This is a genomic window from Pseudomonas nitroreducens (assembly GCF_010994165.1).
Lineage (GTDB): Bacteria > Pseudomonadota > Gammaproteobacteria > Pseudomonadales > Pseudomonadaceae > Pseudomonas > Pseudomonas nitroreducens.
This window is the reverse complement of record NZ_WMBX01000001.1, coordinates 897,981-1,669,081: the sequence shown is the minus strand read 5'-3', so window position 1 is coordinate 1,669,081 and position 771,101 is coordinate 897,981. Positions and strand designations below refer to the sequence as shown.

The following is a 771,101-nucleotide window of genomic DNA, read 5'->3' as shown; positions in this document are numbered from 1 at the left end:
ATCGAGGTCTTCTACAACCGAACCCGCCGTCACAGCCACTTGGGCGGTGTCAGTCCCGAGGCCTTTGAAAGCGCCTCGTTATGAGGCCGGGAAATGTCTATTGAAATGGGGGTAGTCCACTTGGCCGGAGATGCTCTTAAAACACTCATGTCGGATATTTCGCTTCCACCGCCGCTGACTCTCAGCGACTTCAGACTACTTTCAGATTCGCCGCTGATACTCCCCTCATCGAACGACCCCTGGGGGGATCACCATGACCCAGCACGAATGGAGCAGCCTGTTTCCATTCCACTTTGGCTCCGTCGCCGAGCGACAAGCTCGACTGACCTTGCGCCGCGAGGGCGACTCCGACCGCGAGGAGCTTGAAACCTTCATTCACGCGCGCTTCGAGTCCATCCACCACGCTGACGTCCACCACTATCTGCCGGAGCTGATCGGGCTGCAGGACAGCCACGGGCGCTTGATCGCAGCCGCAGGCATTCGTCCGGCCAGTCACGGGCCGCTGTTTCTTGAGCACTACCTGGACGAGCCGCTGGAGGGCGTTGTGTCGCGGCTTGCAGGTCGTGCCGTCGGGCGTGAGCAGTTGGTCGAAGTAGGCAACCTTGCTGCCCTGAGTGCAGGCAGTGCGCGCGTAATCATCACTGCCGTGACCTGGCTGCTGGCTGCGCGCGACCTGCAGTGGGTCGCCTTTACCGGCGCCTCCACCCTGGTCAACAGCTTCCACCGATTAGGATTGGAACCAACCGTCATCGCCGAAGCAGATCCGCGTCGTCTGAATGGCGAACTGGCCAGCTGGGGCAGCTATTACGCACAGCATCCTCTGGTCTACGCAGGAAACATCGGTTACGGCCATGAAGAGCTGGAGCGCGCGGGGGTGTACAAGCGCATGGGTTTCCCGATGCTGCTGCAGGAGGCCGGCCATGCCGCATGAACTGAATGCCTTTCGTGAGGTGCTGCAGGCGCACGCCACGGAGCATGCGTCGAAAGTGGCTGTACGCGGAATCACGGGCAACGTCACCTATGCCCAGCTACTGGCTGAGGTTGAACGTCGCGAAGCCTGGCTGCGAGAGCAACCCACAGGGCCGTTTGCCCTCGCATTGGAGAACGGCCCCGAAGCGCTCTTCTGGGATCTGGCCGCACTCTTCGCTGAGCGCCCCTGCGTCATCCTCCCGCCCTTTTTCAGTGCCGCACAGCGCCTGCATTGCTTGATTCAGACCCAGGCGACACTGGCCGTCGCCAACGACTCCTTCGCAGAAGATCTGCGAGCAGCCGGTTTCACACCAGGCGAGCGCTTCTGGGAGCGGCCGGCCGTTGTTGACGCCGATCTACCGGCAGGCACTGCCAAGATCACCTATACCTCCGGTAGCACCGGGTCGCCCAAGGGCGTATGCCTGAGCGCCTCTTCACTGCTGTGCGTCGCACAGGAGCTCGAAGCGGCGAGCCGTCCCACCGAGCCCACGAAGTACCTCGCAGTGCTTCCGCTGGCCGTCTTGCTGGAGAATCTCGGTATTTATGCAGCGCTGCTGGCGGGAGCCAGCATCACGCTCTATCCGCAAGCGCAGATGGGTATCGGTGGCGCCAGTCAGGTCGACTGGAAACGCTTCCTCGGCACCATTGCACTCAGCGGCGCCGAGAGCCTGATTCTGGTACCGCAACTCCTGCTTGGCCTGGTCACCGCCATCGAACGCGGCATGATGAAAGTCGGCCCCCTGCGATTCGTCGCAGTAGGTGGTGCCAAAGTCGCGAGCAGCTTGCTGGAGCGCGCCGAAGCAGTGGGGCTTCCGGTCTTCGAAGGCTACGGGCTCTCCGAATGCGCCTCCGTGGTTTGCCTGAACCGCCCTGGTAATCAGCATCCAGGCAGCGTGGGCCGCCCTCTGCCGCACGTCCAGGTGCGTATCGCTGATGACGGGGAAGTGCTGGTTCGCGGTTCTACCCTGCTGGGCTACTTGGGCGAACCTTCTTTCGACGGGGAATGGTGGCCAACCGGCGATCTCGGCCATTTCGACGCTGCTGGATTCCTCTACCTGGCTGGCCGCAAAAAAAACCAGTTCATCACCAGCTTCGGTCGCAACGTGAATCCTGAGTGGATCGAGGCCGAGCTTTCCCAGACAGGTGTAATCCTCCAGGCCTTCGTTCACGGCGAGGGGCTGCCGCGCAACTTCGCATTGCTCTGGCCCATCGACCCTGGCATCAGCGACGAAGTCATCGAACAGGCCGTGCAGCAATGCAACGCCGGCTTACCCGATTACGCACGGGTTCATGCCTGGAGACGCCTCCCCAGCCCCTTTAGCGGTGCTGACGGAACCCTTACCAGTAACGGCCGACCGCGCCGCCAGGAAATCCTCCGTCGCCACCAGCCCCTCATCACTGAACTCTCGCAACCCTGAGGTCTGCCATGAACTTCTTCGATACTCTCCAATCAGCCACCACTCAGGAACGCCAGGCACTTTTCAGCGTCCCTGTCATTCGTGATGCCCTGGGTGGCGTTGTCAGCCTGGAGGGTTACATCGCCTTCCTCACTCAGGCCTATCACCACGTTCGCCATACTGTGCCACTGATGATGGCGTGCGGCGCTCGTCTGCCTAGCCGACTTGAATGGTTGCGCGGTGCAGTCTGCGAATACATCGAGGAGGAGTACGGCCACGAGCAGTGGATTCTCAATGACATCGCAGCCTGCGGTGGCGACGCGGAGCAGGTGCGTAACAGCAGCCCCAGCCTGCCGATCGAGCTGATGGTGGCCTTCCTCTACGACTTGATCGCCCGCGACAATCCTGTCGGCCTGTTCGGCATGGTCAACGTCCTCGAAGGTACCAGTATCGCCCTCGCTACCCAGGCCGCCGGCAGCATCCAGCAAGGACTTGGTCTACCGCCGACGGCATTCAGCTACCTGAGCTCCCACGGCGCGCTCGACCAGGATCACATGGCAACCTATCGCGAGCTGATGAACCGCCTGGATCGTCCGGAAGATCAAGAGGCGGTGATTCATTCCGCCAAGGTCGTCTACCAGCTGTACACCGAGATGTTCCGAGGCCTGCCGCGAGCCCACCAGCCAGAGGTGCAGCATGCGCTTGCGTGAGTCGGTGGTGGTATTGACCGGTGCCAGCGGCGGCATTGGCCTGGAACTGGCCAGCCAGCTGTGTGCTGGCGGCGCCCGAGTGCTGGCCATCAGCCGACACCTTGGCGGTCTGGCGGTGCTCATGAACCGCTATCCCCATCAGTTGCGCTGGCACTCTGCCGACCTTCGTACCAGGAGTGGCCGGCAGGAGGTAGCCACCGCTGCCTGGGCCATGGGCGGTGTGAACGTGCTGATCAATGCCGCAGGTGTGAACCGCTTCGCCCTGCTTGAGCAGATCGACGAAGACACGCTGGACGACCTGCTGGATCTCAACATCAAGGCCCCCCTGCAGCTGACCCGCCTGCTGCTGCCATTGTTGCGCGAGCAGCCTCATGCGTTGGTGGCCAACGTCGGCTCCATCTACGGCTCCATCGGCTATCCCGGCTACGCGACCTATAGCGCCAGTAAGTTCGCCTTGCGCGGATTCTCCGAGGCGCTTCGACGCGAATTGGCTGATACCACGGTCGACGTACTCTACGCGGCACCACGTGCCACCCGTACATCGATGAACACTTCAGCCGCCACCGCGCTCAACCAAGCGCTGAAAGTAGGGATGGATGATCCGGTCGATGTCGCGCGGGCAGTGCTTGATGGGGTGCAACAGCAACGCAACGAGCTGTACCTGGGATGGCCTGAAAAACTCTTCGTGCGCCTCAACGGCATGCTGCCCGGCGTGGTTGACCGCGCGTTGCGCAAGCAGCTCCCACTGATCCGCCGTTACAGCGATGCCAACGCCAAGGAGCACAGCAAATGAAACGCCTGATACTCGCCAGCCTCATTGCCTTCTCCCCACTGACCTGGGCGCTCGATCAGACTGGCAACCAGCACCTCAGCGCGATCCAGCAACGTTGGGCGCAAATCCAGTACCAGATGCCTGAGGCGCAACGCGCAGCCGCTTTCGAAAAGCTGGCGGGCGACGCGGAGACCTTTACCCGCGAGCAGCCCCAGGCTGCGGAAGCTTGGATCTGGAATGGAATCGTGACTAGCAGTTGGGCCGGTGCCACGGGCGGGCTTGGTGCGCTTGGTAAGGTCAAGGCTGCCCGGGCCAGCCTGGAGAAGGCCCTGGCTCTCGACCCAAACGCTCTGCAGGGGTCGGCTTACACCAGCCTCGGCGCACTGTATGACCGAGTGCCTGGCTGGCCCATCGGATTCGGTGACTCGGACAAGGCAGATAAGCTGCTGCGCAAGGCGCTGCAGTTGAATCCGGAAGGCATCGACAGCAATTACTTCTGGGGTGACCATCTCTATCGCCAAGGGCATTACGTCGAAGCGCGTGCGGCTTTGCAGAAAGCACTGCAGGCGCAGCCACGGCCCGGCCGTGAGCTGGCCGACCAGGGCCGACGCGGCGAAATCGATGCTTTACTCAAGACGATCAAGGACAAGCAGGACTGAGCATGCGGTTGCTGGTAGTCGAAGACGATCCCGCTCTGGGGGAAGGTATCTGCAACGGATTGCGCCAGGAGGGTTACACCATCGACTGGCTGCAGGACGGGGTGAGTGCATTGCACGCCTTGCAGCAGGAGACCTTCGATCTGGTCGTGCTGGATCTGGGACTTCCGCGCCTGGATGGCATCGAGGTGCTGCGTCGGTTGCGTGCTGGGGGCGATGCGGTGCCCGTGCTGATCCTGACAGCCCGTGACGCGACCGATGATCGCATCGCCGGTCTCGATGCCGGCGCCGACGACTACCTGGTCAAACCGTTCGACCTCAACGAGCTGAAAGCTCGCCTGCGTGCGCTACTGCGTCGCAGCGCCGGTCGCGCCAAGGTGCTGATCGAGCATGCCGGGGTGACACTCGACCCGGCCACTCGGCAAGTCAGCTACCAGGGGCATCCAGTCGTGCTGACCCCGAAAGAGTACCGGTTGCTCCATGAACTGCTGTCCCAACCCGGCAAGGTCTTCACCCGCGAGCGGCTCACTCAGCTCCTTTACGGCTGGGATGAAGAGCCCGAGAGCAACACGCTGGAAGTGAATGTCTATCACCTGCGCAAGAAACTCTTCAACGATCTGATCCGCACCGTTCGCGGCATTGGCTACCTGGTGGAAGGCAAAGCATGAGTTCGTTGCGCCAACGCACGCTCTGGCGAGTAATGCTGCTATTGCTGGTCGGTACCAGCCTGCTTGCGCTCTACAACTATCACGACAGCAGTCACGAGATCGACGAGATCTACGACGCCCATCTGGCGCAGAACGCGCGCCTCCTGCAAGGCGTCATGAGCATGCCGCTAGACGACAAGGATCGCCATGCGTTGTACCTGGCATTCAATGAAGCATTGAGTCAGGCGGGCAAGCATCGCATCGGTCACCCCTACGAGAGCAAACTCGCCTTCCAGGTGTGGCGCATCAACGGTGAAGTCCTGGTACATACGGTCAGCGCCCCAAGCTTCACTCGTCCGCTGACCGAGCCCGGCTTTTCCAACATCATGGTGGGGGAGCAGCAATGGCGCAGCTTCGTGCTTCCCGTGCCAGAGCGCCAGTTGGTGATCTGGGTCGGTGAGCGCAACGATGTGCGCAACGATCTGATCGGCCGCATAGTCCGCCACACCTTATTTCCCTTCCTGATCGGTAGCCTCGCGTTAGCGTTGCTGGTATGGCTGGCCATCGGCTGGGGGCTGCAACCGTTGCAGAACATGGCACGCGTCATCCGAGCGCGGCATGCAGAGTCACTGGAGCCACTGCAGCTGGTACCCCTACCTCGAGAGCTCGAACCCATGCAGGCGGCGCTCAACCGGCTGCTGGGGCAGATTGATGAGCTGCTGCGCCGTGAACATCGATTTATCGCCGACGCCGCCCATGAGATGCGTACGCCCCTGGCAATCCTTCGGCTGCATGCGCAGAACGCGCTTGAGGCCAGGAGCGATGTCGAGCGAGATAAAGCCTTGGAGTTTCTGGTTGGTGGTGTGGATCGTCTCAGTCGAGTGGTAAACCAGCTACTGACCATGGCGAGAATCGAGCCGCGACTCGGGCAACGCAACTGGGTGACGGTCGATGTCGCTGCAGTGGCGACGGAGACATTGGCGGAGATGACACCCTGGATTTTGGATCAAGGCCAGGAACCGTCTCTGGAAATCACCGAGGGCGACTATCAGCTTCAAAGTGATGCAGGCGCTTTGGGCATTGCTCTGCAGAACCTGGTCGCAAACGCAGTAAATCACTCACCAGCTGGCGGTCGAGTCAACGTCACGCTACACCGTGAAGGCAACGCCATCGTACTGAACGTGGAAGATCAGGGGCCTGGCATCGACCAGGAAGACCTGGAGCGTGTCTTCGAACGCTTCTACAGCAAAGGTTCTGAGAACGGCGCCGGACTGGGCCTGTCCATTGTGGCGATGATCATGGAGCGGCTTGGAGGCAGCGTACAGTTGAGCAATCTCCCCTCCGGTGGACTTCGCGCAACGTTGAGGGTCATTCCTGCCTCCTGAGCGCTGATGTCCGCTACGGATCGGAATCGGGCAGTCTCGCTGTAGCGGCTTCTGCCTAGGCAGTTCACCTTCACTACCGACACTATTCTGAAGCCAAACCACCTCCGTTTGTCGAAGGCTGCGTGGTCACGAAGCGAAACGGCTAGAATGGCTAGAACGCCCGTATGCCGGGGCTTACGTGATGACTGACAGTCAACGCCCATCCCAGCTCTTCCAGGTCAGTTGCCTTGCCTGTTCGCTGAGCCGCCTTTGCCTTCCCGCCAGCCTGACCGAAGGTGAGGTTGCGGAGCTGGACCGCATAGTTCGCCGCAACCGGCCGCTGCACAAAGGGGAGTACCTATTTCGAGCCGGCGAACCGATGCGGCAGGTATTCGCCTTGCGTTCGGGAGCGCTGAAGACCTACCTGCTTGAGTCCAATGGTGATCAGCAGGTGACCGGCTTTGTCCTGCCCGGCGAAATGATTGGGCTGGATGCAATTGGGGCGCCGTCCTTCCGAGGGTTCGCGGTGGCTCTGGAGACTTCGCTGGTATGCGCCATCGACCTGGAGCAATTGGAGGACCTCTCCGGACGCATTCCCGGGCTGCGCCACCAATTACTGCATATCCTCAGTCAGGGTATCCACGGCGAGCACGAACACATTCGCTGCAACCGCGAGCGTGCCGAGCAGCGGCTGGCCCAGTTTCTGCTGAGCCTGTCGGCGCGCTACCAGCAGCGCGGACTGTGCCAGGACCGTTTCACGCTGTGCATGACGCGTGGTGATATCGGCAATTACCTCGATCTGACCCTGGAAACCATCAGCCGGTTGTTCACTCGCTTCGTGCAGACGGGCCTGATCGCATGCGAGGGTCGGGAGGTGCATTTGCTCAACCACCAAGAGCTTTGCCGATTGAGCGGGATCGAGGAGCAAGGTGCCGCAAGCGAAAATCGCTGAGTCTGCCCGCCTGGAGTTGCCCTCTTCAGCCGCCAGAACGCCTGTTTGATTCGCATCAAAGCGCCGCGGCCTTCCCCGGCGGAGGCTGCTCCGAGCGTGCCAGTTGGTGCTGGCGCCGCCGGAGGTCACCATGCGCCCAGACAGAGCGTTCCCCCTAGCACCATCCCGTATGCCAGCCAGCAGCACCGACTTTCTGATTGCCCGGCTCATCGGGTTGCAAGTGGATTATCTGTACACCGCACAATGCATCGAGAGCGCCAGTGACGGTGAGGCGCTGCACGACCTGCGCATCACGCTGCGAGGTGTGCGCAGTCTGCTGCGTCCACTGCGCCAGTGGCCGGAGCTGGCGGTCCTGGATCAGGCCGCCGCGGCACTGCTGACGAGCACCAGTGACTTACGGGATGCCCAGGTACTAGCTCAGGAATTGGAGCGACTGGGCTGGCAGGCAGAAGCCAGCAGACGCCGGGCGCATGTGGAACAGAACGTTCGGCTGTGTTTGCGCAAGCCAATTGCCAAACGAGTGCTCGGTGAGCTGGAGCGTTGGCCCGCCGCGTTTCGCAAGATCCGCTCCGGCAGCGATCTCAAGAACATTCGCAAGCTCGTCAGGCGACGGGCGAAGCGCGATCTGGTGCAGCTTCGCGAGGTGCTGGAAAAATCCCACGATAGTCCCCACGACTGGCACGCCATTCGTCTGCGCATCAAGCGCGTGCGCTACCTGTGCGAGAGCTATGCCAACTGGGTCAGGCCAGACGATGCACTGATGAACGACCTCAAGCGCGCCCAGTCAATTCTGGGCAATGAACATGACCTGAGCCTGTGGTGCACCAGCGGCGACAAGGACCAGTCGCTTCGTCCACTGATCAACGGGTGGCTCTCAGCCAGGACGGAAGCCCAGCACGAGGTGCAGACGGTTTTGGCGGCGCTGCTGGAACGGCTGACAACTTCCAGAAAGGAGAGAAAACACGTCCCACCGCTGAAGCCGGTGAAAGGTTGACGAGCCCTCTGCGGCGGCCGGTTGGCAGCCGGAGGCGATGAGATTACCGCCATTTGATCACGATCAAATTCACCCAACCTTCGCGGCGTACAAGTGAGTCAGCGGCTTACCCGCATATCGGCACTGCGCCAGGAGGTTTTCATGTCCAGCCACTCCCAAGCCAAAGACGATGGTCTCGATGAACACTGGGTCGAGGCCTTACCGGATGGAACCCACGTACTGATCCGCCCGTTGCGGCCGGAGGATCGCCAGCGTGAAGCGGATTTCATCGCGCACTTGTCGCCCGAAGCGCGTCACTTCCGTTTTCTCTGCACCATGAAAGAAGTCAGCCCCTCGTTTCTGAACCAATTGATGGCGGTGGATTTCAAGGATAGCGTCGCCTACGTGGCCCTGACGCACCAGGATGGGGAACTGGTAGAAATCGGCATCAGCCGGTACGCACGTTGCGCCGATTCCCACCAGTGCGAATGTGCGGTCACCGTGGCGGATGCCTGGCGTCATCGCGGGCTGGCCGTGGCGCTGATGCGCCATCTGATCGAAACGGCCAGGCAGCAAGGGCTACAGCAGATGTATTCGGTAGACGCAGCAGCCAACAGCGCGATGCACGAACTGGCGCACTTCCTGGGCTTCACCAGCCGCCAGGACCCAATGGATTCCACCCAGACCATTCACACCCTGCAACTGCAGCCGGCGCCGTGAGGCGGGGAGGCAACAATGCGCACGCAACTTCTCTGCACCAGCGACGGCCGCTGCTACGTCCAACTCGATCAATACTGGGTGCCTTTTGCCAATGAGCGTCAGGCCCGAGACTATCTGGAGCAACTGCATCAGCGCCTTACGGCGCCACATGCATGGCCCCAGGTGCAACGCTCGGACCCTGAACGCCGGCGCGCCGGCTGAGCCTGCTCACCGGGCCGCTGTCATGGACGCTGAGCCATGGGCCCGCCCTTTGCTGGGGATTCGACCCAGAGCGAGCGAAGGTCGCAGATGATGTGGGACGGTTCGCCGATCGATACCAGACACACTCGGTTTTCCCAGCGATCCCAGAGAAACACGTACTGACTGTCGCCACCGGCAGGCGTATAGCGCAACGCAATCCAGGCGACGCAAGCAATCGCCCAGACGGTGAACAGCGCGACGAGAAACGCCAGCACTTTCATGATCCAGCCTCAGGGTCGAACAGCCAGGATGCCGGAGTTCACCCGGTACAGCGCCTGCTCCGTGGTACTGCCGATGACTTTCGCCAGCCCGGCGTGATAGAGCGTGCCCATGACGACGACATCCATGTGCTGTTGCTCAGCGAACTCGGCGATCACCCGCGTGGCGCTGCCTTTTACGAAATGCTGGCATAGCCGCCCCACATTGAACTGGCTACCGATGCGCTCCATCTGCTGGCGCGAGCGTCCCGCGGCCAGCTCCGCGACCTCAGGCGTCCAGGCCACCGGTCCGGCGGCATAGGCCAGGAAGCCGGCGCTGACGTCGTAAGCCTGCAGCAAGTGAAGCTCGGCATCGCATTGACCTGCGAACTGTTGTGCCATTTCGACGATACGCTGGTTCAACTGGTCGACCTCCGGATCATCCTGGGAGAGATCAATGGCGGCGACCACCTTGCGCGGCAGAGGATGAGTGGCCTGGCTGACCAGGTGGAGCGGCACAGGCGACTGGCGCAGAAGCTGCCAATCCAGCGGATGAGTCAGCACACGGCTCAGCGCGGGCTCATAGCGCGTGTCCTTGAGCAGCAGATCGATGTGATGCCGCCGGACCAACGCAATGATGTCCTCCAGTGGGTCGTCACTCCAGACGGCCTCGGCGCTGGCATCGATCCCATGACCACGCAACAGCTCCAACTGATCGTCGAGCCAGATGCGCTGACGCTCCTGGATCTCTTCGCGAACTCTCTGCCGGGCGTTGTAATCGAGCACCGACAGACCAGTTGGCAGGCTTCCCAACACTACGATGTGCAGGCGCGCATCGAAGGCGCCCGCCAGTGCCTGAGCGCGGGCCAGCGCCGGGGAATAGTGGAGATCAGGGTCGCAGATCAGCAGCAGGCGAGCATAGGCGTTCATGAGGCCTCCGGCGCATGGCGGTTGGACGTGTCGCTATGAGCCTGTGCTTGCCCAGGATGTCGTACTTTGATGCCGATCAAATGCGTCCGCTCAAGCGATCGAAGCGCAGTACCGGGCCGTCTGCAGCTGACAGGGACGTGCTTCCCGCTCCCGGCAGCACGCACTCGGCCCGTACCCAGATTCGATACGCCGGGACGCCATGCCATAGACAAAGACGGGCGGCCTTCAGCGCCAGCGGCGCAGGCGCGGAGCAGTAGACCAGGTCGGGCAACTGCCGGCTCAGCTGCGCTCTCAACCGCTCCAGAGGGCAATCCTCGACTGGCGAGGTCAGCAACCCCAGCGAATGCAGCCAGCGGCGGCAATCGTCGGGCAGGCACGCCTGGCTGGATGCGTCCTCAACCAGCACCAGTTGTACCCAGGGCAACCAGCAGGCGAACTCGTCGATGGCGGCTGCCACGGCCAGGATTCCAGCATTGCAGGCAAAAACCAGCAGGCGGGAAACGCCAAACGGCAACGGCCAGCCCACCCCCAGTGGGCCGCGATAAAGCAACGGGCCATCCGTGCACAGCGGAACTCCGCGCCGGCTGGCCGCCAGGATGCAGAGACGATCACGCCCCGGCAGACTGACGTAGTTGAAGGCCCTGGCAGCTTGTACACGATCATCCAGCCAGCAGTACTGGCCAGGAATGATCGACTGTGTTTCGTCATCGTCCAGCTTCACACGCAGGCATTGCGTCGAGTCCGAGATGGACAGCTCCTCCAGCACCCGCGCGCGGCCAATCGTCTGCCATTCCATGCCGCGCCTCCACGGCAACCGCCGGCAGGGTACGCCGGCTTTGACTCAGGCTAAGAAGCCGCAGGCCAATCACCTTGATCGCCATCAAGTTACGTCCGGGAAAATCAATGTGATCGCCGGAGCGGCATTTGATCGGCATCAAAGTCGGACGGTATCAGGGTCGCAGAATCGAACGGCCTCGCCAGTGAGGCGATCCTTTTTCCTGCGGAGGAATTCATCATGTCCGAGCCCGCTAAAAAAGTACTTGTCAGCACCGTTCCCCAACAACCGACAAAGCCTTCGGAGTCGCCCGCCAACCCGTTCCACCCGTGGCGTCCTTTCGATAGTCTGCGCCGCCAGATCGACAGCCTCTTCGACGACTTCGGCCGCGCGCCGCTATGGCTCCCCTTCAGCCACAGTCCGTTCGATGCCGACCAGTTCTGGCGCCGCGAACCTTTCTCCCATGGCCTACCCGCAGTGGACGTCAGCGAGCAGGCGGATGAGTTCCGAATCAACGCCGAGTTGCCCGGCATGGACGAGAAGGACATCGAGGTCAAGCTGGCCAACGGCAGCCTGATCATCAAGGGCGAGAAGAAGGAAGAGAAGAACGAAACCCGCAAGGAATACCACCTCTCGGAACGCCGCTACGGAAGTTTCGAGCGAGTGTTCCGCCTCCCCCGCGAAGTGGACCCCGAGAAGATCCAGGCACGCTTCAGCAAGGGCGTATTGCAGGTTCAGTTGCCCAAGCGGGCAGAAGCAGTGCATCCGGAGAAGATCATTCCGGTCAAGACCGCCAAGTGATGCGTTGGCGCTCCCGCCGGGAGCGCCCTCTCCCTGACGGCATGAGAACCAGGGCGATACCACCCCATTCAGGGTGGGGCTGCGCAGCGACGGTGCTGGTCTCCGCCGCTCGATCCTGCCCGTTCATGCTTGCGAGGTGCACCATGAGCCAGATCCAGAAACTGCTGCTGATCGCCCATCCCGACCGTCACGATACCCCGGCTTTGCAGCGTGCCACCGCCCTGGCAGGGCAATGCGGGGCCAGCCTGCATGTCATTGCCTGCGTGGAGCCGTTCGCCACCTTCAGTCTGCTGGCCAGGCACGTACAGAACGATGCGCGCGAGAACATGCTGATAGCCCAGCGCGAGCGTTGGGAAAACGAATGCCGTTTACAACGTGGTCGCGGCGTGGGCGTGGAGATGACCTCGTCCGTCCTGTGGACGACCGATCTGCGTACCGATCTGCTACAGGCCATCGGCGAACTGCAGCCGGACCTGGTGATCAAGGACATCCAGCATGAGTCTGCTTTCAAGCGCTCCTTCGTTACTCCGCTGGACTGGTTCCTGTTACGCGAGTGCCAGCAACCGCTGCACCTGGTGCACAGCGCGCAGCATCCCCTGCCCCGGCGCATCGTTGCGGCGGTCGACCCGGCAGATCCACGAACCCTGATCAACGGTATCAACGATCGCATCATTGCGGCGGCCAATGGCCTGGCGCTGCAATGCAACGCACAACTGCACCTGCTGTACATCTATGACTGCATGCCCGCCTACATGGCCAACCGTGCGGAAGGCGCGGTGGCCTGGGTCGACCTGGTGGAGGACATGCGCGCCTCCCTGCACCAGGCCTTCGTCCACCTGGCGGACGATCATGGCGTGCCGCAGGAGCGACGCCACTTTCTGATGGGGACGCCACTGCGCGGAGTTTCACGCTTCGCCCAGGAGCACGAGATGGATGTGGTCGTGATGGGCCGAGTGCACCGCACCGGCGTAGAGCGATTGATTGGCAGCACCACGGAGCATGTCCTCGACCAGATTCCCGGCAGCGTACTCGCAGTGGGGGCATGACAAGACATCGAGGATGGAGTGGCAATCGCAGATTTTGATGGGCATCAAAGTCACGCAACGCACCCCGTTCCAGCCTGCACTTGAAGTGGGCCGCGCCAGAGGCGAAGACCATGGACCAGTATCATAAAGTGTTCTTCATCGCCGCCCCTCACTGGCGGCAATCGGCCGCCTATCGAAGAGCCTTGGCGATTGCCCGTAGAAGTCATGCCGCGTTGCATATCGGCATGTTCCTCGAACCACGCCTGGGCATGCCGTTTCTTTCCGATCATCTGCGCGACGAACTGCTTGAGCAATGCCGCGTCGACGTCGAGCGTGACGCGCACGAGCTACGCAGCACCGGGATGGATGTCACCTGCGAAACCCTCTGGAGCGCCGAGCCCTGCCGGGAGATTCTTGATCGCGTGGCGACGCTAAAGGCGGACTTGGTGATCAAGAACGTTCATCACGAGGCGGCATTACGCAGGGTCTTTGTCACACCGCTGGACTATCGCCTGCTCAGAGCCTGCCAGGTTCCATTGCATCTAGTGGCAGAAGCAATCAATCCGCTGCCGCTGAAGGTGGCCGCCGCACTGGATGTCGCCAGACCGGAGCTGCTAGCTAGCGGGCTGAATGAAGGGATCATCGAAGCCGCGCGCAATCTGGCAAGCCTGTGCGGCGCAGAACTGCATTTTCTCCACGCCTGCGACCTGCCGAGCGCCATCGACTACGACTCGGCCACGCTGAGCAGCAGCTGGGACTCCAGCTATGCCGAGCAGGTCCGCATCTCGCTCTACCGCACCTTCAACCATCTGGCCGACCGCTGGCACGTTCCCATGGAACACCGCCATTTCGTCCTCGGCCCTGCCACCCAGGGCATTGCCAACTTCATGGACGACCATCGGATCGATGTCGTGGTCATGGGCATGCAGAGCCGGCTGGGGCTGGACCGCATCCTGGGCAGTACCACCGAGCGCCTGCTGTACCGCATGTCAGGTGGTCTACTGGCCGTCAGTGCTGACACAACCGGCCATCCCAGGCGGCCACCTGACAGCACGGAACAATCATGACGCGCATCACCCATTCCCCGTCGGCACGAGGGCGCGCCGAGTAGTCGCTACGCAGTTCTGTAGGAAGACTCGACGATGCCACGCGGTCAACGAAGATGCTCGACCCGCTGAGTTTCACGCATGGTGCGGTGGCCCTGGGCATTGGCATGCTGGTGGGCCTGGTGCGCGAGCGCAGGAAAGGCCAAGGCAGGAGCGGCGCCACACATGGCCTGAGAAGCTTCGCGGCCGCGGCCCTGCTGGGATTCACCAGCATGGCATTGCTTGGCCCAGTACTGGTGGGCGTCATGGGCATCGCGCTTTGCCTGCTGTTGTGTGTTTCCTATCACGACCAGCCCTGGGGAACCGGTATCACCGGGGAAATCGCCATGCTGCTCGTGCTCTTGCTGGGGGCACTCAGTGCCACGCAACCCGAGCTGGCAGCGGCCGTCGGGGTGGTGATGACCATCCTGCTGGCCTTGCGCGACGAGCTTCACCGCTTCGTGCTGCAGCAGTTGAGCGAAACGGAAGTCCGCGATGGCTTGATCCTGCTGACGGTCGCACTGGTTGTACTGCCGCTGACGCCAAATCGATTCATTGGCCCCTTCGAGGCCCTCAATCCCCGCACCATCTGCACACTCACCCTGTTGTTGATGGGGGTGGAGGCCCTCGGGCACATAGCGTTGCGCATGACCAGTGCGCGTTACGGTATCGCGCTAGGAGCGATCGCCTCCGGATTCGCCTCCGGCGCTGCAACCATCGCAGTGATTGGCCGGCAGGCCAAGGCGGCGGGCAATTCGCACAGGGAGTACGCTGCGGCGGCGGTGCTATCCAACTTGGCGACCATCGTTCAGTTCGCGCTGGTACTGATCGCCATCGATGCACGGTTCCTGACGCTGGTCTGGCCATCGATGTTGCTTGGTGGGACGTCGGCCGCTGCCTTCGGATTAGGATTGATCGCCCCTTGGCGAGCCTCGAGCACCGACCAGCCCGCCCGTTCCAACAAACGGGTCTTCAACCTCAAGGGCGCGTTGGTCATTACGGTGGTACTGACCGGCATTTCGCTGTTGTCCTCCGCACTGCTGCACCTGGCGGGCGACAAGGGGGTCATTGCCATAGCCTTCGTCAGCGGACTGGGCGACGCCCACGCCGCCATCGCCTCGATTGCATCGCTGGTCGCATCAGGTCAAATGTCCATCACTCAACTCGCCCCCGCAGCCCTGACGGCACTGAGCGGTAACACCCTCAGCAAGTGCCTGCTCTCTTGGTGGAGCGGCGGTGCTGCTTATGGGAAGTACGTGACCGCCGGCCAGCTTCTGGTTCTTGCATCGTTCTGGTTAGGGCTGTTCGTCTGACTGAAGAGGGCCTAAAGCTCAATTAGGGCAGAAAACGGCCAGTAGCGGACTCTCATCTATGCTCAATGCCAGGCCCGCCGCTCAAGGATGAACAAAGATGCCTGCACCACGCGCTCTCGCTAGTCGCTTCTCGACTGCCACCACTATCTCGGCAGGGTTCGCCGGATACCGCTGCTCTTGGTCGCCACGCTACCTCTTTACTCGACAGCAGAACCGGCCATGGTTGATTACGCCAACGAAAGCTATCCAGCCTGGAAAAAGTCCAATGAGGATATGGATAAGAGATACAAACAACTCATGAAAGAAGCTGAACAGGAGCCAAAAAAAGACTCGGCCAGCCGGCTTGCATCGGCGAAAGACCATTGGGAACGGTTCCGCGCCGATTTCTGCCGCTCCGTGAGCGACACCTATGGTGGGGCTTGGTCCAGTACCCACGAGTCGGAATATCGAGTGAAGCTGGCAAATCAGTTCAAGAACATCATGGATGACTATGGATGGTGAGCGTCCCACGCTTTGCCAGGTTCACTGCTGCAAGCCCCCCACTGACTCGGTAACGGCTACACCCGGCCAGAAGAGGACGGCCGCCTCCGATCACCTCAAAGCTAAGCTTTACTCCATTCGCCCACTTGGAAATCGCGCACCTAGATATCAGATGGACTTCCTCGAAGACTTCATACTCAGCTATCTGGCGCACCGCATCGGTGTCCGCGTATTACGCTTTCTGAGCGGTGGCCGGTTCAGGGGAGAAAGCGGCTTCGCCTGGGGCTGGGCAGTCGTGGTCGGCGGCTTCGTTCTATTCGCTCCATTCGTAGCGTTCATTACCTGGATCATTTATCGAAGCGCCCATTGAGCGGGCGTCCGCTTTGGGTCGGCATCTGGTCATTAGTGGGGCCCACCGACCATGGTGTGCCATTCGCGGATCAAGTCGTCCCGAGCACGCAGGCCAGCATTGGGTTTGGTGGCCGACGCGTCCTGAACTAGGCTGGCGAACACTAGTTGGCGACCATCCCTACGTGCCCAGCCGACGAACCACCCGTATGCGTTGGCCGGCGTATAAACGCCGTTGTTGCCAGGGGAGCCTGTGCCGGTCTTCCCATAAAGACGCCAGCCACCGGCCTCACTAACCTCGAACAGATTCTCGACCAGGTCGTATGCCGCAGCTTTGACGGGCAATTTCCGGTTGACCACCTTGCGCAGGAAGGCCAGTTGTTCCACCGGAGAGATACGCAGCGACGAAATGATCCAAGCACCGTCAGTACCGTTGTTTTTTCCAGGTTCGCCCGAGACATCTTCGTTCCCATAGCCAAAGGCGGACGTGTAGTGCTGGAAGCGCTCTTGCCCGAGGCTCTTGGCGATCAACTGTGAGTACCAAACCACTGAATACTTGATCCATCGCTCAGGATCCGTGGACTGGCGCCAGGCGTCGCCACCCCAGTCTGGATAGCCAGATTGGTACTGCCAGACCGGCTCGTGCGGGCCCTTCAGAACACCAGCGTCGGCGCCCATCAGGGCGATGGGCAGTTTGAAGGTGGAGGCTGGCGTGTAGCGCGCGGCGCAAACCTGTTGCGCCCCCTGCTGGAACACGATTCTGCCATCGTCGGCGTCGGCCACTACAGTGCACAGAGTTGCCGCCTGGGCAGGGATACAGAACAGTGCGTATTGGGAAAATGCTGCGCTGAGGGCAAATAGAGAGAGTCGAAAAGTCATGATTGATCAAACGTCATGGAATAGGTGGCGTGGTCGTCGATCTGGATACGGATGTCCTGGCAGCGCCAGGCCTCATTCAAGTTGCTGGCGTCGCATAGGTATGCATCCTAGCCTTGCGTGTCGGCATGCGAATGGTGCTGAGATACGGAAGCAAGTTGCTCGTCGTACAAGCAGATTCGAAGAGCTGAAGGATGTTCGTTGTAGGTCGATAGAGACTTGGCGACTCAGCATTAATGCTACCTGGCGTAGTATTGGATGGCTCATCACGCTAGATAGCGCTTGGCCAGCAAAATCTCCTTGCGCAGACCTTGGGCGCGTTTCGTGATGCCTAGACGCCCTAGTTCCTCCGCCGCGCGCTCCCGTTCAGCAATGTCCATCATCAGCACCCGACGCACATCAGCCTCGCTCAGTAGAAGTCGCTCGACTTCCGCCGATCCGTCATGGAAAAGATGCTGGATTGTCGCAGCATGCTCAGTCTGGACAGGCGGTGCCTCAGCATTATCAATTGCCGCGATAAGCGTCCGAATGACCTTCGCCTCTAAGGCGCGCCTAAGCAGCATGGCAATCTGAAGATCGGCTCGCAGTCGATCCTTCATCTTCTTTGCAGCATCTACCTGGGTACCAACGCTCTCGGGACTGCGATTCATATTGCGAGACCTGAATTTGCTCCATATAGTTACCAATATTACACAGGAATGGTAATAATAGGGAGTATCCAGAGAGTGAACGCCAGCCTTGTTACCGTCGAGCAGGCCGCCGAGCATTTGAATCTGCACCCCAAGACAGTGCTGCGCTACATTCGCGACGGTCGCCTTCCAGCGACTCGCGTTGGAAAGTCTTACCGCATTGTCCGCTCCGAACTGGATGCCTTTGCTGGCGTCGCAAGCGACGAGTCCGGCACTGCGGCAGCATTGCTTCGGGCGACATGCATCGTTGACATCTCTGATATCTCCGTGGACGACGCAGCGCACTTAGCTACCTTCGTCCAATCCGCCGCCTTGGCCAGGCCTGCCGGCGCAGCACCACTGCAACTTCAAACTGCATTCGATCCACAGACCCGGAGCATGAAGGTCGTAGTCATTGGAGATCCTTCAAGCTCGGCAAAGCTCTTAGAGATGCTGCAGCTTCATATGGATAATCGCAAATGAACGACGTTGTTTATCGGAGCGCGGAAGCGGCCGCGGCGGTTGAGGCACAATACCGACGAGTCTTGAATCAGTGGCCGGTTCCGAAGACCGAGTTGCAAATATCTACTCGTCAGGGCTCAACCTTTGTTGTGGTCTGCGGGCCGGAAACCGCGCCCCCTGTCGTGCTGCTGCACGGATCAATGGCTAACTCGGCTGCATGGATAACCGATGTAGCGTTGTGGTCTACGAAGTTCAGATTGTTCGCAATCGACATGATCGGCGAAGCGGGCCTCAGCGCAAGAGTCCGCCCCGATCTTGCCAGCGACGCCCATGCGCTGTGGCTCGACGATGTGCTGCAGGGACTGGGCTTGGTGTCAGGGCACGAGCGCATCGCTCTCGTTGGTACATCGCTCGGCGGATGGTTAGCGCTCGACTATGCCAGCAGACGGCCGGCCACTGTTGGCTCGCTGGCACTGATGTGTCCCTCTGGAATCGGCCGACAGAAGAGTCTTCTTCTGACGATCTTGCCGCTTCTCCTGTTTGGCTCTTGGGGCAAACGGCGAATATGGGAACTGATTTTCGGGCCAGCGCCTAGGGTCTTGTCCCAAGAAATGCAGCCACTCGTGCAACTCATGGAAATCGTGGGACGGGCCGCCAAGCCTCGGTTGATCCGTATTCCACAGCTAACGGACGTTCAACTGAAAGAACTCGACATGCCAATCCTGACGATCATCGGCGGACGCGATGTGTTGCTGGACTCGCGAGAGACGAAAAGCAGGTTGCAGCGGACAGTTCCAAAGGCTGAAATCCGGTTCATCGAAGCGGGCCATCACTTCATCCCAGGCCAGGCGCCCAACATTCTGGAGTTTCTGGAAAGGAACGTGCTGCCATCTTAGGAGAAATGACTGATTGAAATGGTAGGTCAGCGACACTGTGCGGTATGGGTTGTTTTGTCAGAAGCCAAGGGACTCAGGGAGTAATCCTAGATTGGTGCTCTTGAGCAGCCTTACCCGACCGCCAAGTCCGCTATGGGTCGGTAGCTGCCTCTCGCCAGCGCCAGCAATCGGCCAGATAGCAGACCTCCGGCACGGCTCGATTTCGAGGTCCGGAGAGACCTACTGCAGCAGCAACTGCTCAATCCAGAGCGCATCGCCCCTGCAAAAGCGGATTTGCGTCTCAGCTGGGCGGCCAGCTTCACGCCGTCGGTAACTTGCCACCCGCCACATCGACGATGACGCCTTCGATGCCCAGTACTTCGCCGGTTTCGGCGTAAATGCCCGCCCCTTTCTCCCAGACATCCTTGATGGTCCCATTGGCGCAGCGAATGCGATACACCAGTTCGTAGGGCTCCCGGCGCAGCAGCGCCTGCTGTACCCCGGACCAGACATATTCGGCGTATTCCTCGAGGATCAGCGTGCTGTAGCTGTGCTCGTACGTGTCGGTGAGGTACGCGGCGGGGTAGCCCGTCAGTTGCAGGCATCCCGCGCTGACGAACTCCATGGTCCACTGACGGTTGTTGCGCCCTCGGTAGATCAGCCCCGGCAAGCCATCGAGCAGGCTGAGCGCGCCGCGCTGGCTGGCCTCGATACGGGCGTCGGCGCGACGTCGGCTGGTGGCGTCGTTGAGCGCCAGGTAGAAGGCCCCGGGTCCGGCGCTCACCTGCAGGTCGAACCAGCGCAGGCGGCCATTCGGATCGATGAAGCGCAAGCAGCAACTGACCGGATCCTTCCCTTCGACGGCCTGGCGCAGCGCCGCGCGCCAGGCCGCGGCGTCCTCACGGTGCACTTGGGCGAGCAGCTCCCGGCTGCCGCCGGGACGCCCCATCTGCCGCATCCAGGCTGCATTGGCGTGGACGATTCGGCCCTGGCGGTCGAGTCGCAGCAATGCGATCGGATAGCGGTCGGTCAGATCGGCAATTTCTGTCGGATGCGGGTCCATGTTTGCTCCGCTCACGGCTGGCGGCTGCCGCGATGGACACAAGCCGCCAGCTCCAGGCGCGAGTTCAGGTTGAACTTGCGCAGCAGGTTCTTCACGTAGATCTTCACCGTGCCGTCGCTGATGCCCAGCTCACGGGCGATCAGCTTGTTGCTCAGGCCATCGGCGATCAGCGCCAGGGTCTGCCCCTCACGCTCGGTCAGGCCGTCCGCGCCCGGCACCGGCAGCGTCGGCTCGGCCAGCAGCGCGATCAGGCTGTCGTCCAGTTGCACCGTCCCCCGGTTGCAGGCGCGAACCCGGGCGCGAACATAATCGAGCAGCGCCTCGGGCTCGGTGTCCTTGAGCAGGTAGCCCTCGGCACCCAGGCGCAGCGCGGCGACCAGTTCGGTGCGGTCGGCCTGGGCAGTCAGCACGATCACCTGGCTGTCCAGTTCCAGTTGGCGCAGCTCGTCGAGCACCTGCAGGCCACCGAGGCCCGGCATGTGCAGATCGAGGAGGATCAGCTCCGGGCTCAGCTGGCAGGCCAGGTTGATGCCCTCGCGGCCGCTGGAGGCCTGGCCGACCACGGTGAAGCCGCAGCACTCACCGAAAAGCTCGGCCAGGCCGCGGCGGAACAGCGGATGGTCATCGATCAGCAGCAAGGTGGCGCTGTGCATCGGCATTGTCCTCCGGGGTAATGGTCAGGCCGCACAGACGCAGGGCGACCTGCGTTCCACGCGGCTGGATGCTCTGCACGCTCAGACTGCCGCCGATGGCCAGGGCGCGTTCGCGCATGATCGAAAGGCCGAAATGCCCGTGGGCCGAGCCGCCCTGCAAGCCGATCCCATCGTCCTCCACCGCCACCTGCAACTCATCACGCAGCAGGCGCAGATCGATACGCGCGATGCGCGCATGGGAATGGCGGACGATATTGGCCAGCGCCTCGCGGACGATCTGCAACACCTGCAGGGCCTGCTCGTCATCGAGCAGTTCGTCGGGCAGGCGATTGTCCAGCTCGAAGACGATGTTGCTGCGCCGGCCGAACTCCTCTACCGAGTCCAGCAATGACTGACGCAGGCTGCGGCCGTCGAGGCTGAGCCGGGCATTGCCGATCAGCTCGCGAACCTGGCGCTGCAATCCCTGCAGGCCATGGCGCAGTTCGTCGAGCAGCGGCTCGGCCTTTTGCGGCTGGCGCAGCTGACCCTGCAGGCGATTCGCCTGGAACGCCAGGAAGCCGAGCTGCTGCGCCACCGAGTCGTGCAGCTCGCGGGCCAGCAGTGTGTCCTGGCCGTGCTGTTGCAGCCGCTGCCGGGCACGCTGGCGGGCTACACCGTGAACGCAGACCTCCAGAAGCGGCAGCCAGTCGGCCAGCCTCTGCCTCTCGCGCCCCCGAGTCACCAGGATGGCCTGGCTGTCATCCTGCAACGGCCAGAAGCGCCGCCGTTCACCGCGGTCCCGGCACGGCCCGCACATCCCGGGTTGCAGGGTTGAAAGGTGGCGCAGCGGGCAGTCCGCGCCGGCGCAAAAATCAGCCGGGCGCTGCAGCGGCGCCACCAGTCCGGCCTCGTCCAGCAGCAGGCAAGGCAGCGCAGCCGGATGCTCCAGCGTCAATTCGTCGAGCAGGCGCGCAAGCGGCGCCCAGCTTCCTGGTTCATCCAGCAGCCCCTGCAACAGGGCGACCTCCGCCCGTCGCGGCGCGCCCGCCCCGACACCAGTCCACCATCGTCGCCGCCAGTGCTCCAGCCAACCTCCTGCCTTCGCCATGCACGTTCCTCGTCTGCCTATCCTGCGGGCAGCAACTTTCATGCCCCGCAGCGTCCGTCACCGGTGCCGTTACCCCTTTGGAGATATCACCTCTTGCGGATTGAGCGGTTATTCGCATCAGGAAAATATCTTCCCCAGTACGAAACACGACCGGACACCCCCGCTTTCCCTGTCAATGCGCACCAACTCAAGGCTGCGCGCCTCAGGATCGGGCACGCCGTCGACTAACCCGCGAGGAAGCCATGACTGCGACCGCACTTCCCGACAGCGCTCTGCCGCTACCCAGCCTGCCCCGCTACGACGCGCCGCCGCGCCTGACCGGCAGTCAGGTGGTGCTATTGCAGCAGGTGGACGACCCCGTCGGGGCCGCGGCCCTCGCCGAACGCCTGGGCCTCGGTGGTGACGCCTTGCAGGTGCTGTTGGCGGATGCGCAACAGGCCGGGCCTGCCCTGCTGGAGGTCCTGGCTGGAGCCAGCGTGGGTCTGCAGCTCTTCCTCAGCGGCGACGAAGCCTACCTCTGGCCCCTGCATGCCCTGGCCCGTCAGGCCGGACTGCGCCCAGAGGAAATCCACCTGCTGCACCAGGGCGAAGCACGCCGCGCCATCTACTGCGTGCACTGCACTGCGCTGCAGAGCGGCGGTCCCGCCGAGCAGCACGACTGCCAGCAGTGCGGTGTGCGCCTGGAAGTGCGCCGCCATTTTTCCCGCCGCCTGGGAGCCTACCTGGGCGTCTGCGCCGATGCCGACCATCCCTACGCCGAGGGCCGCCCATGAGCGCCTGGTTCGATGTGCGGGTGAGCGCCGTGCGCGCCCTCACCCCGGTCATCCGTGAATTCACCCTCGAGGCCGTGGAAGGCTCGCTGCCGGGCTTTTCCGCCGGCAGTCACGTGCAACTGTGCCTGCCCAATGGCGTGCGCAATGCCTACTCGCTGCTCGGCGACCCCGCCGAGACCAGCCACTACCGCATCGCAGTGCGCCGCCAGGAGCAATCCAGGGGCGGCTCGCGCTACCTGCACGAGCAACTGCAGGTCGGCGAACAGCTGCGCCTGGGTACCCCAGCCAACCTGTTCGCCCTGCACGGCGAGGCGCGCCGGCACATCCTGGTGGCCGGCGGCATCGGCATCACACCCTTCATCGCCCATTGCCGCGAGCTGCTGCGGCGGGGCGCGGACTTCGAGCTGCACTACGCCTACCGCGCCGGCATCAGCGACGCGTACCGCGGCGAACTGCGCGAATTGCTCGGTGAGCTCCTGCACGAATACGACAGCGCGCAGCGCCCTCTGGATCTCAACCAGATCCTGCGTCAACGCCCGCTGGGCAGCCACGTCTACGCCTGCGGTCCGCAGCGCCTGCTGCTGCCCCTGCGTGAGCAAGCCGCCGCACTGGGCTGGTGCGACTCGCGGGTGCACTGGGAAGCCTTCGCCGCGCCCGAGCCAGGCCTGCCGTTCCGCGTCGAACTGGCACGCAGCGGCCGGCAGTTGGAGGTCGCGGCCGAGCAGAGCTTGCTCGAGGCCCTGGAAGCGGCCGACGTCGACGTCCCCAACCTGTGCCGCGGCGGCGTCTGCGGCCAATGCCAGACACGCTACCTCAAGGGCGAGGTGGAACACCGCGACCACTTCCTCGACGCCAGCGAACGCGCCAGCAGCCTGATGCCCTGCGTCTCGCGCGGCTGCGGGCCGATCCTGCTCGACCTCTAGGAGATCCGACGCCATGCCCACGACCCTCAAGCCGGTGGAGCGTTACCGCGAAGCCTTCACCTTCGCCAACAGCCCGGAGGCCATTCGCCGCTTTCCGTTCCCATTCCCGGAAGACCAGTACCAGTACTCGGTGAACATCGAGCCGGCGAAGCCACGCGATCCCGGTTCGGTGTTCGAGCACCTGTTCGACATCGACGAACACTATCGCTCCGAAGTGACCGAGCGCGGCCTGGTGCTGGAGCGCGACCCTGCGCGCTGCCTGGTCATGCCGCATATGGAGCCGGCCGCCTGGGACGCCCTGGCGCTGCTGATGGAAACCCTTGCGGCTGACTATCCGCAGTACTTCCAGCTGCACCGCGAGGGCGATCAGTGGGAGTGGTACAACCTGGTGCTGGGCATCCGCCAGCGCTTCACCTACGGCGACGCCGCCACCCTGCCCTACGAGCCACTGGAGTACATCACCCGCCAGGTGCAGGGCGACTTCGCTCTGCTCGACCAGCGCGATGGCGACCTGTACATGGACGCCGGCATGGTCACCGGGCCGGCCGACTGGTCGCTGGCCTTCGATGCCGGCATGAGCTTCAAGCAATGGCATTCGCCGGTGCCGATGGCACACCAGATGGGCGTGTTCGACCGCGCGCTGAAGTACCTGCTGAACCTCCAGGTCGGCCAGCCGGTGCGCCGGCTGAACTGGACCATGACCATCAACCCGCGCCTGGACACCTCGCCCGAGACCTACCACGAGTGGGGCGCCGATCGCGGCAAGGTTACCGCGCAGAACGCCGGCGAACTGGTGCACCTGCGCGTCGAACTGCAGACGATGGCGCGCCTGCCGCGCAGCCACGCCGTGATGTTCAGCATCCGCACCTACCTGATCAGCATGGCCGAGCTGGCCACCCAGCCGCACTGGGCGCAACGCCTGCACCGCGTACTGCGCGACCTGCCCGACCCGATCGCCGACTACAAGGGTCTGACCCGCTACCGCGCCGCCCTTCTCGACTGGCTGCGGCCCTACGACTCCCAAGCCTGAAACGCCCCCAACAAGAGGATTCCCACATGGCCAACTCCTGGCGCACCAGCGCCCTGCGCGACCGCCACCTGGCGCTCGGCTCGCAACTCGAAGACTGGAACGGCATGGGCACCGCCTGGACCTATGCCACCGACCTCGCCGACCACCACGAAGCAATCCGCACCCGCGCCGGGCTAATGGACGTCTCCGGCCTGAAGAAGGTGCACTACGTCGGCCCCCATGCCGAAAGCCTGCTCGACTGGGCCACCACCCGTGACATCTCCAAGCTCTATCCGGGCAAGTCGGTATACGCCTGCATGCTCGACGAGGACGGCAAGTTCGCCGACGACTGCATCGTCTACCGCACCGGCCCCAACGCCTTCATGGTGGTGCACGGCGCCGGCATCGGCCACGAGATGCTCATCCGCTCGGCCCAGGGCCGGCAGGTGGCGGTGTTGTTCGACGACGACCTGCACGACCTATCGCTGCAGGGCCCGCGCGCCGTTGACTTCCTCGCCGAGCACGTGCCAGGCATCCGCGAGCTGCCCTACTTCCACCACCTGCAGGGCAAGCTGTTCGACCGCCCGGTGATGATCTCGCGCACCGGCTACACCGGTGAGCGCGGCTACGAGATCTTCTGCAAGGCCGCCGACGCTCCGGTGATCTGGGACGGCATCCTGGCCAAGGGTGCGGACCTGGGCATCATCCCCTGTGCCTTCACCGCCCTGGACTGGCTGCGGGTCGAGAGCTACCTGCTGTTCTACCCCTACGACAACTCGCAGATGTACCCCTTCGCCGACGAGAAGGCCGGCGACAGCCTCTGGGAGCTGGGCCTGGACTTCACCGTGTCGCCTGGCAAACAGGACTTCCGCGGCGCCGGCGAGCACTACCGGCTCAAGGGCCAGGAGCGCTTCCGCATCTTCGGCGTGCTGCTCGACGGCGAACAGGCGGCCCAGGCCGGCGACACCCTCTGGCACGCCGGCCAGGAGGTCGGCCTGATCACCTGCGCCATGCACTCTCGCCTCACGGGCCGTTCCATGGCCATCGCCCGCATGACCACCGACTGCGCCGAACAGGGCATGCCGCTGCAGGTACGCGGCAGCCTGCAGGTGAACGCCATCGCCCACACCCTGCCCTTCGACGACCCCGAGAAGAAGAAGCGCACTGCCAAGGGCTGAGCCTTGCCCGCCCGGTGCGCCGGGCGGTTCCCCACACCGACGCGAGAACCCCCATGAGTCCCCACTACATCCTCACTATCGACTGCCCGGCGCGCTCCGGAATAGTCGCCGCCGTCAGCACCTACCTGGTCGGGCGGCAGTGCTACATCAGCGAACTGTCGCAGTTCGACGACGAGATCACCGGACGCTTCTTCATGCGCGCCGTGTTCCGCTTCGACACCGGCGCGCAGGGCGACATCCAGGCCCTGCGCGACGGCTTCGAGGACATCGCCGTGCCCTTCGACATGCACTGGCAGCTGCACGACGGCAACCAGCCGATGCGCGTGCTGCTGATGGTGAGCAAGTTCGACCACTGCCTGTCCGACCTGCTCTACCGCCACGCCAAGGGCGAGCTGGACATGCGGATCACCGCCATCGTTTCCAACCACCTTGACCTGCGCCCGATGGCCGAGCGCGAAGGCATCCGCTTCGTCTACCTGCCGGTGACCCGGGACACCAAGGCCGAGCAAGAAGCCGCACTGATGCGCATCGTCGACGAGACCGACACCGAGCTGGTGGTGCTCGCCCGCTACATGCAGATCCTCTCCGACGATCTCTGCAAGCAGCTCTCCGGCCGCGCGATCAACATCCACCACTCCTTCCTTCCCGGCTTCAAGGGCGCCAAGCCCTACCACCAGGCCTACGAGCGTGGCGTGAAGCTGATCGGCGCCACCGCCCACTACGTCACCTCCGACCTCGACGAGGGACCGATCATCGAGCAGGAAGTGCAGCGCGTGGACCATGCCTACAGCCCAGAGGCGCTCGTCGCCATCGGCCGCGACACCGAGACCGTGGCCCTCTCGCGGGCCCTGAGACTCCACCTGGAACACCGCGTGTTCATCAATCGCGACAAGACCGTGATCTTCTCCTGACCCCCCAAAAATCCCGAACCTGGAGTACCGGACATGAAGCAACGAGTCGCCATCATCGGCGCCGGCCCCAGCGGCCTGGCCCAGCTGCGAGCCTTCCAGTCGGCGCGGGACAAAGGCGCCGACATCCCCGAACTGGTCTGCTTCGAGAAGCAGGCGGACTGGGGCGGCATGTGGAACTACACCTGGCGCACCGGCCTGGACGAGCATGGCGAACCGGTGCACGGCAGCATGTACCGCTACCTCTGGTCCAACGGGCCGAAGGAATGCCTGGAGTTCGCCGACTACAGTTTCGACGAGCACTTCGGCCGGCCCATGGGCTCCTATCCCCCGCGCGAGGTGCTCTGGGACTACATCAAGGGCCGCGTGGTGAAAGCCGGCGTGCGCCCCTACATCCGCTTCAACACCACGGTGCGCGACGTCGCCTGGGATGCGGCCAGCAACACCTTCGAGGTGACCGCCCACAGTTACGACGACGACCGCACCTACAGCGAGCGGTTCGACTACGTGGTGGTCGCCAGCGGCCACTTCTCCACTCCCAATGTGCCGCACTTCCCCGGCTTCGAGAGCTTCGCCGGGCGCGTACTGCACGCCCACGACTTCCGCGATGCACTCGAATTCCGCGGCAAGGACGTGCTGATCGTCGGTGCCAGCTACTCGGCCGAGGACATCGGCTCGCAGTGCTACAAATACGGCGCGCGCTCCATCACCAGCTGCTACCGCAGTGCGCCGATGGGCTACCAGTGGCCGGAAAACTGGGAAGAGAAACCGCTGCTCACCCACGTCAAGGGCAGCACCGCGTTCTTCGCCGACGGCAGCAGCAAGCACATCGACGCGATCATCCTGTGTACCGGCTACAAACACCACTTCCCCTTCCTCCCCGAAGAGCTGCGGCTCAAGACCGGCAACCGTCTGTGGCCGCTGAACCTCTACAAGGGCGTGTTCTGGGAGCGCAATCCGAAGCTCATGTACCTGGGCATGCAGGACCAGTGGTACAGCTTCAACATGTTCGACGCCCAGGCCTGGTACGCCCGCGACGTCATCCTCGGGCGCATCGCCCTGCCCGGACTTGCCGCCATGCAGGCCGAGGACCTGGCCTGGCGCCAGGAAGAAGAGACCCTGGAGAACGCCCGCGAGATGTTCGAGTTCCAGGGCGAGTACATCCGCCAGCTGATCGAAGCCACCGACTACCCGAGCTTCGACATCGCCGAGGTGAACCGCACCTTCCTGCAGTGGAAGCACGACAAGTACGAGAACATCATGGGGTACCGCGACAAGTGCCACCGTTCGCTCATCACCGGAACCCTGGCTACGCCACATCACACGCCGTGGCTGGATGCCCTGGACGACTCGCTGGAGGCCTACCTGGCCGATGCTCCGACGCCGGCACTGAGCAAGGCGCTTTGAGTCCGCCGCGGGGCGGCCAGCCGCCCCGCCATCCTGTCCGGTACGGAGTCACCGCATGAACCTGCCCATCGTCAGCCGGCCCCATGAGCCGGCGCTTTTCGCTCGCGCACCCGCATTGGAACGGCACCGGGTCGCGCCCGGCGGCCTGACGGTAATCAGCCTGGAGGCCGGTGACCGGCTCCAGGTGATCGACCTCGAAGGCGACCAACCGGCCGAGCTGCTGGCCTTTGCCGCTGGCGGCCGCCCCGCCCTGGCGGAACTCGGCCTGTCACCCAGCCCAGGAGCGGCGTTCATCCACCAGTTGCTCCACGACGGCAGCCGCGAGGCCGATCACGTCTGTGCCGGGCTTGCCCGGCGCGGCGTCGATTGCCGCCATCTGCCCAGCCCCGCGCGACTCTGGCCGGCGGGCACCCCCGCCGGGTTCAGCCGCACCCTGGAAGGTGGCGCGCCGCTGCTGGTGCTGGTCGCAGCACCCGGCGGACGCACGTCGGTCAATGCCCAGGCGCGTGCCAGCGAACTGCGCCTGCTGGTGCATCGCGCCAACCCACAGCACCTGCTCGCTCCGCCGCTACCCGCGCCGTTGGGTGAGATGGTGGACGAGTTCACCATCCGTCCCGGGACGGCCAGCGCCTACACGGTCGCCGCCGGGCAGTTCATCCAGGTACTGGATGTCGCCGGCCGGCAATGCTCGGACTTTGTCGCCTTCGACCGCCGAGGCCTGGACAGCGGCCGCGAGATCGACCTCGATCCCACCGTCACCCGCACCCTGAACGGCAACGCCTACCCCGGCCCCGGCCTCTTCAGCCGCTTCTACGATCGCCACCTGCAACCCATGCTCGAGGTGGTGCGCGACACCGTCGGCCGCCACGACACCTTCGCCCTCGCCTGCACCGCGCGCTACTACGAGGCCCAGGGCTACTTCGGCCACGACAATTGCAGCGACAACCTCAGTCGAGTCCTTGCAGGCCATGGCGTGCAGGGCCGCGCCGGCTGGCCGGCGATCAACTTCTTCTTCAACACCGGGGTCGATGCGCATCAGCAACTCACCCTCGACGAGCCCTGGTCACGCCCAGGCGACTACGTCCTGCTGCGCGCACTCAGCGACCTGGTCTGCGCCAGCAGTTCCTGCCCGGACGACATCGACCCGGCCAACGGCTGGCAACCCACCGATATCCATATCCGCGTGTACAGCGAAAAGGAGCGTTTCAGCATCGCCATGGCCAATCGCAAGACTCCCGACGCCGACCCTCAGCTGACCCGCGAGAGCGGCTTCCACGCCGGCACTGCCGCCCTCACCCGCCAGTTCATCGACTACCGTGGCTTCTGGACGCCCACCCACTTCGACGGCTACGGCAGCATCGAGGAGTATCACGGCTGCCGCGAAAAAGTGGCGGTGATGGACCTCTCTGCCCTGCGCAAGTTCGAGGTGCTCGGACCGGATGCCGAGGCGCTGCTGGACTACTGCCTGACCCGCGACGTACGCAAGCTGGCGGTCGGCCAGGTGGTGTATTCGGCGATGTGCTACGAGCACGGCGGCATGCTCGACGACGGCACCCTGCTGCGCCTGGGGCCGGATGCCTTCCGCTGGATCGGCGGCGAGGATTACGCCGGCGACTGGCTGCGCGAACAGGCGCAGAAGCTGGGCATGAAAGTGTGGATCAAGAGCGCTTCGGAGCAGATCCACAATATCGCCGTCCAGGGGCCGCTGGCCCGCACGCTTCTCAAGGACATGGTCTGGACGCCGGGTACCCAGCCACGCTTGGAGGACCTGGGCTGGTTCCGTTTCCTCACCGGTCGTCTCGACGACTACAACGGGCCGCCGCTGATGGTCTCGCGTACCGGCTACACCGGCGAGCTGGGCTACGAGATCTGGTGCCATCCGGACGACGCCCTGCCCGTCTGGAAGCGCCTCTGGCAACTGGGCGAACCGCTGGGCCTGGTACCGCTGGGCCTGCACGCGCTGGACTCCCTGCGCATCGAGGCCGGGCTGATCTTCTCCGGCTACGAGTTCGACGACCAGACCGACCCCTTCGAAGCAGGCATCGGCTTCTGCGTTCCGCTCAAGAGCAAGCAGGCCGACTTCATCGGCAAGGATGCACTGCTACGGCGCAGCGCCACCCCGCAGCGCCGCCTGGTGGGCCTGGAACTGGACGGCAACGAGATCGCCGCACATGGTGATTGCGTGCATGTCGGCCGCGCCCAGGTCGGCGTGATCACCAGCGCCACGCGTTCACCGCTGCTGGGCCGCAACATCGCCCTGTGCCGTCTGGACGTGGGCTACTGCGAACCCGGCACCCTGGTGGAAGTCGGCAAGCTCGACGGCCAGCAGAAACGCATCCCCGCGCGGGTTACCGCCGGCACCGTCGCGTACGATCCGGACAAGTCCCGCGTGCGCAGCTGACGCACTTCTGGAGAGGGTTTTGCAAGGACCCTGGTGCACCGGCTCGCCGCGCGCGAGCCCTCCGCTTCCCCCTTCCAGGAGATTGGGCCGATGTGGTTCAGCAAGGCTTCCCGCAACCTGGCCGACGACCTCGGCCAGTGGCTCGACCAGCTTTCCAGCACCCCCGACGCAACCCCACCGCGCCACTGCGACCCACAGTTGCTCGGCCGTCTTGAGCGCCTGCAGCGCGACTGGCATGGTCTGGTGGACTTCCGGCGGCACGCCGAGCTGCAGTCGCCGCCGCCCTGCACCGCCGAGGAACACGCCGCTCTCACGCGACGTCTCGACGATGCCCGGGACGAGGGCCGCCGGCTGCGCGAGGAGCTCGAAGAACAACAGCGCCAGCTGCTCGAACTGGAAGCCGAACGCCGCCAGTGGCGGGAGGATCGCGATGTCTGGGCGCTGACCCAGCGCACCCTCACCGAGGGCTGCTGGGCGATGAACGTGGTCAACGGCGACCCCGACCATCCGCAGAATATGATCCGCTGGTCCGAGCAGTTCCGCGACCTGATCGGCTACCGTCGCGAGGAGTTCCCCGACGGCTGGGACAGCTACTTCGGCGTGGTCGACGCAGAAGACCTCAAAGGCGTGATGCAGGCGTTCGGCGCTGCAATGGCGGACAAGAACGGCGACGGGTCCTACGTGGTGGAGTACCGCATGCGCCACAAGAGCCGCGGCCCGCTGTGGTTCCGCGAGCGCGGTCGTTGTCTGCGCGATGAGCGCGGTCGCCTGCTATACGTCACCGGCGCGGTGCGCGAGATCAGCGACGAGAAGGCCGCCGCCAGCCTGCACGAGCGTGAACAGCAGAACATCCAGACCACCTACGGGCAGATCGCCCAGGTCGCCGGGGTCATCCGTGCCATCGCCGAGCAGACCAACCTGCTGGCACTCAACGCCGCCATCGAGGCGGCACGCGCCGGCGACCAGGGGCGCGGCTTCGCGGTGGTCGCCGACGAAGTGCGCAACCTCGCACGGCGTACCCAGGAATCGGTGCAGCAGATCCAGTCGATGCTCAAGCAGCAGGGTTGATTCACCCGGCCAGCCCCGGCACCTCACACCAGGAGTGGGCCATCCGCGCGATCGCGGCGTGGCCCGCGTACGGACATCGGCGTACTAAGCCACCTGCACACTCCCCACCAGCTTCAGCCCGACGATGCCAGCGACGATCATCACCAGGCACAGCGCCTTCAGCGCGCCCAGCGGCTCGCCAAGAAACAGCGTGCCGTAGGCCACTGTTCCCAGGGTGCCGATACCCACCCACACGGCATACGCCAGCCCCAGCGGCAGGTCACGCACGGACAGGCTCAGCAGGTAGATGCTCAGGGCCAGGAACACCCCGCAGTAGAGGCTCGGCCAGAGCCGGGTGAACCCGTCGGTGCGCGGGATGATCGAGGCATACAGCACCTCGCAAAGTCCCGCCAGGATCAGGTAACCCCATCCGTTCAACCACACCATCGACACAACCTCCTCGCCAAAAAAGAACGCCGACGCAAAGCGTCGGCGCAGGGTATGACGCAAAGGCTCAGACGGCGTCTTCGCCCAGCTCGCCAGTGCGAATGCGTACGACGCTTTCCAGGTCCTGGACGAACACCTTGCCGTCACCGATCTTGCCGGTGTGCGCGGCCTTCAGGATGGTGTCGATGGCGGTCTGGCAAAGCGCCTCGCCGATGACGATTTCCAGCTTCACCTTGGGCAGCAGCTCGACCACGTACTCGGCACCACGGTAGATCTCCGAATGCCCCTTCTGCCGGCCATAGCCCTTGACCTCGGTGGCGGTCACGCCGCTTACCCCGGCCTCGGTCAGCGCCTGGCGCACGTCGTCGAGCAGAAAGGGCTTGATGATCGCGGTAATCAGTTTCATTGCAGCGATCCTCAGTTGGAGTACTTGTAGCCGACTTCGCCGTGGGCAGAGAGATCCAGCCCGTCGACTTCCGCCTCTTCATCGACGCGCAGGCCGCCGCACAGCGCCGCCGCCACCTTGAAGGCGATGAGGCTGGTGATGCCGGAGAACACCACGCTGAAGAGGATCGCGCCGCCGTTGACCAGCAGTTGGCTGAACAGGTCGCGCCCTTCAGCAAAGCCCTGGCCGCCGATGGCCGCGAGGGCGAATACCGGAGTCAGCAGGCCGCCGAGGATGCCGGCGACACCGTGTACGCCGAACACGTCAAAGGCGTCGTCCAGGCCGATCATCGGCTTGAGCTTGTCCACCGACCAGACGCACACCGGGCCGGCGATCAGGCCGAGCAGGATGGCGCCCATCGGGCCGACATAGCCGCATGCCGGCGTGATCGCGACGAGCCCAGCGATCGCGCCGGAGACCGCGCCGAACAGGCTCGGCCGGCCACGGTGCTGCCACTCGACGAGCATCCAGGCCAGCGCGCCGGCACAGCTGGCGAGCATGGTGTTGACCATCACCAGCATGGCGAAGCCGTTGGCCGCCAGGGCGCAGCCGCCACAGAAGCCCAGCCAGCCGACCCACAGCAGCGAACCGCCGGTGAGGGTCATGGTCATGTTGTGCGGGGCCAGGGTCGGGGTGCCGAAGCCGCGACGGCGACCCAGCAGCCAGGCGCCCACCAGCGCGGCGATGCCGACGTTGAGGTGCACCACGTTGCCGCCGGCGAAGTCCTGCACGCCGAGGTTGAACACCCAGCCGCCGCCCCACGCCATGTGCGCCATGGGGATGTAGTTGATGGTCAACCAGACCGCCATGAACACCATGACCGCTGCGAACTTCATGCGCTCGGCGAAAGCGCCGACGATGATCGCCGGGGTGATCGCGGCGAACAGCAGCATGAACAGGAAGTACAGGTATTCGGGAATGGTGCCCACCACCGAATCCTTGGTGATGCCGAGCAGGAACAGCTTCTCCAGCCCGCCAATCACCGATTGCAGCGAGCCGCCGTCGGTGAAGGCCAGGCTGTAGCCGTAGACGGCGAACAGCACCGACATCAGCGAGGCGGTGCAGAACACCTGCATGAGGATCGACAGCACGTTCTTGGTCCGCGCCATGCCGCCATAGAACAGCGCCAGGCCCGGCAGGGTCATCAGCAGCACCACCAGCGAACAGAGCGCGACGAAGGCGGTGTCGCCACTATTGATCGCCGGCGGCGCATCGTCCGCCATGGCGGCGACGCTACCGAACAGCAGGGAAAGGCCCAACATACTGCGGCTCATAGGTGAAAACCGGATCATTGCCTGTTGCCTCCAACCGACGGGGACGGTTCCGGGCCGCTGTCGGCGGGCGGGCCGGTGTTCGGTGCCTTCGGGACGCGCTGGTCCGCGTTCCTGTGGGGCAATTTTATTTCCTCATAGGCATAGCAATAGGCCTGCCAAGGTCGCTGGACGGGCCGGTTCTTTCAGCTATCTCATTGAACGGAAATGGATTATTTTCTGACGCGAGGCGATGGTGATGCGCAGACCTATCGGCGCCGCGCATTTTCTTGGTGCGAATTTGTGTTTCCTGCCAGTCAATATGGCAGGGCAGATCGGCGGCTGCGGTAAGCTCGGCGTCTTATGGTCGCTGGCGGGCAGAGTCGGCGCCTGCAAGGGATTGCCGGGTGGAAAACAAGAAGGCCGGCGATCACTCGCCGGCCTTCTGCACTGACTCGTACGAGGATCAGTACTGCACCTGTCCCGGCACCCAGTTGGTGCCCGCCAGCGGCACACGGGCCATGGCGGCGGCTTCCACGGTAAGGGCTACCAGATCCTCGGGATCGAGGTTGTGCAGGTGCGACTTGCCGCAGGCGCGGGCCATGGTCTGTGCCTCCAGCACCAGCACGCGCAGGTAGTTGGCCAGGCGGCGGCCAGCTTCCACCGGTTCCAGGCGCTTGGACAACTCCGGGTCCTGGGTGGTGATGCCGGCCGGGTCGCGGCCGTTCTGCCAGTCGTCGTAGTAGCCGGCGGCGGAACCGATTTTCTTCAGTTCGTCGTCCAGGCGCGGATGGTTGTCACCCAGCGCCACCAGCGCGGCAGTGCCAATGGCCACCGCATCGGCGCCCAGGGCCATGGCCTTGGCTACGTCAGCGCCATTGCGGATGCCACCGGAGACGATCAGCTGCACCTGGCGGTGCATGCCCATTTCCTGCAGCGCCTGCACGGCCTGCGGAATGGCCGGCAGGATCGGGATGCCGACGTGCTCGATGAAGACTTCCTGGGTGGCCGCGGTGCCGCCCTGCATGCCGTCGAGGACGATGACATCGGCGCCGGCCTTCACCGCCAGCTTGACGTCGTAGTACGGGCGACTGGCACCGATCTTCACGTAGATGGGTTTTTCCCAGTCGGTGATCTCGCGCAGTTCGGCGATCTTGATCGCCAGGTCGTCCGGACCGGTCCAGTCGGGGTGGCGGCAGGCGCTGCGCTGGTCGACACCGATCGGCAGGGTACGCATCCCGGCGACGCGCTCGGTGACTTTCATGCCCAGCAGCATGCCGCCGCCGCCCGGCTTGGCGCCCTGCCCCAGGACGATCTCGATGGCGTCGGCCTTGCGCAGGTCGTCCGGGTTCATGCCGTAGCGCGACGGCAGGTATTGGTAGACGAGGTGCTGAGACTGGCCGCGTTCTTCCGGGGTCATGCCGCCGTCGCCGGTGGTGGTGCTGGTGCCGGCGATGGTCGCACCACGGCCCAGGGCCTCCTTGGCGTTGGCCGACAGTGCGCCGAAGCTCATGCCGGCGATGGTCACCGGGATCTTCAGGTGGATCGGCTTCTTGGCAAAGCGGGTGCCGAGCACCACGTCGGTGCCGCACTTCTCGCGGTAGCCTTCCAGCGGGTAGCGCGACACGCTGGCGCCGAGCAGCAGCAGGTCATCGAAGTGCGGCAGCTTGCGCTTGGTGCCGCCGCCACGGATGTCGTAGATGCCGGTCTCGGCGGCACGCTGGATTTCCTGGATGGTCAGGCGGTCGAAGGTGGCGGACTCGCGCAGCACCGGGGTGTTTTTCTCGCTCATGGGAATTCCTCGCTGCGGGTCAGTACGCGGATGCGTTGTCGACTTTGAAGTTGTACAGCTGGCGGGCCGAGCCGTAGCGTTTGAAGCTGGCTGGATTCTCGTCGAAGCCCGCGCGGTTGAGCAGCTCCTGCAGCTCCTCCAGGTGCTCGGCGCGCATTTCCTTCTCGATACAGTCCGAACCCAGCGACTTCACGTCACCCTTGACGTAGATGCGCACCTCGTAGAGCGAGTCGCCCAGCGCGTCGCCGGCGTCGCCGCAGACCACCAGGCGTCCGGCTTGGCCCATGAAGCAGCTCATGTGGCCGATGCTGCCGCCGACCACAATATCCACGCCCTTCATCGAGATACCGCAACGCGCGCCGGCATCACCCTCGATCACCAGCAGCCCGCCATGGGCGGTGGCACCGGCGGCCTGGGACGCACTGCCCTTCACCCGCACGCTGCCGGACATCATGTTCTCCGCCACACCCACGCCGACGTTGCCATGTACCGTGACGCTGGCCTTCTGGTTCATGCCTGCGCAGTAGTAGCCGGCATGGCCCTGGATATCCACGGTCACCGCCTGGTTGATGCCCACGGCGAGGTTGTGCTTGCCATCCGGGTGGCTGACCAGCCACTCGCGGTCCTGCACGTCGCCGTGCAGGGCCTGGTTCAGTTCGCGCACCGAGGCGCTGGAAAGGTCGATGGTTTTCATATGAGTCTCCAGAAAGTTCTGCTCGGTGCGGATCAGGCGCTCTCGCGCTCCCAGACATACAGGGTGGCCGGTTCGGGCTCCCAGACGCGCGCCTTGTCGATGCCCGGCAGGCTGGCCAGGGCCTGGTACTCCGAAGCCATGGCCACGTAGTCGTCGGTCTCGGCCAGCACAGCCGGCTTGCAGGCGATCGGGTCGCGGATCACGGCGAAACCGTTGCGGGTACCGATGGCGAAGGTGAAGAAGCCGTCCAGGTCGTTCAGCGCGCCGTCCAGGGCCTGGGCCAGGCTGTCGCCCTGGCGCAGGCGCCAGGTCAGGTAGCCGGCAGCCACCTCGCTGTCGTTGTCGGTCTCGAAGGCGATGCCTTCGCGCTTGAGTTCCTGGCGCAGGCGGAAGTGGTTGGAGAGCGAGCCGTTGTGTACCAGGCAGAGGTCGGCGCCGGTGGAGAACGGGTGGCTGCCCTCCATGGTCACCGCGCTCTCGGTGGCCATGCGGGTGTGGCCGATGATGTGGCTGCCCTTCATGCCGGCGAGGCCGAAGCGCTGGGATATTTCCTCCGGCAGGCCCATGCCCTTGAGGATTTCGATGCTCTGCCCGGCGCTCATGATGCGCACCGTCGGGGCCAGCTCGGCCAGGGCTTCACGCACGGCGGACTCCTCACAGTGGATCTTCAGCACGGCGGCGCTGGCATTCTGGAACCAGTCCAGCGAACAGCCCAGGCGGGCTTCCAGGGCGCCCATCAGTTCGGCCCAGGGGTAGCCGGCGTCAGTCGCCTGCAAGGTCAGCTTGACCCAGCCGTCGGCCACTTCGTCACCGTAGATGGCAAAGCCTGCGCTGTCCGGGCCGCGGTCGGTCATGGCCTGCAGCATGGGTTCGAAAAGCTTGCCCAGCTGGGCTTCGAGTTCGGGTTTCTTCAGGTAGAGGCCTACGATTCCGCACATGGTTCGTCTCCTTCGAGGCAGCAGGCGACCGCCGCTTGTGCTCACGGTCGCCCAGAGGGGTAAAGGGGGTGCGCCCGGCGGGCGCGGCGATCAGAAGAATTCGGTGTAGCGCTGGATCTCCCAGTCGGAGACGTGACGGCTGTACTCCACCCATTCCATGCGCTTGAGCTTGATGAACTCGTCGACGATTTCGGCGCCGAGCACCTCGCGGAACAGCGAATCGGCCTCCAGCGCGTCGGCGGCTTCCTTCAGCGACTGCGGCAGGGTCTTGATGCCGCGCGCGGCGATCTCGTCCAGGCTGAGGTTGTAGAGGTTCTCGTTGCACATCGGGCCCGGATCCAGTTGGCGGTCGATGCCGTCCAGACCCGCGGCGATGATCGCGGCGGTCACCAGGTAGGGGTTGCAGCCGGCATCCGGCAGGCGGAACTCCAGGCGGCCGTAGGGAATGCGCACCATCGCCGAGCGGTTGTTGGCGCCGTAGGCGATGAAGGCCGGAGCCCAGGTGGCACCAGACAGTGAGCGGCCCACCACCAGGCGCTTGTAGGAGTTCACCGTCGGCGCGGCGAAGGCGCAGAGCGCGGGGCCGTGGGCGAGCAGGCCGGCAGCGAAGTGATACGCCAGTTTCGACAGGCCCATGCCGCTGGAATCGGACGGGTCGTGGAAGAGGTTCTTGTTGGTGGCGCTGGCGATCGACAGGTGGAAGTGCATGCCGTTGCCCGCGCGCTTCGGGTCGGGCTTGGGCATGAAGGAGCAGATCATGCCCAGGTCGTTGGCGATCTCGCCGGCGGCCATGCGGAAGAAAGTGAAGCGGTCGGCCGACTCCATGGCATCGCTGTAGGTGTAGTTGATCTCGAACTGGCCGTTCGCGTCTTCGTGGTCGATCTGGTAGATGTCGAAGCCCACCGGCTGTAGGGCCTCGGTCAGGCGCTCGAGGAATTCGCGGGAGCGCGACAGGCCCTTGTAGTCGTAGCAGGGTTTGTCGAGGTTGTCGGAGGCGTCCACCAGTTGCAGGCGGCCTTCGCCGTCACGGCGGAACAGGCTGAACTCTGGCTCAAGCCCGGTATTGAGCACCCAGCCCTTGTCCGCCAGACGCTGCACCTGCTGCTGCAGGACGAAACGGCTGTCATAGGGGTGCGGCTTGCCGTCGACATGGCCGACGCAGACCACCCGGCCGTAGCCCGGCTGCCAAGGCACCGGGATCAGCGTGGAGAGGTCGCCACGCGCCATGAAGTCCGGGCCGTGAGGCTCCATACCCATGCCGCAGATGGCGAACCCGGCGAACCCGGCGCCCTCCTCGGCCACGGCCTTGAGGCCGGTCACCGGCACCGACTTGGTCTTCGCCGCACCATGGATATCGACGAACTGCGCCAGCACGTACTTGATGCCGTGCTGGTCGATGGTGCGCTGGGTTTCGCTTGGCAACATGGATGATCACTCCTAGTAAAGGGGCAAGGCGTTATCGGTGGCCCTGTTGGGTTCGAAACCGGTCGTTGGATACGACGTGGAATGCCTGCCGCTGGCTTCGAATTCCGCTCAGGAAACTTACTTTCCCGTTAGGAATGCAATGCCAGTGCCAAGTCAGGTGCGACCCCGTGGTCCGCAGCCACGGGGGCAAATCTTCTGTATATATGGGAAACTTGCTTTCACTGTGGGAAAGTGAAAGAGCCGACAAGGTCGCCTCGCACTTTCTCAGTGCGAAAATACTATTCTTGAACTTAAACCGTGCAGGAACCCTGAATGTCCACCGAGACCGAACCGCGCCTTCGCCTGGAGCAATACCTGGGCATGCAGATCAAGCGCCAGCGCCAGGCACAGGAGCTCAAGCTGGCGGACGTGGCGCGCATCGCCGGCATCAGCCAAGGGATGCTGAGCAAGATCGAGAACGCCCAGGTGTCCACCAGCCTCGACACCCTGAGCCGCCTGTGCGACGTGCTCGGCATGCCGATGTCCAAGCTGTTCAGCCAATACGACCAGCCCGACGGCAACGCTCTGCTGGTGAAGGCCGGTGACGGCCTGGAAGTGGTGCGCCGCGGCACCGAGAAGGGTCACACCTACCAGTTGCTGAACCACACCCGCGGGCCGAAGAAGAACTTCGAGGCCTACATGGTCAGCATGGATGACGCCAGCGAGGAGTTCCCGACCTTCTCCCACCCCGGCACCGAGTTCCTCCACCTGCTCGAAGGTGAGCTCATCTACCGCCACGGCAATCAGCTCTACCACCTGCAGGCCGGCGACAGCCTGACCTTTGACGGCGAGACACCTCACGGCCCGGAGAAGCTGGTGCAAGTACCGATCCGCCTGATGTCGATCATGAACTACGGCAACGACTGATCCCGCGCCCTTCCTCTTCAGGCGCATGACCACGCACGGTCATGCGCCCACCTTTCGCCACTCGGCATCTATCGCCCCATCTCCCCGCCAGTACCGCCTCGCCGTTCGGTCGAGAACTTTCCTGACAGGATAAAAATTTTCCCCAGGGTATGGACCCAAGGATTCGCTTCGCCTATAAAAGCGCAGAAGGAAATTAATATTCTCAGCAGTAAATAATCTTCACCGGCGAAATTCCGTCCCACCCCTGAATCTTCGCCTTGGACCTTTCGCCCTTGCGCGCCGAGCTGCCTCCCACTCCTATCGAGGACCCGACATGCAACACGTCCCCAGCCACTTCATCATCCGCATCAGTTGCCCGGCCGTGTCCGGGATAGTCGCGGCGGTGACCACCTACCTGGCCGAGCAGGGTTGCTACATCAGCGAGATGGCGCAGTTCGACGACGAGGGCAGCGGTCGCTTCTTCATGCGCGCCGTGTTCCGCTTCAACGAAGGCCTGGCCGGCGACATCGGCGCGATCGAAACCGGCTTCGCCGACGTGGCCGGCCGCTTCGACATGGACTGGAGCCTGCACAGCAACGCCCGGCCGATGCGCGTGCTGCTGATGGTGAGCAAGTTCGACCACTGCCTGTCCGACCTGCTCTACCGCCACGCCAAGGGCGAACTGGACATGCAGATCACCGCCATCGTTTCCAACCACCTTGACCTGCGCCCGATGGCCGAGCGCGAAGGCATCCGCTTCGTCTACCTGCCGGTGACGAAAGACACCAAGGCCCAGCAGGAAGCCGCGCTGATGCGCATCGTCGACGAAACCGACACGGAACTCGTGGTGCTCGCCCGCTACATGCAGATCCTCTCCGACGACCTCTGCAAGCAACTCTCCGGCCGGGCGATCAACATCCACCACTCCTTCCTCCCCGGCTTCAAGGGCGCCAAGCCCTATCACCAGGCTTACGAGCGTGGCGTGAAGCTGATCGGCGCCACCGCGCACTACGTCACCTCCGACCTCGACGAGGGCCCGATCATCGAGCAGGAAGTGCAGCGCGTGGACCACGCGTACGCTCCCGACGACCTTGTCGCCATCGGTCGCGACACCGAGACCATCGCGCTGTCCCGTGCGGTGAAGTACCACCTCGAACACCGCGTCTTCCTCAACCACGACCGCACGGTGATCTTCAAATGAATGCCATCCCCAGCGTCAAACTCATCGACGGCAAGGCCACCTCGGCACGGGTGCTCGCCGAGGTCCGCGAGGAAGTCCTGGTGCTGCGCGAGGACGGCATCCAGCCGGCCCTGGCCGTGGTGCTGGTGGGCAGCGACCCGGCCAGCCAGGTCTACGTGCGCAATAAAGTGCTGCGTGCCGAGGAAGTCGGCATCCGCTCGCTGGAACACAAGCTGCCGGCGGATACCGCCGAAGACGCCCTGCTCGACCTGATCGCACAACTCAATGACGACCCGACGGTGAACGGCATCCTCGTGCAACTGCCCCTGCCCCGGCACATCGACGAGAACCGCGTGCTGCAGGCGATCGACCCGATCAAGGATGTCGACGGCTTCCACAGCGAGAACGTCGGCGGGCTGAGCCAGGGCCGCGACGTGCTCACGCCCTGCACCCCGGCCGGCTGCATGCGCCTACTGCACGACACCTGCGGCGATATCGCCGGCAAACACGCGGTGGTGATCGGCCGCTCCAACATCGTCGGCAAGCCCATGGCTGCCCTGCTGCTCAAGGCGCATTGCACGGTGACCGTGGTGCATTCGCGCAGCGCCAACCTGCGCGAGCTGTGCCGCCAGGCCGACATCGTCGTCGCCGCCGTCGGCAAGCCGCGGCTGGTCGACGCCAGCTGGCTGAAGCCCGGCGCCGTGGTGATCGACGTGGGCATCAACCGCATCGACGAAGACGGCCGCAGCAAGCTGGTCGGCGACGTCGATTTCGACAGCGCCCTGTCCCAGGCCGCGGCCATCACCCCGGTGCCCGGCGGCGTCGGCCCGATGACCATCGCCTACCTGATGAAGAACACCCTGGTCGCCACGCGCCTGCAGCGCGCCAGCGCCACTGCGGAGTAAGCAGCATGCCTTTCGCCCTCCTGAAATACGGCCTGAGCGCCGACTATCCGGTGGAAGTGGACCTGCCGCCGCCCTGCGAACTCAAGCCGCGCTATGACGTGGTGATCATCGGTGGTGGCGGCCACGGGCTGGCCACTGCCTACTACCTCGCCAAGTACCACGGCGTGACCAACGTCGCCGTGCTGGAGAAGGCCTACCTCGGCGGTGGCAACACCGCGCGCAACACAGCGGTGATCCGCTCGAACTACCTCACCAGCGAAGGCGTGAAGTTCTACGCCGAGTCGGTGCGGATGTTCCAGGGACTGTCCAATGAGTTCGACTTCAACATCATGTACTCCGAGCGTGGCCAACTGACCCTGGCGCACACCGATGCCACGGTGCGCGCTTTCCGCCAGCGCGCCGAGGTGAACAAGCACTTCGGCGGGCGCACCGAGATGATCGACCGCCAGCAGATCCGCGAACTGGTGCCGAGCCTCAACCTCGACCCCGGTCACCTGCCGGTGATCGCCGGGCTCTGGCACATCGACGGCGCCACTGCCCGCCACGATGCCGTGGCCTGGGGCTACGCCAAGCAAGCCGCGAAACGCGGCGTGGAAATCCATCAGCTCACCGAAGTGCAGGACCTGGTGGTGCGCGACGGTCGCATCGAGGCGGTGAAGACCAACCGCGGCACCGTGCAGTGCGGCTGCGTGGTCCAGGCCATTGCCGGGGCCAGCTCGCTGCTGATGGCCAAGGCCGGCATTCGCGCACCGATCCACACCTACCCGCTGCAGGCCATGGTGACCCAGCCGTTCAAGCCGTTCCTCGATCCGCTGGTGAGCTCCTCGGCGCTGCACTGCTACGTGCAGCAGACCAGCCGTGGCGAGCTGGTCTTTGGCGGTGGTTCGGACCCCTACCCGCTGTACAACACGCGCTCGACCCTGGACCTGAAGGAAAGCCTGCTGGCCCACGCCATCGAGATGTTCCCCTTCATGGCCAACGCCAAGCTGATGCGCCAGTGGGCCGGGATCACCGACATGACGCCGGACTACAGCCCGATCATGGGCCTGTCGCCGGTGAAGAATTATTACCTCGACGCCGGCTGGGGCACCTGGGGCTTCAAGTCCACGCCCATCTGCGGCAAGACCATGGCGGAGCTCGTGGCCAGCGGCGGCAAGGTGCCGGAGCTGATCGCGCCCTTCGCGCTGGAGCGCTTCAGTCGTTTTCAGCAGGTCAACGAGATGGGCGCCACCGCGGCCAGCCACTGAGGAACCAGCCATGAAGATCCTGACTTGCCCGCTCAACGGGCCACGCAACATCAGCGAGTTCACCTACGGCGGCGAGTTCAAGCAGATGCCCGATCCCACCACCTGCAGCGACACCGAATGGGCCGACTACGTGTTCAACAGCGACAACGCCGCCGGCATCGTCCGCGAATGGTGGCTGCACAACGCGTCCAGCTACTGGTTCCTGGCGGAGCGCCACACGGTGACCGACCAGGTGATCCGCACCTTCGACCCCAGGGAAGTCTTCGACCGGCGCGTCGACTTCACCGTCGCTCAACCCGCCACAGCGCAGGAGTCCGCCCAATGAGCGCCCACCCCCGCCTCCCCGCTCCCATGGGCCTGCTGATCGACCGCGACAAGCCGCTGCGCTTCTCTTTCGACGGCAGCGACTACCAGGGCTACGAGGGCGACAGCGTCGCCAGCGCCCTGCTCGGCAATGGCCGCTGGCTGCTCTCGCGCTCGTTCAAGTATCACCGTCCGCGCGGCCCGCTGACCCTAGCCGGGCAGGACGCCAACACCCTGGTGCAACTGCCCGACGAGCCCAACGTGCTGGCCGACATGCACCCCGCCCGCGACGGCCTGGCCGTTCAAGGCCAGAACTACGCCGGCAGCCTCGACCACGACCGCGACGCCTACCTGGGCAGGTTCTCGCGCTTCATGCCGGTGGGCTTCTACTACCGCTCCTTCTACAAGCCCAAGGGCATGTGGAAGGTCTGGGAGCCGCTGATCCGCAAGAAGGCCGGGCTCGGCGTGCTCGACCTTAACTTCGAGCCGCAGTACTACGACAAGGCCTACTTGTTCGTTGACCTCGCCGTCATCGGCGCCGGCCCGGCTGGCCTACGCGCCGCGCTGGACGCCGCCAATGCCGGCGCCAGTGTCCTGCTGGTGGAACAGCTGCCGGTGCTCGGCGGCTCGCTGAACTACGCCCGCTTCGACCTATCAGGCAAGCGCGCCGCCGAGGTGCGCGACGTGCTGGTCAGCTCCGTGCAGGATCACCCCAACATCCAGGTGCTGACTCAGGCCACCTGCAACGCCTGGTTCGCCGATAACTACCTGCCGGTCATCCAGCACAAGCGCATGTACAAGGTTCGCGCCACTCGCTGCCTGGTGGCTGCCGGGTCCTTCGACCAACCGGTGGTATTCCGCAACAACGACCTGCCCGGCGTGCTACTGACCAGCGCCGTCCAGCGGCTGATGAAGCTGTACGCGGTGAAACCGGGCAACCGCGCCGTGGTGCTGACCGGCAACGACGACGGCTACCTGGCCGCCCTCGACCTGCAGGAACAGGGGGTCAGCGTGGCCGCGGTGGTGGACATGCGCGCCGCCCCCGCCGACGCCCGCCTCGCCGATGAGCTGAAGTACCGCCAGATCCCGCTGCACAACGCCAGCACCGTCTACGAAGCCCTGCATGAACCCGGCCTGCGCCATGTCAGCGGCGTGGATATCCGCCGCATCACCGGCCAGGGCCAGGTCGCCGAGCACGGCGAGCGCCTGGACTGCGACCTGCTGTGCATGTCCGCCGGCTACATGCCGGTCTACCAGCTCCTCTGCCAGGCCGGCGGCAAGCTGGCCTACGAGGAAGATCGCGCCGAATTCGCCATCAGCGGCCTGCCCGCCGGGCTGGATATCGCCGGCTCGGTCAACGGTCACCACAGTCTGGTCAACATCCTGGCCGACGGCGCCCGCGCAGCCAGTGTCGCCCTCGAGGCACTGGGCCTGGAAGCGCCAGCGCCGCGCACCTATATCGACGAGCCACGGGTCAACTTCGACTGGCCGATCTTCCCCCACCCCAAGGGCAAGGACTTCGTCGACTTCGACGAGGACCTGCAGGTGCGCGACATCGTCAACGCCACCCGCAGCGGCTACCGCGACGTGCAACTGGTCAAGCGTTTCTCCACCGTCGGCATGGGCCCGTCCCAGGGCCGTCATTCGGCGCTGCCCACGGCGCGCCTGGTGGCCCAGTCCACCGGCCGCAGTATCAGTGAAACCGGCGTGACCACCGCGCGCCCGCCTTTCGAGGCAGAGAAGCTCGCCCATGTCGCCGGCCGCGCCTTCGACCCGTACCGACAGACGCCCATGCACCGCCGCCACCTCGAAGCCGGCGCGAAGATGATGCCCGCCGGCATCTGGGAGCGCCCGGCGTACTACGGCAAGGCGCAGGATCGCGAACGCTGCATGCAGGAAGAAGCACGCCATGTGCGCGAGAAGGTCGGCCTGATCGACGTGTCCACCCTCGGCGGCCTGGACGTGCGCGGCCCGGACGCGGCGGAACTGCTGGAGCGCCTGTACACCTTCGGCTTCGCCAAGCTGCCCATCGGCCGCACCCGCTATGCGCTGATGACCAACGAGCACGGCGTGGTGATCGACGACGGTGTCTGCGCGCGGCTGGGCGGACGACATTTCTACGTCACCGCCACCACCAGCGGCGTGGACCGCATCTACCAGCAGATGCTCAAGTGGAACGCCCAGTGGCGACTCAACGTCGACATCACCAACGTCACCGCCGCCCTGGCCGCCGTGAACCTAGCCGGGCCCCTGTCGCGCTTGGTGCTGGCAAAGGTCTGCGAGGACATCGACCTGTCCGCGGAGGCCTTCCCCTACCTCGGCGTGCGCACCGGCAAGGTCGCCGACATTCCGGCCCGCGTTTTGCGCGTGGGCTTCGTCGGCGAACTGGGCTACGAGATCCACGTGCCGGCACGTTTCGCCGAACGCCTGTGGGACGTGCTGATGGAGGCCGGTGCCGAACAGGGCATCCGCCCCTTCGGCGTGGAGACCCAGCGTCTGCTGCGCCTGGAGAAAGGCCACGTGATCATCAGCCAGGACACTGACGGCATGACCCACCCGGGCGAGATCGACATGCAGTGGGCCATCGGCCGCAAGAAGCCGTTCTTCGTCGGCAAACGCTCTATCGAGATCCTCGAGGCGCAGCCGCTCAGGCGCAAGCTGGTGGGCTTCACCCTGCCCCGTGGCAGCGCACAGCCGCTGGAGGGCCACCTGGTGCTCGACGGCGCCGACATCAGCGGCAACGTCACCTCCTGCGAGTACTCGCAGACCCTCGGCCTGATCGTCGGCCTGGCCTACGCCGGCGCCCACCAGGCGGTACCGGGCATGCAGATCCCGATCCGCGTGGAAGGCGGCCAAGTGGTACGCGCCAACGTCGTCCAGTTGCCCTTCTACGATCCGCAGAACCTGCGCCAGGAGCTCTGAATCATGTCCAGCCTGAAAGCCGAAGACTTCATCGAACGCAGCCCACTCTACCCGCTGCACCACGGCGCCCGACTTGCCGCGCTGGGCAGTAGCGCCATCGTCGCCCGCTACGGCGAGCAGGAAGAACACGCACAGCTGCAGAGCTGCGCGCTGATCGACCTGAGCAACCTGCCTCGCGCGGGCTTCCGTGGCCTCGACGCCGCCGCCTATCTGCAGGCGCGCGGCTACGTGCTGCCGGGCGCGCCCAACCGGTCGCAGCGCCAGGACGACGGCACACTGGTCGCGCGTCTGTCGCAGACCGAGTACCTGCTGCTTGGCAGCCTGCACGACATGGGCGCGCGCATCGCTGCCGAGGAAGCGGCCTGGCAACTCGGTGACAGTGGCAACTACCTGCTGCCACGCCAGGACAGCCACGCCTGGCTGCAGCTCAGCGGCGCGCACTACGCCCAGGTGATGGCCAAGCTCTGCGGCGTCGACCTGCGTCCTCAGGCTTTTGGTCCCGGCGCGGTGGCGCAGACCTCAGCGGCGCGGATCAACGTCATCGTCATCAACTCTGGCAGTGCCGAATTACCCTGCCTGCAGATCCTCTGCGACCGCGCCTCGGTGGAGTATTTCTGGACCGCAATGCTAGACGCCATGGACGAGTTCGACGGCCGCCCGGTGGGCATCGACGCCCTGATCGACTGAGCAGCGGGCGGCGCCCATTACCGGGTGTCGCCCAAGGAGACAGCATGAGTGAAAGCGAATACCGCGTACCGGCGCTCGAACGCGGCCTCAACCTGCTCGGCCTGTTCAACGCCCGCGAGCGCAGCCTGGGCATGAACGAGATGGCCGAGCGGCTTGGAGTCAGCCCCTCGGCGCTCTACCGCATCGTCCAGACACTGCAGGACATGGGCTACCTGAAACGGCTCGAGCGCAACCAGTACGAACTGGGCGCGCGAGTGATCTCCGACGGCTTCGCCTACCTGTGCAGCCGGGACATCGTCGAAATCGCCTTGCCACACCTCAACGCTCTGCGCGACAGGACCTCGCTGTCCTGCCACCTCAGCATCCGCGAGCAGACCGAGAGCCTCTATATCTACCGCGCCTTCGCCCCGCAGCGGCTGACGGTGAACATCCCGGTGGGCACCCGCCTGCCCTGCCACGTGACCGCCCTGGGCCGCGTGCTGCTCACCGAACTGGACGCCGACGGCCTCGCGCAGCTCTACCAACAGGTTCGTCTGGACGACTACCCGGCCCCGGCACCGCGCACCCTGCTGGAACTGCAACACACCATCGCCGAAGACCGCGAGCGCGGCTGGGTGCTGCACCGCTCGGACTACTCCACGGCGATTGCCACCAGCATCCGCGACCGCGCCGGGAAAGTCGTCGCGGCCATCAACCTGTCCGGCCCCGAAGCCGTCCTCGCCACCAGCGGTGCCGAGCAACGCTACCTGGAGCTGCTGCTGAACACTGCCGACGGCATTTCTGCTGAGCTAGTAACCTGACCAGGCACGGCGGGGCTTCTATCGGCCAGTGGCCGCCACTCAGCAGGCACAAACCTGGTCGTTTCTTTCCAGCAGCGGCCCTCGGCTGTCCAGGCGCTGCACCGCTCCGGGGTCGATATCGGCATTGCCGTTGCGGGCACGCTCTTCGGCCAGGCGGGCGCCGTCAGCGGCGGTGAGCGTGAACAGCCGCTCCGGGATCGGTGCCCCGCAGGTACAGGACGAGCTTCTCGGTGCCTTCCGCCACTTCGATGCTGCGCTGACCGGCCGCTCGCCCATCGACGATGCGCCGCGCAGCTTCCTCGGCGGACATGCCATTGTCGATATTGACGTCGGAGCGGCCGCGGCGGGCACCGCGTACACCGAGCACATTGACTGCCACGCAGGTGCGCACCGAACCGGGCAGGATCACGCTGACACGGATGCCATGGGTGTGTTCAACCTCTGCGCACAAGGCTTCGAAGTAGCCGATCACGGCGTGCTTGGCGCCACGGTAGCCGGTGCACAGCGGAGCGCCGACCCTGCCGGCTGCCGAGCTGACGACCGCCAGTTGCCGTCTGCCCTGAGCGACCGGGCGCGCTCTCGAAAGGCAGTACCAGGGAGCGCTGCGGCGCCTGCTCGGCGACAGCCTGCAGCGCTGCCTCGCGCCGGCCGGAGAGGATGACGCGCGCGCCCTGTTGCAACAGCAGGCCGGCCAGGGCCTCGCCAATGCCGGAGGAAGCTCCGGTGATCCAGACCACTTGACGCTCGAAAGCCCTGTGCCACTTCTTCTGTTGAGTAGCCGCAGGCCCGCGCGCGATGTGCCGCTCGCCCCATCTCCGTGCCGGCCAAAGCGTTGGCCCTGCGGCCATGGAGAAGCTCGCCAGGCAGCAACTGCTTGCCGGGGCGCCCAACGAAGAGGCCGTGATCGGCATCAACGGCATCTTCGCGGCGGCAGTGCGCAGGCCAATCGGCGTCAGAACGCGCCTTGCAGGGTCACCATGAAGTTGCGCGGCTCGCCGTAGAAGTTGCCCCAGGAAACGGCACCGACGCTCTGGTAGTACTTCTTGTCGAACAGGTTGTTGCCGTTGAGCGCGACCGTCCAGTGATCGTCGATGCGATAGCCCAGGCGGCCGCTGTAGATGGCGTAGTCCGATTGCACCGAGGTGACCTTGCCGCTGTGCACGGAGGTGTCGCTCTGCGCCGTCACGCCCGCCCCCAGGCTCCAGCGGTCCAGCTCGCCGGCCAATTGATAGTCGGCCCAGGCGCGGAACAGGTGGCGCGGGAAGTAGGTGGTGGTGAAGGTCGGTTCCTGCGGATTTTCCGCGGCGCTCTTGAGGTACTTGGTCTGGGTGTAGGTGTAGCCGGCCAGCAGTTGCAGGCGATCGATGACCTCGCCGCTGATTTCCGCCTCGAAGCCCTGGGCGCGCACCTTGCCCACATCGGTGTAGCAGTAGCCGTCGGATGAGCCGGCACAGACCGTGTCGTAGTCCGCCTCGGCGCGGTGTTCCTCCACCGTACGGAACAGGTTGAAGGCGGTGTTGACCCGACCCTCCAGCAGCTCGCCCTTGATGCCCAGCTCGTAGCTGGCGCCGGTCTTGGGTTGCAGCGGGCTGCCGGATTCGTCGGTGTAGGTGCTCTGCGGCTGGAAGATATCCGCGTAGCTGGTGTAGACGGACCACTCATCGTTGAGGTCGTAGATCAGTGCCGCGAACGGCGTGACCTGGCCGTTCTCCTGGCTGCGGTCGTGCTGCCAGTAATCCCAGGCCTGAGTGTAGGAGTCTCGGCTGTTGCGGTACCAGCTGACGCGCGCCCCCAGGACCGCGGTCAAAGGCTCGGCCAGCTTCAGGCGAAGGGTGGCGTAGGTGCCGAATTGGCGGGTGTCCGAGTTGGTGGGTACCGGGCCGCCGCGGTAGGAGTTGGGCGCGTAGAAATCATCCGCCGGCTCGGGAATGTGCGAGTTGGGATGGAACGGGTCCTGCGAGGTACCCAGCAGGCTGGTCATGTTGATCAGCGCGTAGTGATCGTGGGTCCTGGCGCGGCTGGCGTTGGCGCCGACGGTCAGCTCATGCTGCAGGCCGAAGGCCTCGAATTTTCCGTCCAGGTAGGCATCGAAGCCGTAGTCGGTCTGGTCGTAGTCGAACAGCCCGGAATACACCGAGGAAGGCGCCGAGGTCGCGCCCGATGCAACACCGCCCGAGGTCTCGGACAGGGCGTACTTGATGTCCTGGTCGTTGTGGGTCCAGACGCCGGCGAACTTGAAGGCCCAGTCCTCGTTCAACTGCTGGGACAGGTCGGCGAATACCGTGGTGCGCTCGCTTTCCCAGTTGTTCCAGGTAGCGCCCAGGCAGGTCGAGCGGCTGAGCTTCAGGTCCTTGCCGTTGCTGTAGCGCGGCAGGCCGTGCCAGCACGGAGTCGCATCCAGCTTCTCGTAGGCAACGCCCAGGCCCACGGTGGTATCCGGGGTCACGTCGTAGTCCAGCGCGCCGTAGATAATCTGGTCATTGCGCTTGCCGACATCGTAAAAATACTGGCGATCCTGCAGCGCCACGACTGTCCGCCCGCGCAGCGTGCCGGACTCGTTGAGCGGGCCGCCGGTATCCACCTGGCCGCGGTAGTTGTCCCAGGAGCCGGCCGAGAGCGACAGCTTGGTCTCCGGCACGCTCTGGCCCCGCTTGCGGACGAAATTGACACCGCCGGTGGAGCTGCCCGAGCCCTTGAGCATGCCCGCCGCGCCCTTGAGCACCTCGACCCGGTCGTAGAAGGCCATATCGCCGGAGAAGCTGTTGGCCTGGACGTACTCGCCGCCGACATCCAGCGGCACGCCGTCGTACTGGTACTGGCCCTGCATCATGAAGCCGCGGGAGTAGAAGTACTTGCCGCCCATGGGCGACTCGTAGACGGCGATGCCCGGCGTCTTCTCCATCGCCTGTTCGATGGTAGTGACGTTCTGGTCGTCCATGTAGCGACGGGTCAGCACCGTCACCGACTGCGGGGTCTCGCGCAGGGAGTGCGCGCCCTTGCCGATGGTCACCGCGCGGGCCGAATAGGAATTGGTGCCCTCGGTGGTCGCGTCCAGCACCTGGCTGGACACCGTGGTGGAATCCATCTCCAGCACCGCATCCGACGGCGTCGGCACCAGGCCGTAGCCGCCGTTTTCCAGGCGGCGCACCGTCAGTTGCGTGCCAGACAGGATGCGGGCAAATCCGTCTTCGATGCTGTACTCGCCATTGAGCCCGACGCTGCGCTTGCCTTCAGTCAGGCCGGCGTTCACCGAGATGGGAATGCCGGCACTGCGGCCGAAATCGCCGAGCACCTGATCCAGCGGGCCGGCGGGAATGGCGTAGTGCTGGGTCCGCGTGACCGCGGATTCGGCCTGTGCCGGCGACATCGGCAGCAGGGCCAGCGTGGAACAGGACAGCAGGGCAAGGCCGAGCGACTGGCGCAGGGCGCGGGCGATGGGGTGAAGCGTCATGGGCAGAGGGTCCGTTTCTCGTTGTGGGCCCGCGTGAGCGAGCAGGGATTTCTCCCTAGGCCAAGCGAGAAACGAAAACCTGCCGACTTTTCGAGAATTATTTTCATTGGTGTTTTTCTGCGGCGCTCGTCTGCGATTTTCCGTAGCGCTGGGCTTCTTTCCCTAGCGCGAGCCCACTGTCACCCAGTAGCGGGTGCGCCGCTGGACCGTCACCGGCAGGCTGTCCTGCAGCATGGCCAGCACCCGGTCGGTATCGGCCAGCGGATAGGAGCCGCTCAAGCGAATACCGGCGACCGCCGGATCGCAGCGCAGCAGCCCTGAACGATAGCGGTCCAGCTCGGCGAGAAAATCCCCAAGGCGCATGCGCTCGGCCACCAGGTAGCCATCGACCCAGGCACCGCCATTCGCTTCCAGCACCTGCGGAGCGCCGACGCCAGCCGCGTCGATACGAGCTTGCGACCCCGCCTCGATCACCCTCGCCTCGCCGCCTGCCCGCGAACTGGCAGCGACCCGCCCCTGAGTGACGGCCAGCAAGGTGCCACGCCCGCCTTCGTCCCTGCGGACGCGGAAGCACGTGCCCAACGGCTGCAACACTGCATCGCCGCTGACAACCCGGAACGGCCGCCCCGCGCCATCGCGGGCGGTGAGAATCTCGATTTCGCCGTAGCGCAGGCGCAGTTCGCGAGCGCTGTCGGTGTAATGCAGGTCGACCGCGGTTGCGGTGTTGAGCCACAGGCGCGTGCCATCGGGCAGCGTGCGCGGCGTTCGCTCGCCGACGCCGGTGCGGTAGTCCGCCATGGCGCCCTGCACCCACTGCGTGTCGCGGCCCTGCCAGGCAAGCCCGCCGAGCAGGCCGAAACCGACCAGCACCTTGAGCGCCTTGCGCCGATCCATCTCGTTGTAGTGGCGGCGACCGGCCAGCTGCCGCGCCATCGGGTCGGCCAGTGCGCCGGCGTGACGCTGCAGGCCGAGCGGGATGCTGCTCAGGCGCTGCCAGGCGCGCTCGTGCTCGCTGCTGGCCTCGCGCCAGACCAGCAACTGGCGCTGCTCGGCATCGCTCATGCAGCCCGACTGGGCCAGGGTGAACCAGGCAATCGCCTGGTCGCGGATGCTGCTGGAGATGGGCCGGGAATCGCTCTCGCGGGACATGGCGTTCACTCGAACCGGCTCGCGTAGCAGGCCGCAAACGCCTTGCTCATCGCCTTCTGCACCTGGTTGACGCTCAATTCCAGGCGCAACGCGATCTGCGGGTAAGTCAGGCCGTCGAGCTGCGACAGCAGGAAGATTTCCCGCACCTGGGGCGCCAGGCCATGCAGGAGTTCATCGACCTCCACCAAAGCCTCGATCAGCAGCAGGCGTTCTTCCTCGGACGGCGCCACCGCTTCGGGACGCGCGGCCAGCGCTTCGAGGTAGGCGCGCTCGACCGCCTGGCGGCGCCAGCGGTTGATCAGCAGGCTGTTGGCGATGGTGGCGAGGTAGGCCAGCGGCTGGCGAAGGTCGGCGATGGCGCTGCGCGAGCGCATCACCCGCACAAAGGTGTCATGGGCCAGGTCTTCCGCATCGGCGTGCTCGCCCAGGCGGCGGCGCAGCCAGCCCTTCAGCCACCCGTGGTGGGCAAGGTAAAGCCGCTCAACATCCCGTTCGAATGCCCGCTCGCTGTCCATGAACGTCCAGTATTGTTAAACATGATAATCGTTCTCAACAATACTGGATTTGCCCTGCCCTGCGCAATTGGCCGGATCATTCGGGGCAATGACCTGCTGCGGACGGCATCAGGCCATTGCCTCCACCTCAGGGCTTGATGGCGATCTTCAGCACGCCGTCGCGCTGGTGGGCGAACAGGTCGTAGGCGTTGACGATGTCGTCGAGCGCATAGTGGTGCGTCACTAGCGAGCCGAAGTCGGCGCGGTTCGACTCGATGATGCTCATCAGGCGGCGCATGCGCTCCTTACCGCCAGGGCACAGGGCGGTATTGATGCGATGGTCACCCAGGCCGGCGGCAAACGCCGAGAGCGGGATGTGCACATCGCTGGAGTAGACCCCCAGACTCGACAGCGTCCCGCCCGGCTTGAGTACCTTCATCGCCTGCTCGAAGGTGCTCGGCAGCCCCAGGCATTCGATGGACGAATCGGCGCCGCGCCCACCGGTGAGCTTCATCACCTCCTCCACCACGTCGCACTTGGTGAAGTCCAGGGTGACGTCGGCCCCCATGTTGCGGGAGATGTCCAACCGGTGCGCGTTGCCATCCACCGCGATGATGGTCGAGGCACCCAGCAGGCGGGCGCCAGCGGTGGCGCACAGGCCGATCGGCCCCTGGGCGAAGACGACCACGGTGTCGCCGATACGGATATTGGCGTTCTCGGCGCCCTTGAAGCCAGTGGACATGATGTCGGGGCACATCAGCACCTGTTCGTCGGTGAGACTGTCCGGGATCGGCGCGAGGTTGCCTTCGGCATCGGGCACCAGGACGTACTCGGCCTGGGTACCGTCGATCAGGTTGCCGAAGCGCCAGCCGGCGGTGGCCTTGTAGCCGTGACAGGCGCAGCGACCGCTCTCGACGAGGTAGCTGCCATCCTGCGAGGGCACGCCATCCTGCGCGGCATAGGAATTGAAATTCGGGCAGATCGCACCGGCAATGACACGCTGGCCCTCGCGGTAGCCCTTGACCGCGCTGCCGAGCTTCTCGATGACGCCAACCGGTTCGTGCCCGACGGTCAGCCCCCTGGCCACCGGGTACTCGCCCTTGAGGATGTGCACGTCGGTGCCGCAGATGGTGGTCGTGGTGATGCGGATCAGCGCGTCGTTGGGGCCGACCTCGGGGATGGGTTTGTCCGCCAGCTCGATTCGCCCCGGTTCCACGAAGATCGCCGCTTTCATCATTGCCATCGTTGTTTCTCCTCGCTTGGAATGCGCCATGGATGCACAGGACCGGGGATCGCAGGGAACGAATGCCCGCGGCGCCTCGGCCGACCGGACCCAGTGTGCTTGGCCGGAGCGAAATCCCTTTGATGCATATCAAGCCAGGGGAAGCTCGCTCGGCAGCCTGCCTGCCGGGAACGCTGGCGGGCTGATAGAGCATTGACCGGAATCGCCAGAAAACAAGGCGCGCGGACAGTCCGGCGAGCATGTGCAACTCCACCGGCGGGAGGTCCAGCGCGATGCCCTGGTAGCGCGCGTGGAAGGTGCGCTACCAGCTCCAGCTCGACGCCTGGGTGCCGGAGCGCCGCCGCAGTGACCCTGTACAAGACCCTCGCGCGATAGCTGGGAAAGCTGCGCAGCGCCTGCCGCCCAGCGCCCACCGGAGGAATCGTTCGAGGCCCGCGGAGGTTACAATGGGCACCACGCCGATTCCCCCGGATCGGGCACGCCCGGAGCCAGCTTCAGATGTTCACCCTCGTAAACCTCGACACCTCGCCCCCCGAATCCCTGAAAAGCCAGGTGCTGCAGATGGTGGTGGACTATTTCAGCGACGTCAGCCCGGTGCCGCTGACGCCGAGCAACCCGCTGTTCCAGCTGTACCAGTACGTGATCGGCTTCGAGGTGCACCTGTACCTGCAGGCCATGAACGGCTCGCCGGACGGTCCCACGCGGCTAATCCTCGCCCTGGATGATGAAGACCCATCGCAGGTGCTGGGTTTCGCCCTCTACCTGCCGAGCCAGGATGCCCCCCAGGCCTGCACCCTGGCCTACCTCGCCGTCCAGGCCAGCCACCGCCGGCGCGGTATCGCCCGCGCCATGCTGCAGAAGATGCTCGAGCATCGCCCCCACGCGGAACTGGCCTGTGCGGCGGGCAAGGTGCCGGTCTTCGAGGCGATGGGCTTCCGTATCCTGGCGGCGCAGGGGCCGCACGTGCTGCTGAACACCCGCGACCGGCGTTCCGACGGCATGGTCGCGGTGCAGGATCTCGCGCCGATCTACCAGTCCAAGGAAGTGCGGCAGATCCACACCTATCTGGTGAAGCAGAAGGGCAGCAAGGCGATGCGCGAGGCCGAGCAGAAACGCGATCGCCTGCTGGACCAGATGACCTGGCAAGCCCGGGAACTGGTCAAGGCGCGCTTCCCGACGATTCACTGAGGGGCGGTTCGAGTCATCTGCCGCGTCCCCGGGCAGGAGATTCCGCGCGGTGCCTCAGCGTCCGGATTCGGGCATGTAGAACGCCACCAGATCGAGACAGGCACTGATGCCATGCTCAATGGCCTTCATGTTGCGCCGACGCTGCCAGTCCAGCCACAAGCCATCGAGCATGGCCATGATGGCGTCGGCCGACTTCTCGATACGCTCGGCGCCCACCTCGCGCTCCTCGGCGATCCTGCGCAGGATTTCCACCAGGCGTTCGCGGTAGATGGCGTAGAGCTTGCGCTCGGTGTCGGCGATGTCTTCCTGGAACAGCGAGGCGGACCACAGGTCGATGCGCACCGACAGGTAGCTGCGGTCGAGAAAGGTGCTGGTGAAGCCACTGCGCAGGAACACTTCCAGCTGCGCCATGGACGTGCGCGGCTCGGCCACCAGCCCCGCGCGGGTCGCTTCGTAGAGCTGGTGCGAGGCGTACTTGTAGGCCTCCACCAGCAGCTCGTTCATGTCCTTGAAGTGGTAGCTTATGTGCCCCAGCGCCATCTCGGCGCGCGCCGCCACCTTGCGCGCGGACAGCTTGGCGTAGCCCTCCTCGCTCAGACAGAGGAAGGCAGCCTTGATGATCTCCTCGCGGCGCAATTCAGGGTCGTAGACCTTTTTCGTTTTCTGTTGCGCCGCTTTCTGCTGCGCCACCTTCTGTTGTGACATGGCGTGCCGATTCCAAGGTTGGCAGTTGGGGCGGATTATTCCGCCCCGTGTCCGTCATGGTCAAAAGTTAGTTCATTCAGAGCCTGATCCAGGTCGCCTTGAGTTCGGTGTACTTGTCGAAGGCGTGCAGCGAACGGTCACGCCCGTTGCCGGACTGCTTGAAGCCGCCGAAGGGCGCGGTCATGTCGCCGCCCGAGTATTGGTTGACCCACACCGAGCCGGCCCGCAGCGCACGCGAAACCTGGTGCGCGCGGGACAGGTTGGACGTCCACAAGGCCGCCGCCAGGCCGTAGGGCGTGTCGTTGGCGATGGCCACCGCCTCCTCGGCATCCTTGAAGCTGATGACCGAGAGCACGGCGCCGAAGATTTCCTCGCGGGCGATACGCATGTCGTTGCGCACGCCATCGAAGACCACCGGCGCCAGGTAGCAACCCTCGCTTTCGCCGCTGCCGGCCACCAGCCGGGCGCCCTCCTCCAGGCCGCTGGCGATGTAGCCCTGCACCAACTGCAGATGCTGGGCGTCAACCAGTGCGCCATAGCAACTGGTCGGATCAAGGGCGTCGTTCGGCGTCCACGCGGCCAGTGCTTCACGCAGATGCTCGAGGAATTCTTCGCGCACCGACTCCTGCACCAGCAGGCGCGAACCGGCAGTGCAGACCTGGCCCTGGTTGTAGGCGATGGCGGCGGCGGCACTGATAGCCGCCGCGCGCAGGTCGGGCGCATCGGCGAAGACGATGTTCGGGCTCTTGCCACCGGCCTCGGTCCACACGCGCTTGAGGTTGGACTGCCCGGCGGCGACCATCAGGCGCTTGGCCACGCCGGTCGAGCCGGTGAAGGCGATGGCGTCGACGTCCATGTGCCGCGACAGGGCGTCACCGGCCTCGGCGCCATAGCCCGGCACCACGTTCAACACACCCACGGGGATGCCCGCCTCGCAGGCCAGCCGAGCGATACGGATGGCCGTCAGCGGCGAGCGCTCGGACGGCTTGAGCACCACGGAGTTGCCACACGCCAGCGCCGGGCCGAGCTTCCAGCTGGCCATCAGCAGCGGGAAGTTCCACGGCACTATCACGCCAACCACGCCCACGGCTTCGCGGGTGACCAGGCCCAGCTGGTCCTCGGCGGTGGCGGCGATCTCGCCGTAGACCTTGTCGATTGCCTCGGCGGACCAGCGAATGGCATTGGCCGCGCCGGGCACGTCGGTGGCCAGGGAGTGGGCGATGGGCTTGCCCATGTCGAGGGTTTCCAGCAGCGCCAGCTCCTCGGCGTGGCTTTCCAGCAGATCGGCGAAACGGATCAGGATGCGCTTGCGCTGCACCGGTGCCATGCGCGACCAGTGCCCGGCCTCGAATACCCGGCGCGCGCTGGCCACGGCACGCTCAATGTCAGCTGCGCCACCTCGTGCGATGGCCGCCAGGCGGCGCCCGTCGAGCGGGCTGGCCTTGTCGAAGGTGCGCAGGTCCTGCGCGCTGCAGTAGTCGCCGTCGATGAAGCAGCGACCTTCGATGGCGAGCGTTGCCGCGCGCTCGCTCCAGTCCTGCAGGGTTGTTGCGGTCATGGTTTGCTCCTTGAGCGGAAATGAGTTCAGGCAACGCCCCGTTGCGACAGGCCGTCGAGCCAGTCCGGGTCCATCTGCGGCATGCTGTCGAGCAGGCGCGTGACGTAGCTGTCGCACGGCGGCGTGAACACCCGCTGCTTGTCGCCGAAATCGACGACGCGGCCAGCCTTGAGCACCAGCACGTCGTCGGCGATGGACTTCACCACCGACAGGTCGTGGGTGATGAACAGGTAAGTGATGCCCAGGCGCTGCTTGAGGTCGTCGATCAGCCGCAGGATGCCCTCCGCGACAAGCTGGTCGAGGGCGCTGGTGATCTCGTCGCAGACGATCACCGCCGGGTCCGCCGCCAGGGCGCGGGCAATGCCCACCCGCTGTTTCTGCCCGCCGGACAGTTCGCCCGGCCGCCGGGCCATGAAGCGGCCGGGTTCCAGGCCCACGGCATCGAGCAATTCACGGGTTCGTTCTTCGCGCCGGGCAGCATCGAGGCCGCCATAGAACTGCAGTGGTCGCCCGACGATGTCACCGATGCGGTGGCGCGGGTTCAGCGCGGTGTCGGCCATCTGGTAGATCATCTGGATCGAACGCAGCTCGTCCCGGCTGCGCTTGGCGTAATGCCCCGCGAGCGGCCTGCCCTGGAACAGGATGCTGCCCTCGCGGCTGGGCAAGGCCCCGGTGATGCAGCGCCCCAGCGTCGACTTGCCCGAACCGGACTCGCCGACGATGGCCAGCGTGCGCCCCGGAAAGACCTTCAGCGACACGTCGTCGAGCACCTGCTTGTTGCCGTAGCCGGCGCGGATGCCGCGCAACTCCAGCAGCGGTTGCTGGTCGGCGGCCACCGGCGGACGCGCCTCACACGCGAGGTTGCGTACCGCCCACAGCGAGCGGGTGTAGTCCGCCTGCGGCTCGGCGATCACCCGGCGCTTGTCGCCGCGTTCGACCATGTGGCCATCCTTGAGCACCATCACCTCGTCGGCCATCTGCGCCACCACGGCGAGGTCGTGGGAGATGTAGATGGCCGCCACCTGGAACTCGCGGACCAGCTCGCGGATGGTCAGCAGGACGTCGATCTGCGTGGTGACGTCCAGTGCCGTGGTCGGTTCGTCGAAGATGATCAGGTCCGGCCGGCAGGACATCGCCATGGCCGTCATGATCCGCTGCAACTGGCCGCCTGACACCTGGTGCGGATAGCGCTCGCCGATCGACTCGGGCTCGGGCAGGGAAATCTTCCGGTACAGCGCCACCGCATCCCGGCGCGCCTGTTCACGGGGCGCCAGGCCGTGCTCCAGGGCGCTCTCGCAGTGCTGGTCGATCAACCGGTGCGCCGGGTTGAAGCTCGCCGCCGCGGACTGCGCCACATAGGCGATGCGCGCGCCGAGCAGCTCGCGATGCAGCGCTTCGGGCACCTGGCGCAGGTCGATGCCGTCGAAGAGAATCTCGCCGCCGCTGATGCGGCAGCCGTCGCGGGTGTAGCCCATGGCGGCGAGGCCGATGGTGGACTTGCCGGCGCCGGACTCGCCGACCAGGCCGAGTATCCTGCCGCGCTGCAATTGCAGGTCGATGCCGTGGACGATCTCGCTCCAGCCGTCCGCGCCGTCGGCCTCGATGCGCAGGCCGGTAATCTTCAGTAGGGGTTCGCTCATGCTGCGTGTCCTCGGACAATAGGTGGGCAGGACGGTCATCGCCGCTGGGCGAGGAACCAGTCGGCAACGAAGTTGACGGCGATCGCCAGCACGCCGATGGCGGCGGCAGGGATCAATGGCGTCAGGTCGCCAAAGGAAATCAGCGAGGCATTCTCGCGGACCATGCTGCCCCAGTCCGCCAGCGGCGGTTGCAACCCCAGGCCAAGGAACGACAGCGAGGAAATGGTCAGGAACACGAAGCAGAAGCGCAGGCCAAATTCCGCCACCAGCGGTGCCCGCACATTGGGCAGCAGTTCCACCGCCACCAGCCAGAACAGCCCTTCGCCGCGCAGCCGGGCCACCTCCATGTAGTCGGTCACCACCACGTTGAGCGACACCGAGCGCGCCAGGCGGAAGATACGCGTGGCGTCCACCAGGGCGATGACGAACACCAGGTTGGCGATGCTGGTGCCGAAGATGGTCAGCAGGAGCAGCGCGCAGATCAGCTGCGGCACCGCCATCAGCACGTCCACCAGGCGTGACAGTGCACTGTCCACCCAGCCGCCCATGGCAGCGGCGATCAGCCCCAGAGAACCGCCGATGAAGAAGGCCAGCGCGGTGGACAGCAGCGCGATGCCGATGGTGTTGCGCGCGGCGAAGATCACCCGCGAGAGCATGTCGCGCCCCAGGGCATCGGTGCCCAGCCAGTGCTGCGCGCTCCAGGGGTCGTATTCGCCGCCGACGATCTCGGTCTCGCCGAAGGGTGCCACCAGCGGGCCGAACAGCGCGAGGAAGGTGTAGAAAAGGATGATCAGCAGGCCGATGCGGGCGGTCCAGGTCATCTGCTTGAAGGTTGCGATCAAGGCATTCATCGGCTCGTTCTCACTGGCGATGCAGCAGGCGCGGATTGGTAACGATGGACAGCACGTCGGCGAGCAGATTGATGCCGATGTAGACCACCGCGAAGATGCAGCAACAGGCCTGGACCACCATGACGTCGCGCTTGATCACCGAGTCAACCATCAGTTGCCCGAGGCCGGGGTAGACGAACACCACCTCCACCACCACCACGCCGGTGATCAGGTACGCGAGGTTCACCGCGATGACATTGACGATGGGCGCCCAGGCGTTGGGCAACGCGTGGCGCAGGACGATCTTCAGCCGCGACAGGCCCTTGAGCCGGGCCATCTCGATGTATGGCAGCTGCAGCAGGTCGAGCACCGCGATGCGCGTCATGCGCATCATGTGGGCGGTGATCACCAGGGTCAGCGTGAGCGCCGGCAGGAAGGCCGCCTGCAGGTGCTCGAGCAGGCTTGCCGAGGCCGGTACGTCGGCGATGGAAGGAAACAGCGGGTGCTTCACCGCCAGCCAGAGGATCAGGATGTAGCCGATGAAGAACTCCGGCAGCGACACCGCCGCCAGGGAGACGATGTTCACCACCCGGTCATAGAACGAGTCCTTGTAGAGCGCCGCGAACAGCCCCAGCAGCAGCGCCAGCGGCACCGCGATCAGTGCCGTGTAGCCGGCCAGGAACAGCGTGTTCAGCAGGCGCTGGCCGATCAGTTCGGACACCGCCCGGCCGTTGGACAGCGAGGTGCCGAAGTCGCCCTGCAGGCTGCCCAGCAGCCAGTGCAGGTAGCGGCTCAGCGCGGGCTGGTCCAGCCCCAGCTCGTGGCGCAGGGCATGCAGCGCCTCGGGCGTGGCGGACTGGCCGAGCAGCTTCTGCGCCATGTCGCCGGGCAGCAGCTGCACCGCCGCGAAGATAAGTGCGGAGACGCCCAACAGGGTCAGGGCTCCGAGAAGAATGCGCCGCAAGAGAATGGGATAAATCAGAGCCATGGTATCGACCTGCTGATCGGTTGGGCAGTTGTTGTTCTTATGGTTCTGGGCGGTTACGGGGAGCGTTGGGCAGTGCCCACCCTCCTCCGGCGTATCGGCAGGCGTTAGTGCGAGGCCTTGTCCAGGAAGGCTTTCAGGTGGGGCACCACCTGGTCGCTCGCTTCGATCAGGATGGCGTGCTTGAGGTCCGGCAGTACCACCAGCTGCGAGTGCGGCAACGCCTCGGCGATCTGCCGGTTCAGGCCCGGATTGCAGCCGCCGTCGAACTCGCCGGTGAGCACCAGGCACGGTTGCTTCACTTCATGCAGCCAGGGCGCCATCTCGGTCTCCGCGTAGATGTGGAAGACGTTGAGGAACACCTCGGCCGGCGTGTCCATCACCTGCTGCTTGCGCCATTCGATGACCTCCGGATGCGCCGCGCAGAAGTTCTCGGTGAACCAGCGCTGGGTCAGGGTATCCAGCACCGGGCCGATGCCCTTTTCTTCCATGGCGCGGACCACCTTGCGCACATTCTCGCTGTCCTGCGGCGAGCGGAATGCCGCGGTGGACAGCAGCCCGACGCTCAGCACGTGCTGCGGATACTTGTGCGCATAGGCGGGGCCGATCATCCCGCCGAGGGAATGGCCGATGATGTGCATCTGCTCGATGCCCAGCCGCGCACGCAGCGCCTCCAGGTCCTCCACCAGCTCTTCCAGGCCGAAGCCCTCGGTCGGCAGCGGCGATTCGCCGTGGCCGCGCAGGTCGTAGCGGATGCAGGTGAAGCTGTCCTTCAGCGCCTCGGTAACCTTGTCCCAGCCGGTCTTGCGCGCGCCGATGCCGTGCACCATCACCAGGGCGGGGCCCTGCCCGTCCACCACATAGGCGCAATCGATTGCCTTGCTCATCACGCGCCTCCTCAGCCCTGGGCCTTTGCTTCTGCGATGATCTCTGCGTAGCTGCGGCCGCCTACGCCCCAGTCGGCCGGGTCCACCTCCTTGAGCAGGATGGTGACCGCCTGGGCCTTGCCGCCGCAGACCTGGAGGTAGGTGTCGGTCAGCGCCTGGATCAGCTCGCGCTTCTTTTCAGGGGTGCGTCCGGGGAAGAGTTCTACGGTAAGCAGGGGCATCAGCCGGTCCTCTTGTTCAGGTTGGGTTGGTTCGAGCGGGAACTGAAGTGCGGAATGACCTGCTCGCCGAAGCGCCGCATCATGTCCAGGCTGTCTTCCTGGGACTGGCCGAAGTTGGCGGTCATGATCACTTCGTCGATGCCCGCCTCGGCATAGGCGGAAAGCTGATCGATCATCTGCTCGCGGGTGCAGATGAGCAGGTTCCTGCCCAGCTCCTCGATGGACTGCTGGCGTGGCAGCGCCTCGATGCCACCGCCATGGACGATGCCCGGCCCGGTGAACACGTTGTCGAAACGCCGGTAGTACTCGTAGGCCAGTTGCAGCTTCTCGCGGGCGTCGGCTTCATCGCGGGCGAGATAGGTCGCGCGCTGCAGCGACAGCCGGGCGCGCCTGGCGGATTTCGCTTTCGCCTCGGCTTTGCCACGGCGGAAGGCGTTGACCTGGTCCAGCAGCATCCGGTGGTCGCCGCTCAGCGGCGTGGTCTGCACCGAGAAGCCCTGGCGCGCGCAGGCCTGGATGCCCTCGGGCGCCATGCTCGCCACCACCAGCGGAATTTCCCGCTCGGGGCGCGGCATCACGGTCAGCGGGCCGAACTGGTAGTACTTGCCGTCCCAGCTCACTTCCTTGCGCGTCAGCAGGGCCTGCAGCACGGCCAGGGATTCGTCGAAGCGCTCGCGGGTCTCGCTCATCGGCACGCCGAGCATCTCGATCTCGTACTTGAAGGCGCCGCGCCCCACGCCCAGCACCAGCCGGCCGTCGCACAGGGCATCGGCCTGCACCACTTCGCCGGCGAATACCCGCATGTCGCGGATCGGCAGCACGGCGATGGAGGTAGCCAGTTCGATGTGCCGGGTGACCGCGGCGATCTTCACCGCCATCTGCAGCGGCGAGGGCACCAGCAGGATGTTGATCAGGTGGTGCTCGGGGATGGAGATGCCGGCATAGCCGACCTCTTCCGCCACCACGGCCTGCTCGACCATGTGCACGTAGAGCTGTTTGCCGGAGGCATCCGGATCGGGCAGGTAGGAGCTGAGGAAATGGTTGAATTCCATGTTGTTGTCCACTCGGTGTGTCTTAGTGTTTCCAGTCCAGCCAATGCACGGGCTTGCCCGCGATGCCGGCAATTCGTCCGCCATCGGCGGTGTCGCAGTAGATGCCGAAGCTGTCGGCCTGCCGCTCGCTGAAGAAGCGGTGGAGCATGCTGATGCAGTAGTCGCCGCGGACCAGCAGCCAGGGCTCGTCCTCGGCACGGAAGACACGCACTTCCCGCCCGGCGTCGCTGGCCAGCGCCAGTTCGGCGCTGGCGTCCGCGCGAAAAATCAGGCGGGTGAAGTCGTCGCCCGCCTCCTCGAACATCGAGTAGATGAACGACACCTCGCCCACCAGGCCGACCCGGCGGAAGACCTCATCGATGACCGCCTTCTGGCTTACCCCGGCCCGCCAGAACACCTCCGGGATGCTCCAGTGCTCCTGGCCCGGCTCGCGCACCAGCAGCACACCGTTGTCGCGGGCGATCAGGCAGCCGACCTTGAGCGCACTGCCGCGCTCCACCTGGATGGCCTTGGCGCCTTCGGCGAAGTCGATGTAGCTGCCGCGGAAGTAGCCCAGCGGGCTGCCGACGCTGCTGCGGTAGCGCTGCACCTCGCCGATCAGGATCACGTGGTCACCCGCTTCCACCAGGCTGTGGCGCCGGCAGCTGAGCACGCTGAGGCTGTCGGCCAGGCACGGCACGTCGGCCTCGCAGGACAACAGCTCGACCCCGGCGAACTTGTCGGCCGAGCGCCCGGCGAAGCGGTTCGACAGGTCGCGCTGCCAGTCGCCGAGGATGTTGACGGCGAAGCGTTCGGCCGCACTGAAGACCGCCAGGCTGCCGGCGCTTTTCGCAATGCACACCAGCACCAGTGCCGGGCTCAGCGAGACCGACGTGAAGGAGTTCGCCGTGAAGCCGCGGGGCGTTCCGTCGGCCTCGCGGGTGGTGACGATGGTGACGCCGGTCATGAAGGTGCCGAAGACGTTGCGCAGGCTGCGCGTGTCGTCCGCGCTGACCGAATGCCAGTCGAGGTTGCTCATCCCGTTCTCCCGCTTCACGCCAGCGACCAGCGCTCGATGGCGCGCATGCCGTCCAGGGCCATGTCGCCGGCCACGGTCGGCGACGTCACCACGTCGTTGCCCATGCCCATGATGTGGTTCATGAACATCGGTACCACGGTGGCGCCCTCATCGTGCAGCATCGCCTGCATGTCCCAGTAGATGGCCTTGCGCCGGGCCTCGTCGAGCTCGGAGCGGGCCTGCAGCATCAGCTTGTCGAAGCGCTCGTTGTTCCACTGGGTGTCGCCCCAGGAAGCGCCGCTGGCGTAGATCTGGCTGAAGATCCAGTCCGGCGTGGCGCGGCCGGTCCAGTAGCACATGCACATCGGCTTCTTCGACCAGACGTTGATCCAGTAACCGTCGTTGGATTCGCGCACCACCTTGAGGTTGATGCCGGCCTTGCGCGCGCTTTCCTCGAACAGCACGCCGGCATCCACCGCCCCGGCGAAGGCCGCGTCGGCGGCACTGATGCTGATATCCAGGCTGTCCAGCCCGGCCTGCTTGAGGTAGAAGCGCGCCTTGTCGGGGTCGTACTGGCGCTGGGCGAGCTCGCTGTTGAAGTACTTCTGCTGGCGGCCGATGGGGTGGTCGTTGCCAACGCTGCCGTGGCCGCGCAGGATCGACTTCACCCACTGTTCGCGGTCCACTGCGTGCTTGAGCGCCAGGCGCACGTTGTTGTCCTGGAACGGGCTGACCTTGGCGATCATCGGCATGGTCGCGTGGTTCAGGCCGGTGACCTCGGCGATGCGTACCTTGTTGCTGCGCTGCAGCAGCGACAAGGTCTTGATCTCCACGCGGTTGATGACGTTGACCTTGCCGGTGAGCAGCGCGTTCTGGCGCGCCACGGAGTCGGCGATGGCGATCAGCTCTGCCTCCTCGACGTGCGCCCGGCCCGGCTTCCAGTAGTTGGGATTGCGCACTACGAAGGCACGGACACCGGGGTTGTACTCCTTGAGCATGTAGCCGCCGGTGCCCACGCCGGAGCGCCAGTCCACCTGGCCGTCAGCGCCACGCGGCAGGATGCTCAGGTGGTAGTCGCTCATCAGCACGGGAAAGTCGGCGTTGCCGCCCTTGAGGCTGACGCGCACCGTCGAGTCATCGACCGCCTTCACTTCGTCGATCTGCGAGACGATCGATTTGGACAGGGACTTGGAGCCGTCCTTGCGGTGGTAGTCGAGCGTGGCCACCACGTCATCGGCGACGAAGGGCTTGCCGTTGTGGAACTGCACGCCACTGCGCAGCTTGAAGGTCCAGACCCTGGCGTCCGGCGAGGACTCCCAGGACTCGGCCAGTTCGGGAATGGCGTTGCCGCTGCTGTCGATCTCCACCAGGTTGCCGCGCAGCGCCTGGCTCAGCAGCATCATGAAGTCGTCTTCGGCCAGGCCCGGATCCAGGCTGTCGGTGGTCGACGCGCCGGCGAGGCCGAATACCAGTCGCCCGCCCTTCTTCGGCTCGGCGAATGCCGGCAGCGGCAAGCCGCCCAGCAACACGCCGGCCCACAAAAGCCCCATCGTCCCTTTCACCAGGTCACGACGGGTTACGCCGGAGGATGACTCCCCAGGTTGCTTTTCCTTCATCCCACACCTCGCAAGACACTTGAGTTTTGTACGACCGTACAGGCATGAAGCGAAGTTTGGCCTGGGGTCTTCTGTTTGTTTTTATCCACTCAACGCGACTGCCCGGAGACTTCTATCGAATCACTTTTGGACAGTCGTACAGATTATTAGCAACAAGAAATCCGCCACGCAAGAATTTTCTGTACAGACGTACAAAAGAATCTCGCAGATCTTCAGTTTCAAGGGAGAGCAAAGCGCGGCCGAGGGTGGCCGCAGGGGAGGAAAAAGGCAGGAAGTACTGGCGCCCTGGAGGGCAGAGCTCCATGGAACCTGACAGCAACCTGCAGCAGGTTCAGGGCCGTGACGACGGCCCTGGTCTCACTGCCCTGCGGTTGGCTTCCAGTCCAGCAGGTGATGGGTGAAACCGTAGCTGGCCGACTGGTAATAGCTGATCGCACGCGCCACCAGCGGGTCGTCCGCCTGCGCCGTCACTTCCGTGCTCGCCCCCAGGGCCTGGTTGTGCCGGCGCAGTTCGCCGCGCGGGCTGAGGATCGCCAGGTCCTGGCCGTCGAACAGGCCCAGGTGCTGGTAGTTGCCAATCACCACGCGCGGTGGCAAGGCGTTCGGCACCATCAGGTTGCGGCCGTAGAAGGTCGAGGTGTAGCTCAGGTTGAGGATCGACAGCAGGCTCGGTGCGAGGTCCAGCTGGCTGGCCAGCTCCGGGCGTTCCCCGGCCGGCAGCAACTTGGGCGCGTAAATGAACAGCGGGATCTGGTAGTTCGCCACGGGCAGGTCTTCCTTGCCGGCGCTGCCCGCGGTGTGGTCGGCGACGAACACGAACAGGGTGTTGTCGAACCAAGGCTTGCCCTTCACCGCCTTGAGGAACTGGCCGATGGCGTAGTCGGTGTACTTCACCGCGCCGTCACGCCCCTCGCCCGAGGGGATGTCGATGCGATCGGCCGGGTAAGTGTAGGGGCGGTGGTTCGAGGTGGTCATCAGTTGCAGCAGGAAGGGCTGCTGGCGCGCGTGGTCTTCGTCCGCGACCTTGATCGCCTGGGCGTAGAGATCTTCGTCGCTCATGCCCCAGGCGTTCTTGAAGTGGATGTCCGACTCCTGGACGCTGGACTGGTCGACGATGCGATAACCATTACCGCCGAAGAAGGCGTTCATGTTGTCGAAATAGCCGCGACCGCCATACAGGAACACGGCGTCATAGCCGACGTTCTTCAACTGCTGACCGAGGCTGGCGAAACCGCTCTCGCGGCCGACACGCTTGACGATGGAGCGACCCGGGGTGGGCGGGATCGACAGGGTGATGGCTTCCAGGCCACGGTCGGTACGGGTGCCGGTGGCGTAGAAGTTGTTGAAGTAGAGGCTGTTGCGACGCAGCTCATCCAGGTTGGGCGTGAGGTCGCGCTCGTCGCCGTTGCTGCCCAGGTACTTGGCGCTCAGGCTCTCGATGGTCACCAGGACGATGTTGTAGCGCTTGGGCGCCCCTTCGCTGGCGATGCTCCGGCGGATGTCCATCGGCCCGGTGCCGGTGAAGCGCGCATTGGGCTCGGCCAGTTCCGAGCGGATGCGCTGCGTGACCTGCTCGGGCGGCAGGGTCGCGTAGAACTGCGGATAGTCCAGCTCGTTGTTTCGGAACGCAGCGAAGAACTGGTACGGCCCGTTGCTCGCCAGCTCGCGGGCATAGGTATTGCCATCCTGGCCGCGCGGGGCATCCTGGTCGACCAGGACACCGGCCGCCAGCGCCATCGCCACCAGGCCGGCGCAACCCAGCAGGCGGCGCGACAGCGGCGGCACCTCGGCGTCACGCAGGCGACCCAGGACCTTGAACAGCGCGAGGGTCACGCTCAGCGAAAGCAGCGCCAGGATGCTCAGCCACAGGCCGATGGGATAGGACTCGAGGATGTTGTTCAGCACCTCGTCGGAATACACCAGGTAGTCGACTGCGATGAAGTTGAAGCGCACCCCGAACTCGTCCCAGAACAGCCACTCGGCCACCGCCGTGAAGAGCATCACGTAGACGCTGGTGAACAGCATCGCCGCCAGCAGCCAGCGCCAACTGGCGCTGCGCCAGACCCGAGCGGGCATCAGCAGGAGGACCACACCCATCGGCAACAGGGCGTAGACCAGGAAGCTGAGGTCGTAGAGCAGGCCAATGGCGAAGACCGCCACATGGGCCGCGCCCACCTCGGGCAGATGGCCGACCAGGAGGGCCGATCGGGTCAGGAAGAAGACGATCAGCCAGAGCAAGGCGACCAGCGCCAGGAAGCGCGTCGGAGCCGAGCGGAAGAGTTGCATGGGGTGTCCTTGTAGAAGTCTTTCCTGCGCAGCACAACGCGGCGCAAGTCGGCGCCGGTGCCGGCATCCGGGCGGGACACTACAAGGGGGAAGGAAAAGAAATCGTCAAAATAAGCTGCGGGATTCGTGAATTGTCCAGGATCCGGAACCGCTCGCCTGAATGCCCGGGCAACAGCTCACGAAAAATCCTCCTCCACGTCTTTTTCACATGTCCTTGACGAGACCTTGATCGCTCGATTCGACAATGGACAGTAACTGACGAGTCCCTATCCATGAACGATCCCCAGCGCCTGTTCACCCCCTCCTCCCGACACCAGACCGATGCCCCCGCCCGCGGCTCGTCCGGCGGCGGACTTTGCCAGCGGATTCGCCAGTGGCGGGAGAAGCGTCTGCTGCGCCTGGCCCTGCGCATGGCCGAGGAGCCCATCCTGATGCTGGAAGTCTCGCAGTCGCCCGGCGCCTCCTGGCCCGTGCTGCTGGAACACAGCAACCGCATCATCGTCGCGACCTGCCCGTCGGGCGACTCGCTGGCCGACGCCCACCGCAAGCTGCCCGAAGCGATGAAACGGCGGATCCGCGACCTGCCGGCGCCGCTGGAGGGCGCAGAACTGCGCAAGGGCTCGGTCGATTGCCTGCTGCTGCCGGAAATCCCCCGGACCGCCTGCAACAGCCGCAACGTCCGCTTGCTGAACCAATGGATTCCGGTGACGCGCGACAGCGTGATCCTGTTCGCCCGCATCGGCCATTCGAATTCGCTCGACGACACACAGCCCTGCCCCTGCGGCTCGGACCCGCACCCCATCGGCCCCGACTTCGCCAATGCGCGCGCCCTGGAACGTGAATTCCAGCGCCTGGGTTTCTCCCAGATCCACCATTGCAACGTGATCCCCGGCGTGGATGGGGTACGCATCTACGTCCTGCGCAAGTAAGCCCTTTCGCCCTCCACGGGCAGACCTGCACTTCGCCGCGGCCCTGGTTCTCCGCTGGCAGGTCATTCCACGCTGACGACCGGCCCAGGCCGTGCCATCATCCGGATTTCGCTCCCACCTCCGGATTTCCCATGCCGCTGACCCTGCTGCTGCGCTGCCACGACCTGGAACTCACCCGCGAGCATTACCGCGACATGCTCGGCTTTGCCGTGACCGACTCCGCCGAGGGGACGCTCACCGTGCAGCTGGAAGACTGCCGCCTGCTGTTCACCGCGCAGGACCTGTGGGGCAGCGAGGCAGGTTGTTCCGGCACCCTCTACCTGCAACTGGCCGACATCCAGCGCTACTACGACGCGGTAAAGGAGCGGGCGCAGATCGCCTGGCCCCTGCAGGACATGCCCTACGGCTCGCGGGAGTTCGGCGTGCGCGACTGCAACGGCTACCACCTCGCCTTCGCCCAGCACAGCGCAGCCTGAACGGGGCCAGCCGACCGAGACAAGGCGCTGGTGTTCGATGCGCAGGCGCTGGGACGCCAAAACCAGCGGGGGGATGTGGCGGCGACACTGTTCGGGCCCCGTGGATCACCGCCAGCAAAATACCGGGCGCCCGCGGCCTTGCATCCCGCGTCACACCGTGACGACTATCTTGCCCACCTGCTGGTTGGCTTCCAGGAAGCGATGGGCGTCCTGGATCTGCTCCAGCGGGAAGGTCCGCGCGATCACCGGGCGCAGCGCACCGGACTCCAGCCCCTTGACGATGAATGCCTTGGCGCGCTGCAGCGCCGCCGGGTCGGCGACGATCTCGGCGTACAGGTAACCCTTCAGCGTCAGGCTCCTGCCCAGCACGGTGAACAGGGGGAACGGCGTCGGTTCAGGGCTCAGCGCACCGTATTCGAGGAGGATGCCGCCGCGGGCCATGGCCTGGGTGAGCACCTCGAAACCGGGACCACCGATAGGGTCGAACACCACGCGGGCGCCCTGCCCGTCGGTCAGCGCCATGACCTTCTCGACGATACTTTCATCGTCGCTGACGATCACGTGATCGGCACCCGCCTCCAGCAGCGCCTGTTTTTTCGCCTGGGTGCGGGTGACGGCAATGGAGGTGGCGCCCACCATGCGGGCGATCTGGAAAGCGGCGAGGCCGACACTGCTGGACGCGGCGGTGACCAGCACGAACTCGCCCTTCGACAGCTTCGCCTGCTCCACCAGCGCACCCCAGGCAGTGACGTACTGCATCCAGGACGCGGCGGCCTGTTCGAAGCTGAGGTTCTGCGGATGCTTCACCACCAGGTACGCCGGCACGTTGGCCACTTCGCCGTAGGTGCCCCAGCGGGCGATATCCAGCGGCGGGATCAGGCTCACCGCATCGACCACCTCGATATTCTTCACGGCACTCCCCACGGCGCTCACCACACCAGCGGCCTCGTAGCCCAGGCGGCTGGGGAACTCGGCTTCCTGCAGGTAAGCGTGGTTGCGGAACATCACTTCGGCGCGGTTCAGGCCGAAGGCCCTGACCGCGATCTGTACCTCGTCCGCCGCTGGCGCGGGCACGTCCACCGCCTCCAGTTTCAGGACGCTGGCGTCACCGTATTGGTGGATTCTGACAATGCGGGCCATGACAACCTCTCTTCAGTGGGCCGGGACAAAGGCGCCGGCCGGAATGGGAGTGTAGGAAATCCGTGCGGGGTCGCCCGACCATTCGGACCGGGCGCGTCATCCGGCTGGCCAAGGGCGAGCGAAAAGCCGCAGACTGCTCGTCCGCACACAGGACCTCGACATGGATAGCTTGCCCACCCTGCGTACCGAGCGTCTGCTGCTCACGCCCCTGCAACTGGCGGATGCCGACGCCATCCAGCACCTTTTCCCGCACTGGGAAGTGGTGCGTTATCTGGATAGCCGCGTGCCCTGGCCCTATCCCGATGACGGTGCCTTGACCTACGTGCGCGACCTGGCGCTGCCGGCAATGGCGCGCGGCGAGGAGTGGCACTGGATGATCCGCCTGGCCAGCGCACCCGGCGACGCCATCGGCAGCATTTCCCTCTTCGACCAACCCGGCAATCACCGGGGGTTCTGGCTCGCGCCGAGGTGGCAAGGCCGGGGTTACATGACCGAGGCCTGCGAAGCGGTCACCCGCTACTGGTTCCTGACCCTGGAGCGGCCGCTCATGCAGGTGCCCAAGGCCATCGTCAACCAGGGCTCGCGGCGCATTTCCGAACGCGAAGGCATGCGCTGCATCGACAGCAGCGAAGGCCGTTTCGTCAGCGGCGTGCTGCCGCGGGAAACCTGGGAGCTGACCCGCGAAGAATGGCTGGCACGCCATGCAGCCGACTGAACGGGCCTGGCAAGGCGAGCTGTGGCTGGGCGCGGACTTCTGCCTGGTCGCCGGCACCACCGGCCACGCCCGCCCACACGCGCACTACGCGCATCAGCTGCTGATGGCTCGCGCAGACGAGGTGCAGGCGCTGGTGGACGAGCAACCGCAGCGAGGGTCGCTGCTGGTCATTCCGTCGAACCGGCGCCATGCCATCCAGGCCAGCGAGCAGCCCGTCATCACCCTCTTCGCCGAACCGCTGGCTTTCGAGCTGACCGACCTGGAGCGCGTCTGCCGAGCCACCGGGCCGGACCTGCCAGCGCTCGCCGCGCAACTGCAAGCCCTGCCTCGCCGTGCACTCGACCCGCGCCTGGGCAAGGCCCTGCAACGCATCCGCGCCCTGGACGATGGTGCCCTGCCCGCCCAGGAGCTGGCCGAAGAAGCCGCGCTATCGTTGAGCCAACTGGAGCGGCTGTTCAGCGGCACACTGGGGCTATCGGTACGTCGCCTGGTGCTCTGGCAGCGGCTGCGCCAGGCGCTGCGTCTGGCCATGGCCGGCGACAGCCTGACCAGCGCCGCCATTGCGGCGGGCTTCGCCGACTCCGCGCACTTCTCCCGCAGCGTGCGCAGCCAGTTCGGCATTCGCGCCGACCTGACGCTGCGCCAACTGAAGCTGCGGCTACTCGACTAGCGCACGGCGCAGCTCTGCCGGCAATGGCGCCGGCGGGTGCGCTGCATCGGCGCGGCGGAACGGTTCGGCGAGCTGCGCGAAGTACGCCAGCGGGTAGTCCGGCCGGTCGCCGATGCCCACGTCGTCCTCTGCCAACTCATAGCCGGGCAGGTACAGCGCGGTACCCAGCAGGCGATCCCAGAAGCTGAAGAACAGCGCGAAGTTGACGTCGCCCGCAGTGCCGTACTTCAGGTGATGCAGGCGGTGCAACGGCGCCCAGGCGAACACATGGCGCAGCACACCGATACGCATGTCGACGTTGCTGTGCTGCAGCAGCAACTGGATGGCGATGGCGAAGGCCAGCAACGCCGCAACCTCCACGGGAACACCGAGCAACAGCAGCGGCAGCGTGCCGCCCAGGGCTTCGAGCATCTGGTGCAGCGGGTGCTTCATCAGGCCGTTGAAGCCGTACATGCGCGTCACGCTGTGGTGCACCGCGTGCAGACGCCAGAGCAGCGCGGAACGGTGGCTGGCGTAGTGCACCAGGGTGATGCCGAAGTCAGCCATCAGCAGCGCCGCCAGCAATTGCAGCACCAGCGGCCAATCGCTTGGCCACAACCCGAAATGCGGTAGCCACAGGGCCAGCAGAGGAATCGCGGCAATGCCCAACGCGTTCAGCGTCTCGTTGACCAGCGCATGGATCAGGTCGCGGGCGCCATCGCCGTGACTCTCGTTCCAGCCCGCTCGATGCGGCCAGAATCGCTCGGCAACAAAGGCCAGCAGGATCGCCAGCGGCAACAGCGCCGGCAGACAGAGCAGCGAAACGCCTTCACCGACCAGGTACAGGGCCAGGCCGATGAAGCCGAGGAAGAACGCGGGGGCGTAGAGGTGTCGCATGGGGCAGCTCCGGTACAAGTGGGAGTCACCAGTGTTCCCGTTGCCGCATCACCGGCGCTTGAACAATCCGCGCATCTCGTCGGCTCAACGCCGCCAGGCACACCCCAACGCACTGAGCGCCAGTATCAGCGCCGCTCCGGCGTAGGCCCAGATCGCCGGCACCTGCGGCAGCAGCACGCCGGCAAGGATCGGCCCGAGCCCGGCGCCGATATCTCGCCAGACCGCATTGCCGGCCAGCGCCTGGATGCGCGCCTGCGGGTTGCGCTGCGCCACCAGCGTCACCACCAGCGGCAGTTGCAGCGCGCGCAACACCAGCACGAAGAAGGCGCCGACGAACAGCCAGTAGCTGCCGAACATCAGCAGCGCCAGCGAGGTGGCCAGCGACAGGATCACCAGCATGCGTAGCGCGCCGAAGCGGTCCGCCAGTCGCCCGCCGAAGGGGCTGAAGAGCATCTCGCTGAGATAACGCACCGCCATCAGGATGCCCGCCACCAGCACGCCGGTGCCGCCCAGGTGGGTCTGTGCGTAGAGCGACAGGCCGAAGATGAACAGGCCGTCCAGCGTCACGCCTTCGATGAAGGACCAGGTGGCGATGCTGTCCGGCAGGCGCAGGCGGCGACCGCTGCTGACGGGAATCTCGTGCCCCGTGGCCGGCAGCGCGCGAGCGCGCCAGAGGCCGCACAGGGCTGCCACGCAAAGTACGAAGAACACGCTGCGCGGCCCGACGGCCTGGGCCATCACCGCCCCCAGCGGCAGGGCCAGCATCGGCCCGATGGACAAGGTTGCCCGCGAGCGCCCGGCGCGCCGCGCAGCGCCTTGAGCCTCAGCGGTGGCGAGGGTCTGGGTGCTGAGGTTGAAGGTGGCGAAACACAGGCCCCAGACCAGGCGAAACACCAGCAATGTGGCAAACCCGGAGAGCGTCGCCGAGGCCAGCGCGCAGGCTGCCGTCGCCAGCGCCGCCAGGCTGCAGGCGGCACGGTCGCCATGGCGAGCGTAGAAACGCACCACCCAGCCGTAGCCGACGATGCGCACCAGGCGATTGGCCGCCAGCAGGATGCCCGCTTCCACCAGGGTCACGCCGAAGTCCGCCGCGTACATCGGCAGCAACAGGTAGAGCAGCACGTCGGCGGGCAGGCACAGGCCGAGCACCTGGGCGGAGTTGCGCGAATCTCGATCGGCGCGGCGCAGCAGCGCCTGCTCGGCAGCGGACGACATGACAGTCTCGTGACGGCGACGGGGCCCGCAGGATAACCCGGCCCCCGCCCCGCAAGACAAGCCTTACGCCCGCCCCGGCGGCTGTGCTATCGCGCGAGTGTGCGCAGGAAGGAGGCGATCACCTGGCTGCTGCGGCGCTCGGCCAGGTAGTACAGGTAGGTCTCGGTGAACACCGGGTCGCCGATGATGCGGATGGCCTTCAGGCGAGGATCGGCGATGTATTCCGCCTCGGACACCACGCCGATGCCGATGCCACGGATCACCGCCTCGCGCAGCGCCTCGCGGCTGCCGATCTCCATGGCGATGCGCGGTGTGACATCCGCCGCTTCGAGCACCCGCTCCAGGGCGACGCGGGTGGTCGAGCCCTGCTCGCGACGCAGCAGCGGCTGGCCCTGCAGCGCCTGCACCGACACCGCGTCGTGGCGGGCAAAGGGGTGTTCGGCGTGGGCGAAGAGGATCACCGGGTGCCGCGCATACAACTCGGCGACGAAGGCGGGATCGTCATGCAGCCCGGCCAGCACGCCGACATCGGTCACGTAGTTCTCCAGGTCGGCGAGCACCGACGCCGAGTTGCCGATACGGATCGATACGTCGATCTGCGGATAGTCCCGGCGATAGCGGTCGACCATCTCGATCACATGGAACGGCCCCACCGCGCCGACCTTCAGCTGGCCGCGATTGAGCTGGCCGGAATCGCGCAGCAGGTTGGTCGCCTCGGATTCGAGCATCGACATCTGCTGGGCAATGGGCAGCAAGGCGCGGCCCACGGCGGTCAGCTCGATGCGACGGCCACGGCGGTGGAACAGCTCGACGTTGAACTCGCGCTCCAGGCCCTGGATCTGCGTGGTCGCCGTCGGCTGGCTGAGGCCGATGGCCCGTGCGCCGGCGCTGAAGCTGGCGTGGCGGGCGACGGCGAGGAAGGTACGCAGGCGGGCGGTGGACATCCATAGCTCCTATCAATGGATTTGCGTGCAAACCCATATTGATCTGATGGCGTGACTGTCACATGACAGCCCTAGCTTTGGCGCTACCGAACACAACCTCCGGGTAACGCCATGACTTCGCTGACCAGACTGTTCCGCTTCGCCGTGCTGCCGCTCGCCTTCGCCTCCGCCCTGCTCTCGACTGCCCAGGCGCAGGACGCCCTCACCGTCGGCCTGATCCCCTCCGAGGATTCCCAGGCGATGATCAAGAGCAGCCAACTGGTGCTCGACCAGCTGCAGGAACGCCTGGGCATGCCGGTGAAGCCTTTCGTGGCCACCGACTACAACGGCGTGATCGAAGCCCTGCGCGCCGGCAAGCTGGATGTCGCCTACCTCGGGCCGTTCTCCTACGTGCTGGCGAACCAGGTGGCCGGCGCCGACGCCTTCGCCGTGGCGGTGACCAAGAAGACCGGCAGCAGCGCCTACCACAGCCTGATCATCGCCCGTAAGGACAGCGGCATCCGCAGCCTGGACGACCTCAAGGGCCACACCTTCGCCTTCGTCGACCCCAGCTCGGCCTCCGGCCACCTGTTCCCCAAGGCCGGCCTGGAGCAATCCGGGCATGACCCGAAGGCGCTGTTCTCGCGGGTGATCTTCTCCGGCTCCCACGACGCCAGCATCCTCGCCGTGGAGAACCGCAAGGTGGATGCCGCCGCCGTGGCCGACCGCATCCTCGCCGGCGCGATCAGCGCCGGCCAGGTGCAGCAGGATGACTTCCAGGTCGTCTGGACATCCGACGACATCCCCGAGTCGCCCATGGTCTGGCGCAAGAACCTCGACCCGGAACTGCAGAAGAAACTGGTCGCCGCGTTCGCCTCGATCAAGGACGTGCCGTGGGGCGACCAGGGCCTACTCAACGGCTTCCAGCCCACCAACGACGCCGCCTACAACGTCGTGCGCGACACCGCCAAGGTGCTCGATCTCGACCTGCGGAGCCTGAAATGATCCGCGTCGCCCAACTGACCAAGGGCTACGGCGACAACCCGGTGCTGCGCGAGATCGACCTGCGCATCGAGGCCGGCGAGTTCGTGGTGATCCTCGGCCAGTCCGGCGCCGGCAAGTCCACCCTGCTGCGCTGCATGAACCGCCTGGCGCAGGCCGACAGCGGTACGCTGCAGGTCGCCGGGGTCGATGCGCTGCAGCCCCGCGACCAGCGCGAGCTGCGCCGCCGGGTGGCGATGATCTTCCAGCAGCACAACGTGGTGCCGCGCCTGTCGGTGCTGAAGAACGTGCTCACCGGGCGCCTGGGCTGCGTCGACACCCTCGCCTCGGTACTGCAACTGTTCAGCCGCGAAGACATCGCCCTGGCCCGCGAATGCCTGCGCCGGGTGGAGCTGGAACACAAGGCCGATGCGCGCACCGATTCGCTGTCCGGCGGGCAGATGCAGCGCGTCGGCATCGCCCGCGCGCTGGCCCAGCGGCCGCAGGTGATCCTCGCCGACGAACCGGTGGCGAGCCTCGACCCGAAGACCGCGCAGCTGGTCATGCACTACCTGCGCGAAGCCACCCGCACCCTGGGCATCACCGTGGTGTGCAACCTGCACCAGGTGGACCTGGCACGCGAGTTCGGCGACCGCATCGTCGGCCTGGCCAACGGCCGCGTGGTCTTCGACGGCAGCGCCGGGGAACTGGATGAATCGGCCCTGCAGCGGATCTACCAGCAACGCCCAAGCGGCGAGGCGACCGCCTACCAGGCGGCGGCTCGCGCGGTGTACACCAGCGGCACAGGAGTCGGCGCATGAACCTGCGAAGCCATCAGTGGATGGTCGAGACGCCACACAGCAAGCGCGGTTGGCTGACCACCGGCGCCGCCGTTCTGGCGGTGATCTACCTGCTGCACTGGAGCGCCGAGGGCGCGCAGCTGAGCTGGAGCGAACTGGCCAGCGGCCTGCCGCAGATCGGCGACTTCCTCAGTCGCTCGCTGCCGCCGGACCTGAGCATCCTCCCCAGCCTCTGGCGCCCGGCGCTGGAAACCCTGCAGATCGCCCTCTGGGGCACGCTGCTGGGCATCGTCCTGGCGGTGCCGCTGGGTTTCCTCGCCGCGCGCAACCTGCACGGCAACCGCTGGCTGTACCTGGGCACGCGGCAATTGCTCAACGTCATCCGCAGCATCAACGAGTTGATCCTCGCCCTGGTGTTCGTCTCGGCAGTCGGCCTCGGCCCCTTCCCCGGCGTACTGGCCCTGGCGCTGCACGGCGTGGGCATGCTCGGCAAGTTCTTCGCCGAGAGCATCGAGGAAATCGACCAGGGCCCTATCGAAGCCTTGCAGGCCACCGGCGCGCGGCCGTTGCAGGTGATCGCTTTCGGCGTGCTGCCGCAGGTGATCACCGCGTGGATCGCCGTGGTGCTCTACCGCTTCGAGGTCAACCTGCGCTCGGCCACCGTGCTCGGCATGGTCGGCGCCGGCGGCCTGGGCTTCGAACTGGTGAGCAGCCTGAAGCTGTTCAAGTACCAGGAGACCGCCACCTGCATCCTCGTCATCACCGTCATGGTGGTGCTCGCCGACCTGCTCTCCAACCGCCTGCGCCACGCCATCCAGGGCAACGGCCGGCACTGATCCACCCGCCCTCTTCAACCCTGCCGCGTGCGCCTTCCGGGCGCGCGCCGGGCAGGCTCATGCCTGGAGTTTGCGCCAGATGTCCGCACCCGCCGCTATCGGTCAGGCCGATGCCCACCTGCGATCAATCGATTGGAACGAAACCGACGAGGCCCGGAGCATGGCCGCACGTTCAAACAACAACAAGGAACTGCCCATGCCTGCCCGATTCCACAATCCGGTCGCCACCGTTTTCGGCGGCGGCAGCCTCGAGCGCATCGCCGACCTGTGCCAAGGCAAGGTCGCCCTGGTGACCTTCCCCGAAGCCGCGCAACTGGGGCTGATCGAACGCGTCCGCCACCTGCTGGGCGACCGCCTCGCCTACGTCATCGACGACGTGCAACCCAACCCCGACGTAGCCTGGCTGCGCGACGTGCACGAGCGCTTCTGGCGTGAAGCGGGCGACTGCACCACGGTGTTCGCCCTCGGCGGCGGCAGCGCCATCGACACCGCCAAGGCACTGGTCGTCGGCACCGGGTCCGGGCGCTTCGACGAACTGCTCGACCTGCTGGCCGCCGGCAAGCCCTTCGTCCCGGCACGACACAAGATACTGGTCGCCGCGCCGACCACCGCCGGCACCGGCAGCGAAGTGACGCCCTGGGCGACCATCTGGGACGCGCAGCAACAGAAGAAGTACTCCCTGCACCTGGATTGCACCTGGCCGCAGGTGGCGCTGATCGACCCGGACCTGATGCTCAGCGTGCCCGCCGGGGTCACCGTGTCCACCGGGCTGGACGCGTTGTCCCACGCACTGGAATCGATCTGGAACCACAACGCCAACCCGATCTCCGACACCTTCGCCATCTCTGCCATCGAAGACATCCTCGACTGCCTGCCGCGCCTGCAGCAGGACCTCGGCAACCGTGAACTGCGCTCGCGCATGGCGCTGGCCGCGCTGAAGGCCGGTATGGCCTTCTCCAACACCAAGACCGCGCTGGCCCACTCCATCTCCTACGAGATGACCCTGCGCCACGGCCTGCCCCATGGCATCGCCTGCTCGTTCACCCTGCCGCTGGTGCTGGGCCTGGCCTGGGGTCGCGACGCCGACCGCGACCGCGTGCTGCAGCGCGTCTTCGGCAGCGACCTGAAGGGCGCCCAAAAGCACCTGCGTGAATTCCTCCATCGCCTCGGGGTCAAGACCGAGTTCGGCGACTACGGGGTGACCGCAGCCGAAGCCGAAGCGATGATCGACTTCGCCATGCAGGGCGCCCGCGGCCGCAACTTCATCGGCTCGCAAGCCGCCTGAGGCCGTCCTTTACCGGGAGGCCCTGGCTGCCGCCTTTTCCTGTTGCACCGAAAACCTATTGCACCGAAGAAGAGTGCCGACACGCCGAGCCTTGCGCCGGCGCGAGCGAACAAGAAGGAAAACAACCATGAACCGTGCACAAACCCTGCCTGGCCTTGAGTCATCCGTGTCGCCCTTCCGCGTGGCGCAGTGGCGCATGCTGCTCGCCGCGATGTTCTGCTACCTGTTCTTCTATACCGGCCGCCAGACGTTCGGCTTTGCCATCCCCGGTATCCAGGCCGAGTTCGGCCTGAGCAAGGAAACCCTCGGCTGGGCCTCCAGCGCCATGCTCTGGATGTACGCCATCGGCCAGGCCATCAACGGCAACCTCGCCGACAAGTTCGGCGGCCGGCGCATCATGAGCCTGGGCGCGGTGCTGTCCTGCGGCGCCAACTGGGTCACCAGTTTCGCCGGCGGCTTCGCCAGCCTGATCCTGCCGTGGGGCATCAACGGCTACTTCCAGGCTCTGGGCTGGGCGCCGGGCAGCCGCCTGCTGTCGAACTGGTGGAGCGCCGCCGAGCGCGGCAAGGTCTACGGCTTCTACGTGTTCGCCGCCGGCTGCGCCTCGGTGCTGTCGTACATCACCTCGGTGGTGGTGATCGATGTGTTGCACCTGGAGTGGCGCTGGATCTTCCGCCTGCCGGTCCTGCTGATGCTCGCCGGCGGCATCGTGTTCTATCTGGTGGCACGGGAACGCCCGCAGGACATGGGCTTCGAGCCGCTGGCCGACACCGGCGTGGCGAATGCCGAGGACCGCTCCAGCGAAGCGACCCACGGTGAAGAGGAAAGCTCGACGCAGCGCTACCTGGCGGTGCTGAAGAACCCGCGCCTGCTGGTCGCTGCGCTGTCGCTGGGCTTCCAGAACGCTGCGCGCTATGGGCTGATCGTCTGGGTGCCGGTGCACTTCCTCGGCGCCGACTGGCAGAAGGGCCAGAGCTTCATCGACCCGAAGTGGATCACCATCGCCCTGCCGGTCGGCATGGCCGTCGGCGCACTGAGCAATGGCTGGGTGTCCGACCGCCTGTTCGGCAGCAAGCGCTACCGCGCGATCATGCTCTACATGGTGCTCGGCGCCCTCACCAGCCTGTGGATGTGGAGCCTGCCGGCGCACAGCAGCATCGGCCTGCTCGCGCTGTTCCTCTGCGGCTTCTTCGTCTACGGCCCGGCGTCGAGCTTCTGGGCGCTCTGCCCGGACCTGGTCGGCGCGCGCCGCGCCGGTACCGCCACCGGGATCATGAACTTCTCCTCCTACCTCTTCGCGGGTCTGGCCGAACCCCTGATCGGTCGCATGCTGGACACGACAGGCAATACTTCGCTGATCTTCATCGTGGTCACCACGGCCTGCGTGTGCAGCGCGGTGGTCGCCCTGTTCGTCCGGCGCTGAGGGCACGGCAATGAGCCAGGCCTTCCTCACAGAGAGACCTCATGTACCAGTACCACAAGTGGTTGCGCTCCTTTCACGCCGTGGCCCGCACCGGCAGCTTCACCCAGGCCGCGGCGCTGCTCAGCGTCGGCCAGCCGACCATCAGCGAGCAGGTCAGCGGCCTGGAGAAGCGCTTCAGCGTGGAGCTGTTCCATCGACGCGGGCGCTTCATCGAGCTGAGCCCGGCCGGCGAGCAGCTCTACGCGATCACCCAGGGCCTGTTCGGCCAGGAGGACGAAGCCTTGCAACTGCTGCAGAGCTTCCAGCAGCGCAAGCAGGGCATGTTGCGCATCGGCGCGGTGTCGCCGCCGATCGCCATGAGCCTGACCTACGCACTGATGCAGCGTTACCCGCACATCGAACTGGAGACCTCCTTCACCAGCGAGGCCGGCACCCTGGAGCGGCTGTACAACTTCGATATCGACGTGGCGATCCTCGCCCTCTCGGAGTTCGACCAGCGCCTGAGCACGCAGCTCTACCGCACCTGCCCGATCCTCGCGGTGGTACGCGACGACCACCCCTGGGCGCAGCAGGAATCGGTCAGCGTGCAGGAGATCGCCAGCCAGCGCGTGGTGTTGCGCGAGCCGGCCTCGCGCACCCGCCAGTTGGTCGAGGAAGGCTGCCGGCAACATGGCGTGGAGCTGGACTGCGCGATGCAGCTGAACAGCCGCGAGGCCATCGTCCATGCGGTGGTGCACGGCATCGGCGTGGGCTTCGTCTCGGCGGTGGAATACGCCGACCGGCCCGGCACGCGCTCCATCGCCTTCGCCGAGGACCCGTTCCACATCGACTACTACCTGTGCTGCCTGGGCATCCGCCGCAAGCGGCCGATCATCGCCGAGCTGTTCGACTCCACGGCCTGATTTTCCACCCGAACACCCCGTGACACCGCGAGCCTGCCATGACGCCGGGCGGGCCGCGCTCATCCTGCCTTTCACCAAGAATCCCCTCACAGGAGCACCGCCATGCACTACCAGCAACCCCAGCAACTGCAAGCCGCCATCCTCGACTGGGCCGGCACCGTGGTCGACTTCGGCTCCTTCGCGCCGACCCAGATCTTCGTCGAGGCCTTCGCCGAGTTCGGCGTGCAGGTCAGCCTGGAAGAAGCCCGCGGCCCGATGGGCATGGGCAAGTGGGACCACATCCGCACCCTGTGCGACATCCCCGCCATCGGCGAACGCTACCGTACGGCCTTCGGTCATCTGCCCACCGACGACGATGTCACCGCCATCTACGAACGCTTCATGCCGCTGCAGATCGAGAAGATCGCCGAGCATTCGGCGCTGATTCCCGGTGCGCTCGATGCCATCGCCGACCTGCGCAGGAACGGGCTGAAGATAGGTTCCTGTTCCGGCTACCCGGCGGTGGTGATGGAGAAGGTCGTGGCGTTGGCCAAGACCAACGGCTATGTCGCCGACCATGTGGTCGCCACCGACGAAGTGCCCAACGGCCGCCCGTACCCGGCCCAGGCGCTGGCCAACGTGATCGCCCTGGGGATCAACGATGTCGCGGCCTGCGTGAAGGTCGACGACACCTGGCCGGGCATCCTCGAAGGCCGCAGCGCCGGCATGTGGACCGTGGCGCTGACCTGCTCGGGCAACGCCCTGGGCCTGACCTACGAGCAGTACAAGGCGCTGCCGGCGGAAAAGCTTGAGCAGGAACGCCGCCGCATCGGCCAGATGTTCGAGGGCTCGCGGCCGCATTACCTGATCGACACCATCGCCGAACTGCCGGCGGTGATCGCCGATATCAATGCGCGCCTGGCGCGGGGCGAGATGCCGCAGAGCAGCTGATCCCGAGCGAGAACGAAGAAGGCCCGCCTGATGCGGGCCTTCTGCTTTCTGTAGGAGCGAGCTTGCTCGCGAACATCGCCGCGGGGAATCGGTTCGCCAGCAAGCTCGCTCCTATATAAGGATCGGCCATGCATCCCGTGATATCACGGCAATAGCACTTCAGACCGTTCGTCAGGCCTCTGTAAACATTCGGAACAAAATTTCCGTCCTTCATCTCGAACCGTCGGAGCTGTCATATCCGCGTTACACATCCGACAGCGGTGTATCAACGGATTTACAGCGATTAGAACGGATTCACGGTCGGATTCAGGACTTTTCGTCATAATTCGACGAGTTATTGCAAGATATTTCACAAGGATGCGAAATGGCTCTTCTCTCTTGCCGTAGAGCGCTTTCGGCAGATTCGTGCCGTGCTCCACGAGCCCCATGGATGGGTATCGCTCTTCCCCTTCGAACTGCCCTGCACCTGGCTGCCCTGGCCATGGGCGCGTGCAGTGGCGCCACCGCCCTGGCCGCCGACCCGCTCCCCGCCCAGCAGCTTCTGCAACAGCAGGAACGCGATCGCGCGCTGCGCGAGCAGATGGAACCCTCGCCAGATGTGCGCCTGAAGCTGCCACCCAGCGGCCTGGAAGGCAACCGCCTGCCGCGCAACGAGGCACCCTGCTTTGCGATCCGCCAGATAACCCTCACCGGCGATGCCGCCGAGCAATTCCAGTGGGCCCTGCGCGCCGCCGACCTGAAGGACGACCCGGCCACCGGCCAGTGCCTGGGCGCCAACGGCATCAACCTGACGATGAAGCGCATCCAGAACGCGATTATCGAACGCGGCTACGTCACCTCCCGCGTGCTGGCGCAGCCACAGGACCTGAAGAGCGGCACCCTCGAGCTGACACTGGTGCCGGGGCGCATCCGCTCGATCCGCTTCGCCGAGGGCACCTCGCACCGCGCCAACGCCTGGAACACCGTGCCCGCCAAGCCCGGCGACCTGCTCAACCTGCGCGACATCGAGCAGGCGCTGGAGAACTTCAAGCGGGTGCCCACCGCCGACGCCGACATCCAGATCACCGCCGCCGAAGGCGCCGGCGCGCAGCCCGGCGAAAGCGACCTGGTGATCGCCTGGCGGCAGAAATTCCCGATCCGCTTCAGCCTCTCGGTGGACGACTCGGGCACCGACGAGACCGGCAAGTACCTGGGCACCACCTCGGTGTCGTTCGACAACTTCCTGACCCTCAGCGACCTGTTCTACTTCAGCTACAACCACGACCTGGGCGGCGGCGACTCCGGCGATCGCGGCTCACGCGGCCACACCCTGCACTACTCGGTGCCCTTCGGTTACTGGCTGCTGGGGGTGACCTCCAGCGAGTACGACTACCACCAGACGATCTCCGGGGCGAACCAGGACTACAGCTACAGCGGCGAGAGCAAGAACGACGAGATCAGCCTCACCCGCATGCTCTACCGCGACGCCGTGCGCAAGACCACCGCCAGCATCGGCGGCTGGAGCCGGCGCTCGAAGAACTGGATCGACGACACCGAGATCGAGATCCAGCGCCGACGCATGGCCGGCTGGTCGTTCGGCCTGACCCATACCGAATACATCGGCGCCTCCACCCTCTACCTGAGCACCGGCTACCGCCGCGGCACCGGAGCGCGCAATGCCATGGCGGCGCCGGAGGAACCCTTCGACGAAGGCACCTCGCGCTCCAAGATCATCACCGCCGAAGCCCAACTCAGCGTGCCCTTCGCCCTGGGCGACCAGCGCCTGCGCTACAGCAACACCTGGCGCGCGCAATGGAACCGCACGCCGCTGGTACCCCAGGACCGCTTCACCATCGGCGGGCGCTACAGCGTGCGCGGCTTCGACGGCGAGCAGATCCTCTCCGCCGACCGGGGCTGGCTGACCCGCAACGACCTCGGCCTGGCGCTCGGCCAGACCGGCCAGGAAGCCTACGTGGGCGTGGACTACGGCGAAGTCGGCGGGCAGTCGAGCAAGTACCTGATCGGCACTCACCTGGCCGGTTACGTGCTGGGCCTGCGCGGCGGTTATCGCGGCGTGTCCTACGACGTTTTCGTCGGCCAGCCGATCAGCAAGCCCAAGGGCTTCGACACCGCCACCACCACCGGCGGCTTCAACCTGACCTGGTCCTTCTGAGGAGGCGCCCATGCATATCGACGGATTCGACATCACCGCGCCGGGCTTCTTCGACGAACCCTGGAGCGAAGCCGAGGCGCTGGGCTCGGCGGTCTGGCTGTGGCTGCACTCGGCGTCTCACCGCGACATCCCGCTGCACGCGCTCAACGCCCTGCTGCTGCCGGCGATCAGCCATCGGCAGTTCATCCTCGGCCGGCAGAACGGCCGCCCGGTGTTCTACGTCGCCTTCAGCAACCTGAGCCTGGAAGCCGAGGCGCGCTACCTGAGCCAGCCGGCCATCTGCATGCCGGCCGCCGACTGGAACAGCGGCGAGCGTATCTGGTTCAACGACTGGGTGGCGCCGTTCGGCCACTCCGTTCCGGTGTCGCGCGTCCTGCAGCGGCACTTCTTCGCCAACCGCTGCGGCCGGGCGCTGTACCACCGTGGCGAACAACGCGGCCTGAGGATCAAGAAGTTCCAGGGTGTCGCGGTCATGCCCGCCGAAGGGCGCGCATGGTTCTCCGACCACCCGCTGGCCATCCAGCTCTGAGCGCGCCCCGCGGCCTGCGCCCTGAACCGACAAAGGGATTTGTATGAACAAGCACCTCCACCGCATCGTCTTCAACAAGGCTCGCGGCCAACTCATGGTCGTTGCCGAGAACGTCACCAGCAACGGCAAGGCACCGGGCACCACGGAAGGCCCGCGGGGCGCTGTTGGCTCCGCGCTGCTGGTCAGCCTGCGCCCACTGCGTTTCGCCCTGATGGCGACGCTCGGGCTGATCAGCCTGGCCGTCCCGCTGGCCCAAGCCGACATCGTCGCCGACCATGGCGCCCCGCCCGGCCAGCAGCCGGGCGTGATCAACTCCGCCAACGGCGTGCCCCAGGTGAACATCCAGACGCCCAGCGCGGCGGGCGTCTCGCGCAACACCTACAGCCAGTTCGACGTGAACCAGCAGGGCGCGATCCTCAACAACTCGCGCAATAGTGTGCAGACCCAGCTCGGCGGCTGGATCGACGGCAACCAGAACCTGGCCAACGGCACCGCGCGGGTGATTCTCAACGAGGTCAACGGCAGCAACCCCAGCCAGCTGCGCGGCTACGTGGAAGTGGCCGGCGACCGCGCCCAGGTGGTGATCGCCAACCCGGCAGGCATCGCCTGCGACGGCTGCGGCTTCATCAACGCCAACCGCGCTACCCTCACCACCGGTACCGCGCAGATCGTCGACGGCCAGTTGCAGGGCTATGAAGTGCGCGGCGGCCGCATCGCCATCACCGGCAAGGGCCTGGACGCCAGCCAGACCGACTTCACCGACGTGATCGCGCGCTCCGTGGAGGTCAACGCCGGCGTCTGGGCGAACGACCTGCGCGTCACCGCCGGGGCCAACCAGGTCAACGCCGACAACAGCAGCGCACGGCCCATCGAAGGCAACGGCGAGAAGCCCTCGGTGGCCATCGACGTCGCCCAGCTCGGCGGCATGTATGCCGGCAAGATCATGCTGGTCGGCACCGAATCCGGCGTCGGCGTGCGCAACGCCGGGCAGATCGGCGCCAGCGCCGGCGACGTGGTGATCAGCGCCGACGGGCGCATTGGCAACAGCGGCCAGATCAACGCCACCGCCAACGTCCGCCTGGACAGCAACGGCGGCATCGACAACAGCGGCTCGGCCTACGCCAAGGGCGACACCGCCCTGAGCAGCCGCGGCGACATCCACAACAGCGGCATCGCCGCGGCGCAGCAGAACGTCAGCCTGAACGCCAATGGCATCGTCAACGACAGCCAGGCCACCCTGGCCGCCGGCGTGCAGGCGGACGGCAGCATCGGCACCAGCGGGCGGCTCGACATCACCGCCACCCGGCAGGTGAAAAGCCAGGGCGCCACCCTTGCCGGTGGCGATCTCGGGATCGGCGGCGCCGACCTTGACCTCAAACAGGGCCAGGCCAGCGCCCAGAACATTCGCCTGAGTGCCACCGCCAATGCCGACCTGAGCGGAGCAACGCTGGACGCCGGCAACCTCCTTGCAGCGAACATCGCGCAGAAGCTGACCTCCGATTCGGCCAAGCTGGCCGGCACCAGCGTGCAGTTGCAGGCCCACGACCTGTCCAACCGCAAGGGCGAGATCATCCAGACCGGCAGCGGCGACATGACCCTCGCCCTCCCCGGCACCCTGGACAACAGCGATGGCCGCATCGCCAGCAACGCTGCCAACCTGACCCTGGGCGCACTGAACCTGAACAACCGCCAGGGCAGGATCGAACACGCCGGCAGCGGCACCCTGAAGGTCACCGCGAACTCCGTCGATGGCCGCAGCGGCTCCATCGCCAGCAACGGCCAGTTGCAGGCCAGCCTGAACGACGCCCTGCTCGACGGCGCCAGCACAGTCGCGCGGCAGATCGGCATCGATGCCGCGTCGCTCTCCAACCGCCGGGGCGAAATCCTCCAGACGGGCGCCGGTACCCTGCGCGTCAGCACCAGCGGCCTGCTGGACAACAGCGGCGGCACCCTCGCCGGCAATGGCGGCGTGCAGCTGGACGCAGGCACCCTGATGAACCAGTCCGGCACCGTCCAGGCTGCCGGGGGCGACCTCCAGGCCAAGGTGAAGGACAAGCTGGACAATGCCTCCGGCACCCTCGCGGCGACCGGCAACTCGCGCGTGGAAGCCGGCGAGCTGGTCAATGCCAAAGGCAAGGTCACCGCCAGCGGCACGCTCGACGCCAGCGCCGGCAAGCTCAACAACGACACCGGCACCCTCGCCGCCAAAGGCGCACTGACGGCCCGTGGCGGCAGCATCAGCAACCAGGCTGGCACGCTCGGCTCGGTGGACGGCAGCGTGGCCGTCGACGCCACCCAGGGCAGCCTGGACAACCGCAACGGCCGCATCGAGGGCCAGCACCAGATCACCCTGTCGGGCCAGGGCGTGCTCAACGGCAACGGCCTGATCAGTGCCGGCAACCTCAAGCTGGACAGCAACCGCGCGACGCTCGACAACCAGAATGGCGTGCTGATCGCCAGCGACGGTGTTGAGCTGCAGACCGGCGCGCTGAACAACCAGGGCGGCCTGGTCCAGGCCGCCGGCCTGCTGCGCATCGACGCCCATGGCCAGGCCATCGGCAACACCGATTCCGGCGCCAGCGGCGGCCTGCTCGGCAAGGGCGGAGTGATCCTCGCCAGCGGCAACCTGGACAACAGCGCCGGCTTCATCGGCGGCAAGGGCGACCTCGACCTCACCACTGCGCAAATCAACAACGCCCGTGGCGGCCTGTTGACCAGCGAAGGCAACGTGCGCATCAAGGCCAGCGGCCTGGACAACCGTGGCGGGCAGCTGCAGACCCTGGGCGACGCCGTGCTCGACCTCGCCAGCGGCCGCCTGGACAACGCCGGCAGCCTGCTGCGCGCCGGCGGCAAACTGCTGGTCACGGCGGGTACCCTCGACAACCGCAACACCCTGGGTACCGACCAGGGCCTCGAAGGCCATTCGCTGACGCTCAGCGCCAGCCAGATCGACAACCAGTCCGGTGCGGTGCGCGCCGACGAAACCCTCACCCTGAACAGCAGCGGCCAGCTGGACAACAGCGGCGGGCTGGTCAGCTCCAGCAAGAACCTGAACATCCTCGACGGCGCGGCCAGCAAGTCCCTGGCCATCCTCAACCACAACGGCAAGCTGATCGCCGGGCAGAAGCTGAGCATCGACAGCAGGAGCCTGGGCGGCGACGGCCAGACCCTGAGCCTGGGCGACATCAGCCTGAAGCTGAGCGACAGCTACGTGCACAGCGGCCAGTTGCAGGCCAACGGCAGCATCGACCTGCAGACCGCCGGCAACCTCGACAACCAGGCACGCCTCGTCGCGGGCCAGGCGCTGAAGGTGACAGCCGGCAACCTGAACAACACCGCCACCGGCGAGCTGAGCGCCACCAACCTGACCCTCGACACCGGCGGCACCCTGACCAACCGCGGCCTGCTCGATGGCCAGACCACCCGTGTCAACGCAGGCACCCTGAACAACCTCGGCAGCGGGCGCATCTACGGCGACCAGCTGTCGGTATCCGCCGGCGCCCTGCGCAACGACGTCGAAGACGGCAAGGCCGCCGTGATCGCCGCGCGCAATCGCCTGGACATAGGCGTGGGCAGCCTGCTGAACCGCGAGCATGCCCTGCTCTTCAGCGCCGGCGACCTCTACATCGGCGGCGCCCTGGACGCCAACGGCCACGCCACCGGCAGCGCCGGCGAAATCCGCAACGCCAGCGCCACCATCGAGGCCCTGGGCGACATGGGCCTGGCCAGCGCCGTGCTGCGCAACACCAACGAACATTTCAGCACCCAGGAAGTGGAAGTCAGCCGCGAGAGCATCCTCGAGTACCAGCTCACCGGCTCCACCAACCGCTACCGGCCGGAGCAGATTTCCATCTACAACTCCGAGGTGGATTACCTGGTCACCCCGGAGGGCGAGCGCGAGGACTGGAACCTCTACAACTACACCCGCGTGACCCGCGAAACGCAGATTCTCAGCTCCGATCCGGCGCAGATCCTTGCCGGCGGCAACCTGCGCCTGGACGTCGCCGACGCGCTCAACGACAAGAGCCGGATCATCGCCGGCGGCACCATCGGCGGTAACCTGGGCCGTCTGGAAAACACCGAGGCCCCCGGCGAGCGTGTCACTACCGAGAGCGGCATCGTCACCCACTTCTACCGCATCCAGAAGAAGGGCCGGGACGAGCAGGGCGCCGATAACGCCGCCTACAACCCGGCGGCCAGCATCGTCGACATCTTCCTCAAGCCCGGCGCCTACCTGCAGAACACCGCCCACGTCGGCAGCGGCACCCAGGTCGGCGATCTCAACCTGGGCCGTGTCGACCAGCCGGCAAGCGGTGCCGGCGCCGCCCAGGTCAACGTCGGCAACGGCCGGGTGATCAGCCCGGTACTGGAAGTGACTGCCGTGCAGACCAAGAACGATGCCGGCGTCGCCGAGAGCATCCGCACCGGCGGCATCGACACCCGCGTGCCGGACAACAGCCTGTTCCAGGTCAACCCGCAGGCCACCAGCGGCTACCTGATCGAGAGCGACCCGCGCTTCACCAACTACCGCGCCTGGCTGTCCTCGGACTACATGCTCGACCGCCTGAAGCTGGACCCCGGCCTGACCCTGACGCGCCTGGGCGATGGCTTCTATGAGCAGAAGCTGATCCGCGAACAGATCGCCCAACTCACCGGGCGGCGCTTCCTCGATGGCTACGGCAATGACGAAACCCAGTACCGCGCGCTGCTCGACAACGGCCTGACCTATGCCCAGGCCTGGAACCTGGTGCCCGGCGTCGCCCTGACTCCCGAGCAGATGGCGCAGCTGACCAGCGACATCGTCTGGCTGGTGGCCAAGGACGTCACCCTGCCCGATGGCAGCGTGACCCGCGCGCTGGTGCCGCAGGTCTATGTGCGCGTACGCCAGGGCGACATCGACGGTTCCGGCGCGCTGATGGCCGGGCAGAACGTCGACCTGAACATCCAGAACGACCTGGTCAACAGCGGCACCCTTGCCGGGCGCAACGTGCTGTCGATCACCGCGCAGAACATCCAGAACCTCGGTGGCCGCCTGACCGGCACCGACGTGGGAGTGAAGGCCGCCGGCGACCTGAACAACCTCGGCGGCCTGATCGACGCCAGCCATAGCCTGACCGCCGTGGCCGGCCGCGACATCAACCTGACCTCCAGCACCCAGGACTCCCAGAGCGCCCAGGGCAGCGCCACGCGCCTGTCCCGGGTCGCCGGGCTGTTCGTCTCCGACCCGGCCGGCGAGCTGATCGCCACGGCCGGGCGTGACCTCAACCTGAACGCCGCCCAGGTGGTCAACAGCGGCGCAGGCGGCAAGACCACCCTGGGCGCCGGCAACGACATCAACCTCGGCACCGTGGCCGTCCAGGAACAGCAGAGCATGACCTGGAACAGCAGCAACTGGCGCAAGGAGTCCAGCGCCGGCGAAGTGGCCAGCAGCGTGCAGGGCCAGGGCGACGTGCGCCTGATCGCCGGCCACGACCTCAACTCCCGCGGTGCCAGCGTGACCAGCGAAAAGGGCGCGGTGCAGGCCTCCGCCGACCACGACGTCAACCTCACCGCCAGCCAGAACAACGCCATGGCCGACGAGGCGCACAAGGTCAAGAGCAAGACCGGCTGGTTCTCCTCCAAGACCATCGTCACCCGCGACACGGTCGACGAGAGCCTGTCCCAGGGCTCGACCTTCAGCGGCGAGACCACCTACGTCAGCGCCGGCAACGACATCAAGGTGGAAGGCAGCAACGTGGTGTCCAACGGCGACACCACCCTGGTGGCCGGCCGCAACGTCACCATCGCCTCCGCCACCGACCACCTGAACGAACAGCACAGCCGCGACGAGAAGAAGAGCGGCCTGTTCAGCGGCGGCGGCATCGGCTTCACCATCGGCAGCCAGCAGCAGTCGGTGAAGAACACCGACGATGGCGACAGCGCCGCCGCCAGCACCGTCGGCTCGATCAACGGCAACGTCAACATCAAGGCCGGCGAGGCCTACCGCCAGGTCGGCAGCAAGGTCAGCGCGCCCAGCGGTGATGTGAACATCGAAGGCCGCACCGTCGACATCGTCGAGGCGCAGAACGCCCACCTCAGCACCCAGGAAAGCAAGTTCAAGCAGAGCGGCCTTTCCGTCACCCTGACCAACCCGATCATCACCGCCGTGCAGACCGCGCAGCAGATGAAGAAGTCCGCCGAGCGCACCGACGACAACCGCATGAAGGCCCTGGCCGCGGCCAATGTCGCGCTGGAAGGTGCCGGCGCCGCCTCCGCCGTCATGGCCAATCCGGCCCAGGCCGGCGGCATCAACATCAGCATCTCCATCGGCGCGAGCAAGAACGAGAGCCGCAGCGAGCAGCGCGGCAGCACCGCCGCCGGCTCCAGCGTGAGCGCCGGGCGTGACGTGAACATCACCGCCAGCGGTGCCGGCAAGGACAGCGACCTCACCGTGCAGGGCAGCCAGATCAGCGCCGGGCGCGACGCCAATCTCAAGGCCGACGGCGACATCGCCCTGCTGGCCGCGAAGAACACCGTCGAGCAGCACAGCACCAGCAAGGGCAGCAGCGCCAGCATCGGCATCGGCTTCGCCGTGGGCGGCACGCAGAACGGCTTCACCATCAACGCCGGCGCCTCGCAGAACCGCGGCAACGCCGATGGCAAGGACCTGGTGTGGAGCAACACCCACGTCGACGGCGGGCGCCAGGTCAACCTGCAGTCCGGCGGCGACACCCAGCTGCATGGCGCGGTGGTCAGCGCGCCGCAGGTCACTGCCGACGTCGGCGGCAACCTGAGCATCGAGAGCCTGCAGGACACCAGCACTTACGACGCCAAGCAGTCGAGCAAGGGCGTGGGCGTCAGCCTGTGCATCCCGCCGTTCTGCTACGGCGCTTCCAGCGGCAGCGTCAGCAGCAACACGGCCAAGCAGAACTCCAACTACGCCAGCGTCACCGAACAATCGGGGATCAAGGCAGGCGACGGCGGCTTCGACATCCGCGTGAACGGCAACACCGACCTCAAGGGCGGCCTGATCGCCAGCAGCGACGCCGCCATCGAGGCCGGGCGCAACCGGCTCAGCACCGCCACCCTGACCCAGGCGGACATCCACAACGCAGCGGATGCCAAGGCCACCAGCAGCGGCGTCAACCTCAGTTCCGACATGGTCACCCAGGGCAAGTACGGCGTCGGCAAGGCCATCGTCGGCAACGCGCTGAACTCGGGCAAGGACTCCGGCTCGTCGTCCGGCGATACCCGCAGCGCCATCAGCGCCGGCACCGTGGTCATCACCGACGATGCCCTGCAACAGCAACTCACCGGGCAGAACGGCGCGGACACGGTCGCCGGCCTCAACCGCGACACCGCCAACGCCCATACCGCCGCCGAGCGCCAGGACGTCGACGAGATGCGCCGCACCGCCGAGGCGGAACAGGCGATCAAGAACGAAACCTACCGCCAGGCCGTGCAGTTCACCGACGACGCCTACCGCAAGATGTTCCTGGAAAAGGCGCGGATGTTCGTCATCCTCACCGACGACCAGGGCAACGTACTGCGCGACAAGGACGGCGTGCCGCTGCGCCGCGAACTCGACGACAGCGAGAAGGCCAACCTGCAGGCCGGTGGCGACGGCCGCGTGCACATCGCCAACAACGGCATCTTCAACGACGAGAACGGCGCGGCCCGCTACGCGGCGCAGCACAGCACCGCCGATGGCCCGCAGTACTTCATCTGGTTCCCCGACGCCAGCAACTCCGTCTCCGAGCTGCTCATCGCCGGCTACCAGAAGTACCTGGAGAACGACTTCTGGGGCCTGGCCAACGCCACCGTCGAGACCCGCGAAGCGCTGCTGCGCTATGGCGAGACCGGTCTGCACATCGACGGCCACAGCCGCGGCTCGATGACCACCGGCAACGCCATGGAGTCCATCGCACGGCTGCCCGATCCCAGCGGCAGCCTGAGCAACACCACCCTCAACTTCTACGGCCCGGCCTACAATGCCGCCAAGGCGGACGACTTGCTGGCCATGCTGCAGAATCGCGACGCGATGAGCGACGAGAAGAAGAACGAGATGGTCGTCCAGCTGCAGAACCACAAGACCGACCCGGTGGGCGGCTGGATCGGCTGGAACCCCGGCACCGGCGGCACCATCCCCGACGACAGCAATGCGCTCAAGGAGATCAAGAACGTGGCAGGCGGCAAGTACACGGTGCACAACTGCTACGGCAACGGCGACCCTGCCTGCCAGAAGTTCTGGCAGGACATGCCGGACAAGAAACCGGTACTCACCCCGGTGAAGACCTATCCGCCGACCCCATGAGCCCGCAGACATGCTGAAGCGCAACGGCGGCCTGGCCGCCCTTCTGCCCTGCCTGCTCCTGGCAGCCTGCAGCCAGGCGCGGCCGTTGCAGCCGCCACCGCCGCTGTACGAGCTGTGGGCCAAGTCCGGCGTGGACCGGCAGGGCGTGCGCAACGCCCTGCTCGGCTGCGGCTTCCCCAACTCGGCCTACGTCGACAGCACGACCATCACCACCAACGACTACGCGCGCGGCGAGCAGTGCATGCTCGGCCAGGGGTTCGCCTACCAGGATCGCTACACCCTCTGCGATACCAGCCCGCAGCTGCCCGCCTGCAAGGCCACCGGCGCCGCGCCGAAGGCCGGCCCGACGCAGCGCCCGCCCGCCTACACGCAATGGACGCAGGCCGGCGCCGACAGCCAGGGCGTGCAGCAGGCCATGAAAGCCTGCGGCTACACCACGGTCATCGAGCCCGTCGACCAGATGCTCCTCAACGACATCGCCGCCGCGCAACTGTGCATGCTCGATCGCGGCTTCCATTTCACCCGCCCGGCCAACAACCTGCTGTGCAAGAACCCGCCCATGCTGCCCGCGTGCCGCGGCAAGGTCATCGACACGCGCAACTGCTGCGCACCGCCCAAGGCCGCCGGGCAACGCTGATACCAGGAATCACCATGTACGCCACGCTGTTCCCCCGCACCGGCGCCCTGGCGCTGGCCACGCTGCTGCTCGCCGGCTGCGGCAACCTCGCCAACGTGCAGTCCTACTCCACGCCCTACTCCGCGCCGGCTGGCGGGGAAACGGCACGCTTGCGCGTGATCACCAACGGCATGGCCCGCGGCGTTCCCGCCAGTGCCTGCATCGACTGGCGCCGCGAAGGCGCCGGCGTGATCGCCGTGGCGCAATCCGGCTTCGCCAACCGCAACGGCCAGAGCCTGGGCATGCCGCCCAGCCGCCAGGCCGAACAACTCAGCCAGGGCGGCTTCGCCAGCAGCGAGGTGCGGATACCGGCAGGCCAGCCCTTCGCCTTCAACTTCCAGAGCCGGGGCATGGTCAGTAGCGGCTATTCGTACAGCTGCCAGCAATCCGTGACCTTCACCCCCGAAGCCGGGCAGGACTACGAACTGCTGCTGATGGAAAGCGGCCAGTGCCTGGCACGGCTGGTGCGCCTGGGCGATGGCCGCAACCTCAGCGGCAGCCTGCAGGACACCCGTTTGTGCAAGGCTTCCGACGCGCTCTGAGCGCCGCTTTCAGGGTTGCGAATAGGGTGGATAGCGGTCATCCGGCACACGCCGCTGGCTGCCGGGGTCCGGCTCGTCTTCGGGAACATGGGCCGGGTGTGGCGGGTCGACCTGCGGGTCGGCCAGGTCCGGCGAATCCGGATCGAACCCCAGGTCGGGGTCCACGTGGTGCGAGCCATCGCCGGGCGCCTGGCCCGACGCGAACAGCCAGCGCTCGCTGGCGGCCACGGGGTGCTCGCTGAGGGGGACATGGCGTTTCATGATCACCTCCTGCGTCTCTGGCAGTGACAAGGCAGTTTACGCGCAGCCATCCCCCTGGGTTTCCCCTGCACCGACAGCCGGCCGGTTTCGCTCGCCGCCGAAGGGAAACCCGCGATCTAGACCATGGTCGCAAAGACCCGACCGCCCATCTGTGACACCTTCGCGCGCTTTTTCAGTGCCCCCGGAGTCACCGTATGCCCTCGCCCCTCTCCTCCAGCCAGCTCACCCGCCTGAGCGCTCTCGCCCTGCTCGGAGGCATCGCCGCCCCGGCCAGTGCCGACTTCCTGGAGGACAGCAGCGCGCGCCTGGAATCGCGTACCTTCTACTTCAACCGCGACTTCCGCGACGGCAGCTCGTCCAACCCGCAGGGCGCCTCCAAACGCGAAGAGACCGCCCAGGGCTTCATCCTCAATCTGCAATCGGGTTACACCGAAGGCACCGTCGGCTTTGGCGTCGACGCCCTGGCCATGCTCGGCATCAAGCTCGACTCCAGCCCCGCCGACAGCAACAGCGGCCTGCTGCCTTCCAGCGGCCACGACCCGCGCCACTCCGCGGACCAGTACGCCAAGGCCGGCGTCACCGGCAAGCTGCGCGTGTCCCGCACCCGGCTGAAGTACGGCGCGATGCTGCCGGACATGCCGCTGCTCAAGTACAACGACGGCCGCCTGCTGCCCAACATGTTCCACGGCGCGCAGCTGACCAGCGAGGAAATCGCCCACCTCAAGCTCACCGCCACGCGGCTGGAGCGCTACACCGCGCGCGACTCCAGCGACGCCCAGGACGTGCGCCTGAACTGCAAGAACAAGCGCTACGCCTGCGACACCACCGGCAACCGCTTCGACGCCTACCAGGCCGACTACCAGGTCAATGACCAACTGCTGCTGCAATACGCCCAGGGCGGGCTGGAGAACGTCTACCGCCAGCGCTACGTCGGCATCGTCGGCAAGCAGGCGGTGGGCGCCGGCAAGGTCACCGCCGACCTGCGCTGGTTCGACAGCGACGACGACGGCTCGGCCCGCGCCGGCGAAATCGACAACCGCGCGCTGAGCCTGCTGCTGTCCTACGCCCAGGGCGGCCATATCCTCAGCGCCGGCTGGCAGCGCATGAACGGCGACAGCTCCATGCCCTACCTCGACGGCAGCAACCCCTACCTCGCCAACTACGTGCAGGTGAACGACTTCGCCAATGCCCGGGAGCGCTCCTGGCAACTGCGCTACGACTTCGACCTGCGCAGCGTCGGCGTGCCCGGCCTGAGCTTCATGACCCGCTACGTCAACGGCGACCACATCGCCCTGGCCAATGGCGACGAAGGCAAGGAATGGGAGCGCGACGTGGAGTTCAAGTACGTGATCCAGGCCGGCACCTTCAAGGACCTCAGCCTGCGCCTGCGCAACGCCACCTACCGCACCAACTACGAACAGTCGGCGCGGGACGTGGATGAGGTCCGGCTGATCGCGAGCTACAACTTCTCGATTCTCTGAGCCAGCCGAACGCCCCCTCTCACCGGGCGATGCCTGCCCACGCTTCGGTGACAGCGCCGGCCCGACGTTCCGTCGTGGCCGAGCCAGGGTCTGGGGCCCCAGGGTTCGGACGAAGAATGCCGAAGCCTTGTCCCAGCCTTCCCGACGGTGAACGTAGCCCAGCAACTCGGCAGTCATCTCCCGAGCCTTGGCGATGGCAGCGCTGTTGCTCTTGTACGCCCCGTCCTTTTCGCAGTGGGTCTTCCGGTTCTCGGCATCGTACGTATACAGATGCAGCAGCCTGCCGGTGCCATTCTCGCGTTGCGTGTGACTGGCGCTGTAACTGTCCTGGATCAGGTGGGCGATCGCCCCTGTGGCCAGTGATCTCAGGTTTTCCTCCTGATCGCCCTGGCGATACATGTGCTTCATGTCGAAAACATCGAGCACCGTGCAGTCACTGGGGTTGGCCAGTTGCGGATTGCGCGAGCAGCCGACCTTGCCGAAGAACTCGTGGTAGGGCGTTGTCTTGCGAATGGTGTTGGCCGGCACCTCCCCGATCGCGACCCGGTAGGTGTATTCCAGCCACCGATACATCTTCGCTCTGGCCTGCGCGTCGGACTCATCCGCAGCCCGCATCGCATGAAGGAATTGCAGATCACCATGGTGTACGCGGCGGGTCAGCGTACTGGGTCGACTGGCGTCTTCCTCATGGGCCTTGAACAGCCAGATATGCGCCGTGCCGTTGTAGTGCCAGGCCTTGCGCGTCAGCTCTTCCGGGTCATCGTTCCACTCCACGCCCCCCAGTAACGGCAGGAGCCAGGTCCTGCCGCGCAGGACTTTCGCGTATGCCGGCTGATAGGCCTGCCGAGTGATGATCTCGTGGATGGCCTGATTACGGCTGTCGAGGATGTAGGAACGCAGATGGCATTGCGCGGCGCTCGCATCGTCGCGGATTTCCAACTGCACCGCGCTGGAGCCGTAGTCATTCGCGCCACCTTTCCAACTGACTGGATGGATTTCGAACGCCATGGCCTGGCTGACCAGGAGGATGCCCAGAAAGCCCAATGGAATGCGCATGCTTTCTTCCTTGAAGTGAGGCGGGGGCTGCTGGCAGAGCCTGAACCACCCCAAAGCGCCGGTCATCATCGAAATGAATGATGACCGGGCAACCCGCCAACGGCACTCTGGATCAGGCGCGCACCTCCACCGAAAGACTTCTGCGCCGGGCCTGGGAGGCAATATGAAAAGGGAATTTCTGGTAACCGCCTGCCTGTTGATCGCGGGCTGCTCCAGCAACGCGCAGTTCCTCGTCGGCACAGATAGCGACCCGCAGGGACTGACGCTCGATCAACTCGAAGCGCAGAACACAGCAATCCGCCAGACCCTGGCCCCCTGCGACACCCTGTTCGGCGTGAAGACCGAGAAAGCCGAGCAGAAAGCTCGAACAGCCTGGTGGCTGAAGGTCATCGGCGTGACGTCGGCGTCCATCGTCGCCCCGGCCCTGACAGCGGCGAACGCCTCCGCCAACGCAGCCTGGATAGCCGGCGCCAGCGGGACCGGCGGCGCGGTGATCGCCGTGCTCGACAGCGCCGATGCGATGGGCATAAGCGGCGTCGCCGCATTACGCGGCCTGACCCAATTGGCCAAGGATATCGGGCCAGACATCGATATCGCCGAAGACATCGGCAAACCCTACAACGAACGCACAGCCGCCGCCGCAAGGGCCGCCCGCAAATGCCGGTTCCAGGTTCCCACTGTGGCGCCGGCTGCTGCTCCAGCACCAGCTCCGACTCCAGCTCCTGGCGCCGCGAAGGGTTGACCTCTTTGCTCTTGCGCCGTGCGGCGAAGCCGGCTCCGCATTCACCTCTCCCACCCCGATCGCTCCTACGTGTTTGGGGAAGGGACGAGACCCGCTTCATTCTGTCGGCAATGTCCTGCCACTGCATCGCAGCAACCAACCGAGAAGCCTCACCGGCCATTAGCCTTAGCGCCGCCCCTGGCCTCTGAACCGCCGCAGCGTCATCGCGGCCGGGCGTAGGAAACCCCAGCAGTATCTCTCAGGGCACGGCAGCTCCGTAGCCACGACTCGGGGACGTAATCCGTTTGCGGACTCCTGTTTCATGGTGCCCGCGCGGGAGGCCTTCGGGCCTAGCGGGTTCCTGAGACCGGCGCATCCTACCCTCGCACGGTTGCCTCTCTTCCCGCAGAAAGGGTTGATTGGCGGCCCTCATTCATTCTCGGGAAGAGCGAACAATCCCACCTCGCGGAGGATCGCCAAAAGCGAATTTCTCCCCGTCACCGTGACCGACCAGTCCGGCGAGGAAGTCCTCTTCATCAACGCACTGGCTCCGCTGCTCAGCGAAGCCCGACAATTCTACGAGCTTGCCCTAGAGCGCCCCGGCTACAGGGCAGGGCCGGCCCACCTGGCGCCGGCCCGGCAAGCGCCGCCTCACTTCTTGGCGGTGAGCGTGCTGTAGCTGGTGATCAGGTTGCGGTAGTCGGGGATGTGGTTGGAGAACAGCGCGGCAAGGCCTTCGATGTCGTTGCGCCAGTCGCGGTGCAGCTCACAGGCCACGCCGAACCAGGTCATCATCTGCGCGCCGGCGGCCTCCATGCGGCGCCAGGCGGCGTCACGGGTGACTTCGTTGAAAGTGCCCGAGGCATCGGCGACGACGAAGACATCGAAGCCCTCTTCCAGCGCCGACAGCGCGGGGAAGGCCACGCACACCTCGGTGACCACGCCGGCGATGATCAGTTGCTTCTTGCCGGTGGCCTTCACCGCCTTGACGAAGTCCTCGTTGTCCCAGGCGTTGATATTGCCCGGGCGGGCGATGTAGGGCGCGTCGGGGAACAGGTCCTTCAGCTCGGGCACCAGCGGGCCGTTGGGGCCGTTCTCGAAGCTGGTGGTGAGGATGGTCGGCAGCTTGAAGTACTTGGCCAGGTCGGCCAGAGCCAGGACGTTGTTCTTGAACTTGTCGGGCTCGATGTCACGCACCAGCGAAAGCAGGCCGGCCTGGTGATCGACCAGCAATACCGCGGCCTGGGACTTGTCGAGACGGACGTAGGGCTTGCTCATGGGATTTCCTCTGGATGAAGGTCGCCCGGTTCTGGGCGCCGGGCCGGTGATGAGTCAGCGGTACTGCGTGCTCGCTCAGTTCGTGCGCCGCCAGGCGCAGTGGCAGGTATCAAGCGTAGGCCATGAAGCCTGGCACGCCGGTGCAAAAAAGTTTGCACTTCGATTCCAGCCGCCGGTCCACGGTGAAGGAATTCTGAGAACGGATGATGACGACCGGGGCTTCAGACTTCCCTTACATATCTCACCCACGACAATTCCTTACCATTCGTCGACATTGTTGTTGTAAGCAGTTCTTCCCAATGGAAATATTCGCGAAATGTCTAAGCTGAAAACTGTAGGAAGCGTGTGGGGGAACTAGCGCCATGGCCAGGAACGTAAAAGAGCGCGCAACCGTGATTTGCCGGCTCGACGACAAGATTCTGTTCGTCCGCAAGGCCAAGTCGAAATGGAACCTTCCCGGCGGCCGTATCGAGGCCGACGAACGCCCAGGCCAGGCCGCCGTGCGCGAGCTGATTGAGGAAACCGGGCTGGCCATCGAGCAGATGAACTACGTGGCGCCGCTGGAGCTGTACCAGACGCTGCACTACGTGTTCGAAACGCCGGTCGACCCGGCGCAGCAGCCGACCCCGCTGAACGAGATCGCCGATTGCCGCTGGTTCACCCCCGAGGAAGCGAGCAAGCGCAACATCAACAAGTCGGTGCGGCGCCTGTTGCGTTCGTGTCTGAGCAAAGAGGCCGGCTGACGCCGGCCTTTTTCATCGCCCCCTCTCCAGCCCACGGCGGACAACGCAGGCGCGTTCGTCTCCCCTGTGCTGCTGACCACCGCTTCAGCTGCCCTGCCCTATTGCTCGATGATTCATGCACTCCAGCGCTTGCGCGCATTCAGATACGCCGCCAAGTCACCGTAGCCCAGGCGCTCGGCGATGCGCGTGCGACTTTCTCCCTGCAGTTCCAGGTGCTGCTCCAACTCCTTGCGCACCTGATCGAGCAACTCGCGAAATCCCAGATCCTGTTCCGCCAACCGCCTGCGCAGGGTGCGCGGACTCTGGTGCAGCTGGTCTGCGACGCTTTCCAGCGCCGGGACCTCGCCGCGTTCTAGCATCCGTCGGGCGATACCCGCTGCCCTGGCCGCCCACCCGCTGAGTTGGCGCAGCCGGGCGAGGCGGCGATCAAGCTCCATCGTGAGCAGCTCCACCAGACCGGCATGACGCCCCAGTAGCGGCAGGGACAGCGTCTGCGCGTCGAAATACAGTCGGTTGCAGGTGCTCCCGAACTCCACCCGCTGACCGAACCACTGCGTGTACTGCGCGTGGTACTCGGGCCGTGCGTGGGCAAAACAGGCACGCACCGGGACGACGGCGCTGCCGGTACCCCGACGCAGTTGAGTCACCGCCATCACGCAGTAATGCTCCAGCAGGTATCGGCTCAGCGGTTCGGGGGCATCGATGACCAGTTCGACGGCGACGCTGTCGCCCTCTTCGAGCAGCCGGAAGGTATCGGTGTCCGCGGCCAGCGGCGCATAGCGCACCCAGCAGAGCACAGCCTGCCGCACATCGGCGCAGAACTGCGCGAGGTGGGCGATCACATGCCAGTCCTGAGGGGTGAACAGGCCGAACAGCTGCAGGCCGATGGCCGGCTCCAGGCTCGCCGCTTCAAGCCAGAGCTGCTCCAGCTCGACCAGGCTGTAATCGCTGTGCCGGCGCGCACGGTGGCTGCTCAGGTAGCGCTCCAGCACCTGGCCGAGCGGCCCGCGGTGGTAGCGCTGCGCCGCCGGGTTGGCCAGTTCTCGGATGTTTCTGTCCTTTTCGCGCATGGGTCGCCGTTCGGTCATGGGTTCTGATGGGCACGCCTTGTCCCATTGGACCCGAACCGAGAGTGTCATGACTACAACAACAATGCTCCCAGACAATCCGACCGTGATCGTGGCGGGGATATTCTTCGCCTTCATCGCCCTGGAAATGGCCTGTGCCACCTTCCGCCAACCCCATGGCCAGCGTCGTGACGCGCTGATCGAGATTTTCGGCTCCAGCCTTCTGCTGGCGGTGACCTTCCCACTGGTGATGTGGGCCAGCGGCGCCCTGCTCGACCTCGCCATTCCCGCCGCCGCCGGTTCCCTCGCGGGCATCCCCTGGCTGGCCGGCTTCGCGCTGTTCCTGCTGTTCGACGACCTGACCCAGTACTGGTGGCATCGCCTGGCCCACCGCGTGCCGTTCCTCTACGCCCTGCACCGCGCGCACCATTCGGCGCCGTACATGAGCATCCGCATCGTCTACCGCAACAACAGCTTCTACTACCTGCTGATGCCGGGCCTGTGGTTCTCCGGGGCGCTGATCCACATGGGGTTGGCGAACGTCTACTACGTCTACCTGATCCTGAAGATGTGCGTGATCTTCGGCGCCCACAGCAACCTCGCCTGGGACGACAGGCTCTATCGCATCCGTGTCCTGCGCCCGCTGATGTGGCTGCTGGAGCGGACAATCTCGACGCCCGCCACCCATTCGGCCCACCACGGATTGAGTGCCGACGATGGCGTGACCTACTACAAGGGCAACTTCGGCAACCTGCTGTTCTTCTGGGACGTGCTCTTCGGTACGGCAAAGATCACCCGGCGCCGCCCACAGACCTACGGCATCGAGGACCTGGCGCCGGTCAGCTGGCAGGAGGAAGTGTTCTGGCCGCTGGTGCGCAGCCGCGCGCCGGACACCGAGAAGGACGTGGCAGCGGAGGTGGCCCGATGAGCCCGAATATCGTGCTGGTCGCCGGCTCCAGCCAGTTGGACAGCCAGTCGGCGAAGGTCGCTCGCTACCTTGCCGGCCGTCTGGAAAGCCTGGCGCTATGCGGCTGGGCGCAGGTCATCGACCTGGGCGCCACGCCACTGCCGCTGTGGCCGGCAGCGGGTACGCAAGGCCATTGGCCGCAGCACCGCGAGCTGCTGCACGAGGCCGATGCGCTGGTGGTGATCGCTCCGGAATGGCACGGCATGGCCTGCCCGGCGCTGAAGAATTTCTTCGTCTATGCCGGGCTGCGCGAACTGGGGCACAAGCCGGCGCTACCGGTCGGGGTTTCCGCCGGCCAGGGCGGCGCCTATCCGCTGGCCGAGCTGCGCGCCTCCAGCTACAAGAACAGCCGCATCGCCTACCTGCCGGAACAGCTGTTGGTCCGACAGGTGGAAAGCGTGCTCAACGAAGGCCCGCCAAGCGATGAAAACGACCAGCGCCTGCGCGAACGCGCCGACTGGGCGCTGCACATGCTTTGCCAGTACGCAGGCGCGCTGCGCGAGGTCCGCCAGCGGATCGACCTGCACAATCCGGCCTACGCCAACGGTATGTGAGGCGCCCAGGAGGATGCGTAGGAAGGCGCTTCAGGGTATCTTCTGCGCCTTCCTACAAAAACTTCGACAGGACTCGTCTCCCGATGCTTCGCACCGCCCTGCTCTGTGCCACCGCGCTGTGCTCCAGCCTGACCTTCGCCAAGGTCGAGGTGAAGCAGGTGCAGCATTCCAAGGTCGGCGAAGTACTGGCGGTACGGATCAGCGAGGACATCGCTCCGGGCGACTACGAACGTCTGTTCAAGGGGCTGCTGGCCAACCCCGGCAAGTTCGCCCGCAAGGTGGCCCTGCTGGACAGCATCGGTGGCAGCGCCGCCGAGTCGATCAAGATGGGCCGCCTGCTGCGTGAATCCGGCTTCGAGACCCTGGTGCCGACCAACAGCGTCTGCCAGGGCTCCTGCGTCTACCTGCTGGCCGCCGGCAAGCACCGTACCGTGCGCGGCTACGTGGGCCTGCATCGCCCCTACTACCCGGCCGGCGATTCGTCCCAGGCCGCGGGCAGCTACAACGCCCGCACCTATTTCCGCGACATGGATATTCCCCTGGAGCTGGCCGACGCCATGCAGAGCATCGACCCGCAACGCATGCGCGTGCTGACCGCGCAGGAATTGCAGCGCTACCGCCTGGGCGCCACGCCCAGCCAGATCAGCGCCCGCTGACGTTCAACGGCCACTGATCCGCGTCGAGGTAACCCAGCAGGCGCGGCGTCTGGTCCTTCTCGCTGAGCACGAAGAGCGTCGAGGCATAGTCCGGGGTCGCCGGGTCGTCCACGCTGACCGAGTGTTCCAGGTCTTCGATGCATTCGCTGTGGGTCACCAGGATCAGGTTGCGGTGCGCCACCTTGTGCTGCAGCGCCTGGTCCAGCATCGTTCCTTCGCACTTGTACAACCAGTTCTGCTCCACCGGCTGCCGGCCGAACATCGAGGAGGCAGTCTGGATGGCGCGCAACTGGTCGCTGCTGAGAATGTCGGCATTGGCCAGGCCGAGCGCGGCGAAATCCTGCCCGATCTCGTGGGCACTCTGCCCGCCCCTGACGGTGATGCCGCTGACGTCGGCCATGCACGGTGCGCTGGAGCGGTCGCAGCGTTCGGCATGGCGCACCAGCACGATCAGGTCGCCGTTCTGCCAATGCTCGCGCAATTCGGCCTGGCGCTGGGCGTCACCCACCAGCGGCGTAGGACGCGAGAAGTCCAGCGGCAGGAAGCCACTGAGCAGGGCAATCACCGGGAGCATTGCCAGTAATGCCAGCCAACCGCGGGACATTGATCTGAAGACTTTCGGGATGGGCATGATTGAGGCCGCGCTGCTGGAAAGAGGTCCGCATCCGTTCCCTCTTCGACGAGGGAGGCCCGACCCGTCCCTGGGGTGTCCATCGCACTGCGGGTTGTCAGATGGCGGGCGAACAAACCCTATCCCCGGATTCGTGAAGAACCCGTTATGAATTGCTGAAGAAACCGTCTCTGTCGGAAACGACCGTCTGTCGCCCCGCCGCCGTCGCGGCGCCAACCAGCGCAATCGGCCGCTTTTCGGTCATCGCGATGTGGTAGAACAAGGCACAGTGCCATCAGAGAGCCGCCGCCATGCCGTACGACGCCTCCCCGGAGAATCCCGTCTACCAGACCCTCCTCGAATCCACCCGCGCCATCCCGTGGAAGATCGACTGGAAATCCATGACCTTCGCCTACATCGGCCCGCAGATCGAAGAATTGCTGGGCTGGAGCCAGGCCAGTTGGGTCAGCGCCAACGACTGGGCAGAGCGCATGCACCCCGAAGACCGCGAGCGGGTGGTGAATTTCTGCATCTCGCAGTCCCGCGAGGGCACCGATCACGAGGCGGATTACCGCGCGCTGACCATCCAGGGTGATTACGTGTGGATTCGCGATGTGGTGCACGTGGTGCGCGACGACGACGGCGAGGTGGATTCGCTGGTCGGCTTCATGTTCGACATCAGCGAGCGCAAGCGCGCCGAAGAACAGCTGATCATGCTGCAGCGCCAGCTCGAGGAGTACTCGTACAAGGACGGCCTGACCGGTGTGGCCAACCGGCGCATGTTCGATTCGGTGCTGGACACCGAGTGGGGCAGCGCCCAGCGCAGCGGCCAGCCGATCTCCCTGGTACTGCTGGATATCGACTACTTCAAGCAGTTCAACGATCACTACGGGCATGTTCGCGGTGACGACTGCCTGCGCACGGTGGGCAAGGCACTGGCCGGTGCGCTGCATCGCCCGCGGGACTTCATCGCGCGCTTCGGCGGCGAGGAGTTCGTGCTGGTGCTGCCGGAGACCGACAGCGAGGCCGCGCGGCAGGTTGCCGAGCGCTGCCGCAGCGTGCTGCGCGAACAACAGATCAGTCACGAGAAGTCGAATGTGTCCTCGCTGCTGACCATCAGCCTGGGCGTCGGCACCGCCGTGCCCTCCTCCAGCGACCGCCCGCTGGACTTCGTCGCGGCGGTGGACCGGTTGCTCTACCAGGCCAAGCAGGCCGGGCGCGACCGGCTGGTGGCGGCCCAGTGGAAGCGCGGCGACGACCTGCGGCGCGACGCGGTGCTCTGAGGCCACTGCGACGACCTGACTCGACAATCAGGGCGGGCACTGGCGCCAGAGCTGTCTAAGCTCTATAGCCACACGCGCGTGCCGGCGGCAGCGCGGTGGCCTCACAAGGGCCGCCGACCGTTGCGCCAACCCCTTGGAACACCTGGCCCGGAGCCGGCATTGCGTAGAGCCGACCCCGTAACCAGGACCCCCTGACCATGCACGATATCGACCCCGTCGAAACCCAGGAATGGCTGGACGCGCTGGAATCCGTACTGGAAAAAGAAGGCGAAGAGCGCGCCCACTACCTGATGACTCGCCTCGGCGAGCTGGCCAGCCGCACCGGCACGCAACTGCCCTACGCCATCACCACGCCCTATCGCAACAGCATTCCGGTCGGCCATGAAGCACGCATGCCCGGCGACCTGTTCATGGAGCGGCGCATCCGCTCGCTGGTGCGCTGGAACGCGCTGGCAATGGTCATGCGCGCCAACCACAAGGACCCGTCACTGGGCGGGCACATCTCCACCTTCGCTTCCTCGGCGACCCTCTACGACATCGGCTTCAACTACTTCTTCAACGGCCCTACCGAGGAACACGCCGGCGACCTGATCTACTTCCAGGGTCACGCCTCCCCAGGCGTCTACGCCCGCGCCTACATCGAGGGGCTGCTCAGCGACGAGCAGTTGGAGAACTTCCGCCAGGAGGTGGATGGCAAGGGAGTCTCCTCCTACCCGCACCCCCGGCTGATGCCGCACTTCTGGCAGTTCCCCACGGTGTCCATGGGCCTGGGGCCGATCCAGGCGATCTACCAGGCGCGCTTCATGAAGTACCTGGAGAGCCGCGGCTTCATTCCCGCCGGCAAGCAGAAGGTCTGGTGCTTCCTCGGCGACGGCGAGACCGACGAACCCGAATCCCTCGGTGCGATCTCCCTGGCCGGGCGCGAGAAGCTCGACAACCTGATCTTCGTGGTGAACTGCAACCTGCAGCGCCTGGACGGCCCGGTGCGCGGCAACGGCAAGATCATCCAGGAGCTGGAAGGCGTGTTCCGCGGCGCCAACTGGAACGTGATCAAGGTGATCTGGGGGCGCCTGTGGGACCCGCTGTTCGCCAAGGACACCGCCGGCCTGCTGCAGGCGCGGATGGACGAAGCGGTGGACGGCGACTACCAGAACTACAAGGCCAAGGACGGCGCCTACGTCCGCGAGCACTTCTTCGGCAAGCGGCCCGAGTTGCTGGAGATGGTCAAGGACCTCTCCGACGAGGAGGTCTGGAAGCTCAACCGTGGCGGCCACGACCCGTACAAGGTCTATGCGGCCTACCACCAGGCGGTGAACCACAAGGGCCAGCCCAGCGTGGTCCTGGCCAAGACCATCAAGGGCTACGGCACCGGCACCGGGGAGGCGAAGAACATCGCCCACAACATCCACGAGATCGACGTGGACAGCCTGCGCGCCTTCCGCGACCGTTTCGACATCCCGATCAAGGATGCCGACCTGCCCAGGCTGCCCTTCTATCGCCCCGACGAGGGCAGCGCCGAGGCGCGCTACCTGAAGGAACGCCGGGCCGCCCTGGGCGGCTTCATGCCCCATCGCCATGGCAACAGCCAGGCCATCCCGGCGCCGCCGCTGGAAACGCTCAAGGCGCTGCTGGACGGTTCGGGCGACCGTGAAATCTCCACCACCATGGCCTTCGTGCGGATCATCTCGCAACTGGTGAAGGACAAGGAGCTGGGCCAGCGCATCGTGCCGATCATCCCGGACGAAGCCCGCACCTTCGGCATGGAGGGCATGTTCCGCCAGCTCGGCATCTACTCCTCGGTGGGCCAGCTCTACGAGCCGGTCGACAAGGAGCAGTTGATGTTCTATCGCGAGGACAAAAAGGGCCAGATCCTCGAGGAAGGCATCACCGAGGCCGGCGCCATGTCGTCGTTCATCGCCGCCGGCACCGCCTACAGCAACTACCGCCAGCCGATGCTGCCGTTCTACATCTTCTATTCGATGTTCGGCTTCCAGCGTATCGGCGACCTTGCCTGGGCGGCCGGCGACAGCCTGACCCGCGGCTTCCTCCTCGGCGGCACCGCCGGGCGCACCACGCTCAACGGCGAAGGCCTGCAGCACGAGGACGGCCACAGCCACGTGCTTGCCTCGGTCATCCCCAACTGCCGCACCTACGACCCGACCTACTCCTACGAGCTGGCGGTGATCATCAGGGAGGGCGTCCGGCAGATGATGGAGGAGCAGCAGGACGTCTTCTACTACATCACCGTGATGAACGAGAACTACCCGCACCCGCCCCTGCCCAAGGGCGCCGAGGAAGGGATCATCAAGGGCATGTACCTGCTCGACGAGGACAAGCGCGGCGCCGCGCACCACGTCCAGCTGCTCGGCTCGGGCACCATCCTGCGCGAGGTGGAAGCGGCCGCGAAAATCCTCCGCGAAGACTTCGGCATCGGCGCGGACATCTGGTCCGTCCCCAGCTTCAACGAGCTGCGCCGCGACGGCCTGGCGGTGGAGCGCTGGAATCGCCTGCATCCGGGGCAGAAACCGCGTGCGAGCTATGTCGAGCATTGCCTCGGCGGCCGGCGCGGGCCGGTGATCGCGTCCACCGACTACATGAAGGTCTACGCCGAACAGATTCGCCAGTGGGTGCCGACCAAGGAATTCAAGGTGCTGGGCACCGACGGCTTCGGCCGCAGCGACACCCGCGCCAGGCTCCGTCACTTCTTCGAGGTGGACCGCCACTGGGTGGTGCTCGCCGCGCTGGAGGCGCTGGCCGATCGCGGCGACATCGAGCCGAAAGTGGTGGCGGAAGCGATCGCCAAGTTCGGCCTCGACCCGGAAAAACCCAACCCGCTGGACTGCTGAGGAGAGGCACCGTGAGCGAGACCATCCGCGTACCCGACATCGGCAACGGCGAAGGCGAAGTCATCGAACTGCTGGTCAAGGTCGGCGATCGCATCGAGGCCGACCAGAGCCTGCTGACCCTGGAATCCGACAAGGCCAGCATGGAAATTCCTGCGCCGAAAGCCGGCGTGGTGAAGGCGATCAAGGTGAAGATCGGCGACACCCTCAAGGAAGGCGACGAGATCCTCGAACTGGAAGCCGAAAACAGCGCCACCGAGGCCAAGGCCGAAGAGCCCGCCAAACCGGCAGCCGAACAACCCAGGCCCGCCGCCGCACCGGACCCGCAATCCGCGCCTGCGGGAGGCGGTGGCGTGGAAACCATCAAGGTTCCGGACATCGGCAACGGCCAGGGCGAGATCATCGAACTGATGGTCAAGGTCGGCGATCGCATCGAGGCCGACCAGAGCCTGCTGACCCTGGAATCCGACAAGGCCAGCATGGAAATTCCTGCGCCGAAAGCCGGCGTGGTGAAGGCGATCAAGGTGAAGATCGGCGACACCCTCAAGGAAGGCGACGAGATCCTCGAACTGGAAGCCGAAAACAGCGCCACCGAGGCCAAGGCCGAGGAGCCCGCCAAACCGGCAGCCGAACAACCCAGGCCCGCCGCCGCACCGGACCCGCAATCCGCGCCTGCGGGAGGCGGTGGCGTGGAAACCATCAAGGTTCCGGACATCGGCAACGGCCAGGGCGAGATCATCGAACTGATGGTCAAGGTGGGTGACTCCATCGAGGCCGACCAGAGCCTGCTGACCCTGGAATCCGACAAGGCCAGCATGGAAATCCCCGCGCCCAGGGCCGGGGTGGTGAAAGCCATCAAGGTGAAGATCGGCGATACGCTCAAGGAAGGCGATGAGATCCTTGAACTGGAAGTTGCCGCTAGCGCCGCGCCGACTGCTGCGCAGGACACCGCGCAACCCGCTCCGGAGCCCAGCGCAAGAAACGAGCAGCCCAAGGCACCGGAAGCCGCGCCCGTCGGTGCGCCCAGCCGCGACGGCACCAAGGTCCACGCCGGGCCGGCGGTGCGCATGCTCGCCCGCGAATTCGGCGTCGACCTGGCGCAGGTTACCGGCACCGGGCCCAAGGGCCGCATCCTCAAGGAGGACGTGCAGTTGTTCGTGAAGGAGCAACTGCAACGGAGCAAGTCCGGCGCGGCGGCAGGAGCCGCTGGCGGCGCAGGGATTCCGCCGATTCCGGAAATCGACTTCAGCAAGTTCGGCGAAATCGAAGAAGTGGCCATGACCCGCCTGATGCAGGTCGGCGCCAGCAACCTGCACCGCAGTTGGCTGAACGTGCCCCACGTGACCCAGTTCGAGTCCGCCGACATCACCGAGGCGGAAGCCTTCCGCATCGCGCAGAAGGCGGCGGCGGAAAAGGCCGGGACCAAGCTGACCATCCTGCCGATCCTGCTCAAGGCCTGCGCCCACCTGCTGCGAGAGCTGCCGGACTTCAACAGCTCGCTGGCGCCCAGCGGCAAGGCGCTGATCCGCAAGCATTACGTGCACATCGGCTTCGCCGTGGACACGCCGGATGGCCTGCTGGTGCCGGTGATCCGCGACGTGGACAAGAAAGGGCTGCTGCAGCTTGCCCTGGAGGCCGCCGAACTGGCGGAGAAGGCGCGGACCAAGAAGCTCTCCGCCGACGCGATGCAGGGCGCGTGCTTCACCATCTCCAGCCTGGGACATATTGGCGGCACCGGCTTCACGCCCATCGTCAATGCGCCAGAAGTGGCGATCCTCGGCGTGAGCAAGGCGACCATGCAGCCGCTGTGGGACGGCAAGGCCTTCCAACCGCGGCTGATGCTGCCGTTGTCGCTGTCCTATGACCACCGGGTGATCAACGGTGCGGCGGCGGCGCGGTTCACTCGGCGGCTCGGCGAAGTGTTGGGGGATATTCGCAGTCTTTTGCTCTAAGGCCCCATGGCAGCGGGCTCCGACTGCGATGAGCCTCGCACCCGGGCGCTTCCCCTCACCCCGGCCCTCTCCCTGAGGGCCAGGGTGAGGGGAAGCAGTGGCTCGAATGTCCGGGAGCGCAGGAAGCGTTATCCGCCATCACGGCGGATAGCCCGCAGCGGTTCGCGAACCTGTTCACTCCGACAAGTTCGTAGCAGGTTCCATTGGCAGGAGCGAGTCTGCTCGCGAACCCGTTGCCTCACCCTACATACGATTCAGCGGAATCCGCAGATACCGCACGCCGTTGCCCTCGGCTTCCGGCAGAACCCCGCCACGCATGTTCACCTGGATCGACGGCCAGATCAGTGCCGGGGCGTTGAGCGTCGCATCGCGTTCGTTGCGCATCGCGACGAAGGCGTCCTCGCCCACCCCGTCATGCACATGGACGTTGGCCTCGCGCTCGCGCGCTACCGTGGTCTCGTGCTGGTGCTCCTCGCGCCCCTCCGTCAGGTAGTCGTGGCAGAGGAACAGCCGGGTCGAATCGGGCAGCGCGAACAGCCGCTGGATCGAACGGTACAACTGCCGCGCGTCGCCGCCGGGGAAATCGCAGCGGGCGGTGCCGTAGTCGGGCATGAAAAGCGTGTCGCCGACGAAGGCAGCGTCAGCGATGAGATAGGTCATGCAGGCCGGCGTATGGCCCGGCGTGTGCAGTGCCTGGGCCTGCAATTCGCCGATGCTGAAACGCTCGCCGTCCTCGAACAGGTGGTCGAACTGGCTGCCGTCGCAGGGAAAATCCTCGCCCAGGTTGAGCAGTCCTGCGAAGGTGCGCTGTACCTGGGCGATGCTGGCGCCGATGGCGAGCCGACCGCCGAGCTCGGCCTTGAGCCAGGCTGCGGCGGACAGGTGATCGGCATGCAGGTGGGTCTCCAGCAACCACTGCACCGTCAGCGCCTGTTCGCGCACATGGTCGAGGATGCGCCGGGCGCCGGCGTTGCTCACGCGGCCCGAGGCGGCATCGTAGTCCAGTACCGGATCGATGATGGCGCAGTACCCGGTGCTGTGATCCGCCACCACGTAGCTGTAGGTGGAGGTGGCCGGGTCGAAGAAATGCTGGATCGTGGCGCTCATGCGGGCCTCCCCAGGTTCTCGCGATGCCATTCGCAGGCGGCGTGGAGCGCCATCCCCACCAGCATGGCGAGGCAGAACAATGCGCCCTGCCAGTAGCCGGCGGAGAAGGTCACCAGTGCCGGTCCCGGACAGATGCCGGCAATGCCCCAGCCAACGCCAAACAGCAGGCTGCCGCCGATCAGCCGGCTGTCCAGGTCGCGGCGCTGCGGCAGTTGCATCAGGCCACCCAGCAGCGAACGATCGTGCCGCCGCGCCCACGTGAAGAACGGTAGTCCAACAGCGATGGCAGCCAGCATCACCAGCGCCAGCGAGGGGTCCCAGCGCCCAGCGAGATCGAGGAAGCCCAGCACCTTGGCCGGGTTGGCCATGCCTGCCAGCAACAGGCCGATGCCGAACAGCAGGCCGAGCAGCAAGGCGACGATCCTGCTCATGCTCCAATCCCCAGCCAGTGACGCAGAACGAACACGGTGGCGAAGCCGGTACCCATGAAGCACAACGTCGCCACCAGCGAGCGGCCAGACATCCGTGATAGCCCGCAGACACCATGCCCACTGGTACAGCCGGAGCCGAAACGACTGCCAACGCCGACCAGCAGGCCCGCCACCGCCAGCGTCATCCAGCCTGCCTCGAAACGGATCTCCGGCAATGGCAGCAACGCAGCCCACAACAGCGGCGCGGCCAGTATTCCGAGCAGGAAGAACAGCCCTTCTCCGCGCCAGCCGGCGCTTTTGAACAATCCGCCGAGCAGCCCGCTGATGCCGGCGACGCGACCATCGAGGACGGCGTAGAGCCCGGCCGACAGACCGATCAGCGCTCCACCGGCCAGGGCGCTCCAGGGGGTGAAATGAGTCCAGTCGATCATCTTGGTTGCTCCGCGCAGAACAGCCGGTACAGCGTTTCGATCACCGCCAGCGCCTGGTGGCTCGCAATGCGGTAATAGACCTGCTTGCCCTCGCGGCGGGTCTCCACCAGCTCTTCGCGGCGCAGCACCGCCAGTTGCTGGGACAGGGTCGGCTGGGAGATGCCCGTACGGGTTTCCAGCTCACCGACGTTCAGTTCACCCTCGGCCAGTTGGCAGAGCAGAATCAGGCGGTCGGTATTGGCCAGCGCCTTGAGCAACTGGCAGGCGGTTTCGGCGGACTGATGCAGACGCAGCGCGTCGGCGGGGTCGAGCGCAGGAGTGGTCATGGGTACGATCTACAAATAATCAATCTATGTTTTTATAGATTGTTTTTCACCTCCTGGCCAGTCCCCGATCTCTTCTTCAGATCAGCGGCTTCTCGTACCGCCAGGCATCGGCGCCGTCTTCGTAGAAACCCGCGGTCCGGCCAAACCGACGATAGTCGTGCCGCTCATAGAGACCGATGGCGATGCCATTATCGACGCGCACCTCGAGCCGCAGCGCCTTGCAGCCGCGCCCCGTGGCACTGCGCTCCACCTGCTCCAGCAGGCCACTGCCCAGCCCCCGACCACGCGCCTGGGGCGAGATCGCCAGCGAATACAACCGCGCCACCGTGGCGCCCCGGCGAAACAGCAGCAAGGCGTAGCCAAGCAGCTCGCCCCCCTCCTGCGCCACGAGGAGTTCAGCGCTCGGCGCGGCGATCAGATGACGGAAGCTGCGCGCGCTCAGGCGGTCCTCGTCGAAAGTGCCTTCCTCCAACGCGAGAAGAGCCGGCAAATCGGCCTGCGTGGCAAGGCGATATAACAGTGACATGGGTTCTCCATAAAACTTTCGTAATGAACCGGGACATTTCAGAAAGTTACTGCTTAATAGACACACGGCAACTTCCAGACAGGTCCGTTAACAATGTCTTCGTTACACACTAACTTCCATGAAAAGTTGAACGCAAGTTCTCTCCGGATAATCCCCGATGCCGCTGCAGAGCCTCCTTCAGCGCGGTCCAGCCGGGTTATGATCATCGTCGATCGCAAGGAAGACTGGGCCTCGTACCTCCCCAGCGAGGACATGCTGACGGCGCGGGAATATCTGGAAGCCTCCCGCCAGTTCGAAGCAGGGAAACGCTTCCAGGTCATCAACTTGTGCCGCCACTATAAATATCTCGGCCACGGTTATTATTGTTCGCTGCTCGCCGAAGCACGTGGCCACAAGGTCATTCCTTCCGTGCGCACCATCAGCGAATTGGCGAAGAAATCCCTCTACGGCCTGGCTCTGGACGGCCTGGAAAGATCCCTGGAAAAAGCCCTCGCCCAGCATCCCTGCGCCAGCACCGACGGCTTCACTCTGCGCCTGTATTTCGGCCGTACCGACCTCGAACCGCTGCAACCCATCGCCCGCCAACTGTTCGAGGTCTTCCCCTGCCCCATTCTGCTGGTGGACTTCCGCCGCACCGACGCCTGGCACATCGCGGGAATCCGCCCCGGCGCGCTGCACAAGCTGCGCGATAATCAGGAGGACCAGTTCGCCGATGCCCTGGACCGCTTCAGCCGCCGTGTCTGGCGCCAGCCCAACTCGCGGCGCCTGGCGCGTTACGACCTGGCCATCCTGCACAACCCGGCGGAAAGCCTGCCGCCTTCCAACGCCGGCGCACTGGAGAGTTTCGTCCGCGTCGGCCTGCAGTTGGGCATCGATGTGGAGCTGATCGAGAAGAAAGATTACCCGCGCCTCGCCGAGTACGACGCGTTGCTGATCCGCGAGACCACCAGCGTCGACGACCACACCTACTGCTTCGCCAAAAAGGCCGAGAGCGAGGGGTTGATCGTGATGGACGACCCAGCCTCGATTCTGCGCTGCACCAACAAGGTCTATCTCAGCGACCTGCTGCGCAGCCACGGCCTGGGCATGCCGGCCACGGAAATCCTCTACAAGGACGACCCGCAGGAACTGGAGCGCATCGGCGCGCGGCTGGGCTTCCCGCTGGTTCTGAAGATCCCCGACGGCTGCTTCTCCCGTGGCGTCTACAAGGTCGAGGACGCCCAGCAACTGCACAGCGTCAGCGCCGAGCTGTTCGAGCACTCGGTGCTGCTGCTCGCCCAGGAATACCTCTACACCGAGTTCGACTGGCGCATCGGCATCCTCAATCGCCAGCCGGTGTTCGCCTGCCAGTACTTCATGTCCCGCGGGCACTGGCAGATAGTCGAGCACAAGGCCGGCGGCGAGGCGATCGGCGAGTGCCGCACGCTGCCGGTGGAAAGCGCGCCGCCCGCCGTCGTGGAGCTGGCACTGAAGACTGCCAACCTGATCGGCGACGGCCTTTACGGCGTCGACCTGAAGGAGGTGGACGGCGAAGTGGTGGTCATCGAAGTGAATGACAACCCCAACCTCGACGCCGGTATCGAGGATGCCTGCCTCAAGGACGACCTTTACCGCCGGGTGCTGGAGGAGTTCATCCGCCGCCTGGAGCTCAAGCGCCACGGCCAGGCGCTCTGAGCGAACCGTCCAAGGAGAACCCTATGGAAGCCACGCATATCGGCCTGACCATCCTGATCGCCATCGTCGTGTTCGGCACCGCGATCAACTACTTCGACCACCGCATGAAGCCACGCGAGGTGCGCGAACAGGCCAGGCACAAGACTCAGCCAAAGCGCACGCAGTAGATCGGCGGCAGGTGGACGGACAGGCACTGCCAGTGGTCCCCGCCGTTCTCCGACAGCCACAGGCCACCGGTGGTGGACCCCATCGCCAGGCAGGCGCCGTCATCATCGATGGCCAGGCCGTGGCGATAGACCAGGTCGAAGGCGGCGCCCTCGGGCAGGCCACCGTCCAGTACTTCGAAGCTGGCGCCGCCGTCGCGCGTGCGGGTAACGACGAAGCGGGCATCCACCGGAATCCGGCACACATCCTTCACCGCCGGGACGAACCACGCCGTCTCCGGCCGTGTCGGGTGGACGGCGACGGCAAAACCGAAGCTCGAGGGTTGGACCGACACGTCGCTCCAGCGCGAGCCGCCGTCGATGGAGGTGAAGATGCCGTTGTGATGCTGCACCCAGAGGCGATCCGGCTGCGCCGGGCAATGCACCAGGCGGTGTGGATCCTGGATGGCGCCCTCTTCACGCAGCTCCGGCGGCATGTAGTCGGCGTACATGCCGGCGGTGCTCAGGCGCCAGCTGGCGCCGCCGTCAACGCTCTGCCAGACGCCGCCGCAGGACACCGCGACGGTCAGGTGCTGGCTGTCCCGCGGGTCGACGCTGACCGAGTGAATGCCCGGCCAGTCATAGCCGCCGCCCATCCAGCGCGAGCGCTCGGGCACATCCCAGAGCGGGCGGTTCAACTCCCAGCTGTCGCCGCCGTCGTTGCTGCGGAACAGGCCGCCGGGAATGGTGCCGGCCCAGAGCACGCCGGGCTCGGCAGCGCCACCGGTTTCCAGGCACCAGATCTGTTGCAGGGTCCAGGGCGCGGGCGGCGCTCCCCCTTCCGCGGGTTCGGGCAGCGGGTCGGGTTGCGGCGGATAGGTCGGCACGGCGACTTCCAGCCAATCCTCCCCTGCCCGCTGGCGCCAGAGCTTGCAGCCGAAATGGCCGAGGTTGAGGGCGGCATAGAGGCTGTCATCGCGCGGGTCGGCCAGCACGGTGCTCAGCGGCTCACCGATGAAGTCGCGACGTGTTTCCCGCCAGCCGCCCGCGCCACGCTGGAAGGTGAACAACCCCTTGCGGGTCGCCACCAGCAGTCGATCATCCATTGTGCTCTCCTGAATTACCGCCGGTTCTCATCCACCGCTCAAGGCCTGCACCACGTAGACCTCGCTGTCCTCCGCCAGCGCATCGCTGAGGCGGGCGCGGTCCCGCAGGCGCAGCCCATCGATAAAGATCGTCAGGTGCCGGCGCAATCCGCCCTGGTCATCCAGCAGGTAGCCGCGCAGCTTCGGCGCCTCGGCGAACACCGTTTCCAACGCGCCGGACAAGGTGTCCGCCGTCAGCTCGCGCTCAACGATGGGAACGTGACGCTGGATCGACGGGGCGAAGGCGATACGGCACATGGGCGAACTCGCAACGGGCGCTGACTGCACCAGTCTAGGGCAGGTGTGGCGGGTGTTCCGAGCGCTTCGACGGGATGCGCCATGGTCACCGGAGAGGCTCTGGAACGGCCTTCGTAGCGGTCCTTCCCCGGCATTCAGTTTCGATAAAACGAAACCAAACGTCGTGAAAATCACATTTAACAAACCCATCCGCCGTGCGAGTCTCCGGGAATCGTCAGCCATAACCTTCGACATGCATCTGCTCGTTTCGCCCGCATCGCTGGAACCCGTCGCCGCCCGCAAGGCCGGCAGCGCTGTCCGCCTGCCGCGCAAACATGCCCGCTGGCTCGAACTGCAACCGCTGACCCTGCCTCTCGAACTGGCCTTCTGGGCGCTCTGGCACTGCCGCCACGCCCGTCCACCGGACAGCACCTCTCGCTGATCGGGCGTCATCGCCCGTATTCATTCGACGGAACTACGCTCAGGACTGGCCATACGCCGTTCTCGAACAAGACGTAGCCCGTTGTATCGCTTGCCTGCCTTCAATCCTGCGCCCGTCGGCGCGGCCCTGGCCTGCAGGTCGTCAGCGCATCCGCGTGGATGCTAACGAGAGCCCCATGAATTTCGCCTCCGTGCAAGAAGCCCAGTATTTCCTGGCCCAGAACCCCGATATCGAGATGGTCGAGCTGTTCATCCTCGACGCCAACGGCGTGCCGCGCGGCAAGCTGCTGCACCGCGAGGAACTGCTCGCCGTGTACCAGTCCGGCCGGCCGCTGCCCAGCACCATCCTCGGTCTCACCGTGCACGGCGAGGACGTGGAGGATTCCGGGCTGGTCTGGGACGTGGGCGACATCGATTGCCGCGCCTACCCGTTGGCCGGCAGCCTGGTGCGCCTGCCCTGGCGGCAGATTCCCACGGCGGCGGTGCAGGTCAGCATGCACCCCGAGGAAGGCAAGCCGGCGGACATCGCCGATCCGCGCCACGTGCTGCTGCGCGTGATCGACGGCCTCAAGGCCGATGGCTTCCACCCGGTGATGGCCTGCGAGCTGGAGTTCTACCTGCTGGACGCCAAGCGCGATGCCAATGGCCGCCCGCAACCGGCGCTGGACGCCGACGGCGGTCGCCCGCGCACCACGCAGGTTTATGGCCTGCGTGAGCTGGAGCAGATCGAGCCGTTCCTCGCCGACCTCTATGCCGCGTGCAAGGCCCAGGGCATTCCGGCCCGCACGGCGATTTCCGAATACGCGCCGGGCCAGGTGGAGATCACCCTGGAGCACGGCGATGCGCTGCTCGCCATGGACCAGGCCGTGCGCTACAAGCGCCTGGTGAAAGGCGTGGCGCACAAGCACGGCATGCAGGCCTGCTTCATGGCCAAGCCGTTCGACGACCTCGCCGGCACCGGCATGCACATGCACGTGTCCCTGGCCGACGCCGAGGGCAACAACCTGTTCGCCAGCGAAGACCCCGCCGGCACTCCGCTGCTGCGCCAGTCCGTGGGCGGCATGCTGAAAAGCCTCCTCGACTCGCTGCTGCTGTTCTGCCCCAACGCCAACTCCTACCGCCGCTTCCAGGCCAACAGCTACGCGCCGCTGGCGCCGACCTGGGGCTGCGATAACCGCACCGTCAGCCTGCGCGTGCCCGGCGGCCCGGCCAATACCCGACACGTCGAGCACCGCATCTGCGGCGCCGACGCCAACCCGTACCTGGCTGCCGCCGCGATCCTCGCGGGTATTCACCGCGGCATTCGCGAGGCGATCGATCCGGGTGCGCCGGTGGAAGGCAACGGCTACGCCCAGGCCAAGGAACTGCTGCCCACCGACTGGCTCACCTCGCTGCGCGCGCTGGAACGCTCCAGCTGGGCGCGTGACGCGCTGGGGCACGAATTCCTCGGCGTCTACCTGAAGGTCAAGCAGGCCGAGTACCGCCAGTTCATGGGCGAGGTCGGCGAGCAGGACTGGCGCTGGTATCTGACGCAGGCGTGAAAGCATCGTGCAACTGCTTGCAAGCCCCTCTCCCCAGCCCTCTCCCTGAAGGGAGAGGGCTAGGAAGAGGGAAAGGAACAACAAGGGAAACACAAAAATGAACGCTGCACTGAACCCCGCCACTCCCGCCCCCGAGCGCGCGAAGTCCTATTATTCCGCGAGCCTCAACGAAGAGACCCGCTACCCCACGCTGCAGGGCGAGGTGAACGTCGACATCGCCATCATCGGCGGCGGCTTCACCGGTGTTGCTACTGCCGTGGAGCTGGCCGAGCGTGGCTACAAGGTCGCCATCGTCGAGACCAACAAGGTCGGCTGGGGCGCCAGCGGGCGCAACGGCGGGCAGGTCACCGGCAGCCTCTCCGGCGACTCCGCCATGGAAAAACAGATGCGCCAGTGGCTGGGCGACGACGTCGACGACTTCATCTGGCACCTGCGCTGGCGCGGCCACGAGATCATCAAGAGCCGCGTGGAGAAATACGGCATCCAGTGCGACCTGAAGTTCGGCCACCTGCACGCGGCGATGAAGCCGTCGCACATGGACGAACTGAAGGCCACCTTCGATGACGCCAAGCGCCGTGGCATGGGCGACGAGATCAGCCTGCTGGACGGCGCCGGTGTGCGCGCGCACCTGGAAAGCGATCTCTACTGCGGCGCCATCAAGAACACCCGCAACATGCACCTGCACCCGCTCAACCTGTGCATCGGCGAGGCCAAGGCCGCCGCCAGCCTGGGCGCGCTGATCTTCGAGCACTCCGAAGTGCTGGACATCATCCACGGCCCGCGCCCGGCGGTGGTCACCTCGGGCGGACGGATCAACGCCGCGCAGGTGATGCTGGCCGGCGACGTCTACCACAAGCTCGAGCGCAAGCAGCTCAAGGGCATGATCTTCCCGGCCATGGGCGGCATCGTCACCACCAAGCCGCTGGGCGAACTGGCCAAGCGCATCAACCCGCAGGACCTGGCCGTCTACGACTGCCGCTTCGTGCTCGACTACTACCGCATGACCGGCGACGGTCGCCTGCTGTTCGGCGGCGGCGCCAACTACTCGGGCCGCGACTCCCGCGACATCGCCGGCGAACTGCGCCCGTGCATCGAGCGCACCTTCCCGGCGCTCAAGGGCGTGGACATCGAGTTCCAGTGGAGCTGCGCCATGGGCATCGTGATGAACCGCATCCCGCAGTTGGGCAAGCTGTCGGAGAACGTCTGGTACTGCCAGGGCTACTCCGGCCACGGCGTGGCGACCACCCACATCATGGGCGAGATCATGGCCACGGCGATGACCGGCGACCTGGAGAAGTTCGACACCTTCGCCCAGTGCAAGCACATCCGCGTGCCCATGGGCGACGTGTTCGGCAACCCGATGCTGGCGGCGGGCATGTGGTACTACCAGATGATGGAGAAGCTGCGCTGATAGCCATCCGGCACGGAAGTTTGCGCAGGGCGCATGACGCGTCAGCGTTATGCGTCGCGTGAGCAGCGGCGGATAACCTGTTCCAGGTTATTCGCCCTACGGTCATTCGGATCGGCCTCGGCACGGCTTTTCGTAGGACCGAGGGGACGCCTAGTCTTGTTCGCAAACCCGCCCCCGCCGCGGAGCACATTCGCGAGCAAGCTCGCTCCTACAGGAAAGCAGTGCTCTGGCTCTTGAAGTCTTCCAGAGAAACACCCGCGCACTCCGAACCGCCCCGTTCAGGAGGCCTCGTTGAAGCGGAGTTTCAGGGGTTGAGCGACATGGATGTCGCGAGAGCGCTGTCGGGCCAAGGATGGCCCGTCAGCGCGTGCCCCTGAAACTGCGCTTCAACGAGGGTATTTTTCGCTCCAAGCGAAAAACCGGATGATTGGGGCAAGACCTTTGCCTACTTTGCGTCGTTTGGCAAAGTAGGTCGCCCGAGGGGGCGAAACAAGAAGTCCACGCGCACTCTGGCGCGACGCTGGAAACAAAGGTGCGAGGCAGACACATCGCGAACGGAGTCCGCTCCTACGCCAGCACAAGCGCCCGAGTTGACCTGAAAGCGCCCCGAAACACCCACCCTCTCCGCCCGTACCCGCAGCCACTCGACACCACCGCCCCGCTCAGGGATAAAGGCTCCACTTCGCGCACTTGGAGTGAGCCATGCGTTTCCCCTCGATGACCGCCCTGCGCGTGCTGGACGCCGTCGCCCGCCTGGGCAGCCTGTCCGGCGCGGCCAGCGAGCTGAGCCTGACCCGCAGCGCCGTCAGCCACCAGTTGCACAGCCTCGAAGACTGCCTGGGCATCCCGCTCACCGAACGGGTTGGCCGCGGCATTGCGCTGACCTACCACGGCGAATGCTTCGCCCGCGAAACCCAGCGCGCCCTGGCGATCCTCAACGAGGCGCGGCGCTTCGCCAACGCCGAGGAGGTCTCCGGCCGCCTGTGCGTGAGCTGCACGCCGGGCTTTGCCACCTACTGGCTGTGCCACCAGATCGGCAAGTTCCAGCGCGCCCACCCGCAGGTGGAGCTGAACCTGGTCTCGCCCCGCGTCCCCGACGATGTCAGCGACCGTGACGTCGACCTGTTCATCGCCTACGGCGTGGGCGACTGGCAGGACCTGCACGTGGACCTGATCGCCACCCTGGACACCTTCCCGGTGTGCAGCCCGTCGCTGATCAACTCCGTCGGCGGCCTCGACTCGCCGGAAGACCTGGCCAGCCTGCCGTTCCTGCACATGGTCGATCACTCCGACTGGCTGCTGTGGACCGCCGCCGCCGGGGTGAAGAACCTCAATGTGCGCAACGGCATCGTCTTCTCCGACGCGCACCTAGTGCAGTCGGCGGCCATCGCCGGGCAAGGCGTGGCCATGGGCGATGCGCTGGTCAGCGGCGACGCCATGGCCAAGGGGCAGTTGGTGCGCCTGTTCAACGTCGCCATCGAGCCGCCCAACCGCTACTACTTCGTCACCGACCCGGCCAAGTCCGAACGCCCCGACGTACGGGCCTTCAAGGCGTGGATGAAGGCCGAGCTGCGGATGTCCGAGCAGTTCCGCCAGAATGCGCGCCATGCGCTGATTGGTGAGTGATTTCGAACAATGAGGGCAAAAAAACGCGATTGAAGCGAAGAGAGATTTGACAATACTGCGTTAAAAAAAGGCCGCTGATTTTTACCTGATCCTCACCCGGCGGCTGCTCGAACAAGAACAAGAAATCGAGGTAAGTGCAGTGGAGCGACAGCCCCAACTCCGTGCCATCGGCATCGGCAAGAGCTACGGAAGTTTCAACGCGCTGGATGGCGTGAACATCGACGTCCAGCAGGGTGAGTTCCTCACTCTCCTCGGCCCGTCGGGCTCCGGCAAGACCACCTTCCTGATGATCCTCGCCGGCTTCCAGGACCCATCCCGCGGTCGTCTGGAGGAAGGCGGCGCCGACATCACCAAGCGCCCTGCCGAGAAGCGCAACTTCGGCATGGTGTTCCAGGGCTACGCCCTGTTCCCGCACATGAGCATCGAGGACAACGTCGCCTTCCCGCTGAAGATCCGCGGCGTGAAGGCCGAGGAACGCAACCGCCGCGTGCGCCACATGCTCGACGTGGTCGGCCTCGGCGAGCACATGGGCAAGCGCCCCGGCGAGCTTTCCGGCGGGCAGCAGCAACGCGTGGCGATTGCCCGCGCCCTGGTCTTCGAGCCGGACATGCTGCTGCTCGACGAACCGCTCTCCGCCCTCGACAAGAACCTGCGCGAGCAACTGCAGGCCGAACTGCAACGCATCCACCGGCAGGTCGGCACCACCTTCGTCTTCGTCACCCACGACCAGAACGAAGCTCTCGCGCTGTCCACCCGCATCGCCATCTTCAACCGTGGCCAACTGGCCCAGGTCGATGCTCCGGAAGTCATCTACAACCAGCCGAACAACCGCTTCGTCGCCGAGTTCCTCGGCAAGATGAACCTCTTCCCGCTCAGCCAGGTGGGCCGCGCCGGCGAGCTGGCCTGCGGACGCTTCGGCGAAGCCGAACTGCGCGCCAGCTATTCCAACGCCATACAGGCCGACGCACCGCTGCTGGCGGTGCGCCCGGAACACATGCAGTTGCACAGCGCCCCGCCGCAGGTGAACGGCCACAACGTGGTGCAGGCCGTGCTGACCGCCAAGACCTACCAGGGCGCCAGCACCGAGCTGTGCCTGGGTGCGGGCACCGAAGGCAAGTTGCCGATGAGCCTGGCCGTGCACGCCGACCATCAGGCCTCGCGCCTGGAGCACGGTTCGAAGGTCTGGCTGAGCTGGCCCATCGAGAAAAGCCTGCTGCTGGCCTGAGCCGCCGAACGCGTTAGTCCCCTTTTCGCCATCCCACCTGATCGGGAGCTGCACCCATGTTCAATCCGCACCAGCAAGACTGCATCGAAGTCCTCATCGAAAAGACCCGCCGCGGGCAGATCGACCGCCGCACCTTCCTCAAGGGCATGGGCCTGATGGCCGCCCTGCCGCTGGCCCTGCGCAGCGGCGTGAGCTTCGCCGCCGGCGACAAGCCGCTGGTGGTGGTGAACTGGGGCGGCGACGCGATCAAGGCATTCGGCAAGGCCTGGACCGAGGGCTTCTCCAAGGCCACCGGCATCCCCACCAAGATCGACGGCAGCGGCCCTACCGAGGGCGCCATCCGCACCCAGCTGTCCAGCGGCCGGGTGAGCTGGGACGTGGTCGACGCGGAGAGCTCGGTCCTGCAGATACTCGGCAAGGAAGGCCTGGTGCAGCCGATCGACTACAACGTCGTGTCCAAGGACAAGGTGCTGCCCGGCTTCGCCTACGAGTACGGCATCGCCGACTACATGCTCAGCTACGTGATCGCCTACGACAGCGAGCGTTTCGGCGACAAGGCACCCAAGACCTGGGCTGACTTCTGGGACGTGAAGACCTTCCCCGGCAAGCGCACCCTCTACAAGTGGATGAACGGCATGCTGGAGGCCGCGCTGCTGGCCGACGGCGTGACCCCGGACAAGCTCTACCCGCTGGACGTGCCGCGTGCCCTGAAGAAGATCGAGGAGCTCAAGCCCCATGTGCTGTCCTTCTGGGGCTCGGGGGCGGAAACCCAGCAGCTGCTGATCGAGGGCGAAGTGTCCATGGGCGCGATCTGGAACACCCGCGCTCAGGTCATCACCGACGACAGCGAAGGCCGCATCAAGTGGACCTTCGACAACGCCCTGCTGGGCTGCAGCAACTGGGGCGTGCTCAAGGGCAACCCGGCCGGCACCGAGGCGGCGATGAAGTTCATTGCCTACGCCCAGGACCCGCAGACCCAGGTCGAACTGTTCAAGATGTTCGGCAACGGCCCGGCCAACCCCGCCGCCGCCGCGTTGATCCCTGACGACCGCAAGCACCTCAACTGCACGGACCCGGCGAACCTGCCCAAGCAGATCATGCTCAGCCACGAGTGGTACACCGACCACTACGGGGCAACCCTGGAGCAGTACCTGACCCACATTTCCAAGTGACGCGGAGCGCAGGTCATGGCCGATAACGCCCCCTCGCGGCTCAAGCTGGGCGCCCTGCTGCTGCCGCTGCCGATCGTCCTGTTCGTGTTCTACGTACTGCCCTTCCTCGGCGTGCTCGGCTGGAGCGTGACCCTGCCGGAGCCCGGGATCGAGCAGTACCAGCGGATCATGACGGACCCGGCGATCCACGACGTGCTCTGGCGGACCTTCCGCCTGTGCACCACGGTCAGCGTGATCTCCCTGGTGATCGCCTACCTGATGGCCTACTGCTGGGTCTACAGCCCGCCGTTCTGGCAGCGCGTGGTGGAAATCTGCGTGTTCATCCCGTTCTGGCTGTCGGTGCTGGTGCGTGCCTTCGGCTGGCTGATTGCCCTGCGCAGCAACGGTTTGCTCAACGACTGGCTGCAATACCTGGGCATCACCAGCGAGCCCTTGCAACTCACGCGCAACGAGCTGGGCGTGGTGATCGGCATGGTCCACTTCATGGTGCCCTTCGCGCTGTTCCCGCTGGTCTCGACCATGCGCCGCCTCGACCCGCGCGTGCTGCTCGCCGCGCGCGGCCTGGGCGCCGGGCAGATGCGCACCTTCTGGAGCATCTTCGTGCCGCAGACCATTCCGGGCATCCTTGGCGCCTTCATCATCGTCTTCGTGTTCTGCCTGGGCTTCTTCATCACCCCGGCGATCCTCGGCGGTGGGCAGACGGTGATGGTGGCCGAGTACGTCTACCTGCAGATGTTCCAGACCAGCAACTGGGGCCTGGGCGCGGCGCTTTCGGTGGTGCTGCTGGCGCTGGTGAGCGGGATGATCTGGGCGCTGCTGCGCATGACCCGCGTCGACAAGCTGGTCGGCTGAGGAACGAGGGCCTGTGGTCGTTTCGCGACGACCGCGACGGAGGCCCATTTGGCGCAGGGCAAGGCGCGAGGAGAGAGGTGTGGTGATCCAAATGAACGACGAGCAACGCGGCACTGCGCCAAATGGGCCCCGTCCCTCCGGGTTGCGCGGCAAATCGCGCCATGCTGCGTTGCAGGACTTGCCAAGGGAATAACCATAACCTGCGTCCCGCGCCTTGCCTGGCGCAATTTGACGCGGCAACGCGGCTCGCCGCGAAACGACAACAGGCCCTCATGATGAACGCACACGAAACCAAAGCCCCCAGCCGCCTGCTGGCGACCATGGCGATGATCTTCATGATCTTCCCGCTGCTGGCGGTGATCCCGGTGTCCTTCACCAGCAAGCGTTTCCTGTCGATGCCCAACGGCAACTGGTCGCTGCGGCATTACCACGCGCTGCTGGACAGCCCGGAATGGCTCTCGGCGATCAGCCAGAGCCTGATCGTCGCCACCGCCACCTGCATCATTGCGACCGCGCTGGCGGTGAGCTTCAGCCTCGGCATCTGGTACCTGCGCTCGCGCCTGGCGACCCTGCTGATCGGCCTGGTGCTGCTGCCCATGGCGATCCCGCCGATGATCTCGGCGATGGTCCTGTACTTCATGGAGACCAAGGTCAGCCAGTTCGCCCCCGGCCTGGGCTACGACACCCTGTTCGGGCTGACCATCGCGCACATCGTGATGGTGGTGCCCTACGGCGTGGTGACCATGCTGGTGGCGCTCAGCCAGCTGGATCGGCGCATCGAGCTGGCCGCGCGCAACCTCGGCGCGAGCCTGGGCCAGACCACCTTCATGGTGGTGCTGCCGAACCTCAAGCTGGGCGTGGCGAGCACGGCGCTGCTGTGCTTTGCCCTGAGCTGGGAGGAGATCGCGGTGACCCTGTTCGTCACCAGTACCGAGGTGAACACGTTGCCGCGGCAGATCTGGTCCGGCCTGCGCGACAACATCGACCCGGCGGTAGCGGCGATTTCGGTGGTGCTGATCGCCCTCACCTTCGTCGCGCTGATCGGGCGGATGATCGCCCAGAAGATTGCCGCACGCCCGGTAGGAAGCTGAAGCCTTTCCCTGTGGGAGCGAGCTTGCTCGCGAACAAATCCCCTGGCAGCTCCGGCGCCGGGCGCTTCGCGAGCAAGCTCACTCCCACAGAAAAGCGCTATCGCCGGTGACTCTGCGGCTGAAATTCAACGTCGGGCGCAGCGGCCACTCCCTGCAACAACCGCGCGGCGTAAAGACATCGCGGACGAAGTCCGCTCCCATGCGCGTCCGGATATCGGCAGCGCGATCACTCCGCCTTCTTGCGAATCCAGTACAGGTAGGTCCCCGCCTCTTCCTGCTGCTCCACCAGCTCGTGGCCGAGGAAGACGCAGAACTTGGGAATGTCACGGCGCGTGGAAGGGTCGGTGGCAATCACCTTGAGCAGCCCGCCGGCCGGCAGGTCGCGCACCTTGTTGTGCAACATCATGACCGGCTCGGGGCAGTTCAGGCCGGTGGCGTCGAGAATCGCATCGACTGGCTGGGACATCGGGTAACTCCAGAAAAACCAATGGCGTATTGTCGCGCAAAGCGCACCGTGCGGTCACCTCGCGTCCGTCCGGGTCACCCAACCTTGGTTGGGGGTGGGCGCTACGGGCGCCGGGCATGCTGGCGCACCTGCCTGACCTGCCTGGAGTCCCGATGCGCGCCCTCCTCTGCCTGTGCCTCGCCCTGCTCGCCGGCTGCGCCGCCCGCGACCAGGTTCCGGACTTCAGCGCCAGCCGCGGCCAGGACCTGCCGGCCACCTGGTTCGAAGCGGTCATCGTCGCGCGCGACGGCACCCGGCTCTCCGCCACGGTCTTCCAGCCCGCGCTGAAGGCCGGCGAAACGGCCCCGCTGATCGTCCACACCCACGGCTGGGGCGGCTGGCGGGTGACCGGGCCGGAGGGTTACTACGGCAAGAACATGATGTCCGGCCGCGCCGCCTTGCGCGCCTGGAAGGCCGGTTTCTGGGTGGTCAGCTACGACCAGCGTGGCTGGGGCGGCAGCGACGGGCGCATCGAGATGATGAACCCGCAGTTCGAGGTCCAGGATGCCAGCGCAGTGATCGACTGGGCCGCCACGCACCTGGCACGACTGACCATGGACGGCCCTAACGACCCGCGCGTCGGCATGCTCGGCGAAAGCTATGGCGGCGCCGTGCAGTTGCTGGCCTCGGCGGAAGACCCGCGCATCGACGCCATCGTGCCCATCGCCACCTGGTACGACCTGGCCGACGCCCTGGCGCCGGACGGCCAGCTGAAGATCGGCTGGGGCGGCGTGCTGGTCAGCCTGGGCCTCGCTACCGGCTACGACCTGGGCAAGTTCGTCCAGGCCGACTACCTGCACACCACCGGCGGGCGCATGGCGGAGCCGGTAAAGGCCGAGCTGCACGCCAACAGCCTCGCCAGCTACTGCGCGGCCGGCCGCCTGCCCCACGCCGACGCCCTGCTGATCCAGGGTCTGCGCGACACCCTGTTCCCGCTGGACCAGGGCCTGCAGATCCGTCAGTGCCTGAAACAGGGCCCGGCGGACGTGCGCCTGCTCGGCATGCAGGGCGGCCACATCCTGCCGCCGCCCATGCAAGCCTGGAGCGGATTGCCGCCGTTCAACAACGAGCCGGTGATCCATTGCGGCTCGCGGGCGATCAATCTCTATACCGGCATCGTCGCCTGGTACGAGGAAAAGCTGCGCAAGCGCCCTGGCGCCGCCGACGGCGTGCCGGACCTGTGCATCAGCCTCGACCTGGACCAGGGAGTGGCACTGGACGACTTGCCTCCGCCGGGCGTAACCGTCGCGCTGCCGGCCACGGCGATCCGGCCGGCATTGAGTGGCCTGGTTCAGCCTTCGACGTTCATCCCCTTGCAGCGCGTAAGCGAAACCAGCGCCTTGCTGGGCAGCGCCGAAGTGCGCCTGGATCAACCGCTGGCGGAACGCCCGGACGCACAGGTTTTTGCGGCGCTGGCGATCCGCAGCGCCGATGGCCGCACGCAGCGCCTGGATGAACAGGTGAAACCCCTGGCGAACCAGGGCAGCACGCGCCTCAACGCCGTCAGCGCCAGCCTTGCGCCGGGGGACGAGGTCGGCCTGCTGGTGAGCGGTTTCAGCGACCAGTACCTGTTCAACAGTTCCTGGCGCATCGCACCGGTAGAGTTGCGGGGCGAGGTGCAGCTGCCGAGCTTGGTGCCGCTGCAACCTCGTATGGCTGGTTCCCCGTAGAAGCAACAGCCTCACGCCCCAACTCAATCCGTGCGCGCGTTTTCCCCTCACCCCAGCCCTCTCCCGGAGGGAGAGGGAGCCTCCCGTGCCGGCTGACGCAGAGTTTTCATCCTGCACCGAATGGTCCCCTCTCCCCCTGGAAGAGGGTTAGGGTGAGGGCCGGGCCAAGTGCAGAACTATCCGATCGGCGTTCGGTGGAGTCCACGATTCGCGAGCAAGCTCGCTCCTACAAAGAGCGAGTCAGAACCAACCTGCAGGGCCGAGGGGGACACCCAGTCCTTGCTCGCGAACAGAGCCACACCAACGCTTCCCGGCGAATCGCCTAACGCAACGGCCCGTCCGGCGCTTCGTCCAGTTGCGCCAGCAGCATCGGCTGGCCATCGCCTTCGGCGGGCAGCAACGCCCACTGCTCCTTCTTGCCGAGGCGGCGATAGACCTGCTTCACCTGGCAGCCCAGCGGCAGCGGCGCCTTGAAGTGTGCATCCAGGCGCACGTTCTCCGTCAGGCGGCGGCCGGTCAGGCTGCGCGCCAGGCCCCACATGCCGTGGGCGAAGGGTTTGCCGAAGCCGTAATGCGAGGCCATCAGGCGCGACAGGTGCAGCGGGTTGAAGTCACCACTCAGACCCGCGTAGCGCCAGCCGACGATCTTCGGCACGCGCCACTGCACGCCGGAGTGGACGGGCGCTTCCAGGGTGTGCCACTGGGCGCGCTCCGGCAGCGGGTCGGGTTCGGTCTGGGCATCGAGGAAATCGCCACGGCGCAGGTAGGTGGTGATCGACTGCCAATAGAGCATGTCGTGGTGCCAGGCCTCGGTGACCACATCCACTTCCAGCCCCAGCTCGCTACGCCGGCTGGTGAGGATGCGGCAGTCGAACTGCAGCGGTTCGTGCTCATCAAGCATGCGGTAGCGCTGGATATGGCTGCGCAGGTGGATCAGCCCCACGACCGACAGCGGCATGCGCGACCAGCTGAGCAGGCGCAGGTGCAGCGGCAGGCTGATGACCTGCGGATAGAGCAGCGGCACGCCCAGCGCCGGGTCGAGGCCGAAGTGCTGGCGATAGGCGCGCAGGTGGCGCAGGTCGAATTTCAGGGTACGGCTGTCCATTGCCAGGTAGGGCACGCGCTCATCGCGGCCCAGGCCGCGGCGCGGCAGCAGCATACGGCTGTAACTGCCCAGCAGGGAGGGCAACTTTCGCTTCACGAAGGTCTCCGCAAGGATTCGCGCCGCCTAGCATGGGCAATGCCGGGCGGCGCGACAAGCCACCGAAGGTCGGGTGGCGCTGCGGAGCCGTTCCGAGTCGCTAGCGCTCGCCCTTCTCGATGCGGCGCAGGTGGCAGGTCACTTCCTCACGATCGTGGTAGAGCTGCTTGCAGCCGATCTGCACGTTCAGCCCACGCTCGCGGAAGGACTCCTCCAGGCGGTCGAGGATGCGCCGCACCTCGGCATAACGCTGCTTCATCGGCAGCTTGAGGTTGACGATGGCCTCGCGGCACAGCCCCTCGCCGATCCAGGTCTCGATCATCGCTCCCGTGCGTGCGGGCTTCTCGACGATGTCACAGACCATCCAGTCCATGCGCTGGCGCGGGCGGAAGGCGTAACCGTCGACGCGCTGGTGCTCGACCAGCCCGGAGTACATCAGGTTCTCCGCCATCGGCCCGTTGTCCACGGCGACCACGCGCATCTCCCGGTTCACCAGTTGCCAGGTCCAGCCGCCGGGCGATGCGCCCAGGTCCACGGCGAGCATGTCCGGCGCCAGGCGGCGGTCCCAGTCGGCGCGGGGGATGAAGTGGTGCCAGGCTTCTTCCAGCTTGAGCGTCGAGCGGCTGGGCGCCTCGCGAGGGAACTTCAGGCGCGGAATGCCCATCGGCCACATGGCGCAGTTGCGTGCCTCGGCCACGCCGATAAAGGCCTCGCGGCCAGAGCGGAAGGTCAGCAGCAGGCGCGGCAGGCTGGGGTCTTCCACGAGCTTGCCGGCTTTCACCAGGGCCGCGCGCAGGGGCTTCTCGAACTTGCGGCAGAAGGTCGAAAGCTCCTTGCCGTCGTTGGTGTCGAACACCTCCAGCCAGAGGCTGCCGCACTGCGGGAAGCCGGCCAGGGCCTCGAGGATCGCGCCAATGCGGTCCTGCTCCGGCAGAGTGGTGAAGCCCGTGCCTCGCGCCCACTGGCGCGGGAAGATCAGCTCGGGGAAGCGCAGTTGGCGCATCAGGCGCTCGGCGCCATCGGCATCCATGCAGATAAATTCGGCGTAGGCTGTAGCCGGTTTGGCGCGAGCGTAGCCGGGAATGTCCAGGCGCGCAGCGTGCTCGGACAGCTCGGCGCAGACCTCATTCTCGAAGCCCGGCCGGCAGTGCAGTAACAGGGTATTCATCGGGGTGTCTCCTCGGCCGCGCACTATAGAGGCTGCCCACGAAGGTTTCATGCTGATTTACAGGAATGGTCCCACAGACAGAGCCATTTGTTCTGAACCCGTTCGCCAAGCGAACGGTCCAGAACAGATGGCAACACCCCGTCGGACGGTCTAGCTTGAGTGTTCTGGCCTAACCGCCCAGAAGACTGCCCGATGATTGCCCTGCATGGCGAAATTTGCCGCCAATCGCGCTTTTTCTGCGATGGATCAGCTCGGTTGAACGCACTTTCGCCAAGTATCGCTAGCGCACCCGACATCAGCCGTGCCTGACGATCACGAGCAGAATCCAAGCCTGAGGAGAATGTCATGCCCGCAGTGGATAGCCTGAACAGCCTGCGTACCCTGGAGGTCGCCGGCAAGACCTATCACTATTACAGCCTGCCTGAAGCGGCGAAGAGTCTCGGCGACCTGGGCAAACTGCCCATGTCCCTGAAAGTCCTGCTGGAAAACCTGTTGCGCTGGGAGGACGGCAATACCGTCACCGGCGATGACCTCAAAGCCCTGGCCGGCTGGCTGAAGACCCGCAGCTCCGAGCGCGAGATCCAGTACCGCCCCGCCCGCGTGCTGATGCAGGACTTCACCGGCGTGCCGGCGGTGGTCGACCTGGCCGCCATGCGCGACGCCATGGCCAAGGCCGGCGGTGATCCGCAGAAGATCAACCCGCTGTCGCCGGTCGACCTGGTCATCGACCACTCGGTGATGGTCGACAAGTTCGCCAGCCAGTCAGCCTTCGCGCAGAACGTCGAGATCGAGATGGAGCGCAACGGCGAGCGCTACGCCTTCCTGCGCTGGGGCCAGAACGCCTTCGACAACTTCCGCGTGGTGCCGCCGGGCACCGGCATCTGCCACCAGGTCAACCTGGAATACCTGGGACGCACGGTGTGGACCAAGGACGAGGACGGCCGCACCTACGCCTTCCCCGACACACTGGTCGGCACCGATTCGCACACCACCATGATCAACGGCCTCGGCGTGCTCGGCTGGGGCGTCGGCGGCATCGAGGCAGAAGCGGCCATGCTCGGCCAGCCAGTGTCGATGCTGATTCCCGAGGTGATCGGCTTCAAGCTCACCGGCAAGCTGAAGGAAGGCATCACCGCCACCGACCTGGTGCTGACCGTCACCCAGATGCTGCGCAAGAAAGGTGTTGTCGGAAAATTCGTCGAATTCTATGGCGACGGCCTCGCCGACCTGCCGCTGGCGGACCGCGCCACCATCGCCAACATGGCCCCGGAGTACGGCGCCACCTGCGGTTTCTTCCCGGTAGACGAGATCACCCTGGGCTACCTGCGCCTGTCCGGCCGCCCGGACGATGCCGTCAAGCTGGTGGAGGCCTACAGCAAGGCCCAGGGCCTGTGGCGCGAGAAAGGCCACGAGCCGGTCTTCACCGACAGCCTGCAACTGGACATGGGCGAAGTCGAAGCCAGCCTCGCCGGACCGAAGCGCCCGCAGGACCGCGTCGCCCTCGGCCATGTCGGCCAGGCCTTCGATGACTTCCTCGGCCTGCAGATCAAGCCCGTGCCCAGCGAAGAAGGTCGCCTGCTCAATGAAGGTGGCGGCGGTGCGGCCGTGGGCGCCTACATTGCGGCCGGCGAGACCGATTACCAGCACGACGGCCAGACCCATCGCCTGAAGAACGGCGCCGTGGTAATCGCCGCCATCACTTCCTGCACCAACACCTCCAATCCCAGCGTCATGATGGCCGCCGGCCTGCTGGCGAAGAAGGCGCTGGAGAAAGGCCTGCAGCGCAAGCCCTGGGTGAAGAGCTCGCTCGCACCCGGCTCGAAAGTGGTGACCGACTACTTCCGCGCCGCCGGCCTGACCCGCTACCTGGACGAACTGGGCTTCGACCTGGTGGGTTACGGCTGCACCACCTGCATCGGCAACTCGGGGCCGCTGCTGGAGCCCATCGAGAAGGCAGTACAGCAGGCCGACCTGACCGTCGCCTCGGTGCTTTCCGGCAACCGCAACTTCGAAGGCCGCGTCCATCCGCTGGTGAAAACCAACTGGCTGGCCTCGCCGCCGCTGGTGGTCGCCTACGCCCTGGCCGGTACCGTGCGCACCGACCTGACCAGGGACCCACTGGGCACCGGCAAGGACGGTCAGCCGGTCTATCTGAAGGACATCTGGCCAACCCAGCAGGAAATCGCTGACGCCGTACAGAAAGTCGATACGGCGATGTTCCACAAGGAATACGCCGAAGTCTTCCAGGGCGATGAGAAATGGCGCGCGATCCAGGTGCCGGACGCCAAGACCTACGTCTGGCAGAACGACTCCACCTACATCCAGCATCCGCCCTTCTTCGAGCACATCGCCGACGCGCCACCGAAAGTCGAGGACATCAAAGGCGCCAACATCCTTGCGGTGCTGGGCGACTCGGTAACCACCGACCACATCTCCCCCGCCGGCAACATCAAGAAGGACAGCCCGGCCGGGCGTTACCTCAGCGAGCACGGCGTGGCCTACGCCGATTTCAACTCCTACGGATCGCGCCGTGGGAACCATGAAGTGATGATGCGCGGCACCTTCGCCAATATCCGCATCAAGAACGAGATGCTCGGTGGCGAGGAAGGTGGCAACACCCTCTACGTACCCACCGGCGACAAGCTGGCGATCTACGATGCCGCCATGCGCTACCAGCAGGACGGCACGCCGCTGGTGATCGTCGCCGGCAAGGAATACGGCACCGGCTCCTCCCGTGACTGGGCAGCCAAGGGCACCAACCTGCTGGGGGTAAAGGCAGTGATCGCCGAAAGCTTCGAGCGTATCCACCGCTCCAACCTGGTGGGCATGGGCGTGTTGCCGCTGCAGTTCAAGGACGGCGAGGACCGCAAGGCGCTCAAGCTGACCGGCAAGGAAGTGCTGAGCATCAGCGGCCTGTCCGGCGAGCTGAAGCCGCACATGAACCTAAAGGTCGCGGTGCAGCGCGAGGACGGCAGCCAGGACAGCTTCGAGGTGCTCTGCCGGATCGATACCCAGAACGAAGTCGAGTACTTCAAGGCCGGCGGCATCCTTCACTACGTGCTGCGCAGCCTGATCTGAGGCATGGCGGCGGCCTGCAACAGGCCGCCGCCTCCTTCTTTGGTTTCATTTCGGTGACCAGTGGCGATAGGCTATCGTCCATATCCTGGCGTCACTCTTCTGACTTTTTTCTGTGACAGCCATCAAATTTTCGATCTGGCGGCCGATAAGCTGGACAGACGTACCATTTTCGACTTTGCCCGAGATCCCAGCCTGATGCGCAACAACCAGCCGATCACCCAGCGTGAATGCTCCTTCCCCGCCGAACAGCGGCTGATCTCCACCACCGATGCCCGCGGCGTGATCGGTTACGCCAATGAAGCTTTTACCGCCATCAGCGGATTCTCCCGCGAGGAACTGGTCGGCGCACCGCACAACCTGGTGCGCCACCCGGACGTTCCGTCCGCCGTGTTCGCGCACATGTGGACCACCCTGAAAAAGGGCCGCCCGTGGATGGGCATCGTCAAGAATCGCTGCAAGAACGGCGACCACTACTGGGTCAGCGCCTACGTCACGCCCATCTATGAGCGCAACGAGATCGTCGGTTACGAGTCGGTGCGGGTGAAACCCACCGCCGAACAGGTGCGCCGTGCCGAGGCGCTGTATGCACGGATCAATGCCGGAAAGTCGGCCATTCCCACCCGCGACCGCTGGCTGCCGGTGCTGCTGGACTGGCTGCCGTTCATCCTGATCGGCCAGATCGGCTTCCTCATCGGCGTCTGGCTGAATTCTCACTGGGGCTTCCTGCTGGCCGCCCTGCTGTCGATCCCGCTCGGCCTCATCGGCCTTGGCTGGCAGCAGCGCGGCCTCAAGCGCCTGCTGCGCCTGGCCGAGCAGACCACTTCCGACCCGCTGATCGCACAGATGTACACCGACAGCCGTGGCGCACAGGCGCGCCTGGAAATGTCCATTCTCAGCCAGGAAGCACGCCTGAAGACCTGTCTGACTCGTCTGCAGGACACCGCTGAAACCCTCACCGAGCAGGCCCGCGAAGCCGACTCACTGGCCCACCACAGTTCCGCCGGCCTCGACCGCCAGCGTCAGGAGACCGAGCAGGTGGCCACCGCCGTCAACCAGATGGCCGCTACCACCCAGGAAGTGGCCGACAACGTGCAGCGCACGGCCGATGCCACCCGCCAGGCCAACGACCTGACCACTGAGGGCCGGCAGATCGCCGCCGAGACCCGCGAGGCCATGCAGCGTCTCTCCAACTCCGTGGGTGAAACCGGTGAAGCGGTCAGTCAGCTGGCCCGCGACAGCGAGCAGATAGGCGGTGTGGTGGACGTGATCAAGGGCATCGCCGACCAGACGAACCTGCTGGCACTCAATGCCGCCATCGAGGCAGCCCGTGCTGGCGAGATGGGCCGCGGCTTTGCCGTGGTCGCCGACGAAGTCCGTTCGCTGGCCCAGCGCACCGCCGAGTCCACCGGGCAGATTCACAAGTTGATCGCCAACCTGCAGAACACCGCCACCGAAGCCGTGCGCGCCATGGAGTCCGGTCGCCGCCAGGCCGACGAAGGCGTGGACCGCGTGTTGCAGGCGGACAACGCGCTAGTGGGCATCAGCGATGCGGTGGCGAACATCACCGAGATGACTACCCAGATCGCCGCCGCCGCGGAAGAACAGAGCGCCGTGGCCGAGGAGATCAACCGCAACATCAGCACCATCGCCAACCTCGCCGACCAGACGTCCGGCGAAGCCCAGCGCACCGCCCTGCTCAGCGAGGAGCTGACGCAGACCGCACAACGCCAGTACTCGCTGGTGGAGCGGTTCAACCGCTGAGCCTTGACAGGCTCCCTGCCGGAGCGCGCCAGGCGCGAGATCGCTGGCGCGCCCGTTCCTGAAGAGGCATCTGTCAGCTACTTGAAGTCCCACTGCATCTGAGCCGGGATACTGACATCTCGCGAGGAATGCACGCACACGCCCACGTAGTCGGTGAAGCGCGGCGGCGCGGCGATGCCTTCGTCGAGCAGACGCTGGTTGTCGAACAGGTAGTTGAGGTCGGCGAAGCCGCTGTACAGGCGCAGCGCACGCAGCACAAGGCGCGGGTTGGCCTTGCCGATTCGACTCTCGAAGCTGCCGGCCAGCTCGCGCAGATCCTCCGAACTGACCTTCCGGTAGCGGTCCCCCACTGGGGTCTCGCCACGGGCGTCGGCGTAGGCCTGGTCGATTTCGCCGAAGGTGCAGGCAGAGCCGTGTCCGGCGGAGATGTGGTAGAGGTTGTGGCTCAGTTGCGGCTTGAGCGCCAGGGTGACCAGTGCCTCGGCGCAGTAGTCCACCGGGATCACATCGATCTGCTCGTCCAGGCCGCAGGTAAAACTCTCCAGGGCGAAGCCCATGCGGAACACCCAGAAGATGCTGCCCGAGGCGCGGCAGCCCAGTTCGCGATGCCCGACCACGATGGACGGCCGCGCCACCACCAGCGGTAACTGCGGCAGTTCTTCGCGCATGCGCCGTTCGATCTCGGCCTTGGAGGCGGTGTAGTCCACCAGTTGTTCTTCGCTGTCGGGGAAGTCCCAGGATTCGCGCACCGGCGACTCGCGCTGCGGCCCGCAGCACATGGCCGTCCCTACATGCAGGAAGCGCTTGAGGTTGCGGGACTGGCTGAGCAGTCTGGCGAAGGCGAAGGTGCCTTCGACATTCACCGGCCAGATGCTCGGGTTCTTCGAAAACGAGGCGACGGCAGCACAATTGATCACCTGCTCCACGCGCATCAGACGTGCGCGTTCGCCCTGCATCCAGGCGGTGTCGAGCAGGTCGCCGCAAAGGATCTGGTGGTCCTGCAGGCGCTCCAGGGCAGCCTCTGGCACGCAGTGCAGCCGCAGGTTGTCGCGCAGGCGCTCCAGGCCCTGGGCTGGGATTCTGGCACGCACCAGAAACAGCAGCGCCTCGCTCTGGCCGTCGGCAATCAGGTGCGCGGCAACGGAGCCGCCGAGGAAACCGGTGGCGCCAGTCAGCAGCAGACTGTGCGCGATACCTGGGGTGAAACGCGGGGCGTGGGTGGCAATGCGATCGGCAAATTCGGTGTTCATGGCAGCCTTCGGCCTGTCCTCTGGAAGCGGGTTGCCGGCTCCTGGAAGCCGGCGGAGGCGAGGATAGAAGGGATTGCCTTAAGGAGCGGTTACGACGCGAGGAACTCTGCTATCTGCTCGGCGGTAGTCTCCAGATGCTGGTCATGGGTCAGCCCGGAGACCTTGAGTGGCTTGAGATCATGGTCGGCCGCCGCCAGCCAGTGCAGCTGGATCGCCGGCGACAACGCGTAGCGTTCGACCGTGGCACGGTCGCCCAATGCATCGCGTTCGCCCTGGACGATCAGGGTCGGCGTCGTCAGTTCGGCGAGGTGGGCCACGCGCGGTTTTTCCGGCTTGCCGGCGGCATAGAACGGATAGCCCAGGCAGACCAGCGCGTCGGCGCCCAGTTCGTCCGCCAACAGGCTGGCCATGCGCCCGCCCATGGATTTGCCGCCAATCGCCAGCTTGCCTGCTGCTTCGGCGCGAACCTGCGCGTATACCCGCCGCCAGCAGTCCAGCAAGTGCTTCTGCGGATTGGGCGGACGCCGCCGGCCGTCCTCGCGGCGCATGGCCATATAGGGGAACTCGAAGCGCACGACAGAGATACCCCGTTCGGCCAGCCGCGCGGCGATGTCGCCCATGAACGGGCTGTCCATCGGCGCACCCGCGCCGTGGGCCAGAACCAGCGTAGCCGACAGTTCGCGCCGTGCCGGGTTCCGCAGCAGCGACAAAGGACCGCAGGCGCCCGCGACAGAGGTCTCAGGCGGCAATTGATCCGAATCAATATTCCTCGACGGGCCTTTATCCATCCTTCACTCCGCTAATTCCGAATTAGTACCTATCCCAAGGGGGAGGGGCGGCGTAAGCCGTAAAAAACCTGCCGGGATGGGCATAGCCCATAACCGTGGATGGAAGCCCATAAATGAGCACAACCAATCAGACCGCTTATAACTATAAGGTGGTCCGCCAGTTCGCCATTATGACAGTGGTGTGGGGGATCGTCGGCATGGCCGTCGGTGTCCTGATCGCCGCTCAACTGGTGTGGCCGGACCTTAACCTCGGCTTACCGTGGACGAGCTTCGGGCGCCTGCGCCCGCTGCATACCAATGCGGTGATCTTCGCCTTCGGCGGCTGCGCACTGTTCGCCACCAGCTACTACTCGGTGCAGCGCACCTGCCAGACCCGCCTGTTCGCAGGTCCGCTCGCTTCCTTCACCTTCTGGGGTTGGCAGCTGGTGATCCTGTTGGCGGCCATTACCCTGCCACTGGGTTACACCTCTTCCAAGGAGTACGCCGAGCTGGAGTGGCCGATCGACATTTTGATCACCATCGTCTGGGTGTCCTACGCGATCGTCTTCTTCGGCACGCTGATTAAGCGCAAGACCAAGCACATCTACGTGGGCAACTGGTTCTTCGGCGCCTTCATCCTGACCGTGGCGATCCTGCACGTAGTCAACAACCTGGAAATCCCGGTCAGCCTGACCAAGTCCTATTCCCTGTACTCGGGCGCCACCGACGCGATGATCCAGTGGTGGTACGGCCACAACGCCGTGGGCTTCTTCCTGACCGCGGGCTTCCTGGGGATGATGTACTACTTCGTTCCGAAGCAGGCCGAGCGTCCGGTCTATTCCTATCGCCTGTCCATCGTGCACTTCTGGGCGCTGATCGCCGTCTACATCTGGGCCGGCCCGCACCACCTGCACTACACCGCGCTGCCGGACTGGGCGCAGTCGCTGGGCATGGTGATGTCCCTGATCCTGCTGGCGCCGAGCTGGGGCGGCATGATCAACGGCATGATGACCCTCTCCGGCGCCTGGCATAAGCTGCGCACCGACCCGATCCTGCGCTTCCTGGTGGTTTCCCTGGCCTTCTACGGCATGTCCACCTTCGAAGGCCCGATGATGGCCATCAAGACCGTCAACGCCCTGTCGCACTACACCGACTGGACCATCGGCCACGTACACGCCGGCGCTCTGGGCTGGGTAGCGATGGTGTCCATCGGCTCGCTGTACCACCTGATTCCGAAAGTCTTCGGCCGCGAGCAGATGCACAGCGTGGGCCTGATCAACACCCACTTCTGGCTGGCCACCATCGGCACCGTTCTGTACATCGCCTCCATGTGGGTCAACGGCATCACCCAGGGCCTGATGTGGCGCGCGGTAAACGCCGACGGCACCCTCACCTACTCCTTCGTCGAAGCCCTGGCCGCCGGCCACCCCGGCTTCATCGTGCGGATGATCGGTGGTGCCATCTTCCTGCTGGGCATGCTGGTCATGGCCTACAACGTCTGGCGCACCGTAGCGGCCGCCAAACCGGCCGAAATGCAAGCCGCGGCGCAGATGGCCTGAGGAGTCCGACATGAAACACGAAGTACTCGAGAAAAACGTCGGCCTGCTGGCCCTGTGCATGGCCGTCGCCGTGAGCATCGGCGGCCTGACCCAGATCGTCCCGCTGTTCTTCCAGGACGTCACCAACACCCCGGTGGAAGGCATGAAGCCCTACACCGCCCTGCAACTGGAAGGCCGTGACGTCTACATCCGCGAAGGCTGCGTAGGCTGCCACTCGCAAATGATCCGTCCGTTCCGCGCCGAGACCGAGCGCTACGGCCACTACTCCGTCGCCGGTGAGAGCGTCTGGGATCACCCGTTCCTGTGGGGCTCCAAGCGTACCGGCCCGGACCTGGCCCGCGTCGGCGGCCGCTACTCCGACGACTGGCACCGCGCGCACCTGTACAACCCGCGCAACGTGGTCCCGGAGTCGAAGATGCCCGCCTACCCCTGGCTGGTCGAGAACAAGCTCGACGGCAAGGATACGGCGAAGAAACTGGAAGTGATGCGTGTCATGGGCGTGCCCTACACGGACGACGACATCGCTGGCGCCAGCGACGCCGTCAAAGGGAAGACCGAAATGGACGCGGTCGTCGCGTACCTGCAGGTCCTCGGCACCTCCATCAAGAACAAGCGGTGACAACCTTGGATATCGGGACCATTCGCGGCCTCGGCACCGTCATCGTGATGGTTGCCTTCGTCGGCGTACTGCTCTGGGCTTACGGCGGCAAACGCAAGGAGCGCTTCGACGAAGACGCGCTGCTGCCTTTCGCGGATGACCCGGTAGCCAAGCAGCACGCTGAGCAAGAGCAAGCTTCTAGGAGCAACAACGCATGACTACCTTCTGGAGTCTGTACATCACCGTTTTAACAGTCGGTTCGCTGATCGCCCTGCTGTGGCTGGTATTCGCCACCCGCAGCGGGCAGTCCTCGAACACCACCGACCAGACCATGGGCCACGCCTTCGACGGCATCGAGGAGTACGACAATCCGCTGCCCAAGTGGTGGTTCCTGCTGTTCGTCGGCACCATCGTCTTCGCCGCAGGCTACCTGGTGCTCTACCCGGGCCTGGGCAACTGGAAAGGCGTCCTGCCGGGCTACGACGGCGGCTGGACGCAGGACAAGCAATGGGAGCGCGAAGAAGCCCTGGCCAAGGAAAAATACGGCCCGATCTTCGCCAAATACGCGGCCATGTCGGTGGAAGAAGTCGCCAAGGATCCGCAAGCCATGAAAATGGGCGAGCGCCTCTTCGCCACCTACTGCGCCATCTGCCATGGCTCCGATGCGAAGGGCGCAGCAGGCTTCCCGAACCTGACCGACAGCGACTGGCGCTGGGGCGGCACCGCCCAGGACATCCAGACCACCATCCTCGGTGGCCGCCAGGCCGCCATGCCGGCCTGGGGTGAAGTGCTGGGCGACAAGGGTGTGCAGGACGTGGCGGCCTTCGTCACCGCCAAACTGGACGGCCGCAAGCTGCCCGAAGGCGTGACCGCGGAGAACGTCGACAACGGCGGCAAGCTGTTCGCCACCACCTGCGTCGCCTGCCACGGTCCGGAAGGCAAGGGCAACCCGCTGATGGGAGCGCCTGACCTGACCCACCCGGGTGCGTTCATCTACGGTTCCAGCTACGCACAACTGCAGCAGACCATCCGTCACGGCCGCCAGGGCCAGATGCCGGCGCAGGAGCAGTACCTGGGCAAAGACAAAGTGCACATTCTCGCCGGTTACATCTACAACATTTCCGGCCAGGCGAAGTAAACTCCGCGCCCCCCCAACTCGCGCCCGCTAAAACGGGCGCGGGTTTCTGACCTCTGCAATATCGCGACGAAGTGTCGCACCCTCTCTATCTCCTTTCTTCACACCCTTCCTGTTCACGTCTAAGCTGAATTCCATTCGCAAACCTGCAATACGACTAACCTGACCCACTTCCCAGGTTGGCACGGGCGAGCCGAAATGAGCGGCAAACAGCGGCGCAAAGCGCTCCGGAGCAGGCGTCAAACCGGCTTCGCGCCAAGGCCCGGCGCGTTGCAATGGCTACCTGCTTTCTCCATACTTGCCGCCGTTTTTTTGTCCATAAAATCCAAAAACCGTGGAACCTTAGAATGAGCACAGCAATCAGTCCGACTGCTTATAACTATAAGGTCGTCCGCCAGTTCGCCATCATGACGGTGGTCTGGGGGATACTTGGTATGGGGCTCGGTGTTTACATCGCCTCTCAGCTGGTTTGGCCCCAGTTGAACCTGGACCTGCCCTGGACCAGCTTCGGCCGCCTCCGTCCGCTGCACACCAACCTGGTGATCTTCGCCTTCGGCGGCTGTGCTCTCTTCGCAACTTCCTACTACGTCGTACAGCGCACCTGTCAGACCCGACTGGTGTCCGATAGCCTCGCAGCCTTCACCTTCTGGGGTTGGCAAGCGGTGATCGTGCTGGCCGGCATCACCTTGCCGCTGGGCTACACCTCCTCCAAGGAGTACGCCGAACTGGAATGGCCGATCGACATCCTGCTGGCCATCGTCTGGGTGACCTACGCACTGGTGTTCTTCGGCACGGTGATGAAGCGCAAGACCAAGCACATCTACGTGGGCAACTGGTTCTACGGCGCGTTCATCCTGGTGACCGCCATGCTGCACATCGTCAACAGCATGGAAATCCCGGTAACCGCCTTCAAGTCCTACTCGATCTACGCCGGCGCGACCGACGCGATGATCCAGTGGTGGTACGGCCACAACGCCGTGGGCTTCTTCCTGACCACCGGCTTCCTGGGGATGATGTACTACTTCGTACCCAAGCAGGCCGAGCGTCCGATCTACTCCTACCGCCTGTCCATCGTGCACTTCTGGGCGCTGATCACCCTGTACATCTGGGCCGGTCCGCACCACCTGCACTACACCGCTCTGCCGGACTGGGCGCAGTCCCTGGGCATGGTGATGTCCCTGATCCTGCTGGCTCCGAGCTGGGGCGGCATGATCAACGGCATGATGACCCTGTCGGGCGCCTGGCATAAGCTGCGCACCGACCCGATCCTGCGCTTCCTGGTGGTCTCCCTGGCCTTCTACGGCATGTCCACCTTCGAAGGCCCGATGATGGCGATCAAGACCGTCAACTCCCTGTCGCACTACACCGACTGGACCATCGGCCACGTACACGCCGGCGCCCTGGGCTGGGTTGCGATGATCTCCATCGGTTCCCTGTACCACCTGATTCCGAAGGTCTTCGGCCGCGAGCAGATGCACAGCGTGGGCCTGATCAACGCGCACTTCTGGCTGGCTACCATCGGCACCGTGCTGTACATCGCCTCCATGTGGGTCAACGGCATCACCCAGGGCCTGATGTGGCGTGCAATCAACGCCGACGGCACCCTCACCTACTCCTTCGTGGAAGCCCTGCAGGCCAGCCACCCGGGCTTCATCGTCCGTGCGCTGGGCGGCGCCTTCTTCGCCTCCGGCATGCTGCTGATGGCCTACAACACCTTCCGTACTGTGCGCGGTTTCAAACAGGCTGACGCCGATGCCGCTGCCCAGATCCCCGCTGTAGGAGCTCACTGATGAAGCACGAAGTAGTCGAGAAGAACATCGGCCTTCTGGCCTTCTTCATGGTCATTGCGGTGAGCATCGGCGGTCTGACCCAGATCGTTCCGCTGTTCTTCCAGGACGTCACCAACAAGCCGGTCGAAGGCATGAAGCCGCGCACCGCGCTGGAGCTCGAAGGCCGTGACATCTACATCCGCGAAGGCTGCGTAGGCTGCCACTCGCAGATGGTCCGTCCGTTCCGCGCCGAGACCGAGCGCTACGGCCACTACTCCGTCGCCGGCGAAAGCGTCTGGGACCACCCGTTCCTGTGGGGTTCCAAGCGCACCGGCCCGGACCTGGCCCGCGTCGGCGGCCGCTACTCCGACGACTGGCACCGCGCGCACCTGTACAACCCGCGCAACGTGGTCCCGGAATCGAAGATGCCCTCCTACCCCTGGCTGGTGGAGAACAAGCTCGACGGCAAGGACACCGCGAAGAAAATGGAAGCCCTGCGTACGCTGGGCGTGCCTTACACCGACGAAGACATCGCCGGTGCTCGTGATGCCGTCAAAGGCAAGACCGAGATGGACGCTGTGGTCGCCTACCTGCAAGGCCTCGGCACCATCATCAAGAGCAAACGGTGACAGTGATGGATATCGGGACCATTCGCGGTATCGGCACTGTAGTAGTGATGGTCGCCTTCGTCGGCGTCCTGCTCTGGGCCTACGGTGGCAAACGCAAGGAGCGCTTCGACGAAGACGCCCTGCTGCCCTTCGCGGATGACCCGGTCGCCAAAAAGCACGTCGAGCAAGAGCAAGCTTCTAGGAGCAACAAAGAATGACAACCTTCTGGAGTCTGTACGTCACCGTACTTACCCTGGGCACCATCTTCGCCCTGGCGTGGCTGCTGTTCGCCACCCGTCGCGGTCAGCGCAACGAAGCCACCGACGAGACCGTCGGCCATGCCTTCGACGGCATCGAGGAGTACGACAACCCGCTGCCGAAGTGGTGGTTCATGCTGTTCGTGGCCACCTTCATCTTCGCCCTCGCCTACCTGGCCCTGTACCCGGGCCTGGGCAACTGGAAGGGCCTGCTGCCGGGCTACCAGGACAAGGCCGAATTCGCCAACGGCGAACAGGGCTGGACCGGTGTGCACCAGTGGGAAAAGGAAATGGCCAAGGCCGATGAGAAGTACGGCCCGCTGTACGCCAAGTTCGGCGCCATGCCGATCGAGGATGTGGCCAAGGACGAGCAGGCCCTGAAAATGGGTAACCGCCTGTTCGCTTCCAACTGCTCCGTCTGCCACGGTTCCGACGCCAAGGGCGCCCACGGTTTCCCGAACCTGACCGATGCCGACTGGCGCTGGGGCGGCGAGCCGAAGGACATCATCGCCACCATCGAAGGCGGTCGCCACGCGGCCATGCCGGCCTGGGGCGAAGTCATCGGCGATGCCGGCGTTCATGATGTAGCAGCCTTCGTCACCACCAAGCTGGACGGCCGCAAGCTGCCCGAAGGCGTGACTGACGAGCAGGTCGCCAACGGCCAGAAGATCTTCGCCACCAACTGCGTGGCTTGCCACGGCGCTGAAGGCAAAGGCACTGCGGCCATGGGCGCGCCGAACCTGACCCACCCGGCCGCGTTCATCTACGGCTCGAGCTTCGCCCAGCTGCAGCAGACCATCCGCTACGGCCGCCAAGGCCAGATGCCGGCTCAGCTGGAGCGTCTGGGCAAAGACCAGGTCCACCTGCTGGCTGCCTACGTGTACAGCCTGTCCCATGGCGAAGGTGAGAAGAGCGCCGAATAAGCCTCCCTTTCCTACACCCATAGCGACACCCAGCGGCGCCGGTTTCTACACCGGCGCCGCTCTATTTCTGGGTCCATAATTCCTTGCGCGACCAACTGTCGCACCGTTGCAACACCCACCACGCCGTATCATTGTTAGGCGTGCAAGCATATTTCTGACCCTCTCGGCATGTATCGACAGGGCGCCCTCCCGCTGCCGTGGAATGCACTGATGAGCAAACAGATTCCGGTCCAGGACGTCACTCCGCCCACCAAGGGCAAGGGTGAAAGCGTCGACCTTTATGCCTCCCGGGAAAAGATCTACACCCGAGCCTTTACCGGGTTCTTCCGCAACCTCCGCTTGGCCGGGGGCGCCCTCCTCTTCCTTCTCTATTTCGGCACCGTATGGCTGACCTGGAACGGTCGCCAGGCGGTCCTCTGGGATCTGCCCGAGCGCAAGTTCTACATCTTCGGCGCGACCTTCTGGCCGCAGGACTTCATCCTTCTCTCCGGGCTGCTGATCATCAGTGCGTTCGGCCTGTTCTTCATCACCGTGTTCGCCGGCCGCGTCTGGTGCGGCTACACCTGCCCGCAGAGCGTGTGGACCTGGATCTTCATGTGGTGCGAAAAAGTCACCGAAGGTGACCGCAACCAGCGCATGAAGCTCGACAAGGCCGGCTTCAGCGGCAACAAGCTGCTGCGCAAGGTCGCCAAGCACAGCCTCTGGCTGCTGATCGGCCTGGTCACCGGCCTGACCTTCGTCGGCTACTTCGCCCCCATCCGCGAACTGCTGATGGAACTGGTCACTGGCGAAGCCGACGGCTGGGCCTACTTCTGGGTCGGTTTCTTCACCCTCGCCACCTACGGCAACGCCGGCTGGCTGCGCGAGCAGGTGTGCATCTACATGTGCCCGTATGCGCGCTTCCAGAGCGTGATGTTCGACAAGGACACCCTGATCGTCTCGTACGATCCGCGGCGTGGCGAGAGCCGTGGCCCGCGCAAGAAAGGCGCCGACTACAAGGCCCAGGGTCTGGGCGATTGCATCGACTGCACCATGTGCGTTCAGGTCTGCCCGACCGGCATCGACATCCGCGACGGCCTGCAGATCGAATGCATCGGCTGCGCGGCGTGCATCGACGCCTGCGACAGCATCATGGACAAGATGAACTACCCGCGTGGCCTGATCAGCTACACCACCGAGCACAACCTGTCCGGGCAGAAAACCCATCTGGTGCGCCCGCGCCTGATCGGCTACGCCATCGCCCTGTGCATCATGATCGGCCTGCTGATCACCGCCATCCTCCTGCGCCCGCTGGTGGGGTTCGACGTCAGCAAGGACCGCGTGCTCTACCGCGAGAACGCCGAAGGCCGCATCGAGAACGTGTACAGCCTCAAGGTCATGAACAAGGACCAGAAGGACCATACCTACGTACTCAGCGCCAAAGGCATGGATGGCCTGATCCTGGAAGGCAAGAAGGAAATCTCGGTCGCGGCCGGGGACATCTTCAGCATGCCGGTGGAACTCTCCATCGACCCGGAGAAGCTGCCCTCCACCACCAACGAGATCAGCTTTACCATCCAGTCGGTGGACGACCCGTCCATCAGTAAGGAATCCACCAGTCGCTTCATCGGTCCGCGCGTTCGTTGAACCAATGCTGAACGAATTGGCACCCCATGTTGCACATGGGGTGCCAGTAGCGATCCAAGGACGTAGAATTCGCCCGCCCCTTCACCGGGCGGCGTCCCGCAAGGCGCCGCCAGCGAGAGATCAAAGAGCATGCAATCGGCCATGAAGACACCCGTGGAACCCTGGTACAAGCACCTCTGGCCGTGGATCATCATCGCCATGCTGGCCACCTCGATCTTCCTCAGCCTGACGATGGTCAACATCGCCGTGAACAACCAGGACTCCCTGGTCAGCGACAACTATTACGAAGCCGGCAAGGGCATCAACCGCTCCCTTGACCGCGAGCACCTCGCCCAGCAACTCAAGCTGCGGGCGAAGATCAGCTTCGACGAGCTGACCGGCGAAGTGGACCTGCGCCTCACGGGCGACAGCCGTCCGGCCACGCTTACCCTGAACCTGCTCTCCCCCACCCTGGAATCCCAGGACAAGCACCTGGAACTGCGCGCCAGCCCCGCCGAGCCGGGCCGCTACACCGCCAGCCTGGATGCCGCCGTGAAGGGCCGCCGCTTCGTCGAGCTGCTCGGCGAGGAGAACGGCAAGACCTGGCGTCTGTTCGAGGAAGAAAAGGTCGCTCCCGGCGCTACCTTCGACCTCGGCGACGAGCCCCTCAGCGGAGATGAAGCCGAGCGCCCATGAGCGCCGCGCTGCTCTGTTACCACTGCGCGCTGCCGGTCCCGCCCGGCAGCCGCTTCACTGCGCCAGTACTCGGCGAAACCCGCGAATTCTGCTGCCCGGGTTGCCAGGCCGTGGCCGAGGCTATCGTTGCCGGCGGCCTGGAAGGCTATTACCGCCACCGCACCGAAGCCGCCCCCAACCCTGACGCCCTGCCCGAACAGCTCGTCGACGAGCTGAAGCTGTTCGACCGCCCCGACGTTCAGCAGCCCTTCGTCCAGCATCAGGGCGATCTCGCCGAGACCACCCTGATCATGGAAGGCATCAGCTGCGCCGCCTGCGGCTGGCTGATCGAGAAACACCTCAAGGGCCTGCCCGCCGTCGCCGAGGCTGGTCTCAACCTGTCCAACCACCGTCTGCATGTGCGCTGGTCCGACAGCGAGCTGCCGCTGAGCGAACTGCTCGCCGAGCTGCGCCGTATTGGTTACGCCGCGCACCCCTTCCAGCCGGACCGCGCCGCCGAACAGTTGCACCAGGAGAACCGCAAGTCCCTGCGCCAGCTGGGCGTCGCCGGCCTGCTGTGGTTCCAGGCAATGATGGCGACCATGGCCACCTGGCCGGAATTCAACATCGACCTGAGCCCCGAGCTGCACGAAATCCTGCGCTGGGTGGCGATGTTCCTCACCACACCCATCGTCTTCTACTCCTGCCAGCCGTTCTTCCGTGGCGCCGTGCGCGACCTGCGCACCCGCCACCTGACCATGGATGTCTCGGTGTCCCTGGCCATCGGCGGCGCCTACCTGGCCGGCATCTGGACCGCCGTCACCGGCCACGGCGACCTGTACTTCGACGCCGTCGGCATGTTCGCCCTGTTCCTGCTCGCCGGCCGCTACCTGGAACGCCGCGCCCGCGAGCGCACCGCCGCCGCGACCGCCCAGTTGGTCAATCTGCTGCCCGCCTCCTGCCTGCGCCTGGACGGCAGCGGCCAGAGCAGCCGCGTACTGCTCAGCGAACTGAACCTGGGCGACCGCGTGCTGGTCCAGCCCGGCTCGGTGATCCCCGCCGATGGCCTGATCCTCGACGGCCAGTCCAGCGTCGACGAATCCCTGCTCACCGGCGAATACCTGCCGCAGCCGCGCCAGAGCGGCGACAGCGTCACCGGCGGCACCCTCAACGTCGAAGGCCCGCTGACCGTACAGGTCAAGGCCCTGGGCGGGGACAGCCGGCTGTCAGCCATCGTCCGCCTGCTCGAACGCGCCCAGTCGGACAAGCCGCGCCTCGCCGAACTCGCCGACAAGGCCGCGCAGTGGTTCCTCATCGCCTTGCTGGTGCTGTCCGCCGTGGTCGGCCTGTTCTGGTGGCAGCACGATGCTTCCCGCGCCTTCTGGGTCGTCCTGGCGATGCTGGTGGCGACCTGTCCCTGCGCACTGTCGCTGGCCACACCGACGGCCCTGACTGCCGCCACCGGCAGCCTGCACAAGCTCGGCCTGCTGGTGACCCGCGGCCACGTGCTGGAAGGCCTGAACCACATCGACACGGTGATCTTCGACAAGACCGGCACGCTTACCGAGGGCCGCCTGACACTGCGCGCAGTCCGGCCGCTGGGTGCACTGGACAGCGACACCTGCCTGGCACTGGCTGCCGCGCTGGAGAACCGTTCCGAACACCCTATCGCCCGAGCTTTCGGCCGCGCACCGCAGCCCGCCGAGAATGTCGAGAGCCACCCCGGCCTGGGCCTGGAAGGCCAGGTTGGCGAGCGTCGCCTGCGCATCGGCGAGCCGTCCTTCGTCTGCGCCCTGAGCGGCAGCGACGCGCCCCAGCATCCGCAGGAACCCGGCCAGTGGCTGCTGCTGGGCGATGACAGCGGCGCCCTCGCCTGGCTGGTGCTGGACGATCGCATCCGCGAAGACGCCGCCGACCTGCTCGAAGCATGCCGCGCCCGCGGCTGGCGCACCCTGCTGCTCTCCGGCGACAGCTCACCCATGGTCGACCGGGTCGCCGCCGAACTGGGCATCGACGATTGCCGTGGCGGCCTTCGCCCGGATGACAAGCTCGAAGTCCTGCGTCAGCTGCACCAGCAAGGCCACCGCGTGCTGATGCTGGGCGATGGCGTGAACGACGTGCCGGTGCTGGCCGCTGCCGACATCAGCGTCGCCATGGGCTCGGCCACCGACCTGGCGAAGACCAGCGCCGATGCCGTGCTGTTGTCCAACCGCCTGGACAGCGTGGTGCAGGCCTTCGGCCTGGCTCGTCGCACCCGTCGGGTCATCATCGAGAATCTGGTCTGGGCGGGGCTGTACAATGGGCTGATGTTGCCCTTTGCCGCCCTCGGCTGGATCACGCCGGTGTGGGCTGCGGTGGGCATGTCGATCAGCTCGCTGACCGTGGTGCTCAACGCCCTGCGCCTGACCCGGCTGCCCAAGGGCGCCGGCGCCCCGACAGCGACCACCGCCCTGCCAGCCGCCCCACAAGCGGCGCAGGCGCTGCCACGGAGTTGAAATGCCCGCTCTCTACATAATGATTCCGGTTGCCGTGGTGATCGTCGGCATCTGCATCGCGATCTTCTTCTGGGCGGTGAACAGCGGCCAGTACGACGACATGGACGGGCCCGCCCACAGCATCCTGTTCGACGACGAGGATCCCAAGCACCAGGCCGGCATCGATGAAGCCGAGGGCGATGCCTCGCACAGCAGCCAGAAACAGGACAAGCGCGATGCCTGAACTGGCGCCGCTGCTGGCGTCCGCGCTGATTCTCGGCCTGCTCGGCGGCGGTCACTGCCTGGGCATGTGTGGCGGCCTGATGGGCGCGCTGACCATGGCCATCCCGCCGGAGCAACGCGGACGTCGCCTGCGCCTGCTGCTGGCCTACAACCTCGGACGCATCTTCAGCTACGCCTGCGCCGGCCTGCTGCTCGGCCTGGCCGGCTGGGCCGTGGCGCGCACGCCATTCGCCGCAGCGTTGCGGGTGATCGCCGGCCTGCTGCTGATCGCCATGGGCCTTTACCTGGCCGGCTGGTGGAGTGGCCTGACCCGCATCGAAGCGCTGGGTCGCGGCCTGTGGAAGCACATCCAGCCCTTCGCCAGCCGCCTGCTGCCTGTCGCCAGCGTCCCGCGCGCACTGCTGCTGGGCGCACTGTGGGGCTGGCTGCCCTGCGGGCTGGTCTACAGCACCCTGCTCTGGGCCACCAGCCAGGGCTCGGCCATCGACAGTGCGCTGCTGATGCTCGCCTTCGGCCTCGGCACCTGGCCGGTGCTGCTGGCGACAGGGCTCGCCGCCGAGCGCATCACCGCGCTGCTGCGCAAGCGCAGCGTGCGCATGGCCGGTGGCATCCTGGTGATCCTCTTCGGCCTGTGGACCCTGCCCGGCCCGCACCAGGCCTGGATCATGGGCCACGAAATGCACGCCAGCGCCGGTATTGCCCACCATAAAGCCGCTTGATACAGGTCAACAGGCCTCTATCGGACTCTCCCTAGACTGCGCAGGAAAAGCTCGCCACCGGGGAACATCGGCATGCTCGACAATATTCGCTGGGACGCAGATCTGATACGCCGATACGATCTGTCCGGCCCGCGCTACACCTCCTATCCCACAGCCGTGCAGTTCCACGAAGGAGTCGGACCCTTCGACCTGCTGCACGCGCTGCGCGATAGCCAGAAGGCGCAGCGCCCGCTCTCGCTCTACGTGCACGTCCCGTTCTGCGCGAACATCTGCTACTACTGCGCCTGCAACAAGGTCATCACCAAGGATCGTGGCCGCAGCGCCCCCTACCTCGCCCGTCTCATCCACGAAATCGAGATTGTCAGCCGTCACCTGGGCCGCCAGCAGCAAGTCGAGCAGCTGCACTTCGGCGGAGGCACCCCGACCTTCCTGAGCCCCGGCCAGTTGCGTGAACTGATGGCGCAACTGCGCACCCATTTCCACTTCGTCGAGGGTGACTTCGGCGACTACGGCATCGAGATCGACCCGCGCGAGGCCGACTGGTCGACCATGGGCCTGCTCCGCGAGCTGGGCTTCAACCGCGCCAGCATCGGCGTGCAGGACTTCAACCTGGATGTTCAACAGGCCATCAATCGCCTGCAGAGCCTGGACGAGACCCGCGCCATCATCGACGCAGCGCGTACTCTGCAATTCCGCTCGATCAACATCGACCTGATCTACGGCCTGCCCAGACAGACCCCGGACACCTTCGCCCACACCGTCGAGCAGGTCATTGCCCTGCAGCCCAACCGGTTGTCCGTGTTCAACTACGCGCACCTTCCCGAACGTTTCCCCCCACAACGCCGGATCCTGGCCGAAGACCTGCCCTCCCCTGGGCAGAAGCTGGAAATGCTGCAGCGCACCACCGAGCAGCTCGAAGCCGCCGGCTACCGCTATATCGGCATGGACCACTTCGCCCTGCCGGACGACGAACTGGCGATGGCCCAGGAAGACGGCACCCTGCAGCGCAACTTCCAGGGCTACACCACCCACGGTCACTGCGACCTCGTTGGCCTGGGGGTTTCCTCGATCAGCCAGATCGGCGATCTCTACTGCCAGAACAGCAATGACATCGCCGACTACCAGAACACCCTCGACCAGGGCCAACTCGCCACTCGCCGCGGATTGCACTGCAACAAGGACGACCTCATCCGCCGCGCCGTGATCCAGCAACTGATCTGCCATTTCCAGCTGGACTTCGAGGACATCGAGGACCTCTACAACATCGACTTCCGCGGCTACTTCGCGGAAATCTGGGACGATCTCGAGCGTTTCGCCCGCGATGGCCTGATCACCCTCGGCCCGCGCGGCATAGACGTCAGCGCTTCCGGCCGGTTGCTGGTGCGTTCGCTGTGCATGCTGTTCGACCGTTACCTGCCCATGCAGAACCTGCAGCGCTTCTCGCGGGTCATCTGACGCCCGAGTTCCGCGCAGACGACCGACGGTGCGAGACCAACTGTCGCACCCATTGATACAGGATATGTCGGTCGTCCGAGGGTGTAGGAACAGCCCTGCCCTAGTACTTTTCGAAAGGATTCAAGCCCCGATACCCCGCCGCACTTCCTCATCCCCGTCGCTGGAACCAGCGATTCAGACAGGTCGCCAACTGGCGCGCGACTTGCAGTCTGCGGTACCCTTGGTTTTTGTGTGCCATCCCATTCAAGGAACACTCATGGCCGAAACCATCAAAGTGCGCGCACTGCCACAGGCGCACTGCAAGGATTGCAGCCTGGCTCCCCTCTGCCTGCCCCTGTCGCTGAACCACAGCGACATGGACGCCCTCGATGAGATCGTCAAGCGCGGCCGCCCCCTGAAGAAAGGCGAGTTCCTGTTCCGCCAGGGCGATGCCTTCGGTTCCGTCTTCGCCGTGCGTTCCGGTGCGCTGAAAACCTTCAGCATCACCGACGGCGGCGAAGAGCAGATCACCGGCTTCCACCTGCCCAGCGAGCTGGTCGGCCTGTCCGGCATGGACACCGAGAGCTACCCGGTATCGGCCCAGGCCCTGGAAACCACCTCGGTGTGCGAAATCCCCTTCGAACGCCTGGACGAACTCTCCGAGCAGCTGCCGCAACTGCGCCGCCAGCTGCTGCGGGTGATGAGCCGGGAAATCCGCGATGACCAGCAGATGATGATGCTGCTGTCGAAGAAGACCGCCGACGAGCGCATCGCCACCTTCCTGGTGAACCTCTCCGCGCGCTTCCGCGCCCGTGGCTTCTCGGCCCAGCAGTTCCGCCTGGCCATGTCGCGCAACGAAATCGGCAACTACCTGGGCCTGGCGGTGGAAACCGTCTCCCGCGTGTTCACCCGCTTCCAGCAGAACGGCCTGATCGCCGCCGAAGGCAAGGAAGTGCACATCCTCGACTCCATCGAGCTGTGCGCACTGGCAGGTGGCCAACTGGAAAGCTGATCTACCTGAAAGCTGACCGTCCGGTTGACTTTCCGGTCATCGAAAACGGGCTCGCCACACGGCGGGCCCGTTATACTTTGGCCTCTGCAAAAACCGCATCAGGTGCACATCCAGCATGATCCTCAACCCACTCGACCTGAAGTCCGTGATCCGTGCCGTTCCCGACTTTCCCAAGCCCGGCGTCATGTTCCGCGACATCACCCCGCTGTTCCAGTCGCCGCGAGCCCTGCGCTTCGTCGCCGACAGCTTTATCCAGCGCTACGTCGAGGCCGACTTCACCCACATCGGCGCCATGGATGCGCGCGGCTTCCTGATCGGTTCGATCATCGCCTACGAACTGAACAAGCCTCTGGTGCTGTTCCGCAAGCGCGGCAAGCTGCCGGCCGACGTACTGGCCCAGGCCTACGAGACCGAGTACGGCGAGGCCCTGCTGGAAGTCCACGCCGACAGCCTGTGCGAAGGCGACAGCGTGCTGATCTTCGATGACCTGATCGCCACCGGCGGCACCCTGCTGGCCGCCGCGCAACTGGTACGCCGCATGGGCGCCAGCGTGTTCGAGGCCGCTGCGATCATCGACCTGCCGGAACTGGGCGGTTCGACCAAGCTCAACGACGCGCAGATTTCCACCTACAGCCTGACCGCCTTCGCCCTCGACGAAGCCTGATCGGCGCTGTTTCCGAGAGCGGGCGCTACGGCGCCCGTTTTCGTTTCCGGCCTTCGCACGGGCGCCCCATCCAATGGCTGGTGATGACCGCTTTGGCCTGATTCGACCCTGCCGCGGCCGGAAATGACCTGGCGATTGTCCGACAAGACTCCGAACATGACATCAACCGATGACACATTCGAAGGTGGCATCGCGAACTAACGACAGGGCTTGCCTGAGTGCCGTACCTGCCACGCACCTCGCTCCCGCCCGCACAACAACAAGGAGTTAGTCATGAACGCCAGTACCACGTCGATCCGCGCCAACTTCCCGGTCCGCCGCATGGATTTCACCTTCAGTGAAACCCCGAAGTACTGGTGGGACGGGCAGCCCTTCATGACCCACTTCATGAACAACCTGTCTTCGCTGTTCCCCTACGGCGAGAAGTTCTTCGTCGACAGCGTGCGTGCGGTGCGCGAGCGCATCCAGGACCCGCAGCTGCAGAAGGACGTCAGCGCCTTCATCGGCCAGGAGGCCATGCACTCCAAGGAGCACGCGGCCTACAACGAATACGCCGACGAGCACGGCATCGACCTGGAAACCCTGGAACTGCGCATCAAGGTGCTGCTCGAATCGATCAGCAAGATCACCACCAAGAAGCATCAGCTGGCGATCACCTGCGCCCTCGAACACTTCACCGCGACCATGGCCGAACAACTGCTCAAGCGCGAAGACCTGAGCGGCCAGATGAAGTCGGACAAGATGTACAAGCTGTGGATGTGGCATGCCGTCGAGGAGAATGAACACAAGGCGGTGGCCTACGATGTCTACCAGCAGGTCTACGGCGGCTACTTCACCCGCACCGCGGTGATGCTGCTGACCACCGTGATCTTCCTCAGCGTCATCGCCGGCTTCCAGATCAACCTGCTGCGCCGCGATGGCCAGCTGTTCAACTGGCGCAGCTGGAAGCATGGCCTGGGCGTGCTGCTGCACCCGCGCCGCGGCTACTTCGTCAACCTGATCCGCCCCTGGCTGGACTACTTCCGCCCCGGCTTCCACCCCTTCGACCACGATACCAAGGCGCTGGAAACCCGCTGGAAAGAGCAGCTGGACTTCGCCGGCTGATCACCGCCAAACCTCGCTCAACGTCGAAAAACGCCAGGCATCGCCTGGCGTTTTTCATTTTCACCGCGCACCGCGACAACCAGTCACTACACTGAGCAGGGTTTCCGGAGTCCAATGGAACGCGCAGCTCATGCAGAACCATGTCACGAATTGCGAGCCAAGGAGGTTAGATGCCCCACCAAGCCCCCTCCCCTTGGAAGGTTCCGCTCGTCCGTGAGCTGACCCTCATCCTGCTGATCAAGCTGACCCTGCTACTGGTCATCAAGGCCGTCTGGTTCGACCAGCCTACCGTCCCCGATGACGGCTCCCGCGTCACCAGCCAGCACCTGCTCGGCGACAGCCGCCCGAGCGACGCCGAGAAGGAGAGCGCCCGATGATTTCCGAAGCCGTCGTAGACCTGTCGCGCCTGCAGTTCGCGATGACCGCCATGTACCATTTCCTGTTCGTGCCGCTGACCCTCGGCCTGGCCTTCCTGCTGGCGATCATGGAGTCGGTCTACGTGATGACCGGCAAGCAGGTGTACAAGGACATGACCCAGTTCTGGGGCAAGCTGTTCGGCATCAACTTCGCCCTGGGGGTCACCACCGGGCTGACCATGGAGTTCCAGTTCGGCACCAACTGGGCCTACTACTCCCACTACGTCGGTGACATCTTCGGCGCGCCGCTGGCCATCGAAGGCCTGATGGCCTTCTTCCTCGAATCGACCTTCATCGGCCTGTTCTTCTTCGGCTGGGACCGCCTGTCGAAGGTCCAGCACCTGTCGGTGACCTGGCTGGTGGCGTTGGGCTCGAACCTTTCGGCGCTGTGGATCCTGATCGCCAATGGCTGGATGCAGAACCCGGTGGGCGCGGAGTTCAACTTCCAGACCATGCGCATGGAGCTCACCGACTTCGGTGCGCTGCTGTTCAACCCGGTGGCCCAGGTCAAGTTCGTCCATACCGTCGCCGCCGGCTACGTCACCGGGGCGATCTTCGTCCTCGCCATCTCCAGCTACTACCTGCTGAAAAAGCGCGACCAGGGCTTCGCCCGGCGCTCCTTCGCCATCGCCTCGGCCTTCGGCCTGGCCTCGATCCTCTCGGTGATCATCCTTGGCGACGAGTCGGGCTATGAGATCGGCGACGTGCAGAAGACCAAGCTGGCCGCCATCGAGGCGGAATGGGAAACCCATCCTGCCCCCGCCGGTTTCACGCTCATCGGCCTGCCCAACCAGGAGCAGCAGCGCACCGACTATGCGATCAAGATCCCCTATGTGCTCGGCCTGATCGCCACTCGCTCACTGGACAAGGAGGTCACCGGGATCAAGGACCTGCTGGCGCAGCACGAGGCGCGCATCCGTCACGGCATGACCGCCTATGCCCTGCTGCAGAAGCTGCGCGGCGGTGACAAATCCGAGGCTACCCTGGCGCAGTTCAATCAGGTGAAGAACGACCTCGGCTACGGTCTGCTGCTGAAGAAGTACACGCCCGAGGTGGTGGACGCGACCGAAGAGCAGATTCGCCTGGCCACCCTCGACACCATCCCCGATGTGTTCACCCTGTTCTTCAGCTTCCGCATCATGGTCGGCTGCGGGTTCCTCATGCTCGCTCTGTTCGCCTGTGCGTTCTATGCCTCGGCGCGCAAGAACGAGGAGCGCAAGCGCTGGCTGCTCAAATGGGCGCTGTGGAGCCTGCCACTGCCCTGGCTGGCCGCGCAGACCGGCTGGTATGTCGCCGAACACGGCCGCCAGCCCTGGTCCATCGGTGAGGTACTGCCGGTGCACCTGTCCGCTTCCAGCCTCAGCACCGGCGATGTCTGGGGCTCGCTGCTGGCGTTGATCGCCTTCTACAGCCTGCTGCTGGTGGTGGAGATGTACCTGATGATCAAGTTCGCCCGCCTCGGCCCATCGAGCCTGCACACCGGCCGTTACCACTTCGAGCAGGGCCATGCCGCCAGCGGCGCGGCCACGGCGTAAGGAGACGATCATGGACTACGAAACGCTGAAACTGACCTGGTGGGTGCTGATCGGTGTGCTGCTGATCGGTTTCGCCCTCACCGATGGCTTCGACATGGGCGCCATGGCACTGATGCCCTTCGTGGCGAAGACCGACAGCGAACGACGGGTGGCGATCAACACCATCGCCCCGCACTGGGACGGCAACCAGGTCTGGTTCATCACCGCCGGCGGCGCCCTGTTCGCCGCCTGGCCGATGGTCTATGCCACCGCGTTCTCCGGGTTGTACTGGGCGATGCTGCTGGTGCTCTTCGCCCTGTTCTGCCGCCCCGTCGGTTTCGACTACCGCAGCAAACTGGAAAACCAGCGCTGGCGTGCGGTCTGGGACTGGGCGCTGTTCGTCGGTGGCTTCGTCCCGGCGCTGGTGTTCGGCGTGGCCTTCGGCAACCTGTTCCAGGGCCTGCCTTTCAGCCTCGATGAGATGATGCGGCCGTCCTACCACGGCAGCTTCTTCGCCCTGCTCAACCCCTTTGCCCTGCTCGCCGGAGTGGTCAGCCTGAGCATGCTCTGCCTGCACGGCGGCGCCTGGCTGATGCTGCGCACCGACGGAGAACTGGCTGAGCGCTCCAGGCGGGCCGCGCAGTTGTGCGCACTGGTCTACCTGCTGAGCTTCATCGCTGCCGGTGCCTGGGTCAGCCTGGGCATGAACGGCTTCGCCCTGCTCTCGAGCATCGACGGCAATGCGGTACTGAACCCGTTGAACAAGGAAGTTGCGCTGTCCAACGCCGGCTGGCTGGCCAACTACCACGCCTACCCCGCAACCATCGCCGCCCCCATCGTCGGCATCCTCGGCGGCCTGCTGGCCCTGGCCGCGGCCAGCGGCGGGCGCGGCGGCCTGACCTTCCTGGGCAGCGCCCTGGCGATCATCGGCACCCTGTGCACGGCAGGCTTCGCGCTGTTCCCCTTCGTCTTCCCCTCCAGCGAGAACCCGGCGGCGAGCCTCACGATGTGGGACGCGGTTTCCAGCCACAAGACCCTGGGCATCATGTTCGTCGTGGCCTGCATCTTCGTGCCGCTGATCCTCTGCTACACGCTGTGGGGCTACGTGAAGATGTGGGGCCGTCTGAACCGCAAGCACATCGAAGCCAACTCCCACGGCCTCTACTGAAGGAGCAACCGCATGTGGTACTTCACCTGGATACTCGGCGTCCTGCTGGCCTGCAGCTTCGGCATCATCAATGCGCTGTGGCTGGAAACCACCCAGGATCTGGACAGTGACGACGACTGACGCAGCCTTCCTGCGCCACCCCGCCAGCCGCACCTTGTCACTGCTGCTGGCGATTCCCCTGGCGCTGGTCCTGCTGATCCATCCCGCCGCCATGCTCGACACCCAGGGCCGCTACAGCCATGGCCTGCTGATGCTGGCGATGCTCGGGGTCAGCGCCGGTTTCGTCCACGGGGTGGGCTTCGACCCACGCGGCCTGCCCTGGCGCTGGGTGTTCGGGCCGCTGTGCGGCTGGGCACTGATGGCGCTGGGCTACGCGCTCCTGCTCAAGGCGCAATTGGGTCTGTAGAACCACGACGGGCTCATTTCAGCCCTCGGAGCGCCGCGGCAAGTCATCGACCGTGTCGAACCAAGACAGTTGCGACGAACACCATACGTGGCACTGCGGCTCGATCCGCTCCGGCTCGTCCAGGGTGACGATGTTCAGCCCTACCGTTTCACCGTCACGCACGCGGAACTCCATGGGCGTACCGCACTTCACGCAGAAGCGCCGCTCGCCGTCTTCACTGGAGCGCCACAGGCCGAGTTCGCCGGCGGTGTAGGCAAACCCCGTCAGCGGAATCACCGCCCACGGAACAGCCGGCGCGGCATTGGCCTTCTGGCAGATGCGGCAGTGGCAATAGCCGGTTTCCTCCGGTTGCGCATCCACGCGGTAGCGCACCGCGCCGCAGGCGCAGCCGCCGAAGAGGGGAAAAGGCAACATGGTGAGGCTCCCGTGACAGTCTAAGCAGACTCAGAGCCTATCCAACATTCCCAGGGTCTGCAGGACCGCGACACCGGTGAAGAGCAACAGGATTTGTCGCTGGGCCAGGGCGCAGACCTCCTCGCGCAACTCCGGCGGACGCTCCAGGTAGTCCAGCGACTGCTGGAACAGCTGCCGGCTGATCAGCCGCGACAGCTGGTCCAGTTCACCCACCTCGACGTCCGGTAGCAGATGGAATTGGCGGATGTCCTCGGCCATGTCCTCGCCGAATTCGTCCATCACCCGCGCCAGTGCTTCACGCAGTACCGGCGACGGCCCGTGCAACTCGCGCACGCCGATGATGAAAGCCTGCGGGTTGCGCTCGACGAAATCAAAGAACAGCCGCACAGTCTCCCGGGTGACGCGCTGGCCGCGCTCCAGGTCCAGGCCGAACGGTACACTGGCCGCGCTCGCCCCCGATAGCGCGCGCTCGGCCGCCTCACGGCGCAGGTCGCGCAACGGCTGGCGCAACTGGGTAGCGATGTCGCGGATGATCGCCAGGCCCAGGTCGTCCACGTCGCTGAAATGCCGGTAGAAGGTGTTCGGGTTCAACCCCGCTTCCCGCGCCAGTTCCCGCAGCCCGAGGCTGCTCAGGCTGCGCCGGCTGGCCGCCAGGCGCAGCGCCGCGTCGATCAGTGCGCGCTTGCCGGCGGCCTGCGTTGGCCGTTCTTCCTGTTCGATTTCCATGTGTCTGGCGGCCGACCCCATCTAAGGTTGGTTGTTCCTGAAGTATACAGATGTCTACATTCCATCACGTAGACAGTTGTATACGCCAGCAATAATCATAACAGGAGCATGGCCATGAGTACGGTTGTGAGTACCCAACCAAAGACTGCCCCCAGACATTGCAAGGTCGCCATCATCGGCACCGGGTTTTCCGGGCTGGGCATGGCGATCCGCCTGAAGCAGGAAGGCGAGAACGATTTCCTGCTGTTCGAAAAGGATGCCGGCGTCGGCGGCACCTGGCGGGTCAACAACTACCCGGGCTGCGCCTGTGACGTGCAATCCCACGTCTACTCCTTCTCTTTCGAGCCGAACCCGGACTGGACGCGCATGTTCGCCCGCCAGCCGGAGATCCGCGCCTACCTGGAGAACTGCTGGAAGAAGTACCGACTGGAAGACAAGACGCTGCTCAACACCGAGATGGCGCGTTTCGAGTGGAGCGATGAGCAGCAGCTCTGGCACCTGTTCGACACCGCCGGCAACCACTACACCGCCAAGGCCGTGGTCTCGGGCATGGGCGCCCTGTCGATTCCCTCTATCCCGGCGCTCAAGGGCCTGGAGAATTTCCAGGGCAAGGCCTTCCACTCGCAGCAGTGGGACCATGACTACGACCTCAAGGGCAAGCGTGTGGCGGTGATCGGCACCGGCGCCTCAGCCATCCAGTTCGTCCCGGAAATCCAGCCGCTGGTGGCCAAGCTCGATCTCTACCAGCGCACCGCACCGTGGATCCTGCCCAAGCCGGACCGTGCCATCAGCGAGAAGGAGCGCGCGCGCTTCCGTCACTTCCCGGCGGTACAGAAGCTCTGGCGCGGCGCCCTCTACAGCATGCTAGAAGGCCGTGTGCTGGGCTTCACCTTCGCGCCCTGGGCGATGAAACTGGTGGGCAGGCTGGCCGAACGCTTCATCCGCCAGCAGGTCAAGGACCCGGACCTGCGCCGCAAGCTGACCCCGGACTACACCATCGGCTGCAAGCGCGTGCTCATGTCGCACAACTACTACCCGGCGCTGGCCGCCTCCAACTCCTCGGTGATCGTCGACGGCATCCGCGAGATCAAGGCCAGCAGCATCATCACCGCCGACGGACGCGAGCGGCAGGTGGACGCCATCATCTTCGGTACCGGCTTCACCGCCAACGATCCGATCCCGCGTGGCGTGGTATTCGGCAAGGACGGCGTGGACCTGCTCGATACCTGGAAGAACGGCCCGGAAGCCTACAAGGGCACCATGACCCGCGGCTTCCCCAACCTGTTCTTCCTCATGGGCCCGAACACCGGTCTGGGCCACAACTCCATGGTCTACATGATCGAGTCGCAGATCACCTACGTGCTGGGCGCCATCAAGCTGATGGACCGCCGCGAGCTGCAGAGCGTGGAGGTCAAGAGCGACGTCCAGGACCAGTGGAACGCCAAGCTGCAGCGCGGCCTCAACCACAGCGTGTGGAACACCGGCGGCTGCAAGAGCTGGTACCTGCACCCGGTGAGCGGGCGCAACTGCACCCTGTGGCCGGGCTTCACCTGGCGCTTCCGCGCGCTGACCAGCCAATTCGATCCCAGCGCCTATCATTTGAAGTCCAAGCCGCTGCCCAGCCCTGTCGTCCAACCCCAACGCCACGCAGAAGAGGTGCCGGCATGAAGAACTTCGAGAACAAGGTCGCCGCGATCACCGGCGCGGGTTCGGGCATCGGTCGCGCCCTGGCCATCGAACTGGCCTCCCGCGGCTGCCACCTGGCTCTGGCGGACGTGAATGCCGCAGGCCTCGAGGAAACCCGCCAGTTGCTCTCCTCCACCGGCGTGCGCGTGTCCATCGACACCGTGAACGTCGCCGACCGCGAGCAGGTGCATGCCTGGGCCGACAAGGCCGCCCGCGAGCACGGCAAGGTCAACCTGGTGTTCAACAACGCCGGCGTCGCCCACGCCGGCACCGTGGAAGCCAGCGACTATGAAGAGTACGAGTGGATCACCAACATCAACTTCTGGGGCGTGGTCTACGGCACCAAGGCCTTCCTGCCGCACCTGAAGGCATCCGGAGACGGCCACATCGTCAACGTTTCCAGCGTGTTCGGGCTGTTCTCCCAGCCGGGTATGAGCGCCTACAACGCCACCAAGTTCGCCGTACGCGGTTTCACCGAATCGCTGCGCCAGGAGCTGGACATGGAGCGCGCAGGCGTTTCGGCCAGCTGTGTTCACCCCGGCGGCATCAAGACCAATATCGCCAAGACCGCGCGGATGAACGACAGCATGGTCAAGGTCACCGGGCAGAACGCGGAAGCTGCGCGTACCCAGTTCAACGACCAGTTGCTGCGCACTACGCCGCAGAAAGCTGCGCAGGTGATCATTCGCGGCGTGGAGCGTGATTCGCGGCGCATCCTGATCGGCCCGGACGCCCACGCCATCGATGTGATGTTGCGCCTGCTGCCGGTCTGGTATCAGAAGGTGGTCACCGGCAGCATGAAGCTGGCCAAGCGCTTCGCTCCGAAACCCAAGCGCAAGTCAGCCGCCGAGGGCTACGAGGCCAAGTAAGGCTCTGCCGCAACGAATCCCTTTTCCCTGTCGGACCGGCGCCCATCCCCCTTACCCCCGGATGGGCGCCGTTTTTTTCAATTGTCGAGTCGGGCTGTCATCCACTAACCGCTGTTTATACTGGCTAGCCGCTGCCAGGCAATAACACCAGGGATGACGACCATGAGCCAGACACTGCCCACCTTCCGCTACCACCCCGAACCGCTTTCCACCGGCAGCGTGGTGGCCTCGGCAGAAACCTGCCGGTGTTGCGGCCAAAAGCGCGGCTACGTCTACACCGCCTCGGTGTACACCCGACACGACCTGCCGGAAAACTGCCTGTGTCCCTGGTGCATCGCCGACGGCAGCGCTGCAGAGCGTTTCGAGGCCAGTTTCGCCGATGACTACCCGCTGTTGGACGCCGGAGTACCCGATGCCGTGGTGCGCGAAGTCTGCGAACGCACGCCGGGGTTCGCCTCCTGGCAGCAAGAGCATTGGCTGAACTGCTGCGGCGACGCCTGCGCCTTCCACGGCGACGCCAGGCGGGAGGACATCATCGCCCTCGGCGCCGCCGAGCTGGCCGGGCACTTCGCCGACTTCGGCTGGCCGGAAAAAACCTGGCTACAGGTGATCGAGCACTACGAGCCAGCGGGCAACCCGGCGATCTATCACTTCCGCTGCCTGCATTGCGGCAAGACGCGCTACGGGATGGACTTCACCTGAACCCCAGGGCATCTCAAAGCCCCATCTGCTTGGCGATGATCTCGTTCATGATCTCCCGCGTGCCGCCACCGATGGAGAGGATGCGGTTGTCGCGGTACAGCCGCTCCACCAGGCTCTCGCGCATGTAGCCCATGCCGCCCAGCACCTGCACCGCGTCGTAGGTCACCCGGTCGGCGATGTCGGTGGCGAAGTTCTTGGCCATGGAGATTTCCTTGATCACGCTCTTGCCCACCGCCATCTTCGCCGCCTGCCGATAGGTGAACTCTCGGGACACTTCGACCTGAGTGGCCATTTCCGCCAAGCGATGCTTGAGCACCTGGAACTTGCCGATCGGCTTGCCGAACGCCTCGCGCTCGCGGCACCACGCCAGCGCTTCGTCCAGGGCGAGTTGCGCAGTCATGTTGGCCATGATCGCCAGCGCCAGGCGCTCGCTCTGGAAGTTCGCCATGATGCAGGCGAAGCCCATGTTCTCGGCGCCGATCAGGTTTTCCGCCGGCACCTTGCAGTCGTCGAAGAACAGTTCGGCGGTGTCCGATGCCCACCAACCCATTTTCTTCAGCTTGCGGCTGACCGTGAAGCCGGGAGCGCCCTTCTCCACCAGCAGCAGGCTGACGCCACCAAAGCCGTCGCCGCCAGTGCGGACGGCCACGGTGTAGTAGTCGGCACGCACGCCGCTGGTGATGAAGGTCTTGCTGCCGCTCACGCGGTAGTGGTCGCCATCACGCACGGCGCGGGTCTTCAGGCCGGCCACGTCGGAGCCGCCGGACGGCTCGGTGACCGCCAGCGCCATGATCTTCTCGCCGGCCAGCACCTGCGGCGCGATGCGTTCACGCAGCTCCGGGCGGCCCCACTTGATCAAGGGCGGCAGGCCGATATCCAGCGAGCCCAGCCCCGCCACCAGCCCACCGGAGCCGCAGCGCATCAGCTCTTCGCTGGCTGCCACCTTGGCGAACAGATCGCCCTCGTGGCTGCCGCCAAGCGCTTCCGGATAACCAATGCCAAGGATGCCCGCCTCGCCGGCCTTGCGGTACAGCTCGCGGGGAAACTCCTCGGCCTCCTCCCAGTCAGCGACATGGGGCAGGATTTCCCGCTCGACGAAGCGCCGTACGCTGTCGCGGACCAGGCGGTGGCTGTCATCGAAGTACTCGGTGAACACGGACATGGCAAGGCTCCAGACGGTTTGCGTGAAACTTACCTAGCGCTTGCTTGGTTTACAAGGCGAGACACCCGCCATCGGCTAGGACAGATACGCCGTCCCGAATCGCTCGCGGTAAATCGATGGTGCCACCCCGGCCGCGCCACGAAAGGCGTTGCGGAAGCTCTCCACGGTGCCGAAGCCGCATTGCTCGGCGATTCGCTCAACGCTGTCGGTGCTGCCTTCCAGCAGTTCACGGGCTCGCGCCATACGCTCGTGCTGCAACCACGCCTTGGGCGTCATACCGGTGGCTTCGCTGAAGCGGCGCAGGAAAGTGCGCTCGCTCATCGCCACGCGGCTGGCCAGTTCGCCCACCGAGATGGATCGGTCCAGACGCTGGCGGGCCCAATCCAGCAGCCCGGCGAGATCGTGGCGGGGCGCCTGGGCCACGGGCGCGGGGATGAACTGCGCCTGGCCGCCAGCGCGTTGTGGCGACATGACCAGCCGGCGAGCCACGTTATTGGCCACCTGTACGCCGAAATCCCGCGCCACCAGATGCAGGCAGGCATCGATGCCCGCTGCACTGCCAGCGGAGGTAATCACCTGTCCGGCATCGACATAGAGCACTTGCGCATCCACTTCGATGCCAGGGAAGCGTTCGGCCAGCTCCTCGGCATAGCGCCAGTGCGTGGTGGCACGCTGGCCGTCGAGCAAACCGGTGGCTGCCAGGACGAAGACGCCCGAGCAGATCGACAGCAGCCGTGCGCCCTGGTCGTGGGCCTTGCGCAGCGCCTGTACCAGCTCGGCGGACGGCGCCTCGGCGCGGTCCCGCCAGCCCGGCACGATAATAGTGCCAGCCGTTTCGAGCGCCTCCAGCCCGCCATCGGCCAGCACGTGGATGCCGCCCATGGCGCGCATCGGTCCGGCGTCGACGGCAACGGTGCGGTGGCGGTACCAGGCAAAGTCGAATTCCGGGCGCGGCAGGCCGAAGATCTCAACGGCGATGCCGAATTCGAAGGTGCACAGGCCGTCGTAAGCGAGAACGGCCACTGCGAGGGGATCACGCTGCATTTGGCGGAAAACTTCCGATCACTGTCCAGGCCGCCACTTTAGCCGGCTTTCGCGGCTGCATACAGTGGTCCCATCTTCCCCAGGAGCCTTGTCATGCCCAGCCTCGTCAGCCAATTCCCCGCCGCCCTGCCCGCCGACGCCCTTGTCCATTTCAGCCATCGGCTGGCCTTCGAGACCGACTGCTCGGACGTGAACGACGCCCTGCAGAATGGCGAGCAGGATTTCGTCCTGCTCGATGTGCGCAACGCCGCTGCCTTCGCCCATGGCCATGTACCCGGCGCGCTGAACCTGCCAACACGGGAGATCGACGCACGACGCATGGCGCAGTTTCCGGCGGGTACCCTGTTCGTCGTCTACTGCGCAGGCCCGCACTGCAACGGCGTGCACCGCGCTGCCGCCAAGCTCGCAGCGCTGGGCCTGCCGGTGAAGGAGATGATCGGTGGCGTGACTGGCTGGCTGGACGAGGGGCTGGCGCTGGTTGGCGCAGTGGAAGAATCGCGGCGTGCCGACAGTCAAGGCATCAGCTGCGCCTGCTGACCCCGAATGCAACAAGGCCGGAATCTCTCCGGCCTTGTTCGAATCTGTCAGTTGCTGATCGGCCGGCGTCCTGCCAGGGCGTGGGCCAGCGTGCCGCCGTCCACCAGTTCCAGTTCGCCACCCAGCGGCACACCGTGGGCGATGCGCGACAGCACCAGGTCACCGCCGCCCAGCAACTGGGCGATGTAGTGGGCGGTCGCCTCGCCTTCCACCGTGGGGTTGGTGGCGAGAATGATCTCGCTGAAACTGCCGGCCTTGATTCGCGCCTCAAGCTCAGGAATGCCGATGGCTTCCGGGCCCAGGCCATCCAGCGGCGACAGGTGTCCCTTGAGCACGAAGTAGCGGCCGCGATAACCGGTCTGCTCGACAGCAAACACGTCCAGCGGCCCTTCCACCACGCACAGCAGGCTGTCATCGCGGCGCGGGTCGGTGCACTGCGGGCAGAACTCGTCTTCCGACAGCGTACGGCACTGCTTGCAGTGGCCAACGCCTTCCATCGCCTGGGTCAGCGCCTGCGCCAGGCGCAGGCCGCCACTGCGATCACGCTCCAGCAGCTGCAGCGCCATGCGCTGGGCACTCTTCTGCCCCACTCCGGGCAGGGTGCGCAGGGCGTCGATCAGTTGGCGGATCAGCGGCGTGAAGCTCATGGGACGGTCTCGAATTTCCGGAGGTTAGAACGACTGTAGGAGCGAGCCTGCTCGCGAACCCTGCCAGGCCGAAGAGGCCGGAAGAGCGTTCGCGAGCAAGCTCGCTCCTACAGGGGCAGAGCCTGGATTAGAAAGGCATTTTGAAGCCGGGCGGCAATTGCATGCCAGCGGTCATGCCGGACATCTTCTCCTGGTTGTTCTGCTCGATCTTGCGCACGGCGTCGTTCACCGCGGCGGCGATCAGGTCCTCGAGGATTTCCTTGTCTTCCTGCATCAGGCTGTCATCCAGGGAGACGCGCTTGACGTCGTGGCGACCGGTCATCACCACGCTCACCAGGCCGGCGCCGGATTGACCGGTCACTTCGGCGTTGGCCAGCTCTTCCTGCATCTTCTGCATCTTTTCCTGCATCTGCTGGGCCTGCTTCATCAGGCCGGCCATGCCACCTTTCATCATGTCGAGTTCCTCGATTCGTTCAGTCGTCGACCCAGGCTCAAGCCTTGGCCTCCAGGGGTTCGATAGTACCGTCGCGGACGACCGCGGCGAACTGTTGCTTCATCTGTAGCACATAAGGGTCGGCGGCGATCGACGCCTCGGCCTGGCGCTGGCGCTCGGCACGCTTGCGCGCGGCGGCCTGGGCCGGGGTCTCCTGCTCAGGCTTCTGCTGGGTCACCTGCAGGGTCAGCGTACGACCGTGGAACTGGTTCAGCGCATCGTTCAGGCGACGCTGCTGGGTCGCGTTGAACAGCGCGCTCTGGCCCGGATCCAGGTGCAGGTGCCAGGTATCGCCCTCGACGGCGACCAGCGTGCAGTTGGCGCCGATGCTGGCCGTCAGGCCGGCCAGGCCCAGGCGCGGGAACAGGTCCAGCCACTCGGCAGCCAGACCGGTTGCCGGCATGGCGGCGGGCTCGGGTTCGGGCTCGGCCTGCTCCTGCGGCGCCTCGTTCTCGAGGTAGCCGTAGGACTCCATGTCGACTTCGTAGTAGTCCTCGGCGGGCGGCGGCTCGTCATCGCGGTCGTCGTCCTCGGCCGAAACTTCGGCGATTATCGGGGCCGGCTCTTCGACCTTGGGCGCAGGCGCTTCCACCGGTGCCGGCGTGGCAACTGCAGGTGCAGGTGCAGGTGCAGGTGCAGGTGCAGGTGCAGGTGCAGGTGCAGCAGTCTCGACTGGCGCTGGAGCCGCGGCAACCGGTGCGGCAGGTTCGTCCCACGGCAGATCGATCGGCGCCTCGGCGACGGCTTGTTCCGGCTCGGCAGCCGGCGCCGTCGGCTCGAGTTGCACGGCGGCTTCCGGCTCCACCGGAGCCGGCTCAGGCACAGGTTGGACAACCGGAGTCGGCGCAACGGCAGGTTCGGCTTGCGCAGCCGGAGCCGGAGCCGGAGCCGGAGCCGGAGCCGGCTGAGGCTGAGGCGCGACAACAGCAGGCACAACCGCAGCAACCGGCACTACCGGTGCAGGCGCAACAGCCGGAGCAGCACTGGATGCAACCGGCGCCGCAACGGCGGCGCCGGCCACTGGGTTCTGGTTGGAATCAGCCGTGGCCTTGCTGATCCCCAGGTCCTTTAGTGGTGACCTCGGTGCGCCGTCGGCATCCGCCGGGCGGAACGCCAGCATGCGCAACAGGGCCATCTCGAAGCCGCCGCGGGGATCGGGCGCCAGCGGCAGGTCGCGACGGCCGATCAGGCCCATCTGGTAGTAGAACTGCACGTCCTCGGCTGGCAAGGCCTGGGCCAGCGCCAGCACACGGTCGCGGTCGCCCTGGCCGTTGTCCACTGCCTCGGGCAGCGCCTGGGCAATGGCCACGCGGTGCAACACGTTGAGTATCTCGGCCAGCACGCCGCCCCAGTCCGGGCCCTGCTCGGCCAAGTGGCGTACCGCCTCCAGCAGCGCGCGGGCATCGCCTTCCAGCAGCGCATGAAGCACGCCGTAGACTTGTCCGTGATCCAGGGTGCCGAGCATGGCACGCACATCGGCGGCCAGCACCTTGCCTTCACCGAAGGCGATGGCCTGGTCGGTGAGGCTCATGGCGTCACGCATGGAGCCGTCGGCAGCGCGGCCGAGCAGCCATAGCGCATCGTCCTCGAACGGCACGTTCTCGGCGCCCAGCACGTGGGTCAGGTGTTCCACCACGCGCTCCGGCGGCATGTTCTTCAGGGAGAACTGCAAGCAGCGCGAGAGGATGGTGACCGGCAGCTTCTGCGGGTCGGTGGTGGCGAGCAGGAACTTCACATGGGGCGGCGGCTCCTCCAGGGTCTTCAACAGGGCGTTGAAGCTGTGGCTGGAGAGCATGTGCACTTCGTCGATCAGGTAGACCTTGTAGCGGCCGCGGCTCGGCGAGTACTGCACGTTGTCGAGCAGCTCGCGGGTATCCTCGACCTTGGTGCGGCTGGCGGCGTCGACTTCGATCAGGTCGACGAAACGGCCCTCATCGATCTCGCGGCACACCGAGCACTGTCCGCACGGAGTGGAGCTGACGCCGGTCTCGCAGTTCAGGCACTTGGCCAGGATGCGCGCGATGGTGGTCTTGCCCACGCCGCGGGTCCCGGTGAACAGGTAGGCGTGGTGCAGGCGCTGATTGTCCAGCGCGTTGATCAGGGCCTTGAGCACATGGGTCTGGCCGACCATTTCGCGGAACGAGCGCGGACGCCATTTGCGGGCAAGAACCTGATAACTCATTGAAATCCATCGCGACAGGTGAGCAGAAGTGCGCTAATCCTAGCGAAGCGGACCGTAAATTGCACTCGATGTCCGCACCGGACGTTGTCGCATCTTGGCAAGGGCCGGGCTACACGGCATTGTGTCGTCGTTCTGCCATCAACGGAGCCTTGATGCGCTTCCTCGCCACCGCCCTGCTGCTGACCGCCACCCTCGCCCAGGCCGACGACCGTCCCCTGCGCTTCTCGGTGGTCGACAGCTGGGCGATGCCGCTGGCGCAGATCGAAAATGGCGAACTGACCGGCGGCATCCTGTTCGAGCTGTTCAACGAGACGGCCCGCGAGCTTGGACGGACACCGGCGTTCCACATCGTGCCCCGCGCCCGCATCGAACAGGCGCTGCTCACTCACTCCGTGGACGTGCGCTGCTACGTCTCGCGCACCTGGATCGAGCACGAGTTCAAGGACTACCGCTGGACTGCACCACTGATGTTGCAGCGCGACCTGCTGGTGGTCCGCGACGCCCCTGCGGAAAACCTCGAAACCCTCCCCAGCCAGTCCATCGGCACGGTGCTGGGCTACCACTACCCCCGCCTGCAGCCGCTTTTGGACAGCCACTGGCTGATCCGCGACGACGCGCGCAACCAGGAGCTGGTGCTGAAGAAGCTGCGCATCGGACGCTATCAATATGCGATCAGCAGCGAGTTCGCGCTGAACTGGTTCAACCGTGATCTGCCCGAGGCGGAGCGCCTGAGAACCGCCAGCGTGATCGAGGAGACCCCGCTGTCGTGCATGGTGCTGGACGCGCCCGAAGTCCGCGCCGAAGAGGTGCTCTCGGTGCTGGCGAAGATCAAGGCGTCGGGGAAGATCGAGCAGATCCTGGATCACTACCGCTGAGACGGGCAGCGCTCGACAGGCCGCGAGGCGGGCCATTTTCCAGGCTCCGAAATGGAGGCGGCCCCGCCAGCCACACCCCGGCACACAATGTCCCCGCCTTGGCTGCTTCCTTCCGGACCTGACCAGGTAAGCGAGTAATCGTTGCGGGGGGACCGACAGGGCCACCATCGCGAGAGCTCGCCAGTCCGGCGAGCCGCGCCATTGTAGCGGCTTGAGCGCAAGTTACAAGCACTTCAAGCACTTACGTTCTTTCCTTTGATCCACATCGCAGCCCGGGGAGCTTTTCCGCCAGGCCACTCAAGCTTCCTCGCCACAGGCCGAAGCAATGGATGAGTCCGCCCGCTCGAGGCGTCCCCGTCCATGCAAGGAGTGTTCAAATGCGATTGATCGTGAACTCTACCGCGCTACTTGCCATTGCCCTCTGCGGCTCGCTGCAGGCAGCCAGCAGCGGCACCATCACCTTTCGCGGCGCCGTCGTCGAGCCTACCTGCCAGATCGGCGTGAGCGACATCACCGGCTCCAGCGGCCGGGTGACGGCCAGCCAGTGCAAACAGTCGGTGGACCTGTACCTGAACGAGCCCCGCGGCAATCAGCTAGCGGTGCATTACCGACTCACCGACAGCCAGGGTCGCACAGTGGAAAAACTCAGCACACCGAACGGCAACGTCGCGGGGATGATTCGCGCCAAGGACCCAGCAGGCACGCGTCACCTCGTGCTGGTAGCCGAGTACCTGTAACCGGTCTCACTGCGCCTGCAGCAGGCCCTCGGGCCGGGGCTGGGTAGAGACTTCCAGGTTCGGCCCGATGAACAGGTCCATCTTGCTGTAGCCCGGACGGGTGCTGAAGGTGGAGTAGCGCTCCGCGCCCTGGTGGAACTGGAAGGCCACGCGATATTCCCCGGAACGCCACAGGCGCAGCGGGAAGGTTCGCGCCTCACCAGGCTTGATCTCGCCCGCGAGGGTTTCCTCGCCGTTTTCCTTGTAGCTGTAGCTGACCGCCGGACCACCCTGCGCCTCGTAATGCAGGACGATCTGCGGGCGCTCGGTCCAGGCCACGTAAGCCCCGAACAACAGCACCAGTGCCCCTACGCCGAGCAGGCGCTGCTTTCTTGCCTTGTCCATCTCGCTCTCCGTCAACCAATGGAATGGCCCGCCCCGTCCTGCATCGCAACGCAGAGGCCGAACGGGCCTGCCGATCAGTTCAGGCTGTCGACCAGAGCCTTGGCGGGCACCAGACGCACGGCCTTCTTCGCGGCGATCTCGATGGTCTTGCCGGTCTGCGGATTGCGGCCGGTACGGGCGGCGCGCTCGCTGACCTTGAGCTTGCCGATACCCGGCAGGGTCAGCTCACCGTCGTTCTCCAGGGCGTCCTGGGCGATCTGCGCCAGTTGCTCGAACACGCCGCGCACGGCGGCCTGGGTCAGGTCGAGGGATTCGGCAATATCGCGAACCAGTTGGTCCTTGGTCATGGGCATGGAATGACTCCTTGATGCGTTGATCTTGATTCTTTGATTGGAAGGAAGGCGTGTCAGGCGCCGATGCCGTGGTTGGCCAGCAGCTTGATCAGCTGCTCTTCGTCCATTACGGCGACGCCAAGTTCCTGGGCCTTGGCCAACTTTGAACCTGCTCCCGGCCCGGCAACGACACAATGGGTCTTGGCGGAGACGGAGCCGGCCACCTTGGCGCCCAGGCTTTCCAGCTTTTCCTTGGCGACGTCGCGGCTCATGGCCTCCAGCGTGCCGGTGAGCACCCAGGTCTGGCCCGCCAGCGGCAGGCCTTCGACGACCTTGCGCTCGCTGCGCCAGTGCATGCCGAACTCCGCCAGCTGTGCCTCGACGGCCTTGGCACGCTCGACGCGGGCGGCATCGGCGAAGTACTCGCGCACCGACTGCCTGGCCTTCTCGTTCACTCCTTTCAGGGTGCTGAGGTCCAGCCAGTCCTGGCTGAGGGCAACCAGTGCGTCGAGGCTGCCGGTGCGGTCCGCGAGCTTCTCGGCGCCAGTGGCGGCGATGAAGGGAATGTTCAGCTTGTCGATGAAGCCTGCCAGGGTGGCGACGGCGGCGAACTCGGCCGACACCTCGCCCTCGTCCTGCAGCTCGACGCCACGCTCCAGCAGTTGCTGGATCACGCTGCGGTTGTGCTCGTCATCGAAGAAATTGTGGATCTCATAGGCCACTTCACCGCCCACATCGGGTAGGTAGGTCAGCACCTCCGGCAGCGCCTTCTGGATGCGCGCCAGCGAGCCCAGGGAGCGTGCCAGCAGCTTGGCCGTCTCCTCGCCCACGTCCGGGATACCCAGGGCGAAGACGAAGCGTGCCAGCGCCGGCTTGCGGCTGTCGGCAATGGCAGCGAGCAGATTGCGCGTGGAGACTTCAGCGAAACCCTCCAGCTCGATGACCTGCTCGAAGGTCAGGGTGTAGAGATCGGCCGGCGACTTCACCAGGCCCTTGTCCACCAGTTGCTCGACGATCTTGTCGCCGAGGCCGTCGATATCCATGGCGCGGCGAGAAACAAAGTGGATGATCGCCTGCTTGAGTTGCGCCTGGCAGAACAGTCGTCCGACGCAACGGTAGATGGCCCCCTCGCTGACCGACTCCTTGCCCTTGCTGCGCTTCACCAGCTGAGTACGTTCGACCTGCGAGCCGCATACCGGGCACTGGGTGGGGATTGCGACCGGGCGCGCGTCTGCCGGGCGGCGCTCGGTGACCACCTGCATGACCTGCGGAATCACGTCGCCGGCCCGGCGGATGATCACGGTGTCGCCGATCATCAGGCCCAGGCGCGCGACCTCGTCCATGTTGTGCAGCGTGGCATTGGAAACGGTCACACCGGCCACCTGGACCGGCTTCAGGCGCGCCACGGGCGTCACTGCGCCGGTGCGGCCGACCTGGAATTCCACGTCCAAGAGTTCGGTGAGCTCCTCCCGCGCCGGGAACTTGTGGGCGATGGCCCAGCGCGGCTCGCGGGCACGGAAGCCCAGCTCGCGCTGGAAATCGGTGCGGTTGACCTTGAACACCACGCCGTCGATTTCGTAGGCGAGACTGTCGCGGCGCGTCCCGATGTCTTCGTAATAGGCGCGGCAACCCTCCACCCCCTTGGCCAGCTTCAGCTCGCGGCTGATCGGGATACCCCAGCCCTTCAAGGCCTCAAGGATCTCCACCTGGGTGCCCGGCAGCGTGCCGCCCTCGACCCGGCCAAAGCCGTAGCAGCAGAATTCCAGCGGGCGGCTGGCGGTGATCTTCGAATCCAGCTGGCGCAGGCTACCGGCGGCAGCATTGCGCGGGTTGGCGAAGGTCTTGCCGCCGGCTTCCATCTGCCGTTCGTTGAGCGCCTCGAAGCCTGCCTTGGACATGAACACTTCACCACGCACTTCCAGTATCGCCGGCCAGCCCTCGCCCTTCAGGCGCAGCGGCACGTTGCGGATGGTGCGCACGTTGACGCTGATGTCTTCGCCGGTGGTGCCGTCGCCACGGGTGGCACCGCGGGTCAGCACGCCATTTTCGTACAGCAGGCTGACCGCCAGGCCATCGAGCTTGGGCTCGCAGCTGTATTCCACCTCGGCTCCGCCGCCGAACAGATCGGAGGAAGGCAGCTGATCGGCCAGGCCCTCGCGCACACGGCGATCGAAATCGATGAGATCCTGCTCCTCGAAGGCGTTGCCCAGGCTCAGCATCGGCACTTCGTGGCGTACTTCGCCGAAAGCCGAAGCGGCCGCGCCGCCGACGCGCTGGGTTGGCGACTCGGGAGTAATCAGTTGGGGATGCTCGGCTTCCAGCGCCTTCAGTTCGCGGAACAGGCGGTCGTACTCGGCGTCCGGCACGCTAGGCTCGTCGAGCACGTAATAGCGGTAGTTATGGTCGTCGAGTTCGCTGCGCAGCTGGGCGATGCGTTCGGCAGCGGTCTGGGAATCGGTCATGCGGGAATCTCGGCGGCTTTTTCTGCTTGAGGTAGAAATGCGAAGCCCCAAGGGTCGCTTGGGGCTTCTGTGCAGCGTGCTGAAAGCTTAGCGCTTCTGGGTCAGGGCGCGTCGTTCGAAATCGATGATGCGCTGACGGTAGTGCTCGATGGTCTGCGCAGTCATCACGCTGCGCTGCTCGTCCTTCAGCTCGCCATTGAGCTCCTGGGCCAGCTTGCGGGCGGCGGCGATCATCACGTCGAATGCCTGCTTGGGATGGCGCGGGCCCGGCAGGCCGAGGAAGAAGCTCACGGCACGAGTGCTGAACTGGTCGATGTTGTCCAGATCGAAGGTGCCCGGCTTGACCGCGTTGGCCATGGAGAACAGCACTTCACCGTTGCCAGCCATGCTCTCGTGGCGATGGAAGATGTCCATCTCGCCGTAGCGCAGGCCGCTTTCCAGGATGTTCTGCAGCAGCGCAGGCCCCTTGAAGCCACCCTCGTCGCGGCTGATGACGTTGATGATCAGCACTTCGTCGATCGGAGCCTGGGCCGCCGAAGAGGCGGCAGCCGGGGCAGCAGGAGCGCTACGCTCCTTGTCCTTCCTGCGCTCTTTCTTCGGCTTTTCCTGGGGCGCTTCGTCCAGCGGGTTCGGGAAATCTTCCTCGTCCAGCGGGCCGAGCAGGTTCGGTGCCGGGTCGTCCAGGTTCAGGTCGCCCTGGCGCGGTTCGCCACGGCGCTTGCCGCGCGACTCCTTGGCGCTGACCTTGGGCAGGTCTTCCTCGTCCAGTTCCGGCTCGCGGTGTTCGACCACCCGGGAAGGCCCGAGCAGTTCAGGAGTGCTTTCATCCCCGTCATCGGGCTGGTTGGCAAACTGGCGATCCAGTTTGAAGCGCAACTTGCCCTTGCCACCCCGCATGCGACGCCAGCCGTCAAACAGAATGCCGGCGATCACGATAAGCCCAATGACGATCAGCCATTCGCGCAGACCGATATCCATCTAATCCCGTAGCCCCTGAACAAAAAATGATGATGAAGAAAAGGACATCCTATCCCTTGAAAACGTGGAGCCAACTTCATGTTCTGACTGATGTTTTCCACGCGATACAAAAGTGGGCATTAAGCTAACACGCTCTCACATAACTTTACACTGTCTATGGCGACACTCCGCCGCGCACTTTGCAACTTTTCATAGCGCTTCCCACCTTCGCTTTGAGAATGCGACCTATCCCAATCAAATCAATACCTTAGACACACAACACGGCACCTTGCCAGCCTGCTGCAAGTTCTGCCGCGCGATCAGGCTTCGGCCAATGCCACCGCCTCTTCCACATCCACCGCCACCAGCCTCGAACAACCCGGTTCGTGCATGGTCACGCCCATCAACTGGTCGGCCATCTCCATGGCGATCTTGTTGTGGGTGATATAGATGAACTGCACTTTCTCCGACATCTCTTTCACCAGTCGCGCATAACGGCCGACGTTGGCATCGTCCAATGGCGCGTCGACCTCGTCGAGCATGCAGAACGGTGCCGGGTTCAGCTGGAAGATCGCAAATACCAGCGCCAGAGCGGTCAGGGCCTTCTCGCCACCGGACAGAAGATGGATGGTGCTGTTCTTCTTGCCCGGCGGTCTCGCCATGATCGCCACCCCGGTATCGAGTAGATCCTCGCCGGTAAGTTCCAGATAGGCGTGACCGCCGCCGAAAACCTTGGGGAACAATGCCTGAAGGCCAGCATTGATCTGGTCGAAGGTTTCCTTGAAGCGGTTGCGGGTTTCCTTGTCGATCTTGCGGATCACGTTTTCCAGGGTGTCCAGCGCTTCCACCAGGTCGTCGTTCTGGTCGTCGAGGTAGCGTTTGCGCTCGGATTGCTGCTGGTATTCCTCGATGGCCGCGAGGTTGATCGGCCCCAGGCGGCCGATGCGCGTGGCCAGTTCCTCCAAGCGGTTTTCCCAGATCTTCTCGGCGGCATCGTGAGGCAGCGTGCCCAGCACGCCGTGCAGGTCGTAACCGTCCTCGTGGAGCTGCTCCTGCAACGACTTGCGCCGCACGCTCAGGGCCTGCCACTCCATGCGCTGCTGTTCCAGCTGGCCGCGCAGCAATTGCGACTGCTGCTCGGCCTGGGTCCGGCGCTTCTCGGCGTCACGCAACTGGCGGTCGGCATCTTCCAGGGCGAGACGCGCGTGCTTGAGTTCGTCCTCCACTGCCATGCGCCGGTCGAGCAGCTCTTCCAGGCGCATGCGTAATTCTTCCAGCGGAGCGGCGCCTTCCTCCAGGTTGAGGTTGAGCTGCTCGCAGCGCTCGACCAGGCGCACCGCCTGACTGTCCAGGCGCTCCAGCGCCTGGCGGGTGGATTCGTGCTGGGCACGCAGGGAACCAACGCGCACAGCCAACTGATGGGCTTGGTCCTTGTGCTGGCGCGACTCCTGGCGGATGCGGTCGAGTTTCTCGCGCATGCCGTCGCGTTCGGCGAGCAGCGACTCGCGGCGCTCGGTATCCACCGCCATGGCGTCCAGTGCTTCCTGCAGGCTCAGCCGGGCTTCGCCCAGTTGCTCCTGCTCGATGGCGTGCTGCTCGGCCAGTTCGGCCAGTTCTTCGTCAAGACGGCGCCGACGCAACGTCAACTGCTCGACCTTGGCCTGCTGCGCGGACAGTTGCGCCTTCAATTCGCCCTGGCGGCGACCTTCGTCCTGCAGGCGGCGGCGCACCTGGTCACGACCTTCCTCGGCGTGACGCTGCTCGTCACGCAGGCGCACCAGTTGCTCGTCGATCTCGGCGAGGCGCTGTTCCAGCGTCTCCCGCTCGACATAGAGGCGCTCCAGCTCCTGCCCACGCGCCAGCACGCCACCATCGGCGGATTCGCCACGGCGCACACGCAGGAAGTTGCGGCCGACCCAGTAGCCATCGCGGCTGACCAGGCTCTCGCCGTCGCCCAGCGAAGCGCGCTGGACCAGCGCCTGATCCAGGGTTTCGACCGGGCGCACGCGGCCCAGCCAGTAGCTCAGGTCGACGTTCGTCTCGACCTTGTCCAGCAGGCTGCCGGGGCGGGAAACGGCGCCAGCGGCCAGATCGAGCAGGCGCAGCTCGCCCTTCTCCAGCGCGTCGAACGGCAGCCCCTTCAGATCATCCAGCAGCACGCCATGCAGGTCGGCGCCGAGTACGGTTTCCACCGCCAGCTCCCAGCCCGGCTGCACACGCAGCCCTTCGGCGAGGCGCGGGCGTTGTTCCAGGCCCTGTTGGCGCAGCCACTGCGCAGTGCCGTCGCCCGGATCGAGCGCGGCCTGCTGCAAGGCTTCCAGCGAGGCGATCCGGCCATTCAGGCGTTGCAGCTCGCCCTGCGCCTGGTGCTGCGCAGAGGTGCTTTCCTGCAGGGACTGGCGCACGCGCTCCAGGCGCTCGGCCAGTTCCTGCTCTTCGATCTGCGACTCTTCCAGCAGCAACTCGATGGCGGCAACCTGCTCGCCCAGTTCGAGGATCGCGGCGTCTTCCGGGTCAGCCGCCAGTTGTGTGCGTTCGTCGCTCAGCCGGCGCTGCCGCTCGGCCTGGCGCTCCAGGCTCTGCTCCAGGTGCTGGATGCGCGACTGCTGCACTTCGGCTTCGCGGCGCGGCTCGGCGCTCTGCTGGTTGAAGGCGTCCCAGCGCTGCTGCCAGTCATGCATGCGCTGCTCGGCCTCTTCCAGGCCAACGGTGGCCTCTTCGGCAGCGGCCGCGCTGATTTCCTGCTCCGGGGCCAGGCGCTCCAGCTCTTCGGCCAGGGTGGCCAGCAGCGTGCGGTCGTGGCCCAGGTGGGATTCGGTTTCCTGGCGGGTTTTCTCCGCCTCGCGCAGGTCATCCTGCAATTGCCGCAGGCGCTGCTGGCCGTGCTGGATGCTCTGCTCGACGCGGGCGATGTCGCCGCCCACGGAATAGAAGCGGCCCTGCACCTGGTTGAAGGTTTCCGACAGCTCGTGGTGGCCGTCGCGCAGGCGCTCGATGCTGGCGTCCGCGCTGCGCTGCTCGGCCACCAGCGCCTCGAAGGCCACTTCCTGGTCGCCGATCACCTTTTCCTTCTGCCCGACCTGCTCGTTCAGGTCGCGCCAGCGCAGGGCGCCGAGCTGGGCCTTGAGGGTACGTTCCTCGGCCTTGAACTCCTGGTACTTCTCCGCCGACTGGGCCTGGCGGTGCAGACGTTCGAGCTGGCGTTCCAGCTCTTCGCGCAGGTCGGTCAGGCGCGCGAGGTTTTCCTGGGTGCGGCGGATGCGGTTTTCGGTTTCGCGGCGGCGCTCCTTGTACTTGGAGATGCCGGCGGCTTCCTCGATGAAGTTGCGCAGGTCCTCGGGCTTGGCCTCGATCAGCTTGGAGATCATGCCCTGCTCGATGATCGAGTAGCTGCGCGGCCCGAGGCCGGTGCCGAGGAAGATGTCGGTGATGTCCCGGCGCCGGCACTTGGTGCCGTTGAGGAAGTAGGTGTTCTGGCCGTCGCGGGTCACGCGGCGGCGAATGGAAATCTCGGCGTAGCTGGCGTATTCGCCCAGCAGGGTCTGGTCGGAGTTGTCGAAGATCAGCTCGATGGACGCCTGGGTCACCGGCTTGCGGGTGTTGGAGCCATTGAAGATGACGTCGGTCATCGACTCGCCGCGGAGATTCTTCGCCGAACTCTCACCCATCACCCAGCGAACGGCGTCGATAATGTTGGATTTTCCGCAGCCGTTGGGGCCAACCACCGCCGCCATGTTGCTCGGAAAATTGACCGTCGTCGGATCGACGAAGGACTTGAAGCCCGCCAGCTTGATGCACTTGAGCCGCATGCGCCCTCCCCCCTTGTTCTTCTAGTAGCGAGCTTATCGTTCAGCCAGAGCGGCCAGGACCAGTTGGCTGTTGTGCCGACCGTAGTCGAGCAGCACCGCGCGGATGCCGGCTTCGTCGCGCCCGACCACCGCGCGCAGCAGGTCTTCGAAGCTGCCGATGAACTGACTCATCTCGCCTTTGCGGCGTTCCAGGGCCAGATGATAAGTGCGGCTGATGGCCGGCAGGAGATTTTCCACGGTTTCCTGCAGGTAGGGGTTGCCAGCGAACGGGAAGGCAGCGCGCATGATGTCGAAGCTGGATTCGACGAAGGCGTTGATGTCGCCGCGCTCGAGGTTGTCCAGCAGGCGCTGCTGGATCGCCATGAAGGGTGCCAGGTCGGCCTCTTCCCGCCAGGTCCGGGCCACGCTGCTGGCGAGCATGATGTACAGCTCGATGACCAGCGAGTAGAGGCTTTCGACGTGGGCGGGAGACAGCTCGGACACCTGGGCGCCGCGGCGCGGCAGGATTACCACCAGGTGGCGGCGCTCGAGGATCAGCAGCGCCTCGCGCACCGAGCCACGGCTGACATTGAGGGTCTGGGTGACCTTCTGTTCCTGGATGCGCTCGCGCTCCTTGAGTTCGCCCCGGATGATGCGCTCGGCAAGGTGATGCGCGATCTGCTCAGCCAGGCTGTCCGGGGCCTTGAACGTCATGGTTGTCCTTAAGAATCGGAGCGCTTTTCGAGGGGTAATGCGGACGCGTAGTGTAACACAGGGTGTTACCGCGCCATCCCCTGCCCTGGGGGGATGACAGAACAAAGGTTGGTGCGTCTGACAGGGGAATCAGGCGCAGGATTGTCAGACAATCCTACACAAGAGACGTATCGGGAGTCGTCCATGTTCGCCTTTTTCCTTTCCCCTGCCTGGATGTTGCGTCTCAAGAAAGCCGGCTACTGGATCTGGCTGGTGCCGGTGTTCGGTATCCCCGTCAGCTACTGGTGGTCCTACGGCAGCGAGTATCCCAATGCCTGGGCCTGGCTGGTGATCACCGTGGTGTTCGGGGTGATCCCGCTGCTGGACTTCGTGGTCGGCCGCGATCCGGCCAACCCGGATGAGATCGAGGAAGTCCCACCCATGGAGCGCGAGGGCTATTACCGCTTCCTCAGCCTGCTGACGGTGCCGCTGCTGCTGGGCATGCTGGTGTACGGCGGCTGGGTGCTGGCCACTTATGACGCCTGGAACTGGGTCGGGCAACTGGGCTGGATTCTTTCGGTGGGCACGGTGATGGGCGCCATCGGCATCACCGTCTCCCACGAACTGATCCACAAGGACCCGGAGCTGGAACAGAACGCCGGCGGCCTGCTGCTGGCGGCGGTGTGCTACGCGGGCTTCAAGGTCGAGCACGTACGCGGGCACCATGTGCACGTCTCAACGCCGGAGGACGCCTCGTCCTCGCGCTACGGCCAGAGCCTCTACGCCTTCCTGCCTCACGCCTACAAGCACAACTTCCTGAATGCCTGGAAGCTCGAGAAGGAGCGCCTCAAACGCAAGGGCCTGCCGGCGCTGCACTGGCGCAACGAGCTGATCTGGTGGTACGTCATCAGCGCGCTGTTCCTGGTCGGTTTCACGGTTGCCTTCGGCTGGATCGGCGCGGTCTACTTCATCGGCCAGTCGGTGATGGCCTTCACCCTGCTGGAGATCGTCAACTACGTCGAGCACTACGGGCTGCACCGGCGCCGCCTCGAAACCGGGCGCTACGAGCGAACCACCCACGAGCACTCCTGGAACAGCAACTTCCTGCTGACCAACCTGTTCCTCTTCCACCTGCAGCGCCATTCCGACCACCACGCCAACGCCAAGCGCCGCTATCAGGTCCTGCGGCACTTCGACGAGAGCCCGCAATTGCCCAATGGCTATGCCGGGATGATCGTCCTGGCGCTGTTCCCGCCGCTCTGGCGCGCGGTGATGGACCGCCGGGTGCGCGCCTATTACGCCGGTGAGGAATATCAGCTGAGCGCTACCCAGCAAGCCTGATCGACGAGTTCCACGCCTTGGCGGCAAGCCCTACCCCGGCTTGCCGCCTTTTTTCTTTCCGCTGACCTTGTAGGAGCGAGCTTGCTCGCGAAGCTCTTCGCCCCTTGAAAGCCAGTCGATCGGCACGGCGCACGTGTCTGCAACGGCGGTTCGCGAGCAAGCTCGCCACTGCGAGAAGCCACTCTCTCCCTACCACTTGTCATGCCGGAAAAACTTTCTGACTATTCGGACAGAAATTTTATTGACTCAAAAGTCAGCTTTCCATAAATTCGCCATCCAGTGCCCTACCAAAAACAAGAACCAGCCTGGAGGCAAGCCTTGATCAGGTTCCTGCTCAATCGCGAGCTGCGCGTCGAAGACCGCCTCGATCCCAATCTCACCGTGCTCAACTACCTGCGCCAGACCCTGGGCAAGACCGGCACCAAGGAGGGTTGCGCCTCCGGTGACTGCGGCGCCTGCACCGTGGTGGTCGGCGAGCTGGTCGGTGAAGAAGGTGCCGAGCGCATCCGCTACCGCACCCTCAACTCCTGTCTCACCTTCGTTTCCTCGCTGCACGGCAAGCAGCTGATCAGCGTCGACGACCTCAAGCACCGCGGCGAACTGCACGGCGTACAGCAGGCCATGGTCGACTGCCACGGCTCGCAGTGCGGCTTCTGCACCCCCGGCTTCGTCATGTCGCTGTTCGCCCTGCAGAAGAACAGCGCGGGCGAAACCGCCGACGAGCGCAAGGCCGAAGCCCATGAAGCGCTGGCCGGCAACCTGTGCCGCTGCACCGGCTACCGCCCGATCCTTGATACCGCCGAGCAGTCCTGCTGCCAGAAGCAGCCCGACCAGTTCGACGTCGCCCAGCCGGAAATCATCGCCCAGCTCAAGGCTATCGCGCCCAACGAAACCGCCGAGCTCAACAGCGGCGACAAGCGCTGCCTGCTGCCGCTGACCATCGCCGACCTGGCCGACCTCTACACCGCCAACCCGCAAGCACGGCTGCTGGCCGGCGGCACCGACCTGGCCCTGGAAGTCACCCAGTTCCACCGCGAACTGCCGGTGATGATCTACGTCGGCCATGTCGAGGAAATGAAGCGCGTCGAAGTCTTCGACGACCGTATCGAGATCGGCGCGGCGACTCCGCTGACCGACTGCTATGAAGCGCTTTCCCGCGACTACCCGGACTTCGGCGAGTTGCTGCACCGCTTCGCCTCGCTGCAGATCCGCAACCAGGGCACCCTGGGCGGCAACATCGGCAACGCATCCCCCATCGGCGACTCGCCGCCGCTGCTGATCGCCCTCGGCGCGCGCCTGGTGCTGCGCAAGGGCGTCGAACGCCGCGAACTGCCGATCGACGAATACTTCATCGACTACAAGGTCACCGCGCGCCAGGAAGGCGAGTTCATCGAACAGGTGATCATCCCCCGTCCGCAGGCCAACCAGGCGTTCCGTGCCTACAAGGTCTCCAAGCGCCTGGACGACGATATTTCCGCCGTGTGCGCTGCCTTCAGCGTCACCGTCGAGAACTGCAGGATCACCGCCGTACGCACCGGTTTCGGCGGCATGGCCGCGATTCCGAAGCGCGCCAAGGCCTGCGAGGCTGCGCTGCTCGGCCAGACTTTCAACAGCGCCACCTTCGAACGCGCCGCCCAGGCTCTGAGCGAAGATTTCGCGCCGCTCACCGACTTCCGTGCGAGCAAGGAATACCGCCTGCTCACCGCGCAGAACCTGCTGCGCAAGTGCTTCCTGGAGCTGGAAGCCCCTCAGGCCGTGACCCGGGTGACCCACTATGCATAAGCCGCAAAAAAGCCAGGAAGAACTCACCGCGCTGTTCCGCGCCGACCTCACCACCGGCGTCGGCCGCAGCGTCAAGCACGAAAGCGCGCCCAAGCACGTCAGCGGCGAAGCGCAGTACATCGATGACCGACTGGAATTCCCCAACCAGCTGCACGTCTACGCCCGCATGAGCGACCGCGCCCACGCGCGCATCACCAAACTGGACGTCAGCCCCTGCTACCAGTTCCCCGGCGTCGCCATCGCCATCACCAAGGATGACGTGCCCGGCCAGCTGGACATCGGCCCGGTGGTCGCCGGCGACCCGCTGCTGGCGGACGGCAAGGTCGAGTACGTCGGCCAGATGGTCATCGCCGTCGCCGCCGACAGCCTGGAAACCGCGCGCAAGGCGGCCATGGCCGCGATCATCGAGTACGAGGACCTGGAACCGGTGCTCGACGTGGTCGAAGCGCTGCGCAAGAAGCACTTCGTGCTCGACAGCCACCAGCACAAGATCGGCGACTCCGAGGCCAAGCTCGCCACCGCGCCGAACCGCATCCAGGGCACCCTGCACATCGGCGGCCAGGAGCACTTCTACCTGGAGACGCAGATTTCCTCGGTGATGCCCACCGAAGACGGCGGCGTGATCGTCTACACCTCCACGCAGAACCCCACCGAAGTGCAGAAGCTGGTGGCCGAAGTGCTGGGCATCTCCTTCAACAAGGTGGTCATCGACATGCGCCGCATGGGTGGCGGCTTCGGCGGCAAGGAAACCCAGGCGGCCGCTCCGGCCTGCCTGTGCGCCGTGATCGCGCGCCTGACCGGCCGCCCGACGAAGATGCGCCTGCCGCGCGTCGAAGACATGCAGATGACCGGCAAGCGCCACCCGTTCTATGTCGAGTACGACGTGGGCTTCGAGGACGACGGCCTGCTGCACGGCATCAACATCGAGCTGGCCGGCAACTGCGGCTACTCGCCGGACCTCTCCGGCTCCATCGTCGACCGCGCGATGTTCCACTCGGACAACGCCTACTTCCTCGGCAACGCCACCGTGAACGGTCACCGCTGCAAGACCAACACCGCGTCGAACACCGCCTACCGCGGCTTCGGCGGCCCGCAGGGCATGGTCGCCATCGAGGAGATCATGGACGCCGTCGCGCGCCATCTGGGCAAGGACCCGCTGGACGTGCGCAAGCGCAACTACTATGGCAAGGACGAGCGCAACGTCACCCACTACTACCAGCAGGTGGAACACAACCTGCTGCAGGAGATGACCGAGGAACTGGAAGCCAGCGCCGAGTACGCCAAGCGCCGCGCCGAGATCCGCGCCTTCAACGCCAGCAGCCCGGTACTGAAGAAAGGCCTGTCGCTGACCCCGGTGAAATTCGGCATCAGCTTCACTGCCACCTTCCTCAACCAGGCCGGCGCGCTGATCCACATCTACACCGATGGCAGCATCCACCTGAACCACGGCGGAACCGAGATGGGCCAGGGCCTGAACACCAAGGTTGCCCAGGTGGTCGCCGAGGTCTTCCAGGTCGACATCGACCGCGTGCAGATCACCGCGACCAACACCGACAAGGTCCCCAACACCTCGCCCACCGCCGCGTCCTCCGGTGCCGACCTGAACGGCAAGGCCGCGCAGAACGCCGCCGAAACCCTCAAGCAGCGCCTGGTGGAATTCGCCGCCAGGCACTGGAAGGTCACCGAGGATGACGTCGAGTTCCGCAATAACCAGGTGCGCGTGCGCGACCTGATCCTGCCCTTCGAGGAACTGGTACAGCAGGCCTACTTCGGCCAGGTATCGCTCTCCTCCACCGGCTTCTACCGCACGCCGAAGATCTACTACGACCGCAGCCAGGCGCGCGGCCGGCCGTTCTACTACTTCGCCTATGGGGTGTCCTGCTCGGAAGTGATCGTCGACACCCTCACCGGCGAGTACAAGATGCTGCGCAGCGACATCCTCCACGACGTCGGCGCCTCGCTGAACCCGGCCATCGACATCGGCCAGGTGGAAGGCGGCTTCGTCCAGGGCATGGGCTGGCTGACCATGGAAGAACTGGTCTGGAACGCCAAGGGCAAGCTGATGACCAACGGCCCGGCCAGCTACAAGATTCCGGCCATCGCCGACATGCCCATCGACCTGCGGGTGAAGCTGGTGGAGAACCGCAAGAACCCGGAGCAGACGGTGTTCCACTCCAAGGCTGTCGGCGAGCCGCCGTTCATGCTGGGCATCTCGGTGTTCTGCGCGATCAAGGACGCCGTGGCGAGCCTGGCGGACTACCGCGCCCAGCCGCAGATCGACGCCCCGGCCACCCCCGAGCGCGTGCTCTGGGGCGTGGAGCAGATGCGCAAGCTGAAGCTGGCCCAGGCCGAGAAAGCACCGGCTCAGGTCGAGCCGGCGTGATGTGACCATGGGGCACCGCTGGCAGGGAGAGACGTCCCCACTTCCGTCCTCCGCCCTGCCAGCGGCGCCCCACCCTAACTCCAAATTGTAGGAGCGAGCTTGCGCGCGAACCGCCAAGCCACAGAGCTGCCGGGAAACCCGTTCGCGAGCAAGCTCGCTCCTACAGAAAAGCCACCTCCGAGGTTCGATACGATGAACTGGATCAGTGCCCTCGCCGACCTGCAACAGCGCGCCGAAGCCAGCGTGCTGGTGACCATCATCGAAGAACGCGGCTCGACCCCGCGCAACGCCGGCTCGAAGATGGTCGTCAGCGCCGACAAGATCTACGACACCATCGGCGGCGGCCGCCTCGAATTCAAGGCCATGGCCATCGCCCGCGAGATGCTGCTGGCCCGTGAGCGCGAGCCGAAGCTGGAACGCTTCAGCCTCGGCGCCAGCCTCGGCCAGTGCTGCGGCGGCGCCACCGTGCTGCTGTTCGAACCCATGGGCCAGCCCCAGGCGCACATCGCCGTGTTCGGCGCCGGCCATGTCGGCCGCGCCCTGGTACCGCTGCTTGCCAGCCTGCCGTGCAAGGTGCGCTGGATCGACTCGCGAGAGGCCGAATTCCCCGGCCATATCCCCGAGGGTGTGACCCGTGTGATCAACGAGGATGTGATCGACGAGATCGACGAAATGCCTGCCGGCAGCTACTTCATCGTCATGACCCACAACCACGCCCTGGACCTGGAGCTGACCGCGAAGATCCTCGAGCGCAACGACTTCACCTACTTCGGCCTGATCGGCTCGGACACCAAGCGCGCCAAGTTCGAACATCGGCTGCGCGACCGCGGTTTCGCCGCCGACACCGTGCAGCGCATGCGCTGCCCCATGGGTATCGGCGAGGTGAAGGGCAAGCTGCCGATTGAGATCGCCGTGTCCATCGCCGGCGAAGTCATCGCCACCTACAACGCCACCTTCGGTCAGCAGACCAGCCAGGGCGAGAACACCGTGGCCAAACTGTTACCCACGAGCCGCCGTGCACGCACTGCCGAAAGCGGCGCCTGAAATTTCCGCCCCGGCGCCCGCACGCGCCCCGGCCCCGAAACACGACTGAAGAGAGATCGATGAGCACTCAAGCCAAAGCCTACCGCGCCAGTATCCTGCACAGCGTCGCCGACCCGGCCGAAGTCGGCGTGGAGCAGTCCTATCAGTATTTCGAGGACGGCATCCTGCTGGTGGAAGACGGCAAGGTCGCCCGCCTCGGCCACGCCGCCGAACTACTGCCGCAACTGGGCGGCGTGGAAGTGGTCGAGTACCGCGATGCGCTGATCACCCCCGGCTTCATCGACACCCACATCCACTACCCGCAGACCGGCATGATCGCCTCCTACGGCGAGCAACTGCTGGACTGGCTGAACACCTACACCTTCCCCACCGAGAAGCAGTTCGCCGACCCGGCCCACGCCGCCGACGTCGCCGGCATCTTCCTCAAGGAACTGCTGCGCGCCGGCACCACCACCGCGCTGGTGTTCGGCACCGTGCACCCGCAGTCGGTGGACGCGCTGTTCGGCGCTGCGGAAAAGCTCGACCTGCGTCTGATCGCCGGCAAGGTGATGATGGACCGCAATGCCCCGGACTACCTGACCGATACCGCCGAAAGCAGCTACACCGAGAGCAAGGCGCTGATCGAGCGCTGGCATGGCAAGGGCCGCCTGCTCTACGCCGTGACCCCGCGCTTCGCCCCCACCAGCACCCCGGAACAGCTCGACGCCGCCGGCCGACTGCTCAAGGAATTCCCGGGCGTGTACCTGCACACGCACCTGTCGGAAAACCTCAAGGAAATCGAGTGGGTCAAGGAGCTGTTCCCGGAGCGCAAGGGCTACCTGGACGTCTATGACCACCACGGCCTGCTCGGCCCGCGCTCGGTATTCGCCCACGGCGTGCACCTGTGCGACGGCGAATGCCAGCGCTTGGCGGAAACCGGCTCGGCCGTGGCCTTCTGCCCGACCTCCAACCTGTTCCTGGGCAGCGGCCTGTTCGACCTGGCGAAGCTGGAGAAGCACAAGGTGAAAGTCGGCCTGGGCACCGACGTCGGCGCCGGCACCAGCTTCTCCCAGCTGCAATCGCTGAACGAGGCCTACAAGGTCATGCAGCTGCAGGGCATCAAGCTCGACCCGTTCAAGTCGCTGTACCTGGCCACCCTCGGCGGCGCCCGCGCGCTGGAACTGGAAGACAAGGTCGGCAGCTTCGCCCAGGGCAACGAGGCCGACTTCGTGGTCCTCGACTACAAGGCCACCCCGCTGCTGGACTACCGCCTGCAGCAGGCGAAAACCCTGGAGGAGAAACTCTTCGCACTGGTCATCCTCGGCGACGACCGTACCGTGAAGGAAACCTTCGCGCACGGCCGCAACGTGCATCGCCGCGGTTGACCCCTTACGGCTTCGGCGCCGGGTCCTCGCTCAGGACCAACCCGGCGCCGGGGCCGCTTTTCTTTCTGTTTCGCACACCCCTCTCCCACAGGGGTGCCGCTCTCCCCGGCCAGCGCAGGAGCGGACTCTATCCGCGCTTGGCCTGTCGAGCGCTGCGTTGGGCGGGTTCGCACGGCTCAGAGCCAACAGGTACGCTACTCCCGCACCTCGACTAGCACCGGACACGGCGCCCGCTCGATCACCCGCTGCCCCACCGATGGATCGAGCAAGCGCTCGATGCGCCCCAGGTGACGATGGCCGATCACAATCAGGTCGCACTCCAGCCGCTCCGCCTCGCGCAGGATCGCCCGCGCCGGATCACCGGCCACCACCGCTCCCGTCGCCACGCACGGCTGCAACTGCACCACGGCATCATCCACCAGCGCCTGGGCCTCGTGCTGCTCCTGCTCCGCCGGCGGGTACTCCAGCGCATCCTGGCGCGGCATGGCGAAAGCGCGGTCCACGGCGCATACCACATGCACCACCGCATCACTGCACCGCGCCAGCTCGGCGGCGCTGGCAATGATCCGCGGCGACTGCGCCGCGCCGTCGATGGCCAGAAGAATCCGCTTGAACATGCCTTTCTCCTTCATGAAACGAAATCCGCCGCCATTCTTCGGGCCAGGGCGCGCACCGTAAAGGCACGCAAAACGTAATTAACCATTGCGTCAAACGCACGCTTGCCCATCAAGCCCGTCGCAATGGAACATGAATAGCAACGCGCCCATCCTTCGGAGTCACCATGGCCCTGCCCGATCTCAACCTGCTGGTCGCCCTCAACATCCTGCTCGAAGAAGGCAGCGTGGTCGGCGCCGCGCGGCGCATGCACCTCAGCCCGCCGGCGATGAGCCGCACCCTGTCGCGCATCCGCGAAGCGGTGGGCGACCCGATCATGGTTCGTGCCGGGCGCAACCTGGTGCCGACGCCTCGCGCACTGCAGTTGCGCGAGGAAGTCAGCGACCTGGTGGAACACGCCATGCGCCTGTTCAACGCCAAGGAAAACCTGCGCATGGACCAGTTGGAGCGCTGCTTCGTGCTGCGCTCCAACAACGTGCTGGTGGGCGGCTTTGCCTCGCGCATGCTGGCGGTGATGAAGGAAGAAGCGCCTCGCTGCAGCCTGCGCATTGCCCCGGAAGCGGACTTCGATGACGAAGCCCTGCGGCAGAACCGCATCGACCTCTATATCGGCGCCACCTCGACGCTGGAGCCGGAAATCCGCACGCAGACGCTGTTCACCACCAACTTCGTCGGCCTGGCGCGGCGCGACCACCCGATATTCGACGACGAGATCACCCCGGAACGCTTCGCTTCCTTTCCTCAGATCAGCGTGTCCCGCCGCGGCCGAGCCATCGGGCCGATAGACGAAGAACTGGCGAACCTCGGGCTGCGCCGCGAGATCCGCCTGACCGCGCCGACTTTCCACTCCTCGATCTTCGCCCTGCTGGAATCCGACCTGGTACTGCCCATCGCCGAGCATTCGCTGTGGCGCCTGGACCGCCTGGGCTTCGCCCTGCGCCAGTTCGACATCCCGCTGCCGCTCAAATCCGTGGTGATCCTCCAAGCCTGGCACCCGCGCTTCGACAACGACCCCGCACACAGCTGGCTGCGGCAGACGGTGAAGCGTGTGTGCATCGAATTGCGCGAGAGCTCCGGCCTGCTGAGCTGATTGCGCGACAAGTGCGCTAAACGCACTGATTAGCTGCAATCATTTCAATTTCCACAGCTATCGACCTTCCCTAGACTCGGTCGCAAATACCCGAGTTGATTCCTATGCCTTGCACCGAACCGCCTGCCGGCGGCGGCATCGGCCACCCCCGTGGAGGCCGGCCATGACCGCGCTCGCCCCGATTTCCGCTGCCCATCCGCAACCGGCCAAGCCCGCCACGCCAGCTGCTGCCCAGCCGTTCGGCCTGCGCATCGCGGTCGGCATGCTCGGCGTGCTGATCGCCTCCCTCAGCGCCGGGCTCAACGAGAAGGTCACGGACCTCGCCATGACCGACGTGCGCGGCGCACTGTCCATCGGCCATGACGAAGGCACCTGGCTGCTCGCCCTGTATTCGGCGGCGCAGGTCGCCGCCATGGCCTTTGCGCCCTGGTTCTCGGTCACCGTCTCGCTGCGCCGCTTCACCCTCGGCGCCATCGCCGCCTTTGCCCTGCTGGCACTGCTCTGCCCCTTTGCGCCGAACGTCGAGACGCTCTACCTGTTGCGCCTGCTGCAAGGCTTCGCCGGCGGCTGCATGCCGCCAATGCTGATGACCGTGGCGCTGCGCTTCCTGCCGCCGGGTATCAAGCTTTACGGCCTGGGTGCCTATGCGCTGACCGCCACCTTCGCGCCCAATCTCGGCATGCCCCTGGCGGCGCTGTGGACCGAATTCGTCGGCTGGCACTGGGTGTTCTGGCAGGTCATTCCACTCTGCGCCGTGGCGCTCGCTGCCGTCGCCTGGGGCATCCCGCAGGACCCGCTGCGCCTGGAACGCTTGCGTCAGTTCGACTACCTGGGCCTTTCACTTGGCTTGCCGGGCATCCTCATGCTGGTGATCGGCCTCTTGCAGGGCGAGCGCCTGGACTGGTTCGAGTCGGACCTGATCACCCTGCTGGTGATCGGCGGCGCCGGGCTGCTGGCGGCGTTCTTCGTCAACGAGTGGACGCATCCGCTGCCGTTCTTCCGCCTGGACATCCTCAAGCGGCGCAACTTCACCCACTCGCTGATCACCCTCGCCGGCGTGCTGGTGGTGCTCGGCGCGTGCTCCGGCGTGCCGGCGTCGTACCTGGCCTCGGCCCACGGTTATCGCCCGCTGCAATCGGCGCCAATGGCGCTGCTGGTGGCGCTGCCGCAGCTGATCTCCCTGCCGCTGGTGGCCGCGCTGTGCAATATCCCACGCGTGGATTGCCGCTGGGTGCTGGCCATCGGCATCAGCCTGTGCGGGCTCTCGGCCTTCGGCATGAGCCAGCTGACCAGCGAGTGGACGCGGGAGAACTTCTACGCCCTGCTGGCGCTGCAGATCATCGGCCAGCCGATGGCCGTGGTGCCGCTGCTGATGTCCGCCACCAGCGTCGTCGCGCCCATCGAAGGGCCGTTCGCCTCGGCCTGGTTCAACAGCGTGCGCGGCTTCTCCGCAGTGCTGGGCAGCGCCATCGTCTCGTTCCTCATGACCTGGCGCGAGCACTACCACTCAAACCGCCTGGTCGACCACCTGGGCAACGCCTCGCAAGCCCTCGACCTGCGCCTTGAACAACTGGGCGGCGCCGAGAACGTCAGCCGGCTGGCCGGGCAGGTGCGCGGTCAGGCCGGCGTGCTCGCCGCGTCCGACACCCTGCTGGCGATGTCCTGGCTGGCCGCCGCCCTGCTCGTCCTGATTCCCCTGATGCCGCTGCGGGTCTACCCGCCGCGCCCCGTCGTTCCTGCTCATTGAAAGGTCTGCCCATGTCGAAACTGAATTCCCGTCGCGGCAGTCTGGCCCTGGTTGCCGTGCTGCTGCTCGCCCTTGTCGTCTACCTGCTGCTGCGCCTGCTCGGCCCGAGCCGTGAGCAGAGCACGGACGATGCCTACGTCCACGCGGACTTCACCCTGGTGGCGCCGAAGGTCGCCGGATTCATCGAGGAAGTGCTGGTGGACGACAACCAGTCGGTGAAGGCGGGGCAGGTCCTGGCGCGCATCGACGCCCGCGACTACCGCACCGCGCTGGCCGCTGCCGAAGCCGACGTGCTGGCCGCCGAGGCGCGTCACCACCACGTCGCTGCCGACCTGGAACGCCAGCAGGCAGTGATTGCCCAGACCGCGGCCCAGGTACAAGCCGACCTGGCCGCGCTGACCTTCGCCTCGCAGGAACTCAACCGCTACCAGCACCTCGCCAGCCAAGGCGCCGGCACCTTGCAGAACGCCCAGCAGGCGCGCTCGCGTGTCGACTCGGCGAAAGCCGTGCTCGACAAGAACAAGGCCGCCGCCCTCGCCGCCCGCAAGCAACTCGACGTGCTGCTGGCCCAGCAGGCCGAAGCCCTCGGCGCGCTGAAACGCGGCCAGGCGCAGTTGCAGCAGGCGCAACTGAACCTGTCGTATACGGAAATCCGTGCGCCCTTCGACGGCATGGTCGGCCGCCGTGCCGTGCGCGTGGGCGCCTACACCACACCGGGTAATGCATTGCTGGCCGTGGTGCCGCTGCAGGATGCCTATGTGGTCGGCAATTTCCAGGAAACCCAGCTCACCGACGTGCAGCCCGGCCAGATGGTCGAGATCAGCATCGACACCTTCCCCGGCGAGAAACTGCGCGGCCACGTCGACGGCATCGCCCCGGCCACCGGCCTGAGCTTTGCGCCGATCGCGCCGGACAACGCCACCGGCAACTTCACCAAGATCGTCCAGCGCATCCCGGTGAAGATCGTTCTCGACGCCGACCAGCCGCTGCGCGACAAGCTGCGTGTGGGTATGTCGGTCATCGCGCGGATCGACACCGGCAAGCACGCCGACGGTGAGCAGAAGGTGGCCGTGCAATGATCGCCACACGCGCGCCTCTCTTTCTAACTCTGCTCGCACTCGGCGCCTGCAGCGTCGGCCCGGACTTCCAGCGCCCGGACGATGCCGACGCGGTGAGCTGGTCCGCCCGGCGTGGTGATGCACCGAGCCAGGCACTCAATGCGCCGCTGGAAGCGCGGTGGTGGACGCTGCTGGGCGACCCGCAGCTCAACGACCTGCAACGCCGAGTGGCGGATGCCAACCTCGACCTGCGCGAAGCCGATGCGCGCCTGCAGCAGAGCCGGGCGATCCGCCAGGCACTGGGCGGCGATGCCGTGCCCAACATCGGCGCAGACCTGGGCTACCAGCGCAAGCGCAACAGCGAGGTCGGCCTGAGCGACCCGTCCGGCAAAGCCGGCAAGGACAACTTCAACCAACTCGACGGTGGCTTCGACCTGTCGTGGGAACTGGACTTCTGGGGCCGCGTGCGCCGCGAGCTGGAGGCCGCCGACGCCAACGTGCAGGCCACCGAGGCAAGCCGCCGCGACGTACTGGTTTCGGTGCTCGCCGAGACCGCACGCAACTACCTGCAACTGCGCGCCGAGCAAGACCTGGAAGCCATCATCCGCAGCAACCTCGAGATCGCCCAGCGCAGCCTGGACCTCACCCGCCTGCGCCGCGCAGACGGCGTCGCCACCGGGCTGGACGTGGCCGAAGCGCTGACCCAGGTGGCCAGCATCGAGGCACGCCTGCCCGACAGCCAGAAGCGCCAGGCGCGACTGATCAACGCCCTGGGCTACCTGCTTGGCGAAGCGCCCGGCGCACTGCAAGCTGAGCTCGCCCAGGCCAAGCCGGTGCCGCAGCCACCGCGCAACGTGCCAGTCGGGCTGCCCTCGGAACTGGCCCAGCGCCGCCCGGACATCCGCCGTGCCGAGGCAACGTTGCACGCCGCTACCGCCAGCATCGGCGTGGCCAAGGCGGACTTCTACCCGCGCATCAGTCTCAATGGCAGCTTCGGTTTCCAGGCGTTGCAGCTGTCGAACTTCGGCGACTGGAACAGCCGCACCTTCGGCATTGGCCCGAGCCTGTCGCTGCCGATCTTCGAAGGCGGCCGACTGAAGGGCATGCTCGCCCTGCGCGAGGCGCAGCAGCAGGAATCGGCCATCGCCTACCGCCGCACCGTGCTCAACGCCTGGCGCGAAGTGGACGATGCGCTCACCGACTACGCCGCCGACCAACGCCGCCTGGCCAGCCTGGACAGCGCTGCCGAACACGGCCGCACCGCCCTGGCCAACGCCCGCGAACAATACAAGGCCGGTGCGGTGGACTTCCTCAACGTGCTCAGCGCCCAGCGCGAACTGCTGGCCACCGAGGAACAGCAGGTGCGCGGCCGCGAAGCCGTGGCGACCACCCTCGTGCTGCTCTACAAGTCACTGGGTGGCGGCTGGCAGCAGGCCGAGGACAGCGCCCAATCCCTGTAGCAGCGAGCTTGCTCGCGAACGCATCGCACCTTGAGACGCCGGCGTGCGTCGGATTGGCGAGCAAGCTCGCTCCTAGGAAAGCGCCCCGTGCAGAAACGAAAAAGCCCCGCAGATGCGGGGCTTCTTTCTGGCTCGGCGATCAGGCCGCCGAGTCGGCGTCCGCCTTGCTGCGGCGCGGCTTCTTCTTGCCGGCCAGCAGGTGCGAGAAAACCGCGTGCAGGTCGCCGGAGGCGCCGTCCACGTCCAGGTTCAGCTTGTCGTCGATGTGCGCCATGTGGTGCATCATCAGGGTCACGGCCTTTTCCTTGTCGCCCTTCTCGATGGCGTCGAGGATTTCGTTGTGCTCGTCGAACGAGCAGTGCGAGCGACCACCACTCTCGTATTGGGCAATGATCAGCGAGGTCTGCGAGACCAGGCTGCGCTGGAATACCACCAGCGGGGCGTTCTTCGCCATTTCGGCGAGCTTCAGATGGAATTCGCCGGAGAGACGGATACCGGCGCCACGGTCGCCACGGGCAAAGCTGGACTGCTCCTGCTTGACCATGTCGCGCAACTCGGCCAGAGCGTCACCGCTGGCGTTGTCCACGGCCAGTTCGGTGATCGCGCGCTCGACGGTGCGGCGGGCGAAGAGGATCTGCCGGGCTTCGTCGATGCTCGGGCTGGCCACCACCGCACCACGGTTCGGGCGCAGCAGCACGACCTGCTCGTGGGCCAGGCGCGACAGGGCGCGACGGATGATGGTGCGACTAACGCCGAAGATTTCACCCAGGGCTTCTTCGCTCAGCTTGGTACCGGGCGCCAGACGCTGCTCGAGGATGGCGTCGAAAATATGCGCGTAGACGATTTCGTCCTGAGTGCCGCTGCGCGCCTTGCCATTGCGCGGCTGCTTCCTGATCTGTTGCAACTGGTCGGTCATCGGAGTCGAACCCTGCTCAGCCGGTGCGAACCGGCGCGAAATCCGTGGGGGCTGGAGTGAAGCTGGCCGCGGGCCAGGCATGGCGCACAGTGTACACAAAGTGGCCACTATCGTGCAGCCGTCATGATCGACTCGCCGTCAACCCCAGAGCCCCGGGGCACAGGAGCTTGGCCAAGGCCAACCTGCGACCATTCCGACGCTTTGCTTGTAAAAATCTTTCAGCAAGACACTAAACATTATTTGAACTTTTTGTACACAACTGCATAATCGCGACGTGACTTCCTGACCCAAAGGTCAACATTCACACCCTCACAACTCTTTCCGTTAGCGCAAGGGACGCAGGTGAACCAGCCGACGGCAAGGGACCAACAACAAGAGCGTTGAGGAGTACCGCTGTGGAAAGCACCAAACAAGAACAACAAGTCTTTGCATCCAGTCCCCCCGCCACCGGCCTGCTCGAACGCCTGTTCAAGCTGAGCCAGCATGGCACCACCGTGAAGACCGAACTCGCCGCGGGTCTCACGACTTTCATCACCATGGCGTACATCATCTTCGTCAACCCCAACATCATGGCCGACGCGGGCATCGATCACGGCGCCGCCTTCGTGGCTACCTGCCTGGCCGCCGCGCTGGGCTGCTTCCTCATGGGCCTGTACGCCAACTGGCCGGTGGGCCTGGCGCCGGGCATGGGCCTCAACGCTTTCTTCACCTACACCGTGGTCAAGACCATGAACTACAGCTGGGAGATCGCACTGGGTGCAGTGTTCATCTCCGGTATCGCGTTCATGATCCTGACCTTCTCGCGCATTCGCGAGTGGCTGCTCAATAGCATCCCGGTCAGCCTGCGCTTCGCCATGGGCGCCGGCGTCGGCCTGTTCCTCGGCCTGATCGGCCTGAAAACCGCCGGCATCGTGGTTGCCAGCCCCGCCACCCTGGTTCACCTGGGTGACCTGACCAGCCCCGGCCCGCTGCTCGCCGCCATCTGCTTCCTGATGATCGCGGTGCTGGAATACCGCCGCGTGTTCGGCGGCATCCTGATCAGCATCCTCACTGTCACCGTGGCCGGCATCGCCTTAGGGATAGTCAAGTTCGGCGGCGTGTTCTCCATGCCGCCGAGCCTGGCGCCAACCTTCCTGGCGATGGATATCTCCGGCGCGTTCAACGTGACCATGATCAGCGTGATCCTGGCCTTCCTCTTCGTGCATATGTTCGACACCGCCGGCACCCTGATGGGCGTAGCCCAGCGCGCGCACCTGGTGCGCGAGGACGGTCGCATCGAGAACCTGTCGAAAGCGATGAAGGCCGACAGCACCTCCAGTGCCTTCGGCGCGGTGCTCGGCGTACCGCCAGTGACCAGCTACGTCGAGAGCGCGGCCGGTGTCGCCGCCGGTGGCCGTACTGGACTGACCGCCGTGGTAGTCGGCGTGCTGTTCGTCGCGGCGATGTTCTTCGCCCCGTTGGCCGGCATGATCCCCGCCTACGCCACCGCCGGCGCGCTGATCTACGTTGCGATGCTGATGATGGGCGGTATGGCCCACATCGACTGGAACGAGCACACCGAGACCATCCCGGCGATCGTTACCGTGATCATGATGCCGCTGACCTTCTCGGTCGCCGACGGTATCGCGCTGGGCTTCGTGACCTACGTGGCGATGAAGGTATTCACCGGCCGCCACAAGGACGTGACCATCAGCCTGTACGCGCTGTGTGCGATCTTCGTGGCGAAGTTCATCTTCCTCTGAGCCGCCGCCGCGTCTGATAGAAACTAAGACCCCGGCGATTGCCGGGGTTTTGGTTTCCGTTCGCGGCCTGATCAAATCCTGAACCGCTGTATCGTGATCAGGACGAGGCGTCAGGGACCCTCACTTTGAAACTGAACTCCGTGCCGACGCCCAGGCGACTCTTGACGCTAATGTCGCCCCCCATCAGTGTCACCAGGCTTTTGCACAAGGCCAGCCCCAGTCCAGACCCCCCTTGTCCGATACGCAGCCCATCGAGATCATAGGAAAACGGCTCGAAAAGATGCGCCAACTCGACATCGGAAATGCCAACTCCCGTGTCGATCACATCCACCTGAACCTCTACCATTCCCTGGCCCTTCCCCCTGGCGCAAAGCCGCACAATCACGCTTCCCTGCTCAGTGAACTTGACCGCGTTGCCCAACAGATTCTCCATTATCTGCCGCAGACGTGGCGCGTCGCACCAGACTCGCGGCTGCAGAGCAAGGTCGAAGTTGGTTTCCAGGCTTATTCCCTTGGAGGCGGCAGAGTCGGCTACCGATTCAACCTGACGGGAGACCAGCGTTCGTAAATCGGTCTCTTCCATGTTCAATTGAAGCCGCCCGGATTTGGCCCGATTGAGTAACTGCAGGTCGTCCAGAACATGCAACAGATTGCTGGCCTGCGAGCGGGCGACCAGCAGGGGTTCGCGCCGGCGCCTGGCGTCGTCCTGATTCAGTGCAAGGTCAATCATGGCGACAATGGTCTGGATAGGTCCCTGCATCTCGCTCCCCATCCCCGCCAGGAACTGCGTCTTTCCCCTGCTGATGGATTCAATGCGGGCATTGGCATTGCGCAACGCGCGGACCAGATCATCCTGGTCGGTGATATTGATCGCCCCGCAAATAGCACCCAGCAACGTTCCGGTGCCGTCTCGATACGGCCGCCCCCAATGATGGAATACCCTGCGGCCCTTGACCGTACGCAACTCGACATCCGAGTCGTAAGGTTCGCCTCGCGCAATATTCGCAATCATCCTTTCGCGAAGAAAGTCCCACTCATTGGAGTCGCTAAAAACCCCCAACTCGCCGACCCAACTGCCAACGACGGCCTCCAGGGGCAACCCCAGATAGCTCAACGCCGTTGCATTGCAGTAGCGCACCCGACCATCCAGCCCACGCACGCTCATCGGGTAGGGAAGCGAGTCGATCATGTGGCGCAGAAGCTCGAATTCCCGCTTCTGCTCATCGTCAAGCTCCGATTCACCTCCCCCCTCTTCCTTTGCGCCTCCCTCGACCAGCCCGTGGCGCCGGCCGATATCGACCAGTTCCACCAGCGATTTGGCGTGCAGCTTCTGCATAAGACGCACTTTGTAGGTGCTCACGGTCTTGTCGCTGATGGACAACTGATCGGCGATGGCAATGTTGCTCAAGCCTTGGGCCAGCAATTGCAGCACGCTCAGTTCACGCACCGAGAGGTCCTTGAGCAGGCCGCCATGCCCCGCCTCCTCCGCAGCATTCACACTGCCCAGGGCGTGGCTGGGGAAGTAGCTGTGCCCCTGGGCGATGGCTCGCACCGCCTCGCGCACGGCCTGCGGGTCCTCCTGCTTGCTGACGAAGCCGGCAGCACCGGCCGTCAGGCAGCGGCCGGCGAAATACTCGGAGTCCTGGGAAGTGAGCACCAGCACCTTGACCGGCGACTCCTGGGCCACCAGGCGTTGCAGTACCTCCAGGCCACCCAGCCGCGGAATCGACAGTTCGAGGATCATCAGGTCCGGCTTGCACAGGCGCGCCTGGTGCAACGCATCGGGGCCGTTGTCCGCCTCGCCGACTACCTCGTGCCGGTCCGCCTCCATCATCAGGCGCAGCGCATGGCGGGTAACCGGTTGTTCATCGACGATCAGGATTCTGCTCATGCCACTTCTCACGAATTCGGTATCTCTCCTTCTAGTCCAACTACCGCGTTTGCGCCCATAAAACCCAGGCATATTGCTGAATGACGGGCAAAAAAAAGCCCGCAGTGTGGGCGGGCCGAGGAAGACTCCACGAAGAGTCCGGGGGAAGACCTACGGGCGGGGACTAGCTACCGCGATAGGTGGAATAGCTGTAGGGGGAAATCAGCAGCGGCACATGGTAGTGGTCGCTTTCCGAGGCAATGCCGAAGCGCAGCACGACCTGGTCGAGGAACGCCGGCTTGGGCAGCTCCACGCCACGGGCGCGGTAGTAGTCGCCGGCATTGAACAGCAACTGGTAGACGCCGGCGCGGAAATCCTCGCCCTGCAGCAGCGGCTCGTCGCAGCGGCCGTCATCATTGGTCACGCGGGTGGCGATCAGCTCGAGCTGCTGGCCCTCGACACGGAACAGTTCGATCTTGATGCCATGGCCCGGGCAGCCGTGGGCGGAATCCAGTACGTGAGTGGTCAAGCGTCCCATGGGCTATCGGTGTCTGACGGCGGCGCCGGCGGACACCTTCCTCCTCTGTCTTGTTGATCGATATCGGCGCACTGCTCCATTGAACAGTACGCGGGTGCTTTTGGTCGGACCGAATATACCCAGCGACATGGTCAATTGTATACAAAAAAGTGTTCCATCACGGCAAAAAGCAGCTTTTCCCGAAGCTGTACCGGCGTGCAGAAGCAGCCAACCATCAGCCGCAGACTGCGCCATTGCATGGCATCCAGCGCATTCGCAGCCACCGCGGGGGAGGCCGATGGATTGAAACGACCGTTGCGCGGATTGTATTTACAGACCGCCCGACATTTTGTATACAATGCACACATCACGGCAGCGCACGGTCTACCGACCCGGCGCCGACCGCCAACCACAAGAAGGAACACTGCAGTGAGCGCTGACTATCCACGCGACCTGATCGGTTACGGCAACAACATTCCCCACCCGCACTGGCCGAACGATGCGCGCATCGCCCTCTCCTTCGTCCTCAACTACGAGGAAGGCGGCGAGCGCAACATCCTGCACGGGGATGCCGAGTCCGAAGCCTTCCTCTCCGAGATGGTCGCCGCCCAGCCGCTCAAGGGCGAGCGCAACATGTGCATGGAATCGCTCTACGAATACGGCAGCCGTGCCGGCGTATGGCGCCTGCTCAAGCTCTTCAAAAAGTACGACCTGCCGCTCACCGTGTTCGCCGTGGCCATGGCCGCCCAGCGCCACCCGGAAGCGATCCGCCAGATGGTCGCCGACGGCCACGAGATCTGCAGCCACGGCTACCGCTGGATCGACTACCAGTACATGGACGAAGCGCAGGAACGCGAACACATGTTCGAGGCCGTGCGCATCCTCACCGAGCTGACCGGCCAGCGCCCGCAGGGCTGGTACACCGGCCGCCTGGGCCCGAACACCCGCCGCATCGTCCGCGAGGACGGCAACTTCCTCTACGACTCCGACACCTACGACGACGACCTGCCCTACTGGGACCCGGCGAGCACCGCCGAGAAACCGCACCTGGTGATCCCCTACACGCTGGACACCAACGACATGCGCTTCACCCAGGTGCAGGGCTTCAACAAGGGCGACGACTTCTTCGAATACCTCAAGGACGCCTTCGACGTGCTCTACGCCGAGGGTGCCGAGGGCGCGCCGAAGATGCTCTCCATCGGCATGCACTGCCGCCTGCTGGGCCGTCCGGCGCGTATGGCCTCGCTGGAGCGCTTCATCCAGTACGTTAAGGGTCACGAGAAGGTGTGGATCACCCGCCGCGTCGACATCGCCAAGCACTGGCACGAGAACCACCCATTCAAAGCGCAGGAGAACAAGGCATGAGCCGCTTCCAGACCCTGACCCCGGCCAGCCTCGACCGCGCCGCCTTCGTCGCTACCTTCGCCGACATCTACGAGCACTCCCCGTGGGTCGCCGAGAAGGCCTATGACCTGGGCGTCGACGACAGCCTGAACGACATCGAACTGCTGCAGCAACGCATGGCCGACATCCTCCTGTCCGCCAGCCATGAAGCGCAGCTGGCGCTGATCAACGCGCACCCGGACCTCGCCGGCAAGGCCGCGATCCGTGGTGAGCTGACCGCCTCCAGCACCGCCGAACAGGCCGGTGCCGGTATCCAGGACTGCACCGCCGAAGAATTCGCCCGCTTCACCGAACTCAACGATGCGTACAAGGCCAAGTTCGGCTTCCCCTTCATCAAGGCGGTGAAGGGCAGCAACCGCCACCAGATCCTGGCTGCGTTCGAAGAGCGCATCCACAACACGCCGGAGCAGGAGTTCCAGACCGCCCTGGCGGAGATCAACAAGATCGCGATGTTCCGCCTGCAGCAGCTCTGAGCCAGCGGACCTTCACTCCCCCTCCCCTGGGAAGGGGCCCATGCGAATAACGAAATAAGAAGACCAGCCATGCGTACCCTGAAGATCGAGCCATTGACCAAGGAAGCCTTCGCCCCGTTCGGTGATGTCATCGAGACCGAAGGCAGCGACTTTTTCATGATCAACAACGGCTCCACCCGCCGTTATCACAAGCTCGCCACCGTCGAAACGGCGCAGCCCGATGACCAGGCGATCATCAGCATTTTCAGCGCCGAATCCCTGGAGATGCCCTTGCGCATCCGCATGCTGGAACGTCACCCGCAGGGCAGCCAGGCGTTCATTCCGCTGCTCGGCAACCCCTTTCTGATCGTGGTCGCGCCCCTTGGCGATGTACCTGTATCGGGCCTCGTCCGCGCTTTCCTGTCCAACGGCAAGCAGGGCGTCAATTACCACCGCGGCGTCTGGCACCACCCGGTGCTGACGATCGAAAAGCGGGATGACTTCCTGGTGGTCGATCGCAGCGGTTCTGGCAACAACTGCGACGAGCATTTCTTCACCGAGGACGAACAGCTCCTCCTCGACCCCCAAGCAAACTAATAAGAGAGGCCCGCCTGCCGCGACGGCGGCACCCGGGCAAGAGGTAAAAAACTGTGGAAGCACATCTCATCGAATGGCTGAACCTGCTGGTCCGCTGGGTCCACATGATTGTGGGCATTGCCTGGATCGGCGCTTCGTTCTACTTCGTCTGGCTGGAGAACAACCTCAATCGCGCCAACCCGCGCGAGGGGCTTTCCGGTGATCTCTGGGCGATCCATGGTGGCGGCATCTACCACCTGGAGAAGTACAAGCTCGCCCCGCCGAAAATGCCGGACAACCTGCACTGGTTCAAATGGGAGGCCTACTCCACCTGGATGTCGGGTGTCTGCCTGCTGACCATCGTGTTCTACCTGAACCCGACCCTGTACCTGATCGCCCCGGGCAGCGACCTGGCTCCGGCCGCCGCCGTGGCCATCGGCATCGGCTCGCTGATCGCCGGCTGGTTCGTCTACAGCACCCTGTGCGATTCGCCGCTGGGCAAGAAACCCGCCCTGCTCGGCGCCATCCTGTTCGGCCTGCTGGTCCTCGCCGCCTACCTGCTCAGCCAGGTGTTCAGCGGTCGCGGTGCCTACCTGCACGTGGGCGCCATCATCGGCACCATCATGGTGGGCAACGTGTTCCGCGTGATCATGCCGGCCCAGCGCGCGCTGGTTAAGGCCATCGAGGAAGGCCGCGAGCCCGACCCGGTACTACCGGCAAAAGGCCTGCTGCGTTCGCGCCACAACAACTACTTCACCCTGCCGGTGCTGTTCATCATGATCAGCAACCACTTCCCGAGCACCTACGGCAGCCACTACAACTGGCTGATCCTGACCTGCATCGCGGCGCTGGCAGTGATCGTGCGTCACTACTTCAACACCCGCCACGAAGGCAATGGCATGGCCTGGGCCCTGCCCGCCGGCGCCGTCGGCATGATCGCCCTGGCCTTCGTCACCGGCCCGAACTGGCCAACCAGCGACGCCTCCTCTACCGCGCAAGCTCAGAAGATCGAGTACCAGCCGCTGCCGGAAACCGCCGTTGGCGGCAAGAGCCCGGCCGAACGCGCCAAGGACGAGGAAGCCGCCAAGGCCGCTGCCGCCCAGCAGGCTCAGACCGCTCCGACCCAGGCGTCCACCGCCGCGGGCTCGACCGAAGGCTTCGACAAGGTCCATCACGTCATCCAGGAACGCTGCGCCGTCTGCCACTCGGCCAAGCCGACCAGCAATCTGTTCAGTACCGCGCCGGCCGGCGTGATGTTCGACACCCCGCAGCAGATCCAGCAGCTCGCCCCGCGCATCCAGGCGCAGGCCGTGGCTTCGCAGGTCATGCCGCTGGGCAACATCACGCAGATGACCCCGGAAGAGCGCAAGCTCGTTGGAGACTGGATCTCCAAGGGTGCCCAGGTTAATTGAGCCTGCGGCACGGCCAGAAGAACCGCACCTTCGGGTGCGGTTTTTTTATGTCTGTACAACAGTCCGGCATGGCTCGGCGGGTCCGCGATTGCCATCCGCGGCCCCCCTTGAAACAAAAAATGTAGTCCACTCGACCAATGGCTACAGAATTGCTGAAACCAGGAAACACGCGACCTAGAGCCATCCAGCACTGCAGAGACAAAACATGACCGACTAGTTGTATACAAAAATCGATTGAACGTAATACACATCGCGTTTATAAAGTCCCGCACCGCTTCACCCGCTCGGCCCCGGGGGTGAGATCGGCCAGTACTTCCCGGTTGTCGTGCCCGTCCGGCAACCAGCGACTGACAACAATAAAAACCGAGGTGTTGCATGTCCGTGGTAACTGAGCGCTCCCCTACCGGCTCGCCCGTCGACCAGCGTTTGCCCTTGCTGCAGCTGCTGCTGGTCGGCTTCCAGCACGTTCTCCTGATGTATGGCGGCGCCGTCGCCGTTCCCCTGATCGTCGGCCAGGCCGCCGGTCTCTCCCGTGAAGAAATCGCCTTCCTGATCAACGCCGACCTGCTGGTCGCCGGCATCGCCACGCTCGTGCAATCGCTCGGCATCGGCCCGGTGGGCATCCGCATGCCGGTGATGATGGGCGCCAGTTTCGCCGCCGTGGGCAGCATGGTCGCCATGGCCGGGATGCCCGGTGTGGGCATGACCGGCATCTTCGGCGCGACCATCGCCGCCGGCTTCTTCGGCATGCTCATCGCGCCGTTCATGAGCCGCATCGTGCGCTTCTTCCCGCCGCTGGTAACCGGCACCGTGATCACCTCCATCGGCATGTGCCTGTTCCCGGTGGCGATCAACTGGGCCGGCGGCGGCAAGGCAGCCGCCAACTTCGGCGCCATCGAATACCTCGCCCTGTCCTCCTTCGTGCTGGCAGTGATCCTGCTGATCAACCGCTTCCTGAAGGGCTTCTGGGTCAACGTCTCGGTGCTGATCGGCATGCTGCTGGGCTACATCATCGGCGCCAGCATGGGCATGGTCAGCCTGGACGGCATCGAGCAGCGCCCGTGGTTCGACATCGTCACGCCGCTGCATTTCGGTGCCCCGGAATTCCACCTGGCTCCGGTGCTGTCGATGTGCCTGGTGGTGGTGATCATCTTCGTCGAGTCCACCGGCATGTTCCTCGCCCTGGGCAAGATCACCGAGACCGAAATCTGCCCCAACCGCCTGCGCCGTGGCCTGTTGTGCGATGCCAGCGCGTCGTTCGTCGCCGGCTTCATGAATACCTTCACCCATTCCTCGTTCGCCCAGAACATCGGCCTGGTGCAGATGACCGGCGTGCGCAGCCGCTACGTCACCGCCGCCGCCGCGCTGTTCCTGATCGCCCTGTCGCTGCTGCCCAAGGCCGCCTTCCTGGTCGCCTCGATTCCGCCCGCCGTCCTGGGCGGCGCCGGCATCGCCATGTTCGGCATGGTCGCTGCCAGCGGCATCCGCATCCTTCATGAGGCGGACATCGTCGATCGCCGCAACCAGTTGCTGGTGGCCGTGAGCATCGGGATGGGAATGGTGCCGGTGGTACGCCCGGACTTCTTCGCCGCGCTGCCCCAATGGATGGAGCCGATCACCCATAGCGGCATCGCGATGACCGCGATCTGGGCGGTGGTGCTGAACATCCTCTTCAACATACTCGGCGAACAAGGCCGCGACGCCCTCTGCGGGCATCACTGAAACCCTTTTGCGGGCGCCCCCCGGGCGCCCGCACCCAAGCCGCGTCCAACTCCTTCGCGGCTTTTTTTCGCCTGCGGTTCTTAGTAGGAGCGGGCTAGCCCCTGGAGCCTCAGGCTTCCGGCCGGTAGCCCAGGCGCAGGCCGCCCCACTGGCGCCCACGCACGTAGATCGGCACCGAGAGGTCGTGCATCAGCTCGCCGGTATCGCGGCAGTAGGTCTGTAGCAGCATGGGCTGGTTGTGGCTGCCGCAGCGCACCCCGGTGCGGTCGTTGAACAGGCGCTTGCTGCGGCTCTTCAGCATGTCCACCTGCAGGTCGCCGCTGGGCGGATGGCTGAACGCCTGGTTGTGCGTCGGCACGTAACCCTCGGCCGTACAGGCGATGGCGAACACCAGCCCTTCATGGCGTTGCAGCAGGTCTTCCTGGATGCGCGGCAGCACCTCATCGGTGTAACGGTCGAAACGCGTACGGAACTTCTGCGGCCGAGTGCCCGGCATCGGCTGGTAGTCGCGGTCGAACAGGTCCTCCGGGCCGATGCGCCCCGTGTCGATATCCGCCTCGAAACGCGCACCGATGGCCTGCGCACCGGCGCGGGCAAGGTCATAGACGCGCTGGTGATAGTCGTCCAGCGCCACTTCAGCCAGGCGCTCGCTGATCATCTCCGCCTGGGTTTCCAACTGCACCGCCGCGTCCGCCAATCGGTGCGTCTGCTCGTCGCTGGCGCGCAGGTCGCCGCGCACCTGCTCGACGGCGGCGAACAGGCTGTCCAGCTGGTTACGGTTGATCTCCGCGCCTTCGGCAATCTCGGTGATCTGGGTCTCCACCGTGGCGGCCAGCCCGGCGATGTCCTGCAACTGCCGGCCAGTACTTTCCACCTGGCTGACGCCCAGGCCCAGGTCATCGGTGAGCTGGCGAATCTGCTCTACCACCTCGCCGGTCTGGCGCTGGATATCCTCGATCATCTGCCCGACTTCGTCGGTAGCCTCGGCGGTGCGTCCAGCCAGGCCGCGCACCTCTTCGGCGACCACCGCAAAGCCACGCCCATGCTCGCCCGCGCGCGCCGCCTCGATGGCGGCATTGAGCGCGAGCAGGTTGGTCTGGCTGGCGATGGACTGGATCACCTGGGTCACGCGCTGGATGTCCTCGCTGCGCGCATTCAGCGTCTCGATCAGCACGCGGCTGGCACTGGCGCGCTGGCTCAGCTGGCGCATGCAATCGATAGCGGCGTGCAACTCGCTGCGCCCGGCATCGCTGCCGGCGCGGGCGAGCGTGGCTGCCTCCTTCGCCTGGCGGGCCAGGTTCGACGTAGCCCGCTCGGTATGGATCATCACCTCGGCGCTGCCGACGATCTGCTCGGCCGCCACCACCTGGGACTCCAGCTTCTCCACCAGGCGCTGCACCGAGAAGGACACCCCGGCAGCGGACAGCGCATTGCGACTGGTGCCCTGGGACAGCTCGCGGGTCAGCTCCGCGACATCCGGCAGCACCGCCAGCGCACCGGCCGGGGCCGCCCGCTCGGGAACTAACCATGGCCCCCAGAGCAGCACCGCAGCCAGCAGCAGGCACAACGACAGCGGCCAGCCGCCCAGCGCCTGGGCGATGAACAGCAGCACCAGGCCGCACGTCTGCAGGGTAAGGATGAGGACGATACGCGGGCGCGCGATATCCATGGCGGCAGCTCTCTTCTGGCGGGCCCTACCGCTGCACAGCGCAGGCACGCTGCCGGGAAGCCCGATTATTCTTGTCAGAGCCATTAGGCCGCCTGCTTCACGCGGCGGCTATCGTTCCTTAGTGGTAGACGAGGCGCTGCTTGAGTCGCTACAGGCAGCTGCGCGCCGCCAGGTTGATCGCATCGTCCGGGCTCGGCGAATGGCGGCGATAGAGCACCACATCACTCCCCTTGTCCGCTGCCGTAGCCTCCAGCAACGCCTCGGGGCTATCGCTCGCTGTGGCCGGCATCACCAGCCGGTAGCCAAAGCGGATTTCCTTCACCGCCGACGACGAGCGGATCTCCCGCCATTTCGGCAACAGGCAGGTCATATAGACCGAGGGCGACTTGGCGCTTTCCATCCGCAACCCTGGCGCCTCCTCCTTCAGCTTGCCCGGAGAGGTGCATCCCGCCAGTAGTGCGCAGAGCAGTACCACCCGCAGTTTCATCGGCCAATTTCCCTTGGAGTGAACCGCAGAGGTTAGCACGCAGCCTCCGGCCGAGAGGGCTTGGATATAGACTGAAATCAGCGGTAACAAATAAAATACACTGGATGGCGGTTTGCCATTTCCTCCCGGAACGGAATCCGCCCGCCCTCCCACTCTGCGTTCAAGGCCACCTCCATGTCGCTGCTCCTCGACGACCGTATGCTGCGTGAATTCGCCACGGAAGACTTCACGCTCCAGCAGCCCTTCCCCTGGTTCTCGTTCCAGGATGTCCTGCGACCGGAAGCCTTCCAGTCGCTGTATGACAACTTCCCCAGCCTGGCAATGTTCGAGAAACACAACGGCATCGAGCGAGCCTACGGACAACGCCCCCACAATCGCTATTACCTGGCCTACGAACAGTCGATCTACAACGATCGCGCCGCCGGCAGCGAAGGCGTAGTCGCGCTGAGCGACCTACCGGTGGTGTGGCAGCAATTCATGCTGGAATTGCAGGGCAACTCCGAGTACGCAGCCTTTGCCAAGCGCATGCTCGGGGTGGATGACTTCGTCGTTCGCTTTGCCTGGCATGTCGGCGTCGCAGGCTCTGAGGTATCACCGCACCGTGACAGCTATACCAAGCTGGGCACCCACATCTTTTACTTCAATACTTCGGCCGACTGGCAGCCGGAATGGGGCGGCTCGATCCTGGTCTTGAAGGACAAGAAAGTTGCCCAGGACAATCCCGATCTCAGTGACTTTGGACAGGCGATCAGCTGCGACATCCGCGATAACCGCAGCTTCCTGTTCAAGAACACCGAAAACGCTTGGCATGGCGTGGAGAAACTGAGCTGCCCCGAAGGCCACTATCGCCGGCTGTTCAACGTCGTGTTCGAGCCTCGCCAGCATGCCAGCGATGCACGCCGCGGCAAGCCCAGCGGCTGGCGCCGCCTGTTCAGAACCGCCTGACTCAGGCGGGCTGAACACTCAACGCAGGAGAAACGGGCGCCTGCCGCAGCGCCCGTTTATCATCGGAGGCAGCCGCCAATGCGCCTGCCAGCGGCAGCCAGAGCCACATCCAGACCACGTTTGGCGCGGCGACGAAGAAGTGCATCTCGACCATGAAGACGATCGTGGACGCTGCCAGTACGGAGAACCAGAGTGGCGCCATGGACGCACGGCTGCGCCAGAGCGTCCACAAGCTGGCCAGCAAAATCACCAGCAGCGACGCCAGTCCTACCGCGCCGAACTGATACAACACTTCCAGATAGAGGCTGTGGGGGTTGTGCACTACCTGCCCGGTGCTCAGTACCACGTCGCCCAACTCGGTATGGGAACCGTGGCCGAACCACCAGTTTTCGCCCACACGCTCGATCACGGTGCGCCAGACTTCGTCCCGGTGAGTGAGACCTCGCGAGCCGAACTCGTAAGCCAACTGCCGATATCCCCCGATCGCCGCGGCTGCCCCCCCTAAGGCCAGCAACCCTAACGCAACCTTGCGCATGCGTCCCTGGGTCGCCACCAGAATGAGGGCCACGGCGCCGATCAGTGCGGCCATCCAGGCGGCTCGAGAGAACGTGAAATAGATATAGATGCCTTGCAGCAATGTGCACAGCGACCACACCGAAAAGGCCGGCCAGCGTCGACTGCGCACGGCCAGCCAGAGCGCCACGACAAAACTGAAGGCGTAGTTCATACCGGCTTCGATGGTAATGCCGAAGTCCGCCACGCCCGGCACACCAGAGTCATGGATATTCATGGTCCGGTAAGCAAGGGAAAACTGCCCGAGCTGCGCCTTGTACAGCAGCGAGAAAGCAGCGAAACCGGCACCGGCGATCGCTCCTGTCCCTAGTACCACGCGCCAGAACCGACTATCTGCACCACCCCCCCCGATCACGACCAGGCTGAACAGCAGGATCATCAACAACTGGCGCACTGAACTGGAAGAGTCAGCTGCCAGCGCATTGGCCAACAGCCCCAGCCAGAACAGACCGAACAACAGGACAAGCATCGACATCCAGCGCGCTCGCTCACGAATCAGCGTCAGTGCGCTTGCCAGAACGGCCAAGCCAGTCATCAGCCGTAGGCTTTTTTCCCAGTTGCCCGAATCGGTGGGCCACCAGAACCTCCCAACCAAAAGGCTGACCAGCAACATTCCAGCGAGGACGATACCGACTACCTTCAATACCTGCGCAATTCGTTGGATCTGCATAACTCGTACACGGCCCGATCAGACTGACGCGGCACTATACACGCCACCCGCAATCTGCTGAAACAATTGACCGACAACCAGCCGGGCGGGTGGCATCCAGCGTGCAGGGCCTTCTGTCGAAGGGTAAACTGTTGGCCCTTTTTCCGAGCAGCCTCCGCATCCCCGACCTGCGGGGCCTGTGCCTTCAAGTTGACGCCACCATGAGCAACCCGCCCCTGCGCCCCGAGCCCTCCCGCCGCTTCTCTGTGGCGCCAATGATGGATTGGACTGACCGCCACTGCAGATTTTTCCTTCGCCAATTGTCCAGTAATACCCTGCTCTATACAGAAATGGTCACCACCGGCGCGCTGCTGCACGGCGATGCCGCACGCTTCCTGCGTCACGACGAGTGCGAGCACCCGCTGGCCCTGCAACTGGGCGGCAGCAATCCGGCGGACCTGGCGGCGTCGGCGAAGATGGCCGAAGCAGTTGGCTACGACGAAGTGAACCTGAACGTCGGCTGCCCCAGCGACCGCGTGCAGAACAACATGATCGGCGCCTGCCTGATGGGCCACCCGGCGCTGGTGGCGGAGTGCGTGAAGGCCATGCGCGATGCGGTATCGATCCCGGTAACGGTCAAGCACCGCATCGGCATCAACGGCCGCGACAGCTACGAAGAGCTCTGCGACTTCGTCGGCCAGGTGCGCGACGCCGGCTGCCGCAGCTTCACCGTGCACGCGCGCATCGCCATCCTCGAAGGCCTGTCGCCCAAGGAAAACCGCGAAATCCCACCGCTGCGCTACGACATCGCCGCGCAGCTCAAGCGCGACTTCTCGGAACTGGAAATCGTCCTCAACGGCGGCATCAAGACCCTGGAAGAATGCCGCGAGCATCTGCAGGTGTTCGATGGCGTGATGCTCGGCCGCGAGGCTTACCACAACCCCTATCTGCTGGCCCAGGTGGACGCCGCGCTGTATGGCTCGTCGGAGCCGGCCATCACCCGCGCGCAAGCCCTGGCGCGAATGCGCCCGTACATCGAGCGGCACATTGCCGAAGGCGGCGCAATGCACCATGTGACCCGCCACGTCCTTGGCCTGGCGCAGGGATTCCCTGGCGCACGGCGCTTCCGCCAACTGCTCTCGGTGGACGTTCACAAGACCAAGGATTCGCTGGGATTGCTTGATCAGGCGGGAGAACTTCTCGCCGGTCACTGAGTCCCGTTGAGTGGCGCATCGGCCTCGGGTAAGGTCGATGCACTCTCTACGGAAGACGCGCCATGACCTCCAAGCTGGAACAACTCAAGCAATACACCACGGTTGTCGCTGATACCGGCGATTTCGACGCCATTGCCCGCCTGAAGCCGGTGGATGCCACCACCAATCCGTCGCTGCTGCTGAAGGCTGCCGCCCTGCCCCGCTACGCCGAGCACCTGGCACGCGCCACCGAAGGCGCGCAGGGTGACGCCGGCCTCGCCTGTGATCGCTTCGCCGTCGCCGTGGGCAAGGACATCCTGGGCGTGATTCCGGGGCGCATCTCCACCGAGGTTGACGCCCGCCTGTCCTTCGATACCGAAGCCACGCTGCAGCGCGCCCATCGCCTGATCGACCTGTATGACCAGCAAGGCATCGGCCGCGACCGCGTGCTGATCAAGATCGCCTCCACCTGGGAGGGCATCCGCGCTGCCGAGCAACTGGAGCGCGAAGGCATCCAGACCAACCTCACCCTGCTATTCTCCTTCGCCCAGGCCGCCGCCTGTGCCGACGCCGGTGTGTTCCTGATCTCGCCCTTCGTCGGGCGCATCTACGACTGGTACAAGAAGGCCAATAACCGCGACTACGTCGGCGCGGAAGATCCAGGCGTGCAGTCCGTTTCGCGCATCTATCGCTACTACAAGGCCAACGGCTACGACACCGTAGTGATGGGCGCCAGCTTCCGCAACCTCGGCCAGATCGAGCAGCTCGCCGGCTGCGACCGCCTGACTATAAGCCCGGACCTGCTGCAGCAATTGGCTGATGCCCAGGGCGAGTTGCCGCGCGCGCTGCAGCCCGGTGGTGGCGAGGCGCGCCAGGTTCTGGACGAGAGCACCTTCCGCTGGCAAATGAACGAAGACGCCATGGGCACCGAGAAGCTGGCCGAAGGCATCCGCCTGTTCGCCCGCGACCAGGAAAAGCTCGAGGCGCTGCTCGCCAACCGCTGAAAACTGCGGACGAGCAAATGCAAACCGGCGCCCCAGGGCGCCGGTTTGCATTTCAGCTCATCGAATCAGTGGCGCTCGAGCGCGCTCACCAGATCGTGGAAGGCCTCGCGGTTGGTCTCGTTCAGGCCCATCAGGATACGGTGGGCCTCGAGCACCTTACCGCGCACCACCTCCTCGGACTGGTCCTGGGGAGGCAGATCGGTCAGGCAATCCGAGCACGGAATCGGGCGATCGACGATGTTGAACACCTGATCGAAGCCCATCGACTGCAGCAACCGGGTGATGTCCGCGTTGGTGGTGACCAGCGTGGGCAACAGTCCGACCTTCTGCCGCGAGAGAATCGACAACTTCGCCAGGAGGCCCAGCGTGGTGCTGTCGATGCTCTGGGTTTCCGTGAGATCGATGATGATCGCCGAGAAATTCAACGCGGCGAAGATTTTTTCAATGGTGGCATCCAGCGCCGAACACAAGGTCAGTCGGACTTCGCCCACGAACTTCAGGACGAATGAGCCATCCTGCTCGGCGAACTGGATTTTACCGGTACTCATGCAAGGTTCCTGCTCAACACCAGCAAGGCAATATCATCCGGCATCTCGGACAACTTGGCCAGTCCGAAGACTTGACGCAGGCCATCCAGGGTTCCGCCGGCGGCGACGACCTGCTCGGGCAGTGCCGTCTCCTTTTCTTTCAGCGTAGCTCCCGGAAGGACATCGAGAATGCCGTCCGAGAACAGGGAAAGACTGAAGGATTTGGGAAGATCGAGGACATGATCCTCGTAAGTCGCTTCGTCGAACAGCCCAACCGGCAGGCCTCTGCCTTCCAGGTAACGGGCTTCGCCGTCGACATAGAGCACAGGCAACGGCAGGTGCCCGCCGATGCTGTAGGTCAGGCGGTCGGTATCCAGGTCGATCACCCCGCCGAGCATGGTCACGTGCTTGCCCAGGTTGCAGTTGATCAGCCCGCGATTGATGTGGCCGAGGACGTCCGACGGCTTGAATTCCGGCAGCATGTCGTTGCGCTTTGACTCGTACAGCAGCCGCGTGGTCATGAACTTCAGCAGCACGGTGACGAAGGCGGACGAGGCGCCGTGCCCCGAAACGTCGGCGAGATAGAAGCCGATGCGGCGGGCGTCGACACGGAAGTAATCGACAAAGTCACCCGACAGGTACAGCGACGGGATGATCTGGTGGGAAAACGCCAGTCCTTCGGACTCCCAAGGCGTTTCCGGCAGCATGTTCATCTGCACCTGGCGACCGGCGTTCTGGTCTTCCTGGAGCAGGTTCAGGCTGGCCTGCAGTTCGCGGTTGGCGGTTTCCAGCTTTTCGCGATAGCGGCGGTTTTCCGAGCGCAGGAAGGCGCGGTCCAGGGCACGGCGCACCGAGTGTTCCAGGACGGCAAGGTCTTCCAGCGGCTTGATCAGGTAGTCGGCGGCACCCAGGCGCAGGGCTTCGACGGCATCGCTCATCACACCGGCACCGGACAGCACGATCACCGGGGTTTCCACCGCCATCTCGCTGACACGACGGATCAGCTCGAGGCCGTCCATCTGCGGCATGCGCAGATCGCAGATCACCAGGTCGGGGAGTTGGTGTTCGAAGACCTTCAGGCCTTCCAGGCCGTTGGTGGCCTGTGTGACCTTGAATCCGCTGTCTTCCAGGTAGGCGGCGAGGCTTTCGCGGACGACGTCGTCGTCATCGATAATCAGCAGCGAGGCACTGGCTTTGTGCATGGGTCATCCAGGCAAACGGCGCCGGGGTTGTGGTTTGGCGCTCATTCTAGGGAACAGCGGCGCGGGTCGGTCGCGACAAGGCGCAGACAGTACTCCCATCCGCTCAAGGGTTCAAGCAGCCGCAGCCCGCGCCACGAACGGCGGGGGCTGGAGGACAGGAGCGGGCTGCGGGCAAGGCGGATCAGAAGTCGTCTTCGACCTCGCCGTCCTTGACCTTGAACTCGCGGTTCTGCAGGTAGGCGTTGCGGATGAAGGTGTATTTGTCGCCGCTGATCAGCTTCTCGGACTTGAGCAGGTCGGCGCGGGTATCGACCACGTTGACGCCGCGCAGGCTGTTACGCACCGATACATTGTCGATGTAGGGATACGGGCCGGTGTAGGCATCCGGGATCAGCGAGGGCGCATCGCGCAGGGTGCTCGGGCCCAGCAGCGGCAGCATCACGTAAGGGCCGCTGCCCACGCCGTAATGGCCGAGGGTCTGGCCGAAGTCTTCGTCGTTGCGGCGCAGGCCCATGTGGGTCGCGACGTCGATGAAGCCGGCCAGGCCGAAGGTAGTGTTGAACAGCAGGCGGCTGGTGTCGACGCCGGCATCGCGGAACTTCAGTTGCAGCAGGTCGTTGACCAGGTTGCGCACGTCACCGATGTTGCCGAAGAAGTTGTGCACGCCGTCTTGCACGACGTTCGGTGTGACGTACTGGTAGCCCTGGGCCAACGGCTTGAGGGCGTAGGTGTCCAGTGTGTCGTTGAAGGTGAAGATCGGGCGGTTGACGCTTTCCCACGGGTCGTCTTCGCTGGCGGCCTGTGCCAGGAACGGGATCGTGGCCAGACCGGCGGCGGCGAGCAGGCTGAAGCAGCGTTTCGTCCATTGGACGCCTAGTGGGCGCATCGGGAGTTCTCCAGTGAATGTCTTTCGGGCCAGCCATGGCGGCCCCGCTGTGCGGGCAGATTATATAGAGGCCGAAGGGTTTTGCGGACCCGAACCGATCTCGCAGGATTTCGATTTGGATCACGCTCTGCCGTTTCGCTTGCCTTCAACAGAAAGCATAGTGCCACTTCAGTCCGGATACCGTGCGTCGATGACAATTTCCAGTGCATCGGAACGCCAGAACTCCTGGTCCCACTCCACCATCCGGCCACCGTCGACAAAGCTTGCGCGCTCCACGTGCAGTCCTGGCGCGCCCGGCGTCAGTTGCAGCGGTGTCGCCCGCGCAGCCACCAGCGCCGTGGAATGCATGGCCAGCTCGGAACGTGACAGGCTGAGTCCCAGCTCCTCGCGCAGTACGCGGGTAAGCGAGGTGTCCAGCCCATGGTCGAGCAACCCAGGGCACCAACTGGCATCCAGGGTGATTTCCTCCAGCATTACCGGGCGTTCGTCGACCCAGCGTCGGCGCAGGATATGAAACACCTCGGCCCCTTCATCCAGCCCCATGCGTCGAGCGATAGCGGGCCCGGCGGTACGGCGTTCAGCCGCCAGCACTTCGGTACGCGGCACCCGCCCCTGGGCCTGAACGTAATCCATGAAGCCCGTGGTGCGGGTCGGGTTGTAGCGGATGCGCGGCGGTGAGACGAACCAGCCGCGGCGATTCTCGCGGTAGAGCACGCCTTCTGTTTCCAGCTGTTGCAGCGCCTCACGCAGGGTTACGCGGGTGCAGCCGAAGCGTTCGGCCAGCTCGCGCTCGGCGGGCAGGCGCTCGGTAAGGGTGTCGTTGGCGATGTCCTGCGCCAACTGGTCGCGAATGCGCAGGTAATGGGGCATGGGTTCGACCGGCATGGGTGTCTTCCACAAAAAGGCGCGGCGATTATAACGGGCAGCAGGGGGACTTCATCGGACCGTCACAATGGCTCGCTAGTCTGGCCTAGACCAATTATCAGAAAAGCCCACCATGCCTGCGACTGCCGACCTTCCGCGCTTCACCACCCTGCTGTTCGGACTGTCCGGTGATCTGGTGGACTTCGGCGCAAGGACGCTGCCGGTTGCCCTGCAACGTAGTTGCCCCGATTGTCCGCCGGAGCGCCTGACCTCCGCCCTCGCCCTGCCCCCGCAGCAGGCGCTGGATCTGGCCCTGGGCCACGATGCCGACGCCCCCGAGTGCGACTTGTTCCAGTCGGCCCTGGACGAAGCCGCCCAGGCCCACGCCGAGGTGACGCCCGGCGCGCTGGATGCCTTGCAGTCACTGCACCGGCGCGGTATTCCCTGCGGCTGGCTGGATGAGCTACCCAGGGCCACCACGCTGCATCTTGCTGCCGCGCTGGACGAACACCTTGCCACCGGCCTGGATATTGCCGGCCGCCAGTGGCCGGCGCCAGACTCCTGCTGGCAGGCACTGATGCAGCTTGGCACGCCATTACTGGACGGCTGCGTGCTGGTCAGCAGCCAGCCGCGCCTGCTCCAGGCAGGCCTGAACGCCGGCCTGTGGACCATCGGCCTGGCCGCCAGCGGCCCGCTGTGCGGCCAGGCGCCGGGAGACTGGGACGCCCTGGGCAACCTCGACCGCGACCGCCTGCGCGCACAGGCCACGCTGGGCCTGTACCGGCTCGGTGTGCACTCGGTCATCGATCACCTGGGCGAGCTGGACTCCTGCCTGCAGGACATCGCCGGCCGCCGCCTGAAAGGAGAAAAACCATGAAGCACGAACGCCACCGCTTTCTCGACGAGCTGGCCGAGCGCTTCGCCAGCCACGGCGCCGAACCTTACGGTGAGGCCGTCAGCCAGGCCGAGCACGCGTTGCAGTGCGCCACCCTGGCCGAGCGCGCCGGCTGTTCCGACAGCCTGGTGATCGCCGCCCTGCTCCACGACATCGGCCACCTCTATGAAGATCCGCAACTGATCGATGAACAGGACCAGCGGCACGAGGAGTTCGGCGCCAACCTGCTGCGCGAGCTGTTGCCCGAAGCCGTCTGGCAGCCGATTCGCCTGCACGTAGCCGCCAAGCGCTACCTCTGCGCGGTGGACCCGGCCTACCACGCCGGCCTGTCCACGGCCTCGCGGCAGAGCCTGGCGCTGCAGGGCGGGCCGTTCGATGAACGCGGCTCCAGCGCCTTTCTCAACGCGCCCTTCTCCCAGGACGCGCTGACGCTGCGCCGCCTGGACGACCTGGGCAAGGACCCGGCCATGCGCACGCCGGAGCTGGAGCACTTCTTCCCGCTGCTCGAACGTCTCCTGCGCGTTGATCGGCATCAGGCAAGGGTGCGCGCGGCGAGTTAAGCTCAAAGGCATGGCGATGGACCTTTTCCCCGTCGGGCGAGGTCCATCTTTGGGTACGTACCGCAGAAGGACACCACCATGCCGACACAACGCCTCCAGGAAGAACTTCAGGCCCTGCGCGACCAGCTGGAGCGCCAGCCGCCGTTGAACGCGGAGGAGCGCGAATCGCTGCAAGCCCTGATCAAGGACATCGAATTGCAGTTGGCCAACGAAGAGGCGCTGGCCGACGAGACCCTGATGGACAACGTCAACCTGGCCGTCGAGCGCTTCGAGGCGAGCCATCCGACCTTGGCCGGCACGCTTCGCTCCATCGTGCAGAGCCTGGCGAACATGGGCATCTGAAGCTCCCAGACATGAAAAACCCGGCCATGGCCGGGTTTTTTGTATCCGCGATTGACAGGCGCGCCAGCAACTACTGACGCACCAGCCGGCGATTGTCCGGCTGCACGGCTTCGCTGCTGCGGTACGGGTTGATGTCCAGCCCACCACGGCGCACGTAGCGTGCATAGACGGTCAGGCGAGTCGGCTGCAGCAGGCGCTGCAGGTCGAGGTAGATGCGCTCGACGCACTGTTCGTGGAAGTCCTGGTGCTGGCGGAACGAGACGACGTAGGCCAGCAGGCTTGCGGCATCCAGCGCCGGGCCGGCGTACTCGACCACCAGGGTGCCCCAGTCCGGCTGGCCGGTGACCGGGCAGTTGGATTTGAGCAGGTGGCTGTAGAGCACTTCGTCGACGCGACGAGTGTCATCGCAGCTCAGCAGTTCCGGGCGCGGGTGGTCGTAGCTCTCCACCGCAACGTCCAGATCATCGACACAGGTGCCTTCGATGACGGCAACGCCCTCGCCTGCCACTTCGTCCAGGCTGCGTACGCGCACACCGACCGGCGCGCCAGCGGCGGTAGACAAGTCGCGCTCCATCACCGCACGCACGGCTTCGGCGCTGTCGAAGGCGGTCTGGTTCAGCGAGTTGAGGTAGAGCTTGAAGGACTTGGACTCGATGATGTTAGGCGACTGCGCCGGGATCGAGAACTCGCCGATGGCCACCACCGGCTTGCCCGATGCGGTCAGCCAGGACAGCTCATAGCAGTTCCACAGGTCCACGCCCTGGTACGGCAGGGTGTCCGCGGTCAGGCCCAGCTCCGCCCACTTGGTGGAGCGCGAGATCGGGAAGAGCAGCTCCGGCGCGTAGGTGGAGACGTATTCGCTGGATTTGCCCAGGGGCGAGTGTTCGGCGGGATGCTGCATGTGAGGACCTGCTGGATCGACGTTGCGGGCGGTGGCGCGAGGCGGCGAGTGTATACAAATCCGCCTCGCCTTTCAGCAGCCGGCGGACGAACCAGGCCCTTCGCCGCGACACCCGCCCTGTAGGAGCGAGCTTGCCATCAGAACCACATCCGCACGCCCGCGACCCAGTAGCCCTCCTCGTCATCCTCGCCTTCGGCGCGGGCGATGTCGCCGCTGCGGCCATAGGTCTTGCTCCAGACATAGCCGAAATAAGGGGCGAACTCGCGACGGATTTCGTAGCGCAGGCGCAAACCCGCCTCCAGCTCGCTGCCGCCCGCGCCCACGCCGATATCCCGGTCATTGGCCAGCGCCAGGTTGTATTCCAGCGATGGCTCGAGGATCAGCCGCTGGGTCAGCAGCAGCTCATACTCGGTCTCCAGGCGCAGGGATGGATCGCCGCGCTCGCTGAGAAACAGGTTGGCGTCTACCTCGAACCACTGCGGTGCCAGGCCCTGGATACCCAGCACGGCGTAAGTACGTGACGGTCCCGGCTGGTCGTCATGGCGCACACCCACCTGCCAGTCCCAGAAATCCGCGACCATTCGCTGGTAGAGCAACTGCACCTCATTGTCGGTGGTCGGGCCGCCGGCATCGCGCTCGCCTTCCAGCTTCAGACGGAGCTTCTGGTAATCGGTGCCGTACCAGCCCTGGGCTTCCCAGCCCAGGGCCTGGTCGTTGCCGTGGAAGCGGCTTTCCAGGCGCTGGATCAGCAGCGAGCCCATCGGCATGTCGTCCATCTCGGCACTTTCTGCGGGCAAGGCCAGGCCCAGGGTCGCCGCGCAGGCCACCGTTGCAATGCGTTTCATGGCGGGTCCTCAGAGGCTGGCGCTGGCGGGTGCCGGCTCGACGATGACCTTGCGCATCATGCCGGCGGCCATGTGGTAGATCAGGTGGCAGTGGAAGGCCCACTCGCCCAGCGCGTCGGCCGGTACGTCGACGTCCAGGGTGCTGCCCGGCGCCACGCTGACCACATGCTTGAGCGGGTTGAAGCGGCCATTGCCCTTGTCCAGCTGCATCCACATGCCGTGCAGGTGCATGGGGTGGGTCATCATGGTGTCGTTGACGAAGCGGATGCGCACGCGCTCGCCGTAGGTCAGGCGGATCGGCGCGGCCTCGGAGTACTTCTTGCCGTCGATGGACCAGAAGTAGCGCTCCATGTTGCCGGTCAGGCGAAACTCGATGGTGCGATCCGGCGCACGGTAGTCGGCGTAGGGACGCATGGCTTTCAGGTCCGCGTAGACCAGCAGGCGATTGCCCGGCTCGGCCGGTTGCGGGGTCAGACCGCTGCCGGGGGCGTAGTCGGACTTCGGCGCCGCGGCGCCCATGGTCGAATGATCCATCCCAGCCATCTGCGAATGATCCATGCCGGCCATTTTGGAGTGATCCACGCCGGCCATGTCCGAACCTTCCGGATGTCCCATCGCCATGCTGCCGTGATCCATGCCTCCGTGGCTCATGCCCATATCGGCCATGGTCAGCAACGGCCGCTCGCGCAGAACCGGCACCTCGGCGACCAGCCCCTCGCGCGGCGTCAGGGTGGCACGGGCGTATCCGCTGCGGTCCATCGCTTCGGCGAAGAAGGTGTAGGCGCGGTCTTCCTGCGGCTGGACAATCACGTCATAGGTTTCGGCCACGGCGATACGCAGTTCGTCCACCGTCACCGGCTGCACGTCGTTGCCGTCGGCCTGCACCACAGTCATCTTCAGGCCGGGAATGCGCAAGTCGAAATAGCTCATGCCCGAGCCGTTGATGAGGCGCAGGCGCACTCGCTCGCCAGGCTTGAACCGGCCGGTCCAGTTCTGTTCGCTGTCCTGACCATTGACCAGGAAGCGAAAGCCGGCGATGTCGGCGATGTCCGTCGGTGTCATGCGCATGCCGCCCCAGTCCAGGCGGTCGCGCAGGGTCGCCAGAAAACCATTCGCACTGGAGTCGGCGATGAAATCCCCCAGGGTTCGCTGGTTATGGTTGTAGTAGTCGCTCTGCTTCTTCAGGTTGGCGAACACGGTTTCCGGCTTCGTGTCGTGCCAGTCCGCGAGCAGCAAGGTGTACTCGCGGTCATAGCGGTAGGGCTCGCGCGACTTCGGTTCGATCACCAGTGGGCCATAGAGGCCCTCGATTTCCTGGAAGTCGCTGTGGGCGTGGTACCAATAGGTGCCGGACTGCTTCACGGTGAAACGGTAGGTGAAGGTCTCGCCGGGCTTGATACCCGGAAAGCTGATGCCCGGCACGCCATCCTGGGTGTAGGGCAGGATCAGCCCGTGCCAGTGCAGCGAGGTGTCGCGATCGAGGGTGTTGGTGACGCGCAATTCGACGTCCTCGCCCTCCTTGAAACGCAACTCCGGCGCGGGCGTCCGGCCGTTCACGGTGAGCGCCTTGCGTGCGCCATCGGACAGTTTCAACTCGCCCTCGCCAATCGTCAGGTCATACACGCCCGCCTGCACCGCCAACGGTGCCAGCAGCAGCGCCCCCAGAGCCCAATCCCTTGCGCGAATCATCTTGGCGCGCTCAAGGCTTGACGGTCAGTTTGCCGACCATGCCAGCCTGGTAATGCCCCGGAATGTTGCAGGCGAACTCCAGGCTGGTGGCCTTGCTGAAGGTCCAGGTCAGTTCGGCGCTCTTGCCCGGCTCCACCAGCACGCTGTTGGGATCGTCGTGCTTCATCATCGGCATGTCGCCATGGCCCATCTTGCTGTGGTCCATCTGGCTCATGTCGTGCTGCATGCCGGTGGGCGTGAGCATCCCGGTATCCATCATCTGCTGCATTTCCTTCTGGTGGCCGGCGTGCATGGCGGCGCTTCCCAGGTTGAATTCGTGCAGCAGGCTGCCCGTGTTGTGGATGACGAAGCGCACGGTCTCGCCCGGCTTCACGTCGATGCTCTCCGGCTCGAAGAACATCTCGCCCAGCTTGATCTCCACGGTGCGGGTGGCCTGGGCGGCCTGGGCCGGCTTGCCGAAGTCGTAGGTGTGCCCGGTATCGGCCAGGGCCGGCAGGCTGAAAGCGGCGGCGAGGCCGAGGGCGGAAGCGTGGAGCAGATGACGCAGGGACATGGCGAATCTCCTTTCTGGAATGGTGGCCATGGTCGCTGTCGGCGGCTGAGGGTTACCTGTCGGGAAGATTACAACTCTGTCAGCTTGGCGCTCGCTTGCCCGATACCGGGTATAAAGAGGGCGAAAAAAGCCCGCCGAAGGGCGGGCAAGGGGCAGCACGATGAAGCGAAATCAGCAGACCTGGCGCGCCTTGGCGGCCTGTTCCTGCATGCGCTGGAAGGTGATGTCCCCTCCTCCGTCAGCCCAGGCTGGCGTGACGGGGAACAACAGCACGGCAAACAGCGTGGAGATGATCAGGTGCATGGCAGCCTCCTCAATGACGCTTGAAAATGAATGCGCTGCCAGTCTGCGATACCGACACTGTCAGTTCGCTGACCGCCCCATTACCTTGAGGACAGCCGCGCCCCGAGCGCCTGAATGGATACCCGGATGAAACTCCTCATCGTCGAAGACGAACCCCGCATCGGCCAGTACCTGCAACAGGGCCTGAGCGAGGCCGGCTTCGCCGTCGACCTGACCGCCGATGGCGACGAGGGGCTGCAACTGGCCCTGGCCGCCGAGCACGACCTGCTGATCCTCGACGTGATGCTGCCCGGCCGCGACGGCTGGCAGATCCTCCAGGCGGTGCGCCAGGCCGGCAGCGCGGTGCCGGTGCTGTTCCTCACCGCCCGCGACGCCGTGGAAGACCGCGTGCGCGGCCTGGAACTGGGTGCCGACGATTACCTGGTGAAACCCTTCGCCTTCGTCGAACTGCTCGCCCGCGTCCGCACCCTGCTGCGCCGCGGCGGCCAGCAGATTCAGGAAACCACCCTGCAACTGGCCGACCTGGAGCTTGACCTGCTGCGCCGCCGCGTACAGCGCGCCGGCAAGCGCATCGACCTGACCGCCAAGGAGTTCGCCCTGCTGGAATTGCTGCTGCGCCGCAGCGGCGAGGTGCTGCCCAAGTCGCTGATCGCCTCCCAGGTGTGGGACATGAATTTCGACAGCGACACCAACGTCATCGAGGTCGCCATCCGCCGCCTGCGCGCCAAGGTCGACGACGACTTCCCGCAACGCCTGATCCACACCGTGCGCGGCATGGGTTACGTGCTGGAAGAGCGCGAAGCATGAGTGCCCGCCTCTCCCTCGGCCTGCGCCTGAGCCTGCTGTTCGCCGCCTGCACCGCCGCCGTGTCGTTGCTGGCCGGCCTCATTTTCAGCCGCGCCAGCGAGGCACACTTCATCGAACTGGACCAGCAGTTGCTGAGCGGCAAGCTGGCGATCTTCCGCGACGTACTGAATGGTGTCGGCAGTGCTGAACAACTCGCCCCCCACGACGCCGAACTGCGCCGCGAACTGGAGCGCCATCCCGACCTCGGCCTGCGCCTGCAGGGCCCTGACGGCCAACGCTGGTTCTGGCAACTGCCCGCCATGAACATGGCCAGCGACGAAGCCCCCGCCTACCGCGAACTGCAAGCGCCGCTGGATGCCGGGAATCCGCAGGGTGCGCAACTCACCCTGATCCTCGACATCACCCATCACCAGCACTTCCTGCAGCGCATGCAGCGCCTGATCTGGATGACCATGGGTTTCTCCGCCCTGGCCACCGCGCTGCTTGGCGCCTGGGCGGCCCGCGCCAGCCTGCGCCCCTTGCGGCGCATGAGCGAAGTGGCGGCCCAGGTCAGCGCGCACTCGCTGACGACCCGCCTCGACGCCGGGCAGATGCCGCAGGAGCTGCGCGGCCTGGCCGGCGAACTGAACGCGATGCTGGCGCGCCTGGAAGAAGCCTTCCAGCGCCTGTCGGCCTTCTCCGCCGACATCGCCCACGAGCTGCGCACGCCCCTGACCGGGCTGCTGACCCAGACCCAGGTAGTGCTCGCGCGCTCGCGCGGTCTGGAGGATTACCGCGAAGCGCTGCACGGCAACCTGGAGGAGCTGGAACGGCTCACCGCGATGGTCAATGACATGCTGTTCCTGGCCAAGGCCGACCACGGCCTGCTCGCGCCGAACCGCCAGGTTCTGGCTCTGGCCGCCGAAGTGGACGAACTGCTGGAGTTCTACGGACCGCTGGCCGAGGAAAAATCCATTCGCCTGGAGCGCGACGGCGAGCTGTCGGTACAAGGCGACCGTGCCTTGCTGCGCAGGGTACTGGCCAACCTGCTGGACAACGCCCTGCGCTTCACCCCGGACGGCGGGCAGATTCGCGTACGCCTGGAGCCGGGCCGCCTGAGCGTGGAAAACCCCGGCCGGGAGATTCCCGCCGCGCGCCTGCCGCGCCTGTTCGACCGTTTCTACCGCGCCGACCCGGCCCGCCGCGAGGGCCAGGGCGAGCACGCCGGACTGGGGTTGGCGATCTGTCGCTCCATCATCCGCGCCCATGGCGGGGAGATTCGTTGCGAGTCGGCGCAGGGGTGGACGCGGTTCGTCATCGACTTTCCAGACCTATAGCTGCGCTCCTGCAAAGTTGATGAGCCAGAAAAGAAAAAGGCCCCAACCGGGGCCTTTTGGCATCAGCGCAATGCGTCACTCACTGGCGCATCCCACGCCCGCTCACCAGCAGGCGCACGCAGAACACGTAGAGCAGCACGGTAGCCACCAGCATGAAGATCACCGCGGTGCCGATGCGGATGTCCGACACCCCGAGAATGCCATAGCGGAAGGCATTGACCATGTGCAGGATCGGGTTCGCCAGCGACACGGTCTGCCAGAACGGCGGCAGCAGCGTGATCGAGTAGAACACCCCACCCAGGTAGGTCAGCGGCGTCAGCACGAAGGTCGGGATAATCGAGATATCGTCGAAATTACGGGCGAATACCGCGTTGACGAAGCCACCCATGGAGAAGATCGCCGCCGTCAGCACCACCACCAGAACGGTGATGCCCAGGTGGTGGATCTGCAGGTCGGTGAAGAACAGCGACAGAATGGTGACGATCACGCCCACCGCCAATCCGCGCAGAACACCACCGCAGACGAAGCCGAGGAGGATGGTGTGCGGCGACACCGGCGACACCAGCAACTCCTCGATGTTGCGCTGGAACTTGCTGCCGAAGAAGCTCGACACCACGTTGCCGTACGAGTTGGTGATCACCGACATCATGATCAGGCCGGGCACGATGTACTGCATGTAGGTAAAGCCGCCCATATCGCCGATCTGCCGGCCGATCAGGTTGCCGAAGATGACGAAGTACAGAACCATGGTGATCGCCGGCGGCAGCAGGGTCTGCGGCCAGATGCGCAGGAAGCGGCGGACTTCGCGGTAGACGATGGTGTTGAGGGCGACCCAGTTGGCGCGCAGTTCGTGACTCATACCGCCACCTTCGACAGATTCTTCTCCACCAGCGACACGAACAGCTCCTCCAGCCGGTTGCTCTTGTTGCGCAGGCTCAGGATCTGCACGCCCTGGGCATTGAGCTGGACGAACAGACCGTTGATCCCCAGGGATTTGTCCACCTGCACTTCCAGGGTGTGGTCATCCACCAGCCGCGCCGGATAGCCGTCGAGCCTGGGCGTCTCGCTGAGCGTGCCCTGCAGGTCGAGGTAGAAAGTCTCCACATGCAGCTTGTTCAACAGCTTGCGCATGCTGGTGTTCTCCACGATGGTGCCGTGGTCGATGATCGCGATGTTGCGGCACAGCTGCTCGGCCTCTTCCAGGTAGTGCGTGGTGAGGATGATGCTGATGCCTTCGCCGTTGAGCTCGGTAAGGAAGTTCCACATCGAGCGGCGCAGTTCGATGTCCACGCCGGCGGTGGGTTCGTCGAGGATCAGCAGGCGCGGCTCGTGGACCAGCGCGCGGGCGATCATCAGGCGGCGCTTCATGCCACCGGAGAGCTCGCGGGAGGCGGAGTTGCGCTTGTCCCACAGGCCCAGCTGGGTCAGGTACTTCTCGGCGCGCCCCTTGGCCACGCTCATCGGGATGCCGTAGTAGCCGGCCTGGGTGACGACGATGTCGAACACCTTCTCGAACTGGTTGAAGTTGAATTCCTGGGGCACCACGCCCAGGCAGCGCTTCAAGCCGTAGGGATCCTTGTCCAGGTCATGGCCGAACACATTGACCGTGCCGCTGGTCTTGTTCACCAGGGTGGAGAGGATGCCAATGGTGGTGGATTTGCCGGCGCCATTGGGGCCCAGCAAGGCAAAGAAATCGCCCTCGGCGACGTCCAGATCGATGCCCTTGAGGGCCTGGAAGCCGTTGCCGTAGGTCTTCGTCAGTTGACGGATGGACAGCGCGGAACTCATGGGTTTTCCCGTTGCAAGTCGGTGGAAAGACGCACGTCTCTGGAAAAAGGCCTGCTTGATAAGGGCACGCCGCGAGGATTGCAACCTTCGGGGCACGCGCAGGGACTCAGGTCAGTTCGGTCATCACGGCGTCACGGTAGGCCGGGCGTGCCTTCAGGCGCTCGTACCAGGCCTTGAGATGCGGCTGCGCCGGGCGCTCGATGGGCATTTCGAACCAAGCATAGATGAAGCAGCCCAGAGGAATATCGCCGATACCGAACTGTTCGCCAGACAGGTATGACTGCTTTGCCAGCACCGCCTCGGGAATTGCCAACAGACCCGCGCAGATATCGAGGGCAGCCTGGATGGCAGCCGGGTCGCGCTGTTCCGGCGGGGTGCGCACGGTCCCCCAGAATACGGTGCGGAACGGCGCGGCCAGGGACGAGGTGGTCCAGTCCATCCACTTCTCGGCGCTGGCGCGCTGCTGCAGGTCCTGCGGGTACAGGTCCGGGGCGTAGCGCGCGGCGAGGTAGCGGACGATGGTGTTGGACTCCCAGAGGACGAAGCCCTCATCCTCCAGGGTCGGCACCACGCCATTGGGGTTCAGGGCACGATAAGGCGCGTCATTGACCACACCGAACGCGCCGCCGGCGTCGATCCGCTCATAGGCCAGACCCGCCTCCTCCGCGCACCAGAGCACCTTGCGCACGTTGGAGGAATTCTTCCGGCCCCAGATCTTCAGCATACTGCGCCCCTCTTGTGGTCGTCATTCGATGGTCACGCGCCCAACGGACGCGATTTCGGATGACGGCACACTACCGGCAACGGCGCGAGGAAAAAAGACACAGCTACTGATGGTCACTATCGATTGCGTTCATGCTTTGGCTGCTTCACTGCGCATGTCGCCCTGCAGCGGTGCGTCTTCACCGGTGAACAGATGCGGGTAACACTGCCGGAGGTAACCGAAGAAAAACGCCTCGGGCACGTCGGGGAACTGCCCGTGGTCGCGCAGGTATTCCATATGCCGCTCGCCGTCGCGATTGAACGGGTGGAAGACGCTGTCGTTGCGCCCGTCGAACTCCAGCGGCAGCACGCCGAAGGCCTCGCACAGGCCGATATCGAAGGCCGGCGTGGCCTTTACCCAGCGGCCTTCGAGGAACAGCTCGGTGTAGCCGTGCATGGCGAATACCTCGCTGCGCAGCAACTCCAGCAGGCGCGGCGTGGCCAGGTGGTTCTTCACATCGGCCAGGCCAATGCGCGCGGGAATCCCGCAGTGCCGGGCGCAAGCGGCCAGCAACGTGGCCTTGGGCACGCAGTAGGACTGCCCGCTTTCCAGGGCGTGACTGCCCTTGAGGGTCTGCGGGTCGCGGCTGAACACGTAGGGGTTGTAGCGAATCCCGTCGCGCACCGCGTAATAGAGCGCCACCGCCTGCTCCAGCGGCGTACCGCCGTCGCCCCGATGATTTAGAGCGAACTCGATTACCCCGGGGTGGTCACTATCAACGAAGCGGCTGGGCTTGAGGTACTGCTGCATGGCTCTGTCTCCGGGCTGGTCGTCCTTGATGGCGCCACCAGTCTAACCAGCCGGATCGACTCCCCGACAAGGCGATCCGGCCAAGCTGTCCGGCCATGCGGCCATCGGTCCCGCTCGGCCAGCTAAGCTTCCGGTGCATTGTGAAGGGTGTTCACGCCCGTCGCTTTGCGCGCGCATTGTTCGTCACCAAGCCCACCACGGCGCGCTGCCGCCGGGGCGGGCTGTCATGGAGGAATCCGCATGCTGCTCGTCTGGTTACTCGTCCTGATCCTCGGCGTTGCCTGGCTCGCGCACCGCCGCGCCTCGCCGCTCAAGGCCCTCGGCATCGTCGCCGTGTACCTCGTGCTGATGAGCCTGTTCAGCCACGCCCACGGCTGGATGGTGCTGTTCTGGCTGATCTGGGCCGTGGTCGCGGTGACGATTCTCGCCACCGACCTGCGCCGCAGCCTGTTCACCTCGCGGCTGTTCGCCTGGTTCAAGAAGACCCTGCCGCCGATGTCCGAGACTGAACGCGAGGCCATCGAGGCCGGCACGGTCTGGTGGGACGGCCAACTGTTCAGCGGCCGCCCGGACTGGCATACCCTGCTCGCCTATCCCCGCGCGCAGTTGACCGAGGAGGAGCAGGCGTTCGTCGACGGCCCCACCGAACAGCTCTGCGCGATGATCAACGACTACCAGGTCGGCAAGGACATGGACCTGCCGCCCGAGGCCTGGGCCTTCATCAAGGACCAGGGCTTCTTCGGCCTGATCATTCCCAAGGAATACGGCGGCAAGGGCTTCTCCGCCTTCGCCCACTCCCAGGTGGTAATGAAACTCGCCACCCGCAGCGGCGACCTCGCCTCCACCGTGATGGTGCCCAACTCCCTCGGCCCGGCCGAACTGCTGCTGCACTACGGCACCGACCCCCAGCGCCAGCGCTACCTGCCGCGCCTGGCCACCGGCGCAGAAATCCCCTGCTTCGCCCTGACCAGCCCGCAGGCCGGTTCCGATGCCGGCGGCATGACCGACGTCGGCGTGGTCTGCAAGGGCCAGTGGGAAGGCCAGGAAGTCCTCGGCCTGCGCCTGACCTGGGAAAAGCGCTACATCACCCTTGGCCCCGTCGCCACCCTCCTCGGCCTGGCGTTCAAGTGCCATGACCCGGACCACCTGCTGGGCGAGGAAGAAGACCTCGGCATCACCCTGGCGCTGATCCCCACCGACACCGACGGCGTGCAGATCGGCCGCCGCCACGTGCCGCTGGGCGCCGCCTTCATGAACGGCCCCAACTCCGGCAAGGATGTATTCGTGCCGCTGGACTACATCATCGGCGGCCAGGAAATGATCGGCAAAGGCTGGATGATGCTGATGAACTGCCTGTCCGTGGGGCGCTCGATCTCCCTGCCGGCGGTGGGCACCAGCGCCGCCAAGGCCGGCAGCTACGTCAGCGGTCGCTATGCGCAGGTACGCGAGCAGTTCAACGTGCCGCTGTCGGCCTTCGAGGGCATCCAGGAAGCGCTCGCGCGCATCGGCGGCAACGCCTGGCTGATGGACAGCGCGCGCATCCTCACCGCCAACGCGGTCGACCTGGGCGAGAAGCCCTCGGTGCTCTCGGCCATCCTCAAGTACCACCTGACCGAACGCGGCCGCGAGTGCATCGCCCACGCCATGGATATCCACGGCGGCAAGGGCATCATCCTGGGCCCGAACAACTACCTGGGCCGCTCCTGGCAGGCCGCGCCGATCTTCATCACCGTCGAGGGCGCCAACATCCTCTCGCGCAACCTGATGATCTTCGGCCAGGGCGCCATCCGCTGCCATCCATACGTCCTGAAGGAAATGGAACTGGCCCGCCGCGAAGACCAGGACCAGGCCGAGCGCGAGTTCGACGAACTGCTGCTCGACCACATCGGCTTCGCCGTCGGCAACGCCGCCAGCAGCCTGCTGCTGGGCCTGGGCTTCGGCAGCTTCGACCAGGTGCCGGGCGACCGCGTCAGCCGCCCGTACTACCGCGCGCTGAACCGTCTCGCCGCCTCCTTTGCCCTGCTCGCCGACTTCAGCATGATGATGCTCGGCGGCGAGCTGAAGCGCCGCGAGCGCCTGTCGGCGCGCCTGGGCGATGCGCTGAGCCACCTGTACCTGGGCTCCGCCGCGCTCAAGCGCTACCACGACCTGGATAACCCGGATTACCTCCACCCGCTGCTGCGCTGGGCCATGGAGGAAAACCTGGAGAAGGCCGAAGCGGCGTTGGCCGACCTGATCGACAACTTCCCCAACCGTGCCTTCGCCTGCCTGCTGCGCGTGCTCGTGCTGCCGCTGGGCCGCCGCCACCGTGGCCCTGGCGATGCGCTGGATGCCGAGATCGCCGATATCCTCGGCCGCCCGCTGAGCGACCCGGCGCTGCAGGCGATCCTTGCCGGCGCCTACCTGCCCAGCGGAGAGGACGATCCGGTCGCCAAGCTCACCATCGCCTACGACCAACTTGCCGCCGCCGCACCGCTGCAGAAGAAACTGCACAAGGCCCTCAAGGAACACGGCGTTGATCCCAAGCCAGGCCAATCGCCCATCGACGCCGCCCGCGAGGCCGGCGTGCTGGAGGCGACCGAGGCTGAAACCCTGCATGCCGCCGAGCGCGCCCGCCGGGCGGTGATCGATGTGGACGATTTCTCCAAGGAAGAACTGGCCGGAAAGACATCCGCCAGCGAGAAATCGAACAAGGAGAAGCCGGCGAGCAAACCGACCACCACCACAGACTGATCTACAGGCTTCACGCATAGGGCGCCTTCGGGCGCCCTTTTCCTTGTCCGACGCAAAGCAATGCCGAGCGCAATGATCAGGTGCACACTGGGGGCAACCCTGTCATGGAGATACCTCCCATGCGCCGATTCCTCCTTCCGCTGCTGGCGATCTTCCTCGTCGGCGCCGCCCAGGCCGATCCCTGGCTCTATCCCAGCCGCCCGCGCCCGGCCCCCACGCCCAGTCCGCTCATCGACCCCATCCAGCAACAGCAGGACAGCCTGCGCCGCCAGTCCGAGCTACGGCAGAACGAACTGGACCGCCAGCGCCTGAACTACGAGGACCAGCGCCTGCAGATACAGCAGGACAACCTCAAGCGCCAGCAGGACAGCCAACGCCGCTGGGACGAACAGCGGCGGCAGAGCGACCAGATGATCCAGCGGCAGAAGAGCGAGCTGCAGCAGGACCAACTGCAACAGCAGCAACGCATCCTCGACCAGCAGCGCCAGCAGATCGACAACCAGCGCCGGCAGATCCAGATGCGCCCGATCCGCTGATCATCCCCGGCGGCAGCACGGGCGAAACCCGATATACTCCGCAGCCGTTTGAATACAGCTCCAGAGGAACTCCCATGGCCAGCGCCTATCTCGACCACCACATTGCCCTGCTCAACCACCTGCGCATGATCCTCGGCGCGCTGGGCGAAGCCGAGCAGGTTCCCGAGGACAACCACGGCCTGTTCCTGGAACGGTTCGACGAACTGATGCTGGAATTGCCGCGCGACCCCGAAGGCGCCCAATACCTGGGCCAGGACCTGATCAGCCAGGTCTTCCACCGTTACCCGCAGATCGCCCACCTGGTGCCGCGCGACCTGCTGTGGTTCTTCGGCGGCGACTGCCTGCATTTCATGCCCGACGAAGAACTGCAGATGTACCAGCAGCTCGACGAGCGCCGCTTCGAAGCAGAAGAAAACGGCGAACCCTTCGACTGGAACCGCGAGAAGCAGGTACTGGCCCTGCCGGACGACGCGCCCAAGCACTGATCCCCGCCTGGCGCGGCGACTGCCGCCGCGCCACGGACATTCTGTCCAGCGCCCGCCGCGCGCGGTTGACAAACTGACAAGGACACCCGGGGCGCCCCGCCCGTAGCCTTTTGTTACTTATTCAAACAAAGGCAGGGAACGTCATGCTCAGCTTCAAGATCTCGCAAGGGGCCCACGACAAGGTCCGCCGCGTCTCCAGCATCATCTGCACCCTTTTCTCCATCGGCTTCGTCGTGGTGATGTGCCTTACCGCCATCGGCGACCACCTGCGCGCAAAACGCATCCTCGCCGACCATTCCGTGGTCAGCGCGCCGCTGGTGCTGGACGAAGTCACCGAGGAGCGCGGCCGTCGCGGGCGCACCAAGGAGATGTACCACTTCACCTACCAGTTCGAAGTGAAGGGCCAGCCCTACATCGGCCGCTTCGACGTGGCCGGTAGCAACGCCGACAAGTACCCCGAAGGTACCGTGCTGCAGATCGCCTACGCCAACGCCGACCCGGCGCACTTCGACCGCCTGGACCGCCTCCAGGACCTCTCCGACACCGGCGGCATGTTCACCCGCCTGGGCGTGGGCCTGCTGGGGGCCGCGCTGATCGGCTTCATCATCCACCTGCTGGCCACCCGCCGCCTGTTCGTCCCCCGCGAGGAGCCAGCAGCAGCCTGAGCCGGCACAACGAGAAAAGCCCGCATTCGCGGGCTTTTTTTCATGCCGGGCAGGATCAGCGTTCGGAAGCCTCCCCCTCGACCTCCTCCTTCTGCGGGAACAGCAGGCTCGCCACAATCCCCACCGCCAGGACCGCCAGCACGACCACCAGGCTGGTGTTGGCATCGATGCTGTAGCCGTGATGGAACAGGGAATCCGTGGCATTCAGCCCCAGCTTGGCGGCAATGAAGAACAGCAGCACCACCACCGACTTCTCCAGGTGCACGAGGTAGCGCTTGAGCGCTTCAAGCACGAAATACAGCGTGCGCAGCCCGAGGATGGCGAACAGCATGGCCGAGTAGACGATCAGCGGCTCGCGGCTCACTGCGATCACTGCCGGAACCGAGTCGAAGGCGAACAGCACGTCCGACACCTCGACCACCACCAGGCAGAGGAACAGTGGCGTGGCAAACAGCGCACCCTTGGCGGCCAGGCTGAGGCCCTTGTGCTCCGGCTTGCACACTTCCACCTCGAGCTGCTTGCGCGCCACGAAGAAACGCCCGCCCAGCAGCTTCGGCCAGACCGGGAACAGCTTGCTGGCGAAGCGATAGGCCAGGTGCCGGGAATAGTCCTCCTCGCCGTCATCGTCGCCGCCACCCCTGAGCATCATCACGCCGGTCCAGGCGACGATCGCGGCAAAGACGATCTCCACCCACGGACCGAACGCCAACAGCCCCGTACCGATGGCCACGAAGATGGCGCGGAACACGATGGCGCCGATGATTCCCCAGTACAGAACGCGGTGGCGCAGGCCATCCGGCACCTTGAACCAGGCGAAGATGGCGATGAAGACGAACAGATTGTCGACGCTCAGCACCTTTTCCAGCGCATAGCCGGTAAGGAACAGACTGGCCACCTGGGAACCATGCTGGACGTAAAGGAACCCGGCGAAGCTCAGGGAAATGGCGACCCAGAAGATTGACCAGCCCGCCGCCCCCGCCAGGGAGATGGGCTTGTTGTCGCGGTGGCTCACCATGTCCAGCAGAAGGGCCGCCAGGGCAAGCCCGACAAAGACCGCGACGGTCAACGGGGGGAAACCAATATGTGTCTGTTCCACGATTGCGACTCTCGATAATGAAATGTCGGCCGGATCGATCCGGCCACCCTTCGGATCAGGTGGCGGGCCGGTCTGCGCCGATCTTTCGCCGCCAGCGCGGATGGAAGGCCCGCCAATGCGGGTCCTGTGCGGCGCGCAACAGCGCATGGTCGCCCTGGGTGTCGCCCCAGGCGCGCAGCCGGTAAGCCGTCAGGGGGCCGTACTTGGCCTGCAGGCGCAGCACCTTGTTCTCGGCGCGGCAATTGCCGCCGGCGATGCGGCCGGTGATACGGCCATCGATCACCTCCAGTTCGGTGCCGATCAGCCCCACGCCCAGGCGCTCGGCGAAAGGTCGCAGCACCAGCGCAGGGGACGCCGAGCAAAGCGTCACTTCGGCCCCGGACGCCAGTTCTGCGGCCACGCCGCGCAACCCTTCCGGCCGCAGCAGGTAGCCCCAGACGAACCGGCAGTAGGCTTGCGCACGGACGGCAAGCCATTGCGCGTCGATACCTCCGAGAAAAACCGCGAGGAGGCGCGCCTTTAGCTCATCGCGGCTGATCCGGCGCAAGAGGAAAGCCAGGCTCGGCAGCAGCATGGCGGGCAGGCGTCGGACGAATCCGAGCGTACCGAAGGCGAACCAGAGGAACGGCAGGAAGCTGTCATGGCGGGTCAAGGTGCCGTCGAAATCGAATACCGACAGGACACCGCCTCCGCCCGCGCTCGATTGACGCCCATGGCGGCCAGACTCGGGGCGATCCATTGACTCCCACATCCGCATGACCACCTCACCTGAGCGCCCCACAATCTCCATCCCCGCCGCCGACAGGCGGCACGAACGAGCCCCGCTCCATCGCACAACGATCGAGCGCTGGCATTCTCTGGTACCTGTCTGAGGCGACAAACGAGAATCCCCTCAGGGCTGCGTCGGAATTTTCCTCAATACAGGCGCCAGAGCGGATTTGCCGGTAGATAGCGGGGAAGCCCCAAGCCCACGGCGGAGCAATGAATGCAGAAGAGAGGCCAAGGATGGCAGCCGGAATTCGGCCCGTAGAGGATGGTGCGCGGCGGCGGTAAGATTTTCATCGCACAAACGAAAACGCCGCCCCGAAGGGCGGCGTTTCGATTCTGGAGCGGGAAACGAGACTCGAACTCGCGACCCCGACCTTGGCAAGGTCGTGCTCTACCAACTGAGCTATTCCCGCATCAACTTGCAGTAACCTTCAGCTTGCGCCTCAGGTTAACGAAAACGCCGCCTAGAGAGGCGGCGTTCCGATTTGGAGCGGGAAACGAGACTCGAACTCGCGACCCCGACCTTGGCAAGGTCGTGCTCTACCAACTGAGCTATTCCCGCATCAACTTGTTGCAACCTTCAGCTTTCGCCGAAGGGTAACGCCATTTCATCTTTCGGTCACTGCCAGAGGCAATGATCGAGAATCTGGAGCGGGAAACGAGACTCGAACTCGCGACCCCGACCTTGGCAAGGTCGTGCTCTACCAACTGAGCTATTCCCGCAATGGCGTCCCCTAGGGGACTCGAACCCCTGTTACCGCCGTGAAAGGGCGGTGTCCTAGGCCACTAGACGAAGGGGACGCGGCCCGGAACTTAACATCTTTCCGACTTCGTCGCTGCGGCAAATTCTGCGTTTCGCGTCGAAGTGGCGCGCATTCTAGGGAGGCTTTGAAGGGTCGTCAACCCTTCAGAGAAATTATTTTTAAATCAAAGACTTCTGGGTAAAAACCGAGCTGCCGCTATCAGCAGTATCACTAAGACATTACACTCGCGGAAAACATCCGGAGCACTCCACGGTGTCGCCAATCGTCATTACGGTCCTGGTTCTCGTCGGTATCGCCCTGCTGGTCGCTATCGGCTACATCAACCATCTGGTGGAAAACCGCAAGCTGGAGCAGGCGCGCCTGAAGGCCGATCTGGCCGACCGCTGCCGGCGCTGCGCCGATGTTTCCGAATCCCTGCCCGGCCAATTCATGTCGCCGGCACTGAAGCTGCTGCTCAGCGGCTTCGAACTGAGCCTCAGCGAACGCCTGCTGGCCGTCGACAAGCAGAACGCTGCGCTCAGGCAGCGAATTGAAGAGCTGCGCGGCCTGGTGGCCAAGGGCGAGTCCATTCCGGTCAAGAATGCGCCACAACCGATCCTCACCGAGGCCAAGGCCAAGGACGTGCGCTTCCTCTTCGAAGCGCTGCATGCCCAGCTTACCCGCTGCGCCCAGGACAACATGCTGCCTCGGGTGGAAGCGCAGAAATGGGTGAAGGAAATCCGCCACCTGCTCACCCTCCTCCATATAGAGTTCTTCGGCAACCTCGGCCAGCAGGCGCTCCAGCAGGGCCAACCGCGGCAGGCACGCCTGGCCTTCGAGCGCGGCGCACAGTACCTGCAGAAGCAACCGGAGATCGGCCGCTACCAGGCGCAGCTCAAGCAGATGGAAGCCCAGCTGGCCCACGCCAACGCTCTGGTACTGGAAACCTCCCAGCCCGCCGTGGATGAACAGAGCGAACTGGGCGACGGCCTCAAGGCGCTGGACGAAGACGATATCTGGAAGAAGAAGAACCTTTACGACTGATCCGTCGTCGAATCACCAACCCGGCCACCTTCGCCCCAGGAGCCTTGCATGAGCCTCGTCGTCTTCGGCGCCCCGCTGTCCCCCTTCGTTCGCAAAGTCCGCCTGTTCGCGGCCGAGAAAGGCTTCGATTACCAACTGGAGAACATCAACCCGTTCAACCAGCCGGACTGGTACCGCGAACTCAACCCGCTGCGTCGCGTACCGGCGATCCGCGATGGTGACTTCACCCTCGCCGACTCCAGCGTCATCTGCCATTACCTGGAAGACCGTGACCCGCAGCGCGACCCGCTGTGCGGCACAGGCGCCGAGTCCCGCGCACGGATCAACTGGCTGGAGAAGTACGCCGACTACGAGCTGGCGCCGCTGACCACCTTCACCGTGTTCCGCAACCGCCTGCTCAAGCCGCTGATGGGCAAGGTCTGCGATGAAGTGGCGGTCAAAGGCGCCATGCAGGAGAAGCTCCCCGAACACTTCGACTACCTGGAAAAGTGCCTGTGCCAGCAGCAATGGTTCGTCGACGACCGTTTCAGCCTCGCCGACATCGCCATCGCCTGCCAGCTGGTAAACCTGCGCCACGGCGAGGAAGAACTGGACGCCCAACGCTGGCCGAAGCTGGCAGCGCATTTCGAGCGCACCCTGGCCCGCCCTGCCCTCGCCGAAATCGTCCAGGGTGAGCTGCAGATCATCGCCAAGATCATGGCCAAGCGCTGATCTTCCTGCATGAACGAAAAAGCCCCGCCTAGGCGGGGCTTTTTCATGGGCGCGGATCAGCAGTCGGAGAGGCGCAGGAAAATCTCCACCAGGCGTTCGATACCTGCCTGGTCCTCCTCACTGAATCGGCCAACCTTCGGGCTGTCCAGATCCAGCACGCCGATCAGGCGGCCGTCCTTCACCAGCGGCACCACCAGCTCGCTGTTGGAGGCGCTGTCACAGGCGATGTGGCCGGGGAATGCGTGCACATCTTCGACACGCTGGGTTTCCCGGGTGCGCGCCGCGGCGCCACACACGCCCTTGCTGAAGGGAATGCGCACGCAGGCGACCTTGCCCTGGAACGGGCCGAGCACCAGTTCCTCGTTGCGGTTCAGGTAGAAGCCGGCCCAGTTCAGGTCCGCCAACTCGTTGAACAGGAACGCGGAAAACTGCGAGGCGTTGGCGATGAAATCGCGCTCGTCGGCAAACAGCGACTCCGCCTGGGCGGCCAGCAGCGCGTAGCCGCCAAGGCCGGCACCGGCCTGTTGCAGATCGATCATGGGGTCTCTCCTTCCAGCAATTGTCTGCCCACCCAGTAGCGGGCGAATTGATAGGCACAGCGGCCATTACGGTTGCCGCGCCCGAGCGCCCAGCGGATGGCTTCCTTCTCCAGCGCCTCGTCCCAGGTCCAGGCAGCGAGCCCGGACTTCTGCGCGAGCACCTCGACCCAGTGACGCACCACGCTGAGGAAGTGCTCCTGGGTGAAGGGATAGAAGGACAGCCACAGGCCGAAACGGTCGGACAGGGCGATCTTGTCTTCGACGGCTTCGTTGGGGTGCAACTCGCCATCGACCATCTTCCAGTTCTCGTTGTCGCTCTGCTTCTCCGAGACCAGATGGCGACGGTTGGACGTGGCGTAGAGCAGCACGTTGTCCGGCGCCTGCTCCAGCGAGCCGTCGAGCACGCTCTTGAGGACGCGGAAGTCGCCTTCGCCGGCGTCGAACGAGAGGTCGTCGCAGAACAGCACGAAGCGCTGCGGCAGCCCCTGGATCTGCTCGACCACGCGCGGCAGGTCGGCGAGGTGGTCGCGCTCGATCTCGATCAGGCGCAGTCCTTCGCCGGCCAGCTCCGCCAGCAGCGCGCGGACCAGCGAGGACTTGCCGGTGCCGCGGGCGCCCCACAGCAACGCATGGTTGGCCGGTTGGCCCGCAACGAACTGCCGGGTGTTGCGCGCCAGTTGCTCGCGCTGCCGGTCGACGCCCAGCAGGTCGTCCAGGCGCAGGTCGAGGCTGACCTTGAGCGGTTGCAGGTAACCGCTGCGGCCGTCGCGATGCCAGCGCGCCGCCAGGCTGTGCTGCCAGTCCAGCGTTTCGCGGACGGCGGGCAGCAAAGGCTCCAGGCGCACCATCAGCGCTTCGGCGCGGGCGAGAAAATCGTTCAGACGAGAATCCACGCGGGTCTCCATATTCTTCGACGCGGCTCTACGGGTTGAGAACCGGGAATTTCTTCGCCTTCGGGCTATCCCGACAGACGGTTCCGATGGGCTATGCTACGCCGCAGGAAAGCTTCTGCGAGGCGACGCTCCGCAACCATGGATATTGCGCTCACTCATCGCCTCTCGTTCAAGCAGGCCAGCCTGACGGTGCTGGTGGCGTTCATCCTGGGCACCCTGCTGAGCCTCATCCAGGTAGGCGTCGATTATGCCAGCCAGGACGCCTCCATCAACCGCGAAGTGCGCGCCCTGCTGGACGTCAGCCACAACCCCGCCGCCCGCATCGCCTACAACATCGACGCCGAACTGGCCCAGGAACTGGTCGTGGGACTGCTGCGCTCGCCTGCGGTGATCCGCGCCGAGATCATCGATAACGCCGGCGTGCCCCTGGCCAGCGCCGACCGACCACCGGCGGAAAGCCACCTGCGAGGCCTGAGCGATTTCCTCTTCGGCCAGCAGCGCACCTACGAGGAACCGCTGTTCGTCGAGCATGCCCCAGCAGAATCGCTCGGCGTGCTGCGCCTGGAGATCGACACCTTCGTCTTCGGCAACGACTTCCTGCGCCGCGCCGGGATGACCTTCATTTCCGGCTTCATCCGCAGCCTGATGCTCTCACTGATCCTGCTGGTGCTCTTCTACGCGCTGCTGACCAAGCCCCTGGTGAGCCTGATCGAAGCCCTGTCCCGCCACGACCCGCGCTCGCCCTCCCGCCTGCGACTGCCCTGCCCGCGAGGCCATGAGCGCGACGAGATCGGTGTGCTGGTGGAGGTCACCAATCGCCAGCTCAACCGCATCTCGGTGGAGATGGAACAGCGCCGCGAGGCGGAGGACCGCCTGACCCAGTATCTGGAAGAACTGGAAAGCATCGTCGCCGCCCGCACCGCCGAATTGAAGGCAGCCAACGCGCGCCTGACCCTGTCCAACCAGGAACTGGAGCAGGCCCGGCAGAACGCCCTGGCCATGGCCCAGGCACGTGGCAGCTTCCTGGCCAACATGAGCCACGAGATCCGCACGCCGCTCAACGGCCTGCTGGGCATGCTCGGTCTGGCGCTGGACGGCCCGCTCACCGCCGAGCAGCGCCAGCAGCTGTCCATCGCCCATGATTCGGGCAAGGTGCTGGTGGACCTGCTCAACGACGTACTCGACCTCTCCAAGTTCGAGGCCGGCCAACTGGAGCTGGAGCAGATCCCCTTCGACCTCGGTACCCTCGTGGAAGACACCGCCAGCCTGCTGTCGCAGAACGCCGGTCCCGCCGTGGAACTCACCTGCCTGATCAGCCCGCAGCTGCCGGCCCAGCTTTCCGGCGACCCGACCCGGGTGCGCCAGGTGATCAGCAACCTGCTGTCCAATGCCCTCAAGTTCACCCGCTTCGGCCGTGTGGATGTCCGCGTCGATCCTCTGGACCATGGCGTGCACATCAGCGTCCGCGACACCGGCATCGGCGTGGCGCCCGAGGCCCTGCAGAAGATCTTCCAGCCCTTCACCCAGGCCGACGCCGGCATTGCCCGCCAGTATGGCGGCACCGGGCTGGGCCTGGCGCTGACGCGCAAGCTCTGTGAGGCGATGCAAGGCGAGCTGAGCGTCACCTCCGAACCGGGCCTGGGCAGCGAGTTCGCCGTCACCCTGCCCCTGACGACGCTGGAACCCGCACAACCGCTGGCGCAACTGAACGGCAAGCTGATCGTGCAGTGCGCCGCCAGCAGCGGGCTGGCCGCGCTGCTGCAGAGCTGGCTGCCGGCATGGGGCGTGGACTACCAGCGCCTGGACATCGACGCCAGCCTGGCCGGAGTGGAGCTGGACGCGCTGCTCTCGGATTGCCCGGACTGCCTGATCGGCCTGCGCCAGAACGTCACCAAGCCGGTGTTGCTGGTGACGGCCTATGGCAACTTCCTCGAGCCCGAGATGGCCCAGCGCCTGGCGCCCTTGCGGCAGCTGGCGCGCCCGCTGTCGCGCGCCGTGCTCTACCAGGCACTGAAACAGGCGTTCGAGCACCAGCCTCTACCCACGGCAAAAGCGCCGGGCACTGCGGCACTGGAGCAATTCTCCGCCCGCGTGCTGCTGGTGGAGGACAACCCGGTCAACCAACTGGTCGCGCGCGGCCTGTTGCAGAAACTGGGGTGCCAGGTGGGCATCGCCAACAATGGCGAGGAGGCGTTGCAGCAGCTCGCCAGCGCCGAATTCGACCTGGTGCTGATGGACTGCAACATGCCGGTGATGGACGGCTACCAAGCCACCCGCGAGATCCGCGAGAGCGGCCGCTGGCCGAGCCTGCCGGTGATCGCCCTGACCGCCAATGCCCTGCCGGACGAGCGCGAACGCTGTCGCGCCGCCGGCATGGACGATTACCTCGCCAAGCCTTTCCACCGCGACGAGCTGGCCGCCATCCTCGAACGCTGGGCCGGTACCCGGTCGCGCGGCTGACTCAGGCGTCCAGCTGGGTCAATTGCCGCAGCAGGCCGTCCAACTGCTCGCGCAGGCCATCGGTGACGCTCAGGTCGATACCACTGCGACACAGCAGTTCCTCCCGCAGCGGCAGCACCTTCTCGCGCAATGCCGCCCCCTCCGACGTCAGGCCCAGGTGCACCTCACGCTCGTCATGCTGCGCGCGACGGCGCTGCACCAGGCCCAGTTGCTCCAGGCGCTTGAGCAGCGGCGTGAGGGTGCCGGAGTCAAGCATCAACCGTTCGCCCAGGGCCTTCACCGAAGGCTGCTCCGGCGGCTCGGCCTGCCACTCCCAGAGCACCAGCATGGCCAGGTACTGCGGGTAGGTCAGGCCGAGCGCTTCGAGCATCGGCCGGTAGCCACGGATCACCGCGCGGGACACGGCGTACAGGCGGAAGCACAGCTGGTTGTCCAGTTGCAGCTCTGCGGGCAGGGATACAGCGTCTTTCATCACAGCAGCGCTTCGATCTCGGCGGACAGTTGCTCGGGCTTGGTGGTCGGGGCAAAGCGCTTGACCAACTGACCGTCCTGGCCGATCAGGAACTTGGTGAAGTTCCACTTGATGCCCTGGCTGCCCAGCAGGCCCGGCGCGCGCTTCTTCAGTTGCACATAAAGCGGGTGGGCCTCGGCGCCGTTGACGTCGATCTTCTTGAACAGCGGGAAGCTCACGCCGAAATTCAACTCGCAGAACTGGGTGATTTCCCCTTCGTTACCAGGCTCCTGCTTGCCGAACTGGTTGCAGGGGAAACCGAGTACCACCAGGCCCCTGTCCTTGTACTGCCGCCAGAGCTTCTCCAGCCCCTTGTACTGCGGAGTGAAGCCGCACTGGCTGGCGGTATTCACCACCAGCAACGCCTTGCCGCCGAAATCGGCCAGGGTCTTCTGTTCGCCCTTGATGGTAGTCACGGGAATATTCAGCAGTGCATCGCTCATCGGACATGGCTCCGGAAAAGTGGGAGATTGAAGAATAGTGATCAATTAAATTGTGTGCAATTCAATTGATCGCGAATCACCCACTGAATGCCCCCTCATCACCCTGCAGGAGCGAGCTTGCTCGCGAACGAACTTTCCGGCGGCAACCGAACTGGACGGGTTCGCGAGCAAGCTCGCTCCTACAAAAAGCCAAAAGGCCCGCTCGGTGGCGGGCCTTGAGGTCACTCTTTAGGCACCAACTTCAACGACGCCGAATTGATGCAGTAGCGCAGCCCGGTCGGCCGCGGGCCGTCGGGGAAGACGTGGCCCAGGTGCGAATCGCACTTGCCGCAGCGTACTTCGATGCGGTGCATGCCATGGCTGAAGTCTTCCAACTCCTTGACCACCTCGCCATTGACCGGCTGGAAATAGCTCGGCCAGCCGCTGCCGGAGTCGTACTTGGCGTCGGAATCGAACAGCGCGGTACCGCAGCACACGCAGTGGTAGATGCCGGGTGTCTTGGTGTCGTGGTATTCGCCGGTGAAGGCGCGCTCGGTGCCGCCCAGACGGCAGACATGGAACTGCTCGTCGGTGAGTTCGTCACGCCAGGAATCCAGGGGCTTTTCCAGCTTTTCCATCGATCTGCCTCCATTAATGGAAAAAATGCCCGATGCCTCCTTTTCCGGGAATCGGGCCGCACGTATGATGCGCGTGGTTAACGTCAGGTTCAGAATCTGCCGCACAGAGACATTCTCGCGATAGAAAAGCCTTAAAAACTCTACTTTTTCGAGAAATCCACTGTTTTCCTGTCGATTTTCAGGGTCGATACCAGGGAAAAGCACTTCCGAACCCATCATTTGACGCCAGTCTGTCACCCGCGTTACAGCCTGCCAAGTCGCCGGCCGCGGACTATTTCGGAATCCCAGATCATGCAGGTCACCAAATCGAACAAGCTCGCCAACGTCTGCTACGACATTCGCGGGCCCGTGCTCAAGCACGCCAAACGCCTGGAAGAGGAAGGCCATCGCATCCTCAAGCTGAACATCGGCAACCCGGCGCCGTTCGGTTTCGAGGCGCCGGACGAAATCCTCCAGGACGTCATCCGCAACCTGCCCACCGCCCAGGGCTACAGCGACTCCAAGGGCCTGTTCAGCGCGCGCAAGGCAGTAATGCAGTACTACCAGCAGAAGCAGGTGGAAGGCGTCGGCATCGAGGACATCTACCTGGGCAACGGCGTATCCGAGCTGATCGTCATGGCCCTGCAGGCGCTGCTCAACAACGGTGACGAGGTGCTGATTCCGGCGCCCGACTATCCGCTGTGGACCGCCTCGGTCGCCCTCTCCGGCGGCAAGCCGGTGCATTACCTGTGCGACGAGCAGGCCGGCTGGTTCCCCGACGTCGCCGACATGAAGGCGAAGATCACCAGCAATACCAAGGCGCTGGTGCTGATCAACCCGAACAACCCCACCGGCGCGGTCTACTCGAAGGAAGTGCTGCTGGACATCGTCGAGCTGGCGCGCCAGCACAACCTGGTGATCTTCTCCGACGAGATCTACGACAAGATCCTCTACGACGAGGCCCAGCACATCTCCACCGCGTCGCTGGCGCCGGACGTCCTCTGCCTGACCTTCAACGGCCTGTCCAAGTCCTACCGCGTGGCGGGCTTCCGCTCCGGCTGGATCGCCATTTCAGGCCCCAAGCACAAGGCACAGAGCTATATCGAGGGCCTGGATATCCTCGCCAACATGCGCCTGTGCGCCAACGTGCCGAGCCAGCACGCCATCCAGACAGCGCTGGGCGGCTACCAGAGCATCAACGACCTGGTGCTGCCGGGCGGCCGCCTGCTGGAGCAGCGCAACCGCGCCTGGGAACTGCTCAACGACATTCCCGGCGTCAGTTGCGTGAAGCCCATGGGCGCGCTCTACGCCTTCCCGCGCATCGACCCGAAGGTCTGCCCGATCCACAACGACGAGAAGTTCGTCCTCGACCTGCTGCTTTCCGAGAAGTTGCTCATCGTTCAGGGCACCGCCTTCAACTGGCCCTGGCCGGATCACTTCAGGGTCGTTACCCTGCCTCGACTCGATGACCTGGAACAGGCCATCGGACGCATCGGCAACTTCCTGAAAAGCTATCGCCAATAAATCATCGCCAGTGAACTGATGGATCTGCAGATCGACGACTTCTACAAGGACGCAGCCGGCGGCCTGCTGACGCTCTACCAGGCCTTCCCGCGCAAGATCGCCCTCTACGTCGAGGACCTGATCGGCCGGGAAGAGCCCGACGAATTCGGCCTGCCCAGCACCCGCCACCAGAGCTGTCTGGGCGCGCTGCTGTGGTTGGCCGAAGAAGGCTACCTGCGCTTCGAGGCAACCATTCGTTACGAAGCATTGGACCAGGCGGTGCTCAGCGAAAAAGCCTTCCTGCGCCTGACCCGCCTCGTCCCCCATGCCGTGCGCGACGACCAGGAACTGCCGCCCAGCGTGCGCCGCGACCAGGCCACGCTGGCCAACCAGCTGCGCGATGCACTGGCCAGCCGGCACGGGGAACGCATCGCCCGGCTGACCCGTCTACTCTTCGAGAGCGACCTGGGGCGCTCGTAGTACAGGCAGACGACACAAGTTGAAATAGTCCCCGAGTTGAATCACCTGGGGGCCATCCGTATATACCCCGCATACTATTCAGCGATCCCGAGCGCGTTGCGCCCGGCGATCCGGAAAGCCGCATTCCAAGGCGGCTTTCGCCCCGTCACCGTGAGGAGAAGCTTTACGCCATGATGCGCATCCTGTTGTTCCTGGCCACCAACCTGGCAGTTCTGGTGATCGCCAGCATCACCCTGAAATTGCTCGGCGTGGACCGATTCACCGGCCAGAATTACGGTAGCCTTCTGATTTTCTGTGCCGTCTTCGGCTTCGCCGGCTCCCTGGTTTCGCTGTTCATCTCCAAGTGGATGGCGAAGATGAGCACCGGCACCGAGATCATCAGCCAGCCGCGCACCCGTCATGAACAGTGGCTGCTGCAGACCGTGGAAGAGCTGTCCCGCGAAGCCGGCATCAAGATGCCGGAAGTGGGTATCTTCCCCGCCTACGAGGCCAACGCCTTCGCCACCGGCTGGAACCGCAACGACGCGCTGGTCGCGGTCAGCCAGGGCCTGCTGGAGCGCTTCTCGCCTGAAGAAGTGAAAGCCGTACTCGCCCACGAGATCGGCCACGTGGCCAACGGCGACATGGTCACCCTGGCGCTGATCCAGGGCGTGGTGAACACCTTCGTGATGTTCTTCGCGCGCATCTTCGGCAACTTCGTCGACAAGGTGATCCTGAAGAACGAAGACGGCCCGGGCATCGGCTACTTCGTCGCGACCATCTTCGCCGAACTGGTCCTGGGTATCCTCGCCAGCATCATCGTCATGTGGTTCTCGCGCAAACGCGAATACCGCGCCGACGAAGCCGGCGCCCGCCTGGCCAGTACCGGCGCGATGATCGCCGCCCTGCAACGTCTGCGCGCCGAACAGGGTGTGCCGGTGCAGATGCCCGACTCGCTGCAGGCCTTCGGTATCAACGGCAACCTCAAGCATGGCCTCGCCGGCCTGTTCATGAGCCACCCGCCGCTGGAAGACCGCATCGAAGCCCTGCGCGCCGCCGGCCGCTAAGCTTCGACGCGACAAAAAAGGGCGACCCTCGGGTCGCCCTTTTTCATACCTGCGATTCAGCCCCGGCGGAGCGTGAACACCACTTCGTCCAGATGACCGACGCCACGCTTGAGAAACTTCGGGTTCTCCGCCAGCACATCGAGGCGCTCCACCTCCGTCACCTCCCAGTCCTCGGCGAAGAGCTCGTGCACTTCCGGCGCCAGCACGGCGAACGGCGGGCCATCCATCTCGGCCTGAGGGTATTCCAGGGTCACCAGCAGCCCGCGTGAGCGAGACGGCAGGATGCGCTGCAGATGGGCCGCATAGTCAGCACGCAGGTCCGGCGGCAAGGCGATCAGCGCCGCGCGGTCGTACAGTGCGCTGCACCCCGCCACCTGTTCAGCGGTGACATCGAAGAAATCGCCCTGGAGAATCTCCAGGCGCTCGAAACTGTAGCGGCGCAGCGCGCCATCCTCGGTGACCTGCGGAGTGACACCCAGCTCGGTGAAGAAGTCGACGGCAGCGCGCTCGGCCAGTTCGACTCCCAGCACGTGATATCCCCACTGGGCCAGCCAGAGCATGTCCAGGCTCTTGCCGCAGAGCGGCACCAGCACCTGCGACTCCTCGGGCAACCCCAGGCCCGGCCAGTTGCGCTGCAGTCCGGGATTCACCGACTGCTGATGGAAACCGATTTCATTGCGCGCCCAGCGCGACTGCCAGAACTCATGCTGCATAGATCACCTGCTCAAACACTGCGCAAAGCGCGGGGCAACAGCCAGCGCCACCAGGCGCCGCGCCGCTCGCGCTGACTTTCTCCGGCCTCGAGAATCTTCAGCCGCACCTGATCACCGCGGACCCGCTGCACGCAGATTTCGGTACCGTCCTCCAGACGGAGGCAGTCGCCGATCTCGAGCATCAGGACTTGTTCGCCTTGCTGCATAGCTGAATTCGCCATCTGTTTCGGAAATTTCCGCAAACTCTAACGCATAGTCCGACTGACATCCCCTCAAAGCGTCTTATGGCGGCTGGCTCCGCCACTCTGCAACCCAGTTGGCACTTTTGCAGCGAAGCAGGCTGCGGGAGATATCGCGTCAAACATCGATTCTTACGATCATTAAAGTCAAAAACCTATACTGGATTTCGATCTTTGAGCGCGTGAACATAGAGGTATTCAAGTAGCGAGGTTCGTCATGCTCCCTGCCCTCTTCATCTCCCACGGCTCCCCCATGCTGGCTCTGGATCCCGGCGCCAGCGACGCCCCCCTGAAACGTCTGGCCCGCGAATTGCCGCGCCCCAAGGCCATCCTGGTGGTTTCCGCCCATTGGGAAACGCCCGACCTGCGCATCACCGCGTCGCCCATGCCGGACACCTGGCACGACTTCTACGGCTTTCCGCCCGAGCTCTACGCCGTGCAGTACCCGGCCGCCGGCTCGCCGGAGCTGGCGCAGCGAGTCGCTGAACTGCTGGCCGAGGCCGGCCTGCCTGCCACCCTCGACCCCGAACGCCCGCTGGACCACGGCGCCTGGGTGCCGCTGAGCCTGATGTACCCGGAAGCCGACATCCCCGTCGTGCAGTTGTCCCTGCCCAGCCGCCTCGGCGCCCCCATGCAGCACCGGGTCGGCGCTGCCCTGCGCAAACTGCGCGATGAAGGCATCCTGCTGATCGGCTCAGGCAGCATCACCCACAACCTGGGCGAACTGGACTGGCACGCAGGCCCCGAGGTGATCACCCCCTGGGCCAAGGCGTTCCGCGACTGGATGGTGGCGCGGCTGGAAGCCGACGACGAAGCCGCCTTGTTCGACTATCGCCGGCAGGCTCCCTACGCGGTACGCAACCACCCACGCGACGAGCACCTGCTGCCGCTGTACTTCGCCCGCGGCGCCGGCGGTTCGGCGATGACGGTGGAGCACGCCGGCTTCACGCTTGGCGCGCTGGGGATGGATATCTACCGCTTCGACTGACTGCTCTTTTGCAGGTGCGGGCTCGCTCGTGAACTTCTCGCTACAGCGTCGGAGTTGGGCGGTTCGCGAGCAAGCTCGCTCCTAAAGGGCATGCACCGGCCGATGCCGGAAACGAAAAAGCCCCGCCAAGGCGGGGCTTTTTCATTCGCGAGAAACTGACGAATCAGTCTTCGCGATAACGACGCAGGCGCAGGGCCTTGCCGGCGACGCGGGTGTCCTTGAGCTTGGTCAGCAGACGCTCGAGGTTCTCTTCCGGCAGCTCGATCAGGCTGAAGGTCTCGCGGATCTGGATGCGGCCGATGGCCTCGCGGGACAGGCCACCCTCGTTGAGGATGGCGCCCAGCAGGTTCTTCGCCTGCACGCCATCACGGGCGCCCAGGGCGGTACGGCAGCGCGCCTTGCCTTCCGACGGCGGAGCCATGGTGCGACGCTCGCCGCTGCGCTCCGGACGGTCGCCGCGCTCGGGGCGATCGCCACGTTCGCTGCGCTCGTAACGGTCACCGCTGCGCTCGCGCGGAGCCGCCGGGGTCAGCGGTTGTTCGCGGCGGACCGATTCCAGGTCCAACGCCTTGCCTTCGGTGAGCTTGGCCAGCAGCACGGCGGCCAGGGTGTCCATGTCGGTACCCAGGCGACGGCACAGCTCGTCGCGCACGGCGCCACGGTTGGCCACAGCGTTGGCCAGCAGCGGTTGCAGGCCGGTGGCCAGGCGATTCAGGCGGGCTTCCAGCACGGTCTCGGCGTCCGGCAGGCGAACTTCGCCGACCTTCTGCCCGGTCACACGCTCGATCACCTGCAGCATGCGGCGTTCGCGCGGGGTCACCAGCAGCAGGGCGCGGCCTTCGCGGCCGGCACGGCCGGTACGGCCGATACGGTGCACGTAGGATTCCGGATCGTAGGGCATGTCCACGTTCAGTACGTGGGTGATGCGCGCCACGTCCAGGCCGCGAGCAGCAACGTCGGTGGCGATGACAATGTCCAGCGAGCCATCCTTGAGGGACTCGATCACGCGCTCACGCTGCGCCTGCGGCATATCGCCGTTCAGCGCGGCGGCACGGTAGCCCTGGCGCTCGAGCAGCTCGGCGATATCCAGGGTGGCCTGCTTGGTGCGGACGAAGCCGATCAGGGCGTCGAACTGTTCGACTTCCAGCAGGCGCAGGATCGACGCCGGCTTCTGGTCGGCGTGGACCATCAGGTGCACCTGCTCGATGCGGGCGACGGTCTGGGTCTTGGCGGCGATGCGGACGTGCTTGGGTTCTTTCAGGTGGCGTTCGGCGATGCTGCGGATCGAAGCCGGCAGGGTCGCGGAGAACAGCACGCTCTGACGGCTGGACGGCATGGCTTCGAAGATCACTTCGAGGTCATCCATGAAGCCGAGCTTGAGCATTTCGTCCGCTTCGTCGAGGACCAGGCTCTTGACGGTGGACAGCAGATTTTCGTCGCGGCGCAGGTGGTCGCACAGGCGGCCCGGGGTGGCGACCACGACCTGGGCGCCCTGGCGCAGGGCCTTGAGCTGCGGGCCCATGGGGGCACCACCGTAGACGGCAATGACGCCGACGCCCGGCATCTGCTTGGAGTAGGTCTCGAAAGCGGTGGCAACCTGCAGGGCCAGTTCGCGGGTCGGAACCAGCACCAGCACCTGCGGGACACGGCGGCTGGGTTCGATCTGCGAAAGCAACGGCAGCGCGAACGCGGCAGTCTTGCCGGTACCGGTCTGGGCCTGGCCGATCATGTCGTGGCCTTCGAGGATCACCGGGATCGACTGGGCCTGGATCGGCGACGGCTCTTCATAACCGACAGCGGCAATGGCAGCGAGAACATTGGGGTGAAGACCGAGCGCGGCGAAGCCGGCGGTTTCCTGGGTCATGGGTTTTGCCTCTAAGTACATCCGCAAAGACCCAATAGCCGAGCTGCGCATGCCCTGTACGACGATGAAGTCACCCAGGCAGCTGGAAGCGGGGATTTGCGAAATGAAGATTGGAAGAATGCGTCAAGGAAGTCCGCACAGCGGACGCACAGCCCGAGCGTGAAAGCTGCGGAAAAATGCGGGATCCGAAACGAGGCCAGCGTTTGGCCGGCGCGTATCATACCGGAAAATCCTGACCGATGTGTTTCTTTTCGGAACAGGGCCGGCGAACGGTCGTCCCATAGACAACCCCGCCCCTGCCAGCTATACCGTGCAAGCCACCCGACCGGAGCCCGCCCATGACCGCCAGCAGCGAACCGCGCATCACTGTCGAACGCCATGACCACGTCCTGTTGCTGGGCCTGAACCGGGTCGGGAAGCGCAACGCCTTCGACCTGGAAATGCTCACCCAACTGGTGCTGGCCTTTGGCGAGTACGAGCGCGACGACGAGCTGCGCTGCGCACTGGTTTTCGCCCACGGCGACCATTTCACCGCCGGTCTGGACCTGGCCAGCATCGGCGAGACCTTCCGCACCGGCTGGAGCATGCCCGAAGGCTCCGCCGACCCCTGGGGCACCTTCGGTGGGCGGCGCCTGACCAAGCCTTTGCTGGTCGCAGCGCAGGGCTATTGCTTCACCCTGGGCATCGAATTGATGCTCGCCGCCGACATCAATCTCTGCGCCAGCAACGCGCGCTTCGCCCAACTCGAAGTACAGCGCGGCATTTTTCCCTTCGGCGGGGCCACTTTGCGCATGCACCAGGTGGCCGGCTGGGGCAATGCGATGCGCTGGCTGCTGACCGGCGACCCCTTCGATGCGCACGAGGCCTATCGCATAGGCCTCGTGCAGGAGGTCACCGCGCCGGAAGAGCTGCTGCCCCGCGCCCTCTGGCTGGCCCAGCGCGTTGCCGCCCAGGCACCGCTGGGCATCCGCGCAATCCTGGCCTCGGCTCGGAGAAGCCTCGACGAGGGCGAGGAGGCAGCTGCAAGACTGCTGCCGGCCATGGCCAGCGAACTGCTCTCCACCGAGGACGCGAAAGAGGGTTTGAATGCCATGCTGGAGCGCCGCGACGGTCGATTTCTGGGCAAATGAACGCTCGCGGAAAAAGCAAAACGGAACCATCGTGCGAAAAGCGCTATATCCAAGGTATTAAAAACCCCTGACGGGCGGTCATAATCCTTTAGTTTTCACTTTAAAATCAGATAGTTAAAATTCACAAAACGACTATATACAAGTTCCAATTTCGCGCCTGAAAACAAACCTCTAGAACTGACTCCAGAGCAGCTCAGCGACGCGCCGGATACCGACCGGGAAGCCCGCTGACTGACGTTCTCATGGAGGAACTTCTCATGTCAGGCCCGATCCGTGTTTTCGCGCTTTCCCTTCTCGTCGTTGCCCTCTCCCTGCAAGGTTGCAGCAGCAAGGGCGGCAGCAGCCACCACTCTTCCGGCAGCAGTTCCGAACAACCCGCCGACAGCGGTTCCGGCGGCGATGGCTCCGGTGGCTCTGGCGGCACAGGCGGTACCGACGGCACTGGTGGCACTGGTGGCACCGACGGCACCGGAGGAACTGGCGGTACTGGCGGTACCGGTGGGACCGGTGGGACCGGTGGGACCGGAGGAACTGGCGGTGGCGGCACGGATGGCGGCGGGACCGATGGCGGCGGCACCACCACTCCGCCGGCCAGCACCACCGGCAATATCCTGACTAACACTGGCCAGGCGGTCTCCAATGTCGGCGACACCGTCAGCACCGTGGGCGGCGTGGTGAAAACGGTTGACCTGCCGGTGCTGGGCAATGGCGTCACGCAGAATGCCGGCAGCCTGGTCCAGCAAGTCGGCGCAGGCGTGGACAGTGTCGGCACCGGCGTGACCAACGGCCTCGGCCAATTGGGCAACAACCCCAACGCAGTAGGCACTACCGTGGCTGGCGTAACCGGCCTGGTGAGCCATACCGGCGGCGCCGTGAGCAGCCTGGGTGACACCGTGGCGGCCATCGGTGATGCACCGGTGCTGGCAAACACCCCGCTCAACGGCCTGACCGGCCAGGTGGGCGGCCTGGTGGATGGTGTCGGCGGCAAGATCACCATGCTCGGCGACTCGCTCAGCGGCGCGGTCACCACCGGCCCGCTGAGCCAGTTGACCACCCAGCTCAGCGGTACCACCGCCGGCCTGGTCGGCAAAGTCGAAGGAACTACCCGCGGCGTCGGCGCCGCCACCGGACTGGGAACGCCGGTGAACAACCTGTTGACCACCGTCGGCGGTGTTGTGACCCAGACAGGCAACCAGGTCGCCAGCCAGAATCCGGCGCTGGCACCGGTCGGCGGAATCGTCAGCAATGCGGGTCAGGCAGTCAGTGCCGCCGGCGGCCTGGTCAACGGTAGCAATCCGGGCGGTGGTCTGCTCGGGGGTGTCACCGGCTCCCTGGGTGGAGCTACCGGTGGCAGCAATCCGGTGGGCGGCCTGGTCAGCGGTGTGACCGGTGCAGTGGGCGGCATCACCGGCTCCCTCGGCGGCGCTACCGGTGGCAGTAATCCGGTGGGTGGCCTGGTCGGCGGTGTGACTGGCGCGGTCGGCGGCATCACCAGCTCCCTCGGTGGCGCCTCTGGCGGCAGCAATCCGGTCGGGGGCCTGGTCAACGGCGTGGCCGGAACCGTCGGCGGCCTGACCAGCGGCCTCACCGGTGGTGGCGGCCTGGTCGCCGGCGCTGGCGTGGGCATCGGCAGCAATGCCCAGGGTTCAGGCGTGGCAGTCGGCGCTGGCGCCGGTACGACTGGCGGCACCAGCGGCCAGGGAGGCCTGCTGGGCAATACGCTGGGCGCCGTGGGTGGCGCGCTGGGTAGTGTGACCGGCGGACTGGGCGGTGGATTGGCGATCGGTACGCCCAAGCAATAATCCGATTTACGCCCATACTGTAGTAACCAGGAGCCGCCCACGGCTCCTGGTCTTTTAATAAGAAGATCGGTCTCATGGAGGAGCCAGATGCGCAGACTCGCTGTCCTTCCCCTGTTGTTGGCTGCACCCTTCGCCTGGGCCGAGCGCCCGATACAGCTTCCCGGCTCCGATATCGAACAGACCCTTCCCCGCCCCAACCTCCCTGGCGGCGATATTCGCCCCAAGGCCCCCAAGGTCACAGCTCCGGAACCGTCGGCAACCCAGCCCGGACAGGTGCTCCAGCAGCGCATCCGCATCAAGCGCATCGAACTGGCCGGCGGCAAGCACTACCCCGTCGAGACCTGGAAGCCGCTGCTGGAACCACTGACCAAGCGCACCATCCAGGTCAGCGAGCTGGTGGCGGCGGCCAAGGCCATCACCCAGCGCTACCAGGATGACGGCTACTTCATCTCGTTCGCCTACGTGCCCAACCAGGACTTTGCCAGCGGCGTCGCGCGGATCGTACTGGTCGAGGGCCACATCAGCCAGGTTCGCGCTGCGGGCGACCTGGGCGTGCACCAGATGCGCGTGGACCGCTGGATCGAGAAGCTGAAAGCGGAAAAACCCCTGACCCGCGAAAGCTTCGAACGCTTCAGCGTGCTGATGAGCCGGGTGCCCGGCATGCAGATGGCCATGGCGCTCAACCCGCCCACCACCAGCGACGGTGGCGCCGTGTTGGAGCTGGCGGGCAAGCAGAAGCGCTTCGACACCGGCATGAACCTAGACTCGCGCCGTGGCGAGCAGCGCGGGCTGTTCAACGCCGAGGTGATGTCGATGCTCGGCTGGGGCGAGCAACTGCAGTTCAGCTACCTCTACCCGCCGGGCGACGACCACGAGTACTACCGCGCCTGGAACTACAGCCAGCTCCTGGGTGACAACGGCCTGCAACTGCTCGCCGGCTACAGCAAGTACAACTCGCGCCCCGGAGAGAACCTGCGCCTGGCCAGCGGCCTGGAGTTCGAGCGCAAGCGGCAGAACGAGCGGGTCAGCGCCGGACTGGGGATTCCGCTGGTGCTGCGCCGCGACCTGACCTGGGACCTCAACCTGCGCGGCTATACGGTGAACGACACCAGCCGTTACGACCTGGTCTACCCGGCCATCCCCTTCCGTATCGAGCAGAAGAGCAAGCTTCGCGTGGTAGGGATCGAAACCGTGGTCCAGCAATTCGCCGAGAAGCGCGTGCGGGCCGGCAGCGTGGCGGTTTACCAGGGCCTCAACGGCATGGGCGCGGAGACGCCGGATCCGATCAAGAAGAATTTCACCCGCCTGCTCGGCTACGGCGCCCAGCAGGACCAGTTCGGCTCCAACTGGCAGGGCGTGGTGACCGCCGCCTTCCAATGGAGCGACGACGTGCTGCCGGATTCCGAGCAGGTCACCTACGGCGGCGGAAACTTCGGCCGCGGCTACCCCGACGATCAGGCCACCGGCGACAAGGGCTGGGGCGCCGCCTATGAGGTGAACTATTCCTTCCTGCGGCAGAGTGTGGTGCTCAACCAGATCCAGCCCTACTTCGTCGTCGACACTGCGCGCACCCGCTATAACCAGGACGGTCTGAACGAAGGCAAGCTCGGCTCCGCGGCGCTGGGCGTGCGCTTCTCCGACCGCAAGCACTACCTGGTGTCGATGGAAGTGGCCAAGCCCTTCGGCGATCGGGCCCTGGACAACAACGAGCGCAGCCCGCGGCTGAACTTCGCCTTCAGCTATCAGATTCCCTGATGGCTATCCATGCAGAGAGTCACTGCGCCGGGCGCAGTGACTCGATGTAGGGGCGCAGCGAATAGCCCAGCTTCGGTTCAAGCTGGCCGACACGCTTCTTCAGGCCGCGCAGGTTCAGCTCCTGATCCAGTTCGGCGGGGACGAAGACGATCACGTTGCCTTCGGGCACCGGGCATTCCCAGTAATGCCGATTGAAGCGACCGCGCAGCAGTGCGGCACCCAGGGGTCGGCCGTCGTCGGTGCTCCACTGGTTGATCACCAGCCAGCCCCCCGGCCGCAGGCGTTCGCGACAGGCGCCGAGAAAGTCCCAGCCGATGTGCGCCGGCGCGGGTCCGGTATCGGTATAGAGATCGAGGAAGATCAGGTCGGCCGGCTCGCACCCGGCCAGCTCCTGCACGGCATCGCCGATGCGCAGGTTCAGGCGCTCATCGTCCGCCAGGCCGAGGTGCTCGCGGGCCAGGCGCGGAATGGACGGACGCAGCTCGATGGCTTCCACTTCGTCCAGCGGCAGGTACTTCAGGCAGGCCTGGGTCAGGCTGCCGGCACCAAAACCGAGGAACAGCGCGCGGCGCGGGCGCGGATGGCACAGCGCACCGACCAGCATGGCGCGCGAGTAGTCGTACTCCAGCCAGCTCGGATCACCCGTCAGCACGCAGCTCTGCTCGACCTCGTCGCCGAACTCCAGGTAGCGGAAGGCACCGCTCTCCACGACACGGATGACGCCGAAGTCATCGCGCTCCTCGACGATCAGCAACTCTTCGCTCAACTGTTCCTCGCTCATCACCGTCTCCGGGAGGATACAGCCATGGCAATGCGGCTCGCCGGATACGGCGAACGGCACGGATTGCCATTGAAATACAGGGGCTCGCGCACGCAATAATCCTTCGAATCAAGACGGCCACCCGCGACCGCCAGGTCGGCAAAGCCGCAAGAATAACAGCCCAAGAGGCACAACCGAGCATGCGCCAGCGTAGCGCCCTTCGCGAATCCGCCAACCGCCACTGTCTTTCGTCGGTATTCCTGCGTCAGCGCACACCTGTGCGCTGCGCGGGCGGCTGATCGCCCACCAGTGTTCCCCAGGACAAGGATGTCCCTTCTTTTCCAGCGCAAACCGCCACGGCGACCTCGCGCGAGCCATATGCCGAGCTGATACCATGGGCGGATACCGTCCATAGCCGCGAAGACCCGCCAATGAGCCTGCCCTGGAGCCCCGATAGCTGGAGAAGCAAACCGATCCAGCAACAGCCCGCCTACCCCGACGCGAACCGCGTGAGCGAGGTCGAGCGCACCCTCGCCAGCTTCCCGCCGCTGGTGTTCGCCGGCGAGGCCCGCGAGCTGCGCCGACAGTTCGCCGAGGTCACTGCTGGTCGCGCCTTCCTGCTGCAGGGCGGCGACTGTGCCGAGAGCTTCGCCGAGTTCTCCGCGGCGAAGATCCGCGACACCTTCAAGGTGCTGCTGCAGATGGCGGTGGTGATGACTTTCGCTGCCGGCTGCCCGGTGGTGAAGGTCGGCCGCATGGCCGGCCAGTTCGCCAAACCGCGCTCCTCCGGCAATGAAACCATCGGCGGCGTGACCTTGCCGGCTTACCGCGGCGATATCGTCAACGGCATCGGCTTCGATGAGAAAAGCCGCGTGCCGGACCCGGACCGGCTGCTGCAGGCCTACCATCAGTCCACGGCCTCGCTGAACCTGCTGCGCGCCTTCGCCAATGGTGGCTTTGCCGACCTGCACCAGGTGCACCAGTGGAACCTCGATTTCATCGCCAACTCGGCGCTGTCCGAGCGCTACCAGCAACTGGCCGACCGCATCGACGAAACCCTTGCCTTCATGCGTGCCTGCGGCCTGGATACCGCGCCGCAACTGCGCGAGACCAGCTTCTTCACCGCCCATGAAGCACTGCTGCTGAACTACGAGGAAGCCTTCATCCGCCGCGACAGCCTCACCGGCGGCTGGTACGACTGCTCCGCGCACATGCTGTGGATCGGCGACCGCACCCGCCAGCTCGACGGCGCCCATGTCGAAATGCTCCGCGGCGTCGGCAACCCCATCGGCGTGAAGGTCGGCCCGAGCATGGACAGCGAGGAGCTGATCCGCCTGATCGACATCCTCAATCCGGACAACGAGCCCGGCCGCCTCAACCTCATCGTGCGCATGGGTGCCGACAAGGTCGGCGACGGCCTGCCGCGCCTGATCCAGACCGTGCAGCGCGAGGGCAAGCAGGTGCTGTGGAGCTCCGACCCCATGCACGGCAACACCATCAAGGCCTCCAGCGGCTACAAGACCCGCGACTTTGCGCGCATCCTCGCCGAGGTCCGGCAATTCTTCGAAGTACACCGGGCCGAGGGCAGCTACGCCGGCGGCATCCATATCGAGATGACCGGGCAGAACGTCACCGAGTGCATCGGTGGTGCGCGGCCGATCACCGAGGCCGGCCTGAGCGATCGCTACCACACCCACTGCGACCCGCGCCTGAACGCGGACCAGTCGCTGGAGCTGGCCTTCCTCATCGCCGAAACCCTGAAGCAGGTCCGTCGCTGAACCGGACACGCGTCTCAGCAAACACCTGAGAGCTCTTCCCACAATTGACGGGTACCAGGCGTCTACCTAGAGTGGCGCCCCGCGCGGCAGCCGCCGCGCCATGGAAACCGTCAACCAAGGAAGATTCCCGATGCAACTGCACCGCTCCCTCCTCGCCCTGCTGATCGGCGCCAGCGCCGCACTCTCCGGCTGCCAGAACATGAACACCGACAGCCTCGTGCAGTCGGGCATGATGGCCATGAAGGCCGCCACCCTCAGCGATGCCGAGATCAAGCAGGTCGCCGACGAAGCCTGTGCCAAGCAGGATGCCGAAGCCCAGATCGCCCCAGCCTCCAGCCCCTACGCGCAGCGCCTGGACAAGATAGCCGCCGCCCTGGGCAACCCGCTGACCGGTACCTCGATCAACTACAAGGTCTACCTCACCGAAGACGTCAACGCCTTCGCCATGGCCAATGGCTGCGTACGCGTCTACTCCGGCCTAATGGACCTGATGAACGACAACGAAGTGGAAGGCGTGCTCGGCCACGAGATCGGCCACGTCGCCCTCGGCCACGTGAAGAAGGCCACCCAGACTGCCTACGCAACCGCCGCCGCCCGCGGTGCCGTCGCAGCCTCGGGGAATGCCACCGTCGCCGCCCTGTCGCAATCGCAGCTGGGGGAAATCGGTGAAGCGCTGGTCAACGCGCAGTTCTCCCAGTCCCAGGAGTCGGCGGCCGACGATTACTCCTTCGACCTGCTGAAGAAGCGCGGCATCGACCTCAACGGCCTGGCCAGCGCCTTCGACAAGCTGGCCAAGCTCAGCGGCGGCCAGGAAAGCAGCATGTTCGACTCCCACCCCGGCTCGCAGCAGCGTGCGGACCACATCCGCAAACGCATCGCCAGCGGCAAGTGATCACGGACGGGCCTCTGCGGAGGCCCGTTTCGTTTCAGGCCTGCGTCAGCAGCCCCTGCAGGCGCTCGCCTGAGGGGCGCCGGCAGTTCACCGCCACCCGTTCCAGCCCGAGCCAGCGCGCCATCTCGTTCAATTGCTGCGCCAACGCGGCGTTCCCCTCCTCGCCCAATCCCTTTTCCTCCTCGTGGACGGCATGCACCACCAGATTTCCCGCGGCGCGATCGGAGCGCAGATCGACCCGCGCGGCCAGGTGCTCGTTGAACAAGAAAGGCAGGACGTAGTAGCCGTAAACGCGTTTGTGCTGCGGCGTGTAGATCTCCAGGCGATAACGGAAATCGAACAGCCGCTCAGTGCGGGCGCGCTCCCAGACCAGCGAGTCGAAGGGCGAAAGCAAGGCGCTGGCGCGCACCTTGCGCGGAAGGACCGGTTCCGCCAGGCAATAGGCCGGCGCCTGCCAGCCCTGAACCTGTACGACCAGCAGATCGCCCGCCTCCACCAACTCCGCCAGCCGCGCCTTGCTGTCGGCGGGGTCCAGGCGGAAGTAGTCGCGCAAGTCCTTCTCGGTGGCCACGCCCAGAGCCTGGGCGGAATGCAGCAGCAATTGGCGCTGCGCCTCGGCCTCGTCCAGCTCGGGCTGCCGGAGCAGATCGGACGGCAGTACGCGCTCCGGCAAGTCGTACAGACGCTCGAAGCCGCGCCGACCGGCGACCGTCACCTCGCCTGCGGCGAACAGCCATTCCAGCGCATGTTTCTCCTCGCTCCAGTCCCACCAGGGGCCGGCACGTTCCACGCGGGTAGTCAGGCTGCCGGCGCCCAGCGCGCCCTGCTCGCGAACGGCATCGAGCACCCGCTGGATCACCGCCTGTCGCTCACGCCCGAAGCGCGCCAATTGCTGATAGATACCGCGCCCTTCGGCTGCGCGACGCATGCGCCAGCGCATCAGCGGATACAGCTCGAGCGGCAGCAACGAGGCTTCATGCCCCCAGTATTCGAACAACCGACGATGCCGCCCGCCACTCCAGGCCGCCTCTTCCAGCAGCGTCGGCGAGTAGTTGCCCAGGCGCGAGAACAACGGCAGGTAATGCGAGCGCACCAGCGCGTTCACCGAATCGATCTGTAGCACACCCAGGCGCTCCAGCAGGCTGCGCACATGGCGACGCTGCACCTCGCCACCGGGCCTGCGCAGGGCAAAGCCCTGGGCGGCCAGTGTCAGACGGCGGGCTTGCTTGAGGGACAGGGATTCTACGGTCGGCATCGTGGACTCCAGGACGGGGCAAGCCCTAGAGCCTAACGCCTATTGCCGGAGCTGGCTGCATCAGGCCGGCACGGCAATTGTTTCAGGCACTGGGAAAGGTCGAGCAAAGGTGAAGACGTCCGCCGAAGGCCCCTCCAACCGCAAGCGATCCAAGCGGTCGCGGGCCATCTGTACATCGGGCAACTCGCCTTCAGGCAACCACCAAAGCGCGAGGCTGGGCGCCGACAGGCGCTCCATCCAGTCACGCTTGTTGCGCAGCACCTGCAGGTGCTCGCCGCCATAGACGTAATCCTTGAGCGCTTCCACCGACTCCCAGACGGACAGATTGACGATGATCAGCGGGTCGTCGAAGACGCGGATGGAGGTGGCATCGCCTTCCTCCGTCTGCAGGCGCCAGACGAACCCAGGGCTGCGCTCGGCCAGGGCGTTGATGTGGTCGAGCTGGTCGACGAAGCCCTTCATCACCGGCTGATCCAGCGGGGCACGGGCCTTGGCGATGTTGACTTGGGCGAGGTGGTAACGGCTGGGCTGGCCTTTCATGGGCGTGGCATCCTTGTCATGGCTTTCGTTTCACGGTGATTGCAGATTCAAGCGCGGGCAGCACGGCGAGAAGCCGTGCCGCCCGGCCAAGTTCAACGGCGAACATAATCCATCCAGAACGGGCGCTCGACTTCCTGCTGGATATCGGCACGGCTCAAACCGATGTCCTTGAGCGCCTCATCGCTCATACTAGCGAGCTCGTGACGTTGGCGGGCCAGTTCATGCCAACGCAGAACGCGTTTGAGAACACGATTCCACAACGGTGCCGCCGGGACCTTATAGACGTGATAGGACGCTGCTACGAAACCGATTTGACCTTTCATCTTGCTTCCTCCCTGTGGGGTTGGATGCAGTTTCCTGCTCGCGCTAAGATCAATCCAACGAATCATTCTTATGCGACCCATCTCGGAGATTGATGAATGAGCAGTTTCCCCAGCATCGACAGCGAACTGCTGCGCACCTTCGTCGCCATCGCCGACCACGGCGGCTTCACCCGCGCCGCCGAGATGGTCAACCGCACCCAGTCGGCGGTGAGCATGCAGATGAAACGGCTGGAAGAAGACGTGCTGGAACGCAGCCTGTTCGAGCGCGACGGCCGCCAGGTGCGCCTGACGCCGGAAGGCCAGATCCTGCTGGGTTACGCGCGGCGCATCCTGCGGTTGCAGGGCGAGGTGTTCAACACCTTCCGCCAGCCGCACATGGTCGGCTCGGTGAAGATCGGCACGCCGGACGATTATGTGATGCGCTTCCTGCCCAGCATCCTCTCGCGCTTCGCCGAGGCCTACCCGCTGGTGCAGGTCGAGGTGCATTGCGACTCCTCGGCGCAACTGCTGATGCGCAACGACCTCGACCTGTCCATCGTCACCCGCGAGCCGGGCACCGAGATCGGCCAGCTGCTGCGCCAGGAAGACTTCGTCTGGATGGCCGCGGAGAGCTTCTGCCCGCAGGACCAGCGCCCGCTGCCGCTGGCGATGTTCAACACCGCCTGCTTCTGCCGCGCCTGGGCCTGCAACGCCCTGGAGGCGATGGAAGTGGACTATCGCATCGCCTACAGCAGCCCGAGCCTGTCGGCCCTGTTCGCCGTGGCCAATGCCGGACTGGCGGTGACCGCGCAGTTGCGCAGCCTGCTGACCGGCAACCTGCGCATCATCGGCGAAGACGAAGGGCTGCCGGTGCTGCCCAACGCCAGCATCGTGCTGCTGCGTGGGCAGAAGATGACGCCGGTGACCGACAAGCTCGCCGAGTACATAGTCGAGGGCTTCAAGTCCTGACGATCAACACGCAGGGACTCAGCGCACCGCCAGCAGCACCGCACAGACGATCAGGAAGGCACTGAAGGCCATGCGCAGCTGACGTTCTGGCAGCGCGTGGGCCAGCCGCACGCCCCAGGAAATGCTCACCAGGCCGCCCAGCGCCAGCGCGCTGCCCATGCGCCAGTCCACGTGGCCGTGCACCGCGTAGGTTGCCAGCGCCACGCCCGTGCTGGGCGCCGCCAGGGCCAGCGCGAGGCCTTGGGCGATCACTTGGGTCAGGCCGAACACCGAGGTCAGCACCGGCGTCGCCAGAACGCCACCGCCCACACCAAACAGGCCGCCCAGCGAACCAGCCCCCAACCCCAGAACGCCCATCCAAGGCAGGCCGTAGCGCGGCGTGCTGCCACCCTGCGGCACGCGCTGGAACAGGCGCACCAGCAGGTACAGCGCCAACAGCACCAGGAAAACCACGAAGGCCGTGCGCATGCTGCGCGCATCCAGGTTGACGGCAATGCTGGAAGCGAAGAACGCACAGACCAGGCCGGTCAGCGCCAGCACCCCGGCCTGGGCGAAATCGATGCGATTGCGCTGGTGATAGCGCCAGATTGCCAGCAGCACGTTCGGCACCACCATCACCAGCGCGGTACCCTGCGCCAGCTGCTGGTCCAGCCCGAACAGCACGCCCAGCGCCGGAATCGCCAGCAGCCCGCCGCCGATACCGAACAGCCCACCCAGGCTGCCCAGCACGACGCCGAGCAGAAAGTCCACGACCAGATCCCACATCACGCACCTCCACAACAGTGCGTCCATGCTAGAAAAGCCTGGCTGGATGGGAAACGCAAAGCGCTGCACAATGGCTTTGCCTCTCTCGCATAGCCAATGAATGCCATGACGCCCTCCAACCTCGAGGACCAGCTCGATCTTTACCTGGACGTGCTCGACAACGGCAGCTTTTCCGCTGCCGCCCGCCTGCGCCAGCTCACCCCTTCCGCCGTGGCACGACGCATGGACTCCCTGGAGCAGGGGCTGGGATCGACCCTGCTCGTGCGCAGCACCCACAAGGTGCGCGCCACGCCGGCTGGGCTGGCCTTCGCCGAACGGGCACGGCGGATCGTCAGCGAACTGCGTCAGGCGCGAGCGGAGGCCGTGTCCCTGAGCACCGCGCCGGAAGGCCTGATCCGCATCGACGCCCCGGTGCCTTTCGGTCGTCGCCACCTCGCACCGGCGCTGGTCGACTTTCTCGCCGCCAACCCCGGCCTGGACGTGCAACTGCGGCTGATCGACAGCTTTACCGACACCCGCGGGGAGAACCTCGGCCAGGTCGACCTGGTCCTGCGCATCGGCACCCTGCCTGAAAGCCGCCTGGTCGCCACACGCCTGGCGTCCATGCGGCGGGTCGTCTGCGCCAGCCCCGCCTACCTGAAGCACCACGGCAAGCCTGCCTCCCCCCTGGAATTGCCGGAGCACATCGGCCTGGACTGGGAAGGCCTGGCGCCGGCACTGGCGTGGCGCTTCCTCATCGATGGGAGGCTGCAGCAGCTCCGGCCGCGCCGCTTGCGCATGACCGCCAATAACGCGGAAACACTGGTGGAAGGCGCGCTGCAGGGAATTGGCCTGGCGCACCTGCCGACATGGCTGTGCAGCGAGTACCTGATCAGCGGCCAGCTGCTGCCTCTGTTCTGCGAGAACGGCCTCCCCGAACCAGAGCCCGGCGTCATCCACGCGCTGCGCCTGCAACGCGGTACCCACCCGCGCAGCGAACGCCTGCTGGCCTTCCTGCTGAAGCGATTTGGTTTCCCTCCCCCCTGGGACACGGCACTGGAGGAAGCGCTGTTCAAGAATTAACCATCGCGCTAAATTAATGCGCAATTACCTCTTCGCCTCGAGCGCCCAGCCCGGAGCACGCCATGACCAAGCCAGACCCGACCTGCGAAGCCCTCAAGCTGGATAACCAGCTGTGCTTCGCCCTCTACTCCACCTCCCTGCAGATGACCAAGGTGTACAAGCCATTGCTGCAGGAACTGGGGCTCACCTACCCGCAGTACATCGCCATGCTGGTGCTCTGGGAAGAAGACGGCATCACCGTGGGCGAGATCAGCTCACGCATGCTCACCGACCCCGGCTCCCTCACGCCGCTGCTCAAGCGGCTCGAAACCGAAGGCCTGATCACCCGCACCCGCAGCCAGGCAGACGAGCGCGTCGTGCAGTTGCGCCTGACCGACAAGGGCCGGGAACTGCGCCGACAGGCGGAGCGCATTCCGGCCTGCATCCTGGCCAGCAGCGGTCTAACGTTGGACAGTCTGAAGCGACTCCAGGAAGAGCTCGTGGACCTGCGCGGACATTTGCAAGCCCCGTAAATCGGGGCTTATGCCCAAGCTGCAGGTTCCTTAGTCAGAAATCTTCCAAAAATTATCTTGCGCGCTAAATTAAATAGAACTAACTTTCTTCTCACGAACTGCTTAGCGCACAAGATATTAAGCAGCAAGACATTCTCACCCAGACTTACCTGACAGCGAATCGGAGACCACCATGCAAACCATCAAAGCCCTCTACACCGCCACCGCTACCGCCACCGGAGGCCGCGACGGCCGTGCCGTTTCCTCGGACGGCATCCTCGACGTAAAACTGTCCACCCCGCGTGAACTGGGCGGCGCCGGTGGCGAAGCCACCAACCCGGAGCAACTGTTCGCCGCTGGCTACTCGGCTTGCTTCATCGGCGCCATCAAGTTCGTCGCCAGCCAGAGCAAGAAGCAGATCCCGGCGGACGCCTCGATCACCGGCAAGGTCGGTATCGGCCAGATCCCCGGCGGTTTCGGCCTGGAAGTCGAGCTGAACATCAATCTGCCGGGACTGGACCAGGCCGAGGCGGAAGACCTGGTCGCCAAGGCTCACCAGGTCTGCCCCTACTCCAACGCCACCCGCGGCAATATCGACGTGCGCCTGAACGTCAGCGTCTGACTCCAGCGCCGACAATCCAGAACGCCAGAAACGAAAAAGCCCGGCATCAGCCGGGCTTTTTTGTGTCTCGAATCAGGCTCAGGCCTTGACGCGGGACTTGTACTCGCCAGTGCGGGTATCGATCTCGATCGAGTCGCCGATTTCGCAGAAGGCGGAAACCTGGACTTCAGCACCGTTCTTCAGGCGAGCGGTCTTCATCACTTTACCGGAGGTGTCGCCACGGACGGCCGGCTCGGTATAGACGATTTCGCGAACGATGGTGGTCGGCAGTTCAACGGAGATGACTTTCTCGTTATAGAAGACCGCTTCGCAGACGTCGGTCATGCCGTCTTCGATGAAGGTCAGCACGCCTTCCAGATCGTCTTTCTCGATCTCGTACTGGTTGAACTCGGTGTCCATGAAGACATACAGCGGGTCCGCGAAGTAGGAGTAGGTTACTTCCTTGCGATCGAGGATGATCGGCTCCAGCTTGTCGTCGGCCTTGAACACGGTCTCGGTGCCGGCACCGGTTAGCAGGTTCTTCAGCTTCATCTTGACGACCGCGGAGTTACGGCCGGACTTGTTGAACTCGGCCTTCTGGATGACCCAGGGGGCGCCATTGATGTTGGCAACCTGGCCAGCGCGGAACTCTTGTGCGGTTTTCATACGATTATCCGATTGGATTGGAGACAAAAATCAGGGGCCATATCATAGCCAATTTGTATAAAAACGCACCAGCCCCGCAGCAAGATCGGTTTGTTCGCCCAGGCGCCGTTGCCAATTGCCAATCCACGCGGACCACTCCGGCAACCGTCTTTCCAGCTTTCGCCAGGCTTCCCCGGCATCACCCTGGCCATTCCAGGCCATCCAGAACGCCATCAGCTCGGTCCGCAGCGGCTCGTCCATTCCGTCACTGAACAGGGCCATGAAGGCCTGCAGCTTCTCCAGGTGAACATCGTCATCCTGCTGGTAGATGTGCCAGACGAATGGCCGCCCCGCCCACTGCGCCCGCACGAACGAATCCTCACCACGCACCGCGTTGACATCGCAACTCCACAAGAGCGGGTCGTAGTCCTCCTGGCGCACGAAGGGCAGTACTTGCAGGCGCAGCGCACCGCGCTGGAACTGCCCCCCTGCTTTTAACGTTCTCTGCGCCCAGCGCTCGACATCGGCCAGCACCCTGCCCTCCGGTACCAGCAACAAAATGCTGTCGGAGCTGGCGGCCAATGCGTCGAGCCAACTGCCCAGCGCGGCATTTTCATAGGCGAACAGGGAAATGCGCCGCTCATGGGCACGCGGGTGCACGCCCAGACTTTCCAGGAACCGAAGGCTGGCCGCCGGGTCGGCCTGGAAAGCGTCACGCCGTGCAATCAGGTCGCTCTCGCGCAACAGCCCGCCGGTGGCCGGAGTGAAACCGGGGAAGTAGAAGTACTTCTGCAAACCGCTGGCCTGCATCGATGGCAAGCCATGGCAGGACTCCACCCACGGCTCGGCGCTGAGGTATTCCAGGTTCAGCCACAGAGGCGGCTGCCGGCGTTGCTTCATCGCTTCTATATAGGCAGGCGGCATTTCGCAGGCAAAGGCCTCGATCACCACGTCCGCCGCTTGAGTATCCTGCCAGGGCTTCGGCCACAGGCGTACCTCCACGCCGGATTGGTGTTGCGATTCGGCCGCGCCATCGGCGGCCGGGCAGATACGCACAAAGGCCGCCAGATCGTCGACCCATAGCCGAACCCGCTGGCCATGTTCGCCGGCCAGTTGGCGAGCCAGTCTCCAGGTGACACCGATATCGCCATAGTTGTCGACTACGCTGCAGAAAACGTCCCAGTTGGCCATGCGCTCTCCGGAGGATCAGATGGCGCCAGTGTACCCGCGATCCAGGCCGTGCTCCTTAAGCCGATGAATCCGTTGGGAAAAATTTTCAAAAAACATTTGCCAAGGAGGAAACCTTTGAGTAAAGTGCGCGCCTCGACAGACACAGCGCTGTCGAGAAATCTGGTGAGGTGTCCGAGCGGTTGAAGGAGCACGCCTGGAAAGTGTGTATACGAGAAATCGTATCGAGGGTTCGAATCCCTCCCTCACCGCCAGATTCATGAAAAGCCCGGCTAAGCAATTAGCCGGGCTTTTTCGTTTTCCCCCTTCACACTTTCTTCACCTGTTGCGACCTAGTTGCAAGTTGTCCGCTGGACAAATGCACAACGGCGATTAAACAGTTGTTCGACCATAGGCGACAGTCATCTGACGGCTTGGTTCCGCAGGCCGGAAAGCGGCCTCGGAGCTTGCCTGACGCACTTTGGAAACACTCCTTTGCCAGATTGGACAGTTTTTGCCCAAATCGGCCTCGCACAACTGCGAAGAGCGACCTAACATGAAAAAAAACTGCCGTACTTGCGCTTGGTCAGTTTACTTACTACAAGTAATGGGTACTATGTAGTCCGGCTAATTTCCCAGTCATGGGAGATTGCTTTTAATGGAAATGTCCACCTTAAGGGGAACACGATGAACAACGTTCTGAAATTCTCTGCTCTGGCTCTGGCTGCTGTTCTGGCCACCGGTTGCAGCAGCCACTCGAAAGAAACCGAAGCACGTCTGACCGCTACTGAAGACGCCGCTGCTCGCGCTCAAGCCCGTGCCGATGAAGCCTATCGCAAGGCTGACGAAGCTCTGGCCGCCGCTCAGAAAGCCCAGCAGACCGCTGACGAGGCTAACGAGCGCGCACTGCGTATGCTGGACAAAGCCAGCCGCAAGTAATAGATCTTCGGATCTGTTCGAAAAACCGACCCTTCGGGGTCGGTTTTTTTATGCCCGCAGGAAAGTAGCTGGCAAGAAAAAGCCCGCTCGCGGCGGGCTCTTTCGCTGCAGTAGAAAGTTACTGCAGCGGCATCGCATCCTGGTCGACAGTGGCGGCAACCGAACCGCCCTGCTGCACTTGCTGCGGCTGGGCAATGGCAACCGGCAGGCCATCTTCGGCGGCAACCACTTCACGCACCACGTTCCAGTCCATCTGCATCTGGCTGGCGATGTCTTCGCGCTTGAGCAGCGCGTTGATCACGGCGGTATGCTTGTCGACGACCGAAGGATCACCGTTGTCATCGATCGGCGCATGGGCTTCGAGGTAAATCTTGCCTTCGCTGCGACCGAACTTATACGGCTCGTTGATGATGCGCACCTTGGTACCCACCGGGATCATCGAGAACAACTGGGTCACGTCCCAGTTGTACATGCGGAAGCAACCGTGGCTGGTACGAGTACCGATGCCGAACTTCTTGTTCGAACCATGGATCAGGTAGCCGTGGAAGCCCAGGCTCATCTTGTACGGCCCCAGCGGGTTGTCCGGGCCTGGCGGCACCACGGTCGGCAGCGGATCACCATCGGCGGCGTGCTCGGCGCGGATCGACGCCGGCGGATACCAGGCCGGGTCCTTGGTCTTGGCGATCACGCTGGTGCTGCCCACCGGCGAACCCCAGCCTTCACGACCAATGCCCAGGGCGTAGGTGTAGACGACGTTCTTGTCCTTGGGGAAGTAGTACAGGCGGTATTCGGCGAGGTTGATCACCACGCCCTCGCGCGGACCGGCCGGCAGGACGAAGCGGGTCGGAATGATGATCTCGGTGCCCACACCCGGCAGCCAGGCATCGACGCCCGGGTTGGCGGCGATCATCTCGGAGTAGCCGAGGCCGTATTTCTCGCCGAGGTCGGCGAAAGTGTCTTCGTACTTGGCCTTGATCACCTGGACCTGGCCGACGATATCGTCACCCGGCGCCGGCAACGGCAATTCAATGGCGGAAACGGGGCCGGCCGAGAGCAGCGCGGCGAGGGACAGCGAGCAGGCGGCAATGACGCGCGACAACATCCGAGGATCCTTGACGTGGGCAATGAGCAAAGGGTGATCAGTTTACCACCGCAAGCCCCGTCAACGGGAGATATCAGACGAGCCAGGAACCGCGCGCGCCGCGCTTTTCCTCTTCCAGTTGTTTCAGGCAGGCCGCGCAGATGCGCCGGTCGCGCAGCAGCGGCCTCTCGGCGCCGCGCCAGAGTGGCTGCGCCGGCAGCAGGCTGCCGCACAGGGTGCGGTCGGCCGGGGTTCCCAGCTCCAGTTGGCGCGCAACCAGGTGCACCCGCACTTCGCGGCAGGCGAACAGGTCCAGCTGCTCATCGGGTTCGATCAACTGGTAGGCGAAGAGGGTCCAGGCGTGGCGCGACATAGGGGGTTCCAGAAGGGTGCGCAAACATAGCCGAAAGGCCGGGCGCGGGGAAGCCTCGATTCAGTGGTTTATTACTGCAACCGCCCATCACAGCAAGGGTTTGAGCGTCGGCCACACGTTGTCGAGCAGTTTAGGCTGTGCCGCCACCGCCGGGTGAATGCCATCCGCCTGCATCATGCCCTGTACACCGCCGACTCCTTCGAGGAAGAACGGTACCAGCGGAATCTTCTGCTCGCTCGCCACGCTGTCGAAGACCTTGGCGAATGCATCGGTATAGCGCTGCCCGTAGTTCGGCGGCAGGCGCATCCCCAGCAGGATGACCTTCGCGCCCGCCTGGCGCGACTGATCCACCATGGAGGCAAGATTCTGTTGCAATTGCGCCGGCGCCATCCCGCGCAGGCCATCGTTGCCGCCCAATTCGATCACCACCAGCTTCGGCTTCTGCTCCGAGAGCAGCGCCGGCAGGCGCGCGAGGCCGCCTGCCGTGGTGTCGCCGGAGATCGACGCATTCACCACCTGGTAGTCGAAACCCTGCTCCTTCAAGCGCTTGTCCAGCAGGCTGACCCAACCCAGGCTGGTATCCAGCCCCAAACCGGCGCTGATACTATCGCCGACGACCAACAGCGTCTGCGCCGCGGCCTGCTGCGTGATCAGAAGCAACGCCAGGCAGCCGCCCATTAGCCATGCACGCATCGGATTCTCCATGAGCGAAAGCATTCTCACCGCGCGGAACCTTAGCAAGGTTGTTTCCAGCGCGGAAGGCAAGCTGACCATCCTCCACGACCTCTCCCTCGACCTCTCCCGCGGCGACAGCCTCGCCATCGTCGGCAGTTCCGGCTCGGGCAAGTCCACCCTCCTCGGCCTGCTGGCCGGGCTCGACCTGCCCAGCGGCGGCGAGATCGTCCTGCTCGGCCACACCCTCGGCAGGCTCGATGAGGACCAGCGCGCCCGCGTGCGTGCCGCTCATGTCGGCTTCGTCTTCCAGTCGTTCCAGTTGCTCGACAGCCTCAATGCGCTGGAGAACGTCATGCTGCCGCTGGAGCTCGATGGCCGCAAGGACGCCGGGCAACGCGCCCGGGAACTGCTGGAGCGAGTCGGCCTCGGCCAGCGCCTCACCCACTACCCGCGCCAGCTCTCCGGCGGCGAGCAGCAGCGGGTCGCCATCGCCCGCGCCTTCGCCGCCGAGCCGGATGTACTGTTCGCCGACGAGCCCACCGGCAACCTCGACACCCATACCGGCGAGCGCATCAGCGACCTGCTCTTCGAGCTGAACCGCGAGCGCGGTACCACCCTCGTCCTGGTGACCCACGACGAGCGCCTCGCCCACCGCTGCCAGCGTCACATCCGCCTGGAAAGCGGCCATCTGATCGACCACGTCGAACCCTGACGGACGAGCGCCGATGAAGCCACTGTCGCTGCCCAACCTGTTCCGCCTGTCCCTGCGCCAGCTATGGCGCGAAGGGCGCAGCGGCGAACTGCGCGTGCTGTTCTTCGCCCTGCTGGTGGCGGTGGCGGCCAGTTCCGCCATCGGCTATTTCAGCGCTCGCCTGAACGGCGCAATGCTGGTGCGCGCCGCCGAATTCCTCGGCGCCGACCTGGTGCTCACCGGCACCCAGCCCGCGCGCCAGGAGCAGATCGACAGCGGCCTCAAGCTGGGCCTGCAGCACGCGCAGAGCGTGGAGTTCTCCAGTGTGGTGGCCACCGATAACGGCATTCAGCTGAGCAGCGTGAAGGCCGTCGGCGACAGCTATCCCTTGCGCGGCGAACTGAAAAGCGCACCCGCGCCATTGCAGCCGGAGGTCGAAGGCGGACGCCCGGCAGCGGGTGATATCTGGGTCGAATCGCGCCTGCTCGCAAGCCTCGACCTGAAAATCGGCGAAAGCGTCGACATCGGCCGCAAATCCCTGCGTATCGCCCGTGTTCTGACCTATGAACCGGACCGGGCCGGCGACTTCTACAGCCTTACCCCGCGCGTGATGATGAGCCTGCAGGACCTGGACGCCACCGGCGTGGTACAGCCCGGCAGCCGGGTGCGCTACCGCGACCTGTGGGGCGGCGCGCACGACGCACTGCAAACCTACCGGCAGGCTACCCAGGGCAACCTTGCCGCCAATCAGGAACTGCAGGACGCGCACCACGGGAACCGGCAGATCGGCGATGCCCTGGGCCGCGCCGAGCGCTACCTCAACCTTGCCAGCCTCGCCGCCGTACTGCTCGCCGGCGTGGCGGTGGCGCTGTCTGCCAACCGCTTCGCCACCCGACGCTTCGACGCCAGCGCGCTGTTGCGCTGCCTGGGCCTGTCACGCCGCGAAGCGCTGCTGCTGTATGGCAGCCAGCTGTTCGTGCTGGGCGTGGTCGCCAGCCTCTTCGGCGCCTTCCTGGGTTGGCTGGCACAACTCGGCCTGATGCACCTGCTGGGTAACCTGCTGCCGCCGGAAATCCCCGACGCCGGCATCGTCCCGGCGCTCGCCGGCATGGCTACCGGGCTGGTCGCGCTGGCCGGCTTCGCCCTGCCGCCGCTGGCTGCCCTTGGCCGCGTACCGCCGCTGCGGGTGCTGCGCAGCGACCTGTTGCCGGTGCCGATGCGTACCTGGATGGCCTACGGCTGCGCGCTGCTCGCCCTCGGCCTGATCATGTGGCGGCTGAGCCTGGACCTGAAACTCACCCTCGCCCTGCTCGGTGGCGGCGCCATCGCCGCAGTGGTCCTCGGCTTTATCCTGCTGCTCGCCCTGCGCGGCCTGCGTCGCGCGCTGCAAGGGGCCAGCCTGCCGTGGCGCCTGGGCCTCGGCCAATTGCTGCGTTACCCGCTGGCGGCCGCCGGGCAGAGCCTCGCCTTCGGCCTGATCCTGCTGGCCATGGCGCTGATCACCCTGCTGCGCGGCGAGCTGCTGGATACCTGGCATTCGCAGCTGCCGCCCAATGCCCCGAACCATTTCGCACTGAACATCCTGCCGGCCGAGAAGGACAGCTTCGAGCAGCGGGTGAAGGCGCTGTCGCCCAACGCCGAAGACCTCTACCCCATGGTGCCCGGCCGCCTGGTGGCGGTGAACGGCAAGCCCGTCCACGCGATGAACGAGGACATCCGCAGCGAGCGCGCCCTGCAACGCGACCTGGGGCTGACCTGGTCCGCACGCCTGCCCGCAGGCAACCAGATTGTCGCCGGCGAGTGGTGGACGGCAGGCGAGAAGAGCGAACTGCCGGGCGTCTCGGTGGAAGAAAAGCTCGCCGGCAACCTCGGCCTGAAGGTCGGCGACCACCTGAGCTTCACCGTTGCCGGGCAGACCCGCGAGGCGCAGATCCGCAGCCTGCGCTCGGTGAAGTGGGACGACTTCCAGCCCAACTTCTTCATGGTCTTCGAGCCGGGCACCCTGACCGACCTGCCGGTGACCTACCTGACCAGTTTCTATCTGCCGGCCAGCCAGGAGCGACAGTTGATCGAGCTGGCCCGTGCCTACCCCACGGTCACCCTGCTGCCGGTGGACGCGCTGCTCGCGCAGCTGCGCAGCATCCTCGACCAGGTGACGCTGGCCGTGGAGTACGTGCTGGTATTCGTCCTTGCCGCCGGCTTCGTGGTGCTGTTTGCCGGTCTGCAGGCGACGCTCGACGAGCGCCTGCGCCAGGGGGCGCTGCTGCGTGCCCTGGGGGCCGAACGCAGCCTGCTGATGCGCACGCGGCGCAGCGAGTTCGCCCTGCTCGGCGCGGTCAGTGGCCTGCTGGCAGCACTGGGCTGCGAGCTGATCAGCTACCTGCTCTACCGGCTGGTGTTCGACCTGCCGTGGAGCCCGCACCCCTGGTTGCTGGCACTGCCGTTACTGGGGGCGCTGCTGGTGGGTGGCGCCGGGCTGCTGGGGACGCGCCGCGCGCTCAACGTGAGCCCGTTGCGCCTGCTGCGCGAGAGCTGATCGGGTAGACTCGCCCGATCACTTTCGCCGCCCTGGATACCATGAGCCGCTATCGCCCGCCCCGCCCTGCCGGTACCCCACTGATCACTCCCGAAGGCGAAGCGCGCCTGCGCGCCGAACTGCATGAACTGTGGAACGTGCGCCGACCACAGGTGACCCAGTCGGTCAGCGAGGCCGCCGCGCAAGGTGATCGCTCGGAGAACGCCGAGTACACCTACGGCAAGAAGATGCTGCGGGAGATCGACAGCCGCGTGCGCTTCCTGCGCAAGCGCCTGGAAAACTGCAAGGTGGTATGCGAGCGCCCGGCGAATCCGAACAAGGTCTACTTCGGCGCCTGGGTCACCCTGGAAGACGAGGACGGCGAGCAGGCCCGCTATCGCATCGTCGGCCCGGACGAACTGGACCTGCGCAACAACCACATCAGCATCGACTCGCCGCTGGCCCGCGCCCTGGTGGGCAAGGAACTGGACGCCGAGGTGATGGTGCGCAGCCCGTCAGGCGAGAAAATGTGGTTCGTGATCGAGATCGAGTATCCCTGATCCATCGTCGGCCCGATGGAGCCTCTGCTGGGGCGAGCTTGTTCGCGAACGGAGTCACCGGCAGCGCCGAAGCCCAAGCAGGTTCGCGAGCAAGATCGCTGCAACAAAAAGGGACTCAGGGCAGCTGCTGGCACTGGTGAACGGATGCTTGTCACCGTTTCGCCACTGCCCTCGCCCTGGTTAAGGCATCGCCTCGGAGTAGCGCTGACCAGTCGATTTTTTTTGTCGGCCATAGAGAATGACCGTAGCGGTAAGCCCGCACACGGCGGCGAACATCAGCCAATACGCTGGTGAAGCCTTGTCGCCGGTGGCTTGTACCAACAGCGTCGACACTGCTGGCGTGAAACCGCCGAACAGGGCCGTGGCCAGGCTAAACGCCAGGGAAAATCCGACTACCCGCACGTTCTGCGGCATCACTTCAGTTAGCGCCGCAACCATGGCGCCGTTGTACAGACCGAAGAACATTGAGAAGTACAGAAGCACCGCAAGCAGCCGCTCGAAGCTCGGCGCCGTAGCCAGCCAGTGCATCGCCGGATAAGCGCTGAAGATGCACAGCAAGGTGATCCCCAGCAGTTGCGGACGGCGGCCAATGCGGTCAGACAGGGCGCCGCCGATAGGCAGCCAGATGAAATTGCTGACGCCGACCAGCAGGGTCACGACCAGGCTGTCGGTAGTGCTCAGGCTCAGCACCGACTTGCCGAAAGTCGGGGTGTACACGGTGATCAGGTAGAAGGTGGTGGTGGTCATCGAGGCCAACAAGCCACCGGCCAGCACCGTACGCCAGTTGTCGCGCATTGAGCGGAACACTTCACCGGCACTCGGGTGGTGATTACGCGCCTTGAATGCTTCGGTTTCCTGCAGCGAACGGCGAATGATGAAGATGAACGGGATGATCACACAGCCGATGAAGAACGGGATGCGCCAGCCCCAGGCTGCGACGTCGGCAGCCGCCATGGTGGCGTTGAGCGCGTAGCCCAAGGCCGCCGCCACAACGATGGCGACCTGCTGGCTGGCTGATTGCCAGGCGGTGTAGAAGCCGGTGCGGCCCGGCGTGGCGATCTCGGAGAGGTAGACGGACACGCCGCCCATCTCCGCCCCTGCCGAGAAGCCCTGCAGCAGCCTGCCCAGCAGCACCAGCAACGGGGCGAACAGGCCGATGCTGGCGTAGCCCGGTACCAGGGCGATCAGCACAGTACCGGCGGCCATGATCGACAGGGTGACGATGAGGCCCGTGCGGCGCCCCGCCTTGTCGATGTACGCACCCAGCACAATGGCCCCCAGCGGGCGCATCAGGAACCCGGAGCCGAATACCGCGAAAGTCATCATCAGCGAGGCGAACTCGCTGCTGACCGGGAAGAACGTCTGAGAAATGTAGGTGGCAAAGAACCCGAACAGGAAGAAATCGAACTGTTCAAGGAAATTGCCGCTGGTGACACGCAGAATGGCGCCCAGCTTGGAGCCTCTGCCTTGGGGGGTCGTGTTCATCATGGCTACCGTTGTGCTCTTAATTGTTGTTGTAGAACCGGGTGGTCGAGCGGTCAGTCGCTTCCCGCGTTTATCGGATTGGGTTGGCGCTTTTCGATGGCGTGCTTGAGCAGCGCGGCACTGCGGAAAATGCCGTGGGCGAACTTGCTGTAGGGCATGGTCAGGAAGAACGCCATGACCAGGCCCAGGTGGATCGCCAGCAGCAGGCCCAGGGCAGCGGTTTCCCGGAAGGCCAGCAGAGCCAGGCCACTGGCACTGACCAGGAACAGCAAGGCGATGAAGCCGCGATCCATGGGTTTCTGCTGGTCGTCGCCCTGGGCGGGGTTGCGGCGCAGGTTCAACCAGAGAAGGCCCGCTGGGCCAACCAGCAACCCCAGGCCGCCGGCTATACCCAACAGCACCGGCAGGCTCAGCACCGGGTAAGGTGCCGCCAGGCCCAGCAAGTAGTGATAGAGCGTCGCGGTGCCAGTGGCGGCGAAGCACAGCAGGAAACCGTAGAAGGTCAGGTGGTGAAAGCGACGACGCCACAGGGTGAAGCGGTCATCGGCGTTATTGCAGCCTTCGCCATGTCCGCCGTCCAGATACTTGAGCGTGGCCACGCTGGTCGTGGCTTCCAGTACCGCGGCGGTCTTCAGTGGTGTGGGCGCCGTAGCCGGCGAGACCGAGCGCCAGAAGCGGCGCACGCCCAGGGTCAATGACAAGGTCGCAAAGCCGAATACCGCGCCGAACATCAGGGCCAGGGTGTTGTGCGGGAAGATGCCGTAGAAGTTACCGCCGGGCATGGCGGTGAAAAGGCTGCCCATCACCAGCAGGGTCAGGCACAGGAACAGGACCAGCCCTGCGCCGGACGCCAATGCCAGGGTCAGCCCGTTGCGCTGGTAGAGCTTGCCCAGCGCTTGCGGCCAGGCGAACTCGGCGTAGGTGTCAAGGCGCACCTTGGCCATGGCCTGGGGTACGTTGACAGCGAATTCATGAGGCGCGGCGTACTGGCAAGCGTGCAGACAAGCACCGCAGTTGTGGCACAGGTTGGCCAGGTAATGGATGTCTGCCTGGGCGAACTCAAGGCGGCGGGTCATGGCCGGGAATACGGCACAGAAGCCTTCGCAGTAACGGCAAGCGTTGCAGATGCTCATCTGCCGTTGTACTTCTTCCTCGTGCACATTCAGCACGGGGATCAGATTGCTTGAGGCAGTGGGATCAAACAGTTGCACGGCGGGCCTCCGAAGTATTCTTTGTGTTGCCAGCCCCTGCGCTGGCAGCCGCCTGCACGCCAGCGATGCGGCCGAACGCCGTACCGATCGCCATGCCGATACCGGCGGTATACCCCTTGCCCAGGACGTTGCCGGCCATCATTTCTCCGGCGACGAACAGGTTGGGGCTGGGCTTGCCGTCGAAGTGCACGGCAGCTGTCTCGTCGGTGGCTAGACCGAGGTAAGTGAAGGTGACGCCCGGCCGCAGTGGGTAGGCGTAGAACGGCGCCTTTACCAGGGGGCGCGCCCAGTGGGTCTTGGCCGGTGTCAGGCCCTGGGTGTGGCAGTCGTCGAGCGCGGTGTGATCGAAGGTGCCGGGCTGGCAGGCGTTGTTGTAGTCGTCGATGGTCTTGAGGAAGGCCATTTCGGGCAGTCCCAGCTTGCGCGCGAGCTCGCCCAGGGTCATGGCGGTAGTACTGGGGAATACCGGCGGCATGAAGCGACCGATGGCCTGCTGGTCGATGATCGAGTAGGCCTGCTGACCTGGCTGCCCAGCCACCAGGCGCCCCCAGATGGCATAGCGCTTGGGCCAGAAATCCTCACCCTCGTCATAGAAGCGTTGGCCGTCGCGATTGACCACCACCCCCAGGGACACGCAGTCGATGCGGGTGCAGATGCCGCCGTCGTAAAGTGGCGCGCGCGCATCGATGGCAACCATGTGCGCCTGGGTCGGATCTCCGATCACGTCAGCGCCCAGCTCGCCCATGCGCCTGAGCAGTATCCCTGTGTTGAAGCGTGTGCCGCGGATCAGGAAATTGTCCGACGGCCATTCACCACGCTCGTTCTGGCCCCAGGCCTCACGCAGCCATTCTCGGTTGGACTCGAAGCCGCCTGCCGCCAACACGCAGGCCCTGGCCTGGATGCGCTCGGCGGGCAGGCGCTGGCCGTCCACCTCGCGTTCGGCCAGGCAGGCCGCGACGAACCGACCGTCCTGCAGCTCGATATCGGTGACCTGCGCGTTGTAGCGGATCTGCACGCCCAACCGCTCGGCACTGCGAAAATAGGCATTGACCAGGGCTTTGCCACCGCCCATGAAGAACGCATTGGTGCGCGCCACATGCAGCGCCCCGGACAGCGGCGGTTGAAAGTGCACACCGTGGCTGCGCATCCAGTCACGGCAGCTGGACGAGGCGCGGATGGTGATCCGCGCCAGCTTTTCGTTGGTAAGTCCGCCCGTGACTTTCAGCAGGTCCTGCCAGTACTCCTCTTCGGGGTATGCCTCGACCAGCACGTCCTGCGGGGCATCATGCATACAGCGGAGGTTGCGCGTGTGCTGTGAATTACCGCCACGCCAGACCCTTGGGGCGCCCTCTAAGAGCAGGACGCTGGCCCCGGCTTCCCGGGCCATCAGTGCCGCGCACAGAGCGGCATTGCCACCGCCGATTACTAGAACATCGATCATCTTCGCTCCTCATTTCACAAGGAAGCCGAAGACCTTGTGAGTGGGGAGGAAAATAGGGGAGCAAGCGGATCGCAGAAAGGCCGCTTTTGGCATGAGGTGTTTAGTTTTCGTAAAGGCTTTGCCCGTGCCTTTACCACGCGGAGGACGCTAGCCTTACTCTGCCATGTCTTGAAGCCAGGTTGCTCCCGGCCACTGGCCTGCTTCCACCAGTTGGCGGGCCACGTCCGTGATGACACGCCGAGTTGCCAGGGCCGCGGGAGAGAGCTCATCGTCCGCGAGCGTTGCAAGCAGGTTACGCCGCCCTACATGGGGATTGGTGATTTCAGCTACCAACAATCCCGACTCACCTTTCAACGCCGCTGCAGCGCCCGGTTGAATCGTCGCCGCATGCCCCGCACGCGCTGCGTTCATGAGAACCGCGAGGCCATCGATCTCCATAATGATATTCGGCACCAACCCCTCTCTTTCAAAGGCGCTGGTAAGCGCTGAACGCAAGCCATGCTGTGCGCTGGGCATCACTAACGGCAAGTTGCCCAGATCTGCCAACTGCACCCGCTCCCCACGGGGCGCTCCGGGCAACGCCGGGGAGCAAATCACGAACAGTTTCTCGTCAAGCAAGGGTGTCACGCTCCAGCGCTTCCCCCCCTCCAGCTGAAAAAGTATGGCCAGGTCGATCTGGCGTGAATTGAGTTGTCCGGCCAGATGACCGGACAGCATTTCCACAAGGTGCAACTGAATATCTGGATACCGAGTGCGCATCGCACTTATGAGAGGCAGAGCCAGAACGGTCGCCGTGGTTGGTGGCAAACCGACACTCACGTAGCCACTCATTCGTCCACGATGAGCCGCCATGATCGCATTGTCGGCCTGACGCAGGGAGAGCTGGGCATGGTGCAGGAACGCCATGCCCGCACTGGTAGGGGTGACGCCGGTCGTGGTGCGGTTGAGCAGGCGCGTCGAGAGCTCGCTTTCCAGTTTGCTGATCTGCTGACTCAACGCCGAGACACCTACCTCCAGCTCAAGTGCGGCACGACCTAAACTGCCATGCTCGATGATTTTGACGAAGTAACGTAGCTGTCTTAATTCCAAAATGGTAAGGCTCCGCATGGGATTGGAACTGTCATAACGACCAGCCTGGGCCAGCTCATTGCTCATGATGGATCAGCGATCAGGTGGAAGAGCATTGATAGTCCGACCGACTTGCCGCAACTGCCAGATCCCATTTTGTCTGATCTGCCCCGCATCGTCGGCCCATATGAACTGAACGTGCGCAACAACCCTGTCAGCATCGACTCGCCGCTGACCCCGCACCTTGGTGGACAATGAGCTGGACGCCGAGGTGAGGGTGCGCCAGCGACTGGCTGTGGTTCGTGGCGGGAATCGAGTACCCCTGGGCAACGCCAGGCACAACACTGGCGGGAGCGCCCCCATCCAGCCAGGGCGCCGCCAGGGAATCCGTTCCAGAGCGGCGTCGCTCCTGCAAGGGTCAGAGCGGTTGCGGACGCCGGGTGATCAGCCCTTGCCGGGCCACACGGGTGAGTTGGTGAACAGCCGGCTCCAGCTGCTCGGCCACCGGCGACTGGACCACCGCGAAGTCAAAGCTGTCGGACGGGAAGCGCGCGAGATCGGCAAAGGTTTCGGCAAACTGGATCAGGAAGGTACGCGAGCCGTTCCAGCGCTTGGGCCAACCATCGAGATAACGGACGAGGGTGGGCTGGTGATTGCCGCCCAGGAGAATCTTCGGATTGCGACGAACCAGGCCGGTGGTGATCGGAGCCAGGCGCACATGGGGATTGGGACAGGTCATGGTGTCATGTCTTCCGCCTCTTTGGTCCAGCTGGACGCGGCGAGAGGCACACCGAACCAGCGCTTTAGCGGTATTTCGATGCCAGCCATCGCTGCATCCGCGCCCCGCAAGTTGCTACTTAAATCGGCGCTGTGCGGCATCCTAGAGAAGCCCCGTCAAAGCTGTCAAGGAGACTTCAGTCGATGACCACACCACCCCTGCGGCTGTTCTTCGCCCTGCCCTGCCCGGCGCCGCTGGCAGCGCAAATCTGCGCCTGGCGCGATGGCCTGCACCTGGACGGCCAGCCCGTTGCCCAGGCCAATCTGCACCTGACCCTGGCTTTTCTCGGCGCCGTCCCGCGCGGCCGCAAGGCGGAATTGCGCGCCCTCGGCGAACGCCTGCCGCACCGGGGCTTCAACCTGGAACTGGACCACATCGCGCGCTGGAGCAATGGCATCCTGCACCTGGCGCCGAGCAGCGCGCCGGCCGCCCTGCACGAACTGGTGCATGCATTGCGCGAAGAGTTGCGGACAGGCGGATTCGAAGTCGAGCACCGCCCCTTCCATCCCCACATCACCCTCGCGCGCCACGCCCACCAGACACCGGCTGCCACGGCGTCGTTTCTGCTACCGGCCCAGGCCGTGACGCTGTTCAGCTCGGAGAACAGCCCCGCCGGCGTGCGCTACCGCGCCATCGGCGAGTGGCCGCTAGATAGCGTCTGATCGAGCCGCCCAGCCCTGGGCGTAATCGAGGAAGCGTCGCAGGCCCGCCGTGGGGTATTTGTCGATGTGCAGCGCACGGAAGAAGGTGCGCCGCAGCGGCCCCAGCGGATTATCCAACTGCACCAGCTCGCCGCGTGCGAGTTCCGCCTGTACGACACGCTGCGACAGGCAAGCGATGCCGAAACCGCTCGCAACCAGCTGCTTGATCGCCTCGGCGTTGCTCACCTCCAGGGGCGCATTGACGCTGCCCAGGCGCGGCAGTACCTGCTGCTCGAAAGTCACCCGTGTGCCCGACCCGGACTCCCGCAGCACCCAGCGCGCCGCCGCCAGATCCTGCAGGGTGACGCACTCGGCCGTCGCCAGGGGATGATCCGGCGCCACGACCAGTAGCAGCTCGTCCACCATCCAGGGCGTCAGCTGGATCTGCGGATGCTGGATCGGCGCTTCGATGAAGGCCACGTCCAGGCGGAACTCGGCCAGCGCCTCGATCACCCCGCCGCTGTTGGCGACCTGCAGCTCCAGGCGGCTCTCGGGCAATTCGCCGAGAAAGCCGGCCATCACCTGCGGCAACAGGTAGCCGCCGATGCTGCGGCTGGCACCGAGGCTCAGTTGCACCGGCGCCGATTCGAACAGGCTCTCCAGCTCGGCGCTCTGCGCCAGCAGCGCACTGGCCTTGGGGTAGAAGGCGCGACCGTTGTCGTTCAGCGCCAGGCGCTTGCCACTGCGGTCGAACAGGCGCGTGCCGAGTGCACGCTCCAGCTCCTGCAACGCCTGGCTGGCGGCGGACTGCGAAAGCGCGATGCGTGCCGCGGCCTGGGTGACATTGCCCAGTTCGGCAATCGCGGTGAAGGTCGCCAACTGGCGAAGGGTGATGCGCGGGCACATATCGATAAAACCGGTCATCCCAATAAGAACAATCCGTTTTTACACTAAGCGGTACCGCGGCACCATGGCTTCACCTTACACAAGGAGCCTGCAATGAACGCCCTCCGCCGCCTGCCCTACTTCGTCCCCGGCGCCATGCTCTGCCTGGCCATCGCCTTCGGCTCGCGCCAGCTCATGGAAATTCCCGCACTGCAGCACCTGGGGCTCGGCAGCCTGACCCTGGCAATCCTCATCGGCCTGCTGGCCGGCAACCTGGGGCTCGCGCGCTTCGGCAGCATTCGCCCCGGCATCGACCTCTCTCGCCAACAACTGCTGCGCCTGGGCGTTGTGCTCTACGGCCTGCGCCTGACCTTCCAGGACATCGCCGCCCTCGGCCCGGCAGCATTGATCATCGACGTGCTGATGGTCGCCAGCACCCTGACCGTCGCCTGGTGGATCGGCGAACGCTGGCTCAAGCTGCCGCGCGAAAGCGCCCTGCTGATCGGCGCCGGCAGCGCCATCTGTGGAGCCGCTGCGGTCATGGCGAGCAGCCCGGTGCTCAAGGCGCGTGCCGAGCACACCGCCGTCGCGGTAGCCACCGTGGTGCTCTTCGGCACCCTGGCGATGCTGCTGCATCCGCTGATCTACGCCGCGCTGCCCAATCTGTTCGGCAGCGAGCAGGCCTTCGGCGTGTTCACCGGCTCGACCATCCATGAGGTCGCCCAGGTGGTTGCCGCCGGCCGCGCCATGGACCCGGCCGCCGCGGACGCCGCGCTGATCAGCAAGATGTTGCGGGTCCTGCTGCTGGCCCCGGCCCTGCTGATCCTCGGCCGCGTCGGTTGCGCCGAAGCCGCCGAGCCCGGCGCGCGCCGCAAACTGCACATTCCCGGTTTCGCCGTGTTTTTCCTGCTGGTGACCGGCCTGCGCTCGCTGGGCTGGGTGCCGGAAAGCTGGCTGGCGCCGCTGCAGCAACTGGATGACGTGATGCTCGGCATGGCGATGGCCGCCCTGGGCCTGGCCACCCGCCTGGGCGACCTGCGCAAGGAAGGCCCCAAGCCGCTGCTACTGGGCGCCGGTCTGTTCGCCTTCCTGCTGGTGGGCGGCGGCCTGATCAACGGCGGCGTACAGTACCTGTTCCACTGATTCACGCAGGCAAACAGAAAGGGCGGGCACCTTGGGTGCCCGCCCTCTTTCGTTATTGCGTCGGCGATCAGCTGGACAGCTTGCGGTCCAGCGAGAACGGGCCGGCGCCGCTGATCAGCAACGCGACGCTGATCATGATCAGGGTGAAGGCGTATTCGAAGCCGTTGGCGGTGATGAAGAAGCCGTTGGCCAAGTGCACGCTGAACACCGCGACCAGCATGGCGACGATCAGCGGGATGCTCGCCAGGCGCACCAGCAGGCCGAGGACCAGGGCCAGGCCGCCGAAGAACTCGGCGCTGCCGGCCAGGGCAGCCATCAGGTAGCCAGGAGTCACACCGAGGGATTCCAGCCAGCCCGCCATGCCTTGCAGACCCGGGCCACCGAAGGCGCCGAAGAGCTTCTGCGAGCCGTGAGCCATGAAGGTCAGGCCGGTGGTGATGCGCAGGACAGCGATGCCGGCGCCAGCGTTGGTGGTCAGGATGGATTTGATCAGCGAGTTCATGGTGCGTCCTTATGCGAGCTCTAGTGGGAGCGGAGGGTTGCGTAGGAAGTAGGTGACAACCGGGGTTGCTTGGCGACCAATATAACCAGTTTTTACGATATCAAAAGCGCAAAATAGCGCTGAAAGCTATCGAAAAAACTGATTACTTCTTGATTGCCGCCACGCTCTCACGTGGCTCGAGGCCATCACGTTCCCGCTGATATGCAAGATAGTACTTGTTGACGCTACTGACGTAGTTCACCACGCCCATGCCCAACTGCTCGGCCGCCACGCGCTCGACCTGGAAGAACCACTGGTTGGGGTTCAGGCCCTGGCGCTTGGCCTCCGCACGCAGGCTTTGCACCCGCTCGGGACCGGCATTGTAGGCAGCCAGAACGAAGGCCATGCGGTCCCGTTCATTGATGCGCGGGCTGGAGAAGAAGCGCTTGCGCAGCATGGCCATGTAACGGCTGGCTGCCTGCACGTTGTTCTCCTTCTGGTGCACGGTATCCACGCCCACGGCGCGGGCCGCCGCCGGGGTGATCTGCATCAGCCCGGTGGCGCCGCCGGCGCCGCGCGCGCCGGCATTCAGGTTGGACTCCTTGAAGCCCACGGCGGCCAGGGCCAGCCAGTCGACCTTGCTCTGCTCACCATAGCGTTGCAGGGTCGGGCGCACGGCTTCCAGGCGCTTGCGGTCGGGAACGAGCAGCGGGTTGCGCACCTGGTAGGCGCGGCGGTACAGGCGCTGGAAGGCCGCGTCCTGGTCCGCCGGGGCGCGATAGTCCTTGAGGAAGCGGTTGACGCTGGCGCGCAGCATCGGCGCGTCACGACGAACGTACCAGGCCATCGGCTCGCTGTTGTCCAGCACCAGATGACGATCGACGCGCAGTTTGGTGAAGACCTTGCTCCAGCGTTCGGCGATGGGCTGCTCGACCACGGTGTAATTGAAGATGCCGGCCTGGACCATCTCCAGCACGTCTTCCACCGCCAGGGAGGAATCGGTCCACTCCAGCACCAGCGGCGCCATGCGCTTCTGCGCCAGGCGCTCGTTGACCTTGCGCACGGCCTCGCCGGCGGCGCTGCCGGCTGGCAGGGTGATGGTGCGGCCGGCCAGCTGCTCCAGGCGCACGAACTTGCGGTTGCCCTGCTTGGTCACCAGCACCAGCGGCACGTCGGCCTTCCACGGCAGGCTGGGGCTGACGTTCTGGCCATCGCGGGCCAGCAGGACTTCCCCGGGCGCGACCAGATCGCCTTCACCGCGCTGCAGCGCGCCGAGCAATTGATCCTTGGCCTTGGGAATGAACTGGATGGTGAGCGGCTTGCGCCCCGGGGCACTGTCGTTGAGGTATTGCTCGAAGGCGCGCAGGCGACGGTATTCGACGCCAATGGGTTCGCCCTTGATCTCGCCGGAGCTGTTGCGGCTCTGGTTGACCAGAACCCGCAGGGTGCCGCCGGAGCGGATCGTGGCGAGGTCGCGGGCGTCGGTGTTTTCCTGCTCCCAGTTTTCCGGCTGGGCCGTCAGGCGCGCGGCCGCCGGCAGTGGCGTCAGGGCCACGAGGCACAGCAGTAGCAACAACAGTCGGGTCATCCAGCTCTCCAGGGGCTCGCACTCGGCGGCGGGCCGATTAGAGTGCGGTTTCGGCCGGGGGTTCCCGACCGCCAAGGGCGCGCAAGATTCTCACAGGAGGGACTCATTACCAACCCGAAACTTCCGATATATCTTCGGAATAATCCGCAACCTGTTGTTTTTGAAGAATTTTCGCCTGGAAAGAGCGTTTTGCTATGCTCCGCATCCGGACAAAGGGAACAAAAATGCAACTGATCGACATCGGCGTCAACCTCACCCATCCAAGCTTCGAGCCGGAACGTGAAGCGGTCCTCGCTCGCGCGATCGAGGCCGGCGTCGCCCAGATGGTGCTCACCGGGACCAGCCTGTCCGACAGCGAACAGGCCCTGGAACTGTGCCGGCAACTGGACGAAGAACAGCGTCTTTACTGCACCGCCGGTGTCCATCCCCATGAAGCCAGCCACTGGGACAGCGGCAGCGCCAGGGCGCTGCGCGGCCTGCTGGCGGAGGACCGGGTAAAGGCCGTGGGCGAATGCGGCCTGGACTTCAACCGCGACTTTTCGCCGCGCCCGCAGCAGGAAAAGGCTTTCGAAGAACAACTGGGCCTCGCCGTGGAACTGCAATTGCCGGTGTTCATCCACGAGCGCGATGCCGGAGAGCGCCTGCTGGCGATCCTCAAGGAGTTCCGCGACCGGCTCCCTGCGGCCGTGGTGCATTGCTTCACCGGCGAGCGCCGCACGCTTTATTCCTACCTCGACCTCGACCTGCACATCGGCATCACCGGCTGGATTTGCGACGAGCGCCGCGGCACCCATCTGCAGGAGCTGGTGCGGGAAATTCCCGAAGGCCGGCTGATGCTGGAAAGCGACGCACCTTATCTGTTGCCGCGCACGCTGCGGCCCAAGCCGAAGAACGGCAGGAACCAGCCGGCCTACCTGCCCGAAGTGCTGACCTGCGTGGCCCAGCATCGTGGCGAGAGCGCAGAGCGCGTCGCTGCCCATACCACCGAGAGTGCGCGGCGCTTCTTCGACCTCCCGGAAATTTGAACCGGCTCTCAAGAATGCCCTTCCTCGGCCGATAAGTCGGGAGCGGAAGGTGGCTTGATTCCCATCAATGGCCACCTTCATCCCTTTTCACGACAATAATGGCGCCCTGCCACTATTCGACCGACAAGAAGACATCTATGGCCGCCTGGATCCGCGATATTTCCCTCAAGTACAAATTCTGGGCCGTCAACGCGGTCGCCTTCGTCACCACTCTGCTGCTGGTGCTGTTCGCCATGCACCAGGAGCTCGATGGGCGCAACCAGCAGGCACGCCAGGGTGCCGAAGCCCAGGCCCAGATGCTCAAGGGCTGGCCGGCGGGCTCGGAGCTGCCGACTTCGCCGAACCTCGTCAGCTTCGCCGCCGGCAGCGCCCCGCAGATCGCCGGTGTCGACGGCTCGGCCCTCGCCCGCGCCACCGGCTGGGTGGACCTGCAGGATGCGCAGAACCGCAACGGCGCAATGGCCGGCGCTTACGTGCAGGATATCGGCAACGGCCAGCGCGTTGCCGTGCTCGCCCGCGGCGCCGACTTCTGGAGCGTCTTCGAAGACCGCGCCCTGCCCTTCGCCGGCGCCGTGCTGGTGCTGATGCTGGCCCTGCTGGCCGCCTCGCAATTGCTGATCCGCTTCATCCTCACGCACCTGCTGACCCTGCGCGACGTGATGCTGCACGTGGAAAAGAGCGGCGACCTGTCCGCCCGCGTGCCGCTGGAAAGCCGCGACGAAGTCGGCCAGATGGCCACTGCCTTCAACGCCATGCAGGCCGGCTACCAGCGCGTGGTCGGCACCGTTGCCCAGGCCGCCGGGCGCCTCGACGAAGGCGCGCGCAGCCTTGCCAACAGCATGGGCCAGGTGCGCCAGGGCATGCTCGGCCAGCAGAGCGAGACCGACCAGGCCGCCACCGCCATCAACGAGATGTCCACCACCGTCCACCACATCGCCCAGCATGCCGCCGACACCCGTGACCAGTCGCAGGAGGCCGACCGCCTCGCCGGCAATGGCCAGCAGGTCGTCGGTCGCGTTGGCCAGTCCATCGCCGGGTTGTCCCAGGGCGTGCAGCAGACCGCCGAGATGATCCAGCAGCTGGCCCAGGACAGTCACAAGATCAGCAGCGTGGTCAGCGTGATCCATGGCATCGCCGAACAGACCAACCTGCTGGCTCTCAACGCCGCCATCGAGGCCGCCCGCGCCGGCGAGATGGGTCGCGGTTTCGCCGTGGTGGCCGATGAAGTGCGCAACCTCGCCAAGCGCGTGCAGGACTCCACCGACGAGATCACCCAGATGATCAATGCGCTGCAGTCCGGCACCCGTGACGCGGTGGAATTCATGCAGGAAAGCTCGATCAAGGCCGATGGCTGCGTAGAGCAAGCCCGTGAAGCCGGCGAAGCCCTGGCGGCGATCGCTTCGGCGGTGGCGCTGATGCGCGAGAGCAATACCCAGATCGCCGTGGCCGCCGAGCAGCAGAGCCAGGTCGCCGAGGAAATGACCCGCTCGGTCGTCGGTATCCGCGACGTGACCGAACACACGGTGCAGCAGACCGTGGACTCGGCCGGCACCAGCCACCAGTTGGCGGACCTCGCCGGCGAGCTCAGCCGCGCCATCCGCCAGCTGCGCCTGTAATCCCTATCGCCCGCATAGCCTGCGTCCATTGGCGCGGGCTTCGGCGCAGCACCTAGACTGCTGATAGTCCGCCCGCCTGCGCTCAGGCGGGCCTTTCAGTCTCGGGAGCACCCACATGGGCAAACGTCATCCCAACCTCCTCGCCTGGCAGTGGCAGGGCTACGCCGCCAACCACCGCAACCCGACCAACCTGGCGTTGCACATCATCGCCGTGCCGCTGTTCATCCTCGGCGCCCTGACCCTGCTCAGCGGGCTGTTCGGCCTGAGCCTGTCGGCGATCCTGCTGGGGGTGATCGGCATGGTCGCCTCGCTTGCCATCCAGGGCCGCGGGCACAAGCTTGAAGAGCAGGCGCCCGAACCCTTTAAGGACCGCAAGGACGCCGTCAGCCGTCTGCTGGTCGAGCAGTTCGTCACCTTCCCGCGCTTTGTTTTGAGCGGCGCCTGGTGGCGTGCCTGGCGCAATCGCGGGCGCTGAGCCGGCCATAAGAGCAGGGCGCGGCATTGCGGCCATTCAAGTACCGGGCAGGTTCGCCGATATAATCGTCGAGATTTCGTCGCGAGCTGTTGAGATGTCGGCCTTTCGTCATTTTATTGGCTTTTTTGCCTGCCTGTTTATTGTCACGACTGCGAACTCAGCCCCGGAATCGACGGCCGAGCGCACCGTGCTGACCATTGCAGTCAAAGGCCAGCCGCAACTCCAGCGCCACTACAGCCTGCGCGAGCTTGAAGCGCTGCCGCAGAGCGAGCGGCGCTCGATGCTCCCGGAAGAAACCCGGGTCCATGGCTGGCAAGGCGTGCGCCTGAGCATCCTGCTCGCCGTCTTCGAGCGCGGCGACGCCCAGCGCCTGCGGGTCGAGGCACTCAACGACTATTCCGCGCTGATTCCACTGAGCGACCTGGACGCCTTCGACCCGATCCTCGCCTACCGCCGCGACGGCCAATCCATCGGTATCGCCGAGCGCGGCCCGCTGTTCGTCATCTACCCGATGCTCGATTACCCGGAGTTGCGGACCCAGGTCTATTTCAACCGCACCGTCTGGCAGGTAAGCCGCATTACCCTGGAGTGATCGCCGTGCCCCCGCAACTTCCCAGGCGGCGCTATCGCCGCCTGACCGTCATCATCCTCAGCGGCCTGATCGCGGCGCTGACCGCCGGCGCCGGCGCCGCGCTGCTGATGGTGCACCAGCATGTCCGCCAACTGGCCCACCCCGATGCCCACAGCGAGCTGTGGCAGGCCTACCAGCTGCGGGCCGAGCTGGAGCGCTCGTTGAACAGCGCCCGGCAGGTACTCGCCGGGGAGAGCGACAGCGATGCCCTGGCAACCCGTGTCGAAGTGCTCGCCAGCCTCCTGCCGCCGCTGCGTAATACGCCCGTCTACAACTACCTGGCCGTACCCCGCCCGGAAGTGCAGGCAACCCTGGAAAAGATCCAGAACCTGAGTGACGCCTGGCTCAAGCGTGCGCCATGGGGGCAGCCGCAGGCCGCGAAACTGCTGGCCGGCGAGATGCTGCACGAGCTGCCGCCTCTGCTCGAACCCACCCACGAACTGGTGGTGGTCACCAACATTGCCCTGACCAACTACATGGACGCCGAACGCCAGGACCTGCAGCGCGCCTTCAACCTGCTGGCCTGGGTGCTTTTCGGCCTCGGCCTGTGCAGTGTGCTGCTGGCCTTGCGGGTGATCGCCAATTCGCGGCGCAAGCTCCTGCTCACCCAGCGCCTGCATGACCTCAACCAGTCGCTGGAGCAGCGCGTCGAGCAGCGCACCCAGGAATTGAGCGAACGCAAGGCGCTGCTGCGCTATATCCTCGACACCAGCCCCAGCGACGTGGCGCTGCTCAGCGACGAAGACTCCCGCGCCCACTACGTCAGCCCGCGGCTGTTACAGCGCACCGGCATCCGCCCGCACGAACCCTTCACCCTGAGTCGGCTGTTCGACGATCCCGACGAGGAAGCACGCTTCCGCCAGTCCCTGGCCGATCACGGCCAACTGGACAGTTGGGAGACCCGCCTGGCGGGCAATCCGCCTTTCTGGGCGATCGTCTGGGCACGGCGCATGGAGGTGGACGGACGCCCCGCCTCGCTGGTGTGGAGCTTCGACATCAACCAGCGCAAGACCATGGAACAGGAGTTGCGCCTGCTGGCCACCACCGATCCGCTGACCGGCCTGCAGAACCGCCATGCCTTCGTCAAACGCGGCGTCGCCCTGCTCAAGAGCGCACAGCGCTACGACCGCCAGTGCTCGGCGCTGATGCTGGACATCGACTTCTTCAAGCCGATCAACGATACCCACGGCCACGCCTTCGGCGATGCCGTGCTTCAAGCCGTGGCGAAGGAGTTGACGCAGGGACTGCGCGAAGTGGACCTGCTTGGCCGCCTGGGTGGCGAGGAGTTCGCCGCAATCCTTCCCGAAACCGACCTGCAGCAGGCGCTGCAGGTCGCCGAACGGGTACGCAACAGCGTCCAGGCACTGTCCTTCACCAGCGAAGACGGCAGCCGCGTGCGTCTCACCCTGAGCATCGGCGTGGCGGCCCGGCGCGAAGGCGAGCTGCGCCTGGAGGACCTGCTCGCCCGCGCCGACCGGGCCCTCTACCGGGCCAAGGCCGGCGGCCGCAACCGCACGGAGACCGCACCCGGCATTTAGCGGGGGCAGCCCTAGCCGAAGATGGTCACCGTCTGCCGGCCGATCGCCAGGAGCTGGCCATCGGCCGACCAGGTCTGGGCGGCGATGTGCCCGTAACCGTCGCGGGCATGCTCGATGGTCGCCAGGTACTGGCACCAGCCATTGGCGGGCATCGAGGGCAGCGGCTGGACGAACTCCACGGTCCAGGTCAGCGAGCTGGAAGGCGCTGGCGATTTCAGATGCGGCAGGTTGGCCGGCGGCCAGGCGTCGATCAGCGCCAGCAGGTGGCTGATCTCCATCGGCTCCTCGCCCACGTCGCCGCCGCGGAAGCGCATCCAGCCACCCATCTCGCGCTCGCGACTGGCCGAGAACGGCATGTGCCCGACCGCCCAGCGCATGGCGATATTCTGGGTGAAGGCCGGCATCAGCTTGCGAATGTACGGCAGCTCCTGGCAGTCCTCGACGGCCTTGAACATCGGTGGCGGCAGGCCGTCCATCTGCACGGTGGATTCGCGTCCCACACCGAAGCTGCCTTGCGCCAGCAGCACCACCTGCCCGTTCTGCACCGCGCGGCAGAATACCTGGCTGACCGACTTGCCCTCCCGCAGCACTTCGGCCTCGAAGCTCACCGGCACTTCCACCTCGATGGGGCCGACGAAAGTGATCGCCAGCGAACGCACCGGTCGTCCGGCCTCGGCCACCGCCGCCATGGCCTCGTAGGCCAGCGCCGCCACCAGGCCGCCGAAACTCGCACGGCCCTGCGCCCAGGCGGCGGGGATGACAATGGACAGCGGTGCGGCACGCACCGCCCGGAGCAGTTCGCTGAAGGACATGATCGGACTTCCCTGAGGCTTCTGGAAAATGGCAGCTGGTTGCGATCTTAGGGGCACCGGCAGCCCCGGCAAACCATCCAAAGCCTTGTCCCTTGCAGGAAATGCCCTGTCATCAACGAGCCCTATGCAGCGCTTTCCGCAGGGCTTCGAGGCTCTCGTCGGCGAGGCGCTCGGCGAGGTCGTGGCGGGCGTTCCAGTGCGGCTGCAAGGGCATCAGGTCGAGTTCGCGCTCGCTGCGGATCAGCCACTGCTCGTAGTCATGCCAGTCGCCCAAGGCCGATTGCGCATCCTTCAGCGGCGCGAGCAGTCGCTGCGGCACCGCCGACTCCTTCGGATAGGCCTCCAGCGAATAGCGCACGCGCTTGATCAGCAGGCGCAAGCGATGGCGATCGTGGGCCGGATCTTCCAGCGCGTCGCGCAGCTTCCGCCATTCCCGGGCAAGGCGCTTCTCCACCTTGCCGTGCAACCCCTTGAGCACGCCATGGCGCTCCGCTGTTCGCCACAGCTGCGGCCAGCCATCCAGGCGCAGCAGCAGACGCTCCCACTGCGGGCTGGCGAGCAGCGTGGCATAGCCGGAAATCAGCGCCGGCCGGCGCAGCGCGGCGGCACGCTCGTAGCCCTCGGCCTCCAGCGCCGGCAGCAGCACTTCCAGATCACGCAGCGGACCGCTGAGACGGCCCATATCACCCAGCGCCTGCTCCAGTTCGTCGATCCCCGGCATGCCCCGCACCGGGTGCAGCAGACTGCGCAGCCGGCGCACAGCGATGCGCAGGTCGTGCAGCGCCTCGGGATCGGACTCCGCCTTCAGGCGGGAGGACGCGGAGAACAACGCGACCTCCTGCTCGATCAGATGGCTTACCAGGTAATCGCAGAAGGAGGTCACGGCAGGCTCCACGCCAGAGGGTGAGCTATCAGGTTAGCCCCCGCCAGCACACCGGCAAGGGCCGCGATGTCACGTCCCGTTTCTGCGCGCAGACCACAAGCGCCAGGGCAGTTCGCGACGCAGGCGCGCCAGGTGCGCACGCAATTGGGCCGGAGCGGTGGCGGCTCCGCCATAGCGCTGTGCTTCGAAGGCTTCCAGGTAGCTGCGGATCGCCTGCGCGTGGGCCGGGAGGACCCTGCTCGCGCGCCGGCAGAAGTCCCGCGCGCCCTCCCCCGGCTCGCGATGCACCCCCAGGGGCGCGAGCATCCTTTCGAAACGCTGGAAGCTCTGCAACTGGAGATCGGTGGAACGCCGCCAGGGCTTGAACAGCACCAGCGCCAGCACAGCCAGCAACAGCGCGCCACCGCCCACCAGCAGGGCGCCGATCCACTGCCGGTCCAGTCCGCCGAACCAGTTCTTCAGCATGTCGCCCTGCTGCTCGGCCTGGTAACCCAGCACCCAGCGCTGCCAGCCGTAGTTGACGTCGTCCCAGGCCATGCGCAGTTGGTTGAGCAGCGCGAAGTTCCGGTAGCGCAGGGGTGAAAACGGATCGGCCTCGAGGAAGCTGCCTTCCTGGCTCATGGCCGCCTCCAGCCCTTGCTCGATCCGCTCGGGCGATACGGCGCCCGTGGGGTCAACGCGCGTCCACCCGCTGCCCGGCTGCCAGTACTCCACCCAGGCGTGGGCATCGAACTGGCGGATCGCCAGGTAGTTGCCCGACGCGCTGGCCTCGCCCCCCTGGTAGCCGGTCACCACGCGAGCCGGAATCCCCGCCGCGCGCAGGACGAAGGTCATGGCGCCGGCATAGTGCTCGCAGAAGCCGGCCCGGGTGTCGAACAGGAAACCGTCGATGCGCTCCGGGCCAACATCCGGCGGGCGGAGTGTGTAGCGGAACGGCTGCTCGCGGAAGTGCCGGAGCATCGCCTGCACCAGCTCGGCCGGCTGTGGGTAGCGTTCGCGCAGTTGTCGCGCCCAGGCGCGGGCCTGGGGATTGCCGCCCTGCGGCAAGGCGAGGTTGATCCGTTGTGCGCGGGTGGCGTCGTCCGGCTCCAGCAGAGCGTGCGGCCAGGAGGTGGCGCGGTAGAGCAGCCCCTGGCGTACCGGCAGGCGCCGCTCCAGGTGGAAGTCGCTCATCATCCGCGCATCGCCCAGGCTGGCCTGCGCCACATCCAGCCCGAACAGCCAGGGCCGACCGTTGGGCTCCATGATCACCTGGTACTGCAAGGGCTGCCCCTGCCGCTGCCATTGCGGCTCACGGTCGCCACGCTGGAACGCGGTACTCCAGCGCACGCCGTCGAAGCGTTCCAGGGTCAGGGCGCGCCAGTACAGTTGCGAGCGCGGCGGCGGGCTGCCGTCGAAGCTCACTCGAAAAGCCAGCGCAGCAGACTGGCTCAGTTCCACCATGTCGCCGGGCGCCATGCTGTCACTCAGCCCGGTCATGGATTTGTCGCCGGGCATTGGCAGCGACCACAGTGGCCCCATGCGCGGGAACAACAGGAAAAGCAGCAGCATCAGCGGCAAGGCTTGCAGCAGCAGACCGCCGGCCAGGCGCAAGGTCGGCATCGGGCGCGCGGCGAAACCGCTCTGCTGCAGGCCGATGGCCGCCGCGAGCAGCGCCAGCACCGGCAGCAAGCTGAAGGCGGCGGCGAGGATGTCATCCTGGAACAGGTAACTGGTGGTAACCGCGAAGAACCCCAGCAGGATCAGTACCCAGGCATCGCGGCGAGTCTTGAGCTCCACCAGCTTGACCACGAAGGCCGAGATCAGCAGCACCACGCCGGCATCCAGGCCGAGCAGCGAGCCGCGGGAAAACCACACGCCCAACCCGGCCAACGCCACCAGCGCCAGCTTGGCGATACCACTGGGGTAGTTGGCGCGCATGCGAAACACCTGGATGCGCCAGGCGGCGCAACCCAGCCAGAGGGCGACGACCCACAGCGGCAGATGTTCCAGGTGCGGGATGATCACCACCGCCTGGGCCACCAGCAGCCAGGTCAGGGCCACCCGTGGAATGGGCTGGGAGGAAGTGGCGGTCGCACTGCTCATCGCTTCGTCCCGTGCAACGCCAGAGCGCGCAGGCAGGCGTCGCGATGGGCATCGTCCAGGCCGACCGCCAGTTGCGCATCCGGCAGGCGCAGGCCGAACGGCTGCTGGCGCCGCGTGAGCTGCAGGACCCAGAAGCACAGCCGGGACAGGCGCCCCTCGGTGTCGCCGCCCAGGCTGTCGAACTCCAGCCAGATGTTGCGCCCGGCCAGCGCGGAGAAATCCTTCACCAGCAGGCCCTGGCCACGGGAGTAGGCCTTCCAGTGCAAGCGCCGGCGCGAATCGCCCGGCTGGTAGGGCCGCAGGCCCTGGTAATCATCGACGCCGCGCCCGCTGGGCCGCACGCCTTCCTCGTCGTTCTCCGCCGCCCCGCTTTCCAGCGGCAGGTCGCCGGGCTGCGGATGCGGGTAGACCAGCGCCGACTGGTCCAGGTCGACCCAGCTCCAGGCGACCAGCAAGCCCAGCGGGAAGCGACTCTCCACCCGCAGGCGACCAGGGCGCAACCAGCCACGGCGCTCGGCTGGCACGCTCAGCAGCAACTCTTCGGCGTGGTCCGCCGTGACATCGGCGAACTGCATGCGCTCGGCTTCCCACCCCAGGCCGATGGCCTGCCGGTTGCGCCCTTCGCCCTCCAGCCGCACCCGGAAGGCTGCCTGCTCGCCGACGAACACTGGCTGCGCGCCGAGCGCCGACAGACGCAGGCCGCCCAGGTTGCGGTAGGTGTGGAGGATGGCGACGATGAACAGCGACAGCAGCAGGAAGGTCAGGCCATAGGCCAGGCTGTTCTGATAGTTGATCGCGGTCAGCAGCATCAGCAACAGCGCGACGCCGAACGCCAGGCCCTGCCGGGTGGGGATGATGAAGATGCGGCGCTGGTTGAGCTGCAGCGAGGGAGACGGCGGTATGCGCCGGGCTATCCAGCTCTGCCACAGTGGCCTGACCTTGACGAGCATGGCGTGCCCCTCAGAGAGCCGGAACTTCGCGCAACAACCACTGCACCAACGCACCGCCGCCATGCCCGGCCGGGTCGGCCTGGTCGCGCAGGCGGTGGCCGGCCACCGAGGGCAGCACGGCCTGTACGTCCTCCGGGATGACGTAGTCGCGCCCGGCCAGCAACGCCCAGGCGCGAGCCGCTGCCAGCAGCGCCAGGCTGCCCCGCGGTGACAGGCCCAGGGCAAAGGCCGGCTGGGTGCGCGTGGCTTCCACCAGGCGCAGCACGTAGTCCACCAGCGCATCGCTGGCGCGCACCGCCAGCACCTCGCCCTGCAGCGCCTGCAGTTCCTGCGGGTCGAGCATCGGTTCCAGGCGCGGCAGCAGGTCGCGGCGAGCTTCGCCCAGCAACAACGCCTTCTCGGCGGCGCGGCCGGGGTAACCCAGGGACAGGCGCATGAGGAAGCGGTCGAGCTGGGATTCAGGCAGCGCAAAGGTGCCGCCCTGGGTCACCGGGTTCTGCGTGGCGATGACGAAGAAGGGTTCGGGCAGCGGCCGGGTCGCGCCCTCGATGGTCACCTGCCCTTCCTCCATCGCCTCGAGCAGCGCGCTCTGGCTCTTGGGGGTGGCGCGGTTGATCTCGTCGGCCAGCACCAGCTCGGAGAAGATCGGCCCGGGATGGAAGACGAACTGCCCGCTGTCCTTGTCGAACACCGAAGTGCCCAGCACGTCGCCGGGCAGCAGGTCGGAAGTGAACTGGATACGCTGGAACCCCAGGCCCAGCACACGCGCCAGGGCATGGCTGAGGGTGGTCTTGCCCATGCCGGGCAAGTCTTCGATGAGGAGGTGACCGCGCGCCAGCAGGCAGGTCAGCGCCAGCCTTACCTGAACCTCCTTGCCGAGCAGGACTTCGTCAACTGCCTTCAGACAATTCTCCAGCTTGGCGCGCATCCTGACCTCACAATCTAGGAAAACTCCGATCCTACTGGTGTCACGCCGGGCATCAAAGGCCCCGACACATTTAGTCCGGAAACTGTGATGCAGAGCGCCTCAACGGCCCAGCAGCCGCTCCGCCAGCCAACTCGCGGCCGGCCCCAGGCGTCGTTGCCGCGACCAGATCACATCCACCGCCACTCGGCGCGGCCAGCCGGCAACCTTCAGCTCCTGCATACGCCCGCCGGCGAAGCGTCCTACCATCCAACTGGGCAATTCGATCCAGCCGAAGCCGAGCACCGCCATGTCCAGCAACAACAGGTAGTTCGGCGCGCTCCAGCAGCGCCCGCCCAGCAGCGGTGCCGCATCGTCCAGATAGGTATTCAGGCGCAAGGCGCGGTAGGCCAGCAGGTCTTCGCGCTCCACGTGCTCGCGGCCAGCCAGCGGGTGGTCGCGGCTGACGAACAGGCCGAACTCCGCCTGTTCGCTCAAGGTCGCAGAGCTGATATCCGGCGCGTAATCCTTTTGAGCGGCAAGCAGCCCCAGGCTGGCGCGCCCCTGAACAACCAGATCGAGCACATCGCTGTCCTCGGCGATCAGCCACTCGAACTCCAGGTCCGGGTAGCGCGCATCGATCTCCGCCAGCCGCGCCTCGAATTCGGCGGACTGGTAGGTGTCCGACATCGCCAGGGTCACCCGCGACTCCAGCCCGCCTACCAGCTGATGGGCGAGCTGGCCGAGGCGGTCGTTGGCCATCAGCACTTCCTCCACCCGCCCGAGCAGCGCGTGGCCGGCTTCGGTCAGTTGCGGCTGGCGACTGCTGCGGTCGAACAGGGTCAGCCCCAGATCGATCTCCAGCCGCGCGATGGCCTCGCTGACGGTGGACTGGCTCTTGCCCAGCTTGCGCGCGGCGGCGCTGAACGAGCCCAGGCATGCGGCCTCGGCGAAGGCCTGCAGGGATTCGGGGGAATATTGCATGGAGCGACACCTCTACCATCGGTTAAACCGATGGTATCCAACTTAGATCCAGCCGGTCGACCGATGATAATGGCGCCAGACCGACGGAGTCGGCCTGCCACTGCCTTATCTGGAGAAACCCCATGAGCCCGACTAAAACCCTGAAGGAACGGATGTTCCACGCCGGCCTTTTCGAACTGCTGGCGGTCGTCATCTGCGCGCCGACCCTGGCCTGGCTGATGGACAAACCCCTGGGCCACATGGGCGCCATGACCCTGATGTTCTCGGCCATCGCCACCCTGTGGAACATGCTATTCAACGCCGCCTTCGACCGTGCGCAGAACCGCATGGGCTTCAGCCGCACCCTGTCGGTGCGCGTGCTGCACGCCTCGCTGTTCGAGCTCGGCCTGATCGTCCTGCTGGTGCCGCTGGCCGCCTGGTGGCTGTCGGTGAGCCTGCTGGAAGCCTTCATCCTCGACATCGGCCTGGTGCTGTTCTTCCTGCCGTACGCGCTGGTATTCAACTGGGTGTACGACGTTGTGCGCGAGCGGCTGATCAATCGCGCGCAAACCACCGCTCAAGCGCACAGCTGAAACCTGTAGGAGCGAGCTTGCTCGCGAACCGCCCAGCTCATGTGCTGCCGGGAGATTTGTTCGCGAGCAAGGACTGGGCGCGCCCCTCGCTCCTACAAAAAGCAAAAACAAAAAAGCCCGCATCGCTGCGGGCTTTTTCATGTCCGAAAGAACGCGATCAGGCCAGGCTGGCAGCGATCTCGGCGAGTGCCTTGGCCGGGTCGGCGGCTTGGCTGATCGGGCGGCCGATCACCAGGTAGTCGGAGCCGTTGTCCAGCGCCTGGCGCGGGGTGAGGATGCGACGCTGGTCGTCCTGGGCGCTGCCAGCCGGGCGGATGCCGGGGGTGACCAGTTGCAGTGCCGGATGTGCAGCTTTCAGCGCCGGCGCTTCCTGGGCGGAGCAGACCAGGCCGTCCATGCCGGCCTTCTGCGCCAGCGCAGCCAGACGCAGTACCTGCTCCTGGGGCTCGACGTCCAGGCCGATGCCGGCCAGGTCCTCGCGCTCCATGCTGGTCAGCACGGTCACGCCGATCAGCAGCGGCGACGGACCATTGAAGGCATCCAGAGTCTCGCGGCAGGCACTCATCATGCGCAGACCGCCGGAGCAGTGCACGTTGACCATCCACACGCCCATCTCGGCGGCGGCGCGCACGGCCATCGCGGTGGTATTGGGGATGTCGTGGAATTTCAGGTCGAGGAAGACTTCGAAGCCGCGGCTGTTCAGAGTCTCGACGATACCGGCAGCACAACTGGTGAACAGTTCCTTGCCCACCTTCACCCGGCACAGCTTCGGATCGAGCTGGTCAGCCAGCGCCAGCGCGGCTTCGCGGGTGGGGAAATCCAGGGCGACGATGATCGGGGTCTGGCAGGCGGACATGGGCTCTCTCGCGGGTATCGAAAAAATCGGCGCGCATTGTCGCAGAAACGCGCCGACTTCCGTAGCCCGCCCGGCAGGAATGCTCCGTCGCCGACGGCGATCAGGCACTCAGCCGCTCGCGAAGGCGGCCGAGCATGCCCAGCAGGCTGCCCACTTTCTCTCGCTCACGATCCTCGCGAGGCACCTCGGCGATGCGCGCGACTTTCTGCTCCGGCTGGGCGCGCCAGAGCAGCGTCTGCTCGGCGGCGGCCTTCAGGCCCTTCTCGAACAGGCCGCGGCGGATCGGCTTGGGCAGGTAGCGAAAGATCTGCGCCTGATTGATCAGCGCCAGCAGGTCCTGGGTGTCGCGGAACGGCGTGACGACGATGCTCAGCAGGCGCGGATGAGCCTGCGCCAGGGACTTGAGCAGCGGCGCGGTGTCTTCGCCGGCCAGCTTGAGGTCGCTGACCAGGATATCGATAGGTTCGCTGTTCAGTCGCACGATGGCCTCGGCGAGGTTGCGCGCGCGGTGCAGCTGGTGGGTACCGGCGCTGCAGAACTCGCCGACGCACGCCAGGGTCTCGGCATCCTCGTCCAGCAACAGCACGTTGAGCGGCGCAACGACGCGGCTGATCGCCTTGGTATCGATGGGCTCGGCCGGCGCCTGGCGCTGGGCGATCTCGGCCGCCTGGCGCAGGGTGAAGGCCATTTCCTGCGGGTCCCAGGGCTTGGTCAGGTAGCGGAAGATGCCGCCGCTGTTGAGCGCGTCCACCGCGGCGTCGAGGTCCGAGTAACCGGTGAGCAGGATGCGCAGGGTGTCCGGGGCGATTTCCCGGGCCTGGGCGAGCAACTCGGCGCCGGTCATCTGCGGCATGCGCTGGTCGCTGACGAGAATATCGATGTGCTCTTCGCGCAGGCGCTGCAGGGCCTTGTGCGGATCGGTTTCCACCAGCACGTCGTAGTGACGGCGGAACTGCATCGCAAGGCTGCGCAGAATGCGTTCCTCGTCGTCGACGAAGAGGATGCGGACAGGCTGCTGAGTCATGTTCAGGCGCTCCGTTTCAGTTCGCTGGCCTGCTGGATCGGCAGGCTGATGAGGAATCGTGTGCCGCGTCCGGGTTCGGATGCCACGCGGATGCGGCCGCCGTGGTCCTGGACGATCTTGTAGCTGATCGACAGGCCCAGGCCCGTGCCCTGCCCCACCGGCTTGGTGGTGAAGAAGGGGTCGAAGATGCGCGCGCGCACCTCATCGTCCATGCCCTTGCCGTTGTCCTGGACCGAGAGGTGCACATGGGTTTCGTCCGCCCAGGATTTCACCTGGATCAGGCCGAACTTCTGCATGGCCTGGGCGGCGTTGGTCAGCAGGTTGAGCAGCACCTGGTTGATCTGGCTGGCGGCGCAGGCAACCTTGGGCAGCGCGCCCAGCTGGGTGGCAACCTCGGCCTTTTCCTTGATGCTGTTGCGGGCGATCAGCAGCGCGCTGCGTACGCAGTCGTTGAGGTCGACCTCTTCGCTGCGGGCGCGGTCCAGGCGGGCGAAGTCCTTCAGGCCGCCGACCAGCTCGCCGATCTGCGCCAGGCCGAAATCGGTGTCGCCGAACAACTGGTCGAGATCGCCCACCAGTTGTTCCAGCGCCGCTTCTTCGCGGGCCTGTTCGAAGGCTGCGCGGGTGCGCGCCAATTGCTCGGGGTCGCAGGCCGGGTCGTCCAGGCATTCGTTGAACAGGGCCTGGGCTTCGGTAAGGCCGAGCAGTGGCAGCAACAGCTCGCGCAGCAGCGCGACGTTGTTCTTCACATAGCCCAGCGGCGTGTTCAGCTCGTGGGCGACGCCGGCGACCATCTGCCCGAGGGACGCCATCTTCTCCGATTGCACCAGCTGCGCCTGGGACTCTCGCAGGTCCTGCAGCGTCTTGTTGAGCACGCGGTTGCGCTGGGCGACGCGCTGCTCCATGGCTTTCAGCAGATCGAGCACCGTGCCCAGGCCGAGGTAGCGTCCCTGTTCGTCCACCAGGACGAAGTCCTCGGTGATCGGGTAACTCAGTTGGGCGGTGACCTGTTGCGAGGCTTCTTCGAGGCTCAGGTCGGCGCGCACCTTCAATGGCTGCGCATTCATCACATCGCTGGCCGGGCGGCGGCCCCAGAGGTCGCGGCCAAAGCGCTGCATGAAGATGTCCTGCAGGCCGTTGCGGCTGACCAGCCCCAGCGGCAGCCCGGCCTCGTCCACCACGGGCAGCGAGAGGAAGGCGCGGTGCTCGGCATCGAGGAAGCGATCGGCGACGTCGCTGATGCTCAACTCCGGGGCCAAGGGCGCTACCTGGCGCAACAGTTCGTGCAGGGCGCGGGTGGTCATCGGCGAATCTCCGGTCGCTGGAATGGGCGCCAGTAGACCAGCGGCAGATTGCCATCCTGTGACAGCCGTCGCGGCTCCGCGAAGCGTCACGCTGCGGTCATCGCCGTGCAACAAGCGCGGGACCGCGCACCTGAACGAATCGCCGCGCCCCCATTCGAGGCACGCCAATGTGCCGCGAATGTTCACGAAACGACGCGAAACCACGCTTTGCGACCTGATCTCCGGGCATGGCACGGCCACTGCACGAATCAGCGGGCCGTGTTTTTCATCCTCGTTCGGACTTTCTCTTCTCTGACTTTCTCTTCAGGAGACGTCGCATGAGCACGCAACTCAAACCCACCCTCGGCACCCTGCACCTGTGGGGCATCGCCGTGGGCCTGGTGATTTCCGGTGAGTACTTCGGCTGGAGCTATGGCTGGGGCGTGGCCGGCACCCTCGGCTTCCTCGTCACCACGCTGCTGGTGGCAACCATGTACACCTGCTTCATCTTCAGCTTCACCGAGCTCACCACGGCGATTCCTCACGCCGGCGGGCCCTTCGCCTACAGCCGCCGCGCCTTTGGCGAAAAAGGCGGACTGGTGGCGGGCCTCGCCACGCTGATCGAGTTCGTCTTCGCCCCGCCGGCCATCGCCATGGCCATCGGCGCGTACCTCAACGTGCAGTTCCCCTCCCTCGATCCGAAGCACGCGGCGGTCGGCGCGTACCTGATCTTCATGACGCTGAATATCCTCGGCGTCAGCATCGCGGCGACCTTCGAGCTGATCGTCACCATCCTCGCAGTGGGCGAGTTGCTGGTGTTCATGGGCGTGGTTGCGCCGGGCTTCAGCTTCAGCAATTTCGTGCTCAACGGCTGGGCCGGCTCCGACAGCTTCGGCGGTGCGGCGATCAGCGGCATCTTCGCGGCGATTCCCTTCGCCATCTGGTTCTTCCTCGCCATCGAGGGCGCGGCCATGGCCGCCGAGGAAGCCAAGGACCCGAAACGCACCATTCCCAAGGCCTACGTCAGCGGCATCCTGACCCTGGTGGTGCTGGCCATCGGCGTCATGCTGTTCGCCGGCGGCGCGGGCGACTGGAAGGCCCTGTCGGGCATCAACGACCCACTGCCACAGGCGATGAAGATGGTGGTCGGTGAGAACTCCGGCTGGCTGCACATGCTGGTGTGGATCGGCCTGTTCGGCCTGGTCGCCAGCTTCCACGGCATCATCCTCGGCTACTCGCGGCAGTTCTTCGCCCTCGCCCGCGCCGGCTACCTGCCACGCGGGCTGGCCAAGCTGTCGCGCTTCCAGACCCCGCACCGGGCAATCATCGCCGGCGGCCTGGTAGGCATCGCGGCGATCTACAGCGACGGCCTGATCGCCCTGCAGGGCATGAGCCTGACCGCGGCGATGATCACCATGAGTGTGTTCGGCGCCATCGTCATGTACATCATGAGCATGCTCAGCCTGTTCAAGCTGCGCCGCAGCGAGCCGCACCTGGAACGCAGCTTCCGCGCGCCGGGCTTCCCCGTGGTGCCGGGCATCGCCCTGGCGCTGGCCGTGCTGTGCCTGGCGGCGATGGTGTGGTTCAACCTGCAGATCGCCGGGATCTTCCTGGCCTTCATGGCGGCGGGCTTCGTCTACTTCCAGCTCACCGCCGCCCATCGCGCCAGCGCCCCGGCGGACGCCATGCTCACGGGTGCCTGAGCGCCGTCCGCGCCCTGCCCTCGTGGCGGGGCGCGGGATAATCCGAGCGCCAGGCCATATCCCCACCCGACAACCGCGCTCAGTCAATGTGCGCCCGCAGGATCTGTCCTACGCCAGTGGCGTGAAGCTCAAGGGCGATAGCGAGCTCTGCGAGGCGATCAGTCTGAACCGGTCCGCGCCTGACAAGGTCTGAATCACAGCGTATCGTGATATTCCACTGCCACTGTCGGAGACGGGACCATGCCCTGGTATGCCTGGTTGATCATCGCCCTAGCCCTGGGCTCCATCGTCGGCGCGCTGATGATGCTGCGCGACACCGCGAAAAAGCTCCCGCTCACCGAGGAACAGCTCAAGCGCATCCATGAGCGCAACGCCGAAATGGATGCCAAGGAAGCCGAAGATAAGCGCTGAAATGTCCTAACTGACTGACGTTTCAGTAAAAACTGGCCACAGCGATGGCCAGTGGCAGTCGAAATTGCCTAGACTGCGCCTCCCTGGATGGAGGAAAGAATGCTCAGGAAACTCCTGCCGCTGCTGCCAGTCGTGTTGTTGCTCTGCGGTTTTGCGCTCGGATTCGTCCAGCCAGTGGGGTTGCTGATCGGCGCGTTCTATGTCGCCTGGACTCTCTGCGGCGAGACCCGCCTGCCCCGCCTGCTGTGGTGGCTGGTCTGCCTCGTGCTCAGTATTGCCCTCGCCGCGCACCTGTTGCCGGGCACTACCTCGTGGACACTCTGGCCAGTGCGCCAGCTCAGCCCCGACGCTCCCGTCTATGCCCTCCACCTGTCCTGGGACAAGGCCCTGGTCGGTGCGACCCTGCTCGCCTGGTGGCTGCGCCGCGATCCGGTGCCCGAGGGAAGGCGCTCGCCGGACTTCGCTGCCATCGTCATCGTCACCACGCTGTTCGCCGTGCCCCTGGTTGCAGTGGCCGGCGGCCTGGTGGTGTGGAACCCGAAATGGCCGCCGGGCTTCTGGCTATGGATGCTGGTCAACATCTGCGTGATCTCGCTGACCGAGGAAGCGTTCTTCCGCGGCCTGCTGCAGAGCGAACTGGTGCGCCGGTTCGGCGCCTTTGCCGGTGTGGCGGTTGCCAGCGTGCTGTTCGGCATGGTGCACTGGCCGATCAACCCGTTGTTCGCCGTCGTCGCCGGTATCGCCGGCCTGGGCTACGGCCTGGCCTTCCACTTCAGCGGCCGCCTGGCGGTACCCGTGCTGCTGCACGCGGCGGTGAACTGCCTGCACCTGCTGCTGTTCAGTTATCCGTTGCGAATTATCTAAGCCAGTAGCAGTCTTGTAGGAGCGAGCTCGCTCCTACAAGAGCCTCAATCGCGCATCACCAGCAGCAACGCCTGCTCGGCCAGCTCGTCCAGCGTCAGGCTGCCCTCGGGGCGGAACCAGGTGATGGACCAGGACAGCGCCCCGGTGAGGAAGCGCCGCAGGATGAACGGATCAGCCTGAGTGAATCCGGCCACGCGCGCCTCTTCCAGCACTTCCAGCCACATCTGCTCGTAGATGTCGCGCAGGCTGAGGATGTAGGCCTGGCCTTCTTCCGACAGCGAGCGCCACTCGTAGACCAGCACTGCCATCGCCTCGCCGGTACCGCCGGTGATCGACTGCAGCTCGCAGCGGATCAGCGCCAGCAGGCGCTCGCGCAGGTTCGTGGCATCGGCCAGGGCGGCGCGCATCAGGGCGGTGTTGTAGAGGATGGTTTCCTCCATCACCGAGCGCAGGATTTCGTCCTTGCTCTTGAAGTGATGGAAGATGCTGCCGGACTGGATGCCGACCGCGCCGGCCAGGTCGCGCACCGTGGTGCGCTCGTAGCCCTTGCTGCGGAACAGGTGCGCGGCGGTCTGCAGCAACTTGCCACGGGCGCTCTCCGGGTCGGTGATCTGCCCGGTCCCGACCAGCTCCAGCATGACTTCGCGGGCTTTGCGGTCATCCACGCTTTCTCTCCCCATGGGTCCCATCTGGCCACCTTGCTCAGGGCAATTCATCGAATCGCCCCGCAAGTGCTTGTGTTGTCTGACGAAATGTAAGCCCGCGAGTGCCAACCAAGCAAGCGCTTGGCCATCCAATGGTTGGGGTAGTCATCGACTCGGGGCTTTTCAACCAAGCGCTTGCTTGGTAATGTCGATCCATCACTCAGCGTCACGGGCAGAACAATGACTAGAACCGTACGTATCGGCTGCGCCTCCGCCTTCTGGGGCGATACCTCCACCGCCGCCGCTCAACTGGTGCGCGGCGCGCAGCTGGATTACCTGGTGTTCGACTATCTCGCCGAGATCACCATGTCGATCATGGCCGGTGCGCGCCTGAAGAACCCCGAGGCCGGCTACGCCACCGATTTCGTCGAGGTGATGACACCCCTGCTGGGCGATATCGCTTCGAAGCAGGTGCGCGTGATCAGCAACGCCGGCGGGGTGAATCCGCAGGCCTGCGCCAGCGCCCTGGCCGCCGCCTGCGAGAAGGCCGGCGTGGCGCTGAAGATCGCCGTGGTGCACGGCGACAACCTGCAGCCGCGCCAGGGTGAACTGGCCAAGGCCGGCATCCGCGAGATGTTCAGCGATGCACCGATGCCGCCGATGTGCGTGTCGGTCAACGCCTACCTCGGCGCTCCCGGCATCGTCCGGGCGCTGGAGTCCGGCGCCGACATCGTCATCACCGGTCGCGTGGTGGACAGCGCGGTGGTCAGCGCCGCGCTGGTCCACGAATTCGGCTGGGCCTGGAACGACTACGACAAGCTGGCCCAGGCCGCACTGGCCGGGCACATCATCGAATGCGGCGCGCAGTGCACCGGCGGCAACTTCACCGACTGGGAAAGCGTGCCGGACTACGAGCATATCGGCTTCCCCATCGTCGAAGTGCAGGCCGGCGGCGAATTCGTCGTTACCAAGCCGCAGGGCACCGGCGGGCTGGTCACGCCACTGTCGGTGGGCGAGCAGATGCTCTACGAGATCGGCGACCCGCGCGCCTACCTGCTGCCCGATGTGATCTGCGATTTCACCCAGGTCCAGCTGGCCCAGGTCGGCGAGAACCGAGTAGCCGTCAGTGGCGCGCGCGGCCTGCCGCCGACCGGCCAGTACAAGGTCAGCGCCACCTACCCGGACGGTTTCCGCTGCACCGCCAGTTGCCTGATCGCCGGTATCGACGCGGTGAAGAAGGCCGAACGGGTCAGCCAGGCGATTATCGCCAAGACCGAGGAAATCCTCATGGAACGCGGCTGGGGGCCGTATCGCGAAGTGAGTGTCGAACTGCTCGGCAGCGAGGCCACCTATGGCCCGCACGGGCGCCGCGAGGACAGCCGCGAAATCGTGGTGAAGCTCGCCGTACGCCACAGCCGCAAGGAAGCCCTGGTGCTGTTCTCCCGCGAGATCGCCCAGGCCGCCACCGGCATGGCGCCGGGCCTGACCGGCATCGTCGGTGGCCGCCCGACCGTGTACCCGGTGATCCGCCTGTTCTCCTTCCTGATCGACAAGAACGCCTGCGAGCTGGCCGTGGAGATCGATGGCGAGCGCCAGCCAGTCGCCCTGCCCGCCATCGACCACTTCGACCCGGCCGCGCTGGCCGACGACATTCCCGTGCCGGCGGCCATTGGCCCGGCGCAGGCCAGCGTGCCCCTGGTGAAACTGGCGGTGGCGCGCTCCGGCGACAAGGGCAACCACAGCAACATCGGCGTGATGGCGCGCCAGCCCGAATACCTGCCGTGGATCGCCGAGGCGCTGAGCGAAGGCGCGGTGGCCGAGTGGATGCAGCACGTGCTCGACCCGCAGCTTGGCCGCGTCAGTCGCTGGCACCTGCCAGGCACACACAGCCTGAACTTCCTGCTGGAAAACGCCCTGGGCGGCGGCGGTATCGCCAGCCTGCGTATCGACCCGCAGGGCAAGGCCTTCGCCCAGCAGTTGCTGGAATTCCCGGTGGCGGTGCCGCAAGCCCTCGCCGATTCGCTGCAAACGTAGGGCGAATAACGCCACCAGCGTTATCCACCCATCGACAACGGCGGATGAAGCGTTCCGCTTCATTCGCCCTACGGGATACCTCGGAGTCAGAACAACAATGAGCTACGACTCGATCTTCAAGCCCGGCCTGTTCGACGGCCAGACCATCATCGTCACCGGCGGCGGCAGCGGTATCGGCCGCTGCACCGCCCATGAGCTGGCAGCCCTCGGCGCCCACGTGGTGCTGGTGGGGCGCAAGGCCGAGAAGCTGGAGAAGACCGCCGGCGAAATCATCGAGGACGGTGGCAGCGCCAGCTGGCACAGTTGCGACATCCGTGACGAGGAAGCGGTGAAGACGCTGGTGGCGCAGGTCATCGCCGAGCGCGGGCCGATCCATCACCTGGTCAACAACGCCGGTGGCCAGTACCCCGCGCCACTGGCGTCGATCAACCTGAAGGGCTTCGAGGCCGTGGTGCGCACCAACCTGGTGGGCGGTTTCCTGATGGCCCGCGAAGTGTTCAACCAGAGCCTGAGCAAGACCGGCGGCAGCATCGTCAACATGCTCGCCGACATGTGGGGCGGCATGCCCGGCATGGGCCACTCCGGCGCCGCCCGCGCCGGCATGGAGAACTTCACCAAGACCGCCGCCATCGAGTGGGGTCACGCCGGCGTGCGGGTCAACGCCGTGGCGCCGGGCTGGGTCGCCTCCAGCGGCATGGACACCTACGAAGGCGCGTTCAAGGCCGTGATCCCGACCCTGCGCGAGCACGTACCGCTCAAGCGCATCGGCACCGAGTCGGAAGTGGCGTCGGCCATCGTCTTCCTGCTCTCCCCCGGCGCGGCCTTCATCAGCGGCAACACCATCCGCATCGACGGCGCCGCCAGCCAGGGCAGCCGCGCCTTCCCGCTGTCGAAGGTGAAGCCGGGGCAGAGCCGCTCCTATAACGGCTTCCACCGCGCCTACCTGCCGGACGTCCTCAAGGATCAGGAGTAAGCGATGCCCGTCATCCAATCCGAACTCGATCCCCAGGGCGAAGACTTCGCCCGCAACCGCGAGGCCATGCTGGCCGCCGTGGCGAGCTTCCGCGAGGTCGAACAGAAGGTGCTCGACAAGGCCGCCGAGGCCAAGCCGAAGTTCGACAAGCGCGGCCAGCTGCTGCCGCGCGAACGCCTGAACCTGCTACTGGATGCCGGCGCGCCTTTCCTCGAGATCGGTTCGCTGGCCGGCTACAAGCTGCATGACGACAAGGACGGCACCCAGGCCGGCGGCGGCATCATCTCCGGCATCGGCTATATCGCCGGGGTGCGTTGCCTGGTGACCGCCAGCAACAGCGCAATCAAGGGCGGCACCATCTCCCCCACCGGGCTGAAGAAGACCCTGCGCCTGCAGCAGATCGCCTTCGAGAACAAGTTGCCGGTGGTGGCGCTGACCGAGAGCGGCGGCGCCAACCTGAACTACGCGGCGGACATCTTCGTCGAGGGCGCACGCGGCTTCGCCAACCAGGCGCGCCTGTCGGCGGCGGGCATTCCGCAGGTCACCGTGGTGCACGGCTCGTCTACCGCCGGCGGCGCTTACCAGCCGGGGCTGTCGGACTATGTGGTGGTAGTGCGCGGCAAGGCCAAGATGTTCCTCGCCGGCCCGCCGCTGCTCAAGGCCGCCACCGGCGAAATTGCCACCGATGAGGAACTGGGCGGCGCCGAACTGCACGCCCAGGTCGCCGGCACCGCCGAGTACCTGGCGGAGAACGACGCCGACGGCGTGCGCCTGGCACGGGAAATCCTCGCCGCGCTGCCATGGAACAACCAACTGCCAGCCCGCGCGAAACTGACGTGGGACGAGCCGCTGTACCCGGCGCAGGAACTGCTCGGCGTGGTCCCGGCGGACGCGAAGAAGCCCTACGACGTGCGCGAGATCGTTGCGCGCATCGCCGACGGTTCGCGTTTTCTCGACTTCAAGCACTCATTCGACAGCCAGACCGTCTGCGGCCACCTGCACATCGAAGGCCACGCCTGTGGCCTGATCGGCAACAACGGCCCGATCACCCCGCAGGGTGCGGTCAAGGCGGCGCAGTTCATCCAGCTGTGCGAGCAGAGCAACACGCCGATCCTGTTCCTGCACAACACCACCGGCTTCATGGTCGGCACCGAGTCCGAGCGACTGGGCGTGATCAAGCACGGTTCGAAGATGATCCAGGCGGTGGCCAACGCCACGGTGCCCAAGCTCACCCTGGTCGTCGGCGGCTCCTACGGCGCCGGCAACTACGCCATGTGCGGCCGCGGGCTGGACCCGCGCTTCATCTTCGCCTGGCCCAACAGCCGCACCGCCGTGATGGGCGGCGCCCAGGCCGGCAAGGTGCTGCGCATCGTCACCGAGGAAAAGCACGCCAAGGGGGGCAAGGAAGCCGACCCGAAGATGCTCGATATGCTCGAACAGATGACCGCGCAGAAGCTCGACGCCCAGTCCACCGCGCTCTACGGCACGGCGAGTCTGTGGGACGACGGGCTGATCGATCCGCGCGACACGCGGCAATTGCTCGGTTATCTGCTGGATATCTGTGCGGAAGCGGCCGTGCGACCGCTGAAGGGTAATAGTTTTGGGGTAGCGAGGTTCTGATCGGGAATTGGGAGAGTGGGCAGAAGACCCTCTCCCCCCGCCCTCTCCCGCAAGCAGGAGAGGGAGCCAAAGCGACCCGGCGTAATGCGAACCGTCCAGCCACTCCGGACAGCCCCCTCTCCCTTCAGGGAGAGGGTTGGGGAGAGGGCCAGAGACGGGAAACCAGACCAGGCATCAGGAGAACAACAACAATGATCTTCACCCAGGAACACGAAGAACTCCGCCGCACCGTGCGCAACTTCGTCGAGCGCGAGATCAACCCTTACGTCGACGAGTGGGAAAAGGCCGGTCGCTTCCCCATCCACGAAGTCTTCAAGAAAGCCGGCGACCTGGGCCTGCTGGGCATCTCCAAGCCGGAGAAATTCGGCGGCATGGGCCTGGACTACAGCTACTCGGTGGTCGCCGCCGAGGAGTTCGGCACCATCCATTGCGGCGGCGTGCCGATGGCCCTGGGCGTGCAGACCGACATGTGCACCCCGGCCCTGGCGCGCTTCGGCTCCGATGAGCTGCGCGAGGAATTCCTCCGCCCGGCCATCGCCGGCGAGATGGTCGGCTGCATCGGCGTCTCCGAAGTAGGCGCCGGCTCCGACGTCGCCGGGCTGAAGACCACCGCGCGCAAGGATGGCGACGACTACGTCATCAACGGCAGCAAGATGTGGATCACCAACTCGCCGTCCGCCGACTTCATCTGCCTGCTGGCCAACACCTCCGACGACAAGCCCCACGTCAACAAGTCGCTGATCATGGTGCCGATGAAGTCCAAGGGCATCAGCATCAGCCCGCACCTGGACAAGCTCGGCATGCGCAGCTCGGAGACCGCCCAGGTGTTCTTCGACGACGTGCGCGTGCCGCAGCGCTACCGCATCGGCGCCGAGGGTTCGGGCTTCATGATGCAGATGCTGCAGTTCCAGGAGGAACGCCTGTTCGGCGCCGCCAGCGGGATCAAGGGCATGGAGTACTGCGTCAACGCCACCATCGACTACTGCAAGGAGCGCAAGACCTTCGGCCAGGCGCTGATCGACAACCAGGTCATCCACTTCCGCATGGCCGAGCTGATGACCGAGATCGAGTGCCTGCGCGCCCTCACCTACCAGGCCACCGAACAGTACATCCGCGGCAAGGACGTCACCCGCCTGGCCTCCATGGCCAAGCTCAAGGTCGGCCGGCTGTCCCGCGAGGTCACCGACGCCTGCCTGCAGTACTGGGGCGGCCAGGGCTTCATGTGGGAAAACCCGATCGCCCGCGCCTACCGCGACACCCGCCTGGTCTCCATCGGCGGCGGCGCAGACGAAATCATGCTGGGCATCATCTGCAAACTGATGGGCACCCTGCCGGGCAAAAAGAAGGGCTAAGGGCCTGGGCCCTTTGTAGGAGCGAGTTTGCTGGCGAACGCTGTTTCGCTTGGCACCCCGGTGCCATGCGGTTCGCGAGCAAGCTCGCTCCTACGAAAAGACGACGAATCGACGAGGAATTGCGGCATGAGTGAACTGCCGAACTGCGAAACCCTGCTGCTGGAACGTGAAGGCGGCGTACTGCACGTCACCCTCAATCGCCCGGACAGCCGCAACGCCATGAGCCTGGCGATGGTCAGCGAACTGCGTGCCGTGCTCGCCGCTGTACGCGACGACCGCGCCGTGCGCGCCATTGTCCTGCGCGGCGCCGGCGGGCACTTCTGCGCCGGCGGCGACATCAAGGACATGGCCAGCGCCCGCGCCACCGGTCCCGATGCCTATGCCGCGCTGAACCGCGCCTTCGGCGGCCTGCTGGAAGAAGCCCAGGCACAGCCGCAGGTGCTGGTCGCCGCGCTGGAAGGTGCGGTGCTCGGCGGTGGCTTCGGCCTGGCCTGCGTCTCGGACATCGCCATCGCGGCGGCCGACGCGCAGTTCGGCCTGCCGGAAACCAGCCTCGGCATCCTGCCGGCGCAGATCGCGCCCTTCGTGGTGAAACGCATCGGCCTGACCCAGGCCCGCCGCCTGGCCTTGACTGCCGCGCGCTTCGATGGCCGTGAGGCGCTGCGCCTCGGGCTCGTGCATCACTGCGCCGACAACGCTGAAAACCTCGGCGAGCAACTGGCGGAAACCCTTGACCAGGTCCGTCGCTGCGCGCCGGGCGCCAATGCCGCCACCAAGGCACTGCTGTTGGCCACCGAGACCGAAGCCCTCGGCCCGTTGCTGGACGGCGCTGCCCGCCAGTTCGCCGACGCGGTGACCGGCGCGGAAGGCGCCGAAGGCACCATGGCCTTCGTGCAGAAACGCAAACCGAACTGGGCGCAGTGACCCAACGCGCGCACCGAACAACCCCCTCTCCCTTCAGGGAGAGGGCTGGGGAGAGGGAAACAGCCAGCATGCCCAGCTTCGACAAGATCCTGATTGCCAACCGCGGCGAGATCGCCTGCCGGGTGATCCGCACCGCCCACGACCTGGGCTATCGCACCGTGGCCGTGTACAGCGAGGCCGACGCCGACGCCCGCCACGTGCAACTGGCCGACGAGGCCGTGTGCATCGGCCCGGCGCCGGTCGGCCAGTCCTACCTGAAAGCCGAGGCGATCCTCGACGCCGCGAAACGCACCGGCGCCGGCGCCGTCCACCCCGGCTACGGCTTCCTCTCGGAGAACGCCGACTTCGCCCGCGCCTGCGAGGCTGCCGGCATCGTCTTCATCGGCCCCGGCGTGGAAGCCATCCACCTGATGGGCAGCAAGCGCCTGTCGAAGATCGCCATGCTCGAAGCCGGTGTGCCCTGCATTCCCGGCTACGAAGGTGCCGATCAGGACGACGCCACGCTCAGCCGCGAGGCCGAGCGCATCGGCTACCCGCTGATGATCAAGGCCAGTGCCGGCGGCGGCGGGCGCGGCATGCGCCTGGTGACGCGCAGCGAGGACCTCGCCGAACAGCTGCGCACGGCGCGCTCGGAAGCGCAGAACGCCTTCGGCAGCGGCGAGCTGATCCTGGAGAAAGCCGTGGTGCAACCGCGGCACGTGGAAATCCAGGTATTCGGCGACAGCCACGGCCATATCGTCTATCTCGGCGAGCGCGACTGCTCGGTGCAGCGCCGCCACCAGAAGGTCATCGAGGAAGCGCCCTGCCCGGTGCTGACCGAGGACCTGCGCGCCGCCATGGGCAGCGCTGCGGTGAAGGCCGCCGCCTCCGTGAACTACCTGGGCGCCGGCACCGTGGAGTTCCTGCTGGATGCCAGCGGCGCCTTCTACTTCCTGGAAATGAACACCCGCCTGCAGGTGGAGCACCCGGTCACCGAACTGATCACCGGCCAGGACCTGGTGGCCTGGCAGATTCGCATCGCCGAGGGCCATCCGCTGCCGCTGACCCAGGAGCAGATCCAGCTCAAGGGCCATGCCATCGAGGTGCGCCTGTACGCTGAGGATGCTGGCAACGGTTTCCTCCCGCAGACCGGCCAGGTGCTGCGCTGGACGCCGCCGCAGCTGGACGGCATCCGCATCGATCACGGCCTGCGCGAAGGCCAGCCGGTGACGCCCTTCTATGATCCGATGCTGGCCAAGGTCATCGCCTACGGCGCCACCCGCGAGGAAGCCCGGCGCAAGCTGGTGCGCGCCGTGGAGGACTGTGTGCTGCTGGGCGTGACCGGAAACCAGCGCTTCCTCGCCAACCTGCTCAAGCACCCGGAGTTCGCCGCCGGCAAGGCCACCACGGCGTTCATCGGCGAACAGTTCGCCGGCGACCCGAGCTTGGCCCCGCGCCAGCCGCAACCTCTGGAACTGGCCTGCGCCGCCGCCCTGCTCTACCAGGCTTCGGCCAGCGACCGAGCGCACCAGCCTGGGCTGTCCGGTTGGCGTAGCGCGGGCAGCGCGCCCTGGCGTTTTGCGCTCAAGCATGGCGAGGAGAAATTCGCCGTCGAACTGGAAGTCCGCGAACACGGCACCCAGCCGACGCTGCTGGCCCGCATCGGTGAGTCCGCCATCAAGCTGCGCCTGCTCGGCGAGGAGAACGGTGACGCGATCATCGAAGCCGACGGCGTTCGTCGCCGCCTGCCCTTCCACCTCGACGGCGCGCGCCTCTGGCTGTACGGCGCGGACGGCAACCTGGAACTGCTGGACGTCACCCGCGAGCCCGTCAGCGCGGCTGGCGGCGCAGGCTCCGGCACGGTGAAGGCACCGATGGATGGCGCCATCGTCGACGTACTGGTGAGCGAAGGTACGCGGGTCAGCAAGGGCCAGCTGCTGCTGGTACTGGAAGCGATGAAGATGGAGCACCCGCTCAAGGCCGGCGTCGACGGCGTGATCCGCCGCGTGCAGGTATCCAAGGGCGAGCAGGTGAAATCGCGGCAATTGCTGGTGGAAGTCGAAGCTGAAGACGCCTGACACGCTTTCCGCTTTTCCTAGGAGCGAGGGGGACGCCTATTCCTTGCTCGCGAACAGCCCCCGCTGCGGGGCCCGGGTTCGCGAGCGCGCTCGCTCCTGCAAGTCACGGTCAGTGCCACAGCTGACGACTCATAACAAGAACACGGAGCCCCAACCATGTCCCTTTCTACTAACAGCCTGGCCGGCAAAACCCTCTTCATCACCGGCGCCAGCCGTGGCATCGGCCGCGAGATCGCCCTGCGCGCCGCACGCGATGGCGCCAACATCGTCATCGCCGCCAAGAGCGCCGAGCCCCACCCGAAACTCGAAGGCACCATCTTCAGCGTGGCCGAGGAAGTCGAGGCCGTGGGCGGCAAGGCGCTGGCCCTGCAACTGGACGTGCGCGACGAGAACGCCGTGCGCGAGGCCATGGCCCGCGCCGCCGAGCACTTCGGCGGCATCGACGCCGTGGTGAACAACGCCGGCGCCATCAAACTGGTGGGCGTGGAGCGCCTGGAACCCAAGCGCTTCGACCTGATGTACCAGATCAACACCCGCGCCGTGATGGTCTGCAGCCAGGCCGCGCTGCCCTACCTGAAGCAGAGCAAGGGCCACATCCTCAGCCTGTCGCCACCGATCAGCCTGGCCGGCAAGTGGTTCGCCCAGCACGGCCCCTACACTGTCACCAAGTACGGCATGAGCATGCTCACCCTGGGGATGCACGAGGAGTTCAAGAAGTACGGCATCAGCGTCAACGCGCTGTGGCCGAAAACCATGATCGCCACCGCCGCCATCGAGTTCGAGCTGGGCAGCCGCGACGCCTTCAAGCGTGCGCGCACTCCCGCGATCATGGCGGACGCCGCCTACGCCATCCTCTCCAGCAGCGAGCGCAGCATCAGCGGTCGGCTGCTGATCGACGAGGACATCCTGCGCGAACAGGGCCAGAGCGACTTCGAGCAGTACCGCTTCGACCCGAACGGCGGCAGCCTGGTGCCCGATCTGTTCCTCGACTGAGCCTGCTCGCGCACCTCTTCGTAGGGCGCATGACGCAGAACCCGTTATCCGCCGTTCACTCCCCACGGACTGACGGCGGATAACCGCAAGCGGTTATCCGCCCTGCAGCGCCCTCTCCTGGCATCGTTCGCGACGTTTACCAATCGACACAATCCCGCCCTGGCCGTCCGGCCATCGCTCTCTAGACTGCGATGAACGCCTAGCCGATGCGTTTGCCGATCTGCCCTGCGCCACGCGCGCAACAGCCATAGGCGCACGTCGGACGACGACCTAGAGTCGCTCGCAAGCGTCTGCACGCCACAGACAACAATGACAATAAGGGCACGCGTCAATGAGCCACGCCGATATCATCACCCCGACCCGCTTCCTCGCCCACCTGCCGGCCACCCTCGGCCGCGTGCCGCGCATGCTCCGCGGGCTCTACTACACCGGCATCCGCAACCGCGAGAAGAACCTGTCCCTGGGCTGGGCCCTGGAGCGCGCCGCGCGCCTCTATCCGGACAGCCCGGCGCTGATCGACGAACGCCGGCGCCTGTCCTACGCCTTGTTCAACGGCTGGGCCAACCGCCTGGCGCGGGCCTTCCAGGCCGAAGGCGTGCAACACGGCAGCGTGGTGGCGGTGATGCTGGAGAATCGCGCCGAATTGATGGTGGTGCTCGCCGCCCTGGCCAAGCTCGGCGCCATCGGCGCGCTGGTGAACACTACCCAGCGCGGCCAGGTGCTCAGCCACAGCCTCAACCTGGTCAAGCCCAGCCATTTCGTGGTCGGCGAAGAGTTGCGCGAAGCCTTCGAGGACGTCCGCCCGGCCCTGGAGAACAGCGGCGGCCGCTGCTACTGGATCGCCGATGGCGATGAAGCGGCACAAGCGCCCGCGGGCTGGCACAGCCTGATGCGCCTGGCGCAGAAACAGGACTCGAACAACCTCGCCGACACCGCCAAGGTGCGCCTGAAGGACGCCTGCTTCTACATCTACACCTCCGGTACCACCGGCCTGCCCAAAGCCTCGATCATGAGCCACGGCAAGTGGATCAAGGCCTACGGCGGCTTCGGCCACTCGGGCCTGGCGCTGACCAACAGCGACGTGCTTTACCTGACCCTGCCCTGCTACCACAACAATGCCGTGACCGTGTGCTGGAGCGCCGTGCTGGCCGGCGGTGCGGCGATCGCCCTGCGCCGCAAGTTTTCCGCCAGCTCGTTCTGGAAAGACGTCCAGACCTACCAGGCCACCTGCTTCGGCTACATCGGCGAACTCTGTCGCTACCTGCTCAACCAGCCCGAGTGCGCCGAAGAGCGCGGCAATACCTTGACCTGCATGATCGGCAATGGCCTGCGCCCCTCGATCTGGAACGAGTTCAAGGAGCGCTTCGGCATCGAGCGGATCACCGAATTCTATGCCTCCAGCGAAGGCAATATCGGCTTCACCAATGTGTTCAACTTCGACAATACGGTGGGATTCTCCCCAGCAACTTACGCCATCGTCCGCTATGACCTGGAAAACGACCAGCCGGTACGGGGCGCCAAGGGGTTCATGGAAAAGGTCGACAAGGGCGAAGCCGGCCTGCTGATCAGTGAGATCAGCGACAAGTGGCCGTTCGATGGCTACACCGACCCGGCCAAGAGCGAGGCGGTGATCTACCGCAACGTGTTCAAGGAAGGCGATACCTGGTTCAACACCGGCGATCTGATGCGCGACATCGGCTTCAAGCACACCCAGTTCGTCGATCGCCTGGGCGACACCTTCCGTTGGAAGGGCGAGAACGTCTCCACCACCGAGGTGGAAAACGCCCTGGGGGCCTTCCCCGGCGTGGAAGACGCGGTGGTCTACGGCGTGGAGATTCCCGGCACCAACGGCCGCTGCGGCATGGCTGCACTGCGCCTCGCCGACGGCGTCAGCCTGGATACGACAGAGCTGGCGGCCCACCTGGACCGCGAGCTGCCGGCTTATGCCGTGCCGCTGTTCCTGCGCCTGCTGGCCCAGGTAGAGACCACCGGGACCTTCAAATACAAGAAGACCGACCTCAAGCGCAACGCCTACGACCCCTCAGCCGTGACCGAGGCACTGTTCGTGCGGCTACCAGGGGAGACAGCCTATCGAGGGCTGGATGGCGCGCTGTTCGAAGCGATTCGCGGCGGCGCTCACCGTTTCTAAGGGCCACCATAACGAACTGCCTCGCGAAGTCTCCCCTCTCTCCCGTCCTGGCTGTGCGCCCCGTTCGGAAGGGAGAGGGCAAAACGCAGGCACGGCATCGCACAAGAAAACAGTCGGTCCTGGAGGGAAATCGAGCGATCAGTTGCGGAACTTGAACTGCAACTCGGCGCCACGGATGTCCGAGTGCCAACTGTCGTCGTTGGGTTCACGCTCGTTGGGCTCGCGCTGGATCAGCCGGCCACCGACCTCGAAGGGGCTCTGTCCGGCTTTTTCGCCGAACATCGGCGGCAGGATCGGCTTCTCCTCGATCACGGTGATCGTATCGTCCGGCTCCAACTGATGGACCAGGTCCTTGGGCAGACGCAGGTCCAGCTTCACCGCCGGCAGTGGCTGCTTGACCACCGGATCCAGCGGCTTCTTCACCTGCGCCGGCGTCTTCGAGGGCGCCTTGGCCTCTGGCTTGATGGCGGCCTCGACCGCGGCGGACTTGGGCGACGCCACGACTTTGGCAGCAGCAGGCTTGGCCTCTTCCTCACGCGGCTGCTCGGCGGCAGGTTCCGGCGCAGGTGTGCTGGCAGGCGCAGTCACGGCTGGGGCAACAGCCGGGGCCGGAGCCACAGCCTTGTCCTTGTGCTCATCGCCACAGGCAGCGAGCAGCAGGGACAGACTGGCGACAACGAGGATTCGAGACTTCTTCATGGAGCGGACCGTGAGAAAAACCGCGCAATGCTGGCGCGAGTTGCCTTGCGGAGCAAGAGTCTTGCCATGACAAACCGTTACGTCATGCAGTCTGACAGGCGCAGGCTGAACCCGGCCTGTCATTGATCAAGGGTTGTCAGGTAATTCCTTCAGAGCCTTGTCGATGTCCAAGTCGGGGAAACGCTGCCGGAGGCTCTCACGCACTTGTTCAGCCTCTTCCTTGCGCCCCTTGCCTTGCAAGTCGCGCAGGTGCAGCAGACTGGCACGTGGCTCGTCGGCCTCCTCGGCGAATGCCTGGAGCTTCCCCTCGGCCGATACACCTGACCGCGCCTGTGCATCGGCAGATTCGCGGACTTCGTCCCTTGCCGCCGCAGCCGCCATTTTCTTGCTCATCGGCGCAGGCTTGGCGAGCTCCTGGACCGATGCCCCGGCAGCGGCACTGTCCATCTGCGGCGCGGCCATCCGCGGCTCCGCCACTGAAGGCGCAGCGGCCGGAGCCGCCGGTGGCGCCATGGCCGGTGCGGGCGCTGGCGCGCGCATCATTGCCGGGGATACCGGCGCGTCAAAGCGCTCTGGTGCGTCCTCGAAGGTCCGCAGGGTCAGGCTCAGGCCGATGCCCAGGGTCGCCAGGCCCGCCACGGCAACGCCCCAGCGCTGGCGGCTGCCGGCGCCCAGCAACCATTGGTGCAGGCGCTGGGCGAAACTCGGGGGCTTCTGCTGTACGGCGGCGCGAGCGGCGGCCAGGATGCGCGCGTCCAGCTGCGCCGACGGCTGCGCTTCGCTATGCCGACGGTAGAGTTCGAGCAGCTCCTGCTCGTGCGGATCGCGGTTCATGGGTTCACCTCCTCGGCCACCGACGGGTCGGACAACAACCGACGCAGTTTCTGCATCGCATAGCGAAGTCGGCTCTTCACGGTTTCCGCCGGAGTCTTCGTGAGCTCGGCAATTTCGTTCAGTTCCAGATCGCCATGGGTGCGCAGCAGGAAGACTTCGCGCTGCTCCACCGGCAAAGACTCCAGTGCGCCCTGCAGGCGCTGCTGGTCGCGGGCAAGGCTCAGCTCGCGCTCGGGGTCGGTGCTTTCGCCGCCCAATGCATCGCCATGCAATTGTTCGTCGAAGCTTTCCTGGCGCCCCAGGTGCCGACCCAGCTTGCGCCAATGGTCGATCAGGCGGTTGCGGCCGATCTGGTACAGCCAGGTCTTGAAGCTGGCCGCGCCCAGTGGCTGGCTATCGCTGCGGATCAGGCTCAGCCAGGTTTCCTGGAACACTTCCTCGGCCTGGGCATTGTCGCCGCACAGGCCGCAGAGGAAACGGAACAGGCCAAGGCGATGACGAGCGTAAAGCTCGCCGAACGCTTCGGCGTCGCCTTGTCGGTAACGCCGCAGCAGGGCGACGTCGTTTTCATCCGTGAGGGGTCTCTTCAACTCTCTCGATCCGTAGCGGTGCGGGTGGTGGCTGGCTTCTCGCCAGCGACCGGGTATCACCGATGGCGCAGGCACGGGTGTAACGCAGTGGTCATCCGGCAGCGTGGCGATCGGCACGGCAGCGGTCTCGTCGAGGGATTCAACTTGCTTTGACGAGATCGTCTGAAGAAATGGGTTAGGCGGACACAGAAACAAACAGGTGTTTTCGTAGGAGCCGACTCCGTCCGCGATGTCCTCCGGCGCGGTGCGGAGCTATCGCGGACGGAGCCCGCTCCTGCGACGGTACGATCACGCCGCGATCAGTTCCTCCTGGCACAGCTGGCAGGCCAGCATGCCGAGGGTCATGATCGCCCGCTCCGCCTCGCGGTCCCACGGGATGCCGCAGGTCAGGCGCAGGCAGTTGTTGAACTGCTCGGTGTTACTGAAGATCAGCCCCGGCGCGATGCTGATGCCCTGCTCCAGCGCGCGCACGTGCAGCTCCTTGGTGTTGACCTTGGCCGGCAGGCTGACCCAGAGGATGAAGCCGCCCTTGGGCCGGGTCATCTGTGTGCCTTCGGGGAAGTACTGCTGCACCGCCAGCTGGTAGGCCGTCATGTTCTTGCGGTACTCCTGGCGGATGTAGCGCAGGTGCCGGTCGTAGCCGCCGTTCTCCAGGTAGGCCGCCACGCCCATCTGGGTGACGGTGCACGCCGAATGCGTGGTGAAGGTCTGCAGGCGGCGGATTTCCTCCTGGTAGCGCTCGGCGATGATCCAGCCGATGCGCACTCCCGGGGAAATGGTCTTGGAGAAGCTCGAGCAGTACACCACACGACCGTCACGGTCGTGGGCCTTGAGCGCCTTGGTCTGGCCCTGGTCGAACATCAGTTCGCCGTAGATATCGTCCTCGATCACCCCGATGTTGTGCTCGGCGGTGAGCTTGAGCAGTGCCTTCTGGCGATCCTCGGGGATGGTGCCGCCCAGCGGGTTGCTCAGGCGCGCGGTCAGCACCAGCGCCTTGATCGGCCACTGGTTGGCCGCCAGCTGCAGGGCTTCCAGGCTGATGCCGGTCAGCGGGTCGCTGGGGATCTCGATGACCTTCAGACCGAGGATGTCGGCCAGCTGCAACAGGCCGTAATAGCTCGGCGACTCGGTGGCAATCAGGTCGCCCGGCCGGGTCATCACGCGCAAAGCCATGTGGATGGCGTCCACGCAACCATGGGTGATGGTTACCTGAGTCGGATCGACCACCACACCGGCATCGCGCATGCGGATCGCCACCTGGCGGCGCAACGGCTCGTAGCCGGGGCTGAACATGTAGCTGAAGGCACGCGGGCTGGAGAAGCGGGTGACCTTGGCCAATTGCTGGTGCAGCGCACGGACCGGGAGGTAATCCACGTGCGGCACGGCGGCGCCCAGCGGAAACACGCCTTCGCGGCGCGCCTCGGCGAGCACCTGATTGATGATGCTGCTGCGGGTGACCAGCCCCGGCCGCTCGACACGGGCGATGTCCGGTGTCGAGGCAGTCAGCGCCGGCGTGCGGTGCACGTAGAATCCGGATTGCGGGCGCGCGCGGATCAGCCCCTGATCTTCGAGGGTGGCATAGGCCTGGAGCACCGTGGCATGGCTGACGTTGAGCTGGGTGCTCAACTTGCGCACGGACGGCACGCGCTCGCCCGGCTGGTAGACACCACGACGGATGTCTTCCGCCAGTTGCTGGGCGATGCGCTGGTAGAGCAGCAGATTGGACATGACGGCCATCCCTCGGTCATTGAACCGAAACAGTAGCCAAAAAGTGCAAACTGTTCCAGAACAGTCGTCAGCATTCCGTCCGATACAGTTGCGCTGTCCTCTGCGCTCAGATCTCCCCGAGCCAGTCCAGCAAACCCGCCACCACCAGTTGCGCATCGGTGGTCAGGCCGAGCTTCTGCATGGCGTTGCGCTTGTGGGTACTGATGGTGGAGACACTCCGATTGGTCCGTTCGGCGATCTCGCCCACCGTGGCGCCATGGGCCAAACGGCGGATGATGTCGATTTCCGTCGGGCTCAACGGTTTGCCGGTATGCCGGGGGGGCCGCAGCATCGGGTCTATATAGGTCTCGCCCTTGCGGATACGGGCGAAGGCGTCGTCCAGCAGGCTCAGCGGGTTGCGCTTGCAGACATAGCCCACTGCACCGCATTTCACCGCTGCGCTGGCCAGCAGCGGTGCGCCCATGACCGAGTAGACCAGCACCGGCACGTGGGGATAGTGGCGCTGCAGCCATTCGATCAGGTGCACCCCATCGCGACCGCGGGCGCCGGGCAGCGCCAGCTCGACGATGGCCAGGTCGACCTCGGGATGGGCAGTGAGCACATCCAGCAGGCTATCGGTGTCGCTGACGAAGGCTTTCACCTGCGCCAGTTCGCGCTCCAGCAGATAGCGTTCAAGGCCCCAACCGATCATCGGTTGCGGATCCGCCACGATTACATTGAAAAGCTTCTTTTCCGATGACATCACATTCTCTCGTTTACAGCTCCCCTGAGGGGATTAGTCGCACCCGGCCATTTTCGCCAAGCTGCCACTCGAAAGATTTCGAGATGCCCCTGATGAAAAACCCCGGAGCCGAGGCTTCCGGGGTTTTCCTGTGACGGGATATTGCGAGTCGGATCAGCGTTCGGCGCCGAGCTGGCCCTTCTCGTCGGAGAAGACGATCTCCACCCGGCGGTTCTGCGCGCGCCCCAGCGACGAAGCGTTGTCCGAGATCGGATAGGCCTCGCCATAGCCATGTACCTGGACGCGCTTCTGGTCCACCCCCAGGTCGGTCAGCGCAGCCGCCACAGCCTGCGCACGATCCTTCGACAGCTGCAGATTCTGCTCGCGGTCGCCTTCGGCGTCGGTGTAGCCCTCGATGCGGATGACCCGCCGCGGGTTGAGCTGGAGGAACTGCACCACCTTGAGCACAGTGCGGTTGGCCGCGGGCTTCAGGTCGGCTTCGCCGCTGTCGAACAGCACGTCCCCCAGGGTCAGCACAAGGCCGCGCTCGGTTTCGTTGGTCGCCAGGCTGACCATCTGCTGCTCCAGCCACTTGCTCTGCTCCTGCACGCCCAGCAGGCGGGCTTCGCGCATCGCCAGTTGCAGGCGTTCGCGCTCCATCTGCTGCTTGGCCAGGCGCTCCTGATTCAGCGTCAGGTTGCTGTGCTCGCGGGCAATCTCGCTGTAGCGCTGGCTGAGGTAGGAGTACTGGAGGACGTCATCGCTGCTGCCCCAGTAGTTGGACAGGCGTTCGGCACGGGCCAGCGACTCGCCGGCACGGATCACGTCCTTGGGCGCGCTGCGCAGCACGGCGGAGTCTTCCTTCACCGCCTGGAACTGCTGGCGGGCCTGCTCCAGGGATTTCTCGCTGAGCTGGCTGTTGGCGCAACCGGCCAGCAGGACGGCACTCGACAGTGCAGCCAGACGCAACAGTTGCAGGGAAGTCATTGCACTTCCCCCAACTGTTTACGCAGGCGGTTGATGCTCTTGCCCTGCTCGGCCAGTTGCTCGGCGCTCTTGCGTGTCAGCTCCTTGGCCTCGGACAGGCGGGCATCGAGTTCAGCCTGTTCAGCCAGTTGCCGGGCCTTCTTGTTCGAGCCGACCGCCAGGGCGCCCTTGGCGGCCTGGTACTTGTCCTCGGCGAGCTTGAGTTCGGCCACGTCATCGGTCGCACCCACGGCTTTGGCCTGTTCCAGCGCCTGTTCGGTCAGGCGCATCTGCTCGTTGGGTGCCGGGTCGTTCGTCGCACAGCCGGCCACTGCTAACAAAGCCAGGCCGGCGACCATCATCCGTCGATTGATCACGAAATCTATTGTCCTACTCGGTGGGAGTGCTGGCAGGCCGAAGTTGCTGGGCCTTCCAGCGGGCCAGGTTGTCCTGCAGCAGGCGCTGCGGGACTCCGGCGGCCGTCAATTCTGTCATTTTTTTCGCCAGTTGTCCGCGCAGCCACGGGTCGTTGCAAGCCGAGTTGTGCGCGACTGTCAGGTACAGACCCTCGCTGGAGATCGGCGGTTCCAGCGGCTGCAGATCATCGGCCATGCCGAGGGTATCGGCGACCGCGAGGCCGGGATAGTGCTCGTAGATCACATAATCCGAGCGTTTTAGCAGCAGCTTCTGGAACGCCTGGGTCAGGCTGGGCACTTCCTCCAACGTCAATTGTTCCTTGGCGAAAGTGTCGAAATCCGCGCCGAAGCTGTTGTTCACCAGGGTTCCGCCCTTCAGGCCCTTCAGATCGTCACGGCCGCTGTAGGCCACGACGGCATCCCTGCGCATCCAGACGACGTTGTCAGTGGTGAGAAAAGCCGGATGGATATAGTCCATGGTTTCCAGACGCTCCGGCGTTAGAAATGCGCCAGCGATCAGGTCGACCCGACCCAGCCGCGCTTCTTCCTGCGCTCGCGCCCAGGAGCCGGTGTAGATCACCCGGATGTTCACCCCGATGGCCTTACCGATCTGCTCCAGCAGGTCGGCATTGGCACCGATCAGCCGTTCCGGCTGCGCCGGGTCGCGCCATAGGTAAGGTGGGTATTCCGGATTGCCGGTGGCCACCAGGCGCTCGCACTTGCCGGCCGCGAAACCGGCCAACGGGATGGAGAAAGTCACCAGCAACAGCGCCGCACGGATCAACGTGGAGCAATCAGGCATCGGTAGTCTCACTCACCAGAAGAAGGTAAGGCCCTGCTTAGAGCCGCAAAATGCTAGCGTAAAGCACACCGCCCCGATTTGGTAATAAGGACTTCTCATGAAGAAAGCCCTTCTGGCCCTTCTCCTGCTGATTGCTGTCGCCGCAGGCGTTCTGTATGCCTTTCCCTCCACGCTGCTGGCCACTGCGCAATACGTCGAAAGCGCCCGTGCCCGGCTCTCGACCAACAGCCTGCAGGTCGACAACCTGGACATCGCCTATTACGAGGGAGGCCCGGAAAAGGCCCAGACCATCCTGCTGATCCACGGCTTCGGCGCCGACAAGAGCAACTGGCCGCGCTTCGCCCGCTTCCTCACCCAGGACTACCACGTCATCGCCGTGGACCTGCCTGGCTTCGGCGATAGCAGCAAGCCTGCGAACATCAGCTACGATGTCGGCACCCAGGCAGAGCGCCTGGCCGACTTCATGCGCGAGCAAGGCATCGGCCGTTTCCACGTGGTTGGAAACTCCATGGGCGGGCACATCGCCGCGCTGCTGGCCGCCCGACATCCGCAGGAGGTGCTGTCGGTCGGGCTGTTCGACAACGCCGGCGTGACGGCGCCGCACCCGAGTGAATTGTTCGAGCGCCTGCTCAAAGGCGACAATCCGCTGGTGCTGCGCTCGGTGGAGGACTTCCCCGCCCTGCTCGACTTCGTCTTCGTGCAGCCGCCGCCGCTGCCGGGGCGCCTGCGCGATTACCTGGCCGAGCGCTCACTGCAGCGCAGCGCCTTCAACGGCATGGTCTTCCAGCAATTGCGTGAACGCTATATCCCGCTGGAACCGGAGCTGCCGAAGATCTCCGCACCCACCCTGCTGCTGTGGGGCGATCGCGACCGCGTACTGGACGTTTCCAGCATCGATGTGATGAAGCCGCTGCTGAAGAAGCCCAGCATCGCCATCCTGCGCGATTGTGGCCACGTGCCAATGATCGAGCGCCCCGAGGAAACCGCACGCCTTTACCTGGATTTCCTCAAACAGAGCCACGGCCCCGTCACTGCGGCGAACTGATCGCCGGCGGCAAACAAAAACGGCGCCCTCGGGCGCCGTTTCTGCTGGTGCGAACTCAGAGCTGGATCAGATTCGGAATCTGCACGTCCGGGTTGACGTCCTGCTCGTAGTCCACGCCGGCGATCTCGAAGCCGAACAGGCGCAGGAACTCGGTCTTGTAGCCGGTGAAGTCGGTCAGTTGGTACAGGTTCTCGTTGGTCACCTTGTTCCACAGATCCTTCACGGTGTCCTGCACGTCCGGCTGCAGCTCCTTGTAGTCAGCGCGCAGGCGGCCGTCGGCGTCCAGATGCGGCTCAGCACCGTACAGGCTCTCGCGGAACAGGCCGTCGACCTGCTCGATGCAGCCTTCGTGGGTGCCCTTCTCCTTCATCACCTTGAACAGCAGCGACAGGTACAGCGGCATCATCGGGATGGCCGAGCTGGCCTGGGTGACCACGGCCTTCAGCACGGAAACGCGGGCATCACCGCCAGTGGCAGCCAGTTTTTCACGAATACCCAGGACTTTCTGGTCCAGGTCCTTCTTGGCGGCGCCGATGGAGCCGTTCCAGTACAGATCGTGAGTGATCTCTTCGCCCAGGTAGGTGAAGGCAGTGGTCTTGGCGCCGTCGGCCAGGACACCGGCCTCCTGCAGCGCATCGATCCACATCTGCCAGTCTTCACCGCCCATCACCGCTACGGTGTTGGCGATCTCGGCCTCGGTGGCCGGTTCCATCACGCTTTCCTTGATCACTTCCTTGTCGGTGTCCAGCCCACGGAAGTTCACGGTCTTGCCGACCGGCTTGAGCACGGAGTTGAAGACTTCGCCGGTCGTCGGATGGGTACGGCGCGGCGCGGCCAGGCTGTAGACCACCAGGTCGACCTTGCCCAGGTCCTGCTTGATGGTGTCGATGGTGACTTTCTTCACTTCATCGGAGAAAGCGTCACCATTGATGCTGCGCGCATACAGGCCCTTGGCCTTGGCGAACTTCTCGAAGGCAGCGGAGTTGTACCAGCCGGCGGTGCCCGCCTTGGTTTCACTGCCCGGACGCTCGAAGAACACACCCAGGGTATCGGCGCTGGCGCCAAAGGCGGCGCTGATGCGCGCGGCCAGGCCATAGCCGGTGGAGGAACCGATGACCAGGACCTTCTTCGGACCGTTGGCGATGGGGCCATGCGCCTCGACGTACTCGATCTGTTCCTTGACGTTGGCTTCACAGCCGGTCGGGTGGGTAGTGACGCAGATGAAGCCACGCACGCGCGGTTTGATGATCATGAAAACCTCGGTAGCAGGTGTCGTTGAAACACGTTCAGGAACTGAAGACGACGCGCATTGTAGATGAGACACCTTCGCCCGTGGACTTCTCGGCAAAGATTCGTGACCAATGGGTCACCCGCACGGCGAAATAGTTCTTTCCGGAGGAAAATCAAGGCCCTGAAATGAAAGAACCCGCTACGGGAGCGGGTTCCTTCATCGAGCGAAAAAGGCTTAGACGGCCTTTTCCAGCTCCGGTACGGCTTCGAACAGGTCGGCGACCAGGCCGTAGTCGGCGACCTGGAAGATCGGTGCCTCTTCGTCCTTGTTGATCGCCACGATCACTTTCGAATCCTTCATGCCCGCCAGGTGCTGGATGGCGCCGGAAATGCCGACGGCCACGTACAGCTGCGGAGCAACGATCTTGCCGGTCTGGCCGACCTGCATGTCGTTCGGCACGAAGCCGGCGTCGACCGCGGCGCGGGAAGCGCCGACGGCAGCGCCCAGCTTGTCAGCCAGGGAGTAGAGGATCTTGAAGTTGTCGCCATTGCCCATGCCACGGCCGCCGGAAACGACGATCTTGGCAGCGGTCAGTTCCGGACGGTCGGACTTGGCCAGCTCTTCGCCGACGAAGGCGGACTTGCCGGCATCGGCCGGGCCGGAAACAGCTTCAACAGCGGCGGAGCCACCTTCGGCAGCAACGGCGTCGAAGCCGGTGCCACGCACGGTGATGACCTTGACGGCGGCCGAGGACTGCACGGTAGCGATGGCGTTACCGGCGTAGATCGGGCGCTTGAAGGTGTCGGCGCTGACGACTTCGATGATCTCGGAGATCTGGTCGACGTCCAGCAGGGCGGCAACGCGCGGCAGGAAGTTCTTGCCGTTGGTGGTGGCTGCGGCCAGCACGTGGCTGTAGCCCTTGCCCAGCTCAGCGATCAGCGGAGCTACGTTCTCCGGCAGCTGGTGAGCGTAGGCGGCGTTGTCGGCGACCAGCACCTTGGAAACACCAGCGATCTTGGCAGCGGCTTCAGCCACGCCACCGACATTCTGGCCAGCGACCAGCACGGCGATGTCACCACCGATCTTCTGCGCAGCAGCAACGGTGTTCAGAGTGGCAGCGCCCAGTGCGCCGTTGTTGTGCTCAGCGATTACCAGGATAGCCATCAGATTACTTTCGCCTCGTTCTTCAGTTTCTCGACCAGTTCGGCAACGGACTTGACCTTGATGCCGGCGCTACGGGCAGCCGGAGCTTCGACTTTCACGGTCTTCACGGTGGAAGTGGTGGAAACGCCCAGGGCGTCCGGGGTCACCACGTCCAGCGGCTTTTTCTTCGCTTTCATGATGTTGGGCAGCGACGCGTAGCGCGGCTCGTTCAGGCGCAGGTCGGTGGTGACGATGGCCGGCAGGTTCAGGGCAACGGTCTGCAGGCCGCCGTCGATTTCACGGGTGACGTTGACCTTGTCGCCAGCGACTTCGACCTTGGAGGCGAAGGTGCCTTGCGCGTAGCCGGTCAGCGCGGCCAGCATCTGGCCGGTCTGGTTGTTGTCGCTGTCGATGGCCTGCTTGCCGAGGATGACCAGCTGCGGCTGCTCTTTGTCGACCAGGGCTTTCAGCGACTTGGCGATGGCCAGGGAGCTCAGTTCTTCGTTGGTTTCAACGAGGATGGCGCGATCAGCACCCAGAGCCAGCGCGGTACGCAGTTGCTCCTGGGCAGCGGTCGGGCCGACGGAGACCGCAACGATCTCGGTGACGACGCCTTTCTCTTTCAGGCGTACGGCCTCTTCCACGGCGATTTCGCAGAAGGGGTTCATGGACATCTTGACGTTGGCGAGATCGACGCCGGAGTTGTCCGCCTTGACGCGGACCTTGACGTTATAGTCAACCACTCGTTTGACAGCTACAAGAACCTTCATGGATTCCTCGTTTTTCTCCGGTGAATAGGAATGTCGCCAGACAGGCCTGGCCGGTAGTGCACGCCATCTGCGACTACATCCAGCGCAACGCGACCGCAAAACCGCAGGTATCTTGACCGCATCGACCGGGCGGGTCAATACACGAAAATACCCCTTCATAAGCCGCGGACCCCGATTCTATCAGGGTTACGCGCGATTCAAACAAACGTTTGTATTGCCCTCGATAAAGGGTTTAGATATAGCAACAGGTCTAGCTATAATGCGCCCCGCTCTTACTGGGTGGGGGCACGCCCATCCCAATACCTACAAAATGCCCAGAGCCTTGATTCAGGAGAGATCGATAGTGGAACGCGAATTTATGGAATTCGACGTCGTCATCGTCGGCGCCGGCCCTGCCGGTCTGTCCGCCGCCTGCCGACTGAAGCAGAAGGCCGCCGACGCCGGTCAGGAAGTCAGCGTCTGTGTGGTCGAGAAGGGTTCCGAAGTGGGCGCCCACATCCTCTCGGGCGCCGTGTTCGAGCCCCGCGCGCTGAACGAGCTGTTCCCCAACTGGAAGGAACTCGAAGCGCCGCTGAACACCCCCGTCAAACGCGACGACATCTATGTGCTGAAGAGCCCTGAGGCGGCGGCCAAGGTGCCGAACTTCTTCGTGCCCAAGACCATGCACAACGAAGGCAACTACATCATCTCCCTGGGCAACCTGTGCCGCTGGCTGGCCCAGCAGGCCGAAGGCCTGGGCGTCGAGATCTACCCGGGCTTCGCCGCCCAGGAAGCGCTGATCGACGAGAATGGCGTGGTGCGCGGCATTGTCACCGGTGACCTGGGCGTCGACCGCGAAGGCAATCCGAAAGAGGGTTACTACACCCCGGGCATGGAACTGCGCGCCAAGTACACCCTGTTCGCCGAAGGCTGCCGTGGCCACATCGGCAAACAGCTGATCAAGAAGTACAAGCTCGACAGCGAAGCCGACGCCCAGCACTACGGCATCGGCATCAAGGAAATCTGGGACATCGATCCGTCCAAGCACGAGCAGGGCCTGGTGGTGCACACCGCCGGCTGGCCGCTGAACGACGACAACCCGGGCGGCTCCTTCCTCTATCACCTGGAGAACAACCAGGTCGTCGTGGGCCTGATCATCGACCTGTCCTACACCAACCCGCACCTGTCGCCGTTCGACGAATTCCAGCGCTACAAGCACCACCCGGTGATCAAGCAGTACTTGGAGGGCGGCAAGCGCGTGGCCTACGGCGCTCGCGCCATCTGCAAGGGCGGCCTGAACTCGCTGCCGAAGATGGTCTTCCCCGGCGGCGCGCTGATCGGTTGCGACCTGGGTACCCTGAACTTCGCCAAGATCAAGGGCAGCCACACCGCCATGAAGTCCGGCATGCTGGCCGCCGACTCGGTGGCCGAAGCCCTGTTCGCCGGCCGTGAAGGCGGCGACGAGCTGACCAACTACGTCGAGGCCTTCAAGGGTAGCTGGCTGTACGACGAACTGTTCGCCAGCCGCAACTTCGGCCCGGCGATGCACAAGTTCGGCGCCATCGGCGGCGGTGCGTTCAACTTCATCGACCAGAACATCTTCGGCGGCAAGCTTCCGTTCACCCTGCACGATACGACGCCGGACTACGCGACCCTGAAGAAGGCCAGCGAAGCGCCGAAGATCGACTATCCGAAGCCGGACGGCAAACTCAGCTTCGACAAGCTCTCCTCGGTGTTCCTGTCCAACACCAACCACGAGGAAGACCAGCCGATCCACCTGAAGCTGGCTGACCCGAGCATCCCGGTTGGCAAGAACCTGCCGCTCTACGACGAGCCCGCGCAGCGTTACTGCCCGGCCGGCGTGTACGAAGTGGTGAGCAACGACGACGGCAGCAAGCGCTTCCAGATCAACGCCCAGAACTGCGTGCACTGCAAGACCTGCGACATCAAGGACCCGGCCCAGAACATCACCTGGGTAGCCCCCGAGGGCACCGGCGGGCCCAACTATCCCAACATGTAAAACAGCCCAACCTGTAATCGACCTGGGCGCCCCTGGCGCCCCGTTAGGAGCGTGGCACATGACTTTCGAAACTCTGATTCTCGAAAAGCACGACAACGTCGGCTTGGTCCGGCTCAACCGCCCAGAGGCCTACAACGCCCTCAACGACCAGTTGATGGATGAACTGACGGCAGCCCTGGACGCTCTGGAGGCTGACGACAGCATCGGCGCCATCGTCCTGGCAGGCAGCGACAAGGCCTTCGCCGCCGGCGCCGACATCAAGATGATGCGCGAATGGGGCATGATGGATGTCTTCAAGCGACAGTTCATTACCGCCAACTGGGAGCGCGCCTCGCGCTGCCGTAAGCCGGTGATCGCCGCCGTCAGCGGCCTGGCGCTGGGCGGTGGCTGCGAGCTGGCGATGATGTGCGACATCATCCTCGCCGCCGAGAACGCCCGCTTCGCCCTCCCAGAAATCACCCTGGCGACCATTCCGGGGGCCGGCGGCACCCAGCGCCTGACCCGCGCCGTCGGGAAATCCAAGGCCATGGAAATGATCCTCAGCGGCCGCCCGATGTTCGCCGAGGAAGCGGAGCGCTGCGGGCTGGTCAGCCGTATCGTGCCGCTTGCCGACCTCGTCCAGGAGGCGGTAACCCTCGCGAGCCGCGTCGCTGGCTTCTCTCAGCCAGTGGTGGCTCTGGCCAAGGAGTGCGTGAACCGTGCGTTCGAAAGCGGCCTTAGCGAAGGCGTGCTCTACGAGCGGCGTATGGCCTACATCACCTTCGGTACCGAAGACCAGAGCGAAGGGCTTGCCGCGTTCGTGGAGAAGCGCCCCCCGCAGTTCATACATCGCTGAACTTCGACGGAGCCCACCATGTCGACGAATTCGCCCACGCCCGGCAAAGCCATCCGCTATGCGGACTACCGTATCGAAGTGCCCTTTCTCGACCACCTGGACGTATTGGTGGAGCCCCACCCGGACTCGCCAACCTTGGTAGTCGAACTGCAACGCAAGCACCTCAACGGCGGCGAACAGGCCCATGGCGGCCTAATGATGACCCTGCTGGACATGGCTATGGCCGCGGCGGCACGCAATTCCAGCAAGGACGGAGGCTTCTGCGTCACCGTGGAAATGAAGAGCAACTTCCTTCGCCCCGGTGGCGGCATCGGCGGGCGACTCGCCGCACGCGGCAAGCTGCGCCACGCCAGCAAGAGCCTGGCTTTCTGCGACGGTGAACTGCTGGATGCCGAAGGACGCCTGATCGCCACCGCCAGCGGCACCTTCAAGTTCGTTAATCGATCGGCGGGCGACGCGCCCTGAACCGGCTCGTTTCCCCACTCCAGAGGCGCCAGGGAAGGCGCCTCTTTTTTTGCCGGGACGAATTGATATTGATCTGCAGCGCTCCATTTTATAACGTATAGATTATATAAATAAGGAGCGAAATTGCTCATGACCCCGGATATCCGCATACAACTGCGCGAACGACGCCGCGCGCTTAAACTCTCACAACGCGAACTTGCCCAACGCTGCAACCTGCATCAGCCGCAGATCGCCCGTTTGGAAAACGGCGGCGAAGTCCAGCTGTCGACACTCGAGTCGGCCGCTTCCGCCCTCGGCCTGAAACTCGGCCTAGTCCCCTCCGCGGAAGCCCTGGAATCGCCGAGCGAGCCCGAAGCACACGACCTGTTGGCCAGCACCGAGCACTCCTGGCAGCGAGAGTGGCCAAGCAGCCGACCGAACGTTTTCATCCTCGCCGCCAGGATCTTGCGCGCCGCCCAGTTCATTCGCCAGGGTCTCGATGAAGTTGCCCAACGCCACGACCTGCACGGCGGCGAGCTGGTGGTGCTGGGCGCATTGCGCAGAAAGGGCGCGCCTTACGAGAGCACCCCAAAACAATTGCGCGACGAGTTCTGGATCACGTTGCCCGGCATGACCAAGCGCCTGGAGCGCCTCGAGTCTCTGGGATTAGTCGAGCGCCGCGCTGCCTCGCCGGGGCGCGGCAGCATCATCCGCCTGAGCGCAACCGGGCACGCCCTGCTGGACGAACACGTGGCGGGGGACATGTCGCTGGAATACCAGGTCATCAACGCCCAGCCGGAAGCGATGCGCTCCTTGCTTTCCCATGCACTGGGCGACCTGCTGGAACAAATGGAGCAGCGCCGCTCCTGGGAGGCAACGAAATAGCCTTGACGTTCTGAACGGCGTTCAATAAATTCAGGTAACTGGTTAACCAACAACAACAAGACTCGGCTTCGGCCGAATCACCAGGAGACTGAAAGATGAACGCGTTGCAAACCCTGTCCGCTCTGATCGACAGCGACGATCCACACGGCTCGGCACCGGACAATCTGGCCGAACTGCACCTGGAAGTCCTGCGTCAGCGTTTCGCCGAAAAGCGCCAGCAGATTCGCGTGCTCGACAAGCGCGCAGTCGACACAGGTACCGACACCCTCAGCCACCTGGCCGACGCCATCCCCCTGCTCTTCGCCGACCAAACCTACAAGAGCTACCCGGAAAGCTTCATCGAGAAGGGCCGCTGGGATCACATGAATCTCTGGCTGCAAACCCTCTCCGCCCAACCGGTGAAGGTTCCCACTGACGGAGTGGAGAACGTCGACCAGTGGATGCTGCGCCTGCGCGAGCACGGCCACATGGTCTTCAGTTCCAGCGGCACGTCCGGCAAGTGCACCTTTATGAACCACACCCGCGACGACATGCCTTTGAGCCACAGTGCCGGGGTGAATAGCATCCGAGCCGGCAATCCCATGCTGCGCGGCGCCCGGCGCAAGCAGTTCGTGCTGTTCCCGCGATATGGCAGTCACCGCATGATCGACATGGTCAGCATGCTGACCCAAGTGATCGGCGAGCCCGGCAACGTCCACTACCTCTCCGACGAGCCCGTGCTCGCCGCTGACTCTATGTACATGGGCAGCATGCGCCGAGCCATAGCTGACGGCACCGCTAAGCCCAGCGACATCGAGCAGTTCCAGCGCCAGGGACTGGAGCGCCAACAGAAGATGCAGCAGGCCATGGCCGACCTCGCTGGCAAGGTCTACGCCGCCCGTCACGAACCCATCTACATACAGTGCCTGTGGTCCACCCTCTACGGCCTGGTACAGGCGCTGCGCGACCAGGGCGTTAAGCCCGGACAGTTCCACCCCGACACCCTCATCACTCTCGGCGGCGGCCTCAAGGGTGTGAGCCTGCCCGAGGATCACCGCGAGCAGATCCGCAGCTTCTTTGGCATCGCCGATGAGAACTTCGTCGACACCTACGGTATGACCGAGATGTCAGGTACCTGTCCTTGGAACTACGAAGTTAAGGGTTTCATGCTGCCGCCGTGGGTGGTTCCCCTGATCCTCGACAAGAGCGGCGAAAAGCTGCTCAACCCCGCTGATGGCAAAGGCGTGGTGGAGGGCCGCTTCGCCTTCTTCGATCCCCTGATCGACGGACGCTGGGGCGGCCTGATCACCGGCGACAAGGTGGTGGTCGACTTTTCCCCCGGCCACGGTCTCAAGGTGCCGGTGGTGAAGTCAGTCGCCCGTTACGCCGACCTGCCCGAGGGGGACGACAAGCTGTCCTGCGCCGGGACCATGAACTCCTATGTGCGCGGCATGATCGAGGTATAACACCATGACCCAGACCCTTCTCGTACCCCATATGATCCAGGGCCGGCTTTTAGACGCGGCCGCCGTCGAGCATGCATCGCGTGATCGCGGCCAGAGCTTCAGCACACCGACACTGGATCTCGACCAACTGATCTGGCCACGCGGCAGCGAACCGCCGGCGGCCAACCTGCCCATCGACCAGATAATTGATTTCCTGGTGGCGGTCGGCGAGCGCCTCGACCTCGACAACAACCCCTATCTGCGCCAAGCCTTGGATGACATGGCGCAGGTCAGCGAGCTTGGTCCGCGCGTCCTAGAGAACTGCTATCGCGACCTGCGCCACATGTTCCAGCGCTCGGTGCTGGAAGCGGAGCTCCAGTGCAACCTGGGCAGCAAGGAGGTAGTCGACGGCTGGCAGGCGCTGGACCTGCATGGCCAGAAAAACCGACGCCGCGCTTACCCACCACGCCTTGTCCACGTGCTGGCTGGCAACTCGCCCATGGTCGCCGCCATGACGGTCATCCGCGGCGCCCTGACCAAGGGCGTGCATCTGCTGAAGATGCCCTCGAACGACCTCTACACCGCCACCGCCATCCTTCGCACCATGGCCGAACTGGACCCGGAACACCCTGTCACCCGTTCCTTCTCCGCAGTGTACTGGCGTGGCGGCGACGCAGCCGTCGAGTCAATTCTCTACCGTGCGCAGTACTTCGACAAACTGGTGGTCTGGGGCGGCGAATCGGCGGTCCGCCACGCCCAGCGCTACATCGGCCCGGGCTTCGACCTGGTGTCCTTCGACCCCAAGGTGTCCATGTCCATGGTCGGTCGCGAGGCATTCTCCGACGAGGCCACTCTGCGCGAAGTGGCGGCGCGTGCAGCGGCCGATGTGCTGTCATTCAACCAGGACGCCTGCAACGCCTCGCGCTACCAGTTCGTCGAGGGCGACAGCGAATCGGTGGACCTGTACTGCCAGTTCCTAGCCCAAGCGTTGCAGAACGACGTGCGCTACGGCAACGGCCAGGGAGCGCCGACGCCGAAGGACATCCGTGAAGAGGTCGAGTCACTGGAGTTGCTCGAACCCGTCTACCGGGTGTTCGGCAGCTATGACGGCAAAGGGCTGGTGGTGCGCTCGGAGGAACCCGTGGACTTCCACCCCAACGGCAAGACCGTCAATGTCGTGCCGGTGGCCAGTCTTCTCGACGCTTGCCGTTTCGCCACCGTGGCCACCCAAACGGTCGGAATTTGGCCGGCGCAACGGCGCGCGGAAGTGCGCAACTCTCTAGCCAGCGCCGGCGTGCAGCGCATCGTCACCCTGGGCGCGGTCAACGGCATTGGCGGCTTCGGCGGCATGCCACATGACGCGTCCTACCCCATTCACCGGTTCATGCGCTGGGTCTCCGACGAAGGCGAAGACTGACAGTCATATTGATATTTGAACATCGTTCATTTATATAACCTCTCAGTCCATCGAGAGGTTACCCCCTGTCCGCTTTCCGGCCATTACGGACAAGTGCCTCGAGCCTTCGACTCAGGAGCCCTGAATGTTGCAGAACCGTATCACCCGCCTCTTCGGAATCCGTCACCCGATCGTCCAGGGCGGCATGCGCTGGGTCGCCCGCGCCCCACTGGTCGCAGCTGTTGGAAACGCTGGCGGTATCGGCTTTCTCTCGGCGCACACCCAGCCCAGCGCCGACGACCTGCGACGCGAGATCGACCATGTTCGCGCGCTCAGCGACCAACCATTCGGCGTCAACCTGACGGTGTTACCTAATGCCAGCGGCTTCGACTATGACGGCTACGTCAAGGCGATCTGCGAAAGCGGAGTCCGCTTCGTCGAAACTGCCGGCAGCAATCCTGCGAAGTACATTGGCCTGTTCAAGGAAGCCGGTGTCTCGGTGATCCACAAATGCGTGGCCGTGCGCCATGCGCTCAAGGCGCAGAGCCTAGGCGCCGATGCTGTCAGCATCGATGGCTTCGAATGCGCCGGCCATCCCGGCGAAGAAGACATACCCGGTCTGATCCTGATTCCAGCGGCCGCGGCCAAGCTGGACATCCCGATCCTCGCGTCCGGCGGGTTCGCGGACGGTCGCGGCCTAATCGCCGCCCTCGCGTTGGGCGCCGAAGGAGTGAACATGGGCACCCGCTTCATGCTGACCCAAGAATCGCCCGCACATCCGGCGATCAAGCAGCACCTACTCGCCGCCAGCGAGCGCGACACGCTTTTGGTCGGCCGCAGCTTGGGCGACTCCTCGCGCGTGCTGCGCAACAAAGTTAGCAGTGCCGCCGTTGACCTAGAGAAGACCACCGGCGCCAGCCATGAGCAGTTGCAGAACCTGACCGGCGCCGCCCAATGGATGAAGGCGTTCGAGACTGGCGAACTGGAAGGCGGCGCCTTCCCGGTGGGCATGGTGGTGGGCCTGATCAATGACGTGCCCAGCTGCGCCGAACTGATCGACGGCATCATGCGCCAGGCCCGAGAGATTCTCACTTCCCGCCTGCCGAGCCTGATCGATGGCTGAGATCGCGCCGACTCTGGAGCAACTGCGGGCCGTGGTGGCGGCTAACCCGTTCAACAGTTGGCTGCAACTGAGCGTGGAGCGCTTGAGCGAGCAGGAGATCGTGTTGCGCGTACCCGGGCGCGCGGAGTTCATCGGTACGCAGGCACTGAATCGCGTGCATGGCGGCGTGATCAGCAGCCTGATCGACGCCGGCTGCGGTTATGCGGTACTCGCCGCCACGGGCCATGGCGTCAGTACCATCAACCTACATACCGACTTCCACCGAGCCGCCAGCCTGGGTGAGCTTCGCGTTACCGGTCACCTACTGCACCAGGGTGGCCGAATCTGCAGCGCAGAGGCGTTCATACACGACGCCGAAGGCACCCTGCTGGCCAGCGGACGAGGCACATTCTACAAAGCGCGGCATCCCCACCCGGTTCTTTCCAGCGGCACCCCGGACGCCCGCCAAGGAGAACTGATCGAAGAAGAGCTGGAAATCCCCCATGCGTGAAGCACTGTTCAAGACCAGGATCACCGAGCTGCTCGGCATCCGCCACCCCATACTCTGCGGCGGTATGGGCCCCCGCGTATCCGACGCCGACTACGTCGCGGCCGTCGTAAACGCCGGAGGCATGGGCTTCATCGTCGCCGCCGGCTTCCCCGATCCGGACGAGTTCCGCGAACAACTGCGCCGCTGCCGTCAACTCACCGCGGGCAAGGGCTTCGGCGTTAATCTGTACATTTCTCGACAGGCCGGCGGCGCCGAGCGGCTGCAACGGCAGCTGGAAATCCTTACCGAAGAGGGTGTGCATTGCGTCGAAACAGCGGGAGCCAGTCCGGATTCAGTTATTCCGGTCCTGCGCGACGCTGGCATAAAGGTCCTGCACAAGGTTCCGGCAGTACGTTATGCGCGCTCGGCCGCGCGCCTGGGCGTGGATGCGGTCATTGTGGTTGGCAACGACTGCGGTGGGCACCCCGGCATCTATGGCATCAGCAGCATGGTGCAGGCAGCCCTGGCACCCAGCGAGATTACCTTGCCGATAGTCATCGGCGGCGGCATCGGCACCGGTCGGCAACTGGCGGCGACCATGGCAATGGGTGCGGACGCTGTCCTGATGGGCTCTCGTATGCTGGTGTGCGAGGAGCTGTCGATTCATAGGGACTACAAGGAACAAGTGGTGCAGGGTGACGGTACCGAAAGCGTGGTGGTCAAGACCGGGCTGCGCGACCATCACCGCGTGCTGAACAACGACAGTGCCAAGGCTGTCGCCGCCTTGGATGCTTCCGGTGCGAGCGAATTCGAACAGTACAAGCCGCATGTGATCGGCGCGCTGGCAACCCAGGCCTACCAGACCGGTGACAGCTCGCTGGGAATGCTCGATTACGGACCGGCGGTGGCCTTCGCGGACGCCATCAAACCGGTCGAGGCGATCTTCGACGAAATGCTCGACGACGCCCAGCGCGCCCTGCAGCGCCTCAGCCAGCTGCGAAGCTGCGTCTAGGCTCCCCATGAAACTCTCGGGCCTGCAGGTTGTGGATTTTTCCCAGTTCATGCCGGGCCCGACGCTGACCTCGGTGCTAGCGGACCATGGCGCCCGGGTGATCAAGGTGGAGCCGCCAGCTGGCGATCCTACCCGCCACGACCCGGAGAGCCCCGAGGATTTCTACGCGGCCTGCAACCGCGGCAAGCAGAGCCTGTGCTTGGACCTGAAGCGCCCCGAAGGCCTGCAGGTGGCCTTGAGCCTGGCGGCCCGCGCTGATGTGCTAGTCGAATCGTTCCGCCCGGGCGTGGCTGAGCGCCTCGGCCTAGGCTACGAAGCACTAAGGGCCCTGAATCCCCGTCTGGTCTACTGCTCACTGAGCGCCTTCGGCCAGACCGGCCCCTTACGCGAACTAGCGGGGCACGACAGCGTCGTCCAGGCACTGGGAGGCACCCTGCCCAGGGAGCGCGATGGCACCCCGGTAACCGGCGGCGCGCCGGTCTCGGCGTTGCTAGGGTCACTAACCGGACTGGCTGCCGTGCTGATGGCGCTGCTGCGCGTGCGGGACAGCGGCATCGGTGACTACCTCGACATCGCCATGCACGACTGCCTGCTCAACGCTCGCCCCTACGCCATTCGCCACGCACTCACATCCAATGGCGCCTCTCATCGTGATGAACTGGCCATGCTGTCCGCCTATCGCTGCGCCGACGGCGAGTGGCTATGCCTGGGAGGCCGCGAGCCACGCTTCTGCCAGCAACTACTGACACCACTGGGACGAGCAGATCTCATTCCCGCCGCACAAGGGCCTGGCGGTCAGGCTCAACAGGAACTGCGCGACTTCCTCGCCAGCACCTTCGCCAGCGATACCCGGCAGCATTGGCTGGCTTGGCTGGAGGCGCGGCAGGTCAGCGCGGCCCCCGTGCTCGACCTGCCACATGCACTGCGCCACCCGCAGAGCGAAGCCCGGCAGATGCTGACCGAGGACGCTCAGGGCGCCCTGCATTACGCGGGGGCGCTGAAATTCCGCAACGAGCCGGCCAGGCCCGACCTGCGCTCCGCTCGGCTGGGCGAACACAACGATGTTCTCCTCGCCGAACTGGGCTTCGACGAACATGCCCGCGCTGCCTTGTACCGAAGCGGCGCGGTCGTCGGCACGAACTAAAGCGCCAACACATCGCCCAACCGAGACTTTCTCGCCAAGGCTACTTGGCAGCGCCAGGCCACAACTATAATATGAACGCCGTTCACAATTAAGAACGAAATCATGGCCAAGCTCTTGTCGCAAGAAACGCTGGACCTGACCTCGCTGATCCGCCCCGGCGATACCGTGCTCTGGGGCCAGGCCAATGCGGAACCCCTGCCGCTAACCAAAGCCCTAATGGAGCAGCGTCACGATCTGGGGCGCATACGCGTCCTGCTCGGCATCCCCAACAGCGATAGCTGTCGGCCCGAGCATGCGGACAAAATCGACTTCCTTTCCTACTGTGGAAGCGGCGCCAACCGGCAACTGGCCAAGGCCGGAGCGCTGGACATATTGCCCTGCCACTACTCCGAATTCCCGCAAATGATCCGCAGCGGCTTGCTGCGCGTAGACGTGCTGCTGCTCCAGCTCGCCCCGGCGGACGAACAGGGTCGCTACAGCCTGGGTCTGGCCCACGAATACCTGCTACCCGCCCTGGAGACGGCCCGCGTGGTCATCGCCGAGGTGAATCAGGCCTGCCCCTGGACCTATGGCGAACGTTACCTATACGAGGACGACCTTGACGCGATCCTGCATAGCGACCGCGCGCCCCTGGAAAGCCCACTGCTCCAGCCCGGTCCGATGGAGCGCTCGATCGCCGAGCGCGTCGCCGGCCTGATCGAGGACGGCTCGACCCTGCAGCTCGGCATAGGTGCGATTCCCGAAGCCGTGGTCCAGGCACTTGAAGGCCACCGCGAGCTCGGCATCCATTCCGGAACTATCGGCGACGGCGTCGCCGATCTCATTCGCCAGGGTGTCATCACCAATTCGCGCAAAACGCTGGACACAGGCCTGACCGTCGCCGGCGTGCTGATGGGCAGCCGTGCGCTGCATCGCTTCGCACACCGCAACCCGCAGATCCACATGCGCTCGACCGACTACACGCACAACCCGGAGATTCTCGCCGGGCAGGACCGCCTGGTGGCGATCAACTCGGCTATCGAGGTGGACCTTAGCGGTCAGATCAATGCGGAGACCGCCGCCGGCAACTACGTAGGCGCCCTGGGCGGTGCGGTCGACTTCCTGCGCGGCGCGCGGCGCTCCCATGGCGGCCTGCCGATCATCGCCCTGCCCTCGACCGCCGGGCCCAACAGCCGGATCGTCGCCCGCCTGAGCGGGCCGGTCAGCACCCCCCGCTGCGACGCGGGCCTGATTGTCAGCGAATACGGCATCGCCGATCTTCGCGGTCTGAGCCTGCGCCAGCGGGTCCGCCGCATGATCGACATCGCCCACCCCCAGTTCCGCGAACAGCTGGAACGTGACGCCGCCAGCCTCTGAGCCGGCCAGTTGGAGATCACCATGAGACGAGCAGCAATTGTCGCCCCACTGCGCACCCCAGTGGGTACCTTCGGCGGCAGCCTGCGCCCCCTGGCCGTGGAGGCACTGGGAGCGCACGTGGTCAACGCGATCCTGCAGAAAACCGGCCTGGACCCTTTACGGATCGACGACATCGTATTCGCCCAGTCCTACGCCAACAGTGAGACCCCCTGTGTCGGCCGCTGGATCGGCCTGCAAGCCGGCCTCCCGGTGTCGGTACCGGGCATGCAGCTGGATCGGCGCTGCGGTGGCGGCCTGCAGGCAGTAGTCAGCGCAGCGATGATGGTGCAGACCGGCGCCGCAGACGTGGTTATCGCCGGCGGCGTCGAGAGCATGAGCAACATCGAGTACTACAGCACCGACATGCGCTGGGGCTCACGCTCGGGCAGCGTCAAGCTGCACGATCGCCTCGAGCGTGGCCGCGAGCGTTCGCAACCCGAGGAACGCTTCGGGCACATCTCTGGCATGATCGAGACGGCGGAGAACCTGGCGCGCGACTATGGGATCTCCCGCGAGGACGCAGACGCCTATGCGCTGCGCAGCCATCAACGCGCCGCCTCGGCTTGGGCCGAGGGACGCTTCGATGCCGAAGTCGTGCCGATCAGCGTCCCTCAGCGCAAGGGCGATCCCCTGCTGTTCAGCCGCGACGAAGGCATTCGCGCTGACGCGAGCCTGGACAGCCTCAGCAAGCTGCGTCCGCTGATGCGTGATGGCACGGTCACGGCGGGCAACTCCAGCCAGCAGAATGATGCGGCGGCTGCATGCCTGATCGTCGCCGAGGACAAGCTCGCCGAACTGGGTCTGGAACCCATGGGTTACCTAGTCGGTTGGGCCGCCGCTGGCTGCGAGCCTTCGCGCATGGGTATCGGCCCCGTTCCCGCAGTGCGCAAGCTGCTGGCCAGGACCGGCCTGAGCCTCGAACAGATGGACCTTATGGAAATCAACGAGGCCTTTGCCTGCCAAGTGCTCGCCGTGCTCAAGGGACTCGAATGGGATGCCGCCGAGCGCCTCAACGTCAACGGTTCCGGCATTTCCCTCGGCCATCCGATCGGCGCCACCGGCGTGCGCATGCTGACCACGCTGCTGCATGAGCTCCAGCGTCGCCAGGGCCGCTATGGCCTGGAAACCATGTGCATCGGAGGCGGCCAGGGCCTGGCTGCGATCTTCGAACGTTTTTGAGCGTATCCCGGCCTCCGGCTCCAGGGCCGGTACGCCGGGATTTTTTTATCCCCGGGCGACACCGGCGCGCCAAGTAGCGCCGGTGGTGGCGTCCTGGCTACCGGCCGCCTTCGCGCTTGCGCTTGGCGGCCGCCAGTGCCTCGGCGAACTCCGGATTGATCGAGGCGATGCCCGCCGACAACCGGGCGCCAGACTGATCGGAGTTCGACGGCACGGCATAGCCAGCCTCCTCGAGGATACGCGGCAGGTCCTCGTACAGTTTTTCCGGGGACATGTTGTCCAGCGTGTAGACAGTGCCGGGCGTCTCTCCGACGAACACCCGGGAGACGAACCCGCCGCCACAATGGAACATCTCGCCATTGACCGGGCATGCGGTATGGGCGAGCAGCGTGACCAGGTGACTGACCATGATCGGCGGCGCAAAGCGCTCCATGATCGAAGGGATGCCCTGTGCGCTGGACTGTTCGGTGAACGCCACTGGCCCCACTAGGTTGACCATGATGTCCTGCCGCTCCCCCTCGGCGGCAAGTACTTTGGTGAGGCCGATCAACGCACTCTTCGCCACACTGTAGGCTTGGTCACGACGACGTCCGAACATGCCAGCCCCGGAGCCGGTTATCACGATGCGCCCCTGGCCCTGGAGCTGCATGTACGGCCAGACAGCCTGGGCAACGTTCCAGCCGCCGGTCACGTTGACCCGCATGATGCGCTCCAGGTCGTTCACACGTGCCGATTCGAAGGGCCCCAGATCGGCGTAGGTGCTCGCGTTGTGTATCAGCGCATCGACCCCGTCCCATTGTTCGACGGCCTCAGCCACCATCCGCTTAACCTGTTCGCTATCGCCGATATCACAGCAGACGGCGATCGCCTGTCCACCAGCAGCGCAAATCTCAGCGGCTACTGCCTCGGCAGGACCGGGATTGCCACCCTGCTCACCACGCCCGTCGCCACCGAAATCGTTGACCACGACACGGGCGCCACGTTGCGCCAGGAATAACGCGTGTTGCCGACCGATTCCACGCCCGGCGCCAGTTATCAGAACGACTTTCCCCATGAAACTCATCATTCCAGACTCTCCTCTGCAGACGGCCGCGAGGCGACCCGGCACGTTCGGCCGGGACCACCATGGACAAAAAAAAGAGCCTGCCGAAGCAGGCTCACGAGGACGCCACAAGGGGCTGTTAGGCCCGTGAGGCTGTAACCAGCGACTGCAGGCGTAGCCTGCAGTCTGGCAAGCGTCATTCAGCGACCCTTGAACACTGGCTTGCGCTTTTCCCGGAAGGCGTTGACCGCCTCCTGATGATCTTCGGTCTGGTTCGACAGCGCTTCATAGGCCAACGAGGCATCGATCACCGAGGTGACCACCTGCTTCAGCGCGATGTTGATGGAGGCCTTGGTCCACTGAATGGCGTTGGCGGCACCGTTGGCCAGCCGACTTGCCACTTCCTGCACACGACCGTCCAGCTCTTCGGGGGCCACCGCGTAGTTGATCAGGCCGATGCGCTCGGCCTGATCTGCCGTCAGCAGGTCACCGGTGAGCAGGTATTCCTTGGCCCTGGCGAAACCAACCAGTTGTGGCCAGATCGCCGCCCCGCCGTCACCAGCGACGAAGCCAACGGCAACATGGGGATCACCGATCTTCGCCGGAAGCGCCGCATAGGAAATGTCACTGAACAGGGCCAGCGTAGCCCCCAGGCCGATGGCGTGGCCGTTGATCTTGGCGATGATCGGCTTCTGGCAATCGAGCATCGAGAACACGATCTGCTTGCCGCGCCGCATGCTGTCAACGAAGCGTTGCGGCTCGTCGATGACCCTCTGCATTTCCTCGATGTCGCCGCCAGCGCTGAATGCGCGACCGGCGCCGGTGAAGATGATCACCCGGGTCTGCGGGTCATGGCCGGCCTCGATGAAGACACGGGCCAGTTCCTTGTCCATATCGTCGTCGATAGCATTGAGTGTCTCGGGACGATTGAGGGTGATGGTGAGAACGCCATTGTCGCGTTCGAGTTTGAGCGCCTGGTAGCTGGAGAAATCCATTGAATGCCTCGTTCCACGGCTGATGAGGTTATGGCTGTCGTCGCCGATCAGATCTCGACCATCTGGAAATCACTCTTGGCCGCGCCGCATTCGGGGCACATCCAGTCCTCGGGGATGTCCTCCCAGCGAGTCCCGGCGGCGATGCCCTCATCAGGCCAGCCCGCAGCTTCGTCATATATGAAACCGCAGAAAAAACATTGCCATTTCTTCATCACTTATATCCCCAGGCGCCTCACGCCACTTTCCATTGCAATGGCAGGTAAAGCATGCCGTTGACCATGCCCGAGGCACAGCGCGGCTGCTCACCAGCCTTGATCTCGAACTCGGGAATCCGCTTCAGCCATTCCTGCAGAAATACTTTGATCTCGGTACGCGCCAGGAACGAACCCGGGCAACGATGCGCCCCATTGCCAAAGGCCGCGTGCACGACAGGCTTGCGCGCCAGATCGATCTCCATCGGATTGGCGAAGCGGCGCTCATCCAGCCCGAACAGCGCGTTGGGTACCTGGATCTGATCGCCTTTCTTCAGCTGAACGCCCTTGAACTCGATGTCCTCGACCACCACGCGTGCGGTGTTGGTCACGCCATGGCGGCGGATCAGCTCATCAACGGCGGTTAGAATCAGCTCGGGCTCCTCAGCCAGGCGCCGACGTTCAGCGGGATGCTCGGCAAGGAAACGGCAGATGAAACTCATCATCGCGGCTACGGTATCCAGGCCGCCGAATAGAACGACGATCATCATTCCAAACATGCGTTCGGGCGATATCGGCTGACCATCGATCTTGGCATTTACGATCAGGCTGATCAGGTCATTCCCCGGATTGCTGGCGCGCTCCTGGACCCACTTACCGATGTAGCCCATCAGCATGCCCTGCGAGCGCTGGCGCTCCTCCAGGTCTCCGCGCACGGATAGCTCGGCCATTTCCAGAAGATGCAAGCGATCTTCCTGGGGCAAATCGACCAGGCGCAGGAAGATGACGATCGGCAGCATCTTGGCGAACTCGCCGACAAACTCGCACTCACCCTTATTCTTGAATCCTTCGATGAGTTCGATGGTCAGCGCGCGTACGTCACTCTCCATCGAGGCGATGGCCTGCGGCAGGAACGACGGGGTAATCAGGGTGCGATAAGCGGTATGCTCCGGCGGGTCCAGTTCCAGCGGCACCAGCGTGACGTCATCACTGCGGGGTATGGTCACCCGGGCATGGGAGAAGCGCAGGTTGTCCTTCTGGATGGTCTCGATATCTTCCGCGCGGGTGGCGATCCAGTGACCGCCGTTGTAGGGCGACCAGACTATGTCCGGCCCTCGGTGCAGGGCCTTCCACGCGGCATGCACATCGCTTTCGGCACCCGGCGGGTGCATGAAGTCGAAGTCCACTACGCGGTCTTCGGGTACGTGTTCGGGTACGGTCCAAGTTGCCGGTTGGCTCATTGCAAGCTCCACGGGAAGGAATGCCATCCCTGCTTTTGTTATTTTATGAACATCGTTCGCATATTTATACGACAGCCAGGTATTCGAATCAACCAGGCACGGTCAATCGCACACCTCGCTAATGGCACCCTCCTCGGCGCCACCATGCTGAAGCCATTCCCGCAGCTGCAGCTTCTGCAGCTTGCCGTTGAAGGTGACAGGCATGCGATGCAGGATCACTATCCGCGAGGGACGCTTGTATGGCGCGAGCTCGCGAACGAGGTAGGCCTGCAGGTCGGCCATCGCCAACCGTTGCCCAGCCTGGAGTTCTACGAAGGCGACGACGTCCTCGTCGCCGCCGCTACGAGCGTGCCCCACCACCGCTGAAAGCTGGATTCCCGGCCACGCGTTGAGCACCGATTCGACTTCCACCGGGTACACGTTGAATCCCGAGCGGATGATCAGGTCTTTGGTCCGACCGGAGATGAATAGCGCACCATCGGGCTCGAGCCTCCCCAGATCGCCTGTGGCCAGCCAACCCTCGGCGGACACAGTCTCGCGAGTGGCCTGTGGATTGCGGTAGTAACCGCGCATAACACCAGGCCCGCGAATCTGGATCGCACCCACTTGTCCCGGAGCGACTTCGTTGCCGTCGTCGTCCATCAGGCGGATCTCGACTCCGTCATTGGGATAGCCGGAGGAATCGTCGTCCCTCGGCGCGGCGGTGCGGGTAATGAACATTGAGCCAGCGTACTCGGTCATGCCGTAACCCTGATGCAAAGGCAGGCCGAAAACGGCCTCCACTTCACGCTTCACTGCCAGGTCCAGCGAGGCCCCTCCCGAATACAGGTAACGCAGGCTCGTGCTAGGAAGGCGCGTGCCGTTTAGCTTCAGGTGCTCGACCACCCTGGTGAACAAGGTCGGCACTCCTTGGAAGGTGGTGATGCCTTCACGAAGCAGGGTTTCCAGCAGTCGTTCGGGCGTGAACTTGCGCTCCAGCACCAAGCAGGCGCCGGCGTACAGGGTGGTCAACAGGATTGTGGCGAAGCCGAAGATGTGCGGCAGCGGTAACACGCCGTAAACCCTGTCAGAGGCCCCCAGCGAGCGGGAGGCACAGGAAACTCTGGCGAAGTGCAGCAACCCCTGATGCCTGACCATCACCCCTTTGGGCGCGCCGGTCGTACCGGAGGTATACACCAGCGCGGCCACGTCCCTGGCCAACTCATCTTCTTCCGGAGGCACCTCACCGAGCGCGGCAATCATAGAGAAGCCATCGAACAGCTCGTCCCCGCGCCAAGGCAAGGCGCCCTGCCTGGCGGCATGCGCCTCGGCATCCGCTGACAGTGCCGAACTGAACACCATCAGGCGTGGCCGACAATGCGTACGAATACTCTCAATCTCGCGCGCGCTGAGACGCGCATTGACGTTCACCGGCCAAGCGCCCAGGACCACGCAAGAGAAGGTCAGGACTACTTGAGCTATGCAGTTTTCCGCGACCAGCATCACCCGATCGCCACGGCTCACACCCTCGATAGTCAGGCGCCTTGCGGCGCCCTCAATGGCATACCACAGCTGGGCATAGCTCAACTCGCGTCCTGGCTCTCGCAACGCCGGGGCGTCGCCGGCGCACTCCGCCCAGATCCGGACCAAGTCACCGATATTAGTGGCCAACGCCAAGCGTGTCTGCACGTCCACAAGCAGCCCCTCCCCAGAAAATCAGACCGGGTCCCAGGTGAAGACTTCGCCCGAGCGCTCAACCGGAATGAAGGAGCCCTTCAGCGCCGGCATGCCGTGCTCGGCCAGGCTTTCAGGGGTCCAGCCTTCGGAGCGTTGCACCGAACGAATCGGTCGTGGCTGGCTCATTAGGAATATCTCGTTGTTGCGCACTGCGAAGACCTGGGCGTTGACTTCGGCGGCCTGATCGCTGGCCAGGTAGACGCAGATTGGCGCGATCTTGGCGGGTGTCATCTGCTTGATCTTCTCGACCCTGGCCTGCTGTTCCGGCGTATCGGTCGGAATGGCGCCGATCATCCGGCTGTAGGCGAAAGGAGCCACGCAGTTCGAACGGACGTTAAATTTCTCCATGTCCAGGGCGATGGATTTGGAGAGCGCCATGATGCCGAGCTTGGCTGCGTTGTAATTCGCCTGGCCAAGGTTGCCGATCAGACCCGAGGTTGAAGTCATGTGCACGAAGCAACCGGACTCCTGCTCCTTGAAGTAGTTCGCAGCGGCCCGACTGACATAGAAGGAGCCGTACAGATGGACTTTGAGTACGGCGTCGAACTCTTCGGCGGTCATCTTATGGAAGAAGCGATCCCGCAGGATGCCGGCGTTATTCACCACACAATCGATGCGCCCGTACTGCTGTACCGCCTGTTCCACCATGCGTGCGGCTGCGGCCGGATCGGAAACGCTGTCGGTGTTGGCCACCGCCTCACCGCCGGCAGAGACGATCTCGTCGACAACCTTCTGGGCAGGGCCGACGTCGGCCCCTTCCCCCGAGACGGATGCCCCCACATCGTTGACCACAACCCTGGCGCCGTGGCGCGCCATCAGCAGGGCGATGTCGCGCCCGATGCCGCCACCGGCGCCAGTGACCAGCACCACCTTGCCTTCAACCATCGATCCCATAACGAACTCCTCGAACCAAGCTGCACCGTCCGAATGGACGACGTTCAGTCCACAGACCCATCGATAGTCTGGTGGCCAGGCGACACGCCCAAATGCATATTAATGAACACTGTTCGACTATGCAAACAGGTGCTAGCATGGAAATCGTTGCAGGAGCGCTGAAGAAGTAGTGCGAATCAGCTGAGAGCCTGATGGGAATCAATGAAAACGTGGGCAGCACTAAGCCTTGAGGAGATTGTACTTACTAGACGAAAAATTCTAAACGCCATTTGATATACTGCACGGCATTCGCGCCGCAAGAGGGCGCGGCCCTTTATCCCCGCCCACTAAACATTGGGATACTTCATGAAAAACAGGGAAAACGACGTGGACGCCGTAGAAACACCGACTTCGATGGGCCCTCGCTCAGTTACCCGCATTCTCGGGCTGTTCGAGGTCCTGGCCAAGGCCGGCGACGGCATGTCGCTCGCAGAACTGAGCGGTATTCTGGAAACCCCTAAGAGCAGTCTGTTGACGTTGCTGCGGCCGCTGGTCGCTGAGGGCTATCTCAGCCACGGGAATAATCGCTACCGCCTTGGCCCGTTCATCTATCGGCTTGCCGGCAACATCCTGGCGACACGCAACTTCCCCAAGCTGATGCGTCCTTACCTGGAAGAGCTCGCGGTCAAGACAGGCGAAAGCGTGTACTTGTCTGTAATCGACATCGAATCCCAGATGGTGACGCACATCGACGGGATCGACTCGCAGAATCCTGTGCGCTACGTTTCGCCGCTTGGTGCGCCTCGTCCGTTGCACTGCACCGCTCCTGGCCGACTCCTGCTCGCCTATCAGGACGAGAGGACTCAGGAACACTACCTAAAGACTGCAAAGCTCAAAGCGATGACTTGGCGCACTGTCACGGACCGCTCGACGCTGAAAAAGCAGCTCAAGGAAATCCGCGAAACTGGTGTCTCAATCAGCATCAGTGAGCTCAGCGAAGGCGCCGCTGGTATTGCCGCTCCAGTGTTCGATACTGATGGCTCGGTTGCAGCAGCGATCGTCATTGCTGCACCTGCTGAGCGCATGCAGCACAAGCTGAATGAACTGCGCCAGATGCTTATCGAAGCTACTTCTGAAGCATCCGGTCAGCTCAGCAACTAACACGAGGAAATTGCGGCGAGGTCGCCACTGACCAAGGCCTAACGATCCTCCGAAATAAAAAAGCAAAGCCCCCATTAGCAACGTACCATGCTAATGGGGGCTTTGCTTTTGAGCTTGCACAGCATTCTAATCTTTAGACGGTCTTAACAGGTCTACTGAATTTCTGAGTAAATTTTCCCACGCCATTCGTGGAATAGAAGGCAAGAATAGGAGATGCTTCTCGGATTACGTCAAACCCAGACGGAGGTCTTTACAGGGAAAAAGCGAAGAATAGCGGATGATTAACTCACTGCACCGCGTTACGTAGTGCGGCTACCTGATAAATTCAACCCAACCAGCATCCAGTAGCACCGATCCGAAACTCTAAGCCCACAACCAAACGGCTAGTGAGCTCGAATCCAGCCTGTAAATTGGCGCCGCTTCGCGACACCAATTCATCAAGCAGGTATGCATTATTTATCTAGCCAAGACTCAAAAGTTTCAGCACAGTGCTCTGCCTTCCATGCTTTCAGAATCTTGTGGTTACCCCCTTGTGTTTCTACGATTTCACCAGGGTGCGGATCTTCGTACACCTTGACCGTACGTATGCGACGCGGCGATTGAATTGCCCGCACCCCACGGCGAGAGGATTCCGGGTTAAGGATCGTGATCACATCACGCAAGTGACTTGCCGTACTGGCTCATCAAGCTTTTAATTTTCTCAAAGCTACAAAGATTGAGAAGCGCCGGCGAGCTAAGTTGGCGTAATTCGACGTTAATATGGCGCACTTCGCATGAGACTGGAACCCCACACTTTTTATACTACGTATGAATTTCGAATGGGGACAGCATACTTCCCTCATTGAGTGGCGATGGAGTTCCGGCGGTGCAAAAAAAGACCTTCCCAATCAAGATCGGCTGGCAGCCACTGCTGAAGGACCTTGGTCTGAAGCCTGGTCATGTGTTGCGTCGTGCCGGCCTTCCCGACGACTTGCTTTCTCGTGGAGCGCCCGGCCTTTCCACTGCGGACTATTTCCGATTCTGGTACGCCCTGGAGATCGAAGCCGGTGCCCCCCTGTTCCCCTTGCGCCTCGTCGATACCCTCTCCGCCGAAACCTTCGATCCTCCCTTGTTCGCCGCCCTGTGCAGCGCCAATCTCATGCAGGCCGTACAGCGCCTGGCCAAGTACAAGCAGCTCGTAGCACCCATGCGGCTAGAGGTAGAGGTTGGAAAGGACGGCGATCTCACGCTGACGCCTCAATGGCTATCCGTGCAGGCCGAAGTGCCCTGTTCGCTGCAGGTAGCCGAGCTCGCTTTTTTCCTGCGCCTCGCCCGACTCGCGACCTGCGAGCCGGCCAAGGCGCTTCGGGTGACGCTTCCGAAAGTGCCGCCCAGCGATCACGCCCGGCGCTACGAAAGCTTCTTCGGCACTCCCGCCCAGCAGGGAACGAGCCCGAGCGTCACATTTGCCGCCGTGGACGCCTTGCGTCCCTTCATCACGCTCAACGAAAACATGTGGCGGGTGTTTGAGCCGGACCTTCGCCGCCGCCTCGGTGAACTCGACGCGACAGCGACCACCGCGGATCGCGTTCGTGCTGCACTACTGGAGTTGTTGCCAGGCAAGATCCCAATTCCTTCCACCGCGCATTTCAGGACTGGACTGGTCAGACACCCGGCAGCATCCGACATGCTAAGCGCCTGAGCTGAGGAGGCCATCGCAAAGTGCAACTGGCCGGCGCCACGGGCCTTGTGTGAGGCCAGATGCTCCAGGAGCTGCCAGCGGAAAGCTCTGTCCGCGAGGTGCACGCCCTGAGTCGTCGGCCATTGAATCTAAGCCATCCCGAGCGCCAGGATCACATCGTCGACTTCAGATACCTGCCTGTGCTGCCAAAAAGCCAACGAAGCCAACCTGGCACTCGTCGTCCGTAAAGGCACGCCGTCCCCCCTCGCCAAAAGGAGCTTTGGTGTCGCGCCCTCGCAACAGGCGTCCAACTAATGTCTGCGGGCTTCGTAGCCGCGCGGCGGCTCGTGTGATTCTTCACTCAAGAGCAAAAGCTCTTGCACTTGTAAGTGTTTGCCGCAGGAGACGTATCCCCTCTCTGAGGACTTTTTCGGCGAGAAGCACCAACGAATCTGTGCTGATTAGCTTGCCGGAATCTGTAGTCGTATGCAGCTGAACTCGACGGCCAAACGCTGCGTTTACCCCAAGGTTAAGGCATCGGGCTTACCGCCAGTCACAGTGTTCAGCGTCCGGGTGAGCCAATGCCTTAGCCACTCCGCGCAACATCTGCTGCCCTAAAAAGACATGGATAAAAATCGCTGCTGAGACCTCAATCCCAATGAGCAGAACCCATACCGGAATTTGTAGTTCTTTCGAGTGCGAGGAGATCTTTCAGAAGCCTTCCGGGGTAAAGCCTTTGGCCGAGTCGGTGGCTGTAAACAGTGAAGTCAGCGACGATTCATCCAGATCCAGGTGCTCCCGAGAGCTGTATGGAATACCCTTGCGCTAGGCAATCAACCTCGAAGCTGTGAATCGAACAATGGGTTTTGAACAACTAGCAGGGCTACGTGACCTCCTGCGGGCTGAGAAAGAGCAGGCGAAGGCCGCTAGCGAGAAGCACCTTAAGCGAAAGTCCGGACCTCGAGAAAAGCCCCAGGGCCAAGATCCAGTACTAGAAGCAATCTGGCGACTTCAGAAGTACTTCCCATTGGCCTTCCCTGCCAGTCCAGCGCCTAAGGTTCCTCTCAAGGAGGAGATTTTTCAGGATGCTGAGCAACATCTTGGGCTGCTCGGAATCACCCGCGAACAGCTCAAGCTAGGCATCGCTACCTGGTGTAGGGGAGCCCGATACTGGGCAAGCATGGTAGAGAATGCGCCGCGCCTGGATTTGAACGGTCAAATAGCTGGCACTGTGACGGCGTCTCAGATGTTGCATGCGAAGCAGCAGGCTTCACGGCAACGAAGCCAGAACCGACGAAATCATGCGAAGCCGAAAGCTCAGGTGCCAGCCCTCTCCGCTGATGCAGCGGTGGAACAGACCACGGACTGAGCTATGTCGCGTCTCACCCCCAGATGGCTGGCTAGGTGCGCGGGTTGTCAGTGGGCTGGATGTGACGGTAATGAGAGGCGAGGCCACGGCTGCCTGATCAGGCAATCGGCGTCTGGTCTATAACGTACTTTCTTCCGACAGTTATAGAAACGAGAAGCCCCGCTGGGTGTGCGGGGCTTCGACTCTCCTCATCTGGTCAGCCGGGCATGCATGTCCTTGATCACACCGTGCCAGATAATTCGCGTCTGTCGGCATTCCCCCGCGCTCATCTGCGGCTGACATTCCTTAAGCAAATTTGGCCCCTCCGCCATGACTGGCTCAATCACCTCCTCGAGAAGGCGCGTTGATTGTCTGGCTGTCAGCCCCAGATGAGCGCCCATATTGAGGGTTGCCTCAAAAGTGAGGTCGTCATGAGTTCTCAGCCCCTCCAAAGGCCATGTCAGCAGAGATGACAACCACGGCGTCGGCTCCGCCCCATAGACTGATGTGCATACGAGATCGTAATGCGGAGCCAACTCGAAACCGTCTGGCCTGACCTCAAAGCTCAGGTTCTTGAGGTGTGAATCATCATTTCCAACCAGCAGGTTGAAGACCAGCCACTTGTACAGACGTATCCGGGTAACCGCCTTGGTCCGTACAAGCTCAATGAGTTTCCGCATGGTCTCCATCGTCGCCTGCTGGTACTTGAAATGACTGCTGATGCCTAGGATCTGGCAACCATCCAGCATGTGCACTCGCTCGACCTCATCGTCTCGAATGCGCCGGTCAAACCGCTCAATGAGATAGACTGGCTCAGGCACTCGGCGTATCTCGACATCGGGAACATTTAGGCCTGCTATGCGGGCAAGGCTCATCACAAACCACTCATTCGCCACTGAGTGGCTGTAGAACCCTGTTTCGTTGTCAGGCTTCAGGATGTGGGTGCTGATCGTGTTGCCTTCCGGCTCGAACAGTTTGCCTTCCTTGATGACGACGGGAAGTTTGTGTTGTGCGCCGGCGAGAGACATTCGTTTGGGCGCACCGGTTGCCAGTGCAACGCGAGGCAGGTTTCTGATGCGTTGGCTCAGAACGTCATCTGGCAACGGCTTCATGCCAGTCGCCAGTGGCTGTGTGGCATCTGGCAGCAGTGTTACAGCCCCTGCTGATTCAGCTCCGTAATAGGCCAACAAGCCAAAATTATCTGTAGCAACAATCTTGGCGTCGTTGGCAAGCAATTGCCTGGCTTGCTCTTCTGGAAGCAGGTTGTCGAAGAACCACTGCACAGGACGTTCAGACGCGCCATCGAGAATGACGCCTTTCGACCTAGGCAGAGAGGGTGCGAGATCGAAGGCGTCCGCTCTCATCCGCCAATCTGGCGTGTAGGTGAGCTGCCACACCTCGTTCTGCTCACTCAACGTTGCTACGTGGTCATCGTTGATCAGGACTTCAAGCGATCTGCTCATGGATGCGGCACATCCAGGTAAACCCGGATTCCCAGCTCTTCGAACAGCTTCAGCACGCTGCTCAGTGCAACGGTGCCCTTCCCTTTCTCTATGTCGCGCAGATGGACATGGCTTTTTCCGATCATGTCAGCCATGTCGTCCTGAAGAATTCTTTGCGTTTTCCTAGCTTTTCTTACGACGTTGCCGATGTCTTCGGCAGTACGCACCTGGACGTAGCTCATCATAGCCCGCACCCTTAAAAATCTAAGCTTTGGCTTCGATTATGGGGATGACATATGTAAAGTCAAGAAAAACGAAGCTATGGTTTCGTTTGTTGATTTTCTGGCGGCGAGCCTCTAAAAATGAAACTATCCTTTCGTTTCCAGAAGGGGATTAGCCTATCCATGGAGAATCGAAAGAATAATTTCGAAATCTCAAATCCAGAGCTAACGGCACCGGATCATGCAACGCCCAGAAACCGACCGGGCGTGCAGAATAGGCGGCCTTAGGATTTGCTAGCGGTCTCAAGCCCCCGCTTCAACTCTCCTACGCACTTTTTGAGTTCCGGAGCGAGTCTCGGATCCGAAGTGTTTTTGCCTACAGCAGAGCCTGCCACTTCTGCAGTCCCCTGAACGGCATCTGTCGCTGTAGCTTCTGCAGGGAGCCTTTTCTGAACCTCGGTGAGGAATTGCTTCACCTCACCTTGATGATCCGCGATGTTGGTCGAAAGCCTCATGCACTCGTTGTAGTCACCAATCGTCGAGTAGCCCCCTATCATCATGCCGGCACTGATGAACAGATATGCCCCGTAGGCCATAACGCCTAAGCCCCCAACAACACCGCCACGAACTACAGCTTTATTCACTAGATCATCCTTACTAGATCAAGAGTTAGAATCCGCACAGCGCAACTGATACGAGGCCGGCGCATAGCCACAAAGCTGGCCACCCACAGCACTCTGCACGAGCTTCATCGCAGCTCTAAATTGCCGAGCCCCATCGTCATCGCAATCTCGCCCGCGAAGCTTGCACCTACGCGATTCGCGAACCGGTCAAAAGCATTTCCTCGCGGCGTGAAATCCACAATTTTCTCAGCGCCGACCACGTCGCGCGCGACGTAGTCAACGTCACCGAGCTTGTCGACCAAGCCGAGCCCCATTGCCTGATCTCCAGACCACACCAAGCCAGAAAAGAGCTCTGGGTGGTCCTTAGTCTTCAACCTATCGCCGCGGCCGTGCTCCACAGCCGCAATGAATTGCCTATGGGTCTGTTGCAGCACGCCCCGCCAGAACTCGGTCTCAGCGCGATTCTCAGGCTGGAACTGATCAAGGAAAGCCTTATGTTCGCCAGAGGTGTATGCGCGCCGTTCGACGCCCAACTTCTTCATCAGGTCGACATAGCCAAAGCTCGCTGCAGTTACCCCGATCGATCCAACCAGGCTGGCTTTGTCAGCGAAAATCTCATCCGCCGCGCTGGCGATGTAGTAAGCCCCCGAAGCTCCAAGATCTCCTATCACCGCATAAACCTTCACGTCTGGATGGAGGCTCCGCTGCCGCTTGATCTCGTCGTACACCCGTCCAGCCTGCACAGGGCTGCCGCCAGGACTGTTGATGTCCAGGATCACTGCCTTCGTCCGGGGTCCTTGAACGCAGCCGCTAAGCCGCGATTCACAATCGCAGCACCCGCGCGCTCGCCTTCGGCGATCGTTCCGCTGACCGCAACCTTCGCGGTAATTCCAGCGCTCTTTTCTCCCCACATTTCGGAGAGTGGCGGGCCGCCGGCGGTGTAAGCCGCTACCACCAAGCCGAGCGTGCAGAGCTGGAAGAAACTCTTCCAGCGGCGCGCGGCCCGTTGCTCGCGAATGCTTGCCTGAAGAACCCGCTCCAGGACCTCTAGCCCATTATCCAATCATCACCTCACTTGATCGCCGTCTGGTCAACGGCGGTACCAGGTTGCCCAAGGGAGAAAATCAGTTCCACCGAAGTGGGGTACATGTTCTCCCTCTGCTCTGCGCGCCCGGAACGGTGCCGCTCCTACAAACGGCTTGCTACTTCCCAACCAGGTGGCTGGAACGGCGCTTGTCACACCTGATGCGGGCACGCAGAACGAATTCTGAGAGAGCGCGAACTTGGGATCGGCTTTTTTCCGTCCAGTTTCGTGCAGGAAAAAGCGTCTCGCTGAGTTTCAACGTCGCTACCTTTCGAGTCGCCTTACAACGATACAAGTAGTAAGGCGATGCAATAGAGAAGGACCAGTTAGTCAGAATCAATTAATTCCAGAATAAACTTGGGATAACTCAGGGAACAGATAACTTGGAATCAAGAGCAGCGGACGGAGTTAAAAAATCGAAACCCCACCCTGTTCTGACAACTATCGGGGTTTGACCCCGCCGACTTACCAAGAGAAATTACCATGTACAAAAACTTCATCATCGCTGCTGTGATCTCCATGGGTGTAGTGGCTGGCGTTCAAGCTGGCTCCGGTGGTAACGGCAGCGGTAATCCGCGCAATTCCTGGGATAAACAGCCGGTAGGCGAGCCGCACTACGTTTGGAAAGACGGTAAGTTGGTTTCGGCCAAAGAAAAGGCCGACGACCAGAAGGTCGTTAAAAACGACGAGAAGAAAGGCGAAGTAGCTTCCAAGTAACGGAGCTAAACCCAACCAGAGAGGCGGCCATTGGCCGCCTTTTTTGTTCCACAAAACTGCAAGATAGAGGCTTTTGTTCTTTCTTCGGCTTGGTAGCTTATCACTACCAACTCATCGGATACTCAAATGAAACCCACGCCTAAGTACCGCATTAATCATAATCTTGGCGATGTAATTTCTCTGCTTTCCTGCGCAATCGGCTGTATTCATATCGCGCTTATCGTCTCCAGCGGCTTCACACTCTGGCCAGTAACTCCACTTGAGATTTTGGGCGGACTTTTTGGGACTGTAGGCATGCTGATTTATTTAATTCTGGTCCAGATAACTTGGATTCTCTTTGGTCTACTCATTGGATTTCTCGCAACCACCATTAATATCTGGAGAACGCTTGGGTTGTTCTAATAGCAAGATAAATTAAAGAAAGTACCAGCAAGGAATTGCCTGAAATGTCTCAAGCCCAAGTTCAAGAAGTCGCTGTATCCCGTATACGCCGCAATCCGAAAATTGACCCGCGCAAGGGCCGAAAGAAAGCGAGCTATTCAGCTTTTGTTGAAAGTGTCCGAGCAAATGGCGTACTTCAACCAATCCTTATCCGTCCGGTTAGTGATGATCCGTATTACGACTTCGAAGTTGTGTTCGGCAATACCCGCCACGCCGCCTCCATTGACGCGGGCAAGACGACGATTGCCGCAGAAATTCGCGGTATGAGCGATGAAGAAGCACGCATGCTGGCAGCGGTTGAAAACCTGCAGCGGTCTGACCTCACACCCATTGAAGAAGCACAGCACGCCGTGGTGCTGCTGGCTGACAACGCGAATGACCATGCAGCCGTCATGAAGGCGCTGGGATGGTCGCGCACTATGCTCGACAGCCGCATCCTGCTGTCGCACGCCTGTGATGCCGTTGCAGAGGCGCTGCTGGAGGATCAGATCAGGATTGGCCACGCCGAACTGCTTTGCCGCCTTCCAGCTGCCGATCAGCCGGCCATCCTTGGCCGGATCATCGAAAAGGGATACTCCGTTGTCGATACCCGCGACCGCCTGCTGACACTCACCCGCGATCTTGGATCGGCGCGATTCGACACCGAAGAATGCCGCTCCTGTGTCCATAACTCGGGTGCTAATGCTGACCTGTTCGAGGTGAGTCTTGGGGAATCGCGCTGCCAGAACGCGGTCTGCTGGAACCGAAAGACCGCTGCGCTCATCGAGGTGAAGCTGATCGACGCGCAGCAAGAGTTCGGCGTCGCCCATACCGACAAGACTCTGCCCCAGGACGGATATATCCGTCTGGAAGCGAAGGGCTCCACCGGGGTCGGCGAAACCCAACTCGCGGCTTGCGTCACCTGCTCCAACTACGGGGCGGTGGTATCCACCACTGCTGGGCGCGAGGGTGAGGTGGTAGGCGGCTACTGCTTCGACCGAAAGTGCAACGCCGATAAACATGCTCAGTACAAGGCACTGGTCGCTGAGGCGTCGGGAGCTGCCACACCACCACAGCAGCCAGACGGGAACACCACCGGGGGCAGCGCCGGGCCTCGCCAGCCCGCCAGTGAACCGGGCACGTCCCGAAAACCGGGGGCAACCTCGACACCAGCGCAACCGGCGCAGTTGAAGCGAGCGATCCGCCGCGAGGCATTCACGCTGTACAGCCGGATGGCGACCAAGGCAGTAATGGATGACCGTCGCCTTGCTCTCGCAGTGGCTGTCACCAGCATGTACTTCGACGTGCGCAACGAGATTCCAAGCCAATTGCGGGAACGCATGGAGGGCAACCTCGGGATACAAGGCCGGGGCCTTATCAGCAACCAGCGCGCTGATCTGGAAGTGAAACTTGCGCAGCGCACCGAGGACGACCTGATGCGACTGCTGTCGAGCATGGCGGCGTGCAGCGTGTTCCGCACTGACGCTACCGACCAGTTCGACAAATCGGTGTCGGGTCGCCAGTCGCTGGCATTCATCCAGCACGCAGGCATTCAACCAGTCGAGCACTTCCAGATGAATGAGGCGTACCTCAAGGCGCAGGTGAAGGCCGGCATCGTGGAGGACTGCAAGCGGTCTGGATTCGCCGAGAAATACAACGAAGTCAACGGCGAGAAAGCGTTTGAGAAACTCGCCACTGGCAAATCGGAAGACCTCATCAAAGCGGTCCTCGCATTCACCCAGTTCAATTGGTTGGGATATCTGCCGGCTGCGTTAGAACTATCGGCACAGGGAGGCAAATCGGCCCCCCGCTCCCAACAAACCGCAGCCTGAACAGGAACCGATCATGAGCACCACTTTCTTCTCCGCAGTGGCACCGGCAGTAGCGAACGCCAAGCAGCGCATCACCGTAGACATCGAAGGGCTGGGTGAAGGCCGAATCAAGGTTCTGCTCAGTGCGAACCTCGGCCCAACGCCGGAAAAAGCAACTGACGCAGAGGCGGCGCTGCGGGCGGCGCTGGCTAAGCCGCTGGTGGTCGCGGGCACCCCAGCCGAAGTAGAGGCTGCACTACTTGACCGTGTGACCCACCACATTCAGGCGGTCAACGAAGGCTCGGCAATGCTGGAGCAAATTCGCTCCCTGGGCGCTCAAGCAATTGCTGCGGTACAGAAGCCTGCAACCAAGCCTGCGGCCACTGTTGAGGCTTCTGACGAGGATGACGAAGAGGCAGGTGACTCCCAGCCGCCTGCGGCGGAACACGCTCAGCAGCCCGCTGCGCCGGCTCCCTTCGACAGCCTTGCCGCCTCGTTCTAAGGATATCCCCATGACTGTTGCAGTGATTTCTCTGGACCGAGTTTTCCGCATGTCTGGCCGTGATTTGCCGGACCCGAACCCCAGCATGGAAGTCGAGGCAGTTCTCAAGCACTACGCCCGCCAGTACCCCCGCCTCACCGGGGCCAAGATCGTCCCCCCCATTCAGGAAAACGACACCTATGTCTATGAATTCCGAGAAGCCGGGTTCGGCGCCAAAGGCTGATCCCTTGTCCATCCTCAAAAGCTGGGAGCGCGGCGACCTAACTGCCCGCGTCTCTCCAGCCGAGGACGATGACTCACTTTCACAGCACCAGAAGAGGCGGTTATGGGCGCTGCTGCAATCTCCCTCAACACCCGGCGTTATCAGCTTCCCCCTTCCGCGCTGAATCCGTTCGCGCTGCCCGGCATCGCGCAAGCGATGCGGGTAGCCCAGAACGAGCAGTTCGCGCTGTCCAACGCTTCCTGTGTGGACTTTAAAGGGCACAGCGCGCTTTGCACGCAGGCTCTGGACAGCGGGCTGATCGGCCCCGAGGCTCTGGAGTGGCTGGAGCATTACCCGAACGCCTATGGCCTTCATCGGCTGACTGGTGAGGTCGTTGCCGGCATCGAGCGTGTTCTAGCTCTCCCAACCAAGGGGTTGTTCAAGGACAAAGCCGCTCTGCTCAAAAGCTTAACCACTCCCTACGCCGATCCCTGTGTTGCCGCTGGGGCAACCCTGCACTGTATCGACGCCAGCCTCATTCAGATCGATGCGGTGGCCGAACTCATTGAGCAAGGGCCTGACTGCGCTAGCGCCCTGTTCGACAAGATCGGCGCAGCGCTGGATGGTGTCCTTACCCTTCCCGAGCCTGCTGAAAGCAGCATCGAGCGAGGTATCCAAGGGGAGCACTACGTTCTCGAAGGCGGGTGCTTCTCGGAGTTTTTCCTCGAACTCCCCGAAGTGGATGACTTCCATGAGGTCCGCGTCATCCTGTTCAAGACCTTGGACGCGATGACGCACTACCTCATCCCCTTCAACACGCCGGCTACGTTCCTCGGCGAGGGCAGCTACTACAACCACGAAGTCGCCGGGGCCTACGCCTCGTTGAAGCAGATGGTCAGTGCAGCAACAGTGGAGCAAATGACGGAATACCTGCTCACCACGCCGGACGAGCAGTTGGGCTTCGATACCTGGAGCTTTACCGGCGACGAAGGATTCGACGAGGAATCTGCGGAGCGTTTCGCCGCGATGTTGGTGGAGATGCATGAACTGACCGAGCTGTCGGGCTTCTATCTGGGGGCCGACAAGCCGCAGGAGATGCGAACCCTGCGTAGACAGGCGTTAGAGGCAATGAAGGCAGGCAACCCCTACTCCGACACGCTGATGGTCTTGGTTGAGGCGCTGGAACTGTGCCTGTCCAAAGCCGAACAGGGTTACTGCTTTGACCACGACCTTCACAGCATGGCAGGGACGGCGAGCGATGGCATGACGTTCTTCGAAAGCATCGTGGTTCAGGTTTCTGGGGATTTTCCAAACCTGCTGGATAGTACCTATGAAGGTTACGACGGGCAGGTACACGGGTGCGGCTACCCCGCAATCGGGTTGCCCCTGAAAGGCCCGGAGATGGCAAGCCAAACGCTTCCGATACTCCGTGATACCGCCTCCTGCATACAGCTACTGGGCAAAATCTGCGAATCCCTAGGAACCCCCAATGATCAGCAATGAGACCACCAGCAAAGCCATGCTCATTCACCACCACGCGCAGACCGGGCAGGTGAACGTCACCAGTCATGACGTGCTCGCAATCGAGGGCGGCAAAGGATTTGTTCTCGGGGCGGGCCGAGCGTTCAGCGAGCACGACAAACGATCCTTGGTCGAACTGCTGCTGAACGAGCAGCCGCAGATCGAGTTCGTTCCGAGCAATCTGGTAGTGCGCGGTCGCGGCTGCTTGGTCTGGTATGTGGCTCCGCAAGTGATCGATGTGCCGTTCCCCGAAGCCACCATTAAAGCGCCGCTTCCGGGCCTGATCTTCTGCGCTGGCGAAGGAAAGCCTCTGCGCTGCTTTGCTTACAAGGGAAACAAGCGCCCGGAGCCGAGCACCCCGCTGTTCTACGCACCGCTGGGCAACGTCTATCAGGATGGTAACTTCTGCACTGGCAACGTGAAGCTACCGCAGGAAGTTCTGGTGGAAAACATCCCCACCTGGGAGCGGTTCGTACTGGAGAGCGTCAATACCCACCTCGGTTCCGTCACGCCCATCAAGGGGTGCGAGAACTTCTCGGGGATGGTCGCTTACTACCGTGGCTTGGCCGAATCCAGGGCGAAAAAATTCCCTGCAAAATCGCTTGTCCCGGTCATGCGCTATCGCGATCAGGTCACCCTTGAGGCGATTGTGCAGGAGGCCCAGCGATGAGCGCGGCGGTTGCGATCAAGCCGGCCATGACCACGTTCAAGGCCCCAAACGACTGGCTCTCGTCGCCAATCAACATCGTCGTGATCGGTGCCGGGGGCAACGGGAGTGAAGTGGTGGACTGCCTCGCGTCTTTCCATCACGCAATCCGTTCCCTTGGCCATCCCTATGGGCTGAAAGTCACGATCATCGATGACAGCGTTGTGCGCGAGCCGAACCTCGTCCGCCAGCGGTTCTGGACATGCGACCTCGGGCACTTCAAAGCCGTCAGCCTTGCGAACCGCTACAACCTGATGCTCGGCATGCAGTGGGTGGGCCTTCCCTATCGTTTCCCCTGCGTGGAAACCGAAGAGGCCATAGCGCACGCCGCCCTCATCATCAGCGCAGTCGATGTCCCCTCCGCAAGGGTTGCTATCGGGAACCTGAAAGCCAAGGCCATGTGGCTGGACTTGGGCAACGATGCGCGGCATGGACAGATCGTGTTTGGTGCCATCGACGCCAAGCTGCGCAAGACGTTCCCCAACGTGCTCGACGCCTACCCGGAGATACAGACCCTGCCTGATGACACCAGCAAATCGTGCTCGGTCGCTGAGTCGCTGCGCAGCCAAGACTGTCTAATCAATCGGGCCGTCACTACTGCCGGCATGACCATCGTTTGGGAACTACTTCGGTACGGTGAAACCAGCAAGCACTGGCTGATGGTCAACCTTGAAACTGGCGAACAGAGCGCCTTCCCCTTCCCAGCTTCCGCCTGACACCGGGCTATCCGGACGGCATACGTCTCCAACTACCCCGGCCCTGCCGGGGTTTTTTATGGCTCGCGGTTGGCCTTGGCCTGCCACAGCATTCCTGGTTGGGCATTCACTTTCAGCAGCAACCACTTGGCCGGCTGCGGAGGGAATAACTCGCCTCACGTCCCTTACCGATCCTCACAAGCAGATTCAGCATGAGTCGAGTTTCTGCAATTGAGCTTCCTGTATCCGCGACCACTTCCCTGCAGTGAACTCCTGACCACCAGGTGGCCGCCTATTCAATTTGCGGGTAGGCATGCGCTATCTTGGGGCTAATGTCATCGCGACAGCAGAGCCCGAGATCACAAGGAAGGAGTCACCTCTTGAAGCGAGTATTGACTGTTGGTTTGAAATACACCGGCGCACCAATCCAAGGAGTTCAATTTGACAACCTTGGGCTTTGTAAGGCTGATATCAACAAAGACAAATCAGCATTTTCACTTTACGAATATGATGTCATCGTAATCAACCCGGCTAGCTATTCACACTTCCTTTTTGGTGAAGAAGGCCCGCACTCCAATTCAGTTACTGAACTTGGAGACCTCAAGCGAGAAAATAATCTCTACGACATCGATACCGCCTTTGACAAGGAGGATCGAGAGAACGAGATGCTAGCAGCCCTGCAGAATGGAGCAACAGTAGTTTGGTGCTTCGCGGAAGCAAAGCGCATGAACTTCTTTGGATATCGAAAGACTTGGATGGGTTACATTGCTTCGCCCATTGCACGCCTAGTAAACAATGGTGACTTGCTAGTTAAGAAGAGCCGTCGTCTCGTGAATGAAGATCCCAACCAACCATTCTTTCGATATTTCGCTGAACTAAGCAAAAGTGGCTGGTCGCTTTGTCTTCGCGACTCCGACTTAACTGGCTACGTTTCGGTCGCATCCACCCCTGAGGGTTACACACTCGGGGGAAAGGTCTCTATCGGGGGACTTAACGGCTGGCTCGTCACTCCGCCCACCTCTGAGGAGTCTGCAAATCGGTTGATATTGGACGCGGTAAACGTTGAGAAAAATAGCCCCAACCAGGAGAAGTACCACGGGATTTTCCTTAGTCACACGGGGAAAGACAAGCCATTTGTTAGGCAGCTGCGCAAGGATTTGATGGCTAGCGGAGTTACGAGAGTCTGGGTGGACGAGGCAGAGATCGAGATCGGCGACTCATTAATTGATAAGATCACGCAGGGAATGCAAGAGACAAAATACATTGGGATTGTTCTTTCCAACAAATCCATCAACGCCCCGTGGGTAAGAAAAGAGTTGGATATCGCACTAAACCGAGAGATTGCAGGAGGCGAGAGTATAGTTCTGCCTATTCTTTATGAAAAGTGTGATTTGCCGACTTTCCTTCAAGGAAAATTGTACGCAGACTTCACCACAGAAGAAGACTATGAATCCTCTTTGGACAAGCTTCTGAGGAAACTTCGAATCAAGTAGCTCCATTTTTTACCACCGGGAGTGGAAATTGAAGCGTCTTCAACGCAACCCAGAGAAATTCGAGGTGATCGATCTATTCACTTCGGTCGGCAAGGGGCGAAATTATCGACTCAGAGCTGACGAGAACTTTGAAGACTTCATTATGAGAATGCGTGATTCTTTAAAGTCATCCATGGCCAATGCCAATCTCCTACATGGAAAGAGAATTGAAGCACTATTCTCTTACGTTGCAGGCGCTCTTGGAGAATGCTTGTTCATCAAGAAGGAGGATGCTGGGGCTGTCTTCAGCAACATACCAAACATCCAACCTCCTGACTATACCGTTACATTGAAGAACGGCAGTCGCATGATGATCGAGGTTAAAAACTGTCATATTGGGGATTTTAAAACACCGTACAAACTTAAGAAGGACTATCTGAAGAGGCTTGAAAATTATGCAGCCATGCAAGGTGCGCAGCTAAAAATAGCGATCTATTTCTCACGACTCAACAAATGGTGTCTTCTTTCCAAGTCATCACTAACAGAGAAGATGGGGCGATACGAAATAAATATGATATCCGCCATCGCGAAGAGCGAGATGGCTATCTTGGGAGACAGGTCAATCGGCGTAAAGCCGGACATTGGAATTGAATTCATGGCTGACCCTGAGAAGGAGTCGTCAATTAATGATGACGGCACAGCCAGTCTAACAATATCCAAAGTCAGAATATTCAATGCTGGTGTGGAAATTCACGATTACAACGAAAAAAGTATAGCCTTCTACCTTGCCCGCTTTGGAAAGCTAACATGCGATCTCCCTCAAGCAATACAAGAAGATGGTAGATTAATATCTATCAAGTTTGATTTTCGCGTTGATGATGAAGATGAGTTACACGAAGGGCAAGAGTTTTTAATTGTTGGAGACTTAAGCTCAATGATAACTAATGCCTACAATGAGCATACCGTTTACGAGCAAAGCGTAGTTTCGCTCGACCCAGAACTTGATCCAGACTTTTTTGCAATCAATATAGATCCTGACCACGTATCTAAGGACCTGCCTCTCTGGCAGTTCTCAATCCAGCCAAATCACGATTTCTTAATTAATTGAGTCTGGAATAGAGAAATGTCTCGACACCGGCTGAGCAAGTTAGCTTGATCATGCCGGCGCCGGGCGAACAGCTTTGCATGGGGTTCTGATCCACCGTTGCACGGCTTGGGATCGCAAAAGCGCATGTGATCGTGGTGCTCCAGCTCCTAAGCAGGTTGCACCATGAACGCCACGGCAAAAATCCCCACGGTCACTTCTGAAGTACACCGCAAGAACATCGTCAAACTCCTGGAACGTGCCAGTCGCCGTCACCACCTGTGGGACGTCTTCGGCGACTTCGTTGAAATGGCCGCAATCGCAGTATCCAATGGCGTCGACCTTTCACAGAGAGAGCCGCGCGAGGCACGCTATATGGCGTTGATGCAGCGCTACGAAGCGGATGAGCAAAAGCTGTTCCCTCAAATGCTTGCCGAGTTGACGATGGCCCTCGAGTTTGGTCCCGATGATGTCCTAGGAAAGGTCTTCGGCGAACTCGAATTGGGGAACACTGCCCGTGGTCAGTTCTTCACGCCCTACTCGGTGTGCGCCCTCATGGCACGTCAGCAGGTAGGCGACGGCCGCGACTTACGACGCCTCATTGCGAGCAAAGGGTTCATTACGCTGCTCGAGCCTGCGGTCGGAGCCGGCGCCATGGTCGTCGCCATGGCTGAGGCCCTTCAGGAAGAAGGGTTGAGCTATCAGAACCACATGCACGTGACGGCCCAGGACATCGACTCGCGCGCCGTTCACATGAGCTACCTACAACTCAGCCTGCTGCACATCCCCGCAACGATCATTTTGGGCAACACCCTGGCGGCCGAGGAGCGGGAGCACTGGTACACGCCGGCCCATATTTTTGGGCTTTGGTCGGTCAGACTCCGCCGCGGCTATGCCCTTGGCAGCGATCTGGATCAGGACCAGCAGAAGCCAGCTGAAACACGACAAAATATTATTGTACCGGTTAGAAATCAGGACAAACTGACGCAACTAGCCCTGTTCTAAGGCTGTAACTCCGGCAATCCCGAATAGGCATGCACCATATAATAATATTATACGAGTATTGTGGTCGATAAATTACTTCCCCCAATCCCAGCTTGCGCGGAACAAATATATTATCCTTGACTAACTCCAGTTTGCGCTTAATTATTCGCACGCCGGACAATTTCGTCTTTAGGGAATCTCATGAATCAACTTCGACACTGCATACTGGCGGCGGGGCCCGTCTTGCTTTTAGCTCTCCTAGGCGGGTGCGATTTTCTCGAAACCCCTACTAAGGCTCATGCCGTCCCTAACCAGGACGGCAAGTATGTACAGTTCTTCTTCGGTGAAACTGGAGACACACTCTACGTAGAGGCGGCGGTGGTCACGGGGAGCAAGAAACAGGTCGCGAATGGCTCTGCAAAGGGGATTCCACGTGGCCCTGTCGGCCGGATAGGGCTTATTCAGGTGGATTTCGAAGCCTGCGGTCGAGTGTCATTAGGCCAGAACGGAAGCGATCAGAATACGATTATTGCTGTTCAAGATCCTAACTTGTCGATACCCACCGCAACATGTCCTATCGCATCGTGGAGCGGTGATTGGCGCGTTATACGAAAGTAACCAAACGCACTTGGGAATATTTTTTACAGACGTAAAAGGGAGATTCCACACCACTGGAGTCTTATCTATGAAGCCCCTTCAGATCCAATATTTTAACCATTCCGTATTGGCGACGCGACTTGCTAAAGAGGTTCAAAGCAGGGCGGTTACGCTGGATGAATTGAGCGCTGCGACTCATATCCCCAGCGATTCTCTGAATGATTTCATCACCGGAACGCAGTGCCCGACGCTCCATCAACTCGCAACAATCGCGTCCGTGGTTGGCCTCTCGCCGGCATGGCTCGCTTTCGGCCAGGGCGAAGCGGAATTGCCGTCCGTGGCGTCCGCCCGGGGCGAGTACGCAAGTGACTTGCGTCTGTCACCGGATGAGCTGAAAGCTAAGTACAGCTTCGAGCATCCCCTTTTCAACCAGGCCACGTGGATCAACCAGGTAGCCGCCGGCATTTACCTCGAAGGGTACTGGGCGTGGACAGCTGAGCAGCTCAGAGAGCTCAACTCACCCGAGTAAGCGGACGGCGCCGCCGCAACACAATACATGTGTGGGACAAACTGTGGTTCAGAACTGGAGCTATTAACCTGAACTTAGTATTGGCGCTGCCTCTAGCCTTTAAGTACGGGGATAATTTATCCCCGTACTTTTCCAAGAAATCTGGTACTTTTCGCGACCGTAGTAGAGGGAAGAACGATGCCTCAACGAACGAGCGTCCACACCGGGCGACTTGCCATTCCGTTGCCTGAAAACTGCTCCGATGAATTTGCCGCGGGATGGTCGCTGGCTGACATGCACTTAGCCGTGCCCCCCCTCCCCTCCTTTGTTCCCCCCCAAGACTGGACGGACGAAAAACAGGTTGGGTATCAGGCGCGCATGGCTGCGACGTGCTTTCTGTCGCGTGAAGAGATGAAAAATTAACTGTTGCTACTAGCAACACACTCAACAGCAGAACCGAAGGCCCAGCGTGTCAAAGCTCACTGCCGCATTCGTCAAGGATCAAACCAGTCCCGGTTCATACGGTGATGGCCGTGGGCTCATTCTTAAGATTCGAAAGAACGGGACAAAAACTTGGCTTTTTCGCTACAGTTTCGGCGGTGATCGCTTCGATTTGACCATTGGCGCCTATCCCGGTGTGGGGTTGAAGGAAGCCCGCCTTGCCGCGGATGAGTACCGCCTGCAGATCGCTAAAGGGACAAACCCTCAAGCCGAGAAGCGACAGCAACGGCTGGAGGCGGAAGCGGTAAACCGTAGCCGCGTGGCATTTGAGGATGAAGCCGGTCGATACATTGCGACCCATGCTCCGGCCTGGAGCAAGAAACACCGACAGCAGTGGGAGAACTCTCTCGCCGACTACGTGTTTCCTGTGATCGGTACCATGCGCCCGGCCGATGTCGACACCGACGATGTTCTTGAGGTCCTCGAACCGATCTGGTTGAAAATCCCGGTCACCGCACGGCGTGTGCGAAACAGAATCGAGCTGGTCCTGGACGCTGCCAAGGCTCGAAAGATGCGCGAAGGAGAGAACCCCGCGCGCTGGCGAGGACACCTCGACAAGCTGCTGCCCAAGCAGATCCGTACGAGTGTCCCCTTCCCTGCTGCCACTCCAATCGAAGCTAGGGCTTCGCTTAGCCAGCTCGACAGCATCGATGGAATAGCTGCACGAGCAGCTGAACTGATAATCCTGTCGGTCCTTCGTAACGGAGAGGTATGTGGTGCGCAGTGGCCAGAGTTTGATTTCGGGAACCGCATCTGGACGATTCCACCTGAGCGAATGAAGAACAACCGCACCCACAGGGTCCCTATTACCGATCGAATGCTTGAAGTCATCAACCAGGTGAAAGGGGAGCACAGCGTATGGTTGTTCCCCAATGCGCGCGGAAAGGGACCGTTGCCGAGCAATGCGATCGGGCGCGCACTCTCGAAGCTAAAGGCTCCACAAGGAGTTCCTCACGGCTTCCGATCGACCTTCCGGACTTGGGCAGCTGAGGATACGAGCGTGCCCAGGGAAGTCTGCGAGATGGCACTGGCGCATCGGGTCGCAGGAAAAGTCGAGGCGGCCTACAACCGAAGTGATTTCTTGGAGAAGCGTCGATCGCTGATGGAGCTGTGGCACAGCTACCTGAGTGGCGGCGCCGGCAGTGTTGAGCTCGAGGATTCCTCAATCCCTTCCCAAACGAACCCATCTCCCTGACATAGCGCGCAGGCCTCGCGGTCGGTGGCGTCGTTGTGACAACGTGGGCACTCATAGAACGCCGCCAGGTCGAGGCGAATGCCAATGCCAGCGGCGCGCTCCACGTCGCCGGCATCCTCGGCCAGTTCCTGGGCGGCCAGCAACACGCGATACTGATCGGCGTCCTCGATCCTGGGCGCGCGGTGCGGATCCTCGCCACGCGGCAACGGAACCAGGTGCAACACCTCCCCCGAGTTGAACACTACACGCGTGCCCAGGATCACCCCGCCGCGGTTGGAGCGCATTAACAGCTCCGGCGGATCCACGTCCACCGAGCGCACCACGCCGTCCCAGGGCGTCAGCGGAGTCACTTGGAAGTCGCGGCCGCGGTAAACGCCGTCGCGGATACTGCCGGCGTCATCACCGTTCGCGTCACGCAATTGGTAGCAGGCGAACGGGCTGTAGGGGCGTTTACGCATCAGGACACGGGATGCGCTGCAGTTGGTAGCGCTGGCCGTCGGCGGCGGTGTAGATCGCGCTGGCTAACTCGATCTGCCCGAGCTCGTCGGCGCCGGCGAGTATGCGGAAGGGGGCCAAGCTGTTATTGAGCTCCACGCGGCCCAACGGCTCCCCGTACAGCCGCCCGTTAGGCATGAGTTGCTGCACCGGGTAGAGGTTGCGGTCGACCAGGTAGAAGGCCGGGAAGGGATCGAGGCCGCCGTCGTCCTGCAAACGACGCAGCTTGTAGCAGTGGTCAGGGTAGTAGCCAATGTCGGTCGCCACGAGCGTGCTCCAGTGCGCGGGATTCGGCTCGGATAATATCCCGCTTCGCTCTGCCGCCAATACTGGCCCTAAATTGGCGTACCAGTAGTGGTACTTCTGGCAACCAGTCCCCAACAAAAAGCCCGCCGGGTGGCGGGCTCATGTGGGGGGCAATTTAACAATGGGCCCGTTATGCAAACTCGGCCAGCTGGCCAATTTCAAATGTCATCGTTTGCCGGCGGCCGGCAGCGCTCGAAAGTAACCCGTATCTGATCGGCGAACGCCGCGCAGTCCTCGGCGCTCAACATCCCGGCGGCCTCCAGCTCGATCAGCCGGCCATGCAATACGCCTTGCCACCACACGCGCAGGTCCGCTTCCGGCTCTTGCACAGCCAGGGCCAGAGTGTCGCGCAGCTCGGCCAGCTTGCGCCGGCGGCGGGCTTCGGGGATGTCATCCGGGCACATAGCAGGGGCGGGTTCCTTTCAAGCTGCGATTCGAAGTGACGGATGGGGCTTGCCGACGCGACCGTCGTGATACCACCCGCACCGGCAAGCGCCGGCGTGGAAAACCCACAACAGGACACCAGAAGGTCGTGACGCCAGGATCAGGGGCGAATCCACTACCGAGGCGCCAACGATGCCCGATCTTCATAACCTGGCCGACATCTGCACCATCCTGGGCTTCGCCTTGTCGATCTACCTGATCGCCCGCCGGCAGCAATGACGCCCCGGAAGACCCCCTTAATCACTGAGGAGAGGGTTCCTTTCTGTGTGACGGTAATGCGACACGCCTTGCGGAACTCCATCGATGCGGGGTTGGTGCCTACTCGCTCCCAGCCACCTTAGGGCTGTTAGTACTCGTGAGTTGCGCTAGACGATAGTCGCGCCATGAAGCGGCGATATTCCGCAGAGCGCGATGGTTGTATACGGACAACATCCCTACGTCCAGGAGCGCGTCGTAGTGTCCCTGCACGATACCCGTTCGAACATGGACTTGAAGAGGATCAGTCTCATGACTGATCTGCTCGATGAGCTTCATCATTTTCGCAGAAAGTTGAGGCGATATTTCATCCAGCTTTGGTGTTCTGGGGGCGGTGTTCATTTAAGGTCCAATCACGAGATACCAGAGAGATGTCACAAGCTAGTCGATTTCCTGGTTGATTTTCACGCAGGACCACCGTTCATTTCCATCACCGTCAACGGTGATGCGGTACCTGAAAAGGTCGCCGTCTTCTTCATATAACCGTGATGCTGATCGGCCGCGGTGCCAAAGCTGGCCAGCTGCAGGCCCGTCGACGACAGGAATTTGCGGCGAGTTCATCTGGTGCACGACTCCGTCCCCTAAACAACAAAAGGCCTTTCGGCCCTTTGTTAATACGATCGCTGTTACTGAAGCCAGCTCTCTACGACTTCTGCACCGTACTCCGCCTTCCAGGCCTTCAGGCCGCTGTGATTGCCACCCTTGGTTTCAATCACCTCGCCGTTATGAGGATTTTTATAGGTCTTCACCTGGCGAGGTTTGCGACGGGAGTCAGCTTGGGCGCCTGCCACCTGCCCCTTCAGCCTGCTATCCGGATCCAGGAGACTGATCACGTCGCGCAGCGACTTCTGATGCTTTTCCATGAGATCGCGAAGCTTCTTCTCGAACTCGAGCTCCTTCTGCAGCTGCTCAGAACCTTTGAGCTTCTCCAGTTGTTGTTGAAGCCGATCGATCTCAGATTCGATATTGCGATATTCGTGGATGATTGACATGGAGTCCTCCTCTAATTCCCTCGATCTTATATAAATCGATTATGGTCCGCTACGACTTTGTTCAGATTGCCCCGATCCAAATGGCGGCGCTGTAACCAAAAAGGAATCCGAAAGCAATGTATGCAGGGTAGTTAACAGAATTTTTGATCTGCTGGATCATGCGACACCTCGTAATTCCTTTGCTACGTCTATTTGTTACATCCGTTGTGATGTCAGGGACTGCGAACCTCTGTCACCATCATCCAAACACACCAGAAAGGAATCCCAACAAAATTTTATCTTCTGTAGAGCCGGCTTCTAATCTTGTCCCTCAGCAGCACAGCTATTTCAGTTGTGAAGGCAAGCAGCTGCAAATCTAGTCCCTCGTCGACAGCGTCGAGAATTTCTTCGACCACGCTCGCTGCCTCCCTCCCCTCCTGCATTCCAGAATCTGCAAGTTCGAAAAGCAGCAACGCTGATGGTTTCCTTGTTGGCTCTGACGTGGCATTCGAGTCATCTGAAGGTAGCAACGCAAACTCTTCTGGTTGGGGTGCTTCTCGGCGATCAGGAGCATCCTGGACTGGTGTTTCTTCAGCGCGATCCTTCGGCTGCTTCATACGCTGTGCTGCCAAGCGCAGCGCCTTTGCCCCTCGATCACACAGTTCGTCTTGCTGCTGTACGGGGAGCTTTGCCAACTGTTCAGCGATGGAGATGCTCACCTCTCCGTTCTTTACCGCCTTTACGAGCTTGGGTGCTCCATCACGCAAGACTCGCTTTGCGGATGAGACGGATCTAGGGGAGACATTCATCGTCTTTGCAGCGTTGGGAAGTAGTATGCGCGGGGCTCGCTCTGCTGCGTCTCCGTCGACTTGGGGATCCTCCTTGGCCAGCTCTACAGCTATCAAGGCACGCTGTGCTGTCGTCAGGTGCCTCCTGCGGAGGTTCAGTGCGACGACAAAGGCGAGAGGATCACCACCGTCATAGTCCTTGGTGATCGGGGTCACCCCCAACTCTAAGCAGACTCGATAACGGTTGCGACCGTCGAGGATCTTGCCTTCGAGCAGAATGATAGGTTCGAGCTGACCTTGTTCCTGGATGTCGGCCTTAAAGCCATCGAAGTCAGCCCCCGATAGGAGCGGGAAGATGTTTGCGAAGGGGTGGTACTCAAGGACCGCGGTCTGCATCGAAGGCTCCCATGGTTGGTCTTCGATGCAGCCTAAGTTGTTGCCGGAGAGTGTTTGATTCTTTTCCAGCAACAAAAGTGCAAGAAATTGGTCGACACTAATCCTGGTTTGACATCGACTCTATTTCGTCGATAAGAGCCTGTAGAGCCTGCGGATCAGGGTCAGTTTTGACGAATTGTACGGAGTTGTCGGAAAGCACTTCCAACACGCCCCATTGGAGCTCACGCAAGTCCTGGCCTGGCTCCGGCGGGTTTTCCCAGTACGGTATCCTCCGTACGACGTGTGGCGTTTTCGAGCTGTTCATAGTTTGTCTCGGCCGGTTCCTCGAGCGTATGGCAGTTTCATGCGTCGCTCCTTGTGACGCTAAGACAATATATTACAAAACTTCAGGTAATGACCAATTGCCATTACCGCGATTCCTTTCTCACTTCCTAAAAAAATGATCTAACCGCCGGCGTTAAAAAATCGTCAAATACTTGTCGGCTTATTTTCTGCAACATTTACGTTCGAAATAGCATGTAACCTAACTAATGCAGAAGAGCACCCTCCCCTCCCCTGCTCTGGAGCGACTGCGCGATCGAAATGATGACTTCATCGAGACCATCTATTTCGGCAATTCCCCCACTTATGGTGGGCCTATTTTCGAGCTTATCCGACGGAAGTGTCATCACGAATCGGTCCGGTGATGCTGGGTCTACAAGGATAGTGATCCCAGACATACTCTCGAAGGCGATAACAAATCGGCCATTACTTATCGACAGGCTCGCATTAGTCTTGAGTGCTTGCGCACTCAAGACCTCCTCTGCCCCGTTTTCGTGCCGGATCGTGATGAGTCCCATTTTCACTCTCCGGACTGCAGCTCGGTTGTATCAAGCGAAGCGAGAAACTCCTGGAGTTTGGAGTTCAGCTTCTCGGGATTGATGCTTTTTTCGATTGTGAGTTCCAATTTCTCACCGGCGACCTTCAGCTTCCCAATACCCTGAATGGTCTGGATCTGGGGGCTACGTCGTGGTGAGTGGTTGGATTCGGGCCGCGCCAGGAAGCGCAGAGCGGCTTCTTGAGTCATGCCCTCCTCTGCCATTTTCGTAACCACATCTCCGAGCTTTTCAGGATCTTGCTCACCGTAGGCGACGAACTTTGGTGCGTAGTTAAGCGTAATTAGCCACGGCTTCTCATCGAGAATTGCCTTAACCGAGTCTGGAAGCGACATCATTGCGACACAGCGACTTACGGACGAGACGTTGATTCCAAGTTGCCGTGCAAGTGCACGTTGTGAGGTGTCTCCGTCTGCCAGGGCGTTTTGGTATGCCCTTCCCCGCTCATAGTCCGTCAGGTCTTCTTGTTCATTGTCGGTAAGAGCTAAGACCAAAGCGACCGCATCTGTCATAGGTCTGACAATGGCTGAGATCGTTGGCCGGCCAAGCAGCTTCGTTGCTCGCCATCTGCGTTCCCCACCGACCAACTCGAACATGCCGTTCTGAAGTGGTCTCACCAGGATGGGCTTAGCCAGGCCCAGCGTTTGGATCGAGTTCGCGAGCTCTTCTAATGCTTCCTCGTTAAATGTAAGGCGCGGTTGATACGGAGACCGAACTATCTGGTCTACTCCGATATCTTGGAGAACCGCTTCGTTGGCGAGAATAAACTCTCCTTCCAGCGGCTGGATGACAGCGTTCTCTTGTTCTGGAGTGATGGGGCTTGGCGTGGGAGCTGGTGGCGGACCTTCACCATCACCCACAACCCGGGCAGGTTTGCGCACCCCAACCATACCGCCTGGTTTTGCTCGACCTGGATAGTCGTTCGACTTCATTTTTTGTCTCCTAATGGGTGTTGCTACTAGCAACAGCCGCTGGATTCTGCGTGGCTCTTTCGCATCAGATGAGTGCTTTTGCTGAGTGTTGCTACTAGCAACACTTCGTCAGACCACACCATTTTCATCCGTGTTGCTACTAGCAACAGATTGTGGCGTCGGTGGTCGTTCCGTTTACCTGATCACCGCTGGGCCAGTGTTGCTACTAGCAACATCATCACTTCTCGTTTGCCCCATGATCGCTGTGTTGCTACTAGCAACACCTACATCAAGAGGCATGGCCGATTTTTTGAACCACTTGAAGGATCTCTTGGTAAACCTTACGAGCGGCTTCCAAGGTATCGGGCTTGGCATTCTTCCAGAGGAGCAGCGGGAACCCTTGATCCATAGCCTTCGAATAGTCTTCAGAGAAGTACAGGTTTTCCTGAGTCACACGCCCAGGGAAGTACTCGTTGAGCAAGGCGAGGTGCTGAAGAATTCTTGGGCGATTACGAATGAACATCGTTGGGATAACGGCAAGCGCAGGGCTCCGTTTGTAGTCCTCTGCAAAACGCAGAAGCCAATCGTTCAGGCGATTCAGCGCGCGGAACGAAAGCTTATCCATGCGGATGGGGCAAAGCTGCAGGTCACAAGCTGCTACTGAGTTCTTTGTCAGCCTGGATGCTGCCGGCGCGTTATCGAAAATGATAACGTCATACACTGACAGATCACAGTTCGGAAGCTTCCCGGAGTTACCGGCCTTGATCCATTCCGAGTACCAAAAATCGGGGTTATTGGCAGCATCCAGTGCGATGCTCAGATCTTCGAGCGAGTTGTCAGCTGGAATGATGTGAGGACCGTCGACGCCAAAGGGCATTTTGACTACCTGGTCGAGTGTCTTGGTCTCGAACGGCTTCATGCGGAGGAGGGGAGCGATTAGGTTGCCCAAATGGCCATCGACAATTCGATTCTTGGGAATCCCAAAGGCCTCAAGGTCCTCATAGCTGAGGTCCGCGTCATAGTCGAACATGCTCGACGTGTCCCCTTGAGGATCGTTGTCGATAACCAGAACGCGCTGTCCGGAAAGCTGGAGTTGAATAGCCAGATTGGTTGCGTTGGTCGATTTTGCCGTGCCGCCCTTGTGAATGAACACAGAGATGACGACCTGTTTCTGTAAAGGCTTGGTGTAACCCCGTTGACGGCGCACAGCGGCAATTTTGAAGAGATCAGATGGACGATACGCGCGTGTAGTGACGGTACCGCGAGGGACGCGAGGAATATCGATGCCGTTCTCTTCCTCGATATCCTTCAACCTTCTGGTGGTCAATCCAAAGCAATCAGCTGCGAATTGCGGTGTGTAGTAGACCTGTTCCCAGTCGACGTAGTTTTGCATTTCTTCTTCGTGTTCGACGTGCGTATTCATCATCCACCTTCGGCATCAAGTTGTGCATCGAAGGAGATCATAGTTCCGGATTTTAAAATTCCCAAGCTTTCAGTTCAGGCTTTCGTCTGATTTTAGGCAGAAAACCTGAACTGAGGTCTGATTACTAGGCATAACGAGGAAGCAAGGCCCGATCTGCTCTATAGCCGAAGGTTGATACCGTGATGGAGAAACGATCACTCAAACCATCATTTTCGACAGTCACCTCGAGATCACCTTGTCGATAGGTCACCGAGGTGAAGCCGGCCTGGCCTTCGATCTCAGTTACTACGTCCAGCTGCTCATTCAGACGTTCCAGGATCGGTTCGAAGTAAGGCGTATCGATTTTCGCCAAGGCAACGTCAAGGATCCCCCTGGAGTTGAAGGACAGCTGTACATCGTGGAGTCCTTCCGTTTTGAGCTCCCAGTCGTTCAGACCGTAAACAGGACCCCCGGTGTATGAAATACCGATTTCATCGATGATCTTCATTGCTTTCTGTACATCGGAAGCAGTGGTTCCGCCGACCTGGACACAGTGATGAAGATGATTAGTGCCGTGCTGTGCGTCTGCCCTATGAGGCGTTATCAAAGTGAGCGCTTCCAGGAATCGCTCCAGCGGCTGTTTTTCTTCTGCAGACATCCAGTAGCTCCGGATTTGGTTGGTCCGGACAATTTTGTGGAGTGGGGTAGGGTGCTAGCGGTCTTTTCTGACCGAATTCCTGCCTGAATTGAAAAATTTTGCGCAAGCTATGAACCACAAACCCTCAGAAACCTTTTTAGAGCTTGTTTTTCTCTTGTTTTTTCTTGTTTTTCTCTTGTTTTTAGCAGGCTGGAGGCCTTGTGGGGCGGGGCTTTCAGAAGGGCATCGACTACAAGAACCGGTATTGCGACTACAGATTCCCTGCTTACGACTACGAATCGCGGGCTCACGACTACAGTAACCGGCGTTAAAAGCTACAGCTACCGGCTGTTATCCACAGGTTATGAGCAGCTTTTGAACTGGGTGACCGATTGGGTATGGCCCGCAGGACAGATGGGCAGACCAAATTGTGACTGATAAGGCGTTCTGCGTTTCAGTGTGAGCGAACTTTGGCCATGGCGAAGCAGTAACGACTACAGATTCCGGCTGGATGTGTATCAGAAGCATAACTACGACTACAGATTCCGGTAGGAACCGCCAGGAATCCCTACTCATCGACTACAGATTCCGGCTCGCGAAAACCATCTCAGTTATGAGCTCGCCGGAAGCCGCGTAGCACTAAGGCTAGGCTGCATCGACTACGAATTCCGGCTGCGCATACTTGGATCTCCTTTCGACTACACATTCCGGGTATAGCTCGGTGTTGAGCAAGCCAAGGATCGACATCTACAGCACGAGCAGCCCAATGCGTGGCTTCTTTTCTAACCGACTTTGTGCAGGAAAGCCGCTCTTGCATTCCTCCCGCCCCGAGAATAGAGCGTAATGCATTGATTTATATAGATTTAATCAAATCGACTACGGATTCCGGCTGTGAGTAGATATCCGATCATAGCCGGGGAGGAAATGGCTTCGTGACTCGACTACAGATTCCGGTACTCGAGTTGGGGAAATCCCTCAACAGCAATCGACTACAGATTCCGGCCGTTGCTAAACGACTACAGATACCGGCTGTGTCATGCGGTGAGTTCTGCCCCTGTTACGACTACAAATTCCGGTAGCGGAGGCACCTCCAGGAGGTGAGGGTTCTTCAAGAGAGCGCATCGACTACAGATTCCGGTACGTATGCTGGCATTGAAGACGTGGGAAGTGCTCGGAGAGGAACAAACGCATAGGGAAATCAGATGCTTGTACTTCAATAGCCGGAATCTGAAGTCGAATCCATCCAGCTAGCGACTACGGTTTCCGGCTGGTGAAATGTCCAGCCCTACCTTACATGCGGTCTATCGACTACAAAGCTAAGTGCCGGTAGTCTATGGGGCATACGGGGGGAGCCCAAATGACCGCGAATAACGAGCAAGAACAACCTGGTTCTAAATCGAAGGATAAGGACCAGCGGCCGCTACGTGTTTCCAAGTCCAATGACCTAATCCAGGCTTCGTACAAACTGACTTTGCAGGAGCAGCGCTTGGTACTGGCTGCCATCTGTAAGCAGGATCCGCGCAAGCCGATGGAGAAGGTGATCAGTGTTTATGCCTCCGACTTTGCCAAGATCTACGGCATCCCACTCCGTCACTGCTACGAGTACATGAAGGAGGCCGCGGACTCCCTTTACGAGCGTGACATCAAGACCTACGACAACAAAGGAATGGACCGGAAGCGCTGGGTTGATCGCGCGAAGTACGTGACGGGGGAAGGGCGGGTGGATCTGTACTTCACCGTTCACGTGATGCCGTACCTCTCGCACCTGACCAAACGCGTAACCACTTACGATCTCCGCCGTGTCGCTCAACTTGAGTCGACAAATAGCTATCGACTGTTCGAGATGTTGATGCAGTTTCGGAGTACAGGTTGGGCGCATATTGAAGTAGATCGGCTGCGCGAGGCCCTTGGGCTAGATGGAGCCTACGAGCGCTTTAACAATCTGCGGCAGCGGGTGATTGATCCTGCGGTTAAGGAGCTCGAGGCCAAGAGTGGGCTGATTGTGACCTACGAGCTGCAGAAGGCCGGGCGCAAGGTGAAGGCAATCAAGTTTGCCTTCAAGGACGCAGTGCAGATGCCATTGGTTCTGCCGGACCAACCCGAATTCATTCCTGGGAGTTGGGACAGTGACACGCCGCTTTCTGACGCATTTGGCGAACTGCTGAATGAGGAGCATGAGATGGCGGACGCCGAAATGCATTGAAGAGTGTTGCTACTAGCAACAGCATAACCCGGCCTAGCCGGGTTTTTTTATTCCCGACTATTGGCCGTCATTCGTTGTAGGGCTGTTGCTCGACGCTGCAGTCAGGCAATCGAAATGTAGCTGTGCCGTAATCTGTAGTCGTTTTGTGGTCAGGCAGGAGCCGCCGCCGGGGGCTGCCCAGCTAACGACCGTCATCCGTTGTCATTTAAAGGTCAATGTTGAGAGTTCGGGACGACAGCAAACAGCGCACGTCGCCATCGAGCGACCTGCTCGGAACTCGCTTTACCCTGGTTCTTGAGGGCAGAAAATACTGCAACAGAAAATCGCATCGCTTCGTCGTCATCGTCATGGTGATCAATCATCACGATAGGGAAGGCACCGGCAGTCCCAAGGTCCAACGAAACAATTGCGATAGTTCTCACCAGGTGAACACCCCCGACATCGACATCTTCTGCCAGATATCTTGAGAGCGACGAGACGATCCCTTGCTCGCAAAGAGCAACCAATCCGCTTGGCTGCGTTGCTGGTCCTGCGAAAACAAATTCCGGATCAGTAATTACCATTTCATCCTCGTTGCTGCATCCAGTTGTAGGACCAGGCTATCGCGAATGTTGAGCATCCCAAGCGTGAATGCAGCAGAGACCCAGCCCTGCTGAGCAATCCCTTACCGGCCCCTGGCAAGTTGATTTCCGGCCATTTTGAGGGAGGAAAAGCTGACCTACGAGCGCATCGATCCCCGAAGCTTGGTGCTGTCCCTTACTTGGGATCCTCAAAGCGATATTTAGCGTGATGAGTAGTCAGCCGCTCGGCGATCTGAAAATTAGCTCGAAGGATAACGCCTATGTACCAAGCCCTTGCTTCAAGACCTGGTGTTCCGACCTCCACTGCTTCCCTAGCAACACCGCCGGAAGTTCCCCAACCAGAGGTGGTCCTGCTGCACCAGGCAATCCAGCTCTTGTGGGAGGTAGCACAATGCAAGGAAAACGCAGTTGATCCCCGATGGCATGCAAAGCTCGACGAACTGATGGGCAGAATTGGAGATTCACTTCCTGATCTACTCGCGCCGCAGTCAGAAGTTGAAACGCAGCAGAAGGGGGCCTGGACCGCAAATCTGACTCTGGCGGGGGTAGTTCAGGCGGCTGCATGGATGCTCAGGACGCAGGACGAAAGTCCTGGTCTCGGAATGCGCTGTGCAGAAATGTTGTCTGCAGCGCTGCAGGCCGACGCTGAAGCTGAACGAGCGCCTCTGGCTGACGCCGAAGCAGTGGTGACGCTGACAGAAATCTGGACAGCGATCGGACGCCAGCCATCAATGATGCCCAGGAAGAATGGGGTAGTAGGGATGCTGCGAATTATCGCAGGCACCTCGGGTCAGGAGATGACGGCCGCACTGCAGGACGTTATTCGTGAGCGCCGGCGTCAGCAGGATGAAGAAGGATTCACCTTCGCGCACGACGATCGTTTGTCAGTTGCTGAGCTGGCCCGGGCAGCCGGATGTTATGCGATGGGGGCAGCGGACTTGATACGGACTATCCGGCCGTTCTGGCCCTGGGACCAGGCCAGCCTCAAGTTCAAGCACCAGCGGCAGAATCTGGTAATGGCCGCAGCCACCAGCCTCACGGCTTTAGAGCGGTTCGACCGGTTGCACAACCCGCAGCCGGTGACCGACCGGTGAGCAAATACAGAAAAGGGTGCATGTTCATTCGTCGTTTGAATCCCACCGATCGAACGGACAGTTTCTTGCTGGCAGTACGTATAGCTGCGCTAAAAGTTCTGGCTGAGAGGAGAGGGCGCCTCCCTTACGTCGTCGTTCGACACGGATTCGAAGATGTCATCGCCGCCGGCGCAACCAAAGCGGAACTCAAACGAGCCATACATTGCTCCCATGCGGTGGACTGGAAAGAGGCTGCGCGCAGAACACGCGTATGGCATCGCGGAGTAAGGTGGCTCGCCTGATTAATACCACCCCTTCACTTCAGGCATGAAGGATGCTGACTCCCCTCTCCCTGTTAACAGGGGAGGGCAGGACGTTCCAGGGAGCGTTAGCTACAATAAGTGAAGGGGTGGTATTATTGGGCTGAGTGAATGACACAAGCGATCGCCGACGCATACGCCGAACTGCTGCGCGCAGTAGCAACCTTCAATGAGCGCTGGCCTAGCCTAGTGGAGGAGGGGGCAGTTTGGGAGTTACCGCTCCTGCAGGTGCAGAAGACTCCGAAGCAAATCCCCGTGAGGCATCTATCAGGCGAGGAGGCAGTGAGCGCAGCTCTGGCTGCATTCAAAGAATTCGAGCGTGATATAGGCCAAGCGCCGGGTACGGTCATGCGGCTACCTGGCTATTTCATCCTGTCCTCGTCAATCCTGGCAGAGGGGAGGGCGGTAAACCGTCGCAAGGCGGAGCTGGAAAGCGCGATTGAGGCAGAACGCCTGTTCCGCAATGTCTCTGTCAGCCGGCGGTCGCAGATCATGCGACAGGCCCTAGGGAAAAACTTTTCCCTCAATCAGCTCAAGCGAACGATCCAAGTGTTCGACGCCGCGCCAAGGCAAATCACATTTACATGGGCAGGCCACACTTCCGGCAAGGAAAAAATCCGCGTTGCCCAAGTGCGTGAACTGTTGCAGGCCGAGGCAAAGGAGCGAGCTTCCACTGACGGGATCCAGCTGGAGCAAACGCCCCAGTGGCTGGATCTCCGAGGGCTCTCGAACATGGCTGAGGATGACCTCCTCGATGTCCCCAAGCTGGTCGCACCTCATCCTCGTTGCATGCTTTGGTTCTCCGAGAGCAGTCGCTACGACGCAATGCTGCACGCAAATCTCCCATTTTTCGTACTACGTGGAGATCGCCGGCCGAAGGTCGTGGGACTCAAGGACTTTGATAGCGCAGCGCGAACTGCCAAGCGGCCGGACAGTAAATCGAGAGAGCCTGCGCTACCAGGCGGCCGATTTTTCGTCGCGGAAGATTCCTCGCCGGCTGCCGGGGCCCCCGCAGCCGGTACCATCGAGGGCATAGAATCTACCTACGCTGAATCGCTGAATCCGCAACGGCACGAATAGCCGCCCGGGAGCGCGCATGCAGTTTTGGCCGCTAAGTCATGAGGGCTAGGTTGCACTTTCCCGCATTCGAGTACTCTCCACCGAATCGATCAACAAGGGCATGGGAAATGGACTTCGACCGAGTAATCCGAGCAGGGGCCGATCGCGCAGAAGCGCTCATCGGCAAGTATCTTGGCCTCCGTCCGGGCAACCTTGACTTGGCCGAGCTGAACATCTCGGCGCTGGAAGGAGTTTCCGCGGACTTCAAGCGCTGCGCGCTGATGATCCAGGATCTGGCTGCGGCCCCGCCGAGCAGGATCGCCGCCAAGAACATGATGATCCTGGTGAACGCCCTGGACGAATTAGTTAAGGTGCCGCGCCTGCGTCAACCGTTGATGGCCATGTGGGAGCTTGAGGAGTCCCTTTCCACCGGCGGCCTCATGTTCGTTCGCCACGCGCTGGTCATACTGCTGACCTTTCTGGGAGTTGGTTTCGTCTCGCCCGTGATGCACGGCGTTCCGATGGCCATCAGCTACACGGCATTGATCGCCGGATACGCTTCACTGGCGCTGGGCCTGACGCACTTCAAAAACCCAACTGCAGCGTTCTTCATTGGCTGCCCGCTCGCCCTCGTTGCCGGCGCGGGAATCATGGTGTTGGGTAATGAAACTCTGCTGATGGCTGCACTGCTGCTCGTATCGCTGGGCATGCTCATCAAGAACGCAGTGACCATGGTCAGGAGCCGCACGAGACCCGCCCGCCACGTCGACAACGGTGTCCCGTTTGTTCTGGATACAGACTCGAACCTGTTCGATGATGAAGGGGATCCCTTCATGCACAACGTCGCCGGCACGTATCCCTACGCTGCAGACGATTAACGCCTACGTTACTGCACCTACTTGTCCGCCCGTCGACAATCGACCACATGCGGAGAGGCTGCAATCTCCCCCAAGCCGGCATCGCCCTCCGTCAAGTCCAAGTCTTCCCCGATACAGCAGGTTGTGGGCTATTCAGCGACGCCAGGCCCCCATCGTCAACTCAATTTGCCGATGGGCCGCAGCACTGGCACCGGAAGAACACGTTTTCGACTTACTCGCGAAGGGGTTTTCAGGTAGTGTTCATATGATATTTGACTTAATGCACTGGGAGATGACGCTTGAATGCCAGTGAATCTGCCTGCTCTGGCGGTACTCTTTGACATAGTGATTATTCAGGTTTGAGATAGCGAGAATATGCCTACCTTCACTCACTACGATTTGGCGCTGCTTAATCCGTCCTTCGATTCGCCGCTTGTCGACGTATTGACCGAGCTGGAACACCTCCGCCGCTTCAGACTCACCGGGTCGACCCCGCCAAGCCTCTTCTTCCAGCTCAAGAGTGTATTCCACATTCTGGAGAGCCTCGGCTCTGCCCGCATCGAGGGCAATCACACAACCCTGGCTGATTACGTGGAAAGTAAGATGGAGGGCAGTGACGCAGCCACCGACCAGCTGCGCGAGATCTCCAACATCGAGAAGGCCATGACCTTCATCGAGGAGCATTTCACGGAAGGTAGCGAGGTTAGCCAGCACCTCATTCGAGAGCTGCACGCCATCACTGTCGGCGAGCTAGACCGCGAAGGGGATCGCACCCCAGGTCAGTTCAGGACTGGGCCAGTTCGCATTGCGCAATCGGAACACCTGCCCCCCGACCCAGTACAGGTTCCGGCTTACATGGACGAGCTGGTGGCTTTCGTCAACACGCGCGACCCGCAGAAATACGACCTCATGAAGGTGGCGATTGCGCACCATCGGTTTGGGTGGATTCACCCGTTCACCAATGGTAATGGCCGAGTTGTCCGCTTGTTGACCTATTTGATGCTGATTAAGTACGGATTCGATGTCTCCGCTGGCGGCCGTCTACTGAATCCCACTGCAGTGTTCTGTAACGACCGCGAGCGCTATTACGAGATGCTCGGGGAGGCTGATCGCGGAACCCAAGAAGGCCTGGAGAGTTGGTGTGTTTACGTGCTCAAGGGCATCCTAGGTGAGCTGAACAAGCTCGATCGCCTGTGTGATTATCGCTACCTTAAAGCCGAGATCCTGGTGCCTGCACTAAACTATTCCCGCGAGCGCGAGCACATCACTCAGCAGGAACAGTCGATCCTCCGACGCCTGTTGGAAACTGACACTGGAGTGGCCAAGTCGGCAGAGCTTGCTGATGCTATGCCTGGCTTGAATGGGCCGCAGCGGACCTACCAAATCAAGAAGCTGGTGGACAGGGGGATGCTGGTGCCAATCCAGCCCGGTGCTCGGCAGTACACACTCGGCTTTACCCACAACTTCCTCCTCCGCGGCGTGATCCGCATGCTGACCGCAGAGGGTTTCATTCCTGCACCCGTAGTCACAGCACGGCCATAACAAGTGGCCGCTTCTGGCCGGCTGGTGCCTCTGGCGAGAGGCTGCTACCGACCCATAGCGGACACTGAGGCTCTACGCTGAAAGTCTAGGCAGCTTGCCGTCCTCTAAACGTTCAACTTTGGTTGTCAGCGTCCACTGTCGGGACAAGGTGTGTCTCTGCAAGTCAGCTATCTGTCGTCGCTCACTTGCCCCCAAGGTTCGCCCGAGCCCATTGCTCAGCGGTGGTTACTGGAATCGACTGCTGTTCGTTGAAGGTGCCCGCTTTAGGCCATGCCACACCTCTGCCTTGTGCGAATACAGCGCGGTACTTTTTGATGTGATGGGTAGGGTCTTTTCTCAGCTCATCCATCAAGTACGGAACAGTCCACACGTTAGTTTGGAACGGACGACCCAGTACACGTTCGAGGATGTTCGCGACCTGTCCATACGACACCGTGTCGCCTGAGAGATAAACAATCTCGTTGCGGAAGCGAGGTTCAAAGAAGACGATTTCCGCCGTGAGAGCACCGATGTCGTCTGGCGTGGTGAGCGTCACGCTGTTCTCGAGACTGCCGAGCGCGTTAACGGTGTCATTGTCGAAGTCGACTACCTCAAATACGGGCTCGAAAAGGAAGCTGGTGAACATGCCCGTCGAGATAATTACCCATTCGGTTTTGTCTTGCGCGCGGAGCGCCTCGCGTACATCGAGTTGAGCATCGAAAAGATCTTGGGGGCTGCCCCGACCGATCACTTCGAAATCCACGCCAAACTGCCACGGGAAGTAGCGCTTCACGCCCGACCTTAGCGCTGCTGTCGCCAACTTCATGGGGGTTTCTCGACCTGCGACCATGCCGGCACAACCTATGACGGTATCGAACCGGGCGAACACTTCAGCTAACTGATCAATTGAGTCGTTCACCAGATCCGCAGCGACCATCTGAATGCCCAGCCCACGAAGCTCGTCGATTTCGGCCTTTTTCTCCGGTATCTGGGTGTTGATGGTCGACTCCCTGAGAAGAACGCTGATTTGGGAGCCGGGTGCGCGTTTGGCCACTCGCGCGAGATTGCGCAAAACCGGGAGACCCAGTTCGCCAGCGCCGAGAACAAGAATGGATTGAGGGGAAAGCGGGGTTGCTTCGGTCATGATTTCTCCTGAGGCGTGACGCCTTTAACATGAGCGAATGCTGGCATGATCAGGCACTACTCGTAAGAAGGCACACGCGTGATACCTAGGAGGATAAATGACCAATCAGGACGCTCTGAGCCAGGCAGAAGCCATCTGCCGAACGCTCCGAGAAGATGACGATGGCGTCAGACGGGAAGTCCTCGCCCACGCGGGTAGCCGATGGTCATTGGGCATCCTGCATGCTTTGGGCGTGTACGGCACGATGCGCCACGCCGAGATAAAAAGGCAGATGACTGGGGTGACCCAGCGAATGCTGACCAAGACGCTACGCGCAATGGAGCGGGATGGATTGCTGCTTCGACGGGAGTTCGGGGAAATTCCGCCGCGCGTCGAATACGAGCTGACGCCGCTGGGTATGGAACTGTTGGTTCGGATGTCTCCTGTTTGGATGTGGGTGGTCGAAAACGCCGAGGAATTCCGCAAGGCGCGGCGCGCTTTCGACAGTCAAGATGACAAGAAACCAGCCTGGCAAATCCCCACGTCGGTTCCCTCTAATCCAGAGTAATCGATAGCGTGTACTTCTCATTCAGAGCAGTGGCACTCGACCTAACCTCGCCCAAAATCGAACGCCCGCTTCTGGCCGGTAGCTGCCGGTCGCCCCTTCGGTACATTCAAGCGCTTGCTTCAACTCTCGGCCGCCGCGTTCAGGCGTGCTTCCAGGTCAGCGCATGCCGACATCAACTCGGCGAAGGAGGGGGGCGTCGACTCGAACATGCCGCCATCAGTCATCCTGAAATAGTCCTCTTCCAGGCTTGCAAGGGCACCGCCGGTTGGTACGAGCGGCAGGTTCCCCTCTACAGCGTGTCGGTAGTCCACTACCGAGTCATCTGCAGCTTTCTCCCTGAAAAACCAGGAATTGTGCTCAGCGACTTTCCTTGCGATGTCGCGCTGCGAAATTACGTCGGCGAACTCCGAGTTGCTGGCGATCATGGCCAAGTCGTGCCAGTGGCGGGCAAACCGCTCAGATTTCAGGCGCTCTTGCACGCAGTAAACATGGGCAGCCGTAGCCTTCTCCCAGAAGGTGCGCGCAACATCCATCACGACAGGGTTCGCATCGGGGAAGCTGACACACTCCATCTCTGCCCGGGCCAGATCGCAGGTTACGATGCGACGCGCATGTGGCTCTCCGGTGGACCTAGCCCCGAACTCAAGCAGGACTCGTGGCTGGATGTAAGAGCTCGCGGTTGTGCGGGGAGGGTAGTGGAGGTAGAGCTTGTCACCTTCCTGCTGCAGATCCAGTTGGATGCCGGCGTTTGCGATCGCTTCCCCAAGCAGGGGAGCGACGGCCTGCTCGATCCAAATTGGTAACTGCTTGCGTACTTCCTCAGTCCAGCGACCGGCCTGAGTGCGGCTCTTCGGAATTTCGGTCTCCGCCGCAGGAAGCATCTGACGGACGTCGTACGTCAGATCAATATCCTCCGAGAAGCGATCGATCAGCCGATATACCTTCGACAAGGAGGTGCCGCCCTTGAAGGTGAGATGGTCACCAAGCGGGGCAGAGAAAATCCTCCCCAGTGTCCACACGACGTAGATGTCCTTCGGCTGGCCGGCCAAGCATCTGCGCCGCTGTTTCCAGAACCTCGGATTGGTCATCTGCGCTGAGTTCGAAGAAATCAGGCATTCATAGCCTCCTTACCGAGGAGTGTGGCCATCCATGAAGGCAGGGTAGAGCGGCGCGCGAGCAGCATGGTCCATTCGGAGGCAGGCAGCTTGCTATGCAGCTGCTTGATTGCCGAATAAGCGTGATGCTCACCCAACCAGGCCAGCGCACGAATTGCTTCGCCGGCGGCCGACACCCCCAGCATCCAACGAGGCGCATGCCTCACCTGAATTTCGGTTTTGCCGAGCTGCAGGGTTCGCGGCCGGCCACTCGTTAGAAATATCTCGCGAACAGGCACCTGTTGCGTTAGACCGAGTGCGTTCGCCGCTCGGGCGCCAGTCGAGGTCACAGTTTCATTGTTCATCTCGGCGAGGGCCTGGACGATTTTCTCCGCAGCCGGCGCGCGGGTACCGAATTGACTTTTCACAGGCACCACATACGTACCGCGGCAGATGCGCAAAAGCTTCCCGGCCTTCGCCAAACGAGAGAACGCTTGGTCAATGGCAGCACGTGATCCCACACCCAGAAATTCTTTCGGTGCAAGCACGCCACCTTCCGGCAAGGTCCGACTGTGCTCCAGGATGAGTTCGGGAAGCTTCTTCATATCGCCACCACTCGGTGATTTGATGCAATGTCATAAATATATCAAGGTTTCTGACATTTGGTCAATTTTCAACCGAATACGCCGCCTTTGAGCAGCTTCCATCGCGCATCAGTGAATATAAATAACCTTGGTTATTCCTTCGCATAATAAGCATTATGTTAAATCGCTTAGTGCGCAATATTTTGGCGTGGCTTTGAATGCCCTCGAAGCACACCTCGAAGCCCGCTTGGGATCAGGCCGGGGACCAGTAGCGTGGGCTTGTCATCCAAATGCGGAATCCGCCCATGAACATCCGTGTCATCGCCCTTTTGCTGATCGGTCTTCAAGGCTGCCAGGCCGTTGAGCCGCGTCAGCTCTCCAACGATGAGCCGAATGCGCCAGCCGTCTTGCGTTTGGCGCCAAGCTGCCAGGTCCTGGGGGGCGTTTACCGATGCGCGTGGGTCGAACCGGCGGGTTCCACTCGAACCCTCATGCTTTGAGGTAGTCCCCGATGAACTACACACACGAGCAGCTACCGGCCATCAACTCGCTTGCGCGGTTGGTAAAGCTTGTTGCCTTCGCAGGCACAGGCAAAACCACCACGCTAATCGGCTATGCCTTGGCGCGGCCGCAGAGCCGCATCCTTTACCTCTGCTACAACAAGAGCGTCGAGCAGGCGGCAAAGCAGCGGTTCCCCAACAACGTCGTATGCAAGACGTCTCACGGCCTCGCTTTCGGTGCCGTCGGCACGCGCTACAAGCACAAGCTCACGCAAAACCTCCGGCTGATCGACGCAGCGAAAGCCATCAACAGTCAGAACTGGGATTTGGTCAGGACGGTGCTGGAAACGCTGAACAATTACCTCGCCAGCGCGGATGCCGGCATTGAGCTCGACCACTGCCCTCCCGAGAAAATGAAGAACGAGCGGATGCGCCGGGCCGCCGCCGGCGTTGTGGCCGCAGCACGTCTACTCTGGGCCCGGATGCAGGACGTCGAAGACCGAGCGGTTGGAATGACGCACGACGGCTACTTGAAGCTATGGGCCCTCTCCAGGCCCAACCTGCGAAGCCGGTTTGATATTGTCCTCGGGGACGAGGCCCAGGACATCAATCCAGTGGTTGCCGGTGTCCTTGCAGATCAGGCCAGCTACGGCTTAGGGGTGGTGGTGTGCGGAGATGGCCACCAAATGCTCTACCGGTTCCGTGGAGCTGTGGATGCGCTGAACGCTTCGTGGCTCAATCGCGCCGAGGTGCATTACCTCACTCAGTCCTTCCGCTTTGGCAGCGCGGTTGCACACGTCGGGAACATGATCCTTTCGTTCAAAGGTGAACAGCGCCAGCTGGTAGGGCTTGGTCTGGCAACCCGAGTGACCAAAAAGCTCCCCGAGGGCCTGGATCACCGCGCCATCCTTTGCCGAACCGTGGTCGGAGTAATCGAAAGCGCGCTGCGCTTGGCGGACCAAGGAGAAAAAATCTTCTGGGTCGGGGGGATTGATGGATACAACCTGCAGGCCTTGGAGGATCTCCATGCGCTGTCGATTGGTCAGTACGACCGGGTAAAAGGGAAAAAGCTGCTGCAGGAGTATCCGCAGTACACCTTCTACAAGGAAGTGGCGAGCGACAGCCAGGATCCGGAAATGCTGCGATCCATCCAGATCGTCGAGCAATACGCAAAAGACCTCCCTGCTCTCTTTGCCAAGCTGCGGTTAAACGCCGTCGCCGACGAGCTCGAGGCGAGTGTCACGCTGAGCACCGCCCACAGAGCCAAGGGATTGGAATGGGATGCTGTGCAGCTCGCAGAGGATTTTTCGTTCGAGCCCTTCAACCCGAACAATGTCCGCGAAGCATGGGAGGACGAAATGAATCTCCTGTACGTCGCCTGCACCAGGGCTATGCAGGTTCTAGCGGTCAATGCCCCTGTTCTCGCGATTATGGCGGAATTCGTCGGACGCCGAGATGGCGTCAGGCCGGCCACGCCGCTCGTATTCAAACAGGATCGCCTTGCAGCGTGAATCTGCCTTGGGATTGCTCAGGATGGGCATAGCGTGGTGATTCCCAAGAAATGGAGAACGCCCATGCCTCACCCTTTCCTCATGATCCAAACCAGTGCTGGAGAGAGGCTCACGCTAAACCTCTCGCCCATGCTGCCGAAACAAAACACCGAGGACCCCGAAGAGGCTGAGCCGCGTCGCCACTGGCAATTCACGAACACGGGCGCCGCGCGTATCAGGGAGTTTCTCAGCAAACATGAAGCCGGCTCGCTGTACCTGCGCCAGCAGCTGCTCATCCTGGTTGGGAATACTCTGGTCGACGCTGCTGCCAGCGCGCACGCGAAAACCTGACCGAAGGCTCAGTGATGGCTCTTTGCCACAAGGCCAAAGCCGTGGATAATGGCGGATTGCATGCGGACTGGATGCTTTGCCGCAGATCGTATCGAGGACTGAAAGATGCAAAACAAATCGGGGACGCCAAACAGCCTGTTGGACATCTGGCGGGAGCTTGAAGAAGTGCGCCTGGCCGCCCGCTCCAAGGCGCAAGGAGGCGATAAGGCCTCGGACACGCTACTTGGCTATGTGTCCAGCATGATGGACCTCGCGCTGTACCCTATTGATTCGACCATCTACAGCAAGGTCGACGAGCGCGACGGTACTGCTATGACCCCGGCGGGGTACCCGTGGCTGGTATCGGCGACCGAAGGGAATGTACGGCAGCTGGTGTGCATGGCTACCGGTGCCGTAGCACTGAAAACCATCGAGCAACTCACCGCGGAGTTCTCGCTGGTACCGGTATCGCTCCCCGAAATCTATCGCCCTGACGTTCGTCTTTCCCCTGCCCAGCTCGATGACAAGTACAGCGATGGCTCTGCCCCCTCACATCCGTTTTTCACCAGCCTGCAGTGGCGCTACCATGTTGCCCAGAACCGTACCATCTACGGTTACTGGGAGTGGCTCAGCCAGCAGCTGCACTTCCTAAGCGCGGCCGAAGCCGCGTAAAGAAAAGGCCCGCAATCTGCGGGCCTTTTTCGTTATCGGGCTCAAGAAGGTCGGCGAGCCAGGGTGAGACAGCCTCAGGTCACTTCGCCCCCAGTTCGCGCTGAAGTTGCGCGATCAATAGCGCCGGCGTCATGCCCGGGTTTTGCAGAAGAACCGCGCGCGCGATCAGTGTCACCAGGTCGACGCCCAGCGCGTCCGCGATCTCCTGAGCCTTCACAAGGGAAGGCGTTTTGAGGCCGCGCTCCACCTCGCTGATGTAGCTCTGGCTGGGACCAACCGCTTCTTGCTGTACACCCCTCTCCTTCCTTGTTTGGCGAACGGCTTTGCCAAACGCTTCGCTCATATCCATTTTGCGTCTCTGGCAAAAGGGACGATGAAGCCTTCTGAGATGGCAAACAGCTATACTTGATAGCGTATATTTTTCGCCCCAGGATAGAGACTTGACCGGCAGTGACGCCCTTGGAGTCGGCATGAAAAACACCTAACCCGTAGAGTCAGTCCTCTACAGCAAGCAGGACGTCCGGACGGAGGCTGCTGGTGGCATGAACAGCATTGTGCCGGCAGGACATGCCTGGCTCGTAGTCGCCGCATCGGCGTCGACGCGCACGCTAAAGAGCACCACGACCGGCATAGAAATAGGGAGAGTTGTGGACGAGATTCTTGATGCTTTTGCGCCAGCTCCGCTGACTGTTCCCGAGGCCTACCGGCAGGATCTCCAACTATCGCCGGTAGAACTAAGCGCCAGGTACGCCAGCAACTCCGTAGACACCCACCCGTTGTTACCTGTTCAGCTGTGGCGCCAGCACGTACAACAGCAACAGACCATGACGGGATACTGGGATTGGGTCAGCCAACAACTGGCCATGCTAGCGGGCGTAAATCGAAGCTAACGGCAGACAAACAAAAACGCCCGCTAAGCGGGCGTTTTTGCGTTTGGAGGGCTGCACCAGCAATTCTGCAGCCTGGGTATGGGAATGGATTAGCGCCTCGTAGCGAGCCCTGTTGGAGCCCTACTCGCCGGGCAGGTGAAATCGGGTGGTGTGGTGCCCTACTACAGTGGTCAGCATCATCAGGATCGGCTGATCGTCCTCTGCCAAAGAAACGAGATAGGTGGACCTGATCTCGCCCTCGTGAGCTAGCACGGCGAGGTTGGTTTCCACGATCTCCTCACCAGCTACACCGAAGTCCCCACAGCAATGGCGCTCGAGCAGTGGAGCGAAAATTTCGTGTGCTGCAGCCGGCGAGCCGCACAGATGGACGATGCCCTTGGATACGAAAACCGCGCCGCAGTCGAAAAGGTGGTTCTGGGCCATGCCAAGGTCCTTGGAGAGTGAGTAGTCGCAACCAGGATGAGCTACCTCTGCAGGAACCCAAGCCGTCAGTACTTGGCTGGCAGGTCCACTCCTCCCTCCCATAGGACTCGCCACTCCTCAGCGTACTGGCGCGCCAGCTTCGGCACGTCGCGGAGCAACAGCACATTCTCGGCATTCTGGGAGTGTGCTGCTGCGGAGTAGTTGAAGCTGCCCAGCTGGACGCTACGGCCGTCGATCACCATGAACTTGTCATGCAGGATCGCGTATTGGCTGTTCAGCCGTACGGCAACGTTCTTATTGGCAAGAAACTGCGCCGCGGAGTAGCGCCGGCCAGTCCGGCTATTCGGGTCGTTCGCCTTCGCATCGGCGACTACTGCGACTTGGACACCTCGGTTGGCAGCCTTGAGCAGGGCCATGGCCACCGGCTTGCTTGTGAACGAATACGCCGCTACCAGGATTTCTGATTGAGCCGATTGAATCCCTTGAAGCACCACGTCCTGGGCGCCAGCTCTGGGAGAAAACCCAACCAGGTAAGAGGCCTCAGGGATCGGCGTGGTGGCGCCGGCGGCGCTCGCCCCCAGAGCAAGGACGAAGGAGATGAGCAAGGCCTTTCTTTGCATAGTGAACCTCAGCGGAACGTGATGTTGCCGATGAGGTTATTGGCCTGGCCACCCTGGGAGATGCGTTTTCCGGGCAAGAACACGACGAAAAGAACTGCTCAGCTTGCTCGTTCTGAAGCGCTGCCTTCAGAACTTGGGATTGCTTGATGACTGCGTAGTGTGGGTGCCAGTACCAATCACACGAGATCGAGCATGTACCAGAGCACCCGCACCTCCAAAGCCGTAGGCCTTGAACTGAAAAACCTGCGTTCCTGCGCAAGCACCGACGGTGACGCATGGAGCGCCTCGGTGTACTTCGGCGGTAAGCGCATCGGCACCGCAATGTACGGCGGAACCGGAGGCCCGGTAGAGGTCGACGTCGATGACCAGACACTGATCAGCATTCGAAAAACGGTCGAAGGCGCTGGATATCAGATGCTGGATTTCAACGGCAGTCCCTACGTCGAGCCCGCCACTCTCCACGGCTTTGCAGAGTTCTTCTTCCACGAGTTGGCCGAGGAATCCATGATCCTGAAAAAGCTTCGGCCCAAGCTGCGGAACTCGACTTACGTCCACCTAAAGGGCGCGCCGGATGGTCAGTTCGTCGTTTACAGCTGCTCTTTCACGCCTGATACGAAGCGTGAAATCGAGAAGGAGGAAGGCTCCAAGCTGGAGTACTTCTTGAACGAGAAGATCGCCGACCTGCTGTAACTGCGCTGCACTCTGGGCCTGAGTTTTTGATGCCTTCTTCAGTGGCGGTCTAAGGCCGCCACGCTAAGAAGCCTCGCCTGAGAGAGTCTCGGCTACAGCAGCGGAATGCTTCGCTCTCCCCTTTGTCGCCGTGACCTTTTGGGTCGTGGTAACCACCTCGACATGAAGGGAATAGTTACTCGCGTATGGACGGCGCTGAAAAGCCTGATGGAGGTACGCTACATAACGTTCGGCGAGCTCAACACTGTCTAGGTAAAGCGTCTTGTAGGAAAGCCGGCCTGTTGGGGTCGCGTAAAGCCCATCGACGATATCATCGTCTCTGTAGTGCGGATTCTGAAGATTCGATGGGATAAGACGATGTGGAATCCGTACCCGAATGGTCGCGTACTCCACAGCCGATTTGTTGGGGAAGTCTCCAGCACTGCGCAGTTTTTTGGGTTCAATCACGACGCTAATCCTTTACTGTCCGTTGTGCCAGACGGTAGCACCGTCGTGATCCGTTGGCATCACCTGCCATCTACAGTGACCAGCACTAAGCCTAGAGAACCGCATGAGCACACCATCAGTACTGGACGAACTTGTTAAGTCGTTGGGAACGCAAGCTTCGAGGCTGATCATATCCTCCGAAATGGAAGCAACAGGGCCAACGGATCCGCGCGACGACTTTGTTCGTAAGCAGCTGAGGCGAACAGCTGAGTTGGTAAGCGGAGCGGCGGTTTTGGGCGCTGCGGCAAACCCCGGCTGCCTGGGCGTCCTGAGTCGATGCCTACTGGAGCAGTTGATCACGGTTTTGTGGGGTATTCGATCCATTGAGAATGCTGAGTCGCAAAGCAGTGCAGGCACCGCTCAATTGGCGAAAGCGTTCAAATTAAACCTAGAAGCAGGAACCATGCAGGTCTTCGACCGCAGCACTGGTGAGGATGTTACGGCTCGATACCTAGAGCAAGAACGACCAAAGCGACGTTCCCCTCCCAGTATTCAGCAGCAAGCCAAGGAGGCAGACGTTGCCGACCTGTACACCGCTGTCTACAGATTTTTGTCGCTTGAGACGCACGGACACAGCGAAAGTCCCAGCGAGAAATCAGAAATCGCAGATCTGTGCGGTATCCACCTTCAAGGCATTGGCGCCGTAAGCAGCGCCATTGGCCAGGGTGGTGTCTGGTGGTTAGTTAATCGTCACTGGCCTGACAACGAATCGCTACGAGAAGTGCTGGGGCTGAACCAGAAGAACCAGTAGCGCTACGCGTTTTACAGTGCGGTTTAAAAGCCCCGCAGAGATGCACTGGGCCTCAAGCATTCACGTTCATAGAGGCACTCTCTCGAAGCACCGTCAGCCTAGCGATTGCGGCAGCGTTATGAGGGAAAGCGAAACTGGGCCAGCTGGAAAGACACCATCACCAGGCGCAAACGCCGTTCTGAATCTGTTGAAGTCGATAGCACTCATTCAGGGTTCGACCACGTCGAGCAACGCCCAAGGCCTGTAGCCAGCTGCACGAGCTGTCTTTTCCGCATCGAGTATGGCCTCTGTCCTACTGATTGACCGCGAGCGATGTTCGTACCTGAAGGCCGGCCCACCGTCGCCCCGCACGCTCAAAATGACCAAATAGCCACGCATTGGATTGCTGGCTTCGATGGTGCGTTTCTCCTTTTTCGGAGCAACACCCAGGGCTTGTCGCATCTGCCGTTCGAGGTCATCAGTTGGGTTCATTCAAGCTAGTCCAGAGTGGGGAGTTCAAAGTCTATCTGAATCACAGACAGTCGCGTTCACGCACTCTTTCCATGCCGTGGAAAGATGCAATAGCATTGCGCCATTACTGCATGGAGCAACCAGATGGCACGACGCCGTTCGAGATCATTTCAATCCTGGGCGCTAGGGCTAGTCGGGGTCATCGTCACCGCCGTGGCGATGTATTACGTACGCGTGGCAGCCATTGACTACATCGCTGAGCGCCAAATAGAGCGAACACAGCGAGCCCTGGAGAAGCTTCAGGCGCTCAACACGCGCCCCTCAGCTGCTTCAGCTCCTCAAACCTACCGTCAGCAAGATCAGTACGACGCCGAGGTTGTCAGGGTTGCCGCCGAGACACAGCGCCAACACGACATAGCGTGGGAGCGCTTTTACCAGCCACCCCGTGGTTGCGATAACTGGAGAAGCGACCAGCACATGGTCGAGTGCATCGAACATAAGAGCCATGCCAAGCAAGAGTTCGAAGTGAAATGGGCGGCCGGCCAACTGCGGTAGGCCGGCACAGCTATTGAAGACAGCATCGCAGAGTCAGGACCATGGACGATATTGAACTCGCCTACGGGGTAACATCGAGGATCGGCGACCTCTACAAGGAAGGAAAGCTCTTCAGCCTCGCCACACCAGGGTATGCGTTGACCCAGCTACGGGGACTCGCTTCGGTGTACTGCGATCTCCTTTTTCCTGACTTCGACGAACGCACGGAGCTGGCGACGAAAATCCGGATGCTAGACGAGCGCCGCTTGCTGACCTCAAAGGAGAAGCGCCAGCTCAAGGTACTTCAGCTCAACGGCAACAAAGGTGCTCATCCCGAAAAGTACGACTTTCAGGCCGTTGGCTTCGCTGAACAGGCCCTTGAGTCACTATATGCCGCTCGATCACTAATCGAGGCCAACTACCGCTCTAGGGGCCAGGAGGTTCCTGACTACGAGGTCGTCGACGTCACGGAAGACCCGCTCAAGGATGTCTGCTACCGCGCCATGATTGATGGGGATGTAGATGCAATTCATCAGGTAGGGGTTTACTTCAAGGAGCGAGCGGATCTGCTCAAGAGACAGGATCAGTTCATCCTGCAGGATGGATACGGTCCAGCATCCAGGTCAGACATCGACAAGGCCATGTACTGGTTCAAGCAGGGGGCCGACGCCCGCCATCCGGACTGCATGTACCAATACGGATCCTATAAAGCTAAAGACACTGGCATGGACGAATCGACGCGTCTGAAGGGCGAGCAGTTGGCCCTCCATGCTTCAGAGCTTGACCACCCTGATGCATTGGTCTTTATCGGTGACTGCAACCTCCACGGCTCTCCTGGAGTTGCCAAGGACGAGGCCGCTGCCCTCCTCTACTTTGAAAAAGCTGCACGGCATGGGCACCCGGAAGCACTCAGCCAGTTGGGAGCGATGTATGCAGTGGGCCGAGGCTGCGAAATTAACCTCACCAAAGCGGCAAGCTATTGTCAGGAAGCTGCAGAACTTGGCTATCCCCAAGCTCAGTTCAACTTATTCGTTCTCTACTCCACCGGGCAGGGCGTTCCAACTGACAAGCAACTTGCCCTCAAGTGGCTGATAGAGGCCGCCGCTCAAGGCTTCCCCAACGCAACATTCAGCCTTGGGTACGAGATCTGGGAAGGAACTCTACCTGACCGTAATCTCGCAGAAGCGGTGGACTGCTTTGAACGCAGCATCAGCTTCATCGAGTTTCGAGTGCGTGCAGCACGGGCATACGCTCAATTAACGCTGCGCTTGGAGGACAACAAGGCTGGCTGGGAAAAAGCTGCAAGCGCCCTGCAGCTCTGCATGGAGACCATCGCCACTGATGGTGACCCGCATGATGATGAGGCAGCATGTCTGGAGCTTTCGCGCATAGCAGTGGGTAAGCTCCGGAAATGGCTCAGTCAGAACTGGACCGCCGCCGTATTCGATCTGAACAGTCTGCTGGTGTGTGGCCTCTTCGACAGGAATGCAGTACCGGTTCGCAGCAAATTTAAGCGACTGGCCGAGCTGAAATTGCTGATAGACGCTCTTTCACAGGGCGACACCACCCAGAGACAGCGCAACATGTTCCGCTTACTTAGAGAGGTGGGGGTGGAGGGAACCGATGCAATCGAGCGCCTGCAGCATGATTCACCGATTCCGGCGCGCACTGGGCGGGGCAGCCGCGAACAGGGACGGAATGATCCGTGCTGGTGCGGCTCCGGCCAGAAGTACAAGCGGTGCCACGGCACTTGATGACCAGGAGAGCGACACTCCCTCCACTTCCTCAGCGTGCCGTGCTTAGCGGCATTCATTCGCTAGTTCGAACCCTGCCGACCTGGCGGCCGCCGGCGAGTCGAAGTCAACCTGGTCGCGACGGTTCAAGCGACGTTTGGTGGTACACCCCTCGGGCAAGTAGAAGATGTTCGTTCGCCTGTTCCCAACCACGGGACCGGTCCAGCTGCTGACGGTGCCATCTTCCACCGTCAGCCGTAGTGCAGACTCTCGATCTGCAGCATCCAGCCCATCAGCTGACGGGACATAGCCCGATACCCACGATCGCGCGCCAGTTACGAAGAGATTGGACACACCGGTTAGGGCTTCGAGCTTCTTCTCGCGCTCAACCTCCCAGGGCGTTACCGGAAAGCTCCGGTCCCATTCCATAAGCAGGTCCTGCTGCTGCTCGCTCAAGCGAATCGCGTACCGGTCGACCATGTAGAAGGTCGCCCGGGCGACAAAGCCTTTCACCTCATCGCGCGGCTCGAACAGTCCAGCTAATCGATCAAACTTTGAAGGACACAGCCCATAGCGCGGTAGCGCACTGGGTATCTCCCCGAAGTCAGCGCCAGCGCGATCCATTGCGACTTCGCCGCCGGCCGGCACCAGATTGTGTAGATCGGAAGCCATGGCCTGGAATGCGTCGTCACCGGCGGAGCAGGCTTTCTCTCCACCGCGACGCCAGCACTCCCTCCCCTTACCCATGGCCTTCAGGGGAACGATAGGTGCCCAGGTCAGTTGCTGAGCCGCGCGGGGCTGGGTGCTGGCCACGTAGCCGCATGCACTCAACTGCATCTTGCCGGCGCCGTTTTTCGTCCAGGCCCAAGTGCAACCGCAGTACAGGTCACCAATCCCGGTCTGGTTCCAACTGGCGTAGAGCTTGCGCAGCTCAAGACTTGCTGCCTCTGGCGAGTGGACGCGGTCCGGTGCTGCGTGTACTGAGCAAGCCATGAAAGCGAACCACAGGCCGGTAAACCCGATTCCCCGGCGTGAGGTGATGTGCAGCCGCTGAGGATCTGCGGCCACAGTATTGAGGGACATATTGTTCATCGAGCACGTCTCCACGAGATATCTCAGGCACGCTACTCGCTCAACCGAAGCTGAGGCGGTGTTTTCCCCCTCGCTTACGGTCGGAAAAAGATGGACCTGGTCGCTGGGTGCCACTGGGAAAGGGGCAAAGCCGATCAAGCACAGGCATCAATTCATGGGGGTAAAGGAAGTGCTACACCTCCTTTACCCTACCGACTACCGTGCCGGCGCCTTCACCGTCGCAAGGCGGGCTGAAGCAAGTTGCTTCAGCATGTCCCGCAGAGGCTTGCTCTCAGGGTAAGACGCGATGAGCACAGATTGAATACGGTCCAGGGCAGCAAGTTGCTCCTGTGGGCTACGATAGCGTTTGGTAGCCTGTCCGCCGTAATAGACGTCAAAGGTAGCGGTAGCCGAGGCACTGGTATCACGAGGGTACTCAGCAAAGAGCCAGTTTTCGAGCTCGCTCCGTACCCGCTGCAGCTTGCTATGCCCGGCGTTAGTTGTCGGTGACACGCCAAGGTTTTTGAGCTCATCCCCCAGCAATTTATGGTTGGCCAAGCTCATCGGGCGATCCGGGCGCCAGAGAGACTTGAACCCCACCGAGCTGCGGTACTCGATAGCGTTCTTACTCCAACCGTAGGTCGTGCCAGCGCGGGGTTTGCGCTTGCCACCAGCAGCACTGCGTGACGGGCTAATGAACTGGGCCCAGTAATCACCAGAGACCCATGGCCAATGGGGCCAATCACCCGAAATCACGGGGGGTAAGGCTTCGAGGGTCAGCTTTAGCTGATGCAAGAGGGACGGGTTAGCCGTTGTTAGATGCGGTCGCGTCTGGTCTGGCGAGTAGAGCCCACCCCAAGCGATCCAAGCCCCGTGCTGCCCGCGGTCAGCCAACCAAGTCTCGCGGCGCTGGAGTTCAGATGGACGCTTAGCAGAGTCGTAAGGCTCATCAAGGTGCACCCAATCACCAGACTCGGACACCCAACCAGAATCGTGGTCGTTGTTGGGCAAGTGGTGCAGGCCATTCATAAGGTTCCACTGACGCTGATTGGTGGCTGGGCGCAATCCGGTGGCCTCAGCAAATTGCAGCGTCAGTGCTGCCATGCGCAGGTGCTCGCGGGCGCGCTGCTGTGACTCTTCGTTAGCGCGCAACTCCAAATGGTCTGGGCTCTCCAAGAAAAAGCCATGAAGATTACGTGCACGACCAACCTGGTGCCTTTGGAGGAAGGCGTGGAGTGGTCTGGGGAGCTCGATCCTAATGGTCTCAAGTCCCGCTTGAACTGGCCTAGTTGAGATATCCCGCCAGTATGCTGAGAGGTAAATGCTGTAGGTCTGCTGCTGGATTAGAGCAGGAGCATTTTCTGCTCGCCGGATACCGCGCTCCGCGTTTTTGAAATTTTCAAAGCCTGCCATGCGAGCTGCCAAATCGAGCGCGTCGAGGTGGGTAAGCTGGGCTTGCTTGGCGATAGCTTTCGCGCGACGTTTGATTCCGCGGATGGTGGAAGGCTGAGCATGAAGGGAGGATTGGCGCATGATCTTTCTCCGCCCCAATACGCGAACGTCACCCGTCTCCGTTGCTTTAGGGCATGGAAAAAATGCATGGCCTAGTGTGCGGTGCCTAGCGGGTAGTGCCGTTTCCAGCTTTCCAACGACGGGTGGGATGCGCCTACCTTGCGCTCGATTAATCTACCAATCGGTCCTGCCTTGGGCAATAGGCTGAACGTCCACAGACGAAAACGCCTCATCTGCGGGGCTTTCGTTTGACTGGACCTAGAAAAGTAGCTCTCGCCGGAGTGCTGCGACCGTAACCGCTGAGGCCTCGTCAAAACCACGCCCGACCATCCAACGCGTCCACCTACCAGTCGCGTAGGCTATTGGCCGACACGCGACAAGCGCGACGACTGAACCGGTCTCGACTTCTCGGTGAGTACGTACCGACCACCCTAATTCGGAGCTTGTTCCCCCACGCCGGAATAGCAACAACTGCGCTGAGTCGCCGTAGGAACGAGTAGGCATGAGGTTCAGGTGAGAAATTCCCAGCGCCGCCAGTACCCACGCATCCATTTCAGGCGAGCCAGGCATTCTGCCCAGAAGAGCTATCCGCTCCAGTACCTCTCCCCTGCCAGGAAGCACCCGGGAAAAGGTTGCCTTGAAACCTTCGTCTGCATTCGAGTCCGTCTCTGCAGGTTGGCATCCCCAGCGGAACCACGCTTCATTGCTGACCTGGTCGATTTGATGCCCAATGCGTACAAGTGGGCAGTCAGAATTTGAGAGCACGCCGGCAATCCATCCCGCGAGAGACGCCCTCTGGACGACCTTTGAGTGGCTATATCGGGGACTGATGCGTGATATTTGCACCGGCTGATCAACGCGGGCTAACGCCCTTTGATTGAGCGGAGTAAGAGAAGCGCCGGATTTCGCAATATTGCGAACAGAGAACTCGTGAGGGAGATCGACCTCCATGCCATCTCCTTGCGAGCTAGGGGGTACCTGATGCGTGGGGTGATCGGCCGAATTCGCTTGTTGCATCATCTATGGCGCCTCCTGAATGAGAGCTCCCATGATTCCTGGGCTGTAACCACGCCAGCGGCTATTTCCGTCGCTTTAGGTGCAGGAAAGCGAAACTCATAGCTTGCTGGCCAGCTTGGGTTACTAGCAGCCCCGCATAGCCTGGCAATCCCTCCACCGAAGGATTCCCAGGGTATGAGCATCAGTGTTCCCAGCTGGCTGTCGCGCTACCAAAGCGGCGAGCGCCTCGGCCGAGCCCAAGCCGTCATGTCGTATGCCGATTACTACTGCATCGATGGATCCGCAGACACCGATCCGGAGATCGAGGAGCGCCTTGGCTACTCAGCGCCAGCCATGACGGCCTACGCAAGCCGCACAGGAACACGCACTACCCTGGCGGCGATGCGGGAAGCCGGTTGGCGGCTGTTGATTTCCGCCGCCGGCGCGCTTCGAACGGAAGGTTTCGAGCGGTATGCCCTTGATAACGGTGCCTGGAGCGCGTACGAAGTTCGACGAAACAGCTTTCGGCCGGGCGCTGGAGAAGGTCGGCGAGAAGGCCGACTGGGTGGTCTTACCCGATATTGTGGCCGGCGGCATGGAGTCCTTGGATTTCAGTCTCCAGTGGCTTGAGCGCCTGCAGGGATTTCCCCAGACGCTGCTGCTCGCGGTGCAGGACGGTATGGCCCCCGACGATGTGCGCGATCTTCTGAGCCCAGCAGTTGGCATATTCCTGGGTGGATCCACCGAGTGGAAGCTGCAGACGATGGAGGCATGGGGTGTCCTAGCTCGCCGCCGCAACTGCTACTTCCACGTGGGCCGAGTGAACAGCGCGCGCCGGATCGCAATGTGCTCGGCGGCCGGCGCCAGCAGCTTCGACGGCACTAGCGTCACGCGATTCGCGAACACGCTACCGCGGCTTGACGCAGCGCTGAGCTTCGCCGGTGAGCAGAAGGATCTGTTCGATCTGAGCTACCAGCATCTTCAGGAAACGCCATACGATTGCCGATGGCCTGCACGCCAGTGTGGAAAGCTGCGTTAGGCACGGAGCCGCTGACGGAGACGTTTAACGTAGGAGCCGTCGAGCAGTTCATCATCGACCAGATCCAGCGCACAGTTGGCTAGTGATGCGAGGCTGCCGTCAGATGGTTTGAAGCCATTCGGAATCCATCCATGTTGGGCTTGGGTGTTCTCAGTGATGGCTACGAACAGGGCCTTGAAGTAGTCGGCCAACGAGGGACGCGATGCGTCGGTTGCAGCCTGAGTGAGCGGATCCGAAGCCTCAATGACAGCGTTTCGAGCATCATCGGCGATCGCCTCGATGCAAGCGTCCAGTGGTGGCCAGTATTTGAGGTCGTACTGCGCCTGCAGCGACTCCAGCTCCTCCTCCAGGTACATGGTGAAGTGCCCATTGTGCTCACCTGCCACCTTGATCACATCGCCTATGTGATAGCAGGTGTTGCTCCGGAAGCCTGAGTGGTTATGCAACTGATCACGGCGACGAAGAAGGCTTGCAAGCCCCTCCCCCAGCTCGGCAATTTGAACATTGATCCTCTCCAACTCATCGCGTTCTGCCCTGGCTTTTACATTTTTCTCAGGCCCCCAGAACGCAGTCGCATCGAGAAGCACCCCAAAAAAGGTGTTTAGCGCGTGAGGGTGCTCGTGAAGCTTCTTGTGCAAGTCGATGAACGCATCGCGCAGCTCAAGCTTGCGCTCTAGCAATCGATCAATGACGACGTTGTGACTGCGCCAAATGCTGTGCTCAATGTTGTACTGCTTCCGGGAGCAGAGCATCTGTTCACAGATTGTGGCCGGGTGGTTTGCATCGGTGGTTTTCATATACACGTCCATCTTGAGAGAGGACATCACGGTAGCGAGTTGCTGTTCGACATTTGGTACCTGGCATGTCGAAATTTGAAGATGCTTCAGGTACCCAGACCTCTGCCAGATAGATCGGCGTGATAAGGGGTTAATCGATATCGACTACAGATTCCGGCACGTCATCCTCGGTTGCGGAAGCATCCTTGTCCCGGTAATTGATCGCCCGCTCGGGGAAGGGTGGAATTCCACTCCCCTTAGGGTCCTGGAAGGCGTCCCAGTGCCACCACCCCGTAGAACCGTACTGCCCGTTGTACCAGCGAATCTTCCGTTGCCGGCGAGTCCGGTACTCTTCAGTGTCCATGCCGAACACTTCCAGGGGAAATTGCGTGTCTCGCCCCATATCCAGCAGCCAGAAATCGGGGAATATTTCGTCCTCAGCTTCGAACCGCGGTGGCTTGAAGAAAGCACGGCCTTCGGCGTGAAGCTTCGCCTCGATCAGGGCCTCATAGCCGGAGTCGAGGGGAATCATCCGCTCGCTCACGCGCATGAGCGCCAGATCCAGGACATCCGCATAGCGTCCTTCCTTGAGGTTCAACTGCGCGATCGCAATCACCTTATGTCCAGCCTTCCAGGCTGCAAGCTCCGCAGCGAAGCTGCGCTCAGCGCGGCTGCGAACCTCAAATCGAATGTCCATCGTGGGCATCCCGAAGGGACCTGCTAGCGGCAGTTGCCGGAGGTCGTGGCGAGTTGCGTCGTATCGCGCAAGAGGTGCTACCGCGATCAGTCGTCGCTTGTGCGCGCGCGCGGCCGCGACCACACCGGCATTCTCGGTAGCGCGGCCAGAACCCTTGCTGGCCGACACCACCAACACGTCGTGGATAGTCATTCGGCTAGCTCGAACCCGCTTCGCCGCTTCCGACACCCAATACGACACCGCGCCCGACTTCCGCTTTCCCTCCATGAGGGGATACCAGTTGGCCAAGCCGGCCTCCAGCCACAAGAGTTGAAGCAGGCCAAGGAGCTTCATTGAAGGCTTTTTCACACCCGGGATACGAGGTGGAAGGTCGTGGCCATCGCCGGAAGGAGCCGCGTCGTTGATCCGCAGGCCATGGGCCAGGCGAATCCTCAAGGTGTTGTCTTCGGCCTCCTCTACCACACCAACGTCGTAGCCCTGCAGGCCCGATCTTTCTGCTGCAGGCGCGTAGAACCGGCAGTCGGTGGCGTGTTCGGGGCCAGTGTTGGCGTACCGGGCAAGGTGATAGCTGTCGCTTCCCTCTCGGTGCTTCACCGAGAGGTAACGGTTGCCATTGCCGGGGCAAAGGCAGATCACCTGAGCTCCGTGTGCCCGCTGCAGAACTGATTTCCAACCATCCGCGAATTCCTTCTCGGTCTGGAACTCTTTGGAATACTTCTTCTGAGTGCTGACCACACGTACTTCGTAGGTCGTCGGCATACCCCCTCCCTGGCCTGGCAAAAATCGCTATCAAACTACCTCGTCAACATGCCAGAAGGCGTGGGAAATGATCCAGCACCAGCCGATCTCACCTCGCCTGCCTCCTCGCCTAATTGATAGGGCCACCGAGATCTACTCGGCTCCAGGCGCTGTTTGGCCGATTGCGCGTAAGCGGCCCAGTATCGCGGCCAACTCGTCTAAGGCATCCAATCAAGAAGCCAACATGAAAAAGCCCCACCGTTTCGGGCAGGGCTTCAGGGTCTTGCTTGTGTGAAGTCGACTAGTCAATCCAATACCAGCACCTCACCAGCGGCTCATGCCGCGCGTTGGACCACCGAGATCTCCAGATCCAGGCCGGCAGCACCCAGCAGGTTTACCAGAGCATCAAGGGAGAACTTGTCGATCTTTCCTTTGAGCAGGTCGTTAAGTCTCGGCTGCGTGACGTGCAGACGAGCGGCAGCATCTTTTTGCGGTACATCCCAACCGTTGACGGTTCTTGTGAGTTCCCGCATGAGTTGAGCACGGATACGCAGGTTTTCGGCTTCTTCTGGCGAATCAACCAGCGCATCCCAAACATTGGTAGCGCGTTCGTTTGCCATGGATTTATTTCCTCTCGATGAGTATGTGTTTCTAGTAGAGCAGGACAGCAGTGACGAGGAGCCCCCTCTCGGCCAGACCTTGACCGGAGGGGGGTCGCCCATCTCTCTCATCCCAGTGATCTCAGCCTGTCTTTCGCCAGGTCGATGTCACGCTTTTCCGTCTGCTGTGTGGTCTTCTGGAAGACATGTAGCACGTAGATCGCGTCTGGCCGGTTGGCCACATAGAACACGCGAAAAGCCCCTTCACAACTCACCCGGATTTCCATCACGCCAGGTCCAACCTCTGGCATCGCCTTCCAATCGCTTGGCATGTCACCGCATTGCACTTGGGAGAGCTGGAAGCCAATCCGTTGCTTGGCTTTAGCAGGACAGTCCCGCAGATCGTCCAGGCTGCTCCCAACAAACACCACATCCTTCTGCTGCTCGAGTTCCATAGAACCTCCGACGTCGACCCAGATTGTTAGCACATTCCCGTTTCATGGCCCTTTCCTCATTTGAGTGCTGGACGCATCTGCCGAAGGACCCCAACCTCAGAAAGGTTGATCCGCCGGCGCCGTTGCCTCATTGCGCCCAGTGAAATCAGCCTATATCCATTTTGATATAAACGTCAAGACGTGAATGCTTGGGGTCATTTTGAGTGAGGGAATTTGGAGCAGGATGGTCGTTAAGGACTGTGGACTCGGGCGTAGCACTCAGAGCGAATCAGTTCAGTCGAAGTCCAAGCCCAGCCGTGCCGGATTTTGTAGTCGATTAACCAGCAGCGGATGGGCAGCTGTATTTGACTCAGGCAGTGAACGTCTCAAAAAATCAGAACCAGTCCCGACGCTCAGCGTCATCGTCGTGAAAACGCGCCTCAGCCTCGTATCTCTCGGCAAGCCACTCAAGCGCTCTTGCGGTGAAAGGATGCTCTAGAGCCACGGACTGCGCCCATCTCCGGTATTTTTCCACCTCGGTACGCTCAAGCGCTCCACCAGCGCTAAGAAGCCTGGTTGTGCCGCCACGCCGGCTTACTTTTCCTGCATAGAACCCATTTAGCAGCGTCTTGTTGCGCAGTTCATCGATGACTTCTCGCACCGGCTCCGCCGGCCAGTTCCCATCAGCGCCCATTGGAGAAGCAGACAGAATCGCCCCGATTTGATCGTAGGCAATGTCCTTACGATGCCGTGCTTCGGCCAAGACGATCACTTCGTCAACCCACTTGATGAGTGCGTCATGGTCGATGGAACCGTCTTCACGTGTACCTGGTAGATGACTCCACAGTCTTAGGAGGCGATAGGCTTGGCTTGCGACACTGGCGTTTCTGTCCTCCTGCTGAGCAGTCTCCTGATTCGATTCCTCGCTTGGAGAGAACGCAGCCGAGAGCATCAGAACAAACAACGCTGGTTGCTCAGCCAGGGCCACAAGAATCGCTTTGGGCGGACGCCGTGAATGCTCTAGAACTTGCAGGTACTTCCACTCCAGAAGAGCTAGAGCGTTTTTGTCCAGATCGTCTCGCTTATCCAAGCACTGGAAAATCTCGCCTACGTAGTGCTGGAACATTGTCCCGTCGTTAGGGTCGGCTGATGGTTCTGCTGACTCCAGCGCCGCTCTATTTAGCAGATCGACAAGCAATTCCGTCTCTAGTTGTAGGCCGGTGTCTCGCCCAGCAAAAGCGACTGCAGCTCGAGCTCTGCTGACTGACACAAACTTCTTGATGGCGAAGATGACCTCGTCCTTATGTTCCTTCGACCAGAACACAGGAACGGACTTCCAATAGCTCTCCTCAATCGCCGTTCCGGCATGATGCGCTTGCTCCCAGGTCCAAGCATTTCCCGGAAGTGAGAGCAGAATCGCGAGAATTGATGACGGATTCCAGTTAGAGGTACGCGCTTTTTTTAGCAACGCCTCGGCCCACTCTTTCCCCTTTTGGTGGAACCTAGGCGCGATGTATCCCCTCGCCACTTCGCGTTGCCGGCTGTCGCCGCTAAGAAGAGCTGCCTCTACAACTGCCTGAACAACAGGCTCTGGATTGTCAGTCTGGAATAGTGCCTTCCCCACAAGCATCGGATGCTCAACCTGACGAGCGAGCTCAAGAACGGCCTCCGGCCCGCCAGTTTGAACGAGCTCGTTGACTGCACGTCTTCTGAGCTCGTCAATGTCTCGTTCCTCTGCCTCCCATCCAGAGGAGGGCCGTGGCACAGAAACGCCGCCAGCAAAGAGCCAATTCAGGCTCTGTATTTCGTCCTTAGGGGTAAATCGCTCGTAGATCATCTCGAGCCGAGCCAGCGTGTCCTCAGGCATAGCCCAATCCATGTCGTGGAATTGGCGATGGTGGTGTAGCGTCCGTCGAATAGCCCCCCAAAGCGCAGTGCGCCCCTCTTCGTCCGATATCTCCCTTTCCGCCACCTCAAGCGCACCCAAGACATCACCTGGTCCCGAGACAAGATCAGGCAGCCGATCTACGAGGTCCTTCCAACGCAGCGCACTGCGACCTGCGTCTGCGATCAGACGCTGAGTAATCTCTACAACACCGCGGCTTATCAAACTCCAAGAGACCTCCTCGACCCTTTCTGGGGTGAAATCGCGCCACCGCGGACTTGGAGAAGGGGTCGATGTGTCATTGCCCTTAGGAAGCATGCCGAGCATCAAACGCCAAGCAGATTCGCTTTCACGCTTCCTGAGTACATCAAGGATCTTTAGTCTTTGCTCCAATGTTGCATAGGTTTGAGGGCCCCAAAGGAGAAATACATTTCGCAGGCTGTTGCTAGGCCGGTTCATGTATCGCGCGGGGGTGGTGTCGATGGAGTCGAGCTTCGCCAGAACCCGAGCCACGCGAGCAAGATGCTCCGGAGACCACGCTAGTGACTCGAGAGCCCAGAGGAGATCGCACAAGTGCGATGCTCCTGCGCCAATTCCGTCTTCAATGGTGAAGAGTGAGCCCAGCGGCTGATCCTCTTGCTCCAGGCTGTCCTCTAGCGCGTCGAGAAATGCCTGGGGCGATGCTTCGGCAAGCAGGCGGAAATCCTTGGAGAGAGACCACCAGCGCACCTGGTCGGCATTTCCCATCAATTTCCGAACGATCTGGTCCGCGCTGCGCTTTGCTTCGGCAGTATCTCCCCACAATGCGAGCAGGATCAGCGTTTTCCCAACGCCGTGGCGCAGCAGCTCCGAATAGCTGGGGCGAATGTCTTGCAGAGAAGCCAACCAGCGCTCATCGGGAGCCATTCCAAATCGCGGATCTTCGGCCTCCAAAACCTGAAGTGCGACATTCTCAAACCGCGCCAACTCCACGCTGCTCAACGACTTAGAGAGCAGCATCCACGCATCGATAGGAGATCTGACCCGCCAGGCTGACGCAACCTTCTGAAGCGGACTATCAAAGTTGCCAGCAAAGGAAGCCAATTCAACCACGAGCTTGTCGTACGGCAGGTCAGCGATCTCCGCGATCCGCGCACAGTCGGCCTCAGAAGATTCGTCCCAGCCGCCGGCTAGAAGGGCAGCACGGAGCACAGGGCTCGGAGAGGTATCAGCCCACCGCGGCCGACGACCGGGTGCTGCAAACATAAGGCGCCTTAGCACGGTCAGATTGCGTGCACAGTCGCGAGCGAGCGCATCAGCTTTCGCTTCGGGAACCCCAGCCTGGGTAAGGGCAAAAATGATGCCCTCACGTGATGGTCTCTCCAACACGCGAAGGTCGCCCTGAGTTACTTGGCGATCGTCGTAGCACTGGAGGACATAGTGCCCACGGCCAACTAGCACCTTCGCCAAACCTGGATCAGGTTCCATCAGCAACATAATCAGCGGCGCTGGCGCCACTGCTAGATCTCGCGCAGCCTTTGTCGTCGCAGCGACTAGGGAACGGGCGCGATATGCCATTGAGAGTTCGTTGGGGAGCATGCTCAGCGTGGCGTGGAAGAACGCGACTACCTCTTCAGTTGTGCTCGCTTGAAGCGACAACATGGAAGGGACGCCTCTAAGCCAACGAAGTGTTTCTATCGCGTCTTGGTCGCGATCGCTGAGCACCAGCTCTTCCGAGAGTGGCTGGATCGACGCCAGAGACCATTCTTCCCAGACTTCGCTGAGCTCATGCACGCCGTCAGGTCGTTTATTCAATCGCCTGGCGAGCCACAGCCCAACCGATGGAGTTTGCTCAATCCAATGGACGAGATCATCAGCATCGTAGGCTCGGACGTCCTTCCACACACCCTCTTTGTTCCGCTCGTTAACCCACTCGTGCTTCTTAGGCCAAGGGCGTGTTGAGATGAACACATAGGTAGAGGTGGATGGGTCAAGCGGGTCAGGATTCTCTGTTCGCTTCCTGTAGTCGCTAGTTGCCTTTCCCGCGATGTCCATTCTCTGGGTGGTGATCTCCCAACCGGTCTCCCCTGGTGGCACGTAACGACTGCGGGCCTCACCCGAGGTCACGCCATCCCACCCTGAATGCCTAACGCTTTCTTCTGCAGGGAATCGCCGCCAGATACCGGCCCCCTCAGACGCATAAACCAAGTGGGAGAGCAGCGTTGACATGCTTCCAGCAGCATCAGTGCGATTGGCCCAATCGGTAAGATCTTGCGACGTCACCCAACGCAAAGGGATGCCCGATGGAGCGACTGATGCAGGCGGCGCTATAGGGGGAAGAGCCGGACCGATCACAGCGCCTTGGGGCGGGAAGCTGATGCCGGCGCGCTCTAAGGCATTGCGGATAGCCGCCGCATTATTGGCCATAGGTGTCCGGTGGCCGCGCTCAAAATCGGCCACGGTGGAGGTCGCTACGCCAGCATTCTTGGCGAGCTCCTGCTGAGACCACGCCAGTAGGGCTCGGGCTGCCCTTACTTGCTGGGGTGACAGTTCGTCGGGGGGGCTAGACTGATTCATGGTCATATGAAATATATGACGTCATTGATTATCTCTCAAGTGTTATATTTTGGTGACAAATAATCGTAAATGCCTACGATAAATAACAAATGATCCAGAATGATTTGACTCATCGGGAACGAGCCCTTCGCCTTGTTCAAGACAGGGGAATCGTTCGCGCGCGAGATTTCACCGCTGCCGGCATCCCGCTGGTCTACCTGAAGCGTCTTTGCGATTCGGGCGATATTTTCCGTCTTTCCCGGGGGCTCTATCAGGATCCAAATCGTCTCGGCGAGCACGCCGCCCACGATCTGGCTGAAGCGGCACGTAGAGTACCCAACGGAGTGATCAGCCTAATCAGCGCCCTCCACTACCACCAACTCACCACCCAGCTGCCCCACGCGGTCTGGATGACGATCCCCCATAAGGCTAGAACACCCAACGCCCAGGGGCTGCGACTGGAATTCATACGCGCGACCGGCGAAGTGATGTCCGCCGGCATCGAGCACATCAGTATCGAAGGCGTGCTGGTACCAATCTTCTGTCCAGCCAAAACCGTGGCGGATTGCTTCAAACACCGGCGAATCGTGGGTGAGGACGTAGCAGTAGAGGCACTGAAAGACGCCATTCGGCAACGAAAAGCGACGCCCAGTGAGTTGATGCGGTTTGCAGCAATCAATCGAGTGGCTGAGCGGGTCGCGCTCTACCTGAGAGCCCTTCAATGAGCGTCAGGTCCATCAAGAACCCCGGGGCCTCCATCAACGCCCGCCTGATGAATCGCGCGAGAGATCGAGGCGATATCTTCAACCTCGTCCAGACGCGCTATGCGCAGGAGCGTCTGCTCTATCGACTTAGCCAACTCCCCGAGGCGGAAGGCTACATGCTCAAGGGTGCAATGCTCTATGGGACCTGGCCCGAGCACGTGTACCGCCCGACGAAAGACATTGATCTACTCGGCCATGGAGATCCCAGCCCAGAGGCGGTTCTGGCGCTGTTTCGAAAGGTCTGCATGGTCGTCGTACCAGAAGACGGCATCACCTTCGATCCCGCAACGCTCTCCGTGCAGCCAGTGAGGGAGGATGAGCACTATCGAGGGATCTCCCTAACCGTGGAAGGGCAAATCCACACCGCCAGGGTCACAGTGCAGGTAGATATCGGTTTTGGGGACCACGTTTACCCTGCGCCAAAGTCGCAAAGATTTCCCGGTCTTCTGCCAGGACTGCCCGAAGCTCGCATCCTGATGTACCCGCAGGCGACAGTAATCGCCGAGAAATTCGAGGCGATGGTTCGTTTCGGCGCGATCAACAGCAGGCTTAAGGATTACTTCGATATCTGGGTGATCATCCGAACATTTCCGCTGGACATGCCAGTTCTGATCCGGGCGATCTCCGGGACATTTGAGCGCCGCGGCGCAACAATTCCTACCGGTATCCCCGTTGGCCTCAGTCCGGATTTTGTTCAGATCGTCGGCCAACAGTGGCAGGGCTATCTGCGCCTCAATCCGCAGGTGAACCCACCGTCGCCATTCGAGGATCTATTGTCCGACCTACGCCAGTTCTTTGGTCCCGTGATAGCAGGCTCCCAACGTCCGGAGCTCCACCAAGGCCAGTGGGACCCGAGCAAGAAGGAATGGACCTGAATAAAGCCCTGGACTGCTCCGCCAGATGCAACGTAGAGACAGTAAACACCCTCAGGCTGGCCCGAAATCGGTAAGCCAAGTCTTCGATACAAATACAGATCCATACCGGAATTTGTAGTCGTCAAAAGACCATCGACTACGGATTCCGGCTGTTCAAGACTCCTCGTCGGCAAGCTCATCTTGTTCCAGATGACGTCCCCACCGCTTAACAGCCGAAACGACCTGCTCCTTCGCCAAACCAAAATCCATCGGCTCCACCTGTTTGGCATGTCTCTGAATGGCGTGGCGGCTTTTATCGCCGCTTGCGGATGCGTTATTCGCGACAGAACCGATGCGATCAAAATGTTCAATCACCCCCCAAGATTTCAGAGTGGTGCGCCCGACCGTCTGCACGAGTTCTGTGACGTTGAAAAGCGTCGCCCAATCATCTGCCTGGAGAGTACTGAGCAGACGCAGCGCCTTGGCGAAGTATTGATTCTCTTTCGTGGAGCGCCGGTATAACTGCGGCAACGGTGGTGTAACTGTCCCATCGGGACCACGAGCGCAAATAGTTGGACGTCCATAGGCGGTACCCTCTATCCCCTTGGGACAGAGGTAGCTAGTGGGTGGACCTTCATTTCGAGACTGTTCCAGTCCGGCAAGCGTCCAACTGCCTCGCACGCGCTCTATTACAGCTATGCCATTCAGTTGCAACAACTCCTGCCTACCAGCCGCCAGAGCGGACTCCGGGCCAGAGTGTTCTGACGCAAGATTGAAGTACATTCCGCTCGGTTCGGTATAGATGAAACCATCTAAGTCCGTTCTGGCACAAAGGTGAATACACTCCGACTCATCACCCTCCCAACGAATCCGTATTCTCCAAACCCAAGGCAACGTCTGTGGCATTTGCCCTCCTCAAAGCCAATGATGGCGATAGGTTTTCTTTGACTGCACTCGCGTACTTTCTGCTGTTAAATTGCCAGTAGCAACAGCTAAAATAAAGATTTCTGCTTAGCCTGGACTCTATCAACTACAGATTCCGGCATAGTGAAAGACCCTGTGGGCGGAAGAAAGCCACCCGAATCACATCCGATACACATTACTAATGGAGCATGAATATGGAGCGTATTGAATTACACCTGACGGATGAACAGTTCACATCCATTCAGCGCGACTTGGTACGCGGCAAGAGCTCAAACACTGGAAAATTGGCAATGGCGATTGCTGAGATTCATTTCCGGTCTCTTTACCCGGATTGCACGTTTCAATACAACCTTGACGATGCAGACTTGGTAGTGACCACTGCCGACATAGTCATAGCCTTAGAGGTAAAGGGCACTGAGACACTTAACAATATTTGGAGTGGATTGGTGATAAACGGAGATAAATCGCACCAGAAAATCACATCCGGAATGCCAATCTATCGCGTCACAGGAGTTTACGACCGGTCACCCGTCATTTACGTTCTCAGATATGGCATCGACTTCACAGCCGATCAGGAGCCAAGGTGGAGAGTAAGACGGATTAGCTGACATATGAGGCACAGGTTATTCCTCTGAACTGCCGGCTTAGAGGAGATCACGGATGATTTTTCTTTAACTCCTGCTACGAACTACACGCCCCTTCACTGCGCGACACGGGTCAGTTGAATCTCATCCGCTGAGCTTCGAAAGTGATCCTGTTTAAGAGGCAGTACCCTACCGGGTAACCTTGAACGAAGTCCGACTTCAGCCCTGACTCGTTCTGGATCATGCAGGCGTCGACGTTGAATGAAAATCCAGCGGATGCATATTTCCGGGAGTTGATGCGGCATGTGGTGCCCACGAAGCTCGTGCCTTCGATCTCGGACCACAGCAGATGAATGCCCTCAGCGAACAGCCCGTCGGCGGTGACGCTGAATATCCTCATCACGCGTCCACTCTGTGGCACCAGGGAGAAAAACTCCCCATTGGGTAGTATCGGGGGGAAGTACTTCCCCCCCTCCAGCTTGCGGAACTCCAAATCCTTCCTCCGGTTGAATTGCTTTCCCTCGCCCTCAGTGGGAGTCAGAGGGGGTAAGCCGACGCATCACATTCCTGCCTGGCGCATGGGCCCTTAGCACTGGCAGCCCCACGCCAATTATCCGCTGCGTATCCGAAACCCAAGCCCGAAAGCGTGGGTCGTGATTCGAAGGAAAACCGGCCTCAAGTTGTTCTTCGCTTCGCGACACGGTGTCAGTCACAGTCAGACTTCCATCTCTTATCTATGGAAGTCTGGGCCTTCATTTCGCATAGCAGCATGGGTTAAAACACCTGCTTATGGCTGATGCCTCCAGATATGGCTGACACCTAGTGCCCCGGCACAGATCTCTATCGGAGCGGGGGAACACCTACGCCCGACTCAGCCATCATGTTCAGCTATCCCTTGATGACTGCTGGGATGGCTGACGCCCGTATTTCTGCGGGTTGCGCTGCACTTGACTCCATGGGATCACGACAAAGGCTGACGTCATGTCAGCTACTCGGATCGCGCGTCAGGCACCTCGGCCAGGCTGCGGAACGAGGCTTGTGTAACCTGCCTGGTGACTTTCCCATGATGAGCTTGAAGCGACTTTCGAAGGGCACGGTTTTCAGAGGCAAGCTGCCGCAGTGTCGCGAGCTCCATTTCATAAGCACGCACCAGCCCTTTCAGCGGCTGCTTGACGAAACTGAACGCTCCAACTGGGTACTTGAAGCCAATCCCTTTGTTGATCGTGCGCACCGACCGCCCCTGCGCAGAGATGAAGATCCGGACCCAATACGCTGCAAACGAGTTCTCGGATGGCTCCAGTACAGCGATCCCGATTGGTACGTGCCCCTTCTTATCAACCTGCAGCGCCAGCGCCCGCTGGAAAAACTGGTCACGCATTTCCTCGGCCTGCTCGCGAAGCTGCTTGTACAGCTGATCGACGACGGCAACAGGGTCTGGGGTTGTGCTTGGTGATGATGACAAAAGCGATCTCCTACTTGGCTTGGGATCATTTTTTGCCGTGGTAGAACAGAAATAGGTTTTTTTCTTACCACTTTTTGGTTGGAAAAAGCCTTTCAGACGGAATCTTGGGCGCCAACATCTGCATCGCCGTCAAACGTCGCAGCTTTGTTGCGTGACTCACCTGGTTAGCAGTTGAGCCAGGAACTCCAAACGAAGTGATGCGTGTTGCGCCGTCATCCAACGGCATTCCGTCGCATGATCAACTGAAGGACAGATCCAGATGCAGAGATTCCTTGGCCTCGATATCGGCTATAGCAACGTAATCGGGGTGTATGGCCACGGCGAATCCGAGTTTCAGACCTTTCAAGGCCCCGCTCAGGCTGCGCCTTTGACCTGTCTACCCGGTGATGCGGGCCTTCGGGCTGGTGAGGTAATTGTTACTGTCGGCGATACACAGTGGGTTGCATTTGCTTCTCCGGGACGCGTTCAAGAAGGAAGAGAGCTTCACGAGGACTACACGGCAACGGATGCTTATGAGGCATTGTTCAAAGCATCGCTTTTGCATGCCGCACAGGATGGCGACACGATCCACAGGCTTGTGACCGGGCTTCCCGTAAGCCAAGCGCGTGATGATAGCTACGTCGAACAAGTACGGAGCCGGATGCTTGGTCGCCATAAAGTGTCTCTCAAACGCGAAATTACAGTTGAACATGTGCAAGTGGTTGCTCAGCCACTCGGAACACTCACTGACATCTATTGCAATACCGCGCACGGCGCCGTACTGGAGCAATCCCTCACCCTCGTAATCGATCCTGGGTTCTTCAGTGTTGATTGGGTAGTTTTTGACCATCAGGAACTGGTGGCGAAATCCAGTGGAAGTAGCCTGAAAGCTATGTCTGTACTTCTTGACGCCTGCAACGAAGAAATCGCCAAGGATAACGGTGGCGTGCCTGGTGTTGAGAAGATCGAGCATGCACTCCAAACTGGAAATGACTACATCTACCTCTTCGGACAAAAGGTTCTCCTTGACGACTACCTCCGTCTCGCAGCAGATCGCGTAATTCCAGGTGTGTTCACCGAAATCAAACAAGGTCTGCGCTTCTTGCGCGGGCGCACTGTCGACTGTGTTGTTCTAGGCGGTGGTGGAGCAGATACCTATGAACGATTTGCTCGTAGTGAATTCCCGGAAGCGCTAGTCATTAAACCCGACAACAGCGTTCGCAGTAATGCGGACGGATTTGCCTGTTTGGCAAAAGACTAATCTCATGGCGCAGGGACGCGCCGGCCAAGGAAATATTATGCGCCTTCAATGCAGAATAACGCCTGCGGAGCAAGAGTTGTACGAGCACTTGGATAACATTCCGCCCGAGTACCGTGCCAAGCGGTTAATCGTAATGGCGTCTATGTACCTCAGCAAATGTACTCAGAGTGCGGGAATACCTGGTGACGTTACTCAACCTCCAGGTACATCACAGGAAGTACAACCAGCGAGCACGTCGCATAAGCCGAAGAAGCCAGCGGGATGGATAAGGGATGCCGGTATTCAGAAGCCATAAGGCAATGCTGCTAGCAGGAGTGCTGTGCACTTCAGCGCTGACACCTGCATTTGGCGAGTCGATAGGTTTCACTCTCAAGGGAACAGTTTGGGAGCGAGCAGCTCTGAGCGCTCCGTGCAAGATTGAGCCTGAACTACTCTTCTCGCTGGCATTGAAAGAGTCGCACGGCGCGGTAGCGAAAGGCCTAATATCCCCACAGCCCTACGCTCTAAGAAACGGCCCTAGTGGTCCTGCTTACCCTAAAACCCAAGGTGAAGCAGAGGCTCTCCTCGTCAGATACCTACAGGAAGATAAGCTGACTGATATAGGTATCATGCAGATAAACTGCAGGTGGAACTGTGGCCGGGTGAAAAATGCTAGTGCTCTGCTCAATCCCGTGGAAAATATAAAGGTAGGCGCAGCCATACTCTGTGAGTCAATATCTGCAAACCCTGCGGATATGCAGCTTGCCATCGGCGGTTATCACACGATGAATCCCACCCGCGAGCTCGATGCGCGCCTGTACGCTCAAGATGTAATTGCCATCTGGCGATCTATTCAAATGCTGAAGAAATAAGGACAACTAAGCATGAAGTTTACGATCAACCGAACCCTGGTCCAAATGGCGGTCAGATGGCTAATTCAGGATGAAGCTGCATTCAAGCTGGTGCTGATGCAGCAGCGCTATCGTCAGGATGATATTGTCTGGCTCACAAATGTTGTAGCGAGCCCTCCCAAGCTACAAGCCCTGGATGCACTGCCGGTGTCGATCAACCGAATCGAGTACGAAACGCTGAGCGTGGGGAATACGCACCTCGACGACAAGCAGTTTTTCAATCTCGGCCTTCGTCTGACCATGTTTACTGAACTCTTCAACTTCGCGCGCCACAATAGCTTCAACACTCTTAGCGCCATTGGCTTGGACGACACAGCGTTTCGCCTGATGGAGACCTCGTCTTTCGAGGAGCGGCTGATGCTGATCCGATCCGGTGGGTTCACCATCAGCATCCGGTCACCTGTCCGAAAGCTTCGGCTGAATCCAAATTCCGCCCGAGACCAAATCCACGATACGACCCTGGTGCTTCTCGGGGACCTCCGATTTTTCCTGAAAAAGAACCCGGATGGCAGCGGCCGCATGCAGGACTTCGGGCCCACCATTCCAACCGAATCTATCGCGCGCGAGCTATTGCTAGCTCGCATCCAGCCGAAACTCGTCGCGCTGGCAACAGGGATGTCCCCTGAGGACGCCGGGAAGCTCAAGCGGAACATCACCCGCGGAGTACCCGGGGCGCAGTCACAGAGCGGGCGAATTCAAATCCCAGAAACGACACTCGCTGAGTACCCGATGCACAGCTTGCTGTACCTCACAATCTACAGGCTGCTAGCACACGATCCGTTGCGGAGAACAAACGTCCGCGCCCTGATGGCTGCCCATCGGGAGTACGAGCAAATCTGCGATGCCTTGAATGTGCCCAAGGGCGACACCATCAGCCCAACGAACGCATTCCAGTTGAGCAATGCGATAAAGTCTGGGGAGATCCTGATGCAGGAGTGCTCCAGCTGCAGCGAGATCAACGCTCGATTTGTACTCAAGCCAGCCAAGTGCATATGGTGCAGTCACTGACAAAGGCAAGCCCGACCAAGGAAAGGTCTGAATAGCACTAGCTCAAGTGCTGGGGCCAGTGCGCCCCTCTTGCAGTCCCTGCCCCCCTCACTGTCGGGCTTTGGCGAATGAACTGACCGAGATGAGCAACGTTGGCAATCGCCCTAACCTGTCATAGACCTGGCGTTGATTGATTTGGGATTCAGTGAACCCCATGCGATCATGACATCAAAGCGATATCAGGAGACCGCCTCATGACCCAGTCCACCGTGCTCTGCCATTGCTGCGGACACCACATGGTGCCGCAGGTAGTCAGGAGCCGAGGCATTTATGTCGGTTGGGAATGGGGTGGTCGCATCGGTGCTGGCCACCCGATCGACTCAGTTTGCCCGTTCTGCCTTTCGTCCAACTGGGATGGTGTAAAGCGCCCTGTGCATAGGAGCCCTGGCCAGAAGCTACTTCTCCTTCTTATTCTTTACATTGCCGGCCAGGTGATGAACAACGTCGTTAGTGCGATCTATTCACTTGCGGGAAAATCAGCGACTTACATTGAATATAAAGGAATGATTAGTGCTGCAATAGTATTCCTACTCTTCCTTGCTTATCGCAAATATCGATTCGAGAAACAAAGCATTTGACCTGTATAAGAAAAGGGGCCGTATGGCCCCTTTTTTAATCGATCTTCGGCGGGCGTTCCTTCGCAGAAGCAGCCTTCACTGTTTCGAGTGCGGTTGTTATTGGCGTAGATAATTGTCTAAGAGCGGTGAATGTGGAGTCAATCGGATGTGTTAGATAGCTACTCGTCGTTTGTACAACAGGATTATCTTGTGAAACCCCCAGCGTCTCTGCCACCTTCTCTACCATGACGCCGTTTAGCTCCATTGGGTTCTTCACATAGTCTTTAGCAGATTCCACGTACTCGCTTTTAGGGTCTGTATTGGTAATTCCAACTGCCTTATCGATCAACTGGGTCATCCCCATTCCAACTGCGTCGAGTCCGTTGGTGGCGAAACTCTCAGCGGTATCATGCACGGGTGTGGTGGACGCCACGGCGATCTTGTTCACTGGTACCGGATTGTCAGCCTGCAGCGCGTTCATCCGCTCGTTCGACATATCCCTTTCTTCATTGACTCTGTCGATCGCACCGTCGCGCGCCTCCTGGACGACCAGGGGGCCACTCTCTTTCATGTCAGTGAGGCCAGATCTGGTCATGTCCTGGTTACTACGGAAAGCCTCGGACGCTCCGGCGTCTAGCTGACTCATCCTGGTCTGCAGGTTGCCTGTACTGATTGAGGTCTCGGTCAGCCCCGAGCTCTCGTTGCCGCTGACGGCAGCCATGGAGAAGTCGAACGGCGACATCTTCGAGCTCACCAAGTCACCCAGCCTTCCGTCCTGGTTCAACGCGCGTATTGCAGCCATGGCAACACGCTCTTCCCTATCGGTCGAGAGCCCGCGGATAGAAGCGCTCGCCATCGCCGTATTAAACGCCGCACGCCCTCCTTCGGTTTGGCCGGCAATCTCAGCAAGGGCCTGGGCAGACTCCGCACGAGACTCTCCACGAAGCAGCGAAGTTACTGCTGCCTGCTTGAGGTTCAATGACTGACTCGCAGCGTAAACATTCTCCATTTTCGAAGCCCGGGAGTAGGTTTCCTGCGCTTGACGCGCCTGCCCGATGGACTGACTGAGAGTTTCACCAGTCGATTGGCTTACGCTCGCCTGGGAAGAGCGACTGAACGAGTCTGCAGCGTTGAAGGCGGTTTGGTCGTTCGAGCTTGCCTGCACCGCTGAAGTGAGTTGGGTAAAGGCCTGTTGGGCTTGCTGCTGCTGAGTGGATGACAGTTTCTGGAACTGTTCGGAATCCTCAAGACGTGCGCCTGCCAAGCCCAAAGGCGCCGCCGCTCCAGCGCTGGCTGCGAAGACCCCCTGAGCAATTTTATTCTCATTGAATCCCAGACTTTTGAGCTGGCTCGCGGCATTGGTGAACTGGGAGTTCTGCGAAAGATTCAGGCTCGACGCCACCTGGTGTCCCAGCGATGCGAGGTTCTGCTGACCCGTGGTTGTCTGTGCAGATTGCTGAATCGCGCTTTGAAGAGATCGCTGCATGTTCTCGGTCGCGGTTACCGAGGCGTTCTTCGAGCTCTGAACGTAGGCGGAAGCCGCTTGCTGCCCACTGATCGTTTCGGCCAATTGTGTCGCACCGGTAACGCTGACGCCCTTGCCAACCTGGTCGGCTGTGTAGACTGCCTCCGTCGCCATAACTGGAGAAGGCCGCTGAGTCCGAGGGGTCATATCCTCGCTGTTGAACTTAGTGTCAGAGGTCGCACCCGACATGATCGCAGTCATGCCAAAGGCTCCAGCTCCTACGATCGATGCGGCGATTGCGGGAGTGTAAGCCGCGAGGTAACCACCCAGGCCAAGGGCTGAGCCTATGGCTTGGTCGATGTCCAAGAGTTGCATCTGAGCGAAGCCCGTGGAGATCGGGTCGTACCCGTTGAATATCGCTTCCATTTTGGCGCCGGCATACCAAAGCGTGAACGCATTCACCACCGACAGCAGAGGCATGCAGAGCGAAGTCGACAGCGGCAATGCGCAGAACTTCGCCAGGGTCATTGCCCCCCTCGAACCCATCATCAGAAGCAACGCCATGAACGGCGCAACCGCATAGACCAATCCCTCAAGGAAGCCAAGCATGGGTTTGATATAGAACTTGAAGCTATCCCCCTTCCCTGCCCACTGGATCTCCTGTTGGCTGAGCGACTGCTGAAGTGCCATCGCTGCACGCCGCTCTTGCCAATGGTTCAGTGCATCAACACGGCCCTGATTGAAATACCGCTGAATCAACGAAGCAGCAACATACTCTGACGCTTTTTTATTAGACAAAGCAAAGGACTGGAGGGAATTATCGATCTCACCTTGCATTTGGGTGAAGTTGACAAGCTTCCCAGAATGAACATCATCACTAAAGCCTTTCTGCATGATATCTTCAAAGACAGAAGGAAGCACATCTTGAAGTGCAGCAGTAAGCAAACGACCGGCTTCAGCGCAAGTTTTCAAAGAAGGACTCGGGGAGTCATAGAAATATACCGATTGCGCCTCCGAAGTGTTTGATAGAAGCGATGCTACATCTCCGGCGCGCTGTAGTTGATCCACAGATGCTTTATTGCGGAGGAAGACTGGATTAAAGTTGCAATAGGTCATGTACTCTTGGAACGACCGGCCCAAGTCCCATCCCGCGCCTTTCTTGTAGTTCTGGAACTGGTCAAGTGCAACCGGATTCCTTAGCACATCTCGCACGCGTGCAAGTGTAGTCAGACTCGAAAAAAGACCGTAACGTGTCATTCCAGGGGTTGAGTTTGCTTGTTCAGCCAGCTCAGAGATTCTGTAACCAACAGTCGAAAAAACTGATCCAACAAATGCAGGCCCAAGCGGAACATTATCAACAACACGAACCTGGTCAGTCGTAGTGTCTTGCACAATAACAGTCGCAGTGGGACCATAAAAACACATGTAACCAATTAGCATGATGCCAACTGCGTGAAAAGGAATCGGCTGGTTTTTGAAGCCTGCCTGGAAACCGATAACCAAAACCCCCATCAAAGCGCCAATACGCGCCATATCATCTATTGAACCGCTGCCGGTAAGCATGGCGCATGAATTGAGCATTATCTGGAGAAACTCGGAGCTCCCCGCAGTGTATATTGTAAAATCCATGCTTCCCCCTTATGAGCCACTGCTCTGATTGCTCGACCCTTGATACAAGTGTCCACCATCGTCGGGCGGGCTCATCTCCATCATGCTGGATGCATCAGCGTCGGCGTCTTTATCTTTAAGACTCACCTGGATGTACTGGTCGTACTGGCTTCTGATGTCAGCCCTGGCGGATCGCAGACTTTTAAGGTTCTGCTTTGCGTTGGGCATATCTGAACTCGTAACTCCTGCTTCCGCAACGCCAAGTAGCATTACAATTAGGTTATAACTCGACTGAGCTGCGATCGTAGTCGCGTACTTATTCAAATAGTCGTAACCAGCTTGCGCCCCGCTCTTCTGAACGATTCTGACGAGGTTTACACCGATACGGCTAGAACCAAGGTAGCCGATATGCGCATCATCTCCCGGCGACAGCACGCCATTCGCAATATGCTCGAGAACTTGATTATTTTGTAAGTCTGCAACAATCCGTGTGGAGAGTCCGGTAAAGGTAGACATGTTTGCAATATTTGGGCTCGTGCATCCGCTATCGTTCGAATCGCAACGGTAGACCTGATAACCTGCGTCCTTAGTACCCTCTACGAAGATCTTTAAGCCATCGCTGCCGATGAGCGTAGGGAGAGGGTTGACTGTGAAGTTCTTCCCTCCCTTCTCGTCTGTTGCTGGTGTAATTATGAAAGACCCCACCATCGACATAATGAACTCGGCATTCTCATCACTTCCAAACAGAATCTGAGAAGCTAAGCTTGTCTTCTGCATGGCACACCACAGAACATTGCCAACGTCCTTGCAATTAGTTGCTTTCCCGGAAGAGACCAGTCTGTTGGCAGGTGAATCATCTGCGGTAGATTTTGCACTGAAGAAGTCCGTAGCCACATTATTACCGAAGGCACTGATCGCCGATGATAAGTCTGAAGACTCTTCATAAGCCTTTTTTGCATCAGTAATTAGACCGCTGGCAATTTGACAGCTATTCGAGAACATCTGATTTAGGGACTGGATCTTATTCGCCAGGTTCCGAATGACACCTGCAGTTTGAGCATCCATTGCATCAATAGCGAGATCAAATGCAAAGCCAGATACGATCCCAGTCGCGTTTGCAGCGATGTTCCGCATCAGTGCCACGAACTCCTCGCCATTAATAAATGAAAAAGAACCGGAGTACAGATTAATACCGCCACATCCAGCTTTAGCGCTGGGAGGAGTAATGCTGATCAAGTTTGACGTTGAGATTCGATTCCTCAGTACTACCGACCCGCCCGTAACAACGCCCCTCGATGCGGTTTGATAAGCACCAGGCTTGGTTGTATTGATCATTCCGTTAAACATTTGATCAACCTGCTCTTGAATTGAGCACTGACCAATTATCGGGAACATTGAAATAGCCACCAAAACAGCGAGCCGCTTTAGATTCATCACTCACCCCCAACACTTTTAATGAATGCTTTGCGCGCTTCTTCCCGCACACGCTTTGAAAACTCTGATGGATTGTTTACTACATCCGGAGGAAGGTCCGACAAAGAAGCCGAATCGATGAGGCCGACAGTATTTACCCGTGAAGTTGCAGCCAATTCCTCACCAGTAATTAGCCCGGAATCCTTAGCTGCAACTAAGATTCTGCTTATTGCCGTGTCCATAGACACGGTACTGAACGCTACAATTTTTACATCATGGGGTGGGATTGCGATGGCTAGGGCTGGAGCGGTAATCACACCAAGTTTTTTGGCAAGCCCGTTATCATATTTCGTTTTTGGATATTTGCCGTTAGGCAGCGGATTGCCATCCATAGAAATCGGAAGGACGGAGAACCCATATTTAAACTCTAGTGCCGAAAATGCGGCTATTGCCTGATCACATAGGACGCAACTCGATCCCTTGTAGAAAAATACAAGAGATGATCTCTTTGCAATTTCGCGCATCAGTAGATCGCGTTGCTTTCCAGACTCGGTGGATATGGCGTCAGCTGCCGCGTTTGAAGCTGGATAACGCATGTCCTCATCGAGGAACGGATCATTACGAATAGTTTCAACAGAATTGCGCGAGAACCTCTCCGCTTTATCTAGCATTAACCTCTGAGCAAAGTAATACGCGCTCATGTTTTCGCGAGTGGGATTGTCAATCGCCTGGTCCCGTAATTTTGGGAGCATCACGCGCAACCACGCGACGGTACCAGGGGCTGGATCAGCAGCCGGCGCTGGTTCAGGAGTTTTCGGAGACTCCGGCGCTTTGGGTGGATCAGGCTTCTCAGGTTCCACCGGCGGAACAGTCTCTTCTGGCGGATCCTCATACCAGAACCACCCACGCTCCTTGTCCTGGTAGAACGAACTCCCAGCCAGGGGATCAGCAGGCGCGGCCGCGGGTACGTCTGCCGCTATCGCTCCAGTAGCGAAGACGGCGAGAACAGCGGCAGAGAAAGAGTGAGTAAGCATGGCAAACCGCCTTGGCGCAGCAATCGATGCTCAAATTCTGCGTGGCGGAGTGAAGCGCAAAGGGCGTTTTCAGGCAGAAAAACGTACGGAAAAAAGTAAATCAGGAGGGAAGGCCTGAGGCCTACCGCACGTGGCGGTAGACCTCTTGCCCGGGGAAACCGGCCGGGCCCTGCCAAAGCAGGACGTCGTTCCAATCAACCCCTTTGGCGCCATGCGGTATGTCTAGTGTCGGCTCCAGAATTCTGGCCCTAACTCCCAAACTCCACAGGCGCTTTTTGAGCGCGACTCCAGCATTCACGCCGGCGCTTTTTCGGTCCTTGTCGATCCAGATTCGAACCTCCTCAGTTCCCGCCGGCGGCACGAACATCTCCATCAGGTAGGTGTTTACCAGTGGCCATACCGGCAACCCCGTTGCGGTCTCGATTGCCAACGCTGTTTCCAACCCTTCGCAGACATCAATCACGCTGCCAGGCGAAGCTGTCGGAATCGCGCAGCCAGGCAGTGCTCTATCGCTTGGAATTGCAAACATCTTCTTCGGCTCCGCGATCGGGGCTTTCTCACCCTTTGGGGTCAGAAAGTGCCTCTGGACCGTCACGGCCTGCTTTGCCGGGGACATCAGTACACCGATGATCCCAGGGAAGGTCGTTTTCTCCCCATCAGGGCCTTTGTGGGTCAGCCTTGGGTGGAACCGCACGAAGCGGCTCAACTCAGGCCGGTCCCAGACAAGGATTCCGCGAGATCGAAGGTAGAGACGAGCAGGTTCGGCATCCGGGTGGGTCAGTGCGACACTCTCTTGCACCATCGTTCGAAGAGTGGCGATTACCCATTCATCCGATAGGCCCTTACTGGCAGCCTTCGGTACAGCACGCTGGGGTATCACCCGCTGAACGTCACCGGCGGTCCGACCATGCTTGTCCTTCACTCCCATGAGGCTTCCGACTTCCTGCAGCGCCTCGTGGAAACTCCAGCTGTTTACCCACATCACCAACGCCAAGCCGTCCGGCTTGATTCCACAGGTACGGCATACGCCGCCACTGGTTGTGTCGCTGGTTTTTCGGAAGATCTTGAACCCATCTCTACCACCGTGAACCGGGCAAGGATAGTTTCGGCCAGGCTTGCCGTTGGCATCTGCCAACCCTGGTGCCAGTTGCTCGAAGACGAATTTCCACCGTCCTTCTGCAGCTTCCAGCACGTCTAACTTCTCGGGGGCGTATACGCCCATCTGATTTGCAGACATGAGTAACTCCAAGGAAATGAAAAGCGCCCCGTAGGGCGCTTCGTGGTGGATCAGTCGATACGGTCGATTTGCCAGGAATTCCTGTGCGTGTTCTTCCATTCGACTTCGTCGTTTTCTTTTCGAATCGGCACAGTGACCGGCGTCTTCTCAAGGAAGGTGAGCCGGATTCTGTCCCCCTTCTGGATATTGGTTCGATTGATCTCCATCGCCAGCTCCGCACCCCAAACGAGGTGATTGCCAATGCGCAGATAGAACGACCGACCATTACGTTTATTGAAGCGATACCAGTGCGAACCTGAACCGTTGTAGATCCCTTCAACAAACTCCCCCTCCATGCCCTGCCGGAAGGAAAGCTCGATGTCTTCTTCAGCAGCACAGGAGTTCGAAGCTTCGGCATCGACTGCATCCAGTCCCCGGTGGTCATTTTGCTCAAGGAGTTCCCCTTCGACCGAAACAACTGCAGCCTGCATTGCCGGCTGTAGCCGATCCTGCGGGCGATACAGGCGATTGAGGATGACGGGCTCGAGAGCCAAGACATCATCATTCAGCTGCAGCGTCACATCGTCACGACAGTACCGATGCGAATGGACGCACATCCCCTTGTAACTTCTGAGGTAGGCCGGCTCATCAAAATCAACACGGACAGTATTCATCAGCACTCCTCCCCTTGGCGCAGGTAGGTGGGCATGTGGAAGTTGTCGTAGTCGATGTGGTCGCACCAGACTGCAGTAGCCGTTCCAACGCGTGTAGCTTGCTGGGACGTCGTTCTCGCGCGGCGTTTCAGAGCCCCTCGGATTAGCGCCATGAGCGACGGAGCGTGCATCAAAGCAGCAGCGAGCACGATGCAAAGTGCAAAGGGCACAACTGCCTTTACGAACGCCGGGGCATACAGCGCGCCCAGGAAGGACAGCAGAAAGCCATAACCAACCAGCACTTTCGCCTTCAGGGTTTCATTGGATTTGATCATTTCAGTTCTCCGTTTTTCCGACGGAGAACCCCCTAACGGAGGTGTGCCCCGTCAGGGTTTTTGAAACGAAAAAAGGGAGGCCTATGCCTCCCTTTTTTGATGACGCTCTGCAGGTTGCAGAGCAGCTTTTTAAGCTGATTGGCTCAGCTGGGCACAGCCCCAAGTGCATACACAGCTTGGGAAACCCACAACTGCACAGCAGCTATGAAGGTTGGCGGAGCCCTAAGGCAATTTTTGATCGGGACAACCCGATGGATGCGGTGATTTTCTCTACCGGTACAGCGGTCGTCAACACCTCCAGGGAGAACTTCTATTTCCGGCGTAAATCAAGCAGAAAAAAGCCATTCCAGTCTTCCTGCCGCTGTTGCAATGCGGTGGCCACCAACACTGGAGATCTTGAACATGACCACCCAATCTGCAACTGCACCGAAGAAATACCAATACTCCACAGCGCGGCTGAAGGGGCATCTCGTACTCAACACTGAACAGGCTAAAGCCTTCAGCGGCAATCGTTTCGATAACGTGATGACCGCCCTCTTCGTTATCGATGTCGTCGCCCGGAAACTGGCGCAGAAGCTCAAGAGCTTCGATTACCAGGCGGTGGCTTCCGCAGTAAGCACCAAGCTCGCCGACACGGAAAAAGCAATCAGCGACGACACCGCGCGTATCAGCGCCCTGCTGGGCGCGCTCGCCCAATGCCTTCCGGAATACGACCATCCCCAGGAGCGTGCCTACGAGATCACCAGCCCCGAAATCGCTCGGTTCGGCGCCCTGCTGAAGGCTTACGACCACCTGATCATGCTGGTCGACGCAGGTTGGTTGGGAGGAGTGATTGAAAGCGGTGAAGCTGACGCATTCCGCCAAGAGAAGCATAAGCAGATCAACAAACTCGTCCGCTTTCTGGTTGGGACCGGTCAGGCCGCAAGAACCAAGGCTTACGCCAGCAAGTCCTTAGAGATGAAGGCCGATCTTGAGCAGGCAGACGCTCAAGAGCAGACCGAAAAGGAAGAGCGCAAAGCAAGCGGCTTCGTGGAGCCGGAATCCAATGACCTTGATGCCGTCGAGCAGATCGAGGCGCGCGAGACTGCGATTGACTGAGTGGCTTGCTGACGCCCCTCACAGGGCGTCAGCTCCTCTACGGAGAAGCATCGATGTTGTCGACGCGCGAAAAAGCTACTGCAAACGATCGATTCGAACATTCCAGGTGGCTCAGCGTTCTTCAAGACCCGCCGGAGGCCTCCACGGATAAAGGTAAGTTTTGGAGTTTCTCAGTGGTTGCCCTGGTCGTCATTGCGGCCACTGCTGGGATCGCTCTTGGCATTCCTCTTGGGGCGTACTGCTGGCTGCACTTTTCCTTCTAGCCTCTTTCCTCTTGAGCAGCTCGACGTGGCGTTTAGCTGCCCAATACCCCCCTTTGACCCGACACCTTTCAAGCGCCTTCGTGATCGAGGAAACATGCCCGGCGGTGAATACCGGTGCGCGAAAGGCTTGGATCTTCCGTACAACAGACCAGATGCTGAAAACGCCCTCCGGCATCCCATAGACAAATTTCGCCTGCCCCGCCATCACGACGAAACTCCGAATTTGCTGAGAGTGGATTCCGGTTACCCGGTGAAGCGCTTTGACGTGAGCATAGTTCTGCAGCAGCGGGTTCCTGACTTTGTACTTCCTCCGGCCTACCCGTTGCAGCCAGGTGTCCGGTGCATTGGGGTCCGTGACTATGCGCCCGCGAAAGCACTTCGTCTCGATGACAAACAGGCCATACCGGCTCACCACGATGTGATCGATCTGCGTGGTCTCATCATCGGTCTGCCCGCGATAAAGTGCGTTGCTGAAAACACGGTACTCTCCACTCAAGCACACCTTCAGCATGAAGTTGACCTTGTATTCTCCCCACCAGCCACGGTATGCCGGCCGGGCCAATAGAAGCGTGTGCGCAACGGCGCCGACCAGTAGCATGAGTGCTACTGGCGGCGCGTATATCCAAAGGAAATCTGCCATAGAGATGCCCCTCCGGGCCTCCTGTTAGAGGTTGGAGCAGCAGTCTGTCCAACGCCAAATGAGGTACATGGAGTCATTTCCAGTACCTGGTACGTGGCGCGAAGGGCCACCATCCCAAAGCTGTGGTGGCGTACCGATCCACATTGCCTTCTGGTTCTGCGACTTCGGGTAGAACTGAGTGAGCTTGTACTGGCTCTTCGGTAAGGTCGGGTAGATGCTCGCGTTACACAGGTTGTCGTCACCCATTGTCCTACGCGCCAGTCCCCTGCGATGTTGCTGAGCAAGCATCCGTGCCGCCAAAAGCGCGGAAGACCGGTTCACGTCTTGCGCCGGCGTAACGCCGGTAAGGGGATATACGCCGCCCCACGTTCCGGTGCACCACCACATGCTTTCCAGCGGCTCCTTTCCTGCAGCAACCATTGCTGAGTCGGCGGCACATGCCGCGATCGCAAGCGGATTCGCCACTGCAGCAGCCTCAGGGTTCTGAAAGAAAGCGAGTGTCGGAGATGACCAGGTTGGATCGATCTCTGTGAAGGAAATGATGTCGAGATCCAGGTAGCCATCTGGGTTGCATTTCGTTGGCGTGTACAGATCGAGTATCTGCAGCAGCGGGAAAGCGTAGTAATGGGTGTGATAGAACGATCCCGCAGCCTGGCCGGTCTGTGTGAGGTTGTCCTGCCTCAATCGTCCGTACGTGCGGGAGTTCCCCATCGGGAGTGTGATCCCACCCAGAGTGGGCGAACACCCGGCCTTGCGCACGTTCTCGACGATTCTCGCCGGCTGCCACATGGAGGTTACGACGCCGGGCGTATAGATCCCGGAGCTGCCTTTCTGGCAGACGCAAAGCACTTGCTTCGACGCTCCTTCAGGCGCTACTCCAGGCGTGATTTGGGCACCCGATACCCGAATTGGAAACAGGCAGGCCCAGCAAATGTCGGTGAAGAGTTTTGGGCCCAGCAGCCCAGAGTCCTCACACATCACCTCGCTTGCCCGAGCGCCGACACAGACCAGCAAAGCCAGCGCTAAACCAACGAAAATCCTACTAGCGAATCGCATCGATTGCCCCCTGCGCATCGGATTGAGATATCTCCCGTACAACGAACTTCTTGTCCTCGGCCGTAACGACTGAAGGCACAGCCGTCACCTGATACCGCGCGGCTAGATCCTGCTGGAGGAGATACAAGGGAGCTGCAATCGAGTCCTGAACATCGTTGAACAGCTCCCAACCAGATGGGCCAACGTCCGACGTTGAACCGGGAATGTGGCTGGCGATCACGATGACCTGAAGCCCATCCTTCGTAGCAACCTCGCGGCGAGCAAGGTCCACCTGCCAGGAGGAGGTTGGGTCGATAACCACCAACTTGATACCGAAAGGCATCACATCCAGTGGGTTCATCCGGCCAGCTTTGATTACTACTCGGCCGTCTGGGCCCAGGATGTCTTGCGGGATGATCACAGAGGGGTCAACGGGCCTGATGCTGCTGTGTTCAACGGTTGGCAATACAAAGCCCGGCTGCTTGTCCCAAAAGCGAGCAATCGCGCGCTGCTTCATCGCGCCGACGTCCAACTGCTCGATGCGCGACTTCGCCACGGCCATGAGGTCAGGCTCAATGATCTCGGTGGTAGAGCCGAAGGAGCCAAGATTTCCGCGCTTACCTTGGGCAACCCTTTGAGAAAGCAACGAGGTCGACGAGCTGCCAGTAGCAAAGGCAACCTGATGCTGCTCGCCATCCTCACGTCCAATTGATGGCACCGCGAAGACACCGTGGCGCAGGAAGGCGAGTGGATCGAGGAGGATTGGAGTTGTGGAACGGGTGACTTTGGTTAGGCGCTGCATTCTCGCCACTGCCGTCGCCATCGGCACATCCTCCGGGATGCCCCTAAAGACCACTCCAACCCCGGGGACTCCGTCGTAGGCCACCAAGATATCTTCGATGGCACGAGCGCCCATGGACCAGGAGACAAATATCAAAGTCTTTTCCCCATCTCCAAGGGGGTGCGGCGGCGGATGAGAGCTGTTGTCGGCTGCCCCGTCTCGCTCTCCCGTACTCGCTCGCACCTCCTCTCCGGCACGCTTGACCCACTCGTAGTCGTGCGGGGATGCATCGGCCGCTATCGCTCTGCTGTTGTCCACAATCGTCTTCGCCTGCTCAAGCAGAGTCGGATCAAGGTCACTAAGCGCGGGCCTGCTTGGAAGGGTGTCTACAGCCAAAGCGGCGGTGGAGAGAGCAGCGCTGGCAGCCAGAACCACAAAACGCCTCACCATAGTGGATACGCCCTCCCCCACAGCTGCGAGCGCGCAACAGACCCCCAGTAGCGCGAGTCAAAGGAGTCCTGCGTTCTGCCCATGAACCAGTATCGTTCGATCTCTATACGGCCATGACGCACATACCGCGCAATATCAAGGTTCCGCTCGGTGGCAACGGCCAAACCATTGCCGACTACCTCTCCGTTAATGGCTGTTGTTGCCTCAGTCACTGAAACTTCATCGCCAGGCAGGCCAACCATTACTTTCACGATGTTGGTGCCATCGGGGAAAACTGGCTGCAGCCCCTTAGCTTTGAACGCAAAGGTCCCCCCACGTACCGGGGTGGTGTCTGCCTTGTCGATGACCCAGACCCGGTACGGTGGGAGGCACAGGGCCTCCTGAGTGGCAATCGCAATGCTGTAGCGGCTCGCGAGGAGGACAATTCCACCTGCCAGTAGCGAGGCAAGCGTTACCCCCTTCAGCAAAAAGCGAGAATCCAGCGGTCGGCATTGCCGAGCCGAATTCACGGCCTCGACAGTACGCCGCACCTTGGCATCGATGCTGAACGGATTCCGCATCACGCAGCCTCCGAAGCAATGATTCCCACGTCGATGCCACGGTCGCGCAGTACTTGGAGGATCGCCTGATCCTGTGGCATACCCGCCTGGGTGTAATTCCTGATCGCTTGCACGTCCTCCGGTGCAGTGGAGTACAGCAACATGGAATAGGGGTCGACGGTGAGGCGTGCAATGCCGGCGCCACGCGGCGTGAGCATGAAGATTTCGGAGTAATGGCCCTTGTAGGAGCGAACTGTCTTGAGGATGCGATAACCGCCGTCGCCCAGAGGCAGGCGCTTCTTCTCTTTGATCGAGTCGATGGCCTCAGCCTTCTGGCCCAGGAGAAGGGTAAACGCCGAGTTCTCCGCGATAGCTTGGCCGACCTTGTTTTGATAGAGGTCGTTGACGCCCTGAGTGATGACAATCGCGCCGCCACCGTACTTACGGAAGCGACGGTAGCCGTGTTCGATGAACTCACCGACGTTGCCCTGCGCCAGCAGCGACCACGCCTCGTCGATGATCACGATTTTTGGCCGGTCACGTTCGCCGAGGTACATGTCCTGTTGGATCTGGTAGATGAGCTGCAGTAGTACTACCTGCTGAAGGTGGACGCGTCCTTTGAGCTCCTCCAGTTCCAGCACAGTGAAGGGGTTCTGGAAATTGAGGTTGTTGCGACCGTTGAAGTACTTGCCGTACTGGCCGCGGGAGGTGAATGCATAGAGCTGGCTGCCGATGTCCTTGATCCGCTGGTCTTCATCGCTCAGCAAGGACTGCTCGATGTGATCGACCAGCAAAGCCTTGCCATGTTTATCCCAGCAGTTCGTCAGGTGGCGCTTCAACCCAGCAGTTTGGAAGTCCTTCAGCGGCTCCGTCGGCGCCGCCATCGCAGAAATCAGCCCAACCAGGACGTCTTCCTCGTCGCTGAAATCTTCTACCAGTTCAAATGGATTCAGGCAGATCTGGGAGCCCTTATCGAAGCACGCGAAATCACCCTTGTATGCCTCGGCGAGTTTCTCGTAGGAGCGACCTACGTCAATGCACCAGACCTTGGCCCCCATGCTCAGGTAGGAGGTGATGAGGTAGTTGGTAAGGAACGATTTACCTGACCCCGACTGGGCAGCAATGGTGCCGTTGTAGTTGGTGTCCGAATCGTAGAGATGGAAGCTGATTGGCTGCCCGTTTCGGGAAACAAACGGGGCCACAGGGGTACCGGTTCCGCGCCAATCGCCGTAGATCGGCAGAATCGGTAGAGCCTGCGCCAGGCTCATAGTTCTGTAGCGGAACATGTCCTGGATTGCTCCGGTGTCCGCGCACATCGGCAACGCATTGATGAAAATTGGCAGGACGATGAATTTGTCCTCGAGGAGCGTGAAACCTTGGGTCGAGAAGTGGCTCTTCGCGCTCGCCGCAGCCTGGATCAAGTCCTCTTTACTCTTTCCGAAGACAACGAGGGTGGTGTTTAACTGGATGTTCGGCAGCCCCTTGTCCAGGTCCTCGAAAAGGGTGTCATACCCCTGTTTTTTCTTTCGGAGCGCCGGCACGAAATGGGGCATCGGGCCGACCGCCTGCTTGATCGACCATTGGCGTCCACGGTTGAGCTTGTCCTTGGTGGAAAGCTGCGGGGGAAAATAGATCGTGCTGGTGAAGATGCAATTGCCGCGGATTCCTCCCCGCTGGGAGAGAATGTCCGAAAGGTACTGCGAAGCATCCCCTTGCCACATCGAATCCGGATATGCCTTAGGCGAGAGGGTTTTAACGAAGCAGTCATCACCGATTTTGAGGTGATCCTTTTTCGGCTCGACACTGCGGTCGAAGTCCAGTAGCTGCTCGTTCAGGGGCTTGTCGAGATCAGCATGCAGTTCGGGGTTGTTTCGCCACGAGGCGTTCGGCCCCTTGTTCAGGATTGACTGGAAAATCTCGACATACGCGTCATTGGTCAGAGCGACAGGGGCTAGGTTGCAGCTGTCCAGGGAAGTATTGAGACCGTCAGCCAGTTCCTTGGCCATGTTGGCCTCAGTAGCGGACGGTAGTGCATCCTTGATCGGCATCGTTACAGAGATCACCAGGTCCTGCTGGCGAACCTTCACGCCGGAGATACTGTCGACAGGCAGTAGCGTGCGATCGGACAGATACTGCCCTCGAGCCTGAGTGACCTTCTGCAGGAGAGCCTGTGTTTCCGGCGGTAAGTCGGATACGCCTCGCTCCACAAACGCTTTGCGTAGGTTAAGGAATCCCGCTTTCAGATGGTTGATGTTCTCGGTACAGATCAGGCTGAAGCTAATTGCAGTACCTTCCGGCCAGTCGACAGTAAGACCTGCCTTCAGGCGCGCTGCCTCGTCGCCGCTGGAGCCGGCCAGAGGCGAACAACGGAACGCAAAACCCAAACGGTTCCCTTCCAGTTGAAACAGCTGCATTTCGGGATCGTAAGCAAGGCCGTTGATCAGTTTGGAAAGGCGCGGAAGAGGTGCCAGAAGCGATGAGAGAAGCGACATAAGGCCCCCTTAGTTCGAGCGGTTGCTGAGGATCCACGAGCGCAACCCTTCGGAAGGCTTGCCTTCGTGGGTGAGCCCGTCATCGCGGATCAAGAAGGGGACGTTGCGAGCGCCCAGGAACTGTGCCGTGAGGCGACGCTTGTCGATAACCTCCAGAGAACACGCACCCTCCGGTTTTTGAGCCAGTGGAGTGTCCAGATCCCCGGTCACGCCAGCCTTCCAGGCAGCGACTTTGTCCTCGGCGCAAAGCAGTTCTTTAGTCCGCGACGCACTGCGCTCAGTCAGCAACGGAAGCTCCAGCACGTCGAGGCGGTACCCTTCCGGTAACTCCTTACGTGCCTCTTCCATAATCTGCTTGCAGTAGCCGCAGGCGGGATCGGAGAACATCGTCACCGCCTTTTCCCCATTACCGATCGTCATCGGGGCCAGGTCGGCAAATCCTGTTTTCACTCTGTCGACCGGCACGTACTGAGCAGCGTACCGAGCGTCGTCAAGGTTCTTGATTTCCTTGTTTTGCCAGACGTCGAAAACTGTGCCCTGGATGAGGAATCGACCGGTATCACTGATGATGGCGAATTTGCCATTCTTCTCGATGCCGATCATCGCGCTTGCAGGGAGGATGACGATGTCCTTGGAAGGGGTATTGCCAGGAACTCCGGCCAGCGCGCCGGAAGTGACGAATGCGCCCAGGAGGGCTAGGAAAATCGATATCGGTTGCGATGGCATGTGCCGTTCTCCTATAGGGGATTGGCACAGCGTAGGGATTGCAGAAAAGCGAAGGCCCCGCTTTTCCGCCGCTTTAGCGACGGAAAAAAACGGGGCCTTGAGCGGTGGCCGAAGCGCTGTTACAGCGCCACAGGCAGATGCTGCAGAGCGCTGTTCAGGCCATTCATCACCGGCACAGTGGCGGTCATGATCGATTCGATCACATCGGGCGCAGCGTACAGACCTACGCCACCGCCGACGCCAGTTACGAAGGGCATCAGGGATTGGCGCAGAACGCCGGCACCGATGCCGGTCAGAATCATCAGGCCGATGAGGATACGGCCCAGGGTACCTTGCATCCAGTCGGTCAGGGTTACCCAGACCGAGTCGAAGGTATCGCCGCCAGTACCGGCGACAGCAACCCCTGCGACGACCATCAGCGCGGCGGTGAGAACGACCGGGTTGACCATCGCCTTCGCGACTTTACCCGGCTTGAATTGAATGTTTTGGACTTGCATCGTGACTCTCCTGGAAATGCGCAGGGCCTGCGCTCGCAGGAGAGTTTTCCGCCTTGCAACAATCGTTAGTGGCGCTTTCCGACGCGGTTTTTACTCAAAATAGAAAAAGGCCGCAAAGCGGCCTTTTCTAGGGTTACTTGTTCGCCACCGGTGGCGACTCAGCTCCCGAGTCATCGATACCGATGAGGGTTATCACCGGCTCCCCATCCGGGTAGCGCCACATGGGGATCGAGATGTTGTTGGAGTTCAGTGCCTGCTTGTCTCCATTGATGTACCAGTTGTTTTTCGACACCCTGCCATCCGGATCAGTGCAGGTTGCCTTGGCCAACCAAGAGGTACGCCCATTAGTGACTTCGAGCGAGCAGCTCGGCGCCTGGTTGGCGACCACTGGAATTTGGACCTCCCCACTTGCCTCATGCCCCATCTCCGTAGTGATGTTCATCGTTACCGTGTGAGGGCCAGGGGTGGCCAAAGTCGCGCGACCGTAGTCTCCCGTGCTGTCGAGCTCTTTCCCATCCAAGGTATAGGCCTTGGTCAGAATCCTGTCCTTGGGATGACCTCCGCTGATCGATGGTCGCACCAGCACTCCAAGGGGAGCGCGGCCGAACTTGTTATCGCCGGACCACGACAGCAGCACGTTCCAGTCAGGCGGCGGAAGAAACTCCATTTCGGTGGACACGGTACTCAGGTTGCCTCGTGCATCGGTGACTGTGTATCCGAACTGGTAGGTTCCTGGCTCGGTCACTCTGACAATCCGGCTCTTCTGGTCGGAGTCCTTGACCACGCTCATCCCCTCATACGGGGGGACATCCCAATCAATCTTTAACCCTTCGAACTGCTGGAAAGTGCCACGGTTCCTTGCGGTCATCGTGAGGTCCGCAGGCGCGTAAATCGCGCTCGTTTTGCTCTGGATGTACCAGTCGGGCCAAACGTACTTCCAGAACTGCAGCAGCTTCTGGGTAAGGCCGCTGCCGCCACGGTCTTCGTAGCCGTTGATCCACCCCTGGAAGCCGATGTAGGTCTTCTCATCCGACATATCAGCGGATGTGGGGGTGTACTCAGCCTGCATGCTGTGGACCTGCTCTCCGTTTGGCATGATGAAGTAACCATCCATTGTCACGTCCATGTTGGGGTATGGCAGCATCATGTTGGCCTTCCATGTCCCCTTGGTGTCGACCTCCGGATGGCCTGGCCCGATCAGTTGCACCCGAGGCGGGCGAATCTGGCGGAACGCGACTCCTACAGTGACCTTCTTGTAAACGCTGGGATGGTCAGGGGAATCGTTGTACTTCAGCCGCCCGTACAGCGTGACACGGACTGCTTCATCACGAGTCAGGCGGTAGACGCCATCGCCTGTGCTGCTGGGCACCCACGTCTTACCCCGGTCCAATGACCAGTCCACGGTCATATCAGAGGTGTCAAGCGGCTGCCCCTGCAGATCGACCAGCTTGAAGATGGCGGTGTCGCCGATAAACACGTTTTGCGGCCCCTTCAGCCGTGCCTGCGGGACCACAAATGCAGTGATATCGATCACCGGCGTAGTCGATTTAGCTCCCGAGTTTCTGTTGGTGAGTTGCGCACGCAGGAGATAGTGCCCACGCGGGAAGGTGTAACTCAGGTGCTGGGGGAGCTTCGGATCCGAGCTAACGACGTCCCAAGTCACACCCTCATCCTTGCTCAACTCCCACACAACTTCACCAAGATCACGACTTTGGGTGCGGTCGGTAGTGACTGCGTAGAAGCTGTTTTTCAGCGGGGCCGGCCCGAGGATACGCAGCGCTTGGATCTTTCCATCGAGCGCCTCCCCGTTGAGGACGGTGAGCATCAGCGGTGCACTTCCTTGCCGTGTAAGCGAGTACTCCGGCACCGGCGAGTGAACTCGCGCCTCCGCGATGATCCGAACCGCTTTATTCGTCAGGCCGGTGAGATCAACTTTGAAGGTGGAATTGCCCTCGGCATCTATCGGCTGCCAATCCGCTAGCTGCTGATAATTCACGCCCGACGTGGTCGACAGAAGGCGAATGTCCCAATCACCCACCGTCGAAAGGCTATAGGGGTCGCTCATTGCCACCGTATCGCGAATGCCAGCCGTGATGGCTAGACCGTCGGTGTCGAGGACCTGGCGCTCATCATTAAGGATGACAGGCTTGATGGAGTCCTTAGGAACCGCGAGCAGCTGCACGGTTTTCTTCGTATGGGCCTCTGGAAGAGCGCGATAAGCCACGTCGACAACAAACGGCATCTGCGACCACAGCGGAGCGGTCTGGCCGGAGATGTACCGTGTGAAGCGTTGCGCCTGACCGTAGCTTAAGGAGACAGAGTTTTCGAGTTGGGCGCCGTCGAGAGTCGCCTGATAGGTCAGGTCTGCGGCTATGGCACTGATAGACATTGCCCCCACCGAGCCACCGGCCTGCGAAACCCAGTACATCCCCTCCTTCACAAAGTTCGTGGTCGGCAACGAAACCTCGATTGCAGGCGGTGGAACCACGTTGAAATCCTGCCCGCCGTTGCCGCCATCAATCTGCGCACCACTGGGCGTGAACAAAGTGACATTCCATCCGATCGACTGCAGCCCAGGGACGTTCATTGAGCCGTTTAACTTGGCATCGGTTGTCGAGCTTGGTTGGACTATCCCCTCAGGAAGCTGGATCCACTGGATCAAGCAGCTTACGTTCGTCTGCCATTGCTGCGCTGACTTCTTGGCCATGTCTGCGCTAACCGTCGGCGTGCAGGTTGCTTGGCTGGCGGTTGACTTAAGCGAGAGCGAAAGTGACTGGACCTTCTGGTACACATCGCTCACTTGGGGGCTCAGTGCAAATCCGAGCTGGCCGGCCAAAGGCTTGACGATCAAATCGTGCTTGATGTCGACCATTTTCTGCGGCTGGCCACTCTGGTCGAAGACAAATGCCGTGGCCTGAACCAGCTGCTTTCCAGCGGCCATGCCAGCGGCAACCATTGCGAGGTTTGTGCTCGAGCTAGTGTCCTTCCATTCATCTGGCGTCCCAGTCCAGGACAGGAAGCAGGTGGGCGTGTCCAGGGCGTTCCGGGACTTGGCCATCTGGGCATTCGTCAGCAGAGCGCATGCGCCATTCGACTGCTCAACGCGAATGGCTGTCCGCCCAGTGCCTTGATAGATCGACCAATTATCTGCAGCGAGCGCACCTTCAAACGCCCAGATACTCACAGGTACCGAATAGACCGGTCCAGTACGGTCCGCGCGGCTCAGGTACACGTTGGATGTGCCGGCTACCCCGATATTCAATGCCCCCATTGGGGATTGCAGGTCTGTTGCAGTGAGCACCTTGGGAACCAAGCGCATGCCGATTCCTGGGGCCAATTGCCGGTGCTGCAACGTCACGCCAACTGATGATGAGGGAGTGACGATTGCAACCAGGTCGTTGCCCAACGACTCAAGCACCTCTGGCTGGCTGACTTGGAATGCCTGCTGACCGTTGGTATGCACGAGTTGGGCGGCTACCGCCGGAATGCGAGGAACAGACTTTGTGGTCACGACTTCTCGCCCGTCAAAGAATTCCCAGGCCGGCTTGAAGGTCAGCTTGATGTCCTTCTCAACAAACAGGCCGTCCTGATCCGTCGCTCTCAGCCGAACAGTCGCGGGCTGATCATCATCAGTGCGGTAGGTCAGCGTATTCCCGGAAATACTGACTTCTCCATTGCTCGGCTGCTGAACCACTTGCAGCGAAGTCGACCCCCACAGGTTGGGATCGACAACGGAGAGCTCAGCGCTTCCGCCGATGCCGGCGTACATTTCCAGCGTGTGGGGGAGGATATCGGTAGGTGCATAGTTGAACTTGTTCACGACGACGCGCACCTGTCCGTCCACCCACAGGCCGCCAGAATCTGTTGCGCGAATCGTGAGGGCGTCATCACCGAAGTACCGACTAGACGGGGTGTAAACGAGTGCCCCGGCGACCAGCTTGATCGAGCCGTGAACGGGCTGGCCAATTATCTGGAAGGTGAAGGTGTCGCCGTTCCCTAGATCGGGATCCACGACCCATGGAATAACCGAGGAACTGGTTTTCCCCTCGTCGGTGACGATCGTCGCGCCAGTCGCCTGGGGAGCATCGTTGACGGGCACGACGGTAATCGTAACCGTCCCGACGTTCGACTTGGCCCCGTGTGAGTCAGTCGCCTGGTATTGGAGGGTTGTTTTTCCATTCCAATCCAGACTGGGTGTGAAGGTCAGCTTGTTGCCACTGATCGATGCTGCTCCGTGCTCGATCTCAGGAGCAGTCACGATGCTGAAGGTATGACTGTCACCCTCGAAATCAAGATCGACGTCATGGACTGGAAGAGTTGCTTCAACCGCGGTGTCTTCATTGGTGGTGAATTGCAGGTCATCCACGGAGGGCGTGTCATTTACCGGCGTGACAGTTATCGTCACGGTCGCGATGTTGGACTTCGCACCGTGCGAATCGGTCGCCTGGTACTTCAGAGTCGTGGTGCCGTTCCAATTCGCCGTAGGCACAAACGTCAGCTGGTTGCCGCTGATGGTCGCTTTCCCGGCCGAAGCAGGGGGAGCCGCTGTAACGATGAAGGTGTGCGAGTCCCCTTCGAACGCCAGATCGACGTCGTGCACAGGCAATGTCACAGCACCTGTCGTGTCCTCAGCAGTCGTCAGTTGCAGGTCGTCCACCGAAGGCGTGTCGTTCACCGGAGTGACGGTGATCGTCAGGGTGGCGATGTTGGACTTCGCTCCATGCGAGTCGGTGGCTTGGTATTTCAGCGTCGTAGTGCCGTTCCAGTTTGGCGCAGGTACGAACGTCAACCGGTTACCACTGATGGTGGCCGTTCCCGCTGCTGCTGGAGGAGCTGCCGTGATGGCGAAGGTGTGGGAGTCGCCCTCAAACGCAAGATCGACATCGTGTACGGGCAACGTGACAGCGCCAGCGGTGTCCTCGGCAGTCGTCAGTTGCAGGTCGTCCACCGACGGCGTGTCGTTCACCGGTGTGACGGTGATCGTCAGGGTGGCGATGTTGGATTTCGCTCCACGCGAGTCGGTCGCTTGGTACTTCAGCGTCGTGGTGCCGTTCCAGTTTGCTGCCGGCACAAAGGTCAACTTATTCCCACTGATGCTCGCCGTTCCGGCTGCGGCCGGGGGTAATGCCGTGATAGCGAACGTATGGGAATCGCCTTCGAACGACAGATCGACATCATGGACAGGAAGCGTCACTGTGAGGGTGGTGTCCTCTGCTGTTGTGGCCTGCAGGTCGTCCACAGAGGGTGGATCGTTCACTGCAGTGACGGTAATGGTCACAGTTGCCGGCGATGACCAAGCACCGGCGCTATCCTGCACGCGGTACGTGACCAATGTCGTCCCGTTCCAGTTGGCAACCGGGGTGAAGGTCATTGTCGAGCCGGATATCGTGGCGGTCCCATAGGGCGAGCTGGCAACAATCTGGAAGACTGTCGGCGCCGGCGAGTCGATGTCGGTTGCGGACAAAGTGACGGAACCAGTGGTGTCCTCCGCCATTGTGAGTGTCTTGGCCTGGGCAACCGGCGGATCATTTACCGGCGTGACGGTGATAGTGATCGTAGCGGCAGCAGACCAAGCGCCTGCTCCATCCTGGACCCGATAGGTGATGGTGGTGACCCCGTTCCAGTCCTGGTTGGGGGTGAAGCTCAACGTGTTTCCGGAGATCGAGGCGGAGCCATTTGCCGGACCACCTAGAATCTGGAAGGTATACGGGAATGGACCGTCATCACTGACGCTTAGGGCCGCGGAAAGTGGGGTGTCCTCAGGAGTGCTGAGCGAGACATTCTGTACAGTTGGAACTTGGTTGTAGCAGTTGTTGTAAACAGTCCAACCGGAGTAGTTCTGAGTACTGCCGTCTGAATACACATCATAGGTACGGTTCTGGTAAATACTCCCGCTAGGAGTATTCGCCGGGCATGAAAGCCATTGGGTTTCTGTTTGCGTCGAAACATAGGTTGGGCCGGACGCAACACAGCTACTACTCTTAAGCTTCCAATACTTTGAGTACGACGGATTGTTAATAGTTGTCGACTTGCACTTCGGCTTTGTTTTCAGCGACCCATCTGGATCGGTTGTACAAGAACCACCATTTACACTTTGCGAACATGTGTAAATTTGCGACCCCGTCTGCCCTGCCGGGCATGCAACAGTTTCTTCACATGCAATGTTGACTGTGCCGCCATCTGCAAATGCAATAAGCGGTGCCCCCATTACAGCAAAGAATATAGCTAAGAATCGTCTCATATTGCGCTCCAATACAAACGCGAAAAGGCAGATACCTGCCTTTTCAATTCCTTGGTTCGAAACATTGGCCTAGCGGCTGTTCATGCCGGGAGTCGTTCCGGGAGAGGCACTCTTGTTTGGTGTGACGATGCTGAGCGGTCGCAACGTCGGGCTTGCTGTTGCCTGACGCGTACCGATTTCCCAGCGGCGAGGTTCGATTTCGGTGTAGATGTAGCCAGGTACGATCAAGTCGCCGTTGTCGTCTTCCCACGGATCGATCGCGATGCGCATGACTACGGCCTGAGTCCGGATCGGGATAGGGTTGCGAGCACGCATAGGCATCGGCGCGTTATCTGCACTCTCGGCATACAGGACTCGTGTTTCAGGGACGGCGGCGGCCTTCCCGGCACCATGCCCGGCGGCTGCCTCCTGCTCCTGCTTCAACTGAGTCTTATAATTTTCACCCTCAGTGGCGGTGTACACATCCTTGGCGGACATGCATGTCACACCATTAGGCATACCTTTACAGGCATATTCGCTCTCCCCCACGTTTAGCATATTGGAACAACCGGTGAGCGCCGAAGATGACAGAAGGATTACTACGATGATTTTTTTCATTAGTTACTTCTCCCCTTCGCAGCGCCAGCCGCCGAGTTATCTTTGGTTTTTTTATCCGAATTCAGGCCCACGGACTCGTTGGACTTTAATGTGTCCGAGTTAAACTTGACGGTCATACCCTTATTTACGATGAAGTCGACTTCACGCATTGCGTCGATTTCGATTACGGGGAACAGGTTTTGCGCCATTTCCAAGTAGTAATTCGCAATTCGATCTAATGCAGTGCCCATACCAGTGGCAGCTGCAGCTTGCAGGGCATTGGAGTCAAACACCTGTTCGTACACCGCACTTTGTTGGTCGCTACTGCCGTTACTACCACTTCGAGTGATGTTGATCGACGGGACCTGGCGGACGTTGAAGACGGACGAAGCACCTTGCATCAAGCCAGCCATAAGGCTTCGTGCGAGTAGTTGTCCTTGTTTGCTAACCAAGCGGCCGCGAAGACCGTTCTTGCCATCCTCACCCGAGGCGAAAGCCTCAAGAGGAGCTTCCAGCGTCTTGCCATCTTGGCGAACGCAGGACAACCGCTCGGCGCGCAAGTAGGCACGCTCGGAGCTCATGTCTCCCCATCCACCAGCAATGAGGAAGCACTCGCGAAAGTCTGCACGGAAACGGTTCGGCAGAATTGCCTCGGACTTAATCCGAACGAGCGTTGGGAATGGGTCCCGCTTCGCCTGCTGCCCGGTTGGTGCGTCCATACCGGTGACAAGAACACCCGACAGCATGGAGCCGGCCGGGAGCGACACCGAAATATCCTCCGCCTTCTCCTTCTTCTCTTCGTTCTGATTCCGGATTGTCCGGATCTTCACCGGCTCCTTCTTCACAGAAGAGCGAGCTTTGGGGTCCTCCTTCGGAGCGGCGGGAAGGTTGCTGTAGACATCACCCAATGCAGCAGACGAGCTTGTTGCCTTGGGGACGAAGCGAGCAGGCGCCGAGGGCATAGCGTCTTCGTCGGCGGTGAACTCCTCATCGGAACCACCATCGGCCCCGCCTTTCCGTCCCTGCCGCTGCGTTGCCTCCTTCTCGACACGCCCCAACTCCCCCTGAAGCGTCTGCAACTGGGCCTTCAACTCATCCATCTCCTTGGAGCCCTTTTCGTCCCTGCCACTGCTCTGCTGCTGTTCCAGGAGTCGCAAAATCCGAGCTTGGTCGCCCTGCAGGTTACGCACCTGGGTAGCGAGCGATGCAATGCCCAACTGACGTGGGTCGTTATCGGTCAGAACAGCCTCAACTTGGGGCTTCTTCGGTAAGCGGTCTTTGTGCTTAGGACCAGCCCACTGCAGAACGATCCCAACCAGGGCACCCACGGCGATGACTGTGCCGCCGATCACGAGAAGGCGCTTCGCGTTCGGGTTCAGCCGGTCAAGAACTCCTTGAATTCCGCTCATGGCCGCCCCCTCAATTCAACAGGCTCGGCCGGACGGAAGTGTCCGGCACGTCCACGGGTACACGGGTCACCACGTACACCTCACTCTTCTGGCCAGGCTCCAGAACCTCGTTTGGCCAGACGCTCACGGCCGCGCGGTTTGGGTGAGTGCAATCCGCATAATCGAACTCGACCGTGCGGGCGGAGATGTTCTCAACCGTGGCCACAAAAACGCGGAAATCGTGCCCTTCCAAGAGCTGCGCATGGCTGAAATCGAAGCTGAGGTTGGGTTGCGCGCAGGCGGGGACTCGACCGCCATTGGCTGGGGCACCCATCGAATAGCCCCGAGGCAGATTGCCCAGCGCCAGCTGGCGGAGGAGCTCCCGGAGCGTCTCCATGTAGGGCATAGAGCGCTCCCATTTCTTCGCTTGGCCGCTGTAGGAGCGAACCGAAGCTGCAGCGATGCCACCAGCGCCTTGCGGCTGGGCGGCACCGGGCAGTGACTTCGAGAAAATCAGGTTTGCCTGGATCGGCGGGATGTCTTGCGGGAAGAGCGTGAGAGAGATCGCAACCGACTCATCGTCAGCGGGTGTCACGTACATGGTGACCGGGCGCTCAGGCACGATAGTCGTTACGTAGATGACGTTTCCGCTCGTTTCGATCGTCGCATCCGAAACGGTTTGAACCTTCGGGTCTTCGAAGGGCGTGACGATACGGTTGATCTGTCCGAGGCTAATCGGAATCAGTGTGTTGGTTCCGTTGGTGACGACCACGTCTTGTCGAGTGTCGACCGGAGGCAACGACTTGACCGGCTTGGGCAAGACGCTGCTCGGTACCGCAGGGTTATCAGCACTTCCCGGTGTTACCTGGACGAGGCGCGGTTTTGATGCCGCCGGCGCGGGAGCAGGTGCATGACCTTGAACTGCCACGTCCGGTTCAGCCTCTGCAGCATCAGCAACGCGCTGCTGTTCAACACGAAGGGCGGCCTGCCGCTCGGGCTGCTGCGTGCTCGCGGCAACGGGCATGTTCAGCCCTGGGATCTGAATCTGTTCTTCAGCAGCGGCGTACGGGGCAATTGCCAGAGCCAGCGCCAGCGCAGCCGGGCGGAAGAGTGTTGGGTGCCTCAGGGACATCGTCATGACCTCTGTACTTTGATGAGGTCATTGTGGGAAGGCGTCAGGCTTCGATTTCGGCTTTTCCAACCAGAAAATGGTCAGAAAAAATCTGCACTGCCGCGGGCGCCAAATCGGGAAACAAGCCGTGGTCAAAACATGCAGGCAAAAAAAACCCCGGACCTAACGAGGGGCCGGGGTAGGAAAAACTGGTAGGTCAGCCGCGTGAGTGTGACTGCCGCTTAGCCTGGCGCTCGGCCGACTCGGCTTCGCGATCCTTCACGTCCTGGGTGCGAGGGTCGCCCCGGTTGGTCGCCATCCAGGTCAGGTTGGGCCTGTAGTCCTTGATCACGAGTTCAAACTCATAGGTCCGGTTCTCACGCTTACGATCGCCGGCAGGGCCTTCAGCGACGGAGTAGCCGGAAACGTAGAATTTGCTGGGATTGAGGTTGTCCCGGAGCACCTTCTTGGGCTCAAAGCTGAGGCTGACCCGATCCTGGCGGATCTGCTGGATCTGCTTGTCGAGCACGACCATGACGTCCTGATAGATCGATGGGTCGAGAATGGGACCAATCGCCTCTTTGATGATGTCCGCGTTATCCGGATTGACGTTGCCTAACATCATACCGAGATAGAGCGCCCAAGCGCTGGTGTACTCGCCCGATGCCTGTGTTTTGCTGACCCACGCTTTCTCGGTGAGGGTTGGTGGAATGACGGTCACTTTTTCTTCTCGGCGCAGGGACGCACACGAGGTGACCATCTGAGCGAAGACCAAAAGAATCAGCGCAGTTCGGTAGAACTTCACCTCCCCCTGCAAACCACTGAACGATTTTTTCAGATTGCCGAAGAGCATCAGATGAACTCCCGCTCATAGGAGTTGGGCATGGTACGTGTCTCCTTCATGCCGATGGACCCCATGTACCAATAGATGGCGTGGAGCAGATATCCATCAGGCCGGTTATCACAGAAGCGACGGTAGAAACGTGCCGCTACCATGCCCACCGCGGAGCAGATGATCAGTTGGGCCATCAGCACGCCGGCAACAAGTCCAATGCCGATTGGCATGACTTCGTCCAGGCGCCAGAAGAGAACGTGGGGAGGCTCGTCGATGTGCGCGGGGATGACTGTCGGCTCGTTGCTCATGGCGCATTAGCTCCTTTGGATGGGGATAGTTTGGCAATGGCGCTGAGGATGCCGGCAGGACTCGCGTGCTCGCCCTGCAGAAGGAGGGACTTACCGGTTTGGTTATCCAGCACGAGGGTGGACGGAGTCTGCGTGACGCCAAGCTGGATCACCTGTTCCAAGTCCTTGCTCACTCGTTTCGCCACAGCCCTGGACTCCGAGCAAGCTGCAAAGCGGTCGCCGTCGAGCCCCATTTCCTTCGCAATAGTCACCAGGGGCTTGCCAACGCCCTGCCCCTCGCTTCGAGTCAGATCGAACACCTTCTGGGCGAACTTCCATGCAGCGTCGGAACCCCCTTGGTCGCCCGCGCATTCGATTGCGTTGGCCTGATTGCGCGAGGTCTCACCCAGGAAAGGAACCTGCAGCAGCGCCGCGTTGATTTGGCCTGCAGACGATTCCACGAGGGATTTCAACAGGGGGAAGTGTTCTTTGCAGAAAGGACACTCGGTGTCGGTCATCTCGACCAGGGTGTAGCGCGCTGAGACGTTTCCGTAGACCCAGTTGTCGGGGTAGTGCTCAGGCGCAGCAGCAGCGGGGGCCGCGGATTGCAAACCCGATACCAGCTCGTTGATCTCCTTCGGTGTGAGACCTTTAGCGCTGGTATCGGAAAGCTGATTGCTGACCTCGGAGAGCTGCGACTGCAGTACGCTCACTTCACCGAGCGTTTGCACGTGGAAGTAGCCCAGTACAGCCAGTGCAGAGGACAAGGCCGCGATCGCAATCGTCGGCCCGTAGGATTTCCCGGGTGGGGCTTGGGTGGGAGCACTCATGAAGGCGAACCTGTTCAGAGGAATGCACCGATTTTTCACTGCCTCGGAACGATGCAAGCGCCTTTTCCTGCCAGAAAACGGTCGAAAAAAATTGGCTGATGAGTCAGGGGCCCTCTCTCGTATCCGATCAGGCTGAGTAGCGACTTTTGGAAAAAGCTACCCAGCCAACTTTTGCTTTACGTTACCCGTGCAAGTCTTCATTGATGAGCTGCTTCCACTACTTAACGGTTTGTCGCGCCGCGCTACTGATTCGATTGATTACATAGCGATGAGTCGCAACGTAAGCAATATCCTTTATTCCAAGAAAGTATAAAACGCATCCTTAGACATTCACTTATCTTCGGGCTAGCATCCAGGATGTCATTTTGATGGCAGCCTAGTGCTTGATTAATGCCTTATGCATGGAAGCTGCAAATAATAATGGAGTGAACATGGCAAGAGCAAAATGTATTGCTGCTTTTAGTCTGTCTGCAGCGGCCGCGCTTGTTGGGTGTGCCGAGCGGGGCCCAACAATACAGGACGGATTCACATCGTTTAGCCCTATATATAGAGACAACAGAGCCTACTATGTAATCCGTAGAGATCCTGGCGCTACAACACAGATGTTGACTCCCCAAGATCAACCTTCTACAGACACGACAGACGTTGTACCGCGAAACTCCCCATTATCAATAATTGTTCGCTCCATTGAGATCCCTGCGGCAAAGGAAATCGACGCTAATGGAAAAACGGTGGATAGCCTAGTAACAGACGCCGCAGATTACGCCGTGATACTTGACATTGGCACCAAAGACGATGGCACATCAGAGTCAATTGTAGTCTGGTACCAGCGCGGCGTAGAGCCAGATCAATCACTAAACTTCTCTAACCTTCTTGTTTATTATCAACCCATCTGGGATGAACGCATCGCCCCAACATTTCACATTCGTGTAATGGATGTAACAACCGAGAAAAACACAGAAACCAGAAAGGCGCTTGAGCGAGCAGGAAATATCAGCGGGGCTCTGAGCTCTATGGCTGCAAATCCTGCAGTAAAACCACTAATCGGGATTGCATTTACAGCCGCCGAACTTGTTGCAGCTAATAAATCTAACAAGCTGTTGCTAGATTACAAAGTACAGCTATATTCTTCCAGCGCATCCTCCGCAGCCGGTAGTGGTGAGCTAGGGGTTCTGAGAAGAGGCTCATATATCGTTATAGGTCGCCCGCATCAAGAAGGTCGGGAGTTTTGGAGGAATTCTTTCCATTATGAACCGTCCACTCACGCAGTTTATACCACCAGAAAGCGGGTAAACGTTCCAACTGCAGCAATTACTGTTGGCACGTTCGCCAGTATAGTGCCGCAGAGCGTTATGAAAAAATCTGCAGAGTTAACCACTTTACTAGCTACTAATGGAGTGAGCTCTTCAATTGAGCAGATTGACGACACCTCTAATCGCCTCGCAACCAGCATAACCGCCTTTACGTTGGGAGAAAGGCTCACAAAATATCGGAGCCAGTATGATGCCGAGAATATTTTAACCCAAATAAATGACCAAAACTTCACTGACAAAATTGGATCTGATGACAGGTTCCTTCTTCTTCGTTCCATCAGCAGTTGCTACAACGTCAGCCAGTTCAAATCATTCCAAGAAGCCACTGATTACGTAAGCAAACTAAAAGACAAAAAATGCGTGGAAGAAAAATGAAAACAATTGCTTTCTTGATGACTTCCATAGCATTACTATCCGGATGCAAAAGCAGCTACGAAAGTAATGTACAATATCCCAGCTATTATTTAACAGCAAAAGACCTCGGCGATTTCCCCATAGACAAAGGAGTTAACGGCGTTGACTCGCTGATGCTAAAGTTGCAGGGTCTGGCGCCAGCAAAACTGGAAAAGTATAACGTTGAAGCACCATTGTTTGAGGCCGACAGAACGCGCCAGTGGGCGGTATTCACTTGCAGGCATGAATATATATACTGGAAGATTGGAATTCAGTTCATTATAGACCCATCTAATGACAAAAATATATTAGCCATAGCACGGTCAATCGGAACAAGCAACGGAATCTCTCCAGACCCACGGAGGATCGACCCATTCATTAAGATAGTAAGAGACTCATTAAAGGCTGCTAGTCAGGAAGGTTTGACAACGCCATAGACAAATTACCGACAAGCCATTCATATTTATCCTCCTTTTAACAATAAGCCACAGGTATATATTTCTTCGTCGAACGTTCTAATCATCCTCGGATTAGGAAAAGACGCAGTCGCTGGCCGAGAGCGGCCAGCGAAACATCAGCACTAGAACTTCTTGGGCAGGTTGCTGATCAGCAACGACAACAGGATCGGTATCGCCAGTATGAGGAAGGTACTCACCACCAGCGGCGGCAAGGGGAGCGGGAAGATCAAGCTCAACGGTAGCAGTACCGTGCTCATCAAAAGCATGTTCGTCGCATGGTTGTTCACAAACGGCGACGTGTAGCTGAACCCCGCCCTCTTCGCATGCCAACGCATCCAGCCGGCGTAAGCCCCGGGGATAACGACTACAGCAAGGAATGGCAGCCAGAAAAGCGCCAGCACCACTCGATACACCACCTGGTAGATGATCTTCTGTAGTGCCTCTCCCCGCTCGCTTAGGTAGTTGAACCACCAGCCTGCTTTTTCCTCCAGAGCATTGACGGTTCCCCTGGAGCTTCGCTCGCCAATGAATACGTCGGCGACCATGGCTTTCGCCCCTGAGTCCAAGAGAAGGAACGTGTACCAGTCCCTTGTCTTCGACTCCACCGCAGCCAGATCGCTCTGGCCCAGCAGCGCCAGCCCCCAGGCCCTCTCCTTGACCATGACCTTGTCCACAAGCTTGTTTGGGGCGGCGGTGGCCAGCATCAGAACCAGGATGAACCCGAAAGCTATCGACGCAACCAGGCCCTTGGGCCACTTCTCCTCGATGTTCTCAGCCATGGATCAGTTGCTCCGTCACGATCGAAGGGACGTTCGATAACGTGCACCATTCCAGAACCTGTTCATTCGGCAGGGCTGCATCGCTTTTGCGCAGATGGTCTAGAACATGGCTGAGGACAGCACGCAGGCGCGAGAAATCATTGCTCCGCTCAATGCACATCCGCTGGTACTGTCCGAGTACCTCCTGCAAGGCATGACCAATTGCCAGCGGCGGATACCCAGCCTCCAGCATGAGCGTGATCAAGCGGGTACCGCAGCGCCACTCCAAATCAAAAGTGCGAAGTAGCTTGGTGGACTCCGCATCCAGCTGGGTACGGCGTTGAATCTCGAGAGGAGTCGATACAGACACAGGGGCCTCCTATCAGGCTGCTTTGTCAAAATTGATGATCGGGATACGGCCCTTGCGAAGATCTCCGCCAGCAAACACTGCAAGGAACTCTAGGTCGGGCAGTTCGCCCAGCAAGCCGGTAGGGAAACGCTCGCCCTCCTCCTGCATCAGCCGCTCACCGACGTTGCCACCGACACGAATGCCGCTCTGGTCTGGGCTATTTCCTTGCGTGCGCATGACGTACTTGAAGCGCGTCGGTGTGAGTTTGTCCGCGATGAAGGCTTGCGTATCGGTATCGAGCACGCGCAAAGCCACGACGTGGTTGCAGTTGCCGAGAACCTGCATGGCTTTCGATTCATCCCCCAGCCGCGCCTTGAAGTCTGCGATGGTCTGCGTGGCGATGTAGAGGTTGATGCCGGCGCCGCGCCCCTTGTTGAGCAGCTGGATCAGCTGGTCGTTGATAACCTCTGCAGCCTCATCCACGAAGATGTTTACGGGCTTGGGAATGCGGTGGTTGTAGATTTCGCCAGCCGTGGAGGCCAAATCAGCCAGTGCCAGCGAACCGATGGTTGAGCCAACCATCGAGTCCGAGAGCGAGTCGAGACCCATGTAGAGCACCTGGTCCCCGTTGATCACGGAGTTGAGGTCGACAATGGGACGCTCGTCGTCGGGATCCGCCACAGGAGACAGGAGCGGCCCCATGGCGCCAGCAGTCAGCATCACCAGAATCGGCAGCAAGCCGGCGATCATCTTGCTGAAGTGCGAGCGCTCGTGCTCCAGCATGGTGAGAAGGCCTTCAATGTCACCGTTCGCTCTGACGGGCGCGATATCCTGGTAATAGACACGGCGAAGAACCTTGGCCTTCCCTTCGATATCGCCTGGTTTCACCTTTGCGCTGATCAAAGCGGCAGAGGCCATGGCATCGAACTGCGCGTCGCCGAATACTTCCGCGCCGTAGGCCATGATGACCTTGATCGTCAGGCCCGGAACGTCCCCTTCCAGCGTTCGCCTGAGCCCAACCAGGGTGGGTTGGATCTTGCAGATCAGCATGGCCTGAATCACGTTGTTCAGGGCCATCATCGAGAATGCCTGGAAGGGGTCACCGGCATCACTTTTCATCAGAACAGCAACACGTGAGGCAATTTCTGTCGCGCGACCGAAGTTTTTGGTCAGCGACAGGCGTACCGAACGCTCAGGGAAGGCCGGGTGGAAATACTTGTACCGGTGGCTCTTGCCGATTCGTGCCGTTGCCATCTCACAGGTGCGCGCTAGCCCCTTGTCACCCTTTGGATCGATCACGATTACCGGTTCGCCACGGGCGATGCACTGGGTGATGGCCATGTCAAACCAGCGGGATTTTCCGGCGCCGGTGGTGCCCACCACCAGGAAGTGGATGTTTCGCGAATCCGCGGGCCGCATGCAGGGCTCTTCCTCTCCCATACCCAAGCCATGGATCCACTTGGTGCCCTTGACTGTTGCCTTCCGCTTTCCCTTCTTGCCCAAGATGTCTTCAAGGTCCAACGCGAGCAGCTCGAAGGCGTACTGCCCATGCATGTGGCGCCAGGCAAAGGCCTCTCCGAAATAGATATCGCCTTTGTTGGCCCGGACCATCGCGATCATTTGATCCAACGTGATGGTATGAACGCCGGCGCCATAGAGACATGCCTTCGCGTTGTGGACGCGCAAGGCCTTGGGAAGCGCTGCGAGTGCGAAGCCCGCCTGAACCCCTACCGTGATGAGGTACGGAGTGATAGGCATGCTGGTGAGCAGCTGAACGGCCGTGCTGCCGATTATCGAGGTGCCCCATGCAGCGACCTCGTGAGCCTCAAAGTTTTTCCGCCAGTAGCTGGTGTAGTCCCATTCGCTCATTTGGCAGGGATCTCCTCAGGTAGTGCTCTGATGAAAATTTTGCGTTTAACCGCCACTTTCACTGCATCGCGCAGCGCGAATATCGCCTCCTCCAGAAGGGCCGGGGTGACGCCAAACTGATCTGCGATCTGCGAAACCTGGTGCGGAGTGATGGCGCGCAGGCCGAGGCCGGCGATGACCTCGAATGAAGACTTCGCGATCACCTGCTCGACCGCGTTACGCAGAACAGGAAGCTCGCCTGTTGGAAGGCGACTGAGGTGGGGCACGTTCCAGTCCAAACGTGCCAGCTTGCAGATGATCAAGCTGTAGTCCTGCGTGAACAGGAACCCTTCCTGGTTCTTGAGCTTCTTCAGGACAGCAGGTCCCTCCGATGCGATGTCCTGCCAAAGCCATCCGGCCTGCACCAAGCCCTCAACATCATCGTGCTGAAACGCCGAACCCAGGCGAACGAACACCTTGTTGAAAGCACTGCGCAACGTATCTGGCTCTGCTGCTGCAGCTATAAGCTTTCGCGCTAATTCCGGGTGCATCTGCAGCAGGTACATTTCGTGGTCGGCCAACAACTCTGCATCACCAGGGGATATCTCCAGCGGAGCAATAGGTGCTGAAGATTTCTCTGGTTGGGCTGGTTGGACTGCTAGCTGAACTTGCGGAACGGTCGCTGATGAAGCCTGAGGGGTCGGCAATGGGCTCGCGCCGATTTGATCGCCGCGTAACTGGCTGAGGCTGATTCGTCCAGGGCGAGCAGCGCGCTCCGGTGCCGCGGCTGCAGCCGATTGCTGTTCTGGAGCATCGTCAGCCGCCAGCGCGCCGGACGGTGATTCGGAAGTCACCGGAGCCCCGTTATTCGCCCCACTCGCGTTGTCCTCGGGCAACTGCGACAAGTCGCCAAGCATTTGCTCGAGGGTGAACGTCTGCTCCGGCTCTTCTTCAGGCTCCATCGGCTCTTCTGCGGAGCCTGCAGCTGGTTTGGTAATCTCGAGTGAGGGGGATGCGTCTTCAGCTGTAACACCTGCTCGCACACCCGGCGAAGGCTTACCGATCTCAGCCGTCGCTGGAGCCTTCTTCCGCTTTGGCTTGGTCTGTTTATCGGCCGGCGGTACGACCTCCTCGCCACTGTCATCGGCCTGCCCAGGGGATGCAGTGTTTTCCTGCTGGAACAAATCTCCCTGGTTCTCGTTCTTCTGGCTCGCCTGCTCACCCAGCTTGTCGTTGGGTGCGATGAGGTCCCTTGCCTTTCCCTCCTTACCCAAGCTGATTGAAACCGGGGGTGGCAGAGGTGTAAGCGGGAAGAGGATGTCCGGCGAGAGGAGTTTTATGCACCGCAGCGCCGGCGCCTGTCCGTTCTTACGCAAAAGGTGCGGTGTGACGTACCAATAGACGTCGCCATTAGAGGCGCGCTCCGCGATACCGTGCGCAGCTAAAATCCCAACCAGGGTATCTGCGGCGCGCGGGATCGCGACAACACCGTCGGCGACAACCATCTGCACGATCTCGTCGGCAGCCATCGTCCAAGCGATGTAGATTCCGTCGGTAGCTATCCAGACTCGTCCACCAGGAACATTCGCCTTCCAGGTACCCTTCTCGATCAGTCGAAGCATGGCATCGGTAACTAGGCGAGCTACCGGAACGCCTGTATCACCACCGGTGGTATTTCGTGGGCCCTTCAGGAGATCCCGTTTCACTGAGGCCTCATCCGCTGCACGCACGAGCGATGTCAGCGGCCCTGCCCCTGCGCCAGAGATGGCGTCGAGCATTGCCTCGTAGATGTCGTGGCCACCGTCCCGAATCCAGGCCCGGGCCTCATCTGGAATGATGCCCCTAACCAGCGAGACTGAAACTTGAACATGGTTAGCGTGCCGATCAGGATTCCAGTGGAGAAAATACCGGTTGATACCGGTTCGACTTGACCACGCATGGAGCGTTTCCCGCTCGTAGTTCCACTCTTCCCCACCCTCAAAGCTCGTCGCCCGAATGTCCGACAACGGTTTGCCGGCATCGTGAAGCAACCCAGCCGCAACGCCAGCCACGTACCAGCGGCGCAACCGCATGCTTCGCCGCGAAGGCGTTTCGCCAGCGTCGAATGCCGTGGTCAGGCAACCGTCGAGCGTGAACGCTGCCACTTCCATGCTGTGACGGAGCAAACCTCCAGGACCATCATGGTGATGGCTCTGTGAGGCCGGGAGGAGATGGGCCAGCTCAGCGAAGTTATTGAGGATCGGCTCGACATACCTCGCAAACTCTTCATCAGGCAGTCCAAGTGAACCCATGAGCCGGTCGAAGAGATCCTGCTGATATCGGCGCATGAACCAGCGGCCGGCAACCAGGCCAGGGTAGCCTTCCTGGTAGGGTGGGTACCGAAGGTTCCGCCAATTGTGATTCTCAAGGTATGGACGGAGCTCAGGGGCAATCATTTCCTCGGCAGGGTGCGGGTACGAACGGCCGACCCAATCGGCGTTCCGATTACCCCCAAGCGAGAAAATCCGTCTGATAAGCGAGATAGGCGACATAGGCTTCTCTTTGTGTGGACTGGCGCATGTTGCTTGCGCGCAAGCCCGGCAAGAGGCCATTTCCCGCCAAAAAAAGGGCGAAAAAAAACCCGGCACATGGCCGGGCGGGGAACTCAGAACCAGAAGGTTCCGTAAGCGACTGAAGGCTCTGTGGCCTCTTTCGATTCAGCTGGCGCCAACCTGCGAACCCTAGGTTTAGGCTCTGGCAGCGCTGTTGCTTCGTCGTAGTTCGGATTTACGGTATGTCGATATGCAACGGAACCACCCGTTCGATGACGATTCAGGACGTCTTCAGGAATTGCGTCATGCAGTTCCTTCGCCACCCCTTCCCAGTCAACAGCACCGGCGATCTCGTAACACGTCACCCGCACACCAAGAGCATCGGCTCGTCGAAACAGCCCCATCAGCGGTCGGAACGCAGCATCCTGTTCCTTAGCTTGATTGGTCAGTGCTTTGAGCTCTGCTTTCAATTGCGTGATTTTTTGCTCCAACTCTCGTCGTGGTCGGGCCAGCTTGCGCCAGGCGTCCAATTCGAGCTGATCCAACGGTAGAACATCACGCTTTGGATCTGCTGCCGGCGGGGAGCCGGTTTCAACCAACTCCCAGAAGTGGATCTCCGCGGCAATGATCCGCTTGCGCGTTACTTCGTCGAGCGACACCGGTAAGCAACATGGTTCGTGCTTGGGGGACCAAAACCACAGGTACCCTTCACTCGCGCCACTGACGATCATCTGATGCCACACCTGCCACCGATACAGCAGGTATGCATGGCTTTCCATCTGAAGGCGGAGCACTTCCAGGTGATTCGCGTCGGCCAGGTTTTTTATCTCCACCGGTGCGCCGTTGGCCAACAGACCGTCGAAGGATGCCCGAATGATTGGGTACTCCTGCGACTCGCCGCAGACCGGCATGCCCAACTGGCCGTACTTCTCTTCGAACGCCTGCAGAGCCATTGGCTCTCGCTGTACCCCCTGCCGCACCTGCGGAATGACCGATAGGTCCGGCGGGGTAACGATGCCAACCAGCTCCCTCCATAACTCCAGAGGGCTTTTATCCGGGTTTGCACCCATGATCACTGCACAGCTGGTCGCAGAAACTCCCTCACGGCGCCACTCGTGCCAATCGGGGGATCGCTGCGCGAGATCAACGACTTTCATCTCGTTCTCCTTTTCAAGTAGTGAACCACCTGGTCATGCCGACCCAAGTGGTTCCCACCGGAACGAACGAGCCCCTTGGGGCGTCCGCCCCAGAGGGATTTCTTCTGGTACTCCAGGCTGCCCGGCATCAAGCAGCCTCTGCAGCAGTCTGGTACCGGGCATAGATCTCTTCTCGCTGTCGCATGGCGTCTTCGAAGCTGAGCAACCCTGCGTTGCAGGACTGGATCAGACCGACTACCTCCATGCCACGGCGCCATTCGACGGTATCGGCAACACGGTCAAGCGCGCCCGGGTCGGGCGCGCCATAACCGTCGTCGACCAAATCACCGAGACACTCCTCCATCGAATCGAAGGTGACATGCCCGGTAAAACCATCGCTCTGGAACGCCTGCCATCGAAAGCGGCCAGGCTGCGAGGCGTCAGGAAGGATGATCCCCCAGGCGTCTCGCCGGCAGTGCTTCAAGGTCAAACCGACTTCGAGCTGGCCGACGAGAAACTCCAGGAGGAATAACTTCGCCTGAGTCTTCTCGATCACCTCTTCAGCACAGACCGCAAACGGGCCACCATCGTGAAGTACCTGCTGCCACTCGCGTAGCGATTTCTGCAGGCTTTCAACGGTTGACGGCCGCATTGCTCTGCTCCTTGGCCAGGGATGGTTTCAGGAGCAGGAACAGGTCTGGATAGTTCTTCTCAGCGATTTCGATTGACTGCTCAAACGACTCCGCCTCGCAGCGGAATTGCTTCGTTTCATTGGTCAACAGGTTCACGAGGGTATGAATGTAGGTGCGCATGGGATTTCCTTTTCAGAATTCGATCACCTGAAAAGGCAGCGCTCCCGAAGGGGGCGAATGCCCCCTCAGGGTGGGTTTTTCCTGGCGCCCTACGGCAGCAGCAGGGTCAGGATCAGCTTGATGATGTCGAGCATGATGCTTCCTCAGTTTTGCCAGAGTCCCCCGCTAGGGGGGTTCCCTGGCGGGTTGGTTGACTCGGCGTGCCCGGAGGCGGTCGAGGATGAGTTATTCGCCCTGGGAGGCGATGGCATAGGCTTCAGCTCGCGCTGCGTTGATTTGCTTCTCTGCGTAGTTGCGCGCATCGACCGGCCAGGTCGACACGTACTCGAGTGCTGCATTCCAGGCCCCAGAAAGGCCCGCGCGGCGGACCAGTTCAGCAACTTTCTTGAGCGTTCTTTCCGGGAAGTTAGGTGCGGGCACGGCTTCGCTATCAGCCGCTAGCAACTCCCCCTCAACCAACACAGCTTCCGGTGCCGGCTGAAGCTCAGCAGCAGGTACGGCGGCCGGCTCGGTGTCCACCCGGCCAGGCTGCAGACCTTCCTCTTTCGAGGTAGGTAGCGGCTCAATCGGATCGACTACCTGCGCATTCCCCATGTAGCGCTCGATCGCTGACACATGCACGCCAGTGGTACTGAACCCCTCGCCACCATCGGTATTGAGGTACTCAATTACCTTGTCCAGCTTCCCACCTGCGAACGGCCAGTACTTGCGGGCAATCTTGATCGCCGATTTCTTCTGCATCGAGCTTTCATAGTTCACCCATGGACCTTTCTTTTTTCTCCGCCACAGGTCTGAGGCCTCTCTTGCAGCGTGGATCTCCTTGAGGGTCACAACTTCGACGTGGAACCGACCATCAGGGAGTTCCGCTTCGACATAGCAACCCAAGAGTTCTCCTCGCTCCTCCAGGGGGGCAAATGGTTTGCACTTAAATATCGGCTGTTTGCGCTTACCGAGGTATTCGAACACATCGTTCGAATACACCAGCTCGACATTAGCATCTTTAATTGCGCCATCATTCACGGCGACCTTAATCATGCCTCGCCAGGAAACATCGAGGACGACTTGCCCATCACGAGGAACCAGATAGGCCAGTTGCCGTGCAGGATCCAGTGTCAATCCCGACGCAGCAACTTGCGCAAACGCGTTACGAAGTGACAGTTTGTTCTGGATTGCAGCATTGCAGAGATAATCGTTATTCATCATTGCTTGAGCTGCATAAAGCAGCTCATTCTGAAATACGACATCCGAATTGCTCAGCTTGGCAATCGACTTAAACTTATCTTCCTGCTTTGCAATTACAGCCAAAGCGTTTTGAAGTTGCTCGCTCATTAGATTTCCTTTTATAAAAATAACGCACCCGAAGGTGCGTCTTTCTTGAACAGTTCCGACTTCAGCTAATCAACAGCAAGCAGCGGCTGATGGGCGCGAACGGAATGTCGTCATCGAACGAGTCGTAATCCGGAGCTGGCTGCGGTGCCGGCTGCGGTGCCGATTGTTGCGGTCGCTGTGGCGGGCGCTGCGTGGCGTGGCTCGCTGATCGTTGCTGACTCTGAGCTTGTTGCTGCCCATCGTCTTGACGATTTCGGTTACCACCAAGCAATTGCATTTCTCCGTTGATGTCCACAACCACTTCCGTGGTGTAGCGATCCTGGCCGTCTTGCGCTTGCCACTTACGAGTTCTCATCGATCCTTCAACGTAGATCTGAGAGCCTTTTTTTACGTATTCCGCTGCGACTTCAGCAAGTCGACCGAAAAACACCACTCGGTGCCATTCGGTGCGCTCCTGCTGTTGCCCAGTTTGCTTGTCCTTCCAGCTTTCACTGGTGGCGAGCGTTACATTGGCAACTGCATTGCCATTGGGCATGTAGCGAATTTCTGGATCGGCGCCAATGTTGCCAACCAGAATTACCTTATTTACTCCGCGAGCCATAGTTTTCTCCATATCAAGAGAACTAAGGGCGGCATGATCCCGTAAGGGGCATGTCGCCCCTAGGGGGTTTTTGAGAGGTTTTTGGTTGTATTTGTAAATCGGCCAACAAGCCGACCATGTGCAAAGAGCACATGACTAAACCTAAACGCTCAAGCGATTAGATTTAATTAGAGAATTCTGCTGGTCATGCGGCGAGCACTTGGTGTGCCGCAGAGGGTGGCCAGGAAGGCCGAAGATGCTTTTAACGCCATGCAGGCGTGCCGCAAGTCTGCAACAGCCGGTATCGATCTGCAAGATAGCGGGGTCGGCATCTTTTTTTCCGGTCAATTTGTTGCGTGAAAAAGCGAATCCTCACCGTCAGCGGCTCGGACAATTTCAACAAATTGATCCCGAGGATCCACCATGCCCAACTGGAAGTTCACCGGCCGATTTGGCCTCTACGCGGGACTGCTCCTTTCCGCGTCCTGTACGCACCAGCCACCGGCTGACAAAGCCGAGCAATTGCCGCTCGGCGTTCCGTATGTAGTCGAAAGCTACGGCCCTGACTTTCGCGATCACTACACCAGCTGGGGTCATGCGGGCCGCGGTGGCGCCGCGCTTCGAGAACCTACCTACCAGCCGGTCCTGGGAAGCAAGGACGTGCTCGACACCCGGAACGGCAAACTCTATCCGGAGCTTCAGCCGCAGCCGAAAGCATCCCACCAGCCGATGGTGGCCGTGCCCCCCGGCCTGGTGGCAGCCAACTGCGCCGAGAACAACGGTGTCGCCCAGACCTTCGCTCTAGGCACACCAGCAGGTGGGAAGTTCATCACCACGCTGGCCAACGGAAAAGGCACCGTCAACGAGTACGTGCAGGTCCGCAACAAGCTCTGCCGCGGCACTGAACGGCTCACCTATGACGAATGGCTGATCCTGGTGAACGGCACACCCAAAGACTTGCCGGTGCACCTGCAGGCTCCCTCCCGCCCATCTACCCCTCAATGGAAGTGAAACGATGTCCAATTCGAACCTGACCGGCCATATCGCGATCACTGTGCTTGGTGTGGCAGTAGCGGTCGGCGTGTCCTTCATGCTGAACGCGCGTTACACAGACGCCTATGTCGCCACTCAACTGGTAGAGAAGCTTCCAGGCCAAGTCGATAAAACCTTGGAGTTACGGGAATCGAAGGTCATGGCGGCGCAGCGCGATCGAATCCTTGCGGGCTGGACCGCCGCCAAGAACGCCGACATGAAGGATGGCCGCCACGTTTACGGCAACCCCCAGGCCGAGTTCACGCTGGTCGAATTCAGCGATCTGGAGTGCCCTTTCTGTCAGCGTTTCCATGACACCCCCAAACGCATCGCCGACGGCTCCAACGGCCAGATCAACTGGGAATGGCAGCACTACCCTCTGCAGTTCCACGATCCGGCAGCTAATGCAGCCGCCGTAGCAGCCGAGTGCATAGGCGAGCAGGTCGGAAACCAGGCTTTCTGGGCATTCACCGGCGAGTACTTCAGCCATACCCAGCTGAACGGCCAAGGCCCCGAAGACCTCGAGAAGGTAGCGCTGTCGGTCGGCGCTCAGCCGGACCCGCTGCGTAGCTGCATGAGCAGCGGCAAGTACGACGAGAAGATCCAGAAGCAAATCAGCCGCGGTACTTCACTGGGTGTCACTGGCACGCCGGCGACGGTGGTGGTGGACAACACCACTGGCAAGCACCTGATCGTGAAGGGGGCGCAGCCGGCGCAATCGTTCCGCGCCGCGATCGTGCAGCTGGTCGCTATGCGCAACGAAGCTCCCGACCAGGAAGTTCTGCCGCCACCGGAACAATCCCCCGCAACCATGCCAGCCCCGATCAAGCCCTTGGACCTCGGAGGTGCGCATGAGCAGTAGCCACGCCCCTCTCGAAGATGCCTCGATTCGCCGCCTGGCAGACCTTTTGGAGCAGGGCACTGAGCGTGAGCGAGTGTTTGCCCGCCTTCGGGCGGCGAAAAGCTGGTGGGCCGTGGGGGAAATCCTTCAGCAATACGGTCTCAGCGTGATCGGGAACGATGGCGAACTGTTCGCTGTGAACTTCGAGCAACGTGAGTTCTTCGCGCTAGCTGACTGCGGACACAACATGCAGGTTTTCGAGGAACGGCTAGGGCCCTACACCTGTGAAGGATGAGTCCGCGCCTTAGCAGTGCTCCGATCCAAGAGCGCCCTATAGCCGCCGTCAGGCGGCTTTTTCTTCCATAAATATGCAGTTCATATGCTTCACCACTTCATAGTTTGAAACATATGTGTATCACTTCGCTCTGATTGAACCATATGAGTTTCAGTCGTACACTGATGAAACACAGGAGCTTCATTAAGCTCATCTTGAGACACACAAGCTTCAGAGCTGCCGAACCCGGAGCCGTCCCATGAGAACTTCCCTTCTTCAGCAGATCAAAAGCCGGCGGAAGCAGTTGGGCCTCAAGGGCATCGACATGCCCGCACGAACAGGTATCAACAGACAGCAGTACGGTTTGATCGAGAAATCGGGAAACCCAAGCCTCGAGACCCTAGACAAGATTGCAGAAGGGCTTGAAGCCGAGATCATGCTGATACCGAAGGAACTGACTCGGCTGGTGGAAAACATCCTGAAGACAGGAGTGAGCTACCAGAATCACCAGCGCTACCCCATTCTGAAAAGCGAACTTGCCCCCGGCCCTACGCTTAACGAGGAACTTGGGGACAGCGATGACCCATGGGCGATTCTAGAGAAGTCGAAAGAGGAAACGTGATGGCGGGGGAAAAGGTTTCAGCTTTACGCCTGTCTCTACAGGACCAGCTTGTCGGTTACGTGGCTGGATTCGTGAACAATCGAAACGTGCTCTCCCTGGCTCCCGAATACATCGAGAACCAGGGCAGATACTCCCTAACCCTATCGTTGGCCACGCAACAGAAATTCGACACCCTCGCGAATAGGCTCTTCCCCAAAGCCCATCGCATGCAGCTCCACCCGCTTCTGAGCAACCTGCTCCCCGAAGGAGCACTACGAGAGCTGCTCGCGCAACGGCTGAAGATCGATCGGATGAATGAGTTTCCCCTCATGGTCCACTTGGGAGCAGATCTTCCCGGGGCGCTGGTTGCCGAACCCGTCCCGGCGGATGATGTGCCTGATTACGCCTTTGGTGACCATGGCCGGCTGGACAGAATCGCCGTTGATGCGGTCGATCGGATAGCTCATTTCTCACTGGCCGGCGTTCAGATGAAGTTCTCCATGCAGAGCCGCGATGGCAGATACATCATGGGGGACTCGAACCAGCCGGGAGACTGGATCATCAAGACTCCCTCGACCAGGCACCCAAACGTGCCAGCTAACGAATTCACCTGCATGAAGTTGGCCGGCTTGATCGGCGTGGAAATACCCGAGGTCCGATTAGTCGGTCTGGACCAGTTGGAGCAGCTTCCTGAAATCAATCTGCCGAACGAGACGATGGCCTACGGGATCCGACGCTTCGATCGTGCTGAGGGGCGCCGCATTCACGCGGAGGACTTCGCTCAGGTGACCTTCTCCTATGCAGCGAGAAAGTACGAACGAGAGAGCTACGAGAACATCGCCCGCCTTATCTACGAGAACGTCAGCGCGGGCCAGTTGGATGCGATCCAGATGGCTATCCGCCTTCTCGCAAACATCCTGCTTGGTAACGGTGATGCGCACAAAAAGAACTGGAGCGTCATCTATCACGATGGGATTACACCGGCCCTGTCTCCTGCCTACGACATCCTGTTCACCAGGGTCTACATGGGCGACGAGCAAGAGTTCGGTCTATCGATGGCTGGCACCAAGCGCTGGTACGACGTGACGATGGACCACTTCTTAGAGTGGGCGGACCGAGCAGGAATACCTAAATCGCCGATCCTCTATAACCTGCGCCAGGCAATGAACGCAGCGAGAACCCTTTGGCCACAGGCCCTAGAAGAGAGCCCTATGGCGGACACCCACAAGGAGGCCCTACGCGCTCACTGGAAGGCCCTTCAGCCTGATTTCCGGATCGAGGCGTAGCCACTCCGATAGCTGTCCGTTGGGAATCTCAAGATGTGGTCGAGAATGGGATGGAGCTAATGGCTACCCGCTCCCAGGTTCGGCGGGTATCCTGCCGCTCACCATGGAGTCCACGATTAAGGAGTTTTCCCGATGGTTCATCGCTTCGCGCTCGCCAGCGCTATGGCCGTCCTAGTTGGCTGCGCCGCCGCTCCCCAGCAACCTCCTCTGCCTGATCCGCAGACTGTGCCTCGCCAGCAATGGTCGGATGCATTGACCGTGTTCGACGCAATGGGGCTGAAGGGTCAGCGCGATGTCCCGAAAGAATTGGTTGGACAAGCTCAGGGGCAAGGTTCAGCCTCCAACGTGAGCGGTGGTGCCGGTGATCTAGTTGCCGGGCCGTCTGTAGGGGTTGGGCTGGGTATGTTTCTGTTAGGAGGTGGCGGCGCCCCGTCAGAGGGTCTACCCCAGATAGCCGCATGGGTACCAGAAAGCCTGGCATCATCTCCGGAACAGGCAAATCGCCTTGTAATTTCAAACTGGAACTCTGCACGTTCCAAAGTTCTACATGGGAATACTCGAAACATCCCAGTTATAACAGCAAGGTATCCATATGGCTGGAACCCATCAGTTGCGTTCGCAAACACTAAAGATGGTCTATTAGATCAGCCTATACAGTTCGATGGACATGCAACAGCGCGCCCTAGCTTCCTAAAGTCACGACAGGCATATGGGCCAATATTTATCTACCCGAAATCGATAAACATAGAAGCGAGTGACGCTTCAATTACTGCACCTGAGTATATGGCAGCCCTTGCCAAGGAACTACCAAATTGGTTCTACTTGTATTACCCTGGCTCAAAATACTCTAAACTTCAGCTACCAGCCGCAGTTTATAATGAAGGCTCGACACTTCGATTTGTCAGCAAGTAAAGTAAAGCCCCGCAAACGCGTGGCCTTACTTACTGAACCGGCTGCATCTGCTGAGCTGCATTCTTTTTCACTGTATCTACATCTATACCTTTAAGCCGCTCAGTGTTTCGTTCAACAGTGTCTGCTCTACCCGCACCATCGTTGAAGATATCGTTAAGCTCGCTACCACTACCGGTCAAATTTGTTAAAGTCACAGAGTTCACCGTTGGGAGATTTCCTGTGACGCTAAGCATACCGATCCACTCAGAGAGATCAATCTTAGACCAATCCATTTGTTGCAACTGCGCTGGGGTTAAGCCTTCGCAACTCGGACTCTCTGCCTCACCAAAATTCAAGCCAAGCTGCTTCCGCCCTTGCTCTTGGATTATTCGTCCCACGACAGAACCAAAACAACAATACGCATCTCGCTTCTCGATACATCCGCCAATCGATTTGCTCGCACAGTAACTCCCCACAAACGAACACTGTCTTGTTTCATTCTTCGCGGCAAGTTCGAACTCTTTTGGCTCGCACTCCCAAATAATATTAATCAGCATGTCAGTAATTACGTAAACCGTATAGATCCAACCAATTACGTTAACCACCATTGCTGCCTGACTAGACAACCCAGAAACAGCTCCGTCTGTCCCTGTTTGGAACACCGCATTTGCTGCGTTAGCTGCCCCCATCTGAACCATCCCATCGTATGCCCATTGCATGAGCTGCTGCTGCAGAACACCCAACGTCATATCGCCTGCCATCTTGTCGGTGAAAGCACCTGTTGCGGAATCCACGATGCTCCCCCACTGCCCCTTGATTAAGGCACTTGCACCGGACTCCAATGCAGCCTCGCCCGCCTGCCAGTAGCCATTAGCAAAAAGGCTCCCTGTACGATTCAACGCTTCCACCGACGAAGCCATTTTCAGCGACGACATGGTCAGGTTCACGTAATCCATGAGACTGACCCCGCTAGGGGCCTCACAGCAGTCCACATAGCCGCCCAAGGCCTTCTTGCACTCCATGGCCTCGCCGCCGAAGATTTTGCAGTCAAGGCTCTCCGGGGAGGCGCAAGTCATGTCCTGCTCCGCGAACTGGGTGACTTGCAGCATTGCAACTGCGTAGGCGAAATCGCCACTCTTGGTATTCGACGTATCGAAGCATTCGCTTCCCATGCAGCGAGCTCCTCCCGGGCACTCGATCTTCTGGCCGGTGTTCACCACAGTCGGTACCGAAACGTCGTAACCGCAGTCCCAGGTCTCGTTGTAGACGTAACATGTCCCTTTCGAACCACTGGCGCCTTTAACACACGATTGGCTAACAAAGCCGCAGGAACTGTTCTGCTCGAAGCTGGTGCAACTATCCAAACTCGATCCATCGTTGTACGGGCATTGCGTCTTGCCCTGCGCATCCACATAGCAGTCCATTTGGCCTACGTTGTAATCACACTGGAGTGCAGATACATGGACCTTCGTTGCCATTCGATCGACGTTAGGAATGGGGGGCGGTTGCAGCTTCTGATAAATCGGATCGCCTGGGCAAACGTCGAAGCCCGACAGGTTCACACAGCTATCGGCATCGCCGCTGCTCCCGGCAGTGGTGCTATATGACCCAGTGCAGAACTCCTCAAGCGTGGCAGTCGCTGCAGCAAGACAATCTTGGGGAGTCCAGTAGTCCTCAACCACGACAAGGAATTGAGCCATCTTGTAGAGGCCGGTCGCGGAGAAGCTGTTTGCAATCCAGGTCCCAAGAGCCTTCACGCTTCCGTTATCGTGAAACACGTAGGCAGTAACCCCGATCGAAGACATTTTCTGTACCAGCTCAGCTCCACCGCTACCAGCACCGTCCTTGTTACCGATGAAGACGATTACCTTCTGAACGTCGCTTCTCCAGGTAAAGGTATCCAGCACATAGTTAGCTGCAGCGATGTTGTAGGTGTCGCCAGAGGTGGTCCCTACCCCATTGATCCACGACTGGAACGCGCCGGTGTCGTCCGTAAGGTCAATATGGCGGGAGACATAGTCAGTGCCACGGGTTAGCGCGCCACCAATTCTGAGGTCGCCAGAGTTGGTCGCTCCGAGCAGCATGGCCAGGTTGCTAATCGAGCTACGCAACTCGGAAATCACACCCCCCATGGATCCTGAGTTATCGACAAGGAAAACAAGGTCCACAGGACCCGCTTTCACCTTCACCTCATGGCTGATATCGCAGTTTCCCTGCGGCTTTACGAGGCGTTCGCAGGTCTTGTAGTTCGCGATATGAGATTTGATGGTCGCATCGGCAAACTGATCGGTCTTTTTGCAATCTGCAAAGTTTTGTTGGAATGCCTGCATGTAATCGCTCGATCGGACAGAGTCAGCATTCGAGTACATGGGGTCTTTCGAAAGGTCGGGTTGAACCCTACGTGACGAGTCCTGAAGCAGGCGATAGGCATCCCCCGTGGTGCCGGAGTCGCTGGCGAGTTGAGTATTCGCCTTCTGGCCGAGATCGATCGTGTGCGCATCACTCCCATAAACGCCTTCCAGGGACTGGGTGTTCCCATCCTGGTAGCCGGAGAAGATGTCCTTCAGTGTTGCCGATCCGGTGGATCCGTTGAAGACGCTGATGCCCTGCTTTCCAACGTCCTGGCCAGCACTGGACCCTGCTGAAACAGCGTCGGCCCAGGCGCTGAAGGCAGTCATGTTGAGGTACAGCCCCACCACAACCGTACTGACCGCACGGATCAGCGATTGGCGGGCGCGGAATGGGTTTGGCATGGGCGAGTGCTCGAGGTTGAAGTGCCTCGATGCTATGGAAGCTGGATAGAGCCGGAAGGCCTTTTCCAGTGAAGATTGTGCAGAAAAACGAAACCCCGGTCAGCACGTGCTGACCGGGGTCCGTAGGGGTTACGTCGGAACGTGGACGATCACCTCGTCGTCGGAGGAGATGAGATTGTGAATCACTGCCCAGCGCTTGACGTAGCGGGGGTCTGGATTCCTGTCCTTGACGGTATCGGCGATCTTCGGTGGCACCAGAAAGCGCCGGCCGGAATCGACCATCAACTCACTCAGTTCTCGACAGTAAATTGCGTTGGCTGCGGTCACGATTCGTACTCCTGGTAGGTGATCCCCGCAGCCCTCAGCGTTGAGAGGGTTCCGGGGATCACCCACCAGGGGTGATCACAGCGGAGCCTAGCCCGAAGGCTAGGCTCTAGGTTTTAGGTACCGAGCCGCACGAGGCGTCCAGGTAGGTTCATCCGTGGCGGTGAGCTTGACGCTCCTTCTTGTGCCGTTGAATGACGCGATCGAGCAGAAGCGCGGTCCCACCCATCAGGACCGTGAACGTAACGACCGCAATCACACCAATGCCAAGAGGACTCATTCGCCTTCTCCTTTCAGATCTTCCAGTACAGCCATGATCAAACTGACTACCAGGCAGAGAAATCCTACCACAAGTAGCCAAGCTCCCCACTCAAGGTTGTCGACTCGTTCGTCCGGAGGCAAGCCAAGTAGCAGCAAACCAGGCACGATAAAGCCGGCACCCATGGCTAGAAAGAAGTTGATGAACCAATCTTTCAATTTCGTTTTTTTCATTTACTACCTCTCAATCAATGCGCAGAGGTAGCCCTTGCGGGAGACTCCCGCACAGGGTTAATTATTTCCAACTCTGACCCATTGGGCTGAGTTACTACGCTTACAGCGAATCCAGTTCCTTCTGCATAAATCGCATGCGGAAGTTTTCTGTCGAGTGCAAGGCTTTCAGCCTTACGGACAGCTGCAAGGGAATCGTCGAAGTGCATTATTGCCACCCACGTAGAGTGAGAGGCTTCCCGTGAGGGGGAGCCCCTCAGGGTTTTATTCAGAACGTAATGTTCTGGCGAGCCTTTACCAGACTTGCTGTTTGAGACTGTTTGGCAGTCTCGAGAGTTCGGTCGAACAGGCCACAACCAACATGGATGCCACCAACGGTCAGTGCGACAATAACGGCCAGAGTTTTCATTTGTGTATCTCCATTTGCAAACAGCAGACGGAGATACCCCATACGGGATTTCTCCCGCTGTGGGTTTGTGAAAGCATCTATCCGGAAATCCAGAATCAATGCTTTGTTTTTAAGCCAGTTTTAAAGCCTGGCTCCGCTTTTCCATCCGCACATACATGCTTCAGGAGTTGCCCAACCACATAGGTGGTATAGGCGCTTGGCGAGTGCAGCACTGCACATCGCAAAGTTTTGGTGCCCCGTGGGGCTATTCGTAATTCAACCTTTGGTTGTTTTATGGAGATGATACCAAACTGCTCCATCTGAACAAGGTATGAAAATAAGAAAAGGCGCCTACAGACGCCTTTTTTATTTACGCACCTTGCGGAGAAAATACCCGCTGGCCTCTTTTGTGCCGGAATCGGTCTACGACCACTTCCATTTCACTTTCCAATATCACCGGTTGTTTAAAGCCTTCACCCTTAACGTGCTGCAACATCAGCACGCCCCCAGACTCCAACTCCCATAGATGGACTTTGGTGTCGCCACGGGAGGCCCAGGCCTTTCTCTTCACGGTGGTACCGGCAGTCATCTGCGCTGCAGCGAGGATTGGATTCATGCTGCTCACTCCGAGTTGACGGAGCGGCCCCCCATACGGAGTGAAGCCCCGTATGGGTTGTGCATGTCGCCGGCTACGCCGGCGGTCCTGCTGTTGCTATTGCTTGCAGTAGCTGTTGATTGCAGACGTTTTCTGGGAAGCCCAGGCAAGTGCCTGCGCGCGGCGCTCTATCGTCATGTAGCGCCAGCTGGTGTCCACTGCGTCCTGGAAGAAGCCGTAGGCGTCGATCCATTCCCAGTAGATGCCAGCGTGATCTACGCGGCCGAGATCGTGAGCTCGCGGGCGCAGGAGTGAGAACACCTGACTGAGGTTGTTCCCGACCAACGCTTCGCGTACCAAGCTCAGTTCACCTTGGCCCAAGACCGCGGAGCAGACCTTGTCCAGCAACACCAATCCGCTGCGAACCAGGTCGCTCTGAACGGCGTTTACTTCTTGCTCATTGCGCTCACGAAACTCCAGCGCCTGCCGGCGCAGGTTTTCATGGTTGAGGTCCATCTTTCTCTCCTTTCGATGCCGAAAAGAGAAAGCCCGCGAGGGGCTTTCCCCCTCGGCGGGCTTTTTTACAGTTTCAGTTTTGTCTGCAGTTTGCGGCAGATCCAGAGAACACCGTCCCGCACATCCTCGTGATCCGCACCGCGGTCGAGGTGAGCCTCAGTCCAGGCGTTACAGCAAGCCCGGAAGCTGAAGGGATGGTTGTCATCACTTTGGATCCACAGCAGTGCATCCATACGCGTTTCGTTGCTCGACTGGGGATGAACCAGTTGGCGCAACGTGAGCTTCAAGAGGTACTCCCTGAGCCACTGAACGTAGTCGTCAGTAACTTCGTCTTCCCCCCTCAACCGTTCCAGCTCTGCTTCGGACATCTCGATGATGTCGAGAAGACCGAGTTGGATCACCTTGGCAGCAGTGGAGCGGCGCGGGCGTGGCCCGAAGGTTCGGCGTTGGGTTACGACCTGCTCCCCGAACAAATCGAACAGGGGCATGGCAAGTACAATATTTTCCATTTCAGACCTCCACATTCCGCACGGAGGTCTCGCCCATTGGGGGAGACCCCCAATGGGATGATTGGTTACTTCAGGCGACCAGTGACTCTCGAACGAGCTCGTAGAGCGCGTTCTTGAGGTTGGATACTTGACCTATCGCTTGGTACCTCGAGAAGCACTTGGCAAGGACTGTGGCGGTTGCCTTTCCAAAACCCAGGCCAAACACCTCAATACCGCTCGCCTCGCAGCGCGCGACCAGTTCCCTCACCTGCTGCTCAGTTCCGGAGTCAGGCTCGCCATCGGTAGCAATCAGGAGCAGCTTTCGCTCACCCGGTGCCCGAAGGACTTCGCATGCCGCTGGCCAGATTGCTCTGTACAACGGGGTTAGCCCCTGAGCCGAAGCTCCGAAGCCACCCTCTCGCACCGCGGTTACAAGCCTCTCCCGCCAGCTTTTGATCAGCGCGCAGCGCTCTACACCATCGCCAGACATGTTCGGGAAGGACATAGCCCCCGTTGTGACTTGGGGAATGTTTTCCAGCGCATGAAGGACGGCATAGATCGCGGCTTCAGCTTCTCCCATCGACTCGCGCATGCTTGTCGACTTGTCCAGCAGCAATTGCACCGCTGCTGAACTTCGCTCTGCACGCGCCTTGTGACGGTAGATCCTGGTTTCCCCCGCCGGCAGCATGGCCAGGCGCCCGGTATCCAAACGCTTCCCGGAACGCCTAAGGCTTACTCGGCAATCCACCTTCGCCTGCAACAGCCCATACAGGCACTGTTGAAGTCCGGACGACTGGAATACTCCGTACCTGACGCGCGACTCGCCTTCCATTTGTGATCGGTCCATTGCGCGACCGCCCAAGGTGAATGGCGAGAGATTTGGCGGGTTGCTTTTAGCTCCCTGAGTCAGCAGAGCAGCGGCTACGTCACCCACGTCGGAAACTAAACCATCGAGATCAGCTTCCGAGGCCTCCATGGCCAGCTCGCGCAGGTTAGGAGCCCCGTCAGGTGCGCTTTCGCCTGAAGCATTCGGCTTTGCTGCTTCAGCAGGTCCATCGCAGGGCTCAACAGCCCCTTGATTCCCCGCCTCCGATGCATCGTCGCCGGAACTGTTTGGGCCTTCCTGGTTGGACTGTTGCCCTTCCTGGTCAGACTCACCTGCCTCCGGCGAGCCGGGTTCGTTAGCATCACCCGGCTGCGGACCGTTTTTATCGCGTGGCGCCTCAGATGAGGACGGCAGCAACGCAATAATCTCGTCGACCAACTGGAGAACTTCCCAGGTAGACCCGCAGTCGAGCGTCCGCTTCACTATCTCCATCACCGAACGCGCCGCGTCGGTGCCGATTAGAGAGTCCAGGCGGGCGAGGTACGCCTTTGCCGGAACCTCTAATTGCGGCTCCTGCAGCAGCCAGTAGCCCCCGAAAAGAACAGCGTTGGCGACGACGTGCAGCGGAGGACATGCGTCCACCGAAGCTGCCACGAACGGCTCCAACAGAACCTTTCGATTGAGGTAGCGGAGGTTGTCCTCCGTGCCCGGGTACTGCTCCATGCTTAAGCGCTCGATACGGATATCTTCGAGCGCATTCAGCAGGTGCCGGCGAAACGCGACAGATTTACTTTGCTCAAAGGCTTCCAAGTCGGTGTTGCGGACGTGGGAGCACTCGTGGTCGATGTAGCCAAAGGCTAGGTCCAGGTCATCATCAGCGAAAGGGACATACACCTCCCTGTTCACATTCGTGTAAGCAACCGAGCCTTCAACAAACACCTTTACGCCGGTTTTCTCGGCCAGGTGTTGAGCGTAGATCGGCAGTGAGCCGACCAAGGATTTCGTACTCATCGTTGTCTCCTTTCTCGCCACCGCGGAAAGGAGTTCTCCCCTTGCGGAAGAGAACTCCCGCACGGGGTTTTTGATGGTTAAAACCAGAAGTTTTGCGGTATCGGTTGAGGGGCTACCTCCACCGGCGCCGACGTTGCTGGCGTTGGGCTCGGGATCTCAGCTACCACCGGGGCGGGAGCATCTACCGGAAAGAGCAGATCGGCGGGCTCCTGTTCGGCACTCGCTGCAGCTGAAAACAGCTCGGCGAGTTGTACCTGTTTAGGCTCCACTCGATCCGCATCACAAGGAGCCGTTGACGTGACCTGCAGTGCAGGTGCGCCGGCGTTTCCCTTGGCCAGATTGAGGTTTTTGACGAGTCGCCGAATCGAGTCCTCGTCGCTCAGGCTCGATACCAGCGTGACCACAGTGTTGTACTCCACCCCCGACACAGGACCAGCCTGCGGCAGGGATGCCAGCACCTCTTCGATATGGTCAGTCAGCACCTTCACATCCGAGGACAGGAACATGAGGCCTCGGAGTTTCGTGCTGATTTTGCGCACGGTGTTCAGTGTCACCTGAGTCACCTGGCCCCGCGTCGCGAGTCCCGTTTCCAGGAGCCGGAGCGCTGTGTCTGCCGTTTCAGCGTAAAGCTGATCTGACAATCCACGGACCTGCTTACCGAGCGTGTCGGACAGGTGGGTATCACCGTCCGGAGCCACTCGGCACGCGGCATAGCCGAACTGCATTCCTTCCTCGACTTTCGCCTTGGGCGTCACCGAAGCCTGAATTGCATTTCGCCACTCTTCTTTGTCCCATCCCTTATCGATCCAACGTTTGACCAGATGGTCATAGTTAGAAATGAACCAGGTTTTGGCTGTATAAAATTCATCTTTGAGTCTTTCGAGCTCTGCGATCACTTCTTGGATTCGGTCCTGGGAAACTGCGTAGCCCCCCAAAAACTTGACCCCATGTGTTTCTAGAAATGCAGTCGCTTTACGCTTGAGTTTCTCAAAGGGCTTTAAAACTTCAGGATCAATGACGCGCATTGACCCGAGTGACGCCAAAGTTTCTGGTGGAACCTTACCCTCAAACATCGAAGGCTGAAGTTTCTTTCTTGCTGTCCAAAGATGAATATCTGAAAGATCCACCAGCAGAAGCTGCTGAAGAATCTTAATTTCATTAGGTTGAATAGCCATTGTGATTTTTCCTTTCTCTCGAACATGAAAGGGGAAATCACGCCCTGTTTGGGGGATGATTCCCCCAAAGGGTTTTTACTTCCAGTCGTTACCGAATACGCTTTTCGCGATTTGGTTGATGGCGATTTGTTGAACTTGATCGCAGCGATTGAGCAGCGACTCAAACAACGCAGTTTTGGCCGGCTCGCTGACGCCTTGGCTGGCGTACCCAGTCGCAATACGCGCCCAACGAAGCACTGTCCTGGTGGACATCGTCACGCTGAGGTACTGGCCGTTCTTGCCTTGGTGCTGGTCACGAATCGAGTTCGCAATCCGCACCATTCGCTGGGCGATCGACGCGTCAACTTCCGGTAGAGCATCCAGCAGTGCCTTCAACTCTTCCTTCTCGGACAGGTACGGGCAGTCGAAAACCCGGAACCGATCCAGAGACGCTAGGTTTTGCATCATCGTCCCCGCGTGCAGTCCGTTCCCGTCTCCTTGGCCTTTGGTGTTACCACAGCCTACGAAGCGGAAGTTCGGATGCGCTTTGACGACCTCACCATTGTTTTCTGCAATCACCAGCGGACGGCCTTCGAGTACAGCATGAAGGCCTACGGTGACAGCAGGATCCAAGGTGTCCCACTCATCCAGCACAAAGAGGAATCCGTTGCGCATAGCCTTGGTGAGGGGGCCATCAACAAACTTGGTGTTTAGATCCCCGGTCAGCTGGTCGGTGACCGGCAGGTTGTACCCCACCAGTTCCGGCATCTCCATTCGGCTATGAGCCGAAACAGTAATGCATGGCCAGTTCAGTCGTGCTGCCAGTTGCTCCACGATCGAGGACTTGCCCGATCCGGTTGGCCCCACCAGCAGTGCGCTGTCCCCGAAGGGTGCGTACAGCCAGTTCATGAACGGTTTGAGCAACATCTCCCGAAAGAAATACTTCTTCTCCGGGGGAACGTACATTTGCCATTCATGCCCCGATGAGAAGGCGGGTGCCGTCTTGTCGGAAACAAAACCAAAAGCCGAAACAGGGACTTGTGCCTTGAATTGCATTTGAATTTCTCCTTTCTCTCAAGCGAGGCCCAGATAAGGAGAATCCCCAAGGGGAAAACTCCCCATAGGGTATTCGGTAGTTAGATCAAGCAGCAGGCACTAACGCGATAACAGTCAGGCCTTCATCGATCGATTTCTTTGTGAAGCTAACGACCGGTGCAATTCCGTGATACATCAACTCACGGCACAGAGCAGCAGTCATCCACGGCGGGCAACTGACCAGAACGGTCTTGTGCCCAGTCTTCTTCGACTCTTTAACAGCGATCTCGCCCAGGCGCTCGACACGCTGAGTGATGACCTCAGTTGTCGGTGCGCTCGGGAAATACAGCAGATCGCGGATTTCTTTAAATTCACTCCAGCTGGAAATATCCTGAACTCCAAAGTTCGCAAGTTCGCTGGTGGTTTTGAATTTGGTCAGGTTGATTACGTTTTCCATTTCTCGCTCCAAGTTGAAGCGGAGAAATTCCCACACGGGGAAATTTCCCCGCGAGGGTTTTTAAGCTGTTGTGTCGCAGCTGACGACCCGTGCAGAGCACGGACAAGCACCAGCGCTCATGCGCTAGCGTTTGATTCTGGAGGATGCGGAGCCGGGAGGCTCAACGCTTGAACGGCACAGCCGAAGGCTGTGCGAGGAAATTCTTGAGCTGCTTGAGCGCGCAGCTTACGCACCTTTCGGCCCCTGAATCATGCCGGCTTGCCGCCAGGGCTGCAAGCCTCTGGCGGTACGCAAAATTGCGAAGTTTGCTTCAAGCAGACGCTCGCTCCCGGCGCATTTCAGCATGGCTCTTCATGATCACCAGCTGGGTGATGGGATTGATGACAAGCACTTTCCGGGCGCGCGTGTTCGCAACGTACAGCAGGTTCAACTCGTCCTTGCGCTGTTCTGGCGTGACCTTTTCTGTATCGAAGATATCGGGGAAATCGTCCTGCAGGAGCACCACGTCCCATTCCAATCCCTTCGCTTTGTGTGCCGTGCTGACGACAATGTCCGCCGCGGCCGGGTCATCGGTGGTGTGGTCTCTCAAGTCAGCCACCAACCTGGGGATGTCGTGATGTTCTTTAGTGATCCGGACCAGGCGATTCATTTCGGCATCTTTGCTCTCCTCCGCCGCCTCGACGAAGGTCCCAAAGTCACCAAATGGTCTGAATAGCCGCTTGTTCCGGATGTCGCCGTGACGATTCGACTTCAGTGCATGCACGTCCTCAAGGTCTGCTAGCTGGTAGGCCTCGATACCCCCAACCCAGTAGACCATCTTGCCGGCTAGCACCGCGTCGATCGCCGTCATCAGCACTCCCATGACAGTACGGTTCAGCACGGTGTAGTGCCCACAACCGAACGGCAGCGACGTCATCACTTTGTCCCGGGGGCCCAACCCAACCAGTGGTCGTGTTTCGCCTTGCTGCCGGAGGATTGCGTTGGCTACGCCTGCGATCATCGGGCCGAAGCGGAAGCTGTTGGTCAGGTACATGACGTCAGCGCCTGCCTCGACCTGCTGGTCCAATGCGTTCTCGGCTCCGCGCCAGCGGTAGATCTGCTGCCACTGGTCCCCAACAAAAATCTTCCTGGCTTGCTGCCCGGCGACCAGCGCCGCGGTCACTGGGTTACTGTCCTGGGCCTCATCGAACAGGATGACGTCGTAGTCCAGAACCGGTTTGCTCAGTTGGTAGAGCTTCAGGTAGGCATCGTGCTGGCACGGCAGAGAATGCTCGACATCGATCATCGCCTCCCACAGCCGAGCCGCGTTGGCCATCAGCTTGTCGATATGGGCTTCCCCGCAGGTCTCGTACGTTTCCTGGTCCAATGCCGCCGCGACGTGGGGAAGCATGACCTCAGAATCCGCGCTCGCGAGGAAGGCATTCAGGACGGCGATCGACTCTCGGACATCCGCCCATTTCCTGGTTTCCAGAAGCTCGGCGGCGTCCGTCAGCCTGATTTTCCCAAGCTTGTGATCGTACAGTCGCCCGAACTGCGGCCAAGCCAGTTGGTGGGACGTCTTGCAGATCACGTTCGGCGGGAACTTCTGAGCGCCCTCATCCCGAATGGCTCGGTTGTAGGCCAGGTAGAGGATCCGGCGATTCGGGTGCGCATTGGCGTATGCGACGAGGGTCCAGGTCTTGCCGCAACCGGCGAATGCCTTAACGACCAACGTGCGCCCCCCATAGGCAATAATGAGCTTCTGTTCGGCTGTACTTCTCATACCTCTCTTCGGCCTCGCTGCTGACCATCGTGTCAGTTGGGTTGGGTATCCACACTGCACATTGAGTGATTAAAAGGACATGTTTCCTGACACCCAAATGTGGCGGGGCCTTTTTCATTCACGATTCCTGCGCGAAATAGAGAAACGTATACCCAGGCGAGACGGTGTCTTTAAGCGTCGGAGCAAATGCCAAAGAATCGGGAGAAGGGATAGCTACAGCGACAGATGTTCCTGATACGTGCAATCAACCGGAGATGGGATTTCACGCCTTGCTGCTTAGGCTATTTCGTACCACGAAAAAAAACCTCAATCATCCATGGTAGGCAATCCTTCCGTGCAACCCGACCTCGCCGCTCAGCTGTGAACAAACCACAAGTCATCGAAAAGAATATCTCTGTGAATGTAGAAGCCGTTATATCAATCCTAAAAACCCCAAGCTTCTGCCCTCGCAAAAAATAACTATCCATTGCGCAACAAAACCTAGTCCAAACTTGGTAACCTTCCTCGCCACACTTGGGCTGAGCCATATACAGATACGCAATCAACTCCCAATTTTCATAAACAGCGGAAGCGATCTCCGGAAGCAGTTCCCCAGGACATTTATCTGTGGACAGCAGCCTCAGGAGCCGGATCATTACGGCGTCGGCACTATCAGTTAGCACCTTGTATAAATTATCGCGAGATCCGAACATTCGATATATTGATGATCGGCTAATCCCGGCCATCGTTGCTATTCCGTCCAGGGTGGCAGCAGGATTATTAACTACTCCCAGTGCAATCCTCCTGATCAAATCACCGGAAACTAAATCACTCATGCCTCCACCAGCCTCGAAATATTCACCATAAAAAATGTAATAGAATCAGTGACTTTCAGGCCAGGAGGTCTCGCAATATTCCTTGAACCGCACCAACTACTGCGGATAGATCCTGACCCACGACTTTAAGCTCAGATATTGATGCTTGTGCACTCGCACAATGAGCAGAAACCACAAACCGCGGTAAATTCCTACAATCAACTACCACCGCTGCAACACAACTAATTCCTAGAAAATGGCGACCTTGATCTATAGACCAACCGGCGTCCTTCGATGCCTGAATACTTTTCTTGTACTGTTCTAGGCTTGGAGCACGCCCCCAATTCAAACTTGAAATACCTTCTTGCAACTCCTCATCGGTCATGTTTCGAAGCGCTGCTATGCAGTATCCAGCCGCGCCAATAAGTTCTGGCTGCCGGCCTCCAAAAGAAAAATCCAATCCTCTTGTGCATTGTGAAAACCTTAATATCAATGAGATTTCAGATTTCTCACCTAAGCGCCAGAAGCCAACACTCATCCGACTTCTTAAACTTAACCCCTCAAGTTCCGAGCAGACAGTCTCAATACAGTTACGGCCTACTCTTCCCAGTGCCAAGCTAAGGAGACCAAGAGCTGGGCGATAGGTCTTCTCCGTATCGCTAAAGTCAACAAGCCGCTCCTTCTCTAAAGTTCTTAGTATATTAAAAACTGTACTAGGACTAATCCCAGTAATTTTAGATACCTCCGATACCCCTGATGGCTGAACGACAGTGCTCAGACAGCGGAGAATTTCCACAGCATTCGCCACCGCTCCGACTTCCTTAAAGGTCGAAGTCTCGCCGTCATTCTTCAATGCTCACCTCCCGCTGCAAACCATCACTCCTGTCCGCACGCCCCCTGGAATCCCACCTTGCCGCTGAGCGCCCAAGGCAAGGAGCCAAGTAAATTTCCATTAATAATCAATTAGTTATTTCGTTACCGACGCTTTTTTTACCCCGCCCAATCATTAGCTTCCCACTTGAAGGATATGCATGTTAGATTATTTTTAGGAACGATGTTCACATATATGAACACACAAAGCAAGCTTGGCCAAAAGGAAGGCGCCCCGCAAGCAACCGTCTGATCTGCAATTTCATCGTTCAAATATGCGAACAAAAAATAGAACGTCCGCAAACGGACAAACCTCACCAATAAATCCAAGAAAGGTTTGTGATGATGAAAAGAGTGCTTACAGGACGGGTGGCTGCGCCGCCCCGTCTGCTTACCATGGCCACCGCGCTGCTAGCGGCCGGACACGCACATGGGTTCAATGTCGACCTGGGAGACTCCGACTTTCAACTGCGATGGGATAACACTGTCCGATACAACTGGGGTATGCGCCTGCAGGACCAAAGCCATTTGGTTGACCGCGCTGGGGGCGGCGCCTATGACCAAAGCAACGCGAGTTTTGGCAAGTACGACACCATCACCAACCGCCTCGACCTTCTCACCGAGCTGGATCTCAGTTACCAAGGCAAGTACGGAGCACGGTTAAGCGCTGCTGGTTGGTACGACGAAGCCTATGACGGTAAGAACCCCGCGCACGTACCTAGCGGCACCAGCTATGTGGACAATAAGTTCACGAACGTCGTAGAGCGCTATTACGCCGGCCCATCCGGCGAGTTCCTCGATGCTTACGTGTACGGTCGATTCGATCTTGGCGAAATGCCTGTCGATGTGCGTGCGGGGCAGCATGCCGTTATCTGGGGTGAAGCACTTTTTGGCAGCACGAACGCCATCTCCTACTCGCAAGCCCCTAGCGACCTACGCAAAACCACGGCCAACCCAGGGGCATCAGCCAAGGAAACCGCACTTCCGATCGATCAGATCTCGACGATGGTCCAGTTCAACGACCAATTGGTCTTCGCAGCCCAATACCTGTTCGACTGGAAACCCAACCGAATCGCAGAGGGCGGCACCTACTTTGCTGGGGCGGACTCAATTCTCGAAGGGCCGAACGTAGGCCGTGGAAAGTCGATCGATGGTGACAAGGGCGACTTCGGCCTGTCCCTTCGCTGGCGCCCTGATTGGTTCGACGGCACTCTCGGCGCCTACTATCGCAAGTTCGATGAAAAGTCTGCTTGGGTATCGCAGCTCGACGCCTCCACCGGACTCGTACGTGCGGTGTACGCAAAGGACGTTGATCTCTATGGACTGAGTATCAGCTCCAACATCGGAGGCGTATCCGTAGGCGGTGAACTCTCGTATAGGGAGAACATGCCCCTGAACTCTAGCGGGGCTGCGGCAGACCAATCACACCGACTCGAAGGTGCGAAGGGTTCGACATGGCATGCAGTGCTTAACGCCGTTCAGACTTACGGCGACACCTCAGTCTTCGATTCGGCGAGCCTTTCCGGAGAGCTCTCTTGGGCACGACTGGACAAGGTGACTGACAACGCCAACGCGTACCGTGCTAAGGGATACAACGCCGGCTGCAACCAGGACGCCAAGCTCCGAGGTTGCTCAGATGACGATTTCTATAGCGCCTCGGTGTCCTTTATCCCCGTGTGGACTCAAGTCTTCCCCAGTGTGGACCTCAAGCTCCCGCTATTCCTGTCGCGCAACATAAGCGGTAACGCTCCCACCAACGGTGGCGGAAGTGAAGGATTCACCACCGCTAAGGTCGGCATTTCGGCGGAAGCCTATGCCCGACATTTCGTGGATCTGGCCGTTACCTACTACGACCAGAAAAGTAGCGACTCGCGAAATCTGATCCTCGGCCCGCCTTATCAAGACAAGGCCTGGGTCTCGCTCACCTACCAGACGACCTTCTGATCTGCTGATGCTCTCGAGGAATCCCTTATGGACATGACCAAAGTTTTCGCCTGCGCTCTGACCACTCTTTGCATCTCATCAACGTATGCCGCAGTAGCTCCCGATGAGGCCGCACAACTTGGCAAGACCCTGACTCTTTTTGGCGCTGAACAGCACGGCAACGCTGACGGGAGCATTCCAGCATATGACGGAGGCCTTCCCACCTCCACAGCCCCCGCTGGATTCGTCAAGGATACCGGTAAGTGGGTCAATCCTTACGCTGAAGAGAAGCCCTTATATTCGATCACTGCTGCCAACATGGCCCAGTACGCCGACAAGCTGACGGAAGCGACGAAAGCAATGCTGCAGCGCTACCCGAGCTACCGCCTGGACATCTACCCAACGCACCGCAGCGTGAACTACCCGGAGTACATCCTAGAAAAGACCCGGAACAACGCCACAAAGGCCACGCTAACGAAGGATGGGAATGCCCTTGAAGGCGCAATCGGTGGTATCCCTTTCCCGATCCCCAAAACCGGGTACGAAGTCATGTGGAACCATATGGCTCGCTACAACGGTGTTGCTGCTGAAGACCACATGAGGAATTTCTATGTGGACAGCAACGGTAAGCTGATCAACTCCGGTGAAATCAAACTCTCGCGGAACTTCACCTTCCATAACCCCGCAGCCACCAGCGAATCTATCAAGAAGGAAGATTCGTTCATTTTCCAGAACGCATACAATTTCACCGGTCCGGCACGCAGCGTTGGTGACGCGACGATGTATTTCGATACTGTCGACATGGTCACTATGCCACGCCGTGCTTACTCCTACTCGGCAAGCACACGTCGAGTACGACTCAGCCCCGACATCGCATACGACACGCCGATTGCATCCCAAGGCGGCGTGACGACCTACGATGATGCAGAACTCTATTGCGGAAAACTGGACCGTTTCGACTTCAAGCTGATTGGGAAACGCGAGCTGTACATCCCGTACAACATCTACGACCTAAGCTTCAAAATCACCTCGGACAAGGCACTTACCCCAAACCATGTAAACCCAGATGCAGTGCGCTGGGAACTGCACCGCGTTTGGGTCGTGGAGGCCACGCTGAAGCCTGGCCTTCGACACGTCTATAGCAAGCGAGTCTTCTACTTTGATGAGGACTGGTCGGGCGCAGGTATGAGTGATGAGTACGACGGAGCAGGCAAGCTCTACAAGGGCCTGCAGATGGGCATGAGCCAGCTCTACGACAAGCAGGCACCAATGTCGCGTACTTATTGGGCCTACGACCTCTCGACCGGTGTGTATTCCTTCTCGCAGAACTACTCCGATCTGAAGTTTGGCTGGCGTGTTCTGGACAAGCCCCTACCCCGATCGACCTTCACCCCGGAAGCATTACAAGCACGTAGCGGCCGTTAATTCGCCCAGCCACTGAGGGCTGCCGGATTTGCTCGGCAGTCCTCCGACGCTCAAAGGTCTTGAGTATGCCAATTCTTTATCGAGGCTTAGTTGCTCTCGTGCTGGTGCTCTGCGCGGGTATTTCGACCGCCTCAGCAGACTTTGTCGATCCACTGAACATACCTGCTCAGCCAAGTAATAAAGCTCAGAGCAGTATTTTAATCGGGGTGACGCAAACGCCAGGCGGGCGATGGGTAGCAGTCGGCCGACGCGGCCACATTATTTACTCCGATGACACAAAGTCTTGGAAACAAGCCAGTGTGCCGGTTTCAGTAGATTTGGTGGCCGTGCAGTTCCCAACCGCTAAACATGGATGGGCCGTCGGTCATGGAGGCATCATTCTCCACAGTTCCGATTCAGGACAGACCTGGACCAAGCAACTTGACGGAAAGCAGCTAGCAGACCTGCTGATTCAGCACTGGAAACCGTTGGCTGAACACGCCAATGAGGACAACCCAAGCTCAACTTATGCGCTGCAAGATGCCGAACGGTTCAAGGAGGAAGGCCCTGGGCGCCCCTTCCTCGATGTTCACTTTACGGACGAAAAAGCTGGATATGCCGTGGGTGCATACAACCTCCTGCTGCGCACGGATGACGGCGGCACCCATTGGCAGGTGCTGGCTGACCTGACGGACAACCCGTCAGCGTTTCACTTCAACGCTGTGCAGGTGATGGATGGAAGCGCCTACCTAGTCGGCGAGCAAGGACTCTTACTGAAAGAAGATCCTGAAAGCCATCGTTTCACCCCCATCCCGACGCCCTATAACGGGACATGGTTCGGCCTCGTTGCCCAGCGAGAGTCTCTATTGCTCTTTGGTCTTCGTGGCTCCGCATACCTGAGCCATAACCGAGGTCAAGACTGGACCAAAGTGGACACTGGTACGGATAGCACTATCACCAGCGGGATTTTACTGCCGGACGGTCGGACGGCGCTGGCCAGCGCCGACGGTGAACTACTGATCAGCCAAAGCAACGAATCTGCTCACTTCGAAAGAGCAATCCCCTTCAACACAACACCGATCTATGGGCTAGCACCGGTCGCAGGGGAGCCTGCAGTAGTCGCTGTAGGTGCCGATGGCATAAAGCGTATCGACTTTGGCCTCACTCCAGATCAATCAAAGCGCTAGGGAGCCGGCATGACTGTGTTTCAAAAAGACGACGCACAAAACACACCTGTTCACGACCCTAGGCTGTTTGACAAGAGCTCCGGCAATCGTCTTGAGCGGCTCCTATTCAACCATCGATTATCCATCATCTTTTTCTGCACGGTCCTCACCGTCCTATTTGTCGTCCAGGCAGGGAAATTAGGGGTCAACGCAGGATTCGAAAATCTCATACCGCAATCGCACCCATATATCCGCAATTATCTGGAGAACAAGGGTGAGCTGCGCGGACTGGGTAACAATCTACGAGTCGTTGTGGAGAACACTCAAGGAGATATCTACGATCCGGCCTATCTACAGGCGCTTCAGCAGGTCAACGACAAGCTTTTCCTCACGCCTGGTGTGAATCGGCCTTATGTAAAGTCCATCTGGATGCCTGTGGTACGGTGGACGGAGGTGACCGAGGAAGGCTTCCGCGGCGGCCCAGTCATGCCAGATACCTACGATGGAAGCGCAAAGTCCATTGCCGAACTGCGCGCCAACATCGGCCGCGCGGGATTAATAGGAACTTTAGTCGCCAACGACCAGCGATCCACCATGATCGTCGCTCCGCTTCTTGAAAAATACGCGGACACTGGCAAGCCTATCGATTACGGCGCTCTTCAGCAGCAGCTAGAAAGCCTAAGGGCTCTCGAACGCTCTGTACTGCCAAATAGTCCTGACAAGATACGGATTCATGTCATCGGCTTCGGGAAGCTGATGGGGGATCTGATAGCAGGGCTGCATCAGATCATGTCCTACTTCGCGATTGCCGCGCTGATCGCTATCGCCATTCTCTTTGCCTACACCCGGTGCGTGCGTAGCACGGCACTTGTTGTCCTCTGCTCATTGGTAGCTGTCATGTGGCAACTGGGAATCGTCCAGCTCCTGGGCTTTTCTCTGGACCCGTACTCGATCCTAGTTCCGTTCCTGGTGTTTGCCATTGGCGTGTCTCATGGCGCTCAGAAGATGAACGGGATCATGCAGGATGTGGCTCGGGGCACACACAAATACGTTGCAGCCCGATACACCTTCCGCCGTTTATTCCTGGCCGGCCTGACCGCTCTAATGGCCGACGTGGTCGGGTTCGCAGTGCTGATAATGATCGACATCCCGGTGATCAAGGATCTGGCCCTAACCGCCAGCATTGGGGTCGCCGTCCTAGTTTTCACAAACTTGATTCTGCTGCCAATCTTGCTGTCCTATGTTGGCGTCAGCACAAAAGCAGCAGCAAATGCGAGCACAACCGGAGGTGAACCCTCACAATCCAAGCTGACCGCCTGGGATTGGCTCGTTCGCTTCACCGATCCGCGCTGGGCCACCGCCACAATAGTGGCGGCAGTTGCACTAGCGAGTGCCGGCTTCATGGTGAGCCTAAATCTCAAGATAGGAGATCTGGATGCCGGTGCTCCTGAGCTAAGAGCAAGCTCCCAGTACAACTTGGACACCGCTTACGTAACCTCACATTACGGCCTCTCCAGTGACCAGTTCGCTGTCATTGTAAAAACACGTCCTGGTGGCTGCGAAAAATGGCAGACGCAAATGGAGATCGACCGCTTGGACTGGGCACTACTCCAAGTTCCAGGCGTGCAAACCACGGTGTCTCTTGCTGGCTCAGTGGCGAGGCTATCCTCGGCCTTGTTCGAGGCATCACCGAAGTGGATCACCATCAGCCATAACCAGGCTCTGGTAAACACATCTGTGCTGCGGGCGCAGGAGGCAAACCCCGAACTTGTAAATCCTGATTGCTCGGTCGTGCCGGTGGTTGCTTACCTATCGGACCACAAAGCTGAAACGTTGGATCGTGTGCTCAAGGCTGTGGAGGCTTTCGCTGCGAAGCACAACAGCGCTGACATCCAGTTTCTGCCAGTCGCTGGCTCTGCAGGCATGGATGCTGTAACAAATATCGTAGTCCGAGATGCAAACCGGAGCATGCTAGTACTGGTCTATCTAGCCGTTGCGCTACTTTGTTTCATCACCTTCAGAAGTTGGCGAGCAGTAGTCGTTGCAGTAGTACCACTGATGATCACCTCCATCTTGTGCGAAGCGCTCATGGTGGGATTAGGCATTGGAGTCAAAGTCGCCACGCTGCCAGTAATTGCATTGGGCGTGGGCATTGGCGTCGATTACGCGCTGTATCTACTGAGCGTGCAACTGGACCAAATGCGAAAAGGGGCGACGCTTGAAACCGCGTATCGGCACGCCCTGCACTTCACCGGAAAAGTGGTCGCGTTGGTCGGTGTCACGCTCGCCGCAGGGGTCATCACCTGGGCCTGGTCACCCATCAAATTCCAGGCCGACATGGGGATCCTGCTCACATTCATGTTCATCTGGAACATGGTCGGTGCGCTGATCCTGATCCCTGCCCTCTCCTGCTTCCTCCTGCGGAGCAAACCAAAATGAAATTTGAAACACTCGCTTCTGTTGATGGGGTTACTGGATACTCTCGTCCATCAGCCGCGTGGTACATGACAGGCGTCCTTTTCCTGCTCTATTGGCTGTCTCTGCTTGACCGGCTTGTGATATCGCTGCTGGTTGCGCCCATTCGTCGCGACCTAGGTATCTCCGACTTTGAACTCTCTCTACTTCAGGGCTTCGCATTTGGCGTGTTCTATGCGATCTGCGGATTACCTTTGGGCTGGCTGGTAGATCGATTTAGCCGCCGCTGGATCATCTTCGGAGGGGTGTCAATTTGGACTCTTGCGACGGTCCTCTGCGGTGCCGCCCAGAACTATTGGCACCTGTTCCTTGCGCGGATCGGAGTAGGGGCTGGTGAGGCAGCACTGAGCCCCGCAGCATACTCGCTAATGGCCGATAGTTTTCCACCGCACAGGCTAACCACGGCACTGGCAGTTTACTCACTGGGTTCGCTGTTTGGGACCGGCATGGCCTATCTCATGGGTGGGCTAATCGTGCAAATGGTGGCCGCCCATGAGCACGTAGTCTTGCCCCTACTTGGAGAGGTACGCTCCTGGCAGTTGGTCTTCATCGCCATAGGTCTGCCAGGACTATTTTTGGGGCTTCTTGTGTTCACCTTCCGCGAACCGGCTCGCCGACAGCCTGCTGGGCTTGGTGATTCAGCACGCAATGCACTCGGGGAGGTATTTGGCTACATACGAGAGCATGGTCGTTTCTTTCTATGCCACCATGCCGGCTTCACCATCTGCGTAATGGCTGTAACAGGTCTCGCTCTCTGGGCCCCGACCTATTTGAGCCGCAGCTTTGCATGGAGCGCGGGGCAGATTGGCGCATGGCTTGGGATTGTCGGCACTGCGGGTGGAGTTATCGGAGCTTTCCTGTGCGGCCAATTGATTGACCGGCAAGTTGCTAAGGGCGGCCATGACGCACACATGCGCCTATTCAGCGGAACCTGCCTACTGAGTTGCCCAATTGCCGTGGCTGGAGTTCTTTGGAACGACCCCTACATTTTTCTAGGTGCGTTCTTCCTGGTGCAGATCCTGGTTAGCCCAATCATGGGGATTTCTGCCGCAGCCTTGCAGTTAGCTGCTCCTGCCCGCTTACGCGGAAGGCTCTCTTCGATTTATCTCTTCGTCATGATCCTACTGGGCATCGGTGCTGGTCCATCTGTAGTGGCTGCATTCACCGATTTTCTCTTTAGAGATGATGCGAAGCTGGGTTACTCCCTTGCGCTACTGTTCGCCATGGCCTGCCCCATAGCTGCGCTCATTTTGCATCTGGGCAGAGGTTCTATGCGGAATGCTGTTTCCAGGAACATTTCAGCGTAACTTCAGCACCGACTTGCCTGGTCCAGGACAGTCGGTGCTGTCAAAGACTACCGGAAGGAGACAGTATGACCGCCGTCTACAGCGATTGTCTGACCATTGATATAGCCCCCAGAAGGTGAAGCCAACAGAACTGCCAATCCAGCGAGTTCGTCAACTTCACCAAACCGCTGCGAAGGATTTCGTCCCTGGTACCACTTAACCATGGCCTCATCTTCCCACTGCGATCGAGCCATCTCTGTCTTGAACGTCCCCGGCGCAATGCAGTTGGCGGTGATGCCCTTGCTTGCGAATTCGTTGGCCATGTTTCGGACGAATTGCATGTCCGCCGCCTTGGTCAAGCCGTAGGTGCCGGTCATGGCATCACCTAGCAAGCCGACGATCGAAGCCACCACGATGAAGCGGCCATAGCCGCGCTCGATCATCCCCGGAACTGTCATCTGCGCTAGCCAGATACTGCTCTGGACGTTTACCTGCATGAACTTGCCGAAAGTCTCCTCCTGCAGGTCCAGCACTGACCCTACCCACGGGTGGATCGCGGCGTTCGCCATAACGATATCCACCCTGCCCCAGGTCTCCACGGCGCTGCTCACCAGGTTCTGCAACTCCTCCTTACGACCGATGTTGCAGGGTACCGCGATGGCTTCCCCGCCCCGCTCGCGAATCTGCGCCACGGCGGCCTCGCAGGCCTCCGCCTTGCGCCCGGAAATCACCACCCTGGCGCCCTGCTCTGCCATCCCCATGGCGCTGGCCAACCCCAGGCCACGGCTCGAGCCGGTGACGATCGCAACCTTGCCGCGCAAATCGAAGAGTGAAGACATCGTATCGGAACCTCTCGCTGAATTTATTCGCTATGCGAATTTGACATCCGCACTGTGAATTACGAATATACGTGGAAACGAGATTTCGAAGGCAACACCATGACCGCAACGCCGTTGAATGAAGTCGTCAATGAGGTCGAAGAAAAGGATCGCCAGTACGTCACGGCACTGGCGCGTGGCCTGCAGATTCTTCGCTGCTTCAGCCATGACAGGCCGGAACTGACACCTCAGCAGTTGGTCCGCATGACCGGCTTGCCACAACCCACCGTCTGGCGCCTATGCCACACGCTGGTCAAGGAAGGCTTCATCGTCTGCGCCGGGGAAAACAACCGCATGGCGCTTGGCCTTCCGGCATTGGCCCTGGGTTATGCCGCGCAGGCCCGCCATGCGCTGCCGCGTACCGCCCTGCCCTACATGCAGGAACTGACCGACCGCCACCGCCTGGGCCTGTCGCTGGCCGTGCGCGATGGCCTGGAGATGCTCTACATCCAGCGCACCCACGGCGACTTCATCTACATGAACGACCCGGTCGGGGCGCGCCGCCCATTCGCAACAGCGCCCACCGCCTGGGCTTGCTTCGCCGCCTATGACGCCGCCGAGCGCGCCCAGGTGTTGCAGCTGCTCGCTGCCGCCAATCGAGAGGCCCAGAGGGAGATATCGCGGCAACTAGAGCACGCCGCCAGCGAGTACGCCGCCACCGGCTTCATCACCAGCATCGGCGTCATGCACGAGCACATGAATGTCGTCGCGGTACCGATCCGCTCTCCTCACAGCGGCACCGTCTACGGGCTCTCGGCCGCAGGCCTGGCCACCGATTGGCCGCGAGAGCGCCTGCTGGAGATCGGCCAGGAACTGCTTCACCTGGCGCGACAGCTGACGGTAGCCGCCGATTGAATCCGCACCTCACTACACGAGAAAAACAAGGATAAAAAAACGTGAATATCGAACAACCTCTGATTCTCGTTACCGGCGCGACGGGCGCCCAAGGCGGCGCCACCGCTCGCCACCTCCTCGCCGCTGGCTTGCGGGTACGCTTCCTGACCCGAAACCCAGAGTCCTCCGCCGCCCAGGCACTGATCGCGGCGGGCGCCGAAGCGATTCGTGGCGACCTCGAAGCGGCGGATAGCGTGGCAACCGCCGTCGCTGGCTGCCAGGGCGTGTTCTCGGTGCAGTTGCCAGACGCCCAGGGCACCGACGCGGAAAGGCGCCACGCCTTCACCCTGATCGAAGCGGCGAAGGACGCCGAGGTCCGCCACTTCGTGCATACCTCGGTCTGCGAGGCAGGCAAACACGCGGCGTTTCCCCGCTGGGGCAGCGGCTACTGGTGGCAGAAGTACTGGACCGACAAATGGGACATCGAGCAGGCCGTACGCGCCGCCGGCTTCGAGCGCTGGACGGTGCTCAAGCCCGCTTTCATGATGGACAACTTCGCCCTGCCCAAGTCGAAGTACATGTTCCCCCACCTGCGCCAGGGCCGGCTCGTCACCGCCCTGCTGCCGACCACCCGCATGCAACTGATCGCCGCCGACGATGTCGGCCTGCTGGCCTGTTCGGCTTTCCGCGACCCGGAATATTTCAACCGGCAGAACATCGACCTCGCTGCGGAATCGCTGACCATGACGGAAATCGCCGCCACCTTGGCGCGGGTGCTGGGCAAACCCGTGGCGGCCGAAAGCGTATCGCCTGCAGGAGCGCTGGAGAGCGGACTGTTTGCCGGCTGGGTGCGCTCCCAGGAGTGGACCAACGAGGTGGGTTATCGCGCGGATATCGCCGCACTCACGGTCGCACTGGGCAGTCGTGAGATCCAGCTCACGCCATTCACCCGCTGGGTCGAACGCCACGCCAACGCTATTCGCATCGACGCCTGATCGCGCTTCCGAAGGAGCTCCGTCATGAAGCTGAACGATAACGTCAGCGCCGTCGTCGTGGGTGGCGCATCGGGCATGGGCGAAGCGACGGTTCGCACCCTGCGTTCGCGGGGAGTGAAAGTCGCGATACTCGACCTGAACGAAGAGCGCGGCGCCAGTGTCGCAGCGGAAACCGGGGCTAGTTATTTTCGCGCGGACATCACCAACGAAGAGAGCGTACTCGGGGCCTTCGAGCAGGCCCGCGCCCGGAATGGCCAGGAACGCATACTGGTCGCCACGCCAGGCGGCGGAGGCCTGTCCTACACGGCATGGCGGGACGGCGAATCAGGTGCCATCCGCCGCCATGATTTCCAGCGTTTCGGCCGCATCGTCACACTGAACCTGAATGGCACCTTCCTCTGCGCCTCTATCGCCGCGCAGGGGATGATGACACTGCCGATCGGGACGGACGGCGACAAGGGAGTGATACTGATGACCTCGTCCGTCGCCTCTCAGGATGGACCAGCCGCCACCATCGCCTACGTCGCTGCCAAGGCCGGCATCAACGGCATGACACTGTCGATGGCCCGCGACTTGGCACCCGAGGCCATTCGCGTCAACACCCTGCTCCCCGGCAATTTCGAGACCCCTCTGCTGTCTTCCGTGCCCGCCAACTACAAGTCCGGCATGCGCGACTGGAACCTGCATCCCAAGCGCTTCGGGCATCCAGACGAGTACGCGACGCTGGCCCTGCAGATCATCGAGAACGGCTACCTGAACGCGGCGCTCCTGCGCCTCGATGGCGGCGCCCGGGTCTGACCCTAGCGAGAGAACCCTATGACCAACCTCTACGATCTTCCCGACGACATCCTCGTGCAGGCCGAAGGTGGCCTGCGCATCATCACGCTCAATCGTCCCGACGACCTGAACGCCTCGACCACGGAAATGCTGTTCGCCTATCCCAAGCTGTTCCGGGCGCTGGCCGAAGACACCGAGGCACGAGTAGCGATACTGACCGGCGCCGGACGCGCATTCAGTGCCGGCGGCGACATGGGCCACTTCGTCAAGACGCTCGACGACACGGACTTCGCCAGGGCGGTACAAGAGAACGCGCGGCGGACCATCCACGGCTTCATCGACGTGCCGATCCCCATCATCGCCGCGGTGAACGGCGCCGCAGTGGGCTGGGGCGCCACGCTGGCCACGCTGTGCGACATTGTGCTGATGTCGGAGAAGTCCTTCATGGCGGAGCCGCATATCAATATCGGCCTGGTGGTCGGCGACGGCATCTCTGTTTCCTGGCCGCTGTACACCAGCCTGCTGAAGGCCAAGGAACTGATCTTCACCGGCGATCGCATCCTGCCCCAGCAGGCCGTGGAGTTTGGCTTGGCCAATCGCGTCGTGCCGGCCGACAAGCTGATGAACGAGGCCCGCGAACTGGCGGCGAAACTGCTGAAACAGCCGGCCCAGGCACTGCGCGAAACCAAGAAGCTGATGAACCTGTACCTGCACCGCTCCGCGGCGCAGATGCTCGACGCCACCTTGGGTCGGCAGTTGGCCGCGACCTTGAGCGAAGAGCATCACGAAATCGCTTCGGCGTTCATCCAGCAACAGAAACGCAACCAGGCCGAGCGGGATTAGCGGAGGGAAACGGGCCCCGGCGCGGCAATGAAGTCAGCCGCGGCCATCCTCCCGCACCGTCCGGACAGGGCAAAGGAAACTAGGCGGGGATGGGGCAGGCCGCTCGGCTCTGCGCGTACTCCTTTTCGACCGCTTCCAGGTAGGCGGTCAGCGCGCGCGGCGCCTCCTCAGAAAACAAACCCCAGGAATTCTGGTCGTTGCCGGGAACGTCCCAGAGAAGGAAGCCCATGGGCAGCCGATAGAGGCCCTGGGCGTATTTGCTGATTGCCGTCCGGCTTGCCTCTGGCATGCGCAATGACAGCACTCGCTCATATAGCGCCAGTAGGTCGAGGCTGACGACGGAACCGTGCTTGGTATTGAAGCGGGCTTCATTCCACAAGATACGAACGTCGGGATTCTCTTGCACGTATATGATGTTGAGGGAGTGCAGTTCCAGCATCACCGTACGCGGCGGCCACTCGATCCATTTTCGGTCCGGGACGGACGTCAGCTTTTCAAGGATCCGCGCGCCACCCTCGACGTGCCTGATCACCAAGGCATCAATGACGGCCTGCTTGTCCGCGAAGAAGTGGTAGAGCGAACCAATCGAGGTTTTTGCCTCTTCGGCCAGGCCATGCATGGTGAAATTCGAACTCGAGTTACGAACCAGCAACCGAGCGCAGGCATCAAGAATCAACGAAACGCGCATTTCCCCCCGACTTTGCGCCGGTATGCGCTTTCGCATTCGCGAGTTGGGCATGCTCATTATTTGAATTGGACGACAGTGGTTCCCGATAGTCGGGTGCTTATAACACCCAGCGGGGAAGCAACTCAAATTCTCGGCCGGTGTGAGCGGCGCCCGGCGGGCGCCGCTCACACCCCTTTAGAGCCCCAGCGCCTCGCGCACCGCCTGAGCAATCGGCAGCAGCGGGTCTTCCTCCACCGAGGTTGGGTTGAACAGCCGATTATGGCAGATGGCCACGGCGAGGTTGAGATCCGGGTCAGCCCAACCGATGGAGTTGCCCTGCCCCGGATGACAAATGGCCCTGGGGTTTCGCACACAACTCACCGGCGGATGCTCGCCACCAAACCAGAAGCCGCCAATGGTGATGGGGATGGGGAAGCCGAACATAACCGGATCGGGCTCCTCGCTGTTGGCCCTTGGCGTGTTCAGCGTCGCCACCCGCTCGGCGGACAGTAGGCGAACACCGTCGAGTTCCCCGCCATTGGCCAGGAAGGCCCAAAAGCGTGCTTCCGAGCGGGCGTTGAAGATGCCACCGACACCAGCCACCTCGGCCCGACGCACATCCGAGCGCTCAAACACTTCGGGCACCAGGGCGACCTGTTCGGGCATGGAAGCTAGGAACAGCGGCGGCAGGTATTCCGCCGGCACGGGCAGCATGCCGTTGACCTGCTTCGCCACGCGCGGCTCCACCTCATCTGGGATGCCGATCCAAAGGTCGTCGATACCCAGCGGCTGGGCGATCTCCTCGCGGACGAAACGCCCCAACGAACGCTGTTGGGGATCGGCGCGACGCACCAATTCACCGACGATCCAACCGAAGGTCATGGACAGGTAGAGTGTCTTGCTGCCAGGCTCGGCGAGCGGCTCCAGATTGGCGATGGCGTTGGTCATCCAGTTCCAGTCACACATGCGCTCGGGGGTCACGTCGGCCGGCATCTGCGGCACACAGGCGCGATGAGTAAGCACATGGTTCACGGTGGTGCCGCCCTTGCCGTTGGCAGCGTACTCGGGCCAATAGCGGCTCACCGGAGCGTCGTAGTCGATGTGCCCGCGCTCGGCCAGGATATGCAGCGCGGTGGCAGCGACCGCCTTGGTCACCGAGTAGACGTTGAAAAGGGTGTCACCATTCACTGCACGCCCGCTGGTGGGATCGGCGCTGCCGCTCCAGGCGTCGATGACCAGCTTGCCGTCCAGGTACGCGGCAACTTGCACGCCCACCTCGCCACCCGCGCCGGTCGCATAGTCCAGCGCTTTCTGCACGATGGCCTGCGCGCGCGGGTCAAGATTGTTCTGCATGGGAGATTCTCCTGGGTCAGTGACTCATGGCGATGGTCGCGAGGCCTTCGAGGGCTAGGCCATGGCCGAGCTCGTCAAGCAGTCGACGCTTAATAGGCTGAGTGAAGGCTACCCGCGTATAACGAGCGGTAAGCGCCGGTTGCCGGGCTATGTCATGGGCCAGTGCCCAGGCTCGCTCCAGCAGTTGATCCGCCGGCAGTACTTCGGCGACCACACCCAAGGCTTGGGCCTCAATCGCCGAAAGGCGCTGGCCTGTTAACAGGAAGTAGCGCCCGCGGTTTGTCCCCAGCAGCATGGGCCAGACCACCTGCACGCCATCGCCGGGCACCACGCCGTGGATGAAATGCGCCATGTCGGCCAACTCAGCGGTCTCGCTGGCTAGGACGATGTCGGACAGCGCCGGGATTTCCGCATGGATATAGGCCGGACCGTTGATCGCGCCGATCACCGGCACCTCGATGTCGAGGAGGTTCATCAGCAGGTCCTTGCCTTCGCGTAGCAAACGGTGCCAGCCGTGGGCCATGGGCTCCTGAGGAATTTCCTGGAAATTCATCCCGGCGCAGAAAGCGTCACCCTTGCCGGTGATGATCAGTACGCGCACGTCCGGGTCCCGGGCGATTTCTCGGAAGCATTCGCCCAACTGGGTGTGGATGCTGCCGTCCAGCGCGCCCCACTGTAGCGCCCCACCATTCGTGTGAAGGCTCATCTGCAGGATGCCATCTCGCTGGAACAGCTCGATGTTGGCGAAGCGCGTGGCGTAGGTATCGAAGCAACTCATTGGGCATCCTCCAGGATAAGGTCGGCAGCGCGCCAAGCCATGGCCATCATCGGGCCGTTGGTATTGCCAGAAATCAAAGTCGGGATTACCGACAGGTCCATTACTCGCAACCCCGTGACGCCCCTGACACGCAAGCGCGGATCAAGCACCGCCGAGTCGTCCGATCCCATCGCGCAGGTCCCGCTGGCGTGATAGCCGGACTGCCCGCGCCGGCGGAACTCGTCGATGATTTCGTCGTCGGTCTGCACCTGCATGCCGGGATGGGTTTCCTCCATCACGAGGTGGCTCATGGGAGCGCTGTGGATCACTTTGCGCATGAAGCGGAAGGCGCCGATCGACACCTCGCGGTCGTACTCGTCGGCCAAGTAGTTGGTGACGATACGCGCCGGCTGCGCCGGATCGGCCGATTCGATGCTCACGCTGCCGAGACTGCGTGGACGCAGCGGGTAGGTGAACAGCTGCATGCCGGGGTAGTCTTCGAAACGGTAGGTCGGTGAGCTGAAGTCCATTGAGTAAGGCGCCATCATCAGCTGTGCGTCCGGACGCTCCAGCCCCGCGCGGGTGCGGAAAAACCCGCCGACCTGATATGACCCCAGCGACATCACCCCGCCCCGGGTGAGCATGTACTGCAGGGCGTTCTTCACCAGGCGCGGGCCGGCGAATTCGCGGTTCTGGCTGTCTCGCCAATTACGCAGACGCACCTGGAGGAAATACAGCAGGTGCTCGCGCATATTTCGGCCCACATTGGGGCTGTGCGCGACGAGGGGAATACCGAGCCCGGCCAGCATCGCGCTGTCACCGATCCCCGACAGCTGCAATAGACGCGGCGACTCCAGGGCGCCAGCGCTGAGGATGACCTCGCGATGGGCACGATAGGAAACCGCTTCGCCATCGCCTCGGCGCGCCTCTACACCGATCACCCGAGAGCCGTCGAAGAGTAGCCGCTGGACCTGGGTGTCGGTGACCACTTCCAGGTTGCGGCGCTTGCGCGCCGGCTTCAGGAACGCCTGCGCGGAGCTCTGCCGAACGCCACCGGAAATCGTGTAAGTGAGGTATGCGACCCCTTCGTGGTCCAGTTCGTTGATGTCTTCCTTGCGTTTCAGGCCAAGGCTTTCGCAGGCTTCGATCACCGCTTCGCCGATACCGTTGCGCTCGGCATAGGGCGCCACCTTTAACGGGCCGTTTCCGCCCCTCAGTTCACTGGCGCCCAGGGCATGGTTCTCGATGCTGCGGAAGGCCTCGGCCATGTTGTCCCAGCCCCAACCGATGGCGCCATTGGCCTGCCACTCGTCGTAGTCGGCGGGATGGCCGCGCATGTAGACCATGCCGTTGACCGCGCTGGATCCCCCCAGCAGCTTGCCGCGGGCCCAGACCTCCTGGCTGCGGCCGCTCGCCGGATCGACGGCCACCGGCAGGTGCCAGGCATGCGCGGGGTCGGTTAGCAGCTTGCCGAAGCCCTTGGGCATGCGCACCAGCGGGTTGCGATCCTCCGGCCCGGCCTCTATCAACAAGACGTTGTGCTTACCGCTTTCGGAAAGCCGGTTGGCCAGCACGCAGCCCGCCGAACCCGCTCCGACGATGATGTAATCGAATTCCTTCATATGATTTGGCTCGCTTGCCCGTCCGCCACTAGTTCGTCGCAGACGGGAGAACTCAGAGGGGCGGCGGTCAGCCGAATTTCACGTGGATCGAGTGCGGCACCCGCATCATGCTTCCGCGGATTTCCGGAGCCGGCTTGTCCGGATCCAGACGCAGGTTGGGCAACTTGTCGAGAATCGCGCTGAGCGCCCGGGTCATCTCCACGCGGGCCAGGTGTTGGCCGATGCAGACGTGCGGCCCGAAGGCGAAAGCGAAGTGCCGGTGCTGCGGCTTGCGGAAGATGTCGAAGCGTTCCGGGTCAGGGAACTTGCGCTCGTCGCGGTTGGCCGAGCCAGCCACTACGTCAATGAAGGCGCCCTGAGGAATCTCGATGCCACCCAGCGTCGTGGCCTTGCTGGCGTAGCGCGACTGCATGAGCACCGGCCCATCCCAGCGCACGGCCTCCTCGATGGCTTGCGGAATCAGCGAGCGGTCCTGTCGGATCGCTTCCAGCTGCTCCGGATGGCTCAGCAGTGCGGTGAGCAGCACGCTGGTGGCGCGGTAAGTGGTGTCACCGGCGGCGTTGATCAATTGACGGAGGAAGGAGATCAGCACTTCCTCGGGCAGGTACTCACCCTCTACCTCGGCCACGGCCAGGGCGCTGATCAGGTCGTCACCCGGGTTTGCCCGGCGTTCGGCGACCAGGCGTTTGAAGTAGGTGCCAAGTTTGCGCGAAGCCTCGGTGCCGTGCTCGATATCCACGGAGACTACGGTTTGCGCGATGGCTAGCTTGTGGAAGGTGCTGACGTCTTCCGGCGGCAGCGCCAGTTGGCGGTAGATGATGTGGAAGGGATAGTGCAGGGTGAACTCCTGCACCAGGTCGGCCTCGCCGCGCCCTTCGAATTTCGCCATCAGGTCGTGCACCACCGGGTCGACCAACTCGTCGCCCCAGGCCGCCACGGTCTGCGGCAGGAAGGCCTTCTGGAAGATCCGGCGGAAGCGCGGATGCTCCGGCGCGTCCATGGTAGAAATGCTGCGGCCGAAGCTAATGCCCAAGTTGTACGAATAGGCGTGGTTGCTGAAGGTCTGCGGATCGCCGAGCACCTGCGCCACTTCGTCGTAGCCGAATACCGAGTAATGCTGGGCATCCGGCGGGCAGGTGATGTCCGGATACAGCCCCATCATCGCCCGATACTCGCCTGGCAGCACTGAAGCGTTATGTCTCAGCTCGGCGATCCTGGCGTATGGATCCAAGTGATCGCCGAATACCAGGGCATCCTCCATGAACGGATTGAACGACGGATCGTCAAAATCCTCGATAGACTGCACTGCACCCATTGTTTTTATTCTCCGACTTCGGCAAAAGGTTGAGTGCGCCTGTGCCAACTTCTTGCGGCCGATCGCCGCCGGCAACACGCGCATTCAGTTATGCGAACGTCGTTCAATTTAAAACAGGGGCAACGACTTGGCAAGATGCGCTTTGCCAGGCCATCGCTCCCCAGGTGACAAGTGCACTCAGCTGATCAGGAAGCCCCCGTCCACCGCTAGCAACTGGCCAGTGATGTAGCGGGCTGCCGGGCTGGCGAGGAACAGCGCGGCGTTAGCGATATCCTCCACCCCGCCCATGCCGCCCAAAGGCACCCGCCCCGGACTGAGGATCGGTCCCTTGAGTTCGATCGCCGCCGAGGCCGCACGCGCACCCGGTGTAGGAATGCCTCCCGGCAGAACGGCGTTCACCCGAATGCCGTCGCCGCCGAACTCCAGCGCCGTGGTTCGCGTCAAGCTGTTAACTCCCGCCTTGCTGGCGTTGTAGGTAGCATTGTGGTGAACCACGGCCTGCATCGAGGAAACCGAGGAGATGTTGACGATGGCGCCGCCACCGCGCTCCTTCATGCGCAGGATGCATTCCCGCAGGCACAGGAAGGTGCCGCGCAGGTTCACCGCCTGCAGCCGATCCCAGAACTCAGTGTCCACCTCCAGAAACGGCCGCTTGGGAAAGATCGCAGCGTTGTTCACCAGTACATCGAGGCTGCCGTAGGCGGCGAGCGCTGCGTCAAACAGCGCCGCCACCTCGCCTTCATTGGACACGTCGACCTTCACGGCCCTTGCCTGGCCGCCGCCGGCAACTATGGCCTCGGCGACAGCACGAGCCGCGTCCAGATCGATATCGGCGACCACCACCCGGGCACCGACGTCGGCGAAAGTCTCGGCGATGCAGCGTCCGATACCGGCGGCTGCGCCGGTCACCACGGCAGTCTTGTCATCGAGGCGAAAGGCGTTTTGCGTAGTCATTTCCAGCTCCTTGGCAGTGAAAGGTTCAGAGGTCCCAGACGAGCGGCAGGTGGTGCAGGCAGCCGTTGACGCCGCCACTCACGCCCACGCTAGCGCCCGGCTTGATGCGGAAGTCCGGGATGCGCTTGAGCCACTCCACCAGGAACACTTTCATTTCCACCCGCGCAAGGAAGGAGCCCGGGCAACGATGCGGACCATTGCCGAAGGTTGAATAGGTACGCGAGGTACGCTCGAAGTCGACCTCCAGGGGGCGCTCGAAGCAGCGCTCATCCAGGCCATGCAAGGTGGTCGGCAGGATGATCATTTCGCCCTTCTTCATCGTCACGCCCTTGTAGACCAGGTCGTGGTCGACCACCCTCCCCTGGTTGACCACGGGGAAGCGTCGCAGGAACTCGTCGGCCGCGCGCGGCGCGAGCTCTGGATTTTCGATGAGCTTGCGGCGGTGCTCCGGATTGCGTGCCAGGAAATGCGCGACAAAGCCTAACGCCGAGGCCACGGTGTCCAGTCCACCGATCAGCACCAGCGAGCACAGCCCAATCAGTTCCTGGTCGGACAGCGCCGCGCCCTCGCGGACGATGCGGCTGATCAGGTCGTCACCAGGCTTGGCGCGCCGTTCGGCAATCACCTTGCCGACGTACTCGAAGATCTTGCCGATGGTCTCAACCTTCACCTCGTGACCGAACGGGCGGACCATCTTGTCTGCTAGCGACAGCAGGTAGCCACGGTCTTCGCTGGGGAGCTTGACCATGTTCATGAAGATGCCGATCGGCAGGTGCTGGGCGAACTCGCTGACGAACTCGCACTCGCCCCTGGGCTGGATACCATCAAGGAGTTCCAAGGTCAGCTGGCGCGCCTGCTCCTCAAGGGACCCCACCGCCTGCGGCGTGAAGGCCGGCGCGATCAGAGAGCGGTAGGTGGTGTGCTGCGGCGGGTTGAAGTGGATCGGCGGCAGGCGGCCGTGTTCCTCTCGGGGCACAGTGCTCCACTCCGAGGAGAACTGCTCGTAGTCCTTGAAGATGTGGTAGATGTCCTCGCCACGGGTCGCCACCCAGTGCCCGCCGCGCCGCGGAGTCCAGAAGATGTCCGGCACTCCCTGGCGGTGTAGCGCGTGGAAAGCCAGGTGGTAATCGTCCTCCGCTCCCGGTGGGTTGTAGACGTCGAAATCGAAGACCAGTTCCGGCGGTACGTGCGCCGGAACGGGGGCTGCTGCAGTCGGGTCGGTCATTGTTCTTGTCTCTCGCTGGCAGTGGATCAAAGAGGCGTCCGGGGCGCGGCTACCCACCCCGCTGGTGACGGCACCCGTCCAATCTATGCAAGCTGAGTGCATGGATAAACGCGCATGAGTTGAAGGAATCCTTCAAGAAAATTGAATAATCCCCCCACCGACCGGCTTTCCCTTCCCGCGCTTTCCTTCCGGCTTCTTCAGCACCCCTTCGCGCCATCGAGCATTTGACAGTTCGCGCGCACAGCGTTCAGAATTCCTAACGACGTTCCAAAAATACAAAAGCTGCTCGACGCAGCATCGTCCAGTCAGGTGCCGAATGACCGAAACTGCTTCGCTCACTGCCATCATCGTTGGTGCCGGCCACGCCGCCGGCGAACTGGCGACCAGTCTGCGTGACAACGGCTGGGAGGGCCGTATCCTGCTCATCGGTGAGGAGCCGCAGCTCCCCTACCATCGGCCGCCCCTGTCGAAAGCCTACCTCTCTGGCGCCGCCACCTCGGAAAGCTTGCTGATCAAGCCCCGCGCTACCTATGAAAAGGCCAACGTGGAAATCATCAGCGGCGTGCGCGTCGACAGGATCGACCGCGAAACCGCCACGGTTCACCTGGCCGACGGCCGCACCGCACAGTACGACCGCCTCATCCTTGCGACCGGCGGGCGACCGCGCCCGCTGCCGATCCCGCAGATCGAGCAGGCCGAGCGCTCGGGCAATTTCCACTACCTGAGAACGCTGCAGGACGTGGACCGCATCCGCCGCCAGTTCGAGCCGGGCATGCGCCTGGTCATCGTCGGCGGCGGCTACATTGGCCTCGAAGTGGCCGCAGTGGCGATCAAGCGCGGCCTCAAGGTCACCGTTCTGGAAGCATTGCCGCGGGTACTGGCGCGCGTGACCGCGCCGGAGCTTTCGGCGTTCTATGAGTCGCGCCATCGCGCCGCTGGCGTCGAGATCCGCACTGACACTCAGGTCCGCGACGTGCAGCTGGACCCTTCGGGCGACGCGGTCGCCGCCCTGCAGTGCGCCGACGGCAGCAGCGTACCGGCGGACCTGGTGGTGGTCGGCATCGGCCTGCTTCCCAACGTGGAATTGGCGGTCGACGCGGGCCTGGAAGTCGACAACGGTATCCTAGTCGACGAGTTCGGCCAGACCAGCGACTCGAACATCTACGCCGCCGGCGACTGTAGCAACCACCCCAACCCCCTGCTCGGCCGGCGCTTGCGCCTGGAGTCAGTGCCCAACGCCCTGGAGCAGGCGCGCAGCGTGGCAGCCTCGATCTGCGGCAAGCCCAAGGCCTACGCCTCCATCCCGTGGTTCTGGTCGGATCAGTACGAGCTCAAGCTGAAGATGGTCGGCCTGTCCCAGGGTTACGACCAACTGGTTATCCGCGGCACTCCGGAAAGCGACTCCTTCTCGGCCTTCTACCTGAAGGACGGCAGCATCTTGGCCGCCGATACCGTGAACCGCCCTCCGGAATTCATGCTCGCCAAGCGCTTTATCGCGGAGAAGGTCCGCGTGGACCCCGCGCGACTCGCGGATGACAGCCAACCCCTGAAAGACCTGTTGCCCAGCGCCTGATATCCCAACTCGCCAGGAATAGAAAAAATGCCAACGATCATCTTCGTCCAGCAAGACGGTAGCGAACAGCGGGTGCACGCCGACGTCGGCCAGTCCGTCATGCAGGTGGCGGTCAACAACCAGGTGCCGGGCATCCTCGGCGACTGCGGCGGTAGCTGCAGCTGCGCGACCTGCCATGGCTACGTGGAAAAGGACTGGGCCGCGCACATGCCGGCCGCCGAGTCCTACGAGAACGACATGCTGACCTGCGCCATGGATGTCACCGATGCCAGCCGCCTGACCTGCCAGATCATCGTCACGCCCGAATTGGATGGCCTGGTAGTCCGGCTGCCGGCCTTGCAGACCTGAGCCGGCCCAGCCCGGCCGTACCACTCACCGCAACGACAATAAGAATGGAGAGGACCAACAGATGAGTGCAGTCGATTTCAACGGCCGCGTGGCCATCGTGACCGGCGCCGGCGGCGGCCTGGGGCGTACCTATGCCATGGATCTGGCCAAGCGCGGCGCCGCCGTGGTGGTGAATGACCTCGGCGGAAGCTTCGACGGCCAGGGCAGCTCCCACAACATGGCCGACCAGGTGGTCGAGGAGATCCGCGCTGCCGGTGGCAAGGCGGTGGCGAACTACGACTCCGTGGGCACCCGAGCGGGCGGCGAAGGGATAGTGCAGTCCGCGCTGGACGCCTTCGGCCGGGTCGACGTGGTTATCAACAACGCCGGTCACCTGCGCAACGCAGCGTTCGACGAGATCGACGACGAGATCCTCGACTCGCTGATCAACGTTCACCTCAAGGGCGCCATCTACGTGACCCAGCCGGCCTACAAGGTGATGAAGCAGCAGGGCTACGGCCGAGTGGTATTCGCCTCCTCAGCGGCCGGCGCCTTTGGCAATCCGCAGCAGGGGGCCTATGCCGCCGCCAAAGCGGGCCTGCTTGGAGTCATGAATGTGCTATCGCTGGAAGGCAAGCAGCACGGGGTACTGTGCAATGCCCTGCTACCCACCGCCAACAGCCGAATGGCGGCGGCGATGGATCCCAAACAGCTGGAAGCCTTCGGTGCACAATACGCCGCCTTTGGCGAACAGCTCGGCAACGCTTACCTGCCGGACTTCGTCACGCCGCTGGTGGTCTACCTGGCCAGCGAGGCCTGCACCAGCACCCATGGCATTTACTCCGCGTCCGTCGGCCACTACGCGCGAGCATTCATCGCCGTGAACGATGGTTGGACCGGCCCGCGCGAGGCTCCGGCCAGCGCCGACGAACTCGCCAGCCACTTCCAGCAGATCGCGGAAATCGGTGAATTCAGCATCCCCGAATCGCTTTCGGATGAGTTCGCTATCATCCAGCGCAATTTCAGCAAGAGCCGCTAATACCGCAGCACACTGCCTCGATGGCCACGGATAGTCATCGGGGCAGCCCCTTCCGCCGCCTACACCCTAACCACGACATTGCCGACCTGCTCGTTGGACTCGAGCATGCGCTGGACGTCCTGGATGTCGCTCAAGGCGAATGTCTTGGTGATAATCGGCAGTAGCGCTCTCGCCTCTAGCCCCTCGAGAATGAACGCCTTGGCCTGCGGGTAAGACGCGATCTCGGCGTAGTGATAGCCCTTAAGCGTGAGGCTCTTCCCCAGGCGTTGAACAACGGGGAAGGTTTCGGTTCGGGACTGAGTGAGCCGTAGTCCAACAGGATGCCGTCGTGCGCCGTAGTATGGGTGAGTGATTCAAAAGCCGGCCCGCCGACGGGGACGAACACCACCGGCGCACCCTGCCCGCCGTCAGCACCATGACTCGTTCGAAGATATCTTCCTCGCCGCTGACGATGACATGGGCGACCCCGGCATAAAGCAGCGCCTGTTTCTTGGCCGCTCGGGCAGTTGCACCGACCATCTTGGCTATCTGAAAAGCCGTCGTGCCTAAGCTGCTCGAGGCGGCGGTGACCAGCAGCGTATCGCTCTGACGCAACTTCGCCCGATCCACAAGCGCGCCCCATGCCGTGACTACTGCATCCAGGATGCGGCGGCTTCTTCGAACGACAGGTTCGCAGGGATTCCAACCACCAGTCTGGCCGGAGCATTCGCCAACTCGCCATAGGTGCCCCAGCGGGCGATATCCAGCGGCGGAATCAGTGCGCTCCGTTGCTGGCCACCGCCTTCGCCGGACTGGATATCGTGTCGCAACCACTAGAGCTGGTAGGCGGCGCGCTACGTAACGGCACCTTGGTAAACCTGCTTCCTCACTACCCGGCGCCGCAATCGCCCATGCACCTGCTCTACGCCCCCGTCCGTCGCCTGACGCCTGACGCCTGACGCCTAGGCTGGGCAGCTTCATCTACTTTACCGTGAGGCATTCCGAGTCTGGCAAGAAGTGTAAGTGCACCGCCTGGGGGCCGGCTGAACGACCGGGGCGGCCCCTATGCCGACAAAGCGCCCCGGCTCCGGCTAGCCGATCAACTGGTCAGCGCCAACAGATTCTGCGCCTTCAGCAACACCGGCAGGTCGACCATGGCGCCATCCACGGACACAGCAGCACCAGCCGACTGTTCCGTGGCGGCAATCACTCGCCGAGCCCAGTCCAGCTCCTTGGTCGAGGGGCTGAACGCCTGGTTGACCGCTGCCACTTGGCGCGGGTGGATGCAAAGCTTGCCGACAAAACCCAGGGTACGACTACGGCGTGACTCCAGTGCGATAAGAGCCTCGTCGTCAAGGACGACCGATACCCCGTCGATCGGCGCCTGCAGCCCCGCCACCCGGGATGCCAGGACAATCTGCGAACGAGCATGGAGCAACGCTTCGTCGCTGCCGTCGCAGCCGATATCTACCTGGAAGTCAATCGAGCCAAAGGCAAGGCGCTCGACACCAGGAGCCCTGGCGACGTTCAGTACCTGCCAAAGTCCCAGCGCACTCTCGATCAGCGGAATGATCGGAGCAGTGGTCGCCGCAGCCAGCTCGACCATCGGTTCCACAGTTTCCGCCTTCGGCAGCATCACGCCACGCACCGGTAGATCACGCAGCAATGCCAGGTCCTGGGCAAAATCGCTGCTGCCGAAACCGTTGATGCGCAGCACAACGTCGGCACCGCCCTCAATCGCCTTGCGCACGTGTTCCCGGGCTGCGGCCTTGTTCTGCGCTGGCACAGCGTCTTCCAGGTCCAGAATCACTACGTCGGCGCCGGCCGCCAGCGCCTTGGCAAAGCGCTCGGGCCTATCGCCCGGTACGAAAAGATAGGATCGCATCGTTACCTCAAATTCATGAAAGTCAGACACAGAACGAGCAACCAGAGCAGCACCCAGCTCAGGTTGTTTCGCCACGATTCGCGGATAGTCATCTCAGGCAAGCTCCGCCTGGGCGTCCATGCACAGGAAGCCGTCGGCGTCCTCGGCCCACAACTGGATACTGCTGCCGTTGGCTTCGGGTTTCGCGCAGACGCGGAACGCTCGGGTATCGAAAAGCGGCCGGACGGCGCGGAACGAGAAGCCCACGACTCGCGCCTGCGGCAACTCGTCCCGCAACAGATTCATTAGCAGCGTGGCTATCAACGGCCCGTGCACGACCAATCCCGGATAGCCCTCGTCGTGCATCGCGTAGGGGCGGTCGTAGTGGATGCGATGTCCGTTGAACGTCAGCGCGGAATAGCGGAACAGCAGGACCGGGTCAGGCACAACCTCCCTCGACCACTTCGCCCTTTCGGGCGCGGCCTGTGGCGCCGGCAACGGGTCACCCGGGCGAGGCGGGTCGCGGTAGACAATGTCCTGCTCCTCGCGCACCAGCACGTCCCCGGCATGCGAAAGCTCATGGCGAACCTTGACGAACACCAGGTCGCCACTGCGGCCACTCTTATGCGAGACATCGAGGATGGTGGATAGGCGCTCAACCTCGGCGTCGACCGGCAGCGCGTCATAGAAACGTAGGCGGCCCCCCGCCCACATCCGCCGCGGCAGGCTCACCGGCGGCAGGAACCCGCCTCGCTGTGGGTGGCCGTCGCTACTGATTGCCGACTGCCGAGCGATCGGTAGGAAGTACAGCCAGTGCCAGAGTGCCGGCACCGACGCGCCGGCGACGTAGCCGCGCTCTTCACGGTCCAGGGTTGCCGCCAGGGCGTTCAGGGGCGCAAGAGTCAGACGGTCGCGTTGCCGCTCCTGGCGCCCCACCCATTGCTTGAGGTACTGCTCGTCGATACTCACGTACGCCATTCCTTGTCTGGGTTTCCGGTTTCAATCAGCGCGCCGCGGGAGATGCGAGGAAACGCTCGCGGCTTCGGATGATTCGCTCATCGGCCATCAGGGCGTCATACAAGCGTCGGGCAGTGGCCAGCCCATCGTCGAAGCAAGGGCTAAGCACTGCGGCTTCGATGGCCTGGAAGGCGGCCTGCGCCACAACGTTGGGCTGGCGCAGCGCCAGCCACAGTTCGGCGTCGGTCAGAGCACATTCGGGGTCGGCTTCGCGCCAGGGATGATTGCGCACCAAGCGTTGCGCCAGGGCATCGGCCGCAGGCGGATCGGCGAGTATCTGGGTGGCCAGCCTCCTTGCCGCGTCCAGCCCGCAATCGACCGCCACGACCTGGTGGAACAGCGGTCCGCAGGCGTGATCCCGCGCCGTTTGCTGCGTTCCCTCCACCATCAGCCGCAGTGCCGGCAGGATGCCCAGAAGGCGTGGTAGGCGTTGCGTCGCCGATAGCGCGAGCGTGCCCAGGCTCACCTCCGGGAGAGCCAGACGAGTATCGGTTTCCGCTATCCGGTAGTGGCAGGCCAGCAGGGTTTCCAGGCCACCGCCCATGGCGAAGCCGTGGGCCAGGGCGATCACCGGCTTGCCCAGCTTCTCGATGGTCACGTGTATATGGCTCGACAGCCCAGGCTCAGCGGCGGCATCTGGCGTGCCGAACTCGCGGATATCCCCGCCAGCGCTGAAGCCGCGCCCGGCACCAGTCAATATCACAACCGCCACCAACGGATCGGCGCCGGCGCGCTGTAACGCACACAGCAACTCTCGACGCAAGGCCAAGCTAAAGGCGTTAACCGGAGGCGCCACCATGCGTAGCACGGCGACGCGCCCCTGTGCCTCGTGGGTGTATTCGACTTGAGCTTGGGTCATTGCGTATGCCTCAACTTGCAACGCCTCTCCAGGGGGACGAGTAGTGGACCGAGCAACGCGCCGATGCTCAGCGCGAGCGGTGTTCGACCCATGAACGCTATTCATATTTCTGAATGGCGTTCAATTTATTGCAAATCATGGGCGGGTGGCAAGTGGAATTGCAATGCCACGGAGCAATGGCACGATTCCATGCGGAAATGCTAGATAAAATCGAAAGCTGCAGATTAGGATTGCATCAGGATTGATAAATAACGAGAGCACCGATGGATAAGTTGCGCAGCATGGAAGTCTTCATGACCGTAGTCGATCGCGGCAGCCTCAGCGCCGCGGCGGCGGCACTGAGCCTCTCCCCGTCGATGGTCTCCACGCACCTGAGCAATCTCGAAACGGACCTGGGGGTGCGCCTGCTCAATCGCACCACGCGGCGCCTGAGCCTCACCGACGAGGGTGCCGTCTACTACTCGCATTGCCAGCATGTGCACGAGGAGATCGCCAGCGTCGAGTCCATGCTCGCCGGCAATCACATGCAGCCGCGTGGGCGCCTGCGCGTGGACATCCCGAGCACCATCGCGCAGTGCTTGATCGTCCCGCTGCTGCGGGAGTTCCGCCGCCGCTACCCGGACATCCAGCTCGACTTTTCCGACTCGGAGCAAATCTCGAACACGGTGGAGAGTCAGCACGACGTGATGATCCGCCTCGGCCCGCTGGGCGACTCGGGCATGATTGCCCGCCAGTTGGGGCACACCCCCCTGCTCACCGTGGCGTCCCCCGGATACCTGGAATCACGGGGGACGCCGCAGTCTCCCGAGGAGCTGCGCCAGCACGATTGCATCAGCTATATGGTCGAGCGCACCGGGAGAATGCTGCCCTGGACCTTCGAGCGCCATGGTCAGCGCAAAATCCTGCAATTGCAGAGCAGCTTGTCGATCACCCAAGGCAACACGCGGGTCGAAGCCGCGCTGAATGGTCTGGGAATCATCCAGGGCATGGGCTTTCATCTGCACGGGCATCTGAGTACCGGCGCGCTGCGCCAGGTGTTGCCGGACTGGAGCGTCCTCGCGCCGGCCATCGAGGTGCTCTATCCGCGCGGACGCCGGGAATCGCGCAAAGTGCACACCTTCGTGGACTTCCTGCTAGAGCACTACCCGGCAGGACGGGAAATCCGCGTGCCGGCGCCCTCCCGTGGAGAGAGCGCCAAGAGCGGAGTGCTCGACTGAGCCATTGCATCTCGCTCCAGGAGCGGCCCCGCATCGGGGCCGGGCTGCTCGGCCCCGTCAGAGCAGACCGCTCTCGCTCGCCGTGCGAGTACCGCCGTCCAGGCCGCGTTCACGCAGCACTTCGATGGCCACGCCGAGGGCGCTGGAAACGGCCGGGAAGCCGACGTAGGGCAGTGTCTGGATGATGATTTCCTCGATCTCCTGGACACTTAGACCATTGTTCAGGCCGAAGCGCAGATGGTTGCGCAACTCGTCCGGCTGCCGCGAGGCTATCAGCGCGCCGATCACCACCGCGCTGCGATGCTTGAGTTCCAGCCCCGGGCGCGACCAGACCGCGCCGAAGGCGAACTCCACCGCCATGCGTCCGACGTCGGCGGCGAAGCGCCCCGAGTTGGCATTGGCTTCCATGGTCTTGGCGAACTCTGGGCCCATCATCCGCACCATGTGGGCGTAGCCCTCTTCCCAATAGTTCTTTTCGCTCATCGTTGAATGCTCCGTGTAACAGTGTGGTCGGTGAGTCCAGGCGGCTCAGCCCTGCACTAGGTCGAATGCGGTCAGCGGCGCGACCTCTGTGACGCCGCCGTCCACCGCGAGGCAGCTGGCGGTGATGAAGCGGGCCTCATCGCTGGCCAGGAACAGCGCGGCGGAGGCCACGTCCCAGGCGTCACCTTCGATCGGCAACGGCGCGATGCGCCGGCGCCGGGTGCGTAGTTCTTCGCTCAGCAGGCCATCCACCAGCGGCGTGAAGATGTGCCCAGGCGCCACCGTGTTGGCACGCAATCCCTTGCCGCCGTAGTGGGTCGCAAGGTCGCGAGTGAACTGCACCATGGCTGCCTTCGAAGGCCCATAGGGACCACTGCCCATGCCTTGCAGGCCGGCGGTCGATGAGATGTTGACCACTGCCGAGCGGGGGTTGGCCGTCAGGTGCGGAAGCGCATGGCGACACATGCGGAACACGCTGCCAAGGTTGATATCGAGTATGCGGTTCCACTGCTCGGGCGGATATTCCTCGTAGGGCAGTGCGCGGCTGGCGACGCCCACGTTGTTGACCAGGATGTGCAGGGCGCCGTAGCGCCGGACACTGTCCTCGACGAAGCGTGCGCAGTCCTCGTCGCGCGTCACGTCGCCGGCTGCGACGAACGCTTCGCCGCCGTCAGCCAGAATCATCCGCAGGGTCTCCTCCGCGCGTTCGGGGTGCTGGTCAACCAGGCAGACGCGGGCGCCTTCGCGGGCAAACTGGTAGGCGATCGCCTTGCCGGTTCCGACGCCCTCTCCCTGAGACCCAGCCCCGGTAACGATGGCGACCTTGCCAGCCAAGCGCTGGTAGTAAACGGTGGGTTTTGGCATGGCGGCGACCTCAGTGCGGCGGACGGATCAGGGTGGCGCGGCCGCCCTCGAAGGCGACAATGGCCGGGTCGCCGGCCTGCATGCGCATGGGGATTTCGGCCTGCGGTACCTTGCGCCCGTCTATGCCCCGGCAGTAGGTGTCCGTGTCCACCCGGAAGGTACCGCTACGGCCGTCCTCGCCGAGCACGCTGACGGACGTCGAGGTCAGATCGGTTAGGTGACCGATAATCGGGGTATGCCCCGAGGCGGGCATGACGCGAATATCCATGGACAGGCGGAAGCGCCCGGAGTAGTTAGCTAGGCCGCTGTGCGGCGTGTTGATATGCATCATCAGCAGGTCGCCAGGCTGGTAAGTGGCGCGCCGCCAGGCATCGTCCGGGACCGACCCTGCGGGGATCGGGAACAACGGCGGCTGGTTCACGTCATGCAGGTAGGGTCCCTTGTGTAGGCCCTCCGCAAGCGCCAGGCCGCCCACCTGCTCATCGATGGTGGACAGCGGAATCCAGCAGATCTGGAAGGGAATGCCCTTGTTGTAGAAGCCGTCCTGGTGCAGGTAGTCGAAGCGGCTGCGCTCGCGGGTCTGTGCCGGTGGCGTCGCGCGGTACTCGACCGTGGGAATCCAGAACGGGTCGTCGCCCAATACGCGCTGGAAAAAGGCATGGATGGGAGCTTCGCCAACGAATTCGCGCCAGGGTTCGCGCGCGACCAAAGGCTCCATGCGGAACGGAAAGCCCGTCAGGTCCTCGCCGGTGTAGTCGGCCTCAGGGTCGTCCGCCCGGGCCACCCTGTGCTCGTCGAGAACCGACATGTAGACCTTGCGCAGCCGGGCGACCGCGCCCTGGTCCAGTACGTCACGGAAGAACCAGTAGCCGTCTCGTTCCCAGGCGGCCGCCAGGGCCTCCCGGTCATCAAGCAGATGATTGGAGACATTCAGTTCGCGCATGCTCGGCAGCGCGTCTATCGGCATCGGATGGGTCATGCTCTTTCCTATTGTTCTTGTGGTAAATACGACAGGCCTTTGGCAAAGGCATGAACCGATGGTAGCGAGCGAGCCCTTCTGGAAAATCCGCGCCGGGCTCAAAACACCTTTCAGTTGTACCGATGAATCGATTCCGGCTTTTATTCTCGCCGATGAGTTCACTGCCTAGCCGCCCACCCTAGCGTCACTCAGGTCGTTGCCGTTTCCATCATCCAGGCCTGGCGCGGCAGCGAAGTCCGGGTAGCGCCCCAAGGCCAGGTAGCTAAGGGAGGAACACAGGAAGCAGCCGGACGCGACCAGCAGCGCTAAGTCGTAGTTGCCGAAACGGTCGTAGGCCTGACCGATCAGCGAGCCGGCGAGGGCCACCAGGGCCGCGATGAACAGAACGCTGAGCCCGTAGATCGCGGCGTAGGAGCGCAGGCCGAAGTAACGGGCGACCATGAATGCCAGCAGGTCGATCTCCGCGCCCTGCCCCAGCCCCAGCAGCACCAGCGCGAGCACCGCCATCCCGGTCGACAGGTGCGGCTGCAGCAGTATCAGGCAGCCCAGCGCTGGGCCCAAGGTGAACACGCAGGCCACCAGGGGTGCCCAGAATCGATCGACGAGCAGGCCGGTCAGCAAGGCGCCGGCCAGGGCCGACAAGCCAACCAGGCCAATGGCCGCCGCAGCCTCGCCGGCCGCCAACCCCTTGCCGGTAAGCAGCGGCTGGAACTGGCTGAGAAGTGCGACTATGGGCGCGTAGCTCAAAGACGCGGCAAGGCAGATCAAAAGCACCCGCCGGTTACCCAACAAGGCGAACCAAGAAGGCCGCGTTGCGGAACCGGAATGCCCAGCGCCCGCCAGAGGTGCCACGCTAGCGCCGCGAATCCAGAGCCAACTGCTCGGCAGCGCCAGTATCAGGATCAGCGCTCCGAGCGTGACGAAGCCCATTCGCCAGCCGTACCAACTGATGACGCCGAAGATCAACGAGGGCAGCAGCGCGCCCGACAGGGCCAACCCCGATCGCGTCATCGCTAGTGCCAGCCCGCGGGACGACACGAAGGCTCCGTTGACCACTCGCGTATAGCTCAACCCACTGGTGGTCACGCCGACAATGCTGAGGAAGGTGTACAGCACGTAATACAGCGGCAACGAGCCTTGAAGCAAGGCCAGGAGGAAATACGCAAGACTGGTGAGCAGCAAGCCGCCGAGCAGTACCGGGCGCACCCCAAGCCGGTCGATCAGGCGTCCCAACACGGGCGACAGCAGCGCCGCCGCCAGATTGGCATTCTGCGCCAGCGCGATCTCGCCACGGCTCCAGCCGAAGGAGTCTTGCAGGGGCGCGATGAATAGGCTGGAGAGCGACGGCCACACAGAGAAGGACACGGCCGTGCCTACCAGCGCGGCCGTACCCAAGCGCCATTGCTCGCGCCATTCCTTCAGCGCCCCGCCAGTAGGCGAGGGGCGAGTATCGATGGTCATGGTGCGATCCTTCCTATCGTGGGGAGCTCGGCTCAGGTGAGGACTTTCAGGGAGTCGTTGGAGAACGGTTCGAAGGTCTCACCGAGGCGCGCCTTGCGGGTCCAGTCGGGGTCGTGCAGCAACGACCGGCCAACCCCCACCAGGTCGAATTCGCCACGCTGGAAGCGCTCCATAAGCAGGTCCAGGTTGTCGCTGGCGTTGGAGCCTCCCTGCTTGTTGCTGTCGTACATACCGTTACTCAGGCCGACGCCGCCGACAGTCATCGTTAGCCGGCCGGTGATCTTGCGCGCCCAGCCGGCGAGGTTCAGTTGCCCGTCGGCGCCCGGCAGGTCGGCGAATTCCGCGCGGTTGAAATAGCGCACGCTGGCGTCAAAGATGTCCACGCCGGCCTCAGCGATGGGTAGCAGGATTTCCTCAAGCTCGCCGGGCGTCCGGGCCAGCTTGGCCTTGAAGTCCTGCTGCTTCCATTGCGAGAAGCGGAAGAGGATCGGCATGTCCGGGCCCACCGAGCGGCGGATGGCACGCACCACCTCGGCTGCAAAGCGGCTCCGCTCGCGGCGCCCGCCGCCCCAGGCATCGGTACGGCGATTGGTCACGTCCCAGAGAAAGGTGTCGATCAGGTAGCCGTGGGCTCCGTGTATGGCTATCCCATCGAAGCCGCACAGGTGAGCGTGGACGGCGCTACGCGCATAAGCGTCGATGACGTCCTGAATTTCGCTGTCAGCCATCGGCGCAGTTGGCAGCAACTGCTGCTGCACGTATTCCGCAGTGGACGAGGTGAGCCCATCGGCGGGCCCCCAGAGTCCGGAGGGACGCATGGAGGCCGCACCGGGGTTTGGCCCGGTGCCAACCACACGCATTACTCCCTGGTGCCACAGCTGCGGAAAGATCAGCCCGCCGGCCGCGTGCACCTGCTCGACAACATGCCGCCAGCCGGCCAGCGCCCGCTCTCCATGCAGCTGCGGCAGATCGCTCTCGCCGATACCCGCCTCCCCCAGGGCTGCGGGGTGATCGATACCCACACCTTCCGTGATGATCAGCCCGGTCTCGCCGTAGGCGCGGCGACGGTAGTAGCCGGCGACGTCATCCCCGGGCACACCACCGGGGCAGAAATTGCGGGTCATGGGCGCCATGACGATGCGGTTCCTGAGTACCGCAGAACCGATCCGCAGGGGTTCGAACAGGGGCGCTAGCGTTGCATTCATTTCGAGGGTTCCTTCGGCTCGCAGGGCTGGCGGCTGACGCTTGCGCGTTGCTGCGGTGAGGTGCGCGACCAGAATCCCTGCCAGGTCGGGAAGCTGGCCGGCAGGCGCGGTTGGAAGCGCTCGCCGGTGTACTTGCCGGGCCAGTTCTGCCAGTGCGGCGCGCCGGGACGTTGCAGCCAGTCGGTGGAATACCAGTGGCGCTCGTCGCGACGGGCGAAGTACCACTGACCGTCACGGCGCTCGTAGTGGTCGAAGTAACAGATGGCCATCACCACCCAGTGGTCGCCGTCCTCGTGCTCGGCACGGCAGTAAACGGTGCCGGTGGCGTGGTCGGCGTCTTGGAAGTCGAGGGTCTGCCCGCAGATCTGGTGTACGCAGCGATAGAACGCCTGCAACACTGGTTCGGAGGCGTAGTACACCTGCAGGGCTTCGCGCCCGCTCCCCCAGCGACCACAATCAACATCCTCGACGAACAGCGCGGTGAGGCCTTCGAGGTCGCGGGAATCCACGGCCAGTGCGTAACGCGCCGGCAACTGGCCAATGGCAAGCTGTGCCTCAACCCGTTCCATCCGCGCCAATAGTGCCTGGTCGCTCATGCTCCCATCTCCTTCCCCGCCTGGCGGAAGCGCATTTCATCTGCGTAATAGGGCTGATGGGAAAGCAACCCGCCATCGACGTTGATGATCTGCCCGGTGATGAACGCTGCCTCGTCGCTGGCCAGGAAAAGCACCGCGTTGGCGATGTCGTCGACGTTGCCCAGGCGCGGCGTCAGGTGATGTGCAAGCATCATCTCGCCAGCCGGTCCGGCGTAGTTGTCGGCGGTCGCCGGGGTCACGATTAGGCCCGGCGCCAGCGCATTGCAGCGAATGCCCTGCTTTCCGTGCTGAGCGGCGACATAGCGCGTGAGGTTCTCGATGCCGGCCTTAGACACCGCATAGGCGCTGTAACCCAGCGCGCCAGCCTGGGCCGAGCCGGAGCTGGTGTTGATGATCGAGCCACCACCGCGGGGCAGCATCGCTGCGAGCGCGTACTTGCTCGCCAACATGGTGCCGCGCAGGTTGATGCGCAGGGTGTCGTCCCAGACCTGGGTGTCCATGTCCGCGACAGGCGCATCGAGCCGCGACGAGATATGCGTTGCAGCCGCATTATTGAACAGCACGTCGAGGCCCGCGAACAAAGAGACCGTCTGCTCCACCAGCACGCGGATCGACGCCTCGTCTCCCAGGTCGACCGCCAATGCGGCGGCTTGCAGCCCTGCCCCGCGCAACGCAGCTGCCTGCTCCTGGGCGGCGCTGAGATTGATGTCTGCGAGCACCACCCGGGCGCCCTCTTCTGCGAGCCGCCTGGCCGCGGCGAGGCCGATACCGGAGGCCGCGCCGGTTACGATGGCGACCTTGTCTTGTAGACGTTTCATGGCACTTCTTCCTCAGACGGCGGTGTACAGGCCGCCATCGACCTGAATGATCTGCCCGGTGACATAGCCCATTCCTGGTCCGCAGAGCCCGGCGACGGCGCGCCCGACGTCGTCCCGCTCATGGCCCATGCGGCCCAGCGGGAACTTGGCGAGATAAGCCTCGCGCAAGGCGGGTTCAGTGGCGAAGAACGCATCCGCCGCGGCAGTCAGGGCCGCCGGGGAAATCGCGTTGACGGTGATGCCGAAGGGACCCCACTCGCGCGCCAGGGACTTGGTCAGGCCGCGTATACCGCCCTTGATGGCGGCGTAAGCCGGGTTCAGCGCGGCACCGTGCAGGCCGAACGCAGAGCAGAGGAAAATCGCCCGGCCCGCGTCGCTGGCGCGCAACGCTTCAAAAGCGGCGATGGCGCAGTGGTGGGCGCCGGCCAGGTCCACCGCAACCTGCGCGTCCCAATCCTGATCATCGAAGTTCTCCAGTTGCTTGGGATGCCCGGAGGCGCCGTGGGTCGCGTTGTGCACCAGAATGTCCAGTCCGCCGAAGTGCCGAAGCGTGGTGGCCACGGCTTCCTGCAGCGAGGCTAGGACGGTCACATCGACTTCCAGCGCCAGCGCCTCGCCGCCTTCGGCGCGAATCAACCCGGCGGTTTCCTCGCCGGTCGCGCCGCGGCGTGCGGCGATCACAACTTTCGCACCCATCTCAGCCATTGCCAGGGCGATACCCCGGCCCACGCCGCCGCCGGCGCCAGTTACCAGGGCGACACGCCCGACCAGGGTTTGTGCTTGCGTGATCTGCTTCATGGCACCATCCAGAAACCGCCGTCGACGGGAATAGAGGCGCCGGTGAATGCATGGGCGCCGATCAGCAGGGCGAGGCTTTCGAGCACCCCGGTAGCGAGGTCGGGGGTGTAGCCGAGCGCCGGTACGGGCGTGCCCATCTCCGGGCTCTGGGCGAGCATGCCGGCGCCCAGTTCGCTGGCGAACACTTGGGAATCGACACCCAGCCAGTTCAACTGGATACCCTGTCCGCCCCATTGCCGGGCAGCGGACTTCATCAGGCCGCGCTGCCCTTCACTGAGCACGGAAAGTGCCGTGAGCCCGGCTGCACCGGTCAGCGCCAGGTTCGGACCGACCAGAACGATGCGCGCCGGGCGCCCGCCCAGGGTCCGCCAGGCGGCCTGCAGGCAATGGCGGGTGGTACGCAATGGGTCCAGGCAGGCGCTCTGCCATTCCCCGACCGAAAGAGACACCAGCGGTCGCGGCTGGCGGTTGAGCGAACTGCCGACCGCGAGAACCAGCGCGTCGAGCCCGCCGAGTTCGCGCAGCGCGGCATCGAAGGCCGACTGGATGGTCGAGAGGCTGAGGAAGTCGCCCTCGGAGGCCAGTTGGCGGCACTCGGCGCCCTGGCCCTGCATTCCCGCGCAGAGCCCTTCCAGCGCCCAGCAGCCAGGCGTGGCGATTAGCACACGACGGCCGGCGAGCGATGGCGCCATGCATTCTTTCCCGGTCATACGCCCCTCCTCTTGTTTTTATCGGGGTCCTAGTGGGTCACCTCGCGAATCGATAGCGAAGCAACATTCATTTATACAAACATCGTTCATAATAATGTGTCAACCGTGCCGCACCGCTCCGCGCATAGACCGGTCGTTACTGGAAAAAGGGAAAGAGATGGGCCGGGCGCCCACCAAGTCAGCCGAGCAGCGCCGCGAAGGTGCCGTGGTCCAGTGCGGCCATGGCGAATCGCGGCACTACCGCGCAGTTGTTCACCTCGGCCTGGAATTCGACCGGGTTAACCAGCCAGAAGTACAGGCCGTCGAGAATCTGCCGGCGGAATGCCTCGTAGGCTTCCTCGAAGCTCGGTGGACGCTCCACGCCATGTAGACGCAAGCGTTCCAGGTAGTAGCCGAGCAAGGCCATGTCCCAACGTTTACGATCGGCAATGTCGAGCGCCGAAACCATGAAGTAGGTGACGTCGTGCGACCAGTGCCCCTTGCAGAAAGACTGCCAGTCGAGCGTCCCAGGGCGACCGTCGGCGTCGCTGTAGAGGTTGCCCAAGTGGTAGTCACCATGCAGGAAGCAGTGAGGTTCGGCGCGCCCGAACGCGCTCAGGGCTAGCAACGCCGCCTGCATGCGTTCGCGATCGAGCATGTGCCGTGGCACGGTGACCCCGCGCGGCAGGCGGATGTACTCGGCCCAGACCTCGGGCTGCAGCTGGCCCCAGTGATAGGCGCCGGCTTCTCCGGGAGGCAGCGCCTCCCAGATCGGCAGATCTCCCAGCAAGCCGCCCGGGCGAAGTTCGGGGCTGTCCCACCAGCGCGCTTGGTAGCGGGCGATGATGTCGAGGTGCGCCGCGGCCTGGGCGAAGTCCAGTGGATCCTGCACGCGGCAGAAGCGCACCCCGCGCAGGTCGAGATCCTCGAGGAGGACGATATGTTGCCGGGCCTCGGGATCGTCGCCGGTGAAGAGCGCTTGTGGCGCGTTCAGGCCGAGCAACGGTTGCAGGTCGCGGTAGAAGCGGGCCTCCAGTTCGTAGCAGCGCTCCATCAGCGCGCGGTGCTCGGCGAAACCGCCCTTCACGTACAGCGCGTCGGGCAAGCCATGGGCTCGGCCCCGGTCGTTATACTGCAGCTCGACGCGCACCTTGGTCCCGGTGCCCCAGAGCACCTTGTCGACGCGGCTGGCGGTGACACGGGTGCCCGGATAACGCTGGTCGAGCGCATCGCTCAACCAGTCCGACGTAATGTCTTCGATGCGCACCGGAAGCCGCATGTTCTCCCTCCTTGTGGAATGCCCGTCCCAGGCGGCCACGGGCTAGACTCGGTCAATCTATGGCGACCACCAACTTTCCGAAGTGACGACCCGCCCGCAGCGCCTGGAAGGCATGGGGTACCTCGTCGAAGCGGAACACCTGCTCGATGACCGGGCGCAGGCGATGTACCTCAATGGCGCGGCACATCTGCTCGAACTGCTCACGGCTACCGACGCGGATGCTGTGCAGGGAAAGCCCCCGATAGAAGAAGGCCTCGCTCAGCTTCGGGCCGCCGCTCAATAGGCCGACCAGACTGATTCGTCCGCCAACCCGAGTGGCCTGAACCGATTGCTCTACGGTGCCGCCGCCGCCCACTTCGACAGCCAGGTCGACGCCCTCGCCCGCGGTATGTTGCAGGACCGCCAGGTACCATTTCGGCTGTTTCCGGTAGTCGATAACTTCGTCCGCGCCCAGCGCACGCAACCGCGCCAGGCGTTCGGCGCTGGAGGATAGGGCGATGACCCGCGCGCCGAACAGCCGGGCCAGTTGTAGGGCGAATACCGACACACCGCCGCCGCCCTGGGTGAGCACGCTCTGCCCCGGCGACAGGCCAGGACCTGCGGTAAGCGCGGCCCACGCGGTGAGCGCTGCGCACGGCAGCGTAGCGGCTTCCTCGAAGGACAGGTGATCGGGGATCCTCACCAGCTCTTCCTGGCTCACACAGGCGAATTCGCACAGAGTACCGTCGACCGAGCCACCACGCCCCAGCACGTCCCGCCCGACCGGCATCTCGCCGCTGATCCAGTGCGGATGGAAGGTCAACATCACCCGCTCACCCACGGCGGTGCGCGTCACGCCGGTGCCGACCGCCACGACCTCACCTGCTCCATCGGAACAGGGAATCAGCTGCGGTTTGCACAACGCGCTGTATTGTCCTGCCAAGATCAGCAGCTCGCGAAAGTTCAGCGACGCGGCGCGCAAGCGCACCAGCACCTGTCCCGGACCGGGAGCGCCAGGTACCGTCAGTTCGCGCAGCGCCAAGCCATCGACATCGCCGTAGCGATCGATCACATATGCCCGCATGGAAAACTCCCGAGGTCAGGGACGACGTGCGCGCAATGGACGCTGATAGGACACGTCCTGGCGATCGCGGCTGCTGTGCGCATTGCCCATCTGGACCTTGCGGAATACGTCCGGCAGATCCGTCGGGGTGATCTCGTTGACCGACTCAGTGACGCATACGCGCTCGGCGATGGCCCAGCGCCCGGCGCGCTTCTCGAAGCGGTCGATGTAGCGGCCGACCGCCAGACTGTCGGGCTTGCTGCGGTTCTCGCCGAAGAACAGCCAGTAGGTTTCGGCGTGCGCTTGGTCGCCGTCCAGCTCGACGCTGTGATTGAAGATCATGTGGTGGTGCGACAGTTGGTATTCGTTGTGATAGCCCAGCGCCCACTCGACGAAGTCGTCGCGCCCCCCACAGAAGCTGCCATGGTCGTCGATGGCGTCTTCGTGGTAAACGCTGCGCAGCATCTCCCGGTCGAAACGGTCCACCGCGCGGCAGTAACGGGTGACGCAGTCGAGGATATCCTGACGGTCGAGCAAAGCCTGGATGCGGTCCTGCGGAACATTGTTCTTGTTGTCGTTCATGCGAGGCTCCTGGGGTTAGCCGCGCCGCCAGGCGGCGCGGTGTCGGTTCAATAACCGGCGGCGAAGCGCGCCAGGTGGAAGTCGATGTCGCCGAACTGCTTTTCCAGCAACGTCATCAGGCGGAAGTAGTGCCCGACCGGATACTCCTCGGTCATGCCGATGCCGCCGTGCAACTGCACCCCCTGAGCACAGACGAAGCGCCCGGACTTTCCGGCCGCCGCTTTGGCAGCGGAAATCGCCTTGCTCCGCTCGGGCGCCGGTTTGTCCAGGTAAGCCATGCCACGGTAGAGGATCGAGCGAGTGTGCTGGGCCTCGACGAACATCTCCGCCATACGGTGCTGTAGCGCCTGGAACTTACCGATGGGCTGTCCGAACTGGTTGCGTGTCTTGATGTATTCCTGGGTCATGTCCATGACCCCCTGCATGACGCCGAGGGTCTGCGCGACCACCGCAAGTGCGGCGCGATCATGGGCCTCCTCGAGAATCGCCTGACTATGCGAAGGTTCGATAAGCAGAGCGGCGTCCGCCAGCTCGACCTTGGAGAAGCGCACATCGGCGGCCCGCGATCCGTCGACCAGGATGTACTCGTTGAGCTCCACGCCGGGAGCGTCACGGTCGACGATGAACACTGCAGGGTGGCTGCAATCCTCGAAACGTGCGGTCACCAGCAGCTTGTCCGCGGACGGGGCGTTGAACACCAGGGTCTTGACGCCGCTGAGCTGGAAGCCCTGCGCAGTCCTGCGGGCGATGGTATCTTCCGCGCAACCGACGCTGAAGCGCGAGCCGCATTCGGAATCGGCCAAGGCCAGCAGCAGGCGACCCTCGATCAGCGCGGGCAGCAGGTCGTTACGATGGTAGTCGGAGCCGCTGCGGTCGACGATCCGCGCGCATAGCACCGCGCTACTGACGAAGGGTTCGAGCACCATGCCGCGACCGAAGGACTCAAGCACCAGCGAGGTCTCGACGAAGGAACAATCCAGCCCACCGACATCTTCCGGCAAAGTAAGCGCCAGCCAGCCCAGGTCGGCGAACTGCTGCCAGTGCGCGCGACTGAAGCCTTCGCCACTGCCGGCCTGGTGCCGACGCTCTTCGAAGGCGTAATCCTCGCGGATGTATCGCTCAACGCCATCGCGCAGCATTAGTTGCTCTTCGGAAAGGTTGAAATCCATAGGGCAGTCCTCAGAGTCCGAATGCCAGTTTGGCGATGATGTTCTTCTGCACTTCGCGGGCGCCGCCATAGATGGTCGCGGCACGTTGGAAGAAATACATGTTGTTACGGCCCGGCGCGTAGGCCGGCCACAGGTCGTCCCACTCGCTGGGTTGTGGCGCGTGCGCCGCGCGACCTGGGCCGTGGTCGTAGAAGCGCAGCGAGCGTGGGCCGAGGGCGTCAACCTGGAGTTCGGTCACCCGTTGCTGCAGCTCCGAACCACGCACCTTGAGCGTGGATACCACGGCATCGAGGTTGTCGCGGAACGACTCCTGAGCCAGAACGCGCAGGACCGACCACTCCAGCGCCAGGATATCGGCCTCAATCTCCGCCACTCGGCGGGCGAATGCCGGGGTCTCCAGCAGCGGTACGCCATCCAGAGTCTCGGCGCGGGCGATGGCCTTTGCCTTTTCCAGCTCGCGTTTATTGAAGTAGATGAAAGCGCTGGAGGTACGCTCCTTCTCCAACAGGTACTTGGCGTAGGTCCAGCCCATACCGGGTTCGCCCACCAGGTTTTCCTTCGGTACCCGGACGTTCTCCAGGAACACCTCCGCCAGGCCATCGCCGCCATCGATGGAAACGATTGGGCGCACGGTGATACCCGGGCTCTTCATGTCGATGAGCAGGAAGGAGATACCGCGCTGCGGCTTTACCGTCGAGTCGGTGCGAACCAGGAAGAAGCCCCAGTCAGCGATCTTGGCGTCGCTGGTCCAGATTTTCTGGCCGTTGACGACGTAGTGGGTGCCCGCATCGTCCAGCTCGGCGCGGGTCTTCAGGCTGGCGAGATCGGACCCGGAGTTGGGCTCGGAGAACCCCTGGCACCAGAACACGTCGCCGGACAGCAGCGGCGGCAGGAAGGTCTCCTGCTGCCACTGGTTGCCGAAGGCGATCACCACGGGCGCCATCATGTGCGTGCCTTGCCAGCCGTAGTCTAGGCCGTCGGCGTTGACCAGTTCCTCGAGGAAGATGTGTTTGCGCAGGGGCGACCAGTCGGTGCCGCCGAATTTCTTGGGCCAATGCGGCGCGCCCCAGCCGCGCTCGTGCAGGATCTTCTGCCACTTGCGCAACACATCGCGAGGCACCGGATGGGCGCCCTCGAAACCGTAGTGCGCCACTTCAGCAGTGACGTGCTCGCGGAAGAACTGCCGGACTTCCTGGCGGAACGCCTCGTCCTCCGGGCTGAACTCAAAATGCATGGTGCTACCTCCTCATCTCGCCTCGAGGGCGCCAGGGCAGGCCCGGCGTCCATTCAGTAATCTTGGAAATCCGGATTCAGGCGGCGCGCTCACGTTCACGCAGCGCCACCTTGTTGATCTTGCCGGTGGCCATGCGCGGCAGTTCGGCGACGAACTCGATCACCTTCGGGCACTTGTAGCTGGCCAGTACCGTCTTGCAGTGGGCTATGAGATCGGCCTCGCCGAGGCTAGCGCCGAGGGCCAGGACAACCACCGCCTTCACCGATTCGCCCCACTTCGGATCGGCGATACCGATCACAGCCGACTCCAGCACCTGTGGGTGCAGTTCCAGGGCCACCTCGACCTCGCGGCTGTAGATGTTCTCGCCGCCGGAAATGATCATGTCCTTCTTGCGATCAACCAGGTACAGGTAGCCCTCGGTGTCGCGATACCCCATGTCGCCGGTGTGGTACCAGCCGTCACGCAGTGCCTCGACGGTGGCCACCGAGTTATTCCAATAGCTGCTGAGCTGGGTTTCCGAGCGCAGCACCACCTCGCCGGGGGTACCGTCCGTGCATTCGTTGCCCTGCTCGTCAAGGATGCGTAGCTCAATGCCGGGGCATGGCACGCCGACCGACTCGAGGCGATGGACCTCATTCGGCGTGCCAAATGGGTTGACTTCGTGTCGCGGCAGCACGCAGGCGTTGCTTTCGGTCATGCCGTACTGGATCGAGAAGATCGGGCCGAGGACGTCGAAGGCGCGCTTGAGCAGCGGGGTAGGAATCGGCGCGGCCGCAGTCACCACGTGCACCAGGCTGGCGAGGCGATAGTCGCCGATGTCCGCAACGTCCAGCACCGCTTGCAGCATGGCGGCGACCATGAAGGTAAAGGTGACCTTCTCTTCCTGCACCGCCTGCAATACCGCGCGGGGGTCGAAGCCCTGGTGGATGACGGTAGAACCGCCGACCCAAGCGGCCGAATTGACGAAGCCAATGCCGCCAATGTGGAACGCCGGGGTGGTCTGCAGGACACGCGTGGCGCCACTGAAATCGCTCATCAGCGCGCAGCTGTCGGCGGTTCGACACATGGCGTGGTGCGTACGCACCACGCCCTTGGGCCGCCCCGTTGTGCCACTCGTGTACATCAGGTAGGCGAAGTCCTCAGGCAGCGAACGGATCGGCGGCCCAGCGGTGTCGCCTTCGGCCATAGCCTGTTCGAAGGGTACTGCCCACTCCGGGGTGGCGCCGATGCACAGATAGCGTTCGATGCCCGGAAGCTCGCCGCGCAACTGTTCCACCACGGCGGCGTACTGCGCCTCGAAGACCAGGGTCTTGGGCGCCGCGTCCTGGAGGATGTAGAGGATTTCCCGCGGGGCCAGACGGAAATTGACGGTCGCCGCGATGAATCCCGCCCATTCGCAGGCACGATAGGTTTCGTAATACTCAACGCAGTTCATCGCCAGGATCGCCACACGGTCCTGGCGGCGCAGGCCTTGCCGGTACAAGTAGGCGGAGAGCCGACGCGCCCGCTCCGCCAGTTCGCCGTTGCTCACCCGTCGCGAGGCGGAAGTGAACGCATTGCCGGCAGGGAAAAAGCGAGCATTGCGCTCGATCATTTCACCGAGAGTCTTCATCGATTTTCCGTCATTGTTATCGGTCTGTTGTTGAACGGATAGCGCGACGCTATGGCTCGCTCGCGGGCAGCCAGAGGCTGGCAGACACGCTCCCAAGATCCAGCGCCGGGCTGATCAGCAGAGCCGCGCTGTCGACTTTGGCCCGCAGCCGCTTCAGCGCCGCTACCGGGTCGCGGCCTACCACTTCGTACATCGCCAGGTAACGTGTACCGTCCGGCCCCTCGCCGGCGGCGCTGCGAAATCGTTGAGCCGCGACGAACCCCGGGGTCGCCAGCACATCCTTCAGGTGACGGCGGTCGTACCAGGCGTCAAACTCCGCCTCCCGACCCGGCACAGGATTGCTGAACACTAGGTAGCGACTGCGCGCCATTGGCTAGCCCTCCAGCGCCTCAACGGTGCCCAGCAGCTCCGCCAACCTGGCGGTAAATCGGGCCGCGTCGGCGCCATTGATGACGCGATGGTCATAGCTCAGCGACAGGGGCAGGACCTGACGCCAGTCGATTCCATCGTCCGCGCCGCGGCGCGGCTTCTCTTGGGTACGGGTAACACCCAGGATGGCCACTTCGGGAGCATTGACGATGGGCGTGAAGCCGGTACCGCCAAAACTGCCCAGCGAGCTGATGGTGAAGCAGCCGCCAGACATTTCGGCCATCGACAGCCCCTTGTCCCGAGCCTTCAGCGAAATGGCCTGCAGTTCAGCGGCCAGCTCGGCGACGCTCTTGCGGTCACAGTCACGCAGCACGGGCACGAGTAGGCCAAAACGAGTGTCGACGGCCACACCGATATGGAAGTACTTCTTCAGCACCAGGTTCTTGCCACTGCCATCGAGCGAGGCATTGAACTGCGGGAAAGCCTTAAGTGCTTCCACCACCGCTTTGATCAGGTACGGCAGCAGGGTCAGCTTGACCGCCTCGCCTGCCGCATTGCGCGCCTTGCGCTGATGCTCCAGCGCAGTGATGTCGGCATCGTCCTGGTGGGTGACATGGGGAATCATCACCCAGTTGCGCGACATGTATTGAGCTGTGAGTTTCTGCACCCGCGACAACGGGCGCGACTCGACTTCACCGAATTCGCTGAAGTCCACTTGCGGCCAGACCGGCAGGTCGCTGCCGAAGGTCGTCGGCGGCTGCGCTGCAGCTGTGGGCTTGGCATTACCGGCACTCACGGGAACATCGGCGCTCATGGGTATTTCCTCTACCGCAACGCGGCTCAGATGATCTCGGCCAGCACGGTGCCGACTTCGTAGGTCTCGCCCGCCTGGGCGATGATCTTCAGCGTGCCGCTGGCCGGCGCCTCGATCTCCTGCATCGACTTGTCGCTCTCCAGGGCATAGAGCACCTGTCCCTCCTCCACCTGGCCGCCGTCGGCGACCAACCATTCGGCTAGGGTGCCTTCATTCATCGAAAAGCCCAGTTTGGGCAGCAGGACTTGAGTACTCATGGGTTTTTCCTTGAACGATTAGGTATCACTTGAGAGTGGTGCGTACGGCGCTTTCGATCTGTTCCGCGCCTGGAACGTGAGCGTCCTCCAGCGGCTTGGAGAACGGCACCGGCGCATAGTTGGCGCCGACACGCTGTACCGGTGCCTTGAGCTGGCCATAGAGCGACTCATAGATGAGCGAGGAGATCTCGGCGCCGACGCCGAAGGGTTTCACCGCTTCGTGGACGATCACGGCGCGGCCGGTCTTGCCCACGGAGGCAAGGATGCAGTCGGTGTCCAGCGGCGAGATGGTGCGCAGGTCGATGACCTCCACCGAGACGCCCTCGGCGGCCAGCTTCTCTGCCACCGCACAGCAGTCCAGCACGCGGCGGCTGTAGCTGATCAGGGTGACGTCAGTGCCCTCGCGGACCACGTTGGCCTTGCCCAGCGGAATCTTCACGCCGCGCTCGGGGGCGGCACCGGGGTTCCAGTAGGTCGGCATGTTCTCGATGAACAGCACCGGATCGTCGTCCTCGATGGCAGACAACATCAGGCCATAGGCGTCAGCCGGGCTGGACGGCGCCACCACCTTGATCCCGGCGGTATGCGCGAACCAGGCCTCTAGATAGTCGGCATGCTGGCCGCCGGTGCCGAAACCGGCACCGGTCATGGTGCGGATGACCATCGGCACATGGGTCTGGCCGCCGGACATGAAGCGCAGCTTTGCGGCATGGTTGATGATCATGTCCATCGCCACGGTGGTGAAGTTCATCAGCATGATCTCGGCCACCGGACGCATGCCGACGATGGCCGCGCCGATGGCGGCGCCGATGATTGCCTGCTCGGAAATCGGCGTGGAGCGCACGCGCGCATCGCCGTACTTGCCGGACAGGCCGCGGGTGACGCCGACGATGCCACCCTCCTCCTTGTCGCCGACGTCCTCACCCAGCACGATGACGTTCGGATCGGCTGCCATGGCGTCGTCGAGCGCCAGGTTGATCGCCTGAATACTGTTGAGCTTGGCTGCTTGGTTCATACGCTCACCTCATCCTTGAAGACGTCACGCTTGAGTTCGGCGACATCCGGGTAGGGGCTGTTCAGGGTGAATTCCAGGGCCTCGTCGATTTCGCCCTCGATGTCGCTTTCCAGGGTCGCCAGCTCCTCTTCGCTGGCGTTGCCGGTGGCGATAAGCCAGGCGCGATACAACGGCACCGGGTCCTTGGCCATCCAGGCGTCCTTCTCGCCCTTGTCCATGTAAGCATCGGCGTCACCGAACACATGGCCATGGAAGCGGAAGGTCTTGGCCTCGATCAGGGTCGGACCCTGGCCGGCGCGAGCACGCTCCACCGCCTCGCGGGCGGTGTGGTACATGGCCACGGGATCGTTACCGTCGACGGTTACCCCAGGCATGGCGTAGGCCACCGCGCGCTGGGCAACGTTGGGCACGGAGGTGCCGTAGGCGTACTTGGTGTGTTCGGCGTAGCCGTTGTTCTGGCAGACGAAGATCACCGGCAGCTTCCACACAGAGGCCATGTTCAACGCCTCATGGAAGGCACCGATGTTGCTCGCGCCATCGCCGAAGTAGGCCACCGCGACGCGTTTCTCGCCACGGATCTGGGCGGCCAGCGCCAGCCCGTTGGCGATCGGCATCGAGCTGCCGACGATGCCGGTGGTGACCATGACGCCGGTGGCCGGGTGGGTCACGTGCATCGGCCCACCTTTACCTTTGCAGGTGCCGGTCACCCGGCCACCGAACTCAGCCCAAAGGTCCTTGAGCGGGATACCCTTGGCAATCATGTCGTGCACGCCACGATAAATGGTGCAGATGTAGTCCTCGTCGGACAGGCACGCCGAGACGGCCGAAGGAATCACCTCCTGGCCCCGAGGGGAGTAGTAGGGCATGACCAACTTGCCGGACTTCAGCACGGCGCGGAAACGCTCGTCGTTCTGCTTGATCCGGGTCATGCGCCGGTAGATGCCGACCAGGACGTCGCGGTCTGGAATTGCGGCTGTCATCTTGTTGTTCTCCGTATGAGCCAAAACGCGGGGGGCGTGCGCCCTTACCAGATCTTGTGGTGCCCGGCCGAATGCTGGGCGGCGATGTAACCGAAGATGAAGGAGGCGGCGATGCTGGTGCCTGCCCCCGGGTAGCAGCGCCCGGTGACGCCGGCGGTAGCGTTGCCGGTGGCGTACAGGCCGGGGATGCAGCTACCGTCTTCGCGCAGGACCCGGGCGTATTCGTCGGTGACCAGGCCACCGGCGGTGCCCACATCACCGGGATACATGCGCACGGCGTAGAACGGGCCTTCCTCGATGCTGCCGAGGTTGGGGTTCGGGCTTACAGTGGGGTCGCCATGACAGCGGTCGAAGGCGCGGGAGCCGCGACCGAAGTCCTGATCCACGCCGCTGGTGCAGAAACCGTTGAAGCGCTCCACCGTGTCGAGCAGGCCGGCACGGTCGATACCGCACATGCTCGCCAGCTGCTCCAGGGAGTCGGCCTTAATCATGTAGCCGCTTTCCAGCCACTGCTTGGGCACTTGCCCGGGCATTGCGGTGCCCCAGGGGTAGTACTTGCGCTGGCGGCTGTCCATCACCACCCAGCTGGGCACCGCTTTGCCGGTTTCCGCCTGGCGCCGGTACATGCGCTGGCCAATCTCCATATAGGAGCCGGCCTCATCGCAGAAGCGCTGGCCATCCTGGTCGACCATGATCGAGTACGGCAGCGATAGATCGAGGTGGTGCATGAACGGCAATGGCTCGCCCTTCGCGGTGCGGGCACCCTCGGGCAGGGTCTCGTTGGGCCCCAGAGAGGTGACCACCCACCACGCCTCGTCCATGCAATCCACGGCGGCGCCCAGTGCCATTGCGGCCTGGATAACCTCGCCGGTATCGCCTGGGTTTGCGTTGGTCCATTGCGCGGACGACGGTTGTGGCTGGTAGCGCTTGCGCATCTCAGCGTTGCGCGAGAAACCGCCGGTATTGATCAGAACGCCGTCCAGCGCCTGAACCCGTACCTGCCGCCCGTTATGCCGCACGACAACGCCGCTCACTCGACCGTCTTCGACCACCAGCTCCTCGACCGGCGTCGAGGTCCAGATCGGAAGCTTCTCGCGCAAGGCGATCTGCAACATACGCCCCTGGATCGCCGCACCACCGCCGAGAATCTCCTTGCCGCTGAGCTTCTGCCGAAGCATGCGAATGCCCAGTTGCATCGCCTTCAGCTTGCCGGCCCAGGTACGTTTCATCAGGAACAACGTGGGAAACTCGTTGGAGTTGGCCGGGATGGCCGGGCCCTGGTAGCGCGACAGACGTCCCGCCCACTCCCCCAGTTCGCGCACGTTGAACAGTTTCGCCACCAGCGACCGGCCGCGCGGTTGGCCACCAGGCCGGTCGTCGTAATAGTCGGCCCAACCGTCGGCGTACTCGAAGGCCATGCCCGCGCGTTCGAGGAAATCCACCATCAGCGGGCCAGTGCGCAGGAACGCTTCGCGGCGCTGCGGGTTCGTGGACGGCCCCTCGTAGGTCACGGTGCTCTGCAGGTACTGCTGGGCCTTCTCGTAGGAGTCATCAACGCCATGGCGCTTCATCACCGGGTTGTTGGGCACCCACCAGACGCCGCCGGAATAGCCGGTGGAACCACCGACTTTGTCGAGTTTCTCGACGATCAGGGCGCGCTTGCCCAACTCCTTGGCCTTGAGCGCGGCACACATGGAGCCGCCGCCACTACCGACGATCACCAGGTCGAAGCTTTCGTCCCATTGACTCATCACTTGGACTCCGCGCCGTAGAGGTATTCGTTGAGCTCACGGTGGAAGTTGGAGATCGCCGACTCCTGCAGCGGGCTTGTCCTGGCGCCTGCGAAGCCGCGGGACTTCATGCCCTGCTGCACCTGCCCCATGTTATTGAAGTCCTGGCTGAGGATCAGGCCGAAGTTCTCCACGGTGTTGGTCTTCCAGTCGTCGACCCCGTGGTAGAACTCGCGGTTGAGCTTCGGCTCCTGGCCCGGCGCGTAACGCTTCAGCGACCAGATGTCATAGATGCAAGAATCGGGGTTGTCGCCATCCGGGCGCGCGCGATAGAACAGCGCGCCGTCCGGGTAGAGCAGGAACACCAGGTTAGGGAACACGTGCCAGTCGGTGCCGGCGCGACCCATCTGCTCAAACGAGATGTCCGGCCAGCCGGCACCTTCCTTGATGGCGGCCTCGCGCTGGAACTCCATGGCCTTGCTCAGCACCAGGAATTGGTCCTGGGTCGGCTCGACCTCGGTCAGCAGGCGCTTGGTGGCCTCGTTGTCTCGGTCGGTGAAGATCGCTTTGAGCTGGTCTTCCATGATCTGGTAGAACTTCACGAGCCCCGGGCGGATGTCGTCCGGAATCGGCTTGCCGGTGCGCGGCGACGGTGTGCCGGGCAGGCGAGTAGCGGTGGGATAGCCGAACATGCCGTGCTTGCCGAAGGCGAAGCTGCGGGTGACGTCGTCACCCTGGGTATCGAGGATCTGCGGGTGGGTCGCTGCGACGTGGTAACCCTCGTTGAAGGCTTCCAGGGCGACTTTCCAATTGCACGGCAGGCGCACCGACTTGTACCAGCGGTAGCGCATCTTCTCGAACTCGAAGCAGTCGGTGATTTCCGGCACCGGGGCGAGGTACTGGGCCAGTGGCTCAGCCTTGGGATCCATGTTGATGAAGACGAAACCGCCCCAGGTGTCCACCAGCACTTCCTTGAGCGCCAGCTCTTCGCGGCTCATGTTCGGGCAGCCGGCCCAGTCGTCCTCGTCGAGTACCCGCAGCACGCTGCCGTCGAGGTTCCACTGCCAGCCGTGGTAGTTGCAATGGAACTTGGTGGCATGGCCACAGCCGCTGGTGAGGCGCCGCCCACGGTGCTGGCAGACGTTGTAGTAGGCCTTGATCCGATCGCCGGTCAGGCGGGTGATGATGATCGACTCGTCGATCACGTCGAAGGTCACGTAATCTCCGACGTTGGGAATCTCCTCGAGGCGGCAGGCAACTTGCCAGACCTTCGGCCACATCCGCTCCTTTTCGAGTTGCACATAGTCCTTGGAAATGTAGCCATCGCGCGGAACGAAATCCGGCCGTACAGCTTGCGGTGCCGATTCTCGAGCAGTCATCTGGAACCTCCTGCATCGGCAGCCCACGGGGCTTGCCTACTGCCTTCTTATTTTTGTAGAGAAGGGCAGCTGCGCTGCCCTACAATATTCTGAACGACGTTCAAGACTATAAACGCGCGTCGGTTCTACTGTCAACGCACTGAAAGCACCCTGAAGTCAGGCCGAAAAGCCCTGGCTTGAGGGATCGAGAATCAGCTCCGGTACTGCTGGCGCAGGGCGATCTTGCTGATTTTTCCGCTGGGCAGGCGCGGCAGTTCCGCTACGAACTCGATGCTGGTGGGGCGCTTGTAGCGAGCGATACGGGTACCGCAGAATTCAATCAGTTCATCAGCCGGTAGCGTTGCGCCACCCTTGAGCACCACTACCGCCTTGACGGTTTCCCCCCACTTCTCGTGGGGCACGCCGATGACGGCGGCGTCCTGCACCTGCGGGTGGTGCATGAGCGCCTGCTCGACCTCCTGGCAATAGATATTCTCGCCGCCGGAAATGATCATGTCCTTCTTGCGATCGACCAGGAACAGGAAGTCCTGGTCGTCGCGCCAGGCCATGTCGCCGGTACGCAACCAACCGTCTCGCAGGGTTTCCAGGGTGGCGACGCTGTTATTCCAGTAGAAAGCCATGTTGGCCGGCGAGCGGATCCAGATCTCCCCGGCGGTGCCATTCGGGCAATCCTGGCCGTGCTCGTCAACTATGCGAATCTCACAGAACGTCATCGGCTGGCCGATGGATCCCAGTCGACGCACCTCCTCCTCACTGCCCTGCAGCTTATGCAAATGCCTCGGCAATACCGTTCCGGTGGTTTCGGTCATGCCCCAGGAGTTGACGAAGATCTGCCCGAGCAACTCCACCCCGCGCTGCAATACTGCCACCGGCATGGGCGCGGCAGCGTAGAGGATGGTCTCCAGGCTGGATAGGTCGTAGTCACGGATGTCCGCAAGGTCGAGTACCTGCTGAACGATGGTCGGCGCCATGTGCACGGTGACGATTCGCTCGTGCTCGATGGTGCGCAATACCTCGCGAGCGTCGAACTTACGGTGCAGTACCACGCAGCCGGCATGCCAGAATTCGGAGAGCATCATCGACAGCCCTCCGGCATGGAACATCGGCATCATTACCAGCACTCTGCCGTTGGTGCGCATGTCCATGGTCGCAGACTGGTTCTGTGCCAGAGCAAGATCGCCGCGCTGGCTGCGCGCCGCGCCCTTAGGACGGCCGGTGGTACCGCTGGTGTAGATCAGGTGGACGATGTCGTCGGGAGTCGCGCGCAAGGGCGCGCCCTGTGGGTCACCGCCGGCGAGCGCGTTGTCGTAGGGCTCGGCCCAGGCCGGGCACTCGCCGATGCACAGGTAGTGCTCGACTGATGGCAGGCTGCCGCGCAGTGACTCGATCACCTCGGCGTACTGGGCCTCGAACACCAGCACCCGGGGAGCGCTGTCCTGCAGGATGAACTCGATTTCCGGCGCCGCCAGGCGGAAGTTCACCGTGGCGCAGATGAAGCCCGAGAGATGGCAGGCGGTGTAGACGTCAAAGTATTCATTGCAGTTCATCGCCAAGATCGCCACCCGATCCTGGTGACGCATTCCGCGCTGATGCAATGCCGAGGACAGGCGCTGCGCGCGCTCGTGCAACTGGCGGTAAGTGATACGACGGTCTTCGTAGACCACCGCTTCCTGGTCGGGGAACAGACGGGCGTTGCGCTCCAGCAACTCACCGAGTGTATTCATGGCAGGGCTTTCTCCTGAGGGATAGTAGGCGCGGATCAGGCAACCGGGATCGGCAGGCAGAGCACTTCGGACACACCGCCATCGACCATCAGGGCGTGACCATTGACGTAGCTGCTGGCGTTGGAAGCGAGGAATATCGCCGCGCCCTGAAGCTCCTCCGGGTCACCCCAGCGCCCCAGCGAAATATGGCTGCGCACGCACTCCCAGAGCGCCGGGTTGGCGGCAACCGGTTCAGCCATGTCGGTCTGGAAATAGCCCGGGCAGATCGCGTTGCAGCGCACGCCGTGCTGTCCGAGTTCGCCAGCCAGGGACTTGGTCAGGCCGACCACGCCGTGCTTGCTGGCCACATAGGCCTGAAGCTTCTCCCGGCCAACGCGGGCAACGTAGGAGCCGACATTGATGATCGAGCCACTGCCCTGCCGGAGCATAGGCCGGGCCGCTTCGCGGGCCAGCAGGTAATTGGCGGTCAGGTTGATATCGAGGGTCTTGCGCCAGTCGTCCAGGCTGGACTCCAGCAATGGCTGCCAGAGGCAGATACCGGCGTTGTTTAGCAGGACGTCGAGCCGGCCGTGGCGGTTGACGATATCGGGGATCGCCGCGATCACCGCGCCTTCGTCGGCAAGGTCGAAGGCCTGGATATCGGCCGCTCCGCCCTGTTGGCGAATTTCTTCGGCGACCTCTAACAATCGCTGCCGATCGCGCGCCGCCAGCACAACCGTGGCACCGGCGGCGGCAAGCCCCAGAGCCATCGACCGTCCGAGCCCACGGGAAGCACCGGTCACCAGCGCAACCTTGCCCTGCAGAGAGAACAGCTGCATAAGCCCATTACCCCTCATTTATTGTTGTTCTGGGTCGTACCGTACGGGTGCGCTGCCGCTAGAAGGCGGCGCGCATGGAGTCGGCGAGAGCCGTGGCAGCGCCTGCCGCGGCTCTCGCAAGCATCAGCCGAGGCTTCCGCTCATCTGCGGCACCGCCTCGAAGAGGTCGGCAACTAGGCCATAGTCGGCAACCTGGAAGATTGGTGCCTCCGGGTCCTTGTTGATCGCCACTATCACTTTGGAATCCTTCATCCCAGCCAGATGCTGGATGGCCCCGGAAATCCCGACGGCGAGGTACAGCTCCGGCGCGACAATCTTGCCGGTCTGGCCTACCTGGTAATCGTTAGGCATGAAACCGGCGTCAACCGCCGCGCGGGAGGCGCCCACCGCGCCACCGAGCTTGTCGGCCAGACCTTCGAGCAGCACGAAGTTTTCGCCGCTGCCCATACCGCGCCCGCCGGAAACCACCACCCGCGCAGAGGTCAGCTCAGGGCGGGACGAGTGCGTCACTTCCTGGCCGACAAAGCGCACTGCGGGATTGCCCTCCACCGCCGCGATGACCTCAACGGCAGCGCTGCCGCCATCTGCAGCGGCGTCGAAACCGGTGGTGCGCACGGTGACCACCTTGATCGGATCCGGACTCTGGACGGTCGCAAGCGCATTGCCGGCATAGATCGGGCGAACAAAGGTGTCGCTCGACTCCACCGACACCACGTCGGACACTTGCGCACTATCCAGCAGCGCGGCCACACGTGGCATGAAGCTTTTACCGGAGGCGCTGGCGGCGGCCACCACATGGCTGTACTGCCCGGCTATAGCCAGTACCTGCGACGCGAGGTTTTCCGCCGAAGCGTGTGCGTGGGCCGGCGCATCCGCCAGTAGCACCTTGCTCACGCCGAGCAACCGGGCGCCCTGTTCTGCCGCCGCAGCGCAATCGCTGCCAGCCACCAGCAGATGGACTTCCGCACCCATCTGCAGCGCAGCGGTCAATGCGTGGCGGGTCGCCGCCTTCAGCGATGCATTGTCGTGTTCGGCAATTACCAGTACAGCCATCTCAGATCACCTTCGCTTCGTTACGCAGTTTGTCCACCAGAGCCGCGACATCGGCCACCATCACACCACCGCTACGCTTGGGCGGCTCGACTACCTTGAGCGTCTTCAGGCGCGGCGCCAGGTCGACGCCCAACTCACCAGCGGTGAGGACATCCAGGGGTTTCTTCTTGGCCTTCATGATGTTCGGCAGCGAGGCATAGCGCGGCGTGTTCAAGCGCAGATCGGTGGTCACCACAGCCGGCAGCGCCAGATCCAGAGTTTCGAGGCCTCCATCGATCTCGCGGGTGACCTTCACCCGCCCACCGGAGACGTCCACCTGGGAGGCGAACGTGGCCTGCGGCCAGTCCAGCAGGGCGGCGACCATCTGCCCGGTCTGGCAGGCGTCGTCGTCAATGGCCTGCTTACCGAGAATCAGCAAGTCCGGCTGTTCGCGCTTGCACAGGGCGGCCAGCGCCTTGGCCACAGCCAGCGGCTGAACCTCGCCCTCGTCTTGCAGCAGGACGGCTCGATCGCCGCCCAGCGCCAGCGCCGTGCGCAGCACCTCTTGGGCGGCTGCGGGGCCGATGGAGACAACCACCACCTCGCTTGCAATTCCCCCTTCCTTCAGGCGTACTGCTTCCTCGACGGCGATCTCGTCGAAGGGGTTCATCGACATCTTCAGGTTGGTCAGGTCGATGCCGCTGCCGTCCGGCTTGACCCGCGGCTTGGCGTTGTAGTCGATGACCCGTTTGACAGCGACGAGGACTTTCATTGCAACTCCACGATTATCTGAATGTCGTTCATAATTCTGAACTTCGTTCAGATAACTTGTCAACTGCCTGGACGCAGTGCCTCGTCGGCCACCACGCCCGAGCGAACCGGTGAGATGCGTTCAGTCCAGGCTCTCGCGACCCACGCCCCGCTCCTCTTGCCATTCGATTAGTGTGGGCGCAGCCATGTCTCCATCCATGCGATGTACTACCTCGAAGTAGTCCTGCTTGAGCGGGTCCTGCATGATCTCCGCCCGCGGCTTTACCTTAAACACATACAGAGTCTGCAGATTCTGGTGATCGAAGGCGCGCCACTGCTGCTCGCCCTTGAGCAGCCGATAGACATGCCCTTCCAGCGCGGCTATCAGCTTGGCGGGGTCTGCGCTGGAACTACGTCGGGCAGCGTCGGCCCACTGCTGAAGGCTGGCATAGGTCGAGGCCGCCGCGCTCGACGGGTAGGCCTGGTAACGCTGTACAAAGGCGTCAATGAAGGCTTGGCCTGCCTGGCTACCTTCTAGGCGCGGGACCTGCGGGGCCCAGGTGTCGGCGCCAATAACTCCCTCCATGAGCCCGGGGCCGGCCTGTTCGACGATGTCCTGATTGAGATAGGGGACGACTACCTGCATGCGCTGACGCAACCCCAGCTTGTCCACCAGGGGCATGGCCTGGACCAGGTCGTCGCCGTAGAGCATCAGCACCAGAACCTTGGCGTCGCTGCTGGCGGCCTGCTTGAGCGCCGCGCGATAGCTCTGGCCGGAGGCCCGATCGGCCATGGACGCCGCCTCCAGAAAGGCGCCGATATCGGCGTCGGCGTAGGTGTAGCCCGCAGTAACGTAGAAGAACTTCTGGTTGGGGAATTGCTGGTCCAGGTATTCGATCAGCGCTCTGCCCGCCATGCGCGCGCTGCATCCCTCCTGGAACAGGTTGCGCCTTCCCGAGCGCCCGGTGATGTCCGCGGAAGCGGCCTGGGGAACCAAATAGAGCATGCCGCGTCGGGCGGCACTTTCGCCGATGGCCAGCACCTCCTCACTGGAAACCCCGCCAATCACTGTCCGCACATTGGCAGCGGCAAGCGCGTCGACCGCTCGCATGGCCTTATCTTTGCGCCCGCCGGTGTCCAGCGGACGCATCTGCACATTCTTGCCAAGGATGCCGCCCTGGGCATTGATCTCGTCGACAGCCAACAGCGCGGCACGCATCTGCGCCAGGCCCTGTTGCTTGAAGTTTCCCGTCCTGGGGTAGATGAGGCCAACCTCAAGGGCCTCTTCCGCCGGGGCTCGTGTACACAGACAGCAAACCGACAGCAGGACAACGGTAACGAATCTTCGCATCACCCATACCTTTTCTTGTTGTTGTCAGGGTGCCCGGCCCGAATAGCGGCTTCGGCGTGCAGTGCAACCGTCCGTCGCGCCAAGCTGGCGGCCAAGATAGTTGATGCTATTTATATTTGTAAACGTCGTTCAAATTAATCTTGCACTATGGCAAGATCGATCCAGCGCCCCGATGGCCCTCGATGGACCACGCATCCTCGTTGGGCTGGGGCGCAAACGACTCCAATAACACTGCTTTAAGGCAGGTATCCCATGAAAAGAGCACTGATGCTGTCGCTTTTCTTCTTCACACTGGTGGCTGCCGCCAGTACCGTCAACGAGCTCCGCTTGGCCGAGAAACGTGCCCAGTTGCACGATTGTCGACTAGCCCCCTATGGCTGCTTCTCCCCCTCTGTGAGTTTTGCTTCGCTGCGTTGAGCCGCCGCTCCGCGTCCAGTCAGGCTCGCGCTAGCTGGCGCCTGGGATTCAGGGATGTTTGGGGCGCATAGCTCCTCAGGCGATTTCCGCCTTTATCGACCAGCAATGGATAGTCACGCACGTTTAAGCGCCCTACGCCGAGGCATAGAGTTAGCGGTATTGCCCGTGAGTCGTCCCTGAACACTGTGCGCAAAAACGGCCAAAGCCCCCGGAGGGGAGCTTTGGCCGTGAACGCGCTGCAGTCAGAATTCCGCGAGAATTGCCTTCAGAGCTGCTATGAGGGCGACAGGCTGGTCGAGCATGAGGTGATGGTAGCCACCTGGGATCACCACGGGAGCCTTGCCGTTGGGTAGCTGACGCAGCAGTTGATCCATGCGCCGCAAGCGATCGGGTGGCACCACGGTGCTCAACTCACCAGCGATCATCCGCAGCGGAACGCGAATCTGCGCAATCAGCGCCGGCCCGTCCGCTTCCACTTCCGGAGGTGGCAGCTGCGGGTCGAAACACCACGCCCAGCCCTCATCGACTTGGCGAATGGACTTCGCGGCGATATGCCGGCGCGCCCAGTCCAGCGACGGCTGTTCGGGCAGCAGCCGGAAGCGCTGCAGGGCCGACTCGCAGTTGGGGTAGACCTTGCCGCCCAGAGGCCGGTCCGCAGCGATTGGGCGAGCGCTGTCGGAGTAGCGGATCGAGCTGTCCACGATCACAGCCAGTCGTAGCAACTCGGGGATCAGTGTGCAGGCACGCAATACCCGCGAGCCGCCGAAGCTATGCCCCACCAGGGTTGCGCCTTCCAGACCGGCGTGTCGGACCACTGCAGCGATGTCGCCAGCGTAGAGCAATGGCGAATAACTCCGGCGCCAACCGCTCTCTCCCATCCCGCTTAAGTCCAGCGCATAGACTCGGAAGTCGTCGATGAACAGTGGCGCGATGTGGTCCCACCAATGCGCGTGCCCACGGAAGCCGTGGACGAAAACCAACCCCGGCTTACGATAGTCGTCGGGATTCCACGCCAGGTAGTGCACCGGGACTTTGTCCGAATCCGCATAGAACGACTCCGGACGGGTGCGTAGCGCCGCTTGCGCCCAGGCCGGAATTTCCTGCTGCAGCACCCGTTCGCTCTGGCTCACAGCAGCGTACCGTAGCGCTCGACATGATGGTCGCTGTCGCCCCAGGTCATGTCGATGACGGTCAGTCGCTTGAAGTACCAGCCCACTGCCAGTTCGTCGGTCATGCCCATTCCTCCGTGGAGCTGGACAGCCTGTTGACCGATGAAGCGCCCGGCCTTACCGATCAGTGCCTTTGCAGCGGAGACCGCACGCCCGCGCAGGCGCACATCCTCGTTGTCCAGGTTTGCTGCGGCGTAGCAGGTGATGGAACGCGCCTGCTCGACGAAGCCGAGCATTTCCGCCACCCGATGTTGCAGCGCCTGGAAGCTGCCGATGGGCTTACCGAACTGCTTACGGGTCTGCAGGTATTCAACCGTCAGCTCAGTCAATCGGGCCATGCAGCCCACCGCCTCGGCAGACAGTGCGAAGCAGGCGCGGTCGGCCGCCCATTCGAGTTCAGCCAGGGCCAGATTCTCGGCCCCCAGCAGTGCATCGGCCGGCAGGAAGACGTCGCGCAGCTCGACCTCCGCCACACGCTGACCGTCCAATCCCGGGAAGCCGCGCACGCTTACACCCTGGGCCCGAGCGTCGACCAGAAACAGGCTGATGCCATGCCGGTCGTCACGCGCCCCGGCAGTGCGCGCCGATACGATAAACCAGTCTGCAGAATCGCCGTGAGCGACAACGCTCTTGCGGCCATTGAGACGGAAGCCGGCGTCCGCCGGGCGCGCCTCGCACGCCACGTCCCACAGGTCAAAGCGCGCCTGCGGCTCGAGCGCGGCCAGGCTCACGCGGCACTCGCCGCTCGCCACCAGTGGCAACAGCTGCACTTTGGCCGATTCGTCGGCGACCCGCTGCAGCAGCTGCGCAGCCACCAGCGCAGAAGAAAGATAAGGCTCCAGGACCAAACCACGGCCGAATCCTTCCATGACCACCAGGACTTCCTCGGCACCCGCGCCGAGGCCACCGTATTGTTCGTCCAGCGCCAGCGCCAGCAGGCCTGTTTCCGCCAGCGCGGCCCAGTTCTCGGTCGACCAGCCGCGTGGCGTGGCCGCCAGCTTGCGGCGCGCCTCGAAGTCGTACTGCCGCTCGACGAATCGCGCGACCAGATCCGCGAGCATCTGCTGCTCGTCGTTGAGGGAGAAGTCCATCGCGACAACCTCCAGAATTCCGCCTAGACGGCGGCGCGATTAAAGGCCAAGGGTCAGCTTGGAGATGATGTTCTTCTGCACTTCATTGGAACCGCCGTAGATGGAAATCTTGCGCCAGTCCAAATAGTGCGGGGCCAGGGCGTTGAGCAGTTCGCCATTGGCCGTGTCGACGCCGGCGTCAGCCTCCAGCGCAGTTTCCACGAAGGGCACCGCGTAAGGTCCGGCGCACTCCATGATCAGCTCGGTGAGTCGCTGCTGGATCTCCGAACCGCGAATCTTCAGCACCGAGGCCTCGATACCGCTGCCCTGGCGCTTGCCCTCCTGGTCAATCAGACGCAGCAGCGACCACTCGTGGGCCAGCAGCTCCATCTCGATGGCGACGACCTTGTCGCGGAAGCGCACGTCCTCGATCAGCGGTCGCCCGTGTTTCAAGCTGCTCGCGGCGATTTCCTTGAGCCGGCGCATGAAGCGCTTGCAGTTGCCCAAACCGGCAATGTTGGTCCGCTCGTGGCCGAGCAGATACTTGGCGATCGACCAGCCCTTGTGCTCCTCCCCTACCAGATTCTCATACGGGACCCAGACGTTATCGAAGAACACCTCGTTGACGTCATGGCCGCCGTCGAGTGTCTTGATCGGGCGCACCTCGATGCCGGGCGTGGCCATGTCGATCAGCAGGAATGAGATACCTTCCTGTTGGCGGCCGTCGCTGTTGGTGCGCACCAGGCAGAAGATCCAGTTGGCCCACTGGGCGAAGGACGTCCAGATCTTCTGGCCATTGACCCGGTAGCCGTCGCCATCGCGCTCGGCGCGGCAGCGCAGGGCCGACAGGTCGGAGCCGGCGCCGGGCTCCGAATAGCCCTGGCACCACCAGTCGTGCATGTCGAGAATGCGCGGTAAGAAACGCTCCTGCTGGGCCGGAGTACCGAACTTCTGGAGCACCGGCGCGACCATCGACAGGCCGAACGGCATCTGCCGGGGCGCGCCGGCGGTAAAGCACTCCTCATCGAAGATATTGCGCTGCGCGGCGTTCCAGCCGGTGCCGCCGAACGCGGTCGGCCAGCCCGGTGCTCCCCATCCCCGGTCGGAGAGAATGCGCTGCCAGCGCACATAGTCCTCACGGCCCAGGTGCTGGAAATTCAGCACGCGGTCGCGGATGTCTGCCGGGAGGTGCTGCGCGACAAAATCGCGTACCTCCTGGCGGAAAGCCTTATCTTCGCTGCTTTCGCGGAAATCCATCGAGCGCTCCTCAGGTCAGTTCGATCACGCCGTTGTTCAGCACGGTGACGTCGCGGGCCTCGACCCGTGCGCGGAGCTGGACGCGCCCATCGGCGCCGCTCCAGAACTGGAAGCGCAACGTCTCGCCGGGGTACACCGGAGAGGTGAAGCGCGCGGCTAGGCGCTTGAGCCGGCTGGCATCACCATCGGCGCAACGGCAAACAGCGGCGAAGGCAGCCATGCCGTAGGTGGCCAGACCGTGCAGGATCGGCTGGTGGAAGCCGGCTCGAGCAGCGACCTCCGGGTCCGCGTGCAGCGGGTTGCTGTCACCGGAAAGGCGGTAGATCAGAGCGGCCTGCGGCGGCGACAGGAGTTCGAATTCGAAGTCCGGCGCACGCTCCGGCACCGCCGGCAGGCTCTGCGGAGGCTCGTCGCTGACACCGCCTTGTGCGGTGTAGCCACCGTCGCCACGCAGGAACGAAACCTGGCGGGTTTGCGCGATTCGCTCGCCACTATCGGCGTCGATGATGTCGCGCAGCAACTCGACGATGGCGCCTTTGCCGGCGCCCTTGTCGCAAATGCGATTAACCCGCGTGCGGCTGGTCACCCGTGCTTCGGCCGGCATTGGCCGGAACCATTGTGTGTCCTGTTCGCCATGGACCAGTTTCAGGTAGTCCACTCCGGTATCCGGATTGGTCATCCACGGCTTGGGCCAGGCGATGGCCGCCGCCAGGGTCGGGACCGCCTGCAGGTCCTTCTCGAAGGTGAAGCGCAGCTGCACCGGGTCCATCGGGTCGCCACCGACCCCCAGTCCCAGCGCGTAGAGGATGCTGTCGCGCTTGCTGTAGGACTGGGTAACTTCTTCGATGGGCCAGTGTTTGACGCGTTCGTAATTCAACATGCCGGGATCACTCGCTGTCTGATCGTGGGGTCAGCCTGCCGACGCCGGTCGGCAGGCTTGGGGAAACGGCTCAGACCGGTTCCCAGCTGTACACCTCGTGGGTTTGCTGCAGCGGCAGGAAGCTCGGGCGCAGCGCCGGAATGGCGTGTTCCGCCACTTCGGCCGGGGTCCAGCCGTTGTCGCGGTGCACCGAGCGGGTCACGCGCGGCTGGCTGACCAGCATGATTTCGTTGGAGCGGACGTAGAAAATTTGCCCGGATACGTCTTTGGCTTGGTCCGAGGCCAGGAAGACCGCCAACGGCGCCTGTTTGGACGGGTGCATCATTCGTTCCATGCGCTCGGCTTGCAGTTTCTTCTCCGGAGTGTCGGTCGGCACGGCACCGATCATGCGGCTCCAGGCCGCCGGCGAAATGCAGTTGGAGCGCACGCCGAAGGCGGCCATGTCCAGGGCGATGGCTTTGGACATGCCGACGATGCCCAGCTTCGCCGCCGCGTAGTTGACCTGGCCGACGTTGCCTACCAGACCAGTGTTGGAGGTCATGTGGATGTACGAACCCGAGCCTTGGGTACGGAAATGCGGGGCGGCGGCGCGCGCCATGAAGAACGAGCCGTTGAGGTGCACATTCAGCACCGCCAGCCACTCCTGCTCGTCCATCTTGTGGAACATGCGGTCGCGCAGGATGCCGGCGTTATTGACCACGCTGTCGATGCGCCCGAAGGTGTCCAGCGCGGTCTGCACGATGCGATGCGCAGAATCCCAGCCAGCGACGCTATCGGTGCTGGCGACAGCTTCACCACCGGCGGCCTTGATCTCATCGACCACACGCTGGGCCGGGCCTGCGTCCTGCCCATCTCCATGCACGGAGGAGCCCAGGTCGTTGACCACTACGCGGGCGCCCTCGGCGGCCATTGCCAGCGCGATGGCGCGGCCGATACCGTTGCCGGCGCCAGTCACTACTACTACCTTGCCTTCAACCATTCCACTCATTGTGCGTTCCTCTTGTTATAGGTGGACGAGCCGCCCGTGGCGCGCTCGGCGTCCAGTGCTCAGATTTCGTCGTCGGGGAAGTTCGGCTTGCGCTTCTCCATGAAGCTGGCAATGCCTTCCTTGTAGTCGGGCCCCTGATTGGCAATCGGCATGTCCAGGCCGGCGCTCATCACTGCCTCATGGCAGGTCTGGAATGGCACTTCCCAGAGCTGCTGCTTCATGATTCGCATTGAGCGAGGCGAGCAGTTTTCCGCTAGGTCGCGGGCGTAGGCGTAGGTCTCCTCTACCAACTGCTCGGCGGGAATCGCGCGGTTAACCAGGCCCATGCGCTGCGCCTCGATGCCCTTGATCTTGCGGGCAGACAGCAGCAGGTCCAGGGCGTTCGCATGGCCGACATGGCGCTCCAGGATCCAGGCCATGCCATATTCGGCAGTCAGCCCACGACGCGAGAACGCGGTAGTGATGGTGGCGTCCTCCGCAGCGAAGCGAACGTCACAGAACAGCGCGTGAATCAAGCCGATGCCTACGGTGGCGCCATTGAGCATGGCGATTACCGGCTTTGGAATGGCTGGGTAATACGAGCAGCGAGTCTGCCAGTCCGGGCGTTTGCGCATGTCGAAGGGACGCGGAAGCTTGGTCATCAGCTTGTGCGGATCACCGCCGAAACTGTTGATGTCGCCGCCCGCGCAGAACGCCTTGCCGGCGCCGGTGAAGACGATCACCCGCACGCCCTTGTTGGCGCCAGCTGTCTGCATGGCGTCGTACACCTCGGTGGCGACCTGGTCGTTCCAACTGTTGAGCTGGTCCGGCCGGTTGATGGTGATGGTCGCGATGCGATCCTTCACCTCGTAGAGAATGCTCTCGTAGTTCATCCCACCACCTCGCTCAGAAAGACCGCGGCAGGCCGAGGATGTGCTCGGCTACGTAGGACAGGATCAGGTTGGTGGAGATCGGCGCCACCTGGTACAGGCGCGTCTCGCGGAACTTGCGCTCAATGTCGTACTCGCAGGCGAAGCCGAAACCGCCGTGGGTCTGCAGGCAGGCGTTGGCGGCCTTCCAAGAAGCGGTAGCGGCCAGGTGCTTGGCCATGTTCGCCTCTGCGCCGCAGTTCTGGTGCGCATCGAACAGCTCACAGGCGCGATAGCGCATCAGGTCGGCAGCGCGCAGATCGATGTAGGACTCGGCGATGGGGAACTGGATGCCCTGGTTCTGGCCGATCGGGCGGTCGAAGACCACGCGGTCGTTGGCGTAGCGGGTCGCCCGGTCGACGAACCAGTAGCCGTCGCCGATGCACTCGGCAGCAATCAGCGTACGTTCGGCGTTGAGGCCATCGAGGATGTACTTGAAGCCCTTGCCCTCCTCGCCGATCAGGTTTTCTTCTGGGATCTCCAGGTTGTCGAAGAACAGCTCGTTGGTCTCGTGGTTGACCATGTTCGGGATCGGCCGAACATCGAGCCCCTTGCCGATGGCGTCATGCAGGTCAACCAAGAAACACGACAGGCCTTCGGACTTCTTCTTCACCTCGGCCAGCGGCGTGGTGCGCGCCAGCAAGATCATCATGTCCGAGTGCTGGACCCGAGAAATCCACACCTTCTGCCCGTTGACCACGTAACGGTCGCCTTTCTTCACCGCATTGGTCTTGAGCTTGGTAGTGTCGGTGCCAGTGGTCGGCTCGGTGACTGCCATGGACTGCAGGCGCAGCTCGCCGCTGGCAATCTTCGGCAGGTACTTGCGCTTCTGCTCTTCCGAGCCGTTACGCAGCAGGGTGTTCATGTTGTACATCTGCCCATGGCAGAAACCCGAGTTGCCGCCATTGCGGTTGATCTCTTCCATAATCACCGAGGCCTCGGCCAGGCCCAGGCCCGAGCCGCCGTACTCTTCCGGGATCAGCGCGGCCATCCAGCCGGCCTTGGTCAGGGCATCAACGAAGGCTTCGGGGTAGACGCGGGCGTGGTCGATCTTGCGCCAGTACTCGTCGGGGAACTCGGCGCACAGGTCGCGCAGGGAGTCGCGCAGCTCGCGGTACGGATCGTTTGCGTCGTGCTTCATACAGGCTCTCTCGTCAGTCAGGCGTCGGCGGCAATCAGGCCGCCATCGCGGGCCAGTTGCGCCAGGTGGTGGTCGGCATCGCCGAAAAGGATTTCGATCATCGACAAGCGGCGCATGTAGTGGCCGACCTGGCATTCTTCGGTCACGCCGATGCCGCCGTGCAGTTGCACCGCCTGCTGGGCGACAAAACGCGCCGAACGGCTGATCTGCACCTTGGCCGCGGCGATGGCGCGGCGGCGCTCCAGGGCGTCGTCCTCGCCGACCATCATGCTGGCGTAGAGCGCCATGCTGCGGGCCTGCTCGATCATCACCAGCATGTCGACCGCCTGGTGTTGCAGAGCCTGGAATGAGCCGATGAGCACGCCGAATTGCTTGCGCACCTTCAGGTATTCGACGGTCATGTCGAAGGCTTGCTGCATGGCGCCGACAGCCTCGGCGCACAGCGCCGCTAGAGCGCCATCGACCGCCTTCTCGATCAGCGGGAGTGCTTGCCCTACAACGCCGAGCAGCGCCGCCTCAGGTACGCGCACGTCCTTCAGGGTGATATCCGCGGCGCGCAGTCGGTCCTGCGTCTGATAGCCGCGACGCTTCACGCCAGGGGCGTTGGCATCGACGAGGAAGAGAGCCAGGCCGTCGGCATCGCGGCGCGCGCCAGAGACGCGGGCGGAAACGATGATTTGATCCGCGCAATCGCCATGCAACACGTAGCGCTTGCTACCATCGAGCACCCAGTCATTGCCTTCACGGCGGGCGCTACTGGCAACATCGGCCAGGTCGTAACGCGCCTGGGACTCGCTGTGGGCGAAGGCGAGCAGGCGCTCGCCGGCGATCAGCGCCGGCAGGATATCGGCGCGCTGCGCCGGGCTCGCGGCGTTGGCAAGCAGGCCACCTGCGAGCACTACCGTCGCCAGATAGGGTTCGAGCAGTAGGCCACGGCCCGCCGCCTCCATGACGATCAGAGTTTCCGCCGGACCGCCGGCAAAGCCGCCATCGGCCTCGGCGAAAGGCAGCCCGAGCAGGCCGAGTTCGGCATAGCTGGCCCAGAGCGCACGGCTCCAGCCGTCTGCCTCGCCCATGTAGCGGTTGCGCTGCTCGAAGCCATAGCGGTCGGCAACCAGGCGCTCGACCGCATCCTTGAGCATGCGTTGTTCTTCGTTCAGATCGAAATTCATGCTTAGAGTCCGAGCAGGGATTTGGCCAGGATGTTGTGCTGGATTTCGTTGGAGCCACCAACGATGGACACGTGGCGCACCCAGTAGTAGTTGGGCGCGATGGTGCGTGCCCAATCGTCGTTACCCTCCACCTCGCGGTCGCCAACGACGAACTCGTGGTCGTATTCCAGAGCGTTGTAGCCGGCCACTTCCATCAGCAACTCGGTAGCGGCCTGCTGCAGTTCCGAGCCCTTCATCTTCAGGATCGAACTGCGCGGATCGGGCGCATGGCCGAACTTCTCGCTATCGGCGATGACGCGCATCTGGGTCATCTCCAGCGCCTTGAGCTCCACCTCCAGCGCGGCGACGCGCTCGCGGAAGCGCGACTCGTCGGCCAACACGCCATCACCGGCGGGCACCTGCGCGGCCAACTGCTTGGCACGGCGCACGCGGAACTTCGACAGGCCGACACGGGCGATGCCGCCGCGCTCGCTGCCGAGCAGGAACTTGGCGACATCCCAACCGCGGTTTTCCTCACCGACCAGGTTGGCCACTGGCACGCGCACGTTGTCGAGGAACATCTCGTTTGTTTCGTGGTGGCCGTCGAGGGTGACGATCGGGCGTATCGAGATGCCCGGAGTCTTCATGTCCATGAGCAGGAAACTGATGCCCTGCTGCTTCTTGGCCGTGGCGTCTGTGCGCACCAGCACGAAGCACCAGTCGGCATGGTGCGCGGTGGAGGTCCAGAGCTTCTGACCGTTAAGCACGTAGTGATCACCATCGCGAACGGCGCTGGTGCGCAGCGAGGCCAGGTCCGACCCCGAGCCCGGCTCCGAGAAGCCCTGGCAGAACCAGTAGTCCATCTTCGCCACGCGTGGCAGGAAGTGCTCTTTCTGCGCCTGGGTGCCGAAGGCGATCAGCACCGGGCCGATCATGTTCATGTTGAAAGAGATCGGTTCAGGCGCAGGTGCCATGTGCAGCTCTTCCTTGAAGATGTAGTGCTGCGTGGCGCTCCAGGCCTGACCGCCCCACTCCGGCGCCCAGGCCGGGCAAGACCAGCCCTTGGCGTGCAGGATTTTCACCCAGCTCACCATTTCGTCCTTGGACAAGCGCTGTCCGAACTCGACCTTGCGCTGGATCGACGCCGGCACGGCGCTCTTCAGGAAGGCGCGGACCTCATCGCGAAAAGCCAGCTCTTCAGGGGTGAATCGCAGTTCCATAAGGGGTCCTCAGTCGATGATGCCGTTGCCGCGCAGCTCCGCGATCCGTTGCGGATCGAACCAGGCAGCTAAGGCAGCATCAGTGTTCTCGGTGGTGATCGGTTGCGGCGCAAACGGCGTGTGTGGAACGCTGCGCGAAAAGCGCGGCGCGGGCGCCGGCTGAGTCACGCCGTCGACTTCGATGAACGTGCCGCGGGCGCGCAAGTGCGGGTGCTCCGGCGCCTCTACGAAACTCAGCACACCGGCGGCACAGGCGTCGCTGGACTCCAGCAGCGCCGCCCACTCGTCTCGGGTGCGGCTGCGGAAGCGCTCAGCGATCGTCTGTTTGGCGGCAGCCCAAGCCGTGCGGTCCATCTGTGCGCCGAGGGTTGCCGGGTCCAGGTCCAGCAGGCGGAGCAATTCCGCGTAGAACTTGCTCTCGATGGGGCCGATGCTCAGGTACTTGCCGTCGCTGCACTGGTAGCAGTCGTAGAACGGCGAACCACTATCAGTAATGTTGGTCCCCCGCCCTTCCTTCCAGATCCCCGCGGCGATCATGCCGAAGAAGGTGGTGGCCAGATGCGCGGCACCATCGACGATAGCCGCGTCGACCACCTGCCCCAGGCCGGAGCGTTGTGCCTCCAGAATCCCCGCCATCAGCCCCAGGGCCAGATACAGCGAGCCGCCGGCGTAGTCTCCCAGCAGGTTCAGCGGAATGCTCGGCGGCTGCCCTTCGCGCCCGATGGCATCGAGGATGCCGGTGAGCGCGAGGTAGTTCAGGTCATGCCCGGCGTATTTCGCCAGCGGTCCGTCCTGGCCCCAGCCGGTCATCCGGCCATAGACCAGGCGCGGATTGCGCGCCAGGCAATCGTCAGGCCCCAAGCCCAGGCGCTCGGTGACGCCAGGGCGGAAACCTTCGATCAGAGCGTCAGCCTGCTCGACCAGCTGCAGCACGGTCTCGACGCCCGCCGGATCCTTCAGGTCGACGGCGATCGCGTAGCGATTGCGCAACAGGGTGTTGTATTGCAACGGGCGTTCGATACCCAGCTTGACCGGTTCCTTGCGGTCGACCCGGATCACCGTCGCACCTAGATCAGCCAGCAACATGGCGCACATCGGCCCGGGCCCGATTCCTGCCAGCTCGACGACCTTGATCCCGGAAAGCGGACCTGCCATTCAGACTCTCCCCAGGCCGGATACGGCCTGCCATTGATCTTCTTGCCCGCGCCGCGTGATTCTGGAGCCGGGTCCCGGTGCCGCTGGCACGGTCAGGCGGCAGCGCATTACGCTGCACACACCCGGCGCGCCCAGGACTCGATGCGATCCCAGAGCAGGCGGCGAGTCCCGGCGAAGTTGTGCATGTGCGCCATGCGCGGCACGATGAACAGGCTGACGTCCGGCGAGGCTAGGTAGGCCGTCGGCTCCGCATGCGGCTCGGGGCAGACGTCGCGCTCACCCATGGCGACCAGTACCGGTACCGTTATCGCGGCGGCCTCCTCCTTGACGATGCCCGGCGTCATCATGGTTACGGCGCACGGCGGCACAGTGAAGCTGCCGAAGCGCGGTGCGGTCTGCCGTATCGGATAGCCGCCGCCCATGTCTGCCTCAAGAATGTCCGGCGGCACGTCTTCCCAGTGGAACGGATAGACGAAATCGACCACCGTCTGGCTGCTGGCCTCGACGCTGATTTCCTCCAGCGGCTTGCCGCCCTGCACAAGGTGCCCCTGGATGCCGAGCTGGCGGTCGCTTTCGTCGCGCTGCGGCAGTACGGTATGCAGCGCGCTATAGCCCAGCGGAGCAATGCCGTCGAAGGTGGCATGGCGGCCCTGCATGGCGATGGTGACGTTGCCGCCCATCGACTGTCCAAGGCCGACCGCCTTCAATCCCGGGAGCGCCGGATAATCGGCGAGCAGGCGGCCCTCGCGCAGCTTGCCAAGCACTTCGCGGACCGCAGCGTCGTTGGCAGTGGCCAGCTGCTGCACGGTGTATTCGCGCAGGTGGTCACCGCTGCTGTCGCCCACGCCCAGGTGGTCGTAGCTGACGAAAATGAAGCCGTTGCGCACATGTGCGAGCGCTTGGCTGTAATCCACGTGGCCGGAAAAGTCCATGTCGTAGTAGTGCCGCGTGTAGCCACCACCGGGCGAAGCGAAAATCGCGACCGGTTGCGCGCCAAGCACCTCTGCCGGCGGCAAGTACACGCTCAACGCGATCCACTGGGGCGACTGATAGGGCAGCGCGGCGCTGACGTCGATGCGCAACTCGAGCGGATTAGCCACGACGAAGCTCCTGCCATTGTTCTTCCGTCCAGTCCTGCATCGCGCGGAACGACGGCCCGCCTACGCCCTGCATCCAGCGGCCGCCGTCGATCACCACCATCTCGCCGGTGATGTAGCCGGAACCGTCGCTGGCCAGGTAGCTGTAAAGGTTGGCCAGCTCCTGGTGGTCGCCGAAGCGCCGCAGCGGAACGCCCTTGTCTTGCGGCTCGACCTGCGAGCCCGGCGGGTACAGCTGTTCCCAGGCCCCAGGTGTGGGGAACAGGCCCGGAGCCACACAGTTCAGGCGAATGCCCTTGGGGCCCCACTCCACCGCCAGGCTGCGGGTCATCGCCAGTACCCCGGCCTTGGCCGCCGCGCTCGGCGCAGTGAACGCCGAGCCAGTCATGGTCGGCGTGGAGACGGTGCTGATGACGTTGCCCGGCCGCCCCTCGGCTATCCAGCGTTTACCGGCAGCGATGGTGCAGTAGAAGCTGCCGTGCAGGACGATATCCAGCACCGCGTCCACCGCCCGAGGCGACAGCGTTTCGGTGCGCGCGATGAAGTTGGCGGCAGCATTGCACAGCAGCACATCGAGCGGACCGCTGCTCCAGATTTCCTCCATCATCGCCTCGACCGACTCGGCGTTGCGCACATCGGCCTGCACGGTGGCAACCCGCGCCCCCGGAATTGCCTCGCGGAATTCTGCGGCTGTGGCGTCCAGGACCTCCTTGCGACGACCGGCAATCACCAGCTCGGCGCCCAGTTCCAGGTAGCGCTTGCCGATGCTCTTGCCCAGACCGGTGCCGCCACCAGTGATCAGAATCTTTTTCCCCGCCAGAAGCGTGCGTTCGAACATGGCTTCAATTCCCGCTGAATGTCGGTTTGCGTTTTTCCAGGAAGGCCGTCACGGCTTCCTGGTGGTCCTGTGTCTGGCGGGTCAGCGGGTTGAGGTCGACCTCGCGCCGCCAGGCCGCTTCTATGCTGTTGCCGCCCTGCACCAGCGAGGCCTTGAGCAACGCCAGGGTCACCGGTGGCAGCTGGGCCAGCCGCGCAGCCTGGGCGATGGCAGCCTCCAGGGCCTGGCCGGGAGCGACTACCTGGTTGAACAGGCCGATGCGCCCGGCCTCGGCACCGTCGAAGGAGGCGCCACTGAGCATCAGTTCGCGGGCCTTGCCGGCCCCCACCTTCTGCGGCAGGGTCCAGAGCACGCCGGTGTCGGGCAGCAAACCGACCTTGACAAATGCGCAGGACAGCTTCGCCGCCGTGCTGCCGATCGCCAGATCGCAGGCTGCGGCCAGAGAAACACCAGCCCCCATGCAACTGCCCTCAACCGCTGCGACAATCGGCTTGTCGCCGGTGAAGAGCATCCGGAATAGACGCACGCCGATGCTGATGCGCTCGCGCATATCCAGCAGTGAAGGCGAGACCTGGGTCATTTCAGAGAGATCGCCGCCGGCGCAGAAATGCTCGCCGGCCCCGGTGAGGACGATGGCGCGGCTTTGCGTGTCCTCGTGGAGCAGCTGGTGGAAGACCTCGAGCAGCGCGAGGCGCATCTTCAGCGAGAACGCGTTGCGCCGTTCGGGGTAGTTCATGGTGACGATGGCCACCTGGTCGCGGTGCTCGACCTGGACGATGTCGGTGTGTTCGCTCATCTCGGGTCCCTTATTGGCCGGTGAAGACCGGCGCGCGCTTCTCGATGAAGGCGTTGGCCGCTTCCAGGTGATCCTTCGACTGGCGCAGAAGCGGCTGGTAGTCGATTTCCGCGCGCAGCGAGGCTTCCATGTGGTCGGCACCGAAGGTCAGCGCGGACTTCAGCAGGGCCATGCCCAGCGGCGGTTGTTGCGCCAAGGCGCGGGCGTATTCGATGGCCGCCGGCAGCGCCTGCCCCGGCTCGACCACGCGGTTGGCCAGGCCGATGCGCAGGGCCTCGGCCGCGTCGATTTCTCGCGCCAGCGAGAGGAGCTCACGGGCCTTGCCCGGGCCGATCTTCTTCGGCAGGGTCCAGAGGATGCCGGTATCGGGAATCAGCCCGATGCGCATGAAGGCCGCGCAGAAGCGCGCGTCGGATGCCGCCACCAGGTAGTCGGTGGCGACCGCCAGCGACAGCCCGGCGCCGAAGGCCACACCTTCGACCGCGCTGACCACCGGCTTGGGGCCACCGAGCATGTCGCGCACCACTTCACAGGACTCGGCGAGAATCTCGCGGCTCTGCAGCACCGTGCGCTTGGTCATCTCGGAAATGTCGGCGCCAGCGCTGAATTGCCCGCCTGCGCCGGTGAGCACGATGGCCTTTGACTCGGGGTCGGCGACCAACAGGCGGTGCATGGTGTCGCGCAGGGCCAGGCGCATCTGCCGGCCCATGGCATTGCGCCGCTGCGGATTGTTGATGGTGACGATGGCAATTTCGCCATCGCGGCTGACCTGTATGCGCTCGTCGCTATGTTCGGACATGTCGCACTCCTTATCAGTTGCCGACAAACACGGCCGGACGTTTTTCCATAAAGGCCTTGGCGGCCTCCTGGTGGTCCTGGCTGCGACGCAGGATCGGCTGTAGGTTGACTTCGGTCTCGATCGCCTCGTCCAGCGAGGCGATCCCCCCGGCCAACGCCGACTTCAGGTGAGCCACCGCCAGCGGCGGCATGCTCGCGTACTGGCGCGCAACTTCCAGCGCAGCCGACAGGGTCTCGCCAGGTGCTGTCAGTTGGTTGGCGAACCCCATATCCAGGGCCTCGCGGCCATTGAACTCATCGGCGCCGAGCATCAGCTGGCGGGCCTTGCCGCCGCCGACGCGCTGAGCCAACGACCAGAACAGACCGGTATCGGGCATCAGTCCGACCTTGACGAAGGCGCAGGCATAGCGGGTATCGCTGGCAGTAACCACATAATCGCTGGCAGCGGCGAGGGACACGCCCGCGCCCATGGCGAAGCCTTCGACGGCAGCAACGACAGCCTTGGGGCCCTCTACCAGCAATCGGAAGATGTTCAGCGGAAGTAGATTGCGCTCGCGGTATTCCAGAACGGTGCGCTCTTTCATTTCCGAGATGTCGCCACCAGCGCAGAACACCTGATTAGCGCCGGTGAGCACGATCGCCCGGCAAGCACTGTCCTGATGCATCAGCCGATACAACACTTCGTACAGCGACTCACGCATCTTCAACGAGAAGGCATTGCGCCGTTGCGGGTAGCTGAGCGTGACGATCGCCACCTCGCCGTCGCGTTCGACGCGCACCAACTGCTCCGAGGTTTCGATGGCCTGGCTCACAGGGTGTCCTCCGTGCCGAGAATCAGCGTCGCTTGGCTGGACAGCACGCCACCGTTGCCATGGGCGACGGCCAGCCTGGCGCCGTCCACCTGGCGGGCGCCGCATTGGCCCATCAGCTGCTGAGTGGCCTCGACCATGGTGAACAGGCCGTACATCCCCGGGTGGACGCAGGACAGGCCACCACCATTGGTATTCACCGCCAACCGCCCGCCGGGCGCGATACCACCGTCGGCGACAAAGCGCCCGCCCTCACCCTTCGGACAGAAGCCGAGGTCTTCGAGGAACAGGATGGTGTTGATGGTGAAGGCGTCGTAGAGCATGACGACATCGATGTCGGCGGCGCTCACGCCGGCCATTTCATAGGCCCGACGCGAAGAGTCCTGTGCTGCAGTCACCGTCAGGTCGGCCATGGAGGCAATTTCGCGGTGCGTGGTGGCGGAGCCCGCACCCAGCAGGTACGCCGGGTTGGCCACCAAGTCGCGCGCCCGGTCAGCACGAACCATGACCACTGCGGCGGCGCCGTCGGTGACCAAGCAGCAGTCACGCACGGTCAGCGGGTCGGACACCATACGCGCGCCCAGCACATCTTCGATGCTGAGGTCGTCGCGCATATAGGCATCGGGGTTGAGCTGCGCCCACTTGCGCGCGGCGACCGCGACTTCGGCGAGGTGCTCGCGCGTGGTGCCGTATTGATGCATGTGCCGGGCCGCTGCCAGAGCATAGGACGACACCGGGTTTATCGGCCGATAAGGCGTCTCCCACGGCGACGGGCGCGAGGACTGCACCAGCTTGCCGGATGCGCTCTTCTGGTTGCTGCCATATGCGATCAGGGCAACGTCAATCTGGCCGCTGGCCAGCGCCATCGCGGCAGTGTGGGCGTATATCTGGAAAGCCGACCCGCCGGTACGGTTGTTGTCGGTGAAGCGCGGATGGATGCCCAGGTATTCGGAGAACGTCAGCCCCGAGAGCATGTCATCGGGGACACTGACGAACAGCCCATCGACATCGCTGGGCTTCAGCCCGACCTGGGCCAGGGCGCGCACGCTGGCGGCTGCCGCCAGATCCATGGACGACAGCCCGGGAGCCTCGCCCATTCCGTAAGTGGCGCCGGACACGATGGCGGTCTGCCCACGCAAGCTCTGATACATATCGTCTCCTGCCTTGTTCTTGTCTGTGCAGGTTGAAGAAGCGTTCGATGGCAAGCGCCAGGTCAGGCCGGCTCGAACACGAGAACCGCCGCTGCGGGGTCATCACGCAAGATCTTCGCCTTCACCGGCATGCCAATGCGCACCTGCTCAGGGGCCACACCCTCGACACGGCTCATCAGGCGCACGCCTTCTTCGAGGTCGATCAGGGCGACGTTGTAGTTCGGGGTTGGTGGGCGCTGGCGCACAACGGTCGTGGAATAGACGACGCCACGACCACTGGCCTCAACCCATTCCAGGTCGGTGTTGCCCGTGCCAGGCTCCGCGACGCGCGGATAGAAGACATGGCCGCCACTCTGGCGGCTGCGCTGGATCATGAAGCGCCCTTGGCAAAGGAAGCGCTGGTAATCGGATTCCGGTTGCAGGCTGTGCATGAGCCCTCCTTTGAGAGGCCGTTGCAGATCATCTTTATGAACAACGTTCCGAATAGTAAACGTCGTTCAGAGATCGCGTCAAGCCGCCAACCGGATATACCACCCATCCTTTATGCATCATTCCAAACGGCGTTTCCATAACTCCGGCGATGCTTTTGTCACTTTTCTACCTATCTATAAGCGCCATGGATGACCGGCACCCCTAGAAACACAAAACATCCACGGATTTCGCGGCATCCAGGCACTTCAACCGCTAGCTTCGTCGCTTGACACCTTTTATGAACGTCGTTTACTTTTACGAACAGCGTTCAGAATTATACAACCCATGGCATTGCCCGCCGCGCGGCAGCAAGCCCATGACGGAGCCAGCGATACCGTGAACTACGAATTGACCGACGAGCAGCGCGAAATCCAGGATCTGATCCGCCGGGTGGCGCGCGAAAAGGTGGCCCCGCGGGCGGACGAGATCGATCGCAGTGCGGAATACCCGCATGACATGTTCGCCCTGCTTAAGGAGCTGGGCCTCTTCGCCCTGCCCTTCCCGACCGAGTACGGCGGCACCAACAGCCTGCTGTCCGCCTGTATCGCGGTCGAAGAGCTAGGGCGCGTCTGCTATAACACCGGATACCTGCTGGTCGTGCAGTGGACACCGTTCGGCGCCATCCTGGCCGGCGGCACCGAGGAACAGAAACAGCGCCTGCTGCCCGGCCTAGCCAGTGGCGACATCCGTGGCGCCCTTTCGCTCACCGAACCGCAGAGCGGCTCGGACGTCTCCGGCATCAAGACCAGCGCCCGTCGCGTGGAAGGCGGCTATCGCCTGAACGGCGCGAAGATCTGGTGCACCAATTCACACATCGCTGACTTCATCCTGGTCGCCGCGAAAACCGTGGACGAAGGCGGCGCGCCCCTGGGTATCAACCTGTTCATCGTCGACCGGCAGACCCCAGGTCTGACCATCGGTGCCCACGAAAGCAAGATGGGCGCGCGCGGCGTGCCCGCTTGCCCGCTGTTCTTCGACGACGCCTTCGTGCCCGTAGCCAACCGCGTTGGCCCGGAAGGCGGCGAGGGTTTCAAAGTAGCCATGGAGGCGCTGAACACCAGCCGTCCACTGATCGCCGCGCGCGCAGTGGGCCTGGCCCAGGGCGCCATCGATCACTCAGTTGACTACATCCAGAACCGCGTCGCCTTCAAGCAGAAGGTCAGCGACTTCCAGGGCGTGCGCTGGATGATTGCCGACATGGTCACTCAAACCGAAGCAGCCCGTCAGCTGGTATACCGCACCGCCTCCATGGTCGACGCCGGTGTCACCGGGCGCGCCCTCGCCCCCATGGCTGCGATGTCGAAGATGTTCGCCTCCGACGTGGCCATGAAGGTCGCCACCGACGCAGTGCAGCTGTTCGGCGCCGCCGGCATCTCCAATGAGTACCCGATCAATCGTTATTTCCGCGACGCCAAGGTGGTCCAGATCATCGAAGGCACCAACCAGATCCAGCGCAACATCGTCGCCGACAGTGTTCTCGGCCGCGCCAGCCGCGGCGAGGCGAAGCCCCGCTAAGGGCCTTGCGTAGCACCACACGCCCCGCATTCAACAATAAAGATAGGGAAAAGAAATGGAGCAGATCGAAACCGTAGGCCTGGGCATTCACTGGGAAGACCTCCCCGTGGGCCGTCGTTTCAAGACTGTCGGCCGTACCGTGACCGAAACGGACGTGGTCAATTTCGTCTCGGTGACCGGCATGCTCGAGGTGCTCTTCACCAACGTCGAGTTCCTCAAGGAGCAATCGGCAATCAAGGGGCGGGTCGCCCCTGGCGCACTGGTCTTCACTTTCGCCGAAGGTCTGCTGACTCAGGCCACCATGCAGGGGGTCGGCTTCGCCTTCCTGAACATGGAGTTGGACATCAAGGGGCCGGTCTTCGTCGGTGACACCATCCACGTGGAATGCGAGGTCATCGAGTGCCGCGAGAGCAAGAACCGCCCCGGCCTCGGCCTGGTGCGCACGCGCAACCGCATCTACAAGCAGGACGGCACGTTGGTGCAGGAGTACACCCCCCTGCGCCTGGTCAAGGGCAAGGACTACAGGGCTGACTGATCATGGTGCAACGGGCAATGGAGAAAGCCACCGGCCCGCTCACAGGGCTGCGTGTTATCGACCTGACTATCAACGTGCTTGGCCCAGTCGCCACTCAAATTCTTGGCGATATGGGGGCCGATGTAATCAAGGTCGAACCACCCACTGGAGACCAGAACCGTCAGAACGGCCCAGGCCGTAATGCCGGGATGTCGGTCTTCTATCTGATCATGAACCGCAACAAGCGCAGCGTGGTACTCGACCTGAAAAAGGAAGAGTGCATGGAGGCGCTAATGAAGCTGGTCGAGACTGCGGACGTGATCGTCCACAGTATGCGCCCCAGCGCAGCCGCTCGATTGGGCATCTGCTACGAAAAAATTCGTGCTCGTAATCCGCGGATCATCTACGCATTCGCACCTGGTTACCGAGGTGACGGCCCTTACAAAGACATGCCGGCATTCGACGATGTGATTCAGGGGGAGAGCGGTCTCGCTGCAATCAACCGGGATCTGGACGGACGCCCTCGCTACTTCCCCACTGTAATCGTGGACAAGTTCTGCGGGTATGTACTGGCTTCATCGATCAGCATGGCTCTGCTGCACCGTGAGCGCACTGGCGAGGGTCAGCAGGTACTCGTTCCTATGCTGGAGACGATGCTTCAGTTCAACCTCTTTGAGCATATGTGGGAAGGAGCCCTCGGAGAATCAAGCGGCCTCGGCTACACGAGGATGTTCTCTCCACATCGTCGGCCATACGCCACGCTCGATGGCTACATCTGTCTGCTGGCGGTCAATGATGAGCAATGGCGCCGAGTACTCACTGCCATCGGACGGCCAGAGCTTCTAGAAGACTCGCGCTTCTGCCGAATGACTGAACGTATGCGCAACATCAACGAGCTGTACAGCATTCTCGGTGATGCCATCTGCAAACGTACTTCAGCCTACTGGGAAAAGGCCTTTGCGGAAGCTGATGTACCTCATGGTCAAGTCCGCGAGCTCAATGAGCTGATGAACGACGACTACCTAAGGGAGACCGGTTTCTTCCAAAAGGTAGAGCACCCGACAGAGGGTAGCTTGGTGATGACCTCCATCCCAGTGCAGTTCTCAGCCTCTCCGGGGAACGTCCGCTACCTCCCCCCGAACCTTGGCGAACACAGCCAGGAAGTTCTGGCCGAGATTGGCTACAGCACAGAGCAGATTGACCGACTTAGTGCCCCCCGGGCTGCAAGCACGCAGAAGCCCGCGCCGCCGTCCCCATCTCCATCAGTCGATAGTCTGGCCATCGAATCTGCGGCTCAGCCGCGTTCTTAGCGACTCCTTAAGGGTACTTAGCATGAAAGGATTGAAAGATAAGGTCGTAGTGGTGACCGGCGGCGCAGGCGGCATTGGTAGTGCTATCTGCAAGAGATTCGCCGAAGAAGGCTCCGTGGTCGCGGTTTTCGACCTGAATGCTGATGCTGCCAACCGACTTGTAGGTGAGATTGAGTCCGCTGGCGGCCGTGCTCGTGGCTACAGCGTTGATATTACGGATCACGCTGGTGTGCATGCAGCCGTAGAGCGCGTGGAAGGTGAGTTGGGCCCGATTGAAGTCCTGGTCAACAACGCCGGCTGGGATACGGGCGCCTTTTTCCTGCAGACCGAAAAGCCGTTCTGGGACAAGGTCGTCGCTATCAACCTCTATGGCCCCCTGAACATGCACCACGCTGTTCTGCGCCGAATGAGCGAACGCGGCCGTGGCCGCGTGGTGAATATTTCCTCGGATGCAGGACGCGTTGGCTCTTCGATGGAAGCCGTTTACTCGTTCTGCAAGGGCGGTCTGATCGCCTTCACCAAAACCATGGCTCGCGAAATGTCCCGCCAGCAGATCCCGGTGAACGTCGTCTGCCCTGGTCCTACCGCCACTCCGCTGCTGGACAACCTCGCTCAGGGTGAAAAGGGCGAGAAGATCAAAGCCGGCCTGGTGAAGGCTGTTCCGTTCGGCCGTATGGGACAGCCCGATGACATTGCCGGAATGGTGCTGTTCCTCTCCAGTGACGATGCCGCCTTTATCACCGGGCAAGTAATCAGCGTTTCTGGCGGCCTGACCATGGCTGGCTGACCCAAGAATCTTCATCAGGAGTTAAACATGGAATTCAAAGACATCATCTACACCGAAGACAACGGTGTCGCCACCATCACCATCAACCGCCCTCAGGTGTACAACGCTTTCACTTCGAATACCTGTGAGGAGCTGATCCAGGCTTTCAGCCTGGCTGGCTACAACAAAGATGTAGGCGTCGTAGTCCTCACTGGTACCGGTGATAAAGCTTTCTGCACCGGCAGCGACCAGTCTGGTGGCCGCCACAAGGGTCGCGGTGTTGTTGGCCTGCCTATCGAAGAACTGCAGAGCATCATCCGCGATATTCCCAAGCCAGTGATCGCACGCGTGAACGGCTACGCGATCGGCGGCGGCAACGTACTCGTCACCCTGTGTGACCTCGCCATTGCCTCCGAGACCGCCCAACTCGGTCAGGTAGGTCCGAAAGTGGGCTCGGTTGACCCTGGTTTCGGCACTGCTCTGCTCGCGCGACTCGCAGGCGACAAGCGCGCGCGTGAAATTTGGTATCTCTGCCGCCGCTACAGCGCACAGCAGGCTCTTGACTGGGGCCTGGTCAACGCCGTCGTTCCGGCAGATCAACTCGATGCCGAAGTTAAGAAGTGGTGCGATGAGATCCTGCAGATGAGCCCGACCGCCATCGCCCTTGCCAAGCGTTCCTTCAACATGGACAACGAGAACATCCGCGGTATCGGAGCTTTCGCCATGCAAGCCCTGGCGATGTATTACGACACAGAGGAATCCAAAGAAGGCGGCAATGCCTTCCGCGAAAAGCGTAAACCGGAATTCCGCAAATACGTTAAGTGATCCTGAAGAGGCGACCGTATCGGTTGCCTCTTTTTTATGCAAAGAAGCACAACAGGAACAATAACAATGACGGCCAACGTTAGTGCGCTTTCGACAACCCGATCCTGGGCCCTAGTATTCTGGGGAACCCTAGGTAGCGTCTTCCTAGCAGTCCAAATCTACGTTTATGGATCCTGGATTCGCTCCGACGACTTTCGCCCCACATTGCGGGGGACTGACCCCATCCCAGACTACTCGCGCTGGGCAATGACGATTTACGAAGTGCTGAGCTTGGCTACTCTGGCCTTTGCGCTGATCTGGTTCGTTCGCGGCATTCAAAAGAGTGGCCGCCTGGATAGTACGCGACTGATGATGATCGGCTGGCTATCTGCTTATTGGCTAGATCCGTTCCTGAACTTTCTACGGCCGATGTTCACATACAACGCCTACGCCTTTAACTACGGATGTTGGTGCGAATTTATTCCTGGCTGGCAGACCCCTAACGGTTCTCGCATTGCAGAACCGCTGCTGATTGACGCTCCATCCTACTTTTACTCATTCGCGGGAACAGCGCTGATTGGCCTAGCAGTCATGAAGAAAGCCAAAGCTCGCTTTCCTGGTATTGGCGTCGTCGGACTCACGCTCGCTGGCTTCGTGGGTGTATGGATCTCAATGGGGCTGCTAGACATCGTCGCCACTCGTTATCTTCACTTCGATGCTTGGCCTGGCGCCTTCCAGCAGTGGTCGTTCTGGGGCGGTCACTTCTACCAGTTCCCAATCTACGAATTCGTGCTCTTCCCTTCTACCTTCATCGCTTGCGCTTTCTTGCTCATGCATGCGGACTCCAATGGTCACACGGCTATAGAACGAGGAATCGAGAGCTTTTCGTCGGCACCTTGGCTCGGCACCCTGCTGAGAATCCTCGCCTACATCGCCTTCTGCAATTTGCTGAACCTGGCCTACACGAGCGCCATGGGCGTTCATGCGCTCTACGTCGATGCCTGGCCGGTGGACATGCCCAGCTGGCTGAGCAATGAACAGGTGCCCATCGGCGCCCAATGAACCCCGAGCATGCTTGTCACCTTTACCGGTGATCTTTCCGCCGCCTGTCGCAAACCAGGCGGCTTTTTTTTAGGAGTGCCGGCCATGAAAACGCAACCTTCCCTCGCATTCGACGAAGCGACGCAGGCGGTCCTGCCGGAACTTCGCCCGTCCATCACCTTTCCGGTGCGCTGGTTGTCGCTGCGCCCTTTGAATCCACGCAAGGTGCGCGCTATGCGCCTGCTGGACTCCCTGGCGGCCCTGCCGACCCGTCTGCGCGCCACGCGCCGACGCATCCCGGGCCTCCCCGGCCGCCCAGAGGTGAACATCCACCTGATCGACCGCCGGCCAGGCCGGCCACAAGCCACGCCGGCTTTGCTGTACCTGCACGGCGGCGGCTACGTGATGGGCTCGGCGGCGATGCGCGCCGAAAGCCTGGCGCAACTATCTGCCCGGCTCGGCTGCCTGGTCGTTTCGGTCGACTACCGCCTGGCCCCGGAGACGCCCTTCCCAGGCGCCCTCGACGACAACTACGCGGCACTGCGCTGGCTACTGCTGAGCGCCGACGAGTTGGGGGTCGATCCGGCGCGCGTCGCAGTGATGGGCGACAGCGCTGGTGGCGGACATGCCGCTGTCCTGGCCCTGGCGGTTCGCGACCGCGGCGATGCGCAGCTGTGCTGCCAGGTGCTGATTTACCCGATGCTGGACGACCGGACTGCCTCGGACGCTGGGCCGGAATGGTCCGGGCACTTCGCCTGGAACGCCGCTTCGAACCGCTTCGGCTGGGCTGCTCTGCTGGGCTGCCCGCCTGGCTCGGCAAACGTGCCGGCGGGCGCAGTGGCGGCGCGCGCCGAACGTCTCGACGGCTTGCCGCCCACCTGGATCGGCGTCGGCAGCCTCGATCTGTTTCAAGCCGAAGACCTTGCCTATGCAGCGCGTCTGGAGCAGGCGGGAATACCGGTACGGCTGCATGTCCAGCAGGGTGCCTACCACGGCTTCGATTACTTCGCCCCACACAGCGATGCGGCGCGTGAATTCACCCAATCCTGGATGCAGGCGCTGAGCGAGGCTTTCGCAGCCGGCTGATCAGCGCCACCTGGTAAAACCCTCAAAATATCGCCACAACCCCCGCCCCGCCTGGGCTTTGACAATGTTTAGCTACCTAACAGAATCTTCGCTGCGCACTTGACCGAAGCTGTCGAGCGTTTATATTATCGACCGTCGTTCAAAAAAATGCATGGAGATAAGATGAACAAGCACCTCCGCAGCTCGGACTATCTGCTGTTCAATGTCGAGAACCGGGTTGCCCGCATTACTCTGAACCGCCCGGACAAGCGTAATGCGTTGCACCCTGCCCTGCTGGCCGAATTGCGCGATGCGCTGCTCGAAGCCGATGACCGTAATGACGTCAACGTAGTGATCCTGGAGGGCGCCGGCAAGGACTTCTGCGCGGGCTACGACCTTGCCGGGGCCTACGCCGGTTTCAAGGATGGCACCCCGCCGTGGGACGAGTCCCGCTACCGCACTATCAACAAGTCGGTCGACGATGACTGCTGGAACATGGAACAGACCCAGAAGCTGAACATGGTTCTGTTCGACATGCACAAGCCGGTCATCGCCAAGGTCCAGGGCAACTGCCTGGCCGGCGGCACCGATCTGGCGCTGATGTGTGACTTCATCATCTGTGCCGAGAACGCGAAGATCGGCTTCCCTGCCGCCCGCGCCAATGGCACCCCGCCGATCCAGATGTGGATGTACCACGTCGGTCCGCAGTGGGCCAAACGTATGATGATGACCGGTGACAACCTTTGGGGCCACGAAGCCGTGCGCATCGGCCTGGTGCTCGACGCGGTACCGGTCGAGCAGCTCGACGACGCGGTCAACGAGCTGGCTCGGCGGATCAGCTTCGTCGACGCCGAGCTGCTCTCCTCGCACAAGCGCATCATCAACGCCGCGCTGGAACTGCAAGGCGCCCGCACCCTGCAACGCTTCGCCGTCGAGATGGACGCCCGCGCTCACCTCAGCCAGGGCCCCCGCCGCACCCAGTTCAAGGCCGACATGGCGGAGATGGGTCTGAAGGACGCGCTGCGCAAGCGCGACGAACCCTACGGCGACGGCATGGTCAAGGCGCACTGGCTCAACGGCGAGAAAGGAGCGGAATGATGAGCGAGAATTTTCTGATCGATGAACCGATCGAGGGCGTCAAACGCATCACCATTAATCGTCCGGAGTCGACCAACTCCTTCCAGTTCGAGATGTACACCGAGCTGGCCGACCTGTTCAAACAGATCAAGTACGACCCGAAGACCCGCGTGGTTATCCTGACCGCCGCGGGGAACAGGCACTTCTGCACCGGCCATGACCTGAAGAACCCGGGCAAGGCCGATTGGATTGCCGAAGGCCTGGGCAAGCCCTTCTTCTCGCGCTACTCGATCGATGTCATCGCTTCGCTTCCGGTACTGATGCGCAACCTGCCGCAGCCGGTGATCTGCGCCGTCAATGGCACAGTCGCGGGGATGGCGCTGGCCTTTCCGCTGGCGGCGGACATTACCCTCGCGGCGAAGTCTGCCAAGTTCGTCAACGCGATCCACAACGCCGGCTCTGGCGCCGAGCTGGGCATCAGCTACCTGCTGCCTCGCGCCGTGGGCGCGCAGCGCGCCGCCGAGATCCTCTACACCTCGCGCCCGGTGCTGGCGGACGAAGCCGAGCGCATCGGCATGGTGCTCAAGGCCGTGCCGGACGAGGAACTGCAGGACGCCTGCCTGGAAATCGCCAGGAACATCGTGGCTAACGTGCCGATGGGCATCTGGGTCACCAAGCAGTCGCTGTGGCAGAACATGAACGCCGGCAGCCTGGAGCAGGCCATCGAGTTCGAGAGCCGTGGCGTGTACGTGGCGCAGTCCACCGAGGACAAGGTCGAGAAACAGAAGGCGTTCTTCGAAAAGCGCGCCCCGAACTTCTCCTTCAAGTAACCGGCCCGTACCGGGGCCCGCATGTGGGCCCCTTCCCCAACGCAGTCAGGCAGTGACGACGGATCGCTGCCCAGGAGACGATCCCGTGAATTTCGAGACGATTCGCTACGAGGTCAAGGACCGCATCGCGACGGTGACCCTCAACCGTCCTGAAGTCTTCAACGCTATGAACCCGCTGATGATGAACGAGCTCATCGCTGTGTTCGACGAGACCGACCGCGACGACAATGTCCGCGTCGTCGTCGTGACCGGTGAAGGCAAAGGCTTCTGCGGCGGAGCCGACCTGACCAAGGGCGCCGACATTTTCGACAAGAACAAGAACGGCAGCGCGGAAACGGACAGCCCGATTCGCGCCGACGGCAGCTTCGACTACAGCAAGGAATCGGCGCGTGACGGCGGTGGCAAGCTTGCCCTGCGCATCTTCGACAGCCTCAAGCCTGTGATCGGCGCCATCAACGGCGCCGGCGTCGGCATCGGTGCCTCGATGCTGCTGCCCATGGACATCCGCATCGCCAGCGAAAAGGCCCGCCTGGGCTTCGTCTACGCCCGTCGCGGAATCGTCTTCGAATGCTGTTCGTCCTGGTTCCTGCCGCGCCTGGTCGGCATCACCAAGGCGCTGGAGTGGAGCTTCAGCGGCCGCGTCATGCCTGCCGAGGAACTCAAGGCCGGCGGCCTGGTGAGCGAAGTAGTCCCCCATGAGCAGCTGCTGCCTCGCGCCTACGAGATCGCCCGCGAAATCGCCGACAACACCGCGCCGGTGTCTATCGCGCTGATGCGCCAGATGGCCTGGCGCGGCCTGGGCATGTCCCATCCGATGGAAGCGCATCGTATCGAGAGCCGTGGCATCTGCACCCGTGGACGCAGCCCGGACGCGAAGGAAGGCGTGAAGTCCTTCGTCGAGAAGCGCCTGCCGGAGTTCGCCTGCAGCGTGTCGCAGGACATGCCTGACTATTTCCCCTGGTGGGAACAGCCGACCTACTCTTGACCCCTTAATAACAAGACCGGCCCGCGCGCCGGCGCCCAAGGACTCAGCGCATGAACACATCGATTACCGAATTGTTTGGCATCCAGTACCCGATCCTCAACGCGGGCATGGGCCGGGTGGCCTTTCCCAACATGGTCGCGGCGGTGTCGAACGCCGGAGGCCTGGGCGTCTACGGCGCCGGTTCGAACCCGCCGGAAGTCACCCGCGCGGCGATCCGTGAGATCCGCTCTCTGACCGACAAACCTTTCGGCGCCAACGCCCCTCTGGCGCTGCCCAACGGCATGGCCAACGCCAAGGTCCTGCTCGAGGAAAAGGTCCCGGTAATCAACTACTCGATGGGCAAGGGCGACTGGATCGTCAAGGCCGCCCATGCTTACGGCGGCAAGGTGGTTGCCTCGGTCAACGACGTGAAGCTGGCCCTGCGTGCCGAAGCCCACGGTTGCGATGCGGTGATCGCTGCGGGCCACGAGGCGGCGGGACACGCTGGCGAGGTCACAACCTTCGTGCTGATCCCGCGCCTGGCCGAACTCCTGAAGATTCCGGTGATAGCCGCCGGCGGCGTGGCCAATGGCGCCGGACTGGTCGCCGCGCTCGCCCTGGGCGCCGGCGGTGTGTCGATGGGCACCCGTTTCTGGACCACCCAGGAAGGCCCGATGCATGAGAACTTCAAGAATAAGGCAGTCGAGCTGGACGTGCAGGACACCATTTTCTCCGACCGCTTCGACGGTATTCCATGCCGGCAGATGAAGACCGCGGCGGCCGAGCGAATGGTCAACGCAAAGATGCTCAACGTTCTGGAAATCTTCCTCAACTCGTTCACCATCGCCAAGGAACTGAATATCCCCTGGCTGAAACTGGCGACCTCCACTCTGTCGATGGGACCGCGGCACGTCGAGTCGATGATGCGCATGTCGCAGATGCTCAAGATGCACGGCCTGACCATGTCCAGCGGCGACCTGGACAAGGGCATGACCGCCTCCGGCCAGTCAGTAGGGCTGGTGCACGATCTGCCGAGCATCGCGCAACTGATGCAGGCCATAATCGCAGAGGCGGAAGCCGTGCAGCGCCGCCTAGCCGGCCAGGTACCGACTCCCGTTCAGGGAGGCTCGGCAGACAGCCGCGTACACATGAGCAGTCAGCACCAGGCGTAATGGTGCCGACAAACCAAGGGGAGGCATGGCCTCCCCTTTCTATTTCCACGTAAATGCTCAGCCACGCCTCGCCGTGCTTCAGCCCGCGAGATAGCCGCCATCGGCGTACAACACCTGGGCGGTGATATAGCTCGCGGCCGGGCTCGCCAGGAACAGCACCGCACGGGCGATTTCGTCCGGATCAGCGGGCTCGTCCCTCAGAGGAACCCGGGAGAACCACTCCTCCCCCAGTTTGCGCAGCGCCTCAGGCGATAAGCCGTTCTGGGTAACGCCAGGTGTTCCCGGTGTACGGGTGCCGCCGGGGCCAACAGCGTTGACGCGGATCTGGTGCGGCCCCAGCTCCACAGCCAGCGATTGGGTCATCATGGCTACGCCCGCTTTGGCGGTGTTGTAGTCGACCTTGAAGCGCACCGGATGTGCCGCCGCTGTGGAAGCGATATTGACGATGGCGCCGCCGCGTTTCTGCGCGATCATCTGCCGGGCCACCGCCTGGGACAGAAAGAACACGGCTTTGGTGTTCACCGACATGAATCGGTCCCAGTCGGATTCAGTAAGGGTTTCCCAGGTCGCCCAACCACGCAGGGCGGCGTTGTTCACCAAGATGTCGATCCCGCCGTAGGCCCCCAAGGTTCGCTCGACAATAAGCCGTATGCCAGCGGCATCGGCCACGTCCGCACCCACGGTGGTGCAACGCCCGCCCCGCCGGTGAATCAGCTCCAGGGTTTCGGCGCAGCCGTCGTCCATGAGATCGACGGCGACGACACTGGCACCGGCATCGGCCAGGCGCTGAGCGATGGCTTGGCCGATGCCCCGCGCCGCGCCGGTTACGACGGCAACTTGGCCGGAAAGATCGAACAGCTGGGTAGTTGGCACGAAACTCATTCACCCTCCTCTTTCGATTTACCGTGCGTTGGATTCGCAGCGGACCGGCGACCCGCCCTGCTCCCAGCCTTCAGGCCAGCAGCGACAAGGTGTCGTGGCACAGCGCGGCATCGGCGAAACGCGCGCAATAGGCGGTATTCACTGCCTCGGTCTGGAAGCGGGTCTCGTTGATGATGAAAACGAACAGCCCCCAAGCAATTTCCTTGCGATAACAGTCCCACGCCTCGTCGAAATCCGGCGCCGCCACACCTTCGGCAGCCAGACAGTCGAGGTAGTACTGCAAAAGCGGACGCTCCCACTCGCGGCGGTCCATGAGATCCAGGGCGCAGATCAGGTGATAGGTGACGTCGGCGAACCAGGGCGCACGGTTGACCTGCATGTCGAAGAAGCCCGGGGTACCGTCGGCCTCTTCGTAAAGGTTGCCCAGGTGAGTATCGCCGTGGCTCAGAGTAAGAGGATGATTGCCATGCAGCTCGGCGAGCTTGCCGAAGGCGGCGCGCATCCAGTCGAGGTCGTGCAGGCGGCGGGAGATCGCCGCACCACGCGGAGAACCGATGTAGTGCTGCCAGGTTTCCGGTTGCAGATAGCGGTCAGCATACATCAGCGTGTCGCCGGTCATCCGCGGCTCGATCCAGGCGAGCACCCCGCCCTCCTCGAACGCCTGGTGCCGCCACATCTGTGCGTGGTACCTGGCCATAGCCTGCAGACGACGCTTCACTTGCGCGAAGCCCTGCGGCATTTGCGCATGGCAGAAACTCGCCCCGCGAGCGACGAGATCTTCCATGAGGATGATCGACTGGTAGCCGTGTTCGTCACTACCGGCGAAATAGCACCGGGGAGTGCGGATATCCCAGAGCGGCAAGACTTCACCGTAGGTACGCGCTTCCTTGGCGTACATGAAACCCATGCCCGGACTGTGCGCCTCGAAGCCACCCTTGACGATCATCGTTCGTGGCAGCTCCAGGGCCTGTCCGCCGCGGTCGTAATTCAGCTCAATGCGGATCTTGGTCGAGGTACCGAGCATCACGTCAGCGACCCGGCAACCCTCGACAATGATATTCGGGAAGCGGACCCTTAGGGCCTGCTGTACCCATTCGGCGGTGATCTCTTCGACTTTCAGGGGCAATTGCATGAGCAACTCCTGGAAGTGAGGTGCCCGCCCCGGAACGGGTCAGGCACCAGGTCGCGTCAGCGGATGCCTGCGCCGGCCATAGCCGTAGGAGACAGGGCGTTAGGCGAGAAGGCCTCGCTAGCGAACCAGCTGCTGCGCGTGCCGCCGGCCATGGACGCAAGCGCGTAGTTGCCCTTGGAATGGTCATACATAATCACCGCCTCGGAGCGCATCTGAGGCACGTTCTCGTACGCCACGAACGTCACAAAGTTCTGCGAGCGATGAAGCTTGTTGGCGGCGTCGTAGGAGTCGTAGAGCGCCATGCTCCAGCTGTCTTCGTCGAGGTAGAACATCTTGCGCGGGTTGGCGTGGCGTTGGCCCGGCTTCAAGGACGCCTCGACTACCCACACACGGTGCAGCTCCCAGCGAACCAGGTCGGGATTGGCGTACCCCTGGCGGATCAGCTGATCGGTGGGTGCGCCGGAGGTGCGGTAGGTGTTGTAGGGAATGTACATCTCCCGCTTACCCACCAGTTTGAAGTCGAAGCGGTCCATCTTGCCGTCGAACCCGTTGATCTCGTCGAAGGTGATGAGGCCGCCATACTGAGCCGAGACAGTGTCGTACTTGAACTCTGGCGCCAGCCGTACGCGGCGCTGACCCGGTGTGTAGGACCAGGCACTGTCCGACTTCTGGTCCAGGCGCAGCGGGGTGTAGCGCATGTCCTTTGACCCTGACTTCGCGGCCGGCGCCTTGTTGGTATTCAGCAGGCGGTTGCTGAACTCGGAGCTCGACTTGCTGTTATCCCAGTACTCATGTTCGTAGATGACCGAAGAATCAGTCACCAGCGTTTTCTGGCCGGCGGTGTCGATCAGGTAGGTGGCGAAGTTCCCCGACTCGTAGGGGCGGAAGAAACGCGTATTGAAGTTCCACATCGCCTCGGCGCCGGACTTCGGGATTGGGAACGGCACCTGAGCATGGGCGTCTGCCAACCCCAGACCATTGGTCTCAAGGCGTGGTTTGGCGATGTTGTTCAGAGTGTTGTCGCGCGCCCACTGCGGCAGCGGCGGCGCGCTACGGTGCGTCGGATAGACGTCGATGCGGTACTCCGGGTAGCGCGTCAGCAGGGCCTTGTTGCCGTCGTCCAGCTTGTCGGCGTACTGCGCCATGTTGCTGGATGTAATCGAGAACAGAGGTTTCTCACCGGCATACGGGTCCACGTAGGGGAACCCGCCGCGCGGGTCCTGCGGCGCGTAACCGGCCGGCGCCTTGGTCAGCGCCTTGGCCGGATCGTAGGCCGGGATGCTGCCATCGGCGTTGCCGGCGACGGTGGCACCGAACTCGGTGAGGGTCTTGCCGAGCTGGGCTGCTTCCTCCGCGCTGGGTGCCGCCAGGGCCTGACCAGCCAGAACAGTGCTTACTGCAAGAGGCAGCAGGTACTTCACGTGCATCATCGATCTCTCCTGAGCTTCACATTGATGCCGACCGCGTCGAGATCACCTGCCGGCTCTGCGGCACGCAATTCGGCGCTGGGCACCGACAACGTCGCCACTCGCATGGCGTCTTTCGGAACAACGGATGCCTCCTTCTGGACGGGCGTCTCGGCTTGCGCCGAATCGCCCAAGCCGCGCAAGAGGAAATAGGACAAGGCGGGAATCAGGATCAGCGCACCGATCATGTTGCCGATGAACATGAAGGTCAGCAGGATGCCCATGTCGGCCTGGAACTTGATCGGCGACCAAACCCAGGTGACCACCCCGGCGGCCAGAGTCATGCCGACCAGCGCTACCACTCGGCCGGTAAAGCGCAGGGCGTAGCGGTAGGCCTCACCCAGGCTGCGCCCAGCCTTCTGCTGCTGTAATTGCACGCTGAGCAGGTAAAGCGCATAGTCGACGCCGATGCCGACGCCCAAAGTAATGGCCGGCAAGGTGGCGACTTTCATACCAATGCCCAGCAACACCATTAACGCCTCGCACAGCACCGTACTGATGAACAGTGGCAGCACCGCGATGAAGGTCGCACGCCAGTTGCGGAACGCCACGAAACACAGCAGGGTCACGGCGCCGTAGAGCGCCAGCAGCATCTTGCCATTGGCACTCTCCACCACGATGTTGGTTACCGCCTCGATACCAGCGCTGCCGGCCGCCAGGAGAAAATGCCGATTTTCATCGTTGTGCGCCGCCGCGAAGGTCTCGGCCGCTTTCACCACATGGCTGAGGGTGTCGGCCTTGTGGTCCTCCAGATAGGCGACGATAGGTGTCACCGAACAGGTACGATCCACCAACTCAGGCTTGTCGACCTGCACCTGCTCGATCGCCGAGTTGAGGTTGCTGGCGTTACGCGGCACCGACATCCACTTCGGGTTTCCCTCGTTCTGACCAGCGAAGACCATGCGCACCGAGTCCGGCGCGGAGACCGTCATCTGCACGCCCGGTACCTGGCGCAGCTGATTGCTCAGGCGATCGGCCTCGACCAGCGAGGGGTATTCCAGGCAACCGCCTTCGGCGGTCTTCATCATCACGACGAACAGGTCACTGGAGAGCGCGTAGTGGCCGGTGAGATAGGCGATGTCGCGGTTGTACCTAGAGTCTGAGCGCAGCTCCGGCGCACCGGCGTCGAGGTCGCCGATCTTCACGTGGGAACCGACCAGCACGCCGCCCACGGTGACCGCCGCCGCCACTGCCACGGCGATGCTTGCCCGACCGCGCTGGGTGAAGCTGGCGAAGAACTCCCAGAGGCGCCCGGCTGCCTGCCCCTTTTCCTGGGCAATGCTACGCTGCGCCGCCTTGGCGCTGACGCCGACATAGGAGAGGGACACCGGCACAAGAACGAGGATGGTGAAGATCAGGATGCCGACGCCGATGGACATGCTGACGGCCATCTCCTTGATCACCGGAATGTCGATGATGATCAGCACGGCGAAGCCGACCACGTTGGCCAGAAGCGCGGTGATGCCGGCGCGGAATAGACGGCGGAAGGTGTAGCGCGCGGCGACGTACTTGTGCGTCCCGCGGCCGACGTCCTGCATGATCCCGTTCATCTTCTGCGCGCCATGGGATAAGCCAATGGCGAAGATCAGGAACGGCACCAGGATCAGGTAGGGGTCGAGCACATAGCCGATCAGACTGAGGATGCCCAGCAGCCAGACCACCCCGAGCGCCGCGTAAAAGACCAGCAGCAGGGTGCTGCGGATGCAGCGGGTATAAAGGAACACGAAGAGCGCGGCGATCGCGGCGGCGATCGCGAAGAACTCTGCGACCTGCCACAGGCCATCGATCAGATCACCCACAAGCTTGGCGAAACCGACGATGTGAATTTTGATCTTCGGCGTTTCCAGCGAGCGCACCTTGCTTTCCAGCTGGTGCGAGAAGTCGCGGTAGTCCAGCGCCTGGCCGGTGTCCTGGTTCCGCTCCATCAGGGGCACGACGATCAGGCTGGACTTGAAGTCCGAGGCCACGAAACTGCCGACAATACCGGCCTGGAGAATGTTGTTGCGCAGGGCCCCCATGGCCGCTTGTGACCAGTCGAAGGGATCCGGCATCACCGGACCGCCGCGGTAGCCTTCTTCGGTGACCTCGGTCCAACGCAGGCTGGAGGTCCAAAGGCTGCGCAGCGCCGAGCGATCCACCCCGGGCATTAGGAACAGGGTGTCGTTGGCCTTTTGCAGGACCTCCAGAGCGTCCTTGTCGAAGATGCTACCCTGGGTATTTTCCACCACCACCCGAACCGAGTTACCCATCCCACGGAGGGCGTCCTTATTCTGGAAGTAGTTCTGAATGTAGGGATGTGATTGCGGGATCATCTTCTCGAAGCTGGCGTTGACCGGCAGCTTCGCCGCCTGCCACGCCCAGAAGAAGGTGCTCAACAGGCAGATGAGCAGGATCGCCAGGCGATGGTTGAAGATGAACCGCTCGAGCCAGACACCGCTGTTTCGATCAAAGTCCTTGGGATCGCGGATGACCTGCATGTCATCCTGTTCGCCGACAGGAATAGCCATAAATGTCTTCTCGATTGTTATTGTTCAGACGGGATTGCACGCACTGGCCAGTGCGGTCGTTCAACTCATTGCGCCGGGGCTATTTGCACCCCCGACATGCCGACGATCGCCACCCTATCGCCATCCACTTGGCTCAACCCAGCGAATAGGTAGGGGCGCACCGACTCGAGAGCACTGAAACTCCGGCCCAGATCATCGCTGCGCAGGACAGCGCCGGCCTGGCTGGCCACCAGCAGGGTACCCTTGTCGTTGATTGCGCTGGCCACCAGCCCCGCCGCGTTTCCGGTCTCCACACGACTCCAGGTCTGGCCGCCGTCGGTAGAGCGGAAGGCGTTGCCGCGGAGCCCGTGCGCCAGAATGAACCGCTGGTCCCCCACGACGCCGAAGAAGCTGCCGGCATAGCCGGTGCTCAGGGGGACAAAGCGCTGCTGGTTACGGTCGAGCTTGAACACCGTTCCCTGTTCACTGGCGATGTACAGCTCGCCGGCGATACCGGTAATGGCGTTGAGATGGAAACTGTTGGGGTTGTCGATCTTCTCGATCCACGACTCCCAGCTCTTGCCGCCATCGTGGGTGGCCATGAGAGTACCGAAGGCGCCTACAGCGAACCCGTCGCGCTCGTTCTCGAACCAAACCCCCAGAAAAGGTTGCTCGGGACCGTTGCCGAAATTCAGCTTGACCAGGTCCAGGTACTGGCTGGCCCGCTCGTCGCCCTTTTCCGCCTGCGCTTGGAAGTGCGCGGTCAATAACTTGAGCAGATCGCGCCCGTCGAGCTGCTTGCTCCAGCTCTCCCCGCCGTCGGCACTGTGCAGGATAACGCCATCATGGCCCACGGCCCATCCGAGCGAGGCGTCCGGAAATTGCACGGCCACCAGGTCCGAACTCACCGGCACTTTAGCCTGCTTCCAATGCTGGCCGGCATCATCCGACAGCAGCACGACACCGCGAGCGCCCACCGCGACCAATCGAGCTCCTGCCTGGGTAATGGCAGTCAGCTGGGACTGGGCCGCCAGCCGATTGATTTCGGCCGGGGCATCGAGGGGGTCCGCGTAGGGTTGCGCCATCGCCACAGAAATCGGCAACAGGCCGGCCAGCAGAACGGCGGTGAAGGATAGACGCGGCAAGAGAACCTCCAGAACTACGGTCGCCGGTAAATAGATGCCATCGGCAGGTGCCGGGCTTCGTTGCGGAAGCCCGGCGCGCTCAGGCGGTTCCTAGCGAATACCCGCGCCAGCCATCGCCGAGGGCGACAGGAGGTTCGGGGAGAAAGGTGGTACTGCGTACCAGCCCGTGCGGGTGTCAAACGGCAGCGACGCCAGTGCGTAGTTACGCTTGGAGTGGTCGTAGATCAGCACGCCCTCGCTGCGCATCATCGGCACATCGTCATAGCCAACGAACAGGACGAAGTTCTGCGAGTGGTGGAGTTTGCCCGCCGCGTCGTAGGAGTTGTACATGGCCATGTTCCAACTGTCCTCGTCCAGATAGAAGCGCTTCTTCGGGTTGGTATGGCGCTGCCCGGACTTCAGGGTCGCCTCCACTTCCCATACGCGGTGAAGCTCCCAGCGGACCTTGTCCGGGTTGACGAAGCCGCTCTTCACCAGCTCATCCAGCTTCGCCGAAGCCGTACGGTAGGTGTTGTACGGAACGTACATTTCCTTCTTGCCGATCAGCTTGAATTCGAACCGATCCTGCTTGCCATCGAAACCGGTGATTTCGTCGAAGGTGATCAAGCCGCCGTATTGCGCGGAAACGGTGTCGTACTTGAACTCAGGTGCAAGGCGCACGCGACGTTGACCAGGCGAGTAGGACCAGGCGCTGTCGCTTTTGATGTCAAGTCGCAGCGGCGTGTAGCGCATGTCCTTGGAACCCGACTTGGCCGCCGGCGCCTTGTTGTTGTTGACCAGGCGGTTGGCGTAGTCGGAGCTGGTCTTGGACGGGTCCCAGTACTCATGCTCGTAGAAGACCGTCGAGTCGGTCACCAGAGTCTTCTCGCCGGCGCTGTCGATCAGGTAGGTGGCGAAGTTGCCGGACTCGTACGGCCGGAAGAAGCGCACAACAAAGTTCCACATGGCCTCGTTGCCGGTCTTGGGTATCGGGAACGGTACTTGCGCGTGGGCATCAGCCAGGCCGGTACCCTCGCCTTCCAGGTGCGGCTTGGCGATGTTATTGAGGGTGTTGTCGTGAGCAAACTTCGGCAGCGGCGGCGCGCTGCGATGAGTCGGGTACACGTCCAGGCGGTAGTCCGGATACTGCGCCAGCAGCGCCTTGTTGCCGTCATCTACCTTGTCCGCGTACTGCGCCAGGTTTTTCGAGGTAATGGAGAACAGCGGCTTCTCGCCGGCATACGGATCCACGTAAGGGAAGCCGCCTGCGGCCTGCCGCGGCGAATACCCGGCCGGCGGTTTGGTGAGCGCCTTGGCCGGATCGTAGGCCGGAATGCTGCCATCGCTGTTGCCGGCGATGGTGGCACCGAACTCGGTTAGGGTACTGCCGATCTGCTTGATTTCATCAGCGGAGGGGGCAGCGAAGCCCTGTCCGGCGAAGGCATAGGAAACAGCGATGGAAAGTAGGTATTTCTTGTAATTCATTTTTTCACCCATCCATTCGTGCAGTTTGCGTTAGTCAGAAGGCGGTCTTCAAGCTCAGCGAGAGCCAACCGTGATCGTTCTGCCACCAGGTGCCGCCACCGGTCACGCCCTGCGCCCCGGTTGAGGTGTAAGTGTTGTGGTTAGGCGACCAGCTGTCGTTCCAAGCGAGCTTGACGGTGTGGGTCTGATAGATATCGGCCTGAACGCCGAACGAATAGCTGACCTGATCCTCCGCGCCGATCAGGCCGCCGGTGGCAGCATTGCCCTGCACACCCCAGGAAACGAACACCGGCGCGCTCAGGTCGACACCCGGTAGCACCTGCAGCCAACGAGGGGTGAAGTTGGTGGAAAAGACCGTCGAGTTTCGCGTAGCACAACCATATGACTCATCACCGCTACCCGGCTGGTGGCTACCATCGCTGCAAAGAGGCGAGCTGGACCCTTTCATTGGGAAGTTGTTGCCGCCCAATGCGGTGAAGTCGCCATTAATGGAATAGCCGAAGGCGGGGTCGTAGGTAACCTTGTCTAGGTGCTGGAAAGCCAGCTCCGCTGCAATCTCACCGGCATCCCACAGAGGCGTCTCAGGTAACAACTTCACAGCGTTGAGTACGATGCCGTAAACATCGCCGCGCGGAGCATTTTGCGAGTCGAAGCCTACAATTGCCGGCCCGACTTGTTGCAGGCGGCCAGTAACCGTTGTGTAAAGCTGAGCGTTTTTGCGATAGGTCAGCTCTAGGCCCCAGTTGACACTGGCAATGTTCTGCTCCATGGCAAAGCCGAACAGCTGGTTCTTCTTCGGGTTGTAGACTCTGTCCAGCAGGCCGTCGTCAGCGGTGGCGAAGGGGTTGGGGGTCTTCTCGCGGAACTCGCGGAATACCAGGCTCATGTTCCCGCCGTCCATGAAGTCCGGCTGCCACTTGGCCATGACGCCCCAGTCGTGCTGGCCGCTGCCAGGCTTGTTCTTGGTTTCGCCGATGATCGGACCGTCGGCGCCGTAGAAGGCCGGGCCGGCGTATTCGAAGAAGGTACCACCTTCCGGGTAACGATCGCGGCGCCACTCCAGGGAGTACTGCCAAGCCAGCGAAAATTCGGGGTTCAGTTGAAGGGTGCCGGTAAACTGGGTCTGCGGCAGGAACAGCTCCTTGGCCTCCAGGCCCGGACTGTAGGCTGCCTTCTGCAGGTCCAGGGCGGCCTGGCTGTATGCGATGGACGCCTGCTTGGACTGCGGGAACAGCGAGTTGCCCCAGTAGATGTTGTGGCGACCGAACTTCAGCGAGGTAGTGGTGGTACCGACATCGAAGGTTCCGAAGACGAAACCGTCCAGCAACTCGGCGTAGGGACCGGTGGTGTAGTTGCGGGTGTAGTCGGAATACTTGCCATTCTTGAAGAACTCGCGAGAGATGGCATCGCCATAGCTGGGGTCGTCCACGCCACCGTCGTAGGTGGGGTCGTACCAGGCAGCGGCGCTCATGCGGAAACCGTAGTTGTCGCGGAAAATGAAGTCGAATTCCGAGAGAATGTCGAGGCGGTTGAGGATCACGTCCCCCTTGTCGAAGCGGTTGTTCCCCAGCGCGACGGCATTGTTGTTTGGGTCGGGAGTCCCCGCCGGTCCCATCTTCAGTCGGGAGTCGGTGTTTTCACCACGAATGCCGATGTTGTAGCGCACGGTGGTGTCCAGACGACTCTGGATGTCTGAATTGCCGAAGTCCAGATCCACGGCGTATGCGTTACCCGCTGCAGCGGCCACCGCCATGGCCAGCAGGGACGCTTGTGCGTGCAGGCGCTTGGAGGAGGCGAAGCGAGGCTGAGTGAAGCGAGGCATCATTATTGTTTTTCTCCATCTCTTATGCCGAGCCGGTTAAGGCCACAGGGAGGTTCAGGTGAGGTGTATCAGCTCCCGACGTGTTTTCCGAGCGCTCCAGATCAGGCAAAGGTGAGCGTCGGTCGTTTACATTTTGGTGAACGACGTTCGTATAGTTGTACATGGTTCAGGGCTTGTCAATCGCTAATCTGACGCTACCTGCAACGAATTTTTGCGACCATGCCAATGCCAGAAACGGCTCTACGGCGGCCATTGCGAATGGCCACCGTGAGTTCGAAATCAGCAAATACGGAGGGGATCAGTCGTACAGGATGTCTTCGCTCACCTTGCGCCAAGTATCCAGTTGTTCCAGAGTCTGCTGCAGTACTGACCGATAGGTGTTCCAAGCGCTGGGGTGAACCGGCAGGTGCAAGGGCGGCTGCTCCGCATCCACTGCGGCGATGATCGCCAGCGCCGCCTTCGCCGGGTCGCCATCCTGATGACCATCCATTTGTTCCAGCCCGCCGCGCACCGCGCCGGCGGTCTTCTGGTAGTCCTCGATTACGCGCTCGGAGCGCACGATGGCGTTGCTTGACGCCCAGCGAGTACGCAGCGCACCGGGCTCAACATTAGTAACTCGAATGCCCAGTGCCCCGCCTTCAGCGGCCAAGGCCGCGCCCAGCCCTTCCAGGGCGAACTTGGAAGCGCTGTAGATCGGCATGCCGGGAATGCCCATGAAACCGGCCATCGAGGTGATGTTCACGACATGCCCCCAACGTTTGGCGCGCATCGACGGAAGCACCGCCTGGGTCGCGGCTAGGGCACCGAAGAAGTTGGTTTCCATCTGGTCGCGGGCCTCGCGCTCGCTGACCTCTTCCAAGGCGCCGGCCAGGCCGTAGCCGGCGTTGTTCACCAGCACGTCGATGCCGCCATGCCGTTGCGCTGCGGCGGTCACCACGTCGAGCACCCGCGGGTAGTCGCGCAGGTCCAGCTCCAGCGCGTGGGCACGCCCCGGTGCCAGCGCCTCGAAAGCGGCCAGTTGCTCGGGCTTGCGCAACGTGCCGATCACCACTTCACCGCGCGACAGCACGGCCTTGGCCAGCGCTTCGCCGAGGCCACTGGAAACACCGGTGATCAACCACTTTCGTACTGCTGCAGACATCGGGAACCTCCTTCTTGTTGTTGGGAACTGGCTCCGCTATCGCTCGCAAGTCCACCTCGCGGGGGGTAGCGCTTTCCCGGATAGCCGACAGCTGACCAGTGCGGCTCCGAGAGAAAACACCATACACAAAAAGGAACGTCATTCACAATAGCGCACACAATATAGGTCTCTTCGAGCCAGGTGGCGGCTTTCTCCACCTTGCATCGAACAGCCGGCACACGTCTGGGAGCGGACTCAACGGTAGGCGACACGCAAGCGAGCGATGAAGTTGTCCAATTCCGACGTGGGCAGGTGGTTGATCCCGGCCGCCGCCGCGCGCCCACCCCCAGTCAGGAACTGCCGGCACAAGTCTGCCGCGCCGACCTTGTTCGCGAGCGGTGCGCGCACGCTAACCACATAGCCGCCATCCACATTCGGGGTCAGTACAGCGTGGGCTCTTTCGGGATAGCGGTTGCTCAGTTGGTTGCCGTACACACCACTGACGCGCCGCGCCCAGGGTTGATCGGGAAGTATGTAAACGGCCGTTCGCCCGTCAGAGGACAGCGGCACCAGCGCTTCGACGCAACGCATGTCCTCATGGTAACCATCGTGCAGACGTTCGAAGTGTTCGCGGTCGTCGCGGATGAAGTCGAGCGGGTCTGCGTAATGACTGACCCTCAAGAAGAGCTCATCCGGTGCGTAATGCAGGTCCTCCACCCGTTCGCCATAACCGTTGTAGTTGATGCAGGTGCCAAGCTCCTCCAGCAAGGCCAGCTCCGCCGACGTCAGGTCGAGTTGCCGAGCCGCCGCCTGCGCGCTTTGCCGGAGGTTGTCGCCGTAGGCGCCGACCACCGCCCAGCGCGCGAAGCGCCCCTGCAGGTGGCCATTGACCAGAAGGCTGGTGCAGACATCCGGCGCCTCGTTGATCAATGTGCGCAGGCGCGGCGCCGCAGGTATCTCGCCAGCGAAATGATGATCGACGTAGAACACCTCGGCTCCAGCCGCGAGCTGCCGGTCGAGTGAGGCACGATTCTTGTCCATGGAGACATCGAGCACCGTGACCTGATCGCCGGCTGCGGCCCACACCCGGTCAAGCAACTGGATGTCGCGCTTGACGCCAGTGACCAGAACCGCCTCGCGCGGCGAGGCCAGACGCAGCTGGGTGAGTGCGCAGATGCCATCGGCGTCCCCGTTGAAGACATCGAAACTCGTCATGTGCCAGATCCATCTATTGAAGGGCGCGGGTGACCCGTCGAGCGGGCCACCCGCAGTAGCGGCAAGTCCATCGCCTGGGCTCAGATGATTCCCAGCGCCTTAAGCTCCGCGATCACCCGCTGGGCCGCGTCCTCGGCGGAAAGCCCTACGGTATCGAGCCGCAATTCGGGACTTTGCGGCGCCTCGTAGGGCGAATCGATGCCCGTGAAATGCTTCAGCTCGCCACGCCTGGCCTTCTTGTACAGCCCCTTCGGATCGCGCTCCTCGGCAATCGCCAGCGGGGTATCGACGAAGATCTCGATGAACTCGTCCCCTTCCAGCAGTTCGCGCGCCATCCTCCGCTCCGCGCAGAACGGAGAGATGAAAGCGGTAATGACGAGCAGACCGGCATCGACCATCAGTTTGGCCACCTCAGCAACTCGCCGGATGTTCTCGACGCGATCGGCCTCGGTAAAGCCCAGGTCCCGGTTGAGCCCGTGCCGGACGTTATCGCCATCGAGCAGGTAGGTGTGTCGCCCCATGGCATCGAGCGTCTTCTCCACCAGGTTGGCGATGGTCGACTTGCCCGCCCCCGACAGGCCGGTGAACCACAGAACGCAAGGTTTCTGGCTCTTGAGACGGGCGCGCGCGGCCTTGTCCACATCCAGGGACTGCAAGTGGATATTGTGGGCGCGCCGCAAGGCGAAGTGCAGCATCCCGGCGCCTACCGTGTTGTTGGTCAGGCGGTCGATGACGACGAAGCTGCCCAGGTCGCGGTTGTCACGGTAGGCGTCGAAGGCCAGCGGCCGGTCCAGCGCCAGGTTGACGATGCCAATCTCGTTGAGCTCCAGGGCCTTGGCCGCCAGGTGTTCCAGCGTGTTCACATTGACCTTGTGCTTGAGCTGGCTGACCTGGACGTTCGCGGTACGCGTGCCGCATTTCAGCAGGTAGGGGCGCCCAGGGAACAGAGGCTCCTCGGTCATCCAGACCAGGGTTGCCTCGAACTGATCCGCCACTTCCGCAGGGTTCTCGGCGATGGAAATGACGTCCCCCCGGGAGATATCTATCTCGTCCCGCAATGTGAGCGTTATCGACTGGCCCGCCACGGCTAGCGGCAGGTCACCGTCACGGGTGACGATGCGTTCGACGCCGCTTTCCTTGCCCGAGGGTTGTACGCGAATGCGATCGCCAGGGCGAACCTCTCCAGAAGCGATGGTGCCGGCGAAGCCACGGAAATCCAGGCTGGGCCGATTCACCCACTGCACAGGCAACCGGAACGGCTGGCGCTGCATCCGCTCGTCGTCGATCTCGACGGACTCCAGGTGGGCCATCAGAGTGGTGCCCTGGTACCAGGGCATGGCCGCGCCGGGGGCGACGATGTTGTCCCCCTTGAAGGCCGACATTGGTATGAAGGTCACGTTTTCCAGGCCGATTCGCCTGGCGAACTCGCGGTAGTCCTCCACGATGCGGCGGAACACCTGCTCCGAGTAGTCGACCAGGTCCATTTTGTTGATCGCCACCACGATGTGCTGGATGCCGAGGAGCTTCACCAGGTAGCTGTGGCGCCGGGTCTGGGTCAGCAGGCCCTTGCGCGCGTCGACCATCAGCACGGCTGCATCCGCGGTCGAGGCGCCGGTGACCATGTTACGGGTGTATTGCTCGTGGCCCGGGGTGTCGGCAACGATGAACTTGCGCCTGTCGGTGGAAAAGAAGCGGTAGGCTACGTCGATGGTGATGCCCTGCTCGCGCTCGGCGGCCAGCCCGTCGACCAGCAGGGCGAAGTCGATCTGGTCACCCTGCGTGCCCCATTTCTTCGAGTCCGCCTTGACGGCGGCGAGTTGGTCCTCGAAGAGCATCTTCGATTCGTAGAGCAGGCGCCCGATGAGCGTGCTCTTGCCGTCATCCACGCTACCGCAGGTGATGAAGCGCAGCAGGCTCTTGTGCTGGTGGTTCCTGAGGTACTGCTCGATGTCCGTGGCGATGAGGTCGGAAACATGTGCCATCAGAAGTACCCCTCTTGCTTCTTGAGTTCCATGGAGGCGGCGGAGTCATGGTCGATGACCCGCCCCTGGCGCTCCGAGGTACGCGTCAGCAGCATTTCCTGGATGATCGCCTGCAGTGTGTCGGCTTCGGACTCGATGGCGCCGGTCAGGGGGTAGCACCCCAGAGTACGGAAGCGCACATTCTTCATCATCGGCGTCTCGCCCTGGCGCAAGGGCATGCGCTCGTCGTCGACCATGATCAAGGTGCCGTCGCGCTCCACCACCGGGCGGAGCGCCGCGTAGTAGAGAGGCACGATGGGGATGTTCTCGAGGTAGATGTATTGCCAGATGTCGAGCTCGGTCCAGTTCGACAGCGGAAACACGCGAATCGACTCCCCCTTGCGCTTTCGGGCGTTGTACAGCTTCCACAGTTCCGGGCGCTGGCTCTTCGGGTCCCAGCGGTGCTGGTCGGAGCGGAAGGAAAATACCCGTTCCTTGGCGCGTGACTTCTCTTCGTCGCGTCGCGCGCCACCGAAGGCGGCGTCGAAACCGTACTTGTCCAGGGCCTGTTTCAGGCCCTGGGTTTTCATGACGTCGGTATGGATGGCCGAGCCATGGGTGAAGGGGTTGATGTCCTTCTCGACGCCCTCGGGGTTGATGTGGACCAGCAGTTCCATGCCCGTCTCGCGAACCATGCGCTCGCGAAAGTCGTACATATCGCGGAATTTCCAGCGCGTGTCGACATGCAGCAGTGGGAAAGGCGGAATGGCGGGATAGAAGGCTTTCATCGCCAGGTGCAGCATCACCGCGCTGTCCTTGCCGATGGAATAGAGCATCACCGGGTTCTCCGCCTCGGCGACCACCTCCCGCAGAATCTGGATGCTCTCTGCTTCGAGCCGCTGCAGATGGGTAAGCGTCATGAACCTGCCCTCCATCTAGTTGCGCGGCGCCTGGTTGAGAAACTCCAGACCGACGGGAGTGCAATGGATGTACTCCAGGTAATGCCCGAGCACGTCGCGGGTATCGATGTACACGGCCTTCAGGACACCCCCCATTCCACCCTCGTAGGCAATAGCCTGGCCCTTTCGCGTAGCAAGCTGCACGGCCTGCTTCAAATCTTCTTCGCGCTGGAACAGGTGCCCCATGTGATGGTGGCGAATGGCGAAGTCGCCATCTTGGGGCAGCAACAGCTCATAGATACTGCCGCCCTCCCCCTTGGGTTCGATGAGCTCGATCATCACGTCGCCGGCATAGGCGGTGGCGATGGAAACACGGGTGCGCTCGTCATAGGCGACATCGCGCAGTTCGAAGTAGCGCTTCACGCCGTATTGCTCGTCGAAGGTACGCATGGCCTGCTCCAGGTCGGTGGTGACGTAGGCGATCTGGAAGAACCCCGGTAGGAAATGGCAGCCGTTGTGCAGCGAAGCAGTATTCATGGCCTTGTCCTCGTTTTTGTTGTTCTGATGCTGTTCTTCGCGGCGTCACCAGCGGCGGCGCAATTGCGCCCCGCGACGCCGATCCGCGAGCGCGGTCCGCCGCTGCTCTGCTGTCAGCATTGAAGTACTCGCCGGCAACCGCTCGCGCAGGGCGCTCAGCGGGACGCGGGTCAGGGTCGGCAGCGGATGGGAACTGGCTTCGTACCAGCGGCCGATCAGGGTGCCCTGGGAATAGCCGCCGGTATCCAACCAGTTGGCGACGCCAGGGTCGCGCTGTGCAATCACAGCGCGGAAGCAACCATCCGCATCGACGCTCACCTGGCTCCCATTCAAGCTGCTTTGATGACGCAAGTAGTCGATGGCGTTGAACAGCGGATCGTTGAGCTGAACGTTCCAGTAGCGACACGTCTCTGGCAACCGGACCTCAAGAATCAGGGCATCGTCGGGCCCCACCTCGAAGACCGACTGCCAGTAGGACTGACCGCTGACGGCGCCACCGAAGGTCGTCAGCTCCAGGCGGTTGACCTGGCCACGGTCGCGCAGGCCATTCTGGTGCCGCAGCCACATCCGCGTCAGCCGCTGGGTGAAGCCGCCAAGCAGCTCGCGCATGCGTCGATCCACTTCGGCCGGCTCCAGGCGGGCGTCGGCCGCCGGCGCGTCCAGGCGCTCGATGGCGAGCCGCGCGTCCCGTTCGACGCCCCACCGGTAGGAGCGCTGGCGGACCATGACGTAGGTGGCCTCGGGGTCCAGCGCCCACCAGTCCCCCGCATGGCCGTCGGGGCGCTCGCGGCTCAGGAGCACCTCGAAGGCGCCCCCTTCGGCCAGGCTCAGAGTTTCGGCATCGTGGTTGGCGAAGGTCGCCCCCGGCTGCTCGCTTAGACCCATCATGTCCTTGCCGATGGAGAACAGCAGCAGGTGTACGCTGCCCCGCTCCCCACTGATCCGGTAGGTGCCCTCGCCGCAGATCGGCGCCAGGTAGTAAGTGTCGTCCGGGTTTGGCTGCAGCAGGAACACCGAGTTTAGGAACGGCGCCCAGTCCGGATGGGCAGGGTCGGCCTGGAAGTACAGGAAGTACCCAAGCGCCAGATTCATCAACTGCTGGCGGTACAGGTCCGCGCGCATCTGCTCGTCGCCCGGCGCCCAAGTCAGTTCGAGGAGTTCCTCGGCCGGCTGCAGCAATTCCAGGTAGTGGTTCCACGAAAGCAACGTCATGCCTGCACTTCCCCTTCTCGAGTGTCATCGGTGACGCCGGCCAGGCCAAATCGGCGGGAATAGCCGCCGAACTCGCGGCGGATCGCCTCTTGCTCCAAGCCGAAGCGTTGCGGCGTGTAGCGATGCTCGCCGTGCCGAGTAGTGGGGCTCTCGGCGATCCAGCGATCCATTCGCTGTTCCACCTCGGCGTCTAGGGTGAACCCGAAGTGGCCGTACAGCGCCTTGACTACCCCCAGCGGGTCACTGTGGAAGCGCCGGTGATCGACATCGAAAACCCGCCCGCCGAGCGACTCGCGCAGTTCCACGGCGCGATCGAGAGCCTGCCGCCAATAGGCGCTTTCGCGGCCACCAATCCCGAGGAGCTGCACGCCCTCGCCTTCCACCACGCGCCGGGCCATGCTCAGGACGCTGCACAGTGACGGCAGCGCCTGCGCCGGATCGCGATGGGTCTGCACCACGCAGGCGTCCGGGAATACCTGGAGAAGCGCCTCGAGCTGGGCGATATGCCCTGGGTTCTTCAGCAGCCAAGGCTTGTCCGGTTCGTCCGCGCCGATCAAACGCAGAACATCGGCGTAGCGGCGGTAGGAAGGCAGCTCCGACTGGCCAAGGAACCAGGCGTCATAGCTCGGCACGCCGAGGCTGCCGACGAACCAGTTGCTGACGAAGGACTGCTTGAGAATCTCAAGGCATTCGTCCACCTCATCCACCACGATCTCGTGGCCAGCGCGCAGCTCCGGAACTATCGCGAAGAACTGCTCGAGGTTCCTCCGGGAACGCTGGAAGTGGATATTGCCCTCCCAGCTCGCCCGTGGCGGCCGCACCATGGGCGTCTCGCTGAGCCAGTGCTCCAGCCCCTGGAACTGCGTGTCCAAGGCCAGCAACTTGTGCAGGGCGGTGGTGCCGCTGCGAGGCATGCCTGTGATGACCAGCGGGCGGCGTATGTGATGGCCAAGGCAGTCCGGGCGACGGCGCCAGCCTTCCTGGGTATGCAGGCGGGCGCTCATAACCCCGACCAGCATGCCCCAGGCGATTTCCCGCCCCATCGCGGTCGGTTGCAGGTCGGTATCCAGGGCTTTCAAAAGGACACCGAGGCCGTCCAGGTAGTCGTCGCGGCCGAAATCCTCCAGGCCGGTGGCGAGCGAAGCCGATTCATGCAGAAGGGCCTCGCTGCCGGTGAAGCGCGCGGGTGCTGCCACAATATTCTCCTCAGGGTCAGCTGGTGATAGCGATTCGCGTGGGTTCGACGCTCAGCGCCAGGGGTCGAGCAGGACCTTGCATTGCGCGGTGCGTTCGCGGAGCGCCTCGAAGGTGGCCGGCAGGGCCTGCAGGCCGACGGTGTCGGTGACCATCGCACGCGGCTCCAGATGGCCGGCATCGAGCGTCCGCGCCACGTGCTCGAACTGCGCCACGCTGTAGGTGTTGGCGAACTGCAGTCGGACCTCCTTGAATAGGCCCGCTGCCGGGACGAAGGTGTCCGGCACGCTGCAGCAACCGAGTACGACCACCGTTCCCCGACTGCGCACGGCGCCGACTGCCTGGGCGATCAGCCCGGGGGCGCCTGCGCACTCGAACACAAGGTCCGGCGCGCCGCCGAGTGCCGCCTGCGCGGCCTGCTCCGGTGCTAGCTCGGGATCGAGGAAAGCGTCCGCGCCCATCTCCCTGGCCAGAGGCTCGCGGCGCCGGGAAGCGGCACTGACGGCGATGGCTCCGGCGCCCAAGCGGCGCGCCCAGAACACGGTCGCCAGCCCGATCGGCCCCGCCCCCAGCACCAGCACTCGCGCGCCGGGTGCCATCTGTGCCAAAGCCACGCCATGCAGCCCCACAGCGAGCGGCTCCACTAAGGCGCCGTCGGCCAGGCTCAGGCTGGTGGGCAGCTTCACACTCTCACGCTCGGTCGCTAGGGTGTACTGCGCGAAGGCCCCCGGAAGCCCGCGCATGCTTTGGCTGCAGAAGAACGGCGTACCCTCCTGGCAAGCGATGCATGCCCCGCACCCAGTCATCGGCAGGGACGCGACCCTGTCGCCCACCTTGAGCTTGCGCACCCCCCCGCCGATCGCCACCACCTCGCCCGCGAACTCGTGGCCGGGGGTGGTTCCCGCCGGATAGGTGTAACCATGACCACTGGTCATGTGCAGATCGGTGCCGCAAATGCCACAACGCCCCACCTGCACCACGATCTCGCCTGGCCCCGGAGTCGGGTCGGGAACGTCCTCAACTGCCAGGGGTTGTCCTGCCTGCCTGAAGATTGCTGCTTTCATGGAACGCGTGCCTCCCGGTTATTGTTCTGCAGGCGGCCTTTGGCTACCTTTTTGTTTAGGAATTCGCATCTCGTTCCGAATAATGAACTCACGCAGCGTGCAAACCCATTCCCATTTGGGGAGAGAGTTATGATTTCGAGAGTCGCCACCCCGCCCGCGCCACAATCGCCTGCCGACGGCGCGCAGCGGGTCACCGACGACGCCCTGCTGCAGTCGCTCTACGAAGGGCCGATCGAGGCGGCGCCCTGGCGCGGTTTCCTGCGCGCGCTGCGGGACCGGCTGGATAGCGGTTATGCGAATCTCGCCTTCCATGGCCTGGCCGGAGCGCCGCAACACAGGCAGGCCATCCAGGACGCCGACTGGGATTGCGGGCGGCACGAACGTCCCTATCGCGATACCTACGCCCGGCTCGACCCCATCGACTACTTGGATATGCAGCCCGGCACGCTTTACCGGCTGGATGACATCCTGGCCCAGGCCGGCCCGGAGGGGCGGCGCTTCCATCGCGAGTTCCTCAGGCCGGCGGGAATGGACCAGTTGGTGATCCTGCACGTTGCCGAACCCGGCGGCCTGCGCGCCTGGCTCACCCTCGCCCGGCGCCATCCAGCGCGCGCATACGAACCCGCGGAGCTGGCCCTGATGCGGGCGCTAGCACCGCATCTGTCCAGCGCGCTGAAAGTGTTCGCCGTGCTCGCCAAGGGCAGCGTCCAGCAGAGCGTCTATCGCGACGCACTGGGGCACTACGGTATCGGCAGCCTGCTGCTCGACGGCCGCTGCGAAGTGCTAGAAATAGATGAATCGGCGCGACGCATCATCGCCGAGCACCCAGCCTTGGGCATTCATGGCAACCGGTTGAAACTGACCGCTGCCGCGGACGACAGCGCCCTGCAAGCGCTGCTCGAAGACGCCCTGGGCGACGAATCAGCGTCCGGCTGCCACGCCATGCGCGTAGCCGGGATGACACCCCTCGAGTTGCTGGCGCGGGCGCTGCACAGTCCCCTGCGACATGTCTGCCAGAGCAGCCCGGCATTGGTCCTCCACCTCAGGAGCGAAGCCCGGGTGTCGGAGGCCCTCGACTATGAGAACCCCTTGATGAAGCTCCTCGGATTAACCGCGACCGAGGCATCGCTGGCACTTCGTCTGGCACAGGGAAGCAGCCTGGTCGAAGCGGCCCAATTCCTGGGGCTGACCGAGCAGACCGTGCGCACCTACTCCAAGCAGATCTTCGCCAAGACGGCCACTCGGGGCCAGGCCGACCTGGTGCGCCTGGTCCTGAGCAGCGTCGCCCGCCTCGGTGCGGGCTGAGACCGCCGAGCCCGTCAGGCAACGGCGGCGGACGAAGTCAGTACCTGCTCTACCACCCACTGCGCATGCACGGCTTCAGCGAAGCTCGGCGAGGCCGGCTCTTCGCCTCGGATGGCCGCCAGCATATGCTGGAACATCCAGGCCATGGGGAGCATGACCGGCGGGGCGTTGTTCACATCGAACGTTGTTCCCGGCACCGCGAACAGCTCGTCCGGCACTTCCAACCATTCCCCCGCGCTGCTGCCGAAGGCGACCGGTCGGGCGTCGCTGCCGTACAGCTGCGCTGAAATCCCGTCTCCAAAAGACGGATCGACTAGCAGCAGGCGCCCGCGATCCCCCCACACTTCCAGGCGCAAACCCTGGGCGTCGGGTACGCACCAACCGGCCTGCAGACTGCCGATGGCGCCATTGTCGAGGCGCAAGGTGGCGACGCCGAGGTCTTCGTTGCCCGCCTGCAGTGTCGTTCCGTCCGGCAGCTCCCAACGCGGCACGCCGATGTCGACACAACCGCTTGCCTGGGCGACCGGCCCCAACAGGTGCGTCAGCAGCAGTACCGAGTGGGTCGCAAAGTTGCGCCAGCCACTGCCGCCGCTGGCCCGGTCAGCGAGCCATTTGTAGGGCATCAGACCGCCGCCTGGGTAGGCGCAATGCGGATAGACGAAGCCACCGTCACGGAACAGCGGCAGCAGCAACTGCACGTTGAACCCCAGCGGACGCCCGAGGAAGCCCTGTTCGATCAGCTGCTTCATCCGCATCGCCGCGGGAATCCAGCGGAACTGCGCGTCGACCACGCCAACCACGTGGTTGCGTCCGCGCGCAGCCTCCATCGCCTGGGCATGCGCGAGGTCAGTGGCGAAGGGCAAGGCGCTGTAGACATGCTTACCAGCGTTCAGCGCATCGAGCACCATCGACTGTCGAATGGACGGCCGGGTGCCAATGTCGATGATCTCCAGCTCGGGGTCATCGAGCATCCGTCGATGGTCCCAGTACGCCTTGCCGATGCCAAATTCGCGCGCCGCCGCCTCAGCCGTCTCGCGGTGCGCCGTGCAGATGGCAGCCACCTCTACACCCGGTAGAGTGCGCCAAGCCGCGCCATGCACCTTCAGGCTCCAGTTCGCGCTGATGATTCCCACTCTGACCTTGCTAGCCATATCGCCACCTCGCTTAATTGAACGATGTCGTTCGATTAGTATTCACGGTAACGATGAAAGAGCACAAGAACTTTAGGAACGCCATTCATAATATGAAACGAGAAAGAACCGCGACGACCACCCCGCGTGGCCGCCCAAATCGCCAACAGGCCGAGCAGCGTCACGTCCATCTGCTGACTCTGGCGCGGGAGCACTTTCTTGCGGAAGGCTTCGGCGCAGCCACCATAGACCGAATCGCGGCGGCCAGCGGTGTCAGCAAAAGCACCATCTACGCGCACTTCGGTGGCAAGGAAGGGCTGTTTCGCGCGGTGACCAAACGCTCCTGCCATGCCCCCGGAGCCGCCTTGCAGCAGGTGCGCATCGATGGCCGTCGTCCAGCGGAAGTCATCGGCGAATTCATCCGGGTTCTAATCGACGAAGCGCGCGATCCGGACAGCCTCGCCCTCCTACGCCTGGCAATCTTCGAAAGCCCACGCTTCCCTGATGTCGCCCAGGCCATCCACCAGGCGAGCCTCGAAACCTTGGAGCCGCTGCGCGCCTACCTGAGCCATCTGCAACAGACCGGCGAACTGGGCGCCGGCGATATGGACCTAGCCGCACAGGACCTGGCCAGCCTATGCACCGGCGGTTATGGCTTCCTGCTGCTGAATGATCGGGGTGGAGAGTCGGAGCAAGAAGCCGCGCGCATCCTCGGGCTGTTCCTGCGCGGCATGGGGTTGCCGGAATAGAACGGAGCAAAAATCGTGGACACATATACGAACATCGTTCAATAATTCGATGTAATAAAAACAACAATGCGAGCGAATCCCGATGCCCCACCTGCCTCTCATGCGTCGACGATGAATGCCCTGCCGAGCGCCGCTAACAGCGCTCACGCAGCCCTGGGCGTCGATTCCCCGCAGCGAACGTCACCCAGGCCTTCCTAGGCTCGGCTCGCTCCGGGCCGCCGACCACAGGCACTCTTCTCATGCGTTCATTTTCGATCAAGGCCAAGCTGGCCATCATCGCCCTGTTCTCTTCCCTGATGTTGTTGCTGGTGGGCGCGAGCGGCTGGTATGGCGTCCAGCAACTGGGCGACCAACTGGAGCTCATCAGCAACCAGCGGGCTCCTGCAGTGGAGCAGTTGCTGAGCCTTCGCCTCGGCCAGCTGACAACGGTGAACGCCACCCGCGAGATGATCGCCTGGAACCTCGACCAGTTCGAGAGCGTCGACGACAAGGGGCCGATCCTGGAAGAGGCGCGAGGCTTCTACGAATCGGTAGCGCAGGACAAGCAGCATGCCGAGGCGCTAGCGCAGTCGGCCTTCGACAGTTACTCGGCGCTGCCCAAGGGCGAGCAAGAGGAAGCCGCATGGCAGAAGGTCCAACAGGAATGGGCCAACTTCCAGGACACCAATGGACAAATCAACGCGGTGCTGGGGCAGCTTCGACAAATCCGGGAATGGGCGCCTTTGCGCCAGGGCATGAGTCAGATCGTCGGCCTCGACCAGACCTCCCAGGGCGCGATCAACAACCTGGCCCGAGAACTTGATCGGCTGATTGAGCTGAACAAGACCGCCGCGCTCGAAGCCAGGCAGCAAGGCTTCGCCCAGCAGCAGCGGGCACTGACTCTGATCGTCTCGATCTTCTGCGTCGCCCTCGGCGGCCTGCTGATTTCCGCCTGGATGATCGCCCGTGGAATCGTCGGCGCGCTGCGAGGGATGCGTGAGACCATCGTGGCCGTTGCCCGCGATAACGACTTCACGCTACGCGCCAGAGTAAGCGGGCGCGACGAGGCCAGCCAGACCACCGCGGCATTCAATAGCCTGCTGGAGAAACTGCAGCAGTCCATGCGCGATGTGCTGGGCAACGCCGAGCAGCTCGGGGAAATGGCCGAGCACGCGCGCCAGGCCTCGCAGCGAGTGCGCGACTCGTCCGCTGGGCAGAGTGAGTCCGCAACGGCGATCGCCGCCGCCATCGAACAGATGAGCGTCAGCATCGGCCATATCAGCACCAACACCGATGACGCTCGGCAACGCGCGCAGGATGCCGGCGACACCGCAGCTCAGGGAACCCACATCATCGCCCGCAGCAACGACGAGATGGACGCCATATCGTCCACCGTGCAGGGCGCGGAGAGTCTGATCGAAGCGCTGGGCCAGCACTCAAACCGGATCTCCCTGGTCATGCAGGTGATCAAGGATGTCGCCGAGCAGACCAACCTGCTGGCGCTCAACGCCGCAATCGAAGCAGCCCGCGCCGGCGAGCAGGGACGCGGCTTTGCCGTAGTGGCCGACGAGGTCCGGCAACTGGCGGCGCGCACCAGCGGCTCCTCGGAGGAAATCGCCGGCATGGTGCAGGCAATGCAGAGCGCGGCGCGAGATGCCATGAGCGGCATGCACAGCGTCAGCGCGCAGGTCGGCACCGGCAAGTCCCTTTCTGATCAGGCCTCCGAGCGGATGAGCGCCATTCGCGCCTCGTCCCTGCAGGTCGCCGATGCAGTGGGCCTGATCGCCACCTCGATCGGCCAACAGAGCGCGGCGACCCAAGATATGGCGCAACGTATCGAGTCCGTGGCCCACATGAGCGAAACCAACCGCATAGCGGCCGAGGAAACCTCCGAACTCTCCACCGACCTCAGCCAGCTCGCCCAGCGGCTCCGGGAAGCGGTGGGACAGTTCCGCATATGAGCTAACGAGGGGATCGCAGCATGAAGTTCATCACCACGTTGAAGTGGCACAACCCCGAGGCGCCCGCCCTGCCTCGCTCGTTGCAGTGGTGCCTGGCCGAAGGCTGCAGGGTCAGCCAGCCACTCGAGCGGCGGGACGCCGGCTACGATCTTCTCCTGGAGCAGGCGGGCGACTCGCCGAAGGTACTCGATGTTCTGTATCGCCAATTCGCCGACCAGGCGACCCTGGCGAGTTATCTGGTGGAGGAATGCGTGGAGAAGGACTCCCCGACGCTGCCCGCCGACACCGGACCGAACGGCAGGAAACTGGTCACCTGCTGGCGGGCCCGCGCCGACCTGACCTCGGCCCAGACACGTCAGCGGTGGGATGAGCATGTGCCCCTGGCCAAGCGCATCCATGTCGGTTGCCAGCGCTACGAGCGCAACTGGGTGCAGGCACTGGTCCGCGCTTCAGGCGACTTTCCCCCGATCTACGCCGGGTTCGCGTTTCAGTATTTCGCCTCGGCCCAAGACCTCGCCGAGCGCCTGTTTGACACGCCGGAAAACGCCGGCGTGATCCAGCGAGATGTCGACGCCTTCATCGCAGCCTTCGAGGTGCAGGTCTGCACCGATTGGCTACATGGCGCAACACAGGTATCAGGAGGTAATGGCGGATGATCGAGGCAGACGAATTCCCTCAGGTCGAGCTGAATCCCAACTACGGCAACGGCTGCTTCCGCCGCCGGATACGCCTGCATGGCAGCGCCAACGCCGTACGCGCTGAGATGGAGGATGACTACCACGCCTTCCGCCTGCAGATCGAACATTCGGGTGGGCGCCTCACCGCGGTCACCGGCGAGAGCCTGCGCGCCCCCACCGACGCCTGCCCAGAGGCCCCTGCCCTGCTACGGAAGTTCGTCGGCATTCCGATCGATGGCGATCGCCAGCGCTTCCGCGCCCACGCTAATCCGCGCCTGCACTGCACGCACCTGCACGATCTGCTCTGGCTCGCCGTGAGCCACGCCTGCCGAGGCCATGGCGCGCGCCAATATGACGTGGAGGTGGGAGACGCTCGTGCGGGCATCAGCGTTTTGAAAGTAGAGCTGGATGAACGGCCCCTGCTCTTCTGGGCCTGCGGGGACGGCGTGCTAGTCGCCCCCGTCGAATACAGCGGGCAATCCATCCGCGAAGGTTTCTCCCGCTGGGCAGCACAGACACTGTCGGGGGACCTGCTGGAAGCCGCATACATCGTACAGATCTGCGCGCTGATCGCTACGGCGCGGCGCTTCGATGTCAATCAGATGCGCGCGGGGCGCCGCGAGCCCGCGCGAGCGCTGCGCGGTGCCTGCCACGCGTTCCAGCCAGAGGTGGCACCCCGCGCGACGCCACGCATCGGCAACACCCGGGACTTCACCCAGGTTCCGGACGAACTGCTGCTGTTCCGTCAGTGACGACGTCGGGGAGCCAGGCTCCCCGAAGCCTTCGGGTTGTTATACGACGCCCCGCTCGCGCAAGGCCTGGACCGCCGACGCGTCCATGCCCAGGAGTTCGCCTAGCACCCCTTCGGTGTGTTCGCCCTGCACCGGCGGCGCCTTGTAGTCACTGATAGGTGTCGCCGAGAACTTCACCGGGTTGGCCACCAGCCTGACCTTGCCGTCGGCCGCCAGCGGGTGGCTGCTTTCGACGCACATGCCTCGAGCCTGGACGTGCGGATCGGCGAAGACCTGCTGCATGTCGTTGATCGGCCCGGCGGGTACCCCTGCCGCGTCGAGCGCTTCCAACAGGTCGTGCAGCTTCCAGGAAGCCACCAGGGGTTCGAAGACTTCGCCAAGGGCGCGGCGGTTGACCACCCGCAGGGCGATCTCGGCGAAGCGCTCGTCGGTGGCCAGCTCGGGATGGCCGAGCACGGCACAGAAACGGGCGTACTGTTCGTTGTTGCCAGCGACGATCATGATGCCACCGTCGGCGCACTGGAACATCCGCGAAGGCATGCCGCCGTTGCCCTCGGTACCCCGGCGCACTGGCACGTCGCCGGACACTAGGTACTGGCTGGCATAGTGCGAGGTCGATGCAATCAGCGCGTCCAGCAAGGCCACGTCGATATGCTGGCCGGGCGCCCCGTTGACGTCGCGCGCATAGAGCGCTGCCTGAATGGCGTAAGCGGCGTACTGTCCGGCCAGGATATCGGCCAGGCTCGGGCCGGTCTTCATTGGGCCGCCCCCCGGCACGTCGTCCGGAAGGCCGGTGATGCTCATCAGTCCGCCCATCGCCTGGAAGATCGAGTCATAGCCGGGCCGTGGGGAATACGGGCCGGTCTGGCCGAAGCCGGTGAGCGAGCAGTAGACCAGGCGCGGGTTGACCTCACGCAGGCTCGCGTAGTCGAGCCCATAGCGCTGCAGGTCGCCGACCTTGTAGTTCTCCAGCAAGACATCGCACTGCGCCACCAGGCTGCGGATTAGCGCCTGCCCTTCAGCCTTGGCGATGTCGCAGGTGATGGACTTCTTGTTTCGGTTGGTACTGATGTAAAAGGAGGACTCGCGGGTGTTGCGTCCTTCGGCATCCTTGAGGAACGGCGGGCCGAACTGGCGAGAGTCGTCGCCCTTACCCGGGCGCTCCACCTTGATCACCTCGGCGCCCAGGTCGGCGAGCATTTGCGCGGCCCAGGGGCCGGCGAGAATTCGACTCATGTCGAGAACACGGATGTTGCTGAGTGGGCCTTTAGCCATCTTGTTGTCGTCTCCCGGGCTCAACGCCCGACAAAGCGCGCGGCGCGCTTCTCGATGAAGGACTGCACCCCTTCCTTGGCGTCCTCGGTGTTGTAGAGGAATTTCTGCGTCGCCTGGATTTTCGAGTACGCCGCAAGCCACCCCTGCCCCAGGGACAGGCGCGCGTTTTCGCGAGTGGCCTGGACCGCCAGCGGCGCCTGGGCAGCGATCTTCAGCGCGTATTCCATGGCCTTGTCGAACTCACTGCCTGCCGGCACGACTTCCTGGACGAAGTTCATATGGTAAGCCTCGGCGGCACTGAACTCGTCGCCGGTGAGCAGGATCTTCATGGCGTTGCCCCAGCCGGCGCGCTCGACCATGCGGATGGTAGCCCCACAGCCGGCCATGATGCCGCGCTTGACCTCCAGTTGGGAGAAGCGGCAGTTGTCCGCGGCGATGGCGATGTCCGATGCCAGCATCAGCTCCACCGCCACGGTGAAGCAGATCCCCTTGAGGGCGATCACCACCGGCTTCTTGCGCAGTGGCTCGCGCAGGTTGAAGGGGTCCGCCTCGCTGGCCGGGAACAGCGGCAGGCCGGCCTGCCGCAGCGGCGCGATCTTCGGCATGTCGAGCCCTGCGGTGAAATGCTCGCCGGCGGCGTAGAGCAGGCCGCAGAACAGGTCGGGCGACTCCTCCAGGTGGGTGAAGGCCTTGGCCAGTTCCTCGAACATCTTCGGCGTGAAGCCGTTGCGCTTTTCCGGGCGGTCGATGCAGATCAGCAGGATCTGCCCTTCCTGGCGGGTGCTGACTTGTCCATCCGAATCGCGGGTATCGGTCATTCTGCAACTCCCCTTGGCATCGCGAGCATCGCTCGACGGTAGGCCTACTCGCCCGACGCTGGTGGCGGGCCGAGAAGCCGATTGACAGCCCCACAGGGCATATTCAAAATGCTAAACGCCGTTCATAAAATTGACAATAGGCGATAGCGCCAAGGGATCAGCCAGATGCCGTCCGGTGGACAGACTACCTTGACACGGGAACCGCCCACCAGCCTGCCGCCGCTGGGCTATCCGCTGTTCCGCGCGGTATGGTGCGCGGCGCTCACAGCGAACATCTGTGTGTGGATGCAGAACGTCGCCGCAGCCTGGCTCATGGTGAAATTCGACCCAGCGCCGCTGATGGTGGCGCTGGTGCAGACTGCCATTGCCCTCCCCGCCTTTCTGTTCGGCTTGCCGGCCGGCGTCTATGCCGACTTGCTCGATCGCCGGCGCATGCTGATCCTCACCCACGCCTTTATGCTGGCTGCCACCTTGGCGCTGTATCTGATGCAGCTGAGCTCCCTTCTGGGGCCCTGGAGCCTGTTGACGCTGACCTTTTTGCTGGGCACCGGTAGCGCGATCAGCGTGCCCGCCTGGCAGGCTTCCACCTCCGACGCGGTGCCTCGCGCCGCGTTGGGCGCGGCGATCAACCTCAACGGTATCGCCTACAACGCCGCTCGCGCCGTTGGGCCGGCCCTCGCCGGCGCGGTCATTGCCGCAAGCGGGATCAACTGGGTATTCGCCCTGAATATCGTTCTGCTGTTGCTCGTTCTGTTCATCTTTGTCTTTCTATACCGGCCCGCCACGTTGTCGCCGCCCACTCCGGAACCCCTGCTTGCAGCCATGCGCGGCGGCATACGTTACGTTCGCCACGCGCGCCAGCTGCACGGGCAGTTGTTCCGTACGTTGACTTTCATCAGCTGCGCCAGCGGACTCTGGGCACTGCTCCCCCTGGTCGCGCATAACGGCTACGGGCTACTGCTGGGCAGCCTGGGGGCTGGCGCCGTACTGGGCGGCCTGCTGCTCAATCGCCTGCGCCCGCGTATTCGCAGCTACGCGCACCTGGCGACGGCGGCCAACCTGATCTTCGTAGCTGCCATGCTGACCGCGGCCTGGGCACCCAATGTCCACCTGATCAGCCCGTCGCTGGTACTCGGCGGCGCCGCCTGGATCAGCTTCAACTCGACCACCAGCGCCGCCTTCCAGACCACCCTTCCAGCCTGGGTACGCGCTCGCGCGCTGGCGATCTTCATGCTCAGCTTCCAGGGGTCCATGGCAGTAGGGGGCATCCTGTGGGGCGCGGTAGCTAATCGGCTCGGCGTCTCCTGGACACTGACCCTGTCGGCCGGCCTCATCCTCCTCGGCCTACTCGTCACTCGTCGCTATCCGTTGCGCATGGGCAACGAGGCGGAGGTCACGCCTTCCGCGCACTGGGGCGAACTGCCGCTGGCCCAGGAACCCGACGCGCTTGAGGGACCGGTCGCCGTGCAGATCATCTATCAGGTCGCCAACGAATACCGGGACGCCTTCTGTCGCGACATCCACGATCTGGGCCGGACCCGCCGCCGCGACGGCGCCAGCCATTGGCTGCTGTACCGCGACCTGTCCCATCCGGACCAATTCAGCGAACGCTTCATCGTCGCGTCCTGGGGCGAATACCTGCGCCAGCGAGGGCGCAGCACCCTGGCCGACCGTGACCAGGAAAATGACTTGCGGCGCTTCCTGCAACCGGGGACGAGCCCGACGATCTCGCATTTTCTGGTCGTCGCCCCTCTCACCGCCACCCCCTGATGAACGCCGCCCAGCCGTGGCGAAGGAGTTAATCGTTGTCTGATCGTGAGTACATGGAATTCGACGTCGTCATCGTCGGCGCGGGCCCTGCCGGTCTGTCCGCCGCATGCCGACTGAAACAGAAGGCCGCCGACGCCGATCAGGAAATCAGCGTCTGTGTGGTCGAGAAGGGTTCCGAAGTGGGCGCCCACATCCTCTCGGGCGCCGTGTTCGAGCCCCGCGCGCTGAACGAGCTGTTCCCCAACTGGAAGGAACTCGAAGCGCCGCTCAACACCCCCGTCAAACGCGACGACATCTATGTGCTGAAGAGCCCTGAGGCGGCGGCCAAGGTGCCGAACTTCTTCGTGCCCAAGACCATGCACAACGAAGGCAACTACATCATCTCCCTGGGCAACCTGTGCCGCTGGCTGGCCCAGCAGGCCGAAGGCCTGGGCGTCGAGATCTACCCGGGCTTCGCCGCCCAGGAAGCGCTGATCGACGAGAATGGCGTGGTGCGCGGCATTGTCACCGGTGACCTGGGCGTCGACCGCGAAGGCAATCCGAAAGAGGGTTACTACACCCCGGGCATGGAACTGCGCGCCAAGTACACCCTGTTCGCCGAAGGCTGCCGTGGCCACATCGGCAAACAGCTGATCAAGAAGTACAAGCTCGACAGCGAAGCCGACGCCCAGCACTACGGTATCGGCATCAAGGAAATCTGGGACATCGCCCCGGCCAAGCACGAGCAGGGCCTGGTGGTGCACACCGCCGGCTGGCCGCTGAACGACGACAACCCGGGCGGCTCCTTCCTCTATCACCTGGAGAACAACCAGGTGGTGGTCGGCCTGATCATCGACCTGTCCTACACCAACCCGCACCTGTCGCCGTTCGACGAGTTCCAGCGCTACAAGCACCACCCGGTGATCAAGCAGTACCTGGAAGGCGGCAAGCGCGTGGCCTACGGCGCTCGCGCCATCTGCAAGGGCGGCCTGAACTCGCTGCCGAAGATGGTCTTCCCGGGCGGCGCGCTGATCGGCTGCGACCTGGGCACCCTGAACTTCGCCAAGATCAAGGGCAGCCACACCGCGATGAAGTCCGGCATGCTGGCCGCCGACTCGGTTGCCGAAGCCCTGTTCGCCGGCCGTGAAGGCGGTGACGAGTTGACCAACTACGTCGATGCCTTCAAGGGCAGCTGGCTGTATGACGAGCTGTTCAGCAGCCGCAACTTCGGCCCGGCGATGCACAAGTTCGGCGCCATCGGTGGCGGTGCGTTCAACTTCATCGACCAGAACATCTTCGGCGGCAAGCTTCCGTTCACTCTGCACGATACGACGCCGGACTACGCGACCCTGAAGAAGGCCAGCGAAGCGCCGAAGATCGACTATCCCAAACCGGACGGCAAACTCAGCTTCGACAAGCTGTCCTCGGTGTTCCTGTCCAACACCAACCACGAGGAAGACCAGCCGATCCACCTGAAGCTGGCCGACCCGAACACCCCGATCGAGAAGAACCTGCCGCTCTACGACGAGCCCGCGCAGCGTTACTGCCCGGCTGGCGTGTACGAAGTCGTGAGCAACGACGACGGCAGCAAGCGCTTCCAGATCAACGCGCAGAACTGCGTGCACTGCAAGACCTGCGACATCAAGGACCCGGCCCAGAACATCACCTGGGTGGCCCCGGAAGGTACCGGCGGTCCGAACTACCCCAACATGTAAGGCGTTGGCGGTAACGGAAAAGGCTCCCTCGGGAGCCTTTTTCTTTGCAAGCTAAGTACTTGTAGCGATGAAGGACAGGGACTACTGGCCGCGTTCAGACCAACCGGTCACGGCTGCGGCGCGATGGCGAAGAACTCGCCGGAACTCCACACTCCCAGCCACTCAACTCCATCGATCTCGCGGGGAACCGCCAGCTCTACCAACTGGTAGAAGACGTTGCGGTGGATCAGCGCCTCCAGGTTCACCCGCACCAGCACGTAGGGCGACGGCTCCTGGGTCTGCGGATCGAGCTCCACGCGGATCGGATGCGCGGCGTCGGCCACCACCTCATCCTCGACATTGGTGGTGAAGCGCAACACCTGCTGTTCGCCCTCCCCTTCGACGGCCAGGGTAACGGCGACGAAAGGCGCGTCATCGACGGTGATTCCGCACTTCTCCACCGGAGTGACCAGGAAATAGTCGTCGCCATCGCGGCGGATGATGGTGGAGAACAGCCGCACCATCGGCTTGCGCCCGATCGGCGTGCCCAGGTAATACCAGGTGCCGTCGCGGGCGATGCGCATGTCGATATCGCCACAGCAATCAGGGTTCCACAGGTGCACCGGCGGCAGCCCCTTGTCCTTGCTGGCGGGAATCTGCGCCAGCAGATCGCCGGCTTTGCCTGGGTCGGTCATTGGTACTCCTCTCGCGTCTTCACCCCCAGCAGGCTGCGGGCATAGTCTTCCAGCGGCCGCCCGATCAGATCCTCGGGGCTGGCATCATAGAATGTCAGAAAACCGCCGCGACTGCGGATGGTGGCGCTGTCCACCAGGTAGCGGTTGTCGGTCTCGATCAGCATCACCTGAATCACGCTGCGGTCACGGCCCACGGCGTTATCGGTGTCTTCGTACTGCTCGTAAGTGCCGACATTGTCCTCCCCACGGGCAAAGCGCGTATACAGCAGATAATTGGCGCCCGCTGCGCGCGCCTCCTGCATCGCACCTTCCAGGCCCAGCGGACTCTTGGCTCGGCGCACCAGCGGGAAGTACTGGACGAAGCCTTCGAATGCCTCCTCCGCCACCACATTGGGTCGTGCATACGGATGGCCCGGCGGCACGAACGGCCCCTGAGCGATATAGATGAAGGAGTCCTGCTGCAGCCGCCAGTTGGTCGTCCGGCGAGTCTGGCTGTGGTCGAGGAAGCCCGCGTCGCGCAGGTAATAATCGGTGCCGTCAGCCAGGTCGTTGGGGCTCATGCAGCCGCCGAGGGCAGCGAAGGCAAGGATCAGTATCAGTTGGCGCATGCAATGTCTCCGGAGCCGGCGACGAAAAACCGGCATTCGGACAGGCAATGCAGCTTCCGCGCCATCACAGGCCGCGCTGCCATTCCTGGCGCAGCTGCGCGCGCTGCGGCTGCTCGATGGCCTGGCGGACCTGGGCGAGCAGCTTCGCCTTGTCCTTCCCCAGCGTGCCCTTGAGCACCAGGTAGTTGGATGCGTGATCGCTGCGGAACACCGTGTCGCTAAGCTCCAGACCGTTCAGCAGGCGCTCGACTTCGATGAACAATTCGGCCTGCGATAACGACTGGAAATCCGGGAAGCCCTGGCGATAGCGTTCTTCGCCAGTGGGAAAGCTCACCACCAGAGTCGACAGGAATTCCGGCTGCGCCTCGTTCATCAATCGCGCCGAGTTGTCGGCGTGCTGGGCGCTCAGGGTGCTGCCGCCCAGGCCGTTGAGGATCATTACCGAGCGCTTGATCCCCGCCTCTCCCAGCTTCTGCAATGCATCCAGCGTCGAGGCGTAGGTCTCGCCCTTGTTCACCCGCGCAAGCACTTCGTCGTCGCCGGATTCGGCGCCCACGTAGGCCATGCGCAGACCGGCGTCCGCCAGCTCTTTCAGCTCCTCCACCGACTTCTTGCGCAGGTTGCGCGGCAGGCAGTAACTGGAGACGCGGTCCACCTCGGGCAGGTGCTCGCGGATCGCACGGAGGATGTTGAGCAGGCGCCGAGTCGGCAACACCAGCGCATCGCCATCGGCGAGGAACACCCGCTGGACGATCAGGCGCTCGCCACAGCGGCGAATCTCCTCCAGAACCTCGGCCTCGTCGCGGGCGCGGAATTTCTTCTGCGGCTGGGTATACATCTCACAGAAGCCGCACTGGTTCCAGGAACAGCCGTTGGTGACGGGAAGAATGAGCGAGTGTGCCTCGCTCGGCGGCCGGAACACCGGCTCGATATAGGAAATGGGGAATTCGTTGGGCATGGGCTAATCAGGTCTTGAGGGCGATCTCAGCCGCCGATGATCTTCATGATGGTGGCGCCGCCGGAGAAGGCGACTTCCTGCTTGTCCGCCAGAGCGCTCACCAGCAACCGCTGCAAGGCGGGAAGCGCCTGGTGGCGCGGCTTGTCCAGCAGGTCGCCGACGTAATGGCGGTTGCTCGACGACAGGCAGCCATGCAGCCAACCGGTGGAAGACAGGCGCAGACGCGAGCAGGTCCGGCAGAACGGCACGCTTTCATTGGCGATTACGCCAAAATAGCCCTGCCCCGGCACTTCATAGCGAATGGCCGTGGCATCCACCGGCGCATCGGCCTGGATATAGGGATGGCGTTCGCCGATGAGCTCCAGCAGCTCCTGCAAGCTCACGAACTGCCGGTGGAAGCCGTTCGGGTCATGGGCCAGGTGGCCCATGCGCATCAGCTCGATGAAGCGCAGCTCGAAGCCATGCTCCAGGCAGTAGTCCAGCAGCGGCACGACCTGGTCGAGGTTCTGCCCGCGTAGCGGGACCATGTTGAGCTTGATCTTCAGGCCGGCCGCGCGGGCCTCGTCGAGCCCCTTGAGGACCGTGGCCAGATCGCCGCCACGGGCAATGCGCCGGAAGGCATCGGCATCCAGGGTATCGAGGGAAACGTTGAGGCGGCGGATGCCGCAATCCAGCAGCAGCGGCAGCTTCTTCGACAGCAGCTGTCCGTTGGTGGTGATGGCGATGTCCTGCAGCCCGAGACGGCTGACGCCATGCAGGAAGGCATCGAGCTTCGGACTGACCAACGGTTCGCCACCGGTGACGCGCAGACGCTCGATGCCGGCGGACTCGATCAGGTAGGCGACCCCGCGCACCAGGGATTCCGCCGAAAGCTCGTCCTGCGCCGCGACCAGACGTTTGCCGTCCGGCACGCAATAGGTGCAGGCGTAGTTGCAGGCGGCGGTCAGGCTCACGCGAAGATTGCGGAAGCGCCTGCCCTGGCGGTCGACGATCATGCTCGGCTCCGGTGGCGATCACTCATGCAAGTATATCCCCACCGGCGCCGGGAGCCCTGTCGCAACCGCGACGATGAATCGCGCGAATGGCGACTCAGGCGGCCGGCGTATCGCCGTCGCGCTTGCGCTTGTTGCCCATGCGCACGCCGATGTCCATGAGGAACTGGAAGAAGCCCTCCTGATCCTCCAGCACGTCGCGCCAGAACGGCGAGTGGTACAGCGCCACGGCGCCATGTACCAGCGCCCAGGCCGCGCAGTAGTGGAAGTAGGCCGGGACGTCTTCCAGCTTGCCCGCCGCGATGCGTTCCTTGATCAGCTGGCTCAGGCGCTCGAAGTTGGATTCGCGGATCTTGTGCAGCTCCTCGACCATCTCCGGGACCTGGCTGGTCTTCACCACCTTCTCTTCCAGGCGGTCGAACAGGCGGTAGCGCTGCGGATCGCGCATGCGGAACTCGAAGTAGGCGCGCGACAGGCGCTCCTTGTCGCGGGCGACGTCTTCGGAGTGGAACAGGTCGGCCAGATCGCGCTCGTAGTCCAGCATCAGGCGCAGGTAGATCTCCGCCTTGGACTTGAAGTGCTTGTAGATGGTGCCTTTGCCGATACCCACGGCATCGGCGATCATTTCGACCGTGACACTGTCTTCGCCCTGCTCAAGGAACAGCTTGAGGGCGGTGTCGAGGATTTCCTGTTCGCGACGACGGAATTCGCGAACCTTGCGCGGCTCTTTCTGCATAAAAAGACTGTTCGGTCAAAAATAGTCAAAATTCGAAGCCGCGTATTATGCCTATTCAGCGCCAAATTGCACGGATCATCCGACATGATTAGCTTTTCTTCCGAGTTTCCCCAACAACCCGGCCTGCGCTACCTGAACCACGCGGCGGTCGCGCCCTGGCCCAAGCGCGCCGCAGACGCCGTCACGGCGTTTGCCCAGGAGAACATCCTGTTGGGTGCCCGTGACTATCCGCGCTGGCTGACCATCGAGAAGCGCCTGCGCGAACGCCTGATGCGCCTGGTGAATGCCCGGACCACCGGCGATATCGCCCTGGTGAAGAACACGTCCGAGGCGCTGTCCTTCGTCGCTTTTGGCCTGGACTGGCGCGCCGGCGACCAGGTGGTGATCAGCGATCAGGAATTCCCCTCCAACCGGGTCGTCTGGGAAGCACTCAAACCACGTGGGGTGGAAGTCATCCAGGTGAGCCTGGACGGCGATGATCCCGAAGGCGACCTGCTGGCCGCCTGCACACCGCGCACGCGCCTGCTCTCCATCAGCGCCGTGCAGTACGCCAGCGGCCTGCGCATGGACCTGGAGCGCCTCGGGACCGGTTGCCGCCAGCGCGGCGTGCTGTATTGCATCGACGCCATCCAGCAACTGGGCGCCCTGCCCTTCGACGTGCAGGCCTACGACTGCGCCTTCGCCATGGCCGATGGGCACAAATGGATGCTCGGCCCGGAAGGCCTGGGTGTGTTCTATTGCCGCGCCGCCGAACGCGAGCAACTGGCGCTGCAGGAATACGGTTGGCACATGCTGGAAAACGCCGGCAACTACGACCTGGCCGACCGGCAGCCGGCGCGCAGCGCGCGACGCTTCGAGTGCGGCAGCCCGAACATGCTCGGCGCCGTGGCATTGGACGCCAGCCTTGGCCTGCTGGAAGAGGTCGGCATGGCGGCGGTAGGCGAACTGGTGCAGGCGCGCGTCCAGCAACTGCATGACGGCCTGGGCCGCCTCTGCGGTGCCTCGCTACACAGCCCGGCAGAACCGACTCGCCGCGCCGGCATCCTGACATTCAGCCTGGCCGGTTGGGACAATACCCGTCTGCTGGAGCATTTGCGCGCGGAGCAGGTAGTGTGCATCCAGCGCGGCGCCGGCATCCGCTTCTCGCCGCACTTCTACACCAGCGAAGCGGTCATCGAGGAAACCCTGGCACTGATCAGGGCTATGGCGGGGCAATAATGCAGGCGCGACCGAGAAAGCTGCTCAGCCCGGTGCGATGTATTCCAAATCCGTTTAAAAAACACCGGTGACCCTGTGGCAAGCGCGGCATCTTGACCAATACTTGAAGATACCGGTGCGCGGCATCTCCCCCCAAGTGCCCCGCCGGTGAAGGTACCGAGGATCGCGTACCTTATTGTTACACTCCTAATGGTCTTGACCCGGATTCATCCCCCAGAACCCGGGTTTTTTTTGCGCGTCATAAAAGTATCAGCGCCGACGCAATCAGGTCGCGAGCGGGAACAGTCGGCGGAAGTTGGCGGTGGTCTGCTCGGCCAGGGTCTCGAAACTCACCCCGCGCAGTACGGCCAGGTACTCGGCAACCTCGCGCACATACTCGGGCAGGTTCGGTTTGCCGCGATGGGGCACCGGCGCGAGATAGGGCGAATCGGTTTCCACCAGCAGGCGGTCCACCGGCACCTGACGGGCCACTTCGCGCAATTGCTCGGCATTGCGAAAGGTGACGATGCCCGACAGCGAGATATAGAAGCCAATATCCAGCGCCGCCTTGGCCATCTCCCAGTCTTCGGTGAAGCAATGCAGCACACCGGCCTGCGGCAGCGCTGCCTCGCGCAGCAACGCCAGGGTATCGGCGCGGGCTTCGCGGGTATGCACGATGACCGGCTTGCCGGTCACCTTGGCGGCCTCAAGGTGCAGGCGGAAGGCCTCCTGCTGCAGCTCGGCGGCCTCGGGCTCGTAGTGATAGTCCAGGCCGGTCTCGCCGATGGCCACCACGCGCGGATGGTTCAACTCACCCAGCAGCCAGTCCAGCGCCGGCGCGGCGCCCGGCTCCAGGTCAAGCGGGTGGACGCCGACCGAGCAATGCACGTCGGCGTAGCGATCAGCCAGATCCTTCACCGCCCTGGCATTGTCCGCACTCACGCCGATGCACAGGAACTGGCTGACACCACGCGCACGGGCAGCGTTCAGCGCGGCATCCAGCGATCCGTCGTGGGCGGCGAGATCGAGACGATCGAGGTGGCAGTGGGAATCGACGAGCATGAAAACCTTCTCCGGGAAATGACGAAGCGCCCCTCAGGGCGCTCCGTGTTTGCAGCCTGTACAGGCTGCTAATTCTACAGGGGATGAGCTACATGGTATGGGTCGGGCGATCCGACTTCAGCGCGCCGGCGAGATAGGTCTCGATCTTGTTGCGCGCGGTGTTGTCACCGTCGTTGAACTGCACGCCAATGCCGGCGGCACGGTTGCCCTGCGCTCCGCGAGGAGTAATCCAGACCACCTTGCCGGCGACCGGGATCTTTTCCGGCTCGTCCATCAGGTTGAGCAGCATGAAGACCTCATCGCCCAGCTTGTAGGTCTTGTTGGTCGGAATGAACAGCCCGCCGTTGCGAATGAACGGCATGTAGGCGGCATACAGCACGGATTTGTCCTTGATGGTCAAGGACAGGATTCCGTTACGCGGACCCAGATTTGGTGGCAAGCTCATTCAGCTATCCTGGCAGATTTTTCCGATGGCCGGATTCTAGCCCGGCCCAGGGAGACTTGCCCACTGTACGAGCAAGGCTTCGAGAAGCAAGGCACGGTTGAGGTTGGCTTTGTTGAGAACCTTCTGCCGCTGAAGCAGCAGCCAGTCCTGCATTGCCAGCACCTTGGGCTGTGTCGACTTTTCGGCGAGATACTGCACGACCTTGCGCATGTCGGCGAGGCCAAGGCCCTCTTCGTCCCGAGCCAACTGGTAACGCAGGATCAACAGCGACCAGTCGCAGAACCAGTCGAACAATAGTGGCAAAGGTACAGCATTCCAGCTTTCGGCCAGCTGACCTGGGGCAACCTGCTGCTTGAGCAGCTTCTTCACCCCTTCGACCACTTGTGCGCGCTGCTCGCGCACGCCGTGGCCCTGCAGTCGCAGCGCGGTCAGCGGTGATCCGCCAGCGAGCACCAGCAACTCGTCCAACGCCTCCACCGGCTCGGCCGGCAGAGTACCCGCCAGCCAGGCACGGGCCTGCTCGGCAGAAGGCTGCGGGCAAGCCTGTTGCACACAGCGGCTCTTGATGGTCGGCAACAGCCGGCTGGGCTGGTGGCTGATGAGCAGCAGCACGGTATCGCCGGAAGGCTCTTCCAGGCTTTTCAGCAGGGCGTTGGCGGCATTGAGGTTCATGGCCTCGGCCGGCTCCAGCAGCACCACCTTGCGCCCGCCCAACTGCGCGGTCTGCACCACGAAGCCCACCAGCTCGCGAACCTGATCGACCCGAATGGGTTTCTCCGGCTCCTCCGGTTCCAGCTGGAAGAAATCCGGGTGTGTGCCGGCGGCGAGCAACTGGCAGGCCTTGCACTGGCCGCATGCTTTGCCGCCCGCGGGTCGCTGGCACAGCAGGAAGTGCACCAGATTCTCCGCCAGCACACGCTTGCCGATACCGGCCGGCCCGTGAAGCAGATAGGCATGGGCATGGCGCGGGCGGCTGCTGAGCTGCTGCCAGAGGCCCTGCTGCCAGGGATAGATGTCAGCCATTGAGGCGCTCCAGCAGGATCGGCAGCAGGCCATCCAGGTCGCGCTGCACCTCGGGCAGCGTCTGCGCCGCATCGAGGATGTGATAGCGCGCAGGCTCGGCGCGGGCGCGATCCAGGTAGGTATTGCGCACCGCCTCGAAGAAGGCGCGCCCCTCCTGCTCGAAGCGGTCCAGGCGACCGCGGGCAGCTGCGCGGGACAGGCCGATTTCCACCGGCAGGTCGAACACCAGGGTCAGGTCCGGGCGCAGGCTGCCCTGGACGAAGCTTTCCAACTGGGCGATGCGCTCCACCGGCAGACCACGACCGCCGCCCTGATAGGCGTAGGTGGCGTCCGTGAAGCGATCGCAGAGCACTACGGCGCCACGCTCCAGGGCCGGGCGGATCACCCCGGCGATGTGCTGTGCGCGGGCGGCAAAGACCAGCAGCAGTTCGGTATCGACTGCCATCTTTTCATCGCTCGGGTCCAGCAGCAGCTCGCGGATGCGCTCGGCCAGCGGCGTACCGCCTGGCTCGCGGGTCAGCTGGACCTCGATTCCGCGTTCGCGCAGGCGCTCGGCCAGGTACTCGCGATTGGTGCTCTTGCCCGCGCCTTCGGGGCCTTCCAGGGTGATGAACAGGCCGGTCACTCGGCTCACTCCTTGTGTTGTCGGGCTACTGCGCTGCAGGGGTATCTGCGGCGGGAGCGTCTTCGTCCGGCGTCTGCGCCGGCGACGGAACGGGCGCCGGGCTGGAACGGTAGTCGGCGCGGCGCTTGATCTGGAATTCCTGGACGGCCTTGTTGTGATCGTCGAGGTTGTCGGAGAAGGTGTGGCTGCCATCGCCACGGGCGACGAAGTACAGGCTCTGTCCCGGCACCGGGTTCAGCGCAGCGTGGATTGCCTCGCGACCGGGCAGCGCGATGGGCGTCGGCGGCAGGCCGGCGACCACATAGGTGTTGTAGGGCGTTGGCGTGCGCAGGTCGGCCCTGGTGATCTTGCCGGCATAGCGCTCGCCCATGCCGTAGATGACGGTCGGGTCAGTCTGCAACAGCATGTTCTTCTGCAGGCGGCGCACGAAAACGCCCGCGATCTGGCCGCGCTCCTGGGGTACGCCGGTTTCCTTCTCCACCAGCGAGGCCATGATCAGCGCCTGGTACGAGTCCTTGTAGGGCAGGTCCTCGCCGCGCTTGTCCCACTCCTCGGCGAGAATGGTCTCCATGCGCTGGTAGGCATGCTTGAGGATATCGACGTCCTTGGTGCCACGGACGAAGCGGTAGGTGTCGGGGAAGAAGCGGCCCTCGGGGAATACGCCGGGCTTGCCCAGCCTGGCCATCACGTCGGCGTCGCTGAGGCCGTTCAGGGTCTGGTCCAGCTTGGGCTGGCGGGCGAGCAAGTCGCGGACCTGATGGAAGTTCCAGCCCTCGACCAGGGTCAGGCCGTACTGCACGACGTCGCCCTCGCGCCACAGATCGAGCAACTGGGCGGCAGTCATGCCGGGCGTCAGGCGGTATTCACCGCTGTGCAGCGCCTCGCCCGCCAGGTTGAAGCGCCAGTACAGACGAAGCCAGAAGCCGCCGTGCAGGACGTCCTCGTCCTCCAGGCGGGTCAGCAGACGACCGGGGGTGGCGCCGCTGGGAGCATCCAGCAGGCGCTCTTCGGTGAGCTGGAGCGGCTGCTGCAGCGCACGCTGCTGCTCCCAGGCCGCCAGGCCCAGCATGAGCCCGGCCAGCAGCAGGCCGCCTTCCAGCAGCACCAGCAATTTGCGCATCACGTATCAGGAATCCAGAAGTTCGCGGAGTTGGCCCTGCAGTTTACGGGTCAGGGGCCCGACCGGCCAAGTGAACTCGGCCACGCCGAGCACCGGCCAGATACCGTAGAGACTGTTGCAGAGAAAGACCTCGTCGGCGTCCGCCAGTTCGCCGTGCTCGATGTCGCGCACGATGACCGGCAGGCCCAGGCTACGGGCGCGCTCGATGATCTCGGCGCGCATGACCCCGGCAACGCCGCAGCGACCGAGGTCTGCGGTGATCAACTCGCCGTGCTTCACGAGGAACAGGTTGCTGAACACACCTTCGACGACGCGCCCGGAAACATCGCGCATCAATCCTTCGGCGAAAGCCGGATCGCTCCATTCGGCGCGAGCCAGGACCTGCTCCAGGCGATTGAGGTGCTTGAGGCCGGCCAGCAGTGGCTGCTCGGCCAGGCGGGTGGCGCAGGAGAAGAGCCTGACGCCCTCCTCCCAATTCTTCGCCGGGTAAGCCGGCGCAGGCGAGGCCAGCAATAGTCGGCGCACCTGGGCATCGGCCTGCGGTGCGTAGCCACGCACGCCTTCGCCGCGGGTCAGCACCAGCTTGGCGACACCATCACCCAGCAGGGTGGAGAAACGCAGGATTTCATCTTCGACGAGATCGAGCGAGACCGGCAGGGACAGGCGCCTGACGCCCTCCTCCAGTCTTGCCCGATGGCGCGCCAGCAGGCGCGGACGGCCTGCGGACACGCGGATGGTCTCGAACAACCCGTCGCCGTAGGCCAGTCCGCGATCACGCGCGGACAGCACCTCGGCGTTCTGGCCGTCGATCCAGCTCAGCATCAGCCCTGGAACCGGCGGAACACCAGGGAACCGTTGGTGCCACCGAAGCCGAAGGAGTTGGACAAGGCGACGTCGATCGGACGCTCCTTGGCCTGGTGGGCGACCAGGTCGAGGTCGCAGCCTTCGCTGGGGTTATCCAGGTTGATGGTCGGCGGAGCCACCTGATCACGCAGCGCAAGCACGCTGAAGATCGCCTCGACCGCGCCGGCAGCACCCAGCAGGTGGCCGGTCATCGACTTGGTGGAGCTCATCGACAGCTTGTAGGCGTGGTCGCCGAAGATCGACTTCACCGCGGAGATCTCCGCGATATCGCCGGCCGGCGTCGAGGTGCCGTGGGCGTTGATGTAATCAACCTGCTCGGGATTCAGGCCGGCATCGCGCAGTGCGGCTTTCATGCAGCGTGCAGCGCCTGCGCCGTCTTCCGGCGGAGCAGTCATGTGGAAGGCATCTCCGCTCATGCCGAAACCGACGATTTCTGCGTAGATGCGAGCGCCACGAGCCTTGGCGTGCTCCAGTTCCTCCAGCACCAGGGAACCTGCGCCGTCGGAGAGCACGAAGCCGTCGCGATCCTGGTCCCAGGGACGGCTGGCCTTGGTCGGCTCGTCGTTGCGGGTGGACAGCGCACGAGCGGCACCGAAGCCGCCCAGGCCAAGACCACAAGCCGCCATTTCGGACCCACCGGCGACCATCACGTCAGCGTCGCCGTAAGCGATGTTGCGCGCGGCCATGCCGATATTGTGGGTGCCGGTGGTGCAGGCGGTGGTGATGGCGTAGTTGGGGCCCTGCAGACCGAGGTTGATCGACAGGAACCCGGAAACCATGTTGATGACCGAACCGGGCACGAAGAACGGCGAGATGCGCCGCGGGCCCTGCTCGAACAGCGAACGACAGGTGTTTTCGATATTGGTCAGACCGCCGATGCCCGAACCGATGGCAACGCCGATGCGCTCCCGGTTGGCGTCGGTGACTTCCAGGCCGGAATCGCGCACCGCCTGGTAGCTGGCGGCCAGGCCGTACTGGATGAACAGGTCGAGTTTGCGAGCTTCCTTGGCGGACATGTATTGCTCGACGTCGAACCCTTTCACCGAGCCGCCGAAACGGGTGGCAAAGGCGGACAGGTCCATGTGTTCGATCGGGGCGATACCGCTGCGCCCGGCGAGAATGCCTTCCCAACTGCTCGGCACATCCACACCCAGGGGCGACAACATACCCATGCCAGTGATGACTACGCGTCTACGCGACACTGTGACTTCCTCTCATGTGTTTCACGGCAATAACGCCGGCAGAAGCCGGCGTTAAAGAAAAGCCGCACGCCTTTGCAGGCCGTGCGGCTTCTTTCGTCGGGGAACCGACGACTACGTCTTATGCCTGGTGGGCAACGATGTAGTCGATGGCTTCCTGAACGGTGGTGATCTTCTCGGCTTGCTCGTCGGGGATTTCGGTCTCGAATTCCTCTTCCAGAGCCATCACCAGCTCAACGGTGTCAAGGGAGTCGGCGCCCAGGTCTTCGACGAAGGAAGCGCTGTTGGTGACTTCTTCTTCCTTAACGCCGAGTTGCTCAGCAACGATCTTCTTGACGCGTTCTTCGATGGTGCTCATACCTTGTTTTCACTCCTATGGACAATCCGTACAGCTGGGCTGCGGGTAAGTGTATAGAAAGGGATTTCTGCATTTCAAGCTGAACGCTGACGCCCCTTCCGGCAATCCAGATGCTCTGCCTATTCCAGCGTCACAACGCTTGGAGAACTTTAGACAGCGCATATGACATCGCCACGAAGGAACTCGTCACATCAGCTCATGTACATTCCGCCATTCACCGGTACCGTGGCACCCGTTACATAAGCTGCGCCCTCGGAAGCGAGGAATGCTACCACTTTGGCGATCTCTTCGGCTTGTCCCAGTCGACCCAGCGGAATCTGACCGAGCAGTGCTTCACGCTGGGCTTCGGGCAACTCACGGGTCATGTCGGTGTCGATGAAGCCCGGAGCGACCGCGTTGACAGTGATAGCACGGGAACCGACTTCGCGCGCCAGGGCACGGGTGAAGCCTTCCAGACCGGCCTTGGCCGCCGCGTAGTTGGTCTGCCCGGCATTACCCATGGCACCGACGACCGAACCGATATTGATGATGCGACCCCAGCGCGCCTTGGTCATGCCGCGCAGCACGGCTTTCGACAGACGGTAGAGGCTGTTGAGGTTGGTGTTGACCACGTCGAACCACTCATCGTCTTTCATGCGCATCAGCAGGTTATCGCGGGTGATACCTGCGTTATTGACGACGATAGCCGGTGCGCCAGACTCTTTCTGAATGGCCTCGACTACGGCGGTGACGGACTCGTCATTGGACACATCGAGCACCATGCCGGAGCCCTGGATACCGTTTTCCTTGAGGTACTCGGAAATCTTCTGCGCGCCGGACTCGCTGGTGGCAGTGCCGACCACGGTGGCGCCCATGCGGCCCAGTTCCAGAGCGATGGCCTGGCCGATACCACGGCTCGCGCCGGTAACCAGGGCAACCTTACCTTGCAGACTCATGCCTTATCTCCTGTTCAAGCCAGAGCCGCGCGAGCCGCGCCAAAGGCGTCCGCGGAATCCAGGTTATGGGTGGTTACGCCCTTCGCGCAACGCTTGTTCAAACCAGCCAGCACCTTGCCCGGGCCGCATTCGACCAGGTCAGTGACGCCCTTTTCGGCCAGCAACTGGACGCTCTCGACCCAGCGTACCGGGCTGTACAGCTGCGCCAACAGGTCGCGCTTGAGCGAAGCCAGATCAGCCGGAACCTGGGCGGTGACGTTCTGTACCAGGGCAATCTGCGGCATCTGCCACTGAACGGCCTCGACCGCCTCGGCGAAACGCTCGGCAGCCGGACGCATCAGCTCGCAGTGCGACGGCACGCTGACCGGCAGCGCCACGGCACGCTTGGCCCCGCGCGTCTTGCAAGCCTCGATGGCACGCTCGACGGCCTTGGCCGCCCCCGCGATCACCACCTGACCCGGCGCGTTGAAATTCACCGCACTGACCACTTCGCCCTGGGCCGCTTCGGCGCAGGCGGCAAGCACATCAGCGTCTTCCAGGCCGAGAATGGCAGCCATGCCGCCGGTACCGGCGGGAACAGCTTCCTGCATCAATTGGCCACGGCGCTCGACCAGCTTTACCGCGTCGGCGAAGGCCAGGCTGCCAGCAGCGACCAGAGCGGAATATTCGCCCAGGCTATGGCCGGCAACATAAGCCGGCTGCACGCCGCCTTCGGCCAGCCACAGACGCCAGAGGGCGATGGAGGCCGTAAGGATCGCGGGCTGGGTCTTGTCGGTCTGGTTCAGGCGCTCTTCAGGGCCCTCCTGGACCAGGGCCCAGAGGTCATAACCCAGGGCGGCGGAGGCTTCGGCGAAGGTTTCGCGCACGATGGCGTGCTGGGCACCCAGTTCGGCAAGCATGCCGAGCGACTGCGAACCTTGACCGGGGAATACGAAGGCGAGGGATGCGGACATTGCAACAGGTCCCTTTTGTCTATGTCGTCAAATGGATAGCGCCGGCGAGAGCCTGGCGCATTGAACTGACAGTTGGATGACGGTCTGACGACCGCGGTCACACATTAGAGCAGATGTTCCAATCGGCCATGCAGCCGCTGGGGCAGATTCTCGCGAACTTCCAGCAGCGCGCGACGCAAGGCGCTCTGAATGCCCTCTTCCTTCGCACTGCCGTGACTCTTCACCACGATGCCCTGCAACCCCAGGAAACTCGCGCCATTGTGCTGGGACGGCGTCAGATCGCCCCGCAGACGGCGCAGGAAAGGCATCGCCATCAAGCCGACCGCCTTGGCCGGCAGGCTGGAATTGAACAGTTCCTCCAGACGCGCCGCCACCATGGCCGCCAGGCCTTCGCTGGACTTGAGCAGGATATTGCCGACGAAGCCGTCGCAGACCACTACATCGGCCAACCCACGATACAGGCCATCGCCTTCGATGTAGCCGATGTAGTTCACCCCGCGCGCCTGCTGCAGAAGGCTGGCCGCCAGCTTCACCTGCTGGTTGCCCTTGATGTCTTCGGTGCCGACATTCAGCAGCGCGACCCTGGGGTCGATCTTGCCCAACGCTTCCGCCGCCACGGCGCCCATGACGGCGAACTGGTAGAGATGCTCGGCGCTGCAGTCGACGTTGGCGCCCAAATCGAGCAGATGGCAGTGGCCGGTCTGCGTCGGCACTGCAGTCACCATCGCCGGGCGGTCGATGCCGGGCAGGGTCTTGAGCAAGTAGCGGGACAGCGCCATCAGCGCACCGGTATTGCCGGCACTGACGCAGGCATGGGCCTTGCCATCCCGAACCAGTTCGAGGGCAACACGCATGGAGGAGTCGGGCTTGCCACGCAACGCCTGTGACGGACGCTCGTCCATCGTGACGATTTCGCTGGCGTGATGAATGTGAAGACGCTGGCGCTCGGCCGGAGACAGGCCACGCAGGTGTTCTTCTAGCAGAGGAGCTTGGCCGACGAGGACCAGCTGGAGGGAAGCATATTCGGCCAGAAAGGAAATACAGGCCGGAACAATGCAGTGGGGACCGTAGTCCCCACCCATTGCATCAATCGCGATGATTGGTGCGGACAAAGATTACTCGTCAGAGCCTTTGTCTACGACCTTGCGGCCGCGATAGAAACCGTCCGGGGAGACGTGGTGGCGCAGGTGAACTTCACCGGTGCTCTTTTCCACGGACAGAGCGTTCGCGTCCAGGGCATCGTGCGAACGACGCATGTCACGAGCGGAACGGGATTTTTTGTTCTGCTGAACAGCCATGATTGATTAACTCCTAAACGTTTGGGTCACGCTTCAACTGCGCCAGTACGCTGAACGGATTGGGCCGTTCTTCGACGTTCTCGCTCGGTTCGGGCGCTGTAGCGTATCCCACCGGCTGCTGGCAATCCTCAGGGTCATGGACCGGCACGATGGGCAAGGCGAGCAGCAACTCGTCCTCGGCCAGCGAGGTCAGGTCGATGGGGTCATCCCCCACCTCCAATGCATCGTAGCCACTGGGCAGATCATCGATCGACTTGCCTTCCGGAATGATGACGTAATCGTACGCACCACCCACATGGAAGTTGGCCGGCTCGAGACAGCGCTGGCATACCATGCTCACCTCGGCGTCGAGTTCGACGTGCATGACCGCCAGCTTCTGCTGATCACGGAAGAAGGAAAACTTCGCGTGAATCTTGCCATCACTGCTGGTCAGTTGCTCGTTGAGACGTGGCATCTTGGCGATCGGCAGCTCACCTTCGAGGGTGGCGGCGCGTTCTACCAATTTGCGCGGATCAACGTGAGGTGGTATCGGTCCATTCAACATAAGCGCGCCATTATAGGGATGCACCCGAAGCTGTCAAAGGAAATTAGCCATAAACCGCTGTATGGACAGACCTTTTCGCTAGAATCGCGGCGACGCACCGAAGGAGTTATCCATGCTACCCCTGATCCTGGCTTCCAGCTCGCCCTATCGCCGCGAACTGCTGCAGCGCCTGCGCCTGCCGTTCGAATGCGCCAGCCCCGACGTCGACGAAACACCGCTGCCGGGCGAAAGCGCCGAGCAACTGGTGCGCCGGCTGGCGGAAAGCAAGGCGCGCACTCTCGCCCAGCGATATCCCAACCACCTGATCATCGGCTCGGACCAGGCCGCCGTAAATGGCAGCAGGATACTCGGCAAGCCCCATACCATCGAACGCGCCACCGAACAGCTGAAAGACGCCAGCGGCAAGAGCGTGAGCTTCCTCACCGGCCTCTGCCTGCTGAACAGCCAGAGCGGTGGGGCGCAGGTCGACTGCGTGCCCTTCACCGTGTACTTCCGCGACCTCGACGAAGCACGCATCCGCCGCTACCTCGAGATCGAGCAACCTTTCGACTGCGCCGGCAGCTTCAAGGCCGAAGGCCTGGGCGTCAGCCTGTTCCGCGCCACCGAAGGCGAGGACGCCACCAGCCTGATCGGCTTGCCGCTGATCCGCCTGGTGGACATGCTGCTCGCCGAACAGGTACCCGTGCCCTGAAAAAGAAGGCCTGACCCGCAAGACGGAAACAAAAAGGCCCGGAAATCGCCAGGCCTTTTCCTTCCTTATATAAGGAAGAGCACTCAGCGCAGCGCTGGCCCCTGGAAGCCCATCCACATGGCCATGCGCTCGGCGACACTGGCACCAAGCTTCTTGGTGAAGCGATCAAAGGCGGTTTCCTGGACCGTGTAGTCCACGATTTCCTTCTCCTTGATGACTTCGCGCGCCACGTAGCTTGAGCTGCCCAGGCCATCGATCAACCCCAACTGCAGCGCCTGCTCACCGGACCAGATGAGGCCGGAGAACAGCTCCGGGTGCTCCTTGTCCTTCAGGCGGTCGCCACGACCTTTCTTCACGCTATCGATGAACTGCTTGTGCGTGACGTCCAGCACCTGTTGCCAGAAGGCGGTTTCATCCGCTTTCGGCGGCTGGAACGGATCGAGGAAGGCCTTGTGCTCACCGGAGGTATAGATTCGACGATCCACACCCAGCTTCTCCATGGTGCCGACAAAGCCGAAAGTGGCCGCCGTCACGCCAATGGAACCGACCAGGCTGGCCTTGTCCGCGTAGATCTGATCGGCAGCACTGGCAATGTAGTAAGCACCGGACGCCCCCAGATCACTGATGACGGCGTAGACCTTGATATCCGGATGCTCACCACGCAGGCGCTTGATTTCATCGTAGATATAGCCGGACTGTACCGGGCTGCCGCCCGGGCTATTGATGCGCAGGACGATGCCCTTGGTGCCGGCATCCTCGAACGCCGAGCGCAGCGCGCCAACGATGTTGTCGGCACTGGCCGCCTCGTTGTCGGCGATCATGCCTTTCACCTCGATCAGCGCGGTATGGCTGGCGCTGCGCGAGGCGGACTTGGACAGGCCACTGAAGGGACTGAACAATGCCAGGGCGCCAAACAGGTAGACAAAAGTCAGCAACTTGAAAAAGATGCCCCAGCGGCGCGACCGGCGCTGCTCCTGGACACCGGCCAGCACGGCCTTCTCCAGCAGCTTCCAGCTCTTGTCGTCGCCCGCCGCGGTTTGTGCAGCCTTGCTATCGTCCGCCTTCCATTCATCCGACATCAGTTGCCTACCTCGAGCACTGGTTTGACCGAGCGCCCGGCGAGCCAGGCGCGCAATTCATTGAAATGATTCACTTCCAGCGCCGGAGCATACTCCCGAAGGACCTCCAGCGACTGAGCACCATAGCCCACCGCCACCGAATCCATGCCGGCTCGGCGCGCCATTTCCAGATCGAAAGGCGAATCGCCCACCATCAGCGCGTCACGGGCATCGACCCGGCAATGCTCGAGAATCTCATGCAGCATGCGCGGATCCGGCTTGCTCGCCGACTCGTCGGCGGCGCGGGTGATATCGAAGAAGTCCGTCCACCCCTGCCCCGCCAGCACGCGATCCAGCCCACGGCGGTTCTTGCCAGTGGCGACCGCCAACTGGTAGCCCGAGCCCCGAAACTCAGCCATTGCCTCGGCCACACCGGGGAACAACGGCGACGGCCGCACTTCCAGGCTCAAATAGTGATCGCCGTAGTCCCGGCGGAAACGATCCAGCGGCTCGCCTTCTTCGACTTCGGGATACAGGGTCTGAATAGCCTCCGGCAGCCCAAGACCGATAATGCCCTTGATCGCCTCCTCGCTACGCGCCGGGAGACCGGAACCGACCGCCGCCACCCGCATCGCCTCGACGATACGACCGATGGAGTCCACCAGCGTGCCATCCCAATCGAAGATCAGCAGGGAATACTCACGCATCCAGGCGCTCCACGGTACGCTGCCAGATATCGTCCACCGGCGCCTCCAGCTCCAGCACCGAGCCGTCGGGCATCGGCACTCGCAGGAACGCGGAATGCAGGAACAGGCGCTTGCCGCCCAACTCGCGGATCTCGCGGGAGAAATCCTCGTCGCCGTACTTGGGGTCGCCGGCAATGGAATGACCGGCATGTTTGGCATGCACACGGATCTGGTGGGTGCGACCGGTAATCGGGCGCGCCTCCACCAAGGTGGCAAAATCACCGAAGCGGCGCAGCACCTTGAACTCGGTCAGCGCTTCCTTGCCCTCGGGATTCACTTCCACCACGCGTTCGCCGGAGCGCAGGTTGTTCTTCAGCAGCGGCACGGCAATCTGCTTCTTCGCCGCCGGCCAGTTGCCGCGCACCAGGGCATGGTAGCGCTTGTCCACGATGCGCTCGCCGCGCAGGGCGTCGTGCAAGTGACGCAGCATGCTGCGCTTCTTGGCGATCATCAGCAGGCCGGACGTATCACGATCCAGGCGATGCACCAGTTCCAGGTCCTTGCACTCAGGGCGCAGTTGACGGAACGCCTCGATGACCCCGTAGTTCAGCCCACTGCCGCCGTGCACGGCGATACCGGTGGGCTTGTTCACCACGATCAGCGCCTTGTCTTCGAAGACGATGGCAGCCTCCAGGCGCTCGAGCAGCCCCTGCGCCAGCGGCACCGGCTCGTCGCGCTCAGCCAGGCGCAGCGGCGGGACGCGTATCACGTCACCCGCCTGCAGCTTGTACTCGGGCTTGATCCGGCCCTTGTTGACCCGCACCTCACCCTTGCGAAGGATGCGGTAGATCAGGGTCTTGGGCACGCCCTTGAGCTGGGTGCGGAGGAAATTGTCGATTCGTTGGCCGGCATACTCCGGCGCGACTTCAAGCAGCTGGACGCCGGAAGTCGGAGGGGCGGGATTAGTCATCCGAATATAATAACAATTTTTCATTCAATTGAAGCACTTAATCATTGCTGCTATATTCGGGAGGCCGCCAAAAGTGGCCAGGCCTGCGGATGATCGCGTAATCGCCATCCCCAACCGCCTGCAAACACATTGAAAGGACACCAGGCAGTCCCCGGAAGCGTTGCAACGGCCCGAGCGATTCTCGCGCCGACAGCGCCTCGAAACCCAGGCCTTGAGACATGACCACGGCAACCAAGGTCGCCGTGATAAAAGCCAACCCGCTCCCGGATTCAGCGAGTGGCACCCGGCTCTTAGGGAAATGTGCAGGGCGGAGATGCACAACTGTCGGATTGCGTTGCGTTCATGCCTTGAACGCATGCCTTGAACGTAGACGCACTTATCGTCCGCATCTGACAGTCAATTCCTCCTCCTGATGAGTGCTTGTTCTTACACAACAAGCAGGAAACGTAGTCGCGGCACAGCAGTTCTATCCTGCTGCCGCTGGACACGGGAATGGTCCGCCATTCCTGAGTACGTGCCTTAGCACCGACCGTGAGAGTCGTGTGTGCCGATCGCCGTTTCCGGTGGCCCCGGAAACCATTGGTACTACATGAAAAGAATGCTGATCAACGCGACTCAACCCGAAGAGTTGCGTGTAGCGCTGGTAGACGGCCAACGCCTGTTCGACCTGGACATCGAGTCCGGCGCGCGCGAACAGAAGAAGGCCAACATCTACAAAGGCCGCATTACCCGCATCGAGCCGAGCCTCGAGGCTGCATTCGTCGACTTCGGCGCCGAACGCCACGGCTTCCTCCCCCTCAAAGAAATCTCCCGCGAATACTTCAAGAAGAACCCCGAAGGCCGCATCAACATCAAGGACGTCCTGAGCGAAGGCCAGGAAGTCATCGTCCAGGTCGAGAAAGAAGAGCGTGGCAACAAGGGCGCCGCCCTGACCACCTTCATCAGCCTCGCCGGCCGCTACCTGGTGCTCATGCCCAACAACCCGCGCGCTGGCGGCATCTCCCGCCGCATCGAGGGTGAAGAGCGCAACGAACTGCGCGAAGCCCTGAACGGCCTGACCGTTCCCGGCGACATGGGTCTGATCGTCCGCACCGCGGGCCTGGGCCGCAGTTCCGAAGAGCTGCAATGGGACCTGGACTACCTGCTGCAACTGTGGGGCGCCATCAAGGAAGCCTCCGGCGAGCGCAGCGGCCCGTTCCTGATCTACCAGGAAAGCAACGTCATCATCCGCGCCATCCGCGACTACCTGCGCCAGGACATCGGCGAAGTGCTGATCGACAGCCTCGACGCCCAGGAAGAGGCCCTGAACTTCATCCAGCAGGTCATGCCGCAGTACGCGAGCAAGGTGAAGCTGTACCAGGACAGCGTTCCGCTGTTCAACCGCTTCCAGATCGAGAGCCAGATCGAAACCGCCTTCCAGCGCGAAGTGAAGCTGCCGTCGGGTGGCTCCATCGTCATCGATCCGACCGAAGCCCTGGTGTCCATCGACATCAACTCGGCGCGCGCCACCAAGGGCGGCGACATCGAGGAAACCGCCCTGCAGACCAACCTGGAAGCGGCCGAGGAAATCGCCCGCCAACTGCGTCTGCGTGACATCGGCGGCCTGATCGTCATCGACTTCATCGACATGACCCCGGCGAAGAACCAGCGCGCCGTGGAAGAACGCGTCCGCGAAGCCCTGGAAGCCGACCGTGCCCGCGTCCAGGTCGGCCGCATCTCGCGCTTCGGCCTGCTGGAAATGTCCCGTCAGCGCCTGCGTCCGTCCCTGGGCGAGACCAGCGGCATCGTCTGCCCGCGTTGCAACGGCCAGGGCATCATCCGCGACGTCGAGTCCCTGTCGCTGGCCATCCTGCGCCTGATCGAGGAAGAAGCCCTGAAGGACCGCACCGCCGAAGTTCGTGCGCGCGTGCCGTTCCAGGTTGCCGCCTTCCTGCTCAACGAGAAGCGCAACGCCATCACCAAGATCGAGCTGCGTACCCGTGCACGCATCTTCATCCTGCCGGACGACCACCTGGAAACGCCGCACTTCGAAGTCCAGCGCCTGCGCGACGACAACCCCGAACTGCTGTCCGGCCACGCCAGCTACGAGATGGCCCCGGAAGAGCACGAGGAAGTCCAGCCGGTCAGCGCCACCCGCACCCTGGTTCGCCAGGAAGCCGCGGTGAAGACCGTTTCCCCGCAGACCCCTGCCCCGCAGCAGACCGCTGCCGCAGCGCCGGTTGTCGAAGCCACCAAACCCATGCCTGAGCCGAGCCTGTTCCAGGGCCTGGTGAAGTCGCTGGTAGGCCTGTTCGCCGGCAGCAAGCCGGAGCCGACCCCGGTGGCCGCCGAGAAACCGGCCACCGAGCGCAGCGAAGGCCAGGGCGAACGTCGCAACGGTCGCCAGCAGAACCGTCGCCGCGACGGTCGTGACGGCGGTCGCCGTGACGACGAGCGCAAAGAACGCGGTCGTCGCGAAGAGCGCGGCGAGCGCGCCGAACGCCCGGCCCGCGAAGAGCGCCAGCCGCGCGAAGAGCGTGCAGAACGTCAGCCCCGCGAAGAGCGTCAACCGCGCGAAGAGCGTGCCGAGCGCCAGCCGCGCGAGGAGCGCCAGCCGCGTGAAGAGCGCGCCGAACGCCAGCCGCGCGAAGAACGCACCGAGCGTCAGCCCCGCGAAGAACGCCAGCCGCGTGAAGAACGCGCCGAGCGTCAACCGCGTGAGGAACGCCAGCCGCGCGAAGAGCGCCAGCCTCGTGGCGAGCGCGCCGAGCGTCAGCCCCGTGAAGAGCGTCAACCGCGTGAAGACCGTCAGGCTCGCGATGCTGCCGCCCTTGAGGCCGAAGAGCTGCCGAACGAGGAGCTGCTGGAGCAACAGGACGACGAAGGTTCGGATGACGAGCGTCCGCGTCGCCGCTCCCGCGGCCAGCGCCGCCGCAGCAACCGCCGCGAGCGCCAGCGTGAAGCCGGCGTGGATGGTGTTGAAGGTGAAGCGACTGGCGCCGAAGGCACCGCCGAGCAGGCTGCTTCCGACACTCCGTCGCCCGCTGCCATGGTCGCTGCCGCTGCTACCGCCGTTGCCGTAGCCGAAGCTGCTGGCGAGCAGGAGCAACCGGCTGTCGAAGCCCAGGTCGAGACCGTTGCGGTCGAGTCCGGCGTCGTCGAGGCCGTTCGCACCGAGAGCGCCCTGGAGCAGACCATCGAGTTCCTGGCCAAGCCCGCCGAACAGGCTGCGGAGCCGGTCGAAGCCGCCCACGAAACCGTTGAAGTGGTGGCTACCGAGCCTACCATTGCGGAAGAAGCGCCGACCCCGGCTGCTGAAGCCGTGATCGAAGCCGTCGCCCAACTGGTCGGAGAGCCCAAGGCAGAAGCGCCGGCCGCTGCCGAAGAAGCCCCGGCAGCTGCTCCGGCGCCCGCCGAAGAAGCCGCCTCGGCCGTTCCGGCCAACGCTACCGGTCGTGCCTCCAATGACCCGCGCGAGCGCCGTCGTCAGGAGCGCCTGGCCCGCGAAGCCGCCGCTGCTGCAGCTGCTGCCCCGCAGGTCGAGCAGGCTCCGGTTGTCGAAGCGGTGATCGAGGAAGCTGCCGTCGTCGAAGCTGAAGTCGCGGCCGAACCGGCTGCCGACATCACAGCAGAGACTGTTGTGGCCGAAGCGGTGAGTGAAGCCGAAGCCCAATCCGTGGAGCAGGCCGAACCGGCTGCCGAACAGGTTGAAGGCGACAAAGCCGAGAAGACCGAGGAAGAAGGCACCGTGGTTGAGAAACACCACAGCTGATAGCTTCCGAGCATGAAAAGGGGGATGCCTAGGCATCCCCTTTTTTATTGCCCGCAATGCGATAACCTCCCCCTTTTCGCCGTAGCAGACTCCGTCCGCGATTGGCTCGCCATCGCGCCGATATCGCGGACAAACCTGCTCCCACGTTCAGCCTGACTCAGCAGCTAGGGACCGTCCGCGAGCAAGCTCGCTCCTACAAAGCCCCGGCCTGATTTGCGCTGGTGAGCAGGCACAAAAAAGGGATGCCGAAGCATCCCTTTTTCCATCTGAAGCAACCTCAGTAGAGATTCGGCTCCATCTCCAGCTCCACGCCAAAGCGCTGCTGGATGTCATCCCGGATACGCAGCGCCAGATCATGCAACTGCGACCCGGTAGCGCCCCCGTAGTTGACCAGGACCAGCGCCTGCTGCGCGTGGACGCCAGCAGCGCCCTCGCGGAAGCCCTTCCAGCCAGCCTTGTCGATCAGCCAGCCAGCAGCCAGCTTGCTCTGGCCGTCACCCTGCGGGTAGGCCACCAGGTCGCTGTAGCGCTGACGCAGCGCCACTGCCTGATCCGCGGACACTACCGGGTTCTTGAAGAAGCTGCCGGCATTGCCCAGCACAGCAGGGTCCGGGAGCTTTTCGCGACGAATCGCGCAGATCACCCGCGAGACGTCGGCCGCCGTCGGTTCGGTCACGCCCTCCTCCGCCAGGCGCTGGCGCACAGGACCGTAGTCCAGGTGCAGTTTTGCCACACGGCTCAAGGCGAAGCGCACACGCAGGATCAGCCAGCGACCGGGCTCGCGCTTGAAGCGACTTTCGCGGTAGGCGAAGGCGCAGTCCTCCAGGTCGAACTCGCGCAGCTCGCCCGTCTGGCGGTCCAGCGCGGTCAGGCCGGCGAACACATCCTTGAGCTCCACGCCATAGGCGCCGATGTTCTGCATGGGCGCAGCGCCCACGGTACCCGGAATCAGGCTGAGGTTTTCCAGCCCAGCGAAGCCCTGGGACAGGGTCCAGCGCACGAAGCCGTCCCACACCTCGCCGGCCTCTGCCTCGACCACCACCCGCTCGCCATCATCACTGAGGATGCGAACGCCGCGGGAAGCCATGCGCAGCGCCAGCGCCTCGACGTCGCGGGTCAGCAGCAGGTTGCTGCCGCCACCGATGACCATCAACGGCAGCCCCTTCCGCACCGCCGCAGCAATGCCTTCGCGCACCTCGGCGTCGTCATGGGCCTGGGCAAACCAGCGTGCCGCGACATCGACGCCGAAGGTATTGTAGGGCTTGAGGGAAATGCGTTCTTGCAGTTGCAGCGTCACAGTCGCCCCTTCACTTCCGTCAGCAGGCCGTCGCAGGCCCTTTCCACCAGGTCCAACACCCGCTCGAAACCATCCTCGCCGCCATAGTACGGATCGGGGACTTCGTCGATTTCCAGCTCGTAGCGAGCCAGGAACAGGTCCAATTCGGCCTTGCCGCTGCTGCCGCGCAATCGCTTCAGGTCACGCAGGTTGGCGTTGTCCATGGCCAGGACCAGGTCGTAGCGGGAGAAATCCGCCGCACTGACCTGTCGTGCCCGCAGGCTCGACAGGTCATAACCACGGCGCAGCGCCGCGGCACGGGTGCGCGCATCCGGCGCCTTGCCGACATGCCAGTCGCCGGTGCCGGCCGAATCGATCTCCACTCGATCCTCAAGGCCCGCCTCGCGGACCTTGTGGCGGAACACGCCTTCGGCGGTGGGAGAACGGCAGATATTGCCCAGGCAGACGAACAGGACCTTCATCAGGCCCCCAGGATGCGCCGCACGCGCTCCAGGTCTTCCGGGGTATCGACGCCGGCTTGCGGCGCTTCCAGGGCGTCCGCCACATGGATGCGCACGCCATGCCAGAGCGCCCGCAGCTGTTCCAGGCATTCGGTGTCTTCGAGCCAGCACGGCCCCCAGGCCACGAAATCACGCAGGAAGCGCGCGCGATAGGCGTAGATGCCGATGTGGCGGCGGTAGGGCACGTTGGCCGGCAGCGATTCGCGATCCACGGCGAAGGCATCGCGCGCCCAGGGCAGCGTGGCGCGGCTGAAGGTCAGGGCCAGGCCGTTCTTGTCGCTGACCACCTTGACGATGTTCGGGTTGAACAGCGCGGCCGGATCATGGATTTCCTCGCACAGGGTGGCGATGCCCGCTTCCGGGTGTGCCGCAAGATTGGCGGCCACCTGGTCGATGATCGACGGCGGCACCAGCGGCTCGTCGCCCTGCACGTTGACCACGATGGCGTCGTCGGCCAGGCCCAGCGCATCGGCCACTTCCGCCAGGCGGTCGGTGCCGGAGTTGTGGTCGGCGCGGGTCAGCACCACCTGGGCACCGAAGCCTTGGCAGGCATCGAAGATGCGCTGGTCGTCGGTGGCGACCACCACCTGGGTGGCAGAACTTTTGCCGGCCTGCGCCCAGACGTGCTGGATCATGGGTTTGCCGGCGATGTCCTGCAGTGGTTTGCCGGGCAGGCGGGTGGAGGCGTAGCGGGCGGGAATGACGACGGTGTAGGCCTGGCTCATGGGATTACTTGTCCAGACGCTCGTCGACGTTCAGGGTACGCGCCTCGCCTTCGAGCATCACCGGGATGCCGTCGCGCACCGGGTAGGCCAGGCCGTCGGCCTTGCAGATCAGCTCGGACTTGTCGTCGGTGAGCTTGAGCGGGCCCTTGCACAGCGGACAGGCGAGGATATCGAGGAGTTTCGGGTCCATGGTGCGTTCCTTGAGCTTGAAAGGATTGAAAGCTGGCAGCGCAGGTTACGACGGCGGATCAGCGGGCGACCAGGCGCTCGAGCTGGGCGTCGAACCAGGCGACGAAGGCCGGCGAGGGCTGCGCTTCGACGGCGAGGTACCACCAGTCGGGCGCGGCGAAGGACCGGCATTTCACCGCATCCTTCTCGGTCATGACCAGCGGCAGTTCCGGCGTGAAGCGCAGCTGCTCGGCGGTAAAGGCCGCATGGTCGGGGAAGGGATGCGGAATCGGCCGCCAGTTTAGCGCCTCGAGCGTCGTGAAGAAACGCCGCGGGTTGCCGATGCCGGCCAGGGCATGGAGTGCCTGACCGGCGGGGAAATGCTCGACGCCACGGCGTTCGCCGCTGGCCAGGTTGATCAAGGCAGATGGTTGCAGGGTGAAGGAGAACGCCCCCGGCGGGTCGCTGGGCGCGCCGTTGTACAGCACGGCGTCGACTTCACCCAGGCGCTCGGCCGGTTCGCGCAGCGGCCCGGCGGGCAGGCAGCGGCCGTTGCCGAGACCACGGGCGGCGTCGATCAGCACCAGTTCCAGGTCGCGGGCCAGGCGGTAATGCTGCAGGCCGTCGTCGCAGAGGATCAGGTCCAGCGGTTCTTCGGCCAGCAGTGCGCGCACGGCACTGGAGCGATCCGGGTCGATCATCAGCGGCACGCCGCAACGGCGCACGATCATCAGTGGCTCGTCGCCCGCTTCCGCCGCCGATTGCTCGGCGCGCACGCGCCAGGGCGTCTGCGGCGGCTTGGCGCCATAGCCACGGCTGACCACGCCGACCTTCAGCCCGCGGGCGCGGCAGTGCTCGATCAACCAGAGGATCATCGGCGTCTTGCCGGTGCCGCCGACGGTGATGTTGCCGACCACGATGATCGGCACGGGGGCACGGTAGGCTGGCTTGGCGCCGGAGAGGAAGTCTTCCCGGCGGCCCCGGGCGATGCGCCGGTAGAGCAGTTCGAGCGGCTTGAACAGGGCAAGGGCCGGGTGGCCCTTGTACCAGGCGTCGAGCAGGCGATCGGAGAACGCCATCAGGGGCTCTTCTTGTCCGCCCGGGACTCGATGGTGGTGATGCGCAGGTGGGTGAAGCCCAGCTTGCCGGCGGCATCCATCGCGGTGACCACGGACTGGTAGTCCACCTTGCCATCGGCGGTGATCACTACCGGCAGGCTGTTGTCGCCGGCGGATTCGCGCTGCATGGCGTTCATCAGGTTTTCCAGGTCGTCGCGCGCCAGGCTCTGGCCGTTGAGCGCGTAGTGACCCTCGACGCTGATGGAGATTTCTAGCTGCTTGATCTCGGTGGCTTCGGGCGGCGTGCCGCTGACCGCCTCGGGCAGTTCAACCTTGAGCTGCGACGGCTTGGTGAACGAGGTGGCGACCACGAAGAACAGCAGCAGCACGAAGATCACGTCGATCAGCGACGCCAGGTTGATGAAGACGTCCTCGCGGGCCGCTCCGCCCGCTCTGCGGCGGAATTTCACGCTTTGCCTTCCTCGACGAAGTCGACTTCGCGGTCGCCCTGGGTCACTTCCACCAGCTTGATGGCTTCCTGCTCCATGGCGATGACCAGCTCATCGACGCGGCGCAGCAGGTAACGATGGAAGAATACTGCGGGGATCGCCACGATCAGGCCGGCCGCGGTGGTGATCAGGGCCTTGGAGATGCCGCCGGCGAGCATCGGCGCGTTGGCCATGCCATCGCCCATGAAGGCGCTGAAGATCTGGATCATGCCGAACACCGTGCCCAGCAGGCCGAGCAGCGGCGCCATGGCGGCGATGGTGCCCAGGGCGTTGAGGTAGCGCTCCAGCTCGTGGATCACGCGGGAAGCGGCTTCCTCGATGCACTCCTTCATGATTTCGCGGCCGTGCTTGGAGTTGGCCAGGCCGGCGGCGAGGATTTCACCCAGCGGGGAGGATGCGCGCAGGTCCTTGAGGGCCTGGCTGTTCATCTTCCTGTCCTTGATCTGCTTCCATACCTGGCCGAGCAACTGCGGCGGGGCCACGCGGCTCAAGCGCAAGGTCCAGAGACGTTCGGCGACGATCGCCATGGCAGCGACGGAGCTCAGCAAGATCGGCAGCATCATCCAGCCGCCAGCTTTGACCAGTTCCCACACAGTGGTGAATCCCCTGAAAAAAAGTGGCGCCACTCTAGCACAGGGGCCGTGACGAGCCGACCGCCCCAGGGTCAATTTTCCTGCCAGAAATGTGCGCCTTCCCGCACTCCCCCAAGCTCGCCATGGGCACCGAGGGTCAGGACTAGCGCGCCCTCCTCCGCCGTATCCTGAATCCGTATGCCCAGCGTACGGAAGCGCTCGACGACCGACGGGTGCGGGTGGCCGTAGGGGTTATTGGCACCGCGCGAGATGATCGCGGTGGATGGACGGATCGCCCGCAGGAAGGCCGGCCCGGAGGAACTACGGCTGCCGTGGTGCCCGGCCAGCAACCAATCGATGCGCTCGGCCGGATGCGCCGCCAGCCAGGCCAGTTCGGCAGATTGTGGCAGGTCGCCAGTGAGCAGGATGCGCTCGCCATTGGCCTCGACTTCCAGCGCGCACGAGCGGTCGTTGCTTTCCCTGGCGCCTGCCCACGTCCAGCTGGACAGGCGTACGTCATCAACCCTCCATTCCTCGATTCGACAGGGGCTTGCCTGCAACTCTGGCGCCAGTCTTTCCGGCTCGCCACTGATAACCTGCGCAGGCCGGAGTGAATGCTTCACCGCCAACGCACCGCCGGCATGGTCATTGTCCGCATGGCTGAGCATCAGCAGATCGAGCTTGCCGACGCCAAGACTCCGCAAGGTCGGCACCACCACCCGCTCGCCGATATCGAAATCTCCGTTGCGCGCACCAGTGTCGTAGAGCCAGCTCTGACTGCGGGTACGGATCAGCACCGAAAGCCCCTGCCCCACGTCCAGTACCCGGATCTCGGCCATGCCCGGCGCGGGCAGCGGAATGCTCGGCCAGAACACCGGCAGGAACATCGCCAGCCCGAGCGAGCGCAGCGGTACTCCCGCCGGCGCCAGCAGCAGGAGCGCACCGAGCATCGCCAGTATCAGCGTCCAGGTTGGCGCCGCCACCGGCTGCCAGGCGGGCGCCAGCTCGGCCATCCATCCGAGCAGACGAAACAGTATTTCCAGCAGGCCGCCGGACACCCAGAGCAGCAACTCCCCCACGCCGGGAACCCCCAGCGCCAGACTGCCCAACAGAGCGAGCGGAACCACGACCAGCTCCACCCAGGGCACCGCAATCAGGTTGGCGGCGACACCGGAAATGCTCAGCGGCAGGCCCAGCGCGATGGACGCCGGCAACAACCCGATCGCCATCAGCCACTGCGCACGCAGCCAGGTGCGCCAGGCCGTCCAGCGCCCCAGGCGGCCGGAGAAGCCGAAGATCAGCAAAGCCACCGCCGCGTAGGACAACCAGAACCCCGGCAGCAACACCACCAAGGGCTCAGCCACCAGCACGGCTAGCAAAGCGCCCAGCAGCGGCGTCCACAATCCCCGATGGCGATAGCGCAAACGCCACAGCAGGACGATGGAGACCATCACGCACGCGCGCTGCAACGGCACCTCGAAGCCCGCCATCAGGCTGTAGGCCCAGGCACCGCTGGCAGCCAGCAGGCAGGCGCAGGGCAACCAGGGCAGACGGGATGGCCAGCAGCCCAGGCGCGCCAGCCCCGCCACGACGGCGTAGAGCAGGCCCGCCAGCAGGGAAATGTGTGAGCCGGAAATCACCATCAGGTGCAGGGTTCCGGTGTCCTGCAGGACCTGCCAGTCCGCCGTGGTCAACCCGGAAGCGTCGCCCAGCACCAGCGCGGCAAGCGCACCAGAGCGCCCCTGGGCGTCCACTGCCAGCAGGCGTTGCCTCCAGGCTTCGCGCCAGGCGCGCGGGCCGCTGGAAGCCTCCAGGCGCTGCCCGTCCTTCACGCTGCCGGTGGCGCCGATGCGCTGGGCAGTGAGCCAGGCCTCGTAATCGAAGCCCACGCCGTTGACCATGCCGTGGGGACGCTTGAGCTTCACTGCCAACCGCCAGCGCTCGCCACCTTCTACCGGCGGCCCGCCGAACCAGGACAGGCGCAGTGTTGCCGGAACCTGCGCGCGCGGGCTGGAAGCCTCGGAGAGCACGAAGCGCACTGAAGGCCCCGAACGATCCGGCAAGCCCTCTACCCTGCCCTCCAGCCACAGCGTGCGGCCGTCCAGCTCCGGCGCCAGCCGGTCATCCAGCGCCCACTGGGCCGATTGGCAGGCCCAGGCGAAGCCGAGCAGGAACAGCCCGACGAAGTAGCCGCGAGTGAACAACAGAGGCAAAGCGCACAATGCGAGAAGCAGCAGCACCCAACCGGATGGCAGCGCCGGCAGCCAGCGCAGCGCCAGCAGTCCCAGGGCCAGAGCGAACATCCCTGCAAGTGGCAACGAATTTATCCCCCAGCGCCACCGAGGCCTCGCACGACTACCGATCCGACAGGCCGACGGCGGTTACACACGGACATAGTTGGCAACGAATGACTGTCACCTAGCTAGGCATAATGTCGCGTCGTCCGTCTGCCAGAGATTTCCTTCATGCCGCGCCGAATCTTCAAGCGCTACATGCCGGATCCGGAGAGCATCAGGAACCACAAGGGCCTGCGCTTTCTCGGACCGCTGATCCAGTCGCCCAACCTCTGGCACCTGAATCGCCGCTCCGTGTCCCGCGCCATGGGCATGGGGCTGTTCGCCGCGTTCATCCCGATCCCGCTGCAGATGCTGCTGGCCGCCTCGTTGGCCGTGTGGGTACGGGCCAACCTGCCGATCTCGGTCGGGCTGGTCTGGCTGACCAACCCGATCACCATGCCGCCGGTGTTCTACTGCACCTACAAGATGGGCGCCTGGGTCATGGGCATCCCCGCTCGCGCCCTGCCCGAGCACCTGACCTGGGAATGGATCAGCGGCGAGTTGTCGCTGCTCTGGCAGCCCTTCCTGCTGGGCTCGGTGATCTGCGGCATCCTGGTCGGCCTCCTCGGTTACCTGCTCACCGAGGGGTACTGGCGCTGGTGGATCGGCCGCAGCTGGCGGCGTCGCCGGGCGCTGCGGAATCTGCAGCGCGGGCTTTAGGAACTTCCTTGCAGGAGCGAGCCTGCTCGCGAACCGCCCAAGCCCCGGAGCCGTGGACAGGTTTGTTCGCGAGCAAGCTCGCCTCCTAGGGTGATCCCTGAAACGAAAAAGCCGCCCCGAGGGGCGGCTTTTTCGTGGGCCGGTGAATCACTCGTAACGCAGCGATTCCGCCGGCTGGGTCGAGGCCGCGCGCCAGGCCGGGTACAGCGTGGCGAGGAAGCTCATCGACAGCGCGGCGACGCAGATCAGGACGATATCGCTGATCTGCGGGTCGGACGGCAGGTAGTTGATGAAGTAGATGTCCGAATTGAACACGTGGGTGCCGGCGATGCGCTCCAGGGTCGAGACGATGGCGGTGACGTTGTACGCCGCCAGCACGCCCAGCACGCAGCCGATGACGGTGCCGATCAGGCCGATCACCGTGCCCTGTACCATGAAGATCGCCATGATCTGCTTCGGCGTGGCGCCCAGGGTGCGCAGGATGGCGATATCCGCGCGCTTGTCGGCCACCACCATGATCAGTGTGGCGATGATGTTGAAGGCGGCGACCGCAACGATCAGCAACAGCAGCAGGCCGATCATGGTCTTTTCCATCTTCATCGCGCTGAACAGGCTGCCCTGGGTGTGGGTCCAGTCCACCGAGCGGTAGCCGTCGCCCAGTTGCCTGGCGATGGCCGCACCGACTTCCGGCGCCTGGAACAGGTCTTTCAGGGCGATGCGCACGCTCTGTACCTGGCCCGGTTGCCAGCGCAGCAGGCTGGCGGCGTCGTCTACGTGGATCAGCGCCAGGGTGCTGTCCAGTTCGGCGCCGACCTTGAAGATACCGACCACGTTCAGGCGCTGCATGCGCGGGGTGATTCCGCCGGGCGCCATGCTCGGCTCCGGCACGATCAGCAGCAGGCTGTCGCCGACATTGACGTGGAAGCGCCGCGCGGTGATCTCGCCGATGACCACACCGAACTCGGTAGCCTTGAGGTCGTCCAGGCTGCCTCGAACCATGTGCTGGCCGATGATCGACACCTGGGTTTCCAGCGCCGGGTCGACGCCGTCCACCTCGATGGGCTGCATCATCCCCTTATAGGAGAGCATGCCGTCGACCTCGGTGTAGGGCACCGCGCCGACGATCTTCGGGTTCTGCTTCGCCACCTCGGCCACATGCTGCCAGTCGTCCAGCGGACCGCTGGTCTTCTGCAACACGGCGTGGGGGACCATGCCGAGGATCCGCGAGCGCATTTCCTTCTGGAAGCCATTCATCACCGAGAGCACCACGATCATCGCCAGCACGCCCAGGGCGAGGCCGATCATCGAGGTCAGGGAAATGAACGAGATGTAGTGGTTGCGCCGCTTGGCCCGGGTGTAGCGGGTGCCGATGAAGACGGACAGGGGTCTGAACATTCCGGTATCCCTCAGGCGGCGACCAGCCGACCCTCCTCCAGGCGCAGCACACGATCCATCTGCTGGGCGAGGTGGGTGTCGTGGGTCACCACCAGGAAGGCGGTGCGCAGGGACTGCGACAGCTCCAGCATCAGCTCCTGGATACCGTGGGCGGTGTGCTGGTCGAGGTTGCCGGTAGGCTCGTCGAGCAGCACCAGCTTGGGCGTGTTCACCAGGGCGCGGGCGATGGCCACGCGCTGGCGCTCGCCGCCGGACAGCTCGGACGGTTTGTGGCTCAGGCGATGCCCCAGGCCCACGCGTTCCAGCAACGCCGTGGCGCGCTGACGCGCCTCGGGGATCGGCGTCTTGCCGATCAGCAGCGGCATGCAGACGTTCTCCAGCGCGGTGAACTCCGGCAGCAGGTGGTGGAACTGGTAGACGAAGCCCAGCGCGCGATTGCGCAGCAGGCCGCGCTGCTTCTCGTTCAGCGCCGACAGTTGCTCGCCGGCCAGCCAGACGCTGCCGGTGCTGGGCGTATCGAGGCCGCCGAGCATGTTCAGCAGGGTACTCTTGCCCGAGCCGGAGCTGCCGACGATGGCCACGCGCTCGCCGGGCAGCAGTTCCAGTTGCACGTTGGACAGCACTTCGACCGACTGCGGGCCTTCCTCGTAACGCTTGCCGAGGTCGCGGCAGCTCAGGACGGCCTGATCGTTGTTACTCATAACGCAATGCCTCCGCGGGCTGGGTGCGCGCCGCACGCCAGGCCGGATACAGGGTGGCGAAGAAACTCAGGATCAACGCGGCGCTGCACACCAGGATCACGTCCTCGCTCATCAGTTGCGAGGGCAGGTAATCGATGAAATAGACGTCCGCGTTGAGGAATTTGTGGCCCAGCAGCCGCTCCAGCAGGGCGATGGCCGAGCTGACGTTGAGCGCCGCGAGGATGCCCAGCACACCGCCGATGAAGGTGCCGATGACGCCGATCACCGTGCCCTGGACCATGAAGGTCGCCATGATCTGCCCCGGCGTGGCGCCCAGGGTGCGCAGGATGGCGATGTCGGCCTTCTTGTCGGTGACGACCATCACCAGGGTGGAAATGATGTTGAACGCGGCGACCGCGACGATCAGCAACAGCAGCAGGCCGATCATCGATTTCTCCATGCGGATGGCCTGGTACAGGTTGCCGTGGCTGCGGGTCCAGTCACGGGCGAAGTAGTCGTTGCCCTTCAGGGTGCGGGCGATTTCCCAGGCGGTGCGCGGCGCCTGGAACAGGTCGTCGAGCTTCAGGCGCAGGCCTTCGACCTGGCCTTCCTTGAGGCGGCGCATGCGCGCCGCGTCGTCGATGTGGACCATGGCGACGTAGCCGTCCAGTTCGCCGGCGCCGACGTGGAAGGTGCCAACCACGGTGAAGCGCTTCATGCGCGGGAACATGCCTGCCGGGGTGACCGAGACTTCCGGGGCGATGAAGGTGACCTTGTCGCCCACTTTCACGCCGAGGTTCTTCGCCGCCTTGTCGCCGATCAGGATGCCGAACTCGCCGGGTTTGAGGCTCTGCAGCGACCCTTCCTGGAAGAACTGGTCGATGATCGAAACCTTGCTCTCCTCGTTCGGGTCGACGGCGTTGATCAGCACCTTCTGCACCGTGCCGCCGGCGCTGAGCAGGCCCTGCATCTGGATGAAGGGCGCGACTTCCAGCACGTTGGGGTGCTGCGTCTTGATCTGCCCGGCGATGCCTTGCCAGTCGGAAATCGGCTGGTAGGACTCGACCGTGGCGTGGGGCACCATGCCCAGCACGCGGGTACGCATCTCGTGGTCGAAGCCGTTCATCACGGAAAGCACCACGATCATCACCACCACGCCCAGCGCGAGGCCGATCATGGAGGTGAGCGAAATGAAGGATACGAAGTGGCTGCGGCGTTTGGCGCGTGTGTAGCGCGTTCCGATGTAGACGGAAAGTGGTCTGAACATGAGGGGCCGATTGAGAAGATGAAGAGTGCGTCGAGCGTCAGATCCTTCTGGCGTGCGACTTCCGTGTGGCGAGGCCGGGCAGGCGGCTTTACACTCAGACCATCACTGCCGCCGTGGGTTCGCCATGTCCACTCCAGACGCGGATAACCGCCGCGAATACTATCGTATTGAAGATACGCTCGCATTGGAATTTCGCCCGCTGCGCGAGGGCGAAATCCAGTCGCAAGAAGTGCTTCAGGATGATTCCGCGCTGTTCAATCTGCTCAGCGACCTGCACCTGGCCGACTTCGAGTCGCAGCACCTGCTGCGTCATATTCACGATCGCGACCGCCCCCTGGCCAGCTATCTCAAGGTGATGAACAAGCGCATCGACCTGATCGCCCAGGCGCTCACCCAGAGCCTGCTCAGCGAGATCGGCCCGGCGCGCCGGGTGACGCTGTCCGAAGGCGGCATCAACTTCCGCGATGCCCAGCCGCTCCCGGTCGGCCAGGACCTGGCGCTGAAGATCGTCCTGCTACCCCACGGCCTGGGCCTGCTGCTGCGCGCGAAGGTCACCCACTGCCAACAGCAAGCCGAGGGCGACTACGAGATCGGCACCGAATTCGAGATGCTCGGCGACGCCCCGCGTCAGCTGCTGGCTCGTCACATCCTCCAGCGCCAGGCACTGGAGCGACGGCAGGCCAAGGCCCGCGAAGAATGAACAAACGCATCTGCTTGCGCCACCTGCTGCTCCTGTTGAGCCTTGTCACCCCGCTGCCACTGCCGGCCGATATCCTCTCGATACCCGTGGGTGACCAGGGCGATCCGCATATCGTGCTGCCGAACCGCGGCGACAGCCAGAAGGCCGTGCTGGAACGCTTCGGCTTGCCGGACGAGGAACACCCGGCAGTGGGCAAGCCACCGATCACCCGCTGGGACTACCGCGAATTCAGCGTCTATTTCGAGAGCGGGGTGGTGGTCGATGCTGTCCGCCAGCACCGCTCGCAGTACCTCAAGGACCTTTCACCGACTCCCAAGGAGCCCCAGTGACTCTGATCTATGGCCATCGCGGCGCCAAAGGCGAAGCACCGGAAAACACCCTGAACAGCTTCCTGCACTGCCTGGAGCACGGCGTGAAGCGCTGTGAGCTGGACCTGCACCTGTCCCGCGACGGCGAGCTGATGGTCATCCACGACCCGACGCTCAAGCGCACTACCGGTCGCCGCGGCAAGGTGTCCGAGCAACTGGCGGATGACCTGGTGACCATGGACGCCCGCGAAGGCGGCCCCGGCTGGTTGCGCCCCTGCCCTATCCCGCGCCTGGCGGAGCTGTTCGAGCGTTGCGAGTTCGAACACTGGCAGCTGGAAGTCAAAAGCGCGTCGAAGGATCGTGCCAGCCGCACGGTACAGGCCATCCACCAGTTGGTGGGCCGTTTCGGTCTGCGCGACCGGATTACCGTGACATCGAGCTCGCGCACAGTGCTGCGCGCGCTGGAGGAACTGGCGCCGGACCTGTCACGCGGGCTGGTGGCCGAATACGCCTGGCTCGACCCATTGAAGGTCGCCGCGCACTACGGCTGCGATCTGCTGGCGCTGAACTGGATGCTGTGCACCCCGGAGCGCCTGCTGAAAGCGCAGAAGCAGGGGCTGCATGTGTCGGTCTGGACGGTCAACGAGCCGGCCCTGATGCGCCGGCTCGCCGATTTTGGCGTGGATAGCCTGATCACAGACTTTCCCGGTTTGGCCACTGCCACGATCGGGAATCGCTGAGCAGGTTCCCCCCGACCGGCTCAGGCCGCCGGTCGGGGTATTTCAAAAAATCCGGTTCAGGCCGTCGAACGCCGCTACGCGGTAGGCTTCGGCCATGGTCGGATAGTTGAAGGTGGTGTTGACGAAATACTTCAGGGTGTTCAGCTCACCCGGCTGGTTCATGATCGCCTGGCCGATGTGGACGATCTCCGAAGCCTGGTCGCCGAAGCAATGCACGCCGAGGATTTCCAGGGTCTCGCGGTGGAACAGGATCTTCAGCATGCCCACCGGCTCGTTGGAGATCTGCGCGCGGGCCATGCCCTTGAAGAAGGCCTTGCCTACCTCGTAGGGAATCTTCGCGACCGTCAGTTCCTGCTCGTTCTTGCCGATGGAGCTGATCTCCGGAATGGTGTAGATGCCGGTCGGCACGTCATTCACGAAGCGCCAGCCATCGTGCTCGACGATGTTGCCGGCGGCGGAACGGCCCTGGTCGTAAGCAGCGCTGGCCAGGCTCGGCCAGCCGATCACGTCGCCCGCGGCATAGATGTTCGAGACCGAAGTACGGTAGTTCTCGTCCGTCTCGATCTGGCCGCGGCTGTTGACCTTGATGCCGATATTCTCCAGACCCAGGCGATCGGTGTTGCCGGTACGGCCGTTGCACCACAGCAGGGCATCCGCCTTGATCTTCTTGCCGGACTTCAGGTGCAGGATCACCCCGTTGTCCAGGCCTTCCACGCGCTCGTATTCCTCGTTGTGACGGATCAGCACGTTGTTGTTGCGCAGGTGATAGCTCAGCGCATCGGAGATCTCGTCGTCGAGGAAGCTCAGCAGTTGGTCACGGGTGTCGATCAGGTCAACCAGCACGCCCAGGCCACTGAAGATCGAGGCGTACTCGCAGCCGATCACGCCGGCTCCGTAGATGATCAGGCGGCGCGGGGTGTGGCTCAGCGAGAGGATGGTGTCGCTGTCGTAGACGCGCGGGTGATTGAAGTTGATGTCCGATGGGCGATACGGACGCGAACCGGTGGCGATGACGAACTGGTCGGCCACCAGGCGCTCCACGGCGCCGCTGGGGGTGACGACTTCGACGGTGCGCTCATCGACGAAGCTGGCGGTGCCGTTGAACATGTCGATGCGGTTGCGCGCGTAGTAGCCGGTGCGCGAGGAAACCTGCTTGGAGATCACCCGCTCGGCGCTTTTCAGTACGTCCGGGAAGGAGAACCAGCGCGGCTCGCCGATCTGGCGGAACATCGGGTTGGTGTTGAACTCGATGATCTGCTTCACCGAGTGACGCAGCGCCTTGGACGGGATGGTGCCCAGGTGCGTGCAGTTGCCGCCGACCACGCGACGGCTGTCCACCACCGCCAGCTTGCGCCCGTACTTGGAGGCGTTCATCGCCGCCCCCTCGCCTGCCGGGCCCGTGCCGAGAATCACCACGTCGTAGTTGTAGACAGCCATGCGTACTCCTTCAGAACAGGCCGGGGCGCCCGCTTGGCGCTCCCGGCGAAGCCCCGGCACCACATGCGCCGAGGCGGATCGAAATCATTGGCGCAGCTTAGCCCTGCGGCAAAAGGCTGCACATTAGCGGTTGGTCGGCAGGTAGGCGAATTTTGCCGCCACTACAAGCCGTGCCCCTCACTGCGGGCCGCCATCATGCCCGCCGAAGCTTTCATTCAGGCGACGGGAACAGCGCTTCGAAGCGCGGCGTCGCGCGGGTCACGAAACCTTCGCCTTGGCGCACGATGAAGAAAGCTGCCAGCCCGTTGCGCTCGGCAAAGGTATAGCCCTCCTCCGGCCCCAGCACCATCAGCAGGGTCGACAGGCCATCGGCACGCAAGGCCTGGGCTTCCGCCACGGTCACCGACGCCAGCGCATGCCGGACCGGCGCGCCAGTGCGCGGGTCGAAGGTGTGCGAATAGCGCTGCCCACCTTCCTCGAAATAATTGCGGTAGTCGCCCGAGGTGGACAGGCCGAAACCGTCCACCGCCACCGAGCGCTCCACCTGCCGCTCGCGCTCGCCGCTGGGCACTTCCAGGGCGATGCGCCAGGGCGTGCCATCGGGCTTGTGGCCCACGGCCTTGAGCTCGCCGGTGATTTCCACCAGGTAATCCGTCAGGCCCAACTCCGTCAGCCGTGCACTGACCTGATCCACCGCGTAACCGGCGACGATGCTGTCGAAGTCCAGCTGCGCGTCGACGTCCTTGCACAACTGCTCGCCTTGCAGGCGCAGGTGCTGATGGCCAACGCGGGCGCGTTCACGCTGCAGATCGGCCGGAGCCGGTACCTGCTCGCGACGCGACTGCGGGCCGAAGCCCCACAGGTTCATCAGCGGCTCGACGGTCAGGTCGAAGGCACCTCCGCTCTGCTGCGACAACTCCTCGCCATAGCGCCAGAGCTTGAGCATGTCCGCCGGCAACGCCATGCAGGCGCCGGCCGGCAGGGCATTGAAGCGGGAGACCACGGAATCGTCGCGGTAGGTCGAGAACTGCTCGTCGAGGCTGGCCAGAATCGTATCGACTTCCACCTTGAGCTTCGCAGCGTCCGGCGCCTTGCCGGTCGGCACGTATTGCACCGTGTAGCTGCTGCCCATGGTCGGGCCACCGAAGCGTTCGATGGACTGCCCGCAGCCAGTCAAGGTCGCGACCAGTAGCACGATCAACAGGCTTGCACGGGACAAGGTCTTCTCCATCAGCCGGCAGGCGCGCGGCGCCGGGCATTCTACCGCAAGCACCCCGCCGCACTGTTTCCGCTGTGGCAAAGGTGCATTACCAAAAGAAAACGGGAGCCGAAGCTCCCGTTTCCCGACCGGCTCAGGCGTCAGCCTTGGCCGGGGACTTGCGCTTGAACAGGAAATAGCAGGCGCCCATCAGCACGATCCACACCGGGATCGCATACACCGACACGTCGATGCCAGGGATCTGCAGCATGATGCCCAGGATGAACACCACGAAGGCCAGGCACAGCCAGTTGCCGAAGGGGTACCACAGTGCGCGGAAGAACGGCTGCACGCCCTTGGCCGCCATGGCCTTGCGGAACTTCATGTGGGCCAGGCTGATCATCGCCCAGTTGATCACCAGCGCGGCGACCACCAGGGACATCAGCAGCTCCAGCGCCTGGTGCGGGATCACGTAGTTGACCACGACGCACGCCAGGGTGATGAAGGCCGACACGCCAATGGCCAGCAGCGGTACGCCACGGTCATCGACCTTGGCGAAGGCGCGCGGGGCGTCGCCCTGCTCGGCCAGGCCGTAAAGCATGCGGCTGTTGCAGTACACGCAGCTGTTATAGACCGACAGCGCGGCGGTGAGCACCACGAAGTTCAGGATGTTCGCCGCGTACTCGCTGCCCAGCAGCGAGAAGACCTTCACGAACGGGCTGCCGCTGTAGGGGTCGCCAGCGCTGTTGATGCTCTGCAGCAGTGCATCCCACGGGTACAGCGAGAGCAGCACGGCCAGGGCGCCGATGTAGAAGATCAGGATCCGGTAGATGACCTGGTTGATCGCCTTGGGGATCACTTTCTTCGGCTCGGAGGCTTCGGCGGCGGTGATACCGACCAGCTCCAGGCCACCGAAGGAGAACATGATGATCGCCAGGACCATGATCAGCCCCTTCCAGCCATTGGGGAAGAAGCCGCCATGGGCCCACAGGTTGCTCACCGAGGCCTGCGGGCCGCCGGCGCCGCTGACCAGCAGCCAGACGCCGAGCAGGATCATGCCGATGATGGCGACGACCTTGATGATCGCGAACCAGAACTCGGTTTCGCCGAAAGCCTTCACGTTGAACAGGTTGATGGCGTTGATCAGCACGAAGAACACCGCCGCCGTCGCCCAGGTCGGGAAGTCCGGCCACCAGAACTGGATGTACTTGCCGACCGCGGTCAGCTCCGACATGCCCACCAGGATGTACAGCACCCAATAGTTCCAGCCCGACATGAAGCCGGCGAAACCACCCCAGTACTTGTGCGCGAAGTGGCTGAAGGAACCGGCGACAGGCTCCTCGACGATCATCTCGCCCAGCTGGCGCATGATCAGGAACGCAATGAAGCCGCCGATGGCGTAGCCGAGGATCATCGACGGGCCGGCGGATTGCAGGACGCCGGCCGAGCCCAGGAACAGGCCGGTACCGATGGCGCCGCCGAGGGCGATCAGCTGGATGTGGCGGTTCTTCAGACCGCGCTTCAGCTCGCCTTCATGCAGATGTTGTCCATCCATTTGAAGTCTTTCCAGGTTCAGGAATTGGCAGATTTTATTGATGATTATGGTGGAGCCAGTAACGAAAAACGGGAGCCCGAGAGCTCCCGTTTATCTAGACCGCCTGGATCAGCGCGGGAAAGCCGGCGGATTCACGCCAGCCATGTCTTCCATCACGCGGACGACCTGGCAGCTGTAGCCGAACTCGTTGTCGTACCACACGTACAGAACGACGCGGTTGTCGTTGGCGATGGTCGCTTCGGCATCGACGACGCCCGCATGGCGGGAGCCGACGAAATCGGTGGAGACCACTTCCTGGGAAGCAACGAAGTCGATCTGCTTCTGCAGGTCCGAGTGCATGGCCATCTGGCGCAGGTACTCGTTGATCTCTTCGCGGGTAGTGGCTTTTTCCAGGTTCAGGTTCAGGATCGCCATGGAGACGTTCGGCGTCGGAACGCGGATGGCGTTGCCGGTCAGCTTGCCCTTCAGAACCGGCAGAGCCTTGGCGGCAGCGGTCGCGGCGCCAGTCTCGGTGATCACCATGTTCAGCGGCGCAGCGCGGCCACGGCGGCTGCCCTTGTGGAAGTTGTCGATCAGGTTCTGGTCGTTGGTGAACGAGTGAACGGTTTCGACGTGACCGTTGACGATGCCGTACTGGTCGTTGACGGCTTTCAGCACCGGCACGATGGCGTTGGTGGTGCAGGAAGCGGCGGAAACGATCTTGTCGTCAGCGGTGATATCGCCATGGTTGATGCCATGCACGACGTTCTTCAGCGCGCCCTTGCCCGGAGCGGTGAGGATCACGCGGTCGATACCCGGGCACTTCAGGTGCTGGCCCAGGCCTTCGGCGTCACGCCATTTGCCGGTGTTGTCGACCAGCAGGGCTTTCTTGATGCCGTACTGGGTGTAGTCGATCGACGCCGGGTCGTTGGAGTAGATCACCTGGATCAGGTTGCCGTTGGCAGTGATGGTGTTGTGTTCTTCGTCGATGGTGATGGTGCCATCGAACGGACCATGCACGGAGTCGCGACGCAGCAGGCTGGCGCGCTTGACCAGATCGTTCTCGGCGCCCTTGCGGACGACGATGGCGCGCAGGCGCAGGCCGTCGCCACCACCGGTCTTCTCGATGAGGATGCGCGCCAGCAGGCGGCCGATACGACCGAAGCCGTACAGGACGACATCGGTGCCTTCGCGAGCGCCGCCGTTCTGCTTGCCGACCACGTCGGCCAGCTCGTCCTTGGTGAACTGCTCGATGCTGCGACCGTTACCTTCGGCCTTGAACTTGGCAACCATCTTGCCCAGGTCGACGGAAGCGGCGCCCAGCTTGAGCTCGCTCATCGCCTTGAGGATCGGGAAAGTGTCGTGAACCGACAGCCCGCCTTCTTCGGCCAGGCGGTGACGGGCGAAACGGTGCGCTTTGAGGATCGCGATCACCGAACGGTTGATCAGGCCACGGCCGTAGATCGAGGTCACCACGTTGTTGTTACGGTAGAGTTGGCCGATCAGCGGAATCATGGCTTCCGCGAGGGCTTCACGATCGATCCACTCACCGAGACACTGGTCGGGCTTCTGGGTCACGGGCAATACCTTCCACATGTAGGAGAAGAAAAAAGGGGCTACATTATGACGGCGTGAACAATCGCCGGCAATCCGCAGCGGTCGTATGACTGACATCCGTCAATCGGGATAGTTACAATCCGACCGGTCAAATTCCTCGACCGGAGCCACGAACGCCCGTGTCCGTATTGCGTATCCCTACATTGCCGACAGCTGCCGGCAAGCAATCCTGGGGCAACCTCCCCGGGGCCGCCCTGAGCCTGGCCATCGCTGAAGCGGCCGGCCCAGCCAAACGTTTCACCCTGTTGCTGACCGCCGACAGCCAGAGCGCCGAGCGCCTGGAGCAGGAGCTGTGCTTCTTTGCGCCAGACCTGCCGGTTCTGCAGCTGCCGGACTGGGAAACCCTGCCCTACGACGTCTTCTCGCCGCACCAGGACATCATCTCCCAGCGCGTCGCCGCCCTTTATCAGCTACCCGAACTGCGCCGCGGCGTGCTGGTGGTGCCCATCACCACCGCCCTGCACCGTCTGGCGCCGGCCAAGTTCCTGCTTGGCAGCAGCCTGGTGCTGGACGTCGGCCAGAAGCTTGACGTCGAGCAGATGCGCAGCCGCTTCGAGGCCGCCGGCTATCGCTGTGTGGACACCGTCTACGAACACGGCGAGTTCGCCGTGCGCGGCGCATTGATCGACCTGTTCCCGATGGGCAGCGAACTGCCCTACCGCATCGACCTGTTCGACGACGAAATCGAGACGCTTCGTACCTTCGATCCGGAAACCCAGCGCTCCATCGATAAGGTGGAGAGCATCCGCCTGCTGCCGGCCCGCGAGTTCCCGCTGCGCAAGGAAGCAGTGACCGGCTTCCGCGGCCGCTTCCGCGAGCGTTTCGACGTCGACTACCGCCGTTGCCCGATCTACCAGGACCTGGCCAGCGGCCTGACACCTGCCGGCATCGAGTACTACATCCCGCTGTTCTTCGAAGATGGCGAGACATCGACGCTGTTCGATTACCTGCCCCAGGACACCCAGGTGTTCTCCCTGCCGGGCATCGAAACCGCCGCCGAGCAGTTCTGGACCGACGTACGCAACCGCTACGAAGACCGCCGCTACGACCCGGAGCGCCCGCTGCTGCCGCCCGCTGAAGTCTTCCTGCCGGTAGAGGACTGCTTCGCCCGCCTGAAGAACTGGCCGCGCGTGGTGGTCAGCCCCGAGCCCATCGAGACCGGCGTCGGCCGCGAGCGTTTCCCTGCCGAGCCGCTGCCGGAGCTGGCCATCGAGGCCAAGGCCACCGAGCCGCTGGCACGCCTGCGCCAGTTCATCGAGCAGTTCGACGGACGCATCCTCTTCACCGCCGAGTCCGCCGGCCGCCGCGAGGTGCTGCTGGAACTGCTGGCGCGACTGAAGCTGCGCCCGGTCGAGGTCGAAGGCTGGCCGGGCTTCCTGGCGCACAAGGACCGCCTGGCGATCACCATCGCACCGATGGACGAAGGCCTGCTGCTGGACGCAGGCATTGGCCAACCGGGCATCGCCCTGGTGGCCGAGAGCCCGCTGTTCGGCCAGCGCGTCATGCAGCGTCGGCGCCGCGAGAAGACCCGCGACGGTGGCGAGAACGTCATCAAGAACCTCACCGAGCTGCGTGAAGGCGCGCCGGTGGTGCACATCGACCACGGCGTCGGCCGCTACATGGGCCTGATCACCCTGGAGATCGACGGTCAGAACGCCGAATTCCTCGCCCTGCAATACGCCGACGAAGCCAAGCTTTACGTGCCGGTGGCCAACCTGCACCTGATCGCCCGCTACACCGGCAGCGACGATGCCCTGGCGCCGTTGCACAAGCTGGGTTCGGAAACCTGGCAGAAGGCCAAGCGCAAGGCTGCCGAACAGGTCCGCGACGTCGCCGCCGAACTGCTCGACATCTATGCCCGCCGCGCCGCGCGCAAGGGCTATGCCTTCAAGGACCCGCAGGTCGACTACGCCACCTTCTCCGCCGGCTTCCCCTTCGAGGAAACCCCGGACCAGCAGACCGCCATCGAAGCCGTGGTCGCCGACATGCTCTCGGAAAAGCCGATGGACCGCCTGGTCTGCGGCGACGTGGGCTTCGGCAAGACCGAAGTGGCCATGCGCGCGGCCTTCGTCGCGGTGCACAGCGGCAAGCAGGTCGCCGTGCTGGTGCCCACCACCCTCCTCGCCCAACAGCACTACAACAGCTTCCGCGACCGTTTCGCCGACTGGCCGGTAACGGTCGAGGTGATGAGCCGCTTCAAGTCCGCCAAGGAAGTCGAAGGCGCCGTAGGCCAGCTCGCCGAGGGCAAGGTCGACATCGTCATCGGCACCCACAAACTGTTGCAGGACGATGTGAAGTTCAAGAACCTCGGCCTGGTCATCATCGACGAAGAGCACCGCTTCGGCGTGCGCCAGAAGGAGCAGCTCAAGGCGCTGCGCAGCGAGGTGGACATCCTAACCCTCACCGCCACGCCGATCCCGCGCACCCTGAACATGGCGGTCGCCGGCATGCGTGACCTGTCGATCATCGCCACGCCGCCGGCGCGCCGGTTGTCCGTGCGCACCTTCGTCATGGAAGAGCAGAAGTCGGTGATCAAGGAAGCCCTGCTGCGCGAACTGCTGCGCGGCGGCCAGGTGTACTTCCTGCACAACGAAGTGAAGACCATCGAGAAGTGCGCCCGCGACCTGGCGGAGCTGGTTCCCGAAGCGCGCATCGGCATCGGCCACGGGCAGATGAACGAGCGCGACCTGGAACGGGTGATGAGCGACTTCTACCACAAGCGCTTCAACGTGCTGGTGGCCTCGACCATCATCGAGACCGGCATCGACGTGCCCAGCGCCAACACCATCCTCATCGAGCGCGCCGACAAATTCGGCCTGGCCCAGTTGCACCAACTGCGCGGCCGGGTCGGCCGCAGCCACCACCAGGCCTACGCCTACCTGCTCACCCCGCCACGCAAGCAGATGACCCCGGACGCCGAGAAGCGCCTGGAAGCCATCGCCAACGCCCAGGACCTCGGCGCCGGCTTCGTGCTGGCCACCCATGACCTGGAGATCCGCGGCGCCGGCGAACTGCTCGGCGATGGCCAGAGCGGGCAGATCCAGGCGGTGGGCTTCACCCTCTATATGGAAATGCTCGAGCGCGCGGTGAAGGCAATCCGCAAGGGCGAGCAGCCGAACCTGGAGCAGCCGCTGGGCGGCGGCCCGGACATCAACCTGCGCGTACCGGCGCTGATCCCGGAAGACTACCTGCCGGACGTCCACGCCCGCCTGATCCTCTACAAGCGCATCGCCAACGCCGCCGACGAAGACGGCCTGCGCGAACTGCAGGTGGAAATGATCGACCGATTCGGCCTGCTGCCAGAGCCGGCGAAGAACCTGATCCGTCTGACTTTGCTGAAACTGCAGGCGGAAAAGCTCGGGATAGTGAAGGTAGATGCCGGGCCCCAGGGAGGCCGGGTAGAATTCGCCGCCGATACCTGCGTCGACCCGCTGGTGCTGATCAAGATGATCCAGAGCCAGCCCAATCGGTACAAATTCGAAGGGGCCACCCTCTTCAAGTTCCAGGTGCCCATGGAGCGCCCGGAAGAACGGTTCAACACGCTGGAAGCGCTGCTCGAGCGCCTCACGCCACAGACTCACTAAGGATTCCGTGCAATGCGCCTGTTCCAACCCCTGCTGCTGTCGCTGGCACTGCTGTCGCCGGCGGCCTTTGCCGAGCCTTACCAGGTAGAGCTGATCCTCTTCCAGCAGTCCGGCGACGTCGTGCTCGCCAGTCGCCCCGCCCCGGATGACTGGGCCAAGGGTGCGCAACCGCCCGGCCCGGACAGCTCGCGCCCTACTGCCATGGACGCCCAGGTCGCCAAGCTCAAGCAGAACGAAGGCTTCCAGGTGCTGATGCACAAGGCCTGGCGCCAGGAGATCGATGCCAACCCGGTGAAGGTTTCCCTGACCGAGGGCGCCCAGCGTGACAGCCACTTCCCGGTGGAAGGTACCGTCACTCTCAGCCAGCAACGCTTCGTGAACACCCAGACCGACTTCTGGATCAACCAGTTCGGCCAGGACGGCCTGCTCGCCGCCAGCCAGCACATGGTCCAGGAAGCCAGCCTGAAGAACAGCGTGCTGACCTACCTCGACCACCCGAGCCTGGGCATGTTGATTAAAGTGACCCCGCTCAACGCCAAGCCGGCCGCCGCCCCGCCGCCGGGCATGGAAGACGAGGCGCCGACCGGCCCGGATGCGCCGCAGCAGCCTGCGCCGGCCGCTCCGGCAGACGGTGGCTTCGACGCCCCGCCGCCGGCCCAGCCCGCGCAATAAAGAAAAAGCCCGGCAATCGCCGGGCTTTTTTTCACCTGCAGGAGCGAAGCGTCAACTCACCAGCACGCGCCCCAGCACCTCGCGCACCTTGCCGATGCCGTCGTGCAGCGCCTGCTCGATCTCGGCCATGGTGATGATGCCGCTGGACTTGCCCGCCGCGGGATTCACCACCAGCGACAGGCAGGCATACGGCAAATCCAGCTCACGTGCCAGCGCGGCTTCGGGCATACCGGTCATGCCGACGATGTCGCAGCCGTCGCGCTCCAGCTTGGCGATCTCCGCCACGGTTTCCAGGCGCGGCCCCTGGGTAGCCGCGTAGACACCATGACTGCTGTACGCATATCCCAACGCCTGCAGTGCGGCGATCAGCTTCTGCCGCAGTGGCTCATCGTAGGGGTGGCTGAAGTCGATATGGGTGACATGGTCAATGTCACCGGCGAAATACGTGTGCTCACGGCCCCAGGTGTAATCGACGATCTGGTGCGGCACACACAGGTGACCACTCCCCATCGCAGCATGGATGCCGCCCACGGCGTTCACCGCGAGCACGGCCTGGGCGCCAGCCTGCTGCAGCGCCCAGAGGTTGGCGCGGTAGTTCACCTGATGCGGGGGGAAACGGTGCGGATGGCCGTGGCGAGCGAGGAACAGCACCTCGCGGCCGGCGAACTCGCCGCGCTGAACGGCCGCCGAGGGGGCACCGTAGGGCGTCTCCAGCTCGATGGCATCCTTCAGGGTCAACCCTTCCAACTGGGTCAGGCCGGTACCGCCGATGATGGCGTAGACAGTCATGGCAAATCCTTAGTCGATCAGTTGTGCGGCACGCAATTCGCCGACGGCTTGTTGCCAACGCGGCAGTTGCTTGTATTCGGTGCCCGGCCAGGCTCTGGCACGCATGCTTTCAAGGCGCTGCGGCGCGCGGACCTTCAGGCGCTGCAGGGCACTCAGGGCCAGCTCGGCGGAGGCGCGGTCATTGCACACCAGCCCCATGTCGCAGCCGGCACTCAGAGCGGCCTCGATGCGGTTGGCGGCATCGCCGACCACATGGGCGCCGGCCATGGACAGGTCATCGCTGAAGATCACACCGTCGAAGCCCAGTTCGCCGCGCAGGATGTCCTGCAGCCAGCGACGGGAGAAGCCGGCTGGATTCGGGTCGACCTGCGGGTAGATCACGTGGGCCGGCATCAGCGCATCCAGCTCGCCGGAAAGACGCTGGAACGGCACCAGGTCCACGGCGCGGATCTGCTGCAGCGTGCGCTCGTCCTCGGGAATCCCCACATGGGAATCGACTTCCGCCCAACCGTGGCCGGGGAAGTGCTTGCCGGTAGAGGCCATGCCGGCGGCGCGCATACCACGGATGAACGCACCAGCCAGCGCAACGGCACGCTCCGGATTGCCTTCGAAGGCGCGGCTGCCGACGACGGCGTTGCGCTGGTGGTCCAGATCCAGCACCGGAGCGAAGCTCAGGTCGAGCCCCACCGCCAGCACCTCGGTCGCCATCAGCCAGCCGCACTGCTCGGCCAGGCGCTCAGCGTTGGCGTTATCGGCGATGGCACGCATTGCCGGCAGACGCAGGAAGCCCTGGCGCAGGCGCTGCACGCGGCCACCTTCCTGGTCCACCGCGAGCAGCAAATCGGGGCGCACCGCGCGGATGGCGGCCATCAGCTCGCGCACCTGGGGCGGCGACTCGATGTTGCGGGCGAAGATGATCAGGCCACCCACTTCCGGGTGGCGCAGAATCTGGCGGTCCTCGGCGGTGAGCCAGGTGCCGCCGATGTCGAGCATCAGGGAGCCTTGCATATGCATTCCTTTCAATTCAATTGCGCTGCGTGCCACTCAGGGCATGCAGCCTCTTCGATTCGGACCCGGCAATGGAGGGGAACCCGCGGAAAGAGTTCCAGCAGGTCGTCATTGCGCAGGCGGATACAGCCGTGCGACAGCGGGACGGCCATGGGCTCGCAGTCGGGAGTGCCGTGCAGATAGATGTAGCGGCGAAAGGTGTCGACCTCGCCCATCCGGTTGCGGCCCTGTTCGCAGCCGCTGAGCCAGAGAATGCGCGAGAGGATCCAGTCGCGGCCGGGAAACTCTTCGTGCAGCGCAGGCGTCCAGGTTTCCCCGGTCCAGCGCCGCCCCTTCAGCACCGCTCCTTTGGGGAGCCCATCACCGATGCGTGCGCGTATCTGGTGCAGGCCACGCGGCGTGCAGCCGGACCCGTTGCGCTCCCCCGCGCCGTTGACAGCAGTGGATACCTGAACACGGACGACGAGACACCCCGCGGCAAAGCCGTAGAGCATCTGGTCAGCAAGGGAGATATGGAGAAGATCAAGATCGGCCATGGCCGGCTACTGTAGCCGATCGGACCGGCGCAGCCCAGCGCGAAGCCGGGCGCAAATCAGACTTTGGCGGGAGCCTGTGCGGCGCTCGACTTGGTGCGCGGCTTGAGCTGGGCGCCGGCCAGCGACGGATCGCTTACACCGCTATCGGCTCGCATGCCGGCAGCCAGGAACGGCACCATCAGGCGCATCACCTGCTCGATGGAGGTGTTCACGCCGAAATCGTTCTCGGCCATGGCGCGCAACGCCTTGATGCCGGACATGCTGAATACGGCAGTACCCAGCATGAAGTGCACACGCCAGAAGAGCTCCAGCGGCGGCAGACGCGGTGCGGACTCGTTCACCAGCAGCATGTAGCGGCGGAACACCTTGCCATAGACCTCTTCGAGGTACTTGCGCAGGTGCCCCTGGCTCTGGCTGAACGCCAGGCCCAGCAGGCGCATGAAGATGGACAGGTCATTGCCGCTGCGCGGCTTGACGGCCATGGCCTGGACAACGAGCAGTTCGAGCAGCTCTTCCAGCGTGGCACGCGGCGCATCGGGCTTGGCCTGGCGGCGATCCAGCTCCTTCTCGAGACTGGCGCAGAACGAACCGAGGAAGCGCGAGAAGACCGCCTGGATCAGCGCCTTCTTCGAGCCGAAGTGGTAGTTCACCGCCGCGAGGTTCACCCCCGCCTTGCTGGTGATCAGACGCAAGGAGGTTTCGGCGAAGCCTTTCTCCGCGAACAGCTGTTCCGCAGCATCCAGGATGCGTTCGACGGTTTCCGACTGGGCCATGGCTACTCCGCCTGACAAACACTTGTTTGAAACATACGTTTCAGCGTCTTCTATTGTCAAGCAAAGTGCGATGGATTGTTACCAATATCATGGCAATGCGACGAGAGACCGTATGTACAGCAAGACGCCTGCCAGCGTCCAAAGGTTACATGCACGAACGTTCCACCAACAGCCTCGCCCAATAAAAGCATTGCCAGCCCGCTATCACTGTATATAATTCCAGGCACTGTATAAAAAGCCAGAGTATGGACATGCTGAAGCTCACGCCGCGCCAAGCCGAGATCCTCGCCTTCATCAAACGCTGCCTGGAAGCCAACGGCTATCCGCCCACCCGCGCGGAGATCGCCCAGGAACTCGGCTTCAAGTCGCCCAACGCCGCCGAGGAGCACCTGAAAGCCCTCGCCCGCAAAGGCGCCATCGAGATGACCCCGGGCGCCTCCCGCGGCATCCGCATCCCCGGCTTCGAACCCAAGGCCGCCGCCAATGACGACGAACTGCCGATCATCGGCCGCGTCGCTGCCGGCGCGCCGATCCTCGCCGAGCAGAACGTCGACGACACCTGCCGAATCAACCCCACCTTCTTCAACCCGCCGGCGGACTACCTGCTGCGCGTTCGCGGCCAGAGCATGAAGGATGTCGGCATCATGGACGGCGACCTGCTCGCCGTGCATGTCACCCGCGAGGCGCGCAACGGCCAGATCGTGGTCGCCCGCCTGGGTGAAGAGGTGACGGTCAAGCGCTTCAAGCGCGAAGGCAGCAAGGTCTGGCTGCTGGCCGAGAACCCGGAGTTCGCCCCCATCGAGGTCGATCTCAAGGAACAGGAACTGGTCATCGAAGGCTTGAGCGTCGGCGTTATCCGTCGCTGAACAGGAGACAACCATGCAGTACCCGCAGCCACAGAACCTGCCGCAACTCCCGCTGTTCCAGGAAGCACTCTGGGCGAGCGGTACTGCCCCCCTGCTCCCTGAACTGCTGGAAGACGAGCCGGTTGCCGACGAGAGTGCCTTCAGCGAGATTGCCCTGCGCGGGCTACCCGGCCAGTGCCTGACGCTGCTGGCGCCAATGCTCCGTGGGCTCAGCGAGGAAAGCGACTCCCGCTGGCTGACACTGATCGCCCCGCCCCCCAGCCTGACGCCGGACTGGTTGCGCAAGGCCGGCCTGAATCGCGAACGTATCCTCCTGCTGCCTGCCCGCGATCACGCCGCAGCACAGGCCCTGGCCTGCGAAGCATTGCGCCTGGGCAACAGCCATACGGTGGTGAGCTGGCTGAATCTCAGCGAAAGCGCGCGCAGGCAGCTTTCCCGCGCTGCCGTTGCCGGCCAGGCGCAGAGCCTGAATATTCGTCTGGGATGAACTGAACAAGAAGCCTCACCGCGAGCGCAGTGAGGCGGCAGAACTCAGTGCAGGACGCGCGGACCTTCGTCGTCCATGCCCATGTCACCACCTTCGGCGAGACGGCCGGCCATCTGCACACCGACATTGAACATCGCCTTGGCGATCTCGATGTGCTGGCCCTGCAGGAAGCCCTTGGCATCGGCGGAGAACTCCAGGGTCACCAGCGCCTCCTCCTCGTCCGCGCGACGCAGCACAATGCGCCCGTCAGGCAGCTCGACAATTTCCAGAAATGAGGTTGGCATAGCGAAGTTCTCCACAACAGAACGCGTAGTGTAACAGCCACACCCACTACGCCCTAGCCAAAGCGCGCATCGGCCGACCAGAAGGCCGGCACAGTGTGAAGCGGGAATCAGAGCTCGGTGAGCGAAGCGCGGAAACGCAGCACCAGGTCTTTCAGGGCTTTGCGCCAGGCCTCCAGCTCTTCATTGCCCAGTTCGTCCGGCACCTCGTCGTCGACATTCACCGCCTGGATCAGCGGCTGGGTCGGATCGACCTTGGCTTTCTTCGGCTCGCTCGGGGGCTGGAACAGCGCGGCATAGGCGGCCAGCAGGCGACCCAGCCAGGCTTCGGGCGATTGCGCCAGCTCGACCATTTCGGCCAGCTCCGGGCTTGGAGCGGCGGCCAGCACCTCGGCATTCAGCAGCATATCGACGCGCGGCGCACCAGCCTGGGGCAGGCGGTAGTAACCGGCGATCTCATGGGCCACACCCAGCACGGCACCATAGAGATGGAACAACGCCGCTTCGCGCTCGGCCTGGATGCGCGCCTGGGCATTCATCGCACGCGCCGTTTCGGCGCTGCGCCAGGCTTCCAGGGCAAGGCCGGCGAAGAACAGCTTCTGGTTGGTGCGGGTATAGAGTTCGTTCGCCATGACCGGGCTCTCTGCAGTCGACTTCGGCAGTATAAGCACGCCCCGCCTCAGCGGGGCGCGCCTTCCATCAGCGCTTGTCTTCGACCTTCCACTTGCCGCCGTCGAAGAAGGCACGCCAGCCGGTGGGCTTGCCGTCGACTTCGGACTGCACGTACTGCTCCTTGGTCTTGCGGCTGAAGCGGATCACCGCCGGGCGGCCATCCGGATCTTTTGCCGGCGCGGCGAGCAGGAAGTGGTACTTCGGATCCAGCTCTTCCTTGTGCGGAATCAGCTCGGCCACCAGCGGAGCACGGGTCTCGCGATTCTTCGGGAACTGGCTGGCGGCCAGGAACAGGCCAGAAGCGCCGTCACGCAGTACGTAGATGTCGTCGACCTTCTCGCACTTGAGTTCCGGCATGCGGATGGCATCCATCTTCGGCGGTGCAGGCTCGCCATTCTTCAGCAGCTTGCGGGTGTTCTTACAAGTCGGGTTGGTGCAGCCGAAGAACTTGCCGAAGCGGCCGGTCTTGAGCTGCATCTCGCTGCCGCACTTGTCGCATTCCAGGCTCGGGCCTTCGTAACCCTTGATGCGGTACTGCCCCTCTTCGATCTCGTAGCCGGCGCAATCCGGGTTGTTACCACAGATGTGCAGCTTGCGCTTCTCGTCGACCAGATAGGCATCCATCGCGGTGCTGCAGATCGGGCAGCGATGCTTGCCACGCAGCACGCGGGACTCGGACTCGCCCTCGTCATCCGCGGCAATCTCGTCGCCTGGGATCAGGTTCACGGTCGCCTTGCAGCGCTCCTTGGGTGGCAGGCTGTAGCCGGAGCAGCCGAGGAACACACCGGTGGAGGCGGTACGGATCATCATCGGGCGGCCGCACTCGCGGCAGGGGATGTCGGTCAGGGTCGGCTGATTGGCGCGCATGCCGTCGTTGGCGGCCTCGGCCAGGTCGAGCTTCTTGCGGAAGTCGCCGTAGAACTCGTCCAGCACATTCTTCCAGTCGCGCTCGCCCTGGGCCACGTCATCGAGGTTCTCTTCCATGCCGGCGGTGAAGCCGTAGTCCATCAGATTGGAGAAGCTCTCGTTGAGGCGGTCGGTGACGATGTCGCCCATCTTTTCCGCGTAGAAGCGGCGGTTATGGGTGGTGACGTAGCCGCGCTCCTGGATGGTGGAGATGATCGCCGCGTAGGTGGACGGGCGACCGATGCCGCGCTTTTCCAGTTCCTTGACCAGGCTGGCTTCGGAGAAGCGCGCCGGCGGCTTGGTGAAGTGCTGGCTCGGGTCGAGCTTGAGCAGCTTCATCGCATCGCCCTGGTTCATGACCGGCAGGACGTCGTCCTCGCCCGGCTTGCTCTGCTGCGGCAGCACCTTGGTGTAGCCATCGAACTTGAGGATGCGGCCCTTGGCACGCAGCTCGAAGTCACCGGCAGCGGCGCTGACGGTGGTGGACAGGTACTCGGCCGGCGGCATCTGGCAGGCCACGAACTGGCGCCAGATCAGGTCGTACAGGCGCTCGGCGTCGCGCTCCATGCCCGACAGCTGGGTCGGACGCAGGTTGACGTCGGAAGGACGAATCGCTTCGTGCGCTTCCTGGGCGCCTTCCTTGCTGGAGTAGAAGTTCGGCTTGGCCGGCAGGTACTTCTTGCCGAACTCGCTGTCGATGAAGCCGCGCACCATGTCGATGGCGTCGGCCGACAGGTTGGTCGAGTCGGTACGCATATAAGTGATGTAGCCGGCTTCGTAGAGACGCTGGGCCATCATCATGGTCTTCTTCACACCGAAGCCCAGGCGATTGCTCGCCGCCTGCTGCAGAGTGGAAGTGATGAACGGGGCCGAGGGCTTGCTGGAGGTCGGCTTGTCCTCGCGCTTGGCGATGCTGTAGCTGGAAGCCTTGAGCTTCTCCAGGGCGGCCATGGCCTGCGCTTCATTGAGCGGTTTGAAGGCTTCGCCCTTCTCGCGCACCACCTCGAAGCGGACCTTGTCGTTCTTCGGCGTGCCGAGGTCGGCATGCACTTCCCAGTACTCTTCCGGGACAAAGGCGCGGATCTCGCGCTCGCGCTCCACCACCAGCTTCACCGCCACCGACTGCACACGGCCGGCGGACAGGCCGCGGGCGATCTTCGCCCACAGCAGCGGAGAGACCATGTAGCCCACCACGCGGTCGAGGAAGCGGCGCGCCTGCTGGGCATTCACGCGGTTGATATCCAGCTCGCCGGGCTGGGAGAAGGCCTCCTGGATGGCCTTCTTGGTGATTTCGTTGAAGACCACGCGCTTGTAGCGCGAGTCGTCGCCGCCGATGGCCTCGCGTAGGTGCCAGGCAATGGCCTCCCCTTCGCGGTCCAAGTCGGTTGCGAGATAGATGGTGTCGGCGTCCTTGGCCAGGCGGCGCAGCTCCTCGATCACCTTTTCCTTGCCGGGCAGGATCTCGTACTTGGCCTTCCAGCCGTGCTCCGGGTCGACGCCCATGCGGGTGACGAGCTGGCGCTTGGCCTTCTCCTTCGGCGACAGGGCCGGCGCTTCGGAAGCGGTCTTGCGCGCTTTCGCCGCAGGCTCCTTCGACGCGGACGAGCCGCTGGTGGGCAGGTCGCGGATGTGGCCGATGCTCGACTTCACCACGTACTGGTTGCCCAGGTACTTGTTGATGGTCTTGGCCTTGGCCGGTGATTCCACGATGACCAGCGATTTACCCATGGATCGGAAGATTCCTGCGTCGAAAAGATGAATTTACAAGGAGGGAGGCGCTTGGAGCGGCACCGCTATATATAGTGGCGGTCGCGCCAAGGTCAAGCTTGGGTTTCGCCGGACGGGCCGGTCTGGAGACCCAACGGATCATCTTCGGCGCTGATCAGAGCGAATCGAGGAACCTTCTCGCCATCCACTTCCACCGCCTCGGTGAACATGCTCAGCGGGCGTACCCAGAGGCCGAATTCGCCGTACAGCGCCTGGTAGATCACCAGGTCTTCCTCGGTCTCCGAATGCCGGGCGACGCCGAGCACGCGGTACTGCTGTCCCTTGTAGTGTCGATACAATCCGGGCTGCAAATGCATGTCGGTTCTCCCTCCGCCGGCCAAAAGGCGGCGATTGTGCTGATTGCGCGGCCGCCGGGCAATCCCCACCCGACAAAAACGAAAGCCGGGGCACAAGGCCCCGGCTCTCCCATCCACGAAAGCTTAGACGCGTTCGAAGACGGTGGTGATGCCCTGACCGAGGCCCACGCACATGGTGGACACGCCCAGGGTGCCACTGTTCTGCTTCATCACGTTCAGCAGGGTGCCGGAGATACGCGCACCGGAGCAGCCGAACGGGTGACCCAGGGCGATGGCGCCGCCGTGCAGGTTGACCTTCTCGTCCATCTTGTCGAGGATCTTGAGGTCCTTCAGCACCGGCAGGGCCTGTGCGGCGAAGGCTTCGTTGAGCTCGAAGAAGTCGATGTCGTTGATGGTCAGGCCGGCGCGCTTGAGCGCCTTGTTGGTCGACGGAACCGGGCCGTAGCCCATGATCGCCGGATCAACGCCCGCCACGGCCATGGCGCGAACCACGGCCATCGGCTGCACACCCAGGTCCTGGGCGCGCTGGGCGCTCATGACGATCATGCAGGAAGCGCCGTCGGTGATCTGCGAGGAAGTACCCGCGGTCACGGTGCCGCCCTTGGGGTTGAACGCCGGTTTCAGGGCGGCCAGGCTTTCCAGGGTGGTTTCCGGACGGATGGTTTCGTCGAAGTCGAAGATCTTCAGGAAGCCGTTCTCGTCGTAGCCTTCCATCGGAATGATTTCGTCTTTGAACTTGCCTTCCTGGGTCGCTTTCCAGGCCAGCTGGTGCGAACGCACGCCGAACTTGTCCTGCGCCTCGCGGGTGATGCCGTGCATCTTGCCCAGCATCTCGGCGGTCAGGCCCATCATGCCCGACGCCTTGGCGGCGTACAGGGACATGTGCGGGTTCGGATCGACGCCGTGCATCATGCCGACGTGGCCCATGTGCTCCACGCCGCCGATGACGAAGACGTCACCGTTGCCGGTCTGGATCGCCTGCACGGCGGTGTGCAGGGCGCTCATGGACGAACCGCACAGGCGGCTGACGGTCTGGCCGGCGCTGGTGTGCGGGATCTGGGTCATCAGCGACGCCATGCGCGCGATGTTCCAGCCCTGCTCCAGGGTCTGGTTCACGCAGCCCCAGATCACGTCCTCGACTTCCGCCGGGTCGATCTTCGGGTTGCGCGCAAGCACGCTGCTGATCAGGTGCGCGGACATGTTCTCCGCGCGGGTGTTGCGGTGCATGCCACCCTTCGAACGGCCCATCGGGGTGCGGCCGAAGTCGACAATGACGGCGTCTCTCGGATTCAGGCTCATAAATTCACTCTCGCTCTATTCGTTGCGCACTCAACCGAAGAACTTCTGGCCGTTCTTGGCCATTTCACGCAGCTTCGCGGTCGGGTGGTACAGCGCACCCAGGTCGGCGTACTTGTCGGCCAGTGCGACGAATTCGGCCACGCCTATGGAGTCGATGTAACGCAGGGCACCGCCACGGAAGGGAGGGAAGCCGATGCCGTAGATCAGGCCCATGTCGGCCTCGGCAGCGGTCTCGACGATGCCGTCTTCCAGGCAGCGCACGGTTTCCAGGCACAGCGGGATCATCATGTAGTTGATGATGTCCTCGTCGCTCAGCTCGCGCTGTTCGGTGACGATGGACTTCAGCAGCTCATAAGCCTGCGGGTCGGTGACTTTCTTCGGCTTGCCGCGCTTGTCGGTCTCGTAGGCGTAGAAGCCCTTGCCGTTCTTCTGGCCCAGACGGTTGGCGTCGTACATCACGTCGACGGCGGTCTTGCCTTCCACGGCCATGCGGTCCGGGAAGCCTTCAGCCATCACGTCACGGCCATGGTGGCCGGTGTCGATGCCGACCACGTCGGACAGATAGGCCGGGCCCATGGGCCAGCCGAACTTCTCCATGATCTTGTCGATGCGCACGAAGTCCACACCGAAGCCCAGCAGCTTGGAGAAGCCGCCGAAGTACGGGAACAGCACGCGGTTGACCAGGAAGCCGGGGCAGTCATTCACCACGATGGGGTTCTTGCCCATCTTCTTGGCGTAGGCCACGGTGGTGGCGACGGCGACGTCGCTGGACTTCTCGCCACGGATGACTTCTACCAGCGGCATCATGTGCACCGGGTTGAAGAAGTGCATGCCGACGAAGTTTTCCGGACGCTTGAGCGCCTTGGCCAGCAGGTTGATGGAGATGGTGGAGGTGTTCGACGCGAGGATCGCGTCTTCCTTCACTACGCCTTCAACTTCAGCCAGAACGATCTGCTTGACCTTCGGATTCTCGACCACGGCTTCGACAACGATGTCGACGTTGCCGAAGTCGCCGTAGGACATGGTCGGGCGAATGGCGTTCAGTGCCTCGGCCATTTTCGCCGGGGTCATGCGGCCTTTCTCGACGCGCTTGCCCAGCAGCTTCGAGGCCTCGTTCAGACCCATCTGGATACCCTCTTCGCGGATATCCTTCATCAGGATCGGAGTGCCCTTGGAAGCGGACTGGTAGGCGATGCCGCCGCCCATGATGCCGGCGCCCAGTACGGCGGCCAGTTTCACGTCCTTGGCGATCTCGTCGTACTGCTTGGCCTTCTTCTTCAGATCCTGGTCGTTCAGGAACAGGCCGATCAGGCTCTGCGCAACCGAAGTCTTGGCCAGCTTCACGAAGCCCTGGGCTTCGATTTCCAGCGCCTTGTCACGACCGAAGTTGGCGGCTTTCTGGATCGACTTGATCGCTTCAACCGGAGCCGGGTAGTTCGGGCCGGCCTGGCCAGCAACGAAGCCCTTGGCGGTCTCGAAGGCCATCATCTGCTCGATGGCGTTCAGCTTGAGCTTTTCCAGCTTCGGCTGACGGCGGGCCTTGTGGTCCAGCTCGCCGGCGATGGCGCGCTTGACCAGGTCCAGAGCAGCGGCTTGCAGCTGCTCGGGAGCCACGACGGCATCGACGGCGCCGACTTTCAGCGCGTCTTCAGCCTTGTTTTCCTTGCCCGAGGCAATCCACTCGACCGCGTTGTCGCAGCCGATGATGCGCGGCAGGCGAACGGTGCCGCCGAAGCCCGGGTAGATACCCAGTTTCACTTCCGGCAGGCCGACCTTGGCGGTGGCGCTCATGACACGGAAGTCGGCCGCCAGGCACATTTCCAGACCGCCGCCCAGGGCGATGCCGTTGATCGCGGCTACGGTCGGAACGTTGAGGTCTTCGAAGTCGCTGAAGATCTTGTTGGCTTCGAGGTTGCCGGCCAGCAGCTCTTCGTCAGGCAGCTTGAAGTTGTCGACGAACTCGGTGATGTCGGCGCCGACGATGAACACGCCTTTGCCGCTGGTCACGATCACGCCCTTGACGGACGCATCGGCCTTGATGGTATCGACTGCTTGGCGCAGTTCATTCAGGGTGAGTCGGTTGAACTTGTTGACGGACTCGCCCTTGAGGTCGAAATTCAGTTCGACGATGCCGCTCTCAAGAGCCTTAACCGTGATGGCTTTACCTTGGTAAATCATCAACTGATCTCCACGCTAGGGAAGCTTGAAATCACACGTCGGACACCGTGTATCGGGACGGCCCGGCAGTCGCCGAGGATAGTCCCAAAGCTTGCGGCACACCCGCCGACGCGATAGCCGGGGCGTTCTGATAGAGTCACTGCGCAGGGCAAACGCTCGATTCATACGCCCGTTTGATTTGGGTGCGCCCACCTTCTAGCAAAAGCCAATGCTTGTCAATCGGCGAGACGTAACAGTCGCAAAGCGGCCGGGGCGTCTGGGCCGGAGCATTCAGCGCAGTCCTGATACCCCATTCATCACGCCTATCATGACAATCGCTACCTGGCACCACCGTCCCGACAGCCACTGTTCAAACCCCATGGCCCGCGCTAGAGTCGGGCGCAATGGCGATCTGCCTCCTGCCAACACTGGCGGACGCCTGGAACCTGTGCAAAACAAAACAACAAGAAGCCCATGGCTCCAAGGAGTTGGAACGATGTCCAGCCGTTCGCTCGTGCGTCTGCTGTCCGCGCTCGCGCTCACCACCCTGCCCCTCATCGCTGCCGCCGATACCGCCAGCGACCTGCTCAACATCCACCAGACGCGCCTGGCCGCCCAGCGCAGCCTCGGCGATTTCTTCATGTTCAACGCGATGGAAGGCGACCAGAAGTACGCCAAGATGGTCGACGCCTCGTCGCAAAGCGCGACTGACGCTCTGGGCAAGCTGGGGGAAATGCCCGGCAACGAATCGAAGAAGCTCAGAAGCGAGCTGCAGGATGAATGGAAAGCCTACGCGGCTCAGTTGCACACCCTCACCGGCGCACTGGACAAGAGCGGCTACACCGACCTGCAACCGGTGGCCGACCTCGCCGCACAGAACCGCAAGCTGCTGGACACCGCCGAGCAGCTCTACGCGAAGATCCAGGAAGAAAGCGGCAGCAAGGTCCCGCCGCTGACCCAGCAGACCCGTGAGCAGAGCCTGCTGATGCAGGACATCGCGGTGGACTACGCCTCACGCAATGCCTCGGTGGGCGCCAGCTTCTTCGGCGGCGGCGAGGAACGCCCGCTGGACGACCTCGCCAACCGCTTCGCGATCAACCTGGTGAAGCTGCAGCAGGCGCCGCAGACCACGCCGGAGATCGGCCAGGAGCTGCGCGGCGTGGCGATCAAGTGGCGCTACATCGAAAAATCGCTGCAGAACTACAACCAGAACAGCGTGCCGTTCCTGATCAACAAGTACTCCGACCGCATCATTGAAGACCTGGAGAAGGTCTCCGGCCTTTATGCCGCGCAGCAGAGCTGATCGAATCAGGCATGCTGCCTGAGGAAGGTCGCGACACGCTCGAGATCGCTGCTGTCACCCCGCTCGCCCCAGTACAACGCCAGGAACTGCGGCGTGGCCTCGACCATGTAGACATCCTTCGGCAGGCTGGCCAGCGCCTGGGCCAGCTCGACCGGGGCACTCGCCTCGCGCCAGCGGTCCAGCCAGACACCCGGCTCGCTCTGCCAGTAGCACCAGACATCGCGGTTCCTGCCGCGCGCGCGGTGGTACTGGGCGCACTGGCGCGGCGGCTGCCGTTCCAGCCAGTGCGGCCAGTCCTGCTGCACCATCTGCATGGCCAGGCCCAGGCGTCGCGCCTGCAGGCGCAAGTCCATCTGCCCGCGCTGGCCGCGCGAAGGAATCAGCCAGGTCAGGGGGCTGAGCACCAATGCGATAAGAAGAATTACCATCCACGTGGTCATATCGGGTATACCGGTCAAACAGGTCAAGCACGGCCGTTAGGGCCATACTGATAATTATCGAGTCCCCCGGAGGAGACGCTCATGCCCTACCAACACATTCTGGTCGCCGTCGACCTTACCGAAGAATGCGACCCGGTGATGAAACGGGCGGTCGCGCTGGCCAAGGCCAATGATGCCCGGCTCTCGGCGGTGCATGTGGTCGAGCCCATGGCCATGGCCTTCGGTGGCGACGTGCCGATGGACCTGTCGATGCTGCAACAGCAACAGTTCGACCAGGCCAAGGAGCGCCTGCACCAGTTCACCCTGACCTACGCCGAAATCACCAGTTCCCAGTGCCACCTGGTCTACGGCCAGCCACGCCAGGAAATCCACCGCCTTGCCGATGAACAGGACTGCGACCTGATCGTCGTCGGCAGCCACGGCCGCCACGGTCTAGCCCTGCTGCTGGGCTCTACCGCCAACGACGTGCTGCACGGTGCGCCCTGCGACGTTCTCGCCGTGCGCCTGCAGAAAACCAGCTGAACCAGCTCAAGGTGAGACAGCGGGCCCTGCGGGGCCCGCTTCGTTTCAAGCCCCGAGCATGTCCCCGCTCATCAGCAGTGGTCGCACCTTCTGCAACTGTGCCTCGAGCGAATAGCTCATGCTCGACGCCATGGAGAAGAAGCTGAGGAATGCCTTCAGGTTCGAGTCGCCTTCGCAGGTCTCGTGGATGCGCTGCCAGAACGCCTGGTTGACCAGCTGCAACTGCTGGAACTGCTTCACCAGCCCCTTCAGCTCCCAATCCGCATGCCGCCCTTCGCGGAAGTTGAAGTACTGCCGCATCAGGTAGAGCGACACTGCGCGCAGGATGAACTCCTGGTTGCTGGCGAACGGAAGGTGCTGCTGCGCCATGGGCTTGAGTCGGCCCAGCAGCGGACAGGCGCTGGTGGCCATGATCACCCCCAGCAGTGCACGCAGTCCCTCTTCCAGCCCCGCATGCTTGATGTATTCCCGCTCGGGCGTACGGACCTGCACCGAGACCTTCTTGAAAGCCGGCAAACCACGAAAGTCCTCGATCACCCGGTGCAGATCCACCGCCGCCGGGCAGTGGCTGTATTGCGCCGTACTCAGCGGGCAATTGCTACAGCGGTTGTTCTCCAGGCGCGTCCAGCGCGGCGCCTGGGCGGCTATCTGCGGATCGTACTGGCGCTCCAGCTCGATGCGGTAACTGAACTCGTGCTCATCATCCAGGGTGATGCGGTACTCGATTGCCATTCGGCCATTCCTAGCAGTCTTTGATCAGCGATATGCACGGGCACATCGCCGGACCGACCGGATTATTCTTCCAGTTCGGCCCAGCGCTCGATCAGCCGGTCCAGCTCTTCCTGCAGGGAGCTCAGGCGCGCCAGGGCGGCCTGGGTTTCGCCCTGCGGGCGCTGGTAGAAATCCGGCGACGCGGTTTCTTCCTGCAACGCTGCCATCTCGCTTTCCAGGGCCTCGATCTGCCCGGGGATGGCTTCCAGCTCGCGCTGCAATTTGTAACTGAGTTTCTTCTTCGGCGCGGCTTCCGCCGGCGCACTGACAGCCACCGGCTGCTCGGCAACGGGGGCAGCAGCGGGCTTGTCACCCTTCTCTTCACCTACACCGAGCAACTTGGGCGAACCGCCCTGGCGCAGCCAGTCCTGGTAGCCGCCGACGAATTCGCGCACGCGACCTTCACCTTCGAACACCAGGGTGCTGGTGACCACATTGTCGAGGAAGGCTCGGTCGTGGCTGACCATCAGTACGGTGCCGTCGAAGGTCAGCAGCACTTCTTCGAGCAGCTCCAGGGTTTCCACGTCCAGGTCGTTGGTCGGTTCGTCCAGCACCAGCAGGTTGGCCGGCTTGCTGAACAGCTTCGCCAGCAACAGGCGTGCCCGCTCGCCTCCGGAGAGCGCCTTCACCGGAGTGCGGGCGCGCTGGGGGGAGAACAGGAAGTCGCCCAGGTAGCTGAGAACGTGGCGATTCTGCCCGTTGATCGTGATGAATTCGCGACCTTCGGCAATGTTGTCGATAACGGTCTTTTCCGGCTCCAGCTGGTGACGCAACTGGTCGAAATAAGCCACTTCCAGTCGGGTGCCTTCCTTGACGCTGCCGGAAGTCGGCTGCAGGTCGCCCAGCAGCAGCTTGAGCAGGGTGGTCTTGCCGGTGCCGTTGGCGCCCAGCAGGCCGATGCGGTCACCGCGCTGCAGCACCAGGGAGAAATCACGAATCAGCGCCGGGCCGCCCGGGTGGGCGAAGCCGGCGTTCTCGACGACGATGACCTGCTTGCCGGACTTCTCCGCAGTCTCCAGCTGGAAACTGGCCTTGCCCTGGCGCTCACGGCGATCGGCACGCTCGTTGCGCATCGCCTTCAGCGCTCGCACACGGCCCTCGTTACGGGTACGACGGGCCTTGATGCCCTGGCGAATCCACACTTCCTCCTGGGCCAGGCGCTTGTCGAACAGCGCGTTGGCTGCCTCTTCCGCAGCCAATTCCTGCTCTTTATGCACGAGGAAGCTGGCGTAGTCGCCGTTCCAGTCGATCAGGTGGCCGCGATCCAGTTCGAGGATACGGGTGGCCACGGCCTGCAGGAAGGCACGGTCGTGGGTGATGAACAGCACGGCGCCGGGGAAGTCGGCCAGGGCATTTTCCAGCCAGGCGATGGCACCGATGTCCAGGTGGTTGGTCGGCTCGTCCAGCAGCAGCAGGTCGGGCTCGGCCACCAGCGCCTGGGCCAGCAGCACGCGGCGGCGCCAGCCACCGGAGAGCTCGGCGAGGGTCTTGTCGGCCGGCAGTTGCAGGCGCGTCAGTGTGGTGTCCACCAGTTGCCCCAGGCGCCAGCCGTCGCGGGCCTCCAGCTCCTGCTGGACGCGCGCCAGCTTGTTCAGGTCCTCTTCGCTTTCGATGTGCATGCTCAGGTGGTGATAGCGCGCCAGCAGCTCGCCCACCTCGGCCAGACCTTCAGCGACCACGTCGTAGACGGTGCGGTCGTCGGCGCGCGGCAACTCCTGCGGCAGCTCGCCGATCTTCAGCGCCGGGGCGCGCCAGATGTCGCCGTCGTCGGGCTTCTGCTCGCCCTTGACCAGCTTGAGCATGCTCGACTTGCCGGTACCGTTGCGGCCAATGACGCACACCCGCTCACCCCGGGCGATCTGCCAGGACACCTTATCCAGCAGCGGAGTGGTGCCAAAGGCGAGGGACACGTCGGTGAACTTGAGCAGGGTCATTGGGTATCTCCACAAACAGGGCGCGCAGTTTAAGGGAAAGCGCGGAAAAGTCAGAGGGTCGCGCGCAAACTCGCGCGGCGAGACAGGCGTCCGCCTTTGCGCGGTGCATCTGTGGTGGCGCTTTCGCCGCCCTCGCGCAACAGGCTAAGCTACAGGGCAGCGGGCGCGCGCCATCCAGCGCCCACCGATCATCTTCCCGGAAGAGCCATGCGCGGTCGCCTTTTCTCACTGTTCTCCTGCCTGATCCTCAGCCTGTCCGCTTCGACAGCCAATGCAGCGTCCCTGCCCCAGCAGCGCCAGATGTACGACGAGGCGCAGAAGGCACTGGCGCGCAATGACAGCGGCCCGTATTTCCGCTACCAGTCGGCATTGGCCGATTATCCGCTGCAGCCGTACCTGGCCTATGACGAGCTGACCAACCGCCTGAAAAGCGCCAGCAACGCCGAGATCGAGCGCTTCATCGAGCAGCACGGCGACCTGCCGCAGATCAACTGGTTGAAGCTGCGCTGGATGCGCCAGCTGGCCGATCAGGGCGACTGGAACACCTTCGTCCGTTATTACGACCCGAAGATGAACTTCACCGAACTGGACTGTCTCTACGGCCAGTATCAGCTCGGCCATGGCAACAAGGCCGAAGGCTATGCCACCGCCGAGAAGCTCTGGCTGGTCGGCAAGCCGCAGCCCGACGCCTGCGACACTACCTTCGCCATGTGGCAGGCCGATGGCCAGCTCACCGAAGAGAAGGTCTGGAAGCGCCTGAAGCTGGCCGCCGAGAAAGGCAACTACAGCCTCGCCACCGTGCTCTCCAAGCGCCTGCCGACCCTCGGCAGCCAGGGCGCACTGATGGTCAACGTGGCGCAGAACCCCGCGCAGCTGAGCCAGACCACCCGCTTTGGCGCCCGCGACCATGCCACCGCCGACGTCGTCGGCCTGGGTCTGCGCCGCCTGGCCAAGCAGGACCCGGAAAAGGCTATCACCCTGCTGGACTACTACAGTTCGGTGCTGCCCTTCTCCAGCGACGAGAAGGTCTCCATCGCCCGCGAGATCGGCCTGAGCCTGGCGCGCCGCTACGATCCGCGCGCCCTGCCGATGATGGTCAAGTACGACCCGCAACTGCGCGACGACACCGTCACCGAATGGCGCCTGCGCCTGCTGCTGCGCCTGGGCCGCTGGGAAGACGCCTACGAGCTGACCCGCGCGCTGCCGCCGTCGCTGGCCGAGACCAACCGCTGGAAGTACTGGCAGGCGCGCTCGCTGCAACTGGCGCAGCCGCAGAACAAGCAAGCCGTCAGCCTGTACAAGCCGGTGGCCGACGAGCGTGACTTCTATGGCTTCCTCGCCGCCGACCGGATCAATGCACCGTACCAGCTGAACAACCGCCCGGTTTCGCCGGATGCCGGCACCATGCAACGCGTTCGCAATGCGCCGAGTACCCGCCGCGCGCTGGAATTCTACGCCCGTGGCGAGATCATCAACGCCCGCCGCGAGTGGTACCACGCCGCCCGCCACCTGAGCCACGATGAGCTGCTGGCCCAGGCCAAGATCGCCTACGACATGCAGTGGTACTTCCCGGCCATTCGCGCCATCAGCCAGGCCAAGTACTGGGACGACCTGGATATCCGTTTCCCGATGGCCTACCGCAACACCCTGGTGCGCGAGGCGCGCAATCGCGGCCTGCATTCCAGCTGGGTGTTCGCCATCACCCGCCAGGAAAGCGCCTTCATGTCCGATGCGCGCTCTGGCGTCGGCGCCACCGGCCTGATGCAGCTGATGCCGGCCACCGCCAAGGAAACCTCGCGCAAGTTCGGCATCCCGCTGGCCTCGCCGCAGCAACTGATAGTGCCGGATGTGAACATCCAGCTCGGCGCCGCCTACCTGAGCCAGGTTCACGGCCAGTTCAACGGCAACCGCGTGCTCGCCACCGCCGCCTACAACGCCGGCCCCGGCCGCGTAAGGCAATGGCTGAAGGATGCGCGCCACCTGGCCTTCGACGTCTGGGTGGAGACCATTCCGTTCGACGAGACCCGTTCCTACGTGCAGAACGTGCTGTCCTACGCGGTGATCTACGGACAGAAGCTCAATGCGCCACAACCCATCGTCGACTGGCACGAACGCTTCTTCGACGAGCTCTGACACCCTCCACCGCCCGGCACCCGCCGGGCGGTTTTCATTCCCTCAAGGAAAAAAGGAAATTTCCATGCGCAAGACCGTTCTCTCCCTTTCCATGCTTGCCGCAGGCCTGCTCAGCGCCGACCTCGCCCTCGCCGCCTGCGAAAAGCCGCGCAACGCCTTCGACAGCGTGTACTGCCTGAGCACCGAGTACGCCCAGGTCGACCGCGAGCTGAACAATGAATTCGGCACCCTGCGCAAGATGCTCAACGACGGCCAGAAGGCCGCGCTGAAGAAGAGCCAGATCGCCTGGATCAAGGATCGCGATGCCCAGTGCAGCTATGAGCGCGACGGCGGGTACTTCGTCAACCTGCAGTGCGCCGTGGACAAGACCAACGAGCGCCTGGCCGTGCTGCGCGAGCGTGAGCGCGAGTGTCAGAGCACCGGTTGCGTCGACAGCAAGCTGTAAGGCGCTGACGGTGAACAACCGTGAAGGTTGTTCGCCCTGCGGTTACCTGCAGGCGCTAGCTTGCTCGCGAAAAGTTTCCGGCGGCACAGGCGGCAGGCGGGTTCGCGAGCAAGCTCGCTCCTGCACGCTGGGGCCAGGCGCACAACCCTACGCGTGATGTGACTATGCGCCCTACTCCAGAACTTCTACTTCCATACCCACGCGCAGTGTTCCGCTGTTCAGGGCGATCAGATTCTCGCCGAACAGCGCCTCGCCATTGACGTTGCGATAACCCAGTAGCGTGGCCAGCGGTTCACGGGCGGCGTCGCGCTCGCCAGTATGCGGGTCGATGGTGGTGAGGATGCAGCGCGCGCAGGGCTTGGCCACCTTGAAGGCGACGTCGCCGATGCGGATGCGCTTCCAGCCGTCTTCCGCAAACGGTTCGGCGCCAGTGACCACCAGGTTCGGGCGGAAGCGCAGCATCTCCAGCGGGCGGCCAACCTTCGTCGACAGGTCGTCCAGCGAGCCCTGGCCGATCAGCAGCAGCGGGAAGCCATCGGCGAAGTGCACGTGCTCGCCGGGCGAGGCGTAGGCGGTGTCCACCTGCCGCGCACGCTGCTCGGGCATCTGCACCAGGCGCACATCACGCTCGAGGAATGCGCTCAGCCACTGCGCGGCGGCATCGCCGGCATCCGGCACCTGCAGCATGTCACGCCAAATCAGCACGCCACGCAGGTTGTCATCGCGTCCCGGCACTTGCACCAGCAGGTCGTCCATGCCCGGTGCACGCAGGCGCAACGCCTGGAATTCGTCCTGCCAGCGCGCCTCGATACGGCCCATCTGCGGCAGCAGGCGCTGGGTGAGGAAGCGCCCGTTGGCGGAGTCGACCACCATCCAGCGTCGATCCCCTTCCAGGCCCAGGGCGTCCAGGCGAACGGACTCCAGGGGCTCGTAGGCAGTGGATTTGACCGGGTAGCGGTAGAGCTCGCTGAGGGTGTACATCGGAGGCTTCCTTTCGGGCAGGCGAAAGCGACCTTATACGGTGTGGAACGGGCGTCTAGCAATGGGCACTCTCCTGCAGGAGCGGGCTTGCTAGCGAGCAGCTGGATGCCGGTATATCCGACGACGAGCGTTCGCGAGCAAGAACTAGGCGTCCCCCTCGCTCCTACAGGGAGATCGGAGCTAGGCGGGAACTTTCTGCAGGCGGCGGCGTACCACCTCCACCAGCTGGTCCGGCTGGAACTTGGAGAGGAAGTCGTCGCAGCCGACCTTCTTCACCATGGCGTCGTTGAAGCTACCCGACAGCGAGGTGTGCAGCACCACGTAGAGGTCACGCAGGCGCGGGTCGTTGCGGATCTCGGTGGTCAGCCGGTAGCCGTCCATTTCCGGCATCTCGGCGTCGGTGAAGATCATCAGCAGCTTCTCTTCCATGTCCAGGCCTTCATCGGCCCAGCGCTTGAGCTGCTGCAGCGCGCGCAGGCCGTCGGTCGCCACGTGCAGGCGCAGACCGAGCTGGCCAAGGGTATCGCGCAGCTGGGAGATGGCGACACTGGAGTCGTCCACCACCAGCACTTCGCGGCCTCGGGTCTGGCTGAGCAGCGTGTCGTCCAGGCGGTCGCTGGAGACACGGGTGTTCATCGGTACGATCTCCGCGAGCACCTTCTCCACGTCAATGATCTCCACCAGGCGGTCTTCCACCTTGGTGATCGCGGTCAGGTAATGCTGGCGGCCGGCGCCACCGGGCGGCGGCTGGATCGATTCCCAGTTGAGGTTGAGGATGCGCTCCACCCCACCCACCAGGAACGCCTGCACCGAGCGGTTGTACTCGGTAACGATGATGGTGCTGTTGGCATCCGGGGTCAGCGCGCGCATGCCGATGGCGCGCGACAGGTCGATCACCGGCAACGTCTGGCCGCGCAGGTTGATCACCCCGCAGATCATCGGGTGGCGCTGCGGGATCAGCGTCAGGCGCGGCAGTTGCAGCACCTCCTGCACCTTGAACACGTTGATCGCGAACTGTTGCCGCCCGGCGAGGCGGAAGACCAGGATTTCCAGGCGATTCTCGCCTACCAGTTGGGTGCGTTGATCGACAGTGTCGAGAATACCGGCCATGCCTGCTCCAGATTCGGAATGAGTCGTGCGGGAGAGCTATCGGCCGTATCGGCGCCAACAAGATACTGGCCGTGCGCCATCATGCACGACTTGTCCGGTCCGGACCAGCGCGATCAGCCTTGTTCGGCAACGAGCCGCCCAGTGGACGAGAGCAGCGGCGAGTCTGCCGGCAGGTGCATGGCGAGCGCTGCCGGGCGCACCTCGAAGCGCAGCTTGCGGCCCTCCAGCGGCTCACCGTCGAGATTGACGTCCAGGCCCTCGCGGGCTTCGACCTCAACCCAGGGCAGGCGCGCCCGGATGAAGACGTCCTGGATGCCGAACCCGCTACTGCCCAGCAACGCGCCCAGCGTACCGACCATGTCCTGCGGGGTGGGCAGGATGCTTACGTCCAGCAGCCCGTCATCCGCCGCGGCCTGCGGGCAGAGCACATGTCCGCCGCCAGCCTGTCGGCCATTGCCGATGCCCAGGGCGAGGAATTCGCCTTCCCACTCGAAATCCGGTCCGGTAAAGCGCCCCTGGGCCGCATGGACTTCAGAAAAGCGCGTCAGGCCGGTCAGCAGGTAGGCTGCGCCGCCGAGCAGCTTCTTCAAGTCTTCCGGGGTGTTGGCGGTGACCTTCGAACCGAAGCCACCCGTGGCCATGTTCAGGAAGAACTGTCCGTCGACCTCCCCCAGGTCGATAGGGCGCGGCGGCACGTCCAGCAAGGCCAGCGCGGCCGCGGGTTCGAGCGGAACGCCGGCGGCGCGGGCGAAGTCGTTGGCGGTGCCCAGCGGCAGGATGGCCAGGCTGGCCTTGCCGCCGGCCTGGACCAGCGCCTCGGCGACGTCGCGCACGGTGCCGTCGCCACCGCCGGCGATCAGCGTGGTGTATCCCGCCGCCAGGCCCTCCTCCACCAGCCGCCGAGCATCACCGCCCTCCCAGGTCACCCTGACATCCAACTGGCGCCCCGCTTCGCGCGTGGCCAGCACGGCGGCACGCACTTCGTCGTTGGCGGCTTGCTTGCCGTGCAGGATCAGCAGGGCCCTGGGCTGGGTCATGGTCGGCTTCCTCGCGAGTAGTCCATTGAGCGTCATCTAATGGACCCAGAGTAGCGCGGGAAAATTTCCTCGCTTTTCATCACTGAATCGGGAATGGGCGGTTCAGGCCGGGTAGCCGGTGATCTCCCGAATGCTCTGGTACAGCGGCTTGAGCTGCTTGTACATGCGCTGGTAGACCTCGTTGTACAGCCGCTCGTAGGTCCGCTGCGCCTCGGGGCGCGGGTGGAAGACGTCGCCGACGCGGGTCATGGCGGCGATGGCGCTGGCGAAGTCCGGATAAAGCTTCAGCCCCACCGCGCAATCGATGGCAGCGCCCAGGCCGGAGGCTTCGTAGACGTGCGGGCGCTCCGCCGGCAGGCCGAAGATGTCGGCAGTAAGCTGCATCGCCGCGTCGCTCTGCGAGCCGCCACCGGCCACGCGCAGGCGCTGGATGCGGGTGCCGGAGCGTTTCTCGATGCGCTCCTTGCCCTGGCGCAGCGCGTAGGCCAGGCCTTCGAGGATGGCGCGGTAGATGTGCGCGCGGGTGTGCACGTCGCCGAAACCGATGATCGAGCCCTTGGCCTCCAGGCCCGGCTCGCGGATGCCCGGCGTCCAGTAGGGTTGCAGCATCAGGCCCATCGAGCCGGCTGGCACGCTGTTGACCAGTTCGTCGAAGAGTTTCTCCGGCTCGACGCCCAGCTCCTCGGCACGCTGCATCTCGCGCAGGCCGAACTCGCGCTTGAACCAACTGACCATCCAGAAGCCGCGGTAGATCATCACCTCAGTGTTGTAGTGATCGGGAATCGCCGCCGGGTACGGCGGGATCAGCGGGATGGTTTCCAGGTAGCGCGAACGGGTGGTGTTGATGGTCGCGGTGGTGCCGTAGGACAGGCACGCCACGCTCGGGTCGATCGCGCCCGCGCCGAGTACTTCGCAGGCCTTGTCGGCACCCGCGGCGATCAGCGGCAGGCCCTCGGGAATACCGGTCAGGCGGCTGGCCTCGGCGGTGATCTCGCCCAGTTTCTCACCCGGCTTGTACAGCTCCGGCAATTGCTCGGGGCGCACGTCGATCGCCTGCCACTTCCAGTCCCGCGGCGCAGCCCAGGCGAGCTTCTTGTAGTCGAACGGCAGGTAGGCAACGCTGCAGGCCACCGAGTCCACGTAACGCCCGCACAGGCGCTGGGTGAGGAAGCCCGAGAGCAGCAGCAGCTTGTGGGTGCGCTGGTGGATGTCCGGCTGTTGCTGGGCCACCCAGTTCGCTTCGGCCTGGGTGCGGAAGTAGTCCACCGCGCCCTGCGCGCCCACCAGCTTGAACAGCCAGCCCCAGGGCCCCTTGATCGGATCGCCCAGCTCCGCGCGGCGCTGGTCCAGCCAGATGATCGCCGGGCGCAGGGCCTGGCCGGCTTCGTCGAGGTGAATCACCGTACCGCGTTGGGTAGTCAGCGACACGCCACGAATGCGGCTGCGGTCGATGTCGACACTGGCCCACAGGCGCTTGCACGCCTCGCCCAGTTGCTCCCAGTAATAGTCCGGGTGCTGCTCCGCCCAACCGGGCTGCGAGGAGAAATACGCCTCCAGCTCGACCTTGCCCTTGCCCACCAGGTTGCCCTGGAGATCGAAGAGCAGCGCGCGCACGCTCTGAGTGCCGTTGTCGATGGCCAGCAGGTAGTTGTTGTTATTCATGGGGCTCTTGGTCATGGAGGGTCGGTCAGTGCGGAACGCTGTAGCTGCGGCGCCACAGCTCCAGGTAGTCCTGTTCTTCCTGTTTCCAGCGCGCGTCGTCCCAGCCCAGGCGGCGCTGACACAAGGCGCGAATCCTCGGCAACTCGGCAGCGCCACCATCGGCCAGCAGCAGGCCAATGCGGGTGCGACGCAGCAGCAGGTCGTCCAGGTGCAGCACCAGTTCGCCTTCCGCCGCCCAGGCCAGCTCGGCCCAGAGCGAATCGGTATGGCCGATACACTCGCTGCCCACCTCGCTCAGAAGGCGCGCCAGTTCCGGCAAGGAGCGCCCATGGCGCCCGCGCAGGCGGCGCTGCTGAGGTGGAGTGAGGCCCGGCAGGACGACGTCCTCGACGGCCGCGAAGACGTGGTCAGGCGCAGTTTCCAGCTGGCGCTCCAGCATTGGCGCACAAGCGGCAAGCACCTCCAGCGCCAGCAGGCGGAAGGTCGTGAGCTTGCCGCCAGCAAGAGTCACGCACCCGGGCTCGACCCACAGCGCATGCTCGCGTTTTTCATCCGACGGCTTGAGCGAGGGCGTGCCATCGCTGACCACCGGGCGTACACCGGCCCAGGTAGAGCGCACATCGCCGGCGGTGATCTGCGCAGCCGGAAACTGCTGCGCGCAGGCGGCCAGCAGGTACTCCAGCTCTTCGCGGCTGATGGCCGCGTCATCGTCCAGGGTTTCCCGGTGATCCAGGTCGGTGGTGCCGACCACGGTCGCCCCTTCCCAGGGGAAGACAAAGACCGGACGCTTGTCCTGCCCGTGCATGAAGCTGAACGCATGGGTGACTGGCAGGCGCCAGGCCGGCAGCAGCAGGTGGCTGCCACGCAGCGGGCGGATGTGCTCGCTGCCGTGCTTCTGCCGCAGCGCATCGGCCCAGGCGCCAGTGGCCAAGGCCACGGCGCGGCTACGGAAGGTGAAGCGCTCGCCGCTCTCGCGATCCTCGGCAACCAGCCCCTGAACGCGACCGTCGCGGCGATCCAGTTCGATCACCTTCAAACCATTCAGTGCTTCGCCGCCCTCGGCTCGCGCTTCGCCCAGCACACGCATGACCAGGCGCGCGTCATCGGTTACCGCATCCTGGAAGCGGGTGCCGCCCAGCAGGCGATCTTCCTTCAGGCCCGGCGCCAGGTAGCGCAGTTCCTCCAGGCGATGGAACAGGTGATTGCGCCGCCCCGCCAGTGCGTCGTACAGCGACAGCAGGGTGCCGAACACCCGCGGGCCGGGGAAGCCGCCCTGGTAGTGCGGCATGATGAAGCTCAACGGATCGACCAGCCCCGGTGCCTCGCCCAGCAGGCGCTGGCGCTCGCGCACCGAGTCGCGGGTCAGGCCGAACTGGCCCTTGGCGATGTAGCGCAGGCCGCCGTGAACCATCTTCGATGAGCGGCTGGAGGTGCCCCAGGCGAAATCGCGCTGCTCGACCAGCAGGCAGCGCCATCCGCGCCGTGCCGCTTCGCGCAGGATGCCGGCGCCGGTGATGCCGCCGCCGACCACGATCAGGTCCCAGTCGCGTGCCGCCAGCTCCGGCAGCGCCTGCGCGCGCCAGGCTGCGTTCCAGGCAGGCATGGGTTCAGTCCTGCAGCAAGGTGCCGGGGTTCAGCCGGCCGGAGGGATCGAAATGCCCGGCCAGCGCCTTGATCGCCGCCATGCCCAGCGGGCCCTTTTCCACCGGCAGGTAAGGCGCGTGGTCCTTGCCCACGCCGTGCTGGTGGCTGATGGTGCCGCGGTTCTGGGCGATGGTCTGGCTGGCGGCATGCTTGAGCTTGCGCCAGCGCTCGTGTGTCTGCGCATAGCTGGCGGCCGGGCGGAACACGTAGGTGGTGTAGATGCTAGAACCCTCGCCGTAGACGTGCGACAGGTGGGTGAACACGTGCACGCGCTCGCCCTCGGCGGCCAGGCCTTCGCGCAGGCAGGCCTCGATACGGTTGAGCAGGTTGTCGACGTTGGACCAGTCGGTGGCGGTTTCCAGGGTATCGACCACGTAGCCGTTCTCCCACAGCGCTTCGCGCAGGTAGGGGAAGCGGAAGCGGTTCTGCGCCCATTTCCTGCCCAGCAGGGTGCCGGTGAACACGCCGCCGAAGCCCTTGAGCAGGCGGCGCGCGGCGCGCAGCGACGTCGCGTTCTGCGCGCGGTCACCGGTGACGCCGAAGGTCAGCATGCACTTGCCCTCGGCCGCGCCGCGCATCTTCAGGTAGCGCTCCAGCCAGGCGATCTGCCCCGGATGGCCGGCCAGGGCCAGTTGAGTGGTGGTCTCGATGGCATTCGACAAGCGCAACATCGACAGCGGCACGCGCGCCTGCACCAGGGTGCGGATGCCTTCCAGCGCCTGCTCCCAGGACGGCAGGAACACCGCGTAGAAACGTTCATCGTCGGCGATGCGCGTGACCCGTACCTTCACCGACGAGAGGATGCCGAAGCGGCCTTCGGAACCCATCACCATCTCGCGCAGGTCCGGGCCTGCGGAGGACGCCGGGAAGGTCGGGATCTCCAGGCTGCCGGCGAAGGTTTCCAGTGTGCCGCCGGCGAACAGTTGCTCGATGCGCCCGTAGCGCAGCGACTGCTGGCCACTGGAGCGGCTGGCAACCCAGCCGCCGAGGGTGGAAAGCTCCCAGGACTGCGGGAAGTGGCCGAGGGTGTAACCACGGGCGCGCAGCTGGCTTTCCACCTGCGGGCCGTTGGCGCCGGGGCCAAAAGTGGCGATCAGGCTCTGCTCGTCCAGCTCCAGCAGGCGGTTCATGTGTTCCAGGGAAACGGTGAGCACCGCCTTGTCGGACTCCGGCGGGTTGATATGACCGGCCACCGAAGTACCGCCGCCGTAGGGGATCACCAGGCAGTCCCAGAGCTCGGCGAACTTCAGCAGCTCGCGGATCTGCTCGGCAGTCTGCGGGTAGGCCACGCCATCGGGGAACACACCGAACTCGCCTTCGCGCATCGCCAGCCAGTCCGGCAGGCTCTGGCCTCGGGCGTGCAGCAGGCGGTCGCGGGCTTCGCGCACCACCAGCGGATGCTCGGGCAGGCGCGAGGCCGGTACCTTGGCCAGTACCTGCTCCAGCGTCGCGTCCGGCAGCGTCAGGCCCGGGCCGACCAGTTCGGCGAGAAAACCGCGTCCGTTGTCGGGCAGTTCCACCACCGTCGTTTCTTCACCCCAGCCGTTCCAGCGTCGCATGCCCGCTCCTTTTATTCAGGGTCTCTGTCTGCAATTTCGATTGCTATTTCGGTGCCGCTTGATGGCTGCCTATACTAGCCAGCCGCCCTGCCCTGTCACTGTCGGATCAAGACAGGCGCAGTTGCCGATCGAGACACCAGAACAAGAACGAACGCCATGCATTCCCTCGGCTATACCTCCGTCCCCGCATTGCTGAAATACCTGCGCCACGCCGAGTCCCTCGGCATGGACCTGGACGTCGCCCTCAAGGCCGCGGGCCTTGCGCGCTCGCAACTGAGCGACAACAGCCAGCGCCTGCCCAGCGAGGCTCACGAACGCCTGCTGCAGCATTTGTGCGCGCATTCCGGCGACCCGCTGTTCGGCCTGCACTCTGCACGCTTCGTGCAGCCGGGCTCGTGGAGCGTGCTGGGCTACATCACCATGAACTGCGCCAACCTGGGCGAAGCCATGGGCCGCATCATTCCCTACGAGAAGCTGGTCGGCGACATGGGCGTCAGCCGCCTGGAGCCTGGCGGAGACCACATCAAGCTGATCTGGAATTGCCGCCACGAGGCCGCGCAGATCCGCCGGCACATGGTGGAAAACGTGCTGGCGTCCTGGCTGCTGTATGCGCGCTGGATCGCCGACACCAGCGGCTCCCCGCAGGAAGTCTGGTTCGAACACCCACAGCCCGAGGGCACCGATATCGCCGAGTACGAGCAGCTATTCGGCTGCCCGGTGCGTTTCGAGCAACCCTTCAGCGCCCTGCTGGTGCCCCTGCAACTGCTGAGCTATCCCCTGCGCCAGGCCGACGCCAACCTGCTGCGCACCCTGGAAGAACACGCCCTGGCGCTGATGGCCGAGCTGGACGACGACGAGCCGCTGCCGCTGCGGGTGAAGAACGCCCTGCGCCTGCTGCTCAAGGATGGCCTGCCGCGCAAGGAGCGTGTCGCCGAACGTTTCGAGATGACGGTGCGCACCCTGCAGCGCCACCTGCAGCAGGCCGGCACCAGCTACCAGCAGATCCTCGACGAGCTGCGCCAGGAGCTAGCCGAGCATTACCTGGTACACAGCGACCTGCCGATCCAGGACATCGCCCAGTACCTGGGCTTCACCGAGTCGCGCTCGTTCCACCGCAGCTTCAAGGGCTGGACCGACCAGACACCGGGTGAGTACCGCCAGCAGCATAAGAAAACGCCGGTCTGAGACCGGCGTTGTTCATGGTGCTCCCAGCACTCAGTCCAGCAACTCACTGAAGGGAATGAAGTTCAGCCAATCGCCTTCGGCCAACGTCGTGCCCTCGCGCACTTCCGCCAGCCCTTCGGCCCAGGCTGCGCTAAGCAGCACGCCGGAGCTCTGATTGGCGTAGGGCACTGCACGGCCATTTTCCAAACGCGCGCGCAAGTACTCACGACGGTTGCCCGGCTTGGTCCGGTTGAAGCCGGCCGGGACCTGCAGGCGCAGCGGCTCGACCTTCTGCATGCCGAGGCGGCGCATCAGGTAGGGCCGCGCCAGCAGGGCGAAAGTCACCAGGGTGGATGCGGGGTTACCCGGCAGCCCGATCACCGGCACGCCCTGGTAGTGGCCGACGGTCAGCGGCTTGCCCGGCTTGATCGCCAGCTTCCACAGCGCCAGATCACCTGCTTCGCGCAGGGCCGCTCCGAGGAAGTCCGCCTCGCCGACGGACACGCCACCGGTGGAGAGGATCAGCTCGACGCTCGACAGCCCCGCCAGTGCGGCGCGGGTGCGCTCCAGGTCGTCCGGAAGGATGCCAGCGTCCACTACCTCGCAACCCAAGCGCAGCAACCAGGTGCGCAGCAGGTGACGGTTGCTGTTGTAGATCTGCCCGAGCGCCAGCGGCGTGCCCGGCTCGACCAGTTCGTCGCCGGTGGACAGCAGCGCCACGCGCGGGCGGCGACGTACTTTCAATTCAGCGTGGCCGAGGGACGCGGCCAGGCCGATCTCGATGGGGCCGATGCGCGTGCCGTTGGGCAGCACGCAGTCTCCCTTGCGGGTTTCCTGGCCCTGCGGGCGAATGTGCTGGCCGGCTTCCATCGCTTCGAGGAAGCGCACACGGCCATCCTCCAGCACCTCGGCGTTTTCCTGCATTTCCACGCAGTCGGCGCCTTGCGGCACAGGCGCGCCGGTGAAGATGCGCACACAGGTGCCCGGTTGCAGCGGTTCACCGGCCTGGCCGGCGAAGATCTTCTGGCTTACCGGCAGCGCTTCGCCCCGCCAGTCGGCCAGGCGCAGCGCGTAGCCGTCCATGGCGCTGTTCGGCCAGGGCGGCAGGTCCAGGCCGGCCAGCAACGGCTCGGCCAGCACGCGGCCATCGGTGTCGGCCAACGGCAAGGTTTCGCACTCGGAGACCGGAGACTGTTCGGCCAGCGCCAACAAGCGCGCCAGGGCCTCCTCGACCGGCAGCAGGCCGGGCTTGTCGCAGCAGCTCATCCGCGGCTCTCGCAGGGCGCCGCCTTCTTCAGGTGCGGCACGAAGTTGCAGGGACGATGACTGGCGTCCAGCTGTTCGCCGAGGATGCCGTCCCAGGCAGTGCGGCAGGCGTTGGTGGAACCCGGCAGGCAGCAGACCAGGGTGCCGTTGGACAGCCCCGCCAGCGCGCGGGACTGCACGGTGGAGGTGCCGATGTCGGCCACGGAAATCTGCCGGAACAGCTCGCCGAAGCCGTCCACTACCTTGTCCAGCAGGCAGGTCACGGCTTCCGGGGTGCTGTCGCGGCCGGTGAAGCCGGTGCCACCGGTGATCAGCACGACCTGGACCTCGTCCTCGGCGATCCAGGTCGCGACCTGGGCGCGGATGCGATAGAGGTCATCCTTGAGCAGGACGCGAGCGGCGAGGTTGTGGCCGGCGGCCTTAAGGCGGTCGACGAAGAGCTGGCCGGAGGTGTCGGTTTCCAGGGTACGGGTGTCGCTGACGGTAAGAACGGCGATGTTCAGCGGGACGAATGGCTGCTCGGCCTTGTGGCTCATGATGAGGGCCCTTGCTTGTGAGGTTGGAATGCGCGGTGTTATATCACAGGCCCGCCCCGGAGACCCTGACATGCCACAAGCCCCGCTACCCCGCTGTTCCGTCCTGATTCTCGCCGGAGGACGCGGCCAGCGCATGGGTGGCCAGGACAAGGGCCTGCTGGACTGGCAGGGCAAGCCGCTGGTGAGCTACGCCGCCGCCCTCGCCCGCCCGTACAGCGACGACCTGATCATTTCCTGCAACCGCAACGCGAACGTCTACGCGGGCTACGCCGACCGCCTGGTACAGGACGACAGCCCGGACTTCCCCGGCCCGCTGGCCGGCATTCGCGCGGGTCTCGCCGCTGCACGCCACTCACACCTGCTGGTGCTGCCCTGCGATGCGCCGCTGCTGGACACCGATCTGCTGGAGCGCCTGCTGCTCGCATCGGCTGAAGCGCCGGACGTCGTGCACATGCTGCGCTGCGGCACGCAGTGGGAGCCGCTGTTCAGCATCATTCCGGTGGCGATGCGCGAACCGATAGAACAGGCCTGGCACCAGGGCGACCGCAGCCCGCGCCATGTGTTCTCGAACCTGGGGCTGCAGGCAGTGGATTGCCCGGCGAACGACCCGCGCCTGGCCAATCTCAACACGCCAGAGCTGCTCTATCACGCACGATAGCGCCGTATTCGAAAATTTTCCGGGAACTATGCCAAGAAGCACCCTGTCAGACTTTTCGTACCTTTATGTTCGCTCATCAGGAGATTCACTAATGAACAAACGGATGCTTCCCGCCTTCCTGCTCGCCCTGGGCTTCGGAGTGCTCGCTGGTTGCTCCACTCCGTCGGTCATCACCCTGAACGATGGTCGCGAGATTCAGTCGGTCGACAAACCCAAGTACGACGAAGAATCCGGCTTCTATGAGTTCGAACAGCTGGATGGCAAAACCGCCCGCGTGAACAAGGATCAGGTACGGACCGTCAAGGACCTCTGATTCTCCCGGCGGTGAAAACGCCCCGCAGCCCCTGACCGGTCTGCGGGGCGTTCGCGTTTTACCGGGGGGCGAAAAATATTTTTCGCTAACCCCTTGTGCGTCAAAAGTTTTTCGGTAGAATGCGCGCCATCAAACGGAGCGTAGCGCAGCTTGGTAGCGCGTCTCGTTCGGGACGAGAAGGTCGCTGGTTCGAATCCAGTCGCTCCGACCAAATCCCGAAAAACCCGCCTAACGGCGGGTTTTTTATTGCCTGCGATTTTTCATGCAGACCAATCATCAGGCACAAAAAAGCCCGTCCAGCCGGACGGGCTTTTTCATGGGCGAATCAGAGCTGCCCGGACTTGCGCAGCGCCACCTGCGATAGCGCGCTCCAGTCCAGATCGCCATCGCCGTGGGCAATGGCTTCGAGCAGGTTGTCACGCAGGACGCTGGCGAACGGCAGCGGCACGCGCTGCTCCTGCCCGGCCGACAACGCCAGCCCCACGTCCTTGAGGCCCAGCACCAGGCGGAACGCCGCCGGATCGAAGCGCTGCTCGGCGATCAGGGCGCCATAGTTGCGATACACCGGCGCGTTGAACAGGGTGTTGCCCATGATCTCCATGAACTCGCCCGGCGCCACCCCGTAGGTTTTCACCAGCGCAGTGCTCTCCCCCATCGCCTCGATGGCGCTGGCAATCATGAAATTGCCGGCGATTTTCACCGCAACGGCGCGCAAAGGGTCGTCGCCCAGCGGCCAGGTCTTCTGTCCCAGCACATCAAGGACCGGCTGCGCCTTGGCGATAGCCGTCTCGGGTCCGGCGACCAGGATGTTCAGCTTGCCGGCGGCGGCAACGTCGGTGCGACCAAACACCGGCGCAGCAACGAACTCGACGCCCTGTTCGCGGTGCAACTCCACCAGCTCGGTGACGAGGGCGGTGGACAGCGTGGCCATGCTCAGGTGCACCAGCCCTGCCTTGGCCGAGGCCAGGGCGCCGCTGTCCAGCAGCACGGCGCGGGTGGAGTTGTCGTCGGCCAGCATGGAAATCACCAGCTCGACGTCGAAAGCCTGCACAGGCGTGGTGGCGGCAACGGCACCCAGCGCCACCAGGGGCTCGGCAGCCGCTGGCGAACGGTTCCAGACGACAACCTGGTGGCCGGCCTTGATGAGGTTTGCAGCCATGGCAGCACCCATGCCGCCCAATCCGAGAAATCCGATCTTCATTGCAATGCGCCTCGCATCAGTTGATTGAGGAGAGGAAAAGCCGCCAAAGGCATCAGCGGCGGAGGAAAATGGCGACCTGCTCGGCGTCGAAGGGCCAGTTCAGCTCGGCGCCGGAGTCGCAGCGGCGCAACACGGGAATGCTCAAGCCATATTGCTCGACCCATTCCTCGCGATCGGCGATGTCCACCAACTCGACCAACAGTCCGTGTTCGACAAAGGGCATCAGCACGGCTTCGGCCACTTCGCAGAGATGGCAGCCAAGGGTGCCGAAGAGTTGGCATTCCGGGGGCATGTGAGGCTCCAGGGTTGGCGGCATAGGTTCAGACTCCGGCGTGCTTGAGCAAGGTGTCGGCCATGGCGCGGGCTTCTCGCCCTTGCTGCGCCGGGCCCTGCATATGCGCCATCACCAGCACGCCCTCGAGCAGGTATTGCAGCTGGCGGGCCAGAGCCTCCGGCTCCGCAGCACCAAGGCGCATCAGCTGGGCGGCGAAGAAGCGGCCGAGAAAGGCCTTGTGTTCAGCGGCCTGCTGGTGGATGGGGTGTTCACGGTTGTGGAATTCGCCCGCGGCGTGGATGAAGGCGCAGCCGCAGAAGTCCGGGCTGTCGAGCACCTCCTGCAGGCCGTCGAAGATCGCCAGGATCGACTCGCGCGGCGCGAGGATGCGTCCGGCCACCTCCATGCGCTCGACCATGCGGGCGTGGCGCTCTTCCAGCGCCGCCATGATCAGCTCGTCCTTGGACTTGAAGTGCTTGTACAGCGTCATCTTCGCCACGCCCGACTCGGCAAGGATGCGGTCGATGCCGGTAGCGTGGTAGCCCTCGCGGTAGAACAGGTCCTGAGCGGTGGTGAGCAGCAGCTCGCGTTTGCTGGATGCCATGGCATTACCTCCTGACCGGACATTATGCGCGAGGCTCGGCGCCCATGGGGAGCCGGAGCGTTGCAGGGAGGACCGCGCAAGTGCCGGTGGGTGGACGGTCATTTCGCTTGAACTATACAGACCTGTCTGTCTAATATCTATTCCGCCGTCCCCACAACAATGCACAGGGCTCTCGCCATGAAACTCCACGACGTCGCGCTTTCCGGTAACTGCTACAAGGTTCGTCTGTTCCTCGGGCTCATCGGCCACAAGGCTGAACTGGTGCAGGTGGACCTGCAGGGCGGCGCGCACAAGCGCCCGGCCTTCCTGGCAATCAATCCGCGCGGCCAGGTGCCCGCGCTGGAAGACGGCGAACTGCGCCTGGGCGACTCCCACGCCATCCTGGCCTACCTCGCACGGCAGTACGGCGAGCCGCACTGGCATCCCCAGGACGCCGTGACCCAGGGGCGAATCGCCAGCTGGCTGAGCTTCTCGGCCAACGAGGTGCAGCACGGCCTGGCCCTGGCACGGGTGATCCAGCTGTTCAAGCGCCCCGGCGACCTGGCTACGGCGCAGGCAAAGGGCCGCCATGCACTGGAACTGCTGGACGCAACGCTGGCCGACCACCGCTGGCTGGCGCAGACGGAAAGGCCCAGCATCGCCGACATTGCCGTCTACCCCTACGTCGCCCTGGCGCCGGAAGGCGGGCTCGAGCCATCCGGCTATCCCTATGTGCAGGATTGGCTGGCCCGCGTGCGCGCCCTGCCCGGCTACGTGGCACAACCCGCCCTCTGAATCTGCGCGCCGCCGCGAACCTGGCGGCGCCCTTATCCGCTCCACGAAAAGGAAATCTCGATGCGTCTGCCATCCCTACTGCTGGCCGGTCTGTTCGCCCTCGCCTGCCTGAACAGCCAGGCCGCCGACCTGCGCTTCTCGCTGATCCGCACCTCCGGCGTAACCACCCTCGATGCATTCACTGTGGCCGGCGGCAACTGGACCCAGAAGGTCCCGCTCAACCACACCGCGGTATTGATCCAGCATCACGCCGCGACCTTGCTGTTCGATACCGGACTGGGCAGCCAGGCGGACGCGCAGTTCAAGCAGGACATGCCCTGGTGGGACAAGCCGCTGTTCCAGTACCACGGGCTGAAGCCGGTGCGCGAACAGTTGCAGGGCAGCGGCATCCGCATCGACCGGATCATTCTCTCCCATGCTCACTGGGACCATGCCTCCGGCCTGTCCGACTTCCCGGACGTGCCGGTCTGGGCGACCTACGAGGAAATCAACTACGCCCACATCGCCCAGCCTCCGGCGGTATTCCCCAGCCAGTTCCGCCATCCACTGAAATGGGTACCGTTCCAGTTCGAATCCGGCCCCTTCCTGAGCTATGACCGCAGCCTCGACCTGTTCGGCGACGGCAGCCTGGTGCTGGTGCCGATGCACGGCCATACCCCCGGCGCGGTCGGCCTGTTCATCACCCTCGACGACGGTCGGCGCTTCTTCTTCAGCGGCGATACCACCTGGCGCCTGTCCGGTTTCACCGGTCCCCGCGAGAAGTTCTGGATCAGCCGCAAACTGGTGGACAGCGACCGCGAGCGGACCCTGGCCGAAGTGGCCCGCGTACACGAATTGATGCGTGCGTATCCAAAGTTGACCGTCGTGCCTGCCCACGATGCCCAGGTGCAGGACAAACTCGGCTACTACCCCCGTTGGATCGACTGAAGGCTACGCCAGCTGTCACTCGGCGCTTCAATAGCCAGCTCACTAATCAGCGACTAAGGTCTAAGGGTCGTCAACATTCGGTAATGATTTAGTAGGTAGGCTGTAACAGATCGACATGCCGGCCCGATCCACCGGCATCACCGAACTGCCCCAAGCGCTCGAGGAGACAATAACAATGAGCAAGACCCCGATCGCCCGTGCCGTGGCTTTGTCCACGCTGGGTACCAGCTTTATCCTTCCGACACTCGCCCACGCTGACTTCATCAAGGACAGCAAGGCCACCGTCGAACTGCGCAACTTCTACTTCAACCGCGACTTCCGCCAGGACAGCCCGGCCCCTGCCCAGAACAAGGCCGAGGAGTGGGCCCAGGGCTTCATCCTCAAGTACGAGTCCGGCTACACCGACGGCACCATCGGCGTTGGCGTCGATGCCCTGGGCACCCTGGGCCTGAAACTCGACTCCTCGCCTGACCGCAGCGGCACCGGCCTGCTGCAACGCTCCTCCAGCGACAAGCGCGCAGAGGACAGCTATGGCGACCTGGGCGTTACCGCCAAGCTGCGCGCGTCCAAGACCACGCTCAAGGGCGGCACCCTGATGCCGAAGATGCCGGTGGTGCAGTTCAACGACACCCGCCTGCTGCCGCAGACCTTCAGCGGCTTCGCCCTGAACTCCGCCGAACTGGACGGCCTGACCGTCGACGGCGGCCGCCTCTACCAGGTCAACCAGCGCGACTCCTCGGACTACGAGGACATGACCATCACCGGGGGCGGCAAGCGCAACATCAAGCTCGGCGATAGCCTGACGTCCAACAAGTTCCTGTTCGGCGGCCTCACCTACAAGTGGACCGACAGTCTGAGCACCAGCTACCACTACGGCGGCCTGGAAGACATCTACAAGCAGCACTACCTGGGCCTGATCCACGTATTGCCGATCGCCGACAAGCAGTCGCTGAAGTCCGACATCCGCTGGGCCAAGTCCAATGACGACGGCGGCAGCAACGTCGACAACAAGGCGCTCAACGCCATGTTCACCTATGCCCTGGGCTACCACGCCTTTGGCCTGGGCTACCAGAAGATGAGCGGCGACACCGGCTTCGCCTACATCAACGGTACCGACCCCTACCTGGTGAACTACATCCAGATCGGCGACTTCGCCAACAAGGACGAGAAATCCTGGCAGGCGCGCTACGACTACAACTTCGCCGGCCTCGGGATCCCCGGTCTGACCTTCATGACCCGCTATGTGAAGGGCGACAACATCGACCTGATCACCACCGACGGCGAAGGCAAGGAATGGGAACGCGACACCGACATCGCCTACGTCTTCCAGGACGGCCCGCTGAAGAATCTGGGCGTGAAGTGGCGTAACGCGACCATGCGCACCAACTACACCAACGATTATGACGAGAACCGTCTGATCGTCAGCTACACCATGCCGCTCTGGTAACCCTCACGGCATGACGAAAAAGCCCGGCGGATGCCGGGCTTTTTCTTTGTCTCGTCATGGACCGATCAGTCCTGGCTGAGCGCCCCGATCTTGTGGATCGACAGGTCGGCGCCGTAGTACTCCTCTTCCTTCGTCAGACGAATTCCCACTGCTGACTTCACCAGGCCGTACACCAGCAGACCACCGGCGAAGGCCACGACGACTCCCAGCAATGTCCCGATCGCCTGGCTGGCAAGACTCACACCGCCCAAGCCGCCAAGCGCCTGATGCCCGAAGATCCCGCAGGCGATCCCGCCCCAGGCGCCGCACAGGCCATGCAGCGGCCAGACACCGAGTACGTCGTCGATCTTCCAGCGCACCTGGGTCGCGGTAAATGCCCAGACGAACAGCGCCCCCGCCACCATCCCAGTGGCCAAGGCACCGATGGGGTGCATCAGGTCGGAACCGGCACAGACGGCGACCAGCCCGGCCAGCGGGCCGTTGTGCAGGAAGCCCGGATCGTTGCGGCCAACCAGCAGCGACGCCACCGTGCCGCCGACCATCGCCAGCAGTGAGTTCACCGCCACCAGGCCGCTGGCGCCAGCCAGCGACTGAGCGCTCATCACGTTGAAGCCAAACCAGCCAACGATGAGAATCCAGGAGCCCGCCGCCAGGAATGGAATGTTCGACGGCGCGAAGGCCACCAGGCGCCCTTCGCGATAACGGCCATTGCGCTGCCCCAGCAGGACCACCGCCGCCAGCGCTAGCCAGCCGCCAAAGGCGTGCACCACCACGGAACCGGCGAAATCATGGAAAGCCGCGCCGAACTCGGCCTTGAGCCAGTCCTGAAAACCGAAGTTGCCGTTCCAGATCAGCCCTTCGAAGAAGGGATAGACAAAGGCCACGATCAGCGCGGTCGCCATCAGCTGCGGGCCGAACTTTGCCCGCTCGGCGATGCCGCCCGAGATGATCGCGGGAATCGCTGCGGCGAAGGTCAGCAGGAAGAAGAACTTCACCAGCGCGTAGCCGTTTTCGTTCGTCAGTTGCGCCGCCGGCTGCAGAAAAGTCACGCCATAGGCGATCCAGTAGCCGACGAAGAAATAGGCCAGGGCCGAGATAGCGAAGTCCGAGAGAATTTTCGACAACGCATTGACCTGGTTCTTGAGGCGCACCGTGCCAACTTCCAGGAAAGCGAAGCCCGCGTGCATGGCCAGCACCATGACCGCGCCCATCAGGAGGAACAGCGTGTTGGAGCCGTGGACCAGCGTCTCTACGGCACTATTGAGGTTTTCCATCGCTACAGGCAGCCCCGGAGGTCAAGGGGAAAGCACCAAAACGGCTCGCGGCGACCCTGCGCCGCACCACGCTGAAGCAGTGATGCACCGCAGAAGAGCCGAGCGCTGACCCAGACTGGCCCACAGGCCAACCGACCAGCTTCGCAATTTCCTGTACTTCCTTATGTTTTTCAATGATTTGAGCTTATTTTCCGCGCCGGTCAAGACACCGGAAACGCCCCGCCGTGGGGCGCTCTGCTCTCCATGCGCACCAGAGAAATGCAAGCGTCATACCACCAGTCAGGTCATCAACAGCTAGGCTTCATCTCGCACGCAAGAGCGGCCCCGGGGTGAATTTATGAGAAACTTTCCTCCGCCCCCGGGGCTCGAAAACTAGGAACCTCAACCCGCACAAGGAGCATCACATGCCTCGCAAGACCGCAGTGAACGCCGCCAAGGATGAACTCCTGGCCGAATTCCAAGCCCTCGTCAGCGACACCGAGAAACTCCTGCAGAGCTCCGCCGACCTGGCCGGCGCCGAAGCCGACCAGATGCGCGCGCAGATCCACGAGAGCCTCAAGCGTGCCCGCGATGCCATCTACTCCACCAAGGACTCCGTGCGCGACCAGGGCAAGGCCGCCGTGGACGCAACCGAGGACTACGTCGGTGACCACCCCTGGCAGGCCGTGGGTATCGCCGCCGGTGTCGGCTTCCTCCTCGGCTTGCTGGTCAGCCGGCGCTGACCGATGAGCGACGGAATGGACGCCGGGCCGAAGTCCTCGGCCAACTCTCCTTCCCTGCGGCGCTTCGGCGCCGCAGCCCTTGGCCTGCTGCATGGCCACGTCGAGCTGTTGGGCATCGAGCTGCAGGAACAGAAGACCCGTACCGTGCAGATGCTCCTGATGGCCGGCCTCGCACTGGTCTTCGCCTTGCTCCTGCTGGTTGCGCTGTCGGTGCTGGTGTTGATTGTCTTCTGGGACAGCTACCGCCTGCAGGCCGCCATCGGCCTGTGCCTCTTCTATGTCGGCGGTAGCCTGCTCTGCGCGTGGCGTCTGCACCTGTTGGTCACCGATGAAGGCTCGCCCTTCAGTGCCACCCTCGATGAACTGGCCCGCGACCGGGAGCGCCTGTTGCCATGAGCGAAATGCCGGACGCCCGCAACCTGAGCCGGGCCGAGCTGCGCAAGGCCATCGTCCGCCTGCGCCTGGAAATGCAACGCCAGCAGCTTCGCCAGGAAGGTGAATTGCTGCTGCAACCCCTGAAACAGGCTCGCCATGTCGGCCAGAGCTTGCGTGGTGGACTGGCCGGCAATATCCCGCTGTGGGGCGCCGGCGGCGCCGCAGCCCTGGCACTCCTGTTCGGACGCAAGCGTCGCTGGATACGGCTGCTGCGGCTAGGGATCGCCCTGGCGCCAGTCATCCTGCAGATGCGCAGGAAGCCCGACCATCAGGACCCTCCCGCGCCCTCGACGCACCTCTGACGTCCATACTGGCCACATTCTTGCAAAGTGACATGGATCAGCGCTCCGGCGCTTTCCTGTCACGCCACTAAGGATGTGTCCCTTGATCGACGGGCAACCCATCGCCTGCTTCCAGCCATTCATCGACACCGCGACCGGCCTGATCGCCGGTGTCGAGGCGCTGGGGCGGTTGCGCCAGGACAACGGTGACCTGCAATCGGTCGGCCCGCTGTTCTTCAACCCGCGAGTCGGCCTCGCCGAACTGCGCCGCCTCGACCGGCAAATCCGCGATGCCGCCCTCGCCCGCATCCATGAGGCGCCCAAGGACTGGTTCCTCAGCCTGAACATTTCGCCGCGCTGGATCAGCCGCCTACGCCCGAACCAGCCACTGCCCAGCCTCAAGCAACTGCAACAGCAAGGCGTGCCGCCCGAACGGGTTGTCTTCGAGATCACCGAGCTGGGCGGTGCCCACCAGCGTCTGCCCGAAGTGGTGGCGCGCTATCGAGACGCAGGTGCGCGTATCGCCATCGACGACTTCGGTGCCGGTTACTCGCAGTTGGATCGCGTGCTGGCGCTGCAACCGGACATCCTCAAGCTGGACATGCGCCTGTTCCAGGAGGCAGCACGCGGCGGCCCCAGCGGCGAAGTAGTGAAAGCCCTGGCGCAGATGGCCGAGAAGACCGGCTGCTGGATCATCGCCGAGGGCGTGGAAACCGAAGAGGAGATGGACTTCGCCCTGGAGTGCGGTGCGCGCTATGTGCAGGGCTACCTGTTCGCCAAGCCTGCGTTGGAGTTTCCCACCAGCGACGCCTTCCGGGCCGCCTTTGCCCAGCGTCGCGACCATTACGTGAATCGCAAGCTGCGGGACCGCGCCAACCTCATCCAGTTGCGGCAACAACTCTCCGAGCTGATGAACATGCTGCGTCCCTGGGCCGAAGGCGGCGCCATGCTCAGCAGCCTGCCACCAGCGCCAGAGTCCTTCAGCCGCCTGCTGCGCATCTACCAGTGCGATCGCCACGGCACCCAGACCTCGCCAAACCTGGAGTGGAACGGCCTGTTCTGGAAGGAAAACCGCCGCTACCTGGGGCACAACTGGTCCTGGCGTCCGTACTTCTACCAACTGCTCGCCGAGGGCTGGGAAGAACGCCGCCTGACACTCTCCAACACCTACCGCGACGCCACCACCAATCAATACTGCATGACTGCCGGGCAATTCATCGACCAGGGCCGACGGCTTCTGCTCATCGACATCGATGCCGAAGGTCTCTAGCGCCACGATTGAGATTGCCGGCACGAACGGCTAGCGTTGCCGGTAACTCTCTCGATTGCGGAAAGAAGAATGGATTGGCACACCCTGCTCCCTCGAGAACGCCTCGGCAAACCGGTGCACAGCAGCGCCGAACTCGGCCGCAGCGCCTTCCACAAGGACCACGACCGCATCATCTTCTCCGGCGCCTTCCGCCGCCTGGGGCGCAAGACTCAGGTGCACCCGGTATCGAGCAACGACCACATCCATACCCGCCTGACCCACTCCCTGGAAGTGGCCTGCGTCGGCCGCTCGCTGGGCATGCGCGTCGGTGAAATCCTCCGCGATCGCCTGCCTGAATGGTGCGACCCGGGGGACATGGGCGTCATAGTGCAGTCCGCATGCCTCGCCCACGACATCGGTAACCCGCCCTTCGGCCATTCCGGCGAGGATGCCATCCGCCACTGGTTCCAGCAGGCCGCCGGGCGCGGCTGGCTGGATGGGATGAGCGAAGAGGAGAGCTCCGACTTCCTGAACTTCGAAGGCAACGCCCAGGGCTTCCGCGTCCTCACGCAACTCGAATACCACCAGTTCGACGGTGGAACTCGCCTGACTTACGCCACCCTCGGCACCTACCTGAAATACCCCTGGACGGCACGCCATGCCGACTCCCTCGGCTACAAGAAGCACAAGTTCGGTTGCTACCGCAGCGAACTACCGTTGCTGGAGCAGATCACCCAAAAGCTCGGCATGCCGCAATTGGAGGACGAACGCTGGGCGCGGCACCCGCTGGTCTATCTGATGGAGGCTGCCGATGACATCTGCTATGGACTGATCGACCTGGAGGACGGCCTGGAAATGGAGTTGCTCGATTACGCGGAAGTCGAATCGCTGCTACTCGACCTGGTGGGGGATGACCTGCCGGAAACCTACCGCCAGCTTGGCCCGAAGGATTCACGCCGGCGCAAGCTAGCCATCCTGCGCGGCAAGGCTATCGAGCACCTGACCAACGCCGCCGCACGAGCCTTCGTCGAACAGGAACCTGCTCTGCTCGCCGGCAGCCTGCCAGGCGACCTGGTGGAGCACATGCATGGTCCCGCCAAACACTGCGTGCAGCGAGCCAAGGCCATGGCGCGAGAAAAGATATTCCAGGACAAGCGCAAGACACTGCACGAGATCGGCGCCTACACCACCCTTGAAATCCTGCTGAATTCCTTCTGCGGCGCGGCACTCGAGCAGTACGGCCGGAGTACACCGTCATTCAAGAACCAACGCATCCTTGATCTGCTCGGCAACAATGCACCGGAACCGGACTGGACGCTCTATCGCGCGTTCCTTCGAGTCATCGACTTCATCGCCGGGATGACGGACAGCTACGCCACAGAGATGGCTCGCGAGATGACCGGCCGCTCCAGCCCCAGCTGAAGCGGTCGCGCCGACTAGGCGACGAGTGTCCGCAGTTGCGCCAGCAATTCGTCCTGCAAAAGCGCCATCGCCTGCTCCACCGCCAATGCCCGATTGAGCACCTCCTTGCTGCTCAGGCCATCCTTGCAGCCGCCTTCAAGCTGACCGCACAACTCCTGAAGCGCACCCGCGTTGACCAAGCGAGCGGCACCTTTCATGCGGTGGGCGAGGTCCGCCAGTTGCTTCCAGTCACCCGCTTCCCATAGAGGCCGAACCTGGTCAATATCGAGCCGGTTGCTGCTGTGCAACTCCTCCAGCAGGCGGCGAATCAGACCGGGGTCACCGCCGGTCATCTCCCGCAGGGACTTCAGGTCAACCCCATCGGCTCGCTTGCTCTGGGCGTCTCTTGGTCGGTCATCGGCAGCGGTGATCTTCGGTACTGTTTCCAGCCGTACCCGCAAATTGTCCAGACCAATGGGCTTGAACAGGCAATCGTCCATCCCGGCGCGTCGACAGTTCTCGACCTCGTCCGGTTGGGCATTGGCGGTGAAACCGAAGATCACGCAAGGCTCAGCCTCCATCTCCGCTTCCAGTTCGCGAATTCTGCGCGCCAGGCCATAGCCGTTGAGAACCGGCATGTTGCAGTCGGTAATGACCAAATCAAAATCGCCCGGATGCCATGCCTGAAGTGCCAGAGAACCATCGGACGCCACTTCGACCCGGTGCCCCAGGTGCTCCAGTTGCTGGGTCAGTAACATCCTGTTGGCAGCGTGGTCGTCGACCACCAGCACCTTGAGCGAATGCACAGACCTCGGCACATCCGGCGCCGGACGCACATCTCCTTCGGGCAGGCTCTCGAGTGTTTGCAGCAACAACCGCACGGTGACCGTCGTTCCTACGCCGGGGCGGCTCTCCATACGCACCGTGCCGCCCATCATTTCCGCTAACTTGCGGCAGATGGTCAGGCCCAACCCAGTGCCGCCACGACTTGCGTGGCTGCTGCGGGCAACCTGGCTGAAGGGCTCGAACAACTGCCGCTGATCCTCTTCGGAAATCCCAATACCGCTGTCTTTCACGCTGACTTCGAGGGACAGGCGCTCACCAGCGACCCTCTCTCCGGAGACGTGGATTCGCACATGGCCAATATCGGTGAACTTGATGGCATTGCTGACCAAGTTGGAAAGAATCTGCTTGAACCGCAGCGGATCGATGAGCACGTCACAGGCGGCGTCCGCCTCGATCTCCAGCCGCAGTTCCAGTGCCTTCTGTCGGGCCAGCCCGTCGAACACCCGGGCCACGGACTCCACCAGTTCGCGCAGGTGCGCGCGCTCCGGCAGGAGGGTCAGTCGTCCGGACTCGATCTTGGCCACGTCGAGAATGTCACCGATCAACGTCAGCAGCGAGTGCGCAGAGTCATAGGCTACTTCCACCGGTTCGCGCTCCCAGTGGCCTTGATCGGCGCGAGTCAACGCCAGCTCCAGCATCCCGATCACTGCGTTCATGGGAGTGCGGATCTCATGACTCATGGTCGCCAGGAAGGTACTCTTGGCACGGTTGGCTTCCTCGGCCTGCTCCTTGGCCGCCTCCAGTTGGTGATGCAGGCGCTCTCGCTCGGTCACATCGATCCAACCGGTCACCACGCCGGAGAGCTCCCCACCGGGCCCACGGTATGGCGTCGCCCAGTAATGGATTTCACGAACATTGCCGCAAATCTGCAGCATCAGATCGGAGGCCACTTTGCCATTCTGCTCCATAGCCTGCTGATGAATCAGCTGGAGCGTGGCTGCGTCGCGCGCATCCAGCCACGAGCAATCGGCAACTCGGGTGCCGCCAACCGTGTCGTGGGACATGCCGGTCTCGGTCAGGAATCCGATATTGCAGGTGACAAGACGTCCTTCGCGGTCCCGTACGGCCACCGGCTGGGGAATACCATCGATCAGGGCACGCTTGAATGCGAGTCGGTAATTGAGCTCGCGCTCGGAGTCCTGTCGGTGCCGGACCTTCAACCACAAGCGCCAGTTCCACAGCAATAGCAGGAACAGCAACAGTGTTGCGGCCCACGCGAACTGGATGAATTGCGTGCGATAACCTTGCCAGATGCTGTCCGGCTTTTCCATGCTGGCGGACCAGCGGGTAACGATGTTGCTCATGTCCTCGGGGGAAATGGCGAGGATCGCCTTGTTCAGAATACCGAGAAGCTCCGGGTCCGTCTGGGATACGGCCAGGGAGAACTGGCCCGGCTCCCGGTCGAGGGCAAGTGCCACACGCAGCTCCGGATAATAGCGAGAGATCAGGTAATTGGCGGAAGACAGCAGATGAATTCCTGCATCGACCTTGCCTTCGCTGATCATCGACAGATCATCGACGTTGTTTTCGACCTCAACCAGTTTGGCCTGAGGATGATGCATACGCAGAAAGTCGGCGATGACAGAGCCCTTTGGAACCGCTACTCGACGCCCATCCAGATCACCCAGCGAATGTAGCCAGTCACTCTTTCCGGACACCACGACCACGAAGGAGGCGGCCATGTAAGGGCGAGTGAAGCCAAGCCATTCCTCCCTCTGAGCCGTCGGCGTCAACGCTGAAATGATGTCTGCTTTGCCCGTTTTCACCTGCTCCAGCATTGCCGTGACGCTGGGCTGAGGACGTACCTCGAAGTCGAGGCCAGTGCGGCTCTGGACGAGGTCCAGTACGTCCGCGGCAATGCCGCGGAACTGCCCCTGAGCATCGAAAAATGAGACGGGAGCCAGAGCCTGATCCACGACGACCACCGGGCGCGGATGAAGATCAAGCCAGCGCTGTTCCCGGGGAGTGAGGATGAGTCGCTGATTGACGATCGAGAATGCCCCGCCAGGACTCCAGCGTCGCTGGATTGCGCTCTTGGTCTGGCGTGGAATGGCAGCCAGGGTATGGTTGAGAATATCCAGCAGCTCATGCCCGGAGGAGATGACGGCGAAGCTGAACCCCAGGCCATCGAAGCCGGCGAAATTCAGCGGCTTGAGGTTCGCCAGGTACCCCTGGCTGATCAGATACTGAGCACTGAAGGCATCCCCGACGTAGAAGTCCGCCTGACCGAAGGCAACGGCCTCCAGGGCCCGACGCACCGACTGGTAGCTCTGGATGATGGTTCCGGAAAGGTATTTGTCGCGCTCATCCATGGAGAAATAGTCGCTGACCACGGCAATGCGCTTTCCCACCAGTTGCGCGGCACTCTCCAGGCGTACGCCCTCCGGGCCGATAACCACAGGCTGATTGGAAAAATAGGGTTGAGTCAGGGTGACGTCGGGCCGCATTGCCTCGTAACGGGTCGAACGACTGAGCATGTCGATATCGCCCTGTTCCAGCGCGTTCAGGGCAGTGTCGCGATCCGCATAGCGGCGCACCTCTATGCGGACATTGAGCGTATCGGCAATCACACCGGCGAAGTCAGCCGTGATGCCTTCGAGATCCGTACCACTGGCCATGATGTCGAAGGGTGCATAATCCGGCGCAGTTACGCCGAGACGCAGCGTGCGCTTGTCCCTAAGCCATTGCCAGTCTGAATCGTTCAATTTCACCTTGACCGGCTCGTCCGTCGAACGAGCAAGCAGGTTCATTGCGGTCCAATCGTGCTGCTCCGCGACTCCCCATCCACAACAGAGGAATAACAACACACTGACGAGCAAGCGGAAGCGGTACATCGAACACCTCAGACCAGCGCGTTCCGCTTGGCAAACTCGATCAGATCGACCAAGGAATGGGCGTTGAGCTTCAGCAGCAGTCGGGTCTTGTAGGTGCTGACCGTCTTGTTGCTGATGAACATCTGTTCGGAGATTTCCTTGTTCGAATACCCGTTGGCCAGGTACTGGAGGACGGCCATCTCACGGTCGGAAAGACGCTGAATGAGTTCCTGGTCATCCATCTGCCCGCTGTTGCGGCGGGTCTGGCGAACGGCAGTACTGGGGAAGTAGTTGTAACCGGCAACCACGGCGTTGACCGCACTGATCAGCTCCGCCAGGCCACCCTGCTTGCAGACGAAGCCCGAAGCTCCGGCCTGCATGCAGCGCATGGCGAACAACGAGGCGCTCTGCCCGGTCAGCACCAGGACCTTGAGCGGAAGCTCGAAAGCGGAGATCCGGCTGATGACCTCCAGGCCATCGAGCCGAGGAATACCGATATCCAGAACGACGAGGTCGGGGATCAGATCCTTGACAAGCGAAAGCGCATCCACGCCGTTGTCAGTCTCCCCGACGATAACGTGGCCTTCCTTTTCCAGCAGCACGCGCATTGCCATACGAATGACCGGATGGTCATCGACAATAAGAACTTTGCTCATCAAGCTTCCTCCCACAGACCCATCGAAATTAATATTTGTCCGTAAGATATATGCCAAGCTTGTTCTGTCGAGATTACCCACCCTCATTATTTGTCATTAGAGGGTTTTCCTACGTAACATCTAAATAATTCCTACAAGAATCTCTCTCAGCTCCACCACTCGCCTCCCTTCCGCAAGAATATTCCGACTCCAAACAGGAGAAAATCTGACTTCGAGCCCTGATAAACCTCGGCACTATCTCCGCATACTTCATCTAGCTGGCTCCAGGTATGCATTTCCTCTTGTTTACAGGCAACAATGGATACGCCTCTCCACCATGTCGACCTGTAGGATGCCAAAAATCAATCAAAGACCTCTGCCTAGGCCATTCCGGACACGAAGAGACGTTCGATTCTGCGGCCTGTGCGGCAGCAGATGCCAGACTTAAACTCTATCCATCGTGGGGTTATTCACGGAAAAGCCTGATGATAATCGCTTTCGCCAGACAAGCTGGTGAACACTGAATAAAAACTCACATTTCCCAGGAGAGTTGAAGTCCAACTGGCACAGTGCAATAGATAACATTCAGGGACCATTGAAGATCAGCCAGACCAGATAACAATCACGCTTCGCTCAACACAGAAGCCAAAACAGCCCCAGAGAAATCGAACTAAGCTTTCATCCGCAATAGTGCCCAGAACAAATATAAAGAAGATATTTAAAACCTGAGCACGCATATGAAGGCGCACACTAAAACCTCCAAAATAAAATTATTAGACACCTGTGCTTGCCTGTGAAAAAGCATCAGCGAAGTTCATCAGCTGCATCCGGAGTTTTCAAGGAGCTCGTCATGCAGGAAAACAAACTCAGCATCCTGGTCGTCGAAGATCATCCCTTCCAGTTGATCGCCACCCAGATGCAGTTGAATCGTTTGGGCTTCTTCAGGCTGACCCCTGCACTGGACGCCACGGAAGCGCGCGAAGCGTGCGCACGTCGCAGCGCACCATTCGACTTGCTGCTCTGCGACATCAATCTGCCGGACGTCAATGGAATCGAGTTGGCCTGCGAGCTTGCCGGCGCAGGCATGTTTCTCCACGCAGTCCTGTTCAGTGGGCGCGAAGAAGATGAGTTACAGGCCGAGCTAAAAATGCTCAGAGCACGCGGACTGCCCATCCTGGCCTGCCTGCCGAAACCTCTCGACCCATGGAAACTGATGCAGGTCCTGAGAGCGGAGGAGAGCCTCAAGCTCAGCGAGCGGGCGGATTGACCGGCTGGTCCGGGTACCAGGCATCAATCAGTGGGCTGACGGTGAACTCCGCCAACTCGGGCTGCTGCCTCAACCAGCCCTCGACCAACTCGCGCTGCTCGTTGCTCACCGAGCCACGCCGGGCCAGGCAGATGAAGCCGTACTCATCGCACCCACTGTAGACAAGGTCATTGGGCTCGACAGCATCAGCGGCGAAGCGCTTCATGAAATCGCCGATGGAGTCTTCGTCCTTCCCCTCGCGGTATTTGAAGCTCAACTCGAAACCGAGCTCCTGGAACTCATCGACACACAACTTCTTGCGTAAACGACGGGAACGATGGGTGGCCATCTGAATCTCTCCTCATGAGGGCTTCGCCACTCGACGAACAAGTGTGCCCGAGCCAAATACACAACTTGCGCCAGCACAATCACGCGGTATCTCGTCGAGACGACCGGCGCTCGAAGGCCTGCGCATACGGGGACGGCTTGCGGCATAATGTGCCGCGTCTCCCAGTCCAACAGGGAGTACTTCAACTGTAGTGTTGCGCTTCATCTTTTCATTTTTTCAAGTCAATGCCCGACCACTGGGATGTCATCTTTTCTATGTTCAAGTCTCTGCGCGTCCTCGCTCTCGCTACATTACTGCCCTTTGCCTTACCGGCCGTTGCCCAGATCAACACCACCCTGCCCGAGCGCGTACAGAAGGCGCTGAGAGCCAGCAAGCTCACCGATGACGCTCTCTCGCTGGTGATGATTCCGCTCGAAGGCCCCGGTAACGCTACTTATTTCAACTCCGACGTCTCGGTGAACCCGGCGTCGACCATGAAGCTGTTCACCACCTATGCCGCACTGGAGATGCTCGGCCCGACCTATCAGTGGCAGACCGAGTTCTACACCGACGGCCAGCTCAAGGACGGCGTCCTGAACGGCAACCTGTATCTGAAGGGCGGCGGCGACCCGAAGCTGAACCTGGAGAAACTCTGGTTGATGATGCGCGACCTGCGCGCCAACGGCGTGCTCAAGGTCACCGGCGACCTGGTGCTGGACCGCAGCTACTTCAATATTCCGCAGTTGCCGGTATTCAATGACGACGGCGGCGACGACAACAAGCCGTTCCTGGTCGGCCCCGACTCGCTGATGGTCAACCTGAAGAGCGTGCGTCTGGTAATCCGCACCGAGGGCAGCAAAGCCACCGTCCTGATGGACCCGCCGCTGGCGAACGTGCGCATCGACAACCAGATCCAGGTGAGCAAGGCCGCTGCCTGCCCGGCCTGGCCGAAGCTGCGTTTCAATCCGGTGACCCAGTTCGACGGCACCTCGCTGGTCGCCACCGGGCAGATTCCGCAAGGCTGCAGCGCGCAGACCTACATGTCCCTGCTCGAACACCCGGCCTACACCGCGGGTGCCGTGCGCGGTATCTGGCAGGAACTGGGCGGCAGCATCCTCGGCAAGGACCGCGAGGGCAACGTGCCGAAGAACGCCACCCTGGTGGCCCGTGCCATGTCGCCGGACGTCGTGGAAATCATCCGCGACATCAACAAGTTCAGTAATAACACCATGGCCCGCCAGCTGTTCCTCTCGGTCGGCCGCCAGTACCGCAACGGCGCCGACGCGGACGACGCCCAAGCCGCACAGCGAGTGATCCGCCAATGGCTGGCGCGCAAGGGCATTACCGCGAGCCACCTGGTGATGGAGAACGGTTCCGGCCTGTCCCGCGACGAGCGGGTCAGCGCTCGCGAAATGGCTGCCATGCTGCAGGCCGCGTGGCACAGTCCCTACGCTGCCGAGTACATCTCTTCGCTGCCGATCGTGGCGAAGGACGGCACCATGCGCAAACGCCTGCGCGGCACGCCCATGGCCGGCGAAGCCCATGTGAAGACCGGCACCCTGAACACCGTGCGCGCACTTGCCGGCTTCAGCCGCGATGCCAACGGCCGCACCTGGGTGGTGGTGGCAATCCTCAACAGCAACCGTCCCTGGGGCGCCTCGTCGATCCTCGACCAGGTGCTGCTGGATCTCTACAGCAGCACCAAGCACTGATCCAACGCGAACCCCGGCCGACAGGCCGGGGTTTTCGCATCAGGCTTCGACCTTCTCCAGACGATCCCGCCCCAGGCGCTTGGCGCGATAGACCGCACGGTCCACCTTGCGCATCAGATCATCGGCACTTTCCCCAGGGCACCAGGAGGCAACGCCGAAACTCGCGGTGACCACACCCACTCCTTCCATCGGCTGACCACGCAGTGCCTGCCACAACGCCTCGGCCAACTGCCAGGCCTGCTCCGTGGTACTGCCTGGGCAGAGCACCACCAGCTCCTCGCCTCCCAGGCGACAGAACACATCCACCTTGCGCAGGCGCTGGGAAATGCGTTGGCACAAGGTCACCAGCACGATATCCCCTGCCTCGTGGCCAAAGCGGTCGTTGATATTCTTGAAGTGGTCGATGTCGAACATCACCAGCGACAGCGGCTCGCCGCTGCGCGAGCAGCGCGCCATGGCCTGGTCCAGTTGCTCCTTGAAATAACGGCGGTTGTGGATGCCGGTGAGCGCATCGGTGACTGAAAGGCGCCGCAGCTCCAGCTCCGCTTCCTTGCGTCGGGTGATGTCGGTGGCGATGCCCAGGTAACCGGTGGTACTGCCAGATGAGTCGCGCACCCCGGTGATGATCAGATTGATCTTCAGTTGCCGGCCATCTCGACGCACGCAGGTCCATTCGTGCTCCTCGTGCCCCTCGCCGACCAGGGCACCTACCACTTCGAAGCCGCGAATCTCACGGCCGAGGATGCTCGACAGATCCTGCGCGCGACGGCGGATTTCGTCCTTGACGAAAACGTTCTCCGGCACCGGCCTCCCGATCACCTCCTGGGCGCTGTAGCCGAACATGCGTTCGGCCCCCACATTGAAGCTGCGCACGAAACCGCGCAGGTCGGTCGACACGATGGCAACCTGGGTCGCCGCATCGAGCAGGCCGTGCAGACGGCTATTCACCTCGCCCAGTTCCAGCTCAGCGGCCTTGCGCGAACTGATGTCGGTCTGGGTGCCGATCATGCGTCGCGGCGCGCCGTCGTTGTCGCGCTCCACCACCTGCCCGCGATCGAGCACCCAGAGCCAGCGCCCACTCTTGCAGCGCAACCGATGTTCGCTCTGGTAGAGCGAAGTCTCGCCGCGAAGATGCCGGCGCAACGCTTCGCAGCGTGCGACCTTGTCGTCTGGATGGACGCGACTCAGGCTTTCGTCGGTCGTGGTGCCCACCTCGCTGTCGCGGTAGCCAAGCATCGCTTTCCAGGCGTGGGAGTAGAAGACGCTGCCGCTATCCAGGCTCCAGTCCCATACGCCATGACCGGCACTGTCCATGGCGAAATGCAGGCGCGCCTGGTTCTCCTGCAGCTCCAGCTGGTTGGCGCGCAGTTCGGCCGTGCGTTCTCCCACCAGTTGCAGCGCCCGCTGCCGCTGGCCCAGCAGGATCAGGACATAACCGGCGAGCAACAGGGAGGTCAGCCCACCCGCGAAGATCACCCACAGCTGAGGATGCCCCTGGTTGCGGCGCAGAAAGTCGCTGGATGGCTCGACGCGCACCAGATAGTCGCGGCCAGCGAATGGCAGGTGGCGCTCGGCCACTAGTCCTGCCGTCTGGTCGGGGGAGACCGGGCTTCGATACAGGGGGACATCCGGGCGCAGGTCGCCGGCATCGCGCAAAGTCAGGGCCAGTTGCTCTTCGTGACCCTCCGCGCCTTGCTCGATGAGCAGCCGGTAACTGATGGCCGCCAGCAGGATGCCCTGGATCCCGACGCGGGTTTCCGCCGTCGGGCTGGGCGTCACGCTGGTCCGGTAGAAGGGCGCCGCCAGCAGTACCCCGGTGGAATCGGCCGGCGGTGCGCCGGGCAGGATCACCGGGATAGAGGCCGCAACAGCGCGCGTCCTCACTACGCGCCGGGTCAGCTCGCGCCCTGGCAACGTCGAGTTGAGATCCAGCCCCAGCGGCATTTCCTCCAGATACTCGGAGGCGCCATAAAGGACGGGGAAGTAGTTGTCCCGGACCTGCGCGGGAATCGGCTGCCCCTGCAGGTTGAGCTCGAACAGCATGTAGTCGAGCATCCCGGCAGCATGAGCGCGGGCTTCGAAAGCCTCCCGGTCGTGCTGCGCCACATGGGGCAGCCAGGCATAGCCCAGGGTGTCGCCCAGCAGGGGACTGACGAAATGCTCGAACTCCTCTCTGGAGACCGACCTGGAATTCTCGAAGAAGCGCTGGATCGACTCCAGTTCACTCTGCTGTATCGTGAACCGCTCGCGGACCCGGTCGATCCGCTCATTGGCGGCCAGGGAGAACTGCTGCTCGAGGGCTACACGGGCGTTGCGCCAGACATTCCAGCCCAACAGGGCGGTCAGCAGCAGACCTGCCGCCAGCACCAGGCCGGCGGCGCGCAGAGCCTTCTGCTGGCTGACGACTCCCTGAGCAACGGGCAACTGCTCGTAGGCCGGCAACTGAGTCATGTGGAATCCCGATCTCAGGGTTACTCAGTTTTTATAGCAGCCGATGGCCATTTGCCCAGCGCCCGCGCGACGCACGGCCCCTGCCGCGCGCCGCTGGAAGTTCAACGGACGGTGATGCGCCAGGCGCGGTGGATCTTGCTGTTGCGGGCAAAATCCTGGTCCAGCGTCTGGGCGCTGATATCCTCGATCTGGTAGCGCGCCGACAGCCCTTCGTCCAACTCGAATTTGCGGAAGTTGTTGGAGAAGTAGAGCACCCCGCCCTTGGCCAGCCGCGCCATGGCCAGGTCGATCAGTTCGACATGGTCACGCTGCACGTCGAACACCCCTTCCATGCGCTTGGAGTTGGAGAAGGTCGGCGGGTCTATGAAGACCAGGTCGTACTCGCCGCGGTCTTCGCGCAGCCATTCCATCACGTCGCTCTGCACCAGGCGCTGCTTGTCGGAGAAGCCGTTGAGCGACAGGTTGCGCCGCGCCCAGTCCAGGTAGGTCTTGGACAGATCAACGCTGGTGGTGCTGCGCGCATCGCCCTTGGCCGCATGCACGGTCGCCGTGGCGGTGTAGCAGAACAGGTTGAGGAAGCGCTTGCCGGCAGCCTCGCGTTGGATGCGCAGACGGATCGGGCGGTGGTCGAGGAACAGACCAGTGTCGAGGTAGTCGGTCAGGTTGACCAGCAGCTTCACGCCGCCCTCTTCCACTTCCATGAAACGGCCTTCGGCATTCTGCCGCTCGTACTGCTTCTTGCCGGCCTGGCGTTCGCGACGCTTGATCACGATACGCTCGGTGGGAATGCCCAAGGCCTGCGGCAGCGCCGCCAGTGCATCGAGCAGGCGGGTCTGGGCCTTCTCCGGATCGATGGACTTGGGCGCGGCGTACTCCTGAACGTGCGCCCAGTCGCGGTAGAGGTCCACCGCCAAGGCATACTCGGGCATGTCGGCGTCATACACCCGGTAGCACTCGATCTTTTCCTTGCGCGCCCACTTGCCCAGCGCCTTGAGGTTCTTCTGCAGGCGATTGGCGAACATCTGTCCACCCTCGCTCAGGCGAGCCTGCTCGATCACTGCGGCGCCTTGAACCGGTGACGCTTCGCTGCGCTCGCCTCGCTCGCCGGTCACGAACTGGCGCGGCTCCACGTCGAGCATGATCAGCTTGCACGGCAGCGCACCGTTGAAGAACGCGTACTGCTTGTGGCTGCGGATACCCATGCGCTTGCCCAGCTCCGGCGCGCCGGTGAACACCCCGGCGCTCCAGCCCAGGCAGCTCTGGCGAAGCCGTTCGCCCAGGTGCTGGTAGAGGTACAGCAGGCTGGCTTCATCCCCCAGGCGCTCGCCGTAGGGTGGGTTGCAGATGATCAGGCCCTTCTGGCCCTTGTCCGGGCGCGGCTCGAACGTCGCCAGCTCGCCCTGATAGATCTTTACCCATTCGGCCAGACCCGAGCGCTCGATATTATTGCGCGCCGGCTGGATCAGGCGGGGATCGGCTTCATAGCCACGAATCCACAGCGGGGTCTTCGCCAGACCGACTTCGGCGCGTTGCTGGGCCTCGTCGATCAGCTTCTTCCAGATTGCCGGCACATGGCCCAGCCAGTTGCTGAAACCCCAGCGCTCGCGCTTGAGGTTCGGCGCCACATCAGCGGCAATCAGGCCGGCCTCGATGAGGAAGGTACCGACGCCGCACATCGGGTCGGACAGTGCGCCACCTTCAGCGGCGATCTTCGGCCAACCGGCGCGGATCAGCACCGCTGCGGCGAGGTTTTCCTTCAGCGGCGCGGCGCCTTGCTGCAGGCGATAGCCGCGCTGGTGCAGGCTGTGGCCGGAGAGGTCCAGCGACAGTACCGCCTGGCCACGATCCAAATGCAGGTGCACGCGGATATCCGGATTGACCTTGTCCACCGTCGGACGCTTGCCGAACTCGGCGCGCAGGTTATCGACGATGGCGTCCTTGACCTTCAGCGCACCGAAGTGGGTGTTGTCGATGCCCGAGCCCTTGCCGCTGAACTCCACCGCCAGGCTGCCGTCGGCCTCCAGGTGGTCGCTCCAGGGCACGGCGTTGACGCCCAGGTAGAGGTCTTCGGCATTGCTCACCGGGAAGCGCGACAGCACCAGCAGCACACGGTTGGCCAGGCGCGACCAGAGACACAGACGGTAGGCCGTCTCCAGGTCGCCCTTGCCGCGAATGGCCGAAACCTGGGCACGCGCCTCGGTCAGCCCGAGCGCCTGGGCTTCCTCCAGCAACAGGCCATCGAGCCCTTTCGGGCAGGTGAGGAAGAGATCGTGCAAATCCGCCATGCAAATAGTTCCCGGGCCGCAGCCCTTTCAGCAAAGCCGCTTACGGCCTTGTCGGCCACCTTTTTATTCGACCAAGGCGACCCGTGTATTCATTTTCAGGGATGGACCGGCGAACCGACCTGCGGCCTCGCGTCGCAGAAAGTCATCCCACTCGTCGGAACGAGAGATGGTCTCAATTAGACACACATTCCTCTTGATCCTCGGCAAGCTCCCGCCCCTGGCGGGTTATGCCGTACTGGCATTTTGCAAACCGGGCGAACCTTATGGCTTGAACCCATAAGAGTTACGTCCTTATGACAAATTGGTCATTCACAGCCCCGGAACCTTTCGATAGAACTCGGGGTAATCCTTCACCGCAATGGTGTCGGGCGGGGCGCGTCACGCCGGCAATGCGCCCCATTTGGCGGAACATTCCGCCCGGCCTCCCTGGGGGGCCAACGGGACATAACAGTCAACAAGTGAGGGCAACACCCTATGAGAAGACTTAAGCGTGATCCGTTGGAAAGAGCCTTTTTGCGCGGTTATCAGCACGGCATTACTGGAAAATCTCGCGACCTCTGTCCGTTTACCCATCCCACCACCCGGCAATCCTGGCTCAACGGCTGGCGTGAGGGCCGCGGTGACAACTGGGATGGATTGACCGGCGCCGCCGGTATTCAACGAGTGAACCAATTGCAGCACGCAACAGGCTGAATCCAGGGTCACCCACGACTTCCCCAAGCCGCCCCATCCGGGCGGAAAAGGGCGCAAGCCCAAGGGCTCCGAAAGGAGCCCTACTTATTTCTGCTCCCCGTCCTTACGCCCGCTTGGCCGCTGCAATAGCGTCCACTGCCTCGCGAATCAGCGCCGGGCCCTTGTAGATGAAGCCGGAATAGATCTGCACCAGGCTCGCCCCCGCAGCGATCTTCTCCGCTGCATGCGCGCCTTCGGTAATACCGCCGGCCGCGATGATCGGCAGGCGACCACCCAGTTCGCCGGCCAGTACCCTGACGATGTGCGTACTCTTCTCGCGCACCGGAGCGCCCGACAAGCCGCCCGCCTCGTTGCCGAACGGCAGGTGCTCGACGCCTTCGCGGCCAAGGGTGGTGTTGGTGGCGATCACCGCATCCATGCCCGATTCGATCAGCGCAGCCGCGACCATCGCGGTTTCCTCGTCGCTCATGTCCGGGGCGATCTTGATCGCCAGGGGCACACGACGGCCATGTTGCACGGCCAGGTCTTCCTGGCGCTGGCGCAGTGCTTCGAGCAGCTGTTTGAGCGAATCGCCGAACTGCAGGCTGCGCAGGCCGGGGGTGTTCGGCGAGCTGACGTTGACCGTGACATAGCTTGCGTGGGGGTAGACCTTGTCCAGGCAGATCAGGTAGTCATCCACCGCGCGCTCGACCGGGGTATCGAAGTTCTTGCCAATGTTGATGCCTAGCACGCCCTTGTACTTCGCCGCCTTGACCCGCTCGATCAGGTGATCGACGCCGTGGTTGTTGAAGCCCATGCGGTTGATGATCGCGGTGGCTTGCGGCAAGCGGAAGATGCGCGGCTTGGGGTTGCCCGGTTGCGGACGCGGGGTAACGGTGCCGATCTCGACGAAACCGAAGCCCAACTGGGCGAAGCCATCAATGGCATCGCCGTTCTTGTCCAGGCCTGCCGCCAGTCCCACGGGATTGGCGAACTCCAGGCCCATCACCTTCACCGGCAGGCTCCTGGGCGCCTGCGTCAGCAGGCCATTGAGGCCCAGGCGGCCGCCGGCACCGATCAGGTCGATGGACAATTCATGGGAGGTTTCCGGGGAGAGCTTGAACAGGAGCTCGCGGGCCAGGCTGTACATGGTCGGGCATCGGTCGGCAAAATGGGGCGCTATTATAGCCAGCCTGCCCTCGCTCAGGCGAGGCGACGCAGCGCCAGCAGCCGCCCGGAATCATCGAATTCCAGCTCGAAGCTGCCGTGCACTCCGGAGTGAGTGACGAATGGACGCAGGTGATGCGCAGGCAGGTTGACCTGCCGGCCATCGCGGCTACGTACCTGTACCCGGTTGGCATGCCCGCGATAGAGCGCCTGCAGCCGATCCGCCGACAGAGAAATATCCAGCACAACGCAAGCCATGGAGGCCTCCCGGAAGTGAAGGAAAGAATTTTGCCACAACGCATGCGCCCAACGGCGCCAGGGTTTTCTATGCTTAGGGCAATACGCCGCGCATCCGGCCCGGCGCTTCCTGCACTGACCAGTCGGCCATCGGGAGTCTTGCGTCGTCCATGAGTCAACCACCTCGCCCCCGCAGCGTGACCAGTCGGCTGGCTGCCCTTGCCCAACGCCTGGGCATCGGCAGCGCCGATGGACGGAACATCGTCGAACGCAGCCGGAGCCTGTCCCTGCCCTTCGAACCGCTACCCGACTGGCCCGCCGGCCTCGGCTGGCAGTCCGGGCCGCCACTGTACCGGCTGATTGACCTGCCGCGCGGAGCGCTCTCCGGCCCCGTGCAGGAGGACAAGGCGCGCATCCACGCCGTACTCAAGCGCCTGGTAAGCAGCCGCCACGAGGAACATCCCGCAGTCGACATGCGCAGCATCGACGGCTTGTGCTGCCGCGGCCTCATCGACAGCTCGCTTGCAGGGCTCGAGGAGCTTTCCAACTGCGAGCAGTGTCGCAAGGTGCGCATCATCAGTTACAACGATTTCACCAAGGTCCTGGGCGTGGCCCTGCCCGGCTTCGAACGCAAGACGCAACTGCAGTTACGCAGCGCCGGCTGGCACGGTGAGCGCTTGTTCTGGGACGACGATAATCACCCCTGCGAACTGGCCAACGCGGTGGTCTATGCCCGCCGCCGCGGGCTGGAGATCGTCCTGCCCGCGCGAATCCAGCGCTTCGCGTTGCAGGCTTCTGTCCTGGATGAACTGCAGCGCGACTTCCACATGCTGGCCATGCCGTCCAGAGCCTGGAGCGACGCCGCTTTCATGGAGTTGCTGCTGGAAACCGGCATGCCCTATGCGCGCTTCGGCCTGTTCAACTCGGAAACTCCGGAGAGCCTCCTGTTGCCCAGGGACAATCCAGCGTCGGATGCCTTCGGCCAAGGACTGCAAGAGGCCGGAGCACAGGATGTGATCACTTACCTGCGCGATGTCGGCAGCAAAAACTGACCCGCGGCGTCACACCTCAGGCGCATCCTCGTGGAGCTGACGCTCTTCCTCGTCCAGGCTTTCCAGCATCGTATGATGCCTGGCCTGCCACTCCTCGAGACTGAGTCCCGCCGTCGCCAACAGCTGCGGATTGCGCTTCACCAGGTAGACCGCTGCCCGCTGAGCGGAATCTTCCACCTTCCAGCTCACCTCGGCCGGATCGATCGGCCCTTCATAGGTGATCCAGCGGCTGAAATCCGGATACACACTGCAGACCTTCTGGAAATCCAGGTCCCGCATGCGCTGGTTGCCGTACTCGATATTCTCCACATCCTTGGCCTTCATGCCGACCGTCTCGGCGAAGGCGCGGCGCGACAACCCCGTCAGCGAGCGCAGCGCCCGTAGTCTCTCTCCTGCGGTGAACAGGAAACGTTTCTTTATCATGTGTCGTCCATCTCCGAGACTGCGAAGGCCCCGAAAAACACCCCAACTACTAGGATAAATTGGCTATCCAGACCGAGGCGCAAGCCCGTGGATCAAGGGGCATGATGGTGCGGGACACGAGATGAGGCAGGGAAGAGGATTCACCCCGGACTTGCTCGCGGGTGGCTATTACGTGACGCCGCAGCGCTTTGCACAGCTGATCGGCCTGGGTGATCGCCAAGCCATTGTGCAACGCTGGATCGAGCAGGGAGACCTTCCCTCGCGCTGCATCGGTGGCCAGACCCTGGTGGACCTGGCCGCCCTGCTCCTGATGACCCAGGCCGATCAGTCCTGATCCGCTTCCTGGGCGGCCTGCAACGCTGGCTTGGCAGGAATGCCGATTTCCACGCAAAGTGCCATGAAGCGCTCAAGGTCGTTTCGATACACCAGCACGCATTGCAGTTCGGTATCCAGCGGCTCGCTGAAATCCACCAGCACGTACCCGCCCTTTTCCGGATACAGCGCGCCGAGCTGGGTCTGGATGCGATTCAGCGCGGTGAGCGGATCCGCCTTGCGCAGTTGCTTGGCCTGCAGCACGAAATTGACGCTGGGGTCGAAGGAGGCGCGGATCTCGCCGAACAGCTCCTCGTAGCTGTCGCCCATGAACAGCACGATTTCCGGCAGGCTGCCGACCACGACCCATTCGCCCAGGGGAATGGGGAAGCTGTCGTCGTAGTTGATGTCTGCATTGGCCGCGAGGAAGGCGGCCGGATCGGCATAGGCCTGCGAGGCCTCGTCGGCGATCTGCTGGATCTCTTCCTCCGCCAGGCAGCCGGAGCTGATCAGCGTGAGGAGTTCGACGAGTTGCGCTTTCATGAGGGAGTCCTGAAGAGAGATGAACAGCCGGAAAGCATATCTGCATTCGCCGTAAAACACCGCAGGCAGGGAACTTTCCGTCAGACAAAAGCGTCCGAAGTTGCCAGAAACGATACCCACTATCGAACGGGATGATTTCTGCTCACCTCGAGCGGTTGATAGCCTGACAACCATCCCGAACCAGCCTGCGTGTGAATCCATGAACCGTGCCCTCGCCCTACTCTCCCTGACCCTGCCCCTGTGGCTGGTGGGGTGCGCCAGTCAGCCCGCTCCGCAGCAGGAGCCCTACAGCAACGAACAGGTGAAGTCCTTCGCGCTGAAGATGCTGGGAACCAGCAACATGTCCGATGAGCTGTACGCCAAGTACCGCCGGGCTCTGACCGAGCCCCGCGAGGATGGGCGGAGCGGGAGCTGATTTCGCGTTCGTCGTGTTCCTGACTACCGCTGGACGCCCCCGACGGGCCAGTGCTGTCGTTCTGCCTCTCCGCGATGCTCTTGCTTCTGATGGGGGTTTTGCGCCCCTTTGAAAGGCGCGCAGCGTCCGTGTCATGTCCCCTGCCTGGCCAAGCGACGTAAGCTAGGCAGGTTTCTCGCCCCTCCATCCCGTTTTGCGCTTCGCGAGCAATACCCGGGCCCTTCTGCCTCCTGCAAGGGACACTTCGGCCCGCCCGGACATTTGCCTGGAAATCCTTCAGAGCCAAAGCCCTAAGAACTGTTCGCGAGCAGGCTCACACCTACAGCCCAGTCAAACTGCGGAACGCTCTTCGCAGAAGCGCTTGCCTGCGAATACGCCCCGTTCCCGCGCAGGCAGACTTGCAGATCCAGGCAAAAAAAGCCCCGCACTTGGCGGGGCTGGAGCATCAAAACGTCAATCAGGCTCGCGCATCACACAGGGCACACACCCTGCTGGTTGCTCTGCGCCAGGTCGAGCAGCTCGCGGTTAGCCACGGCGTACATGGCGTAGTCCGTGCTGGTGGAAGCACGCAGCTCGACGAGCATGGCGCGCCAGCGGGCGACCATCGGGGCGTGCTGTTCCAGCCAGAGTGCCACGCGCGCATCGATTTCCGCCGGACCGTCCTGCATCTGCAGCACGGAGACGGTGATTGCCCGCTGCTGCCAGTCCAGGTCGTCGCGGAAGGCCTCGCGGGCCAGCGCCTGCCAGTTGTTCTCCACCGGCAGGGAGCTGAGCTGCTGCAGGTACCAGGTCAGTTCCAGCTCGCTGCCCAGGGCGAAGTAGGCGCGCGCCACGTCGGCCGGGTCGCGGCCGGTGACGTCGGCCGCTTCGACGATCGGCAGCAGGGTATAGAGGTGGCTGGTGCCGGCGACCATGCGTGCCAGCAGCTCCGGCACACCGGCGTCGACATAGGCCTGGTAACGCGCCTGCCACAGCTCGCGGGTCGGGCCTTCGAGCAGTTCGTTGAGCTTCAGGCCAAGGGCGGCGATGCGCGGACCGAAATGCGCCACGTCACGGGCGGCATCCTGCTCGTTGCGGCGGCTGCGCAGGAACCAGCGCGTTGCGCGGCGGCCCAGGCGCATCAGTTCGTCCATCAGGGTCAGTTGCACTTCCGCCGGCACCTGGTAGTCCAGCGCCTCGATCTGGCGGAACCAGTGCGGCAGGTGGAAGACATCGCGCACGATCACGTAGGCACCTGCCACATTCGCCGGCGTCATGCCGGTGGACTCCTTCAGGCGCTGCACGAAGGTGATGCCCATGTGGTTGATCAGGTCGTTGGCGATCTGCGTGCTGACGATCTCGCGCTTCAGGCGGTGCCTGCGCATGGCCGGGCCGAAGGTGTCGACCAGGGTCTGCGGGAAGGCCGTTTCCATGTCGCGGGTCAGGTAGTCATCGTCCGGCACCAGCGAGCCCAGCAGCTGCTCCTTCAGATCGATCTTGCTGTAGGAAATCAGCACGGACAGTTCCGCCCGAGTCAGGCCCTGCCCGGCGGCGATGCGTTCGGCGAGCCCCTCGTCGGTAGGCAGGAATTCCAGCGCGCGGTCCAGCTTGCCGCGGCCTTCCAGGTCGCTCATCAGGCGCTTGTACTCGGCGATGCGCTCGCGGGCACGGCGCTCGGCCAGGGACAACGCCTGGGTCTGCTTGTAGTTGTTGCCCAGCACCAGGTCGGACACCTGGTCGGTCATTTCCGCCAGCAGCTTGTTGCGCTGCTTGCTGGTCATGTCCCCGGCGGTCACCACCTCGTTGAGCAGGATCTTGATGTTCACCTCGTGGTCGGAGCAATCCACACCACCGGCGTTGTCGATGAAGTCGGTGTTGCACGCGCCGCCATTGAGGCCGAATTCGACCCGCGCCAGTTGCGTCATGCCGAGGTTGCCGCCCTCGCCCACCACTTTCACCCGCAGGTCGCAGCCGTCCACGCGCAGGCCATCGTTGGCCTTGTCGCCGACGTCGGCATGGGTTTCATCGCTGGATTTCACGTAGGTGCCGATGCCGCCGTTCCACAGCAGGTCCACCGGCGCCTTGAGCAGCGCGTGGATCAGCTCGGTCGGGGTCAGGCGCTCGGCGTCGATGTCGAAGCGCGCGCGCACTTCCGGGGTCAGGGTGATGCTCTTGGCGCTGCGCAGGAAGATGCCGCCGCCGGCGGAGATCAGCGAGGCGTCGTAGTCGGCCCAGCTGGAGCGCGGCAGGTTGAACAGCCGCTGGCGCTCGGCGAAGCTCGCCGCCGGGTCCGGATTGGGGTCGAGGAAGATGTGCATATGGTTGAAGGCCGCGACCATCTGCAGCTTGTCGGACATCAGCAAACCGTTGCCGAACACGTCGCCAGCCATGTCGCCGATGCCGATGACCGTGACGCTGTCCTTCTGCACGTCGATGCCGCGCTCGCGGAAGTGGCGCTGTACCGAGACCCAGCCGCCGCGGGCGGTGATGCCCATGCCCTTGTGGTCGTAGCCGGCGGAGCCACCGGAAGCGAAGGCGTCGCCGAGCCAGAAGTTGTAGTCGGCGGAAATGCCGTTGGCGATGTCGGAGAAGGTCGCGGTGCCCTTGTCCGCCGCCACCACCAGATAGGGGTCGTCCGGGTCGTGGCGGACCACGTTGGCCGGCGGCACGACGTTGCCTTCCTTGAGGTTGTCGGTGATGTCCAGCAGGCCGGAGATGAAGATGCGGTAGCAGGCGATGGCCTCGGCCTGGATCTCATCGCGCGAACCACCCAGCGGCAGGCGGCGCGGGATGAAGCCGCCCTTGGCGCCGGTGGGCACGATCACCGCGTTCTTCACCTGCTGCGCCTTCACCAGGCCCAGCACTTCGGTGCGGTAGTCCTCCTCGCGGTCGGACCAGCGCAGGCCACCACGGGCCACGTCGCCGAAGCGCAGGTGCACGCCTTCCACCCGCGGGCAGTAGACGAAGATTTCGAACTTGGGCGTGGGCCGCGGGATTTCCGGGATGGCCTTGGGGTTGAACTTGAAGCTGAAGTAGCTCTTGTTCTGCCCGGCGGCGTCGGGCTGATAGAAGTTGGTACGCAGGGTCGCCTTGATCAGGTCGAGGTAGCGCCGCAGGATGCGGTCCTCGTTGAGCACCTGGACGTTGTCCAGGGCCGCGAGAATCGCCTGTTCCAGCTTCTGCTGCTTGTCTTCAAGGTCCTCGGCGGTGAGCTTGCGGGCCAGGTAGAAACGGGTCTTGAACAGGCGCACCAGTTCGCGGGCGATGTCCACGTGGGCGTTCAGCGCGCTGGCGATGTAGCCCAGGTCGAAGCCCAGGCGAATCTGCTTGAGATAGCGCGCGTAGGCGCGCAGCAGGGCCACGTCGCGCCACGGCAGGCCGGCGGTCAGCACCAGGCGGTTGAAGGCGTCGTTCTCCGCATCGCCGTTGACGATGTGGACGAAGGCGTCCTGCAGGGTCTCGTTGAGTTCCTGGATGTTGACGTCCAGGCCCTCGGCGTAGGTGAAGGCGAAGTCGTGGATCCAGTACTCGCGGCCATTGGTGTGGCGCAGGCGGTAGGGGAACTCGCCGAGTACGCGCAGGCCGAGGTTCTCCAGGATCGGCAGGACGTCCGACAGGGCCAGCGGCGTGTCGGCGTGGTAGAGCTTGCAGTGCAGCTGCTGCTCACCCTGGGCCAGCGGCTGGTAGAAGCTCATCACCAGCGGGCGGCTGTCGCCCAGGCTGGACAGGTGCTGCAGGTCCACCACGGCGAAGTGCGGGGCGAAGCGCTCGCGATAGCCGGCCGGGAAGCCTTTGGGGAAGTCTTCCAGCAGGTTGTTGCCCTGCCCTTCGCCGAAGTTCTCCAGCACCAGTGCGGCGTAATCGTCCTGCCAGGAACGGCAGGCCTGGATGGCTTCCTGCTCCAACTGGGCAGCATCGACGTCGATGCGGTTCTTCGGGTCGACGCGCAGGATGAACTGCACGCGGGCCAGGGTGGATTCGGAGAAGAAGGTCCAGAACTCGCAGTCGCTGGCCTTCAGGCGCTCCATCAGCACCTGCTGGATCTTCATCCGCGTTTCGGTGGAGTAGATGTCGCGCGGCACGTAGGCCAGGCAGTAGGCGAAGCGACCGTAGGGGTCCTTGCGCAGGAACAGGCGGATCTTGTTGCGTTCCTGGATCTGCACGATGGACATGGCGGTGGCATACAGCTCGTCCACCGGGGTCTGGAACAGGTCGTCGCGCGGCAGCACTTCGAGAATCTGCGCCAGCTCCTTGCCCAGGTGCGCCTTGCTGTCGAAGCCGGAGTTCTTCAGGACGGCGGCGACCTTGCCGCGGATGAACGGGATGTCGAACACGCTCTCGGCGTAGACCGCCGAGGTGTACAGGCCGAGGAAGCGGAACTCGCGGACGACCTTGCCCTTGGCGTCGATCTCGCGGATCGATACGTAGTCCGGATAGGCCGGGCGGTGCACGCGGCTGGGCTGGGAGGCCTTGGCGAAGGACAGCAGCACCGGCTCGCGCAGGTAGGCCACCGCATAGTCCTCGATGTGCAGGTCTTCCTTGTTAAGGCCGGCGCGCAACAGCTTGGTCAGGCCGAGGAAAGCCTTGTCGTCGTACACCAGGTGGCCGCCATCGGCCTCCTCCTGCACGGTGAATTCTTCATAGCCGAGGAAGGTGAAGTGGTTGTCCAGCAGCCATTCGAGGAAGGCACGCACTTCGGCGGTCTCTTCCGCGCGGGCCTTGACCTTGGACTTGCCCAGCCAGGCCAGCAGCTCCTCGGCCTTGCTGCGCATGGCCGGGAAGTCGGCGACCGCCAGGCGGACTTCGCCGAGCACTTCCAGCAGGGCCTTCTCCAGGGTGCGCAGTTCGCCGGTCTGGGAGACGCGGTCGATCTCCAGGTACATCAGCGATTCCTGGTGCACGTCCTTGCCGGTGCTGTTCTTGGGCAGGATCTCCAGCAACTCGCCCTTGGCATTGCGGCGCACGCTGAGCACGTTGGTCTGCAGGGTGTGGATGCTGTAGCCGCGGCGGTTCAGCTCCATGCGCACCGAGTCGACCAGGAACGGCTGGTCCGGGTGCAGCACCTGCACGGCGGTGTGGGTCGACTGCCAGCCGTGCTTTTCATAGTCGGGGTTGTACACCGCGACGATCGGCTGGGCGGGGTTGAAGCGTTCCAACAGGCGCCAGGAAGACAAGGTGCAGCCGACCAGATCGGACAGCCTGCGCTGGGTCAATTCGTCGAGGGAGATGAAGCCGAAGAACTGCTCGGCGAACAGGGCCACTTGTGGCAGACCCTTGTCGTCGACGTGCTGCGCCAGGGCCGCTTTCAGTTGTTGCTGGAAGTCGGCTTTGCTGGCTGCGGTGAAGAACGCCATGTTGTTACTCCGCTGGGCTCGAATTATTGGATTGAGCGTAGAACGCATATCGTCTTGTGTCGGGCCACAGGTATAGCCGGGCAGTGTGACCCTCGACTGACAGCCCCGACCGGGCGGTCACCGATCCCACCGAGCTTATCGGGACTGGGCCGCCGCTGGCTTACGGGGCTGCGACATATTCGTTCAACGGCATGCAGCCACCACGCTCTGGGGAAACGACAGAATTTGCGGCACGATCGTTCCGCAACTGCCCGAGGAAATATCAAAGCGCTATCATGGCGACCCCTCGCCTGGAACGGACGCCATGCAACGCCACCCGCCCCTGCGCCGCCCGCTGCTGCGCCACCTGGACAACCTGCTGGTCACCCTGCTGGGCGCGGCGCTGCTCGTGGCGGCCTGGCTGTTCCTCGACGAAGCCGTGCAGCCGCTGCTGATCGGCGCGGTCCCGGTCTATCTCGGCGTGCTGCTGCCGCGCATCGTCGGCCGGGGCGAACGTCTGCGCCGGGTGCAGGCCGCGCGGGAACGCTCGGTGGACGAGTGGGGATTCTGCAGCCGCGACCGCAACGGCCCGTGGATCAACTACATCGATTTCCCGCTGGTCCGCGAAGACCCGTTGTTCAAGGGCCGCTACTTCTATAGCGAGTGGCTGGTGGTGCATGACGGGCGCATCGTCATCAACCCCGGCCCCGCCCATGTCGACCTGAACGCCGGCACCGTGAGCTACGACTTCGGCTGCACCCGCACCTATGCCTGGGACGGCTGCTCGCCGAAAGTGCCGTTCTTCTGGATGGCGACCCTTGGCACGCCGGACTGGTGGGAGCACCTGGAAAGCGTGCAGTGCCTGCGCCACGGCCAGCAGCAGGAACGCGTGATGTTCTGGCCGGTGGCGCACCACGCCAGCCTGGTGCATGACGCGCTGTACCAGTTCCTCAATGTCGCCCCGGTGACCAAGGCCGAGGCGGACGAGCTGTTCCACCGCATGCTGCTGGACGCCGGCATGCCGCGCCTGGTGGCCTGGGTCTACCGCTTCGCAGTGGTCCACGGCGGCGCACGCGACATGCGCCGCCAGCTCAACCCCAATACTTCCCTGCGCCTGCTGACCCCGCTGCCTGGCGGCCGGGCAACTCAGGAACCACTAGCGCCGCACAAGGCTCGAAGCGCAGCGCTGCAAGAGTGACGGCCGATGCAGTAAAGTAGGCGGCCCGACAGCCCCACCCTTCGTCCAGGAAATCCACGCGATGGAACATCGTGAGTCGCTCCTTGCACTGCGCCAGTATCTCTCCAGCCAGATCCTCGGCCAGGAAAAGCTCATCGAGCGGCTGCTCATCGCCCTGATCGCCGACGGCCACCTGCTGGTGGAAGGCGCGCCGGGCCTGGCCAAGACCAAGGCGATCAAGGACCTGGCCGAAGGCCTGGAGGCCGAGTTCCACCGCATCCAGTTCACCCCCGACCTGCTCCCGGCGGATATCACCGGCACCGAGATCTATCGCCCGGAGAACGGCAGCTTCGTGTTCCAGCAGGGGCCGATCTTCCACCACCTGGTGCTGGCCGACGAAATCAACCGCGCGCCGGCCAAGGTGCAGTCCGCGCTGCTCGAAGCCATGGCCGAGCGCCAGGTCAGCGTGGGCCGCAGCACCTACGACCTGCCACCGCTGTTCCTGGTGATGGCCACGCAGAACCCCATCGAGCAGGAAGGCACCTACCCGCTGCCCGAGGCCCAGCTCGACCGCTTCCTGATGCACGTGAAGATCGGTTATCCGGAAGCTTCCGTTGAACGCCGCATCCTCCAGCAGGCCCGCGGCGAAGCGCTGAATGGCGAAACCAAGCCCGAGCGCCGGGTCACCCAGGAAGCCATCTTCGCCGCGCGCCACGAAATCCTCGGCCTGTACATGGCCGACGCCGTGGAGGAATACCTGGTCCAGCTGATCATGGCCACGCGCACCCCGGCCAAGTACGACGCCGAACTGGCCGAATGGCTGTCCTACGGCGCCAGCCCGCGGGGCTCCATCGCGCTGGACCGTTGCGCGCGTGCCCACGCCTGGCTGGCCGGCCGCGACTTCGTCAGCCCCGAGGACATCCAGGCGATGCTCTTCGATGTGCTGCGCCACCGCCTGATCCTCACCTTCGAGGCGGAAGCCGCCGGGATCGACCAGGACCGCGTGGTCCAGCGCATCCTCGACGTAGTCGCCGTCGCCTGACATGCACAACGTCCTGGCGCCTGGCGTCGCGATTTCCCTTGGCGAGCTGATCGAGATCCGTCACCGCCTGCACGAAGTCCAGCTGTTTTCCACGCCTTCGCGGCGCAGCCCGTTGATCGGCCTGCACCACTCGCGCCTGCGCGGCCGTGGCGTGGACTTCGACCAGGTGCGCGTGTACCAGGCCGGCGACGATGTGCGCACCATCGACTGGCGCGTCACCGCGCGCACCCAGGAGCCGCACACCAAGCTGTTCCATGAAGAGCGCGAGCGCCCGGTTTACGTCCTGGTGGAACAGAGCGCGCGGATGTTCTTCGGCTCCGGGCAGTCGTTCAAGTCCGTGCTCGCCGCCCGTGCCGCGGCCTTCGTCGGCTGGGCCGCGCTGGCGCACAACGACCGCATCGGCGGGCTGGTGTTCACCGACAGCGAATGCCACGAGATCAAGCCACGGCGCAGCAAACAGAGCCTGCTGCAGTTGTTCAACCTGATCGTGCGCGCCAACAACGCCCTGCTCGCCGGCTCCAACCTCAGCCACAACGGCGACGGCTTCGGCATGGCCCTGCGCCGCGCCCGCGAGGTGCTGCGTCCCGGCAGCCTGATCATGGTGATGTGCGACGAGCGCGCGCTCAGCGACGTGGCCGAGCAGCAATTGTCCCTGCTGGCGCGGCACACCGACCTGGTGATGCTGCCGGTATCCGACCCGCTCGACCACGCCCTGCCCGCCGCCGGATTGCTGAGGTTCGCCGAGGGCCAGGCACAGCTGGAACTGGACACCCACATCGACGAGCAGCGCCTGGCCTACCGCGCCCTCGGCGAGGCCCGCCGCGAGCGCTGGCAGCGCCTTGCACTGCGCCTTGGCGTGCCGCTGCTGCCGCTGACCACCCAGGAAGAACTGGTGGAGCAGCTGCGCAACCTGCTGGAACAGCATCAGCCGGGTTATGCCAAATGAATCCCCTCGACCAACTGCAACCGCTGATCGAACCGGCGACGGTGCCCTGGTGGCCCCCGGCGCCTGGCTGGTGGCTGCTCGCCGCGCTGCTGCCGCTTCTGCTCTGGCTGCTGTGGCGCAATCGCCAGCGCTGGTTGCCCAGACGCAAGGCCAAGGTGGCCACAGAAGCCCCGCTGGACCCGCTGCGCGAAGCCGCCCTGGAAGAACTCAAGCGCCTGCCGCGCCCCTATGACCGCGCGCCGGCCGGCCCCTGGCTGCAATCGCTCAATGGCCTGCTCAAACGACTGTCGCGCGCCCGCTGGCCGGACAGCCACAGCCATACCCTGAGCGGCCGCGCCTGGCTGGCGTTTCTCGACACCCGTTGCCCGGCCGCCGGCCTGACCCGCTGGATGATCCTGGTGGAAGGCGGCTACCGCGCCGAGTGCAAGCTGGACGACAAGGCCATCGACGGCCTCGCCGCCGCCGTGGAAACCTGGGTGCGCAAGCATGTCTGAATTCGCCTGGCCGTGGATATTCCTGCTCGCCCCGCTGCCCTGGGTGATGCGCTTCATCCTGCCGCCGGCCGACAATGGCGAGGCGGCGCTCAAGGTCAGCTTCCTCAAGGAACTCGAAGGGCTCGCCGGCCGCCGTGCCCGTGCGCGCCTGCCGGCCTGGCGCCAACAGGCGCCCTTCGCCCTGCTCTGGCTCTGCCTGCTGCTGGCCGCGGCACGCCCGCAGTGGGTCGGCGAGCCACTGCCGATCCCCGCCACCGGCCGCGACCTGCTGCTAGCGGTGGATGTCTCCGGCTCCATGGACTACGCCGACATGACCTGGGACGGCGCGGAAGTCAGTCGCCTGCACGCCGTGCAGAAACTGTTCGGTGATTTCATCGAAGGTCGCCGGGGTGACCGCGTCGGGCTGATCCTGTTCGGCACCCGCGCCTACCTGCAGGCGCCGCTGACCTTCGACCGCCACACCGTGCGCATCTGGCTGGACGAAGCGCTGATCGGCATCGCCGGCAAGGACACCGCCCTGGGCGACGCCATCGGCCTGGCGGTCAAGCGCCTGCGCCAGCGCCCGGCCGAGAGCCGCGTGCTGGTGCTGATCACCGATGGCGCCAACACCGCCGGCGAGATATCCCCGCAGACCGCCGCACGCCTGGCCGCCGACGAGCACGTGAAGGTCTACACCATCGGCATCGGCGCCGATCCCAAGCAGGGCGGCGTCGCCGGACTGTTCGGCCTCAACCCGGGGTTGGACCTGGACGAGCCGGCGCTCAAAGCCATCGCCGAAAGCACCGGCGGCGAGTACTTCCGCGCACGCAATGGCGAAGAGTTGCAGCGCATCTCCGACAGCCTCGACCGGCTCGAGCCGGTGGAACAGAAGCCGACCCAGGCGCGCCCGGCCATCGCGCTGTACCGCTGGCCGCTGCTGCTGGCACTGCTGATCAGCGCAGTGCTGGTGGTGGGCACGCTGTGGCCGCCCGAGGACTGGCGCTGGCCGGCCTGGATGGCGCGCCTGCAGAAGGAGCGCCGGCCATGAGCAACCTTTGGCCGCACCTGCTGCACCCGCTGTGGCTGATCCTGCTGCTGCCGCTCGGCTGGCTGCTGTGGAAGCTCTGGCACCGTGAGCGCCGCGCCGGCCGCTGGCAGCTGCTGCTGCCCCAGGCCTTCCACCCCTGGCTGCTGGCCGGCGGCAACGGCCGTCATGAACGCCGCCCGTGGATCTACCTGGGCATCGCCTGGCTGCTGGCGGTGCTTGCCCTGCTCGGCCCGAGCTGGCAGCAGGTGGAGCAACCGACCATGGAACGCAGCGACCCGCTGGTGGTGGTGCTGGAACTCACACCGCAGATGCTCGCCACCGACCTCAAGCCGACGCGCCTGGAACAGGCCCGGCGCAAGCTGCTCGACCTCCTGCAGGCACGCAGCGACGCGCAGACCGCCATCGTCGTCTACGCCGGCAGCGCCCACACGCTGGTGCCGCTGTCCAATGACCTGGGCACCGCATGCAACCTGCTCGACGCCCTCAAACCCTCGATCATGCCCGAGCCCGGCCAGCGCGCCGACCTTGCCGTCGCCCAGGCGCGACGCCTGCTCGACAACGGCGCTGAGGGCAACGGCCGGATCCTGCTGCTCACCAGTGCGCTGGACGCCCGCGAACGCCAGGGCATTCGCCAGGCGCTCAAGGGCAAGGGCAAGGATCTGCTGCTGCTCGCCGTGGGCACGCCCGGCGGCGCCCCCATCGCCCAGGAAGACGGCACCTTCCTCAAGGACGACCAGGGCAACATCCTGGTGCCACGCCTGGACGAGAATGGGCTGCGCGTCTTCGCCACCGACATGGGCGGCCGCTTCCAGCGCCTGCGCGCCAGCAGCGGCGACCTGCGCTCCCTCGGCCTGCTGGACAACACCCAGGGCCTGCAGGTCAGCGAGGAAGACGCACTGCTGCGCCTGCAGCGCTGGGCCGACCAGGGCTACTGGCTGCTGTTGCCCCTGCTCCTGCTCGCCGCCTGCGCCGGGCGGCGCGGCTGGCTGTTCAGCCTGCCGCTGTGGCTGCCGCTGCTCTGGGCGCCGCCGCAGGACGCCAATGCCTTCGAGTTGAACGATCTCTGGTTGCGCCCCGACCAGCAGGGCCAGCGCCTGCTCGACGCCGGCAAGCCGGCCGAGGCGGCCGAGCGCTTCGCTGACTTCCGCTGGAAGGGGCTGGCCCTGTATCGAGCCGGCGATTATGTCGACGCCGCCCAGGCCTTCGCCCAGGGTGACGAGGCCGCCGACCACTACAACCGCGGCAACGCCCTGGCGAAACAGAACGAGCTGGAAGCCGCGATCGACGCCTACGACCAGGCACTTGAACGCAACCCCGACCTGGAGGCCGCCAAGCGTAACAAAGCCCTCCTCGAAGACCTGTTGCGCCAACGCAAGGACAATCCGCCCGGCGACGGCACCGACCAGCCCCCCGAAGAAAACCACGACGCCGGACAGAGCAGCGATCCCCAGGGCGCCCAGCCTCAGGATCAGCAGCACGAGGAAGACAACGCCAGCGAACGTGACTCACAACCGGCACCGGCGGCGAAGACCCCATCGCAGGAAGCCGACAAACCCACCACCAGCCAGGCCGACAAGCCCGACGGCGACGTTCGCGAAGATCAGGAAACCAACCCGGAAGATGCCGGTCCACTGGGAGACGAGCGCCGTCAGGCCCTGGAACAGTGGCTGCGGCAGATTCCCGACGATCCGTCCGAACTGTTGCGTCGCAAGTTCTGGTACCAGCAACAGCAGCAGCGCCAGGAACCCAACCCATGAAAAGGCTGATCTGCCTGACCCTGCTCTGCCTCGCCGCCTTCCGCGCCGAGGCCAGCTTCACCGCCAGCGTCGACCGTGCGCGCCTGAACCAGGGCGAGAGTGTCGAGCTGACGCTGGAGTCCGATGACCCGACGCTGTTCGGCAAGCCCGACCTGAAACCGCTGGACGAGCACTTCGTGGTCCTGGGCACCCGCCAGGTCAACCGCCTCACCACACTCAACGGCAAGGCCCAGGCCACCACGCGCTGGATCATCACCCTGCAGCCACGCAGCGAAGGCAAGGTGGAAATCCCGCCGATCCACCTGGGCGGCAACGCCAGCGAGCCGATCAGCCTCGATGTGCTCAAGGCCGAGGACAGCGCCGAGGGACAGAAGCTCGCGCCGGTGTTCATCGACGCCAGCGTCGACCACGAGGAAAGCTGGGTGCAGGCCCAGGTCATCCTCACCCTGCGCATCTACCACTCGGTGTCGTTGTACGACGACAGCAGCCTCAGCCCGCTGCGCATGAACGACGCCCGCGTCGAGCAACTGGGCGAGCCACGCACCTACGAGAAGGACATCAACGGCGTTCGCCATGGCGTGATCGAAGTGCGCTACGCGATCTTTCCGCAGAAGAGCGGCACCCTGGAGATCCCCGGCCAGACCTTCAAGGCCACTCAGGTCGCCCAGCGCCGCAACGACGATGACTACAACCCGTTCGGCCCGCAGCCGGGCAAGCAGGTGCTGGTCACCTCGCCGAGCATCCCGTTGCAGATCGACCCCAAGCCCGCGGACTACCCGAAGGACGCACCCTGGCTGCCGGCTCGCTCGCTCAGCCTGAGCGAGACCTGGAGCCCGCAGCCCGAGGAAGCCAAGGCCGGCGAATCGCTGACCCGCAACATCATGCTGCGCGTGGATGGCCTGTCCGGCGCCCAGTTGCCGCCGCTGCCGGTCACCCTGCCCGAAGGCCTGCGCCATTACCCGGACCAGCCGCAGCTGGCCAACGAAAGCAGTGACCAGGGCATGATCGGCAGCCGCGAGGAACGCGAAGCGCTGATCGCCGACAAGGCCGGCCCGGTCGAGCTGCCGCCGGTGGAAGTGGTCTGGTGGAATACCCAGGAGCGCCGGGTCGAGCGCACCAGCCTGCCGGCGCGCACCCTGCAAGTCGCCGCCAACGCGCAACTGGAAGAACACACCGAGGCCCCCGCTGCCCCCAGCGAAGCGGCAGTCAGCGACACGCTGCTCTGGCCCTGGCAGCTCGCCTGCGCACTGCTCAGCCTGACCACCCTGCTCGGTTTCGCCCTGTGGTGGCGCGCCCGCAGCCAGCCGGCGGTCATTCGCGTGGCGCAGGCCGGCCCGAGCACCCGCACCCTGCTGGATGAATTGCGCCGCGCCTGCCAGGCCAACGACTCGCATGCCACCCGCCAGGCGCTGGATGCCTGGGCCCGGCAACAACCGGAAACCCTGGCCGACATGGCAGCGCGCTTCGTGCCGTTGTCCGATGCGCTGGATGGCCTCAACGGTGCGCTCTACAGCGACAGCGAAGGCGGACGCAACTGGCAGGGCGAAGACCTCTGGCGCGCCATCCGCACCCTGCCCGGTGCCGACCCGGACGCACCGCCGGCGCCGGAGGCCAGCAGCCTGCCGCCGCTCTATCCGCGCTGACGGCTATGCTGGTGGCATCCCCGCCAGAGATGCGTCCATGCCCGCCCACCGGCTGATTCCGGCGCTGGCCGCCGGCCTGCTGCTGATCTGCAATCTCCTCATGGCCGGCCCGCTGCAGGCAGCCGAGGCCCTGCCACCGACCCAGCCGTTGCAGGGCCCCGGCGGTTCGAACTACGCCCATGCCGACGTGCACCAGTGGCACTTCTCGGCCGAGGGCAACGAATACTGGGTGTTCACTCCGGAGCGGCCCGCCCCCGCCAGCGCGCCTGTGGTGGTCTTCACCCACGGCTGGAGCGTCATGCAGCCGGACCTCTATCGCGCCTGGATCGAGCACATCGTCCGGCGTGGCGCCATCCTCATCTACCCGCGCTACCAGGCGACGCTGAAGACGCCTGCGGCGGAGTTCCTGCCCAACGCAGCCGACTCCGTGCGCCGCGCCATCGCCGATCTGCAGGCGGGCAAGCTGGGAGTGAAGCCGGAGCTGGAGCACGTCGCCTACGTCGGCCATTCGGCGGGTGGCCTGATCGCCAGCGGGCTCGCCGCCTCCTGGCAACGGCTGGGCATACCGGAGCCGCGTGCGCTGATGGCGGTGGAGCCGGGCAAGAGCAGTGGCCCACGCTGGCGCCAGGTGCCACTGGAACCGCTGGCCAACATCCCCGCCGGCACCTTGCTGCTGGCGCTTTGTGGTGATGAGGACGAGCGCGTTGCCTGCGATGACGCTCAGCGCATCTACTCGGAAAGCACCCAGGTCGCGCCGCGCAACAAGGACCTGCTCCTGCTGCGCAGCGACCGCCACGGCAGCCCGCCCCTGCTGGCCAACCATGCGGCGCCGACCGCACCGCGCTTCGATCCGCGCTACCCGCCCAGCGACTCTTCCAGCTGGTTGCTCAACCGCGTGCAGGAGCGCGTGAAGCAGCGTCTGAAACAAGGGCAACCCTCAGCCCACAACGCCCTGGCGACCGATGCGATGGACTGGTTCGGGCCGTGGAAGCTGTTCGATGCATTGTGCGATGCGGCCTTCTACGGCCAGGACCGCGATTACGCGCTGGGCGGGGGGCCGGCGCAGCTGTCCATGGGGCGCTGGAGCGATGGCACACCGGTGAAGGCGATGCAGCGGTTGTCGGCACCAGTACCCTGAGCATCCATCGCCGGCCTGGGTTCGCGAGCAAGCTCGCTCCTACAGGCACGCGCCGGAGCGCTTTTGGTAGGAGCGAGCTTCGCGAACAATCTCAACTGCCGCTGTGCTCCATCACCGCCCCCTTGAACACATCGTCCAGCGGCACCTGGTAGCCAATGGCAAGACGGTTGGTCTCGTTGGCCATGGCCACCACGGCCATCAGCTCGCCGAGCATCGCGTCGTCCATCCCGGCCTTGCGCGCCGCCGCGCCGTGGGAGCCGATGCAGTAGTTGCAGTTGTTGGTGACACTGACGGCGACGTAGATCAACTCCTTCACCAGCGGATCGAGCTGACCCGGCCCCATCACCTCCTTGAGGCTTTCCCAGGTGCGCCTGAGGGTCTGCGGGTGGTTGGCCAACGCTTTCCAGAAGTTGTTCACCCAGTCGATCTTGCGTGTCTCCATGATGTCGTCATAGACAGCGCGGATTTCTGGGCTGGCTTCGGCGTACTCGATGAGCTGGAAGGACATGAGGTCTCCTAACGAAAATGAATAAGAAAAGCAGAATTCAGAATTGGATCGCGGGTCGAGCGATGGAGAAAGATAAGGCGCGTTCTCCTATCCCCGTCAAGGAATCAGACCCATGCAACGCCGCCCCACCCTGCTATTCGCCGCCACCCTGCTGCCATTTCTTGCCCTGTCGGCCCACGCCGCCCAGCCGGGTCTGTGGGATACCTACGCCAGCCTCAGGCAGCACGACTGGGTCGACCTGACCCACGCGTTCGACAGCAATACACCGCACTGGAAAGGCTTCGAGCCCATGGGCCGCAAGACGCTCTACACCGTGGACAAGGACGGTTTCCAGGTGGAGCTGTACAGCCACGTCGGACAGTGGGGCACCCACGTCGACCCGCCGGTGCACTTCCACAAGGGCCTGCGCAGCGTCGATCAACTCGACGTGAAGGAGCAGTTCCTGCCGCTGGTGGTGTTCGATATCCATGAGCAGGTGGCGAAGAACCCCGACTACGTGCTGACCCTGGCCGATGTGAAGGCCTGGGAAGCCAAGCATGGCCCGGTACCGGAAGGCTCCTTCGCGGCGCTGCGCACCGACTGGTCCCAGCGCTGGCCGGACCAGGCGAAGATGCAGAACCAGGACGCCAAGGGTGTGGCGCACTATCCGGGCTGGAGCAAGGAGGCGCTGGTGTATCTCTACGAGACGCGCAAGATCACTGCCTCCGGCCACGAGACCACGGATACCGATCCCGGCATCGCTACCAGCAAGGACGACTATTCGCTGGAGTCGTACATCCTGGGCACCAACCACTACCAGATCGAATTGCTCGCCAACCTCGACAAGGTGCCCGAGGCCGGCGCGCTGGCGGTGGTGAGCTTCCCGAAGATTGCCCAGGGCACGGGCTTCCCGGCGCGGGTCTTCGCCATCCTGCCGTGATCCGCCCTGCGCGTAGGAGCATAAAAAAACGCGGCCCGAGGGCCGCGTTTTTTATTGCTCGAGCGTCGATCAGTGAACCAGGATCGAAGCCTTCTTCTGACGCACCTTCTCCGGGTTGATCAGGAAGCGCGCCAGCGCCGGCAGCAGCCAGAGGGCGCCGAACATGTTCCAGAGGAGCATGAAGGTCAGCATCAGCCCCATGTCGGCCTGGAACTTGATCGCCGAGAAGATCCAGGTAGCCACGCCGATGGCCAGGCACAGGCCGGTGAACAGCACGGCTTTACCCGTGGACTTCAGCGTCTCGTAGTAGGCCTCCTGCAGGGACAGGCCCTGGCGCAGGAAGGACTCCAGGCGGGTGTAGATGTAGATGCCGTAGTCCACGCCGATACCCACGCCCAGCGCGATCACCGGCAGGGTCGCTACCTTCACGCCGATGCCCAGGGTGGCCATCAGCGCGTTGCCCAGCACCGAGGTGAGGATCAGCGGCAGCACGATGCACAGGGTCGCGGCGAAGGAGCGGAAGGTGATCAGGCACATCACTGCCACGCAGATGTACACCAGGATCAGGATGGTCAGTTCCGAGTGCTTGATCACGTCGTTGGTGGCGGCCTCGATACCGGCGTTACCGGCGGCGAGCTTGAACTTCAGGTCGTCCTTCTCGTTGGCCTTGGCGAAGTCCTGCACGACAGCCACGGCGCGGTCGAGGGTCTCGGCCTTGTGGTCGTTGAGGAACACCAGCAGGGGCGCCAGCGAGCAGTTGCTGTTGAACAGACCTTCGGCGCGGCTGATGGAGTTGTTCAGCACGTCCTGGTTGCGCGACAGCGACTCCCACTTCAGGTTGCCTTCGTTCATGCCCTTGATCATCTGCTTGGAGACGGTGACCAGGGAGATGGCCGACTGCACGCCCTGGGTGTTCTCCAGGCGCCAGGCCAGCTCGTCGATGGCGGACAGGGTCTTGTGGGTGGAGCAGCCTTCGGCCTCGGACGCCACCATCACCACCAGCACGTCGGAGCTGGTCGAGTAGTTGCGAATGATGAAGTCGTTGTCCAGGTTGTAGCGCGAGTCCGGACGCAGTTCCGGCGCACCCTGGTCAAGGTCGCCGATCTTCAGGTGATGGCCCTGCCACATGCCGCCGGCGAACATCGCCAGGGCGATGACCACGGAGATCGGCGCCACGGACGGGCTGGCGAAGTTGGACAGCGCGCGCCAGAAGGGATGGTCGCGCACGGCGTCTTCCTTGCTACGCTGCACCGCCTTCTTGCTGATGCCGATGTAGGAAATGGCGACCGGCAGCAGGATCAGGTTGGTGAACACGATCACCGCCACGCCGATGGACGCGCCGATGGCCAGTTCGCGGATCACGCCGATGTCGATCACCAGCAGGGTGATGAAGCCGACGGCGTCCGCGAGAATGGCGATCATGCCCGGCAGGAACAGCTGGCGGAAGGTGCGGCGGGCGGCCAGCAGCGGGGTTTCCGCATCACTGGACTGCAGGGCGATACCGTTGATCTTCTGCACGCCGTGGGAAATACCGATGGCGAAGATCAGGAACGGCACCAGCATCGAGTACGGGTCCAGTCCGAAGCCGATGATGTGCAGCAGGCCCAGTTGCCAGATCACCGCCACCAGGGTGGTGGACAGCACGGCGATGGTGGAGCGCACGCACTTGGTGAACCACAGCAGCAGCACCAGGGTGATGACGAAGCAGATGCCGAAGAAGCCGACCACCATCAGCAGGCCGTCGATCAGGTCACCGACCTTCTTGGCGAAGCCGGTGATGTGGATCTTCACGTTGGGGTTCTGCAGCTGGTACTTGTCGCGGATCTTCTCTTCCAGCTCATGGGAGAACTGGCGGTAGTCCAGCTTCATCAGCTTGCCCTGGTCCTTCGGGTCCGGGTAGACCTCCAGCAGCGGCACGTCGACGATGCTCGACTTGAAGTTGTTGGCCACCAGGCGGCCGATCTGGCCGGACTTGAGCACGTTGTTGCGCAGCAGGTCCAGAGCCTTGGCGGAACCGTCGTAGGTCTGCGGGATAACCTCGCCGCCGGCGAAGCCCTCCTCGGTCACTTCGGTCCAGCGTACGCTCGGGCTCCACAGCGACTTCATGCCGGAGCGGTCGACGCCGGGGATGTAGAAGACCTCGTCATGGATCTGCCGCAGCGTCTCCATGTATTCCTTGGTGAAGATGTCGCCGTTCACCGCTTCCACCGAGATGCGCACGGTGTTGCCGAGGTTGGCCAGGTCGTTGCGGTGCTCCAGCATGTTCTGGATGAACGGGTGCTGCAGCGGGATCATCTTCTCGAAGCTGGTGGACGGGCGCACTTGCGTGGCCGACCAGGCGAGGAAGACGGTCACCAGCAGGCACGCGATGATCACGAACGGCCGGTGGGTGAAGATGATGCGTTCCAGGAAAGTCGCCTTGTCCTGTTCGTGTTTGTTCAGAGCGTTCATTGCGGCTCCCCGGCTTATTGTTGTTCTGTCAGCTCGGCACCGGTCGCCGAAGCCAGGTGGATACCGCCCTGGCCGACCAGCACCAGGTTGCCATCGCCGGCCGCGCTCACGCCCGCGAGGGAGAGGCGGTCCGGACGGTTGACGACGCTGAAGCTGACGCCGTCGTCCTTGCTTTCCAGTACGCTGCCGCCGTGGCCGACGACGACGATGGTGCCGTCATCCAGCAGGCTGCCTTCGGAGAGGCCGAACTCCAGCGCTCCGCCATTGGCGGTGGGCAGGCTGACCTGCTGCCAGGTGCTGCCGAAATCGGTCGAGCGGAACAGGTGACCGCGCAGGCCGTAGGCCAGGACGGTGCCGGCGTGGGTGGTGCCGGTGGCGCCGAACAGCGAGCCCTCGTAGGGGCCCTGGAGTTTTTCCCAGGTCTGGCCCCAGTCCTTGGAGCGGAACATACTGCCCGCCTCGCCGACCACGAACAGGCCGGAATCCTTCACCGCCGTGATGGCGTTGAGGTGGTACTGGTCTTCGTTGTCCAGGCGATCGCTGACGTCTTCCCAGCTCTTGCCGCCATCGGTGGTTTCCAGCAGCGCGCCATAGGCGCCCACGGCCACACCGTGGTTCTCGTCCTGGAACCAGATGTCCAGCAGCGGCGCTTCGCGCTTGAGGTCCTCGAACTGGCGCACCCAGGTGGTGCCGCCATCGGTAGTGGCCAGGACCTGGGCGTCGTGACCGACGGCCCAGCCCTTCTTGTCGTTGACGAAGAACACCGAGGTCAGCAGCTGGCGGGTCGGCACGGTGGCCTGGGTCCAGCTCTTGCCTGCGTCGTCGGAATAGAGGATGTGCCCGTGGTCTCCCACCGCGACCAGCCGCTTGCCGGCATGGGCGATGCTCAGCAGCAGGCTGCTGGAGGCCTTGGCGGAAATGATCGAGTTGGCATCGCTGGCGGCGTCCGTTGCGGCGACGGCATGCAGCGGAGCCAGGGACATCATCAGGAAGGAAAACGCGCCGAGCAGGGAAATCGACTTGCGCGACATCGGGAAGGAGCTTCGCACTCCCGATACGGGCTGCTCGCTCGAAGTGCGCCACAGGGGCTCACGCATATGCCTTTACCTCTTTTTCTTATGCAGGCGGTATGTAGTTTGGAGCTATATAGCCAGCCTTTTCCGGGGCTGACAATTAACGGCACGTTATCTTTTGTTAAGCCCCGGGCGCCTCACTCGAAAGGATGAGTGCATTTTGCCATCTCGCCCGAAAGGCGCGCGGGTGGCGGCTTCCCGCGGGTGGAGCGGTAACACTTTCACGCCCTCACGCTTTCGCGCAGGTATAAAAAAGCCCGCCATGGGGCGGGCTCTTTCACGCACGAAGCGAACTCAGCGGGTGCCGCGGCGACGCAGTGCGGACGGGCTGAAGTAGGAGTCGTCCGGTACGGCCTGGCTGAAGTCGATGGTGGTCGGCTCTTCGTTGTCCAGGTTCTGTACGTGGTAGCGACGGGCCTGCAGGTCGTGGAAGGTATCCAGAGCGGTCCAGGTGGTGGGCAGCTCGTAGTAGTTCTTCAGGTACGCCAGCGATACGCGCCACAGTTCGCCGCGACCGTCGTACTGGTCGACTTCGGCGGCGCCCCAGCTGTCCTCGTCGAGGAACAGTACGCGCTTGGAATAGATGTGGCGTGCGCCCGGCTTCAGGGTGCCTTCCACGATCCACACGCGGTGCAGTTCGTAGCGGGTGTATTTCGGGTTCAGGTGGTTGGGGGTCAGCAGATCCTTGTACTTAACCTCAGGGCTGGAAACCTTGTAGTTGTTGTACGGGATGTACATTTCCTTCTTGCCGATCAGCTTCCAGTCGTAGCGGTCCGGCGAGCCGTTGAACATGTCGGTGTCGTCGGCGGTACGCAGGCCGTCGGCGGCGGCGATCGGGGTGTCGTAGGCCAGGTTCGGCGCACGGCGCACGCGGCGCTGGCCGGCGTTGTAGCCCCAGGCCTGGCGCGGCTCCTTCACCTGGTCGAGGGTCTCGTGGACCAGTGCGGCACCACCGGCCAGGCGAGCCGGGCTCTTGGTGAACGACAGGTAGTAGAACAGCAGGTTGTTCAGGTCGGCGAAGCTCTTGCCCTGGATGTAGTACTTGAACAGTGCTTCCTGCTGCGAGGTCACCAGCGAGTAGTCGCCGTTACGCTGCACAGCCACTTCGGAGGCGCGACGCACGACGTAGGTGCCGCGGTAGCGGGCGATGTGGTTCCACACCGCTTCCACGCCGTTCTGCGGGATCGGGAACGGGATGCCGCCGAAAGCATCGACGAAGCCGTTGCCGCCTTCGGCCAGCTTGGCGCTGGTGGCATTCTTCAGGGTGTTGTCGTACACCCACTGCGGCGCCGAACCGCTGCGGCGGCTCGGGTACACCGGCATCTGGAAGGTGTCCGGGTAGGTGGCGAACAGCGCCAGGGTGCCCGGAGTCAGGTTGGCCTTGTACTGGTCCAGGTTCGCCTTGGTGATGGTATACAGCGGCTTGTCGGCGGCGAACGGGTCGATATGGTGCTGGCCCGGCTTGTAGCCGGCCGGTGCCTGGGTGATGCCGCCGGTCCAGGCCGGGATGGTGCCGGCGGCGTTGCCGGCCTTTTCCGCGCCCAGCGGGGTCAGGCTCGACTGCAGCTTGGCCGCGTCCTGCGGGGAAACCGCCGCCAGGGCGCTGCCGGCGGACAGGGCCAGGGCCACTGCGGCGCCGACCAGGGTACGCATGTTGCGCATGGTGATTCTCCGTGAAGTTCACGCGCCGGCCCCTGTGGGCCGACGCGAGCTTGTCGTTAGAAGGAGTACTTGACGTTGAAGCCGACGTTGTCGCGGTCGCGGCTGGCGTTGTTCTGCCCGGCGCCGTAGAACTCGGTGTACTGCAGTTCGGCTTCCAGGGCGTTCAGGTAGGTAGCCTTGACGCCCAGGGTGTAGGCCTTGCGGCCTTCGATGAAGTTGCCGGTCTGGTAGGAGTTGCCTTCGAAGTCGTCCTTGTAGACGGCGTAGGGCGAGATGTTCACGCCGGCGAAGACGTCGTTCCAGGTACCCGACAGCAGCAGGGTGTAGCCGTAGGCGTTCTTGTTCACCTGATCGTCGCGGTCATAGCCGGAGATGTAGGCGCCGTTGCCACGGCCGGAGTAGTAGCGGGTGCTGCCGTCGTACGCGGTGTACTGCAGGTCACTGCCGCGCAGGTGTTCGGAGGCCAGTTCCGCCACGCCCATCAGCGAGTCGAAGGACAGCGACGGGCCGAAGTTGTAGATGGTGCCCAGCGAGGTGTTGAAGGCTTCGACGCGCTCGTAGTTGTGGATCTGGTCGCGAATCGAGACGTCACCGCCACCGATGTTCACGGTCTTGCCGCTGGCCAGCGCCGGGGCCTGAACCAGCAGGTCGCCGAGCAGGTCGTTGGTGGTGGCGATGCCGATCGGCAGGTTCGGGCGGTAGGCCAGCTCACCGAACACCGAGGCGTCGCCCACGGTGGTGTTGAAGCTGAAGCCGTACATGCGGATGTTTTCCACATATTCACGGCGGGCGTTGACCTGGTTGGCGACGTCCACGGAGGTCGCGCCATTCACCAGGCTCAGCACCTGGCCGGCCAGGGCGTTGCCGCTGCCTGCGGCGCTTACCAACTGGTCGTAGGAGGTGAAGCCACCAACGCCGGCGAGCTGGTCGAGATCCACGCCAGCGTAGTCGCTGTTCAGGTCGGCGTAGATGGTCGGCTCTTTGGAGTGGTAGTTGACGAAGTAGAAGCCGAACTCGGTGGAGTTCAGTTCTTCAGCCACGTAGTGGAAGGCCACACCGAACTGACCATCGTTCTTGGCGTTGATGTCCTTGCCGACGTTGGCGACCTTGAACACACCGTTGGAGTCCAGGTACTGAGTACCCTGCAGGCCGCCCACATGGGCTGCGGACAGCTGCGGGTAGAGGCTCTGGAACAGCGGATTGGAGAGCGCGCCCACGGTGGTGTAGGCAGTGTTGCCGCCATCGGCGAACAGGTCGGTTTCGGAGAAGAAGGTGCCGACCGGGTCGATGCGGGTCTCTTTCCAGTTCCACTGGTAGAAAGCGTCCATCGACAGGTTGTCGGTCAGGCCGATGTTGAAGCTCGCAGCCTCCACCGGCATCAGCACTTCCTTCAGCTCCGAGCCCGGCAGGCGGAACTTGGCGGCGTCCACCGGGTTGGTGGTGTTCACGCCACCGCGATAGAAGATGCCTTCGCCCCAGTTGAATACCTGACGCCCCAGGCGCGCGGTCAGCGGGTGATCGGCCACGTCCCAGTTGCCGTAGACATAGGCATCGAGGATCTCGGCGCGGTTGCCGGCGGCGTCGCGGGTCTCGCTGGTGAAGCGGTCGCTGTTCGGATAGGTCTGGCTCGGCTGCGCCGGGTGGTTGTTGTCGTAGTAGTCGTTGCGCTTGTCCATGATCTGGGTGTCATAGAAAGCCGAGCCACGCACGAACAGGCCGTAGTTCTTGTAGGTCGCTTCCAGGTCGGAAGTGATCTTGTACACCTCGGAAACCAGGCCAGTGTCGAAGTTGCGATTGCCGTCGTTGCCGTTGATGTCGTTGTTGGTCTTGTCCTGGCCTTGCACGCGCCACAGGGCGCCGTAGGACACGGTGCTGTCCAGCGAGCCGGTGACTTCGTTATCGAGGAAGCTGAACTCGACCGCCGTTGCCTGGGCAGACATCAGCAGGGGCAGGATGCCGGCCAGGGCGAAACCGGCACGAGCAGGCGCATAACGCAAGACAGGCTTGCGAACTGGGATTTCCATTAGGACTCACTCCATGGACTGATCATTCTTTAGCGGCGCCGCCAGTGCGCGGTACGCCTTGTCAGCCGTTATTCCACGGCCTTGTTGTCGTCGATCTGAAGGAAACTCCCCCAAGGTGCTCGACACGCCTCCCGTCCCAATGGACGGGTAAAGGCTAAGCAGCGTCCGCCGGTGCAACCCCGATGCCAGAATTCAGATGCGTCTGATTCTGCTTACAAAAAATAAAGAATATGTGCGCTACTTTTTGTGACTGGTCGTTCACTGATCAAATCAAGTGGCCGATTGCGCCATTCACCACTGCAAATGGCGCAATCGGCCCCTGGAGGCGCGACGCAGACACATCGGGCTTTTTCGCTCAATAGCGAGCAGCGATAAGGGAGACATCGATTAATTTCGATAGGTAACAAAAAGGTGTTACCAACAAGAGCTGGTAACACCTTTTTGAAAGTCGCTTGCGCCCCCGGGACGGGACGCGGCGGGTGTGCTAAGCGAGGCTCTTGCTCACCACTTCGTATACATCGCTGGACAGCTCGCCCGACGCCAGGATGCGCTCCAGCTCGGCCTTCATCAGCGCCTGGCGCCCAGGCGCGTATTTGCGCCAGCGGGTCAGCGGCGTCAGCAGGCGCGAGGCGATCTGCGGGTTGAGTGCGTTGAGGGTGATGATCTGGTCCGCGAGGAAGCGGTAGCCGGCGCCATCCGCGCGGTGGAAGTTGATCGCGTTCTGGTTGGCGAAGGCGCCGATCAGGGCGCGGATCTTGTTCGGGTTCTTCAGGGTGAAGGCCGGATGGCTCATCAGCGCCTGTACGCGCTCCAGCCCGCCCGGCAGGGTGCAGCCGGCCTGGACGCTGAACCACTGATCCATCACCAGCGGGTCATCCTTGAAGTAGTCGGCGAACATCGCCAGCGCCTCGGCCTTCTCCTTGTCGAAGGAAGAGTTGACCAGCACCGCGAGCGCGGTCAGGCGCTCGGTCATGTTGTCGCAATCCTTGTACTGCTCCTGGCAGGCGGCGAGCACTTCGGGCTTGGCGTTTTGAATGAGGTAGGACAGCGCGATGTTCTGCAGGCTGCGGCGGGCAATGTGCGAGGCCTCGGCAACGTAGGCGGTCTCGCGGGACTGCGTGCGGTTGGCCTGGTAACGCTCCCACAGCTGCTCGTGCAGCGCCGTGCCGATCTGCTGGCGGGCGAACTCACGGGCCGCGTGGATCGCCTCGACATCAGCCACTTCGCTGATCTCGGTGAGGTAGGCCTCGCTGGGCAGCGAGAGCATCTCGGCGACCATGGCCTGGTCCAGGCCGGTGTCCAGCAGCAAGGTGCGGAAGGCGGTGATCAGACGCTGGTCGAGCACCAGCTTCTCGCCACGCTGGTGCTGGCCGATCAATTCCTGCAGGACCTGCACGGACAACTGCTGGCCGGCTTCCCAGCGATTGAAGCCGTCCTCATCAAACTGCATGAGGAACATCAGCTGGTCGCGGTCGTAGGGGAAGCTCAGCTTCACCGGCGCGGAGAAACCACGCAGCAGCGACGGCAACGGCTTCTCGGCGAGGCCGACGAAGGTGAAGGACTGCTCCGCCTCGGTCACCTGCAGCACACGGTCGCTGCCGTGGGCGTGCTCTTCGCCCTTGAGGCGCAGCGACAGGGCGTTGCCCAGCTTGTCGATCAGGCCCATCTGCACCGGGATGACGAAGGGCAGCTTCTCGCTCTGCCCCGGCGTCGCCGGGCAGCTCTGGCGGAAGGTCAGGGTGTAGCTCTGCGCGGCGGCATCATAGCTCTCCTCCACCGCCAGGCGCGGAGTACCGGACTGGCTGTACCAGCGCTTGAACTGGGTCAGGTCGACGCCGTTGGCGTCTTCCATCGCCTTGACGAAATCGTCGCAGGTCACGGCCTGGCCGTCGTGGCGCTCGAAGTACAGGTCGGTGCCCTTGCGGAAGCCATCGGCGCCCAGCAGGGTGTGGATCATGCGCACCACTTCCGAACCCTTCTCGTAGACGGTCAGGGTGTAGAAGTTGGAAATCTCGATGAAGGAATCCGGGCGCACCGGGTGCGCCATCGGGCCGGCGTCCTCGGCGAACTGGTTGGTACGCAGGAAGGCCACGTCCTCGACGCGCTTGACGGTGCGCGAGTTCATGTCAGCGGAGAACTCGCTGTCGCGGAACACGGTGAAGCCTTCCTTGAGCGACAGCTGGAACCAGTCGCGGCAGGTCACGCGGTTGCCCGACCAATTGTGGAAGTACTCGTGGGCAACCACGCCTTCGACGCGCTGGTGCGCAGCGTCGGTGGCGGTCTCGGCCTTGGCCAGCACGCAGCTGGAGTTGAAGATGTTGAGGCCCTTGTTCTCCATGGCGCCCATGTTGAAGTCGTTGACCGCAACGATCATGAAGATGTCCAGGTCGTACTCGCGCCCGTAGACCTTCTCGTCCCAGCGCATAGAGTTCTTCAGGCTGTCCATGGCGTGCTGGCACTTGTCGATGTTCTCCGGCTCGACATAGATGCGCAGGGTGACTTCGCGCTCGCTCATGGTGGTGAACTGGTCTTCCACGCACCAGAGATCACCGGCGACCAGGGCGAACAGGTAGGCCGGCTTCTTGAACGGGTCCTGCCAGGTCGCCCAGTGGCGGCCGCCCTCTTCCGAGCCGCTGGCGATCGGGTTGCCGTTGGAGAGGAGCACCGGGTACTGGTGTTGCTCGGCCGACAGCGTGGTGGTGAAGCTGCTCATCACGTCCGGGCGGTCGAGGTAGTAGGTGATCTTGCGGAAGCCTTCGGCCTCGCACTGGGTGCAGAACATCTTGCCGGACTTGTACAGGCCTTCCAGCGCGGTGTTGCTTTCCGGGTGGATGCGTACGGTGCTGTCGACGGTGAAGGTCGCCGCCGTCGGCTGCAGGGTCAGGTGGTTCTCGTCGAGCTGGTACTGGCCGGCCTCAAGGGCCTGGTCATCCAGCGCCACCGACAGCAGCTCCAGTTGCTGGCCGTCGAGCACCAGGGGCGGCAGGCCGTCGTCCGGAGCGCCGGCCGCACGATCCGGGTTGCGGCGCATCACCAGCTGGGCGTGGACCAGGGTGTGGTCCTCATACAGCTCGAAGGTCAGGCTGGTCTCGTCGATCAGGTACTCAGGCGCCTGATAATCCTTGAGGTAGATGACTTTCGGTTGCTCGGTACGCATGGCTTTTGGCCCCTTGGCAGGCGGCCGGCGCGGTGGGCCGGCCGGAGGAATCTGGTACTGACTCTAGCGAGCTAGAGCGAAGCGGGCGAGTCGTGCGCGCATCTATCCCTAGATGCGTGCCACGAGCCGGAAATTCAATGCGGTGTCGATCAGGCGCTGATGGCCAGCTGGTACGCGGTGAACTTGCGCACGTTGATCACACCGGTATCGAAGATCAGGTACTGGCCCTTGATACCCTGCAGGGTACCCTCGACCACCGGCGTCTTGTCCAGATCGAAGCTGGTGATCTTGGCCAGGTAGGCCTCCACCGGATAGCGGATCTCGATGGGCTCCATGTCGATCACCGGCTGGATCGCCTGCAGGCCGAAGCGCTGCTGCAGCCCGACGATACCCTCGGCACAGGCGTCGAATATCTGCTCGCGAATCGCCACCAGGTCCAGTGGTTCCGCCTCGCCCTTGAGCAGCGCGCGCCAGTTGGTGCGGTCGGTGACCTGGCTGCGCAGCAGGTCCTCGACGAAGCCGGACTGCTGGCGGGTGGCTACACGCATGATCGGCAATGCCTGGCGCGCGCCCTGGTCGATCCAGCGGGTCGGCACCTGGGTGGCGCGGGTGATGCCCACCTTCACGCCCGAGGAGTTGGCCAGGTAGACCACGTGGTCGGTCATGCAGAAACGCTCGCCCCACTCCGGATCACGGCAGGAGCCGTCCTCGAAGTGGCACTTCTCCGGGCTCATGATGCAGCTGTCGCATTGCGCCAACTTGGTGAAGCACGGGTAGCAGTAGCCCTGGGCGAAGCTTTTCTTGGTCTTGCGGCCGCAGTGGCTGCAGAAGATTTCGCCCAGGTACTCCAGGCGCACCGTCTTGCCGATCAGCGGGTTGACCGGGACCTGCGCCTCGCCGAGGCGGAAGGCGTACTGCACGGGGCTTTCCAGGCGCGCCGACATCTTGTCCAGGGCGCCGCGTCCAATCTCTTGCATCAGTGCAGGGAGTTGGAGGAGAAGATCATGTTCGGGATCGGCTCAGCGTGGGAGGCGCATTCCTGCGGGCCCATGTGGCCGGTGCGCTGGTCCTCGGGCAGGTTGTCCATCTCCCAGGCGATCATGGCCTGCAGCGACAGCTCCTTCTGCTCCTGGGACAGTTTGCGGCCGTCGGGCCACTTGCCGATTTCCACGGCCAGCTTGAGGCTCTCGTAGATTTCGGGGGTGATGTTCTGGATCATTTCGGCGAAGGACGACATGGGCCGGCTCCTGCAGGGGAAAACGAAGCGGGCATTCTACCGGGCCGAGCGCCCGGGCGCACGAACGCTGGTCAATTAGGGCGATAGCTGTTCGTAGGATGAGCCTAGGCGATACCCATGCTGTCGGTGCACTGATCGATGGGTATCGCTACGCTCCACGCCATCCTACGGCGCGGGCGCATGTCGCCGCGCCAGCACCCCACCAACCAGGCCGCTCAGGCAACCCGCCACCAGGCCGCCGACGTGGGCGCCGTTGGCGATGGAACCGAAGCCGAGCAGGTCGATCACACCCGAGAGGCACACCAGCAGCCAGATCAGCATCATCGCCACCACACCCTTGGGCAGGTTGTAGGCCGGCGTCGGCGCCATGCGCTGGAAGATCCAGCAATGGCCGAGCAGACCATAAAGCACACCGGACAATCCGCCGAACAGGCTCGGCCCACTGACGCCGTACTGCACGACGTTCGACACCAGCCCGAAGCCCAGGCTCAGCCCCAGCAACAGCCACGGCCCCTGGCGGTACTCGATGCGCCGCCCCAGCTCCCAGTACCACATGGCGTTCATCGCCAGGTGCAGCCAGCCGAAGTGGATCAGCATGGGCGTGAACAGGCGCCACCACTGCCCCTGCGCCAGCGAGTCGGACAGCGGATAGAACAGCGCGCGATCCTCGCCGACCAGCTGGAAGTTCTGGAAGGTGAACCAGCGCAGCGTCTCCGGCGAGGTACCCAGCAGGGTGACGGCCGCAACCACGAAGGTCACCAGCAACACCGCCGCCGTCATCCGGCTCATCTTCAGTTGCTGCACGAACCCCGGCCCGCGGCGCTGGGGTTCGGCCTGCACGGTGAACTCCGGGTCGCCCTGCGGGTAGCGCTGGTAGAGGCTGCGAACCTGCTCGGCCAGCTGCGAATTGGGCACCCAGAGCACCTGTTCACCGGCCTCCTCGCTGACCCGGAACGGCACGTTCAGTCGGCGCAGCAGGCCAACGAACTCCCCCAGATCGACTGCCGCCGGCAACCGCATCGCTTCAATGGCACTCACTCATCGCCCTCCGGACGCTTGACGTCCACCCACACGAACTTGTTGCGGTCCAGCCGCGTTTCCTCGTCCAGCCGGTAGGCCGCGAGCTTGCCGTACATCACCGCGCTGTAGTCCAGGCACGCGAGGTTCGGGCGGATCGGCGCCGGCGTGCCGCGCCGCCAGTAGTGGCCGACGAACAGCAGCGGCTCGTCGGCGCCGTAGGTCAGCAGGCGCGACTTCTGCTCCTCGCTGAGGCGTTCGCTGGCCACTTCGTCGGGCAGCGCGTCGGGCTGGAACACGATATCGCCGTAGGTCTCCGGCGCACGGTCCTCTTCCCAGAACTTGGTACGGAAGGCCGAGCGGGTGAAGCCGTCGCTGCCGGTCAGGGTCATGCCGTTGGGCAGGCGCATGTCGGTGCCGCGCAGCAGGCGGTCACAGGCTTGCTGGGCAAAGCTGCCGGGCTCGGCACTGGCCTTGAGGAAGGCCTCGTCGATGCGCCCGCTGGAGAACTGCTGGCGCAGCGTATCGATCACGTCGTGATCCCAGCAGGCGTGGACCATGCGGAAGCGCCCGGCATCGAGGAACAGCGGCATCTCCTGGAACCAGCCGAGGAAGTCGCGCCAGTCCGCCGGGTGGCCTTCGAACTGTTCCAGGGTTTCCTTGATCAGCCGGGCATGGCGCGGCGTGTGTTCGCGCACGTACTGCCGACCGCTGCCGGGCGCGGCGGGGGTCGACCAGCCCAGGGCATTGAACTCGTGATTGCCCATGATGCACAGCGCCTCGCCAGCGGCGACCATGTCGTGCACCCGGTGCAGGGCCTCGCGGATGCGCGGGCCACGGTCGATGATGTCGCCGAGGAACAGCGCCTGCCGCCGTGCATGTCGCCAGACGCCGCCCTGCGCGCGATAGCCGAGGCGCTCCAGCAGGTGATCGAGGGTATGCGCGCAGCCGTGAATATCGCCGATCAGGTCGTAGCCGCGCGCCGGGTCGAGTTCCATCACTCGCTGCTCCCCAGACGGCTGCCCCAGCCCAGCTTGGTCCGGCAGACCTCGTAGTAGTTGTGGTCGATGGGATGGATCAGGCGCAGCTTCTGCGGCTTCTTGCTCACCGTGACGGTGTCGCCCGGCGCGCAGGTGAAGTGGTTCTGCCCATCACAGGAAACCTGCGGGTAGATCTGCATGTTCGGCGAGACGACGATCTTCAGCTCGCTGTTGCCGTCCACCACGATGGGCCGGCTGGAGAGCATGTGCGGGTACATCGGCACGACCACGATGGCATCCAGCTTGGGATGCATGATCGGCCCGCCGGCGGACAACGCGTAGGCAGTGGAGCCGGTCGGCGTGGCGACGATCAGGCCGTCGGCCTTCTGGCTGCAGACGAACTGGCCATCGATGTACAGCTCGAATTCGATCATCCGCGTGGACTTGCCGGGGTGCAGCACCACGTCGTTCAGCGCGTCGCCCTGGCCGATGGACTCGCCATGTCGGCGCACCAGCGCATCGAGCAGGAAGCGGCTCTCGACTATGTACTGGCCGCCGAGCACTTCGGCGACCTTGGTCTCCAGCTCGTCGGGGCGGATATCCGTGAGGAAGCCTAGGCTCCCGCGGTTGATTCCCAGCACCGGCACCTTGTGCCGTGCCAGGGCGCGCGCGGCGCCGAGCATGCTGCCGTCGCCGCCGACCACGATCACCAGGTCGCAGATCTCGCCCATGATCTTCCGCGAGCAGGTCTGCAGGCCGTGGCCCGGCAGGACCTCGGCGATGGTGTCCTCGAGGATCACATGCAGGTGTCGCTCGGTGAGGAACTTCTTCAGCCGACGGATGGTTTCCAGGACCTGGGTGCTGCCCAGGCGGCCGATGATGCCGATATTGCGAAAGGGTTCCATGGGACTCCGGACGGCGTTGCGGGTACTCGAATCTCGGAATTATGGGCGAAAGGCTCAGGCAGCAGCAAACCGCAGCGCGGGCATAGCGGCTAGGCTTGGGGCATGACCGATTTCACCGCCCTGCTCGACGAGCTGCTGATCGACCTGCGCCAGCCGCAGGTCCGCGACCTCGCCTGGACGCTGCTCTCCCCGGCCCTGCTGCAACCTGGCAGCCCCGCCCTGCGCCATCCGCTCAGCGCCAGCCGCTGGCACGCGCAGCCCCGGCTGCTGGCCGACTGGCTGCGCAGCCAGGAACACTCGCCGGGCGAGCTGCTGGCCCAACTCGAAGCCGCGCCGCACCAGCGTCTGGGACGCTACTACGAACGCCTCTGGCAGTTCGCCCTGGAGCATGCGCCGGATCTGCGCCTGCTCGCCGCCAACCTGCCGGTGCGCGACAACGGCCAGACCCTGGGCGAGCTCGACCTGCTGGTGGAAGACGACGCCGGGCTGCATCACCTGGAGCTGGCCATCAAGCTCTACCTCGGCCCCAGCGACGACGGCCCCGATTCCTGGCTCGGGCCGGGGGCCGAGGACCATCTGCTGCGCAAGATCGAGCACTTCTACCATCACCAACTGCCGCTCTCGGCCACCGCGCAAGGGCTGGCCGTGGTCCGCGAGCACAGCGACGCCATGCCATCCCCCGGCCTCTGGCTGGGCGGCTACCTGTTCTACTCCTGGCCCACGTCCTGCCCGCCGCCTGTCGGCGCCAGTGACAACCACCGGCGTGGTCGCTGGCTGCACCGGCGCGCCTGGCCGGCCTACCAGGCACAGCACCCGCAGGGTTGGCAGGCATTGTCGCGCAAGGGCTGGCTCTCCCCGGCCGCCGAGGACGAATGCTGGAGCGCCGAGCGCTTCGCCGCCTGGCTGGAGGAGTTGCCGGAAGACGGCTTCCCGCAAATGCTGGTGCGCATGGCGTTCCGCGAAGGGCGCTGGCGGGAGCAGGAGCGCCTGTTCCTGGTGGGTGACCGCTGGCCGCGGGTGCATAGCGGTTATTCGCGCTGATTGGCCAGCGCCGTCAGCTTATCGTCCAGCGCTCGGCGCCCCTGCAAGCCACCGCTGTGGACGGCGACGATACGAGCACCACGGTCAATGCGCCCCGCTGCAATCTCATCGTGCAGCGCCAGCAGCAGCTTGCCGGTGTACAGCGGTTCCAGCGGCACGCCGCACTCGGCCTCGGTCGCCAGAATGAAGCGCGCCAGCGTCGCGTCGATCCGCGCAAAACCACCGCGGCTGGCGTCGACCAGACGGTAACCGGCATCGGGCACACCGCCCGCTCTCAACAGCTCAGGCACCTGCGTTTCGACGCCATGCCCCGGCGGCACCGCCAGGGCACCGACCACGCAATGCTCGCCCTGCTCGCCGAGCACAAGGCCGGCCAGGGTCGCGCCGGTACCACAGGCAACCCAGAGCTGCTGATAGTCCTTCCAGCCCAGGTCGCCGAGCTGCTGGCGAATAACTCCGACCAGGGGTGAGCAGCCCTGTGCGCCAGGGAGCCCGCCGCCGCCCTCGCCTACCGCGAGCAACTGGGGATAGCGCTCGCGCCAGGGCGTCCAGAAATCGGCTGCGTGGCGCCGGCGATAACCGCCGTAGCCGAGCCAGTGGAGCTGCATGCCGAGCTGGCGCAGGTCGGCCACTGTCGGGTTGTCCTGCTCTTCGCCGCGCAGCAATCCCACGGTTTGGAAACCGAATCGTGCACCGGCCGCCGCGACCGCGTGGAGGTGATTGGAATGGGCGCCGCCCAACGTCATCACGCCACTCAGCCCCAGGTCGGCGGCCTGCTTCAGGTATGGCGCGAGCTTGAACCATTTGTTGCCGGAGACAAGGGTATCCACCCGATCCAGGCGCAACAACGCCAGCTCGACGCCGGCGCGATCCAGCCATCCCAGATGAATGCGTTGCAGCGGTGCTTCCGGGCGCCAGTCGGGAAACAGCAAGGCGCCCTGCTCAGCCGGTGGTGACGCTGCGCAGGCGGCCGGCGGTCTTGTGCCGGGAACAGCAGTTGCTGTCGCCTTCGACAAAGCGGCCGGGGGTTTCCACGCGGTCGATGGGCATGGCGCAGCGCTCGCCGTTGGATAGCCGTCCTTCGCAGGCGGGTTGCTGGTAATGGGCGAGCCAGCTGCGGTACTGATCTTCGGCGACGAAGCACTTGGCAGCGGCGTAAGCCATGGGGTTTTCCTGGTAACGGGCGACATCCTGAAGCGACAGGGTCAGATGACCGGCGCCGGGATGGTACACCACGAAGATCACCCCCAGGCCAGCCAGACGCTCCAGCGCCGAGCCGTCTGCCGCCCTGGCCGACAGTGCGTCGAGCTCCAGGCGCAGACTTTCGGCGCCCTGCTGCAGCTGCGTGGCAACCTGGCGCAGCTGGGCAGTTTCCTCGCGCAGCTGCTCGGCTTCCCGGCGCAGTTGCTGATTCTCCTGCTGTAGCTGCTGGTCCAGCTCGTTGCGGTAGCCCAGCTCGACATCGCGGACGGAAATCTGCTCCTTGTAGCGAGCCTCCAGGCTGGCCATGCGGGTGCGGGACTCTTCCTCGATCTGCTGGCGCAGTTGCTCCAGCTCGTCGCGGCCGCTCTGTTCGATATGGCGCAGTTGCGCGGTCAGTTCCTCGCGGCCGCGCTGGAACCCGTTGGCCTGGCCATCCAGTTCGCGGCGCAGGCCGGCATTGATCTCTTCCTCGCGCTTGAGCCCTTCGCGCAGGGCGGCAAGTTCAGCTTGCAGCACCTTGACCTGCTCCTGCGCACCAAGCTTCAGGCGGCTGAGCTCCTGCTCGTGCTGCTGGCTGACCTGCGAAAGACGGGCCTCATGCTGGCCGAGCAGCTCAGCGGTCTTCTGCTGGTGCTCCTCGAGCATCGCGCGGGCCAGCTTCTCGACCTCCTCGCGGGACTCTTCGGCGGGTGCATACCACTGGTGCTCGTCGGCCATCTGCAGACGCGCCAGCTCCACGGCGGCCGGTTCTTCCTCCACCAGCACGCCAAGGTTGTTGCGCTTGATCGATTCCCGCAGTTGCACCAGATGGTTCTGGCTGGCGTCCAGGGTCGGGTCCCACAGATGCATCTGATGCCAGGAGACCGGGCACTGGCTGCGACAGGCCAGGCGAATGGGACCGGCCCCCATGTCGGGGCCGCGGCCTGCACGGTCGGCGAGATTGCGCAGCGGCAGGTTCCAGCCGCGGTCCGCCTCGCCCTTCTCGTCGAAGTCCAGATAGAAGAACACCACCGCCTTGACCAGCAGGCGCGGGTTGATCAGCACATAGGCGAGCTGCATCTGCTGATCGGCGTACTCCGGCATCTGCACGACGTTGTCGAGCAGCGCCTCGAATTCGGGGTAGAGCATTTCCCTGCAGACGCCACGGTCATTGAAGAAGACCACGGCTTCCACCATTTGAGGCTTCTTCTGCATGCTCATCGATTGACCTCTGGGCTCGTGCGGGAGGAAGTCTGGAAAAAGGGTCTGTCAGAAATGCAGCACCCAGACAGCGGGAAAATCCCGACATCCGAGCAAGTCTAGGGGAATTAATGTCGCAGGCAATGTGACTCGGTTGGCACCGGCCCCGGCGGTCTGGCCGGGCGGTTAACCGGTTGGATAATTCTGTGACGCGGTTGGATTTTCGAAAGGATATCCGGGCCCGGAAGGGAACTTTTCCGGGCCCGGTTTTGAGACCTGAATCTCAGCCGGCTCAGGTCTCAGGCGCTTCAGATCTCGGCAGCGAGGCGCGAGCCCTGGTTGATGGCGCGCTTGGCGTCCAGCTCGGCCGCCACGTCGGCGCCGCCGATCAGGTGCACGCTCTGGCCGGCAGCGACCAGGCCGTCATGCAGCTCGCGCAGCGGCTCCTGGCCGGCGCAGACAACCACGGTGTCCACCGGCAGCACCTGCGGCTCGCCGCCGGCGATGCTGATGTGCAGGCCGTCGTTGTCGACCTTGAGGTACTCGACGCTGTTGAGCATCTGCACCTGCTTGTTCTTCAGCCCGGTGCGGTGGATCCAGCCGGTGGTCTTGCCCAGGCCGTCACCGACCTTGGACTTCTTGCGCTGCAGCAGGAACACCTGGCGCGCCGCCGCATGCGGGTGCGCCTGGATACCGGCGATGCCGCCACGGGCTTCCAGCTTCTCGTCGATACCCCACTCCTGCCAGAAAGCGTGGCGGTCCAGGCTGGTGGATTCGCCGGCATGGGTGATGTATTCGGAGACGTCGAAGCCGATGCCGCCGGCGCCGATCACCGCGGCGGTCTTGCCCACCGGCTTGCGTTCGAGGATGGCATCCAGGTAGCTGATCACCTTGGCATTCTCGATGCCCGGGATGGCCGGGGTGCGAGGCACGATGCCGGTGGCCAGGATGATCTCGTCGAAGCCGCCCTTGACCAGGTCGTCGACGCTGACGCGGGTATTCAGGCGCAGGTCGACGCCGGTGGTTTCCACCTTGCGCTTGAAGTAGCGCAGGGTCTCGTAGAACTCTTCCTTGCCCGGTACGCGCTTGGCGACGTTGAACTGGCCACCGATCTCGCCGGCGGCGTCGAACAGGGTCACTTCATGGCCACGCTCGGCCGCCACGGTAGCGGCGGACAGCCCGGCCGGGCCAGCGCCGACCACGGCGATCTTCTTCACGTGGGTGGTCGGGATGTAGTTCAGCTCGGTCTCGTGGCAGGCACGCGGGTTGACCAGGCAACTGGTCAGCTTGCCGCCGAAGGTGTGGTCCAGGCACGCCTGGTTGCAGCCGATGCAGGTATTGATTTCGTCGGCACGGCCTTCGGCGGCCTTGTTGACGAAGTCCGGATCGGCGAGGAACGGACGGGCCATGGAGACCATGTCGGCATCGCCTTCGGCCAGTACCTGCTCGGCCACTTCCGGGGTGTTGATGCGGTTGGTGGTGACCAGCGGGATACCGATCTCGCCGCGCAGCTTGGCGGTGACCTTGGTGAAGGCCGCGCGCGGCACCTTGGTGGCGATGGTCGGGATACGTGCTTCGTGCCAGCCGATGCCGGTGTTGATGAGGGTCGCGCCAGCCTTCTCGATGGCCTTGGCCAGCAGGACGATCTCGTCCCAGGTGCTGCCGCCTTCCACCAGGTCGAGCATCGACAGGCGATAGATGATGATGAAGTTCGGGCCGACGGCTTCGCGCACGCGGCGGACGATTTCCACCGGCAGGCGCATGCGGTTCTCGTAGCTGCCACCCCAACGGTCGGTGCGGTGGTTGGTGTGGGCGGCGAGGAACTGGTTGATGAAGTAGCCTTCCGAACCCATGATCTCGACGCCGTCATAGCCGGCCACCTGGGCCAGGCTCGAGCAATTGACGAAGTCGGCGATCTGCTTCTCGATGCCCTCTTCATCCAGCTCGCGCGGCTTGAACGGGTTAATCGGCGCCTGGATGGCGCTGGGCGCGACGGACTTGGGGCTGTAGGCGTAGCGGCCGGCGTGAAGAATCTGCATGCAGATCTTGCCGCCCGCCTCGTGCACGGCCTGGGTGACGATCTTGTGCTTCTCGGCTTCTTCCGGCGTGCTCAGCTTGGCTGCACCGGAATAGACGCCACCTTCTTCGTTCGGGCCGATGCCGCCGGTGACCATCAGGCCGACGCCACCGCGGGCGCGCTCGGCGAAGTAGGCCGCCATGCGCTCGAAGCCCTGGGGCTTCTCTTCCAGGCCGGTGTGCATGGAGCCCATCAGGGTGCGGTTGCGCAGGGTAGTGAAACCCAGGTCCAGCGGCGCGAGCAGGTGCGGATAAGTGGCGGTCATGGTTCCTCCGGCATTCACGATGATGCCGCGCCCTCAGCCTGCGGAACGGCGAGGCATGGGGCGCGGTCGGTATGGGGCAGACTTTAGGCAGCGCGCACCCGCCGCTCAATGATCGAAAATGACAAGTTACTGACCAAAGATGACACGCTGTCTTGGCAATACCCGGCGCAGCCCCTACCCTGTGGGGCACCCCATGAGTACCCATCCTTTATGCGCAAGCTGATCTTCCTCGTTCTGGTCATCCTCTTCGCCGGTTATGCCGGCTGGGCGGAGCGTCGCCCGGTGGGCCACTACCTGTCCGACCTGCGCAGCCAGGTGGTGCTCAACCAGGGCCAGCCGTCCGAGCGCGGCAACCTGCTGGGCGTCCAGCCGGAACTGTTCACCCAGGACTACCAGAGCGCCGAACGCCTGCGTCTGAAATTCCACGCCTACCTGGCCAAGGCCCGCGACGAAGGGCTGATCAACCCGCGTACCGTCGTGGTGTTCCCCGAGCACATCGGCACCTGGCTGGTGGCCGCCGGCGAGAAGCCCGAGGTCTACCAGACCGAGCACCTGACCGAGGCCATGGAATGGATGGCCGCCAGCAACCCGCTCAAGCTCGCGCGCGGCTGGCTCGGTGCCAAGGGCGAGGACCGCATGGCGGACGCCCTGTTCCGCATGAAGGCGGTAGACATGGCACATGACTACCAGACACTGTTTGGCGGGCTGGCCAAGGAATTCGGCGTGACCATCGTCGCCGGGTCCATCGTGCTGCCCAACCCGCGCATCGTCGAAGGGCAGATCCGTACCGGCAACGGCCGCCTCTACAACGTCAGCCAGGTCTTTGGTAGCGACGGCCTGCCGCTGGGCAAGCCGCAGCGCAAACTCTTCCCCATCGACGACGAGAAAGGCTTCACCCGCGGCGGCGATCCCGACGACCTGCAGGTCCTGCAGACCCCGGCCGGACGCCTGGGCGTGCTGGTCTGCGCCGACAGCTGGTTCCCGGTGAGCTACGAGGCGTTGGCGACGAACAAGCCCGATATCGTTGCCGTGCCTGCTTTCCTCACCGGCAACGGCAACTGGAGCAAGCCCTGGAAGGGCTACAACGGCGCGCCGACACCGAGCGATGTGACGCTCAAGCCCGGCGAACTGACCGAGGGCCAAGCCTGGGAACGCCTGGCCCTGGCCGGCCGCCTCGGCGAAAGCGGCGCCCATGCCGGTATCACCGTGTTCATGCGCGGCCACTTGTGGGACCTGGGCAGCGACGGCCGCAGCCTGGTGGTCAGCGGCGACAGCCACACCCTGGCGCCCGACGGGCCCGGCGCGCGCCTGATCAACCTCTGGCTATGAGCCGCCCGACCATGCGGCTGGGCGATCTGTCGGTGGGCTTCGTCCACAGCCTCGCCGATGCGTTGGCAGAAAGCGGCGTTCCGCCACAGCCATTACTGCAGCAGTACGGGCTGGACGCCGCGCGCCTGGGCGAACCGGGCGCTCGCCTGTCGATCCCGCGCTACATGCGCCTGGGCCATGCGGCCATCCAGCAGAGCGGCAACCCCGCCCTCGGCCTGCGCATGGGCCAGCTGAGCCGACCGAGCCAGAGCGGCCTGGCCGGTGTCACCGCCGCGCAAGCGCCCAACCTGCGTGCGGCGGCCCGTGCGCTGATCCGCTTCGAGCCGCTCTACGCACAGAACTACCGCGGCCAGAGCAGCTTCATCGAGGACGCCGGCGGTGCCTGGCTGCGTTTCTACTCCATCAGCCCGTACAACGCCTACAACCGCTTCGTGGTGGATTCGGTGCTGGCTGGCTGGGTGAGCATGCTCGGCAGCATCGGCGCACAGCCGCTGCGCCCGGAGAAGATCGAGATCGAGTATGCGGCGCCCGCCTGGGCCCCGCGCTTCGAGGAGCTGCTGGGTTGCCCGGTGGAGTTCGGTGCGGCGCACAACCAGTTGCGCCTGGACCAGTCGACGCTGGCACGCGGCAACCCGGACCACTGCCCGAGCACCTGGCGGCAGCTGCTGGAGATCTGCGAAAAGGAACTGGAACAACTGACCCGCACACGCAGCCTGCGCGAGCGCGTCGCCCAGTTGCTGGGGCCGATGCTCAACGGACGCGAGCCGGACCTGGAGGAAGTCGCCGCCCGCCTGAAGCTGCCGACCTGGACGCTACGCCGCAAGTTGGCGGAGGAAGGCACACAGTTCCGCAGCATCCTCAACGACACCCGTCGCGACCTGGCGATGATCTACATCCGCGACACCGATCTGGCCTTCGGCGAGATCGCCTACCTGCTCGGCTTCGCCTCCGCGGAGGCTTTCCAGCGCGCCTTCAAGCGCTGGAGCGGGCAAACGCCGGGGGAATTCCGCCGCGCCCAGCGCCACAGCGCCTGATCACATCTCGGTGGCGTCGTCGGCCGGCTCCGGCAGATCCTGTTCCACGGCATGCAGCTCCAGCAGTTCTTCCTGATAATCGTCCATTGGCTTTTCTCCTGACCGTTCGATCCGGTTTTAGCAAAGACCACGAGGAAAAATCTAGACGCCAAAGGTGAACGACCTGTGACAGCGTCTTACAGGGCAACGACAGGACTTTTCGGACGGAAACGAAAAAGCCCTCAGGTATTGCTACCTGAGGGCTTTCGAATATGGCGCAGCGGACGGGACTCGAACCCGCGACCCCCGGCGTGACAGGCCGGTATTCTAACCGACTGAACTACCGCTGCGTGTCGGTTGGACTTTCGTCCGGTACAGCAACCTCCTTGCGCCTGGAGTGAATCACTCGACAAGCCGGTTCGGGGTAGGAACCAAGGAGGGGGAAATGGCGCAGCGGACGGGACTCGAACCCGCGACCCCCGGCGTGACAGGCCGGTATTCTAACCGACTGAACTACCGCTGCGCGTAACTGCGAGAGTGGTGGGTGATGACGGGATCGAACCGCCGACCCTCTGCTTGTAAGGCAGATGCTCTCCCGGCTGAGCTAATCACCCTTCGTCTCGAAGTGGGGCGCATTCTACAGCCGACGAATCCTAAGTCAATGCCCTGATTGAACTTTTTTTCATTTTCCGCAAAAAAAGTTCGGAGTGCGGTTAGCGCCCCCGGCGCGGCTTCATGTTCGCGCTCAGAGTCGGAAAGCCACAAAAGAAAAAGGGCGACCGCGGGCCGCCCTCCTCTTCCACACTCGACACTCAGTCGAGATAGATCATCTTGCGCGTCATGCCGCCGTCGATCACCAGTTCCTGGCCGGTGACGAAACCGGCATCGCCATTGACCAGCCAGGACACCGCCGCGGCGATATCCTCCACCGTCCCCACACGGCCAACCAGGTGCTGGTCGTGGTCCAGTTCGGTCAGCGGCTCAGCCTCGCGCTCGCGCAGGTCGCGAGCGTCGATCCAGCCGGGGGAAATCGCGTTGACGCGAATCTCCGGGCCCAGGCTGCTGGCCAGGGCGTGGGTCAGCGACAGCAACCCGCCCTTGCTCGCTGCATAGGCTTCGGAGTTCGGCTCGGACTGGTGCGCGCGGGTGGAAGCGATATTGACGATGACCCCGCTGTGCGCACGCAGATAGGGCGCACAGTGCTTGGCCAGCAGCATCGGTCCCGTGAGGTTCACCGCCAGCGTGCGGTTCCACTCGTTCAGACCCAGGCTTTCGAGCGCCGTATTATGTGGCCGCGCGATAGCGGCATTGCTCACCAGCGCGTCGAGACGACCGAACTGGCCGATCAACTCGGCCACCGCTGCTGCAACCTGCGCTTCATTGGCCACGTCCAGGGCGATGAAGCTGGCGCGCTCGCCGAGCGCTGCGGCCACTTTCGGCCCGCGCTCACGATCGATATCCGCCAGCACCACCTGCCAGCCCTCGGCGACCAGCCAGGCGGCGATGCCCAGGCCGATGCCGTGCGCCGCCCCGGTGACCAGGACGACACGCCCGTTGCCGAGGATGTCAGCCATGCTCACAGTGCCGCCAGGCCTCGCGCCAGATCGGCCTTGATGTCGTCGACATCCTCCAGGCCAACGGCAACGCGGATCAGGTTGTCACGGATGCCGGCGTTCTCGCGCTCGGCCGGCGAAAGTCGACCGTGGGAGGTGGTAGCCGGGTGGGCGATGGTGGTCTTGGTGTCACCCAGGTTGGTGGTGATGGAGATCATCCGGGTAGCATCGATGCAGCGCCACGCCGCGTCCTTGCCACCCTTCACCTCGAAGCTCACCACCGCGCCGAAGCCCTTCTGCTGACGCTTGGCCAGCTCATGCTGCGGATGACTGGGCAGGCCGGAGTAGTAGACGCGCTCGACGCCCGGCTGTTGCTCCAGCCATTCGGCGATTTGCTGGGCCGAGGCACTGTGGGCCTGCATGCGCACACGCAGTGTTTCCAGGCCCTTGATGAAGATCCAGGCGTTGAACGGGCTGAGGGTCGGGCCGGCGGTGCGCAGGAAACCGACGACGGGCTCCATCTGCGCGCGGCGACCAGCCACCACGCCACCCATAGTGCGGCCCTGCCCGTCGATGTACTTGGTCGCCGAGTGGATCACCACATCCGCGCCCAGCTTCAGCGGTTGCTGCAGCGCCGGGGTGCAGAAGCAGTTGTCCACCGCCAGCAGCGCGCCTTTGGCATGCGCGATCTCGGCCAGCGCGGCGATGTCCACCAGCTCGGCCAACGGGTTGGACGGCGATTCGACGAAGAACAGCCTGGTGTTCGGCTTGCAGGCCGCTTCCCAGGCTTTCAGATCGCTCAGCGGCGGGTAGTCCACCTCGATGCCGAAACGCTTGAAGTACTTCTCGAACAGGCTGATGGTCGAGCCGAACACGCTGCGCGAGACCAGCACGTGGTCGCCGGCACTGCACAGGCTCATCACCAGGGAAAGGATCGCCGACATGCCGGTGGACGTGGCCACCGCCTGCTCGGCGCCTTCCAGCGCGGCGATGCGCTCCTCGAAGGTACGCACTGTAGGGTTGGTGTAGCGCGAATAGACGTTGCCCGGCACTTCGCCGGCGAAACGCGCGGCCGCGTCGGCCGCGCTGCGGAACACGTAGCTGGAAGTGGTGAACAGGCCCTCGCCGTGCTCACCTTCCGGGGTGCGGCGCTGGCCGGCACGCACCGCCAGGGTGTCGAAACCGACACCCTCGAGGTCGCTGTCCAGCCGGCCGGCTTCCCAATCCTGAGCCATGCCTGCTCTCCTTAGTCGTTATACAGATCGATGATGGCGCTGACGGCGGCGACCTTGGTCTTGGTCGCGTCGTTGCGCGCCTGCTCGATCTTGTTCAGATAGGCCTCGTCGACGTCGCCGGTAACGTACTCACCGTTGAACACGGCACAGTCGAAGTGCTCGATCTTGATCTTGCCGCCCTCGGTGGATTCGATCAGGTCCGGCAGGTCCTGATACACCAGCCAATCGGCGCCGATCAGCTCGCCGACTTCCTCGGTGCTACGGTTGTGCGCGATCAGTTCGTGGGCGCTCGGCATGTCGATGCCGTAGACGTTGGGATAGCGTACGGCGGGAGCGGCGGAGCAGAAGTAGACGTTCTTCGCGCCGGCCTCTCGGGCCATCTGGATGATCTGCTTGCAGGTGGTGCCGCGCACGATGGAGTCGTCCACCAGCATCACGTTCTTGCCGCGGAACTCCAGTTCGATGGCGTTGAGCTTCTGGCGTACCGATTTCTTGCGCGCGGCCTGGCCAGGCATGATGAAGGTACGGCCGATGTAGCGGTTCTTCACGAAGCCTTCGCGGAACTTCACGCCCAGGCGGTTGGCCAGCTCCAGCGCGGCGGTGCGGCTGGTATCCGGGATCGGGATGACAACGTCGATGTCGTGGTCCGGACGCTCGCGAAGGATCTTGTCGGCCAGCTTCTCGCCCATGCGCAGGCGTGCCTTGTAGACCGAGATGCCATCGATGATGGAGTCCGGGCGCGCCAGGTAGACGTGCTCGAAGATGCACGGCGAGTACTGCGGGTTGGCCGCGCACTGGCGGGTGTAGAGCTTGCCTTCCTCGGTGATGTACACCGCTTCGCCCGGCGCAAGGTCGCGGATCAGGGTGAAGCCGAGGACGTCCAGCGCCACGCTTTCCGACGCAATCATGTATTCCACGCCGTTTTCGGTGTGGCGCTGGCCGAAGACGATCGGGCGGATGGCGTGCGGATCGCGGAAACCGACGACGCCGTGGCCGGTGATCATCGCCACCACGGCGTAGCCGCCGACGCAACGCGCATGCACGCCGGCAACGGCGGCGAAGACGTCTTCCTCGGTGGGCTGCAGCTTGTTGCGCACCGCCAGCTCATGGGCGAACACGTTGAGCAGCACTTCCGAGTCGGAGTTGGTGTTCACGTGGCGCAGGTCGGATTCGTAGATTTCCTTGGCCAACTGCTCGACGTTGGTCAGGTTGCCGTTGTGCGCCAGGGTGATGCCGTACGGCGAGTTGACGTAGAACGGCTGGGCCTCGGCGGAGCTGGAGCTGCCCGCGGTCGGGTAGCGCACGTGGCCGATACCGATCTTGCCGACCAGGCGCTGCATGTGGCGCTGCTGGAAGACATCACGGACCAGGCCGTTGTCCTTGCGCAGGTACAGACGGTCGTCCTGACAGGTGACGATCCCCGCAGCGTCCTGGCCACGATGCTGGAGAACGGTGAGGGCGTCATACAGCGCCTGATTGACGTTCGACTTGCCCACGATACCGACGATGCCACACATGCGACGCAACCCCTAGTTGGTGTTCAGGCTAAAACAATTCCGTATTCGGCAGTATCCACCGGACCTGCCATGGCGGCGACGGCTACCCGTCGCCTCTGCCCGCCCGTCATTGGGCCGGCAGCAAAGACCCCACTCCGGACGGCGGAGTGATGGTCACGCCGGACATCCACTGCCCGGCGAAAGTCAGGATGAAGTTCTTCGACCAGTCGGCGACCAGCAGGAAATGCGGCAGCAGCACCGATTGCTGCCACCACGGATCCTGTTGCACCGGCGCCAGGCTCAGCAGGCCGACCAGCAGAACCACCAGCAGCACGCCACGGGCGCCGCCGAACACCATGCCGAGCACACGGTCGGTGCCGGACATGCCGGTCACCCGCACCAGCTCGCTGATGAGGAAATTGACGAGTGCACCCAGCAACAGCGTGACGACGAAAAGAAGAGCGCAAGCAGCGATGACGCGCCCCGAGGGCAGCTGAATATAGGGTGCGAGATGCTCGGCCAGCGCGCCGCCGAACATCCAGGCGACCGCACCGGCTACGATCCAGGTGACCAGCGACAGGGCTTCCTTGACGAAACCACGGCTCAAGCTGATCAGGCTGGAAATGACGATGATGCCGATCATCGTCCAATCGACCCAGGTAAATGCCACGTTGCGGCCCAGAAACGGAAAGGCCCCGCATTTTAGCAGAGGCCTTCGATTTAGAAGAGCCCCAGTTTGCCATGGGGCTGATTGAGAGAAGCTAACGAACCAACTCAGCCACGTTCAGGCTGGAACCGCACCACGAAACCGTTGAGCTTCTGCTGCTTGCCGAGCTGATCGCGCAGGCGGTCTGCCTCGGCGCGCTCGACCACCGGTCCGACGAACACCCGGTTCATGCCGTCGAAGCTGCGAACGTAGGCGTTGTAGCCCTGGCTGCGCAGTGACTTCTGCAGTTCATCGGCGCGGGCGCGGTTGGACAGGCTGGCCAACTGCACCGACCAGCTCACCGGCAGGTTGTTGCTGTCCAGACGCTGGGCCGGCTGTTGCGCAGGCACAGCCGGAGCGGCACTGGCCTGGGCGGGCTGTTGAGCGGGCGCAGCAGGCTTGGGCGCAACTGGCTGCGGAGCCGGAGCCTTGGGCTGAGCGGACTGGGACTGCTGGGCTGGCGAGCTGGCGATCGGTGCGGAAGGCGCCTGCGCGGCCGCCGTCTCGGCAGGCGGCACACCGTTTTCGGCGTCTTCGGCCTGTGGCTCGGGAACCTCGGTGGGTTGCACCTCGACCGTCGGCATGGCCGGCGGCTTGGGCATCACCGGCGCCTCGACCACGACCTGGCGTACATCATCCTCGCGGGAGAACAGCATCGGCAGGAAGATGACCGCCAGTGCCAACAGCACCAGCGCTCCGACTACCCGCTGCTTGAGCCCCTTATCGAGCAACGCCATGCAACAACTCCCCTTGGGTCTACCTTATTGAGCAGCCTTGGCGAGCCACTCCAGGGCATCCGCCACGCTGTAGAACGAACCGAACACCAGAATCTCGTCATCGGTGCTTGCTGCATCGCACTGCGCTACCAGCGCCGCGGCGATATCGCCATGACAACTGACCTGCGCCCCGCGAGCCTGCAATGCCGCCTGCAACTCTCCAGCAGGACGGCTGCGGCTGGTGGGCAACGGTGCGACGGCCCAATCCTGCACCAAGCCGAGCACAGGTTCCAGTACGCCGTCGAGATCCTTGTCCGCCAGCAGGCCGAATACCGCGTGGCGCACGCCCTTGGGCGGCGCCGCACGCAGGCGACTGGCCAGGTATTGCGAGGCGTGCGGATTATGCCCGACGTCGAGCAGCAAGTGGCGCTCTTCGCCGTGCCATTGCACGGTGCGCCGATCCAGGCGCCCGGTAACCCGGGTACGCAACAGCGCGGCGGCCAGGGAATCAGGCTGCCACGGCAGGTCCAGCAAGGCATAGACCTGCAGGGCCAGCGCCGCGTTCTCCATCGGTAGTTCGAGCTGCGGCAGGTTGTGCAGGCTCAGCGCTTCACCCGAAGCGGAGCGGCCACGCCAGTGCCAGTCGCCCTCGCCCATTGCCAGGTCGAAATCGCGGCCGCGAAGGACCAGCGGCGAACCCAGTTGGCGAGCCTGCTCCAGGAGCGGTGCTGGCGGCTCGAGGTCGCCACACACGGCAGGCTTGCCAGCGCGGAAGATACCGGCCTTCTCGAAGGCCACGCTTTCGCGGGTATCGCCCAGCCAGTCGGCATGGTCGATGCCGATGCTGGTGACCACGGCAACATCGGAGTCGATCAGGTTGACCGCGTCCAGCCGGCCACCGAGACCGACTTCCAGGACCACGGCATCGAGGTTGGCGCGCTCGAACAGCCAGAAGGCCGCGAGAGTGCCCATCTCGAAGTAGGTCAGGGAGATTTCGCCGCGCGCCGCCTCGACGGCGGCGAAGGCTTCGCACAGCGTTTCATCGCTGGCTTCGGCGCCATCGATGAGCACGCGCTCGTTGTAACGCAGCAGGTGCGGCGAGCTGTACACGCCGACCCGCTGGCCCTGCTCGCCGAGCATGGCGGCGAGGAAGGCGCAGGTGGACCCCTTGCCGTTGGTGCCGGTGACGGTCACCACGCGGGGCGCGGGGCGTCCCAGGCCAAGCCGGCCGGCTACTTCACGGGAGCGGTCCAGCCCCATGTCGATCGCCGTGGGGTGGAGTTGTTCGAGGTAGCTGAGCCAGTCGGCAAGGGTACGTTGGGTCATCCTGCGAGCGCGGTACTTGGAGTGTGGGTGAACTTGGCGAGCACCCTGGCCAGGCGCGGACGCAGCTCGGCACGGTGAACGATCATGTCGATGGCGCCGTGCTCCAGCAGGAACTCGCTGCGCTGGAAGCCTTCGGGCAGCTTCTCGCGCACGGTCTGCTCGATCACGCGCGGACCGGCGAAGCCGATCAGGGCGCGCGGCTCGCCGACGATCACGTCGCCGAGCATCGCCAGGCTGGCGGAGACGCCGCCGTAGACCGGGTCGGTCAGCACGGAGATGAACGGGATGCCCTCTTCGCGCAGACGGGCCAGCGCGGCGGAGGTCTTGGCCATCTGCATCAGGGAGATCAGCGCTTCCTGCATGCGCGCGCCACCCGAGGCGGAGAAGCAGATCATCGGGCAACGGTTTTCCAGGGCGTAGTTGGCGGCGCGCACGAAGCGCTCGCCGACGATGGAGCCCATGGAGCCGCCCATGAAGGAGAACTCGAAGGCACTGACCACCACCGGCATACCCATCAGCTTGCCGCTCATGGAGATCAGCGCGTCCTTCTCGCCGGTATCCTTCTGCGCAGCGGTCAGGCGGTCCTTGTACTTCTTGCTGTCGCGGAACTTCAGGCGGTCCACCGGCTCCAGCTCGGCGCCCAGCTCCTCGCGACCTTCCTCATCGAGGAAGATGTCGATGCGCGCACGCGCGCCGATACGCATGTGGTGATCGCACTTGGGGCAGACGTCGAGGGTCTTTTCCAGCTCGGGGCGGTACAGCACCGCTTCGCAGGACGGGCACTTGTGCCACAGGCCTTCCGGTACCGAGCTCTTCTTAGCCTCGGAACGCATGATGGAAGGGATCAGCTTGTCTACCAGCCAGTTGCTCATGCTTACATCTCCAGTGCAGGGGCGCGGTGCGATGGACGGCGCCTGCCCCTGAGCAAATTCATCGTCGCGGTACCGACCTCAAGGCCGGAACCCCTCGCAAACAAAGGCGCCGCCGAGGCGTCGCCATGAATACACCACTGGGTCGCCGACGGCAGCCGCCAGCGAGTCCCAACGCTGCCGTGCAGCGATTGGGTAGTGGACGGCGGCGGGCCGCTCGTCGTCACATGAAGATTCCGCGTCAAGCCACCGACCGGCACTGGGCGATGAAATCGCGGATCTTCTGCGCATCCTTGATTCCCTTACTCGCCTCCACCCCGCCGCTCACATCCACGGCGTATGGCCGCACCTGGGCGATGGCCTCGGCCACGTTGGCCACCGTCAGGCCACCCGCCAGGATCAGGGGGCGCTGAACATCCTTCGGCACCAGGGACCAGTCGAAAGCCTGCCCGGTTCCACCAGGGACGCCCTCCACGTAGGTATCGAGAAGGAAACCACTGGCCTGTGGGTAGCTCGCGATCTGCGCCGCCACGTCGTCGCCCGGCTTTACCCGCAGGGCCTTGAGGTAACGCTTGTGCCAGCCGGAGCAGGCTTCGGGCGTTTCGTCGCCGTGGAACTGCAGGACGTCCAGCGGCACCGCATCGAGGATCTCCCCCAATTCGCAACGGCTGGCATCGACGAACAGGCCGACGGTGCTGACAAAGGGCGGCAACGCGGCAACGATTGCCCTGGCCTGCTGGATGCTCACCGCACGCGGGCTCCTGGCGTAGAACACCAGACCGATGGCGTCGGCGCCCGCCTCGGCGGCTGCCAGGGCATCCTCGACTCGGGTAATACCGCAGATTTTGATGCGAACGGCAGACAAGATGCAGCAACCTTCAGGCAAGTGATCGATCGATGGTAGCAAATGCCCCCGGCAACGTCAGCCAACGACATCCGGCAAACTTGAAAGGAAATGTGGCCCCAGGTAGCGCTCGGGCAACACGAATTCCTCCGGGTACTCCACGCGCACCAGGTACAACCCGTAAGGGTGCGCTGTGACGCCCCCGGCACGGCGATCGCGTGCCGCCAGCACTTCGGCCGCCCACTCCGACGGCCGCTCACCGGCGCCGATGGTCATCAGCACACCGGCGAAGTTGCGCACCATGTGGTGCAGGAAGGCGTTGGCGCGAATATCCAGCACGATGAAGCGGCCGTGCTCGATCACCTCCAGGTGATGCACGGTTTTCACCGGCGACTTGGCCTGGCACTGCACGGCGCGGAACGAAGTGAAGTCATGGGTGCCGACCAGCGCCCGGGCCGCTTCGCGCATGCGCGAGGCGTCCAGCGGACGGTGGTTCCAGGTCACCTCCTCGGCCTGGTGCGCCGGGCGGATCTGGTCGTTGTAGATCACGTAGCGGTAACGCCGCGCCATGGCACTGAAGCGCGCATGGAAGTGCGCCGGCATCACCTTCGCCCAGGTCACGCTGATATCGCCCGGCAGGTTGGCATTGGTGCCCATGATCCAGGCCTTGAGCGGGCGCTCGACCGTGGTATCGAAATGCACCACCTGCCCACTCGCATGCACCAGAGCGTCGGTGCGGCCCGCGCACATCAACGAGACGGGATGATCGGCCACCCGGGACAGGGCTTTTTCCAGCACCCCCTGTACGGTCGGCACACCATCTTCCTGGCGCTGCCAGCCGCGATAACGCGAGCCTTTGAATTCGACGCCCAGGGCAATCCTGGAAACGCCAACGGCGGCCGATTCGGCCGCCGCTGAGAGTACTGCTTCAATCATCTATCTGGAGCCTTCCGGCTCAGGCGATACGCCCGAGCAGTTCACGCGCTTCCTGCTGCTGGTTGTCGTTACCCTCGGTGAGCACTTCATCGAGGATGTCGCGGGCGCCTTCGGTGTCACCCATGTCGATGTAGGCACGCGCCAGGTCGAGCTTGGTGGCCGCTTCATCGGCGCCGGAGAGGAAGTCGAAATCGTCTTCGTCATCGGCCCCCTCGCCCGGCAGGGCAAGGTCGCTCGCGAGGAAGCTGTCTTCAGCCAACGGCGCGGCAACCGGAGCTTGCGCCTCGTCATTCTGCGACGACAGGCGATCCAGCTCGGCGCTGACCTCGTCCAGTTGTGCGGCGAAACTGTCGGCGGCCTTGGCCGGCACCGGCTCGTCGTCCGCCAGGGACAGGTCGAAGTCGTCCGGCAGGTCGTCGGCCTGCGGCGCCTTGCTGTCGATATCCAGGCTGAACTCTTCGGGACTCACTCCGGACAGCGAAGCGGTGTCGTCGTCCAGGCCCAGCAGGAAGTCGTCTTCCGCCGATGCCAGGGTAGCGTGGGTGTCTTTCTCCAGATCCTTGTCCAGGTCCAGGGAGAAATCGCCCAGATCGTCCGCCAGCGACGGAGCCTCAACCTTGGCAGCCGACTCTTCCGGCAGGTCCAGGTCGAAGGCGAAGTCGTCCTCGGCCTTGGCGCTCGGCGCCTCGGCCGGCGAACCGCCCAGGCTCAGGTCGTCATCCAGGTCGAAACTGCCGAAGGACAGATCGTCGTTCTGCTGGGTGGCCGGAGCGGCAGGCTTGTCTTCGCCCAGATCAAGATCGTCCAGCGCCAGGTCAAAGGCATCGTCCAGGTCGCCATGGGGCTGCGCAGCGGGCTCCGCAGCGGCTGCCGGGGAATCGATGGTGAAGTCGTCCAGGCTGAATCCGTCGAGCTCATCGTCGGAAGCCGCTGCCGCTGCGGCCAAGCCGCCACCCACTGCAGCCAGGGTGACCATGCCCGGATAGCGGGATTTCAGCTGTTCCACCTGCGGTTCGGCGCCGCCGATCTCGCGCAGCTCGTTTTCCTGGCGGGCGAAGCCTTCGCGATCACCGATCTCGGCATAGACCTCCATCAGCTTCAGGCGCAGGTCGGCGCGCTGCGGCTCGTCGTAGATGGCGCCCTGCAGCAGTTCGGCAGCCTGGTTGAAGCGGCCGTAGGCGATGTAGATATCCGCCTCGCCCAGCGCATCGCTGGTCTGCGCGGCAACGCGCTCGGGCGCAGCTTGTGTCGGGGCGGCGACTTCGGCGGCCTGCGGCACGTCGAGGGTATCCAGCTCGCTGCCGGCGAGGGCCAGGTCATCGTCCAGGTGCGGCTCGTCGTCGCCGGCGTAGGCAGCGAGGCTTTCCTGCTCCTTGGCGGCGCGGCGACGGGAAATGATCATCAGCAGGACCAGCAGGGCCAGCAGTGCGCTGCCGGCAATTGCACCCAGCCAGATCGGATTGGCGAGGATCTCGTCGACGATGCTGGTCTGGGCCTGCTCGACCGGTGCAGCCACTGGAGCAGGCGCCGGCTTGGGCTTCTGCGCCTCGGGCGCGGGTGCAGGGGCGACCGGAGCGGGCGTCGGTGCCGGTTGCGGCTGCGGCTGCGGCTGCGGCTGCGCCTCGGCGGCCGGTGCCGGCGGGGTGCCCGCATCGCCAGCGGGAGCCGGGGCGACCGGTTGTTCAGCGACCGCCGGAGCCGGCGGAGTTGCGGGCTGAGCAGCCGGTTCGGCGCCCGGCACCGGAGCCGGCACGACAGCGGCGCCGTTGGCTGCAGCCTTGTCGTTGCCCAATTCGTTCTGCAGCTTCGCCAGCTGCGCATCCTTCAGCGCAATCAGCTTCTGCAGCTTGTCCATCTGGCTCTGCAGGTCGGTCATGCGACTGCTCAGCTCGTCATTCTCGCGACGGGTGCTGTCGAGACTCTCCTTGGTGACGGCCAGCTTGTCGGCGACGGCCTGACCATCCTTGCTGCCCTTGTCGCCACCCTTGGCCTTGCCGTTCTCGCCGGAGAGCAGGCGCAGGCTGTCCTTGGTCTCGGCCTGGGCCGGAGCGTTACCGGCGTTGGCGCGGGGAGTGGCGTCCAGCTGACGGGTACCGCCGGCCGGCAGGCTGCGGCCCTCGCGCCAGGCGGTGTACTGCTGTTTGACTTCGGCCTCGGCGGTCGGCTGGGTGCGGGCCTTGATCTGCTCCGCATCGGGCAGGCGCAGCACCTGGCCGCTCTTCAGGCGGTTGATGTTGCCACCGAGGAAGGCGTCGGGATTGAGATCCTGGATCGCCAGCATGGTCTGCTGGACGGATACGCTGCCGTCCGGGCGCGCACGGGCGGCGATGTCCCAGAGGGTGTCATTCTTGCCGGTGCGGTATTCGTTGCCGTCCAGGCGGCGCGACGCGGCAGCCGGAGCCGGAGCGGCACTGCGGGCGGGAGCGGCGGCAGGACGGGGCGCAGCCGTGGCGGACGGGCGCACGACGGGTGCGGGGACGGCCATCGGCGCGCGCGGCACGGCGGCGGCGGTCTGCGGGGAATACAGCGGCGGGTCCAGCAGCACGGTGTATTCGCGCAGCAGTCGACCATTGGGCCAGAGCACTTCCACGAGGAAGTTCAGGTAGGGTTCCTGCACCGGCCGGTCGGAGGTCACGCGAATGACGCTCTTGCCGTTGGGCTTGACGATGGGGGTGAACTTCAGCCCGGTCAGGAAGTACTGACGGTCGACGCCGGCCTTGTTGAAGTCTTCCGGCGAAGCCAGCTTCGGGATCACCTCGGCCGCGGACAGGTCACGAACTTCAACCAGTTCGATTTCGGCATCCAGCGGCTGGTTCAGCGCCGAACGCAGGTGGATGTCTCCCAACCCCAGCGCATGCGCCATGCCCGAGGTCAGTGCCGAAGCAGCTGCGATTGTCTGCACCAGTTTGCGAAGCCGGACCATATATTAATCCCTTGTTTTAATAGCTTTTTTCTGGATTAGAACAACGTCTATCGGGCGCCGCTGCCCACTACACCCGCCGTTTTCACGGCAGTGCTTCCCCTGTCAGCGACGTTCCCGGCCAGTATTGCCAAGCTAGAATACTTCTTCAAATATTCGGTAAGTATCTTTTACAGATAGTGTTTTATCAACAATTCGCCCAAGTTCACAGCATTTAGGGCTGCGCCTTTTCTCACATTATCTGACGCAATCCACAAATTCAGTTCGCACGAATCTGTCAGACCAGTCCGTAGGCGACCGACGTAAACCCTATCCTGCCCCTGTGCATCGCCGATGACAGTCGGGTAATCGTCTTCCACCAGCTCAATGCCGTCAGCCGCCTCAAGAGCTGCACTGACGTCGGGCAGGGAAACCGGTGCCACAGTCTTGATGGTCAGCATCAGGGCATCACCGAAGAAAACCGGGGCCACGCTGCAGGTCACGCTCAGGCCATGCTCCAGCTCGGGGAACAGCCTTGCGAGCTCCGCCGCGATGCGACGCTCCACCGCGGAATGGCCCTGCTCGTCGACGCCACCCAACTGCGCGAGCATGTTGAAGGCGAACTGGCGATCCACCAGGCGTGGCTCCAGCGGGCGCGCATTGAGCAGCTCGGCAGTCTGCCGCGCCAGCTCCTGTACCCCCTCGCGCCCTAGCGCAGAGGCAGACAGGCAGGCAGCCACATTGACCTGGCGAAGCTCCAGCACGCCGCGCAGCGCGGCGAGTACCTCGGCCACCTCGGCGGCGGGCGCTGCCGGTGCCGCAATCAGGGCGGGGAGCTGCAGGGTTTCGATGGCATCGCCATTCACGCAGGCCTGGGCCAGCAGTGCGGCGGCATTGTTCAGCGCGGCACCACTGAGGTCGATCACACTGCAGCCTGCCTCGCCGGCGCGGGCGGCACAGTCGGCAGCAGCTTCGGCGCCCACGGAGAGGAAAGCCAGGCGCACCTTGGCGAAGTCGAACTCATCGAGCTTGCCGACCCGGATGTTGCGCCCACGGAAGCCTATCGACTTGCCGGCGGATTCACCGCTGGCCAGCAGATACAGGTTGGCGACGGGGAAGTCGCGCTCTTCCAGCAGTTCGACCAAAGCCTCGCCAACGAGTCCTGTGGCGCCAACTACGGCGATGTCGAGTGTTTCAGGCATCGGGGTCTCACAATCGGTGGGAAAAGTAGCGCAGCACTTTACTGCCCCCACCGGCGGCGAAGCAATCGAGCGCCCCGCCGCCTATCGCCGCAGCTCAGGGGCGCGGCTCGCCCCCGGCGGCCTGAGCGGTCAACCCTGCCGATGCCTGGGCGACCTCGCCTGCCGTTGCCTGGGGATTGCCGGCTGGCGAGGCGGCCTGGGCCTTGGCGCGATCCTGCTCGGCCAGTCGCGCGATCAGGCCGGCGATCTGCGAGTCTTTCAGCTCGATCAGCTTGTTCAACTTCTGGGTCTGGCTTTCCAGGTCGGAAATCCGGCTGCGCAGCTCCTCGCCTTCGCGGCGTGCGCTGTCCAGGCCTTCCTGGGCAACGGCCAACTGCTCGGCCTCCACCTTGCCTTTATCTTTACCCGGCTGACCGGAGACCAGGCGCAGGTTGTCGCGCTCTTCGGCCTTCGCCGGCGCACTGCCAGCCTCGGCCTTGTGGGTCGCGTCCAGTTGGCGCTCCTGCTGCGCCAGTTGCGGATTGCGCTTGGCCTTCCACTGCGAATTCTGGGTTTCCACGTGGGCCACTGCCTGGGCATGGCTCTGCTCGCGAACCTGTTGCTCGCTGGGCAGACGCAGTACCTGGCCGACCTTCAGGCGATTGATATTGCCGTCGACGAAGGCATCGGGGTTCATCCGCTGCATCGCCGCCATGGTCTGCATGACCGAGACGCTTCCGGATGGGCGATTGCGCGAGGCGATGTCCCACAGCGCGTCATTGCGCTGGATGCGATAGCTGTCAGTCGGCGCATTGGCCACAGAAGGCGTCAACGGTTGCGCTTGCGGCGCGCGGACGGCAGCAACCGGCGCAATGGCCGGCGGCGTCACGGGGCTGGCTACATAGGACGGCGGATCCAGCAACAGGGTGAACTCACGAACCAGGCGCCCCTGCGGCCACACGACCTGCAGGACAAAGTTCACGTACGGCTCGCGAATCGGCCTGTTCGAGCTGACATGAATGACGCCACGGCCGTTCTTGCCGATATCAGGGGTGAATTTCAGCCCGCTGGTGACCACGTTGCGGTCCACCCCGAGGCGCTCGAAGTCCTCGGCCGAGGCCAGGCTCACCACGACGTCTTCGGAGTTCATGTCAGCCGCACCGCGCAGATCGATATTGGCCGAAAGGTTCTGCCCCAGCGCCGCCCGCGAGGAAATGTCGCCCAGCTCAAGGGCGCCCGCCATGCCCGGCAGGAAAGCCGCCGCCACCGCCGTTGCCAACCACAATCTGTGTAACCGAGCCATCCTCTCCCCCGCTGCTTGCTTGCCGTCGGCCGGCGCGAAAGGGCGCGCCAGAACCTGTCCCCATGGACGGGCAGCGAGGATAGCGACTGGTTCCCGGTGGCTTTTGCGGGTGCGTCACAGAAACTGGCGCCAAAGAGCCGGCAGCAACACAGGCTGGCGTTTTTGTGCGGCGGTTCACCTACACAAGGGGAACTTCTCGTGTTCCAGAAAGCACAACGCCGGCACTGGGCCGGCGTTGCGAGGTCACGCAGAGCGGATCAACGCTCGAGCAGGATGCGCAGCATACGGCGCAGCGGCTCGGCAGCGCCCCACAGCAGCTGGTCGCCGACGGTGAAGGCACCGATGTACTGCGAGCCCATGTTGAGCTTGCGCAGACGACCCACCGGAACGCTCAGGGTGCCGGTAACGGCCGCCGGAGTCAGTTCGCGCATGCTGATCTCGCGCTGGTTGGGGATCAGTTTCACCCAGGGATTGTGCTGGCTGATCATGCCTTCGATGTCCGCGATGGGCACATCCTTGTTCAGCTTGATGGTCAGCGCCTGGCTGTGGCAGCGCATGGCGCCGATGCGCACGCAGATGCCGTCGACCGGAATCGGGTTTTTGAAGCGACCAAGGATCTTGTTGGTTTCCGCCTGGCCTTTCCACTCTTCGCGGCTCTGGCCGTTGGGCAGTTCCTTGTCGATCCACGGGATCAGGCTGCCGGCCAGCGGTGCGCCGAAGTTCTCGATCGGCATGGCGTCGCTGCGGATGGCCTCGGCGACCTTGCGATCGATGTCGAGGATGGCGCTGGACGGGTTGGCCAGGTCATCGGCAACGGAGGCGTTGATGGCGCCCATCTGCTTGATCAGCTCGCGCATGTTCTGCGCGCCGGCGCCGGAGGCCGCCTGGTAGGTCATGGCGGACATCCACTCGACCAGGCCAGCTTCGAACAGGCCGCCCAGGGCCATCAGCATCAGGCTGACGGTGCAGTTGCCGCCGATGTAGTTCTTGGTGCCGGCGTCCAGCGAGTTGTCGATGACCTTGCGGTTGACCGGGTCGAGGACGATGACCGCGTCATCCTGCATGCGCAGGCTGGAGGCGGCGTCGATCCAGTAGCCCTGCCAGCCGGCTTCGCGCAGCTTGGGGAATACTTCGCTGGTGTAGTCGCCGCCCTGGCAGGTCAGGATGACATCGAGGGTTTTCAGTTCCTCGATGCTGTAGGCGTCCTTGAGGGGGGCAATGTCCTTGCCAATGGACGGGCCTTCGCCACCCACGTTGGAGGTGGTGAAGAACACCGGCTCGATCAGGTCGAAGTCCCGCTCTTCCAGCATCCGCTGCATGAGCACCGAACCCACCATGCCACGCCAACCGATCAGACCTACACGCTTCATCGCTACTACACCTTCAAATATTTAGAGGGCCGTCGTTCCCGCTTTCCTACAAGAGCGCGGGAACGAGCGAGCCGGACAGATTACAGATTCCGCAGAGCCGCGACTACCGCATCGCCCATTTCGCGGGTACCGACCTTGGTGCAGCCTTCGGACCAGATGTCACCGGTGCGCAGGCCCTGGTCGAGGACCAGGCTCACGGCCTTCTCGATGGCGTCGGCGGCGGCGCCTTCGTTGAAGGTGTAACGCAGCATCATCGAGACCGAGAGGATGGTCGCCAGCGGGTTGGCGATGCCCTTGCCGGCGATGTCCGGCGCGGAACCATGGCAAGGCTCGTACATGCCCTTGTTGTTCGAATCCAGCGACGCAGAAGGCAGCATGCCGATGGAGCCGGTGAGCATGGAAGCCTCATCCGACAGGATGTCGCCGAACATGTTGTCGGTCACCATCACGTCGAACTGCTTGGGCGCACGGACCAGCTGCATCGCAGCGTTGTCCACGTACATGTGCGACAGCTCGATGTCCGGGTAGTCCTTGGCGACTTCCTCGACCACTTCGCGCCACAGCTGGCTGGACGCCAGGACGTTGGCCTTGTCCACCGAGCACAGCTTCTTGTTGCGCACGCGGGCCATGTCGAAACCGACGCGGGCGATGCGGCGGATTTCGCTTTCGCTGTACGGCAGGGTGTCGTACGCCTGGCGCTCGCCGTTCTCCAGTACGCGCTGCTCGCGCGGTTGGCCGAAGTAGATGCCGCCGGTCAGCTCGCGGACGATGAGGATGTCCAGGCCGGCGACCACTTCGGGCTTCAGGCTGGAGGCATCGGCCAGCTGCGGGTAGAGGATGGCCGGGCGCAGATTGCCGAACAGGCCCAGTTGCGAACGGATCTTCAGCAGGCCGCGCTCGGGGCGGATGTCACGCTCGATCTTGTCCCATTTCGGGCCGCCCACGGCGCCCAGCAGGACGGCGTCGGAGTTGCGCGCACGCTCCAGGGTCTCGTCGGCCAGCGGTACGCCGTGCTTGTCGATGGCGGCGCCGCCGATCACGTCTTCGGTCAGTTCGAAGCCCAGGGCGAACTTGTCGTTGGCCAGCTCCAGCACCTTGACCGCTTCGGCCATGATTTCCGGGCCGATACCGTCGCCGGGGAGAACCAGAATCTGTTTGCTCATCTCTCTGCTCACTTTATAAAAGTCGCTTGGCAAAAAACGTAACGCTCCGGGCGGCTCGCGCCACCCGGAGCGGTCAAAAAGCTGAAATCAGCGCTCGGCCCAGAGCACCAGCACGTCGGTGCTGAAAGAGCCCTCGGCATCGATCTCGAAATACTCGCGCACCTCAATGCCCATCGAAAGCTGCAGGGCACGAATGGCCTGGCGCATCACGTCGGGCGTACGCATGCGCTCGACCCAGGACGTGAACTCCAGGCGCAGGCGCTGGCGTTTGGCAGCGGTCACCGCCAACCCCGCCTCGCCAACCAGGCGCGCCCACTCCGACGGCGAGTAGTCACGCACGTGGCTGGTGTCGCGCAGGAGCTCGACAGTCTGCAGATAGGTGTCCAGCAGAGGCAAGCCCGGCGCCGCGACATCGATGAAGCAGGCCACGCCGCCCGGCTTGAGCACCCGGCGCACTTCGCGCAGCGCCTGGCCAACATCCCGCCAGTGGTGCGCGGAATAGCGGCTGAAGACGAAGTCGAACTCCCCCTCTTCGAACGGCAGCTGCTCGGCGGCGCCACAACGCGTGGCGATATTGCCCAGGCCGCGCTCGGCGGCGGCCGAAGCCACCACGTCGAGCATCTGCTGGGACAGGTCGTAAGCCACCACCTCGCCGGCCAGCGGCGCGACGTTGAAGCTGACGTGCCCTGCCCCGCAACCCAGGTCCAGCACACGCGCACCAGTGGTCGCCGACAGTCGCTCACGCAGTTGGGCGAATTCTTCGCCCTGGGCGTGGACGGCACTGGTCAGGTAAGCGTTGGCCTGGGCGCCGAACTGGCGCTGGACCACTTGCTCGTGGCGACTCTGGGTCATGGCTTTCTCCTTGGCTTGCGGTTGCTGCGGCGCCATCAGGCGTCGCGGAACAACCAGGGTTGCTGCTGTTTATAGCCACCTTCGAAACTGCGGATGGCGTCGGCGTCCTGCAGGGTCAGGCCGATGTCGTCCAGGCCGTTGAGCAGGCAGTGCTTGCGGAACGCGTCCACTTCGAAGCTGTACTGCTTGCCATCCGGACGGGTCACGGTCTGTGCGGCCAGGTCGACGGTCAGCTGGTAACCCTCGGTGGCTTCGCACTGGGCGAACAGTTCGTCCACTTCTTCGTCCTTCAGAATGATCGGCAGCAGGCCGTTCTTGAAGCTGTTGTTGAAGAAGATGTCAGCGAAGCTCGGCGCGATCACGGTGCGGAAGCCGTACTCGTCCAGCGCCCACGGCGCGTGCTCGCGGGAGGAGCCGCAGCCGAAGTTCTCACGGGCCAGCAGCACGCTGGCGCCCTGGAAGCGCGGGAAGTTGAGGACGAAGTCCTTGTTCACCGGACGCTTGGAGTTGTCCTGGTTCGGCTGGCCGACGTCCAGGTAGCGCCACTCGTCGAACAGGTTCGGGCCGAAGCCGGTGCGTTTGATCGACTTGAGGAATTGCTTGGGGATGATCTGGTCGGTGTCGACGTTGGCGCGATCGAGCGGCGCGACGAGACCGGTGTGCTGGGTGAATGCTTTCATCTCTGGTCTCCTCAGGCCTGCATCAATTCACGTACGTCGATGAAACGACCGGTCACCGCAGCGGCAGCGGCCATCGCCGGGCTCACCAGGTGAGTACGACCACCGGCACCCTGGCGGCCTTCGAAGTTGCGGTTGGAGGTGGAAGCGCAATGCTCGCCACTTTCCAGGCGGTCCGGGTTCATCGCCAGGCACATGGAGCAGCCCGGTTCACGCCATTCGAAGCCGGCTTCGATGAAGATCTTGTCCAGGCCTTCCTGCTCGGCTTGCGCCTTGACCAGGCCGGAGCCCGGCACGACCAGCGCCTGCTTCACGGTGGCGGCAACCTTGCGGCCCTTCGCCACGGCGGCGGCCGCGCGCAGGTCTTCGATGCGCGAGTTGGTGCAGGAGCCGATGAACACGCGGTCCAGCTGGATATCGGTGATCGCCTGGTTGGCGTTCAGGCCCATGTACTTGAGGGCGCGGGTGATGGAGTCGCGCTTGACCGCATCGGCTTCGGCCGCTGGGTCCGGCACGTTCTGGTCGACGGCCAGGACCATCTCGGGCGAGGTGCCCCAGCTGACCTGCGGCTTGATGTCCTCGGCACGCAACTCGACGATGGTGTCGAAGTGCGCATCGGCGTCGGAAACCAGGTCGCTCCAGGCCTCCACGGCCTTGTCCCAGTCGCTGCCTTGCGGCGAGAACGGACGGCCCTTCACGTACTCGATGGTCTTCTCGTCGCACGCCACCATGCCGACGCGGGCGCCCGCCTCGATGGACATGTTGCAGATGGTCATGCGGCCTTCCATGGACAGGTCGCGGATGGCGCTGCCGGCGAATTCCAGGGCATGGCCGTTGCCGCCCGCGGTGCCGATCTTGCCGATCACCGCGAGGACGATGTCCTTGGCGGTCACGCCGAAGGGCAACTTGCCCTCTACGCGAACCTGCATGTTCTTCATCTTCTTGGCGACCAGGCACTGGGTGGCGAGCACATGCTCCACCTCGGAGGTGCCGATGCCGTGGGCCAGCGCACCGAAGGCGCCGTGGGTCGAGGTGTGCGAGTCGCCGCAGACCACGGTCATGCCCGGCAGGGTCGCGCCCTGCTCCGGGCCGACTACGTGGACGATGCCCTGGCGGACGTCGTTCATCTTGAATTCGAGGATGCCGAAGTCATCGCAGTTCTCGTCCAGGGTCTGGACCTGGATACGCGACACTTCGTCGGCGATGGCCTGGAGGCCGCCCTTGCGCTCGGCCTGGGTGGTCGGCACGTTGTGGTCCGGGGTGGCGATGTTCGCATCGATGCGCCACGGCTTGCGACCCGCCAGGCGCAGGCCTTCGAAGGCCTGCGGGGAAGTCACTTCGTGAAGGATGTGGCGGTCGATGTAGATGAGCGACGAACCATCGTCACGGCGCTTCACCTCGTGCATTTCCCAGAGTTTGTCGTAGAGCGTCTTGCCGGCCATCAGAGAGTCCTCATCAGCGTCTTTCTATGCCCCTAGGGCTTGTGAGGATGATGCTATGGGTTGTCGTCGAATAACTCAAATTCATATTTTTTATCCAAAGGATTCCCACGAGGAATACGGTGCGATATAAAAGTCTGGCGCCGTATCCAGAGCGCAGGGAGTCGACATGGACCTGACCAGCCTCAACACCTTCCTCGCCATCGCCGAGTCCGGCAGCTTCTCCGAAGCCGGCGAGCGCCTGCACCTGACGCAGCCCGCGATCAGCAAGCGCATCGCCGCCCTGGAGAACCAGTTGGGAGTGCGCCTGTTCGACCGCGTAGGCCGCGAGGTGACCCTGACCGAATCCGGTCGCGCCCTGCTGCCCCGTGCCTACCAGATCCTCAATGTGCTGGACGACACCCGCCGCGCCCTGACCAACCTCAACGGCGAGGTGAGCGGCCGGCTGGTCCTGGCCACCAGTCACCACATCGGCCTGCACCGCCTGCCGCCGCTGCTGCGCGCCTTCACCAAGGCCCACCCGCAGGTCGCGCTGGATATCCAGTTCTGCGACTCGGAAGTGGCCTACGAAGAGATTCTCCATGGCCGCGCCGAACTGGCCGTGATCACCCTGGCACCGGAAACCGCCGAGCCGGTGCGCGCCGTGCCGGTGTGGGACGACCCGCTGGACTTCGTCGCCGCGCCCGAACACCCGCTGTCCGTGCAGGGCCCGGTGTTCCTCGCCGACGTGGCGCGGCACCCGGCGGTGTTCCCCGGCGGCAACACTTTCACCCACCACATCGTGCGGCGCATGTTCGAAGCCGAGGGCCTGACGCCGAACATCGGCATGAGCACCAACTACATGGAGACCATCAAGATGATGGTTTCCATCGGGCTGGCCTGGAGCGTACTGCCTCGTACGATGCTGGATGACAGCGTCGTACGCCTTCCGCTGCAGGACATCCAGCTCAGCCGCCAGCTGGGCTACATCCTGCATACCGAACGCACGCTGTCCAACGCCGCGCGGGCCTTCATGCGTCTGCTCGACGCCCAGGCGGCGGGGCTTGCACCCGTCGCGGCCTAACCTCTATTGTTCTGACAGAATTAGAAGAAGGGGCCCGAATGCCCGTCCGCACGCCACCATGCGTTAGCCGGCCCCACTTGGCCGGTGCCGCCAGCTGCCGGGGAAGCGCCGCATGAGCCGCGTTCCGCGCACGCCCCCGTTCGCTACCGACGGCCAGGACCAGTTCGCCAAAGCCTTTCACACCGCGCCCGACGCCATGGTCATCACCGACCGGGACAGCGGAAAATTTCTCGAACTCAACGCCAGTTTTGTCGACCACTTCGGCTGGAGCCGCGAGGAAGCGCTCGGCCGCACCTCGGTGCAGCTCGGCCTGTGGCGCAGCCTCGACGAGCGCCAGCGGATGCTCGACAGGATCGCCGCCGAGCAACAGCTCGACGGCTTCGAAGTCAACCTGCTGACCCGTACCGGCGAAGTCCGCAGCGCTCGCGTCTACGGCTGCCAGATCGAACTGGACGACCATCCCTGCCTGGTCCTGACCGTCCGCGACATTACCCGTGTGCGCGCCCAGGAACAGGCCCTGCGCGACAGCCAGGAGCGCCTCGACCTGGCGCTGGACTCCGCACAACTGGGCATCTGGGACTGGCATATCCCCAGCGGCCTGCTCTACGGCTCTGCGCGCGCCGCCGTTCTGCACGAATTGCCTGACCGGGATTTCCACGGGCCCTTCGGCGAATTCTTCGCCTGCGTCGACAAGACCGACCGCGCGCGCATGCGCCAGGCTTACGCCCGCCTCGCCCGCGGCCCGGAGAACGACTACCAGTTCACCTACCGCGCCCAGCTCGACTCCGGCGAAGTCCGCTACCTGGAGAGCCGCGCCCGCCTCTACCGCAATACCAGCGGCAAGCCGCTGCGCATGGCCGGCACCCTGCTCGACATCACCGAGCGCGTGCTCCGCGAGCGCAGCCTGCAAGCCTCGGAGGAGAAGTTCGCCAGTCTGTTCCAGGGCAGCCCGGACCCGATCTGCGTCTCACGAGTGCGCGACGGCGAGTTCGTGGAAGTGAACCCGAGCTTTTGCAGCACTTTCGGCTGGCTCGCCGAGGACATCATCGGCCGCTCGTCCCACCAGGTCACCTTCTGGGCCGATCATCACCAGCGCTCGCGCCTGTTCGAGCAACTGATGCGCGACCACGCGCTGCAGAATGTCGAAGTACAGTTCCTCACCCGCGAAGGCCAGACCATCACCTGCATGGTCGCCAGCCGGCTGATCTGGGTCGACCGCCAGTTGTGCATCCTCTCCAGCTTCCGTGACGTCACCCGGCGCCTGCAGGCCGAGGCCGCACTCAAGGCCAGCCAGGAGAAGTTCGCCAAGGCATTCCACTCCAGCCCCGACGCCATCACCATCACCGAGCGCGACACCGGCCGCTACATCGAGGTCAACGAAGGCTTCCACCGCCTCACCGGCTACCGCACCGAGGAGGTAATCGGGCAGACGGCACTGGGCATCAATATCTGGGCCGACCCGGACGAGCGCCTGAACATGATCGCCGCGCTCAACCGCGACGGCTTCGTCCACCATCTGGAAATGCGCGGCCGCCACCGTGACGGCACGATCAAGACGGTCGACGTGTCGGTGGAACCGATCGAACTGGGCGGCGTGAATTGCCTGCTGCTCACCGCCCGCGACACCAGCGAGCTGCGCGAGGCCGAGGCGCGCATCCAGCACCTCGCCTACCATGACGCCCTGACCGACCTGCCCAATCGCGCCCTGCTGATGGATCGCCTCAAGCAGCAGATCGCCCTGCTCCAGCGCCACAGCCTGCGCGGTGCGCTGCTGTTCCTCGACCTCGACCACTTCAAGCACATCAACGACTCCCTCGGCCACTCCGTCGGCGACTCCATCCTGCAGATGGTCACCGCGCGCCTGGAGGCCAGCGTGCGCCAGGAAGACACCGTGGCCCGCCTGGGCGGCGACGAGTTCGTGGTGCTGATCACCGGTATCGAAGGCAGCCGCCTGGAAACCGCCCAGCAGGTGCGCCAGCTGGCGGAAAAACTGCGCGACCTGCTGGCCGAACCGATGCTGCTGGACGGCCATCGCCTGCAGATCACCCCGAGCATCGGCATCGCACTGATCCCCGACGACGGCGCCACCCCGGACGACCTGCTCAAGCGCGCCGACATCGCCATGTACCGCGCCAAGGACGCCGGGCGGAACACCGTGCAGCTGTTCCACGAATCCATGCAGCAGGCCGCCAGCGAGCGCCTGCGCCTGGAGAACGGCCTGCGCATGGCCCTCGCCCGGCGTGAATTCAACCTGCACTACCAGCCGCAGGTGGACACCCGCGATTCACGCATCGTCGGCGCCGAAGCATTGCTGCGCTGGCGCCACCCGACTCTCGGCCCGCAATCGCCGGCCAGCTTCATCCGCGTACTGGAGGACAGCGGGCTGATCGTCGAAGTCGGCCAGTGGGTCATCGAGGAAGCCTGCCGTACCGGCGCGCAGCTGCTCGCCGAAGGCCGCATCGACATCGAGAATTTCAGCCTGAGCGTGAACATCAGCCCGCGGCAGTTCCGCCAGAGCGATTTCGTCGAGCGCCTGCTGGCGCTGCTGCACAAGACCAGGCTGCCGCCCAGCCTGCTCAAGCTGGAGATCACCGAAGGCATCGTGATCCAGCAACTGGACGACACCATCGCGCGCATGCAGCGCCTGCGCGAGGCCGGCGTGCGTTTCGCCATGGATGACTTCGGCACCGGCTACTCATCGCTCACCTACCTCAAGCGCCTGCCGGTGGACAGCCTGAAGATCGACCAGAGCTTCGTGCGCGACGCGCCCAACGACAGCAACGATGCGGAAATCGTCCGCGCCATCATCGCCATGGGCCACAGCCTCGGCCTGGAACTGGTGGCCGAAGGGGTGGAAACCCCGGAGCAGCTGGCGCTGCTGGCCGAGCAGGGTTGCCACCTGTACCAGGGCTACCTGTTCAGCCGCCCGGTACCGCTGGAGGAGTTCATCGCGCTGCTGCCCGGCCGCGAGCAACAGGCGACCTGAAGCCCGCTACTCAGCGGGCCGCGACTCCGACATCACGACCATCACCTGCGCCTCGTCGGCCTCGCCATCGTTGAGATAGAGATGGCCGACGCTGCTGTCGAAATAGGCCGTCTCGCGCAGGCCGATGCTCACCGACTCGCCCGTCTCGAACTGGATCCGCACGCGGCCGGCCACCACCATGGCGAACTCCTGACCGGGGTGGCGAACGTAGTCGTCGAATTCGCCGACCTCGCGGGCAAAGATGCGCGCGTACAGCGGCGTCATATTGCGCTGTGGGAAATCGCCGGCAATCGGGTAGTACTCATACCCCCCAGTGTCGTAGCCGGCAGCTTCGTCGACGCGAGTCTTCACGAAAGTCTTAAGACCCGCCAGGACGCCGACGGCCGGCAGCGGGCGGAACAACTGAGCGATATCCACCTGCAGCGCGCGGGCGGCTGCAGCCAGCTTGTCGTAGCTCACCGCGACCTGCGCCAGCTCCATCTTCGACAAGGTGGAAACCGCTACGCCAGACAGGTCGGAGAGCTGTTTCAGGGTCAGCTTCTGTTGCTTGCGAACTGCCCGCAGGCGCGCTCCGACTTCGTCTCGATCCAGCTGCTGGGGCTTGGGTAGTGCTTGGGCGGTTTCGCTCATGGGACTTCTCGTGAGGGGGCCGACGAAAGTTTACCGGGCCTTGCCTTTGTCGCAAAAATTCTCATATCTTAGATTTCTCACATAAGAGAAATAACTCAGAAGGCCCTTGCAGTGAGCCATTTCGATTTCGTCATCATCGGCGCCGGCATTGCCGGAGCCTCCCTCGCCTACCGCCTGAGCGAGACGCACAAGGTGCTGGTACTGGAACGCGAAGAACAGCCCGGCTACCACGCCACCGGGCGTTCGGCCGCCATGTTCATGGAGGCCTACGGCACGCCGCAGATCCAGGCGCTGACCCGTGCCAGCCGCGCCTTCTACGAGCATCCGCCGGCCGGTTTCAGCGAGCACCCGATCCTCACCCCGCGCGGCTGTCTGTACGTCGGCGGCCCCGAGCACATCGAGTTGCTGAACCAGGCCGAAGCTACGCCCGGCGTGGAGCGCATCAGCACCGAAGAAGCCCTGGAGCGCCTTCCCTGCCTTCGCGCGGACGCGATCATCGGTGCGCTCTACGAGCCCGACGCCCGCGATCTCGACGTACACGCCCTGCACCAGGGCTATCTGCGCGCGCTGCGCCAGCGCGGCGGCGAGCTGCGCTGCAACCGTGAGCTGCTGTCGGCTGACTATGCGGATGGCGCGTGGACGCTCGAACTCAGCCAGGCCGAAACCGTCCACGCCACGCAACTGGTCAATGCCGCCGGTGCCTGGGCCGACCATGTGGCCGAGCGCTCAGGCATCCGCCCAATCGGCCTGCAACCCTGCCGCCGTACCGCCTTCACCTTCCCGGCACCCGACGGCGCGGACATCAGCCAGTGGCCGACGGTGATCGGCATCGACGAAAGCTTCTACTTCAAGCCCGATGCCGGCCAATTGCTCGGCTCCCCCGCCAACGCCGACCCGGTGGAAGCGCAGGACGTGCAGCCCGAGGAACTCGATATCGCCCTGGGCGTGTACCACATCGAGGAGCACACCACCCTGGCGATCCGTCGGCCGAACCATAGCTGGGCCGGCCTGCGCTCCTTCGTCGCCGACGGCGATCTGGTGATTGGTGCGGATGCACAGAACCCGGCGTTCTTCTGGCTGGCCGCCCAGGGCGGCTACGGCATCCAGTCCGCCGACGGCGTTTCGCGCCTGGCCCAATCGCTGCTGCTCGGCCAGCCGCTCCCCGAATCCCTGCGCCAGGAAGGCGTCGATCCCCAGCGCCTGGACCCGGCGCGCCTGCGTTGAATTCCCCCGGAGACTTACCCATGAGCGATATCCAGCGTTACCCCAGCAGCCTGCCCTTCCCCTTCTCCCGCGCGGTGAAAGCCGGCGGCTTCCTGTTCCTCTCCGGACAGGTGCCGATGACCGCAGACGGTCAGGTGGTGAAAGGCGACATCCAGACCCAGACCGAGGCAGTGATGACCCGCATCGCCGAGAGCCTGGAAGCCTGCGGCGCGAACTTCTCCCAGGTGGTGAAGGCCACCGTGTGGCTGTCGGACATGTCCCACTTCGCCGGATTCAACGAAATCTACATGCGCTACTTCGACCAGGGCCTGCCGGTGCGTTCCTGCGTGGCGTCCGCCCTGGCACTGGGCGTGGACGTCGAGGTGGAAATCCAGGCCTACGTCGGCCAGGCGTAAGCCCTTTTTGCGGTCCGGCGCTGAGCCGGGCCGCCCCATAACAACAACAGAGTCTCGATCATGAAAACCAGTCTCAAGCTCGGCGGTGCGTACATCGGCCTGGTGGTGGGCGTCGGCTTCGCCTCGGGCCAGGAGATCCTCCAGTTCTTCGGCGGCTTCGGCATCATGGGCCTGGCCGGCGGCCTGGTGGCGCTGGCGCTGTTCGCCTTCCTGCTGATGAACCTCTACCAGATCGGCAGCCGCCTGCAGACCCAGTCGCACAAGGAAGCCATGGAGTTCATCTGTGGCAAGCCGCTGGGCCGTGTCGTCGACCTGATGCTGACCTTCTTCCTGTTCGGCACCATGGTGGTCATGTTCGCCGGGGCGAACTCGTCCTTCGAGCAGCAACTGGGCATCGGTCATTCCATCGGCGGGATCGTCCTCGGCGTGCTGACCATCATCACCGTGTGCATGGGCCTGAAGCGGGTGATCACCCTGATGAGCCTGATCACCCCGGTACTGATGATCATCGTCGCAATTATCGCCATCTACGCGCTGACACACATCCAGAAGCCGCTGGCGGAGCTGGAGCAGATCGCCCTCGCCGTGCCGCACCCGGCGCCCAACTGGCTGCTCGGCGCGTTGCTCTACGTCTCCTACAACGTCGCCGCCACCGCGGCCGCCGTGGTGGTGATGGGGGGCAGCGTGGCGAACCTGCGCACTGCCGCGCTGGGCGGCGTGTTCGGTGGTATCGGCGTCGGCGTGCTGATCCTCGCCATGGCGCTGGTCATGCTGGTGCAGATCGACGTGATCGGCGGCAGCGCCATTCCCACCCTGCTGCTGAGCAACAACATCGCCCCCTGGTTCGGCGACGTGATGCTCGCCCTGCTGCTGGTGAAGCTGTATTGCACCACCAGCGGTTTCGCCTACACCCTGGCCGCGCGCTGCGCTGCCTACGGCGTGCCCTTCCGCGTGGCGACCGTGGTCGCGGTGGTGCTCGCCTTCATCGCCAGCCAGGTCGGCTTCGTCAGGTTGGTGGGGCTGGTCTACCCGGCCATGGGTTACCTGGGCTTCGTGCTGATGGCAGCCATCGTCATCGCCTGGTGGCGCAATCGCTCGGCGCCGCTGGAGCAAAATGCCTGATCGAGGCACGAACGAAAACGCCCGTCTCTGTCGAGACGGGCGTTTTGCTTTGCGGCTACGAACCGGCTAGCGCCGGGGCGTTGCTCAGCCTTCGATGGCCGGGCGCTGGCCGTTGATGGCGATCCGCTTGGGCTTGGCTTCTTCCGGAACGATACGCACCAGCTCGACGCTGAGCAGGCCGTTCTTCAGCGACGCACCCTGAACCTCGATATGGTCGGCGAGGCGGAACGACAGCTTGAAGGCGCGCTGGGCGATGCCCTGGTGCAGGTAGGTGACGCTCTCGGAAGCCTTTTCGCGCTTGCCGCCGTTGACGGTCAGCACACCGCGCTCCACTTGCAGCTCCAGGTCTTCCTCCTGCAGGCCGGCAGCGGCGATGACGATACGGTACTGGTCGTCACCATGCTTCTCGACGTTGTAGGGCGGGTAGGAACTGCCGCTTTCACTGCGCAGGGCGGATTCGAACAGATCGTTGAAACGATCGAAACCGACGGACTGGCGGAACAGCGGGGCGAGGGAAAGGACGTTGCTCATTGCGAATCTCCTGAAAATTTCAGCAAGGTATGATCGGGAGCCTGTCTTCAGAACTCCGGTGCGGGACCCGTCTTCGGCCTCCCGCAGGAACATAGATTGGGCTGCTCGAATCCATTTCAAGCCCCCTTCGCCACAGGACGATTTTCCATGGACAAGGTCATGCTGATCACCGGCGCCAGTCGCGGCATCGGCGCCGCCACCGCCCTGCTCGCCGCCGCGCGCGGCTATGCCGTGGCGATCAATTATCGTCGCGAACGCGAGGCCGCCGAGGCGCTGGTGACACAAATCACAGGGGCTGGCGGCAAGGCACGCGCCTTCGCCGCCGACGTGGCGAACGAGAGCGATGTGCTGCAACTGTTCCGAGAAGTGGACGAAGCCTTCGGCCGCCTCGACGTGCTGGTGAACAACGCCGGCATCCTCGAGCGCCAGATGCGCCTGGAAGACATGGACGTGGCGCGCCTGCAGCGGGTATTCGCGGTGAATGTCACCGGCACTTTCCTCTGCTGCCGCGAGGCGATCAAACGCATGGCGCGCAAGCACGGCGGCAACGGTGGCAGCATCGTCAACGTATCGTCCATGGCCTCGCGCCTGGGCTCGCCCAACGAGTACATCGACTACGCCGCCGCCAAGGGCGCCGTGGACAGCCTGACCATCGGCCTGGCCAAGGAAGTGGCGGCAGAAGGCATCCGCGTGAATGCCGTGCGGCCTGGGCTGATCAAGACCGAAATCCATGCCAGTGGCGGCGAACCCGGGCGTGTGGAGCGCCTGCAAGCGGCGATTCCGCTGGGACGTGGCGGTGAGGCTGAGGAAGTGGCGCGGGCGATCCTGTTCCTCGCCTCGGACGAGTCCAGTTACAGCACCGGCAGCTTCGTCGACGTCAGCGGCGGCCGCTGATTCGGTGTAATCGTGGCGCTCGCTCCTGCGAAGAGCAGATCAGGCGGCCGCTTCGATCTCGACCTGCAGCATCCGATCCAGCACGTCGCAATCGTGCTCGCGGCGTACCTGGGCGAATAGCTCCACGGCCTCGGGATAACTGCGGGTAAGCATCCCCAGCCACTGCTTCAGGCGCCCGGGCGCATAGCGCGGTGCCAGCTTGCGCCGGGCTTGGCGCCAGAAGTCGTCGAGCAGCACGCGCACTTCCGACCAGGGCATCGGCACCACCTCGCGGCCGTCACGCCACGCGGCGATCTGCCGGGCCAGATCGGGGCGCGAAACCAGCCCGCGGCCGAGCATGATGTCCGCCACGCCGCTGATGGAACGGCAGCGATGGTAATCCTCGAGCGTCCAGACTTCGCCATTGGCGAACACCGGCACCTTCACCGCATCCGCTACTTTCGCCACCCACTCCCAATGCGCGGGCGGCTTGTAACCATCGGCCTTGGTCCGGGCGTGCACCACCACATGGGCGGAACCGGCGTCGGCCAGGGCGCGGGCGCAATCGATGGCGCCGTCCGGGCTGTCGTAGCCCAGGCGCATCTTCGAGGTCACCGGAATGTGCGCAGGCACCGCGCGGCGCACGGCCTCGATGATGCTGAACATCAGCTCGGGCTCCTTGAGCAGCACCGCGCCGCCACGGGAGCGGTTCACTGTCTTGGCCGGGCAGCCGAAATTCAGGTCGATCACCGGCGCACCCAGTTCGCAGGCCTGCACGGCGTTCTCCGCCAGCAGTTGCGGGTCGGAGCCGAGCAGTTGCACACGCATCGGCACGCCGGCGCGCGTCTTGCTGCCGTGCGCCAGTTCCGGGGCGAGCGCCAGGAAGGACGACGGCGGCAGCAGTCGGTCATTGATGCGGATGAATTCGGTGACGCACCAGTCGATGCCGCCGACGCGGGTCAGCACATCGCGGAGGATGTCATCTACCAGCCCCTCCATCGGGGCCAGGGCGATCTGCACGGGGGAATCTCGGGCTATGGCGAAGGCCGCGGATTGTAGGGAATGCGCCGCGCCGGGAAAAGCGCGGCGCGACGGATCACGCGCCAGCGGCCAGGGTGTCCGGGGAGAGCAGAGCGCGGCCGTAACCTTCGATGAACTCCGCTGGCATGCGCTTGGGTTTGCCGGTAGATAGCTCGATGCAGACGAAGGTGGTCTGCGCGCGCAGCAGGGTCAGGGCGTCCGCCGGGCGCACCAACTGGAAGTAGCGGGTCATCTTCAGGCGCTGGTCCGACTCGACGATCCAGGTCGCCAACTGCAACTGATCACCTTCGTAGGCGGCGGCCAGGTAGTCCACTTCGTGGCGGACCACGGCCATGGCGCGGTCCAGCCGGCGATACTCGGCCAGGTCCAGCCCGAGTTTCTGCGAATGCCGCCAGGCGCAGCGCTCCAGCCAGCTGACGTACACCGCGTTATTGGCGTGACCGAGACCGTCGATGTCCTCGGACTTGACCTCGATATCGATGACGAACGGATCGGGTAACCGCCAACTCATGCAGCATGCTCCAGGCTTGCAGCCAGCGCGCGCGCCTCGCTGGCCAATTGGGTGATCTGATCCCAGGCGCGGGCGCGTACCAGGCTGGGCGGTGCGATCCAGGTGCCGCCGACGCAGGCGACATTGGGCAGGCGCAACACGTTGAGCAGGTTTTCCTGGGTGATGCCGCCGGTCGGGCAGAAGCGGATGCCGGCGAAGGGTGCCTTGAGGCTCTTGAGCATCTTGATCGCGGCATTGCCGTCGGCGGGGAAGAGCTTCAGCGAGCGATATCCGTACTCCAGTGCCACCAGCACCTCGGAGGGCGTCATCACGCCCGGCAGGAACGGCAGCTTCGCATCGTCGGCGGCGGCTACCAGGCGCGGCGTGCAGCCGGGGCTGACGGCGAACTGGGCGCCGGCATCGCGGGCTTCCTGGAATTGCTCGGTGTGGATCAGGGTGCCGGCACCGACGATCATCTCCGGCAGCTCGCGGCGGATCTCCGCGACCGCATCCAGCGCCTGCGGCGTGCGCAGGGTCACTTCCAGCACCCGCACACCCCCGTCATACAGTGCACGGGCCAGGTCGGCGGCCAGCGCCACATCGTCGATCACCAGCACCGGCATGACAGGGCGTGCCTTCTGCAGTACCCAATCCAGCGACAGATTCATGCATTCCCCCCATCGACCACCCGCGTACGCAAGACCTCGCGCCCAGGCCGGGGCGGCCGGAAATGCCCGAAAGTCTACGCCAGCGCGCCGGGCCTGACGACCCGCAAGGGGCCATCACGAAACGAAAACGGCGGCCTGTAGCCGCCGTCATCACCAGGGTGAATGACTCAGGAAACCAGGGCCAGGGGCAGCGGCTCCTCGACCGCTTCCAGCAACTCGAGGATCGCGTCGATGACGGCTGCGTCCGCCATCACCCGGTGATGTCCGCCAGCGGGCAGGCGCAGCAGCCGGCTTTGCGGCCAGGCTTCATGGATGGCCGCCGCCTCGCTCACGCGCACGTAGCGGTCATCCTCGGCGTGAACCACCAGGCCAGGAAAGTCCAGCTGATAGCGCGCCACATCCAGTTGTCTGGCGGCAATCCCCGCGCGGCTTTCGATCATCCGGATGAAGCGCGAGCGCGCTACCGGCGGCAAGCCGACGACGCTGGAGAAACCCCGCAGGACGCCGAGCACATTGCTGGGCGCACCGATGGTGACCAGCGTTTCGGTACGCAAGCCCATCTGGGTGGCCAGCAAGGCGCTGGCGCCGCCCATGGAATGGCCGATCACGGCGCGCAGCGGAGGCAGCTCGCCAGCCGCCTCAAGGAGCGCACGGGCGAACAGCACGATATCCGCTTCCCGACCGGGCGAGCGCCCATGCCCCGGTCCGTCCAGGGCGATCACGCCATAACCGGCCCCCACCAGATTCTCGATCAGCGTGGCGAACTGGGTCGGCCGCCCTTCCCAACCGTGCATCAGCAACACAGCCGGCCCTTCTCCCCAGCGCAACGCGGACAAACCAAAGCGCAGGGTCACGCGCTCCGAGCTGGCCAGCAGCGGCAGCTCCCAGTCACGCGGCGCATGTTCATTAGGCGTCACGAACAGCTCACGCATGCGCCCCGCCGCCCATTGCGGCGCCACGCGCCCCAGGGTGGCATTGATGCCTCGAACCCAGCTCAGGCTATTCATTTTTTCGCACCTCCTCAGACCACCGCTTTCTTCGCGGCACGCAGGACGCGATCGGACAGGTCGCCGTCGCCCAGGGCCCGTGCCAGCGCCAAGCCACCAATCATCAGGGCCATGTCGCTGAGCACCGTGTCGATCTCTTCAGGACGTCCGGCCAAAGCCGCGACCATCAATTCCACGTGCTCTTCCAGGGTCTGGCGGAAAGCTTCCGGCAGGTTGGCCACCTCGTTGAGCGAACTGGGAATCGGGCAACCCTCCTCCTCGGTATCGCGATGCTTGCGCGACAGGTAGAACTGCGCCGTCAGCGCGCGGCGCTCGGCGAAGCTCAACTTCGGATCGAAGCGCTTGAGCCCTTCGCGACGCTTGGCAAGCAGTTCGCGGAAGGCTTCCAGCATCAGCGCATCCTTGCTCTCGAAGTGCGAATAGAAACCGCCCACCGTCAGCCCCGCCGCCGACATCACCTCGCCCACGCTCGGGCCGACCGGGCCACGCTGCAGCAGCGCGCTGGTGGCGGCAGAGAGGATGCGTTCGCGGGTCTGGGCTTTCTTGTCGCTCATGGCGGGCCTCCGGCTGAAATATTATGGATAGAATATTATTCACATAATAAAAATCGGCAAGCAGAAGTTGCGACCGCCGGTCGGGAGAAATCTTTCGGAGAGGGATAAAAACAAAAGGGCCACTGAAAGTCTCAGTGGTCCTATAGGCATCGCAGAGCGATAAAAATGGCGTCCCCTAGGGGACTCGAACCCCTGTTACCGCCGTGAAAGGGCGGTGTCCTAGGCCACTAGACGAAGGGGACATATCCTTCGAAGAAACCCACCAGGCGGTGGATTCTGGCTTCATCCCGTATGGGAATTTGGTGGAGCTAGACGGGATCGAACCGTCGACCTCTTGCATGCCATGCAAGCGCTCTCCCAGCTGAGCTATAGCCCCAGATGACTCTGGCTGACGACGCGAACGCATCGTCGCTGGAATAGTGGCGTCCCCTAGGGGACTCGAACCCCTGTTACCGCCGTGAAAGGGCGGTGTCCTAGGCCACTAGACGAAGGGGACGCAAAACCTTCGATTTCAGCTCCGCTCGGACAAACGAAGCTTACTGGTAATTTGGTGGAGCTAGACGGGATCGAACCGTCGACCTCTTGCATGCCATGCAAGCGCTCTCCCAGCTGAGCTATAGCCCCAAAGTACCGCTGGATCTACCGTTCCGCTTCGCTCTGTCAGTTCAGTTCGTCGCTGGAACGGGGCGCATCTTAGGGGCGAGGCGAACCCCTGTCAACAACATTTTTTCAGATTTCTTATTTTTTTCTCCCACAGAACAATCACTTAAGTGACCACCGCGGTTTCCGGCCGGCGAAATCCGCGGCTCGCCTGCCCTCCCCCGGTACGTCCGCAATCAACGACGCCGGTGTGAAAAAAGGCCGGAGCTTTGCAGCGTCCGGCCTTTTTCAGTGGAGGAAAGAACTCAGGAGCCGATGGCGTCGCGAATCTTTTCCCACTCCTTGGCTTCTTTCTTCGACGCACCACCCAGCAGTTCCAGGGCCTGGCGCAGGCGATAGCGCGACAGGTCGGCGCCGAGGATTTCCATGGCGTCGAGCACCGACACCGAACTGGCCTGACCGGTGATGGCCGGGAACATCAGCGGCATCACGTCACGCAGCTTGAGACCCAGGTGTTCGGCCACCGCCTGGATGGTCGCGGTGATGCGATCCTTTTCCCACTGGCGCAGCGCTTCGAGCTTCCACAGGACCAGTTGCAGCACCTGGCGAACCTGGGTGGCATCGAGTTTCTTGTGCTCGAACAGCTTGGCGTCCAGCGGCACGCCGCCGCTGAAGAAGAAACCGGCCAGCGGAGCAATCTGGCTGAAGTTCTCCACGCGGCCTTGCACGTGCGGGGCGATCTTCATCAGGTACTCGGGGTTGAGCGCCCACTTCTGCACTTCCTTCGCGAAGTCCTCGACGGACAGCTCGCGGATCCACTGGCCGTTCAGCCAGGAGAGCTTCTCGATATCGAAGATCGGCCCGCCCAGCGACACGCGGGACAGGTCGAAATGCTCGATCATCTCCGCCAGGCTGAACTTCTCGCGCTCGTCAGGCATGGACCAGCCCATGCGGCCGAGGTAGTTCAGCAGCGCCTGGGGCAGCAGGCCCATGCGCTCGTAGAAGGTGATGGAGGTAGGATTCTTGCGCTTGGACAGCTTGCTCTTGTCCGGGTTGCGCAGCAGCGGCATGTAGCACAGCACCGGCTGCTCCCAGCCGAAGTACTCGTACAGCTTGATCAGCTTGGGCGCCGAAGGCAGCCACTCTTCGCCGCGCAGGACGTGGGTGATGCCCATCAGGTGGTCGTCGACCACGTTGGCGAGGAAGTACGTGGGCAGGCCGTCGGCCTTCATCAGCACCTGCATGTCCATGCGGTCCCACGGGATTTCCACGTCGCCACGGAGCATGTCCGGCACCACGCAGACGCCCTCGGTCGGCACCTTCATGCGCACCACGTGGGACTCACCGGCGGCGATGCGCTTGGCCGATTCCTCTTTCGGGATGTGCATGCAATGGCCGTCGTAGCGCGGGGTTTCCTTGCGCGCCTGCTGCTCGGCACGCAGCGCGTCGAGGCGCTCGGAGGAGCAGAAGCAGGGGAAGGCGTGGCCCTTGTCGACCAGCTCGTCGCTGTACTGCTTATAGATGGCGCCGCGCTCGCTCTGCCGATACGGGCCGTGCGGGCCGCCGACGTCCGGGCCCTCATCCCACTCGATACCCAGCCAGCGCAGTGCGTCGAAGATCTGCTGTTCCGACTCGCGGGTCGAACGCACCTGGTCAGTGTCCTCGATACGCAGGATGAACTGACCGCCGTGCTGGCGGGCGAAGCAGAGGTTGAACAGCGCGATATACGCGGTGCCGACGTGCGGGTCACCGGTGGGAGACGGCGCGATACGGGTGCGGACTGTGGTCATGAAGGCTCTCGTGTGCAGCAATTCTTCGTGTGAAGCGGACAGCGCGCGACGGCGCACGCGCTCATGGGTGCGATGGTATCAGGCGGGCCGCCTTCGGCTCCAGCCAGCGACCGGGATCGATGGGCAGGTTGTTGATCAGGAAGTCGAGGAAGGCCTTCACCTTCATCGCCTGGAAGCGCCGCGACGGGTACACCGCGTACAACTCGCCCACCGGCAGCTGGATCTGCGGTAACACCCGGACCAGACGTCCGCTGGCCAGCTCCTCGTCGACGATGAGTTCCGGCAGCGAGGCGATTCCCGCCCCCGCCAGCACGGTTTCGCGGGCGAAGGTGATGTTGTTGCAGGACAGCACCCGGTGGCACGGCACGGTTTCCCCACGCAGTGGCCAATAGCGCTGGGAGTCTGCCTGCAACAGCACGGCGCGGTGGCCGGCGAGTTCCTCGACGGTCTCGGGGCGGCCGTGCAGCTCCAGGTAATCCGGGCTGGCGCACAGGCAGCGGTTGGTGGTGAGCATGCGCCGGGCGATCAGCGTCGAGTCTTCCGGCTGGCCGACCATGATGACGATGTCCACGCCCTCCTCCAGCGGATCGACGTTGCGCGAGGTCAGCTCGACCTCGGCGGTGATCTGTGGATAAAGGTTCATGAAATCGCCCAGCACCTTGGCCAGGTACATCTGGCCGAACTCGATGGGCGCGGTGATTCGCAACAATCCCGAAGGCGCCTGCTGCAACTGCATCACCGCCTGCTCCGCCTCGGCGAAGTCGTGCATGATCTGCCGGCAGCGGTCGTAGTAGGCCTGGCCCACCTCGGTCAGGCGCAGCTTGCGGGTAGTGCGGTTGATCAACCGCACGCCCAGGCGCTCTTCCAGCAGCGCGATACGCCGGCTCACCGTCGACTTCTGCATGCTCAGGCTGTGCGCGGCCTGGGTGAAACTGTGCAGCTCCACGACGCGGGTGAAGATCAGCGCATCATCCAGCCCCATGATTGTTCCCTATAAGCAACAAAGTTTCCGAAGTGTAGCGGCTACGTGCTGCCACGGAACACTGTTACATTGGCAAACATTTTTTGGCCAACCAAACGCTCGTTTACCTATGCCCGCACAATTACAACGCCGCCTGACCGTGTTCTTCGTCATCCTCGCCGTGGTCGCCCTCGCCTTCCTGGCGCGCTGGTACTTCATCGGCCGCTTCGTCGAGACCACCGACAACGCCTACGTGCAGGGCGAGATCACCCGCATTGCCAGCCAGCTCGGCGCCCGCGTCGACGAGGTACTGGTGCAGGACAACCAGCACGTGGAGAAAGGTCAGTTGCTGGTGAAGCTGGAAGCTGCTGATTTCCAGCTCGCCCTGGACCGCGCCAAGGCCACCCTGGCCACCCGCGAGGCAGAGCTGGAGCAGGCGCGCAGCAAGCTCAAGGGCCAGACCAGCATGATCGCCGCCAGCGCGGCCGACGTGAATGCCAGCCAGGCCACCCTCGGCCGCACCGAAGTCGATCTCGGCCGCGCCCAGGCGCTGCGCAAGCCCGGCTACGTGTCGGAAGAACGCGTCACCACCCTGGCCGCCGACTCCAACGTCGCCCGCTCCCAGGTGGCCAAGGCCCAGGCCGACCTGCAGGCCCAGCGCGTACAGCGCGAAACCCTGGGCACCGATGTCCAGCGCCTGCAGGCGCAGATCGAAAGCGCCCGCGCCGACATCACCCAAGCCGAGATCAACCTCGCCCGCACCGAAATCCACGCGCCGGTCAGCGGCCTGGTCGGCCAGCGCGGCGCCCGTGTCGGCCAGTACGTGCAGGTTGGCAGCCAGTTGCTGTCGCTGGTGCCGGACGACGGCATCTGGGTCCAGGCCAACTTCAAGGAAACCCAGATCGGCAAGATGCGCCCCGGCCAGACCGCCAGGCTGGTGTTCGACTCCTTCCCCGACCAGCCCATCGAAGGCCAGGTACAGAGCCTGTTCGCCGCCTCCGGCGCGCAGTTCAGCCTGCTGCCGCCGGACAACGCCACCGGCAACTTCACCAAGGTGGTGCAGCGCATTCCGGTCAAGATCACCTTCGCCGACGACAACCCGCTGAAGGGCCTGATCCGCCCAGGCATGTCCGTCGAGGCCGAGGTCGAGCTGCGTGTCCGCTGATGCCCTGGTGCGGCCAGTCGGGGAGCCGACCCGCCGCGACTGGATCGCCGTGTTCAGCGCCATGCTCGGCGCGTTCATGGCGGTCCTCGACATCCAGATCACCAACTCCTCGCTGAAGGATATCCAGGGAGCGCTGGCCGCCACCCTGGAAGAAGGCTCGTGGATTTCCACCTCCTACCTGGTGGCGGAAATCATCATGATCCCGCTCACTGCCTGGCTGGTGCAGTTGCTCTCGGCGCGCCGGCTGGCGTGGATGATCTCGGTCGGCTTCCTGTTCTCCTCGCTGCTCTGCTCGTTCGCCTGGAACCTGGAGAGCATGATCGTGTTCCGCGCCATGCAGGGCTTCACCGGCGGCGCGCTGATCCCGCTGGCCTTTACCCTGGCGCTGATCAAGCTGCCGGAACACCACCGTCCCAAGGGCATGGCGCTGTTCGCCATCACCGCTACCTTCGCGCCCTCCATCGGGCCAACCCTGGGCGGCTGGCTGACTGAGAACTTCGGCTGGGAGTACATCTTCTACATCAACATCCCGCCGGGCCTGTTGATGATCGCCGGCCTGCTCTACGGCCTGGAGAAGAAGCCGCCGCACTGGGAGCTGCTGAAAAGCACCGACTACGCCGGCATCGTCACCATGGCCATCGGCCTGGGCTGCCTGCAGGTGTTCCTGGAAGAAGGCCACCGCAAGGACTGGCTGGAATCGAACCTGATCGTCAGCCTGGGCAGCATTGCCCTGGTCAGCCTGATTCTGTTCGTGATTCTGCAGACCTCGCGGCCCAACCCGCTGATCAACCTGGGCATCCTGCGCAACCGCAACTTCGGCCTGTCGAGTATTTCCAGCATCGGCCTGGGGATGGGGCTGTACGGATCGATCTACGTGCTACCGCTGTATCTCGCGCAGATCCAGGGCTACAACGCCATGCAGATCGGCGAGGTGATCATGTGGATGGGCGTGCCGCAGCTGTTCCTCATCCCGCTGATACCCAAGCTGATGAAGATCATCGAGCCGCGCCTGCTCTGCGCCATGGGCTTCGGCCTGTTCGGCATGGCGAGCTTCTTCTCCGGCGTGCTCAACCCGGACTTCGCCGGCCCGCAGTTCAATCAGATCCAGCTGTTGCGCGCCCTTGGCCAGCCGATGGTGATGGTCACCATCTCGCTGATCGCCACCGTCTATCTGCAACCGCAGGACGCCGGTTCGGCCTCCAGCCTGTTCAACATCCTGCGCAACCTCGGCGGCGCCATCGGCATCGCGCTGCTGGCAACCCTGCTGGATAGCCGCGCCAAGGTCTATTACGACTACCTGCGCGAAGCGGTGGTGCCGGTGAACGGTGCCGTGGACGAGCGCCTGGCGCAGCTGACCTCGCAACTGGGAACGCAGCAGGCGGCGCTGGGCAAGATCAGCGAGATCGTCCACCAGCAGGCGGCGATCATGGCCTACAACGACGCCTTCCATGCCATCGGCATCGTGCTGGCAGTCAGCATGGTGGCGGTGTTGCTGACGCGCCCGCTGCCGGCGGGCGTGGGTTCTGGAGCTGCGGCCGGGGCGCACTGAGTCCCAAGCCTCGCAAAATTCTGTAGGAGCGAGCTTGCTCGCGAAAGCTCAATCAGCCGGCCACACCGGCATCAGGCAGTTCGCGAGCAAGCTCGCTCCTACAAAGAGTCGATCAGCCCATCGACACGATGCGGTCGCGCAACTTGCCGATCTCGTCGCGCACGCCGGCGGCGGCCTCGAACTCCAGGTCGCGGGCCAGTTGGTACATGCGCTCTTCCAGCTGCTTGATGCGCTTGCCGATCTCCTCCGGCGTACGCGGCTCGTTGTCGTAGCGGCCGCTCTCCTCCGCGACTTTCGCCAGGCTGCGGCGCTTGCCCTTGGCGCCCGGCACCACGGCACCTTCGAGGATGTCCTTGATATCCTTGGTGACGCCCTTGGGCACGATGCCGTGCGCTTCGTTGAAGGCCACCTGCTTGGTGCGGCGGCGCTCGGTCTCGTTGATCGCCCGCTGCATCGAGCCGGTGATGTTGTCGGCGTAGAGGATCGCCTTGCCGTGCAGGTTCCGCGCGGCGCGGCCGATGGTCTGGATCAGCGAGCGCTCGGAACGCAGGAAGCCCTCCTTGTCCGCATCGAGGATGGCCACCAGCGCCACTTCCGGCATGTCCAGCCCCTCACGCAGCAGGTTGATGCCCACCAGTACGTCGAACTTGCCCAGGCGCAGGTCGCGGATGATTTCCACCCGCTCCACGGTGTCGATGTCCGAGTGCAGGTAGCGCACGCGCACGTCGTGGTCGCCCAGGTAGTCGGTCAGATCCTCGGCCATGCGCTTGGTCAGGGTGGTGACCAGTACGCGCTGATCCAGTGCCACACGCTTGCCGATCTCAGAGAGCAGGTCGTCCACCTGGGTGGTCGCCGGGCGGATTTCCACCTCCGGGTCGACCAGGCCGGTGGGGCGCACCACCTGCTCGATCACACGACCAGCGTGCTGTTCTTCATACGGGCCGGGCGTCGCCGAAACGAAGATGGTCTGCGGGCTGATCGCCTCCCACTCCTCGAAGCGCAGCGGCCGGTTGTCCAGCGCCGATGGCAGGCGGAAGCCGTATTCCACCAGGGTTTCCTTGCGCGAGCGGTCGCCCTTGTACATGGCGCCGACCTGGGGAACGCTGACGTGGGACTCGTCGATCACCAGCAGGGCGTTATCAGGCAGATAGTCATAAAGAGTCGGCGGCGGCTCGCCAGGACCACGCCCGGAGAGGTAGCGCGAGTAGTTCTCGATACCGTTGCAGTAGCCCAGTTCGAGGATCATCTCCAGGTCAAAGCGCGTGCGCTGCTCCAGTCGCTGGGCTTCCACCAGCTTGTTGTTGGTGCGCAGGTAGTCCAGGCGCACCTTCAGCTCGGCCTTGATCTGCTCCACCGCCTCCAGCAGCGTCTCCCGCGGGGTCACGTAGTGGCTCTTGGGGTAGAAGGTGAAGCGCGGCAGCTTGGTGAGCACTTCGCCGGTCAATGGGTCGAAGGCGGCGATGTTCTCCACTTCGTCGTCGAACAGCTCGACGCGGATGGCCTCCAGGTCCGACTCCGCCGGGAAGATATCGATCACGTCGCCGCGCACGCGGAAGGTCGCGCGGGCGAAATCCATGTCGTTGCGGGTGTACTGCAGGCTGGTCAGGCGGCGCAACAGCTCGCGCTGATCCATCTTGTCGCCGCGATCCAGGTGCAGGACCATCTTCAGGTAGGACGCCGGGTCGCCCAGGCCATAGATCGACGACACGGTGCAGACGATGATCGCGTCCTCGCGCTCCAGCAGCGCCTTGGTCGCCGACAGCCGCATCTGCTCGATGTGGTCGTTGATCGAGGAATCCTTCTCGATGTAGGTGTCCGAGGACGGCACATAGGCCTCGGGCTGGTAATAGTCGTAGTAGGAGACGAAGTACTCCACCGCGTTGTTCGGGAAGAAGGTCTTGAACTCGCCGTACAACTGCGCGGCCAGGGTCTTGTTCGGCGCCAGCACCATGGTCGGGCGCTGTACCTGGGAAATGACGTTGGCGATGCTGAAGGTCTTGCCGGAGCCGGTCACCCCCAACAGCGTCTGGTGCGACAGGCCCGCTTCCAGCCCCTCAACCATCTGTCGGATGGCTTCTGGCTGATCGCCAGCGGGCTTGAAGCGCGAATCCAGCTGGAATAACGACATGGGAACCTCGCTTTGACGTGTGACGCTTCGGTCGCCAAAGCGTCATACCAGTCGAAAAGCATGCGCGACAACTCGCCGCCTGCCATAGAGGCCTATATAATACCGGCCCGTCGACGCAACCCCCAGCGCCGTGAGCGGGTGGGTTGCAATTGCACTTCACTCCCGCCTTAGAGCTGCTGCCAAAATGAGTCTGTTCTCCGCTGTCGAAATGGCCCCCCGCGACCCGATCCTGGGCCTGAACGAAGCTTTCAACGCCGATACCCGTCCGGGCAAGATCAACCTGGGCGTGGGCGTGTATTACAACGAGGAAGGTCGCCTCCCGTTGCTGCGCGCCGTCCAGGCCGCGGAGAAGGCCCGCATCGAAGCCCACGCTCCGCGCGGCTACCTGCCGATCGAAGGCATCGCCGCCTACGATTCGGGCGTGCAGAAGCTGCTGTTCGGCGCTGATTCCGAGCTGCTGGCCGAAGGCCGCGTGGTCACCACCCAGGCCGTCGGCGGCACCGGCGCGCTGAAAACCGGCGCCGACTTCCTCAAGCGCCTGCTGCCCAACGCCACGGTCGCCATCAGCGACCCGAGCTGGGAAAACCACCGCGCCCTCTTCGAAGCCGCCGGCTTCCCGGTGCAGAACTACCGTTACTACGACGCCGCCACCCACGGCGTGAACCGTGCCGGCCTGCTGGAAGACCTCAACGCCCTGCCCTCGCAATCCATTGTCGTTCTGCACGCCTGCTGCCACAACCCGACCGGCGTCGACCTGACCCTGGACGACTGGAAGCAGGTGCTGGACGTGCTCAAGGCCAAGGGCCACGTGCCGTTCCTCGACATCGCCTACCAGGGCTTCGGTGACGGCATCGACGAAGACGCCGCCGCTGTGCGCCTGTTCGCCCAGTCGGGCCTGAACTTCTTCGTCTCCAGTTCCTTCTCCAAGTCGTTTTCGCTGTACGGTGAGCGCGTTGGTGCCCTGTCGGTCGTGACCGATAGTCGTGAGGAATCCGCCCGCGTCCTGTCCCAGGTCAAGCGCGTGATCCGCACCAACTACTCCAACCCGCCGACCCACGGCGCCAGCGTCGTCGCTTCCGTCCTGAATAGCCCGGAGCTGCGTGCGGTATGGGAAGAAGAACTGGGCGAGATGCGCACCCGCATTCGTGCCATGCGCGAAGCCATGGTCGCCCAACTGGCAGCCCAGGGCGCCAAGCGCGACTTCGGCTTCGTTGCCCAGCAGCGCGGCATGTTCTCCTACTCCGGCCTGACCGCCGAGCAGGTTGAACGCCTGAAGAACGAATTCGGCATCTACGCCGTCGGCACCGGCCGCATCTGCGTGGCCGCGCTGAACAACGGCAACCTGGACACCGTCACCCGCGCCATCGTCCAGGTGCTGTAAAAAATTAAGGGGAAGTCATCGCCTGATTGTTGACTTCCCCTTCTTAATCAGTAAGATACGCACCGTTGTTCCGCGATAGCTCAGTCGGTAGAGCAAATGACTGTTAATCATTGGGTCCCTGGTTCGAGTCCAGGTCGCGGAGCCAAATTCGAAGCCCTCGGCACATGCCGGGGGCTTTTTTATTGGGCCTCCGGACTCTCTCCAGGCACTGAGTCCCAGGTGGTGCCCCCTTCGGAGCCGCGCTGAGGCGCGTTCGGCTGACGCCGTCGAGTCCAGGTCGCGGAGCCCAAATTCGCAGCCCTCGGCACATGTCGTGGCTTTTTCTTTGGACTCGAAAAAGTCTTCAATGAAAAAGCCGGTCGACGACCGGCCTTTTCATTCCAACTGGCAAAGCTCAGAGCGAAATCTTGTCGCGATTCTTGTCCAGCGTACCCTTGCCGATGCCCTTTACTTCCAGCAATTGATCGACCGTGGTGAACGGACCGTTGGTTGTGCGGTAGTCAACGATGGCCTGTGCTTTCACCTTGCCGATGCCTTTCAGGGAATGCTGCAACTCTTCAGCCGATGCAGTGTTGATATTCACGGCCGCCACCTGGGCAATAGGCGCCTTCTCGGCCGAAACTGTGGTTTCGGCTGAGGGTTTTACGGCCGGAGCCCCATTGGTGGCTGCCAGAGCGGCTCCACCGAACGAGAGGCCCGCCAACAGAATCAGACTTGTAACGGAAAGCAGACTCTTCTTCATGGATCGTTCCTTGATGCAACAGGTTTCGAGGCAGGCACGATTGCGCTGCCTGGAAAACATATCGCCAGGAACACCGGTGAAAACGCCGGTTTAGAGAGTCGGCGGCAGATTCCGGCGCCGCCGACAGTTCACCAAGAAAGGACTGACATGACTCGCAGACGCAGCAGCGGCGCTGCCTGCTAGGTAGCCCACCGACTCAGGGCTCCATTCGCCGCTGCTGATGGATCAGGTCGACGATCTCGCCCTCGGGGCAATAGCCGCTGACGGTTTCCCGCAGTAGTTGCCGCACACGTGCGTAATTGCCCTGCTCTACCGCCTTGAGCAGATCAGCCAGGACGAGCTTGAAGCCCTCCCAGTGCATCAGCTCCTCGTTGGCCTTCATGATCATGGGATGCTCGGTGGCGCAGACGTTGTCGCCGATCAGCAACTCCTCGTAGAGCTTTTCGCCAGGCCGCAGGCCGCTGAACTCGATGGAAATGTCGCCCTGGGGATTGCGCTCGGAGCGGACGCTCAGGCCGGACAGGTGGATCATCCGCTCGGCCAGCTCGAGAATCTTCACTGGCTGCCCCATGTCCAGCACGAAAACGTCGCCGCCGCGCCCCATGGAGCCCGCCTGGATCACCAACTGGGCCGCTTCCGGGATGGTCATGAAGTAGCGGGTGATGCCCGGATGGGTCACGGTAACCGGACCACCGCGCTTGATCTGCTCGCGGAACAGCGGAATGACCGAACCGGAGGAGCCCAGCACATTGCCGAAGCGAACCATGGTGAACCGGGTCTTGTTGACCTGGTGCACGCCGGACTTGTCGCCGAACAGCACCGGCGCGGACTCCTGGCTCAATGCCTGCAGAATCATCTCCGCCAGGCGCTTGGTGCTGCCCATCACATTGGTCGGGCGCACTGCCTTGTCGGTGGAAATCAGCACGAAGTGCTCGACGCCGGCCTGCACCGCCACCTGGGCGGTATGCAAGGTGCCCATCACATTGTTCAGGACGCCTTCGGAGATATTGTGCTCGACGATGGGCACATGCTTGTAGGCCGCGGCGTGATAGACCGTCGCGACCTTCCAGGTGCGCATGACATCGAGCAGGCGCTCAGCACTGCGCACGGAGCCGAGGATCGGCACCAACTGCACCGCGAGGGACTCGCGCTTGACGCGGTTCTCCAGCTCCTGGTGCACCCGGTAGAGGTTGTATTCGCTGTGTTCGAACAGCACCAGCACGGTAGGCGACGAACCCAGGATCTGTCGGCAAAGTTCGGAGCCGATGGAGCCGCCTGCGCCAGTGACCATCACCACTTCGCCGCGGAGACAGTGTTCGAACAGCTCCTTGCGCGGCTCGACCGGGTCACGCCCGAGGAGGTCGGCGATGTCCACTTCCTGGATGTCGTCTACCCGCACCCGGCCGTTCGCCAGCTCGATGAATCCCGGCACGCTTCGCACGTGGACCGGGTAGGGCTCGAGCAAGCCGAGAATTTCGCGGCGGCGGGCGCGCGTCGCAGAGGGAATCGCCAACAGCACTTCCTGCACGCCGGTTTCGTCGATCATCTGCTGGATATGCTTGGGCTTGTAGACGCGCAGGCCAGCAATGATACGGTTGGCTATCTCGTCATCGTCATCGATGAAAGCGACCGGACGCATCGCGCGACCGAGGCGCAAGGCGGCAACTAATTGGTTGCCGGCAGAGCCCGCGCCATAGACGGCAACCTTCGGCAAGCCGTCCTGTTGTTTGAGGAACGGGACCGCCTGCACGGTGCTGTACCAGTCCCCCATGAAATACTGGCGCATGGCCAGGCGTAGTCCGCCGATCATCAGCAGGCTCAGCCACCAGTAGTTCAGGACCAGCGAACGCGGAACCGCCTCGATTACCGAGCGGTTCCAGTAAACCACCAGCGACAACAGCAGCGCCGAGATGGTCACCGCCTTCCAGATCGCGATCAGCGCGTCGTTGCCGAGGTAGCGCATGACCGCGCGGTACATGCCGAAACGGATGAACAGCGGAATCGCCACCGCCGGGGCAGCAAAGAACAACCAGCCGTGCACGCGGAACGGGTACTCCAGATCGTCCGTACCCAGTCGCACGATGAACGCCAGCCACAGCGCAAACCACACCAGGCAAATATCGGTGGTGACCTGCAGTAACCGTTTGTTTCGTCTCGGAAGCCTCAGCAGGCGTTCTCGAAGCATCAGCGCTTGTCCTTATCCCGAGCAGAGGAAATTTTCCACCCGCTACATTGACCACCCAATCCGGCGGAGTTCAGCTCACATCCTGTTCATCCGGACGACCTGCACCCAGATGAGCTACGACAAGCACCAATGGAGCATAGGCGACAATCAGCGCCAGCAAGCCTGAAACATGCCCCAGCGCGACCAGCAGCGCCAGCGGCAGGAGCCAGAACACGTTGATCGCGGTTACCGCCAGCGATACCCGCAGATGACTGCCGTAGCGTCGCGAAGCGCGTTGGTAGGCATGGCTGCGATGCGCTTCGTAGACGCGTTCGCCGCGCATCAGCCGATGAATCAGGGTGAACGTCGCGTCGACGATGAAAACGCCCAGGAGAATCAACCAGCTCCAGATCAGCGGCGGGGCCACCGAGGAGGCCTGCAGCGCCAGACCGCCGAGGATCAACCCGAGGAAACCACTGCCCGCATCGCCCATGAAAATTCGCGCGGGAGGGAAATTCCAGACCAGGAAGCCCGTCGCCGCCAGGCC

The 771,101-nt window shown here is 63.2% G+C and carries 713 protein-coding genes, 14 tRNA genes, 1 other RNA gene and 6 pseudogenes (1 of these 734 only partly in view); 319 read left to right on the top strand and 415 right to left on the bottom strand.

All coding sequences use genetic code 11. The annotated features are described in order from the left end of the window. Positions 1-253 precede the first annotated feature (253 nt). The 10 genes from GJV37_RS07955 (at position 254) to GJV37_RS07910 (ending at position 9,160) form a co-directional block, all read left to right on the top strand. Positions 254-931, top strand: coding sequence for a thermostable hemolysin (locus GJV37_RS07955; RefSeq protein ID WP_084357235.1), 678 nt, complete (start codon positions 254-256; stop codon positions 929-931). Next, entirely contained in the window at positions 921-2,387 is a 1,467-nt protein-coding gene (locus GJV37_RS07950; RefSeq protein WP_170859385.1) for an AMP-binding protein, read from the top strand. Before GJV37_RS07955 ends, GJV37_RS07950 begins: the two co-directional genes overlap by 11 nt. Positions 2,388-2,395: 8 nt before the next feature. Continuing rightward, on the top strand, positions 2,396-3,076 hold the full coding sequence (locus tag GJV37_RS07945; protein ID WP_170859384.1) for an iron-containing redox enzyme family protein: 681 nt from the start codon (positions 2,396-2,398) through the stop codon (positions 3,074-3,076). After that, the gene (locus tag GJV37_RS07940) at positions 3,063-3,869 is read left to right on the top strand and encodes an SDR family oxidoreductase (protein ID WP_170859383.1); all 807 of its coding nucleotides are present in this window, start codon (positions 3,063-3,065) and stop codon (positions 3,867-3,869) included. Before GJV37_RS07945 ends, GJV37_RS07940 begins: the two co-directional genes overlap by 14 nt. Then, the gene (locus tag GJV37_RS07935; protein WP_193452298.1) at positions 3,866-4,507 is read left to right on the top strand and encodes a tetratricopeptide repeat protein; all 642 of its coding nucleotides are present in this window, start codon (positions 3,866-3,868) and stop codon (positions 4,505-4,507) included. Before GJV37_RS07940 ends, GJV37_RS07935 begins: the two co-directional genes overlap by 4 nt. Positions 4,508-4,509: 2 nt before the next feature. After that, positions 4,510-5,172 carry a response regulator gene (locus GJV37_RS07930; RefSeq protein ID WP_024767066.1) on the top strand — a complete coding sequence of 221 codons (663 nt, stop codon included), beginning with the start codon at positions 4,510-4,512 and terminating at the stop codon, positions 5,170-5,172. Then, complete coding sequence (locus GJV37_RS07925) at positions 5,169-6,536, top strand: sensor histidine kinase (RefSeq protein ID WP_170859381.1); 1,368 nt, start codon at positions 5,169-5,171, stop codon at positions 6,534-6,536. The genes GJV37_RS07930 and GJV37_RS07925 overlap by 4 nt, the downstream gene beginning before the upstream one ends. A 181-nt stretch (positions 6,537-6,717) precedes the next feature. After that, entirely contained in the window at positions 6,718-7,467 is a 750-nt protein-coding gene (fnr, locus tag GJV37_RS07920) for a fumarate/nitrate reduction transcriptional regulator Fnr (protein WP_024767064.1), read from the top strand. A gap of 169 nt (positions 7,468-7,636) precedes the next feature. Beyond that, positions 7,637-8,461 carry a CHAD domain-containing protein gene (locus GJV37_RS07915; protein ID WP_170859380.1) on the top strand — a complete coding sequence of 275 codons (825 nt, stop codon included), beginning with the start codon at positions 7,637-7,639 and terminating at the stop codon, positions 8,459-8,461. A 141-nt stretch (positions 8,462-8,602) separates the two neighbouring features. Further along, positions 8,603-9,160, top strand: a complete 558-nt coding sequence (locus GJV37_RS07910) for a GNAT family N-acetyltransferase (protein WP_170859379.1) — start codon at positions 8,603-8,605, stop codon at positions 9,158-9,160. Positions 9,161-9,381: 221 nt separating this feature from the next. On the opposite strand, the gene GJV37_RS07905 is transcribed toward GJV37_RS07910, so the two are convergent. The 3 genes from GJV37_RS07905 to GJV37_RS07895 all read right to left on the bottom strand — a co-directional run bounded on the left by GJV37_RS07905 (position 9,382) and on the right by GJV37_RS07895 (position 11,323). After that, positions 9,382-9,621, bottom strand: coding sequence for a hypothetical protein (locus GJV37_RS07905; RefSeq protein ID WP_024767061.1), 240 nt, complete (start codon positions 9,619-9,621; stop codon positions 9,382-9,384). A 9-nt stretch (positions 9,622-9,630) separates the two neighbouring features. After that, positions 9,631-10,527 (bottom strand): universal stress protein, encoded by an 897-nt coding sequence (locus tag GJV37_RS07900; protein ID WP_193452297.1) that lies wholly within the window; start codon positions 10,525-10,527, stop codon positions 9,631-9,633. 76 nt (positions 10,528-10,603) lie between these two features. Beyond that, the gene (locus GJV37_RS07895) at positions 10,604-11,323 is read right to left on the bottom strand and encodes a hypothetical protein (RefSeq protein ID WP_193452296.1); all 720 of its coding nucleotides are present in this window, start codon (positions 11,321-11,323) and stop codon (positions 10,604-10,606) included. Positions 11,324-11,542: 219 nt separating this feature from the next. On the opposite strand from GJV37_RS07895, the gene GJV37_RS07890 reads away from it, so the two are divergent. The 6 genes from GJV37_RS07890 (at position 11,543) to GJV37_RS07865 (ending at position 16,376) form a co-directional block, all read left to right on the top strand. After that, positions 11,543-12,103, top strand: coding sequence for an Hsp20/alpha crystallin family protein (locus GJV37_RS07890; RefSeq protein ID WP_193452295.1), 561 nt, complete (start codon positions 11,543-11,545; stop codon positions 12,101-12,103). Between the two features lie 143 nt (positions 12,104-12,246). Then, entirely contained in the window at positions 12,247-13,149 is a 903-nt protein-coding gene (locus tag GJV37_RS07885) for a universal stress protein (RefSeq protein WP_193452294.1), read from the top strand. Between the two features lie 110 nt (positions 13,150-13,259). Continuing rightward, entirely contained in the window at positions 13,260-14,195 is a 936-nt protein-coding gene (locus GJV37_RS07880) for a universal stress protein (protein ID WP_170859377.1), read from the top strand. A 95-nt stretch (positions 14,196-14,290) separates the two neighbouring features. Next, a complete protein-coding gene (locus tag GJV37_RS07875; protein ID WP_084357244.1) occupies positions 14,291-15,526 on the top strand; it encodes an MgtC/SapB family protein in 1,236 nt (411 codons plus the stop codon). Between the two features lie 219 nt (positions 15,527-15,745). Continuing rightward, positions 15,746-16,027, top strand: a complete 282-nt coding sequence (locus GJV37_RS07870; RefSeq protein ID WP_193452293.1) for a lysozyme inhibitor LprI family protein — start codon at positions 15,746-15,748, stop codon at positions 16,025-16,027. 151 nt (positions 16,028-16,178) lie between these two features. After that, complete coding sequence (locus GJV37_RS07865) at positions 16,179-16,376, top strand: hypothetical protein (protein WP_138526780.1); 198 nt, start codon at positions 16,179-16,181, stop codon at positions 16,374-16,376. A 32-nt stretch (positions 16,377-16,408) separates the two neighbouring features. Here GJV37_RS07865 and blaOXA read toward each other — a convergent pair whose 3' ends face one another. Both blaOXA and GJV37_RS07855 read right to left on the bottom strand, forming a co-directional pair. Continuing rightward, positions 16,409-17,233 carry a class D beta-lactamase gene (gene blaOXA, locus GJV37_RS07860; RefSeq protein ID WP_193452292.1) on the bottom strand — a complete coding sequence of 275 codons (825 nt, stop codon included), beginning with the start codon at positions 17,231-17,233 and terminating at the stop codon, positions 16,409-16,411. A 263-nt stretch (positions 17,234-17,496) separates the two neighbouring features. Beyond that, positions 17,497-17,880, bottom strand: a complete 384-nt coding sequence (locus GJV37_RS07855) for a hypothetical protein (protein ID WP_193452291.1) — start codon at positions 17,878-17,880, stop codon at positions 17,497-17,499. Between the two features lie 75 nt (positions 17,881-17,955). Between GJV37_RS07855 and GJV37_RS07850 the strand changes: the two genes are divergently transcribed. Beyond that, positions 17,956-18,381: a helix-turn-helix domain-containing protein gene (locus GJV37_RS07850; RefSeq protein WP_138526783.1), complete on the top strand. Its 426-nt coding sequence runs from the start codon at positions 17,956-17,958 to the stop codon at positions 18,379-18,381. Further along, positions 18,378-19,256, top strand: a complete 879-nt coding sequence (locus GJV37_RS07845; RefSeq protein ID WP_193452290.1) for an alpha/beta fold hydrolase — start codon at positions 18,378-18,380, stop codon at positions 19,254-19,256. Before GJV37_RS07850 ends, GJV37_RS07845 begins: the two co-directional genes overlap by 4 nt. Positions 19,257-19,554: 298 nt before the next feature. On the opposite strand, the gene GJV37_RS07840 is transcribed toward GJV37_RS07845, so the two are convergent. From GJV37_RS07840 to GJV37_RS07830, 3 genes are read right to left on the bottom strand one after another with little or no spacing between them, the layout of a single operon-like run. Next, positions 19,555-20,298, bottom strand: a complete 744-nt coding sequence (locus GJV37_RS07840) for a PAS domain-containing protein (protein ID WP_170858501.1) — start codon at positions 20,296-20,298, stop codon at positions 19,555-19,557. An 11-nt stretch (positions 20,299-20,309) separates the two neighbouring features. Continuing rightward, positions 20,310-20,951: a response regulator gene (locus tag GJV37_RS07835; RefSeq protein ID WP_126860224.1), complete on the bottom strand. Its 642-nt coding sequence runs from the start codon at positions 20,949-20,951 to the stop codon at positions 20,310-20,312. Continuing rightward, entirely contained in the window at positions 20,920-22,038 is a 1,119-nt protein-coding gene (locus GJV37_RS07830; protein WP_193452289.1) for a sensor histidine kinase, read from the bottom strand. Before GJV37_RS07830 ends, GJV37_RS07835 begins: the two co-directional genes overlap by 32 nt. Before the next feature lie 242 nt (positions 22,039-22,280). On the opposite strand from GJV37_RS07830, the gene GJV37_RS07825 reads away from it, so the two are divergent. From GJV37_RS07825 to GJV37_RS29750, 8 genes and pseudogenes are all read left to right on the top strand, one after another. Further along, the gene (locus tag GJV37_RS07825; RefSeq protein ID WP_065084593.1) at positions 22,281-22,811 is read left to right on the top strand and encodes a dimethylamine monooxygenase subunit DmmA family protein; all 531 of its coding nucleotides are present in this window, start codon (positions 22,281-22,283) and stop codon (positions 22,809-22,811) included. Continuing rightward, on the top strand, positions 22,808-23,734 hold the full coding sequence (locus GJV37_RS07820; protein WP_170858500.1) for a PDR/VanB family oxidoreductase: 927 nt from the start codon (positions 22,808-22,810) through the stop codon (positions 23,732-23,734). The genes GJV37_RS07825 and GJV37_RS07820 overlap by 4 nt, the downstream gene beginning before the upstream one ends. 13 nt (positions 23,735-23,747) lie before the next feature. After that, positions 23,748-24,764, top strand: coding sequence for a heme-dependent oxidative N-demethylase family protein (locus GJV37_RS07815; protein WP_170858499.1), 1,017 nt, complete (start codon positions 23,748-23,750; stop codon positions 24,762-24,764). A gap of 26 nt (positions 24,765-24,790) precedes the next feature. Continuing rightward, the gene (locus GJV37_RS07810) at positions 24,791-25,921 is read left to right on the top strand and encodes an aminomethyl transferase family protein (RefSeq protein WP_065084590.1); all 1,131 of its coding nucleotides are present in this window, start codon (positions 24,791-24,793) and stop codon (positions 25,919-25,921) included. 53 nt (positions 25,922-25,974) lie between these two features. Beyond that, the gene (gene purU, locus GJV37_RS07805) at positions 25,975-26,832 is read left to right on the top strand and encodes a formyltetrahydrofolate deformylase (RefSeq protein WP_126860232.1); all 858 of its coding nucleotides are present in this window, start codon (positions 25,975-25,977) and stop codon (positions 26,830-26,832) included. Positions 26,833-26,865: 33 nt separating this feature from the next. Next, positions 26,866-28,236 (top strand): flavin-containing monooxygenase, encoded by a 1,371-nt coding sequence (locus tag GJV37_RS07800; RefSeq protein WP_065327848.1) that lies wholly within the window; start codon positions 26,866-26,868, stop codon positions 28,234-28,236. A gap of 55 nt (positions 28,237-28,291) precedes the next feature. Further along, positions 28,292-30,637 carry a trimethylamine N-oxide demethylase gene (locus tag GJV37_RS07795; RefSeq protein WP_170858498.1) on the top strand — a complete coding sequence of 782 codons (2,346 nt, stop codon included), beginning with the start codon at positions 28,292-28,294 and terminating at the stop codon, positions 30,635-30,637. Between the two features lie 90 nt (positions 30,638-30,727). Then, positions 30,728-31,702 (top strand): annotated as a pseudogene (locus GJV37_RS29750) (methyl-accepting chemotaxis protein); the annotation flags it as partial. An 87-nt stretch (positions 31,703-31,789) separates the two neighbouring features. On the opposite strand, the gene GJV37_RS07785 reads toward GJV37_RS29750, so the two are convergent. From GJV37_RS07785 to glnT, 7 genes are all read right to left on the bottom strand, one after another. Further along, entirely contained in the window at positions 31,790-32,131 is a 342-nt protein-coding gene (locus tag GJV37_RS07785; RefSeq protein ID WP_065327846.1) for a DMT family transporter, read from the bottom strand. A 67-nt stretch (positions 32,132-32,198) separates the two neighbouring features. Further along, positions 32,199-32,537, bottom strand: a complete 339-nt coding sequence (locus tag GJV37_RS07780; RefSeq protein WP_065327845.1) for a P-II family nitrogen regulator — start codon at positions 32,535-32,537, stop codon at positions 32,199-32,201. 11 nt (positions 32,538-32,548) lie between these two features. Then, positions 32,549-33,868 carry an ammonium transporter gene (locus GJV37_RS07775; protein WP_065327844.1) on the bottom strand — a complete coding sequence of 440 codons (1,320 nt, stop codon included), beginning with the start codon at positions 33,866-33,868 and terminating at the stop codon, positions 32,549-32,551. Positions 33,869-34,292: 424 nt separating this feature from the next. Continuing rightward, on the bottom strand, positions 34,293-35,618 hold the full coding sequence (locus tag GJV37_RS07770) for an FMN-binding glutamate synthase family protein (protein WP_037017208.1): 1,326 nt from the start codon (positions 35,616-35,618) through the stop codon (positions 34,293-34,295). 19 nt (positions 35,619-35,637) lie between these two features. Further along, positions 35,638-36,312 carry a GltB/FmdC/FwdC-like GXGXG domain-containing protein gene (locus GJV37_RS07765; protein WP_126860245.1) on the bottom strand — a complete coding sequence of 225 codons (675 nt, stop codon included), beginning with the start codon at positions 36,310-36,312 and terminating at the stop codon, positions 35,638-35,640. Positions 36,313-36,344: 32 nt separating this feature from the next. Continuing rightward, a complete protein-coding gene (locus tag GJV37_RS07760; RefSeq protein ID WP_065327841.1) occupies positions 36,345-37,250 on the bottom strand; it encodes a class II glutamine amidotransferase in 906 nt (301 codons plus the stop codon). Positions 37,251-37,340: 90 nt separating this feature from the next. After that, positions 37,341-38,675 carry a type III glutamate--ammonia ligase gene (glnT, locus tag GJV37_RS07755; protein WP_037017202.1) on the bottom strand — a complete coding sequence of 445 codons (1,335 nt, stop codon included), beginning with the start codon at positions 38,673-38,675 and terminating at the stop codon, positions 37,341-37,343. A gap of 312 nt (positions 38,676-38,987) precedes the next feature. Between glnT and GJV37_RS07750 the strand changes: the two genes are divergently transcribed. From GJV37_RS07750 to GJV37_RS07715, 8 genes are all read left to right on the top strand, one after another. Next, on the top strand, positions 38,988-39,581 hold the full coding sequence (locus tag GJV37_RS07750) for a helix-turn-helix domain-containing protein (protein WP_065327840.1): 594 nt from the start codon (positions 38,988-38,990) through the stop codon (positions 39,579-39,581). A 313-nt stretch (positions 39,582-39,894) separates the two neighbouring features. Further along, the gene (gene purU / locus GJV37_RS07745; protein WP_128668258.1) at positions 39,895-40,761 is read left to right on the top strand and encodes a formyltetrahydrofolate deformylase; all 867 of its coding nucleotides are present in this window, start codon (positions 39,895-39,897) and stop codon (positions 40,759-40,761) included. Beyond that, positions 40,758-41,645 (top strand): bifunctional methylenetetrahydrofolate dehydrogenase/methenyltetrahydrofolate cyclohydrolase FolD, encoded by an 888-nt coding sequence (gene folD / locus GJV37_RS07740; protein ID WP_065327838.1) that lies wholly within the window; start codon positions 40,758-40,760, stop codon positions 41,643-41,645. Before purU (GJV37_RS07745) ends, folD begins: the two co-directional genes overlap by 4 nt. A gap of 5 nt (positions 41,646-41,650) precedes the next feature. After that, positions 41,651-42,892: an FAD-dependent oxidoreductase gene (locus GJV37_RS07735; protein WP_037014035.1), complete on the top strand. Its 1,242-nt coding sequence runs from the start codon at positions 41,651-41,653 to the stop codon at positions 42,890-42,892. Between the two features lie 10 nt (positions 42,893-42,902). Continuing rightward, positions 42,903-43,217, top strand: a complete 315-nt coding sequence (locus tag GJV37_RS07730; protein ID WP_037014030.1) for a sarcosine oxidase subunit delta — start codon at positions 42,903-42,905, stop codon at positions 43,215-43,217. Continuing rightward, the gene (locus tag GJV37_RS07725; RefSeq protein ID WP_170858496.1) at positions 43,214-46,117 is read left to right on the top strand and encodes a 2Fe-2S iron-sulfur cluster-binding protein; all 2,904 of its coding nucleotides are present in this window, start codon (positions 43,214-43,216) and stop codon (positions 46,115-46,117) included. The genes GJV37_RS07730 and GJV37_RS07725 overlap by 4 nt, the downstream gene beginning before the upstream one ends. 3 nt (positions 46,118-46,120) lie before the next feature. Further along, positions 46,121-46,804, top strand: coding sequence for a sarcosine oxidase subunit gamma (locus GJV37_RS07720; protein ID WP_170858495.1), 684 nt, complete (start codon positions 46,121-46,123; stop codon positions 46,802-46,804). 44 nt (positions 46,805-46,848) lie between these two features. Next, entirely contained in the window at positions 46,849-47,604 is a 756-nt protein-coding gene (locus GJV37_RS07715) for an IclR family transcriptional regulator (protein WP_170858494.1), read from the top strand. A gap of 163 nt (positions 47,605-47,767) precedes the next feature. Here GJV37_RS07715 and GJV37_RS07710 read toward each other — a convergent pair whose 3' ends face one another. The 6 genes from GJV37_RS07710 to GJV37_RS07690 all read right to left on the bottom strand — a co-directional run bounded on the left by GJV37_RS07710 (position 47,768) and on the right by GJV37_RS07690 (position 53,941). Then, the gene (locus GJV37_RS07710) at positions 47,768-48,151 is read right to left on the bottom strand and encodes an SDR family NAD(P)-dependent oxidoreductase (RefSeq protein ID WP_240157886.1); all 384 of its coding nucleotides are present in this window, start codon (positions 48,149-48,151) and stop codon (positions 47,768-47,770) included. Then, on the bottom strand, positions 48,039-48,452 hold the full coding sequence (locus GJV37_RS29480; RefSeq protein WP_246228272.1) for an SDR family NAD(P)-dependent oxidoreductase: 414 nt from the start codon (positions 48,450-48,452) through the stop codon (positions 48,039-48,041). Before GJV37_RS29480 ends, GJV37_RS07710 begins: the two co-directional genes overlap by 113 nt. Before the next feature lie 104 nt (positions 48,453-48,556). Then, positions 48,557-51,055, bottom strand: coding sequence for a TonB-dependent siderophore receptor (locus tag GJV37_RS07705; RefSeq protein ID WP_193452288.1), 2,499 nt, complete (start codon positions 51,053-51,055; stop codon positions 48,557-48,559). A 162-nt stretch (positions 51,056-51,217) separates the two neighbouring features. Next, positions 51,218-52,204 (bottom strand): FecR domain-containing protein, encoded by a 987-nt coding sequence (locus GJV37_RS07700; protein ID WP_246228261.1) that lies wholly within the window; start codon positions 52,202-52,204, stop codon positions 51,218-51,220. A 5-nt stretch (positions 52,205-52,209) separates the two neighbouring features. Further along, entirely contained in the window at positions 52,210-52,719 is a 510-nt protein-coding gene (locus GJV37_RS07695) for a sigma-70 family RNA polymerase sigma factor (RefSeq protein WP_024763486.1), read from the bottom strand. A 127-nt stretch (positions 52,720-52,846) separates the two neighbouring features. Then, positions 52,847-53,941 carry an NAD(P)-dependent alcohol dehydrogenase gene (locus GJV37_RS07690; RefSeq protein ID WP_193452286.1) on the bottom strand — a complete coding sequence of 365 codons (1,095 nt, stop codon included), beginning with the start codon at positions 53,939-53,941 and terminating at the stop codon, positions 52,847-52,849. A 498-nt stretch (positions 53,942-54,439) separates the two neighbouring features. Here GJV37_RS07690 and GJV37_RS07685 point away from each other — a divergent pair, with 498 nt between their 5' ends. Beyond that, positions 54,440-55,129, top strand: coding sequence for a GNAT family N-acetyltransferase (locus GJV37_RS07685; protein ID WP_193452285.1), 690 nt, complete (start codon positions 54,440-54,442; stop codon positions 55,127-55,129). A 54-nt stretch (positions 55,130-55,183) separates the two neighbouring features. Here GJV37_RS07685 and GJV37_RS07680 read toward each other — a convergent pair whose 3' ends face one another. From GJV37_RS07680 to GJV37_RS07630, 11 genes are all read right to left on the bottom strand, one after another. Beyond that, on the bottom strand, positions 55,184-55,834 hold the full coding sequence (locus GJV37_RS07680; protein WP_193452284.1) for a TetR/AcrR family transcriptional regulator: 651 nt from the start codon (positions 55,832-55,834) through the stop codon (positions 55,184-55,186). Between the two features lie 76 nt (positions 55,835-55,910). Next, on the bottom strand, positions 55,911-57,392 hold the full coding sequence (locus GJV37_RS07675) for an aldehyde dehydrogenase (RefSeq protein ID WP_193452283.1): 1,482 nt from the start codon (positions 57,390-57,392) through the stop codon (positions 55,911-55,913). 26 nt (positions 57,393-57,418) lie between these two features. Then, positions 57,419-59,032, bottom strand: a complete 1,614-nt coding sequence (locus tag GJV37_RS07670) for an ABC transporter ATP-binding protein (RefSeq protein ID WP_193452282.1) — start codon at positions 59,030-59,032, stop codon at positions 57,419-57,421. A 35-nt stretch (positions 59,033-59,067) separates the two neighbouring features. Further along, a complete protein-coding gene (locus tag GJV37_RS07665) occupies positions 59,068-59,883 on the bottom strand; it encodes an ABC transporter permease (protein ID WP_024763491.1) in 816 nt (271 codons plus the stop codon). Positions 59,884-59,893: 10 nt separating this feature from the next. After that, entirely contained in the window at positions 59,894-60,850 is a 957-nt protein-coding gene (locus GJV37_RS07660; RefSeq protein ID WP_037015601.1) for an ABC transporter permease, read from the bottom strand. A gap of 104 nt (positions 60,851-60,954) precedes the next feature. Further along, positions 60,955-61,734, bottom strand: coding sequence for an alpha/beta fold hydrolase (locus tag GJV37_RS07655; RefSeq protein ID WP_065084091.1), 780 nt, complete (start codon positions 61,732-61,734; stop codon positions 60,955-60,957). A gap of 11 nt (positions 61,735-61,745) precedes the next feature. Continuing rightward, positions 61,746-61,955, bottom strand: a complete 210-nt coding sequence (locus GJV37_RS07650; RefSeq protein WP_037015607.1) for a tautomerase family protein — start codon at positions 61,953-61,955, stop codon at positions 61,746-61,748. Continuing rightward, complete coding sequence (locus GJV37_RS07645) at positions 61,955-63,007, bottom strand: LLM class flavin-dependent oxidoreductase (RefSeq protein ID WP_193452281.1); 1,053 nt, start codon at positions 63,005-63,007, stop codon at positions 61,955-61,957. Before GJV37_RS07645 ends, GJV37_RS07650 begins: the two co-directional genes overlap by 1 nt. A gap of 22 nt (positions 63,008-63,029) precedes the next feature. After that, complete coding sequence (locus GJV37_RS07640; protein WP_024763496.1) at positions 63,030-64,025, bottom strand: flavin reductase; 996 nt, start codon at positions 64,023-64,025, stop codon at positions 63,030-63,032. A gap of 14 nt (positions 64,026-64,039) precedes the next feature. Then, positions 64,040-65,554 (bottom strand): ABC transporter substrate-binding protein, encoded by a 1,515-nt coding sequence (locus GJV37_RS07635; RefSeq protein ID WP_231387467.1) that lies wholly within the window; start codon positions 65,552-65,554, stop codon positions 64,040-64,042. Between the two features lie 423 nt (positions 65,555-65,977). Further along, the gene (locus GJV37_RS07630) at positions 65,978-67,906 is read right to left on the bottom strand and encodes an LTA synthase family protein (protein ID WP_193452279.1); all 1,929 of its coding nucleotides are present in this window, start codon (positions 67,904-67,906) and stop codon (positions 65,978-65,980) included. 272 nt (positions 67,907-68,178) lie between these two features. On the opposite strand from GJV37_RS07630, the gene GJV37_RS07625 reads away from it, so the two are divergent. Further along, positions 68,179-68,835 carry a hypothetical protein gene (locus tag GJV37_RS07625; protein ID WP_037015613.1) on the top strand — a complete coding sequence of 219 codons (657 nt, stop codon included), beginning with the start codon at positions 68,179-68,181 and terminating at the stop codon, positions 68,833-68,835. 131 nt (positions 68,836-68,966) lie between these two features. Beyond that, entirely contained in the window at positions 68,967-69,311 is a 345-nt protein-coding gene (locus GJV37_RS07620; protein ID WP_170858481.1) for a VOC family protein, read from the top strand. Between the two features lie 150 nt (positions 69,312-69,461). On the opposite strand, the gene GJV37_RS07615 is transcribed toward GJV37_RS07620, so the two are convergent. Then, the gene (locus GJV37_RS07615) at positions 69,462-70,451 is read right to left on the bottom strand and encodes a zinc-dependent alcohol dehydrogenase family protein (RefSeq protein WP_193452278.1); all 990 of its coding nucleotides are present in this window, start codon (positions 70,449-70,451) and stop codon (positions 69,462-69,464) included. Between the two features lie 160 nt (positions 70,452-70,611). Between GJV37_RS07615 and GJV37_RS07610 the strand changes: the two genes are divergently transcribed. Together GJV37_RS07610 and GJV37_RS07605 are read left to right on the top strand one after the other, a co-directional pair. Next, positions 70,612-71,166 (top strand): GNAT family N-acetyltransferase, encoded by a 555-nt coding sequence (locus tag GJV37_RS07610; RefSeq protein ID WP_170858480.1) that lies wholly within the window; start codon positions 70,612-70,614, stop codon positions 71,164-71,166. Beyond that, positions 71,153-71,836 (top strand): helix-turn-helix domain-containing protein, encoded by a 684-nt coding sequence (locus GJV37_RS07605; RefSeq protein ID WP_193452277.1) that lies wholly within the window; start codon positions 71,153-71,155, stop codon positions 71,834-71,836. The genes GJV37_RS07610 and GJV37_RS07605 overlap by 14 nt, the downstream gene beginning before the upstream one ends. On the opposite strand, the gene GJV37_RS07600 is transcribed toward GJV37_RS07605, so the two are convergent. The 3 genes from GJV37_RS07600 to GJV37_RS07590 all read right to left on the bottom strand — a co-directional run bounded on the left by GJV37_RS07600 (position 71,825) and on the right by GJV37_RS07590 (position 74,871). Continuing rightward, on the bottom strand, positions 71,825-72,712 hold the full coding sequence (locus GJV37_RS07600; RefSeq protein WP_193452276.1) for a sterol desaturase family protein: 888 nt from the start codon (positions 72,710-72,712) through the stop codon (positions 71,825-71,827). The two genes, GJV37_RS07605 and GJV37_RS07600, sit on opposite strands and share 12 nt — an antisense overlap. A gap of 84 nt (positions 72,713-72,796) precedes the next feature. After that, positions 72,797-73,927 carry an MFS transporter gene (locus tag GJV37_RS07595; protein WP_170858477.1) on the bottom strand — a complete coding sequence of 377 codons (1,131 nt, stop codon included), beginning with the start codon at positions 73,925-73,927 and terminating at the stop codon, positions 72,797-72,799. Positions 73,928-74,013: 86 nt separating this feature from the next. After that, on the bottom strand, positions 74,014-74,871 hold the full coding sequence (locus tag GJV37_RS07590; protein ID WP_193452275.1) for a LysR substrate-binding domain-containing protein: 858 nt from the start codon (positions 74,869-74,871) through the stop codon (positions 74,014-74,016). A gap of 111 nt (positions 74,872-74,982) precedes the next feature. Between GJV37_RS07590 and phnD the strand changes: the two genes are divergently transcribed. The 12 genes from phnD (at position 74,983) to GJV37_RS07530 (ending at position 94,199) form a co-directional block, all read left to right on the top strand. Beyond that, positions 74,983-75,855, top strand: a complete 873-nt coding sequence (gene phnD, locus GJV37_RS07585; protein WP_024763505.1) for a phosphonate ABC transporter substrate-binding protein — start codon at positions 74,983-74,985, stop codon at positions 75,853-75,855. Then, positions 75,852-76,652, top strand: a complete 801-nt coding sequence (gene phnC, locus GJV37_RS07580; RefSeq protein ID WP_193452274.1) for a phosphonate ABC transporter ATP-binding protein — start codon at positions 75,852-75,854, stop codon at positions 76,650-76,652. Before phnD ends, phnC begins: the two co-directional genes overlap by 4 nt. Next, complete coding sequence (gene phnE / locus GJV37_RS07575; protein ID WP_193452273.1) at positions 76,649-77,467, top strand: phosphonate ABC transporter, permease protein PhnE; 819 nt, start codon at positions 76,649-76,651, stop codon at positions 77,465-77,467. Before phnC ends, phnE begins: the two co-directional genes overlap by 4 nt. A 196-nt stretch (positions 77,468-77,663) precedes the next feature. Further along, positions 77,664-78,752, top strand: a complete 1,089-nt coding sequence (gene psrA, locus GJV37_RS07570) for an iron-containing alcohol dehydrogenase PsrA (RefSeq protein WP_193452272.1) — start codon at positions 77,664-77,666, stop codon at positions 78,750-78,752. Positions 78,753-78,879: 127 nt separating this feature from the next. Continuing rightward, entirely contained in the window at positions 78,880-80,175 is a 1,296-nt protein-coding gene (locus GJV37_RS07565) for an MFS transporter (RefSeq protein WP_193452271.1), read from the top strand. Positions 80,176-80,216: 41 nt separating this feature from the next. Continuing rightward, positions 80,217-81,077 carry a LysR substrate-binding domain-containing protein gene (locus tag GJV37_RS07560; RefSeq protein ID WP_024763510.1) on the top strand — a complete coding sequence of 287 codons (861 nt, stop codon included), beginning with the start codon at positions 80,217-80,219 and terminating at the stop codon, positions 81,075-81,077. Between the two features lie 102 nt (positions 81,078-81,179). Next, complete coding sequence (gene phnX, locus GJV37_RS07555) at positions 81,180-82,007, top strand: phosphonoacetaldehyde hydrolase (RefSeq protein WP_084357286.1); 828 nt, start codon at positions 81,180-81,182, stop codon at positions 82,005-82,007. 430 nt (positions 82,008-82,437) lie between these two features. Then, entirely contained in the window at positions 82,438-84,159 is a 1,722-nt protein-coding gene (locus GJV37_RS07550; protein WP_246228258.1) for a ShlB/FhaC/HecB family hemolysin secretion/activation protein, read from the top strand. Positions 84,160-84,169: 10 nt separating this feature from the next. Continuing rightward, complete coding sequence (locus GJV37_RS07545; RefSeq protein WP_024763513.1) at positions 84,170-84,688, top strand: toxin-activating lysine-acyltransferase; 519 nt, start codon at positions 84,170-84,172, stop codon at positions 84,686-84,688. Positions 84,689-84,731: 43 nt separating this feature from the next. Then, on the top strand, positions 84,732-92,981 hold the full coding sequence (locus GJV37_RS07540) for a two-partner secretion domain-containing protein (RefSeq protein ID WP_193452270.1): 8,250 nt from the start codon (positions 84,732-84,734) through the stop codon (positions 92,979-92,981). Between the two features lie 10 nt (positions 92,982-92,991). Continuing rightward, on the top strand, positions 92,992-93,618 hold the full coding sequence (locus tag GJV37_RS07535; RefSeq protein ID WP_193452269.1) for a hypothetical protein: 627 nt from the start codon (positions 92,992-92,994) through the stop codon (positions 93,616-93,618). Positions 93,619-93,632: 14 nt separating this feature from the next. Continuing rightward, entirely contained in the window at positions 93,633-94,199 is a 567-nt protein-coding gene (locus tag GJV37_RS07530; RefSeq protein WP_193452268.1) for a hypothetical protein, read from the top strand. 9 nt (positions 94,200-94,208) lie between these two features. On the opposite strand, the gene GJV37_RS07525 is transcribed toward GJV37_RS07530, so the two are convergent. Next, positions 94,209-94,460: a DUF6021 family protein gene (locus GJV37_RS07525; protein ID WP_223121860.1), complete on the bottom strand. Its 252-nt coding sequence runs from the start codon at positions 94,458-94,460 to the stop codon at positions 94,209-94,211. A 194-nt stretch (positions 94,461-94,654) separates the two neighbouring features. Between GJV37_RS07525 and GJV37_RS07520 the strand changes: the two genes are divergently transcribed. The 3 genes from GJV37_RS07520 to GJV37_RS07510 all read left to right on the top strand — a co-directional run bounded on the left by GJV37_RS07520 (position 94,655) and on the right by GJV37_RS07510 (position 97,739). Then, positions 94,655-95,941 carry an OprD family porin gene (locus tag GJV37_RS07520; protein WP_038803524.1) on the top strand — a complete coding sequence of 429 codons (1,287 nt, stop codon included), beginning with the start codon at positions 94,655-94,657 and terminating at the stop codon, positions 95,939-95,941. Positions 95,942-96,799: 858 nt separating this feature from the next. Further along, entirely contained in the window at positions 96,800-97,078 is a 279-nt protein-coding gene (locus GJV37_RS07515; protein WP_170858470.1) for a hypothetical protein, read from the top strand. Positions 97,079-97,160: 82 nt separating this feature from the next. After that, complete coding sequence (locus GJV37_RS07510) at positions 97,161-97,739, top strand: hypothetical protein (RefSeq protein ID WP_024763519.1); 579 nt, start codon at positions 97,161-97,163, stop codon at positions 97,737-97,739. 630 nt (positions 97,740-98,369) lie between these two features. Here GJV37_RS07510 and ycaC read toward each other — a convergent pair. Then, on the bottom strand, positions 98,370-98,996 hold the full coding sequence (ycaC, locus tag GJV37_RS07505) for an isochorismate family cysteine hydrolase YcaC (RefSeq protein WP_024763520.1): 627 nt from the start codon (positions 98,994-98,996) through the stop codon (positions 98,370-98,372). 362 nt (positions 98,997-99,358) lie between these two features. Between ycaC and GJV37_RS07500 the strand changes: the two genes are divergently transcribed. Beyond that, positions 99,359-99,739 carry an NUDIX hydrolase gene (locus GJV37_RS07500; RefSeq protein ID WP_024763521.1) on the top strand — a complete coding sequence of 127 codons (381 nt, stop codon included), beginning with the start codon at positions 99,359-99,361 and terminating at the stop codon, positions 99,737-99,739. Between the two features lie 113 nt (positions 99,740-99,852). On the opposite strand, the gene GJV37_RS07495 is transcribed toward GJV37_RS07500, so the two are convergent. Continuing rightward, entirely contained in the window at positions 99,853-100,809 is a 957-nt protein-coding gene (locus tag GJV37_RS07495) for an AraC family transcriptional regulator ligand-binding domain-containing protein (protein ID WP_065084535.1), read from the bottom strand. 67 nt (positions 100,810-100,876) lie between these two features. Between GJV37_RS07495 and GJV37_RS07490 the strand changes: the two genes are divergently transcribed. The 3 genes from GJV37_RS07490 (at position 100,877) to GJV37_RS07480 (ending at position 102,983) form a co-directional block, all read left to right on the top strand. Continuing rightward, positions 100,877-101,734: a sterol desaturase family protein gene (locus GJV37_RS07490; RefSeq protein ID WP_240967231.1), complete on the top strand. Its 858-nt coding sequence runs from the start codon at positions 100,877-100,879 to the stop codon at positions 101,732-101,734. Then, positions 101,731-102,327 carry an NADPH-dependent FMN reductase gene (locus tag GJV37_RS07485; protein WP_170858468.1) on the top strand — a complete coding sequence of 199 codons (597 nt, stop codon included), beginning with the start codon at positions 101,731-101,733 and terminating at the stop codon, positions 102,325-102,327. Before GJV37_RS07490 ends, GJV37_RS07485 begins: the two co-directional genes overlap by 4 nt. An 83-nt stretch (positions 102,328-102,410) precedes the next feature. Beyond that, positions 102,411-102,983 (top strand): COG3904 family protein, encoded by a 573-nt coding sequence (locus GJV37_RS07480; protein WP_037013296.1) that lies wholly within the window; start codon positions 102,411-102,413, stop codon positions 102,981-102,983. Here the strand turns inward: GJV37_RS07480 and pmrG are convergent. Next, on the bottom strand, positions 102,970-103,587 hold the full coding sequence (gene pmrG, locus GJV37_RS07475; RefSeq protein ID WP_063831012.1) for a lipopolysaccharide core heptose(II)-phosphate phosphatase PmrG: 618 nt from the start codon (positions 103,585-103,587) through the stop codon (positions 102,970-102,972). The two genes, GJV37_RS07480 and pmrG, sit on opposite strands and share 14 nt — an antisense overlap. A 317-nt stretch (positions 103,588-103,904) precedes the next feature. On the opposite strand from pmrG, the gene GJV37_RS07470 reads away from it, so the two are divergent. The 3 genes from GJV37_RS07470 to aceF all read left to right on the top strand — a co-directional run bounded on the left by GJV37_RS07470 (position 103,905) and on the right by aceF (position 109,671). Next, positions 103,905-104,876: a GGDEF domain-containing protein gene (locus GJV37_RS07470; protein WP_024763526.1), complete on the top strand. Its 972-nt coding sequence runs from the start codon at positions 103,905-103,907 to the stop codon at positions 104,874-104,876. Positions 104,877-105,073: 197 nt separating this feature from the next. After that, complete coding sequence (gene aceE, locus GJV37_RS07465; protein ID WP_024763527.1) at positions 105,074-107,722, top strand: pyruvate dehydrogenase (acetyl-transferring), homodimeric type; 2,649 nt, start codon at positions 105,074-105,076, stop codon at positions 107,720-107,722. An 11-nt stretch (positions 107,723-107,733) separates the two neighbouring features. Further along, positions 107,734-109,671, top strand: a complete 1,938-nt coding sequence (aceF, locus tag GJV37_RS07460) for a dihydrolipoyllysine-residue acetyltransferase (protein WP_193452267.1) — start codon at positions 107,734-107,736, stop codon at positions 109,669-109,671. Between the two features lie 243 nt (positions 109,672-109,914). Here the strand turns inward: aceF and GJV37_RS07455 are convergent, their stop codons facing one another. The 5 genes from GJV37_RS07455 to GJV37_RS07435 all read right to left on the bottom strand — a co-directional run bounded on the left by GJV37_RS07455 (position 109,915) and on the right by GJV37_RS07435 (position 112,492). Continuing rightward, entirely contained in the window at positions 109,915-110,778 is an 864-nt protein-coding gene (locus GJV37_RS07455; RefSeq protein WP_024763529.1) for an MBL fold metallo-hydrolase, read from the bottom strand. Next, positions 110,775-111,209, bottom strand: coding sequence for a DUF6691 family protein (locus GJV37_RS07450; protein WP_037016134.1), 435 nt, complete (start codon positions 111,207-111,209; stop codon positions 110,775-110,777). Before GJV37_RS07450 ends, GJV37_RS07455 begins: the two co-directional genes overlap by 4 nt. After that, complete coding sequence (locus GJV37_RS07445) at positions 111,206-111,640, bottom strand: YeeE/YedE family protein (protein ID WP_024763531.1); 435 nt, start codon at positions 111,638-111,640, stop codon at positions 111,206-111,208. The genes GJV37_RS07450 and GJV37_RS07445 overlap by 4 nt, the downstream gene beginning before the upstream one ends. Beyond that, positions 111,637-111,966, bottom strand: a complete 330-nt coding sequence (locus tag GJV37_RS07440; RefSeq protein WP_024763532.1) for an ArsR/SmtB family transcription factor — start codon at positions 111,964-111,966, stop codon at positions 111,637-111,639. The genes GJV37_RS07445 and GJV37_RS07440 overlap by 4 nt, the downstream gene beginning before the upstream one ends. Before the next feature lie 76 nt (positions 111,967-112,042). Further along, on the bottom strand, positions 112,043-112,492 hold the full coding sequence (locus GJV37_RS07435) for a GNAT family N-acetyltransferase (protein WP_193452266.1): 450 nt from the start codon (positions 112,490-112,492) through the stop codon (positions 112,043-112,045). 198 nt (positions 112,493-112,690) lie between these two features. Between GJV37_RS07435 and GJV37_RS07430 the strand changes: the two genes are divergently transcribed. Both GJV37_RS07430 and GJV37_RS07425 read left to right on the top strand, forming a co-directional pair. Beyond that, positions 112,691-114,166, top strand: coding sequence for a RimK family protein (locus GJV37_RS07430; protein WP_193452265.1), 1,476 nt, complete (start codon positions 112,691-112,693; stop codon positions 114,164-114,166). Between the two features lie 23 nt (positions 114,167-114,189). Next, positions 114,190-114,333 (top strand): hypothetical protein, encoded by a 144-nt coding sequence (locus GJV37_RS07425; protein WP_193452264.1) that lies wholly within the window; start codon positions 114,190-114,192, stop codon positions 114,331-114,333. On the opposite strand, the gene GJV37_RS07420 is transcribed toward GJV37_RS07425, so the two are convergent. Then, on the bottom strand, positions 114,312-115,415 hold the full coding sequence (locus tag GJV37_RS07420) for a WD40/YVTN/BNR-like repeat-containing protein (protein WP_193452263.1): 1,104 nt from the start codon (positions 115,413-115,415) through the stop codon (positions 114,312-114,314). The genes GJV37_RS07425 and GJV37_RS07420 overlap by 22 nt on opposite strands. A gap of 27 nt (positions 115,416-115,442) precedes the next feature. After that, entirely contained in the window at positions 115,443-115,712 is a 270-nt protein-coding gene (locus GJV37_RS07415; RefSeq protein WP_193452262.1) for a ubiquitin family protein, read from the bottom strand. 232 nt (positions 115,713-115,944) lie between these two features. Here GJV37_RS07415 and GJV37_RS07410 point away from each other — a divergent pair, with 232 nt between their 5' ends. The 8 genes from GJV37_RS07410 (at position 115,945) to GJV37_RS07375 (ending at position 125,050) form a co-directional block, all read left to right on the top strand. After that, a complete protein-coding gene (locus GJV37_RS07410; protein WP_024763537.1) occupies positions 115,945-116,133 on the top strand; it encodes a hypothetical protein in 189 nt (62 codons plus the stop codon). Positions 116,134-116,308: 175 nt separating this feature from the next. Next, entirely contained in the window at positions 116,309-117,673 is a 1,365-nt protein-coding gene (locus tag GJV37_RS07405; RefSeq protein ID WP_193452261.1) for a glutamine synthetase family protein, read from the top strand. A 97-nt stretch (positions 117,674-117,770) separates the two neighbouring features. Further along, positions 117,771-119,084 (top strand): NAD(P)/FAD-dependent oxidoreductase, encoded by a 1,314-nt coding sequence (locus GJV37_RS07400; protein ID WP_024763539.1) that lies wholly within the window; start codon positions 117,771-117,773, stop codon positions 119,082-119,084. Positions 119,085-119,786: 702 nt separating this feature from the next. Continuing rightward, the gene (locus GJV37_RS07395) at positions 119,787-120,710 is read left to right on the top strand and encodes a LysR substrate-binding domain-containing protein (RefSeq protein WP_037018793.1); all 924 of its coding nucleotides are present in this window, start codon (positions 119,787-119,789) and stop codon (positions 120,708-120,710) included. A 139-nt stretch (positions 120,711-120,849) separates the two neighbouring features. Next, on the top strand, positions 120,850-121,935 hold the full coding sequence (locus tag GJV37_RS07390) for an ABC transporter ATP-binding protein (RefSeq protein ID WP_170858462.1): 1,086 nt from the start codon (positions 120,850-120,852) through the stop codon (positions 121,933-121,935). Between the two features lie 56 nt (positions 121,936-121,991). Continuing rightward, on the top strand, positions 121,992-123,107 hold the full coding sequence (locus GJV37_RS07385) for an ABC transporter substrate-binding protein (protein WP_024763541.1): 1,116 nt from the start codon (positions 121,992-121,994) through the stop codon (positions 123,105-123,107). Positions 123,108-123,122: 15 nt separating this feature from the next. Further along, positions 123,123-123,959 carry an ABC transporter permease gene (locus tag GJV37_RS07380; protein ID WP_024763542.1) on the top strand — a complete coding sequence of 279 codons (837 nt, stop codon included), beginning with the start codon at positions 123,123-123,125 and terminating at the stop codon, positions 123,957-123,959. Between the two features lie 275 nt (positions 123,960-124,234). Next, complete coding sequence (locus GJV37_RS07375; RefSeq protein WP_024763543.1) at positions 124,235-125,050, top strand: ABC transporter permease; 816 nt, start codon at positions 124,235-124,237, stop codon at positions 125,048-125,050. 226 nt (positions 125,051-125,276) lie between these two features. Here GJV37_RS07375 and tusA read toward each other — a convergent pair whose 3' ends face one another. Beyond that, positions 125,277-125,516 carry a sulfurtransferase TusA gene (tusA, locus tag GJV37_RS07370; protein ID WP_015477744.1) on the bottom strand — a complete coding sequence of 80 codons (240 nt, stop codon included), beginning with the start codon at positions 125,514-125,516 and terminating at the stop codon, positions 125,277-125,279. A gap of 152 nt (positions 125,517-125,668) precedes the next feature. Here tusA and GJV37_RS07365 point away from each other — a divergent pair, with 152 nt between their 5' ends. Further along, entirely contained in the window at positions 125,669-127,225 is a 1,557-nt protein-coding gene (locus GJV37_RS07365) for an alpha/beta hydrolase (RefSeq protein WP_170858460.1), read from the top strand. 322 nt (positions 127,226-127,547) lie between these two features. On the opposite strand, the gene GJV37_RS07360 is transcribed toward GJV37_RS07365, so the two are convergent. Both GJV37_RS07360 and rlmM read right to left on the bottom strand, forming a co-directional pair. Then, a complete protein-coding gene (locus GJV37_RS07360; RefSeq protein WP_193452260.1) occupies positions 127,548-128,426 on the bottom strand; it encodes a MaoC family dehydratase in 879 nt (292 codons plus the stop codon). Positions 128,427-128,526: 100 nt separating this feature from the next. Then, entirely contained in the window at positions 128,527-129,594 is a 1,068-nt protein-coding gene (gene rlmM / locus GJV37_RS07355) for a 23S rRNA (cytidine(2498)-2'-O)-methyltransferase RlmM (protein WP_170858458.1), read from the bottom strand. A gap of 345 nt (positions 129,595-129,939) precedes the next feature. Between rlmM and acnA the strand changes: the two genes are divergently transcribed. Continuing rightward, positions 129,940-132,672: an aconitate hydratase AcnA gene (gene acnA, locus GJV37_RS07350; RefSeq protein WP_193452259.1), complete on the top strand. Its 2,733-nt coding sequence runs from the start codon at positions 129,940-129,942 to the stop codon at positions 132,670-132,672. Positions 132,673-132,867: 195 nt separating this feature from the next. Then, positions 132,868-134,433 (top strand): methyl-accepting chemotaxis protein, encoded by a 1,566-nt coding sequence (locus GJV37_RS07345; RefSeq protein WP_193452258.1) that lies wholly within the window; start codon positions 132,868-132,870, stop codon positions 134,431-134,433. A gap of 77 nt (positions 134,434-134,510) precedes the next feature. On the opposite strand, the gene cprA is transcribed toward GJV37_RS07345, so the two are convergent. Both cprA and GJV37_RS07335 read right to left on the bottom strand, forming a co-directional pair. Beyond that, on the bottom strand, positions 134,511-135,683 hold the full coding sequence (gene cprA, locus GJV37_RS07340; protein ID WP_240967230.1) for a cationic peptide resistance protein CprA: 1,173 nt from the start codon (positions 135,681-135,683) through the stop codon (positions 134,511-134,513). Positions 135,684-135,772: 89 nt separating this feature from the next. Continuing rightward, positions 135,773-136,471: an alpha/beta family hydrolase gene (locus GJV37_RS07335; protein WP_128082505.1), complete on the bottom strand. Its 699-nt coding sequence runs from the start codon at positions 136,469-136,471 to the stop codon at positions 135,773-135,775. A 113-nt stretch (positions 136,472-136,584) separates the two neighbouring features. On the opposite strand from GJV37_RS07335, the gene ccoN (GJV37_RS07330) reads away from it, so the two are divergent. The 22 genes from ccoN (GJV37_RS07330) (at position 136,585) to GJV37_RS07225 (ending at position 156,733) form a co-directional block, all read left to right on the top strand. Then, positions 136,585-138,009: a cytochrome-c oxidase, cbb3-type subunit I gene (ccoN, locus tag GJV37_RS07330; protein WP_038803522.1), complete on the top strand. Its 1,425-nt coding sequence runs from the start codon at positions 136,585-136,587 to the stop codon at positions 138,007-138,009. 10 nt (positions 138,010-138,019) lie between these two features. After that, positions 138,020-138,628: a cytochrome-c oxidase, cbb3-type subunit II gene (gene ccoO, locus GJV37_RS07325; protein WP_015477751.1), complete on the top strand. Its 609-nt coding sequence runs from the start codon at positions 138,020-138,022 to the stop codon at positions 138,626-138,628. Between the two features lie 5 nt (positions 138,629-138,633). Then, complete coding sequence (locus GJV37_RS07320; protein ID WP_024767473.1) at positions 138,634-138,825, top strand: CcoQ/FixQ family Cbb3-type cytochrome c oxidase assembly chaperone; 192 nt, start codon at positions 138,634-138,636, stop codon at positions 138,823-138,825. Continuing rightward, positions 138,822-139,745: a cytochrome-c oxidase, cbb3-type subunit III gene (ccoP, locus tag GJV37_RS07315; RefSeq protein WP_037018020.1), complete on the top strand. Its 924-nt coding sequence runs from the start codon at positions 138,822-138,824 to the stop codon at positions 139,743-139,745. Before GJV37_RS07320 ends, ccoP (GJV37_RS07315) begins: the two co-directional genes overlap by 4 nt. A 344-nt stretch (positions 139,746-140,089) precedes the next feature. Continuing rightward, positions 140,090-141,532, top strand: a complete 1,443-nt coding sequence (gene ccoN / locus GJV37_RS07310) for a cytochrome-c oxidase, cbb3-type subunit I (protein ID WP_038803521.1) — start codon at positions 140,090-140,092, stop codon at positions 141,530-141,532. Further along, positions 141,532-142,140, top strand: a complete 609-nt coding sequence (ccoO, locus tag GJV37_RS07305) for a cytochrome-c oxidase, cbb3-type subunit II (protein ID WP_017516817.1) — start codon at positions 141,532-141,534, stop codon at positions 142,138-142,140. Before ccoN (GJV37_RS07310) ends, ccoO (GJV37_RS07305) begins: the two co-directional genes overlap by 1 nt. Positions 142,141-142,145: 5 nt before the next feature. Beyond that, positions 142,146-142,337: a cbb3-type cytochrome oxidase subunit 3 gene (locus GJV37_RS07300; RefSeq protein ID WP_024763940.1), complete on the top strand. Its 192-nt coding sequence runs from the start codon at positions 142,146-142,148 to the stop codon at positions 142,335-142,337. Further along, on the top strand, positions 142,334-143,299 hold the full coding sequence (gene ccoP, locus GJV37_RS07295; RefSeq protein ID WP_024763939.1) for a cytochrome-c oxidase, cbb3-type subunit III: 966 nt from the start codon (positions 142,334-142,336) through the stop codon (positions 143,297-143,299). Before GJV37_RS07300 ends, ccoP (GJV37_RS07295) begins: the two co-directional genes overlap by 4 nt. A 210-nt stretch (positions 143,300-143,509) precedes the next feature. Beyond that, a complete protein-coding gene (gene ccoG / locus GJV37_RS07290) occupies positions 143,510-144,925 on the top strand; it encodes a cytochrome c oxidase accessory protein CcoG (RefSeq protein ID WP_038803520.1) in 1,416 nt (471 codons plus the stop codon). Between the two features lie 129 nt (positions 144,926-145,054). Next, positions 145,055-145,600 (top strand): FixH family protein, encoded by a 546-nt coding sequence (locus tag GJV37_RS07285; protein ID WP_024763938.1) that lies wholly within the window; start codon positions 145,055-145,057, stop codon positions 145,598-145,600. Beyond that, positions 145,597-148,074 (top strand): heavy metal translocating P-type ATPase, encoded by a 2,478-nt coding sequence (locus GJV37_RS07280; protein WP_170858457.1) that lies wholly within the window; start codon positions 145,597-145,599, stop codon positions 148,072-148,074. The genes GJV37_RS07285 and GJV37_RS07280 overlap by 4 nt, the downstream gene beginning before the upstream one ends. A gap of 1 nt (position 148,075) precedes the next feature. Further along, positions 148,076-148,297: a cbb3-type cytochrome oxidase assembly protein CcoS gene (ccoS, locus tag GJV37_RS07275; protein WP_024763937.1), complete on the top strand. Its 222-nt coding sequence runs from the start codon at positions 148,076-148,078 to the stop codon at positions 148,295-148,297. Next, a complete protein-coding gene (locus GJV37_RS07270) occupies positions 148,290-149,015 on the top strand; it encodes a sulfite exporter TauE/SafE family protein (protein WP_024763936.1) in 726 nt (241 codons plus the stop codon). The genes ccoS and GJV37_RS07270 overlap by 8 nt, the downstream gene beginning before the upstream one ends. 72 nt (positions 149,016-149,087) lie before the next feature. Then, positions 149,088-150,470 (top strand): oxygen-independent coproporphyrinogen III oxidase, encoded by a 1,383-nt coding sequence (gene hemN / locus GJV37_RS07265; RefSeq protein ID WP_024763935.1) that lies wholly within the window; start codon positions 149,088-149,090, stop codon positions 150,468-150,470. Between the two features lie 256 nt (positions 150,471-150,726). After that, positions 150,727-151,461, top strand: a complete 735-nt coding sequence (gene anr, locus GJV37_RS07260) for a transcriptional regulator Anr (protein WP_024763934.1) — start codon at positions 150,727-150,729, stop codon at positions 151,459-151,461. Positions 151,462-151,576: 115 nt separating this feature from the next. After that, complete coding sequence (locus tag GJV37_RS07255; protein WP_024763933.1) at positions 151,577-152,125, top strand: adenine phosphoribosyltransferase; 549 nt, start codon at positions 151,577-151,579, stop codon at positions 152,123-152,125. Positions 152,126-152,398: 273 nt separating this feature from the next. Further along, on the top strand, positions 152,399-153,229 hold the full coding sequence (locus GJV37_RS07250) for a metal-dependent hydrolase (protein WP_170858456.1): 831 nt from the start codon (positions 152,399-152,401) through the stop codon (positions 153,227-153,229). A gap of 170 nt (positions 153,230-153,399) precedes the next feature. Next, positions 153,400-153,606: a cytochrome oxidase putative small subunit CydP gene (gene cydP, locus GJV37_RS07245; protein ID WP_054910523.1), complete on the top strand. Its 207-nt coding sequence runs from the start codon at positions 153,400-153,402 to the stop codon at positions 153,604-153,606. Beyond that, positions 153,603-155,180 carry a cytochrome ubiquinol oxidase subunit I gene (locus tag GJV37_RS07240; protein WP_170858455.1) on the top strand — a complete coding sequence of 526 codons (1,578 nt, stop codon included), beginning with the start codon at positions 153,603-153,605 and terminating at the stop codon, positions 155,178-155,180. The genes cydP and GJV37_RS07240 overlap by 4 nt, the downstream gene beginning before the upstream one ends. 7 nt (positions 155,181-155,187) lie before the next feature. Next, positions 155,188-156,327 (top strand): cytochrome d ubiquinol oxidase subunit II, encoded by a 1,140-nt coding sequence (gene cydB, locus GJV37_RS07235; protein ID WP_170858523.1) that lies wholly within the window; start codon positions 155,188-155,190, stop codon positions 156,325-156,327. 12 nt (positions 156,328-156,339) lie between these two features. Next, positions 156,340-156,447, top strand: coding sequence for a cytochrome bd-I oxidase subunit CydX (gene cydX, locus GJV37_RS07230; RefSeq protein ID WP_024763928.1), 108 nt, complete (start codon positions 156,340-156,342; stop codon positions 156,445-156,447). Beyond that, the gene (locus GJV37_RS07225) at positions 156,434-156,733 is read left to right on the top strand and encodes a cyd operon YbgE family protein (protein WP_024763927.1); all 300 of its coding nucleotides are present in this window, start codon (positions 156,434-156,436) and stop codon (positions 156,731-156,733) included. The genes cydX and GJV37_RS07225 overlap by 14 nt, the downstream gene beginning before the upstream one ends. 18 nt (positions 156,734-156,751) lie before the next feature. On the opposite strand, the gene GJV37_RS07220 is transcribed toward GJV37_RS07225, so the two are convergent. Both GJV37_RS07220 and GJV37_RS07215 read right to left on the bottom strand, forming a co-directional pair. Further along, on the bottom strand, positions 156,752-157,147 hold the full coding sequence (locus tag GJV37_RS07220; protein WP_170858454.1) for a GFA family protein: 396 nt from the start codon (positions 157,145-157,147) through the stop codon (positions 156,752-156,754). Positions 157,148-157,177: 30 nt separating this feature from the next. Next, positions 157,178-157,873, bottom strand: coding sequence for a TetR family transcriptional regulator (locus GJV37_RS07215; RefSeq protein ID WP_024763925.1), 696 nt, complete (start codon positions 157,871-157,873; stop codon positions 157,178-157,180). 76 nt (positions 157,874-157,949) lie between these two features. Here GJV37_RS07215 and GJV37_RS07210 point away from each other — a divergent pair. From GJV37_RS07210 to GJV37_RS07200, 3 genes and pseudogenes are all read left to right on the top strand, one after another. After that, positions 157,950-159,541: pseudogene (locus tag GJV37_RS07210) on the top strand (flavin-containing monooxygenase). Further along, complete coding sequence (locus GJV37_RS07205) at positions 159,538-160,428, top strand: SDR family NAD(P)-dependent oxidoreductase (protein WP_037008764.1); 891 nt, start codon at positions 159,538-159,540, stop codon at positions 160,426-160,428. Before GJV37_RS07210 ends, GJV37_RS07205 begins: the two are co-directional and overlap by 4 nt. A 162-nt stretch (positions 160,429-160,590) precedes the next feature. Further along, positions 160,591-161,130, top strand: a complete 540-nt coding sequence (locus tag GJV37_RS07200) for a CbrC family protein (RefSeq protein WP_024763922.1) — start codon at positions 160,591-160,593, stop codon at positions 161,128-161,130. 13 nt (positions 161,131-161,143) lie between these two features. On the opposite strand, the gene GJV37_RS07195 is transcribed toward GJV37_RS07200, so the two are convergent. Together GJV37_RS07195 and ftrA are read right to left on the bottom strand one after the other, a co-directional pair. Next, entirely contained in the window at positions 161,144-162,292 is a 1,149-nt protein-coding gene (locus tag GJV37_RS07195) for an acyl-CoA dehydrogenase family protein (RefSeq protein WP_065084587.1), read from the bottom strand. A 75-nt stretch (positions 162,293-162,367) separates the two neighbouring features. Continuing rightward, entirely contained in the window at positions 162,368-163,336 is a 969-nt protein-coding gene (gene ftrA, locus GJV37_RS07190) for a transcriptional regulator FtrA (RefSeq protein ID WP_170858451.1), read from the bottom strand. Positions 163,337-163,429: 93 nt separating this feature from the next. Between ftrA and GJV37_RS07185 the strand changes: the two genes are divergently transcribed. Further along, a complete protein-coding gene (locus tag GJV37_RS07185) occupies positions 163,430-163,873 on the top strand; it encodes a rhodanese-like domain-containing protein (RefSeq protein ID WP_024763919.1) in 444 nt (147 codons plus the stop codon). Between the two features lie 47 nt (positions 163,874-163,920). Here the strand turns inward: GJV37_RS07185 and recR are convergent, their stop codons facing one another. From recR to dnaX, 3 genes are all read right to left on the bottom strand, one after another. Next, positions 163,921-164,520, bottom strand: a complete 600-nt coding sequence (recR, locus tag GJV37_RS07180) for a recombination mediator RecR (RefSeq protein ID WP_024763918.1) — start codon at positions 164,518-164,520, stop codon at positions 163,921-163,923. 127 nt (positions 164,521-164,647) lie between these two features. Beyond that, positions 164,648-164,974 (bottom strand): YbaB/EbfC family nucleoid-associated protein, encoded by a 327-nt coding sequence (locus GJV37_RS07175; RefSeq protein ID WP_017516839.1) that lies wholly within the window; start codon positions 164,972-164,974, stop codon positions 164,648-164,650. Positions 164,975-165,011: 37 nt separating this feature from the next. Next, positions 165,012-167,195: a DNA polymerase III subunit gamma/tau gene (gene dnaX / locus GJV37_RS07170; protein WP_193452257.1), complete on the bottom strand. Its 2,184-nt coding sequence runs from the start codon at positions 167,193-167,195 to the stop codon at positions 165,012-165,014. Positions 167,196-167,347: 152 nt separating this feature from the next. On the opposite strand from dnaX, the gene GJV37_RS07165 reads away from it, so the two are divergent. Further along, positions 167,348-168,070, top strand: a complete 723-nt coding sequence (locus GJV37_RS07165; RefSeq protein WP_024763915.1) for a substrate-binding periplasmic protein — start codon at positions 167,348-167,350, stop codon at positions 168,068-168,070. A 61-nt stretch (positions 168,071-168,131) separates the two neighbouring features. Here GJV37_RS07165 and ffs read toward each other — a convergent pair. Continuing rightward, positions 168,132-168,228, bottom strand: an RNA gene (gene ffs, locus GJV37_RS07160) — signal recognition particle sRNA small type. A gap of 219 nt (positions 168,229-168,447) precedes the next feature. Here ffs and GJV37_RS07155 point away from each other — a divergent pair. After that, the gene (locus GJV37_RS07155) at positions 168,448-168,807 is read left to right on the top strand and encodes a type 1 fimbrial protein (protein WP_084357315.1); all 360 of its coding nucleotides are present in this window, start codon (positions 168,448-168,450) and stop codon (positions 168,805-168,807) included. Positions 168,808-168,813: 6 nt separating this feature from the next. Here the strand turns inward: GJV37_RS07155 and GJV37_RS07150 are convergent, their stop codons facing one another. The 6 genes from GJV37_RS07150 to GJV37_RS07125 form a co-directional block, all read right to left on the bottom strand. After that, positions 168,814-169,191: a hypothetical protein gene (locus GJV37_RS07150; RefSeq protein WP_037008766.1), complete on the bottom strand. Its 378-nt coding sequence runs from the start codon at positions 169,189-169,191 to the stop codon at positions 168,814-168,816. Positions 169,192-169,265: 74 nt separating this feature from the next. Then, complete coding sequence (locus GJV37_RS07145; RefSeq protein ID WP_226046604.1) at positions 169,266-169,568, bottom strand: HU family DNA-binding protein; 303 nt, start codon at positions 169,566-169,568, stop codon at positions 169,266-169,268. Between the two features lie 29 nt (positions 169,569-169,597). Next, entirely contained in the window at positions 169,598-171,985 is a 2,388-nt protein-coding gene (ligA, locus tag GJV37_RS07140; RefSeq protein ID WP_193452256.1) for an NAD-dependent DNA ligase LigA, read from the bottom strand. A gap of 87 nt (positions 171,986-172,072) precedes the next feature. Then, on the bottom strand, positions 172,073-172,963 hold the full coding sequence (zipA, locus tag GJV37_RS07135) for a cell division protein ZipA (protein WP_024763911.1): 891 nt from the start codon (positions 172,961-172,963) through the stop codon (positions 172,073-172,075). Between the two features lie 299 nt (positions 172,964-173,262). Next, positions 173,263-176,751 carry a chromosome segregation protein SMC gene (smc, locus tag GJV37_RS07130; RefSeq protein ID WP_037008768.1) on the bottom strand — a complete coding sequence of 1,163 codons (3,489 nt, stop codon included), beginning with the start codon at positions 176,749-176,751 and terminating at the stop codon, positions 173,263-173,265. A gap of 33 nt (positions 176,752-176,784) precedes the next feature. Next, positions 176,785-177,444 carry a GntR family transcriptional regulator gene (locus GJV37_RS07125; protein ID WP_024763910.1) on the bottom strand — a complete coding sequence of 220 codons (660 nt, stop codon included), beginning with the start codon at positions 177,442-177,444 and terminating at the stop codon, positions 176,785-176,787. Positions 177,445-177,627: 183 nt separating this feature from the next. Here GJV37_RS07125 and GJV37_RS07120 point away from each other — a divergent pair, with 183 nt between their 5' ends. The 5 genes from GJV37_RS07120 (at position 177,628) to guaD (ending at position 185,337) form a co-directional block, all read left to right on the top strand. Continuing rightward, positions 177,628-178,764 carry an alkane 1-monooxygenase gene (locus GJV37_RS07120; protein ID WP_170858447.1) on the top strand — a complete coding sequence of 379 codons (1,137 nt, stop codon included), beginning with the start codon at positions 177,628-177,630 and terminating at the stop codon, positions 178,762-178,764. Positions 178,765-179,082: 318 nt separating this feature from the next. After that, positions 179,083-180,546: a xanthine dehydrogenase small subunit gene (xdhA, locus tag GJV37_RS07115; protein ID WP_193452255.1), complete on the top strand. Its 1,464-nt coding sequence runs from the start codon at positions 179,083-179,085 to the stop codon at positions 180,544-180,546. Then, positions 180,539-182,929, top strand: coding sequence for a xanthine dehydrogenase molybdopterin binding subunit (gene xdhB / locus GJV37_RS07110; RefSeq protein ID WP_170858445.1), 2,391 nt, complete (start codon positions 180,539-180,541; stop codon positions 182,927-182,929). Before xdhA ends, xdhB begins: the two co-directional genes overlap by 8 nt. A 192-nt stretch (positions 182,930-183,121) precedes the next feature. Further along, entirely contained in the window at positions 183,122-183,973 is an 852-nt protein-coding gene (gene xdhC / locus GJV37_RS07105) for a xanthine dehydrogenase accessory protein XdhC (RefSeq protein ID WP_170858444.1), read from the top strand. A gap of 59 nt (positions 183,974-184,032) precedes the next feature. Further along, positions 184,033-185,337, top strand: coding sequence for a guanine deaminase (gene guaD / locus GJV37_RS07100; RefSeq protein WP_170858443.1), 1,305 nt, complete (start codon positions 184,033-184,035; stop codon positions 185,335-185,337). A gap of 194 nt (positions 185,338-185,531) precedes the next feature. On the opposite strand, the gene GJV37_RS07095 is transcribed toward guaD, so the two are convergent. Next, the gene (locus GJV37_RS07095; protein ID WP_024763904.1) at positions 185,532-185,954 is read right to left on the bottom strand and encodes a universal stress protein; all 423 of its coding nucleotides are present in this window, start codon (positions 185,952-185,954) and stop codon (positions 185,532-185,534) included. A 164-nt stretch (positions 185,955-186,118) separates the two neighbouring features. Between GJV37_RS07095 and GJV37_RS07090 the strand changes: the two genes are divergently transcribed. From GJV37_RS07090 to GJV37_RS07075, 4 genes are all read left to right on the top strand, one after another. Continuing rightward, complete coding sequence (locus GJV37_RS07090) at positions 186,119-187,042, top strand: LysR family transcriptional regulator (protein WP_037017040.1); 924 nt, start codon at positions 186,119-186,121, stop codon at positions 187,040-187,042. Positions 187,043-187,205: 163 nt separating this feature from the next. After that, positions 187,206-188,789, top strand: a complete 1,584-nt coding sequence (locus GJV37_RS07085) for an MFS transporter (protein ID WP_170858442.1) — start codon at positions 187,206-187,208, stop codon at positions 188,787-188,789. 11 nt (positions 188,790-188,800) lie between these two features. Next, positions 188,801-189,868, top strand: coding sequence for an HlyD family secretion protein (locus GJV37_RS07080; RefSeq protein ID WP_170858441.1), 1,068 nt, complete (start codon positions 188,801-188,803; stop codon positions 189,866-189,868). Next, on the top strand, positions 189,865-191,307 hold the full coding sequence (locus GJV37_RS07075; RefSeq protein WP_024763901.1) for an efflux transporter outer membrane subunit: 1,443 nt from the start codon (positions 189,865-189,867) through the stop codon (positions 191,305-191,307). Before GJV37_RS07080 ends, GJV37_RS07075 begins: the two co-directional genes overlap by 4 nt. 139 nt (positions 191,308-191,446) lie before the next feature. Here the strand turns inward: GJV37_RS07075 and GJV37_RS07070 are convergent, their stop codons facing one another. Further along, positions 191,447-192,223 carry a GntR family transcriptional regulator gene (locus GJV37_RS07070; protein WP_037017034.1) on the bottom strand — a complete coding sequence of 259 codons (777 nt, stop codon included), beginning with the start codon at positions 192,221-192,223 and terminating at the stop codon, positions 191,447-191,449. 395 nt (positions 192,224-192,618) lie between these two features. Here GJV37_RS07070 and GJV37_RS07065 point away from each other — a divergent pair, with 395 nt between their 5' ends. Further along, positions 192,619-193,965, top strand: a complete 1,347-nt coding sequence (locus GJV37_RS07065) for an NCS2 family permease (protein ID WP_024763900.1) — start codon at positions 192,619-192,621, stop codon at positions 193,963-193,965. Between the two features lie 97 nt (positions 193,966-194,062). On the opposite strand, the gene GJV37_RS07060 is transcribed toward GJV37_RS07065, so the two are convergent. Both GJV37_RS07060 and uraH read right to left on the bottom strand, forming a co-directional pair. Then, positions 194,063-195,856 (bottom strand): ATP-binding protein, encoded by a 1,794-nt coding sequence (locus tag GJV37_RS07060; protein WP_084357324.1) that lies wholly within the window; start codon positions 195,854-195,856, stop codon positions 194,063-194,065. A 163-nt stretch (positions 195,857-196,019) separates the two neighbouring features. Then, positions 196,020-196,373, bottom strand: coding sequence for a hydroxyisourate hydrolase (gene uraH / locus GJV37_RS07055; protein ID WP_037014064.1), 354 nt, complete (start codon positions 196,371-196,373; stop codon positions 196,020-196,022). A 408-nt stretch (positions 196,374-196,781) separates the two neighbouring features. Here uraH and puuE point away from each other — a divergent pair, with 408 nt between their 5' ends. From puuE to GJV37_RS07030, 5 genes are all read left to right on the top strand, one after another. Beyond that, positions 196,782-197,717, top strand: coding sequence for an allantoinase PuuE (gene puuE, locus GJV37_RS07050; protein ID WP_024763898.1), 936 nt, complete (start codon positions 196,782-196,784; stop codon positions 197,715-197,717). After that, positions 197,714-198,229 (top strand): 2-oxo-4-hydroxy-4-carboxy-5-ureidoimidazoline decarboxylase, encoded by a 516-nt coding sequence (gene uraD, locus GJV37_RS07045; RefSeq protein WP_015477806.1) that lies wholly within the window; start codon positions 197,714-197,716, stop codon positions 198,227-198,229. Before puuE ends, uraD begins: the two co-directional genes overlap by 4 nt. Positions 198,230-198,298: 69 nt before the next feature. Then, the gene (locus GJV37_RS07040) at positions 198,299-198,805 is read left to right on the top strand and encodes an ureidoglycolate lyase (RefSeq protein WP_024763897.1); all 507 of its coding nucleotides are present in this window, start codon (positions 198,299-198,301) and stop codon (positions 198,803-198,805) included. Between the two features lie 53 nt (positions 198,806-198,858). Next, positions 198,859-200,196, top strand: a complete 1,338-nt coding sequence (locus GJV37_RS07035; RefSeq protein WP_193452254.1) for a urate hydroxylase PuuD — start codon at positions 198,859-198,861, stop codon at positions 200,194-200,196. 375 nt (positions 200,197-200,571) lie between these two features. After that, complete coding sequence (locus GJV37_RS07030) at positions 200,572-201,918, top strand: nucleobase:cation symporter-2 family protein (RefSeq protein WP_024763895.1); 1,347 nt, start codon at positions 200,572-200,574, stop codon at positions 201,916-201,918. Positions 201,919-202,027: 109 nt separating this feature from the next. Here GJV37_RS07030 and GJV37_RS07025 read toward each other — a convergent pair whose 3' ends face one another. Together GJV37_RS07025 and GJV37_RS07020 are read right to left on the bottom strand one after the other, a co-directional pair. Continuing rightward, positions 202,028-203,245, bottom strand: coding sequence for a methyl-accepting chemotaxis protein (locus GJV37_RS07025; RefSeq protein WP_376784705.1), 1,218 nt, complete (start codon positions 203,243-203,245; stop codon positions 202,028-202,030). Between the two features lie 490 nt (positions 203,246-203,735). Continuing rightward, the gene (locus GJV37_RS07020; protein ID WP_170858438.1) at positions 203,736-204,074 is read right to left on the bottom strand and encodes a hypothetical protein; all 339 of its coding nucleotides are present in this window, start codon (positions 204,072-204,074) and stop codon (positions 203,736-203,738) included. A gap of 174 nt (positions 204,075-204,248) precedes the next feature. On the opposite strand from GJV37_RS07020, the gene GJV37_RS07015 reads away from it, so the two are divergent. After that, positions 204,249-205,019 carry a 2OG-Fe(II) oxygenase gene (locus GJV37_RS07015; RefSeq protein ID WP_170858437.1) on the top strand — a complete coding sequence of 257 codons (771 nt, stop codon included), beginning with the start codon at positions 204,249-204,251 and terminating at the stop codon, positions 205,017-205,019. Position 205,020: 1 nt separating this feature from the next. On the opposite strand, the gene GJV37_RS07010 is transcribed toward GJV37_RS07015, so the two are convergent. Next, on the bottom strand, positions 205,021-206,262 hold the full coding sequence (locus tag GJV37_RS07010; protein WP_170858436.1) for an O-antigen ligase family protein: 1,242 nt from the start codon (positions 206,260-206,262) through the stop codon (positions 205,021-205,023). A 200-nt stretch (positions 206,263-206,462) separates the two neighbouring features. Between GJV37_RS07010 and dusA the strand changes: the two genes are divergently transcribed. Further along, positions 206,463-207,455 carry a tRNA dihydrouridine(20/20a) synthase DusA gene (gene dusA, locus GJV37_RS07005; protein ID WP_193452253.1) on the top strand — a complete coding sequence of 331 codons (993 nt, stop codon included), beginning with the start codon at positions 206,463-206,465 and terminating at the stop codon, positions 207,453-207,455. Between the two features lie 62 nt (positions 207,456-207,517). After that, positions 207,518-208,438, top strand: coding sequence for a transaldolase (gene tal, locus GJV37_RS07000; protein WP_024763891.1), 921 nt, complete (start codon positions 207,518-207,520; stop codon positions 208,436-208,438). A 65-nt stretch (positions 208,439-208,503) separates the two neighbouring features. Here tal and rssC read toward each other — a convergent pair whose 3' ends face one another. The 4 genes from rssC to GJV37_RS06980 form a co-directional block, all read right to left on the bottom strand. Next, complete coding sequence (gene rssC / locus GJV37_RS06995) at positions 208,504-208,986, bottom strand: anti-sigma factor antagonist RssC (RefSeq protein ID WP_017517513.1); 483 nt, start codon at positions 208,984-208,986, stop codon at positions 208,504-208,506. Further along, positions 208,983-210,167, bottom strand: a complete 1,185-nt coding sequence (gene rssB, locus GJV37_RS06990) for a two-component system response regulator RssB (RefSeq protein ID WP_024763890.1) — start codon at positions 210,165-210,167, stop codon at positions 208,983-208,985. The genes rssC and rssB overlap by 4 nt, the downstream gene beginning before the upstream one ends. Positions 210,168-210,348: 181 nt before the next feature. After that, positions 210,349-211,053: an MlaA family lipoprotein gene (locus GJV37_RS06985; RefSeq protein WP_024763889.1), complete on the bottom strand. Its 705-nt coding sequence runs from the start codon at positions 211,051-211,053 to the stop codon at positions 210,349-210,351. 168 nt (positions 211,054-211,221) lie between these two features. Continuing rightward, positions 211,222-211,938: a UTRA domain-containing protein gene (locus tag GJV37_RS06980; protein ID WP_037014071.1), complete on the bottom strand. Its 717-nt coding sequence runs from the start codon at positions 211,936-211,938 to the stop codon at positions 211,222-211,224. Between the two features lie 112 nt (positions 211,939-212,050). Here GJV37_RS06980 and pcrP point away from each other — a divergent pair, with 112 nt between their 5' ends. From pcrP to GJV37_RS06965, 3 genes are all read left to right on the top strand, one after another. Then, positions 212,051-212,794: an HAD superfamily inactivated hydrolase PcrP gene (gene pcrP / locus GJV37_RS06975; protein ID WP_170858434.1), complete on the top strand. Its 744-nt coding sequence runs from the start codon at positions 212,051-212,053 to the stop codon at positions 212,792-212,794. Next, entirely contained in the window at positions 212,791-213,372 is a 582-nt protein-coding gene (locus GJV37_RS06970) for a phosphonate degradation HD-domain oxygenase (protein WP_024763886.1), read from the top strand. Before pcrP ends, GJV37_RS06970 begins: the two co-directional genes overlap by 4 nt. Positions 213,373-213,450: 78 nt before the next feature. Next, positions 213,451-213,714 carry a DUF4404 family protein gene (locus tag GJV37_RS06965; RefSeq protein ID WP_024763885.1) on the top strand — a complete coding sequence of 88 codons (264 nt, stop codon included), beginning with the start codon at positions 213,451-213,453 and terminating at the stop codon, positions 213,712-213,714. A 70-nt stretch (positions 213,715-213,784) separates the two neighbouring features. Here GJV37_RS06965 and queF read toward each other — a convergent pair whose 3' ends face one another. From queF to GJV37_RS29650, 5 genes are all read right to left on the bottom strand, one after another. Then, positions 213,785-214,615: an NADPH-dependent 7-cyano-7-deazaguanine reductase QueF gene (gene queF, locus GJV37_RS06960; protein WP_084357329.1), complete on the bottom strand. Its 831-nt coding sequence runs from the start codon at positions 214,613-214,615 to the stop codon at positions 213,785-213,787. Positions 214,616-214,752: 137 nt separating this feature from the next. Next, positions 214,753-215,460 carry a copper resistance protein B gene (locus GJV37_RS06955; protein ID WP_193452252.1) on the bottom strand — a complete coding sequence of 236 codons (708 nt, stop codon included), beginning with the start codon at positions 215,458-215,460 and terminating at the stop codon, positions 214,753-214,755. 9 nt (positions 215,461-215,469) lie between these two features. Continuing rightward, positions 215,470-217,149 (bottom strand): copper resistance system multicopper oxidase, encoded by a 1,680-nt coding sequence (locus tag GJV37_RS06950; protein ID WP_170858432.1) that lies wholly within the window; start codon positions 217,147-217,149, stop codon positions 215,470-215,472. 10 nt (positions 217,150-217,159) lie between these two features. After that, entirely contained in the window at positions 217,160-217,702 is a 543-nt protein-coding gene (gene copI / locus GJV37_RS06945) for a copper-resistant cuproprotein CopI (RefSeq protein ID WP_170858431.1), read from the bottom strand. Positions 217,703-217,873: 171 nt separating this feature from the next. Continuing rightward, positions 217,874-218,005 carry a co-regulatory protein PtrA N-terminal domain-containing protein gene (locus tag GJV37_RS29650; protein ID WP_256576505.1) on the bottom strand — a complete coding sequence of 44 codons (132 nt, stop codon included), beginning with the start codon at positions 218,003-218,005 and terminating at the stop codon, positions 217,874-217,876. Between the two features lie 126 nt (positions 218,006-218,131). Here GJV37_RS29650 and GJV37_RS06940 point away from each other — a divergent pair, with 126 nt between their 5' ends. Next, complete coding sequence (locus tag GJV37_RS06940; RefSeq protein WP_024763880.1) at positions 218,132-218,812, top strand: heavy metal response regulator transcription factor; 681 nt, start codon at positions 218,132-218,134, stop codon at positions 218,810-218,812. Next, complete coding sequence (locus GJV37_RS06935) at positions 218,809-220,128, top strand: heavy metal sensor histidine kinase (protein ID WP_170858430.1); 1,320 nt, start codon at positions 218,809-218,811, stop codon at positions 220,126-220,128. The genes GJV37_RS06940 and GJV37_RS06935 overlap by 4 nt, the downstream gene beginning before the upstream one ends. Before the next feature lie 79 nt (positions 220,129-220,207). Here GJV37_RS06935 and GJV37_RS06930 read toward each other — a convergent pair whose 3' ends face one another. The 4 genes from GJV37_RS06930 to GJV37_RS06915 all read right to left on the bottom strand — a co-directional run bounded on the left by GJV37_RS06930 (position 220,208) and on the right by GJV37_RS06915 (position 223,429). Beyond that, complete coding sequence (locus tag GJV37_RS06930) at positions 220,208-220,987, bottom strand: ABC transporter permease (RefSeq protein ID WP_024763878.1); 780 nt, start codon at positions 220,985-220,987, stop codon at positions 220,208-220,210. Continuing rightward, complete coding sequence (locus GJV37_RS06925; RefSeq protein WP_024763877.1) at positions 220,984-221,916, bottom strand: ABC transporter ATP-binding protein; 933 nt, start codon at positions 221,914-221,916, stop codon at positions 220,984-220,986. Before GJV37_RS06925 ends, GJV37_RS06930 begins: the two co-directional genes overlap by 4 nt. 106 nt (positions 221,917-222,022) lie before the next feature. After that, on the bottom strand, positions 222,023-222,640 hold the full coding sequence (locus GJV37_RS06920; RefSeq protein WP_065085070.1) for a glutathione S-transferase: 618 nt from the start codon (positions 222,638-222,640) through the stop codon (positions 222,023-222,025). A gap of 129 nt (positions 222,641-222,769) precedes the next feature. Continuing rightward, the gene (locus GJV37_RS06915) at positions 222,770-223,429 is read right to left on the bottom strand and encodes a transglutaminase-like domain-containing protein (protein ID WP_038803516.1); all 660 of its coding nucleotides are present in this window, start codon (positions 223,427-223,429) and stop codon (positions 222,770-222,772) included. A 240-nt stretch (positions 223,430-223,669) separates the two neighbouring features. Here GJV37_RS06915 and GJV37_RS06910 point away from each other — a divergent pair, with 240 nt between their 5' ends. From GJV37_RS06910 to GJV37_RS06895, 4 genes are all read left to right on the top strand, one after another. Beyond that, positions 223,670-226,162, top strand: a complete 2,493-nt coding sequence (locus tag GJV37_RS06910; protein WP_193452251.1) for an acyl-CoA dehydrogenase — start codon at positions 223,670-223,672, stop codon at positions 226,160-226,162. 119 nt (positions 226,163-226,281) lie between these two features. After that, the gene (locus tag GJV37_RS06905; RefSeq protein ID WP_193452250.1) at positions 226,282-226,698 is read left to right on the top strand and encodes a PA2816 family glutamine-rich protein; all 417 of its coding nucleotides are present in this window, start codon (positions 226,282-226,284) and stop codon (positions 226,696-226,698) included. 74 nt (positions 226,699-226,772) lie between these two features. After that, positions 226,773-227,183 carry a PA2817 family protein gene (locus GJV37_RS06900; protein WP_170858428.1) on the top strand — a complete coding sequence of 137 codons (411 nt, stop codon included), beginning with the start codon at positions 226,773-226,775 and terminating at the stop codon, positions 227,181-227,183. A gap of 143 nt (positions 227,184-227,326) precedes the next feature. Continuing rightward, positions 227,327-227,848, top strand: a complete 522-nt coding sequence (locus tag GJV37_RS06895; protein ID WP_065085072.1) for a DUF3592 domain-containing protein — start codon at positions 227,327-227,329, stop codon at positions 227,846-227,848. Positions 227,849-227,903: 55 nt separating this feature from the next. On the opposite strand, the gene GJV37_RS06890 is transcribed toward GJV37_RS06895, so the two are convergent. From GJV37_RS06890 to GJV37_RS06865, 6 genes are all read right to left on the bottom strand, one after another. Beyond that, positions 227,904-228,944 (bottom strand): TerC/Alx family metal homeostasis membrane protein, encoded by a 1,041-nt coding sequence (locus GJV37_RS06890; protein WP_170858427.1) that lies wholly within the window; start codon positions 228,942-228,944, stop codon positions 227,904-227,906. 55 nt (positions 228,945-228,999) lie between these two features. After that, positions 229,000-229,683, bottom strand: a complete 684-nt coding sequence (locus tag GJV37_RS06885) for an HAD-IB family phosphatase (protein ID WP_051445604.1) — start codon at positions 229,681-229,683, stop codon at positions 229,000-229,002. 366 nt (positions 229,684-230,049) lie between these two features. After that, positions 230,050-230,125: transfer RNA gene (locus tag GJV37_RS06880), tRNA-Gly, on the bottom strand. Between the two features lie 73 nt (positions 230,126-230,198). Beyond that, positions 230,199-230,274: transfer RNA gene (locus GJV37_RS06875), tRNA-Gly, on the bottom strand. A gap of 85 nt (positions 230,275-230,359) precedes the next feature. Further along, positions 230,360-230,435, bottom strand: a tRNA-Gly gene (locus GJV37_RS06870). 2 nt (positions 230,436-230,437) lie between these two features. Continuing rightward, a tRNA-Glu gene (locus tag GJV37_RS06865) sits at positions 230,438-230,513 on the bottom strand. Positions 230,514-230,728: 215 nt separating this feature from the next. Between GJV37_RS06865 and GJV37_RS06860 the strand changes: the two genes are divergently transcribed. Next, positions 230,729-231,499, top strand: a complete 771-nt coding sequence (locus GJV37_RS06860; RefSeq protein ID WP_024766963.1) for a hypothetical protein — start codon at positions 230,729-230,731, stop codon at positions 231,497-231,499. 48 nt (positions 231,500-231,547) lie between these two features. Then, the gene (locus GJV37_RS06855; protein ID WP_170858426.1) at positions 231,548-232,210 is read left to right on the top strand and encodes a glutathione S-transferase family protein; all 663 of its coding nucleotides are present in this window, start codon (positions 231,548-231,550) and stop codon (positions 232,208-232,210) included. Positions 232,211-232,266: 56 nt separating this feature from the next. On the opposite strand, the gene GJV37_RS06850 is transcribed toward GJV37_RS06855, so the two are convergent. Both GJV37_RS06850 and GJV37_RS06845 read right to left on the bottom strand, forming a co-directional pair. Next, complete coding sequence (locus GJV37_RS06850) at positions 232,267-232,749, bottom strand: GAF domain-containing protein (RefSeq protein WP_024766961.1); 483 nt, start codon at positions 232,747-232,749, stop codon at positions 232,267-232,269. Next, positions 232,746-233,642 (bottom strand): ATP-binding protein, encoded by an 897-nt coding sequence (locus GJV37_RS06845; protein WP_024766960.1) that lies wholly within the window; start codon positions 233,640-233,642, stop codon positions 232,746-232,748. The genes GJV37_RS06850 and GJV37_RS06845 overlap by 4 nt, the downstream gene beginning before the upstream one ends. Positions 233,643-233,735: 93 nt before the next feature. On the opposite strand from GJV37_RS06845, the gene GJV37_RS06840 reads away from it, so the two are divergent. Beyond that, the gene (locus GJV37_RS06840; RefSeq protein ID WP_024766959.1) at positions 233,736-236,102 is read left to right on the top strand and encodes an ATP-binding protein; all 2,367 of its coding nucleotides are present in this window, start codon (positions 233,736-233,738) and stop codon (positions 236,100-236,102) included. A 1-nt stretch (position 236,103) separates the two neighbouring features. Here GJV37_RS06840 and GJV37_RS06835 read toward each other — a convergent pair whose 3' ends face one another. The 3 genes from GJV37_RS06835 to msrB all read right to left on the bottom strand — a co-directional run bounded on the left by GJV37_RS06835 (position 236,104) and on the right by msrB (position 237,673). Beyond that, complete coding sequence (locus GJV37_RS06835) at positions 236,104-236,574, bottom strand: MarR family winged helix-turn-helix transcriptional regulator (protein ID WP_024766958.1); 471 nt, start codon at positions 236,572-236,574, stop codon at positions 236,104-236,106. Beyond that, positions 236,574-237,056: a glutathione peroxidase gene (locus tag GJV37_RS06830; RefSeq protein ID WP_024766957.1), complete on the bottom strand. Its 483-nt coding sequence runs from the start codon at positions 237,054-237,056 to the stop codon at positions 236,574-236,576. The genes GJV37_RS06835 and GJV37_RS06830 overlap by 1 nt, the downstream gene beginning before the upstream one ends. Before the next feature lie 221 nt (positions 237,057-237,277). Beyond that, the gene (msrB, locus tag GJV37_RS06825; protein ID WP_037014221.1) at positions 237,278-237,673 is read right to left on the bottom strand and encodes a peptide-methionine (R)-S-oxide reductase MsrB; all 396 of its coding nucleotides are present in this window, start codon (positions 237,671-237,673) and stop codon (positions 237,278-237,280) included. Positions 237,674-237,964: 291 nt separating this feature from the next. On the opposite strand from msrB, the gene GJV37_RS06820 reads away from it, so the two are divergent. The 3 genes from GJV37_RS06820 to htpX all read left to right on the top strand — a co-directional run bounded on the left by GJV37_RS06820 (position 237,965) and on the right by htpX (position 240,681). After that, complete coding sequence (locus GJV37_RS06820; RefSeq protein WP_024766955.1) at positions 237,965-239,176, top strand: pyridoxal phosphate-dependent aminotransferase; 1,212 nt, start codon at positions 237,965-237,967, stop codon at positions 239,174-239,176. Positions 239,177-239,194: 18 nt separating this feature from the next. Continuing rightward, positions 239,195-239,635 (top strand): hypothetical protein, encoded by a 441-nt coding sequence (locus GJV37_RS06815; RefSeq protein ID WP_038803800.1) that lies wholly within the window; start codon positions 239,195-239,197, stop codon positions 239,633-239,635. Positions 239,636-239,805: 170 nt separating this feature from the next. After that, complete coding sequence (gene htpX, locus GJV37_RS06810) at positions 239,806-240,681, top strand: protease HtpX (protein WP_054909673.1); 876 nt, start codon at positions 239,806-239,808, stop codon at positions 240,679-240,681. Positions 240,682-240,737: 56 nt separating this feature from the next. Here htpX and GJV37_RS06805 read toward each other — a convergent pair whose 3' ends face one another. Then, entirely contained in the window at positions 240,738-241,394 is a 657-nt protein-coding gene (locus GJV37_RS06805; RefSeq protein ID WP_065085078.1) for a thiopurine S-methyltransferase, read from the bottom strand. Positions 241,395-241,405: 11 nt separating this feature from the next. Then, a complete protein-coding gene (locus GJV37_RS06800; RefSeq protein WP_157837676.1) occupies positions 241,406-241,576 on the bottom strand; it encodes a hypothetical protein in 171 nt (56 codons plus the stop codon). Positions 241,577-241,850: 274 nt separating this feature from the next. Between GJV37_RS06800 and GJV37_RS06795 the strand changes: the two genes are divergently transcribed. After that, positions 241,851-242,621, top strand: a complete 771-nt coding sequence (locus GJV37_RS06795) for a DODA-type extradiol aromatic ring-opening family dioxygenase (protein WP_054909675.1) — start codon at positions 241,851-241,853, stop codon at positions 242,619-242,621. A gap of 163 nt (positions 242,622-242,784) precedes the next feature. On the opposite strand, the gene GJV37_RS06790 is transcribed toward GJV37_RS06795, so the two are convergent. Next, positions 242,785-244,485, bottom strand: a complete 1,701-nt coding sequence (locus tag GJV37_RS06790) for a DEAD/DEAH box helicase (protein ID WP_024766950.1) — start codon at positions 244,483-244,485, stop codon at positions 242,785-242,787. A gap of 338 nt (positions 244,486-244,823) precedes the next feature. Between GJV37_RS06790 and GJV37_RS06785 the strand changes: the two genes are divergently transcribed. The 3 genes from GJV37_RS06785 to GJV37_RS06775 all read left to right on the top strand — a co-directional run bounded on the left by GJV37_RS06785 (position 244,824) and on the right by GJV37_RS06775 (position 249,172). Next, the gene (locus tag GJV37_RS06785; RefSeq protein WP_193452249.1) at positions 244,824-245,615 is read left to right on the top strand and encodes a crotonase/enoyl-CoA hydratase family protein; all 792 of its coding nucleotides are present in this window, start codon (positions 244,824-244,826) and stop codon (positions 245,613-245,615) included. A gap of 257 nt (positions 245,616-245,872) precedes the next feature. Further along, positions 245,873-247,417 carry a collagen-like triple helix repeat-containing protein gene (locus GJV37_RS06780; RefSeq protein WP_170858425.1) on the top strand — a complete coding sequence of 515 codons (1,545 nt, stop codon included), beginning with the start codon at positions 245,873-245,875 and terminating at the stop codon, positions 247,415-247,417. A gap of 87 nt (positions 247,418-247,504) precedes the next feature. Further along, positions 247,505-249,172 (top strand): ShlB/FhaC/HecB family hemolysin secretion/activation protein, encoded by a 1,668-nt coding sequence (locus GJV37_RS06775; protein WP_037016284.1) that lies wholly within the window; start codon positions 247,505-247,507, stop codon positions 249,170-249,172. Positions 249,173-249,191: 19 nt separating this feature from the next. Here the strand turns inward: GJV37_RS06775 and GJV37_RS06770 are convergent, their stop codons facing one another. Then, the gene (locus GJV37_RS06770) at positions 249,192-249,953 is read right to left on the bottom strand and encodes a spermidine synthase (RefSeq protein ID WP_037007103.1); all 762 of its coding nucleotides are present in this window, start codon (positions 249,951-249,953) and stop codon (positions 249,192-249,194) included. A gap of 410 nt (positions 249,954-250,363) precedes the next feature. Here GJV37_RS06770 and GJV37_RS06765 point away from each other — a divergent pair, with 410 nt between their 5' ends. Then, the gene (locus GJV37_RS06765; RefSeq protein ID WP_170858424.1) at positions 250,364-251,710 is read left to right on the top strand and encodes a class II 3-deoxy-7-phosphoheptulonate synthase; all 1,347 of its coding nucleotides are present in this window, start codon (positions 250,364-250,366) and stop codon (positions 251,708-251,710) included. Positions 251,711-251,840: 130 nt separating this feature from the next. Continuing rightward, the gene (loiP, locus tag GJV37_RS06760) at positions 251,841-252,602 is read left to right on the top strand and encodes a metalloprotease LoiP (protein WP_170858423.1); all 762 of its coding nucleotides are present in this window, start codon (positions 251,841-251,843) and stop codon (positions 252,600-252,602) included. Positions 252,603-252,636: 34 nt separating this feature from the next. On the opposite strand, the gene GJV37_RS06755 is transcribed toward loiP, so the two are convergent. The 3 genes from GJV37_RS06755 to GJV37_RS06745 all read right to left on the bottom strand — a co-directional run bounded on the left by GJV37_RS06755 (position 252,637) and on the right by GJV37_RS06745 (position 254,720). After that, the gene (locus tag GJV37_RS06755) at positions 252,637-253,857 is read right to left on the bottom strand and encodes a winged helix-turn-helix domain-containing protein (RefSeq protein ID WP_193452248.1); all 1,221 of its coding nucleotides are present in this window, start codon (positions 253,855-253,857) and stop codon (positions 252,637-252,639) included. Positions 253,858-253,917: 60 nt separating this feature from the next. Then, positions 253,918-254,397: a DUF3291 domain-containing protein gene (locus GJV37_RS06750; RefSeq protein WP_170858421.1), complete on the bottom strand. Its 480-nt coding sequence runs from the start codon at positions 254,395-254,397 to the stop codon at positions 253,918-253,920. Between the two features lie 92 nt (positions 254,398-254,489). Beyond that, positions 254,490-254,720 (bottom strand): DUF1127 domain-containing protein, encoded by a 231-nt coding sequence (locus GJV37_RS06745; RefSeq protein WP_240967225.1) that lies wholly within the window; start codon positions 254,718-254,720, stop codon positions 254,490-254,492. A gap of 96 nt (positions 254,721-254,816) precedes the next feature. On the opposite strand from GJV37_RS06745, the gene GJV37_RS06740 reads away from it, so the two are divergent. Then, complete coding sequence (locus GJV37_RS06740) at positions 254,817-255,668, top strand: LysR family transcriptional regulator (protein WP_024764539.1); 852 nt, start codon at positions 254,817-254,819, stop codon at positions 255,666-255,668. A gap of 18 nt (positions 255,669-255,686) precedes the next feature. Here the strand turns inward: GJV37_RS06740 and GJV37_RS06735 are convergent, their stop codons facing one another. After that, positions 255,687-256,433: a sulfite exporter TauE/SafE family protein gene (locus GJV37_RS06735; RefSeq protein ID WP_054909686.1), complete on the bottom strand. Its 747-nt coding sequence runs from the start codon at positions 256,431-256,433 to the stop codon at positions 255,687-255,689. A gap of 105 nt (positions 256,434-256,538) precedes the next feature. On the opposite strand from GJV37_RS06735, the gene GJV37_RS06730 reads away from it, so the two are divergent. The 3 genes from GJV37_RS06730 to GJV37_RS06720 all read left to right on the top strand — a co-directional run bounded on the left by GJV37_RS06730 (position 256,539) and on the right by GJV37_RS06720 (position 258,608). Beyond that, entirely contained in the window at positions 256,539-257,495 is a 957-nt protein-coding gene (locus GJV37_RS06730; protein ID WP_037007100.1) for a LysR family transcriptional regulator, read from the top strand. Positions 257,496-257,557: 62 nt separating this feature from the next. Next, positions 257,558-258,007, top strand: a complete 450-nt coding sequence (locus GJV37_RS06725; RefSeq protein WP_024764537.1) for a MarR family winged helix-turn-helix transcriptional regulator — start codon at positions 257,558-257,560, stop codon at positions 258,005-258,007. Between the two features lie 172 nt (positions 258,008-258,179). Next, positions 258,180-258,608, top strand: coding sequence for an organic hydroperoxide resistance protein (locus tag GJV37_RS06720; protein WP_024764536.1), 429 nt, complete (start codon positions 258,180-258,182; stop codon positions 258,606-258,608). 78 nt (positions 258,609-258,686) lie between these two features. Here the strand turns inward: GJV37_RS06720 and efp are convergent, their stop codons facing one another. Together efp and earP are read right to left on the bottom strand one after the other, a co-directional pair. Next, positions 258,687-259,253 (bottom strand): elongation factor P, encoded by a 567-nt coding sequence (gene efp / locus GJV37_RS06715; RefSeq protein ID WP_017517001.1) that lies wholly within the window; start codon positions 259,251-259,253, stop codon positions 258,687-258,689. 42 nt (positions 259,254-259,295) lie between these two features. Continuing rightward, on the bottom strand, positions 259,296-260,423 hold the full coding sequence (earP, locus tag GJV37_RS06710; RefSeq protein ID WP_193452246.1) for an elongation factor P maturation arginine rhamnosyltransferase EarP: 1,128 nt from the start codon (positions 260,421-260,423) through the stop codon (positions 259,296-259,298). A 161-nt stretch (positions 260,424-260,584) separates the two neighbouring features. On the opposite strand from earP, the gene GJV37_RS06705 reads away from it, so the two are divergent. Further along, a tRNA-Ser gene (locus GJV37_RS06705) sits at positions 260,585-260,674 on the top strand. Positions 260,675-261,086: 412 nt separating this feature from the next. Beyond that, on the top strand, positions 261,087-261,338 hold the full coding sequence (gene oprI / locus GJV37_RS06700) for an outer membrane lipoprotei OprI (protein ID WP_017517003.1): 252 nt from the start codon (positions 261,087-261,089) through the stop codon (positions 261,336-261,338). A gap of 118 nt (positions 261,339-261,456) precedes the next feature. Here the strand turns inward: oprI and GJV37_RS06695 are convergent, their stop codons facing one another. From GJV37_RS06695 to GJV37_RS06685, 3 genes are all read right to left on the bottom strand, one after another. Continuing rightward, positions 261,457-262,440 (bottom strand): L,D-transpeptidase family protein, encoded by a 984-nt coding sequence (locus GJV37_RS06695; RefSeq protein ID WP_024764534.1) that lies wholly within the window; start codon positions 262,438-262,440, stop codon positions 261,457-261,459. Positions 262,441-262,513: 73 nt separating this feature from the next. After that, entirely contained in the window at positions 262,514-262,792 is a 279-nt protein-coding gene (locus tag GJV37_RS06690) for a hypothetical protein (protein ID WP_024764533.1), read from the bottom strand. 87 nt (positions 262,793-262,879) lie between these two features. Beyond that, entirely contained in the window at positions 262,880-263,485 is a 606-nt protein-coding gene (locus GJV37_RS06685) for an arylesterase (protein WP_024764532.1), read from the bottom strand. A gap of 10 nt (positions 263,486-263,495) precedes the next feature. Between GJV37_RS06685 and GJV37_RS06680 the strand changes: the two genes are divergently transcribed. From GJV37_RS06680 to greB, 3 genes are read left to right on the top strand one after another with little or no spacing between them, the layout of a single operon-like run. Beyond that, positions 263,496-264,179: an ABC transporter ATP-binding protein gene (locus GJV37_RS06680; protein ID WP_054909693.1), complete on the top strand. Its 684-nt coding sequence runs from the start codon at positions 263,496-263,498 to the stop codon at positions 264,177-264,179. 13 nt (positions 264,180-264,192) lie between these two features. Continuing rightward, a complete protein-coding gene (locus GJV37_RS06675) occupies positions 264,193-266,694 on the top strand; it encodes an ABC transporter permease (protein WP_170858417.1) in 2,502 nt (833 codons plus the stop codon). Between the two features lie 41 nt (positions 266,695-266,735). Beyond that, a complete protein-coding gene (greB, locus tag GJV37_RS06670) occupies positions 266,736-267,233 on the top strand; it encodes a transcription elongation factor GreB (protein WP_193452245.1) in 498 nt (165 codons plus the stop codon). A gap of 180 nt (positions 267,234-267,413) precedes the next feature. Here greB and tcuC read toward each other — a convergent pair whose 3' ends face one another. The 5 genes from tcuC to GJV37_RS06645 form a co-directional block, all read right to left on the bottom strand. Next, on the bottom strand, positions 267,414-268,721 hold the full coding sequence (gene tcuC, locus GJV37_RS06665) for an MFS transporter (RefSeq protein ID WP_223121859.1): 1,308 nt from the start codon (positions 268,719-268,721) through the stop codon (positions 267,414-267,416). A 50-nt stretch (positions 268,722-268,771) separates the two neighbouring features. Further along, positions 268,772-269,929 (bottom strand): tricarballylate utilization 4Fe-4S protein TcuB, encoded by a 1,158-nt coding sequence (gene tcuB, locus GJV37_RS06660; RefSeq protein ID WP_170858416.1) that lies wholly within the window; start codon positions 269,927-269,929, stop codon positions 268,772-268,774. Continuing rightward, a complete protein-coding gene (gene tcuA, locus GJV37_RS06655) occupies positions 269,916-271,370 on the bottom strand; it encodes an FAD-dependent tricarballylate dehydrogenase TcuA (protein ID WP_038803746.1) in 1,455 nt (484 codons plus the stop codon). The genes tcuB and tcuA overlap by 14 nt, the downstream gene beginning before the upstream one ends. A gap of 153 nt (positions 271,371-271,523) precedes the next feature. Then, positions 271,524-272,459 (bottom strand): LysR family transcriptional regulator, encoded by a 936-nt coding sequence (locus tag GJV37_RS06650; protein WP_170858521.1) that lies wholly within the window; start codon positions 272,457-272,459, stop codon positions 271,524-271,526. A gap of 397 nt (positions 272,460-272,856) precedes the next feature. Further along, complete coding sequence (locus GJV37_RS06645; protein ID WP_024764526.1) at positions 272,857-273,177, bottom strand: hypothetical protein; 321 nt, start codon at positions 273,175-273,177, stop codon at positions 272,857-272,859. Between the two features lie 182 nt (positions 273,178-273,359). On the opposite strand from GJV37_RS06645, the gene thpR reads away from it, so the two are divergent. After that, complete coding sequence (thpR, locus tag GJV37_RS06640; protein WP_084357349.1) at positions 273,360-273,878, top strand: RNA 2',3'-cyclic phosphodiesterase; 519 nt, start codon at positions 273,360-273,362, stop codon at positions 273,876-273,878. Here thpR and GJV37_RS06635 read toward each other — a convergent pair. Then, positions 273,864-274,781: a LysR family transcriptional regulator gene (locus tag GJV37_RS06635; RefSeq protein ID WP_240967223.1), complete on the bottom strand. Its 918-nt coding sequence runs from the start codon at positions 274,779-274,781 to the stop codon at positions 273,864-273,866. The two genes, thpR and GJV37_RS06635, sit on opposite strands and share 15 nt — an antisense overlap. Positions 274,782-274,856: 75 nt before the next feature. On the opposite strand from GJV37_RS06635, the gene GJV37_RS06630 reads away from it, so the two are divergent. Further along, positions 274,857-275,885 carry a YeiH family protein gene (locus GJV37_RS06630; protein WP_170858415.1) on the top strand — a complete coding sequence of 343 codons (1,029 nt, stop codon included), beginning with the start codon at positions 274,857-274,859 and terminating at the stop codon, positions 275,883-275,885. Positions 275,886-275,952: 67 nt separating this feature from the next. Here GJV37_RS06630 and GJV37_RS06625 read toward each other — a convergent pair whose 3' ends face one another. Together GJV37_RS06625 and GJV37_RS06620 are read right to left on the bottom strand one after the other, a co-directional pair. Further along, on the bottom strand, positions 275,953-276,387 hold the full coding sequence (locus GJV37_RS06625) for a DoxX family protein (RefSeq protein WP_017517576.1): 435 nt from the start codon (positions 276,385-276,387) through the stop codon (positions 275,953-275,955). A 142-nt stretch (positions 276,388-276,529) separates the two neighbouring features. After that, a complete protein-coding gene (locus GJV37_RS06620) occupies positions 276,530-277,954 on the bottom strand; it encodes an MltF family protein (protein ID WP_024764522.1) in 1,425 nt (474 codons plus the stop codon). A 224-nt stretch (positions 277,955-278,178) separates the two neighbouring features. Here GJV37_RS06620 and GJV37_RS06615 point away from each other — a divergent pair, with 224 nt between their 5' ends. From GJV37_RS06615 to GJV37_RS06595, 5 genes are all read left to right on the top strand, one after another. Beyond that, positions 278,179-278,979, top strand: a complete 801-nt coding sequence (locus GJV37_RS06615) for a TatD family hydrolase (protein WP_170858414.1) — start codon at positions 278,179-278,181, stop codon at positions 278,977-278,979. Between the two features lie 137 nt (positions 278,980-279,116). After that, complete coding sequence (locus tag GJV37_RS06610; RefSeq protein ID WP_170858413.1) at positions 279,117-280,595, top strand: methyl-accepting chemotaxis protein; 1,479 nt, start codon at positions 279,117-279,119, stop codon at positions 280,593-280,595. A gap of 115 nt (positions 280,596-280,710) precedes the next feature. Then, positions 280,711-281,070, top strand: a complete 360-nt coding sequence (locus tag GJV37_RS06605) for an Mpo1-like protein (RefSeq protein ID WP_024764519.1) — start codon at positions 280,711-280,713, stop codon at positions 281,068-281,070. A gap of 187 nt (positions 281,071-281,257) precedes the next feature. Continuing rightward, positions 281,258-281,662, top strand: a complete 405-nt coding sequence (locus GJV37_RS06600; RefSeq protein WP_170858412.1) for a putative pterin-binding protein — start codon at positions 281,258-281,260, stop codon at positions 281,660-281,662. After that, positions 281,662-283,239, top strand: a complete 1,578-nt coding sequence (locus tag GJV37_RS06595) for a GGDEF domain-containing protein (RefSeq protein WP_420875885.1) — start codon at positions 281,662-281,664, stop codon at positions 283,237-283,239. The genes GJV37_RS06600 and GJV37_RS06595 overlap by 1 nt, the downstream gene beginning before the upstream one ends. An 11-nt stretch (positions 283,240-283,250) precedes the next feature. On the opposite strand, the gene GJV37_RS06590 is transcribed toward GJV37_RS06595, so the two are convergent. From GJV37_RS06590 to GJV37_RS06565, 6 genes are all read right to left on the bottom strand, one after another. Next, on the bottom strand, positions 283,251-284,051 hold the full coding sequence (locus tag GJV37_RS06590) for an acyl-CoA thioesterase (protein ID WP_065084267.1): 801 nt from the start codon (positions 284,049-284,051) through the stop codon (positions 283,251-283,253). 112 nt (positions 284,052-284,163) lie between these two features. Further along, complete coding sequence (locus GJV37_RS06585; RefSeq protein ID WP_038803745.1) at positions 284,164-284,934, bottom strand: CHAD domain-containing protein; 771 nt, start codon at positions 284,932-284,934, stop codon at positions 284,164-284,166. A gap of 69 nt (positions 284,935-285,003) precedes the next feature. After that, complete coding sequence (locus GJV37_RS06580) at positions 285,004-287,019, bottom strand: transglutaminase TgpA family protein (protein ID WP_170858409.1); 2,016 nt, start codon at positions 287,017-287,019, stop codon at positions 285,004-285,006. Beyond that, positions 287,016-287,969, bottom strand: a complete 954-nt coding sequence (locus GJV37_RS06575; RefSeq protein WP_193452243.1) for a DUF58 domain-containing protein — start codon at positions 287,967-287,969, stop codon at positions 287,016-287,018. The genes GJV37_RS06580 and GJV37_RS06575 overlap by 4 nt, the downstream gene beginning before the upstream one ends. A 10-nt stretch (positions 287,970-287,979) precedes the next feature. Continuing rightward, positions 287,980-288,897 carry an AAA family ATPase gene (locus GJV37_RS06570; RefSeq protein ID WP_170858407.1) on the bottom strand — a complete coding sequence of 306 codons (918 nt, stop codon included), beginning with the start codon at positions 288,895-288,897 and terminating at the stop codon, positions 287,980-287,982. 99 nt (positions 288,898-288,996) lie between these two features. Continuing rightward, a complete protein-coding gene (locus GJV37_RS06565; protein WP_024764513.1) occupies positions 288,997-289,857 on the bottom strand; it encodes a LysR family transcriptional regulator in 861 nt (286 codons plus the stop codon). A gap of 122 nt (positions 289,858-289,979) precedes the next feature. On the opposite strand from GJV37_RS06565, the gene GJV37_RS06560 reads away from it, so the two are divergent. Further along, positions 289,980-290,429 carry a multidrug/biocide efflux PACE transporter gene (locus GJV37_RS06560; RefSeq protein ID WP_170858406.1) on the top strand — a complete coding sequence of 150 codons (450 nt, stop codon included), beginning with the start codon at positions 289,980-289,982 and terminating at the stop codon, positions 290,427-290,429. A 157-nt stretch (positions 290,430-290,586) separates the two neighbouring features. Here the strand turns inward: GJV37_RS06560 and pyrF are convergent, their stop codons facing one another. The 3 genes from pyrF to GJV37_RS06545 form a co-directional block, all read right to left on the bottom strand. Then, positions 290,587-291,285 (bottom strand): orotidine-5'-phosphate decarboxylase, encoded by a 699-nt coding sequence (gene pyrF / locus GJV37_RS06555; protein WP_024764511.1) that lies wholly within the window; start codon positions 291,283-291,285, stop codon positions 290,587-290,589. 100 nt (positions 291,286-291,385) lie between these two features. After that, complete coding sequence (locus tag GJV37_RS06550; RefSeq protein ID WP_193452242.1) at positions 291,386-292,309, bottom strand: response regulator; 924 nt, start codon at positions 292,307-292,309, stop codon at positions 291,386-291,388. A 2-nt stretch (positions 292,310-292,311) separates the two neighbouring features. After that, complete coding sequence (locus GJV37_RS06545) at positions 292,312-293,613, bottom strand: sensor histidine kinase (protein ID WP_193452241.1); 1,302 nt, start codon at positions 293,611-293,613, stop codon at positions 292,312-292,314. 317 nt (positions 293,614-293,930) lie between these two features. On the opposite strand from GJV37_RS06545, the gene eat reads away from it, so the two are divergent. The 3 genes from eat (at position 293,931) to GJV37_RS06530 (ending at position 296,570) form a co-directional block, all read left to right on the top strand. Beyond that, complete coding sequence (gene eat, locus GJV37_RS06540) at positions 293,931-295,295, top strand: ethanolamine permease (RefSeq protein WP_024764509.1); 1,365 nt, start codon at positions 293,931-293,933, stop codon at positions 295,293-295,295. A 240-nt stretch (positions 295,296-295,535) separates the two neighbouring features. Next, positions 295,536-295,706, top strand: coding sequence for a DUF2897 family protein (locus GJV37_RS06535; RefSeq protein ID WP_065084401.1), 171 nt, complete (start codon positions 295,536-295,538; stop codon positions 295,704-295,706). A gap of 99 nt (positions 295,707-295,805) precedes the next feature. After that, positions 295,806-296,570 carry a CPBP family intramembrane glutamic endopeptidase gene (locus GJV37_RS06530; protein WP_193452240.1) on the top strand — a complete coding sequence of 255 codons (765 nt, stop codon included), beginning with the start codon at positions 295,806-295,808 and terminating at the stop codon, positions 296,568-296,570. Positions 296,571-296,614: 44 nt separating this feature from the next. Here the strand turns inward: GJV37_RS06530 and GJV37_RS06525 are convergent, their stop codons facing one another. Beyond that, positions 296,615-297,235 (bottom strand): TetR/AcrR family transcriptional regulator, encoded by a 621-nt coding sequence (locus GJV37_RS06525; RefSeq protein WP_186352629.1) that lies wholly within the window; start codon positions 297,233-297,235, stop codon positions 296,615-296,617. A gap of 219 nt (positions 297,236-297,454) precedes the next feature. Between GJV37_RS06525 and GJV37_RS06520 the strand changes: the two genes are divergently transcribed. The 8 genes from GJV37_RS06520 to GJV37_RS06485 all read left to right on the top strand — a co-directional run bounded on the left by GJV37_RS06520 (position 297,455) and on the right by GJV37_RS06485 (position 309,316). After that, positions 297,455-299,248, top strand: coding sequence for an acyclic terpene utilization AtuA family protein (locus GJV37_RS06520; RefSeq protein WP_170858402.1), 1,794 nt, complete (start codon positions 297,455-297,457; stop codon positions 299,246-299,248). Between the two features lie 97 nt (positions 299,249-299,345). Next, the gene (locus GJV37_RS06515) at positions 299,346-300,221 is read left to right on the top strand and encodes an SDR family oxidoreductase (protein ID WP_170858401.1); all 876 of its coding nucleotides are present in this window, start codon (positions 299,346-299,348) and stop codon (positions 300,219-300,221) included. A gap of 3 nt (positions 300,222-300,224) precedes the next feature. Next, the gene (gene atuC / locus GJV37_RS06510) at positions 300,225-301,841 is read left to right on the top strand and encodes a geranyl-CoA carboxylase subunit beta (RefSeq protein WP_170858400.1); all 1,617 of its coding nucleotides are present in this window, start codon (positions 300,225-300,227) and stop codon (positions 301,839-301,841) included. A gap of 191 nt (positions 301,842-302,032) precedes the next feature. Continuing rightward, positions 302,033-303,193, top strand: coding sequence for a citronellyl-CoA dehydrogenase (atuD, locus tag GJV37_RS06505; RefSeq protein WP_038803742.1), 1,161 nt, complete (start codon positions 302,033-302,035; stop codon positions 303,191-303,193). Positions 303,194-303,319: 126 nt separating this feature from the next. Continuing rightward, positions 303,320-304,117 (top strand): isohexenylglutaconyl-CoA hydratase, encoded by a 798-nt coding sequence (gene atuE / locus GJV37_RS06500; RefSeq protein WP_024764504.1) that lies wholly within the window; start codon positions 303,320-303,322, stop codon positions 304,115-304,117. Between the two features lie 68 nt (positions 304,118-304,185). Continuing rightward, positions 304,186-306,174 (top strand): geranyl-CoA carboxylase subunit apha, encoded by a 1,989-nt coding sequence (gene atuF / locus GJV37_RS06495; protein ID WP_170858399.1) that lies wholly within the window; start codon positions 304,186-304,188, stop codon positions 306,172-306,174. Positions 306,175-306,330: 156 nt separating this feature from the next. Then, positions 306,331-307,167, top strand: a complete 837-nt coding sequence (locus GJV37_RS06490) for an SDR family oxidoreductase (RefSeq protein WP_170858398.1) — start codon at positions 306,331-306,333, stop codon at positions 307,165-307,167. 331 nt (positions 307,168-307,498) lie between these two features. Then, positions 307,499-309,316 carry a long-chain-acyl-CoA synthetase gene (locus GJV37_RS06485; RefSeq protein ID WP_193452239.1) on the top strand — a complete coding sequence of 606 codons (1,818 nt, stop codon included), beginning with the start codon at positions 307,499-307,501 and terminating at the stop codon, positions 309,314-309,316. A 138-nt stretch (positions 309,317-309,454) separates the two neighbouring features. On the opposite strand, the gene GJV37_RS06480 is transcribed toward GJV37_RS06485, so the two are convergent. The 8 genes from GJV37_RS06480 to GJV37_RS06445 form a co-directional block, all read right to left on the bottom strand. Then, entirely contained in the window at positions 309,455-310,015 is a 561-nt protein-coding gene (locus GJV37_RS06480) for a hypothetical protein (RefSeq protein WP_084357364.1), read from the bottom strand. Positions 310,016-310,141: 126 nt separating this feature from the next. Then, on the bottom strand, positions 310,142-310,849 hold the full coding sequence (locus tag GJV37_RS06475; RefSeq protein WP_170858397.1) for a hypothetical protein: 708 nt from the start codon (positions 310,847-310,849) through the stop codon (positions 310,142-310,144). Beyond that, complete coding sequence (locus GJV37_RS06470; protein WP_024764500.1) at positions 310,846-311,439, bottom strand: RNA polymerase sigma factor; 594 nt, start codon at positions 311,437-311,439, stop codon at positions 310,846-310,848. Before GJV37_RS06470 ends, GJV37_RS06475 begins: the two co-directional genes overlap by 4 nt. A 288-nt stretch (positions 311,440-311,727) precedes the next feature. Beyond that, on the bottom strand, positions 311,728-313,167 hold the full coding sequence (locus GJV37_RS06465) for an aminotransferase-like domain-containing protein (RefSeq protein ID WP_024764499.1): 1,440 nt from the start codon (positions 313,165-313,167) through the stop codon (positions 311,728-311,730). A 106-nt stretch (positions 313,168-313,273) separates the two neighbouring features. Continuing rightward, a complete protein-coding gene (locus tag GJV37_RS06460) occupies positions 313,274-313,909 on the bottom strand; it encodes a response regulator (protein WP_024764498.1) in 636 nt (211 codons plus the stop codon). A 153-nt stretch (positions 313,910-314,062) separates the two neighbouring features. Continuing rightward, positions 314,063-314,875 carry an OmpA family protein gene (locus GJV37_RS06455; protein WP_170858396.1) on the bottom strand — a complete coding sequence of 271 codons (813 nt, stop codon included), beginning with the start codon at positions 314,873-314,875 and terminating at the stop codon, positions 314,063-314,065. Further along, positions 314,872-315,216, bottom strand: a complete 345-nt coding sequence (locus tag GJV37_RS06450) for a DUF4398 domain-containing protein (RefSeq protein WP_170858519.1) — start codon at positions 315,214-315,216, stop codon at positions 314,872-314,874. Before GJV37_RS06450 ends, GJV37_RS06455 begins: the two co-directional genes overlap by 4 nt. Before the next feature lie 28 nt (positions 315,217-315,244). Next, positions 315,245-316,072: a substrate-binding periplasmic protein gene (locus GJV37_RS06445; protein ID WP_084357367.1), complete on the bottom strand. Its 828-nt coding sequence runs from the start codon at positions 316,070-316,072 to the stop codon at positions 315,245-315,247. 97 nt (positions 316,073-316,169) lie between these two features. Between GJV37_RS06445 and GJV37_RS06440 the strand changes: the two genes are divergently transcribed. Continuing rightward, positions 316,170-317,117, top strand: a complete 948-nt coding sequence (locus GJV37_RS06440) for an alpha/beta fold hydrolase (protein ID WP_170858395.1) — start codon at positions 316,170-316,172, stop codon at positions 317,115-317,117. 55 nt (positions 317,118-317,172) lie between these two features. On the opposite strand, the gene fabV is transcribed toward GJV37_RS06440, so the two are convergent. The 3 genes from fabV to GJV37_RS06425 form a co-directional block, all read right to left on the bottom strand. Next, positions 317,173-318,369 (bottom strand): enoyl-ACP reductase FabV, encoded by a 1,197-nt coding sequence (gene fabV, locus GJV37_RS06435; protein WP_170858394.1) that lies wholly within the window; start codon positions 318,367-318,369, stop codon positions 317,173-317,175. Positions 318,370-318,582: 213 nt separating this feature from the next. Next, the gene (locus GJV37_RS06430; RefSeq protein WP_024764492.1) at positions 318,583-319,512 is read right to left on the bottom strand and encodes an electron transfer flavoprotein subunit alpha/FixB family protein; all 930 of its coding nucleotides are present in this window, start codon (positions 319,510-319,512) and stop codon (positions 318,583-318,585) included. Beyond that, positions 319,512-320,261 carry an electron transfer flavoprotein subunit beta/FixA family protein gene (locus GJV37_RS06425; protein WP_024764491.1) on the bottom strand — a complete coding sequence of 250 codons (750 nt, stop codon included), beginning with the start codon at positions 320,259-320,261 and terminating at the stop codon, positions 319,512-319,514. Before GJV37_RS06425 ends, GJV37_RS06430 begins: the two co-directional genes overlap by 1 nt. 310 nt (positions 320,262-320,571) lie before the next feature. Between GJV37_RS06425 and GJV37_RS06420 the strand changes: the two genes are divergently transcribed. From GJV37_RS06420 to GJV37_RS06365, 12 genes are all read left to right on the top strand, one after another. Beyond that, positions 320,572-322,260: an electron transfer flavoprotein-ubiquinone oxidoreductase gene (locus GJV37_RS06420; RefSeq protein ID WP_193452238.1), complete on the top strand. Its 1,689-nt coding sequence runs from the start codon at positions 320,572-320,574 to the stop codon at positions 322,258-322,260. 58 nt (positions 322,261-322,318) lie between these two features. Next, complete coding sequence (locus GJV37_RS06415; protein ID WP_138526481.1) at positions 322,319-323,095, top strand: enoyl-CoA hydratase; 777 nt, start codon at positions 322,319-322,321, stop codon at positions 323,093-323,095. A gap of 18 nt (positions 323,096-323,113) precedes the next feature. Continuing rightward, positions 323,114-323,560 (top strand): PaaI family thioesterase, encoded by a 447-nt coding sequence (locus GJV37_RS06410; RefSeq protein WP_138526482.1) that lies wholly within the window; start codon positions 323,114-323,116, stop codon positions 323,558-323,560. A gap of 129 nt (positions 323,561-323,689) precedes the next feature. After that, a complete protein-coding gene (locus GJV37_RS06405; RefSeq protein ID WP_138526483.1) occupies positions 323,690-324,424 on the top strand; it encodes a helix-turn-helix domain-containing protein in 735 nt (244 codons plus the stop codon). A 95-nt stretch (positions 324,425-324,519) separates the two neighbouring features. Continuing rightward, positions 324,520-325,869, top strand: a complete 1,350-nt coding sequence (locus GJV37_RS06400; RefSeq protein WP_138526484.1) for a hypothetical protein — start codon at positions 324,520-324,522, stop codon at positions 325,867-325,869. Positions 325,870-325,873: 4 nt separating this feature from the next. Beyond that, positions 325,874-327,265 carry an acyl-CoA reductase gene (locus tag GJV37_RS06395; protein ID WP_138526485.1) on the top strand — a complete coding sequence of 464 codons (1,392 nt, stop codon included), beginning with the start codon at positions 325,874-325,876 and terminating at the stop codon, positions 327,263-327,265. Between the two features lie 124 nt (positions 327,266-327,389). Further along, positions 327,390-328,367 (top strand): NAD(P)H-dependent flavin oxidoreductase, encoded by a 978-nt coding sequence (locus tag GJV37_RS06390; protein WP_138526486.1) that lies wholly within the window; start codon positions 327,390-327,392, stop codon positions 328,365-328,367. Then, positions 328,360-328,857, top strand: coding sequence for a PaaI family thioesterase (locus GJV37_RS06385; RefSeq protein ID WP_138526487.1), 498 nt, complete (start codon positions 328,360-328,362; stop codon positions 328,855-328,857). The genes GJV37_RS06390 and GJV37_RS06385 overlap by 8 nt, the downstream gene beginning before the upstream one ends. Continuing rightward, positions 328,850-329,848 carry an NAD(P)H-dependent flavin oxidoreductase gene (locus GJV37_RS06380; RefSeq protein WP_138526488.1) on the top strand — a complete coding sequence of 333 codons (999 nt, stop codon included), beginning with the start codon at positions 328,850-328,852 and terminating at the stop codon, positions 329,846-329,848. Before GJV37_RS06385 ends, GJV37_RS06380 begins: the two co-directional genes overlap by 8 nt. Positions 329,849-329,855: 7 nt before the next feature. Then, on the top strand, positions 329,856-330,992 hold the full coding sequence (locus GJV37_RS06375; RefSeq protein ID WP_138526489.1) for a CaiB/BaiF CoA transferase family protein: 1,137 nt from the start codon (positions 329,856-329,858) through the stop codon (positions 330,990-330,992). A 102-nt stretch (positions 330,993-331,094) separates the two neighbouring features. After that, positions 331,095-332,348: an acetyl-CoA hydrolase/transferase family protein gene (locus GJV37_RS06370; protein WP_138526490.1), complete on the top strand. Its 1,254-nt coding sequence runs from the start codon at positions 331,095-331,097 to the stop codon at positions 332,346-332,348. Between the two features lie 21 nt (positions 332,349-332,369). After that, entirely contained in the window at positions 332,370-333,566 is a 1,197-nt protein-coding gene (locus tag GJV37_RS06365; RefSeq protein WP_138526491.1) for an acetyl-CoA C-acetyltransferase, read from the top strand. Positions 333,567-333,663: 97 nt separating this feature from the next. On the opposite strand, the gene GJV37_RS06360 is transcribed toward GJV37_RS06365, so the two are convergent. From GJV37_RS06360 to GJV37_RS06335, 6 genes are all read right to left on the bottom strand, one after another. Then, the gene (locus GJV37_RS06360) at positions 333,664-334,632 is read right to left on the bottom strand and encodes an SDR family NAD(P)-dependent oxidoreductase (protein WP_138526492.1); all 969 of its coding nucleotides are present in this window, start codon (positions 334,630-334,632) and stop codon (positions 333,664-333,666) included. A gap of 176 nt (positions 334,633-334,808) precedes the next feature. After that, the gene (locus GJV37_RS06355; RefSeq protein WP_138526493.1) at positions 334,809-335,603 is read right to left on the bottom strand and encodes an enoyl-CoA hydratase/isomerase family protein; all 795 of its coding nucleotides are present in this window, start codon (positions 335,601-335,603) and stop codon (positions 334,809-334,811) included. A 47-nt stretch (positions 335,604-335,650) separates the two neighbouring features. After that, entirely contained in the window at positions 335,651-335,815 is a 165-nt protein-coding gene (locus tag GJV37_RS06350; protein ID WP_138526494.1) for a rubredoxin, read from the bottom strand. A gap of 20 nt (positions 335,816-335,835) precedes the next feature. After that, positions 335,836-336,981: a cytochrome P450 gene (locus GJV37_RS06345; RefSeq protein ID WP_218939136.1), complete on the bottom strand. Its 1,146-nt coding sequence runs from the start codon at positions 336,979-336,981 to the stop codon at positions 335,836-335,838. A gap of 156 nt (positions 336,982-337,137) precedes the next feature. Further along, complete coding sequence (locus tag GJV37_RS06340) at positions 337,138-338,703, bottom strand: class I adenylate-forming enzyme family protein (RefSeq protein WP_138526500.1); 1,566 nt, start codon at positions 338,701-338,703, stop codon at positions 337,138-337,140. A gap of 27 nt (positions 338,704-338,730) precedes the next feature. Next, a complete protein-coding gene (locus GJV37_RS06335; protein ID WP_218939138.1) occupies positions 338,731-339,645 on the bottom strand; it encodes an SDR family NAD(P)-dependent oxidoreductase in 915 nt (304 codons plus the stop codon). A 366-nt stretch (positions 339,646-340,011) separates the two neighbouring features. On the opposite strand from GJV37_RS06335, the gene GJV37_RS06330 reads away from it, so the two are divergent. Further along, complete coding sequence (locus tag GJV37_RS06330; protein ID WP_223121858.1) at positions 340,012-340,785, top strand: IclR family transcriptional regulator; 774 nt, start codon at positions 340,012-340,014, stop codon at positions 340,783-340,785. A gap of 452 nt (positions 340,786-341,237) precedes the next feature. Here the strand turns inward: GJV37_RS06330 and GJV37_RS29785 are convergent, their stop codons facing one another. Then, positions 341,238-341,399, bottom strand: a complete 162-nt coding sequence (locus tag GJV37_RS29785) for a hypothetical protein (RefSeq protein WP_425326833.1) — start codon at positions 341,397-341,399, stop codon at positions 341,238-341,240. 251 nt (positions 341,400-341,650) lie between these two features. Between GJV37_RS29785 and GJV37_RS06325 the strand changes: the two genes are divergently transcribed. Then, on the top strand, positions 341,651-342,466 hold the full coding sequence (locus GJV37_RS06325) for an AraC family transcriptional regulator ligand-binding domain-containing protein (RefSeq protein ID WP_223121857.1): 816 nt from the start codon (positions 341,651-341,653) through the stop codon (positions 342,464-342,466). An 838-nt stretch (positions 342,467-343,304) separates the two neighbouring features. Further along, on the top strand, positions 343,305-343,814 hold the full coding sequence (locus GJV37_RS06320) for a ProQ/FinO family protein (RefSeq protein ID WP_193452236.1): 510 nt from the start codon (positions 343,305-343,307) through the stop codon (positions 343,812-343,814). A gap of 188 nt (positions 343,815-344,002) precedes the next feature. On the opposite strand, the gene GJV37_RS06315 is transcribed toward GJV37_RS06320, so the two are convergent. From GJV37_RS06315 to GJV37_RS06300, 4 genes and pseudogenes are all read right to left on the bottom strand, one after another. Then, positions 344,003-345,256: a HipA domain-containing protein gene (locus GJV37_RS06315; protein WP_138526996.1), complete on the bottom strand. Its 1,254-nt coding sequence runs from the start codon at positions 345,254-345,256 to the stop codon at positions 344,003-344,005. Further along, positions 345,253-345,480: a helix-turn-helix domain-containing protein gene (locus GJV37_RS06310; protein ID WP_246228250.1), complete on the bottom strand. Its 228-nt coding sequence runs from the start codon at positions 345,478-345,480 to the stop codon at positions 345,253-345,255. The genes GJV37_RS06315 and GJV37_RS06310 overlap by 4 nt, the downstream gene beginning before the upstream one ends. Positions 345,481-345,740: 260 nt before the next feature. Next, complete coding sequence (locus GJV37_RS06305; RefSeq protein WP_138527020.1) at positions 345,741-346,100, bottom strand: hypothetical protein; 360 nt, start codon at positions 346,098-346,100, stop codon at positions 345,741-345,743. Between the two features lie 104 nt (positions 346,101-346,204). Continuing rightward, positions 346,205-347,142: pseudogene (locus GJV37_RS06300) on the bottom strand (S49 family peptidase). A gap of 504 nt (positions 347,143-347,646) precedes the next feature. On the opposite strand from GJV37_RS06300, the gene GJV37_RS06295 reads away from it, so the two are divergent. From GJV37_RS06295 to GJV37_RS06235, 13 genes are all read left to right on the top strand, one after another. Continuing rightward, on the top strand, positions 347,647-347,880 hold the full coding sequence (locus GJV37_RS06295) for a hypothetical protein (RefSeq protein ID WP_193452235.1): 234 nt from the start codon (positions 347,647-347,649) through the stop codon (positions 347,878-347,880). 126 nt (positions 347,881-348,006) lie between these two features. Continuing rightward, complete coding sequence (locus GJV37_RS06290; RefSeq protein WP_193452234.1) at positions 348,007-348,282, top strand: hypothetical protein; 276 nt, start codon at positions 348,007-348,009, stop codon at positions 348,280-348,282. A gap of 44 nt (positions 348,283-348,326) precedes the next feature. Continuing rightward, positions 348,327-350,132: a PRTRC system ParB family protein gene (locus tag GJV37_RS06285; RefSeq protein ID WP_193452233.1), complete on the top strand. Its 1,806-nt coding sequence runs from the start codon at positions 348,327-348,329 to the stop codon at positions 350,130-350,132. 13 nt (positions 350,133-350,145) lie between these two features. Then, complete coding sequence (locus tag GJV37_RS06280) at positions 350,146-350,613, top strand: hypothetical protein (protein ID WP_024766601.1); 468 nt, start codon at positions 350,146-350,148, stop codon at positions 350,611-350,613. A gap of 10 nt (positions 350,614-350,623) precedes the next feature. Beyond that, positions 350,624-350,836, top strand: coding sequence for a PRTRC system protein C (locus GJV37_RS06275; RefSeq protein ID WP_138526918.1), 213 nt, complete (start codon positions 350,624-350,626; stop codon positions 350,834-350,836). A 102-nt stretch (positions 350,837-350,938) separates the two neighbouring features. Then, positions 350,939-352,318, top strand: a complete 1,380-nt coding sequence (locus GJV37_RS06270) for a hypothetical protein (RefSeq protein WP_138526917.1) — start codon at positions 350,939-350,941, stop codon at positions 352,316-352,318. Next, positions 352,305-353,006: a PRTRC system protein B gene (locus GJV37_RS06265; RefSeq protein ID WP_138526916.1), complete on the top strand. Its 702-nt coding sequence runs from the start codon at positions 352,305-352,307 to the stop codon at positions 353,004-353,006. Before GJV37_RS06270 ends, GJV37_RS06265 begins: the two co-directional genes overlap by 14 nt. Further along, a complete protein-coding gene (locus GJV37_RS06260) occupies positions 353,003-353,758 on the top strand; it encodes a PRTRC system ThiF family protein (protein ID WP_138526915.1) in 756 nt (251 codons plus the stop codon). Before GJV37_RS06265 ends, GJV37_RS06260 begins: the two co-directional genes overlap by 4 nt. Before the next feature lie 359 nt (positions 353,759-354,117). Further along, positions 354,118-355,230, top strand: a complete 1,113-nt coding sequence (locus GJV37_RS06255; protein WP_223121856.1) for a toll/interleukin-1 receptor domain-containing protein — start codon at positions 354,118-354,120, stop codon at positions 355,228-355,230. 28 nt (positions 355,231-355,258) lie between these two features. Continuing rightward, entirely contained in the window at positions 355,259-356,317 is a 1,059-nt protein-coding gene (locus tag GJV37_RS06250; protein WP_193452231.1) for a hypothetical protein, read from the top strand. 162 nt (positions 356,318-356,479) lie between these two features. Further along, a complete protein-coding gene (locus GJV37_RS06245) occupies positions 356,480-357,298 on the top strand; it encodes an N-6 DNA methylase (RefSeq protein ID WP_138527021.1) in 819 nt (272 codons plus the stop codon). 664 nt (positions 357,299-357,962) lie between these two features. Next, positions 357,963-358,403, top strand: coding sequence for a helix-turn-helix domain-containing protein (locus GJV37_RS06240; protein ID WP_138526950.1), 441 nt, complete (start codon positions 357,963-357,965; stop codon positions 358,401-358,403). Positions 358,404-358,851: 448 nt separating this feature from the next. Then, on the top strand, positions 358,852-360,078 hold the full coding sequence (locus GJV37_RS06235; RefSeq protein WP_138526951.1) for a tyrosine-type recombinase/integrase: 1,227 nt from the start codon (positions 358,852-358,854) through the stop codon (positions 360,076-360,078). On the opposite strand, the gene GJV37_RS06230 is transcribed toward GJV37_RS06235, so the two are convergent. The 3 genes from GJV37_RS06230 to GJV37_RS06220 form a co-directional block, all read right to left on the bottom strand. After that, entirely contained in the window at positions 360,003-360,536 is a 534-nt protein-coding gene (locus GJV37_RS06230; protein ID WP_138526952.1) for a hypothetical protein, read from the bottom strand. The genes GJV37_RS06235 and GJV37_RS06230 overlap by 76 nt on opposite strands. Next, positions 360,529-360,840, bottom strand: a complete 312-nt coding sequence (locus GJV37_RS06225; RefSeq protein WP_138526953.1) for a hypothetical protein — start codon at positions 360,838-360,840, stop codon at positions 360,529-360,531. The genes GJV37_RS06230 and GJV37_RS06225 overlap by 8 nt, the downstream gene beginning before the upstream one ends. Before the next feature lie 197 nt (positions 360,841-361,037). Further along, positions 361,038-361,283 carry a hypothetical protein gene (locus GJV37_RS06220; RefSeq protein ID WP_138526954.1) on the bottom strand — a complete coding sequence of 82 codons (246 nt, stop codon included), beginning with the start codon at positions 361,281-361,283 and terminating at the stop codon, positions 361,038-361,040. 547 nt (positions 361,284-361,830) lie between these two features. On the opposite strand from GJV37_RS06220, the gene GJV37_RS06215 reads away from it, so the two are divergent. Continuing rightward, complete coding sequence (locus GJV37_RS06215) at positions 361,831-362,061, top strand: hypothetical protein (protein ID WP_138526955.1); 231 nt, start codon at positions 361,831-361,833, stop codon at positions 362,059-362,061. Positions 362,062-362,204: 143 nt separating this feature from the next. Here GJV37_RS06215 and GJV37_RS06210 read toward each other — a convergent pair whose 3' ends face one another. The 5 genes from GJV37_RS06210 to GJV37_RS06190 form a co-directional block, all read right to left on the bottom strand. Then, positions 362,205-362,570: a histone-like nucleoid-structuring protein, MvaT/MvaU family gene (locus GJV37_RS06210; protein WP_193452230.1), complete on the bottom strand. Its 366-nt coding sequence runs from the start codon at positions 362,568-362,570 to the stop codon at positions 362,205-362,207. 275 nt (positions 362,571-362,845) lie between these two features. Next, positions 362,846-363,733, bottom strand: a complete 888-nt coding sequence (locus GJV37_RS06205; protein WP_193452229.1) for a ParB/RepB/Spo0J family partition protein — start codon at positions 363,731-363,733, stop codon at positions 362,846-362,848. Positions 363,734-364,574: 841 nt separating this feature from the next. Then, positions 364,575-365,540 carry a ParB/RepB/Spo0J family partition protein gene (locus tag GJV37_RS06200; RefSeq protein ID WP_193452228.1) on the bottom strand — a complete coding sequence of 322 codons (966 nt, stop codon included), beginning with the start codon at positions 365,538-365,540 and terminating at the stop codon, positions 364,575-364,577. A gap of 268 nt (positions 365,541-365,808) precedes the next feature. After that, positions 365,809-366,942: a ParA family protein gene (locus tag GJV37_RS06195; protein WP_193452227.1), complete on the bottom strand. Its 1,134-nt coding sequence runs from the start codon at positions 366,940-366,942 to the stop codon at positions 365,809-365,811. A gap of 124 nt (positions 366,943-367,066) precedes the next feature. Beyond that, on the bottom strand, positions 367,067-367,579 hold the full coding sequence (locus GJV37_RS06190) for a hypothetical protein (RefSeq protein ID WP_193452226.1): 513 nt from the start codon (positions 367,577-367,579) through the stop codon (positions 367,067-367,069). A gap of 1,336 nt (positions 367,580-368,915) precedes the next feature. On the opposite strand from GJV37_RS06190, the gene GJV37_RS06185 reads away from it, so the two are divergent. Beyond that, the gene (locus tag GJV37_RS06185; protein ID WP_193452225.1) at positions 368,916-369,761 is read left to right on the top strand and encodes a replication initiation protein; all 846 of its coding nucleotides are present in this window, start codon (positions 368,916-368,918) and stop codon (positions 369,759-369,761) included. A gap of 212 nt (positions 369,762-369,973) precedes the next feature. Here the strand turns inward: GJV37_RS06185 and GJV37_RS06180 are convergent, their stop codons facing one another. Continuing rightward, complete coding sequence (locus GJV37_RS06180; RefSeq protein ID WP_193452224.1) at positions 369,974-370,324, bottom strand: hypothetical protein; 351 nt, start codon at positions 370,322-370,324, stop codon at positions 369,974-369,976. Positions 370,325-370,602: 278 nt separating this feature from the next. Here GJV37_RS06180 and GJV37_RS06175 point away from each other — a divergent pair, with 278 nt between their 5' ends. The 4 genes from GJV37_RS06175 (at position 370,603) to GJV37_RS06160 (ending at position 375,193) form a co-directional block, all read left to right on the top strand. Further along, positions 370,603-371,436 carry a hypothetical protein gene (locus GJV37_RS06175; RefSeq protein WP_138526855.1) on the top strand — a complete coding sequence of 278 codons (834 nt, stop codon included), beginning with the start codon at positions 370,603-370,605 and terminating at the stop codon, positions 371,434-371,436. Between the two features lie 410 nt (positions 371,437-371,846). Beyond that, a complete protein-coding gene (locus GJV37_RS06170) occupies positions 371,847-372,815 on the top strand; it encodes a DNA replication terminus site-binding protein (protein ID WP_138526854.1) in 969 nt (322 codons plus the stop codon). 107 nt (positions 372,816-372,922) lie between these two features. Continuing rightward, positions 372,923-373,672: a hypothetical protein gene (locus GJV37_RS06165; RefSeq protein ID WP_138526853.1), complete on the top strand. Its 750-nt coding sequence runs from the start codon at positions 372,923-372,925 to the stop codon at positions 373,670-373,672. A 354-nt stretch (positions 373,673-374,026) separates the two neighbouring features. Next, entirely contained in the window at positions 374,027-375,193 is a 1,167-nt protein-coding gene (locus GJV37_RS06160; protein WP_138526852.1) for a Fic family protein, read from the top strand. A gap of 181 nt (positions 375,194-375,374) precedes the next feature. On the opposite strand, the gene GJV37_RS06155 is transcribed toward GJV37_RS06160, so the two are convergent. After that, complete coding sequence (locus GJV37_RS06155) at positions 375,375-376,316, bottom strand: aromatic alcohol reductase (protein WP_138526851.1); 942 nt, start codon at positions 376,314-376,316, stop codon at positions 375,375-375,377. 97 nt (positions 376,317-376,413) lie between these two features. On the opposite strand from GJV37_RS06155, the gene GJV37_RS06150 reads away from it, so the two are divergent. After that, entirely contained in the window at positions 376,414-376,863 is a 450-nt protein-coding gene (locus tag GJV37_RS06150; protein WP_138526850.1) for a winged helix-turn-helix transcriptional regulator, read from the top strand. A 119-nt stretch (positions 376,864-376,982) separates the two neighbouring features. Here the strand turns inward: GJV37_RS06150 and GJV37_RS06145 are convergent, their stop codons facing one another. Next, positions 376,983-377,912, bottom strand: coding sequence for a nucleotidyl transferase AbiEii/AbiGii toxin family protein (locus tag GJV37_RS06145; protein ID WP_246228249.1), 930 nt, complete (start codon positions 377,910-377,912; stop codon positions 376,983-376,985). Positions 377,913-377,971: 59 nt separating this feature from the next. Next, positions 377,972-378,562, bottom strand: coding sequence for a DUF6088 family protein (locus GJV37_RS06140; RefSeq protein WP_138526849.1), 591 nt, complete (start codon positions 378,560-378,562; stop codon positions 377,972-377,974). Positions 378,563-379,052: 490 nt separating this feature from the next. Here GJV37_RS06140 and GJV37_RS06135 point away from each other — a divergent pair, with 490 nt between their 5' ends. The 3 genes from GJV37_RS06135 (at position 379,053) to GJV37_RS06125 (ending at position 381,533) form a co-directional block, all read left to right on the top strand. After that, the gene (locus GJV37_RS06135; RefSeq protein ID WP_138526848.1) at positions 379,053-380,552 is read left to right on the top strand and encodes a UvrD-helicase domain-containing protein; all 1,500 of its coding nucleotides are present in this window, start codon (positions 379,053-379,055) and stop codon (positions 380,550-380,552) included. A gap of 63 nt (positions 380,553-380,615) precedes the next feature. Then, positions 380,616-380,882, top strand: coding sequence for a hypothetical protein (locus GJV37_RS06130; RefSeq protein WP_138526847.1), 267 nt, complete (start codon positions 380,616-380,618; stop codon positions 380,880-380,882). A 105-nt stretch (positions 380,883-380,987) separates the two neighbouring features. Continuing rightward, positions 380,988-381,533 carry a hypothetical protein gene (locus GJV37_RS06125; protein WP_138526846.1) on the top strand — a complete coding sequence of 182 codons (546 nt, stop codon included), beginning with the start codon at positions 380,988-380,990 and terminating at the stop codon, positions 381,531-381,533. A gap of 79 nt (positions 381,534-381,612) precedes the next feature. Here GJV37_RS06125 and GJV37_RS06120 read toward each other — a convergent pair whose 3' ends face one another. After that, positions 381,613-381,882: a helix-turn-helix domain-containing protein gene (locus GJV37_RS06120; protein ID WP_024766020.1), complete on the bottom strand. Its 270-nt coding sequence runs from the start codon at positions 381,880-381,882 to the stop codon at positions 381,613-381,615. 193 nt (positions 381,883-382,075) lie between these two features. On the opposite strand from GJV37_RS06120, the gene GJV37_RS06115 reads away from it, so the two are divergent. Continuing rightward, positions 382,076-382,423: a hypothetical protein gene (locus GJV37_RS06115; RefSeq protein ID WP_138526845.1), complete on the top strand. Its 348-nt coding sequence runs from the start codon at positions 382,076-382,078 to the stop codon at positions 382,421-382,423. A gap of 120 nt (positions 382,424-382,543) precedes the next feature. On the opposite strand, the gene GJV37_RS06110 is transcribed toward GJV37_RS06115, so the two are convergent. Next, positions 382,544-382,846 carry a hypothetical protein gene (locus GJV37_RS06110; RefSeq protein ID WP_138526844.1) on the bottom strand — a complete coding sequence of 101 codons (303 nt, stop codon included), beginning with the start codon at positions 382,844-382,846 and terminating at the stop codon, positions 382,544-382,546. 65 nt (positions 382,847-382,911) lie between these two features. Next, on the bottom strand, positions 382,912-383,451 hold the full coding sequence (locus tag GJV37_RS06105; RefSeq protein ID WP_239746834.1) for a phospholipase D family nuclease: 540 nt from the start codon (positions 383,449-383,451) through the stop codon (positions 382,912-382,914). A 207-nt stretch (positions 383,452-383,658) separates the two neighbouring features. Here GJV37_RS06105 and GJV37_RS06100 point away from each other — a divergent pair, with 207 nt between their 5' ends. Beyond that, the gene (locus tag GJV37_RS06100) at positions 383,659-384,156 is read left to right on the top strand and encodes a hypothetical protein (RefSeq protein ID WP_138526842.1); all 498 of its coding nucleotides are present in this window, start codon (positions 383,659-383,661) and stop codon (positions 384,154-384,156) included. A 63-nt stretch (positions 384,157-384,219) separates the two neighbouring features. Here the strand turns inward: GJV37_RS06100 and GJV37_RS06095 are convergent, their stop codons facing one another. Then, positions 384,220-384,603, bottom strand: a complete 384-nt coding sequence (locus GJV37_RS06095) for a hypothetical protein (protein ID WP_246228248.1) — start codon at positions 384,601-384,603, stop codon at positions 384,220-384,222. Positions 384,604-384,706: 103 nt separating this feature from the next. Between GJV37_RS06095 and GJV37_RS06090 the strand changes: the two genes are divergently transcribed. Next, complete coding sequence (locus GJV37_RS06090; protein WP_246084961.1) at positions 384,707-385,393, top strand: DUF5677 domain-containing protein; 687 nt, start codon at positions 384,707-384,709, stop codon at positions 385,391-385,393. A 207-nt stretch (positions 385,394-385,600) separates the two neighbouring features. On the opposite strand, the gene GJV37_RS06085 is transcribed toward GJV37_RS06090, so the two are convergent. Next, positions 385,601-385,864 carry a hypothetical protein gene (locus tag GJV37_RS06085; RefSeq protein ID WP_246084962.1) on the bottom strand — a complete coding sequence of 88 codons (264 nt, stop codon included), beginning with the start codon at positions 385,862-385,864 and terminating at the stop codon, positions 385,601-385,603. 123 nt (positions 385,865-385,987) lie between these two features. Here GJV37_RS06085 and GJV37_RS06080 point away from each other — a divergent pair, with 123 nt between their 5' ends. Both GJV37_RS06080 and GJV37_RS06075 read left to right on the top strand, forming a co-directional pair. Beyond that, the gene (locus GJV37_RS06080) at positions 385,988-386,398 is read left to right on the top strand and encodes a hypothetical protein (protein WP_138526766.1); all 411 of its coding nucleotides are present in this window, start codon (positions 385,988-385,990) and stop codon (positions 386,396-386,398) included. Positions 386,399-386,439: 41 nt separating this feature from the next. After that, positions 386,440-388,131 carry an SEC-C metal-binding domain-containing protein gene (locus GJV37_RS06075; RefSeq protein WP_138526767.1) on the top strand — a complete coding sequence of 564 codons (1,692 nt, stop codon included), beginning with the start codon at positions 386,440-386,442 and terminating at the stop codon, positions 388,129-388,131. Between the two features lie 45 nt (positions 388,132-388,176). Here GJV37_RS06075 and GJV37_RS06070 read toward each other — a convergent pair whose 3' ends face one another. Both GJV37_RS06070 and GJV37_RS06065 read right to left on the bottom strand, forming a co-directional pair. Further along, positions 388,177-389,202: an endonuclease gene (locus tag GJV37_RS06070; RefSeq protein ID WP_138526768.1), complete on the bottom strand. Its 1,026-nt coding sequence runs from the start codon at positions 389,200-389,202 to the stop codon at positions 388,177-388,179. Positions 389,203-389,397: 195 nt separating this feature from the next. Then, entirely contained in the window at positions 389,398-390,714 is a 1,317-nt protein-coding gene (locus GJV37_RS06065) for a DUF5623 domain-containing protein (protein WP_193452223.1), read from the bottom strand. A gap of 1,447 nt (positions 390,715-392,161) precedes the next feature. Between GJV37_RS06065 and GJV37_RS06060 the strand changes: the two genes are divergently transcribed. Continuing rightward, the gene (locus tag GJV37_RS06060) at positions 392,162-392,728 is read left to right on the top strand and encodes a hypothetical protein (RefSeq protein WP_246084963.1); all 567 of its coding nucleotides are present in this window, start codon (positions 392,162-392,164) and stop codon (positions 392,726-392,728) included. Here GJV37_RS06060 and GJV37_RS06055 read toward each other — a convergent pair. From GJV37_RS06055 to GJV37_RS06035, 5 genes are all read right to left on the bottom strand, one after another. After that, positions 392,725-393,525: a hypothetical protein gene (locus GJV37_RS06055; protein ID WP_193452222.1), complete on the bottom strand. Its 801-nt coding sequence runs from the start codon at positions 393,523-393,525 to the stop codon at positions 392,725-392,727. The two genes, GJV37_RS06060 and GJV37_RS06055, sit on opposite strands and share 4 nt — an antisense overlap. Positions 393,526-393,655: 130 nt before the next feature. Continuing rightward, positions 393,656-394,960, bottom strand: coding sequence for a DUF1173 family protein (locus tag GJV37_RS06050; RefSeq protein WP_138526772.1), 1,305 nt, complete (start codon positions 394,958-394,960; stop codon positions 393,656-393,658). 314 nt (positions 394,961-395,274) lie between these two features. After that, a complete protein-coding gene (locus GJV37_RS06045) occupies positions 395,275-395,559 on the bottom strand; it encodes a helix-turn-helix domain-containing protein (RefSeq protein ID WP_138526773.1) in 285 nt (94 codons plus the stop codon). Between the two features lie 107 nt (positions 395,560-395,666). Then, complete coding sequence (locus GJV37_RS06040) at positions 395,667-395,993, bottom strand: type II toxin-antitoxin system RelE/ParE family toxin (protein ID WP_138526774.1); 327 nt, start codon at positions 395,991-395,993, stop codon at positions 395,667-395,669. Positions 395,994-396,366: 373 nt separating this feature from the next. Further along, positions 396,367-400,413, bottom strand: a complete 4,047-nt coding sequence (locus tag GJV37_RS06035) for a helix-turn-helix domain-containing protein (protein WP_246084964.1) — start codon at positions 400,411-400,413, stop codon at positions 396,367-396,369. Between the two features lie 89 nt (positions 400,414-400,502). On the opposite strand from GJV37_RS06035, the gene GJV37_RS06030 reads away from it, so the two are divergent. Both GJV37_RS06030 and GJV37_RS06025 read left to right on the top strand, forming a co-directional pair. Continuing rightward, entirely contained in the window at positions 400,503-401,117 is a 615-nt protein-coding gene (locus GJV37_RS06030; RefSeq protein ID WP_138526776.1) for a type IV toxin-antitoxin system AbiEi family antitoxin domain-containing protein, read from the top strand. Beyond that, positions 401,114-402,031 (top strand): nucleotidyl transferase AbiEii/AbiGii toxin family protein, encoded by a 918-nt coding sequence (locus tag GJV37_RS06025; RefSeq protein ID WP_138526777.1) that lies wholly within the window; start codon positions 401,114-401,116, stop codon positions 402,029-402,031. Before GJV37_RS06030 ends, GJV37_RS06025 begins: the two co-directional genes overlap by 4 nt. Before the next feature lie 153 nt (positions 402,032-402,184). Here GJV37_RS06025 and GJV37_RS06020 read toward each other — a convergent pair whose 3' ends face one another. Continuing rightward, positions 402,185-402,916 (bottom strand): hypothetical protein, encoded by a 732-nt coding sequence (locus tag GJV37_RS06020; protein ID WP_193452221.1) that lies wholly within the window; start codon positions 402,914-402,916, stop codon positions 402,185-402,187. A 212-nt stretch (positions 402,917-403,128) separates the two neighbouring features. Between GJV37_RS06020 and GJV37_RS06015 the strand changes: the two genes are divergently transcribed. Next, on the top strand, positions 403,129-403,542 hold the full coding sequence (locus tag GJV37_RS06015; RefSeq protein ID WP_193452220.1) for a hypothetical protein: 414 nt from the start codon (positions 403,129-403,131) through the stop codon (positions 403,540-403,542). 109 nt (positions 403,543-403,651) lie between these two features. On the opposite strand, the gene GJV37_RS06010 is transcribed toward GJV37_RS06015, so the two are convergent. Continuing rightward, the gene (locus GJV37_RS06010) at positions 403,652-404,011 is read right to left on the bottom strand and encodes a hypothetical protein (protein WP_138526986.1); all 360 of its coding nucleotides are present in this window, start codon (positions 404,009-404,011) and stop codon (positions 403,652-403,654) included. 495 nt (positions 404,012-404,506) lie between these two features. Continuing rightward, positions 404,507-404,980, bottom strand: coding sequence for a conjugative transfer protein MobI(A/C) (mobI, locus tag GJV37_RS06005; RefSeq protein WP_138526985.1), 474 nt, complete (start codon positions 404,978-404,980; stop codon positions 404,507-404,509). A 259-nt stretch (positions 404,981-405,239) separates the two neighbouring features. Here mobI and GJV37_RS06000 point away from each other — a divergent pair, with 259 nt between their 5' ends. From GJV37_RS06000 to GJV37_RS05985, 4 genes are all read left to right on the top strand, one after another. Next, the gene (locus GJV37_RS06000) at positions 405,240-406,220 is read left to right on the top strand and encodes a ParM/StbA family protein (protein WP_138526984.1); all 981 of its coding nucleotides are present in this window, start codon (positions 405,240-405,242) and stop codon (positions 406,218-406,220) included. Positions 406,221-406,492: 272 nt separating this feature from the next. Further along, a complete protein-coding gene (locus GJV37_RS05995; RefSeq protein ID WP_193452219.1) occupies positions 406,493-407,071 on the top strand; it encodes a transglycosylase SLT domain-containing protein in 579 nt (192 codons plus the stop codon). A 12-nt stretch (positions 407,072-407,083) separates the two neighbouring features. Continuing rightward, the gene (locus GJV37_RS05990; RefSeq protein ID WP_138526994.1) at positions 407,084-408,118 is read left to right on the top strand and encodes a FlhC family transcriptional regulator; all 1,035 of its coding nucleotides are present in this window, start codon (positions 407,084-407,086) and stop codon (positions 408,116-408,118) included. Between the two features lie 233 nt (positions 408,119-408,351). Further along, complete coding sequence (locus tag GJV37_RS05985; RefSeq protein ID WP_193452218.1) at positions 408,352-408,735, top strand: hypothetical protein; 384 nt, start codon at positions 408,352-408,354, stop codon at positions 408,733-408,735. 34 nt (positions 408,736-408,769) lie between these two features. On the opposite strand, the gene GJV37_RS05980 is transcribed toward GJV37_RS05985, so the two are convergent. The 6 genes from GJV37_RS05980 to GJV37_RS05955 form a co-directional block, all read right to left on the bottom strand. Continuing rightward, positions 408,770-411,808, bottom strand: a complete 3,039-nt coding sequence (locus GJV37_RS05980; protein ID WP_193452217.1) for a conjugal transfer protein TraG N-terminal domain-containing protein — start codon at positions 411,806-411,808, stop codon at positions 408,770-408,772. A gap of 9 nt (positions 411,809-411,817) precedes the next feature. Beyond that, positions 411,818-413,221, bottom strand: a complete 1,404-nt coding sequence (locus tag GJV37_RS05975) for a conjugal transfer protein TraH (RefSeq protein ID WP_246228269.1) — start codon at positions 413,219-413,221, stop codon at positions 411,818-411,820. Beyond that, positions 413,221-414,234, bottom strand: coding sequence for a conjugal transfer protein TraF (gene traF / locus GJV37_RS05970; RefSeq protein WP_193452215.1), 1,014 nt, complete (start codon positions 414,232-414,234; stop codon positions 413,221-413,223). Before traF ends, GJV37_RS05975 begins: the two co-directional genes overlap by 1 nt. Before the next feature lie 121 nt (positions 414,235-414,355). Then, positions 414,356-415,570: a DUF7146 domain-containing protein gene (locus tag GJV37_RS05965; RefSeq protein WP_171049600.1), complete on the bottom strand. Its 1,215-nt coding sequence runs from the start codon at positions 415,568-415,570 to the stop codon at positions 414,356-414,358. Further along, positions 415,522-416,124: a DNA primase gene (locus GJV37_RS05960; protein ID WP_193452214.1), complete on the bottom strand. Its 603-nt coding sequence runs from the start codon at positions 416,122-416,124 to the stop codon at positions 415,522-415,524. The genes GJV37_RS05965 and GJV37_RS05960 overlap by 49 nt, the downstream gene beginning before the upstream one ends. Next, positions 416,124-416,438, bottom strand: coding sequence for a hypothetical protein (locus tag GJV37_RS05955; RefSeq protein WP_138527031.1), 315 nt, complete (start codon positions 416,436-416,438; stop codon positions 416,124-416,126). Before GJV37_RS05955 ends, GJV37_RS05960 begins: the two co-directional genes overlap by 1 nt. Positions 416,439-416,840: 402 nt before the next feature. Here GJV37_RS05955 and GJV37_RS05950 point away from each other — a divergent pair, with 402 nt between their 5' ends. Next, positions 416,841-417,536, top strand: a complete 696-nt coding sequence (locus tag GJV37_RS05950) for a hypothetical protein (protein ID WP_138526840.1) — start codon at positions 416,841-416,843, stop codon at positions 417,534-417,536. A gap of 189 nt (positions 417,537-417,725) precedes the next feature. On the opposite strand, the gene GJV37_RS05945 is transcribed toward GJV37_RS05950, so the two are convergent. From GJV37_RS05945 to GJV37_RS05880, 14 genes are all read right to left on the bottom strand, one after another. Next, positions 417,726-418,439, bottom strand: coding sequence for a nuclease-related domain-containing protein (locus GJV37_RS05945; protein ID WP_138526839.1), 714 nt, complete (start codon positions 418,437-418,439; stop codon positions 417,726-417,728). A 24-nt stretch (positions 418,440-418,463) separates the two neighbouring features. Then, positions 418,464-419,495 carry a TraU family protein gene (locus GJV37_RS05940; protein ID WP_246228247.1) on the bottom strand — a complete coding sequence of 344 codons (1,032 nt, stop codon included), beginning with the start codon at positions 419,493-419,495 and terminating at the stop codon, positions 418,464-418,466. Then, a complete protein-coding gene (locus GJV37_RS05935) occupies positions 419,482-420,690 on the bottom strand; it encodes a TrbC family F-type conjugative pilus assembly protein (RefSeq protein ID WP_171049581.1) in 1,209 nt (402 codons plus the stop codon). The genes GJV37_RS05940 and GJV37_RS05935 overlap by 14 nt, the downstream gene beginning before the upstream one ends. Positions 420,691-420,698: 8 nt before the next feature. Continuing rightward, positions 420,699-421,265 carry a S26 family signal peptidase gene (locus tag GJV37_RS05930; RefSeq protein WP_138526836.1) on the bottom strand — a complete coding sequence of 189 codons (567 nt, stop codon included), beginning with the start codon at positions 421,263-421,265 and terminating at the stop codon, positions 420,699-420,701. Further along, the gene (gene traC, locus GJV37_RS05925) at positions 421,265-423,736 is read right to left on the bottom strand and encodes a type IV secretion system protein TraC (RefSeq protein WP_193452212.1); all 2,472 of its coding nucleotides are present in this window, start codon (positions 423,734-423,736) and stop codon (positions 421,265-421,267) included. The genes GJV37_RS05930 and traC overlap by 1 nt, the downstream gene beginning before the upstream one ends. 9 nt (positions 423,737-423,745) lie before the next feature. Continuing rightward, positions 423,746-424,462, bottom strand: coding sequence for a DsbC family protein (locus GJV37_RS05920; RefSeq protein ID WP_138526834.1), 717 nt, complete (start codon positions 424,460-424,462; stop codon positions 423,746-423,748). Positions 424,463-424,581: 119 nt separating this feature from the next. Beyond that, a complete protein-coding gene (gene traA, locus GJV37_RS05915) occupies positions 424,582-424,959 on the bottom strand; it encodes a TraA family conjugative transfer protein (RefSeq protein WP_225610349.1) in 378 nt (125 codons plus the stop codon). A gap of 133 nt (positions 424,960-425,092) precedes the next feature. After that, entirely contained in the window at positions 425,093-430,822 is a 5,730-nt protein-coding gene (locus GJV37_RS05910; protein ID WP_193452211.1) for a tandem-95 repeat protein, read from the bottom strand. 447 nt (positions 430,823-431,269) lie between these two features. After that, the gene (gene traV / locus GJV37_RS05905; RefSeq protein ID WP_193452210.1) at positions 431,270-431,797 is read right to left on the bottom strand and encodes a type IV conjugative transfer system lipoprotein TraV; all 528 of its coding nucleotides are present in this window, start codon (positions 431,795-431,797) and stop codon (positions 431,270-431,272) included. Next, positions 431,797-433,185, bottom strand: coding sequence for a TraB/TrbI/VirB10 family type IV secretion system protein (locus GJV37_RS05900; protein WP_138526926.1), 1,389 nt, complete (start codon positions 433,183-433,185; stop codon positions 431,797-431,799). Before GJV37_RS05900 ends, traV begins: the two co-directional genes overlap by 1 nt. A 10-nt stretch (positions 433,186-433,195) precedes the next feature. Continuing rightward, on the bottom strand, positions 433,196-434,302 hold the full coding sequence (locus GJV37_RS05895; RefSeq protein WP_246084975.1) for a TraK domain-containing protein: 1,107 nt from the start codon (positions 434,300-434,302) through the stop codon (positions 433,196-433,198). 190 nt (positions 434,303-434,492) lie between these two features. After that, entirely contained in the window at positions 434,493-435,128 is a 636-nt protein-coding gene (locus tag GJV37_RS05890) for a TraE/TraK family type IV conjugative transfer system protein (protein WP_138526927.1), read from the bottom strand. Beyond that, complete coding sequence (gene traL, locus GJV37_RS05885) at positions 435,128-435,418, bottom strand: type IV conjugative transfer system protein TraL (RefSeq protein WP_138526928.1); 291 nt, start codon at positions 435,416-435,418, stop codon at positions 435,128-435,130. The genes GJV37_RS05890 and traL overlap by 1 nt, the downstream gene beginning before the upstream one ends. Then, positions 435,415-436,227, bottom strand: coding sequence for a DsbA family protein (locus tag GJV37_RS05880; protein WP_138526929.1), 813 nt, complete (start codon positions 436,225-436,227; stop codon positions 435,415-435,417). Before GJV37_RS05880 ends, traL begins: the two co-directional genes overlap by 4 nt. Before the next feature lie 602 nt (positions 436,228-436,829). Between GJV37_RS05880 and GJV37_RS05875 the strand changes: the two genes are divergently transcribed. Beyond that, positions 436,830-437,915, top strand: a complete 1,086-nt coding sequence (locus tag GJV37_RS05875) for a hypothetical protein (RefSeq protein WP_193452209.1) — start codon at positions 436,830-436,832, stop codon at positions 437,913-437,915. After that, a complete protein-coding gene (locus tag GJV37_RS05870) occupies positions 437,912-438,370 on the top strand; it encodes a hypothetical protein (RefSeq protein ID WP_193452208.1) in 459 nt (152 codons plus the stop codon). Before GJV37_RS05875 ends, GJV37_RS05870 begins: the two co-directional genes overlap by 4 nt. A gap of 143 nt (positions 438,371-438,513) precedes the next feature. Here the strand turns inward: GJV37_RS05870 and GJV37_RS05865 are convergent, their stop codons facing one another. The 9 genes from GJV37_RS05865 to ssb all read right to left on the bottom strand — a co-directional run bounded on the left by GJV37_RS05865 (position 438,514) and on the right by ssb (position 447,755). Next, positions 438,514-439,170, bottom strand: a complete 657-nt coding sequence (locus GJV37_RS05865; protein WP_193452207.1) for an IncC plasmid conjugative DNA transfer DtrJ family protein — start codon at positions 439,168-439,170, stop codon at positions 438,514-438,516. After that, positions 439,163-439,519 (bottom strand): hypothetical protein, encoded by a 357-nt coding sequence (locus GJV37_RS05860; RefSeq protein WP_138526904.1) that lies wholly within the window; start codon positions 439,517-439,519, stop codon positions 439,163-439,165. Before GJV37_RS05860 ends, GJV37_RS05865 begins: the two co-directional genes overlap by 8 nt. Before the next feature lie 12 nt (positions 439,520-439,531). Next, positions 439,532-441,367 (bottom strand): conjugative transfer system coupling protein TraD, encoded by a 1,836-nt coding sequence (gene traD, locus GJV37_RS05855; protein WP_138526905.1) that lies wholly within the window; start codon positions 441,365-441,367, stop codon positions 439,532-439,534. Then, entirely contained in the window at positions 441,364-443,781 is a 2,418-nt protein-coding gene (gene mobH, locus GJV37_RS05850) for a MobH family relaxase (RefSeq protein ID WP_281286837.1), read from the bottom strand. Before mobH ends, traD begins: the two co-directional genes overlap by 4 nt. 209 nt (positions 443,782-443,990) lie before the next feature. Then, positions 443,991-445,034: a lambda-exonuclease family protein gene (locus tag GJV37_RS05845; RefSeq protein WP_138526907.1), complete on the bottom strand. Its 1,044-nt coding sequence runs from the start codon at positions 445,032-445,034 to the stop codon at positions 443,991-443,993. 127 nt (positions 445,035-445,161) lie between these two features. After that, positions 445,162-445,665, bottom strand: a complete 504-nt coding sequence (locus GJV37_RS05840) for a hypothetical protein (protein WP_138526908.1) — start codon at positions 445,663-445,665, stop codon at positions 445,162-445,164. Next, the gene (locus GJV37_RS05835) at positions 445,646-445,825 is read right to left on the bottom strand and encodes a hypothetical protein (protein ID WP_138526909.1); all 180 of its coding nucleotides are present in this window, start codon (positions 445,823-445,825) and stop codon (positions 445,646-445,648) included. Before GJV37_RS05835 ends, GJV37_RS05840 begins: the two co-directional genes overlap by 20 nt. Positions 445,826-446,050: 225 nt before the next feature. Further along, the gene (locus tag GJV37_RS05830; RefSeq protein ID WP_193452206.1) at positions 446,051-447,154 is read right to left on the bottom strand and encodes a RecT family recombinase; all 1,104 of its coding nucleotides are present in this window, start codon (positions 447,152-447,154) and stop codon (positions 446,051-446,053) included. Positions 447,155-447,215: 61 nt separating this feature from the next. Beyond that, positions 447,216-447,755 (bottom strand): single-stranded DNA-binding protein, encoded by a 540-nt coding sequence (gene ssb / locus GJV37_RS05825; RefSeq protein ID WP_193452205.1) that lies wholly within the window; start codon positions 447,753-447,755, stop codon positions 447,216-447,218. 402 nt (positions 447,756-448,157) lie between these two features. On the opposite strand from ssb, the gene GJV37_RS05820 reads away from it, so the two are divergent. From GJV37_RS05820 to GJV37_RS05795, 6 genes are all read left to right on the top strand, one after another. Further along, positions 448,158-448,745, top strand: a complete 588-nt coding sequence (locus GJV37_RS05820) for a hypothetical protein (RefSeq protein WP_138526992.1) — start codon at positions 448,158-448,160, stop codon at positions 448,743-448,745. A 4-nt stretch (positions 448,746-448,749) separates the two neighbouring features. Beyond that, a complete protein-coding gene (locus GJV37_RS05815) occupies positions 448,750-449,628 on the top strand; it encodes a DsbA family protein (protein ID WP_138526991.1) in 879 nt (292 codons plus the stop codon). Then, positions 449,618-449,902: a hypothetical protein gene (locus GJV37_RS05810; RefSeq protein WP_138526990.1), complete on the top strand. Its 285-nt coding sequence runs from the start codon at positions 449,618-449,620 to the stop codon at positions 449,900-449,902. Before GJV37_RS05815 ends, GJV37_RS05810 begins: the two co-directional genes overlap by 11 nt. A 238-nt stretch (positions 449,903-450,140) precedes the next feature. Then, a complete protein-coding gene (locus GJV37_RS05805) occupies positions 450,141-450,503 on the top strand; it encodes a helix-turn-helix transcriptional regulator (protein ID WP_193452204.1) in 363 nt (120 codons plus the stop codon). Beyond that, positions 450,503-451,768, top strand: coding sequence for a type II toxin-antitoxin system HipA family toxin (locus tag GJV37_RS05800; RefSeq protein ID WP_138526993.1), 1,266 nt, complete (start codon positions 450,503-450,505; stop codon positions 451,766-451,768). Before GJV37_RS05805 ends, GJV37_RS05800 begins: the two co-directional genes overlap by 1 nt. Before the next feature lie 132 nt (positions 451,769-451,900). Beyond that, positions 451,901-452,680 carry a hypothetical protein gene (locus tag GJV37_RS05795; RefSeq protein ID WP_193452203.1) on the top strand — a complete coding sequence of 260 codons (780 nt, stop codon included), beginning with the start codon at positions 451,901-451,903 and terminating at the stop codon, positions 452,678-452,680. A gap of 29 nt (positions 452,681-452,709) precedes the next feature. Here the strand turns inward: GJV37_RS05795 and traN are convergent, their stop codons facing one another. The 13 genes from traN to GJV37_RS05725 all read right to left on the bottom strand — a co-directional run bounded on the left by traN (position 452,710) and on the right by GJV37_RS05725 (position 466,104). Then, positions 452,710-455,412 (bottom strand): conjugal transfer mating pair stabilization protein TraN, encoded by a 2,703-nt coding sequence (gene traN / locus GJV37_RS05790; protein ID WP_193452202.1) that lies wholly within the window; start codon positions 455,410-455,412, stop codon positions 452,710-452,712. Between the two features lie 129 nt (positions 455,413-455,541). Beyond that, positions 455,542-455,739 (bottom strand): hypothetical protein, encoded by a 198-nt coding sequence (locus GJV37_RS05785; RefSeq protein ID WP_138526982.1) that lies wholly within the window; start codon positions 455,737-455,739, stop codon positions 455,542-455,544. Positions 455,740-456,012: 273 nt separating this feature from the next. Then, complete coding sequence (locus GJV37_RS05780) at positions 456,013-456,228, bottom strand: hypothetical protein (protein WP_138526983.1); 216 nt, start codon at positions 456,226-456,228, stop codon at positions 456,013-456,015. 265 nt (positions 456,229-456,493) lie between these two features. Then, entirely contained in the window at positions 456,494-456,634 is a 141-nt protein-coding gene (locus GJV37_RS05775) for a hypothetical protein (RefSeq protein WP_157837669.1), read from the bottom strand. 349 nt (positions 456,635-456,983) lie between these two features. Next, positions 456,984-457,229 carry a hypothetical protein gene (locus tag GJV37_RS05770; protein ID WP_024766033.1) on the bottom strand — a complete coding sequence of 82 codons (246 nt, stop codon included), beginning with the start codon at positions 457,227-457,229 and terminating at the stop codon, positions 456,984-456,986. A 96-nt stretch (positions 457,230-457,325) separates the two neighbouring features. Further along, positions 457,326-457,724, bottom strand: coding sequence for a hypothetical protein (locus GJV37_RS05765; protein WP_138526968.1), 399 nt, complete (start codon positions 457,722-457,724; stop codon positions 457,326-457,328). Positions 457,725-457,789: 65 nt separating this feature from the next. Continuing rightward, positions 457,790-458,233, bottom strand: coding sequence for a hypothetical protein (locus GJV37_RS05760; RefSeq protein ID WP_138526967.1), 444 nt, complete (start codon positions 458,231-458,233; stop codon positions 457,790-457,792). Between the two features lie 70 nt (positions 458,234-458,303). Beyond that, on the bottom strand, positions 458,304-460,049 hold the full coding sequence (locus GJV37_RS05755) for a VWA domain-containing protein (RefSeq protein WP_138526966.1): 1,746 nt from the start codon (positions 460,047-460,049) through the stop codon (positions 458,304-458,306). A 77-nt stretch (positions 460,050-460,126) separates the two neighbouring features. Further along, positions 460,127-461,224, bottom strand: a complete 1,098-nt coding sequence (locus GJV37_RS05750) for a DUF3150 domain-containing protein (RefSeq protein WP_193452201.1) — start codon at positions 461,222-461,224, stop codon at positions 460,127-460,129. 75 nt (positions 461,225-461,299) lie between these two features. Beyond that, on the bottom strand, positions 461,300-462,259 hold the full coding sequence (locus GJV37_RS05745; protein WP_138526980.1) for an AAA family ATPase: 960 nt from the start codon (positions 462,257-462,259) through the stop codon (positions 461,300-461,302). 85 nt (positions 462,260-462,344) lie between these two features. Continuing rightward, the gene (locus GJV37_RS05740; RefSeq protein WP_193452200.1) at positions 462,345-462,695 is read right to left on the bottom strand and encodes a hypothetical protein; all 351 of its coding nucleotides are present in this window, start codon (positions 462,693-462,695) and stop codon (positions 462,345-462,347) included. Positions 462,696-463,005: 310 nt separating this feature from the next. Then, a complete protein-coding gene (locus GJV37_RS05735; protein WP_138526981.1) occupies positions 463,006-464,457 on the bottom strand; it encodes a 3'-5' exonuclease in 1,452 nt (483 codons plus the stop codon). Between the two features lie 870 nt (positions 464,458-465,327). Further along, the gene (locus GJV37_RS05725; protein WP_193452198.1) at positions 465,328-466,104 is read right to left on the bottom strand and encodes a helix-turn-helix domain-containing protein; all 777 of its coding nucleotides are present in this window, start codon (positions 466,102-466,104) and stop codon (positions 465,328-465,330) included. A gap of 359 nt (positions 466,105-466,463) precedes the next feature. On the opposite strand from GJV37_RS05725, the gene GJV37_RS05720 reads away from it, so the two are divergent. The 5 genes from GJV37_RS05720 (at position 466,464) to GJV37_RS05700 (ending at position 474,396) form a co-directional block, all read left to right on the top strand. Next, positions 466,464-468,065, top strand: a complete 1,602-nt coding sequence (locus tag GJV37_RS05720; RefSeq protein WP_138526874.1) for a DUF1302 domain-containing protein — start codon at positions 466,464-466,466, stop codon at positions 468,063-468,065. Between the two features lie 27 nt (positions 468,066-468,092). After that, positions 468,093-469,469, top strand: a complete 1,377-nt coding sequence (locus GJV37_RS05715; RefSeq protein ID WP_193452197.1) for a DUF1329 domain-containing protein — start codon at positions 468,093-468,095, stop codon at positions 469,467-469,469. Positions 469,470-469,534: 65 nt separating this feature from the next. Next, positions 469,535-470,635 carry a YCF48-related protein gene (locus GJV37_RS05710; protein WP_138527010.1) on the top strand — a complete coding sequence of 367 codons (1,101 nt, stop codon included), beginning with the start codon at positions 469,535-469,537 and terminating at the stop codon, positions 470,633-470,635. A gap of 9 nt (positions 470,636-470,644) precedes the next feature. Continuing rightward, complete coding sequence (locus GJV37_RS05705) at positions 470,645-473,053, top strand: efflux RND transporter permease subunit (RefSeq protein WP_193452196.1); 2,409 nt, start codon at positions 470,645-470,647, stop codon at positions 473,051-473,053. After that, a complete protein-coding gene (locus GJV37_RS05700) occupies positions 473,050-474,396 on the top strand; it encodes an MFS transporter (protein WP_193452195.1) in 1,347 nt (448 codons plus the stop codon). Before GJV37_RS05705 ends, GJV37_RS05700 begins: the two co-directional genes overlap by 4 nt. 47 nt (positions 474,397-474,443) lie before the next feature. On the opposite strand, the gene GJV37_RS05695 is transcribed toward GJV37_RS05700, so the two are convergent. Next, positions 474,444-475,214, bottom strand: coding sequence for an SDR family NAD(P)-dependent oxidoreductase (locus tag GJV37_RS05695; protein ID WP_138526098.1), 771 nt, complete (start codon positions 475,212-475,214; stop codon positions 474,444-474,446). Positions 475,215-475,313: 99 nt separating this feature from the next. Here GJV37_RS05695 and GJV37_RS05690 point away from each other — a divergent pair, with 99 nt between their 5' ends. Genes GJV37_RS05690 through GJV37_RS05675 form a run of 4 tightly spaced genes read left to right on the top strand, consistent with a single transcriptional unit; the run spans position 475,314 to position 478,702 of the window. Then, positions 475,314-476,108, top strand: coding sequence for an IclR family transcriptional regulator (locus tag GJV37_RS05690; protein WP_138526099.1), 795 nt, complete (start codon positions 475,314-475,316; stop codon positions 476,106-476,108). A 41-nt stretch (positions 476,109-476,149) separates the two neighbouring features. Beyond that, positions 476,150-477,082 carry an NmrA/HSCARG family protein gene (locus GJV37_RS05685; protein WP_138526100.1) on the top strand — a complete coding sequence of 311 codons (933 nt, stop codon included), beginning with the start codon at positions 476,150-476,152 and terminating at the stop codon, positions 477,080-477,082. Between the two features lie 24 nt (positions 477,083-477,106). Beyond that, positions 477,107-477,880: an SDR family NAD(P)-dependent oxidoreductase gene (locus GJV37_RS05680; RefSeq protein ID WP_138526101.1), complete on the top strand. Its 774-nt coding sequence runs from the start codon at positions 477,107-477,109 to the stop codon at positions 477,878-477,880. A gap of 18 nt (positions 477,881-477,898) precedes the next feature. After that, complete coding sequence (locus GJV37_RS05675) at positions 477,899-478,702, top strand: enoyl-CoA hydratase/isomerase family protein (RefSeq protein ID WP_138526102.1); 804 nt, start codon at positions 477,899-477,901, stop codon at positions 478,700-478,702. Positions 478,703-478,781: 79 nt separating this feature from the next. Here GJV37_RS05675 and GJV37_RS05670 read toward each other — a convergent pair whose 3' ends face one another. The 7 genes from GJV37_RS05670 to GJV37_RS05640 form a co-directional block, all read right to left on the bottom strand. After that, the gene (locus GJV37_RS05670; RefSeq protein WP_171049547.1) at positions 478,782-479,390 is read right to left on the bottom strand and encodes a TetR/AcrR family transcriptional regulator; all 609 of its coding nucleotides are present in this window, start codon (positions 479,388-479,390) and stop codon (positions 478,782-478,784) included. 174 nt (positions 479,391-479,564) lie between these two features. Next, positions 479,565-480,722: a serine hydrolase domain-containing protein gene (locus GJV37_RS05665; protein ID WP_138526104.1), complete on the bottom strand. Its 1,158-nt coding sequence runs from the start codon at positions 480,720-480,722 to the stop codon at positions 479,565-479,567. Positions 480,723-480,738: 16 nt separating this feature from the next. Then, complete coding sequence (locus GJV37_RS05660) at positions 480,739-481,500, bottom strand: enoyl-CoA hydratase/isomerase family protein (RefSeq protein ID WP_138526105.1); 762 nt, start codon at positions 481,498-481,500, stop codon at positions 480,739-480,741. Beyond that, positions 481,497-483,101, bottom strand: coding sequence for a GMC family oxidoreductase (locus GJV37_RS05655; protein ID WP_138526106.1), 1,605 nt, complete (start codon positions 483,099-483,101; stop codon positions 481,497-481,499). The genes GJV37_RS05660 and GJV37_RS05655 overlap by 4 nt, the downstream gene beginning before the upstream one ends. A gap of 67 nt (positions 483,102-483,168) precedes the next feature. After that, a complete protein-coding gene (locus GJV37_RS05650; protein WP_138526107.1) occupies positions 483,169-484,416 on the bottom strand; it encodes a cytochrome P450 in 1,248 nt (415 codons plus the stop codon). A 177-nt stretch (positions 484,417-484,593) separates the two neighbouring features. Continuing rightward, positions 484,594-485,370, bottom strand: coding sequence for an SDR family NAD(P)-dependent oxidoreductase (locus GJV37_RS05645; RefSeq protein ID WP_138526108.1), 777 nt, complete (start codon positions 485,368-485,370; stop codon positions 484,594-484,596). A gap of 25 nt (positions 485,371-485,395) precedes the next feature. Next, the gene (locus GJV37_RS05640; RefSeq protein ID WP_138526109.1) at positions 485,396-486,595 is read right to left on the bottom strand and encodes a cytochrome P450; all 1,200 of its coding nucleotides are present in this window, start codon (positions 486,593-486,595) and stop codon (positions 485,396-485,398) included. Between the two features lie 316 nt (positions 486,596-486,911). Here GJV37_RS05640 and GJV37_RS05635 point away from each other — a divergent pair, with 316 nt between their 5' ends. The 3 genes from GJV37_RS05635 (at position 486,912) to GJV37_RS05625 (ending at position 489,534) form a co-directional block, all read left to right on the top strand. After that, on the top strand, positions 486,912-488,168 hold the full coding sequence (locus GJV37_RS05635; RefSeq protein WP_138526110.1) for an NAD(P)/FAD-dependent oxidoreductase: 1,257 nt from the start codon (positions 486,912-486,914) through the stop codon (positions 488,166-488,168). Between the two features lie 27 nt (positions 488,169-488,195). After that, on the top strand, positions 488,196-488,516 hold the full coding sequence (locus tag GJV37_RS05630) for a 2Fe-2S iron-sulfur cluster-binding protein (protein WP_138526111.1): 321 nt from the start codon (positions 488,196-488,198) through the stop codon (positions 488,514-488,516). Positions 488,517-488,577: 61 nt separating this feature from the next. Further along, positions 488,578-489,534 carry an SDR family NAD(P)-dependent oxidoreductase gene (locus tag GJV37_RS05625; protein WP_138526112.1) on the top strand — a complete coding sequence of 319 codons (957 nt, stop codon included), beginning with the start codon at positions 488,578-488,580 and terminating at the stop codon, positions 489,532-489,534. 59 nt (positions 489,535-489,593) lie between these two features. On the opposite strand, the pseudogene GJV37_RS29740 reads toward GJV37_RS05625, so the two are convergent. Further along, a pseudogene (locus tag GJV37_RS29740) lies at positions 489,594-490,295 on the bottom strand (zinc-binding dehydrogenase); the annotation flags it as partial. Positions 490,296-490,334: 39 nt separating this feature from the next. On the opposite strand from GJV37_RS29740, the gene GJV37_RS05620 reads away from it, so the two are divergent. Next, positions 490,335-490,472 (top strand): type 2 periplasmic-binding domain-containing protein, encoded by a 138-nt coding sequence (locus tag GJV37_RS05620; protein ID WP_171049548.1) that lies wholly within the window; start codon positions 490,335-490,337, stop codon positions 490,470-490,472. 140 nt (positions 490,473-490,612) lie between these two features. On the opposite strand, the gene GJV37_RS05615 is transcribed toward GJV37_RS05620, so the two are convergent. The 3 genes from GJV37_RS05615 to GJV37_RS05605 form a co-directional block, all read right to left on the bottom strand. After that, complete coding sequence (locus GJV37_RS05615; protein WP_246228246.1) at positions 490,613-491,428, bottom strand: HpcH/HpaI aldolase/citrate lyase family protein; 816 nt, start codon at positions 491,426-491,428, stop codon at positions 490,613-490,615. A gap of 63 nt (positions 491,429-491,491) precedes the next feature. Continuing rightward, complete coding sequence (locus tag GJV37_RS05610; protein WP_246084938.1) at positions 491,492-492,346, bottom strand: HTD2 family dehydratase; 855 nt, start codon at positions 492,344-492,346, stop codon at positions 491,492-491,494. A 34-nt stretch (positions 492,347-492,380) separates the two neighbouring features. Continuing rightward, complete coding sequence (locus GJV37_RS05605; protein ID WP_171049549.1) at positions 492,381-493,253, bottom strand: enoyl-CoA hydratase/isomerase family protein; 873 nt, start codon at positions 493,251-493,253, stop codon at positions 492,381-492,383. A gap of 263 nt (positions 493,254-493,516) precedes the next feature. Between GJV37_RS05605 and GJV37_RS05600 the strand changes: the two genes are divergently transcribed. Continuing rightward, positions 493,517-494,470: a LysR substrate-binding domain-containing protein gene (locus GJV37_RS05600; protein ID WP_138526116.1), complete on the top strand. Its 954-nt coding sequence runs from the start codon at positions 493,517-493,519 to the stop codon at positions 494,468-494,470. A 57-nt stretch (positions 494,471-494,527) separates the two neighbouring features. Here GJV37_RS05600 and GJV37_RS05595 read toward each other — a convergent pair whose 3' ends face one another. The 27 genes from GJV37_RS05595 to GJV37_RS05465 form a co-directional block, all read right to left on the bottom strand. Beyond that, the gene (locus GJV37_RS05595) at positions 494,528-494,953 is read right to left on the bottom strand and encodes a carboxymuconolactone decarboxylase family protein (RefSeq protein WP_138526117.1); all 426 of its coding nucleotides are present in this window, start codon (positions 494,951-494,953) and stop codon (positions 494,528-494,530) included. Positions 494,954-494,998: 45 nt separating this feature from the next. Next, the gene (locus GJV37_RS05590) at positions 494,999-495,817 is read right to left on the bottom strand and encodes an SDR family NAD(P)-dependent oxidoreductase (RefSeq protein WP_138526118.1); all 819 of its coding nucleotides are present in this window, start codon (positions 495,815-495,817) and stop codon (positions 494,999-495,001) included. A gap of 10 nt (positions 495,818-495,827) precedes the next feature. Next, positions 495,828-496,796: a phytanoyl-CoA dioxygenase family protein gene (locus GJV37_RS05585; protein ID WP_138526119.1), complete on the bottom strand. Its 969-nt coding sequence runs from the start codon at positions 496,794-496,796 to the stop codon at positions 495,828-495,830. Positions 496,797-496,961: 165 nt separating this feature from the next. Beyond that, positions 496,962-498,257 (bottom strand): MFS transporter, encoded by a 1,296-nt coding sequence (locus GJV37_RS05580; RefSeq protein ID WP_138526120.1) that lies wholly within the window; start codon positions 498,255-498,257, stop codon positions 496,962-496,964. Positions 498,258-498,289: 32 nt separating this feature from the next. Then, a complete protein-coding gene (locus GJV37_RS05575; RefSeq protein WP_138526121.1) occupies positions 498,290-499,462 on the bottom strand; it encodes an NADH:flavin oxidoreductase in 1,173 nt (390 codons plus the stop codon). Next, positions 499,459-500,058, bottom strand: coding sequence for a nuclear transport factor 2 family protein (locus GJV37_RS05570; RefSeq protein ID WP_138526122.1), 600 nt, complete (start codon positions 500,056-500,058; stop codon positions 499,459-499,461). Before GJV37_RS05570 ends, GJV37_RS05575 begins: the two co-directional genes overlap by 4 nt. Continuing rightward, positions 500,055-500,876, bottom strand: a complete 822-nt coding sequence (locus GJV37_RS05565; RefSeq protein WP_138526123.1) for an SDR family NAD(P)-dependent oxidoreductase — start codon at positions 500,874-500,876, stop codon at positions 500,055-500,057. The genes GJV37_RS05570 and GJV37_RS05565 overlap by 4 nt, the downstream gene beginning before the upstream one ends. Positions 500,877-500,888: 12 nt before the next feature. Then, complete coding sequence (locus GJV37_RS05560) at positions 500,889-501,674, bottom strand: SDR family NAD(P)-dependent oxidoreductase (RefSeq protein WP_138526124.1); 786 nt, start codon at positions 501,672-501,674, stop codon at positions 500,889-500,891. Next, positions 501,671-502,384 (bottom strand): SDR family oxidoreductase, encoded by a 714-nt coding sequence (locus GJV37_RS05555; RefSeq protein ID WP_138526125.1) that lies wholly within the window; start codon positions 502,382-502,384, stop codon positions 501,671-501,673. Before GJV37_RS05555 ends, GJV37_RS05560 begins: the two co-directional genes overlap by 4 nt. Before the next feature lie 178 nt (positions 502,385-502,562). Next, positions 502,563-503,642: a phosphotransferase family protein gene (locus GJV37_RS05550; RefSeq protein ID WP_138526126.1), complete on the bottom strand. Its 1,080-nt coding sequence runs from the start codon at positions 503,640-503,642 to the stop codon at positions 502,563-502,565. 52 nt (positions 503,643-503,694) lie between these two features. Beyond that, complete coding sequence (locus GJV37_RS05545; RefSeq protein WP_138526127.1) at positions 503,695-504,705, bottom strand: zinc-dependent alcohol dehydrogenase family protein; 1,011 nt, start codon at positions 504,703-504,705, stop codon at positions 503,695-503,697. A gap of 15 nt (positions 504,706-504,720) precedes the next feature. Then, positions 504,721-505,266 carry a nuclear transport factor 2 family protein gene (locus tag GJV37_RS05540; RefSeq protein WP_138526128.1) on the bottom strand — a complete coding sequence of 182 codons (546 nt, stop codon included), beginning with the start codon at positions 505,264-505,266 and terminating at the stop codon, positions 504,721-504,723. A 47-nt stretch (positions 505,267-505,313) separates the two neighbouring features. Further along, complete coding sequence (locus tag GJV37_RS05535) at positions 505,314-506,435, bottom strand: acyl-CoA dehydrogenase family protein (protein ID WP_138526129.1); 1,122 nt, start codon at positions 506,433-506,435, stop codon at positions 505,314-505,316. Positions 506,436-506,445: 10 nt separating this feature from the next. Then, the gene (locus GJV37_RS05530) at positions 506,446-507,669 is read right to left on the bottom strand and encodes an acyl-CoA dehydrogenase family protein (RefSeq protein WP_138526130.1); all 1,224 of its coding nucleotides are present in this window, start codon (positions 507,667-507,669) and stop codon (positions 506,446-506,448) included. Positions 507,670-507,745: 76 nt separating this feature from the next. Next, complete coding sequence (locus tag GJV37_RS05525) at positions 507,746-509,281, bottom strand: class I adenylate-forming enzyme family protein (RefSeq protein ID WP_138526131.1); 1,536 nt, start codon at positions 509,279-509,281, stop codon at positions 507,746-507,748. 49 nt (positions 509,282-509,330) lie between these two features. Next, positions 509,331-509,651, bottom strand: a complete 321-nt coding sequence (locus tag GJV37_RS05520; protein WP_138526132.1) for a DUF4286 family protein — start codon at positions 509,649-509,651, stop codon at positions 509,331-509,333. A gap of 3 nt (positions 509,652-509,654) precedes the next feature. Next, positions 509,655-510,464, bottom strand: a complete 810-nt coding sequence (locus GJV37_RS05515; RefSeq protein WP_138526133.1) for a 2-oxo acid dehydrogenase subunit E2 — start codon at positions 510,462-510,464, stop codon at positions 509,655-509,657. 26 nt (positions 510,465-510,490) lie between these two features. Then, positions 510,491-510,721: a biotin/lipoyl-containing protein gene (locus GJV37_RS05510; RefSeq protein ID WP_138526134.1), complete on the bottom strand. Its 231-nt coding sequence runs from the start codon at positions 510,719-510,721 to the stop codon at positions 510,491-510,493. Positions 510,722-510,746: 25 nt separating this feature from the next. Further along, on the bottom strand, positions 510,747-511,736 hold the full coding sequence (locus GJV37_RS05505; RefSeq protein WP_138526135.1) for an alpha-ketoacid dehydrogenase subunit beta: 990 nt from the start codon (positions 511,734-511,736) through the stop codon (positions 510,747-510,749). Then, positions 511,733-512,716, bottom strand: coding sequence for a thiamine pyrophosphate-dependent dehydrogenase E1 component subunit alpha (locus GJV37_RS05500; protein ID WP_138526136.1), 984 nt, complete (start codon positions 512,714-512,716; stop codon positions 511,733-511,735). The genes GJV37_RS05505 and GJV37_RS05500 overlap by 4 nt, the downstream gene beginning before the upstream one ends. A gap of 44 nt (positions 512,717-512,760) precedes the next feature. Next, a complete protein-coding gene (locus tag GJV37_RS05495; protein WP_218939127.1) occupies positions 512,761-514,467 on the bottom strand; it encodes an FAD-binding protein in 1,707 nt (568 codons plus the stop codon). Beyond that, entirely contained in the window at positions 514,467-515,825 is a 1,359-nt protein-coding gene (locus GJV37_RS05490; protein WP_138526138.1) for an aromatic ring-hydroxylating oxygenase subunit alpha, read from the bottom strand. The genes GJV37_RS05495 and GJV37_RS05490 overlap by 1 nt, the downstream gene beginning before the upstream one ends. 191 nt (positions 515,826-516,016) lie before the next feature. After that, positions 516,017-517,549, bottom strand: a complete 1,533-nt coding sequence (locus GJV37_RS05485) for a long-chain-fatty-acid--CoA ligase (RefSeq protein WP_138526139.1) — start codon at positions 517,547-517,549, stop codon at positions 516,017-516,019. A gap of 35 nt (positions 517,550-517,584) precedes the next feature. Continuing rightward, a complete protein-coding gene (locus GJV37_RS05480) occupies positions 517,585-518,367 on the bottom strand; it encodes a glucose 1-dehydrogenase (RefSeq protein WP_138526140.1) in 783 nt (260 codons plus the stop codon). A gap of 123 nt (positions 518,368-518,490) precedes the next feature. Further along, positions 518,491-519,420, bottom strand: coding sequence for an electron transfer flavoprotein subunit alpha/FixB family protein (locus GJV37_RS05475; RefSeq protein ID WP_138526141.1), 930 nt, complete (start codon positions 519,418-519,420; stop codon positions 518,491-518,493). A 1-nt stretch (position 519,421) separates the two neighbouring features. Then, on the bottom strand, positions 519,422-520,171 hold the full coding sequence (locus GJV37_RS05470; protein ID WP_138526142.1) for an electron transfer flavoprotein subunit beta/FixA family protein: 750 nt from the start codon (positions 520,169-520,171) through the stop codon (positions 519,422-519,424). A gap of 120 nt (positions 520,172-520,291) precedes the next feature. Beyond that, entirely contained in the window at positions 520,292-521,500 is a 1,209-nt protein-coding gene (locus GJV37_RS05465; protein ID WP_138526143.1) for an ABC transporter substrate-binding protein, read from the bottom strand. Positions 521,501-521,752: 252 nt separating this feature from the next. Between GJV37_RS05465 and GJV37_RS05460 the strand changes: the two genes are divergently transcribed. Then, entirely contained in the window at positions 521,753-521,917 is a 165-nt protein-coding gene (locus GJV37_RS05460; protein ID WP_193452194.1) for a hypothetical protein, read from the top strand. Between the two features lie 242 nt (positions 521,918-522,159). On the opposite strand, the gene GJV37_RS05455 is transcribed toward GJV37_RS05460, so the two are convergent. The 17 genes from GJV37_RS05455 to GJV37_RS05375 form a co-directional block, all read right to left on the bottom strand. Then, positions 522,160-523,047: an alpha/beta fold hydrolase gene (locus tag GJV37_RS05455; RefSeq protein ID WP_171049550.1), complete on the bottom strand. Its 888-nt coding sequence runs from the start codon at positions 523,045-523,047 to the stop codon at positions 522,160-522,162. Next, positions 523,044-524,177: an acyl-CoA dehydrogenase family protein gene (locus tag GJV37_RS05450; RefSeq protein WP_138526145.1), complete on the bottom strand. Its 1,134-nt coding sequence runs from the start codon at positions 524,175-524,177 to the stop codon at positions 523,044-523,046. Before GJV37_RS05450 ends, GJV37_RS05455 begins: the two co-directional genes overlap by 4 nt. A 39-nt stretch (positions 524,178-524,216) precedes the next feature. After that, on the bottom strand, positions 524,217-525,413 hold the full coding sequence (locus GJV37_RS05445) for an acyl-CoA dehydrogenase family protein (protein WP_138526146.1): 1,197 nt from the start codon (positions 525,411-525,413) through the stop codon (positions 524,217-524,219). Between the two features lie 10 nt (positions 525,414-525,423). Further along, on the bottom strand, positions 525,424-526,293 hold the full coding sequence (locus GJV37_RS05440) for a MaoC/PaaZ C-terminal domain-containing protein (RefSeq protein ID WP_138526147.1): 870 nt from the start codon (positions 526,291-526,293) through the stop codon (positions 525,424-525,426). Between the two features lie 70 nt (positions 526,294-526,363). Then, on the bottom strand, positions 526,364-527,281 hold the full coding sequence (locus tag GJV37_RS05435; RefSeq protein WP_218939128.1) for an SDR family NAD(P)-dependent oxidoreductase: 918 nt from the start codon (positions 527,279-527,281) through the stop codon (positions 526,364-526,366). 59 nt (positions 527,282-527,340) lie between these two features. Continuing rightward, positions 527,341-528,153 carry an enoyl-CoA hydratase gene (locus GJV37_RS05430; RefSeq protein ID WP_138526148.1) on the bottom strand — a complete coding sequence of 271 codons (813 nt, stop codon included), beginning with the start codon at positions 528,151-528,153 and terminating at the stop codon, positions 527,341-527,343. Between the two features lie 13 nt (positions 528,154-528,166). Continuing rightward, complete coding sequence (locus GJV37_RS05425) at positions 528,167-529,330, bottom strand: acyl-CoA dehydrogenase family protein (protein ID WP_138526149.1); 1,164 nt, start codon at positions 529,328-529,330, stop codon at positions 528,167-528,169. A gap of 17 nt (positions 529,331-529,347) precedes the next feature. Then, positions 529,348-530,502, bottom strand: coding sequence for an acyl-CoA dehydrogenase family protein (locus tag GJV37_RS05420; RefSeq protein WP_138526150.1), 1,155 nt, complete (start codon positions 530,500-530,502; stop codon positions 529,348-529,350). 2 nt (positions 530,503-530,504) lie between these two features. Next, the gene (locus tag GJV37_RS05415) at positions 530,505-531,701 is read right to left on the bottom strand and encodes an acyl-CoA dehydrogenase family protein (protein WP_138526151.1); all 1,197 of its coding nucleotides are present in this window, start codon (positions 531,699-531,701) and stop codon (positions 530,505-530,507) included. 9 nt (positions 531,702-531,710) lie between these two features. Beyond that, positions 531,711-532,856 (bottom strand): CaiB/BaiF CoA transferase family protein, encoded by a 1,146-nt coding sequence (locus tag GJV37_RS05410; protein WP_138526152.1) that lies wholly within the window; start codon positions 532,854-532,856, stop codon positions 531,711-531,713. Between the two features lie 107 nt (positions 532,857-532,963). Then, positions 532,964-533,956: an alpha/beta hydrolase gene (locus GJV37_RS05405; RefSeq protein WP_138526153.1), complete on the bottom strand. Its 993-nt coding sequence runs from the start codon at positions 533,954-533,956 to the stop codon at positions 532,964-532,966. Further along, complete coding sequence (locus tag GJV37_RS05400; protein WP_138526154.1) at positions 533,949-534,791, bottom strand: SDR family oxidoreductase; 843 nt, start codon at positions 534,789-534,791, stop codon at positions 533,949-533,951. Before GJV37_RS05400 ends, GJV37_RS05405 begins: the two co-directional genes overlap by 8 nt. Before the next feature lie 4 nt (positions 534,792-534,795). Then, a complete protein-coding gene (locus GJV37_RS05395) occupies positions 534,796-535,587 on the bottom strand; it encodes an enoyl-CoA hydratase/isomerase family protein (RefSeq protein ID WP_138526155.1) in 792 nt (263 codons plus the stop codon). Between the two features lie 10 nt (positions 535,588-535,597). Then, positions 535,598-536,386, bottom strand: a complete 789-nt coding sequence (locus GJV37_RS05390; RefSeq protein WP_138526156.1) for an enoyl-CoA hydratase/isomerase family protein — start codon at positions 536,384-536,386, stop codon at positions 535,598-535,600. A 13-nt stretch (positions 536,387-536,399) separates the two neighbouring features. Next, on the bottom strand, positions 536,400-537,197 hold the full coding sequence (locus tag GJV37_RS05385) for an enoyl-CoA hydratase/isomerase family protein (RefSeq protein ID WP_218939129.1): 798 nt from the start codon (positions 537,195-537,197) through the stop codon (positions 536,400-536,402). Next, the gene (locus GJV37_RS05380) at positions 537,194-538,345 is read right to left on the bottom strand and encodes a thiolase (protein WP_138526158.1); all 1,152 of its coding nucleotides are present in this window, start codon (positions 538,343-538,345) and stop codon (positions 537,194-537,196) included. The genes GJV37_RS05385 and GJV37_RS05380 overlap by 4 nt, the downstream gene beginning before the upstream one ends. A 62-nt stretch (positions 538,346-538,407) precedes the next feature. Continuing rightward, positions 538,408-538,776: a Zn-ribbon domain-containing OB-fold protein gene (locus tag GJV37_RS05375; RefSeq protein ID WP_138526159.1), complete on the bottom strand. Its 369-nt coding sequence runs from the start codon at positions 538,774-538,776 to the stop codon at positions 538,408-538,410. Between the two features lie 325 nt (positions 538,777-539,101). On the opposite strand from GJV37_RS05375, the gene GJV37_RS05370 reads away from it, so the two are divergent. The 11 genes from GJV37_RS05370 to GJV37_RS05320 all read left to right on the top strand — a co-directional run bounded on the left by GJV37_RS05370 (position 539,102) and on the right by GJV37_RS05320 (position 549,874). Beyond that, positions 539,102-540,331 carry an acyl-CoA dehydrogenase family protein gene (locus GJV37_RS05370; RefSeq protein ID WP_218939130.1) on the top strand — a complete coding sequence of 410 codons (1,230 nt, stop codon included), beginning with the start codon at positions 539,102-539,104 and terminating at the stop codon, positions 540,329-540,331. Positions 540,332-540,386: 55 nt separating this feature from the next. Further along, the gene (locus GJV37_RS05365; RefSeq protein WP_138526160.1) at positions 540,387-540,866 is read left to right on the top strand and encodes a MaoC family dehydratase; all 480 of its coding nucleotides are present in this window, start codon (positions 540,387-540,389) and stop codon (positions 540,864-540,866) included. Between the two features lie 17 nt (positions 540,867-540,883). Continuing rightward, the gene (locus GJV37_RS05360) at positions 540,884-542,155 is read left to right on the top strand and encodes a CaiB/BaiF CoA transferase family protein (protein ID WP_218939131.1); all 1,272 of its coding nucleotides are present in this window, start codon (positions 540,884-540,886) and stop codon (positions 542,153-542,155) included. Between the two features lie 22 nt (positions 542,156-542,177). After that, entirely contained in the window at positions 542,178-542,942 is a 765-nt protein-coding gene (locus tag GJV37_RS05355; protein WP_138526162.1) for a glucose 1-dehydrogenase, read from the top strand. Between the two features lie 27 nt (positions 542,943-542,969). Further along, complete coding sequence (locus GJV37_RS05350; protein ID WP_138526163.1) at positions 542,970-543,746, top strand: enoyl-CoA hydratase-related protein; 777 nt, start codon at positions 542,970-542,972, stop codon at positions 543,744-543,746. Between the two features lie 246 nt (positions 543,747-543,992). Beyond that, positions 543,993-544,787 carry a spirocyclase AveC family protein gene (locus GJV37_RS05345; RefSeq protein WP_223121855.1) on the top strand — a complete coding sequence of 265 codons (795 nt, stop codon included), beginning with the start codon at positions 543,993-543,995 and terminating at the stop codon, positions 544,785-544,787. A gap of 9 nt (positions 544,788-544,796) precedes the next feature. Then, the gene (locus GJV37_RS05340) at positions 544,797-545,852 is read left to right on the top strand and encodes an alpha/beta hydrolase (protein WP_138526454.1); all 1,056 of its coding nucleotides are present in this window, start codon (positions 544,797-544,799) and stop codon (positions 545,850-545,852) included. Positions 545,853-546,014: 162 nt separating this feature from the next. Next, on the top strand, positions 546,015-546,929 hold the full coding sequence (locus GJV37_RS05335; RefSeq protein ID WP_138526455.1) for a crotonase/enoyl-CoA hydratase family protein: 915 nt from the start codon (positions 546,015-546,017) through the stop codon (positions 546,927-546,929). Then, entirely contained in the window at positions 546,929-547,738 is an 810-nt protein-coding gene (locus tag GJV37_RS05330) for an enoyl-CoA hydratase-related protein (RefSeq protein ID WP_138526456.1), read from the top strand. The genes GJV37_RS05335 and GJV37_RS05330 overlap by 1 nt, the downstream gene beginning before the upstream one ends. A gap of 85 nt (positions 547,739-547,823) precedes the next feature. Continuing rightward, complete coding sequence (locus tag GJV37_RS05325; RefSeq protein WP_138526457.1) at positions 547,824-548,723, top strand: crotonase/enoyl-CoA hydratase family protein; 900 nt, start codon at positions 547,824-547,826, stop codon at positions 548,721-548,723. A 50-nt stretch (positions 548,724-548,773) separates the two neighbouring features. Further along, positions 548,774-549,874 carry an NAD(P)H-dependent flavin oxidoreductase gene (locus tag GJV37_RS05320; protein ID WP_138526458.1) on the top strand — a complete coding sequence of 367 codons (1,101 nt, stop codon included), beginning with the start codon at positions 548,774-548,776 and terminating at the stop codon, positions 549,872-549,874. Positions 549,875-549,952: 78 nt separating this feature from the next. Here the strand turns inward: GJV37_RS05320 and GJV37_RS05315 are convergent, their stop codons facing one another. The 15 genes from GJV37_RS05315 to GJV37_RS05245 form a co-directional block, all read right to left on the bottom strand. Next, positions 549,953-550,756, bottom strand: a complete 804-nt coding sequence (locus GJV37_RS05315; RefSeq protein WP_138526459.1) for an SDR family NAD(P)-dependent oxidoreductase — start codon at positions 550,754-550,756, stop codon at positions 549,953-549,955. Positions 550,757-550,826: 70 nt separating this feature from the next. After that, positions 550,827-551,888: a protein kinase family protein gene (locus GJV37_RS05310; RefSeq protein WP_138526460.1), complete on the bottom strand. Its 1,062-nt coding sequence runs from the start codon at positions 551,886-551,888 to the stop codon at positions 550,827-550,829. 56 nt (positions 551,889-551,944) lie between these two features. After that, on the bottom strand, positions 551,945-553,318 hold the full coding sequence (locus GJV37_RS05305; protein ID WP_138526461.1) for a DUF1329 domain-containing protein: 1,374 nt from the start codon (positions 553,316-553,318) through the stop codon (positions 551,945-551,947). Next, on the bottom strand, positions 553,315-555,861 hold the full coding sequence (locus GJV37_RS05300; RefSeq protein WP_218939135.1) for an efflux RND transporter permease subunit: 2,547 nt from the start codon (positions 555,859-555,861) through the stop codon (positions 553,315-553,317). Before GJV37_RS05300 ends, GJV37_RS05305 begins: the two co-directional genes overlap by 4 nt. A 65-nt stretch (positions 555,862-555,926) precedes the next feature. Further along, on the bottom strand, positions 555,927-556,985 hold the full coding sequence (locus GJV37_RS05295; RefSeq protein ID WP_246228245.1) for a WD40/YVTN/BNR-like repeat-containing protein: 1,059 nt from the start codon (positions 556,983-556,985) through the stop codon (positions 555,927-555,929). Between the two features lie 90 nt (positions 556,986-557,075). Further along, the gene (locus GJV37_RS05290; RefSeq protein ID WP_171049562.1) at positions 557,076-558,449 is read right to left on the bottom strand and encodes a DUF1329 domain-containing protein; all 1,374 of its coding nucleotides are present in this window, start codon (positions 558,447-558,449) and stop codon (positions 557,076-557,078) included. Between the two features lie 34 nt (positions 558,450-558,483). Next, entirely contained in the window at positions 558,484-560,274 is a 1,791-nt protein-coding gene (locus tag GJV37_RS05285) for a DUF1302 domain-containing protein (RefSeq protein WP_138526463.1), read from the bottom strand. 295 nt (positions 560,275-560,569) lie between these two features. Next, positions 560,570-561,412 carry an oxidoreductase gene (locus GJV37_RS05280; protein WP_138526464.1) on the bottom strand — a complete coding sequence of 281 codons (843 nt, stop codon included), beginning with the start codon at positions 561,410-561,412 and terminating at the stop codon, positions 560,570-560,572. A gap of 234 nt (positions 561,413-561,646) precedes the next feature. Continuing rightward, positions 561,647-562,606: a DHHA1 domain-containing protein gene (locus GJV37_RS05275; protein WP_138526465.1), complete on the bottom strand. Its 960-nt coding sequence runs from the start codon at positions 562,604-562,606 to the stop codon at positions 561,647-561,649. A gap of 80 nt (positions 562,607-562,686) precedes the next feature. Then, entirely contained in the window at positions 562,687-564,588 is a 1,902-nt protein-coding gene (gene cysN, locus GJV37_RS05270; protein WP_138526466.1) for a sulfate adenylyltransferase subunit CysN, read from the bottom strand. Next, positions 564,588-565,487, bottom strand: a complete 900-nt coding sequence (gene cysD, locus GJV37_RS05265; RefSeq protein WP_138526467.1) for a sulfate adenylyltransferase subunit CysD — start codon at positions 565,485-565,487, stop codon at positions 564,588-564,590. The genes cysN and cysD overlap by 1 nt, the downstream gene beginning before the upstream one ends. A gap of 15 nt (positions 565,488-565,502) precedes the next feature. After that, positions 565,503-566,003 (bottom strand): VOC family protein, encoded by a 501-nt coding sequence (locus tag GJV37_RS05260; RefSeq protein WP_138526468.1) that lies wholly within the window; start codon positions 566,001-566,003, stop codon positions 565,503-565,505. A gap of 45 nt (positions 566,004-566,048) precedes the next feature. Continuing rightward, the gene (locus tag GJV37_RS05255) at positions 566,049-567,215 is read right to left on the bottom strand and encodes a DUF1214 domain-containing protein (RefSeq protein ID WP_138526469.1); all 1,167 of its coding nucleotides are present in this window, start codon (positions 567,213-567,215) and stop codon (positions 566,049-566,051) included. Then, entirely contained in the window at positions 567,212-568,411 is a 1,200-nt protein-coding gene (locus GJV37_RS05250) for a sulfotransferase family protein (protein WP_138526470.1), read from the bottom strand. Before GJV37_RS05250 ends, GJV37_RS05255 begins: the two co-directional genes overlap by 4 nt. Positions 568,412-568,462: 51 nt before the next feature. Next, complete coding sequence (locus tag GJV37_RS05245; RefSeq protein WP_138526471.1) at positions 568,463-569,473, bottom strand: alcohol dehydrogenase catalytic domain-containing protein; 1,011 nt, start codon at positions 569,471-569,473, stop codon at positions 568,463-568,465. A gap of 129 nt (positions 569,474-569,602) precedes the next feature. Here GJV37_RS05245 and GJV37_RS05240 point away from each other — a divergent pair, with 129 nt between their 5' ends. Next, positions 569,603-570,778, top strand: a complete 1,176-nt coding sequence (locus GJV37_RS05240; protein ID WP_138526472.1) for a helix-turn-helix transcriptional regulator — start codon at positions 569,603-569,605, stop codon at positions 570,776-570,778. A gap of 14 nt (positions 570,779-570,792) precedes the next feature. Here GJV37_RS05240 and GJV37_RS05235 read toward each other — a convergent pair whose 3' ends face one another. Further along, positions 570,793-571,929 carry a Gfo/Idh/MocA family protein gene (locus tag GJV37_RS05235; protein ID WP_193452192.1) on the bottom strand — a complete coding sequence of 379 codons (1,137 nt, stop codon included), beginning with the start codon at positions 571,927-571,929 and terminating at the stop codon, positions 570,793-570,795. A 53-nt stretch (positions 571,930-571,982) separates the two neighbouring features. Here GJV37_RS05235 and GJV37_RS05230 point away from each other — a divergent pair, with 53 nt between their 5' ends. From GJV37_RS05230 to GJV37_RS05215, 5 genes and pseudogenes are all read left to right on the top strand, one after another. Next, entirely contained in the window at positions 571,983-572,657 is a 675-nt protein-coding gene (locus tag GJV37_RS05230; protein ID WP_138526474.1) for a TetR/AcrR family transcriptional regulator, read from the top strand. Positions 572,658-572,896: 239 nt separating this feature from the next. After that, positions 572,897-573,742, top strand: a pseudogene (locus tag GJV37_RS29780) (Tar ligand binding domain-containing protein); the annotation flags it as partial. Positions 573,743-573,757: 15 nt separating this feature from the next. After that, entirely contained in the window at positions 573,758-574,597 is an 840-nt protein-coding gene (locus tag GJV37_RS29775; RefSeq protein WP_425326832.1) for a methyl-accepting chemotaxis protein, read from the top strand. A gap of 20 nt (positions 574,598-574,617) precedes the next feature. Beyond that, a complete protein-coding gene (locus GJV37_RS05220; protein ID WP_138526476.1) occupies positions 574,618-575,253 on the top strand; it encodes an EthD domain-containing protein in 636 nt (211 codons plus the stop codon). Then, positions 575,250-576,026: a DUF2889 domain-containing protein gene (locus GJV37_RS05215; protein WP_138526477.1), complete on the top strand. Its 777-nt coding sequence runs from the start codon at positions 575,250-575,252 to the stop codon at positions 576,024-576,026. The genes GJV37_RS05220 and GJV37_RS05215 overlap by 4 nt, the downstream gene beginning before the upstream one ends. 39 nt (positions 576,027-576,065) lie before the next feature. Here the strand turns inward: GJV37_RS05215 and GJV37_RS05210 are convergent, their stop codons facing one another. Next, positions 576,066-577,301, bottom strand: coding sequence for a CaiB/BaiF CoA transferase family protein (locus GJV37_RS05210; protein ID WP_138526478.1), 1,236 nt, complete (start codon positions 577,299-577,301; stop codon positions 576,066-576,068). A 20-nt stretch (positions 577,302-577,321) separates the two neighbouring features. After that, positions 577,322-578,119, bottom strand: coding sequence for a crotonase/enoyl-CoA hydratase family protein (locus tag GJV37_RS05205; RefSeq protein WP_138526479.1), 798 nt, complete (start codon positions 578,117-578,119; stop codon positions 577,322-577,324). 189 nt (positions 578,120-578,308) lie between these two features. On the opposite strand from GJV37_RS05205, the gene GJV37_RS05200 reads away from it, so the two are divergent. Together GJV37_RS05200 and GJV37_RS05195 are read left to right on the top strand one after the other, a co-directional pair. Beyond that, entirely contained in the window at positions 578,309-579,889 is a 1,581-nt protein-coding gene (locus GJV37_RS05200; protein ID WP_171049564.1) for an MFS transporter, read from the top strand. A gap of 53 nt (positions 579,890-579,942) precedes the next feature. Next, positions 579,943-581,583, top strand: a complete 1,641-nt coding sequence (locus GJV37_RS05195; RefSeq protein WP_193452307.1) for an electron transfer flavoprotein-ubiquinone oxidoreductase — start codon at positions 579,943-579,945, stop codon at positions 581,581-581,583. Positions 581,584-581,690: 107 nt separating this feature from the next. On the opposite strand, the gene GJV37_RS05190 is transcribed toward GJV37_RS05195, so the two are convergent. The 5 genes from GJV37_RS05190 to GJV37_RS05170 form a co-directional block, all read right to left on the bottom strand. Continuing rightward, a complete protein-coding gene (locus GJV37_RS05190) occupies positions 581,691-582,257 on the bottom strand; it encodes a DUF1285 domain-containing protein (RefSeq protein ID WP_037014435.1) in 567 nt (188 codons plus the stop codon). Continuing rightward, on the bottom strand, positions 582,254-582,865 hold the full coding sequence (locus tag GJV37_RS05185) for a DUF4823 domain-containing protein (protein ID WP_065084912.1): 612 nt from the start codon (positions 582,863-582,865) through the stop codon (positions 582,254-582,256). The genes GJV37_RS05190 and GJV37_RS05185 overlap by 4 nt, the downstream gene beginning before the upstream one ends. Before the next feature lie 64 nt (positions 582,866-582,929). Continuing rightward, the gene (locus tag GJV37_RS05180; protein ID WP_065084911.1) at positions 582,930-583,823 is read right to left on the bottom strand and encodes a radical SAM protein; all 894 of its coding nucleotides are present in this window, start codon (positions 583,821-583,823) and stop codon (positions 582,930-582,932) included. A 26-nt stretch (positions 583,824-583,849) separates the two neighbouring features. Continuing rightward, the gene (locus tag GJV37_RS05175) at positions 583,850-584,818 is read right to left on the bottom strand and encodes a GTP 3',8-cyclase MoaA (protein ID WP_065084910.1); all 969 of its coding nucleotides are present in this window, start codon (positions 584,816-584,818) and stop codon (positions 583,850-583,852) included. A 94-nt stretch (positions 584,819-584,912) separates the two neighbouring features. Continuing rightward, entirely contained in the window at positions 584,913-585,551 is a 639-nt protein-coding gene (locus GJV37_RS05170) for a TetR/AcrR family transcriptional regulator (protein ID WP_017517621.1), read from the bottom strand. 84 nt (positions 585,552-585,635) lie between these two features. On the opposite strand from GJV37_RS05170, the gene GJV37_RS05165 reads away from it, so the two are divergent. Next, positions 585,636-586,769 carry an aminotransferase class V-fold PLP-dependent enzyme gene (locus GJV37_RS05165; RefSeq protein ID WP_193452191.1) on the top strand — a complete coding sequence of 378 codons (1,134 nt, stop codon included), beginning with the start codon at positions 585,636-585,638 and terminating at the stop codon, positions 586,767-586,769. A 264-nt stretch (positions 586,770-587,033) separates the two neighbouring features. On the opposite strand, the gene GJV37_RS05160 is transcribed toward GJV37_RS05165, so the two are convergent. The 13 genes from GJV37_RS05160 to GJV37_RS05100 all read right to left on the bottom strand — a co-directional run bounded on the left by GJV37_RS05160 (position 587,034) and on the right by GJV37_RS05100 (position 597,174). Then, on the bottom strand, positions 587,034-587,810 hold the full coding sequence (locus GJV37_RS05160; RefSeq protein ID WP_193452190.1) for a TatD family hydrolase: 777 nt from the start codon (positions 587,808-587,810) through the stop codon (positions 587,034-587,036). A gap of 88 nt (positions 587,811-587,898) precedes the next feature. Beyond that, positions 587,899-588,255 carry a PilZ domain-containing protein gene (locus tag GJV37_RS05155; RefSeq protein WP_024764484.1) on the bottom strand — a complete coding sequence of 119 codons (357 nt, stop codon included), beginning with the start codon at positions 588,253-588,255 and terminating at the stop codon, positions 587,899-587,901. A 36-nt stretch (positions 588,256-588,291) separates the two neighbouring features. After that, complete coding sequence (locus GJV37_RS05150; RefSeq protein ID WP_170858388.1) at positions 588,292-589,278, bottom strand: DNA polymerase III subunit delta'; 987 nt, start codon at positions 589,276-589,278, stop codon at positions 588,292-588,294. Then, positions 589,271-589,903, bottom strand: coding sequence for a dTMP kinase (tmk, locus tag GJV37_RS05145; RefSeq protein WP_024764482.1), 633 nt, complete (start codon positions 589,901-589,903; stop codon positions 589,271-589,273). The genes GJV37_RS05150 and tmk overlap by 8 nt, the downstream gene beginning before the upstream one ends. 25 nt (positions 589,904-589,928) lie before the next feature. Beyond that, positions 589,929-591,023, bottom strand: a complete 1,095-nt coding sequence (mltG, locus tag GJV37_RS05140) for an endolytic transglycosylase MltG (RefSeq protein ID WP_084357371.1) — start codon at positions 591,021-591,023, stop codon at positions 589,929-589,931. 6 nt (positions 591,024-591,029) lie between these two features. Beyond that, entirely contained in the window at positions 591,030-591,845 is an 816-nt protein-coding gene (gene pabC, locus GJV37_RS05135; RefSeq protein ID WP_038803738.1) for an aminodeoxychorismate lyase, read from the bottom strand. Continuing rightward, positions 591,845-593,089 carry a beta-ketoacyl-ACP synthase II gene (fabF, locus tag GJV37_RS05130; protein WP_024764480.1) on the bottom strand — a complete coding sequence of 415 codons (1,245 nt, stop codon included), beginning with the start codon at positions 593,087-593,089 and terminating at the stop codon, positions 591,845-591,847. Before fabF ends, pabC begins: the two co-directional genes overlap by 1 nt. 118 nt (positions 593,090-593,207) lie before the next feature. Next, positions 593,208-593,444: an acyl carrier protein gene (gene acpP, locus GJV37_RS05125; protein ID WP_015477931.1), complete on the bottom strand. Its 237-nt coding sequence runs from the start codon at positions 593,442-593,444 to the stop codon at positions 593,208-593,210. Positions 593,445-593,635: 191 nt separating this feature from the next. Beyond that, entirely contained in the window at positions 593,636-594,379 is a 744-nt protein-coding gene (gene fabG, locus GJV37_RS05120) for a 3-oxoacyl-ACP reductase FabG (protein ID WP_037014455.1), read from the bottom strand. A 14-nt stretch (positions 594,380-594,393) separates the two neighbouring features. Then, entirely contained in the window at positions 594,394-595,332 is a 939-nt protein-coding gene (gene fabD / locus GJV37_RS05115; RefSeq protein ID WP_024764479.1) for an ACP S-malonyltransferase, read from the bottom strand. Between the two features lie 104 nt (positions 595,333-595,436). Next, on the bottom strand, positions 595,437-596,444 hold the full coding sequence (gene plsX / locus GJV37_RS05110) for a phosphate acyltransferase PlsX (protein WP_083196101.1): 1,008 nt from the start codon (positions 596,442-596,444) through the stop codon (positions 595,437-595,439). Positions 596,445-596,447: 3 nt separating this feature from the next. Then, positions 596,448-596,630, bottom strand: coding sequence for a 50S ribosomal protein L32 (gene rpmF, locus GJV37_RS05105; protein WP_009621425.1), 183 nt, complete (start codon positions 596,628-596,630; stop codon positions 596,448-596,450). A 13-nt stretch (positions 596,631-596,643) separates the two neighbouring features. Beyond that, on the bottom strand, positions 596,644-597,174 hold the full coding sequence (locus tag GJV37_RS05100) for a YceD family protein (RefSeq protein WP_038803737.1): 531 nt from the start codon (positions 597,172-597,174) through the stop codon (positions 596,644-596,646). 112 nt (positions 597,175-597,286) lie between these two features. Here GJV37_RS05100 and GJV37_RS05095 point away from each other — a divergent pair, with 112 nt between their 5' ends. Further along, positions 597,287-597,865, top strand: coding sequence for a Maf family protein (locus tag GJV37_RS05095; protein ID WP_170858387.1), 579 nt, complete (start codon positions 597,287-597,289; stop codon positions 597,863-597,865). 83 nt (positions 597,866-597,948) lie between these two features. On the opposite strand, the gene GJV37_RS05090 is transcribed toward GJV37_RS05095, so the two are convergent. Genes GJV37_RS05090 through rluC form a run of 3 tightly spaced genes read right to left on the bottom strand, consistent with a single transcriptional unit; the run spans position 597,949 to position 600,579 of the window. Further along, positions 597,949-598,944, bottom strand: a complete 996-nt coding sequence (locus tag GJV37_RS05090; protein WP_024766670.1) for a S49 family peptidase — start codon at positions 598,942-598,944, stop codon at positions 597,949-597,951. Continuing rightward, on the bottom strand, positions 598,944-599,630 hold the full coding sequence (locus tag GJV37_RS05085; RefSeq protein WP_024766671.1) for an HAD-IIIA family hydrolase: 687 nt from the start codon (positions 599,628-599,630) through the stop codon (positions 598,944-598,946). Before GJV37_RS05085 ends, GJV37_RS05090 begins: the two co-directional genes overlap by 1 nt. After that, the gene (rluC, locus tag GJV37_RS05080) at positions 599,623-600,579 is read right to left on the bottom strand and encodes a 23S rRNA pseudouridine(955/2504/2580) synthase RluC (protein ID WP_024766672.1); all 957 of its coding nucleotides are present in this window, start codon (positions 600,577-600,579) and stop codon (positions 599,623-599,625) included. The genes GJV37_RS05085 and rluC overlap by 8 nt, the downstream gene beginning before the upstream one ends. Positions 600,580-601,168: 589 nt before the next feature. Between rluC and rne the strand changes: the two genes are divergently transcribed. Beyond that, positions 601,169-604,330, top strand: coding sequence for a ribonuclease E (rne, locus tag GJV37_RS05075; RefSeq protein WP_170858386.1), 3,162 nt, complete (start codon positions 601,169-601,171; stop codon positions 604,328-604,330). Between the two features lie 277 nt (positions 604,331-604,607). On the opposite strand, the gene murB is transcribed toward rne, so the two are convergent. From murB to GJV37_RS05035, 8 genes are all read right to left on the bottom strand, one after another. Next, positions 604,608-605,627 (bottom strand): UDP-N-acetylmuramate dehydrogenase, encoded by a 1,020-nt coding sequence (gene murB, locus GJV37_RS05070; protein WP_170858385.1) that lies wholly within the window; start codon positions 605,625-605,627, stop codon positions 604,608-604,610. Further along, a complete protein-coding gene (locus GJV37_RS05065) occupies positions 605,624-606,088 on the bottom strand; it encodes a low molecular weight protein-tyrosine-phosphatase (protein WP_170858384.1) in 465 nt (154 codons plus the stop codon). Before GJV37_RS05065 ends, murB begins: the two co-directional genes overlap by 4 nt. Next, positions 606,088-606,852: a 3-deoxy-manno-octulosonate cytidylyltransferase gene (kdsB, locus tag GJV37_RS05060; RefSeq protein WP_065084902.1), complete on the bottom strand. Its 765-nt coding sequence runs from the start codon at positions 606,850-606,852 to the stop codon at positions 606,088-606,090. Before kdsB ends, GJV37_RS05065 begins: the two co-directional genes overlap by 1 nt. A 4-nt stretch (positions 606,853-606,856) precedes the next feature. Beyond that, positions 606,857-607,042, bottom strand: coding sequence for a Trm112 family protein (locus GJV37_RS05055; RefSeq protein WP_009621404.1), 186 nt, complete (start codon positions 607,040-607,042; stop codon positions 606,857-606,859). A gap of 58 nt (positions 607,043-607,100) precedes the next feature. Next, the gene (gene lpxK, locus GJV37_RS05050) at positions 607,101-608,099 is read right to left on the bottom strand and encodes a tetraacyldisaccharide 4'-kinase (RefSeq protein ID WP_170858383.1); all 999 of its coding nucleotides are present in this window, start codon (positions 608,097-608,099) and stop codon (positions 607,101-607,103) included. Next, positions 608,099-608,548 (bottom strand): ExbD/TolR family protein, encoded by a 450-nt coding sequence (locus tag GJV37_RS05045; protein WP_024766674.1) that lies wholly within the window; start codon positions 608,546-608,548, stop codon positions 608,099-608,101. The genes lpxK and GJV37_RS05045 overlap by 1 nt, the downstream gene beginning before the upstream one ends. Further along, the gene (locus tag GJV37_RS05040; RefSeq protein ID WP_024766675.1) at positions 608,545-609,180 is read right to left on the bottom strand and encodes a MotA/TolQ/ExbB proton channel family protein; all 636 of its coding nucleotides are present in this window, start codon (positions 609,178-609,180) and stop codon (positions 608,545-608,547) included. The genes GJV37_RS05045 and GJV37_RS05040 overlap by 4 nt, the downstream gene beginning before the upstream one ends. A gap of 71 nt (positions 609,181-609,251) precedes the next feature. Continuing rightward, positions 609,252-611,462, bottom strand: coding sequence for a DNA internalization-related competence protein ComEC/Rec2 (locus tag GJV37_RS05035; protein ID WP_170858518.1), 2,211 nt, complete (start codon positions 611,460-611,462; stop codon positions 609,252-609,254). Between the two features lie 162 nt (positions 611,463-611,624). Here GJV37_RS05035 and GJV37_RS05030 point away from each other — a divergent pair, with 162 nt between their 5' ends. After that, positions 611,625-612,155 (top strand): DUF2062 domain-containing protein, encoded by a 531-nt coding sequence (locus GJV37_RS05030; protein ID WP_024766677.1) that lies wholly within the window; start codon positions 611,625-611,627, stop codon positions 612,153-612,155. Between the two features lie 147 nt (positions 612,156-612,302). On the opposite strand, the gene GJV37_RS05025 is transcribed toward GJV37_RS05030, so the two are convergent. The 3 genes from GJV37_RS05025 to GJV37_RS05015 are packed head-to-tail and all read right to left on the bottom strand — an operon-like array spanning position 612,303 to position 615,497. Further along, positions 612,303-613,550, bottom strand: coding sequence for a lipoprotein-releasing ABC transporter permease subunit (locus GJV37_RS05025; RefSeq protein ID WP_170858382.1), 1,248 nt, complete (start codon positions 613,548-613,550; stop codon positions 612,303-612,305). A gap of 11 nt (positions 613,551-613,561) precedes the next feature. Then, the gene (gene lolD, locus GJV37_RS05020) at positions 613,562-614,251 is read right to left on the bottom strand and encodes a lipoprotein-releasing ABC transporter ATP-binding protein LolD (protein WP_024766679.1); all 690 of its coding nucleotides are present in this window, start codon (positions 614,249-614,251) and stop codon (positions 613,562-613,564) included. Next, on the bottom strand, positions 614,244-615,497 hold the full coding sequence (locus GJV37_RS05015; protein ID WP_170858381.1) for a lipoprotein-releasing ABC transporter permease subunit: 1,254 nt from the start codon (positions 615,495-615,497) through the stop codon (positions 614,244-614,246). The genes lolD and GJV37_RS05015 overlap by 8 nt, the downstream gene beginning before the upstream one ends. A 124-nt stretch (positions 615,498-615,621) precedes the next feature. Between GJV37_RS05015 and GJV37_RS05010 the strand changes: the two genes are divergently transcribed. From GJV37_RS05010 to GJV37_RS05000, 3 genes are read left to right on the top strand one after another with little or no spacing between them, the layout of a single operon-like run. Beyond that, positions 615,622-616,197 carry a PilZ domain-containing protein gene (locus GJV37_RS05010; protein WP_170858380.1) on the top strand — a complete coding sequence of 192 codons (576 nt, stop codon included), beginning with the start codon at positions 615,622-615,624 and terminating at the stop codon, positions 616,195-616,197. A gap of 14 nt (positions 616,198-616,211) precedes the next feature. Then, positions 616,212-616,526, top strand: coding sequence for a hypothetical protein (locus GJV37_RS05005; RefSeq protein WP_024766682.1), 315 nt, complete (start codon positions 616,212-616,214; stop codon positions 616,524-616,526). Next, positions 616,523-617,245: a glycerophosphodiester phosphodiesterase gene (locus GJV37_RS05000; RefSeq protein WP_024766683.1), complete on the top strand. Its 723-nt coding sequence runs from the start codon at positions 616,523-616,525 to the stop codon at positions 617,243-617,245. Before GJV37_RS05005 ends, GJV37_RS05000 begins: the two co-directional genes overlap by 4 nt. 42 nt (positions 617,246-617,287) lie before the next feature. Here the strand turns inward: GJV37_RS05000 and sthA are convergent, their stop codons facing one another. The 4 genes and pseudogenes from sthA to GJV37_RS04980 all read right to left on the bottom strand — a co-directional run bounded on the left by sthA (position 617,288) and on the right by GJV37_RS04980 (position 623,010). Beyond that, positions 617,288-618,682, bottom strand: a complete 1,395-nt coding sequence (gene sthA / locus GJV37_RS04995; protein ID WP_024766684.1) for a Si-specific NAD(P)(+) transhydrogenase — start codon at positions 618,680-618,682, stop codon at positions 617,288-617,290. A 211-nt stretch (positions 618,683-618,893) separates the two neighbouring features. Beyond that, complete coding sequence (locus GJV37_RS04990) at positions 618,894-619,913, bottom strand: FAD:protein FMN transferase (RefSeq protein WP_170858517.1); 1,020 nt, start codon at positions 619,911-619,913, stop codon at positions 618,894-618,896. A 163-nt stretch (positions 619,914-620,076) separates the two neighbouring features. After that, a pseudogene (locus tag GJV37_RS04985) lies at positions 620,077-621,435 on the bottom strand (amino acid permease); the annotation flags it as partial. Between the two features lie 108 nt (positions 621,436-621,543). After that, entirely contained in the window at positions 621,544-623,010 is a 1,467-nt protein-coding gene (locus GJV37_RS04980) for a glyceraldehyde-3-phosphate dehydrogenase (RefSeq protein WP_037007634.1), read from the bottom strand. Positions 623,011-623,150: 140 nt separating this feature from the next. On the opposite strand from GJV37_RS04980, the gene mfd reads away from it, so the two are divergent. Together mfd and GJV37_RS04970 are read left to right on the top strand one after the other, a co-directional pair. Further along, complete coding sequence (gene mfd, locus GJV37_RS04975; protein WP_170858379.1) at positions 623,151-626,615, top strand: transcription-repair coupling factor; 3,465 nt, start codon at positions 623,151-623,153, stop codon at positions 626,613-626,615. 12 nt (positions 626,616-626,627) lie between these two features. Beyond that, complete coding sequence (locus tag GJV37_RS04970) at positions 626,628-627,287, top strand: CsiV family protein (RefSeq protein ID WP_038803716.1); 660 nt, start codon at positions 626,628-626,630, stop codon at positions 627,285-627,287. A gap of 51 nt (positions 627,288-627,338) precedes the next feature. On the opposite strand, the gene GJV37_RS04965 is transcribed toward GJV37_RS04970, so the two are convergent. Genes GJV37_RS04965 through GJV37_RS04950 form a run of 4 tightly spaced genes read right to left on the bottom strand, consistent with a single transcriptional unit; the run spans position 627,339 to position 630,393 of the window. Further along, entirely contained in the window at positions 627,339-628,076 is a 738-nt protein-coding gene (locus GJV37_RS04965; RefSeq protein ID WP_065084893.1) for an S-methyl-5'-thioinosine phosphorylase, read from the bottom strand. 9 nt (positions 628,077-628,085) lie between these two features. Beyond that, positions 628,086-629,084: a beta-N-acetylhexosaminidase gene (gene nagZ, locus GJV37_RS04960; protein ID WP_170858378.1), complete on the bottom strand. Its 999-nt coding sequence runs from the start codon at positions 629,082-629,084 to the stop codon at positions 628,086-628,088. A gap of 11 nt (positions 629,085-629,095) precedes the next feature. Beyond that, positions 629,096-629,620, bottom strand: coding sequence for a L,D-transpeptidase (locus GJV37_RS04955; protein WP_170858377.1), 525 nt, complete (start codon positions 629,618-629,620; stop codon positions 629,096-629,098). 56 nt (positions 629,621-629,676) lie between these two features. Beyond that, on the bottom strand, positions 629,677-630,393 hold the full coding sequence (locus GJV37_RS04950; protein ID WP_193452189.1) for a TetR/AcrR family transcriptional regulator: 717 nt from the start codon (positions 630,391-630,393) through the stop codon (positions 629,677-629,679). A gap of 251 nt (positions 630,394-630,644) precedes the next feature. Between GJV37_RS04950 and lexA the strand changes: the two genes are divergently transcribed. Further along, positions 630,645-631,259, top strand: a complete 615-nt coding sequence (lexA, locus tag GJV37_RS04945) for a transcriptional repressor LexA (RefSeq protein WP_026079098.1) — start codon at positions 630,645-630,647, stop codon at positions 631,257-631,259. Between the two features lie 13 nt (positions 631,260-631,272). Further along, entirely contained in the window at positions 631,273-631,746 is a 474-nt protein-coding gene (gene sulA / locus GJV37_RS04940; protein ID WP_065084890.1) for an SOS-induced cell division inhibitor SulA, read from the top strand. A 44-nt stretch (positions 631,747-631,790) separates the two neighbouring features. Here sulA and GJV37_RS04935 read toward each other — a convergent pair whose 3' ends face one another. From GJV37_RS04935 to fadB, 6 genes are all read right to left on the bottom strand, one after another. Next, positions 631,791-632,030: a hypothetical protein gene (locus GJV37_RS04935; protein WP_024766857.1), complete on the bottom strand. Its 240-nt coding sequence runs from the start codon at positions 632,028-632,030 to the stop codon at positions 631,791-631,793. Positions 632,031-632,137: 107 nt separating this feature from the next. Continuing rightward, a complete protein-coding gene (locus GJV37_RS04930) occupies positions 632,138-632,659 on the bottom strand; it encodes a DUF6586 family protein (RefSeq protein ID WP_170858376.1) in 522 nt (173 codons plus the stop codon). 67 nt (positions 632,660-632,726) lie between these two features. Continuing rightward, entirely contained in the window at positions 632,727-635,333 is a 2,607-nt protein-coding gene (gene topA / locus GJV37_RS04925) for a type I DNA topoisomerase (RefSeq protein ID WP_024766855.1), read from the bottom strand. A 92-nt stretch (positions 635,334-635,425) separates the two neighbouring features. After that, positions 635,426-635,689, bottom strand: coding sequence for a DUF1653 domain-containing protein (locus GJV37_RS04920; RefSeq protein WP_024766854.1), 264 nt, complete (start codon positions 635,687-635,689; stop codon positions 635,426-635,428). A 123-nt stretch (positions 635,690-635,812) separates the two neighbouring features. Continuing rightward, on the bottom strand, positions 635,813-636,988 hold the full coding sequence (gene fadA, locus GJV37_RS04915; protein WP_024766853.1) for an acetyl-CoA C-acyltransferase FadA: 1,176 nt from the start codon (positions 636,986-636,988) through the stop codon (positions 635,813-635,815). 30 nt (positions 636,989-637,018) lie between these two features. Next, positions 637,019-639,166, bottom strand: a complete 2,148-nt coding sequence (gene fadB, locus GJV37_RS04910) for a fatty acid oxidation complex subunit alpha FadB (protein ID WP_024766852.1) — start codon at positions 639,164-639,166, stop codon at positions 637,019-637,021. Positions 639,167-639,641: 475 nt separating this feature from the next. On the opposite strand from fadB, the gene GJV37_RS04905 reads away from it, so the two are divergent. Beyond that, positions 639,642-640,448 (top strand): hypothetical protein, encoded by an 807-nt coding sequence (locus tag GJV37_RS04905; protein ID WP_170858375.1) that lies wholly within the window; start codon positions 639,642-639,644, stop codon positions 640,446-640,448. Positions 640,449-640,453: 5 nt separating this feature from the next. Here the strand turns inward: GJV37_RS04905 and GJV37_RS04900 are convergent, their stop codons facing one another. After that, positions 640,454-640,888, bottom strand: coding sequence for a hypothetical protein (locus GJV37_RS04900; RefSeq protein WP_170858374.1), 435 nt, complete (start codon positions 640,886-640,888; stop codon positions 640,454-640,456). Positions 640,889-640,969: 81 nt separating this feature from the next. Here GJV37_RS04900 and GJV37_RS04895 point away from each other — a divergent pair, with 81 nt between their 5' ends. Continuing rightward, entirely contained in the window at positions 640,970-641,410 is a 441-nt protein-coding gene (locus tag GJV37_RS04895) for a universal stress protein (protein WP_024766849.1), read from the top strand. A 45-nt stretch (positions 641,411-641,455) separates the two neighbouring features. On the opposite strand, the gene GJV37_RS04890 is transcribed toward GJV37_RS04895, so the two are convergent. Together GJV37_RS04890 and GJV37_RS04885 are read right to left on the bottom strand one after the other, a co-directional pair. Next, the gene (locus GJV37_RS04890; RefSeq protein ID WP_024766848.1) at positions 641,456-642,142 is read right to left on the bottom strand and encodes a DUF6901 family protein; all 687 of its coding nucleotides are present in this window, start codon (positions 642,140-642,142) and stop codon (positions 641,456-641,458) included. A gap of 62 nt (positions 642,143-642,204) precedes the next feature. Next, complete coding sequence (locus GJV37_RS04885; RefSeq protein ID WP_084357388.1) at positions 642,205-644,115, bottom strand: ATP-binding cassette domain-containing protein; 1,911 nt, start codon at positions 644,113-644,115, stop codon at positions 642,205-642,207. A 207-nt stretch (positions 644,116-644,322) separates the two neighbouring features. On the opposite strand from GJV37_RS04885, the gene GJV37_RS04880 reads away from it, so the two are divergent. Then, positions 644,323-646,248, top strand: a complete 1,926-nt coding sequence (locus GJV37_RS04880) for a transglycosylase SLT domain-containing protein (protein ID WP_170858373.1) — start codon at positions 644,323-644,325, stop codon at positions 646,246-646,248. 64 nt (positions 646,249-646,312) lie between these two features. Then, a complete protein-coding gene (locus GJV37_RS04875; protein ID WP_024766845.1) occupies positions 646,313-646,693 on the top strand; it encodes a lysozyme inhibitor LprI family protein in 381 nt (126 codons plus the stop codon). 171 nt (positions 646,694-646,864) lie between these two features. Here the strand turns inward: GJV37_RS04875 and GJV37_RS04870 are convergent, their stop codons facing one another. The 6 genes from GJV37_RS04870 to GJV37_RS04845 all read right to left on the bottom strand — a co-directional run bounded on the left by GJV37_RS04870 (position 646,865) and on the right by GJV37_RS04845 (position 654,686). Beyond that, the gene (locus GJV37_RS04870) at positions 646,865-647,674 is read right to left on the bottom strand and encodes an MOSC domain-containing protein (protein WP_170858372.1); all 810 of its coding nucleotides are present in this window, start codon (positions 647,672-647,674) and stop codon (positions 646,865-646,867) included. 180 nt (positions 647,675-647,854) lie between these two features. Continuing rightward, on the bottom strand, positions 647,855-648,784 hold the full coding sequence (locus GJV37_RS04865; RefSeq protein ID WP_024766843.1) for a chemotaxis protein CheV: 930 nt from the start codon (positions 648,782-648,784) through the stop codon (positions 647,855-647,857). Positions 648,785-648,897: 113 nt separating this feature from the next. Further along, the gene (gene yegS, locus GJV37_RS04860; RefSeq protein WP_170858371.1) at positions 648,898-649,821 is read right to left on the bottom strand and encodes a lipid kinase YegS; all 924 of its coding nucleotides are present in this window, start codon (positions 649,819-649,821) and stop codon (positions 648,898-648,900) included. Positions 649,822-649,923: 102 nt separating this feature from the next. Continuing rightward, entirely contained in the window at positions 649,924-651,483 is a 1,560-nt protein-coding gene (locus GJV37_RS04855) for an FGGY-family carbohydrate kinase (RefSeq protein ID WP_170858370.1), read from the bottom strand. A gap of 25 nt (positions 651,484-651,508) precedes the next feature. Beyond that, positions 651,509-653,086, bottom strand: coding sequence for a glycerol-3-phosphate dehydrogenase/oxidase (locus GJV37_RS04850; RefSeq protein ID WP_193452188.1), 1,578 nt, complete (start codon positions 653,084-653,086; stop codon positions 651,509-651,511). Positions 653,087-653,090: 4 nt separating this feature from the next. Continuing rightward, entirely contained in the window at positions 653,091-654,686 is a 1,596-nt protein-coding gene (locus GJV37_RS04845) for an FAD-binding oxidoreductase (protein WP_065084880.1), read from the bottom strand. A gap of 156 nt (positions 654,687-654,842) precedes the next feature. Here GJV37_RS04845 and gliR point away from each other — a divergent pair, with 156 nt between their 5' ends. Continuing rightward, positions 654,843-655,871, top strand: a complete 1,029-nt coding sequence (gene gliR, locus GJV37_RS04840; RefSeq protein WP_065084879.1) for an AraC family transcriptional regulator GliR — start codon at positions 654,843-654,845, stop codon at positions 655,869-655,871. A gap of 30 nt (positions 655,872-655,901) precedes the next feature. Here the strand turns inward: gliR and GJV37_RS04835 are convergent, their stop codons facing one another. Both GJV37_RS04835 and moaB read right to left on the bottom strand, forming a co-directional pair. Continuing rightward, complete coding sequence (locus GJV37_RS04835) at positions 655,902-657,116, bottom strand: molybdopterin molybdotransferase MoeA (RefSeq protein WP_193452187.1); 1,215 nt, start codon at positions 657,114-657,116, stop codon at positions 655,902-655,904. After that, on the bottom strand, positions 657,113-657,652 hold the full coding sequence (moaB, locus tag GJV37_RS04830) for a molybdenum cofactor biosynthesis protein B (protein ID WP_024767350.1): 540 nt from the start codon (positions 657,650-657,652) through the stop codon (positions 657,113-657,115). Before moaB ends, GJV37_RS04835 begins: the two co-directional genes overlap by 4 nt. 70 nt (positions 657,653-657,722) lie before the next feature. On the opposite strand from moaB, the gene mobA reads away from it, so the two are divergent. From mobA to GJV37_RS04815, 3 genes are all read left to right on the top strand, one after another. Further along, a complete protein-coding gene (gene mobA, locus GJV37_RS04825) occupies positions 657,723-658,310 on the top strand; it encodes a molybdenum cofactor guanylyltransferase MobA (protein ID WP_170858367.1) in 588 nt (195 codons plus the stop codon). 91 nt (positions 658,311-658,401) lie between these two features. Then, positions 658,402-658,623: a YgdI/YgdR family lipoprotein gene (locus GJV37_RS04820; RefSeq protein WP_017519306.1), complete on the top strand. Its 222-nt coding sequence runs from the start codon at positions 658,402-658,404 to the stop codon at positions 658,621-658,623. 134 nt (positions 658,624-658,757) lie between these two features. Further along, positions 658,758-658,834 (top strand) — tRNA-Pro (locus GJV37_RS04815). A 114-nt stretch (positions 658,835-658,948) separates the two neighbouring features. Here the strand turns inward: GJV37_RS04815 and GJV37_RS04810 are convergent. Genes GJV37_RS04810 through GJV37_RS04800 form a run of 3 tightly spaced genes read right to left on the bottom strand, consistent with a single transcriptional unit; the run spans position 658,949 to position 660,702 of the window. Continuing rightward, complete coding sequence (locus GJV37_RS04810; RefSeq protein ID WP_054910455.1) at positions 658,949-659,824, bottom strand: NAD(P)-dependent oxidoreductase; 876 nt, start codon at positions 659,822-659,824, stop codon at positions 658,949-658,951. Between the two features lie 52 nt (positions 659,825-659,876). Beyond that, positions 659,877-660,116: a glutaredoxin family protein gene (locus GJV37_RS04805; RefSeq protein WP_024765067.1), complete on the bottom strand. Its 240-nt coding sequence runs from the start codon at positions 660,114-660,116 to the stop codon at positions 659,877-659,879. Positions 660,117-660,144: 28 nt separating this feature from the next. Next, positions 660,145-660,702, bottom strand: coding sequence for a TetR/AcrR family transcriptional regulator (locus GJV37_RS04800; RefSeq protein WP_024765068.1), 558 nt, complete (start codon positions 660,700-660,702; stop codon positions 660,145-660,147). A gap of 177 nt (positions 660,703-660,879) precedes the next feature. Between GJV37_RS04800 and GJV37_RS04795 the strand changes: the two genes are divergently transcribed. The 3 genes from GJV37_RS04795 to GJV37_RS04785 all read left to right on the top strand — a co-directional run bounded on the left by GJV37_RS04795 (position 660,880) and on the right by GJV37_RS04785 (position 663,850). Then, a complete protein-coding gene (locus GJV37_RS04795) occupies positions 660,880-661,476 on the top strand; it encodes a glutathione S-transferase family protein (RefSeq protein WP_193452186.1) in 597 nt (198 codons plus the stop codon). 60 nt (positions 661,477-661,536) lie between these two features. After that, the gene (locus GJV37_RS04790) at positions 661,537-662,403 is read left to right on the top strand and encodes an MBL fold metallo-hydrolase (RefSeq protein WP_193452185.1); all 867 of its coding nucleotides are present in this window, start codon (positions 661,537-661,539) and stop codon (positions 662,401-662,403) included. Between the two features lie 175 nt (positions 662,404-662,578). Next, positions 662,579-663,850: an OprD family porin gene (locus GJV37_RS04785; protein WP_084357396.1), complete on the top strand. Its 1,272-nt coding sequence runs from the start codon at positions 662,579-662,581 to the stop codon at positions 663,848-663,850. A gap of 65 nt (positions 663,851-663,915) precedes the next feature. On the opposite strand, the gene GJV37_RS04780 is transcribed toward GJV37_RS04785, so the two are convergent. Then, the gene (locus GJV37_RS04780) at positions 663,916-665,124 is read right to left on the bottom strand and encodes an ammonium transporter (RefSeq protein WP_024765072.1); all 1,209 of its coding nucleotides are present in this window, start codon (positions 665,122-665,124) and stop codon (positions 663,916-663,918) included. A 404-nt stretch (positions 665,125-665,528) separates the two neighbouring features. Here GJV37_RS04780 and GJV37_RS04775 point away from each other — a divergent pair, with 404 nt between their 5' ends. The 5 genes from GJV37_RS04775 (at position 665,529) to GJV37_RS04755 (ending at position 669,233) form a co-directional block, all read left to right on the top strand. Continuing rightward, positions 665,529-665,846, top strand: a complete 318-nt coding sequence (locus tag GJV37_RS04775) for an ElaB/YgaM/YqjD family protein (protein WP_045211754.1) — start codon at positions 665,529-665,531, stop codon at positions 665,844-665,846. Positions 665,847-665,861: 15 nt separating this feature from the next. Further along, on the top strand, positions 665,862-666,242 hold the full coding sequence (locus GJV37_RS04770; RefSeq protein WP_089285716.1) for a phage holin family protein: 381 nt from the start codon (positions 665,862-665,864) through the stop codon (positions 666,240-666,242). Beyond that, the gene (locus GJV37_RS04765) at positions 666,239-666,583 is read left to right on the top strand and encodes a hypothetical protein (RefSeq protein ID WP_024765075.1); all 345 of its coding nucleotides are present in this window, start codon (positions 666,239-666,241) and stop codon (positions 666,581-666,583) included. Before GJV37_RS04770 ends, GJV37_RS04765 begins: the two co-directional genes overlap by 4 nt. Before the next feature lie 82 nt (positions 666,584-666,665). Next, positions 666,666-667,832 carry an EAL domain-containing protein gene (locus tag GJV37_RS04760; RefSeq protein ID WP_193452184.1) on the top strand — a complete coding sequence of 389 codons (1,167 nt, stop codon included), beginning with the start codon at positions 666,666-666,668 and terminating at the stop codon, positions 667,830-667,832. A 69-nt stretch (positions 667,833-667,901) separates the two neighbouring features. Further along, on the top strand, positions 667,902-669,233 hold the full coding sequence (locus GJV37_RS04755) for a deoxyguanosinetriphosphate triphosphohydrolase (RefSeq protein ID WP_084357397.1): 1,332 nt from the start codon (positions 667,902-667,904) through the stop codon (positions 669,231-669,233). A 14-nt stretch (positions 669,234-669,247) separates the two neighbouring features. Here the strand turns inward: GJV37_RS04755 and GJV37_RS04750 are convergent, their stop codons facing one another. Both GJV37_RS04750 and GJV37_RS04745 read right to left on the bottom strand, forming a co-directional pair. Further along, positions 669,248-672,808 (bottom strand): transporter substrate-binding domain-containing protein, encoded by a 3,561-nt coding sequence (locus tag GJV37_RS04750; RefSeq protein ID WP_246228244.1) that lies wholly within the window; start codon positions 672,806-672,808, stop codon positions 669,248-669,250. Positions 672,809-672,900: 92 nt separating this feature from the next. Further along, complete coding sequence (locus GJV37_RS04745; protein WP_024765082.1) at positions 672,901-673,527, bottom strand: response regulator transcription factor; 627 nt, start codon at positions 673,525-673,527, stop codon at positions 672,901-672,903. 829 nt (positions 673,528-674,356) lie between these two features. Here GJV37_RS04745 and GJV37_RS04740 point away from each other — a divergent pair. Next, positions 674,357-674,773 (top strand): response regulator, encoded by a 417-nt coding sequence (locus tag GJV37_RS04740; protein WP_170858361.1) that lies wholly within the window; start codon positions 674,357-674,359, stop codon positions 674,771-674,773. Here GJV37_RS04740 and GJV37_RS04735 read toward each other — a convergent pair. Further along, positions 674,754-675,101: a YggL 50S ribosome-binding family protein gene (locus GJV37_RS04735; protein WP_037010717.1), complete on the bottom strand. Its 348-nt coding sequence runs from the start codon at positions 675,099-675,101 to the stop codon at positions 674,754-674,756. The two genes, GJV37_RS04740 and GJV37_RS04735, sit on opposite strands and share 20 nt — an antisense overlap. 254 nt (positions 675,102-675,355) lie before the next feature. Between GJV37_RS04735 and dacB the strand changes: the two genes are divergently transcribed. Beyond that, positions 675,356-676,792: a D-alanyl-D-alanine carboxypeptidase/D-alanyl-D-alanine endopeptidase gene (dacB, locus tag GJV37_RS04730; protein ID WP_084357399.1), complete on the top strand. Its 1,437-nt coding sequence runs from the start codon at positions 675,356-675,358 to the stop codon at positions 676,790-676,792. Positions 676,793-676,831: 39 nt separating this feature from the next. On the opposite strand, the gene GJV37_RS04725 is transcribed toward dacB, so the two are convergent. Together GJV37_RS04725 and rlmKL are read right to left on the bottom strand one after the other, a co-directional pair. Further along, complete coding sequence (locus tag GJV37_RS04725) at positions 676,832-679,243, bottom strand: sensor domain-containing diguanylate cyclase (protein WP_193452182.1); 2,412 nt, start codon at positions 679,241-679,243, stop codon at positions 676,832-676,834. A gap of 101 nt (positions 679,244-679,344) precedes the next feature. Further along, the gene (rlmKL, locus tag GJV37_RS04720) at positions 679,345-681,528 is read right to left on the bottom strand and encodes a bifunctional 23S rRNA (guanine(2069)-N(7))-methyltransferase RlmK/23S rRNA (guanine(2445)-N(2))-methyltransferase RlmL (protein ID WP_193452181.1); all 2,184 of its coding nucleotides are present in this window, start codon (positions 681,526-681,528) and stop codon (positions 679,345-679,347) included. 474 nt (positions 681,529-682,002) lie between these two features. Between rlmKL and rmf the strand changes: the two genes are divergently transcribed. Further along, positions 682,003-682,221, top strand: coding sequence for a ribosome modulation factor (rmf, locus tag GJV37_RS04715; RefSeq protein WP_081519407.1), 219 nt, complete (start codon positions 682,003-682,005; stop codon positions 682,219-682,221). A gap of 103 nt (positions 682,222-682,324) precedes the next feature. Here the strand turns inward: rmf and GJV37_RS04710 are convergent, their stop codons facing one another. Both GJV37_RS04710 and GJV37_RS04705 read right to left on the bottom strand, forming a co-directional pair. After that, a complete protein-coding gene (locus GJV37_RS04710) occupies positions 682,325-683,350 on the bottom strand; it encodes a quinone-dependent dihydroorotate dehydrogenase (protein WP_065084931.1) in 1,026 nt (341 codons plus the stop codon). Positions 683,351-683,403: 53 nt separating this feature from the next. After that, entirely contained in the window at positions 683,404-683,625 is a 222-nt protein-coding gene (locus tag GJV37_RS04705) for a DUF2835 domain-containing protein (RefSeq protein WP_024765089.1), read from the bottom strand. Between the two features lie 149 nt (positions 683,626-683,774). Between GJV37_RS04705 and GJV37_RS04700 the strand changes: the two genes are divergently transcribed. Continuing rightward, complete coding sequence (locus GJV37_RS04700) at positions 683,775-684,656, top strand: DUF6685 family protein (protein WP_170858359.1); 882 nt, start codon at positions 683,775-683,777, stop codon at positions 684,654-684,656. A gap of 9 nt (positions 684,657-684,665) precedes the next feature. On the opposite strand, the gene GJV37_RS04695 is transcribed toward GJV37_RS04700, so the two are convergent. Continuing rightward, positions 684,666-685,079, bottom strand: coding sequence for a helix-turn-helix domain-containing protein (locus GJV37_RS04695; protein ID WP_226045352.1), 414 nt, complete (start codon positions 685,077-685,079; stop codon positions 684,666-684,668). Positions 685,080-685,200: 121 nt separating this feature from the next. Here GJV37_RS04695 and GJV37_RS04690 point away from each other — a divergent pair, with 121 nt between their 5' ends. After that, entirely contained in the window at positions 685,201-685,413 is a 213-nt protein-coding gene (locus tag GJV37_RS04690; protein ID WP_024765092.1) for a MerR family transcriptional regulator, read from the top strand. Here GJV37_RS04690 and GJV37_RS04685 read toward each other — a convergent pair. Beyond that, positions 685,404-685,934, bottom strand: coding sequence for a hypothetical protein (locus GJV37_RS04685; RefSeq protein ID WP_024765093.1), 531 nt, complete (start codon positions 685,932-685,934; stop codon positions 685,404-685,406). The genes GJV37_RS04690 and GJV37_RS04685 overlap by 10 nt on opposite strands. 199 nt (positions 685,935-686,133) lie before the next feature. On the opposite strand from GJV37_RS04685, the gene GJV37_RS04680 reads away from it, so the two are divergent. Further along, positions 686,134-686,349 carry a hypothetical protein gene (locus tag GJV37_RS04680; RefSeq protein WP_037012057.1) on the top strand — a complete coding sequence of 72 codons (216 nt, stop codon included), beginning with the start codon at positions 686,134-686,136 and terminating at the stop codon, positions 686,347-686,349. Positions 686,350-686,819: 470 nt separating this feature from the next. Here the strand turns inward: GJV37_RS04680 and GJV37_RS04675 are convergent, their stop codons facing one another. Continuing rightward, positions 686,820-691,682: an NAD-glutamate dehydrogenase gene (locus tag GJV37_RS04675; RefSeq protein WP_024765094.1), complete on the bottom strand. Its 4,863-nt coding sequence runs from the start codon at positions 691,680-691,682 to the stop codon at positions 686,820-686,822. 304 nt (positions 691,683-691,986) lie between these two features. Between GJV37_RS04675 and GJV37_RS04670 the strand changes: the two genes are divergently transcribed. The 8 genes from GJV37_RS04670 to GJV37_RS04635 all read left to right on the top strand — a co-directional run bounded on the left by GJV37_RS04670 (position 691,987) and on the right by GJV37_RS04635 (position 700,885). Then, the gene (locus GJV37_RS04670; protein WP_193452180.1) at positions 691,987-692,859 is read left to right on the top strand and encodes a DUF1353 domain-containing protein; all 873 of its coding nucleotides are present in this window, start codon (positions 691,987-691,989) and stop codon (positions 692,857-692,859) included. A 61-nt stretch (positions 692,860-692,920) separates the two neighbouring features. Next, positions 692,921-693,880, top strand: a complete 960-nt coding sequence (locus GJV37_RS04665; RefSeq protein WP_038803712.1) for an AAA family ATPase — start codon at positions 692,921-692,923, stop codon at positions 693,878-693,880. Position 693,881: 1 nt separating this feature from the next. Beyond that, positions 693,882-694,826: a DUF58 domain-containing protein gene (locus tag GJV37_RS04660; protein WP_024765096.1), complete on the top strand. Its 945-nt coding sequence runs from the start codon at positions 693,882-693,884 to the stop codon at positions 694,824-694,826. Beyond that, the gene (locus tag GJV37_RS04655) at positions 694,823-695,320 is read left to right on the top strand and encodes a DUF4381 domain-containing protein (RefSeq protein WP_024765097.1); all 498 of its coding nucleotides are present in this window, start codon (positions 694,823-694,825) and stop codon (positions 695,318-695,320) included. Before GJV37_RS04660 ends, GJV37_RS04655 begins: the two co-directional genes overlap by 4 nt. Then, positions 695,313-696,347 (top strand): vWA domain-containing protein, encoded by a 1,035-nt coding sequence (locus GJV37_RS04650; protein ID WP_193452179.1) that lies wholly within the window; start codon positions 695,313-695,315, stop codon positions 696,345-696,347. Before GJV37_RS04655 ends, GJV37_RS04650 begins: the two co-directional genes overlap by 8 nt. Then, positions 696,344-698,104: a vWA domain-containing protein gene (locus GJV37_RS04645; protein ID WP_193452178.1), complete on the top strand. Its 1,761-nt coding sequence runs from the start codon at positions 696,344-696,346 to the stop codon at positions 698,102-698,104. Before GJV37_RS04650 ends, GJV37_RS04645 begins: the two co-directional genes overlap by 4 nt. Continuing rightward, complete coding sequence (locus tag GJV37_RS04640; RefSeq protein WP_193452177.1) at positions 698,101-699,747, top strand: BatD family protein; 1,647 nt, start codon at positions 698,101-698,103, stop codon at positions 699,745-699,747. The genes GJV37_RS04645 and GJV37_RS04640 overlap by 4 nt, the downstream gene beginning before the upstream one ends. A gap of 37 nt (positions 699,748-699,784) precedes the next feature. Next, positions 699,785-700,885, top strand: a complete 1,101-nt coding sequence (locus GJV37_RS04635) for an alpha/beta hydrolase fold domain-containing protein (RefSeq protein ID WP_193452176.1) — start codon at positions 699,785-699,787, stop codon at positions 700,883-700,885. 91 nt (positions 700,886-700,976) lie between these two features. Here GJV37_RS04635 and GJV37_RS04630 read toward each other — a convergent pair whose 3' ends face one another. Next, positions 700,977-701,393, bottom strand: a complete 417-nt coding sequence (locus tag GJV37_RS04630) for a carboxymuconolactone decarboxylase family protein (RefSeq protein ID WP_193452175.1) — start codon at positions 701,391-701,393, stop codon at positions 700,977-700,979. A gap of 112 nt (positions 701,394-701,505) precedes the next feature. Between GJV37_RS04630 and GJV37_RS04625 the strand changes: the two genes are divergently transcribed. After that, a complete protein-coding gene (locus GJV37_RS04625) occupies positions 701,506-702,312 on the top strand; it encodes a cyclase family protein (RefSeq protein WP_169889669.1) in 807 nt (268 codons plus the stop codon). Positions 702,313-702,381: 69 nt separating this feature from the next. Here the strand turns inward: GJV37_RS04625 and GJV37_RS04620 are convergent, their stop codons facing one another. The 10 genes from GJV37_RS04620 to GJV37_RS04575 all read right to left on the bottom strand — a co-directional run bounded on the left by GJV37_RS04620 (position 702,382) and on the right by GJV37_RS04575 (position 716,818). Continuing rightward, entirely contained in the window at positions 702,382-704,763 is a 2,382-nt protein-coding gene (locus GJV37_RS04620; protein WP_038803711.1) for an efflux RND transporter permease subunit, read from the bottom strand. A gap of 14 nt (positions 704,764-704,777) precedes the next feature. Further along, positions 704,778-705,860 carry a WD40/YVTN/BNR-like repeat-containing protein gene (locus tag GJV37_RS04615; protein WP_037012043.1) on the bottom strand — a complete coding sequence of 361 codons (1,083 nt, stop codon included), beginning with the start codon at positions 705,858-705,860 and terminating at the stop codon, positions 704,778-704,780. A 270-nt stretch (positions 705,861-706,130) separates the two neighbouring features. Beyond that, complete coding sequence (locus GJV37_RS04610; protein ID WP_024765105.1) at positions 706,131-707,498, bottom strand: DUF1329 domain-containing protein; 1,368 nt, start codon at positions 707,496-707,498, stop codon at positions 706,131-706,133. A 56-nt stretch (positions 707,499-707,554) separates the two neighbouring features. Then, on the bottom strand, positions 707,555-709,522 hold the full coding sequence (locus tag GJV37_RS04605; protein WP_138525881.1) for a DUF1302 domain-containing protein: 1,968 nt from the start codon (positions 709,520-709,522) through the stop codon (positions 707,555-707,557). A 484-nt stretch (positions 709,523-710,006) separates the two neighbouring features. After that, positions 710,007-712,679 carry an aminopeptidase N gene (gene pepN / locus GJV37_RS04600; RefSeq protein ID WP_193452174.1) on the bottom strand — a complete coding sequence of 891 codons (2,673 nt, stop codon included), beginning with the start codon at positions 712,677-712,679 and terminating at the stop codon, positions 710,007-710,009. 149 nt (positions 712,680-712,828) lie between these two features. After that, on the bottom strand, positions 712,829-713,656 hold the full coding sequence (locus tag GJV37_RS04595; protein ID WP_024765108.1) for a DUF2797 domain-containing protein: 828 nt from the start codon (positions 713,654-713,656) through the stop codon (positions 712,829-712,831). Further along, a complete protein-coding gene (locus GJV37_RS04590) occupies positions 713,656-713,916 on the bottom strand; it encodes a YeaC family protein (RefSeq protein ID WP_193452173.1) in 261 nt (86 codons plus the stop codon). Before GJV37_RS04590 ends, GJV37_RS04595 begins: the two co-directional genes overlap by 1 nt. A gap of 165 nt (positions 713,917-714,081) precedes the next feature. Then, on the bottom strand, positions 714,082-714,954 hold the full coding sequence (locus tag GJV37_RS04585; protein ID WP_193452172.1) for a rhomboid family intramembrane serine protease: 873 nt from the start codon (positions 714,952-714,954) through the stop codon (positions 714,082-714,084). Further along, complete coding sequence (locus GJV37_RS04580) at positions 714,951-715,931, bottom strand: metallophosphoesterase (RefSeq protein ID WP_054909183.1); 981 nt, start codon at positions 715,929-715,931, stop codon at positions 714,951-714,953. Before GJV37_RS04580 ends, GJV37_RS04585 begins: the two co-directional genes overlap by 4 nt. Further along, positions 715,931-716,818, bottom strand: coding sequence for an NAD(+) kinase (locus GJV37_RS04575; protein ID WP_017519352.1), 888 nt, complete (start codon positions 716,816-716,818; stop codon positions 715,931-715,933). Before GJV37_RS04575 ends, GJV37_RS04580 begins: the two co-directional genes overlap by 1 nt. Positions 716,819-716,920: 102 nt before the next feature. On the opposite strand from GJV37_RS04575, the gene GJV37_RS04570 reads away from it, so the two are divergent. Further along, a complete protein-coding gene (locus tag GJV37_RS04570; RefSeq protein ID WP_193452171.1) occupies positions 716,921-717,859 on the top strand; it encodes a DUF1853 family protein in 939 nt (312 codons plus the stop codon). On the opposite strand, the gene GJV37_RS04565 is transcribed toward GJV37_RS04570, so the two are convergent. From GJV37_RS04565 to GJV37_RS04555, 3 genes are all read right to left on the bottom strand, one after another. Then, the gene (locus GJV37_RS04565; protein ID WP_170858349.1) at positions 717,847-718,791 is read right to left on the bottom strand and encodes a 1-aminocyclopropane-1-carboxylate deaminase/D-cysteine desulfhydrase; all 945 of its coding nucleotides are present in this window, start codon (positions 718,789-718,791) and stop codon (positions 717,847-717,849) included. The genes GJV37_RS04570 and GJV37_RS04565 overlap by 13 nt on opposite strands. 10 nt (positions 718,792-718,801) lie before the next feature. Continuing rightward, the gene (locus GJV37_RS04560; protein ID WP_170858348.1) at positions 718,802-720,262 is read right to left on the bottom strand and encodes a coiled-coil domain-containing protein; all 1,461 of its coding nucleotides are present in this window, start codon (positions 720,260-720,262) and stop codon (positions 718,802-718,804) included. A 287-nt stretch (positions 720,263-720,549) separates the two neighbouring features. Continuing rightward, on the bottom strand, positions 720,550-722,583 hold the full coding sequence (locus GJV37_RS04555; RefSeq protein WP_038803708.1) for an NADPH-dependent 2,4-dienoyl-CoA reductase: 2,034 nt from the start codon (positions 722,581-722,583) through the stop codon (positions 720,550-720,552). 210 nt (positions 722,584-722,793) lie between these two features. On the opposite strand from GJV37_RS04555, the gene GJV37_RS04550 reads away from it, so the two are divergent. Beyond that, on the top strand, positions 722,794-723,912 hold the full coding sequence (locus tag GJV37_RS04550) for a carbon-nitrogen hydrolase family protein (protein ID WP_170858347.1): 1,119 nt from the start codon (positions 722,794-722,796) through the stop codon (positions 723,910-723,912). Further along, positions 723,909-724,946 carry an AraC family transcriptional regulator gene (locus GJV37_RS04545; protein ID WP_170858346.1) on the top strand — a complete coding sequence of 346 codons (1,038 nt, stop codon included), beginning with the start codon at positions 723,909-723,911 and terminating at the stop codon, positions 724,944-724,946. The genes GJV37_RS04550 and GJV37_RS04545 overlap by 4 nt, the downstream gene beginning before the upstream one ends. Positions 724,947-725,198: 252 nt before the next feature. Here the strand turns inward: GJV37_RS04545 and GJV37_RS04540 are convergent. The 20 genes from GJV37_RS04540 to leuC all read right to left on the bottom strand — a co-directional run bounded on the left by GJV37_RS04540 (position 725,199) and on the right by leuC (position 745,493). Then, positions 725,199-725,275, bottom strand: a tRNA-Asp gene (locus GJV37_RS04540). A gap of 96 nt (positions 725,276-725,371) precedes the next feature. Beyond that, positions 725,372-725,448: transfer RNA gene (locus GJV37_RS04535), tRNA-Asp, on the bottom strand. A gap of 15 nt (positions 725,449-725,463) precedes the next feature. After that, positions 725,464-725,539 (bottom strand) — tRNA-Val (locus GJV37_RS04530). A 198-nt stretch (positions 725,540-725,737) separates the two neighbouring features. Next, positions 725,738-726,499: an SDR family oxidoreductase gene (locus GJV37_RS04525; RefSeq protein ID WP_084357413.1), complete on the bottom strand. Its 762-nt coding sequence runs from the start codon at positions 726,497-726,499 to the stop codon at positions 725,738-725,740. Positions 726,500-726,501: 2 nt separating this feature from the next. Then, on the bottom strand, positions 726,502-727,713 hold the full coding sequence (locus GJV37_RS04520) for an O-succinylhomoserine sulfhydrylase (RefSeq protein ID WP_170858345.1): 1,212 nt from the start codon (positions 727,711-727,713) through the stop codon (positions 726,502-726,504). Between the two features lie 11 nt (positions 727,714-727,724). Continuing rightward, on the bottom strand, positions 727,725-729,230 hold the full coding sequence (gene purF / locus GJV37_RS04515) for an amidophosphoribosyltransferase (RefSeq protein ID WP_037015408.1): 1,506 nt from the start codon (positions 729,228-729,230) through the stop codon (positions 727,725-727,727). 106 nt (positions 729,231-729,336) lie between these two features. Then, on the bottom strand, positions 729,337-729,879 hold the full coding sequence (locus GJV37_RS04510) for a CvpA family protein (protein WP_024767274.1): 543 nt from the start codon (positions 729,877-729,879) through the stop codon (positions 729,337-729,339). Positions 729,880-729,983: 104 nt separating this feature from the next. Beyond that, positions 729,984-730,652 carry an SPOR domain-containing protein gene (locus GJV37_RS04505; protein ID WP_170858344.1) on the bottom strand — a complete coding sequence of 223 codons (669 nt, stop codon included), beginning with the start codon at positions 730,650-730,652 and terminating at the stop codon, positions 729,984-729,986. A gap of 24 nt (positions 730,653-730,676) precedes the next feature. Beyond that, positions 730,677-731,957 carry a bifunctional tetrahydrofolate synthase/dihydrofolate synthase gene (folC, locus tag GJV37_RS04500; RefSeq protein WP_084357415.1) on the bottom strand — a complete coding sequence of 427 codons (1,281 nt, stop codon included), beginning with the start codon at positions 731,955-731,957 and terminating at the stop codon, positions 730,677-730,679. Then, on the bottom strand, positions 731,954-732,829 hold the full coding sequence (gene accD / locus GJV37_RS04495) for an acetyl-CoA carboxylase, carboxyltransferase subunit beta (protein ID WP_170858343.1): 876 nt from the start codon (positions 732,827-732,829) through the stop codon (positions 731,954-731,956). The genes folC and accD overlap by 4 nt, the downstream gene beginning before the upstream one ends. Before the next feature lie 238 nt (positions 732,830-733,067). Beyond that, on the bottom strand, positions 733,068-733,691 hold the full coding sequence (locus GJV37_RS04490) for a phosphoribosylanthranilate isomerase (RefSeq protein WP_024767272.1): 624 nt from the start codon (positions 733,689-733,691) through the stop codon (positions 733,068-733,070). A gap of 57 nt (positions 733,692-733,748) precedes the next feature. Continuing rightward, entirely contained in the window at positions 733,749-734,606 is an 858-nt protein-coding gene (gene truA, locus GJV37_RS04485) for a tRNA pseudouridine(38-40) synthase TruA (RefSeq protein WP_170858342.1), read from the bottom strand. Between the two features lie 19 nt (positions 734,607-734,625). After that, positions 734,626-737,529: a motility hub landmark protein FimV gene (locus tag GJV37_RS04480; protein WP_193452170.1), complete on the bottom strand. Its 2,904-nt coding sequence runs from the start codon at positions 737,527-737,529 to the stop codon at positions 734,626-734,628. Positions 737,530-737,696: 167 nt separating this feature from the next. Next, entirely contained in the window at positions 737,697-738,707 is a 1,011-nt protein-coding gene (locus GJV37_RS04475; protein ID WP_170858515.1) for an aspartate-semialdehyde dehydrogenase, read from the bottom strand. A 94-nt stretch (positions 738,708-738,801) separates the two neighbouring features. Then, positions 738,802-739,989, bottom strand: coding sequence for a type IV pilus assembly protein FimV (locus GJV37_RS04470; RefSeq protein WP_240967218.1), 1,188 nt, complete (start codon positions 739,987-739,989; stop codon positions 738,802-738,804). A gap of 257 nt (positions 739,990-740,246) precedes the next feature. Then, a complete protein-coding gene (asd, locus tag GJV37_RS04465) occupies positions 740,247-741,359 on the bottom strand; it encodes an aspartate-semialdehyde dehydrogenase (RefSeq protein ID WP_170858340.1) in 1,113 nt (370 codons plus the stop codon). 80 nt (positions 741,360-741,439) lie between these two features. Beyond that, positions 741,440-742,522, bottom strand: a complete 1,083-nt coding sequence (gene leuB, locus GJV37_RS04460) for a 3-isopropylmalate dehydrogenase (protein ID WP_024766915.1) — start codon at positions 742,520-742,522, stop codon at positions 741,440-741,442. A gap of 87 nt (positions 742,523-742,609) precedes the next feature. Then, positions 742,610-743,374 carry a class I SAM-dependent methyltransferase gene (locus tag GJV37_RS04455; RefSeq protein ID WP_170858339.1) on the bottom strand — a complete coding sequence of 255 codons (765 nt, stop codon included), beginning with the start codon at positions 743,372-743,374 and terminating at the stop codon, positions 742,610-742,612. 35 nt (positions 743,375-743,409) lie between these two features. Further along, on the bottom strand, positions 743,410-744,054 hold the full coding sequence (gene leuD / locus GJV37_RS04450; RefSeq protein ID WP_054909166.1) for a 3-isopropylmalate dehydratase small subunit: 645 nt from the start codon (positions 744,052-744,054) through the stop codon (positions 743,410-743,412). A gap of 11 nt (positions 744,055-744,065) precedes the next feature. Beyond that, entirely contained in the window at positions 744,066-745,493 is a 1,428-nt protein-coding gene (gene leuC / locus GJV37_RS04445) for a 3-isopropylmalate dehydratase large subunit (RefSeq protein ID WP_170858338.1), read from the bottom strand. Positions 745,494-745,659: 166 nt separating this feature from the next. Between leuC and GJV37_RS04440 the strand changes: the two genes are divergently transcribed. Together GJV37_RS04440 and GJV37_RS04435 are read left to right on the top strand one after the other, a co-directional pair. Continuing rightward, entirely contained in the window at positions 745,660-746,553 is an 894-nt protein-coding gene (locus tag GJV37_RS04440) for a LysR family transcriptional regulator (RefSeq protein WP_024766911.1), read from the top strand. 112 nt (positions 746,554-746,665) lie between these two features. Continuing rightward, positions 746,666-749,539, top strand: coding sequence for a sensor domain-containing protein (locus tag GJV37_RS04435; RefSeq protein WP_024766910.1), 2,874 nt, complete (start codon positions 746,666-746,668; stop codon positions 749,537-749,539). Between the two features lie 6 nt (positions 749,540-749,545). Here the strand turns inward: GJV37_RS04435 and GJV37_RS04430 are convergent, their stop codons facing one another. Further along, a complete protein-coding gene (locus tag GJV37_RS04430; protein ID WP_193452169.1) occupies positions 749,546-750,169 on the bottom strand; it encodes a helix-turn-helix domain-containing protein in 624 nt (207 codons plus the stop codon). A 111-nt stretch (positions 750,170-750,280) separates the two neighbouring features. Between GJV37_RS04430 and GJV37_RS04425 the strand changes: the two genes are divergently transcribed. Genes GJV37_RS04425 through GJV37_RS04415 form a run of 3 tightly spaced genes read left to right on the top strand, consistent with a single transcriptional unit; the run spans position 750,281 to position 752,910 of the window. Next, entirely contained in the window at positions 750,281-751,393 is a 1,113-nt protein-coding gene (locus GJV37_RS04425; protein WP_024766908.1) for an NAD(P)/FAD-dependent oxidoreductase, read from the top strand. A gap of 20 nt (positions 751,394-751,413) precedes the next feature. Beyond that, a complete protein-coding gene (locus tag GJV37_RS04420; protein WP_193452168.1) occupies positions 751,414-751,788 on the top strand; it encodes a RidA family protein in 375 nt (124 codons plus the stop codon). Between the two features lie 60 nt (positions 751,789-751,848). Beyond that, positions 751,849-752,910, top strand: coding sequence for a YkvI family membrane protein (locus GJV37_RS04415; RefSeq protein ID WP_024766906.1), 1,062 nt, complete (start codon positions 751,849-751,851; stop codon positions 752,908-752,910). An 84-nt stretch (positions 752,911-752,994) separates the two neighbouring features. On the opposite strand, the gene GJV37_RS04410 is transcribed toward GJV37_RS04415, so the two are convergent. Continuing rightward, positions 752,995-753,441, bottom strand: a complete 447-nt coding sequence (locus GJV37_RS04410; protein WP_024766905.1) for an Hsp20 family protein — start codon at positions 753,439-753,441, stop codon at positions 752,995-752,997. Between the two features lie 147 nt (positions 753,442-753,588). On the opposite strand from GJV37_RS04410, the gene GJV37_RS04405 reads away from it, so the two are divergent. Beyond that, positions 753,589-754,335 carry an SDR family oxidoreductase gene (locus tag GJV37_RS04405; protein ID WP_065086055.1) on the top strand — a complete coding sequence of 249 codons (747 nt, stop codon included), beginning with the start codon at positions 753,589-753,591 and terminating at the stop codon, positions 754,333-754,335. A 39-nt stretch (positions 754,336-754,374) separates the two neighbouring features. On the opposite strand, the gene GJV37_RS04400 is transcribed toward GJV37_RS04405, so the two are convergent. The 11 genes from GJV37_RS04400 to GJV37_RS04350 form a co-directional block, all read right to left on the bottom strand. Continuing rightward, entirely contained in the window at positions 754,375-755,334 is a 960-nt protein-coding gene (locus tag GJV37_RS04400) for a tRNA dihydrouridine synthase (protein ID WP_037014614.1), read from the bottom strand. Between the two features lie 76 nt (positions 755,335-755,410). Continuing rightward, positions 755,411-755,866, bottom strand: a complete 456-nt coding sequence (locus tag GJV37_RS04395; protein WP_024766902.1) for an acyl-CoA thioesterase — start codon at positions 755,864-755,866, stop codon at positions 755,411-755,413. Then, on the bottom strand, positions 755,863-756,513 hold the full coding sequence (locus GJV37_RS04390; protein ID WP_169889627.1) for a bifunctional 4-hydroxy-2-oxoglutarate aldolase/2-dehydro-3-deoxy-phosphogluconate aldolase: 651 nt from the start codon (positions 756,511-756,513) through the stop codon (positions 755,863-755,865). Before GJV37_RS04390 ends, GJV37_RS04395 begins: the two co-directional genes overlap by 4 nt. A 167-nt stretch (positions 756,514-756,680) precedes the next feature. Next, positions 756,681-757,520, bottom strand: a complete 840-nt coding sequence (locus GJV37_RS04385) for an alpha/beta fold hydrolase (protein ID WP_169889625.1) — start codon at positions 757,518-757,520, stop codon at positions 756,681-756,683. A gap of 14 nt (positions 757,521-757,534) precedes the next feature. Next, positions 757,535-758,074, bottom strand: coding sequence for a TetR/AcrR family transcriptional regulator (locus GJV37_RS04380; protein WP_024766899.1), 540 nt, complete (start codon positions 758,072-758,074; stop codon positions 757,535-757,537). Between the two features lie 166 nt (positions 758,075-758,240). Beyond that, positions 758,241-758,316: transfer RNA gene (locus GJV37_RS04375), tRNA-Glu, on the bottom strand. 58 nt (positions 758,317-758,374) lie between these two features. Then, positions 758,375-758,450, bottom strand: a tRNA-Ala gene (locus tag GJV37_RS04370). A 44-nt stretch (positions 758,451-758,494) separates the two neighbouring features. Next, positions 758,495-758,570, bottom strand: a tRNA-Glu gene (locus GJV37_RS04365). 52 nt (positions 758,571-758,622) lie between these two features. Further along, positions 758,623-758,698, bottom strand: a tRNA-Ala gene (locus GJV37_RS04360). Positions 758,699-758,979: 281 nt separating this feature from the next. After that, the gene (gene gltX, locus GJV37_RS04355) at positions 758,980-760,464 is read right to left on the bottom strand and encodes a glutamate--tRNA ligase (RefSeq protein WP_024767344.1); all 1,485 of its coding nucleotides are present in this window, start codon (positions 760,462-760,464) and stop codon (positions 758,980-758,982) included. A 61-nt stretch (positions 760,465-760,525) separates the two neighbouring features. After that, positions 760,526-761,446, bottom strand: a complete 921-nt coding sequence (locus GJV37_RS04350) for a LysR family transcriptional regulator (protein ID WP_193452167.1) — start codon at positions 761,444-761,446, stop codon at positions 760,526-760,528. A gap of 109 nt (positions 761,447-761,555) precedes the next feature. On the opposite strand from GJV37_RS04350, the gene GJV37_RS04345 reads away from it, so the two are divergent. Beyond that, the gene (locus tag GJV37_RS04345; protein WP_024767346.1) at positions 761,556-762,590 is read left to right on the top strand and encodes an HlyD family secretion protein; all 1,035 of its coding nucleotides are present in this window, start codon (positions 761,556-761,558) and stop codon (positions 762,588-762,590) included. Next, positions 762,580-764,139, top strand: coding sequence for an MDR family MFS transporter (locus GJV37_RS04340; protein ID WP_037017955.1), 1,560 nt, complete (start codon positions 762,580-762,582; stop codon positions 764,137-764,139). Before GJV37_RS04345 ends, GJV37_RS04340 begins: the two co-directional genes overlap by 11 nt. A 112-nt stretch (positions 764,140-764,251) precedes the next feature. On the opposite strand, the gene uvrB is transcribed toward GJV37_RS04340, so the two are convergent. Beyond that, positions 764,252-766,267, bottom strand: a complete 2,016-nt coding sequence (gene uvrB, locus GJV37_RS04335; RefSeq protein ID WP_084357425.1) for an excinuclease ABC subunit UvrB — start codon at positions 766,265-766,267, stop codon at positions 764,252-764,254. A 184-nt stretch (positions 766,268-766,451) separates the two neighbouring features. Between uvrB and GJV37_RS04330 the strand changes: the two genes are divergently transcribed. Both GJV37_RS04330 and GJV37_RS04325 read left to right on the top strand, forming a co-directional pair. Continuing rightward, the gene (locus GJV37_RS04330; protein ID WP_024767348.1) at positions 766,452-767,648 is read left to right on the top strand and encodes an amino acid aminotransferase; all 1,197 of its coding nucleotides are present in this window, start codon (positions 766,452-766,454) and stop codon (positions 767,646-767,648) included. A gap of 69 nt (positions 767,649-767,717) precedes the next feature. Then, positions 767,718-767,793: transfer RNA gene (locus GJV37_RS04325), tRNA-Asn, on the top strand. 249 nt (positions 767,794-768,042) lie between these two features. Here the strand turns inward: GJV37_RS04325 and GJV37_RS04320 are convergent. The 3 genes from GJV37_RS04320 to GJV37_RS04310 form a co-directional block, all read right to left on the bottom strand. Continuing rightward, on the bottom strand, positions 768,043-768,390 hold the full coding sequence (locus tag GJV37_RS04320) for a ComEA family DNA-binding protein (RefSeq protein ID WP_024765976.1): 348 nt from the start codon (positions 768,388-768,390) through the stop codon (positions 768,043-768,045). Positions 768,391-768,586: 196 nt separating this feature from the next. Further along, on the bottom strand, positions 768,587-770,575 hold the full coding sequence (locus tag GJV37_RS04315; RefSeq protein ID WP_170858335.1) for a polysaccharide biosynthesis protein: 1,989 nt from the start codon (positions 770,573-770,575) through the stop codon (positions 768,587-768,589). A 70-nt stretch (positions 770,576-770,645) separates the two neighbouring features. Continuing rightward, positions 770,646-771,101, bottom strand: partial view of an MraY family glycosyltransferase gene (locus tag GJV37_RS04310; RefSeq protein ID WP_038803625.1) — the 3' end only. 570 nt of this gene lie beyond the right edge of the window; only the last 456 of its 1,026 coding nucleotides appear in the window; its start codon lies beyond the right edge, outside the window; the stop codon is at positions 770,646-770,648.

What these genes read in the sequence shown, in the direction of transcription:
- GJV37_RS07955 (WP_084357235.1), top strand. Translation starts at nt 254, where the DNA reads ATGACCCAGCACGAATGGAGCAGCCTGTTTCCATTCCACTTTGGCTCC.
- GJV37_RS07950 (WP_170859385.1), top strand. Translation starts at nt 921, where the DNA reads ATGCCGCATGAACTGAATGCCTTTCGTGAGGTGCTGCAGGCGCACGCC.
- GJV37_RS07945 (WP_170859384.1), top strand. Translation starts at nt 2,396, where the DNA reads ATGAACTTCTTCGATACTCTCCAATCAGCCACCACTCAGGAACGCCAG.
- GJV37_RS07940 (WP_170859383.1), top strand. Translation starts at nt 3,063, where the DNA reads ATGCGCTTGCGTGAGTCGGTGGTGGTATTGACCGGTGCCAGCGGCGGC.
- GJV37_RS07935 (WP_193452298.1), top strand. Translation starts at nt 3,866, where the DNA reads ATGAAACGCCTGATACTCGCCAGCCTCATTGCCTTCTCCCCACTGACC.
- GJV37_RS07930 (WP_024767066.1), top strand. Translation starts at nt 4,510, where the DNA reads ATGCGGTTGCTGGTAGTCGAAGACGATCCCGCTCTGGGGGAAGGTATC.
- GJV37_RS07925 (WP_170859381.1), top strand. Translation starts at nt 5,169, where the DNA reads ATGAGTTCGTTGCGCCAACGCACGCTCTGGCGAGTAATGCTGCTATTG.
- fnr (WP_024767064.1), top strand. Translation starts at nt 6,718, where the DNA reads ATGACTGACAGTCAACGCCCATCCCAGCTCTTCCAGGTCAGTTGCCTT.
- GJV37_RS07915 (WP_170859380.1), top strand. Translation starts at nt 7,637, where the DNA reads ATGCCAGCCAGCAGCACCGACTTTCTGATTGCCCGGCTCATCGGGTTG.
- GJV37_RS07910 (WP_170859379.1), top strand. Translation starts at nt 8,603, where the DNA reads ATGTCCAGCCACTCCCAAGCCAAAGACGATGGTCTCGATGAACACTGG.
- GJV37_RS07905 (WP_024767061.1), bottom strand. Translation starts at nt 9,621, where the DNA reads ATGAAAGTGCTGGCGTTTCTCGTCGCGCTGTTCACCGTCTGGGCGATT.
- GJV37_RS07900 (WP_193452297.1), bottom strand. Translation starts at nt 10,527, where the DNA reads ATGAACGCCTATGCTCGCCTGCTGCTGATCTGCGACCCTGATCTCCAC.
- GJV37_RS07895 (WP_193452296.1), bottom strand. Translation starts at nt 11,323, where the DNA reads ATGGAATGGCAGACGATTGGCCGCGCGCGGGTGCTGGAGGAGCTGTCC.
- GJV37_RS07890 (WP_193452295.1), top strand. Translation starts at nt 11,543, where the DNA reads ATGTCCGAGCCCGCTAAAAAAGTACTTGTCAGCACCGTTCCCCAACAA.
- GJV37_RS07885 (WP_193452294.1), top strand. Translation starts at nt 12,247, where the DNA reads ATGAGCCAGATCCAGAAACTGCTGCTGATCGCCCATCCCGACCGTCAC.
- GJV37_RS07880 (WP_170859377.1), top strand. Translation starts at nt 13,260, where the DNA reads ATGGACCAGTATCATAAAGTGTTCTTCATCGCCGCCCCTCACTGGCGG.
- GJV37_RS07875 (WP_084357244.1), top strand. Translation starts at nt 14,291, where the DNA reads ATGCTCGACCCGCTGAGTTTCACGCATGGTGCGGTGGCCCTGGGCATT.
- GJV37_RS07870 (WP_193452293.1), top strand. Translation starts at nt 15,746, where the DNA reads ATGGTTGATTACGCCAACGAAAGCTATCCAGCCTGGAAAAAGTCCAAT.
- GJV37_RS07865 (WP_138526780.1), top strand. Translation starts at nt 16,179, where the DNA reads ATGGACTTCCTCGAAGACTTCATACTCAGCTATCTGGCGCACCGCATC.
- blaOXA (WP_193452292.1), bottom strand. Translation starts at nt 17,233, where the DNA reads ATGACTTTTCGACTCTCTCTATTTGCCCTCAGCGCAGCATTTTCCCAA.
- GJV37_RS07855 (WP_193452291.1), bottom strand. Translation starts at nt 17,880, where the DNA reads ATGAATCGCAGTCCCGAGAGCGTTGGTACCCAGGTAGATGCTGCAAAG.
- GJV37_RS07845 (WP_193452290.1), top strand. Translation starts at nt 18,378, where the DNA reads ATGAACGACGTTGTTTATCGGAGCGCGGAAGCGGCCGCGGCGGTTGAG.
- GJV37_RS07840 (WP_170858501.1), bottom strand. Translation starts at nt 20,298, where the DNA reads ATGGACCCGCATCCGACAGAAATTGCCGATCTGACCGACCGCTATCCG.
- GJV37_RS07835 (WP_126860224.1), bottom strand. Translation starts at nt 20,951, where the DNA reads ATGCACAGCGCCACCTTGCTGCTGATCGATGACCATCCGCTGTTCCGC.
- GJV37_RS07830 (WP_193452289.1), bottom strand. Translation starts at nt 22,038, where the DNA reads ATGGCGAAGGCAGGAGGTTGGCTGGAGCACTGGCGGCGACGATGGTGG.
- GJV37_RS07825 (WP_065084593.1), top strand. Translation starts at nt 22,281, where the DNA reads ATGACTGCGACCGCACTTCCCGACAGCGCTCTGCCGCTACCCAGCCTG.
- GJV37_RS07820 (WP_170858500.1), top strand. Translation starts at nt 22,808, where the DNA reads ATGAGCGCCTGGTTCGATGTGCGGGTGAGCGCCGTGCGCGCCCTCACC.
- GJV37_RS07815 (WP_170858499.1), top strand. Translation starts at nt 23,748, where the DNA reads ATGCCCACGACCCTCAAGCCGGTGGAGCGTTACCGCGAAGCCTTCACC.
- GJV37_RS07810 (WP_065084590.1), top strand. Translation starts at nt 24,791, where the DNA reads ATGGCCAACTCCTGGCGCACCAGCGCCCTGCGCGACCGCCACCTGGCG.
- purU (WP_126860232.1), top strand. Translation starts at nt 25,975, where the DNA reads ATGAGTCCCCACTACATCCTCACTATCGACTGCCCGGCGCGCTCCGGA.
- GJV37_RS07800 (WP_065327848.1), top strand. Translation starts at nt 26,866, where the DNA reads ATGAAGCAACGAGTCGCCATCATCGGCGCCGGCCCCAGCGGCCTGGCC.
- GJV37_RS07795 (WP_170858498.1), top strand. Translation starts at nt 28,292, where the DNA reads ATGAACCTGCCCATCGTCAGCCGGCCCCATGAGCCGGCGCTTTTCGCT.
- GJV37_RS07785 (WP_065327846.1), bottom strand. Translation starts at nt 32,131, where the DNA reads ATGGTGTGGTTGAACGGATGGGGTTACCTGATCCTGGCGGGACTTTGC.
- GJV37_RS07780 (WP_065327845.1), bottom strand. Translation starts at nt 32,537, where the DNA reads ATGAAACTGATTACCGCGATCATCAAGCCCTTTCTGCTCGACGACGTG.
- GJV37_RS07775 (WP_065327844.1), bottom strand. Translation starts at nt 33,868, where the DNA reads ATGATCCGGTTTTCACCTATGAGCCGCAGTATGTTGGGCCTTTCCCTG.
- GJV37_RS07770 (WP_037017208.1), bottom strand. Translation starts at nt 35,618, where the DNA reads ATGAGCGAGAAAAACACCCCGGTGCTGCGCGAGTCCGCCACCTTCGAC.
- GJV37_RS07765 (WP_126860245.1), bottom strand. Translation starts at nt 36,312, where the DNA reads ATGAAAACCATCGACCTTTCCAGCGCCTCGGTGCGCGAACTGAACCAG.
- GJV37_RS07760 (WP_065327841.1), bottom strand. Translation starts at nt 37,250, where the DNA reads ATGTGCGGAATCGTAGGCCTCTACCTGAAGAAACCCGAACTCGAAGCC.
- glnT (WP_037017202.1), bottom strand. Translation starts at nt 38,675, where the DNA reads ATGTTGCCAAGCGAAACCCAGCGCACCATCGACCAGCACGGCATCAAG.
- GJV37_RS07750 (WP_065327840.1), top strand. Translation starts at nt 38,988, where the DNA reads ATGTCCACCGAGACCGAACCGCGCCTTCGCCTGGAGCAATACCTGGGC.
- purU (WP_128668258.1), top strand. Translation starts at nt 39,895, where the DNA reads ATGCAACACGTCCCCAGCCACTTCATCATCCGCATCAGTTGCCCGGCC.
- folD (WP_065327838.1), top strand. Translation starts at nt 40,758, where the DNA reads ATGAATGCCATCCCCAGCGTCAAACTCATCGACGGCAAGGCCACCTCG.
- GJV37_RS07735 (WP_037014035.1), top strand. Translation starts at nt 41,651, where the DNA reads ATGCCTTTCGCCCTCCTGAAATACGGCCTGAGCGCCGACTATCCGGTG.
- GJV37_RS07730 (WP_037014030.1), top strand. Translation starts at nt 42,903, where the DNA reads ATGAAGATCCTGACTTGCCCGCTCAACGGGCCACGCAACATCAGCGAG.
- GJV37_RS07725 (WP_170858496.1), top strand. Translation starts at nt 43,214, where the DNA reads ATGAGCGCCCACCCCCGCCTCCCCGCTCCCATGGGCCTGCTGATCGAC.
- GJV37_RS07720 (WP_170858495.1), top strand. Translation starts at nt 46,121, where the DNA reads ATGTCCAGCCTGAAAGCCGAAGACTTCATCGAACGCAGCCCACTCTAC.
- GJV37_RS07715 (WP_170858494.1), top strand. Translation starts at nt 46,849, where the DNA reads ATGAGTGAAAGCGAATACCGCGTACCGGCGCTCGAACGCGGCCTCAAC.
- GJV37_RS29480 (WP_246228272.1), bottom strand. Translation starts at nt 48,452, where the DNA reads ATGGCCGCAGGGCCAACGCTTTGGCCGGCACGGAGATGGGGCGAGCGG.
- GJV37_RS07705 (WP_193452288.1), bottom strand. Translation starts at nt 51,055, where the DNA reads ATGACGCTTCACCCCATCGCCCGCGCCCTGCGCCAGTCGCTCGGCCTT.
- GJV37_RS07700 (WP_246228261.1), bottom strand. Translation starts at nt 52,204, where the DNA reads ATGTCCCGCGAGAGCGATTCCCGGCCCATCTCCAGCAGCATCCGCGAC.
- GJV37_RS07695 (WP_024763486.1), bottom strand. Translation starts at nt 52,719, where the DNA reads ATGGACAGCGAGCGGGCATTCGAACGGGATGTTGAGCGGCTTTACCTT.
- GJV37_RS07690 (WP_193452286.1), bottom strand. Translation starts at nt 53,941, where the DNA reads ATGGCAATGATGAAAGCGGCGATCTTCGTGGAACCGGGGCGAATCGAG.
- GJV37_RS07685 (WP_193452285.1), top strand. Translation starts at nt 54,440, where the DNA reads ATGTTCACCCTCGTAAACCTCGACACCTCGCCCCCCGAATCCCTGAAA.
- GJV37_RS07680 (WP_193452284.1), bottom strand. Translation starts at nt 55,834, where the DNA reads ATGTCACAACAGAAGGTGGCGCAGCAGAAAGCGGCGCAACAGAAAACG.
- GJV37_RS07675 (WP_193452283.1), bottom strand. Translation starts at nt 57,392, where the DNA reads ATGACCGCAACAACCCTGCAGGACTGGAGCGAGCGCGCGGCAACGCTC.
- GJV37_RS07670 (WP_193452282.1), bottom strand. Translation starts at nt 59,032, where the DNA reads ATGAGCGAACCCCTACTGAAGATTACCGGCCTGCGCATCGAGGCCGAC.
- GJV37_RS07665 (WP_024763491.1), bottom strand. Translation starts at nt 59,883, where the DNA reads ATGAATGCCTTGATCGCAACCTTCAAGCAGATGACCTGGACCGCCCGC.
- GJV37_RS07660 (WP_037015601.1), bottom strand. Translation starts at nt 60,850, where the DNA reads ATGGCTCTGATTTATCCCATTCTCTTGCGGCGCATTCTTCTCGGAGCC.
- GJV37_RS07655 (WP_065084091.1), bottom strand. Translation starts at nt 61,734, where the DNA reads ATGAGCAAGGCAATCGATTGCGCCTATGTGGTGGACGGGCAGGGCCCC.
- GJV37_RS07650 (WP_037015607.1), bottom strand. Translation starts at nt 61,955, where the DNA reads ATGCCCCTGCTTACCGTAGAACTCTTCCCCGGACGCACCCCTGAAAAG.
- GJV37_RS07645 (WP_193452281.1), bottom strand. Translation starts at nt 63,007, where the DNA reads ATGGAATTCAACCATTTCCTCAGCTCCTACCTGCCCGATCCGGATGCC.
- GJV37_RS07640 (WP_024763496.1), bottom strand. Translation starts at nt 64,025, where the DNA reads ATGAGCAACCTCGACTGGCATTCGGTCAGCGCGGACGACACGCGCAGC.
- GJV37_RS07635 (WP_231387467.1), bottom strand. Translation starts at nt 65,554, where the DNA reads ATGGGGCTTTTGTGGGCCGGCGTGTTGCTGGGCGGCTTGCCGCTGCCG.
- GJV37_RS07630 (WP_193452279.1), bottom strand. Translation starts at nt 67,906, where the DNA reads ATGCAACTCTTCCGCTCGGCTCCGACGCGCTTCCTGGCGCTGGTCGCC.
- GJV37_RS07625 (WP_037015613.1), top strand. Translation starts at nt 68,179, where the DNA reads ATGAACGATCCCCAGCGCCTGTTCACCCCCTCCTCCCGACACCAGACC.
- GJV37_RS07620 (WP_170858481.1), top strand. Translation starts at nt 68,967, where the DNA reads ATGCCGCTGACCCTGCTGCTGCGCTGCCACGACCTGGAACTCACCCGC.
- GJV37_RS07615 (WP_193452278.1), bottom strand. Translation starts at nt 70,451, where the DNA reads ATGGCCCGCATTGTCAGAATCCACCAATACGGTGACGCCAGCGTCCTG.
- GJV37_RS07610 (WP_170858480.1), top strand. Translation starts at nt 70,612, where the DNA reads ATGGATAGCTTGCCCACCCTGCGTACCGAGCGTCTGCTGCTCACGCCC.
- GJV37_RS07605 (WP_193452277.1), top strand. Translation starts at nt 71,153, where the DNA reads ATGCAGCCGACTGAACGGGCCTGGCAAGGCGAGCTGTGGCTGGGCGCG.
- GJV37_RS07600 (WP_193452276.1), bottom strand. Translation starts at nt 72,712, where the DNA reads ATGCGACACCTCTACGCCCCCGCGTTCTTCCTCGGCTTCATCGGCCTG.
- GJV37_RS07595 (WP_170858477.1), bottom strand. Translation starts at nt 73,927, where the DNA reads ATGTCGTCCGCTGCCGAGCAGGCGCTGCTGCGCCGCGCCGATCGAGAT.
- GJV37_RS07590 (WP_193452275.1), bottom strand. Translation starts at nt 74,871, where the DNA reads ATGTCCACCGCCCGCCTGCGTACCTTCCTCGCCGTCGCCCGCCACGCC.
- phnD (WP_024763505.1), top strand. Translation starts at nt 74,983, where the DNA reads ATGACTTCGCTGACCAGACTGTTCCGCTTCGCCGTGCTGCCGCTCGCC.
- phnC (WP_193452274.1), top strand. Translation starts at nt 75,852, where the DNA reads ATGATCCGCGTCGCCCAACTGACCAAGGGCTACGGCGACAACCCGGTG.
- phnE (WP_193452273.1), top strand. Translation starts at nt 76,649, where the DNA reads ATGAACCTGCGAAGCCATCAGTGGATGGTCGAGACGCCACACAGCAAG.
- psrA (WP_193452272.1), top strand. Translation starts at nt 77,664, where the DNA reads ATGCCTGCCCGATTCCACAATCCGGTCGCCACCGTTTTCGGCGGCGGC.
- GJV37_RS07565 (WP_193452271.1), top strand. Translation starts at nt 78,880, where the DNA reads ATGAACCGTGCACAAACCCTGCCTGGCCTTGAGTCATCCGTGTCGCCC.
- GJV37_RS07560 (WP_024763510.1), top strand. Translation starts at nt 80,217, where the DNA reads ATGTACCAGTACCACAAGTGGTTGCGCTCCTTTCACGCCGTGGCCCGC.
- phnX (WP_084357286.1), top strand. Translation starts at nt 81,180, where the DNA reads ATGCACTACCAGCAACCCCAGCAACTGCAAGCCGCCATCCTCGACTGG.
- GJV37_RS07550 (WP_246228258.1), top strand. Translation starts at nt 82,438, where the DNA reads ATGGGTATCGCTCTTCCCCTTCGAACTGCCCTGCACCTGGCTGCCCTG.
- GJV37_RS07545 (WP_024763513.1), top strand. Translation starts at nt 84,170, where the DNA reads ATGCATATCGACGGATTCGACATCACCGCGCCGGGCTTCTTCGACGAA.
- GJV37_RS07540 (WP_193452270.1), top strand. Translation starts at nt 84,732, where the DNA reads ATGAACAAGCACCTCCACCGCATCGTCTTCAACAAGGCTCGCGGCCAA.
- GJV37_RS07535 (WP_193452269.1), top strand. Translation starts at nt 92,992, where the DNA reads ATGCTGAAGCGCAACGGCGGCCTGGCCGCCCTTCTGCCCTGCCTGCTC.
- GJV37_RS07530 (WP_193452268.1), top strand. Translation starts at nt 93,633, where the DNA reads ATGTACGCCACGCTGTTCCCCCGCACCGGCGCCCTGGCGCTGGCCACG.
- GJV37_RS07525 (WP_223121860.1), bottom strand. Translation starts at nt 94,460, where the DNA reads ATGAAACGCCATGTCCCCCTCAGCGAGCACCCCGTGGCCGCCAGCGAG.
- GJV37_RS07520 (WP_038803524.1), top strand. Translation starts at nt 94,655, where the DNA reads ATGCCCTCGCCCCTCTCCTCCAGCCAGCTCACCCGCCTGAGCGCTCTC.
- GJV37_RS07510 (WP_024763519.1), top strand. Translation starts at nt 97,161, where the DNA reads ATGAAAAGGGAATTTCTGGTAACCGCCTGCCTGTTGATCGCGGGCTGC.
- ycaC (WP_024763520.1), bottom strand. Translation starts at nt 98,996, where the DNA reads ATGAGCAAGCCCTACGTCCGTCTCGACAAGTCCCAGGCCGCGGTATTG.
- GJV37_RS07500 (WP_024763521.1), top strand. Translation starts at nt 99,359, where the DNA reads ATGGCCAGGAACGTAAAAGAGCGCGCAACCGTGATTTGCCGGCTCGAC.
- GJV37_RS07495 (WP_065084535.1), bottom strand. Translation starts at nt 100,809, where the DNA reads ATGCGCGAAAAGGACAGAAACATCCGAGAACTGGCCAACCCGGCGGCG.
- GJV37_RS07490 (WP_240967231.1), top strand. Translation starts at nt 100,877, where the DNA reads ATGACTACAACAACAATGCTCCCAGACAATCCGACCGTGATCGTGGCG.
- GJV37_RS07485 (WP_170858468.1), top strand. Translation starts at nt 101,731, where the DNA reads ATGAGCCCGAATATCGTGCTGGTCGCCGGCTCCAGCCAGTTGGACAGC.
- GJV37_RS07480 (WP_037013296.1), top strand. Translation starts at nt 102,411, where the DNA reads ATGCTTCGCACCGCCCTGCTCTGTGCCACCGCGCTGTGCTCCAGCCTG.
- pmrG (WP_063831012.1), bottom strand. Translation starts at nt 103,587, where the DNA reads ATGTCCCGCGGTTGGCTGGCATTACTGGCAATGCTCCCGGTGATTGCC.
- GJV37_RS07470 (WP_024763526.1), top strand. Translation starts at nt 103,905, where the DNA reads ATGCCGTACGACGCCTCCCCGGAGAATCCCGTCTACCAGACCCTCCTC.
- aceE (WP_024763527.1), top strand. Translation starts at nt 105,074, where the DNA reads ATGCACGATATCGACCCCGTCGAAACCCAGGAATGGCTGGACGCGCTG.
- GJV37_RS07455 (WP_024763529.1), bottom strand. Translation starts at nt 110,778, where the DNA reads ATGAGCGCCACGATCCAGCATTTCTTCGACCCGGCCACCTCCACCTAC.
- GJV37_RS07450 (WP_037016134.1), bottom strand. Translation starts at nt 111,209, where the DNA reads ATGAGCAGGATCGTCGCCTTGCTGCTCGGCCTGCTGTTCGGCATCGGC.
- GJV37_RS07445 (WP_024763531.1), bottom strand. Translation starts at nt 111,640, where the DNA reads ATGATCGACTGGACTCATTTCACCCCCTGGAGCGCCCTGGCCGGTGGA.
- GJV37_RS07440 (WP_024763532.1), bottom strand. Translation starts at nt 111,966, where the DNA reads ATGACCACTCCTGCGCTCGACCCCGCCGACGCGCTGCGTCTGCATCAG.
- GJV37_RS07435 (WP_193452266.1), bottom strand. Translation starts at nt 112,492, where the DNA reads ATGTCACTGTTATATCGCCTTGCCACGCAGGCCGATTTGCCGGCTCTT.
- GJV37_RS07430 (WP_193452265.1), top strand. Translation starts at nt 112,691, where the DNA reads ATGATCATCGTCGATCGCAAGGAAGACTGGGCCTCGTACCTCCCCAGC.
- GJV37_RS07425 (WP_193452264.1), top strand. Translation starts at nt 114,190, where the DNA reads ATGGAAGCCACGCATATCGGCCTGACCATCCTGATCGCCATCGTCGTG.
- GJV37_RS07420 (WP_193452263.1), bottom strand. Translation starts at nt 115,415, where the DNA reads ATGGATGATCGACTGCTGGTGGCGACCCGCAAGGGGTTGTTCACCTTC.
- GJV37_RS07415 (WP_193452262.1), bottom strand. Translation starts at nt 115,712, where the DNA reads ATGTGCCGTATCGCCTTCGCCCCGTCGATCCAGCGTCACGTTCCCATC.
- GJV37_RS07410 (WP_024763537.1), top strand. Translation starts at nt 115,945, where the DNA reads ATGCATCTGCTCGTTTCGCCCGCATCGCTGGAACCCGTCGCCGCCCGC.
- GJV37_RS07405 (WP_193452261.1), top strand. Translation starts at nt 116,309, where the DNA reads ATGAATTTCGCCTCCGTGCAAGAAGCCCAGTATTTCCTGGCCCAGAAC.
- GJV37_RS07400 (WP_024763539.1), top strand. Translation starts at nt 117,771, where the DNA reads ATGAACGCTGCACTGAACCCCGCCACTCCCGCCCCCGAGCGCGCGAAG.
- GJV37_RS07395 (WP_037018793.1), top strand. Translation starts at nt 119,787, where the DNA reads ATGCGTTTCCCCTCGATGACCGCCCTGCGCGTGCTGGACGCCGTCGCC.
- GJV37_RS07385 (WP_024763541.1), top strand. Translation starts at nt 121,992, where the DNA reads ATGTTCAATCCGCACCAGCAAGACTGCATCGAAGTCCTCATCGAAAAG.
- GJV37_RS07380 (WP_024763542.1), top strand. Translation starts at nt 123,123, where the DNA reads ATGGCCGATAACGCCCCCTCGCGGCTCAAGCTGGGCGCCCTGCTGCTG.
- GJV37_RS07375 (WP_024763543.1), top strand. Translation starts at nt 124,235, where the DNA reads ATGAACGCACACGAAACCAAAGCCCCCAGCCGCCTGCTGGCGACCATG.
- tusA (WP_015477744.1), bottom strand. Translation starts at nt 125,516, where the DNA reads ATGTCCCAGCCAGTCGATGCGATTCTCGACGCCACCGGCCTGAACTGC.
- GJV37_RS07365 (WP_170858460.1), top strand. Translation starts at nt 125,669, where the DNA reads ATGCGCGCCCTCCTCTGCCTGTGCCTCGCCCTGCTCGCCGGCTGCGCC.
- rlmM (WP_170858458.1), bottom strand. Translation starts at nt 129,594, where the DNA reads ATGAATACCCTGTTACTGCACTGCCGGCCGGGCTTCGAGAATGAGGTC.
- acnA (WP_193452259.1), top strand. Translation starts at nt 129,940, where the DNA reads ATGCCCGCAGTGGATAGCCTGAACAGCCTGCGTACCCTGGAGGTCGCC.
- GJV37_RS07345 (WP_193452258.1), top strand. Translation starts at nt 132,868, where the DNA reads ATGCGCAACAACCAGCCGATCACCCAGCGTGAATGCTCCTTCCCCGCC.
- cprA (WP_240967230.1), bottom strand. Translation starts at nt 135,683, where the DNA reads ATGAACACCGAATTTGCCGATCGCATTGCCACCCACGCCCCGCGTTTC.
- GJV37_RS07335 (WP_128082505.1), bottom strand. Translation starts at nt 136,471, where the DNA reads ATGGATAAAGGCCCGTCGAGGAATATTGATTCGGATCAATTGCCGCCT.
- ccoN (WP_038803522.1), top strand. Translation starts at nt 136,585, where the DNA reads ATGAGCACAACCAATCAGACCGCTTATAACTATAAGGTGGTCCGCCAG.
- ccoO (WP_015477751.1), top strand. Translation starts at nt 138,020, where the DNA reads ATGAAACACGAAGTACTCGAGAAAAACGTCGGCCTGCTGGCCCTGTGC.
- ccoP (WP_037018020.1), top strand. Translation starts at nt 138,822, where the DNA reads ATGACTACCTTCTGGAGTCTGTACATCACCGTTTTAACAGTCGGTTCG.
- ccoN (WP_038803521.1), top strand. Translation starts at nt 140,090, where the DNA reads ATGAGCACAGCAATCAGTCCGACTGCTTATAACTATAAGGTCGTCCGC.
- ccoO (WP_017516817.1), top strand. Translation starts at nt 141,532, where the DNA reads ATGAAGCACGAAGTAGTCGAGAAGAACATCGGCCTTCTGGCCTTCTTC.
- GJV37_RS07300 (WP_024763940.1), top strand. Translation starts at nt 142,146, where the DNA reads ATGGATATCGGGACCATTCGCGGTATCGGCACTGTAGTAGTGATGGTC.
- ccoP (WP_024763939.1), top strand. Translation starts at nt 142,334, where the DNA reads ATGACAACCTTCTGGAGTCTGTACGTCACCGTACTTACCCTGGGCACC.
- ccoG (WP_038803520.1), top strand. Translation starts at nt 143,510, where the DNA reads ATGAGCAAACAGATTCCGGTCCAGGACGTCACTCCGCCCACCAAGGGC.
- GJV37_RS07285 (WP_024763938.1), top strand. Translation starts at nt 145,055, where the DNA reads ATGCAATCGGCCATGAAGACACCCGTGGAACCCTGGTACAAGCACCTC.
- GJV37_RS07280 (WP_170858457.1), top strand. Translation starts at nt 145,597, where the DNA reads ATGAGCGCCGCGCTGCTCTGTTACCACTGCGCGCTGCCGGTCCCGCCC.
- ccoS (WP_024763937.1), top strand. Translation starts at nt 148,076, where the DNA reads ATGCCCGCTCTCTACATAATGATTCCGGTTGCCGTGGTGATCGTCGGC.
- GJV37_RS07270 (WP_024763936.1), top strand. Translation starts at nt 148,290, where the DNA reads ATGCCTGAACTGGCGCCGCTGCTGGCGTCCGCGCTGATTCTCGGCCTG.
- hemN (WP_024763935.1), top strand. Translation starts at nt 149,088, where the DNA reads ATGCTCGACAATATTCGCTGGGACGCAGATCTGATACGCCGATACGAT.
- anr (WP_024763934.1), top strand. Translation starts at nt 150,727, where the DNA reads ATGGCCGAAACCATCAAAGTGCGCGCACTGCCACAGGCGCACTGCAAG.
- GJV37_RS07255 (WP_024763933.1), top strand. Translation starts at nt 151,577, where the DNA reads ATGATCCTCAACCCACTCGACCTGAAGTCCGTGATCCGTGCCGTTCCC.
- GJV37_RS07250 (WP_170858456.1), top strand. Translation starts at nt 152,399, where the DNA reads ATGAACGCCAGTACCACGTCGATCCGCGCCAACTTCCCGGTCCGCCGC.
- cydP (WP_054910523.1), top strand. Translation starts at nt 153,400, where the DNA reads ATGCCCCACCAAGCCCCCTCCCCTTGGAAGGTTCCGCTCGTCCGTGAG.
- GJV37_RS07240 (WP_170858455.1), top strand. Translation starts at nt 153,603, where the DNA reads ATGATTTCCGAAGCCGTCGTAGACCTGTCGCGCCTGCAGTTCGCGATG.
- cydX (WP_024763928.1), top strand. Translation starts at nt 156,340, where the DNA reads ATGTGGTACTTCACCTGGATACTCGGCGTCCTGCTGGCCTGCAGCTTC.
- GJV37_RS07220 (WP_170858454.1), bottom strand. Translation starts at nt 157,147, where the DNA reads ATGTTGCCTTTTCCCCTCTTCGGCGGCTGCGCCTGCGGCGCGGTGCGC.
- GJV37_RS07215 (WP_024763925.1), bottom strand. Translation starts at nt 157,873, where the DNA reads ATGGAAATCGAACAGGAAGAACGGCCAACGCAGGCCGCCGGCAAGCGC.
- GJV37_RS07205 (WP_037008764.1), top strand. Translation starts at nt 159,538, where the DNA reads ATGAAGAACTTCGAGAACAAGGTCGCCGCGATCACCGGCGCGGGTTCG.
- GJV37_RS07200 (WP_024763922.1), top strand. Translation starts at nt 160,591, where the DNA reads ATGAGCCAGACACTGCCCACCTTCCGCTACCACCCCGAACCGCTTTCC.
- GJV37_RS07195 (WP_065084587.1), bottom strand. Translation starts at nt 162,292, where the DNA reads ATGTCCGTGTTCACCGAGTACTTCGATGACAGCCACCGCCTGGTCCGC.
- ftrA (WP_170858451.1), bottom strand. Translation starts at nt 163,336, where the DNA reads ATGCAGCGTGATCCCCTCGCAGTGGCCGTTCTCGCTTACGACGGCCTG.
- GJV37_RS07185 (WP_024763919.1), top strand. Translation starts at nt 163,430, where the DNA reads ATGCCCAGCCTCGTCAGCCAATTCCCCGCCGCCCTGCCCGCCGACGCC.
- recR (WP_024763918.1), bottom strand. Translation starts at nt 164,520, where the DNA reads ATGAGCTTCACGCCGCTGATCCGCCAACTGATCGACGCCCTGCGCACC.
- GJV37_RS07175 (WP_017516839.1), bottom strand. Translation starts at nt 164,974, where the DNA reads ATGATGAAAGGTGGCATGGCCGGCCTGATGAAGCAGGCCCAGCAGATG.
- dnaX (WP_193452257.1), bottom strand. Translation starts at nt 167,195, where the DNA reads ATGAGTTATCAGGTTCTTGCCCGCAAATGGCGTCCGCGCTCGTTCCGC.
- GJV37_RS07165 (WP_024763915.1), top strand. Translation starts at nt 167,348, where the DNA reads ATGCGCTTCCTCGCCACCGCCCTGCTGCTGACCGCCACCCTCGCCCAG.
- GJV37_RS07155 (WP_084357315.1), top strand. Translation starts at nt 168,448, where the DNA reads ATGCGATTGATCGTGAACTCTACCGCGCTACTTGCCATTGCCCTCTGC.
- GJV37_RS07150 (WP_037008766.1), bottom strand. Translation starts at nt 169,191, where the DNA reads ATGGACAAGGCAAGAAAGCAGCGCCTGCTCGGCGTAGGGGCACTGGTG.
- ligA (WP_193452256.1), bottom strand. Translation starts at nt 171,985, where the DNA reads ATGACCGATTCCCAGACCGCTGCCGAACGCATCGCCCAGCTGCGCAGC.
- zipA (WP_024763911.1), bottom strand. Translation starts at nt 172,963, where the DNA reads ATGGATATCGGTCTGCGCGAATGGCTGATCGTCATTGGGCTTATCGTG.
- smc (WP_037008768.1), bottom strand. Translation starts at nt 176,751, where the DNA reads ATGCGGCTCAAGTGCATCAAGCTGGCGGGCTTCAAGTCCTTCGTCGAT.
- GJV37_RS07125 (WP_024763910.1), bottom strand. Translation starts at nt 177,444, where the DNA reads ATGACGTTCAAGGCCCCGGACAGCCTGGCTGAGCAGATCGCGCATCAC.
- GJV37_RS07120 (WP_170858447.1), top strand. Translation starts at nt 177,628, where the DNA reads ATGTTCGCCTTTTTCCTTTCCCCTGCCTGGATGTTGCGTCTCAAGAAA.
- xdhB (WP_170858445.1), top strand. Translation starts at nt 180,539, where the DNA reads ATGCATAAGCCGCAAAAAAGCCAGGAAGAACTCACCGCGCTGTTCCGC.
- xdhC (WP_170858444.1), top strand. Translation starts at nt 183,122, where the DNA reads ATGAACTGGATCAGTGCCCTCGCCGACCTGCAACAGCGCGCCGAAGCC.
- guaD (WP_170858443.1), top strand. Translation starts at nt 184,033, where the DNA reads ATGAGCACTCAAGCCAAAGCCTACCGCGCCAGTATCCTGCACAGCGTC.
- GJV37_RS07095 (WP_024763904.1), bottom strand. Translation starts at nt 185,954, where the DNA reads ATGTTCAAGCGGATTCTTCTGGCCATCGACGGCGCGGCGCAGTCGCCG.
- GJV37_RS07090 (WP_037017040.1), top strand. Translation starts at nt 186,119, where the DNA reads ATGGCCCTGCCCGATCTCAACCTGCTGGTCGCCCTCAACATCCTGCTC.
- GJV37_RS07085 (WP_170858442.1), top strand. Translation starts at nt 187,206, where the DNA reads ATGACCGCGCTCGCCCCGATTTCCGCTGCCCATCCGCAACCGGCCAAG.
- GJV37_RS07080 (WP_170858441.1), top strand. Translation starts at nt 188,801, where the DNA reads ATGTCGAAACTGAATTCCCGTCGCGGCAGTCTGGCCCTGGTTGCCGTG.
- GJV37_RS07075 (WP_024763901.1), top strand. Translation starts at nt 189,865, where the DNA reads ATGATCGCCACACGCGCGCCTCTCTTTCTAACTCTGCTCGCACTCGGC.
- GJV37_RS07070 (WP_037017034.1), bottom strand. Translation starts at nt 192,223, where the DNA reads ATGACCGACCAGTTGCAACAGATCAGGAAGCAGCCGCGCAATGGCAAG.
- GJV37_RS07060 (WP_084357324.1), bottom strand. Translation starts at nt 195,856, where the DNA reads ATGAGCAGAATCCTGATCGTCGATGAACAACCGGTTACCCGCCATGCG.
- uraH (WP_037014064.1), bottom strand. Translation starts at nt 196,373, where the DNA reads ATGGGACGCTTGACCACTCACGTACTGGATTCCGCCCACGGCTGCCCG.
- uraD (WP_015477806.1), top strand. Translation starts at nt 197,714, where the DNA reads ATGAGCCGCTTCCAGACCCTGACCCCGGCCAGCCTCGACCGCGCCGCC.
- GJV37_RS07040 (WP_024763897.1), top strand. Translation starts at nt 198,299, where the DNA reads ATGCGTACCCTGAAGATCGAGCCATTGACCAAGGAAGCCTTCGCCCCG.
- GJV37_RS07030 (WP_024763895.1), top strand. Translation starts at nt 200,572, where the DNA reads ATGTCCGTGGTAACTGAGCGCTCCCCTACCGGCTCGCCCGTCGACCAG.
- GJV37_RS07025 (WP_376784705.1), bottom strand. Translation starts at nt 203,245, where the DNA reads ATGATCCATACCGAGCGGGCTACGTCGAACCTGGCCCGCCAGGCGAAG.
- GJV37_RS07020 (WP_170858438.1), bottom strand. Translation starts at nt 204,074, where the DNA reads ATGAAACTGCGGGTGGTACTGCTCTGCGCACTACTGGCGGGATGCACC.
- GJV37_RS07015 (WP_170858437.1), top strand. Translation starts at nt 204,249, where the DNA reads ATGTCGCTGCTCCTCGACGACCGTATGCTGCGTGAATTCGCCACGGAA.
- GJV37_RS07010 (WP_170858436.1), bottom strand. Translation starts at nt 206,262, where the DNA reads ATGCAGATCCAACGAATTGCGCAGGTATTGAAGGTAGTCGGTATCGTC.
- dusA (WP_193452253.1), top strand. Translation starts at nt 206,463, where the DNA reads ATGAGCAACCCGCCCCTGCGCCCCGAGCCCTCCCGCCGCTTCTCTGTG.
- tal (WP_024763891.1), top strand. Translation starts at nt 207,518, where the DNA reads ATGACCTCCAAGCTGGAACAACTCAAGCAATACACCACGGTTGTCGCT.
- rssC (WP_017517513.1), bottom strand. Translation starts at nt 208,986, where the DNA reads ATGAGTACCGGTAAAATCCAGTTCGCCGAGCAGGATGGCTCATTCGTC.
- rssB (WP_024763890.1), bottom strand. Translation starts at nt 210,167, where the DNA reads ATGCACAAAGCCAGTGCCTCGCTGCTGATTATCGATGACGACGACGTC.
- GJV37_RS06985 (WP_024763889.1), bottom strand. Translation starts at nt 211,053, where the DNA reads ATGCGCCCACTAGGCGTCCAATGGACGAAACGCTGCTTCAGCCTGCTC.
- GJV37_RS06980 (WP_037014071.1), bottom strand. Translation starts at nt 211,938, where the DNA reads ATGCCGGTCGAACCCATGCCCCATTACCTGCGCATTCGCGACCAGTTG.
- pcrP (WP_170858434.1), top strand. Translation starts at nt 212,051, where the DNA reads ATGCCTGCGACTGCCGACCTTCCGCGCTTCACCACCCTGCTGTTCGGA.
- GJV37_RS06970 (WP_024763886.1), top strand. Translation starts at nt 212,791, where the DNA reads ATGAAGCACGAACGCCACCGCTTTCTCGACGAGCTGGCCGAGCGCTTC.
- GJV37_RS06965 (WP_024763885.1), top strand. Translation starts at nt 213,451, where the DNA reads ATGCCGACACAACGCCTCCAGGAAGAACTTCAGGCCCTGCGCGACCAG.
- queF (WP_084357329.1), bottom strand. Translation starts at nt 214,615, where the DNA reads ATGCAGCATCCCGCCGAACACTCGCCCCTGGGCAAATCCAGCGAATAC.
- GJV37_RS06955 (WP_193452252.1), bottom strand. Translation starts at nt 215,460, where the DNA reads ATGAAACGCATTGCAACGGTGGCCTGCGCGGCGACCCTGGGCCTGGCC.
- GJV37_RS06950 (WP_170858432.1), bottom strand. Translation starts at nt 217,149, where the DNA reads ATGATTCGCGCAAGGGATTGGGCTCTGGGGGCGCTGCTGCTGGCACCG.
- copI (WP_170858431.1), bottom strand. Translation starts at nt 217,702, where the DNA reads ATGTCCCTGCGTCATCTGCTCCACGCTTCCGCCCTCGGCCTCGCCGCC.
- GJV37_RS29650 (WP_256576505.1), bottom strand. Translation starts at nt 218,005, where the DNA reads ATGCACCTGATCATCTCCACGCTGTTTGCCGTGCTGTTGTTCCCCGTC.
- GJV37_RS06940 (WP_024763880.1), top strand. Translation starts at nt 218,132, where the DNA reads ATGAAACTCCTCATCGTCGAAGACGAACCCCGCATCGGCCAGTACCTG.
- GJV37_RS06935 (WP_170858430.1), top strand. Translation starts at nt 218,809, where the DNA reads ATGAGTGCCCGCCTCTCCCTCGGCCTGCGCCTGAGCCTGCTGTTCGCC.
- GJV37_RS06930 (WP_024763878.1), bottom strand. Translation starts at nt 220,987, where the DNA reads ATGAGTCACGAACTGCGCGCCAACTGGGTCGCCCTCAACACCATCGTC.
- GJV37_RS06925 (WP_024763877.1), bottom strand. Translation starts at nt 221,916, where the DNA reads ATGAGTTCCGCGCTGTCCATCCGTCAACTGACGAAGACCTACGGCAAC.
- GJV37_RS06920 (WP_065085070.1), bottom strand. Translation starts at nt 222,640, where the DNA reads ATGCTGAAGATCTGGGGCCGGAAGAATTCCTCCAACGTGCGCAAGGTG.
- GJV37_RS06915 (WP_038803516.1), bottom strand. Translation starts at nt 223,429, where the DNA reads ATGCAGCAGTACCTCAAGCCCAGCCGCTTCGTTGATAGTGACCACCCC.
- GJV37_RS06910 (WP_193452251.1), top strand. Translation starts at nt 223,670, where the DNA reads ATGCTGCTCGTCTGGTTACTCGTCCTGATCCTCGGCGTTGCCTGGCTC.
- GJV37_RS06905 (WP_193452250.1), top strand. Translation starts at nt 226,282, where the DNA reads ATGCGCCGATTCCTCCTTCCGCTGCTGGCGATCTTCCTCGTCGGCGCC.
- GJV37_RS06900 (WP_170858428.1), top strand. Translation starts at nt 226,773, where the DNA reads ATGGCCAGCGCCTATCTCGACCACCACATTGCCCTGCTCAACCACCTG.
- GJV37_RS06895 (WP_065085072.1), top strand. Translation starts at nt 227,327, where the DNA reads ATGCTCAGCTTCAAGATCTCGCAAGGGGCCCACGACAAGGTCCGCCGC.
- GJV37_RS06885 (WP_051445604.1), bottom strand. Translation starts at nt 229,683, where the DNA reads ATGGATCGCCCCGAGTCTGGCCGCCATGGGCGTCAATCGAGCGCGGGC.
- GJV37_RS06855 (WP_170858426.1), top strand. Translation starts at nt 231,548, where the DNA reads ATGAGCCTCGTCGTCTTCGGCGCCCCGCTGTCCCCCTTCGTTCGCAAA.
- GJV37_RS06850 (WP_024766961.1), bottom strand. Translation starts at nt 232,749, where the DNA reads ATGATCGATCTGCAACAGGCCGGTGCCGGCCTTGGCGGCTACGCGCTG.
- GJV37_RS06840 (WP_024766959.1), top strand. Translation starts at nt 233,736, where the DNA reads ATGCTACGCCGCAGGAAAGCTTCTGCGAGGCGACGCTCCGCAACCATG.
- GJV37_RS06835 (WP_024766958.1), bottom strand. Translation starts at nt 236,574, where the DNA reads ATGAAAGACGCTGTATCCCTGCCCGCAGAGCTGCAACTGGACAACCAG.
- GJV37_RS06830 (WP_024766957.1), bottom strand. Translation starts at nt 237,056, where the DNA reads ATGAGCGATGCACTGCTGAATATTCCCGTGACTACCATCAAGGGCGAA.
- msrB (WP_037014221.1), bottom strand. Translation starts at nt 237,673, where the DNA reads ATGGAAAAGCTGGAAAAGCCCCTGGATTCCTGGCGTGACGAACTCACC.
- GJV37_RS06820 (WP_024766955.1), top strand. Translation starts at nt 237,965, where the DNA reads ATGCAGGTCACCAAATCGAACAAGCTCGCCAACGTCTGCTACGACATT.
- GJV37_RS06815 (WP_038803800.1), top strand. Translation starts at nt 239,195, where the DNA reads ATGGATCTGCAGATCGACGACTTCTACAAGGACGCAGCCGGCGGCCTG.
- htpX (WP_054909673.1), top strand. Translation starts at nt 239,806, where the DNA reads ATGATGCGCATCCTGTTGTTCCTGGCCACCAACCTGGCAGTTCTGGTG.
- GJV37_RS06805 (WP_065085078.1), bottom strand. Translation starts at nt 241,394, where the DNA reads ATGCAGCATGAGTTCTGGCAGTCGCGCTGGGCGCGCAATGAAATCGGT.
- GJV37_RS06800 (WP_157837676.1), bottom strand. Translation starts at nt 241,576, where the DNA reads ATGCTCGAGATCGGCGACTGCCTCCGTCTGGAGGACGGTACCGAAATC.
- GJV37_RS06795 (WP_054909675.1), top strand. Translation starts at nt 241,851, where the DNA reads ATGCTCCCTGCCCTCTTCATCTCCCACGGCTCCCCCATGCTGGCTCTG.
- GJV37_RS06790 (WP_024766950.1), bottom strand. Translation starts at nt 244,485, where the DNA reads ATGACCCAGGAAACCGCCGGCTTCGCCGCGCTCGGTCTTCACCCCAAT.
- GJV37_RS06785 (WP_193452249.1), top strand. Translation starts at nt 244,824, where the DNA reads ATGACCGCCAGCAGCGAACCGCGCATCACTGTCGAACGCCATGACCAC.
- GJV37_RS06780 (WP_170858425.1), top strand. Translation starts at nt 245,873, where the DNA reads ATGTCAGGCCCGATCCGTGTTTTCGCGCTTTCCCTTCTCGTCGTTGCC.
- GJV37_RS06775 (WP_037016284.1), top strand. Translation starts at nt 247,505, where the DNA reads ATGCGCAGACTCGCTGTCCTTCCCCTGTTGTTGGCTGCACCCTTCGCC.
- GJV37_RS06770 (WP_037007103.1), bottom strand. Translation starts at nt 249,953, where the DNA reads ATGAGCGAGGAACAGTTGAGCGAAGAGTTGCTGATCGTCGAGGAGCGC.
- GJV37_RS06765 (WP_170858424.1), top strand. Translation starts at nt 250,364, where the DNA reads ATGAGCCTGCCCTGGAGCCCCGATAGCTGGAGAAGCAAACCGATCCAG.
- loiP (WP_170858423.1), top strand. Translation starts at nt 251,841, where the DNA reads ATGCAACTGCACCGCTCCCTCCTCGCCCTGCTGATCGGCGCCAGCGCC.
- GJV37_RS06755 (WP_193452248.1), bottom strand. Translation starts at nt 253,857, where the DNA reads ATGCCGACCGTAGAATCCCTGTCCCTCAAGCAAGCCCGCCGTCTGACA.
- GJV37_RS06750 (WP_170858421.1), bottom strand. Translation starts at nt 254,397, where the DNA reads ATGAAAGGCCAGCCCAGCCGTTACCACCTCGCCCAAGTCAACATCGCC.
- GJV37_RS06745 (WP_240967225.1), bottom strand. Translation starts at nt 254,720, where the DNA reads ATGAAAGGTCAAATCGGTTTCGTAGCAGCGTCCTATCACGTCTATAAG.
- GJV37_RS06740 (WP_024764539.1), top strand. Translation starts at nt 254,817, where the DNA reads ATGAGCAGTTTCCCCAGCATCGACAGCGAACTGCTGCGCACCTTCGTC.
- GJV37_RS06735 (WP_054909686.1), bottom strand. Translation starts at nt 256,433, where the DNA reads ATGTGGGATCTGGTCGTGGACTTTCTGCTCGGCGTCGTGCTGGGCAGC.
- GJV37_RS06730 (WP_037007100.1), top strand. Translation starts at nt 256,539, where the DNA reads ATGACGCCCTCCAACCTCGAGGACCAGCTCGATCTTTACCTGGACGTG.
- GJV37_RS06725 (WP_024764537.1), top strand. Translation starts at nt 257,558, where the DNA reads ATGACCAAGCCAGACCCGACCTGCGAAGCCCTCAAGCTGGATAACCAG.
- GJV37_RS06720 (WP_024764536.1), top strand. Translation starts at nt 258,180, where the DNA reads ATGCAAACCATCAAAGCCCTCTACACCGCCACCGCTACCGCCACCGGA.
- efp (WP_017517001.1), bottom strand. Translation starts at nt 259,253, where the DNA reads ATGAAAACCGCACAAGAGTTCCGCGCTGGCCAGGTTGCCAACATCAAT.
- earP (WP_193452246.1), bottom strand. Translation starts at nt 260,423, where the DNA reads ATGGCCAACTGGGACGTTTTCTGCAGCGTAGTCGACAACTATGGCGAT.
- oprI (WP_017517003.1), top strand. Translation starts at nt 261,087, where the DNA reads ATGAACAACGTTCTGAAATTCTCTGCTCTGGCTCTGGCTGCTGTTCTG.
- GJV37_RS06695 (WP_024764534.1), bottom strand. Translation starts at nt 262,440, where the DNA reads ATGTTGTCGCGCGTCATTGCCGCCTGCTCGCTGTCCCTCGCCGCGCTG.
- GJV37_RS06690 (WP_024764533.1), bottom strand. Translation starts at nt 262,792, where the DNA reads ATGTCGCGCCACGCCTGGACCCTCTTCGCCTACCAGTTGATCGAACCC.
- GJV37_RS06685 (WP_024764532.1), bottom strand. Translation starts at nt 263,485, where the DNA reads ATGCGTGCATGGCTAATGGGCGGCTGCCTGGCGTTGCTTCTGATCACG.
- GJV37_RS06680 (WP_054909693.1), top strand. Translation starts at nt 263,496, where the DNA reads ATGAGCGAAAGCATTCTCACCGCGCGGAACCTTAGCAAGGTTGTTTCC.
- GJV37_RS06675 (WP_170858417.1), top strand. Translation starts at nt 264,193, where the DNA reads ATGAAGCCACTGTCGCTGCCCAACCTGTTCCGCCTGTCCCTGCGCCAG.
- greB (WP_193452245.1), top strand. Translation starts at nt 266,736, where the DNA reads ATGAGCCGCTATCGCCCGCCCCGCCCTGCCGGTACCCCACTGATCACT.
- tcuC (WP_223121859.1), bottom strand. Translation starts at nt 268,721, where the DNA reads ATGATGAACACGACCCCCCAAGGCAGAGGCTCCAAGCTGGGCGCCATT.
- tcuA (WP_038803746.1), bottom strand. Translation starts at nt 271,370, where the DNA reads ATGATCGATGTTCTAGTAATCGGCGGTGGCAATGCCGCTCTGTGCGCG.
- GJV37_RS06645 (WP_024764526.1), bottom strand. Translation starts at nt 273,177, where the DNA reads ATGACCTGTCCCAATCCCCATGTGCGCCTGGCTCCGATCACCACCGGC.
- thpR (WP_084357349.1), top strand. Translation starts at nt 273,360, where the DNA reads ATGACCACACCACCCCTGCGGCTGTTCTTCGCCCTGCCCTGCCCGGCG.
- GJV37_RS06635 (WP_240967223.1), bottom strand. Translation starts at nt 274,781, where the DNA reads ATGACCGGTTTTATCGATATGTGCCCGCGCATCACCCTTCGCCAGTTG.
- GJV37_RS06630 (WP_170858415.1), top strand. Translation starts at nt 274,857, where the DNA reads ATGAACGCCCTCCGCCGCCTGCCCTACTTCGTCCCCGGCGCCATGCTC.
- GJV37_RS06625 (WP_017517576.1), bottom strand. Translation starts at nt 276,387, where the DNA reads ATGAACTCGCTGATCAAATCCATCCTGACCACCAACGCTGGCGCCGGC.
- GJV37_RS06620 (WP_024764522.1), bottom strand. Translation starts at nt 277,954, where the DNA reads ATGACCCGACTGTTGTTGCTACTGCTGTGCCTCGTGGCCCTGACGCCA.
- GJV37_RS06615 (WP_170858414.1), top strand. Translation starts at nt 278,179, where the DNA reads ATGCAACTGATCGACATCGGCGTCAACCTCACCCATCCAAGCTTCGAG.
- GJV37_RS06610 (WP_170858413.1), top strand. Translation starts at nt 279,117, where the DNA reads ATGGCCGCCTGGATCCGCGATATTTCCCTCAAGTACAAATTCTGGGCC.
- GJV37_RS06605 (WP_024764519.1), top strand. Translation starts at nt 280,711, where the DNA reads ATGGGCAAACGTCATCCCAACCTCCTCGCCTGGCAGTGGCAGGGCTAC.
- GJV37_RS06590 (WP_065084267.1), bottom strand. Translation starts at nt 284,051, where the DNA reads ATGTCCTTCAGCGAACTGCTCCGGGCGGTGCGTGCCGCACCGCTGTCC.
- GJV37_RS06580 (WP_170858409.1), bottom strand. Translation starts at nt 287,019, where the DNA reads ATGAGCAGTGCGACCGCCACTTCCTCCCAGCCCATTCCACGGGTGGCC.
- GJV37_RS06575 (WP_193452243.1), bottom strand. Translation starts at nt 287,969, where the DNA reads ATGCTCGTCAAGGTCAGGCCACTGTGGCAGAGCTGGATAGCCCGGCGC.
- GJV37_RS06570 (WP_170858407.1), bottom strand. Translation starts at nt 288,897, where the DNA reads ATGCGCGCCAAGCTGGAGAATTGTCTGAAGGCAGTTGACGAAGTCCTG.
- GJV37_RS06565 (WP_024764513.1), bottom strand. Translation starts at nt 289,857, where the DNA reads ATGCAATATTCCCCCGAATCCCTGCAGGCCTTCGCCGAGGCCGCATGC.
- GJV37_RS06560 (WP_170858406.1), top strand. Translation starts at nt 289,980, where the DNA reads ATGAGCCCGACTAAAACCCTGAAGGAACGGATGTTCCACGCCGGCCTT.
- pyrF (WP_024764511.1), bottom strand. Translation starts at nt 291,285, where the DNA reads ATGTCCGCCTGCCAGACCCCGATCATCGTCGCCCTGGATTTCCCCACC.
- GJV37_RS06550 (WP_193452242.1), bottom strand. Translation starts at nt 292,309, where the DNA reads ATGACTCAGCAGCCTGTCCGCATCCTCTTCGTCGACGACGAGGAACGC.
- GJV37_RS06545 (WP_193452241.1), bottom strand. Translation starts at nt 293,613, where the DNA reads ATGACCACCCGCGCCCTGCACGAACTGTTGCGCCAGGTAGCGCCCTTG.
- eat (WP_024764509.1), top strand. Translation starts at nt 293,931, where the DNA reads ATGAGCACGCAACTCAAACCCACCCTCGGCACCCTGCACCTGTGGGGC.
- GJV37_RS06535 (WP_065084401.1), top strand. Translation starts at nt 295,536, where the DNA reads ATGCCCTGGTATGCCTGGTTGATCATCGCCCTAGCCCTGGGCTCCATC.
- GJV37_RS06530 (WP_193452240.1), top strand. Translation starts at nt 295,806, where the DNA reads ATGCTCAGGAAACTCCTGCCGCTGCTGCCAGTCGTGTTGTTGCTCTGC.
- GJV37_RS06520 (WP_170858402.1), top strand. Translation starts at nt 297,455, where the DNA reads ATGACTAGAACCGTACGTATCGGCTGCGCCTCCGCCTTCTGGGGCGAT.
- GJV37_RS06515 (WP_170858401.1), top strand. Translation starts at nt 299,346, where the DNA reads ATGAGCTACGACTCGATCTTCAAGCCCGGCCTGTTCGACGGCCAGACC.
- atuC (WP_170858400.1), top strand. Translation starts at nt 300,225, where the DNA reads ATGCCCGTCATCCAATCCGAACTCGATCCCCAGGGCGAAGACTTCGCC.
- atuD (WP_038803742.1), top strand. Translation starts at nt 302,033, where the DNA reads ATGATCTTCACCCAGGAACACGAAGAACTCCGCCGCACCGTGCGCAAC.
- atuE (WP_024764504.1), top strand. Translation starts at nt 303,320, where the DNA reads ATGAGTGAACTGCCGAACTGCGAAACCCTGCTGCTGGAACGTGAAGGC.
- atuF (WP_170858399.1), top strand. Translation starts at nt 304,186, where the DNA reads ATGCCCAGCTTCGACAAGATCCTGATTGCCAACCGCGGCGAGATCGCC.
- GJV37_RS06490 (WP_170858398.1), top strand. Translation starts at nt 306,331, where the DNA reads ATGTCCCTTTCTACTAACAGCCTGGCCGGCAAAACCCTCTTCATCACC.
- GJV37_RS06485 (WP_193452239.1), top strand. Translation starts at nt 307,499, where the DNA reads ATGAGCCACGCCGATATCATCACCCCGACCCGCTTCCTCGCCCACCTG.
- GJV37_RS06480 (WP_084357364.1), bottom strand. Translation starts at nt 310,015, where the DNA reads ATGAAGAAGTCTCGAATCCTCGTTGTCGCCAGTCTGTCCCTGCTGCTC.
- GJV37_RS06475 (WP_170858397.1), bottom strand. Translation starts at nt 310,849, where the DNA reads ATGAACCGCGATCCGCACGAGCAGGAGCTGCTCGAACTCTACCGTCGG.
- GJV37_RS06465 (WP_024764499.1), bottom strand. Translation starts at nt 313,167, where the DNA reads ATGTCCAATCTGCTGCTCTACCAGCGCATCGCCCAGCAACTGGCGGAA.
- GJV37_RS06460 (WP_024764498.1), bottom strand. Translation starts at nt 313,909, where the DNA reads ATGTCATCGGAAAAGAAGCTTTTCAATGTAATCGTGGCGGATCCGCAA.
- GJV37_RS06455 (WP_170858396.1), bottom strand. Translation starts at nt 314,875, where the DNA reads ATGACTTCCCTGCAACTGTTGCGTCTGGCTGCACTGTCGAGTGCCGTC.
- GJV37_RS06450 (WP_170858519.1), bottom strand. Translation starts at nt 315,216, where the DNA reads ATGATGGTCGCCGGCCTGGCTTTGTTAGCAGTGGCCGGCTGTGCGACG.
- GJV37_RS06445 (WP_084357367.1), bottom strand. Translation starts at nt 316,072, where the DNA reads ATGCCTGATTGCTCCACGTTGATCCGTGCGGCGCTGTTGCTGGTGACT.
- GJV37_RS06440 (WP_170858395.1), top strand. Translation starts at nt 316,170, where the DNA reads ATGAAGAAAGCCCTTCTGGCCCTTCTCCTGCTGATTGCTGTCGCCGCA.
- fabV (WP_170858394.1), bottom strand. Translation starts at nt 318,369, where the DNA reads ATGATCATCAAACCGCGCGTGCGTGGCTTCATCTGCGTCACTACCCAC.
- GJV37_RS06430 (WP_024764492.1), bottom strand. Translation starts at nt 319,512, where the DNA reads ATGGCTATCCTGGTAATCGCTGAGCACAACAACGGCGCACTGGGCGCT.
- GJV37_RS06425 (WP_024764491.1), bottom strand. Translation starts at nt 320,261, where the DNA reads ATGAAGGTTCTTGTAGCTGTCAAACGAGTGGTTGACTATAACGTCAAG.
- GJV37_RS06420 (WP_193452238.1), top strand. Translation starts at nt 320,572, where the DNA reads ATGCCCAGAGCCTTGATTCAGGAGAGATCGATAGTGGAACGCGAATTT.
- GJV37_RS06415 (WP_138526481.1), top strand. Translation starts at nt 322,319, where the DNA reads ATGACTTTCGAAACTCTGATTCTCGAAAAGCACGACAACGTCGGCTTG.
- GJV37_RS06410 (WP_138526482.1), top strand. Translation starts at nt 323,114, where the DNA reads ATGTCGACGAATTCGCCCACGCCCGGCAAAGCCATCCGCTATGCGGAC.
- GJV37_RS06405 (WP_138526483.1), top strand. Translation starts at nt 323,690, where the DNA reads ATGACCCCGGATATCCGCATACAACTGCGCGAACGACGCCGCGCGCTT.
- GJV37_RS06400 (WP_138526484.1), top strand. Translation starts at nt 324,520, where the DNA reads ATGAACGCGTTGCAAACCCTGTCCGCTCTGATCGACAGCGACGATCCA.
- GJV37_RS06395 (WP_138526485.1), top strand. Translation starts at nt 325,874, where the DNA reads ATGACCCAGACCCTTCTCGTACCCCATATGATCCAGGGCCGGCTTTTA.
- GJV37_RS06390 (WP_138526486.1), top strand. Translation starts at nt 327,390, where the DNA reads ATGTTGCAGAACCGTATCACCCGCCTCTTCGGAATCCGTCACCCGATC.
- GJV37_RS06385 (WP_138526487.1), top strand. Translation starts at nt 328,360, where the DNA reads ATGGCTGAGATCGCGCCGACTCTGGAGCAACTGCGGGCCGTGGTGGCG.
- GJV37_RS06380 (WP_138526488.1), top strand. Translation starts at nt 328,850, where the DNA reads ATGCGTGAAGCACTGTTCAAGACCAGGATCACCGAGCTGCTCGGCATC.
- GJV37_RS06375 (WP_138526489.1), top strand. Translation starts at nt 329,856, where the DNA reads ATGAAACTCTCGGGCCTGCAGGTTGTGGATTTTTCCCAGTTCATGCCG.
- GJV37_RS06370 (WP_138526490.1), top strand. Translation starts at nt 331,095, where the DNA reads ATGGCCAAGCTCTTGTCGCAAGAAACGCTGGACCTGACCTCGCTGATC.
- GJV37_RS06365 (WP_138526491.1), top strand. Translation starts at nt 332,370, where the DNA reads ATGAGACGAGCAGCAATTGTCGCCCCACTGCGCACCCCAGTGGGTACC.
- GJV37_RS06360 (WP_138526492.1), bottom strand. Translation starts at nt 334,632, where the DNA reads ATGATGAGTTTCATGGGGAAAGTCGTTCTGATAACTGGCGCCGGGCGT.
- GJV37_RS06355 (WP_138526493.1), bottom strand. Translation starts at nt 335,603, where the DNA reads ATGGATTTCTCCAGCTACCAGGCGCTCAAACTCGAACGCGACAATGGC.
- GJV37_RS06350 (WP_138526494.1), bottom strand. Translation starts at nt 335,815, where the DNA reads ATGAAGAAATGGCAATGTTTTTTCTGCGGTTTCATATATGACGAAGCT.
- GJV37_RS06335 (WP_218939138.1), bottom strand. Translation starts at nt 339,645, where the DNA reads ATGGGATCGATGGTTGAAGGCAAGGTGGTGCTGGTCACTGGCGCCGGT.
- GJV37_RS06320 (WP_193452236.1), top strand. Translation starts at nt 343,305, where the DNA reads ATGGGTTTTGAACAACTAGCAGGGCTACGTGACCTCCTGCGGGCTGAG.
- GJV37_RS06315 (WP_138526996.1), bottom strand. Translation starts at nt 345,256, where the DNA reads ATGAGCAGATCGCTTGAAGTCCTGATCAACGATGACCACGTAGCAACG.
- GJV37_RS06310 (WP_246228250.1), bottom strand. Translation starts at nt 345,480, where the DNA reads ATGATGAGCTACGTCCAGGTGCGTACTGCCGAAGACATCGGCAACGTC.
- GJV37_RS06295 (WP_193452235.1), top strand. Translation starts at nt 347,647, where the DNA reads ATGTACAAAAACTTCATCATCGCTGCTGTGATCTCCATGGGTGTAGTG.
- GJV37_RS06290 (WP_193452234.1), top strand. Translation starts at nt 348,007, where the DNA reads ATGAAACCCACGCCTAAGTACCGCATTAATCATAATCTTGGCGATGTA.
- GJV37_RS06285 (WP_193452233.1), top strand. Translation starts at nt 348,327, where the DNA reads ATGTCTCAAGCCCAAGTTCAAGAAGTCGCTGTATCCCGTATACGCCGC.
- GJV37_RS06280 (WP_024766601.1), top strand. Translation starts at nt 350,146, where the DNA reads ATGAGCACCACTTTCTTCTCCGCAGTGGCACCGGCAGTAGCGAACGCC.
- GJV37_RS06275 (WP_138526918.1), top strand. Translation starts at nt 350,624, where the DNA reads ATGACTGTTGCAGTGATTTCTCTGGACCGAGTTTTCCGCATGTCTGGC.
- GJV37_RS06270 (WP_138526917.1), top strand. Translation starts at nt 350,939, where the DNA reads ATGGGCGCTGCTGCAATCTCCCTCAACACCCGGCGTTATCAGCTTCCC.
- GJV37_RS06265 (WP_138526916.1), top strand. Translation starts at nt 352,305, where the DNA reads ATGATCAGCAATGAGACCACCAGCAAAGCCATGCTCATTCACCACCAC.
- GJV37_RS06260 (WP_138526915.1), top strand. Translation starts at nt 353,003, where the DNA reads ATGAGCGCGGCGGTTGCGATCAAGCCGGCCATGACCACGTTCAAGGCC.
- GJV37_RS06245 (WP_138527021.1), top strand. Translation starts at nt 356,480, where the DNA reads ATGAACGCCACGGCAAAAATCCCCACGGTCACTTCTGAAGTACACCGC.
- GJV37_RS06240 (WP_138526950.1), top strand. Translation starts at nt 357,963, where the DNA reads ATGAAGCCCCTTCAGATCCAATATTTTAACCATTCCGTATTGGCGACG.
- GJV37_RS06230 (WP_138526952.1), bottom strand. Translation starts at nt 360,536, where the DNA reads ATGCGTAAACGCCCCTACAGCCCGTTCGCCTGCTACCAATTGCGTGAC.
- GJV37_RS06220 (WP_138526954.1), bottom strand. Translation starts at nt 361,283, where the DNA reads ATGTGCCCGGATGACATCCCCGAAGCCCGCCGCCGGCGCAAGCTGGCC.
- GJV37_RS06215 (WP_138526955.1), top strand. Translation starts at nt 361,831, where the DNA reads ATGACTGATCTGCTCGATGAGCTTCATCATTTTCGCAGAAAGTTGAGG.
- GJV37_RS06210 (WP_193452230.1), bottom strand. Translation starts at nt 362,570, where the DNA reads ATGTCAATCATCCACGAATATCGCAATATCGAATCTGAGATCGATCGG.
- GJV37_RS06205 (WP_193452229.1), bottom strand. Translation starts at nt 363,733, where the DNA reads ATGCAGACCGCGGTCCTTGAGTACCACCCCTTCGCAAACATCTTCCCG.
- GJV37_RS06200 (WP_193452228.1), bottom strand. Translation starts at nt 365,540, where the DNA reads ATGAAGTCGAACGACTATCCAGGTCGAGCAAAACCAGGCGGTATGGTT.
- GJV37_RS06195 (WP_193452227.1), bottom strand. Translation starts at nt 366,942, where the DNA reads ATGAATACGCACGTCGAACACGAAGAAGAAATGCAAAACTACGTCGAC.
- GJV37_RS06190 (WP_193452226.1), bottom strand. Translation starts at nt 367,579, where the DNA reads ATGTCTGCAGAAGAAAAACAGCCGCTGGAGCGATTCCTGGAAGCGCTC.
- GJV37_RS06185 (WP_193452225.1), top strand. Translation starts at nt 368,916, where the DNA reads ATGACCGCGAATAACGAGCAAGAACAACCTGGTTCTAAATCGAAGGAT.
- GJV37_RS06180 (WP_193452224.1), bottom strand. Translation starts at nt 370,324, where the DNA reads ATGGTAATTACTGATCCGGAATTTGTTTTCGCAGGACCAGCAACGCAG.
- GJV37_RS06175 (WP_138526855.1), top strand. Translation starts at nt 370,603, where the DNA reads ATGTACCAAGCCCTTGCTTCAAGACCTGGTGTTCCGACCTCCACTGCT.
- GJV37_RS06170 (WP_138526854.1), top strand. Translation starts at nt 371,847, where the DNA reads ATGACACAAGCGATCGCCGACGCATACGCCGAACTGCTGCGCGCAGTA.
- GJV37_RS06165 (WP_138526853.1), top strand. Translation starts at nt 372,923, where the DNA reads ATGGACTTCGACCGAGTAATCCGAGCAGGGGCCGATCGCGCAGAAGCG.
- GJV37_RS06160 (WP_138526852.1), top strand. Translation starts at nt 374,027, where the DNA reads ATGCCTACCTTCACTCACTACGATTTGGCGCTGCTTAATCCGTCCTTC.
- GJV37_RS06155 (WP_138526851.1), bottom strand. Translation starts at nt 376,316, where the DNA reads ATGACCGAAGCAACCCCGCTTTCCCCTCAATCCATTCTTGTTCTCGGC.
- GJV37_RS06150 (WP_138526850.1), top strand. Translation starts at nt 376,414, where the DNA reads ATGACCAATCAGGACGCTCTGAGCCAGGCAGAAGCCATCTGCCGAACG.
- GJV37_RS06140 (WP_138526849.1), bottom strand. Translation starts at nt 378,562, where the DNA reads ATGAAGAAGCTTCCCGAACTCATCCTGGAGCACAGTCGGACCTTGCCG.
- GJV37_RS06135 (WP_138526848.1), top strand. Translation starts at nt 379,053, where the DNA reads ATGAACTACACACACGAGCAGCTACCGGCCATCAACTCGCTTGCGCGG.
- GJV37_RS06130 (WP_138526847.1), top strand. Translation starts at nt 380,616, where the DNA reads ATGCCTCACCCTTTCCTCATGATCCAAACCAGTGCTGGAGAGAGGCTC.
- GJV37_RS06125 (WP_138526846.1), top strand. Translation starts at nt 380,988, where the DNA reads ATGCAAAACAAATCGGGGACGCCAAACAGCCTGTTGGACATCTGGCGG.
- GJV37_RS06120 (WP_024766020.1), bottom strand. Translation starts at nt 381,882, where the DNA reads ATGGATATGAGCGAAGCGTTTGGCAAAGCCGTTCGCCAAACAAGGAAG.
- GJV37_RS06115 (WP_138526845.1), top strand. Translation starts at nt 382,076, where the DNA reads ATGAACAGCATTGTGCCGGCAGGACATGCCTGGCTCGTAGTCGCCGCA.
- GJV37_RS06110 (WP_138526844.1), bottom strand. Translation starts at nt 382,846, where the DNA reads ATGGCCCAGAACCACCTTTTCGACTGCGGCGCGGTTTTCGTATCCAAG.
- GJV37_RS06100 (WP_138526842.1), top strand. Translation starts at nt 383,659, where the DNA reads ATGTACCAGAGCACCCGCACCTCCAAAGCCGTAGGCCTTGAACTGAAA.
- GJV37_RS06090 (WP_246084961.1), top strand. Translation starts at nt 384,707, where the DNA reads ATGAGCACACCATCAGTACTGGACGAACTTGTTAAGTCGTTGGGAACG.
- GJV37_RS06085 (WP_246084962.1), bottom strand. Translation starts at nt 385,864, where the DNA reads ATGAACCCAACTGATGACCTCGAACGGCAGATGCGACAAGCCCTGGGT.
- GJV37_RS06080 (WP_138526766.1), top strand. Translation starts at nt 385,988, where the DNA reads ATGGCACGACGCCGTTCGAGATCATTTCAATCCTGGGCGCTAGGGCTA.
- GJV37_RS06075 (WP_138526767.1), top strand. Translation starts at nt 386,440, where the DNA reads ATGGACGATATTGAACTCGCCTACGGGGTAACATCGAGGATCGGCGAC.
- GJV37_RS06070 (WP_138526768.1), bottom strand. Translation starts at nt 389,202, where the DNA reads ATGAACAATATGTCCCTCAATACTGTGGCCGCAGATCCTCAGCGGCTG.
- GJV37_RS06065 (WP_193452223.1), bottom strand. Translation starts at nt 390,714, where the DNA reads ATGCGCCAATCCTCCCTTCATGCTCAGCCTTCCACCATCCGCGGAATC.
- GJV37_RS06060 (WP_246084963.1), top strand. Translation starts at nt 392,162, where the DNA reads ATGCCCTTGATAACGGTGCCTGGAGCGCGTACGAAGTTCGACGAAACA.
- GJV37_RS06055 (WP_193452222.1), bottom strand. Translation starts at nt 393,525, where the DNA reads ATGAAAACCACCGATGCAAACCACCCGGCCACAATCTGTGAACAGATG.
- GJV37_RS06050 (WP_138526772.1), bottom strand. Translation starts at nt 394,960, where the DNA reads ATGCCGACGACCTACGAAGTACGTGTGGTCAGCACTCAGAAGAAGTAT.
- GJV37_RS06045 (WP_138526773.1), bottom strand. Translation starts at nt 395,559, where the DNA reads ATGGCAAACGAACGCGCTACCAATGTTTGGGATGCGCTGGTTGATTCG.
- GJV37_RS06040 (WP_138526774.1), bottom strand. Translation starts at nt 395,993, where the DNA reads ATGGAACTCGAGCAGCAGAAGGATGTGGTGTTTGTTGGGAGCAGCCTG.
- GJV37_RS06035 (WP_246084964.1), bottom strand. Translation starts at nt 400,413, where the DNA reads ATGAATCAGTCTAGCCCCCCCGACGAACTGTCACCCCAGCAAGTAAGG.
- GJV37_RS06030 (WP_138526776.1), top strand. Translation starts at nt 400,503, where the DNA reads ATGATCCAGAATGATTTGACTCATCGGGAACGAGCCCTTCGCCTTGTT.
- GJV37_RS06025 (WP_138526777.1), top strand. Translation starts at nt 401,114, where the DNA reads ATGAGCGTCAGGTCCATCAAGAACCCCGGGGCCTCCATCAACGCCCGC.
- GJV37_RS06020 (WP_193452221.1), bottom strand. Translation starts at nt 402,916, where the DNA reads ATGCCACAGACGTTGCCTTGGGTTTGGAGAATACGGATTCGTTGGGAG.
- GJV37_RS06015 (WP_193452220.1), top strand. Translation starts at nt 403,129, where the DNA reads ATGGAGCGTATTGAATTACACCTGACGGATGAACAGTTCACATCCATT.
- GJV37_RS06000 (WP_138526984.1), top strand. Translation starts at nt 405,240, where the DNA reads ATGCAGAGATTCCTTGGCCTCGATATCGGCTATAGCAACGTAATCGGG.
- GJV37_RS05995 (WP_193452219.1), top strand. Translation starts at nt 406,493, where the DNA reads ATGCCGGTATTCAGAAGCCATAAGGCAATGCTGCTAGCAGGAGTGCTG.
- GJV37_RS05990 (WP_138526994.1), top strand. Translation starts at nt 407,084, where the DNA reads ATGAAGTTTACGATCAACCGAACCCTGGTCCAAATGGCGGTCAGATGG.
- GJV37_RS05985 (WP_193452218.1), top strand. Translation starts at nt 408,352, where the DNA reads ATGACCCAGTCCACCGTGCTCTGCCATTGCTGCGGACACCACATGGTG.
- GJV37_RS05980 (WP_193452217.1), bottom strand. Translation starts at nt 411,808, where the DNA reads ATGGATTTTACAATATACACTGCGGGGAGCTCCGAGTTTCTCCAGATA.
- GJV37_RS05975 (WP_246228269.1), bottom strand. Translation starts at nt 413,221, where the DNA reads ATGAATCTAAAGCGGCTCGCTGTTTTGGTGGCTATTTCAATGTTCCCG.
- traF (WP_193452215.1), bottom strand. Translation starts at nt 414,234, where the DNA reads ATGCTTACTCACTCTTTCTCTGCCGCTGTTCTCGCCGTCTTCGCTACT.
- GJV37_RS05965 (WP_171049600.1), bottom strand. Translation starts at nt 415,570, where the DNA reads ATGGAAGAACACGCACAGGAATTCCTGGCAAATCGACCGTATCGACTG.
- GJV37_RS05960 (WP_193452214.1), bottom strand. Translation starts at nt 416,124, where the DNA reads ATGAATACTGTCCGTGTTGATTTTGATGAGCCGGCCTACCTCAGAAGT.
- GJV37_RS05955 (WP_138527031.1), bottom strand. Translation starts at nt 416,438, where the DNA reads ATGATCAAATCCAATGAAACCCTGAAGGCGAAAGTGCTGGTTGGTTAT.
- GJV37_RS05950 (WP_138526840.1), top strand. Translation starts at nt 416,841, where the DNA reads ATGACCACCCAATCTGCAACTGCACCGAAGAAATACCAATACTCCACA.
- GJV37_RS05945 (WP_138526839.1), bottom strand. Translation starts at nt 418,439, where the DNA reads ATGGCAGATTTCCTTTGGATATACGCGCCGCCAGTAGCACTCATGCTA.
- GJV37_RS05940 (WP_246228247.1), bottom strand. Translation starts at nt 419,495, where the DNA reads ATGCGATTCGCTAGTAGGATTTTCGTTGGTTTAGCGCTGGCTTTGCTG.
- GJV37_RS05930 (WP_138526836.1), bottom strand. Translation starts at nt 421,265, where the DNA reads ATGCGGAATCCGTTCAGCATCGATGCCAAGGTGCGGCGTACTGTCGAG.
- traC (WP_193452212.1), bottom strand. Translation starts at nt 423,736, where the DNA reads ATGTCGCTTCTCTCATCGCTTCTGGCACCTCTTCCGCGCCTTTCCAAA.
- GJV37_RS05920 (WP_138526834.1), bottom strand. Translation starts at nt 424,462, where the DNA reads ATGCCATCGCAACCGATATCGATTTTCCTAGCCCTCCTGGGCGCATTC.
- traA (WP_225610349.1), bottom strand. Translation starts at nt 424,959, where the DNA reads ATGCAAGTCCAAAACATTCAATTCAAGCCGGGTAAAGTCGCGAAGGCG.
- traV (WP_193452210.1), bottom strand. Translation starts at nt 431,797, where the DNA reads ATGAAAAAAATCATCGTAGTAATCCTTCTGTCATCTTCGGCGCTCACC.
- GJV37_RS05900 (WP_138526926.1), bottom strand. Translation starts at nt 433,185, where the DNA reads ATGAGCGGAATTCAAGGAGTTCTTGACCGGCTGAACCCGAACGCGAAG.
- GJV37_RS05895 (WP_246084975.1), bottom strand. Translation starts at nt 434,302, where the DNA reads ATGACGATGTCCCTGAGGCACCCAACACTCTTCCGCCCGGCTGCGCTG.
- GJV37_RS05890 (WP_138526927.1), bottom strand. Translation starts at nt 435,128, where the DNA reads ATGCTCTTCGGCAATCTGAAAAAATCGTTCAGTGGTTTGCAGGGGGAG.
- traL (WP_138526928.1), bottom strand. Translation starts at nt 435,418, where the DNA reads ATGAGCAACGAGCCGACAGTCATCCCCGCGCACATCGACGAGCCTCCC.
- GJV37_RS05880 (WP_138526929.1), bottom strand. Translation starts at nt 436,227, where the DNA reads ATGAGTGCTCCCACCCAAGCCCCACCCGGGAAATCCTACGGGCCGACG.
- GJV37_RS05875 (WP_193452209.1), top strand. Translation starts at nt 436,830, where the DNA reads ATGTTGACTCCCCAAGATCAACCTTCTACAGACACGACAGACGTTGTA.
- GJV37_RS05870 (WP_193452208.1), top strand. Translation starts at nt 437,912, where the DNA reads ATGAAAACAATTGCTTTCTTGATGACTTCCATAGCATTACTATCCGGA.
- GJV37_RS05865 (WP_193452207.1), bottom strand. Translation starts at nt 439,170, where the DNA reads ATGGCTGAGAACATCGAGGAGAAGTGGCCCAAGGGCCTGGTTGCGTCG.
- traD (WP_138526905.1), bottom strand. Translation starts at nt 441,367, where the DNA reads ATGAGCGAATGGGACTACACCAGCTACTGGCGGAAAAACTTTGAGGCT.
- mobH (WP_281286837.1), bottom strand. Translation starts at nt 443,781, where the DNA reads ATGATTGCCCCTGAGCTCCGTCCATACCTTGAGAATCACAATTGGCGG.
- GJV37_RS05845 (WP_138526907.1), bottom strand. Translation starts at nt 445,034, where the DNA reads ATGAAAGTCGTTGATCTCGCGCAGCGATCCCCCGATTGGCACGAGTGG.
- GJV37_RS05840 (WP_138526908.1), bottom strand. Translation starts at nt 445,665, where the DNA reads ATGCGGCCGTCAACCGTTGAAAGCCTGCAGAAATCGCTACGCGAGTGG.
- GJV37_RS05835 (WP_138526909.1), bottom strand. Translation starts at nt 445,825, where the DNA reads ATGCGCACCTACATTCATACCCTCGTGAACCTGTTGACCAATGAAACG.
- GJV37_RS05830 (WP_193452206.1), bottom strand. Translation starts at nt 447,154, where the DNA reads ATGAGCGAGCAACTTCAAAACGCTTTGGCTGTAATTGCAAAGCAGGAA.
- ssb (WP_193452205.1), bottom strand. Translation starts at nt 447,755, where the DNA reads ATGGCTCGCGGAGTAAATAAGGTAATTCTGGTTGGCAACATTGGCGCC.
- GJV37_RS05820 (WP_138526992.1), top strand. Translation starts at nt 448,158, where the DNA reads ATGCCCAACTGGAAGTTCACCGGCCGATTTGGCCTCTACGCGGGACTG.
- GJV37_RS05815 (WP_138526991.1), top strand. Translation starts at nt 448,750, where the DNA reads ATGTCCAATTCGAACCTGACCGGCCATATCGCGATCACTGTGCTTGGT.
- GJV37_RS05810 (WP_138526990.1), top strand. Translation starts at nt 449,618, where the DNA reads ATGAGCAGTAGCCACGCCCCTCTCGAAGATGCCTCGATTCGCCGCCTG.
- GJV37_RS05805 (WP_193452204.1), top strand. Translation starts at nt 450,141, where the DNA reads ATGAGAACTTCCCTTCTTCAGCAGATCAAAAGCCGGCGGAAGCAGTTG.
- GJV37_RS05800 (WP_138526993.1), top strand. Translation starts at nt 450,503, where the DNA reads ATGGCGGGGGAAAAGGTTTCAGCTTTACGCCTGTCTCTACAGGACCAG.
- GJV37_RS05795 (WP_193452203.1), top strand. Translation starts at nt 451,901, where the DNA reads ATGGTTCATCGCTTCGCGCTCGCCAGCGCTATGGCCGTCCTAGTTGGC.
- traN (WP_193452202.1), bottom strand. Translation starts at nt 455,412, where the DNA reads ATGCCAAACCCATTCCGCGCCCGCCAATCGCTGATCCGTGCGGTCAGT.
- GJV37_RS05780 (WP_138526983.1), bottom strand. Translation starts at nt 456,228, where the DNA reads ATGAAAAAAACGAAATTGAAAGATTGGTTCATCAACTTCTTTCTAGCC.
- GJV37_RS05775 (WP_157837669.1), bottom strand. Translation starts at nt 456,634, where the DNA reads ATGAAAACTCTGGCCGTTATTGTCGCACTGACCGTTGGTGGCATCCAT.
- GJV37_RS05770 (WP_024766033.1), bottom strand. Translation starts at nt 457,229, where the DNA reads ATGAATCCAATCCTCGCTGCAGCGCAGATGACTGCCGGTACCACCGTG.
- GJV37_RS05765 (WP_138526968.1), bottom strand. Translation starts at nt 457,724, where the DNA reads ATGGACCTCAACCATGAAAACCTGCGCCGGCAGGCGCTGGAGTTTCGT.
- GJV37_RS05760 (WP_138526967.1), bottom strand. Translation starts at nt 458,233, where the DNA reads ATGGAAAATATTGTACTTGCCATGCCCCTGTTCGATTTGTTCGGGGAG.
- GJV37_RS05755 (WP_138526966.1), bottom strand. Translation starts at nt 460,049, where the DNA reads ATGAGTACGAAATCCTTGGTCGGCTCACTGCCGATCTACGCTCAACAC.
- GJV37_RS05750 (WP_193452201.1), bottom strand. Translation starts at nt 461,224, where the DNA reads ATGGCTATTCAACCTAATGAAATTAAGATTCTTCAGCAGCTTCTGCTG.
- GJV37_RS05745 (WP_138526980.1), bottom strand. Translation starts at nt 462,259, where the DNA reads ATGCAATTCAAGGCACAAGTCCCTGTTTCGGCTTTTGGTTTTGTTTCC.
- GJV37_RS05740 (WP_193452200.1), bottom strand. Translation starts at nt 462,695, where the DNA reads ATGGAAAACGTAATCAACCTGACCAAATTCAAAACCACCAGCGAACTT.
- GJV37_RS05735 (WP_138526981.1), bottom strand. Translation starts at nt 464,457, where the DNA reads ATGAGAAGTACAGCCGAACAGAAGCTCATTATTGCCTATGGGGGGCGC.
- GJV37_RS05720 (WP_138526874.1), top strand. Translation starts at nt 466,464, where the DNA reads ATGATGAAAAGAGTGCTTACAGGACGGGTGGCTGCGCCGCCCCGTCTG.
- GJV37_RS05715 (WP_193452197.1), top strand. Translation starts at nt 468,093, where the DNA reads ATGGACATGACCAAAGTTTTCGCCTGCGCTCTGACCACTCTTTGCATC.
- GJV37_RS05710 (WP_138527010.1), top strand. Translation starts at nt 469,535, where the DNA reads ATGCCAATTCTTTATCGAGGCTTAGTTGCTCTCGTGCTGGTGCTCTGC.
- GJV37_RS05705 (WP_193452196.1), top strand. Translation starts at nt 470,645, where the DNA reads ATGACTGTGTTTCAAAAAGACGACGCACAAAACACACCTGTTCACGAC.
- GJV37_RS05700 (WP_193452195.1), top strand. Translation starts at nt 473,050, where the DNA reads ATGAAATTTGAAACACTCGCTTCTGTTGATGGGGTTACTGGATACTCT.
- GJV37_RS05695 (WP_138526098.1), bottom strand. Translation starts at nt 475,214, where the DNA reads ATGTCTTCACTCTTCGATTTGCGCGGCAAGGTTGCGATCGTCACCGGC.
- GJV37_RS05690 (WP_138526099.1), top strand. Translation starts at nt 475,314, where the DNA reads ATGACCGCAACGCCGTTGAATGAAGTCGTCAATGAGGTCGAAGAAAAG.
- GJV37_RS05680 (WP_138526101.1), top strand. Translation starts at nt 477,107, where the DNA reads ATGAAGCTGAACGATAACGTCAGCGCCGTCGTCGTGGGTGGCGCATCG.
- GJV37_RS05675 (WP_138526102.1), top strand. Translation starts at nt 477,899, where the DNA reads ATGACCAACCTCTACGATCTTCCCGACGACATCCTCGTGCAGGCCGAA.
- GJV37_RS05670 (WP_171049547.1), bottom strand. Translation starts at nt 479,390, where the DNA reads ATGCGCGTTTCGTTGATTCTTGATGCCTGCGCTCGGTTGCTGGTTCGT.
- GJV37_RS05665 (WP_138526104.1), bottom strand. Translation starts at nt 480,722, where the DNA reads ATGCAGAACAATCTTGACCCGCGCGCGCAGGCCATCGTGCAGAAAGCG.
- GJV37_RS05660 (WP_138526105.1), bottom strand. Translation starts at nt 481,500, where the DNA reads ATGAGTTGCTTCGATACCTACGCCACGCGCTTCGCCAACATCGAGCTG.
- GJV37_RS05655 (WP_138526106.1), bottom strand. Translation starts at nt 483,101, where the DNA reads ATGAAGGAATTCGATTACATCATCGTCGGAGCGGGTTCGGCGGGCTGC.
- GJV37_RS05650 (WP_138526107.1), bottom strand. Translation starts at nt 484,416, where the DNA reads ATGGGTGCAGTGCAGTCTATCGAGGATTTTGACGATCCGTCGTTCAAT.
- GJV37_RS05645 (WP_138526108.1), bottom strand. Translation starts at nt 485,370, where the DNA reads ATGACTACGCAAAACGCCTTTCGCCTCGATGACAAGACTGCCGTGGTG.
- GJV37_RS05640 (WP_138526109.1), bottom strand. Translation starts at nt 486,595, where the DNA reads ATGACCGACCCGACTGCAGCAGCCCCCGTTCCGGCGCACGTACCGCCG.
- GJV37_RS05635 (WP_138526110.1), top strand. Translation starts at nt 486,912, where the DNA reads ATGACCGAAACTGCTTCGCTCACTGCCATCATCGTTGGTGCCGGCCAC.
- GJV37_RS05630 (WP_138526111.1), top strand. Translation starts at nt 488,196, where the DNA reads ATGCCAACGATCATCTTCGTCCAGCAAGACGGTAGCGAACAGCGGGTG.
- GJV37_RS05625 (WP_138526112.1), top strand. Translation starts at nt 488,578, where the DNA reads ATGAGTGCAGTCGATTTCAACGGCCGCGTGGCCATCGTGACCGGCGCC.
- GJV37_RS05605 (WP_171049549.1), bottom strand. Translation starts at nt 493,253, where the DNA reads ATGACCCAAGCTCAAGTCGAATACACCCACGAGGCACAGGGGCGCGTC.
- GJV37_RS05600 (WP_138526116.1), top strand. Translation starts at nt 493,517, where the DNA reads ATGGATAAGTTGCGCAGCATGGAAGTCTTCATGACCGTAGTCGATCGC.
- GJV37_RS05595 (WP_138526117.1), bottom strand. Translation starts at nt 494,953, where the DNA reads ATGAGCGAAAAGAACTATTGGGAAGAGGGCTACGCCCACATGGTGCGG.
- GJV37_RS05590 (WP_138526118.1), bottom strand. Translation starts at nt 495,817, where the DNA reads ATGCCAAAACCCACCGTTTACTACCAGCGCTTGGCTGGCAAGGTCGCC.
- GJV37_RS05585 (WP_138526119.1), bottom strand. Translation starts at nt 496,796, where the DNA reads ATGACCCATCCGATGCCGATAGACGCGCTGCCGAGCATGCGCGAACTG.
- GJV37_RS05580 (WP_138526120.1), bottom strand. Translation starts at nt 498,257, where the DNA reads ATGACCATCGATACTCGCCCCTCGCCTACTGGCGGGGCGCTGAAGGAA.
- GJV37_RS05575 (WP_138526121.1), bottom strand. Translation starts at nt 499,462, where the DNA reads ATGAATGCAACGCTAGCGCCCCTGTTCGAACCCCTGCGGATCGGTTCT.
- GJV37_RS05570 (WP_138526122.1), bottom strand. Translation starts at nt 500,058, where the DNA reads ATGAGCGACCAGGCACTATTGGCGCGGATGGAACGGGTTGAGGCACAG.
- GJV37_RS05565 (WP_138526123.1), bottom strand. Translation starts at nt 500,876, where the DNA reads ATGAAACGTCTACAAGACAAGGTCGCCATCGTAACCGGCGCGGCCTCC.
- GJV37_RS05560 (WP_138526124.1), bottom strand. Translation starts at nt 501,674, where the DNA reads ATGAAGCAGATCACGCAAGCACAAACCCTGGTCGGGCGTGTCGCCCTG.
- GJV37_RS05555 (WP_138526125.1), bottom strand. Translation starts at nt 502,384, where the DNA reads ATGACCGGGAAAGAATGCATGGCGCCATCGCTCGCCGGCCGTCGTGTG.
- GJV37_RS05550 (WP_138526126.1), bottom strand. Translation starts at nt 503,642, where the DNA reads ATGCGGCTTCCGGTGCGCATCGAAGACATTACGTCGGACTGGTTGAGC.
- GJV37_RS05545 (WP_138526127.1), bottom strand. Translation starts at nt 504,705, where the DNA reads ATGCGGGCATATGTGATCGATCGCTACGGCGATGTCGATGGCTTGGCG.
- GJV37_RS05540 (WP_138526128.1), bottom strand. Translation starts at nt 505,266, where the DNA reads ATGAACGACAACAAGAACAATGTTCCGCAGGACCGCATCCAGGCTTTG.
- GJV37_RS05535 (WP_138526129.1), bottom strand. Translation starts at nt 506,435, where the DNA reads ATGGATTTCAACCTTTCCGAAGAGCAACTAATGCTGCGCGATGGCGTT.
- GJV37_RS05530 (WP_138526130.1), bottom strand. Translation starts at nt 507,669, where the DNA reads ATGCATTTTGAGTTCAGCCCGGAGGACGAGGCGTTCCGCCAGGAAGTC.
- GJV37_RS05525 (WP_138526131.1), bottom strand. Translation starts at nt 509,281, where the DNA reads ATGAAGACTCTCGGTGAAATGATCGAGCGCAATGCTCGCTTTTTCCCT.
- GJV37_RS05520 (WP_138526132.1), bottom strand. Translation starts at nt 509,651, where the DNA reads ATGGCGCGCAGTCGCTACCTAGTGTTCAGCAATCCTGTGCCGGGTCGG.
- GJV37_RS05515 (WP_138526133.1), bottom strand. Translation starts at nt 510,464, where the DNA reads ATGAGCGCCGATGTTCCCGTGAGTGCCGGTAATGCCAAGCCCACAGCT.
- GJV37_RS05510 (WP_138526134.1), bottom strand. Translation starts at nt 510,721, where the DNA reads ATGAGTACTCAAGTCCTGCTGCCCAAACTGGGCTTTTCGATGAATGAA.
- GJV37_RS05505 (WP_138526135.1), bottom strand. Translation starts at nt 511,736, where the DNA reads ATGAACCAAGCAGCCAAGCTCAACAGTATTCAGGCGATCAACCTGGCG.
- GJV37_RS05500 (WP_138526136.1), bottom strand. Translation starts at nt 512,716, where the DNA reads ATGACAGCCGCAATTCCAGACCGCGACGTCCTGGTCGGCATCTACCGG.
- GJV37_RS05495 (WP_218939127.1), bottom strand. Translation starts at nt 514,467, where the DNA reads ATGAGTCAATGGGACGAAAGCTTCGACCTGGTGATCGTCGGTAGTGGC.
- GJV37_RS05490 (WP_138526138.1), bottom strand. Translation starts at nt 515,825, where the DNA reads ATGACTGCTCGAGAATCGGCACCGCAAGCTGTACGGCCGGATTTCGTT.
- GJV37_RS05485 (WP_138526139.1), bottom strand. Translation starts at nt 517,549, where the DNA reads ATGAATACACTCGGTGAGTTGCTGGAGCGCAACGCCCGTCTGTTCCCC.
- GJV37_RS05480 (WP_138526140.1), bottom strand. Translation starts at nt 518,367, where the DNA reads ATGCAGCTGTTCTCTCTGCAGGGCAAGGTTGCGCTGGTGACCGGTGCT.
- GJV37_RS05475 (WP_138526141.1), bottom strand. Translation starts at nt 519,420, where the DNA reads ATGGCTGTACTGGTAATTGCCGAACACGACAATGCATCGCTGAAGGCG.
- GJV37_RS05470 (WP_138526142.1), bottom strand. Translation starts at nt 520,171, where the DNA reads ATGAAAGTCCTCGTCGCTGTCAAACGGGTCATCGACTACAACGCCAAG.
- GJV37_RS05465 (WP_138526143.1), bottom strand. Translation starts at nt 521,500, where the DNA reads ATGCGAAGATTCGTTACCGTTGTCCTGCTGTCGGTTTGCTGTCTGTGT.
- GJV37_RS05460 (WP_193452194.1), top strand. Translation starts at nt 521,753, where the DNA reads ATGAAAAGAGCACTGATGCTGTCGCTTTTCTTCTTCACACTGGTGGCT.
- GJV37_RS05450 (WP_138526145.1), bottom strand. Translation starts at nt 524,177, where the DNA reads ATGGACTTCTCCCTCAACGACGAGCAGCAGATGCTCGCGGATCTGGTC.
- GJV37_RS05445 (WP_138526146.1), bottom strand. Translation starts at nt 525,413, where the DNA reads ATGGATTTCCGCGAAAGCAGCGAAGATAAGGCTTTCCGCCAGGAGGTA.
- GJV37_RS05440 (WP_138526147.1), bottom strand. Translation starts at nt 526,293, where the DNA reads ATGTTGAATTACGAACGCGTCAAACACTGGCCCATCGAAGAAGTTACC.
- GJV37_RS05435 (WP_218939128.1), bottom strand. Translation starts at nt 527,281, where the DNA reads ATGAGTGGAATGGTTGAAGGCAAGGTAGTAGTAGTGACTGGCGCCGGC.
- GJV37_RS05430 (WP_138526148.1), bottom strand. Translation starts at nt 528,153, where the DNA reads ATGAACTACGAGAGCATTCTCTACGAGGTGAAGGATCGCATCGCGACC.
- GJV37_RS05425 (WP_138526149.1), bottom strand. Translation starts at nt 529,330, where the DNA reads ATGAAGCACGACGCAAACGATCCGTACCGCGAGCTGCGCGACTCCCTG.
- GJV37_RS05420 (WP_138526150.1), bottom strand. Translation starts at nt 530,502, where the DNA reads ATGAATTTCGATCTGAACGAAGAACAACGCATGCTCAAGGATGCGGTC.
- GJV37_RS05415 (WP_138526151.1), bottom strand. Translation starts at nt 531,701, where the DNA reads ATGGAACTGCGATTCACCCCTGAAGAGCTGGCTTTTCGCGATGAGGTC.
- GJV37_RS05410 (WP_138526152.1), bottom strand. Translation starts at nt 532,856, where the DNA reads ATGGCAGGTCCGCTTTCCGGGATCAAGGTCGTCGAGCTGGCAGGAATC.
- GJV37_RS05400 (WP_138526154.1), bottom strand. Translation starts at nt 534,791, where the DNA reads ATGTTCGAACGCACGCTTCTGGCGGGGAAAAAGATTCTGATCACTGGT.
- GJV37_RS05395 (WP_138526155.1), bottom strand. Translation starts at nt 535,587, where the DNA reads ATGAGCGAACACACCGACATCGTCCAGGTCGAGCACCGCGACCAGGTG.
- GJV37_RS05390 (WP_138526156.1), bottom strand. Translation starts at nt 536,386, where the DNA reads ATGTCCGAACATAGCGACGAGCGCATACAGGTCAGCCGCGATGGCGAA.
- GJV37_RS05380 (WP_138526158.1), bottom strand. Translation starts at nt 538,345, where the DNA reads ATGTATCAGAGCTTGCGTGGGCAGACCGCCATCGTGTCCGGCGCCACT.
- GJV37_RS05375 (WP_138526159.1), bottom strand. Translation starts at nt 538,776, where the DNA reads ATGCACAGCCTGCAACCGGAATCCGATTACCAGCGCTTCCTTTGCCAA.
- GJV37_RS05370 (WP_218939130.1), top strand. Translation starts at nt 539,102, where the DNA reads ATGGCATTGCCCGCCGCGCGGCAGCAAGCCCATGACGGAGCCAGCGAT.
- GJV37_RS05365 (WP_138526160.1), top strand. Translation starts at nt 540,387, where the DNA reads ATGGAGCAGATCGAAACCGTAGGCCTGGGCATTCACTGGGAAGACCTC.
- GJV37_RS05360 (WP_218939131.1), top strand. Translation starts at nt 540,884, where the DNA reads ATGGAGAAAGCCACCGGCCCGCTCACAGGGCTGCGTGTTATCGACCTG.
- GJV37_RS05355 (WP_138526162.1), top strand. Translation starts at nt 542,178, where the DNA reads ATGAAAGGATTGAAAGATAAGGTCGTAGTGGTGACCGGCGGCGCAGGC.
- GJV37_RS05350 (WP_138526163.1), top strand. Translation starts at nt 542,970, where the DNA reads ATGGAATTCAAAGACATCATCTACACCGAAGACAACGGTGTCGCCACC.
- GJV37_RS05345 (WP_223121855.1), top strand. Translation starts at nt 543,993, where the DNA reads ATGACGATTTACGAAGTGCTGAGCTTGGCTACTCTGGCCTTTGCGCTG.
- GJV37_RS05340 (WP_138526454.1), top strand. Translation starts at nt 544,797, where the DNA reads ATGCTTGTCACCTTTACCGGTGATCTTTCCGCCGCCTGTCGCAAACCA.
- GJV37_RS05335 (WP_138526455.1), top strand. Translation starts at nt 546,015, where the DNA reads ATGAACAAGCACCTCCGCAGCTCGGACTATCTGCTGTTCAATGTCGAG.
- GJV37_RS05330 (WP_138526456.1), top strand. Translation starts at nt 546,929, where the DNA reads ATGAGCGAGAATTTTCTGATCGATGAACCGATCGAGGGCGTCAAACGC.
- GJV37_RS05320 (WP_138526458.1), top strand. Translation starts at nt 548,774, where the DNA reads ATGAACACATCGATTACCGAATTGTTTGGCATCCAGTACCCGATCCTC.
- GJV37_RS05315 (WP_138526459.1), bottom strand. Translation starts at nt 550,756, where the DNA reads ATGAGTTTCGTGCCAACTACCCAGCTGTTCGATCTTTCCGGCCAAGTT.
- GJV37_RS05310 (WP_138526460.1), bottom strand. Translation starts at nt 551,888, where the DNA reads ATGCAATTGCCCCTGAAAGTCGAAGAGATCACCGCCGAATGGGTACAG.
- GJV37_RS05305 (WP_138526461.1), bottom strand. Translation starts at nt 553,318, where the DNA reads ATGATGCACGTGAAGTACCTGCTGCCTCTTGCAGTAAGCACTGTTCTG.
- GJV37_RS05300 (WP_218939135.1), bottom strand. Translation starts at nt 555,861, where the DNA reads ATGGCTATTCCTGTCGGCGAACAGGATGACATGCAGGTCATCCGCGAT.
- GJV37_RS05290 (WP_171049562.1), bottom strand. Translation starts at nt 558,449, where the DNA reads ATGAATTACAAGAAATACCTACTTTCCATCGCTGTTTCCTATGCCTTC.
- GJV37_RS05285 (WP_138526463.1), bottom strand. Translation starts at nt 560,274, where the DNA reads ATGATGCCTCGCTTCACTCAGCCTCGCTTCGCCTCCTCCAAGCGCCTG.
- GJV37_RS05280 (WP_138526464.1), bottom strand. Translation starts at nt 561,412, where the DNA reads ATGTCTGCAGCAGTACGAAAGTGGTTGATCACCGGTGTTTCCAGTGGC.
- GJV37_RS05275 (WP_138526465.1), bottom strand. Translation starts at nt 562,606, where the DNA reads ATGACGAGTTTCGATGTCTTCAACGGGGACGCCGATGGCATCTGCGCA.
- cysN (WP_138526466.1), bottom strand. Translation starts at nt 564,588, where the DNA reads ATGGCACATGTTTCCGACCTCATCGCCACGGACATCGAGCAGTACCTC.
- cysD (WP_138526467.1), bottom strand. Translation starts at nt 565,487, where the DNA reads ATGACGCTTACCCATCTGCAGCGGCTCGAAGCAGAGAGCATCCAGATT.
- GJV37_RS05260 (WP_138526468.1), bottom strand. Translation starts at nt 566,003, where the DNA reads ATGAATACTGCTTCGCTGCACAACGGCTGCCATTTCCTACCGGGGTTC.
- GJV37_RS05255 (WP_138526469.1), bottom strand. Translation starts at nt 567,215, where the DNA reads ATGACGTTGCTTTCGTGGAACCACTACCTGGAATTGCTGCAGCCGGCC.
- GJV37_RS05245 (WP_138526471.1), bottom strand. Translation starts at nt 569,473, where the DNA reads ATGAAAGCAGCAATCTTCAGGCAGGCAGGACAACCCCTGGCAGTTGAG.
- GJV37_RS05240 (WP_138526472.1), top strand. Translation starts at nt 569,603, where the DNA reads ATGATTTCGAGAGTCGCCACCCCGCCCGCGCCACAATCGCCTGCCGAC.
- GJV37_RS05235 (WP_193452192.1), bottom strand. Translation starts at nt 571,929, where the DNA reads ATGGCTAGCAAGGTCAGAGTGGGAATCATCAGCGCGAACTGGAGCCTG.
- GJV37_RS05230 (WP_138526474.1), top strand. Translation starts at nt 571,983, where the DNA reads ATGAAAGAGCACAAGAACTTTAGGAACGCCATTCATAATATGAAACGA.
- GJV37_RS29775 (WP_425326832.1), top strand. Translation starts at nt 573,758, where the DNA reads ATGCGCGATGTGCTGGGCAACGCCGAGCAGCTCGGGGAAATGGCCGAG.
- GJV37_RS05220 (WP_138526476.1), top strand. Translation starts at nt 574,618, where the DNA reads ATGAAGTTCATCACCACGTTGAAGTGGCACAACCCCGAGGCGCCCGCC.
- GJV37_RS05215 (WP_138526477.1), top strand. Translation starts at nt 575,250, where the DNA reads ATGATCGAGGCAGACGAATTCCCTCAGGTCGAGCTGAATCCCAACTAC.
- GJV37_RS05210 (WP_138526478.1), bottom strand. Translation starts at nt 577,301, where the DNA reads ATGGCTAAAGGCCCACTCAGCAACATCCGTGTTCTCGACATGAGTCGA.
- GJV37_RS05205 (WP_138526479.1), bottom strand. Translation starts at nt 578,119, where the DNA reads ATGACCGATACCCGCGATTCGGATGGACAAGTCAGCACCCGCCAGGAA.
- GJV37_RS05195 (WP_193452307.1), top strand. Translation starts at nt 579,943, where the DNA reads ATGGAATTCGACGTCGTCATCGTCGGCGCGGGCCCTGCCGGTCTGTCC.
- GJV37_RS05190 (WP_037014435.1), bottom strand. Translation starts at nt 582,257, where the DNA reads ATGACCGACCCAGGCAAAGCCGGCGATCTGCTGGCGCAGATTCCCGCC.
- GJV37_RS05185 (WP_065084912.1), bottom strand. Translation starts at nt 582,865, where the DNA reads ATGCGCCAACTGATACTGATCCTTGCCTTCGCTGCCCTCGGCGGCTGC.
- GJV37_RS05180 (WP_065084911.1), bottom strand. Translation starts at nt 583,823, where the DNA reads ATGCCCAACGAATTCCCCATTTCCTATATCGAGCCGGTGTTCCGGCCG.
- GJV37_RS05175 (WP_065084910.1), bottom strand. Translation starts at nt 584,818, where the DNA reads ATGATCGTCGACCGCCAGGGCAGGCGCTTCCGCAATCTTCGCGTGAGC.
- GJV37_RS05170 (WP_017517621.1), bottom strand. Translation starts at nt 585,551, where the DNA reads ATGCAGAAAGAGCCGCGCAAGGTTCGCGAATTCCGTCGTCGCGAACAG.
- GJV37_RS05165 (WP_193452191.1), top strand. Translation starts at nt 585,636, where the DNA reads ATGATTAGCTTTTCTTCCGAGTTTCCCCAACAACCCGGCCTGCGCTAC.
- GJV37_RS05160 (WP_193452190.1), bottom strand. Translation starts at nt 587,810, where the DNA reads ATGCTCGTCGATTCCCACTGCCACCTCGATCGTCTCGATCTCGCCGCC.
- GJV37_RS05155 (WP_024764484.1), bottom strand. Translation starts at nt 588,255, where the DNA reads ATGAGCTTGCCACCAAATCTGGGTCCGCGTAACGGAATCCTGTCCTTG.
- GJV37_RS05150 (WP_170858388.1), bottom strand. Translation starts at nt 589,278, where the DNA reads ATGGCTGACATCTATCCCTGGCAGCAGGGCCTCTGGCAGCAGCTCAGC.
- mltG (WP_084357371.1), bottom strand. Translation starts at nt 591,023, where the DNA reads ATGCGCAAATTGCTGGTGCTGCTGGAAGGCGGCCTGCTGCTGGCCGGG.
- pabC (WP_038803738.1), bottom strand. Translation starts at nt 591,845, where the DNA reads ATGCTGAGCTGGATCGACGGCCAGAACGCCGAGGTGCTGTCCGCGCGT.
- acpP (WP_015477931.1), bottom strand. Translation starts at nt 593,444, where the DNA reads ATGAGCACCATCGAAGAACGCGTCAAGAAGATCGTTGCTGAGCAACTC.
- fabG (WP_037014455.1), bottom strand. Translation starts at nt 594,379, where the DNA reads ATGAGTCTGCAAGGTAAGGTTGCCCTGGTTACCGGCGCGAGCCGTGGT.
- fabD (WP_024764479.1), bottom strand. Translation starts at nt 595,332, where the DNA reads ATGTCCGCATCCCTCGCCTTCGTATTCCCCGGTCAAGGTTCGCAGTCG.
- rpmF (WP_009621425.1), bottom strand. Translation starts at nt 596,630, where the DNA reads ATGGCTGTTCAGCAGAACAAAAAATCCCGTTCCGCTCGTGACATGCGT.
- GJV37_RS05100 (WP_038803737.1), bottom strand. Translation starts at nt 597,174, where the DNA reads ATGTTGAATGGACCGATACCACCTCACGTTGATCCGCGCAAATTGGTA.
- GJV37_RS05095 (WP_170858387.1), top strand. Translation starts at nt 597,287, where the DNA reads ATGCTACCCCTGATCCTGGCTTCCAGCTCGCCCTATCGCCGCGAACTG.
- GJV37_RS05090 (WP_024766670.1), bottom strand. Translation starts at nt 598,944, where the DNA reads ATGTCGGATGAATGGAAGGCGGACGATAGCAAGGCTGCACAAACCGCG.
- GJV37_RS05085 (WP_024766671.1), bottom strand. Translation starts at nt 599,630, where the DNA reads ATGCGTGAGTATTCCCTGCTGATCTTCGATTGGGATGGCACGCTGGTG.
- rluC (WP_024766672.1), bottom strand. Translation starts at nt 600,579, where the DNA reads ATGACTAATCCCGCCCCTCCGACTTCCGGCGTCCAGCTGCTTGAAGTC.
- rne (WP_170858386.1), top strand. Translation starts at nt 601,169, where the DNA reads ATGAAAAGAATGCTGATCAACGCGACTCAACCCGAAGAGTTGCGTGTA.
- GJV37_RS05065 (WP_170858384.1), bottom strand. Translation starts at nt 606,088, where the DNA reads ATGAAGGTCCTGTTCGTCTGCCTGGGCAATATCTGCCGTTCTCCCACC.
- kdsB (WP_065084902.1), bottom strand. Translation starts at nt 606,852, where the DNA reads ATGAGCCAGGCCTACACCGTCGTCATTCCCGCCCGCTACGCCTCCACC.
- GJV37_RS05055 (WP_009621404.1), bottom strand. Translation starts at nt 607,042, where the DNA reads ATGGACCCGAAACTCCTCGATATCCTCGCCTGTCCGCTGTGCAAGGGC.
- lpxK (WP_170858383.1), bottom strand. Translation starts at nt 608,099, where the DNA reads ATGGCGTTCTCCGATCGCCTGCTCGACGCCTGGTACAAGGGCCACCCG.
- GJV37_RS05035 (WP_170858518.1), bottom strand. Translation starts at nt 611,462, where the DNA reads ATGTTCGCTCTGGCCCTGGGACTGCTGGCGCTGCGCTGGCTGCCGGCG.
- GJV37_RS05030 (WP_024766677.1), top strand. Translation starts at nt 611,625, where the DNA reads ATGCCGCGCCGAATCTTCAAGCGCTACATGCCGGATCCGGAGAGCATC.
- GJV37_RS05025 (WP_170858382.1), bottom strand. Translation starts at nt 613,550, where the DNA reads ATGTTCAGACCCCTGTCCGTCTTCATCGGCACCCGCTACACCCGGGCC.
- lolD (WP_024766679.1), bottom strand. Translation starts at nt 614,251, where the DNA reads ATGAGTAACAACGATCAGGCCGTCCTGAGCTGCCGCGACCTCGGCAAG.
- GJV37_RS05015 (WP_170858381.1), bottom strand. Translation starts at nt 615,497, where the DNA reads ATGTTCAGACCACTTTCCGTCTACATCGGAACGCGCTACACACGCGCC.
- GJV37_RS05010 (WP_170858380.1), top strand. Translation starts at nt 615,622, where the DNA reads ATGTCCACTCCAGACGCGGATAACCGCCGCGAATACTATCGTATTGAA.
- sthA (WP_024766684.1), bottom strand. Translation starts at nt 618,682, where the DNA reads ATGGCTGTCTACAACTACGACGTGGTGATTCTCGGCACGGGCCCGGCA.
- GJV37_RS04990 (WP_170858517.1), bottom strand. Translation starts at nt 619,913, where the DNA reads ATGGAGAAGACCTTGTCCCGTGCAAGCCTGTTGATCGTGCTACTGGTC.
- GJV37_RS04980 (WP_037007634.1), bottom strand. Translation starts at nt 623,010, where the DNA reads ATGTGGAAGGTATTGCCCGTGACCCAGAAGCCCGACCAGTGTCTCGGT.
- GJV37_RS04970 (WP_038803716.1), top strand. Translation starts at nt 626,628, where the DNA reads ATGCGCCTGTTCCAACCCCTGCTGCTGTCGCTGGCACTGCTGTCGCCG.
- GJV37_RS04965 (WP_065084893.1), bottom strand. Translation starts at nt 628,076, where the DNA reads ATGACTGTCTACGCCATCATCGGCGGTACCGGCCTGACCCAGTTGGAA.
- nagZ (WP_170858378.1), bottom strand. Translation starts at nt 629,084, where the DNA reads ATGCAAGGCTCCCTGATGCTCGACATCGGCGGCACCTGGCTCACCGCC.
- GJV37_RS04955 (WP_170858377.1), bottom strand. Translation starts at nt 629,620, where the DNA reads ATGGCCGATCTTGATCTTCTCCATATCTCCCTTGCTGACCAGATGCTC.
- GJV37_RS04950 (WP_193452189.1), bottom strand. Translation starts at nt 630,393, where the DNA reads ATGGCCCAGTCGGAAACCGTCGAACGCATCCTGGATGCTGCGGAACAG.
- lexA (WP_026079098.1), top strand. Translation starts at nt 630,645, where the DNA reads ATGCTGAAGCTCACGCCGCGCCAAGCCGAGATCCTCGCCTTCATCAAA.
- sulA (WP_065084890.1), top strand. Translation starts at nt 631,273, where the DNA reads ATGCAGTACCCGCAGCCACAGAACCTGCCGCAACTCCCGCTGTTCCAG.
- GJV37_RS04935 (WP_024766857.1), bottom strand. Translation starts at nt 632,030, where the DNA reads ATGCCAACCTCATTTCTGGAAATTGTCGAGCTGCCTGACGGGCGCATT.
- GJV37_RS04930 (WP_170858376.1), bottom strand. Translation starts at nt 632,659, where the DNA reads ATGGCGAACGAACTCTATACCCGCACCAACCAGAAGCTGTTCTTCGCC.
- topA (WP_024766855.1), bottom strand. Translation starts at nt 635,333, where the DNA reads ATGGGTAAATCGCTGGTCATCGTGGAATCACCGGCCAAGGCCAAGACC.
- GJV37_RS04920 (WP_024766854.1), bottom strand. Translation starts at nt 635,689, where the DNA reads ATGCATTTGCAGCCCGGATTGTATCGACACTACAAGGGACAGCAGTAC.
- fadA (WP_024766853.1), bottom strand. Translation starts at nt 636,988, where the DNA reads ATGAGCCTGAATCCGAGAGACGCCGTCATTGTCGACTTCGGCCGCACC.
- fadB (WP_024766852.1), bottom strand. Translation starts at nt 639,166, where the DNA reads ATGATTTACCAAGGTAAAGCCATCACGGTTAAGGCTCTTGAGAGCGGC.
- GJV37_RS04905 (WP_170858375.1), top strand. Translation starts at nt 639,642, where the DNA reads ATGTCCAGCCGTTCGCTCGTGCGTCTGCTGTCCGCGCTCGCGCTCACC.
- GJV37_RS04900 (WP_170858374.1), bottom strand. Translation starts at nt 640,888, where the DNA reads ATGACCACGTGGATGGTAATTCTTCTTATCGCATTGGTGCTCAGCCCC.
- GJV37_RS04895 (WP_024766849.1), top strand. Translation starts at nt 640,970, where the DNA reads ATGCCCTACCAACACATTCTGGTCGCCGTCGACCTTACCGAAGAATGC.
- GJV37_RS04890 (WP_024766848.1), bottom strand. Translation starts at nt 642,142, where the DNA reads ATGGCAATCGAGTACCGCATCACCCTGGATGATGAGCACGAGTTCAGT.
- GJV37_RS04885 (WP_084357388.1), bottom strand. Translation starts at nt 644,115, where the DNA reads ATGACCCTGCTCAAGTTCACCGACGTGTCCCTCGCCTTTGGCACCACT.
- GJV37_RS04880 (WP_170858373.1), top strand. Translation starts at nt 644,323, where the DNA reads ATGCGCGGTCGCCTTTTCTCACTGTTCTCCTGCCTGATCCTCAGCCTG.
- GJV37_RS04875 (WP_024766845.1), top strand. Translation starts at nt 646,313, where the DNA reads ATGCGCAAGACCGTTCTCTCCCTTTCCATGCTTGCCGCAGGCCTGCTC.
- GJV37_RS04870 (WP_170858372.1), bottom strand. Translation starts at nt 647,674, where the DNA reads ATGTACACCCTCAGCGAGCTCTACCGCTACCCGGTCAAATCCACTGCC.
- GJV37_RS04865 (WP_024766843.1), bottom strand. Translation starts at nt 648,784, where the DNA reads ATGGCCGGTATTCTCGACACTGTCGATCAACGCACCCAACTGGTAGGC.
- yegS (WP_170858371.1), bottom strand. Translation starts at nt 649,821, where the DNA reads ATGACCCAGCCCAGGGCCCTGCTGATCCTGCACGGCAAGCAAGCCGCC.
- GJV37_RS04855 (WP_170858370.1), bottom strand. Translation starts at nt 651,483, where the DNA reads ATGAATAACAACAACTACCTGCTGGCCATCGACAACGGCACTCAGAGC.
- GJV37_RS04850 (WP_193452188.1), bottom strand. Translation starts at nt 653,086, where the DNA reads ATGCCTGCCTGGAACGCAGCCTGGCGCGCGCAGGCGCTGCCGGAGCTG.
- GJV37_RS04845 (WP_065084880.1), bottom strand. Translation starts at nt 654,686, where the DNA reads ATGCGACGCTGGAACGGCTGGGGTGAAGAAACGACGGTGGTGGAACTG.
- gliR (WP_065084879.1), top strand. Translation starts at nt 654,843, where the DNA reads ATGCATTCCCTCGGCTATACCTCCGTCCCCGCATTGCTGAAATACCTG.
- GJV37_RS04835 (WP_193452187.1), bottom strand. Translation starts at nt 657,116, where the DNA reads ATGAGCTGCTGCGACAAGCCCGGCCTGCTGCCGGTCGAGGAGGCCCTG.
- moaB (WP_024767350.1), bottom strand. Translation starts at nt 657,652, where the DNA reads ATGAGCCACAAGGCCGAGCAGCCATTCGTCCCGCTGAACATCGCCGTT.
- mobA (WP_170858367.1), top strand. Translation starts at nt 657,723, where the DNA reads ATGCCACAAGCCCCGCTACCCCGCTGTTCCGTCCTGATTCTCGCCGGA.
- GJV37_RS04820 (WP_017519306.1), top strand. Translation starts at nt 658,402, where the DNA reads ATGAACAAACGGATGCTTCCCGCCTTCCTGCTCGCCCTGGGCTTCGGA.
- GJV37_RS04810 (WP_054910455.1), bottom strand. Translation starts at nt 659,824, where the DNA reads ATGAAGATCGGATTTCTCGGATTGGGCGGCATGGGTGCTGCCATGGCT.
- GJV37_RS04805 (WP_024765067.1), bottom strand. Translation starts at nt 660,116, where the DNA reads ATGCCCCCGGAATGCCAACTCTTCGGCACCCTTGGCTGCCATCTCTGC.
- GJV37_RS04800 (WP_024765068.1), bottom strand. Translation starts at nt 660,702, where the DNA reads ATGGCATCCAGCAAACGCGAGCTGCTGCTCACCACCGCTCAGGACCTG.
- GJV37_RS04795 (WP_193452186.1), top strand. Translation starts at nt 660,880, where the DNA reads ATGAAACTCCACGACGTCGCGCTTTCCGGTAACTGCTACAAGGTTCGT.
- GJV37_RS04790 (WP_193452185.1), top strand. Translation starts at nt 661,537, where the DNA reads ATGCGTCTGCCATCCCTACTGCTGGCCGGTCTGTTCGCCCTCGCCTGC.
- GJV37_RS04785 (WP_084357396.1), top strand. Translation starts at nt 662,579, where the DNA reads ATGAGCAAGACCCCGATCGCCCGTGCCGTGGCTTTGTCCACGCTGGGT.
- GJV37_RS04780 (WP_024765072.1), bottom strand. Translation starts at nt 665,124, where the DNA reads ATGGAAAACCTCAATAGTGCCGTAGAGACGCTGGTCCACGGCTCCAAC.
- GJV37_RS04775 (WP_045211754.1), top strand. Translation starts at nt 665,529, where the DNA reads ATGCCTCGCAAGACCGCAGTGAACGCCGCCAAGGATGAACTCCTGGCC.
- GJV37_RS04770 (WP_089285716.1), top strand. Translation starts at nt 665,862, where the DNA reads ATGGACGCCGGGCCGAAGTCCTCGGCCAACTCTCCTTCCCTGCGGCGC.
- GJV37_RS04765 (WP_024765075.1), top strand. Translation starts at nt 666,239, where the DNA reads ATGAGCGAAATGCCGGACGCCCGCAACCTGAGCCGGGCCGAGCTGCGC.
- GJV37_RS04755 (WP_084357397.1), top strand. Translation starts at nt 667,902, where the DNA reads ATGGATTGGCACACCCTGCTCCCTCGAGAACGCCTCGGCAAACCGGTG.
- GJV37_RS04750 (WP_246228244.1), bottom strand. Translation starts at nt 672,808, where the DNA reads ATGAACCTGCTTGCTCGTTCGACGGACGAGCCGGTCAAGGTGAAATTG.
- GJV37_RS04745 (WP_024765082.1), bottom strand. Translation starts at nt 673,527, where the DNA reads ATGAGCAAAGTTCTTATTGTCGATGACCATCCGGTCATTCGTATGGCA.
- GJV37_RS04740 (WP_170858361.1), top strand. Translation starts at nt 674,357, where the DNA reads ATGCAGGAAAACAAACTCAGCATCCTGGTCGTCGAAGATCATCCCTTC.
- GJV37_RS04735 (WP_037010717.1), bottom strand. Translation starts at nt 675,101, where the DNA reads ATGGCCACCCATCGTTCCCGTCGTTTACGCAAGAAGTTGTGTGTCGAT.
- dacB (WP_084357399.1), top strand. Translation starts at nt 675,356, where the DNA reads ATGTTCAAGTCTCTGCGCGTCCTCGCTCTCGCTACATTACTGCCCTTT.
- GJV37_RS04725 (WP_193452182.1), bottom strand. Translation starts at nt 679,243, where the DNA reads ATGACTCAGTTGCCGGCCTACGAGCAGTTGCCCGTTGCTCAGGGAGTC.
- rlmKL (WP_193452181.1), bottom strand. Translation starts at nt 681,528, where the DNA reads ATGGCGGATTTGCACGATCTCTTCCTCACCTGCCCGAAAGGGCTCGAT.
- rmf (WP_081519407.1), top strand. Translation starts at nt 682,003, where the DNA reads ATGAGAAGACTTAAGCGTGATCCGTTGGAAAGAGCCTTTTTGCGCGGT.
- GJV37_RS04710 (WP_065084931.1), bottom strand. Translation starts at nt 683,350, where the DNA reads ATGTACAGCCTGGCCCGCGAGCTCCTGTTCAAGCTCTCCCCGGAAACC.
- GJV37_RS04705 (WP_024765089.1), bottom strand. Translation starts at nt 683,625, where the DNA reads ATGGCTTGCGTTGTGCTGGATATTTCTCTGTCGGCGGATCGGCTGCAG.
- GJV37_RS04700 (WP_170858359.1), top strand. Translation starts at nt 683,775, where the DNA reads ATGAGTCAACCACCTCGCCCCCGCAGCGTGACCAGTCGGCTGGCTGCC.
- GJV37_RS04695 (WP_226045352.1), bottom strand. Translation starts at nt 685,079, where the DNA reads ATGATAAAGAAACGTTTCCTGTTCACCGCAGGAGAGAGACTACGGGCG.
- GJV37_RS04690 (WP_024765092.1), top strand. Translation starts at nt 685,201, where the DNA reads ATGAGGCAGGGAAGAGGATTCACCCCGGACTTGCTCGCGGGTGGCTAT.
- GJV37_RS04685 (WP_024765093.1), bottom strand. Translation starts at nt 685,934, where the DNA reads ATGAAAGCGCAACTCGTCGAACTCCTCACGCTGATCAGCTCCGGCTGC.
- GJV37_RS04680 (WP_037012057.1), top strand. Translation starts at nt 686,134, where the DNA reads ATGAACCGTGCCCTCGCCCTACTCTCCCTGACCCTGCCCCTGTGGCTG.
- GJV37_RS04675 (WP_024765094.1), bottom strand. Translation starts at nt 691,682, where the DNA reads ATGGCGTTCTTCACCGCAGCCAGCAAAGCCGACTTCCAGCAACAACTG.
- GJV37_RS04670 (WP_193452180.1), top strand. Translation starts at nt 691,987, where the DNA reads ATGCAACGCCACCCGCCCCTGCGCCGCCCGCTGCTGCGCCACCTGGAC.
- GJV37_RS04665 (WP_038803712.1), top strand. Translation starts at nt 692,921, where the DNA reads ATGGAACATCGTGAGTCGCTCCTTGCACTGCGCCAGTATCTCTCCAGC.
- GJV37_RS04660 (WP_024765096.1), top strand. Translation starts at nt 693,882, where the DNA reads ATGCACAACGTCCTGGCGCCTGGCGTCGCGATTTCCCTTGGCGAGCTG.
- GJV37_RS04655 (WP_024765097.1), top strand. Translation starts at nt 694,823, where the DNA reads ATGAATCCCCTCGACCAACTGCAACCGCTGATCGAACCGGCGACGGTG.
- GJV37_RS04650 (WP_193452179.1), top strand. Translation starts at nt 695,313, where the DNA reads ATGTCTGAATTCGCCTGGCCGTGGATATTCCTGCTCGCCCCGCTGCCC.
- GJV37_RS04645 (WP_193452178.1), top strand. Translation starts at nt 696,344, where the DNA reads ATGAGCAACCTTTGGCCGCACCTGCTGCACCCGCTGTGGCTGATCCTG.
- GJV37_RS04640 (WP_193452177.1), top strand. Translation starts at nt 698,101, where the DNA reads ATGAAAAGGCTGATCTGCCTGACCCTGCTCTGCCTCGCCGCCTTCCGC.
- GJV37_RS04635 (WP_193452176.1), top strand. Translation starts at nt 699,785, where the DNA reads ATGCCCGCCCACCGGCTGATTCCGGCGCTGGCCGCCGGCCTGCTGCTG.
- GJV37_RS04630 (WP_193452175.1), bottom strand. Translation starts at nt 701,393, where the DNA reads ATGTCCTTCCAGCTCATCGAGTACGCCGAAGCCAGCCCAGAAATCCGC.
- GJV37_RS04625 (WP_169889669.1), top strand. Translation starts at nt 701,506, where the DNA reads ATGCAACGCCGCCCCACCCTGCTATTCGCCGCCACCCTGCTGCCATTT.
- GJV37_RS04620 (WP_038803711.1), bottom strand. Translation starts at nt 704,763, where the DNA reads ATGAACGCTCTGAACAAACACGAACAGGACAAGGCGACTTTCCTGGAA.
- GJV37_RS04615 (WP_037012043.1), bottom strand. Translation starts at nt 705,860, where the DNA reads ATGCGTGAGCCCCTGTGGCGCACTTCGAGCGAGCAGCCCGTATCGGGA.
- GJV37_RS04610 (WP_024765105.1), bottom strand. Translation starts at nt 707,498, where the DNA reads ATGCGCAACATGCGTACCCTGGTCGGCGCCGCAGTGGCCCTGGCCCTG.
- GJV37_RS04605 (WP_138525881.1), bottom strand. Translation starts at nt 709,522, where the DNA reads ATGGAAATCCCAGTTCGCAAGCCTGTCTTGCGTTATGCGCCTGCTCGT.
- pepN (WP_193452174.1), bottom strand. Translation starts at nt 712,679, where the DNA reads ATGCGTACCGAGCAACCGAAAGTCATCTACCTCAAGGATTATCAGGCG.
- GJV37_RS04595 (WP_024765108.1), bottom strand. Translation starts at nt 713,656, where the DNA reads ATGCAAGAGATTGGACGCGGCGCCCTGGACAAGATGTCGGCGCGCCTG.
- GJV37_RS04590 (WP_193452173.1), bottom strand. Translation starts at nt 713,916, where the DNA reads ATGTCGTCCTTCGCCGAAATGATCCAGAACATCACCCCCGAAATCTAC.
- GJV37_RS04580 (WP_054909183.1), bottom strand. Translation starts at nt 715,931, where the DNA reads ATGGAACTCGACCCGGCGCGCGGCTACGACCTGATCGGCGATATTCAC.
- GJV37_RS04575 (WP_017519352.1), bottom strand. Translation starts at nt 716,818, where the DNA reads ATGGAACCCTTTCGCAATATCGGCATCATCGGCCGCCTGGGCAGCACC.
- GJV37_RS04570 (WP_193452171.1), top strand. Translation starts at nt 716,921, where the DNA reads ATGACCGATTTCACCGCCCTGCTCGACGAGCTGCTGATCGACCTGCGC.
- GJV37_RS04560 (WP_170858348.1), bottom strand. Translation starts at nt 720,262, where the DNA reads ATGAGCATGCAGAAGAAGCCTCAAATGGTGGAAGCCGTGGTCTTCTTC.
- GJV37_RS04555 (WP_038803708.1), bottom strand. Translation starts at nt 722,583, where the DNA reads ATGACCGCCACTTATCCGCACCTGCTCGCGCCGCTGGACCTGGGTTTC.
- GJV37_RS04550 (WP_170858347.1), top strand. Translation starts at nt 722,794, where the DNA reads ATGCGCAAGCTGATCTTCCTCGTTCTGGTCATCCTCTTCGCCGGTTAT.
- GJV37_RS04545 (WP_170858346.1), top strand. Translation starts at nt 723,909, where the DNA reads ATGAGCCGCCCGACCATGCGGCTGGGCGATCTGTCGGTGGGCTTCGTC.
- GJV37_RS04525 (WP_084357413.1), bottom strand. Translation starts at nt 726,499, where the DNA reads ATGGCTGACATCCTCGGCAACGGGCGTGTCGTCCTGGTCACCGGGGCG.
- GJV37_RS04520 (WP_170858345.1), bottom strand. Translation starts at nt 727,713, where the DNA reads ATGGCTCAGGATTGGGAAGCCGGCCGGCTGGACAGCGACCTCGAGGGT.
- purF (WP_037015408.1), bottom strand. Translation starts at nt 729,230, where the DNA reads ATGTGTGGCATCGTCGGTATCGTGGGCAAGTCGAACGTCAATCAGGCG.
- GJV37_RS04505 (WP_170858344.1), bottom strand. Translation starts at nt 730,652, where the DNA reads ATGGCGTTGCTCGATAAGGGGCTCAAGCAGCGGGTAGTCGGAGCGCTG.
- folC (WP_084357415.1), bottom strand. Translation starts at nt 731,957, where the DNA reads ATGACCCAACGTACCCTTGCCGACTGGCTCAGCTACCTCGAACAACTC.
- accD (WP_170858343.1), bottom strand. Translation starts at nt 732,829, where the DNA reads ATGAGCAACTGGCTGGTAGACAAGCTGATCCCTTCCATCATGCGTTCC.
- truA (WP_170858342.1), bottom strand. Translation starts at nt 734,606, where the DNA reads ATGATTGAAGCAGTACTCTCAGCGGCGGCCGAATCGGCCGCCGTTGGC.
- GJV37_RS04480 (WP_193452170.1), bottom strand. Translation starts at nt 737,529, where the DNA reads ATGGTCCGGCTTCGCAAACTGGTGCAGACAATCGCAGCTGCTTCGGCA.
- GJV37_RS04475 (WP_170858515.1), bottom strand. Translation starts at nt 738,707, where the DNA reads ATGCCTGAAACACTCGACATCGCCGTAGTTGGCGCCACAGGACTCGTT.
- GJV37_RS04470 (WP_240967218.1), bottom strand. Translation starts at nt 739,989, where the DNA reads ATGGCTCGGTTACACAGATTGTGGTTGGCAACGGCGGTGGCGGCGGCT.
- asd (WP_170858340.1), bottom strand. Translation starts at nt 741,359, where the DNA reads ATGAAGCGTGTAGGTCTGATCGGTTGGCGTGGCATGGTGGGTTCGGTG.
- leuB (WP_024766915.1), bottom strand. Translation starts at nt 742,522, where the DNA reads ATGAGCAAACAGATTCTGGTTCTCCCCGGCGACGGTATCGGCCCGGAA.
- GJV37_RS04455 (WP_170858339.1), bottom strand. Translation starts at nt 743,374, where the DNA reads ATGACCCAGAGTCGCCACGAGCAAGTGGTCCAGCGCCAGTTCGGCGCC.
- leuD (WP_054909166.1), bottom strand. Translation starts at nt 744,054, where the DNA reads ATGAAAGCATTCACCCAGCACACCGGTCTCGTCGCGCCGCTCGATCGC.
- leuC (WP_170858338.1), bottom strand. Translation starts at nt 745,493, where the DNA reads ATGGCCGGCAAGACGCTCTACGACAAACTCTGGGAAATGCACGAGGTG.
- GJV37_RS04440 (WP_024766911.1), top strand. Translation starts at nt 745,660, where the DNA reads ATGGACCTGACCAGCCTCAACACCTTCCTCGCCATCGCCGAGTCCGGC.
- GJV37_RS04435 (WP_024766910.1), top strand. Translation starts at nt 746,666, where the DNA reads ATGAGCCGCGTTCCGCGCACGCCCCCGTTCGCTACCGACGGCCAGGAC.
- GJV37_RS04430 (WP_193452169.1), bottom strand. Translation starts at nt 750,169, where the DNA reads ATGAGCGAAACCGCCCAAGCACTACCCAAGCCCCAGCAGCTGGATCGA.
- GJV37_RS04420 (WP_193452168.1), top strand. Translation starts at nt 751,414, where the DNA reads ATGAGCGATATCCAGCGTTACCCCAGCAGCCTGCCCTTCCCCTTCTCC.
- GJV37_RS04415 (WP_024766906.1), top strand. Translation starts at nt 751,849, where the DNA reads ATGAAAACCAGTCTCAAGCTCGGCGGTGCGTACATCGGCCTGGTGGTG.
- GJV37_RS04410 (WP_024766905.1), bottom strand. Translation starts at nt 753,441, where the DNA reads ATGAGCAACGTCCTTTCCCTCGCCCCGCTGTTCCGCCAGTCCGTCGGT.
- GJV37_RS04405 (WP_065086055.1), top strand. Translation starts at nt 753,589, where the DNA reads ATGGACAAGGTCATGCTGATCACCGGCGCCAGTCGCGGCATCGGCGCC.
- GJV37_RS04395 (WP_024766902.1), bottom strand. Translation starts at nt 755,866, where the DNA reads ATGAGTTGGCGGTTACCCGATCCGTTCGTCATCGATATCGAGGTCAAG.
- GJV37_RS04390 (WP_169889627.1), bottom strand. Translation starts at nt 756,513, where the DNA reads ATGAATCTGTCGCTGGATTGGGTACTGCAGAAGGCACGCCCTGTCATG.
- GJV37_RS04385 (WP_169889625.1), bottom strand. Translation starts at nt 757,520, where the DNA reads ATGAATAGCCTGAGCTGGGTTCGAGGCATCAATGCCACCCTGGGGCGC.
- GJV37_RS04380 (WP_024766899.1), bottom strand. Translation starts at nt 758,074, where the DNA reads ATGAGCGACAAGAAAGCCCAGACCCGCGAACGCATCCTCTCTGCCGCC.
- gltX (WP_024767344.1), bottom strand. Translation starts at nt 760,464, where the DNA reads ATGACCACAGTCCGCACCCGTATCGCGCCGTCTCCCACCGGTGACCCG.
- GJV37_RS04350 (WP_193452167.1), bottom strand. Translation starts at nt 761,446, where the DNA reads ATGGGGCTGGATGATGCGCTGATCTTCACCCGCGTCGTGGAGCTGCAC.
- GJV37_RS04345 (WP_024767346.1), top strand. Translation starts at nt 761,556, where the DNA reads ATGCCCGCACAATTACAACGCCGCCTGACCGTGTTCTTCGTCATCCTC.
- uvrB (WP_084357425.1), bottom strand. Translation starts at nt 766,267, where the DNA reads ATGTCGTTATTCCAGCTGGATTCGCGCTTCAAGCCCGCTGGCGATCAG.
- GJV37_RS04330 (WP_024767348.1), top strand. Translation starts at nt 766,452, where the DNA reads ATGAGTCTGTTCTCCGCTGTCGAAATGGCCCCCCGCGACCCGATCCTG.
- GJV37_RS04320 (WP_024765976.1), bottom strand. Translation starts at nt 768,390, where the DNA reads ATGAAGAAGAGTCTGCTTTCCGTTACAAGTCTGATTCTGTTGGCGGGC.
- GJV37_RS04315 (WP_170858335.1), bottom strand. Translation starts at nt 770,575, where the DNA reads ATGCTTCGAGAACGCCTGCTGAGGCTTCCGAGACGAAACAAACGGTTA.